Origin of the sequence: Sphingomonas abietis (assembly GCF_027625475.1) — a bacterium.
GTDB lineage: Bacteria > Pseudomonadota > Alphaproteobacteria > Sphingomonadales > Sphingomonadaceae > Solisphingomonas > Solisphingomonas abietis.
In genome coordinates, this window is record NZ_CP115174.1 from 885,370 (window position 1) to 1,788,108 (window position 902,739).

Annotated in this window: 879 protein-coding genes, 13 tRNA genes, 1 other RNA gene, 22 pseudogenes, 3 riboswitches and 1 other annotated feature (2 of these 919 cut by a window edge); of the genes and pseudogenes, 478 read left to right on the forward strand and 437 right to left on the reverse strand. The window is 66.5% G+C overall.

Translation table 11 applies throughout. From position 1 onward, the window contains the following. From rpsN to PBT88_RS04255, 12 genes are all read left to right on the forward strand, one after another. Window positions 1-198 carry the 3' portion of a 30S ribosomal protein S14 gene (rpsN, locus tag PBT88_RS04200; protein ID WP_270077978.1) on the forward strand. Its footprint begins 108 nt before the window's first position, so 198 of the gene's 306 nt are visible here — the last part of the coding sequence; its start codon lies beyond the left edge, outside the window; the stop codon is at window positions 196-198. A gap of 10 nt (window positions 199-208) precedes the next feature. After that, window positions 209-604, forward strand: coding sequence for a 30S ribosomal protein S8 (gene rpsH / locus PBT88_RS04205; protein WP_270077979.1), 396 nt, complete (start codon window positions 209-211; stop codon window positions 602-604). Continuing rightward, window positions 604-1,137 carry a 50S ribosomal protein L6 gene (gene rplF, locus PBT88_RS04210; RefSeq protein ID WP_270077980.1) on the forward strand — a complete coding sequence of 178 codons (534 nt, stop codon included), beginning with the start codon at window positions 604-606 and terminating at the stop codon, window positions 1,135-1,137. The genes rpsH and rplF overlap by 1 nt, the downstream gene beginning before the upstream one ends. A gap of 1 nt (window position 1,138) precedes the next feature. Continuing rightward, the gene (gene rplR / locus PBT88_RS04215; protein WP_270077981.1) at window positions 1,139-1,483 is read left to right on the forward strand and encodes a 50S ribosomal protein L18; all 345 of its coding nucleotides are present in this window, start codon (window positions 1,139-1,141) and stop codon (window positions 1,481-1,483) included. A 2-nt stretch (window positions 1,484-1,485) separates the two neighbouring features. Beyond that, entirely contained in the window at window positions 1,486-2,208 is a 723-nt protein-coding gene (gene rpsE, locus PBT88_RS04220) for a 30S ribosomal protein S5 (protein ID WP_270077982.1), read from the forward strand. Between the two features lie 5 nt (window positions 2,209-2,213). Next, the gene (gene rpmD / locus PBT88_RS04225; protein WP_270077983.1) at window positions 2,214-2,390 is read left to right on the forward strand and encodes a 50S ribosomal protein L30; all 177 of its coding nucleotides are present in this window, start codon (window positions 2,214-2,216) and stop codon (window positions 2,388-2,390) included. Between the two features lie 165 nt (window positions 2,391-2,555). Further along, entirely contained in the window at window positions 2,556-3,638 is a 1,083-nt protein-coding gene (locus tag PBT88_RS04230; protein ID WP_270077984.1) for an acyltransferase family protein, read from the forward strand. Between the two features lie 81 nt (window positions 3,639-3,719). Then, window positions 3,720-4,274, forward strand: a complete 555-nt coding sequence (gene rplO, locus PBT88_RS04235) for a 50S ribosomal protein L15 (RefSeq protein WP_270077985.1) — start codon at window positions 3,720-3,722, stop codon at window positions 4,272-4,274. A gap of 115 nt (window positions 4,275-4,389) precedes the next feature. Next, window positions 4,390-5,748, forward strand: coding sequence for a preprotein translocase subunit SecY (secY, locus tag PBT88_RS04240; RefSeq protein WP_270077986.1), 1,359 nt, complete (start codon window positions 4,390-4,392; stop codon window positions 5,746-5,748). Between the two features lie 33 nt (window positions 5,749-5,781). Beyond that, window positions 5,782-6,435, forward strand: coding sequence for an adenylate kinase (locus PBT88_RS04245; RefSeq protein WP_270077987.1), 654 nt, complete (start codon window positions 5,782-5,784; stop codon window positions 6,433-6,435). A 130-nt stretch (window positions 6,436-6,565) separates the two neighbouring features. Then, window positions 6,566-6,829 carry a hypothetical protein gene (locus PBT88_RS04250; protein ID WP_270077988.1) on the forward strand — a complete coding sequence of 88 codons (264 nt, stop codon included), beginning with the start codon at window positions 6,566-6,568 and terminating at the stop codon, window positions 6,827-6,829. A gap of 4 nt (window positions 6,830-6,833) precedes the next feature. Continuing rightward, the gene (locus tag PBT88_RS04255) at window positions 6,834-7,613 is read left to right on the forward strand and encodes an SURF1 family protein (RefSeq protein WP_407696512.1); all 780 of its coding nucleotides are present in this window, start codon (window positions 6,834-6,836) and stop codon (window positions 7,611-7,613) included. Window positions 7,614-7,647: 34 nt separating this feature from the next. On the opposite strand, the gene PBT88_RS04260 is transcribed toward PBT88_RS04255, so the two are convergent. Continuing rightward, the gene (locus PBT88_RS04260; protein ID WP_270077989.1) at window positions 7,648-8,703 is read right to left on the reverse strand and encodes an NAD(P)-dependent alcohol dehydrogenase; all 1,056 of its coding nucleotides are present in this window, start codon (window positions 8,701-8,703) and stop codon (window positions 7,648-7,650) included. Between the two features lie 269 nt (window positions 8,704-8,972). On the opposite strand from PBT88_RS04260, the gene rpsM reads away from it, so the two are divergent. The 5 genes from rpsM (at window position 8,973) to PBT88_RS04285 (ending at window position 13,689) form a co-directional block, all read left to right on the forward strand. Continuing rightward, window positions 8,973-9,341: a 30S ribosomal protein S13 gene (gene rpsM, locus PBT88_RS04265; protein ID WP_270079171.1), complete on the forward strand. Its 369-nt coding sequence runs from the start codon at window positions 8,973-8,975 to the stop codon at window positions 9,339-9,341. 64 nt (window positions 9,342-9,405) lie between these two features. Beyond that, the gene (rpsK, locus tag PBT88_RS04270; RefSeq protein ID WP_270077990.1) at window positions 9,406-9,795 is read left to right on the forward strand and encodes a 30S ribosomal protein S11; all 390 of its coding nucleotides are present in this window, start codon (window positions 9,406-9,408) and stop codon (window positions 9,793-9,795) included. A gap of 92 nt (window positions 9,796-9,887) precedes the next feature. Next, window positions 9,888-10,955 carry a DNA-directed RNA polymerase subunit alpha gene (locus PBT88_RS04275; protein WP_270077991.1) on the forward strand — a complete coding sequence of 356 codons (1,068 nt, stop codon included), beginning with the start codon at window positions 9,888-9,890 and terminating at the stop codon, window positions 10,953-10,955. Between the two features lie 117 nt (window positions 10,956-11,072). Beyond that, window positions 11,073-11,495 carry a 50S ribosomal protein L17 gene (rplQ, locus tag PBT88_RS04280; RefSeq protein WP_270077992.1) on the forward strand — a complete coding sequence of 141 codons (423 nt, stop codon included), beginning with the start codon at window positions 11,073-11,075 and terminating at the stop codon, window positions 11,493-11,495. Window positions 11,496-11,631: 136 nt separating this feature from the next. Further along, window positions 11,632-13,689 (forward strand): prolyl oligopeptidase family serine peptidase, encoded by a 2,058-nt coding sequence (locus PBT88_RS04285; protein ID WP_270077993.1) that lies wholly within the window; start codon window positions 11,632-11,634, stop codon window positions 13,687-13,689. Here the strand turns inward: PBT88_RS04285 and PBT88_RS04290 are convergent. Further along, window positions 13,686-14,750 carry a methyl-accepting chemotaxis protein gene (locus PBT88_RS04290; protein ID WP_270077994.1) on the reverse strand — a complete coding sequence of 355 codons (1,065 nt, stop codon included), beginning with the start codon at window positions 14,748-14,750 and terminating at the stop codon, window positions 13,686-13,688. The two genes, PBT88_RS04285 and PBT88_RS04290, sit on opposite strands and share 4 nt — an antisense overlap. Before the next feature lie 144 nt (window positions 14,751-14,894). Here PBT88_RS04290 and guaA point away from each other — a divergent pair, with 144 nt between their 5' ends. Continuing rightward, complete coding sequence (guaA, locus tag PBT88_RS04295) at window positions 14,895-16,457, forward strand: glutamine-hydrolyzing GMP synthase (protein WP_270077995.1); 1,563 nt, start codon at window positions 14,895-14,897, stop codon at window positions 16,455-16,457. A 159-nt stretch (window positions 16,458-16,616) separates the two neighbouring features. Continuing rightward, on the forward strand, window positions 16,617-17,015 hold the full coding sequence (gene tnpB / locus PBT88_RS04300) for an IS66 family insertion sequence element accessory protein TnpB (RefSeq protein WP_270077996.1): 399 nt from the start codon (window positions 16,617-16,619) through the stop codon (window positions 17,013-17,015). Between the two features lie 205 nt (window positions 17,016-17,220). Here the strand turns inward: tnpB and PBT88_RS21125 are convergent, their stop codons facing one another. The 4 genes and pseudogenes from PBT88_RS21125 to PBT88_RS04315 all read right to left on the reverse strand — a co-directional run bounded on the left by PBT88_RS21125 (window position 17,221) and on the right by PBT88_RS04315 (window position 22,106). Then, entirely contained in the window at window positions 17,221-17,544 is a 324-nt protein-coding gene (locus PBT88_RS21125) for a hypothetical protein (protein ID WP_407696513.1), read from the reverse strand. A 115-nt stretch (window positions 17,545-17,659) separates the two neighbouring features. Continuing rightward, window positions 17,660-18,016 (reverse strand): annotated as a pseudogene (locus PBT88_RS04305) (P-type conjugative transfer ATPase TrbB); the annotation flags it as partial. Window positions 18,017-18,364: 348 nt separating this feature from the next. Beyond that, entirely contained in the window at window positions 18,365-20,896 is a 2,532-nt protein-coding gene (locus PBT88_RS04310; RefSeq protein WP_270077997.1) for a S8 family peptidase, read from the reverse strand. Beyond that, window positions 20,889-22,106, reverse strand: a complete 1,218-nt coding sequence (locus tag PBT88_RS04315) for an AAA family ATPase (RefSeq protein WP_270077998.1) — start codon at window positions 22,104-22,106, stop codon at window positions 20,889-20,891. Before PBT88_RS04315 ends, PBT88_RS04310 begins: the two co-directional genes overlap by 8 nt. A gap of 140 nt (window positions 22,107-22,246) precedes the next feature. Between PBT88_RS04315 and PBT88_RS04320 the strand changes: the two are divergent. The 3 genes and pseudogenes from PBT88_RS04320 to PBT88_RS04330 all read left to right on the forward strand — a co-directional run. Beyond that, window positions 22,247-22,498: pseudogene (locus PBT88_RS04320) on the forward strand (replication initiator protein A); the annotation flags it as partial. Between the two features lie 177 nt (window positions 22,499-22,675). Next, a pseudogene (locus PBT88_RS04325) lies at window positions 22,676-22,816 on the forward strand (DUF2840 domain-containing protein); the annotation flags it as partial. Further along, the gene (locus PBT88_RS04330; RefSeq protein WP_270077999.1) at window positions 22,789-23,454 is read left to right on the forward strand and encodes a S26 family signal peptidase; all 666 of its coding nucleotides are present in this window, start codon (window positions 22,789-22,791) and stop codon (window positions 23,452-23,454) included. The pseudogene PBT88_RS04325 and the gene PBT88_RS04330, both read left to right, overlap by 28 nt. Here the strand turns inward: PBT88_RS04330 and PBT88_RS04335 are convergent. Then, the gene (locus tag PBT88_RS04335) at window positions 23,451-23,675 is read right to left on the reverse strand and encodes a transposase (RefSeq protein WP_270078000.1); all 225 of its coding nucleotides are present in this window, start codon (window positions 23,673-23,675) and stop codon (window positions 23,451-23,453) included. The genes PBT88_RS04330 and PBT88_RS04335 overlap by 4 nt on opposite strands. Window positions 23,676-23,934: 259 nt before the next feature. On the opposite strand from PBT88_RS04335, the gene PBT88_RS04340 reads away from it, so the two are divergent. The 8 genes from PBT88_RS04340 to PBT88_RS04375 all read left to right on the forward strand — a co-directional run bounded on the left by PBT88_RS04340 (window position 23,935) and on the right by PBT88_RS04375 (window position 30,301). Continuing rightward, window positions 23,935-24,282 (forward strand): ArsC family reductase, encoded by a 348-nt coding sequence (locus PBT88_RS04340; RefSeq protein WP_270079172.1) that lies wholly within the window; start codon window positions 23,935-23,937, stop codon window positions 24,280-24,282. Continuing rightward, a complete protein-coding gene (locus PBT88_RS04345; protein WP_270078001.1) occupies window positions 24,279-24,914 on the forward strand; it encodes a hypothetical protein in 636 nt (211 codons plus the stop codon). The genes PBT88_RS04340 and PBT88_RS04345 overlap by 4 nt, the downstream gene beginning before the upstream one ends. Before the next feature lie 10 nt (window positions 24,915-24,924). Continuing rightward, window positions 24,925-25,782, forward strand: coding sequence for a 3-methyl-2-oxobutanoate hydroxymethyltransferase (gene panB / locus PBT88_RS04350; RefSeq protein ID WP_270078002.1), 858 nt, complete (start codon window positions 24,925-24,927; stop codon window positions 25,780-25,782). Window positions 25,783-25,857: 75 nt separating this feature from the next. Next, a complete protein-coding gene (locus PBT88_RS04355; protein WP_270078003.1) occupies window positions 25,858-26,556 on the forward strand; it encodes a tetratricopeptide repeat protein in 699 nt (232 codons plus the stop codon). Window positions 26,557-26,627: 71 nt separating this feature from the next. Next, window positions 26,628-28,025: a PQQ-like beta-propeller repeat protein gene (locus tag PBT88_RS04360; RefSeq protein WP_270079173.1), complete on the forward strand. Its 1,398-nt coding sequence runs from the start codon at window positions 26,628-26,630 to the stop codon at window positions 28,023-28,025. Between the two features lie 153 nt (window positions 28,026-28,178). Further along, the gene (der, locus tag PBT88_RS04365) at window positions 28,179-29,570 is read left to right on the forward strand and encodes a ribosome biogenesis GTPase Der (protein ID WP_270078004.1); all 1,392 of its coding nucleotides are present in this window, start codon (window positions 28,179-28,181) and stop codon (window positions 29,568-29,570) included. 2 nt (window positions 29,571-29,572) lie between these two features. Beyond that, complete coding sequence (locus PBT88_RS04370) at window positions 29,573-29,794, forward strand: sulfurtransferase TusA family protein (RefSeq protein WP_326521567.1); 222 nt, start codon at window positions 29,573-29,575, stop codon at window positions 29,792-29,794. Between the two features lie 66 nt (window positions 29,795-29,860). Then, entirely contained in the window at window positions 29,861-30,301 is a 441-nt protein-coding gene (locus tag PBT88_RS04375; RefSeq protein ID WP_270078005.1) for an Hpt domain-containing protein, read from the forward strand. Between the two features lie 124 nt (window positions 30,302-30,425). Here PBT88_RS04375 and bfr read toward each other — a convergent pair whose 3' ends face one another. From bfr to PBT88_RS04390, 3 genes are all read right to left on the reverse strand, one after another. Continuing rightward, on the reverse strand, window positions 30,426-30,926 hold the full coding sequence (gene bfr / locus PBT88_RS04380) for a bacterioferritin (RefSeq protein ID WP_270078006.1): 501 nt from the start codon (window positions 30,924-30,926) through the stop codon (window positions 30,426-30,428). Between the two features lie 104 nt (window positions 30,927-31,030). Beyond that, window positions 31,031-31,201 (reverse strand): (2Fe-2S)-binding protein, encoded by a 171-nt coding sequence (locus tag PBT88_RS04385; protein WP_270078007.1) that lies wholly within the window; start codon window positions 31,199-31,201, stop codon window positions 31,031-31,033. Window positions 31,202-31,260: 59 nt separating this feature from the next. Beyond that, window positions 31,261-32,544 (reverse strand): DUF418 domain-containing protein, encoded by a 1,284-nt coding sequence (locus tag PBT88_RS04390; RefSeq protein ID WP_270078008.1) that lies wholly within the window; start codon window positions 32,542-32,544, stop codon window positions 31,261-31,263. A 54-nt stretch (window positions 32,545-32,598) separates the two neighbouring features. Between PBT88_RS04390 and PBT88_RS04395 the strand changes: the two genes are divergently transcribed. Further along, entirely contained in the window at window positions 32,599-33,552 is a 954-nt protein-coding gene (locus PBT88_RS04395; RefSeq protein ID WP_270078009.1) for a hemerythrin domain-containing protein, read from the forward strand. A gap of 97 nt (window positions 33,553-33,649) precedes the next feature. Beyond that, on the forward strand, window positions 33,650-33,955 hold the full coding sequence (locus PBT88_RS04400) for an alkylphosphonate utilization protein (RefSeq protein ID WP_270078010.1): 306 nt from the start codon (window positions 33,650-33,652) through the stop codon (window positions 33,953-33,955). Between the two features lie 40 nt (window positions 33,956-33,995). On the opposite strand, the gene purL is transcribed toward PBT88_RS04400, so the two are convergent. Next, window positions 33,996-36,179, reverse strand: coding sequence for a phosphoribosylformylglycinamidine synthase subunit PurL (purL, locus tag PBT88_RS04405; protein ID WP_270078011.1), 2,184 nt, complete (start codon window positions 36,177-36,179; stop codon window positions 33,996-33,998). 95 nt (window positions 36,180-36,274) lie between these two features. Beyond that, window positions 36,275-36,679 carry a hypothetical protein gene (locus PBT88_RS04410; RefSeq protein ID WP_270078012.1) on the reverse strand — a complete coding sequence of 135 codons (405 nt, stop codon included), beginning with the start codon at window positions 36,677-36,679 and terminating at the stop codon, window positions 36,275-36,277. A gap of 170 nt (window positions 36,680-36,849) precedes the next feature. On the opposite strand from PBT88_RS04410, the gene PBT88_RS04415 reads away from it, so the two are divergent. The 18 genes from PBT88_RS04415 (at window position 36,850) to ftsZ (ending at window position 57,529) form a co-directional block, all read left to right on the forward strand. Then, window positions 36,850-37,848 carry a cysteine synthase A gene (locus PBT88_RS04415; protein WP_407696514.1) on the forward strand — a complete coding sequence of 333 codons (999 nt, stop codon included), beginning with the start codon at window positions 36,850-36,852 and terminating at the stop codon, window positions 37,846-37,848. Next, the gene (locus PBT88_RS04420; RefSeq protein ID WP_270078014.1) at window positions 37,845-38,252 is read left to right on the forward strand and encodes a hypothetical protein; all 408 of its coding nucleotides are present in this window, start codon (window positions 37,845-37,847) and stop codon (window positions 38,250-38,252) included. The genes PBT88_RS04415 and PBT88_RS04420 overlap by 4 nt, the downstream gene beginning before the upstream one ends. Before the next feature lie 339 nt (window positions 38,253-38,591). After that, window positions 38,592-39,098: a division/cell wall cluster transcriptional repressor MraZ gene (locus PBT88_RS04425; RefSeq protein ID WP_270078015.1), complete on the forward strand. Its 507-nt coding sequence runs from the start codon at window positions 38,592-38,594 to the stop codon at window positions 39,096-39,098. Further along, window positions 39,095-40,063, forward strand: coding sequence for a 16S rRNA (cytosine(1402)-N(4))-methyltransferase RsmH (gene rsmH, locus PBT88_RS04430; RefSeq protein ID WP_270078016.1), 969 nt, complete (start codon window positions 39,095-39,097; stop codon window positions 40,061-40,063). The genes PBT88_RS04425 and rsmH overlap by 4 nt, the downstream gene beginning before the upstream one ends. Continuing rightward, the gene (locus tag PBT88_RS04435) at window positions 40,063-40,596 is read left to right on the forward strand and encodes a hypothetical protein (RefSeq protein ID WP_270078017.1); all 534 of its coding nucleotides are present in this window, start codon (window positions 40,063-40,065) and stop codon (window positions 40,594-40,596) included. Before rsmH ends, PBT88_RS04435 begins: the two co-directional genes overlap by 1 nt. Window positions 40,597-40,679: 83 nt before the next feature. Continuing rightward, a complete protein-coding gene (locus PBT88_RS04440) occupies window positions 40,680-42,350 on the forward strand; it encodes a peptidoglycan D,D-transpeptidase FtsI family protein (RefSeq protein WP_270079175.1) in 1,671 nt (556 codons plus the stop codon). A 1-nt stretch (window position 42,351) separates the two neighbouring features. Next, complete coding sequence (locus PBT88_RS04445; RefSeq protein WP_270078018.1) at window positions 42,352-43,809, forward strand: UDP-N-acetylmuramoyl-L-alanyl-D-glutamate--2,6-diaminopimelate ligase; 1,458 nt, start codon at window positions 42,352-42,354, stop codon at window positions 43,807-43,809. 127 nt (window positions 43,810-43,936) lie between these two features. Continuing rightward, window positions 43,937-45,310 (forward strand): UDP-N-acetylmuramoyl-tripeptide--D-alanyl-D-alanine ligase, encoded by a 1,374-nt coding sequence (locus PBT88_RS04450; protein ID WP_270078019.1) that lies wholly within the window; start codon window positions 43,937-43,939, stop codon window positions 45,308-45,310. Next, window positions 45,311-46,381 (forward strand): phospho-N-acetylmuramoyl-pentapeptide-transferase, encoded by a 1,071-nt coding sequence (mraY, locus tag PBT88_RS04455; RefSeq protein WP_270078020.1) that lies wholly within the window; start codon window positions 45,311-45,313, stop codon window positions 46,379-46,381. It abuts the gene before it with no gap. Continuing rightward, the gene (gene murD / locus PBT88_RS04460; RefSeq protein WP_270078021.1) at window positions 46,378-47,844 is read left to right on the forward strand and encodes a UDP-N-acetylmuramoyl-L-alanine--D-glutamate ligase; all 1,467 of its coding nucleotides are present in this window, start codon (window positions 46,378-46,380) and stop codon (window positions 47,842-47,844) included. Before mraY ends, murD begins: the two co-directional genes overlap by 4 nt. Further along, on the forward strand, window positions 47,841-49,052 hold the full coding sequence (locus PBT88_RS04465) for a peptidoglycan glycosyltransferase FtsW (protein WP_270078022.1): 1,212 nt from the start codon (window positions 47,841-47,843) through the stop codon (window positions 49,050-49,052). The genes murD and PBT88_RS04465 overlap by 4 nt, the downstream gene beginning before the upstream one ends. Continuing rightward, complete coding sequence (gene murG, locus PBT88_RS04470) at window positions 49,034-50,182, forward strand: undecaprenyldiphospho-muramoylpentapeptide beta-N-acetylglucosaminyltransferase (protein ID WP_407696515.1); 1,149 nt, start codon at window positions 49,034-49,036, stop codon at window positions 50,180-50,182. Before PBT88_RS04465 ends, murG begins: the two co-directional genes overlap by 19 nt. Next, window positions 50,179-51,606 (forward strand): UDP-N-acetylmuramate--L-alanine ligase, encoded by a 1,428-nt coding sequence (murC, locus tag PBT88_RS04475; RefSeq protein WP_270078023.1) that lies wholly within the window; start codon window positions 50,179-50,181, stop codon window positions 51,604-51,606. The genes murG and murC overlap by 4 nt, the downstream gene beginning before the upstream one ends. A 157-nt stretch (window positions 51,607-51,763) precedes the next feature. After that, a complete protein-coding gene (gene murB / locus PBT88_RS04480; protein WP_270078024.1) occupies window positions 51,764-52,666 on the forward strand; it encodes a UDP-N-acetylmuramate dehydrogenase in 903 nt (300 codons plus the stop codon). Between the two features lie 163 nt (window positions 52,667-52,829). Next, window positions 52,830-53,771 carry a D-alanine--D-alanine ligase gene (locus PBT88_RS04485; RefSeq protein ID WP_270078025.1) on the forward strand — a complete coding sequence of 314 codons (942 nt, stop codon included), beginning with the start codon at window positions 52,830-52,832 and terminating at the stop codon, window positions 53,769-53,771. Between the two features lie 2 nt (window positions 53,772-53,773). Further along, window positions 53,774-54,724: a cell division protein FtsQ/DivIB gene (locus PBT88_RS04490; protein ID WP_270078026.1), complete on the forward strand. Its 951-nt coding sequence runs from the start codon at window positions 53,774-53,776 to the stop codon at window positions 54,722-54,724. Window positions 54,725-54,728: 4 nt separating this feature from the next. Next, window positions 54,729-55,991 carry a cell division protein FtsA gene (gene ftsA, locus PBT88_RS04495; RefSeq protein ID WP_270078027.1) on the forward strand — a complete coding sequence of 421 codons (1,263 nt, stop codon included), beginning with the start codon at window positions 54,729-54,731 and terminating at the stop codon, window positions 55,989-55,991. A gap of 119 nt (window positions 55,992-56,110) precedes the next feature. Continuing rightward, window positions 56,111-57,529 carry a cell division protein FtsZ gene (gene ftsZ, locus PBT88_RS04500; protein ID WP_270078028.1) on the forward strand — a complete coding sequence of 473 codons (1,419 nt, stop codon included), beginning with the start codon at window positions 56,111-56,113 and terminating at the stop codon, window positions 57,527-57,529. A 111-nt stretch (window positions 57,530-57,640) separates the two neighbouring features. Here the strand turns inward: ftsZ and PBT88_RS04505 are convergent, their stop codons facing one another. After that, window positions 57,641-58,924: a methyl-accepting chemotaxis protein gene (locus PBT88_RS04505; protein WP_270078029.1), complete on the reverse strand. Its 1,284-nt coding sequence runs from the start codon at window positions 58,922-58,924 to the stop codon at window positions 57,641-57,643. 120 nt (window positions 58,925-59,044) lie between these two features. Then, a complete protein-coding gene (locus tag PBT88_RS04510; protein ID WP_270078030.1) occupies window positions 59,045-59,809 on the reverse strand; it encodes a hypothetical protein in 765 nt (254 codons plus the stop codon). Between the two features lie 160 nt (window positions 59,810-59,969). Between PBT88_RS04510 and PBT88_RS04515 the strand changes: the two genes are divergently transcribed. From PBT88_RS04515 to PBT88_RS04530, 4 genes are all read left to right on the forward strand, one after another. After that, window positions 59,970-62,003 (forward strand): SPOR domain-containing protein, encoded by a 2,034-nt coding sequence (locus PBT88_RS04515; protein ID WP_270078031.1) that lies wholly within the window; start codon window positions 59,970-59,972, stop codon window positions 62,001-62,003. Next, the gene (locus PBT88_RS04520; RefSeq protein ID WP_270078032.1) at window positions 62,000-63,163 is read left to right on the forward strand and encodes a deoxyguanosinetriphosphate triphosphohydrolase; all 1,164 of its coding nucleotides are present in this window, start codon (window positions 62,000-62,002) and stop codon (window positions 63,161-63,163) included. Before PBT88_RS04515 ends, PBT88_RS04520 begins: the two co-directional genes overlap by 4 nt. Before the next feature lie 72 nt (window positions 63,164-63,235). Beyond that, window positions 63,236-64,132, forward strand: a complete 897-nt coding sequence (locus PBT88_RS04525; RefSeq protein WP_270078033.1) for a bestrophin family protein — start codon at window positions 63,236-63,238, stop codon at window positions 64,130-64,132. A gap of 365 nt (window positions 64,133-64,497) precedes the next feature. Next, entirely contained in the window at window positions 64,498-66,873 is a 2,376-nt protein-coding gene (locus PBT88_RS04530; protein ID WP_270078034.1) for a TonB-dependent receptor, read from the forward strand. On the opposite strand, the gene PBT88_RS04535 is transcribed toward PBT88_RS04530, so the two are convergent. The 6 genes from PBT88_RS04535 to PBT88_RS04560 all read right to left on the reverse strand — a co-directional run bounded on the left by PBT88_RS04535 (window position 66,870) and on the right by PBT88_RS04560 (window position 74,214). Then, entirely contained in the window at window positions 66,870-67,298 is a 429-nt protein-coding gene (locus tag PBT88_RS04535) for a reverse transcriptase-like protein (RefSeq protein ID WP_270078035.1), read from the reverse strand. The genes PBT88_RS04530 and PBT88_RS04535 overlap by 4 nt on opposite strands. 4 nt (window positions 67,299-67,302) lie before the next feature. After that, window positions 67,303-67,950 carry a DsbA family oxidoreductase gene (locus PBT88_RS04540; RefSeq protein WP_270078036.1) on the reverse strand — a complete coding sequence of 216 codons (648 nt, stop codon included), beginning with the start codon at window positions 67,948-67,950 and terminating at the stop codon, window positions 67,303-67,305. A 43-nt stretch (window positions 67,951-67,993) separates the two neighbouring features. Beyond that, the gene (locus PBT88_RS04545) at window positions 67,994-69,283 is read right to left on the reverse strand and encodes an Hsp70 family protein (protein ID WP_270078037.1); all 1,290 of its coding nucleotides are present in this window, start codon (window positions 69,281-69,283) and stop codon (window positions 67,994-67,996) included. Between the two features lie 235 nt (window positions 69,284-69,518). Continuing rightward, on the reverse strand, window positions 69,519-70,925 hold the full coding sequence (gene cls / locus PBT88_RS04550; protein WP_270078038.1) for a cardiolipin synthase: 1,407 nt from the start codon (window positions 70,923-70,925) through the stop codon (window positions 69,519-69,521). A gap of 65 nt (window positions 70,926-70,990) precedes the next feature. After that, window positions 70,991-73,486, reverse strand: a complete 2,496-nt coding sequence (locus PBT88_RS04555) for an ABC transporter permease (protein WP_270078039.1) — start codon at window positions 73,484-73,486, stop codon at window positions 70,991-70,993. Next, the gene (locus PBT88_RS04560; protein ID WP_270078040.1) at window positions 73,483-74,214 is read right to left on the reverse strand and encodes an ABC transporter ATP-binding protein; all 732 of its coding nucleotides are present in this window, start codon (window positions 74,212-74,214) and stop codon (window positions 73,483-73,485) included. Before PBT88_RS04560 ends, PBT88_RS04555 begins: the two co-directional genes overlap by 4 nt. A gap of 41 nt (window positions 74,215-74,255) precedes the next feature. On the opposite strand from PBT88_RS04560, the gene PBT88_RS04565 reads away from it, so the two are divergent. After that, on the forward strand, window positions 74,256-74,873 hold the full coding sequence (locus tag PBT88_RS04565; RefSeq protein ID WP_270078041.1) for an arylesterase: 618 nt from the start codon (window positions 74,256-74,258) through the stop codon (window positions 74,871-74,873). 15 nt (window positions 74,874-74,888) lie between these two features. On the opposite strand, the gene PBT88_RS04570 is transcribed toward PBT88_RS04565, so the two are convergent. Next, window positions 74,889-75,869, reverse strand: a complete 981-nt coding sequence (locus PBT88_RS04570; RefSeq protein ID WP_270078042.1) for a phosphoribosylaminoimidazolesuccinocarboxamide synthase — start codon at window positions 75,867-75,869, stop codon at window positions 74,889-74,891. A 219-nt stretch (window positions 75,870-76,088) separates the two neighbouring features. Here PBT88_RS04570 and PBT88_RS04575 point away from each other — a divergent pair, with 219 nt between their 5' ends. Further along, on the forward strand, window positions 76,089-77,528 hold the full coding sequence (locus PBT88_RS04575; protein WP_270078043.1) for an NAD-dependent succinate-semialdehyde dehydrogenase: 1,440 nt from the start codon (window positions 76,089-76,091) through the stop codon (window positions 77,526-77,528). 48 nt (window positions 77,529-77,576) lie between these two features. On the opposite strand, the gene PBT88_RS04580 is transcribed toward PBT88_RS04575, so the two are convergent. The 4 genes from PBT88_RS04580 to PBT88_RS04595 form a co-directional block, all read right to left on the reverse strand. Further along, a complete protein-coding gene (locus PBT88_RS04580) occupies window positions 77,577-79,856 on the reverse strand; it encodes a glycoside hydrolase family 31 protein (RefSeq protein ID WP_270079177.1) in 2,280 nt (759 codons plus the stop codon). Between the two features lie 246 nt (window positions 79,857-80,102). Beyond that, complete coding sequence (locus tag PBT88_RS04585; RefSeq protein WP_270078044.1) at window positions 80,103-81,086, reverse strand: alpha/beta hydrolase; 984 nt, start codon at window positions 81,084-81,086, stop codon at window positions 80,103-80,105. A 109-nt stretch (window positions 81,087-81,195) separates the two neighbouring features. Then, window positions 81,196-81,747, reverse strand: a complete 552-nt coding sequence (locus PBT88_RS04590) for a gluconokinase (RefSeq protein WP_326521568.1) — start codon at window positions 81,745-81,747, stop codon at window positions 81,196-81,198. A gap of 108 nt (window positions 81,748-81,855) precedes the next feature. Continuing rightward, a complete protein-coding gene (locus tag PBT88_RS04595; protein WP_270078045.1) occupies window positions 81,856-82,764 on the reverse strand; it encodes a LysR family transcriptional regulator in 909 nt (302 codons plus the stop codon). A gap of 99 nt (window positions 82,765-82,863) precedes the next feature. Between PBT88_RS04595 and PBT88_RS04600 the strand changes: the two genes are divergently transcribed. Beyond that, window positions 82,864-83,178: a hypothetical protein gene (locus PBT88_RS04600; RefSeq protein WP_270078046.1), complete on the forward strand. Its 315-nt coding sequence runs from the start codon at window positions 82,864-82,866 to the stop codon at window positions 83,176-83,178. Between the two features lie 65 nt (window positions 83,179-83,243). Beyond that, window positions 83,244-84,647, forward strand: coding sequence for a helix-turn-helix domain-containing protein (locus PBT88_RS04605; RefSeq protein WP_270078047.1), 1,404 nt, complete (start codon window positions 83,244-83,246; stop codon window positions 84,645-84,647). Between the two features lie 25 nt (window positions 84,648-84,672). Here PBT88_RS04605 and PBT88_RS04610 read toward each other — a convergent pair whose 3' ends face one another. From PBT88_RS04610 to PBT88_RS04620, 3 genes are all read right to left on the reverse strand, one after another. Then, the gene (locus PBT88_RS04610) at window positions 84,673-86,202 is read right to left on the reverse strand and encodes a methyl-accepting chemotaxis protein (protein WP_270078048.1); all 1,530 of its coding nucleotides are present in this window, start codon (window positions 86,200-86,202) and stop codon (window positions 84,673-84,675) included. Next, complete coding sequence (locus tag PBT88_RS04615; protein ID WP_270078049.1) at window positions 86,199-86,528, reverse strand: hypothetical protein; 330 nt, start codon at window positions 86,526-86,528, stop codon at window positions 86,199-86,201. Before PBT88_RS04615 ends, PBT88_RS04610 begins: the two co-directional genes overlap by 4 nt. 64 nt (window positions 86,529-86,592) lie before the next feature. Then, window positions 86,593-88,548, reverse strand: a complete 1,956-nt coding sequence (locus tag PBT88_RS04620) for an OPT family oligopeptide transporter (RefSeq protein ID WP_270078050.1) — start codon at window positions 88,546-88,548, stop codon at window positions 86,593-86,595. Between the two features lie 121 nt (window positions 88,549-88,669). Here PBT88_RS04620 and PBT88_RS04625 point away from each other — a divergent pair, with 121 nt between their 5' ends. After that, entirely contained in the window at window positions 88,670-89,947 is a 1,278-nt protein-coding gene (locus PBT88_RS04625; protein WP_270078051.1) for a Xaa-Pro dipeptidase, read from the forward strand. A 51-nt stretch (window positions 89,948-89,998) separates the two neighbouring features. Here PBT88_RS04625 and mdoH read toward each other — a convergent pair whose 3' ends face one another. The 5 genes from mdoH to PBT88_RS04650 all read right to left on the reverse strand — a co-directional run bounded on the left by mdoH (window position 89,999) and on the right by PBT88_RS04650 (window position 96,971). After that, a complete protein-coding gene (mdoH, locus tag PBT88_RS04630) occupies window positions 89,999-91,852 on the reverse strand; it encodes a glucans biosynthesis glucosyltransferase MdoH (protein ID WP_270078052.1) in 1,854 nt (617 codons plus the stop codon). Between the two features lie 187 nt (window positions 91,853-92,039). Next, window positions 92,040-93,566: a glucan biosynthesis protein gene (locus tag PBT88_RS04635; RefSeq protein ID WP_270078053.1), complete on the reverse strand. Its 1,527-nt coding sequence runs from the start codon at window positions 93,564-93,566 to the stop codon at window positions 92,040-92,042. Window positions 93,567-93,670: 104 nt separating this feature from the next. Next, window positions 93,671-94,339, reverse strand: a complete 669-nt coding sequence (locus tag PBT88_RS04640; protein ID WP_270078054.1) for a murein L,D-transpeptidase catalytic domain family protein — start codon at window positions 94,337-94,339, stop codon at window positions 93,671-93,673. Window positions 94,340-94,434: 95 nt separating this feature from the next. Continuing rightward, window positions 94,435-95,721, reverse strand: coding sequence for a L,D-transpeptidase family protein (locus PBT88_RS04645; protein ID WP_270078055.1), 1,287 nt, complete (start codon window positions 95,719-95,721; stop codon window positions 94,435-94,437). An 80-nt stretch (window positions 95,722-95,801) separates the two neighbouring features. Continuing rightward, window positions 95,802-96,971: a D-alanyl-D-alanine carboxypeptidase family protein gene (locus PBT88_RS04650; protein WP_270078056.1), complete on the reverse strand. Its 1,170-nt coding sequence runs from the start codon at window positions 96,969-96,971 to the stop codon at window positions 95,802-95,804. A 437-nt stretch (window positions 96,972-97,408) separates the two neighbouring features. On the opposite strand from PBT88_RS04650, the gene pstS reads away from it, so the two are divergent. The 4 genes from pstS (at window position 97,409) to PBT88_RS04670 (ending at window position 101,222) form a co-directional block, all read left to right on the forward strand. Next, window positions 97,409-98,446 carry a phosphate ABC transporter substrate-binding protein PstS gene (pstS, locus tag PBT88_RS04655; RefSeq protein WP_270078057.1) on the forward strand — a complete coding sequence of 346 codons (1,038 nt, stop codon included), beginning with the start codon at window positions 97,409-97,411 and terminating at the stop codon, window positions 98,444-98,446. 82 nt (window positions 98,447-98,528) lie between these two features. Then, on the forward strand, window positions 98,529-99,491 hold the full coding sequence (pstC, locus tag PBT88_RS04660) for a phosphate ABC transporter permease subunit PstC (protein WP_270078058.1): 963 nt from the start codon (window positions 98,529-98,531) through the stop codon (window positions 99,489-99,491). A gap of 10 nt (window positions 99,492-99,501) precedes the next feature. Further along, on the forward strand, window positions 99,502-100,341 hold the full coding sequence (gene pstA, locus PBT88_RS04665; protein WP_270078059.1) for a phosphate ABC transporter permease PstA: 840 nt from the start codon (window positions 99,502-99,504) through the stop codon (window positions 100,339-100,341). A gap of 50 nt (window positions 100,342-100,391) precedes the next feature. Beyond that, a complete protein-coding gene (locus PBT88_RS04670; RefSeq protein WP_270079179.1) occupies window positions 100,392-101,222 on the forward strand; it encodes a phosphate ABC transporter ATP-binding protein in 831 nt (276 codons plus the stop codon). Between the two features lie 137 nt (window positions 101,223-101,359). On the opposite strand, the gene PBT88_RS04675 is transcribed toward PBT88_RS04670, so the two are convergent. Genes PBT88_RS04675 through PBT88_RS04685 form a run of 3 tightly spaced genes read right to left on the reverse strand, consistent with a single transcriptional unit; the run spans window position 101,360 to window position 104,372 of the window. After that, window positions 101,360-102,754: an L-serine ammonia-lyase gene (locus PBT88_RS04675; protein ID WP_270078060.1), complete on the reverse strand. Its 1,395-nt coding sequence runs from the start codon at window positions 102,752-102,754 to the stop codon at window positions 101,360-101,362. A gap of 17 nt (window positions 102,755-102,771) precedes the next feature. Further along, window positions 102,772-103,536, reverse strand: a complete 765-nt coding sequence (locus tag PBT88_RS04680) for a molybdopterin-dependent oxidoreductase (RefSeq protein WP_270078061.1) — start codon at window positions 103,534-103,536, stop codon at window positions 102,772-102,774. Next, complete coding sequence (locus tag PBT88_RS04685; RefSeq protein WP_270078062.1) at window positions 103,533-104,372, reverse strand: cytochrome b/b6 domain-containing protein; 840 nt, start codon at window positions 104,370-104,372, stop codon at window positions 103,533-103,535. The genes PBT88_RS04680 and PBT88_RS04685 overlap by 4 nt, the downstream gene beginning before the upstream one ends. A 127-nt stretch (window positions 104,373-104,499) precedes the next feature. Here PBT88_RS04685 and PBT88_RS04690 point away from each other — a divergent pair, with 127 nt between their 5' ends. The 4 genes from PBT88_RS04690 (at window position 104,500) to PBT88_RS04705 (ending at window position 109,102) form a co-directional block, all read left to right on the forward strand. Continuing rightward, window positions 104,500-106,281, forward strand: a complete 1,782-nt coding sequence (locus PBT88_RS04690) for an SLC13 family permease (protein ID WP_270078063.1) — start codon at window positions 104,500-104,502, stop codon at window positions 106,279-106,281. Between the two features lie 77 nt (window positions 106,282-106,358). Continuing rightward, entirely contained in the window at window positions 106,359-107,780 is a 1,422-nt protein-coding gene (locus PBT88_RS04695; protein ID WP_270078064.1) for a hypothetical protein, read from the forward strand. Window positions 107,781-107,915: 135 nt separating this feature from the next. After that, complete coding sequence (locus PBT88_RS04700; protein ID WP_270078065.1) at window positions 107,916-108,530, forward strand: TetR/AcrR family transcriptional regulator; 615 nt, start codon at window positions 107,916-107,918, stop codon at window positions 108,528-108,530. 200 nt (window positions 108,531-108,730) lie between these two features. Next, window positions 108,731-109,102 carry a hypothetical protein gene (locus PBT88_RS04705; protein WP_270078066.1) on the forward strand — a complete coding sequence of 124 codons (372 nt, stop codon included), beginning with the start codon at window positions 108,731-108,733 and terminating at the stop codon, window positions 109,100-109,102. Window positions 109,103-109,108: 6 nt separating this feature from the next. Here PBT88_RS04705 and PBT88_RS04710 read toward each other — a convergent pair whose 3' ends face one another. From PBT88_RS04710 to PBT88_RS04735, 6 genes are all read right to left on the reverse strand, one after another. Further along, the gene (locus PBT88_RS04710; RefSeq protein WP_270078067.1) at window positions 109,109-109,618 is read right to left on the reverse strand and encodes a GAF domain-containing protein; all 510 of its coding nucleotides are present in this window, start codon (window positions 109,616-109,618) and stop codon (window positions 109,109-109,111) included. Beyond that, complete coding sequence (locus tag PBT88_RS04715; RefSeq protein WP_270078068.1) at window positions 109,615-110,520, reverse strand: GGDEF domain-containing protein; 906 nt, start codon at window positions 110,518-110,520, stop codon at window positions 109,615-109,617. The genes PBT88_RS04710 and PBT88_RS04715 overlap by 4 nt, the downstream gene beginning before the upstream one ends. Window positions 110,521-110,657: 137 nt before the next feature. Then, the gene (locus PBT88_RS04720) at window positions 110,658-111,158 is read right to left on the reverse strand and encodes a YbaK/EbsC family protein (RefSeq protein ID WP_270078069.1); all 501 of its coding nucleotides are present in this window, start codon (window positions 111,156-111,158) and stop codon (window positions 110,658-110,660) included. 4 nt (window positions 111,159-111,162) lie between these two features. Beyond that, a complete protein-coding gene (locus tag PBT88_RS04725) occupies window positions 111,163-111,438 on the reverse strand; it encodes an HU family DNA-binding protein (protein ID WP_270078070.1) in 276 nt (91 codons plus the stop codon). Window positions 111,439-111,524: 86 nt separating this feature from the next. Beyond that, entirely contained in the window at window positions 111,525-112,502 is a 978-nt protein-coding gene (locus tag PBT88_RS04730; RefSeq protein ID WP_270078071.1) for a quinone oxidoreductase family protein, read from the reverse strand. Between the two features lie 22 nt (window positions 112,503-112,524). Further along, window positions 112,525-112,992, reverse strand: coding sequence for a GreA/GreB family elongation factor (locus PBT88_RS04735; RefSeq protein ID WP_270078072.1), 468 nt, complete (start codon window positions 112,990-112,992; stop codon window positions 112,525-112,527). A gap of 165 nt (window positions 112,993-113,157) precedes the next feature. Here PBT88_RS04735 and PBT88_RS04740 point away from each other — a divergent pair, with 165 nt between their 5' ends. Continuing rightward, a complete protein-coding gene (locus PBT88_RS04740) occupies window positions 113,158-115,224 on the forward strand; it encodes an NAD(+) synthase (RefSeq protein ID WP_270078073.1) in 2,067 nt (688 codons plus the stop codon). Beyond that, a complete protein-coding gene (locus tag PBT88_RS04745) occupies window positions 115,217-115,375 on the forward strand; it encodes a hypothetical protein (protein WP_270078074.1) in 159 nt (52 codons plus the stop codon). The genes PBT88_RS04740 and PBT88_RS04745 overlap by 8 nt, the downstream gene beginning before the upstream one ends. Before the next feature lie 138 nt (window positions 115,376-115,513). On the opposite strand, the gene PBT88_RS04750 is transcribed toward PBT88_RS04745, so the two are convergent. Then, window positions 115,514-115,717 (reverse strand): hypervirulence associated TUDOR domain-containing protein, encoded by a 204-nt coding sequence (locus tag PBT88_RS04750; RefSeq protein ID WP_270078075.1) that lies wholly within the window; start codon window positions 115,715-115,717, stop codon window positions 115,514-115,516. 68 nt (window positions 115,718-115,785) lie between these two features. Here PBT88_RS04750 and PBT88_RS04755 point away from each other — a divergent pair, with 68 nt between their 5' ends. Together PBT88_RS04755 and PBT88_RS04760 are read left to right on the forward strand one after the other, a co-directional pair. After that, on the forward strand, window positions 115,786-116,907 hold the full coding sequence (locus tag PBT88_RS04755) for a glycoside hydrolase family 130 protein (protein ID WP_270078076.1): 1,122 nt from the start codon (window positions 115,786-115,788) through the stop codon (window positions 116,905-116,907). Window positions 116,908-116,998: 91 nt separating this feature from the next. Continuing rightward, window positions 116,999-117,241, forward strand: a complete 243-nt coding sequence (locus PBT88_RS04760; protein WP_270078077.1) for a hypothetical protein — start codon at window positions 116,999-117,001, stop codon at window positions 117,239-117,241. Here PBT88_RS04760 and PBT88_RS04765 read toward each other — a convergent pair. Beyond that, window positions 117,228-118,511: an MFS transporter gene (locus tag PBT88_RS04765; protein WP_270079180.1), complete on the reverse strand. Its 1,284-nt coding sequence runs from the start codon at window positions 118,509-118,511 to the stop codon at window positions 117,228-117,230. The genes PBT88_RS04760 and PBT88_RS04765 overlap by 14 nt on opposite strands. A 171-nt stretch (window positions 118,512-118,682) precedes the next feature. Here PBT88_RS04765 and pgsA point away from each other — a divergent pair, with 171 nt between their 5' ends. The 3 genes from pgsA to PBT88_RS04780 are packed head-to-tail and all read left to right on the forward strand — an operon-like array spanning window position 118,683 to window position 120,038. Beyond that, window positions 118,683-119,252 (forward strand): CDP-diacylglycerol--glycerol-3-phosphate 3-phosphatidyltransferase, encoded by a 570-nt coding sequence (gene pgsA / locus PBT88_RS04770; RefSeq protein ID WP_270078078.1) that lies wholly within the window; start codon window positions 118,683-118,685, stop codon window positions 119,250-119,252. 14 nt (window positions 119,253-119,266) lie between these two features. Beyond that, on the forward strand, window positions 119,267-119,524 hold the full coding sequence (gene moaD, locus PBT88_RS04775) for a molybdopterin converting factor subunit 1 (RefSeq protein WP_270078079.1): 258 nt from the start codon (window positions 119,267-119,269) through the stop codon (window positions 119,522-119,524). Between the two features lie 10 nt (window positions 119,525-119,534). Next, window positions 119,535-120,038, forward strand: coding sequence for a molybdenum cofactor biosynthesis protein MoaE (locus tag PBT88_RS04780; RefSeq protein WP_270078080.1), 504 nt, complete (start codon window positions 119,535-119,537; stop codon window positions 120,036-120,038). 200 nt (window positions 120,039-120,238) lie between these two features. Here the strand turns inward: PBT88_RS04780 and PBT88_RS04785 are convergent, their stop codons facing one another. Beyond that, complete coding sequence (locus PBT88_RS04785) at window positions 120,239-121,138, reverse strand: LysR substrate-binding domain-containing protein (RefSeq protein ID WP_270079181.1); 900 nt, start codon at window positions 121,136-121,138, stop codon at window positions 120,239-120,241. 203 nt (window positions 121,139-121,341) lie between these two features. On the opposite strand from PBT88_RS04785, the gene epsC (PBT88_RS04790) reads away from it, so the two are divergent. Together epsC (PBT88_RS04790) and PBT88_RS04795 are read left to right on the forward strand one after the other, a co-directional pair. Continuing rightward, window positions 121,342-122,049 (forward strand): serine O-acetyltransferase EpsC, encoded by a 708-nt coding sequence (gene epsC / locus PBT88_RS04790; RefSeq protein ID WP_270078081.1) that lies wholly within the window; start codon window positions 121,342-121,344, stop codon window positions 122,047-122,049. Next, window positions 122,046-122,393 (forward strand): DUF2794 domain-containing protein, encoded by a 348-nt coding sequence (locus PBT88_RS04795; RefSeq protein WP_270078082.1) that lies wholly within the window; start codon window positions 122,046-122,048, stop codon window positions 122,391-122,393. Before epsC (PBT88_RS04790) ends, PBT88_RS04795 begins: the two co-directional genes overlap by 4 nt. A gap of 107 nt (window positions 122,394-122,500) precedes the next feature. On the opposite strand, the gene PBT88_RS04800 is transcribed toward PBT88_RS04795, so the two are convergent. The 6 genes from PBT88_RS04800 to parE form a co-directional block, all read right to left on the reverse strand. Next, complete coding sequence (locus tag PBT88_RS04800; RefSeq protein WP_270078083.1) at window positions 122,501-122,923, reverse strand: SPFH domain-containing protein; 423 nt, start codon at window positions 122,921-122,923, stop codon at window positions 122,501-122,503. A 69-nt stretch (window positions 122,924-122,992) separates the two neighbouring features. Beyond that, window positions 122,993-123,253, reverse strand: coding sequence for a hypothetical protein (locus PBT88_RS04805; RefSeq protein ID WP_270078084.1), 261 nt, complete (start codon window positions 123,251-123,253; stop codon window positions 122,993-122,995). Window positions 123,254-123,393: 140 nt separating this feature from the next. Then, window positions 123,394-124,986: an isocitrate lyase gene (locus tag PBT88_RS04810; protein WP_270078085.1), complete on the reverse strand. Its 1,593-nt coding sequence runs from the start codon at window positions 124,984-124,986 to the stop codon at window positions 123,394-123,396. 65 nt (window positions 124,987-125,051) lie between these two features. Then, a complete protein-coding gene (locus PBT88_RS04815; RefSeq protein ID WP_270078086.1) occupies window positions 125,052-125,243 on the reverse strand; it encodes a hypothetical protein in 192 nt (63 codons plus the stop codon). 600 nt (window positions 125,244-125,843) lie between these two features. Then, window positions 125,844-126,185 carry a PilZ domain-containing protein gene (locus PBT88_RS04820; protein WP_270078087.1) on the reverse strand — a complete coding sequence of 114 codons (342 nt, stop codon included), beginning with the start codon at window positions 126,183-126,185 and terminating at the stop codon, window positions 125,844-125,846. Window positions 126,186-126,445: 260 nt separating this feature from the next. Beyond that, window positions 126,446-128,434: a DNA topoisomerase IV subunit B gene (gene parE / locus PBT88_RS04825; RefSeq protein ID WP_270078088.1), complete on the reverse strand. Its 1,989-nt coding sequence runs from the start codon at window positions 128,432-128,434 to the stop codon at window positions 126,446-126,448. A 106-nt stretch (window positions 128,435-128,540) separates the two neighbouring features. On the opposite strand from parE, the gene PBT88_RS04830 reads away from it, so the two are divergent. Beyond that, entirely contained in the window at window positions 128,541-128,699 is a 159-nt protein-coding gene (locus PBT88_RS04830) for a hypothetical protein (protein WP_270079347.1), read from the forward strand. 174 nt (window positions 128,700-128,873) lie between these two features. Here PBT88_RS04830 and PBT88_RS04835 read toward each other — a convergent pair whose 3' ends face one another. After that, window positions 128,874-129,605: a GcrA family cell cycle regulator gene (locus PBT88_RS04835; protein ID WP_270078089.1), complete on the reverse strand. Its 732-nt coding sequence runs from the start codon at window positions 129,603-129,605 to the stop codon at window positions 128,874-128,876. Between the two features lie 59 nt (window positions 129,606-129,664). Between PBT88_RS04835 and PBT88_RS04840 the strand changes: the two genes are divergently transcribed. The 6 genes from PBT88_RS04840 to queE all read left to right on the forward strand — a co-directional run bounded on the left by PBT88_RS04840 (window position 129,665) and on the right by queE (window position 135,517). Beyond that, complete coding sequence (locus PBT88_RS04840; RefSeq protein WP_270078090.1) at window positions 129,665-130,513, forward strand: ABC transporter permease; 849 nt, start codon at window positions 129,665-129,667, stop codon at window positions 130,511-130,513. A gap of 160 nt (window positions 130,514-130,673) precedes the next feature. After that, a complete protein-coding gene (locus PBT88_RS04845) occupies window positions 130,674-131,864 on the forward strand; it encodes an aspartate aminotransferase family protein (RefSeq protein WP_270078091.1) in 1,191 nt (396 codons plus the stop codon). Between the two features lie 121 nt (window positions 131,865-131,985). After that, complete coding sequence (argF, locus tag PBT88_RS04850) at window positions 131,986-132,915, forward strand: ornithine carbamoyltransferase (protein WP_270078092.1); 930 nt, start codon at window positions 131,986-131,988, stop codon at window positions 132,913-132,915. A 162-nt stretch (window positions 132,916-133,077) separates the two neighbouring features. Then, window positions 133,078-133,995, forward strand: coding sequence for an Hsp33 family molecular chaperone HslO (hslO, locus tag PBT88_RS04855; protein ID WP_270078093.1), 918 nt, complete (start codon window positions 133,078-133,080; stop codon window positions 133,993-133,995). Window positions 133,996-134,189: 194 nt separating this feature from the next. After that, entirely contained in the window at window positions 134,190-134,888 is a 699-nt protein-coding gene (queC, locus tag PBT88_RS04860; protein ID WP_270078094.1) for a 7-cyano-7-deazaguanine synthase QueC, read from the forward strand. Next, window positions 134,885-135,517 (forward strand): 7-carboxy-7-deazaguanine synthase, encoded by a 633-nt coding sequence (gene queE / locus PBT88_RS04865; protein ID WP_270078095.1) that lies wholly within the window; start codon window positions 134,885-134,887, stop codon window positions 135,515-135,517. The genes queC and queE overlap by 4 nt, the downstream gene beginning before the upstream one ends. A gap of 45 nt (window positions 135,518-135,562) precedes the next feature. Here queE and PBT88_RS04870 read toward each other — a convergent pair whose 3' ends face one another. The 3 genes from PBT88_RS04870 to lipB all read right to left on the reverse strand — a co-directional run bounded on the left by PBT88_RS04870 (window position 135,563) and on the right by lipB (window position 137,441). Then, complete coding sequence (locus tag PBT88_RS04870; protein ID WP_270078096.1) at window positions 135,563-136,186, reverse strand: hypothetical protein; 624 nt, start codon at window positions 136,184-136,186, stop codon at window positions 135,563-135,565. 296 nt (window positions 136,187-136,482) lie between these two features. Then, entirely contained in the window at window positions 136,483-136,707 is a 225-nt protein-coding gene (locus PBT88_RS04875) for a hypothetical protein (protein ID WP_270078097.1), read from the reverse strand. An 86-nt stretch (window positions 136,708-136,793) separates the two neighbouring features. Further along, complete coding sequence (gene lipB / locus PBT88_RS04880; RefSeq protein WP_270078098.1) at window positions 136,794-137,441, reverse strand: lipoyl(octanoyl) transferase LipB; 648 nt, start codon at window positions 137,439-137,441, stop codon at window positions 136,794-136,796. Between the two features lie 78 nt (window positions 137,442-137,519). On the opposite strand from lipB, the gene PBT88_RS04885 reads away from it, so the two are divergent. Continuing rightward, entirely contained in the window at window positions 137,520-138,332 is an 813-nt protein-coding gene (locus PBT88_RS04885; protein ID WP_270078099.1) for a hypothetical protein, read from the forward strand. A 41-nt stretch (window positions 138,333-138,373) separates the two neighbouring features. Here the strand turns inward: PBT88_RS04885 and PBT88_RS04890 are convergent, their stop codons facing one another. Genes PBT88_RS04890 through PBT88_RS04900 form a run of 3 tightly spaced genes read right to left on the reverse strand, consistent with a single transcriptional unit; the run spans window position 138,374 to window position 140,282 of the window. Beyond that, window positions 138,374-138,979, reverse strand: a complete 606-nt coding sequence (locus PBT88_RS04890) for a GNAT family N-acetyltransferase (protein ID WP_270078100.1) — start codon at window positions 138,977-138,979, stop codon at window positions 138,374-138,376. Next, on the reverse strand, window positions 138,976-139,830 hold the full coding sequence (hemF, locus tag PBT88_RS04895) for an oxygen-dependent coproporphyrinogen oxidase (RefSeq protein ID WP_270078101.1): 855 nt from the start codon (window positions 139,828-139,830) through the stop codon (window positions 138,976-138,978). Before hemF ends, PBT88_RS04890 begins: the two co-directional genes overlap by 4 nt. Continuing rightward, window positions 139,827-140,282: a tRNA (cytidine(34)-2'-O)-methyltransferase gene (locus PBT88_RS04900; RefSeq protein ID WP_270078102.1), complete on the reverse strand. Its 456-nt coding sequence runs from the start codon at window positions 140,280-140,282 to the stop codon at window positions 139,827-139,829. The genes hemF and PBT88_RS04900 overlap by 4 nt, the downstream gene beginning before the upstream one ends. 204 nt (window positions 140,283-140,486) lie before the next feature. Between PBT88_RS04900 and petA the strand changes: the two genes are divergently transcribed. From petA to PBT88_RS04925, 5 genes are all read left to right on the forward strand, one after another. After that, complete coding sequence (gene petA / locus PBT88_RS04905) at window positions 140,487-141,080, forward strand: ubiquinol-cytochrome c reductase iron-sulfur subunit (RefSeq protein ID WP_270078103.1); 594 nt, start codon at window positions 140,487-140,489, stop codon at window positions 141,078-141,080. Window positions 141,081-141,092: 12 nt separating this feature from the next. Continuing rightward, complete coding sequence (locus PBT88_RS04910; protein WP_270078104.1) at window positions 141,093-142,376, forward strand: cytochrome b; 1,284 nt, start codon at window positions 141,093-141,095, stop codon at window positions 142,374-142,376. 21 nt (window positions 142,377-142,397) lie between these two features. Continuing rightward, window positions 142,398-143,240, forward strand: a complete 843-nt coding sequence (locus PBT88_RS04915; protein ID WP_270078105.1) for a cytochrome c1 — start codon at window positions 142,398-142,400, stop codon at window positions 143,238-143,240. Between the two features lie 59 nt (window positions 143,241-143,299). Next, complete coding sequence (locus tag PBT88_RS04920) at window positions 143,300-143,857, forward strand: adenine phosphoribosyltransferase (protein WP_270078106.1); 558 nt, start codon at window positions 143,300-143,302, stop codon at window positions 143,855-143,857. Between the two features lie 208 nt (window positions 143,858-144,065). After that, window positions 144,066-144,476 carry a hypothetical protein gene (locus PBT88_RS04925; protein ID WP_270078107.1) on the forward strand — a complete coding sequence of 137 codons (411 nt, stop codon included), beginning with the start codon at window positions 144,066-144,068 and terminating at the stop codon, window positions 144,474-144,476. A gap of 175 nt (window positions 144,477-144,651) precedes the next feature. On the opposite strand, the gene PBT88_RS04930 is transcribed toward PBT88_RS04925, so the two are convergent. From PBT88_RS04930 to ychF, 3 genes are all read right to left on the reverse strand, one after another. Further along, complete coding sequence (locus PBT88_RS04930) at window positions 144,652-144,963, reverse strand: hypothetical protein (RefSeq protein WP_270078108.1); 312 nt, start codon at window positions 144,961-144,963, stop codon at window positions 144,652-144,654. A gap of 102 nt (window positions 144,964-145,065) precedes the next feature. Next, entirely contained in the window at window positions 145,066-145,512 is a 447-nt protein-coding gene (locus PBT88_RS04935; RefSeq protein WP_270078109.1) for a MaoC family dehydratase, read from the reverse strand. A gap of 90 nt (window positions 145,513-145,602) precedes the next feature. After that, window positions 145,603-146,703, reverse strand: coding sequence for a redox-regulated ATPase YchF (gene ychF / locus PBT88_RS04940; protein ID WP_270078110.1), 1,101 nt, complete (start codon window positions 146,701-146,703; stop codon window positions 145,603-145,605). Between the two features lie 402 nt (window positions 146,704-147,105). On the opposite strand from ychF, the gene PBT88_RS04945 reads away from it, so the two are divergent. Next, window positions 147,106-147,414, forward strand: a complete 309-nt coding sequence (locus tag PBT88_RS04945) for a hypothetical protein (protein WP_270078111.1) — start codon at window positions 147,106-147,108, stop codon at window positions 147,412-147,414. Here PBT88_RS04945 and PBT88_RS04950 read toward each other — a convergent pair. From PBT88_RS04950 to PBT88_RS04965, 4 genes are all read right to left on the reverse strand, one after another. Further along, entirely contained in the window at window positions 147,401-148,723 is a 1,323-nt protein-coding gene (locus PBT88_RS04950; RefSeq protein WP_270078112.1) for an APC family permease, read from the reverse strand. The two genes, PBT88_RS04945 and PBT88_RS04950, sit on opposite strands and share 14 nt — an antisense overlap. A 179-nt stretch (window positions 148,724-148,902) precedes the next feature. Next, complete coding sequence (gene pth / locus PBT88_RS04955; RefSeq protein ID WP_270078113.1) at window positions 148,903-149,472, reverse strand: aminoacyl-tRNA hydrolase; 570 nt, start codon at window positions 149,470-149,472, stop codon at window positions 148,903-148,905. 62 nt (window positions 149,473-149,534) lie between these two features. Further along, window positions 149,535-150,155: a 50S ribosomal protein L25/general stress protein Ctc gene (locus tag PBT88_RS04960; RefSeq protein WP_270078114.1), complete on the reverse strand. Its 621-nt coding sequence runs from the start codon at window positions 150,153-150,155 to the stop codon at window positions 149,535-149,537. Window positions 150,156-150,270: 115 nt separating this feature from the next. Next, window positions 150,271-151,185, reverse strand: a complete 915-nt coding sequence (locus tag PBT88_RS04965) for a TraB/GumN family protein (protein ID WP_270078115.1) — start codon at window positions 151,183-151,185, stop codon at window positions 150,271-150,273. Between the two features lie 94 nt (window positions 151,186-151,279). On the opposite strand from PBT88_RS04965, the gene PBT88_RS04970 reads away from it, so the two are divergent. The 4 genes from PBT88_RS04970 (at window position 151,280) to PBT88_RS04985 (ending at window position 157,318) form a co-directional block, all read left to right on the forward strand. Then, window positions 151,280-152,182, forward strand: a complete 903-nt coding sequence (locus tag PBT88_RS04970; RefSeq protein ID WP_270078116.1) for a glycine--tRNA ligase subunit alpha — start codon at window positions 151,280-151,282, stop codon at window positions 152,180-152,182. Beyond that, a complete protein-coding gene (gene glyS, locus PBT88_RS04975) occupies window positions 152,179-154,356 on the forward strand; it encodes a glycine--tRNA ligase subunit beta (RefSeq protein ID WP_270078117.1) in 2,178 nt (725 codons plus the stop codon). The genes PBT88_RS04970 and glyS overlap by 4 nt, the downstream gene beginning before the upstream one ends. Before the next feature lie 131 nt (window positions 154,357-154,487). Beyond that, the gene (gene ppdK, locus PBT88_RS04980) at window positions 154,488-157,103 is read left to right on the forward strand and encodes a pyruvate, phosphate dikinase (RefSeq protein WP_270079182.1); all 2,616 of its coding nucleotides are present in this window, start codon (window positions 154,488-154,490) and stop codon (window positions 157,101-157,103) included. Then, window positions 157,100-157,318, forward strand: a complete 219-nt coding sequence (locus tag PBT88_RS04985; protein WP_270078118.1) for a hypothetical protein — start codon at window positions 157,100-157,102, stop codon at window positions 157,316-157,318. The genes ppdK and PBT88_RS04985 overlap by 4 nt, the downstream gene beginning before the upstream one ends. Window positions 157,319-157,364: 46 nt before the next feature. On the opposite strand, the gene PBT88_RS04990 is transcribed toward PBT88_RS04985, so the two are convergent. The 9 genes from PBT88_RS04990 to PBT88_RS05030 form a co-directional block, all read right to left on the reverse strand. Next, window positions 157,365-157,796 carry a DoxX family protein gene (locus PBT88_RS04990; protein WP_270078119.1) on the reverse strand — a complete coding sequence of 144 codons (432 nt, stop codon included), beginning with the start codon at window positions 157,794-157,796 and terminating at the stop codon, window positions 157,365-157,367. 116 nt (window positions 157,797-157,912) lie between these two features. Then, window positions 157,913-158,401, reverse strand: a complete 489-nt coding sequence (locus tag PBT88_RS04995) for a hypothetical protein (RefSeq protein WP_270078120.1) — start codon at window positions 158,399-158,401, stop codon at window positions 157,913-157,915. Between the two features lie 69 nt (window positions 158,402-158,470). After that, the gene (locus PBT88_RS05000; RefSeq protein ID WP_270078121.1) at window positions 158,471-159,475 is read right to left on the reverse strand and encodes a type II secretion system F family protein; all 1,005 of its coding nucleotides are present in this window, start codon (window positions 159,473-159,475) and stop codon (window positions 158,471-158,473) included. Between the two features lie 16 nt (window positions 159,476-159,491). Then, window positions 159,492-160,442 (reverse strand): type II secretion system F family protein, encoded by a 951-nt coding sequence (locus PBT88_RS05005; protein WP_270078122.1) that lies wholly within the window; start codon window positions 160,440-160,442, stop codon window positions 159,492-159,494. Window positions 160,443-160,530: 88 nt separating this feature from the next. Next, on the reverse strand, window positions 160,531-161,796 hold the full coding sequence (locus PBT88_RS05010) for an AAA family ATPase (protein ID WP_270078123.1): 1,266 nt from the start codon (window positions 161,794-161,796) through the stop codon (window positions 160,531-160,533). A 2-nt stretch (window positions 161,797-161,798) separates the two neighbouring features. Further along, a complete protein-coding gene (locus PBT88_RS05015) occupies window positions 161,799-162,455 on the reverse strand; it encodes a CpaD family pilus assembly protein (protein WP_270078124.1) in 657 nt (218 codons plus the stop codon). An 11-nt stretch (window positions 162,456-162,466) separates the two neighbouring features. Then, window positions 162,467-163,969, reverse strand: coding sequence for a type II and III secretion system protein family protein (locus tag PBT88_RS05020; protein WP_270078125.1), 1,503 nt, complete (start codon window positions 163,967-163,969; stop codon window positions 162,467-162,469). A gap of 2 nt (window positions 163,970-163,971) precedes the next feature. Next, window positions 163,972-164,973, reverse strand: a complete 1,002-nt coding sequence (gene cpaB, locus PBT88_RS05025; protein ID WP_270078126.1) for a Flp pilus assembly protein CpaB — start codon at window positions 164,971-164,973, stop codon at window positions 163,972-163,974. A gap of 46 nt (window positions 164,974-165,019) precedes the next feature. Further along, window positions 165,020-165,493 carry an A24 family peptidase gene (locus tag PBT88_RS05030; protein WP_270078127.1) on the reverse strand — a complete coding sequence of 158 codons (474 nt, stop codon included), beginning with the start codon at window positions 165,491-165,493 and terminating at the stop codon, window positions 165,020-165,022. A 109-nt stretch (window positions 165,494-165,602) separates the two neighbouring features. Between PBT88_RS05030 and PBT88_RS05035 the strand changes: the two genes are divergently transcribed. After that, window positions 165,603-166,496, forward strand: coding sequence for an alpha/beta fold hydrolase (locus PBT88_RS05035; RefSeq protein WP_270078128.1), 894 nt, complete (start codon window positions 165,603-165,605; stop codon window positions 166,494-166,496). Then, entirely contained in the window at window positions 166,493-167,593 is a 1,101-nt protein-coding gene (locus tag PBT88_RS05040) for an NAD(P)/FAD-dependent oxidoreductase (protein ID WP_270078129.1), read from the forward strand. Before PBT88_RS05035 ends, PBT88_RS05040 begins: the two co-directional genes overlap by 4 nt. Here PBT88_RS05040 and PBT88_RS05045 read toward each other — a convergent pair. Genes PBT88_RS05045 through ispH form a run of 4 tightly spaced genes read right to left on the reverse strand, consistent with a single transcriptional unit; the run spans window position 167,584 to window position 170,513 of the window. Then, window positions 167,584-168,051, reverse strand: coding sequence for a GNAT family N-acetyltransferase (locus tag PBT88_RS05045; RefSeq protein ID WP_270078130.1), 468 nt, complete (start codon window positions 168,049-168,051; stop codon window positions 167,584-167,586). The two genes, PBT88_RS05040 and PBT88_RS05045, sit on opposite strands and share 10 nt — an antisense overlap. Before the next feature lie 8 nt (window positions 168,052-168,059). Further along, on the reverse strand, window positions 168,060-168,554 hold the full coding sequence (gene rnhA / locus PBT88_RS05050; RefSeq protein ID WP_407696516.1) for a ribonuclease HI: 495 nt from the start codon (window positions 168,552-168,554) through the stop codon (window positions 168,060-168,062). Beyond that, window positions 168,551-169,507, reverse strand: coding sequence for a homoserine kinase (gene thrB, locus PBT88_RS05055; protein WP_270078131.1), 957 nt, complete (start codon window positions 169,505-169,507; stop codon window positions 168,551-168,553). Before thrB ends, rnhA begins: the two co-directional genes overlap by 4 nt. Before the next feature lie 25 nt (window positions 169,508-169,532). Next, the gene (ispH, locus tag PBT88_RS05060; RefSeq protein ID WP_407696517.1) at window positions 169,533-170,513 is read right to left on the reverse strand and encodes a 4-hydroxy-3-methylbut-2-enyl diphosphate reductase; all 981 of its coding nucleotides are present in this window, start codon (window positions 170,511-170,513) and stop codon (window positions 169,533-169,535) included. A 96-nt stretch (window positions 170,514-170,609) separates the two neighbouring features. On the opposite strand from ispH, the gene PBT88_RS05065 reads away from it, so the two are divergent. The 6 genes from PBT88_RS05065 to gcvPB all read left to right on the forward strand — a co-directional run bounded on the left by PBT88_RS05065 (window position 170,610) and on the right by gcvPB (window position 177,020). After that, a complete protein-coding gene (locus PBT88_RS05065; RefSeq protein ID WP_270078133.1) occupies window positions 170,610-171,302 on the forward strand; it encodes a hypothetical protein in 693 nt (230 codons plus the stop codon). A gap of 77 nt (window positions 171,303-171,379) precedes the next feature. Then, window positions 171,380-171,477, forward strand: a riboswitch (glycine riboswitch). Beyond that, window positions 171,478-171,597, forward strand: a riboswitch (glycine riboswitch). It abuts the riboswitch before it with no gap. A gap of 57 nt (window positions 171,598-171,654) precedes the next feature. Then, the gene (gene gcvT / locus PBT88_RS05070; RefSeq protein ID WP_270078134.1) at window positions 171,655-172,836 is read left to right on the forward strand and encodes a glycine cleavage system aminomethyltransferase GcvT; all 1,182 of its coding nucleotides are present in this window, start codon (window positions 171,655-171,657) and stop codon (window positions 172,834-172,836) included. A 3-nt stretch (window positions 172,837-172,839) separates the two neighbouring features. Beyond that, window positions 172,840-173,214, forward strand: coding sequence for a glycine cleavage system protein GcvH (gene gcvH / locus PBT88_RS05075; protein WP_270078135.1), 375 nt, complete (start codon window positions 172,840-172,842; stop codon window positions 173,212-173,214). A 103-nt stretch (window positions 173,215-173,317) separates the two neighbouring features. Continuing rightward, complete coding sequence (locus PBT88_RS05080) at window positions 173,318-174,085, forward strand: class I SAM-dependent methyltransferase (RefSeq protein ID WP_270078136.1); 768 nt, start codon at window positions 173,318-173,320, stop codon at window positions 174,083-174,085. Continuing rightward, window positions 174,085-175,449, forward strand: coding sequence for an aminomethyl-transferring glycine dehydrogenase subunit GcvPA (gene gcvPA / locus PBT88_RS05085; protein ID WP_270078137.1), 1,365 nt, complete (start codon window positions 174,085-174,087; stop codon window positions 175,447-175,449). Before PBT88_RS05080 ends, gcvPA begins: the two co-directional genes overlap by 1 nt. Then, window positions 175,446-177,020, forward strand: coding sequence for an aminomethyl-transferring glycine dehydrogenase subunit GcvPB (gcvPB, locus tag PBT88_RS05090; protein ID WP_270078138.1), 1,575 nt, complete (start codon window positions 175,446-175,448; stop codon window positions 177,018-177,020). Before gcvPA ends, gcvPB begins: the two co-directional genes overlap by 4 nt. A gap of 72 nt (window positions 177,021-177,092) precedes the next feature. Here gcvPB and PBT88_RS05095 read toward each other — a convergent pair whose 3' ends face one another. The 3 genes from PBT88_RS05095 to folK form a co-directional block, all read right to left on the reverse strand. After that, window positions 177,093-177,377: a hypothetical protein gene (locus tag PBT88_RS05095; RefSeq protein WP_270078139.1), complete on the reverse strand. Its 285-nt coding sequence runs from the start codon at window positions 177,375-177,377 to the stop codon at window positions 177,093-177,095. Window positions 177,378-177,575: 198 nt separating this feature from the next. Next, a tRNA-Lys gene (locus PBT88_RS05100) sits at window positions 177,576-177,651 on the reverse strand. Window positions 177,652-177,674: 23 nt separating this feature from the next. After that, entirely contained in the window at window positions 177,675-178,184 is a 510-nt protein-coding gene (folK, locus tag PBT88_RS05105; protein ID WP_270078140.1) for a 2-amino-4-hydroxy-6-hydroxymethyldihydropteridine diphosphokinase, read from the reverse strand. A gap of 23 nt (window positions 178,185-178,207) precedes the next feature. Here folK and PBT88_RS05110 point away from each other — a divergent pair, with 23 nt between their 5' ends. Beyond that, window positions 178,208-178,900, forward strand: coding sequence for a uracil-DNA glycosylase (locus tag PBT88_RS05110; RefSeq protein ID WP_270078141.1), 693 nt, complete (start codon window positions 178,208-178,210; stop codon window positions 178,898-178,900). 9 nt (window positions 178,901-178,909) lie between these two features. Here the strand turns inward: PBT88_RS05110 and PBT88_RS05115 are convergent, their stop codons facing one another. Further along, window positions 178,910-179,827 carry a CgeB family protein gene (locus PBT88_RS05115; RefSeq protein WP_270078142.1) on the reverse strand — a complete coding sequence of 306 codons (918 nt, stop codon included), beginning with the start codon at window positions 179,825-179,827 and terminating at the stop codon, window positions 178,910-178,912. Between the two features lie 312 nt (window positions 179,828-180,139). Here PBT88_RS05115 and PBT88_RS05120 point away from each other — a divergent pair, with 312 nt between their 5' ends. Further along, complete coding sequence (locus PBT88_RS05120; RefSeq protein WP_270078143.1) at window positions 180,140-180,271, forward strand: hypothetical protein; 132 nt, start codon at window positions 180,140-180,142, stop codon at window positions 180,269-180,271. A 423-nt stretch (window positions 180,272-180,694) separates the two neighbouring features. Here PBT88_RS05120 and PBT88_RS05125 read toward each other — a convergent pair whose 3' ends face one another. The 4 genes from PBT88_RS05125 to PBT88_RS05140 form a co-directional block, all read right to left on the reverse strand. After that, entirely contained in the window at window positions 180,695-181,048 is a 354-nt protein-coding gene (locus tag PBT88_RS05125; RefSeq protein WP_270078144.1) for a hypothetical protein, read from the reverse strand. Between the two features lie 347 nt (window positions 181,049-181,395). Further along, window positions 181,396-182,247 carry an N-carbamoylputrescine amidase gene (gene aguB / locus PBT88_RS05130; RefSeq protein WP_270078145.1) on the reverse strand — a complete coding sequence of 284 codons (852 nt, stop codon included), beginning with the start codon at window positions 182,245-182,247 and terminating at the stop codon, window positions 181,396-181,398. A 12-nt stretch (window positions 182,248-182,259) separates the two neighbouring features. Then, a complete protein-coding gene (locus PBT88_RS05135; RefSeq protein ID WP_270078146.1) occupies window positions 182,260-182,610 on the reverse strand; it encodes a DUF3147 family protein in 351 nt (116 codons plus the stop codon). Between the two features lie 9 nt (window positions 182,611-182,619). Further along, window positions 182,620-183,594, reverse strand: coding sequence for an agmatine deiminase family protein (locus PBT88_RS05140; RefSeq protein WP_270078147.1), 975 nt, complete (start codon window positions 183,592-183,594; stop codon window positions 182,620-182,622). A 138-nt stretch (window positions 183,595-183,732) separates the two neighbouring features. Here PBT88_RS05140 and PBT88_RS05145 point away from each other — a divergent pair, with 138 nt between their 5' ends. Further along, on the forward strand, window positions 183,733-185,784 hold the full coding sequence (locus tag PBT88_RS05145; RefSeq protein WP_270078148.1) for a S9 family peptidase: 2,052 nt from the start codon (window positions 183,733-183,735) through the stop codon (window positions 185,782-185,784). 64 nt (window positions 185,785-185,848) lie between these two features. On the opposite strand, the gene rpsD is transcribed toward PBT88_RS05145, so the two are convergent. From rpsD to rpiB, 5 genes are all read right to left on the reverse strand, one after another. Next, entirely contained in the window at window positions 185,849-186,463 is a 615-nt protein-coding gene (gene rpsD, locus PBT88_RS05150) for a 30S ribosomal protein S4 (RefSeq protein ID WP_270078149.1), read from the reverse strand. 196 nt (window positions 186,464-186,659) lie between these two features. Then, a complete protein-coding gene (locus PBT88_RS05155; protein WP_270078150.1) occupies window positions 186,660-187,376 on the reverse strand; it encodes an RNA methyltransferase in 717 nt (238 codons plus the stop codon). Then, the gene (gene nrdR, locus PBT88_RS05160; RefSeq protein WP_270078151.1) at window positions 187,373-187,834 is read right to left on the reverse strand and encodes a transcriptional regulator NrdR; all 462 of its coding nucleotides are present in this window, start codon (window positions 187,832-187,834) and stop codon (window positions 187,373-187,375) included. The genes PBT88_RS05155 and nrdR overlap by 4 nt, the downstream gene beginning before the upstream one ends. Before the next feature lie 131 nt (window positions 187,835-187,965). Further along, window positions 187,966-189,270 carry a serine hydroxymethyltransferase gene (glyA, locus tag PBT88_RS05165; protein ID WP_270078152.1) on the reverse strand — a complete coding sequence of 435 codons (1,305 nt, stop codon included), beginning with the start codon at window positions 189,268-189,270 and terminating at the stop codon, window positions 187,966-187,968. Continuing rightward, window positions 189,267-189,737, reverse strand: a complete 471-nt coding sequence (gene rpiB / locus PBT88_RS05170) for a ribose 5-phosphate isomerase B (protein ID WP_270078153.1) — start codon at window positions 189,735-189,737, stop codon at window positions 189,267-189,269. Before rpiB ends, glyA begins: the two co-directional genes overlap by 4 nt. A gap of 81 nt (window positions 189,738-189,818) precedes the next feature. On the opposite strand from rpiB, the gene PBT88_RS05175 reads away from it, so the two are divergent. Genes PBT88_RS05175 through PBT88_RS05185 form a run of 3 tightly spaced genes read left to right on the forward strand, consistent with a single transcriptional unit; the run spans window position 189,819 to window position 192,085 of the window. Then, a complete protein-coding gene (locus PBT88_RS05175) occupies window positions 189,819-190,367 on the forward strand; it encodes a hypothetical protein (protein WP_270078154.1) in 549 nt (182 codons plus the stop codon). A 21-nt stretch (window positions 190,368-190,388) separates the two neighbouring features. Further along, window positions 190,389-191,600 carry a phospholipase A gene (locus PBT88_RS05180; protein ID WP_270078155.1) on the forward strand — a complete coding sequence of 404 codons (1,212 nt, stop codon included), beginning with the start codon at window positions 190,389-190,391 and terminating at the stop codon, window positions 191,598-191,600. A 50-nt stretch (window positions 191,601-191,650) separates the two neighbouring features. Next, window positions 191,651-192,085: a DUF3429 domain-containing protein gene (locus PBT88_RS05185; RefSeq protein WP_270078156.1), complete on the forward strand. Its 435-nt coding sequence runs from the start codon at window positions 191,651-191,653 to the stop codon at window positions 192,083-192,085. 7 nt (window positions 192,086-192,092) lie between these two features. On the opposite strand, the gene PBT88_RS05190 is transcribed toward PBT88_RS05185, so the two are convergent. The 3 genes from PBT88_RS05190 to murI all read right to left on the reverse strand — a co-directional run bounded on the left by PBT88_RS05190 (window position 192,093) and on the right by murI (window position 194,670). Next, on the reverse strand, window positions 192,093-192,443 hold the full coding sequence (locus tag PBT88_RS05190) for a hypothetical protein (RefSeq protein ID WP_270078157.1): 351 nt from the start codon (window positions 192,441-192,443) through the stop codon (window positions 192,093-192,095). Then, a complete protein-coding gene (gene hemA, locus PBT88_RS05195; RefSeq protein WP_270079184.1) occupies window positions 192,440-193,654 on the reverse strand; it encodes a 5-aminolevulinate synthase in 1,215 nt (404 codons plus the stop codon). The genes PBT88_RS05190 and hemA overlap by 4 nt, the downstream gene beginning before the upstream one ends. A 221-nt stretch (window positions 193,655-193,875) precedes the next feature. Next, on the reverse strand, window positions 193,876-194,670 hold the full coding sequence (gene murI / locus PBT88_RS05200; protein WP_270078158.1) for a glutamate racemase: 795 nt from the start codon (window positions 194,668-194,670) through the stop codon (window positions 193,876-193,878). 95 nt (window positions 194,671-194,765) lie between these two features. Between murI and plsY the strand changes: the two genes are divergently transcribed. The 5 genes from plsY to PBT88_RS05225 all read left to right on the forward strand — a co-directional run bounded on the left by plsY (window position 194,766) and on the right by PBT88_RS05225 (window position 200,165). Then, window positions 194,766-195,383 (forward strand): glycerol-3-phosphate 1-O-acyltransferase PlsY, encoded by a 618-nt coding sequence (plsY, locus tag PBT88_RS05205; protein WP_270078159.1) that lies wholly within the window; start codon window positions 194,766-194,768, stop codon window positions 195,381-195,383. Window positions 195,384-195,390: 7 nt separating this feature from the next. Then, complete coding sequence (gene dprA / locus PBT88_RS05210) at window positions 195,391-196,542, forward strand: DNA-processing protein DprA (RefSeq protein WP_407696518.1); 1,152 nt, start codon at window positions 195,391-195,393, stop codon at window positions 196,540-196,542. 82 nt (window positions 196,543-196,624) lie between these two features. Then, on the forward strand, window positions 196,625-196,981 hold the full coding sequence (locus PBT88_RS05215) for a DMT family protein (protein ID WP_270078161.1): 357 nt from the start codon (window positions 196,625-196,627) through the stop codon (window positions 196,979-196,981). Window positions 196,982-197,039: 58 nt separating this feature from the next. Further along, on the forward strand, window positions 197,040-199,667 hold the full coding sequence (topA, locus tag PBT88_RS05220; protein WP_270078162.1) for a type I DNA topoisomerase: 2,628 nt from the start codon (window positions 197,040-197,042) through the stop codon (window positions 199,665-199,667). A gap of 267 nt (window positions 199,668-199,934) precedes the next feature. Continuing rightward, window positions 199,935-200,165 (forward strand): hypothetical protein, encoded by a 231-nt coding sequence (locus PBT88_RS05225; RefSeq protein ID WP_270078163.1) that lies wholly within the window; start codon window positions 199,935-199,937, stop codon window positions 200,163-200,165. Here the strand turns inward: PBT88_RS05225 and PBT88_RS05230 are convergent. The 7 genes from PBT88_RS05230 to PBT88_RS05260 all read right to left on the reverse strand — a co-directional run bounded on the left by PBT88_RS05230 (window position 200,119) and on the right by PBT88_RS05260 (window position 206,228). Continuing rightward, on the reverse strand, window positions 200,119-200,472 hold the full coding sequence (locus PBT88_RS05230; protein WP_270078164.1) for a peroxiredoxin: 354 nt from the start codon (window positions 200,470-200,472) through the stop codon (window positions 200,119-200,121). The two genes, PBT88_RS05225 and PBT88_RS05230, sit on opposite strands and share 47 nt — an antisense overlap. After that, window positions 200,460-201,209 (reverse strand): HesA/MoeB/ThiF family protein, encoded by a 750-nt coding sequence (locus PBT88_RS05235; protein WP_270078165.1) that lies wholly within the window; start codon window positions 201,207-201,209, stop codon window positions 200,460-200,462. Before PBT88_RS05235 ends, PBT88_RS05230 begins: the two co-directional genes overlap by 13 nt. A gap of 148 nt (window positions 201,210-201,357) precedes the next feature. Beyond that, window positions 201,358-201,807 (reverse strand): dUTP diphosphatase, encoded by a 450-nt coding sequence (gene dut, locus PBT88_RS05240; RefSeq protein WP_270078166.1) that lies wholly within the window; start codon window positions 201,805-201,807, stop codon window positions 201,358-201,360. Next, window positions 201,804-203,153, reverse strand: coding sequence for a bifunctional phosphopantothenoylcysteine decarboxylase/phosphopantothenate synthase (locus PBT88_RS05245; protein ID WP_270078167.1), 1,350 nt, complete (start codon window positions 203,151-203,153; stop codon window positions 201,804-201,806). Before PBT88_RS05245 ends, dut begins: the two co-directional genes overlap by 4 nt. A gap of 42 nt (window positions 203,154-203,195) precedes the next feature. Next, window positions 203,196-204,104, reverse strand: coding sequence for a 50S ribosomal protein L11 methyltransferase (locus tag PBT88_RS05250; RefSeq protein WP_270078168.1), 909 nt, complete (start codon window positions 204,102-204,104; stop codon window positions 203,196-203,198). Then, window positions 204,094-204,810: an SDR family NAD(P)-dependent oxidoreductase gene (locus tag PBT88_RS05255; RefSeq protein ID WP_270078169.1), complete on the reverse strand. Its 717-nt coding sequence runs from the start codon at window positions 204,808-204,810 to the stop codon at window positions 204,094-204,096. Before PBT88_RS05255 ends, PBT88_RS05250 begins: the two co-directional genes overlap by 11 nt. 62 nt (window positions 204,811-204,872) lie before the next feature. Beyond that, complete coding sequence (locus PBT88_RS05260) at window positions 204,873-206,228, reverse strand: methyl-accepting chemotaxis protein (protein ID WP_270078170.1); 1,356 nt, start codon at window positions 206,226-206,228, stop codon at window positions 204,873-204,875. 164 nt (window positions 206,229-206,392) lie between these two features. Between PBT88_RS05260 and sdhC the strand changes: the two genes are divergently transcribed. The 17 genes from sdhC (at window position 206,393) to PBT88_RS05345 (ending at window position 221,560) form a co-directional block, all read left to right on the forward strand. Further along, window positions 206,393-206,836 (forward strand): succinate dehydrogenase, cytochrome b556 subunit, encoded by a 444-nt coding sequence (sdhC, locus tag PBT88_RS05265; protein WP_270078171.1) that lies wholly within the window; start codon window positions 206,393-206,395, stop codon window positions 206,834-206,836. Further along, entirely contained in the window at window positions 206,836-207,225 is a 390-nt protein-coding gene (gene sdhD / locus PBT88_RS05270) for a succinate dehydrogenase, hydrophobic membrane anchor protein (RefSeq protein ID WP_270078172.1), read from the forward strand. The genes sdhC and sdhD overlap by 1 nt, the downstream gene beginning before the upstream one ends. Next, on the forward strand, window positions 207,225-209,042 hold the full coding sequence (gene sdhA, locus PBT88_RS05275; RefSeq protein ID WP_270078173.1) for a succinate dehydrogenase flavoprotein subunit: 1,818 nt from the start codon (window positions 207,225-207,227) through the stop codon (window positions 209,040-209,042). Before sdhD ends, sdhA begins: the two co-directional genes overlap by 1 nt. Further along, window positions 209,042-209,293: a hypothetical protein gene (locus PBT88_RS05280; protein ID WP_270078174.1), complete on the forward strand. Its 252-nt coding sequence runs from the start codon at window positions 209,042-209,044 to the stop codon at window positions 209,291-209,293. Before sdhA ends, PBT88_RS05280 begins: the two co-directional genes overlap by 1 nt. A gap of 9 nt (window positions 209,294-209,302) precedes the next feature. Next, complete coding sequence (locus PBT88_RS05285) at window positions 209,303-210,097, forward strand: succinate dehydrogenase iron-sulfur subunit (protein ID WP_270078175.1); 795 nt, start codon at window positions 209,303-209,305, stop codon at window positions 210,095-210,097. Between the two features lie 4 nt (window positions 210,098-210,101). After that, window positions 210,102-210,563 (forward strand): PaaI family thioesterase, encoded by a 462-nt coding sequence (locus tag PBT88_RS05290; protein WP_270078176.1) that lies wholly within the window; start codon window positions 210,102-210,104, stop codon window positions 210,561-210,563. A 4-nt stretch (window positions 210,564-210,567) separates the two neighbouring features. Further along, complete coding sequence (zapE, locus tag PBT88_RS05295; RefSeq protein ID WP_270078177.1) at window positions 210,568-211,680, forward strand: cell division protein ZapE; 1,113 nt, start codon at window positions 210,568-210,570, stop codon at window positions 211,678-211,680. Window positions 211,681-211,708: 28 nt separating this feature from the next. After that, window positions 211,709-212,059 (forward strand): heavy metal-binding domain-containing protein, encoded by a 351-nt coding sequence (locus PBT88_RS05300; RefSeq protein ID WP_270078178.1) that lies wholly within the window; start codon window positions 211,709-211,711, stop codon window positions 212,057-212,059. Further along, window positions 212,059-212,361, forward strand: coding sequence for a hypothetical protein (locus PBT88_RS05305; protein ID WP_270078179.1), 303 nt, complete (start codon window positions 212,059-212,061; stop codon window positions 212,359-212,361). The genes PBT88_RS05300 and PBT88_RS05305 overlap by 1 nt, the downstream gene beginning before the upstream one ends. Window positions 212,362-212,504: 143 nt before the next feature. Then, window positions 212,505-213,467: a malate dehydrogenase gene (gene mdh, locus PBT88_RS05310; RefSeq protein WP_270078180.1), complete on the forward strand. Its 963-nt coding sequence runs from the start codon at window positions 212,505-212,507 to the stop codon at window positions 213,465-213,467. 68 nt (window positions 213,468-213,535) lie between these two features. After that, on the forward strand, window positions 213,536-214,420 hold the full coding sequence (sucD, locus tag PBT88_RS05315; protein ID WP_270078181.1) for a succinate--CoA ligase subunit alpha: 885 nt from the start codon (window positions 213,536-213,538) through the stop codon (window positions 214,418-214,420). Window positions 214,421-214,510: 90 nt separating this feature from the next. Beyond that, on the forward strand, window positions 214,511-217,456 hold the full coding sequence (locus PBT88_RS05320; RefSeq protein WP_270078182.1) for a 2-oxoglutarate dehydrogenase E1 component: 2,946 nt from the start codon (window positions 214,511-214,513) through the stop codon (window positions 217,454-217,456). A 37-nt stretch (window positions 217,457-217,493) separates the two neighbouring features. Further along, window positions 217,494-218,714 carry a 2-oxoglutarate dehydrogenase complex dihydrolipoyllysine-residue succinyltransferase gene (gene odhB, locus PBT88_RS05325; RefSeq protein WP_270078183.1) on the forward strand — a complete coding sequence of 407 codons (1,221 nt, stop codon included), beginning with the start codon at window positions 217,494-217,496 and terminating at the stop codon, window positions 218,712-218,714. A gap of 127 nt (window positions 218,715-218,841) precedes the next feature. Beyond that, on the forward strand, window positions 218,842-219,105 hold the full coding sequence (locus tag PBT88_RS05330) for a GIY-YIG nuclease family protein (protein WP_270078184.1): 264 nt from the start codon (window positions 218,842-218,844) through the stop codon (window positions 219,103-219,105). Between the two features lie 100 nt (window positions 219,106-219,205). Next, the gene (gene lpdA, locus PBT88_RS05335; protein ID WP_270078185.1) at window positions 219,206-220,597 is read left to right on the forward strand and encodes a dihydrolipoyl dehydrogenase; all 1,392 of its coding nucleotides are present in this window, start codon (window positions 219,206-219,208) and stop codon (window positions 220,595-220,597) included. Window positions 220,598-220,679: 82 nt separating this feature from the next. Next, on the forward strand, window positions 220,680-221,357 hold the full coding sequence (locus tag PBT88_RS05340) for an esterase/lipase family protein (protein WP_270078186.1): 678 nt from the start codon (window positions 220,680-220,682) through the stop codon (window positions 221,355-221,357). A gap of 56 nt (window positions 221,358-221,413) precedes the next feature. After that, on the forward strand, window positions 221,414-221,560 hold the full coding sequence (locus PBT88_RS05345; protein ID WP_270078187.1) for a lmo0937 family membrane protein: 147 nt from the start codon (window positions 221,414-221,416) through the stop codon (window positions 221,558-221,560). A 25-nt stretch (window positions 221,561-221,585) separates the two neighbouring features. Here PBT88_RS05345 and PBT88_RS05350 read toward each other — a convergent pair whose 3' ends face one another. The 3 genes from PBT88_RS05350 to PBT88_RS05360 form a co-directional block, all read right to left on the reverse strand. Next, window positions 221,586-221,786 carry a hypothetical protein gene (locus tag PBT88_RS05350; protein ID WP_270078188.1) on the reverse strand — a complete coding sequence of 67 codons (201 nt, stop codon included), beginning with the start codon at window positions 221,784-221,786 and terminating at the stop codon, window positions 221,586-221,588. Further along, window positions 221,783-221,908 carry a hypothetical protein gene (locus PBT88_RS05355; RefSeq protein WP_270078189.1) on the reverse strand — a complete coding sequence of 42 codons (126 nt, stop codon included), beginning with the start codon at window positions 221,906-221,908 and terminating at the stop codon, window positions 221,783-221,785. The genes PBT88_RS05350 and PBT88_RS05355 overlap by 4 nt, the downstream gene beginning before the upstream one ends. Before the next feature lie 135 nt (window positions 221,909-222,043). Beyond that, on the reverse strand, window positions 222,044-222,967 hold the full coding sequence (locus PBT88_RS05360; RefSeq protein WP_270078190.1) for a glutaminase: 924 nt from the start codon (window positions 222,965-222,967) through the stop codon (window positions 222,044-222,046). Window positions 222,968-223,078: 111 nt separating this feature from the next. On the opposite strand from PBT88_RS05360, the gene PBT88_RS05365 reads away from it, so the two are divergent. Then, window positions 223,079-223,708, forward strand: coding sequence for a trimeric intracellular cation channel family protein (locus PBT88_RS05365; RefSeq protein WP_270078191.1), 630 nt, complete (start codon window positions 223,079-223,081; stop codon window positions 223,706-223,708). 12 nt (window positions 223,709-223,720) lie between these two features. Here the strand turns inward: PBT88_RS05365 and PBT88_RS05370 are convergent, their stop codons facing one another. Both PBT88_RS05370 and sppA read right to left on the reverse strand, forming a co-directional pair. Beyond that, complete coding sequence (locus tag PBT88_RS05370) at window positions 223,721-224,245, reverse strand: GNAT family N-acetyltransferase (protein ID WP_270078192.1); 525 nt, start codon at window positions 224,243-224,245, stop codon at window positions 223,721-223,723. Beyond that, complete coding sequence (gene sppA, locus PBT88_RS05375) at window positions 224,242-226,119, reverse strand: signal peptide peptidase SppA (protein WP_270078193.1); 1,878 nt, start codon at window positions 226,117-226,119, stop codon at window positions 224,242-224,244. The genes PBT88_RS05370 and sppA overlap by 4 nt, the downstream gene beginning before the upstream one ends. 279 nt (window positions 226,120-226,398) lie before the next feature. Here sppA and groES point away from each other — a divergent pair, with 279 nt between their 5' ends. Together groES and groL are read left to right on the forward strand one after the other, a co-directional pair. Continuing rightward, window positions 226,399-226,686, forward strand: coding sequence for a co-chaperone GroES (groES, locus tag PBT88_RS05380; protein ID WP_270078194.1), 288 nt, complete (start codon window positions 226,399-226,401; stop codon window positions 226,684-226,686). A 51-nt stretch (window positions 226,687-226,737) separates the two neighbouring features. After that, window positions 226,738-228,381 (forward strand): chaperonin GroEL, encoded by a 1,644-nt coding sequence (gene groL, locus PBT88_RS05385; RefSeq protein ID WP_270078195.1) that lies wholly within the window; start codon window positions 226,738-226,740, stop codon window positions 228,379-228,381. Between the two features lie 85 nt (window positions 228,382-228,466). Here the strand turns inward: groL and gloA2 are convergent, their stop codons facing one another. Continuing rightward, entirely contained in the window at window positions 228,467-228,859 is a 393-nt protein-coding gene (gloA2, locus tag PBT88_RS05390; protein ID WP_270078196.1) for an SMU1112c/YaeR family gloxylase I-like metalloprotein, read from the reverse strand. Continuing rightward, a complete protein-coding gene (locus PBT88_RS05395) occupies window positions 228,816-229,103 on the reverse strand; it encodes a hypothetical protein (protein WP_270078197.1) in 288 nt (95 codons plus the stop codon). Before PBT88_RS05395 ends, gloA2 begins: the two co-directional genes overlap by 44 nt. Between PBT88_RS05395 and PBT88_RS05400 the strand changes: the two genes are divergently transcribed. Next, a complete protein-coding gene (locus PBT88_RS05400; RefSeq protein WP_270078198.1) occupies window positions 229,086-229,469 on the forward strand; it encodes a hypothetical protein in 384 nt (127 codons plus the stop codon). The two genes, PBT88_RS05395 and PBT88_RS05400, sit on opposite strands and share 18 nt — an antisense overlap. Before the next feature lie 209 nt (window positions 229,470-229,678). On the opposite strand, the gene PBT88_RS05405 is transcribed toward PBT88_RS05400, so the two are convergent. After that, window positions 229,679-229,894: a hypothetical protein gene (locus tag PBT88_RS05405; RefSeq protein WP_270078199.1), complete on the reverse strand. Its 216-nt coding sequence runs from the start codon at window positions 229,892-229,894 to the stop codon at window positions 229,679-229,681. 126 nt (window positions 229,895-230,020) lie between these two features. Next, window positions 230,021-230,851: an MlaA family lipoprotein gene (locus tag PBT88_RS05410; protein ID WP_270078200.1), complete on the reverse strand. Its 831-nt coding sequence runs from the start codon at window positions 230,849-230,851 to the stop codon at window positions 230,021-230,023. Window positions 230,852-230,989: 138 nt separating this feature from the next. On the opposite strand from PBT88_RS05410, the gene PBT88_RS05415 reads away from it, so the two are divergent. From PBT88_RS05415 to PBT88_RS05435, 5 genes are all read left to right on the forward strand, one after another. After that, window positions 230,990-231,934, forward strand: coding sequence for an ArsR/SmtB family transcription factor (locus PBT88_RS05415; protein ID WP_270078201.1), 945 nt, complete (start codon window positions 230,990-230,992; stop codon window positions 231,932-231,934). After that, a complete protein-coding gene (gene metF, locus PBT88_RS05420) occupies window positions 231,934-232,875 on the forward strand; it encodes a methylenetetrahydrofolate reductase (RefSeq protein WP_270078202.1) in 942 nt (313 codons plus the stop codon). The genes PBT88_RS05415 and metF overlap by 1 nt, the downstream gene beginning before the upstream one ends. A gap of 148 nt (window positions 232,876-233,023) precedes the next feature. Beyond that, window positions 233,024-234,070 carry a homocysteine S-methyltransferase family protein gene (locus PBT88_RS05425; RefSeq protein ID WP_270078203.1) on the forward strand — a complete coding sequence of 349 codons (1,047 nt, stop codon included), beginning with the start codon at window positions 233,024-233,026 and terminating at the stop codon, window positions 234,068-234,070. Between the two features lie 108 nt (window positions 234,071-234,178). After that, entirely contained in the window at window positions 234,179-236,857 is a 2,679-nt protein-coding gene (gene metH, locus PBT88_RS05430) for a methionine synthase (protein WP_270079185.1), read from the forward strand. Window positions 236,858-236,928: 71 nt separating this feature from the next. Further along, complete coding sequence (locus tag PBT88_RS05435) at window positions 236,929-237,897, forward strand: right-handed parallel beta-helix repeat-containing protein (protein WP_270078204.1); 969 nt, start codon at window positions 236,929-236,931, stop codon at window positions 237,895-237,897. 359 nt (window positions 237,898-238,256) lie between these two features. Here PBT88_RS05435 and PBT88_RS05440 read toward each other — a convergent pair whose 3' ends face one another. Further along, window positions 238,257-239,912 (reverse strand): alkaline phosphatase family protein, encoded by a 1,656-nt coding sequence (locus tag PBT88_RS05440; protein WP_270078205.1) that lies wholly within the window; start codon window positions 239,910-239,912, stop codon window positions 238,257-238,259. A 69-nt stretch (window positions 239,913-239,981) separates the two neighbouring features. On the opposite strand from PBT88_RS05440, the gene PBT88_RS05445 reads away from it, so the two are divergent. Then, the gene (locus PBT88_RS05445) at window positions 239,982-242,057 is read left to right on the forward strand and encodes a protein-disulfide reductase DsbD family protein (RefSeq protein ID WP_270078206.1); all 2,076 of its coding nucleotides are present in this window, start codon (window positions 239,982-239,984) and stop codon (window positions 242,055-242,057) included. A 146-nt stretch (window positions 242,058-242,203) separates the two neighbouring features. Here PBT88_RS05445 and PBT88_RS05450 read toward each other — a convergent pair whose 3' ends face one another. After that, entirely contained in the window at window positions 242,204-243,841 is a 1,638-nt protein-coding gene (locus tag PBT88_RS05450) for an amidohydrolase (RefSeq protein WP_270079186.1), read from the reverse strand. Between the two features lie 179 nt (window positions 243,842-244,020). Beyond that, a complete protein-coding gene (locus tag PBT88_RS05455; protein WP_270078207.1) occupies window positions 244,021-244,887 on the reverse strand; it encodes an NAD(P)-dependent oxidoreductase in 867 nt (288 codons plus the stop codon). A 60-nt stretch (window positions 244,888-244,947) separates the two neighbouring features. Between PBT88_RS05455 and PBT88_RS05460 the strand changes: the two genes are divergently transcribed. The 6 genes from PBT88_RS05460 to PBT88_RS05485 all read left to right on the forward strand — a co-directional run bounded on the left by PBT88_RS05460 (window position 244,948) and on the right by PBT88_RS05485 (window position 251,244). Beyond that, window positions 244,948-246,198 carry a threonine ammonia-lyase gene (locus PBT88_RS05460; protein ID WP_270078208.1) on the forward strand — a complete coding sequence of 417 codons (1,251 nt, stop codon included), beginning with the start codon at window positions 244,948-244,950 and terminating at the stop codon, window positions 246,196-246,198. Window positions 246,199-246,365: 167 nt separating this feature from the next. Beyond that, the gene (locus PBT88_RS05465; protein WP_270078209.1) at window positions 246,366-247,163 is read left to right on the forward strand and encodes an arginyltransferase; all 798 of its coding nucleotides are present in this window, start codon (window positions 246,366-246,368) and stop codon (window positions 247,161-247,163) included. Between the two features lie 91 nt (window positions 247,164-247,254). Then, window positions 247,255-248,733 carry a circularly permuted type 2 ATP-grasp protein gene (locus PBT88_RS05470; RefSeq protein WP_270078210.1) on the forward strand — a complete coding sequence of 493 codons (1,479 nt, stop codon included), beginning with the start codon at window positions 247,255-247,257 and terminating at the stop codon, window positions 248,731-248,733. Beyond that, window positions 248,733-249,668, forward strand: a complete 936-nt coding sequence (locus PBT88_RS05475) for an alpha-E domain-containing protein (protein ID WP_270078211.1) — start codon at window positions 248,733-248,735, stop codon at window positions 249,666-249,668. Before PBT88_RS05470 ends, PBT88_RS05475 begins: the two co-directional genes overlap by 1 nt. Further along, window positions 249,668-250,501, forward strand: a complete 834-nt coding sequence (locus PBT88_RS05480; RefSeq protein ID WP_270078212.1) for a transglutaminase family protein — start codon at window positions 249,668-249,670, stop codon at window positions 250,499-250,501. The genes PBT88_RS05475 and PBT88_RS05480 overlap by 1 nt, the downstream gene beginning before the upstream one ends. A 38-nt stretch (window positions 250,502-250,539) precedes the next feature. Continuing rightward, the gene (locus tag PBT88_RS05485; protein ID WP_270078213.1) at window positions 250,540-251,244 is read left to right on the forward strand and encodes a peptidase; all 705 of its coding nucleotides are present in this window, start codon (window positions 250,540-250,542) and stop codon (window positions 251,242-251,244) included. A 7-nt stretch (window positions 251,245-251,251) separates the two neighbouring features. On the opposite strand, the gene PBT88_RS05490 is transcribed toward PBT88_RS05485, so the two are convergent. The 3 genes from PBT88_RS05490 to PBT88_RS05500 form a co-directional block, all read right to left on the reverse strand. Further along, window positions 251,252-252,019 carry a YkgJ family cysteine cluster protein gene (locus PBT88_RS05490; protein WP_270078214.1) on the reverse strand — a complete coding sequence of 256 codons (768 nt, stop codon included), beginning with the start codon at window positions 252,017-252,019 and terminating at the stop codon, window positions 251,252-251,254. An 80-nt stretch (window positions 252,020-252,099) separates the two neighbouring features. Next, on the reverse strand, window positions 252,100-253,632 hold the full coding sequence (gene ubiB, locus PBT88_RS05495) for a 2-polyprenylphenol 6-hydroxylase (protein WP_270078215.1): 1,533 nt from the start codon (window positions 253,630-253,632) through the stop codon (window positions 252,100-252,102). Next, window positions 253,629-254,363, reverse strand: coding sequence for a class I SAM-dependent methyltransferase (locus tag PBT88_RS05500; protein WP_270078216.1), 735 nt, complete (start codon window positions 254,361-254,363; stop codon window positions 253,629-253,631). The genes ubiB and PBT88_RS05500 overlap by 4 nt, the downstream gene beginning before the upstream one ends. A 60-nt stretch (window positions 254,364-254,423) precedes the next feature. On the opposite strand from PBT88_RS05500, the gene mutM reads away from it, so the two are divergent. The 3 genes from mutM (at window position 254,424) to dnaA (ending at window position 257,428) form a co-directional block, all read left to right on the forward strand. Next, window positions 254,424-255,236: a bifunctional DNA-formamidopyrimidine glycosylase/DNA-(apurinic or apyrimidinic site) lyase gene (gene mutM / locus PBT88_RS05505; RefSeq protein ID WP_270078217.1), complete on the forward strand. Its 813-nt coding sequence runs from the start codon at window positions 254,424-254,426 to the stop codon at window positions 255,234-255,236. A gap of 105 nt (window positions 255,237-255,341) precedes the next feature. Beyond that, complete coding sequence (rpsT, locus tag PBT88_RS05510; protein ID WP_270078218.1) at window positions 255,342-255,605, forward strand: 30S ribosomal protein S20; 264 nt, start codon at window positions 255,342-255,344, stop codon at window positions 255,603-255,605. Between the two features lie 416 nt (window positions 255,606-256,021). Beyond that, window positions 256,022-257,428: a chromosomal replication initiator protein DnaA gene (dnaA, locus tag PBT88_RS05515; RefSeq protein ID WP_407696519.1), complete on the forward strand. Its 1,407-nt coding sequence runs from the start codon at window positions 256,022-256,024 to the stop codon at window positions 257,426-257,428. 145 nt (window positions 257,429-257,573) lie between these two features. On the opposite strand, the gene PBT88_RS05520 is transcribed toward dnaA, so the two are convergent. The 4 genes from PBT88_RS05520 to secB all read right to left on the reverse strand — a co-directional run bounded on the left by PBT88_RS05520 (window position 257,574) and on the right by secB (window position 261,669). Beyond that, the gene (locus PBT88_RS05520) at window positions 257,574-258,254 is read right to left on the reverse strand and encodes a DUF4136 domain-containing protein (RefSeq protein WP_270078219.1); all 681 of its coding nucleotides are present in this window, start codon (window positions 258,252-258,254) and stop codon (window positions 257,574-257,576) included. A gap of 94 nt (window positions 258,255-258,348) precedes the next feature. Next, entirely contained in the window at window positions 258,349-259,371 is a 1,023-nt protein-coding gene (gene trpS, locus PBT88_RS05525) for a tryptophan--tRNA ligase (protein ID WP_270078220.1), read from the reverse strand. 33 nt (window positions 259,372-259,404) lie between these two features. Next, a complete protein-coding gene (murJ, locus tag PBT88_RS05530; RefSeq protein WP_270078221.1) occupies window positions 259,405-261,006 on the reverse strand; it encodes a murein biosynthesis integral membrane protein MurJ in 1,602 nt (533 codons plus the stop codon). A gap of 159 nt (window positions 261,007-261,165) precedes the next feature. Next, window positions 261,166-261,669, reverse strand: a complete 504-nt coding sequence (gene secB / locus PBT88_RS05535; RefSeq protein ID WP_270078222.1) for a protein-export chaperone SecB — start codon at window positions 261,667-261,669, stop codon at window positions 261,166-261,168. Between the two features lie 233 nt (window positions 261,670-261,902). Between secB and PBT88_RS05540 the strand changes: the two genes are divergently transcribed. From PBT88_RS05540 to PBT88_RS21020, 3 genes are all read left to right on the forward strand, one after another. Then, entirely contained in the window at window positions 261,903-262,565 is a 663-nt protein-coding gene (locus PBT88_RS05540; protein WP_270078223.1) for a Tim44/TimA family putative adaptor protein, read from the forward strand. Then, a complete protein-coding gene (gene mltA / locus PBT88_RS05545; protein WP_270078224.1) occupies window positions 262,562-263,797 on the forward strand; it encodes a murein transglycosylase A in 1,236 nt (411 codons plus the stop codon). The genes PBT88_RS05540 and mltA overlap by 4 nt, the downstream gene beginning before the upstream one ends. A 232-nt stretch (window positions 263,798-264,029) precedes the next feature. After that, on the forward strand, window positions 264,030-264,404 hold the full coding sequence (locus PBT88_RS21020) for a Smr/MutS family protein (protein ID WP_326521569.1): 375 nt from the start codon (window positions 264,030-264,032) through the stop codon (window positions 264,402-264,404). Window positions 264,405-264,547: 143 nt separating this feature from the next. Here PBT88_RS21020 and dapE read toward each other — a convergent pair whose 3' ends face one another. Further along, window positions 264,548-265,681, reverse strand: a complete 1,134-nt coding sequence (gene dapE, locus PBT88_RS05555; RefSeq protein ID WP_270078226.1) for a succinyl-diaminopimelate desuccinylase — start codon at window positions 265,679-265,681, stop codon at window positions 264,548-264,550. Window positions 265,682-265,685: 4 nt separating this feature from the next. Next, window positions 265,686-266,357 carry a glutathione S-transferase gene (locus PBT88_RS05560; RefSeq protein WP_270078227.1) on the reverse strand — a complete coding sequence of 224 codons (672 nt, stop codon included), beginning with the start codon at window positions 266,355-266,357 and terminating at the stop codon, window positions 265,686-265,688. A gap of 569 nt (window positions 266,358-266,926) precedes the next feature. Between PBT88_RS05560 and PBT88_RS05565 the strand changes: the two genes are divergently transcribed. After that, window positions 266,927-267,667: a carbon-nitrogen hydrolase family protein gene (locus tag PBT88_RS05565; RefSeq protein ID WP_270078228.1), complete on the forward strand. Its 741-nt coding sequence runs from the start codon at window positions 266,927-266,929 to the stop codon at window positions 267,665-267,667. Window positions 267,668-267,824: 157 nt separating this feature from the next. Here the strand turns inward: PBT88_RS05565 and yihA are convergent, their stop codons facing one another. From yihA to PBT88_RS05595, 6 genes are all read right to left on the reverse strand, one after another. After that, window positions 267,825-268,475, reverse strand: coding sequence for a ribosome biogenesis GTP-binding protein YihA/YsxC (yihA, locus tag PBT88_RS05570; protein ID WP_270078229.1), 651 nt, complete (start codon window positions 268,473-268,475; stop codon window positions 267,825-267,827). Next, on the reverse strand, window positions 268,472-270,166 hold the full coding sequence (yidC, locus tag PBT88_RS05575; RefSeq protein WP_270078230.1) for a membrane protein insertase YidC: 1,695 nt from the start codon (window positions 270,164-270,166) through the stop codon (window positions 268,472-268,474). The genes yihA and yidC overlap by 4 nt, the downstream gene beginning before the upstream one ends. 40 nt (window positions 270,167-270,206) lie before the next feature. After that, window positions 270,207-270,446: a membrane protein insertion efficiency factor YidD gene (gene yidD / locus PBT88_RS05580; RefSeq protein ID WP_407696520.1), complete on the reverse strand. Its 240-nt coding sequence runs from the start codon at window positions 270,444-270,446 to the stop codon at window positions 270,207-270,209. Beyond that, a complete protein-coding gene (gene rnpA, locus PBT88_RS05585) occupies window positions 270,443-270,709 on the reverse strand; it encodes a ribonuclease P protein component (protein ID WP_270078231.1) in 267 nt (88 codons plus the stop codon). The genes yidD and rnpA overlap by 4 nt, the downstream gene beginning before the upstream one ends. Before the next feature lie 74 nt (window positions 270,710-270,783). Further along, the gene (gene rpmH, locus PBT88_RS05590; RefSeq protein WP_270078232.1) at window positions 270,784-270,918 is read right to left on the reverse strand and encodes a 50S ribosomal protein L34; all 135 of its coding nucleotides are present in this window, start codon (window positions 270,916-270,918) and stop codon (window positions 270,784-270,786) included. A 93-nt stretch (window positions 270,919-271,011) separates the two neighbouring features. After that, the gene (locus PBT88_RS05595; RefSeq protein WP_270078233.1) at window positions 271,012-271,407 is read right to left on the reverse strand and encodes a hypothetical protein; all 396 of its coding nucleotides are present in this window, start codon (window positions 271,405-271,407) and stop codon (window positions 271,012-271,014) included. Window positions 271,408-271,489: 82 nt separating this feature from the next. Here PBT88_RS05595 and PBT88_RS05600 point away from each other — a divergent pair, with 82 nt between their 5' ends. Further along, window positions 271,490-272,998: a YifB family Mg chelatase-like AAA ATPase gene (locus tag PBT88_RS05600; RefSeq protein ID WP_270079189.1), complete on the forward strand. Its 1,509-nt coding sequence runs from the start codon at window positions 271,490-271,492 to the stop codon at window positions 272,996-272,998. A 29-nt stretch (window positions 272,999-273,027) separates the two neighbouring features. Continuing rightward, window positions 273,028-273,456 (forward strand): DUF805 domain-containing protein, encoded by a 429-nt coding sequence (locus tag PBT88_RS05605; RefSeq protein ID WP_270078234.1) that lies wholly within the window; start codon window positions 273,028-273,030, stop codon window positions 273,454-273,456. 68 nt (window positions 273,457-273,524) lie between these two features. Here the strand turns inward: PBT88_RS05605 and PBT88_RS05610 are convergent. From PBT88_RS05610 to PBT88_RS05625, 4 genes are all read right to left on the reverse strand, one after another. Beyond that, window positions 273,525-273,609: transfer RNA gene (locus tag PBT88_RS05610), tRNA-Leu, on the reverse strand. A 127-nt stretch (window positions 273,610-273,736) separates the two neighbouring features. Next, complete coding sequence (locus PBT88_RS05615) at window positions 273,737-273,949, reverse strand: hypothetical protein (RefSeq protein WP_270078235.1); 213 nt, start codon at window positions 273,947-273,949, stop codon at window positions 273,737-273,739. A 126-nt stretch (window positions 273,950-274,075) separates the two neighbouring features. Next, complete coding sequence (locus PBT88_RS05620) at window positions 274,076-274,777, reverse strand: Bax inhibitor-1/YccA family protein (protein WP_270078236.1); 702 nt, start codon at window positions 274,775-274,777, stop codon at window positions 274,076-274,078. Window positions 274,778-274,780: 3 nt separating this feature from the next. After that, the gene (locus tag PBT88_RS05625; RefSeq protein ID WP_270078237.1) at window positions 274,781-275,008 is read right to left on the reverse strand and encodes a YdcH family protein; all 228 of its coding nucleotides are present in this window, start codon (window positions 275,006-275,008) and stop codon (window positions 274,781-274,783) included. A 237-nt stretch (window positions 275,009-275,245) separates the two neighbouring features. Between PBT88_RS05625 and purU the strand changes: the two genes are divergently transcribed. The 5 genes from purU (at window position 275,246) to PBT88_RS05650 (ending at window position 279,643) form a co-directional block, all read left to right on the forward strand. Further along, window positions 275,246-276,118 carry a formyltetrahydrofolate deformylase gene (gene purU, locus PBT88_RS05630; RefSeq protein ID WP_270078238.1) on the forward strand — a complete coding sequence of 291 codons (873 nt, stop codon included), beginning with the start codon at window positions 275,246-275,248 and terminating at the stop codon, window positions 276,116-276,118. A 165-nt stretch (window positions 276,119-276,283) separates the two neighbouring features. Continuing rightward, a complete protein-coding gene (locus PBT88_RS05635) occupies window positions 276,284-277,408 on the forward strand; it encodes an AI-2E family transporter (RefSeq protein ID WP_270079190.1) in 1,125 nt (374 codons plus the stop codon). 55 nt (window positions 277,409-277,463) lie between these two features. Further along, window positions 277,464-277,540 (forward strand) — tRNA-Asp (locus tag PBT88_RS05640). Window positions 277,541-277,689: 149 nt separating this feature from the next. After that, a tRNA-Asp gene (locus PBT88_RS05645) sits at window positions 277,690-277,766 on the forward strand. A 275-nt stretch (window positions 277,767-278,041) separates the two neighbouring features. Beyond that, the gene (locus PBT88_RS05650; RefSeq protein ID WP_270079191.1) at window positions 278,042-279,643 is read left to right on the forward strand and encodes a DEAD/DEAH box helicase; all 1,602 of its coding nucleotides are present in this window, start codon (window positions 278,042-278,044) and stop codon (window positions 279,641-279,643) included. 104 nt (window positions 279,644-279,747) lie between these two features. Here PBT88_RS05650 and PBT88_RS05655 read toward each other — a convergent pair whose 3' ends face one another. Continuing rightward, complete coding sequence (locus PBT88_RS05655; RefSeq protein ID WP_270078239.1) at window positions 279,748-280,383, reverse strand: DedA family protein; 636 nt, start codon at window positions 280,381-280,383, stop codon at window positions 279,748-279,750. 46 nt (window positions 280,384-280,429) lie between these two features. Beyond that, window positions 280,430-281,317 carry a DMT family transporter gene (locus PBT88_RS05660; RefSeq protein WP_270078240.1) on the reverse strand — a complete coding sequence of 296 codons (888 nt, stop codon included), beginning with the start codon at window positions 281,315-281,317 and terminating at the stop codon, window positions 280,430-280,432. 129 nt (window positions 281,318-281,446) lie between these two features. Here PBT88_RS05660 and PBT88_RS05665 point away from each other — a divergent pair, with 129 nt between their 5' ends. Then, window positions 281,447-282,202 carry a hypothetical protein gene (locus PBT88_RS05665; protein WP_270078241.1) on the forward strand — a complete coding sequence of 252 codons (756 nt, stop codon included), beginning with the start codon at window positions 281,447-281,449 and terminating at the stop codon, window positions 282,200-282,202. Window positions 282,203-282,258: 56 nt separating this feature from the next. On the opposite strand, the gene PBT88_RS05670 is transcribed toward PBT88_RS05665, so the two are convergent. The 5 genes from PBT88_RS05670 to PBT88_RS05690 all read right to left on the reverse strand — a co-directional run bounded on the left by PBT88_RS05670 (window position 282,259) and on the right by PBT88_RS05690 (window position 286,633). Then, window positions 282,259-282,783: a TlpA family protein disulfide reductase gene (locus PBT88_RS05670; protein WP_270078242.1), complete on the reverse strand. Its 525-nt coding sequence runs from the start codon at window positions 282,781-282,783 to the stop codon at window positions 282,259-282,261. Window positions 282,784-282,839: 56 nt separating this feature from the next. Then, on the reverse strand, window positions 282,840-284,144 hold the full coding sequence (gene hslU, locus PBT88_RS05675) for an ATP-dependent protease ATPase subunit HslU (protein ID WP_270078243.1): 1,305 nt from the start codon (window positions 284,142-284,144) through the stop codon (window positions 282,840-282,842). A 121-nt stretch (window positions 284,145-284,265) separates the two neighbouring features. Then, window positions 284,266-284,820 carry an ATP-dependent protease subunit HslV gene (gene hslV, locus PBT88_RS05680; protein WP_270078244.1) on the reverse strand — a complete coding sequence of 185 codons (555 nt, stop codon included), beginning with the start codon at window positions 284,818-284,820 and terminating at the stop codon, window positions 284,266-284,268. A gap of 61 nt (window positions 284,821-284,881) precedes the next feature. Continuing rightward, window positions 284,882-285,562, reverse strand: a complete 681-nt coding sequence (locus PBT88_RS05685) for an RlmE family RNA methyltransferase (protein ID WP_270078245.1) — start codon at window positions 285,560-285,562, stop codon at window positions 284,882-284,884. A gap of 9 nt (window positions 285,563-285,571) precedes the next feature. Continuing rightward, entirely contained in the window at window positions 285,572-286,633 is a 1,062-nt protein-coding gene (locus PBT88_RS05690) for a Ppx/GppA phosphatase family protein (RefSeq protein ID WP_407696521.1), read from the reverse strand. A gap of 148 nt (window positions 286,634-286,781) precedes the next feature. Here PBT88_RS05690 and PBT88_RS05695 point away from each other — a divergent pair. The 3 genes from PBT88_RS05695 to PBT88_RS05705 all read left to right on the forward strand — a co-directional run bounded on the left by PBT88_RS05695 (window position 286,782) and on the right by PBT88_RS05705 (window position 288,486). After that, window positions 286,782-286,855, forward strand: a tRNA-Gln gene (locus PBT88_RS05695). A 46-nt stretch (window positions 286,856-286,901) separates the two neighbouring features. Further along, complete coding sequence (gene trhO / locus PBT88_RS05700; protein WP_270078247.1) at window positions 286,902-287,870, forward strand: oxygen-dependent tRNA uridine(34) hydroxylase TrhO; 969 nt, start codon at window positions 286,902-286,904, stop codon at window positions 287,868-287,870. Beyond that, a complete protein-coding gene (locus PBT88_RS05705) occupies window positions 287,821-288,486 on the forward strand; it encodes a glutathione S-transferase (RefSeq protein ID WP_270078248.1) in 666 nt (221 codons plus the stop codon). Before trhO ends, PBT88_RS05705 begins: the two co-directional genes overlap by 50 nt. Before the next feature lie 3 nt (window positions 288,487-288,489). Here PBT88_RS05705 and PBT88_RS05710 read toward each other — a convergent pair whose 3' ends face one another. Next, a complete protein-coding gene (locus PBT88_RS05710) occupies window positions 288,490-290,349 on the reverse strand; it encodes a DUF885 domain-containing protein (protein ID WP_270078249.1) in 1,860 nt (619 codons plus the stop codon). Window positions 290,350-290,430: 81 nt separating this feature from the next. Then, entirely contained in the window at window positions 290,431-290,847 is a 417-nt protein-coding gene (locus tag PBT88_RS05715) for a winged helix-turn-helix transcriptional regulator (RefSeq protein ID WP_270078250.1), read from the reverse strand. Between the two features lie 91 nt (window positions 290,848-290,938). On the opposite strand from PBT88_RS05715, the gene PBT88_RS05720 reads away from it, so the two are divergent. Both PBT88_RS05720 and PBT88_RS05725 read left to right on the forward strand, forming a co-directional pair. Next, window positions 290,939-292,153, forward strand: a complete 1,215-nt coding sequence (locus PBT88_RS05720) for an IS701 family transposase (protein WP_270075978.1) — start codon at window positions 290,939-290,941, stop codon at window positions 292,151-292,153. Window positions 292,154-292,358: 205 nt separating this feature from the next. Next, a complete protein-coding gene (locus tag PBT88_RS05725) occupies window positions 292,359-293,204 on the forward strand; it encodes an SDR family oxidoreductase (protein WP_270078251.1) in 846 nt (281 codons plus the stop codon). Between the two features lie 24 nt (window positions 293,205-293,228). Here PBT88_RS05725 and PBT88_RS05730 read toward each other — a convergent pair whose 3' ends face one another. The 5 genes from PBT88_RS05730 to PBT88_RS05745 all read right to left on the reverse strand — a co-directional run bounded on the left by PBT88_RS05730 (window position 293,229) and on the right by PBT88_RS05745 (window position 294,719). Further along, window positions 293,229-293,462, reverse strand: a complete 234-nt coding sequence (locus tag PBT88_RS05730; RefSeq protein WP_270078252.1) for a DUF2842 domain-containing protein — start codon at window positions 293,460-293,462, stop codon at window positions 293,229-293,231. Further along, window positions 293,459-294,022 (reverse strand): 5-formyltetrahydrofolate cyclo-ligase, encoded by a 564-nt coding sequence (locus tag PBT88_RS05735; protein ID WP_270078253.1) that lies wholly within the window; start codon window positions 294,020-294,022, stop codon window positions 293,459-293,461. Before PBT88_RS05735 ends, PBT88_RS05730 begins: the two co-directional genes overlap by 4 nt. Continuing rightward, window positions 294,009-294,165: non-coding RNA, 6S RNA (gene ssrS, locus PBT88_RS21265), on the reverse strand. The genes PBT88_RS05735 and ssrS overlap by 14 nt, the downstream gene beginning before the upstream one ends. Window positions 294,166-294,177: 12 nt before the next feature. Next, window positions 294,178-294,495: a cell division protein ZapA gene (locus PBT88_RS05740; protein ID WP_270078254.1), complete on the reverse strand. Its 318-nt coding sequence runs from the start codon at window positions 294,493-294,495 to the stop codon at window positions 294,178-294,180. Next, window positions 294,495-294,719 (reverse strand): hypothetical protein, encoded by a 225-nt coding sequence (locus tag PBT88_RS05745; protein ID WP_270078255.1) that lies wholly within the window; start codon window positions 294,717-294,719, stop codon window positions 294,495-294,497. The genes PBT88_RS05740 and PBT88_RS05745 overlap by 1 nt, the downstream gene beginning before the upstream one ends. Window positions 294,720-294,907: 188 nt before the next feature. Here PBT88_RS05745 and gap point away from each other — a divergent pair, with 188 nt between their 5' ends. From gap to PBT88_RS05805, 12 genes are all read left to right on the forward strand, one after another. Continuing rightward, the gene (gene gap / locus PBT88_RS05750; protein WP_270078256.1) at window positions 294,908-295,915 is read left to right on the forward strand and encodes a type I glyceraldehyde-3-phosphate dehydrogenase; all 1,008 of its coding nucleotides are present in this window, start codon (window positions 294,908-294,910) and stop codon (window positions 295,913-295,915) included. 143 nt (window positions 295,916-296,058) lie between these two features. Then, entirely contained in the window at window positions 296,059-296,538 is a 480-nt protein-coding gene (locus PBT88_RS05755; RefSeq protein WP_270078257.1) for an MOSC domain-containing protein, read from the forward strand. Then, window positions 296,535-297,731: a phosphoglycerate kinase gene (locus tag PBT88_RS05760; protein ID WP_270078258.1), complete on the forward strand. Its 1,197-nt coding sequence runs from the start codon at window positions 296,535-296,537 to the stop codon at window positions 297,729-297,731. The genes PBT88_RS05755 and PBT88_RS05760 overlap by 4 nt, the downstream gene beginning before the upstream one ends. Further along, window positions 297,728-298,156: a VOC family protein gene (locus tag PBT88_RS05765; RefSeq protein ID WP_270078259.1), complete on the forward strand. Its 429-nt coding sequence runs from the start codon at window positions 297,728-297,730 to the stop codon at window positions 298,154-298,156. Before PBT88_RS05760 ends, PBT88_RS05765 begins: the two co-directional genes overlap by 4 nt. Before the next feature lie 82 nt (window positions 298,157-298,238). Further along, the gene (locus tag PBT88_RS05770; RefSeq protein WP_270078260.1) at window positions 298,239-299,132 is read left to right on the forward strand and encodes a fructose bisphosphate aldolase; all 894 of its coding nucleotides are present in this window, start codon (window positions 298,239-298,241) and stop codon (window positions 299,130-299,132) included. A gap of 82 nt (window positions 299,133-299,214) precedes the next feature. Next, window positions 299,215-299,667: a hypothetical protein gene (locus PBT88_RS05775; RefSeq protein ID WP_270078261.1), complete on the forward strand. Its 453-nt coding sequence runs from the start codon at window positions 299,215-299,217 to the stop codon at window positions 299,665-299,667. Continuing rightward, window positions 299,654-300,346 (forward strand): thiamine phosphate synthase, encoded by a 693-nt coding sequence (gene thiE / locus PBT88_RS05780; RefSeq protein WP_270078262.1) that lies wholly within the window; start codon window positions 299,654-299,656, stop codon window positions 300,344-300,346. The genes PBT88_RS05775 and thiE overlap by 14 nt, the downstream gene beginning before the upstream one ends. Next, window positions 300,343-300,753, forward strand: a complete 411-nt coding sequence (locus tag PBT88_RS05785; RefSeq protein ID WP_270078263.1) for a hypothetical protein — start codon at window positions 300,343-300,345, stop codon at window positions 300,751-300,753. The genes thiE and PBT88_RS05785 overlap by 4 nt, the downstream gene beginning before the upstream one ends. A gap of 56 nt (window positions 300,754-300,809) precedes the next feature. Next, on the forward strand, window positions 300,810-301,868 hold the full coding sequence (locus PBT88_RS05790) for a L,D-transpeptidase family protein (RefSeq protein WP_270078264.1): 1,059 nt from the start codon (window positions 300,810-300,812) through the stop codon (window positions 301,866-301,868). Then, window positions 301,865-302,443: a M23 family metallopeptidase gene (locus PBT88_RS05795; protein WP_270078265.1), complete on the forward strand. Its 579-nt coding sequence runs from the start codon at window positions 301,865-301,867 to the stop codon at window positions 302,441-302,443. The genes PBT88_RS05790 and PBT88_RS05795 overlap by 4 nt, the downstream gene beginning before the upstream one ends. Window positions 302,444-302,581: 138 nt before the next feature. Continuing rightward, a complete protein-coding gene (efp, locus tag PBT88_RS05800; protein WP_270078266.1) occupies window positions 302,582-303,145 on the forward strand; it encodes an elongation factor P in 564 nt (187 codons plus the stop codon). 4 nt (window positions 303,146-303,149) lie between these two features. After that, window positions 303,150-303,962 carry an inositol monophosphatase family protein gene (locus tag PBT88_RS05805; protein ID WP_270078267.1) on the forward strand — a complete coding sequence of 271 codons (813 nt, stop codon included), beginning with the start codon at window positions 303,150-303,152 and terminating at the stop codon, window positions 303,960-303,962. Window positions 303,963-303,987: 25 nt separating this feature from the next. Here the strand turns inward: PBT88_RS05805 and PBT88_RS05810 are convergent, their stop codons facing one another. After that, complete coding sequence (locus tag PBT88_RS05810) at window positions 303,988-305,550, reverse strand: ArnT family glycosyltransferase (RefSeq protein WP_270078268.1); 1,563 nt, start codon at window positions 305,548-305,550, stop codon at window positions 303,988-303,990. A 204-nt stretch (window positions 305,551-305,754) separates the two neighbouring features. Here PBT88_RS05810 and ndhC point away from each other — a divergent pair, with 204 nt between their 5' ends. From ndhC to PBT88_RS05915, 21 genes and pseudogenes are all read left to right on the forward strand, one after another. Next, window positions 305,755-306,132 (forward strand): NADH-quinone oxidoreductase subunit A, encoded by a 378-nt coding sequence (gene ndhC, locus PBT88_RS05815; protein WP_270078269.1) that lies wholly within the window; start codon window positions 305,755-305,757, stop codon window positions 306,130-306,132. Beyond that, window positions 306,123-306,677: a NuoB/complex I 20 kDa subunit family protein gene (locus PBT88_RS05820; RefSeq protein WP_270078270.1), complete on the forward strand. Its 555-nt coding sequence runs from the start codon at window positions 306,123-306,125 to the stop codon at window positions 306,675-306,677. The genes ndhC and PBT88_RS05820 overlap by 10 nt, the downstream gene beginning before the upstream one ends. Window positions 306,678-306,715: 38 nt before the next feature. Then, window positions 306,716-307,366: pseudogene (locus PBT88_RS05825) on the forward strand (NADH-quinone oxidoreductase subunit C); the annotation flags it as partial. Window positions 307,367-307,413: 47 nt separating this feature from the next. Further along, complete coding sequence (locus tag PBT88_RS05830; RefSeq protein ID WP_270079192.1) at window positions 307,414-308,625, forward strand: NADH-quinone oxidoreductase subunit D; 1,212 nt, start codon at window positions 307,414-307,416, stop codon at window positions 308,623-308,625. Beyond that, window positions 308,622-308,957, forward strand: coding sequence for a nuclear transport factor 2 family protein (locus tag PBT88_RS05835; protein WP_270078272.1), 336 nt, complete (start codon window positions 308,622-308,624; stop codon window positions 308,955-308,957). Before PBT88_RS05830 ends, PBT88_RS05835 begins: the two co-directional genes overlap by 4 nt. Further along, window positions 308,957-309,622: a complex I 24 kDa subunit family protein gene (locus PBT88_RS05840; RefSeq protein ID WP_270078273.1), complete on the forward strand. Its 666-nt coding sequence runs from the start codon at window positions 308,957-308,959 to the stop codon at window positions 309,620-309,622. Before PBT88_RS05835 ends, PBT88_RS05840 begins: the two co-directional genes overlap by 1 nt. Then, entirely contained in the window at window positions 309,622-309,771 is a 150-nt protein-coding gene (locus PBT88_RS05845; RefSeq protein ID WP_270078274.1) for a hypothetical protein, read from the forward strand. The genes PBT88_RS05840 and PBT88_RS05845 overlap by 1 nt, the downstream gene beginning before the upstream one ends. Before the next feature lie 3 nt (window positions 309,772-309,774). Continuing rightward, window positions 309,775-311,076, forward strand: coding sequence for an NADH-quinone oxidoreductase subunit NuoF (gene nuoF / locus PBT88_RS05850; RefSeq protein ID WP_270078275.1), 1,302 nt, complete (start codon window positions 309,775-309,777; stop codon window positions 311,074-311,076). Further along, window positions 311,073-311,678 (forward strand): hypothetical protein, encoded by a 606-nt coding sequence (locus PBT88_RS05855; protein ID WP_270078276.1) that lies wholly within the window; start codon window positions 311,073-311,075, stop codon window positions 311,676-311,678. The genes nuoF and PBT88_RS05855 overlap by 4 nt, the downstream gene beginning before the upstream one ends. A 4-nt stretch (window positions 311,679-311,682) precedes the next feature. After that, window positions 311,683-313,668 (forward strand): NADH-quinone oxidoreductase subunit NuoG, encoded by a 1,986-nt coding sequence (gene nuoG, locus PBT88_RS05860; protein ID WP_270078277.1) that lies wholly within the window; start codon window positions 311,683-311,685, stop codon window positions 313,666-313,668. Continuing rightward, window positions 313,665-314,732 carry an NADH-quinone oxidoreductase subunit NuoH gene (gene nuoH / locus PBT88_RS05865; protein WP_270078278.1) on the forward strand — a complete coding sequence of 356 codons (1,068 nt, stop codon included), beginning with the start codon at window positions 313,665-313,667 and terminating at the stop codon, window positions 314,730-314,732. Before nuoG ends, nuoH begins: the two co-directional genes overlap by 4 nt. 4 nt (window positions 314,733-314,736) lie before the next feature. Continuing rightward, the gene (gene nuoI / locus PBT88_RS05870) at window positions 314,737-315,222 is read left to right on the forward strand and encodes an NADH-quinone oxidoreductase subunit NuoI (RefSeq protein WP_270078279.1); all 486 of its coding nucleotides are present in this window, start codon (window positions 314,737-314,739) and stop codon (window positions 315,220-315,222) included. A 36-nt stretch (window positions 315,223-315,258) separates the two neighbouring features. Further along, entirely contained in the window at window positions 315,259-315,870 is a 612-nt protein-coding gene (locus PBT88_RS05875; protein ID WP_270078280.1) for an NADH-quinone oxidoreductase subunit J, read from the forward strand. A gap of 46 nt (window positions 315,871-315,916) precedes the next feature. Continuing rightward, a complete protein-coding gene (gene nuoK / locus PBT88_RS05880; RefSeq protein ID WP_270078281.1) occupies window positions 315,917-316,222 on the forward strand; it encodes an NADH-quinone oxidoreductase subunit NuoK in 306 nt (101 codons plus the stop codon). Between the two features lie 4 nt (window positions 316,223-316,226). Then, window positions 316,227-318,305 carry an NADH-quinone oxidoreductase subunit L gene (gene nuoL / locus PBT88_RS05885; RefSeq protein ID WP_270078282.1) on the forward strand — a complete coding sequence of 693 codons (2,079 nt, stop codon included), beginning with the start codon at window positions 316,227-316,229 and terminating at the stop codon, window positions 318,303-318,305. A 37-nt stretch (window positions 318,306-318,342) separates the two neighbouring features. After that, window positions 318,343-319,923, forward strand: coding sequence for an NADH-quinone oxidoreductase subunit M (locus PBT88_RS05890; protein ID WP_270078283.1), 1,581 nt, complete (start codon window positions 318,343-318,345; stop codon window positions 319,921-319,923). A 4-nt stretch (window positions 319,924-319,927) separates the two neighbouring features. Continuing rightward, window positions 319,928-321,373, forward strand: coding sequence for an NADH-quinone oxidoreductase subunit NuoN (gene nuoN, locus PBT88_RS05895; RefSeq protein ID WP_270078284.1), 1,446 nt, complete (start codon window positions 319,928-319,930; stop codon window positions 321,371-321,373). Window positions 321,374-321,433: 60 nt separating this feature from the next. Next, on the forward strand, window positions 321,434-322,096 hold the full coding sequence (locus PBT88_RS05900; protein WP_270078285.1) for a biotin--[acetyl-CoA-carboxylase] ligase: 663 nt from the start codon (window positions 321,434-321,436) through the stop codon (window positions 322,094-322,096). Between the two features lie 6 nt (window positions 322,097-322,102). Beyond that, entirely contained in the window at window positions 322,103-322,891 is a 789-nt protein-coding gene (locus PBT88_RS05905; RefSeq protein WP_270078286.1) for a type III pantothenate kinase, read from the forward strand. Window positions 322,892-322,952: 61 nt separating this feature from the next. After that, complete coding sequence (locus PBT88_RS05910; RefSeq protein ID WP_270079193.1) at window positions 322,953-324,533, forward strand: ribonuclease J; 1,581 nt, start codon at window positions 322,953-322,955, stop codon at window positions 324,531-324,533. A gap of 47 nt (window positions 324,534-324,580) precedes the next feature. Further along, a complete protein-coding gene (locus PBT88_RS05915) occupies window positions 324,581-324,853 on the forward strand; it encodes a DUF1467 family protein (RefSeq protein ID WP_270078287.1) in 273 nt (90 codons plus the stop codon). 255 nt (window positions 324,854-325,108) lie between these two features. Here PBT88_RS05915 and PBT88_RS05920 read toward each other — a convergent pair whose 3' ends face one another. After that, window positions 325,109-327,364 carry a hypothetical protein gene (locus PBT88_RS05920; RefSeq protein ID WP_270078288.1) on the reverse strand — a complete coding sequence of 752 codons (2,256 nt, stop codon included), beginning with the start codon at window positions 327,362-327,364 and terminating at the stop codon, window positions 325,109-325,111. A gap of 173 nt (window positions 327,365-327,537) precedes the next feature. Between PBT88_RS05920 and PBT88_RS05925 the strand changes: the two genes are divergently transcribed. From PBT88_RS05925 to PBT88_RS05935, 3 genes are all read left to right on the forward strand, one after another. Then, window positions 327,538-328,764: a hypothetical protein gene (locus PBT88_RS05925; protein WP_270078289.1), complete on the forward strand. Its 1,227-nt coding sequence runs from the start codon at window positions 327,538-327,540 to the stop codon at window positions 328,762-328,764. Window positions 328,765-328,851: 87 nt separating this feature from the next. Then, entirely contained in the window at window positions 328,852-329,904 is a 1,053-nt protein-coding gene (locus tag PBT88_RS05930; protein WP_270078290.1) for a DUF2336 domain-containing protein, read from the forward strand. Continuing rightward, on the forward strand, window positions 329,904-331,274 hold the full coding sequence (locus PBT88_RS05935) for a sensor histidine kinase (protein WP_326521570.1): 1,371 nt from the start codon (window positions 329,904-329,906) through the stop codon (window positions 331,272-331,274). The genes PBT88_RS05930 and PBT88_RS05935 overlap by 1 nt, the downstream gene beginning before the upstream one ends. Before the next feature lie 58 nt (window positions 331,275-331,332). Here PBT88_RS05935 and PBT88_RS05940 read toward each other — a convergent pair whose 3' ends face one another. Both PBT88_RS05940 and gltX read right to left on the reverse strand, forming a co-directional pair. Then, the gene (locus tag PBT88_RS05940; protein WP_270078292.1) at window positions 331,333-332,619 is read right to left on the reverse strand and encodes a citrate synthase; all 1,287 of its coding nucleotides are present in this window, start codon (window positions 332,617-332,619) and stop codon (window positions 331,333-331,335) included. 64 nt (window positions 332,620-332,683) lie between these two features. After that, entirely contained in the window at window positions 332,684-334,168 is a 1,485-nt protein-coding gene (gene gltX, locus PBT88_RS05945; protein WP_407696522.1) for a glutamate--tRNA ligase, read from the reverse strand. Window positions 334,169-334,202: 34 nt separating this feature from the next. Between gltX and PBT88_RS05950 the strand changes: the two genes are divergently transcribed. Further along, a complete protein-coding gene (locus PBT88_RS05950; RefSeq protein ID WP_270078293.1) occupies window positions 334,203-336,464 on the forward strand; it encodes a ComEC/Rec2 family competence protein in 2,262 nt (753 codons plus the stop codon). 42 nt (window positions 336,465-336,506) lie between these two features. Here the strand turns inward: PBT88_RS05950 and lexA are convergent, their stop codons facing one another. The 9 genes from lexA to PBT88_RS05995 all read right to left on the reverse strand — a co-directional run bounded on the left by lexA (window position 336,507) and on the right by PBT88_RS05995 (window position 346,301). Then, window positions 336,507-337,184, reverse strand: a complete 678-nt coding sequence (gene lexA, locus PBT88_RS05955) for a transcriptional repressor LexA (protein ID WP_270078294.1) — start codon at window positions 337,182-337,184, stop codon at window positions 336,507-336,509. A 70-nt stretch (window positions 337,185-337,254) separates the two neighbouring features. Further along, window positions 337,255-338,442, reverse strand: coding sequence for a molybdopterin molybdotransferase MoeA (locus PBT88_RS05960; protein ID WP_270078295.1), 1,188 nt, complete (start codon window positions 338,440-338,442; stop codon window positions 337,255-337,257). Then, entirely contained in the window at window positions 338,439-338,909 is a 471-nt protein-coding gene (gene moaC, locus PBT88_RS05965; RefSeq protein WP_270078296.1) for a cyclic pyranopterin monophosphate synthase MoaC, read from the reverse strand. The genes PBT88_RS05960 and moaC overlap by 4 nt, the downstream gene beginning before the upstream one ends. Further along, window positions 338,906-339,697 carry an indole-3-glycerol phosphate synthase TrpC gene (trpC, locus tag PBT88_RS05970; RefSeq protein ID WP_270078297.1) on the reverse strand — a complete coding sequence of 264 codons (792 nt, stop codon included), beginning with the start codon at window positions 339,695-339,697 and terminating at the stop codon, window positions 338,906-338,908. Before trpC ends, moaC begins: the two co-directional genes overlap by 4 nt. Continuing rightward, window positions 339,697-340,692 carry an anthranilate phosphoribosyltransferase gene (trpD, locus tag PBT88_RS05975; RefSeq protein ID WP_270078298.1) on the reverse strand — a complete coding sequence of 332 codons (996 nt, stop codon included), beginning with the start codon at window positions 340,690-340,692 and terminating at the stop codon, window positions 339,697-339,699. Before trpD ends, trpC begins: the two co-directional genes overlap by 1 nt. A gap of 10 nt (window positions 340,693-340,702) precedes the next feature. Then, window positions 340,703-341,302, reverse strand: a complete 600-nt coding sequence (locus PBT88_RS05980) for an anthranilate synthase component II (RefSeq protein ID WP_270078299.1) — start codon at window positions 341,300-341,302, stop codon at window positions 340,703-340,705. Between the two features lie 64 nt (window positions 341,303-341,366). After that, window positions 341,367-342,767 carry a methyl-accepting chemotaxis protein gene (locus PBT88_RS05985; RefSeq protein ID WP_270078300.1) on the reverse strand — a complete coding sequence of 467 codons (1,401 nt, stop codon included), beginning with the start codon at window positions 342,765-342,767 and terminating at the stop codon, window positions 341,367-341,369. A gap of 68 nt (window positions 342,768-342,835) precedes the next feature. Then, a complete protein-coding gene (gene trpE / locus PBT88_RS05990) occupies window positions 342,836-344,338 on the reverse strand; it encodes an anthranilate synthase component I (RefSeq protein WP_270078301.1) in 1,503 nt (500 codons plus the stop codon). A 10-nt stretch (window positions 344,339-344,348) separates the two neighbouring features. Then, complete coding sequence (locus tag PBT88_RS05995; protein ID WP_270078302.1) at window positions 344,349-346,301, reverse strand: peptidylprolyl isomerase; 1,953 nt, start codon at window positions 346,299-346,301, stop codon at window positions 344,349-344,351. Window positions 346,302-346,484: 183 nt separating this feature from the next. Here PBT88_RS05995 and tpiA point away from each other — a divergent pair, with 183 nt between their 5' ends. Next, window positions 346,485-347,225: a triose-phosphate isomerase gene (gene tpiA / locus PBT88_RS06000; protein ID WP_270078303.1), complete on the forward strand. Its 741-nt coding sequence runs from the start codon at window positions 346,485-346,487 to the stop codon at window positions 347,223-347,225. Window positions 347,226-347,421: 196 nt separating this feature from the next. Beyond that, the gene (locus PBT88_RS06005; RefSeq protein ID WP_270078304.1) at window positions 347,422-348,141 is read left to right on the forward strand and encodes a L,D-transpeptidase family protein; all 720 of its coding nucleotides are present in this window, start codon (window positions 347,422-347,424) and stop codon (window positions 348,139-348,141) included. On the opposite strand, the gene PBT88_RS06010 is transcribed toward PBT88_RS06005, so the two are convergent. Genes PBT88_RS06010 through proS form a run of 3 tightly spaced genes read right to left on the reverse strand, consistent with a single transcriptional unit; the run spans window position 348,138 to window position 351,386 of the window. Next, window positions 348,138-348,812: an ABC transporter ATP-binding protein gene (locus tag PBT88_RS06010; RefSeq protein ID WP_270078305.1), complete on the reverse strand. Its 675-nt coding sequence runs from the start codon at window positions 348,810-348,812 to the stop codon at window positions 348,138-348,140. The two genes, PBT88_RS06005 and PBT88_RS06010, sit on opposite strands and share 4 nt — an antisense overlap. After that, complete coding sequence (locus tag PBT88_RS06015) at window positions 348,805-350,052, reverse strand: lipoprotein-releasing ABC transporter permease subunit (RefSeq protein ID WP_270078306.1); 1,248 nt, start codon at window positions 350,050-350,052, stop codon at window positions 348,805-348,807. Before PBT88_RS06015 ends, PBT88_RS06010 begins: the two co-directional genes overlap by 8 nt. Beyond that, window positions 350,049-351,386, reverse strand: a complete 1,338-nt coding sequence (proS, locus tag PBT88_RS06020; protein WP_270078307.1) for a proline--tRNA ligase — start codon at window positions 351,384-351,386, stop codon at window positions 350,049-350,051. Before proS ends, PBT88_RS06015 begins: the two co-directional genes overlap by 4 nt. Window positions 351,387-351,834: 448 nt before the next feature. Between proS and PBT88_RS06025 the strand changes: the two genes are divergently transcribed. Next, window positions 351,835-351,984, forward strand: coding sequence for a hypothetical protein (locus PBT88_RS06025; protein ID WP_270078308.1), 150 nt, complete (start codon window positions 351,835-351,837; stop codon window positions 351,982-351,984). A 46-nt stretch (window positions 351,985-352,030) separates the two neighbouring features. Next, window positions 352,031-352,252, forward strand: coding sequence for a hypothetical protein (locus PBT88_RS06030; RefSeq protein ID WP_270078309.1), 222 nt, complete (start codon window positions 352,031-352,033; stop codon window positions 352,250-352,252). Between the two features lie 85 nt (window positions 352,253-352,337). Here PBT88_RS06030 and PBT88_RS06035 read toward each other — a convergent pair whose 3' ends face one another. Then, window positions 352,338-353,975: a CTP synthase gene (locus tag PBT88_RS06035; protein ID WP_270078310.1), complete on the reverse strand. Its 1,638-nt coding sequence runs from the start codon at window positions 353,973-353,975 to the stop codon at window positions 352,338-352,340. 427 nt (window positions 353,976-354,402) lie between these two features. Continuing rightward, window positions 354,403-354,765 (reverse strand): annotated as a pseudogene (gene secG / locus PBT88_RS06040) (preprotein translocase subunit SecG); the annotation flags it as partial. 257 nt (window positions 354,766-355,022) lie between these two features. Between secG and PBT88_RS06045 the strand changes: the two are divergent. Together PBT88_RS06045 and PBT88_RS06050 are read left to right on the forward strand one after the other, a co-directional pair. Next, on the forward strand, window positions 355,023-355,580 hold the full coding sequence (locus PBT88_RS06045; RefSeq protein ID WP_270078311.1) for a hypothetical protein: 558 nt from the start codon (window positions 355,023-355,025) through the stop codon (window positions 355,578-355,580). Window positions 355,581-355,820: 240 nt separating this feature from the next. Then, window positions 355,821-356,024, forward strand: a complete 204-nt coding sequence (locus tag PBT88_RS06050; protein WP_270078312.1) for a hypothetical protein — start codon at window positions 355,821-355,823, stop codon at window positions 356,022-356,024. 581 nt (window positions 356,025-356,605) lie between these two features. On the opposite strand, the gene clpA is transcribed toward PBT88_RS06050, so the two are convergent. Beyond that, window positions 356,606-358,921 carry an ATP-dependent Clp protease ATP-binding subunit ClpA gene (gene clpA, locus PBT88_RS06055; RefSeq protein ID WP_270078313.1) on the reverse strand — a complete coding sequence of 772 codons (2,316 nt, stop codon included), beginning with the start codon at window positions 358,919-358,921 and terminating at the stop codon, window positions 356,606-356,608. 137 nt (window positions 358,922-359,058) lie between these two features. Continuing rightward, entirely contained in the window at window positions 359,059-359,256 is a 198-nt protein-coding gene (locus tag PBT88_RS06060; protein ID WP_270078314.1) for a DUF1192 domain-containing protein, read from the reverse strand. Between the two features lie 74 nt (window positions 359,257-359,330). On the opposite strand from PBT88_RS06060, the gene PBT88_RS06065 reads away from it, so the two are divergent. From PBT88_RS06065 to PBT88_RS06115, 11 genes are all read left to right on the forward strand, one after another. Then, on the forward strand, window positions 359,331-360,335 hold the full coding sequence (locus tag PBT88_RS06065) for an NAD(P)H-quinone oxidoreductase (RefSeq protein ID WP_270078315.1): 1,005 nt from the start codon (window positions 359,331-359,333) through the stop codon (window positions 360,333-360,335). 117 nt (window positions 360,336-360,452) lie between these two features. Continuing rightward, complete coding sequence (locus PBT88_RS06070; protein WP_270078316.1) at window positions 360,453-361,070, forward strand: glutathione S-transferase family protein; 618 nt, start codon at window positions 360,453-360,455, stop codon at window positions 361,068-361,070. Window positions 361,071-361,234: 164 nt separating this feature from the next. Continuing rightward, complete coding sequence (locus PBT88_RS06075; RefSeq protein ID WP_270078317.1) at window positions 361,235-361,873, forward strand: hypothetical protein; 639 nt, start codon at window positions 361,235-361,237, stop codon at window positions 361,871-361,873. A gap of 202 nt (window positions 361,874-362,075) precedes the next feature. Continuing rightward, a complete protein-coding gene (locus PBT88_RS06080) occupies window positions 362,076-362,759 on the forward strand; it encodes a DUF1013 domain-containing protein (RefSeq protein ID WP_270079195.1) in 684 nt (227 codons plus the stop codon). A gap of 64 nt (window positions 362,760-362,823) precedes the next feature. Then, on the forward strand, window positions 362,824-363,066 hold the full coding sequence (locus tag PBT88_RS06085; protein ID WP_270078318.1) for an exodeoxyribonuclease VII small subunit: 243 nt from the start codon (window positions 362,824-362,826) through the stop codon (window positions 363,064-363,066). Beyond that, a complete protein-coding gene (locus PBT88_RS06090; RefSeq protein WP_270078319.1) occupies window positions 363,056-363,973 on the forward strand; it encodes a polyprenyl synthetase family protein in 918 nt (305 codons plus the stop codon). The genes PBT88_RS06085 and PBT88_RS06090 overlap by 11 nt, the downstream gene beginning before the upstream one ends. 10 nt (window positions 363,974-363,983) lie before the next feature. Next, on the forward strand, window positions 363,984-364,523 hold the full coding sequence (gene coaD, locus PBT88_RS06095) for a pantetheine-phosphate adenylyltransferase (protein ID WP_270078320.1): 540 nt from the start codon (window positions 363,984-363,986) through the stop codon (window positions 364,521-364,523). Between the two features lie 99 nt (window positions 364,524-364,622). After that, window positions 364,623-365,339 (forward strand): peptidylprolyl isomerase, encoded by a 717-nt coding sequence (locus PBT88_RS06100; protein ID WP_270078321.1) that lies wholly within the window; start codon window positions 364,623-364,625, stop codon window positions 365,337-365,339. Between the two features lie 35 nt (window positions 365,340-365,374). Then, window positions 365,375-366,400, forward strand: a complete 1,026-nt coding sequence (gene queA / locus PBT88_RS06105; protein ID WP_270078322.1) for a tRNA preQ1(34) S-adenosylmethionine ribosyltransferase-isomerase QueA — start codon at window positions 365,375-365,377, stop codon at window positions 366,398-366,400. Between the two features lie 236 nt (window positions 366,401-366,636). Next, window positions 366,637-367,716, forward strand: a complete 1,080-nt coding sequence (locus tag PBT88_RS06110; protein ID WP_270078323.1) for an AbrB family transcriptional regulator — start codon at window positions 366,637-366,639, stop codon at window positions 367,714-367,716. An 82-nt stretch (window positions 367,717-367,798) separates the two neighbouring features. Next, a complete protein-coding gene (locus tag PBT88_RS06115; RefSeq protein ID WP_270078324.1) occupies window positions 367,799-368,365 on the forward strand; it encodes a flavin reductase family protein in 567 nt (188 codons plus the stop codon). Window positions 368,366-368,452: 87 nt separating this feature from the next. Here PBT88_RS06115 and PBT88_RS06120 read toward each other — a convergent pair whose 3' ends face one another. Then, the gene (locus tag PBT88_RS06120; protein WP_270078325.1) at window positions 368,453-368,746 is read right to left on the reverse strand and encodes a plasmid stabilization protein; all 294 of its coding nucleotides are present in this window, start codon (window positions 368,744-368,746) and stop codon (window positions 368,453-368,455) included. Between the two features lie 55 nt (window positions 368,747-368,801). Then, window positions 368,802-369,632, reverse strand: a complete 831-nt coding sequence (locus PBT88_RS06125; protein ID WP_270078326.1) for an aldo/keto reductase — start codon at window positions 369,630-369,632, stop codon at window positions 368,802-368,804. A gap of 283 nt (window positions 369,633-369,915) precedes the next feature. On the opposite strand from PBT88_RS06125, the gene PBT88_RS21130 reads away from it, so the two are divergent. Then, window positions 369,916-370,035 (forward strand): DUF3309 family protein, encoded by a 120-nt coding sequence (locus tag PBT88_RS21130; protein WP_456115222.1) that lies wholly within the window; start codon window positions 369,916-369,918, stop codon window positions 370,033-370,035. On the opposite strand, the gene PBT88_RS06130 is transcribed toward PBT88_RS21130, so the two are convergent. Together PBT88_RS06130 and PBT88_RS06135 are read right to left on the reverse strand one after the other, a co-directional pair. Next, entirely contained in the window at window positions 370,007-370,381 is a 375-nt protein-coding gene (locus PBT88_RS06130; RefSeq protein WP_270078327.1) for a hypothetical protein, read from the reverse strand. The two genes, PBT88_RS21130 and PBT88_RS06130, sit on opposite strands and share 29 nt — an antisense overlap. A gap of 221 nt (window positions 370,382-370,602) precedes the next feature. Continuing rightward, the gene (locus PBT88_RS06135; RefSeq protein WP_270078328.1) at window positions 370,603-370,863 is read right to left on the reverse strand and encodes a hypothetical protein; all 261 of its coding nucleotides are present in this window, start codon (window positions 370,861-370,863) and stop codon (window positions 370,603-370,605) included. A 397-nt stretch (window positions 370,864-371,260) separates the two neighbouring features. Here PBT88_RS06135 and PBT88_RS06140 point away from each other — a divergent pair, with 397 nt between their 5' ends. After that, window positions 371,261-373,174 (forward strand): hypothetical protein, encoded by a 1,914-nt coding sequence (locus PBT88_RS06140; RefSeq protein WP_270078329.1) that lies wholly within the window; start codon window positions 371,261-371,263, stop codon window positions 373,172-373,174. Window positions 373,175-373,189: 15 nt separating this feature from the next. Here the strand turns inward: PBT88_RS06140 and PBT88_RS06145 are convergent, their stop codons facing one another. Continuing rightward, window positions 373,190-373,936 carry a dienelactone hydrolase family protein gene (locus PBT88_RS06145; RefSeq protein ID WP_270078330.1) on the reverse strand — a complete coding sequence of 249 codons (747 nt, stop codon included), beginning with the start codon at window positions 373,934-373,936 and terminating at the stop codon, window positions 373,190-373,192. 261 nt (window positions 373,937-374,197) lie between these two features. On the opposite strand from PBT88_RS06145, the gene PBT88_RS06150 reads away from it, so the two are divergent. From PBT88_RS06150 to PBT88_RS06170, 5 genes are all read left to right on the forward strand, one after another. Beyond that, on the forward strand, window positions 374,198-375,043 hold the full coding sequence (locus PBT88_RS06150; protein ID WP_270078331.1) for an aldo/keto reductase: 846 nt from the start codon (window positions 374,198-374,200) through the stop codon (window positions 375,041-375,043). Window positions 375,044-375,127: 84 nt separating this feature from the next. Beyond that, window positions 375,128-375,655, forward strand: coding sequence for an SRPBCC family protein (locus tag PBT88_RS06155; RefSeq protein WP_270078332.1), 528 nt, complete (start codon window positions 375,128-375,130; stop codon window positions 375,653-375,655). A 39-nt stretch (window positions 375,656-375,694) separates the two neighbouring features. Further along, a complete protein-coding gene (locus PBT88_RS06160; protein WP_270078333.1) occupies window positions 375,695-375,880 on the forward strand; it encodes a tautomerase family protein in 186 nt (61 codons plus the stop codon). 179 nt (window positions 375,881-376,059) lie between these two features. Then, a complete protein-coding gene (locus PBT88_RS06165) occupies window positions 376,060-377,277 on the forward strand; it encodes a hypothetical protein (RefSeq protein ID WP_270078334.1) in 1,218 nt (405 codons plus the stop codon). Window positions 377,278-377,337: 60 nt separating this feature from the next. Then, complete coding sequence (locus PBT88_RS06170) at window positions 377,338-378,978, forward strand: ShlB/FhaC/HecB family hemolysin secretion/activation protein (RefSeq protein WP_270078335.1); 1,641 nt, start codon at window positions 377,338-377,340, stop codon at window positions 378,976-378,978. A 24-nt stretch (window positions 378,979-379,002) separates the two neighbouring features. Here the strand turns inward: PBT88_RS06170 and PBT88_RS06175 are convergent, their stop codons facing one another. Continuing rightward, window positions 379,003-379,764, reverse strand: coding sequence for a response regulator transcription factor (locus tag PBT88_RS06175; protein WP_270078336.1), 762 nt, complete (start codon window positions 379,762-379,764; stop codon window positions 379,003-379,005). 415 nt (window positions 379,765-380,179) lie between these two features. On the opposite strand from PBT88_RS06175, the gene PBT88_RS06180 reads away from it, so the two are divergent. The 4 genes from PBT88_RS06180 (at window position 380,180) to PBT88_RS06195 (ending at window position 383,984) form a co-directional block, all read left to right on the forward strand. Next, window positions 380,180-381,415, forward strand: coding sequence for a paraquat-inducible protein A (locus PBT88_RS06180; RefSeq protein WP_270078337.1), 1,236 nt, complete (start codon window positions 380,180-380,182; stop codon window positions 381,413-381,415). Next, a complete protein-coding gene (locus PBT88_RS06185; RefSeq protein WP_270078338.1) occupies window positions 381,412-383,109 on the forward strand; it encodes a PqiB family protein in 1,698 nt (565 codons plus the stop codon). Before PBT88_RS06180 ends, PBT88_RS06185 begins: the two co-directional genes overlap by 4 nt. Further along, complete coding sequence (locus PBT88_RS06190; RefSeq protein ID WP_270078339.1) at window positions 383,109-383,675, forward strand: PqiC family protein; 567 nt, start codon at window positions 383,109-383,111, stop codon at window positions 383,673-383,675. Before PBT88_RS06185 ends, PBT88_RS06190 begins: the two co-directional genes overlap by 1 nt. 129 nt (window positions 383,676-383,804) lie before the next feature. Continuing rightward, window positions 383,805-383,984, forward strand: coding sequence for a hypothetical protein (locus PBT88_RS06195; RefSeq protein ID WP_270078340.1), 180 nt, complete (start codon window positions 383,805-383,807; stop codon window positions 383,982-383,984). On the opposite strand, the gene PBT88_RS06200 is transcribed toward PBT88_RS06195, so the two are convergent. The 3 genes from PBT88_RS06200 to bdcA form a co-directional block, all read right to left on the reverse strand. Further along, complete coding sequence (locus PBT88_RS06200) at window positions 383,968-384,813, reverse strand: NAD(P)-dependent oxidoreductase (RefSeq protein ID WP_270078341.1); 846 nt, start codon at window positions 384,811-384,813, stop codon at window positions 383,968-383,970. The two genes, PBT88_RS06195 and PBT88_RS06200, sit on opposite strands and share 17 nt — an antisense overlap. Before the next feature lie 79 nt (window positions 384,814-384,892). Then, window positions 384,893-385,210 carry an EthD family reductase gene (locus PBT88_RS06205; RefSeq protein WP_270078342.1) on the reverse strand — a complete coding sequence of 106 codons (318 nt, stop codon included), beginning with the start codon at window positions 385,208-385,210 and terminating at the stop codon, window positions 384,893-384,895. Between the two features lie 37 nt (window positions 385,211-385,247). Then, window positions 385,248-385,961 (reverse strand): SDR family oxidoreductase, encoded by a 714-nt coding sequence (gene bdcA, locus PBT88_RS06210; RefSeq protein ID WP_270078343.1) that lies wholly within the window; start codon window positions 385,959-385,961, stop codon window positions 385,248-385,250. Between the two features lie 70 nt (window positions 385,962-386,031). On the opposite strand from bdcA, the gene PBT88_RS06215 reads away from it, so the two are divergent. Then, entirely contained in the window at window positions 386,032-386,625 is a 594-nt protein-coding gene (locus tag PBT88_RS06215; RefSeq protein WP_270078344.1) for a TetR/AcrR family transcriptional regulator, read from the forward strand. A 26-nt stretch (window positions 386,626-386,651) separates the two neighbouring features. On the opposite strand, the gene PBT88_RS06220 is transcribed toward PBT88_RS06215, so the two are convergent. Beyond that, window positions 386,652-387,356, reverse strand: a complete 705-nt coding sequence (locus PBT88_RS06220; protein WP_270078345.1) for an SDR family oxidoreductase — start codon at window positions 387,354-387,356, stop codon at window positions 386,652-386,654. Between the two features lie 104 nt (window positions 387,357-387,460). Here PBT88_RS06220 and PBT88_RS06225 point away from each other — a divergent pair, with 104 nt between their 5' ends. The 4 genes from PBT88_RS06225 to PBT88_RS06240 all read left to right on the forward strand — a co-directional run bounded on the left by PBT88_RS06225 (window position 387,461) and on the right by PBT88_RS06240 (window position 393,881). Further along, window positions 387,461-388,435, forward strand: coding sequence for a LysR family transcriptional regulator (locus tag PBT88_RS06225; protein WP_270078346.1), 975 nt, complete (start codon window positions 387,461-387,463; stop codon window positions 388,433-388,435). Window positions 388,436-388,555: 120 nt separating this feature from the next. Beyond that, window positions 388,556-389,908, forward strand: a complete 1,353-nt coding sequence (locus PBT88_RS06230; RefSeq protein WP_270078347.1) for an FAD/NAD(P)-binding protein — start codon at window positions 388,556-388,558, stop codon at window positions 389,906-389,908. Window positions 389,909-390,507: 599 nt separating this feature from the next. Continuing rightward, window positions 390,508-393,372, forward strand: coding sequence for a TonB-dependent receptor domain-containing protein (locus PBT88_RS06235; protein ID WP_270078348.1), 2,865 nt, complete (start codon window positions 390,508-390,510; stop codon window positions 393,370-393,372). Between the two features lie 353 nt (window positions 393,373-393,725). Then, on the forward strand, window positions 393,726-393,881 hold the full coding sequence (locus tag PBT88_RS06240) for a hypothetical protein (protein ID WP_270078349.1): 156 nt from the start codon (window positions 393,726-393,728) through the stop codon (window positions 393,879-393,881). A gap of 75 nt (window positions 393,882-393,956) precedes the next feature. On the opposite strand, the gene PBT88_RS06245 is transcribed toward PBT88_RS06240, so the two are convergent. Continuing rightward, window positions 393,957-394,850 carry a LysR family transcriptional regulator gene (locus PBT88_RS06245; protein WP_270078350.1) on the reverse strand — a complete coding sequence of 298 codons (894 nt, stop codon included), beginning with the start codon at window positions 394,848-394,850 and terminating at the stop codon, window positions 393,957-393,959. A gap of 114 nt (window positions 394,851-394,964) precedes the next feature. Between PBT88_RS06245 and PBT88_RS06250 the strand changes: the two genes are divergently transcribed. After that, the gene (locus tag PBT88_RS06250; protein ID WP_270078351.1) at window positions 394,965-395,795 is read left to right on the forward strand and encodes an oxidoreductase; all 831 of its coding nucleotides are present in this window, start codon (window positions 394,965-394,967) and stop codon (window positions 395,793-395,795) included. Window positions 395,796-395,897: 102 nt separating this feature from the next. Here the strand turns inward: PBT88_RS06250 and PBT88_RS06255 are convergent, their stop codons facing one another. After that, on the reverse strand, window positions 395,898-396,644 hold the full coding sequence (locus PBT88_RS06255) for an SDR family oxidoreductase (RefSeq protein ID WP_270078352.1): 747 nt from the start codon (window positions 396,642-396,644) through the stop codon (window positions 395,898-395,900). A gap of 94 nt (window positions 396,645-396,738) precedes the next feature. Here PBT88_RS06255 and PBT88_RS06260 point away from each other — a divergent pair, with 94 nt between their 5' ends. Next, a complete protein-coding gene (locus tag PBT88_RS06260; RefSeq protein WP_270078353.1) occupies window positions 396,739-397,641 on the forward strand; it encodes an AraC family transcriptional regulator in 903 nt (300 codons plus the stop codon). A gap of 21 nt (window positions 397,642-397,662) precedes the next feature. Here the strand turns inward: PBT88_RS06260 and PBT88_RS06265 are convergent, their stop codons facing one another. Next, window positions 397,663-397,983, reverse strand: a complete 321-nt coding sequence (locus PBT88_RS06265) for a hypothetical protein (protein ID WP_270078354.1) — start codon at window positions 397,981-397,983, stop codon at window positions 397,663-397,665. 149 nt (window positions 397,984-398,132) lie between these two features. Here PBT88_RS06265 and PBT88_RS06270 point away from each other — a divergent pair, with 149 nt between their 5' ends. Then, window positions 398,133-399,587, forward strand: coding sequence for a GH1 family beta-glucosidase (locus tag PBT88_RS06270; RefSeq protein WP_270078355.1), 1,455 nt, complete (start codon window positions 398,133-398,135; stop codon window positions 399,585-399,587). Window positions 399,588-399,667: 80 nt separating this feature from the next. On the opposite strand, the gene PBT88_RS06275 is transcribed toward PBT88_RS06270, so the two are convergent. Then, window positions 399,668-400,579, reverse strand: coding sequence for a LysR family transcriptional regulator (locus PBT88_RS06275; protein WP_270078356.1), 912 nt, complete (start codon window positions 400,577-400,579; stop codon window positions 399,668-399,670). 113 nt (window positions 400,580-400,692) lie between these two features. Here PBT88_RS06275 and PBT88_RS06280 point away from each other — a divergent pair, with 113 nt between their 5' ends. Together PBT88_RS06280 and PBT88_RS06285 are read left to right on the forward strand one after the other, a co-directional pair. After that, a complete protein-coding gene (locus tag PBT88_RS06280; RefSeq protein ID WP_270078357.1) occupies window positions 400,693-401,445 on the forward strand; it encodes an SDR family NAD(P)-dependent oxidoreductase in 753 nt (250 codons plus the stop codon). Window positions 401,446-401,565: 120 nt separating this feature from the next. Then, window positions 401,566-401,742: a hypothetical protein gene (locus PBT88_RS06285; protein WP_270078358.1), complete on the forward strand. Its 177-nt coding sequence runs from the start codon at window positions 401,566-401,568 to the stop codon at window positions 401,740-401,742. Between the two features lie 28 nt (window positions 401,743-401,770). Here the strand turns inward: PBT88_RS06285 and PBT88_RS06290 are convergent, their stop codons facing one another. After that, a complete protein-coding gene (locus PBT88_RS06290; protein WP_270078359.1) occupies window positions 401,771-403,213 on the reverse strand; it encodes a sensor histidine kinase in 1,443 nt (480 codons plus the stop codon). Beyond that, window positions 403,213-403,878: a response regulator gene (locus tag PBT88_RS06295; protein WP_270078360.1), complete on the reverse strand. Its 666-nt coding sequence runs from the start codon at window positions 403,876-403,878 to the stop codon at window positions 403,213-403,215. The genes PBT88_RS06290 and PBT88_RS06295 overlap by 1 nt, the downstream gene beginning before the upstream one ends. A gap of 114 nt (window positions 403,879-403,992) precedes the next feature. On the opposite strand from PBT88_RS06295, the gene PBT88_RS06300 reads away from it, so the two are divergent. Next, the gene (locus PBT88_RS06300) at window positions 403,993-404,517 is read left to right on the forward strand and encodes a hypothetical protein (RefSeq protein ID WP_270078361.1); all 525 of its coding nucleotides are present in this window, start codon (window positions 403,993-403,995) and stop codon (window positions 404,515-404,517) included. Window positions 404,518-404,633: 116 nt separating this feature from the next. Here the strand turns inward: PBT88_RS06300 and PBT88_RS06305 are convergent, their stop codons facing one another. The 9 genes and pseudogenes from PBT88_RS06305 to PBT88_RS06335 form a co-directional block, all read right to left on the reverse strand. Then, window positions 404,634-406,388, reverse strand: coding sequence for a DUF885 family protein (locus tag PBT88_RS06305; protein WP_270078362.1), 1,755 nt, complete (start codon window positions 406,386-406,388; stop codon window positions 404,634-404,636). Between the two features lie 408 nt (window positions 406,389-406,796). Continuing rightward, window positions 406,797-408,725 carry a hybrid sensor histidine kinase/response regulator gene (locus PBT88_RS21135; RefSeq protein WP_407696553.1) on the reverse strand — a complete coding sequence of 643 codons (1,929 nt, stop codon included), beginning with the start codon at window positions 408,723-408,725 and terminating at the stop codon, window positions 406,797-406,799. Between the two features lie 57 nt (window positions 408,726-408,782). Beyond that, window positions 408,783-409,877, reverse strand: a pseudogene (locus PBT88_RS21140) (PAS domain-containing protein); the annotation flags it as partial. Window positions 409,878-409,975: 98 nt separating this feature from the next. Beyond that, window positions 409,976-410,863: an ATPase domain-containing protein gene (locus PBT88_RS21025; protein ID WP_326521582.1), complete on the reverse strand. Its 888-nt coding sequence runs from the start codon at window positions 410,861-410,863 to the stop codon at window positions 409,976-409,978. Further along, a pseudogene (locus PBT88_RS21030) lies at window positions 410,849-411,499 on the reverse strand (ATPase domain-containing protein); the annotation flags it as partial. The gene PBT88_RS21025 and the pseudogene PBT88_RS21030, both read right to left, overlap by 15 nt. A gap of 271 nt (window positions 411,500-411,770) precedes the next feature. Continuing rightward, on the reverse strand, window positions 411,771-412,205 hold the full coding sequence (locus tag PBT88_RS06320) for a (R)-mandelonitrile lyase (protein WP_270078364.1): 435 nt from the start codon (window positions 412,203-412,205) through the stop codon (window positions 411,771-411,773). A gap of 38 nt (window positions 412,206-412,243) precedes the next feature. Further along, the gene (locus PBT88_RS06325) at window positions 412,244-412,570 is read right to left on the reverse strand and encodes a carboxymuconolactone decarboxylase family protein (protein WP_270078365.1); all 327 of its coding nucleotides are present in this window, start codon (window positions 412,568-412,570) and stop codon (window positions 412,244-412,246) included. A 98-nt stretch (window positions 412,571-412,668) separates the two neighbouring features. Next, the gene (locus PBT88_RS06330) at window positions 412,669-413,427 is read right to left on the reverse strand and encodes an SDR family oxidoreductase (protein ID WP_270078366.1); all 759 of its coding nucleotides are present in this window, start codon (window positions 413,425-413,427) and stop codon (window positions 412,669-412,671) included. A 140-nt stretch (window positions 413,428-413,567) separates the two neighbouring features. Further along, on the reverse strand, window positions 413,568-414,476 hold the full coding sequence (locus PBT88_RS06335) for a LysR family transcriptional regulator (RefSeq protein WP_270078367.1): 909 nt from the start codon (window positions 414,474-414,476) through the stop codon (window positions 413,568-413,570). A 314-nt stretch (window positions 414,477-414,790) separates the two neighbouring features. Here PBT88_RS06335 and PBT88_RS06340 point away from each other — a divergent pair, with 314 nt between their 5' ends. Then, window positions 414,791-415,705: an ATP-grasp domain-containing protein gene (locus tag PBT88_RS06340; RefSeq protein ID WP_270078368.1), complete on the forward strand. Its 915-nt coding sequence runs from the start codon at window positions 414,791-414,793 to the stop codon at window positions 415,703-415,705. Window positions 415,706-415,716: 11 nt separating this feature from the next. After that, window positions 415,717-416,730, forward strand: coding sequence for an LLM class flavin-dependent oxidoreductase (locus PBT88_RS06345; RefSeq protein WP_270078369.1), 1,014 nt, complete (start codon window positions 415,717-415,719; stop codon window positions 416,728-416,730). 178 nt (window positions 416,731-416,908) lie between these two features. Here the strand turns inward: PBT88_RS06345 and PBT88_RS06350 are convergent, their stop codons facing one another. Both PBT88_RS06350 and PBT88_RS06355 read right to left on the reverse strand, forming a co-directional pair. Beyond that, window positions 416,909-417,610, reverse strand: a complete 702-nt coding sequence (locus tag PBT88_RS06350; protein WP_270078370.1) for a DUF6250 domain-containing protein — start codon at window positions 417,608-417,610, stop codon at window positions 416,909-416,911. Next, window positions 417,607-421,560: a LamG-like jellyroll fold domain-containing protein gene (locus tag PBT88_RS06355; RefSeq protein WP_270078371.1), complete on the reverse strand. Its 3,954-nt coding sequence runs from the start codon at window positions 421,558-421,560 to the stop codon at window positions 417,607-417,609. The genes PBT88_RS06350 and PBT88_RS06355 overlap by 4 nt, the downstream gene beginning before the upstream one ends. 535 nt (window positions 421,561-422,095) lie before the next feature. Here PBT88_RS06355 and PBT88_RS06360 point away from each other — a divergent pair. The 7 genes from PBT88_RS06360 to epsC (PBT88_RS06390) all read left to right on the forward strand — a co-directional run bounded on the left by PBT88_RS06360 (window position 422,096) and on the right by epsC (PBT88_RS06390) (window position 427,206). Beyond that, window positions 422,096-422,305, forward strand: a complete 210-nt coding sequence (locus PBT88_RS06360; RefSeq protein WP_270078372.1) for a hypothetical protein — start codon at window positions 422,096-422,098, stop codon at window positions 422,303-422,305. Next, window positions 422,298-423,155, forward strand: a complete 858-nt coding sequence (locus tag PBT88_RS06365) for an NADPH-dependent oxidoreductase (RefSeq protein ID WP_270078373.1) — start codon at window positions 422,298-422,300, stop codon at window positions 423,153-423,155. Before PBT88_RS06360 ends, PBT88_RS06365 begins: the two co-directional genes overlap by 8 nt. A 44-nt stretch (window positions 423,156-423,199) precedes the next feature. Next, window positions 423,200-424,315 (forward strand): LLM class flavin-dependent oxidoreductase, encoded by a 1,116-nt coding sequence (locus PBT88_RS06370; protein WP_270078374.1) that lies wholly within the window; start codon window positions 423,200-423,202, stop codon window positions 424,313-424,315. A gap of 24 nt (window positions 424,316-424,339) precedes the next feature. Next, on the forward strand, window positions 424,340-424,609 hold the full coding sequence (locus PBT88_RS06375; RefSeq protein ID WP_270078375.1) for a hypothetical protein: 270 nt from the start codon (window positions 424,340-424,342) through the stop codon (window positions 424,607-424,609). 327 nt (window positions 424,610-424,936) lie between these two features. After that, the gene (locus tag PBT88_RS06380) at window positions 424,937-425,434 is read left to right on the forward strand and encodes a TauD/TfdA dioxygenase family protein (protein WP_270078376.1); all 498 of its coding nucleotides are present in this window, start codon (window positions 424,937-424,939) and stop codon (window positions 425,432-425,434) included. Next, window positions 425,431-426,198, forward strand: coding sequence for a gamma-glutamyl-gamma-aminobutyrate hydrolase family protein (locus PBT88_RS06385; protein ID WP_270078377.1), 768 nt, complete (start codon window positions 425,431-425,433; stop codon window positions 426,196-426,198). Before PBT88_RS06380 ends, PBT88_RS06385 begins: the two co-directional genes overlap by 4 nt. 15 nt (window positions 426,199-426,213) lie before the next feature. Beyond that, window positions 426,214-427,206, forward strand: coding sequence for a serine O-acetyltransferase EpsC (gene epsC, locus PBT88_RS06390; protein ID WP_270078378.1), 993 nt, complete (start codon window positions 426,214-426,216; stop codon window positions 427,204-427,206). 22 nt (window positions 427,207-427,228) lie between these two features. Here the strand turns inward: epsC (PBT88_RS06390) and PBT88_RS06395 are convergent, their stop codons facing one another. From PBT88_RS06395 to PBT88_RS06460, 14 genes are all read right to left on the reverse strand, one after another. Next, entirely contained in the window at window positions 427,229-428,764 is a 1,536-nt protein-coding gene (locus tag PBT88_RS06395) for a thioredoxin family protein (RefSeq protein ID WP_270078379.1), read from the reverse strand. A 142-nt stretch (window positions 428,765-428,906) separates the two neighbouring features. Then, complete coding sequence (locus PBT88_RS06400; RefSeq protein ID WP_270078380.1) at window positions 428,907-429,719, reverse strand: phosphate/phosphite/phosphonate ABC transporter substrate-binding protein; 813 nt, start codon at window positions 429,717-429,719, stop codon at window positions 428,907-428,909. After that, window positions 429,716-430,588: a fatty acid desaturase gene (locus PBT88_RS06405; RefSeq protein ID WP_270078381.1), complete on the reverse strand. Its 873-nt coding sequence runs from the start codon at window positions 430,586-430,588 to the stop codon at window positions 429,716-429,718. Before PBT88_RS06405 ends, PBT88_RS06400 begins: the two co-directional genes overlap by 4 nt. Before the next feature lie 336 nt (window positions 430,589-430,924). After that, complete coding sequence (locus PBT88_RS06410; protein WP_270078382.1) at window positions 430,925-432,433, reverse strand: HAL/PAL/TAL family ammonia-lyase; 1,509 nt, start codon at window positions 432,431-432,433, stop codon at window positions 430,925-430,927. Window positions 432,434-432,557: 124 nt separating this feature from the next. Further along, window positions 432,558-433,583 (reverse strand): ornithine cyclodeaminase family protein, encoded by a 1,026-nt coding sequence (locus PBT88_RS06415; RefSeq protein ID WP_270078383.1) that lies wholly within the window; start codon window positions 433,581-433,583, stop codon window positions 432,558-432,560. Between the two features lie 21 nt (window positions 433,584-433,604). Continuing rightward, a complete protein-coding gene (locus PBT88_RS06420; protein ID WP_270078384.1) occupies window positions 433,605-435,662 on the reverse strand; it encodes a tetratricopeptide repeat-containing sulfotransferase family protein in 2,058 nt (685 codons plus the stop codon). An 81-nt stretch (window positions 435,663-435,743) separates the two neighbouring features. Next, the gene (locus tag PBT88_RS06425; protein ID WP_270078385.1) at window positions 435,744-436,562 is read right to left on the reverse strand and encodes an ATP-binding cassette domain-containing protein; all 819 of its coding nucleotides are present in this window, start codon (window positions 436,560-436,562) and stop codon (window positions 435,744-435,746) included. Beyond that, the gene (locus PBT88_RS06430) at window positions 436,555-438,570 is read right to left on the reverse strand and encodes a glycine betaine ABC transporter substrate-binding protein (protein WP_270078386.1); all 2,016 of its coding nucleotides are present in this window, start codon (window positions 438,568-438,570) and stop codon (window positions 436,555-436,557) included. The genes PBT88_RS06425 and PBT88_RS06430 overlap by 8 nt, the downstream gene beginning before the upstream one ends. Before the next feature lie 10 nt (window positions 438,571-438,580). Next, window positions 438,581-441,175, reverse strand: a complete 2,595-nt coding sequence (locus PBT88_RS06435; protein WP_270078387.1) for a TonB-dependent receptor — start codon at window positions 441,173-441,175, stop codon at window positions 438,581-438,583. Between the two features lie 303 nt (window positions 441,176-441,478). After that, complete coding sequence (locus tag PBT88_RS06440) at window positions 441,479-442,270, reverse strand: MetQ/NlpA family ABC transporter substrate-binding protein (RefSeq protein WP_270078388.1); 792 nt, start codon at window positions 442,268-442,270, stop codon at window positions 441,479-441,481. 9 nt (window positions 442,271-442,279) lie between these two features. After that, window positions 442,280-442,942 (reverse strand): methionine ABC transporter permease, encoded by a 663-nt coding sequence (locus PBT88_RS06445; protein ID WP_270078389.1) that lies wholly within the window; start codon window positions 442,940-442,942, stop codon window positions 442,280-442,282. Then, window positions 442,939-443,991 (reverse strand): methionine ABC transporter ATP-binding protein, encoded by a 1,053-nt coding sequence (locus tag PBT88_RS06450; RefSeq protein ID WP_270078390.1) that lies wholly within the window; start codon window positions 443,989-443,991, stop codon window positions 442,939-442,941. The genes PBT88_RS06445 and PBT88_RS06450 overlap by 4 nt, the downstream gene beginning before the upstream one ends. 458 nt (window positions 443,992-444,449) lie before the next feature. After that, window positions 444,450-445,358, reverse strand: coding sequence for a serine O-acetyltransferase EpsC (gene epsC / locus PBT88_RS06455; protein ID WP_270078391.1), 909 nt, complete (start codon window positions 445,356-445,358; stop codon window positions 444,450-444,452). Next, window positions 445,355-445,657 (reverse strand): hypothetical protein, encoded by a 303-nt coding sequence (locus tag PBT88_RS06460; RefSeq protein ID WP_270078392.1) that lies wholly within the window; start codon window positions 445,655-445,657, stop codon window positions 445,355-445,357. Before PBT88_RS06460 ends, epsC (PBT88_RS06455) begins: the two co-directional genes overlap by 4 nt. A gap of 294 nt (window positions 445,658-445,951) precedes the next feature. Between PBT88_RS06460 and PBT88_RS06465 the strand changes: the two genes are divergently transcribed. The 3 genes from PBT88_RS06465 (at window position 445,952) to PBT88_RS06475 (ending at window position 449,486) form a co-directional block, all read left to right on the forward strand. After that, window positions 445,952-446,404: a hypothetical protein gene (locus PBT88_RS06465; protein ID WP_270078393.1), complete on the forward strand. Its 453-nt coding sequence runs from the start codon at window positions 445,952-445,954 to the stop codon at window positions 446,402-446,404. Then, complete coding sequence (def, locus tag PBT88_RS06470) at window positions 446,388-446,972, forward strand: peptide deformylase (RefSeq protein ID WP_270078394.1); 585 nt, start codon at window positions 446,388-446,390, stop codon at window positions 446,970-446,972. Before PBT88_RS06465 ends, def (PBT88_RS06470) begins: the two co-directional genes overlap by 17 nt. A 114-nt stretch (window positions 446,973-447,086) precedes the next feature. Beyond that, window positions 447,087-449,486, forward strand: a complete 2,400-nt coding sequence (locus PBT88_RS06475; protein ID WP_270078395.1) for a TonB-dependent receptor — start codon at window positions 447,087-447,089, stop codon at window positions 449,484-449,486. Window positions 449,487-449,781: 295 nt separating this feature from the next. Here the strand turns inward: PBT88_RS06475 and PBT88_RS06480 are convergent, their stop codons facing one another. Beyond that, on the reverse strand, window positions 449,782-450,234 hold the full coding sequence (locus PBT88_RS06480) for a PA2169 family four-helix-bundle protein (protein WP_270078396.1): 453 nt from the start codon (window positions 450,232-450,234) through the stop codon (window positions 449,782-449,784). 398 nt (window positions 450,235-450,632) lie between these two features. Here PBT88_RS06480 and PBT88_RS06485 point away from each other — a divergent pair, with 398 nt between their 5' ends. Both PBT88_RS06485 and PBT88_RS06490 read left to right on the forward strand, forming a co-directional pair. After that, window positions 450,633-451,115 (forward strand): VOC family protein, encoded by a 483-nt coding sequence (locus tag PBT88_RS06485; protein ID WP_270078397.1) that lies wholly within the window; start codon window positions 450,633-450,635, stop codon window positions 451,113-451,115. Window positions 451,116-451,541: 426 nt separating this feature from the next. Further along, window positions 451,542-454,334, forward strand: coding sequence for a bifunctional aconitate hydratase 2/2-methylisocitrate dehydratase (locus tag PBT88_RS06490; protein ID WP_270078398.1), 2,793 nt, complete (start codon window positions 451,542-451,544; stop codon window positions 454,332-454,334). 153 nt (window positions 454,335-454,487) lie between these two features. Here PBT88_RS06490 and PBT88_RS06495 read toward each other — a convergent pair whose 3' ends face one another. Both PBT88_RS06495 and PBT88_RS06500 read right to left on the reverse strand, forming a co-directional pair. Continuing rightward, window positions 454,488-455,123, reverse strand: coding sequence for a hypothetical protein (locus PBT88_RS06495; RefSeq protein ID WP_270078399.1), 636 nt, complete (start codon window positions 455,121-455,123; stop codon window positions 454,488-454,490). Window positions 455,124-455,153: 30 nt separating this feature from the next. Next, complete coding sequence (locus PBT88_RS06500) at window positions 455,154-455,441, reverse strand: hypothetical protein (protein ID WP_270078400.1); 288 nt, start codon at window positions 455,439-455,441, stop codon at window positions 455,154-455,156. 233 nt (window positions 455,442-455,674) lie between these two features. On the opposite strand from PBT88_RS06500, the gene PBT88_RS06505 reads away from it, so the two are divergent. From PBT88_RS06505 to PBT88_RS06520, 4 genes are all read left to right on the forward strand, one after another. Beyond that, window positions 455,675-456,385 (forward strand): response regulator, encoded by a 711-nt coding sequence (locus PBT88_RS06505; RefSeq protein ID WP_270078401.1) that lies wholly within the window; start codon window positions 455,675-455,677, stop codon window positions 456,383-456,385. A gap of 5 nt (window positions 456,386-456,390) precedes the next feature. After that, window positions 456,391-457,707, forward strand: a complete 1,317-nt coding sequence (locus tag PBT88_RS06510; protein WP_270079196.1) for an ATP-binding protein — start codon at window positions 456,391-456,393, stop codon at window positions 457,705-457,707. Between the two features lie 127 nt (window positions 457,708-457,834). Next, a complete protein-coding gene (locus PBT88_RS06515) occupies window positions 457,835-458,530 on the forward strand; it encodes a carbonic anhydrase (RefSeq protein WP_270078402.1) in 696 nt (231 codons plus the stop codon). Beyond that, a complete protein-coding gene (locus tag PBT88_RS06520) occupies window positions 458,527-458,697 on the forward strand; it encodes a hypothetical protein (RefSeq protein WP_270078403.1) in 171 nt (56 codons plus the stop codon). Before PBT88_RS06515 ends, PBT88_RS06520 begins: the two co-directional genes overlap by 4 nt. Window positions 458,698-458,910: 213 nt before the next feature. Here the strand turns inward: PBT88_RS06520 and PBT88_RS06525 are convergent, their stop codons facing one another. Continuing rightward, the gene (locus PBT88_RS06525; protein WP_270078404.1) at window positions 458,911-460,527 is read right to left on the reverse strand and encodes an FAD-dependent oxidoreductase; all 1,617 of its coding nucleotides are present in this window, start codon (window positions 460,525-460,527) and stop codon (window positions 458,911-458,913) included. 686 nt (window positions 460,528-461,213) lie between these two features. Here PBT88_RS06525 and PBT88_RS06530 point away from each other — a divergent pair. Then, on the forward strand, window positions 461,214-462,623 hold the full coding sequence (locus tag PBT88_RS06530; RefSeq protein WP_270078405.1) for a sugar porter family MFS transporter: 1,410 nt from the start codon (window positions 461,214-461,216) through the stop codon (window positions 462,621-462,623). 60 nt (window positions 462,624-462,683) lie between these two features. Here PBT88_RS06530 and PBT88_RS06535 read toward each other — a convergent pair whose 3' ends face one another. Further along, window positions 462,684-463,457: an ABC transporter permease gene (locus PBT88_RS06535; protein WP_270078406.1), complete on the reverse strand. Its 774-nt coding sequence runs from the start codon at window positions 463,455-463,457 to the stop codon at window positions 462,684-462,686. Then, entirely contained in the window at window positions 463,454-464,380 is a 927-nt protein-coding gene (locus PBT88_RS06540) for an ABC transporter ATP-binding protein (RefSeq protein WP_270078407.1), read from the reverse strand. The genes PBT88_RS06535 and PBT88_RS06540 overlap by 4 nt, the downstream gene beginning before the upstream one ends. Before the next feature lie 238 nt (window positions 464,381-464,618). On the opposite strand from PBT88_RS06540, the gene PBT88_RS06545 reads away from it, so the two are divergent. Together PBT88_RS06545 and PBT88_RS06550 are read left to right on the forward strand one after the other, a co-directional pair. Beyond that, window positions 464,619-465,020, forward strand: coding sequence for a PilZ domain-containing protein (locus tag PBT88_RS06545; protein ID WP_270078408.1), 402 nt, complete (start codon window positions 464,619-464,621; stop codon window positions 465,018-465,020). Continuing rightward, a complete protein-coding gene (locus PBT88_RS06550) occupies window positions 465,020-465,340 on the forward strand; it encodes a hypothetical protein (protein ID WP_270078409.1) in 321 nt (106 codons plus the stop codon). The genes PBT88_RS06545 and PBT88_RS06550 overlap by 1 nt, the downstream gene beginning before the upstream one ends. Before the next feature lie 14 nt (window positions 465,341-465,354). Here the strand turns inward: PBT88_RS06550 and PBT88_RS06555 are convergent, their stop codons facing one another. Further along, on the reverse strand, window positions 465,355-466,755 hold the full coding sequence (locus PBT88_RS06555) for a cytochrome-c peroxidase (protein WP_270078410.1): 1,401 nt from the start codon (window positions 466,753-466,755) through the stop codon (window positions 465,355-465,357). Between the two features lie 172 nt (window positions 466,756-466,927). Then, the gene (locus PBT88_RS06560; RefSeq protein ID WP_270078411.1) at window positions 466,928-468,646 is read right to left on the reverse strand and encodes a phospholipase C; all 1,719 of its coding nucleotides are present in this window, start codon (window positions 468,644-468,646) and stop codon (window positions 466,928-466,930) included. Window positions 468,647-469,065: 419 nt separating this feature from the next. On the opposite strand from PBT88_RS06560, the gene PBT88_RS06565 reads away from it, so the two are divergent. Genes PBT88_RS06565 through virB11 form a run of 8 tightly spaced genes read left to right on the forward strand, consistent with a single transcriptional unit; the run spans window position 469,066 to window position 476,709 of the window. Next, on the forward strand, window positions 469,066-469,719 hold the full coding sequence (locus PBT88_RS06565) for a lytic transglycosylase domain-containing protein (RefSeq protein ID WP_270078412.1): 654 nt from the start codon (window positions 469,066-469,068) through the stop codon (window positions 469,717-469,719). Next, complete coding sequence (locus PBT88_RS06570; protein WP_270078413.1) at window positions 469,716-470,024, forward strand: TrbC/VirB2 family protein; 309 nt, start codon at window positions 469,716-469,718, stop codon at window positions 470,022-470,024. The genes PBT88_RS06565 and PBT88_RS06570 overlap by 4 nt, the downstream gene beginning before the upstream one ends. 3 nt (window positions 470,025-470,027) lie before the next feature. Then, window positions 470,028-470,303 carry a type IV secretion system protein VirB3 gene (locus tag PBT88_RS06575; protein ID WP_270078414.1) on the forward strand — a complete coding sequence of 92 codons (276 nt, stop codon included), beginning with the start codon at window positions 470,028-470,030 and terminating at the stop codon, window positions 470,301-470,303. A gap of 11 nt (window positions 470,304-470,314) precedes the next feature. Then, entirely contained in the window at window positions 470,315-472,711 is a 2,397-nt protein-coding gene (locus tag PBT88_RS06580; RefSeq protein WP_270078415.1) for a VirB4 family type IV secretion/conjugal transfer ATPase, read from the forward strand. Beyond that, window positions 472,708-473,892 carry a type IV secretion system protein gene (locus tag PBT88_RS06585; protein ID WP_270078416.1) on the forward strand — a complete coding sequence of 395 codons (1,185 nt, stop codon included), beginning with the start codon at window positions 472,708-472,710 and terminating at the stop codon, window positions 473,890-473,892. The genes PBT88_RS06580 and PBT88_RS06585 overlap by 4 nt, the downstream gene beginning before the upstream one ends. Further along, window positions 473,889-474,665: a TrbG/VirB9 family P-type conjugative transfer protein gene (locus PBT88_RS06590; protein WP_270078417.1), complete on the forward strand. Its 777-nt coding sequence runs from the start codon at window positions 473,889-473,891 to the stop codon at window positions 474,663-474,665. Before PBT88_RS06585 ends, PBT88_RS06590 begins: the two co-directional genes overlap by 4 nt. Next, entirely contained in the window at window positions 474,662-475,726 is a 1,065-nt protein-coding gene (locus tag PBT88_RS06595; RefSeq protein ID WP_270078418.1) for a TrbI/VirB10 family protein, read from the forward strand. Before PBT88_RS06590 ends, PBT88_RS06595 begins: the two co-directional genes overlap by 4 nt. Continuing rightward, window positions 475,723-476,709 (forward strand): P-type DNA transfer ATPase VirB11, encoded by a 987-nt coding sequence (gene virB11, locus PBT88_RS06600; protein WP_270078419.1) that lies wholly within the window; start codon window positions 475,723-475,725, stop codon window positions 476,707-476,709. Before PBT88_RS06595 ends, virB11 begins: the two co-directional genes overlap by 4 nt. 30 nt (window positions 476,710-476,739) lie before the next feature. Here virB11 and PBT88_RS06605 read toward each other — a convergent pair whose 3' ends face one another. The 5 genes from PBT88_RS06605 to PBT88_RS06625 form a co-directional block, all read right to left on the reverse strand. Next, window positions 476,740-479,232 carry a PAS domain-containing protein gene (locus PBT88_RS06605; protein ID WP_270078420.1) on the reverse strand — a complete coding sequence of 831 codons (2,493 nt, stop codon included), beginning with the start codon at window positions 479,230-479,232 and terminating at the stop codon, window positions 476,740-476,742. 110 nt (window positions 479,233-479,342) lie between these two features. Next, complete coding sequence (locus tag PBT88_RS06610) at window positions 479,343-482,489, reverse strand: ligand-binding sensor domain-containing protein (RefSeq protein ID WP_270078421.1); 3,147 nt, start codon at window positions 482,487-482,489, stop codon at window positions 479,343-479,345. A 73-nt stretch (window positions 482,490-482,562) separates the two neighbouring features. After that, window positions 482,563-483,957, reverse strand: coding sequence for an efflux transporter outer membrane subunit (locus PBT88_RS06615; RefSeq protein WP_270078422.1), 1,395 nt, complete (start codon window positions 483,955-483,957; stop codon window positions 482,563-482,565). Next, window positions 483,957-487,124 carry an efflux RND transporter permease subunit gene (locus PBT88_RS06620; protein ID WP_270078423.1) on the reverse strand — a complete coding sequence of 1,056 codons (3,168 nt, stop codon included), beginning with the start codon at window positions 487,122-487,124 and terminating at the stop codon, window positions 483,957-483,959. The genes PBT88_RS06615 and PBT88_RS06620 overlap by 1 nt, the downstream gene beginning before the upstream one ends. A 3-nt stretch (window positions 487,125-487,127) precedes the next feature. Beyond that, window positions 487,128-488,264: an efflux RND transporter periplasmic adaptor subunit gene (locus tag PBT88_RS06625; RefSeq protein WP_407696523.1), complete on the reverse strand. Its 1,137-nt coding sequence runs from the start codon at window positions 488,262-488,264 to the stop codon at window positions 487,128-487,130. A gap of 154 nt (window positions 488,265-488,418) precedes the next feature. Between PBT88_RS06625 and PBT88_RS06630 the strand changes: the two genes are divergently transcribed. Both PBT88_RS06630 and PBT88_RS06635 read left to right on the forward strand, forming a co-directional pair. After that, complete coding sequence (locus PBT88_RS06630; protein ID WP_270078424.1) at window positions 488,419-489,153, forward strand: response regulator transcription factor; 735 nt, start codon at window positions 488,419-488,421, stop codon at window positions 489,151-489,153. Continuing rightward, the gene (locus tag PBT88_RS06635; RefSeq protein ID WP_270078425.1) at window positions 489,150-490,511 is read left to right on the forward strand and encodes an ATP-binding protein; all 1,362 of its coding nucleotides are present in this window, start codon (window positions 489,150-489,152) and stop codon (window positions 490,509-490,511) included. The genes PBT88_RS06630 and PBT88_RS06635 overlap by 4 nt, the downstream gene beginning before the upstream one ends. Before the next feature lie 6 nt (window positions 490,512-490,517). Here PBT88_RS06635 and PBT88_RS06640 read toward each other — a convergent pair whose 3' ends face one another. From PBT88_RS06640 to PBT88_RS06655, 4 genes are all read right to left on the reverse strand, one after another. Beyond that, window positions 490,518-491,807 (reverse strand): PepSY-associated TM helix domain-containing protein, encoded by a 1,290-nt coding sequence (locus PBT88_RS06640; protein ID WP_270078426.1) that lies wholly within the window; start codon window positions 491,805-491,807, stop codon window positions 490,518-490,520. Continuing rightward, window positions 491,807-491,953: a hypothetical protein gene (locus PBT88_RS06645; RefSeq protein ID WP_270078427.1), complete on the reverse strand. Its 147-nt coding sequence runs from the start codon at window positions 491,951-491,953 to the stop codon at window positions 491,807-491,809. The genes PBT88_RS06640 and PBT88_RS06645 overlap by 1 nt, the downstream gene beginning before the upstream one ends. Before the next feature lie 146 nt (window positions 491,954-492,099). Further along, window positions 492,100-496,800 carry an NAD-glutamate dehydrogenase gene (locus PBT88_RS06650; protein WP_270078428.1) on the reverse strand — a complete coding sequence of 1,567 codons (4,701 nt, stop codon included), beginning with the start codon at window positions 496,798-496,800 and terminating at the stop codon, window positions 492,100-492,102. A gap of 169 nt (window positions 496,801-496,969) precedes the next feature. Next, on the reverse strand, window positions 496,970-498,313 hold the full coding sequence (locus PBT88_RS06655) for a PAS domain-containing protein (protein WP_270078429.1): 1,344 nt from the start codon (window positions 498,311-498,313) through the stop codon (window positions 496,970-496,972). Between the two features lie 144 nt (window positions 498,314-498,457). On the opposite strand from PBT88_RS06655, the gene PBT88_RS06660 reads away from it, so the two are divergent. Next, window positions 498,458-498,533, forward strand: a tRNA-Thr gene (locus tag PBT88_RS06660). Here PBT88_RS06660 and PBT88_RS06665 read toward each other — a convergent pair. Both PBT88_RS06665 and PBT88_RS06670 read right to left on the reverse strand, forming a co-directional pair. Next, a complete protein-coding gene (locus PBT88_RS06665; protein WP_326521583.1) occupies window positions 498,504-499,538 on the reverse strand; it encodes a recombinase family protein in 1,035 nt (344 codons plus the stop codon). The two genes, PBT88_RS06660 and PBT88_RS06665, sit on opposite strands and share 30 nt — an antisense overlap. A gap of 388 nt (window positions 499,539-499,926) precedes the next feature. Next, window positions 499,927-500,544 (reverse strand): TetR/AcrR family transcriptional regulator, encoded by a 618-nt coding sequence (locus PBT88_RS06670; protein ID WP_270078430.1) that lies wholly within the window; start codon window positions 500,542-500,544, stop codon window positions 499,927-499,929. Between PBT88_RS06670 and PBT88_RS06675 the strand changes: the two genes are divergently transcribed. The 4 genes from PBT88_RS06675 (at window position 500,512) to PBT88_RS06690 (ending at window position 503,303) form a co-directional block, all read left to right on the forward strand. Then, window positions 500,512-501,513, forward strand: coding sequence for an NmrA family NAD(P)-binding protein (locus PBT88_RS06675; protein ID WP_270078431.1), 1,002 nt, complete (start codon window positions 500,512-500,514; stop codon window positions 501,511-501,513). The genes PBT88_RS06670 and PBT88_RS06675 overlap by 33 nt on opposite strands. A gap of 78 nt (window positions 501,514-501,591) precedes the next feature. Next, the gene (locus PBT88_RS06680) at window positions 501,592-501,960 is read left to right on the forward strand and encodes a luciferase domain-containing protein (protein WP_270078432.1); all 369 of its coding nucleotides are present in this window, start codon (window positions 501,592-501,594) and stop codon (window positions 501,958-501,960) included. A 13-nt stretch (window positions 501,961-501,973) separates the two neighbouring features. Then, entirely contained in the window at window positions 501,974-502,549 is a 576-nt protein-coding gene (locus PBT88_RS06685) for a hypothetical protein (RefSeq protein WP_270078433.1), read from the forward strand. Window positions 502,550-503,099: 550 nt separating this feature from the next. Continuing rightward, window positions 503,100-503,303, forward strand: a complete 204-nt coding sequence (locus PBT88_RS06690) for a hypothetical protein (protein WP_270078434.1) — start codon at window positions 503,100-503,102, stop codon at window positions 503,301-503,303. Window positions 503,304-503,441: 138 nt separating this feature from the next. On the opposite strand, the gene PBT88_RS21035 is transcribed toward PBT88_RS06690, so the two are convergent. Both PBT88_RS21035 and PBT88_RS21040 read right to left on the reverse strand, forming a co-directional pair. Continuing rightward, the gene (locus PBT88_RS21035; protein WP_326521571.1) at window positions 503,442-503,897 is read right to left on the reverse strand and encodes an MFS transporter; all 456 of its coding nucleotides are present in this window, start codon (window positions 503,895-503,897) and stop codon (window positions 503,442-503,444) included. Window positions 503,898-503,994: 97 nt separating this feature from the next. Next, window positions 503,995-504,531, reverse strand: a pseudogene (locus PBT88_RS21040) (MFS transporter); the annotation flags it as partial. Here PBT88_RS21040 and PBT88_RS21045 point away from each other — a divergent pair. After that, complete coding sequence (locus PBT88_RS21045) at window positions 504,482-504,631, forward strand: hypothetical protein (protein ID WP_326521590.1); 150 nt, start codon at window positions 504,482-504,484, stop codon at window positions 504,629-504,631. The pseudogene PBT88_RS21040 and the gene PBT88_RS21045 sit on opposite strands and share 50 nt — an antisense overlap. Before the next feature lie 88 nt (window positions 504,632-504,719). Here the strand turns inward: PBT88_RS21045 and PBT88_RS06700 are convergent, their stop codons facing one another. Next, the gene (locus PBT88_RS06700) at window positions 504,720-507,092 is read right to left on the reverse strand and encodes a membrane-bound PQQ-dependent dehydrogenase, glucose/quinate/shikimate family (protein WP_270078435.1); all 2,373 of its coding nucleotides are present in this window, start codon (window positions 507,090-507,092) and stop codon (window positions 504,720-504,722) included. 238 nt (window positions 507,093-507,330) lie between these two features. Here PBT88_RS06700 and PBT88_RS06705 point away from each other — a divergent pair, with 238 nt between their 5' ends. Continuing rightward, a complete protein-coding gene (locus PBT88_RS06705) occupies window positions 507,331-508,299 on the forward strand; it encodes a LacI family DNA-binding transcriptional regulator (protein ID WP_270078436.1) in 969 nt (322 codons plus the stop codon). Window positions 508,300-508,613: 314 nt separating this feature from the next. On the opposite strand, the gene PBT88_RS06710 is transcribed toward PBT88_RS06705, so the two are convergent. Further along, a complete protein-coding gene (locus tag PBT88_RS06710; RefSeq protein ID WP_270078437.1) occupies window positions 508,614-509,633 on the reverse strand; it encodes a zinc-binding alcohol dehydrogenase family protein in 1,020 nt (339 codons plus the stop codon). 101 nt (window positions 509,634-509,734) lie between these two features. Here PBT88_RS06710 and PBT88_RS06715 point away from each other — a divergent pair, with 101 nt between their 5' ends. Beyond that, window positions 509,735-510,097 carry a winged helix-turn-helix transcriptional regulator gene (locus PBT88_RS06715; protein ID WP_270078438.1) on the forward strand — a complete coding sequence of 121 codons (363 nt, stop codon included), beginning with the start codon at window positions 509,735-509,737 and terminating at the stop codon, window positions 510,095-510,097. Between the two features lie 199 nt (window positions 510,098-510,296). On the opposite strand, the gene PBT88_RS06720 is transcribed toward PBT88_RS06715, so the two are convergent. Then, complete coding sequence (locus tag PBT88_RS06720) at window positions 510,297-511,163, reverse strand: phosphotransferase enzyme family protein (protein WP_270078439.1); 867 nt, start codon at window positions 511,161-511,163, stop codon at window positions 510,297-510,299. A gap of 438 nt (window positions 511,164-511,601) precedes the next feature. Then, window positions 511,602-512,885, reverse strand: coding sequence for a cation:proton antiporter (locus PBT88_RS06725; protein WP_270078440.1), 1,284 nt, complete (start codon window positions 512,883-512,885; stop codon window positions 511,602-511,604). A gap of 226 nt (window positions 512,886-513,111) precedes the next feature. Here PBT88_RS06725 and PBT88_RS06730 point away from each other — a divergent pair, with 226 nt between their 5' ends. The 4 genes from PBT88_RS06730 (at window position 513,112) to PBT88_RS06745 (ending at window position 518,965) form a co-directional block, all read left to right on the forward strand. Beyond that, window positions 513,112-514,533, forward strand: a complete 1,422-nt coding sequence (locus tag PBT88_RS06730) for a sugar porter family MFS transporter (RefSeq protein WP_270078441.1) — start codon at window positions 513,112-513,114, stop codon at window positions 514,531-514,533. A 156-nt stretch (window positions 514,534-514,689) separates the two neighbouring features. Beyond that, window positions 514,690-515,364, forward strand: a complete 675-nt coding sequence (locus PBT88_RS06735) for an ABC transporter ATP-binding protein (RefSeq protein WP_270078442.1) — start codon at window positions 514,690-514,692, stop codon at window positions 515,362-515,364. A 5-nt stretch (window positions 515,365-515,369) separates the two neighbouring features. Continuing rightward, complete coding sequence (locus tag PBT88_RS06740) at window positions 515,370-517,874, forward strand: FtsX-like permease family protein (RefSeq protein WP_270078443.1); 2,505 nt, start codon at window positions 515,370-515,372, stop codon at window positions 517,872-517,874. Next, window positions 517,874-518,965: a lipocalin-like domain-containing protein gene (locus tag PBT88_RS06745; protein ID WP_270078444.1), complete on the forward strand. Its 1,092-nt coding sequence runs from the start codon at window positions 517,874-517,876 to the stop codon at window positions 518,963-518,965. The genes PBT88_RS06740 and PBT88_RS06745 overlap by 1 nt, the downstream gene beginning before the upstream one ends. Before the next feature lie 51 nt (window positions 518,966-519,016). Here the strand turns inward: PBT88_RS06745 and PBT88_RS06750 are convergent, their stop codons facing one another. After that, a complete protein-coding gene (locus tag PBT88_RS06750) occupies window positions 519,017-519,931 on the reverse strand; it encodes a LysR family transcriptional regulator (RefSeq protein WP_270078445.1) in 915 nt (304 codons plus the stop codon). A gap of 97 nt (window positions 519,932-520,028) precedes the next feature. Here PBT88_RS06750 and PBT88_RS06755 point away from each other — a divergent pair, with 97 nt between their 5' ends. From PBT88_RS06755 to PBT88_RS06770, 4 genes are all read left to right on the forward strand, one after another. After that, window positions 520,029-520,856, forward strand: a complete 828-nt coding sequence (locus tag PBT88_RS06755) for an SDR family oxidoreductase (RefSeq protein WP_270078446.1) — start codon at window positions 520,029-520,031, stop codon at window positions 520,854-520,856. A 427-nt stretch (window positions 520,857-521,283) separates the two neighbouring features. Next, window positions 521,284-522,474 carry a M64 family metallopeptidase gene (locus tag PBT88_RS06760; RefSeq protein ID WP_270078447.1) on the forward strand — a complete coding sequence of 397 codons (1,191 nt, stop codon included), beginning with the start codon at window positions 521,284-521,286 and terminating at the stop codon, window positions 522,472-522,474. Window positions 522,475-522,621: 147 nt separating this feature from the next. Next, complete coding sequence (locus PBT88_RS06765) at window positions 522,622-523,059, forward strand: hypothetical protein (protein WP_270078448.1); 438 nt, start codon at window positions 522,622-522,624, stop codon at window positions 523,057-523,059. Window positions 523,060-523,094: 35 nt separating this feature from the next. Further along, entirely contained in the window at window positions 523,095-524,393 is a 1,299-nt protein-coding gene (locus PBT88_RS06770; RefSeq protein WP_270078449.1) for a DNA/RNA non-specific endonuclease, read from the forward strand. Window positions 524,394-524,559: 166 nt separating this feature from the next. Here the strand turns inward: PBT88_RS06770 and PBT88_RS06775 are convergent, their stop codons facing one another. Next, complete coding sequence (locus PBT88_RS06775; protein WP_270078450.1) at window positions 524,560-525,609, reverse strand: zinc-binding alcohol dehydrogenase family protein; 1,050 nt, start codon at window positions 525,607-525,609, stop codon at window positions 524,560-524,562. 186 nt (window positions 525,610-525,795) lie between these two features. Here PBT88_RS06775 and PBT88_RS06780 point away from each other — a divergent pair, with 186 nt between their 5' ends. Together PBT88_RS06780 and PBT88_RS06785 are read left to right on the forward strand one after the other, a co-directional pair. Continuing rightward, a complete protein-coding gene (locus PBT88_RS06780) occupies window positions 525,796-526,701 on the forward strand; it encodes an AraC family transcriptional regulator (RefSeq protein WP_270078451.1) in 906 nt (301 codons plus the stop codon). 127 nt (window positions 526,702-526,828) lie between these two features. Beyond that, window positions 526,829-527,287 carry a low molecular weight protein-tyrosine-phosphatase gene (locus PBT88_RS06785; RefSeq protein WP_270079199.1) on the forward strand — a complete coding sequence of 153 codons (459 nt, stop codon included), beginning with the start codon at window positions 526,829-526,831 and terminating at the stop codon, window positions 527,285-527,287. A 26-nt stretch (window positions 527,288-527,313) separates the two neighbouring features. On the opposite strand, the gene PBT88_RS06790 is transcribed toward PBT88_RS06785, so the two are convergent. Further along, window positions 527,314-528,171, reverse strand: a complete 858-nt coding sequence (locus PBT88_RS06790) for an alpha/beta hydrolase (protein ID WP_270078452.1) — start codon at window positions 528,169-528,171, stop codon at window positions 527,314-527,316. A 111-nt stretch (window positions 528,172-528,282) separates the two neighbouring features. Between PBT88_RS06790 and PBT88_RS06795 the strand changes: the two genes are divergently transcribed. After that, window positions 528,283-528,843 carry a sigma-70 family RNA polymerase sigma factor gene (locus tag PBT88_RS06795; RefSeq protein ID WP_270078453.1) on the forward strand — a complete coding sequence of 187 codons (561 nt, stop codon included), beginning with the start codon at window positions 528,283-528,285 and terminating at the stop codon, window positions 528,841-528,843. Continuing rightward, the gene (locus tag PBT88_RS06800) at window positions 528,840-529,541 is read left to right on the forward strand and encodes an anti-sigma factor (RefSeq protein ID WP_270078454.1); all 702 of its coding nucleotides are present in this window, start codon (window positions 528,840-528,842) and stop codon (window positions 529,539-529,541) included. The genes PBT88_RS06795 and PBT88_RS06800 overlap by 4 nt, the downstream gene beginning before the upstream one ends. 55 nt (window positions 529,542-529,596) lie before the next feature. Here PBT88_RS06800 and PBT88_RS06805 read toward each other — a convergent pair whose 3' ends face one another. Genes PBT88_RS06805 through PBT88_RS06815 form a run of 3 tightly spaced genes read right to left on the reverse strand, consistent with a single transcriptional unit; the run spans window position 529,597 to window position 532,924 of the window. Then, a complete protein-coding gene (locus PBT88_RS06805) occupies window positions 529,597-530,826 on the reverse strand; it encodes an SAM-dependent methyltransferase (RefSeq protein WP_270078455.1) in 1,230 nt (409 codons plus the stop codon). Next, complete coding sequence (locus PBT88_RS06810) at window positions 530,817-531,608, reverse strand: DUF1365 domain-containing protein (protein ID WP_270078456.1); 792 nt, start codon at window positions 531,606-531,608, stop codon at window positions 530,817-530,819. Before PBT88_RS06810 ends, PBT88_RS06805 begins: the two co-directional genes overlap by 10 nt. Then, on the reverse strand, window positions 531,605-532,924 hold the full coding sequence (locus PBT88_RS06815) for an NAD(P)/FAD-dependent oxidoreductase (RefSeq protein WP_270078457.1): 1,320 nt from the start codon (window positions 532,922-532,924) through the stop codon (window positions 531,605-531,607). Before PBT88_RS06815 ends, PBT88_RS06810 begins: the two co-directional genes overlap by 4 nt. A 113-nt stretch (window positions 532,925-533,037) precedes the next feature. Between PBT88_RS06815 and PBT88_RS06820 the strand changes: the two genes are divergently transcribed. Genes PBT88_RS06820 through PBT88_RS06830 form a run of 3 tightly spaced genes read left to right on the forward strand, consistent with a single transcriptional unit; the run spans window position 533,038 to window position 535,444 of the window. Next, complete coding sequence (locus PBT88_RS06820) at window positions 533,038-533,865, forward strand: DUF1295 domain-containing protein (RefSeq protein WP_270078458.1); 828 nt, start codon at window positions 533,038-533,040, stop codon at window positions 533,863-533,865. Beyond that, window positions 533,862-534,896 carry an SAM-dependent methyltransferase gene (locus PBT88_RS06825; protein ID WP_270078459.1) on the forward strand — a complete coding sequence of 345 codons (1,035 nt, stop codon included), beginning with the start codon at window positions 533,862-533,864 and terminating at the stop codon, window positions 534,894-534,896. The genes PBT88_RS06820 and PBT88_RS06825 overlap by 4 nt, the downstream gene beginning before the upstream one ends. Next, window positions 534,893-535,444: a hypothetical protein gene (locus PBT88_RS06830; protein WP_270078460.1), complete on the forward strand. Its 552-nt coding sequence runs from the start codon at window positions 534,893-534,895 to the stop codon at window positions 535,442-535,444. The genes PBT88_RS06825 and PBT88_RS06830 overlap by 4 nt, the downstream gene beginning before the upstream one ends. Here the strand turns inward: PBT88_RS06830 and PBT88_RS06835 are convergent. Both PBT88_RS06835 and PBT88_RS06840 read right to left on the reverse strand, forming a co-directional pair. After that, window positions 535,410-535,823 (reverse strand): DUF2177 family protein, encoded by a 414-nt coding sequence (locus PBT88_RS06835; protein WP_270078461.1) that lies wholly within the window; start codon window positions 535,821-535,823, stop codon window positions 535,410-535,412. The genes PBT88_RS06830 and PBT88_RS06835 overlap by 35 nt on opposite strands. A 7-nt stretch (window positions 535,824-535,830) precedes the next feature. Further along, entirely contained in the window at window positions 535,831-536,304 is a 474-nt protein-coding gene (locus tag PBT88_RS06840) for a DUF3617 family protein (RefSeq protein ID WP_270078462.1), read from the reverse strand. Window positions 536,305-536,674: 370 nt separating this feature from the next. On the opposite strand from PBT88_RS06840, the gene PBT88_RS06845 reads away from it, so the two are divergent. Then, window positions 536,675-537,889, forward strand: a complete 1,215-nt coding sequence (locus PBT88_RS06845) for an IS701 family transposase (RefSeq protein ID WP_270075978.1) — start codon at window positions 536,675-536,677, stop codon at window positions 537,887-537,889. 352 nt (window positions 537,890-538,241) lie between these two features. On the opposite strand, the gene PBT88_RS06850 is transcribed toward PBT88_RS06845, so the two are convergent. Then, window positions 538,242-538,559 (reverse strand): winged helix-turn-helix transcriptional regulator, encoded by a 318-nt coding sequence (locus tag PBT88_RS06850; RefSeq protein ID WP_270078463.1) that lies wholly within the window; start codon window positions 538,557-538,559, stop codon window positions 538,242-538,244. Window positions 538,560-538,710: 151 nt separating this feature from the next. Here PBT88_RS06850 and PBT88_RS06855 point away from each other — a divergent pair, with 151 nt between their 5' ends. Beyond that, complete coding sequence (locus PBT88_RS06855) at window positions 538,711-539,709, forward strand: zinc-binding dehydrogenase (RefSeq protein ID WP_407696524.1); 999 nt, start codon at window positions 538,711-538,713, stop codon at window positions 539,707-539,709. Window positions 539,710-539,950: 241 nt separating this feature from the next. Here the strand turns inward: PBT88_RS06855 and PBT88_RS06860 are convergent, their stop codons facing one another. Continuing rightward, on the reverse strand, window positions 539,951-540,367 hold the full coding sequence (locus PBT88_RS06860; RefSeq protein ID WP_270078465.1) for a VOC family protein: 417 nt from the start codon (window positions 540,365-540,367) through the stop codon (window positions 539,951-539,953). An 88-nt stretch (window positions 540,368-540,455) separates the two neighbouring features. Between PBT88_RS06860 and PBT88_RS06865 the strand changes: the two genes are divergently transcribed. Both PBT88_RS06865 and PBT88_RS21145 read left to right on the forward strand, forming a co-directional pair. Then, window positions 540,456-541,163, forward strand: coding sequence for a helix-turn-helix transcriptional regulator (locus PBT88_RS06865; RefSeq protein ID WP_270078466.1), 708 nt, complete (start codon window positions 540,456-540,458; stop codon window positions 541,161-541,163). 14 nt (window positions 541,164-541,177) lie between these two features. After that, window positions 541,178-541,477 (forward strand): tyrosine-protein phosphatase, encoded by a 300-nt coding sequence (locus PBT88_RS21145; RefSeq protein ID WP_407696525.1) that lies wholly within the window; start codon window positions 541,178-541,180, stop codon window positions 541,475-541,477. Between the two features lie 53 nt (window positions 541,478-541,530). Here the strand turns inward: PBT88_RS21145 and PBT88_RS06870 are convergent, their stop codons facing one another. The 3 genes from PBT88_RS06870 to PBT88_RS06880 form a co-directional block, all read right to left on the reverse strand. Further along, window positions 541,531-541,962: a DUF4174 domain-containing protein gene (locus PBT88_RS06870; protein WP_270078467.1), complete on the reverse strand. Its 432-nt coding sequence runs from the start codon at window positions 541,960-541,962 to the stop codon at window positions 541,531-541,533. 336 nt (window positions 541,963-542,298) lie between these two features. Further along, entirely contained in the window at window positions 542,299-543,390 is a 1,092-nt protein-coding gene (locus PBT88_RS06875) for a catalase family protein (protein ID WP_270078468.1), read from the reverse strand. Between the two features lie 490 nt (window positions 543,391-543,880). Beyond that, complete coding sequence (locus tag PBT88_RS06880; protein ID WP_270078469.1) at window positions 543,881-545,461, reverse strand: peroxidase family protein; 1,581 nt, start codon at window positions 545,459-545,461, stop codon at window positions 543,881-543,883. 456 nt (window positions 545,462-545,917) lie between these two features. On the opposite strand from PBT88_RS06880, the gene PBT88_RS06885 reads away from it, so the two are divergent. The 4 genes from PBT88_RS06885 to PBT88_RS06900 all read left to right on the forward strand — a co-directional run bounded on the left by PBT88_RS06885 (window position 545,918) and on the right by PBT88_RS06900 (window position 550,312). Beyond that, a complete protein-coding gene (locus PBT88_RS06885) occupies window positions 545,918-546,109 on the forward strand; it encodes a hypothetical protein (RefSeq protein WP_270078470.1) in 192 nt (63 codons plus the stop codon). A gap of 442 nt (window positions 546,110-546,551) precedes the next feature. Then, window positions 546,552-549,320, forward strand: coding sequence for a TonB-dependent receptor plug domain-containing protein (locus tag PBT88_RS06890; RefSeq protein ID WP_270078471.1), 2,769 nt, complete (start codon window positions 546,552-546,554; stop codon window positions 549,318-549,320). A 59-nt stretch (window positions 549,321-549,379) separates the two neighbouring features. Further along, complete coding sequence (locus PBT88_RS06895; protein WP_270078472.1) at window positions 549,380-549,715, forward strand: hypothetical protein; 336 nt, start codon at window positions 549,380-549,382, stop codon at window positions 549,713-549,715. Between the two features lie 195 nt (window positions 549,716-549,910). Beyond that, window positions 549,911-550,312, forward strand: coding sequence for a hypothetical protein (locus PBT88_RS06900; protein ID WP_270078473.1), 402 nt, complete (start codon window positions 549,911-549,913; stop codon window positions 550,310-550,312). On the opposite strand, the gene PBT88_RS06905 is transcribed toward PBT88_RS06900, so the two are convergent. The 4 genes from PBT88_RS06905 to PBT88_RS06920 all read right to left on the reverse strand — a co-directional run bounded on the left by PBT88_RS06905 (window position 550,309) and on the right by PBT88_RS06920 (window position 553,558). Next, a complete protein-coding gene (locus PBT88_RS06905) occupies window positions 550,309-551,232 on the reverse strand; it encodes a hypothetical protein (protein ID WP_270078474.1) in 924 nt (307 codons plus the stop codon). The two genes, PBT88_RS06900 and PBT88_RS06905, sit on opposite strands and share 4 nt — an antisense overlap. A 167-nt stretch (window positions 551,233-551,399) precedes the next feature. Continuing rightward, a tRNA-OTHER gene (locus PBT88_RS06910) sits at window positions 551,400-551,495 on the reverse strand. A 214-nt stretch (window positions 551,496-551,709) separates the two neighbouring features. Beyond that, a complete protein-coding gene (locus PBT88_RS06915) occupies window positions 551,710-552,243 on the reverse strand; it encodes a PilZ domain-containing protein (RefSeq protein ID WP_270078475.1) in 534 nt (177 codons plus the stop codon). A gap of 70 nt (window positions 552,244-552,313) precedes the next feature. Then, entirely contained in the window at window positions 552,314-553,558 is a 1,245-nt protein-coding gene (locus tag PBT88_RS06920) for a glycosyltransferase family 4 protein (protein ID WP_270078476.1), read from the reverse strand. Window positions 553,559-553,759: 201 nt separating this feature from the next. Here PBT88_RS06920 and PBT88_RS06925 point away from each other — a divergent pair, with 201 nt between their 5' ends. The 3 genes from PBT88_RS06925 to PBT88_RS06935 all read left to right on the forward strand — a co-directional run bounded on the left by PBT88_RS06925 (window position 553,760) and on the right by PBT88_RS06935 (window position 555,386). Continuing rightward, window positions 553,760-554,353 carry an RNA polymerase sigma factor gene (locus PBT88_RS06925; RefSeq protein ID WP_270078477.1) on the forward strand — a complete coding sequence of 198 codons (594 nt, stop codon included), beginning with the start codon at window positions 553,760-553,762 and terminating at the stop codon, window positions 554,351-554,353. Between the two features lie 94 nt (window positions 554,354-554,447). Continuing rightward, on the forward strand, window positions 554,448-554,741 hold the full coding sequence (locus PBT88_RS06930; protein WP_270078478.1) for a hypothetical protein: 294 nt from the start codon (window positions 554,448-554,450) through the stop codon (window positions 554,739-554,741). Window positions 554,742-554,765: 24 nt separating this feature from the next. After that, entirely contained in the window at window positions 554,766-555,386 is a 621-nt protein-coding gene (locus PBT88_RS06935; protein WP_270078479.1) for a hypothetical protein, read from the forward strand. A 197-nt stretch (window positions 555,387-555,583) separates the two neighbouring features. On the opposite strand, the gene PBT88_RS06940 is transcribed toward PBT88_RS06935, so the two are convergent. From PBT88_RS06940 to PBT88_RS06965, 6 genes and pseudogenes are all read right to left on the reverse strand, one after another. Next, window positions 555,584-558,187 carry a sensor domain-containing phosphodiesterase gene (locus PBT88_RS06940; RefSeq protein ID WP_270078480.1) on the reverse strand — a complete coding sequence of 868 codons (2,604 nt, stop codon included), beginning with the start codon at window positions 558,185-558,187 and terminating at the stop codon, window positions 555,584-555,586. A 284-nt stretch (window positions 558,188-558,471) separates the two neighbouring features. After that, window positions 558,472-559,767 (reverse strand): annotated as a pseudogene (locus PBT88_RS06945) (NRAMP family divalent metal transporter). Between the two features lie 116 nt (window positions 559,768-559,883). Then, a complete protein-coding gene (locus tag PBT88_RS06950; RefSeq protein ID WP_270078481.1) occupies window positions 559,884-560,681 on the reverse strand; it encodes a universal stress protein in 798 nt (265 codons plus the stop codon). Window positions 560,682-560,841: 160 nt separating this feature from the next. Then, window positions 560,842-562,134, reverse strand: coding sequence for a GGDEF domain-containing protein (locus PBT88_RS06955; protein WP_270078482.1), 1,293 nt, complete (start codon window positions 562,132-562,134; stop codon window positions 560,842-560,844). Window positions 562,135-562,301: 167 nt separating this feature from the next. Then, a complete protein-coding gene (locus PBT88_RS06960; RefSeq protein WP_270078483.1) occupies window positions 562,302-564,665 on the reverse strand; it encodes a bifunctional diguanylate cyclase/phosphodiesterase in 2,364 nt (787 codons plus the stop codon). A gap of 348 nt (window positions 564,666-565,013) precedes the next feature. Beyond that, a pseudogene (locus PBT88_RS06965) lies at window positions 565,014-565,732 on the reverse strand (IS5 family transposase); the annotation flags it as partial. Between the two features lie 222 nt (window positions 565,733-565,954). Between PBT88_RS06965 and PBT88_RS06970 the strand changes: the two are divergent. The 3 genes and pseudogenes from PBT88_RS06970 to PBT88_RS06980 all read left to right on the forward strand — a co-directional run. After that, complete coding sequence (locus PBT88_RS06970; RefSeq protein WP_407696526.1) at window positions 565,955-567,118, forward strand: GumK N-terminal domain-containing glycosyltransferase; 1,164 nt, start codon at window positions 565,955-565,957, stop codon at window positions 567,116-567,118. Between the two features lie 85 nt (window positions 567,119-567,203). Continuing rightward, window positions 567,204-567,696 (forward strand): annotated as a pseudogene (locus tag PBT88_RS06975) (transposase); the annotation flags it as partial. A gap of 143 nt (window positions 567,697-567,839) precedes the next feature. Then, window positions 567,840-568,421: pseudogene (locus tag PBT88_RS06980) on the forward strand (IS110 family transposase); the annotation flags it as partial. Here PBT88_RS06980 and PBT88_RS21270 read toward each other — a convergent pair. Continuing rightward, window positions 568,415-568,534 (reverse strand): annotated as a pseudogene (locus PBT88_RS21270) (IS701 family transposase); the annotation flags it as partial. The pseudogenes PBT88_RS06980 and PBT88_RS21270 overlap by 7 nt on opposite strands. Window positions 568,535-569,081: 547 nt before the next feature. Here PBT88_RS21270 and PBT88_RS06985 point away from each other — a divergent pair. Both PBT88_RS06985 and PBT88_RS21275 read left to right on the forward strand, forming a co-directional pair. Then, window positions 569,082-569,225, forward strand: a complete 144-nt coding sequence (locus PBT88_RS06985) for a hypothetical protein (RefSeq protein WP_270078485.1) — start codon at window positions 569,082-569,084, stop codon at window positions 569,223-569,225. A 9-nt stretch (window positions 569,226-569,234) separates the two neighbouring features. Next, on the forward strand, window positions 569,235-569,468 hold the full coding sequence (locus tag PBT88_RS21275) for a ribbon-helix-helix domain-containing protein (protein WP_456115221.1): 234 nt from the start codon (window positions 569,235-569,237) through the stop codon (window positions 569,466-569,468). 121 nt (window positions 569,469-569,589) lie between these two features. Here the strand turns inward: PBT88_RS21275 and PBT88_RS06995 are convergent, their stop codons facing one another. The 5 genes and pseudogenes from PBT88_RS06995 to PBT88_RS07015 form a co-directional block, all read right to left on the reverse strand. Further along, a complete protein-coding gene (locus PBT88_RS06995) occupies window positions 569,590-569,940 on the reverse strand; it encodes a response regulator (RefSeq protein WP_270078486.1) in 351 nt (116 codons plus the stop codon). Window positions 569,941-570,047: 107 nt separating this feature from the next. Beyond that, complete coding sequence (locus PBT88_RS07000; RefSeq protein ID WP_270078487.1) at window positions 570,048-571,448, reverse strand: PAS domain-containing protein; 1,401 nt, start codon at window positions 571,446-571,448, stop codon at window positions 570,048-570,050. Between the two features lie 197 nt (window positions 571,449-571,645). Continuing rightward, window positions 571,646-571,990: a hypothetical protein gene (locus PBT88_RS07005; RefSeq protein ID WP_270078488.1), complete on the reverse strand. Its 345-nt coding sequence runs from the start codon at window positions 571,988-571,990 to the stop codon at window positions 571,646-571,648. A 243-nt stretch (window positions 571,991-572,233) separates the two neighbouring features. After that, window positions 572,234-573,364, reverse strand: a pseudogene (locus PBT88_RS07010) (IS3 family transposase). Between the two features lie 648 nt (window positions 573,365-574,012). Continuing rightward, window positions 574,013-574,138, reverse strand: a pseudogene (locus tag PBT88_RS07015) (IS5/IS1182 family transposase); the annotation flags it as partial. Window positions 574,139-574,200: 62 nt separating this feature from the next. On the opposite strand from PBT88_RS07015, the gene PBT88_RS07020 reads away from it, so the two are divergent. Further along, a protein-coding gene (locus tag PBT88_RS07020; protein ID WP_270078489.1) for an IS3 family transposase occupies window positions 574,201-575,369 on the forward strand; the annotation gives its coding sequence in 2 pieces (ribosomal slippage) (window positions 574,201-574,462 and window positions 574,462-575,369; 1,170 coding nt in all). Window positions 575,370-575,429: 60 nt separating this feature from the next. Here PBT88_RS07020 and istA read toward each other — a convergent pair. Then, window positions 575,430-576,398, reverse strand: a pseudogene (istA, locus tag PBT88_RS07025) (IS21 family transposase); the annotation flags it as partial. Between the two features lie 192 nt (window positions 576,399-576,590). Between istA and PBT88_RS07030 the strand changes: the two are divergent. Then, a pseudogene (locus tag PBT88_RS07030) lies at window positions 576,591-577,097 on the forward strand (IS21 family transposase); the annotation flags it as partial. Here PBT88_RS07030 and PBT88_RS21150 read toward each other — a convergent pair. Together PBT88_RS21150 and PBT88_RS07035 are read right to left on the reverse strand one after the other, a co-directional pair. Then, on the reverse strand, window positions 577,090-577,359 hold the full coding sequence (locus PBT88_RS21150) for a Mu transposase domain-containing protein (RefSeq protein ID WP_407696555.1): 270 nt from the start codon (window positions 577,357-577,359) through the stop codon (window positions 577,090-577,092). The pseudogene PBT88_RS07030 and the gene PBT88_RS21150 sit on opposite strands and share 8 nt — an antisense overlap. 376 nt (window positions 577,360-577,735) lie before the next feature. Next, window positions 577,736-580,240 carry a sensor domain-containing phosphodiesterase gene (locus tag PBT88_RS07035; RefSeq protein ID WP_270078490.1) on the reverse strand — a complete coding sequence of 835 codons (2,505 nt, stop codon included), beginning with the start codon at window positions 580,238-580,240 and terminating at the stop codon, window positions 577,736-577,738. Window positions 580,241-580,481: 241 nt separating this feature from the next. Here PBT88_RS07035 and PBT88_RS07040 point away from each other — a divergent pair, with 241 nt between their 5' ends. After that, window positions 580,482-581,240 (forward strand): EAL domain-containing protein, encoded by a 759-nt coding sequence (locus PBT88_RS07040; protein ID WP_407696556.1) that lies wholly within the window; start codon window positions 580,482-580,484, stop codon window positions 581,238-581,240. A gap of 501 nt (window positions 581,241-581,741) precedes the next feature. Here PBT88_RS07040 and PBT88_RS07045 read toward each other — a convergent pair. Further along, window positions 581,742-582,553 (reverse strand): IS5 family transposase gene (locus tag PBT88_RS07045; RefSeq protein WP_270078492.1). Its coding sequence is split into 2 segments (ribosomal slippage): window positions 581,742-582,391 and window positions 582,391-582,553, totalling 813 coding nucleotides; the frame shifts between segments, so codons are not numbered across the junction. A gap of 174 nt (window positions 582,554-582,727) precedes the next feature. Here PBT88_RS07045 and PBT88_RS07050 point away from each other — a divergent pair. Continuing rightward, window positions 582,728-582,973, forward strand: a pseudogene (locus PBT88_RS07050) (transposase); the annotation flags it as partial. A 495-nt stretch (window positions 582,974-583,468) separates the two neighbouring features. Here PBT88_RS07050 and PBT88_RS07055 read toward each other — a convergent pair. The 4 genes from PBT88_RS07055 to PBT88_RS07070 form a co-directional block, all read right to left on the reverse strand. After that, the gene (locus PBT88_RS07055; protein ID WP_270078493.1) at window positions 583,469-583,678 is read right to left on the reverse strand and encodes a ComEA family DNA-binding protein; all 210 of its coding nucleotides are present in this window, start codon (window positions 583,676-583,678) and stop codon (window positions 583,469-583,471) included. Next, window positions 583,675-583,878, reverse strand: a complete 204-nt coding sequence (locus PBT88_RS07060) for a hypothetical protein (RefSeq protein ID WP_270078494.1) — start codon at window positions 583,876-583,878, stop codon at window positions 583,675-583,677. The genes PBT88_RS07055 and PBT88_RS07060 overlap by 4 nt, the downstream gene beginning before the upstream one ends. A 97-nt stretch (window positions 583,879-583,975) precedes the next feature. Continuing rightward, the gene (locus PBT88_RS07065) at window positions 583,976-584,410 is read right to left on the reverse strand and encodes a DUF1810 domain-containing protein (RefSeq protein ID WP_270078495.1); all 435 of its coding nucleotides are present in this window, start codon (window positions 584,408-584,410) and stop codon (window positions 583,976-583,978) included. Further along, complete coding sequence (locus tag PBT88_RS07070; RefSeq protein ID WP_270078496.1) at window positions 584,410-585,027, reverse strand: SOS response-associated peptidase family protein; 618 nt, start codon at window positions 585,025-585,027, stop codon at window positions 584,410-584,412. The genes PBT88_RS07065 and PBT88_RS07070 overlap by 1 nt, the downstream gene beginning before the upstream one ends. A gap of 107 nt (window positions 585,028-585,134) precedes the next feature. Between PBT88_RS07070 and PBT88_RS07075 the strand changes: the two genes are divergently transcribed. The 3 genes from PBT88_RS07075 to trxC are packed head-to-tail and all read left to right on the forward strand — an operon-like array spanning window position 585,135 to window position 586,783. Next, window positions 585,135-585,629: an SOS response-associated peptidase family protein gene (locus PBT88_RS07075; protein ID WP_270078497.1), complete on the forward strand. Its 495-nt coding sequence runs from the start codon at window positions 585,135-585,137 to the stop codon at window positions 585,627-585,629. Beyond that, window positions 585,613-586,284, forward strand: a complete 672-nt coding sequence (locus PBT88_RS07080; RefSeq protein ID WP_326521572.1) for an alpha-ketoglutarate-dependent dioxygenase AlkB — start codon at window positions 585,613-585,615, stop codon at window positions 586,282-586,284. Before PBT88_RS07075 ends, PBT88_RS07080 begins: the two co-directional genes overlap by 17 nt. Before the next feature lies 1 nt (window position 586,285). Beyond that, window positions 586,286-586,783: a thioredoxin TrxC gene (gene trxC, locus PBT88_RS07085; protein WP_270078498.1), complete on the forward strand. Its 498-nt coding sequence runs from the start codon at window positions 586,286-586,288 to the stop codon at window positions 586,781-586,783. Here the strand turns inward: trxC and PBT88_RS07090 are convergent. The 4 genes and pseudogenes from PBT88_RS07090 to PBT88_RS07105 all read right to left on the reverse strand — a co-directional run. Continuing rightward, window positions 586,678-587,139 (reverse strand): annotated as a pseudogene (locus PBT88_RS07090) (exodeoxyribonuclease III); the annotation flags it as partial. The gene trxC and the pseudogene PBT88_RS07090 overlap by 106 nt on opposite strands. A 67-nt stretch (window positions 587,140-587,206) precedes the next feature. Continuing rightward, window positions 587,207-587,974 carry a DUF72 domain-containing protein gene (locus PBT88_RS07095; protein ID WP_270078499.1) on the reverse strand — a complete coding sequence of 256 codons (768 nt, stop codon included), beginning with the start codon at window positions 587,972-587,974 and terminating at the stop codon, window positions 587,207-587,209. Beyond that, window positions 587,913-590,429: a DNA ligase D gene (ligD, locus tag PBT88_RS07100; protein WP_270078500.1), complete on the reverse strand. Its 2,517-nt coding sequence runs from the start codon at window positions 590,427-590,429 to the stop codon at window positions 587,913-587,915. Before ligD ends, PBT88_RS07095 begins: the two co-directional genes overlap by 62 nt. 33 nt (window positions 590,430-590,462) lie before the next feature. Further along, window positions 590,463-591,476 (reverse strand): ATP-dependent DNA ligase, encoded by a 1,014-nt coding sequence (locus tag PBT88_RS07105; RefSeq protein WP_270078501.1) that lies wholly within the window; start codon window positions 591,474-591,476, stop codon window positions 590,463-590,465. A 104-nt stretch (window positions 591,477-591,580) separates the two neighbouring features. On the opposite strand from PBT88_RS07105, the gene PBT88_RS07110 reads away from it, so the two are divergent. The 6 genes and pseudogenes from PBT88_RS07110 to PBT88_RS07135 form a co-directional block, all read left to right on the forward strand. Beyond that, window positions 591,581-591,823 carry a KTSC domain-containing protein gene (locus PBT88_RS07110; RefSeq protein WP_270078502.1) on the forward strand — a complete coding sequence of 81 codons (243 nt, stop codon included), beginning with the start codon at window positions 591,581-591,583 and terminating at the stop codon, window positions 591,821-591,823. 1 nt (window position 591,824) lies between these two features. Then, window positions 591,825-592,733: a non-homologous end joining protein Ku gene (ku, locus tag PBT88_RS07115; RefSeq protein WP_270078503.1), complete on the forward strand. Its 909-nt coding sequence runs from the start codon at window positions 591,825-591,827 to the stop codon at window positions 592,731-592,733. Then, the gene (locus PBT88_RS07120; protein WP_270078504.1) at window positions 592,726-592,992 is read left to right on the forward strand and encodes a hypothetical protein; all 267 of its coding nucleotides are present in this window, start codon (window positions 592,726-592,728) and stop codon (window positions 592,990-592,992) included. The genes ku and PBT88_RS07120 overlap by 8 nt, the downstream gene beginning before the upstream one ends. 14 nt (window positions 592,993-593,006) lie before the next feature. Beyond that, entirely contained in the window at window positions 593,007-593,909 is a 903-nt protein-coding gene (locus tag PBT88_RS07125; protein WP_270078505.1) for a GNAT family N-acetyltransferase, read from the forward strand. A gap of 599 nt (window positions 593,910-594,508) precedes the next feature. Continuing rightward, a complete protein-coding gene (locus PBT88_RS07130) occupies window positions 594,509-595,594 on the forward strand; it encodes a sensor histidine kinase (RefSeq protein ID WP_270078506.1) in 1,086 nt (361 codons plus the stop codon). A 181-nt stretch (window positions 595,595-595,775) separates the two neighbouring features. Then, window positions 595,776-596,612 (forward strand): annotated as a pseudogene (locus PBT88_RS07135) (PAS domain-containing protein); the annotation flags it as partial. A 37-nt stretch (window positions 596,613-596,649) separates the two neighbouring features. Here the strand turns inward: PBT88_RS07135 and PBT88_RS07140 are convergent. After that, window positions 596,650-597,878 (reverse strand): IS3 family transposase gene (locus PBT88_RS07140; RefSeq protein WP_270077083.1). Its coding sequence is split into 2 segments (ribosomal slippage): window positions 596,650-597,590 and window positions 597,590-597,878, totalling 1,230 coding nucleotides; the frame shifts between segments, so codons are not numbered across the junction. Next, window positions 597,481-597,597 (reverse strand) — a sequence feature (AL1L pseudoknot). Its footprint overlaps the gene before it by 117 nt. A 55-nt stretch (window positions 597,879-597,933) precedes the next feature. On the opposite strand from PBT88_RS07140, the pseudogene PBT88_RS07145 reads away from it, so the two are divergent. Beyond that, a pseudogene (locus PBT88_RS07145) lies at window positions 597,934-599,031 on the forward strand (ATP-binding protein); the annotation flags it as partial. 141 nt (window positions 599,032-599,172) lie between these two features. Here PBT88_RS07145 and PBT88_RS07150 read toward each other — a convergent pair. The 8 genes from PBT88_RS07150 to PBT88_RS07185 form a co-directional block, all read right to left on the reverse strand. Beyond that, window positions 599,173-599,523 (reverse strand): response regulator, encoded by a 351-nt coding sequence (locus tag PBT88_RS07150; RefSeq protein ID WP_270078507.1) that lies wholly within the window; start codon window positions 599,521-599,523, stop codon window positions 599,173-599,175. A gap of 631 nt (window positions 599,524-600,154) precedes the next feature. Then, window positions 600,155-601,492 carry a DUF4403 family protein gene (locus PBT88_RS07155; protein ID WP_270078508.1) on the reverse strand — a complete coding sequence of 446 codons (1,338 nt, stop codon included), beginning with the start codon at window positions 601,490-601,492 and terminating at the stop codon, window positions 600,155-600,157. Between the two features lie 152 nt (window positions 601,493-601,644). Then, window positions 601,645-601,944 carry a hypothetical protein gene (locus tag PBT88_RS07160; RefSeq protein WP_270078509.1) on the reverse strand — a complete coding sequence of 100 codons (300 nt, stop codon included), beginning with the start codon at window positions 601,942-601,944 and terminating at the stop codon, window positions 601,645-601,647. 20 nt (window positions 601,945-601,964) lie between these two features. Continuing rightward, complete coding sequence (locus PBT88_RS07165) at window positions 601,965-602,882, reverse strand: alpha/beta fold hydrolase (RefSeq protein ID WP_270078510.1); 918 nt, start codon at window positions 602,880-602,882, stop codon at window positions 601,965-601,967. Window positions 602,883-602,940: 58 nt separating this feature from the next. Further along, window positions 602,941-604,053, reverse strand: a complete 1,113-nt coding sequence (locus tag PBT88_RS07170; RefSeq protein ID WP_270078511.1) for an ABC transporter permease — start codon at window positions 604,051-604,053, stop codon at window positions 602,941-602,943. After that, the gene (locus PBT88_RS07175; protein ID WP_270078512.1) at window positions 604,053-605,174 is read right to left on the reverse strand and encodes an ABC transporter permease; all 1,122 of its coding nucleotides are present in this window, start codon (window positions 605,172-605,174) and stop codon (window positions 604,053-604,055) included. The genes PBT88_RS07170 and PBT88_RS07175 overlap by 1 nt, the downstream gene beginning before the upstream one ends. 8 nt (window positions 605,175-605,182) lie before the next feature. Continuing rightward, a complete protein-coding gene (locus PBT88_RS07180) occupies window positions 605,183-606,196 on the reverse strand; it encodes an HlyD family secretion protein (protein WP_270078513.1) in 1,014 nt (337 codons plus the stop codon). Next, window positions 606,193-607,563, reverse strand: coding sequence for a TolC family protein (locus PBT88_RS07185; protein WP_270078514.1), 1,371 nt, complete (start codon window positions 607,561-607,563; stop codon window positions 606,193-606,195). Before PBT88_RS07185 ends, PBT88_RS07180 begins: the two co-directional genes overlap by 4 nt. Before the next feature lie 581 nt (window positions 607,564-608,144). Here PBT88_RS07185 and PBT88_RS07190 point away from each other — a divergent pair. Beyond that, window positions 608,145-608,345, forward strand: a complete 201-nt coding sequence (locus PBT88_RS07190) for a helix-turn-helix domain-containing protein (RefSeq protein WP_270078515.1) — start codon at window positions 608,145-608,147, stop codon at window positions 608,343-608,345. A gap of 220 nt (window positions 608,346-608,565) precedes the next feature. Continuing rightward, window positions 608,566-609,405 (forward strand): hypothetical protein, encoded by an 840-nt coding sequence (locus PBT88_RS07195; protein ID WP_270078516.1) that lies wholly within the window; start codon window positions 608,566-608,568, stop codon window positions 609,403-609,405. A gap of 634 nt (window positions 609,406-610,039) precedes the next feature. On the opposite strand, the gene PBT88_RS07200 is transcribed toward PBT88_RS07195, so the two are convergent. Continuing rightward, a complete protein-coding gene (locus tag PBT88_RS07200; protein WP_270078517.1) occupies window positions 610,040-610,921 on the reverse strand; it encodes a LysR substrate-binding domain-containing protein in 882 nt (293 codons plus the stop codon). Window positions 610,922-611,097: 176 nt separating this feature from the next. On the opposite strand from PBT88_RS07200, the gene PBT88_RS07205 reads away from it, so the two are divergent. After that, window positions 611,098-611,571, forward strand: coding sequence for a hypothetical protein (locus tag PBT88_RS07205; RefSeq protein WP_270078518.1), 474 nt, complete (start codon window positions 611,098-611,100; stop codon window positions 611,569-611,571). 248 nt (window positions 611,572-611,819) lie between these two features. Here the strand turns inward: PBT88_RS07205 and PBT88_RS07210 are convergent, their stop codons facing one another. From PBT88_RS07210 to PBT88_RS21155, 8 genes and pseudogenes are all read right to left on the reverse strand, one after another. After that, a complete protein-coding gene (locus PBT88_RS07210) occupies window positions 611,820-612,596 on the reverse strand; it encodes an energy transducer TonB family protein (protein WP_270078519.1) in 777 nt (258 codons plus the stop codon). Continuing rightward, window positions 612,574-612,789: a hypothetical protein gene (locus PBT88_RS07215; RefSeq protein ID WP_270078520.1), complete on the reverse strand. Its 216-nt coding sequence runs from the start codon at window positions 612,787-612,789 to the stop codon at window positions 612,574-612,576. Before PBT88_RS07215 ends, PBT88_RS07210 begins: the two co-directional genes overlap by 23 nt. After that, window positions 612,786-613,931: a PepSY-associated TM helix domain-containing protein gene (locus tag PBT88_RS07220; protein WP_270078521.1), complete on the reverse strand. Its 1,146-nt coding sequence runs from the start codon at window positions 613,929-613,931 to the stop codon at window positions 612,786-612,788. Before PBT88_RS07220 ends, PBT88_RS07215 begins: the two co-directional genes overlap by 4 nt. 60 nt (window positions 613,932-613,991) lie before the next feature. After that, a complete protein-coding gene (locus PBT88_RS07225; protein ID WP_270078522.1) occupies window positions 613,992-616,448 on the reverse strand; it encodes a TonB-dependent siderophore receptor in 2,457 nt (818 codons plus the stop codon). A gap of 147 nt (window positions 616,449-616,595) precedes the next feature. Then, window positions 616,596-617,531, reverse strand: coding sequence for a FecR family protein (locus PBT88_RS07230; RefSeq protein ID WP_270078523.1), 936 nt, complete (start codon window positions 617,529-617,531; stop codon window positions 616,596-616,598). A gap of 121 nt (window positions 617,532-617,652) precedes the next feature. Beyond that, window positions 617,653-618,129: an RNA polymerase sigma factor gene (locus PBT88_RS07235; protein WP_270078524.1), complete on the reverse strand. Its 477-nt coding sequence runs from the start codon at window positions 618,127-618,129 to the stop codon at window positions 617,653-617,655. Window positions 618,130-618,521: 392 nt separating this feature from the next. Beyond that, a complete protein-coding gene (locus PBT88_RS07240) occupies window positions 618,522-619,211 on the reverse strand; it encodes a LysR substrate-binding domain-containing protein (RefSeq protein ID WP_270078525.1) in 690 nt (229 codons plus the stop codon). Window positions 619,212-619,277: 66 nt separating this feature from the next. Further along, a pseudogene (locus tag PBT88_RS21155) lies at window positions 619,278-619,409 on the reverse strand (LysR family transcriptional regulator); the annotation flags it as partial. A gap of 193 nt (window positions 619,410-619,602) precedes the next feature. Here PBT88_RS21155 and PBT88_RS07245 point away from each other — a divergent pair. From PBT88_RS07245 to PBT88_RS07345, 21 genes are all read left to right on the forward strand, one after another. After that, window positions 619,603-619,905, forward strand: a complete 303-nt coding sequence (locus PBT88_RS07245) for a TrbI/VirB10 family protein (protein ID WP_326521573.1) — start codon at window positions 619,603-619,605, stop codon at window positions 619,903-619,905. 9 nt (window positions 619,906-619,914) lie between these two features. After that, window positions 619,915-620,157 (forward strand): DUF2274 domain-containing protein, encoded by a 243-nt coding sequence (locus PBT88_RS07250; RefSeq protein ID WP_270078526.1) that lies wholly within the window; start codon window positions 619,915-619,917, stop codon window positions 620,155-620,157. Between the two features lie 50 nt (window positions 620,158-620,207). Continuing rightward, on the forward strand, window positions 620,208-620,378 hold the full coding sequence (locus tag PBT88_RS07255) for a helix-turn-helix domain-containing protein (protein WP_270079200.1): 171 nt from the start codon (window positions 620,208-620,210) through the stop codon (window positions 620,376-620,378). Window positions 620,379-620,804: 426 nt separating this feature from the next. Continuing rightward, window positions 620,805-621,461 carry a GIY-YIG nuclease family protein gene (locus PBT88_RS07260; RefSeq protein ID WP_270078527.1) on the forward strand — a complete coding sequence of 219 codons (657 nt, stop codon included), beginning with the start codon at window positions 620,805-620,807 and terminating at the stop codon, window positions 621,459-621,461. A gap of 207 nt (window positions 621,462-621,668) precedes the next feature. Continuing rightward, entirely contained in the window at window positions 621,669-622,499 is an 831-nt protein-coding gene (locus tag PBT88_RS07265; RefSeq protein ID WP_270078528.1) for a hypothetical protein, read from the forward strand. Between the two features lie 220 nt (window positions 622,500-622,719). Next, complete coding sequence (locus tag PBT88_RS07270; protein WP_270078529.1) at window positions 622,720-622,896, forward strand: hypothetical protein; 177 nt, start codon at window positions 622,720-622,722, stop codon at window positions 622,894-622,896. Then, the gene (locus PBT88_RS07275; RefSeq protein WP_270078530.1) at window positions 622,893-623,639 is read left to right on the forward strand and encodes a hypothetical protein; all 747 of its coding nucleotides are present in this window, start codon (window positions 622,893-622,895) and stop codon (window positions 623,637-623,639) included. Before PBT88_RS07270 ends, PBT88_RS07275 begins: the two co-directional genes overlap by 4 nt. Before the next feature lie 237 nt (window positions 623,640-623,876). After that, window positions 623,877-624,860: an HAD family hydrolase gene (locus tag PBT88_RS07280; protein WP_270078531.1), complete on the forward strand. Its 984-nt coding sequence runs from the start codon at window positions 623,877-623,879 to the stop codon at window positions 624,858-624,860. Continuing rightward, window positions 624,853-625,365 carry a hypothetical protein gene (locus PBT88_RS07285; protein WP_270078532.1) on the forward strand — a complete coding sequence of 171 codons (513 nt, stop codon included), beginning with the start codon at window positions 624,853-624,855 and terminating at the stop codon, window positions 625,363-625,365. The genes PBT88_RS07280 and PBT88_RS07285 overlap by 8 nt, the downstream gene beginning before the upstream one ends. Window positions 625,366-625,370: 5 nt before the next feature. After that, window positions 625,371-625,616: a hypothetical protein gene (locus tag PBT88_RS07290; RefSeq protein WP_270078533.1), complete on the forward strand. Its 246-nt coding sequence runs from the start codon at window positions 625,371-625,373 to the stop codon at window positions 625,614-625,616. A gap of 213 nt (window positions 625,617-625,829) precedes the next feature. After that, window positions 625,830-626,048, forward strand: coding sequence for a hypothetical protein (locus PBT88_RS07295; RefSeq protein WP_270078534.1), 219 nt, complete (start codon window positions 625,830-625,832; stop codon window positions 626,046-626,048). After that, window positions 626,035-626,235, forward strand: coding sequence for a hypothetical protein (locus tag PBT88_RS07300; protein WP_270078535.1), 201 nt, complete (start codon window positions 626,035-626,037; stop codon window positions 626,233-626,235). The genes PBT88_RS07295 and PBT88_RS07300 overlap by 14 nt, the downstream gene beginning before the upstream one ends. Continuing rightward, window positions 626,232-626,414, forward strand: a complete 183-nt coding sequence (locus tag PBT88_RS07305; protein ID WP_270078536.1) for a hypothetical protein — start codon at window positions 626,232-626,234, stop codon at window positions 626,412-626,414. Before PBT88_RS07300 ends, PBT88_RS07305 begins: the two co-directional genes overlap by 4 nt. Further along, the gene (locus tag PBT88_RS07310) at window positions 626,407-626,619 is read left to right on the forward strand and encodes a hypothetical protein (RefSeq protein WP_270078537.1); all 213 of its coding nucleotides are present in this window, start codon (window positions 626,407-626,409) and stop codon (window positions 626,617-626,619) included. The genes PBT88_RS07305 and PBT88_RS07310 overlap by 8 nt, the downstream gene beginning before the upstream one ends. Next, window positions 626,612-626,932, forward strand: a complete 321-nt coding sequence (locus PBT88_RS07315) for a hypothetical protein (RefSeq protein WP_270078538.1) — start codon at window positions 626,612-626,614, stop codon at window positions 626,930-626,932. The genes PBT88_RS07310 and PBT88_RS07315 overlap by 8 nt, the downstream gene beginning before the upstream one ends. Before the next feature lie 205 nt (window positions 626,933-627,137). After that, window positions 627,138-627,335 carry a hypothetical protein gene (locus PBT88_RS07320; RefSeq protein ID WP_270078539.1) on the forward strand — a complete coding sequence of 66 codons (198 nt, stop codon included), beginning with the start codon at window positions 627,138-627,140 and terminating at the stop codon, window positions 627,333-627,335. 407 nt (window positions 627,336-627,742) lie between these two features. Continuing rightward, the gene (locus PBT88_RS07325; RefSeq protein WP_270078540.1) at window positions 627,743-628,396 is read left to right on the forward strand and encodes an SOS response-associated peptidase family protein; all 654 of its coding nucleotides are present in this window, start codon (window positions 627,743-627,745) and stop codon (window positions 628,394-628,396) included. Further along, complete coding sequence (locus PBT88_RS07330) at window positions 628,393-628,713, forward strand: hypothetical protein (RefSeq protein WP_270078541.1); 321 nt, start codon at window positions 628,393-628,395, stop codon at window positions 628,711-628,713. The genes PBT88_RS07325 and PBT88_RS07330 overlap by 4 nt, the downstream gene beginning before the upstream one ends. Before the next feature lie 25 nt (window positions 628,714-628,738). After that, window positions 628,739-630,415 carry a hypothetical protein gene (locus tag PBT88_RS07335; protein ID WP_270078542.1) on the forward strand — a complete coding sequence of 559 codons (1,677 nt, stop codon included), beginning with the start codon at window positions 628,739-628,741 and terminating at the stop codon, window positions 630,413-630,415. Further along, window positions 630,405-630,728, forward strand: coding sequence for a hypothetical protein (locus tag PBT88_RS07340; RefSeq protein WP_270078543.1), 324 nt, complete (start codon window positions 630,405-630,407; stop codon window positions 630,726-630,728). The genes PBT88_RS07335 and PBT88_RS07340 overlap by 11 nt, the downstream gene beginning before the upstream one ends. 31 nt (window positions 630,729-630,759) lie before the next feature. Continuing rightward, window positions 630,760-631,815 carry an acyltransferase family protein gene (locus PBT88_RS07345; protein WP_270078544.1) on the forward strand — a complete coding sequence of 352 codons (1,056 nt, stop codon included), beginning with the start codon at window positions 630,760-630,762 and terminating at the stop codon, window positions 631,813-631,815. A gap of 257 nt (window positions 631,816-632,072) precedes the next feature. Here the strand turns inward: PBT88_RS07345 and PBT88_RS07350 are convergent, their stop codons facing one another. The 6 genes from PBT88_RS07350 to PBT88_RS07375 all read right to left on the reverse strand — a co-directional run bounded on the left by PBT88_RS07350 (window position 632,073) and on the right by PBT88_RS07375 (window position 634,475). Beyond that, window positions 632,073-632,267, reverse strand: a complete 195-nt coding sequence (locus PBT88_RS07350; protein ID WP_270078545.1) for a hypothetical protein — start codon at window positions 632,265-632,267, stop codon at window positions 632,073-632,075. Next, window positions 632,264-632,629 carry a hypothetical protein gene (locus PBT88_RS07355; RefSeq protein WP_270078546.1) on the reverse strand — a complete coding sequence of 122 codons (366 nt, stop codon included), beginning with the start codon at window positions 632,627-632,629 and terminating at the stop codon, window positions 632,264-632,266. Before PBT88_RS07355 ends, PBT88_RS07350 begins: the two co-directional genes overlap by 4 nt. 2 nt (window positions 632,630-632,631) lie before the next feature. Beyond that, window positions 632,632-632,883 carry a hypothetical protein gene (locus PBT88_RS07360; RefSeq protein WP_270078547.1) on the reverse strand — a complete coding sequence of 84 codons (252 nt, stop codon included), beginning with the start codon at window positions 632,881-632,883 and terminating at the stop codon, window positions 632,632-632,634. Then, window positions 632,880-633,398, reverse strand: coding sequence for a lysozyme family protein (locus PBT88_RS07365; RefSeq protein ID WP_270078548.1), 519 nt, complete (start codon window positions 633,396-633,398; stop codon window positions 632,880-632,882). The genes PBT88_RS07360 and PBT88_RS07365 overlap by 4 nt, the downstream gene beginning before the upstream one ends. 118 nt (window positions 633,399-633,516) lie before the next feature. Further along, window positions 633,517-633,921, reverse strand: coding sequence for a hypothetical protein (locus PBT88_RS07370; protein WP_270078549.1), 405 nt, complete (start codon window positions 633,919-633,921; stop codon window positions 633,517-633,519). Beyond that, window positions 633,918-634,475, reverse strand: a complete 558-nt coding sequence (locus tag PBT88_RS07375) for a hypothetical protein (protein ID WP_270078550.1) — start codon at window positions 634,473-634,475, stop codon at window positions 633,918-633,920. The genes PBT88_RS07370 and PBT88_RS07375 overlap by 4 nt, the downstream gene beginning before the upstream one ends. Before the next feature lie 75 nt (window positions 634,476-634,550). Between PBT88_RS07375 and PBT88_RS07380 the strand changes: the two genes are divergently transcribed. Further along, complete coding sequence (locus tag PBT88_RS07380) at window positions 634,551-634,760, forward strand: hypothetical protein (protein WP_270078551.1); 210 nt, start codon at window positions 634,551-634,553, stop codon at window positions 634,758-634,760. A 36-nt stretch (window positions 634,761-634,796) separates the two neighbouring features. On the opposite strand, the gene PBT88_RS07385 is transcribed toward PBT88_RS07380, so the two are convergent. The 47 genes from PBT88_RS07385 to PBT88_RS07610 form a co-directional block, all read right to left on the reverse strand. Continuing rightward, on the reverse strand, window positions 634,797-635,570 hold the full coding sequence (locus tag PBT88_RS07385) for a hypothetical protein (protein WP_270078552.1): 774 nt from the start codon (window positions 635,568-635,570) through the stop codon (window positions 634,797-634,799). Window positions 635,571-635,580: 10 nt separating this feature from the next. Next, window positions 635,581-637,608, reverse strand: a complete 2,028-nt coding sequence (locus tag PBT88_RS07390; protein WP_270078553.1) for a hypothetical protein — start codon at window positions 637,606-637,608, stop codon at window positions 635,581-635,583. Next, window positions 637,605-638,756 (reverse strand): hypothetical protein, encoded by a 1,152-nt coding sequence (locus PBT88_RS07395; RefSeq protein ID WP_270078554.1) that lies wholly within the window; start codon window positions 638,754-638,756, stop codon window positions 637,605-637,607. Before PBT88_RS07395 ends, PBT88_RS07390 begins: the two co-directional genes overlap by 4 nt. A 13-nt stretch (window positions 638,757-638,769) precedes the next feature. Further along, window positions 638,770-641,040: a hypothetical protein gene (locus PBT88_RS07400; protein ID WP_270079201.1), complete on the reverse strand. Its 2,271-nt coding sequence runs from the start codon at window positions 641,038-641,040 to the stop codon at window positions 638,770-638,772. Then, a complete protein-coding gene (locus PBT88_RS07405) occupies window positions 641,037-641,477 on the reverse strand; it encodes a DUF6950 family protein (RefSeq protein WP_270078555.1) in 441 nt (146 codons plus the stop codon). The genes PBT88_RS07400 and PBT88_RS07405 overlap by 4 nt, the downstream gene beginning before the upstream one ends. 2 nt (window positions 641,478-641,479) lie before the next feature. Continuing rightward, window positions 641,480-642,118, reverse strand: a complete 639-nt coding sequence (locus PBT88_RS07410) for a hypothetical protein (protein ID WP_270078556.1) — start codon at window positions 642,116-642,118, stop codon at window positions 641,480-641,482. 3 nt (window positions 642,119-642,121) lie between these two features. Beyond that, window positions 642,122-642,727, reverse strand: coding sequence for a hypothetical protein (locus PBT88_RS07415; protein WP_270078557.1), 606 nt, complete (start codon window positions 642,725-642,727; stop codon window positions 642,122-642,124). Beyond that, window positions 642,724-645,798, reverse strand: a complete 3,075-nt coding sequence (locus PBT88_RS07420) for a M15 family metallopeptidase (RefSeq protein ID WP_270078558.1) — start codon at window positions 645,796-645,798, stop codon at window positions 642,724-642,726. The genes PBT88_RS07415 and PBT88_RS07420 overlap by 4 nt, the downstream gene beginning before the upstream one ends. Before the next feature lie 46 nt (window positions 645,799-645,844). Then, window positions 645,845-645,955, reverse strand: coding sequence for a phage tail assembly chaperone (locus tag PBT88_RS21160; protein WP_407696527.1), 111 nt, complete (start codon window positions 645,953-645,955; stop codon window positions 645,845-645,847). A gap of 38 nt (window positions 645,956-645,993) precedes the next feature. After that, complete coding sequence (locus tag PBT88_RS07425) at window positions 645,994-646,413, reverse strand: GTA-gp10 family protein (protein WP_270078559.1); 420 nt, start codon at window positions 646,411-646,413, stop codon at window positions 645,994-645,996. Further along, the gene (locus PBT88_RS07430) at window positions 646,391-646,684 is read right to left on the reverse strand and encodes a hypothetical protein (protein WP_270078560.1); all 294 of its coding nucleotides are present in this window, start codon (window positions 646,682-646,684) and stop codon (window positions 646,391-646,393) included. Before PBT88_RS07430 ends, PBT88_RS07425 begins: the two co-directional genes overlap by 23 nt. 2 nt (window positions 646,685-646,686) lie before the next feature. After that, on the reverse strand, window positions 646,687-647,118 hold the full coding sequence (locus tag PBT88_RS07435) for a hypothetical protein (protein ID WP_270078561.1): 432 nt from the start codon (window positions 647,116-647,118) through the stop codon (window positions 646,687-646,689). A 24-nt stretch (window positions 647,119-647,142) separates the two neighbouring features. Next, complete coding sequence (gene gp17, locus PBT88_RS07440; RefSeq protein WP_270078562.1) at window positions 647,143-647,559, reverse strand: tail completion protein gp17; 417 nt, start codon at window positions 647,557-647,559, stop codon at window positions 647,143-647,145. Then, window positions 647,559-648,089: an HK97 gp10 family phage protein gene (locus PBT88_RS07445; protein WP_270078563.1), complete on the reverse strand. Its 531-nt coding sequence runs from the start codon at window positions 648,087-648,089 to the stop codon at window positions 647,559-647,561. Before PBT88_RS07445 ends, gp17 begins: the two co-directional genes overlap by 1 nt. Continuing rightward, a complete protein-coding gene (locus PBT88_RS07450) occupies window positions 648,082-648,426 on the reverse strand; it encodes a phage head closure protein (RefSeq protein WP_270078564.1) in 345 nt (114 codons plus the stop codon). The genes PBT88_RS07445 and PBT88_RS07450 overlap by 8 nt, the downstream gene beginning before the upstream one ends. Next, window positions 648,426-649,034 (reverse strand): head-tail connector protein, encoded by a 609-nt coding sequence (locus PBT88_RS07455; RefSeq protein WP_270078565.1) that lies wholly within the window; start codon window positions 649,032-649,034, stop codon window positions 648,426-648,428. Before PBT88_RS07455 ends, PBT88_RS07450 begins: the two co-directional genes overlap by 1 nt. 4 nt (window positions 649,035-649,038) lie before the next feature. Next, a complete protein-coding gene (locus PBT88_RS07460; RefSeq protein ID WP_270078566.1) occupies window positions 649,039-649,248 on the reverse strand; it encodes a hypothetical protein in 210 nt (69 codons plus the stop codon). Between the two features lie 97 nt (window positions 649,249-649,345). After that, window positions 649,346-650,602 carry a phage major capsid protein gene (locus tag PBT88_RS07465; protein ID WP_270078567.1) on the reverse strand — a complete coding sequence of 419 codons (1,257 nt, stop codon included), beginning with the start codon at window positions 650,600-650,602 and terminating at the stop codon, window positions 649,346-649,348. A gap of 81 nt (window positions 650,603-650,683) precedes the next feature. Further along, window positions 650,684-651,424 carry a head maturation protease, ClpP-related gene (locus PBT88_RS07470; protein WP_270078568.1) on the reverse strand — a complete coding sequence of 247 codons (741 nt, stop codon included), beginning with the start codon at window positions 651,422-651,424 and terminating at the stop codon, window positions 650,684-650,686. Beyond that, window positions 651,414-652,670 (reverse strand): phage portal protein, encoded by a 1,257-nt coding sequence (locus PBT88_RS07475; RefSeq protein WP_270078569.1) that lies wholly within the window; start codon window positions 652,668-652,670, stop codon window positions 651,414-651,416. The genes PBT88_RS07470 and PBT88_RS07475 overlap by 11 nt, the downstream gene beginning before the upstream one ends. Window positions 652,671-652,711: 41 nt before the next feature. After that, entirely contained in the window at window positions 652,712-654,244 is a 1,533-nt protein-coding gene (locus PBT88_RS07480) for a terminase large subunit (protein ID WP_270078570.1), read from the reverse strand. Further along, window positions 654,241-654,543, reverse strand: coding sequence for a hypothetical protein (locus PBT88_RS07485; protein ID WP_270078571.1), 303 nt, complete (start codon window positions 654,541-654,543; stop codon window positions 654,241-654,243). Before PBT88_RS07485 ends, PBT88_RS07480 begins: the two co-directional genes overlap by 4 nt. Window positions 654,544-654,553: 10 nt before the next feature. After that, complete coding sequence (locus PBT88_RS07490; RefSeq protein WP_270078572.1) at window positions 654,554-655,021, reverse strand: hypothetical protein; 468 nt, start codon at window positions 655,019-655,021, stop codon at window positions 654,554-654,556. Window positions 655,022-655,173: 152 nt separating this feature from the next. Continuing rightward, window positions 655,174-655,539, reverse strand: coding sequence for an HNH endonuclease signature motif containing protein (locus tag PBT88_RS07495; protein ID WP_270078573.1), 366 nt, complete (start codon window positions 655,537-655,539; stop codon window positions 655,174-655,176). 78 nt (window positions 655,540-655,617) lie between these two features. Beyond that, entirely contained in the window at window positions 655,618-655,788 is a 171-nt protein-coding gene (locus PBT88_RS07500) for a hypothetical protein (RefSeq protein ID WP_270078574.1), read from the reverse strand. 202 nt (window positions 655,789-655,990) lie between these two features. Beyond that, window positions 655,991-656,356 (reverse strand): hypothetical protein, encoded by a 366-nt coding sequence (locus tag PBT88_RS07505; protein WP_270078575.1) that lies wholly within the window; start codon window positions 656,354-656,356, stop codon window positions 655,991-655,993. 72 nt (window positions 656,357-656,428) lie between these two features. Continuing rightward, a complete protein-coding gene (locus PBT88_RS07510; RefSeq protein WP_270078576.1) occupies window positions 656,429-656,827 on the reverse strand; it encodes a LexA family transcriptional regulator in 399 nt (132 codons plus the stop codon). Then, entirely contained in the window at window positions 656,824-657,840 is a 1,017-nt protein-coding gene (locus PBT88_RS07515; protein ID WP_270078577.1) for a TPM domain-containing protein, read from the reverse strand. The genes PBT88_RS07510 and PBT88_RS07515 overlap by 4 nt, the downstream gene beginning before the upstream one ends. Beyond that, complete coding sequence (locus PBT88_RS07520) at window positions 657,837-658,481, reverse strand: hypothetical protein (RefSeq protein ID WP_270078578.1); 645 nt, start codon at window positions 658,479-658,481, stop codon at window positions 657,837-657,839. Before PBT88_RS07520 ends, PBT88_RS07515 begins: the two co-directional genes overlap by 4 nt. Continuing rightward, window positions 658,393-659,349 (reverse strand): HNH endonuclease, encoded by a 957-nt coding sequence (locus PBT88_RS07525; RefSeq protein WP_270078579.1) that lies wholly within the window; start codon window positions 659,347-659,349, stop codon window positions 658,393-658,395. The genes PBT88_RS07520 and PBT88_RS07525 overlap by 89 nt, the downstream gene beginning before the upstream one ends. Continuing rightward, window positions 659,346-659,747: a PDDEXK family nuclease gene (locus PBT88_RS07530; RefSeq protein WP_270078580.1), complete on the reverse strand. Its 402-nt coding sequence runs from the start codon at window positions 659,745-659,747 to the stop codon at window positions 659,346-659,348. Before PBT88_RS07530 ends, PBT88_RS07525 begins: the two co-directional genes overlap by 4 nt. Next, a complete protein-coding gene (locus tag PBT88_RS07535) occupies window positions 659,744-659,962 on the reverse strand; it encodes a hypothetical protein (RefSeq protein WP_270078581.1) in 219 nt (72 codons plus the stop codon). The genes PBT88_RS07530 and PBT88_RS07535 overlap by 4 nt, the downstream gene beginning before the upstream one ends. Further along, window positions 659,962-661,602, reverse strand: coding sequence for a DNA cytosine methyltransferase (locus PBT88_RS07540; RefSeq protein ID WP_270078582.1), 1,641 nt, complete (start codon window positions 661,600-661,602; stop codon window positions 659,962-659,964). Before PBT88_RS07540 ends, PBT88_RS07535 begins: the two co-directional genes overlap by 1 nt. Then, complete coding sequence (locus PBT88_RS07545) at window positions 661,602-661,808, reverse strand: hypothetical protein (protein WP_270078583.1); 207 nt, start codon at window positions 661,806-661,808, stop codon at window positions 661,602-661,604. The genes PBT88_RS07540 and PBT88_RS07545 overlap by 1 nt, the downstream gene beginning before the upstream one ends. Next, complete coding sequence (locus tag PBT88_RS07550) at window positions 661,805-663,475, reverse strand: SNF2-related protein (RefSeq protein ID WP_270078584.1); 1,671 nt, start codon at window positions 663,473-663,475, stop codon at window positions 661,805-661,807. Before PBT88_RS07550 ends, PBT88_RS07545 begins: the two co-directional genes overlap by 4 nt. Continuing rightward, window positions 663,472-663,825, reverse strand: a complete 354-nt coding sequence (locus tag PBT88_RS07555; RefSeq protein WP_270078585.1) for a hypothetical protein — start codon at window positions 663,823-663,825, stop codon at window positions 663,472-663,474. Before PBT88_RS07555 ends, PBT88_RS07550 begins: the two co-directional genes overlap by 4 nt. Next, the gene (locus PBT88_RS07560; RefSeq protein WP_270078586.1) at window positions 663,822-664,040 is read right to left on the reverse strand and encodes a hypothetical protein; all 219 of its coding nucleotides are present in this window, start codon (window positions 664,038-664,040) and stop codon (window positions 663,822-663,824) included. The genes PBT88_RS07555 and PBT88_RS07560 overlap by 4 nt, the downstream gene beginning before the upstream one ends. Beyond that, entirely contained in the window at window positions 664,040-664,261 is a 222-nt protein-coding gene (locus tag PBT88_RS07565; RefSeq protein WP_270078587.1) for a helix-turn-helix domain-containing protein, read from the reverse strand. Before PBT88_RS07565 ends, PBT88_RS07560 begins: the two co-directional genes overlap by 1 nt. A gap of 74 nt (window positions 664,262-664,335) precedes the next feature. Further along, window positions 664,336-664,578: a DUF2312 domain-containing protein gene (locus PBT88_RS07570; RefSeq protein ID WP_270078588.1), complete on the reverse strand. Its 243-nt coding sequence runs from the start codon at window positions 664,576-664,578 to the stop codon at window positions 664,336-664,338. Continuing rightward, window positions 664,571-664,798, reverse strand: coding sequence for a hypothetical protein (locus PBT88_RS07575; protein ID WP_270078589.1), 228 nt, complete (start codon window positions 664,796-664,798; stop codon window positions 664,571-664,573). The genes PBT88_RS07570 and PBT88_RS07575 overlap by 8 nt, the downstream gene beginning before the upstream one ends. A gap of 50 nt (window positions 664,799-664,848) precedes the next feature. Continuing rightward, entirely contained in the window at window positions 664,849-665,994 is a 1,146-nt protein-coding gene (locus tag PBT88_RS07580) for a DNA polymerase III subunit beta family protein (RefSeq protein ID WP_270078590.1), read from the reverse strand. Next, the gene (locus PBT88_RS07585; RefSeq protein WP_270078591.1) at window positions 665,987-666,433 is read right to left on the reverse strand and encodes a hypothetical protein; all 447 of its coding nucleotides are present in this window, start codon (window positions 666,431-666,433) and stop codon (window positions 665,987-665,989) included. The genes PBT88_RS07580 and PBT88_RS07585 overlap by 8 nt, the downstream gene beginning before the upstream one ends. Further along, a complete protein-coding gene (locus tag PBT88_RS07590; RefSeq protein ID WP_270078592.1) occupies window positions 666,430-667,038 on the reverse strand; it encodes an MT-A70 family methyltransferase in 609 nt (202 codons plus the stop codon). The genes PBT88_RS07585 and PBT88_RS07590 overlap by 4 nt, the downstream gene beginning before the upstream one ends. After that, on the reverse strand, window positions 667,035-667,811 hold the full coding sequence (locus tag PBT88_RS07595) for a DNA methyltransferase family protein (protein ID WP_270078593.1): 777 nt from the start codon (window positions 667,809-667,811) through the stop codon (window positions 667,035-667,037). The genes PBT88_RS07590 and PBT88_RS07595 overlap by 4 nt, the downstream gene beginning before the upstream one ends. A gap of 70 nt (window positions 667,812-667,881) precedes the next feature. Further along, window positions 667,882-668,211, reverse strand: a complete 330-nt coding sequence (locus PBT88_RS07600) for a hypothetical protein (protein ID WP_270078594.1) — start codon at window positions 668,209-668,211, stop codon at window positions 667,882-667,884. Then, complete coding sequence (locus tag PBT88_RS07605; protein ID WP_270078595.1) at window positions 668,208-668,678, reverse strand: hypothetical protein; 471 nt, start codon at window positions 668,676-668,678, stop codon at window positions 668,208-668,210. Before PBT88_RS07605 ends, PBT88_RS07600 begins: the two co-directional genes overlap by 4 nt. A gap of 301 nt (window positions 668,679-668,979) precedes the next feature. Further along, window positions 668,980-669,294: a hypothetical protein gene (locus PBT88_RS07610; RefSeq protein WP_270078596.1), complete on the reverse strand. Its 315-nt coding sequence runs from the start codon at window positions 669,292-669,294 to the stop codon at window positions 668,980-668,982. Window positions 669,295-669,542: 248 nt separating this feature from the next. Between PBT88_RS07610 and PBT88_RS07615 the strand changes: the two genes are divergently transcribed. The 3 genes from PBT88_RS07615 to PBT88_RS07625 are packed head-to-tail and all read left to right on the forward strand — an operon-like array spanning window position 669,543 to window position 670,836. Next, window positions 669,543-669,770: a hypothetical protein gene (locus tag PBT88_RS07615; RefSeq protein ID WP_270078597.1), complete on the forward strand. Its 228-nt coding sequence runs from the start codon at window positions 669,543-669,545 to the stop codon at window positions 669,768-669,770. A gap of 14 nt (window positions 669,771-669,784) precedes the next feature. Then, window positions 669,785-670,090 (forward strand): hypothetical protein, encoded by a 306-nt coding sequence (locus PBT88_RS21280; RefSeq protein ID WP_270078598.1) that lies wholly within the window; start codon window positions 669,785-669,787, stop codon window positions 670,088-670,090. After that, a complete protein-coding gene (locus PBT88_RS07625) occupies window positions 670,081-670,836 on the forward strand; it encodes a S24 family peptidase (RefSeq protein ID WP_270078599.1) in 756 nt (251 codons plus the stop codon). Before PBT88_RS21280 ends, PBT88_RS07625 begins: the two co-directional genes overlap by 10 nt. Before the next feature lies 1 nt (window position 670,837). On the opposite strand, the gene PBT88_RS07630 is transcribed toward PBT88_RS07625, so the two are convergent. Beyond that, a complete protein-coding gene (locus PBT88_RS07630) occupies window positions 670,838-671,332 on the reverse strand; it encodes a hypothetical protein (protein ID WP_270078600.1) in 495 nt (164 codons plus the stop codon). 127 nt (window positions 671,333-671,459) lie between these two features. Here PBT88_RS07630 and PBT88_RS07635 point away from each other — a divergent pair, with 127 nt between their 5' ends. The 13 genes from PBT88_RS07635 to PBT88_RS07695 all read left to right on the forward strand — a co-directional run bounded on the left by PBT88_RS07635 (window position 671,460) and on the right by PBT88_RS07695 (window position 679,653). Next, window positions 671,460-671,837 (forward strand): hypothetical protein, encoded by a 378-nt coding sequence (locus PBT88_RS07635; RefSeq protein ID WP_270078601.1) that lies wholly within the window; start codon window positions 671,460-671,462, stop codon window positions 671,835-671,837. A gap of 8 nt (window positions 671,838-671,845) precedes the next feature. After that, window positions 671,846-672,133: a hypothetical protein gene (locus PBT88_RS07640; RefSeq protein WP_270078602.1), complete on the forward strand. Its 288-nt coding sequence runs from the start codon at window positions 671,846-671,848 to the stop codon at window positions 672,131-672,133. A gap of 223 nt (window positions 672,134-672,356) precedes the next feature. Next, a complete protein-coding gene (locus PBT88_RS07645; protein ID WP_270078603.1) occupies window positions 672,357-672,725 on the forward strand; it encodes a DUF968 domain-containing protein in 369 nt (122 codons plus the stop codon). A gap of 26 nt (window positions 672,726-672,751) precedes the next feature. Beyond that, window positions 672,752-673,366 (forward strand): hypothetical protein, encoded by a 615-nt coding sequence (locus tag PBT88_RS07650; protein WP_270078604.1) that lies wholly within the window; start codon window positions 672,752-672,754, stop codon window positions 673,364-673,366. Then, complete coding sequence (locus tag PBT88_RS07655; protein ID WP_270078605.1) at window positions 673,366-673,674, forward strand: hypothetical protein; 309 nt, start codon at window positions 673,366-673,368, stop codon at window positions 673,672-673,674. The genes PBT88_RS07650 and PBT88_RS07655 overlap by 1 nt, the downstream gene beginning before the upstream one ends. Window positions 673,675-673,699: 25 nt before the next feature. Beyond that, the gene (locus PBT88_RS07660; protein WP_270078606.1) at window positions 673,700-674,365 is read left to right on the forward strand and encodes a hypothetical protein; all 666 of its coding nucleotides are present in this window, start codon (window positions 673,700-673,702) and stop codon (window positions 674,363-674,365) included. Then, window positions 674,362-674,541 (forward strand): hypothetical protein, encoded by a 180-nt coding sequence (locus PBT88_RS07665; RefSeq protein ID WP_270078607.1) that lies wholly within the window; start codon window positions 674,362-674,364, stop codon window positions 674,539-674,541. The genes PBT88_RS07660 and PBT88_RS07665 overlap by 4 nt, the downstream gene beginning before the upstream one ends. Then, complete coding sequence (locus PBT88_RS07670; RefSeq protein WP_270078608.1) at window positions 674,538-674,984, forward strand: tRNA lysidine(34) synthetase; 447 nt, start codon at window positions 674,538-674,540, stop codon at window positions 674,982-674,984. Before PBT88_RS07665 ends, PBT88_RS07670 begins: the two co-directional genes overlap by 4 nt. Before the next feature lie 136 nt (window positions 674,985-675,120). Next, window positions 675,121-676,563, forward strand: a complete 1,443-nt coding sequence (locus PBT88_RS07675; RefSeq protein ID WP_270078609.1) for a hypothetical protein — start codon at window positions 675,121-675,123, stop codon at window positions 676,561-676,563. Next, window positions 676,560-677,171 (forward strand): hypothetical protein, encoded by a 612-nt coding sequence (locus PBT88_RS07680; RefSeq protein ID WP_270078610.1) that lies wholly within the window; start codon window positions 676,560-676,562, stop codon window positions 677,169-677,171. Before PBT88_RS07675 ends, PBT88_RS07680 begins: the two co-directional genes overlap by 4 nt. Before the next feature lie 9 nt (window positions 677,172-677,180). Continuing rightward, entirely contained in the window at window positions 677,181-677,438 is a 258-nt protein-coding gene (locus PBT88_RS07685; protein WP_270078611.1) for a hypothetical protein, read from the forward strand. Continuing rightward, window positions 677,438-678,703 (forward strand): site-specific integrase, encoded by a 1,266-nt coding sequence (locus tag PBT88_RS07690; RefSeq protein ID WP_270078612.1) that lies wholly within the window; start codon window positions 677,438-677,440, stop codon window positions 678,701-678,703. Before PBT88_RS07685 ends, PBT88_RS07690 begins: the two co-directional genes overlap by 1 nt. Continuing rightward, window positions 678,700-679,653, forward strand: coding sequence for a hypothetical protein (locus PBT88_RS07695; protein ID WP_270078613.1), 954 nt, complete (start codon window positions 678,700-678,702; stop codon window positions 679,651-679,653). Before PBT88_RS07690 ends, PBT88_RS07695 begins: the two co-directional genes overlap by 4 nt. Before the next feature lie 103 nt (window positions 679,654-679,756). Here PBT88_RS07695 and PBT88_RS07700 read toward each other — a convergent pair. From PBT88_RS07700 to PBT88_RS07725, 6 genes are all read right to left on the reverse strand, one after another. Further along, window positions 679,757-679,832 (reverse strand) — tRNA-Lys (locus PBT88_RS07700). A gap of 93 nt (window positions 679,833-679,925) precedes the next feature. After that, window positions 679,926-681,041, reverse strand: coding sequence for a rod shape-determining protein RodA (gene rodA, locus PBT88_RS07705; protein ID WP_270078614.1), 1,116 nt, complete (start codon window positions 681,039-681,041; stop codon window positions 679,926-679,928). Then, window positions 681,038-683,173 carry a penicillin-binding protein 2 gene (gene mrdA, locus PBT88_RS07710; protein ID WP_270078615.1) on the reverse strand — a complete coding sequence of 712 codons (2,136 nt, stop codon included), beginning with the start codon at window positions 683,171-683,173 and terminating at the stop codon, window positions 681,038-681,040. The genes rodA and mrdA overlap by 4 nt, the downstream gene beginning before the upstream one ends. Window positions 683,174-683,177: 4 nt before the next feature. Beyond that, window positions 683,178-683,714 carry a rod shape-determining protein MreD gene (gene mreD / locus PBT88_RS07715; protein ID WP_270078616.1) on the reverse strand — a complete coding sequence of 179 codons (537 nt, stop codon included), beginning with the start codon at window positions 683,712-683,714 and terminating at the stop codon, window positions 683,178-683,180. Then, window positions 683,714-684,601, reverse strand: a complete 888-nt coding sequence (gene mreC, locus PBT88_RS07720; RefSeq protein ID WP_270078617.1) for a rod shape-determining protein MreC — start codon at window positions 684,599-684,601, stop codon at window positions 683,714-683,716. Before mreC ends, mreD begins: the two co-directional genes overlap by 1 nt. Before the next feature lie 16 nt (window positions 684,602-684,617). Further along, complete coding sequence (locus PBT88_RS07725; protein WP_270078618.1) at window positions 684,618-685,658, reverse strand: rod shape-determining protein; 1,041 nt, start codon at window positions 685,656-685,658, stop codon at window positions 684,618-684,620. Window positions 685,659-685,809: 151 nt separating this feature from the next. On the opposite strand from PBT88_RS07725, the gene mutL reads away from it, so the two are divergent. The 7 genes from mutL to PBT88_RS07760 all read left to right on the forward strand — a co-directional run bounded on the left by mutL (window position 685,810) and on the right by PBT88_RS07760 (window position 693,921). Next, on the forward strand, window positions 685,810-687,585 hold the full coding sequence (gene mutL, locus PBT88_RS07730; protein WP_270078619.1) for a DNA mismatch repair endonuclease MutL: 1,776 nt from the start codon (window positions 685,810-685,812) through the stop codon (window positions 687,583-687,585). A gap of 48 nt (window positions 687,586-687,633) precedes the next feature. Next, entirely contained in the window at window positions 687,634-687,930 is a 297-nt protein-coding gene (locus PBT88_RS07735; protein ID WP_270079202.1) for a DMT family transporter, read from the forward strand. A gap of 117 nt (window positions 687,931-688,047) precedes the next feature. Then, entirely contained in the window at window positions 688,048-688,962 is a 915-nt protein-coding gene (locus tag PBT88_RS07740; RefSeq protein ID WP_270078620.1) for a LysR family transcriptional regulator, read from the forward strand. 126 nt (window positions 688,963-689,088) lie between these two features. Beyond that, the gene (locus PBT88_RS07745; RefSeq protein ID WP_270078621.1) at window positions 689,089-689,718 is read left to right on the forward strand and encodes a sugar dehydrogenase complex small subunit; all 630 of its coding nucleotides are present in this window, start codon (window positions 689,089-689,091) and stop codon (window positions 689,716-689,718) included. 1 nt (window position 689,719) lies between these two features. Further along, complete coding sequence (locus PBT88_RS07750) at window positions 689,720-691,309, forward strand: GMC family oxidoreductase (protein ID WP_270078622.1); 1,590 nt, start codon at window positions 689,720-689,722, stop codon at window positions 691,307-691,309. 5 nt (window positions 691,310-691,314) lie between these two features. After that, on the forward strand, window positions 691,315-692,736 hold the full coding sequence (locus tag PBT88_RS07755) for a cytochrome c (RefSeq protein ID WP_270078623.1): 1,422 nt from the start codon (window positions 691,315-691,317) through the stop codon (window positions 692,734-692,736). Between the two features lie 93 nt (window positions 692,737-692,829). Continuing rightward, window positions 692,830-693,921: a fatty acid desaturase family protein gene (locus tag PBT88_RS07760; RefSeq protein WP_270078624.1), complete on the forward strand. Its 1,092-nt coding sequence runs from the start codon at window positions 692,830-692,832 to the stop codon at window positions 693,919-693,921. Between the two features lie 85 nt (window positions 693,922-694,006). Here PBT88_RS07760 and metE read toward each other — a convergent pair whose 3' ends face one another. The 3 genes from metE to PBT88_RS07775 all read right to left on the reverse strand — a co-directional run bounded on the left by metE (window position 694,007) and on the right by PBT88_RS07775 (window position 698,720). Next, a complete protein-coding gene (gene metE / locus PBT88_RS07765; protein WP_270078625.1) occupies window positions 694,007-696,337 on the reverse strand; it encodes a 5-methyltetrahydropteroyltriglutamate--homocysteine S-methyltransferase in 2,331 nt (776 codons plus the stop codon). Window positions 696,338-696,598: 261 nt separating this feature from the next. After that, window positions 696,599-696,816, reverse strand: a riboswitch (cobalamin riboswitch). Between the two features lie 102 nt (window positions 696,817-696,918). After that, the gene (locus tag PBT88_RS07770; protein WP_270078626.1) at window positions 696,919-697,224 is read right to left on the reverse strand and encodes a hypothetical protein; all 306 of its coding nucleotides are present in this window, start codon (window positions 697,222-697,224) and stop codon (window positions 696,919-696,921) included. A gap of 14 nt (window positions 697,225-697,238) precedes the next feature. Next, window positions 697,239-698,720 carry a L,D-transpeptidase family protein gene (locus PBT88_RS07775; protein WP_270078627.1) on the reverse strand — a complete coding sequence of 494 codons (1,482 nt, stop codon included), beginning with the start codon at window positions 698,718-698,720 and terminating at the stop codon, window positions 697,239-697,241. A 253-nt stretch (window positions 698,721-698,973) separates the two neighbouring features. On the opposite strand from PBT88_RS07775, the gene PBT88_RS07780 reads away from it, so the two are divergent. Next, window positions 698,974-699,963 carry an aldo/keto reductase gene (locus PBT88_RS07780; RefSeq protein ID WP_270078628.1) on the forward strand — a complete coding sequence of 330 codons (990 nt, stop codon included), beginning with the start codon at window positions 698,974-698,976 and terminating at the stop codon, window positions 699,961-699,963. A gap of 19 nt (window positions 699,964-699,982) precedes the next feature. Here PBT88_RS07780 and PBT88_RS07785 read toward each other — a convergent pair whose 3' ends face one another. After that, window positions 699,983-701,230: a flavin monoamine oxidase family protein gene (locus PBT88_RS07785; protein ID WP_270078629.1), complete on the reverse strand. Its 1,248-nt coding sequence runs from the start codon at window positions 701,228-701,230 to the stop codon at window positions 699,983-699,985. A 120-nt stretch (window positions 701,231-701,350) separates the two neighbouring features. On the opposite strand from PBT88_RS07785, the gene PBT88_RS07790 reads away from it, so the two are divergent. Then, window positions 701,351-702,244, forward strand: a complete 894-nt coding sequence (locus PBT88_RS07790) for a LysR family transcriptional regulator (protein WP_270078630.1) — start codon at window positions 701,351-701,353, stop codon at window positions 702,242-702,244. A gap of 226 nt (window positions 702,245-702,470) precedes the next feature. Here PBT88_RS07790 and PBT88_RS07795 read toward each other — a convergent pair whose 3' ends face one another. Beyond that, window positions 702,471-702,800 (reverse strand): DUF6481 family protein, encoded by a 330-nt coding sequence (locus tag PBT88_RS07795; protein ID WP_270078631.1) that lies wholly within the window; start codon window positions 702,798-702,800, stop codon window positions 702,471-702,473. Window positions 702,801-703,003: 203 nt separating this feature from the next. Between PBT88_RS07795 and PBT88_RS07800 the strand changes: the two genes are divergently transcribed. Beyond that, window positions 703,004-703,675: a spermine/spermidine synthase domain-containing protein gene (locus PBT88_RS07800; RefSeq protein ID WP_270078632.1), complete on the forward strand. Its 672-nt coding sequence runs from the start codon at window positions 703,004-703,006 to the stop codon at window positions 703,673-703,675. Window positions 703,676-703,705: 30 nt separating this feature from the next. Here PBT88_RS07800 and PBT88_RS07805 read toward each other — a convergent pair whose 3' ends face one another. After that, window positions 703,706-704,236, reverse strand: coding sequence for a hypothetical protein (locus PBT88_RS07805; protein WP_270078633.1), 531 nt, complete (start codon window positions 704,234-704,236; stop codon window positions 703,706-703,708). Between the two features lie 80 nt (window positions 704,237-704,316). Here PBT88_RS07805 and PBT88_RS07810 point away from each other — a divergent pair. The 4 genes from PBT88_RS07810 (at window position 704,317) to PBT88_RS07825 (ending at window position 707,582) form a co-directional block, all read left to right on the forward strand. Then, window positions 704,317-704,393: transfer RNA gene (locus PBT88_RS07810), tRNA-Arg, on the forward strand. After that, the gene (locus tag PBT88_RS07815; RefSeq protein ID WP_270078634.1) at window positions 704,386-704,562 is read left to right on the forward strand and encodes a hypothetical protein; all 177 of its coding nucleotides are present in this window, start codon (window positions 704,386-704,388) and stop codon (window positions 704,560-704,562) included. Before PBT88_RS07810 ends, PBT88_RS07815 begins: the two co-directional genes overlap by 8 nt. Window positions 704,563-704,595: 33 nt before the next feature. After that, window positions 704,596-706,413 (forward strand): copper resistance system multicopper oxidase, encoded by a 1,818-nt coding sequence (locus tag PBT88_RS07820; protein WP_270078635.1) that lies wholly within the window; start codon window positions 704,596-704,598, stop codon window positions 706,411-706,413. Beyond that, complete coding sequence (locus PBT88_RS07825; protein ID WP_407696529.1) at window positions 706,410-707,582, forward strand: copper resistance protein B; 1,173 nt, start codon at window positions 706,410-706,412, stop codon at window positions 707,580-707,582. Before PBT88_RS07820 ends, PBT88_RS07825 begins: the two co-directional genes overlap by 4 nt. 419 nt (window positions 707,583-708,001) lie before the next feature. Here the strand turns inward: PBT88_RS07825 and PBT88_RS07830 are convergent. Then, window positions 708,002-708,765 (reverse strand): IS5 family transposase gene (locus PBT88_RS07830; RefSeq protein ID WP_407696530.1). Its coding sequence is split into 2 segments (ribosomal slippage): window positions 708,002-708,427 and window positions 708,430-708,765, totalling 762 coding nucleotides; the frame shifts between segments, so codons are not numbered across the junction. A gap of 230 nt (window positions 708,766-708,995) precedes the next feature. Between PBT88_RS07830 and PBT88_RS07835 the strand changes: the two genes are divergently transcribed. The 5 genes from PBT88_RS07835 (at window position 708,996) to PBT88_RS07855 (ending at window position 718,799) form a co-directional block, all read left to right on the forward strand. Further along, complete coding sequence (locus PBT88_RS07835) at window positions 708,996-711,920, forward strand: TonB-dependent receptor (RefSeq protein WP_270078637.1); 2,925 nt, start codon at window positions 708,996-708,998, stop codon at window positions 711,918-711,920. Window positions 711,921-712,196: 276 nt separating this feature from the next. Beyond that, entirely contained in the window at window positions 712,197-712,835 is a 639-nt protein-coding gene (paoA, locus tag PBT88_RS07840; RefSeq protein ID WP_270078638.1) for an aldehyde dehydrogenase iron-sulfur subunit PaoA, read from the forward strand. After that, window positions 712,832-713,782 (forward strand): FAD binding domain-containing protein, encoded by a 951-nt coding sequence (locus PBT88_RS07845; RefSeq protein ID WP_270078639.1) that lies wholly within the window; start codon window positions 712,832-712,834, stop codon window positions 713,780-713,782. Before paoA ends, PBT88_RS07845 begins: the two co-directional genes overlap by 4 nt. A gap of 4 nt (window positions 713,783-713,786) precedes the next feature. Next, window positions 713,787-715,991, forward strand: coding sequence for an aldehyde oxidoreductase molybdenum-binding subunit PaoC (gene paoC, locus PBT88_RS07850; RefSeq protein WP_270078640.1), 2,205 nt, complete (start codon window positions 713,787-713,789; stop codon window positions 715,989-715,991). A gap of 405 nt (window positions 715,992-716,396) precedes the next feature. Continuing rightward, window positions 716,397-718,799: a glucose/quinate/shikimate family membrane-bound PQQ-dependent dehydrogenase gene (locus tag PBT88_RS07855; protein WP_270078641.1), complete on the forward strand. Its 2,403-nt coding sequence runs from the start codon at window positions 716,397-716,399 to the stop codon at window positions 718,797-718,799. A 102-nt stretch (window positions 718,800-718,901) separates the two neighbouring features. Here the strand turns inward: PBT88_RS07855 and PBT88_RS07860 are convergent, their stop codons facing one another. From PBT88_RS07860 to PBT88_RS07890, 7 genes are all read right to left on the reverse strand, one after another. After that, window positions 718,902-719,522, reverse strand: a complete 621-nt coding sequence (locus tag PBT88_RS07860) for a murein L,D-transpeptidase catalytic domain family protein (RefSeq protein ID WP_270078642.1) — start codon at window positions 719,520-719,522, stop codon at window positions 718,902-718,904. A gap of 52 nt (window positions 719,523-719,574) precedes the next feature. Next, window positions 719,575-720,117, reverse strand: a complete 543-nt coding sequence (locus PBT88_RS07865; protein WP_270078643.1) for a hypothetical protein — start codon at window positions 720,115-720,117, stop codon at window positions 719,575-719,577. A 71-nt stretch (window positions 720,118-720,188) separates the two neighbouring features. After that, a complete protein-coding gene (locus PBT88_RS07870; RefSeq protein WP_270078644.1) occupies window positions 720,189-723,323 on the reverse strand; it encodes an autotransporter outer membrane beta-barrel domain-containing protein in 3,135 nt (1,044 codons plus the stop codon). Window positions 723,324-723,418: 95 nt separating this feature from the next. Continuing rightward, the gene (locus PBT88_RS07875) at window positions 723,419-725,866 is read right to left on the reverse strand and encodes a TonB-dependent receptor domain-containing protein (protein WP_270078645.1); all 2,448 of its coding nucleotides are present in this window, start codon (window positions 725,864-725,866) and stop codon (window positions 723,419-723,421) included. 15 nt (window positions 725,867-725,881) lie between these two features. Further along, the gene (locus PBT88_RS07880) at window positions 725,882-726,841 is read right to left on the reverse strand and encodes a FecR family protein (RefSeq protein WP_270078646.1); all 960 of its coding nucleotides are present in this window, start codon (window positions 726,839-726,841) and stop codon (window positions 725,882-725,884) included. Window positions 726,842-726,884: 43 nt separating this feature from the next. Then, window positions 726,885-727,391 (reverse strand): RNA polymerase sigma factor, encoded by a 507-nt coding sequence (locus tag PBT88_RS07885; RefSeq protein ID WP_270078647.1) that lies wholly within the window; start codon window positions 727,389-727,391, stop codon window positions 726,885-726,887. Window positions 727,392-727,415: 24 nt separating this feature from the next. After that, window positions 727,416-728,930, reverse strand: a complete 1,515-nt coding sequence (locus PBT88_RS07890) for an MDR family MFS transporter (RefSeq protein WP_270078648.1) — start codon at window positions 728,928-728,930, stop codon at window positions 727,416-727,418. Between the two features lie 310 nt (window positions 728,931-729,240). Here PBT88_RS07890 and PBT88_RS07895 point away from each other — a divergent pair, with 310 nt between their 5' ends. From PBT88_RS07895 to PBT88_RS07930, 8 genes are all read left to right on the forward strand, one after another. Continuing rightward, entirely contained in the window at window positions 729,241-730,596 is a 1,356-nt protein-coding gene (locus PBT88_RS07895; RefSeq protein ID WP_270078649.1) for an efflux RND transporter periplasmic adaptor subunit, read from the forward strand. Between the two features lie 10 nt (window positions 730,597-730,606). After that, entirely contained in the window at window positions 730,607-733,717 is a 3,111-nt protein-coding gene (locus PBT88_RS07900; RefSeq protein WP_270078650.1) for an efflux RND transporter permease subunit, read from the forward strand. Between the two features lie 10 nt (window positions 733,718-733,727). Then, the gene (locus PBT88_RS07905) at window positions 733,728-736,994 is read left to right on the forward strand and encodes an efflux RND transporter permease subunit (RefSeq protein WP_270078651.1); all 3,267 of its coding nucleotides are present in this window, start codon (window positions 733,728-733,730) and stop codon (window positions 736,992-736,994) included. Further along, window positions 736,991-738,487, forward strand: coding sequence for an efflux transporter outer membrane subunit (locus PBT88_RS07910; RefSeq protein WP_270078652.1), 1,497 nt, complete (start codon window positions 736,991-736,993; stop codon window positions 738,485-738,487). The genes PBT88_RS07905 and PBT88_RS07910 overlap by 4 nt, the downstream gene beginning before the upstream one ends. 4 nt (window positions 738,488-738,491) lie before the next feature. Beyond that, the gene (locus PBT88_RS07915) at window positions 738,492-738,863 is read left to right on the forward strand and encodes a winged helix-turn-helix domain-containing protein (RefSeq protein ID WP_270078653.1); all 372 of its coding nucleotides are present in this window, start codon (window positions 738,492-738,494) and stop codon (window positions 738,861-738,863) included. 66 nt (window positions 738,864-738,929) lie between these two features. Further along, window positions 738,930-739,706 (forward strand): molybdate ABC transporter substrate-binding protein, encoded by a 777-nt coding sequence (gene modA / locus PBT88_RS07920; protein WP_270078654.1) that lies wholly within the window; start codon window positions 738,930-738,932, stop codon window positions 739,704-739,706. A gap of 33 nt (window positions 739,707-739,739) precedes the next feature. Beyond that, the gene (gene modB, locus PBT88_RS07925) at window positions 739,740-740,438 is read left to right on the forward strand and encodes a molybdate ABC transporter permease subunit (protein WP_270078655.1); all 699 of its coding nucleotides are present in this window, start codon (window positions 739,740-739,742) and stop codon (window positions 740,436-740,438) included. After that, window positions 740,428-741,072: an ATP-binding cassette domain-containing protein gene (locus PBT88_RS07930; RefSeq protein ID WP_270078656.1), complete on the forward strand. Its 645-nt coding sequence runs from the start codon at window positions 740,428-740,430 to the stop codon at window positions 741,070-741,072. Before modB ends, PBT88_RS07930 begins: the two co-directional genes overlap by 11 nt. Before the next feature lie 16 nt (window positions 741,073-741,088). On the opposite strand, the gene PBT88_RS07935 is transcribed toward PBT88_RS07930, so the two are convergent. Continuing rightward, the gene (locus PBT88_RS07935; RefSeq protein WP_270079204.1) at window positions 741,089-741,781 is read right to left on the reverse strand and encodes a glutathione binding-like protein; all 693 of its coding nucleotides are present in this window, start codon (window positions 741,779-741,781) and stop codon (window positions 741,089-741,091) included. 158 nt (window positions 741,782-741,939) lie between these two features. Here PBT88_RS07935 and PBT88_RS07940 point away from each other — a divergent pair, with 158 nt between their 5' ends. Beyond that, window positions 741,940-744,216 carry an NADP-dependent malic enzyme gene (locus PBT88_RS07940; protein WP_270078657.1) on the forward strand — a complete coding sequence of 759 codons (2,277 nt, stop codon included), beginning with the start codon at window positions 741,940-741,942 and terminating at the stop codon, window positions 744,214-744,216. A gap of 4 nt (window positions 744,217-744,220) precedes the next feature. Here PBT88_RS07940 and PBT88_RS07945 read toward each other — a convergent pair whose 3' ends face one another. Next, a complete protein-coding gene (locus PBT88_RS07945) occupies window positions 744,221-744,520 on the reverse strand; it encodes a hypothetical protein (protein ID WP_270078658.1) in 300 nt (99 codons plus the stop codon). Between the two features lie 101 nt (window positions 744,521-744,621). Here PBT88_RS07945 and PBT88_RS07950 point away from each other — a divergent pair, with 101 nt between their 5' ends. Further along, the gene (locus PBT88_RS07950) at window positions 744,622-745,032 is read left to right on the forward strand and encodes an STAS/SEC14 domain-containing protein (RefSeq protein WP_270078659.1); all 411 of its coding nucleotides are present in this window, start codon (window positions 744,622-744,624) and stop codon (window positions 745,030-745,032) included. On the opposite strand, the gene dinB is transcribed toward PBT88_RS07950, so the two are convergent. Beyond that, window positions 745,029-746,072, reverse strand: coding sequence for a DNA polymerase IV (gene dinB / locus PBT88_RS07955; RefSeq protein ID WP_270079205.1), 1,044 nt, complete (start codon window positions 746,070-746,072; stop codon window positions 745,029-745,031). The genes PBT88_RS07950 and dinB overlap by 4 nt on opposite strands. A gap of 105 nt (window positions 746,073-746,177) precedes the next feature. Then, window positions 746,178-746,951 carry a Crp/Fnr family transcriptional regulator gene (locus tag PBT88_RS07960; protein WP_270078660.1) on the reverse strand — a complete coding sequence of 258 codons (774 nt, stop codon included), beginning with the start codon at window positions 746,949-746,951 and terminating at the stop codon, window positions 746,178-746,180. 113 nt (window positions 746,952-747,064) lie between these two features. On the opposite strand from PBT88_RS07960, the gene PBT88_RS07965 reads away from it, so the two are divergent. Then, entirely contained in the window at window positions 747,065-747,343 is a 279-nt protein-coding gene (locus PBT88_RS07965) for a hypothetical protein (protein WP_270078661.1), read from the forward strand. Here PBT88_RS07965 and PBT88_RS07970 read toward each other — a convergent pair. Continuing rightward, the gene (locus PBT88_RS07970) at window positions 747,264-748,229 is read right to left on the reverse strand and encodes a YihY/virulence factor BrkB family protein (protein WP_270078662.1); all 966 of its coding nucleotides are present in this window, start codon (window positions 748,227-748,229) and stop codon (window positions 747,264-747,266) included. The genes PBT88_RS07965 and PBT88_RS07970 overlap by 80 nt on opposite strands. A gap of 205 nt (window positions 748,230-748,434) precedes the next feature. On the opposite strand from PBT88_RS07970, the gene PBT88_RS07975 reads away from it, so the two are divergent. Together PBT88_RS07975 and PBT88_RS07980 are read left to right on the forward strand one after the other, a co-directional pair. Then, a complete protein-coding gene (locus tag PBT88_RS07975) occupies window positions 748,435-750,555 on the forward strand; it encodes an autotransporter assembly complex protein TamA (protein ID WP_270078663.1) in 2,121 nt (706 codons plus the stop codon). Next, the gene (locus tag PBT88_RS07980; RefSeq protein WP_270078664.1) at window positions 750,555-754,766 is read left to right on the forward strand and encodes a translocation/assembly module TamB domain-containing protein; all 4,212 of its coding nucleotides are present in this window, start codon (window positions 750,555-750,557) and stop codon (window positions 754,764-754,766) included. The genes PBT88_RS07975 and PBT88_RS07980 overlap by 1 nt, the downstream gene beginning before the upstream one ends. Window positions 754,767-754,873: 107 nt before the next feature. Here the strand turns inward: PBT88_RS07980 and PBT88_RS07985 are convergent, their stop codons facing one another. Together PBT88_RS07985 and PBT88_RS07990 are read right to left on the reverse strand one after the other, a co-directional pair. Further along, the gene (locus PBT88_RS07985; RefSeq protein ID WP_270078665.1) at window positions 754,874-755,590 is read right to left on the reverse strand and encodes an endonuclease/exonuclease/phosphatase family protein; all 717 of its coding nucleotides are present in this window, start codon (window positions 755,588-755,590) and stop codon (window positions 754,874-754,876) included. Then, window positions 755,587-755,967, reverse strand: a complete 381-nt coding sequence (locus PBT88_RS07990) for a CsbD family protein (RefSeq protein ID WP_270078666.1) — start codon at window positions 755,965-755,967, stop codon at window positions 755,587-755,589. The genes PBT88_RS07985 and PBT88_RS07990 overlap by 4 nt, the downstream gene beginning before the upstream one ends. A gap of 99 nt (window positions 755,968-756,066) precedes the next feature. Between PBT88_RS07990 and PBT88_RS07995 the strand changes: the two genes are divergently transcribed. After that, on the forward strand, window positions 756,067-756,405 hold the full coding sequence (locus PBT88_RS07995; protein WP_270078667.1) for a hypothetical protein: 339 nt from the start codon (window positions 756,067-756,069) through the stop codon (window positions 756,403-756,405). A gap of 1 nt (window position 756,406) precedes the next feature. Here the strand turns inward: PBT88_RS07995 and PBT88_RS08000 are convergent, their stop codons facing one another. The 8 genes from PBT88_RS08000 to PBT88_RS08035 all read right to left on the reverse strand — a co-directional run bounded on the left by PBT88_RS08000 (window position 756,407) and on the right by PBT88_RS08035 (window position 767,677). After that, the gene (locus PBT88_RS08000) at window positions 756,407-757,882 is read right to left on the reverse strand and encodes an ATP-binding protein (RefSeq protein WP_270078668.1); all 1,476 of its coding nucleotides are present in this window, start codon (window positions 757,880-757,882) and stop codon (window positions 756,407-756,409) included. A 118-nt stretch (window positions 757,883-758,000) separates the two neighbouring features. Beyond that, on the reverse strand, window positions 758,001-761,345 hold the full coding sequence (locus PBT88_RS08005) for an autotransporter domain-containing protein (RefSeq protein ID WP_270078669.1): 3,345 nt from the start codon (window positions 761,343-761,345) through the stop codon (window positions 758,001-758,003). A 149-nt stretch (window positions 761,346-761,494) separates the two neighbouring features. Then, complete coding sequence (locus tag PBT88_RS08010; RefSeq protein WP_270078670.1) at window positions 761,495-762,355, reverse strand: RDD family protein; 861 nt, start codon at window positions 762,353-762,355, stop codon at window positions 761,495-761,497. Between the two features lie 8 nt (window positions 762,356-762,363). After that, window positions 762,364-763,410 carry a stage II sporulation protein M gene (locus tag PBT88_RS08015; protein WP_270078671.1) on the reverse strand — a complete coding sequence of 349 codons (1,047 nt, stop codon included), beginning with the start codon at window positions 763,408-763,410 and terminating at the stop codon, window positions 762,364-762,366. A gap of 136 nt (window positions 763,411-763,546) precedes the next feature. After that, window positions 763,547-764,869, reverse strand: coding sequence for a DUF58 domain-containing protein (locus PBT88_RS08020; protein ID WP_270078672.1), 1,323 nt, complete (start codon window positions 764,867-764,869; stop codon window positions 763,547-763,549). Beyond that, on the reverse strand, window positions 764,866-765,822 hold the full coding sequence (locus tag PBT88_RS08025) for an AAA family ATPase (RefSeq protein WP_270078673.1): 957 nt from the start codon (window positions 765,820-765,822) through the stop codon (window positions 764,866-764,868). Before PBT88_RS08025 ends, PBT88_RS08020 begins: the two co-directional genes overlap by 4 nt. Further along, window positions 765,819-767,042 carry a DUF4350 domain-containing protein gene (locus PBT88_RS08030; RefSeq protein ID WP_270078674.1) on the reverse strand — a complete coding sequence of 408 codons (1,224 nt, stop codon included), beginning with the start codon at window positions 767,040-767,042 and terminating at the stop codon, window positions 765,819-765,821. Before PBT88_RS08030 ends, PBT88_RS08025 begins: the two co-directional genes overlap by 4 nt. Next, window positions 767,039-767,677, reverse strand: coding sequence for a hypothetical protein (locus tag PBT88_RS08035; RefSeq protein ID WP_270078675.1), 639 nt, complete (start codon window positions 767,675-767,677; stop codon window positions 767,039-767,041). The genes PBT88_RS08030 and PBT88_RS08035 overlap by 4 nt, the downstream gene beginning before the upstream one ends. A gap of 143 nt (window positions 767,678-767,820) precedes the next feature. Here PBT88_RS08035 and PBT88_RS08040 point away from each other — a divergent pair, with 143 nt between their 5' ends. From PBT88_RS08040 to PBT88_RS08055, 4 genes are all read left to right on the forward strand, one after another. Further along, the gene (locus PBT88_RS08040; RefSeq protein ID WP_270078676.1) at window positions 767,821-768,717 is read left to right on the forward strand and encodes a hypothetical protein; all 897 of its coding nucleotides are present in this window, start codon (window positions 767,821-767,823) and stop codon (window positions 768,715-768,717) included. 90 nt (window positions 768,718-768,807) lie between these two features. Further along, window positions 768,808-768,948, forward strand: coding sequence for a hypothetical protein (locus PBT88_RS08045; RefSeq protein WP_270078677.1), 141 nt, complete (start codon window positions 768,808-768,810; stop codon window positions 768,946-768,948). Window positions 768,949-769,172: 224 nt separating this feature from the next. Continuing rightward, window positions 769,173-769,712, forward strand: a complete 540-nt coding sequence (locus PBT88_RS08050) for a sigma-70 family RNA polymerase sigma factor (RefSeq protein ID WP_270078678.1) — start codon at window positions 769,173-769,175, stop codon at window positions 769,710-769,712. Continuing rightward, a complete protein-coding gene (locus PBT88_RS08055) occupies window positions 769,702-770,343 on the forward strand; it encodes a DUF1109 domain-containing protein (RefSeq protein WP_270078679.1) in 642 nt (213 codons plus the stop codon). Before PBT88_RS08050 ends, PBT88_RS08055 begins: the two co-directional genes overlap by 11 nt. 49 nt (window positions 770,344-770,392) lie before the next feature. On the opposite strand, the gene PBT88_RS08060 is transcribed toward PBT88_RS08055, so the two are convergent. After that, complete coding sequence (locus tag PBT88_RS08060) at window positions 770,393-770,857, reverse strand: hypothetical protein (RefSeq protein WP_270078680.1); 465 nt, start codon at window positions 770,855-770,857, stop codon at window positions 770,393-770,395. 205 nt (window positions 770,858-771,062) lie between these two features. Here PBT88_RS08060 and PBT88_RS08065 point away from each other — a divergent pair, with 205 nt between their 5' ends. The 3 genes from PBT88_RS08065 to PBT88_RS08075 are packed head-to-tail and all read left to right on the forward strand — an operon-like array spanning window position 771,063 to window position 777,792. Beyond that, the gene (locus PBT88_RS08065; RefSeq protein WP_270078681.1) at window positions 771,063-774,416 is read left to right on the forward strand and encodes a transglutaminase family protein; all 3,354 of its coding nucleotides are present in this window, start codon (window positions 771,063-771,065) and stop codon (window positions 774,414-774,416) included. A 17-nt stretch (window positions 774,417-774,433) separates the two neighbouring features. Beyond that, window positions 774,434-776,914: a circularly permuted type 2 ATP-grasp protein gene (locus PBT88_RS08070; protein WP_270078682.1), complete on the forward strand. Its 2,481-nt coding sequence runs from the start codon at window positions 774,434-774,436 to the stop codon at window positions 776,912-776,914. Further along, window positions 776,911-777,792, forward strand: a complete 882-nt coding sequence (locus PBT88_RS08075; RefSeq protein WP_270078683.1) for a transglutaminase family protein — start codon at window positions 776,911-776,913, stop codon at window positions 777,790-777,792. The genes PBT88_RS08070 and PBT88_RS08075 overlap by 4 nt, the downstream gene beginning before the upstream one ends. 4 nt (window positions 777,793-777,796) lie before the next feature. On the opposite strand, the gene PBT88_RS08080 is transcribed toward PBT88_RS08075, so the two are convergent. Continuing rightward, window positions 777,797-778,936 carry a zinc-binding metallopeptidase family protein gene (locus PBT88_RS08080; RefSeq protein ID WP_270078684.1) on the reverse strand — a complete coding sequence of 380 codons (1,140 nt, stop codon included), beginning with the start codon at window positions 778,934-778,936 and terminating at the stop codon, window positions 777,797-777,799. A gap of 349 nt (window positions 778,937-779,285) precedes the next feature. Here PBT88_RS08080 and PBT88_RS08085 point away from each other — a divergent pair, with 349 nt between their 5' ends. Both PBT88_RS08085 and PBT88_RS08090 read left to right on the forward strand, forming a co-directional pair. Further along, window positions 779,286-780,032 carry a cell wall hydrolase gene (locus PBT88_RS08085; RefSeq protein ID WP_270078685.1) on the forward strand — a complete coding sequence of 249 codons (747 nt, stop codon included), beginning with the start codon at window positions 779,286-779,288 and terminating at the stop codon, window positions 780,030-780,032. A gap of 81 nt (window positions 780,033-780,113) precedes the next feature. Then, complete coding sequence (locus PBT88_RS08090) at window positions 780,114-780,410, forward strand: hypothetical protein (protein WP_270078686.1); 297 nt, start codon at window positions 780,114-780,116, stop codon at window positions 780,408-780,410. A gap of 18 nt (window positions 780,411-780,428) precedes the next feature. Here PBT88_RS08090 and PBT88_RS08095 read toward each other — a convergent pair whose 3' ends face one another. The 7 genes from PBT88_RS08095 to PBT88_RS08125 form a co-directional block, all read right to left on the reverse strand. Beyond that, window positions 780,429-780,578 (reverse strand): hypothetical protein, encoded by a 150-nt coding sequence (locus tag PBT88_RS08095; RefSeq protein WP_270078687.1) that lies wholly within the window; start codon window positions 780,576-780,578, stop codon window positions 780,429-780,431. Between the two features lie 61 nt (window positions 780,579-780,639). Further along, the gene (locus PBT88_RS08100; RefSeq protein ID WP_270078688.1) at window positions 780,640-781,080 is read right to left on the reverse strand and encodes a DUF2721 domain-containing protein; all 441 of its coding nucleotides are present in this window, start codon (window positions 781,078-781,080) and stop codon (window positions 780,640-780,642) included. Between the two features lie 51 nt (window positions 781,081-781,131). Continuing rightward, window positions 781,132-781,431: a hypothetical protein gene (locus PBT88_RS08105; RefSeq protein ID WP_270078689.1), complete on the reverse strand. Its 300-nt coding sequence runs from the start codon at window positions 781,429-781,431 to the stop codon at window positions 781,132-781,134. Further along, window positions 781,428-782,528, reverse strand: a complete 1,101-nt coding sequence (locus PBT88_RS08110) for a DUF2252 family protein (RefSeq protein WP_270078690.1) — start codon at window positions 782,526-782,528, stop codon at window positions 781,428-781,430. The genes PBT88_RS08105 and PBT88_RS08110 overlap by 4 nt, the downstream gene beginning before the upstream one ends. Window positions 782,529-782,581: 53 nt before the next feature. Beyond that, window positions 782,582-783,106: a cytochrome b gene (locus PBT88_RS08115; RefSeq protein ID WP_270078691.1), complete on the reverse strand. Its 525-nt coding sequence runs from the start codon at window positions 783,104-783,106 to the stop codon at window positions 782,582-782,584. Then, window positions 783,103-784,191, reverse strand: a complete 1,089-nt coding sequence (locus PBT88_RS08120; protein WP_270078692.1) for a catalase family peroxidase — start codon at window positions 784,189-784,191, stop codon at window positions 783,103-783,105. Before PBT88_RS08120 ends, PBT88_RS08115 begins: the two co-directional genes overlap by 4 nt. 142 nt (window positions 784,192-784,333) lie before the next feature. Further along, window positions 784,334-785,086, reverse strand: coding sequence for an SDR family NAD(P)-dependent oxidoreductase (locus tag PBT88_RS08125; protein WP_270078693.1), 753 nt, complete (start codon window positions 785,084-785,086; stop codon window positions 784,334-784,336). A 283-nt stretch (window positions 785,087-785,369) separates the two neighbouring features. Between PBT88_RS08125 and PBT88_RS08130 the strand changes: the two genes are divergently transcribed. Further along, on the forward strand, window positions 785,370-785,813 hold the full coding sequence (locus PBT88_RS08130) for a pseudoazurin (RefSeq protein WP_270078694.1): 444 nt from the start codon (window positions 785,370-785,372) through the stop codon (window positions 785,811-785,813). A 77-nt stretch (window positions 785,814-785,890) separates the two neighbouring features. Here PBT88_RS08130 and PBT88_RS08135 read toward each other — a convergent pair whose 3' ends face one another. Further along, window positions 785,891-786,643, reverse strand: a complete 753-nt coding sequence (locus tag PBT88_RS08135; protein ID WP_270078695.1) for a glutaredoxin — start codon at window positions 786,641-786,643, stop codon at window positions 785,891-785,893. Between the two features lie 54 nt (window positions 786,644-786,697). Between PBT88_RS08135 and PBT88_RS08140 the strand changes: the two genes are divergently transcribed. Further along, window positions 786,698-787,114, forward strand: coding sequence for a MerR family transcriptional regulator (locus PBT88_RS08140; RefSeq protein WP_270078696.1), 417 nt, complete (start codon window positions 786,698-786,700; stop codon window positions 787,112-787,114). 78 nt (window positions 787,115-787,192) lie between these two features. Next, a complete protein-coding gene (locus PBT88_RS08145) occupies window positions 787,193-787,381 on the forward strand; it encodes a hypothetical protein (RefSeq protein ID WP_270078697.1) in 189 nt (62 codons plus the stop codon). Window positions 787,382-787,408: 27 nt separating this feature from the next. Here the strand turns inward: PBT88_RS08145 and PBT88_RS08150 are convergent, their stop codons facing one another. The 7 genes from PBT88_RS08150 to PBT88_RS08180 form a co-directional block, all read right to left on the reverse strand. Then, window positions 787,409-787,609: a hypothetical protein gene (locus PBT88_RS08150; protein ID WP_270078698.1), complete on the reverse strand. Its 201-nt coding sequence runs from the start codon at window positions 787,607-787,609 to the stop codon at window positions 787,409-787,411. 130 nt (window positions 787,610-787,739) lie between these two features. Further along, complete coding sequence (locus PBT88_RS08155; RefSeq protein WP_270078699.1) at window positions 787,740-788,867, reverse strand: glycerophosphodiester phosphodiesterase; 1,128 nt, start codon at window positions 788,865-788,867, stop codon at window positions 787,740-787,742. 8 nt (window positions 788,868-788,875) lie between these two features. Next, complete coding sequence (locus tag PBT88_RS08160; RefSeq protein WP_270078700.1) at window positions 788,876-791,272, reverse strand: TonB-dependent receptor; 2,397 nt, start codon at window positions 791,270-791,272, stop codon at window positions 788,876-788,878. 192 nt (window positions 791,273-791,464) lie between these two features. Beyond that, a complete protein-coding gene (ahpF, locus tag PBT88_RS08165; protein ID WP_270078701.1) occupies window positions 791,465-793,048 on the reverse strand; it encodes an alkyl hydroperoxide reductase subunit F in 1,584 nt (527 codons plus the stop codon). Between the two features lie 121 nt (window positions 793,049-793,169). Then, window positions 793,170-793,733 (reverse strand): alkyl hydroperoxide reductase subunit C, encoded by a 564-nt coding sequence (gene ahpC, locus PBT88_RS08170; RefSeq protein ID WP_270078702.1) that lies wholly within the window; start codon window positions 793,731-793,733, stop codon window positions 793,170-793,172. Between the two features lie 148 nt (window positions 793,734-793,881). Beyond that, a complete protein-coding gene (locus tag PBT88_RS08175; protein WP_270078703.1) occupies window positions 793,882-794,196 on the reverse strand; it encodes a hypothetical protein in 315 nt (104 codons plus the stop codon). A 53-nt stretch (window positions 794,197-794,249) separates the two neighbouring features. Beyond that, window positions 794,250-795,251, reverse strand: a complete 1,002-nt coding sequence (locus PBT88_RS08180; protein WP_270078704.1) for an SPOR domain-containing protein — start codon at window positions 795,249-795,251, stop codon at window positions 794,250-794,252. A gap of 161 nt (window positions 795,252-795,412) precedes the next feature. Between PBT88_RS08180 and PBT88_RS08185 the strand changes: the two genes are divergently transcribed. From PBT88_RS08185 to PBT88_RS08195, 3 genes are read left to right on the forward strand one after another with little or no spacing between them, the layout of a single operon-like run. Beyond that, window positions 795,413-796,126: a ParA family protein gene (locus PBT88_RS08185; protein WP_270078705.1), complete on the forward strand. Its 714-nt coding sequence runs from the start codon at window positions 795,413-795,415 to the stop codon at window positions 796,124-796,126. 11 nt (window positions 796,127-796,137) lie between these two features. After that, window positions 796,138-796,821 carry a hypothetical protein gene (locus PBT88_RS08190; protein WP_270078706.1) on the forward strand — a complete coding sequence of 228 codons (684 nt, stop codon included), beginning with the start codon at window positions 796,138-796,140 and terminating at the stop codon, window positions 796,819-796,821. Window positions 796,822-796,843: 22 nt separating this feature from the next. After that, window positions 796,844-798,175, forward strand: coding sequence for an SPOR domain-containing protein (locus tag PBT88_RS08195; RefSeq protein WP_270078707.1), 1,332 nt, complete (start codon window positions 796,844-796,846; stop codon window positions 798,173-798,175). A gap of 48 nt (window positions 798,176-798,223) precedes the next feature. Here PBT88_RS08195 and PBT88_RS08200 read toward each other — a convergent pair whose 3' ends face one another. The 4 genes from PBT88_RS08200 to PBT88_RS08215 all read right to left on the reverse strand — a co-directional run bounded on the left by PBT88_RS08200 (window position 798,224) and on the right by PBT88_RS08215 (window position 802,661). After that, on the reverse strand, window positions 798,224-799,480 hold the full coding sequence (locus PBT88_RS08200; RefSeq protein ID WP_270078708.1) for a dihydroorotase: 1,257 nt from the start codon (window positions 799,478-799,480) through the stop codon (window positions 798,224-798,226). Next, window positions 799,477-800,484 carry an aspartate carbamoyltransferase catalytic subunit gene (locus PBT88_RS08205; RefSeq protein WP_270078709.1) on the reverse strand — a complete coding sequence of 336 codons (1,008 nt, stop codon included), beginning with the start codon at window positions 800,482-800,484 and terminating at the stop codon, window positions 799,477-799,479. The genes PBT88_RS08200 and PBT88_RS08205 overlap by 4 nt, the downstream gene beginning before the upstream one ends. A 597-nt stretch (window positions 800,485-801,081) precedes the next feature. Further along, a complete protein-coding gene (ruvX, locus tag PBT88_RS08210; protein ID WP_270078710.1) occupies window positions 801,082-801,543 on the reverse strand; it encodes a Holliday junction resolvase RuvX in 462 nt (153 codons plus the stop codon). Then, complete coding sequence (locus tag PBT88_RS08215) at window positions 801,540-802,661, reverse strand: DUF3089 domain-containing protein (RefSeq protein ID WP_270078711.1); 1,122 nt, start codon at window positions 802,659-802,661, stop codon at window positions 801,540-801,542. The genes ruvX and PBT88_RS08215 overlap by 4 nt, the downstream gene beginning before the upstream one ends. A 78-nt stretch (window positions 802,662-802,739) precedes the next feature. Here PBT88_RS08215 and gatC point away from each other — a divergent pair, with 78 nt between their 5' ends. The 4 genes from gatC to gatB are packed head-to-tail and all read left to right on the forward strand — an operon-like array spanning window position 802,740 to window position 806,402. Beyond that, window positions 802,740-803,039 carry an Asp-tRNA(Asn)/Glu-tRNA(Gln) amidotransferase subunit GatC gene (gene gatC, locus PBT88_RS08220; RefSeq protein WP_270078712.1) on the forward strand — a complete coding sequence of 100 codons (300 nt, stop codon included), beginning with the start codon at window positions 802,740-802,742 and terminating at the stop codon, window positions 803,037-803,039. Continuing rightward, window positions 803,039-804,523 carry an Asp-tRNA(Asn)/Glu-tRNA(Gln) amidotransferase subunit GatA gene (gene gatA / locus PBT88_RS08225; RefSeq protein ID WP_270078713.1) on the forward strand — a complete coding sequence of 495 codons (1,485 nt, stop codon included), beginning with the start codon at window positions 803,039-803,041 and terminating at the stop codon, window positions 804,521-804,523. The genes gatC and gatA overlap by 1 nt, the downstream gene beginning before the upstream one ends. 26 nt (window positions 804,524-804,549) lie before the next feature. Next, on the forward strand, window positions 804,550-804,933 hold the full coding sequence (locus tag PBT88_RS08230) for a hypothetical protein (RefSeq protein ID WP_270079206.1): 384 nt from the start codon (window positions 804,550-804,552) through the stop codon (window positions 804,931-804,933). Then, the gene (gatB, locus tag PBT88_RS08235) at window positions 804,930-806,402 is read left to right on the forward strand and encodes an Asp-tRNA(Asn)/Glu-tRNA(Gln) amidotransferase subunit GatB (RefSeq protein ID WP_270078714.1); all 1,473 of its coding nucleotides are present in this window, start codon (window positions 804,930-804,932) and stop codon (window positions 806,400-806,402) included. Before PBT88_RS08230 ends, gatB begins: the two co-directional genes overlap by 4 nt. A gap of 2 nt (window positions 806,403-806,404) precedes the next feature. On the opposite strand, the gene PBT88_RS08240 is transcribed toward gatB, so the two are convergent. Together PBT88_RS08240 and PBT88_RS08245 are read right to left on the reverse strand one after the other, a co-directional pair. Next, window positions 806,405-806,650 (reverse strand): hypothetical protein, encoded by a 246-nt coding sequence (locus tag PBT88_RS08240; RefSeq protein WP_270078715.1) that lies wholly within the window; start codon window positions 806,648-806,650, stop codon window positions 806,405-806,407. A 199-nt stretch (window positions 806,651-806,849) separates the two neighbouring features. Beyond that, window positions 806,850-807,734 (reverse strand): aldose 1-epimerase family protein, encoded by an 885-nt coding sequence (locus tag PBT88_RS08245; RefSeq protein WP_270078716.1) that lies wholly within the window; start codon window positions 807,732-807,734, stop codon window positions 806,850-806,852. A gap of 143 nt (window positions 807,735-807,877) precedes the next feature. Here PBT88_RS08245 and PBT88_RS08250 point away from each other — a divergent pair. The 22 genes from PBT88_RS08250 to PBT88_RS08355 all read left to right on the forward strand — a co-directional run bounded on the left by PBT88_RS08250 (window position 807,878) and on the right by PBT88_RS08355 (window position 828,722). Then, a tRNA-Leu gene (locus PBT88_RS08250) sits at window positions 807,878-807,962 on the forward strand. Between the two features lie 57 nt (window positions 807,963-808,019). Beyond that, window positions 808,020-809,735, forward strand: a complete 1,716-nt coding sequence (tig, locus tag PBT88_RS08255; protein WP_270078717.1) for a trigger factor — start codon at window positions 808,020-808,022, stop codon at window positions 809,733-809,735. Window positions 809,736-809,846: 111 nt separating this feature from the next. Continuing rightward, entirely contained in the window at window positions 809,847-810,797 is a 951-nt protein-coding gene (locus PBT88_RS08260; RefSeq protein ID WP_270078718.1) for a glycosyltransferase family 2 protein, read from the forward strand. A 111-nt stretch (window positions 810,798-810,908) separates the two neighbouring features. Beyond that, on the forward strand, window positions 810,909-811,565 hold the full coding sequence (locus PBT88_RS08265) for an ATP-dependent Clp protease proteolytic subunit (protein ID WP_270078719.1): 657 nt from the start codon (window positions 810,909-810,911) through the stop codon (window positions 811,563-811,565). A gap of 396 nt (window positions 811,566-811,961) precedes the next feature. Continuing rightward, window positions 811,962-813,230, forward strand: a complete 1,269-nt coding sequence (gene clpX, locus PBT88_RS08270) for an ATP-dependent Clp protease ATP-binding subunit ClpX (RefSeq protein WP_270078720.1) — start codon at window positions 811,962-811,964, stop codon at window positions 813,228-813,230. A 197-nt stretch (window positions 813,231-813,427) separates the two neighbouring features. Beyond that, on the forward strand, window positions 813,428-814,681 hold the full coding sequence (locus PBT88_RS08275; RefSeq protein ID WP_270078721.1) for a sugar MFS transporter: 1,254 nt from the start codon (window positions 813,428-813,430) through the stop codon (window positions 814,679-814,681). Between the two features lie 4 nt (window positions 814,682-814,685). Then, the gene (locus tag PBT88_RS08280; protein ID WP_270078722.1) at window positions 814,686-816,041 is read left to right on the forward strand and encodes a carbohydrate porin; all 1,356 of its coding nucleotides are present in this window, start codon (window positions 814,686-814,688) and stop codon (window positions 816,039-816,041) included. Between the two features lie 139 nt (window positions 816,042-816,180). Continuing rightward, window positions 816,181-818,574 carry an endopeptidase La gene (gene lon, locus PBT88_RS08285; RefSeq protein ID WP_270078723.1) on the forward strand — a complete coding sequence of 798 codons (2,394 nt, stop codon included), beginning with the start codon at window positions 816,181-816,183 and terminating at the stop codon, window positions 818,572-818,574. Window positions 818,575-818,719: 145 nt separating this feature from the next. After that, window positions 818,720-818,992 carry an HU family DNA-binding protein gene (locus tag PBT88_RS08290; protein WP_270078724.1) on the forward strand — a complete coding sequence of 91 codons (273 nt, stop codon included), beginning with the start codon at window positions 818,720-818,722 and terminating at the stop codon, window positions 818,990-818,992. Between the two features lie 180 nt (window positions 818,993-819,172). Next, window positions 819,173-819,247: transfer RNA gene (locus PBT88_RS08295), tRNA-Val, on the forward strand. Between the two features lie 72 nt (window positions 819,248-819,319). Beyond that, window positions 819,320-819,793: a nuclear transport factor 2 family protein gene (locus tag PBT88_RS08300; RefSeq protein WP_270078725.1), complete on the forward strand. Its 474-nt coding sequence runs from the start codon at window positions 819,320-819,322 to the stop codon at window positions 819,791-819,793. Window positions 819,794-819,953: 160 nt separating this feature from the next. Beyond that, window positions 819,954-820,030: transfer RNA gene (locus PBT88_RS08305), tRNA-His, on the forward strand. A gap of 88 nt (window positions 820,031-820,118) precedes the next feature. Continuing rightward, window positions 820,119-821,165, forward strand: coding sequence for a Glu/Leu/Phe/Val family dehydrogenase (locus PBT88_RS08310; RefSeq protein ID WP_270078726.1), 1,047 nt, complete (start codon window positions 820,119-820,121; stop codon window positions 821,163-821,165). Between the two features lie 87 nt (window positions 821,166-821,252). Continuing rightward, entirely contained in the window at window positions 821,253-821,972 is a 720-nt protein-coding gene (ccmC, locus tag PBT88_RS08315) for a heme ABC transporter permease CcmC (RefSeq protein WP_270078727.1), read from the forward strand. Continuing rightward, complete coding sequence (locus tag PBT88_RS08320) at window positions 821,969-822,097, forward strand: hypothetical protein (RefSeq protein ID WP_270078728.1); 129 nt, start codon at window positions 821,969-821,971, stop codon at window positions 822,095-822,097. The genes ccmC and PBT88_RS08320 overlap by 4 nt, the downstream gene beginning before the upstream one ends. Beyond that, complete coding sequence (gene ccmE / locus PBT88_RS08325; RefSeq protein ID WP_270078729.1) at window positions 822,094-822,531, forward strand: cytochrome c maturation protein CcmE; 438 nt, start codon at window positions 822,094-822,096, stop codon at window positions 822,529-822,531. The genes PBT88_RS08320 and ccmE overlap by 4 nt, the downstream gene beginning before the upstream one ends. Then, window positions 822,528-824,462, forward strand: a complete 1,935-nt coding sequence (locus tag PBT88_RS08330) for a heme lyase CcmF/NrfE family subunit (RefSeq protein ID WP_270078730.1) — start codon at window positions 822,528-822,530, stop codon at window positions 824,460-824,462. The genes ccmE and PBT88_RS08330 overlap by 4 nt, the downstream gene beginning before the upstream one ends. Further along, entirely contained in the window at window positions 824,459-825,001 is a 543-nt protein-coding gene (locus PBT88_RS08335; protein ID WP_270078731.1) for a DsbE family thiol:disulfide interchange protein, read from the forward strand. The genes PBT88_RS08330 and PBT88_RS08335 overlap by 4 nt, the downstream gene beginning before the upstream one ends. Beyond that, window positions 824,998-825,405, forward strand: a complete 408-nt coding sequence (locus PBT88_RS08340; protein WP_270078732.1) for a cytochrome c-type biogenesis protein — start codon at window positions 824,998-825,000, stop codon at window positions 825,403-825,405. Before PBT88_RS08335 ends, PBT88_RS08340 begins: the two co-directional genes overlap by 4 nt. After that, entirely contained in the window at window positions 825,402-826,067 is a 666-nt protein-coding gene (locus PBT88_RS08345) for a tetratricopeptide repeat protein (RefSeq protein ID WP_270078733.1), read from the forward strand. Before PBT88_RS08340 ends, PBT88_RS08345 begins: the two co-directional genes overlap by 4 nt. 173 nt (window positions 826,068-826,240) lie before the next feature. After that, window positions 826,241-828,196 carry a potassium transporter Kup gene (locus tag PBT88_RS08350; RefSeq protein WP_270078734.1) on the forward strand — a complete coding sequence of 652 codons (1,956 nt, stop codon included), beginning with the start codon at window positions 826,241-826,243 and terminating at the stop codon, window positions 828,194-828,196. Between the two features lie 7 nt (window positions 828,197-828,203). Then, on the forward strand, window positions 828,204-828,722 hold the full coding sequence (locus PBT88_RS08355; RefSeq protein ID WP_270078735.1) for a 2'-5' RNA ligase family protein: 519 nt from the start codon (window positions 828,204-828,206) through the stop codon (window positions 828,720-828,722). A 4-nt stretch (window positions 828,723-828,726) separates the two neighbouring features. Here the strand turns inward: PBT88_RS08355 and PBT88_RS08360 are convergent, their stop codons facing one another. Next, on the reverse strand, window positions 828,727-829,134 hold the full coding sequence (locus PBT88_RS08360; protein ID WP_270078736.1) for a DUF3775 domain-containing protein: 408 nt from the start codon (window positions 829,132-829,134) through the stop codon (window positions 828,727-828,729). Between the two features lie 166 nt (window positions 829,135-829,300). Between PBT88_RS08360 and PBT88_RS08365 the strand changes: the two genes are divergently transcribed. Together PBT88_RS08365 and trxB are read left to right on the forward strand one after the other, a co-directional pair. Further along, window positions 829,301-829,377 (forward strand) — tRNA-Met (locus PBT88_RS08365). Window positions 829,378-829,511: 134 nt separating this feature from the next. Continuing rightward, window positions 829,512-830,486 carry a thioredoxin-disulfide reductase gene (gene trxB / locus PBT88_RS08370; RefSeq protein WP_270078737.1) on the forward strand — a complete coding sequence of 325 codons (975 nt, stop codon included), beginning with the start codon at window positions 829,512-829,514 and terminating at the stop codon, window positions 830,484-830,486. Here the strand turns inward: trxB and PBT88_RS08375 are convergent. From PBT88_RS08375 to PBT88_RS08390, 4 genes are read right to left on the reverse strand one after another with little or no spacing between them, the layout of a single operon-like run. Next, on the reverse strand, window positions 830,435-831,241 hold the full coding sequence (locus tag PBT88_RS08375; RefSeq protein ID WP_270078738.1) for a hydrolase 1, exosortase A system-associated: 807 nt from the start codon (window positions 831,239-831,241) through the stop codon (window positions 830,435-830,437). The two genes, trxB and PBT88_RS08375, sit on opposite strands and share 52 nt — an antisense overlap. Further along, on the reverse strand, window positions 831,238-831,897 hold the full coding sequence (locus tag PBT88_RS08380) for an alpha/beta hydrolase family protein (RefSeq protein ID WP_270078739.1): 660 nt from the start codon (window positions 831,895-831,897) through the stop codon (window positions 831,238-831,240). The genes PBT88_RS08375 and PBT88_RS08380 overlap by 4 nt, the downstream gene beginning before the upstream one ends. Next, window positions 831,894-832,163: an acyl carrier protein gene (locus tag PBT88_RS08385; protein WP_270078740.1), complete on the reverse strand. Its 270-nt coding sequence runs from the start codon at window positions 832,161-832,163 to the stop codon at window positions 831,894-831,896. The genes PBT88_RS08380 and PBT88_RS08385 overlap by 4 nt, the downstream gene beginning before the upstream one ends. A gap of 10 nt (window positions 832,164-832,173) precedes the next feature. Next, on the reverse strand, window positions 832,174-833,169 hold the full coding sequence (locus PBT88_RS08390; RefSeq protein WP_270078741.1) for a GNAT family N-acetyltransferase: 996 nt from the start codon (window positions 833,167-833,169) through the stop codon (window positions 832,174-832,176). A gap of 52 nt (window positions 833,170-833,221) precedes the next feature. On the opposite strand from PBT88_RS08390, the gene PBT88_RS08395 reads away from it, so the two are divergent. The 12 genes from PBT88_RS08395 to PBT88_RS08450 all read left to right on the forward strand — a co-directional run bounded on the left by PBT88_RS08395 (window position 833,222) and on the right by PBT88_RS08450 (window position 848,535). Continuing rightward, entirely contained in the window at window positions 833,222-834,745 is a 1,524-nt protein-coding gene (locus tag PBT88_RS08395; protein ID WP_456115223.1) for an acyl-CoA ligase (AMP-forming), exosortase A system-associated, read from the forward strand. Further along, window positions 834,742-835,983 carry a pyridoxal-dependent decarboxylase, exosortase A system-associated gene (locus PBT88_RS08400; RefSeq protein WP_270078743.1) on the forward strand — a complete coding sequence of 414 codons (1,242 nt, stop codon included), beginning with the start codon at window positions 834,742-834,744 and terminating at the stop codon, window positions 835,981-835,983. Before PBT88_RS08395 ends, PBT88_RS08400 begins: the two co-directional genes overlap by 4 nt. A gap of 100 nt (window positions 835,984-836,083) precedes the next feature. Beyond that, window positions 836,084-836,725 (forward strand): XrtA/PEP-CTERM system exopolysaccharide export protein, encoded by a 642-nt coding sequence (locus PBT88_RS08405; RefSeq protein ID WP_270078744.1) that lies wholly within the window; start codon window positions 836,084-836,086, stop codon window positions 836,723-836,725. A 23-nt stretch (window positions 836,726-836,748) separates the two neighbouring features. Further along, on the forward strand, window positions 836,749-838,287 hold the full coding sequence (locus tag PBT88_RS08410; RefSeq protein ID WP_270078745.1) for an XrtA system polysaccharide chain length determinant: 1,539 nt from the start codon (window positions 836,749-836,751) through the stop codon (window positions 838,285-838,287). Window positions 838,288-838,301: 14 nt separating this feature from the next. Beyond that, window positions 838,302-839,252, forward strand: a complete 951-nt coding sequence (locus PBT88_RS08415; RefSeq protein ID WP_270078746.1) for an AAA family ATPase — start codon at window positions 838,302-838,304, stop codon at window positions 839,250-839,252. After that, window positions 839,249-840,859, forward strand: a complete 1,611-nt coding sequence (locus PBT88_RS08420; RefSeq protein WP_270078747.1) for a porin family protein — start codon at window positions 839,249-839,251, stop codon at window positions 840,857-840,859. The genes PBT88_RS08415 and PBT88_RS08420 overlap by 4 nt, the downstream gene beginning before the upstream one ends. Window positions 840,860-840,875: 16 nt before the next feature. Then, window positions 840,876-841,955: an ExeA family protein gene (locus PBT88_RS08425; protein WP_270078748.1), complete on the forward strand. Its 1,080-nt coding sequence runs from the start codon at window positions 840,876-840,878 to the stop codon at window positions 841,953-841,955. An 80-nt stretch (window positions 841,956-842,035) separates the two neighbouring features. Further along, window positions 842,036-842,875: an XrtA system polysaccharide deacetylase gene (locus PBT88_RS08430; RefSeq protein ID WP_270079207.1), complete on the forward strand. Its 840-nt coding sequence runs from the start codon at window positions 842,036-842,038 to the stop codon at window positions 842,873-842,875. Next, complete coding sequence (locus tag PBT88_RS08435; RefSeq protein ID WP_270078749.1) at window positions 842,872-843,930, forward strand: FemAB family XrtA/PEP-CTERM system-associated protein; 1,059 nt, start codon at window positions 842,872-842,874, stop codon at window positions 843,928-843,930. Before PBT88_RS08430 ends, PBT88_RS08435 begins: the two co-directional genes overlap by 4 nt. 4 nt (window positions 843,931-843,934) lie before the next feature. Continuing rightward, a complete protein-coding gene (locus tag PBT88_RS08440) occupies window positions 843,935-845,101 on the forward strand; it encodes a TIGR03087 family PEP-CTERM/XrtA system glycosyltransferase (protein WP_270078750.1) in 1,167 nt (388 codons plus the stop codon). Continuing rightward, window positions 845,098-846,636 carry an exosortase A gene (gene xrtA, locus PBT88_RS08445; RefSeq protein ID WP_270078751.1) on the forward strand — a complete coding sequence of 513 codons (1,539 nt, stop codon included), beginning with the start codon at window positions 845,098-845,100 and terminating at the stop codon, window positions 846,634-846,636. Before PBT88_RS08440 ends, xrtA begins: the two co-directional genes overlap by 4 nt. A 3-nt stretch (window positions 846,637-846,639) precedes the next feature. Continuing rightward, window positions 846,640-848,535 carry an XrtA/PEP-CTERM system amidotransferase gene (locus tag PBT88_RS08450; RefSeq protein WP_270078752.1) on the forward strand — a complete coding sequence of 632 codons (1,896 nt, stop codon included), beginning with the start codon at window positions 846,640-846,642 and terminating at the stop codon, window positions 848,533-848,535. 115 nt (window positions 848,536-848,650) lie between these two features. Here PBT88_RS08450 and PBT88_RS08455 read toward each other — a convergent pair whose 3' ends face one another. From PBT88_RS08455 to adh, 3 genes are all read right to left on the reverse strand, one after another. Beyond that, on the reverse strand, window positions 848,651-849,028 hold the full coding sequence (locus PBT88_RS08455) for a DUF779 domain-containing protein (RefSeq protein ID WP_270078753.1): 378 nt from the start codon (window positions 849,026-849,028) through the stop codon (window positions 848,651-848,653). Beyond that, on the reverse strand, window positions 849,025-850,056 hold the full coding sequence (adhP, locus tag PBT88_RS08460) for an alcohol dehydrogenase AdhP (RefSeq protein WP_270078754.1): 1,032 nt from the start codon (window positions 850,054-850,056) through the stop codon (window positions 849,025-849,027). The genes PBT88_RS08455 and adhP overlap by 4 nt, the downstream gene beginning before the upstream one ends. A gap of 80 nt (window positions 850,057-850,136) precedes the next feature. Next, window positions 850,137-851,651: an aldehyde dehydrogenase gene (gene adh / locus PBT88_RS08465; protein ID WP_270078755.1), complete on the reverse strand. Its 1,515-nt coding sequence runs from the start codon at window positions 851,649-851,651 to the stop codon at window positions 850,137-850,139. Between the two features lie 277 nt (window positions 851,652-851,928). On the opposite strand from adh, the gene PBT88_RS08470 reads away from it, so the two are divergent. Then, window positions 851,929-852,993: a helix-turn-helix domain-containing protein gene (locus tag PBT88_RS08470; RefSeq protein WP_270078756.1), complete on the forward strand. Its 1,065-nt coding sequence runs from the start codon at window positions 851,929-851,931 to the stop codon at window positions 852,991-852,993. 19 nt (window positions 852,994-853,012) lie between these two features. Here PBT88_RS08470 and truA read toward each other — a convergent pair whose 3' ends face one another. After that, entirely contained in the window at window positions 853,013-853,756 is a 744-nt protein-coding gene (gene truA / locus PBT88_RS08475; protein ID WP_270078757.1) for a tRNA pseudouridine(38-40) synthase TruA, read from the reverse strand. Then, complete coding sequence (gene fmt / locus PBT88_RS08480; protein WP_270079208.1) at window positions 853,753-854,658, reverse strand: methionyl-tRNA formyltransferase; 906 nt, start codon at window positions 854,656-854,658, stop codon at window positions 853,753-853,755. Before fmt ends, truA begins: the two co-directional genes overlap by 4 nt. Window positions 854,659-854,723: 65 nt before the next feature. Here fmt and recR point away from each other — a divergent pair, with 65 nt between their 5' ends. The 3 genes from recR to PBT88_RS08495 all read left to right on the forward strand — a co-directional run bounded on the left by recR (window position 854,724) and on the right by PBT88_RS08495 (window position 857,413). Further along, on the forward strand, window positions 854,724-855,320 hold the full coding sequence (gene recR, locus PBT88_RS08485; RefSeq protein ID WP_270078758.1) for a recombination mediator RecR: 597 nt from the start codon (window positions 854,724-854,726) through the stop codon (window positions 855,318-855,320). 54 nt (window positions 855,321-855,374) lie between these two features. Further along, window positions 855,375-855,917 carry a peptide deformylase gene (def, locus tag PBT88_RS08490; RefSeq protein WP_270078759.1) on the forward strand — a complete coding sequence of 181 codons (543 nt, stop codon included), beginning with the start codon at window positions 855,375-855,377 and terminating at the stop codon, window positions 855,915-855,917. An 86-nt stretch (window positions 855,918-856,003) separates the two neighbouring features. After that, the gene (locus PBT88_RS08495) at window positions 856,004-857,413 is read left to right on the forward strand and encodes a DNA recombination protein RmuC (protein WP_270078760.1); all 1,410 of its coding nucleotides are present in this window, start codon (window positions 856,004-856,006) and stop codon (window positions 857,411-857,413) included. 251 nt (window positions 857,414-857,664) lie between these two features. On the opposite strand, the gene PBT88_RS08500 is transcribed toward PBT88_RS08495, so the two are convergent. The 10 genes from PBT88_RS08500 to PBT88_RS08545 form a co-directional block, all read right to left on the reverse strand. After that, window positions 857,665-858,618: a YkgJ family cysteine cluster protein gene (locus tag PBT88_RS08500; RefSeq protein WP_270078761.1), complete on the reverse strand. Its 954-nt coding sequence runs from the start codon at window positions 858,616-858,618 to the stop codon at window positions 857,665-857,667. A 156-nt stretch (window positions 858,619-858,774) separates the two neighbouring features. Then, window positions 858,775-860,313: a catalase gene (locus PBT88_RS08505; RefSeq protein ID WP_270078762.1), complete on the reverse strand. Its 1,539-nt coding sequence runs from the start codon at window positions 860,311-860,313 to the stop codon at window positions 858,775-858,777. A 114-nt stretch (window positions 860,314-860,427) separates the two neighbouring features. Continuing rightward, window positions 860,428-861,225 (reverse strand): TrmH family RNA methyltransferase, encoded by a 798-nt coding sequence (locus PBT88_RS08510; protein WP_270078763.1) that lies wholly within the window; start codon window positions 861,223-861,225, stop codon window positions 860,428-860,430. A gap of 113 nt (window positions 861,226-861,338) precedes the next feature. Next, window positions 861,339-861,641, reverse strand: coding sequence for an HPr family phosphocarrier protein (locus PBT88_RS08515; RefSeq protein WP_270078764.1), 303 nt, complete (start codon window positions 861,639-861,641; stop codon window positions 861,339-861,341). Further along, window positions 861,638-862,045 carry a PTS sugar transporter subunit IIA gene (locus tag PBT88_RS08520; protein WP_270078765.1) on the reverse strand — a complete coding sequence of 136 codons (408 nt, stop codon included), beginning with the start codon at window positions 862,043-862,045 and terminating at the stop codon, window positions 861,638-861,640. Before PBT88_RS08520 ends, PBT88_RS08515 begins: the two co-directional genes overlap by 4 nt. Before the next feature lie 59 nt (window positions 862,046-862,104). Then, window positions 862,105-862,986 (reverse strand): RNase adapter RapZ, encoded by an 882-nt coding sequence (gene rapZ, locus PBT88_RS08525; RefSeq protein ID WP_270078766.1) that lies wholly within the window; start codon window positions 862,984-862,986, stop codon window positions 862,105-862,107. Then, window positions 862,983-863,483, reverse strand: coding sequence for an HPr kinase/phosphorylase (locus PBT88_RS08530; protein WP_270078767.1), 501 nt, complete (start codon window positions 863,481-863,483; stop codon window positions 862,983-862,985). The genes rapZ and PBT88_RS08530 overlap by 4 nt, the downstream gene beginning before the upstream one ends. After that, entirely contained in the window at window positions 863,480-865,081 is a 1,602-nt protein-coding gene (locus PBT88_RS08535) for a sensor histidine kinase (RefSeq protein WP_270078768.1), read from the reverse strand. Before PBT88_RS08535 ends, PBT88_RS08530 begins: the two co-directional genes overlap by 4 nt. Continuing rightward, window positions 865,050-865,754, reverse strand: a complete 705-nt coding sequence (locus PBT88_RS08540; RefSeq protein WP_270078769.1) for a response regulator transcription factor — start codon at window positions 865,752-865,754, stop codon at window positions 865,050-865,052. The genes PBT88_RS08535 and PBT88_RS08540 overlap by 32 nt, the downstream gene beginning before the upstream one ends. 54 nt (window positions 865,755-865,808) lie before the next feature. Next, complete coding sequence (locus tag PBT88_RS08545) at window positions 865,809-866,774, reverse strand: alpha/beta hydrolase (protein WP_270078770.1); 966 nt, start codon at window positions 866,772-866,774, stop codon at window positions 865,809-865,811. A gap of 87 nt (window positions 866,775-866,861) precedes the next feature. On the opposite strand from PBT88_RS08545, the gene PBT88_RS08550 reads away from it, so the two are divergent. The 4 genes from PBT88_RS08550 to PBT88_RS08565 are packed head-to-tail and all read left to right on the forward strand — an operon-like array spanning window position 866,862 to window position 870,927. Further along, a complete protein-coding gene (locus PBT88_RS08550; RefSeq protein ID WP_270078771.1) occupies window positions 866,862-867,680 on the forward strand; it encodes an HpcH/HpaI aldolase/citrate lyase family protein in 819 nt (272 codons plus the stop codon). Between the two features lie 38 nt (window positions 867,681-867,718). Beyond that, window positions 867,719-869,176, forward strand: a complete 1,458-nt coding sequence (gene guaB / locus PBT88_RS08555; protein ID WP_270078772.1) for an IMP dehydrogenase — start codon at window positions 867,719-867,721, stop codon at window positions 869,174-869,176. A gap of 30 nt (window positions 869,177-869,206) precedes the next feature. Continuing rightward, window positions 869,207-870,364 (forward strand): RsmB/NOP family class I SAM-dependent RNA methyltransferase, encoded by a 1,158-nt coding sequence (locus PBT88_RS08560; protein WP_270078773.1) that lies wholly within the window; start codon window positions 869,207-869,209, stop codon window positions 870,362-870,364. Between the two features lie 32 nt (window positions 870,365-870,396). After that, window positions 870,397-870,927 carry a tetratricopeptide repeat protein gene (locus PBT88_RS08565; RefSeq protein WP_270078774.1) on the forward strand — a complete coding sequence of 177 codons (531 nt, stop codon included), beginning with the start codon at window positions 870,397-870,399 and terminating at the stop codon, window positions 870,925-870,927. Window positions 870,928-870,942: 15 nt separating this feature from the next. Here PBT88_RS08565 and rsmA read toward each other — a convergent pair whose 3' ends face one another. The 4 genes from rsmA to PBT88_RS08585 all read right to left on the reverse strand — a co-directional run bounded on the left by rsmA (window position 870,943) and on the right by PBT88_RS08585 (window position 876,666). Beyond that, complete coding sequence (gene rsmA, locus PBT88_RS08570) at window positions 870,943-871,761, reverse strand: 16S rRNA (adenine(1518)-N(6)/adenine(1519)-N(6))-dimethyltransferase RsmA (protein WP_270079209.1); 819 nt, start codon at window positions 871,759-871,761, stop codon at window positions 870,943-870,945. A gap of 41 nt (window positions 871,762-871,802) precedes the next feature. Beyond that, a complete protein-coding gene (gene pdxA / locus PBT88_RS08575; RefSeq protein ID WP_270078775.1) occupies window positions 871,803-872,798 on the reverse strand; it encodes a 4-hydroxythreonine-4-phosphate dehydrogenase PdxA in 996 nt (331 codons plus the stop codon). After that, a complete protein-coding gene (locus PBT88_RS08580; RefSeq protein WP_270079210.1) occupies window positions 872,795-874,150 on the reverse strand; it encodes a peptidylprolyl isomerase in 1,356 nt (451 codons plus the stop codon). Before PBT88_RS08580 ends, pdxA begins: the two co-directional genes overlap by 4 nt. A 191-nt stretch (window positions 874,151-874,341) precedes the next feature. Continuing rightward, window positions 874,342-876,666 carry an LPS-assembly protein LptD gene (locus PBT88_RS08585; RefSeq protein ID WP_407696557.1) on the reverse strand — a complete coding sequence of 775 codons (2,325 nt, stop codon included), beginning with the start codon at window positions 876,664-876,666 and terminating at the stop codon, window positions 874,342-874,344. Window positions 876,667-876,927: 261 nt separating this feature from the next. On the opposite strand from PBT88_RS08585, the gene PBT88_RS08590 reads away from it, so the two are divergent. Further along, window positions 876,928-878,379, forward strand: coding sequence for a leucyl aminopeptidase (locus PBT88_RS08590; protein ID WP_270078776.1), 1,452 nt, complete (start codon window positions 876,928-876,930; stop codon window positions 878,377-878,379). A 21-nt stretch (window positions 878,380-878,400) separates the two neighbouring features. Next, complete coding sequence (locus tag PBT88_RS08595) at window positions 878,401-878,829, forward strand: DNA polymerase III subunit chi (protein WP_270078777.1); 429 nt, start codon at window positions 878,401-878,403, stop codon at window positions 878,827-878,829. 94 nt (window positions 878,830-878,923) lie between these two features. Here the strand turns inward: PBT88_RS08595 and PBT88_RS08600 are convergent, their stop codons facing one another. Then, window positions 878,924-879,247 carry a hypothetical protein gene (locus tag PBT88_RS08600; protein ID WP_270078778.1) on the reverse strand — a complete coding sequence of 108 codons (324 nt, stop codon included), beginning with the start codon at window positions 879,245-879,247 and terminating at the stop codon, window positions 878,924-878,926. A gap of 166 nt (window positions 879,248-879,413) precedes the next feature. On the opposite strand from PBT88_RS08600, the gene ndk reads away from it, so the two are divergent. Beyond that, entirely contained in the window at window positions 879,414-879,836 is a 423-nt protein-coding gene (ndk, locus tag PBT88_RS08605; RefSeq protein WP_270078779.1) for a nucleoside-diphosphate kinase, read from the forward strand. Window positions 879,837-879,913: 77 nt separating this feature from the next. Beyond that, entirely contained in the window at window positions 879,914-880,522 is a 609-nt protein-coding gene (locus PBT88_RS08610) for a TMEM175 family protein (RefSeq protein WP_270078780.1), read from the forward strand. Here the strand turns inward: PBT88_RS08610 and PBT88_RS08615 are convergent. The 4 genes from PBT88_RS08615 to purM are packed head-to-tail and all read right to left on the reverse strand — an operon-like array spanning window position 880,506 to window position 883,208. Beyond that, window positions 880,506-881,168 (reverse strand): hypothetical protein, encoded by a 663-nt coding sequence (locus PBT88_RS08615; RefSeq protein ID WP_270078781.1) that lies wholly within the window; start codon window positions 881,166-881,168, stop codon window positions 880,506-880,508. The two genes, PBT88_RS08610 and PBT88_RS08615, sit on opposite strands and share 17 nt — an antisense overlap. Further along, window positions 881,165-881,530, reverse strand: a complete 366-nt coding sequence (locus tag PBT88_RS21050) for an MmcQ/YjbR family DNA-binding protein (protein WP_326521575.1) — start codon at window positions 881,528-881,530, stop codon at window positions 881,165-881,167. The genes PBT88_RS08615 and PBT88_RS21050 overlap by 4 nt, the downstream gene beginning before the upstream one ends. A gap of 21 nt (window positions 881,531-881,551) precedes the next feature. Beyond that, window positions 881,552-882,121 carry a phosphoribosylglycinamide formyltransferase gene (gene purN, locus PBT88_RS21055; RefSeq protein WP_326521576.1) on the reverse strand — a complete coding sequence of 190 codons (570 nt, stop codon included), beginning with the start codon at window positions 882,119-882,121 and terminating at the stop codon, window positions 881,552-881,554. Beyond that, complete coding sequence (purM, locus tag PBT88_RS08625) at window positions 882,114-883,208, reverse strand: phosphoribosylformylglycinamidine cyclo-ligase (RefSeq protein WP_270078782.1); 1,095 nt, start codon at window positions 883,206-883,208, stop codon at window positions 882,114-882,116. Before purM ends, purN begins: the two co-directional genes overlap by 8 nt. A 59-nt stretch (window positions 883,209-883,267) precedes the next feature. Between purM and PBT88_RS08630 the strand changes: the two genes are divergently transcribed. The 4 genes from PBT88_RS08630 to PBT88_RS08645 all read left to right on the forward strand — a co-directional run bounded on the left by PBT88_RS08630 (window position 883,268) and on the right by PBT88_RS08645 (window position 889,018). Then, on the forward strand, window positions 883,268-884,557 hold the full coding sequence (locus PBT88_RS08630) for a heavy-metal-associated domain-containing protein (RefSeq protein ID WP_270078783.1): 1,290 nt from the start codon (window positions 883,268-883,270) through the stop codon (window positions 884,555-884,557). Next, window positions 884,554-885,162: an HdaA/DnaA family protein gene (locus PBT88_RS08635; protein WP_270078784.1), complete on the forward strand. Its 609-nt coding sequence runs from the start codon at window positions 884,554-884,556 to the stop codon at window positions 885,160-885,162. Before PBT88_RS08630 ends, PBT88_RS08635 begins: the two co-directional genes overlap by 4 nt. A 22-nt stretch (window positions 885,163-885,184) precedes the next feature. Further along, window positions 885,185-887,419, forward strand: a complete 2,235-nt coding sequence (locus tag PBT88_RS08640; RefSeq protein ID WP_270078785.1) for an RNA degradosome polyphosphate kinase — start codon at window positions 885,185-885,187, stop codon at window positions 887,417-887,419. Window positions 887,420-887,503: 84 nt separating this feature from the next. Then, on the forward strand, window positions 887,504-889,018 hold the full coding sequence (locus PBT88_RS08645; protein WP_270078786.1) for a Ppx/GppA family phosphatase: 1,515 nt from the start codon (window positions 887,504-887,506) through the stop codon (window positions 889,016-889,018). A gap of 18 nt (window positions 889,019-889,036) precedes the next feature. Here the strand turns inward: PBT88_RS08645 and PBT88_RS08650 are convergent, their stop codons facing one another. Together PBT88_RS08650 and rnd are read right to left on the reverse strand one after the other, a co-directional pair. Beyond that, entirely contained in the window at window positions 889,037-889,363 is a 327-nt protein-coding gene (locus tag PBT88_RS08650) for an I78 family peptidase inhibitor (protein WP_270078787.1), read from the reverse strand. After that, window positions 889,353-890,528, reverse strand: a complete 1,176-nt coding sequence (gene rnd, locus PBT88_RS08655; protein WP_270078788.1) for a ribonuclease D — start codon at window positions 890,526-890,528, stop codon at window positions 889,353-889,355. The genes PBT88_RS08650 and rnd overlap by 11 nt, the downstream gene beginning before the upstream one ends. Before the next feature lie 94 nt (window positions 890,529-890,622). On the opposite strand from rnd, the gene aspS reads away from it, so the two are divergent. Further along, window positions 890,623-892,404, forward strand: a complete 1,782-nt coding sequence (gene aspS / locus PBT88_RS08660; protein WP_270078789.1) for an aspartate--tRNA ligase — start codon at window positions 890,623-890,625, stop codon at window positions 892,402-892,404. Between the two features lie 106 nt (window positions 892,405-892,510). After that, a complete protein-coding gene (locus PBT88_RS08665; RefSeq protein WP_270079212.1) occupies window positions 892,511-893,296 on the forward strand; it encodes a polyphosphate kinase 2 family protein in 786 nt (261 codons plus the stop codon). A gap of 52 nt (window positions 893,297-893,348) precedes the next feature. Here PBT88_RS08665 and PBT88_RS08670 read toward each other — a convergent pair whose 3' ends face one another. Continuing rightward, window positions 893,349-894,299 (reverse strand): glycosyltransferase family 87 protein, encoded by a 951-nt coding sequence (locus PBT88_RS08670; RefSeq protein ID WP_326521584.1) that lies wholly within the window; start codon window positions 894,297-894,299, stop codon window positions 893,349-893,351. Between PBT88_RS08670 and PBT88_RS08675 the strand changes: the two genes are divergently transcribed. Beyond that, window positions 894,298-894,465 carry a hypothetical protein gene (locus tag PBT88_RS08675; RefSeq protein ID WP_270078790.1) on the forward strand — a complete coding sequence of 56 codons (168 nt, stop codon included), beginning with the start codon at window positions 894,298-894,300 and terminating at the stop codon, window positions 894,463-894,465. The two genes, PBT88_RS08670 and PBT88_RS08675, sit on opposite strands and share 2 nt — an antisense overlap. Window positions 894,466-894,624: 159 nt before the next feature. Here the strand turns inward: PBT88_RS08675 and greB are convergent, their stop codons facing one another. After that, window positions 894,625-895,104 carry a transcription elongation factor GreB gene (gene greB, locus PBT88_RS08680; protein WP_270078791.1) on the reverse strand — a complete coding sequence of 160 codons (480 nt, stop codon included), beginning with the start codon at window positions 895,102-895,104 and terminating at the stop codon, window positions 894,625-894,627. Between the two features lie 6 nt (window positions 895,105-895,110). Next, window positions 895,111-897,144 carry a lytic transglycosylase domain-containing protein gene (locus PBT88_RS08685; RefSeq protein WP_270078792.1) on the reverse strand — a complete coding sequence of 678 codons (2,034 nt, stop codon included), beginning with the start codon at window positions 897,142-897,144 and terminating at the stop codon, window positions 895,111-895,113. 122 nt (window positions 897,145-897,266) lie between these two features. Between PBT88_RS08685 and dapA the strand changes: the two genes are divergently transcribed. The 4 genes from dapA to PBT88_RS08705 all read left to right on the forward strand — a co-directional run. Further along, on the forward strand, window positions 897,267-898,142 hold the full coding sequence (gene dapA / locus PBT88_RS08690) for a 4-hydroxy-tetrahydrodipicolinate synthase (protein WP_270078793.1): 876 nt from the start codon (window positions 897,267-897,269) through the stop codon (window positions 898,140-898,142). Further along, window positions 898,142-898,624 (forward strand): SsrA-binding protein SmpB, encoded by a 483-nt coding sequence (gene smpB / locus PBT88_RS08695; RefSeq protein ID WP_270078794.1) that lies wholly within the window; start codon window positions 898,142-898,144, stop codon window positions 898,622-898,624. The genes dapA and smpB overlap by 1 nt, the downstream gene beginning before the upstream one ends. 147 nt (window positions 898,625-898,771) lie before the next feature. Continuing rightward, window positions 898,772-900,832: a M13 family metallopeptidase gene (locus PBT88_RS08700; RefSeq protein WP_270078795.1), complete on the forward strand. Its 2,061-nt coding sequence runs from the start codon at window positions 898,772-898,774 to the stop codon at window positions 900,830-900,832. A gap of 89 nt (window positions 900,833-900,921) precedes the next feature. Then, window positions 900,922-902,739: the 5' portion of a hybrid sensor histidine kinase/response regulator gene (locus tag PBT88_RS08705; protein WP_270078796.1), read on the forward strand. 675 nt of this gene lie beyond the right edge of the window; the window shows 1,818 of its 2,493 coding nt (coding positions 1-1,818); it begins with the start codon at window positions 900,922-900,924; its stop codon lies beyond the right edge, outside the window.

Consider the following 902,739-nt stretch of genomic DNA (forward strand, 5'->3'; position numbering starts at 1 on the left):
GATGAGGGCGAGCGTCTGATCGCGCGCCTTCGCATGGCCGAGCTGCCGCGCAACGGCAACCCGACCCGCATCCGCAACCGTTGCGAGATGACTGGTCGTCCGCGCGGTTACTACCGCAAGTTCCGTCTGGCGCGCGTCATTCTGCGCGATCTCGCCAATAAGGGGATGATCCCCGGCGTGACGAAGTCGAGCTGGTAAGGGCAGAAAGATGGCGATCAACGATCCCGTGGGCGATCTGCTCACCCGCATCCGCAACGGTCAGCGCGCGCGCAAGGACTCCGTCCTTTCGCCGGCGTCGAAGCTGCGGACCCGCGTTCTCGACGTGCTTCAGCGCGAGGGCTATATCCGTGGCTATTCGGACGAGGTGCTCAACGAGCATCCCGGCATCCGCATCGAGCTGAAATATTTCGAGGGCCAGCCCGCGATTCAGCATGTTGCGCGTGTCTCCAAGCCTGGGCGTCGCGTTTATAGCGGCTCCAAGGAACTCCCCGTGGTCCGCAACGGCCTCGGCATCACCATCGTATCCACGCCCAAGGGTGTTCTGTCCGACGCGGAAGCGCGCGAGCAGAATGTCGGCGGCGAGGTTCTCGCGGAGGTCTTCTGATGAGCCGCATCGGCAAGAAGCCGGTTCCTGTACCGGCCGGCGTCACCGCCAGCATCGCTGACGGCCAGCTTTCGATGAAGGGCCCCAAGGGCACCCTCGCGATCGATCTGGTTTCCGAGGTAAAGTACGCGATCGAGGACGGCAACGTCGCGATCACGCCCGCCAACGACACCAAGCGTGCGCGCTCCTTCTGGGGCATGCAGCGGACGATGGTGCAGAACCTCGTCACCGGTGTGACCGACGGTTTCACCAAGACGCTGAACATCACCGGCGTCGGCTACCGCGCGGCGGTTCAGGGCAAGAACCTGAAGCTGCAGCTCGGCTACAGCCACGACGTGGATTTCACGATCCCGGAAGGCATCACCATAGTGACGCCCGATCCGACGACCGTGAACATCAGCGGCATCGACAAGCAGAAGGTCGGCCAGGTTGCCGCCGAGATCCGTCGCTGGCGTAAGCCCGAGCCGTATAAGGGCAAGGGCATCAAGTACGCGGGCGAGTATATCTTCCGCAAGGAAGGGAAGAAGAAGTAAGATGGCCAAGCTCTCTCTCTTCGCTCGGCGCCGTCAGCGCGTCCGCACCCAGCTCCGCGCGCGGGCCGGTGGGCGTCCGCGCCTGTCGATCCACCGTTCGGGCCGGCACATCTACGCCCAGATCATCGACGATGCGGCGGGCCACACGGTCGCTGCCGCCTCGACGCTGGGCAGCGACAATTCGGGCGCCGGCATCGCCGCTGCGGTCGAAGTCGGCAAGCTCGTCGCCGAGCGTGCGAAGGCCGCCGGCGTCACCACGGTCGTGTTCGATCGCGGTGGTTTCCTTTTCCATGGGCGCGTCAAGGCGCTCGCAGACGCCGCCCGTGAGGGTGGTCTGGAGTTCTGACGATGGCTGACGAGATCCAGAACGCGGCGCCGGAAGGCGCCCCCGCCGAGGCTCCTCGCGAAGGTCAGGCCCCCGGCGGTCGTGGCCCGCGTGGCGGCCGTGGCCGTAGCGGCCCCGGTGGCGACAATCGCGGCCGTGGCGGCCGTGACGGCAACCGTGGTCGTCGCGACAACAACCGCAACGCCGAAGACGGCGGCGAAGAACTGATCGAGAAGCTGGTTCACATCAACCGCGTCTCGAAGACGGTGAAGGGCGGCAAGCGCTTCGGCTTCGCAGCGCTGGTCGTGGTCGGTGACGGCAAGGGTCGCTCGGGCTTCGGCCACGGCAAGGCCCGCGAAGTTCCCGAGGCGATTTCGAAGGCGACCGCCGCTGCCAAGAAGGCAATGGTCCGCGTTCCGCTGAAGGAGGGCCGTACCCTCCATCACGACGGCAATGGCCACTTCGGTGCCGGCCGCGTGACCGTCCGTTCGGCGCCGCAGGGCACCGGCATCATCGCGGGTGGCCCGATGCGCGCCATCTTCGAGAGCCTGGGCGTTCATGACGTGGTGACCAAGTCGGTCGGGACGTCGAACCCCTACAACATGATCCGGGCGACCTTCGAGGCGCTCAAGGAACAGACGAGCCCGAAATCGGTCGCGGCACGCCGCGGCAAGAAGATCGCGGACCTGCTCGGTCGCGGTGGCTCGCAGGCTGCCGAGGCTGACGCCGCGGCGATCGTGGAGTAATCGAGATGGCGACCATCAAGATCACGCAGACCGGCTCGCCGATCCGCCGCACGCAGGACCAGCGCGCCACGCTGGTTGGCCTCGGCCTCAACAAGATGCACAAGACCCGGGAGCTGGAAGACAGCCCCGAGGTCCGCGGCATGATCCGCAAGGTGCAGCACATGGTGAAGGTGGAGGGCTGAGCCCTCCGCCCGGATACCGGGTGTCTTGAACAAGCGAGGGCTCCGCTGCCGGTGAGGTGGCGGGGCCCTTGTCTTTTGGGCGATCGGCTGTCTTGTGGGCATCGGCTCCGGCGGAATGGAGAGCAGGATGCGGCGCACGGCACGCGTTCGAGGGAGAGGCGGATCATGCGAGCGGAGAAGCGCGTCTTCCTGACGCTCGATGGATTGCGCGGTGTCGCCGCGATCATGATCGTGCTGTTCCACTCGCGCGCGATCGTCGGCCATTTCTACCCGGCTTCGGCCTATCTCTCGGTCGATCTGTTCTTCGCGCTGAGCGGCTGCGTGCTGGAGGCCTCCTATCGCGAGCGGCTGGCGGCGGGGCTGTCGACCCGCGAGTTCATGACCATCCGCTTCATCCGGCTGTGGCCGATGTTCGCGCTCAGCCTGCCGATCGGGCTGGCCTTCGCGGTGATGCGGATGAATGCCGGCTTCGGCCATGACAGCGGCTTCGCGTTGACCATGGCGATGGTCAGCGGCCTGCTGCTGCTGCCGACCCCGCTGATCACCGCCAAGACCTTCGTGATGCCGCTCAACGCCGCCGGCTGGTCGCTGGTGCTCGAACTGGCGATCAATGCCCTCTACGCGCGCTGCTGGCGCTGGCTGTCGAACCGGCTGCTGTGGGGCGTGGTCGCCGTGGCCGGCATCGTGCTGGCGGCGATGAGCATCTACCATGGCGGCGTCGACATGGGATCTATGTGGGGCACCGTCGCCGGCGGGCTGGTCCGCGTGACCTATTCCTTCACGCTCGGCGTGCTGATCTTCCGCACCTATGACGGGTGGGTGTGGCGCGGCTGGGCAGGGCTGTTGCCGCCGCTGGCGCTGATCCCGATCCTGGCGACGTGGCGGGGCGGGCTGTGGTTCGATCTCCTCTCCTCGCTGGCGCTTCTGCCGCTGCTGGTCTGGGCCGGGCTCAGGCTGGAGCCGGGCAGGGCGCTCGGCCGGCTGTTCCGCTGGGGCGGGCTGATCTCCTATGCGCTCTACGCGATGCACGGGCCGGTGATCCGCTTCGTCCACCTCGAACTGCTCCGCCATCTGCGCGGTCGGCACGATCTGTTCTGGATCGGCGGGCTGGCCGCGATCGCGGCGCTGATCCTGCTCAGCGCCGCGCTCGATCGCTGGTATGACGCGCCGCTGCGCCGTCGGTTGAGCCAATGGCTGCTCTACCGCCGCGATCGCCGGATTCGCGAATCCGCGATGACGGCGCCCTGATGTGGGTTGGCAAAGCGGCCGAATCGCTCTAAGGGCCGCCGCTTCCCTTCACGCGCGACAAAAGCGAAAGCGAGTGCATCCATGACCAAACTGAACGACATCCGCGACAACGAAGGCGCCCGCAAGTCCCGTATGCGGGTCGGCCGTGGCATCGGCTCCGGCAAGGGCAAGACCGCCGGTCGCGGCCAGAAGGGCCAGAAGAGCCGCGAAGGCGTCTCGATCAAGGGCTTCGAAGGCGGCCAGATGCCGCTCCACATGCGCATCCCGAAGCGTGGCTTCAACAACCCGTTCGCCAAGGATTTCGCCGAGATCAACCTGGGCATGATCCAGAAGCTGATCGATGCCGGCACGCTCGATGCCGGCGCGGCGATCGATCACGACGCGCTCAAGGCGGTCGGCGTGGCCCGTGGCGGCAAGAACGGCGTCCGCGTTCTCGCCAAGGGCGAGTTCTCGGCCAAGCTGTCGTTCAAGGTTGCCGGTGCCAGCGCCGCCGCCAAGGCGGCGATCGAGGCCGCCGGTGGCAGCATCGAGATCTTCGAGATCGTGACCGCGGCCGAGAAGGCCGCCGCCAAGAAGAACAAGGCGCGCGACGCGGATCGCAAGGCCCGTGGCCTTCCGCCGATCAACGCGGCCTGAGCCTTTCGGTCAATCGGCCGCATGGGGCTTAGACAAGTCCGATCGGTTGCTTATATGAAGGCGGCGGGCGCGACGATGCGTTCCGCCGCCTTTGTTTTTCGGGGACGTTGAATTCATGGCATCCGCCGCCAACCAGACGGCCGCAGGCCTCAGCCTGTCCAAGTTCGCCCAGGCCACCGATCTCAAGAAGCGGCTGTGGTTCACGATCGTCGCGCTGATCGTGTTCCGCCTGCTGAGCTTCGTGCCCCTGCCGGGCATCGATCCGCACGCCCTCTCGCAGCTGTTCGAGAAGACCAACGGCGGCGTGCTCGATTTCTTCAACAATTTCTCGGGCGGCGCGCTGCATCGCATGTCGATCGTGGCGCTGGGCGTGATGCCCTACATCACCGCCTCGATCGTCGTGCAGCTCGCCACCTCGCTCAGCCCTCAGCTGGAAGCGATCAAGAAGGAAGGCGAGAGCGGACGCAAGAAGCTCAACCAATATACCCGCTACCTGACGGTCTTCCTGACCGCGGTGCAGGGCTATTTCATCGCCGCGAGCCTTGAGCATGCGGCCGGCGTCGTGATCGAGCCGGGGATGATCTTTCGTATTTCCGCGGTGATCTCGCTGATCGGCGGCACGATGTTCCTGATGTGGCTGGGCGAGCAGATCACCTCGCGCGGCATCGGCAACGGCGTCTCGCTGATCATCATGGCCGGTATCGTCAGCCAGCTGCCGACCATCCTCTCGAACCTGTTCGAGAGCGGGCGGACTGGCGCGATCTCGCCGTTGGTGATCATCATCGCCATGGCGATCGCCTTCGCGCTGATCTACTTCATCTGCTTCATGGAACGGGCACAGCGCAAGGTGCTGATCCAGTATCCCAAGCGCCAGACCGCGCGCGGCATGATGCAGGGCGACAAGAGCTATCTGCCGCTCAAGATCAACACGTCCGGCGTGATCCCGCCGATCTTCGCCTCGTCGCTGCTGCTGATGCCGCTGACGATCGCGCAGTTCGCCGGCAACCGCGTGCAGGGCACCGGCCGCTGGAATGATATCCTGCTTACGGTTTCGGGCGCGCTCCAGCACGGGTCTCCGCTGTACCTGACGCTCTATGCCGCCGGCATCATCTTCTTCTGCTTCTTCTACACGGCGGTCGTGTTCAACCCGGAAGAGACGGCGGACAATCTCAAGCGCTATGGCGGCTTCATCCCCGGTATCCGTCCGGGCAAGTCGACGGCCGATTATCTGGATTATGTGCTGACCCGCATCACCGTGATCGGTGCTGCCTATCTGACCGTGATCTGCCTGGTGCCGGAAGCGCTGATCAAGGCGTTCGGCCTGCCGCAGATGCAGATCACCGGCACCAGCCTGTTGATCGTCGTCAATGTCACGATGGATACGGTGACCCAGATTCAGAGCCATCTTCTCGCGCATCAATATGGTGACCTGATCAAGAAGGCGAAGCTGAAAGGCGGCGCGCTGCGTCGCTGATCGGCGGCAGCGTCTAGAAGTGGAAGGGAACGCATGAATATCATCCTGCTGGGGCCGCCGGGCGCCGGGAAGGGCACGCAGGCCGATCGGCTGGTCAAGGCGCGCGGCATGGTCCAGCTGTCGACCGGCGACATGCTGCGCGCCGCGGTGAAGGCCGGGACGCCGACCGGGCTCAAGGCCAAGGCGGTGATGGATGCAGGCCAGCTCGTATCGGACGACATCGTGTCGGGCATCATCGGCGATGCGCTGGACGGGATCGAGCCCGGTCACGGCGGGATCTTCGATGGCTATCCGCGCACCCAGGCCCAGGCGGTCTCGCTCGACGAGATCCTCGATGCCCGTGGCCGGACGCTCGACCATGTGATCGAACTGTCGGTCGATGAGGACAAGCTGGTCGAGCGGATCGTTGGCCGCTTCACCTGCGCCCAGTGCGGCGCCGGCTATCACGACAGCTTCAAGCTGCCGAAGGTGTCAGGCACCTGCGACGTCTGCGGCAGTCACGAGTTCAAGCGCCGTCCCGATGACAATGAGGAGACGGTGCGGACCCGCATGGCGGAGTATCGCGCCAAGACCCAGCCGATCCTGCCTTATTACGAGGCCAAGGGGCTGGTCAGCCGCGTCGACGGCATGGCCGACATCGACCATGTCGGCGCCGCGATCGACGCGATCCTCGACGCGAAGGGCTGAACGCCCGCGGCTTCCCGATCGCGCCGGTGACGACTGTCGGCGCAATCGGGAAGCGAGCTGCCGTTTCGCTCCGCCGAACGGCATGAGCGAGGCGCTTGCATAATCGGCGCGATCCTCCGATGGGCGGCGCATGGATATCGACGCGCTCCTCCAGCATTATTTCGGCACCGACGATCCCGATACGATCACCGATCTCGGCTTCACGATCGGATCGGAGCGGTTGCGGGTCGATTTCGGCACCGAGCAGGAGCCCGGCCGTCGCTTCGCCCTGTGGACGCTGATGGAGGTGTTTGGCATCGCGCCGACCCCGGCTGACGCCTTCCCCAAACATCCCGAACTGAAGCGGGCCGCCGAGGATTATCTCTCGGCCGCCTGGAAGATGGAACAGGAATAGCCGCGTGACCCACAGCGATGCCCAGGATGACGATCGCCCCGCCGCACGGCGGTCGAACGGGAAACTGATCGGCTTCGGCGCGCTGCTGCTCTTTTGGTTCGTCGCCTTCTGCGTGCTGGGCACCTGGCAGGTCCACCGCCTTTCCTGGAAGCTGAACCTGATCGCGACGGTCGATCGGCGCGTCCATGCGCCGCCGGTGGCACCGCCGGGGCCGGCCGACTGGAGTCCGCAGGATGTCGCGGACTATAATTATCTGCACGTCCGGGTGCGCGGCACCTTCCTCAACGATCGCGAGACGCTGACCCAGGCGGTGAGCGAGCAGGGACCGGGATTCTGGGTGATGACGCCGCTGCGTACCGATCAGGGCTTCAACCTGCTGGTCAATCGCGGCTTCGTGCCGGACGATCATCGTCAGGCCGCGACGCGCCGCGCGGGGTTGCCGCAGGGCGAGGTGACGGTGATCGGGCTGGTCCGCCTCAGCGAGCCGAAGGGTGGCTTCCTGCAAAGCAACAAGCCTGCATCGGACGAATGGCATTCGCGCGACGTCGCGGCGATCGCAGCGAAGCGCGGACTGGGCGACGTCGCGCCCTATTTCGTCGATGCGGATGCCGCGCCCAATCCGGGGGGATGGCCCTTGGGGGGGCAGACGGTCGTGAGTTTCCCCAACAATCATCTGCAATATGCCATCACCTGGTATGGCCTCGCCGTGCTGATGCTGGTCGGTGGGGTGTTGCTCGTCCGCGGCGAGCGTGCCGCCCGGCGGAGCGGGGCGAGCGGGGAATAGCTCCCCCCGCCGAGGCAGGGGGAGCGATCCGGCCTCAGGCGTCCTGAAGCGTCTTGCTGTCGATCACGAAGCGATACTTCACGTCGCCCTTGAGCATGCGCTCATAGGCGGCTTCGATATCCTGGATGGCGATCATCTCGATATCGGAGACAATCCCCTTCTCGGCGCAGAAGTCGAGCATCTCCTGCGTCTCGGCGATGCCGCCGATCAGCGAGCCGGCGAGCGAGCGGCGCTTGAAGATCATGCTCATCACGCTCGGCGAGGGATGCGGATGCTCGGGCACGCCGACCAGCGTCATCGTGCCGTCGCGCTTGAGCAGGTTGAGGAACGCATCCAGATTGTGGCTCGCTGCCACGGTGTTGAGGATGAAGTCGAAGCTGCCGACATGGGCCTGCATCTCTTCGTCATTCTTCGACACCACCACCTCGTCGGCACCGAGCTGCTTCGCCGCTTCGCGCTTGTTGTCCGACGTGGTGAAGGCGACGACATGGGCGCCCAGCGCATGGGCGAGCTTGATGCCCATATGGCCGAGGCCGCCGATCCCGACGATGCCCACCTTCATGCCCGGCCCGACATTCCAGTGGCGCAGCGGCGACCAGGTGGTGATCCCGGCGCAGAGCAACGGTGCGACGGCGGCGAGTTGCTCCTCGCTGTGCGTCACCTTGAGGGCGAAATGCTCCTTGACCACGATGGCATCCGAATAGCCGCCATAGGTGTTCTCGCCGGAGCCGCTATTGTCGCCATTATAGGTGCCGGTGAAGCCGTTCTCGCAATATTGCTCGAGGCCCTCGTCGCACGACGCGCAATGATCGCAGCTGTCGACCATGCAGCCGACGCCGGCGATATCGCCGACCTTGAACTTGGTGACGTCGCCGCCGACGGCGCTGACGCGGCCGACGATCTCGTGACCCGGCACGCACGGCCAGATCGTGTTGGTCCATTCGCCACGCGCCTGGTGGAGATCCGAATGGCAGACGCCGCAATAGAGGATGTCGATCTTCACATCCTTCGGCCCCGGCGCGCGGCGTTCAATCTCGAAGGGCGCAAGGGGAGAGTCTGCGGTTTGTGCCGCATAGGCTTTGGTGGCCATGTTGCTGAACCTCTGGAAAATGGGGGGAGGCCCATGATAGGGTCCGGCGGGATAGATATTCAACCGGGCGGTACATATATCTTTTGCGCGTCGCCGGTGTTGCTCGGCCAATCTTGACATCATGCGACTCGGTCTTTAGGGCACCCCGATCCCAAACCGGCTATCCGGCGGCACCGTTGCTGTGCCCGTCGGCTATCCTGCGTTTTGGGCGAAGCGACGAGATGGGGCACCTCAGCCGGGCGCCCCGTGGAGCAGGAGAAAGTTTTACCATGGCTCGTATTGCGGGTGTCAACATCCCGACCAACAAGCGCGTTGAAATCGCGTTGACCTACATTCACGGCATCGGTTCCACCAAGGCCAAGGAAATCACCGCGCAGCTCGGCATCGAGCCTCAGCGTCGCGTGCAGGATCTGTCGGATCAGGAAGTGCTCCAGATCCGCGAAGCGATCGACGCGGGCTACACCGTGGAAGGCGATCTTCGCCGCCAGGTGGCGATGAACATCAAGCGCCTGATGGATCTCGCCTGCTACCGTGGCCTCCGCCATCGCAAGGGCCTCCCGGTTCGCGGCCAGCGCACGCACACCAATGCGCGCACCCGCAAGGGCAAGGCCAAGCCGATCGCCGGCAAGAAGAAGTAAGCAGGCGCCGGTAAGAGCGGCCTCGCGGTCGCTCCCGGTCCTCTTTCAGTAGGACAGCAGAAAAATGGCACGTGAACCTCAGCGCATCAAGCGGCGCGAGCGCAAGAACATCACCGCCGGCGTCGCCCATGTGAACGCCAGCTTCAACAACACCATGATCACCATCACGGACGCGCAGGGCAATGCCATCGCGTGGTCGTCGGCGGGCATGATGGGCTTCAAGGGTTCGCGCAAGTCGACCCCTTATGCCGCACAGGTTGCCGCCGAAGACGCGGGCAAGAAGGCCGCCGAGCATGGCGTCCGCACGCTCGAAGTCGAGGTGAAGGGCCCCGGTTCGGGCCGTGAGAGCGCGCTTCGCGCCCTCCAGGCTGTCGGTTTCCAGATCACGTCGATCCGCGACGTGACCTCGATCCCGCACAACGGCGTTCGCCCTTCCAAGCGCCGTCGCGTCTGATCTTTTCCGGAGCGTGGGGCCGTCACCCACGCTCCCGTTTCCCGGCCGCGGGTGGACGCATCCGCTTTGGCCCAACCCTTGAGGGAACACACATGGCCGTCAACGCCAAGAACTGGCAGGAACTCAAGAAGCCCAACGGTCTCGAGAAGAAGAGCGGGGACGGCAAGCGCCGTGCCACCTTCGTCGCCGAGCCGCTCGAGCGTGGCTTCGGCCTGACGCTCGGCAACGCGCTGCGCCGCGTGCTGCTCTCGTCGCTCCAGGGCGCCGCCGTCACCTCGATCAAGATCGAGAACGTCCTGCACGAATTCTCGTCGCTGGCCGGCGTGCGCGAGGACGTGACCGACATCGTTCTGAACGTCAAGCAGATCGCGCTGCGGATGCAGGGCGAGGGGACGAAGCGTCTCCAGCTGTCGGCGACCGGACCTGCGGAAGTCACCGCCGGCATGATCGCCACCAGCGGCGACATCGAGGTGATGAACCCCGATCTCGTGATCTGCCATCTCGACGAGGGTGCGACGCTCAACATGGAGCTGACCGCCGCTTCGGGTAAGGGCTATGTCACCGCCGCGATGAACCGTCCGCTCGATGCGCCGATCGGCCTCATCCCCGTCGATGCGCTCTACTCGCCGGTTCGCCAGGTCGCGTACAAGGTGGAGAACACCCGCGTCGGCCAGGAGCTCGATTACGACAAGCTCACGCTGACGATCGAGACCGACGGCACCGTGATCCCGGAAGACGGCCTGGCCTATGCCGCGCGCATCCTTCAGGATCAGCTCCAGCTGTTCGTCCACTTCGACGACGGCCTGACCCTCACCACGTCGGTTCCGACGATGGCGGGCGTCGCCGTTCCGTCGGCCGGTGGCGCCGAGCCGGAGCAGGATGCCAACCAGCTCAACCGCTACCTTCTCAAGAAGGTGGACGAGCTCGAGCTGTCGGTGCGCTCCGCGAACTGCCTCAAGAACGACAACATCATCTACATCGGCGATCTGGTCCAGAAGACCGAGGCCGAGATGCTGCGCACGCCGAACTTCGGCCGCAAGTCGCTCAACGAGATCAAGGAAGTGCTCTCCTCGATGGGTCTGCGCCTCGGCATGGACATCCCGGGCTGGCCGCCCGAGAATATCGAGGAAATGGCCAAGAAGCTCGAACAGGAATATTAATCCTGCTCGGACTTTGAAGCCGGCTCTGACGTTAAAGGGTGTGGGCGGTGCCCTGTTTCACCGCCCGGCCCGCAGTACCTTGAACGGCTGCGGGACGAACAATGAAGGAAGACTAACATGCGCCATCGTGTAGGCGGTCGTAAGCTCCAGCGCACCGGTTCGCACCGTACCGCGCTGTTCCGCAACCAGTCGGCCGCGCTGATCAAGCACGAGCAGATCACCACCACCCTCGCCAAGGCGAAGGAGCTTCGCCCCTATGTCGAGAAGCTGGTGACGCTGGCGAAGAAGGGTGGCCTGTCCAACCGTCGTCTCGCCCATGCCCGTATGCTCGACGATACCCAGCTGGTGAAGCTGTTCGACGTGATCGCGACCCGCTACGCCGATCGCAACGGCGGCTATACCCGCATCATCAAGGCCGGCATCCGCGCTTCGGATGCGGCGCCGATGGCGATCATCGAGTTCGTCGATCGGGACGTCTCGGCCAAGGGCCAGGATTCGGGCCCGGTCTATTCGGACGACGATCTGGACGAAGCCGCCTGAGCTTCGCTCCGTCGTACCAGACCAACGGAAGGGCCGTCCCGGATCGGGGCGGCCCTTTTGCTATGGGGTCGGCATGGTTGCATGGCCGCCGCCGCGCGCTAGAGCGGATGGCTTGGCGTGACAGGAGACGAAGCCGATGACCCCCGATGGCCCGATCGCCTATCCCGAAACGGCGCGAGACGATATCGTCGAGGAATTGGCGGGGCGCCGGATCGCGGACCCGTGGCGCTGGCTGGAAGGCGATGTCCGTCATGACGAGCGGGTGGCGGCCTGGGTCAAGGTACAAGCAGACCTGACTGCCGCCTATCTGGATACGCTGCCGGGCCGCGGCGCGATTCGTGAACGGCTGACGGGCTTGTGGAATTACGAGCGAGTTTCGGTGCCGCGCCGGCGCGGCGGCCGCTATTTCTTCCGCCGCAACAGCGGGCTGGAGGCGCAGCCGGTGCTGTGCGTGCGGGATATGCTGGACGCCGCACCGCGCGTGCTGCTCGATCCGGCCGGCTGGTCCGGCGACGGTGCCACCGCACTGGGCGAGTGGGAGCCATCGAAGGACGGCAAGCGCGTCGTCTATGCGGTGCAGGATGGCGGCAGTGACTGGCGGACGCTGCGCGTGCTGGACGTGACCAGCGGAGAGACGCTGGCCGACGAAGTTCGCTGGGTGAAGTTTTCGGGCCTCGCCTGGGCCGGCAACGGATCGGGCTTCTTCTATTCTCGCTTTCCCGAGCCCCGCGCCGGGCTGGAGCATCAGGCCCAGAATCTCGATCACGGCATCTATTTCCATCGGCTCGGCACGGACCAATCGGCCGACTTCCTGGTCTACGCGACCTCCGATCGCCCGCGCCTGATCCACGCCGGCGAGGTGAGCGAGGATGGCCGCTGGCTGCTGATCTCGTCGGCGGAAGGGACGGAGGCACGAACCGAACTGATCGTGATCGACCTCACCGCACCGAAGCTCGCACCGAAAATCCTGGTGCGCGGGCTGGAGAATGACTGGCGGCTGGCCGGCTCCAAGGGCGACGTCTTCTATTTCGTCACCGATCTGGAGGCGCCGCGCCGTCGCATCGTCTCGATCGACGTCGGCTCCGAGATGCGCCGCCGTCGCGAGATCGTGGCGCATGGCGAGGATCTGGTCGCCGATGCGCTGGTCGTGGGCGATCGGCTGCTGGTGTCGGTGCTCCGCAATGTCGCCAGCGAATTGCGGCTTTACGATCTCGACGGCCGGCTGATGGACACGGTCGCGCTGCCGGGAGTCGGCGCGGTGGCGGCGATGGAGGGGGATGGCAGTAGCGCCGAGGCCTTCTTCGCCTTCACCAGCTATGACAGGCCGACCGAGATCCATCGCCTCGATGTCGCCAGTGCGGCGGTGCTTCCCTATGCACAGCCGTCGCTCTCCTTCGATCGGGACAGCTTCGTGGTCGAGCAGTCGGCCGCGACGTCGCGCGACGGCACCGTCATCCCGCTCTTCCTGTTGCGCCGGCGCGATGTCACCGGCCCGGCGCCGACGATGCTCTATGGCTATGGCGGATTCGAGATTTCGCTGACCCCCGGCTTCTCGCCGGCGGCGCTCGGCTGGGTGGCGATGGGCGGCGTCTATGCCGTTGCCAACATCCGGGGCGGGGGCGAATATGGCAAGGCGTGGCATGATGGCGGGCGCCGGGCCAACAAGCAGAACGTCTTCGACGATTTCATCGCGGCGGCGGAGCAGTTGCAGGTGGACGGCACCGCCTCGCGGATCGTGATCCACGGCCACAGCAATGGCGGGCTGTTGGTGGCCGCCGTCACCAACCAGCGGCCGGACCTGTTCGCCGCCGCGCTGCCGGCGGTCGGCGTCCACGACATGCTGCGCTTCCACCGCTTCACCGCGGGGCGCTACTGGATCGACGATTATGGCGATCCCGGCCGCGAGGAGGATCTCGCGGTGTTGCTCGGCTATTCGCCGATCCACAATATCCGCGACGGCGTGGACTATCCGCCGATCCTGATCGCCACCGCCGATACCGACGATCGTGTCGTGCCCGCGCACAGCTTCAAATATGCCGCGGCCCTGCAGACAGCGCAGATCGGGCTGAAGCCGCATCTGATCCGCATCGAGACCCGCGCCGGCCACGGATCGGGCAAGCCCACCGCCAAGCAGATCGAGGAGGTCGCCGATCTGTGGGCATTCGCAGCCTATTGGAGCGGGCTGGCGGTTTAGGCGGCCCGCACCTTGCCGGGGCGCCGGGGGGCCGCCAGCGCCGCGGCGATCTCGCGTTCGCCGGGCACGCGCTGCTCGATCACGCAGCGCAGCTTGAGGCCGTCGAAGCCGTGGACGGGCAGCGCCATCGCCTGCGCGATGATCGATTCGTCGCGGGTCTCGACATGGCGGCCGGCGGCGGTGGTCACGCTGGCGATGTGGAGTATGTCGTTGAACGCGTAGCGCCCGGTCGACGCGATCATCCGATTCTGGTCGTCGACGATGGTGATGATCGCATCGGAACTCGCTTGCTCCCCGGAATGGATCATGGCGGCGCCCTGCGCTTCCCAATCATATTCCAGATAGAAGACACCGATCACCCGGCCATCCCGGCGGATCGGGGCGACGTAGATCAGTACCTTGCGGTTGTTGGAATAGGGGTTTTCCCACACCTCGTCGGTGAACCAGTCCTGCCCTGCCGTGGCGTGGAGCGCGGCATTATATTGCGGCTCGTTGCGGAGGTTGACGTTGCGAACCTCGGCGTTGGCGTGGGCGCTGACCACGACATTGCCCTCATTGTCCGCGACGAAGGCATTGAGGAAATAGGGCGAATAATGGAGCATGGCGCGCAGCCGCTCGAGCGCGAGAGCCTCGATCGCGGGATCGGTGCGGGCCTGGGCGGCACCGGCGATGATGTAGGGATCGCTGGCCAGCACGCGGACGTCGATCGAGCGATCGTACAGCGCGCGGGAGACCGTCTGGATGATCGACTGGGCCAGTTCGGCGAGCCGCGCGCCCTCGACCTCGGCGACCAGTTCGTCGGCGATGCCGGCGCCCTGGGCGAGGCGATCGAGCACTTCGGCGCGGAAGGTGGCGGCGGAGGTGCGCGCCTGCCCGGCCAGCGCCTTCACCTCCTGCGCCACCACCGAGAAGCCGCGCCCGGCCTCGCCCGAGCGGGCGGCCTCGATCGTGGCGTTGAGGGCCAGCAGGTTGGTGCGGCCGGCGATCGCCTCCGTCTCGCCGGCATAATGCTGAACTTCTTCCCGTAAGGTGGACAGCAGCGATCGAATGCGGCGAGGCATGCAAAATTCCCCCAAGAAAATCAGTCTTGGATTCGACTTAAGTCTTAACGGTAAACAAGCCGTTGACCATCGAGATGCGCGTGGAGGCGAGCGATCACCATGCCGCCTCTGGACTCGTCTGGGAGCGCCCGTTATCGGCTCGCCATGACAGTCGCACCGCAAGACAGCATCCTCATCGTCGATTTCGGCAGCCAGGTCACCCAGCTGATCGCACGCCGCGTGCGAGAATCGGGCGTCTATTGCGAGATCGTGCCCTTCCAGTCCGCCGATGCCGCGTTTGATCGGCTCAGTCCCAAGGGGCTGATCCTGTCCGGCGGCCCAGCCTCGGTGACGGAGGAGAATGCGCCATCCGCGCCGCAGCGCTTCTTCGAGGCGGGACTGCCGATCCTCGGCATCTGCTACGGCCAGCAGACGATGTGCAAGCAGCTGGGCGGCGAAGTCGTGGTCTCGGGCGAGGGCGGCGAGTTCGGCCGCGCCTTCGTCGAGGTGAAGGCGCGTTCGGCGCTGTTCGACGGTCTGTGGGCCGAGGGTGAGCGCCATCAGGTGTGGATGAGCCACGGCGACAAGGTGACGCGGCTCCCGCAAGGCTTCGTGCCGATCGCGGTCTCGGAAGGCGCGCCCTTCGCGATCACCGCCGACGAGAGCCGCCATTTCTACGGCGTCCAGTTCCACCCCGAGGTGGTCCACACCCCCGACGGCGCCAAGCTGATCGCCAATTTCGTCCGCCATGTCTGCGGGCTCGAGGGCGACTGGTCGATGGCCGGCTTCCGGGCCGCCAAGATCGAGGAGATCCGCAATCAGGTCGGCACCGGCAAGGTGATCTGCGGGCTGTCCGGCGGGGTCGATTCGTCGGTGGCGGCGGTGCTGATCCACGAGGCGATCGGCGACCAGCTGACCTGCGTCTATGTCGATCACGGCCTGATGCGCGCGGGCGAGAGCGAGCAGGTCGTCTCGCTGTTCCGCAATCACTACAACATCCCGCTCGTCCATGTGAACGCGGAGACGCTGTTCCTCAATGGCCTCGCCGGCGTCACCGACCCGGAAGCCAAGCGCAAGTTCATCGGCAAGACCTTCATCGAGGTGTTCGAGGAGGAGGCGAAGAAGATCGGCGGCGCCGATTTCTTGGCACAAGGCACGCTCTACCCCGACGTGATCGAGAGCGTCAGCTTCACCGGCGGGCCGTCGGTGACGATCAAGAGCCATCACAATGTCGGTGGCCTGCCCGAGCGGATGAACATGAAGCTGGTCGAGCCGCTGCGCGAGCTGTTCAAGGACGAGGTCCGCGTGCTCGGTCGCGAGCTGGGGCTGACCGAGGCGTTCGTCGCGCGGCACCCCTTTCCGGGGCCGGGCCTGGCGATCCGCATCCCCGGCGAAGTCACCAAGGAGCGCTGCGACATCCTGCGCAAGGCCGATGCCATCTATCTGGAGGAGATCCGCAACGCCGGGCTCTACGATGCGATCTGGCAGGCGTTCGCGGTGCTGCTGCCGGTGCGCACGGTCGGCGTGATGGGCGATCACCGCACCTATGATTCGGTGTGCGGGCTGCGCGCCGTCACTTCGGTCGACGGCATGACCGCCGACGTCTATCCGTTCGACGGCACCTTCCTCGCGCGCGTCGCGACGCGGATCGTCAACGAGGTCGCCGGCATCAACCGCGTCGTCTACGACTATACCAGCAAGCCGCCCGGCACGATCGAGTGGGAATGATTTTGGCCCCTCCAGAGGGGACCAAACCTACGCTGCGATACGATCTAAGTGACTGATAAAAAATAATTTATCGTCACTGACATTCGATGACAATCGGTGGGCAGCCTTCCCGTCCGTCGCGTGAGCTGACGGTATCGGCTGACCTTGTCTCATCCCAAAATGCTCGATACCGTCAGGGACAACACAGCCTCTGACGGTATTTTTTCTTCCTTAAACACCGGAAAAGCCATGCTTTTTCGGGCGGGAGAGGTGCGTTTTCAGGCTGACGGTATTTTCATCGCGGAGATAGCGCTCATGGTGCAGCAGCAGCTCCACCGCGATCCACACGGCGGCGACCTGTTCGTCTTCCGCGGTCGGATCGGCTCGCTGGTGAAGATCATCTGGCACGACGGCCTGGGCATGTCGCTCTACGCCAAGCGGCTGGAGAAGGGGCGGTTCGTCTGGCCCTCGGCGAAGGACGGCGTGGTATCGCTGACAGCCTCGCAGCTGGCCTGCCTGCTCGAGGGTATCGACTGGCGCAATCCGCAGTACAGCTGGCGTCCGGCGAGCGCCGGATAACCGAGGCGTGCGTGAGCGACGAGGAAATCGCACTCTCCGTCTTTTTCGGCGCCGAGATGATCCGTGCCCAGCCAAGGGCTGGAGTAAAACACCGTGAAGCTGTCATCGAGGGTGGCTGCCAGCTTATCGAAGACACGCACCTCAGCGCGGCGTCGACGGTCCTGCCGGATCGACACAGGTAGCTCCCTTGGCCACATCACCGCCATCAGGCCGGCCTCATCAGACCGTCGAAGAAACCTGTTTGCGGGCTACTTGGCAGCCCTGTCAGGAGACCGCGATCAAGATAGCTGTTGAACGACTCACAGGAGGTCTCCGGAGCAAGGACGCAGGCATGGCACGCCGAATGTGAGAACGTGGCCTGCGCGTTCATCATATCCGAAATGCACAGGGGATCTGACGAGCACCACTCGATCGCAAACAGCGCGCGCGTGAGGATTCCGGGAATCCTTTCTGCCTTTCCCTGCCGCTGAAGCCCTCCCAGCGTTCCGTCGGAGTCGGGAGTTGCTGTGTAGATCAGGACGCCTGCCATGCCCTCATGCGTCAGCTGACGCTTGAATGCGGATATTCGAGCGCATCGCTTCAGGAGCGCATCTACGCGGCGACAGGCGATGACCCCATGAGTGTGTAGCGCATGATCCCGGCCGCGTCATGATCCCGCGATCGACATAGTCGTCGAGCGTGAAGATCGCGACCGCGGGTTTCCGGATAGCAAACGCCGGCGCGGCCACGACCGGGGGGATCAGGCCCTCGAAGCGCTCGCCGGTCCCGGGAAGCTCAGCCGAAACCCGCGGGGCGTGGGCATGCACCTCGGCGCCGACATGATGGGCAACCAGCCGGATGATGCGCTCGCCATCGGACGAAGAAAGGCTCGTCCCGGTATCGACCAGACCCTGTCCGAGCCGGTCGATCCACAGCCGGCCGTCCGGATTGAGCATGACCTCGACCACCGCCGGCTCGGCGAGGAACCCCGCGATCGCTGGCCCGAGCGCAGTGCGGAGCATTCTCGCACCTCGCTGCAGCGCTTCTGTACGGAGCGGCTCGACCGACACAACGCGGTACCCTCGTTCACGGCGACCGGTTATCGGCCGCCTGGAGGGGATCTAAAGAATGCGATGGGACGCCCGGTTCAATAGCAGATTTCCCTCGTCGCAGCATGGCGTGGAAAGACTGGCAATCGGCGGGTCCAATTCACACTTCCATTTTGACTTCACAGCGCTTTCAGAGTGTCATTCCGCGTCGATCTTCACGACGGCCACGACAGCACGCACCGATTGCACGCCAGTTGAGATACTCGGAAGGCGGCGTGTACTTAGAATCGCGCTGTAGAATGACTCTAACGGCGTGAGACTCTATCTACGTGCGCGGGCTCGAACTCTAACCGCCGTACGAATGTCATGTAGATCGACGCGTTGCGTGACGAGTTGTCTCCGCAACTCTTGAAAGATCGGTTGTGCACCTTCAGGATCTTCGATCGTCACAATAAGCGAAAACGGTACGCCTTCGGCGGGAAACTGAGCTTCCGCACGAACGATGCTCTCGACCTGTATTTGCCACTCGGTACTGCTTCCCACTCCCTCTCCAAATCGCGCCGCATAACGCTTTGTCGGCCACCATTTCAGACCGTGAGAAATGAGCGCGCGCTCTGGTGGCGTCGTTCCCGCCGACTTTGGAAGAAATGCCTGTGTGATTTGATCGTGGAAGCTGGGCAAACCATCAGAGCGATCGACTGGCTGCCGTTGCCGCAGTTTCGCGTCGAGATTAACACGGACAAACTCTGTCCCGAACGCCTGATCGATCGGCGCGTCGTAAACAAGTGTCATGCGCACATCGCCCCGACAAGCACGGGTCCCCGGATCGACAAGTGACGCAGGCCAAGCAAATGGGAAACGAAGAATGGCAGGCCGCTTTTCTCCGATGCTAAGCCTGCTCTCAAATACCAATGTGATTGAATGATCAGCCGTTTCCAGCATTGAGGCAGCATCGCTCGGCTGCCCAAATCCGACAAACTGTCGAGACACGTCCTTTAAAGATCGATGAGCAAGGCATTCGGGAACGGCTGCGTTATGTATCGCAAATGCACGGAGTGTTCTGGTTTCTAGCTTCTGCTCCGTCATGGCATCGAGCGTTGCCAATGTCTTGGCGACCAAAGGCGCCGCGAAACTGGTTCCGCGTGTTTCAACGCGCGACCCGTCTTGAGCACATGAGACCAAAGCCGTTGAATTCGGCGATGCGGAATCCCCAGTGCCGCCATAGTGGGCCAAGTCTGGCTTGACCCCGACACGCAACCCCGGACCACGGCGTGAATAAGTTGCAGGGGCGCCCTCAAGATGAGTTCCGCCCGGCGGGTTCAGAGCGCCCACCGCAAGCGCGCGCACACTTTCACACGGCATGAAAATGGTATCCGGGGCGGAACGTGACGCAAGGGCGGCAAGTGCCTGCCGTGGCGTACGCGGCCATGCGGACCGCCATTCGGCGCCACTCAAATTACCGGCAGAGTTGACGATCAAGACGCCTTGCCTGTCTTGAATTTCGTCGAGCCGAGCAGCGTAGATACTGTAAAGGTTCTGCTCAACTGGTGAAGTTATGTTTAAGGACATATTGAAGATGCGAACATTGTGATCGTCGCGGGCTTCAACAACGGCAGCTTCCAGCTCTTCGAGGAAGGCTTCGAAACCTCGCTGACCGTATGTGTCGAGAAATCTTCCCCGGGGCAGCAACGGAATGTCAACAATGTCACAACCATCCAACTCACGACCTATCTCAGTACCGTTGTGCCCGCGAGCACCGGTCAGAATACCAGCGACTAGGGTCCCATGAGTCGGGTCACAGTCGTCGACGTCGAGATAGTCATATCGATCTCGCACCCAACCGGCGAACAGGGGGCATATACCCGTATCGATAACTCCGACCTTGGGGTATGCACCAGTTGCCACTCGGGCTGGAACTTCGAAATTGCCTGGGGCCGTTGCTGTTGGGGCATCCGAAGGCTGCAATAGAACCGGAAATCGAATGCGCCTCACGAGCGGATGAGCTGCAATGACCGTCAGAACGTGTTCGTGCCGGCTCACATCGGCATCAACATCGGCGACAGGCGGTACCAGAGATAACTCACCTCGGATCGCGCGACGATCTTCGATCAGCGGCCGTGTAGGCGCTGTGGTCACCAACAATTCAATAGATGGCACGCCACCCGGGCTTGGCAGAAGCGCAGCATAAGTCCCGTTGCCTAATTGTGCGATGTCGTGCTGGAGAGTTTCAAACGATTGACGCATTCCGAGGATGTCAGCGCTGCTCGTAACCTCGAGCGGGCGCTGTTCGAACAACTCCACGATGTAACCGCTCGCTGCAGACGGATCGAGCATTGCGTCAACCGCCGCAGCTGCTGCAAACCCGCGTTTCCCCTCGGGGGATGTAATCTCGATGGACTCGATAGCGCCCAATTCGGAGCGGGCTCTTGTGACGTAATGATAGGGTTTGCCGGTTTTGCTCGAAATTCGCGTTTCGCCCGCAGGCTCTGCGGTCTCAAAGCGCCCACGTAGTCGCGCAATATGGATGCGCGGCATCCGGAAGAAAAGCTCTCCGGGAGCTCCAGCTCCGACGCAGGGAAACTGATCCGCGAGGAACAACGCACGGTTCGGACGATAGGATTTGGCAATCGCCTCAACACGCATACGTACGCGGACATATGTCACCGGACCAAAGCGTGATGCCGCCAGCCTCGCGTCGATCTCGTCTAAACGCGTCAGCAATGTCAGCTTGTGCTTTAAAAATGCTTGATCGTTCTTCTCGAAAAAGTCTTTGTCCGGACCCGCACGACCGGGATCCGGAGCTCGAATGAACGAGTCGTCGTTCAGTACGATCTGGACAGGATTGTTAGGCATCAGCGGTCCTCACAGCCGTCTTCTCATCCGATGCCCATTCACCGGACCATCTCGATATTTTACTCTGACTGCAGTCGAACATTTGCGCGAGACTATCCTGTCTAATGCCCAAGTCGGCATGAAGAACCTCGCCGATGAACTTCGGCTCATTTACTAAAAATAGACGGGCCGGTCCCATGTCGGAATCTTCTATTCCCAAGCGCGGAAGCAAAGTTTTTGTGGCTAGCGTGATAGCGCGTGGCGTCGCCTCACTTCCTGACAATGCAAGGCTACGACGCAGAGCATCGGCGAACGTTTTCAAGTCGGAGCCGGAACGGGGGCCGGCGACATAGCTAAGCGTTTTTATAACGTCGTCGCCCAGCTCGAGCGATCCTAGGAACGTACGCAGCATTTCTAATCTTGTCGGCAGATCAGGCTGTCCAATCCGAACGTGATTCTGAAAACGCCGCCAAACGGCTGGATCCAAAAGACCCTCATGATTTGTAATTGCTATGGTAAGACCTTTATTAGCCCGAGCATCCAAATTCTGTAGTAGAGTATTTACTACTCGCTTAAGCTCTCCCAGTTCATGGGGATCATCTCGCATCTTCGCCAATGCATCGAACTCATCCAAAATGAGTACGCACCGATATCGGTTCGCGAAATCGAAAAGATTTGCGATATTTCGCGCGGTCGTCCCCAAAAATGAGCTGACAAGACCGTCAATGCGAGCGTTTACGACCGGTAAGTTGAGCTTGGCGGCAAGCGTGAGGGCTGCGAGAGTCTTTCCTGTGCCAGGGGGGCCGTAGAACAAGCAAGATCGGGAGGGCTCCACGCCAAGCGCTTTCAGAGCTTCTGCATTTTGCCATTCCGAAACCAATGCCCCCATCGCCAACTGGAGCGTTTCATCGAAAATGGGCGACGGTTGGCCGGCGCTCGGCGCCAGCAGGATCTCCGCGAGCGGAACGCTTGTCTCTCGATCGACCGGCGGATGCACATTGCCGGTCAACTCGTCGCCGACAACCAGCGAGCGTGATACCTCAACGTTGCTAGGAGCCAGCGATACATCGCTGGTGACGTTCGCGAGCAATGCGCTCAGCGTCGCAGCGTCACGCTCGTCGCCAGCCTTCGTCAACCGGTCGCGTAAACGTTCGACCTGCTTCCTGAATCGACCATCACCGTTTTCCAGGCCGATCCTGCACAAACTCTGGATCGCCGAAAAATGCTCCATAACGCCCTACCTCCGAGGAATCTCTTTATCCAAGGACATATGCGACGTATCAGCCATATATGCAAGATAATCCTTTTATATGCAGAAAGCTGGCTAGAAATGCAGATAATGTCGGTCGGCGAGGCCGGCCCCGTATCTAATATCGGGCGCTGCGCAAACATGTGTTCTGCCCGGAAGGGCACCTTCACCTGAAGTCCGGCGTCCTGTCGCCACTCAAGCGCTTCGCGTTCGAGCTCCGCGCGATCGTCGCGCGCCAGCCACTTCCCGGGTACGTGCTGTCACTCGAATTCGTGGTCGGACGCGAGCGCCTGGCGTTCGTGGCTGTCCCGGAGGACCCGCTCGATTTCGCCTTCCGCCGCTGGTCACCCAAGGCTGTGGATAAGCAGCGATGACGGTCGTCCTATCAGGAACCGCGGGAGTCGTCCGATCGGGAACCGCCGAGTCGTCCCATCGGGAACCCGGAACGCCTGTAAGCGACGGGAATCACTGCGCGAATCTGCTCCCTTCTAACAATGCTAACAAAGAGTCCTTCGGACTCTTGCTAACGGACGCGCCGTTTCCGATCGGACGAGGCCGTGAACCTTGATCCATGTGAAGCAGCGCCCGACCACTGGCGCCATGTTCACAACCGACTTGCTGCCGGCCTGTTGCCGCGCGCCTATCTTCCGGACCGCCATCGCGCATGGCTGCGGCGAAAGGCTGTCTCGTGAGACGCTGGTCGATCGTACTGGTCGGCCTGGCCGGCGTCGTCGCAGTGCTGGCACCCGCCGTGCACAGGAACCGCACACGGTTTCTCTGGAATGCGACCGCCAGCACACCGGTCGGCCTCTACCGCGTGGATCCGTTGCGGGTCATCCGGCCCGGCGTGATGATCGCTGTTCGCCCGGATCCTGCTACCGCAAAACTGGCGGCCGAGCGCCACTATCTGCCTCTGGGTTTGCCGCTCATCAAATGGGTGGCTGCCGCGAACGGCGACCTCGTCTGTCGCACGGGCACGACAATCAGCATCAACGGCCGGGCTGTCGGCCAGGCGCGACGGCGCGACCATCTCGGCCGTCCGCTGCCCCGTTGGCAGGGATGCGTCCTGCTCGGCCACGACAGCGTCTTCGTCATGAACACCGCCGTGCCGGACAGTTTCGACGGCCGGTATTTCGGCGTGCTCCGGCGCTCCGCCATCCTTGGGCGTGCAGTCCCGGTGTGGACCGAGGCGCACAGCCGCGACCCTGGAGTATCGATTTTCTTGATGGGTAGGCCTGGCAACGGGAGGCCGTCTCTACGCACATTTTGTTGCAAACGCGTTCGCGCGGCATCCACGACGGCCTGCGGCCGGGCAACGGGCGTCGTTTAACGGTTGAGTCCCTTTTTCATGCCGACAGCGCAGTGGTGCGCCCGGACGACGGCGCTGTCGATCCTGTCGGCGGATCGCGCGCGGCCCGCTATCTCGGCGAGCGTCTCGCGCATCGCATCGAACACGCCCGTTTCGACCCAACGCCGATGCCGCCGGAAGACGCTGTACCACTTGCCATGGTCGTCGGGCAGGCGCCGCCACGGCGAGCCCGTCCTCGCCATCCACATCATGCCTTCGAGATACGGACTGTCATCGCCCGCCGGTCGACAACCCCGCCCGCTCAGACGGGAACAGCCCGATCCGTTCGCCCAACGCCGCCTCCAAAGGCAGCCTTGAATCAACTGAGACTCGCCCCGTAAGGCTTTGTCCACGAAGCCCGGTCTGCTACCGACGCGGCAGGACGAGGGCAGGAATGGCGTCCACGCCGTTCCGACGATGATTGGCCCTCGAGAAACCGCCATTATCGACCGGAAGAGCATGATGACCGTCACCCTGTTTGGCATCAAGAATTGCGACACGATGAAGAAGGCGTGGACGTGGCTCGATGATCATGGCGTCGCCTATGATTTCCACGACTATAAGAAGGTCGGCATCGATCGCCCGACGCTGGAGGGCTGGGTCGCCGAGCATGGCTGGGAGAAGGTGCTCAACCGCGCCGGCACCACCTTCCGCAAGCTTCCCGAAGCCGATCGGGAAGGGCTGGATGCGGAGCGGGCGATCATGCTGATGCTGGCGCAGCCGTCAATGATCAAGCGCCCCGTGCTCGACACTGATGGCCATACGCTGCTCGGCTTCAAGCCCGAGGCCTATGGTGAGGTCTTTCCGTGATGCTGGCGGCCGCGCTGCTGGTGTCGGCCGCCCCCTGGCCCGATACGCCGCAAGCGCGGGTGGAGGCGCTGGCCGTGCTCCAGACGCTCAATGCCAATCTGCTCAGCCACGACAGCGCGACCCTGACCCTCGATCGCTGGTGCGCCGATCACCATATCGCGCAGCCGGCGACGGTGGTGGCCGAGCGGGTGCGGGGCGAGGACAAGCCCGCCACCGCCGACATCCGCGCCGCGCTCAAAGTGACACCGGACATGCCGGTCGCCTATCGCCGGGTGCGCTTGCGCTGCGGCGATCATGTGCTGTCCGATGCCGACAATTGGTATGTCCCGGCGCGTCTCACCGCCGCCATGAACGACGCACTGGAGCAGAGCGATATCGCCTTCGGTCGCGCGGTGCAGGCGCTGCATTTCGCGCGCCATACGCTGTCGGCGACCTTGCTCTGGTCGCCGCTGCCGGACGGGCGGGAGATGACCGGGCTGCCGGGGATGCCGCTGCGGCCGGGCCGGCTGGCCATCCCTGACCATGTGCTGGAGCATCGGGCGATCCTCGCCACCCCCGATGGCACGCCGTTCAGCCTGGTGGTGGAAAGCTATACCTCGGCGGTCCTCGACTTCCCGCCACCCGCGGGCTAGGCCTCGCACCATGTCCACCACCTTCACGCTCGACACGTCGACGAGCCGGGCGACCCCGACGCCGGCACCGATGAAACGGCTGACCGTGCCCGCCATCGCCGGGCGCAAGGGCGGCGAGCCGATCGTCATGCTGACGGCCTATACGGCGCGGATGGCGCAGCTGCTCGATCCGCATTGCGACATGCTGCTGGTCGGTGACAGCCTGGGGCAGGTGATCTACGGCCTGCCGTCCACGCTTCAGGTCACGCTCGACATGATGATCGCGCATGGCGCGGCGGTGGTGCGCGGCAGCTATCATTCGGTCGTCATCATCGACATGCCGTTCGGCAGCTATGAGAAGAGCCCGGAGCAGGCGTTCGAATCCGCCGCGCGGATCATGGCGGAGACCGGCGCGGCGGGCGTGAAGCTGGAGGGCGGTGAGGCGATGGCGGCGACCGTGGCCTTCCTCACCCATCGCGGCATCCCGGTGGTCGGTCATGTCGGGCTCACCCCGCAGGCGGTCAATGTGCTGGGCGGCTATGGCGCGCGCGGCCGCAGCGACGAGGAGCAGGCCCAGATCATCGACGACGCGCGGGCGATCGCCGATGCCGGGGCGTTCGCGCTGGTCGTCGAGGGTGTCGTCGAGACGCTGGCTCGCGCGGTGACGGACGATGTCCGTTGCCCGGTGATCGGCATCGGCGCATCCAATGCGTGTGACGGGCAGGTGCTGGTGATCGACGACATGCTCGGCATGTTCGAGCGCACCGCGCGATTCGTGAAACGCTACGATGATCTTGCTACCCGCATCTCCTCCGCCGCCGAAACTTACGCCGGCGAGGTGCGCTCGCGTGCTTTCCCGACCGCTGCTGAAACATACGCCCCCAAGTAGCTGTTTCGCTCGGCGCAACTCACCGCTAAGGTCCGCCGCGCTTTCGGGGCGCGGTATGCCCCTTGGAGACTTTGATTGGCACTGAAGCCCCAGAATAACGAAGCCTTCTTTCGCGAGGTGGATGACGAGGTCCGCCGCGAGCAGACTGCAAGGCTGGCACGTCGCTATGGCGTGATCGTCGCCGTCCTCGTGCTGCTGGCGCTGGCGGCGTTCGGCGGCACCCTCTGGTGGCGTTCGCACCAGAATGCGGTGGCCGGCGAGCGCGGCGACCAGTTCATGGCCGCCATGGCCTCGATCTCGGCCGGCAAGGACGATGATGCGCGCAAGCAGCTCGATGCCCTCGCCGGGACGGGCGTGAAGGGCTATGCGCCGCTCTCGCGGATGCTCGAGGCCGACATGCTGGTGCGCGAGCGCAAGGAGAAACAGGCCGCCACGGCGTTCCTCAATATCTCGCAGGACAGCAGTGCGCCCCAGCAGCTGCGCGACGCGGCGCTGCTGCGGGCGACCACGCTCCAGTTCGATACGCTGCCGCCGCAGCAGGTGGTCGACCGGCTGAAGCCGCTGGCGGTGACGGGCAATCCCTGGTTCGGCAGTGCCGGCGAGATGACCGGTATCGCCTATATGAAGCTCAACCATCCGAAGCTGGCGGGGGCCATGTTCGTGGCGATGACCAAGGACAAGGCCGTGCCCGCATCGCTGCGCGCACGGGTGGCCCAGCTGGCGGCAGATCTCGGCTTCGAGCCGGTTCAGCCTTCGGAAATCCCGGCCGCCTGATGGCAGGCGTCATGGCGGCGAAACCCGCGATCGAACAGGAATGTGAGCAGACGATGATGGGGCGGGACAGCATGGATCGAACGCGCAAGGCGCAGGCGCCGCTGGTGGCGGTGCTGATGGCAGCGACGCTGCTCGGCGGTTGCGGCGTGTTCAAGGGCGGCAGCAAGAAGCCCCAGACGGCCGTACTGGGCGAGCGCATCCCGGTGCTGACCGTGGAAAGCAGCGCCGGCACCGATCCGGCGATGGCATCCCGGCAGGTGCTGGTGCCCCCGGCCGAGGTCAATACCGATTGGACGCAGCCGGCCGGCAACGCCCGCAAGGCGATGGGCAATGTCGGGCTCGGTGCGCAGCCGGTGCGGGTGTGGGTCAATGGCCTCGCGAAGGCGGGCAAGGACGAGCGCCTGGCGGCCACGCCGGTGATCGCGGAGGGCCATGTCTTCGTGATCGACGCGCTCGCCAATGTTCATGCCTATGACGCGCAGACCGGCCGCGAATTGTGGGCGACCCAGCTCAAGGCGAAGCCCGGCGTGTCGCTCAAGAAGGCGGGGGTCATGGGCCTGTTCGGCCAGAAGGAGCAGAAGCGCTACAGCCGCTCGCTGTTCGGCGGCGGCGTCAGCTACGACAGTGGCAAGCTCTACGCGACCAGCGGCCTCGGCGAAGTGGCGCAGCTCGATGCGGCGACCGGCAAGATCGGCTGGCGGGTTTCGCCCGGTGGCCCGCTGCGCGGCGCACCGTCCATCGCCAATGGCAGCCTCTATGTGATGAGCCAGGACAACCAGATCTACGCGCTGTCCCAAACCGATGGCGCGACCCAGTGGACGGCCTCCGGCCCGCTCGAGACGGCGGGCGTGTTCGGCGTCGCCTCGCCGGCGATCGCCCGTGCCACCGTGGTCGCCGGCTTCTCGTCGGGCGATCTCGACGCCTATCGCTACGAAAATGGCCGCGTCGTCTGGCAGGACGCACTGACGCGCACCAGCATGTCCACCAGCGTCGGCGACGTCACCGACGTCGATGCGAGCCCGGTGCTCGATGAAAGCCGGGTCTATGCGGTAGGCGCGGGCGGGCGCATGATCGCGCTCGATCTCGTCACCGGCCAGCGCCTGTGGGAGGTCAATCTCGGCGGCATCTCGACACCGGCGCTCGGCGGTGACTGGCTGTTCGTGGTGGCCGACGATGCCAAGGTCTATTGCATCGAGCGGACCACGGGCAAGATCCGCTGGACCAGCCAGTTGCAGCATTGGAAGAACGAGAAGAAGAAGAACAACCTGATCTTCTGGAACGGCCCGGTTCTGGCCGGCGGTCGTCTCGTGCTGACCAACTCGCTGGGCGAGCTGGCCTATGTCTCTGTTGCCGATGGCAAGCTGCTGTCGACGGAGAAGGCCGGCAAGCGCTTCTCGTTGCCGCCGGTGGTGGCCAACAACATGATGTACCTGTTGTCCAGCGACGGCCATATCAGCGCCTGGCGCTGAGCCGGCCATCCTCTTCCGGTTCGCCGGGAGGGGGCGGTATTCTCTCTCGCGCATCGCTTTTCCACGCGGAAGGCGATGCGCTTTATGGGCCCTCTCCCGGTAATCGCGGGGGAGGGCTTTGATGTTGGCCTGAATCGGCCCTAAAGGAGCCGAATGTCCAACAAGCAGCCCATCGTCGCGATCGTCGGCCGTCCCAACGTCGGCAAGTCGACCCTGTTCAACCGCCTCGTCGGAAAGCGCATCGCGCTGGTCGATGATCGGCCGGGCGTGACCCGCGATCGGCGCGAAGGCGAGGCCGATCTGCTCGGCGTGCCGTTCCGCATCGTCGATACCGCCGGTTTCGAGAGCGACGACCCGCAGACCCTGCCGGGCCGGATGCGCGCGCAGACCGAGGCGGCGGTGGCGCAGGCCGATGCCGCGCTGTTCATGATCGACGCGCGCGCCGGCGTGACCCCGCTGGACGAGACGGTGGCGCAATGGCTGCGCGGCTCCGACACGCCGATCATCCTCGTCTGCAACAAATCCGAGGGCAAGGCGGCCGAGCCCGGTATCATGGAGGGCTTCCGCCTGGGCCTGGGCGATCCCGTTCCGCTGTCCGCCGAACATGGCGAGGGCATGGGCGACCTGTTCGAGGCGTTGCTGCCGCACATCGAGCGGGAGGAGATCGAGGAAGAGGAAGCCGACGAGGATGATCCCGACGCGATCCTGAAACTCGCGATCGTCGGGCGGCCCAATGCCGGCAAATCGACGCTGGTGAACCAGTTCCTCCGGGAAGAGCGGATGATCACTGGGCCGGAAGCCGGGATCACCCGCGATTCGATCGCGGTCGACTGGATGTGGCCGAGCCCCGAGGGCCGTTTCCGCGCCGTTCGCCTGATCGACACCGCCGGCCTGCGCAAGAAGGCGAAGATCGAGGACAAGCTGGAGAAGCTCTCCGCGTCCGACACGATGCGCGCGGTCGATTTCGCCGAAGTCGTGGTGTTGCTGCTCGATGCCACGCGCGGGCTGGAGGCGCAGGATCTGCGCATCGCCGACCATGTGCTGCAGGAGGGCCGGGCGCTCGTCATCGCGCTCAACAAATGGGATGTGGCGGAAGGCCAGTCCGCCCTGTTCAACGGCGTGAAGACGGCGCTGGAAGAGGGGCTCAGCCAGGCGCGCGGCGTGCCGCTGATCGCGGTCTCGGCGGCGACCGGCAAAGGGCTGGACCAGTTGCTCGGCGCCGCCTTCGAGACCCGCGAAGCGTGGTCCAAGCGTGTCTCCACCGGCGTGCTCAACCGCTGGTTCGAGAAGGCGGTGGAGAAGAACCCGCCGCCCGCGCCCGGCGGCAAGCGGATCAAGCTGCGCTTCCTCACCCAGGCCAAGACGCGGCCGCCCGGCTTCGTGCTGTTCGGCACCCGTGTCGATCAGCTGCCGATGAGCTATCAGCGCTACCTGATCAACGGGATCCGCAAGGATCTCGGCTTCGGGGCGGTGCCGGTTCGCCTGACGCTGCGCGCGCCCAAGAATCCCTACGGGACCAAGCCCAACGACAAGCGCGACGACTGAGGGTGACCCGGCTCGACCTTCGCGGTCTGCGCTGCCCCTGGCCGGCGATCCGGGTGGCACGCGCGATCCGTGAGGCGAGCGAGTGGGCGGAGATCGTGGCCGTGGCCGACGATCCCGCCGCCCCGCGCGAGATCATGGCGGTGGCCACCGAATGCGGGTGGCAAATAGCGCCGCAAATGACCGAAATCGGCGCCGGGCTTCGACTAATAGCTAATCGTCCGTAACTATCTCTTTACCCGATATAGCTCATAGCTGAACTGTTAGGTTCCGTGGTTGAAGGGGGTCGTGACGTGGCTATTGGAGCCGCCGAACTAGTCGATTGGGGCGTCTTTGCCCGCGTTCGCGCGGAGCTGGGCTCCGGATTCGTGCGAATCCTCGGCTATTTCCGCGAAGACGGAATCAAGTCTGTTGGCCAGATCGAGCAGGCGATCCGCGATCGGTCTGCGGCCGCGCTGGTGCTGCCGGCGCATACGCTGAAAGGCGAGGCGCGGCAGTTCGGCGCAGCCCCGCTGGCGGAACTGGCCGAAATCATCGAGACGACCGCGCGCCGCTGTGTCGAAGCGCGCGAGACGCCGGACGAGCTGATCGAGCAGGTGGTGGAATTGCGCCCGCTGTTCGACGCGACGCTCAAACTGTTCGATCGCGAGGTCAATCCGATCGTGGAGCGCCGGCCCGCCGGTGGCGGCTTCGGCCGTAAGCCCGCAGGCGGCTTCGGCATGGCGCAGCGCTGACGCTCACCCCGATCGGCGGGGATCATCCCATGCCGATATGATCACGGTCGCAGCAGATACGAAAACGCCCGGCCCGACTGAGTCGAACCGGGCGTTTTCGCTATCATGGGGTGCCGATCCCGGTTCAGGCGCCGGTGGCGGCATGGCCCTCGTTGGCGGGCTTGCTCTGGAGCTGGATATAGTTCTGGATGCCCATCAGCTTGATGAGGTCGAACTGCTTTTCCAGATAATCGACATGCTCTTCTTCGTTGGAGAGGATCCTGCCGAACAGATCGCGGCTGACATAGTCGCGCACCGACTCGGCATGGGCCATGCCCTCGCGCAGCGCCGGGATCGCATCCTCCTCGAGCGCCATGTCGGCCTTGAGGATCTCCTCCACCGACTCTCCGATCCGGAGACGGCCGAGCAGCTGGAAATTGGGCAGGCCGTCGAGGAACAGGATACGTTCCGACAGCCAGTCGGCATGCTTCATCTCGTCGATGGATTCATGGCGCTCGAACTCGGCGAGCTTCTCCACGCCCCAATGCTCGAGCATGCGATAGTGCAGCCAATACTGGTTGATCGCGGTGAGTTCGTTCTTGAGCGCCAGATTGAGCAGCTCGATGACTTTCGCGTCACCCTTCATGATAGGCCTCCAAAGCAGTTTGGAAGCTTGTTACGCCCGCAAATCGGTGAAACCCAGCGCGAACGACTCGCGCAAATCGTTCTCAGGCATCACGGCGAATAGCGTCAGGCGGCGGCCTGCTCGTTGGCGATCAGTTCGCGGGCGAACGGCACGCACTGGCCACAGCGCGGGCGGCAGCCCAGCGCGGCATAGGCCGACAGGGGATCGCGGCATCCTGAACGCGCGGCTTCGCGCACTTCCTGTTCCCGCAACGCATTGCAAACGCAGACGACCATGTGCTCCCTCTCCTTGGAGTCGCTTCATGATCTAGGGCTATTGCAAGACAATCTCAATATCAAATTAAACGCATCGTCTGGATTTGCCCACGCGCCAGCGAGCGCCACGCCCATTCCAGCGGGCCATAGCGGAACCGGGCCAGCCACCACGGGCTCCACGACAGCATCAGCACCCAGACCGCGCACACGATCGGGTAGAGCCAGATCCGCTCGATCTGCGCGAACAGCCCGAAGCCCCAGCCGTAGAAGAGCCCGGTCATCAGCAGGCTGGTGCCGAGATAGTTGCTGAACGCCATCCGGCCGACAGCGCGCAGGCGCGGATGGTCGCGCGCGGTGAGCCATGCCAGCGCCAGCGCCGCCAATGCCACGGCGAGGATCGGCCGGAACAGCACGCCGCCGAGCGTGGCGGCGGCAAAGGTGGCGAGCGTGTCGAAGCCGCTGCGGAAGCACAGCCAGCAGAGCAGGATCGTCGGCGGCAGGCCGATCGCGAAGCCGATCGCGGCGGCGCGGGCGTAGCGGGCGCGGGGCCAGGCGCCGGTGAGCAAGCCGGAGCGCAGCGCCGCCATCCCGATCAGCATGTAGGCCAGCGTCTCCGGCCCGTCATAGCCGATCAGGAAAGGGATGCCGGCGGGCTCGTTGGCGAGGTTGGCGGCGACGATGCCGCTCCACGGCCCGCGCATCCGGGCGATCTCGACGGCGACATCACGCGGATCGCCGATACCGACGCCTGCGGTAAAGGCACGCCATCCCTCGATCGTCGCCTTATCCGCGCCGGGCAGGAGCGCCGCGTGCTGGAGGGTGGCGAAGCCGGCGACGAACATGCCCTGCACGGCCAACTGAGTGATCAGCAGCAATATCGCGACGCGGATCAGCAGGCGAGTCTCCCGCAGCACGAAGGGCAGGGCGAGCGTGCCGATCAGCGCGTAATGGAGCAGAATGTCGCCCTGCCAGATCAGGAACAGGTGGGCGGCGCCGAACAGCGCCAGCGTCGCCATCCGGGCGAGGTGGACGCGCGCGCCGCTCAACCCCGCGGCCTCTGCCCGCTGGACGACGATCATCGTCGAGGCGCCGAACAGGATCGAGAAGAGCGCCCGCATCTTGCCGTCGAACAGCACGAAATTGACGGTCCAGACCGTGATGTCCGCCGATCCGGTGCCGCCGCCGCCGAGCGGGTTGAAATAGGCGCCGGAGGGCAGGGCGAAACCGGCGACGTTCATCAGCAGGATGCCCATCACGGCGAGGCCCCGGAGGCCGTCGATGCTGCCGTGGCGCTCGTTCACGAGCCGGGCCTGTCGGCTGTGGCGCGCGCAGTCAAGCCCTTGCCGGAACAGGGCCGGGAACATGGACGGCGGCGATCGGTTGAATCGATGATCATTTCAACCCGGAAGGAAGACATCATGGCGACCGTCGCAGATTCCGCCGCCAAGCCGCGCACCAAGACGGCGGCTCGCCCGCGCAGCGCCGCTGCCAAGCCGGCCGTCACCGCGAAAGCCGCGCCGGCGAAGCGCGCCGTCCGCAAGTCGCCCGCGCCGAAGGCCGCCACGTCGCCAGCAACGGTAAAACCGGCCGCCGCGAAGACCGTCACGCAGAAACTGAGCGCCAGGGCCTTGGCCGCCGAGCAGGGTGCTGCCAGCACCGCCAGCCACGCGGTCGAGGCGATCAAGGCGGCGGCGGAGAAGGCGATCGAGGCTAGCCATGTCAAAGATGCCGCCAAGGCGGTGAAGGCGGCGACGCGCAATGTCGGCTCGGTGAAGGCTTCGCCGAAACCCCGCACCATATCGCGCAAGGCAGCGGCCAAGCCGTCGACCGGCGTCGGCACCGGCACCATGATCGGTGTTGCGGCGGCCGGGCTGGCAGCGGGCCTTGTCGCCAATCTCGGCCGCAAGGCGGCGGTGCAGGCCCCCAGCGTGATGGCGGGTGACTGGCTGGAGGCGCTCAAGGCCGAGCACAAGGCGGCGCTGGCGCTGCTCGATAAGCTCGCCCAATCGTCGCCCGGGCAGCCGGCCAAGCGCACGCTGCTGCTGACCCAGCTCAAGCACGCGCTCGGCAAGCACGCCTTCACCGAGGAGAATGTGATCTACCCGGCGCTGCGCGAATGGGGCGACAAGGCAGATGCCGATGCCCTCAATCACGAGCAGGGCTATCACAAGCAGTTCCTCTACGAGCTCGACGCCATGGACAAGTCGGCGCCCGAGTTCGCGCTGAAGGTGGCCGATTTCCGGGCCGATCTCGACGCCCATATCCGCGAGGAGGAGGACAAGATCTTCCCCAAGCTGCATGGCGGGCTGAGCGCGGAAAAGAACAAGGCATTGACCGGATTGGCAAACCGCGAAGGCTTCAAGATGGCGTGATCGGATCGGCGCGGCGGCCCGCTGGACAGCCGCGCCATCTGCGCCCAAGGCCTCTCCGCAGCGGCGGGATTGTCCCGCCCGACGGGAAGGAACGCGAGTGCAGGCCGACGAGGATTATGTCTATGACGAGCAGAGCGGCGAGTGGGTGCCAGCGTCGCAGCTAACCGATGCCGGCGCGCCGTCAGATACCGTCGAGGTCCGCGATTCGGTCGGCAATCTGCTGGCCGACGGCGATCAGGTCACGCTGATCAAGGATTTGACCGTCAAGGGCGCGGGGCAGACGCTCAAGCGCGGCACGCTGATCAAGTCGATCCGCCTGACCGGCGACGCCCAGGAGATCGACTGCAAATATGACGGCATCAAGGGCCTCGTCCTGCGCGCGGAGTTCGTGCGCAAGCGGTGACGGTTAGGCCCCTAGCCGGCGGTGGGAAAGCGGGCGGCGCTCAGGCGAGCGCCGCGTCCGCCCCCATCAGCGTCGGGAAGAAGCCTTCGTGCGCATGGCGCAGCGCCGCCAGCGGCGTGCCCCAGACGGTGGCCTGCTCGCTGGTCCGGCCGATCCTGACCGCGCCTTCGATCGTGGTGCCGGCCGGAACCGTCACCAGATAGCGGCCCTGATCCTCGCCGAACGCCTGCGCCGTGGACAGTTCGTCCAGATCGGCGCCGATGCCGCCGGCCAGCGCCATCTCGGTGATCGCGACGAGCACGCCGCCGTCGGACACGTCATGCACGGCGGTGACGCTGCCTGCGAGGATCAACTCGCGGATCAGTTCGCCGGCCTTGCGCTCGGCCGCGAGATCGACCGGCGGCGGCGAACCCGCTTCCAGGCCGAGAACCTCGCGCAGGTAGAGCGACTGGCCGAGATGGCCGGTCGCGCCGCCGACCAGAAGGATATCCTCGCCCGCCGCCTTGAACGCGATCGTCGCGCTCTTCGACCAGTCCTTGAGCAGCCCGACGCCGCCGATCGCCGGGGTCGGCAGGATCGCCGAGCCGCCGCCGGTCGCCTTGCTCTCGTTGTAGAGGCTGACATTGCCGCTCACGATCGGGAAATCGAGCGCGCGGCAGGCGTCGCCCATGCCTTCGAGACAGCCGGTGAACTGCGCCATGATCTCGGGGCGCTGCGGGTTGGCGAAGTTGAGGCAATTGGTCACCGCCAGCGGCAGCGCGCCGACCGCCGAGAGGTTGCGATAGCATTCGGCGATCGCCTGCTTGCCGCCCTCATAGGGATCCGCATAGCAATAGCGCGGGGTGCAGTCGGTGGTGATCGCGAGGCCCTTGTCGGTGCCGTGGACGCGGACCACGGCGGAATCGCCGCCGGGGCGTTGCACGGTGTCGCCGCCGACCATGTGGTCATATTGCTCCCAGATCCAGCGCCGCGAAGCGATGTCGGGCGAGGCCATCAGGGTGAGCAGATCGGCGGCGATGTCGCTCGATTCGGCGATGGGGCCGAGCGGCGCCACATTGGCCCATGCCTGATACTCCGCAGCGGACGCACGCGGCCGGTCGTAGAGCGGGGCCTCGTCGGCGAGCGGCGCGAGCGGGATGTCGGCGACGGTCTCGCCATGCCATTTGAGGACCATGTGGCCGGTCTCGGTCACGGTGCCGATCACGGCAAAGTCGAGTTCCCACTTGCGGAAGATCGCCTCGGCGAAAGCCTCGCGGCCGGGCTTCAAGACCATGAGCATCCGCTCCTGGCTCTCGCTCAGCATCATCTCATAGGGAGTCATGCCGGTTTCACGCTGCGGCACCGCGTTCATGTCGAGCTCGATGCCGACGCCGCCCTTGCTCGCCATCTCGACGGCGGAGGAGGTGAGGCCGGCGGCGCCCATGTCCTGGATTGCGACGATCGCGTCGGACGCCATCAGTTCTAGGCAGGCCTCGATCAGCAATTTCTCGGTGAACGGATCGCCGACCTGCACGGTCGGGCGCTTGGCTTCCGAATCCTCGCCGAAGTCCGCGGATGCCATGGTGGCGCCGTGGATGCCGTCGCGGCCGGTCTTGGAGCCGACATAGACGATCGGATTGCCGATGCCGGAGGCGGCGGAGTAGAAGATCTTGTCCTGCTCGGCGATGCCGACCGTCATCGCGTTGACGAGGATGTTGCCGTCATAGGCCTTGTGGAAGTTCACCTCGCCGCCGACCGTCGGCACGCCGACGCAATTGCCGTAGCCGCCGATGCCGTGGACGACGCCGGCGATGAGATGCTTCATCTTGGGATGATCGGGGCGACCGAAGCGCAACGCGTTGAGGTTGGCGACGGGGCGGGCGCCCATCGTGAACACGTCGCGCAGGATGCCGCCGACGCCGGTGGCTGCGCCCTGATAGGGCTCGATGTAGGACGGGTGGTTGTGGCTCTCCATCTTGAAGATGGCCGCCTGATTGTCGCCGATGTCGATCACGCCGGCATTCTCGCCGGGGCCGCAGATCACCCAGGGCGCCTCGGTGGGCAGCTTCTTCAGGTGGATGCGGCTCGACTTGTACGAGCAATGCTCGGACCACATCACCGAGAAGATGCCGAGTTCCGTGAGATTCGGCTCGCGGCCGAGCGCGTGGAGCACGCGCTCATATTCCTCGGGGGAAAGCCCGTGCTGGGCGACGACTTCGGGGGTGATGGCGCTGGCGTCGGTCATGCTGCGAGCCGATAGCGCCGTCTCGTCCGCGAGACAAAGAAAAAGGCCGGCGGGAATGCCGCCGGCCTGATTGTCGGTGGAAAAGCGATCGAGGCTCAGGCGTCGTCGCAGCTTTCGGCGGCCTTGCCGGGCACGGTGATCTTCACCGATTTGGCGGTGGCGCTGCCATCGAGCGCGAAGCCGCCGGCGGCGACCATCGGCTGGCCGGCAGCCGGTGCCTTCAGCAGGGTCGGCGAGCCATCCTTGCTGGTCTTCAGGCTGGCGCTCAGATTGTCCGAATAGAAATCGACGAAGACCACCGCATTGTCGGCGCAGCGGAACGTCTTGGTCGCCGAGATCGACGGCGGCAGCGTGACCGGCGCGGCATTGGCCAGCGCGGTCTTCATGTCGTCGCCGTCGGCCTGGTTGATGGTGGTCGCCTGGGGCTTGCAGGCGGCGAGCGCCAGGAAGGAGACGACGGCGAGGGCCGAAACGGCGCGGAAGCGGGAAGGGGTTCGCATAGCGGGCCTGCTGATCGCGCATCCCATTCCGTAACGTCAAGCATGTTCTTGTTGTGGCGCGACCGGGGCGGGCCGCCGTCAAGGCCTGCTTTTGGGCCGGGCGTCGCTTTTGGGCAAAGCCAAGCAAAGCTGCGTTGCGGCGGCGACGCGGCCCGCCTATGTCCGGCGCTATGAAAACGGCTATCGCGCCCGACGCGCTATCGCTCATCGGCAACACGCCGCTGGTTCGCCTGTCCGGCCCTTCGGCCGAAACGGGATGCGACATTCTTGCCAAGTGCGAGTTCATGAATCCCGGCGGATCGGTGAAGGATCGCGCCGCTCTGTATATCGTGGAGGATGCGGAGGCGCGCGGGCTGCTCAAGCCGGGCGGCACGATCGTGGAGGGGACGGCCGGCAACACCGGGATCGGCCTGGCCCTGGTCGCCAATGCGAAGGGCTATCGGACGATCATCGTCATCCCCGAAACGCAGAGCCAGGAAAAGAAGGACACGTTGCGCGCGCTCGGCGCCGAACTGGTCGAGGTCGCGCCGACGGCTTATTCCAACCCGGCGCATTATGTTCACACCTCGCGCCGGATCGCCGAGGAGACCGAGGGCGGCTTCTGGTCCAACCAGTTCGACAACACCGCCAATCGCCTCGCCCATATCCGCACCACCGCGCAGGAGATCTGGGCGCAGACCGGCGGCCGGATCGATGGCTTCACCTGCGCCTGCGGAACCGGCGGCACGCTGGCCGGGGTCGGTCTCGGGCTCAAGGAGCATGACGAGGCGGTCACGGTCGCGCTCACCGATCCTTATGGCGCCTCGCTCTATAGTTATTATGCGTGCGGCGAACTCGCGGCCGAGGGCCATTCGGTGGCAGAGGGGATCGGCCAGAGCCGGATCACCGCCAATCTCGACGGCGCGCCGGTCGACGCCCAGTTCCGCATCGCCGACGAGGACGGACTGCGCTGGGTCCATCGGCTGCTGGCCGAGCAGGGGCTGCATGTCGGCCTATCCTCCGGCATCAACGTCGCCGGTGCGGTGGCGCTGGCGAAGCAGATCGGGCCGGGCAAGACGATCGTCACGATCCTGTGCGATTCCGGGATGCGCTATCTGTCCACCCTCTCCAACCCGGAATGGCTGCGTGCCAAGGGGCTCGCCGTGCCGCCGTGGCTGGAGCGTGGGTGAAGGCTCGGCTCCCTGCGCGCATGGTCGAGGATGACGCCCCCGCCAAGGAACGCCACCGCGACGCCGCTATCCAGCGCGTGCGCGTCGGGCTGACCGGGCTTGCCGCCGTCTTCCTGTTGACCCTGCTCGCGGCCTCGATCTTCAACATGCTCGGGCAGGACGATCATTCGGCGAAGCTCGCCAATGGCGTCGTCGCCAATAATGGTGCCGTCGTGCCCGACGTGCCCAAGGAACCGCTGGCCGAACTGGGCGTCGCCCCCGGCGGGAATACCCCCAGGCCGGCACCGGCCTCGCAGAAAAATGCGTCCGAGCCGCGCGGCGGTGGGACGGATGCCGCGCCGGTCACCATCCCGGCCCCGCCGGCGCCGAATCTCGGCCCGAATTCCCCGGCTCAGCACCCCTGATTCGGGCGGCTTCCGGGCCGCCGCTTCACATCGCCATCGTCGATCGATCATGCCGCCGCCCTGCCGGGCGATTGCGGCATTTTGTCATGCACATAGTTATCCACAGCTTCGCCCCAGGAACATATCGGGAAATCCCACGGATTTGTGCGCCGCGGCCCGATTTTGCGACCAAGCTCTACCCAAGAAATACACAGCGAAACCATATCTACCCCATCCAGTGGTATTGTTTCCCATGTCGAACCCATGGTACTCCCCGGTCGTCCGCAAAGAGGCCCACGGGGAGCGAGGGTCATCGAGATTGCGGAAGGGCGGCGGGGCGCCGCTGGACGGGGCACAGGCTTGGACATCGGCCACATCTTTCAGGGCCATGCGCTGAACGCAGTGGACGCGAAGGGGCGGGTGTCCGTGCCGGCCAGCTTCCGTGCGCTCATCGAAAAGCGCGCGCTCGCCAATAATCTGGACCCTGAAAACGCCCTCAAGATCGGCGAGCACAAGAGCGGCGACTGCCTGTGGTCGCTCGACGCCGTCGCCTCCGCCGAAGTGGATCGCCAGCTGTCCGAAAGCGTCGCGGATCTCCCCGCCGCCGAGCGCATGGACAAGCTCGAGGAATTGGCGATGGACGCCCATGGCGGCCTCGAGAAGGTCACGTTCGACGGCGCCGGCCGCATGGTGCTCTCCCCCATGCTGCGCGAGTTCGGCCAGATCGAGGATCTCGCCTTCTTCGTCGGCGTCGGCCTGACCTTCCAGATCTGGAATCCCCGCATCGCGATGCTGCGCCTCCCCGAGGCATCGCGCGTGCGCAAGCCGCTGGCCTTCCTCCTCAAGGAGCGGGGCATCGTGCTGTGAGTGACGCTCCCCACATCCCGGTCCTGCTCGAAGAAGTGCTGGCAGGACTCGCCGTCCAGCCCGGCGAAACCCATGTCGATGGCACCTTCGGCGCGGGCGGCTATACCCGTGCGCTCCTCGCGGCGGGCGCGGCACGGGTCTACGCTTTCGATCGCGATCCCGATGCGATCGCCGCCGGCCGCGCGCTGGAGGCCGATAGCGGCGGGCGCCTCATCCTGGTGCCCGAGCGCTTCTCGCGCATGGTCGAGGCGCTGGCCGAGCGCGGTGTCGCGCATGTCGACGGCGTGACGCTGGATATCGGCGTCTCGTCCATGCAGCTCGATCAGGCGGGCAGGGGCTTCTCCTTCCAGTCCGATGGCCCGCTCGACATGCGGATGGAGCAGGCCGGGCAGAGCGCGGCCGATTTCGTCAACGAAGCCGACGAGGCGGCGATCGCCGATGTGCTCCATCATTATGGCGAGGAACCCCGTGCGCGCCGTATCGCCCGCGCGATCGTCGCGGCGCGGCCGCTGTCGCGCACCGGCGAACTCGCCGAGGTCGTGCGCCGCGCCGTCGGCCACCATCCGGGGATGCCCAAGGATCCGGCGACGCGGACCTTCCAGGGGATTCGCATCCACCTCAACCGGGAGCTCGACGAGCTCGACGAGGGGCTGTCGGCGGCCGAGGCGCTGCTGGCGCCGGGCGGCCGGCTCGCAGTGGTCAGTTTCCACTCGCTGGAGGATCGCATGGTGAAGCGTTTCCTCAACGCGCGCGGCAAGCCGATGCCGGCCGGATCGCGGCATCTCCCGCAGACGCGCGCCGCGCATGCCCAGAGTTTCGAGGCGGTGTCGCGCGGTATCCGTGCCGGCGAGGCCGAGACGCGCCGCAATCCCCGTTCCCGTTCGGCGACGCTGCGCGTCGCCCGCCGCACCGCCGCCACCGCCTGGCCCATAGAGGCCGCATCTGCCCGCCAAGGAGCCCGTTAATGACGATCGCGACACGATTCAGGACAGTGGGGTCAGCCGCGTGCGTCGCGGTGGCCGCGCTCGGCTGCTATCTCGTCTCGCTCCAGGTCGCGGCGGAACGCGCACGCGTGGCGGATACGGAACGGGGCCTGCTGACGGCGCAGCAGGATATCCGTACCTTGCAGACCGAGCTCAACACGCGGAGCCGACTGGTGCAGCTGGAGCGGTGGAACGCGGACGTGCTGTCGTTGACCGCGCCCAAGGCGCACCAGTATCTGGCAGGCGAGATGCAACTCGCCAGCCTTGCCGCCCCGATGCCGACGCAGAGCGCGAACGGCGCCCCCGACGCCTCCGGCCTCCAGGTCGCGCCGGCGGTGGCGCAGGTCGCCTATCGGCGGGCGGCGGCCGTGCCGACGACCCGGCTGGTCCATTCGGTGTCGCTCGATCTCGATGCGCCCACCGAGCGGCCGGTGCTGCATCGTGCCAGCCTGACGATTCCGGGCGATGAGGTCGTCGCCTATCTCGACCGGGGCGGGAAGCCGCCGCGGCCGTGACCACGGCCACCGTCGCGCGCCCCGATCGGGTCCGGCTCGCGGACAAGCGCCAGCAATCGCTGGCGCTCGTGCATTTCCGCCTGATGGTGGTGATGCTGCTGTTCCTGGGCGTGGTCGGCGTGATCGCGTTGCGCCTGCTGTTCATGTCGATCTTCTCGACCGGCGCGGCACCCACACCGGCCGGCGATGGCCTGCTGCCGGCGCGCGGCGATATCGTCGATCGCAACGGTATCCCGCTGGCGAGCACGATCCAGGCGTGGTCGATCGGCCTGCATCCGCGCAAGCTGGTCAACGATCCGATGGACGTCGCCCAGAAGCTGAACGCGCTGATGCCCGAGCATAGTGTCGCCGACTATTTCGCGATGCTCCGGTCCAACAAGAATTTCATCTATCTGCGCCGGCGGGCGACGCCCGAGCTAGTCGCGCAGGTCAATGCGATCGGCGAACCCGGCATCGCGCTGGCGCAGGAGCCGGAGCGGCTCTACCCGCAGACCTCGCTTGCGGCCCATGTGCTCGGCTGGACCGATATCGACGGGCGCGGCGTGTTTGGCATGGAACGCGTGCTGAATGATCGCCTGCTCGATCCCGCCAAGCGCGGCACGCCGGTGGAACTCTCGATCGACGCGCGCGTCCAGGCTGCGCTGGAGCAGGAGCTCGGTGCTGCGAAGGACAAGTTCACCGCGGCGGCGGGTTCGGGCATCGTCATGGACGTGCGCACCGGCGAGGTCATCGCGATGGCGTCGCTGCCGACCTTCAACCCGAACGACCCGGGCGGCACGCCGATCGACAACCTGCGCAACAACACCACCCAGTCGGTCTATGAACTGGGGTCGACCTTCAAGGCGATCACGCTCGCCAACGCGATCCAGAGCGGGGTCATCAAGTCGATGGCGCAGAAATATGATGCGACTGCGCCGCTCCAGGTCGGGCGCTTCAAGATCCACGACGACGAGCCGGCGGGGCGCTGGCTCGACATCCCCGAAATGTTCGTGAAATCGTCCAACATCGTCACCGCGCGGATCGCCGACGAACTCGGCCAGCAACGCGAGATGGACATGTTTCATCGGCTCGGTTTCGGGCAGGCTCCGGAGGTGGAGCTGAAGGCCAAGGCGCGGCCGCTGTGGCCGGTCTATTGGGGCCGCACGACGGTGATGACGGTCGCTTATGGCCACGGCCTCGCGGTAACGCCGCTGAACCTCGCCATCGCCTATTCGGCGCTGGTGAATGGCGGCGTCTATCATCCCGCGACATTGCTCAAGCGCGGCCCGGACAATCCCGTGCCTGCCGGCCACCGCGTGATCTCAGAAGCGACGAGCGCGCGGATGCGGCAGCTGCTCCGCATCGTCGTGATGCCGGCGGCGGGGGGCACCGGCCGGAAGGCGGACGTTCCCGGTTTCCGTTTGGGCGGCAAGACCGGCACGGCCGAAAAGGCGCAGAATGGCGGTTACAACAAGAAGCTCAACGTTTCGACCTTCGCGGGCGTGTTCCCGATGGACGACCCGAAATACATGATCATGATGACGCTCGACGGCCCGCACGCGACCGCCGACACCTTCGGCTTCACCACCGCGGCCTGGGTGGTAGGCCCCGCCATCGGGCGTGCGGTGTCGCGGATCGGGCCGTTGCTGGGGGTCATCCCCGACGAGCGGCACGATGTCGACGAGAGCGATCTTCTTCCGCTGATCTGGCGCCCGGATGTAGCTAAGAAGGCGCAGCTCACCGGTGCCGCGGCGGCCAAGCAGGATAAGGAATGAGATGAAACTGGGTGCTTTGATCGGCGAAAGCGCGGGCGAGGCGGCTGGCGCAACGGTGACGGGCTGTGCGATCGACCATCGCAAGGTCGCGCCCGGCACGGTCTTCGGCGCCTTCATGGGATGGGCGCGCAACGGCGAGGATTTCATCGACGGCGCGGTGGCGGCGGGGGCGATCGCGATCGTCGCCCGACCCGAAGCGAATGTGCCGGCGGGCGTGGTCCATATCGCCGATGCCGAACCCCGCCGGGCCTTCGCGCGGATCGCGGCGAAATTCTACGCGCCCTTCCCGAAGACGGTGGTGGCCGTCACCGGCACCAACGGCAAGACCTCGACGGTGGAGATGGTGCGCCAGCTCTGGCACATGCAGGGCCTGCGCGCGGCGTCGATCGGCACGCTGGGCGTCACCACGACGGATGGCGAGGGCCGCGCCCAGCAGGTGTCGACCGGGCTGACCACCCCCGATATCGTGACCTTCCTGTCCAACATGGCGGGCCTGCGCAGGGAAGGCGTCACCCACGCCGCCTTCGAGGCGTCCAGCCACGGCCTCGCCCAGTTCCGCACCGAGGGGCTGCCGGTCAAGGTCGTCGCCTTCACCAATCTCAGCCGCGACCATCTCGATTACCACGGCACGATGGAGGCCTATCTCGAGGCCAAGCTGCGGCTGTTCAGCGAAGTGGTCGACCGAGACGGCGCGGCGGTGGTGTGGGCGGACGACGCGGCCTCGTCGCGGGTGATCGAGATTGCGCGCGAACGGGGGCTGAAGCTGATCACCGTGGGCGGCCGGGGCGAGACGCTCAAGCTGATCGAGCGCACGCCGACCCAGCTCGGCCAGACGCTGACGATCGAGGCCGGGCAGGATTTCGGGGGCAAGGTCCACAAGGTCAACCTGCCGCTGATCGGTGCCTATCAGGCCGCCAACGCGCTGGTCGCGGCCGGCTTCGCGCTGGCGACGGGCGTCAGCCTCGCCGATGTGCTGGGTGGCCTGTCGCGGCTCCAGCCGGTGCGTGGACGGCTGGAGCGGGCGGTGATCACCGCCAAGGGGGCGCCGGTCTATGTCGACTATGCGCACACGCCCGATGGCCTCCAGGCGGCGATCGAGGCGCTGAAACCCCATGCGCAAGAGCGGCTGATCGTCGTGTTCGGCGCCGGTGGCGATCGGGATGCCGGCAAGCGGCCCGAAATGGGCGCGATCGCGGCCAAGCTGGCCGACATCGCGATCGTCACCGACGACAATCCCCGCACCGAGGATCCGGCGACGATCCGCGCCGCGATCATGGCCGCCGCACCGGGCGCCACCGAGATTGGCGATCGCCGTGCCGCGATCGCCGCCGCCATCGCGCAGGCAGGCGAGGGCGACGTCGTGCTGGTCGCAGGCAAGGGCCACGAGATCGGCCAGATCGTCGGCGACATGCTGCTTCCGTTCGACGACGTGCAGGTGGCGCGCGAGGTGGCGGCATGATTGTGGCAAGCGCTTCGCTTGGAGCACGTCCTTCGACTTCGCTCAGGACGAACGGAGAAAGATTGGCGTGCAACACCATCACCGCTCGTCCTGAGCCTGTCGAAGGACGTGCCGCAGGGTGCAGCGCATGAAGGCCTTGTGGACCTCCGCCGAGATCGCCGCCGCCGTCGGCGGCACCGCCTCGGCCGACTTTCCGGTCTCGGGCGTCGCCTATGATTCGCGTGAGGTCGGCCCCGGCGACCTGTTCGTCGCGCTGACCGGCGAGAGCACCGACGGGCATCGCTTCGTCGCGCAGGCATTCCGGCAGGGCGCGGCGGGCGCGATCGTGTCGATGCCGGTCGAGGGGCCGCATATTCTCGTCGCGGATACCACCGCCGCGCTCAACGCGCTGGGCGCGGCGTCGCGGGCCCGCACCGGGGCGAGGATCATCGGCGTCACCGGATCGGTCGGCAAGACCGGCACCAAGGAGGCGCTGTTCGCCGCGCTCGATCGCGCCGTGCCGGGCAAGGCGCATCGTTCGGTGAAGAGCTACAACAACCATGTCGGCGTGCCGCTCAGCCTGTCGCGAATGCCGGCGGAGACGCGCTTCGGCGTGTTCGAGATGGGGATGAACCACGCCGGCGAACTGGATGCGCTGACCCGGCTGGTCCGCCCGCATGTCGCGCTGGTGACGGCGATCGCGCCGGCCCATTCGGCGTTCTTCTCCGGCGAGGAGGCGATTGCGGACGCCAAGGGCGAGATTTTCCGGGGTCTCGAACCCGGTGGCACCGCGATCATTCCCTATGACAGTCCGCATCGTGATCGGCTGATCGCTGCGGCCGAACCCCATGCCGCCCATATCCTGACCTTCGGGCGCAACAAGGGGGCGGACGTGCGGGCGAATGAGGCGGTGCGCGGTATCGCCGGCACGCTGGTCAACGCGACGCTGCCCGCCGGCCAGCTGACCTTCACCATCGGGTTGCCCGGCGAGCATTGGGTATCCAACGCGCTCGCCGTGCTGGCGGCGGTGGAAGCGGCGGGAGGCGACCTCGCTGCCGCTGGCCTCGCGCTGGCCGAGATGGCGGGTCTGCCCGGCCGCGGCGCGCGCCGCGCGATCCGTCTTGCCGATGGCGAGGCGCTGCTGATCGACGAAAGCTACAATGCCAACCCGGCCTCGATGGCCGCGACCATCCGCGAACTGGGGCAGGAGAAAGCGACGCGCCGGATCGCGCTGCTCGGCGAGATGCGCGAACTGGGCGAGGGATCGGCCGGCTATCATCGCGCGCTCGCCCAGCCGCTGATCGATGCGGGCGCCGGGCCGGTCATCCTCGTCGGTGAAGGGATGGCGCCGCTGGCGGAATCGCTTGCGGGCCATGCCCAAGTCGAGCATGTGCCCGACGCCGCGACCGCGCAGGGGCTGCTGGAGCAGATGCTCCGCCCCGGCGACGCGGTGCTCGTCAAGGGTTCCAACGCCATAGGGCTCGCCCGCGTCGTCCAGGCGCTGGCGGGAGAGTTCGCCTAAATGCTGTATCTGCTCGCCGACTATCTCGGCTTTCCCCATGCCCTCAACCTGATCCGGTACATCACCTTCCGGGCGGGGGCGGCGGCGTTCACGGCGCTGTTCCTCGGCCTGATCATCGGGCCGCGGTTCATCGGCTGGCTGCGCGTGCGGCAGGGCAAGGGCCAGCCGATCCGGCTCGACGGCCCGCAGACCCATCTCGCCAAGCGCGGCACGCCGACGATGGGCGGGCTGATGATCCTGACCAGCCTCGTCGTCTCGATGCTGCTGTGGATGGACCTGTCGAACCGCTACACCTGGGCGGTGCTGTTCGTGACGCTCGGTTTCGGCGCGATCGGCTTCATGGACGATTACGACAAGGTCAAGAAGCGCAGCCACAAGGGCGTCTCCGGCAAGGTGCGGCTGGCCTTCGAGTTCCTGATCGCGGGCATCGCGAGCTGGCTGATCGTCACCTATGGCAACACTCACCTCTATCTGCCCTTCTATAACGGGCCGGTGATCGATCTCGGCTGGTTCTACGTGCCCTTCGCGGCCTTCACCATCGTCGCCTTCGGCAATGCGGTGAACCTCACCGACGGGCTGGATGGCTTGGCGACGATGCCGGTGATCATCGCCTGCCTCGCCTTTTTCGTGATCACCTATCTGGTCGGCAACGTGAAGTTCGCGACCTATCTCGGCATTCCGCATATTCCCGGCGCGGGCGATCTGACCATCATCTGCGCGGCGATCATCGGCGCGGGGCTGGCCTTCCTGTGGTTCAACGCCCCGCCGGCCGCCGTGTTCATGGGCGATACCGGCAGCCTTGCGTTGGGCGGCGCGCTCGGCACGATCGCGGTCGTCTCGCACCATGAGATCGTGCTGGGCATCGTCGGCGGCCTGTTCGTGGTCGAGGCGATGAGCGTGATCATCCAGGTGTTCTTCTACAAGCGCACCGGCAAGCGCGTCTTCAAGATGGCGCCGATCCACCATCATTTCGAGCAGATCGGCTGGTCCGAGCCGACGGTGGTGATCCGCTTCTGGATCGTCGCCTTCATCCTCGCGCTGGCGGGCCTCGCCACCCTGAAGCTGCGGTGATCACGTCGGCCGCCTTCGTCGGCAAGCGCTATGCGGTGCTGGGGCTGGCGCGCTCCGGCCTCGCGACCGTGCGTGCGCTGGTGGCGAGCGGCGCTCAGGTCACGGCTTGGGACAGCGACGAGGCGAAGCGCAACGCGCTCCCTCTCCCCAGCGGGGAGAGGGTCGGGGTGAGGGGGAGCGAGCCGCAGGCGAGCGTCCCAGCCATCGGCGCGGACCACCCTCACCCAACCCTCTCCCCCAAGGGAGAGGGCTTCAGCTGGGGCGATCCCATGCTGATCGACCTCACCGGCTTCGACGGCATCGTCGTCTCGCCGGGCGTGCCGCTCAACACCCACCCGATCGCGTCGCGCGGGCGGGAGGCCGGCGTGCCGATCATCGGCGACATCGAGCTGTTCGCGCAGGCGCGGGCTTCGCTGCCCGATCACAAGGTCGTCGCGATCACCGGCACCAACGGCAAATCGACCGTCACCGCGCTGATCCACCATATCCTCCAGACGGCGGGCGTGCCGACGACGCTGGGCGGCAATATCGGGCTGCCCATCCTCGGGCAGGAGCCGTTGCCGGCCGGTGGCGTCTACGTGCTGGAATTGTCGAGCTTCCAGATCGATCTGACCCACAGCCTTGCCGCCGATGTGAGCGTGCTGACCAACATCACGCCGGACCATCTCGATCGCTATGACGGCTTCACCGGCTATGCCGCGTCGAAGGCTCGCCTGTTCGCGATGCAGCGGCCCGGCCAGTCCGCCGTGATCGCCACCGACGACGAGCCGACCCGCGCGCTCGCCGTACATCTTTCGCGCGCGGTGCTGCCCCCTTTGGCGATGGACGGCCTGCTCGGCGCGCCGCTCGGCATGCCGCCGATTCCAGCCGGCCCGACGGTGGTCGCGGTCTCCGCCGGTGACGTCACCGACCAGTCGGCATGGCCCGCGCTGCAAGGCCCGCACAACGCCCAGAACGTCGCGATCGCGCGCGCCGCCTGCCGCCTGCTCGGCATCGACGACGCCGCGATCGAGCAGGGGCTGCGCACCTATCCCGGCCTGCCGCACCGCATGGAGCGGATCGCCGAGCTCGCCGGGGTGCTCTACGTCAACGACAGCAAGGCGACCAACGCGACCTCCACCGCGCCAGCGCTCGGCGCCTATCCGAAGATCCACTGGATCTTGGGCGGCAAGCGCAAGACCGACGATCTGGACGCCTGCAAGCCCTACTACGGCCATGTCGTCGCGGCCTATACGATCGGCGAGGCGGCCGAACTGTTCGAACGCATCCTGTTGGAATCCGGTATCTACGCACGCAACCTCGGCACGCTCGATGCCGCGGTGAAGGCTGCCGCACAGGTGGCCCGGCCCGGCGAGACGGTGTTGCTCTCACCCGCCTGCGCCTCCTACGATCAGTTTCGCGATTATGAGGCGCGGGGCGATGCGTTTCGTGCGGCGGTGGCGATGCTGGGGACGGGGGCATGAAGATGGACGCCGTTTCGCATCGCGGCCGCTTCCGCCGGGGCAAGCCGCCACGCCTCGGTCGTTCGGATCGAACGGCGCTCGGTCGCTGGTTCTGGGAGATCGATCTCGTCCTGCTCGCACTGGTGACGGTGCTGATCGGCATCGGCCTGATCGCGGTCGCCGCGGCGTCCCCTGCGGCGGGCGTTCGCTATTCGGACGGGGCGGTGCAATTCCCGCCGCTTTATTATTTCTACCGCCAGTGCCTGTGGCTGAGCATCGGCATCCCGGTGATGTTCGTCACCTCGATGCTGCCCAAGGCGACCGCGCGGCGCCTGTGCCTTGTCGGCGCGGCGGTGTTCGTCGTGGCGCTGATGGTGACACCGATCGTCGGCCACCAGGTCAATGGCGCACGACGCTGGCTGGGCGCGGGGCCGGCGCAGATCCAGCCGTCCGAATTCCTCAAGCCGCTCTATGTGGTGGCGATGGCGTGGCTGTTCTCGCTGAAGCAGCATGATCGCTCGCTGCCGGTGGTGCCGATCAGCCTGGTCGTCACCGGGCTGATCGCCGCCTGCCTGATGAAACAGCCCGATTTCGGCCAGACCGTGATGTTCCTGCTGATGTGGACGGCGCTGCTCACTCTGTCCGGCGCGCCGATGAAGGGGCTGGCGATGCTGGCCGGGATCGGCGTCGCGGTGGTGGTGCTCGCCTATCTCTTCTATCCGGTCGCGCATCTGCGCATCGACAATTTCCTGTTCCAGTCGGGCGACACCTATCAGGTGGACAGCGCGCGGCGGACGCTGCTGCATGGCGGCTTCTTCGGCACCGGGCCGGGGGCGGGCACGATGAAGTTCAAGCTGCCCGAGCCGCATACCGACTATATCTTCTCGGTGATCGGCGAGGAGTTCGGCCTGATCGCCTGCATCGCGATCGCCGCGATCTACGCCGCGATCATGGTGCGGGTGTTCGTCAAGCTGCTGGACGAGGAGGATAGCTTCATCCTGCTCGCCGCCGCCGGGCTCGCGACGCAATTCGGTGCGCAGGCGATCATCAACATGGCGGTGAACCTGCAACTGGCACCGTCCAAGGGCATGACGCTGCCGTTCATCTCCTATGGCGGCTCGTCGATGATCGCCTTGTCGATGGGGTTCGGTCTGCTGCTGGCGTTCACGCGCCGGAACCCGTATCTGACGCGATCCCCTTATGTCGTGACATGGAACAAGGCCCGGTGAAACGGCTCTTCCTTCTCGCCGCCGGTGGCACCGGTGGGCATATGATCCCCGCGCACGCGCTGGCCGAGGAGCTGATCGCGCGCGGCCACAAGGTCGTGCTGGTGACGGACGATCGCGGCGCGCGCATTCCCGGCATCTTCAAGGGCGTCGACGTCCATGTCCTGCCGGCCGGCCGACTGGGCGGCGGCGTGCTGGGCTGGATCGGCGCGGCCAAGGGCATCTGGGCGGGACGGAAGGCGGCGAAGGCGCTGATCCGGCAATATGAGCCGGCGGCGGCGATCGGCTTCGGCGGTTATCCGGCATTGCCAACCTTGCTCGCAGCGCTCTCCGAGAAGGTGCCGACCGGGCTGCACGAGCAGAATGCGGTGCTTGGTCGGGTCAACCGGCTGTTGGCGCGCTTCGTGAAGGTGCTGGCGACGGCCTATCATCGGGTCGATCGCGTGCCCGCGAAGATCGTGCCGGTGATCGTCGGCAATCCGGTACGCGCCGAAATTCTCGCGCTGCGCGACCAGCCTTACCCGCCGCTGACCGAGGATGGCATCTTCCGCCTGCTCATCACCGGCGGATCGCAGGGCGCCTCGGTGCTGTCGACCGTGGTGCCCGATGCGCTCGGCCTGCTGCCGGTCTCGTTGCGTCAGCGCCTCCAGGTCACTCAGCAGTGCCGGCCCGAGGATATCGAGAAGGTCCGCGCCCGCTACGCCGAGCTCGATATCCCGGCCGATCTCGCCACCTATCTGGGCGACCTGCCCGAGCGGCTGGGCTGGAGCCATTTGTTCGTCGGCCGTTCGGGCGCGTCGACCATCGCCGAGCTCACCGCCGCCGGCCGCCCCGCCATCCTCGTGCCGCTGCCGACCGCGATGGACGACCACCAGACCGCCAATGCGCGCGAGATGGCGGCGACGGGTGGCGCCGCCTCGATCCCGCAGAGCCGGTTCACGCCACAGCAGCTCGCCAAGCAGATGCAGAAGATGGCGCTCGAACCCGGCGCGCTCGAAAATGCCGCGCATCGCGCCCGCGACGCCGGCTACCCCCAAGCCACGCAGGCGCTCGCCGATCTGGTCGAGAGCCTCGCCGGACCCACCCCGGCCCCCGTCGGGCCGGCCCCAGCATTCAAGGAAGTCATCGCGTGAAGGGCGTCGCCACCGACATCGGCACCATCCATTTCATCGGCATCGGCGGCATCGGCATGTCCGGCATCGCCGAGGTGATGCACAATCTGGGTTACACCGTGCAGGGCTCGGACGTCGCCGAGGGCTATGTGATCGAAGGCCTGCGCCAGCGCGGGATCAAGGTGATGATCGGCCATGACGCCGCCAATCTCGGCGATGCGGCGGTGGTCGTCACCTCGACCGCGATCAAGCGCGGCAATCCCGAGGTCGAGCTGGCGCTGGAGCAGCGCATCCCCGTCGTCCGCCGCGCCGAGATGCTGGCCGAACTGATGCGCCTGAAGTCCACCGTCGCGGTGGCGGGCACGCATGGCAAGACCACGACGACCTCGATGGTCGCCGCGCTGCTCGACGCGGGCGGGGTCGATCCGACCGTGATCAACGGCGGCATCATCAACAGCTACGGCTCCAACGCGCGGCTCGGCGCCTCCGACTGGATGGTGGTCGAGGCCGACGAGAGCGACGGCAGCTTCCTCCGCCTCGACGGCACCTATGCGATCGTCACCAACATCGATCCCGAGCATCTCGACCATTATGGCTCGTTCGATGCGGTCAAGGACGCGTTCGTCGAGTTCGTCGAGAACGTGCCCTTCTACGGCGCGGCTCTGCTCTGCCTCGATCATCCCGAGGTGCAGAAGATCATCCCGCGCGTGCGCGACCGCCGCGTCGTCACCTATGGCTTCTCGGCGCAGGCCGACGTGCGCGGCGTCAACGTCACGCCGATCCCCGGCGGCAACCGGTTCGAGACGATCATCCGCCATCGCGACGGCACCGTCCGCTCGATCGAGGGCATCGAACTGCCGATGCCGGGCCGCCACAACGTCTCCAACGCGCTCGCCGCGATCGGTGTGGCGCTGGAACTCGGCGTGTCCGATGCGATCATCAAGACCGGCTTCTCCAAGTTCGGCGGGGTCAAGCGGCGCTTCACCAAGGTCGGCGAAACGGGCGGCGCGACGATCATCGACGATTATGGCCACCACCCGGTCGAGATCCGCGCCGTGCTGTCGGCCGCCCGCGAGGGTGCCGAGGGCCGGGTGATCGCGGTCGTCCAACCGCATCGTTTCACCCGCCTGCGCGATCTGATGGAGGAGTTCCAGAGCGCCTTCAACGATGCCGACATGGTCTATGTCGCCCCCGTCTATGCGGCGGGCGAGCAGCCGATCGAGGGTGTCGACGCCGCTGCGCTGGTCGCGGGCCTGCGCATGCGCGGCCATCGCTCGGCCGCCGAGGTCGCGGGTGCCGACGCGCTGGCGAAGGAGCTGGCGGGCGTGCTCAAGGCCGGCGACATGGTGATCTGCCTCGGTGCGGGCGACATCACCAAATGGGCGGCCGGCCTCGCCACCGCGATCGAGGCGGAGCGCGCACAGGTGACGGAAGCGGCCGAGTGACACCCTCGCTTGCCCCATATACCCCGTTCGTCCTGAGCGAAGTCGAAGGACGTGCCGCAGGCGGAATCGCTTGGGGCATGCACTTCGACAGGCTCAGTGCGAACGATTTATTGGTGGGCAGTGTTTTTCGGGGCATTGTCTTTCAGGGCGGAGTGACATGAGCGCGCAGGCGCTGGCCCTTCCTGCCGTGCGCGGTCGTCTGACCACAGACGCGCCGCTGGCGCCGCTCGTCTGGTTCAAGGCGGGCGGGGCGGCGGAATGGCTGTTCGAGCCGGCCGACATCGATGATCTCTGCGATTTTCTGGCGAGCCTCGATCCGGCGACGGCGGTCATGGGGCTGGGGCTCGGCTCGAACATGATCGTGCGCGACGGCGGTGTGCCGGGCGTGGTGGTGCGGCTCGGCAAGGCGTTCGCCAGGGTCGAGCGGCTCGATGCGACGACGCTGCGGTGCGGCGGCGGGGCGAGCGGCATCCTGGTATCCTCGACGGCACGCGATGCGGGGATTGCCGGCATCGAGTTCCTGCGCTCGATTCCGGGCGCGGTCGGCGGCTTCGTCCGCATGAATGGCGGCGCTTATGGCCGCGAGGTGAAGGACATCCTCGTCGCGTGCGACGTTGTGCTGCGATCGGGCGAGCGGCGGACGCTGGTGCCGGCCGATCTCGGTTACAGCTATCGGCACAGCGAACTGCCCGAAGGCGCGATCGTCGTCTCGGCGACCTTCCGGGGCCAGCCCGGCGAACCCGCCGCGATTGGCGCGGAGATGGACCGCATCGCCGCCGAGCGCGAGGCGTCGCAGCCGCTGCGCTCGAAGACCGGTGGATCGACCTTCAAGAATCCGGACGGCCACAAGGCCTGGGCGCTGGTCGATGCAGCCGGCTGCCGGGGCCTGACCGTCGGCGGCGCGCAGGTCTCCGAAAAGCATACCAACTTCCTGCTCAATCTCGGGTCTGCGACCTCCGCCGACATCGAAGCGTTGGGCGAGGAGGTCCGCCGCCGCGTGAAGGCGCACAGCGGCATCGAACTGGAATGGGAGATTCAACGCGTGGGTGTGGCAAAGTGAGCGGGGCATCGATCATCCTCCCCTGGAAGGGGAGGGGGACCGCCGCGCGTAGCGCGGTGGCGGAGAGGTGTCGCCCTCTCGTCACGCCCAGCGCCCGCCACGAGCGCTGCCACCCCTCCGTCACGCCTTCGGCGCGCCACCTCCCCTTGCAGGGGAGGATGTGATGGTGAAACCCCTCCACGTCGCGGTGCTGATGGGCGGCTGGTCGGCCGAGCGCGAGGTGTCGTTGACCTCGGGCCGGGGCGTCGCCGCCGCGCTCGACACGCTCGGCCATCGCGTCGTCGCGATCGACATGGATCGGGACGTCGCCGCCAAGCTTGCCCTCGCGGCGCCGGACGTGGTGTTCAATGCGCTCCACGGCACGCCCGGAGAGGACGGCTCGGTGCAGGGCCTGCTCGATATCATCGGGCTGCCCTACACCCATAGCGGCCTCGCCACCTCGGTGATCGCGATCGACAAGGAACTGACCAAGCAGGCGCTCGTCCCCCATGGCATCCGGATGCCGGCGGGCAAGGTCGTCGCCAGCGAGAGCCTCTATGCCGGCGATCCGCTGCCGCGCCCCTATGTGCTCAAGCCGGTCAACGAGGGCAGCTCGGTCGGCGTCGCGATCGTCACCGATGGCGGCAATATGGGCAACCCGATCGGCCGCGACAGCGAAGGCCCGTGGAAGCATTTCGAGCAACTGCTCGCCGAGCCCTTCATCCGCGGCAAGGAACTGACCGTGGCCGTGATCGGCGGGCCGGAGGACGGCCAGGCGCTCGCCGTCACCGAGCTCAAGATCGACAGCGGCTTCTACGATTACGACCATAAATATACCGACGGCATCACCACCCATGTCTGCCCGGCGGACATCCCCGAGGACGTGGCCGCCGCCGCGATGCGGATGTCGGAGGCGGCGCACCGCCTGCTCGGCTGCAAGGGCTGCTCGCGCTCGGACTTCCGCTGGGATGACGAGCGGGGCGTGGACGGGCTTTATCTGCTCGAGGTCAACACCCAGCCCGGCATGACGCCGCTGAGTCTGGTGCCCGAGCAGGCGAAATATATCGGGATGAGCTATGAAGCGTTGGTCCAGCGCCTTATCGATGAAGCGCTGAAGGGGGAATAGGCGTGACCGAACGGGCGCGGATCAGGCGAGGGGCTCAGCCCCGCTACCAGCGGGGGCCGGCCGTCGCGCGGCGTGGCGCGCAGGCGGCGAACGCGCGCGCCAAGAAGGTCACCGGCCGCGCGCTGGCGACCTTGCCGATGCAGGCCGATACGCTCCGCCAGTTCGGCCGCAGGCTGTTCGCGGTGGTGATGGCGCTGCTGCTGATCATCGGCCTGCTCGTGCTGCGCGTGCCGCAGATGATCGGCACCCAGATCGGCGAACTGGTCGGCCTCGCCGGCTTCTCGGTGAAGCGCGTCGAAATTCAGGGCATCCATCACATGGACCGGCTGCCGGTCTATTCGGTCGCGCTCGACCAGAAATCGACCGCCATGCCGCTGGTCGATCTCGGCGAAATCCGCAACAAGCTGCTCGCCTTCGGCTGGGTGCAGGATGCCCGCGTCTCGCGCCGCCTGCCCGATACCCTGCTGGTCGATATCGTCGAGCGCCAGCCCGCCGCGATCTGGCAATATCAGGGCAAGCTCAACCTGATCGACAAGGATGGCGTGATCCTCCAGCCGGTCGATCCGCAGGCGATGCCGGAGCTCCCGATCGTCGTCGGGCCGGATGCCAACACCCAGGCGACCGCGCTCACCCAGCTGCTCGATGCCGCGCCGCGCCTGAAGCCGATGTTTGCGGGCGCGACCTGGATCGGCGATCGCCGCTGGGACGTGCGTTTCAATTCCGGCGAGACGCTGGCGCTGCCCGAAGGCGAGGAGGCCGCGAAGGCCGCCTACGCCAAGTTCGATCGCATGGACCAGGCGGCCAGCCTGCTCGGCAAGAGCTTCGTCCATTTCGACATGCGGATTCCCGGCAAGTTCGTGGTGCGCGTCACCGCCGAACCCGGCCATGAGATCGCCGATCCCACCGACAAGCCCGCCACCCCGCCGACCCCGGCCGGGCAGGACGCCGTCTGACCCGATGGCGCAGGGGCGTTCCGACAAGCTGATCACCGCGCTGGATATTGGTTCGTCCAAGGTCTGCGCGCTGATCGCGGAGAAGACCGAGAGCGGTGAACTCAACGTGCTCGGCACCGGCCAGCGCGAGAGCCGGGGCGTGCGCCGCGGCTATGTCGCCGACATGGAGCGCACCGAGGTGGCGATCCGCGAGGCGGTGGAGCAGGCCGAGCGCATCGCCGGCGTCAACATCGAGGATGTGTGGGCGGGCTTCTCGGCGGGCGGGCTCGTCAGCCGTGTCGCCTCGGTCGAGGTCGAGCTCGGTGGCCACCGTATCGAGCAGAGCGATATCGACGATCTGCTCGATGCCGGACGCAACTCGATCGATCCCGAGGGGCGCATGGTGCTCCACGCGCAGCCGACGCTCTACACGCTGGACGATGTGCGCGGGGTCAAGAAGCCGCTCGGTCTCCATGCCGACAAGCTCGGCGTCGACATCCATGTCGTCGCGGCGGATTCGTCGCCGGTGCGCAATCTCGATCTGTCGGTGCGCTCGGCGCATCTGGCGGTGAAGGCGATCGTCGCCTCGCCGATCGCGACCGGGCTGGCCTGTCTCAGCGACGAGGAGCGCGAGCTGGGCGTCGCGCTGGTCGAACTCGGGGCAGGGGTGACCAACGTCTCGCTGTTCGCCGGCGGGATGCTCGTCGGCTTGGCCGCGATCCCCTATGGCGGGCAGGACATCACCGACGACATCGCCTCCGCGTTCGGCACGCGCCGCTCGCAGGCGGAGCGGATCAAATGCTTCTACGGTTCGGCGACGACCAGCCCGCGCGACAATCATGACATGATCGACGTCGCGCCGATGGCGGGGCTGGAGGAAGGCACCGAGGCGCAGCGGATCACGCGCGCGCAGCTGATCTCGGTCATCCGCCAGCGGCTCGACATCCTCTCCGGCGAGATTGCGGCCGCGCTCAAGCAACTCGGCTTTGCCGGGCCAGTCGGGCGGCAGGTGGTGCTGACCGGCGGCGGCGCCGAGCTGAAGGGCATTGCCGACTATATCCAGGGCGTGCTCGGCCGGGCGGTGCGGATCGGCCGCCCGCGTGGGCTGCTGGCCTTGCCGGAGGCGCATGCCGGGCCAGCGTTTGCGACCATGGCGGGCCTCGCCCTCTATGCCGCATCGAACCCGGTGGACCTGCGCGGCAGCGATCCCGGTCGGCTGGACACGCCGCGATCGTCTCCGACAGGCCTCGTTCACCGGCTGATTGCGGCGTTCCGGAGCGGATATTGACCGGCCGAACGCAAAAACATGTGGATTATTAGGTTTTTCACGTGCTTCCGGGTCACGGATTTGGCAGAATCACGCTAGGGCTGGCATCGCCCGCGCCGGGGGCCACAAGGAGTTGAGGGATGAGCATCGAATTCGTGCGGCCTGAGGTCGATGAGCTGCGGCCCCGCATCAGCGTGATCGGCGTCGGCGGCGCGGGCGGCAACGCCATCGCCAACATGATCGCCGCCGAGGTGCAGGGCGTCGATTTCCTCGTCGCCAACACGGACGCGCAGGCGCTCAACCATTCGCCGGCCGAACGCCGCATCCAGCTCGGCCTGCGGATCACCCAGGGGCTCGGCGCCGGATCGCGCCCGGAAATCGGCCGCGCGGCAGCGGAAGAGACGCTCGAGCAGGTCGAGAAGGCGCTCGACGGCGCGCATATGTGCTTCATCGCGGCGGGCATGGGCGGCGGCACCGGCACCGGTGCGGCGCCGGTCATCGCCAAGGCGGCGCGCGATCGCGGCATCCTGACGGTCGGCGTCGTCACCAAGCCGTTCAGCTTCGAGGGTGCGCGCCGGATGCGTTCGGCCGAGGCCGGCATCGAGGAGCTTCAGAAGCATGTCGATACGCTGATCGTCATCCCCAACCAGAATCTGTTTCTGATCGCCAACCCGAACACCACCTTCAAGGAAGCGTTCGTCATGGCGGACGAGGTGCTCCAGCAGGGCGTCCGCGGGATCACCGACCTGATGGTGATGCCGGGCCTCATCAACCTCGATTTCGCCGACGTCCGCTCGGTGATGGGCGAGATGGGCAAGGCGATGATGGGCACCGGCGAGGCATCGGGCGACAATCGCGCCATCGAGGCGGCCGAGAAGGCGATCGCCAACCCGCTGCTCGACGGCGTCAGCATGAAGGGCGCCAAGGGCGTGATCGTCTCGATCACCGGCGGCGAGGATATGCGCCTGATGGAGGTCGACGAGGCCGCCAATCATATCCGCGAGCTGGTCGACGCCGACGCCAACATCATCTGGGGTTCGGCGTTCAACAATGATCTCGACGGCAAGATCCGCGTCTCGGTCGTCGCGACCGGCATCGAGGCCGTCGAAGGCGCGCAGGCGGAGCCGGCCAAGGTGTTCAGCTTCCCGGCCGCCAAGCCGCGTTCGGAAGCGGCGCCCGCGCCGGTCGCACCCCCGGTGACGCCGCAGGCGATCACGCGCGCACCGGAGGCCCCGGCTGCGGAGGACTCCGCCGAGGCGCCCGTTTCGGAGGATGACAGTGACGAGCTGATCCTCGGCAGCGATACCATCCTGACCCCGCCAGTGTCTCCGAACCCGCTGCCGCCGCAGGCGACCTCGATCGATGCTGGCCCGGCACCGTTGCCGCGTGCCAACCGCGCCGCGCCTGCCGCGCAGCGCGATGGCGGCGGCACGCTGTTCGAGCGGATGTCTTCGATCGCGCGCGGCGCCCAGAAGGCGCAGGTCGACGAGGATCAGCCGGCCAGCCGCAAGGATGCGCTGGATCTTCCCGGTTTCCTCAACCGGCAGAACAACCAGTAAGAGCGCCGAAAGGCGTAAACGCGCCGATCGGTATCGCTTTGACAACAGATGGAGAGGCCCTGAAACCCAGGAGGTTTCGGGGCCTCTTTATGTCGGTACGGCGGGATTGCCTCAGGCGGCCCGCACATCGTCCAGAAAGGCGAGGACGCGCTTCATCAGGCCCTCGGACGATGTCGTGAGCGATTGCGCGGTGCGCTCCATCTCGCTGGCACCGGCCGCCGCCAGCCTCGCGGTCTGGTGGATGGCCCCGGCGTTGGACTGGATTTCCTGGCTGCTGGTGGCGGCCTGATCGGCGCCCTCCGCAATCTCGATGGTCATCGCACGCTGGGCCTGCACCGTCGTCTCGACGGTCAGGGAGATGCGTTCGACGCCGCTGATCACGCGCTCGATGCCGTCATTGCCGGCCACGACCTCGGCGACGGCGGTGCGCACGTCGATCGCGTGCCGGGCGATTTCGACGGCGGCTTCGCGGGTCTGGCTGGCGAGGCCGCGAACCTCGTTGGCGACGATGCCGAAGCCGCGCCCGGATTCGCCCGCCCGCGCGGCCTCGATCGTGGCGTTGATCGCGAGCATGTTCACCTTGGAAGCGAGCGCGTCGATCAGGCCGGTGATGGTCTCGATCGAGTTGGTCGACTGATAGAGGGCATCGGCGCGCCGGGCGCTGACCGTGACCAACGCCACCGCCTCCTGCGCGGCGGTCTTGGCCTGGATCGCCTCGCCGTGCAGCACGTCGAGGGCCGAGGCGAGATCGCCGCTGCTCGTCGCCACCATGCGCATCACGGAACTGGTCTGCAGCGCGGCGGCGGCAACGAGACTGGCGCGCTGCTCGGTCGCTTCGCCGCGCTTGGCCGTCGCCGTCGCGGTATGACCGAGATCGTCGGCCACGCTGGTCAGGCCGGAGGCAAGCCGGTCGATATCGACTTCGAAGGCCATTCCGGCTTCCCGCAGCCGATCGAGATCCTGTTCCCGGCGATGGATGCGATCGAGTTCATAGGCGCCCGCCGCAGCGACCAGCGCGCGATTTTCGATCAGCCCGACATAGCGTCCGTTGCGGGTGACGATCATGCCCTCCTGGCCGCCGGCCTGGGCATAAACGGCGAGCAGAGCGCCGAGATCCTGCCGGCTGTCGACCGTGGGGCAGGGCCGGACCCGCTCGATCAGCGTCCGCCCGAAGCTCGGATTGCGGAGCAGGGCGTGCCCATAAGGATTGAAGAGGATCTGGCGGACGTCCTCCTCGAAGATCGCACCGACCGGCGCGCCCGTGTCGGTGAGCACCGGCAACAGGCGCAGATCCGGGTTGCGCTGGAACAGCGTGATCGCATCCGCAGCGGAAGCGCCGATATGGATCGCGAGATCCATGCTGCCGGGCTTACAGAGTTGTTCGACGCTCGGCATGGGAAGAACCAGGGACAAGGGGCCTCAATCACGTAACGCAGTAACTGGGCCTTCCTCTAGGACGCCAATGGTAAACGGCATCTTGGGTTTTCTTTACAGTTTCGTGAAAATGCCCAAAAATCAGCGACTGGCGACACGCACCCCGTCGCCGGCCTGCCATGCGATGACCGCACGCATGTCCGCATAAGCGAGTTGCGGTGCGGCCGGTGCGGCTCCAGTCGGCCTTGCGGCAGCGAGCTCGGTCTTGTCGCCGGCGTTCCACCGGGCCAGCGCGACCTTATAGTCGTCGACCTGTCGATAGGTATCGAGGAACGGCGCTTCCAGCTTGGGCAGGGCGGTTGCCGCGAAGGTTGCGAACTCGCCGGTCGGAACCGCGGCCGCCTGTGGACCGATCTCGTCGGCGACGGCGCAGAAACCGGGCTTGGCCGCCGGTTGCGAGAAGAAATTATAGAGCCGGGTCATGTAGGCGTCGTGTGCGCTTTGCCAGTTGCCGCCGGCCTTGCGGAAGCGTGCTTCGACGGAGGTGTTGGCGGCGGCGAGCACGGTCTTCTGGCGGCTCAGCATCGCGTTATAGGCCGCGACCAGCGCGCCGTCGGCGGCGCTGCGGCAGCCGATCGCCGCGACGTTGAGCGCGGCGCGGACATGCCATTCGGTCTGGATCGGATCGATGCCGTAGTTGATCGTTCGATAATGGCCGTCCGCCGTCGTCGCCGGGGGGACGATGGCGGTGAGATTGGCAGCCAGCTGGGGTTTCGGCGCAAGGACGGTTGCCGGCGCCGTCTCGACCGCGACCGGGTGGTGGTGCGAGCAGGACGACAGCAGCAGCCCCGCCACCAACGTCCATTGGCGTCGCCGTTGCGGCTGGCTGCGCGCGAATCCCGTCATAACCGTCTCGTCCTTCATTCTGGACGGGCATTGTCGGGCGAAGAGGTAAAGATGTGCTTAACCATCCGGCCGACGCTTCGGCGCTCACCGTCGGTGGTCCGGCGTGGCGGGGCGCGACGCCTCTTGCGCCCGCCCGCATCCTCGCCCAAAGCCTTGCACCATGCCGACCTTCCCCCCGCCCGGTCTGTTGCGCCGGCTGCCGATCTTCGCCCTGCTACTCTCCGTCGCGCCCGCCGCGCTGGCCCAGTTGCCGGCCGGTGCCGTCGTCCAGTCGCTGCCGAAGAGCGATGATCCGGCCGAATTGCTGGCGCAGGCGCTGCGCACGCTCGCCACCGAGCCCGCCAATCTGTCGGCGCTGACGGTCGCCGGCCACAATGCGCTGGCACTGGGCGATCCCAATGCCGCGGTCGGTTTCTTCGGCCGCGCGCAGGAAATCGCGCCGCGTGACGGTGCGATCAAGGCCGGGCTGGGGTCCGCCCTCGTCCAGCTGGAAAAGCCGCAGGATGCGCTGCGCCTGTTCGCCGATGCCAGCCGGCTGGGCGTGCCCGATGTCGATATCGCGGAAGACCGGGGCCTCGCTTATGATCTGACCGGCCAGCAGAGCCTCGCCCAGCGGGATTATCAGACGGTGCTCGCCGTGCATCCCGAAGACGAAGCCGTGCGCCGCCGGCTCGCGCTGTCGCAGGGGATATCCGGCAACAAGGCCGGGGCGATCGCCACGCTCGATCCGCTGATCCGCAAGCGCGACATCGCCGGCTGGCGCGCGCAGACCTTCGTGCTGGCGATGAACGGCGACGCCAAGGGCGCCGGTGACATCACCCGCATCATGCTGCCGCAGCAGGCGGCGATGCTGCAACCCTTCCTGGTCCGCCTCGCGACGCTGTCGCCGGCCGACAAGGCGCGCGCCGTCCATTTCGGCGAGATGCCGGCGACGGGCACCACCTACACGCCGACCCAGGTGGCGAGCGTGGACACGCCGGCCACCTATGCGTCCGCGCCGACCAGCGCCCCGAGCAGCGATCTCGCCCCGCTGAAGCGCACACCGGTGCCTGCGGCTGTGGCCAAGCCGCAGCCGCGCCGCACCGTGACAGCATCCTCCGCGCCGATACCGGCCACGCCCGCCACCACGACGCCTGCCGCCACGACGTCTGCCACCACGACGCCCGCCGCGCCGCTGGCAGGTATCGCTCTGACGCCGGCCCAGACGGCCGACCAGGCACCGGCCCATGCGACCGGGGTGCCCACCGGCCCGCAGATCGCGCAGGCCGCGCCCGTGCCCCCCTTGGAGGCCGCCCCGGTCGCGGCCCCGGTCGTCGCATTGCCGACGCCGGCCGTGCAGGGCCATTATGATCTGCCGCACGATGCCGCCACGAAGAGCGGTACGCGCGCGGCACGACCTTTGCCTGCGCCCGTGAAGACGGTGGGTACGCCGGTGGTCCATGGCCGAACCGTTGCAGCGGCTGACGATGATGCGATCGACGGCAAGATGAAGGGATCGGTCGCCGCCAAGTCTAGGATCGCCGCCATCGATCATGACGACGACGATGCGGTGAAGACCAAGGCCCGGGTCCATGCCAAGGCCGACGCGGACGACGACACCGATACCGACGCGAAGGCGAAGAAGGGGACGACCAGGACGCCGGACGAGGATTGCGCCCCCGTGCCGAAATCCCATTCGCGCAGCAGGGCGAAGGCCAAGGCCAAGGCGGCCAAGGCTTCGGTGCGCTGCGAAAAGCCCGTATCTACCGACGACGCCGATGCAGCACCGGCCAAGGCTCGGAAGGGCAAGGGCGGCAAGGATGGCAAGGACGTCGTGGCCAAGGGCAAGAAGGCCGATGCTGATGCCGACGACGGCAGCAGCGCCGGCCGGACAGCGAAATCGTCCAAATCCGACAAGCCCGGGTCCGACAAATCGGCCGCCGAGCGCATCTATGTGCAGGTCGCCGGGGGCGCCAACAAGGACGACATGGACAAGGCGTGGGCGGACGTGAAGAAGAAGGCGCCGGTTCTGATGAAGGACCATAAGCCTTTGACGACGCCGCTCAGGGCGACCAATCGCCTGCTCGTCGGCCCGTTCAAGACCGAGGACGAGGCACAGGCCTTCGTCAACAAGATGGCGGCCAAGGGGCTTTCCGGCTTCACTTTCAAGAGCGGCAAGGGGCAGAAGGTCGAGAAGATCGACACCGCCCCATGATCGCGCTTTATGCCGCCGATCCGGCGGCCAGCCGTGGGCGGCTCCACGAAGAGGCCGGCGGCGAGACGCGGGGCCCCCGCAACGCCTTCCAGCGCGATCGCGACCGGATCATCCACGCGATCGCGTTCCGCCGGCTGCGCCACAAGACGCAGGTGTTCGTCGCACCCGATGGCGATCACTTCCGGGTCCGGCTGACCCATAGCCTGGAGGTCGCGCAGATCGGCCGCACGATCGCACGCGCGCTGGGGCTGGACGAGGATCTAACCGAGGCGCTGTGCCTCGCCCATGACATCGGCCATCCGCCGTTCGGGCACGCCGGCGAGGACGCGCTGAAGGCGGCGACGATGGCGGCCGGCGGCTTCGATCACAACGCCCATACGCTGCGCATCCTGACCCGGCTGGAAAGCCCCTATCCGCGCTGGGACGGGCTCAACCTGACCTGGGACATGCTGGAGGGGCTGGCCAAGCATAATGGCCCGGTTCGCCATCCGGGCTGGGCGCTGGCGGAAGCCGATGCGGCGTTCCCGCTCGAACTCGGCAGTTGGCCGAGCCTGGAGGCGCAGGTCGCCGCGATCGCCGACGATATCGCCTATGACAATCACGACATCGACGATGGCCTGCGTGCCGGCCTGCTCGATCTCGAGGCGCTGTGTACTGTGCCGCTGGTCGCGGATCGCTGGCGGGCGGTGACGGCGCGGCATCCGGATTGCATCCAGCCCGATCGCCTGCGCCGCGAACTGGTGCGCGATCAGATCGGCGTGATGGTCAACGACGTGATCGAGGAGAGCCGGCGCCGGATCGCGGAGAGCGGTGTGGAGACGGTGGCGGACGTGCGCGCGGCGGGCCGCCAACTTGCCGGCTTCTCGGCGGCGATGGCCGCCGACGAACGCGCGCTCAAGCGCTTCATGTATGCCACGCTCTACCACAGCCCCTCCCAGTTGGAGGTGGCGCAAGCGGCGAGGGCGCTGCTGGCACGGCTGTTCGAGGCCTATGTGGCGGAGCCGGCGCTGCTACCCGAGGAATGGCGCGCCACGCTGCCGGACCATGAACCGGATCGCACCCGCCACATCGCCGATTTCATCGCCGGCATGACCGATCGCTACGCCATCGCCCGTCACCGCGAGGTGGTCGGGCCGGTGGCGATGCCGGAGGGGTTCTGACAACCGGCGAGACGCGCCCGGATGCCACGTTTCGCTTGAGGTGATGGGCGATCTGCGGCACCCCTCGCCGCCATGATCGTGCGCGACTCCCCCAGCCTGGCGGACAGCCTGTTCGCATTTCGTGGCTCGATCCTGCCGTCGATCGCCGGCAAGGTCGTGTCGATGTTGCTGGTATCGATCGCGGCGGTGCTGCTGACCCGCTGGCACCCGTCCTGGCTCACCGGCGTGAGCGCGATGCCGTTCACGCTGATCGGCCTCTCCATCTCGATCTTCATGAGCTTCCGCAACAGCGCGAGCTATGATCGCTGGTGGGAAGGCCGCAAGCTGTGGGGGCAGTTCGTGATTTCCGCCCGGTCGTTCGCGCGGCAGACGGCGCTGATCGACCCTGCCGAGCGCAGGCCGCTGCTGCTCGGCCTCTGCGCGGTCGCCGCCGGGCTGGCGGCACGGCTGCGTGACGAGGACGAGGTTGGTGCGATCGCCGCGAGGATCGGCGATGCGGCCGCTCCCGGCTCTCCCAATCCGACCGACGCCGCGCTCGCCGCCGTCGGCCGGGCCTGCACCATGCTGATGGCTGAGCGGCGGATCGATCCGATCCACTATTCGGTGCTGGAAGCGCAACTGACCGAGATTGGGCATGTTCAGGGCGGGTGCGAGCGCATCAAGGCGACGCCGCTGCCATTCGCCTATTCGCTGCTGCTCCATCGCACCGTCTATCTGTTCTGCCTGCTGCTGCCGTTCGCGCTCGCCCCGGCGCTGGAATGGTGGGCGTTGCCGCTGGTGATCATCATCAGCTACGCCTTTTTCGGGCTGGACGCGCTGAGCGACGAACTGGCCGATCCGTTCGGCCTCGATGCGAATGATCTGCCGCTCGACGCGCTGGTCCGCTCGATCGAGCGCGATCTGCTGGCCGCTCTGGGCGATGAACAGCTGCCGCCCCCATTCCAGCCGGAGCGCTACCGACTGCGCTGACGGGGCGGATCGGCGTCAGCGATGATCCTTCGACGATCACATGCTCTGTGAACGGAGCGCCCAAAAAAAAAGCCCCGCCGAAGCGGGGCCGAGGTTCGGGTAGGCGACCGTAAGGGGGGGACGGTCGCGTCCATCTGCTGAACGTCGCAGTCCGGATAAGGCTCCCCGATTTTTCCGCAGCGCACAGTTTTTGCCGATTTCCGGAACGGAACGACATCGGATGGCGCAGCCAGGCCGCCACGGCTGTCGCGAATCCGTCATCGTGACGACGCCGCAACGAAACCCATCGATCACGCACCTGCAACCGACCGTCGCCATGGAGCAGCGATGGCGTCGAACCGGGCGCTCGACTGTGGGGACTTCATATGATCGGTGCATCTCGCCTACTTGCCGGAGCGGCCCTTGCCGCGCTGGTGCCAGCCCTTGCATCCGCGGCCGATGTCACGACCCAGGCTGCCAGCGATGCCGTCTCCGCACCGGCGGCCGGCGATACGGCGACCGATGCCGATCAGGGTGCCGACAAGAACAAGGAAATCGTCGTGCTCGGCTTCGGTCGCAGCCGGCAGGTGCAGAGCGTCACGGCTGCCGACATCGCCCTCCAGACGCCCGGCTCCAGCCCGCTCAAGGCGATCGAGAAGCTGCCGGGCGTGCAGTTCGAGGCGGCCGATCCGTTCGGCGCCTATGAATGGGCGGTGCGCATCTCGCTGCGCGGCTTCAACCAGAACCAGCTCGGCTTCACGCTCGACGGCATTCCGCTCGGCGACATGAGCTACGGCAACGTCAACGGCCTGCACATCAGCCGCGCGATCATCTCCGAGAATGTCGGTCGCACCGAGGTCGCGCAGGGCGCCGGCGCACTCGGCACCGCATCGACCAGCAATCTCGGCGGCACCATCCAGTTCTTCAGCGATTCGCCGACCGCCGTGGCCGGCCTCAAGACGTCGGGCACCTATGGCGCCGACGACACCTATCGCGCCTATATCCGCGCCGATTCGGGCTATATCGGCAACACCGGCCTCAAGGGCTATCTGAGCTATGCCTTCCTCAAGGCGGACAAGTGGAAGGGTGATGGCCCGCAGCGCCAGCACCAGGTCAACGCCAAGCTGGTCGAGGATCTCGGCGATCTCGGCAGCATCTCCGCCTTTTTCGATTATTCGGCGCGGCGCGAGACCGACTATCAGGATCTGACGCTCAACCTGGTCAGCCGCCTCGGCTGGAAGGCCGCCTATCGCGTCGACAATATCCGCCCCGATTATGCGACGGCCGAGGCGATTGCCCGCGCCTACCAGAACGGCACCGCCTATCCCGCGCCCTATCAGAATGCCGACGACGTCTATTACAATGCCGGCGGCCTGCGGAACGACTATCTCGGCGGGATCACCTTCGACGCGCATCTGGCGCCCGGCCTCAGCGTCAAGACGACCGGCTATTATCACAACAACAAGGGCCAGGGTTCCTGGTTCACGCCCTACACGGCCACGCCTGCCGGCGCGCTGGACAATGACGGCAACGTCATCACCAACCCTTCGCCGCTCTCGTTCCGCACCACCGAATATTCCATCCGTCGCGGTGGCGTGACCAGCGAGGCGACCTACGAGACCGGCCCCAACACCTTCGCGGTCGGTGGCTGGTATGAGAGCAACAGCTTCCATCAGGCACGCCGCTATTACGGCCTGTCGGCGGACACGCCGGATCGCTCGGCGCTCGATTTCCAGAGCAACCCCTTCGCGACGCAATATGAGGGGAGCTTCGACACCGAGACGATGCAATATCATGTCGAGGACACGCTCAAGCTGTTCGACGACAAGCTCGTCCTCAACGGCGGCTGGAAGGGCGTCCGCGTCAACAACACCGCGCACGTCACCACCGGGCCGCTGGCCAGCGGCAAGATCGACGCGAAGGACTGGTTCCAGCCGCAGGCCGGTGCCGTCTATCATCTCGCTCCGTCGGTCGAGATCTTCGCCGACTATACCGAGAATATGCGGGCCTATGTCTCGGCGCTGACGACCGGGCCATTCTCCACCACGCAGGCCGGCTTCGATGCGCTCAAGGGCAATCTCAAGCCCGAGACGTCGAAGACCTACGAAGGCGGTGCGCGCTTCCACGCCGGGCCGTTGCAGGCCTCTGCGGTCGGCTATTTCATCGACTTCAAGAACCGCCTGGCCGCCTTCGCCAATGGGTCGGGCATCGCCGGCAACCCGGCGATCCTCAGCAACGTCGGCGGTGTCCATGCGTATGGTGCCGAGCTTTCGGTCAATTACCGGCTCACCCACGCGCTCTCGCTGTTCGCCAACTATTCCTACAACCACTCGAAATATCAGGATAATGTCGTCAATTCGGACGGCAGCCTCTACGCCGCGACCAAGGGCAAATATGTCGTCGATGCGCCCGAGCACATGATCAAGGGCGAGGTCGTCTATGACGACGGCGCCATCTTCGGCCGGATCGGCGGCAACTATATGTCGAAGCGCTATTTCTCCTACGAGAATGATCTGGTCGCAGGTGGTCGCTTCACCGCCGATGCCAGCATCGGCTACCGCTTCAAGGGCAGCGGCTGGATGAAGGAGCTGTCGATCGAGGCGAACGTCACCAACCTCACCGACAAGAAATATATCTCGACGGTCGATGACAACAACGTCCAGGTGCGTGCCGACAGCAGCCCCGGCGGCGATTTCGACAACCCGAACTTCATGGTCGGCGCGCCGCGCCAGTGGTTCGTGACGCTGAAGAAGGGCTTCTAAGGCAAGGGCGCGGCGGGGGACGTCAACACCCCGCCGCGCCGTTGTTCGAGGGCGATGCCGGCGAGATTCTGCGCGCGGCCGATCCATCGGATTCGCGCCGGCGGCCGGGGCGCGGCGAGCTTCAGAAAATGGTCGCGATGGGCCTGCACCTCAGGCGTGCGGCACGGATAGGTGCCGTTGGCGCGATCGATCACGAAGCGGGCATCGCCGATCAGGTCGAACGGCCCGTCGCTGAGAGCGTGGGCGATCTGTAACGCCGCGATCAGCGCCAGCCACTCGGCATCGCCATTGCTGCCTTCGCCGCAATCATCGCCGAAATAGGCGATGCCGCGCGCGAAAACGGCGACCTCGATCCGGCCGGGATTGGGCCGGCAGCCGCCGTCGAAGAAGATTTTGAGCCGGCGCGGGGTCACCCCGACCGTCACGCCATCAGGCTTCGGCGGCGATGCTGCGCAGCGCCTGCTCGAACGCCTCGGGCGGCTGGCCGCCGGAGATCAGATATTTGTCGTTGATGACGACGGCGGGCACCGCCGAGATGCCCTTGGCCTGCCATGCCCGTTCCTCGGCGCGCACGGCATCGGCATAGCGGTCGCTTTCGATCACTTCGCGGGCGGCGGCGGGATCGCGCTCCGCCTTGGCGGCGGCCGCGATCAGCACATCGACATTGCCCGGATCGAGGCCATCGGTGAAATAGGCATCGAACAGCGCGTGCTTCAGCGCGATCTGCTTCCCCTCGATGCCGGCCCAGTGCAGCAGGCGGTGCGCATCGAACGTGTTGTAGATGCGGCTGCCCTCGGCCATCGTCATCGCGAAACCGAGGTCTGCGGCCCGCCCGCGGATCATCGCGCGGTTGGCGGCGGACTGCTCCGGCGTCGAGCCATATTTCTCATGGAGATGTTCGCCGAGATCCTGCCCGCCGGCCGGCATGGCGGGATTGAGCTCGAACGGCTGAAAGTGGATGTCGGCCGCGACGAGATCACCGACATTGGCCAGCGCCTGCTCCAGCCCGCGCAGCCCGATCACGCACCATGGGCACACCACGTCGGAGACGAAATCGATCTTCATGGGCTTGGTCACGGGCGGCTCCTTCGGGTTGCACGCGGGATATGGGGGCGCAGGGTCAGGCCGACCAGGCGGCGATGTCCTCTTCCGCGCCCACCAGCGCGAGACCATGCGCGATCGAGGTCAGTTCGTCGCCGATCGCGATCCGCGACGCGCCGAACCGCTCGGTGAACAAGTGGCGGAGGCGGGGGATCAGCGAGGTGCCGCCGGTCAGGAACACCCGGTCGATCGCGGCCGCCTCGACATTCGCGGCCGCCAGCGCGCGATCGACCGCTGCCTCGATCCGCGCGACGTCGGGCGCGATCCACTCCTCGAACGCCGCACGGGTCACCTCTGCCTCGATCGAAAGCCCAGCGCCCGAAAAGGCGAAGCGCGCGGTTTTGGAGACGGACAAAGCCCGCTTCACCTGGCCGACCGCATCGTAGAGCCGGTAGCCCAGTTCCTCCTCGATCACCGCGATCATCCGGCCGATCGCATCGGGATCGAGCGCGGTGCGGCGCAATTTCTCCAGTTCGGCCAGGGTGCGTCGGTTGCGCATCAAGGCGAGGCGTGACCAGTCCGAGAAATCGGCGAAATAGCCGCCCGGTATCTCCAGCACCTTGTCGAACGAGCGATAGGAGCCGCCCTTGCCGAGCAGCGGCATCACCAGATTGTCGATGATCCGCGCATCGAAACGATCGCCCGCGATGCCGACGCCGGCATGGCCGAGCGGCACGCAGCGCCGGCTGGCGCCGGGCTCGGCGATCCGCACCACCGAGAAATCGCTGGTGCCGCCGCCGAAATCGGCGACCAGGATCGTCGCCGCCTCGTCCAGCCGCGCGGCATAGCTGAACGCGGCGCCGAGCGGCTCGTAGACATAATGGACCTCGGCCCCGAGCGCGCCGAACATCGCGTCGTAGCGTTGGCGGGCCAGCGCCGCGTCGGGGCGGTGCCCGGCATAATCGACCGGCCGGCCGACGACGACCCGGGGCGCCTTGCCGTCCAGCGCGCCGCGCGACCGCGCCGTCATCCGATCGAGGAACAGCTTGCCGAGATCTTCGAACCGATAGCGGCGATCGAAGATCGTCGCCTGATCGAAGCTCGCCATCGCCGCGACCGACTTGAACGACTGGAGGAAGCGGCTGCCTTCCGGGAAATCGAGATATTCGGCGATCGCCCACGGCCCGGCCTCGATCTCCACGCCCTTGCCGTCTTCCCAGAAGCACAAAGCCGAACGGAACACCGCATCGGGGCCGGCCGGTCCATCGAGCATCACCAGTTCGGAGGTGCCATCCCGCGCGATCGCGGCGACCGAATTGGTCGTCCCGAAATCGAGCCCGAGGACGGAGGCGGGAGAATCAGCGGCCATGGATCGGGCTGCTACCGGGATCGATGTGCGAGCGCAAAGGGCTAAGATCGACCGACAGCCAGCAGATCAGTCTCGCCCGGCATCCGAGGTCGTCGTCATCCTGAACTTGTTTGAGGATCCCAGCGAACCTCGGCGCCGAACGCCCGGAGGAGGTGGGATGTTGAAACGAGTTCAGCATGACGGTTCAAGCCGAACCATCCGCCGATATTCGCCAGATCCGAACGTCGATCGGCGCTTAGAGCAGCGAACTGACCAAAGCGGCGATGTTCTCGATCAGCCGCCGGACCAGCGGACGCTGCCGCCATGTCGCGAGATCGAGCTTGTCGCTGCCGTCGATATAGCCTTGCTGGATCGCCCGGACGGCGGCCACCGACGACGCATCGAGCAGCAGCAGGCTCGCCTCCTCGTTGAGCTGGAAGGAGCGCAGATCGACGTTGCTGGAGCCGACGATGGCGAAGCGATCGTCGATGCTGACATTCTTGGCGTGCAGCAGATAGTCACGGAACAGGTTCACGCGGATGCCGGCCTTGAGCAGATCGTCATAATAGGAGCATTGCGCAAGGCTGACGAGGGGCTGGTCGACCACGGCGGAGACTACCAGATCGACGGTCACGCCGCGCGCTACCGCCGTCCGCATCGCCCCGAGGACATCCTCGTCGGGAATGAAATAGGGGGTCGCAACGATGACATGATGCTCGGCGCGGTGGAGCTGCCAGACCAGCAGCGTCTCGAACCCCTCCAGCGGATAGTCGGCGCCGCTCGGCAGCAATTGCGCGCAGGCCTGGCCGGCAACCGGCGGGATCGTCACCACGGCGTCCGGCGGGGTGCCCGTCTCCAGGCTCCAGTCCGCCTCGACCAGCGCGACCATGCTCGCCACCACCGGGCCGGTGACGCGGGCCGCCAGCTCGTGGTTGACGACGCCGGTTCGGAAATCCTTGTCGACGATATTCTGCGAACCCGCATAGCCGATGACGCCGTCGATCAGGAACAGCTTGCGGTGATTGCGCATGTCGCGCCGCGTCCGGTTGTGGATGACGTGGAAGGGCAGCGCCTCGCGCACCTCCACGTCGGCCTCGCTCAGCAACCGGATCGCGCCCTTGCGCCAGCGCGCCGAACCGACCGAATCGAGCATCACCCGGCATTCCACGCCCCGCCGGCGCGCATCGGCCAGCGCCGCGATCACTCGCCGGCCGGTCGCATCGTCGGCGAAGATGTAGACCAGCAGATGCACCGTGTGGCGGGCCTCGCCGATATCCGCCACCAGCCGATCGATCACGCCGTCATAATCGTCGAGCAATTCGCAGTTGTTGCCGGATGTCGCCGGCATGTGGCCGAGCTTCTCGGCCAGTGCCGCGATCGACAGATGGTCTTCGGAAATCGGGAGGCCGCCCTTCTGCCGGGTGGCGATGTCGGTGAAGAAGGGGAGCAGCGCCTTGAAGCGCTTCTCGCGCCACGCCGGGAAACGCGGGCTGCCGATCGCCAGGAACAGCAACAGGCCGGGAATGGGCAGGAAGAAGATCAGCAGCAGCCAGCTGCGCGTCGCGGCGGGCGTCCGGCGCAGCGGCACGACGGCCAGCGCGCCGATGCGCACCGCCCATTCGCACGCATAATAGATCGTCTCGAAATCGGGGTGCCCTGTCATCGTCCCTGCTTAATGATGTGCTCAGCCCGAACGCCAGACCCGTCTGCCGGTTGCACGGCCGCGGATCAGCCTTCGCGCAGGGTAGCGGCCGGGCGGGTCGCCAGCGACGGCAACGAGCCGAGCAGGCCCACGCCCAGCGTCATCGCGATCGAGACGGCCAGCGTTGCCGCCACCACGCCGACGTCCGGCGCCCAGGGCAGGCTGAAGACATGGACGACGACGTACCAGCCGCCGAGCCCGCCGATCGCCAGCGCCACCCCGGTCAGCAAGGCGGAGAGCAGGGCATATTCGATGGCCTGGCCGATCAGCACCTGCCGCCGGCTGGCGCCGAGCAGCTTGAGTACCGCGATATCGTAGCGGCGCGCCTGCCCGGACGCGGTGACCGCGCCGACCAGCACGACGATGCCGGCGGCGACCGTCACGGCGGCGGCGGCGCGGATGGCCAGCGCGATCTGGCCGAGCAAAGTCCCGATCTGGCCGATGATGTCGCCGGTGCGGATCAGCGATACCGAGGGCAGGGCATTGGCCACCGCCAGCGCGATCGCGCCATCCCGATCGGGCGCGGCATAGACGCTGGCGAGCAGCCCGTGTGGCGCCTCCTCGATATAGCCGGGGGAGAAGACCAGCGCGAAGTTGAGCCCGAGCCCGCTCCAATCGACCTTCCGCAGCGCCGCGATCCGCGCCGGCACCTCGACGCCGAGCACCGAGACGGTGATGACGTCGCCGACCTTGAGCCCGAGCGTCTGCGCGGCCTTGTCCTCCATCGAGACCAGGGGGGGGCCATGATAGTCGGCGGGCCACCACCGGCCGGCGGTGATCGCGTTGCGCGGCGGCAGCGTCGCCGACCAGGTGATCGTGCGATCGCCCTTCAGGATCCACGCGCCGTCGGGCAGCGTCTTCATGTCGGCGACGCGGACGCCCTTCAGTGCCACGATCGCGCCGCGCAGCGAGGGCACCGCCTCGATCCGCGCGCCGGGTGCGGCATGGGTGACGGCGGCGTGGAAGGTCGCGGCATCCTCCGGCTGGAGGTCGATCGCGAAGAAGCGCGGGGCCTTGGCGGGGGCGGCGCCGCGCATCTCGCTCGACAGGCTGGTGTCGATCACCGCCAGCGCCACGAACAGCGAGAAGCCGAGGCCGAGCGCCAGAATCAGCCGGTCGGTCGGCGCGCCGGGGCGGTAGAGGTTGGCGAGCGCCAGACGCGGCAAGGGCCGGCGCGGCTTGGGCAGGCGGGCGAGCGCGAAGCGCAGCGCCAGCCCGATCAGCCAGAGCAGCAGCACCAGCGCGCCGGTCGCGCCGACAAAGCCGAGCGCGATGGCGCGATCGCTGGCGGTCAGCACGGCCAGCGCGACGAGGATGGCGAGCAGCGCCGCCATGCCGACGACGATCTGCCACGAGGGCCTGCGGGCGGCCGCCAGCACGCCGCGCAGCAGCGTTGCGGCCGGCACCGATCGGGCGCGGGCCAGCGCCGGCAGCGAGAAGAGCAGGGCGACCAGCAGGCCGAGCCCGCCGGCGACCAGCAGCGGCTCGGGATAGAGGCCGAGGCGCGGCGGCACCGGCAGCGCATCGCCGACCATGGCGGTGACGATCGCCGGCACGAATGCGCCCAGCAGCAGGCCGAGCAGGGTGCTGCTCCCCGCGACGATGCCGAGCTGCGCCAGGATCATCGCCGCGATCGTGCCGGATCGGGCGCCGAGCACCTTCAGCGTCGCGATCGTGCGGGTCTTGCCGGCGAGATAGGCGCTGACCCCGCTGCCGATGCCGACGCCGGCGATCGCCAGCGCGGCGAGGCCGACGAGCAGCAGGAACTGGCCGAGCTGGGCGATGCCCTGCCGCAGATTGCCCGCCGCCGCATCGGGGGTATGCGCCGTCCAGCCGGCGCTGGGGAAGCGGGCGGTGAAGCGCTCGCCCAACGCTGCCGCATCGGTGCCGGGCGGCAGCCGCAGCCGGTAGCGGGTGTCGTAGAGGCTGCCGGGCTGGACCAGGCCGGTGGCCTGCAGGCCGGCCATGTCGACCAGCACGAGCGGGCCGAGGCTGAACCCCTCGCCGAGATGATCGGGTTCGCTGGCGACGATGCCGATCACCGTCAGTCGCGCGGTGCCGATCCGGATCGCGTCGCCGACGTGCAGTCCCATGCGATCGGCGAGCGCCGGCGCGATCGCGGCCTGCAAGCCATGGGGGCGGGCAGTCGTCGCACCGGGCTGGAGCGCGAAGCGGCCGACCAGCGGCCATGCCGCGTCGACCGCCTTGAGCGTGACCAGCACCGGCGCGCCGGCGGCCACGGGCTGCGCCATCGCGCGCATCCGCACCGTCTCGGAGGTGGTGCCGGCGGTGGCGAAGGCGGCGCTTTCCTCGACGGTCGCGAGCCGTTGCGACACCCGCATCTCGAGATCGCCGCCGAGCATGATATGGCTCTGCGCATCGAGCGCACCGAGGATGCTGGCCGAAAGACTGCCGATCCCGGCCAGCGCGGCGGTGCCGAGGAACAGGCACAGCGCGAGCAGCCACAGGCCCCGGCCGCCGGCCTTCAGATCCCGGAGCGCCAGCCGCCAGGCAAGGCTCACGCGGTCGTCCGGTCGTCGACGATATGGCCGTCGCCCAGCTCCACGATCCGCCCGCAGCGCGCGGCGAGGTTCGGGTCGTGGGTAATGACGAACAAGGTCGCGCCGGCCTCGCGGTGGCGGGCGAACAGCAGGTCCATGATGGCGCTGCCCGTCGCGGCGTCGAGATTGCCGGTCGGCTCGTCGGCGAACAGCAGGGCGGGGCGGGGCGCGAGCGCGCGGGCGATAGCGACGCGCTGCTGCTCGCCGCCCGAAAGCTGGGCGGGATAATGGGTCAGGCGATGGCCGAGCCCGACCGCGTCCAGTTCGCTCGCGGCGCGCGCGAAGGCATTGGCCTCGCCGGCCAGTTCGAGCGGGACGGCGACATTCTCCAGCGCGGTCATCGTCGGCAGCAGGTGGAAGGCCTGGAGCACGATGCCGATCCGGCCGCGCCGCGCGATCGCCAGCCGATCCTCGTCGAGGCCGACGAAGTCCAGCCCGGCGACGCGCACCGATCCGCCGCTCGGCCGTTCCAGCCCGGCGAGCAGCGCCATCAGCGAAGACTTGCCCGATCCGGACGGGCCGAGCAGCGCGACGCTCTCGCCCGCCGTCACGGTCAGGTCGATCCCGCGCAGAATTTGCACCTGGGCAGGCGCACGACCAAGCGACAGCGTCAGATTGCGCGCCTCGATGACGATGCTATCGGGGGCGCTGTCCGGCGCGGGCGGTTGTGGAGAAGCGGAGAATGGCACGGTTCCGAGGATATGGTGCGCTGCGGCAGCTTGTCTATCTCATGCTCGCACTTTCTGCGCTGGCCGGAGCGCCCGCGCACGCCGCCGTACCGCTGATCTGGGCGTTCGGCGACAGCCTTACCGCCGGCCTCGGCCTGCCGCCGCATGACGGCTTCACCACCCAGCTGGAGGGCGCGCTGCGCCGCTCCGGGATTCCTGCGACCGTCAAGAATGGCGGCATTTCGGGCGATACCGCCGCACAGGGTCGCGCCCGGCTGCTTTGGGGCCTGCGCGGGCTGGGCGTGAAGCCCGATCTGGTGATCGTCGAACTCGGCGCCAACGACATGCTGCGCGGCCTGCCGACGGCGCAGCTGGCGACCAACCTCGATCTCATTCTCGCCGAATTGCAGCGCCGCCATATCCGGGTGCTGATCGCCGGCATGAAGGCCGCGCCCAATCTCGGGCCGGACTATCGGCGGGCGTTCGATGCGATCTATCCGGCGCTGGCCCGTCGCTATGACGTGCCGCTCTATCCCTTCTATCTCGACGGCGTGGTCGGCAGGCCGGCGCTGATCCAGGCTGACGGCATCCATCCCAATGCGCAGGGCGTGGCGATCGTGGTGGCGCGGATGCTGCCGACCGTTCGGCGCGCGCTCGCCCGCCCCGATCCGGCGGGCTGAGCGCGCGCCGGCGGCTCAGCGCTCGACGAACAGCGGGGCGAGCCGCTCGCGGATCCGCTCCAGCACCGTGGCACCTTCGAGATCGGGCTCGAAGCTCTGCCCGGTGATCGTCTCGAAGGCCTCGGCATAGACCGCGGCGGTGCCGAGGATCAGCTGCTCGGGAATGACCGGGATCGGATCCTTGTAGGGATCGCAGCGCGCCGCGACCCAGGAGCGGACGAAATCCTTGTCGAAGCTGTCGGGCCGCTCGCCGGCCTCGAAGCGCTGCTGGTAGCTCGCCTGCTTCCAGTAGCGGCTGCTGTCCGGCGTGTGGATTTCGTCGGCCAGCACGATCTTGCCCTCGGCATCGACGCCGAACTCATATTTGGTGTCGGCGAGGATCAGGCCGCGCTCGCTCGCCAGCTTCTGGCCGCGTGCGAACAGCGCCAGCGCGGTGGCGCTCAGCTCGTCCCACTGGGCGGCGGTGAGCAGCTTGCGCTCGAGGATCTCGGCGGGCGTCAGCGGCTCGTCATGGCCGCCGTCGAACTCCTTGCTGGTCGGCGTGATGATCGGCGTCGGCAGCTGTTCATTGTCGCGCATCCCGTCCGGCAGCTCAATGCCGTACATCTGGCGCTGGCCGGCCTTGTAGAGCGTCAGGATCGAGGTGCCGGTGGTGCCGGCGAGATAGCCGCGCACCACGATCTCGACCGGCAGGATGTCGAGCCGGCGGCAGATCAGCACATTGGGATCGGGGTAGGTCAGCACATGGTTGGCGGCGATGTCCGCGGTCTGCTCGAACCAGAAGCGCGCGGTCTGGGTGAGCAGCTGGCCCTTGAAGGGGACGGCGCAGAGGATGCGATCGAACGCGCTCAGCCGGTCGCTCGCGATGATGATGCGGCGACCGTCGGCCAGATCGTAATTGTCGCGGACCTTGCCGCGATAATGCCGGGGAAGCTCCGCGATCGTGGCGTCATCCAGCGTTCGCGATGCGAAGGGCGTGAAATCGTGAGGCGACATGCGCAGTTCCTATGGTCGGGCGAATATGCCGCCTCCTAGCCCGGTCGTCGCCGCCTGTCAGCGGCAGAAGGCGGGATCGGCGTTTTTGCGCTGCCGGGGCGCCGGCAAGGGTTGCCGCGATAGGGGTGTCCCCCGATATGGGGGCCGGTTTCTCATGGTCCCCGGCGGCATCCGATGAAGGATGGACCGGGGGCAGGCAACATTATGGAGTCGTGACGCATGGCCTATCTGGATACCCAGCTCTTCATCGATGGCACGTGGCAGAATGCCGCCGATGGGCGGTCGCTCGCGGTCCATAATCCGGCCACCGGGCAGGAAATCGGCCGCGTTGCCCATGCCAGCCGCGCCGATCTGGACAAGGCGCTGGCGGCGGCACAGCGCGGTTTCGAGGTGTGGCGCGATTTCACGCCCGCCGCGCGCAGCAAGATCATGCGCAAGGCCGCCGCCCTGATGCGCGAGCGTGCCGACGAGATCGCGCAGCTGCTGACCCAAGAGCAGGGTAAGCCGCTGGCCGAGGCCAAGGGCGAGGCGATGGCCGCCGGCGACATCATCGAATGGTTCGCCGAGGAAGGCTTCCGCGTCTATGGCCGCCTCGTGCCGCATCGCGCCAGCCTGTCGATCCGGCAGATGGTGATCAAGGATCCGGTCGGCCCGGTTGCCGCCTTCACGCCGTGGAACTTCCCGGTCAATCAGATCGTCCGCAAGATCTCGGCCGGCCTCGCCGCGGGCTGCTCGATGATCGTCAAGGCGCCGGAGGAAACCCCGGCCAGCCCGGCCGCGCTGATCAAGGCGTTCCAGGATGCCGGCCTGCCGGAAGGCGTGCTGGGCCTCGTCTTCGGCGATCCGGCGGAGATTTCGGAATATCTGATCGCCAGCCCGATCATCCGCAAGATCACCTTCACCGGCTCCACCCCGGTCGGCAAGCTGCTCGCCGGGCTGGCGGGCAAGCATATGAAGCGGGTGTCGATGGAGCTGGGTGGCCACGCCCCCGTGATCGTGTGCGACGATGCCGACATCGATCTCGCGGTGAAGACGATCGCACCGTCCAAGTTCCGCAATGCCGGACAGGTGTGCATCTCGCCGACGCGCTTCCTCGTCCACAACAGCGTGAAGCAGCAGTTCGCCGAGGCGTTCGCGGCCTATGCCAGCGGCCTCAAAGTGGGTGAGGGCTCGGCCGACGGCACCCAGATGGGCCCGCTCGCCAATCCGCGCCGGCTCGCCGCGATGGCCGAGTTCCAGGAGGATGCCGTCGCCAAGGGCGCCAAGCTGCTGACCGGCGGCAGCCGGATCGGCGACGCCGGCAATTTCTGGCAGCCGACGGTGCTGACCGACGTGCCGCTGGAGGCGCGCATCTTCAACGACGAGCCGTTCGGCCCGGTCGCCGCGATCCGTGGCTTCGACAAGCTGGAGGAGGCGATCGCCGAGGCCAATCGGCTGTCGTTCGGGCTGGCCGGCTATGCCTTCACGCGCTCGCTTGCCAATGCCGATCTGCTGACCCGCCGGGTCGAGGTCGGGATGCTGTGGGTCAACATGGCGGCGACGCCGTCGGCCGAGCTGCCCTTCGGCGGCATCAAGGATTCGGGCTATGGCACCGAAGGCGGCCCCGAGGCGCTCGATAACTACCTGAACATCCGCACGGTTGCCGTCAACCAGGCCTGACGCGAACGGAACGGCCCGCCGGCATCGGATGCCGGCGGGCTTTGTTCTTCATTCCGGTGCGATGATCTTCACCAGCGCGGGATCGATCTTCACGGCCGATTTGCCGCTCGGGACCAGCCGCTTGGCGGCCTCATTCCATTCGAGCAGCGTCTTGCTGTCCTGGCCGTTGCGGTAGGCATTGGTTTCGCCGTCGTCGTCATACAGTGTGAAGGTCGCATCCTTGCCCGGATAGACACGGATGCTCTCCAGCGGCTGATGCTCCATCGTGCTCTGCACCTGCGCGCCCATCGGGACGATCGAACCGGCGCGCACGAACAGCGGGATCGTTTCGATCGGGGCCGCGGCGGTGATCGTCTGGCCGCCGGTATATTTGCGGTTGGTCCAGTAATCATACCAGTCGGCGCCAGCGGGCAGATAGACCGGACGGCTGGTCTGGCCCTGCTGGGTGACGGGCGCGACGAGGAACGCCTTGCCCAGCATATATTCGTCGCCGATGGTGGCGACCGCCGGGTCGTTCGGAAAATCCATGAACAGGCCGCGCATGAACGGCGCGCCCGTCTCATAGGTCTCGCGGCCGAGCGAGTAGAGATAGGGGATCAGCGCGTAGCGCAGGCGCAGATATTTCGCGAGGATCGGCTCGGCCGCGGCGCCGTACTGCCAGATCGCGGTGCCCGGCCGCTGGCCGTGGATGCGCAGCGTCGGCGTGAAGCTGTTATACTGGAACCAGCGGACGAACAATTCCGGATAATCGGTGTAGCTTGTCGGCATCGCGGTGGCGCCGGCCGGATCGACCAGCGGCGGATGGAGCGGCGGCGGACCTGATGGATCTTGCCAGCCGCCGGTGTCGCTGCCCCAATAAGCGAGGCCCGACGCGGTGAAGTTCAGCCCGGCCGGCACCTGCCGCTGCAAGGCTTCCCAGGTGGAGTGAACGTCGGAGGACCAGAACAGGCAGCCATTGCGCTGCGAACCGAGATAGGCGGCGCGGCACAGGATCAGGTTGCGTTTGTCCGGCCGGTCGCGCGCCGAACCTTCCGCTACGCTCTCGGTGTGGAGCAACGGGAACAGGTTGTGATAGCGATCGCCGGTGCCGATCGAATAGAAGGAGCCGTCCGGCACCAGATCGGGTTCGGTTTCGTCCAGCCAGAACCAGTCGAAGCCCTGGCTGGCGATATTGTCGCGGATGCGATCCCAATACCATTCGCGTGCGGCCGGGTTGGTGCTGTCGATCAGTGCGCCGGCGCGATCCGAGCGGACCGGCAGGCCGTCCACGACATTGCCGTCCTTGTCCTTCAGCAGCCAGCCCTTGGCGCTGAGGAAATTGAAATAGCGCGATTCGCGCTCGAAACGCGGCCAGACGCTGACGATCGAGTGCATCCCCATCGCGTGGAGCGCGTCGTTCATGCCCTTGGGGTCGAGATAATAAGTGTGATCGATGTCGAGCTGGCCCATCCGCGACCAGTAGAACCAGTCGAGCACCATCACGTCGAGCGGATAGCCACGGCTGCGATAGCCCTTGGCGATGTCCATCAGTTCCTGCTGGCTGGTGTAGCGCGCCTTGCTCTGGATCAGGCCGAAGGCGGCCTTGGGCGGCAGCGGCGTGGCGCCGGTCAGCTTGGCGTAGCCGGCATAGAGATCGTCATAGCTCTTGCCGGCAATGATGAAGAAGGACACGCGCTCGCCGACATTGGACGTCCAGTTGGTGCTGCCGTGCAGGCCGGGCGAGACGGTCGTGTCCGACGCATTGTCCCAGACGATGCCATAACCCTTGTTGGTGACCATGAACGGCACGCAGACCGTCTCGCCGGCCGGCGCGTCATAATTATGCTTGCAATCGATGGTGCGACCGCGGAGGTCGAGAATGCCCTCCTGGTTCTGGCCGAGGCCGTAATAATGCTCGTCGGCGGGCGCGTCGAAGGAGGCGCCGACCTTGAAGGTCTTTTCGCCGGTCACGTCATGCGGAGCCATGCTCCAGCCGGTCATGGTGGTGAGCGGCTGGCCGTCCGCGGTCTTCACCGTCACCGACACCGGCGGCAGCGCCGGCGCGAAATAGCGTTCCATCTGGGTCGGCGCCTTGGGCCAGGGCTGCGCCGCGACGGTGAGCGAGAGCGCCGCGGACGCGAAGACGTCGCCAGAAGCGTCGGTGCGATGGCTCCAGCCGGTCGCATCGGACTTGGCGTTGGGGCCGTCGCCCGGCGGCGCATCGGCCAGCGTCGGATCGACCGCGATGGTGACGCGCACGATGTTCGGTGCATAGGGCTCGATCGCGACGATGCTGCCGTGGCGATCGAGGCTTGCCATCGGCGCCGCGACTGCTGGTAGCGCTATCATCGGTGCGCAAGCAAAAAGGGCGGCGCGCAGCGCGCGGACCTTGGTCTGGAGGGGCCTGGCCATCGACATCATTCTCCCTTTTTATCGTGGGCGCCGAGCGCATCGAGCGCGTTTCCGATCGCGTTCGCGGCGACACCTGCCATCAGAGCAGGGTCGTTGTCGAGCCGGTGAATGCCACCGTGCGAACCGGCATCGCCTATTTCCCGCTCCGGCCTGTCCGAGCGACGGCCATGATCGCCTCGTCGCTCAGCCGTAATTTCCGGCGAACAGGCCGTGGCTGATCGCAAAGCGCTCCATCAGGCTCGGCCATGTCGATCCGGGGTTCGATTTGGGCAGGCGGGCACCGAAGCCATGGCCGCCGGACTCGAAGATGTGCAACGCCACCGGGCGCTGCGCGGCCTGCATCGCGTTGAACAAAGCGATGCTGTTGGCGGGCGGCACCAGCCCGTCATCGGCGGCGGCGGTGAGGAAGATCGGCGGCGTGGTGGCATCGACACGATGCTCGACCGAATAAGCGAGCCGCATCCTTTCGGGCGCATCCGGCCCCAGCAGCGCGTCGCGCGATCCGCCATGGGTGAAGGGCGCTTCCAGGCTCACCACCGGGTAGAGCAGGGCGGCGAGATCGGGGCGGGCATCGATCTGGTCGGCCGCGTCGATCGGCGCATAGATGCGTTCGGCGTGGCGGGTCGCCAGCGATCCGGCGAGATGGCCGCCCGCCGAGAAGCCGAGCACGGCGATGCGATCGCGCTGGATACCGAAATGATCGGCACGTGCCCGGATCAGCCGCATCGCCCGCTGGGCATCCTGCAACGGCACGTCCTGCCGCTGGTGCCAGCCTTCGCCGGGCAGGCGATAGAGCAGGATGAAGGCGGTGGTGCCGCGTGCGTTCAGCCAGGCCGCCTGTGCCGTCCCCTCATTGTCGTAGGACAGGAAGCCATAGCCGCCGCCGGGGGCGATCAGCACCGCCGAACCATCCGGCCGCGGCGCCCGGAAGACGATCATCACGGGTCGCGCGATGCCGCTGATCCAGCGATCGGGGGCAGTGCCGGTCTTGTCCTGATCGTCGACCTTGCGGACGATGGCGGCCGATCCCGTGCCGGGCGGCGGGCCGGGCCACAATTCGATCGTCTCGTTGGCCGAAAGCTGGAGGGGGACGGCGGCTGCGGTGGCGGCTGTGGTGGCCGCCGCAGCGGCCGCGCCCAGCAGGACTCGGCGGGTTACCAACGGCATCGATGCATCCTCCCGATATGATCGACCGACGCTCGATCGTCGCACGATGGGCGGCGACGATCGCATCGGCGGCTTTTGCCGGATGTCATGCCCCGCCGAGGCGCGGTTGTCAGCCTGCTTTCGTCCCCTGCCGGACGATCCAGTTCCGCGCCTGCTCGCACAGGGCCGCAGTCGCCTCGCTCGAATCGAGGATCAGGGCCGCTTCGTCGGCGCCGGGCGGTTCGAGCGTCTGCAACTGGCTGGTGAGAAGGCTGGGCGGCATATAATGGCCAGGCCGATTGCCCAGCCGCCGCGTGAGTTCCTGCGCATTGGTCTCGAGCATCACGAAGACCGTCGGAATATGCGCGGCGCCGGCCAGCCTTTCGCGATAAACCCGCTTGAGAGCCGAGCAGGCCGTCACCACGAGACCGTCCGATGTCGCGGCCTCGCCGGAGGCCGCGCCGAGCCTGTCGAGCCATGGCCAGCGATCCTCGTCGGTGAGGGGGATCGAGGCGCGCATCTTCGCGACATTCTCTGCCGAGTGGAAATCGTCGCCTTCCAGGAAAGCGCAACCGAGCTGCGCCGCGAGCATCCGGCCGAGCGTCGACTTTCCGCTGCCACTGACGCCCATCACGATGATGGCAAGCGGGGCATCTTGGCCCCTGGTGGCTTCGCCCTGCACGCACGTCTCCTTCGCTGCTTCTATCGGGTGGCTAACATCACAGATCCGATAAGCCGGCAAGCGTAGCCCGTCCGGCACGGCCTGCGCCGGCCCAATCCCCGGCAACCTCTAGATTTCCGCCTCCACCCCGGCCGCCAGCGCGAAGCGCTCCAGCAGCCAGCCTGCCGCGGGGCCGGGGGGAGCATCGGTGCGATAGACGCCATCGAACTTGTAGATGACGCCGGTGTGATCGGGCATGTCGAGCTTGACCAGCGTGCCCGCGACCAGATCGCTCTCGATCAGCGGGATCGGCATATGGCCCCAGCCGACTCCCTCGCGCAGCAATTGGTGCCTGGCACCGAGATCGGCGAGCCGCCAGGTGCGGTCGCTGATCACCGAGAAATCGCGCCCGGCGGTGAGCGGCGAGCGATCGGTCAGCACCAACTGGATATGCTCGCGCCCGGCACCGGGACGCAGCCGGCCTCGGGCCAGCGGATGATCGGGCGCGGCGACGGGGATCAGCGGCACCGATCCCAGCGCGATGTGCTCCAGCCCATCGACCTCCAGCGACAGCGGGCCGCCGATCGCGATCGAGGCGCGGCCATCCAGCACCAGCGCCACCACCGCGCCCAGCGCCTCGACATGGAGGCGCAGCGTCACCGTCGGAAATTCGCGCGCGAACGCCTTGAGCACCGATCCCAGCCAGGCGCTCGGCCACATCACGTCGACCGCGACGCTGACCTCAGGCTCCAGCCCCTGGGTCAGCCCCTTCACCTTGGCGCGCAGGCCGTCCATGCCATGGGCGATGGCATGGGCTTCGGCGAGCACCGATTTGCCGGCCGGGGTCAGCACCGGCTTGCGTGTCCCCTCCCGGTCGAACAGCAGGATGCCGAGCTGCGCCTCCAGATTGGCGATGCCGTAGCTGATCACCGAGGTCGCCCGATTGAGCTTGCGCCCGGCCGCCGCGAAGCTGCCGGTCTCGACGACGCTCAAGAAGATGCGCAACTGATCGTAAGTGGGCGTGCCGGGGCTCGACATATCAAATTCCTCGAACGTTTTGACAGAGACTATCTGGATGATGCGCTAAGCGAAACTCCGCTAATCGATTGTTCATCGGAAGGGAGCCAGATCATGCTGATGGTCGATATCAAAGCGCAGCCTCATCTCACCACAGCGGAATGGCAGGCGGTCACCGTCGCGTTGCGCGACGCCGCGCGCTTCGGTTGCGCTGCGCCGCAGGGCAAGCCGGAGGGGCGCGTCTCGCGCCTGTTCCGCGCGCTGACCGGCATCGAGCAGCCCCGCCCGCTCGCCGATCCACGCCTCGATGCGGTGCGCCGCTTCGTCTGCGCCAGCCGCCGCAATGTGGCGCGCGCGCGAGAGATCGCGTCGGAACTGATGGCGATGGGCTATAGCCGGGACCAGATCGAGGCCTTGCGGATCGTCGCCGCCTGACCTGTCGCGGGGTGGCGTGTTGGCTGTGACTTGTTGAGATTGTCATGATGTGACAGTCTCGGCCCATGACCAGCGCCGCCGATCGCAAGCTCTACCTCGGCCCAAGGCTGCGCGTGCTGCGGCGCGAACTGGGCCTCAACCAGACGAACATGGCCGAGGAACTGGGCGTCTCTCCCTCCTACCTCAACCATCTCGAGCGCAACCAGCGGCCGTTGACCGCGCAGATGCTGCTCCGCCTCGCCAGCACCTATGACATCGACATGCGCGATTTCGTCGCCGGCGCCAACGAGGCGGCGGCGAGCGACCTGCACGAGATCTTCGCCGATGGCCTCGTCCGCGATATCGGCATTCCGCGCCACGAGGTGATGGAGGTCGCCGAAAATTATCCCAGCGTCGCCGAGGCGGTGACGCGGATGTACCGCGCGCTCACCGATCTGCGCCGGATGCCCGAGCGGATCGGGCAGTTGGGCAGCGCGCCGTCCGCGACCGCGTCGCCGCTCGACTGGCTCCGCGAATATCTCGACGGCAAGCGCAATCATTTCGACGAGCTCGACCAGGCGGCCGAGGCGCTGTCGCTCGAACTTTCGGGTGCGGGGCCGGATGCGCTGCGCGAGGAGATGCTTCGGCGGCTCGGCGACATCTACGGCATCGTGGTGCGGGTGATGCCGGAGGATGTGCTGTCCGGATCGCTGCGCCATTATGATTTCCACCGCCGACGGCTGATGCTGTCCGAGCGGCTGCCTGCCGAGAGCCGGTTGTTCGGCATCGCCTATCAGTTGGCGATGCAGGCGCTCCACAAGCCGATCGCAGCGGCGGTCGAGCGCGCCGCCCCGCCGGACGAGGAGGCCGCAGGGCTCGCCCGCGTCGCCTTTGCCAACTATGCCGCCGCCGCGATCCTGATGCCCTATGCGCGCTTCCTGGAGACGGCGGAGAAGAGCCGGGTCGATTTCGATCTGCTCGCTGCACGCTTCGGCGTGTCGTTCGAACAGGCGGCGCACCGGCTGACGACGCTGGGGCGGCAGGGGGCGCGTGGCATCCCCTTCTTCCTGCTCAAGCTGGATGCGGCGGGCAATGTCTCGAAGCGCTTTTCCGGCGAATCGATGCCGATCGCGCGCTTCGGCGGCGGTTGCCCGCGCTGGGGCGTGCAGCGTGCCTTCCGCCTGCCCGGCGAGACGATCGCAGCGCTCGTCGAGGCGCCTGACGAGACCCGTTACGTGACGTTCGCGCGGGCGATCCCGCGCACCGCCGCGCCGGGGCTGGTAACGATCGTGCTGGGCTGCGAGGCGAAGCATTCGGCTGCGATCGGGGCTGCGGCCGGACTCGGCGACGTGCCGATCCCGATCGGCCCGGCCTGCCACCTGTGCGAGCGCCGGCATTGCCCGGAACGCGCCTTGCCGCCGGTGACCCGCGCGCTCGATCTCAACCCCTATCAGCGGCCGGCATCGCCCTATCCGTTTCGGGCGACCTGATCGAGCGCCGGCATTCGCCGACGGGTCAGGCGGCGCGGAGGTGGTTGACGAAGGTGTCGGTGGCGTTCTGGAGCGTCTCGGCATGGCGCAAGAGCGCGCCGGCCGCGCCCTTCACCCGGCCGGACAGCTGTTCGGCGGCCGAGGCGCTTTCGGACACGCTGGCGATCCGGTCGGCCATCGCGTCCATGCCGGCGGCGGCTTCGTCGGCGCTCTGTTCGATGCTGGAGGCGGCGACGCGCTGTTCGTCCACTGCGCCGCGAATGGCGGCAGCCGCCTCGGTCAGTTCGGCGATGGCGGCGGCGACATGCTCGAAGCTCTGCTCCGCTTCGCTGGCGCCGATGTTCATGCCCGAGATGATACCGCTGATCTCGCCGGTGGCATGGGCGGCCTGGCTGGCGAGCGCCTTCACCTCCTGCGCGACGATCGCGAAGCCGCGCCCGGATTCGCCGGCGCGGGCGGCCTCGATGGTGGCGTTGAGCGCGAGCAGATTGGTCTGGGAGGCGATGGTCGAGATCATGTGCGCGAAGGCGCCGACATCGACCGTCCGGTGCGCCAGCGCACGAACCGCCTTGTCGCCATGGGCGGAGCGGTTGCGGGCATGATCGGTCAGTTCGGCCTGCTGGGTCACGTTGACGGCGATGCTGCCGATCGAGCGCGAGAGGGTGCTCACCCCGCCGGCGACCGAGCGTGCGGCATCCTTGGTCTGGACCGCGGCGGCGGCGACATCGGCCGCTTGGCGCCCGGTGTTGCGGGCGAGGGCATCGAGCGAGCGCGCCGACTCCTCGAGCGTGGACGCGGCGATGCCCACCGCCGAGGCGACCCCCGTGATCGAGCGTTCGAATTCGGCGGCCAGTTCCAGCAGCGCGTTGCGACGGAGATGCGAGACCTCCGCTTCGGCCTGCTTGCGGCGCGCGCGTTCCGCCGCGGCGCGCCGTTCCAGGGCTTCGGTGGTCGCCAGCGCCCGCTCCGCATTTTCCCGTGCGGCCTGGGCTTCGGCCGCCAGAATCTCGCTGGTCTCGCGCTGGATACCCTGCTTCACGATCATCGCGCGCAACTGGTTGGTGATATAGCCCAGCACCGCGCATTGCATCGCCACGGCTACGGCATGGATCAGCACGCGAGAGACGCCGCCACCGCCCTGGAACACCCAAGCGGGCGCGAGCACGCTCAGCAGCAGATGGTGGATGGCGACCACCGTGCCGGCGATCATCAGCGGGCGCCAGTCGCACAGGATGGTCAGCATCGCGAGCGAGGCGAAGAAATAAAGGTGCATGTCGGCCTGCCAGATCGCACCCTGCATGACGAACACCAGCAGCGCCGGCTGGACGGCCAGCATCACCGCCACCGCGTTGCGTGCGCCGACATCGTAGCGACCGCGCACCGCGCAGAATGTCGGTATCAGGTTGACCAGGCAGCCGATGGCAAACGCTTCCCACCCAGGCTTGCCGGCAAAGATCAAGGACAGGACGAACAGCACCGCCACGAAGATCCAGCCCGCGCCGGTCAGCAGGCGGATGCCGTTACGGCGCAGGTCGTCGAGGTCGCGGACGATCATGCCTGGCTTTCCGCGCCGCAACCGCCGGGAGGCGTAGCGAGCACGAGGGTCGCATGGTGCAGCAGATAGCCGGAAAAGTCGGCACGGCGCCCTTCCACGAGCAGCGAGCCTGGCAGCGGCCCGGTGCCGATCAGGCGAATGTCCCCGTGCAGGACGGTCGCCGGGAGGGTGAGGGCCGCGCTGGCGGTCAACGGCACCAGGGTCATCTGCCCCTGTGCGGGCGGCGCGAGCAGCAGCCAGCCCATGGCGGTGCAGGCGATGACCGCCTGCAAGCCGATCAAGCGGCTATGGCCGCGTCCGGCCTGTTTCTTCGAAGCGGCGTTCATCTCCGCCCGTTTCGGAGAATAGCTTTAGCAAGCGATTAACCCTCAGCAAAAATTCGACCAAAGGCTAAATAATCGCCGCGCCCAGCCGGGTCGCGCGCCGGTAGGAGAAAGCGAGCAGCGCCGCGAACAGGATCGCGCCGCCGATCATCGCGATGGTCGCGAAACCGTCGCCGACGACGGCCAGCGGCATCGGGTTGAGCGTGATCGAGATCGGGATGGCGAGGATCACGCCGAACAGGCTCTCGCCGACGATCAGCCCCGATGCCATCAGCACGCCGATGCGTTGGGCGGCGGGCGAGGGGTTCTTCTTCTCCCACCAATGGCCGAGGAAGGCACCGATGATCACCGGCAGCGTCGCCGACATCGGCAGATAGATGCCGATGCCGACGCCGAGCGGCGGCAGGCGGAGCCTGCCGGTGCGGCCCAGCCAGCCGTCGAGCGCGATCAGCGCGAAGCCGATCAGTCCGCCGATGCCGATCAGGCTCCAGTCGAGATCATGGCTCAGCACGCCCTTGGCGAGCGCGGAGATCAGCAGCGCCTGCGGGGCGGGCAGCGGGTGCGGGTGGAGCGCCGACATCTCGCCGAAGCCATAGGCCCTGGCGAGCAGGTTGAGCACCGGCGGGATGGTCAGCGCGCCGGCGATCACGCCGACCATCAGCGCGACCTGCTGCTTCCACGGCGTCGCGCCGACCAATTGGCCGGTCTTGAGATCCTGGAGATTGTCGTTGGCGATGGTCGCCGCCGAGAAGATGATCGCGGTGGCGAACAGCGCGAAGGCGATCATGTGCGCCGATGCGGCGGCCGGCACGAACGGCGCTACCGCAACGGCGAGCAGGATCGCGGCGCCGAGGATGGCGAGGATGCCGACGCCCGAGAGCGGGCTGTTCGAGGCGCCGATCAGCCCGGCCATATAGCCGCACACCGAGGCGACGATGATCGCGCCGACATAGATATAGAGGGTGCCGCCGATCGCCAGCGGCCAGGCGATCGGCGCCAGCGGTCCACCCTGGGCGAAGTGCGCGAGCAGCCCGACGATCGGCACGATCAGCGCCGCCGAGATTGCGCCGACGAACGCCACCGGCATGTCGCGCTCCTCGATCGGCAGCGCCGCGCCGCCCGGTCCCTTGCGCGCCTTGGACGAGGCGGCGGCCTCGCGCAGGCCCTTGGCGATCGGCAGGATCAGCTTGGCCAGCGTCCACAGCGCCGCGACGCCGATCACGCCTGCGCCGATGAAGCGGACCTCGTGGCTCCATACGCCTTGCGCCACGTCGGCGGCGGGGCCGGCCGCGCCGTGGAGCGCGGTCAGCAGCGGGGTCGCCGCGCCGAAGCCGATGAACAGGCCGAGCAGCATCGCCGCGCCGACCGACAGGCCGACCAGATGGCCGACGCCCATCAGCGCGAAGGACAGGCCGAAATCGATCCCGGTCGCCGCCGGCCCGATGCGGAACCAGGCGAAGGCCTCGGCCGCCGTCAGCCGCATCGCGCTGAGCAGGGCGTACAGCGTCGAGACGGCGCTGCCGGTGAGCAGCGCCGTCAGGCCAGCCCTGCTCTCCTCGACACCCGCGCTGCCGGCATCGTCGTCGCTGCCGATCTTGAGCACTTCGGCGGCGGCGCAGCCTTCGGGGAAGGGCAGGTCCGATCCGGTGACCAGCGCGCGGCGGAGCGGGATCGAGAACATCACGCCGAGCAGCCCGCCGGTCGCGCAGATCAGGAAGCTCTGCCAGAACGGGAAATCGGCCCACCAGCCGACCATGATCAGGCCGGGCAGCACGAAGATGATCGAGCCGAGCGTGCCGGCCGCCGATGCCACCGTCTGCACGATGTTGTTCTGGAGGATACCGGAGCGGCCGAGCGCCTTCAGCACCACCATCGAGATCACCGCCGCCGGGATCGAGGTGGAGAAGGTGAGGCCGACCTTGAGGCCGAGGAACACATTGGCGGCGGTGAAGATCAACGTCAGCAGCGATCCGAGCACCAGCGCGCCGATCGTGAGCTCATTATCCGTCTTCGCGCGCGCCATGTCGGTCCCTTGTCGTGTCGCGCTCTTGTCGGCGAGCCACAGGCCGGGGGCAAACGCTTTTTGCCGTTGACGCATGGCGGGGGAGCATACTCTATACGGTCGGGCAACAAGGGGATCGGGCATGCGTCGACTGAGTTTCATGGTGGCGGCTTGGGCGGCGTCCACCGCCATCGTGCCGGCCACGGCTGCGACCGTGGTGGTCACGGCGGCGAAGATGGTCGACGTGCTGGCCGGCAAGGAAGTCGATCGGCCGCAGGTGACGATCACCGACGGCCGCATCACCGCGGTCGGCCATCAGGGCGATGCCGTGCCGGAGGGCGCGAAGACGATAGACCTTGGCAACCGCACGTTGCTGCCCGGCCTGATCGACATGCATGTCCACCTGACCAGCGATCCCACGCTGAGCGGCTACCAGTCGCTCAATTATACCGACAGCTTCTGGATGGTGGTCGGCGTCGCCAACGCCAGGAAGACGCTGGAGGCGGGATTCACCACGGTGCGCAATGTCGGATCGGATCATTATGACGACGTCGCGCTCAAGGAGGGGATCGAGCATGGCTACATCCCCGGCCCGCGTATCGTGCCGGCGACCTATATTCTCGGCGTGACCGGCGGCCATGGCGACTTCACCGAATTCCCGCCGTCGATCGAGACGCCGAGCGACAATATCGCCAATTCGCCGGACGCATTCCGCGCGCTGGTCCGCAAGGTCCACAAATATGGCGCGGAGGTGATCAAGGTCGCGATGACCGGGGGCGTTCTCTCCAAGGGCGATTCGGTCGGCGCCGAACAGGTGTCGCCCGCCGAGATCCAGGCGATCGTGGACGAGGCGCATCGGCTGGGGATGCGGGTCGCGGTCCATGCCCATGGCACCGAGGGGATCAACGATGCGCTGCGGGCCGGCGTCGATACCATCGAACATGCCAGCCTTGCCGACGAGGAAAGCTTCAAGCTCGCCAAGGCGCATGGCGCCTGGTTCGACATGGATATCTATGACGACGACTATATCCTGGCGGAAGGGGCCAAGAACGGCGTCTTCCCCGAGAGCATGGCCAAGGAGAAGATGGTCGGCCTCAAGCAGCGCCAGACCTTCCGCGCGGCCCATGCGGCGGGCGTGAAGATGCTGTTCGGCACCGATGGCGGCGTCTACCCCAATGGCTTCAACGCCCGCCAGTTCGCGACGATGGTGCAATGGGGCATGACCCCGATCGAGGCGATCCAGGCCTCCACCAAGAACGCCGCCGAGGCGCTCGACAAGACCAGGGATGTCGGTGCGATCGAGGTCGGTCGCTATGGCGATCTGATCGCGGTGGACGGCGATCCGCTGCAGGATGTCGTCCTGCTCCAGCATCCGAGCTTCGTGATGAAGGGCGGCGAGGTGGTCAAGGCACCGCAATAAGACCGGGGCCTTCTCCCGCGACGGCGGGAAAAGGCCTGAGCCGGCGCCCGGTTACAGCGTCTGGCCCTGCAACTCGTTGGCGCCGGACCAGCGACGCTCGCCCGAACCGCCGAGCGGTTCGCTGCGATCTTCGATCGTCGGCTGGGCGTCGCGGATCAGTGGGCTGGGGCGGCGTTCCTCGGGGATCAGGAACAGGCCATGGCGGGCCGAGGCACGGCCCAGCGAGCCGCGCGATGTCCATGCCACCAGGAAGGGCGAGGCGAGCAGGCCGGCAAAGATCGGGCTCATCCAGATCGCCGGCTGCCAGCCGAGGATCGCCGCTGCCGCCATCACACCGCCGAGGATCAGGTGCGGGCGATAATGGCGCGCGGCGTCCGACAGCGCGATCCCGTCCGACACGCGGTTCTGGACGTCCCAGCCGCTCTTGCGGCCTCGCAGGATGTCCACCACCGCAAGCGTCTGGGTCATCATCATCATCGGCGCGACGAGGGCGGAAAGCGGGATGTCGGCCACCACGCTCTTGATCAGCGCCCAGCGCCCGCCGAAGCCGCCGCGCCGCACCGGATCGGCCAGCATCCAGCCGAGCGCCATGAACTTGGGCGCAAACAGCAGCACGATGGTCAGCGCCAACAGCCAGCCCGACGGCGCGATGATCTGCATCTCGCCCTCGGAATGGGCCGCGACGATCGCACTCACGCCGAGCAGCATCAGCCAGAGCGGCGAGGTGAGATAGGCGGTGGCGCCCATCAGCAGCTGGAGCCGGCTGACCCAGTGGAAGCCGGCGGTATCCAGCATCCGCAGATGCTGGAGATTGCCCTGGCACCAGCGGCGATCGCGCGCGGCATGTTCCACGAAGGTGGGGGGATATTCCTCGTAGGTGCCGTCCTGCATCGCCACCATATGGCAGGCCCAGCCGCGGCGGCGCAGCAGCGCCGCCTCGAACATGTCGTGGCTCATCACATGGCCGCCGAAGGGTTCGGGGCCGGAGAGCTTGGGCAGGCCGCAGGATTCGGCGAAGGCGGCGGTGCGGATGATCGCATTGTGGCCCCAGAAGCTCGATTCCGCGCCGGACCACCAGAGCAGGCCCGCCGAGAAGACAGGACCATAGAGCCGCGCCGCGAACTGTTGCCAGCGCGCGAACAGGGTCTCGCCGCCGACCACCATCGGGATGGTCTGGAGCAGCCCGACCTGCGGATGGCGGTCCATCGCGGCGGCGAGGCGCATCACCCCGGCGCCGGCCATCAGGCTGTCGGCGTCCAGCACCATCATATAATCGAAGGCGCCGCCATGGCGCCGCACCCAGTCGGCGATGTTGCCGGGTTTGCGCGCTTCGTTGATCAGCCGGCGCCGATACCAGACCGGCAGCGGGCTGAGCGTGCGCAGGCGCCGAAACGCGCGATGCTCGGCGCTTTCATTTTCGGGCTTGGAATCGGAGAGGATGAAGAACTCGAAGAGCTGGGTGCCGCCGGCCGCCGCGATCGAGCGTGACATGGCGCGCAGCCGGGCGAAGACCGGCTCCACCTCTTCATTGTGGATCGGCAGCAGGATTGCGGTGCGCCCGGTCGGCATCGCCGACGGCGAGGCGGCCGGGGTCGGCACCGAACGACCGGAGACGAGCAGCAGGAAGCCCGCGAAGGCGTTGAGGAAGCCGAACGAGATCCAGGCGAACAGCGCGACGAACAGCAGCATCAGCACGACGTCGATCGCCGAGATGCCGTCGCTCGACAGGCTGCGTGTGATTTCTCCTGCACCGAAAATGGCGATAATCAGCGTGCCCAGCACCAGCAGCAGCCGCCGTTCGGTCATGCCGTGCGGCGAGGTGCGGGGTGGTCGGGTGGGTTCGGGCGCCGTTTCCAGCACCTGGACCGGCATCATGATCGGCGTCTCGGCCGGCATATCCGGCATGGGCGACGATCCCCAGGGACTGGCGGCGGCCCCGCCGAGTCTTTCGTTGTTCAAACCCCGAACCTCACATCATTTGATCGATACGCCCCGCCACGCATCCTCGCCCACGCTGCTGTGCAGCATGGGCAACAGGGCCACAACACCATGGCGGCGGGCTGGTTCCCGACTGGGATGAACCAGCCTGCGATCACGCACCCGCGATTTGCGCGAGGCAGACCTCGGTGAGCGGTGTGCCGTTGCGGCGCAGCGCGGCGCGGATGTCCACCGGCGCCTTGCCGTCGGGGGTCACGTCCATCATCAGCCGCCAGCGATCGGCCTGGCCCACCACCGGATAGGCGGCGATCAGATCGGCCTTGCCGTGGCTGACGCTGACGTCCGGCGTCACGCCGCTCGATCGGCCGAGGCCGGACAGCACGCTGCCCTCGAAATCGATCACGATCTTCGTGGAGCCGGCGACGACCGGCTGGCCCGGCCGGCCGGCGGCGCCCTTCCACCAATCGACGACGCGTGCCGGACCATTAATGATCGGTTCGCCGGCGATCCAGCTGAGCCGGTAGGAAAGGTCGTAATGCATCCCCGCCTTCGCCGGCGCGGCAGGCACCCAGAAGGCGACGACATTGTCGTTGGTCTCGTCGGTGGTGACGAGTTCGACCAGCATCACCGAACCGGCACCCCAATCGCCCTTGGGCTCGACCCACGCGGACGGGCGCTTCTCGTAGAAGACGCCGTCGTCCTGATAATGATCATGGTTGCGATCGCGCTGGAGCAGGCCGAAGCCCCTGGGATTGCGATCGCCGAAGCTGTCGGCGGTCGGCGCCGCCGGATTGTTGAGCGGGCGCCACAGCAGCTCTCCCGCGCCGTTATGGATCAGCAGGCCATCGGAATCATGCACCTCGGGCCGCCAGTCGGTCGCGCGCGTGCGCTCGGCCTGATCGTACCAGAACATCGAGGTCAGCGGCGCGATGCCGAGCCGGGCGACATCCTTGCGCAGATGGAGCGATGCCTCGACATCCTGGATCACGCCGCCATCGGTCTTGCGATTGATGAAGCGATAGGCGCCGACGATGCTCGGCCCTTCCATCAGCGCGTCGACCAGAAGGGAACCGTCTTCGCCGCGGCCCAGCCAGATCTTGGTGAAGGCCGGGAACTCCTCGGCACCCGGCCCGCCGCTGTCGATCGCGATGCCGCGCGCCGACAGGCCATATTGATCGAGTGCGCCCGACGAGCGGAAATAGGAGGCGCCGGCAAAAGCGAGCCAGTCGCTCGTGCCGGCCGCGTTCATCGCGCGGAAACCGGAGAATCCGGCGTGGCCGCCCATCTGGGCGAGCGGGCCGTCGGCCGGCATGTCGAACACGGCGGGATCGTAGTGGAAGGGCTTGGCGACATTGCCCTCGACCAGAAAGATCTCGACCGGCTGAGGCTGGAAATGGTTTATCGGGAAGAAGCGGACCCCGCCGCCACCGCCCGGCGTCCGCAACTGCGTCGCCGATGCCTTGTACTGCACCGCGTTCAGGGCGTCATAGGTGATCTTGTCGGCGCCGGCGGGCGGCGGTGGTGGCGCCTTGTAGGGCTGGCCCGCCATCTGCGCGGCCAGGGCCTTCAGCTTCGGCCAGGAGAAGGGCTGGCCTTCCCCCCTGGTGGCGGCGAGCAGACCGCCCGGGGGCAGCGCCGCGATGGCGCCGAAGGCGGCCAGCAAGGTACGCCTGCTCGTCATGGGCACGGTCGTGGGGGGCGTCGTTGTCGTCATGGAACGACAAATAGGTCGAGGGACGAAAAGGTTGCAAGGGCGCGCGGTCCGTTTCCGTCACCCCGTTCGCGTCATACCTTGTCGGCGTAGATCATCCGACCCTGGCCGAGGCTTTGCAGCGTATCTTCGAGATCCGAGGTGGACAGCGCGAAGCAGCCTTCCGAACGGCCGAGCTTGCCATGCTGGGAGACCATGTCCGGGCTCACATACCAGGCGGCATGGACGACGACGGCGCGCGGCTCGACATTGCTGTTGGTCGGATCGAGGCCGATCAGACGGCGCGAACGGCCATGCTGGCCGACATAGATGTCGCTCGTCAGATAGGTGCCCTGCGAGGAGCAATAGGATCCCATTTCGTTGGAGAAGCGCATCAGGAAACCCGAATGGGCCGGATCGGAGCCACGGCCGTGGGCGACCAGCATCGAGCGGCTGCGGCCCGAGGCGAGATCGACGATATGGAAGCGCGGCTGGGCGGACGAGAGATCGAAATCGACCAGCGCGATCTTGTCGTGATTGGGAATGCGATCGCCATGCTTCTGCAGCGCGGCGAGGGCGCGGCGGAACAGATCGGGGCGGATCGTCATCGGGCTCGCCGGCATCGCCGTCGCGGTCGGACGGCCAAGGCCAGGAAGGCCGGAATTGATCTGGGCCAGTGCAGGGCCTGCTACGATACCGGCGGCGACCATGGTGCCGGTGCGGAGAATCTCACGGCGCGAAAACGCCCCCCGGAATGAATCCAACTCGAACGATCCTTCTGCAACCCCAGCCTTCGCGAAAGGGCTTATAACAGAAGCGCGCCCAAGACTCCGATAACAGAAGAGAAGGTTCCCTGGTTTTAGAGGCGATCCGCCGTGTTGATCGCACGATTCGCCGCGACGGGCGTCATCATGTCGTGAATCGCCGTGTTTTTCTTCGTTCCGGAGGCGGTTGGATCGCGATTCAGTGCGGCGATCAATTCCGGATCACGCGCATAGGGATCGCCATAGGTGACGATCTGGCCGTTGGCATCCGGCGCAGCGGTGAAATAGACGATATAGACGGGCAGCCGGGTCGGCATCTCCAGCGTCTTCATCTGATAGGTCTGGAGCGCGCCGTCGATCGCGGCGGGATCATAGAGCTGGGTCGCCAGCGTCGCGATATCCTTCACGCGGATGCAGCCATGGCTGAGCGCGCGGTCGGTGCGGAGAAATCCGCTCTTGGCCGGGGTGTCGTGCAGGTAGATCGCCCAGGCGTTGGGCATGTCGATCTTCATCCGGCCGAGGGCGTTCATCGGGCCGGGGCGCTGGCGGACATAGATCCTGCCGCCGATCGTCTGATAGACATAGCCTTTCTCGGGCGCATAGCGTTTGCCTTCGCGCAGCACGGTCGGCGGCAGCGTCCACCAGGGATTGACGATGATCGAGCCGACCGTGGCCGAGAGCATCGGCGTCGGCGTCTCGGGCGCGCCCACCACCACGTCGTGGATCGCGGCCACCCGATCGCCGCGATAGAAAGCGAGCCGATAGCTGGGCACGTTGACCCAGATATAGTTGGTGCCGAGCGCGCGTGGCATCCAGCGCCAGCGCTCCATCGAGGCGCGGATCGCGTCATGGCGCGCGGCCTCGCTGTCCGGCGTCGCGTCGAGCGCAGCGCGCAGCGCGGCGTAGCGCCGATCCTGCGGCAGCAGCCCATGCAGATAGGCGGTCAGCCTGCCTCCATTCACCGCATCGGCGATATCGGCGTCCATCGTGGCCAGGGCCGCGGTCGAATTGGGGATATGCCAATCGAACCGGGTGGCGCGATGGGTGACGCGGCCATCGGCATAATCATGCGCCAGCGCGTGCGCGGATCCGGTGGCCAGCGCATCGATCGTGGCGACCCTGCCGCCGGTGCGCAGCGCGCCGGCCAGTTCGTCGCGCCGGTAATCCTGTGGGCGCAGCCCTTCGGCGCGTGAGGCGTTCACCGCATCGAGCAACTGGTGCAGCGTTGCACCGGTCCAATGCGGTGTGGGTGGCGGCGGCTTGATCGGGGCCGTGGCGCGCTCAGCCGGCACCCCGATGTGCGTGCAGACGAGAAACGTCGCCGCCGCGACGAGCAGCGAGACGGAAGAGGCGGCCAAGGCCCCGACCCAGATACGCGGCATGACCATGTGATCCTTGTCGGCGGTGCCCCCGCCACCGGCGCGCGGCCGCGATTCTCCGCGCCCGTCCGCTATGAGCCGGCTCAGCGATGATGTCGATGCGTGCTCTTCGCCGCGCTCGTCTTCGCGGTCGATCTCGATTTGGCTGCGTGGGTGGCCCGGGATGCCTTTTTGCCGCCTCTGGCATGACGCGAGGAGGTTCCGGTGGCGGCGATCCGGCCATGCACGCGGCCATGCGCCGACCGGCCGCGTGATGCCTGGCGAACCGGCGCCGCCTGGACGACGGCATTTTCATCCGCCGCGCCCTGTTCGATCGCCGGCTCGACGCGGAGCGCGGGGTGGTCGAGGCTCGGCAGCACCGATGCCACCGTCACCGCCTGCCCGAGGCCCCGCCGATCGAGCACGGAGAAGCCGGCGTCGAGCAGCGCGGTGGCGTCGCGGTTGCGGGCGATCAGGCTGGGCTCGCCGAGGACGACGGCGATCAGCCGGCGATTGCCGCGCTGCGCCGACGCGGCCACGGTGAAGCCGCTGTCCACCGTATAGCCGGTCTTGATCCCGTCGACGCCGGCCAGCTTGCCGAGCAGATGGTTGTGGTTGATCATCGTCGAGCGGGCGAAGACGAAGTCCCGTTCGCCGAAATAGCTGTAGAAGCGCGGATGATCATGCACCAGCGCCAGGCTCAGGATCGCCAGATCGCGCGCGCTGGTGACGTTGGTCGGGTCGGTCAGGCCCGAGGCGTTGGCATAATGGGTGTTGCGCATCCCCAGCATCGCCGCCTTGGCGTTCATCATCGCGACGAAATTGGGTTCGGTGCCGCCGAGCTTCTCGGCGAGCGCCACGGCGATGTCGTTGGCGGACTTCACCGCCACCACGGAGATCGCATTGTCCACGCTGATGCTCTCGCCGACCGCGAGGCCGAGGCGGGATGGCTTCATCGAGGCGGCGTGGCGCGAGACGAACACCGGATCGCTGATCTTCAACCGGCCGGACTCCAGCGCGTCGAACACCAGATAGAGCGTCATCATCTTGGTCAGCGAGGCGGGGTGGCGCAGCTCGTCCGGCGCATTGGCGTAAAGCACCTCACGCGTATTGGCGTCGACCATGAAGGCTGCATAGCGCGGCGGGGCGGCGGCGTCCGCCATGCCGGGGATGGCCCACGCCGCGAGCAGGATGAGCCAGGACAGCGCAGCGAGGGGCAGGGCGGCGAGCGGCAGGGCGGCGAGGCGCGCCGTGGCCGCTCGGGCCACGACCATCCGCTGCATCATGATGAGGGCTAGGCGGAGCCGTGCCGGGCGGCGGGCCGATGGAATCGCTTTGATCACCGCGCGCTTTCCCGTGCGCGGTTCGGAAGATGAGTCTGCAAGCATCCCGCCCTGAACATCGAGGCAGAAGGCCTCTCTCCAAATCATAGGCTTTACCAGCACACTCGCCAACTGTTCCTGCATCGGGCCGGCGCCCGCATTCAACGGTCTGGCGCAGTGCGGTACTGCGGTTGATCTCGCGATTCGCACGGCCAGTCTCGGCCGGGAGATAGAAAATCCGCCGGGAAGATCAATCTTTACCCACGCGAATCCGCGGCTTTGCTCCAGTTTGTGACATGCCGCCGGGGGCTGTCACAGAGCCGTAACAGGGCTTACCTAGACGCGGTGCCAGCCGGAGGGGCAATCGCCGGCATTCGGAGACATGCATCATGTTCAAGACTTTCGTGGTAGCCGCCGGCATCGCCGGGCTGCTCGCTTCCGCTGCGTCTGCCGTCGATATTTCCGGCGCCGGCGCGACGTTCCCGGCTCCGGTTTATTCCAAGTGGGCCGAAACCTATAAGGCCACCACCGGCACCGGCCTGAACTATCAGGCGATCGGTTCGGGCGGCGGCATCAAGCAGATCAAGGCGAAGACCGTCGATTTCGGCGCGTCCGACAAGCCGCTGAAGCCGGAAGACCTGGCCGCTGCCGGCCTCTATCAGTTCCCGACCGTGGTGGGCGGCATCGTCCCCGTCGTGAACATCCCCGGCATCACCGCCGGCGAGATCAAGCTGACCGGCCCGATGCTGGCTGCCATCTTCTACGGCCAGATCACCAAGTGGGACGATCCCGTCATCGTCAAGAACAACCCCGGCGTGAAGCTGCCGTCGCTGCCGATCACCGTCGTGCATCGTTCGGACGGCTCGGGCACCACCTTTGGCTTCACCTCCTACCTCTCGATGAAGAGCGCGGGCTGGGCCTCCAAGGTCGGCGCGTCCGACTCCGTCAACTGGCCGACCGGCCTCGGCGGCAAGGGCAATGACGGCGTCGCGGCGTTCGTGAAGCAGACCCCGGGCTCGATCGGCTATGTCGAATATGCCTATGCCAAGCAGAACCACGCGGCCTATGTTCTCGTCCAGAACAAGAACAACAAGTATCCGCAGCCGGTCGCCGCGAGCTTCGGCGCCGCTGCCGCGGGTGCCAAGTGGGCCCAGGCTCCGGGCAACTACCTGCTCCTGCTCGATCAGCCGGGCGCCAACAGCTGGCCGATCACCAGCGCGACGTTCATCCTGGTCTACAAGAACCAGGACAATGCCGCTGCCGGCAACCAGGTCCTGAAGTTCTTCGATTGGGCCTACAAGAACGGCGATCCGGCGGCCGCGTCGCTCGATTATGTGCCGCTGCCGCTCAGCGTGAAGAACCTGATCCGCAAGCAGTGGATTGCGAACGTGACGTCCGGCGGCAAGCCGGTCTACACGGGTCAGTAATCTGACGCTAAAGTGACGATGATGGGGGTGCCTTTCGGGGCGCCCCCATCGACCTGTGACACCCATTTCGACAGGGCGGGGCATGACGGCCACGACGATGGATATCGATACCGATCCCCGCGACGCGAGGGGACAGGGCGCGCTGGGAGAGACGATCTTCCGCTGGCTGTGCCTGGGTGCGGCGACATTGCTGCTGGCGGCGCTGGCCGGCGTGGTGATCAGCCTCGCGATCGGCGGCTGGCCCGCCTTCCGCCAGTTCGGCCTCGGCTTCCTGACCTCGACCGACTGGAATCCGGTGACCGAGGTCTATGGTGCCGCCGGCCCGATCGTGGGCACGATCGTCACCTCGATCCTCTCGCTGGTCATCGCCCTGCCGCTGGCGCTCGGCGTGTCGGTGTTCCTGGTGGAATTCTGCCCGCGCAACATCGCCAAGCCGATCGCGGTCGCGGTCGAGCTGCTCGCCGGCATTCCCTCGATCGTCTACGGCATGTGGGGCCTGTTCGTGCTGGCGCCCTGGTTCGCGCTGCATGTCCAGCTGCCGATCATGACCAGCACCAGCCTTCCCGGCTGGGTGCAGGCGGTGTTCGCCGGCATTCCCAACGGCGCCAACATCTTCACCGCCTCGCTGATCCTGGCGATCATGATCCTGCCGTACATGGCGGCGGTGTTCCGCGAGCTGCTGCTCACCATTCCCTCGCAGGTCCGCGAAGCCGCCTACGGGCTCGGCTCGACCAGCTTCGAGGTGATCCGCAAGGTGATGCTGCCTTATGTGAAGCGCGGCACCGTCGGCGTCATCATGCTCGGCCTCGGCCGCGCATTGGGCGAGACGATGGCGGTGACCTTCATCATCGGCAATTCGCACGGTTTCCCGCATTCGCTGTTCGACAGCGGATCGACGATCGCCTCCACCATCGCCAACGAGTTCGCCGAGGCGACCAGCGACATGCACACCTCCGCGCTCATCGCGCTCGGCTTCGTGCTGTTCGTGCTGACCTTTGCGGTGCTCGCCGTCGCCCGTCTGCTGCTCGCCAGCGAAAAGCATTGAGGAGGGACTGATGGACCGCGCTCTCCGCCGCAAGATCACCAACAGCGTGTTCGTGGGCCTGTGTGGCTTCGCCACGCTGGTCGCCCTGGCCGCCCTCGTGCTCATCCTCTGGTCGCTCGTGATCAAGGGTGTCGGTGGGCTCGATTTCAAGATCTTCACGATGGACCAGCCGGCGCCCGGTTCGCCCGGCGGCCTGCGCAACGCGATCGTCGGATCGATCGTGATGTGCCTGATCGGCATGGTCTTCGCCGTCGTGATCGGCATCCTCGCCGGCACCTGGCTGGCCGAATATGGCGGCAAGACCCGCTATGGCCAGGTCGTCCGCTTCATGAACGACGTGCTGCTCTCGGCACCGTCGATCCTGGTCGGCCTGTTCGTCTACGAGCTGCTGGTGAAGCCGTTCCACGGCTTCTCGGGCCTCGCCGGCGGCGTCGCCCTGGCGATGCTGGCGGTGCCGATCGTCACCCGCACCACCGAGGACATGCTCACCCTCCAGCCCAACACGCTGCGCGAGGCCGGCATGGCGCTCGGTGCCGGCCGCGGCTTCGTGATCCGTTCGATCATCTGGAAGGCGGCGGGCGCCGGCCTGTTCACCGGCGGCCTGCTCGGCTTCGCCCGCATCTCGGGCGAGACCGCGCCGCTGCTCTTCACCGCGCTTGGCAACCAGTTCTTCAACGCCAACATCACCAAGCCGATGGCGAGCCTGCCGACCACGATTTTCCAGTTCGCCCTTTCGGCTTATGACGATTGGCAGCGCCTCGCCTGGGTGGGCGCGTTGCTGATCGCGGTCGCCGTCCTTGCCGTCAACACGATTGGGCGCCTTGTCGCCCGGGAGTCTCACCGCCCATGAACGACGTAGCCTCCGTCGCGGCCGTCGCGGCCCCCGTCGACGCACCGATCATGACCGTTCCGGCCACCGACAAACTGGTGCTCGAAGCGCGCAAGCTCGATTTCTTCTACGGCAAGAACCAGTCTCTCTGGGGCGTCGACCTGCCGGTCGAACGCAACAAGATCACCGCGCTGATCGGGCCTTCGGGCTGCGGCAAGTCGACCTTGCTGCGCGCGCTCAACCGGATCTATGATCTCTATCCGGGCCAGAATGCGACCGGCCGGATCCTGCTCGACGGCAAGGATATCCTCACCGATCGCGCCAGCGTCGCCCGCCTGAAGGCGCGCGACGGGGACGTCGCGATCGACCCGGCCGGGCTCGACACCTCGGCGCTGCGCGCGCGCATCGGCATGGTGTTCCAGAAGCCGACGCCGTTCCCGATGTCGATCTACGACAATGTCGCCTTCGGCGTGCGCCTCTATCAGAAGAAGTCCAAGGCCGAGATGGACGTGATCGTCGAGCGCTCGCTGCGCCGCGCCGCGTTGTGGGAAGAGGTCAAGGACAAGCTCGCCTCGTCCGGCCTCGGCCTGTCGGGCGGCCAGCAGCAGCGCCTGTGCGTCGCGCGCGGCATCGCCGTGGAGCCCGAAGTCCTGCTGCTCGACGAGCCGGCCTCGGCGCTCGATCCGGTCTCGACCGCCAAGCTCGAGGAGACGCTGATGGAGCTGCGCGACGATTTCTCGATCGTCATCGTCACGCACAATCTCCAGCAGGCGGCGCGTATCTCCGATCACACCGGCTTCATGTTCCTCGGCAAGATGATCGAGTTCCGCCCGACCGCGGAGCTGTTCGAGCGCCCGCAGAGCACCCGCACCCGCGACTATGTGACCGGCCGCTTCGGCTGATCTCCGCCTCGGGGGTGAACAAAAGCCCGGGGCGGCCGCATCGGATGCGGCCGCCCCGGGCTTTTTGTGTCTCGGAACCTCGGCCGGTTTATGCGGCGTCCGGCAGGCGGGTATCCGGTGGTGGTTCGACTTTGCGCTCAGCACTCGACCACGTTGACGGCGAGGCCGCCGAGGCTGGTTTCCTTATATTTGCTCTTCATGTCCTCGCCGGTCTGGCGCATCGTCTCGATCACCTGGTCGAGGCTGACGATGTGGCGGCCGTCGCCGTGCAGCGCCAGATAGGCGGCGTTGATCGCCTTGATCGCGCCCATCGTGTTGCGCTCGATGCAGGGAATCTGGACCAGGCCTCCAATCGGATCGCAGGTCAGCCCGAGATTATGCTCCATGCCGATCTCGGCGGCATTCTCGACCTGGCGGTTCGAGCCGCCGAGCGCGGCGGCCAGCCCCGCCGCCGCCATCGAGCAGGCGACGCCGACCTCGCCCTGGCAGCCCATCTCGGCGGCCGAGATCGAGGCGCGCTTCTTGTACAGGAAGCCGATCGCCGAGGCCGTGTAGAGCAGGCGCCGCGATCCGGCGGTGTCCGATCCGTGGACGAAGGTCTCGTAATATTTGAGCACGGCGGGGATCACGCCGGCCGCGCCGTTGGTGGGGGCGGTGACGACGCGGCCGCCGGCGGCATTCTCCTCGTTCACCGCGAGCGCGTAGAGGCTGACCCATTCGAAGACGAGGCCGGGGTCGGCGCGAGGGCCGCGTTCGAGCAGCCGCTCGCGCATCGCCCGCGCGCGACGCTGGACCTTCAGGCCACCGGGCAGTTCGCCGGTGCCATGGCAGCCGCGCTCGATCGATCCGAACATCGCGGCGCGCACCGACATCAGGAAGGCGTCGGTCTCCGCCTCGTCCCGCCACGCCGCCTCGTTGGCGCGCACGATATCGGCGATGCACAGCCCGGTGGCGTCGCCGATCGCCAGCAGTTCGGCGCCAGACCCGAACGGGTAGGGGATCTCGACATTGGCGCGGACGGGCTGCTCGCCCTCCATGCGGATCGCGCCGCCGCCGATCGAGTAATAACGCCTGACGATCCGGCTGCCATCGGCGAGCACCGCGGTGAAGGCCATGCCATTGGGATGGGCGGGCAGGAAGCTCTTGTGGAAGACCAGATCCTTGGCCTCGCAGAACGGCACCTCCGCGCCGCCGCCGAGCGGCAGGCGCTGCTGCGCCCGGATGCGCGCGACGAGCGCCGGCACCGCATCCGGATCGACGCCCTCGGGGGTCTCGCCGGCCAGGCCGAGGATCACCGCGCCATCGGTGCCATGGCCCCGGCCGGTCAGCGACAGCGATCCGTAGAGATCGCACTTGACCCGCACCGGCACGATGCCGTCCTCGACGAACTCCCGCGCGAAATCGAACGCCGCGCGCATCGGCCCGACGGTGTGCGAGGACGACGGGCCGATGCCGATCGTGAACAATTCGGCGACGCTGATCGCAAGGCCGTGGGCGGCGCTTTCCGGCGCGAGAAGGGGGCTGCTCTCCATGGCCGCGCTATGCCCGATCAGATGCCCGCATACCACTGATAGCCGACGACATCCTCCCAATAGCCCCCCTTGCCGCCGCCGATCCCGGCGAGGCTCGCCACCGCCTCGATGCGCATCACATATTTGGCCTGCTTGTAGCCGAGCTGGCGTTCGACGCGCAGCCGCAGCGGCGCACCGTGGCCGACAGCGAGGGGCTGCCCATTCATCGCCCAGGCGAGGATGGTCTGCGGGTGGAAGGCGTCGATCAGGTCGATCGATTCATAATAAGGCACGCCGCGCGATTCGTCGGCGCAGTGGAAGACGATGTAGCGGGCTGAGGATTTGAGCCCCGCCTGCTTGAGCAGCATGCCGAGCGGCAGCCCGGTCCACTGGCCGATCGCGCTCCAGCCCTCGACGCAATCATGGCGGGTGATCTGAGTGCGGCGCGGCGCCGCGCGGATCTGGTCGAGCGAGAGCGCCAGCGGGTTCGCCACCAGCCCGTCCACCGCCAGCCGCCAGTCGGCGAAATTGCTGGCGAGGTGGGCGGCATAGGCGTTGGTCGAGGGCATCGAGACGCCGTTGGTGCGGAAGAAAGGCGACATCTGCGACGCCGCATATTCGGGCGCCAGTGCAGCGCGATCCGCCACCACGCGCTGCGCAGCGAAGGTCGCCTTCTCGCCGACGCCGAGCAGGGTCTGCACGGTCGGCGAGGCGTTGATCTTGTCGCAGCCGGCAAGCAGCAGCCCGCCGGCGCCTGTCCCCAGCGAACCGATCAGCGTGCGGCGGGAGAGGCGGATGCTCATTCGCCCTTCTCCTTCGGCAGGCGGTAGCGGCCGGTGATCATCGAACGGATCTCGTTGATCGGCCCGGCCAGCACCACCATCACCAGGTGGACGAGGATGAACAGCGCCAGCCCGAACGCGCAGAGGAAGTGGATCGAGCGCGCCGACGGGCGGCCACCAAACAGATGGAGCAGCCATGGCCATGCCGCGTCCATCGCCGGCGACATGGTCAACCCGGTCAGCGCCACGCCCGGCAGCAGCACGAACAGCACCGTCAGATAAGCGAGCTTCTGGAGGATATTGTAGCGCCGCGCCGCCGCACCCGTGGGGAAGCGCAGGCGGACATGGCGGCCGATGTCGTGGAGCAGATGCGCGGGCTTCAGCTCCGCAGCGCTGGGCGCGAGATCGCGCTGGAAATGGCGGGCGGCGAACCCCCACGCCCCAAAGAGCAGCCCCGGCACCACCAGCAGCCAGGCGAAGGCGAAATGCCATTGGCGGGCGCTGGCGAGATCATAATGCGAAGGGATCGTCACCAGCGGCGGGAAGGCGACGATGCGGCCGCCGGCCTGGACCCCGAGCACGCCCGGCGTCGGGATCGTCCACGGGCCGACGCGCACGCGGCCCGGCAGGATGTCCAGCCAGCTATGATCGAAGTTCGCGCCATATTGTCCCCAATAGAGGTGCGGATGGGCGTTGAAGATCATCAGCCCGCTCATCAGCATCACGAATACGCTGAACGCGTTGGTCCCATGCCACAGCCGGGTGACGAGCCGGTGGCGCGCGACGATATCGCCGCCGCGCGCGCCGTCGGCGTCCGCAGGGGCGGCCGGCGGCGTGGCGTCCTCGTCTTGCGTCATCCATGCTCTCCTCGCGGGGGCTTTCGTGCCATTGAGCCGATCGGTTACACGGGCGCAACCTTACCGGTTTCCCGCGTATCCGCGACGGTTGCGACCCTTCCTTTCTCCCGCCTGTATCAGGAGTTTCATGACGACGCCCCAAATCCTGTCGTTCGCGCTGGTCGCTGGCGCGATCGCCACCTTCGCCTGGGGGCGCTTCCGCTACGATCTCGTCGCGCTTGTCGTGCTGCTGATCGGCATGACGGTCGGGGTGGTGCCGGTGAAGCAGGCGTTCACCGGCTTCACCAGCGACGTGGTGGTGATCATCGCCTCGGCGCTGGTCGTCTCGGCGGCGATCGCCAAGTCCGGCGTGATCGAAACCGCGCTGCGGCCTTTGCTTTCGCGGCTCCGGCATCTGAGCGTGCAGGTGCCGGTGATGGCGGCGGTCACGGCCTTGCTCTCGATCGTCACCAAGAATGTCGGCGCGCTGGCGATCCTGATGCCGACCGCGCTCAAGCTCGGGCGCACCGAAGGCAGCTCGGTCTCGGCGCTGCTGATGCCGATGAGCTTTATGTCGTTGCTCGGCGGGCTGGTGACGCTGGTCGGCACCTCGACCAACATCATCGTCAGCCAGGTGCGTCAGGATGCGCTCGGCAAGCCGTTCGGCATGTTCGATTTCGCCCCGGTCGGGCTGGGGCTGACCCTGCTCGGGCTGGTCGTGGTGAGCATCTGCTGGCGCTTGCTGCCCCGCGAGCGCAGCGGCGGGGGCGGGCTGGAGGAACTGGTCTCGACCGCCTCTTATTCCACCGAGGCGACGGTTCCCGACGAACTGCCCAAGGATTTCGCGACGATCGCCGATCTCAAGCTGATGGAGAATGGCGTCGAGCTGGTGGCGATCGAGCGCGCCGATGGCGAGCGGGTGTCGGCGAGCCCCGCCGCGCCGCTCAGGCCCGGCGAGGTGCTGCTGCTGGAGGGCGACGACGATGCGCTCGCCGAACTGTTCGGTCGCACGCCGCTGAAGCCCGCGCGGCACGAGGCGGCGATCGAGAAGGCCGTGCCGAACGAGGAGGTGCGCTCGCTCGAGGCGGTGATCCAGCCGGAATCGAGTCTGATCGGCAGTTCCGCCCAGCGCGCGCGGCTCCAGGAGCGCTACGGGGTCAAGCTGCTCGCGGTCGGCCGATCCAGCCAGCGCATCACGAAGCGGCTGCGCGACGTGACGCTGCGCGCCGGCGACGTGCTGCTGCTCCAGGCCGGCGAGAAGGGCCTGGGGGATTTCGTCGGGCAGGCGGGGCTGCTGCCGCTGGCCGAACGCAGCGTGAAGCTCGGCAATCGCCGCCAGCGCTTCGGCCCGATCGCGATCCTGGCGGTGGCGATCATCCTGGTGGCGTGCAACATCATCTCGGTGGCGGCCGGCTTCTTCGGCGCGGCGGTGCTGATCGTGGTGCTCGGCGCGCTGTCGATGCGCGAGGCCTATGGCGCGCTGGAGCCGGAGGTGCTGGTGCTGATCGGCGCTCTGACCCCGATCAGCGAAGCGGTCCAGCACAGCGGCGGCACCGATCTGATCGCGCACGGGCTGGCGACGCTGCTGACCGGCGCGCCGCCGATGCTGGTGCTCGGCACGCTGATGGTGACGGCGATGCTCTGCTCGCCCTTCCTCCACAATGCGCCGACCGTGCTGGTGCTGGGGCCGATCGCGGTGGCGGTCGCCAGGCAGCTCGGCCTCAACCCGGACCCGTTCCTGATGGCGGTGGCGACGGGCGCGGGCTGCGATTTCCTCACCCCGGTGGGGCACCAGTGCAACACGCTGGTGATGGGGCCGGGCGGCTACCGCTTCTGGGACTATGCGCGGCTGGGCGCGCCGCTCTCGATCATGGTGATTCTGGTCGGCACGCCGTTGATCGCCCTGTTCTGGCCGTTGGCGGCGCACTGATCCGAGCTTGTCGAAAGGGCGAGCTTGCCCCCAAGAGGGGCGGGGGATTCCCAGGAGCGGGTCCGGACGGAGAAGACGTGGCAAGATCGAAGACTTCCGGGGCGATCGCTCCGCCCATCCTGGTTGCCCTGCTGCTGGCGGTCGCCTGTTTCGGGCTGTTCTGGCCCGGCGTCGCCTGCTTCGATGCGACCGGGCAGTTCGCGCAGGCGGTCACCAACCATTTCGACGATTGGCACCCGCCGATCATGGCGCAGCTGTGGTCGTGGTTCCTCCGCATGGGGGCGTGGGGAACGGGGCCGATGTTGCTTGTCCAGCTCGGCCTCTACTGGCTGGGATTGGGATTGCTCGCCGTGGCGCTGCACCGCGCGGGCGCGCCGAAGGCGGGCTGGGCGGCGCTGCTGATCGGGTTGCTGCCGCCGATGATCGACTGGCTGGTGGTGATCGACAAGGATGCGCAACTGATCGGCGCGACGGTGGCGGCGACCGGTCTGCTCGCGCGGTTTCGGCTGACGCGGCGGCCGACGCCCTGGTGGGCGGTGGTGCTGATCGTCGTGCTGCTCGGCTATGCGGTGCTGCTGCGCGCCAATTCGGTGTTCGCGATCGCGCCGCTGGCGCTGGCCTGGGCGGGATGGTTCGGGTTGAAGCGCTGGTGGGCGCGTGCGGTGCTGCTGCTCGCCGCCACCGGATTGGTGCTGGGCGCGTCGGGGCCGATCAACCATGGCCTGCTCGGCGCCGATCGATCGGGCGTGCAATATACGCTGCCGCTGTTCGATCTGGCCGGCATCGCGACCCGCGCGCCGCTCGATCCGATGCCCGGCCTGTCGCGGCAGGATTGGGCACGGGCGCAGCGGCTGCATTGCTACACGCCGTTCTTCTGGGATCCCTTCGCCGATTATGCGCGCTGCGGCCCGATGGCCGACGCGATGCTGGCCGACGACAATGGCCCGCCGCCGGTCTATCGCCACTGGGTCTCGGCGGTGGTCGCCCATCCGCTGGCCTATCTCGAACACCGCCTCGCGCATCTGAACGCGACGCTGCGCATCCGGGTGCCGGTGGACGAGCACAGCAATGCGGCGCCGGCGAAGACGCCCCCCAATCTCTACAATGTCGGCGGCGGCGAGACGATGGCGACCGACACGATGCGCGCGGTGACGATGGCCGTGGACGAGACGCCGGCCGGATCGCCGGCGGTGTGGCTGATACTGGCCGCGCTGCTCGGCTGGACGCTGCTCGGCACGCCGGACCAGCCGGCCCGGGCGTTCGGGCTTCCGCTGATCCTCTCGGCGCTGCTGATGACGGCCAGTTTCGCGGTGGTGAGCATCGCCTCCGATCTGCGCTACCATCTCTGGCTGTTCACCGCGACGGCGCTGGCCGCCGTGCTTCTCGGCAGCTGCCGGGGGGTGCCGAAGGGGCGGCTGATGGTGACGCTGGCGGTGATGGCCGGCGTCTGCCTGCTGTCGGTGGTGTTGCGGGCCGGGGCGCCGCCGCTCGGTTATTGAGCGGGCGGCGGGACCGATAGCCGTGGCCGGCATCGGCACGGCGCGTCCATGTCGGAAATGTGACGCTTTGGGCTTTCCGTTTCGCCCCGGGCGGCGTAGTGGACGAATCAGCCTTGCTTCACTATATCGAGCGGTATGAAAAACACTGAGACCGCCGTTGCCACGCGTGGCAGGCCGCGCGAGTTCGATGCCGCAGAGGCATTGGCGGCGGCGCTCCGCGTGTTCTGGACACGCGGATATGAGGGCGCTTCGCTCACCGAACTGACCGAGGCGATGGGCATCACGCGGCCCAGCCTCTATGCCTGCTTCGGCAACAAGGAGGCGCTGTTCCGCAAGGCGCTCGATCTCTACGAGACCGAGAAGCTCGCCTTCATGAACACGGCGCTCGAGGCGCCGACCGCCCGCGGCGTCGCCGACCGGCTGCTGCGCGGGGCGCTCGCCAACCAGATGAGCGCCTGCGATCCCAAGGGCTGCCTGGGCGTCATCTCCAGCGTCGCCTGCGGCGCCGAAGCGGAAGGCATCAAGGCCGAGGTGGTGGCGCGCCGCGTTTCGTCCACCGCGGCCCTGGTCCAGCGTTTCGAGCGGGCCAAGCAGGAAGGCGATCTGCCGGCGGAACTCGAGCCGGAGGCGCTGACCCATTATCTGATTGCGCTGCTCCAGGGGCTTTCCGTGCAGGCCGGGGCGGGGATGAGTTGTGCCGATCTGGGCCGTATGGTCGATACCGCGCTGGTCGTCTGGCCAGGCCGCTAGAAAAAAGTCTACCGATCGGTACGGAAAGTGGTTGACGTTTTCGGCGTCGGTTCTTTATATACTGCTCAGTAGTAAAGGGGTTGCCATCGGCGGCCGCTGAGAGGGGGCAAGGCTCCCGATCACATGCTTGATCATCCGGGATCGATGACGGACGGGGCTCTGGCCCGCCGGTCGGTTCTGTTCGTCCGAAGGGAATACCCATGGCCTATCTCGATACCCGTGAGGGTTTCGCCGGTGCAGCGCCGGTTTTCGCATCCTCCATCCCGGCCGTGTTCGAGCGGCAGGAATGGGAAATCATCGTGCTCGCCCGGCATGACGGTCTGGCGAGCCTGCAGGAGCCGGGCCGGCTGGCCCGCGCCATGGCCTGGCTGTTCGGCGGCACCATCGATCGCCGTCTGGCGAGCCCCCGGCTGGAGGCGTTGCGCCGCCTGGCGGTGCTGGCGTGGCACCATGGCTATCAGGCGCCGGTGTCGGCGATGAAGGCGTTCAAGGCGGAGGGCTTCTCCGCCGATCAGCTGGAATTGCTGCTCGCCAGCGTGGCCACCAGCCGCAGCCAGCTCGCGAGCCGCTGAGCAGGCTTACCCCCTGATCTGCGCGGCGCGCGCCAGCACGCGCCGCGCGAGGTGCGACAGGCTGTCGAGCTGATCCTGGCTGGGCAGGGGGCGGGGCTCCCGATCGATCACGCACAGCGCGCCGAGCGGCTGGCCATTTTCCGCCGCCAGCGGGGCGCCGGCATAGAAGCGGATCTCGGGGCCGGACAGGACAAGCGGGTTTCCCGCGAAGCGCGGATCGGCGTGGGTGTCGCCGACCTGGAAGACATGGTCGCCATCGACCATGGCATGCGCGCAAAAGGATGCGGCGCGAGGCGTCTCGGAGGTGCCGAGCCCGATTTCAACCGGGAAATACTGGCGGTCATGATCCACGATCGAGATCGCCGCCATCGGCGTGGCGAACAGCTCTGCCGCCTCACGCAGGATGGAGGCCAGAACCGGATCGCCGGCAGCGTCGAGAAAGCCGGACTGGTCGACGGCGCGCTGGCGGTCATCCTCGTCCGCGGGACGATTGGCGGGTGTATAATAGAGCGTCATGCCGCGTCCGCCATCGGGGCCTTGCCGGCGCGCCGACCGGAAATCGGCGTCGGTGATTCCTGATAGGCCGGCTGGAGATCGAGGCGGGCGACGCGGAGCGCGTTCTTGCCCGAGCGCTTGACCTCGTACATCAGGCCGTCCGCCGCCTCGACCAGCGCTTCCGCCGATCGGATCGAGCGGCTTTCCACCACCATCGCACCCATGCTGCAGGTGACGGCATAGCCGGTCTCGCGGAGGATCTGGCTCATCCGATGGTGCAGCCGTTCGGCCGCGACATCGCCCTGGTAGCAGGTCGGGACCGTCATCAGCGCCACGAACTCGTCGCCGCCGACCCGTGCGAACAGATCATGCGCGCGGATCGCCTGGCTGGCCTGCTCGGCGAAGGTGGAGAGCAATCTGTCACCGGCGGCATGGCCGAAATCGTCGTTCACGCGCTTGAAGCCGTCGAGGTCGAAATAGGCCATCAGCAGGGCATCGCCACGGCGCTGGGCCTGGCTGATCTGGGCCGCGAGCCGGTGCTGGAAGGCGGCCTTGTTGAGCACCCCGGTCAACGCATCGGTGGCGGCGCTCCACCGGGCCTGATCGAGCGAGCGGCGCAATCCGCTGGCCAGCGCGACCAGGACCGTCATCGATATCGCACGACCGACCATGTTCCAGGCCAGCGCCGCCGCGGTGATGGTGGACGCCGGGCCGTTGACGCTATGCACCGCAAGCTGGACGAGCACCGAGATCGCCCCCACCGCCAGCCCCACCCGCTCGCCGATGCACCAGGAGCCGAAGCAGGCGATGGCGAGATAGAAAGCGACCAGGCTGAACTGCGGGCCGGTCGAGAAATCGAGGACGATGGTGGCCGCCATCGCGATCACCAGCAGCGCCCATGCCCGCGACCGCGGCAGGCGCATCGACGCCTCCGCCATCGCGGCGAAAAGGGACGATAATTTCGAGGCGGTAGGCGGTTGCCGCAACACAGGCTTCTCCGAAACAGGATCGGAGGATTAATCTCGATTTATTACCCGGACATTGAGAATCGGGCTGGTTTTTAGAGTTTTGCGGTGATCGGCGGCACGGGCGCCGGTGCGGGCGGCACGCAGATGCCGACCCAGCGGGCATCGGTCAGCGTCGCGAGTCGACCGGGCGTCAATCGCACCGAGGATGTGCGCGATCCGGCAGCCGGATAGACCTCGGCGAAATCACGCAGCGACACGTCGCAATAAATGGGGAGGGGCGTGGCCAGCCCGAACGGGCAAACGCCGCCGATCGGATGGCCGGTCACGGCCTCGACCTCCTCGGCGCCCAGCATCCGCGAGCGGCCTCCGAAGACGGCCTTGGTCTTCTGGTTGTCGAGCCGGGCGTCGCCGCGCGCGACGATCAGGATCACTTCGTTGTTGATCCTGATCGACAGCGTCTTGGCGATCTGGCCCGGCTCGACCCCCAGTGCCAGCGCCGCCTCGGAAACCGTGGCGGTGCTGGCACCCTGGTCTATGATCGCGATATCCGGCGCGTGTTCCGCGAGGAAGGCGCGAACGGATTCGAGACTCAACGGATCAGCCGTTCAGCTTGTCCTTCACCGCCTTGGCAGGCGAGAAGCCGAGCTTGCGGGAAGCGGCGATGGTCATCGCGGCGCCGGTGGCCGGGTTGCGACCCTCGCGTGCGGGGCTGTCCTTCACCTTGAACTTGCCGAAGCCGCTGATCGAGACTTCGGTGCCGGCGGCAGCCGCATCGGTGATGGCGGCGAAAACGGCGTCGACGACCTTGCGGGCGTCTGCCTTCGACAGGTCGTGGCCGGCAGCAATCTGCTCGGCGAGCTCGGAATTGTTCATGGAACTCGTCTCCTCCTTAACGAAGCCGATGCACATAGACGGGGAAATCCGCCAAGGTCCAGTGTCTCCGGCGTTTTTGGGCGAAATCAGGGCAGAAGGACCGTCGCGCCCGTCGTGGCGCGGAATTCCAGCGCGCGATGGGCATCGGCGGCGTCGGCCAGCGCGAAGGTCTGGCCGATCGGGATCGTCACCGCGCCACCGGCGATCGCGTCGAACAGCTTGCCGGCGAGATCGCGGCGTTCGGCGGCGTTGCCGGCATAATCGGCGAGCGTCGGGCGGGTGACGAAGACGGAGCCGGCCTTGGACAGCGACAGCACGTCGATCGGCGCGACGGCACCGCTGGCATTGCCGTAGGTGACGAGCAGGCCGCGCCGCGCGAGAGACTGCAACGAGGCATCCCAGCTGGCCTTGCCGACCCCATCCAGCGCCACCGCGACCCCCTGGCCGCCGGTGATCGCGCGCACCTCGGTGGCGAGCGCATCCAACGGGCAGGAGAGGGCGTGGTGCGCACCGAGCTGCCGCGCCTGCTCGGCCTTGGCTGGCGATCCGGCATGGGCGATCACGGTGACATCCAATGCCTTCAGCCACTGGACGAGGATCGAGCCGACCCCGCCGGCGGCGGCATGGACGAGCACGGTCTGCCCGGCTTCGATCCGCGCGCAGGGGCCGATCAGATAGGCGGCGGTCATGCCCTTGAGCATCGCGGCGGCGGCGGTGCGATCGTCGATCGTGTCGGGCAGCGGCACCAGCAGGTCTGCGGCCAGCGTCCGCACCGTCGCATAGGCGCCGGGCGCGCCGCCGGCGTAAGCGACGCGATCGCCGACTGCCAGCCCCTCCACGCCGTCGCCGACGGCCTCGATCGTGCCGGCCGCCTCGCTGCCGAGCCCGGTTGGCAGGTCGAGCGTGTAGAGGCCGCTGCGATGATAGGTGTCGATGAAGTTCAGCCCGATCGCCGATTGCCGCACCCGGACCTGGCCGGTGCCGGGATCGACCGGGCTGATCGCCTCGCGCTCGATCGCCTCGGGGCCGCCGGTCTGGCGGATGATCATGCGGAAATCGGACATGCTGCTTCCTTATCGAGGGGGGTCAGGCGGGGATCGCCCCGGCCGACAGGATTTCGAGCGCATCGGCCTTGCCGCCGAACGCCAGCTGTTCGCCGGGATAGGCCCCGATCATGGCGCGGGCGAGCGGGGCGGAGAAGGCGATGCGGCCGGCATGGGGCTCGGCCTCGTCGTCGCCGACGATATCGATCTGCTTGGTCTGGCCGTTGAGGGTGAAGGCGACGCGCGATCCGAACGCGATCTCGTCGTCGGCCGGCGGCGATACCGGCTGGGCGGTCGCCTGCCGGGTTCGCCAGTAGCGCAGGGTGCGCAGATGCTGCTCGCGATCGGCTTCGGCCAGCGCGGCGGTATCGGCGGCTTCCAGCTCCGCGACCTTCGCCTCGATCAGGGCGAGGCCGCGCGCGGTCACCAGATTGGGGCCGGCGGGCAGCGGCAGCTCGAACTTCGGTTCCTTATGTTCCTCATCGCCATCGCGGCGAAACGCTACGCTCACGTCTTCTCTCCCGGTCAATCGGCCAACATGGGAGAAGTCGGATCGTTCCGCCAGTGCGCCGACGTCGCCGGCGCTCGGCAATGCGGCGCATGTCCCGCACGTGTTGCGTGATGCGCCCGCCCGCATAAATCGCTAGAGGCGGTGACGAACAGCCGGGAGCGTTGCGTGAGCAAGGCGAATACGCATTTTCATTCGATCCATACCCATGGCCTCGTGCGGGTTGCGGCGGCGACGCCGATCGCGACGGCGGGCGATCCCGCTGCCAATGCGCAGGCCGCGCTGGCCCTGGCGCGCGAGGCGGATGCGGCGCAGGTCGATCTCGTCGTCTATCCCGAACTCAACCTGTCCTCCTATGCGGTGGACGACCTCCATCTGCAGGACGGGTTCCGCGCCGCCACCGAGCAGGCGATCGCGACGGTGGTGGCGGGCAGCGCCGGGTTGAAGCCAGTGCTGGTGCTGGGCGCGCCGCTCCACCGTAACGGCCGGCTCTACAACACCGCGATCGTCGTCGCGCGCGGCAAGGTGCTGGGCGTGGTGCCCAAGAGCTTCCTGCCCAATTATCGCGAATATTATGAGAAGCGCTGGTTCGCGTCGGGCGCCGGATTGACCGGGCTGACGATGGAGGTGGCGGGCCAGACCGTGCCGTTCGGCACCGACCTGATCTTCGCCGCCGCCGACCTCCCCGACCTGATCTTCGGGGTGGAGATTTGCGAGGATTATTGGGCGCCGACGCCGCCCTCCACCCAAGCCGCGCTCGCCGGGGCGCTGATCCTGTGCAACCTCTCGGCCTCCAACATCGTGATCGGCAAGGCGCGCGAGCGCGCGCTGCTCGCCGCCGCCCATTCGGCGCGGACCTGCGCGGCCTATGTCTTCGCCGCCGCCGGGCCGGGCGAGAGCACCACCGATCTCAGCTGGGACGGGCAGGCCTTCGTCCACGAGCTGGGCGACGAGCTGGCGTCCTCCACGCGCTTTGCGTCGGTGGCGGAACTGACCATCGCCGATGTCGATGTCGGCCGGCTGCGGGCCGAACGGATGCGCTTCGGCACCTTCAACGACGCCGCCGTCGCGGCCGGCCATCCCGAGACGCGCTATCGCCGGGTGACGTTCGATCATCGGCCGTCCTTCGCCGATATCGGCCTGCACCGCGCCGTCGCCCGCTTCCCGTTCGTGCCCGACGATCCCGCCCGGCTCGACGAGGATTGCTTCGAGGCGTTCAACATCCAGGTCGAGGGGCTGGCGAAGCGCGTCGCCGCCTCGGGCGCCAAGCGGCTGGTGATCGGCGTCTCGGGCGGGCTCGATTCGACCCATGCGCTGATCGTCGCGGCCAAGGCGTTCGATCGGCTCGGCCGTTCGCGCGCCGACATCCTCGGCTTCACCATGCCCGGCTTCGCCACCGGCACCGACACCAAGGCCAATGCCTGGGCGTTGATGGACGCACTCGGCATCAGCGGCGCCGAGATCGACATCCGCCCCGCCGCGACCCGGATGCTGGAGGACATGGACCATCCCTTCGCCGGGGGCGCGCCGGTCTACGACATCACCTTCGAGAATGTGCAGGCCGGCTTGCGCACCGACTATCTGTTCCGCCTCGCCAATCAGCGCGAGGGGATCGTGGTCGGCACCGGCGACCTGTCCGAGCTGGCGCTGGGCTGGTGTACCTATGGCGTCGGCGACCAGATGAGCCATTATGCGGTCAATGCCGGGGTGCCCAAGACGCTGATCCAGTTCCTGATCCGCTGGTGCATCCAGACCGGCCAGTTCGATGCCGCCACCGACGACGTGCTGGCCCGCATCCTCGCCACCGAAATCTCGCCTGAGCTGGTGCCGGCGGGGGCGGATGGCGCGATCCAGTCGACCGAAGCGAAGATCGGGCCTTATGCGCTCAACGATTTCTTCCTCCATTATGTCGTGCGCTGGGGGATGGACCCGGCCAAGATCGCCTGGCTGGCATTGGCGGCGTGGGGCGATGCCGAGGCCGGCGACTGGCCGCCCGGCGTGCCCGCGGCGCAGCGCGTGGCCTACGATCTGCCGACGATCCGGCACTGGCTCGGGCTGTTCCTGCGCCGCTTCTTCCAGACCAGCCAGTTCAAGCGCTCGGCGATCCCCAACGGCCCCAAGGTCTCGACCGCGGGCGCGCTGAGCCCGCGCGGCGACTGGCGGGCCCCGTCCGACGGCACCGCGGCGCCCTGGCTGGCGGCGCTGGAGCGGGTGCCCGGAAAACCCAGTGAGTAATTCGGAACTGGGCGTTCTGCTCGTCGCGATTTTCTGCGGCTACGCCCTGTTCGAATATGCGCTCGCCCGGCTGATTGTCCTCGCCTTCCGGCGCGCACGGCAGGAGATTATGAGGCAATATTGGAAGGCCAACGGCAGGGGAAAGCCTTAGGGCCGATCGGCATACAAGCCTCGCCCGTATTTTGGCCGTTCGTCCTGAGCTTGTCGAAGGACGTGCCGCAGGTGCCGCCCTGGAAGCACGCACTTCGACAAGCTCAGTGCGAACGGATTCAGCGCAAGGCTCGCAGCTTTAGCGCTTCGTCAGCGCGTCCGGCTTGTGCGCGGCCTGCTTGCCCTCGTCGGTCTCGACCAGCAGCTGCGGGTCGTCCTTGCTCGCCGCGACGGTGTGGCCCTTGATCGAGGTGCGCCTCGTCAGCGTCTTCACGACCTTGCCCTCGGCGGTGCCGCCATGGGATTTCCAGCTCACCTTGTCGCCTGCCTTGGGGTCGGCCATGTCGATCTCCTGTCCTGTCCCAAGGAACGGGCGGGCCGGGGCGGCGTTCCCGCGCCAGCGGAGGCACCATGCACGACACCCAGGACTATCTGATCTTCGGCCCCGACGATGTCGACCTGACCCGCTCGCCGCTGCGCCGGTCGATCGGGGAGCCGACCTTCGTGCTCGGCGCGTTCAACCCGGCGCTGACCCGGCTGCCATCGGGCAACCTGCTGCTGATGGTGCGGGTGGCGGAGGCGCTGTCGGAGCCGGTGCGGGGCGATCATGTCCATGCGATCCGCTGGACCCCGGACGGCTATGTCCTCGATCCGCACCCGCTCGCCTCGGTCGACATGGCCGATCCGCGCTTCTTCCTGGTGCGCGGCGGCGGCTATCCGCAGATGGCGCTGACCTCGCTCTCGTGGCTGCTGCCGGTCGAGCTGGCACCCGATGGGCGCCGCATCGTTGCCGTCCATTACGAGCGCGCGATCGAGCCGCGCGCCGCCTATCAGGATTATGGCCTCGAAGACCCCCGCATCTCGGTGATCGACGGGCGCTACCACATGACCGTCTGCTCCTGCTCGGCCGAGCGGCACGGCACCTCGCTCTACACCTCCGACGACGGCGTGGACTGGCGGCTGGAAGGCCTCGTCCTCGATCACCAGAATAAGGACATGCTGCTGTTCGAGGGGCGGATCGGCGGTCAGGTCTGGGCGCTGACCCGGCCGCTCGGCGAGCTCTATTTCGCCTATCCGGCCACATCGGATCATGCCGGCGGGCCGGTGATCCATCTCGCCTCCTCGCCGGACGGGCTGCACTGGAAGCCCTGCGACCGCCCCGGCGTGCGGGCGCGGCGCGGCTCCAGCTCGGCGATGAAGGTCGGCGGCGGCACCCCCCCGATCCTCACCGACGCCGGCTGGCTGATGCTCTACCATGGCGTCGAGCCGCGCGAGAAGGTCGGCGTCTATCGCACCTTCTGGGCGCTGCTTGATCGCGACGACCCGGCGACGATCCTGCGCATGGAAGACGAGTCGCCGCTGATCGAGGCGGACCCCGCGCTCACCGCACCGATCGCCGACCGGCTCTATCTGCCGACCCCGGTGGTGTTCACCACCGGCATCGTGGATGCGGGCGATGCCTATATCGTGGCGAGCGGGGAGGCCGATCTGGCGTGCCGGATCAGCCATGTCCCGAAGTCGCGCTTCGCCTGAAGCGGCGATCCCGTCCCGCTGCGGGACGGAGGGGCTGGCAGGCTGCGAGAAAGGCGCAGCCGAAAAGTAAACGAAACGTTAAGCCGTGATCATGTCACAGGCATCCCGCGCGCTTTCCCGCCGCACGCTTTCCGCCCCATCGCTGTCGGCGACGCTGGTTCGCCGCCGCAGGCCGCTGCGGCTGGCACCGCCGGCCGCTTATGCGACGATGCCGGCCCTTCCTGCGATCCCCGTCGACGATGCGCCGCGCTGGACGAACTGGCGGGAGGACGTGCGCTTCTTCCTCGCCTGCTATGCCGCCGGCTTCGCCTTCTTCCTGATCATGTTGAGCTGAGCGCCGGCTCCGTACAGGCCCGGTGCAGCCGCCATGCGATGATCGCGGCGGCCAGGCTGCCGAGCGCGGTGACGATCAGCGTATCGGCGACGTTCACGCCGCAGCGGACCATCCCGGCGAACAGCAGCGCGCCGACCACCATCGCCCCCGAATTGACGATATTGTTGGCCGCCACGGTGCGCGCGGTGTGGAGCTTGTCCACCGTCGTCGTCAGGAAGGCGTAGAGCGGCACCACGAACATCCCGCCGAACATCGCGACGCCGAACAGATCGGCGAGGATATGGCGGGCGCTGTGGAGCGCGATGAAGCCCCTCCAGCCGACCATCTCGTCCGGCGCTTCCCAGTGGCTGGCGACATGGTGGAGATCGAGCAGGCACAGCCCCATCAGGATGGCGGCGGCGGGCGCGTAGCGGGCCGAGACGGTGCCGCACAGCAGCCGGTTGATCGCGATCGCGCCGACGCCGACCCCGATCGAGAAGACCGACAGGAACAGCGTGGCGACCTGCTGATCGGCGCCCAGCACATTCTTGACCAGCGGCACGAACAGGGTGCCGAGGATCGCCGCCTGCATCCAGAAGCAGCTGGTCGCCGCCACCGCCAGCATCAGCCGGGGGACGTGCAGCGTTTCCGACACCAGCCGGATCGACGAGCGGATGACGTGGAAATCGATGCTGTGATCCTCGACCACCGGCGGAGCGGGGGGCACCTGGCTGCCGGCGATGCGGCCGAGCAGCGCGACCGCCAGCACCGTCGCGGCGGTGGCGGCGGGCGGGATGATGCCGCCGACGAGGATGCCGAGCAGCACCCCGCCATAGGTGCCGGCCTCGACCAGCCCGGTGCCGCCGAGCACCTCGTCCTTGTGGAGATGCTGGGGCAGCAGCGCATATTTGATCGGGCCGAAGAAGGTGGAATGCACCCCCATCGCGAACAGCGCGCTGAGCAGCAGCGGAATGGATTCGAGCATCAGCCCGGCCGCGCCGACCAGCATGATGACGATCTCGCAGCTCTTCACTAGCCGGATGATCCCCGCCTTGTCGCGGGTGTCGGCGACCTGCCCGGCGAGCGCCGAGAACAGGAAGAAGGGCAGGATGAACAGCGCGTTGGCGGCGGCATTGAAGGCGGCTTCGCGGCTATCGTCCGAAAAGATGCGATAGGTGACCAGCATCACCATCGACGTCTTGAACAGATTGTCGTTGAAGGCGCCCAGGAACTGGGTGGTGAAGAGCGGCAGGAAACGCCTGCGCGTAAGAAGCCTCAAGGACAGCTGCATATCGGAACGCGGAACCCGTTTTTCCCTCAAGGTGGAGGCGACATAGCGCAGGCGGACGCCCGCGACAAATCCTACCATGGCCGAAGTCTCGGGATGGCCGATGGAGAAGGATGGCGCGGGGTGCAAAGCGGTGGTTCAAACCGGCATCGGGTTGGGCTAGGCTGCGCGGCGATGCTATCCCTTCCCAACATCCTCACCCTCTCCCGTATCTTCGCGGTGCCGATCCTGGTCGGGCTGCTGTGGCATCCGGGGGCGATCGGCTATGTGCTGGCCTTCCTGCTCTACGCGATCGCCGGGATCACCGATTATTTCGACGGCTATCTGGCGCGAGCGCAGGGGACGGTCTCGAAGCTCGGCGTCTTCCTCGATCCGATCGCGGACAAGATCATGGTCGCGGCGGTGATCGTCATGCTGATCTCGACCGAGCGGGTGATCGGCCCGCATCCGGTGGTGTCCGGCTGGAACGTGATCGCGGCGCTGGTGATCCTGCTGCGCGAGATCGCGGTGTCGGGGCTGCGCGAGTTCCTGGCGCAATTGTCGGTCTCGGTGCCGGTCAGCCGGCTCGCCAAGTGGAAGACGACCTTCCAGATGGGCGCGCTCGGCCTGCTGATCCTGGCGGGCGCGCTGCCGGCCTGGCCGTGGGTGCATCTGTTCGGGATCGTCGGCCTGTGGCTGGCGGCGGCGCTGACCGTGATCACCGGCTGGGATTATCTGCGCGTCGGCCTGCGGCACATGGATTGAGGAGGGCGGGATCGATGGCCGTCCAGCTCCTCTATTTCGCCTGGGTGCGCGAGGCGATCGGCCGCGATGGCGAGCGGGTCGAGCTGCCGGGGGACATCACCGACGTCGCCGGGCTGATCGGCTGGCTGGCGATGCGCGGCGGCGGCTACGCCACCGCCTTCGCCGAGCCGCAGCGGCTGCGCTGCGCGATCGACCAGAATTTCGCCGGCTTGGCGACGCCGATCGCCGGCGCGCGCGAGATCGCGATCTTCCCGCCGGTGACGGGCGGATGAGGCGCGCCCCATGAGCGTGCGGGTGGCGGCGCAGGAGGCCGATTTCGATATCGCCGCCGAACTCGCCCGGCTCGAACGGCTCGGCGGCGGCGGTGTGGCGAGCTTCACCGGCGTGGTGCGCGGCAACGACGATGGCGATGGCAATGGCGATGGCGATGACGGGGCCGCGCTGACCGCGCTCCGCCTCGAAGCCTATCCGGGCATGACCCAGCGCGCGCTGGAGGCGATCGCGGCTGAGGCCGCCTCGCGCTGGTCGCTGGCCGGGCTGACCCTGATCCATCGCTTCGGCACGCTCGGCATCGGCGACCGCATCGTGCTGGTCGCCACGGCGGCGCGGCACCGTGGCGCGGCGCTGGAGGCCTGCGCCTTCCTGATCGACTGGGCGAAGACGAAGGCGCCGCTGTGGAAGCAGGAGATCTTCGCCGACGGCACGACGCGATGGATCGACGCGCGCGCGTCCGACGATCTGGCGGCCGCCGCATGGGACGCCAGCGCGGAGCATGGCAAGCCCTGAGCGGGATGGCGGGGTGGCGTTGCGATCTATGGCCCTGGTCCCGCCATGCGGTCTTTCCGTTCTCCTGCGCAGGCAGGAGCCCAGGGTTTCAGGCGAAGCCGCTCTCCAGCTGGGCTCCTGCTTCCGCAGGAGCACGGCGGCCTGGTCTATTTTGCGGGGTCTATTTTGCGGGGTTTCCGATCGAGGCCCCTGATCCGCCGCTACGCCGCCGTCCTGAGCGCGTCGGCGAGCAGCTGGAATTCCTTGGCCCGTGGGCTGCCCTTGCGCCAGGCCAGCGCGATCCGGCGGCTCGGCTTGTCGGCATCGAGCGGGCGGGTCTGGACGCCGGTGCCGTTGAGGATGCCCGCCTCGATCGCCATCTCCGGGAGCAGCGTGACGCCCAAGCCATTGTCGACCATCTGCACCAGCGTGTGCAGCGAGGTGCCGAGCATCGCCGCCTCGGCGCCGAGTTCCGGCCGGGCGCAGGCGGCCAGCGCATGGTCCTTCAGGCAATGGCCGTCTTCGAGCAGCAGCAGGCTGTGCTCGTCGATCTCGTCGGCGGTGACCAGAGCGGCGAAGCTGCCCTGCTGCGATTCCGGGAAGGCGAAGAATAATTTGTCGTCGAACAGGTCCGCCGATTCGATGTCGCCGCAGCGATAGGGCAGCGCCAGCAGCACGCAGTCGAGCCGGCCGCGCGCCAGCGAATCGCAGGCGGCGGCGGTGACCTCCTCGCGCAGATACAGCTTCAGGTCCGGCCATTCGGCGCGCAGGCGGGGCAGCAGGCGGGGCAGCAGGAACGGGGCGATGGTGGGGATCACGCCCATCCGCAACTCGCCGGACAGCGGCTTGCCGGCGGCGCGCGCGAGATCGGTCAGCACCTCCGCCTCGGACAGCACGCGGCGCGCCTGGGCGGCGATCTGCTCGCCGACGGGGGTGAAGCGCACCACCCGCCGGGTGCGCTCGACCAGGGTCAGCCCGATCAGCGATTCCAGTTCGCGCAAGCCGGCCGACAACGTCGACTGGGTGACGAAGCAGGCTTCGGCGGCATTGCCGAAATGGCCATGCTCCTGCAGCGCCACCAGATATTGGAGCTGCTTGAGGGTGGGAAGGTAAGTGCTCATCGAGCGAGTTTTCCGATCATGGGCGCTGAAATAATCGATCCGCCTACTGAAAGGAAGTCGGCGCTTGGCGGTGGCGGTGGCGGTGGCGGTGGCCGTGGCGGTGGTGGTGGCGGACGGCGTGGAAAAGCCCGTCGTCATGGCCCCTCTCGCAATCCTGGCCGGACAGCCCTAAATGGTTCGCTGGACTCAAGGGGAGTTTTGCAATGCCCGGCCGCCTGCTGGCCTATCTGGATTCGATCAAGGCGCGCGATCCCGCGCCGCGATCGCGTTGGGAAATCCTGACCTATCCGGGCGTCTGGGCGCTCGGCTACCATCGCATCGCGCATCGCCTGTTCCGGGCGCGGCTGTTCTTCCTCGCGCGGCTGGTCAACCACTGGTCGCGGATGTGGACCGCGATCGACATCCATCCGGGCGCCACCATCGGCCGCAATTTCTTCATCGACCATGGCTTCTCGGTGATCGGCGAGACGTCGCTGATCGGCGACGACGTGACGATCTACCAGAATGTCACGCTGGGCGGCACCAACCCGGTCAACGGCGTCGCCGGCAAGCGCCACCCGACGTTGCGCGACGGATCGGTGGTCGGCTCGGGCGCGCAGGTGCTCGGCCCGATCGAAGTCGGCGAGGGCGCCAAGATCGGCGCCAATGCGGTGGTGACGCGCGACGTGCCGGCCGGCGCGACGATGGTCGGCATCCCCGCCAAGCCGACGCTGGTCGATGCCTCCGAGACCCAGCGCTTCATGCCCTATGGCACGCCCTGCGGCGAGCAGTTCGACCCCTCCGCCCAGAAGCTGGAGATGATGCGCTGCGAGATCGAGCGGCTCGCCAAGCGGATCGAGGAGCTGATCCGCGAGCGCGACGATGCCCGATCCCGGCTGACCGGCATCGCGCCCGATCGGGAGAGCGCGTGAGCGCGGTCGTCACGCCGTTTCCGGCCGCCTCCGGGCGGGCCCAGCAGGTCGGCTTCGAACGGATCGAGCTGATGCGCATCCTCGATCTCTACGGCCGGATGGTCGCGGCGGGGCACTGGAAGGATTATGCGATCGATCTCGGCCGGGAGGCGGCGACCTTCTCGGCCTTCCGCCGCACCGCCGAGCGGCCCGAATTTCGCATCGTGAAACGGCCGGCGCTGCGCAACCGGCAGGGCATGTGGGCGCTGGTCGGCGAGCATGGCGCGGTGCTCAAGCGCGGGCATGAGCTCGGCCCGGTGCTGGCGCCGGTCGAACGCCGGCTGCTCCGGCTGGTCGAGGAATAGGGCGAGGGAAGTGCTCCTGCGAAGGCAGGAGCTCAGGGACGCACATGCTCCGCCCGCAGCTCTGGGCTCCTGCGTTCGCAGGAGCACCGGCCTGTCAGGCCTCGCCCCTAATTCCTGTCGGTCTGTTCCGGGATGCCGGGCAGCCGCGAGGCCTCGGTGACGGGCAGCCCGGCCTCGGTCGGCACGTAGATCAGCTTGGCGTTGTTGGTCTCCAGCGCCTGGATCTGGAGATAGCGCAGATAGCCCTCCGGCCCGCCCAGCGAATTCTGGAGGATGTGGTTGGCCTTGGCCGCACCCTCGGCGCGGGTGACTTCGGCCTGGGCGAGCGAGGTCGCGCTCTCCATCTTGGCGCGCGCCTCCAGCACCGCGACCTGGCGCGAGGATTGCGCCTCGGCCAGCTTGGCGCGGCCCGCCATCTCCTGCTGATAGACATTGTAGCGGGGGCAGCCGACCAGGATGCCGGTGATCAGGATGATCAGCAGCAGACCCGCCGCCATCACGATGCCGAATAGGCTTCTCTGACCGTCCATCACTGTCGCTCCCCTGTTGCCCGGCGGCGATCTTATCATGCCGGTGGGCGTCGCCAAGACGGGCGGGCTTCAAAAGGGAAGGCGCATCTTGACCTTCTTGCCGCGGATCCGGATTTTCGGCCGGTCCTGCGGCGGGCCGGGCGGCGGATCGAGATCGGAGACCGTCCAGCGCGGATCGTCCTTGGTCGCGGTGGCGGCGAGCGCGTCGAGGTGGGGCTGCACGATCAGGCTGGACAGGTCGAACCCGCTGGCGAGCGGCATCGGCACGCCCGGCGCCGCCTGCCCGGCGGCGGGAAGACCCAGCAATGAGGCGGCGACCCACCAGCGCATGACCCGGACCCTGTGGAATGACAGCCGATTCAATCCACGACGCGGGGCGCCGGTTCCGATCGATCCGCCGGAACGAGGGCTGGATGCGATCGCCGTGGCGGCGGATGCCCTCTCCCGCCGGTGGAGGAGAGGGCGCCCGGTCAGGCGAACTGGTTCATCGTGTTGTGGGCGCCGCCGGCCTTCAGCGCCGCCTCGCCGGCAAAGGCCTCCTTATGGTCGTCGCCGATGTCGGAGCCCGACATGTTCTGGTGGCGGACGCAGGCGATGCCCTCGCGGATCTCCTTGCGCTGCACCCCGGCGACATAGCCGAGCATCCCGGCCTCGCCGAAATAGTCCCGGGCGAGATTGTCGGTGCTGAGCGCGGCGGTGTGGTAGGTCGGCAGCGTGATCAGGTGGTGGAAGATGCCGGCGCGCGCGCTCGCATCCTTCTGGAAGGTGCGGATGCGGTCGTCGGCCTCCCTGGCCAGCTCGGTGCTGTCGTAGATCACGCTCATCAGCGCCGCCCGCTCATAGTCGGAAACGTCCCTGCCGGCCTTCTCCCACGCATCGAACACCTGCTGGCGGAAGTTGAGCGTCCAGTTGAAGCTGGGCGAGTTGTTGTAGACCAGCTTGGCGTTGGGCACGACCGCGCGGATGCGATCGACCATGCCGGCGATCTGCTCGATATGCGGCTTCTCGGTCTCGATCCACAGCAGGTCGGCACCGTGCTGGAGCGAGGTGATGCAATCGAGCACGCAGCGATCGGCGCCGGTGCCGGCCCGGAACTGGAACAGGTTGCTGGGCAGGCGCTTGGGGCGCAGCAGCTTGCCGTCGCGGTTGAGGATGACGTCGCCATTCCTCGCCGTCGCCGGGTCGATCTCCTCGCAGTCGAGGAAGCCGTTATACTGGTCGCCGAGGTCGCCGGGCGCGTTGGAGACGGCGATCTGCTTGGTCAGCCCGGCGCCGAGCGAGTCGGTGCGGGTGACGATGATGCCGTCGTCGACGCCGAGTTCGAGGAAGGCGTAGCGGCAGGCGCGGACCTTGGCGAGGAAGTCCTCGTGCGGCACCGTGACCTTGCCGTCCTGGTGGCCGCACTGCTTCTCGTCCGACACCTGGTTCTCGATCTGGAGCGCGCAGGCGCCGGCCTCGATCATCTTCCTGGCGAGCAGATAGGTCGCCTCGGCATTGCCGAAGCCGGCGTCGATATCGGCGATGATCGGCACGACATGGGTCTGGAACGCCTCGACCTGGGCCAGCAGCGCGGTCTCCTTCGCGCTGTCGCCGGCGGCGCGCGCCGCGTCGATCGCGCGGAACAGGCCGCCCAGCTCGCGCGCGTCGGCCTGCTTCAGGAAGGTGTAGAGCTCCTCGATCAGCGCCGGCACGCTGGTCTTCTCGTGCATCGACTGATCGGGCAGCGGCCCGAACTCGCTCCGCAGCGCCGCGACCATCCAGCCGGACAGATAGAGATATTTGCCCTGGGTGGTGCCGAAATGCTTCTTGATCGCGATCAGCTTCTGCTGGCCGATGAAGCCGTGCCAGCAGCCGAGCGACTGGGTGTAGCGTGCCGGATCGGCATCATAGGCGGCCATGTCCGCGCGCATGATCCCGGCGGTGTATTTCGCGATGTCGAGGCCGGTGTGGAAGCGGTTCTGCAACCGCATCCGGGCCACCGCCTCGGCACTGATCCCGTCCCAGCTGCCGTCCTGGCGCGCGATGAGGGCGTTGGTGCTGTCGATGTGGGTCTGATAGGTCATGAGGCTTCCTGGGATCTTATCGGGCTGGGATCATATCGGGGGTGTCGGGGCCGGGGCCGGTCGCCTCAGCCGAGGCGGCCGAGGCGATGATAGAGGTTGCTGAACTTCACCGATTCCGGCTGGTCCGCGATCGTGCGCAGATGGGCGACGACCGCCTCGCGCAGCAGCGCGAAATCCTCGGTCGAGAAGACGGCGCGGGCGCGTGCCGGCTCGGGATGGGGGGAAGAGCGGGGCAGGGTCTGCGTTTCGGTGGTCATAGCGTCTCTCCATGAGCGGCGGCCCGGAACGGGTGTCGCCGCGATGGACAGGGAGATGCGCGCTCGCCGCGGCGCTTTGAAGGACGATCAGTGACGCGATGTAGGGCTATGACATGTCCACATTGTCATGATGTGACAGAGTGCCATGGCATCGGCAGAGGGGTGCAGGGCCTGAAGGCTGTAGGATTTGCGGGCACAATTCTCCCGCCGCTGGGGGCAGGGAAGGCGGCCGGCGCCCCGCGCGTGCCTCGTTGCATCGCGGGGGTTTGGAGGTGTCTCAGTTACCCTCCGAGGGCCTGTGCCCCACTTCCTCGGCCACGTCGGGGCGGAGGTGGGAAGCGTCCCGGTTGTGGCGGACGTGGGCCGGACGCGCCCTTGGCACGGGCGCGGCGGGCTTCACGCTGGCCTGGTGGACGGTAGGGTTGCGGGAATCCACCCGGATGCCCGGCGCGCCGGCCGCTGGATGCACGGAGGCCGAAACCGCCGCCATCCCCTCCTGTCACCGCGCACCTCGATCAAGGGTGTGGGCGACGGGCCACGCAATAACCTATATGGATATAAATGTCAAGAATAATGAACGCTGGTGGCGCGGGGCTGCGGCTAGCCCGTCCGGCTGTCGCGATAGACCGACTGGACGTCGGCCGAGATGCCGGGGGTACGGCTCATCTGCATGACGTCGTCAAATTCGAAGCCGTGCATCCGCCGGTGGAAAGCGAGGCCGAAGGCGTGCGTCTCCACCCAGACGATGGTGGCGACCATCGACAGCATGTCGCCGACGACGAGGATGATCTCCTGGCCCTTGAACAGGCCGCGGAATTTGCCGGTGACGAGCGCGCCCGCGGTCGAGACATCGGACATGACGAGATTCTGGGCGGGCAGCCGATAGGGCTTGATCGACACCGCGATATCGACGGTCAGCCGGAATTCGGATCGGGAATCCACGACTTTTCGGACCAGATTCATCAGACACGCTCCGCAACACCCGTCGCACCGCTATTACGACTAAAGGCTAATGCGGGGTTAAAGCGATCTTAAGTGTAAAATGATTTGCCCGGCAGGAATTGCGCCGGCGATTATTTCGTTTCGGTGTCGTTTCTTTTGGGGAATGGCGACGCCGATGGCCCGGGCGAGCGGCGCCACCAGCCGGCCAGCCACCGGCCAGCCACCGGCCAGCCACCGGCCATCCTCCGCGCCCCGCCTGCTCAGGCGTCGATCTCTTCCTCGTCCACGCGGGCGGCGTTTTCCTGGATGAAGGTGAAGCGGTGATGGGCCTCCTTGCCCATCAGCCGGTCGACCAGATCGCGGACCTGCGCGCGGTCCTCATATTCCTGCGGCAGCGTCACCCGGATCATGCCGCGCGTCTGCGGGTCCATGGTGGTCTCGCGCAGCTGCTGCGGGTTCATCTCGCCGAGGCCCTTGAAGCGCGAGACCTCGACCTTGCGGCCCTTGAACGCGGTCGCCTCGATCCGGGCGCGGTCGGCCTCGTCGCGGGCGTAGAGCGACTTGGCGCCGGCGGTCAGCCGGTAGAGCGGCGGCTGGGCGAGGTAGAGATGGCCCCTGCGCACGACGTCCGGCATCTCCTGGAAGAAGAAGGTCATCAGCAGGGTGGCGATGTGGGCGCCATCGACATCGGCGTCGGTCATGATCACGATCCGCTCGTAGCGCAGCAGGCTGGCGTCGCAGCGCTCGCGGGTGCCGCAGCCGAGCGCCAGGATCAGGTCGGCGATCTCCTGGTTGGCGAGGATCTTGGCGGTGTTGGCGGACGCCACGTTGAGAATCTTGCCGCGGATCGGCAGCACCGCCTGGGTCTTGCGGTCGCGCGCCTGCTTGGCCGAGCCGCCGGCCGAATCGCCCTCGACGATGAACATCTCGGTGCCCTCGGGGCTGTCCGACGCGCAATCGGTGAGCTTGCCGGGCAGGCGCAGCTTGCGGCCCGAGGTGGCGGTCTTGCGCTTGACGTCGCGCTCCGCCTTGCGCCGCAGCCGCTCGTCCATGCGATCGAGCACATAGCCGAGCAGCGCCTTGCCGCGATCCATGTTCTGGCCGAGGAAATGGTCGAAATGGTCGCGCACCGCGGCCTCGACCAGCCGTGCGGCGTCGGGCGAGGTCAGCCGGTCCTTGGTCTGGCTCTGGAACTGGGGATCGCGGATGAACACCGAGAGCATCAGTTCCGATCCGGTCATCACGTCCTCGGGCGCGATGTCCTTGGCCTTCTTCTGGCCGACCTGATCGGCGAAGGCGCGGATGCCCTTGACCAGCGCGGCGCGCAGCCCCTGCTCATGGGTGCCGCCGTCGGGGGTCGGGATGGTGTTGCAATAATAGCTGTAAGACCCGTCCGAATAGAGCGGCCACGCCACCGCCCATTCGGCCGAGCCCTGGCTGTCGGGGAAATCCTGCCGCCCGGTGAAGAAATCGGCGGTGGCGCATTCGCGATCGCCGACCTGCTCGCGGAGGTGATCGGCGAGGCCGCCGGGGAACTGGAACACCGCCTCGGCCGGGGTGTCGTCGGTGATCAGCGACGGATCGCATTTCCAGCGGATCTCGACGCCGGCGAACAGATAGGCCTTGGACCGGGCGAGCCGATAGAGCCGCTGCGCGCGGAAGCGGAGATCGCCGAAAATCTCGCTATCGGGCACGAAGCTGACCGAGGTGCCGCGCCGGTTGGGCGCCGCGCCGATCTTCTCCAGCGATCCCTGGGGATGGCCCTGCACGAAGCGCTGGCGGTACAGCTCCTTGTTGCGCGCCACTTCGACCACCGTCTCGATCGACAGCGCGTTGACCGCGCAGACGCCGACGCCGTGCAGGCCGCCCGAGGTCTGGTAGGCGCCGCCCGAGAATTTGCCGCCCGAATGGAGCACGGTGAAGATCACCTCGAGCGCCGATTTGCCGGGGTGGCGGGGATGCTCGTCGATCGGGATGCCGCGGCCATTGTCGACCACGGTGACGCGGTTGCCGGCGGACAGCGTCACCTCGATGCGGGTGGCGTGGCCGGCGACGGCCTCGTCCATCGCATTGTCGATCACCTCGGCGGCGAGATGGTGGAGCGCGCGCTCGTCGGTGCCGCCGACATACATGCCGGGGCGGCGGCGGATCGGCTCCAGCCCTTCCAGCACCTCGATCGAGGAGGCGTCGTAATTGCCGCTGCCGGGGGCGGCACCCGCAGGGGCGGCGAAGAGATCGTCATGGGCCATCGCCGCAGACTATAGGCGGGATGCGGCCCCGCGCAAAGGGCGTTCCGGGTTCGTTCAAATGCGGTGATAACGCGCGAAAGGTGTGCCGATGGCAGTCGTGGGATGCTTGGTTCTGATCATTTTCCCGCTGCTCGGGCTGATGGCGGGGTTGTTCCTCGACGGGGCGCCGGGGGCGATCTGGGGCGCGGCCGCGGGCTTCGTCCTCGCGCTCGCCGTCTCCGGGGTGATGACCTACGGACTGGTCAAGGCGAGCCGGCGCGACTGAGGCGCAGGCGGCGCGCCCGATGGGGGAGGAGGGTCATGCCCGCACGCCCCCTCACGAACCCGGCCCCTCACGAACCCGGCCCCTCACGAACCCGGCCCCTCACGAAAAAGGCCCCTCACGAAAAAGGCCGCCCGCATCGCTGCGGACGGCCCTTTCGGTTACGGAGTTGGGGGCTCAGCGGACGCGCGGGCCGCCATAGGGCATCGGCGGCGGCGGGCGGCGATCGCGGCGCGGCATCTGCGCCTGATAGGCCTGCCCGCAATGCTGCACGCAATAAGGGAAGCCCGGGTTCACCTGCACGCCGCAGAAGTGGAAATCGGGCTCGCCGGGGTGGCCGAGCGGCCACTTGCAGATGCGGTCGTTGAGCTCGAGCAGCGAGGTCTTGTCCGCCATGTCGGCCGACGGCTTGGCCGGCACCAGGCGGCGCGGCGGCGCCGGCGGGATCGGCGACTGCTGCTCGCCCGGCTGCTGGCGCTGGAAGCCGCCGGGGCCGATCGAGCGATAGACCGGCTGCGGCGTGCTGGGCACGACCGGCGCATCGGCATCGGATCCGGTGGCCGCGGCCGGTGCAGGCGCCGGGGCGGCCGCGATCGGGGCGGGGCGGGGCGCCGGCGCCGGGCGGGGAGCCTCGGCGACGACCGGGCGCGGCTTCGGCGCCTCGGCCGCCTTCGGGGCCGGCGGTGGCGGCGCGGCCTCCTTCGGCGCGGGGGCGGGCGCGGCCGGCGCTTCCGCCGCCGTGTCGTTGCCCTTCACCGGCGACGGCCGGCTTTCGAGGCCGAGGCGATGCGCCTTGCCGATCACCGCGTTACGGCTGACGCCGCCCAGTTCCTCGGCGATCTGGCTTGCGGTATGGCCCTGGCCCCACAGGCTCTTGAGCTTGTCGATCCGCTCGTCCGTCCACGACATCTTCTGTTTCTACTCCGTATCCCTTGCGGGGGCGGCACCCAGGGCTTAGGTCGCGATCCATGCTCGACCAGTCCCGCGGTGCGCCGCAACCCGACAATATCTCCCCCCCGGGCGTGCCCGTGATCAAACAGGTCAACTGGGGAGGATTGCGCACCCTCTATGTGAAGGAGGTGAGGCGCTTCTTCAAGGTCCAGCTGCAAACGGTGTGGGCGCCGGCGGTGACGACCCTGCTCTATCTCGTCATCTTCACGGTCGCGCTGGGCGCGCGCTCGGCGGTGCCGGTGGGCGGCACGACCGTGCCCTTCGCCGATTTCATCGCGCCGGGCCTGATCGTGATGGGCATGATGACCAACGCCTTCGCCAATGCCAGCTTCTCGCTGCTGGTCGGCAAGATGCAGGGCACCATCGTCGACTATCTGATGCCGCCGCTGTCCACCGCCGAGCTGCTCGCCGGGCTGACGCTCGCCGCGGTGACCCGCGCCTTCCTGGTCGGCGGCGCGCTGTGGCTGGCGATGCTGCTGTGGCCGGGCGTGCATGTCGGCATGGCGAACCCGCTGGTGGTGCTGTGGTTCGCGCTGATGGGGGCGTTCCTGCTCGCCTTCCTCGGCGTGCTGACCTCGATCTGGGCGGACAAGTTCGATCATGCCGCCGCCGTCACCAATTTCGTGGTGCAGCCGCTGGCGCTGCTTTCGGGCACCTTCTACTCGGTCGACAAGCTGGCGCCGACCTTCCGGATGATCAGCCATTTCAACCCGATCTTCTACGTGATCTCGGGCTTCCGCTCGGGCTTCCTCGGCGTCGCCGATTCGCCGGTGGCGTTCGGCGCGGGGCTGCTGCTGGCGATCAACGTGGTGATGGGCGCGATCTGCTACACGCTGCTCAGGAGCGGCTGGAAGATCAAGAACTGAGATTCTCCTCCCGTTCCAACCCGCAGGCGCTTGGGGTTGCGCTGTATTTCCCCCGACGCTACAGCGCATCCCTGACATAAGGCGGCCAGCCACGGCCGCCTTTTTGCGTTCCCGGAGCCGTTCTCCCAAAGATTGTCCACGAAGAAGGAGTGCCCTGCCCATGACGATCACGCCCCTCATGCCGGTCTATCCGCGCTGCGGTGTGCGTCCCGTCCGAGGCGAAGGCAGCTACCTGTTCGGGGAAAATGGCGAGCGCTATCTCGATTTCGCCTCGGGCATCGCGGTGAACCTGCTCGGCCACGGCCACCCGCATCTGACCAAGGCGTTGCAGGACCAGGTCGCGACGCTGATGCACGTCTCCAACCTCTACGGTTCGCCGCAGGGCGAGGCGCTGGCGCAGCGGCTGGTCGATACCACCTTCGCCGACACCGTGTTCTTCACCAATTCCGGTGCCGAGGCAGTGGAGTGCGCGATCAAGACCGCGCGCCGCTATCATTTCGCCAGCGGCAACCCGCAGAAGAACACGCTGATCTGCTTCAACAACGCCTTCCACGGGCGGACGCTGGGCGCGATCTCGGCGACCAACCAGGAGAAGATGCGCGACGGCTTCGAGCCGCTGCTGCCCGGCTTCACCTATGCGCCGTTCGACGATCTCGCCGCCGCCGAGGCGCTGATCGACGCGAACACCGCCGGCTTCCTGGTCGAGCCGGTGCAGGGCGAGGGCGGCATCCGCCCGGCGTCGCAGGAATTCCTCAAGGGCCTGCGTGCGTTGGCCGACCAGCATGACCTGATGCTGGTGCTCGACGAGGTGCAGTGCGGCGTCGCCCGCACCGGCACGCTCTACGCCCACGAGCAGTACGGCATCGTGCCGGACATCATGGCGAGCGCCAAGGGGATTGGCGGCGGCTTCCCGCTGGGCGCCTGCCTCGCCACCGAGAAGGCGGCCAAGGGCATGGTGATCGGCACCCACGGCTCCACCTATGGCGGCAATCCGCTGGCGATGGCGGCGGGCAATGCGGTGCTCGACGTGATCCTGGCGCCGGGCTTCCTGGAGCAGGTCAACGCCACCGGCCAGCGCCTGCGCGCCGCGCTGGAGCAGCTGATCCCCAACCATGACCATCTGTTCGAGAGCGTGCGCGGCCTGGGGCTGATGCTCGGCGTCAAGATGAAGTCGGACAGCCGCCGCTTCGTCGCCCATGCGCGCGACCATCATGGCCTGCTGCTGGTCGCGGCCGGCGAGAATGTCGTGCGGGTGCTGCCGCCGCTGGTGATCGAGCAGGCGCATATCGACGAGTTCGTCAGCAAGATGTCGGAGGCTGCGCGCAGCTATACGCTGCCGAGCGACGATTAAGACACATAGGCTCCGTTCGTCCTGAGCCTGTCGAAGGACGTGCCCCCAGGCGATCCGCTTGCAGCACGTCCTTCGACTTCGCTCAGGACGAACGGATCACCGGAATTGAGGCTGAGACGCCATGACCATCCGCCATTTCCTTGACCTTTCCGATGCCGGGACCGCCGCGATCGCGGCGATGCTGGCCGATGCCGCCGCCCGCAAGGCGGCGCGTGCGACATCGCCCAAGGGCGCGGCCGATCCCGATCGCCCGCTCGAAGGCCGCACGCTGGCGATGATCTTCGAGAAAAGCTCGACCCGCACCCGCGTCTCGTTCGACATGGCGATGCGCCAGTTGGGCGGCACCACCCTGATCCTCGATGCCGGCACCACCCAGCTCGGCCGCGGCGAGACGGTGGCGGATACCGCGCGCGTGCTCAGCCGGATGGTCGATGCGATCATGATCCGCACCGACGATCACGCCAAGATCGTCGAGATGGCGCAGTACGCGACCGTCCCCGTGATCAACGGCCTGACCGACGCCAGCCATCCCTGCCAGATCATGGCCGACATGCAGACCGTGATCGAGCGGCGCGGATCGCTTGCCGGCAGCAAATGGGCGTGGCTGGGCGACGGCAACAACGTCCTCCATTCGATCGTGGAGGCGGGCAGCCTGATGGGCTTCGAGGTCGTCGCGGCCTGCCCCGAGGGCTATGACCCCGATCCCGACGTGATCGGCACCGCGATCAATCGCGGCGGCAAGGTGCGCGTCACCCGCGATGCGGCAGATGCGGTGCAGGGCGCCGACATCGTCGTCACCGACACCTGGATCTCGATGGGCCAGAGCCACGCCGAGGCCAAGCTCGCGGCGATGATGCCCTATCAGGTCACCATCGAGCTGATGGCCAAGGCCAAGCCGAACGGCACCTTCCTGCACTGCCTCCCCGCGCATCGCGGCGAGGAGGTGGTGGACGCGGTGATCGACGGCCCGCAGTCGGCGATCTGGGACGAGGCGGAGAACCGCCTCCACGCCCAGAAGTCGGTGCTGCTGTGGTGCTTCGGCAAGCTGTAGGGGCCGGGGTGGACATCGGGGCACGCGCTTCCGATATGTCTGCCAACTTCCTTCCCCGTTCGTCCTGAGCCTGTCGAAGGACGTGCTGCGAGCGTGGCGCTTGTGGCACGCACTTCGACGGGCTCGGTGCGAACGGGCTAAGGTTCCGGGGATAATCGATTGATGACTGACACCGCCACCCGCCCGTGCGACACCGCGCTCGGCTTCACCATCGCCACCCGCCATGCCCGTGGCCGCGTCGTGCGGCTGGGGCCGGCGCTCGACACCATCCTCGCCGCCCACGCCTATCCGCCGGTGCTGGCCCGCGTGCTGGCCGAGGCGCTGGTGCTGGCGGCGCTGCTCGGCTCGACGCTGAAGCATGAGGAGGGCCAGCTCACCCTCCAGGCGCAGACCGAGGGCGGGGTGATCGACCTGCTCGTTGCCGATTATCGCAACGGCGCGATGCGCGGCTATCTGCGCTACGATGCCGACAAGCTGGCCGAGGCGCCGGCCGATCCCTCGCTGTTCGGGCTGTTCGGCAAGGGCTATCTGGCGATCACCTTCGACCAGGCGCCGCTGCCCGGCCATAGCAGCGGCGAGCGCTATCAGGGCATCGTGCCGCTGGAGGGCGGCTCGCTGGCCGATGCCGCCCAGCATTATTTCGCCCAGTCCGAACAGATACCGAGCATCGTCCGCGCCGCGGTGACGACGCTGCCCGATGGCCGCCACGTCGCCGGCGGCCTGCTCGTCCAGCACCTGCCCGAGGGCGAGGAGGGGCGCGAGCGCCTCCACACCCGGCTCGATCATCCCGAATGGCAGCATGTCGAGGCGCTGGCCCAGACGGTCAGCCCCGCCGAGCTGACCGATGCGGGCCTGCCGCTCGACGATCTGCTGTGGCGGCTGTTCCACGAGGAGGAGGAGGTGCGGCTGCTGCCGATCGCCTCGCTGTCGCGCGGCTGCCGCTGCTCGGCCGCGCACATCCAGACGGTGATCGCCCGCTTCCCGCCCGAGGAGCGCGTCGCGATGGCCGACGCCGATGGCTTCGTCCATGTCGATTGCGAATTCTGCGCGAAGAGCTTCCCGGTCGCGCTGCCGGCCTGAGGAGGAAGCCGCGCCCGTCCCGTTAAGCGGATGTTGACGGGATCGGGTGTAGCGAGGGGGCGTGCTGCCGAGGATGGCGGCGGCGCGATCTCCCTGATCCGGCCCTTGACGGGGCCAACTGGGCCGCTCCGCAATGGGCGGCCCCCTCTTTTTGGGCGCTTGCCCCTGCCAAAGAGCGCGAGTAGCGCAGGACCATGACAGACCTTCACCGCTCCGGCCGCCGCCAGGCCGTCGTCCTGCTCTCGGGCGGGCTCGATTCGATGGTCACCGCAGGGCTCGCCAAGGAGGCGGGCTATGGTGTCCTCGCGCTCACCGTGAACTATAATCAGCGCCATCTGGTCGAGCTGGCCTCGGCGCGCCGCATCGCCGCCGCGCTCGAGGTCGATCGCCATGTCGTGCTGCCGATCGATCTGCGCGCCTTCGGCGGCTCCTCGCTGACCGACGACATCGACGTGCCGAAGGAGGGCGTGCAGCCCGGCATTCCCAGCACCTATGTGCCGGCGCGCAACACCATCTTCCTGTCGCTGGCGCTCGGCTGGGCGGAGGCGACCGGCGCGCGCGACCTGTTCCTCGGCATCAACGCGCTCGATTATTCGGGCTATCCCGATTGCCGGCCGGAATTCGTCGAGGCGTTCGAGACGCTCGCGGCGCGGGCCACCAAGGCCGGCGTCGAGGGCGATCGCTTCCAGGTCCACGCGCCGCTCCAGCACATGACCAAGGCCGATATCGCGCGCGAGGCCGATCGGCTCGGGCTGGATGCCGGGATGAGCTGGTCCTGCTACGATCCGCAGGGCGGCGACCATTGCGGGCTGTGCGACAGCTGCCGGCTCCGTCACAAGGGTTTCGAGGAGGCGGGCCTGCCGGACCCGACCTCCTACGCCGTCCTGCCATGAGCTTCGCGGTCAAGGAGATGTTCCTCACGCTCCAGGGCGAGGGGATCAATGCCGGCCGCCGCGCGGTCTTCCTGCGCTTCGCCGGCTGCAATTTATGGTCAGGCCGCGAGCAGGACCGGGCGAGCGCGATCTGCACCTTCTGCGACACCGATTTCGTCGGCATCGACGGCGATGGCGGCGGCCGCTTCGCGGATGCCGCGGCGCTGGCGGCGGCGGTGGCGGCGAAATGGGGCGCGGTCGGCGGGCGACGGCTGGTGGTGATCACCGGCGGCGAGCCGATGCTCCAGGTCACCGAGGCGCTGATCGACGCGCTCCACGCCGCCGGGTTCGAGATCGCGATCGAGACCAACGGCACGCTGCCGGTGCCGCGCAGCATCGACTGGATCACGGTGAGCCCCAAGGCGGGCAGCGCGGTCGTCCAGCGCTCGGGCAATGAGCTGAAGCTGGTCTGGCCGCAGCCGGGGATCGACCCGGACGCGCTGGAGGCATGGGATTTCGACCATTTCCTGATCCAGCCGCTCGACAGCCCGGCACGCGACGAATCGCGCGAGGCGGCGATCCGCCATGTCGTCGATCATCCGGCCTGGCGGCTCTCGGTCCAGACCCACAAGCTGCTCGGCATCCGCTGAAACGCCCCGCCCCGCCCCGTCTCGACGGGGCGGGGATCGTCGCGGTCAGCCGCGGCTCATGCACTTCTTCTTGAGCTCGCCATTCTTGTCGAAGCAGGCGGGCGGGAAGGCCGGCACCTCGGGATCGACCATCTGGATCGGCGGGGCGATGTTGCTTTCCAGATCGCCGGCCGGCTTCAGGCTGTTGCGCAGCTCGCGCAGGCGATCGCGGGCGATCAGCTTGAACGAGCCCTTGGGCGCCATCAGCGCGGCCTGGCCGATGTTGGAGGCGTCCTGGCAGAAGCCGCGCTGGGCATAGACGGTCGAGAAGCTGCTATAGGTGCGGGTGTTGAAATTATCGAACGCGGCGTTGATCGCGTTGACGCTGGAACCCTTGGCGGCGGTGCGCTTGAAATAGCCCTGCAGCGTCTTGTAGTTCGTCGCCAGCTCCTTGGCGTGATGGGTCAGCATCGCGTTATAGTTGGAGACGGTCATCAGCGACGGCGCGAACTGGCATTGCAGGGCCGCGAAGTTGAGCCCCGCGCGCGTCGTCCACACGATCTCGGCATCGACCTCGGCGGCGGTGGCGCCGGGCAGCGGGATCATCACGCCGAGTTCCGGGCCGGTGACGGGCGCACCGGCGAAATGGGGCGATTTCCAGTAGAGCTGGGCGGAGGCAGGGGCGGACAACAGCCCTGCGATAGACATCAGCGCCACCGTGACCCGGCGCGAACGAACCCTCATCTTATTCTCTCCGAAAGACCCCGACCGGGGTGCCCTATGCGCGCCATTCAACGGCTTGCCGCCTGCACGCAGCCTTAATCATTCCGAGGCCGACCGCAAGATGCGGCGGCCCATGCTGCGCTGCAACGTCCTGCAAAACGGCGCGAATTCGATTCGTCCTGACGCAAAAAGGGCCGCCCGGTCGCCCGGGCGGCCCTTCCTGCGCGTGGCGGGCGCCGTCCCGCAGGACGGTGCCCGTGCGATCACATCGCGTTGCCGGTGGCGTTGCCGCCGGTCGCGGCGTCGTTGGCGGTGGCGTCCATCGCGCTCGCGTCGTTGGTCATGCCGCTGCTGCTGTCCATCGTGTCCATGTTGGACATGTTGGTGTCGGTGGTGGCGGTGTTGTCGCTATGGCCGCAGGCCGCGACCAACAGGGCGCCGCCGACGACCAGCGAGGTGGCGGTCAGGGTCTTGAGAATATTGCGCATATAGGGCTCCTGGCAAAGATCGGGGCACCGGCTTGCGGCCGGGCACCCCGCTGAATCCGATCGTGCAACCCCCCGTCGGCCTGCAATCAGGCGTTGGTCAGGCCGGACAGGAAGCTCTCAAACCCGCTTTGCAGGGCGTCGTCAAACTGTTTCAGGTCGGCAACCTTTCCCAGCTGGGCGAGGCTGGTCACCGGATAGTCGGGCAGGCCGCAGGGCACGATGCCGCCGAAATGGCTGAGGTCGGGCGCGACGTTCACCGCGAAGCCGTGGAGCGTCACCCAGCGGCGCACCCGCACCCCGATCGCGCCGATCTTGGCCTCCTGCCCGCGATAGGCGGTCCATACGCCGACGCGGCCGTCCGCGATCCACGCCTCGACGCCGAGTTCGGCGAGCGCGCCGATCAGCCAGGCCTCCAGCCGGTGGACGAAGCAGCGCACGTCGCGCCCGCGCTTGTCGAGATCGAGCACCAGATAGCCGACCCGCTGGCCGGGGCCGTGATAGGTGTATTTGCCGCCGCGCCCGGCCGGATAGACCGGGAAGCGATCGGGCGCGATCAGGTCGGTGGCGACCGCGCTGGTGCCGGCGGTGTAGAGCGGCGGATGCTCCAGCAGCCATACCAGTTCGCGCGCGGTGCCGGCACGCACGGCGGTGGCGCGCGCCTCCATCTCGGCCAGCGCCTCGGGATAGGGGATCGGGCTTGGCGAAACCCGCCATTCGATATCGTCGCTCAGCATGTCGCCCCCGCAGATGGCGTGGCATGGGCCGGCGATCAAGCGGCTTGGCGACGCGCCATGCTCTGCTAGAGGAGGGGGATGATCGAAAGAACCAAGATTTCGCTGGGCGCGGTGTGGGAAGAGGCGTTCGCCTTCTGCAAGGCGGAGGTCGCGCTGCTGGCGCCGCTGGCCGTGCTCTGCTTCGGCCTGCCGCTGGTCGTGCTGGATCTGGTGATGCCGACCAAGCTGGTCGTCGACGGCGCCGTCGCGGTCGGGCCGTGGATGGCGTGGATCATCCCCCATGCGCTGTTCAGCCTGCTCGGCACGCTGTCGATCACGGCGCTGACGGCGCGCGCCGGGATCAGCGTGCGCGAGGCGTTGCAGACCGGCGTGTCGCGGATGCCGGCGGGGATCGCGGTGGCGCTGCTCGCCTTCGGCGCGGTGGTGCTGGCGTCGATCCCGGTGGGCATCGTCGCCGGCATCGAATCCTCGGTGACGGGCAAGGCCGGCGCGGCCTTCCTGCTCGCCTATCTGCTGGTGCTGGTCGGGCTGGCGTGGCTGGCGATGCGGTTGCTGCCAGTGTGGGCGGCGATCGCGACGAGCCGGGTCAATGGCTGGGCGACGGTGCGGGCGACGCTGGCGCTGACCCGCGGGCTGGCGCCGCAGATGCTGCTGCTGCGCATCGTGGCGTGGATCAGCCAGTTCCTCGTGATGTCGGTGCTGATGCTGCCGGCGCGCGCGATCTTCGAGCTGATCGGCCGCGCCACCGGCGCCACCGCGCTGACCGATCTGCTGGCGACGCTCGTCGGCAGCGTCGTCGCGGCGGCGATCGTGACGCTGTGGACGGTGTATGTCGCGCTGCTCTACCGCAAGATGGTCAGTGCGGCGGTGGCGGCGATCAGGGACCAGTGATCGGGCGGCCCTGACCCGCTCCCGCTACCAGCAACTGCCGTTCACGCGCCGCCCAGCAGCGGGATGTGCGGGGCGGCGTCGATCGGCAACAGGCCGAGGATGCGGGGATCGGTGAAGGTCTCGATCGCGCGCGCATAGGGCATGAAGCCCTGCGCCCGGTAGAAGCCGAGCGCGCGCGGATGATCGAGCGTGCAGGTGTGGACCCAGACGCGCGCGACGTCGGCGCGCCCTTCCTGCTTGCGCCACGCCAGCGCCAGCGCATGGCCCATCAGCCAGCGCCCTTCGCCCCGCCCGGTGAGTTCGGGCACGAGGCCGAAATAGCTGATTTCGGCAGCGCCGGCCTGTCGGAAATCGAGTTCGAGCAGGCCGATCTCGATCCCGCGCGGATCGGTGACGGCGTAGATCTCCACCGCCGGATCATGGGTGATCGCATCGAGCGTCGCATCGTCCATGACCAGCCGGGAAAACCACAGCCACGGCTCGCCGACGCGGCGGAACAGCGCCCGGTAGCGATCGGACGACGGCGCCCGCCAGCGATCGAGCCGCAGCTTCGAGGGCGTCAGCGCGCGCGCCCTGGGGCGTTCGCGCATCTCCAGCGACGTCACGATGGTGGCGATCTCGCCCGGCGCGACGGGGATCAGGCTCATTCCCAGATCGCCCGCGGCGGCAGGCTCATCAGGATCGCCTCGACATTGCCGCCGGTCTTGAGCCCGAAGGTGGTGCCGCGATCATAGACCAGGTTGAACTCGGCATAGCGCCCGCGCCAGGCGAGCATCCGCCGCTCCTCCTCGGCGGTGAAGGGCAGGCCCATGCGGCGGCGGACGATCTGCGGATAGACGGCGAGGAACGCCTCGCCGACGTCGCGGGTGAAGGCGAAGGCGGGATCGAACGCCGCCCCCTCGGCCTCGAGATGATCGTAGAAGATGCCGCCGACGCCGCGCTGCACGCCGCGATGGGGGATGAAGAAATACTCCTCCGCCCATTGGCGGAAGCGCGGATAGTCGGCGATCGGCGCATGGGCGTCGCAGGCGGCGGCGAAGGCGGCGTGGAAGTCCGCGCTGTCGTCGGCATCGGGCAGCGGCGGGTTGAGATCGGCGCCGCCGCCGAACCAGCGCTTGGTGGTGACGAGGAAGCGGGTGTTCATGTGGACGGCGGGCACATGCGGGTTGGCCATGTGCGCGACCAGGCTGATGCCGGTGGCGAAGAAGCGCGGATCGTCGCCGGCGCCGTGGATCGACCGGGCGAACTCGCCCTCGAAGCGGCCGCCGACGGTGGAGACGTTGACGCCGACCTTCTCGAACACGCGCCCCTTCATCACCCCGCGCACGCCGCCGCCGCCATCCTCGCCCGAGGGATCGGTGCGCGGCCACGGCGTATAGTCGAAGACGGCATCCGATCCGGCCTCGCGCTCGATCGCCTCGAACGCCGTGCAGATGCGGGTCCGCAGCGCCTCGAACCAGGTGCGCGCCGCCTGTTGTTGCTCGTCCAGCGCGATCATGTCGGCCAGCCTCCGGTCTGTCTGAGCGCCTCGCCCGCGACGATCGCGCAGGCGGTGGCGAGGTTGAGCGATCGGGCATCCGCCGCGATCGGGATGCGGACGCGCAAGGTCGCCGCGTCATGGACATAAGGCGGGGCGCCCGAACCCTCCGATCCGAACAGCAGCACGTCATCGGCCGTGAACGCGACATCGGGCAGGCGGAGATCGCCGGCGGTGGTGAACAGCACCAGCCGCGCCGGATCGCGCTGCGCCGCCCGGAACGCCGCCCAGTCGGCATGGCGGGTGACGATGGCGCGCGTCGCATAATCCATGCCGGCGCGTGCCAGCGCGCGATCGGAAAAGGCGAAGCCGCACGGCTCGATCACGTCGACCGCCAGCCCGAGGCAGGCGCCGAGCCGCAGGATCGTGCCGACATTGCCGGCGATCTCGGGCTGATGGAGGGCGATCCGCATGGCGGTGCGGGCTAGGCCATTAGGCCCATGCTCTGCAAGCATCGCAAATCGTGATTGGCAAAACCCCGTTCGGGACGCTATTAATCGCGCCGTGTAGCCTGGACCATAACGGGCGCATTTAGGTCTGAACGGGGATGCCCACGCTGTTGCTTGTGCCAGGTCGCTCCCCGGCTATGAGACCATAAACTGCGAGGGGCCGAGAGCATGGCGATTGTCGAGACAGAGCTGGAGCCCGGTCATCGCCCGCCGGTCGACGCCGCCGGTCCCGCAGCGGGGGATGGCCCCCGCCGCCGCGACTTCCTCAACATCGCCGCGGTCAGCTTCGCCGGTGTCGGCGCCGCCACCGTGCTGATCCCGCTGGTCAACCAGATGAACCCGTCCGCCGACGTGCTGGCGCTGGCCTCGATCGAGGTCGATCTGTCGAAGATCGCGGCGGGCTCCGGCATCAAGGTGGCGTGGCGCAAGCAGCCGGTGTTCGTGCGCTATCTTACCCCCGCCGAAATCGCCGAGGCCAAGGCGGTGCCGATCGCGAGCCTGCGCGATCCGCAGACGCTCGACCAACGGACCAAGCCCGGCAAGGAGAATTGGCTGATCACGATGGCGGTCTGCACCCATCTCGGCTGCGTCCCGCTCGGCATCACGCCGGGCGAGGACAGGGGCCAATATGGCGGCTATTTCTGCCCGTGCCACGGTTCGCAATATGATACCGCCGGCCGCATCCGCGCCGGGCCGGCACCCAGGAACCTGGCTGTGCCCGACTACAGCTTCACATCCGCCAACAGTGTCCAGATCGGTTGAGGTGACACGATCATGAGCTTCCCCTGGGCCGCGCATTACGCGCCGAAACACCCCGTGATGCGCTGGATGGACGAGAGGCTGCCGCTGCCGCGGCTCGTCTACCATGCGGTCGGGGCGGGCTATCCGGTGCCGCGCAACCTCAACTATTTCTGGAATTTCGGCGCGCTGGCCGGCGCCGCCTTGCTGATCCAGATCGTCACCGGGGTGATCCTGGCGATGCATTATGCCGCCAGCACCAGCGTGGCGTTCGACAGCACCGAGCATATCATGCGCGACGTCAATGCGGGCTGGCTGCTGCGCTACGCCCACGCCAACGGCGCCAGCATGTTCTTCATCGTCGTCTATCTGCACATCTTCCGCGGTCTCTATTACGGATCGTACAAGGCCCCGCGCGAGATGGTGTGGCTGCTCGGCGTGGTGATCTTCCTGCTGATGATGGCCACCGCCTTCATGGGCTATGTGCTGCCCTGGGGGCAGATGAGCTTCTGGGGGGCGCAGGTGATCACCGGCTTCTTCTCCGCCATCCCGCTGATCGGCGGCCCGATCCACACCTGGCTGCTCGGCGGCTTCGCGCCCGACGACGCGACGCTCAACCGCTTCTTCTCGCTCCACTATCTGCTGCCGTTCATCATCGCGGCGGTGATCATCCTGCACATCTGGGCGCTGCACATTCCGGGCTCCAACAACCCGACCGGGGTGGACGTGAAGGGGCCGCAGGATACCGTGCCCTTCCATCCCTATTACACCGCCAAGGACGGCTTCGGGCTCGGCCTGTTCCTGATCCTCTTCTCGCTGCTGCTGTTCTTCGCGCCGAACGCGCTCGGCCATCCGGACAATTATATCCCGGCCAATCCGCTCTCGACGCCGGCGCATATCGTGCCCGAATGGTATTTCCTGCCCTTCTACGCGATCCTCAAATCCTTCACCGGCAATTTCCTCGGCATCGACGCCAAGCTGTGGGGGGTGATGGCGATGTTCGGGGCGATCCTGCTGCTGTTCTTCCTGCCGTGGATCGATCGCTCGCCGATCCGCTCGGCCAATTACCGGCCGATCTACCAGAAGCTGTTCTGGCTGCTGGTGCTCGACGTGCTGGCGCTCGGCTATCTCGGCCAGGCCGAGGTGACGCCGACGGTGGTGCTGCTCAGCCAGCTGTGCGCGGGCTATTATTTCACCCACTTCCTGATCCTCATCCCGCTGATCTCGCGGATCGAGACGCCGCTGCCGTTGCCGAACTCGATCACCGAGGCGGTGCTCGGGCCGCCGGCTGCCGTCGCAGCCGCATCCACCGCCGCCTGATCGCCGGGAGAGGAACCGCTGATGCTCCGCTTTTTCGCCCCGCTGATCGCGCCGCTGGTTGGCCTCGCCTTCGTCTGCGCCTTGCTCTGGGCGGTGCTGACGACCCCCCACACGCCGGTGGTGCCGAGCGCCGCCGAGGCGTTCCACCGCGCCCCGCGCGCGATCCATTACAGCTTCGACGGGCCGTTCGGCCGCTACGACAACCAGCAGCTCCAGCGCGGCTTCCAGGTCTATAAGGAGGTCTGCTCGGCCTGCCATTCGATGCGGCTGGTGGCGTTCCGCGATCTCGGCGGGATCGGCTTCTCCAAGCCGGAGGTGAAGGCGCTGGCCAAGGGCTGGGCGATCGAGACGCCGTCGCTCAACCCCGATACCGGCGAGCCGGCCACCCGCAAGTCGCTGCCGTCGGACACGATCCCCAGCCCCTATCCCAACGAGATCGCGGCGCGCGCGGCCAACAACAATGCGCTGCCGCCGGACATGAGCCTGCTCGCCAAGGCGCGCGAGGGCGGCCCGGCCTATATCGCCTCGCTCGTCACCGGCTATCGGGACGTGCCGCCGGCGCTGAAGACGGCCTTCCCCGATTTCACCACGCCGCCGGGGCTCCATTTCAATCCCTATTTCGCCAATCTCAACATCGCGATGCCGCCGCCGCTCGTCGCCGACGATCAGGTCGCCTATGCGGACGGCACCAAGGCCACCCGCGAGCAGATGGCCGAGGACGTCTCCGCCTTCCTGATGTGGGCGGCGGAACCGAAGATGGAGGATCGCAAGCGCACCGGCGTGGCGGTGGTCGCCTATCTGATCCTGGCGACGCTGCTGGCGTTCGGCGCCTACCGCAACATCTGGCACGGCAAGACGCACTGAGCGGGCGCGCGGGGCACGGAGGATTGAATTTCGCGGCCCATCCTGCGAGGAGGCGCGCCATGACCAGCGCCATCACCGCCGCCACCGCCAACGCCGATCTCGCCGCGCTCATCCGCACCATCCCGGATTTCCCCAAGCCGGGCATCCAGTTCCGCGACATCACCACGCTGCTGCTCGACGCGAAGGGCTTCCAGGCCTCGATCGAGCGGCTGGCGGCGGCGGCGCCGGACGGCATCGACCTGATCGCCGGGATCGAGGCGCGCGGCTTCATCTTCTCGTCGGCGCTGGCCGCGCACATGGGCAAGGGCCTCGTCCTGATCCGCAAGGACGGCAAGCTGCCCGGCGCCACCATCGGGGTCGACTACACGCTGGAATATGGCACCGACCGGGTGGTGATGCATGAGGATGCGTGCGTCCCCGGCCAGAGGGTGCTGCTGGTCGACGATCTCATCGCCACCGGCGGCACCGCGCTCGCCGCCGTCCGGCTGCTCCGCCAGGCCGGTGCCGAGGTGATCGGTGCCCATTTCGTGATCGACCTGCCCGATCTCGGCGGCGCCGACAGGCTCCGCGCCGAGGGTGTGGCGGTGACGACCCTAGTGGCGTTCGAAGGCGACTGAGCGCGACGGCGGCGGCGTCCCCGACCCGCCGCGCGCGTCGGCGGACGCGCAGGAAACTGCTCCGCACCATAACTTTAGTCGCAAAATCCCGCCGCCGCGAAGGCGGCCGGGGACTCTGTTAACGGCCTTCCGCAAAGCGTGGTGGAGCGTTGCCGAACCAGTAGAGTCCATTGTGGAAAAGCGAGAGCATATCAATCAGGAGCCGGGCATGGCCGGCGAGATGTCGGTCCAGTTCGACGTCGGCACCGGCAAGATATGCGTCTATGGCAACGGCTTCTGGTCGTTCCCGCAAGCCACCGCCTTCTTCGACGACTGGAAGCAGATCATCCGGCGCATTCATGCCGCCGGCCTGCCGGTGTCGGCGTTCGTCGACATGACCGAAAGCGGCGTTCAGAAAGCGGACGTCGCCCAGCTGATCGCGACCGCGACGCTGGGCCTGTATCGCGATGGCGACGCGATCGCCATGCTGGTGCCCAACAGCCTGGCCAAGATGCAGATGCGCCGCGTGCTCGAGGCGCGCTTCCACGGCTTCTTCATCTCGCGCAGCGCGGCGACGACGTGGCTGGCCGGCCGGGCATTCTCGCGGGACTATGTCGGGCGCGGGGCCTCGTCTGGTTGATCCGGGGCGCCTGATCCGGGGCGCCTGATCCGGGCGCGGTCGACCGGCCCGTCGCGATGACGGCGATCGGGGGAAGGGGCCGGCGGCAGGCGGCGGCCGCCATCTTGTCCCGCCATTTTATGCCCCTCCCGGTGCGACGGGAGGGGCATGGACGGATGGACGATCTCCGGCGCGATCAGCAGCCGCGGCGATGGCGGGTGTGGGTCTTGTCGAGATGACGGCCGAGCAGGCCGCCGCCGACGCCGCCGGCCACCGTGCCGAGCGTGCCGCCGCCCAGCGCATTGCCGATCAGCGCGCCGCCGACGCCGCCGGCGATCGTGCCGACCGCGCCGTTGCCGCCGCCGCAGCGATGGCGATAATAGCCGCCGCGACCATGATAGCTATGATGATAGCCACGATGATAATCCCGCGCATTCGCAGCGGTGGGCATCACCGCCGGGGCGGCGGTCATCGCCAGCATGGCAAGCAGCGCGAACTTGTTCTTCATTTCAATCTCCCTCATGACGGGGCCGTAACGCCTCAATCGCAATCGGTTTCCCTGTTCGATCATGCGAATAGTCGGCGGTGCTTCGGCAGAGCTTGCGCGCCGCTACAGCGCGCGCGTCCGATACAGCGCGATCGGCTCGAACCGCATCACCGGCTCGTCATGGTCGTTGAGCACCGTCACCCGGCTGCGCACCGATCCCATGCCGGGGCGTTTCTCGGAGGGGCGGACCTCGATCACCTCGCTCTCGACGCGCAGCACGTCGCCGGGGCGGACGGGTTTCAGCCAGCGCAGATTGTCGATCCCGGCGGCGCCGAGGCTGCCGCCGTCGGTCTTGCCCTGCTCGGCGACGGTCATCGCCATGGTCATCGCGGCAGTGTGCCAGCCGCTCGCCGAGAGCGTGCCGAAATGGGTGTCGGCGGCGCCCTCGTCCGAGAGGTGGAAGGGCTGCGGATCCCAGCGCCGCGCGAAATCGAGCACCTCGTCGCGGGTCACCTCGTAGCGGCCGAACGCGCGCGTGTCGCCGACCGCGAAATCCTCCAGATAGGGCATGTCTCTCTCCTTTTGCCCCTGCGTAGCAGATCGCAACGGAGTGCCCAACCGGCGGGAGGGAGAGGGGCGGCGCGCCGGCCGCCCCGGCCGTCAGACGTTGAAGCGGAACAGCAGGACGTCGCCGTCGTGGACGACATAGTCCTTGCCTTCGGAGCGCAGCTTGCCGTTGTCGCGCGCGCCGGTCTCGCCGCCGAAGGCGACATAGTCGTCATAGGCGATCGTCTCGGCGCGGATGAAGCCGCGCTCGAAATCGGAATGGATCACGCCCGCCGCCTGCGGGGCCTTGCTGCCCTTGGCCAGCGTCCACGCCCGCGTCTCCTTGGGGCCGCAGGTGAAGAAGGTGATCAGGTCGAGCAGTTCGTAGCCGGCGCGGATCACGCGGGCGAGGCCGGTCTCGGTGAGGCCGAGGTCGGACAGGAACTCGCCGCGATCCTCCTGCGCCATGGTGGCGATCTCGGCCTCGATCGCGGCCGACACGACGACCGCGACGGCGCCCTCGGCCGCCGCCTTCTCGAACACGCGGGCGGAAAGCGCATTGCCGTCCGCCGCCGAGCCTTCCTCGACATTGCAGACATAGAGCACCGGCTTGCCGGTCAGCAGCTGCGCCTGCTCGAAGATCGCGATCTCTTCCGGATCGGCCTTGGGCCGGCCGAGGCGGGCGGGCTTGCCCTCGCGCAGCAGATCGAGCACCGGCGCCAGCACGGCCGCCTGCGCCTTGGCGTCCTTGTCGCCCTGCATCCCCTTCTTGGCGAGGTTGGGCACGCGGCGTTCCAGGCTCTCGAGATCGGAGAGCATCAGCTCGGTCTCGACCGTCTCGGCATCGGCGATCGGATCGACCTTGCCCTCGACATGGGTGACTTCGCCCTCGAAGCAGCGCAGCACATGGATGATCGCATCGACTTCGCGGATGTTGGCGAGGAACTGGTTGCCGAGCCCTTCGCCCTTCGACGCGCCGCGCACCAGCCCGGCGATGTCGACGAAGCCGAGCTGGGTCTCGATGATCTTGGCCGAGCCGGCGATGGCGGCGAGCTTGTCGGCGCGCGGATCGGGCACCGCGACCTGGCCGACATTCGGCTCGATCGTGCAGAAGGGATAGTTGGCGGCCTGGGCCGCGGCCGTCTCGGTCAGCGCGTTGAAGAGGGTCGACTTGCCGACGTTAGGCAGGCCGACGATGCCGCAGCGGAAACCCATGATGTGCGTACCTTGATCGTGCTTCGGAAGGGCGTGGCGCCCGGTCGTGCGGCCCAATAGCGGCTGGCGGCCGGTTAGGCCAGCGGTGGCGTGATGACGCGGCGGCGACCGGGCGGGATGCCGGCATCGGGCAGCCGGGCGGGCGCCGCGCGGCCCGAACATTTCGATCGAGATGTGCCGCTGCAATGTCGCGAAATTTTATTGACATGTTGCATATCTACAACAGTCGACGTGACGGACCTCCCGCCTCATCCGATCGGCCCGGCGCCGATCGATACCCGGACAGGCCGATGATCGGCTGGGTGATGTGGACCCTGCTGCGACCGGTGGCACCGCCGCCCGACCAGCCGGGCTCGACCGGCGGGGTCACGCCGTCCGCTCTTCCCCCGAAAGGACATGCCCATGCAATATGTTCCCATCAAGCCGGCGACCCCGCCGCAGGTGCCGCTCATCGACAACAGCCTGCTGGGTGAGGTGTTCGTCACCGGCATCGCCGGCTGCGCCAATTTCCATGGCATGTTCGTGGTGACGCTGGAGAGCGCGCGGTGCGATCACAGCCATACCCCGCCGCTGGTCGAGCGGATCGTCGTCGCGCGGCTCGCGCTGACCGGCCCGGCGGCGCAGGGGCTGGTCGCCGGGCTCAACGATTTCCTGACCCAGCAGGGGCTCAGCCCGTCCCAGGCGATGATGGGGGAGGCTACGCGGCAATAGGTGGGGGCGCCGGGGGGCGGCGATCGGCGCGGCCCGCCCCGGACGCGCCGCGCGGGCGCAGCCAGTAGAGCGGCAGCGCGGTCAGCGTCAGCGCGAGGCCGAGCGCGCTGACCGCGATGCCGGCCCCCCACATCGCCCATAAGGTGAAGGGCAGGCCGATCGCGGCGGCGGGCATCGCCACCCGCCGCACCAGCGCGGCGACGCAGAGGGCGAGATAGAACCACAGGGCCGTCGAGGTGGTCAGCAGCGCCATGAAGGTGAAGATGCCGCCGAGCGACTTGCTGGCATTGCACAGCACCAGCAGGCTGGCGAGCGCGGTCGACAGCAGCAGCGTCCGCACCGGCACGTCCTGCGCCGAGACCCTGCCGAACCAGCGCGGCAGCAGCCCGGCGCGGGCCATGCCGAGCGGCACCTCGCTCTGGATCAGGATCCAGCAGTTGAGCGCGCCGACCGCCGAGATCACCGCGAAGGCGGCGACCAGCAATGCGGGGCCATGGCCCCAGAAGGTCTCGATGAACAGGGCGACGGGCGCGTTGGAGGCGGCGACGGCGGCGGTGGGCAGCGAGAAGACGATGCCGCAGCTCACCACGACATAGAGCAGCCCGGCGATGGCGGTGCCGACCATCGTCGCGCGGATCACATTGCGCCCCGGATCGCGGACCCGCTCGGAGGCGACGCCGGCCGCCTCGAAGCCGACCAGCGTGAACATGGTCAGCGTGATCGCGGCGCCGATTCCGCTCAGCGCGGTCGATGGCGCGGGGAGGGGCGGCAGCTGGCTGCGGCCGGACATGGCGAGCAGCGCCACGATGACGACGACCGCGAGCAGCGGCAGCAGCTTGAGCAGCGTCGTGATCATCTGGAACTGCCCGGCGATCCGCGCGCCGGCCAGGTTGAGCAGGGTGATCAGCCAGAGCAGCGCCACCGCGGTCAGCGCGCCGGCGAGCGGCGTGGTCGCGATCGCCGGCACCAGCACCGACAAATAGCTGGTCGCGCCCAGCGCCAGCATCGCGCTCGCCGCCCAGCACGACACCCAGTAGCTCCAGCCGTTGAGCACCCCGGGCAGGGTGCCCAGCACCCGGCTTGTGATGGCGACCGCGCCGGTCTCCTCCGGCATCGCCATCGCCAATGTGCCGAGCGCATAGGCGATGGCGAGCACGCCGCCGATGCTGACGCCCCACGCGATCAGGCCGGTCCAGCCGAACGGCGCGATGTTGGCCGGCAGCATGAAGATGCCGGTGCCGATCATCCCGCCGACGACGAGCGCAGTGGCGGTCCAGAAGCCGAAGGGTCGTTCCGTCTCGCTGGTCATGCCGCTGTCCCCCTGGGGCGCAGCCTATACCGCGCCGGGGGCGGCGCAAGCGGCGATGTGGTCGGCGACGAGACGCAAGGCATGACCATCCGTGCTCCTGCGCAGGCAGGAGCCCAGGGCTTCAGACGTGGCAGTGCTTTCACCTGGGCTCCTGCGTTCGCAGGAGCACGGACGAAGTTCTAATCCGCGAGCCGGAGCGCCACGTCGTTCATGAAGCGGGCATCGTCGCCGGCGGCCAGCCGCGGTGCCTCGGCGGCGATCGCGCCGAGCATGTCGGCCAGCGGGTCGATCTCGGCCTTGGCATAATTGCCCAGCACATAGCCCGACACCCGATCCTTGTGGCCGGGATGGCCGATGCCGAGCCGGACCCGGCGGAAGGCGTTGCCGATATGCGCCTCGGTGGAGCGCAGGCCGTTATGGCCAGCGGTGCCGCCGCCGGTCTTCACCTTGACCTTGAACGGCAGCAGGTCGAGCTCGTCGTGGAAGACGGTGACGTCGCCTTCGGTGAGCTTGTAGAAGCGCAGCGCGTCGCCGACGGCGCGGCCGCTCTCGTTCATGAAGGTGGCGGGCTTGAGCAGCAGGATCTTGTCGGTGCCGACCCGGCCTTCGCGGACCCAGCCGTGGAAGCCCTTTTTCTCGGGCGAGAAATCATAGGTCTCGGCGATGGCGTCGGCCGCCATGAAGCCGACATTGTGGCGGTGCAGCGCATATTGCGCGCCCGGATTGCCGAGCCCGACCCAGAGTTGCATCGATGGGTCTCCTGGCAGGCAGTCCGTCCGCGCGACCCGGGCCGCGCGGACGGGGAACAGGCTTAGGCCTCGGCGCCTTCGGCATCGCCCTCGGCGGCACCTTCGGACGACTTCAGCGCCGACGGGGCGGTGATCGTCGCGATGGTGAAGTCGCGATCCTCGATCGCCCAGTGCGCGCCCTGGGGCAGCGTCACGGCCGAGATGTGGATCGAATCGCCGACTTCGATGCCGGTCAGGTCGACCTTGATCTCGTCGGGGATCTGGGCCGCATCGACGACCAGCTCGACCTCGTGACGGACGATCGACAGCACGCCGCCGCGCTTGATGCCCGGCGAGGCTTCCTCATTCTCGAACACCAGCGGCACGTTGACGTGAACGGTGCTGTGCTCGCCGATGCGGAAGAAATCGACATGGAGCGGGCGATCGGAAACCGGGTGGAACTGCACGTCCTTGGGGAGCGTGCGGATCGTGGCGTCGATGCCGTCGATCATCACCACCGAGTTCATGAAATGGCCGGTGCCGAGCAGCTTGGCGAGCTCACGCTCGTTGACGCTGATCGAGATCGGATCCTTCTTGTCGCCGTAGATCACGGCGGGCACGCGTCCTTCGCGGCGCAGATGACGGGAGGCTCCCTTGCCAGCCCGATCGCGCGGCTCTGCGGACAGCGTCAGCTGATCGCTCATCGCTCATATCTCCAAATGTTCAAGTGTTTCATGCCGAACAAGCCTCCAGGGATGACCCTGCACGGCAAGCGGGCGCGCATAGGGGAGATTGGGAGATTCGGCAAGCGGTGGTGGCTTATTCCACCCGCACCGCCTTGTAGCCGAGCTTGGCCAGCATCGCCTGCACCGAGTCGCTGCCGACCAGATGGCCGGCGCCGACGGCGACGAACTGGGTGCCGGGCATCGCCAGCCGGGCGACCAGCGCGTCCGCCCAATGGGCGTTGCGGCGCGCGATCAGCACGGTGCGCAGCGCGTCCGACTTTTTCATGTCCTTGTCGAAGCTCGCCGCGATGCCCTTTTCGTTGCCATGCGCCCAGGCGCCCAGCATCTTGCCGAAATCGGCGACGTCGTCGGCATTCTGATCGGTGACGCCCTGCAGGAACTCGCGCTGCTGCGCCTCGCTCATCGTGTCGAAGAAGCCGAGCTGCTGGTCGAGCGTCTCCAGCCCCTCGATCGGCTTGCCGGAGGCGCGGAACTGGGCCTTGAGATGCTCCTCCACCCCGTCCGCCGAGCTGACGCCGAGGGTCTGGATGGTGGTGCCGAACAGCACCAAGCCGGCCGCCCAGGTCTTCATCTTGTCGAGCGTGGCGGCGGGCACCGCGCTCTTCTTCTCCATCGCGGCGAGGCGATCGCGATATTGCGGATCGACCCGATCGGCGAGCGGCGGCACCGGGCCGGGCGCCATGCCCATGCGGAACAGGGCGGCGGCCGATTTGGTCGGATCCTGATCGATCACCGCCTCCAGCACCAGCCGGTCGGCGCTGGTGAGCGCCGCCTGGATCGCCGGCGTCTCCCAGTCGAAATGCGGCGGCAGCGCGTGGATGGTGCCGAACAGATAGATGGTGGAGGGCCCCTTCTGGAGCCGCCACAGCGCCGGATGGGCGGCGTGGCCCCGCGCGCTTTCGGCGCGGGCCGCGGCGGCGGCGGGCAAGACGGGCTGGAGCAGGGCGAGGAAGGCAGCGAAAACAGCGTGCAAGCGGGTCAGTCTCATGGGCCTGTCCTACACCCGCCTTGGTCCTGTACAAGTGTCCTCTGGAGGCGCCGTTTGCTTGACCGCGCCAAAGCGCTGCGTCAGAGGCTCTGCCATGTCCGACACGCCCGAACCCCTGAGCTTCCAGCGCCTGATCCTCACCCTCCATGACTATTGGAGCGATCATGGCTGCCTGATCCTGCAGCCCTATGACATGGAGATGGGGGCCGGCACCTTCCATCCGGCGACGACGCTGCGCGCGCTCGGGCCGCAGCCGTGGAAGGCGGCCTATGTCCAGCCCTCGCGCCGGCCGACCGACGGCCGCTATGGCGAGAACCCCAACCGGCTCCAGCATTATTACCAGTATCAGGTGGTGCTGAAGCCGTCGCCGCCGAACCTCCAGGAGCTGTATCTGGGTTCGCTGAAGGCGATCGGCATCGATCCGCTGCTCCACGACATCCGCTTCGTCGAGGACGACTGGGAAAGCCCCACCTTGGGCGCCTGGGGGCTCGGCTGGGAGGTCTGGTGCGACGGCATGGAGGTGACCCAGTTCACCTATTTCCAGCAGGTCGGCGGCTATGACTGCAAGCCGGTGCTGGGCGAGCTGACCTACGGGCTGGAGCGGCTGGCCATGTATATCCAGGGCGTCGACCGGGTGTATGACCTCAAGTTCAACGATGAGGGCGTCACTTATGGCGACGTCTTCCTCGAAAACGAGAAGCAGATGTCGAAGTACAACTTCGAGATCGCCAACACCGAGGCGCTGTTCGACGCCTTCCGCAAGGCGACCGCCGAGTGCCAGTCCTGCCTCGACGCGCAGCTGCCGCTGCCGGCCTATGAGCAGGCGATCAAGGCCAGCCACAGCTTCAACCTGCTGCAGGCGCGCGGCGTGATCTCGGTGGCCGAGCGGCAGGCCTATATCGGCCGCGTCCGCGATCTGGCGAAGGGGGCGTGCGCGAGCTGGATCGAGAAGAACACGCCCGAATGGGAAGCACGGTTTCCGGGGTGGGTGGCATGAGCGATTTTCTCCTCGAAATCCTCTCCGAGGAAATTCCGGCACGGATGCAGGAGAAGGCGTCCGCCGATCTCGCGCGGCTGTTCGAGGCGGAACTCGCCAAGTCCGGCCTCAAGGCCCACCATATCGAGAGCTTCGTGACGCCGCGCCGGCTGGCGCTGATCGCCAAGGGGTTGCCGGCAGCGACCGAGGCGGTGTCCGAAGAGCTGAAAGGCCCGCGCGCCGACGCGCCGGCGCAGGCGCTCGCCGGCTTCCTCGGCAAGACCGGGCTGACCCGCGAGCAGCTGGTCGAGCGCACCGACGCCAAGGGCAATGCCGTGCTGTTCGCGGTCATCGAGAAGCCGGGCCGCCCGACCGCCGAGGTGTTGGCGGAAGCGATCCCCGCGGTGATCCGCGCCTTCCCATGGCCGAAGGCGATGCGCTGGGGCGCGGCGTCCTCCTCCACCGAGAGCCCGCGCTGGGTGCGGCCGTTGCAGGGCCTCGTCGCGCTCTATGGCGACGAGATCGTGCCGATCGAGGTCGCCGGCATCGCCAGCGGGCGGACGACGGCGGGGCACCGCTTCCTGCACGACGGCCCGGTGACGATCGCCAGCGCCGCCGACTATGCCGAGACGCTGCGCGCCGCGCATGTCATCGTCGATCATCGCGAGCGCCGGCTGATCGTGCGCGAGGAGGCCGAGGAGGCCGCCGCCACCGCCGGCTTCGTGCTGGTCGAGGATGACGGGCTGGTCCACGAGAATGCCGGGCTCACCGAATGGCCGGTGCCACTGCTCGGCACCTTCGATCCGGCGTTCCTCGCGGTGCCGCGCGAGGTGATCCAGCTCACCATGCGGACCAACCAGAAATATTTCGCCTGCACCGATGGCGAGGGGCATCTCGCGCCCGCCTTCGTCTGTACCGCGAACATCCTTGCGTCGGACGGCGGTGCGGCGATCGTCGCCGGCAACGCCAAGGTGCTGGCCGCGCGGCTCGCCGATGCGCGCTTCTTCTGGGAGCAGGATCTCAAGATCCGGCTTGAGGATCAGGCGAAGAAGCTGAACCAGATCGTCTTCCACGAAAAGCTCGGCACCGTCGCCGACAAGGTGGCGCGCGTGGCGAAGCTGGCGCGCTGGCTGGTGGAGGAGGGGATCGTGCCATCCAGTGTTCCTGCGAAAGCAGGAACCCAGGGCCACGAAGCCCAAGCCGGCTCTGGGCTCCTGCTTTCGCAGGAGCACAAGGAAGAATTGGCAAACCAGGCGGAGCTCGCCGCGCAGTTGTGCAAGGCCGATCTCGTCACCGGGATGGTCGGCGAGTTCCCCGAATTGCAGGGCGTGATGGGCGGCTATCATGCCCGCGCCGAAGGCCTGCCCGATGCGGTCGCCGACGCGATCCGCGATCACTACAAGCCGGTCGGCCAGGGCGACGACGTCCCGACCGCGCCGGTGACGGTCGCGGTGTCGCTGGCGGACAAGCTGGATAGTTTGGCTCAATTTTTCTTGATCGGCGAAGTCCCTACCGGCTCCAAAGATCCTTTTGCGCTCCGGCGTGCCGCATTGGGTGTGATTTCTATCATTCTCATTAATGCTCTGCGTTTCCGATTGGAGCGAGTGCTGCTGCAAGCGTGCGGTGACGATCTGAGTAAGTTCGAGAAAGTCTTCTACGAGCACATTGAAAAACGTCTGGGTGATTTCTTCGCCGACCGCCTCAAGGTCCAGCAGCGCGAAGCCGGTGTCCGCCACGATCTGATCGACGCGGTGTTCGCGCTCGGCGGCGAGGATGATCTCGTCCGCCTGCTCGCCCGCGTGAAGGCGTTGCAGGCGTTCGTCGAGACCGAGGAGGGGGCCAACCTCCTCGCCGGCTATCGCCGCGCCGCCAACATCCTGCGCGCCGAGGCCAAGAAGGGCGGCGCGGCGATCGCGCCCTTTGCCGGCTTCTCCTACACCCCCGATGCCGCCGAAGCCGCGCTCGCCGAAATGCTCGATACGCAATTGCCGGTCGCGGAAACTGCAATCGAGAGCGAGGATTTCGCCGGTGCGATGACTGCGTTGTCAATAATTCGTCCGACAATTGATGCCTTCTTCGAAGACGTCACCGTGAATTCGTCTGAGGACATCAAACGCTCCACTCGGCTTGCATTGCTTGAAAAATTGCGTGCTGCGATGCACAAGGTAGCGGACTTCTCCAAAATCGAGGGATAAGATTCGTGGCTACTGTCCTCTCCGCTGCCAAGTTCAACACGGATGCGGAGGGGGCCGGGCAAACGGATGGTGCGCAATATGTCTATCGCTTCGGCGGCGGCGTATCGGATGGCGGGGCGGGTGATCGCAACCTGCTCGGCGGCAAGGGCGCCAACCTCGCCGAGATGGCCTCGATCGGCCTGCCGGTGCCGCCGGGCTTCACCATCTCCACCGCCATGTGTACCCGCTATTATGACGAGGGCGGCGCCTTCCCGGACAGCGTGCGCGCCGAGGTGGCCGAGGGCCTCGCCCATATCGAGGGGATCACCGGCAAGCTGTTCGGCGATGCGGTGAACCCGCTGCTGGTCTCGGTGCGCTCCGGCGCGCGCGCGTCGATGCCGGGGATGATGGACACGGTGCTCAACCTCGGCCTCAACGACGAGACCGTCGCGGGGCTGGCCCAGGGCTCGGGCGACGAGCGCTTCGCGTGGGACAGCTATCGCCGCTTCATCCAGATGTATTCGGACGTCGTGCTCGAACTCGATCATGGCGCCTTCGAGGAGGCGCTGGAGATCGCCAAGGAGGACAAGGGCGTCCATCTCGACACCGACCTCAGCGCCGACGACTGGAAGGCGCTGGTGACGGTCTATAAGGGCCTTGTCGAGGATCAGTGGGGCAAGCCCTTCCCGCAGGACGTGCATGAGCAGCTCTGGGGCGCGGTCGGCGCGGTGTTCGGCTCGTGGCAGTCCGAGCGGGCCAAGGTCTATCGCCGGCTCAACGACATTCCCGGCAGCTGGGGCACCGCCGTCAACGTGCAGGCGATGGTGTTCGGCAATATGGGCGACACCTCGGCGACCGGCGTGGCCTTCACCCGCGATCCCTCCAAGGGCGACCGGGCTTATTATGGCGAGTTCCTGATCAACGCCCAGGGCGAGGATGTCGTCGCCGGCATCCGCACCCCGCAATATCTGACCAAGGCCGCCAAGGACGAGGCCGGCGCCAAGGCGCCGTCGATGGAAGAGGCGATGCCGGTCGTCTATGCCGAGCTCGCCAAGGTGTTCGACCTGCTCGAGACGCATTATCGCGACATGCAGGACATCGAGTTCACCGTGCAGGAGGGCAAGCTCTGGATGCTCCAGACCCGCTCCGGCAAGCGCACCGCCAAGGCGGCGCTCAAGATCGCGGTCGACATGGCGAGCGAAGGCCTGATCACCGAGGAGGAGGCGATCGGCCGGGTCGATCCGCTGGCGCTCGACCAGCTGCTCCACCCGACGCTCGATCCCGAGGCCCCGCGCGACGTGGTGGCCAAGGGCCTGCCGGCCTCGCCGGGCGCCGCCTCCGGCCTCATCGTGTTCGACGCCGAGACCGCCGAGCAGCGCGCCGAGCGCGGCGACAGCGTGATCCTGGTCCGCGTCGAGACCTCGCCCGAGGACATCCATGGGATGCACGCCGCCAAGGGTATCCTCACCGCGCGCGGCGGCATGACCAGCCACGCCGCCGTGGTGGCGCGCGGCATGGGCCGCCCCTGCGTCTCCGGCGCCGGCACGCTCGCGATCGAGGGCAAGGCCAAGCGGATGCGCGTCGGCTCCGGTTCTTCGGCGCGTGAGTTCAAGGAAGGCGACGTCATCACCATCGACGGCTCGACCGGCGAGGTGATGGCCGGCGAGGTGGCGACGGTGCAGCCCGAGCTGGCCGGCGATTTCGGCACGCTGATGGTGTGGGCCGACAAGGTCCGCCGCCTCAAGGTGCGCGCCAATGCCGAAACCCCGCTCGATTGCCAGACCGCGCGCGATTTCGGCGCCGAGGGCATCGGCCTGTGCCGCACCGAGCATATGTTCTTCGAGGCGGGGCGGATCACCGCGGTGCGCCAGATGATCCTCGCCGAGACCGAGAAGGGCCGCCGTGCCGCGCTCGACAAGCTGCTGCCCGAGCAGCGCGCCGATTTCGCCGCGATCTTCGCGATCATGGCCGGGCTGCCGGTGACGATCCGGCTGCTCGATCCGCCGCTGCACGAATTCCTGCCGCATGAGGAGGCCGAGTTCCAGGAGGTCGCCAACGCCACCGGCCTGTCGGTCGAGGCGCTCAAGCAGCGCGCGTCGGAGCTGCACGAGTTCAACCCGATGCTCGGCCATCGCGGTTGCCGGCTCGGCGTCACCTATCCCGAAATCTACGAGATGCAGGCCCGCGCCATCTTCGAGGCGGCGTGCGACGTCGCCGAGCAGAGCGGCGCGGCGCCGATCCCCGAGGTGATGGTGCCGCTGGTCGCGACCGCGCGCGAGCTGGAGCTGATGAAGGCGGTGATCGACGGCGCCGCCCAGGCGGTGTTCGCCGAGAAGGGCCGCACGCTCGACTATCTGGTCGGCACGATGATCGAGCTGCCGCGCGCCGCGTTGCGGGCCGGCGAGATCGCCGAGGTCGGCGCCTTCTTCTCGTTCGGCACCAACGACCTCACCCAGACCACGCTCGGCGTCTCGCGCGATGACGCGGCGCGCTTCCTCGGCGCCTATGTCGAGCAGGGCATCTATGCGAAGGATCCGTTCGTCAGCCTCGACGTCGAGGGTGTCGGCGAGCTGATCGAGATCGCCGCCGAGCGCGGCCGCAAGGCCCGCCCCGGCATCAAGCTCGGCATCTGCGGCGAACATGGCGGCGATCCGGCGAGCATCGCCTTCTGCGAGAAGACCGGGCTCGATTATGTCTCCGCCTCGCCCTATCGGGTGCCGATCGCGCGGCTCGCGGCGGCGCAGGCAGCCTTGAAGGTGAAGTCATGAAGATGGTGATGGCCCTGGCGGCGGCGGCGCTGCTGATCGCGGCGGCGCCGATGAAGATCACGCCGGCGCCGGCCGACGACAAGCCGGCCCAGCCGGTCGGCGCTGCGGCGCGCGCCAAGCATGGCCCGGAGCCGCTGGCCAAGCCGGCCGACGATATCGGCGCGGCGGAAGACCCGGCCCCGATCGCATCGCCGCCGCCCGCCCAGCCGAAATAAGGCGTCTCGCCCGCCTCCGGCTTGGGCCGGGGGCGGAGGAGGATGCTCAGCGCCGCGCGTCGAGGCTGTAGGCGCCGGCGCCGAACGCCACGACCTGGAGCAGGCCGCCGGCCATCGCGATATTCTTCCAGAAGTTGATGAACTGGCTCTGGTCGGCGAGATGGTCGTGGAAGGCGAAGGCGGTCGCCAGCGTGAACAGCGTCATGATCGTCGCGGTGATCCGGGCGTGGAAGCCCAGCACCAGGGCCAGCCCGCCCAATATCTCGGTCGCGGCGGCGGCGGCGAAGGCGATTGGCGGGAAGGGCAGGCCGGCCGACTGGATATAGGCGATCGTCGCGGCCGGCGCGGCGAGCTTGGAGAAACCGCTCAGCAGGAAGATCGCGGCCATTGCGGTCCGGCCGATGGCGGGAAGCGCGGCGGTGCCGGGCGCGGCAAGCGGACGGGCGGAAGATGCGGTGATCGTGGCGGACTGCGACATGATGGGTCTCCAACAAGGCCGTGCCCGATGGCTGGCCGTTACAGACACATCATGTCGCCGATTGGTGATCTAAAAAACCGATAAAAATCGGGAAAAACATTTCTATAAAATAGAAATCAGACCGGCGTGCCATAGCGGGTGCGATGCGCATCGAGGTCGTTGCCGCGCAGCATTGCGGCCTGTTCGCGCCATTCCTCTTGGCGGATGGTGCCGTCGCGCAGGCCGAGCCGCGCTTCCAGCGCCGCCGCGTCGGCCGTGGAGAGATCCTCGATCTGGCGATAGCGATAGAGGCCGGCGTCGTTGAGGCTGATCTCGCGGTCGCGCCCGATGCCGGCGATCAGCGCGAGGTCGTCGCGCTGGCCTGCCGCGGCCGCGCCGATCGCGCCGGCGGTGCCGGGGCCGACCGGATGCGCGGTCTGGCGTTCGAGTTCGGCGATGCGTTCGCGATGCGCGATCGACTGGCGTTCGGCGGCCTGGCGGGCGACGCGCTCCTCCTCATAGGCCCGGCGCCATTTCACGCCGCCCGAGCGCGAGAGCAGGCCGATCAGCCAGCCGAGGATCAGGACGAGGGCAAGGATCGCCCACTGGTTCGCGGTAAAGCCCATGGTTCGCCTCCTGTTGTTACGGAAGCAGAACCGACGAAACCGGGGCGACGTTCCCGCCGCCCCGATCGATCATCCCATCTTGCCGCCGGACATGGCATCCGAGATCGAACAGGCCGCCGGCCCGAGGATGACGACGAACAATACCGGCAGAATGAAGAGGATCAGCGGCACCGTCATGATCGCGGGCAGCCGGGCGGCCTTCTCCTCGGCGCGCATCATCCGCTCGTTGCGGAATTCGGCCGAGAGAACCCGCAGCGCGGAGGCGAGCGGCGTGCCGTATTTCTCGGTCTGGATCATGGTGGTGACGACGCCGCGGACGGCATCCAGCGCGACGCGCATCGCCAGATTCTCGAAGGCCTGGCGGCGTTCCGACAGGAAGCCGAGCTCGATCGCGGTGAGCATGAACTCGTCGCCCAGTTCGGGATAGGCCTTGCCCAGCTCGCGCGCCACGCGGTTGAACGCGGCATCGACGGTGAGGCCGGCCTCGGCGCAGATCACCAGCAGGTCGAGCGCATCGGGCAGACCCTTGCGGATCTCGGCCGAGCGCTTGGTGATCTTGTTCTTCAGCCAGATGTCGGCGCCCTTGTAGGACAGCACCAGCGTGCCGGCGACCAAGGCATAATGCTTGATCGGCCCCCAGGTCGGGAACCAGCCGAGGCCGTAGACGCCGATGGTGGCGATGCCGCCGAGCACGATCGGCCCGATCATGCGCGAGAAGATCACCGCGACGGCGGCGTCCTTCGAGCGGATGCCGGCCTGCATCAGCTTGATCTGCGCGGCCTTGAGCTGGCTTTCCTGGAGCAATTTGAGGCTCGACAGCGCCGAGCGCATCCGGTCGGTCGCCTCGTTGCGCGAATTGAGCTTGGCGCGGCGTTTCGAGGTGGAGGCGGTGATGCCGAGCTTGAGCTGCTCGCGGCGCTCGTTCAGCGCCTTCACCCGCTTGGCCATCGGATTGCGGACGGTGGTGGCGGTGTAGAGCGCGAACATCACCGCCATCACCGCCAGCGTGGCCATGAAGGTGCCGAGCAGGACGGTATCGACGCCGAGGATGGAGGTGTGGCCGGTGGGTGTCATGATCGTCTATCCCGCCTCAAATCTCGAAGCTGACCATCTTGGCCATGATGAAGGCGCCGATGCCCATCCAGGTCAGGCCCAGCGCGCCGGCGATCTCGAGCCGGGTCTCGTGGAAGAAGCCGGTCATGTAGCTCGGGTTCATGACCCAGACGGTGACGAACACGAAGAAGGGCAGCGAGCCGACGATATAGGCGGACGCCTTCGATTCCGACGACATCGCCTTGATCTTGAGCTTCATCTGCGACCGCTTGCGGAGCACGTCGGCGAGGTTGGCGAGGGTTTCGGCGAGATTGCCGCCGGTCTCGCGCTGGATCGCCAGCGTGATCACGAAGAACTGGAATTCGGGCGTGCCGAGGCGATCGGCAGTGTCCTGGAGCGACGCCTCCATGGTGCGGCCGATCTTGATGCGGTCGTTGATCAGGCGGAATTCGACGCCGACCGGGCCGGGCACTTCGGCACCGACCACGCCCATCGTCTCGGTGATCGGCAGGCCCGAACGCAGGCCGCGCACGAGCAGCTCGATCGCATCGGGGAATTTCGCGGTGAACTGGCCGACGCGACGCTTGATCATGAATCCCACCACCTTGTGGGGAATGCCGAGGCCGGCGGCGATGCCGACCAGCAGGGCGATGATCAGCGGCACATGCTTGAGCGCGAGCAGCAGCGTGATGACCAGCCCGATGCCGAGGCAGAACATGAAATATTTGCCCAGCGTCCAGTTCTTGCCGGTCTGCGACAGGCGAACGCGCAGCATCTCCGGCTTGGGCAGGAAGCGGGTGGCATAGCCATCCATCTTCGTGTCCCGCATCGTCAGGACGCGGCGCATCTGCGCCTGGGCCAATATGTCGCCGGTCTCGGAATGGCGCGACTTCAGGCTCTCCATCCGGCGCGACTTCGCCTTGCCCGCGCTGGGCCCGGAGAAGGCGAGCAGGATCAGGCCGAGCGAAACGCAGCCGCTGAATGCCATGAGCAGTGCCGGAAACATCAGCCGATCGCCTTCCCGTCCTTGGAACCACCGATCCGCCGCGCCGCGAGCAGCGCGGCAGGTCGGATCGTCATTTCGTCTTGCGCTTGGGCAGCAGCGCCTTGAGGTCGCCGAGCTTGCCGATCAGCGACTTGTCGTTGCCGCCGGCCTTGTCCGGGCCGGCCTCGACGGCGCTGTTGATGCTGCGGGCGAGCTCGATGATCGGCGCGCCGGTCTTGCCCGACTTGGCGACCTCGGCGAGCGGCTTGCCGAGCTTGGCGGCCTGGGCGAAGGTCCGCGCGTCATAGGGCACGGCCATGTCGATCTTGCGCTCGATCGAATCCTCGAACTCCTTGCGGCTGATCTCGCTGATGCCGGACAATATCCGGTTGGCGACGATCGTCACGTTGGCGCTCGGCGCATTCGCCTTGAGCCAGGAGAGCAGGCGGATGGTGTCGCGCGCGGCGGCCAGCGTCAGCTCGGTGACCAGCACCACCGACTGCACGTCATGCAGCAGGTGAGGATGCTGGATCAGCATGTGGCGCGGCAGATCGAGCACGGTCGATTCGAACGCCGTCTTCAGCTCTTCCTGAAGCTGGTAGAAGGCCGAACCGTCGGTGATCAGCGGATGGTTGAGCGGCGCCTCGGCCGACAGCACCGACAGCTTGTCGCTGGTCTTGACCATCGCGCGCTCGATGAACAGCCCGTCGATGCGGCTCGGATTCTCGATCGCGTCGGTCAGGCCGCGGCCCGGCTCGACGTCGAACGCCAGCGCGCCGGTGCCGAAGTGGATGTCGAGATCGAGCAGCGCCGTCGAACGCCCTTCGGTCTCGCCGAGCAGCCAGCCCAGCGAGCTGGCGATGGTCGAGGCGCCGACCCCGCCGCGCACGCCGATCACCGCGATCATCATGTGCGGCCGATCGGTGCTCTGTTCGGTAACGCGCGGGCCCGACAGGGTGAGCTGGGCGTGGGCGAAGGCTTCGCGCGCCTGATCGGCGCTGAACGGCTTCAGCAGATAATCCTGGATGCCGCTGGCGACGAGATCGCGGTAGAGGCGCACGTCGTTGACCTGGCCGGAGGCGATCACCACCGTGCCCGGCTCGCAGACCTCGGCCAATGCGTTGATGTCGTTGAGCGGATCGCCGCTCTCCGACATATCTACGAACAGGATGTGCGGGCTGGCCGAGACGGCGAGCGTCTGCACCGCGTTGCGCAGGCCGCCCTTGTGGACCTTCTCGGGCTGCCAGCCCATCTCGATCGCGACGGGGCGCAGCGCATCGGCGGTGGCGTCGTCGCAGACGAACGCCGCGAACGGATCGCGCAGCGTGGCGGAGCGCGGGTGGAATGGAGCGTTCATGATCAGTTGCCTCCCTTGCTGCTCTCGGCCTTCAGGGGAGCGGCGCCGGTGGCCGCCGCATCGCGATAGGTCTTGATCGCCTTGACGACGATCTGGGCGTCGCCCGAGCGATCGCCCTGCTGGCCCTCGACCAGATCCTGCGGATTGGCGATCATCGCAGCGAGGTTGGAGGCGGTGGCGCAGCCATAGTTGGAGGTCGCGCCGCCGCTATATTCGGGGCTGTTGCCATGGCTGTAGTCCGGGCAGCCCGGCACGCTCGCGACCGCGCGGCTGACGACGATGCGCAGCGTGCCCCGCGCCGCGTGGCCGGCGGTGATCGGGGCCGGCTGGCGGGTGACGAGCATCCCGTAGCGGGCGACGATCGCGCCGATCGCATCCTGCGCGGCGCCGCCACGCCAGCCCGACGGATCGTCGAGCGTGATCGTGTCGCCATAACCGAGATCGAGCCCGTCGAACCAGCCGGCGAGACGCTCGCTCTCACCGCTGGCCAGGCCGGCCGGGGTGGTGCCGACGTCGAGCACATAATCGGTACGGTTGACGACCGGCTGATGCACGGTGTCGACGCTGCGGTTGATCGTCCCGGCATGGGCGACGCCAGCGCCGGCGAGGAGCAGCGCGACCGCGGTGGCGGTGGCGAGCGAACGGATGGGGTGTGCCATGGCGATCATCCTCAATTGCTGGAGAAGCCGGGGCCGACGGCCGGCGCCGTGACCGGCGGCGTCGCTGTCGGGCGGGCGCGCTTGGCGCTGGCCTTGCTGTCCGAATGCTGATCGAGCAGGATTTCCTGCGCGTCATTCCCCATGCGGTAGCCGTCGGTCGGCAAGGCGATCTTGTTGTCGCTGACCGGCTTGACCAGATAGGGCGTCACCACGACCATCAGCTCGGTTTCGGAGCGCTTCCAGCCGTTCGAGCGGAACAGCTGGCCGAGGATCGGCAGATCGCCGAGGAACGGCGCCTTGTTGACCGAATTGGTGGTGTTGTTGTTGAGCAGGCCGCCGATCACGAAGCTCTGGCCCGAGCCGAGTTCGACGGTGGTCTCCACCCGCCGCGTCGTCAGGCCGGGGATGGTGTAGCCCTGGATGCTGACCGTGGACGAGGTCAGCTGCGACACCTCCGGGCGGACCCGCAGCGAGATGCGGCCATCGCCCAGCACCGTCGGCGTGAACGACAGGCTGACGCCATATTCCTTATATTCGATGGTGGTGACGCCCTGATATTGCGGCACCGGGATCGGGATCTCGCCGCCCGCCAGGAAGCTGGCGGTCTCGCCGGAGAGCGCGGTCAGCGTCGGCTGGGCCAGCGTGGTGGCATAGCCGTCGGTCTCGGCGAGATCGAGCGCCGACAGCACGTCGAGGCCGAGCAGGTGGCCGGCAAAGCCGAAGCGGGTGGTGCCGCTGGCCGCCGCCGCCAGGTTCGCCACCGTCTGGGTCAGGCCGGTGGTGGCGTTGGTCGTGTTGGTGAAGCTGCCCGGGCTGCCCTGCGAGATGCCGAAGCCGAAGCCGCCGCTGGTATCCTGGGTCAGGATGTTGAAGCCGACATTCTTCGAATAGTCGCGGTTCACCTCGGCGAAGCGGACGCGCAGCATGACCTGCATCGGCGTCGCCGTCTTGATGCGGCTGACGACCTGCACGTCCTTGCCGACGAAGCTGGAGACGAGGCGGCTGGCCTCCTCGACGTCGTCGGGCGCGGCGACGGTGCCGGTGAGCACCACGACGCCGTTCATCGGCGTCGCGACGATCTGGGCATCGGGCATCGCGATCTTCAGCATCTGGGAGATGTTGCCCATGTTGGTGCCGACCCGCGCGGTCGCGGAGAACACCACCGAGCCATCCTTGGCAGTGGCCGAGATCGTCGTCTCGCCGGGGCCTTTGCCGAACACGTAGAGGCGGGTGGGCGAGCGGACCTGGACGTCGGCGATCGCGGGATCGGCGACGAACAGATCGCTCATCGGGCGGGCCAGCGTGATCAGCTGGCCGCGTCCGGTCGACAGCGTGATCAGCTGCCCGGAGGAGATGCCCGTCGCCGGTGCCGCGGCCCGTGCCTTGGCGGCGTTGGTCGCGGCCGGGTGCGTGCGGGCGGCTGCCGCCGCGCCCGGCGTCGCCGCGAGGGCGAGGACCAGGACGGCGGCGAGCGCGGTGCCCGCAGCGCCATGGCGCTTCAGATCATGGATCATGTTCACTTACCCCCCACGGGCGCATCGGTGACGGTGGTGCCACGCGCGATATGGATGACCGGGCCGGCCGGCGCGGCGGTCTGCGCGCCGTTCCCCGCCATCGGCGACGATGCCGCGCTCATGCTGGTGCTGGCGAAGCGGGAGACCTCGCCGCCCGTGGTGAACGTGTCCTTGCCGTCCTGCGGGCGGCTGGCGAGATCGAGCAGCATCTTCTGGTCGGATTTCGGGTCGGTGCCGTTGGGCACGTGGAGGTCGCCGGCGGCGATCGCCTTTTCGAGATCCTGGTTGCTGTCGGCGAGCGGGCGCAGCGACAGCGACAGCGTGCCGAGCTTCTGGGCGACGGCGAGCTCCTCGGCGAGCTTGGGCGTCGCCTCCAGCGTGACCATGCTGATCGGCGAGATCTGGGTCTTGCCGTCGGGCGTCGGCTGGTTGTCGAAGCGCTGGTCGGTGGCGAGCACGCGGATGTTGCGCACGATCGTCTCCGCCGCATTCAGCGCCGGGCCGCCATTGGCATTGCCCTGCACCGTCTGGGTGAGCATCAGGTCGACGCGATCGCCGGGGAAGACGAAGCCGGCGACCGCCGACGCGCCACTCACCGAGACGGTGACGGCGCGCATCCCGGGGGTCAGCGCGGCGGCGAGGAAGCCGCGGTCCTGCGGCGAGACCAGCGAGCCCTGGGTGACCGGCTGGCCGGCGGTGATCTCGGAGCGGACGACCATGCCGATCATCTTGGCCGGATCGACATTGGCCTCGCCGCGCACATAATAGGCGCCATCGACGAGATCCTTCGGCCAGGGCTGGAAGCGCACCGAGTCCGGCCCCAGGATCGTGCCGACCGGCAGCGGCTTGGTCGCGACGAGCACCAGCGGCCCGGTCGGGACGGCGGGCATCGCGGCGACGACCTGCGGCGCGGCGGTGCTGCCGAACATGCTCTTCGCCATGATGGCAGTCACTGCGGCGACGAACAAAGCGCCGACCAGCAATGCGATTTTCTTTCCGTCCATGACGTCTTTCGCCCCCTAAAGGCCCAACTGCAATTTCAACGCTGCTTCATCGCGCCAATTGGTAAAAATATCGTTCGGCTAGAATGGGTATGGTCGCCACCGCGATCGCGACACCGTAGGGAATCTCGAGTTTTCCCTCGTTTTTGCGGAGCCGGTGCCAGGCCATCATGCCGACCGTCAGCAGGCCGCCGCCGATCGACATCCACACGATCATCCGCATGAAATCGAGCGGCACCAGCCACAGGCCGAGCGCCGCGATGAGCTTGACGTCGCCGCCGCCCATCGCACCGATCGCGAACGCACCCATGAAGATCAGCAGCGCGATCGCGGCGACCGCGCACTGGATCGCAACCCCCGGCCACGGCGCCGTCCCGCAGGCATACCACCATAGCGGCGCGGCGAGCGCGATCCCCGCATTCAAGGGGTTCGGGATGATCCGCGCACGGATATCCGTCCATATCGCGTAGACCAGCGCGGCGATGAGGCCGCCCGTCAAAATTCCGATCAGGGCCATCTGCATGGCGACCGCTCTAGACGGCACCGCTTGCCAAACCGTAACCAGCGAAAAAATGGCTACGATCGCACGTCCCCCCGAATCGGAGTTCGACCGCCGGACCTATCCGGACGGGATGCGCTTTCCCGTCTGGATCGCGGCGGACGGCTGGCGGCATCGCGCCTATGACTGGCCGGCGGACGGGGCACCGCGGGGGAGCCTGATCTTCCAGTCCGGCCGGGCCGATTTCATCGAGAAATATTTGGAGGCCTGCGATCACTGGCATCGCGGCGGCTGGGCGGTCGAGGGATTCGACTGGCGCGGGCAGGGCGGATCGCGCCGATTCGCGGAAGGGCTCCAGCCCGACGATCGGCTTAGCTTCGATCCGCTGATCGACGATCTCGTCGCCTTCGTGGCGGATTGGAAGGCGCGCACGCCGGCGCCGCATGTGCTGGTCGCCCATTCGATGGGCGGCCATGTCGCGCTGCGCGCCTGCGCCGAGCGGGGGATGGTGCTCGATGCGCTGGTGCTGGTCGCGCCGATGCTGGCGCTCAACACCGGCTTCATCCCGCGCCCGATCGCGCAGATGCTGATCGGCGGGGCACGCCTCGCCGGGCTGGGCCATCGTGCCGCCTGGACCGACGATCCCGACGATCCGCGTCGCCAGTTCCGCCTCACCGCCAGCCGCGAGCGCTACGAGGATTCGCAATGGTGGAAGACCGAGCGGCCGGGCATGGGGCTGGGCACGCCGACCTGGAACTGGCTGGGCGCGGCGATGGCCGGCGCGCGTCGGATCGGGCGGCGCGGGGCGCTGGCGCGGGTCACGACGCCGGTGCTGCTGCTGGCCGCCGGCTTCGACAAGCTGGTGCGGGATTCGGCGATCGAAGCGGCCGCCTGGCGCCTGCCCGTCGGCGAATTCCGGCTGCTGCCGACCGCCCGCCACGAGATGCTGCGCGAGGCGGACGACAACCGGCTGCCCGCACTCGCCGCCATCGACGACTTTCTCGCGCGCCGGGCGCCGCGGCCGTGAAGCGTTATGACGTGGTCATCGTCGGCGCCGGCATGGCCGGCGCGAGCCTCGCCGCCGAAGTGGCGCCCCATGCCTCGGTGCTGATCATCGAGGCGGAGGCGCAGCCGGGCTATCACGCCACCGGGCGGTCGGCCGCCTTCTGGTCGGAGACCTATGGCGGGCCGGGCGTCCAACCGCTGACCAGCGCCTCCGGCCCGTTCCTGTCGGAGGGCGGATTCCTGCGGCGGCGCGGCGGGCTGCATGTCGCGGCGGAAGCCGATTTCGCGCAGCTGGAGGTGTTCGCGGCGGCCTTCGCCGGGACCGGGATCATGCTCGAAGCGGTGGACGAGCCGACGATCGCCGCCGCCGTGCCGGGGCTCAGGCGCGGGCCGTGGCGCGGCGTGCGCGAGAACAGCCTCGCCGACATCGACGTCGCCGGGCTCCATGCTTTCTATCTGCGCGACGCCAGGGCGGCGGGGGCGGAGCTGCTCTGTTCGGCACCGTTGCGCTTCGCCGCGCGCGAACGGGGCCGCTGGCGGATCGATGCGGGCGAACAGCTCACTATCGAGGCCGATCTGCTGGTCGATGCGGCGGGGGCGTGGGCGGATACCGTGGCGGGGCTGGCGGAGGCCCGGCCGCTCGGCATCCGCCCCTATCGGCGCACCATGGCGCAGCTGCGGATCGCGCCGGACGCGCCGGCGGCGCTGCCGCTGGTGATGGACATCGCCCAGCGTTTCTACTTCAAGGCCGAGGCCGGCGGGCGGCTCTGGCTCAGCCCGCATGACGAGACGCCGACGCTCCCCGTCGATGCCGCGCCCGAGGAGATCGACGTCGCGGTGGCGATCGACCGCATGGCCGGGCTGGTCGACTGGCGGGTGGAGCGGGTCGAGCGCAGCTGGGCCGGGCTGCGCAGCTTCGCGCCGGATCGGCTGCCGGTCTATGGCTTCGACGCGGCGGTGCCGGGCTTCTTCTGGTGTGCCGGGCAGGGCGGCTTCGGCATCCAGACGGCGCCGGCGGCGGCCAGGCTGGGCGCCGCCCTGCTGCTCGGCCGGACGCCGGATGCGATGGTCGCGGGCATCGATGCGGAGCGCTATCGCGCCACCCGCTTTCAGGCCTGAGGGCCAAGCTCCTGCGTCATGAAGACGCTGTTGGGATCGGGCTTATAGCCTTCGAACGGCGCGCAGGCGACGAAGCCATGCCGGGCATAGAGGGCGCGGGCGGGAATGAAGAAATCCCAGGCGCCGGTTTCGAGGCTGAGCCGGGTCAGGCCCGCCGCCCGCGCCTCGGCGATGAGATGGGCCAGCATCGCAGCACCGGCACCACGCCGCCGCGCGGCCTGCGCGGTGTGCATCGACTTCAGCTCGCCGTGCGTCGCCGACAGCCGCTTGAGCGCGCCGCAGCCGAGCAAGATCTCGCCCTCCCACGTCGTCCAGAAGGCGATGTCCGGCGATTGGAGCGCGGTCAGGTCGAGCGCATGGGCGCTGCCATGCGCGGTTTTCGCGCGCGCGGTGGTGACATGGACGTCGAGCAGCGCCACCACCTGCGGGTCGCCGAAATCGCCGCGGACGATCCGCATCGCGCTGCCTATCCGGCCCGCCGCAGCGCGCCGAATTTCAGCGCCTCGGCGCTGGCGAGCTGGTCGACCCGTTCATTCTCGCTGTGGCCGGCATGGCCCTTCACCCATTTCCAGTCGATCCGGTGGGGTGCTGCGGCGGCGAGCAGCGCCTGCCAGAGATCGGCATTCTTGACCGGCTTGCGATCGGCGGTCTTCCAGCCATTCTTCAGCCAGCCCTTGATCCATTTGGTCAGGCCATCCATCACATAGCGGCTGTCGGTGGTCAGCGTCACCCGGCACGGGCGCTTGAGCGCCTCCAGCCCCTTGATCGCCGCCATCAGCTCCATGCGGTTGTTGGTGGTCTGCGCCTCGCCGCCGCTCAACTCCTTCTCGGTGCCGCCCATGCGCAGCAGCGCGCCCCAGCCGCCGGGGCCGGGATTGCCCTTGCAGGCGCCGTCGGTGAAGATCGCGACCAGGGGGAGTTCTCCAGGGGGAAGTTCTTCAGGGGGCAGGTTGTCGGTCACGCGGGGAAGCACTCCGGATGGGCGGCATAGAAATCGAGGCGGCGCAGATAGGCGAGCGGATCCTTGCGCGTCACCATCGCGTCGGCCGGCGTGTTCAGCCAGTCCCAGGCGCGGGTCAAGGTGAAGCGCAGCGCCGATCCGCGCGCCAGCACCGGCAGCGCCGCGCGTTCGGCATCGGAGAGCCCGAAGGTCGCCTCATAGCCGGCGAGCAGCGCGTCGCCGATCTCGGCGCGATAATCGGCGCCGTCGCCGGAGAAGGCCCAGGCGCTGTGGGTGACGGCGAGATCCCAGGCGCGGGTCTCGGTGCAGGCGAAATAGAAGTCGATCACCCCGGTCACGGCATCGCCGAGCATCAGCACATTGTCGGGGAAGAGATCGGCGTGGATCACCGCGCGCGGCAGGTCGGTCGGCCAATGGGCATCGAGGAAGGCGATCTCCTCGGCGATGCGCGCCGACAGGCCGGGGGCGATCGTGTCCACCGCGGCGCCGCAGCGCGCGGCCAGCGCGGCCCAGCCGACAAGGCCGAGGCTGTTCGGCCGCTCGGGCGTGAAATCGGCGAGCGCCGCGTGCATCCGGCCCAAGGCCTCGCCGGTCGCGCGCGCCTGAGCAGGCGTCGGGTGCGAGAGCGAGACGCCTTCGAGGAACTCGATCAGGCAGGCCGGGCGGCCGGCGACGGTCTGCACCTGCACGCCGTCCCGGTCCCTCAGCGCGCGCGGCACCGGCAGGCCGCGATCGGCGAGATGGTCGAGCAGCGCCAGGAAGAAGGGCAGGTCGCCGGCATCGACCCGCTTTTCATACAGCGTCAGGATGAAGCGGCCGCCCTCCGCCTCGACCAGATAATTGCTGTTCTCCACGCCCCCGGCGATGCCCTTGGCAGAGCGCAGGCCGCCCAGGCCATAGCGCGCCAGCAGCGCGGCCATCTCCTCGGCCGGGACATGCGTATAGACCGCCATTTCGCTTATCCCGGAAAGGCCGCGCTCAGGCGGCGAGGCCGCGCGGCAGCTTGAAGATCATGCGCTCGGCGACGGCTTCCACCTCGCGCTCGCGGATCGTATAGCGGGTGGCGAGCCGATCGACCACCTCGCGCACCAGGATCTCGGGCGCCGAGGCGCCGGCGGTGATGCCGAGGGTCTTCACCCCGTCCAGCCAGTCGAAATCGATGCACTCGCCGCGCTGGACCAGGATCGCCCGCGTGCCCTCGCGCTCGGCGACTTCGACCAGGCGCACCGAATTGGAGGAGTTGGGTGCGCCGATCACCAGCATCGCGTCGCACTGGTGGGCGATCCGCTTGACCGCCGCCTGCCGGTTCGAGGTGGCGTAGCAGATATCCTCGCCGCGCGGCATCTGGATGTTCGGGAAGCGCGCCCTCAGCGCCTCCACCATGCCGGCGGTGTCGTCCACCGAGAGCGTGGTCTGGGTGAGGAAGGCGAGATTGTCGGGATCGGCGACGACCAGCGTGGCGACGTCGGCGATGGTCTCGACCAATGTCATCGCGCCGTCGGGCAGCTGGCCGAGCGTGCCGATCACCTCGGGGTGGCCCTGATGGCCGATGAACAGGATGTGCCGGCCCTGTTCGGACAGGCGCTCGGCCTGGCGATGGACCTTGGAGACCAGCGGGCAGGTCGCGTCGAGCCAGGTCAGCCCGCGCTCGGAGGCCTTGAACGGCACCGCCTTGGGCACGCCATGGGCCGAGAAGACCACCGGCGCATCGTCCGGCACCTCGTCCAGCTCCTCGACGAACACCGCGCCCTTCTGGCGCAGCTCGTCCACCACGAAGCGGTTGTGGACGATCTCGTGGCGGACATAGACCGGCGCGCCATATTTCTCGATCGCCAGTTCGACGATGCGGATCGCGCGATCGACTCCTGCGCAGAAGCCGCGCGGGGCCGCGATCAGCAGATCGAGCGGCGGGAGCCCGGATTCGGTGGTCACAGGCGTTTCGAGGTCTGTCTGGGCCATGTTCGGAAGGCTTTACGCGATTGCTTGCTTGCGCGGAAGGCGGTTCCTATGATCCGCGCGCTTCCCAGACCTTTTCCAGGACATGCCCCCTTGTCGATGACCAAGCGCCTGCCGTTCGCCCTCCTGCTTGCTCCGCTGGTCCTCGCGGGCTGCGCTCAGAAGGGCGACATCACCACGATCGGCGGTTCGATCGGCCAGGAGGTGAAGCGCACCAGCTGCCCGGCTGTGGGCGTTCCGGCGCAGACCGGCGACGTGACCCTGTTCAATCCGCCCGAAAGTCGCGATTCCCGCGCGATCGACGTGGTGGCGGTGTTGACCGACGTCGTCGCCCACTGCGACGATGCCGAGGATAATGGCAAGAAGCCGAACAAGAACGAGGCTGCCGAATCGCCGACGCTGTCCAGCACCGCGACCTTCCGGATCGACGCGCGCCGCAACGATCCGCATGGCGCGCGCGATGTCGTGCTGCCCTATTTCGCGGTGGTGATGCATGGCGGCACCGCCGTCGTCTCCAAGTCGGTCAGCCGGATCACGGTGCATTTCGATGACGGCAAGCTGCTGGCGACGGCCACCGGCCAGGCCGGCGCCACCGTCAGCCGCGCCGAGGCGACGCTGCCGGAGAACATCCGCAACCGCCTGATTCGCAAGCGCAACGCCGACGACGCCGACGCCACGGTCGACCCGATGACCGATCCTTCGGTGCGCGCGGCGCTGGCCAAGGCGAGCTTCGAGCTGCTGGTCGGCTTCCAGCTCACCCAGGAGCAGCTGGCGTACAACGCGACCCGTTGATGATGGGCCGTTGATCGACGATTGACTCCGAGTGGCCGAGCGGCCACTCGGGACGGGCTTCCGGCGGGCGACCGTCGGCTGCACGCGCGGGAGAGCGTGGCATCGCGCAAGGGGTGTCGCCGCCGAAGGAGCAACCGCCCCGGAATCTCTCAGGCCTCGGGACCGCGCGGGCAGAACAGGGCACTCTGGAAAGCGGGCGAGCGGCCGAGATAATCGGCTGGCCGCCCCACCGAAGGGGTAAGCGGTATCGCCAGATGCCGTGAAAGCTCTCAGGTTCCGTGACAGAGGGGGCGAGCATGTCAGGGGCGATTCTCGCTCCCGGCCACTCGTCACCCCGGCACGGAGTCCCTAGATGACCGACGCACCTCTGGCGACCGACGCCGCTGACACCGACATCGACGATATCGAGGCAGGCCCCGCCGCGCTGCCGCTCGACGCGTGGCACCGTGCGAAGGGCGGCCGCATGGTCGAGTTCGCCGGCTATCTCATGCCGATCCAATATGAGGGCATCATGGCCGAGCATCTGTGGGTGCGCGATCATGCCGGGTTGTTCGACGTCAGCCATATGGGCCAGCTGCTGTTCACCGGAGAGGGCGTCGCCGAGGGGCTGGAGGCGCTGCTGCCCGCCGATGTGAAAGGGCTGGGCGAGGGCCGCCAGCGTTACTCGCTGCTGCTCGCCGACAATGGCGGCATCCTGGACGATCTGATGCTCACCCGGCTGCCGGCCGAAAGCCTCTTCGATGCGCCGGGCGGCATCTACATGGTCGTCAACGGCGCGACCAAGTGGGACGATATCGCCCATCTGCGCGAATATCTGCCCGACGAGATCACCATGTCGCATCTCGACGAACAGGCGCTGCTGGCCTTGCAGGGGCCGGAGGCGGTCACCGCGCTTGCCCGCCTCGCGCCGGGCGTCGCGGCGCTGACTTTCATGACCGCGGGCGCCTTCACCATCGCCGGGATCGACTGCTGGGTCAGCCGCTCGGGCTATACCGGCGAGGACGGCTTCGAGATTTCGGTGCCGGCCGAGGATGTCACGGCCCTCGCCGATGCGCTCTGCGCCCAGCCGGAGGTCAAGCCGATCGGCCTCGGCGCGCGCGACTCGCTGCGGCTGGAGGCGGGGTTGCCGCTCTACGGCCATGATCTCGATGAGGAGACCACCCCGGTCGCCGCCGATCTCGGCTTCGCGCTGTCCAAGCGCCGCCGCGAGGAGGGCGGTTTCCCCGGTCATGCCCGCATCATGCAGGAGCGCGAGCAGGGGCCGGCGCTCAAGCGCGTGGCGCTGATCGTGGACGGCCGCCAGCCGGTTCGCGAGGGCGCCACCGTGCTGGACGGCGCGGGCCAGGAAGCCGGTCGCGTCACCTCGGGCGGCCATTCGCCCTCGCTCGGCAAGCCGATCGCCATGGCCTATGTCCCCGCCGCATCCGCCGTGCCGGGCACCAGCATCACGTTGGAGCAGCGCGGCAAGAGCTTTACCGGCATCGTCACCGCGATGCCGCTCGTCCCCCACCGCTATCATCGCAAGGGAGCCTGAACCGTGACCCAGACCTATTTCTCCAAGGATCATGAGTGGATCAGCGTCGATGGCACCACCGCCACCGTCGGCATCACCGATTATGCCCAGGCCCAGCTCGGCGACATCGTCTTCGCCGAAGTGCCGACCGCCGGCACCAAGGTCGAGAAGGGCAAGGAAGCCGCCGTCGTGGAATCGGTGAAGGCCGCGTCCGACGTCTATGCGCCGGTCTCCGGTGAAGTGATCGCGGGCAATGCGGCGCTCGCCGACGATCCCTCGCTGGTCAACACCGCGCCCGAGAGCGACGGCTGGTTCTTCACGCTCACCTTGTCCGATCCGTCCGAGCTCGACGGGCTGATGGACGATGCCGGCTACAAGGCGTTCGTCGAGGGCCTCTGATGTCGTGAAGCCGTTCGCACGGAGCTTGTCGAAGTGCGTGCCTCAAGCGCGGCGCCTGCCGCACGGGCTTCGAAAAGCTCGGGACGAACGGGGAGATGAGATCGTGTCGGTCAATGCCACGTCCCGCTGGGATCCAGCGGATTATGCGAAGAACGCCGCTTTCGTGCCGGCGCTCGGCCTGCCCGTGGTCGATCTGCTGGCCCCTCGGCAGGGGGAGCAGATCCTCGATCTCGGCTGCGGCGACGGCGTGCTGACCGAGGCGATCGCCGCCACCGGCGCGATCGTGGTCGGCGTCGATGCGGCGGCCGACATGGTCGCGGCGGCGCGCAAGCGCGGGCTCGATGCGCATGTCATGGATGGGCAGGCGCTGGAGTTCGGGCCGGAGTTCGATGCGGTCTTCTCCAACGCGGCGCTGCACTGGATGCTCGATCCCGGCGCGGTGGCGCGGGGGGTGTTCGCCGCGCTCAAGCCGGGGGGCCGTTTCGTCGGCGAGATGGGCGGGCAGGGCAATATCGCCACGCTGCGCGCCGCGCTCCATGCCGAACTGGCGGCGCGCGGCTACGCGATGCCCGGCGGCGATCCGCAATGGTATGCCGCGCCGGACGAGTTCGTCACCGTCTACGAGGATGCCGGCTTCACCGATATCGAGGCAAGCCTGATCCCGCGCCCGACATTGCTGCCCGCAGGCATCGCCGGCTGGCTCCGCACCTTCCGCACGGGTTTCCTCGATCGCGCGGGCGTGCCCGGTGCCGAGCAGGCCGATGTCGCGGCGGCGGTGCAGGACCGCCTCGAACCCGTTTTCCGCCAGCCCGACGGGAGCTGGCTCGCCGATTATGTCCGCCTCCGCTTTTCGATGAGGAAGCCCGCCTGATGCGTTACCTACCCCTCCAGCCTGAAGACCGCCAGGCGATGCTCGGCGTGATCGGCGCCGGTGCGGTCGATGATCTGTTCGTCGACGTGCCTGCCGCCGCGCGCCTCTCCGGCCCGATCGCGGACCTGCCGATGCACGCCTCCGAACAGGCGGTCGAGCGGCAGCTGACCAAGCTCGCCCGGATGAACCAGGCCGCCGGCGACCAGCCGTTCTTCCTCGGTGCCGGCGCCTATCGCCATCATGTGCCGGCGAGCGTCGATCACATCATCCAGCGCGGCGAGTTCCTGACCAGCTACACGCCCTATCAGCCCGAGATCGCGCAGGGCACGCTGCAGGCGCTGTTCGAGTTCCAGACCCAGGTCGCGCGGCTGTTCGGCTGCGAGGTCGCCAACGCCTCGATGTATGACGGCTCGACCGCCTGCTGGGAGGCGATCGTGATGGCGCGGCGGATCACCCGGCGCGGCAAGGCGATCCTCTCGGGCGGGCTGCACCCGCATTATGTCTCGGTCTGCACGACGATGGCCAAGTTCACCGGCGACGTGCTGGAAACCGCACTGCCCAGCCTCGACGGCACGGCCGAGCAGGAGATGGCGCGGCTGATCGCGGCGATCGATAGCGAGACGAGCTGCGTCGTCGTCCAGAATCCCGGCATCCTCGGCCGCGTCGCCGATCTGTCCGAACTGGCGGCGGCCTGCCATGCCAAGGGCGCGCTGCTGATCGTGGTGGTCACCGAGCCGGTGTCGCTCGGGCTGATCAGGTCGCCGGGCGAGATGGGCGCGGACATCGTGGTGGGCGAGGGCCAGTCGCTCGGCGTCGGCCTGAACTTCGGCGGCCCCTATGTGGGCCTGTTCGCCTGCGCCGAAAAGTATGTCCGCCAGATGCCCGGCCGCCTCGCCGGCGAGACCGTGGACGCCGATGGCCAGCGCGGCTTCGTGCTGACCCTTTCCACCCGCGAGCAGCATATCCGCCGCGAGAAGGCGACCTCGAACATCTGCACCAATTCGGGCCTGTGCGCGCTCGCCTTCACCGTCCACATGACGCTGCTCGGCGAGAAGGGGCTGCGCGATCTCGCGACGCTCAACCATGCGCTGGCGGTGGAGGCGGCCGATCGGCTCGCCAAGGTGCCCGGTGTCGAGGTGATGGACGGCGCCTTCTTCAACGAATTCACCCTGACGCTGTCCAAGCCGGCCCGTCCGGTGGTGCAGGCGATGGCGCGCAACGGCGTGCTCGGCGGGGTGTCGCTCGGCCGGCTCTATCCGGGCGTCGCGGCGCTGGAGAAGGGGCTGGTCGTCGCGGTGACCGAGACGACGACGGCAGAGGATGTGGCCGCCTTGGCGGACGCGCTCGAGGAGGCGCTGGCATGAGCACGATCAATCAGTCGGGATGGCGTCCGGAAGCGCCGCAGTCGGGCGCTAGTGCGGCGCCTGCCACATATACGGGCAATAAGGCCCTCATGCTCGAGGAGCCGCTGCTGTTCGAGATCGGCGATGCCGCGCGCACCGGCGTCGATCTGCCGACGCCGCCCCAGGTGGCGAGCCGCCTCGCCGGGCTGGAGCGCCACAAGCCGATCGGCCTGCCGGGCCTGTCCGAGCCCGAGGCGGTGCGCCATTATACCCGCCTCAGCCGGCAGAATTACGCGATCGACCTCGGGCTGTTCCCGCTCGGCTCCTGCACGATGAAGCATAATCCGCGGCTCAACGAGAAGATGGCGCGGCTGCCCGGCTTCGCCGATCTCCATCCGCTGACCCCGGTCGACGGCACCCAGGGCGCGCTCGCGCTGATCGATCTGGTCGCGACCTGGCTCAAGACGCTGACCGGGATGCCCGGCATCGCGATGAGCCCCAAGGCCGGCGCCCATGGCGAGCTGTGCGGCCTGCTGGCGATCCGCGCCGCGCACGAGGCGAAGGGCGACGCCCGCAAGACCATCCTCGTCCCCGAGAGCGCGCACGGCACCAACCCCGCCACCGCGGCCTTCGCCGGCTATGCGGTGGAGAGCATCCCGGCGACTGCCGCCGGCCGCGTCGATGTCGAGGCGCTCAAGGCCAAGCTCGGCCCGGACGTCGCCGGCGTGATGATCACCAACCCGAACACCTGCGGGCTGTTCGAGCCGGACATGATCGCGATCGGCGAGGCGGTCCATGCGGTCGGCGCCTATCTCTATTGCGACGGCGCCAACTTCAACGCGATCGTCGGCAAGGTCCGCCCGGGCGATCTCGGCGTCGATGCGATGCACATCAACCTCCACAAGACCTTCTCCACCCCGCATGGCGGCGGCGGGCCGGGTTCGGGGCCGGTGGTGTTCTCGGAAGCACTGGCGCCCTTCGCGCCGCTGCCCTTCGTGGAACGGCACGGCGATCGCTATGTGCTGGTCGAGGAAGAGACTGTCGCCGAAGAAGGCCATAGCGACGCCTTCGGCCGGATGGTCGCCTTCCACGGCCAGATGGGGATGTTCGTGCGTGCCGCCGCCTATATGCTCAGCCATGGCGCGGACGGGCTGAAGCAGGTGTCCGAAGATGCGGTGCTGTCGGCCAATTACATTCTGCGTTCGCTGGAAAACACGCTGGAGGCGCCGTTCGCGGCGTCCGGGCCTTGCATGCACGAGGCGATTTTCTCGGACGAGGGCTTCGCCGACGGCTTCTCGACGCTCGACGTCGCCAAGGGGCTGATCGACGAGGGCTTCCACCCGATGACGATGTATTTCCCGCTCGTCGTCCACGGCGCGATGCTGATCGAGCCGACCGAGACCGAGAGCAAGGCGGCGCTCGACCAGTTCATCGGCGCGCTGCGTTCGGTGGCGGAGCGGGCCAAGGCCGGCGACGCCGCGCTGAAGGCGGCGCCGATCCACGCACCGCGCCGCCGGCTCGACGAGACGGCGGCTGCCAGGAAGCCGGTGCTGGTGTGGAAAGAGCCGGTGCAGGCCCAGGCGGCGGAATAATCGGCGGCCGATGAGCCGCGGCGAGGTGGGCCGGGCGGTACGATGCCGCCCGGCCTCCTCTCCAACCGGGAATTACTTCTTTTTCTTCCAGTGCTTGTGCGCGGTGGCCTTGCCACCCTGCTGGCACTTGTCGGTAACCGTCTTCGAGCAGGTCGGCAGGTTGCTGTCGTCGGCCGCGGGCGCGGCGGCGCTTGCGTCGGCCGCCGGCGCCGTTGCATCGGGGGCGGCCGGTGCCGCTGCGGCGTCGGGGGTCGCCGGTGCCGTCGCGTCGGCGGGCGGCGTCGCGGGGGCGGTCGTGTCCTGCGCCATCGCGGCGGTGCTGAGCGCCAGTGCGGACGCGAAAAGGATCATCTTCATTTGGTCGTTCCTCCAACCGTTGGTCGGCGAGTGAACAGTCTCGCAGCTAGCCCAACCCGGTTCGGCGCGGGCGGTTCCATCCCGTCTGCGCGGCAGCGCCGCCGCCGGCCTCGTTGCTGGCCCGAAACAAGGCCGATCCGGGCTCGCAACGAGCCGCGGCGCCGACATGAAATTTTGGAGAGGATACGACGGCGCGGATGGTGGGTCCAATGGGACTCGAACCCATGACCTACAGATTAAAAGTCCGTTGCTCTACCAACTGAGCTATGGACCCGGCCGCGCCGTCGTGCGGCGTCCCTATTGAGCCGCCGGCCCGAGGTCAACCGCCTGCCGCCTGTGGAGGCGATGATCGAGCTGGCGCAGCGTGCGATGCCGCCCCGGATGGCGCCAGCCGGGCGCCACCTCGGCGGCCGGGCCGAGCGCGAAGGCGCGGGCGGTGAGCGCGGCGTGAGGGATCTGGAGAGTCCGCGCGCGATAGCGGCCGCCGGACCAGGCGAGGATGTCGAGATCGAGCACGCGCGCCCCCCAGCGGCGCGACGGGCGGCGCCCGAAATCCCGCTCGATCCGCTTGAGCAGCACGAGCAGGGCCGCGGGCGGAAGATCGCTCGCCACCCGCACGGCGGCATTGGCATAGTCCCGATCGCTCGGCCCCATCGCGCGGGTGCGCCGGGTGGCGCTCACCGCACGGACGGCGAGGCCGTGGTCGGCCATCGCTGCGATCGCCGCGCGCAGCACCGCCTCCGGCCGGCCATGGCGGCCATGCGGGCGGTTGGAGCCCAATCCGATGACATAGCTTGCCGATCCCATGCGGGAGCGCCTATCGCGCCGCGATGACCGTTGAAACCCTCGATCGTCCGGCCGAACCGCCGGCCGACTGCGCGCTGTGCCCCCGCCTCGCCGATTTCCGCCACGAGCAGCAGCTGGCGCAGCCCGACTGGTTCAACGCGCCGGTGCCGTCCTTTGGCGATCCCGAGGCGTGGCTGGCGATCGTCGGCCTCGCGCCGGGCCTGCACGGCGCCCATCGCACCGGCCGGCCGTTCACCGGCGATGGCGCCGGCACCCTGCTCTACGGGGCGCTGGCGACGGCCGGCCTGTCCGAAGGCGTGTTCGCCAACCGGCCCGACGACGGCCTGCGGCTGAACGGCGCGATCATCGTCAACGCGGTGCGCTGCGTGCCGCCGCAGAACCGGCCGACCCCGGAGGAGATCCGCACCTGCCGGCCCTTCCTCGAAACCATGCTGCGCTCCATGCCCAACCTGCGGGTGGTGGTGGCGCTCGGCCAGATCGCCCACCAGTCGGCGGTGAAGGCGCTCGGCGGCAAGCTGCCCAAGCTGCCCTTCGGCCATGGCGCCGAGCATCGGCTGCACACCGGGCCGATCCTGCTCGATAGCTATCACTGCTCCCGCTACAACCAGAATACCGGGCGCCTCACCGCCGCGATGTTCGAGGCGATCTTCGCGCGCGCGGTGGAATTGCGGGAGAGCGGGGCGGCGTTTCGGCGGACGGGCGCCGACGCCGCCTGATCCGGCCGATCACCCGCCGGCGTCGTTCGCCTTGATCAGCGCCATCAGCATCTCGGCCTGGGATCGCCGGGTGATCGCCGCGAAGCCGGCCTCCGCGATCCGCGCGCGTTCCCCGGCATCGGCGACGAGGGTCTGCGCCCGTTCGACCAGCCGGTCATAGGGCGCGATCGCCAGCCCGCCGAGATAGGGCTGCACCGCCGGGTCGGTCGCGTCGCCTTCGGTCAGCACGCAGACGCGGTTGGACAGGAGGTAGGAGATGCGGACAATCTCGAAGATGTTGCTGGCATAATAATGGAGGTTGAGGACGATCTTGGCGCGCGCGATCGCCGCGTCCCGCTTCTCGCCATAGACGTTGAACAGATTGACCAGCGTCAGTCCCGCCCCGAGCAGCCCGCGCAGGATCTCGGCGCGGCGCTCGTTGGTGGAGCCGTAGAACAGCACGTCGATGTCCTGCACCGGGGCGGGGCGGATGCGGGTCAGCACCGGGCTGTAGCCGATCTCCAGCAGGCCGGCATGGCCGACCCCGCGCGCCGCGAGATTGTCGCGGTTGCGCGGGCTGTAATCGAGCACCGGCAGATCGCGCAGCACCGCGGCATAGCGCGAGTTCATCCAGGCGCTGTCGTCCGACACCTGCTCGAGATTGATGACGACACTGTCGGGCGGCAGATATTGGGCGATGTCGGCGGGCAGCAGGTTGGCGCCGTAGATGATCGGCGCACGCCCGGCGAAGGCCCGCCCGTCGGTGACGATCGGGGCGGAGCCGCCGAGCGCCTCGAACGCGCCCTGCATCGCCAGCGCGACCTCGTCGAAGGCATGGCTATGGTCATAGCCGTCCGGCGTCACGATCCAGATGCAGTGACGGTCCTTATGGGCCTCCCAGCCGTTCGGAAAGGCTCTGAGATGCGGGGGGATGGCGGTGTGGGCCATCGCAGCCGATCCATTGTCTGACGAAGCCAAGGCGCTGCTCCCATGGTCGATTGTCGAATATGCTCGTGATCGTGCACACCGTCATTGCATTGGCGGGCGGCGCTGTCCAATCGGGCGTGCCCGGCGTGAGGCAGCGAACGCCGATCGAGGCTTGCGATCGTCCGGATATGAGCCCGACATGCGCCGCCACACTGGCGCCATGTTCGGGGCGGTAGTTGCGCTCGCGGTGCCGCTGCGGGAGAAGGGCATCGGCCTGTAGGGTTTCGAGAAGGGAGCGTCTTGGTCCATCTGACGCTGGCGATCGCGGATTTCATGCGTATCCTGATCATGGCGGCGCTCTATGCGGCGGCCTCGGCCGGCGGCATCCTCCTGCTCGGGATCGTGGCGCTGGGCGGCATCGTCTGGGGCGTGCGCCGCGCATTGGGAAGCCGACGGAAGGATTGATCCGGCGGGCGCGGTCGGGCGATGGACTCCTCCCTTCGCGGAGGCGACGCAATGGCAGGGACAGGGGTCGCCCCAAGAGGCGCCCCTTCGCCATATCTCGTCACCCCGGACTTGATCCGGGGTCCAACTCCTTGGTTTTCGGCGGGACACGGAAGAGGCGGGATCCCGGACCAAGTCCGGGATGACGGAGAATGGAATGACGGCTCCCGCCCCAAACGCTGCCGTCGCGTGAAGCCCTCTCCCGCTTTCGCGGGAGAGGGTTGGGTGAGGGTCTTCTTCTGCGAGGCAACGACGGCTATCGCCCCAAACGCTGCCGCGGCGTGAAGCCCGCTCCCGCTTTCGTGGGAGAGGGTTGGGTGAGGGTCTTCTTCTGGTGGAAAAGCGACAGGCGGCTTTCGAGCAGATGCCAGCAACCGCTGCCGGTCAGCTTCCAATAGGACGATCGATCAGATCGAACTTCGGCGACGCTGACGAAATGACATCGAGGCAAGCCCAGCCCGTTATGAACCTGTAGTGGGACGGATTTCCAACCACCTCCCTCCATGCCTGCGACTGAATTGCGAGAAATGCGGAACCGTCAACGCGATAGGCAAAGTGCTCAGGAATGAGACCTACCCATGGGCCATCATCCTCAGTGCTCAGTGGCATTTCATCGAGGATGCGGACGATCGTCTGGTTGTCGAACTCGACCCGCAATAATCGGCTATCATCGTTCGGAATGATGAAATCCGCTTTCATGCTGTTGGTTTCCCAATGAAAGGCAGCGAGGTCGCTCAAGCTCGCCTTGACGGGCAATCCCGTCTCTATAGGTTCATACCGTAGCATGACCGGACGCTATAATGGGAAAGGGAACGGCGGCAACGGTGAACCTCTGCAAGCTGCGTTAACGTCAGCTACTGGGGCGATAGCCGTCGTTGCCTCGCAGAAGAAGACCCTCACCCAACCCTCTCCCGCAAAAGCGGGAGAGGGCTCGCGCCAATGACCGCAGTCCACCACTTCCCGTCATCCTGACGAAAGTCAGGATCCAGAGCCTCGGGCGATGGCGGTTCTGGATCCCGGATCAGGTCCGGGATGACGATGGAAGAGCGGCGGCATCCCACCCATCCACGCCCAATCAGACGTCCTCAGATATCCTGGGCCAGCCGCCCATAAAGATCCGGCCGGCGATCGCGGAAGAAGCCGAAGGCGGCGCGGTGGCGCTTGACCTGGGCGATGTCGACGGTGGCGACCAGCACGCCGGTCTCCTCCGCGCCGAACTCGGCCAGCATGTCGCCGCGCTCGTCGCAGATGAAGCTGTGGCCGTAGAAGATCTGGCCATTCTCGTTGCCGATCCGGTTCGACGCCACCACCGGCACCACGTTGGAGACGGCATGGCCGACCATCGCCCGGCGCCACAGCCGCGAGGTGTCGAGCGAGGGGTCGTGCGGCTCGGTGCCGATCGCGGTCGGGTAGAACAGCACGTCCGCGCCCATCAGCATCATCGCGCGCGCCGTCTCGGGATACCATTGATCCCAGCAGACGCCGACGCCGAGCGTGGCGGGGGCGACGTCCGGCCACACCTTGAAGCCGGTGTTGCCGGGGCGGAAGTAGAATTTCTCCTCATAGCCCGGGCCATCGGGAATGTGGCTCTTGCGGTAGGTGCCGCGGATCGTGCCGTCCGGCCCGATCATCGCCAGCGTGTTGTAGTGATGCGGGCCGTCCGCCTCGAAGAAGCTGGTCGGGATCGCGACGTTCAGCTCGGCGGCGAGCGCCTGCATCGCCAGCACCGCCGGATGGCTGGCGGTGGGGCGGGCGTGGACGAAATAGCCCTCGTCCTCGGTCTGGCAGAAATAGGGCCCCTCGAACAATTCGGGCGGCAGGATCACCTGTGCGCCCTTGGCGGCGGCCTCGCGCACCAGCTCGGACACGGCGGCGATATTGGCCTGCTCGTCGTCCGAGAAGGCGAGCTGCATGGCGGCGACGGTGATCTGGGTCATCGAAGGGGCTCTCTACAGGCGCACGCCGAAGCGGGCGGCGATCAGGGTGGTGAGGAGATAGGCGAGGATCGTCAGCACGCAACCGGCGAGCAGCGCCGCCCAGAAATCCATGCCCCGCCGCAGCAGCGCCGGGATCAGCAGGAACATCGGCAGCGACGGCAGCACATACCAGAAGGTCGCCTCGGCATGGGCGGCCATATTCTCGCTGTCCGGCCGATCGTGCCACAGCCAGATCATGCCCAGCACCGAGACCAAAGGCAGCGAGGCGATCAGCGCGCCGCCCGCCGGATAGCGCCGCGCCACCGTCGAGACGGCGGCGATCATGATCCCCGAGAGCAGCGCCCTGATCCAGAAGGCCAGCATCGGCCGGGTTCAGACCCGTAGGATCTGCTGCGAGATGCAGTGCAGGCTGCCGCCGCCGGTGAGCAGGTGATCGGCGCGCACGCCGACCGCGACGCGATCGGGGAACAGGGCCTGGATCGCGGCGACGCCGGCTTCGTCGTGGGGCGAGCCATAGACCGGCACCACCACCGCGGCATTGCCGATGTAGAAGTTCATGTAGGAGGCCGGCACGATCTCGCCGTCGCGCTCGACCAGGCCGGGCGAGGGGATGGCGACGATCTCGACCCCGAACGCCTCGGCGCGCGCCTTGGCATCGGCATAGACGGCGGCGTTGGGATCGTCCGCGCCGCTCGCCACCGGCAGCGCCAGCCGGTTGGGGCCGACGAAGCGGGCGAGATTGTCGACATGGCCGTCGGTATGGTCGTGGCCGAGGCCGTCGCCCAGCCACAGCACCCGATCGACGCCGAGGTCGCGCGACAGCCGCGCCTCGATCTCGGCGCGGATCAGGTCCGGGTTGCGGTTGGGGTTGAGCAGGCATTGCTCGGTGGTGACGGCGAGGCCGGTGCCGTCGACGTCCAGCGCGCCGCCCTCGAACACCCAGTCGCACGGCGTGACGGCGAGGTCGCGGCTGGCCGCGAGCAGGCCGCCAATCTCCTCGTCGCCGGGGAGTTCGTACTTGTTGCCCCAATAGTTGAAGCGGAAATCGCGGGCGGTGCCGTCGCTCAGCATGATCGGGCCGGTATCGCGCAGCCAGACGTCGCCGAACGGGCGCACCAGCACGGCGGCGACATCACCGGCCAAGTCGAGCGCGGCTTCGCCCGAAGCCTCGTCGGCACAGACCAGGATCGGGCGCTCGCCCTTGCCATCGGCCCACACCGCACGGGCGAACGCCACCACCTCGTCGCGCGCGGCGTCGAGATCGTCGAGCCACAGATCGGGATGGCTCGGAAAGCCGATCCAGACGGCGTCGTGGGGGGCCCATTCGGCGGGCTGGCGGACGGGCATGGCAACCTCTTCATTGTGGCGGGTTCGTGATCGCGGGCCAAGCGCATGGCAGCGTTGGCGGTTCGGTGCAACGCATCTTGCCGCTGGCCCGACTTTACGGAACAAGCTGATCGGGGGATAATTCAGGGGCGTTACAAAATGGGGAAATATGGGCGTGTGTGCCGGCTGGCGTTGCTGGCGGGCGCGGGCTGGGGCGTCTTCGCGTGCGGGGCATGGGGCGGGCCGCCAGTGCCGACGCAGAAGGTCACGCTGTCCGCCACGTTGACGGGGGACGCGGCGGATCTGTTCGGTTCGCGGGAAACGATCTGGGGCGCCAGCCTGTCGCCCGATGGCAGCAAGGTTCTTTTCCTGACATCCAACCAGCGATCGGGAACCCAGCTGATGGTCGCCTCGTCCGCGGGCGGCAGGCCTCCCACCCAGATCCTGCAATCGGACGGCACGCCGATGACGCTGCGCTGGTGCGATTGGGCGGATGACAGCCGGATCGTCTGCGACGTTACCGGTTCCGATGTGGTCAATGCCGAATTGGTCGGCTTCCAGCGGCTGATGGCCATCGATGTGGATGGCAAGAACAGCAAGCTGCTATCCCAGCAGGGCAGTATGAACGATGCGCTGCGGATCAGCCAATTTAGCGCCGATGTGATCGACTGGAACGAGGGTCGCAACGGCAAGTTGCTGATGGCGCGCGATCATGTGCCGGAACAGACGACCGGCACCCGCCTCGCCAATACCGCGGATGGCCTTGGCGTAGATATGGTCGACACGCACAGTCTTGCGGCGACCAAGGTGGAGGCGGCGAACCCCAGCGCCATTGCTTATATCGGCGATGGCAAGGGCGCGGTGCGCCTGATGGCCACGGAGGCCCTCAGCAGCGGCGGCAATCTGTCGGGCGTGCGCAAATGGTTTTACCGGCGCCGCGGTAGCCGGAACTGGGAAGGCTTTTCCGATGTGAAGGCGGACGGCCACGGCCTGCGCCCGCTTTCCGTCGATTATGCCAGTGATACGGTCTATTGCCTCGATGACAGGGATGGGCGTGACAAGCTGTATCGGGTTGCGCTCGACGGATCGATGAAGACGGAACTGATCTATGCCGATCCCAAGGCGGATGTGGACGATGTGCTCCGGCTCGGTCGGCAGGCGCGCCTGATCGGCGCGGCGACCACCACCGATCAGGGCAGCGTCGCCTATTTTGATCCGGAATATCAGAAACTGGCCGGGGCGCTTTCCAAGGCTCTGCCCAATCTCCCACAGATCGAATTCGTCGGCAGCAGCGCGGACGAGACCAAGCTTCTGTTGTCGGCAGGCAGCGACACCGATCCCGGCCGCTATTATGTGTTCGACAAGACGACCAAGCATCTCAATGAGATCGCGCTGGTGCGCCCGCAGTTGGAGAATGTACCGCTGGCGACGATGACTCCCGTGACCTTCAAGGCGGCGGATGGCACCGTGATCCCGGCCTATCTGACGTTGCCGCCATCGGGTCCGAAAAAGGGATTGCCGGCGATCGTGATGCCGCATGGCGGTCCCGCCTCGCATGACAATTGGGGCTTCGACTGGCTTGTGCAGTTCTTCGCGCATCAAGGTTATGCGGTGTTGCAACCCGAATTCCGGGGATCAACCGGCTATGGCGATGACTGGATGCTCCAGAACGGCTTCAAGAGCTGGCGCACCGCGATCGGCGACGTCACCGATGCCGGGCGCTGGCTGGTCGCGCAGGGCATTGCCGCGCCGGATAAGCTTGCGATCGTCGGCTGGTCTTACGGCGGCTATGCGGCCCTCCAGTCCAATGTTCTCGATCCGGATCTGTTCAAGGCCGTAGTCGCGATCGCGCCGGTGACCGACCTCGATGTTCTCAGGAGCGAGTCGCTGGGCTTCACCAATCACAATCTGGTGAGCGACTTCATCGGATCGGGCGCCGCGATCACCGATGGATCGCCGGCGCGGCACGCGGCGATGTTCAAGGCGCCGGTGATCCTGTTCCATGGCACGACGGACCAGAATGTCGGCGTCGGCGAATCCCGCCTGATGAACGATCGCCTGCGCGCTGCGGGCAAGCAGAGCAGCGTCGTGATCTACCCGAATCTCGATCATCAGTTGCCTAGCGGCGAGATCCGGGCGGACATGCTGCGGCGCGCGGATGCCTTCCTGCGCCAGTCGATGCACCTCGCCGCAGCGGGGCAGGCCAACTGAGGCCAAAAGAAAGGGGCGGCCCCTTGCGGAGCCGCCCCTGATCTTGTCGGCAAAAGCCGCCGGATCAGCGCGAGTAGAACTCGACGACCAGGTTCGGCTCCATCTTCACCGGATAAGGCACCTCGTCGAGCGACGGGACGCGCTGGTACGAAACCTTCGCGGTGCCGTCCTGGGCGAGGTAATCGGGCACTTCACGCTCGGACAGGCCCTGGGCCTCGATCACCAGCGCCATTTCCTGCGCCTTGGTGCCGAGCTCGATCACGTCGCCGACCTTCACGAGGCGCGATGCGATGTTGCACTTCACGCCGTTGACGCGGACGTGGCCGTGGCTGACCAGCTGGCGCGCCGAGAAGATCGTCGGCGTGAACTTGGCGCGGTAGACGACCGCATCGAGACGGCGCTCGAGCAGGCCGATCAGGTTCTGACCGGTATCGCCCTTCATGCGCGACGCCTCGGTATAGGCCTTCTTGAACTGCTTCTCGGTGACGTCGCCGTAATAGCCCTTGAGCTTCTGCTTGGCCTTCAGCTGGATGCCGAAGTCCGAAACCTTGCCCTTGCGGCGCTGGCCGTGCTGGCCGGGGCCATATTCGCGCTTGTTCACCGGGGACTTCGGGCGGCCCCAGATGTTCTCGCCCATGCGGCGATCAAGCTTGTACTTGGCGCTGTTGCGCTTCGACATAGGTCTTCCTTCAATTGCGTTGTGACCCCCGGCGAAGGGGATCGGAAATGCCCGGAACCGCGCTGTCGACTCGGATGAGAGACGACAGGGCACCCGCTTCACCAGACGTGCGGGGCCAATTGCGAGGCGCCCCCTTAGCGCCTTTCGCGCGAAAGGCAAGCGCGAAGCCGCCGCGGCGGGCGGGTTCGGCGCGGGCTCAGCGGCTCTTGGGCTTGCCGAGGATGGTCAGGATGCCGCGCATGGTGCGGACCTCCTGGTTGCTCCAGCCCGGCTTGGTGAGCAAGGTGCGCAGCATCCGCTTGGTGGCGGGCGCCTTGTCCGCCGGGAAGAAATAGCCCGCCGTCTCCAGCATCGCGTCGCACTGCTCGATCATGCCGTCGAGCTCGAACTGCGAGGCCGGCGGATCGAGATCGACCGCCGGCGGCTGGGACAGGCCGACACCCTTGGACCATTCATAGGCGACGAGGATCACCGCCTGGGCGAGATTGAGCGATCCGAATTCCGGGTTGATCGGCACCGTCAGGATCGAACGCGCCACCGCGACGTCGTCGGTCTCCAGCCCCGATCGCTCCGGCCCGAACAGGATCGCCGAGCGGCCCTGCGCGGCGTGGATCTCGTGCGCCGCCTCGACCGGCGTCACCACCGGCTTGGTGATGCCGCGCTTGCGCACCGTGGTGGCATAGACATGCGCGCAATCGGCGATGGCGTCGGCCACCGTCTCGAACACCTGCGCCTGTTCCAGCACGAAATCGGCGCCGGACGCCGCCGGCCCGGCCTCGGGATTGGGCCAGCCGTCGCGCGGGGCGACGAGGCGCATCTCGGTCAGCCCGAAATTGAGCATCGCGCGCGCCGCCTTGCCGATATTCTGGCCGAGCTGCGGGCGGACGAGGACGATGACGGGGGGCTGGCTCATCCCTTGCCGACCTCGCTGACCGTGCCGGCGAACTCCTCGAAGTCCTTGGCCTCGGTGAAGTCCTTGTAGACGCTGGCGAAGCGGATGTAGGCGACGGGATCGAGGCCCTTCAGCCCGGCCATCACCAATCCGCCAATCTGCGCGGCCGGGACTTCCGTCTCGCCCGAGGTCTCGAGCTGGCGCTGGATGCCGGAGACGAGCTTTTCCAGTTGCTCGGCCGAGATCGGCCGCTTGCGGCAGGCGATCGCGATCGAGCGTTCGAGCTTGCTGCGCTCGAACGGCTCGCGCTTGCTGCCGGACTTCACCACCGTCACCTCGCGCAGCTGCACGCGCTCGAAGGTGGTGAAGCGGCCGCCGCAGCCTTCGCACTGGCGACGCCGGCGGATCGAGGTGCCGTCCTCGGAGGGACGGCTATCCTTCACCTGGCTGTCTTCATGTCCGCAGAACGGGCAACGCATCTTCGACCTCTATTCCCTCTGTTCCCGCGCCCGTTCGGCCTGAGCGCAGTCGAAGGGCCATGCCATGCGGTGGCTGCACTTCGACTGCGCTCGGTGCGAACGGATGTGGGGCGCGCGTCCTTGATGGGGGCTCAATAGATCGGGAAGCGCTCGCACAGCGCCTGCACGCGGGCGCGGACCTGGGCTTCGACCTGCGCGTCGCCCTGCTCGCCATTCTTGCGCAGGCCATCGAGCACGTCGGCGATCATGTCGGCGATGTCGCGGAACTCGGCGATGCCGAAGCCGCGGGTGGTGCCGGCCGGCGAGCCGACGCGGATGCCGCTGGTCTTCATCGGCGGCAGCGGGTCGAACGGGATGCCGTTCTTGTTGCAGGTGATCGCCGAACGCTCCAGCGCCTCGTCGGCATCCTTGCCGGTGACGCCGAGCGGGGTGAGGTCGATCAGCGCCAGATGGGTGTCGGTGCCGCCGGAGATCACCGCCGCACCGCGCTCCTGGAGGCGGCTGGCAAGCGCCTTGGCATTGTCGATGATCGCCTGCGCATAGGTCTTGAACTCGGGCTGGAGCGCCTCGCCGAACGCCACCGCCTTGGCGGCGACGACGTGCATCAGCGGGCCGCCCTGGAGCCCCGGGAACACCGCCGAGTTGATCTTCTTGGCGATCGCCTCGTCATTGGTGAAGATCGCGCCGCCGCGCGGGCCGCGCAGCGTCTTGTGAGTGGTGGTGGTGACGACATCGGCATGACCGAACGGCGTCGGGTGGACGCCGCCTGCGACCAGACCGGCGAAATGCGCCATGTCGACCATGAACTTCGCGCCCACTGCGTCGGCGATCGCGCGGAAGCGGGCGAAATCGATGTGGCGCGGATAGGCCGAGCCGCCGGCGATGATCAGCGTCGGCTTATGCTCGCGGGCGAGTGCCTCGACCTGGTCGTAATCGATCAGGTGGGTGTCCGGCTTCACGCCATATTGCACGGCATTGTACCATTTGCCCGACATCGCCGCCTTGGCGCCGTGGGTGAGGTGGCCGCCGGCATCGAGGCTGAGGCCCATGATCGTGTCGCCGGGCTTGGTCAGCGCCAGCATCACCGCGCCATTGGCCTGCGCGCCCGAATGCGGCTGGACGTTCGCGAACTGGCAGCCGAACAGCTGCTTGGCGCGATCGATGGCGAGCTGCTCGACCTCGTCGGACGGCGCGCAGCCCTGATAGTAACGCTTGCCGGGATAGCCCTCGGCATATTTGTTGGTGAACACCGAACCCTGGGCCTCGAGCACCGCCTTGGAGACGATGTTCTCGGAGGCGATCAGCTCGATCTGGTGGCGCTCGCGATGCAGCTCATGCTCCACCCCGGCGAAGATCGCGGGATCGGCCTCGGCGAGGCCCTGGGTGAAGAAGCCGCTCTTGCGGATGGCGGGGGTGGGGGCGGGCTGGGTGCTCATGCGGGCTCCTTCTCGAAGCGGGGGCCAAAGGCCGGATGGGTCAGTTTGTCGACGCGGCCGACATGGCGATCGCCGGCGAAGTCGGTGGTGAGGAAGGCGGTGACGCAGGCGCGGGCCTGCTCGATGCCGATCAGGCGCGCACCCATCGCGATCGCGTTGGCGTCGTTATGCTCGCGGCAGAGCTGGGCGGAGAGCGGCTCGGAGACGAGCGCGCAGCGCAGCGCGGGGTGGCGGTTGACCGCGATCGAGATGCCGATGCCGGAACCGCACAGCGCGATGCCGTGGCTCGCGCGGCCATCGGCGACGGCTTGCGCGAGCCTGTAACCGAAATCGGGATAATCGACGCGGGCGTCGCTATCGGGGCCGAGGTCGAGCACGTCATGCCCTGCGCCGCGCAACCATTCGGCGATCTCGGCTTTCATGGCGAAGGCGGCGTGGTCGGAAGCAATGGCGATGCGTTGGGCCATGGGAAAGGCTCCGCTGAGTCGGGATGGCGCCTCTTAGGGGCGCACTCCGCCCAAGGCTAGGGCCTCGAAAGGAAGTGTGACGTGGTGAAGACAGGGATGGCCGCCGCCGCCGTGATGGCGATACTGGTGACGACCGCCGGTTGCCATCGGACGGCGGAGGATATCGGCAACAGCGCGCGGGTGGCCGCGCATGATGCCAGTCGGTCGGCGGATGCCCTCGCCGATCGCGCCGACCAGATCGGCGATCGCGCGTCCAACCGGATCGACGATGCCGGTGCGCAGACCACCGCGCGCATCGATCGTGCCAATGAGCGACTGGGCAGGCTGGTCGCCCCCGGCACGCCGACCGATCGGTGGATCGGGCGCTGGCGCGGCGTCGAGGGGCTGACCCTCGTCATCGCCAGGGACGCCGCCAAGGGGCCGGGACATTATCGGCTCACCGATCAGTATACGCTCGACGACCGGGGCGTGTTCGCGGGGCGTGCGATCGGCGATACCATCCAGTTCACGCGGCCGGACGGCGACCAGGTGCTGCGCGCCGGCAATGGCGCGGCGACCGGACTCAAATATCTCGCGACGAAGAAGGATTGCCTCACGGTAAAGCCGGGTGAAGGCTATTGCCGCGACTGATCGGGGTGAGAAGGGGGATTTATGGGTATCGTGGCGTGGACGTCCTTGCTGCTGGCGACATCTTCGCCACCACCCGTCGCGGTGCCGCCGGTGATTCCGGTCGTATCGCAGGTTTGGGCGGACGAGGGCGGCCCGATCCACGCCGCGGTGATGCTGCTGCTGTCGCCGGACAATCTCGGCATGGCGGCGCCCGATACGATCGATGCGGTGATCCATGCCGATGGGCGTGACGTCCCCGTGGTGCTGAGGCGGGAGGGCGCGCCGTTCCGGCTCGGGCCGGGCCAATGGCGACAGGCGACCTATGATATGGATCGGCCGGCGGGGGTGAGCGGCGATGTCGTGCTGTCGCTCGGCGGCGGGCATGACGGCTATCGTTTCGCGCTGGCGCAGCCCGGTTCGCCGGACGCCGCGCCGGCCCGCCTTGCGGACGCCAGCCCTTCGCCGGCCGAAGGCGGGGGCCGCACCGTCAGCTCGGCGCTGCCCGTGCCACCGGGCGGCGCAACCCCGCCGCCGCGCACGGCCAACGGCTTCCTCGGCAACCTCTCCACCTACAACCCGATCTACGCGGTGATGGGCGGCGGCACCGATACCAACGCCAAGCTGGAGATTTCCTTCAAATATCAGCTGTTCGGCCGCAAGGGCGATCCGGATGGATCGTGGCTCAACGGCTTCTACTTCGCCTATACCCAACGGATGTTCTGGGACACGGCGGCGGACAGCGCGCCGTTCCGCGACGTCAACTACCAGCCCGAATTCCTCTATATGTACGCGCTGCCCAAGAATGCGCGCGGCGACCAGCTGAGCGTGCGCGGCGGCTATCTCCACGAATCCAACGGCCGCGACGGATCGTCGTCGCGCACTTCGAATATCCTCTACGTCCAGCCGCAGCTGGATCTGCCGCTCGGGCACTGGATCGTTTCGGTCGGCCCTCGCGTCTTCACCTATATCCTGCCCAAGACCGACAATCCGGACATCGCCCGCTACCGCGGCCATCAGGCGCTCGCTTTCTCGATCGGCGAGCAGAACGGCCTCAAGCTGTCGACCTGGAGCCGGCTCAATTTCGGCACCGGCAAGGGGTCGGTCGATGCCGATCTTAGCTATCCGTTGACGCGTTTCTGGCATGAGCTGCCGCTGTACCTCATCGTGCAGGGCTTCACCGGCTATGGCGAGGATATGTTGGATTATGACCGCAAGCAGACGCGGCTGAGGGTGGGAATCGGGATCGTGCGATGAGCGAAGGGGCATTGGTGGGGCGTGACGGGCGGCCGCCGCCCATGCCGGCGATGATCTTGGGGGCGGCCGGGCTGCTGCCCCTGATCCTGGCGCTGTTCATCCGGCTGGCTGCCGGCGCCGATCCGGATTCGCCCCTGCCGGGCATGATCGGCGGCCTCGCCCTGGCCTATGCGGCGATGATCCTGAGCTTCCTCGGCGGCATCTGGTGGGGCATCGCCTCGGCGCGTGCATCCGCCACGGAGCAGCCCCGGCTGCTGGTGATCGCGGTGGTGCCGTCGATCCTGGCGCTGCTGCTCTACGGCCTCTCGGCGGATTTCCCGGTGGCCTGCTCGACGTTGCTCGGTCTGGTCATCGCGCTGACGCCGCTGGTCGATCGGGGGCTGGCGGCCAAGGCGCTGGTGCCGGGCTGGTGGATGAACCTGCGCCTGCCGCTGTCGCTGGCGCTCGGCGCGCTGACGATCGGGCTCGGTTTCGCGCTGGTCTGACCTGTGATCAGTGCCGCGCGCGCCGGGTGACGATCACCGCCAGCGCGATCGACACCGCCATCGCCACCACTGTTTCCGAGATCGAGTGGGCGTTCCACTGCCAGACTTCGAGCCCGGCATAGCCCGGCATGTTGGCGCGCCGGCCATGGCCGTAGAGCTCGATCCACTGATATTCGCGCTGGGTGATCTCGCGCATGATGCACACGGCGGATGCGGCGAAGCAGCCGATCCAGATGCTCGCTGTGGCGCGGGCGCCGAGCCGGTGCCCGATCGCCCAGCAGACCAGCTGCACGCCCAGCGCCACCGGGATATGCGCGAGGGCCGAATAATGCTGGACGGGGAGGGCGGGGGGAATCACGCCGCCTGGCGCAGCTCCAGCCGGTCCCAGATCTCGGCGAGCGCATTGACCAGTTCGCGCATCATCGCCTCGTCGTGCGCCGGGCCGGGGGTGAAGCGCAGCCGCTCGGTGCCGCGCGGCACCGTCGGATAATTGATCGGCTGCACATAGACGCCATATTCGGCGAGCAGGATGTCGCTGATCTTCTTGGCCTTCACCGGGTCGCCGACGAGCAGCGGCACGATATGGGTGGTCGACGGCATCACCGGCAGGCCGGCATCGCGCATCAACGCCTTCAGCATCGCGGCGGCGGCCTGCTGGCCCTCGCGCTCGACCGACGAGGATTTCAGGTGGCGCACGCTCGCCAGCACGCCCGCGACCAGCACCGGGGAGAGCGAGGTGGTGAAGATGAAGCCCGGCGCATAGCTGCGGATCACGTCGATGATCTGGCGGCTGGCGGCGATATAGCCGCCCATCACGCCGAACGCCTTGCCCAGCGTGCCCTCGATGATGGTCAGCCGGTCGGCGACGCCGTCGCGCTCCGAAATGCCGCCGCCGCGCGCACCGTACATGCCGACGGCATGGACCTCGTCGAGATAGGTCAGCGCGTTGTAGGTATCGGCGAGGTCGCAGATCGCGGCGATCGGCGCGACGTCGCCGTCCATCGAATAGACGCTCTCGAACGCGATCAGCTTGGGCGCTTCGGGATCGGCGGCGGCCAGCAGTTCCTCGAGATGGACGAGATCGTTGTGGCGGAAGACGCGCTTCTCGCAGCCCGAATTGCGGATGCCGGCGATCATCGAGGCGTGGTTCAGCTCGTCCGAGAAGATGATGCAGCCCGGCAGCACCTTGGCGAGCGTGGCGAGCGTGGCCTCGTTCGAGACATAGCCCGAGGTGAAGAGCAGCGCGCCTTCCTTGCCGTGGAGATCGGCCAGCTCGCCTTCGAGATCGACATGATAATGGGTGTTGCCGCCGATGTTGCGGGTGCCGCCGGAGCCGGCGCCGACATCGTGGAGCGCTTCCTCCATCGCCGCGATCACCTTCGGGTGCTGGCCCATTGCGAGATAATCGTTCGAGCACCACACCGTGATCGGCTTCGGGCCATTATGGCCGGCGAAGCAGCGCGCGTTCGGGAACATGCCCTTGTTGCGCAGGATGTCGATGAAGACGCGGTAGCGCCCCTCGGCGTGGAGTCGATCAATCGCCTGGGCGAAAACGCGCTGGTAATCCAAAGCCGTCACCTCAATCGTGGCCGTGGCAGGTATGGCCGGCTCCATAACCGGTCGCCCCTTATTATTCCAGTTACACCTGGGAAGGATTTGCGATCGGTCAAATCGGGTCATTCGATCAACGCGAATCGGGCAGCGCGAATCGGGCATTGCGGTTCGGCCAGTGCGGTTCGGCCAGTGCGAATCGGGCAGAACGAACCGGCCGGCCTCGGCCCGGCCGACCTCTATAGCCGCTCGATGCGGGACAGGTGGCGGGTGGCCAGCGCGGGGCGGAGCGTCGCCACGTCGACGTCGGAGGTGAAGACGGCGACGCCTTCGGGTCGGCTGTCCGGCCATGGCTGTCCGTCGGTCAGGTGGGCGACGCGGCGCGCGATTCCCGCCGCGCCATCGACGAAGCGCACCGGATGCGGGCTCGCCGCGGCGAGGCGATCGGCGACCAGCGGGAAGTGGGTGCAGGCCAACGCGACGGTATCGATGCGGTCGCCGCCGGGCTGGCCGAACAGCCCGTCCATCACCGCGCGATAATCGGCCAGCTCGCCCGGATCGCCGCGGAGCGCCGCTTCGGCCAGCTCGACCAGCCGGGCCGAGCCATGGCGGACGACGAGGCAATCGGCGGCGAACTCGGCGGCGAGCCGGTCGACATAGGGCTGGCGGACGGTGGCGTTGGTGCCGAGCACGCCGATCGCGCGGGTCACGCTGGCGAGCGCGGCGGGCTTGATCGCGGGCACGGTGCCGACGATCGGCAGATCGAGCGCGCTGCGGACGGTGGCCAGCGCGATGGTGGATGCGGTGTTGCAGGCGATCACGACCAGGCGGGGCCGATAGCGCTCCACCAGCCGCCCGAGCAGCGCCGGCACCCGCGCGGCGATCTCGATCTCGGTCTTGGTGCCGTAGGGGAAGCCGCCCGAGTCCGCGACATAGACGATCGGTGCCATCGGCAGGCGCCGGCGGAGCGCATCCAGCACCGACAGGCCGCCGACCCCCGAATCGAAGACGAGCAAGGGACGGTCTGTTTCCATGCGCCGCGACCTAGCGGCACGGCCCGTCCTAATCCAGATTGTTGCGCTGGCGGCTGCAACCTCTATGGTGCGCGCGGAACACGGAGGGGCGTTTCTTGACTGCTACGAACTGGCTGGTGCTGGGTGCCGCTGCCCTCATCGGCTACCTGTTGGGATCGATCCCCTTTGGGCTGCTGGTCACCCGTGCCGGCGGCGCGCAGGATCCCCGCACGCTGGGTTCGGGCAATATCGGCGCGACCAACGTGCTGCGCACCGGCCGCAAGGGGCTGGCGCTCCTCACCTTGCTGCTCGATGCGGCCAAGGGGGCGGTCGCGGTGATCCTGGTCGGCCATCTCTGGCCGGACCCGACACCGCCCTCGCTGCCGGCGATCGTGGCCGGCGCCTTCGCCTTCCTCGGCCATGTCTATCCGGTCTGGCTGCGCTTTCGCGGCGGCAAGGGGGTGGCGACCTTCCTCGGCATCGCGTTGGCTTTGTCCTGGCCGTGCGGGCTGGTGTTCGCGCTGGTCTGGCTGGCGGGTTTCGGGATCACCCGGCACAGCTCGGTCGGCGGCATGACCGCCGCGATCGCGACCCCGGTGTGCGCGGCGGTGATCAACCGATCGGACCTGACGCTCACCTTCCTGCTGCTGGCGCTGATCGTGCTGTGGAAGCACCGCGCCAATGTCGAGCGGTTGCTCGACGGCACCGAACCGCGCTTCCGCAGCGGCGGCTGATCCCGCCATGGCCGGGATCGACGAGGCAGGAGGGACAGGATCCTCCCCACGCGTCGATCGGGAGGACCGGATCGCCCGGCTGCGGCTGATGCGGACACAGACCGTGGGGCCGGTCACTTACGCCCAGTTAATGATACGCTTCGGCAGCGCCGCCGCCGCGCTGGAGGCGATCCCCGATCTGGCCCGGCGGGGCGGCGGCAAGGCGCCCGCGATACCGCCGCGCGCCGCGATCGAGCGCGAGGTCGCGGCGGTCGAGGCGGCCGGCGCCCGCTATCTGTTCCTGGGGCTGCCCGGCTATCCGGCGATGCTGGCGACGATCCCCACCGCACCACCGGCGCTGATCGTGCGGGGGCGCCGGGCGCTGCTCGATCGGCCGGTGGTGGGGATGGTCGGCGCGCGCAACGCCTCCGCATCGGCCTGCCGCTTCGCGCGGGGGCTCGCCGCCGAACTGGGCGCGCGTGACGTCTCGGTGGCATCGGGCCTGGCCCGCGGGATCGATACCGCGGCGCATATGGGATCGCTGGAGGCGGGCACCATCGCGGTGATCGCGGGCGGCATCGATGTCGCCTATCCGCCCGAAAATGCCGACCTGCAGGAGCGGATCGCGCAGGAGGGCCTGCTGATCGCCGAGCAGCCGCCGGGGATCGAGCCGCGCGCGCGGCACTTCCCCTATCGCAACCGGATCATCGCCGGACTCGCCCAGGCGGTGCTGGTGGTGGAGGCGGCGCCCAAATCCGGCTCGCTGATCACCGCGCGCTATGGCGGCGAATATGGCCGCGAGGTGCTGGCGGTGCCGGGATCGCCGCTCGATCCGCGCGCGCAGGGGTGCAATCTGCTGATCCGCGAGGGCGCGACCCTGATCCAGACCGCCGACGACGTGATCGAGGCGCTGCGCCCGATCGATCCGCGCATGGGCCTGCTGGAGCCGGGGGCAGGCGGCTACGGGATAGGCGGCTATGGCGGCCCGCGCCCGGCGCTCGATGCCGACGATGCCGATCGCCGGGCCATCGTCGCGCTGCTCGGCCCGGTGCCGACGCCGGTGGACGAGATCGTCCGCCAGTCGGGCCGCCCGCCCACGATCGTGCAGACCGTGCTGCTCGAACTGGAACTCGGCGGCAGGTTGGAGCGTCACGCCGGCGGTCAGGTCAGCCTGATCTGACGACTCGGCGGACGTGGGGCGTCGGGATCGGCAGGGTGCGGTCTTGCGGCCGCGGATCGACGGCCCTGGTTGAGGAGATGTGATGCCTGCCCGCCTGCTGCCGATCCTGATGCTGATCGGCTCCAACCTGTTCATGACCACCGCCTGGTACGGCCATCTGAAATTCAAGGACAAGCCGCTATGGGCGGTGATCCTGGTCAGCTGGATGATCGCCTTCGTGGAATATTGCCTGGCGGTGCCGGCCAACCGTTACGGCAGCGATGTCTATTCCACCGCCCAGCTCAAGGCGATACAAGAGGTGATCACGCTGACCGTGTTCTGCGGTTTCTCGGTGGTGGTGCTGGGGCAGAAGATCACGGTGAACCAGCTGATCGGCTTCGCGCTGATCGCGGCTGGCGCCTTCTTCCTGTTCCGGGGTAGTGGACAAGCCCACGCTTGACGAACCGCTCCGGAGCTTCCCAACTCATACGCGTACACGTGAGGACCAGATCCAAGCCATGAAGCTCGTCGTCGTCGAATCCCCCGCCAAGGCCAAAACCATCGAGAAATATCTCGGTCCCGGTTTCAAGGTTCTCGCCTCCTACGGCCATGTCCGCGATCTGCCCGCCAAGGACGGTTCGGTGAACCCGGACGAGGGCTTCGCGATGGAGTGGGAAAATTATGCCGACAAGGCGCGCCAGCTGAAGGCGATCGCCGACGAGGCCAAGGATGCCGACGCCCTGATCCTCGCGACCGATCCCGATCGCGAGGGCGAGGCGATCAGCTGGCATGTCCAGGAGGTGCTGCGCAAGCGCAAGGCGCTGCCCAAGGACACCCAGCGCGTCACCTTCAACGCGATCACCAAGGCCGCGGTGCTGAAGGCGATGGCCGAGCCGCGCGCGCTCGACGAGGATTTGATCGACGCCTATCGGGCGCGCCGCGCGCTCGATTATCTGGTCGGCTTCACGCTCTCGCCGGTGCTGTGGCGCAAGCTGCCCGGCGCCAAGTCGGCGGGCCGGGTGCAGTCGGTGGCGCTGCGCCTGGTGGTCGATCGCGAGCGCGAGATCGAGGCCTTCAAGGCCCAGGAATATTGGTCGGTTACCGCCGACATGGAGCATGACGGCATCGGCTTCGTCTCGCGCCTGTCGAAGTGGAAGGGCGAGAAGATCGATCGCCTGACGATCGGCCAGGAGGGCGACGCGCTCGCCGCCAAGGCCGATGTCGAGGCGGCGCGGCTCGGCGTGGTCAGCGTCGAGACCCGGCCGCTCACCCGCAACCCACCGCCGCCCTTCACCACCTCCACCCTGCAGCAGGAGGCGGCGCGCAAGCTCGGTTTCTCGGCCAGCCACACGATGCGGGTGGCGCAGAATCTCTACGAGGACGGGCTGATCACCTATATGCGAACCGACGGCGTGCAGATGGACGAAAGCGCCATCTCCGCCGCCCGGCTGGCGATCGCCGAGCGCTATGACGGCGGCTACGTCCCCGACAAGCCGCGCGTCTACCAGACCAAGGCGAAGAATGCGCAGGAGGCCCATGAGGCGATCCGGCCGACCGATTTCAGCCGCGAGAAGGCCGGATCGGGCGATCATGCGCGCCTCTACGAACTGGTGTTCAAGCGCGCGACGGCGAGCCAGATGGCATCCGCCCGGCTGGAGCGCACCACCGTCGATTTCGCCGACGGCACCGGCCAGCTGGGGCTTCGCGCCACCGGCCAGGTCGTGCTGTTCCCCGGCTATCTCGCGCTCTACGAAGAGGGCCGCGACGATGAGGGCGACGAGGATGCCCGCCGCCTGCCGCGGATGAAGGAGGGCGACAGCCCGGCCGTGAAGCTGGTGAAGGCCGAGCAGCATTTCACCCAGCCGCCGCCGCGCTTCTCCGAGGCCAGCCTCGTCAAGAAGATGGAGGAGCTGGGGATCGGCCGCCCGTCGACCTACGCCTCGATCCTCCAGACGATCAAGGACCGCGAATATGTGCGAACCGAGAAGAACCGCTTCCACGCCGAGGAGAGCGGGCGGCTGGTGACGGCGTTCCTGGAGCGCTTCTTCGAGAAATATGTCAGCTTCGACTTCACTGCCGAGCTGGAGGAGGAGCTGGACGACATCTCCGGCGGCCGTGCCCAGTGGCAGGCGGTGCTGGAGGCCTTCTGGAAGGACTTCAAGCCGAAGACCGCCGAGGTGATGGAGCAGAAGCCGTCCGAAGTGACGGCCGAGCTCGACAAGTTCCTCGCGCCCTTCCTGTTCCCCGAGAAGGCGGACGGCACCGATCCGCGGCTGTGCCCGAATTGCGGCGTCGGCCAGCTGGCGTTGCGCGGCGGCCGCTTCGGCGCGTTCATCGCCTGCTCCAACTATCCGGAGTGCAAATATACCCGCCGCTTCGCCCAGCCGGGCGGCGCCGAGGCCGGTGGCGACACCGGGCCGGAGGAGATCGGCAAGGATCCGGAGACGGGCGAGGCGATCACCAAGCGTTCGGGCCGGTTCGGGCCGTACATCCAGCTCGGCGAGGGCAAGGAGGCGAAGCGTTCGTCGATCCCCAAGGACGTGCCGCTGCTCGATCTGGAGATGGCGATCCGGCTGCTGTCGCTGCCGCGCACGGTCGGCGTGCATCCCGAGAGCGGCAAGGACATCACCGCCTCGATCGGCCGCTATGGGCCGTATCTGGCGCATGACGGCAAATATGCCCGCCTCCAGACGACGGCGGACGTGTTCGAGACCGGCATGAACAGCGCGGTGGCCAAGCTGGCCGAGGCGGCCGCCGGTGGCGGGCGTCGCCAGGGCGCCAGCCGCGAGCCGATCGCGGTGCTGGGCGCGCATCCGGATGGCGGCGCCGAGGTCAAGGTGATGGAGGGGCGCTTCGGCCCCTATGTCACCGACGGCACGACCAACGCGACGCTGCCCAAGGCCAAGGATCCCAAGGAACTGACGCTCGACGAGGCGGTGCTGCTGCTCGCCGAACGCGCCGCCAAGGGGCCGGCCAAGGGCAAGAAAAAGACGGCGCCCAAGAAGGCTGCGGCGGCCAAGAAGCCCGCTGCCGCCAAGGCGACTGCGGCCAAGAAGCCCGCCGCCAAGAAGCCTGCTGCCAAGAAGCCGGCGGCGAAGAAGGCTCCTGCGAAGAAGAGCACGGCGAAGGCGCCGGAAGAGGTCTGAGCCGTCGCCCCATGCCCCATTCGCGTCATGCGGGCGGGGCTCCGGATCTCGCGTGCTCCTGCGAAGGCAGGAGCCCAGAGCTGCAACCGCCGCATCCGATGCTCTGGGCTCCTGCGTGCGCAGGAGCACGAATATCGCGGAATTTAGCTCGGTTCCGCCTTGTCTCCGATTTTTAGAAAACGACTTATCGCGCCAAACCAGCGGCTTATCCGTTAACCACGACTAAAGTCTTCATGAATTGTTAACCCTTCCAGCGAGGGAGTGTGCATGTTCATGGATGTCGATATCGCGCGCCGCGAATGGATCGCGCGACTGGTGGAACAGGTCCGTCAGCTCAGGGTGGTGGCGGCCGCGGCGCAGACCGGCGCGATGCGGGACGAATTGAGCGACTATGCCGACCGGATCGATCGGCAGGCGAGCGAGATCGAGGCGCGGGCCGCGATCCATGCGCCTAGAGCGTCGCCAGCCGATCGTCGCCGAGCGTTTGCAGGATGCTGACCGGCCCGCCGAAGCCGATGCGCGGATCGAGCATGGCGGCTTCGATCCCCGTCAGCGCCAGCCCGCTCTGGCAGGCGATGATGGCGACGCCGAGGGCCAGCGCATCCTCGACCAATTCGGCCAGCGTCGGCAGCCCGGCCGCGCGATAATCGCCGTCGCGCGGATCGTGGAGCGGCGCCAGCGCGGAAACCGCCTCGCTCTGGCAGAATAGCCGCGCCGCGCCGCCGAGCGCGGCCTGCGCCGCCGCCAGTTCCAGCCCCGCCCGCAGGCCCGCCGGCCGGGTGACGATCAGCGTCAGGCCGCGCATCGGCAGCCCGGATCCTTGGGCAGCGCGATGGTGCGGAAGCGGAACGACAGCGCATCGAGCAGCAGCAGCTTGCCCGCCGTCTCCTCGCCGAACGGCACGATCTGGCGCACCGCCTCGATCGCCGCGAGGCTGCCCATCACCCCGGTCAGCGCGCCGAGCACGCCCTGATCGGCGCAGCTGATGTCGGGCCGATCGGGATCGTCGCCGACCAGGCAGCGATAGCAGGGCCGCCCATCCTCCCAGCCGCGATAGACCGTGAGCTGGCCCTCGAACTGGCCGACCGCCGCCGACACCAAAGGCACGCGTGCCGCCGTCGCCGCATCCGAGACGATCAGGCGGGTGGCGAAATTGTCGGTGCCGTCGATCACGACGTCGACGCCTTCCAGCAATCGCGCGGCGCCATCGGCATCGAGGCGGCGATCGATCGGCGAGAAGCGCACGTCCGGGTTGAGCCGCTGGACGACATTGGCGGCGGCGACCACCTTCTTGGCGCCGACGTCGCGGGTGGCGAAGAGGGTCTGGCGCTGGAGGTTGGAGAGCGACACGATATCGTCGTCCACCACCGTCAGCCGGCCGACGCCGGCCGCCGCAAGATACTGGATCACCGGCGATCCGATCCCGCCGGCGCCGATCACGAGCGCATGGCTCTTCAGCAGCCGGGTCTGGCCGCCGCCGCCAATCTCCTTCAGGATGATGTGCCGCGCATAGCGGTCGAGCTGCTCGTCCCTCAAGATCACTGTTGCCCTGCGATCTCGCCGTCCGCCCCGAGCGCAGTCGAGGGATAGGCCGCGCGCAACCGAGGCGCCGCGGCACATCTCGTCTGCGCCCGACAGGGTGCCTCGACGGCGCTCGGCACGAACGGAGAGGCGGGGCGGGTGGAAGCGCTCACGGCAGCGAATGGCGGCCGGTCGAGCCGAAGCCGCCGGCGCCGCGCGCGGTGTCGTCGAGCGTCTCGACTTCCAGGAATCGCGCCGCCGTCACCTCGGCGGGCACCAGCTGGGCGACGCGCTCGCCGCGCTTCACCTCGAACGGCTCGGCGCCGAGATTGGCGAGGATCACCTTCACCTCGCCGCGATAGTCGGCGTCGATCGTGCCCGGCGTGTTGAGGCAGGTGATGCCATGCTTGAGCGCGAGGCCCGAGCGCGGGCGGACCTGGATCTCGTAGCCGGCCGGGATCGCCACCGCGAAGCCGGTCGCGACGGCATGGCGATCGCCGGGGCCGAGCAGGATGTCCTCGGCCGACACGATGTCCATGCCGGCGGCGCCGGTGGTGGCGTAGGCGGGCGCGGGCAGGCCCTCGCCATGGGGCAGGCGCTTGAGCTGGATCTCGATCATGGTAGCTCCAAGAGGCTTTGGGCGAGAGATGCGGCGATGCGCTGGGCCAGTCGCTCGGCCACCGCCTGCTTGGGAAGATGGGGCCAATCCTCGACGCCCTGCGCGGTGACGAGGTGAACGCTGTTGGCATCGCCGCCCATCACGCTTTGCCCCGTCGGGCCGGAGACATCGTTGGCGACGATCCAGTCGCAGCCCTTGGCGGCGAGCTTGGCGCGGGCATGGGCGATCACGTCGTTGGTCTCGGCGGCGAAGCCGATGACGAGGCGCGGGCGCTTGGCGGAACGAGACAGGCCGGCGAGGATATCGGGATTCTGCACCAGCGCCAGCGTGGGCGGGGCGGCGCCGGGCTGTTTCTTGATCTTGATCGCTGTGGCATCGACATGCCAGTCGGCCACGGCGGCGACCATGATCGCGGCGTCGGCGGGCAGTGCCTGTTCGACCGCGGCGGCCATCTCGCGCGCGGTCTCGACGTCGATGCGCGTGACCCCCGGCGGGGTCGGCAGCGTGACCGGGCCGGCAACCAGCGTCACCTCGGCCCCCAGCCGCGCCAGCGCCCCGGCGATGGCGAAGCCCTGCTTGCCGGACGAACGATTGGCGATGTAGCGCACCGGATCGATCGGCTCGTGGGTCGGCCCGGCGGTGACGAGGATGCGCTGGCCGGTGAGCGGCCCGCGATCCGCCCGATCTTCGTTCGCACCGGGCGCCATCGAAGTGCGTGCCTCGGGCGCATCGCTTGCCGCACGTCCCTCGACTGCGCTCGGGACGAACGGGGGGGCGGTGTCGATCCCTAGCAGTCGAGCGGGGAAAGGCTTGTCCAGCGCCTCCTCGATCGCGGCGACGATCGCGTCGGGATCGGGCAGGCGGCCGGGGCCGAACTCGCCGCAGGCCATCATGCCCTCATCGGGCTCCATCACGATCACGTCGTCGGCACGCAGCTGGGCGACGTTGCGCACGGTCGCCGGGTGGAGCCACATGCGGACGTTCATCGCCGGCGCGCACAGCACCGGCTTGTCGGTGGCGAGCAGCAAAGTGGTGGCGAGATCGTCGCAGAGGCCCGCCGCCATCCGCGCCATCAGATTGGCAGTGGCGGGGCAGACGACGACGAGGTCGGCCTCGCGGCTGAGCTCGATATGGCCCATCTCGGCCTCGTCCTTGAGCGCGAACAGCGCGGTGTGGACCGGCTGTTCGGACAATGCGGCGAGCGTCATCGGGGTGATGAACTCGGCACCGGCCGGGGTCAGCACGCAGCGCACCGTATGGCCGCGCTTGCGCAGCGTCCGCAGCACTTCGCAGGCCTTGAAGGCGGCGATGCCGCCGCCGACGATCAGGAGGATGCGCTTGCCCATCGGCGCCTCACATGGCGTGGCGGGAGGGGGAAGTCGAGGGGGTCAGCGCACCCGCCGGCGCTTGCGCATCATCAGGATCGACCAGTCGCCGTTGCGGATGGTGTCGGCGAGCCGCATCCCCTCGCGGCGATAGGCGCCGGCCACCGCATCGGCCTGGGTGTTCAGCAGCCCGGCGAGGATCAGCGTGCCGCCCGCATCGAGGGTGGCGGCGATCGACGGCGCCAGCTCGATCAGCGGCTGGGCGAGGATGTTGGCGATCACCAGATCGAACGGTGCGAGCTGGCGGTAGAGGTCATGATCGACCCCTTCGGCGACGGCCAGCGCCAGGCGGCTGCGATCGATCGGGTTGGCGTCCGCATTCTCCTCGGTCACCTCGATCGAGACCGGATCGATGTCGGTCGCCAGCGCATGGGCGCGGGGCCAGAGCGACATCGCCGCGAACGCCAGCAATCCGGTGCCGGTGCCGACGTCGGCGATCATCGCATGGCGCGCGCCCTGCCGCTTGAGCCTGTCGAGCATCATCAGGCAGCCGGTGGTGGTGTAATGGTGGCCGGTGCCGAAGGCGCGGCCGGCCTCGATGTGGAAGACGGTGGCGTCTTCGGGGATGTCGTCGGCATGGGCGGAGGTGTGGACGTAGAAGCGGCCGGCGCGGATCGGCTCCAGCCCGGCCTGGCTCAGCGTCACCCAGTCCTGCGCCTCGACCTTCTCGACCACCGGCTTGATACGGGCGGCCGATGGCACCAGCGCCTGCACGGCGGCGATCGTCTCGGCGGTCGGCTGGCCCTCGCTATAGGCTTCGAGCAGCCATTCCTCGGGCCGCGTCTCGTCGGGTTCCAGCGTGTTGAGCACCGGCGGCTCGTCCATGGTGGGGAAGGGGTCGGTCGCCGACGCGAGGGCCTCGGCCTCCAGGCGCGTGCAGGGCAGCACGATCTTCCAGCTTTCAGCGGACATAGCTTGCTCCATTCACGTCGATGACCGAACCCGTCGCCGAAGCCGGCGCGTCGAGCGCCAGCCAGCGCACCGTCTCGGCGACCTCTTCCGGCCCGGCGACCCGCCCCAGCGGGATGTCGGCGAGCAGGGCGTCGCCGCCACGGCTGGCCAGATACTCCTCGGCCATGCCCGTCATGGTGAAGCCGGGGCAAACCGCGAAGGCGAGGATGTTGCGTGCCGCATAGCCGCGCGCGATCGATTTGGTCATCGCCACCATGCCGGCCTTGGAGGCGGCATAGTGCCAGTGATCGGGCGAGTCGCCGCGATAGGCGGCGCGGCTGGCGACGTTGACGATGCGGCCGCCGCGCTCGCGGCCGGCGAAATGCTGCACCGCCAGCCGGCACAGCTCGGCCGAGGCGGTGAGGTTGATCCGCATCGTCCGCTCCCAGCCGGCAAGCCATTCGGCGTCGGGCAGGGCGATCGGCGTGGCCTCGAAGATGCCGGCATTGTTGATCAGCACGTCGATCCGGCCGTCGAGCCGGTCGAGCGCCTCGCGCCACAGCGCACCGGCGGCGCCGGGTTCGTCGAGATCGGCGGGGATGGTGTCGCCGTCACCGGGCCGGCTGGCGTGGCCGATCAGGCGCACCTGGGGCAGATCGAGCCGGGCGGCGATCGCCGCGCCGATGCCCCGGCTGGTGCCGGTGGCGAGGATGTGGATAGGGTCCATGGGCGCGCGGGGTAGGACCGCGCGCCTCTGGCGGCAAGAGGCGTGAGATTACAGCGTGGGCGTCAGGCGGCGATGCGGCTGACGAATTCGCCGGTGGTGGTCTCCAGCCGGGCAAGCTGCCCGTCGACCGAGCGGAAGCCCGATTCGAGCTGCTCGATGTCCGATGCCACCGCTTCGGTGTCGATGCGGATCGAGGCGATCGTGCCGGACATCGAGTCGGCGGCGAGCGCGGTCTCGTCGACGGCGGCGGTGATCATGGTGACGGTGTGGGCCTGCACCTCCATCGCCTCGCGGATGCGCTGGGCCGACGACTGGACCTCGCCGACGATGTCGCGGATCGAGCCGTTGACGTCGAGCGTCTGGCGCGAGGCGGACTGGATCGCGGCGATCTTGGCGGCGATGTCGTCGGTGGCGCGGGCGGTCTGGCTGGCGAGCGACTTCACCTCCTGCGCGACGACCGCGAAGCCGCGGCCGGCGTCACCGGCGCGCGCCGCCTCGATGGTGGCGTTGAGGGCGAGCAGGTTGGTCTGGCCGGCGATGTCGCGGATCAGGCCGAGGATCGATTCGATCGCCTGGGCATGGCCGGACAGCGCATCGGCGACGACCACCGCCTGCGCCGACTGGTCGGCGGCGCGGGTGGCGATGCCGGCGGCGATCTCGACCTCGCGGCGGGCATCCTCGATCGCGCGGATCAGGCCGGCGGCGGTCTGCGCCGCCTCGCGCATCGCCACGGCGGACTGCTCGGCGGCGGCGGCGACCTCGGAGGCCTTGCCGAGCATCCCGCGGGCGGACTGCGAGGTCTGCACGGTCTGGTCGCGCAGCGCCGACGAGTCGGTCAGGGTGGTGCCGAGGATCGTGGTCATCTGCTCGCGGAAGGCGGCGCCGTCCTGTGCGCGCTGCTCGATCGACTGGCGCTTGTAGATCTTGGTGACTTCGGAGAAGAGCACTTCGAGCTCGACGCAGGCCAGCTTGCGGAAGGTCTGCTCGGCGGCGCTGATGAAGGCGGGATCGTCGGCGCAGCGTTCTTTCACGAGATCGAGCATCGCGTTGCCCATCTCATAGACCATGCTGACGACGATCGTGGTCGGCACCTGGCGCTCGACGATCTCGACGCCCTGGGCGGCGATCTGGCGGACCCAGGCTTCGTCCACCGGGCCGCGCAGCTTGGTGCGCTGTTCGTCGGCGAAGCGGACGAAGAAGCCGTCGACATTCTGCTGCGGCCCCAGCGCCGAGCGGGCGATGCTGGACCAGCAGCGGGTGGACACCGTCACCAGATCCTCGCCGATGCGGCTCCACAATGCGGCCAGATCACGGGCGAATACGCCGTCGCCATTATAGGCGTCGACCCGCTCGCGCACCGCGTGCTCGCTGAGCGAGATGCGCGCGGCGGGATGCCGGCTGAAGGTGGCGTTCGTCATTGCAGCTTCGCTCCGCATATCGTCTTCAGCCGTCTGATAGGCGCTGACTGGTAAACGAGCCGTTATGCAACGCGCGGAAGGCCGCGCAAAAAGCGCGCCCGTACATGTTGCATTGCGTCACTGATTGGACCAAAGACGGCGCCACGTTCACCAAGGGGACATATGTGTCCAGAAACGCCGCTCGGCCGCTTTCGCCTCATCTCTCTATCTGGAAATGGGGCCCGCACATGCTGGTCTCGATTCTGCACCGTGCCACCGGCACGGCGATGGCGATCGGGGGTGGATTGATTTTCACATGGTGGCTGGTCGCCGCCGCGATGAGCGGTGCGGCCTATGACATCTTCTATCACTGGATCGTCGCATCCGACCCGTCGAGCGCCCATGAGGGCGCGCAGGCGCTGGTCAACATCCTGGCCAAGCTGGTCGGTATCGGCCTGACCTGGAGCTTCTTCCAGCACATGGCCTCCGGCATCCGCCACTTCGTGCTGGATACCGGCGCGGGCTATGAGCTCAAGACCAACCGCATGGGTGCGATCCTGACGATCGTCTTCGCGCTGGTGGCGACGCTGGTGCTGTGGACGATCCTCCTTCTCGGGAAGCTCAACTAATGGGTACGGGAACCGGCCTCGGCCGCGTCCGCGGGCTTGGCTCGGCCAGGTCGGGTACGCATCACTGGTGGCTGCAGCGCGTCACCGCCGTCTCCAACCTGATCCTGATGATCTGGTTCGTGGTGTCGATCGTGCGCCTGCCGATCGTCGATCACCAGGCGATGGTGCTGTGGCTCAAGTCGCCGCTGGTGGCGGTGCCGATGGTGCTGCTGGTGCTGTCCACCTTCTGGCACATCCGGCTGGGCCTCCAGACGTTCATCGAGGATTATGTGCATGACGAGGGCAACAAGATCGCCGTCCTGCTGATCCTCAATGCCTATGCCTTCCTGTGCGGCGCGCTCTGCGTCTTCTCGATCCTCAAGATCGCCTTCGGCGGGGTAGCCGCATAATGTCGCATTCGTACAAGATCATCGATCACGTCTATGATGCCGTGGTCGTCGGTGCCGGCGGGTCCGGCCTACGCGCCGCCATGGGCTGCGCCGAAAAGGGCCTCAAGACCGCCTGCATCACCAAGGTGTTCCCGACACGCTCGCACACCGTCGCGGCGCAGGGCGGCATCGCCGCCAGCCTCGGCAACAACACGCCCGATCACTGGACGTGGCACATGTTCGACACCGTCAAGGGCTCCGACTGGCTCGGCGACCAGGACGCGATCGAATATATGGTGCGCGAAGCACCGGCCGCGGTGATCGAGCTCGAGCATGCCGGCGTGCCGTTCAGCCGCAATCCGGAGGGCACGATCTATCAGCGCCCGTTCGGTGGCCATATGCAGAATATGGGTGCCGGCCCGCCCGTGCAGCGCACCTGCGCCGCCGCCGACCGTACCGGTCATGCCATGCTCCACGCGCTCTACCAGCAGAGCCTGAAGTATGACACGGACTTCTACATCGAATATTTCGCGCTCGACCTCATCATGGAGGCCGATGAATCCGGTAACCCCGTCTGCAAGGGCGTGATCGCGCTCTGCATGGAGGATGGTACGATCCATCGCTTCCGCAGCCATGCGGTGGTGCTGGCGACGGGCGGTTCGGGCCGCACCTATTTCTCGGCGACCTCGGCGCACACCTGCACGGGTGACGGCGGCGGCATGGTGCTGCGCGCCGGCCTGCCGCTGCAGGACATGGAGTTCGTCCAGTTCCACCCGACCGGCATCTATGGCGCCGGCGTGCTGATCACCGAGGGCGCGCGCGGCGAGGGCGGTTATCTCACCAACTCCGCCGGCGAGCGCTTCATGGAGCGCTATGCCCCGTCCGCCAAGGATCTGGCGTCGCGCGACGTCGTCGCCCGCTCGATGGCGATGGAGATGCGCGAAGGCCGCGGTGTCGGCGAGCATGGCGACTATATCTACCTGCACCTCGATCACATCGATCCCAAGGTGCTGGCCGAGCGCCTGCCCGGCATCACCGAGACCGGCAAGATCTTCGCGGGCGTCGATCTCACCCGCCAGCCGCTGCCGGTGACGCCGACCGTCCATTACAATATGGGCGGCATCCCCTGTAACTATCATGGCGAAGTCGTCACCCTGAAGGACGGCGAGCCGGATACCGTCGTCCCCGGCTTGTTCGCGGTCGGCGAGGCGGCGTGCGTGTCGGTCCATGGCGCCAACCGCCTCGGCTCCAACTCGCTGATCGATCTGGTGGTGTTCGGCCGCGCGACCGGCTTCCGCATCGCGGAGCTGGTCCAGCCCAACAGCAAGCATGGCGCGATCGTCACCGAAGCGGACGACAAGGCGCTGGCCCGCCTCGATCGCTATCGCAACGCATCAGGCAGCACCAAGACGGCGGACATTCGCCTCGAGATGCAGCGCACCATGCAGAAGCATGCGGCGGTGTTCCGCGACACCGCGCTGCTCGACGAGGGCAAGACCAAGATCGACGCGGTGTTCGGGAAGCTGGCCGACGTGTCGGTCTCCGATCGCTCGCTGATCTGGAACACCGACCTGATCGAGACGCTGGAGCTGGACAATATGTTGCCCCAAGCGGTGATCACGATGCACTCGGCGTCCAACCGCAAGGAAAGCCGCGGCGCGCACATGCACGAGGATTTCCCGAACCGCGACGACGTGGAATGGATGAAGCACACCATCGCCTGGTTCGACCCGGAGGGTCATGGCGAGGGGCTGGTGAAGATCGATTATCGCCCGGTGCATGAGTACACGCTCACCGACGAGATCGAGTACATCAAGCCCAAGGCGCGGGTGTATTGATGACGGACGAAACCGAAAGTCTCATCCTTTCGATCCTGAAGGACATCCAGTTCAGGCTGGCGACCGTGGATCGCAAGGTTGATGACGTTCGGGAACGTCTCGACAATCTCACGACAGATCATATCGCGATCAAGAAGGACGGCATCCGCCAGGACGAGGCGATCGCACACATGCATATTCGTCAGGACCGGATGGAGGCCGCGATCGCGCGGATCAACAGCCGGCTCGGGCTGATCGATACGGACGCTTGAGGACATAGAATGGCCGAATTCTCGCTTCCCAAAAACTCGACGATCAAGGGCAAGGGCAAGACCTACAAGTCTGAGTCCGGCGGCGCCAAAAAGCGCACCTTCAAGGTCTATCGCTACGATCCGGACTCGGGTGAGAACCCGCGTTACGATCGCTACGAGCTGGATCTGGAGCAGACCGGGCCGATGGTGCTCGACGCGCTGATCAAGATCAAGAACGAGGTCGATCCGACGCTGACCTTCCGGCGTTCGTGCCGCGAGGGCATTTGCGGCTCGTGCGCCATGAACATGGACGGCAAGAATGGCCTCGCCTGCACCACCTCGATCGAGGATTGCGGGAGCGGCAAGGGCGAGGTGCAGATCACCCCGCTGCCGCACCAGGACGTGGTCAAGGATCTGGTTCCCGATCTCACCCATTTCTACGCGCAGTACAGCTCGATCAAGCCGTGGCTGCAGACGGTCACGCCCGCACCCGCCGGCAAGGAGCGTCTCCAGTCTCCGGAGGACCGCGCCAAGCTGGACGGCATGTATGAATGCATCCTGTGCGCCTGCTGCTCGACCTCGTGCCCGAGCTACTGGTGGAACAGCGATCGCTTCCTCGGCCCGGCGATCCTGTTGCAGGCCTATCGCTGGCTCGCCGACAGCCGCGACGAGATGACCGGCGAGCGGCTCGACGAGCTCGAGGATCCGTTCCGCCTCTATCGCTGCCACACCATCATGAACTGCGCGAACGTCTGCCCCAAGGGCCTGAGCCCGGCCAAGGCGATCGCGGAGATCAAGAAGATGCAGGTCGAGCGCGCGGTCTGATCGGGTGAGCGACGGCGAGCATCCGTTCGCGCCCCGGCATGATGGCCCGGACGCGGACGGCTTCCACGGCTGGACCTTTCCGGGTGACGGCTTCGCGTCCTTCGTCGGCCGGATGGCGACGCGGGTGGAGGGCGCGGACGTCTGCCGCGTCCGCGTCGAGACCGGGCCGTCGCGCGCGAACGTGCTCGGCAAGATCCATGGCGGCTTCCTGCTCGGTTTCCTCGATCAGGCCCTGTTCGTGGGGCCGGTGTCGATGGACCGGCTGCCGTTCGTCTCGGCGGTGACGCTGGGCGTCTCCACCCAGTTCGTCGGGGCCGGCCGCATCGAAGAGCCGCTCGATTGCCTGGTCGAGATCGTCCGCGAGACGCGCCGGCTGGTGTTCCTGCGCGGCACGATGGAGCAGGGCGATCATCTGGTGCTCACCTTCCAGGCGACGCTGAGCAAGATTTCCAAGCCGGTATCCTGATCGCATGAGCAAGGTTCTCGCCCGCTACGACGCGCTGGTCTCGGCGGGTGAACTGCGGCCCGATCCGGCGCAGCGCGCGGTCGCCGCGCGGTTGCAGGAATGCGCGACCGCGCTGGAGGCGGCGCCCCGTCGCGGGTCGATCCTGTGGCGTGCGCTCAGGAAGCAGCCCGAGCCGGTGCGGGGGCTGTATCTCTATGGCGGGGTCGGGCGCGGCAAGTCGATGCTGATGGACCTGTTCTTCGGCTGCGTGGAGATCCCGGCCAAGCGCCGCGTCCATTTCCACGAATTCATGCAGGAGGTGCATGAACGGCTGCGCGTCGAGCGCTCCCGCGAGGTGGCCGATCCGGTGATGCCGGTGGCCGATGCGATCGCCGAGGAGGCGCGGCTGCTCGCCTTCGACGAGATGATCATCACCAATTCGGCCGATGCGATGATCGTCTCGCGGCTGTTCACGCGGATCATGAGCCATGGCGTGACGGTGGTGGCGACCTCCAACCGGGCGCCGGACCAGCTCTATCTGAACGGCCTCAACCGCGAGCATTTCCTGCCCTTCATCGCGCTCCTCCAGGAACGGCTGGACGTGGTGCCGCTCGATGGGCCGACCGACTATCGGCTGGCGCGCCTGGCCGGCTTCCCGACCTGGTACGTGCCCAACGGCAAGGCGGCGACCGACGCGCTGAGCCGCGCCTTCTTCCGCCTCACCGACTTTCCGGTCGAGGATCGCGCCAACGTACCGGCCGAGGATATCGCGGTGCCGGGCGGGCGGACGCTGCACGTGCCGAAGAGCCTGAAGGGAGTCGCCGTCTTCTCCTATGCGCGGCTTTGCCGCGAGCCGCGCGGCGTGCCCGACTATCTGGCGATCGCGCGGCGCTACCACACCGTCATCATCGTCGGCGTGCCCCGCTTCGATGCCGATCGGCGCAACGAGGCGGCGCGCTTCAAGCTGCTGATCGATACGCTGTACGAGCATGGCGTGAAGCTGCTCGCCGCCGCCGATGCCGAGCCCGAAAATCTCTACGAGGGCGGCGACGACGCCTTCGAGTTCGAGCGGACGGTCTCGCGGCTCATGGAGATGCGCTCGGCGGATTATCTGGCGAAGGGCCACGGCACCACCTAGACTGCCGCCCGAACAGGGGAGGTCGTCCATGGCGCATGATCGCATCGTCGTTTCCACCACCGAGACCGTCGCCGGCCATCGCACGATCGCGACGCTGGGGCAGGTGTTCGGGGTCGTCGTCCGCTCGCGCGGGCTCGGCGGCAATATTGCGGCCGGCTTGCGCTCGATCCTCGGCGGCGAGATCAAGGAATATACCGCGCTGGTCGAGGAGACCCGCCGCCACGCGATCGACCGGCTGGTGCAGAATGCGACGCTGATGGGCGGCAATGCGGTGGTGATGATGCGATTCGACTCGGGATCGATCGGGCAGACGATGAATGAGGTCGTCGCCTATGGCACCGCTGTCATTATCGAAACCGACGAAAAAGCCCGGATCTGATGCTGCGTTCGATCATCACCGGAATCGCCATTGCCGCTGTCTTGGTGGCCCTGATCCTGACCATCCAGGATCCGCTGCAATGGCCTTCGCTGGCGCTCGCGCTGCTGTTCGCCACCGCCTGCCGGTTCGAGCGGCGCTATCGGGCCGGGCGATCCGGGCAGGCGCCGGATGCGCGATTCCGCCCCACCGGCGAGCGTTTCGTGGACCCGGAGACGGGGCGCGTGACCATGGTATGGACCGATCCGGCCACCGGCGAGCGACGCTATGTCGATGACGGCGCACCTGCCGGCCCGACCCCCTGAGCAGGTGCTTCAATAAAGTCGGGAAAAGGCTGTCATCGCAGTTGCCCCGGCGCGATCATGGGTCTAAGCGGGCCGCGCTTTTCCGGCTGGCCGCCGGTTCTCGCGCGGCCGCGCCCACGTTATTATTGACCCGTGGAGGCTTCATGGCACGCAAGAAGATTGCCCTTATTGGCGCAGGTAACATCGGCGGCACGCTCGCCCACCTCGCGGCGCTGAAAGGGTTGGGCGACATCGTCCTGTTCGACGTCGTGGAAGGCGTGCCCCAGGGCAAGGCGCTCGATCTCAGCCAGTGCGGCCCGGTCGAGGGCTTCGACGCCACCATCACCGGCACCAACGACTATGCCGATATCGCCGGCGCCGACGTGATCATCGTCACCGCCGGTGTCGCCCGCAAGCCGGGCATGAGCCGCGACGATCTGCTCGGCATCAACCTGAAGGTGATGAAGGCGGTCGGCGAGGGCATCAAGGCCAACGCGCCCGGCGCGTTCGTGATCTGCATCACCAATCCGCTGGACGCCATGGTGTGGGCGCTGCGCGAATTCTCCGGCCTGCCGCACCACATGGTGGTCGGCATGGCGGGCGTGCTCGACAGCTCGCGGTTCAGCCACTTCCTCGCCGACGAGTTCAAGGTCGCGGTCAAGGACGTCACCTCGTTCGTGCTCGGCGGCCATGGCGACACGATGGTGCCGGTCATCTCCTACTCGACCGTCTCGGGCATCCCGGTCCCCGATCTGATCGCGATGGGCCTCTCCACCCAGGAGAAGATCGACGCGATCATCCAGCGCACGCGCAGCGGCGGCGGCGAGATCGTCGCCCTGCTCAAGACCGGCAGCGCCTTCTACGCGCCGGCGACCAGCGGCATTTCGATGGCCGAGGCCTATCTCTACGACCAGAAGCGCGTCCTGCCCGCCGCGGCCTATGTCAGCGGCGAATATGGCGTGGACGATCTCTATGTCGGCGTGCCGGTGGTGATCGGTGCCGGCGGCGTCGAAAAGATTGTGGAGATCAAGCTCGATGAGGAGGCTAAGGCCAACCTCACCGTGTCGGTCGATGCGGTCAAGGAATTGCTGGTTGCGTGCAAGGGCATCGACGAGAGCCTCGCGTAACGACCATCATATCCCGCGCCGGTCGCTCGACCGGCGCGGATTCAACGAAAAGGATAAGCGGAACCGCCATGTCGATCCTCGTCAACGCGAACACCAAGGTCATCTGCCAGGGTATCACCGGCAGCCAGGGCACTTTCCATTCCGAGCAGGCGATCGCCTACGGGACGAAGATGGTCGGCGGCGTCACCCCCGGCAAGGGCGGTTCCACCCACATCGGCCTGCCGGTGTTCGACACCGTGCATGAGGCGGTCGCCAAGACCCAGGCCGATGCATCCGTGATCTACGTGCCGCCGGCCTTCGCCGCGGATTCGATCCTCGAGGCGATCGACGCCGAAGTGCCGCTGATCGTCTGCATCACCGAGGGCATTCCGGTGCTCGACATGGTCAAGGTCAAGCGCGCGCTGTCCGGCTCCAAGTCGCGCCTGATCGGCCCCAACTGCCCGGGCGTGCTGACGCCGGGCGAGTGCAAGATCGGCATCATGCCGGGCAGCATCTTCTCCAAGGGTTCGGTGGGCGTTGTTTCGCGCTCCGGCACGCTTACCTATGAGGCCGTGTTCCAGACCACCAACGAGGGCTTGGGCCAGACCAGCGCCGTCGGTATCGGCGGCGATCCGGTCAACGGCACCAACTTCATCGACGTGCTCGAGCTGTATCTCGCCGACGAGGCGACCCAGTCGATCATCATGATCGGCGAGATCGGCGGCTCGGCCGAAGAGGAAGCGGCGCAGTTCCTGAAGGACGAAGCCAAGCGCGGCCGCAGTAAGCCGATGGTCGGCTTCATCGCCGGCCGTACCGCGCCTCCGGGCCGTCGCATGGGCCATGCCGGTGCGATCGTGTCGGGCGGCCAGGGCGGCGCCGAGGACAAGATTGCGGCCATGGAAAGCGCCGGTATCCGCGTTGCGGCGAGCCCCAGCGAGCTCGGCACGACGCTGACGGCCCTGCTCAAGGGCTGATGAACGCAGCCGCGCCGACCGTTCGGCCGACGCCAATGTTGTAGAAAGCCCGGATGGGAGCGTTACCATCGGGCGTGCGAGGACGGTGACATGGGTTACGAGGGCAGTGATATCGATTTTGCGGGGGCGAGCCCCACGTTCGTCGAGGATCTGTATCGGCGGTGGCTACGGGATGAGGCTTCGGTCGATCCCACCTGGGGCAATTATTTCCGATCGGTGGAGCAGGCGGTGTCCGCTCCCAGCTGGGCCAAGCCCAACTGGCCACCGACGGAAACCGATGCCCTGACCGCCGGCCTCGACCCCACCCAGATGCAGCCGGCGCCCAAGCCCGCCAAGGGCGGCGCCGGCGCCAAGGCCGCACCGCGGGCCGAGGAGGCGCCATCCGCCGCCACGGCCAAGCCGGCCTCGACCGACAGCGCCTCGGTCGAGGCCGCCGCGCTCGATTCGATCCGGGCGATGATGCTGATCCGCACCTATCGGGTGCGCGGCCATCTCGCCGCCGATCTCGATCCGCTGGGCCTCGCCAGCCGCGATCTGCCGGCTGATCTGACGCCGGCCTATCATGGCTTTACCGATGCCGATCTCGATCGCCCGATCTACATCGGCGGCACGCTCGGCCTCGATCGCGTGACGGTGCGCGAGCTGGTCGAGATCCTGCGCCGCAATTATTGCGGCCGTGTCGGCCTCGAATATATGCACATCGGCGACGTCGAGGAGCGCCGCTTCCTCCAGGAGCGGATGGAAGGGCGCGACAAGGAGATCACCTTCACGCCGGAAGGCAAGAAGTCGATCCTCGCCAAGGTCATCCAGGGCGAGCAGTACGAGAAGTTCCTCGGCAAGAAATATGTCGGCACCAAGCGCTTCGGCCTGGATGGTGGCGAATCGATGCTGCCGGCGCTCGAAGCCGTGATCAAATATGGCGGCGCCTCCGGGGTCGAGGCGATCGAGGTCGGCATGCCGCATCGCGGCCGCCTCAACGTGCTCACCAACGTGATGGGCAAGCCCTATCGCGCGGTGTTCAGCGAGTTTGCCGGCGGATCGGCCAGCCCCGACGATGTCGGCGGCTCGGGCGACGTGAAATATCATCTCGGCACCTCCAGCGACCGCGAGTTCGACGGCGCGAAGGTCCATCTGTCGCTCGCCGCCAACCCGTCGCATCTCGAAGCGGTCGACCCGGTGGTGCTCGGCAAGGCGCGCGCCAAGCAGACCAAGCTCGGCGACAATGAGCGCACCAAGGTGCTGCCCATCCTGATGCACGGCGATGCCGCGTTCGCGGGGCAGGGCGTGATCATGGAGTGCTTCGGCTTCTCCGGTCTGCGTGGCTATTCGACCGGCGGCACGATCCACTTCGTCGTCAACAACCAGGTCGGCTTCACCACCTCGCCGCAGTTCGCGCGCTCCTCGCCCTATCCGAGCGACATCGCCAAGATGGTGCAGGCGCCGATCCTGCACGTGAATGGCGACGATCCCGAGGCGGTGACCTTCGCCTGCAAGCTGGCGATCGATTTCCGCCAGGCGTTCAAGCGCGATGTCGTGATCGACATGTGGTGCTATCGCCGCTTCGGCCACAATGAGGGCGACGAGCCCGGCTTCACCCAGCCGCTGATGTATGACGAGATCCGCAAGCATCCGCCGGTCTCCGCCATCTATGCCGAGCGGCTGAAGGCCGAGGGCGTGGTGGACGACGCCTGGGTCGCCGCCGAGGAGGCCCGCGTGGTCGGCCTGCTCGACGAGGAGTTCGAGGCGGGCAAGAGCTACAAGGTCAACAAGGCCGACTGGTTCGAAGGCGAATGGGCCGGGCTCCAGCAGGCCCGGGAATTGGGTGCGCGCTCGGGCAAGACCGCGGTCGTGAAGAGCCAGATCGATGCGCTCGTTCCGGTCCTCACCGAGGCGCCCGAGGGCTTCAACCTGCACAAGACGCTGGCGCGCATCCTCGATCAGAAGAAGCAGATGTTCGCGAGCGGCACCGGTTTCGACTGGGCGACCGCCGAGGCGCTGGCGTTCGGCACCCTGCTGCAGGACGGCTATGGCGTCCGCCTGTCGGGCCAAGATTGCGTGCGCGGCACCTTCTCGCACCGCCATGCCGGCTGGAACGACCAGAAGGACGGCCACCGCTACTTCCCGCTGTCGACCGTCGATCGCAGCTTCCAGGTGCTCGACAGCCCGCTCTCCGAATATGGCGTGCTCGGCTTCGAATATGGCTATGCCAGCACCGCGCCGAAGACCCTGGTGCTGTGGGAAGCGCAGTTCGGCGATTTCGCCAACACCGCGCAGGTCATCATGGATCAGTTCATCAGCTCGTCCGAGAGCAAGTGGCTGCGCTCCAACGGCCTCGTGATGCTGTTGCCGCACGGCTATGAGGGGCAGGGGCCGGAGCATAGCTCGGCCCGCCTGGAGCGCTATCTCCAGCTCTGCGCCGAGGACAATATGCAGGTCGCCAACTGCACGACGCCGGCCAATTATTTCCACATCCTGCGCCGCCAGATGGTCCGCGATTTCCGTAAACCGCTGATCATGATGGCGCCGAAGTCGCTGCTCCGCCACAAGGCGGCGGTCTCGACGATCGAGGATATGGTGGGCGACAGCCGCTTCCACCGCGTGCTGTTCGATCCGAGCGCACCGGCCGACAAGGCGGTGAAGCGCCTCGTCCTGTGCTCGGGCAAGGTCGCCTACGACCTGTTCGACGCGCGTGATGCGGCGGGTGACCAGAACACCGCGATCCTGCGGGTCGAGCAGCTCTATCCCTTCCCGAGCGACGTGATCGTCGAGCGCCTCAAGGCCTCGCCCGATATCGAGACGGTCGTCTGGGCGCAGGAAGAGCCGAAGAACCAGGGCAGCTGGAACTTCGCCGAGGATCTGGTCGAGGCCTGCCTGGTCGAGGCCGGCTGCAAGGCACGGCGCCCGGTCTATGCCGGCCGCGCGGCGTCCGCCTCCACCGCCACCGGCTCGGCCAAGCGCCACGCCGCCGAGCAGAAGGCGCTCGTCGCCGATGCGCTCGGCCATATCGCCGCTTCCTCGTCGGCCCAGGCCGCCTAAGACATCGCCTAAGACCGATCCAGACAAGGACACATGCATGACCACCGAAGTGAAGGTGCCTACGCTCGGCGAATCGATCACCGAGGCCACGCTGGGCCAGTGGCTCAAGAAGGTGGGCGACACCGTCGCCGTCGATGAACCCATTGCCAGCCTGGAGACCGACAAGGTCGCCGTCGAGGTGCCGTCGCCGGTCGCCGGCACGATCGGCGCGCTGGTCGTCGCCGAGGGCGATACCGTCGAGGTCGGCGCGCTGATCGCGACGATCGAGGCCGGCGGTGCCGGTGCGGCCCCGGCAGCGCCCGCCGCCAAGGCCGAAGCCGCGCCGGCCGCCACCGCCGCGCAGCAGGCGCCTGCGGTCCCCGCCAAGACCAGCGACGCGCTCGCCCCCTCGGCCAAGCGCGCCGCCGGCGAGACCGGCATCGATCCCTCGACCGTCACCGGCACCGGCAAGGATGGCCGCGTGACCCGGATCGACATCGAGGGGGCCGCCGCGAATGCCAAGGCAGCGCCGGCGCCGGTGCCCGCGCAGGCCGCCGCTCCGGCGTCGACCGCCGGCGGCCGCAAGGAAGAGCGCGTGCGGATGACCCGCCTGCGCCAGACCGTCGCCAAGCGCCTCAAGGAGGCGCAGAACACCGCCGCCATGTTGACCACGTTCAACGACGTGGACATGACCGAGGTGATCGCGGCGCGCACCAAGTATAAGGATTTGTTCGAGAAGAAGCATGGCGTCCGGCTCGGCTTCATGGGCTTCTTCGTGAAGGCCGCCTGCCAGGCGCTGCGCGACATCCCGGCGGTCAACGGCTCGATCGAGGGCGATGAGATCGTCTATCGCGACTATGCCGATATCTCGGTCGCGGTGTCCGCGCCGAACGGTCTGGTCGTGCCGGTGATCCGCGATGCGCAGGATCTGTCGGTCGCCGGCATCGAGAAGACGATCGGCGACTTCGGCAAGCGCGCCAAGGATGGCACGCTCAAGATGGACGAGATGAAGGGCGGCACCTTCACGATCTCGAACGGCGGCGTGTTCGGCTCGCTGATGTCGACCCCGATCATCAACCCGCCGCAGTCGGCCGTGCTCGGCCTCCATCGTATCGAGGAGCGTCCGGTCGTGGTGAAGGGCGAGATCGTCATCCGCCCGATGATGTATCTGGCGCTCAGCTACGATCACCGCCTGATCGACGGCCGCGAGGCAGTGACCTTCCTGGTCGCGCTCAAGAATGCGATCGAAGATCCGACGCGGCTGCTGATCGACCTGTAAGCCTTCTTGTGCTCCTGCGAATGCAGGAGCCCAGGGTTGCGAGCGTTGCGTTCCAAAACTCTGGGTTCCTGCGTGCGCAGGAACACGAAGGCGGGAGGCTCCGACGAAACCGGGCTGCGTCTATCTGATGGCGAGCCAGCGCAACGGGACGCTCTATCTGGGCGTCACCAGCGATCTTCCGGCCCGGGCCTACCAGCATCGCAACGGGCTCGGCGATGGTTTCTCGAAGCAATATGGCTGCACGCGCCTTGTCTGGTACGAGGCGCATGACGATCTTGAGCAAGCGCGCTATCGCGAGCTGCAGATGAAGAAATGGAAGCGGGCCTGGAAGATCGATCTGATCGAACGGGACAACCCGCAGTGGATGGATTTGTACGAAACGCTGTTTTGAGCGGCACCGTACTCCTGCGGAAGCAGGAGCCCAGAGCCTCGAACGGCAGCGCCCGAAACCCTGGGTTCCTGCGTGCGCAGGAATACGCGTGGAGTGAGACATGGCTGACTATGATTTCGACGTTCTGGTGATCGGTTCCGGCCCGGGCGGCTATGTCGCCGCGATCCGCGCGGCGCAGCTCGGCCTCAAGACCGGCTGCGTGGAAAGCCGCGAGACGCTGGGCGGCACCTGCCTCAACGTCGGCTGCATCCCGTCCAAGGCGATGCTGCACGCCTCCGAGCTCTACAATGAGGCGGCCAATGGCGGCCTCGCCAAGCTCGGCGTGAAGACCACGGTCGAGCTCGATCTCGATACCATGCACGGCCAGCGCAAGGACGCCGTCAAGCAGCTGACCGGCGGCATCGAATATCTGTTCAAGAAGAACAAGATCGAGTGGATCAAGGGCCGCGCCGCCTTCACCTCGGCCGATACCGTGCAGGTCGGCGATCGGTCGGTGCGCGCCAAGAACATCGTCATCGCCACCGGCTCGTCGGTGACGCCGCTGCCGGGCGTGGAGATCGACCAGAAGGTCGTGGTCGACAGCACCGGCGCGCTCGAGATCGCCAAGGTTCCGGAGAAGATGGTCGTCATCGGCGGCGGCGTGATCGGGCTGGAGCTGGGCTCGGTGTGGAAGCGCCTCGGTGCCCAGGTGACGGTCGTCGAATTTCTCGACCAGATCCTGCCCGGCTTCGACGGCGAGGTCCGCAAGGAAGCCAACAAGATCATGAAGAAGCAGGGTCTGGAGTTCAAGCTCTCGACCAAGGTGACGGGCGTGACCGTCGCAGGCGACAAGGCGACGCTGACGCTTGAGCCCGCCGCCGGTGGTGCTGCCGAGACGATCGAGGCGGACGCGGTACTGGTCTCGATCGGCCGCCGCCCCAACACCGACGGGCTCGCGCTCGACAAGGCGGGGCTCGCGGTCAACCAGCGCGGCCAGGTCGAGATCGATCATGATTTCCGCACTGCGGTGCCCGGCATCTGGGCGATCGGCGACGTCGTCCCCGGCCCGATGCTCGCGCACAAGGCCGAGGACGAGGGCATCGCGGTCGCCGAGAACATCGCCGGCCTCACCGGCATCGTGAACCACGACGTGATCCCGAGCGTGGTCTACACCGCGCCCGAGATCGCCGGCGTGGGCCTGACCGAAGAGGTCGCCAAGGAGCGTGGCGAGGTGAAGGTCGGCAAATTCCCGATGCTCGCCAATTCGCGCGCCAAGACCAACCACGAGCCCGACGGCTTCGTGAAGGTGATCGCCGACGCCAAGACCGATCGCGTGCTCGGCGTGTGGATCATCGCCTCGGTCGGCGGCACGATGATCGCCCAGGCGGCGCAGGCGATGGAGTTCGGCGCGACGAGCGAGGACATCGCCTACACCTGCCACGCGCATCCGACGCATTCGGAAGCGCTGAAGGAAGCCGCGATGGCGGTGACCGGCAAGCCCATCCATATCTGAGGCTTCGGTCTTGGAACGGGCGGCCTCCGAGCGGGGCCGCCCGCCGAGCGTCGCACAGTGGGCTGTCGAGCTGCCTCGCGCGATGTGGGCCGTGGCGTCGCTGTTGCCGGCGCGCAGGATGCTGGCGTCGGCTCCGCGCGGCGACGGGCGGCCGGTGATGCTGCTGCCCGGCCTGGTCAATTCCGATCGCTCGCTGTTCCTGATGCGGCGCTATCTTCGGCGGCTCGGCTATGATGCCGTCGGCTGGGGACTCGGCCGCAATCTCGGCGCCCGCGCGATCGGCGGGGAGGGAGAACGGCTCCTCGCCCGTGTCGCGCGACTGCACGAGGAGAGCGGCCAGACGGTGACTCTGGTCGGCGTCAGCCTCGGCGGGATCATGGCCCGCTTCGTCGCGCACCGGCTGCCCGAGGCGGTACGCGAGGTGATCACCATCTCCTCGCCTTATGCCGGCGATCCGCGCGCGACGCGGGTCTGGCGGATGTTCGAGCGGCTGACCGGCGAACGCATCGATGCCGAGGGCGTCGTCGCCCGCCGTGTCGAGATCGCGCGGCCGCTGCCGGTGCCCGCCACCGCGATCTGGAGCCGCAGCGACGGGCTGGTCAACGGCCTGATCTGCCGCGATCCCGAAGAGGATGGGTGCCGCGCGATCGAGGTGCGCAGCGGCCATCTGGGCGTCCAGATCCGCCCCGCGGTGCTGCGCACCGTGGCGGATATCCTGGCGGTGCCCGGTCAGGGGCCGCTCGGAACGTTTCGGCCCTAACCGACGTTCAACCCCCTGTATTTCCGGCACCATGCCGGCAACAGGGAGCACCGACCATGCTGTTCACGATCGCCGCCATCCTCGTCGTCCTGTGGCTGCTCGGCTTCGGCTTCCACATTGCGGGCGGCCTGATCCACATCCTGCTGGTGATCGCGGTGATTGTCGTGATCGTGCAGCTCGTCACCGGCCGCCGCAGCGTATAGCCGCCAACGCGGCGCCTCCGTTGGCTCAGTCGGCGGAGCGCACCGCGGCGGGGCGCCGGCACAGCATGATGGCGGCGGCGGTCAATATGTCCCGCTCCTTCATCAGGCCGCGCCGCTTGGCCGCTACCATCAGGCTGAGCGCCTGGCGGGACGCGTCGTCGCGATAGCTATGGCGCAGGTCTTCGACCAGCGTCGCGAGCGTATAGCCGGCCGGGATGTCGCTCACAGCGCGACGCCCGGCAAGGTGACGCGGGCAGCGGCGATGATGCCGGCCCACAGGCCGATGCTCGAAGACAGGATGCAGAACAGAGAAACGGCACGCCGATGCGCGGCAATCGAAGCAACCATGATGTCCCCCCGGACAGTGTGGAAGCCGTCATATTGCTGACATTTTCGCGCATCGCCAATGAACCGTTACGATGACTGTTGATCGATTGTGCAACTGACGCGATGCAGCGCAAAAGCCGTTGCGCCGCAACATTTTCAATGGCCGAATATGCTCCAGCCGGTCGCCTCGGCGAGCCGCTCGAGGGCCAGCCCGCCCAGCTGCGAATTGCCGCTGGGATTGAGGCCGGGCGACCAGACGGCGATCGACGCCCGGCCCGGCACCACCGCGAGGATGCCGCCACCGACGCCGGATTTGCCGGGCATCCCGACGCGAAAGGCGAAATCCCCACTCGCATCATAATGGCCGCAGGTCAGCATCAGCGACAGGATGCGCCGCGCACGTCGGGCGGAGACGACATTGCCGCCCTCCGGGTGACGCCCGCCGAGCATCAGGAAGCGCCCGGCCTGGGCCAGCTGGCGGCAGCTCATCTCGATCGCGCAGGCATGGAAATAGGTGCCCAGCACGGGATCGGGTTCATGCTGCACCGTGCCATAGGACTTCATGAAGTGGGCGAGTGCCCGGTTGCGCTCGCCGGTCTGCTCCTCCGAACGCGCCACCGCCTCGTCGATCGCGATGCTGTCGTCGGCGGCGAGGTAGCGGACGAACTGGAGAAGTTCGCCGATCGCCTCGCGCGGCAGGTGCCCGGCGAGGTTGACGTCGGCCAGCACGATCGCGCCGGCATTGATGAACGGATTGCGCGGAATGCCCTTCTCGGCTTCCAGCTGGACGATGGAATTGAAGCTGTTGCCCGAAGGCTCGCGGCCGACCCGCTCCCATAGCCGATCGCCGACCTTGCCCAGCGCGAGCGTGAGCGAGAAGACCTTGGAGATCGACTGGATCGAGAAGCCGATATTGGCATCGCCGCCCATGAAAGTGTCGCCGTCGGCGGTGACGATCGCGATGCCGAAGCGCGCCGGATCGACGCCGGCGAGGCTGGGAATATAGCGCGCCACCGCACCGCGATCGGGCGCATCGCGCATCTCGGCGACGATGCGGGCGAGGATGGCGGGAAGATCCATGCGCCGGTTAGAGCGGCCTTCTTGCCATGCCGCAAGGGAGGCGGGGCATCCGAACCATCAGCGGCGCGGCGGCCACTCCCTTTCGGCGCAGGGAGTTGCTAGGCAGCGGCGATGCATCCGCACATTCCCATCCCCGCACTCAGCCCGCTGCTGCCATGGCTCGATTATGCCGGGCTCGCCGTGTTCGCGGCGTCCGGCGCGCTGGCGGCGGCACGGGAGCGCCAGACGATCGTCACCGCCTGCTTCTTCGCCTGTGTCACCGGGATCGGCGGCGGCACCACGCGAGACCTGCTGATCGATGCGCCGGTGTTCTGGATGCACGACGCGGTGCCGCTCGCCATCTGCCTCGGCGTGGCGGCGGCGGTATGGCTGTCACCGCGGCGCTGGTGGCCGGAGAAGGCGCTCGACTGGTGCGACGCGGTGGGACTGGCGGCTTACGCCGTCTACGGCGCGGGCAAGGCGTTGAGCTTTGGCATCCCGCCCTTGCCGGCGGCGGTGATGGGGGTGGTATCGGCCTGCATGGGCGGGATCATCCGCGATGTGGTGGCCGGCGTGCCGTCGATCATCCTGCGGCCCGAACTGTATGTGACGGCGGCGGCGCTGTCCGCCGGGTTGTTCGTGGGGCTGACCCTGCTTGGTCTGCCGGCGCCGATGCCGGCGATGATCGCGGCCATTGCCGGCTTCGCGCTGCGTGCGGCGGCGATCGCACGCGGGCTGGCGCTGCCCGCCTATAAGGGATGAGCCGCGCCGCGGTCAGGTCGTCCCTGCGGGCTCCGTCGTGCGCGCCGCGAGATCCTTCTGCCAGAACACCACGTCGTGCCAGCCGCCATGCTTGTAGCCGATGCCGGGCTGGGTGCCGGTGTCGATGAAGCCCAGCCGCTCGTGCAGCGCGCTGCTCGCCGGGTTGCCGGCCGTCATCACGCCCATCGCGGCGACGAAGCCGCGCCGTTCCAGCTCGTCCAGCAGCGCCCGATAGAGCGGCGTGCCGATGCCGCCGCCGCGCGCCTCCCGCGACACGTAGATGCCGGTCTCGGCCACCCAGCGATAGGCGGAGCGGGTGCGATAGGGCGCGCCATAGGCATAGCCCGCCACCACGCCGTCTCGTTCGGCCACCAGCCAGGGGTGGGTGAGGGTGATCCGCTCGATCCGTGCCCGCATCTCGGCGGCGTCGGGCGGATCGAGTTCGAAGGTGATCGCCGTGTCGGTGACATAGGGCGCGTAGATCGCGGCGATCGCTTCGGCATCTCCGACCCGGACGGGCCGGATCGTCACGCTCACAACGCGGCCTTCGCCATCAACGCCCGCGCGGCACGGATATCGGCGGGCGAGGGTGGTCCGTCGCCGCATTCAAGGCATCGCGCCTGGACGGCGGGGCCGGTCATGATCCGGCGGGCATCGCCCAGCGCCTTGGCGACGATCATGTCCGGCGCCTCGGCGAGCGAGGCGAACGGATCGGCGATCGTCGCATCGTCGCTGCTCCCCGCACTGCCGGTGAACATCCGCAGCAGCTTGACCAGTGCCGACGGCTCGCGCTCGATATAGACGGGATGGACCTTGGCCGGATCGAGCTTGGCGCGGCGCGCGGCCTCGGCGATGGCGTCGTCCACCGTGCCGAAGCGATCGACCAGCCCGATCTTCTGCGCGGTCACGCCATCCCAGACGCGGCCCTGCGCGATCTCCTCGACCCGCGCGATCGGCAGATGGCGCGCGGCGGCGACGAGGCCGGTGAAGTGGGCGTAGGTCTGGTCGATGCCGGCCTGGAGCAGGGCGTCGACCTGCGGGTTGGTGCCGCGCAGCACGTCGGGCTGGCCGGACAACGGGGTCGCGCCGGTGCCGTCGGTCGAGAGGCCGATCTTGCCGAGCGCACCCTCGAAGCTGGGGATCACCGCGAACACGCCGATCGATCCGGTGATCGTATCGGGATCGGCATAGATCATGTCGCCCGCGGTCGAGACCCAATAGCCGCCCGATGCCGCGACATTGCCCATCGACACCACCACCGGCAGGCCCTTGGCCTTGGCGGCGATGATCGCCGAGCGGATGCGATCCGAAGCCGTCACCGATCCGCCGGGCGAATCGACGCGGATGACCAGCGCCTTGAGGTCGCCCTTGGCGACCGCCTTGCCGAGTGCATCGGCGAGGCTGGTGCCGCCCGCGGTGCCGGCCGGCGCCTTGCCGTCGACGATGTCGCCGGCCACGGTCAGCACGCCGATCCCGTCGCCGGTGGTCGGGGCCGGATTGGCGGCGATCCAGTCGTCCAGCGCGATCTGCTGATAGGCGCCGGGCGCCGGCTTGTCGGGCGTGCCGGCGACCGCGGCGACATGCGCGCCGAAGGCGATACGGTCGCCGAGATGATCGACCAGGCCCATCGCCCGGGCATTCTCCGCCAGCGTGCTGTTGGGCAGATGGCCGGAGGTCAGCTGCGCGAGGTAGTCGGCGAAGCGCGCCTTGGGGCGGGCCTTGGCGACCTCCGCCTGCCAGCGGCCCCAGATCCCGTCGATCAGCGCCTGATCCTCTTCCTTTGCCTCGGGCGAGGCGCTGGTGCGGGTATAGGGTTCGACATAGCTCTTATATTTGCCGACGCGGTAGACGTGGGCGGTGACGCCCAGCTTGTCGAGCAGGCCCTTGTAATAGAGCTGCGATCCGCCCGGGCCGGGGGTCAGCACGCTGCCGAGCGGGTCCATCCAGACGTCGCTGGCGTGCGCCGCGAGCAGGTAGCTGGAATCGGTATAGGCGATGGCGAAGGCATAGACCGGCTTGCCGGCCGCGCGCACCTTGTCGAGCGCGGTGCCGAGCTGGTTGATCGCGACCTGCCCGCCGCCCATGAAGCCATCGAGATCGAGCACGACCGCCTTCACCCGCTTGTCGGTCGCCGCGACGTTCACCGCGCGCACCACGTCGCGCAGGCGGAACTGCCCCATGCCGGGGCCGGCGGTGCCGGACAGGACATCGAACGGTCGTGCATCGGCCGGCTGTTCGGCAAGGCTGCCCTGTAGGTTCAGCACCAGCGCCCCGCCATCCGACGGGATAGTCGTCTTGCCGCCGCCCGAGAGCGCGGCGAAGATCGCGCCGAAGAAGATCAGCAGCGCGAGCAGTGCCAGCGCATCCTTCACCCCAACCAGGAATTTCCACAGGCCCTTCAGGAAGCGCATCGCCCAACCACCTTGCACAGTCATTCAATCGTCTTGGGACCGGGCTAGAGGATGGCCGGGACGCTGGCAATCGGACTGTCCCGCATCGGACACGGATCGCGTCCTGCCGGTTGAAATTTTTCGAGGATGGTCGCCTTGACGCATCCGCGCGGCACGCCATATCGCTGCTGCTGGCACTCACCTGCGGGGAGTGCTAACAAGTCTTTCGACGCTGGTTCCGAGTCCCCTCCATCCGGGCGGGGCATGGGCCGGTAGCACCATGAGGAAAGGTTGCCTCACATGAACTTTCGTCCCCTGCACGATCGCGTGCTCGTGAAGCGCGTCGAAGCCGAGGAAAAGACCTCCGGCGGCATCATCATCCCCGACACCGCCAAGGAAAAGCCGCAGGAAGGCGAAGTCGTCGCCGCCGGCACCGGCCTGAAGTCGGAAGATGGCAAGATCACCCCGCTGGACGTCAAGGCCGGCGATCGCATCCTGTTCGGCAAGTGGTCCGGCACCGAGGTCAAGGTCGACGGCCAGGATCTGCTGATCATGAAGGAAAGCGACATCCTCGGGATCATCGGCTGAGCCGAACCCCAAGGTCGTTGTTTCAAGGCATTTTAACTTAAGGAATTACACATGGCTGCGAAAGACGTGAAGTTTTCGCGCGACGCCCGTGAGCGCATTCTGCGCGGCGTCGACATCCTCGCCGATGCGGTGAAGGTCACGCTCGGCCCCAAGGGCCGCAACGTCGTCATCGACAAGTCGTTCGGCGCGCCGCGCATCACCAAGGACGGCGTCACCGTCGCCAAGGAGATCGAGCTCAAAGACAAGTTCGAGAACATGGGCGCCCAGATGGTGCGCGAAGTGGCCTCGAAGACCAACGACATCGCCGGCGACGGCACCACCACCGCGACGGTTCTCGCCCAGGCGATCGTCCGCGAGGGCATGAAGTCGGTCGCGGCCGGCATGAACCCGATGGATCTGAAGCGCGGCATCGATCTCGCCGTGATCAAGGTCGTCGAGGACATCAAGTCGCGTTCGAAGCCTGTTTCGGGTTCGTCGGAAGTGGCCCAGGTCGGCATCATCTCCGCCAACGGCGACCGTGAAGTCGGCGAGAAGATCGCCGAAGCCATGGAGAAGGTCGGCAAGGAAGGCGTGATCACCGTCGAGGAAGCGAAGGGTCTCGATTTCGAGCTCGACGTCGTCGAGGGCATGCAGTTCGATCGCGGCTATCTGTCGCCTTACTTCATCACCAACCCCGAGAAGATGCAGGTCGAGCTTCAGGATCCCTACATCCTGATCCACGAGAAGAAGCTCTCGAACCTGCAGGCGATGCTTCCGATCTTGGAAGCCGTCGTCCAGTCGGGTCGTCCGCTCCTGATCATCGCCGAGGACATCGAGGGCGAGGCTCTCGCCACGCTGGTGGTCAACAAGCTGCGCGGCGGCCTCAAGGTCGCAGCGGTCAAGGCACCGGGCTTCGGCGATCGTCGCAAGGCGATGCTGGAAGACATCGCCGTCCTGACCAAGGGCGAAGTGATCTCGGAAGATCTCGGCATCAAGCTCGAGACCGTCACGCTCGGCATGCTCGGCACCGCCAAGCGCGTCACGATCGACAAGGACAACACCACCATCGTCGATGGCGCTGGTGAAGAGTCCGCGATCAAGGGCCGCGTCGAGGCGATCCGTGCGCAGATCGAGAACACGACGTCCGACTATGACAAGGAGAAGCTCCAGGAGCGTCTCGCGAAGCTGGCCGGCGGCGTGGCCGTGATCAAGGTCGGCGGCGCATCCGAAGTCGAGGTCAAGGAGCGCAAGGATCGCGTCGACGACGCTCTCCATGCAACCCGCGCGGCCGTCGAAGAGGGCATCGTCCCGGGCGGCGGCACGGCCCTCCTGTACGCCACCAAGGCCCTGAACGGCCTGACCGGCGCCAACGAGGACCAGACCCGCGGCATCGATATCGTTCGCAAGTCGCTGACCGCGCTGGTTCGCCAGATCGCCAGCAATGCGGGCCATGACGGCGCCGTCGTCTCGGGCAAGTTGCTCGATCAGGACGACACCTCGTTCGGCTTCAACGCCTCGACCGACGTGTACGAGAACCTCGTCGCAGCCGGCGTGATCGACCCGACCAAGGTCGTCCGCACCGCGCTGCAGAACGCGGCCTCGGTCGCCGGCCTGCTGATCACGACCGAAGCGGCCGTGAGCGAGCTGCCGGAAGACAAGCCTGCCATGCCCATGGGCGGCGGCGGCATGGGCGGCATGGGCGGCATGGACTTCTAAGTCCACGTCCCTCGTACCGACCGTGACAGGAAGGGCCGGAGCAGCGATGCTCCGGCCCTTTCCGTGTCCGCGGCGGATGGCGGGCTCAGCTGGCGGTGGCGGCGTCTTCGTACAGTTCGAGCGGCAGGCCGTCCGGGTCGGCGAAGAAGGTGAATTTCTGCCCGGTATATTCGTCGATCCGCACCGGCTCGGTCGACACGCCGAGCCCCTCCAGACGTGCGACCTCGGCGGCGATGTCGGGCACGGCGAAAGCGAGATGGCGCAGCCCGCAGGCTTCGGGATAGCTGGGGCGCGGCGGCGGATCGGGGAAGGAGAACAGCTCGATCGCGGCGTTGCCGGCATCGAGATCGCATTTCCACGATGACCGCGCCTCCCGGAAGATCTCCCGGATCACCGGGAAGCCCAGTATCTCCGAATAGAAGTGGCGGGAACGCTCATAGTCCGAGCAGATGATCGCGATGTGGTGGATGCTGCGCATCGCCGCTGATTAGCAGGACGCCCGCGCCGCGCCATCTCAGATAGACGATGGTCTGAGAAGCGGCCTCGCGACCACCGGGCTTAATCCATTTCTTAAGCATCGGGCGCATCCGCTGGGCGAAAGCGGAGAGGCGTTGATGTGGTACGATCTTCATCTGGACCGGGCCGGCCGGCGGATGCATTTTCGAGGAAGCGGCATATGGGATGCCGACATCGCCCATCATTTCGTGAAGGACATGACGCATGTCCGGGAATGGGCGCTGGGCAGCGATGCGCCGATTGCGATCCTCAGCGATCTCTCCGGCCTGTCGGTACATGCGCAGGAGATTTCCGCGATCGTGGGCGGCGGCGCGAACCAGCTGCGCGATCTGCCGCTTCATCGCTACGCGATGATCGTGCCGAGCTTCCTGATGCGGATGCAGGTCCGCCGTATCGATCCGTTTCCGCAGCGCCGGCTTTTCCAGAGCGTCCCCGGGGCGCTCGATTGGCTGGATTGGGCGGATCTGATCCCGTCCGCCGGCCGTGAGCATGCGCCCGGCACCTGGGGCGTGCCCACGGGATGGGGGTATCCCGACGGTCTCGTCGGTGGCGGGCATCGCCATGTGGCGTGATGCGCGTGCCGGCATCGGGGACATGCCCAGCGTGACGTGAATCCGCCGCGATCGCCCGATCGCGATTCCCGACGTCGGCGGGCGGCCGATGCGCAAGGCCTGCTCTCACCCAGACAGCAAAGACCCGGACAGCAAAAAGGCCGCGGCGCCGGATGGGGCGCGCGCGGCCTTCCTGTTCGCCGATCGGGCGCGAGGCCCGATCGAGGCGATCACATCGCGTTGGTCGTCGCGGCGTTGTCCACGGCGGCGGCCGAGTTGTCGGTCGCGTCGGCAGTGGCAGCGTTCACGTCGGCAATCGCGTCGTTGGCAGCCGCGTTCAGATCGGCCGAAACGTCGGCGTTGTTGGCGGCGTCGGTCTTCGGCTTGCAAGCCACAACACCCATGGCAACCGCGACGATGAGCGGCAGCGCGACAATCTTCTTCATTTGCGTCTCTTCCCTGATGACGGAGCACTGGACTGGCTTACCGGGTGCAAACTCAGCAAGCCCCCCAAGCCGGTTCGTGGCCTAGCGTTTCCCAAGCGATGTTGCAATGCCGAGCATGTTACAGGTCTATTGCGGCGTTCCACCCTGGGGCGGCGGCGAAGCGGGCGTCGCTGCGTTGCCGGCATCGGCGGGAGCCGCACTATTGCCGGCATCCGTCGGCCCGAGATCGTCGAGTGCCGCGTTGAGCGCGGCATCGTCGCCGCCGCTATTGGCGCTGTCGCCGTCGCGATCCTCGATCTGGGCCTGGCGATGCTGGAGATAGGCCGACCGCGCGACCGCATAGGAATCGGCGCTGCTGTCGAGCAGGGCATCGGCGCCGCTGTCGATCAGGTTGGCCCGCGCATCGACGAATTCGAAGGCGGTAAGCCCTGCCGCCGGCCAGAAGCTGAGCTCCTTGCGGACCACGATGCGATAGGGATCGACCCATTGCGCCGCCACCGTGCCAAGGCCGTCGCGGATCGTCGTCGGCCCGTAGAAAGGCAGCACCAGATAGGTCGATTTCTTGGCGCCCCACACCGCGAAGGTCTGGCCGAGATCCTCCGGCGTCGGCTTGTAGCCGTTGCGCCCGGCGACATCCATGAAGCCGCCGATGCCGACCGTGGTGTTGATCACGAAGCGACCGAGCGAGTTCAGCGCGCGCTTGGGCTTGCCCTGCAACATCCCGTTGATGAACGAGAAAGGCTCCGAGACGTTCGACAGCATGTTGGACAGGCCGTGCCGGATCGGATGCGGCATCACCGTGATATAGCCCTTGGCGACCGGCCGCAGCACCGCCTTATCGAGCCCGCGATCGAGGTTCCACATCTTGCGGTTGATGCCCTCATAGGGATCACCGGGGGTCTTCGGGCCGGTGGTCGCGCAGCCGGCGAGAAGGACCAGGGCGGGCAATAACTTCAACGCGCGCATCGGCAACGATTCCCCCATACGAGACGGCGGTGTAACATTCATGTCGGACATAGGTTGCCGCTTGCCACGCAGCCGGACGACTCACAAGGCGATTGACCGATATAAGGATATCTTTATATCGTTATCCCGATGAAGGACGCGCTCGCCATCTTCCGTGCTCTTGCCGATCCGACACGGCTGCGGATCGTCGCTCTGTTGCGGGAGATGGAGCTTTCGGTGGGCGAACTGGCACAGGTTCTGGGCCAGAGCCAGCCGCGGGTTTCGCGCCATGTGAAGATTCTCGCCGACGCCGGGCTCGCCGAGCGGCGGCGCGAGGGCAGCTGGGTGTTCCTCGCGCTGGGGGATGCGGATCGCGTGGCGCCGGTGTTCGCGGCGATCGACGCCTGGGGGCAGGGCGATGCTTCGGGCGATCTCGCGCGGTTGGATGCGGTGCGCGCCGAGCGGTCTGTGGCGGCATTGCGCTATTTCGAGGGGCATGCGGCGGAATGGGATGCGATCCGCTCGCTCCATGTCGCGGAGGCCGATGTCGAGGCGGCGATCGGCGAGGCGCTCGGCACCGGCCCGATCGGCCGGCTGGTCGATATCGGCACCGGCACCGGGCGGATGCTCGAATTGCTGGCGCCTCGCGCCGAGAGTGCGATCGGCATCGATCGCTCGCCCGAGATGCTGCGCTTCGCCCGCGCCAAGCTCTCGTCCGACGCGGCGCTCGCCAAGGCCGAACTCCGGCAGGGTGACATGTACGCGCTGCCGCTGGCCGATCGTTCGGCCGACTTGGTCGTGCTCCATCTGGTGCTCCATTATGCCCAGCAGCCGGCCGCTGCGGTGGCCGAGGCCGCGCGCCTGCTGGGGCCGGGCGGCCGCCTGCTGATCGCCGACTTCGCGCCGCACGAGCGCGAGGAGTTGCGCGATCAGGCGGCGCACGCCCGGCTCGGCTTCTCGGATCAGCAGATGGCCGAGTGGTTCGGCGCGGCGGGGCTGGTGCCGAGCCAGATCGAGGCGCTGGAAGGCAGCGAATTGACCGTGAAATTGTGGCTGGGCGAGCGCCCGGCCGAGCCTGTGCGAAGGGTTGCGTGATGCCGACTTATGCCGAACTCGAGGAGGCGCGCCGCGCCCTCGACGCCCCGCTGTTCGCCGACCTCGCCGGCGATGCGCGGGTCTCGTTCGAATTCTTCCCGCCCAAGAGCGAGAAGATGGAGGCCCAGCTGTGGGATGCGATCCAGACGCTGGCGCCGCTCGGGCCGCGCTTCGTCTCGGTGACTTACGGCGCCGGCGGTTCGACCCGCGAGCGGACCCACGCGACGGTCGCGCGCATCGCCAGCGAAACGGCCATCCCTGCCGCCGCGCACCTCACCTGCGTCGAGGCGAGCAAGGACGAGGTGGACGAGATCGCACGCGCCTATTGGGAGGCGGGCGTGCGCCATATCGTCGCGCTGCGCGGCGATCCGCCGACGGCCGGCGCCCGCTTCGAGCCGCACCCGCAGGGCTATCGCAACGCCGCCGATCTGGTCGGTGGCCTGCGCAAGGTCGCACCGTTAGAGATTTCGGTGGCGGCCTATCCGGAGTGCCATCCGGACTCGGCCAGCTCGCAGGCCGACATCGACAATCTGAAGGCCAAGATCGATGCCGGGGCGACCCGCGCGATCAGCCAGTTCTTCTTCTCGCCCGAAGCCTTCTTCCGGTTCCGCGACAAGACCGCCGCCGCCGGCATCACCGCCGAGATCGTGCCGGGCATCCTGCCCGTCTCCAACGTCGCGCAGACCCGCAAGTTCGCGGCGATGTGCGGGGCGGCGATCCCGAGCTGGATGGATCGCCTGTTCGAAGGGCTCGACGATCACCCGGCTGCCCGCCAACTGGTTGCCGCCACGATCGCGGCGGAAATGTGCCGCAAGCTCTATGCGGGGGGCGTGCGCAACTTCCATTTCTACACGCTCAACCGGGCCGAACTGGCCTATGCGATCTGCCATCTGCTCGGCCTGCGCGCCGGCAGCAACGCGGCGCTGGAGCAGGCGGCGTGATGCCATCGGCCCGACCAAAACCCGTTCGCACTGAGCCCGTCGAAGTGCGTGCCCCAAGCGCGGCGCCTGCCGCACGTCCCCTTCGACTGCCTTGCAGGCGCTCAGGGCAGGCTTCGACTGCGCTCAGGACGAACGGAGGATTGTTGCAGTGACCAAAGCTGAAATTTTCCGCGCCGAAGCGGCCCAGCGCATCCTCATCACCGACGGCGCCTTCGGCACGATGATCCAGGACTATCGCCTGGACGAGGCCGCCTATCGCGGCGGCTACGACACCGGCTTCGACCAGAAGGGCAATAACGACCTGCTGGTGCTGACCCGGCCCGACATCATCGATGCGATCACCCGCCAATATCTGGCGGCGGGATCGGATATCGTCTCGACCAACACCTTCAACGCCAACACGATCAGCCAGGCCGATTACGGCGCCGAGCATCTGGTGCGCGAGATGAACATCGCCGCCGCCTCGATCGCGCGCAAGGCGGCCGACGATGCCGAGGCCGCCGACGGCCGGCCGCGCTTCGTCGCCGGCGCGGTCGGGCCGACCAACAAGACGCTGTCGCTGTCGCCCGACGTCAACGATCCCGGCTTCCGCGCGATTGATTTCGATACGCTGAAGAACGTCTATCGCGAGCAGGTCGACGCGCTGCTCGACGGCGGCTGCGACTTCATCCTGATCGAGACCATCTTCGACACGCTGAACGCCAAGGCCGGCATCATGGCGGTGCTGGAAGCCGGTGAGGCGCGGGGCGAGCCGGTGCCGCTGATGATCTCGATGACGATCACCGACATGTCGGGCCGCAACCTGTCTGGCCATTCGGTCGAGGCGTTCTGGGCGGCGGTGCGCCACGCCCGGCCGCTGACGATCGGGCTCAACTGCTCGTTCGGCGCGCCGCAGCTGCGCCCGCATGTCGTGTCGCTGTCCGGCCTCGCCGATACGCTGCTGATGGTCTATCCGAACGCCGGCCTGCCCAACGAGCTCGGCGCCTATGACGAGGAGCCGCACACCACCGGCGGCTTCATCGCCGAATGGGCGGCGACCGGGCTGATCAACGTCGTCGGCGGCTGCTGCGGCACGACTCCGGCGCATATCGCGGCGATGGCGAAGGCGGTCGGCGGGCACGCCCCGCGCAAGCTCGCCACCCCGCCGGTGCGGATGACGCTGGCCGGGCTCGAACCGTTCATCGTCGCGGCCTGAGGAATACCCGTTCGTGTCGAGCGAAGTCGAGACACGCAGCACCCAGTTTCACGTCCCTCGACTTCGCTCGGGACGAACGGATCGAGTTTGATGGCCACTGCACCTGACATGACCGAGGACGCTCCCCAGTCCCGCGCCAGCTTCGTCAATATCGGCGAGCGCACCAACGTCACCGGATCGGCGGCGTTCAAGAAGCTGATCATGGCGGGCGACTATGTGAAGGCGGTCGAGGTCGCGCGCAGCCAGGTCGACAACGGCGCGCAGGTGATCGACGTCAACATGGACGAGGGCCTGCTCGACGCCGAGCACGCGATGACCACCTTCCTCAAGCTGATCGCCGCCGAGCCCGACATCGCGCGCGTGCCGATCATGGTCGACAGCTCGAAGTGGAGCGTGATCGAGGCCGGGCTGAAATGCGTCTCGGGCAAGCCCATCGTCAATTCGATCAGCATGAAGGAGGGCGAGGAGGCCTTCCTGTTCCACGCCCGCAAGGTGATGGCCTATGGCGCCGCCGTCGTCGTGATGGCGTTCGACGAGGTCGGCCAGGCCGATACCAAGGACCGCAAGATCGAGATTTGCGAGCGGGCCTACACGCTGCTGATGGGCATCGGTTTTCCGCCCGAGGACATCATCTTCGATCCCAACGTGTTCGCGGTGGCGACCGGGATCGAGGAGCATAATAATTACGGCATGGATTTCATCGAGGCGACGCGCGAGATTCGGGCGCGCTGCCCGCATGTCCATATCTCGGGCGGGCTTTCCAATCTGAGCTTCTCGTTCCGTGGCAACGAGCCGGTGCGCCGCGCGATGCACTCGATCTTCCTCTACCACGCCATTCCGGCGGGCATGGACATGGGCATCGTCAACGCCGGCCAGCTCGACGTCTACGACCAGATCGATCCGGCGCTGCGCGAGGCGTGCGAGGATGTCATCCTCAACCGCGATCCCGGCGCGACCGATCGGCTGATCACGCTCGCCGAGAAATTCCGTGGCACCGATGCGGTGGCCGAGAAGCAGGCCGAGGAATGGCGCAGCTGGGACGTCGCCAAGCGGCTGGAACATGCGCTGGTCAAAGGGCTCGACGCCTATGTGGTCGAGGACACCGAGGAGGCGCGCCTGCTGTTCCCGCGCCCGATCGAGGTGATCGAGGGGCCGCTGATGGACGGCATGAACGTCGTCGGCGACCTGTTCGGCTCGGGCAAGATGTTCCTGCCGCAGGTGGTCAAGTCGGCGCGGGTGATGAAGAAGGCGGTGGCGCATCTGCTGCCCTTCATCGAGGCCGCCAAGGAGGCCGGCGCCAAGGCCAAGGGCCGGATCATCATGGCGACCGTGAAGGGCGACGTCCACGACATCGGCAAGAACATCGTCGGCGTCGTGCTGGCCTGCAACGGCTATGAGATCATCGATCTCGGCGTGATGGTGCCGTGGAACAAGATCCTCGACGCCGCCAACGAGAATGATGTCGACATGATCGGCCTCTCCGGCCTGATCACCCCCTCGCTCGACGAGATGGTGACGGTCGCGGCCGAGATGCAGCGGCTGGGGATGACGATGCCGCTGCTGATCGGCGGGGCGACGACCTCCAAGGTCCACACCGCGCTGCGCATCGCGCCCGCCTATGAGGGGCCGGTGGTGCATGTGCTGGATGCGTCGCGCGCCGTCGGCGTCGCCTCGACACTGATGAGCGATACCCAGCGCGACGCCTTCGTGGAGAAGACCGCCGACGATTATGAGGCGGTCCGCAAGGCGCGCGAGGGCAAGGGCCAGAATGAGCTGGCGCCGCTGGCCGAGGCACGGGCCAACGCCTTCCCCTATGAGAAGGACGGCAAGGCGCCGGCCGTCGCCAAGCCCGGCGTGCATGTCTTCGAGGATTGGGATCTCGCCGATCTGCGCGACACTATCGACTGGACGCCCTTCTTCCGCGCCTGGGAGCTGGCCGGCAACTATCCCGCCATCCTCGATGACGAGGTGGTCGGCGAGAGCGCGCGCGCGCTGTGGGCCGACGCGCAGGCGATGCTCGACAAGGTGATCGCCGAGAAGTGGCTGACCGCCAAGGGCGTGGCCGGGCTGTGGCCGGCGCATCGCGAGGGCGACGACATCATCGTCCACGCCAGGGGACTGCCGGAGAAGGAGGGCATGGCGCCCGGTGCTTCGGCCGCCTTCGCCGCTGCGCATGTGCTGCCCGAGCATCAGGTGCGCCTGCCGATGCTGCGTCAGCAGATCAAGAAGCGGGAAGGGCGGGCCAATATGTGCCTCGCCGATTTCGTCGCGCCGCAAGGCGACTGGATCGGCGGCTTCGCCGTCACCGCCGGCCATGGCATCGACGCGCATTCGGCCCGCTTCCTCGCCGCGCATGACGATTATTCGGACATCATGCTGAAGGCGCTGGCGGATCGTCTCGCCGAGGCCTTTGCCGAGCGCCTGCACGCGCATGTCCGCGCCGACCTGTGGGGCTATGCGCCCGGCGAACAACTGACCAACGAGGCGATGATCAAGGAGCAGTATCGCGGCATCCGGCCGGCGCCGGGTTATCCGGCCTGTCCCGATCACAGCCTCAAGCCGATCCTGTTCGATCTGTTGAAGGCCAGCGACGCGACCGGCATCGTGCTGACCGAGAGCTTCGCGATGCTGCCGACGGCGGCGGTGTCGGGCTTCTATTTCGGCCATGCCGACAGCCAGTATTTCGGCGTCGCCCGCGTCGGCCGCGACCAGCTCGAGGATTATGCCGAGCGCCGCGCCGTCGATCTCGACACCGCCGAGCGCTGGCTGCGTCCCAATCTGGACTAGCCATGGGCCGCACGGGGTTGAGGGCGAGCGCCGGGCGTGGCAGCGTCCGCGCCATCCAAGGAGTCTGCGCGATGAAGATGCTGTTCCCGTTCATGGCCACCGCCCTCGGTCTCACCATGACCCTCGCCACCGCCGGGCAGGCGCAGCAGGCGCCGCAGGCCCAGCCCGCGGCGATGCCGTTCGTGGTGCAGGAAAGCGGCAAGGGCTTCTACCGGCTCGACGATGCGGTGCGGTCGGTCAATGGCGGCGACGCGACGATCGTGATCGCGCCGGGCACCTACAAGGATTGCGCCAAGGTCGATCAGGGCCGCGTCGCCTTCCGCGCCAAGGTGTCGGGCAGCGCGATCTTCGACGGCGGCATCTGCGACGGCAAGGCGACCCTGGTGCTGTCGGGCACCGATGCGATGGTCGACGGCCTGGTCTTCCAGAATCTCAAGGTGCCGGACGGCAACGGCGCCGGCATCCGCCTCCAGCACGGCAATCTGACCGTGATGAACTCCACCTTCCGCAATTCGGAAGAGGGGATCCTCGCCGGCGACGACGCCACCGGCGAGATCCATGTCGACCGGTCGAGCTTCTCGGGTCTCGGCAGCTGCGCGGTGGCGTCGGGCTGCGCGCACGGCCTCTATATCGGCCATTATGGCAAGCTGTATGTGACCCGCAGCCGCTTCGAGAAGGGCCGCGGCGGCCATTATCTGAAGTCGCGCGCCGCCTGGGTGTCGATCACCGACAACAGCTTCGACGATTCGCAGGGCCATGGCACCAACTACACGATCGACCTGTGCTCGGGCGCGACCGGCACGATCGCGCGCAACATCATGTCGTCGGGGCCGGACAAGGAGAACCATTCCGGCTTCATCGTGGTCGCGGCCGAGCAGCGCGACAATCCCTCGGCAGGCCTGACGATCGTCGACAACACCGCGACGCTGACCCCGGGCGTGACCTACACGCCGACCTTCGTGATCGATTTCAGCCATGAGCCGCTGGTGATCAACGGCAACATGCTCGGCCACGGCATCAACCGCTTCGAGACGCGCTGAGCCCGAGACCTAAGCCCTCTCCCGCCCGAGCGGGAGAGGGTTGGTCGCCGATCGCGCGTAGATCGCATGCGAGGTGTTGCCGTGCTCCTGCGAAGGCAGGAGCCCAGGGGCGATCGACATTCAGCGGATCAGGCTATGGTCCGTGCCTGAAGCGATCGTCATCCTGAACTTGTTTCACGATCCCAGCGAACCCTGGCGCTGAGCGCCCGGAGGAGGCGGGATGCTGACACAAGTTCAGCATGACGGTATGAAACGGGACGATCGCCCGTATTCAACCATCGAATGTCGATCGGCTCCAGAGCTGCAAGCATCCAGCCCGGAAACCCTGGGCTCTTGCCTTCGCAGGAGCACCAGCGCCTTTATTTCCCGCACATATCGCCGCCGAGATCGACGCACTGGCCATCGACGGCAGGCGTCTTCACGCCTGCCAGCGCGGCGAGGGTGGGAGCGATGTCGACCGTCTCGATCGGGGTGGCGCGGGTCTGGGCATCGACACCCGGCCACCAGAACAGGATCGGCACCTGGCGATCATGATCCCAGGGCGAGCCATGGCCGGCCACCACGTCGCCGGGGCCGCGCGGCAGGCCGAAGCTGGTGCGCTCGCCATAGGCCACCGCGATGTCGCCCGAACGATCGCGGTCATAGCTTTCGTGGAAGCGCTGGACGAAGCTGAGCTCGGTCGGCGGGGTGTGCGGCGGCACGGTCGCGGCCTCCACCTCGGCGCGGGTATAGACGGCGTGGACCTCGGGCTGCTGCTTCAGCCAGGCGATCGTCGCATCCTGGACCTGGGCGCGCAACGCCGCGTCCGGGCCGACATTGATGGTCAGCTGCTGGGGGTCGTCGCCGACGATCGGCTCGTAGCTGAGCCCGGTCTGCTGCATCACCGCCTTGTTGAGCCTGCTCACGAAGGCGGCGCTGTCGAGCCGGCTGGCCTTGGGGTCATGCTCATGCTCGCGCTCGGCGGCGTCGGTCGCGCCATGATCGGCGGTCAGCACCACCATCACCGGCACGCCGAGCCGCTCGAGATCGCCCACGAAGCGGCCCAGCGTGGCATCGAGCCCGGCCTGCTGCACGCACATCTCCGGCCCGCCATTGCCGTAGCGATGGCCGATATAGTCGTTGGCCGAGAGGCTGACCGCCAGCACGTCGGTCGCCGGGCCGTGGCCGAGATGCTGCTGCGCGATCACCTGCTCGGCGAAATCGACGATCGTCGCGTCGAACAGCGGCGAGGCGCGCAGATTGTCCTGGAAATCGGTGGTCATCAGGAATTGCGGATTCTGCTCGGCGCGCGCCGCCAGATCGGGCGGCACATGACCGGAAATGTCGATCTTGCCGAAATGGACCGGCTTCTCCATCGCCGCGCAGGTCGCCGAGACGGCCGGGTAGAGCGGCGGCGGCGAGGCCTTCCAGCGGGCGAACAGGCTGCGATCGAACGTCGCGGCGGGCTGGGTGACGGCGGGCGTCACCGGGCCGGCAAAGTGCGACGTGGTGAAGCCTTCGCCGTCCACCCACCAATAGACGCCGTCGGCATGCTTGCCGGCCATCGTGATCGCGGCGCGATCCTTGCCCGACACCGCGAAGGAGCGTGCGCCCGGCTCGGCCGCCTTCACCCAGTCGCCGAGCGTGGTGACGTGCATGTTCTGCGGGCCGCGCGCATTGGGGTCGGACGAGCCCGGCGCTTGCACGCAATAGATGTTGGAGCCGGTCTTGGCGTCGAACCAGCTGTTGGCGATGATGCCGGTATGCTCGGGGTGCATGCCGCTCAGGATGGTCGAGTGGCCCGGGCAGGTCTCGGTCGCGGCGTGGCTCTGATAGCCGACCGGGAAGGCGACGCCCGACGACAATGTCTTCAGGCCGCCGGTGTAGCTCGACAGATAGCGGCGATAGAGTTCGGACGAGAATTGATCGACCGAGATCGCGACGATCAGCTTGGGTTTCTCCGGCGGCGGCGCGGCCAGTGCGGGTGCGAGGCCGAGCAATGCCGCAAAGCCGGCTGCAATCGTCGATGAACGCATCTATATCCCCTGAACGGTAACGGTTCGGCCGCTTCGATCGAAGCACGGCAGAACGGATCAAGGATGGCGATGACGGTGCTGCGTTTCTGGATGATGACACTCGCGCTCGTGCTGGGCTTCGCAGGCCCGGCGCGCGCTGAGCTTGGCGGTGGCGCCCCCCATCTCACCGCCGCGCTGGTGCCTGAGAGCAGCACGCCCGCGGCCGGCCAACCGACCACGCTGGCGATCCTGATGACGCCGCAGCCGGGCTGGCACGGTTATTGGAAGACGACGGGCGACACCGGCTTTCCGATGAAGATCGACTGGACGTTGCCCAAGGGCGCGAAGGCGGGCGATCCGGCCTATCCGGTGCCGGGCACGCTCGTCATCGCCGGGCTGATGAACCATGTGTACGAGAAGCCCTATGCGCTGCTGGTGACGCTCGACGTGCCGGCGGGGCTCGCCAACGGCACAACGCTGCCGGTGTCGGCCAAGCTCGACTATCTGGTCTGCTCGGCGACCTTGTGCGTGCCCGAGAGCGCGACCGTCTCGACGACGCTCCACATCGGCGACGGTGCGCCCGACGCGACGTCCACCGCGCGCTTCGATGGCTGGCGCAAGGCGCTGCCGCGGCCGCTCGGCTCGCCGGTGACCTTTGAGACCCAGGCCGGCCAGTTCCGCCTCGCCGTGCCGCTGCCCGCCTCGGTGGCGCTCGCCCAGCCGCATCTGTTCGCGGTGACCGAGGGGGCGCTCGATTATGCCGCGCCGCAGAGCTTCTCGCGCGACGGCGATACGCTGGTGATCGCCACCAAGGCGGGCGCCACCCCGCCGAAAAGCTTCGACGGCGTGCTGTCGCTGGGCGACGGCACCGGCCTGTCCTTCACCGCCGCGCCGGGCGCGGTGCCGGTCGCCGGCAGGCCGATCGGATCGGAGGCGACCGCCCCCGATGCGAAGCATGGCACGCTGGCGCTCGCCCTGATCGCGTTGGCCGGCGCGGTGCTGGGCGGGCTGATCCTCAACATCATGCCCTGCGTCTTCCCGATCCTGAGCCTCAAGGCCCTCAGCCTCGCCCGCGCCGGCGGCGAGGAGAAGCAGGTGCGCCGCGAGGCGCTGGCCTATGCGGCGGGCGTGATTCTCGTCTGCGTGGCGCTGGGCGCGCTGATCCTCGGGCTGCGCGCGGCGGGCACGCAGGTCGGCTGGGCGTTCCAGTTGCAGAATCCGGCCGTGATCTTCGTGCTGGTGCTGCTGGTCAGCGCGATCGCCTTCAACCTCGCCGGGCTGTTCGAGCTGGGCACGGTGAGCGCAGGCTCCGATCTCGCCGGCAAGGGCGGCCTCGCCGGCGCGTTCTGGACCGGCGCGCTCGCCGCCTTCGTGGCGACGCCCTGCACCGGGCCGTTCATGGCGGCGGCGCTCGGCGCCGCGCTGGTGCTGCCGGTGGCGGCGGCTCTGCTGGTGTTCGCGGGGCTGGGCTTCGGGCTGGCGCTGCCCTTCCTGCTGCTCGGCTACGTGCCGGCGTTGCGCAAGATGCTGCCCAAGCCCGGCGGCTGGATGGAGACATTCCGCCATATTCTGGCGGTGCCGATGTTCCTGACTGCGCTCGGCCTCGCCTGGGTGCTCGGCAACCAGACCGCGGCGGACGGCGTGGTGCTGGCGATCGGCGCGGCGATGCTGCTGGCGATCGGCCTGTGGATGACGGGGCTGCGCCAGCGCGGCTTCAAGCGTGCGGCATGGGCGCCGGCGACGGTCGCGCTGCTGCTCGCGCTGGGCGGGATCACGCTGCTGCCCAGGCATCAGGCGCAGGCGGCCGAAGCGGGGGTTGCGGCCGCGCAGCCCTTCGATCCGGCGAAGCTGGCGGCGTTGCAGGCGGCGGGCAAGCCGGTGTTCCTCTATTTCACCGCCGACTGGTGCCTGTCGTGCAAGGTCAACGAGAAGGCGGCGATCGAGCGTGCCGAGACGCAGGACGCCTTCGCCAAGGCCGGCGTCACCACGATGATCGGCGACTGGACCGATGGCGACGCGACGATCGGCAAGTTCCTGGAGGCGCATGGCCGCTCGGGCGTGCCGCTCTATCTGTGGTACGCGCCGGGCAGCGCCACGCCGAAGGAGCTGCCGCAGATATTGACGCCGGGGCTGCTGGCGGGGCTGGCGGGCGCGTCCCGCTCCTGACGGAAGCCCCGCGAAGCTGGGTACGGATAGCTTAGAGCCGTTCGTCCTGAGCTTGTCGAAGGATGTGCCGCAGGCGGTGCGCGTGGGGCACGCACTTCGACAAGCTCAGTGCGAACGGATTATCGGCGATTATAGTAGGCAAATGCCTATTTCTTCACCCACACCCGCGTGCCGCCGATCCAGGTCTCCAGCACCTGGGTATGGCGGACTGCCTGCGCATCCTGCGTGGTCAGCGGATCGGTGTCGACCAGCACGAAGTCGGCCATGTGGCCGGGCTCGAGCGAGCCGATGCGGTCCTCCGCCTGCGCCGCGAACGCCGCGCCGCTGGTGAAGGCGGCCAGCGCCTGCGGCATGGTGATCTTCTCCTGCGGCTGCCATCCACCGGCGGGCTGGCCTTGCGCATCCTCGCGGCTGACCGCGGCGGCGAGGCCGGGGAAGGGGTTCGGGCTCTCGACCGGATAGTCCGACCCGAAGGCGAGCGGGACATGCTCGGCCGCCATCGTCGCCCACGCATAATCGCCCTTGAGGCGATCGGCGCCGAGGCGCTTTTCCGCCATCTGCCAGTCGCTGGTCTCATGGGTCGGCTGCATCGAGGCGATGATGCCATTGTGGGCGAAGCGCGGCAGGTCGGCCGGATCGACGATCTGGGCATGTTCGATCCGCCAGCGGCGATCGCCCTTGTAGGTCTGCGCCAGCTCCTCGATCGAGGACAGCACCTCGTCATTGGCGGCGTCGCCGATCGCGTGGACGGCGACCTGGAAATTGTCCATCGCCGCGCGGCTCATCAGATTCTTGAGCTTGGTGTCGTCGAGCAGCGAGGTGCCGCGGGTCGAGGGCATGTCGGCATAGGGCTTCTTGAGCCACGCCCCGCGCGATCCGAGCGCCCCGTCGGCGAACAGCTTGACCCCGACCATGCGGAGATGGCCGTCGTAGAGCCACGGCGTCGGCCCGTTGCCGGCCACCGACAGCGTGGTGTCCACGCCCATGCCGTAGCTGACGATGCGTACCCGGATGGCGTTGGCGTCGCCGGCGCGGCGCAGCACGTTCCAGTCGTCCAGCGTGGTGCCCATGTCGCAGGTCGCGGTGATGCCGTAGGAGAGCAGCGCCTGCTGCGCGGCGCGGAAGGCGTCGTCGCGCTCGATCGGTGCGGGCTGCGGCACGGCCCGCAGGATCAGATCGCGCGCGGCATCGACGAACACGCCGGTCGGCTTGCCCTTGGCGTCGCGCTCGATATGGCCGCCGGGCACGTCCTTGGTGGCGGCCGAGATGCCCGCCGCCGCCATCGCCGCCGAATTGGCGACGAGCGCATGGCCATCGACCCGCTCCAGCACCACCGGCCGTTCGCGCACCGCGAGATCGATGTCGGCGGCGGTGGGGAAGCGGCCGAGCTTCCAGATCTCCTGGTTCCAGCCGCCGCCCTGGATCCAGGCCGGGTTGGGGTGCTTGGCGGCATAGTTGGCCAGCCGGGTCTGCGCATCGGCGAGGCTGGTGGTGCCGACCAGATCGACATGGGTGAGCGCGAAGCCCAGCTCCATGACGTGGCCGTGCGCGTCGATCAGCCCGGGCAGCATCGTGCGGCCATGGCCGTCGAGCCGGAAATCGAGCCATTCGGGGCGCTTGTCGCCGGGCTGGAGCAGCGCCTTGACCTTGCCGTCCTTGCCGATCAGCAGGCCGTTGAAGCGCTTGACGCTGCCGTCGCGATCGATGGTGTAGCCGTTGACGTCATCCAGCAGGCCACCCTCGGTGGGCGGGGCGGGGGCGTATTTGGGCGGCTTCTTGGCCATCGCCGGCGTGGGCGAGGCGAGCAGCGAGAGGATCGCGACGCCGGCCATCGCCGCCGCGCGCCATATCGCCCGTTCGTCCCGAGCGAAGTCGAGGGACGGAGAACGGGCGTCGCGCTTGGGGTACGTACCTCGACTGCGCTCGGCACGAACGGATGGGCTGGAAGAGGTGGCGCCGCCGCTCACTTGCCGAGCCTCGTCAGCAGCGCGGAGATGTCGTGGCGGCCGCCACCCGCCGCCTGCACGTCGGCGAAGAACTGGTCGACCAGCGCCGCGACCGGCAGCGGCGCGCCGTTGCTGCGCGCCTCATCGATGGCGAGGCCGAGATCCTTGCGCATCCAGTCTACCGCGAAGCCATAATCATATTTGCCTTCCCGCATCGTCGTCCAGCGGTTGGTCATGTACCAGCTCGATGCGGCGCCTCCCGATATCGCCTCGAACGTCCTGTCGAGATCGATGCCGGAGGCCTGGGCGAAGCGCAGCGCCTCGGCGACGCCCTGCATCGCGCCGGCGATCGCGACCTGGTTGACCATCTTGCAGGTCTGCCCCGCGCCCGATCCGCCGATATGGACCATGCGCGCGGCATAGGCCTGCATCAGCGGCTGCGCAGCCTCGAAGCTCTTCTTGGTGCCGCCGCACATGATCGAGAGCGTGCCCTTCTGCGCGCCGATCTCGCCGCCCGAAACGGGGGCGTCGAGCACCAGGAAACCACGATCCTTGCCCTCGACACCGAGCTGGCGTGCAATCTTGGCCGACACGGTTGTGTGATCGACAAACAGCGCACCCGGCTTCATCGTGCGGAAGGCGCCGTCATGGCCGAGCGTGACCTCGGCGAGATCGTCGTCGGTGCCGACGCAGGAGAAGATGGCCTCGGCGCCATCCGCCGCCTCCGCCGCGCTGGCGACGGCCCGGCCGCCATGGGCCTGGACCCAATCCTCCGCCTTGGCCGGGCTGCGGTTGTAGACGGTGAGGTCGTGGCCGGCAGCCGCGAGATGACGGGCCATGGGCGCACCCATCACGCCCAGTCCGAGATAAGCCAGTTTTGCCATAGGGGCGGGGGCATAACCCACCTTCCTTGCCACCGCCAGATGGTCTAGGCCGCGCCCACTATGGCAACCGCAGAAGCAACGCTCCGCCCGCAGGATCACCCCGCCGTCACGGTGGCGGATATTCGCATGGCGCACGAGCGCATTGCGCCCTCGATCGTCCGCACCCCGACGCTCCATTCGATCACGCTGTCGAAGCTGACCGGCGCCAATGTCTGGCTGAAGTTCGAGAATCTCCAGTTCACCGCCGCCTATAAGGAGCGCGGCGCGCTCAACAAGCTGCTGCAGCTGACCGACGAGGAGAAAGCGCGCGGCGTGATCGCGGCGTCGGCCGGCAACCATGCCCAGGGCCTCGCTTATCATGGCGCCCGGCTCGGCATCCCGGTGACGATCGTGATGCCCAAGCCGACGCCGACCGTGAAGGTGCAGCAGACCGAAGGCCATGGCGCCGAGGTGATCATGTTCGGCGAACGCTTCGACGACGCGCAGGCCCATGCCTATGAGGTCGCGGCGGAGCGTGGGCTGGTGTTCGTCCATCCGTTCGACGATCCGGCGATCATCGCCGGGCAGGGCACCGTCGCGCTCGAAATGCTGGAGGACGTGCCGCAGATCGACACGCTGGCGATCCCGATCGGCGGCGGCGGGCTGATCTCGGGCTGTGCGACGGCGGCCAAGGCGATCCGGCCGGATCTCGATGTCGTCGGCGTGCAGGCCGAGCTCTATCCGTCGATGTTCGCGAAGCGCAACGGCCTCGATCTGCCGAGCGAGGGCGATACGCTGGCCGAGGGCATCGCCGTCAAGTTTCCCGGCCGGATCACCTTCGATATCGTCCAGGCGCTGGCCGACGACATCGTGCTGGTGTCCGAACGCGATCTCGAAAAGGCGCTGTCGCTGCTGCTCCAGATCGAGAAGACCGTGGTGGAGGGTGCCGGTGCTGCCGGTTTGGCGGCGCTGCTCGCGCACCCCGAGCGCTTTGCCGGCAAGAATATCGGCCTGGTGCTGACCGGCGGCAATATCGACACGCGCCTGCTCGCCAACGTGCTGCTGCGCGATCTGGCGCGCTCCGGCCGGCTCGCCCGCCTGCGCATCCGTTTGCAGGACCGCCCCGGTGCGCTGTTCAACGTGGCGCGGGTGTTCGACCAGCAGCAGGTCAACATCATCGAAATCTACCACCAGCGCGTCTTCACCACGCTTCCGGCCAAGGGGCTGATCACCGATATCGAGTGCGAGACGCGCGATGCCGGTCATCTCGACCGGCTCGTCGCCGCGCTGGCGGCGGAGGGCTATGAAGTGAGCCGCGTCGAGCTCGCCTGATCGCGCTTTTTGAGACTTATCCACAGGCTGCGCGTTTTCGGGACATGTTTCGTGGGGAAACGGTCCCGTTAACGTTCTTTTAAGACTTGGCGACTCTTCCCCCCGTGCAACTCTTGCCGCATAAAGATGTTGGCAACCATGTTCGGGATGAGAGGACGGCCACGACAGTGAGTGCACCTTTCCGTTTTCCAAGGTTTTTCGTGACCACGCCGAGCCCTTGCCCGTATCTGCCGGGCAAGATCGAGCGCAAGGTGTTCACCGAACTGGCTGGTCCGCACGCCAGCGAACTGAACGATGCGCTGGGTCGCATCGGTTTTCGTCGCTCGCAATCGGTGGCCTATCGGCCGAGCTGCCAGAACTGCACCGCCTGCGTGTCGGTGCGCGTCGCGGCGCTCGAGTTCAAGCCGAACAAGAGCCAGAGCCGGATGCTCAAGGCGCATGCGGATCTCGTCGTTTCCGCCTGCAAGCCGTGGACGACCGAGGAGCAGTTCGCACTGCTGCGCGATTATCTCGGCTCGCGCCATCCCGGCGGCGGCATGGCCGACATGGACGAGTTCGATTTCGCCGACATGGTCGAGCAGACCCCGGTCAAGAGCTTCGTCATCGAATATCGCGAGCCGACGACCGATGGTCGGCCCGGCAAGCTGGTCGGCGCCTGCCTCACCGATCAGCAGGGCGATGGCCTGTCGATGATCTACAGCTTCTTCGATCCGCATCACCCGGATCGCGATGGCCTCGGCACCTTCATCATCCTCGATCATATCCGGCGTGCGCAGGCGGCGAAGCTGGCCTATGTCTATCTCGGCTACTGGGTCGAGGGTTCGGCGCGGATGCAGTACAAGACCCGCTTCAAGCCGATCGAGCGGCTCACCGCCGCTGGCTGGCAGCGTTTCGATCCGCCGTCGCAGCAGCCGGTGCCGGCACAGCGCGAGCCGCTGCCCGCCAAGGACCGCGTGATCGGCTGAATATCCGCAGGAGGCCGGATTTGCCTCTTGTGCGCCGCAAAAAAGGTCGTCAGTCTGCCATAGAACCGACATGAATTCGGATCGGAGGGCGATGCGAAATCCTGCGTTCGACGAAGTATGGGGTGAAGGCGGCGACACATCGTCTCGCCCGGGATTCGAGGCACTTGCGGCCTGGATCGCGGAAACGCCCCCGCAAGAATTTGACCGCCGGCAGCAGGCTGCCGAGGCCGCGTTCCGGCAATTGGGCATCACCTTCGCGGTCTATGGCGAGGATGAGGCGGCGGAGCGGATCATTCCCTTCGATATCGTCCCCAGGATCTTCTCCGCATCCGAATGGAAGGGCCTGAAGATCGGGCTCGAACAGCGGGTCCACGCGATCAACGCCTTCCTCTCCGACGTCTATGGCGAGCGGAAGATCATCGCCGACGGGATCGTGCCGGCCGAACTGGTGCTGGCCAATCCGCAATTCCGCCCGCAAGTCGCCGGCGTCCGGCCGCCGCACGACGTCTATGCCCATATCTGCGGCATCGACATGGTGCGAACCGGGCCGAACGACTTCTTCGTGCTGGAGGACAATGCCCGCACCCCGTCCGGCGTGTCCTATATGCTGGAAAATCGCGAGGCGATGATCCGGCTCTGCCCGGAATTGTTCGAGATGTTCCCGGTCGAGCCGGTCGACGACTATACCGACCTGTTGCTCTCGACGCTGCGCTCGGTGGCGCCGCATGGGCGCGGCAGCGAGCCGGTGTGCGTGCTGCTCACCCCCGGCCACTATAATTCCGCCTTCTACGAGCACAGCTTCCTCGCCGATGCGATGGGGATCGAGCTGGTCGAGGCGGCCGATCTGGAAGTGGACGACGATATCGTCTGGATGCGGACGATCGACGGGCGGGTGCGGGTCGACGTGATCTACCGCCGGCTCGACGACGACTATATCGATCCGCTCGTCTTCAAGCCGGATTCGATGCTCGGCGTGCCCGGCCTGATGGCAGCCTATCTGCGCGGCACCGTCACGCTCGCCAATGCGCCCGGCACCGGCATCGCCGACGACAAGGCGATCTACAGCTACATGCCGGAGATCGTGCGCTATTACACCGGCTCGGACGCCAAGCTGCCCAATGTCGAGACGTGGCGCTGCCGCGAGCCGCAGGCGCTGAAATACACGCTGGAGCATCTCGACGAGCTGGTGGTGAAGCTGGTCGATGGATCGGGCGGCTATGGGATGCTGGTCGGGCCGACCGCGTCCAGTGCCGAGATCGAGGCGTTCCGCGCCGCCCTCAAGGCCGAGCCGCACCGCTACATCGCGCAGCCGACGCTGGCGCTCTCGACCGTGCCGACCCTGACCGAGAAGGGCGTGGCGCCGCGCCACGTCGATTTCCGGCCCTTCTGCCTGAGCGGCGCCGATGGGGTGAAGATCGTGCCGGGCGGTCTGACCCGGGTCGCGCTGCGCGAGGGCTCGCTGGTGGTCAACAGCAGCCAGGGCGGCGGCACCAAGGACAGCCTGATCCTCGCCGATCGCCCGCGCCGCCGTGGCGCCGGGCCTGAACCGCTCCGGGTGGGGGCCGACTGATGCTTTCGCGTACCGCTTCGTCGCTCTACTGGCTCGGCCGCTATATCGAGCGCGCCGAATTCACCGCCCGCCTGATCGAGGCGACGATCCGGCTCGATCTGCTGTCGGCGCGCCCGGCGGGCGAGGGGGCGTGGGAAAGCGCGCTCGCCGTCGTCTCGGCCGAGGACAGCTTTTGGTTCACCGGCGAATCGATCAGCCCCGATTCGGTCAGCCGCTATCTGGCGCTTAGCCAGCAGAATGCGAGCTCGATCCGCTCCTGCCTCGATGCGGCGCGCTCCAACGCCAAGTCGGTGCGCACCGCGCTCACCCGCGAAGCCTGGGAGGCGATCAACCGCGCCTGGCTCGGCGTGCGCGACTGCAAGGTCAGCGACGGCACGCCGGCGGCGCTGGCGATGATCGAGAAGCTCAAGGCGGAGGCGCGCGGCTTCGAGGGCGCGCTGCACCGGATGTTGCGCAACGAGGCCAGCTTCTTCGTGCGGCTGGGCGCCGCGATCGAGCGGGCCGACAACACCGCGCGGCTGATCGACGTCAAATATCATCTGCTGCTGCCGGAGGGCGAGAAGGTCGGCGGGCCGATCGATCGCGACCAGTGGACGACGATCCTCCACACCGTCTCGGCGGTGACGGCCTATCGCTGGCTGTATCGCGAGGGTCTGCGCCCCGGCCATGTCGTCGACCTGCTGGTGCTGCGGCACGAGATGCCGCGCTCGATCGCGGCCTCGGCCGATGAGGTGGTGCAGAATCTCAATGCGATCGGCCGTCGCCTCGGCCGGCAGGGCGAAGCCGACCGGATCGCGCGCGTCCGCCAGCTGATGATCAATCGCTCGACGGTCAACGGCATCATCGCCGGCGGCTTGCACGAATTCCTCCAGGCCTTCATCAGCGACAATGCCCGCCTCGACCAGGCGATCGCCCAGCAATTCCGGTTCCAGTGATGCGCCTCAGGATCGAATATCGCACCCATTATGCCTTCAGCCAGCCGCAGCGGCGGCTGGTGCAGCTGCTGCGCGTCACCCCGCCGAGCTTCGACGGGCAGGCGGTGATCGACTGGCATGTCGAGGTGGATTGCGACGCCCGCCTCAAGCGCAGCCGCGACGGCTACGGCAATGAGGTGACGATGCTCTATGTCGACGGGCCGATCGACCGGATCGCGCTCACCGTCGGCGGCGAGGTGCTGACCGAGGATCGGGCCGGGATGGTGGCGGGCGCGCCCGAGCCGCTCCCCATCGAGCTGTTCCTGCGGCCGACCCCGCAGACCGAGGCCGATGCCGGGATCATCGCCTTCGCGGACGACATCGCCGAGGCGGCCGCCGATCCGCTCAGCCGGCTGCATGCGCTGTGCCATGCACTTCACCGCCAGATCGTCTTCGATACCGGCAATGGCGATCCCCATCGCGGTGCCGCCGCCGCCTTTGCGGAAGGGCGGGGGGTCTGCCAGGATCATGCCCATATCTTCTGCGCGGCGGCGCGCGTGCTGGGCTATCCGGCGCGCTACGTCTCGGGGCACCTGCTGCGATCGGACGGCGAGACCATCCAGCCGGCGGCGCACGCCTGGGCGGAGGCCCATGTTGATGGCTATGGCTGGATCGGTTTCGATGCCGCCAACGGCATGTCGCCGACCGACGCCTATGTCCGCGTCGCCGTCGGTCTCGATTATCGCGACGCCGCGCCGCTCGCCGGAATGCGCGTCGGCGGCGGTGGCGAGACCATGCATGTCGAGGTTGCGGTTGCGGAAACCGGCGGACAGCGTCAAAATCAGGCGCAATGACTTATTGCGTAGGAATGCTGGTCGAGGCGGGACTCGTCATGATCGCCGATACCCGCACCAATGCGGGCGTCGACGATATCTCGGTCTATCGCAAGCTGCACATGCTGGCCGATTCGCCCGATCGGCTGGTGTTCGCCATGTCGGCCGGCAATCTCTCGATCACCCAGGCGGTGCTGGCGAGCCTCGCCGAGGGGCTGCCGTCTGGCGATCCCGATCTGCCGGTGCGGACGGTCGCCAACGCGCCGTCGATGTTCCGGGTGGCGCAGCTGGTCGGCGAGGCGGTGCATGAGCAGCGCGCGGTGATCGCCAAGGCGCTGGAGGAATCGCAGCTGGCGCCCTCCGCCTCGATGCTGCTCGGCGGCCGGATCGGCGATGGCCCGCTCAAGCTGTTCCGCCTCTATTCCGAGGGCAATTTCATCGAATGCCAGAAGGAGCAGCCGTTCCTCCAGATCGGCGAGATGAAATATGGCAAGCCGATCCTCGATCGCGCGCTGCAATATGACACCGAGCTGTCGGAGGCGGTGAAGGTCGGGCTGATCTCGTTCGATTCGACGCTGCGATCGAACCTCGCGGTCGGTCGCCCGCTCGATCTGGTGGTCATTCCGGCCGATCCGCAGGGCCATGTCGTCCAGCGCCGGATCGGGGTGGACGACGCCTATTTCAACGATCTGTCGGCGCGCTGGTCGCTGATGCTGAACGAGGCGCGCGCGACGATCCCCGATCCGCCCTTCATGCTGGGCTGACCGTCGCTCAGCCGGCCGGGAAGAAGCCGATATAGTCGGAAGCCCCGGCGTCTCCGTCCGCCGCCAACAGGGATTGGGCGCCGGCGGCCTCGAGCATCGCGATAGTCGCCGAGCGGTTCGATGCCACCGTCCAGGCGACGGATCTAAACGGCCGTGCATTCTCCAGCCCGGCGAGGGCGGCGCGTAACGCGGCCGGGTTGGGACTATGGGCGACATAGCCTTCGTTGCCCAGCGCCGCGACCGCGATGCCGAGATCGGCGCAGAGCCGCTCCTTCGCCCGGCCATCCTCGATCGAGGTGGCGCGCGCCGCCGCGACGATCGCCACGGTTTCGGGCGCGACCGCCTCGCCATTGCGGGCGAGCAGCGGGTTGGCGTCGTTCCAGGCCTCGGGCGGGCAGGCCTTGCCGGCGGGCTTGAGCACCGCGAACGGGTTCATCTCGGCCGGATAGATGCGACAGACGCGCGGCCGCTCCGCATAATTGCCGCAGCGCATGTCGGGCAGCAGGAACGGGCAGGGGCCGGCGAAGGCCGCGACCAATGTCACCATGATCCGCACCGGCAGGCCGCCGCTCTGCGCCGCGAAGGTCCGGGCCCGCCGATAATGGCCGAGCGCGTCGCCGTCCGCCGGTTCCTCGGGCCACGGATGGGCCTCGCACATCAGCTGCACGGTGCCGCCCTTGTCCAGCCAGAGCCGCGCTTCGGCGAGGCTGAGCGGCAGGCGCAGGCCGTGGCAGCATTGGCCGCACATCGTGCAATCGAAATGAAGATCGCCCATCGCACGCCTCTCGCCGGGCCGAGGCCGGCCTCCTGCCTGGCTTCGGTCTCCGAACGTCCGTGGTTACAGCGAAAGCGCGATCAGACGAACCACATAACGAACGCGCCGGCGGCGGCGGCGGCGATCGCGGCGACGGCGGCATAGCGCCAGCCCCCGCCGACGCGGATCACCTGCACCTCGGGCAAGGGCGGCGGTGGCGGCGCGGCGCCGGGCGCCGGGAAGGCGCGATCGATGCGCTCGATCAGATCGGGCACGCGGCGGATCAGCCGGCCGATCTCCAGCATCCGATCGGCGAGAAAGGCTTCCGGGCCGAGTTCGCCGCGCAGCCATTCGCGCACGAACGGGGCGGCGACGTCCCACATGTTGATGTCGGGATCGAGGCTGGTGGCGACGCCCTCGACCATCACCATCGTCTTCTGGAGCAGCAGCAGATGCGGCTGCACCGGCATGTCGAAATCGCGGGTGATCGAGAACAGCCCGTCGAGCATCTGCCCGATCGAGATGTCCTTGACCGGCAGCCCGCGGATCGGCTCGCCCACCGCCCTGAGCGCGGTCGCGAACTCGGCGAGATTGTGGTGGGAGGGGACATAGCCCGCCTCGAAATGAATCTCGGCGACGCGCGCGTAATTGCCGGTGATCAGGCCGTGGAGGATCTCGGCCAGCCACAGCCGCGCCTGGCGGTTGATCCGCCCCATGATGCCGAAGTCGATCGCCGCCAGCCGGCCATCGGCGAGCGCGAACAGATTGCCCTGGTGGAGGTCGGCATGGAAGAAGCCGTCGGCGATCGCCTGGCGCAGGAAGACGCGGACCAAGGTGCCCGCGATCAGCCGCGGATCATGCCCGGCGGCGACCAGCGCGCTGCGGTCGGAGAGCTTGACGCCATCCAGCCATTCGAGCGTCATCACCCGGCGCGCGGTGCGCTGCCAGTCGATATGCGGGACGTGGAAGCCGGGTTCGGCCTCCATCCCGCGGGAGAGTTCGGACGCGGACGCCGCCTCGCGGCGCAGATCGAGTTCGCGCGCGGTCCACTGCTTGAAGGTCGCGACGACGAGGCGCGGGCGCAGGCGGGCGATCTCGCCGGCCATGCCCTCGGCCTGTGCGGCGGCCCATTCATAGGTGTCGATGGCGCGGGCGAAATCCTGTTCGACGCCGGGGCGCAGCACCTTGACCGCGACATGGCGGCCATCGGTGGTGACGGCGCGGTGGACCTGCGCGATCGACGCGGCGCCGACCGGCTTTTCGTCGATCGAGGCGTAGAGTTGCTCGATCGGGCGGCCGAGCGCCTGCTCGATCGACGCCTTGATCAGCGGGAAGGGGACCGGCGGCACCGCATCCTGCAGCCGGTAGAGATCGATCGCCGCCGCCTCGCCGACCAGATCGGGCCGGGTCGCGAGCGCCTGGCCGAATTTGATCGCGGCGGGGCCGATCGCCTCCAGCGCGTCGGCGTAGCGCGGCTCCTTCGGCACGCGCGCGCCGATCCGGGCGATGCGGACCAGGCGGCGCAGCGGCGCCGGCGTCAGCGGATCGCGCTCGATGCCGATCAGCGCGCCGTGGCGGGCGAGCGTCCGCCCCCAGCGCAGCAGCCGGGACAGATGGACGGCGGTGGAGGTCAAATCTTCCAGCCGCTGTGGATCGCCACCAGCCCGCCCAGGATCGGCTCGACCTTCGCCTGCACGAAACCGGCCTCGCCGATCATCGCCTTGAAGGTCGGCATGTCGGGGAAGCGGCGGATCGATTCGATCAGATAACGATAGCTGTCCTCGTCATGCGCGACGAGCTTGCCGATCTGGGGCACCAGCTTGTGCGAATAGGCGTCGTAGACCTCCTTGAAGCCCGGCCAGGTCGTCGTCGAGAATTCCAGGCAATAGAAGCGCCCGCCGCGCTTCAGCACCCTGTGGGCCTCCCTGAGCGCCTTGGGGATGTCGGTCACGTTCCGGATGCCGAAGGCGATGGTGTAGGCGTCGAACTGCTTGTCGCCGAAGGACAGCGTCTCGGCATTCTCCTCGGCCCAGAGCAGACCGTCGAGGCCCTTCTTCTTGGCGCGCTCCATGCCGACGCCGAGCATCGACGGGTTGATGTCTGCCACCGTCACGTCGGCGCCCTGCTTGGCCATGCGGAAGGCGATGTCGCCGGTGCCGCCGGCCATGTCGAGGATCGCCTCGCCCTGGCGCGGCTTCACCCGCCGGACGAACTGGTCCTTCCACAGACGATGCATCCCGCCCGACATCGCGTCGTTCATGATGTCGTAGCGTTGCGCCACGCGGGCGAACACGTCGCCCACCATCTTGGTTTTCTCTTCGGGGGCTACTTCGCTGTAGCCGAACGAGACGGTATCGTTGGTCATGCCTTGGCGCTTAGCCTTGGCTTGTGGCGGGCGCAATTCGATCCTAGCTGTAGACGCGAAATGCCCGAGCTTCCCGAAGTCGAAACCACCGTGCGTGGGCTGGAGAGCGTGCTCGACGGCCAGGTGCTCACCCTTGTGGAGACGCGCCGTGCCGATCTGCGCCGCGCCTTCCCGCCCGATCTGCGCCAGCGGCTGACCGGCGCGCGGGTGACGGGGCTGGGGCGGCGGGCCAAATATGGCCTCGTCCACACCGATCGCGGCGACACCATGGTGTTCCATCTCGGCATGTCGGGCCGCTGGCGGGTCGACCCCGACGCGCTGGGCACGCACGACCATCTCGTGCTGGAGACCGAGGAGGGCAGGCGGCTGTCGCTGGCCGATCCGCGCCGCTTCGGTTCGGTCGACCTGCTCGAGACCGAGCGGCTGGCCGCATGGCCGGCCTTCGCCGCGCTCGGGCCGGAGCCGTTGGGCGACGATTTCCACGCCGCGCAACTGGCGGCGGCGCTCCACGGCCGGATCGCGCCGATCAAGGCGATGCTGCTCGACCAGCGGATCGTGGCGGGACTCGGCAACATCTATGTGTGCGAGGCGCTCAACATCGCGCGAATCCCGCCAACTAGGCCGGCGGGCAAGGTCTCCAGGCCGAAGCTGGTCGCGCTGGTCGAGGCGGTGCGCGCGGTGCTGACCGAGGCGATCGCCGCCGGCGGATCGACGCTGCGCGATTATGCCCGGCCCGACGGCGAACTCGGCTATTTCTCCAAGCAGTTCCGCGTCTATGGCCGCGAAGGCGAGGCCTGCCCGTGCGGCGGCGTGGTCGAACGGCGGATCGATTCCGGCCGATCCACCTTTCATTGCCGCGCCTGCCAGCGTTGACGGCGGGAACAGTTGACGAATCTCCCCGGCATCAGTAGAGGCCGCGTCTTCCCGGTGCGGGTCCGCCTGTGCCGCCATCCCTTTTGAGCAGGTTCGAGGACACACATGGCGAACACGCCGCAAGCCAAGAAGCGCATCCGGCGCAACGATCGTCGCAAGGTCATCAACGGAGCGCGCGTCAGCCGTATCCGTACCTTCATCAAGAAGGTCGAAGCCGCGATCGTCGCCGGCGACAAGGACGCCGCCGCGACGGCGCTGAAGATCGCACAGCCCGAGATGCAGCGTGGCGTGTCCAAGGGCGTGCTGCACAAGAACACCGTGGCGCGCAAATATTCGCGCCTGACCAAGGCGGTCGCTTCGCTCGGCTGAGCGACCCGTTAACCATTGGTCTTAAAGGCCCGCCGGTCCCCGTGATCGGCGGGCCTTTTGCATGACAAAAGCATGACCGAGGAAAGTCGAGCATTTCCCGCGATTCGCGCGATATGACCGTTTAGCGAAAAAGTTAATGCGCTGAAAAACCCCGGAAAATGGGGGTTTTACCGGAATCCGCCACCTTTGGCTGTCAAGCGTGTATATTTCAGTCGGGTGACGGTTCTTCGCTTGCCCGGGGGGCGCCCGGCTTCCTAGAAAGACCCTCCCGGCGACGTCGAATCGCTTCGACATTTCTGCCGGGGACCAAATTTTTTAGTGCCATCCATAGCCGGGGCACGGGGGTGTTTCCGGCGCTGGGGAAGTTATGTCTGCATGAGGTCCGGAACTCGGATTTCCGGACGGGGGAGAAGTGCGTGAACCAGGCTGTCGGGACGGTGGGAGCGATGCATGTCACGATCGATGATCCAATCGAACTGGCGTGGGAATCGATCCGCTCGGGCCTGCGCCGCGATTGTGGCGCCCGCACCTTCGACAATTGGCTGAAGCCCTCCCGCCTCGCCGGCTTCGACGAGGATGAGGGGCTGGTGCAGATCGCACTCCCGTCCGAGTTCATGGCGAACTGGGTGGACACCCATTATGGCGAGCGCCTGCTTCACGCATGGCGCGCGCATCTGCCGCAGGTCCGCCGCGTGACGGTGTCCGCCGGCATCGATTCGGTGAAGCCGGCGCTGTTCACCGTCGCCCCCGTGATCGAGCCGGAGCAGGACGATTCGGTCGAGCCGACCGGCACCGTCGAGGGCATCCAGCTCGAGGCCCGCTACACCTTCGACAGCTTCGTCACCGGCAAGGCCAACGAAGTCGCCTACAACGCCGCGCGCACCGTGGCGGAAGGCGGCGCGCTGACCTTCAACCCGCTGTTCCTCCATGGCGGCACCGGGCTCGGCAAGACCCACCTGATGCACGCGATCGGCCATGAATATCGCCGCCATGTGCCGAAGGCGAAGATCGTCTACATGTCGGCCGAGAAGTTCATGTTCGAGTTTGTCGGTGCGCTGCGCGCCAAGGACACGCACAACTTCAAGCAGCGCCTGCGCTCGGCCGACCTGCTGATGATCGACGACGTCCAGTTCATCGCCGGCAAGGACTCCACCCAGGAGGAGTTCTTCCACACGATGAACGAGATCATCTCGGCCGGTAAGCGGCTGGTGATCACCGCCGATCGCTCGCCGCAGGATCTGGAAGGGATCGAAGCCCGTATCCTCTCGCGGCTGAGCTGGGGGCTGGTCGCCGACGTCAATCCGGCCGACTTCGAGCTTCGCCTCGCGATCATCTCGCGCAAGCTCGAGAGCATGCCGCAGGTCAGCGTCTCGCAGGAGGTGCAGCTGTTCCTCGCCAAGCGGATCGCGTCCAACGTCCGCGAACTGGAAGGCGCGCTCAACCGCGTGATCGCTTACGCGATGCTGTCGAACCGGCCGATCGACGTCGCCTTCGTGGAGGAGACGCTCACCGACGTGCTGCGTGCCCACCAGCGTCGCATCACCATCGACGAGATCCAGCGCAAGGTGTCGGACCATTTCCGCATCCGCCAGTCCGAGATGACCTCGGCCCGGCGCGCGCGCGAAGTCGCCCGGCCGCGCCAGATCGCGATGTATCTCGCCAAGCAGCTGACGCCGCGTTCGCTGCCCGAGATCGGCCGTCGCTTCGGCGGGCGCGATCACACCACGGTGATCCACGCGGTCAAGCAGATCGAGAAGCTCCGCAAGGCGGATGCCGAGATCGATGCCGACGTGCGCCTGCTGCTGCGCCAGCTGGAAGGCTGATCCCGCGTCGATGAATGGCGCGCCGGCACGGGCGCGGCATAACGAACCGGGGCCGAGCGCTACCGCCGCCGCCGGCACGTGACGGACACACAAAAAAGGCGCCCGGTCTGGGACCGGGCGCCTTTCCTGTGCCTTGTCCGGACGGTCAGGAAGCCTTGGGCTTCTGGCGCGGCGGGATGGTGATGCGGATGTCCTGCCCCGAATTGCCGGGGAAGCCGGTGAACATCGCGTCGATCAGGTTCGGGACGAGCTGGGTCAGATCGTCGGTGGTCGAATGGGCGCGGGCGCGACCCTCGAACAGCCGCTTGCCGTCGGACTGGGTGATCGTCATGGCGAGCGAGCTGGAATAGATGGTGTAGCTCTCGACGTCCGGGCAACCGAACGGGCTGTAGGGATCGCCCCAGCCATAGCCCCAGCCGCGACCGCCCCAGCCGCCGCCCCAACCGCCCCAGCCACCGAAGCCGCCGCCCCAGCCGCCACCCCAGCCACCGCCGAAGCCGCAGTTGAAGCCGGGCGTGGTCGTGACCTTCTGCTGGCCGCGATCGACGCCGTAGCCGAGCTGGACGATCATGTCGGCAGCGCCACCCGGCGCGGCCTCGCGATAGCCGATCTGGGTGAGATGGGCCGCCGCCTCATTGGCATAGGTCGCGAATTCCAGACCACCGCGATCGCGCGCATTGAGCGGCTCGATCCGGAAGGTCTGGCCCTGCGGCGCGGGAAGCCGCTGGAAGCGCGAGACGTTGGCATGGAAATTCGTGGCGCAGCCACTGACGCCCAGCAGGGCGATCGGGGCAGCAACGGAAAGCAACAGGCGTTTGATGGTCATGGACGTGCCTCAGTCGCGGAGGATTCCGCATGTCAGGACGTGACGGCCACTCCTCCGCCAACTGTGCTGAATATGCGTTGAACGTATCGACCTGTCATCGAGTTTCGCGTGTCAGCCCCAAAGAAGCGTAGGCGACGGCGACGACCGGCTCGGCCGCGGCGCGGGCCTTGGCGGCGCCATGCGCGAGAATGCGGTCGAGTTCGCCCGGATCGCGCTCGAGTTCGCTGAGGCGGGCGGAAATCGGCCCCAACGTCTCCACCACCAGCTCGGCGAGCGCCGGCTTGAACGCGCCGAAGCCCTGGCCCTCGAATCGGGCCAGCACGTCGGCCGCGCCGGTATCGGCGAGTGCCGCATAGATGCCGACCAGATTCTTCGCCTCGGGTCGCCCCTCCAGGCCCGCCGGATTGGCGGGCAGGGGGTCCGCATCGGTCTTGGCCTTGCGGATCTTGGCGGTGATCGTGTCGGCATCGTCGGTGAGGTTGATGCGGCTCATGTCCGACGGATCGGACTTGGACATCTTGGCGCTGCCGTCGCGCAGCGACATGATCCGCGCGGCGGAGGCCGGGATCATCGGCTCGGGCAGCACGAACAGTTCGGTCTCGTAATCGGTGTTGAACTTGGTCGCGATGTCGCGGGCGAGTTCGAGATGCTGCTTCTGGTCCTCGCCGACGGGAACGTGGGTGGCGCGGTAGATCAGCACGTCGGCGGCCTGGAGCACCGGATAGGCGAACAGCCCGATCGAGGCGCCCTCGCGATTCTTGCCGGACTTTTCCTTGAACTGGGTCATGCGGTTCAGCCAGCCGATCCGCGCGGTGCAGTTCAGGATCCAGCCGAGTTCGGCATGGGCGGAGACCGCCGCCTGGTTGAACAGCGTCGATTTCGCCGGATCGACGCCGGCGGCGATCAGCGCGGCCGCCATCGAGCGGACGTTCCGCGCCAGTTCCTTCGGATCGTTATAGACCGTGATCGCATGGAGATCGGCGAGGAAGAAGAAGCATTCCCCGCCTTCGCGCGCCACCTCGTCCTGCATCCGCACCCAATTGCGGATCGCCCCCAGATAATTGCCGAGGTGAAGGTTTCCGGTGGGCTGGATGCCCGAGACTACACGTTTGGTCATGGACCGGGCGTGTCGCCCAGCGGTCAGCTCAGGTCAAGCGCCGCCTGCCGGCGCCCGCCGTCGCCGCAGCAGCGCCTTGGTCTCCTGCCAGTCGAACGCGCCGAACAGGAAGGCGCAGCCGAAATAGCAGGCGCAGGCCGGGACGATCAGCAGCAGCAGCGCCTCGATCCGGGCGAGGAGGTCGCCCCCGGCGTGCGCGGCGGTCCACGGATCGAGCCACAAAAGCAGCGCCGCCATCGCCAGCGTGGCCAGCAACAGGCGAACCGCACGGCGTTTCAGCTGCGCGTCGATGCTGAAATGGCCGCGCCGGTGCAGCACCCAGTAGAGCAGGCCGACATTGATCCACGCGCAGCTCGCACCCGAGATGGCGAGCCCGACATAAGAGAGGTTGGTGCCGAACACGAAGAACAGGTTGAGCGCCATGTTGCAGGCCATCTCGGCCATCGCGATCCGCACCGGGGTCTTGGTGTCGGCCCGCGCGTAGAAGCCCGGCGTGAACACCTTGATGAGAATGTAGGCGGGCAGGCCGCAGGAGAAGGCGGTGAGCACGGCCGCCGAGGCGTGGGTGTCGTGCGCGGTGAAGGCGCCGGTCTGGAACAGCGCGCGGATCATCGTCGTCGCGCCGATCATCAGCCCGGCGGTGGCGGGCAGGGTGAGCAGCAGTGACAATTCGATCGCGCGGTTCTGGGTGTGGATCGCGGCCTTGCCGTCGCCGGCGCCGATCTGGCGCGAGATCACCGGCAGGATCGCGGTGCCGACGCCGATGCCGACCAGTGCCAGCGGCAGCTGGTTCAGCCGGTCGGCATAATAGATGTAGGACACCGAGCCCGAGGGCAGGAAGCCCGCCGCCAGCATGGTGATGACGAGCAGGTTGAACTGGATCGCGCCGGCGCCGATCGCCGCCGGCCAGATGATCGCCAGCAGTTTCTTCACCTCGGGATTGAGCGTCGGCCGCTTGAGCCGGAGCGTCACGCCGGCCGATCGCGCGGCGAGGATCAGCCAGATCAGCTGCGCCACCCCCGATACCGTGACCGCGATCGCCTGGGTATGGGCGATGTCCGTCGGGGTGTTGCCCCGGAAGAACACCAAGGCCGCGATCATGCAGATGTTGAGCAGCACCGGCGCCGCCGCATTCACCCAGAAGCGGTTCATCGAGTTCATGATGCCGCCCATCAGCGACACCAGGCTGATCAGCGCCAGATAGGGGAAGGTGATCTGGGTCAGCTGGACGGCGAGGTCGAATTTCTCGGGGCCGCCGCCCTCCTTGAAGCCGAAGGTGATCAGCCAGACGATCGGCCGCGGAAAGGCGATCATGATCGTCGTGAACATGGCGAGGAAGGGGAACAGCACCGAGAGCACATTCTCGGCGAAGCGCAGCCCCTCGGGCAGCCCCTCGTGACCTTCGGCCTCGGCCTGGCCGACGACGCGGTTGAACATCGGCACGAAGGCGGCCGAGAAGGCGCCCTCGGCGAACAGCGCGCGGAACAGGTTGGGCAGCCGCCACGCGACCAGGAAGGCGTCGTTGGCGAAGCCTGCGCCGACGAAATGCGCCATCAGCTGATCGCGCACGAAGCCGAGGACGCGGCTGACCAGGGTCAGCCCGCCGATCGTCGCGGTGTTCCTGACGAGGCTCACGCGAGGAGCGCCATCGCCAGGGTTAGGCCATGAGCCTCGATACCGTTCGTCCTGAGCATAGTCGAAGGACGTGCTGCACGCGCTGCATTCGGGGCACGTCCTTCGACAGGCTCAGGACGAACGGTCATAGCATCTGCCTGAAGATCGAGCTGGAGAGATTCAGGCCTGGCCTGCCGGCTCGCCCATCAGGCCATTCTGCTGAAGCTGCGAGAAATAGAGCGCGTTGAAGTCGATCGGATCGAGCATCAGCGGCGGGAAGCCGCCATCGCGGATCGCATCGGCGACGACGCGGCGCGCGAACGGGAAGAGCAGGCGCGGGGCCTCGCCGAGCAGGAACGGCTGGAGCGCATCGGCCGGTACGTTCTTGAGCGCGAACAGCCCGCCGTAGAGCAGCTCGAGCTTGAAGGCGACGCCCTCGGGGGCCTGCGCGGTGATGTCGATCTTGAGCGCGGTCTCGTGGATGTCGTCGGCGACGGTCTGGGTGCCGATGTTGAACTGCACGTCGATCTGCGGCTGGTTCGGCCAGTTGTAGACGGCCGGCGCGTTCGGATTCTCGAACGAGAAATCCTTGGTGTACTGCGCGAGCATGCCGACCTGCGGCTGGCTGTCCTCACCGTTCGCGGACGGCACGGTCAGGAAATCGGGGGCCTCGTTCTCGGCCATCTGGCATCATCCTCAAGCGCTGGAAGCCACGCGAAAGCCCGCGTGGCGGATCGCCCGGCGACTAGCAGCCGGGCCTTGCGAGGGCAATGGCGACGGCGATGGCGACAGCGACGTCGCGCCCCGATCGCAGGTCGATCGCCAGCGGATTTGAAACCGGCACGCTCCTCCTCTATGTAAGGGGGCAACTCATACGGAGCTTGGGGCGTTTCATTGGTCCCAAGCGTGGAGGTTCGGTGCCCCAGATCATCATTTTGGCGTGTGTTGCCCTGTTCGTCGCCTTCCGGCTCTATGCCGTGCTGGGGCGTCGTACCGGCCATGAGCAGCCGCTTGCCAAGCCCGCCGACATCCAGCAGGCGCCGCTGGTCGCGCGTCCGCAGGTCGAGCCCGTCGCCGAGCGCAAGGCCGCCGATCCGGCCGGAACCGTGGCCGCCATGATCGATCCCCATGCGCTGGACGGCGTGCGGCAGATCGTCTCCGCCGATTCGAATTTCGACGTGGCAAGCTTCCTCGATGGCGCCCGCTCGGCCTATCGCATGGTGCTGGAGGCGTTTTGGCGCGGCGACGAGGCCGAACTGCGCCGGCTGGTCGATGACGAGGTCTACGAGGCCTTCGCCGATTCGATCGCCGCGCGCCGCGAGGCTGGCGAGACGGTGGAGAACAAATTGGTCTCGATCGAGCGTTCCACGATCGACCAGGCCGGCATGTCCGCGCAGATGGCGATCGTCACCGTGCGCTTCGATGCCGATATCTCCGCGATCACCCGCGATGCAGACGGCCATGTCGTCGCCGGATCGCTGAGCGACGCGGTGCAGACCCGCGATCTGTGGACGTTCAGCCGCCATGTGAAGGCGGACGATCCCAACTGGATTCTGATCGAGACCGACGAGGCGGCATGAACCGCCGCGCGCTGGCGACGGCCACCCTGTCCTCGCTGGCGCTGGCCTCCTGCGTGGGGCCGCGCGGCGGCAACGACGTCGGGCGCGGCGAACCGCCTCGGCCGGTGCGTCCCGCACCGTCGGCGCCCGCCGTGGCCGTGGCCGGCAATGCCCTGTTGTCGGGTGTCCGGCTCGGGCCGTCGGTCGCGTCGCTGCGGATCGATCCGGCCAAGGCCGGCGCGGTGCTGGCGGCGTTCCGGACCTCCTGCGTCGCCCTCGTCAAGCGCAGCGACACTAGCGGCCTGACCAGGACGGCGGACTGGCAACCCGCCTGTGCCGCCGCCGCGAACTGGCCCGACGGCGAGGCCGCCAGTTTCTTCCCGCGCTATTTTGAGACGGCGCAGATCGGCACCGGCGATCTCTATGCGACGGGCTATTACGAACCGGAAATCCAGGGATCGCAGCAGCCCAGCCTGGGCTATGACGTGCCGATCTACGGCCTGCCGGACGACATGGTGACCGCCGACCTCGGCCAGTTCTCGCCCGATCTCAAGGGCAAGACGATCCGCGGCAAGGTGCAGGGCGGCAAGCTCGTCCCCTATCCCGATCGCGCGCAGATCCAGGGGGGCGCCATCCAGGGCCATGCGCCGGTGATCGGCTATGCGGCCGACAAGATCGCCTTCTTCTTCCTCCAGATCCAGGGGTCGGGGCAGCTGCGCCAGCCCGACGGCAGCATCGTCCGCATCGGCTATGCCGGGCAGAATGGCCAGCCTTACACCGGCATCGGCAAGTGGATGCTGGCGCAGGGGATGCTGGCACCCGGGCAGGCCTCGATGCAGGGCATCGTCGGCTGGCTGAAGGCGCATCCCGATCAGGCCGATGCGGTGATGAACCAGAATCACAGCTTCGTGTTCTTCAAATATCTCAATGGGCCGCCACTGGGCGCGCTCGGCGTGCCGGTGGCGGGGCACGTCTCGGTCGCCGCCGATCCGGCCTATACCCCGCTCGGCGCGCCGGTGTGGCTCGCGCCCGATCGGCCCGAGGCGGCGGGCCTGTGGGTGGCACAGGATACCGGCGGGGCGATCAAGGGCGCCAACCGCTTCGATACCTTCTGGGGCGCAGGCGACGAGGCGGCGCGGATCGCCGGCGGCATGTCGGCGCGGGGGCGCGCCTATCTGCTGTTGCCGGTGGGGACCGTCGAGCGTCTGAGTGGCGGGCAACAGGGCCATGACGGGCAAATCCCGCAAGCCTGACGGGGCCGAGGCCGAGGCCCTCTGGCGGCGCGTGGTCGAGGATGTGCGGCCGCTCAAGGGGCGGCGGACGCCCCGTAAGCCGGCCTTGGCCAAGTCTGGGGCGGCCGGTGGGGCGGCCGTCACTCCGTCCCCCTTGGTATCCCCCGTTCGTCCTGAGCGTGTCGAAGGACGTGCGGCAAGCGCTGCGCGAGAGGCACGTCCTTCGACTGCGCTCAGGACGAACGGTGGGAAAGTGTCCCCGTTGCGCCCCCCGCAGAACACCCTCGATGGCGGCTGGGACAAGCGGCTCAGCCGCGGCGTGGTGGCGCCGGATGCCACCATCGATCTGCACGGCTACACGCTGTCGGCGGCGCATACCCAGTTGGAGGCAGAACTAGGGCAGGCGATCGCGCGCCATGCGCGGCTGATCCTGCTCGTCACCGGCCGGCCGCCGCCACCGGGGCGCAGTCGCCTCGACAATCCGATGCGCGGCGTGATCCGCGCCTCGATCGGCGACTGGCTCCATCATTCCCGCCACGCATCGCGGATCGCGGCGGTGCGCAACGCGCACCCGAGGCATGGCGGGGCGGGGGCGCTCTATGTGATCCTGCGGCGGGTGCGGGATTAGGGCCACGGCCGTCGATCATACCCCTCCGTTCGTGCCGAGCGCAGTCGAGGTACGTGCCCCGAGGCGGCGCTCTTGCAGCCCTGTCCCTCGGCTTCGCGCGGGACGAACGGAGGTCGATCGGCCCTGGCCCGGCCCGGATCAGGCTAAGGGCGCAGCGCCTTCCTCAGCACCGCCTCGTAGATATCGGCCAGCACCCGCAGATCCTCGACCGCCACCGCCTCGTCGAGCTTGTGCATCGTCGCGTTGCACAGGCCGAACTCGACGGTCGGCGCGATCTGCGAGAGGAAGCGGGCGTCGGAGGTGCCACCGGTGGTGGAATATTCGGCGTCCACCCCGGTTACGCCCCGGATCGCGTCCGACATCAAGCTGGACAGGGCGCCCGGCGCGGTCAGGAAGGCTTCGCCCGAGATCAGCGCCTCGACGGTGCCGCGCGGGGCCTCCTCGGCGACGATGCGGCGGATTTCGGCCTCCAGCGCGGCGCCCTGCTGGACATCGTTGAAGCGGATGTTGAGCCGCGCCCCGGCCGAACCGGGGATGATGTTGGTCGCGCCGCTCGCCACCTCGATATCGGTGATCTCGAGGTTGGAGGGCTGGAACCAGGCATTGCCGTCGTCGAGATGCCAGCGCTGGAGCCGATCGAGGATGCGGACCAGCCGCGCCACCGGATTGTCGGCGAGGTGGGGGTAGGCGACATGGCCCTGGGTGCCGGGCACGGTGATCCAGGCGTTGATCGATCCGCGCCGGCCGATCTTGATCGTGTCGCCGAGCCGCTTGTCGGAGGTCGGCTCGCCGACCAGCACCATGTCCGGCCGGATGCCGCGCGCATCGAGCCAGTCGATGATCGCGCGCGTCCCGTATAGGGCGGGGCCTTCCTCGTCGCCGGTGATCAGCAGGCTGAGCGTGCCGGCATGGTCCTGCACCCGTTCGGTCGCCGCGATGAAGGCGGCGATCGCGCCCTTCATGTCGACCGCGCCGCGCCCGTAGAGCAGGTCGCCCCGGATTTCGGGCTCGAAGGCGCCGGCGGTCCAGCCCTGCCCGGCAGGCACCACGTCGCTATGCCCGGCGAAGGCGAAATGCGGCGCGCCTTGCCCGCGGATCGCGATCATATTCTCCACCGGCCCGTGCGGGGCCTCGCCGCTGGTGAAGCGGTGGACGGTGAAGCCCTGCGCCTCCAGCGCGGCGGTCAGCACGTCCTGCGCGCCGGCATCGGCAGGCGTCACGCTGGCGCAGCGGATCAGGTCTGCGGCGAGCGCCACGGGGTCGATCGGGCCGGTCATCGTCTCAACCCTGCGCCGGCAGCGTCTCGAACTTCTCGATCACCCAATCCTCGGCCTGGGCGTTGGCGATCCAGTCCTGCACGAACGGGTGCGCGAACACCGCCTGGAGATAGGGCACGGCGAAGCGCGGCAGCGGCAGCCCGTAGGAGACGATGCGGGTGCAGACCGGCGCGAACATGATGTCGACCGCGCCGAAGCCGCCGAAGAGGAACTCGCCGCCGGTGCCGAAGCGGGCGCGGGCCTGCGCCCACAGCGCGTAGAGGCGGGCGAGATCGGCCTCCACCGCGTCCGACGGCTGATAGTCCGGGAAGCGCTGGCGGATGTTCATCGAGCATTCGCGGCGCAGCGCCGCGAAGCCCGAATGCATCTCGGCGGCCATCGAGCGGGCCATGGCGCGGGCGGCGTCGTCGGCCGGCCAGAAGGTCTCGCGGCCGACCCGATCGGCCAGCCATTCGACGATCGCCAGCGAATCCCACACCACCGTGTCGCCGTCCCACAGGATCGGCACCTTGCCGGAGGAGGGGGCGAACTCGTCGCCCTCGCGGCGCTTGTCCCAATCCGCGTCGTAGAGCGGCACGACGATCTCCTCGAACGGGAGGCCGGACTGCTTGACGGCCAGCCAGCCGCGCATGGACCAGGAGGAATAGGCCTTGTTGCCGATGATGAGCTTGAGCATGGCCGCGTTGTGGTGGGCCGCGACGGCGAGGTCAACCGGGGCGCGCGCGCGGAGGGGTAACGGCGCATCAACGGCAGGGAGGGGGCAGGCTCGGGCCATGGCTGCTCCGGCCCGGTCGCGGACATCTCCCCTCCCTGAAAGGGAGGGGTCAGGGGGTGGGTTCGCCCGAGGCGGGCATGGCCGTGATACGAAAACCGACCCACCCCAACCCCTCCCTTTCAGGGAGGGGCTTTCCGGCGGCTAGCGCCCAGAGGTGGCCGTAGAACTCCCGGTTCATCGACGCCAATTGCGGACGTTCCGAGAGAGTGCGAAGCTGGCGGTATGAGCGAACCTGACGAGGACTTTTGGGAGAGGCATGATCCGTATGGAGATCGTCACAGCCGATCCATCCCTTGGTGGCTTGTGGTCATATTCATCGCGATCGTCGCGGTCGGCTTCATCGCGTGGCATGCGGTCGCGACGAGCACTGACTTCTGACCGCTATCGCCACTCTGCGGCATTCACGGCACCTGTCGGATTGCCTGAAAGCGGTCTTTCGTCATGACGTTGGGCTAGGATAGGGGTGCCGTATGCGGATCGCAGCCATCCAATGCCCGGCAATCGCCGACGATGCTGTCCGAACCTGCGAGGCCATCGTGCAGCGCCTTCGCTGGGCCACCAAGGAGGCCATCGACCTCCTTGTGTTTCCCGAGGCATACCTGCTGGGCCACTCATATGAGCCGGGGGTGATCCGTTCCCGTGCCGAAAAGGCATCGGAGGCCTTGGCCGATTTGTGCCAACAGGTTGCCACTTTCCCAGTTACGCTGGTGGTCGGCGCCTTCAACCTCGCGCCTCCGGATACCCAAAACAGCGCATTCGTCGTCGAGCGCGGGCGGATTTCCGGCCGCTATGCCAAGGCATATCCCAATGAGCCGGGAGTGGCAGCCGGACGCGAGTTTCCCACGTTCGTAAGATCGGCGATCCGCTATGGCATCAACATCTGCAATGATGCCAATCATCCCGACGCTGCCGAGCAGGTTGCGAGAGGGGGTGCTGACCTGATCCTTTATCCACTTAACAACATGTTGCCGCCCGCGACGGCCGAACGTTGGCGCGAGAAGAGCTTAGCGAACCTCGTGGCCCGCGCCCGCCAAACCCGGTGTTGGGTCGCGTCGTCGGACGTGATCGGCCAGTCTCAAGGCCTTCTGAGTTACGGTTGTACTGCCATTGTCGCTCCGGATGGGCACGTCGCAGCGCGCGTGCCGGAGCTTAGAGAAGGGGCCGCGGTCTTTGAGCTACCGGAACGGCAGCTTCAGCCTATGACGGCCTGAAACCGGTCCGGGCAGAATCCACCACTCCCGTCATCCTGAAGAAAGTCAGGATCCAGAGCCTCGGGCGTCGGCAATGACAACTCTGGATCCCGGATCAAGTCCGGGATGACGATCGAAGCGTGGCAGCGGCCCACCGAGCAGCCGCTCGGCGCCGCCCTCAGACGCTGATCGCGTCCAGCACCGCGGCGCGGAGTTCGGGGATGCCGCCGCCCAGTTCGGCCGAGGTCGGCAGGATCGACGGATAGGCGGCGACATGCTTGCGGGCCTCGGCCTCGGTCGCTTCCGTCACCGTCGCCAGCTCGCTCGCCTTGATCTTGTCGGACTTGGTGAGGACGATCTGGTAGGACACCGCCGCCCGGTCGAGCATCGTCATCAGCTCGCGATCGACCTCCTTGATGCCGTGGCGCGAATCGATCAGCACCAGCACGCGCGACAGCACGGCGCGGCCGCGCAGATAGTCGTTCACCAGATATTTCCAGCGGCGGACGATATCCTTGGGTGCCTTGGCGAAGCCATAGCCCGGCATGTCGACCAGCCGGAAGGCGAGCGGCTCGCCGACGTCGAACAGGTTGAGCTCCTGCGTGCGCCCCGGCGTGTTGGAGGTGCGCGCGAGCGACGACCGCCCGGTGAGCGCGTTGATCAGCGTCGACTTGCCGACATTGGAGCGGCCGGCGAAGGCCACCTCCGGCACGTCCGGATCGGGCAGGAAGCGCAGCTCCGGCGCCGATTTCAGGAACTCGATCTTGCCCGAGAACAGCTTGCGCGCCGCCTCGATCCGCGCGTCGGCGTCTTCGATCGCTTCCCTCATGTGCTGGTCTTCGGCGAACGGCGGTTGAGCAGCTGCATCTGGCCGACCGTGATCAGGTTGGAGGCGATGTAGTAGATCTGCAGGCCGGCGGCGAAGGGCGACATGATGAACATCATGAACCACGGCATCAGCGCGAAGATCTGCTTCTGGGTCGGGTCCATGTTCATCTGCGGGTTGAACTTGAACTGGAGCCACATCGTGCCGCCGAGCAGGATCGCCAGCACCGAGAGATGCAGGAAGCCGGTCGGCTCGAACGGCAGGAAGCCGAACAGGTTGACCGGGGTGAGCGGATCGGGCGCGGAGAGATCCTTGATCCACAGCACGAAGGGCTGGTGGCGCATCTCCAGGGTGAGCGTCAGCACCTTGTAGAGCGAGAAGAAGATCGGGATCTGGAGCAGCACGGGGAGGCAGCCGGCGAGGGGATTGATCTTCTCCTCGCGGTACAGCTTCATCATCTCCTCCTGGAGACGCGGCTTGTCCTCCTTGTGGCGCTCCTGCAGCGCCTTCATCTTCGGCTGCACCGCCTTCATCGCATTGGCGGAGCGGAACTGCTTCTGCGCGATCGGGAACATGATGGCGCGCACGATCACGGTGAGCAGCAGGATCGCCACCCCGAAATTGCCGACCTGGCGGAACAGCCAGTCGAGCAGGTAGAAGATCGGCTTCTCGACGATGCGGAACCAGCCCCAATCGATGGCATGGTCCAGCTTGTCGAAATGATAGCGGTCGTCATAGGTGTCGAGCAGCGTCGCGTCCTTGCCGCCTGCGAACAGGTAGGAGGTGGTGGTCGCGGTCTGGTTCGGGGCGACCGGGGCCGCCGCCGGCGAGAATTCCGCCTGATACTGGCCGCTGGCCGACGCGAAGGCGGCATCCACCTGGGCCTTGGGATCCGGGATCACCGCGGCGAGCCAATATTTGTCGCTGAAGCCGAGCCAGCCGCCGGTCGACTGGAATTTCTGGCCGGCGGCGCCCGCCTCGTCCAGATCCTTCCAGTTGGTCTTGTACTGGGCGATGCCGCCCATCACGCCGATCGGGCCGACATGGGCCTGCCAGCTCGACGGATCCTTGGACGGGCCGGTGCGCGAGACGAGGCTGTAGGGGCGCAGCGCGATGGGCCGGCCGGCGCCGTTGGTGACGCTCTGCTGGACGGTGAACAGGTAATTCTCGTCCACCGACAGCTTGATGGCGAAGCCCTGGCCCTGCTGGTTGTTCCAGGTGAGGGTGACCGGCTTGCCGGGGGCGAGCACGTCGCCGGTCGCGGTCCACAGCGTATTGGCGTCGGGCAGCGCGACATTCTGGCCGCTCCAGCCGAAGCCGGCGAAATAGGCGTCCTTCGTGCCCTGCGGCGAGAACAGGCGAACCGGGGGCGAATCCTTGGCGATCGTATCGCGCTGGGTGGTCAGCGTCAGGTCGTCGATCTGGGCGCCCTTGAGGTCGATCGATCCGGCGAGCTTGGGGGTCAGGATCTTCACGCGCGGCGTCTGCGCCAGCACCTTGTTGCGGTCCTGCACCTGCGCAGGCGCGTTGGCGGCCGCGACGGCGGGCGGGGTCAGTGGCACGGTCTTGCCGTTGACGATCTGGGTCGCCGGCTTGTTCGCGGTCGGGAAGAACTTGTCCGAGAGCAGCGCCCAGCCGAGCAGCACGAGCGCCGACAGCACCAGCGCGGTGATCATGTTACGCTGTTCGTTCACCTGAACCCCCGAAAAATCCGTAGCTTAATGATGCCCATGATCAGGGCACCGGATCATAGCCGTGGCCGCCCAGCGGGTGGCAGCGGCAGATGCGCCGCGCCGCCAGCCAGGAACCGCGCGCCGCGCCATAGCGCGTCCAGGCCTCGATCGCATAGGCCGAACAGGATGGCGTGAAGCGACAGGTCGGCCCCATCATCGCGGACGGCCCCGCCTGCCAGGCCTTCGCCACCAGCACGAGGCCGCGCGTCAGCACCTGCCGCGAACGGGGGCGGGCGATCATTTCGACAGCTTTTTGAGCGCGGCGCCGAATTCGTCGCGGAGCACGGCATAGTCGCGCTCGATCCCGCCGGCCCGGCCGATCAGGATATGGTCGGCGCCGGCGATGCCCTGCGTCGCCAGCAGATCGCGGCCGAGCGCCCGGAAGCGCCGCTTCATGCGATTGCGGACGACGGCGTTGCCGACCTTCTTGGTAACGGTGATGCCGAGCCGGATGGCCGGATCACCGTCGTCGCGCTTCTTCACCAACAGCACGAAACCGGGCATGGCCCGGCGCGCGCCTCCGTTCGCCGCGAGGAAATCCGCGCGGCGCCGAATGATGGTGAATGAGTCCTCTTGGCTCAGGCCGAGAGCGACTTGCGGCCGCGCGCGCGGCGGGCGGCGAGGATCTTGCGGCCCGAAGCGGTCGCCGAGCGGGTGCGGAAGCCGTGGCGGCGCTTGCGCACGAGGTTGCTGGGCTGGAAAGTGCGCTTCATGGGGTCGGTCCTCGAAGATCGAATAACGAAAAAGGGCCACCGAACGGGCGGTGACCTCGATGCCGGGGCCGATAGGCAAAAGGGACGGCGGAGTCAACTGCGGGGTGACCCGGCCGGTCCATGCAAGGCACCGGGGGCAGCACGGGCGGATGCGCCGGCCAGCGCCAGTTTGTCCCGTTCCCGGCGGCGCTGGGCGCTGCCCCGGCGCAGCACGCGATCGACCAGCGCGCCCATGCGCGGCCAGCGCCGCTTGGCCCGGACATAGACGCGCTTGGCCCAGGGCGAGGTCTGCAGCACCAGCGCGAATCCGGCGGCGAACAGGAAGATGCCGCCCGGGCCGGGCAGCAGGCCGACGATCGGCGCGGCGACGATCAGCAGCCAGCCGCCGAAGAAGATCGCGTGACGGATGCCGTGCGTCCGCTTCCCCCTTCGCCATCGCTCGCGCCATGTCATGCCGGATGCCATGCCGGCAATTTGGGGTGCCCTCATGACGGATGCAATCATGGCGGAGGCGCTGGACAGGGCCTGCGCCAGCGCTAGGGTTGGCGATGGGGTGCAAACAGGGGGTGGCGTGGTCGCGATCGTATCGACCGTGGCGTTTCTGGGGCTGGAGGCGCGCACCGTCGAGGTGCAGGTCCAGCTGTTGCCCGGCCTCCCCAACTTCATCGTCGTGGGCCTCGCCGACAAGGCGGTGGCCGAAAGCCGCGAGCGGGTGCGGGGCGCGCTGGGCGCGATCGGGCTCGCGCTGCCGCCCAAGCGAATCACCGTGAACCTGTCGCCGGCCGACCTGCCCAAGGAGGGATCGCATTTCGACCTGCCGATCGCACTGGCGCTGCTGGCGGCCATGGGCGTGGTCGATGCCGAGACGCTGAGCGACTATGTCGCGGTCGGCGAACTCGGCCTCGATGGCCGGATCGCGCCGTCGCCCGGCGTGCTGCTCGCCGCCCTCCACGCCTCCGCACTGGAGCGCGGGCTGATCTGCCCGGCGGCGCAGGGGCCGGAGGCGGCGTGGGCGGGGCGGATCGAGGTGATCGCGGCGCCCGACCTGCTGGCGCTGATCAACCATCTGAAGGGCAGCGGCCAGATCGCGCCGCCCGCCGCCGGCCGGGCCGATCCGCCCGCGCCGGGTCCGGATCTCCGCCAGGTGAAGGGGCAGGAGACGGCCAAGCGCGCGCTGGAGATCGCGGCGGCGGGCGGCCATAATCTGCTGATGGTCGGGCCGCCGGGCGCGGGCAAGTCGCTGCTCGCCGCCTGCCTGCCCGGTATCCTGCCCGAGCTGACGCCTTCGGAGGCGCTCGAAGTCTCGATGGTCGCCTCGGTCGCCGGCGAACTGCCCGGCGGCCGGCTGATCCGCGCGCGGCCGTTCCGGGCGCCGCATCATTCCGCGTCGATGGCGGCGCTGACCGGCGGCGGCCTCAGGGTGCGGCCGGGCGAGGTGAGCCTCGCCCATCTCGGCGTGCTGTTCCTCGACGAGCTGGCCGAGTTTCAGCGCCCGGTGCTCGATTCGCTGCGCCAGCCGATCGAGACCGGCCGGGTGACGGTGGCGCGCGCCAACGCCCATGTCACCTTCCCGGCGCGGGTGCAGCTGATATCGGCGATGAATCCGTGCCGTTGCGGCCATCTCGGCGATCCGGCGCTGGCCTGCGCGCGCGCGCCGCGCTGCGCCGCCGACTATCAGGCCAAGGTCAGCGGGCCGCTGCTCGATCGCATCAACCTCCATGTCGAGGTGCGCGCGGTCTCCGCCGCCGATCTGGTGCTGCCGCCGCCGGCGGAAGGATCGGCCGAGGTCGCCGCGCGGGTCGCGACGGCGCGCGCGATCCAGACCGATCGCTATGCCCCGCACGGGCTGCGCACCAATGCCGAGGCGGATGGCGAACTGCTCGATGCCGTCGCCGGGCCCGATGAGGCCGGTCGTCGGTTGCTGGCGCAGGCGGCGGAGGCGATGCGGCTGTCGGCGCGCGGCTATCATCGGGTCTTGCGGGTGGCACGCACGATCGCCGATCTCGCCGGCAGCGACGGGGTGGGGCGCGGGCATGTCGCCGAGGCGCTGAGCTATCGGCGGCGGCCGCCGGTCAACTGATCCAGACGGATCGAAAGAGGGACGAAGCGATGGAATGGATGATCCTGCCGCTCAAGCGGTACGCGCAGTTTTCGGGGCGCGCCCGGCGCAAGGAATATTGGATGTACGTGCTGTTCCTCACGATCGTCGCGGTGATCGCCGCGATCGTCGATACGGCCCTCGGCTTCGGCCAGACGACCGCCAACGTGACCGCGAGCAGCGCTTTCTATGGCTGGCACAGCAACGGGCCGATCGGCGCGATCTGGCTGGTCGCCAACCTGGTGCCGATGCTCGCAGTCGGCATCCGCCGGCTGCACGACATCGACAAATCGGGCTGGTGGCTGCTCATCTCGTTCGTGCCGCTGGTCGGCGGGATCGTGCTGCTGGTTTTCACCTGCCTGGAAGGCACGCGCGGCCCCAACCGCTTCGGCCCCGATCCGCTGTCGCCGACCGGCGATCTGCGGGAGACATTCCGCTAAGCCAGCCTGATGCGTCGTCTCCGCCCCGGACCTGCGGTGCGGAGACGATGCCTGATCATGCTGTCGGTTGGTGCGGGCGGTCGGGCTCGAACCGACACTCCTTGCGGAACTGGATTTTGAGTCCAGCGCGTCTACCAATTTCACCACGCCCGCGTCCGGCCGCGAAGCAGCGCCCGGGGGCGCATCGCGGCTGCGGTCGCCCGATGCCATAAGGCTGGGCCGCCCGTCCAGCCTTTTGCAGCGACGGGCCGAATCCCGATGATGGAATGGGGATCGCCGCTCAGCCTTCGAGCGCGCCGGTGCCGATTGCGGAGGAGATCATCGCCGCCGCGCGCTCGCGCTGGGCGATGCCGAAGGCGATCGAAACCCAGTGGGCGGATTGGCGCCCGGCATTGGCGCCGCCGGCCATCTGCCAGTGCGCCAGTGCCTCTTCCACGGTGAGCCCGCGCTCGTCTGCGGTGTCGATCACATGCCGGATGAGGGAAGAATCCATGGCGTCTGGATGAGGGATTCTGCTTACCGCCGCCGCAAGGAACATGGTTAATATGCGGGGATTAGACGTAAGGATATGGTCGCGCCCCGCCGGACGGCGCCGGCTGTCCGGCCGGCGCCGCCTGTCTCAATCATTGCGCTGGCCGGTGAAATTCAGCAGCAATTGGAACAGGTTGATCAGGTTGAGATAGAGGCCGAGCGCGCTCATCACGGCCAGTTTCTCGGCCTGCTCGGTGCCGGCATAGGCGAAATATTCGCTCTTCGCGCGCTGGGTGTCCCAGGCGGTCAGGCCGGTGAACACCGCCACGCCGACCAGCGAGATGATGAGCTGCATCATGCCCGATCCGACGAAGGCGTTGATCAGCGAAGCGGCGACCACGCCGATCAGGCCCATCATCAGGATGTTGGCGAAGCGCGAGAGATCGCGCCCGGTGGTATAGCCCCACAGGCTGGTGCCGCCGAACATGATCGCCGCGACCAGAAAGGTCTGGGCGATGCTGGCGCCGGTGAAGACCAGGAAGATGCTCGCCAGCGATACGCCCATCACCGCGGCGAAGGCGAAGAAGGTGAGGCGCGCGGTGCCGACCGTCATCCTCTCGATCCGGAACGAGAAGAAGAAGACGAAGGCGAGCGGGGCGAGCATCGCCACCCATTTGAGCGGGGTGCCGAAGATCGCGGCGGTGAGCGCCGGCGAACTCGCCACGCCGAGCGCGGTGGCGGCACTCAGCAGCAGGCCGAGGCCCATCATGCGGTAGATGCCGAGCATGTGGCGGCGCAGGCCGGCATCGCGATCGGTCAGCCGGGCGGTGGTGCGGAAACTGTTTTCCATGATTCAGCCCTCCTGCAAGGCGGGGTGGAGCCGGCGCAGCGCGATACGCGCGGCACGGCGGAACTGGGCGGCGTCCGGATAATGGCGGAACAGCCGGTCCTTGATCGCGAGGCGGCGCTTCTTGAGCTGGGTGAGGCGCAGGCTGTCGGGCAGGCGACGCTGAAGCTCGCGGCGAATCTCGCGGTTGATCAGCCGGTGGGCGGCGATCAGGCGTTCGATCATGGCGTTCATAGGAAAATCCTCCATCGAATTGTCTTCGATCGAGGCGTTCGGCGGGGAGGGGGACTGGGAAAATGTCGTCCGAACCTGCACCGAGCGCGCTCGATGCGGTCCGACATCACGGGGCTTGGGTAAAGCCGCCGCCAGAGGGGCCCGGTCCGCATCGATAAGGTAGGGCGCGCGCAGGCGCCGTCAAGGGGTGCTTTCCCGCGCCGTGCGCAACCGCTATCGGCGCGACCCGGAGGTGCCATGACCGAGACCCATATCCTGACCCTGTCGTGCGAGGATCATCCCGGCATCGTGGCCGGCGTGGCGACCGCGCTGGCCCGCCACGGCGCCAATATCCTGGAGGCCCAGCAGTTCGACGATCTGCTGACCGGGCGCTTCTTCATGCGCGTGGAGTTTTCGCTCGCGATCGGGAGCGGGATCGACGCATTGCATGACGGGTTCGGGGCCACCGCCGCCGAACATGGCCTGAACTGGTCGCTGCGCTCGACCGCGCAGCGCAAGCGGGTGCTGCTGCTCGCCTCGCGCTTCGACCATTGCCTGGCCGACCTGCTCTATCGCTGGCGGACGGGCGAGCTCGCGATCGATCCGGTCGGCATCGTCTCGAACCACCCGCGCGAAACCTACGCGCATCTCGATTTCGGCAGCATCCCCTTCCACTATCTGCCGACGGTGGCAGGCGGGGGCGGCGGGGGCGGCAAGGCCGGGCAGGAGGCGCGGGTCCGCGCGGTGGTGGAGGAGAGCGGCGCCGATCTGGTCGTGCTGGCGCGCTACATGCAGATCCTGTCGGACGAGATGGCGGCCTTCCTTTCCGGGCGCTGCATCAACATCCACCACAGCTTCCTGCCGGGCTTCAAGGGCGCCAAGCCCTATCACCAGGCCCATGCGCGCGGCGTGAAGCTGATCGGCGCGACCGCCCATTTCGTCACCGCCGACCTGGATGAGGGGCCGATCATCGAGCAGGATGTCGAGCGCGTCAGCCATCGCGACATGCCCGACGATCTCGTCCGCAAGGGCCGCGATATCGAGCGCCGGGTGCTGGCCCGTGCGGTGCGGGCGTTCTGCCAGGATCGGGTGCTGCTCAACGGCGCGACCACGGTGGTGTTTCCCGCCTGATGGCCGTCGATTGGACCGCCTGACGGCGTTCCCGAAGCGGGGGCGGCCTGCTAGGGTCGCTGTACGGAACGATCGGGGCGAGGACGGATGGAGCGGCAGGCCGAGGACGAGCTGATGGACGCGACACCGATACCGGTGCCGCCATCCGATTCGCGCTGGGCGGCGATGGTCGTCGGCGGCTATCACCGCGATCGGCTGCTGGCGGCGATGGCGTTGATCCTCGGCATCGGGCTGGTGCTGGCACTGCCCTTCGCGCTCCGGGCCGGTGCCGAATTCTTCCTGCCGATCACCGCCGCGCTGGTCGTCGCGATCGCGCTGGTGCCGCTGCTCGAATGGCTGGAGCGGCGCGGGCTGCCGTCGGCGCTGTCCGCCTTGCTGTGCCTGGTCTTCTTCCTCGGCATCGCCAACATGGCAATTGCGGCGATCGTCGTGCCGGCCTCCAACTGGGTGGCGGTGCTGCCCAAGCGGATCGGCATGATCAAGACGACGGTGCGGCCGCTGGTCGAGGTCTATGCCCAGCTCAACCGGTCGGTCGGCGAACTCGCCAACACGATCATGGTGTCCAAGACCCACGCCCGCACGGTGACGATCGATACGCCGAACTCCTTGCTCTCGCTGCTCACCACCTCGGCGCCGTTCGCCATCATCCAGTTCTTCTTCGGGATGCTGGTGATCTTCTTCTTCCTGTCGGGCTGGACGCGGGCGCGCCGCCACACGATCACCAGCCGCGCCAGCTTCGACAGCGCGATGACGCTGGCGCGCGTGATCCAGGAGGTGGTGGACCGCACCTCCAGCTACATCGCGACGATCACCACGATCAACGTGACGCTGGGCTGCATCCTGGCGGTGGCGGTCTATTTCGTTGGCCTGCCGACGCCGCTGATGTGGGGCGGGCTCGTCGCGTTGCTGAACTATGTGCCCTATCTGGGGCCGGTCGGTTGCGTGGTGCTGCTCGCGCTCGGCGGCCTGATGACCTTCGCCGATCCCTGGTACGCCGCCACCCCGCCGCTGATCTTCATCGGCCTGCACCTGATCGAGGCCAATGTGGTGACGCCGATGATCGTCGGGCGCAAGCTCACGCTCAGCCCGCTGCTGATTCTCGTGTCGCTCAGCTTCTGGGGCTGGGTGTGGGGGACGGTGGGGGCGGTGCTGGCGGTGCCGCTGCTGATCATCATCCATACCGTGCTGGATACCGCCGGAAGGCCCGATATCGCGGGTTTCCTGTTCGAGCGGGGCACGCTGGGCGGGACGCCGAAGAAAGATTCGAATGATCCACCGCCGTTCGCTTGACAGGGTGGGGAGGCTCCCTTAGAGGCCCCTCCACCCCGGCAACGGGGGCGCCCACGCGGGTGTAGCTCAGTTGGTTAGAGCGCCGGCCTGTCACGCCGGAGGTCGCGGGTTCAAGTCCCGTCACTCGCGCCATTTTCCCGGAATTGGCCTGGCTTCGCGATCAGCGGAGGACAGGCGAACGGGTCCGCCCGGCGGATCGGGAAAGGCGCCTGTCTTGTTGGCCGGAATGGCTCGTCGCTGCGGCGTCGTCCATTCCCATCCCCCGGAAACGGGGCACCCACGCGGGTGTAGCTCAGTTGGTTAGAGCGCCGGCCTGTCACGCCGGAGGTCGCGGGTTCAAGTCCCGTCACTCGCGCCATTTCCCCGAAATGCCTCCGCCACCGCTGCCGCGCTGCACAATTTCAGCAGGGCATCTTGCTTTTCGCGACATCCGCGTCCATATGCCGCCTCGCATCAGCGGCCCGAGATGGCTGCCGGATCGGCGTTGCGTGATTGGGATCACCCCTGATGGGTGGTCTGAGCGCCCGAACCCACGATGATGCTTTGCCTGAAGGCTGCCCTTTTCACGCGGGTCGTCATCGAACCCGCACCCGCGTGTTCGCATGATCTGCGACCATGCGCCGTGCCCTTTGCATGGAAGACATCCCTTTGACCCAGTTTTCAGACCTCGGTCTTGCCGCCCCGATCCAGCAGGCGCTCGCCGCCGAGGGCTATACCACGCCGACGCCGATCCAGGCGCAGGCCATCCCCAAGCTGATGGAAGGCCATGACCTTCTCGGCATCGCGCAGACCGGCACCGGCAAGACCGCCGCCTTCGGCCTGCCCGCGCTCCACCATCTCCACACCCACGCCAAGCCGCGCCCCGCCAAGGGCTGCCGGATGCTGATCCTCGCGCCGACCCGCGAGCTGGCCAGCCAGATCGCCGAGAGCATGAACACCTATGGCAAGGGCCTGCGCCTGTCCGCCATCACCGTGTTCGGCGGCGTGCCGATCAACCGCCAGATCCGCCAGCTCCAGGCCGGTGTCGACATCCTCGTCGCCACGCCGGGCCGCCTGCTCGACCTGATCGACCAGCGCGCGCTGACCTTGAAGGACGTCGAGATCTTCGTGCTCGACGAGGCGGACCAGATGCTCGACCTCGGCTTCATCCATGCCCTGAAGCGCATCGTGCCGCTGCTGCCGAAGAAGCGCCAGTCGCTGTTCTTCTCGGCGACGATGCCCAAGACGATCGGCGAACTGGCCGACAAGTTCCTGACCAACCCGGTCAAGGTCTCGGTCGCGCCGGTTTCGTCGACCGCCGAGCGCGTCGATCAGTATATGACCTATGTGAACCAGGGCGAGAAGCAGGCGCTGCTCACCCTCAAGCTGCGCGAATATGAGATCGGCCGCGCGCTGGTGTTCAGCCGCACCAAGCATGGCGCCGATCGCATCGTCCGCCATCTTGCCGCCGCGGGCCTGTCGGCCGGCGCGATCCATGGCAACAAGAGCCAGCCGCAGCGCGAGCGCACCCTGCTGGACTTCCGTGCGGGCAAGGTGCCGATCCTGGTCGCCACCGACATCGCCGCGCGTGGCATCGACGTCGACGGCGTCACCCACGTCTTCAACTTCGACATCCCCGATGTCGCCGAGCAATATGTCCACCGCATCGGCCGCACCGCGCGCGCCGGCGCGTCGGGCATGGCGCTGGCGTTCGTCTCGCCGGAAGAGCGCGGCAACATGCGCGACGTCGAGAAGCTGACCCGCGTCAAGCCGACCGAGCTGCCGCTGCCGGAGAATTTCGTCACCGAGCAGAAGCGCCTGCCGCTGCCCGCCGCCGGTTCGCGCGACGATCGCGAGCGCGATGCGCTGGGCGCGCGTGGCCGCAATGACGGCCGGGGCGGCGGTCGTGGCCGTCCGCAGCATGGCCAGGTCCATCGCGGCGGCACCAACCGCGACACGTCGCGCGATGCCGCGCCGCGTGGCCCGGTCGGCAATCCGCTGACACGCCCCGAGGGCGGCCGCGGCCATAGCGGCAATGCCCGTCCCGGCGGCTGGAGCCCGGTCGCCGGCGGTGATCGTCCGGAGCGCGCCGAGCGGGGCGATCGCGTCGTTCGTTCGCAGGGTGATCGGCCCCAGCAGCCGCGCGGCGATCGCCCGCAGGGTGCGCGTCCGGCCGGTGGTCGCCCGACGGGTGGCCGTCCCGGTGGCGGCAACTTCCGTGGTGGCCGTCCGGGTGGCGCGCGCCGCGAGGGCTGATCGGCCTCGTCGTCACTGACCAACAACAGCAAGAGGGCCTCTCCGGCAGCGGAGAGGCCCTTTTCGTAGGGGCCGATGGTGGGGCCGATGATGGGGGCGGGTGGTTAGGAGGAGCGCGTCCGGCGGATGGCGCGGACGCGGTGCCAGACGTAGAAGGCGCCGAGGATCACGATCGCGGCGACCACCACCAGATCGAGCTGGTGCATCACCGCCTTCAGCTGCGGATCATTGTTCCACGCCTGGCCGAGATGCTTGCCGATCAGCGCCAGCACGAAGCACCACGGCCAGGAGCCGACGAAGGTGTAGATGTGGAAGCGGGTCTGGTTCATCCGCGCCATGCCGGCGGGGACGGCGATCACGCTGCGGATCACCGGCAGCAGGCGACCGATCAGCACCGCCAGCCCGCCGAAGCGCGCGAAGAAGGCCTCGGCCTTGTCGAGCTCCTCCGGCCCGAGCAGCACCCATTGCCCCCAGCGCAGGATGAAGGCACGGCCGCCATATTGGCCGGCATAATAAGCGGGGATCGAGCCGAGGTTGCAGCCGATCGCGCCCGCCGTCGCCACGCCGATCAGGTCGAGCCGGCCGGTCGAGGCGAGATAGCCGGCGAACGGCATGATGACTTCGGACGGGAGCGGGATGCAGGCGCTCTCGATCGCCATCAGCAGCGCGACGCCGCCATAGCCCAGCGCGGAAATGACGGAGATGATCCACGTCGCGACGTGGCCGAGGATGTCGTGCATGGCGATGATCTGTCCGAGCCGGAGGCGTTTGTCTAGGCGGGCAAATCTAGGCCGGCTCCGGGATCGGCGCCTTGGGCCGGGCGCGGGCGAGCAGCACGCCGCCCAGCGCCAGCACGAAGCCGGTGATCTGGATCGGGCCGAGCGTCTCGCCGAACAGCGCCCAGGCCTCGATCGCGGCGAGCATCGGCACCAGCAGCAGCAGGCTCGACACCCGCGTCGCGCCCTGATGGCGGACCATCCATACGAGCAGCGAGAGGCCGGCCGCCGACAGCGCCAGCACCGACCAGGCAAGCCCGATCCACAGGATCGGCCGGTTGTCCCAATGATATTGCCCGATCGCCAGCGTCGCGACGATCGCGACGACCGCGCCGCCGGCATTCTGCACCGCGCCGGAGATGCGGATCGGATCGCTGGACAGCGCGCCGCGCTGGATCATCGTGCCGGCTGTCATGCCGAGCACGGCGACCACGGCGGCGATCGCGCCCCAGACATCGACCGAGCCGACGCCGCTCTTCATCAGCGTCGGCGCCAGGACGCAGCCGACCCCGGCGATGGCGACTCCCAAGCCGGCCCAGCTGCGGGCCGCCAGCCGCTCGCCGAACAGGCCGAAGCTCGCCACCGCGACCATCAGCGGCTGCAGGCTGCCGAGCAGCGACATGATCCCGGCCGGCATCCCGCGCCCAACTGCCCACCAGCTCATGCACAGATAGAAGCCGTGGAGCATCGCGCCGGCGGTCAGGTGCAGCCCGAGCCGGCGCCCGCGCGGCAGGGCCTCGCGCGCCACGGCGGCGGCGGTGCCGAGCAGCAGCACGGTGAGCAGCAGGCGCGCTGTCAGGAACAGCTCCGGAGACACGAACGGGATCACGGCGCGCGCGACGATGAAACCGGTCGACCAGATCAGGACGAAGAGGATGGGGGCGGCGGCGGCGAACATAGCGCCGCTCTTGGGGAAGGCAGAGGATGATGTCGATAGGCACATCTTCAAAAAGGCGCCACGGCTTTGATCTTGTGCGCTTCCTGGGTTTGGCTAGCCTGACAGAAGCGGCAAGGGGTGGGGAAGGCCATGGCTGATTATCGCGATATGCCTGGATCCGCACGGCTCGACGGGGAGAGATCGGGCGGCCTTTTGATCGATCAGCGATCTTTGACGATCCGGCAGAAGATTCTCCAAATGGCCAGCATCTTTCTTTGGGTCAGCCTGGGCTTGGCAGTGGTTGTCTATCTAGGAGCGCCGCGTGATCAGTGGTTGGATCAGGCGCGTTCTAGCTCGGCTATGACGAGTTTGTGGTTTCAGCCGGACGGATGGATCGTCACTGCGTTCATGGTCCCAATGATATTGGGAGGCGTCGTTCTGGTGCTGAACCTCCGGGCGATGCTCAAGTTGACGGTGCTTGCCCTGCTATTCGCCACGCTGGTCGGGGGCACGGCGCTAGCGCAGCGCGGATATGTCATGGTGATGGACGATCGGGTGCTGATTCATCCCGCGCTGCCATGGCATCATGACGTTTATTTCGCGCTGGCTGATGCGACGGTAACCGCTCGCGGGTGTCATCTCTGGCATAGCAAAAGTACCGCTCATCATCAGATTATCTTCAAAGTGCGCGGCGGCCCCGATGGTGGCCAGACCGTCGATCTGGGCGAAGCGGCCGATCGTGATATCGGAGCGTGGCTGGCCGTGATGCGCGACTATGATGACGGTTATCTGCCTTTTCCTGAGCAGGCCGGCCGCCATGCAGCGCATGATCCGGAGTGTCTGCGCTATTGGCTCGATGGACTCAGTTCACAGCAAGCGAGCCAGTTCGCCAGATTGCTCGGCTGACGACATCATGCGCTCCAAGGCAGCATATATCGTCAGTGATCGAACGGCGATCCGACCTAACGCGCCGCCGTCACCGCCGGCGCCGGTTCCGCCAGCAACGGGCCGACCACGGCGTCGAGAGTCTGCTGGTCGAAGGCGTCGGCCTTGGCGTAGCGGACCACGCCGGCGCGATCGATGATATAGCTGGTCGGCACGCCGCCGAGCGTCTGGAAGGCCGAACCCGAGACGCGATGGGCGAGCGGGAAGGCCAGCATCGCGGACAGCGGCTTGAGCATATAATCGGGCACCGAATCCTCGGTCGCCACCGCGAAGACGCGCAGGCCATCCTTGGCGTGCTGCCGGTAATAAGCGTCGATCGCGGGCAGCTCGCGCTTGCAGGGGCCGCACCAGGTCGCCCACAGATTGATCATCACCACCTGTCCGCGCAGCTGGTCGGACGTGATCTTCTGCTTGTCGAACATGGTGACCATATAGGCGGGCGCAGCCTGTCCGGGATGCAGCGCGTTCGCCGCCGAGGCTCCGATCATCGTGGAGAGCAGGACTGCGGCGACCGTGAATCCCGAGACTTTCCGAACCGCCATCTGCATCCCCCCGTCGTCGTTGCCCCGCGCTGCCCCCAGCGCCGCCGCCCCGGCCGCTACAGGATGTAGCGGCTGAGGTCGGTGTTCTTCGCGACGCCGGCAAGCTGCCCTTCGACATAGGCGGCGTCAACGGTGAGCGTGCTGCCCTGGCGATCCTCCGCCTCGAAGCTGACTTCCTCGAGCAATTTCTCCATCACCGTCTGGAGCCGGCGGGCGCCGATATTCTCGACGCTGTCATTCACCTGCGCGGCGATCCTGGCGATCGCCCGGATGCCGTCGTCGGTGAAGGCGATGGTGACGCCCTCGGTGCCGATCAGCCCGACATATTGCTGGGTGAGCGACGCGCGCGTGTCGGTCAGGATCGCGACGAAATCCTCCTCGGTCAGCGCCTTCAGCTCGACGCGGATCGGCAGGCGGCCCTGGAGTTCGGGGAGCAGGTCACTCGGCTTGGCGACATGGAACGCGCCCGATGCGATGAAGAGCACATGGTCGGTCTTCATCGGGCCGTATTTGGTGGCGACCGTGGTGCCCTCGATCAGCGGCAGCAGGTCGCGCTGCACGCCCTCGCGGCTGACCGAGCCGCCGCGCACGTCGGACACCGCGATCTTGTCGATCTCGTCGAGGAAGACGATGCCGTTCGCTTCCGCATCGGCCAGCGCGGCGCGGTTGAGGTCGTCGCTGTCGAGCCGCTTGTCGCTCTCCTCCTCGACCAGCTTCTTCCAGGCATCGCGCACCGGCAGCTTGCGGCGCTTGACCGGCTTGTTGCCGCCGAACGCCTTGCCCATCATGTCGGACAGGTTGATCATGCCGACCTGGCCGCCCATGCCGGGCACCTCGAACGGGGCCTGCGGCGTATCCTCGACCTCGATCTCGATCTCCTTGTCGTCGAGCTGGCCGTCGTGGAAGCGCTGGGTGAAGGCGATGCGCGTCGCTTCCGAGGCATCCTTGCCGACCAGCGCCTCGAGCAGGCGGCCGAGCGCGGCCTCCTGCGCCTTGTCCTTCACCGCGACGCGGCGGCGCTCGCGCTCCAGCCGGATCGAATCCTCGACTAGATCGCGGGCGATCTGCTCGACGTCGCGGCCGACATAGCCGACCTCGGTGAACTTGGTGGCCTCGACCTTCACGAACGGCGCGTCGGCGAGCTTGGCCAGGCGGCGGCTGATCTCGGTCTTGCCGCAGCCGGTGGGGCCGATCATCAGGATGTTCTTGGGGCTGACCTCGTCGCGCAGGTCGGCGCCGAGCCGCTGGCGCCGCCAACGGTTCCTGAGCGCGACCGCGACGGCGCGCTTGGCGTCGGCCTGACCGATGATGTGCTCGTCCAGCGCGCGGACGATGGCTTTGGGGGTGAGGGCGTCGTTCATTCTTCTATTCTCCCCCCTCCCTGGAAGGGAGGGGACGGGGGTGGGTTCGTCTGGGGCGTGGGCTGCGCGATACGGATGCGAACCCACCCCAACCCCTCCCTTTCAGGGAGGGGCTTCGGGTTCAGGAGGCTGACTCCAGCGTCTCGATGGTCAGCCGGTCGTTGGTGAACACGCAGATCTCGGCGGCGACCGCCATCGCCTTGCGGCAGACCGTCTCGGCGTCCGATTCGTAATCGACCAGCGCGCGCGCCGCGGAAAGCGCGTAGTTGCCGCCCGATCCGATCGCGGCGATGCCATGTTCCGGCTCCAGCACGTCGCCATTGCCGGTGAGGATCAAAGTCACCTCCTTGTCGGCGACGATCATCAGCGCTTCGAGGTTGCGGAGATATTTGTCGGTTCGCCAATCCTTGGCGAGTTCCACCGCGGCGCGCATCAGCTGGCCGTGATGACGCTCCAGCTTGGCCTCCAGTCGCTCGAACAGGGTGAAGGCGTCGGCGGTGGCGCCGGCGAAACCGGCGATCACGCCGCCGTCGTGAAGGGTGCGCACCTTGCGCGCATTGGGCTTCATCACGGTGTTGCCCATGGAAACCTGGCCGTCGCCGGCGATCACCACCTTGCCACCGCGCCGCACCGAAAGGATCGTGGTGCCGTGCCAGCCGATCTTGTCTTCGCTCATGAAATTCCCGCTCAGATGTTACGGAGCCGGATATGGTGCGCGTAGAGCCGGGTGCAACGGGTCAGGCTTCGGGCCGGCCCTTGAAGCCCTGCGCCACCACATACCATTCGGAGGATTCCTTGCGGCTGGCGGGCGGCTTGGCGTGCTTCACCGCGGTGAAGTTGCGCTTGAGCTCGGCGACCAGTTCGCTGTCGGCGCCGCCGGCCAGCACCTTGGCGACGAAGGTGCCGCCCTTGCGCAGGATCTCGGTGGCGAACAGCCCGCCGGCCTCGACCAGCGCCATCGTGCGCAGATGATCGGTCTGCTGATGGCCGACGGTGTTGGCGGCCATGTCCGACAGCACCAGATCGGCCTCGCCGCCCAGCGCCTCGGTCAGCACGCGGGGAGCGTCGTCATCCAGAAAGTCCATCATGAGGATCGTCACGTCGTCGATCGGATCGACCGGCAGCAGATCGATCCCTACGACCTTCGCCTTGGGGCATTTGCGGCGGACCACCTGGGTCCAGCCGCCCGGCGCGATGCCGAGATCGACGACGCGGGTGACGCCCTTGAGGAAGCCGAAGCGCTCGTCCAGCTCGATCAGCTTGTAGGCGGCGCGGCTGCGATAGCCGTCAGCCTTGGCCTGGCGGACATAGGGATCGTTTAGCTGGCGTTCGAGCCAGCGAACCGACGCGGTGGTGCGGCCCTTGGCGGTCTTGACCCTCTGCCGGCCGCCGGGGCCGCTGCTGCGCGTGATGCTCATCTGGCGGCCTTAGACGACCGAGCCGTCGCGGGCCATCAGCGAACGCAATATGCCCTCGCGAATGCCGCGATCGGCGACGCCGAGCTTGTCGGCCGGCCAGATATCGAGGATCGCCTCCAGGATCGCGCAGCCCGCCACCACCAGATCGGCGCGCTCGTTGCCGATGCAGGGTACGGTCGCGCGCTCGCGGACGGTCATGCCCGAAAGGCGCAGCGAGATGCCGCGCATCGCGTCCGCCGGCACCACCAGCCCATCGACCGCGCGGCGATCATAGGCCGGCAGCCCGAGATGCAGGCTGGCGAGGGTCGTCACCGTGCCGCTGGTGCCGAGCAGGCGCGGCGGCACCAGCGGGCGGGGCAGGGTGGCAGCGAAATCGGCGAAGGCGCCCGCGACGCGGTTCTTCATGCGGGCATAGGCCGCGATCGATTGCGCAGTATCGTCCGAACGGCGGCCGCCTTCGGCCTCGGTGAGCGAGACCACCCCCCATGGCGCCGAAAACCAGTCGAGGATGCGGCAGGTGCCGTCGTCATCGGTTTCGACCAGCACCAGCTCGGTCGAGCCGCCGCCGATATCGAAGATCAGCGCCGGGCCATCGCCGGCCGGCAGCAGCGCCTGGCAGCCGAGCACGGCCAGCCGCGCCTCCTCGCCGGGATCGATCACGTCGAGCAGGATGCCGGTCTCGGCCCGCACCTTGTCCACGAACGCGCGGCCATTGGTGGCACGGCGGCAAGCCTCGGTCGCGACCGAGCGGACGAGGGTGACGTGGCGCCGGCGCAGCTTGTCCGCGCAGATCGACAATGCGGCGACGCCGCGCGCGATCGCCGCATCGGAAATGCGCCCCGACGAGGCGAGGCCTTCGCCGAGCCGGACGATGCGCGAGAAGGCGTCGATGATCACGAACCCGTCGGCCGACGGGCGCGCGATCAGCAGACGGCAATTGTTGGTGCCCAAATCGAGCGCCGCATAGGTGCGGCGCTGTTCCGCGTCCCGCTTCATCGGCGGGGGCTTACGGCCCTGCGTGCCGGAATGTCTCCCGGCGCGCGGCCTGACGCTGGCGGCATCGTGCGCCATCGGCCGCTGATCCAATCCAAAAAAATGTCCCGGCGGACGATCCCGCCGATGCTTGCCGAGGAAGGTATAGATGCAAAAGCTTCGCTGCAAGGCCATCGGGCGTTGACACGGCAGGCGGACGAATCTAGATGGCCCGCCTGCCTGATGCTGCCCTGTCGTCTAAAGGTAAGACTACGGACTCTGACTCCGTTAATTGAGGTTCGAATCCTCACGGGGCATCCAGGCAAGACATTTGCCGGATCATGCATCGAAGACCGGATTGCGGGATATGACTGACCATAGCCTCCCGATCCGCGTCGCGGCTCTGTACCGATTCACGCCCTTCCACGATATCGAGGCGATCCGCGGGCCGCTGGCGCAGCTGTGCTGCGCGCGCGGCGTGAAGGGCACGCTGTTGCTCGCCCCCGAAGGCATCAACGGCACCATTGCCGGCGATGACGATGCGATCGAGGTCGTGCTGGCCCATGTGCGCGCCCTGCCGGGCTGCGCGGAGCTGGATGTCAAATTCTCACGCGCGGAAAGCCTGCCCTTTCATCGCATGAAGGTCCGCATCAAGCGCGAGATCGTGACGATGGGGGAAGAGGGCATCGATCCGCTGACCGATGTCGGCCATTATGTCGCGCCGGAGGACTGGAACGCGCTGATCGCCGAACCCGGCACGATCCTGATCGACACCCGCAACGATTATGAGGTCGCGATCGGCACCTTCGCCGGCGCGATCGATCCCCAAACCCCGACCTTCCGCGATTTCCCCGCCTGGTTCCGGGCGAATCGCGAATCGCTGCTGGGCGCGGGCGCGCCGCCCAAGATCGCGATGTTCTGCACCGGCGGCATACGCTGCGAGAAATCGACCGCCTTCCTCAAGGCGGAAGGGCTGGACGAGGTCTATCACCTGAAGGGCGGCATCCTCAAATATCTGGAAACGGTGGCCCCGGAAGACAGCCTGTGGGAAGGCGAATGCTTCGTCTTCGACCAGCGCGTGACGATCACCCACGGGCTGGGGCAGGGAACCCACGAACTCTGCCATGCCTGCCGCCGCCCGATCGATGCGGCGGCCAAGGCGTCGCCGCTCTATGCCGAGGGCGTCAGCTGCCCCGCTTGCCATGCCGAACGCAGCGACGCGCAGCGCGCCGGCTATGCCGAGCGGATGCGGCAGACGATGCTGGCGGATGCGCGCGGTATGGCCCATGTCGGCGCCGTCCTGCCGCACCACGCCGCCGGGCCGCGTGACGGCTAGGCCGATCCTCTACAGCTTCCGGCGCTGCCCCTATGCGATGCGGGCGAGGCTGGCGCTGCTGGTGAGCGGAACGCAGTGCGAATGGCGCGAGGTGAAGCTCGCCGCCAAGCCCGCCGAGATGGTGGCGCTGTCCCCCAAGGCGACGGTGCCGGTGCTGTCTCTGCCGGACGGGCGGGTGATCGACCAGAGCCTCGACATCATGCGCTGGGCGTTGGCGGGGAACGACCCGGAAAGCTGGCTGGACGGCGTGGACGACGCCCTGATCGCGGCCAATGACGGCGCGTTCAAGCATCATCTCGATCGCTACAAATATCCGCACCGCCACGGGTCCGATCCGGGCGAACATCGCGCCGCGGGGCTGGCGATGCTCGGTGCGATCGAGGAACGGCTGGCGGACGCGCCTTTCCTCCACGGTGTCCGGCGCGGGCTGACCGATGCGGCGATCATCCCCTTCGTCCGCCAGTTCGCCGCCACCGATCGGGCGTGGTTCGACGCCCAGCCGCTGCCTCATGTCCGCGACTGGCTGGACGGCTATATCGCCGCCGCCCTGTTCGAGCGCATGATGGCGCGCACCGAACCTTGGCGGCCCGGTGATGCGCCGATCGCGCTGGGCTGAGGCTCAGGCCTTGGCGGTGGCAATGTAGCGGTCGACGATGCGCTCCAGCAGCGTCAGCGGCACATTGCCCGATAGCACCACCGCATCGTCGAAGCGCCGCAGATCGAAGCGGCCGCCCAAGGCGGCCTGCGCCTTCAGACGGAGCATGTTGATCTGGTTGTGGCCCATCTTGTAGCCGCAGGCCTGCCCCGGCATCGCGCAATAGCGGGTGACCTCGCTCTGCACCTCGGCGAGCGACGATCCGGTGTTGGCGCGCATCCAGTCGATGCCCTGCTGGAGCGTCCAGCGCTTGGCGTGGATGCCGGTATCGACCACCAGCCGGCAGGCGCGGAAGCCGATCGACTGGAGATAGCCGAGCTTGCCCAGCGGATCGCCCTCATAGACGCCCAGTTCGTCGGCCAGCTGCTCGGAATAGAGCGCCCAGCCTTCCGAATAGGCGTTGAACGCGAGATAGGTGCGGAGCAGCGGCAACCGGTTGGCATATTCGCCCTGCCAGACATGGCCGGGAATGCCCTCATGATAGCAGAGCGTCGGCAGCGAGAAGCGCGGCCAGACGTGCATGTCCTTGAGGTTGATATAGTAATTGCCCGGCACCTTGCCGTCGATCGAGCCGGCGGCGGCATAGCCGAGCGGCGCGCCGTCCTGGATCGAGACGGGCACGGGTTTGATGATCAGCTTGCCCTGCACCAAGGTCGCGAAGGCGCGGGGCAGGCGGGGGCGGACATCGGCGATGCGACCGTTGAGATAGGCGAGCAGCTGGGCGCGGCCGGCGTCGCTGTCGGCGAACAGCTGGTCCGGGCGCTTGGCGAGCGCCTCCATCCGTGCGCCGACGCTGCCCTGGGTCAGCCCCTGCGCCTTGAGCAGGATGTCCATCTCCGACTGGATCCTCGCGATCTGCTCGCGGCCGAGCGCGTGCATCTCCTCGGCGCTGGCGGTGGTGGTGGTGCCGGCGCGCAGCGTCCACGCATAATAATCCTCGCCCTGCGGCAGCTTCCACACCCCGGCATCGGCGGTGGCGACGGCGCGCGAGGCCTTCAGCGCGGCGATCTGGCGATCGAGTGCTGGGGCGACCTTCGATCGGGCCAGCGCCTCGCCCTGTTCGGCGAAGCGATCGGGCAGGCCGGCCGCCTTGGCCTTGCGGCGGAGCGACCCGACCAGCTCCCAGTCGCCGACCGGCGCAGCACGGGAGGTCGTCATCTGGCCGAGGACGATATCGAGGATGAAGTCGGGCGCGACGACACCGGCTGCGCGCTCCCGATCCAGCCGCTCGGTCTCGGCGACCAGTTCGCCGGCATAATCCTCGACCCGGGCGAGATAGGCATCGGCATCGGCGGCATCGGTGACGGGCTGCTTGCTGTCGAGGAAATCGGGGATGTCGACGAAGGCCCCGCCGAGCTGCGTGACCGTATAAGGCGTGTTGCGGAAGCTGTTCTGGCCGTTCAGCGCCGCCATGTCGCCATAGGGAAAGCGCCATCCCGCCACCGCGCTCTGGAAGGCGTCCTGCGTGACGTCCAGGTCGAGCGCCTGCGCAGACGAGAGCGGGCCGCGATCGATCGCCTGGAGGCGCGCCAGCGTCTGCGTCGCCCATGCGCTCCGGCGGTGCTCGGCGGCCAGCGAACGATCGGTCAGCCGGGAACCCAGCACCGCATATTGGCCGGTGTCGATGCCATAATAGGTCGCGTTCTCGGGATATTCGGTGATCAGCGTCTGCGCGATCTCGGCCAGCAGCGATGCGGCGGCAGCGTCTGCCGGCGCCACGGCGGCCGGCGCGCCATCGGCGGCGAACGCGGCGCGCGGCAGGGCCAGGCTCGCGGTCAGCCCGGTGGCGCCGGCCAGGATATCCCGGCGATGGAATCCGCTCATATATGTGCCCCTTCGGTGATCGCGATCGTCATGAATATAATGCTTCGTCCAGGCCCGCCATGGCGGCCCCGCGGCGGACGATCAATCGGCGGATGCCAGCGCTTCGGCGCCGCGCGCGTCCCACGCCGCCATCATCTGCGGCATCGCCGTCTCGATCCAGTCGGCCAGCGAGCGGACCCGGTGCGCCGCCTCCACCCCGAGCGGGGTGAGCCGATATTCGACATGCGGCGGCACCACCGCGAAGGCCTTGCGAATGACCAGCCCGTCGCCTTCGAGCCATTGCAGCGTCTGCGCCAGCATCCGCTCGCTGACGCCGCCGATCATCCGTTTCATCTCGCCGAACCGCAGCGTGCGGTCTTCCAGCGCGATCAGCACCAGCACGCCCCACCGGCTCGTCATATGCTGGAGGATCGCGCGGGACGGACAATCGGCCGCCATCAGGTCGCCGCGCGCCAGCCTGGCCGAGAGCGAAAGCGGGGGTGTGCGATCTTTTTCCATACTTACTTCTGTGTACGTACTTACGAATAATAATCAAGGCGCCTAGCATTACAGTTGCATATCAAGCGGAACTCTGAATCAATAGGTCTCCATGGTAAGGAGGCCGTGGATGACGGGTGCATCGATAGAAGCGACACTGGAGTTGTGGGCGTCCTCGCTGCGGGACGTGAAGAGCCGTATGCGCGGGTTGTTCACGCAGGAGCGCGTTGCGGCGTCTGCGAACCTGTTTCTGGACGGCTTGCTGAGTGACGAGCGCCGCAAGACGGGTTGGATGCGCGCCGAGGCTGCAGGGGATCCGGGGCCTTGGCGGCAACAGGCTATTTTGGGCCGCGGGCGATGGGAGGCAGACGAGCTTCGCGACATCGTACGAGACTATGTTGTTGAGAGCCTTGCGACCGACGAGGCAGTCCTGGTCATCGACGAGACCGGTTTCCTCAAGCAAGGCAAGGCTTCCTGTGGCGTTGCGCGTCAATATACCGGATCGGCTGGCAAGATCACGAACTGCCAGATCGGTGTATTCGTGGCCTATGTATCGGCTCGCGGGCACGCGTTTATCGATCGCGCTTTGTATCTTCCAAAGAGCTGGACGGGTGATCCCGCACGACTTGCCGCAACCCATGTCCCTGAAGCGTTAGCCTTCGCCACCAAGCCGGCTTTGGCTGTTCAGATGATACAGCGGGCTTTGGCGGCCAAGGTCCCATTTTCATGGGTCGCGGCGGACGCCGTATATGGGGTCGGTGACGTCGAGCAGGCCCTGCGTCGAGCCTGCAAGGGCTACGTTCTCGGCGTGAAGTCGGATCACTATTTTGGCTCTTGGGGCGACAAGCCCCCGGTCGCAGGCAAGGCGGAGGAGATCGCACAAGACCTCGATGCAGACGCATGGAAACGCCTGTCCGCTGGTGAGGGCACAAAGGGCGCCCGTCTTCATGACTGGGCATATTGCGAGCTCGCCGATCTCGATGCCGATGAATATGACGAGACGAAATCAGGCGTGTGGACCCGGGGCCTGCTGATCCGCCGTAACATCAGCGACGGTGACCTGGCCTACTTCACGACCTGGTGCCCGGCCGGCACCAACATCCAGACACTCGTCGCTGTCGAAGGCCGTCGTTGGGCGATTGAAGATAGCTTCGAGACCACCAAAAACGAACTCGGCCTCGATCATAACGAAAGCCGTTCGTGGCATGGCTGGCATCGCCACGTCTCTCTGGTCATGCTCGCCTTCGCCATGATGGCGGTGATCCGATACCGCGCCAATGCCGTGACGCCCCCAAAAAGATCGAGGACGCGGACCGTCAGGATCTGATCCGCTGGTCGATCCAGGAAGTTCGGCGGATCGCCAACAAGCTCGCTCAGCGCCGCATACGGCCCGCGTACATCATCGCCTGGTCATGCTGGCGACGCGCGCACCAAGCCGCTGCCAGACGAGCTCATCTCAAAACTAGAATGCAACTGTAATGCTAGGTCAGAGATATCGACCCACCATTCACCAGCATAAGGGATCAGATACCATGACCATTGCCGTCACGGGCGCCACCGGCCAGCTCGGCCGTCTCGTCATCGAGGCGCTGAAGCAGAAGATCGCGGCCGACGATATCGTCGCGCTGGCGCGCACGCCGGAGAAGGCGTCCGATCTGGGCGTTCCTGTCCGCGGGTTCGATTATGCCGCGCCGGCGACGCTGGCCCCCGCGCTGGAGGGCGTCGACACGCTGCTGCTCGTCTCGTCCAATGCCGTCGGCGAGCGGGTGGCGCAGCATCGCCACGTGATCGAGGCCGCCAAGGCCGCCGGCGTCACCCGGATCGTCTATACCAGCCTGCTCCATGCCGATGTCTCGCCGCTCAGCCTGGCGGCCGAGCATCTGGCGACCGAAGCCGATCTCGCCGCGTCGGGCGTGCCGGCGACGATCCTGCGCAACGGCTGGTATACCGAGAATTATACCGGCTCGGTCGGCGGTGCGGTCGCCGGCGGGGCGTTTATCGGCACGTCGGGCGAAGGCCGCATCTCGTCCGCCACCCGCACAGACTATGCCGACGCCGCCGTCGCGGTGCTCATCGGCGCGGGCCATGAGGGCAAGGTCTATGAACTGGCTGGCGACGACGCCTATACGCTCGCCGATCTCGCCGCGGAGATTTCGCGCCAGACGGGCCAGGACATCCCCTACCGGAACCTGTCCGAGGCCGATTATGCGGCGGCGCTGGCCGGCTTCGGATTGCCGGCGGACTTTGCCGCGATGCTCGCCAGCTGGGGCACCGGCACCGCTGCCGGCGCGCTGTTCGACGATGGCCGTGCGTTGTCGGCGCTGACCGGCAAGTCGACCACGCCGATGGCCGAATCGGTCAAGGCCGCGCTCGCCTGATCCGCGCCGGGCGCTGGCGACCGCCTAGCGACGCCAGCGCCCGGTCTCGCTCCATTGCAGGATGCGGCGGAGCGGCAATATCCAGATCCAGCCGATGCCGGCGACCAGATAGAACAGCCCCTGCACCAGCGACGGCAGCCGCCCCACGGGATCGGCCAACTGCACGACCAGTCCCGCCCAGACGATGATCAGCACGAGGATCGCCAGCGCCCCCGCGGTGCGGCGCCAGCTTGGCCGATAGGGTTCGGGCGGGATCATGGCTCGATCCATTCCTTCTCGGTCACGATCGCGTGCAGCGGCATGTCCCATGGCTCGGGATGGAGGCGCTCGACCTCCTGTATGCTCCACGCGACGCCGATCCGCCAAGCCTGCGGATGGGCCGCGAACCAGCGATCATAATAGCCGCCGCCCTGGCCGAGCCGGTGCCCGGCGCGATCGAAGCCGAGCAGCGGGGCCAGGATGATCGCCGGCGCGATCGGTCTGCCGTCGGCCGGCTGCGGGATGCCGGCAAGCCCGGGCTGCATCGTGATATCGGGATGCCAGCGGACGAAGTGCATGGCGTCGTCGCCGGGAACCGGCAGCGCCACCTCATGCCCGAGGTGGAAGGCGCGCGACAGGAAGGGCAGGATATCGGGTTCGCCGCGATGGGCGACATAGCCGGCAATCGGCCCTTCGCGGGACAATAGCGGGGCAAGCCGGCGTTCGATCGCGGCGGCGTCGCCCACGAAAGCACGCCTGCGCGCCCGCAACGCGCGCCGCTGCTCGGCCTTGTCGAGGGCATCGAAACCGGGGTCAGGGATGGGTGGTGGGACCGCCATGACCGTTTGCTGGAATATCCTCTGACGCCTTTTACGTCAGGTGGGAACCATATAGTGCGGACCAGGATCCGCCCAGAGACAGCCCCCTTAGGATGTGAATCGCCTCAGGGATGTTCGCAAAAGCTCGTATCGGGCAGTGCCCACCGCCGAACAATCTAGGCGTTCTCGCCCGGCTTCTCAAGTCGCATGGCGATGCTTTCCAGTTTCTCGGCGCAGCGCTCCATCGCGGTGATGCGCTGGGCCTCCTCGATCCGGCCCTTGGCGGCGGCGTTGCGCGCCTCGTCCAGCTCATCGGCGAGCAGCAGCGCGGTCAGCAGCAGCTCGCGCGCCTCGCTGGCCTTGCCGATCGCCCTGGAGACGTCGCCGATCTTGGCATCGACCAGCCGGCCGAGCAGCCGCAGCCGATCCTCCTCGCCATCGCGGCAGGTCAGTTCGTGGCGCCGGCCGCCGATCTCGATCTCCACCTGCGCCATCAGCCCTGTCCCTCGATCAGGCGATCGAGCCGGGCGAGGGCGTCGGTCGCGCCGTCGTGGAGCTTGCGGTGTCGGGCCTCCAGCGCGGCGAGGCGCCCGTCGTCGGCACCGTTCGCGGGCAGGGGCGCGGAGGCCGCAGGCGAGGCCACGGCCTCCGCGACACGTTCGATAGCGGCTTCAATACGGGCCAAGGCCTGTTGGAAACGCTGGCTTTCCATGGTCATGCTTCGGCATAGCACGGCCCCGCGCGGACGCAACGGCAGCCCGCCGCGGTTGACGTTCGCTCAGGCGCAGGACAAAGGGGCGGGCGACCGGGCCTGACTCACTGGCCCGCCTGTTTTCCGGGAGGCCGCCGGCCATCCATTCCTGCGTGCCGGCGTTCGCCCATCGATTGCCCGAGGGAGAGACGACAATGGCTGTTAAGGTTGCGATCAACGGCTTCGGCCGCATCGGCCGGTTGGTTGCGCGTGCGATTCTGGAGCGGCCGGATTGCGGGCTCGAGCTGGTCTCGATCAACGATCTCGGCAAGCCCGAGGACAATGCCCGCCTGTTCAAGCGCGATTCGGTCCATGGCACCTGGAAGGGCACCGTCGAGGTCGACGGCCATGATCTGATCATCGACGGCAAGCGTATCGGCGTCACCGCCGAGCGTGATCCGGCCAATCTGCCGCACGCCGCCAACGGCGTCGACATCGCGCTGGAATGCACCGGCTTTTTCACCGATCGCGACTCCGCCGGCAAGCATCTCGCCGCCGGCGCCAAGAAGGTGCTGATCTCGGCCCCGGCCAAGGGTGTCGACCTCACCGTCGTGTTCGGCGTCAACCACGAGAAGATCACGTCGGAGATGACGATCATCTCCAATGCCTCCTGCACGACCAACTGCCTGGCGCCGGTCGCCAAGGTGCTGAACGATGCGATCGGCATCGAGCGCGGCCTGATGACCACCATCCACGCCTACACCAACGACCAGAAGATCCTCGATCAGGTCCACAGCGATCCGCGCCGGGCACGCGCCGCCGCGATGTCGATGATCCCGACCACCACCGGCGCAGCCCGCGCCGTGGGCGAGGTGCTGCCCGAGCTGAAGGGCAAGCTGGATGGCTCGGCCATCCGCGTGCCGACGCCCAACGTCTCGATCATCGACCTGACCTTCACGCCCAAGCGCGACACCACCAAGGACGAGGTCAACGCGCTGCTCAAGGCGGCCGCCGAAGGCCCGCTGAAGGGCGTGCTCGATTACACCGACGAGCCGCTGGTTTCGATCGATCTCAACGGTGCGCCGGTCTCCTCGACCGTCGACAGCCTCGAGACGACGGTGCTCGAGGGCAAGCTGGTCCGCGTGCTCAGCTGGTACGACAATGAATGGGGTTTCTCGAACCGCATGGTCGACACGGCCGGCGCGATCGCCAAGACGCTCTGAGACTTGCGTTCGGCATACCCTTTCCCCGTTCGTCCTGAGCCCGTCGAAGGACATGCCACAGGCGCATCGCCCGGGGCACGTGCTTCGACTTCGCTCAGCACGAACGGGGAGAAGGTGACGGCGTGCCGAGCGGGAGCGCCGGTGTGACCGGCCGTCTCCTCGGCATTGCGAGGAAAAGCCGCCCCAAGGGCGCGGTCGAGACGATCGACCGCGCCCTTGTCGGGCTGGAGAGCGGCATCGAGGGCGATTTTCGCGGCAGGATCAAGCCCGGCGGCAGGGGCCGCCGGCAGGTCACCGCGATGATGAAGGCGGACTGGGATGCGGCGATGGCGGAACTCGGTCATCCGCCGGTCGTCTGGTCGGACAGGCGGGTGAACCTGCTGGTCGACGGCATCGATCTGCCGCGCGATCCGGGCGCGCGCCTGCGGATCGGTTCGGCATTGTTCGAGATCACCGGGGAATGCGATCCCTGCCAGCGCATGGAAGGCGTGGCGGTGGGGCTCGAAGCGGCGCTGACGCCGGACTGGCGCGGCGGTCGCACGATGCGCGTGATCGGGGCGGGCGCGATCGCGCTCGGCGACCCGGTAACGCTGGACATTCACAATTTGCGGGAGGCGGTATGACTTCGTTCAAGACACTCGACGACATCGGTGACGTGAAGGGCAAGCGCGTGCTGGTCCGCGAGGATCTCAACGTGCCGATGGACGGTGCGCGGGTCACCGACGATACGCGCCTGCGCGCTGCCGCGCCGACCATCGCCGAACTCTCCGACAAGGGCGCGATCGTGCTGATCCTCGCCCATTTCGGCCGCCCCAAGGGCGAGCGCAACCCGGATATGAGCCTCGCGCTCGTCACCCATGCGCTGCGCGACGTGCTCGGCCGCGAGGTCGCCTTCATCGACGATTGCGTGGGCGAGGATGCGGAGGCCGCCGTCGCGCGGCTGGAGCCTGGCCAGATCGCGATCCTGGAGAATACCCGCTTCCACAAGGGCGAGGAAAAGAATGATCCCGCGCTGGCCGAAGCGATGGCGAAGCTCGGCGATCTGTATGTGAACGATGCCTTCTCGGCCGCGCACCGCGCCCATGCTTCCACCGAGGGGCTCGCCCACCAGCTGCCGGCCTATGCCGGCCGCGCGATGGAGGCGGAACTGACCGCGCTGGAGAAGGCGCTGGGCAACCCCGAGCATCCGGTCGCGGCCGTGGTCGGCGGCGCCAAGGTCTCGACCAAGCTCGACGTGCTCAAGCATCTCGTCGCCAAGGTCGATCACCTGATCATCGGCGGCGGCATGGCCAACACCTTCCTCGCCGCGCGCGGCGTCGATGTCGGCAAGTCGCTGTGCGAGCACGACCTGACCGGCACCGCCGACGAGATCCTCGAGGCGGCCGACAGGGCCAATTGCACCGTCCATCTGCCCTATGACGTGGTGGTGGCGAAGGAATTCCGCGCCAACCCGCCGACCCGCACCGTCAACGTCCACGAGGTCGCTGCCGACGAGATGATCCTCGACGTCGGCCCAGCCGCGGTCGAGGCGCTGGGCGACGTGCTCAAGAATTGCCGCACTTTGGTGTGGAACGGGCCGATGGGCGCGTTCGAGACGCCGCCGTTCGACGCCGCCACGGTCAGCCTCGCCAAGACGGCGGCGGCGCTGACCCAGGACGGCAGCCTCGTCTCGGTGGCGGGCGGCGGCGACACCGTCGCGGCGCTCAACCAGGCCGGCGTGGCCGACGCCTTCACCTTCGTCTCGACGGCGGGCGGCGCCTTCCTCGAATGGATGGAAGGCAAGGAGCTCCCGGGCGTCGCGGCACTCACGGCATGATCACCATCCGGGCGATCGACCATGTGGTGCTCCGCGTGGTCGATCTCGACCGGATGGCGCGTTTCTACATTGATGTGCTGGGCGCCCGATTCGAGCGGCATCAGGAGCAGATCGGCCTCTACCAGCTGCGCGTCGGCGAGGCGCTGATCGATCTCGTGCCGGTCGATTCCAAGGCGGGGCGGGTCGGCGGCGCGGCGCCGGGCCAGGAAGGCCGCAACGTCGATCACATCTGCTTCCGCGTGCTGCCATGGGATGGCCCGGCGATCCTGAAGGAACTGAAAGGGCACGGCATCACCGCCGAGATCCTTTCCCGCTACGGTTCGGATGGCGAGGGGCCATCCATCTATCTGGACGATCCCGAGGGCAATACGCTGGAGCTGAAAGGGCCGCCCTGGGCGCCCGTTCCGAAATCGGATTGGAAATGATTGTGCGTGACGGCGTTGTCAGCCTTGCCGTCACCGGCTTAGTATTTATTGCACCGCACAATCCCAAGGAGCGAGGGCCTCGATGACCGATCCGAAGATGATGGCGCAGATGACCGGCGGGGCGGGTTTCATCGCCGCGCTCGACCAGAGCGGCGGTTCCACCCCCGGCGCGCTCAAGGCCTATGGCGTCCCCGAAAGCGATTATGCCACCGAAGCGGGCATGTTCGAGGCGATCCACCAGATGCGCGTCCGCATCATCACCGCGCCGTCCTTCACCGGCCAGAAAGTGCTGGCCGCGATCCTGTTCGAGAAGACCATGGACGGGCAGGCCGATGGCGTGCCGGTGCCGACCGCGCTGTGGAATCGCGGCGTCGTGCCCTTCCTGAAGATGGACAAGGGGCTGGAGGACGAGGCAAACGGCGTGCAACTGATGAAGCCGATCCCCGGCCTCGATCCGCTGCTCGAGCGCGCGGTGAAGCTCGGCGTGTTCGGCACCAAGATGCGCTCGGTGATCAAGGCGGCGAACCGCGAGGGCATCGCCGCGATCGTAAAGCAGCAGTTCGCCATCGCCGAGCAGATCATCGGCCACGGGTTGATGCCGATCATCGAGCCCGAAGTCTCGATCAAGGCGCCCGACCGCGAGGCGATCGAGGATATCCTGCTCGACGAGATCACGAAGGCGCTGGATGCGATGACCGGCGACAAGCAGGTGATGCTCAAGCTGTCGATCCCGGCCAAGCCCGATCTCTACGCGCCGCTGATCGGCCATCTGCGCGTGACCCGCGTGGTGGCGCTGTCCGGTGGCTATGCGCGCGCCGAGGCATGCGAGCATCTCGCCCATAACCACGGCATGATCGGCAGCTTCTCGCGCGCGCTGCTGGAAGACCTCCGCCACGGCATGACCGACGGCGAGTTCGATGCGGCGCTCGCCGCGGCGATCGACGAAATCTACACCGCCTCGGTGGTGAAGGCGTAGGCGACAGGTGACGACCGCCGCGCCATCGTCGGATGGTGGTGCGGCGGTCCTGTCCTTCGCCTATCATCGCAGCATCGGCCCGATGCTGGGCGTGCTGATGGGGCTCGCCATCGTCGAGACCATCGTCGTCCACATCCTCGCCATGGCGATCTGGGGCTGGAAGGTGGCGCTGGCACTGTCGCTGCTGGATATTGCGGTCATCGTCATGCTCGTCAGGCTGCTGCGCTCGTTCCGGCGCTGGCCGGTGACGATCGCGGGGCGCACGCTCACCATGCGGCTGGGTCGCCGCCTCTCCGTCACCGTCGATATCGACGATATTGCGGGCGTTCGGACAGGCTGGGATCAGGACGCGATCAAGCGAAAAACGACCCTGAATCTTGCGCTGATCGCCTGGCCGAACATCATGTTCGATCTGCGCGAGCCGATCAAAGTGAGGCGTCGGCGCATCATATCGACGATTGCGCACCGTCTGGACGATCCCGCCGCTTTCCACGCCGCGATCGCGAGTCTAGAGCGCGGGCATGGAGATCGATGAATCTGAACTGAAGCTTGATCCAGGCTTCGCCGCGCGGTTCGAGGATGATCGGCGTCGGCCGCCGTGCCAACTCTATCTGATCTCGCCGCCCGCGATCACCACGGATTTCGTGGATACGCTGGCGGCGGCGTTCGATGGCGGGCCGGTGGCGGCGTTCCAGCTGCGCCTCAAGGGCCTGATCGACGATCATGCGATCGCCAAGCTCGCCGAACCGATCCAGAAGCTGTGCGCGGATCGCGATGTCGCCTTCATCGTCAACGACTCGATCGGCCTCGCCAAAAGGCTGGGCGCCGACGGCGTGCATCTCGGCCAGGAGGATGGCGACGCGCGCGAGGCGCGGGACGTGCTCGGGCCGTCGGTGCAGATCGGCGTGACCTGCCATGACAGCCGCCATCTCGCGATGGAAGCGGGCGAGGCCGGGGCCGACTATGTGGCGTTCGGCGCCTTCTACCCGACCACCACCAAGGAGACCAAGCACCAGGCCGAGCTCTCCCTTCTCGGCTGGTGGACGACGCTGTTCGAATTGCCGTGCGTGGCGATCGGCGGGATCACGCCGCAGAATGCGCCGCCCCTGATCGCGGCCGGTGCCGATTTCCTCGCGGTGTGCGGTGCCGTCTGGAACGATCCGGCCGGGCCGGCAGCGGCGATCGCGGCGTTCGACGCGGTGCTCAAGGGATGATCCGCCGCGCCGCCCGCGTCGCCGCGCTCGTCGCGGCCGGGGTGGATTGCGCCGGCGCGTGGCTGGATTGGCGGCAGGGCGACCTGCACCTGTCGCTGCGCTGGGCGGCGCTGGCGACGGCGATCGCGCTGGTGCCCTGCGCCATCGCCTTTCTCGCCGCGATCGCCCGGCGATTGCGCGAGCCGGCCGGATCGCACGGCCCGGTGCGGACGGTCGACACCATCCGGCTGCCGCTGGTGGTGCCGCGCGGCTATGTCGGTGCGGCGGTGCTGGGCGGCATCGCCACCCTGGCGGCGATGGGCGAGGGATTCGGTTTCTACATCTTCCTCGCCGGCGTCGCGCTGATCGCGCTGGCGCTCTCCCAGGCGACCTCGCGGCCGGCGATCCCGACGCTCCGCCGCGTCTGAGGGATATTTGAGCCGCTACAGGGCGTTACTCTCCCGTTACGACGCGGAGAGAATGCATGGTCCGGTACAAGAAGATGACGGCGGTGGGTGTGGCATTGCTGTTGGGCAGCGCGCTCGCCGCGGCGCCGGTGGTGCCCGGCAAGGGGCCGGCGGCGGCGGCCAGGCCTGCGGCGGTTCCCGCGGCCAAACCGAAACCCGGCCCCGATCTCGCGATCATGAAGACTCAGGTGATCCTCGATCATCTCGGCTTTTCCCCGGGCGTGATCGATGGCCGGGCAGGGGCGGGCCTCAAGCGGGCGATCGCCGGCTTCCAGAAGGCCAATGGCGTGGTTGCGACCGGCGAGATCGACCAGCGCACCGGCGCCGCGCTCGATCGCTTCAACGCGACCCAGCCGGTGCGCGAGATCGTGCTGACCGAGGCCGATCTGGCCGGCCAGTTCGTCGGCCCGATCCCGCACAAGGAGGATGAGCAGGCCAAGCTCCCCTCGCTCGGCTATTCCAATCCGCTGGAGATGCTGTCCGAGCGGTATCACACCACCAACGCGGTGCTGATCGCGCTCAATTCACCGAATACGCCGGTGGCGCCGGGAGCGAAGATCAAGGTGCCCGACGTCGTCACCGCCGGCCGCGCCTATCCGGCCGACATTCCCGAGGCCTATAAGCAGACGCTCGCCGGGCTCAACGTCGATTCGAGCCAGCCCAAGGCCGATCATCTCGTCGTCTCCAAGGCGGACAAGACGCTCTCCGTCTATGACGCGCAGGACAAGCTGCTGGCCCAGTTCCCGGTGACGACGGGCAGCAGCCACGATCCGCTGCCGATCGGCACGTGGAAGATCATGGTGCTGGATTACAACCCGACCTTCCACTTCAACCCCAAGCTGTTCTGGGATGCCAAGAAGGGCGAGAAATCGGCGATGCTGCCGGCCGGCCCCAATGGCCCGGTGGGGGTGATCTGGATGGACCTCAACAAGGAGCATTACGGCATCCACGGCACGCCGGTTCCCGAGAATATCGGCCGCACCGCCAGCCATGGCTGCGTGCGGATGACGAACTGGGATGCGGCGCGTCTTTCGCTGATGGTCAAGCCGGGGACGCCTGCTATCTTCCAGCCATGAGCCGCTTCGGAATCATCGTCGCACTGGTGCTGCTGGCCGGGCTGATCGCCTTCGCCTCGGTGGTGCATGTCACCGGCCCGGGCTGGAGCGGCGCCGGTGGCGGTAGCACGACAGGCCCTCGCATCGTGCGGGCGGAGGCGCCGTCCTCCCTGGTCATTCCGGTGCAGGGCGTCGAGCGCGCGGCGCTGCGCGACAATTGGGCGGAGCCGCGCGGCGGCGGCGCTCGCGTCCACCATGCCATCGACATCATGGCGCCGACCGGTACGCCGGTGCTGGCGGCCGCGGACGGCATCATCGGCAAGCTGTTCCAGAGCCGGCTCGGCGGCACGACCATCTACGAACGCTCGATCGACGGCGGCACCGTCTATTATTATGCCCATCTCGATCATTATGCGCCGACCCTGGTGGAGGGGCAGACGGTCAAGGCCGGGCAGGAGATCGGCGCGGTCGGCTCCACCGGGGACGCCGATCCGGCCGCCCCGCATCTCCATTTCGAGATCCACCGCATGGCGCCCGGCGAAGGCTGGTGGCAGGGGCAGGAGGTCAATCCCTATCCCATCCTCGCGGGGAAATGACGCGACATCGCAGGGGGCGGCGACGGCGGGCGTTGCCCCGACTCCGTTGCCCCGACTCATGGCCGACTTGCCCGCGAGGCGATCCGGCGCTACAGGCCGCGCCTGCTCTTTCCCATCCTTGAACATCAGGTGTAGCCCATGAAGATCAGCGGCGTGGACATTCGTCCCGGCAACATCATCGAATATGAAGGCGGCATCTGGCGCGCCGTGAAGATTCAGCACACCCAGCCCGGCAAGGGCGGCGCCTATATGCAGGTCGAGCTGAAGAACCTCATCGACGGCCGCAAGAACAATGTCCGCTTCCGCTCGGCGGAATCGGTCGAGCGCGTGCGCCTCGATACCAAGGATTTCCAGTTCCTGTTCGCCGACGGCGAGCAGCTGACTTTCATGGACAAGGAAAATTACGACCAGATCACGCTCGACAAGGGCGTGCTGGGCGACGCGGCGGCCTTCCTGCAGGATGGCATGGACGTGGTGATGGAGCTCTATGACGAGCGCCCGATCTCGGTGCAGCTGCCCGACACGATCGAGGCGCTGATCGTCGAGGCCGACGCGGTGGTGAAGGGGCAGACCGCCTCCTCGTCCTACAAGCCGGCGATCCTCGAGAATGGCGTGCGCGTGATGGTGCCGCCGCACATCGGCGCCGGCGTCCGCATCGTCGTCGACGTCTACGAACAAACCTACGTCCGTCGCGCGGACTGATCAGATGGCAGTCCATTCCGGCCTCATCACCGTCATGCAGAAGGCCGCCCGCAAGGCGGCCCCCAAGCTGCGCCGCGACTTCGGCGAGGTCGATGCCCTCCAGGTCTCCCGCAAGGGCCCCGCGGATTTCGTCTCGGCCGCCGACAAGGCCGCCGAGCGCACGATCCTCGAGGAGCTGCGTCACGCCCGCCCCGATTGGGGCATCCTGGCCGAGGAAGGCGGCAGCATCGAGGGTGATCCCACGAAGCCGCGCTGGATCGTCGATCCGCTGGATGGGACGACCAACTTCCTGCACAGCCTGCCGCACTTCGCGATCTCGATCGCGGTCGAGGAGCCGCGTCCGTCCGGCAAGGGCGAGATCGTCGCGGGGCTGGTCTACCAGCCGATCACCGACGAGAGCTTCTGGGCGGAGAAGGGCCGGGGCGCGTGGCTGCACGATCGTCGCCTGCGCGTCTCCGCGCGTCGCGACGTGACCGAGGCGCTGCTCGCCACCGGCATGCCGTTCAACGGCCATGGCGATTTCGATGTGTGGCAGCGGATCTTCCGCACGCTCGGCCCGGAAGTCGCGGGTGTCCGTCGCTTCGGCTCGGCCGCGCTCGATCTCGCCTGGGTCGCCGCGGGGCGTTTCGACGGCTATTGGGAAACCGATCTCAGCCCGTGGGATGTCGCGGCCGGCGAACTGCTGGTCCGTGAAGCCGGTGGCTTCGTCACCGATTTCCGGGGCGGCGACCAGACCCGCGAGCGCAAGCAGTGGCTGGCCGCCAATGACGCGCTCCATCCCCGCCTGCTCAAGCTGGTGGCGGCGGCGCTGCGCTGACCCTGATCGCGGGAGGGCCTTCTCGCTAGAAGGCCTTCCCCATCGCCGCCACCCCGGTCGATCCGCTGCCCGATGCCAATCGGCCGGCCTGCGGAACGATCGGGGCGAGGCGGGTGGCGATCAGCGTCGATCCCGCGCCGCGCGGGAACGGCCGGTCCTGCGCCACAAAGCCCGGCAAGGCGATCGCGCCGCGCAGCAGGGCGCTGTGCGGATAGGCCAGCCGGCCCTTCTCCGCGATCGACACCACGCCCCGCACGCCGAGCCCGTCCAGCACAGCGCGCGCCTCGGCGGGACGATGGACGCTGAGCCGATAGTCCCGGCCCATGAAATCGCTGGTCGAGAGCCATTGCGAGGCGCGCGCCGCCCAGATCGTGCGGCGGCCGCCGTCGGCATAGGCGGCCGCGGCGATCATCGCGCCTTCGCCGCCGGCGCGGCCGTCGATCAGCCAGATGCCGGGGGCCGCCCGCATCCGCTCCGCCACGCCCGTCGCGCCGATGTCGGGCTTGGGCGCGGTCGTCGCCAGCGTCGCCACGGCCGGGCCGACGATCAGCGCGGCCACCAGCCCGACCGCGACCGGCGCCCAGCGGTGCAGCCGGGCCAGCGCGATCAGGCCGCGCGCGATCAGTACGACCAGCCAGGGAATGGCGGGCAGCACGTAACGATCCTCCAGCGCGACCGGGATGGCGGCCTGGAACAGCAGCGTGGCAAGGATCATCGCGATCGCGAGACGGATGATCGGGCGTGACGCTTCGTCCCGCCATCCGGCGCCGGCGCCGAAGGCGGCCACGGCGATTCCCGCCCAGCCCAGATTGGCGAGGATCGCGGCGCCATCGGCTTGCAGCGACAGCCAGGCATAAGGCAGGCCCGGCGCATAGTTGAAGCCGCCCGCCGCGATCTTGAACGACACATAATACCAGGGCGCGACGACCAGCAGCGTCGCCGCCGCCGCGAGCCACAGCCGCCCGTCGGCGAGCTGGCGCCAGCGGGCGGCCATCAGGATGTCGAGCGCGGGCACCAGCATCACCAGCGCGCCATTGCCCTTGGTCAGCGTCGCGAAGGCGGCCAGCGCGCCGAACAGCAGATAGCGGCACAGCGTCGGTCGCGCGCTCGCCGCGAACCATGCCATCGCGGCCAGCCCCGCGACCAGCGCCACCGGCTGGTCGAGCCGGACATAGCGCGCCTCATTGGCGACGATCGGCAGCAGCAGATAGGCGAAGGCGGCCGCGACGCCCCAGCGGCGCGCCCCGGCCCGCTCCATCGCCCCCCGCTCCATCGCCCATAGGATGATCAACGCCGGCAGGCCGGCCACGAAGGCGGACAGCAGGGCCGCGCCGAACGGCGAGGGCCGGATCACCGCGAACAGCGGCGCGAGCAGGCCGTACCAGCCCGGCGGCCAGTGGCCGATCGAGAGCTTGGGGAAATGCGCGTAGAAATCGCGGGCGAACCCCATCGGCGAGGGGCAGCCGGCGCGCAGCCAATCGGCGAGGAACAGCGTGTTGACGTAATGCGCCGATTCGTCCGGATCGAGAAAGCTGTGCGAGAGCCCGCCGGTGGTTGCGGCCAGCGCCAGCGACGCCCAACCAGACAACGTTGTCCAAAGGATCAGACGAGCGGGGAGATTGCGCGATTCCATGGGCGTTGGATAGCATGGCGAGGGTAAAGAAAGCGCCATTCCTGTGGCTTGTTGCGATTCATTCTCACCGCGTCGACACCTTGCTTCGCAGGTGCGGCAGGCCTAGACAGCCCCCGTTAAGCCGAGCCTCTCGGGGCTCGTCGCAGTCCGGAGAACGCTATGGCGTCGGTCGCCGCTCAATATCTCCCGATCTTGTTGTTCCTGGGGGTGGCGTTGCTGTTGTCGACCGCCTTCGTGGTGCTGCCGATGATCGTGTCCCGCCTCACCGGTTCGCACAAGCCGACCGCCGACAAGCTCTCGGAATATGAGTGCGGTTTTCCTGCCTTCGAAGATAGCCGCGCGCAGTTCGACGTGCGCTTCTATCTGGTCGCCATCCTGTTCATCGTCTTCGATCTGGAGGCGGCCTTCCTGTATCCGTGGGCGGTGAGCCTGAAGGAGATCGGCTGGACCGGCTGGATCGCGATGATGGGCTTCCTGGTCGAGTTGCTGCTCGGCTTCGCCTATGCGTGGAAGAAGGGAGCTCTCGAATGGGAGTAGAAGTCGCCCGCGATCCCAATGCGCCGTTCGCGCCCGAGGGTCAGGTTCCGGACAAGGCCTTCTTCGACGATCTGTCGGCGGAAGTGCAGGACAAGGGTTTTCTCGTCACCTCGACCGAGGAGCTGTTCCAGTGGGCCCGCACCGGCTCGCTGTGGTGGATGACCTTCGGCCTGGCCTGCTGCGCGGTGGAGATGATCCACGTCAACATGCCGCGCTACGATCTGGAGCGTTTCGGCGCCGCGCCGCGCGCTTCCCCGCGCCAGTCCGACGTGATGATCGTCGCCGGTACGCTCTGCAACAAGATGGCGCCGGCGCTCCGCAAGGTCTACGACCAGATGTCGGAGCCGAAATACGTCATCTCGATGGGCAGCTGCGCCAATGGCGGCGGCTATTACCATTATAGCTACAGCGTCGTGCGCGGCTGCGACCGGATCGTGCCGGTGGACATCTACGTCCCCGGTTGCCCGCCGACCGCCGAGGCTCTGCTCTACGGCATCATGCAATTGCAGCGGAAGATCCGCCGCGTGGGGACGGTCGAGCGGTGAGCACCACCACCTATCCCAAATTCGCCTCCAACGAGGGCGTGATCGAGGCGGCCACGGCGACGATCGGCGAGGCGCTGATCGAGGCGGTCGAGAAGGTCGGCGAGATCCAGCTGCATGTGAAGCGCGAGGCGGTCGTCGATGTGCTGCGCGCGCTGCGCGACACGCCGGGCCTCGAATATCAGCAGCTGATGGAGATCGTCGGCGTCGATTATCCCGATCGCGGGCAGGATCGCTTCGAGGTGATCTATTGCCTGCTGTCGCTGACCCGCAATCACCGCCTCCACGTCCATGTCCAGACGGACGACATGAAGCCGGTGCCGTCGGTGACGGGGCTGTGGCCGGTCGCCGGCTGGCTCGAGCGCGAGGTGTACGACATGTACGGCGTGCTGTTCGACGGGAACCCCGATCTGCGGCGTATCCTCACCGATTACGGCTTTCGCGGCCATCCGCTGCGCAAGGACTTCCCGATGACCGGCTATGTCGAGCTGCGCTATTCGGAAGAGGCCAAGCGCGTGGTCTATGAGCCGGTCCAGCTGGCGCAGGATTTCCGGACCTTCGATTTCGAGAGCCCATGGGAAGGCGCCGTCTATGCGCTGCCCGGCGACGAGAAGGCTGCGCAGGCGCCCGGCGCGCCGTCGCCTGCACCCGCTGCCGCGCCAGCCCCGGCGAAGGCCGATGAGGTGAAGAAGTGAGCACCGATCTGCACAGCTTGCAGGACGCGAGGATCGCGGCCGACATGCTTTACGAGACGCCCGCCAATCCGTCGGTCGGCGACGTCGAGATCAAGAACTACACGATCAATTTCGGCCCGCAGCACCCGGCCGCGCATGGCGTGCTCCGCCTCGTGCTGGAGCTGGACGGCGAGATCGTCGAGCGCGTCGATCCGCATGTCGGGCTGCTCCATCGCGGCACCGAGAAGCTGATGGAGGCGCGCACCTACCTCCAGAACGTGCCCTATATGGACCGGCTGGATTATTGCTCGCCGCTCTGCATGGAGCACAGCTATGTGCTGGCGATCGAGAAACTGCTGGGCCTCGAGGTGCCGGAGCGCGCGCAATATCTGCGGGTGATGTTCGCCGAACTGACCCGCATGTCGAACCATTTCCTCAATCTCGGCTCGCACATCATGGACGTCGGCGCGATGACGCCGAACCTGTGGCTGTTCGAGATCCGCGAGGATCTGTTCGGTTTCTTCGAGCGCGCCTCGGGGGCGCGGATGCACATGGCGTGGTTCCGCCCCGGCGGCGTGCATCAGGATGTGCCGCTGAAGCTGCTCACCGATATCGACGACTGGATCGATACCCGCTTCAAGACCCTGTTCGGCGACGTCGTGTCGCTGATCTCGGACAACCGCATCTTCAAGCAGCGCAACGTCGATATCGGCGTGGTCAGCCGCGAGGATGCGATCGCCTGGGGCTTCTCCGGCCCGATGATCCGCGCCGCCGGCATCCCCTGGGATATCCGCAAGTCGCAGCCCTACGACGTCTATGATCGCATGGATTTCGAGGTGCCGGTGGGCACCAAGGGCGATTGCTACGATCGCTTCATGGTCCGCGTGCAGGAGGTCTGGCAGTCGGCCAAGATCATCAAGCAGTGCATCCGCGACATGCCGGAAGGCCCGATCGCGTCGACCGACCGCAAGGTCGCGCCGCCCAAGCGCGGCGAGATGAAGCGCTCGATGGAGGCGCTCATTCACCACTTCAAGCTCTATACCGAGGGCTTCCATGTGCCCGCCGGCGAGGTCTATGTCGCGACCGAGGCGCCCAAGGGCGAATTCGGCGTCTATCTGATCGCCGATGGCAGCAACAAGCCGTATCGCGCCAAGCTGCGCCCGACCGGGTTCAGCCATCTGCAGGCGATGGACTTCATGATGAAGGGCCACATGCTGGCCGACACCACCGCCATCCTCTCCGCGCTGGACATCGTGTTCGGGGAGGTGGATCGGTGAACGGCCGTCTGGCTTTGGTCGAGCGGGCGATCGCGCGCTATAATGACCGCGATGCCGAGGGTTATGCCGCCTTCTTCACCGATGGCGGCAGCGAAGGCATGTATCGCGGCGACGTGCTGCGCGCGGGCCGCGATGCGGTGCGCACCGGCAATGGCAAGACCTTCGCGGATTTTCCCGAGAATCGCGCCGAAATTCTCGCCGGCCACGAGCTGGGCGACCATGTCGTTCTGCACGAAAAGGTCTGGCGGACGGCGGCGGGCGAGCCCTTCGAGGTGGTCTCGATCTATTCCTTCAGCGACGATCTGATCGATCGCGTGGAGTTCGTACGATAATGTCTGACGCAGCCCACATCCCCGACGAGGCCGAGACCCGCGCACGCTGGGGCGCCTTCGAATGGAATGCCGAGAGCGCCGAGAAGGCCAAGATTATCCTGTCGCGCTATCCCAAAGGGCGCGAGCAGTCCGCATCGATCCCGTTCCTCGATCTCGCCCAGCGCCAGGTCGGCGCGGAGACGCAGACGCAGGGCTGGTTGCCGGTTCCCGTGATCGAATATGTCGCCCGCCAGATCGGCGTGCCCTATATGCGCGTCTACGAGGTCGCGACCTTCTACACGATGTTCAACCTCGCGCCGGTCGGCCGCTATCATGTGCAGGTGTGCGGCACGACGCCGTGCATGTTGCGCGGATCGGATGACGTGCTGGCGGCCTGCAAGAACAAGGGCCTCGTCAAGGGCAAGACCACGCCGGACGGCCTGTTCACGCTCACCGAGGTCGAGTGCATGGGCAATTGCGCCAATGCGCCGATGGTCCAGATCAACGACGATAATTTCGAAGATCTCACCTATGACAGCACTGTCGCCGTGCTCGAGGCGCTGGCCGACGGGCGGCAGCCCAAGGCCGGGCCGCAGATCAATCGCCACAACAGCGCACCCGAGGGTGGGCCGACCTCGCTGATCGACATGGTGTCCGAAAACCATGATTATCGGGGTGCCTGGTGATGCCGGCGCTGATCGGCCTCGTCGTTGCCGTCATTCTGGCGATCCTGCTCATCAAGCTGATGGTCATGGCGCTGGGTATCATCATCGCGATCGCCCTGGGCGTGGTCGCCTATTTTGTAGCGGAGAAGCTTGTGGGGAAGGGTCGCTGAGCGATGCTGGAGGACAAGGACCGCATCTTCACCAATCTCTACGGCTACCAGCCGTGGACGATCGACGCCGCCATGAAGCGGGGCGACTGGGATAACACCAAGGTACTGCTCGATCTCGGGCCGGACGCGATCATCCAGATCATGAAGGACAGCGGGTTGCGCGGGCGCGGTGGCGCCGGCTTCCCGACCGGCATGAAGTGGAGCTTCATGCCCAAGGAGCCGAAGCCGGGCAAACCCAACTTCCTCGTCATCAACGCCGACGAGAGCGAGCCGGGTTCGTGCAAGGATCGCGAGATCCTGCGCCACGATCCGCACAAGCTGGTCGAGGGCGCGCTGGTCGCCGGTTTCGCGATGCATGCACGCGCCGCCTATATCTACGTCCGCGGCGAATATATCCGCGAGGCCGAGACGCTGTTCGCCGCCGTCGCCGAGGCCTATGCCAAGGGCTTCCTCGGCAAGAATGCCTGCGGGTCTGGCTATGATTTCGACGTGTTCGTCCATCGCGGCGCCGGCGCCTATATCTGCGGCGAAGAAACCGCGATGCTGGAGAGCCTGGAGGGCAAGAAGGGCCAGCCGCGCCTGAAGCCGCCATTCCCGGCCGGCGCCGGCCTCTATGGCTGCCCGACGACCGTGAACAATGTCGAGAGCATCTCGGTCGCGCCGACCATCCTGCGGCGCGGTGCGGCGTGGTTCTCAAGCTTCGGCAACGAGAACAATCGCGGCACCAAGCTGTTCCAGATCAGCGGCCATGTGAACCGCCCCTGCGTCGTCGAGGAATCGATGAGCATCCCGTTCCGCGAGCTGATCGAAAAGCACGCCGGCGGCATCCGTGGCGGCTGGGACAATCTGCTGGCCGTGATCCCCGGCGGCTCGTCGGTGCCGCTGGTGCCGGCGGCGCAGATGATGGACGCGGTGATGGACTATGACGGTCTGCGCGCGCTCGGCTCCGGCCTCGGCACGGCGGCGGTGATCGTGATGGACAAGTCCACCGATATCGTCCGCGCGATCAGCCGGATCAGCTATTTCTACAAGCATGAGAGCTGCGGCCAATGCACGCCGTGCCGCGAGGGCACCGGCTGGATGTGGCGGGTGATGGAGCGGCTGCGCGAAGGCAATGCCGACATCTCCGAGATCGACATGCTCCAGGAAGTGACCAAGCAGGTCGAAGGCCATACCATCTGCGCGCTCGGCGACGCGGCGGCATGGCCGATCCAGGGCCTGATCCGGCATTTCCGCCCGGAGATCGAACGCCGCATCCTCGCCAAGCAGGGCGGTGCGGCCCCGCTGGCGGTGGCGGCGGAATGAAGTTCGTCTTGCCTCTTCTGGTGGGAATGGCAGGCATCGCGCTGATCGGCGCGGCGCGTCCGATCGTCAGCTTCGAGGAGCCGCCGGTCGATCCGGTGGCGGTGCAGGTCATGGCCGTCTACGCGCAATGCGTGGTGGCCCGTGACCCGGCCGAAGCCCGGACGCTGCTGGCGGCGGACTATACCACCGACGCCTATAAGAAGGCGGTGCGCACCTTCGCCCTGTCCCATCGCGATTGCGTTCCCCGTGGCGGCAAGCTGCGCTTCAACCAGATCGTCTTCGCGGGCGACATGGCCGAGGCGGTGATGAAGCGGCAGGGGGTGACGGCGCAGCAGATCGAACAGAAGGCGTCGGTGGACCATGTCGACACGATGCCGCGCTGCGTGATCAAGGAGAAGGCCGGCGACGTCTGGGCGTTGCTCGCCTCCAAGCCTGCCAGCCGCGACGAGCAGGGCCGCCTGGCCGCCTTGCAGGACACGCAGACCATATGTGCGCCGAAGGATAAGGTGGTTGCCGCCAATCCAGTGGCGATGCGGGCGCGCCTCGCGCTGGCCACCTATCGCTTGTTGAACGATCCGGCGCCCACGTCGGCAGGAAACTGAGAATATGCCCAAACTCACAGTCGATGGGATCGAAGTCGAAGTCCCCGCAGGCGCCACCGTGCTGCAGGCGTGCGAGGCGGCCGGCAAGGAAGTCCCGCGCTTCTGCTATCACGAGCGCCTCTCGATCGCCGGCAATTGCCGGATGTGCCTGGTCGAGGTGAAGCCGGGGCCGCCCAAGCCGCAGGCATCCTGCGCGCTGCCGGCGGCCGACAAGCAGGAGATCTTCACCAACTCGGCGATGGTCAAGAAGGCGCGGGAAGGGGTGATGGAGTTCCTCCTGATCAACCACCCCCTCGATTGCCCGATCTGCGACCAGGGCGGCGAGTGCGACCTCCAGGATCAGTCGATCGCCTATGGCAAGGGCCACAGTCGCTTCGACGAGAATAAGCGGGCGGTGACCGAGAAATATATGGGGCCGATCGTGCGGACCCAGATGACGCGCTGCATCCAATGCACGCGCTGCGTGCGCTTCGCCGAGGAAGTGGCGGGCGTGGAAGAGATTGGCGCGATCTATCGCGGCGAGAACATGCAGATCACCACCTATCTGGAAAAGGCCGCGACCAGCGAGCTGTCCGGCAATGTGGTCGATCTCTGCCCGGTCGGCGCGCTGACCTCCAAGCCCTATGCCTTCGAGGCGCGGCCGTGGGAGCTGAAGAAGACACCCGGCATCGACGTGATGGATGCGATCGGCACCAACGTGCGGCTTGACAGCCGGGGCCGCCAGGTGCTGCGCGCGCTGCCGCGCGTCAACGAGGACGTCAACGAGGAGTGGGCGTCGGACAAGACGCGCCATGCCGTCGACGGCCTCGTCCGCAACCGCATCGACAAGCCCTATATCCGCATCGACGGCAAGCTGCGGGCAGCGACGTGGGACGAGGCGTTCCAGGCGATCGCCAGGGCCGCCGAAGGCCTCGCCGGCCACCAGGTCGCGGGCCTCGCCGGTGATCTCGCCGAGGTCGAAAGCGTCTATGCTCTCAAGCAGTTGCTGGGCGCCTTTGGCTCGGACTTGCATGAGGCGCGCGTCGATGGCGCCCTGTACGACGTATCCAACCCGGCCTCCTATCGCTTCAACCCGACCATCGCCGGCGTCGAGACCGCCAAGGCGATCCTGCTGGTCGGCGCCAATCCGCGCTGGGAAGCGCCGCTGGTCAACACCCGCATCCGCAAGGCGATCAAGAAGGGCGCGACGGTCTATGCCGTCGGCCCCGAAGTGGATCTTACCTATCCGGTCCAATGGCTTGGCGCGGATATCTCGGCGCTGAACGAGCTGCCGGAGAGCCTGGCGGGCGAGGGCGTCATCGTCATCGCCGGCATGGGCGCCTGCGCGATCGAGGGCGGCTATGGCGCGGCCCGGCAGGTCGCCTCGGCGCTGGGCGCGGGCTTCGGCCTGCTCCACACCGCCGCCGGCCGCGTCGGCGCGCTGGACCTCGGCTTCACCACCGAGGGTGGTCTCGGCGCGGTGGCGGCGGCGGCGCCCGGGCTGCTGTTCGCGCTCGGCGTCGATGAGACCGATCTCGCCGCCATCGGTGCGGGTTTCACCGTCTACATCGGCACCCATGGCGATCGCGGCGCCCACGCCGCCGACGTCATTCTGCCGGGCGCGACCTATGTCGAGAAGCCGGGCACCTGGGTGAACATGGAGGGCCGCGTGCAGCGAACCGAGCGTGCCGTGTTCCCGGTGGGCGATGCCCGCGAGGACTGGACGATCCTGCGCGCGCTGTCGGGCGTGCTGGGCAAGACGCTGCCGTTCGACAATCTCGGCGAACTGCGGGCGACGATCTACGCCGACTATCCGGCGCTGGCGGAGGAGGGCATCCACCTCGCCGGTGCGCTCGATCCGGCGCCCAAGGGCGGTGACGTCTCCGGTGCGATCGTCTACCCGATCACCGATTTCTATCTCACCAATCCGATCGCCCGCTCGTCGCCCACCATGCAGCGCTGTTCCGCCGAACTGCTCCATGGCCAGACCTTCGCGGAGGCCGCAGAATGATCTCCTGGTTTTCCGCCCTGCCTTATGGCTGGGCCTATTTCATCGCGACGATCATCGACATCCTGGTGATCGCGCTGCCGGTGATGCTGGCGGTCGCAATGATCATCTATGCCGATCGCAAGATCTGGGCGGCGATCGCGCTGCGCCGCGGCCCCAACGTGGTCGGCCCGTTCGGCCTGCTCCAGTCCTTCGCGGATGGCCTGAAGGTGTTCCTGCAGGAAACCATCGTGCCGGCGGCCGCGAACCGGACGCTGTTCCTGATCGCGCCGATCATCACCTTCACGGTGGCGCTGATCGCCTGGGCGGTGATCCCGTTCAGTTCCTATTCGGTGCTGGCCAACATCAATATCGGCCTGCTCTACATCCTCGCGGCCTCGTCGCTGGGCGTCTATGGCGTGATCCTCGCGGGTTGGGCCTCCAATTCCAAATATCCCTTCTATTCCGCGATCCGCGCCGCCGCGCAGATGGTGAGCTATGAGGTCGCGATCGGCTTCGTGCTGATCTCGGTGGTGATGTGGGCCGGCAGCTTCAACATGCAGACCATCGTGCTGGCGCAGAAGGGCGAGGTGCTCGGCTTCATCAACGCCAATGGCTTCAATCCGCTGCTCTTCCCGATGGCGGTGGTGTTCCTGATCTCGTCGATGGCGGAAACCAGCCGCACCCCGTTCGATCTGACCGAGGCGGAGAGCGAACTCGTCGCCGGCTACCAGACCGAATATTCGTCGATGAGCTTCGCGCTCTACTGGCTCGGCGAATATGCCAACGTCATCCTGATGTGCGCGCTCAACGCGACCCTGTTCTGGGGGGGCTGGCTGCCGCCGCTCGACCTGCCGTTCCTCTACCACATCCCCGGCACCACGATCGGCCTCGGCCTGTTCTGGATCTTCCTCAAGATCGCGATCTTCTTCTTCATCTTCTCGTGGGTGAAGGCGACGCTGCCGCGCTACCGCTACGATCAGCTGATGCGGCTGGGCTGGAAGATCTTCCTGCCGCTGTCGCTGTTCTTCGTGTTCCTCGTCTCGGGCTGGCTGATGCTGACCCGCTACCACCCGATCGGAGGCTGACGACATGAGCCTGGCTTATTACGTCAAATCCTTCACGCTCTGGGAGCTGTTGAAGGGCCACACGCTGACCTTGAAGTATTTCTTCAAGAAGAAGGCGACGATCAACTATCCGTTCGAGAAGAACCCGCTCAGCCCGCGCTTCCGCGGCGAACATGCGCTGCGCCGCTATCCCAACGGCGAAGAGCGCTGCATCGCGTGCAAGCTGTGCGAGGCGGTCTGCCCGGCGCAGGCGATCACCATCGAGGCCGAACCGCGCGACGACGGCAGCCGCCGCACCACGCGCTACGACATCGACATGACCAAGTGCATCTATTGCGGCTTCTGCCAGGAAGCCTGCCCGGTCGACGCGATCGTGGAAGGGCCGAATTTCGAATATTCGACCGAAACCCGCGAAGAGCTGATCTTCGACAAGGGCAAGCTGCTCGACAATGGCGACAGGTGGGAGCGGGCGATCGCCGCGAACCTTGCCGCAGACGCACCCTATCGTTAATCGCCCGTACCGAATCCAGGGGAGCCAGCCGGCACCGTGATCCAGATCCTCGCCTTCTACCTGTTCGCCATCATGGTGGTGCTGTCCGCAGCGCTGACCATCACGGCGCGCAACCCGGTGCACTCGGTGCTGTGGCTCATCCTCGCCTTCTTCAATGCGGCGGGGCTGATGCTGCTGGTCGGTGCGGAGTTCATCGCGATGCTCCTGCTCATCGTCTATGTCGGTGCGGTCGCGGTGCTGTTCCTGTTCGTGGTGATGATGCTCGACATCGATTTCAGCGAATTGCGGGCGGGCTTCGCCAAATATGCGGTGCTGGGCCTGCTGCTCGCGATCGTGATGGCGGCCGAGATCGTGATCGCCGGGCAGGCGTGGACGGCGGGGCCGATCCAGCTCGCCAGCCGGATCGCGCCGGCGCCGGCCGACGTGCCCAATATCGAGGCGCTCGGCGCATTGCTCTACACGCGCTACCTGTTCGCGTTCGAGGGGGCGGGCCTCGTCCTGCTGGTCGCGATGATCGGGGCGATCGTGCTGACCCACCGGGCCCGCGGCGGCGTCCGCAAGCAGAATATCGGTGCCCAGAACCGCCGTCGTCCCCAGGACGCCACCCGCATGACCAAGCCGGCCGTGGGCCAGGGAGTCGAGCTGTGATCCTTCGACAAGCTCAGGATGAGCGGATTAGCGGAGCGCTGCGCGCATGATCGGATTGCAGCATTATCTCGCCGTCTCGGCGATCCTGTTCGTGATGGGGGTGCTGGGCATCTTCATCAACCGCAAGAATGTGATCATCATCCTGATGGCGATCGAGCTGATCCTGCTCAGCGTGAACATCAATCTGGTGGCCTTCTCGGCCTTCCTGCACGATCTGGTCGGCCAGATCTTCGCGATGTTCGTGCTGACCGTGGCGGCGGGCGAGGCGGCGATCGGGCTCGCCATCCTCGTCATCTACTTCCGTGGCCGCGGCACCATCGCGGTCGATGACATCAATCGGATGAAGGGCTGACGCCGTGATCCAGCTCCTCGTCTTCCTGCCGCTGCTGGCGGCGGTCATCGCCGGCCTCGGCAACCGCACCATCGGCAATGTCGCCGCCAAGATCGTGACCACCGGCGCGCTGTTCGCATCGTGCGCGATCGCCTGGACGATCTTCCCGAAGTTCCTCGCGGGCACCGAGCATGCCTATGTCGCGCCGGTGTTCACCTTCATCCACTCGGGCACGTTCCACGCCGACTGGGCGTTGCGCGTCGACAGCCTTGCGGCGGTGATGCTGGTGGTGATCACCAGCGTCTCGGCGCTCGTCCACCTGTATAGCTGGGGCTACATGGCGGAAGACCCGGATCAGCCGCGCTTCTTCGCCTATCTGTCGCTGTTCACCTTCATGATGCTGATGCTCGTGACGGCCAACAATCTCGTCCAGATGTTCGTCGGCTGGGAAGGCGTCGGCCTCGCATCCTATCTGCTGATCGGCTTCTGGTATGCCAAGCCGAGCGCCAACAAGGCGGCGATCAAGGCGTTCGTGGTCAACCGCGTCGGCGATTTCGGCTTCTCGCTCGGCATCTTCGGCACGTTCCTGGTGTTCGGCACCGTCTCGATCCCCGATATCCTCGCCGCCGCGCCGCATATGGCCGGATCGACGATCGGCTTCATGGGCGCGCGCGTCGATACGATGACCCTGCTGTGCCTGCTGCTGTTCATCGGCGCGATGGGCAAGTCGGCCCAGATCGGCCTGCACACCTGGCTGCCGGACGCGATGGAAGGCCCGACCCCGGTGTCGGCGCTGATCCACGCCGCCACCATGGTGACCGCCGGCGTGTTCATGGTCTGCCGCCTGTCGCCGATGTTCGTGACCAGCCCCGTCGCGATGACGGTGGTGACGGTGGTGGGCGCGCTGACCTGCTTCTTCGCGGCGACGATCGGCACGACGCAGACCGACATCAAGCGGGTGATCGCCTATTCGACCTGCTCGCAGCTCGGCTACATGTTCTTCGCGGCCGGCGTCGGCGCCTTCGGTGCGGCGATGTTCCACCTGTTCACCCACGCCTTCTTCAAGGCGCTGCTGTTCCTGTCGGCCGGCTCGGTGATCAACGCGATGCACCATGAGCAGGACATGCGCTATTATGGCGGCCTGCGGAAACATATCCCGCTGACCTTCTGGGCGATGGTGGCCGGCACGCTGGCGATCACCGGCGTCGGCATCGAAGGGCTGTTCGGCTTCGCCGGCTTCTATTCGAAGGATGCGATCATCGCGTCGGCCTTCGCGTCCGGCACGCAGACCGGCTATTTCGCGTGGTTCATGGGCGTGTTCGCGGCGCTGCTGACGAGCTTCTATTCGTGGCGGCTGATCTTCCTGACCTTCTTCGGCAAGCCGCGCTGGGCGGCGTCGGAGAATATCCAGCATGCGGCCCATGCCGGGCATGACCATGCCGATGCCGGTCATGCCGCCCACGCCCGTGACGCCGAGGACGTCCATCAGGTGACGCCCGAGGTGCCCGAGCACGCGATCGACATGCGGGGCTTCACCGAGGTGGAGGAGGGCACGCTGGGCTATCATCCCCACGAAAGCCCCTGGGTGATGACGGTGCCGCTGGTGTTCTTAAGCGTCGGCGCAGTGTTCTCCGGCTTCTTCTTCGCCAAGCCGTTCCTCAACGGGGAATATTGGCAGGGTGCGATCGCCTATAGCGCGCATCTCCATGAGGCATCCGAGCAGATCGGTGCGGTCGCGCTGGCGCCGACGATCGTGATGCTGATCGGCTTGCTGCTCGCCTTCTGGGCCTATATCCGCAACACCTCGATCCCGGGCCGGTTCGCCGCGACCTTCCGGCCGCTCTACCTGTTCCTGTTCCACAAATGGTATTTCGACGAGCTTTACGACGTCCTGTTCGTGAAGCCCGCCTTCTGGCTCGGCCGCTTCTTCTGGAAGCAGGGCGACGAGGGGACCATCGATCGCTTCGGCCCGGATGGGCTGTCGGCGCTGATCGTCTACGGAAACCGCATCACGGCTCGTCTCCAGTCGGGCTATGTTTACACCTACGCCCTTGTCATGCTGCTCGGCCTGGCAGGCGTTGCGACCTGGGCTGTCACCCGATGACCAATTTCCACCGACAGAAGCAGGCTGGTACAAACGCATGAACCAGCTCCACATGACCGATATCGGCATCAACCAGCTCGGTTTTCCGATCCTGTCCCTGATGATGCTGTTCCCGCTGCTGGGCGCCTTCTGGTGTTTCCTGGCGCCGGGCACCCCGGAATGGCGGGCGCAGAATGCGCGGGTCACCGCGCTTGCGGTCACGCTCATCGATCTCGGCTTCGGTGTCCTGCTGTGGACGCAGTTCGATCTCCATGCCGATACCTCCTGGCAGTTCATCGAGCACAAGGATCTGTTCGGGCGCTTCTCCTGGTCGCTGGGCGTCGATGGCATCGCGATGCTGCTGATCGTGATGACGGTGTTCCTCACCCCGATGTGCGTGCTGGCCTCGTGGCGCTCGATCACCGATCGCGTGCCCGAGTTCATGGGCATGTTCATGATCGTCGAGCTGATGCTGCTCGGCGTATTCATGGCGCAGGATCTGTTCCTGTTCTACATCATGTTCGAGGGCAGCCTGGTCCCGATGTTCATGCTGATCGGCATATGGGGTGGCCGGCGTCGCTTCTATGCGAGCTACAAATTCTTCCTCTACACGCTGCTCGGCTCGTTGCTGATGATGATCGCGATGCTCTACATGGCGAACAAGGCGGGCACGACGTACATCCCGACGCTGATGCAGCATGATTTCTCGCGAACCGAGCAGACCTGGCTGTTCTTCGCCTTCTTCGCCTCGTTCGCGGTGAAGACGCCGATGTGGCCGGTGCATACCTGGCTGCCCGATGCCCACGTCCAGGCGCCGACGGCAGCGTCGGTCGATCTCGCGGCGGTGATGCTCAAGCTCGGCGGTTACGGTTTCCTGCGCTTCTCGCTGCCGATGTTCCCGGATGCGTCGGCCGATTATATGTGGCTGATTTTCGCCCTCTCGCTGATCGCGGTCGTCTACACCTCGCTCGTCGCGCTGGTGCAGCAGGACATGAAGAAGCTCATCGCCTATTCGTCCGTCGCGCATATGGCGATCGTCACGATGGCGCTGTTCACCTTCAACGAGGAGGGAATCGAGGGCGCGCTGATGATCATGTTCGCCCATGGTCTCGTCTCCGGTGCGCTGTTCCTGTGCGTCGGCGTGATCTATGATCGCCTGCACACCCGCGAGATTGATCGGTTCGGCGGACTGGCGCGCAATATGCCGGTGTTCGCCACCTTCCTGCTGTTCTTCAGCATGGCGTCGATCGGCCTGCCGGGGCTGTCCAGCTTCCCGGGCGAGCTGCTGTCGATGATCGGCCTCTATCATCGGTCGTCCTGGGCGGCGGTGATCGCCACGACGAGCATCATCACCAGCGCGGCCTATATGCTCTATCTGTGCCGGCGCGTGATCTTCGGCCCGCTGAAGCATCCCGATGCCGCCGCAATGTTCGATCTGCGTCCGCGCGAATGGGCGATGTTCGCGCCGATCGCGGCCGTGGTGCTGTGGATGGGCGTCTATCCGGAAAGCTTCCTGCGCGTGATCCGCCCGGATGTGGGCCGCCTGATTTCGCGGATCGACCATTATGCGCCCCCCAGCGATTCCGCGCTGAAGGCCAATAACGTGCCGGCGGCGACCGCTGCCGCCGGGGAGCATTGAGATCATGGATTACGTATCGTCCTTCGCGCTGTACCGGCCTGAGGAAATCCTGGCGGTCGGCGCGATCGTCCTGATGCTGGTCTCGGCCTGGGCCGGGGACAAGGCGGCGCCGCTGATCGGCTGGCTGAGCGTCGGCGTTCTCGCCATCGCCGGGATCAGCCTGATCGGCGCACCGATTTCGGGGCAGAGCGACTTTGCCGGCATGTTCCATGCCGATGCCTTCGGCGGTTTCGCCAAGCTGCTCATCTACGCCGCCGCGGCCGTCGCGATCCTGATCGCGCCCGGCTTCTTCGTCACCGATCGCGAAGCGATGCGCGCCGAGTTCGGCGTGTTGATCCTGCTGGCGGTCGTCGGCATGAGCATCATGGTCTCGGCGACCGATCTGCTGACGCTCTATATCGGCCTCGAGCTCAACAGCCTGGCCTCCTACGTGCTGGCGGCGTTCCTCCGCCGGGATGGGCGCTCGGCGGAAGCCGGCCTGAAATATTTCATCCTCGGCGCGCTGGCATCCGGCATCCTGCTCTACGGCATTTCGCTGCTCTACGGCTTCTCCGGCACCACCAGCTTCGCCGGCATCGCCGTCGCGATGAAGGGCGGCGTCGGCATCGGCCTGCTGTTCGGCCTGGTGTTCGTGCTGGCCGGTCTCGCGTTCAAGGTTTCGGCGGTGCCGTTCCACATGTGGACGCCGGACGTCTATGAAGGCGCGCCGACCCCGGTGACCGCCTTCTTCGCCTCGGCCCCCAAGATCGCGGCGATGGTGCTGACCGTGCGGTTCGCGATCCAGGCGCTCGGCCCGGCGACCGGACAGTGGCAGCAGATCGTGATCTTCTGCGCGCTGGCCTCCACCGTGTTCGGCGCGGTCGCGGCCGTCGGCCAGACCAACATCAAGCGGCTGCTCGCTTACTCGTCGATCAACAATGTCGGCTTCATCCTGTTCGGCCTGGTGCCGGGCAGCAAGATCGGCGCGGCATCGGTGCTGTTCTATCTGGCCATCTATGCGGCGGTGACGCTCGGCTCGCTGATCTGCGTGCTCCAGATGCGGACCAAAGACGGCCAGCCGACCGAGCAGATCAGCGCGCTCGCCGGCCTGTCGCGTTCGCGGCCGGGCTTGTCCGCCGCCTTCGCGATCTTCATGTTCAGCACCGCCGGCATCCCGCCCTTCTTCGGCTTCATGGGGAAGTGGGAGGTGTTTTCGGCGCTGGTGATCGGCGGCTTCTGGCCGCTGGCGCTGATCGGCATCGCAACCTCGGTGATCGGTGCCTTCTATTATCTCAAGATCGTGAAGACGCTCTATTTCGATGCGCCGGGCGATGTCGAGATGGCGCCGAGCCGTTCCACCACCGAAGCGGTGCTGATCACGATGGCCGCGCTGTTCGCCTCGCCGCTGGGCTATCTGCTGATCCCGGTGATGGATAGCGCGACGCTCAGCGCCGCCTCCTCGCTGTTCTGAGGTAGCGGGGCGATCGCCGACCTTCGCACTGTCGAAGAGACAGGGTCCACCAATGACGATGTGGCGGTTCTCGCGCGAGCGGGAGCCGCCGAAGGCCTGTGGCTGCGCGCCGTGCGCCAGAGCGCCGGCCGGGGCCGGCAGGGGCGGCCATGGATAGCGCCGCCGGGCAATCTGTCGGCCAGCACGCTGGTGCGGCTCGGTCGCCAGGATCCGCCGGCCTCGACGCTGGCGCTGGTCGCCGCGGTGGCGTTGCAGGAGGCGGCGGAAACCTTCGTCGGCGGCGTGCAGATCAAATGGCCCAATGATCTTCTGATCGGCGGCGCCAAGCTCTCGGGCATTCTGCTGGAGCGTCATGGGGATGCGGTGGTGATCGGCTTCGGCCTGAACCTCGCGCATCATCCGGACGCCGTCGATCGCCCGACCACGAGCATCGCCGCGATCACCGGCAGCGCGCCCGACCCGGATGTCTTCCTGGCGACCCTGGCGGACAGTTTCGGCCGCTGGCTGTACCGCTGGCGGGCCGAAGGGCTGGCCCCGATCCGCACCCGCTGGCTGGAGAAGGCGCACCCGATCGGCGCTGCGCTGAGCGCGCGCCTGCCCGACGGCACCAGCTTCGATGGACTGTTCGATGGTCTGGATCAGCAGGGCGCGCTCAGGCTTCGCTTGGCGGATGGCTCCGTCCATGTCATCCACGCCGCCGATATCTTCCTGATCCGGGATTGAGACCCGATGCTGCTTGCGATTGATGCCGGGAATACCAATGTCGTCTTCGCGCTGGTCGAGGGCGGGGAGATCCGCACGCGCTGGCGGATCGCCACCGATCCGCGCCGCACGGCCGACGAATATGTGGTGTGGCTCAATCAGCTGATCGAGATCGAGGGCTATCACCGTACCCAGGTGTCGGCGGTGATCATCTGCACGGTGGTGCCGCGCGCGCTCCACAATCTCGAAGTGCTGTCGACCAAATATTTCGATGTCGTCCCGCTGATCGCCGGCCGCGCGCCGGTGGAATGGGGCATCCCGATCGATCTCGACGAGCCGCAGGCGGTGGGCGCCGATCGCGTCGTCAACGCCATCGCGGCCCATGCGCTGCACGGCGGCGATCTGATCGTGATCGATTTCGGCACCGCCACCACCTTCGACGTGGTGGATTATTCCGGCGCCTATAAGGGCGGCGTGATCGCGCCCGGCATCAACCTCTCGCTCGATGCGCTGTTCGCGGCCGCCGCCCGGCTGCCCCGGATCGCCATCGAAGTGCCCGAAAAGGCGGCCGTGATCGGCCGCAACACCCAGGATGCGATGCTCAGCGGCATCTATTGGGGCTATATCGCGATGATCGAGGGTCTCGTGGCCCGTATCAAGGCTGAAATCGGCCGCCCAGCCAAGGTGATTTCCACTGGCGGCCTTGCAACCCTGTTCGACGAACATAGTTCGGTGTTCGACACGGTCGAACCCGATCTCACCATCACCGGCCTCGCGATGCTGTATCGCAGATGGGCCGACACCCAAGGACAATGATTTGACCACACCCGGAGACGAACTCCTGTTCCTGGCCCTCGGCGGCTCGGGGGAGATCGGCATGAACGTCAATCTCTATGGCTGCCGCGGCAAGTGGCTGATGGCCGATCTCGGCCTCAGCTTCGCCGATCCGGCCTATCCCGGCATCGACATCGTGCTGCCCGACCTGGCCTTCATCGAGGAGCGGCAGGAAGACCTGCTCGGCCTCGTCATCACCCATGGCCATGAGGATCATATCGGGGCGATCCCCTATATGGCGCTCGAGCTCGGCGTGCCGATCTATGCGACCATCTTCACCGCCGGCCTGATCCGCGCCAAGCTGGACGAGGAAGGCCTGACCGATCGCGTCAAGGTGAAGGTCGTCAAGGCCGGCCAGCCGGTCAAGATCGGCCCCTTCTCGGTGGAATGGGTGCCGCTGGCGCATTCGATTCCCGAGATGAACGCCCTGCTGATCGACAGCCCGTTCGGTCGTGTCTTCCACACCGGCGACTGGAAACTGGACGACACGCCGGTGATCGGCGAGCCGGCCAGCGCCGAGACGCTGAAGGCGATCGGCAAGAAGGGCGTGCTGGCGCTGATGGGCGACAGCACCAACGTGTTCAACGACAAGGCGTCTGGCTCCGAGGCCAGCGTCCGCGCCGACCTCGAGAAGTTCGTGGCCGCCGCCGACAAGCGCGTGCTGGTCACCACCTTCGCCTCCAACGCCGCGCGCCTCCAGACGCTGGGGCAGGTCGCGGTGGCGACCAACCGACAGGTCTGCGTCGCCGGGCGCTCGCTCGATCGTATCATCAAGATCGCCAAGGCGGCGGGCTATCTGCTCGATTTCCCGCCGACGATCGATTTCGACGCGGCGATGCGGGTGCCGCCCAAGGATCTGATGATCATCGCCACCGGCGGACAGGGCGAGGCGCGCGCCGCGCTCAGCCGGATCGCGCATGACAGCCATCGCCTGAAGCTCAGCGAGGGCGATACGGTGATGTTCTCGTCCAAGCAGATCCCCGGCAACGAGGATGCGATCGGCATCGTCCAGAATGCGCTGGCCGGCCGCGGCATCCGCATGGTGACCGAGCGGCAGGCGCATATCCACGTCTCCGGCCATCCGGGCCGCCCCGAGATCGAGACGCTCTATGGCTGGCTCAAGCCCGAGATTGTCGTGCCGGTGCATGGCGAGCGCCGCCACATGGCCGAACATGCGCGGCTCGCCGCTGCGATCGGCGTGCCGCGCCAGATCGTCCAGATGAATGGCGATGTCGTGCGGCTGGCGCCGGACGGCCCCAAGATCATCCGCCGCGAGCGCGCCGGGCGGCTGGTGCTCGATGGCGACGTTATCCTGCCGGCCAATGGCACGACGATGAGCGATCGCCGCAAGCTGGCGGCCAACGGCATCATCTCGGTGGCGGTGGTGCTCGACAAGGGCAACCGCGCCAAGAGCCGTCCGCAGATCGCCGTGCAGGGCCTGCCGGTGGAGGAGGATCGCGAGGACTTCATCGAGGATGCCGCCGAGGCGGTGCTGGACGCGCTGGAGAAGGCGCCGCGCGACGAGACCAAGCTCAAGGAATCGATCCGGCTGGCGGTGCGTCGCAAGGCGACCTCGTGGACCGGCAAGAAGCCGGTGGTTGACGTCCTGCTGATGCGGGTGTGATCCTGGTGCCCTCTCCCGCTGCGCGGGGGAGGGCTGAAGGACACCCCATGCGCTGGTTCTCGCTGCTCGCGATCTTCTTCCTGTGCTGGTTCATGACGCTGTTCGCGGTGCTGCCGTTCAGCGCCAACACCGCGGACGAGGCGGGCGAGACGATGCCGCCGGGCCATGCCGAGAGCGCACCCTATATCTTCCGGCCCTGGCAGATCGTGATCCGCACCACGATCGTCGCGCTGATCCTCACCGGCAGCTTCTACGGAATCTATCGGGCCGGCTGGCTCGACGTCGCCATTCCGAACAGCGCGGTGGACCGGTTGCCGTGATGGGGGGCTGACGCGCCATTTTCAGGCGGAGCTATGCTCCGTTCGCGCTGCGCGGCGGCCAACCGAAATCCGTGCCATTCTCCGTGCAGGCGGGGAGAACGGAAAACCCAATTCCGATCCGCCGTAGCTTCCCACCGCCGTTCGCACTGAGCGAAGTCGAAGTGCCGCTACCGCCGGGCATGGCCTTCGACTGCGCTCAGGCCGAACGGAGCACGGGAATAGGAGGTGTCTACCCGCGACGAACGGCGCGGGCGGCTATGCCCGCAGCCGCTCGATCGCCTGCGCCAGCGCGACGTAGAGCTTGCCCATGTCCGACGAGAGCAGGATCACCGCCAGCGTCGATCCGTCGCGGGTCGCAAGGATCGGGCGCAGCAGCGTCTCGAAATCATGGACGTAGCGGTTCACCTGCTCGCGGAACTCCGGCTCTTCCTCATAATGGCGGGCGATCTCGCGGGCTTCGCCGCCCTCGATCAGCTTGACCGCGCGGCGCGTGAACACGCCGCGATCGCCGCGCAGATAGGAGGCCCAGGCGCTGTCGCTGGCTTCGTTGGAGAGCAATTTGGTGACGTCGATCGAGGTCGAGTTCAGCGAGTCGATCAGCAAGGCCACGCGGCGCGAGAAATTGTCGCGATCGTGGCTCTCGACCATGTCCTTGCCCTCGGTGATCTGGGCATCGACCGAGGCGCTGGTCTCGGCGATCCGGGCGAGCTGTTCCTCCAGCCGCGATCCGGCGGCGCGGGCCGCTTCGACGGCAGCTTCGGAGACGGCGCCGACCTTGGCGATCTGATCCTCGACCTGGACGCTGATCGCCTTCTCCAGCGCCTCGCGGCCGGCGTCACCGAGCGCCTCGGCGCTGCGGGGGATGATGGTGCCGAGTGCCTCGCGCGCGCGCTCGGCGGCCTGGGTGGCGGTCTCGCGGACGCGGATCAGCGCATCGACCAGCTTGGGGCTGGTGCTGTCGGCCAGACGCGCCGCCTCGGCATCGACCTGGGTGATCGCCTCGCCGAGCGTGGTGGTGCCTTCGCGCGCGGCAGCCAGGCGGGTGTCGATCGCATCGGAGAGCGTGTCGATCGCGGTGCGGCGCTCCTCCAGCGCGATCCGGGCCGCGTCCAGCGCGTCGGAGGCGGCCTTGGCGGCGAGATGGAGCTTCTCGGCCTCCGGGCCGGCACTGGCGATGAGATCGCGGCTGCGGGCGGCCTGCGCCTCCAGCGTGGAGAGGGCTGCGGGCAAGGTCTCGCCCAGTTCTTCCAGGCAGGCGTTGATCGCGCCACGCAGGGTCTCGGCGCGGTTGATGAAGGTGGTCGCGGCGGTGCCGCCGTCGTTGAGCGAGGCCATCACCCGCTCGACATGGCCACCGAGCTGGCCGAGCGCATCGCCCAGCCGCTCGGTGCGGGCGCGGCCGGTCTCGTCCAGTTCGGCGAAGCGCGCCTCGACATGGGCGAGGCCGCGCTGGATGCGCTCGACCATCGCGGTGCCGAGCCCGTCCTGCCGGGCGAGCGCGTCGGCGGCCTGGGTGGCGGCGGCCTCGGAGGCGGCCTGGGCGCGATCGATCATCGTGCCGATCGCTTCGCCCTGCGCGATGATGCCCTGACGGGTGCGTTCCACCGCATCGGTCGCCCGCTCCAGCACGCCGTCGACCGAGACGGTCATGCGCTGCGACACGTCCTCGATCGCGCGCGCGGCGATCTCGCTGGCGCTGCCGATGTGGGAGAGCTGGGCCGAGAGCCGGTTGGCCGCACCGGCCGCGCCATCCTCGGCATCGCGGGCGCGGGTCGCGAGCCCGGCGAGCGCGGCGTCGAGCGCGGCCGCCTGCTCATGGGCGCCGACGCCGGTCGAACGGATCGTCTCGGCCAGGGCGCGGGTCTGTTCCTCGGCGCGGGGCAGATCGGAGAGCAGCACGCCCATGTCGACGCGCGCGGTGCTGGCGGTGGCGTCGAGTTCCTTGGTGCGGCTGCCCAGTTCGGCGATCTCGCGGGCGATCTCGTCGGTCGCTTCGCGCAGCTTGAGCGAGGTCTGGTCGGCGAGCAGCAGCAGGCGATCGGCCTGATCGGCGACCGCGATGCGATCTTCCGAGAGGCGGCGCGAGGCGAGGCCGAGCACCGCGTCGAGGGCCAGGCTCTCCATCCGCACCGCACGCGCGACATCGGCGAAACGCTGCGCCTCGCGCGCGTTATTGCGCTGCCACAGGATCAGCAGAGTCACGATCAGCGCCAGCGGCCCGCAGGCGACGCTGATGCCGCGCATCACGTCGACCGGATCGAGCGTGCGGTCGCCGAGCGCGCTCATCGCCATGCCGACCATCGCCGCGATCCACACGAAGGCGACCAGGCCGAGCAGCCCGAGCACGATCTTCTCGCCCCGGCTGGCCGGCGGCGGCGCCAGCGGTTCGTCGTACAGATCGGTGAGCGCCGCGGCCAGATGCGCTTCGCCCGGCTGTGCTTCGGTGGATTGCACGGCCTTCGGCCCGTCGGATGGTAGCGGTGATCCCGCCCAATATGCCCCCTGGTTCATGGCGGCGATCTTACACCCGTCGGCGCGGAACGGAAGTATGACACAGGTCGAATGGAACGGTCGCGCGGCGAACCGAGTGGCTGCGGGCTGGCCAGCGAGTCACTGGCGCCGACGTGTCCGTCCGGCTATCGCGACCTGATGTGGGTTCAGGGAATGATATTGCGGGAACGGGCATGGCGCTCGCAGCACTGATCGCGGCGGTACGCGAGGCGGACGATGGCAGCGGCCTCGTCGGCACGCTGGCGGTCGCCGGGCGGACCTTGCTGGAGCGGCAGGCGCGGCTCGCGGCGCTGGCCGGCTGCGAGCATGTCGTGCTGCTGGTCGAGCGACTGCCCGCCGGGCTGACCGGTGCGATCGACCGGCTGCGCCGCGACGGCATCACCATCGATGTGGCCCGCAGCGCCGGCGATGCCGCCGATCGCTTCCACCCCGACGAGCGCGTGCTGGTGTTCGCGGACGGCGCGGTGGCCGGCAGCGGCGCGATCGCGCGCCTGGTCGGCGGAACGGCGCCGGCCTTGCTGACGATCAGCGAGGGCGGGCCGCCCGGGCCGTTCGAGCGGATCGACGCGGCGACGCGCTGGGGCGGGCTCGCGCTGGTGTCCGGCGATATGCTCCGCAAGACGGTGGCGATGCTGGGCGATTGGGATCTGCACTCGACCTTGCTCCGCCGCGCCGTCGGCGGATCGGCACGACGGGTGGACATCGCCGACGGTGCCGGGCTGGCCGATGCCTTCCCGGCGATGCTGGTGCGCTCCCGCGCCGGCGCGCGCGCGGCGACCGAGGCGAGCTTCAGCGTCGATCGGGCGGGAGAGGGCTGGCCGGCACGGCTGCTTTATGGTGCGATCGCCCGGTTGGTGGCGGGGGTGATCCTCGATCGCCCGATCGAATCGCGCTGGCTGCGCTGGGCCGGCATCGCCGCTGCGCTGCTCGCGGTGCCGGCGCTGTTCAAGGGCTGGCTGCTCGCGGGGCTGGTGCTGATCATTCTCGGTGCATTGCTCGATTCGACGGGGCGGCTGCTCGCCGGTCTGCGTCTTTCGCCGGCGGCGCCGGACGATCGGCTGGCGCTGGCCCGGGCTGCGGCGATGGGGATCGGGCTGCTCGGTTTCGCCTGGCATCGGATGGAGGGCAGTGCGACGCCGCTGGTGCTGGGCGCCGGCACGGTGGCGATCATGATCGCGATGGCCCGCGAACGCTGGGCTTTGCGCCGCCTGGGTGGCCTTTCGGCGCCGCTCTGGGTGGCCGATGTCGATGCCCTGGCGCTGCTGTTCGTGCCGTTCGCGCTGGTCACGCAGACGATGGCGGGGCTGACGGCGTTGGGCCTCTATGCGGCCGCGTCGTTCGCGATCGTCCAGCATCGGTTGGTGGCATTTGCCGGTTCGCGGTTGAATCGCAACGCTTGAGCCTGGACATTCCGGGGTTCATGCTTAGGCAGGTGTTAACGACGTCCCGTTAGGGCTGTCTCCATGAGCGCGTCGCCTTCCCCGATCATGCCCCCCCATTCCGGCTCGCAGGCTTCGGGCGACGCGTTGCTGTCGGCCGCGCATGGCGCGGAGGCACTGCTCGGCGATCGGGTCGCCGCCGCCGGTGTGGAACTGGCCCGGCCCCCGGCTTTCGGCATCGACGATGAGATGCGGGCGCGCGCGGGGCAGTTGATCCGTTCCGTCATTGACGCCGCCGAGATCGCCTTGCGGAGCGCCGAGCCGAGCTTCGATAGTGGCCGCCATGGCGATCTGGGTGATCGTTTCGTCGCGGTCGGCCTGCTCGCCCGCTCCGGGCTGGCGGCGGCGGCTCTGCTGCGGGCCGAGGAATATCGGCTGGCGGCGGCGCTGGTGCGCGGCGCCGGCGAGGATGAGGGGCCAGGCGCCCATCGGCTCGATCCGATCGGCGGCGAATTCGCGGCCGAAAGCTTTGCCGTGCGCGCGGCCGAGGCGGCGCGGATCGAACGCACCGGCGATCCGCTGCTGCCGCTGCACGATGTCCCCGCCGAGGATCGCCATGCCCTGTTCTGGCAGGTCGCGGCCTGCCTGTCCGATCGCGCGCTGGCCGAGGGCGCGGCGGAGGATGCGCTGCATCGCACCGCGTCGGCGGCGGTCGCCCGGGCGCTGGCGTCGATCGACGATGGCGAGGGGATCGCGCCCGCTGCCATGCGCCTCGCGCATCGCCTCGATTCGGCCCGGCAGCTCGACGATCCGCTGCTGGCGGGCACGCTCGCGGCGGGCCGTGTCGCGAGCCTGGCATCGATGCTGGCGGTGCGGGCCGGCATCCCGTTCGACGATGCGCGCGCGATGATGACCGATGCCGCACGCTTTGCCGTGCTGCTGCGCGCCTGCGATGTCGCGCGCGGTATCGCCGCCGCGATGGTGCTGGCGCTCGCTCTGGCGCTCGATCGCGGCTTCGGCCCCGATCCCGCCGAGGCGGCGGCGAGCTTGATCGAGGGCTATACCGGCCTGCCGGTCGAGCGCGCCCGCGCCGAGGTGCGCCGGGCGCGGCTCGAACCCCATTATCGCGACGCGCTGGCCGCGTTGGCAGGGCGCGGATGATGGGCAGCGAAGAACAGCCCGTCCACGGCCTGGTCGATGGCGACGGCCGCCTGATCGCGGCCGATCCGGCGCTGGCCGATCTCCACGCGCGGGCCGGCGGCGAGCGGGGCGGCCCGCTCGCGGTGCCGCAGCTCGCGGCGCTGGCCCGGCTGGTGCGGCGGCTCGCCATCCCGGTCTCGCGTGCGGTGATCGCGGCGGATGGCGCGGAGGATCTCGATCTGTGGGTGCGGGCCAAGCCGGAGGGCAGCGACGTCGCCCTGGCGATCGTCGGCTGGAAGCACCGCGCCGCCGCGGCCGGTCTGCCCAATATCCGCACCTCCTCCCGCGATGCCGACTTCGTGCGGGCCGAGGCCGACTGGACCTGGGAAACCGACGCGACGCTGCGTCTCTCCTCGCTGTCGGCCGAAGGCATGAAGGCGCTGGATGGCGACACCGCCGGCCCGGTGCTGGGCGATGCGCTGACCCGCCTGTTCGTTCTCGAGGAAGGGCCGGATGGCGGGCCGCCGCTGCTCGATGCGCTCGCCGACCAGAAAGGCTTCGAGGATCAGCGCGTGACGCTGCGCGGATCGACCCGCCGGTTCCGGTTGGTGGGCGTGCCGCTGATCGATCCGACCGGCCGGCTGACCGGGTTCCGGGGCGGCGGCTTTGCCGTGCCCGACGAGCCCGAGCCGGTGCTGGATATCCCGCCCGCCGCCAACGACGCCAAGAGTGCCTTTGCGCGCCGTCTCGAAACCGCGCTGCGCGTGCCGATCCACCGTATCGTCGCCACCGCGGAGCAGATCCGCGAGCAGGACGAAGGGCCGGTTCGCGCCGATTACAACGCCTATGCCGGCGACATCGCCCATGCCGGCCGCCACCTGCTCGGCCTGATCGACGATCTGGTCGATCTCGAGGCGGTGGAGCGCGCCGATCTCGATGTCGAGCAGGAGGTGCTGGACATGGCGGATCTCGCCCGTCGCGCCTCCGGCCTGCTGTCCGTCCGGGCCGACGACAAGGATATGCGGATCGAGCAGCCCGACCTGATCGAGAAGATCGCCGCGATCGGCGATTTCAAGCGGGCCTTGCAGGTGATGGTCAATCTCGTCGGCAATGCGGTGCGCTATGGCCCGGCCGCGTCCACCGTGCGGGTGACGACCGAGGCGCGCGGCGGCGCCGTGGCGGTGATCGTCGCCGATCAGGGGCGCGGCATCGATCCCAAGAACCAGGAGCTGGTGTTCGCCAAGTTCGAGCGGCTCGGGGCCCGCGAGCCGGGCTCGGGCCTCGGCCTCTATATCTCGCGCCGGCTGGCCCGCGCGATGGGCGGCGATATCGCCATCGAGAGCGGCGCCGGCGAGGGCGCCCGCTTCGTCTTCACGCTGCCGGCCGCCTGACGCGAAAAGGGCGGCCGCATCGGCGACCGCCCCTCTTCCCGGCTGCGATGATGAGCGATCAGCGGTCGCCGATCGCCGTGTAATCGCGCGCGGTCGGGCCGGTGTAGAGCTGGCGCGGGCGGCCGATCTTCTGGGCCGGATCGGTGATCATCTCGTTCCATTGCGCGACCCAGCCGACGGTGCGGGCGAGCGCGAACAGAACCGTGAACATCGTCGTCGGGAAGCCGATCGCCGACAGGATCACGCCCGAATAGAAGTCCACATTCGGGTAGAGCTTCTTGTCGATGAAATACTGATCCTTGAGCGCGATCTGCTCAAGCTCGCGGGCGGTATCGAGCACCGGATCGCTGATGCCGAGCTTGTCGAGCACCTCGGTCGCGGCCTTCGACAGCACCTTCGCGCGCGGGTCGAAATTCTTGTATACGCGGTGGCCGAAGCCCATCAGGCGGAACGGATCGTCCTTGTTCTTGGCGCGGGCGATATATTCCGGAATCTTGTCCGGCGTGCCGATCTGGCGCAGCATCTTGAGTGCCGCCTCATTGGCGCCGCCATGTGCCGGGCCCCACAGGCAGGCGATGCCGGCCGCGATGCACGCGAACGGATTGGCGCCCGACGAACCGGCGAGACGCACGGTCGAGGTCGAGGCATTCTGCTCGTGATCGGCGTGAAGGATGAAGATCTTGTCCATCGCCGATGCGATGATCGGATCGACCTCATAATCCTCGGCCGGAACCGAGAACGTCATCTTCAGGAAATTCTCGGTGTAGCTCAGCTTGTTGTCCGGATAGACGAACGGCTGGCCGACCGAATATTTATACGCCATCGCGGCGATCGTCGGCATCTTGGCGATCAGGCGGTGCGAGGCGATCTCGCGCTGTTCCGGATCGTTGATGTCGGTCGAATCGTGGTAGAAGGCGGAAAGCGCGCCGACCACGCCGCACATGATCGCCATCGGGTGGGCATCACGGCGGAAGCCGCGGAAGAAGGTGGAAAGCTGCTCATGCACCATCGTGTGGCGGGTGATGGTGGTCTGGAAGCTGCCCAGCTCGCTCTGGTTCGGCAGTTCGCCGTTGAGCAGGAGATAGGCCACTTCCATGAAGCTCGACTTCTCGGCGAGCTGGTCGATCGGATAGCCGCGATGGAGCAGGATGCCGTTGTCGCCATCGATGTAGGTCAGGCCCGATTCGCAGCTGGCGGTCGAGGTGAAACCCGGATCGTAGGTGAACGCGCCGGTGTCGGCATAGAGCTTGCGGATGTCGATCACATCCGGTCCCACGGTGCCGGACATGAGCTTGTAATCGAAGCCCTTGTCGCCGAGCTCCAGCTTGGCGGTGCCATCAGCCATAATCACGTCCTCCAAAAGGGCACCTTTCGCGAACCCGAGGACCGGGCCGCGTGGCGCCGTCAGATCAGTTCGCTGCCGCCTTATGGTCCGTGAGCCTTGCGAGGCTCTCGTCCCGTCCGAGCAACAGCAGCACATCGAAGATACCGGGCGAGGTGGTCCGGCCGGTGAGCGCCGCCCTGAGCGGCTGCGCCACCTTGCCGAGCCCGACGCCGGCCGCTTCGGCCACGTCACGCACCGCCGCGTCAAGCGCTTCGCTCGTCCATTCCACGGACGACAGCGCCTGGGTTGCGGCGGCAAGCAATTCTGCACCCTGGCCTTCGAGAAGGGCCAGTGCGCGATCCTCCATATCTAGAGGGCGAGTGCGAAAAAGAAAAGTCGCGCCCTCTGCCAATTCAAGCAGATCCTTTGCGCGCGGCTTCAATACGGCCATGCTGCGGTGCAGAAGATCACGGTCCTCTGCGGTCAGCTCGCGACCGATCTTCTTGGCCACGAAGGGCGCGGTCAATTCGGTCAACCGGGCATCGTCGGCGCCGCGGATATAGTGGCCGTTGATGTTTTCCAGCTTCTTCTGGTCGGTCCGCCCCGGCGAGCGGCCGATGCCGGAGACGTCGAAGATCTCGATGGCGCGGGCGCGGTCGATCATCTCCTCGTCGCCATGGCCCCAGCCGATGCGGAGCAGATAGTTCATCAGCGCCTCGGGCAGGATGCCCATCTCGTCGCGATAGGCCTCGACGCCGAGCGCGCCGTGGCGCTTGGAGAGCTTGGCGCCGTCCGGGCCGTGGATCAGCGGGACATGGCCGTAGATCGGCTGCTGCCAGCCCATCGCACGGATGATGCCCAATTGGCGGAAGGCGTTGTTGAGATGATCGTCGCCGCGGATGACGTGGGTGACGCCCATGTCGTGATCGTCGACCACCACCGCGAGCATATAGGTCGGCGTGCCGTCCGAGCGGAGCAGCACCATGTCGTCCAGCTCGGCATTGCGAACGGTGACGGCGCCCTGCACCAGATCGTGGATCGTGGTCTCGCCTTCGGTCTCGGCCTTGAGGCGGACGACGAAGGGTGCGCCCTCCGGCGCCTCCTGGGGATCGCGGTTCCGCCAGCGGCCGTCATAGCGCATCGGCAGCTTGTTGGCGCGCTGCTGCGCGCGCATCTCGTCCAGCTCCTCGGCGGTGGCGAAGCATTTATAGGCATCGCCCTGTTCGAGCAGCTGGAAGGCGACCTCGGCATGGCGGCTGGCGCGGGCGAACTGATAGACCTCGTCGCCATCCCAATCGAGGCCGAGCCACTTCATGCCGTCGAGGATCGCCTCGATCGCCGGCTGGGTGGAGCGCGCGCGATCGGTGTCCTCGATCCGCAGCAGGAACTTGCCGCCGGTGTGGCGGGCCCACAGCCAGTTGAACAGCGCGGTGCGCGCGCCGCCGATATGGAGGAATCCGGTGGGCGAGGGGGCGAAACGGGTCACGATCTGGCCGGGAATGACGGCCGGGTTCGAATCACGCTGATCGTTGCTTGCGCCCACGCAGGCTTTCTCCACACTGAGCCCCATCGGGGATGTCGGGGGCGGCCCTAGCATGGCGTTCATGACGCGGCAAACCGGCGCGGGCGCGCCCGGTTCACCGCGAGTCGCGGGGGCTCCTGCGCGACTCGCGGCGCGGTTTTCGGCGCGACTCGAGAAATGGCTGGAGGCGGAACGGACCCAGTTGCCGCTCTGGTTGCCGGTGGGTGGCGTGGCCGGTGTCGCCGCCTGGTTCTGGCTGCCCGCCCCGGCGGCGTGGCAGGGCTTCCTGCTGCTGGCGGCGGCGCTGGCGTTGCCGGGGCTGGTGTTCGGGCGGGGCGGACGGATCGGTCGGGCGGTCGCGCTGTTCGCGCTGGCGGCGGCGATCGGCTGCGGGCTGATCTGGTGGAAGGCGGCGCGGGCAGACGGCGCGGCGCTGCCCCATGCCGTGGTGGCGGCCTTCACCGCGCGGATCGATCGGGTCGAGCCGCTGCCGGCGCGCGCGTCCGTGCGGTTGACGCTGCATCCCCTGATGGTGGCGCCCGATCCGCGCGGCGGCGCGATCGCCTTGCCGGGCCGCATCCGTCTCACCGTGCCGTTGGAGGATGCGGTGGCGGGGCTGGCGCCGGGGGCCACGCTCGCGGCGCGGGCGCGGCTGGTGCCACCGCCATCGGCCGCGGTGCCCGGCGCCTATGATTATGCCGCCGTCGCCTGGTTCGCGGGCATCGGCGCCACCGGCAAGGCGCTGGCGCCGGTCAGGCTGATCGCGCCGGCCCCCGCCGGCGGCCCCTCGCTATGGCTGGCCGACGCGCGGATCGCGCTGACCGCCCACATCCTGTCGGAACTGCCTCCGGGCGAAGGCGGCGTCGCGGCGGCACTGGCGACCGGCGACATGGGCGCGGTGACCCAGGACGACAACAACGCCTTCCGCAATTCCGGGCTCGCCCACCTGCTGTCGGTGAGCGGCCTGCACCTGACGGCGGCGGTGGGCGCGACGATGGTGCTGGCGCTGCGCCTGCTGGCCTTGTGGCCGCGATTGGCCCTGCGCGCGCCGCTGCTGCTGATCGCGGCGGGGTGCGGGGGCGTGGTCGGCATCGCCTATACCTTGCTCACCGGGGCCGAGGTGCCCACCGTCCGGTCGCTGGTCGCGGCGTTGGTGGTGCTGGCGGGGATCGCGCTCGGTCGCGAGGCGATGACGCTGCGGCTGGTCGCGACCGGCGCGCTGGTCTGTGTGCTGTTCTGGCCCGAGTCGGTGGCGGGGCCGAGCTTCCAGCTCAGCTTCGCCGCGATCCTCTCGATCGTGGCGCTGCACGAACTGCCCTGGACGCGGCGGATGTTCGAGAAGCGCGAGGAGGGCCATGTCCGGCGCCTGCTGCGCGAGGTCGCGGCCTTGCTGCTGACCGGGCTGGTGGTGGAGGCGGCGCTGGCGCCGATCGCGATCTTCCATTTCCACCGCGCCGGCCTCTATGGCGCGGCCGCCAACATCGTCGCGATCCCGCTCACCACCTTCGTCATCATGCCGGCCGAGGCGCTGGCGCTGCTGTTCGATAGCGTCGGGCTGGGCGCGGCCTTCTGGTGGGTGACGGGCCGGGCGCTCGCCCTGCTGCTGGCGATCGCCCATCATGTCGGATCTCTGCCCGGCGCGGTGACCTTCGTGCCGACCATGTCGCGGCTGGCCTTCGCCTCGATCATGGCCGGGGGGCTGTGGCTGGCGCTGTGGCGAACGCGCGCCCGTCTGTTCGGCCTGCTGCCGGTCGCGATCGGGCTGGTGATGACGCTGGCCGCGCATCCGGCCGATATCTTCGTCACCGGCGATGGCCGCCACCTCGCGGTGCGGGCGCCGGACGGGCAGGTGGCGCTGCTGCGTCAGCGCACCGGCGATTATATGCGCGATACGCTGTCCGAACTATCGGGGCGCGAGGGCGACGAGGCGATCGCGCTCGACGATCTGCCGGGCGCCCGCTGCGGGCCGGACAGTTGTGCGGCGACATTGGTGCGGGGCGATCGCATCTGGCACCTGCTGGCCACGCGCAGCCCCTACAGGATCGACCGTCCGGCGATGGAGCAGGCCTGCGCCGCCGCCGATATCGTCGCCAGCGACCGGCGCCTGCCCGGCTGGTGCCGCCCCCGCTGGCTCAAGGCCGATGCGGCGCTGCTGGCCGGGACGGGCGGGCTGGCGATCTCGCTGGTCCGGCCGGCGGTCGTCACCGTGGCGGCCATGCAGGGGCAGCACCCATGGGCGCTCCACGCCGCCGCCCGTCCGGCAGGAGCGATCCACGGATCCTATCGCCGTTTTTCCCAAGCAGACGAGGCGCGACACCATTCGCGAAACCGTTGGCGCGACTGACACCAGCCCCTGAGAGGGCAGGTGCCGTCGCACCGCCGCGCATCAATAGCGGCGCAGCAGCCCCGCCAGCTTGCCCTGCACGCGGACCTGCCCGGATTGGTAGCGCTGCGGCGAATAGGCATGGTTGGCCGGATCGAGCCGGATCATCTGGCCTTCGCGGCGGAAATATTTGAGCGTCGCCTCGGCCTCGTCGACCAGCGCGACCACGATCTCGCCATCGCGCGCGGTCTCGGTGCGGCGGATCAGCGCATAGTCGCCATCGAGGATGCCGGCCTCGATCATCGAATCACCGGAGACTTCCAGCGCATAATGCTCGCCGGGGCCGAGCAGGGCGGCGGGAACGGACAGGCTGGCATGGCCCTCCATCGCCTCGATCGGCATGCCGGCGGCGATGCGGCCGTGGAGCGGCAGCTCGATCACGCTGTCGTTCGCGGCTGCCGGAATCTTGGGAGCAGGCGGCGGCGGCGCGGGCGTTGCGGTGGTCGCCTGCTTCAGCGGGATCACCTTCTCGGGCATCCGCATCACCTCGAGCGCGCGCGCCCGGTTGGGCAGGCGACGGATGAAGCTGCGTTCCTCCAGCGCGCGGATCAGCCGGTGGACGCCGGATTTCGATTTGAGATCGAGCGCATCCTTCATCTCCTCGAACGACGGCGAAACGCCCGTCTCGGCCAGTCGCTCGTGAATGAAGAGGAGCAGTTCATGTTGCTTGCGCGTCAGCATCGCCATATCCCCGCGTGGAACGGATGGCGAACGTGTAGGCAACCAAATCCAACATGTCAACGGGCTCGAATCATCCCGGAATCAGCATTTCCGCCGAGTCTCCGGCTTCGGCGGCCGGAACATGCGGGGGACGAACGATCAACCCGTCGGCCGCGGCGAGCGCCATCAACGCGGCCGAATCCTGTCCGTCGGGCGCAAAGGCCCGGCCATTCTCCAGCCGGGCGCGGGCATAATCCTGCCGCGGGCCGTTGGCGGGCAGCGGCGCGCCGAGCGTGACCGTGCGCGTGGCCGGCAACGGATCGGCGGCGCCTCCCATGCGGGCGATCAGCGGCAACAGGAAGAGCGTCGCGGTGACGTAGCTCGACACCGGGTTGCCGGGCAGGCCGAGCACGATCGCGTCGCCGAGCCGGCCTGCCAACAACGGCTTGCCCGGCCGCATCGCCACCCGCCAGAAATCGAGCGAGGCCCCGGCCTGTTCCAGCGCCGGCCGCACCCAATCGCGATCGCCGACCGAGACGCCGCCGGTGGTGACGATGATGTCGGCGTCGCGCGCGGCATCGCGGAAGCCGGCGGCGATGATGTCGAGATCGTCGGGCAGCACGCCGCGATCCTGTACGATTGCGGGGCGGCCGGCGAGCATCGCGGCGAGCATCGCGGCGTTGGAGGCGGGCAGGGTCGCGCCCGGCGTCGGCGCGCCGAGCGGGACGAGTTCGTCGCCGGTCGAGATCAGCGCGATACGCGGGCGCTTGTGGACGGGGACGGTAGCATGGCCGCCGATCGCGGCGAGCGCGACGTGGCGGGCATCGATGCGCCGGCCGGCGGCGACCAGCGATGCGCCCGAAGCGAAGTCCATCGCCTTGGGCCGGATGTTGCCGCCGATCCGAGTCGGCCCTTCGCCGGTCATCAGCAGCCGATCGCCATCGCGCTGGGCCTCTTCCTGCACCAGCACGCAATCGGCGCCCTCGGGCACCGGCGCGCCGGTGAAGATGCGGGCCGCCTCGCCCGGCGCCAGCGCGCGATCGAGGCCGGCACCGGCCGCGCTCTCGCCGATGACCGTCCATGGGCCGGGGCGTTCGGCAAAGCGGATGGCATAGCCGTCCATCGCGGAGAGATCGTGGCTCGGCTGATCGCGGCGGGCGAGGATATCCTCCGCCGCCCAGCGCCCGACGGCGGCGACCAGCGGCACCGTCTCGATATCCAGCGGCGAGGCCAGCGCCAGCAGCCGTGCCTGCGCTTCGGCGACGGGCAGCAGGCTCATGCCGCGCGCCAGTCGCCGGATCGGCCGCCGGACTTGGCGAGCAGCCGGACGGCGCCGATCGTCATGCGGCGATCGAGCGCCTTGGCCATGTCGTAGACGGTCAGCAGCGCGACCGAGACGGCGGTCATCGCCTCCATCTCGACGCCGGTGGTATGGGTGGTGCGGACGGTGGCGGTGGCGGTGACGCCCTCGTCCTCGACGACGAGATCGAGCGTCACCCCGGAGATCGGCAGCGGATGGCAGAGCGGGATCAGGTCGGCGGTGCGCTTGGCGGCCATAATCCCGGCGACGCGCGCCACGGCGAGGACGTCGCCCTTCTTCACCGCGCCGTCCCGGATCGCCCGGGCGGCTGCCGAGGACATCGCGATATGGCCGCCGGCGGTGGCTTCGCGGGCGGTGACCGACTTGGCCGAGACGTCGACCATGCGGGCGGCGCCATCGGCGTCGAGATGGGTCAGGCCGGTCATGCGCCGATCAGCAGCCGGCGCGTCGCCTCCGCCACGTCCGCCTGGCGCATCAGCGTCTCGCCGACGAGGAAGCGGTGGATGCCGGCTTGCGCCAGTCGATCGAGATCGGCTTTGGTGGAGAGCCCGCTCTCGGCGACGATCTCGGTGCCCTCGGGCATCCGCTGGGCCAGCGCCTCGGTGCGGCCGAGATCGACGGTGAAATCGCGCAGATCGCGGTTGTTGACGCCGATCAGGCGCGAGTGGAGGCGCAGCGCGCGGTCCAGCTCGGCGTCGTCATGGACCTCGACCAGCACGTCCATGGCATGATCGATGGCGGCGGCCTCGATCTCCGCCATCGCGCCGTCATCCAGCGCGGCGACGATGATCAGGATCGCGTCCGCCCCGATCGCGCGCGCCTCGGCGACCTGCCAGGGATCGACCATGAAGTCCTTGCGGATCGCGGGCAGCGAGCAGGCCTCGCGGGCGGCGACGAGATAGGCTTCGTCGCCCTGGAAGAAGGGCTTGTCGGTCAGCACCGAGAGGCAGGCGGCGCCGCCCGCCTCATAGGCGCGGGCATGGGCCGGGGGATCGAAATCCTCCCGGATCAGCCCCTTGGACGGGCTCGCCTTCTTGATCTCGGCGATCAGAGCGTGGCCATCGGCGGCCTTGCGGGTGAGCGCTGCCGCGAAGCCGCGGGGCGGCGGCTGGAGACGCGCCGTCGCGTCGATCGCCGAAAGCGGGGTCGCGGCCTGGCGGCGGGCAACCTCCTCGCGGGTGGCGGCGATGATCCTGTCGAGAACGGTGGCCATCAGAAGGCGATCCAGCGCTGGAGCAGCTGTTCGGCCGAGCCATCGTCGATCGCTTCGGCGGCGATGTCGGCGCCGTCCTGCCAGTCGTCGGTACGGCCGGCGACGATCAGCGCGGCCGCCGCGTTGAGTAGCACCGCGTCGCGATAGGCGCCGGCCTCGCCGCGCAGCAGGCGGGTGAGCGCCGCCGCGTTATAGGCAGCGTCGCCGCCCCGGATCGCGGTCAGCGGATGCGGCGTGATGCCGACGTCGCCGGGTGCGACATGCTCCTCGCGATCACCGCAGGCGCCCAGCCGGATGATGCGGCTGCCGCCGGCGATCGAGAGTTCGTCCAGCCCTTCGTCGCCGGCCACGATCATCGCGCTCTCGGTGCCGAGCAGGGTCATCGCACCGGCGACGGTGCCGAGATAGTCGGTGCGCGCGACCCCCATCAGCTGGCGGGTGACGCGCGCCGGATTGCACAGCGGGCCGACGATGTTGAAGATCGTCCGCCGGCCGATCGCGCGGCGCACCGGCGCGAGCCGGCCGAGGGCGGGATGATGGGTCTGCGCGAACAGGAAGCAGAGGCCGAGTGCGTCCAGCGTCTCCTCGGCGGTCGCCGCCGCGCGATCGAGATCGAGGCCGAGCGCCTCCAGCGTATCGGCGGCGCCGGCCTTGGACGAGGCGGCGCGATTGCCATGCTTGGCGACCGGCACGCCGCAGGCCGCGACCACGATCGAGACGGCGGTGGAGATGTTGAGGCTGTGCGCGCCATCGCCGCCGGTGCCGCAGACGTCGATCGCGCCGGCGGGTGCCCGCACCTCGATCATGCGCTCGCGCAGGGCACGGGCGGCGGCGGCGATCTCGATCGCGGTTTCGTCGCGCAGGGTGAGGCCGGTGAGGAAGGCGGCGATCGCGTCTTCGGGCACGCGGCCGTCGAGAATGTCGGCGAAGGCCTGTTCGGCGGTCTCGAACGCCAGCGGGGTCGCCGGATCGGGCAGGAGGGCGATGGTGGTCATGCCGGCCCTCTCATGCCGCCTGGCGTTCGGTCACGGCAATGCCGGCCAGCCGCATGAAGTTGGCGAGCATCGCATGGCCATGCTCGGTGGCGATGCTCTCGGGATGGAACTGGACGCCATGGAGCGGCAGGCTGGCGTGGCGGAAGCCCATGATCGTGCCGTCCTCGCTGCGCGCATTGACGATCAGCTCGGCCGGCAGATCGCCTTCCTCGACGATCAGCGAATGATAGCGGGTGCCGGTGAAGGGCGAGGGCAGGCCGGCGAAGATGCCGGTGCCGTCATGGCTGATCAGGCTGGTCTTGCCGTGCATCAACTGCCGCGCGCGAGACACGGTGCCGCCGAAGCTCTGGCCGATCGACTGGTGGCCGAGGCAGACGCCGAGCAGCGGCCGGCCGGCCTGCGCGCAGGCCTTGACCAGATCGAGGCTGACCCCGGCCTCGTTGGGGGTGCAGGGGCCGGGCGAGATCAGGAACGCATCCGCCCCGCTCGACAGCGCCTGGCCCGCGCCGATCGCGTCGTTCCGCACGACCTCCACGGGGGCACCCAGTTCCTGGAGATAATGCACCAGGTTCCAGGTGAAGCTGTCATAATTGTCGATGACGAGGATCATGGCCTGCGACTTAGCGCAGGGCGGGATTATCGCAAGGGCTGGCGCGGCTTTCCCGGACGCGCGCTCAGCCCTGATCCTGATAGGCGAGCTGCAGGATGCCCCAATGGCGGCCGCCGATGTGGATCGAGGCGATCACCTGCTTGAGCAATATCACGCCACCCGATGCCAGCGATCGGCGATAGGCCTTGATCAAGAAGGGCTGCGTGGTGCGGCACTGCGCGCGCGTGTCGGCGAACTCGAAGATCTGCTGGTGGCGGCTATATTCCTCGTTCCATGCCTTGTCGGCGCGCTCGGGTTGCGAGCGTTCGGGCATGGCGACGGCGCCGAACGCATTGCGATCCGATACGGTGAGCCCGAAGAAACCGGTGAGGATGCGGGCGGCTTCCTGGTGCGGGCGTGCAGCGGCGACCATGAACGGCACGATCGGGTGATCATATTTGGGCGGATAGCTGCCCATGATCGGCCGATACTGTTCGGACATCACCTCGGCGAGCGTGATCCGGCCTTCATCGATCGCATTCTCGATCTTCGCGGCGATGTCGTCGGCCATGTCGCGGGCGAAGCGGATGTAGGACGAATCGGGGATGTCGACGTCGCTCTCGGCGATATATTGGAGCAGCGCGTTGGTATCGTCCGATACGCTGCTGAGCAGCAGGCTGAGCTGGGTGAGATCGGCGGCATTGTCGCTGGAGGTGGCGCCGAGCGCGCCGATGCCGTGGCGGACGCCGGACACCGATCCGACGATCGATTCCATCGATCGCGCCACCGCATCGCTATCGTCCGAAAGCCCCATCATCAATTCGCGCAGATCGCCGGTCATCGCCTCGATCTGGCGGGTGCCGTTATGTGCCGCGCGGGCCTTGTCGACGCCGCTTTCGATGCGGGAGAGCATGGTGCCGGCCTCGCCGGTCAGGCCCTTGACCGCCTGATCGATCTTCTTGGTGGCGACGGCGGTTTCGAGCGCGAGCTTCTTCACTTCCTGCGCGACGACGGCGAAGCCGCGGCCGGCGTCGCCGGCGCGCGCCGCCTCGATCGTGGCGTTGAGCGCGAGCAGATTGACCTGCCCGGTGATCCGGCTGATCGCCTCCGTCACTTGTGCGACCGAGGCCAGCGCGGCGTTGAAGCTGCCGAGGCCGGCATGGATCTGGCTGACCTGATCGATCAGGTCGACCACGTCGGTGTTGGCGGCGGAGAGCTTGCGGGTCGAATCGTCGATCACCTCATGCGCGGCGGAGGCCTTCTCCTTGGCTTCGCGCGCGGCGAGGCTCACGGCCTGCTGATCGCGCTCCAGCTGATCGGTATCGCTGCCGATCCGCTCGACGGTGGCGACCTGTTCGGTCACGCGCTCGGCCAGCGCCGCGATGTTGGCCTGCAGATCGAGGGTGCGAATGCCGAGGTCGCCGGACAGCTTGGCCGCCTTGCGTACCGTATCGGCGAGATTCATCGGGCCATGATCCATCAGCATGGCACCAGCTTTGCTATGTTTCGGATAAGGGATGGTTAACGCAGTGCCGTTTCGGCGCGGCGGCGGGTTTACTGCCCGAAGCCGGCCTCGGACGCGCGCGCCTCGGCTTCGCGGGCGGCGGCGAACAGTGCCCCGGCCTTGGCCTCGCACTCGCGCTGCTCGGAGGCCGGATCGCTGTCCGCGACGATGCCGGCGCCGGCCTGGACGTGCATCACCCCATCCTTCACCACGGCGGTGCGCAACACGATGCAGCTGTCCATCGACCCGTCCGGCGAGAAATAGCCGACGCCGCCGGCATAGGCGCCGCGCGTCTCGGGCTCCAGCTCGGCGATGATCTCGCAGGCGCGGACCTTGGGCGCGCCCGACACGGTGCCGGCCGGGAAGCCGCCGAGCAGCGCATCGATCGCATCCTTGGCCGGATCGAGCTGGCCGGTGACGTTCGAGACGATGTGCATGACGTGGCTGTACAGCTCGACGGTATAGCTCTCCGTCACCTTCACGCTGCCCGCGGTCGCGACCCGGCCGACATCGTTGCGGCCGAGATCGAGCAGCATCAGATGTTCGGCGCGCTCCTTGGGATCGGCGAGCAGTTCCTCTCGCCGTGCCGCGTCCTCGGCGTCGGTTTTCCCACGCGGGCGGGTGCCGGCGATCGGGCGGATGGTCACTTCGCCATCGCGGGCGCGGACGAGGATCTCGGGCGAGGAGCCGATCAGCGCGAAGCCCGGCAGATCGAGGAAATAGAGGAAAGGCGACGGGTTGATGCGGCGGAGCGCCCGATAGAGATCGAACGGCGGCAGCGGGAAGGGGCGGGTGAAGCGCTGCGCCAGCACCACCTGAAAGATGTCGCCTGCCGCAATATATTCCTTCGCCGCCGCGACCATCTCGCCATAGCGGCCGGCCGGCAGCGTGGGAGTGAGGCCGGCTTCGGTCGGGCCGGACGCCAGGCGTGAGGCGGGCGGCACCGACGCCGCCAGCCGGGCCTGGGCGCTCTCGATCCGCTCGACCGCCTGCGCCACCGTCACGCCGGTCTCGGGCCACACCGGGGCGACCCAGAAGAGTTCGTCGGTCAGGCGATCGAACAGCAGGATCAGCGTCGGCCGCACGAACAGCATGTCCGGCAGCGCCAGCGGATTGGGGGCGGGGCGAGGGAGATCTTCGACCAAGCCGACCGTCTCATAGGCGAAATAGCCGACGAGGCAGGCGAGTGCCTTGGGCAGCCCGTCCGGCACCTCCATGCGGCAGCGCGCGACGAGCATGCGGAGCGCCGACAGGCTGTCCTCCGCGCACGGCGCGAAGGCGTCGCGATCGGCCAGCCATTGGGCGTTGATCGCGGCATCGCGGCCATCGCCGCGGAACACCAGATCCGGCGCCAGCCCGATCATCGAGTGACGGCCGCGGGTGCGCCCCCCCTCGACCGATTCGAGCAGATAATCGCCGCGCCCCGGCTCGATCAGCTTGAGCGCTGCCGACACCGGGGTCTCGGTGTCGGCGATCTGGCGCCGCCAGACCAGCGCGGGCCGTCCGGCGGCGAGCGCCGCTGCCGCTTGGGCATCCGCCTCAAAACCGCTCATGCCGCTTGCTTCACTGGCCGGCGGCGGGCGTCGCGCCGAGCATGCGCGCCTGCAGCGCGGCGATGGCGGCATCGTCGCGGCGGGTGCCGACGGCGATCTTGGCCGCCCCGGCCAGCTGCTCGAGATATTCGTTGTTGGCCGCGCTCTGCAGGTCGCTACGCGATGCCTGGACGGCGGGCGCGAGGGCCTTGTCGTCGGCCGGCGTCACCTTGCCGACATGGACGACATACCAGCCCTGGCCACCGGGCGCCGCGACCAGCTCGGTGCCGCCGACGGTGGCACGGAACAGCGCGGCGAGCGGCGGCGGGACATTGCCCTGGAGACGGGCGAGATCCATGCGGCGGCCTTCGGCCGGCTTGATGTCGGGCAGCTTCACCGGCGCGGCCTTGAAGGCGTCGGCCATGCTGGTGCCGCCCTTCACCTTCGCCTGGATCGCGGTGGCGATCGCCTTGGCGCGATCGCTGGCACGCGACGCGATGAAATCGGCGCTGACGCGATCCTTCACCTGCGCGAAGGGGATCGGGGCGGCGGCAATGACGTGGCCGATCGCGAGCAGCGCATATCGCTCGTTGGCGGTGATCGTCTCGACCGACGGCGCATCGTCCGGGGTGCCCTTGAAGCCGGCGGCGAGCAGCGGCTGCACGTCGGCGCTGGGCTTGAAGCCAGGCTGATCGGGTGCGATGCCGCCGGCGGTGATCGCCGGGGTCTCGGTGATGGCGAGGCCATTGGCCTTGGTGACGTCGGCGAAGCCCTGGCCGTTGTCGACGCCATCCTGCACCTTGGCGATCAGATCGGCGAGCGCCTTGTCCTGCTTGGATTTGACCAGATCCGCGGCGATCTGCACGCGCGCGGCCTCGAACGGGGTGGCGGCGACATGGTTGACCACATTGACCTTCACCAGCGTCCAGCCGAATTCCGATTTCACCGGATCGCTGACGCCGCCCTGCGGCAGCGCGAAGGCAGCGGCCGCGAGCGGGGCGGAAGCCTGCGCCGCATATTGCGCCTGGGTCTTCACGCCGACCGCAATGTCGGCGGCGCCGAAGCCCGCGGCCTGCGCGGCGTCCGCAAAGCTCTTGCCACCGGCGACGGCGGCCTTGAAAGCCTTGGCCTTCGCTTCGTCCGGCAGCACGATCTGGCTGAGATCGCGGGTTTCACGCGCCGCATATTTGTCGGGATTGGCGTCGTAGACCTGCTTGATCTCGGCGTCGGTGGGCACCGCCTTGGCGGCCACCTGATCGCGGCCGATCACGGCATAGCGCAGCGACCGGCGCTCGGGCGTGGTGTAGGCGGCGATGTGGCTCTGGTAGAAATTCTGCAGATCGGCCGGGGTCGGCGCCGTGCCGCCGGCGGTCGCGGTGACGGGCACGAAGCCGATCTCGCCGGCACGGGTCTCCATCAGCAGCGCGGCATAGGGCTTCACCAGGCCGTCCGGCAGCGTCATCGCGCCGGTGACGGGCAGATAGACCATCTGACGCAGGATATCGCCGGCGAAGTCGGCGCGGACATCCTTGTCGCTCAGCCGCTGCTGGGCGATGGCGGCGTCATAGGCCTGCTGGCTGAACTTGCCGTCCGGGCCGCGGAAGGAAGGGATGGCGGCGATCGATCCGCCGACCTGCTTGTCGCTGGCGACCAGACCGATCTGGCGGGCATATTGCTCCAGCGCCGAAGCGCCGATGGTCTGTTCGACGAGCGAGGTGAAGGCACCGCCGGCGAAGAAGCCGGCCATGGTGAGGCTCGGCTGCTGCTGCTGGGCCTGCTGGAATTGCGAGCGGATGCGCTGTTCCAGTTCATTCGACGAGACCGACGTGTCGCCGACCTTCGCGATCGATCCGGCCGTCGGCCCGCTGGAACCGCCCATGCCCGGCATTTCTCCCGAGATCACCCCGGTCGCCACGAAGGCGATTCCGACGAGGCCGAAGATCCCGACGACGAGCTTGGGATTGTTGCGGAAGGTGGAGAGCATGGGGTTTCCCGGAAACGAAGAGCGAAACGCTCCCTAGAACGGCGGGGCGCCGCCTTCAAGCGAGGGACTTGCGTGGAAGGATCGACGGTGTCCGAACGCTATCCCGGCAACCGAGTGCTGGCGCGGGGGTTGATGCCTCGCTATCGGCTTTTGTCCTGAGCAGGACATTTTCAGGGAAAAGATATGCGACGGCGTCTGATCGCGGGAAACTGGAAGATGAACGGCAGCCGCGAAAGCCTCGCCGAACTGGACGGGATCGCCGCGGCGGCCGCGCAGGCGGAAGGCGTGGATGTCGCGATCTGCCCGCCTTTCACGTTGATCGAGCGGGCCACCGCGCGGGTTCCGGCGTTGCCGATCGGGGCGCAGGATTGCCATGCGGTCGACAAGGGTGCGCATACCGGCTGCGTTTCCGCCGGAATGCTGGTGGAAGCCGGTGCGCAGATCGTCATCGTCGGCCACAGCGAGCGCCGCGCTGCCCAGCATGAGAGCGATGCGGCGGTGAAGGCCAAGGCCGAGGGCGCGATCGCGGCCGGCCTCACCGTGATCGTCTGCATCGGCGAGACCGAGGCGCAGCGTGATGCGGGCGAAGCCCAGATCGTCGTCACCGGACAGATGCGCGGATCGCTGCCGGTGGCCGGCGGGGACCGGCTGATCGTGGCCTATGAGCCGGTCTGGGCGATCGGCACGGGCTTGATCCCGTCGCTGGCCGATGTCGGCGCGATGCATCGGGTGATCCGGGGCGTGCTGATCGAGTTGCTCGGCGCGGAACGGGCGGCGACGGTGCGAATCCTCTATGGCGGATCGATGACCGGAGACAATGCCGCCGATCTGCTCGCGATCCCCGATGTCGATGGCGGGCTGGTCGGTGGCGCCAGCCTGAAGGCCGCGACCTTCGTGCCGATCATCGCGGCGGCGGCGGCCTGACGTTCCGCCCGTCCTGATATTTCCGTGGCCGCCCGCCTGCTCCCGTCCCAATCCGGGGCAGCGCCGGCCCCGGAATCGCTGGCGTTCAGGCGACCTGCGTGGCACTGTTAACGATCATGGTTAAGGGGGCTCCGGCGGGCACGGCCTGGGGTTTCGGGGTGGCTTGGGCGGTGCTGCGGATTGGGGGATATCGCCGATGGTCACGCGCAAGCGTCCGTTGCTGCTTGCGCTGGTCGGAATCGGTTTATGTGCGGGGACAGGCGTACCGGTGGCGCTGCGTCAGCAAGGCTATTGGATCGACCGGCCGCTCCCCGAATCGGCGCGACGATCGCGCTTCACGCCCGTCGACGCGATGGCGCTGCGGCCCGGCCAGTTCCGCTGGGCACCCTATGCGGACGATGCCGCGCCGTTCCGCGTGGTGGTCGATCTCACCAACCAGCGCGCCTTCGTGTTCCAGGGCCATGCGCTGATCGGCATCGCCGCCGTCTCGACCGGCAGGAGCGGGCATGGCACGCCGACCGGCGTGTTCCCGATCCTCGAGAAAGCGCGCTTCCACCGATCGAACATCTATTCCAACGCGCCGATGCCGTTCATGCAGCGGCTGACCTGGGGCGGGGTGGCGCTGCACGCCGGCTATAATCCGGGTCGCCCGGCTTCGCACGGCTGCATCCGGTTGCCTTATGGTTTCGCCCAGATACTGTTCCGCGCGACCGACGTGGGCGGCATCGTGGTGGTGACACGCGGCGCGGCGCTGGCCCCGCCGGAGCTGGAGCAGCCCGATCTCCAGATGGTCGCCGCCAATCCCGCCGCCAATCCGGCCATCGATTCCGGCCATGCGATGCCCGGCGCCGGCCGCCATGTGGCGATGATGAGCACCGATCGCACCATCGCCTATGTCACGGCGACGATGCTTTAGCCCAGCACGCCCTCTTGCAGCCTGACCACCCGGTCCATCCGGGCCGCGAGCCGCTCATTGTGGGTAGCGACGACCGCCGACGAGCCTTCCTCGCGGACCAGCCGGAGAAACTCCACGAACACGATATCGGCGGTCGCCTCGTCGAGATTGCCGGTGGGCTCGTCGGCCAGCACCAGCGCCGGCCGGTTGGCCAGCGCGCGGGCGACGGCGACGCGCTGCTGTTCACCACCCGACAGCTTGGACGGGCGGTGATCGAGCCGGTGCGACAGGCCGAGCTGGGTGAGCAGCGATTTCGCGCGGATGTCGGCGTCGGCGCGGGTGGCGCCATGGACGATCTGGGGCAGCACCACATTCTCCTCCGCGGTGAAATCCGGCAGCAGATGGTGGAACTGGTAGACGAAGCCCAGGCTGTCCCGCCGGACGCGGGTGCGGCCGTCATTGTCGAGCTTGGCGGCTTCCTCGCCGGCGATGCGGATCGACCCCTCGAAACCGCCTTCCAGCAGGCCGATCGCCTGGAGCATGGTCGATTTGCCCGATCCCGACGGGCCGAGCAGCGCGACGATCTCGCCACGCGCGACCGAGAGGTTCACGCCGCGCAGCACATGGATGTCGATGCCGCCCTGCCGATAGCTGCGGCGCAGATCGGTGACGTGGAGAACGGCTTCACTCATAGCGCAGCACCTGTACGGGATCGGTGCTCGACGCCTTGTAGGCGGGGTAGAGCGTGGCAAGGAAGGTCAGCACCAGCGTCATCGCGATGATCACCGTATTGTCGACCAGATCGGGCTTGGAGGGCAGTTCGGTCAGCACGCGGACGGAGGGATCCCACAGCTGCGCGCCGGTGATCGCCTGGATCACGTCCACCACGTCCTGCCGGAAGTACAGGAACACCGTGCCGAGCACGATGCCGAGCAGGATGCCGAGGACGCCGATCGTCATTCCCACCGTCATGAAGATGCGCAGCATCGCGCCGCGGCTGGCGCCCATCGTCCGCAGGATCGCGATGTCGCGGGTCTTGGCGCGGACCAGCATGATGAGCGACGAGAGGATGTTGAAGGCGGCGATCAGGATGACGATGCCGAGCACCACGAACATCGTGATCCGCTCGACCTCCAGCGCCTGGAACAGCGAGGCATTCATTTGCCGCCAGTCGACCAGTTGCCCGTCGCGGACCACCTTGGGGGCGAGCGGGGCGAGGATCTGGGTCACTTTGTCGGGATCGGTAACGCGCAGCTCGACCATGCCGACGGTATTGCCCATCAGCAGCAGTTCCTGCGCATCTTCCATCGGTAGCACCACATAGGCCTTGTCGAAATCATAGACCCCGACCTCGAACGTCGCGGCGACGCGATAGCTCAACTCGCGCGGCGCGGTGCCGAACGGGGTCGACTGGCCGGACGGGTTGAGCACGGTGATCGTGTCGCCCACGCCGACGCCGAGCGCCTGCGCGAGGCCGGTGCCGATCGCGACATTGCCCGAACCCGGCGTCACCTCGGCGAGATCGCCATCTTTCACGTCGTGCCGAATGGTCTGGCGCAGATCGCCGACGCGCATCCCGCGCACCAGGATCGGCTCGACCCGTCCCTGCGACAGCGCGGCGAGCGGCTGCTCGATCAGCGGGATGGCGGAGACGACGCCCGGCGTGGCCTTGGCCTCGGCCGCCAGCGTCTGCCAGTCGTTGATGTTGCGGCCCTGATAGCCCTGGATGATGGCATGGCCGTTGAGACCGACGATCTTGCCGAACAGCTCGGCGCGGAAACCGTTCATCACGCTCATCACCACGATCAGCGCGGCGACGCCGAGCGCGACCGCGCCGAGGCTGATCGAGGCGACCATGAAGATGAACGTCTCGCCACGGCCCGGCAGCAGATAGCGCCGGGCGATCATCCGCTCGGTGCGGCCGAGGATCATGCCGCGGCCGTACCCTTGGGCGTTGCAACCTTCGCCAGCGCGTCTTCCACCGACATCTCGACCTTCTCGCCGGTCGCGCGGCGCTTCACCTCGACCACGCCCTTGGCGATGCCCTTGGGGCCGATGACGATCTGCCAGGGGATGCCGATCAGGTCCATCGTCGCGAACTTGGCGCCGCCGCGCTCGTCGCGATCGTCGTAGATCACTTCGACGCCGGCCGCCTGCAGCTTGGCGTAGAGATCGTCGGCCGCCTTGGCGCAGGCTTCGTCGTCCACGCGCATGTTAATGATGCCGACCTGGTAGGGCGCCACCGCGTCCGGCCAGACGATGCCGTTGTCGTCGTGGCTCGCCTCGATGATCGCGCCCATCAGGCGGGAGACGCCGATGCCGTAGCTGCCCATGTGCGGGATCACCTCGGCTCCGTCCGGCCCCTGCACGCGCAGGTTCATCGGCTTCGAATATTTCTCGCCGAAGTAGAAGATGTGGCCGACCTCGACGCCGCGCGACTGGCGGAGCTGGTCGCCCGCTGCCGCTTCGGAGACCATGTCGCGCTTCTCGTCGGTCGCGGCATAGTCGGCGGTATAGCCTGCGACGATGCTCTGGAGCCCCACGACATCCTCGAAGTCGACGGTCGACAATGCGGCCGGCTTCTCCCAATTGGCGTGGTAGAAGACCTCGCTCTCGCCGGTGGGGGCCAGCACGATGAACTCGTGGCTGAGATCGCCGCCGATCGGGCCGGTGTCGGCCTGCATCGGGATGGCGCGCAGCCCCATCCGCGCGAAGGTGTTCAGATAGGCGACAAACATCCGGTTGTAGCTGTGGCGCGCGCCGGCCTCGTCGATGTCGAACGAATAGGCGTCCTTCATCAGGAATTCGCGGCCGCGCATGATGCCGAAGCGGGGGCGCACCTCGTCCCGGAACTTCCACTGGATGTGATAGAGCGTGCGCGGCAGGTCGCGATAGCTGCGCGCCGAATCGCGGAAGATGGTGGTGATCATCTCCTCGTTGGTCGGCCCGTAAAGCATCTCGCGATCGTGGCGATCGGTGATCCGCAGCATCTCCGGCCCATAGGCATCGTAGCGCCCCGATTCGCGCCAGAGCTCGGCGGATTGCACCGTCGGCATCAGCATTTCGATCGCGCCGGCGCGATCCTGTTCCTCGCGGACGATCTGGGCGATCTTCTGGAGCACGCGGTTGCCGAGCGGCAGCCAGGCGTAGATGCCGGCGGCGGTCTGCCGGATCAGGCCGGCACGGAGCATCAGCTTGTGGCTGATGATCTGGGCATCGGCGGGCGATTCCTTGAGAACCGGCAGGAAATGGCGGGAAAGGCGCATGATCGCTCGTCAGAATAGGGTACGGCCCACGGGATGAGGGCAGAGACGCAAAGGCTCTATGCGGTGGGGCGGCGTGAGGCAACCTTACGGCTATGTTGCGGAATCGTCACACGACATGTCCATTCGTTGGCGCCGCTATCCAAGTCGGATGACAAGTCCATCTTTACCAACGTAAACAGGCTCCACGAAACGCAGGCAACCAAACGGCCGTGGTTCGGGGAGGGCAAAGGCCCCGCGGGTCCCTTTTCTGAGGGGGGAATGGAACCGCGAGCGGGCCGGAGCCAAAAAAGGGGGCTGACGAGCATTCGTCACGCGGGACGCCCGGATCGGAAACGGTCCGGGCGTTTCGATTCCAATATGTCCGTCATGACATATGGCGCAGACGGGATGTGCATCGGACCCCCGGCCGCTCCAAGGCGTTGGACCCTTTCCCAACAGGAGAGCTGCCATGGCGACCCAGCCGCCCGAAACCGATCCGACGCTACCCATTGACGTGCCTGTGCCCGAACCCGTCGATCCGCCGGTGCCATCGCCGATCGACCCCGGCGTGCCGGACGTCGCGCCGAGCGAGCCGCTGCCGGCGACCGAGCCGATCTAAACGGCGCGGTAATCTTTCGCTAAGCTGGCGGTCGTAGGATCGGGCCATGCTGCCGATCCGCAACAAGACGATCTTCAAGAGCCGCTGGTGGGCCTTGGCCTGGGCAGGCGGTATCTTGTGGTCTGCGGTCGATTTTGCCGGTACGCCGTCATCGCACAAGCCGGCCACAGCGGGTAATTCCGCCACGTCCGATGATGGCGATGCCGCCGGCGCACCGACGGCCGACGATATCGCCGGCGCCAAAGCGGCGATCAACGCCCTCGACTAACGCGCACGATCCGGCGGAACCGCAAAAACAGCAAAAAGGCCGGCGGTGAGGCCGGCCTTTTCGGTATGGTCTTCTCAGGGACGCGTCAGACCAGGCGCGACTGCTTCAATGCGGCCTGCACGAAGCTGGCGAACAGCGGGTGCGGATCGAACGGCTTGCTCTTCAGTTCCGGGTGGAACTGCACGCCGACGAACCAGGGATGGTCCGGCCGCTCGACGATCTCGGGCAACTGGCCATCGGGCGACATGCCGGAGAAGACCAGGCCGCCCTTTTCGAGCGCTTCCTTGTAATGGATGTTCACTTCGTAGCGATGGCGGTGGCGCTCGCTGATCGCGGTATCGCCATAGATGGTCGCGACATGGCTGTTGCCGGCGAGCGTCGCATCATAGGCGCCCAGCCGCATCGTGCCGCCGAGATCGCCGCCTTCCTCGCGCTTCTGGAGGCCCTCTTCGGTCATCCATTCGGTGATCAGGCCGACGACGGGCTCGTCGGTCGGGCCGAATTCGGTGGTGGAGGCCTTCTCGATGCCCGCGGTGTTGCGCGCACCTTCGATGCACGCCATCTGCATTCCCAGGCAGATGCCGAAATAGGGGACGTTGCGCTCGCGGGCGAACTTCACCGAGGCGATCTTGCCCTCGGAGCCGCGCTCGCCGAACCCGCCGGGAACGAGGATGGCGTGCATCGGCTCCAGCGCCGGCGCGATGTCCTTTTCCGGTCCCTCGAACAGCTCTGCGTCGAGCCACCGGATGTTCACCTTCACCCGGTTGGCGATGCCGCCATGGACCAGCGCCTCGTGCAGCGACTTATAGGCGTCCTTCATGCCGGTATATTTGCCGACGACGCCGATCGTCACCTCGCCCTCGGGATTGGCGAGGCGGTCCTCGATATCGACCCAGCGGCGCAGCTCGGGCGCGGTCGCGTCGGGATCGATATCGAAGGCGCGCAGCACCTCGGCGTCGAGGCCCTCGGCATGATATTGCTGGGGCACGCCATAGATCGTCTCGGCGTCGAGCGCGGGGATCACGGCTTCGGGGCGCACGTTGCAGAACAACGCGATCTTGGCGCGTTCGGCGGCCGGCAGCGGCTGCTCGCAGCGGCAGACCAGCACGTCGGGCTGGATGCCGAGCGCGGTGAGATCGCGGACGCTGTGCTGGGTCGGCTTGGTCTTCAGTTCGCCGGCGGCCGCGATGTACGGCACCAGCGTCAGGTGGACGAAGATCGCGTTGCCGCGGCCGAGATCATTCTTGAGCTGGCGGATCGCCTCCATGAACGGCAGCGATTCGATGTCGCCCACGGTGCCGCCAATCTCGCACAGCACGAAATCGAGATCGTCGACCGCGTTGCGGGCGAACTGCTTGATCGCGTCGGTCACGTGCGGGATCACCTGCACGGTGGCGCCGAGATAGTCGCCGCGCCGTTCCTTGGCGATGATCGTCTGGTAGATGCGGCCCGAGGTGACATTGTCGCTCTGGCGCGACGGGACGCCGGTGAAGCGCTCATAATGGCCGAGATCGAGATCGGTCTCCGCGCCGTCGTCGGTCACATAGACTTCGCCATGCTGATAGGGCGACATCGTGCCCGGATCGACGTTCAGATAGGGATCGAACTTGCGGATGCGGACCCGATAGCCCCGCGCCTGGAGGAGTGCGGCGAGCGATGCCGCCATGAGACCCTTGCCCAGCGAGGAGACCACGCCGCCGGTGATGAAGATGAACCGCGCCATGGGAACCGAGCCTTAGCGGTACGAATCGAGGAAGGGCAAGACAGGGACTCCTGTTACGCGCACAAAGGAACGCCCGCGCCGGGCTGGCGCGGGCGATGAGGTTTTTCGGATCGGCGGTTTACTGCGGCGTCGCGCCGTTCGCGGGGGCGGCCGGCGTCGCGCCGTTCTCCGTTGCCGCGGCAGGCTTCGCGGCGGCGGGTGCCGGCGTCGCGGCCGGCGCCGTGCTCGCCGGCTTGCGGGCGATCGAGACGCCGCCGCCGATATTGCCGATATTCCCGATCGCCTTGTCGGCCTTGCTGGTGTCGATCTTCTTGATTTCGGCGGCCGGGCCGGCCTTGCGGAGCGTTTCGGCGTTGGCGCGCTCGGCGGCGGCCTGGGCCTTCAGCTGCTCGGGCGTCGGCGCCGGGGCAGGGGCGCCCGGCAGCATCGCGGCCGGATTGGCGCCCGGCGTCGCGGGGGCACCGGCCATCGGGATGCCCGGCAGCGGCGACCCGGTGGCGGCCGGCGCGGTGATCGGCGAGACCGGCCCCTGCGTCGCCAGGCTCGCATCGATCTTGCTGCTCGAATCGCGGTGCGAGGCGAGGGCGGCGATCAGGAAGGCCATCAGCACGAACACCGTCGCCAGCACCGCGGTGGCGCGGGTGAGGAAGTCGGCCGCGCCGCGTGCGCTCATCAGGCCGGCGGGGCCGCCGCCCATGCCGAGGCCGCCGCCTTCGGACTTCTGCATCAGGATGACGCCGACCAGCATCGCAGCGATGATGGCGTGGATGACGAGCAGGAAGGTAATCATCGGGCGGCTGTCTCTTCGGCAGGTTCGAGGGCGCCCGAACGCGAAGCCCGGACGACAAGCGCCGCCCTCTAGCGCGTGGAGGCCGCGAGTTCAATGATCGGAGGGGCGATGATGGCCGAGACCATGATCGGGGCGGTGCGGCGGCGGCAGGTCCGGACGGGAAACCTGCGGGACATATGATGGATATGGCGATCCGGCCGGGGGCACCCTAGATGCGATGCACGCCGTCAGTGTCTCGCGGCGCGAACGGAGCAGTCATGGCAAGACGGATGGGATGGGTTGCAGGCGCCGCGGTCGCGCTGGTGCCGCTCTTGTGCGGAGCCGCCTCGCCGGCCGCGACTCAGGCCCCGCCCCAGGGGGGCACCATCACGATCGAGGCCCACACCGCCGACGGCAGCGTCGATCCCGCGATGCCCGCCTTCGTGGGCGCGGCGACGGAGGCGCTCACCGACCGGGGCTTCACGATCCTGGATAGCGCCGCCCACACCGCTTATGTCGCCGAGCTGATCGTCAGCCAGGCCGCCGTCGGCACCGGCATGGGCAGGGATCCGGATGCGGAGAAGGTCAGTGTCGGTGCGGGGCTGATGGTCCCGCTCTCGACGGGCAATTCCAACGTCATCACGCTGCGCCGGAGCCGGCTGGAGCTGCGTATCCACAAGCGTGGAGACACCGGCGTCGTCTGGAGCGGGGCGGCCGTGACCGTCCGCCCGACCGGCTCGGCCAAGGGATCCAACGCGACTGTGGCGGCCGACCTCAGCGCGGCGTTGCTGCGCGGTTATCCGGCCGTGCCGGAGGATGTGGTCGGCGTGCCGTAGGGCGGGTTCCGCCCCAAGAGGCGCCCCTTTGCCAAATCTCGTCACCCCGGACTTGATCCGGGGGCCAGCTGCTTGGTTCCGGCTGGACCCGGAAGACGCTGGATCCCGGATCAAGTCCGGGATGACGTAAAATGGAATGACTGCTTCCGCCCAGAAGCGGACATTCGGAACGGTTCTTTCCGTCGCCGATAGCCGCCGCTCCGGCGCTATGATATTCGATCGCGGATGATCGGAGGGTCTATGGGCGTGATCGCATCTGTTGTTGCCGGGATAGCTGCGTTGATGATCATTGCCGTCGTTGACCTGTGGTCCGACCGCGTTCTGACACGCGCATTGCTCAAGCTCATGGGCCGCATTCCTCCATTTCGCCGGAATGGCTCCTATCGCTCGCAGGCAGCGCCGGAAAAGTATGCGGCGTTGCGGAGGAAAAGGGCTGGCGGCTAACGCCCCAGTCTTTGCCATCGAAGGCTTGGTTCGCGCTTCCCGATTGCGGACATCCTATCGAAGCGGCATCATCGTGGCATGGGATTGATCGGAACGAGGCGCGCTCTGAAAATCGTGATCTGGCTCGCGATGGTCGCGGGACTAGCCGGTTGGCTGTGCATGTGGTTCACCGAAGAAGCGATATGGGCGACGCATCAGCCACACTGTGCAGACTTCGCCATGATCGAGTTGAAGGGCCGCAGTTATAAAACCTGCTCTTATCTGGCCACACGATACAGGGTCGGGGAATACTCGTTCATGGTTGCTTGGCTGATCATGGCAGCCGGTATTGTAGCGGGTCGTCGCCAAAGTCAGCCCCGGCCACCAAGCGATGCCGATCGGACGGGCTCCCCGTCATCCTGACGAAAGTCAGGATCCAGAGCCTCGGGTGTCCGCGATGGCGGCTCTGGATCCCGGATCAAGTCCGGGATGACGACCAAAGAATGGCCGGTTCCCGCCACTTTACCCGTCCTTGACCCCGTAACGAAAACGGCCGGGCATCGCTGCCCGGCCGCTCTCCTGTCCCGGCCTTGCGGCAGAGATCAGGCCTGGGTCTTCTTCGCCGCGGCCTTCTTCGCCTTGCCGGCCTTGGGCGCGGCCGGGGTGATCTCGAAGGCCAGCGCGTCATCCTTCAGCTTCACGCGGACCTCGCCGCCATGGACCAGCTTGCCGAACAGCAATTCCTCGGCGAGCGGCTGCTTGATCTTCTCCTGGATCAGGCGGCCCATAGGGCGGGCACCGTAGAGCTTGTCATAGCCCTTCGCGGTCAGCCAATCGCGGGCATCGTCCTCGAGCGCGATGTGGACGTTGCGATCGGCCAGCTGGAGTTCGAGCTGGAGGATGAACTTCTCGACGACGCGCGCGACGACCTCGGTCGGCAGATAGCCGAAGGGGACGATGGCATCGAGGCGGTTGCGGAATTCCGGCGTGAACATCTTCTTCACCGCCTCCTCCTGCACATCCTCGCGCGACGAGACGCCGAAGCCGACCGATTCGCGCGCCATGTCGCTGGCGCCGGCATTGGTCGTCATGATCAGGATGGTGTTGCGGAAATCCACCGTCTTGCCATGGTGATCGGTGAGCTTGCCGTTGTCCATCACCTGCAACAGGATGTTGAACAGGTCCGGATGGGCCTTTTCGATCTCGTCGAGCAGCAGCACCGAATGCGGCTGCTGGTCGACGGCATCGGTGAGCAGGCCGCCCTGATCATAGCCGACATAGCCAGGGGGCGCGCCGATCAGCCGGCTGACCGAGTGGCGCTCCATATATTCGGACATGTCGAAGCGCTGGAGCGGGATGCCGAGGATCTCGGCGAGCTGGCGGGCCACCTCGGTCTTGCCGACGCCGGTGGGGCCGGAGAAGAGATAGTTGCCGATCGGCTTGTTGGGCTCGCGCAGCCCGGCCCGCGACAGCTTGATTGCGGACGCCAGCGTCTCGATCGCCTCGTTCTGGCCGAACACCACGCGCTTGAGATCGGTCTCGAGGCTGGCGAGCACCGTCTTGTCGTCGGCCGAGACCGATTTGGGCGGGATGCGCGCCATCGTCGCGATCACGGCCTCGATCTCCTTGGGGCCGATCACCTTCTTGCGGCGGCTCTCGGGCAGCAGCATCTGCATCGCGCCGGCCTCGTCGATCACGTCGATCGCCTTGTCGGGCAGCTTGCGGTCGTTGATGTAGCGCGCCGACAGCTCGACCGCGGTCTTCACCGCGTCGACCGTGTATTTCAGGTGGTGATGTGCCTCGAAGCTGGGGCGCAGGCCGGCGATGATCTTGATCGTGTCCTCGATCGTCGGCTCGTTGACGTCGATCTTCTGGAAGCGCCGGAGCAGCGCCCGGTCCTTCTCGAAATGATTGCGGAATTCCTTGTAGGTGGTCGAGCCGATGCAGCGGATCTGCCCGCCGGACAGCGCCGGCTTGAGCAGGTTCGACGCATCCATCGCGCCGCCCGAGGTCGCACCGGCACCGATCACGGTGTGGATCTCGTCGATGAACAGCACCGCATGGGGCAGCTTCTCGAGCTCGTTGACGACCTGCTTCAGCCGCTCCTCGAAGTCGCCGCGATAGCGGGTGCCGGCGAGCAGCGCGCCCATGTCGAGCGAGTAGATGACGGCCGGCTTGAGCACCTCGGGCACCTGGCCCTCGATGATCTTGCGGGCGAGGCCTTCCGCGATCGCGGTCTTGCCGACGCCGGGATCGCCGACATAGAGCGGGTTGTTCTTCGAGCGGCGGCAGAGGATCTGGATCGTGCGATCCACCTCGGCATGGCGGCCGATCAGCGGATCGACGCGGCCTTCCTTCGCCTTCTCGTTGAGGTTGACGGTGAACTGCTTGAGGGCGCTGTCCGCCTTGCCCTTGGGCTCGGCCTTGGGTGCCTTGTCTTCCTCGTTACCCTTCACCTCGCGTGCCTCCGTCGGTTGCCCGCCCTTGCCCACGCCGTGGCTGATGAAGCTCACGGCATCGAGGCGCGTCATGTCCTGCTGCTGCAGGAAATATACCGCATAGCTCTCCCGCTCGCTGAAGAGCGCGACCAGCACGTTGGCGCCGGTCACCTCCTCGCGGCCCGAGGACTGTACGTGAAGGATGGCGCGCTGGATCACGCGCTGGAAGCCGCTGGTGGGCGACGGATCGGTCTCGGCATCGGTCTTGAGCGCATCGAGCTCGGTGTCGAGATAATGGGTCACCGCATCGCGGAGTTCGCTGAGTTCCACCCCGCAGCCCGCCATCACCTCGGCACCATTCTCATCGCCGATCAGGGCGAGCAGCAGATGCTCCAGCGTGGCATATTCATGCTTGCGCGTGCTGGCGGCGGCCAGCGCGTTGTGCAGGGTGGTTTCCAGCTCTCGGGCGAAAGAAGGCATATTCGATCAACTCCTCAGCAGCGGCCCGACGAAGCGAACCGCCGTACCCGCTATGTCGGGTGACGATCGCGTTTCATCAAGGATGCCCTCTCCCAAGCGGGGTCGGATGCGATTGCCGCTCGGGGAGCGGGCCGTCCTCATCGCTTGAATAGGCTGTCCGCGGTTGCGCGATGGTTAACGGCGCCTTCAATCTTCAGTCGAACGCGCCGTATCTCGGATTCCAGCGCGGCGATGCGCGCATGAAGTTCCTCGACCGAGAGCGGATCGAGATCCTGGCGCAACAGCGCGACGACGGGATCGTCGGCGCGCTTGGGCAGGAAATCGTCCGGTTCCATGTGACGGATCGTTGACCTGAAACACCGCGCTGTCAATAAACGCCACGAACGGTTCGGCGCGAAGAGGGGAAAATGTGGCAGACCTGCCCGAACATATGATGGCGATCGATCCGGAAACCGCGGGCGGCCCGGAGATTCTGGTGCCGGTCGAGCGGCCGGTGCCGGTGCCGGGCCATGGCGATTATCTGATCAAGGTGGCGGCCGCCGGGGTGAACCGGCCCGACGTGATGCAGCGCAAGGGCCTGTATCCGCCGCCCAAGGGTGCGCCCTCGATTCCGGGTCTGGAGATCGCCGGCACGATCGTCGCGGTCGGCGAGGGGGCGGATGTCACCATGCTCGGCCAGAAGGTCTGCGCGCTGGTGTGGGGCGGCGGCTATGCCGAATATTGCGTGGCACCCGCCGGCCAGTGCCTGCCGGTGCCGCCCGTGCTCACGATGATCGAGGCGGCGGCGCTGCCCGAAACGCTGTTCACCGTATGGAGCAACCTGTTCGAGCGCGCTTATGCGATCGAGGGTGATACCGTGCTCGTCCATGGCGGCACCTCGGGCATCGGCACGATGGCGATCATGCTCGGCCGGCTGTTCGACCTCACCGTGATCGTCACCTGCGGATCGGACGAGAAATGCGCGCGGGCGATCGAGATCGGCGCGGCCCATGCGATCAACTACAAGACCCAGGATTTCGTCGAGGAGGTGAAGCGCATCACCGACGGCAAGGGCTGCCAGGCGGTGCTCGACATGATCGGCGGCGATTATGTGCCCAAGAATCTCCAATGCCTCGCGCCGGACGGGCGGCATGTCACCATCGCCGTGCAGGGTGGTCCGAAGGCGACGGTGAGCCTGGTCGATATCATGATGCGCCGGCTGACCATGACCGGATCGACGCTGCGTGCCCGGGACGTGGCGTTCAAGTCGCTGGTCGCCGAGGAATTGTTGCGAGTCGTCTGGCCGCATGTCGTGGACGGGAGGCTCAAGCCGGTGATCGACGCGACCTTCCCGCTGGCCGACGCCGCCAAGGCGCATGCACGCATGGATGGCGGCGACCATGTCGGCAAGATCGTGCTGACGATGGAGCCATAAGCGGAGCTTGTCACCAGTCCGCGGCTTTGGCGTTGCCGGCCTGTCACGATCGCATTAGCCGTTCGCGCGCCGAGCGGAAGGCTGGCCTCCGCTGGCGGTTGAAAAAGGGCGCGCGCGATGGACGATCTGATTCTGCATGAAGACCCGATTTCGGGCAATTGCTACAAGATCCGGCTGGTCGCGGCGTATCTCGGCCTGCCGATCGAGCGGCGGTTGTACTATATCCGCAAGGGCGAGACGCGGACGCCGGAATTCCTCGCGACGGTCAATGCCAATGGCCGCATTCCGGTGCTCCAGATCGGCGATCGCTTCCTGCCGGAAAGCAGCGCCGCCTGCTTCTATCTCGCCGACGGGTCGCCGCTGATCCCGGACGATCGCTTCGATCGTGCCGACATGCTGCGCTGGATGTTCTTCGAGCAATATCATCACGAGCCCAATGTCGCGACGTTGCGGTTCTGGCTGGCCTATCTCGGCAAGGACCGGCTGAGCGCAGCGCAGGCGGCGTCGCTGCCGGCCAAGCGCGCCGCCGGCGAAGCGGCGCTGGCGCTGATGGACGCGCATCTGGCCGGACGGGATTTCTTCGTCGGCGGAACCTTGTCGCTCGCCGATATCGCGCTTTATGCCTACACCCATGTGGCAGGCGAGGGCGGCTTCGATCTCGATCGCTGGCCGGCGATCAGGGCCTGGCTCGCGCGCGTGGCGGTCATGCCCGGCTACATTCCGATGAACAGCTGAATATCGCTGCAAGTCATTGATGGCATAACTGCTTTTCGATAAAAGTATCGAACAAGCATCGTGCCTTTGTTGTGCCTATATGATGAACGTCAGATAAATGCAGGAACTTCCGCTTCGGGGTGCTCGTTGGGCGGCCCAGACCAGAAGCGTGAAGGAGAATAGTGATGCGTAACTTCAACCGATATATGCGCGGTGCGTCGATTTCGGCCTTGGTGGCGCTCTGTGCCGTTCCCGCCCATGCCGGCTGGGGCAAGGCTGATCGCGCCCATGCCGAAATCTCGTCGGCGCAGGCCAAGCTCGACAGCGCCAACAAGGTCGGCGCGAGCGGCAACAGCCCGGCGATGGTGGCGCGCGCGCAAGCCGAGTTGAATCTCGCCAAGCAAAATCTGGAAAGCGGCAACAAGGACAAGGCGATCGAGCAGGCGATCGACGCCGGCCGTATTGCCGACACCGCGATCGGAGAGGCGAACCAGGCGCAGAATGCCGCATCCGCGCAGCAGGCCGCTGCCTCCGATGCGCAGGTCCAGCAGGTCCAGCAGGATGCCCAGGCCAAGGTGGACGACGCCAACGCCCGTGCCAATGATGCGGCTGCCAGCGCGCAGGATGCCAGCCAACGTGCCGCCGCCGCGCAGGAACAGGCCAACGCCCTGCGCAACCAGCCGCCAGTGGTGGTAACGACGACGACCGAAAAGACCACCGCGTCGCACCCGGTCCACCGCGTCGTCCACAAGGTGGTGCGCCGTCCGGCCACGACCACGACGGCCGAGCAAACCACGACGACGGTGAGTGCGCCGCAGCAGTAAAGGAACGAGCCTCCCGGCCGTCGTCCTGCAGGGGCGGCGGCCGGTATTTCGTCCGACGCTCTTCGTCTCCCAATGGCTCCCGTGCGGAACGGCTTGCTCCCTGCCGCTTGGCGGATTACATTGGCGCCATGCACAGGCCGCTCCCGCGTTGGGGCGGCCCTTTCTTTATCTGCGCGGAGAGACCATCGTGGCCCAGCCCCTCATGCCCCATGCGACAGCGTCTTGGCTGGTCGACAACACGTCGCTGAGCTTCCCGCAGATCGCGGAGTTCTGCGGGCTCCACATCCTCGAAGTGCAGGCGATCGCCGACGATACCGCCGGCACCAAGCTGACCGGCCGCGATCCCGTTCGCGCCCATGAGCTGACCCAGGCCGAGATCGACAAGGGCCAGGCCAACCCCAATTACAAGCTGCTGATCGCCAAGGGCCCCGAGCAGGCGCGCCGCACCAAGGGGCCGCGCTACACGCCGGTCTCCAAGCGGCAGGACAAGCCGGACGGCATCGCCTGGATCATCCGCAACCACCCCGAAGTGTCGGACGGCGCGATCGGCAAGCTGATCGGCACCACCCGCACCACGATCGGCGCGATCCGCGATCGCAGCCACTGGAACATCGCCAACATCACCCCGAAGGATCCGGTGACGCTCGGGCTCTGCTCGCAGCGCGAACTGGACGCGGCGATCGCCAAGGCAGCCAAGGCGGCCGGCATCGAGGCGCCGGTCGACGATCGTCTCTCGGGCGATCGCGCCGCGCTGATCGAGGAGCTGCGTGCCCAGCGCGACGCCGCGCATCGTCCGGCGCCGGCCGAAGGGGCGGTGGCCGACGATGCTGCGCCGCGGCCGAGCTATCAGCTGCCCGAGGGCGTGATCGATCCGTTCAAGCGCTAAAGGGTTGCCGGGTCAGGCACTTCGGGCGCTTGACCCGCTCCCTCGCCATAGCCACAAGCGGGCCATGGCAGACACCCCAATCGCCGAGCTGAGTTTCGAGGACGCGCTGAAGCGCCTGGAAACGATCGTGCAGCAGCTCGAAAGCGGCGACGTCCCGCTCGAAAAGTCGATCGAACTCTATGGCGAAGGGGACAGGCTGCGCGCCCAGTGCGAGCAGCGACTCAAGAGCGCGCAGGCGAAGATCGACCAGATTCAACTCGGCGGCGATGGCGCCCCCGCAACCCTCAGGCCCTTCGATGCCGAGTGATCCGATGGCAAACCCCCTTTCCCTGAACCTTTCCGAAGCGATGCGGTCCGTGGCGGCCGAGATCGACGCGATGTTCGACAGTCTGCTCACCGTGCCGGACGATCCGCGCGCAGTGTTGTACGAGGCAATGCGCCATGCCGCGATCGGCGGCGGCAAGCGGCTGCGTCCGCTGCTGGTGTTCGCCTCCGCCAACCTGTTCAACGTGACCCGCGAAAGCGCGCTGCGCGCCGGCCTCGCGATCGAGGCGCTGCACGTCTACAGCCTCGTCCATGACGACATGCCGTGCATGGACGATGACGACATGCGCCGCGGCAAGCCGACCGTCCACAAGCAGTGGGACGAGGCGATCGCGGTGCTGGCCGGCGATGCCCTCCATGCGCTCGCCTTCGAGATCGCCGCCGATCCGCTGACCCATCCCGATCCGTTCGTGCGGGCCGAACTGTCCTACGAACTGGCGCGGGCCAGCGGGCCGTCGGGCATGGCGGGCGGGCAGATGATGGACCTCGTCGCCGAGGAAACCACCTTCGATCTGCCGACCACCACGCGCCTCCAGCAGCTCAAGACCGGCGCGCTGATCAGCTTCTGCCTCGAAGCCGGCGCGATTCTCGGTCACGTCCCGCCGGAAGGACGCCGCAGCCTGCGTGCCTATGCCCGCGACATCGGCCTCGCCTTCCAGATCGCCGACGATCTGCTCGACGTCGAGGGCGATGCGGCGGTGGTCGGCAAGGCGACCGGCAAGGATGCCGGCGCCGGCAAGGCGACCTTCGTGTCGCTGCTCGGCGTCGAACGTGCCCGCGCGCAGGCCGGGATGCTGGTCGATCAGGCGATCGCCCACCTCGCCAGCTTCGGCACCGAGGCCGATCTGCTGCGGGCGATCGCGCGCTACGTCATCGAACGGAATCATTGAGGGACCGAGCATGGGTGAGCGCATCGGCATCTATCCGGGCACGTTCGATCCCGTCACGCTGGGCCATATGGATATCATCCGGCGCGCCACCGCGCTGGTCGACAGGCTGGTGATCGGGGTCACCACCAATCCGTCCAAGTCGCCGATGTTCACGCTCGACGAGCGGCTGGCCATGGTCCGTCGCGAAACGGCCGCGCTCGGCGCCTGTGCGGGCAACGCCGCGATCGAGGTCGTCGCGTTCGACAGCCTGCTCATCCATTTCGCCCGTGCCCGCAAGGCGTCGGTGATCGTGCGCGGCCTGCGCGCCGTCGCCGATTTCGAATATGAGTATCAGATGGCCGGCATGAACCAGCAGCTCGATCGCAAGATCGAGACGGTGTTCCTGATGGCCGACGTCGGCCTCCAGCCGATCGCCTCTCGCCTGGTCAAGGAGATCGCGATGTATGGCGGCGACATCGGTGCGTTCGTGCCGGGCACTGTCGCGGCCGAGGTCGGCGAGCGCGTCCAGCGCCTCGGCGTCAAGGGCGATCCGGCGCTGCGCGTTTCGTGACGGGGCGGGCGCGTTCAGTGATAGGAAAGCGTCGCCGCTTCAGCTAGGTCCAACGACGATATGAATTATGTTCGCCGCATTCCGGAGCCCGGCCATCCCATGAGACTTGCTGTCGCCCTCGTCCTCACCTCCGCGCTGCTGATCGGCGCGCCGGCCGATGCCGCCAAGAAGGCCAAGGTCAAGATCCGGCCGGCCGACCAGATCGCGACCAACGATCTGACCGGCTTCCTGCCGCCGCCGCTGACGCCCGCCACCACCTGGGATCTCGATCTCGACGATGGTGGCCGTGTGGTGATCCAGCTCCGGCCGGACAAGGCGCCGAAGATGGTCGAGCAGATCAAGACGCTGACCGCGCAGGGTTTCTACAACGGCCTCGATTTCCATCGCGTGATCGACGGCTTCATGGCGCAGGGCGGCGACCCCAAGGGCACGGGCGAGGGTGGCTCGTCGCTGCCCGACGTGCCGGCCGAGTTCAACGATCTGCCGCATGTGCGCGGTGCCGTGGCGGCGGCGCGGGCGGCGTCCGAGAACAGCGCCAACAGCCAGTTCTACATCATGTTCATGCCGAACCTGAAGCTCGACAACCACTATACGGTGTTCGGCCGCGTCGTCTCCGGCATGCAATATGTCGATGCGATCCAGCGGGGCGAGCCGCCGGCCCACCCGACCCGGATCGTGCGCGCGATCATGGCGGACAATCCCGCCGCCAGCACCCCGCCACCGCCGCTCCCGCCGGTCGCCGCGGCGCCGACGGTATCGCCGCCCGGCGATCAGGCGCCGGCGCCCGCCGCGCCGCAGGGCACGACCCAGCAATAACGGAATGGTCGCTGCAAGGCGGCCCTGCCTACGATATGCGTGTCGATCTCTTCGATTTCGATCTGCCGGCGGAGTCGATCGCGCTCCGCCCGGCGGTCCCCCGCGATGCGGCGCGGATGCTGGTTGCGAACGGGGCCACGCTGGCGGATCGCACCATGCTCGATCTCGCCGACGAATTGCGGCCGGGCGATTGCCTCGTCTTCAACGACACCCGCGTCATCCCGGCCCAACTGGAGGGGCGGCGCGGCGAGGCGAAGATCGGCGCGACGCTCCACAAGCGCGAGGGGCCGCGCGACTGGCGGGCGTTCGTCCGCAACGCCAAGCGGCTGCGCGATGGCGACCGGATCGATTTCGGCGCGGCAGTGACGGCACTGGCCGGCGATCGCGGCGAGGATGGCAGCTGGCTGCTCCATTTCGAGGGCGACGAGCCGGTCGAACTGCTGCTGGAGCGGGCCGGCCGGATGCCGCTGCCCCCCTATATCGCCGGCAAGCGCCCCACCGACGCGCGCGACGCCGAGGATTATCAGACGATGTTCGCGCGCGAGGCAGGAGCCGTCGCCGCGCCGACCGCCTCGCTGCATTTCACCCCGCGGCTGATGGAGCGGCTGGCGGGGGCGGGCATCGGCCATGAGACGCTGACCCTGCATGTCGGGGCGGGCACCTTCCTGCCGATGAAGGTGGACGATACCGATGATCATCGGATGCACGCCGAATGGGGCCGTATCGATGCCGCCACCGCCGATCGGCTCAATGCGGTGAAGGCGCGGGGCGGCCGCCTGATCGCGGCGGGCACCACCAGCCTGCGCCTGCTCGAAAGCGCCGCCCGCGACGATGGGACGGTGGCGCCGTTCGAAGGCGACACCGCGATCTTCATCACGCCGGGCTATCGCTTTCGCGCAGTCGGCGGCCTGGTCACCAACTTCCACCTGCCGAAATCGACCCTGTTCATGCTGGTCTCGGCGCTGATGGGGCTCGACCGGATGAAGGCGGCCTACGCCCATGCCATCGAGAATGGCTACCGTTTCTACTCCTACGGGGATGGTTCGCTGCTGCTGCCATAAGGGCGGGGGTATCGGATGCGCGGCATGGAAGGATAAGCCCTGTTCGCGCAGGCGGGCGGCGGGCTGACGACCCTGCACAATGTCGCTTTCCGCCTGATCGTGCGGTGGGAATATTGGAACGGCCAAGCGTCGCGGCTAGGGCTGGCGAATGCCCAGACCCGATTCCCGATCCGCGCCCATGATCCTGATCGGCAGGCCGATCCTGCCGCAGATCGCCGGCTGCGGCGATGCCTGACATGAAGACGGCCTCGTCGATCGGGATATTGCTGCCCGCCTCCTGCGCGCTTGCGGCCGCGCTGGAATGGTGCGGGCTGCCGGCCGGGTTGCTGTTGGGGCCGATGATCGCGGCGATCGGGTTGGCCGCCTCGGGCGGCACATTGCGGCTGCCGCCCTGGCTCTCGGCGGCGGCACAGGCGGTCATCGGCCTGATGATCGCGCAGTCGCTGACGCTGTCGATCCTCGCGACGGCGGCGCATAAGCCGTGGATATTCGTCGGCAGCACGCTGGCGACGCTGATCGTCGCGGTCGCGATCGGGTGGTTGCTCGCCCGCTGGCGGGTTCTGCCGGGCTCGACCGCGATCTGGGGCTCTATGCCCGGCGCGGCGACCGCGATGGTGCTGATCGCCCGCGACGAAGGGGGCGATTGGCAGTTGGTGGCGGTGATGACCTATATCCGGGTCATCCTGGTGGCGGCGCTCGCGTCGCTTCTGGCGGTGATCATGACCGGTCATGGCGGCAGCCACCCGCCCGGCGGCGCGTGGTTCCCGGCGCTTGCGCCGATCGGGCTGGCCGCGACGATCGGCCTCGGGGTGCTCGGCGTGGGGGGCGGCAGGCTGCTGGGGCTTCCCGCCGCGGCGCTGCTCGGGCCGATGATCCTCGGCGCCGTCGCCGGCGGTACGGGGCTGCTGCATCCCGAATTGCCCGGCTGGGTTCTGGCGCCGGCCTATCTGCTGGTCGGCTGGCGGATCGGCCTCGGCTTCACCCCGCAGATCGTGAAGATCGCGTGGCGGGCCGCCCCGCAACTGCTTCTCGCCGTCGGCACGCTCGTCCTGTTCTGCGCCGGATGCGGGGTGGTGCTTTCGCACGTCGCCGGAATCGATCCGCTGACGGCCTATCTCGCCACCAGCCCCGGCGGCGCGGATTCGGTGGCGATCATCGCCAGCGCGACACCCGTGGACGTGTCGTTCGTCATGTCGATGCAGGTTATCCGCTTCGTGGTCGTCCTGCTCGTCGGCCCCGCTATCGCCCGCCGGGTGGCCAGGCGGTTCGATCGCCAGCAGGCGCGGAGCGACGCGCAGGGTTCGATCCGATTATGAGGAGGCATCGATCGGGAGACAGGCGGGCGAGAGACAGGCGGGTGCGAGACAGGCGGGCCACACCACATCGCGCTGTCAGCCGATGACCGCCGCCAAGATCGATCTGCCGGTGCATCGGATCAGGGCCTATATGGAGCCGGGGCCGATCGTTCTCGTCACCAGCGCCCATGACGGCGAGCGCAACGTGATGACGATGGGCTGGCATCTGGTGATGGAGTTCTCACCATCGCTGATCGGCTGTGTCATCGCCGGCGGCAATCATAGCTTCGATCTGGTTCGCGCCAGCGGCGAATGCGTCATCAACATCCCGACCGTCTCGATGGTCGATGCGGTCGTCGGCATCGGGAACAGTTCGGGCCGGGATGTCGACAAGTTCGCGCATTTCGGCCTCGCCACCGATCGGGCGGTAGAAGTCGCCGCCCCGCTGCTGCGCGACTGTCACGCCAATCTGGAATGCCGGATCTTCGATGATGCGCTCGTGGATCGCTATAATTTCTTCATCCTCGAGGTGGTGAGGGCGCATGTCGCGAGAACGCCCAAAAACCCGGAAACACTTCATTATACCGGGGATGGCGTGTTCGTGCGCGCGGGGAGGACGATCAGCCGGCGGGCTGACTTTCGGCCGGCCCTGCTGGGCAATGGCCGATAGTCCGCGCCGCTGGCGCCCGTCGAGGGGGCGCCGTGCGACGAGTGAGGCTCACCGTGTGAGCAGGCACGAGGTCATGACGCGCCGCTCCTACGACGCGCCATTCCTACGCCGGGTGTCCCAGCCTTTGCGGGCGGCCGCCGATCGTTGCTCGGCAGAGCCGGATTTGTGCGCCAATCCGCCGCGCGAGGAGGAGGCATGGTTGTCGGGCGTGCCACGGCCCGATCCGGACTTGTTGCCCCCACCCGATTCCTTGTTGACGGTCGCCCACGCCCGGCTCGCGGCTTCCTGTTCGGACACGCCGCGCTTCTCGTAACTTTCTTCGATATGCGCGGCCTTGCGCTTCTGCTTGTCGGTATAGCTGTCCTTGTCACCACGCGGCATGATCTGCTCCTTTGCATCACCTCGTACCGATGCGCCTTCCGTGCGGGGTAAGGGGCTACAGCATCTCCAGCGCGACCTTGCCCCTCGGCCGGGGGAAAAGCCGGTCGATGGTCGCCACGGCATCGTCATCGAGCGTGATTTCGGCCGCTGCTCGATTATCCCGAACATGCTCGACGCTCGCCGCCTTCGGGATGGCGATGATCCCGGTATGCCGCAAAACCCATGCGAGGACGATCTGGGGCGCGGTTGCGCCGAACCGCCGGGCCAGTGCCGCCAGGTCGGCATGATCGACGAGGCGGCCCTGCTCGACCGGGCTATAGGCCATCGCCGGAATTTTCCGCCCGGCCAGCCATGGCAGCAGATCGATTTCGGGGCCGCGGCGGGTCGGATTATAGAGGATCTGATCGGTCGCGCAGGCTTTGCCGCCGGCCGCCATGAGCTCCTCCATGTCGTCGGTATCGAGATTGCTGACGCCCCAGTGGCGGATCTTGCCCGCCTCGCGCAGCCGCTCCATCGCCTCGACCGTCTCCGCCAGAGCGACATTGCCGCGCCAGTGCAGAAGATAGAGATCGATCCGGTCGGTCGCCAGACGGCGCAGGCTGGCCTCGCAGGATCGGTGCAGACGATCGCGCGAAGCATTGTGGGGATAGGCCTTGCTGACCAGGAACACCGCGTCGCGTCGCCCCGAGATTGCGTGCCCGACCAGCTCTTCCGACGCGCCATCGCCATACATTTCGGCGGTGTCGATCAGGGTCATACCCAAGTCGATGCCGGTGCGCAGCGCAGCCAATTCGCTTTCGCGTCTGGCTGGATCCTCTCCCATCATCCATGTGCCTTGACCGAGCGCAGGCACCGTTTCGCCATCGGGCAGGGCGATCGGGGTCATCAGGCGGCAGCCCGTTCAGGAACAGCCTTGATCATGCTGGCGCGTCTCCATCGGTGCAGGATGATGTTTTCCAACGTCGCATTCCCAACGTCACAACCGCGACGATGTGCCCGCGCGCCCGAAATTTTCGGTTCCTGAATATTCGATGTTCAGGCGTCTCCCGAAGAGGGTGGGGTCGGCACTGGCGGAACAATAAGTTTGACGGCTTGTTTCGGAAACGAATTAAACATCCATGGGAGAGCGTTTCGTGATCGGCACAATTCTCGTCATCATTCTCATTCTGATGCTTGTCGGTGCCTTGCCGAGATGGGGGCATAGCCGGAGCTGGGGTTACGGCCCCTCGGGCGGTCTCGGTCTCGTTTTGATCATCCTGATCATTCTGATCCTGCTGGGCCAAGTCTGAGACGACGGCATTCCCGACGGCAGATGGTTTCGTTCGCGGCGACGACCGCGGACGATCCATCTTCCGCTGAGTTCGAAACGACATTCGCCGGATCAGGCCACGATCCACGGCCGAAGCGATCGTCATCCTGAACCTGTTTCAGGATACCAGCAAAGCTTGGCGCTGAGCGCCCGGCGGAGGCGGGATGCTGAAACGACACGATCATCCGACATTCCGCCAATCCGAATGTCGATCGGCTCCAGACGATATGGGCCGCCAGGCAGGCGTGGGCGGCGCGGATCGATGCCGGCAGCGGTGTCCGAGACATCGGATCATCGGCCATCGCAGCCGCGATATTGCGCTCCATCGCAGGCGTTCATCGCGTGGGGGATGAGCGCCGCTATTGGCCGCCTGCCGGCGTGTAGTTCCGATTCCCAATGGTCGAAACGGTATAGGCCCGCGCGACAGGCGAGGGTGATCGCCGGGTGGTGCTCGTCCTCGAGACGATAGGGGCGATCAGCAATGAAATCCCCGCCGGGCATCCGCTCGACGGGGATTTCACGCGATCATCCGCATCAAGGATCAGCCTTACGGGCTGACCGGCCGGTGATGGTCGTTGCTGTCGAAAGCGCCAACGCCCGCGGCGACGCCGGTGCCGGCCGCCACCACGGCCAGAGCGGCCAGGATGGTGCTCGTCGAGGCCAGGTTCGAGGCCTGACCGTGCGTCGTGGCGCCGGCGCGCGCGCCGGTCGTCAGAGGCGCCGCGGTCGACGGCGTCACCGCCGCCAGCGTAGAGGGGGCCAGCAACCCCACAACGGCCAATGCTGCCGCTACCTTTCCAAGCTTCATGCTCGGTCTCCCTTCTCACACGCGGTGGAGACCCACCGCTGATTCTCCATAACATATTTTGGGCGAATAAGGATGCATGACATCAGCTGGCAAATGTTTGGCCAGTGGGCCTCGAGCATCGGCTCGCTGTCGGGGCGCTGAGGACTTCGGCTCTTGGCAGGTCTTTCGTCAGCGATATCCATGCTTTGGCCGGAAAGTCCCGATTTTTCTGATCTCTTGCTGGATCTGACTGATCGGGCATGCGAGCGGGAACGGCCGGGCGTCGCCCGGATATCGCGTCCGCTCTCTCGCGCTTTTGCAAAGCCGCTCTAGAATCTGCCGCCGATCCACCCGATGGATGGGAAGCCCTGCCTCGGGCGACGCGCGATTTTGCCAAGGGAGTGACGATCTGATGTGCATGGTCCTCGATACGACCGGCCGGATGCCGGCTCTGTCCGGCCGCGACGGGCCGGGGGCGGGTGACGCGGCAGGCGTGTCGCCCGGGCTGATCGGCACCTTCGTGGCGACCCGCGACATGACGGACCTTGCCGATGGCACGCAGATGGTGCGGACGACGGGGCACCGCGAGGCGGGCGTGGGGGGCGGCCTCTATCTCAGGGACGATACCATCGGCGCGGACTTCGCGGCCGCCCATCCCTTGTGGACGTTTCGTGCGCGCTGGGCGGACGGCTCGGTGCATGGCTATCGGCTGGTGCCGAACGAGGATGGAGCGGTGCTCTTCGATGCGTTCGGGGCCTATGGCGATGCGACCTTCGATCCGAAGACGGGCGTCGCAACGGGGTCGGACGATATGCCGGCGTGGCTGGCGATGGACGACTTCCTGCAGACGTGCAGCACGCGCTCGACGAATGGCTATTACCGATCGCTGTTACCGGTTCGCTTCGGGCGGCGATGCTATCGCTTCGCCAGCCCGATGGCGCTGAAGCACGGAAGCTATGCGCTCCTCGGCAGCGCGGCATCCGGTGCGCAGAATGGTGGCTATGGCACCGTGTTCGTCTGCACCGGCCTGCGCGGCATCACGCTCGAAAATTACAATACGCACGGCGGCGCAGCGGATTCGGACAAGGCCGCTACCGGAGCGATGGGGTCGGTGCTTTCCGATATCACCCTCTTCGGCGCTAATAACGACACCGGGCTGAACCGCCACGGCGTCTGGGATCGATCGGGCAGCAGCCGGATCACCAACCTCAAGGCGATGTATTTTGCCGATGACGGCATTCGCGTCGGCATCGGCGATGGCGGCGGCGCCGCGAAGCTCGGCCTGAGCGACAATGGCCGTTACGAGGACATCGTCTGCTCCTTCAACGGCGGCAATGGCATCAAGTGCGTCGGCGGGGACAGCAATGCCAACATCTTCATCAACATCGTCTGCAACAGCAATGGCCTGTTCGGGGTGTGGGAAAGCTCGTTCCTCGGCAATAGCTGGATCGGCGGGCAGGAAGACGGCAATGGCAGCGCGGTCGCCGGGCGCCCGTGGGATCGCCATGGCACCTCGTCTTTCTGCGCCTATGCGGGCCGCCATTATGGCGTGGTCGCCGGCCGCGATGCCGCGGCGTCGATGACGTGCCCCGGCACCGACGAGACGGTCTGGTATCCGTTCGGCGAAGGCGCCCCCAACGCGGCGGTGCCGGCCTGGATGGCCGGCATGGTCTGGAAGAGCGGCGGCTCGTCGCTGTACGACAACCCCAATGCGCCCGTCGCGGTGGTGGGGAAATATAAGGAGGGCGGGCTCGGCCTGATCCAGAATCCGGGCGGTCGGGCGATTTTCCTCAACGGCATCGCGGCGCAGTCCGTGCTGGGCGGCAAGGGCGCGGTCTATGCGGCGGACGGCATCACATTATTTCCAGGGGGGGCCGGCACGATCACCCGGGCGGACCCGGCCCATGGCGAGACCGAAACCCGGCAGGGCGGAGGCGGTGCCGCCGACGGCGCCGTCTCGCTGGCGATGAACAGCATCGTCGCGCCGGCCGGTTTCGCCTGGTCGTTCAACTTCGCCCGCAAGGCCTATAGCCTGCGCTATGGTGGCAGCGATCCCGAGATGATCCTGTGCGCCGGCCCATCATCGACCATGACCTACGGACGGCCGCATCCGGTGCGCAACCCGGCCGTGCAGATTGCGAGCCTGTTCGTGGGCGTCGAGGACAAGGCGCGGCAGATCGATTTCGCCATGGCGGCCCCGGCCGTGGGCGATCATGGCCGGGGCGACATCGTGTTCAACCTCGATGCGACGGCGGGGGGCTTCGCGGGCTGGATCTGCGTCGCCGCGGGGACGCCCGGCACCTGGAAGACCTTCGGCGCGATCGGCGACTGAGGCGGTTCCCGCTGGTTACGCGCCGCGCAGCGTCCGGTCGAAATGGGCGACGGTCCAGCCGATCGCCTCGACCAGCAGCGCCGGATCGTAGCGCGGGCCTTCGTCGCGCAGGAAGGCGTGGGCGGCGTTCACCTCGGTCCATGCATAGCGCGCGCCGGTCTCCTCCAGCCGCGCACGGATCCGCTCGCGGCCGGCGAACGGCACATGCGGATCCTGGCGGCCCCAGACGAACAGCGTGTCCGCGGCCAGTTCGTCCATGCGCGCGAGGCTGTCGTCGGACTGGCCGGCGCCGAGCGTGCCCGAATGGATATCGGTCGCGTAGAAGCAGACCGCCGCCGAGACCGAGGGATTGAGCGCGGCGCGATAGGCGAGGTGACCGCCGAGACACACGCCGAACGTGCCGAGCCGGCCGTTCGAGCCGGGATGCCCGGCCAGAAAATCGAGCGCCGCGCGGGCATCGTCATCGAAAGCCGAGAGCGGCTTGCCGAATTTCAGCGCATTGCCACGCTCCGTACCGGCCGTGTCATAAGCCAGCGCGGTGCCCGCCGGCTCGTCTTCATGATAGACTTCGGGGATGCCGACGACGAAGCCATGGCCGGCGATCAGCGCCGCCAGCCGCCGGATCGGCGCCGTCACCTGATAGATTTCCGAGAATAACAGCACCGCCGGGAAGCGCCCGGGGCCGGCCGGGCGGACGAGGTGGACCCGCATCATGCCGGTCGGCGTGGCGATGTCTTCATGCTCGTCCGTCAGGATGATCATCGATGCACTCCCGTTGCAAGGCCATTGCGGGCTCTGCCTAGCGATCCCGCCGCCAGCCGTCGCGGAAAATCGGGCAGAAGCGCCCGCCGCCCATGACCGGGCATCATGCCGGCGATCTGCCTTGCAAAGCGATGCAACGGATCGCCGCCGATCGCGTTCACCCATCAAAATCGGTGGAAAACCGTGCCCCGGAGCCTATCTGGTCAAGCCGCCGACGGAGAGGATGGCAGGTGTGTCGTATTTCCGTTGATGGAGTGTGTCATGATTGCGTCCAACATTCCCCAGATCGCCCTGAACGACGGGGGAAGCATTCCCGCGATCGGGTTCGGCACCTATCTGCTCAACGGCCGGGCCGGCGTGGAGGTGATGGTCCGCGCGCTCCATAATGGCTACCGCCTGCTCGATTTCGCGTTCAACTACGAGAATGAAGGCGCGGTCGGGCAAGCCGTCCGCAGCGCCGGGATCGCGCGGGAGGAGATCAGGATTGTCTCCAAGCTGCCCGGTCGCCATCAGGCCTTCGACAAGGCGATCGTGACGATCGAGGAATCGCTGCTGCGCGCGCAGCTCGATTATTACGACCTCTATCTGATCCATTGGCCGAACCCGCAGCAGGGCCATTATGTCGAGGCATGGACGGCGCTGATCGAGGCCCGTTCGCGCGGCCTGGTGCGCTCGATCGGGGTGTGCAACTTCCTGCCCGAGCATCTGGAGACGCTGGACCGCGAAACCGGCGTGCTGCCGAGCGTGAACCAGATCGAGCTGCATCCTTTCTTCCCGCAGGACGAGCAGCGCGCCTTCGATGCGAAGCAGGGCATCGTCACCCAGGCATGGAGCCCGCTGGGGCGCGCCAACGAGCTGCTCCACAATGCCGGGCTCAAGCAGATCGCGGATCGGCTGGGCAAATCGATCCCGCAGGTGATCCTGCGCTGGCAGATCGAGATCGGTGTCGTGCCGGTGCCCAAGGCGACCTCCGACGAACGGCAGATCGAGAATCTGTCGATCTTCGATTTCACGCTCTCCGACGAGGACAAGGCCGTCATCAGGTCGCTCGCGCGGGCCGACGGTCGGATCGCCGGGCAGGATCCTGCGACCTACGAGGAATTCTAGGGCCGGATATCTCCTGCACGGGCATGGTCCGATCGCGGCCTTGACCGGATTTCAGCACACCGCTCTCGATGAAAGGAATTTGCGATGCCCCACGCCCTGTTCGGATACCGCCCCCTCGCGGCGATCGTTCCCGCTCTTCTCGCGACGGGAACGTCCGTCGCCGCCGCGCCGTCACCCCATTATGTGACGATCGTGCATCAGGCCGACGTCACCCGCCCGGCCGGCGCCGTCTGGGCCAGGATCGGCCATTATTGCGATCTGACGAAATGGATGGGCAAACCGTGCGAGATCGTCGCCGGCAAGGATGGCGAGATCGGCGCGACGCGGCTCATCGATCACAAGATCGTCGAGATTCTGGTGGGCCGCACCGCGACATCCTATACCTATACGCAGACCGACCATATCAGTGCGCCCTTGCACCTCTATCATGGCACGCTCGCCGTAGAGCCGATCGACGGCCGCTCGTCGCGGATCGTCTACACCTTATTCTACGACAATAACGGAATCAGCGATCCGACCGCCCGTGCCAAGGAGGTGCAGCAACGCTCCGCCCTGTTCGCGAAGGCGGTGAAGACGATGCAATCGATGGCGGAAGCCGCCCCGGCGTCCTGATCGACAGCCGGGCCCCGTTCACGCTTCAGGAGATCATCCATGCCGGAAATCGTCGTACATGCCGTATCGGGCCGCAGCGCCGCGCAGAAGAAGGCGTTGATGCAGGCCATCACCGAGGCCGTCGTGACCCATTTTTCGGTCGCTGCGGACCTCGTCGTCGTCCAGATCGTCGAATCCGGAGCCGACAGCAAATCGCGCGGCGGGGTGCCGTTCAGCGAGCGCTGATCCCGGCATCGCGTCGAGGCGCCATCCATCGGCATGGCGCCAGTCGCAGCCCTCCCATGACGCGGGATGACAGAGTGAACGCCGATCAACATTGGTTGATACTGGCTTAACCTCGGCAACAAACGGGATCGTCCTATCCCGGTCATGGTTCGGCAACTTCTTGTAATTGGGAGGTTGCTATGATTTCCGCGAAGAATCTCATGGGATCTATCACGCTGACCGCGATGGCGCTGTCGCTGGCGGCCTGCAATACCACCGGCAGCACCCGGCTGGCCGGCATCGGCGCGGGCGACGGCGGCAATAGTGGGGGCAGCGGCGGTAGCGGCGCTGGCGACGGCTCGGGCAGCGGTGGCGACAATGGCACGGGGACCGGCACAGGCACGGGCAGTGGCGGCACCGGGTCGGGCGGCACGGGGTCGGGTGGCACCGGATCGGGCGGCACGGGTTCTGGCGGGACGGGTACGGGCGGCACGCTGGCGAGCCTGCCGATCGGATCGGTCACGGGATCGGCTGGTGTCGCCGGAACCGGCATCCTCCCCAATGTCGGGCAGGCCGGGCAGGCGTCGCCACTGGCGCCGGTGCTTGTCGTCGCCGGCAATGCCGCGCTCGGGCTGGGATCGGCCCATGCCGCTGTCGCCCAGGCGGTGAACGGCGTCGCACCGGGGCTGGAGCCGGCCACCGACGCGGTGACGCAACTGCTCACCAACACCGGCACCGCCCTGAACGGCGCCGCCGATGGCAGCACGCCGCTGGTCGATGGCGTCACCAAGGCGGTGGCGCCGGTCGCGACGGTCGCGCTCGGCGGGACCACCCTGCTCGGCGATGCGTCGGGCAGTTCGCTGGTCGCGGTCAGCGCCGGATCGCCGGCCACCGGCAGCGGCTCCGTCGTGGATCTGCACCTGGCCCAGAACAGTGCGCTGCCGGCCGCCGGCAATCTGCTCGGCGCGCAGGTCGCCGACGCGACATTGGCCCATCCGACCGGCACGCCGGCGGTCGACGTGCAGGTGCTGTCCCCCAACTCGCCCGAAGCGCAGGCGCTCGGCGTCGGCGTGCTCAGCAACGGCGCGGTCGCATCCGTCACGGCGCCGGCGCTCAATGGCGTGACCGGCAAGCTGGCGCAGGCGGCGGGCAGCGTGCTGCCCAGTGGCGGCGCGGCACTTCCGGGCAATGGCCTGTTGGGTGTCCAGGCCGCCAATGCCACGCTGATCCCGGCGTCCGGCACGCCGGCGATTGCCGCCAATGTGCTGTCGTCCAGTGCGCCGACCGCAAGCGCGCTCGGTGTCGGCGTCCTGAGCGGGGGCCAGCTGGTCAGCGTGACGCTGCCCGGAGTGACCAGTGCGGGGGCGGCGCCCATCGCCAATCCGCTGGCTGCGGTCGGGACGATCCTGCACCATTGATGCAATCGGGGCGGGCGCCGGCCGGCGCCCGCCCGTCCTCCTCCGTTCAAGAGCGACCTTATGCGATCATCTCGGCTTTTCGCCGGGGGGCTGGCCGCCTTATGGGTGGCCGCCGCCCATGGCCAGGCGGTTCCGGGCAGCCCCACCGGCCTGCTCATCGATCAGGGGCGGATGGCGGCCACGCGCCAGGCACCGTCGTCCGCGCCGGTCGCGCCGCCCGCCACGCCGGACCATGTCACCAGCGTCGCCCAGGGCGCCAGCAATGCCGGGCTGATCAAGGGCGTGCGGTTCGACGGGGTGGAGGCGCCGGCCGGCGTCGCGGCGGCAGCGCGCCCTTTCCTGGGCCGCCCGGCCTCCACAGAAACGCTCCAGGCGCTCGCGAACGCGCTGTCGGACGCCTATGGCCGCAGCGCGATCGCGCTCTACACGATCGGGATACCGGCGCAGAGTTTCGAGGGCGGCATTCTCCATGTCCGCATTGCCGAGGGCTATATCGAGCAGGCGATCGTGACCGGCGATATCGGCAAGAGCTCGGTCAAGCTGGTCCAGCAATATGCCAAGGTGATGGCGGTCGAACGGCCGCTGCGGAAGAGCAGCCTGCAACGCTATCTCTCGCTGATCCGCGACATTCCCGGCCTGTCCGTCGAGGCCAAGCTGCTCCGCGGCGATCGCCCCGGCGGGGTCAGACTGGTGCTGATCCTCAAGCAGCGGACCCATGATTTCGCGCTGAGCTTCGACAACCAGACCCAGCAACAGCTGTCCGACGGCGAGTTCCAGGCGCAGGGCAAGCTCTACGGGGCGCTGCGGCCGGGCGACGAGACCGACGTGACACTGGCGACCTCCACCAATTTCAAGGCGTTCCAATATGCCAACCTGACCCATTCGACACCGCTCGGCGCGGACGGCACCCGTGCCACCGTCTCGGTCGCCCATCTCGCCACCCGCACGCGGCACAGCCACATCAAGGGCAATGCCGACATCGCCTCCTTCGGGATCAGCCATCCGCTGATCCGATCCTATCAGCGCAACCTGACGGTCAGCGCGTCCCTCGATGCCGTGAACAGCGACAATGCGGTGCTGGGTTCGCTGCTCGCGCGCGAACGGACGCGTGCCGCCCGCGCCGCCGCGATCTTCTCGGACAGCGGCGCGAAGCATGTGCTGAGCGCGAGCCTGATCGTCAGCCGCGGTCTGGATGGGCTCGGCGCCGACACCGCCACGACGCTCGCCGATCCGCGCTTCATCAAGATCAACGGCACGCTGTCGCTCAGCCGCTCCCTCGGCAAACATTTCGTCGCCCGGCTGAACGGTGCGGGCCAGTGGAGCGACGACGCCTTGCCGGCGGTCGAGCGCTTCCTCGTCGGCGGTGCCAATTATGGCCGGGCCTTTCCGGTGGCGACGCTGGCGGCGGATCGCGGCGCGGCCGGCAGCGCGGAGATTGCGTGGCGGCCGGCTCTGCCCAAGGCGTTCGCCAACAGCGAGCTCTATCTGTTCGGGGACAAGGCCGGCGTCCGCTATGTCGCGCGCGGGCCGATCCCGGCGGCGAGCTACGATCTCGCCTCGGCGGGCGGCGGCGTGCGCCTGGCCTTCCGCGACAAAGGGGAACTGGACCTGGAGGCGGCGCGCCGGATCGACAGCCCCTATCCGGGTTTCGACAAGGATTGGCAGCTGAACGTCGCGTGGCGGCTGGCGCTGGGCCATTGACGCGAGAGGCGCCGGGGCGATCGGTCAGATCAGGCCGTTGCTGGCGAAGACATAGCCTTCGCCGCGCGCCGATCGCAGCGGCAATTCCATGTGCGCGCAATCCCACACCTTGCGCCGCAACCGCGAGATCACCGTATCGAGCACGCGCGAGTGGGACGGATCGCCGTCGATGGCGGCGCGCAGCAGGCGGCGCGGTTGCACGACACCGGGCTGGCCGACGAGGATCCGCAGCATCCCGAACTCGCTGTGGGTGAGGCGGATCTCGCACTGATTGGGCGCGACCAGCGACCAGCGCTCTTCATCGAGGTGCCAGCGATGCTGCTCCTCGCCGGCGCGCGCCGGGCCGACGGGACGCACCAAGGCGCCGCGCGCATGGTGGCGGATTTCGTTCCTGATGATCGCGGCCAACTCTCGCGGGTCGACATCGGCGCCCACGACGTGATCGGCCCCGTGAAGCCGCGCCATCAGCCGGGATTCGGAGGAGGCACGGGGCAGGATCAGGATGATCCGCGCATCGGTGCCGCCCCGGATATCGGAGAGCAGCAGATGCAGCGCCGCGCCGTCGATATGGGCATCGACGATCAGGACGACGCCCGACAATTTCGGCAGGCTGCGGCCGCCCGGTCGCCATTCCCGGCTGGCGGCGCGGCCGCCCGCCTTGATGACGGCGGAGCGCACCGCCAGTTCCGGTTGCGACCCTATTCCGACGACATCGACCAGGGGCAGGCCTTCGCTCAGCCGCTCATCCCGGTCGGCCCTTCCCTCCAGGCCTGAAACAGAGCTCACCAAACCCAAGGATGCGATCCATGATCGTTTCGACTCGGACTGGACAATAGCCCATCTGTTCCTAAACATTGGTTAGTCGGCGAAGTGCCTGCGGCCGACCGGCGTGTCGCAGCGTAGCACCGGAAAATAAGTAGCCATCCACAACTTGCCGCAGCGAAATGATGACGATCGTGGAGACTTGGATATCCAAAATGCGGTTCTTCGGGATGCTGCGTGATGGCTGCGGCCTGTTGCCGCATGTCGCTGCGGGTGCCGCAAAGGCGCTGCCGGAATCGCGAACGGCACGACCTCATGCCGATTGATCCTTTTGCGCCGACGGGCGTTGGCGGGAAGGGACTTTACATGGGGGGCAGGCTTGGACAGGAGGGGCAGGGCTGCCAAACTTGGTGGTTTCTTAAAAGGCTCTGCGCGCTCCGTGACGGCTAGGGTACAGAGTTCGGCCGGCGCGGAGATCGTCGGATGCCCGGATTGCGGTACACGCCAGCGTCTGCCTGCGCCGCGCCGCGCGACGGTGACGCGTTGCGTCTCGTGCGACGGCACGCTGGAACGCACCCATGGCCGTAGCCTGTCGGCCGCTCTGGCCTGTTCGCTCGCGACCTTGCTGTTCCTGATCCCCGCCAATCTCTCGCTGTTCCTCCGCACCGATGCGCTGGGCGTATCGAGGAGCAGCCACCTCGCGTCCGCGGCGGGGGCGATGCTGGCGGATGGCTGGCCATGGCTGGCGCTGATCGTGCTGCTGTTCGTGGTGGTCTTCCCGCTGGTCCGCTTCGGGTTGCTGACGGCAGTGCTGGGTTTTCTCGAGTTCGGCCGGGTCGAGCCCTGGATGGGGCGCGCCTTCCGCTGGTCCAACCGGCTGGAGACCTGGGCGATGCCCGACGTCTTCCTGCTGGGCCTGGCGGTCGCCTATGCGCGGTTGGCCGCCTCGATCGCGGTGCGGGTGGGGCCGGGCGCCATGGCCTTCATCGCGGCCGGCGTGCTCGCGCTGGTTGTGCGCGCCACGCTCGACAAGGCGGCGGTGTGGGAGCGGATCGCCCCCGATACGGCGCCCGCCGATACGGCGGAGGCGATCGAGTGTCAGGATTGCGACCTGCTGCTGCCGGCCCATCACGAAGGCCGGACCTGCCCGCGTTGCGCCGCGCCGGTGCGTCGCCGCAAGCCGCAGAGCATCAGCCGCACGATCGCGCTGACGCTGGCGGCGCTGCTGCTCTACATTCCGGCCAACATCTATCCGCTGGCGACGCTGCCGATCAATTACCAGCCGACCAAATACACCGTGCTGGAAGGCGTGATCGATCTGGTGCAGGCGGGCCTGTGGGATCTCGCCATCCTCGTCTTCTGCGCCAGCTTCCTGATCCCGTTCCTCAAGCTGGTCGGGCTCGGCTGGTGCGTCTGGTCGGTGCTCAGCCGTTCCAACCGCCACCTCGTCGCCAAGGCGCGGACCTATCGCGTGGTCGAAGAGATCGGGCGCTGGTCGATGGTGGATCCTTTCGTGATCGGCGCGTTCGTGCCGGTGATGAATTACAACGCCCTGATCTATGGCCGTGCCGAGGCGGCCTCCGTGCCGTTCACCGCCGTGGTGGTGCTGACCATCATCAGCGCCAAGACCTTCGATCCCCGCCTGATGTGGGACGCCGCCAGGAGACCTCAGTGACCGACGACCGCCATCAGCCGACCGGGGATGATGATCTGCCCGAGGCGCGCAGCGTCCGGAGCCGCTGGCCCGGCCTGGTCTGGGCGATCCCGCTCGCGGCGCTGATCATCGTGGCGTTTCTGGGCGTCCGTGCGCTGACCCGCCAGGGCGTCGAGGTGAAGGTCACCTTCGGCAACGCGGAAGGGGTCACGCCCGGCAACACCAAGGTGCTGGTCTCCGGGGTCGAGGCCGGCGAGGTGTCCAAGGTGCGGGTCTCGCCCGACGGGCATCATGTCGAGGTGACGCTGAAGCTCGATCCGCGCGAGAAGGCGGCGCTCAACAGCAACACCAAATTCTGGCTGATCGGCGAAAATCCGAGCATCACCGATATCCAGTCGATCCGCGCCGCCGTGGCGGGCGTGATCATCGCGATGGCGCCCGGCACCGGCGGCGCGCCCCAGCGGACCTTCACCGGGCTCGACCAGCCGCCGATCGTCCCGCCGGATGCCAAGGGCACCACCTATTTCATCACGTCCAAGACCGGCTCGATCCAGCCCGGCGCTTCGGTGAGCTATCATGGCCTCGCCATCGGCAAGGTGGTCGATAACGGTCTGCTCGGCTTCGATCATTTCCGGATGCGGATGTTCATCAACGCGCCCTATGACCGGCTGATCAAGCCGGGTGCCGAATTCTGGTCGGGCAGCCCGCTCAAGCTGTCGCTGAGCGGCGCCAGCATCTCGGCGGGCCTGTCGTCGCCGGCCGCCGTGCTGCAGGGCTCGGTGCAGTTCGAGCTGCCCCATGATGCGAGGGCGGGGCCGCAGGTGCCGGAGGGCGCGACCTTCACCCTCTATGACGACGAGCAGACCGCCGAACAGGGGCCGACCGGCCCCGAAATCGCCTATCGCATGTTGCTGAATGGCGAAGCCGGGGATCTGGCGCCCAACGCCAGCGTGTCGATGCTCGGTTATGCCGTCGGCCGCGTGCGCGGCGCCAAGCTGCGTTTCGCGCCCGGTGGCAAGCCCTACACCGAGGCCACGATCGCGCTCTATCCGCGCAAGCTCGATATCGACCTGCCGGATACCGCGCCCCACGATGATTGGCGGACGGCGACCGACCGGACGGTGTCGCGGCTGCTCGCACAGGGCTATCGCGTGCATCTCGTCCAGTCGCCGCCCCTGGTCGGCGCGCATGTCGTGCAGCTGTCGGCCGACCGCGGGGCCACGCCCGCGAGCCTCGGCCATGATGGCGGCCTCTATCCGCTGCTGCCGGTGGCGGAGGGTGGCGGCGGCGCCGACGATCTCGTCGCCAGCGCCAACCAGATATTGCAGAAGATCAATCGCATCCCGATCGAGCAGATCGGCGACAATCTCGGCAAGATCAGCGCGAATATCGCCCAGATCAGCGGTTCGGGGCAGGTGCGCGACAGCATCGCGCATCTCGACGGCACGCTGAGGCAGCTCGACGCTATCCTGACGGAGGTCAAGCCGCAGATCGGGCCGCTGATGACCAAGCTCAACCAGACTGCCGACGAACTCCATGGCACCGCCGCTGCGGCGCGCACCGTGTTGTCGGGCGAAGGGGCGATGCAGGATCGCAGCCTGCCCGATGCGATCCAGCAGATCGACGAGATGTCGCGCTCGATCCGGTCGCTGACCGATTATCTCGGGCGCCATCCCGAAGCGCTGATCCGTGGCAAGGCAAAGGAGAAGAAATGATGCGCGCTTTGCCCCCTGTCGGCCTCGTCGCGCTGCTGGCGCTGGCGGGCTGCACCAGCCCCAAATCGATCCTGCTGACGCTCGATGCCGCCCCGCCGGTGCCGGCCGCGGTCCACGCCGGTTATCACGGCCTGCCAATCCTGGTGCCGGCGGTGCATCTGCCGGCCTCGCTCGATCGGGCGGAGTTCGTCCATCAGGAGAACGCCGGCGAGGTGAAGGTCGATGATTTCGCGCGCTGGACGGCGCCGCTCGGCCTGCTCGCCCGCGATGCCTTGATCCGCGACCTGACGGCACGCTTGCCGGCCGGATCGGTGCTGCCGCCGGGCATGGTGGCGGCGCGCGGCCACGCCCGGACGCTCGACGTCACGATCCTCGGCGTCCAGACCGCACCGGGCGCAGCGACGATGCAGGTCGCCTATCGGGCCTTGCCACACGGGGCGGTGCAGCAACTGCAGCTGACCACGACAACGACCGGAATCGCGCCGGTGCCGGTCGCGCAGGCTCTCGGCGTGCTGATCGGCCAGCTGGCCGACCGGATCGCCCAGGATGCGGACAGCGGGGGCTGAGGCCCTCGCCGATCATATGACGCCACCGTATCAGGCTCTTGTGTAGCCAAGATATTTCTTTGCTACGGCGGCGGAACGGCGGGAGCCATTTACCTGCTCCAGACGCTGACTCCTCAGGAGGATGCCGCGATGAGCGTGATATGGGAATTGCCGCGTGCCGGATCGCCCGGCTCGCTGACGTCGTTCGGAGTCCAATTGCGGCGGAGCTTTGGTGATCCGCTGTCATCGATGGACGACCGCATGACCGAACTGATCGAGCAGCTATATAAGATTCCAGGCGATCCCGTCCGGATCATCCGTCAATCGTGACCTTGGCCATGATCGACCAGTCACGATCGCCCAAGCCAGCGCCGACCGTCTCCTTCATGCGACCATGCACGGCATCGAGCATCGGCAATGGCCGGCCTGCACCGGAGGCGGCTTCACGGGCGAGCCGGAGATCCTTGAGGCCGAGCGTCGCCTTGAACCCCGGCTCATAATCTCCCTTGGCGATGGTGGCGGAATAGACCTGATAGGCACGGCTGCCGAACAGGGTGCCGAGGATCAGGTCGAAAAAATCGTTGCGCGGCAGTCCATGAGCTTCGGTCAGCACCACGGCTTCGGCCATCGCTTCGATCGCCATCGTGATCATCATGTTGCAGGCGATCTTGGCGGCGTTGGCGGTCGGCGGCTCGATGCCCATGTCCCAGATGCGGCCACCGATCACCTCCAGGATCGGCCGAACCGTCGCGACCGCCGCCGGATCGCCGGCGCTGAGGATATGGAGTTCGCCCTTGGCGGCGACATCCGGCCGGCCGAGCACCGGGGCGGCGACATAGGCGATCCCGGCCGCCGCGTGCGCCGCCACGAGTTCATGCGCGAAGGCGACGGAAATGGTCGAGGCGACGACATGGACGACACCCGCGCGTGCGCCGGCCAGCAGATCCGGGGTCAGCACGACCTCACGGAGGGCGTCGTCGTCCGACAGCATGGTCAGCACGGCGTCCGCGTCGAACGCGTCGGCCGGGGAGCCGAGCATCGTCACGCCGTCGATCGATCCGCCCGAGCGGTTCCAGGCGCGGACATCATGGCCCGCCGCGGCAAGGTTCTTCGCCATCGCACGCCCCATCTGGCCGAGGCCGATGAATCCGATCTGCATAGTCTCTTCCTTCCTTGTCTGGCGTGATCCCGAAGACGATCGGGGCCGTGCCGGTCCATGCGGACCACGCCGCATCTGGTCACATCGCGGCGGCGCGCACCCGCATCGGCTTGATGGCCGTGAACTGCGCCACGTCGGCCATCACCGCCTGGGTTTCGGGGGCCGCCATCGCCGCGGTGAGCGCATCCGCATCGCGGAAACGCAATTCGCAGATCGCGATGGTGCCGGGCTCGTCCACGGCACGGAAGAAAGCGGCGGCGCTTTCCAGTCCGTGAGGCTGCCACGAGCGGGTCAGGAGCGGGATGTGCTGCGTCACATAATATTCGCGATCGAAATGCGTCTCCGGCGTGCCCTGGTAGGAGACGTAGACGATGGTCGGGCCGGTCTGCTCTGTCATGCTGCTGATCCTCGTTCGTCGGGAGAAGGGGTAACGCTCAGGCGCCGAAACCGCCGTCGATGGTGTGCATCGCGCCGGTGATGCCGCCCGCATGGGGTCCGGCAAGGTAGAGGACGAGGCTGGCCACGTCGTCGGCGGTGCCGTGCCGCTTGATCGCCATGACGCTGTGCATCATCGCGGCATGCGGCCCGTCCGCGGGGTTCATGTCGCTGTCGGTCGGTCCCGGCTGAACGACGTTCACGGTGATGTCGCGCGCCCCGAAATCACGCGCCAGCCCGCGCGCCATGCCCTGCAGGGCGGATTTGCTCATGGCATAAGCGGCCAGGCCGTCGAACGGCATCCGATCGCCGTTGGTGGAACCGATGACGATAATGCGGCCACCCGCCGGCATCGCGCGCGCCGCTTCGACGCTGGCATGATAGGCGCCGCGCACATTCACGTCGATCAGCCGATCGACCGCATCGGCATCCAGCGTCAGCGGATCACCGGTGAGGAGCAGGCCGGCATTGTAGACCAGGATATCGAACGGCGCCTCAGCCCGCACCGTGCCCACCAGCGCATCGCGATCCGCAGCATCGGAGCGAACCGCCCGCGCGCCCGTCTCGTCGACCAGCGCCGCGGCGGCATCGGCCGATCCCGCATAGGTGAAGGCGACGCTCGCGCCCTCGCCGGCAAAGGCCCGCACGATCGCCGCACCAATGCCCCGGCTTCCGCCGACGACAAGCACCTTCCGTCCCGAAGACTCCGCCATTACATGCTCCTTGAATAAACTAGCGAGTGCTACATATATATCAAAGGGGAGGCTTCAAGGCCCTATCGTCATGCATGATCAAAACCGCAGGAGCCGGGGGCGACCCCGCATTTTCGATCCCGAGAAGGCTGTTGTCGCCGGGCAGCGGCTTTTCCACGCGCATGGCTATGAGCAGGTCGGTCTCGCCGCGCTCACGGCGGCGATCGGGGTGAATCCACCCAGTTTCTATGCCGCTTTCGGCAGCAAGGCGCAGTTTTTCGGGCGGGTGCTCGATCGCTATGCGGCTGCGGCGCTGGCGCTCGAGGATATCCTGCGTCCCGGCCGCCGGCCGGTGGAGGCGCTCGCCGATCTGCTCCAGCGGGCGGCTTCCAGCTATGCCGCCGATCCCGATGCGCGGGGCTGTCTGGTGCTCGAGGCGTTGCGGGGTGATCCCGCCGACGAGCATGTCCGGCTTGCGAGGCTGACGGCGGAGAGGCGGCGTGAGCAGCTTCACGCCTTCATCGCCGCGTCGCACCCGGCGGTGGCATCGGCGGCCACCGATTTCGTCGCCAGCACCATGTCCGGCCTGTCCGCCAGCGCGCGGGAAGGGATGGAGGCGGAACGGCTGCTGGCGGTCGCGAGGCTGGCGGCTGGCGTGCTGCCGTCCTTGCTCGCAGCAGGCTGAGCGGCGCAGGGCCGCCGCGCGCTCGCCTACCAGGGCACCGTCTGCCCGTGGCGATCGAGATAGCGCAGGCCGCGCCCGCCCTGCTGGGCGAGCAGCACGTCGACGATCGGGGGAATCGTTTCCTCCAGGCCGAAGGGCGCATCCGGGCCGCCCAGCGCGGTGCGGATCCAGCCCGGCGCCATCAGCAGCATCGCGCGCCCGCTATCGGCCTGGCGGGCGGCGAAGCTCCGCATATACTGGTTCAGCGCGGCCTTGCTGCCGCGATAGACATCGTTTCCGCCCCGCACATTGTTGGCGATGCTGCCCTGTCCCGAGGACATGACGCCGATCACGCCGTCTGCCGGCACCAGCCCCTCCAGCCCCTCGACGGTGCGCATGACGCCCAGCGCGTTGGTGACCATCACGCGCACGAACTCCTCCGTCGGAACGGTGGCGATGGTCTGGCGCTGATCGCGATCGGCGGTGCCGGCGTTGACGAACAGGATGTCGAACGTCTGACCGGCAAGGCGATCGCGCAGCGCCGCGATCTGATCGGCATCGGTGATGTCGAGCGTCTCGATCGCCACCCGTCCGGGGTTGGCCTCGGCCAGATCATGCAGTTCCGTCCGGCCGCCCTGCACCGTGCCGGTGACGTTCCACCCCCTCGTCAGCAATTCGGCCGCCATGGCGTGACCCAGCCCGCGCGATGCGCCGACGATGAGGATAGTGTTCGGTTCGGCATCGCGGGTCATCGGGAGATCGCCTCTACGTCAGGAAACGGGGTCATGGTGTCGCAGGCGGCATAGGCGACATGACGATGGTGGCGCCAGACGCACGCCACGCATGATATGATTGCATGAAACGCCCTGTCTCGACGGCGGGTTTCCGCTATGCGGAACCGATGGACGATATCGACCTGAACCTGCTCACCGCCCTCGACGCGCTGCTCGAGGAAGGCAGCGTGACCGGCGCGGCACGGCGCCTCGGCCTGAGCGCGTCGGCGATGAGCCGCACGTTGGCGCGGCTGCGTGGAATCATCGGCGACCCCTTGCTGGTGCGCGCCGGGCGGGGGTTGGTGCCGACGCCCCGCGCCGCCGAGATCCGTGATCGGGTGCATGTCCTCGCGCGTGATGCCCGGGCGGTGCTGCGCCCGCAGGCGGATCGTGTCGACCTCGCGACGATCGCGCGGACGTTCACGATCCGCGCCAGCGAGGGCTTCGTGGACCTGTTCGCCGCACCGCTGGTCGCCGCCCTGACGGCGGCGGCGCCCCGCATCCGGCTGCGTTTCTCGCCCAAGCCGGACAAGCATTCCGATCCGCTCCGCGAAGGCGAGATCGATCTGGAGATCGGGGTGCTGGGTGCGTTCGCCCCCGAGGTGCGGACCCAGCTGATCCTTCGGGATGGCTTCGTCGGCGCGGCGCGCGCCGATCATCCGCTGCTGGCGGCACCGTTGACGGCCGAGCGCTATGCGGCGTGCGATCATGTCGTGGCCTCGCGCCGGGGCCGCTTCACCGGGCCGGTCGACGAGGCGCTACGGCAGATCGGGCTGGAGCGGAATATCGTCGTGGTCGTGCCCGGCTTTCCCGATGCGATGCGGATCGCGCGACGATCGGACCTGATCGCGCTGGTGCCGCGCTCCTGCCTGCACGGCGACGATCCGCTCGCCATGGGGCTGACCGCCTTCGCGCTGCCGGTGCCGACCCCCGAAATCCAGATCTCGGCGATGTGGCACCCGCGCATGGACGCCGATCCGGGCCATCGCTGGCTGCGCGAAACGGTGATCGCCGTGTGTCGTCGGGCCGCGCCCTCCTATGCGATGGACGCGCGATGATTGGTGGCTTGCAGGCCGGCGAGCTATGCCACATGTCATGCCGCATGACCGCCCTTTGCCCCTCCCGCCTGTCGGCGACATGATGATCGGACCTGTGATGACGGCCGGACGGCACCCTTCGTGACCGGCCGGCATGTGGCGATCGTGGGCGGCGGTTTCACCGGCACGCTGCTGGCGATCAACATCCTGCGCCATGGCGGCCCGAGCGTCACCATCATCGAGCGGCGCCCGCAGACCGGGCGCGGCGCCGCCTATTCGACGATCCACCCCGAGCATCTGCTCAACGTGCGGGCGGGCAATATGAGCGCGCTGCCGGATGATCCCGATCATTTCGTCCGGTGGCTCGATGCGCGCGCGCTCCAGCCATCGTCGGGGTTCGTGCCGCGCCGTATCTATGGCGATTATCTCGGCGAATTGCTGGCCGAGGCCGTCGCGCAGCATGGCGACCGCCTGCGGCTGGTGCAGGGCCAGGTGGTCGACGTCGACGGGGCGGGGGCGGCGATGAACCTCCGTCTGGACGACGGGCGCCGGATCGCGGCGGACGTGGTCGCGCTGGCGTCCGGCAATCTCCTGCCCGCCGCGCCGCATGGGCTCGATCCGGCCACGCTGTCGCCGGGCTGCTATGTGCCGGACCCTTGGTGCATCGACATCGCATCCGATCTCGCGCCGGACGACAATATGGTCGTGCTCGGCACCGGGTTGACGATGGTGGACGTCGCGCTGCTGATGGACGCACGGGGCTTCGAGGGGCGGATCCTGGCCTTGTCGCGGCGGGGCCTGGCACCGCGCGAACATGTCCATGGCGGGGTGCCGGGCGGCCGCAGCGAACGCCCCCGGCCGACCGCCATCGCGGCGACGCGGGCGTTGCGCGCGCGGTCCCGCGAAGTCGATTGGCGGGTCGCCGTCGACGATTTGCGGCCCTTTACCCAAAGCCTGTGGCGGGCGATGGCACTTCCCGAGCGCCAGCGCTTCCTCCGCCATCTGCGCCCCTGGTGGGACGTGCATCGCCACCGGATCGCGCCGCATGTCGCCGAGCGGCTCCAGCGGATGCAGCGCGAAGGCCGGCTGGAGATCGTCGCGGGCCGCCTGGTCTCGGCCACGCCGACGGCGGCAGGGGTGGAAGTGCGGTATCGGCCGCGCGGCGGGGACGACATCCGCACCCTGACCGCCCGGCGGCTGGTCAACGGCACCGGACCCCAAGGCGATCTCGCGACGACATCCGATCCGCTGCTGGCCGCGCTTCATCGTCGCGGGATGCTTCGCCCCGATCCGTTGCATATCGGCATCGATGTCGATCAGGATTCGCGCGCGATCGACACCGCCGGCGGAGCGTCGGACAGTCTGCTGGTGCTGGGGCCGATGACCCGCGGCGCCTTCTGGGAGATCATCGCCGTGCCGGATATCCGGCGGCAGGTCTGGTCGGTCGCGCGTCGCCTCGCCAACGCCCAGTGGGTCGAGGGCGACGGGCTCTGAGAAGCTCGCCAATCTCCGCAGTCACTGGGGCGGCATCGAGCCACAACAAGGCGATGATTCTGTCGATCCGATCATATCCCAAACGAAAGGGGCGAGCCCCGCACGAATTCTAGAATGCGCGAATGTGTGCAGATATTTCCAAATGTGTCGATATCGACATTCTTACTGGGTCGATATCGGCATCATGTTTCTGCGTATTTCGTTTTGCGTTGCGATATTGTGACACATCTTGCGAATTTCGGTCGGATCGACGCGCTTAGATTGACGAACCCTAGTCGTTGTCATGCTGTGCCATCAGGACCGGGAGGTTCGGGCAGCAGTAGGGGTTTTGTATGCGCGTATTTATCGATAGCGGCAGCATGGGCCGAAAGTCATTCCAAGTAAAAAATGTTCGTGCCGCCCTGATGGCAGGTGGCGCTTCCCTCTATCTGATGCTGAACGCCACGGCCGCCCTTGCCCAGACGGATTCGACAGCCCAGCCTTCGGGACAGACGCCCGTCCCGGCAACGCAATCAGATTCGCCTTCGCCGTCGAAGACCGAGGCCACGCTTCCGAAAAACGAGATCGTGGTCACCGGATCCCGGCTTAGCCAGAAGAGCGTGACGGATCTGCCTATCTCGATCCTGAGCGGGCAGACCATCAACGATCAGGGCTACACCAATATCGGGCAGGCGTTGACCAACTCTCCTGCATTCGGCGTCCCAGGCAACAGCAATGTCGGTTCGCAGGGTTCGTTCGGTGCCGGCCAGACCTTCGTCAACATGTATGATCTCGGTGCGCAGAGGACTCTGGCGCTGGTCAACGGCAACCGGTTCGTCAGCTCTTCCACCTCGTCGCTGTTCGGCGCAGTCCAAGGTTCGCCGGTTGATCTGGGGCAGATCGCGCCCGGCCTCGTCGATCGCATCGACGTCGTTTCGGTGGGTGGTGCGCCAATCTATGGTTCGGACGCGATCGCCGGCACCGTCAACATCATCCTCAAAAAGAATTATCAGGGCGTCGAACTCGACGGCTCGCAGGGCATCTCGCAGAAAGGCGACGGGCAGGACTATAATTTCTCGTTCCTCGCCGGCAAGAATTTCGCCGATGGGCGCGGCAATATCACGGCCAATGTCTATTATGATCACCAGTCTGGTCTGACGACGGCGGATCGCAACATCACGAGCAGCGAAGGCCCGTTCTTCGGCTACAATCCGGCGGGAAACTATCAGTATCAGCTCTACAAAACGGGCGGGTATAAATACTCGATCTTCACGAACACCGGCCTGCCGATGGTCGCCGACTCCTATCCGATCATCTCGGGCCAGCCCTATGCCAGCGTGACCAATGCGGCAGGTCAGGCGCTCAACTTCAACAAGTCGGGCCATCTTACGCAATTCACCGACGGCATCCCCTTGGCAACTGGGGACTCGGAGGTCGGCGGCGATGGCTTCCCCATCAACGACTATGGAAATCTCCTGACCGAGAGCAAGCGCATCCAGGGCACCTTGCTCGCCAATTACGAGCTGACCGACCATATCCGCTTCCATGGCGAATTCTGGGCGAGCCACGACACCGCCGCCAATCTCGCCGATCAGCCTTATTACAGCACCGCCGACTTCGGTGATCCCGCCGGCACCGCGAACGGCAACCTGATCCTCAACACGAGCAACCCCTATCTCAGCGCGGCGGACTCGGCGACGATCAACGCCGCCGTCAACGCTGCCAACGGCACCAACAACGCCAGCAACGACTTCTATCTAGCACGGGCCAATACCGATCTCGAAACCGGTGCCTTCCGTTCGACCACCAATTTGTGGCGGATCGTCGGCGGCCTCGACGGCGATTTCACCATCGGCAGCCGCAACTTCACCTGGGACGCGACGGTGAATTACGGCCACGTCAGCACGGTGACGTCCGAACGCGAACTGGTCACCCAGAACTTCTTCAACGCCCTCGACGCGGTGGTAGGGGGCAATGGTCAGATCCAATGCGCATCGGGCTACACCAACGCCAGCATCCAGACGGGGAGCAGCACGTGCGCGCCGCTCGATATCTTCGGCGCCGGCAATGAAAGCCAGTCTGCGCTGAATTACGTCACGGCGCTGGCCAAGACCCACCAGGTCGATACCCAGTTTGATGCCGTCGCCGACGTCAAGGGTTCGATCCTGACGCTGCCCGCGGGCGATGTGAAGATCGTGCTGGGCTACGAGCATCGCCGCGAAAGCCAGAGCTTCGATCCGGGCGCTTTCTATCGCGGCGAGGAGCAGAGCGACGGCAGCTATGTGCAATATGGCAACAGCATCCCGATCACGCCGGTCGCCGGTTCCTACAACACCAACGAAGGCTTCGGCGAACTCGCCATTCCGCTGGTCAGCCCGGACATGCATGTCCCGTTGATCCACAGCCTCGATCTGAGCGGCTCGGCACGCTATACGGACAACAGCCTCACGGGCGGCTTCTGGTCCTATACCGGCGGCGGCACCTATTCCCCGGTCAGCGGCGTGACGTTCCGTGGCAACTATACGCGGTCCTTCCGCTCGCCGTCGGTCACCGAACTATTCTCGCCGACTGGCTCGACGTTCGAAACCGCCAATGATCCGTGCGATCCCCGCTTCATCAGCGGTGGCGCCAACCCCGCGCAGCGCGCCAAAAATTGTGCGGCGGAAGGCATTCCGACCGATTTCGTGTCGCATGTCGCCGACGCCACCGCCGAGGGCAGCTCCGGCGGCAACGTCAACCTGCAGAACGAGAAGGCAGACAGCTGGACGGCCGGCGGCGTGCTGCAACCGCATTTCCTGCCCGGCTTCTCGCTGTCGGCGGACTATATCAGCATCAATATCGCCAACGAGATCACCGAGGCGGGGCTGACCAACGAGATGGATGCCTGCTACGATTCAAGCGACTTTCCGTCCAACCCCTATTGCAGCACGTTCACGCGCGACGCCAATCATCAGGTGACGTCGTACACCGACAATTTCACCAACATCGCAATCGAGAAGTTCCGCGCATTGCAGGCGGGGATCGCCTACAGCTTCCCGCTCGACCGTCTCGGCCTGCCGACGGGCGCCGGCGCGCTCGATCTTTCGGCGACCTATCTGCATACGTTCAAGCACTTCACCAAGACCGGCGAGGCCGATCAGGAGGAGGTGCTCGACAATGTTTCCAATCCCAAGGACTCGGTCGTCGCCAACATCGATTGGAAGACCAATCGTTTCGACTGGCTGTGGACGGTAAGCTATTACGGGCCGACCGATGTCGATCCCAACAATTATGATGCCTATCAATATCCGCGCGTCAGTCCCTACTGGATGGCGGACACGTCCGTCGGCATCAAGACGACCAATCACTTCGATATCCGCCTGATCGTCGACAATGTCTTCGGCCTCAAGGTGCCTTTCCCTTACGGCAGTTCCTATTCGGAGAATAAGGATTTCGACGCGATTATGGGGCGTTACTTCCGGGTGAACGTCAAAGTTAAGATGTAGGAAGCGAGGGGGCCGTGCGTTCGGATGCATGGCCCCAGCTGTTGGCGCCGATGGGAGCGGCTCGGCTCTTCCGTTTCGTTGGCCGCAAAGGCTCTACGGATCGATGCCGGAGCGATGGATGCCGCATCGCAAGATAGCGGCACGATATCGTAGACATTGGAGGCCCAGCACGTGGTGGTCGGAATCGATGGATCAGAAGCGTCGGCAAACCCCGGCCTCGTGTGATTGGCGGGCGGACCCGCCGATCGACGTTGGACGTCCACTCGCATGAAAGCCGCATCCCGTTCGGCAGAGATTAATAATCGTGGGCCATATTGATTGCAGTGCAGCATTTCAGAGCGAGACCGATTCTGATGACCAGCAACGATGCCAATGACCATGTCGAGAGCCCTGCATGTGTGATGCGCCGCATCTTGGAAGCGCAGAATGATCTCTCCGATGAGCAGCGCGACTATATGGAAAAGATGGAAGCCTATCTTGACGGGCCGGGCCACGATCAGTCGGCGTAACGTGGGTGGGCGGGCCTGACGATCGGACCCGCTCGGCCTGCCGGTGACGCGCATCGGAAGCGCACCGATCGGCGGCTATACCGTTTCGCTTCGGACGAAATCGACGAAAGCCCGCATCGCCGCAGGCAACTGCCGGCGACCCGGATAATAGAGATAGAAGCCGGCATAATCGGGGCACCAATCCTCGAGCAGGCGGACCAGCCGGCCGCTGGCGAGCAGCGTCTCGACCTGGCCCTCGAACGCATAGGCCAGTCCGATCCCGTCGAGCGCCGCCTCGACCATCAGCGACTGGTCGTTCATCGTGAGCGGGCCATCGACCTCGACGGCGATGTCGACGCCGCCGCGCTCGAACTCCCAGGCATAATGGCGGCCGCTGTCGAACCGCAGGCGGATGCAGGGCAGCGTCTTCAGATCCTCCGGGCGAGCGGGGCGGGGATGGCGTTCCAGAAAGGCCGGCGAGGCGACCACGGCCGAGCGCTGGCGCGGCCCGATCGGCAGGGCGATCATATCCTGGGCGATGGTCTCGCCGAAGCGGATGCCGGCATCGAAGCCGCCGGAGACGAGATCGATCAGCCCGTTGCTCACCACCAGATCGACCTTGACCTGGGGGTGGGCGGCCAGGAACCGGCCGACGATCGGGCGCACCACCATTTCGGCCGACGACCGCGCGCAGTTCAGCCGGAGCGTGCCGGCGGGAGTCCCCCTGAAATTGTTCAGATCGTCCAGCGCATCGTCGATATCCCGGAAGGCCGGGGCGACGCGCGCATAGAGCTGCTCGCCGGCCTCGGTAAGCGCGACGCTGCGGGTCGTGCGGTTGAACAGCCTGACATCGAGCCGTTCCTCCAGCGCCCTGAGCGCGTGGCTGAGCGCGGACGGCGTGCAGCCCATCTGATCGGCCGCACGGCGAAAGCTGCCGTGGCGGGCGATGGCGAGGAAGCTCGCGAGGTCACCGGGATCGATCGGGCGCATTGCTGAATATTGCTCACTACCCTGACGAAAATCCAGTCGATTATCTCATTGCTTTCCCCAGAGTAGGACCATGCGCAGGGGCCGGATCGCCCGACGTTCGAATGGAGGCACATCATGCGTATCTGGTTCATTACCGGGGTCAGTTCCGGCTTCGGGCGGGCGATCGCGGAGGCGGCGCTGGCAGCGGGCGATGTGGTCGCCGGCAGCGTCCGCAAGGAAAGCGACCGCGCCGCCTTCGAGGCGCTGGCGCCCGGCCGTGCCCATGGGGTGCTGCTCGATGTCACCGACGAGGCGGCGATCCCCCTGGCGATCGACCGCATCGAGTGGGAGATCGGCGCGATCGGCATCCTCATCAACAATGCGGGCTATGGCCATGAAGGGCTGGTCGAGGAATCGACGATGGACGAGTTGCGGCGGCAGTTCGACGCCAATGTCTTCGGCGCCGTCGCGACGATCAAGGCGGTGCTGCCCCGGATGCGCGCGCGCCGCGCCGGTCATATCCTCAACATCACCTCGATGGGCGGCCTGATGACGATGCCGGGGCTCGCTTATTATCATGGCAGCAAGTTCGCGCTGGAGGGCATCTCCGAGAGCCTCGGCAAGGAGGTGAAGCATCTCGGCATCCACGTCACGGCGATCGAGCCGGGCTCGTTCCGGACGGATTGGGCGGGCCGATCGATGGTGCGGGCGGCGCGCTCGATCGCCGATTACGACGCGCTGATGGACCCGATCCGGGAGCGGCGCCAGGCCGCGAGCGGCAGGCAGCTTGGCGATCCGGCCCGGCTGGCGGCCGCGGTGATGACGCTGGTGGCGGCGAACGATCCGCCGGCCCATCTGCTGCTCGGCTCGGATGCGTCGCGGCTGGTGGCCGAGAAGCTCGCCGGCTTGAACGCCGAGTTCGAGGCCTGGGAAGAGGTGACGCTGTCTACCGACATGCCGGTTTGACGGCACGTCCATGTCGCGGCGCCGGGCGTGCGGCGGTCCATCCTTGCCAGCAAGGGCTGGCCCGGCGCGAGGGGTTCGCGCCGGGCCGTCGGCCTAATCGGCTTAACGCGCCTCTGCTGCGGCGATGGCGTCGCGCCCCGCCGGAATATGCGCCGGCGCGGCCTCGTCGGTGACGGCCTGCCAGACGGCGTCGGCGACATCGCCCGATTCCGTGATCGGCCCGCTATCCTGTTCCCAGCCGGCGAAGACCTGCTGCACCATCTCCGCATAGGGTTCCGGGAAGCCGCCCGTCATGCGCGTCCGTGCATTCTCGCCGAACCGCGTGTCTGGCGCCCGGCCGGGCAGCACGACGCGGGTGCGGATGTTGAACGGCGCCAGCTCCAGCGCGATGACGTCGGTGAAGGCGTTTACCGCCGCCTTGCTGGCGGTGTAGACCGACAGCAAGGGCAGCGTCTTGAGAGTGACCGACGATGTCACATTGACGATCACGCCGGCGCGACGCGCGCGGAACTGCGGCAGCACGGCCTGGGTCATGGCGATGGTTCCGAGCGTGTTGGTCTCGAATATCGCGCGCGCATCGGCCATCGGCGTGCCTTCGAGCGCGTTGAGGAAGCCGATGCCAGCATTGTTGACCAACGCATCGATCGGCCCGGCCGCTTCGATGGCGGCGGCGATGCTGGCGGCATCGGTCACGTCGAGCGCGACGACCCGGAGGCGATCGGACGGGGGCAGGATGTCGTCCTTGGGCGAGCGCATCGTCGCGACGACGTCCCATCCGCGATCGGCGAAGAGGCGCGCGGTATCGAGGCCGAAGCCCGAGGAACAGCCGGTAATCAATATGGTGGGCATATCATCATCTCCTGTCAGGGACGGGAGAGAGATAGATTTTTGCACGCGACCTTCTACAATCGAACGTCCATGATCCGTTAGCGGCCGTCCAGAAATGATCGATCCCCTCGCGCAGGTGGTGAGCCTGCTGCAACCCGACCTCTCCTATTCCAAGTTCGTCGAAGGGGCGGGCGCCTGGCGCGTCCGGCGGGCCGAACAGGGCCGACCTTTCTTCTGCGCCATGTTGCAGGGCGCGATCCGGCTGGAGGTGCAGGGCAGCGACCCGATCGTCGTGGAGCAAGGCGATTTCGTCCTCATTCCCGCGGCCTATGATTTCGCGTCGTCCAGCCTCGCCGCCGGCGTGACGACGGACCTCACATCGATGCCGACCGAGGTTCGTCCCAACGTCTTCCGGATCGGAGATCAAGAGGCCGAACCGGACCTTCGCATGCTCATCGGCTATTGTGCCTTCGGTTCGACCGATTCCGCGTTGCTGGTGACGCTTCTGCCGGCCCTGATCCATGCGCGGGGCGAGGGACGGCTGACCACGCTCATCCAGTTCGCCGTGCAGGAGTTCCGCAGCGAGAGGCCGGCGCGCGACGTCGTGCTGGCGCGGCTGATGGAACTGCTCTTCATCGAGGCGCTCCGTTCATCCGGGCCGCATTGCCCGAGCGGGGTTCTCAAGGGGCTCGGCGACGATCGCGTGGCGGCGGCGATCCGGTGCATCCACGAAAGCCCCACCGAAGCCTGGACCGTCGCCAATCTGGCGAGAGCCTCCGCCATGTCCCGATCGGCATTTTTCGATCGCTTCCGGCAGACCGTCGGCATGTCGCCGATGGAATATCTCCTGCATTGGCGGATGATCCTCGCCAAGAATCTGCTGCGTCTGCGGGAGGGCAATGTCGCGCAGATCGCCCGCCGGGTGGGATATGGTTCCGCCAGCACCTTCAGCGTGGCGTTCACCCGCCACGTCGGGGTGCCGCCCAGCGTCTATGGGCGGGAACTGGAGGCCGATTGAACGGTCACGGAGGGCAGCCGGTCAATTGCCGTCGGCGTCGACCATGAACCACATCGGCTTGCCGCGGGACGAGGGCTCCCAGCCGGCCAGCAAGGCGGAGCGGACACCCCGCGCGACAATCGCGTCGTTGATCTGGAGGCGGCCCCGCTGCAGGCCTTTCAGCAAGCGCTTCGGCGGCGGGAATTCCAGCAAAGCACCGCGCTGCGTGTCCTTCTGCAGCAAGGCGATCGTCATGCCCTGCCAGCCATCGGACTCGCTCCACTGCGGTTCGCGCCGGACCTCCCACTCATATTGAGCGCCTTCGACGTCGACGATACCGGCAAGCCTGTGGGTCTGAAGCATAGCGATATGCGTAGCATGGTTAGGATGGCATGACATCAAAGTCCCTCTGGCCTGCTGGTGCGATGCCGTGATCACGGTTGCGCCTGGGAGCCGGTAGAAGGATGGCTAGGTGCGGATCACGAGGATGCAGGGAAGGATGGGAACGGATCATGAGTGAATGGAATCGCCGCGAACTGGGGATGATCGGGCTCGGCGCCGCAGCGCTGGCGACGACGGGGCCGGCGACGGCCGCCGCCGCCGCGTCGGGGGCGGGAGCCCAGCCGGCAGGGAATGGCGGCCCCTTTCCTCCCGATTTTCTCTGGGGATGTGCGACCGCATCCTACCAGATCGAAGGTGCGGTCAAGGAAGATGGGCGTGGCGAGACCAATTGGGATGTCTTCGCCCATACGCCGGGGCGGGTTGCCAATGGCGATACGGGCGACGTCGCCTGCGACAGCTATCATCGCTACCAGGAGGACACGCAATTGTTGAAGGCGATGGGCGTGAAGGCCTATCGCATGTCGCTCGCCTGGTCGCGGATCGTGCCGGAGGGCAGGGGGCAGGAGAATCCCAAGGGCCTCGATCATTATGATCGGGTGATCGACGATCTGCTCGCCAACGGTATCACGCCCTATGTCACGCTGTTCCACTGGGATCTGCCGCAGGCGCTGCCGGGGGGCTGGCAGAACCGCGATACCGCTTATGCGTTCGCCGACTATGCGGCATTGGTCGCCCGCCGCCTGTCGGATCGGGTGAGCCACTTCATGACGGTGAACGAACTGCGCTGCTTCACCGATCTCGGCCATATGCAGGGTATCCACGCGCCGGGCCTCAAGCTGCCGCCGGCCCAGGTCAACCAGGTGCGCCATCATGGCGTGCTGGCGCATGGCCTCGGCGTCCAGGCGATCCGCGCCCACGCACGGCGCGGCACCCAGGTCGGCCTTGCCGACAATACCAGCTTCTTCGTGCCGGTGATCGAGACCGAGGCGCATATCGCGGCCGCCCGCAAGGCGACCCGCGAGGTCAACGCGATGTTCCTCACCGCGATCATGGAAGGCCGGTATATCGACAGCTATCTCGAGGCCGAGGGGGCCAATGCGCCGAAGGTGCAGGACGGCGACATGAAAGTGATCAGCAGTCCGGTCGATTTCGTGGCGCTCAATGTCTACACCCCCTCCTATGTCCGGGCGGACGATGCGGCGCCGGGCTATGTCGTCCTGCCGCACCAGCCATCGTCGCCGCGCATGGCCTCGCCATGGCTGTATGTCGGGCCGGAGGTCGCCTATTGGGGCGTGCGCTGCGTCCATGACCTGTGGCAGCCGAAGGCGCTTTATATCTCCGAAAATGGCTGTTCGGCCGACGATCAGATGGTCGACGGTCGCGTCGATGATCCCGATCGCGTCATGTATCTGCGCAACTATCTCGGCCAGTTCCAGCGGGCCACGCGCGAGGGGCTGCCGCTCAAGGGCTATTTCCTCTGGAGCCTGATGGACAATTACGAGTGGGCGGATGGTTATGGAAAGCGCTTCGGCGTCCATTATGTCGATTTCGCCACGTTGAAGCGGACCCCGAAGCTCAGCGCGCAATGGTATGGCGAACTGATCCGTCGCAACGCCCTGGTCTGATCAGGGCGAGACGGCTCCGCCGGGTCGTGGCCTGACATCGCGGCCGGAAATGGTGGGACATGCGGTTTTTCGGCGACCGCCTAGCCCGCCAATGTCCGGCCGCTGATATCGCGGGGAAAACCCGCCGCGAGATGATCGATCAGGGCACGGACGGCGGGCGGCAGCCCCCGCCTCGTCGTGAAGACGAGATGGACGATCCCCTGCAGCCCGCGCCATTCGGGCAGGATGCGGACGAGGTGCCCGGACCTCAGCGCATCGAGGCAGACATGATCGGGAAGGATCGCGACGCCGAGGCCATCGATCGCGGCGTCGCGAACCGCCACCATGTCCTCGCAGCCCATGCGCGGGACGACGCGCACGACATGCTTGCGGCCATCCTCCGTTTCCAGATGCCATTCGAGATCATCCGCCGCATCGTCGGTGGCCAGCGCCGGCAGCTCGGTCAGTTGCTCGATCCTGTCGATCCGGCCGGCGAACCGCGGGTGGGCCACCAGGATGCGGGTCGATCGCCCCAGCGAGCGCATGGTCAGCGCGGCGTCGCTGGTCAGGCTTGCCCGCACGCGCAGCGCCAGGTCGATCCGTTCCTCGATCAGATCGACGGCACGATCGGTCGCGACGAGTTGCAGCCGCACCTTGGGATAGCGCGTGAGAAACGCCGAGATCAGGCCCGAAATCGGCTGGAGCATCCCCGTCGGGCAGCTGACGCGGATCCGCCCATGCGGCTCGACCTGCGCCTGCACGACCAGCGCCTCGGCCTGCTCGGCCTCCGCCAATATGGCACGGCATCGCTCGTAGAACGCCTGGCCCGTGTCGGTGACGCGGAAGCGGCGGCTCGATCGTTCGATCAGGCGCAGGCCCAATCGCTCCTCCAGCCCTGCGATGCGCCGGCTGAGTTTCGACTTGGGTTCCCGCAACGCGCGCCCGGCCGCTGCGAAGCCGCCATGCGTCACCACCTCGGCGAAATAGGCATAGTCGTTGAGATCGATCCGCATCAGCGTTCCTCCTATGGAACGATAAGTGCCATATTTGCCGACTACAGGCATCATCGTTGTCGTCGCATCTTCACCGGGCACCGGCGCTTGGCCGGACCTCGAAGGAACAGACGATGGCAGACAAGTTCGGCAACAAGGTCGTGGTGGTGACCGGCGGCACCAGCGGCATCGGCCTCGCCACCGCCAAGGCCTTCGCCGCGGAAGGCGCATCGGTGTTCGTCACCGGCCGCCGCCAGGCGGCGCTCGACGCGGCCGTGAAGCAGATTGGCGGCCGGGTGACCGGCGTGCAGGGCGACATGGCGGTGCTGGCCGACATCGACCGGCTGTATGATGCGGTCCAGCAGCAGCATAAGCAGATCGATGTGGTCTTCGCCAATGCCGGGGGCGGCGAACTCGCCCCGCTCGGCGCGATCACCGAGGCGCATTATCAGAGCATCTTCGACAGCAATGTGAAGGGCGTGCTGTTCACCGTACAGAAGGCGCTGCCGCTGCTGCGCGACGGCGGCGCGGTGATCCTCACCTCGTCGACCACCAGCATCAAGGGCACCGGCGCCTTCAGCGTCTATTCGGCGACCAAGGCGGCGGTGCGGAATTTCGCGCGCAGCTGGATCCTCGATCTGAAGGAGCGGCATATCCGGGTGAACGTGGTCAGCCCCGGCCTGACGGAGACCGCCGGCCTCAACGATCTGTTCGGCGGTGGCGATCAGGCGCAGGGCACCAAGGATTATCTGATTGGGCAGATTCCTGCCGGCCGCATCGGCGAGCCCGAGGAAATCGCCAAGGCCGTCCTGTTCCTCGCCTCTGACGACGCCTCGTACATCAACGGTGTCGAACTCTTCGTGGATGGCGGTCAGGCGCAGATCTGATCCGTCTCTCCGCCTTTCGGCATGGAACGCCATCTGCGGTTTTTTCGAATCGGCGACGTCTGCTGATTGTCGGAAAAATCGTGGGTGGCGTCGATGTGGGAGCGATGGAGAAGGCGGCTTATGGTTGCCGCTGCCGGCCGCAACCTCGTGATCGATCTTGCAGAATTATATGGTTCGGCGGCGGCGGAGAGATTGGAGGGGATGATCGCGCTTGGATGGTCGAGCGATTACGAGCGGGACGTTCTGCTGAAAGCCAGGACGGAGTTGAGCAAGGTCCGCCTTGACCTGTCGGGGTGACGATGAACCGGCATGATCGAAACCGAGCTCATGGCCGTGTTGGACCATCCCGTGAAGCTCGATCGGGCTCGTCGCGCATCGCCGGTGCCTTATCGCGAATTCGCGGCAGCCGGATGCGAACCTCCAGGCCACCGAGATCGGAGCGGGCGAGATCGAGCGATCCGCCGTGCAGCTCGACCAGTTCCCGGCTGATCGACAGGCCGAAGCCGTGCCCGCTCGCCCGCTCGTCGAGCCGCCGGCCCCTGATCAGGGCTTCGCCGATCTCCTGATCGCTCATGCCGGGGCCGTCGTCGGCGATGACGATATGGACCTGCCGATCTTCCTCATCAGCGACGATTTGGACGGTAGCGTGCGCCCAGCGCCAGGCATTGTCGAGCAGGTTGCCGAGCAGTTCGTCGAGATCCTGCGGATCGCAACGGATCGCGACCGACGCCGCGATGTCGATCTGCGGCACGATCGCGCGATCCGCGTGGATGCGACCCATCGCCTGCGCGAGATCATCGACGCACGCCCGCAGCGCGACGGTGGTGCTGGCGGCGGCGCCCGGCTCGGCGGCACGCGCCCGGCCGAGATGATGCCGGATCTGCCCTTCCATGCGCATGACCTGCTCGGCGAGGCGGCCTTCGGGATCGATCTGCGGATGATCGAGGTCCAGCCGCAGCGTCGCCAGCGGCGTCTTGAGCCCATGGGCGAGATTGGCGACATGGCCGCGTGCGCGTGCCAGCGCCTGCGCGTTGGTGGCGATCAGCGCGTTCAGTTCCTCGACCAGCGGAAGCAGCTCGGTCGGTTCGTCGACGTCGACGTGCGACAGCCGGCCCTCACGGACTTCTCCGAGCAGCGCGGTCAGGCGGCTGAGGGGGCGGAGGCCGATCCGAAGCTGGAGGAGGAGCGCCAGCGCGAGGAAGGCGCCGAGCAGCAGCAGCGAGACGAGCAGGGGCGTCATGGCCGCCCGCCAGGGCCGCTCGACGATGTCCCGCGGACCCGCCGCGACGATGTCGATCGGGCCTGCCGCAGTCTGCAGGGTGAGGATGCGATAATGAACCGGCTGTCCGCTCTGATCGATGCCGTCGAGCGGTCGGGGCCGCGTCGGGGCGCCCTCATGCCGATGATGGTGCGCTGCCCAGTCCCAGCGGGGGGGCTGATCCCATCCGGGCGGAAGTGGCAGGTCGGCGGGGCCGAGCGAAGCCGATCGCAGCGTGCGGGTCGGCGTGATGATCTGCCACGCCCATCCCGATCCCGCGCGGTCATAAGGCGGGAGATCGGTGGCGAGCGCCGGATCGATCGTGCCGTCCGGCCTTGCCGATCGCGCCACGACCGCGATCTGCGCGTCGAGCCGATCGTCGAGCCCGTGCATCACGAACCGTTCGAGCACATGGCCGATCGTCAGCGCGGCGAAGACCAGCGCCACGGCGATCGCGACGCCCGCCGTCACCAGCAACCGTCCGGTCAGCGATTTCGGCAGCAGGCGCATCAGCCGGCCGCCGCCGTCAGCCGATAGCCGAGGCCGCGCACCGTTTCGATGTGATCCGCGCCGATCTTGCGGCGCAGGCGGCCGATGATCACCTCGAGCGAGTTGGAATCGACATCGGCATCGCCCTCATAGACGCGCTCGAGCAGATCGAGCCGTTCGACCACGGCCTCCTTGCGCAGCATCAGGCAGGACAGCACGCGCCATTCGAACGCGGTGAGCTTGAGCGGCAGGCCGTCGATCTGGAACTGGCCGGTCTGCGCCTCGAAATGGAGCGGGCCGCATTGGATGATGCTGGCCGCATGGCCGGCGGCGCGGCGGACCAGCGCGCGCAGCCGCATCACCAGTTCCTCGACGCGGAACGGTTTGACCAGATAATCGTCGGCGCCGGCCTTGAAGCCCTGCACCTTGTCCGACCAGGCATCGCGTGCGGTCAGGACCAGCACCGGCAACATGCGGCCGACCGCACGCCATTGCGCCAGCACCGAAAGGCCGTCGCGCCTGGGCAGGCCGAGATCGAGCACGGCGACGTCATAGGCCTCGGTTTCGCCGAGATGGCCGCCATCCTCGCCATTGTCGGCGACGTCGACCGCAAAGGATTCGGCGCGCAGCGCCCGCGCGATCGCATCGGCCAGCGCGATATCGTCTTCCACCAGCAGCACGCGCATCATCACCTCCGCAGACCGGGCTAGGCCATCGCCCTAAACCGAAACTGAACGAGCCGGTTCAGAGTGGGTCGGACGACCGAGGCTACAACGTGGGCACCATCAAAGGAGACCCCGATGTCCACGTCCGAAACCACTTCTCCCGTCGCACGACGCCTCAAGCTCGGCCTGGCCGCGATCGGCTTGCTCGCGGTCGGCGGCATCGGCGGCGGCGCCATCAGCCACGCATTCCGCCCGCCGATCGAAATGGCGCCGACCCACATCGTCGCCATCCGTGATCTCGCCAAGGCGCAGGGGATCGTCACCGTCCGGGGCCGCGTCGCCGAAAGCTTCGGCGATCATCTGGTCGTCGACGATGGCACGGGGCGGACGCTCATCGATGGGGGGCCACATCGCGACGGCGATACGCTCGCGCCGCTGGGCGCCGTGATTGCGGTGCAGGGCCGGTTCGATCGGGACAGCTTCCATCCCTCTTTCCTGGTCGATGCTGCCGGCACGGTGACGCCGCTCGGGCCGCCGCCGGGGCGTCATGGTCATGACGGGCATCACGGTCATCCGGGGCCCGACGGCGACGACATGCAGGGGCCTGATCAGGGACCGCCGCCGCCGCCGGCCCCGAAGGCGCCTGCGCCGGCCGCCTAAATCGCAGCCCGGGGATTTCGCGCCCGCTTCCGGTGCCTCGCGCCCCGGAAGCGGGCCGACCGCGCGTCGGCGATTATGCCGGTCGCGACTTGCCGCCCCGTCTCGACCGCATGGCGTCAACGATGGGTGGGATGATCGCCGTAGAATTTCCAGCGGGTCGAAAAGTCTTTCGAGAGGCTCTGATTTTCCAGATCCGCGCGCAGGAATTCGATCGGCATACTATTTTCATGCAGAATCGCGTCATGAAAGTCGCGATTGGTCATCTTGCCCGAATCCACCAATTCATGGTGAAGCGCGCGGAATTGCAGCCCGCCGAGCAGATAGGCGCTCTGATAGAGCGGCCCGACCGAACCATTGAAGGATCGCCGCACCTCGGCGGTCGCATTGTCCGGCTCGAACCCGACATTGTCGATCAGATATTGGGCGCATTCCTGCGGCGTCCACTTGCCGAGATGAAAGTTCATCGTGAAGATGATCCGGGCGGAGCGATGCATCCGCCACATCAGGGCGCCGACCTTCTCGGCGGGCGTCTTGTCGAAGCCCATGTCCCAGAGCAGCATTTCCCACCAGAGCGCGTTGCCCTCATGCCAGAAGGGCGTCGCGAACTGCTGGCGATAGGGATTGTAGCGCGCGCCCATGTAGAATTGCAGGAAGTGCCCGGGGATCATCTCGTGAAACGCCGTCGCGTGCGACAAAGGCGTGGCGTTGCCGCGCATGCTCATCTCGCGCTGGTCGAACGACATGCTGTCGGTGGGATAGGAGACGCTCAGTTCGTTGCCGCCGGTGAAGAACGGGTTCACCAGCTGGCGCTCCGGGGTCATCATGATCATCCGCCACGTCTCGTCGGCCAGCGGCGGCACCGTCACGAGATCGTGCTGTTCCACGAAATTGCTGCCTTCCAGCACCAGATTGCGGATCACGTCCGGCTGCTCGCCCGGCGCGACGTGCATCTGCTTGGCCTTTTCGACGGCGGCGTGCCAATCGTCGCCATACCCCATCTCGCGGGATGCCTTGAGCATTTCCCGCATGCACCAGTCATATTCGGTCTGGGCGATCGCGATCAGTTCTTCGGGCGTGTAGGAGATCATGTTGTCGTGCAGATCGGCGATCAGCGCCTCCCGCCCGACCGGATCGCCGATGATCGTCGTCTTGTCGTCCGGCGCGATGCCGACCAGCTTGTTCTTCAGGAACCCGATATAATCGGTGATCGCCGCGTTCGCGTCCTTGTACGGCGCCTCCGCCCACCAGGTGAAGAGCGGGTCGTAGCCGTCATATTGGCCATACCAGGCGTGCAATTCGTTCTGGAGTTCGATGCTCGCGAGCATCGCGCGGTTGGCGATCACCGCTGTGGTCTTCTTCGCGCCGGGCCGCGACGGATCGAACTGGAGCTTTGCCGCGGCGATGCTCTTGGTGATGGCGGTCAGCGCCGCGGCATCCTGCTCGCCGTCGGGGCGGACCATGCGCCGCTTTTGGTCGATGAAGGTTTCGATCGTGCCGGCAAAGGGCAGAAGCGGCGCCATCTCCTCGGCATGGTGCTGCAGCAGCGCGAGCTGGTGCTGCTGGCCGGTGATGTAGTTTTTGAGCAGGAGATAATCGACCCGGTCTTCCTGGCTGCGCAGGCCGTCGAAATCGACCTTGTTCAATGTCGCCAGTTGATCGCGGTAGAAGGTGTCGAAGCGCGCCGTGGTGATCGGAGCGAACGATATCCGGTACGTCGCCGCCAGACTCTTATAATCGGCCGTGTAATTGGTGACGATCTGCGGCATCTGGCGCGCGATATCGGGTGCATTCGCAGCTGGTTCTGCCGCCATGCCTGCGGGCGTGAGGAACAAGGCGGCGGCGATCGCCGAAGTCGCTGCCCAGCGACTCATGTTTCGGTCGGATATCCGCATGAAGGCATCTCCAAAAGCAGGCTGGCCGGCGCGAAATATCCGACGCCGCGACGAGATCGAGGAACAATCTCGTCAGAACATATTTATCGTATACGGAATACTATGTGGGAGTATCGCGGCCTGTCAATCGCGATTTCCAGGTGGATCCGATCGTCCTCGTCGCACGCGCTCGCTCGGTTTCGCCCGCCGGATATGGCGGCGGCCAACCGGGGGGCTACCGGCCATTGCGCGGGAAAATGGTCGGTGAGGGGCGCCATGTGCTTGATGCGCGGCGCGTGGTTGCTCGGCCATGGCAGCCATGGCCTATGGCCATCACCAACGCATCTGTGGGTATAAGCCGCCATCGTCACCGGATTTGCCGGACGCCGCAGAACGCCAATTCGATGATCACCCGAGTGAGACGAGGCTTTCTGCGAGTTCGGCGTTCCGGAACGGCTTCGTGAGCCTGGGCAGGTCCGGATCGATACCGGCGCTTTCCGCATAGCCGGATATCACGAGTATCTTTGTTTTGGGACGGCTGGTCTGCACGGTTCGGGCGAGTTCGGTGCCCGACATTCCGGGCATCAGGTGGTCGGTCACGAGCAGGTCCGGGCGAAGGCCGTCTTCGATCAGATTCAGTGCCTGTTCCGCAGAGTTCGCCTCGACGACGACAAAGCCCATCTCGCTCAGCATGTCGGCCGTGCTCAGGCGCACCAACTCCTCGTCATCCACCACGAGGGCGACACCGCTGACGTTCACCACCGGCACTGCGGGGACGGCCATCGGAGCCACTGTCGGTTCGACACTCTCGGGAAGCCAGAGATCGATGGTCGTGCCCACCCCGAGTTCACTGCTGATCGCCAATGCGCCGCCCAGTTGCGAGGCAAGGCCATGTGCCATGGAAAGCCCCAGGCCGGTGCCCTTGCCGACGCCTTTCGTCGAGAAAAAGGGTTCGATGGCACGTTGCAGCGTGGCCTCGTCCATGCCGGATCCGGTGTCCGCCACGGACAATTTGAGATAGGTGCCCGCCTTCAGGTTGATTTTCGCATCGATACCGACCGTCTCGGCGCCGACCGACAAGCGCAAGGTGCCGCCGCTGGGCATTGCGTCGCGCGCATTCACCGCAAGATTGAGGATCGCCATCTCGAGCTGGTTGGGATCGGCCTTGGCAGCCGGAAGACCGTCGGGGGCGTCGACGACGACCTTGATTTGAGGGCCCGTGGTACTGCCGACGAGTTCGGCCATGCCGTGAACCAGCGGCGCGAGATCGACGGCGGTGGATTGGAGCGGCTGCCGGCGTGCAAATGCAAGCAACCGCTGGACGAGGGTCTTGGCCCGATCGGCAGACTGAACGGCGCCGGCGATCAAGCGTTGCTCGCGCTCACTGCCGATACCCTTGCGCTGCAACATGTCGAGCGAGCCGACGATCGGCGTCAGCAGATTGTTGAAGTCGTGCGCGACGCCGCCGGTGAGGCTCCCCATCGCCTCCATCTTCTGCGATTGGCGAAGCGCGTCCTGCGCGTTCTCCAACTCCGCCGCACGCTGCTTGTCCGCGGTGATGTCGCGGCCATAACCGTAGATCAGATCGCCTTCGAAGGCGGTGCGCCAGACAATCCAGCGTGGCGTACCATCCTTGGCACGATATCGGTTTTCGAGACCGTCGACGTCGATGCCGTTGGAGGCGCCTTCGACCGCTTGCGTCGTGACGCCGAGGTCGTCAGGCCAGACGAAATGGCTGAAGCTCGTGCCGACCACCTCTTCGATCGAGTGGCCCAGAATGCGTGTCCAGGCGGGATTGACGTCCCGGAACACCCCATCCCGGTCGGCGGTGACGAGAATGTCGCGAGATCCCTCCCATACCCTGTTCCGCTCGGCCGTGCGGTCGGCGACGCGTTGCTCCAGCGTCTCGTTCAACTCGCGGATTTGGGTTTCGGATCGTTTTCGTTCGGATACGTCGTTGAACAGGACTGCGACCCGGCGCTGCTCCGGCTCTCCCACCCTGTACGCATATATTTCGAACCAACGATCCATGGCTTGCGCATAGTCCTCTATCCGCCTTGGAATGCCGGTAAGGGCGATTTCTCCATATAGATCGTACCAGCGCTGCTCATGTCCGGGCGCCAATTCGCTCACCCGGCGACCCACGGCATCGATCAGCCCGGTCTGCTTCTCGAACGCCGGGTTGATCTCCACGAAGACATAGTCGATGGGGCGGCCGCTATCGTCGAACACTATGTCGAATACGCAGAAACCCTGTTCGACACTTTCGAACAGGGTGCGATATTGCGCCTCGCTGTCGCGAAGCGCCGCATCGATGCGGCTCCGTTCGACCGCCATGCGCGTGCGCTCGCCGAATTCCCTGATCAATGCATGCTCGTTCGGCGTCCATGTCCTGACATGGGCGTCGTTGACGTACAGGACAGCGGCCAGTCTTCCATGTTCGAGCACTGGCATGTTGACGAAGGACCGTATGCTCCGGCCTTCCAGCGCGGCAGCAGCGCGTGCCGTCCGTTCATCTTCGCGGACATCGGAAATCGCGACGAAATCCCCCCGTTTCAGATTGTCGACGAACGAGCCGTAATCGCGCAGATTCAGCACGCCGGCGAGTGTGCCGACGCCCGGCGCCGTCCAGTCCCGTTCGACATGGAATGTCTCGGCCTCCGGGTCGATCGTCGCATACCCCACACGGCTGACGCCGAGCGCACGCCCCAGAATATCGGCGGCTGCATGGGCGAGGTCAGCGGACCCTCGATCCTCGCGAATGGCATCGGCGAATTCGACGAGGCAGGCTTTGTGGGAATCGTCCCGCTTGCGATCGGTGATGTCGATCGACACGCCCGTCATGCGCAGCGGCGTACCGTCCGACGCATAGGTAGGCCGGGCCCGGATCAGCACCCAACGCAGATCGCCCATGGGCGTGATGACCCGATATTCGATGTCGTAATCGGTCGCGGCCGCGATGCTGTCCTCGACGGCTCCGATCATCCGCGCCCGGTCGTCCGGATGCACCGCGTCTTGCAGCTGCTGATATGTGAAGGGCGCTTCGGGATCGCGGCCGAAATTGGTGCGGCATGTGTCCGACGTGGTCAGCGCGCCATTCGTCAGGTCCAGCGTCCAGGCGCCGAGCCGCCCGGCCTTGAGCGTGAATCGCAACTCCCGCTCATTTTCGCGCAGCTCCGCCACGACGTCGCGAACCTGGTACTGGCGGGCTCGCGCCTTGAGCGCCGAACGCACGGCGCCGAGCATGGCCTCGGCGTGCAAGGGCCGCTCGAGCAGCACGGTGTTGCCGAGCGCGTCGAGACGCTGGAGCGCGCCTTTGCCCCGCGCGCCTTTGTGGCCGTTCGCCAAGACGATGAAGGGCAGATCGGACCATGTCGGCTGGTCCGCGATCCAGGCGGTCAGCCTGTCGATCTCGTGGTCGGCCAGCACCTCCTCGGTAAGCATGACCGCCCCTGCGCCGTTTTCGATCGCGTCGATGAGGACGGACATGTCACGGCAGGCCACGGCGGCGATATCCGCTCGGGCGAACAGGTCGATGGCGACTTCCGCGTCACGTCCCCGCGGTGCCAGGATAAGCAGGCTGTTGTTCACCGTGGAGAAGCCGGTCCTGCCCCCGCGTTATCGTCTTTTTTCATCAGCCTCGATCCCTCGCCCGAAAAGGTCGGGACGCCCGTCAACACACCCTGGAAATCCCGCAGTGTGTCACCGACCGAGAGACCCTGTTCCGTGATCTGAAACTCGCGGATCGTCCGTTCGTGCCGCGCGGTGCGAGTCTTTATCACGGAAATCGCCTGGCGGACCTCGCCATAGGCTTCGAAATAGCGAAGCTGGAGGACGGTATCGGCGAGATAGCTGAGATCGATGTCGGATCGAATGTCGCCGGTGATGCCGTGGAGCCCGAGGATGAGGATCGTCGCGATGCCCTTCTGGCCAAGATAGCTCAGCAGTTCGTGCATCTGCAGGACGAGGAACTGCTCGTTCGGCATCGATTGCAGATAGGCGTTGAGGCTATCGACCACGACGATCTTCGCGCCGAAAATCTCCACTGCGTCGCGAACCGCGCCTACAAATTCACCCGGCGACAGCTCGGCAGGATCGATGGCCCTCGCATCCAGCGTCCCGGCGTCGATGAACGGCATCAGGTCCATGCCGAGCGACTTCGAGCGCTTGATCAAGGTCGGCAGTCGCTCGTCGAGCAGGAAGTACGCGGCCTTGGCTCCGCCGGCCAGCCCGGCAACCATGGCCTGTACCGTCGCCGTCGTCTTGCCGACACCCGCCGGGCCGGACAGAAGCGTGGTCGTGCCGGGTACGATCCCGCCCCCGAGCAGATTGTCGAGATGTTCCGAGCCGGTCGAGAGCGGGGTGTCGTCGTAACGGTCGCCATGCTCGGCCGCCACGAGCCGCGGATAGACGCACAGGCCGCCCGGCTTGATCTCGAAATCATGATGTCCACCACGGAAGCGGACACCGCGCATCTTGACCACATGGAGGCGGCGGCGCTGGGCGCCGAACCCGGACAGCGTCTGCTCCAGCATGATCACACCATGGGCGATGCTTTGGAGCTGGAGGTCGCTGTTGCTGGCGCTCTTGTCGTCGAGCAGTAGAACCGTACACTGGCGTGACGCGAAGAAGTGCTTGAGCGCCAGGATCTGGCGGCGGTAGCGCACGGGGGTCTGCGCCAGCAGCCGCAGTTCGGAAAGACTGTCGATGACGACGCGGCTGGGCCTGGTCTAGTCGACTCTCGCCATGATGTCGCGTACCGTCTCACCAAGCTCCACCTCGCTCGGGTGCAGCAGGGTTTGCTCGCGATCCTCGCCGAGCCCATCGCCCGGCACCATCTCGACGAGATCGATCGCGTCCAGCGACCAGCCGTGACTTTGGGCCACGGCGACCAGCTCGATCCGTGTTTCCGCGAGGGTGAAATAAAGGCCGACCTCGCCCGTCTTCGCGCCATCCAGCAAAAACCCGAGACCCAGGGTCGTCTTGCCAGTGCCTGGGGTGCCTTCGACGAGATAGATGCGCTCGCGCGTCAGTCCGCCGACGAGGATGTTGTCGAGGCCCTGGACGCCGGTGGACGCGATGGCGCGATGGTTGTCGGTCTGCTTGGTCACGATACGCCCCTTGAAGATTATTCAGCATAGGCACAGCCGGTTAGGGTTGCCAGAGGCGCTTCGTTCGATGTCGTCGTGCCGCTTGCGGTGTCGCACCCCAACGATGCGCCATGCGACCGGGTTTCATCCGCGTGCGTGATTAATCCAAAGGCCAGATCGATATGCTGAGGGGGCGTCGGCCGGCTGCCGAACGACGGGCAATGTCGCGAATGGCAGCCGTTTGAACCGGCCGGCCTGTGCGAGTACCGGCCGGGGGGACATGTTACTCGTCTTACTCGTCGACGATATGCGTCCGGTCGACGCCGCCCGGCCCGGCGAGATATTCCTCGTCGGTCACCTTCTCCATCCAGATCACCGCCTTGCCGTCGAGCGCTTCCTGGATCGCGATGTGGGTCATCGCGGTGGTCGGCGAGGCGCCGTGCCAATGCTTGTGGCCGGGCGGGCACCAGATCGTGTCGCCCGCCCTGATCTCGACGATCGGCTCGCCCTCGCACTGCGTCCAGCCGCAGCCGGCGGTGACGACCAGGATCTGGCCGAGCGGATGCGTGTGCCAGGCCGAGCGCGCGCCCGGCTCGAACGTCACCTGTCCGGCCGAGACGCGCGCCGGCTCGGTCGCGGCGTAGAGCGGATCGATCCGCACGGAGCCGGTGAAATACTCGTCGGGGCCCTTTTGCGAGGGCTGCGATCCGGCGCGCATGAGCTTCATATGTTCGTCCTTTCGACGGGATGTCCTGGGTGGCGCGGTCAGGCGCCCGCGTCCTCGAAAACCTTTTTGACGATCGGCAGTGCCGTCATCGCGGGCGGCCAGCCCGCGTAGAAGGCGATCTGGGTGATCGCCGCGACGATCTCGTCCGGCGTCACGCCATTCTCGAGCGCCTTCTTGATGTGGAAGGGCATTTCGTTGATCCGGTACATCGCGATCAGGCAGGTGATCGTCACGAGGCTCCGGTCGCGGGGGGCGAGCGCCGGATTCTCCCAGACGTCGCCGAACAGCACCTTGTCGGTGATCGCGGCGAGGTGCGGCGCGACGTCGCCGAAGGCGTTGCGGGCGTTGGTCGGTTCGGTGGCCATGATCGGCTCTCCTGTCGGTTCTGTCTGTAGCGGCCGCGGCATCGCCGCGGCCACACGCATCGTCGGCGCCGTCCGTCGGGCGAGGGACGGCCCGATCGTCAATGGACGGTGAAGCCGCCGTCGACCGGCAGCCCCACGCCGAGCACCAGGCTCGCGCCGTCGCTGCACAACCACAGCACCGCGGCCGCGATTTCCTCCGCCCGGCCGAGCCGCCCGATCGACTGCTCGCGCATGATCTCCTTGAGCATCGCCTCGTCGATGCCGTCGCCCATCGGCGTGTCAATCGTCCCCGGGCACACCGCGTTCACGCGGATATTCTTGGTCGCTACATCGAGCGCGGCGCATTTGGTGAGGCCGAGCACGCCATGTTTGGAGCTGTGATAGGCGGCGCGGTTGGGAAGGCCGACGAGCCCGCCCAGCGACGAGCAGTTCACGATCGCACCGCCGCCCTGCTTCTCCATCTGGATGAGCTCATGCTTCATGCACGCCCAGATGCCCTTGAGATTGACCGCGTGGACGTCGTCGAAGCCGGCCTCGGTCTCGTCGGTGACGGGACCCCAGGGGCCGAGGATTCCGGCATTGTTGTAGGCCATGTCGAGCCGGCCGAAGGTGGCGACCGCGCGCTCGACCAGCGCCTGGGCCTGCGCCTCGACGGCGACGTCGCAGGGGACGGCGATCGCGGTGTGTCCGGCGGCCGTCAGCTGCGCGACGGCGGCGGCAAGCGTCGCCTCGTCGCGATCCGCGAGGACGACGGACGCCCCGCTTTCCGCGAAAGCCTTGGCGGTGGCGAGGCCGATGCCCCGGCTCGCGCCCGTGACCAGCGCGACCTTGCCGGTGAAATCATAGATGGGCTGCATGTCATATCCTCGCTGAGCGATGGGTGGCGGCATCCTCCGCGCCTCCGACGGCGAGATAGAGAGCGCCCGGTCGAGCGTCAGCGCCCGCGCCATTCCATGCCGCGATGCACGCGGCTCATCCTCGATCGTGGAACAAACCGTCACAGCCCCAGCGGGCGAAGCTCCCGGATCAAGTCGATCAGCAGGCGGAGCCCCGTCGGCAAATGCCTCCGGCTCGAATAATAGACGTGGAATCCCGGCCCGTATCCGGACCAGCCGGCGAGCACCTCCTCCCATCGCCCCGCCTCGATCCCGGTGCGCAACAAGGGTTCGGGGCCGTACATCAGCCCGGCGCCGCCGCCCAGCGCCGCCAGGATCAGATGGCTGTCGTCGATCGTGAGCGTCCCCGGGACCGCCACCGCGACCGCCTCCTCGCCGCGCTCGAACTCCCATCGATAGAGGCTCTCGTCGCCGAGGCGGAAGCGCAGGCAGCGATGCCGCGCGAGATCGTCGGGGTGCGCCGGCCGGCCGAAGCGTTCGAGATAGCCCGGCGTGCCGACCACGATCCAGCGGATGTCGGCCGACAGCCGCTGCGCGATCATGTCCTCGGGCACCGTGCCGCCATAGCGGACGCCGGCATCATATCCGCCGTCGATCACGTCGATCATCCGGTTGCTGACGCTGATGTCGAGTTCGACGTCGGGATAGCGCTCGACGAAGATCGGCAGGACGGGGCCGAGCAAAAGGCTGGCGGCGTCGACGGGCACGTTGAGGCGGATGCGCCCGGTCGGCGCGTCGCGATAGCGGTTGAGCGTCTCGACCGCCGCGGCGATCGCATCGAACGGCGCGGCGATCGCATCGCGCAATTCGGCGCCGGCCGCGGTCAGCACGACGCTTCGGGCGGTCCGGTTGAGCAGCCGCACGCCGAGCCGCGCCTCGAGCCCCTTGAGCGCATGGCTGAGCGCCGACGCGCTGATCCCGAGCTCGAGCCCCGCGCGCCGAAAGCTCTGATGCCGGGCGATGGCCAGGAAATAGGTGAAGTCGGTGATCTCGGATCGGGCGGTCGGCATCCGCGAATATGGTGCCGGTGGTTGTGGAAACGCAATGCGTGCGGCTCTCTGGGCGACGCAGCAACTTGAGCAGTGGGCAGGGGCCGCTGCGCGGTGGAAGTCCGGCCGATCATCCATCTGCAAGGGCGCGCTCGCCCGATCCGGAGATCCCACGAAGCGCCATGGCGCGCGGCGGCTGACATTCTGGGAGTGGAAGCCGAGGCCCTCATGGGGCGGGTCCGGTGCCGATGGCGGGCATATCGCGAAAACAGAACATTGTGCGGCCTCGATGGTGAAGCTTGAGTCGGACCGCGGTGCGCCTTAGCCAAGCAGGGATGACCGACCTTGCCATCCTGTACGAGCATCCCTTCTGGTTCGAGCCGCTTTTTGGCGCGCTGTCGGCGCGAGGCATATCGGCGCAGAAGATCCATGCCGACGGGCTTTGCTTCGATCCGTCGAGCGCCATCGTCCCGGCGCCGCTGGTGTTCAATCGAATCGCCATGTCGAGTTTTCTGCGGGCGCCCGAACATCCGATCTTTTTCGCCCGCTCGTTGCTGGCGCATTGGCAGCGACTGGGCGCCCGCGTCCTGAACGGCGTGCGGGCGCTCGAGACGGATGCGTCCAAGGCGAGCCAGCTTTCGCTCATTGCCGGACTGGGCCACGGCATACCGGCCACGCGGGTCGTCCATCGTCGCGCGGATCTGATATCGGCAACCCAGGGGCTGCGCTGGCCGCTCGTCGTGAAAGCCAATATCGGCGGTTCGGGCGCCGGGATCATGCGCTATGACGATCTGGCCGCGCTGGAGCAGGCGGTAGCGACCGGCGCGGTGCCGGACAGCATCGACCGGGTTCTCCTCGTGCAGGAATATGTGCCGGTTCGCGGCGGCGCGATAACGCGGATCGAGACGCTCGGCGGCCGCTATCTTTACGCGATCGAGGTCGATGGCGGCGGCGCCTTCGATCTTTGCCCGGCGGACGCGTGCCTGGTCGACGGCAAGCCGTCGATCATGAGGCGCGCGGCCGAACCCGATCCGGCCATCATCGACGCCGCCGAGCGGATCGTGCAGGCGGCGGGCATCGATGTCGGCGGGGTCGAGATGATGATCGATGATCGCGATGGCGTGCCGCGCTTCTACGATATCAACGCCTTATCGAACTTCGTTGCCAAACCGCTCGATATACTCGGTTGGGATCCCCACGAACGGCTTGTGGATTGGTTGGTGCAGCGCATCGCCGATGCGAAGGCCTGAGGAACAGAGCGATGCGATACGGATATTGGATGCCGGTGTTCGGTGGGTGGCTCCGCAACATAGCCGATGAAGGGATGGAGGCGACGTGGGACTATGCGCGGGCTCTCGCCGTGCGTGCCGAGCAGATCGGTTATGACCTGACGCTGATCGCCGAACTCAATCTGAACGATATCAAAGGCACCGATCAGCCTGCGCTCGACGCCTGGTCCACCGCCGCTGCGATCGCGGCCGTGACCCGAACGCAGGAATTGATGGTCGCGGTACGGCCCAATTTCCACCAGCCCGCACTGTTCGCCAAGGCCGCCGCCAATATCGATCGTATCTCGGGCGGGCGGCTGTCGCTGAACGTGGTGTCCTCCTGGTGGGCGGACGAGGCGAGGCAATATGGCCTTCAGTTCGACGAGCATGATGATCGCTATGCCCGGACGACGGAGTGGCTCGATGTCGTCCACGGCCTTTGGACAGAAGAGCGGTTCAGTTACGCGGGTCGGTTCTATCGCACCGAGGAGGCGATCTGCGCGCCGAAGCCGAGCGCGCCCCCCATCCTCTATGCAGGCGGCGAGAGCGAAGCGGCCAAGACGATGATCGTTACCCAATGCGATGCCTACGTGATGCACGGAGATCCCGTGGCAGTGATCGCGCCCAAAATCGCCGACATGCGGGCACGCCGGGCGGCAGCGGGCGGCCGTGCGATGACCTTCGGCATGGCCGCTTATGCGATCGTGCGCGACACCGAGGCGGAAGCTCAGGCCGAGCTTGATCGCATCACCGAGGTCGTGGATCTGCCAGCCGGCTACGCCAATTTCGATCAGTGGCTGTCCGGGACGCAATTGGAGCGCGAGCCAAAACTTAAGGAATATGCGGTGTCCAATCGGGGACTTCGGCCAAACCTCGTTGGCACGCCGGCGCAGATCAAGGCGCGGATCGCCGAGTATGAGGCGGCGGGCCTCGATCTGCTGCTACTGCAGATGAGTCCCCAGGCCGAGGAGATGGAACGCTTCGCGGCCCAGGTGATCAACGGCTAGGCAGGCCGCCTATGGCCGGGCGAGCAGCCCGCGCGTCGGCTGCCGCTATCTCCAGGCGGCCCGGCGATAGGGCGAGGCGGGTGGCTCCCAAGCGCAGGCGACGGCGATGTCCGAGCCGCTCGCCGCAGCGCGAGCGCCATGGGCGCTGCGTCGAATTGCCGCGGCGACGCGGCAAGGACTATGGCGTCACCGACCGGATACGAAGCCGGCGGACCCGCAAATGGCTCGCGGTCGTTCGCAGCGCGAAATAGCCGTGCCGATAGGGTGCGTCATCATCGAGGCCGAACAGCATTTTCCCGTCGCGCAGCACCGCGACACGATGTCCGTCCGCGATCAGGCGAATGTGCATCCAGCGATTGGGCTGGAGCAACGCTGCGGCATCGCGGCGGTCGTTCCCCGGCAGGATCGGGCGATCGCCGGCCTGGCCGACATAGCGGCGTAGCCTTGTCGTGCTGTTCCGGTTGCCGCCAATCCCGACATAATAGGTCCGCAGATCGTCATAGTCGGCGAAGCGGCCGGATCGCGGACGCGGCGGATGCGTGGCCCCCGGATCATCGGCATCGCTGGCCATCCAGAAGGCGTTCACGTCGCTCACCGCATCGTCGACCCCGCCTTCGGCCACCGCCTCGACATCATAATCGATTTCGACCGGCCCGGTGAGCGGCCGATCGTACCACAGGGTGAGCCCCTTGGGCGCCACGATGTCGAGGATGCCGCCCTGCGCGGTGATCTGCGCGGGCGCCTCGGCCTCGGCGCGCCAATGGGCGAGGCCGTGGCGGAAATCGTCGGCGGGGGATGCCGCAATCACCAGCGGCGCGGCCAGCAGCAGCCCGGCCCATCGCGCCGACTTATGCGCCGGCCCGTTCGATCGTCTCGTCATTTCGTGTCTTCCTGCGCGGTGGCGTCGTCGCGCGATTCCGTGGCGCCCGCGATCTGCGAGGCGATCGTCACGCCCAGCGCCGCGACATTGTTGGTCGCGCTGGTCTCCGCTGGATCGCCGTCGAGCGTCAGGCGTACCCGAAGTCCTGGCGTCGGCGTGCCGTGCGGCAGCCGAATGGCGACCGTCGCCGTCTTCGGTTCGAGATCGGTCGGCGCGGCGAGCGGCGGGATCGGGGCACGGGCCACAACATGGCCGGCGGCATCCTCGACGATCGCGGTGCCACCCGGCGTCGCCTTTGCGCCGAGGCTGTGGGCGGTGACCGACAGGCGATCGCCGCGCAACGCGAGATCTTCGCCCGACAGACCGATATCCGGCCGGGCCGCCGGATCGTCGCCCGGTGTCGCCAGGGTGAAATCGTAGACGATCGTCTGGTGCGGCGGGAAAGCGATGTCGACGCCGGCGCCGCGCTCGAGCGTGACGTCGCGTTGCTCCCCGACGGTGTCGGCGCGGTCGTCGCCATCGGTGTCGATACCCGCGGAGAGACGCCAGCGGCCCGCCGCCACCTCGTCGCCGGTCATCCGCGCCGTGATCGGCCGATCGGTGAGATTATAGCCGATGATGCGAAAATGGCGCGGATCGCCGTGCGGGATCAGGAGGGCGACGTCCTCCCCCCGCGCCGGGGCGGCGAAATGCCAGCGCACCAGATTGCCGGGATAATAGGCGTTGCGGCGGTGCGCGACGCCACCCATTCGGGTGCGCTGGAGCAGCTCGCTCGGTACGCTGACCCGATCGACCCAGAGCTCCGCGTCGGTCAGCACCGGCATCCGACCGCGATCGCTGGCGATTTCGCCGTCATACAGGGCGACGAGATCATTCTTGTCGCCGGTCTGCTGCCAATGGACGAAGCGGGCATAGTCGCGATCGTTGAAGCCGCCGAGATTGCGATCGATCGCGCCGCCATCGGGTTTCACCGTGCCATCGGCGATCGCCTTGGCGAGCGCCGGCCCCTGCGGCGTGCGCGCCAGCAGGTCGGCGTTGAGCGCCGACAGACCGGCAAGATCATGCTCGGCCATCTCCGTCGCGATCGGACGCAGATAGCGCTCGTCGCCGGTCCAGTCATAGGCGGCCCAGAAGGAATTGCCGGCGCTGGCGACACCCTTGCCGGTGGCCTTGTCGCTGGCCCATTCGATGTTCGAGGGGAACTGCCAGACGCCGTTCGCGTCCTTCTTGCCGTGCGCCAGCCAGCCGTCGAGCACCGACAGCAGCAACGCCTTGGTTGCCGGCGCGCCATTATAGTCGACGAGCATCAGGCCGGGATGGGTGATCAGCAGGCTGTAGGGCTCCTGCCAGCCCAGCGCCGCTTCCCGCACGATGCTCGTGCCGCTGAACAGCGAGCTGACGACATGGGCATGGCCGGCGGGATTGACTTGCATCAGCTTTGGATAGTTGCGCGCGACCGCCATGCTGCGCTCGATCGCGCTCGGATCGCCCCAGTCGAGCAGCATCGCCTGGCCGAGCGTGTTGATGCCCTCCTCGTAGCTGTGCAGCTCGTCGGTGCGGATGCGGCCGAGCCCGTTGCTCCACATGCCATTGGCGAAGGTCGCGTCGAGCACGCGCCGTTGCGAGGCGGCGATCCGTTCGGGCTCGACCCCCATCATCGCCAGCGGCACCCACTGGTTGACCAGATCGGTATCGTCGGAGAGGCCGCCGCCGAATTCGCCGTCGGCGATCTGGCGATGATCGATCCACCAGTCGACGAACTGCTGGTAGAGCTTCAAGTCCTCGCTCTGCCGCCAAGCCCAGGCAGGAACGCCCGGCGGCGGCGCGGGTTCGGGCGACATCGGCGCATAAGGCTGCTCCGGCTCCTTCTCGACCCAATAGGCGCGGGCCGTGGCATTGCCCGGATCGACGCGCAGGACATCGCTGATGTCGCGTTCGAACCGGGTCCACACCGGATAGAGCCGAGTGCTGGGCTGTTCCTCGACCAGCCAGGACAGTTCGTCCCGCGCCTGCGCCAGTCGATCGGCGACATGCTCGGCCTTGGCCGCGGCGACCGGCTTGTACAGCAGGTCGACGTCGGTGCCGTCGAGCGCATGCATATCGAAGCCGCCGCCGGCCGCGGCGATGTCGATCATCATCGAGGCGCCGTCGGGCAGGATGCGGTCGCGCGTATCGAGCCACAGCGTGCGCGCCTCGCCGGGCTTCACCGCGACATCGACATCGAGCAGATCGCGATCGGGCCAGGTCGGATCCTTGATCCGGATGTTGAGCGGCAGCAGGCCGCGATGCGTCGGCTGGACCGGCAGGGCCGGGAGGTGGATCGCCACCCCGTCCAGCCCCATGTTCAGATTGGCGGCGCCATAGGTGAAGCGCTGGGGCGCATTGCCGAGCCGGGCATCGCGGAAATCGCCGGGCACCAGGATATGGACGATCGGCAGCGCCGATGCCGATGCCGATGGCGGTGTTGACGCCGGTGTCGATGCCGGCGCGGCGACCGCGGCGCGGGGCTTGCGCGGCGCGCCTGCGGGCAGCGCGACGACGGTGGCGCGCTCCTGCGGCACGAAGCGGCCGGCGATATATCCGGCCAATCCGTCCAGCGCCGGATAGGAAGCCGGATCGGCCTTGGCATCGATCCGGTAGTGCAGCCGGAAATCGGCGGCCGGGGCCTCGCCCGCGGTCACGTCGTAGGCGCCGATCTCTTCGATCGGCGTCTCCTGCGCGACATTGTCGAAACGGATCGTACCGCCATGCCGCTCATGGTCGAGCGGCGTGCTGCTGCGCTCCAGGCCTTCGGGCCGGCGGAACAGCAGGCCGGCCCCGTCGCCGTCCGTGCGCTGCAGGTCGCCATAAGCGGGGCCGGCGATCTCGATCCGGTTCCAGGGCTCGTCCGGCAGGGTCAGCGTGTAGGCCTGGCCGCCGGTGGCATAGACGTTCCAGTCGGGCAGTTCGAAATAATCGTGGCGACCGGGCAGGCGGGAACGGTTGTAGACGCCTGGCCAGGTCGTTTCGCGGATGCCGTCGGTGCCGCGCGCCATCTTCTCCTTCTGGTCGCGCGCGTCGCTGAACTCGACCTTGCGGATGCGTATCGACGCTGCCGACAGGTAGAGCGGGGCGATGTCGGCGGCGGCCCAGCCATAGCGGTGCCACCAATCCTGCCGCACCTGCGGATCGTCGGTCGGCATGGCGGGCGCGGGCGGCGCGGCGGGAGCGTTCGGGGTGCCGGCGGTGGCGAGCGTGGCGACCGAGGCATCGTCGAGCATATGATCATAGATCCTGATCTCGTCGAGATCGCCGCCATGGCTGTACATCCGGCGGGTGTGGACCTGCCACGGCGAGACGACCCGCTGGAAGGGACCGAACCCGAACAGCCCGGCATCATAGACCGCCTTGCGATTCAGCGTCGCGACGCGCTGGCCGTCGACCCACAGCTTGACGCCGCTGCGCTCGTCCCAGCCGAAGGCGATGTGGGTCCAGGCGTTGGCCGCGGGGATCGAGGCGATCCGGTAGGATATTCGGGTCCGCGCAAGGCCGGTGTCGGTGACGAAGGCGTCGTAGCCATGGCCGTTCCAGTCGATCCGCAGGAACACCATGTCCCAGCTGCTGCCATCGCTGCCGCCGACACGGAAGATCGGGAACGGGGTCGTCCCGAACGGCGTGCGCGAGCGGAAGAAGAAGGAGAGCGTGCCGCGCTGCGCGTAGATATTGCCGGGTCCCGGCCACGCGAGCACCAGATCGTCCGAGAAGGTGAATCCGGCTCCCACCTTGCCGTCGGCGATCGCGGTCACCCCCTTGGCGAAGATCGGCGTCGCCCCGCCGGCCGCGAAATCGGCGACGGAGCCTTTGTCACCCGATAAGGAGAAGAGCAGGCCGGGCTCGGCCCTGGCGCCAGACCCTGCCAGCAAAGCCACGCAGGCGACCGACGCCCTCAACCTCGAAAAACGCAACGCCATACATACTCGCCTGTCATCTCGCAGCCTCGGTTTGGCAGAGGCCGCGACGACCTAGCCCCGTGGCGGGCGGCACGACAAAATAGATTTCCTATCGGAAGACTCGGATATTGCCGAAGCTCCGGACGCGGCGGAAAAATGCTATCGCTCCAGCCATGGCGAGAGGCGTTGGACGGCCATTGGTGAGGGGCGACGGGCAGCGACTGCTGCGCCCGAACTTGCATCAGGGCTGGTGGGATCGGGCGCGACCGTCGCCGCGATCGCACGCCCGCGTATTCGCTACCGTGTCCGTTGCCGCGTTCGCGGGCATCGGGACCGCAGCCCAAAGCCACGGGTTGCGGGGATGCCCGCGCGCGTCGGCGATCACTGTCAGTATCGGGATCAGTATCGGGTCCTGAAGGTGACGCCATATCTGGCCGGCTGATTGTAATTCACGATCCGTCCCAGATAGGCCGTGACGCCGGCACCCGACGGTGCTGCCAATAGCCCCTGCGAGATGATGTTCTTCTCGTTCGTGGCATTGTTGGCGTAGAGTGAGATGCCATACGCGGGGTTCCGCGACGATGGTGGCAACGTTTATGTTCAGGAGGCCGCGCGGGCTGATCCGGGCAAGGCGGCCGCGCTGCGCATCTTCGCCCGATATTGGGGACGCACGCTGCTGCACGAGCTGCTCGGCGTCGGGGAGGCGCCGATCGACGATCGCGAGGAGCCACGCCTCGCCTCAATATCGGGAGGACGGGATGAGTGAAATGAGGGCGTTGGCCCATCCGGACGACGATGCCGGCGCACGGCGCGCGGCGCGGTTGTATGAACGCTATCGGGACACGCTGGATGTGCCCGTGGCCTGGAACGAGACGCTCGACACGATGCTGTCGCACCGCTCGGTTCGTGCCTATTTGCCCGATCCCGTGCCGGAGGGGACGTTGGAATTGCTGGTCGCGGCGGCGCAGTCGGCGGCGAGTTCGTCCAATCTCCAGCCCTGGAGCGTCGTCGCGGTTGAGGATCCGGCGCGCAAGGCACGGCTCGCGGGGCTCGCCGGGAACCAAACCCAAATTCTCCAGGCACCGCTCTTGCTGTTATGGATTCTGGACCTCCACCGCCTCACCGCGATCGGTGAAGCGATCGGCGCGCCGGCCGACGGGCCGCAGTTTCTCGAAAGCTTCCTGCTGAGCGCGGTGGATACCTCGCTTGCCGCCCAGAATGCCGTGGTGGCACTCGAATCGATCGGCCTCGGCAGTTGTTATATCGGCGGCATTCGCAACAAGCCTGCCGAGGTGGCGGCCGAACTCGGCCTGCCGCCACAGGCGTTCGCACTGTTCGGGCTGACGGTGGGCCATCCCGATCCCGCCGCACCCGCCTCGGTCAAGCCGCGCCTGCCTCAGGAGGCGGTGCTGTTCCGCGAGCAATATGGCTCGGAACGCAATGCGCTCGCCATTGCCGCTTATGATCTCCGGTTGCGCAGCTTTCAGCGTGAGCAGGGCATGACGGAGCGCGACTGGACGGAACAGGCGAGCCAGCGGGTGCGTGGTGCCGCCTCGCTCGCCGGTCGAGACGCGCTTCGCGAGGTGCTGCACGGGCTCGGTTTCCGGCTCGACTAGCCAGCATGTCAGCCACCCTTCCATTTCGTTTTCAAGGAGTTCCCATGTCGAACGCCTCCGAATTCCTCTGGTATATCCCCAATCAGATCGAGGGAGGGCATCGCGGCGATATCAGCGACGCCGATCCGGCGGGCCTCGAGACCCTGATGCGTCAGGCGGAGGCTCTGGAGCAGCATGGCTGGAAGGGCGCGCTGATCGGCACCGGCTGGGGCCGCCCCGATACGTTCACGGTCGCGACGGCGTTGGCGGCGCGGACCAGGACGTTCGAGCCCCTCATCGCGATTCGGCCCGGTTACTGGCGGCCGGCCAATTTCGCGTCGGCGGCGGCGACACTGGATCGACTGAGTGGTGGGCGGGTCCGCATCAACATCGTCTCGGGGCAGGACAATCTCGCCGCCTATGGCGACAGTGAGGGAGACCAGGCGCACCGCTATGGCCGCACGAAGGACTTCATGCGGCTCGTCCGCCGGCTCTGGACGGAGGAGGACGTGACCTTCGAGACCGAGCATTTCCGTGTTGCGGGATCGACCGTCTCGCCCCGGATCATAGCGCGCGGCGATCGCCTTCATCCGAAGCTGTATTTCGGCGGTGCGTCCGAAGCCGCCGAGCGCGTGGCGGCGACCGAAGCGGACGTGCAGCTTTTCTGGGGCGAGCCGCTCGACGGCGTCGCCGACCGTATCGCGCGGTTGAGGCAGCTCAGCCGCGATCTCGATCGCGACCTGCCGCCGCTGGAATTCGGCCTGCGGATCACGACTTTGGTGCGCGACACGACCGAGCAGGCATGGGCCGACGCCGAGGCCAAGGTGGAGGAGATGGCCAGGGCGCAGAGCCTCCCGGACCAGCATCGGCGTGCGCCGGCGGTGGGGCAACAACGGCTGCTGGATCTCCATGCCCGCGGCGAGGTGCTGGACGACAATCTCTATACCGCGCCGGGCCGCTACGGCGGCGGCGGTGCCGGGACCACATGGCTGGTCGGCTCGGCCGCCGATGTCGCCAGCTCGCTACGCAAATATCGCGACCTCGGCATCAGCCAGTTCGTATTGTCCGACACGCCATATCTGTCGGAGATCGCGCGGCAGGGCGACCAATTGCTGCCGCTGCTGCGCGACGAACCGCGATCGACGGTAGAGCGCCTGTTCGCCGCCGACAGCATCGCCTGATCGTCCGGCGCGGGAAGCCCGATGATGGAAGATGCCCCCGAGCGCGAAGAGCATGTCGCCGGTGGTGGACTGCTTCATCGGCGTGCATTGCTGTTCGCAGGTGCGGCCTCGGCCGGCGGATGGGCGACCGGTCTTCGTGCCACGAACGCGCCGGCGTCGATGCTGGAACCCGGCATGCCTCTTTCGGGCTATGGGGTGCGGGCGAAATCGAGCGAGGCGATCCAGCGGATCGTGCCGGACCTCGCCTTTCCGGGCTCCGGATCGTCGCGGCGGACGCGCGGCTGGACCGCTTGAGTCTGTCCCGGATCGTGATGCCGAATCGCGGCGGCTTCGTCAGCCTCGAACACCAGCAGTTCGACGGGAATATCAAGCGTGTGAAACCCCCGAAAGCCACCGGAGAGTGAGGCGGCAGACGGTCTTCTCCGTGTCGTGCGGGGGGGGCCGCTAGCCATCGAACATCGAGCAGATGGGTGCTTCGGGCAGGCGGGCACCTGCGTGCGGCAAAGATTAGCTTGTCCACCCCGAATGGAAAATCTCTACCAGTCCGATAGGCATTAACTAGGCTGGGGCCGATCGGAGCGTGAACCCGCTCTTGCCATGAGGAAGCGATAAGTAACGGTAATGGCTTCTCGTTTCCATCGACTGCCAGCGTGCGCCCGCGCCGACGCGCCGCCGGCGATGTGCAGCAAAGGCCGTGCCGATATCGCCGACCAGAGCGAACCCGACGAAGGCGCCGATCGTTATCGGGCGGAATTTATCCCGACACTGATCGAGGCGGTATATTCTTTGATACGCGTCCATCCCGAAACCGGCGAACGCCCGCTCGTGCCGGATAGCGTCTGCCAGGCCTTCGCCGAGCTTGGCGCCGTCGAGCCAGGGCGGCTCGACAACATCATTCAGGCCGCCATCGTCCGGCTGGAAAACGGCATGCGCCGGCGCGACGGTGACGTGGCGATCCGGCACGATCGCGCCACCGCGCCTGACCCGATCGATGATGATCGTGATCGGCGCCATGTGGTGCGCGGCGTGACCGTCCGCGGCAACGTGCCGGTTGGCATCGACAGTCGGTGTTCCCGCCGGGTCACCCTGGGCGCGCTACCGGAATTGTGCGTCGCGTGACCCTGGCAGGCGCCCCGACGGCACCGGGCCGGACGAAGCCTCTGGTCGGCGTTTTGGCCAGCAACCGGACGCTCGACGGCCGGCGGACGCAAGCCGTCGCTTCGCGCTTCGTCGTACCCTTGACCGACATCGCCGGAGTGACGGTGCTGATCGTGCCGGCCATCGCCGACGCGGTCGATCCGGTCGCGTTGTCCGCGATCCTCGATGGATTGCTGCTGCCAGGCTGCTGCTCGAACGTGGCGGTATCGCGCTATCGCGCAGGCGCCGCGGTGCCATGCGACGACGCGGGCCGGGACGACGTCGCGCTGCGACTGGCCGACGCGATGATCGGGGCAGGGCGGCCCGTCTTCGGTATCTGTCGCGGGATGCAGGAACTCAACGTGCTGTTCGGGGGCACCCTGTCGGACGTGCCGGGCGAGACCGGCCATTATCGCGACGGTGCCGAAGACGATGTGCCCGCCCTGTTCGACCATCATCACGATATCGACATAGCCGAAGGCGGTATGCTGGCGGCCGCGATCGGCGCCGGGCGCCATCGCGTGAACTCGGTCCATCGCCAGGGGATCAACCGCCTGGGCGCGGGTTTGTCGATCGAGGCGCGCGCGCCGGATGATCTCGTCGAAGCGGTCTCGGCGAGACCGTGCGGTGCGCCGGTGCTGGGCGTCCAATGGCATCCGGAATGGGACGTCGACCAGAGCCCGGCGGGCCGCGCGTTTTTCGAATTGCTGGCGCGAGCCGTTCGCGGCGATCCACTCACCGTCTGACAGGAAGGACATACCATGCCATCACCCTGGATCGAGGACGAGGTCGCGATACCGCCGGGCGCCCCCAGCTGGGATATCGATGCGCTGACGGGGGGCTTGCGGCAGGCGCGCGACGATTGGCGACGCGCTCATCGCCGCGATGTCGCCCGCGAACGGGTGGGCTTCCCGTCACGCGCTCGTCTGGAGGCGATCATTGCCCTGCTCGCCGGCGCGCTGTTTCCCCTCCGGCTGGGGCCGAGCACGGTGAACCCGGAGAACGAGGATCGCTTTGTCGCGCAGACGCTGGACACGGTGCTGGTCCAGCTACGCTGGCAGATCACCCTGGAACTGGGTTATTCGCAATCGGCGCCATCGCAAGGGGCGATCGAGCAGCGCGCCGCGCGAATCTCGCAGGCTTTCGCCGCACAGCTGCCCGATCTCCGTCGCTTGCTCGATCAGGATGTCGAAGCCGCCTATGCGGGCGATCCTGCCGCGCGGAGCGTCGACGAGGTGCTGCTCTGCTATCCCAGCGTCACCGCCCTCATCCATCACCGCATCGCCCATGCCCTCTACGAACTGGACGTGCCGATCATCGCGCGGATCATCGCCGAGGTCGCGCATTCGGCGACTGCGATCGATATCCATCCGGGAGCCCGGATCGGAAAGAGCTTTTTCGTCGACCATGGCAGCGGCGTGGTGATCGGCGAGACGGCCATCATCGGCGACCGGGTGCGGCTCTACCAGGCGGTGACGCTCGGCGCGCGGAGCTTCCCCACGGAAGAGAGCGGCGGGCTGAAAAAGGGTCTCGAACGTCACCCGATCGTCGAGGACGATGTCGTGATCTATGCGGGCGCGACGATTCTGGGGCGGGTGACGATCGGGCGTGGCGCGGTGATCGGCGGCAATGTCTGGCTGACCCAGAGCGTGCCGGCGGGCAGCATCGTCCATCAGGCGTCGGCCGAGAGCGATCGCCCGGGGCAGGGTGATCTGCCGAGCGGCCACCTCAATCTGGCGGCCCTCGCGATCTGAGACGTCCGGCGAGCGAGCCGCCTCAGGCCGCCTTGAGGACGTTGTGACACACCGCCGTCGCATCGCTTGCCGGACATGTCTGCCCCATCCGCGTCTCCAGCCGCGTCAAGACCGCGGCGCCATCGTGCCTGGCGCTCCACTCGCGCATCTTCTTGCCCCAGTCATCGGCCCGCTTGGCGGTGCGCTGGGCATAACCGCCGCTGTTCCGCCCGAGCGCGTCTATGACCATAGCCGCGCTCTGCTCGACCGCACCCTTGTCGTCGGGGGTGAGCCGCATCACCGTGTTGGCGTAGAGAACCGCCCACTGGATCCGCGTCGCGGGGCCTTCGGCGATCTCCGCAGCCTTGCGCGCCCACGAAATCGCGGCGGTGTTGTCCTTCTGCTCCTCCGCGATGCCCGAGAGATCGATCATGTAATAATAAGGCGCGACGGCGTGCGGCAGTTCGGCCTCGAGCAACTTGGTCGCGCCTGCGGGATCGCCGGCATCGTCGAGCGCCTGGCCCGCATTGGGCATCACTGCCTGCCGCATCATCGGATCGGTCGCGGCATGATCGACGAAGGCGACACGTTCGCGCACCTTGGCGAGCACAGCGGGCGCGACCTTGCCGCCATTCTCGCTCTTCGACAGCGCGATGTCGGCGTCGATGGTGCCGAATCGGTCGCCGAGCGGCACGCTCCTGTCCGCTGCCACCTTGTCGAGCGACGCCAGCAACTGCACGCCCAATGCCTTGCGTGTCGCCGGATCGGGCAGCGCGCGGATCAGCGACGCGCCGCCGAAGGTCAATTCCTGGCGATTGGCCTTCACCTCCGCATAGTCGGACAGGATCTGCGGCAACAACGCCTGGACCTCGGCCTGCTGCGCCGGGGTCAGCTGGGCGACGTCGCCGTTGCCGCCGCTCATCTCCAGCGCGGTGAGTTGCAGATGCCGCTTGATCGCCGGATCGGGGGCAGCGCCGGCCAGCTTGGCGAGGAAAGCCGCAGCCCGTTTGGAATCGCCGAAATGCTTCGGATCGTCGAGCCAATCGAAGCTCGCGAGCAGCCGCCAGTCGTCGGTAGAGAGATGCGTGGGATCGTCGGCCTGCCGGAGCAAATCCTCGGTCGATGTCGTGCGGGTGGCGGCGACACGCAGAATGTCGGCCAGCGTCGAGGCGGTCGATCCGCCCGACAAGCGCGTGATCTCGCTATGATCGGGGCGGAGCAGGATGACGGTCGGATAGCCCTGGATACCGAACTTCTCGCCCCAGATCTGTGCGCCCTTGGCGTCGCCATCGAGATGAACGGGAATGAATGCGCGCGTCTGCGCGATGAAAGCCGGATCCTTGAACAGCGTGGATTTCATCAGGTTGCACGGCGGGCACCATTTGGCGCCCCAGTAGAGCAGCACGGGTTTGTTCGTTTCCTTGGCCTCGGCGAAGGCATCGTCGACATCGCCCTCGCGCCAGGCGATCTGCTGCGCCGTGGCGGCGGTCTGCGTGCCCGTTTCTGTTTTCGCGGGGCGATCGCAACCAGTCGTCGCCAGAAAGCATCCCAGCATCAGCCCGCTGATTGGTCGCCACATCCGCTAAAATCCTATCTATCAGAAAAACAACATGCGCCGAACTTAGGAGGTGTCAGACCGTCGAAGGGAAGGATAAGCCGGGCGTAGACGGTGTAAAGAGGCTGCGATGCGGCGCCCGGTTCGCGCTGTTTCCGCCAGCCGATCACTTCAATTCCGGATATCCTCGCCGCGTCGAATGGGCTGCCAGTTTTTCAAGCGCGTCGTATCGCGACTGCCGCAGCACATCGACACCGGCGATCAGCAGCGCATCGACGCTCGCGCCATTGGCGTCATCACGGATGGCCTGCCGGACGGCCCTTCGCAAAATGCGCAGTCCGGCGTCGGACGTCGCCGCCGATGTCACCAGCGGCAGGCCGGGCGAGGGCGGGCTCCAGGCCAAGGTTCTCAATCGGCGGGTGGATAGCGGATCCTCGCGCTCGAGATGCGCGAAGGTCACGCAATCGATCGCGGCGATGTCCGCCTCGCCCGCCGCTACGGCTCTTATGCTCGCATGATGCGACCCGGTGATGAGGACCGATCCGAAGAATCGGCCATCGGTCGCCAGCGGCGCCGCCATGGTGCGGAAGAGATTCATGCCGGTGTTCGAATTCTCGGCGTTGACCGCTGCCCGTCGGCCCCTCAATTCGGGGAGGGCAACGGCAGCCTCGTCCCGGCGGACGACGATGCGGCTGCGATGCGAGGCGCCCTCGCAGCCGGCCGCCTTGTAGTGGGGGGTCGCGACATATCGCAAACGGCCGCGCCATTGCGTCGCGAGCGGATAGCCGCAGGCCTGGGCGAGCAGCAGATTCGGGTCGTCCCAAATCTCTTCGAGCGATCGGGTCCGGTCGAGCCCCGCGGGTACATCGTCGAGCCCGGCCGCACGCAGATGATGCGCGATGGCAGACCAGAGCGCATCATTGGCGCTTTGCAGCCCGGGGGCATCGTACATTGCGAGCGACGCGACATGACCCGTCATCGAGGTGCCGTTTCCGCCAAGAAGCGGGGATGGATCAGCGCATCATGAGCGCGCAAGCCGTAACGCCGCGCGACGTCGCCATAGCCGCGATAGACGAGGCCGCCATTGGCATGGACGATGGCCGCACGGTTCCGACGGTAGAAGGCCGGTATCCGATACCAGGGCAACGCCGGAGCCGCATGGTGGACGGCATGGAGGTTGTTGTGGAGGAACAGCAGCGACAGCGGCCCGGCTCGCTCGACGATCGCGACGCGATGGCCCGGCGCGGTCGCGGCACGATGCTCCGCGAACGATCGCAGCAGCGTGAGCGCGCTGCCCGGATAGACGAAAGCGAGCAGATAAAGACCGACGCCGAGGTGGCAGATCGAAAGCCACGTCAATATGAGCGCGACGCCGATCATATGCGGCGCCCAATCGCGCACAGCCTCGGACGGCGTCCGCCATGCCCGTATGGCCTGCGCGCCGAGGAAGCCCGCGATCATGATCGCCGGCCCGAGCAGCAGCCGGCCGAGCAATGGCGCCTGGACGGTCGCAACGGCACGCCGAAGCGTCTCGCGCCACCCGGTCGCAGGCAACAGATAATGGGATTCGGGATCTTCGCGGGGATCGGTCGTCTCGCTGGTGGCGTGATGCGCAAGGTGATCGCGACGATAGCATGTGTAGGGAAGCCACAGCGACAGCGGAACGGCACCGATCAGGCTGTTGAGCCTTGGCCACGGGGTCGGATGGCCATGGATCGTCTCATGCTGGAGCGAACTGTGCCACGCGACGAACCATCCGCCCGCCACGACGAGCAACCCGGTCGGCAACGCTGCGTGGAACCAGGTGACCGCCATCCATCCGCCATAGACCACCATGGTCAGGGCCATGGTCGGCCATTCGATCGTCATCCGGCGTTTCGAGCGCGAGTCGGTGTTCAATGCGTCCGTGCCTCCAAAACGTCCCGCCGGCTGAGCAAGAACTGGCGGAGCCGGTCGAGCGATGACCGCTCATCCGAACGGTATGGCGAAACTGACGACGCAGCGCGGGCTCAGCAACAAATGTCTACTTCAGTGCTAGACAATGTTTCTTAGGTCGGATGATCCCGCAGAAACCGACCACCGATGGGGTCCGGCTCGATCCCGCGCAGGGACATCGCGGCCGATCGGGGAGGGAATGGCGAGGATCGCTCGCTGGTCCCCCACCAAGTGACCTCGGCGCTCCCGCTACACCCCTGAGGCGCGCGGAACCGCCTGCGCGGCCATGAATTCGGCCAGCTGCGAGACTTCGGGGCCGAGCGGTCGATCTTCGCCAAGCGGCGCGCATTGGGATCGCACCACGGCCTGGATTGCGCGCATATCCCCACCGAGCCGGTCAGCGACGCCGCGCAGCTCGATCGCCTGGGCCGCGACGATGAGCTCGATCGCGACCAGATGGCGCAGATGCGCGATGCCGTCGCTCACCTTGGCGACGACCGCAGGCGCCATCGAGGCCTGGTCCTCGATCCCGTCCGACACCGCCATCACGCCGAGCGAAATGGGCTGGGCAAGGTGGCGGATCAGGGCCTCGGACGCCGCGATCGTCTTCTGTAGCGCGCCGAAGCCTGTCCAGGCGGGGCCGAGCGGCGTCAGATAGCGCGGCAATTCCGAAACGGCGGCCGACATCATCTTCAACGTGCGGTGCGCGGTGCCGGTCGCGACATGGGTCAAGGCCTGACCAAGCCTCTCCCAGCTCAGCACGAAGGCGGTCAGGTCAAAATTGCCCTGGGACAGCATCACCCCGTCATCCGCCAGGACGACCGGATTGTCGCCGGAGCTTGCGAGTTCGATCCGGACCGCCTCACGGGCTTCCCGGATGGCGTGGAGCAGCGCGCCCAGCACCTGGGGCACGCAGCGGTAGCTCAGCGGATCCTGCAGCCGCCGCGCGGCGCCGGGCGCCCATAGAGCGCTGCCGGCCAGCAGGGCCCGCAGCCGCGCGCCAGCCTCGATCTGGCCGAAGGCGGGACGCGCGGCGAGGGCGCGGGCATCGAGGATCGAGAGATTGGCGCGGAAGCCTTCGAGGGCCAGCGCGGTGGCCACGAGCGACCAGTCGAACAGACGCTCGACATCGGCAAGCACCAAGCACGCCAGGCCCACCGAATAGCTGTTGGCGGCCACCAGCGCATGGCCGTCCCTGGCGGCGAGGGGGAGGGGATCGAGGCCCGCCGCGCGTAGCGCCTGGTCTGCCGGCAGCAGCTCGCCATCGCGCTCGACCATGCCATATCCCATCAGCCCGCGGGCAAGGTGGGCGAGCTGGGCGAGATCGCCGGCGCCGATCGAACCCAGGGCTGGAACGGCGGGATGAATGCCGGCATTGAGCGCGTCGAGCAGCGCGGCACAGGCCGGCCACGAAACTCCGCTGCCGCCGGCGATCATTCCGGAAATCCGCGCCGCCATCATGGCTCTCACGGTCTCGCGCGGCAGCAAGGGGCCGACGCCGACCGAGCGGCCATCGGCGACGCGACGCTGGAATGCCGCCTGCTCTTCCGCGTCGAGCCGCGTATCGGCGTTCGCGCCGAGCGCCGTCGTCAAACCATAGACCGGCAGTTGTCGCGCCGCATAATCCTCGACCACGGCATGCGCGGCCTGGATGCGTCCACGCGCGGCATCCGACAGGACGAGCGTGGCGCCCGTGCGGGCGATGGCGGCGACATCGTCCGGCGAGAGCGGCGAATCCGTCATGTCGAGCCTCGTCATCGCGGCGATATTCCAGCCGTCTCGGCACCACTTCCGCGGCCAAGCCAATGGCACGGCGCTGCCCGGGCCATGGCAGCGCGGGTGTCGACCGCAGAGACGCCGGCGGCGGCGGCAGAGGCGCTCATCAGGCGAAGCGGAGGCGCTGGCCGATGCCCAGGCGCGCACCTTTTTCGAGCATCGCATGGCCAAGGGCGATGTCGGACAGCGACAGGCCGCGGTGCCAGAACAGGATCGTCTCGTCGTCGCTCTGGCGGCCGGGTTTCAGCCCGGCCACAATCTCGCCGAGCTCGGCATGCAGCGTCGCCTCCGAAAGCTTGCCCGTTTCGACATCGGCCCGCAGGCTGCCGAACTTGCCGCCCTTGCACTGCCCCCAGTCGTCGACGACGATCTTCGCCATGATGTCGGTGAGGGAGAGCTCGACGGCGCTCATCGTCCCATAGGGAATGACGAGCGCACCGGGCTTGATCCAGTCGGTGCGCAGCAACGGCGTCGGCTCGTGGAGGCGCGATGCCTCGACGACGATATCCGCGCCCTCGACGCAGCTCTGCCAGTCGGTCGTCGCGCGAACCGGCTTGCCAAGATCGCGGCTCAACCGGGCCGCGAAGCCGTCGCGGCTTTCCGGGCGGCGCGAATGGACGCGGATCTCGTCGAAATCGAACAGACGATCGAGCAGGCGCACATTCCAGTAGGCAGTGCCGCGGGCGCCGATATGGCCCAAGATCTTCGATCCCTTGCGGGCGAGATATTTGGCGCCGAGCGCCGAGACGGCGCCGGTGCGCATGTCGGTGATCCCGCTCGCGTCGAGCATCGCGCGCGGCACGCCGGTCGCGGGATCGAACAGCATCAGCATCGCGAGTTCGGAGGGCAGGCCTTGCTGATAATTGTCGACGAAATCGCCGACCACCTTGACCCCGGCAAGGTCGATCGGGGCGCGGAGCGCGCCGCGCAGCACATTGAAATGGCCGTTGGAAACCTTGGGTTCGAGATGGACCCGAGGCTCGATCACCGCTTCGCCGCGTCCCTGTGCGGCAAGCCCCTGTTCGATCGCGAGGAGAAGTTCGTCATCGTCGATCGCCAGCGCCTCGATATCGAAGCGGTTGAGATAGGTGATGTAGATCGGCGGCGTCTCGGCCATATCGGTCCTCGTCATATTGATCGTCTGTTTGATGGTCTATGTCCGCCAGGCGTCGGCGGCCTCGCCCAGCGCCGAACGGAGATCGGCCAGCCATGGCTCGAACGCCCGCCACTGATCGAGCCCGTCGCGGAAGATCGGCTGGCGGACCTGCTCGCTGCTGGGCGTCCGCACGGCGCGGCGGTTCTGATGGAAGTCGAGACAGGCCGGGTCGAACGCCAGACCGCAATGCTCGAGCAGGCGGCGGACCTGGGCGTCGAGATCGTCGATCACATCCTCGTGGACGACCTTGAGCACGCGCCCGGGCAGCACCGCCTCCCAGTGCCGCATCAGATCGAGATAGGTGCGGTAATAGCGCGCGATGTCGTCGATCGAGTAAGTGAACTCCTGCCCGCGCGCGAACAGCTGCTTCAGGTTGGAGAAGCAGCACGCCATCGGGCTGCGGCGAACGTCGATGATCTTCGCGTTGGGCAGGATGAGATGGATGAGGCCGATATGCCGGAAATTGTTCGGCATCTTGTCGACGAAAAAAGGGCGGCCGAGCACGCGATGCGCCCGTGTGCCGGCAAGATAGGCGTCGCCCAGTGCGCGGGCCCGTTCGCGGTCGAGATCGGCGAGGACGGCCGGATAGCGCGGACGATCGAGATCGGGATCGCGGCCCTGCAATTCCTGCACGATCCGCTGGATATCGGGCAATTCCTGGGTGCCTTCGACGTGCGGATGGCTGGCAAGGATCTGTTCGATCAGCGTGCTGCCTGAGCGCGGCAGGCCGACGACGAAGATGGGATCCGGGGCCGGCGCGCCGAAATCGGCTCTGGCGGCGAAGAAGGCGGGCGTGCCCACGCGTTTCTGCTCGGCCGTGTTGGTTTCGAGGATGTCCGGACGATAATGGCTGGACGCGCGCTGCAGGGCGTTGCCCTGCGCATAATGCGTCCATGCATCGGCAGTGTCGCCGACATCCTCGAGCGCCTTGCCGAGCGCGAAGTTGAGATGGACACGATCTACGTCGCTGGTGCCGGGTGCCGCCTGCGCCGCCCGCATCGCGGCGAGATCGTCGGCCGGGAAGCGATAGGTTTTGAGGTTGGCGAGGCTCCACCAGCCGTCGCCGAAATCCGGGCGCAAGGTCACGGCGGTTCGGTAGGCGGCAATGGCATCGGGCAGACGACCGACCGTCTTCAGCGCGTGCCCCCGCCAGAGCTCGATATCGGCGAGGTGCGCCCGCAGGCCGGCATCGTCCCCGGGGTCGTCCGGCAGCGCGGCGCGGATCTGCTCATAGAGCCGGATCGCCTCGTCGGTCTGGCCGAGCCCGACGGCGATCGTCGCGGCCATCTCACGCAAGGCGAGATTGTCGCCATCCTCCGCCAGCAGCGGTGCGAGTACCGCGCCGGCCTCGGCGAATTTGTGCCGGGCGAGCAGCGTCTGGGCATATTCGTGGCGCGCGGCGCGGTGATCGGGCACCATCGCGAGCACCGCCGCGTAGAGGATCTCGGCGTCGTCCAGCACGTCCTGCGACAGGCCGATCTTCGCCAGGAGCCGCATCGCCTCGGGATGATCGCCATGGTCGAGCAGGAAGCGCCGCATGAGCGCCTCGGCGCCCACCCCATCCCCGTCGGCGAACAGCGAGGTCGCCTGCACGATCGGATAGGGCAGCGATTGCAGCGCCAATTCCTGCGACCTGGCCTCCTGCGCGCCGGCGTCGTCGCCGACCATCCGGGAGAGGCTGGCCAGCATGTGCCAGCTCTGCGCCAGCGCCGGATTGATGCTGACGGCGGCACGGAATGCCGCGATCGCCGCTGGCGCGTCACGGCGGACGACGTGGCAGAGGCCGCGCTCCTGATGGATCAGACTGAAGCCCGGCTGATCCGCCACGAGCCGGTCGAGGATCGCCAGCGCGCCTTCGATGTCGCCGAGGAAGCGGAGGCTGGTCGCGCGGAGCAGCAGCAGATTCCGATCCGCCGGGAATCGCTGGAGGGCGACGATGGCTTCGATGGCGGCCCGGCGATGATCGCCGCCGTGCTGGATCGCGCGGAGCCGAGCGATACATGCGCTCCGCGTCTCGTCGGTCGCCGCGGGCAGGGGCGGTTCAGTATCGGTCATCGATCGCTCTCATAGCGTGCCGGCGTCCGATCCGTGAGCGCGCGGAGGTGGACCATAGGGTCCAGGGGCAAGGAGATGCGGTCATCGTGCCGAGGCGGCGGCCTGCGCCACGAACCGCGCGACATAATCGGACGACGGCGCGCTCAGCAAGGTGGCGGGTGGCCCCGCCTGCTCGACCCGGCCATCGCGCATCACGACGATGTGCGCGCCCAGGCGCAGCGCCTCGCGGATATCATGAGTGACGAAGACGATGGTCTTGCCGAGCTCGGCCTGAAGATCGAGCAGCTGCGCCTGGAGTTCGTCGCGGATCAGCGGATCGAGCGCGCTGAACGCCTCGTCCATCAGCAGCACATCGGGATCGCAGGCGAGCGCGCGAGCCAGTCCGACGCGCTGGCGCATCCCGCCCGACAGGGCATCGGGATAGGCGCGCTCATAGCCGCCGAGGCCGAGCTTCGCCAGCCATGCGGCGGCCCGCGCCTCGGCATCGCCGCGCTTCACGCCATGCAGCGCCAGGCCGAAGGCCGCATTCTGAAGAACCGTGCGATGCGGCAGCAGCGCGAAATTCTGGAACACCATGGCGACATGGGTGCGGCGGAAGGCGCGCAGTGCCGGCAGGCCGAGCCGGGTGATATCCTCGCCATCGAAGCGGATCGCGCCAGATGATGGGTCGATCAATCGGATCAGGCAACGCAGCAGCGTCGATTTGCCCGAGCCGGACAGTCCCATGATCACGGAGATGGCGTCGCTGGGCAGCACCAGATCGATGTCGCGCAGTGCCACCGTGCAGCCCGTGCGTTCGAGGATGGCGGCCTTGTCCAGCCCTTGCGCGACGAGGACCTGCGCCGCCTTGCCATGGCCACCATAAAGTTTGTTGACGCCGGTGAGTGCGATCTCAGCCACGGCGCGTCCTCCGGTCGGCGACCAGCGCCTGGGTCGTTCGATCGAGCGCCATCGCCAGCACGACGATGGCGAGGCCGGCCTCGAACCCCTTGCCGACGTCGAGCGACTGGATGCCGTTCAACACCTCCTCGCCGAGCCCGCGCGCGCCGATCATCGAGGCCGTCACCACCATGGCCAGGGCCATCATGATCATCTGGTTGAGGCCGGCGAGGATGCTGTCGCGTGCCAGCGGCATCTCGACATGGATCAGCGTCTGCCACGGCGTCGCGCCGAAGGCCGCCGCCGCCTCGCGTACCTCCGGATCGGCGTTGCGGATGCCGAGCGCGGTCAGGCGGATCAGCGGCGGCGTCGCGTAGATCACCATCGCCAGGATCGCCGGCGCCTTTCCGAGGCCCAGCAGCATCAGGGCCGGGATCAGATACACGAAGCCCGGCATCGCCTGCATGAAATCGAGGATGGGGGGAACCACCGATCGGGCGAGCCGCGACTTGGCGGTGACGATGCCGAGCGGCAGGCCGATGGCCAGTGCGATCAGCGACGATACCAGCATGAGTGTCAGCGTCTGGAGCATCTGGTCCCACAGGCCGAGCACGCCGATGATGAAGAAGGCGGCGGCGACCATCAGGGGAGGGACCGCACGACGCGCGCCGAGCAAGGTGACGCCGGAGAAGAGCGCGATGATCAGCCACCAGGGAATGACGCGCAGCGCCGCGTCGATCGACGAGGTCAGCGCGGTGAGAGTCCCCGCGATTCGCCGGAACGTGCCCCCCGAATTGGTGACGAGGCTCGCCACCCAGCGATTGACCGGCGCGCGGATCGACACTTCCCAGCCGGCTGGGAACGCGCCCGATGCTGCGGCCGTATCGGCGTCGCCATGCTGCAGGCTATGGTCGAGACGGGCGGCCGCCTCCGCCGACAGCCATTGCCGCCGAAGCCCGGGGTTCGCCCGCAGGAACAGCAGGGCCTGGGCGGCCGGGGAGCGCTGGTGAGCCTGTGCGTCGGCCAGTTCCGCATTCAGCACGCTGGCCGGAATGCTGATCTTCTCGAACAGCGCGCGCAGCGCCGGCGCGCGGGCGGCGAAGGCTGCGTTAAGGCCGGCCGAAAGCAGCGCCGGAGGCCAGCTACAGGCGGTGCGATGCTGTCCGTCGGGATTTACGAGGTCGGCCCAGCAGCCGGCTTCGTAGGGTGCCTCGCTGAGCCGGAACAGCCGGAACCGGCCGGCGATGGTGCTGGGCGAATAGCCGTAGAAGACGATCGGTCGATGCTGGACCATCGCCGCGACGATGGCGGCATCCATCGCGGCGCCGGATCCGGGGCGAAAGTCGACATAGCGGTCGTTCAGGCCATAGGCGTGAAGCTTCGCGGTGTTGACGCGTTCGCATGTCCAACCCGACGGACAATTGAGGAAACGTGCCTTGGTCGGTTGCTCGGGATCGCGGAAAAGCGCCGCATAGCGCGGATCGGCCAACTGCTGGACCCGGGCCAGGCCGGCGGCCGGGGCATTCGGGCCATGCACCAGGGCGTCGGGTACATAGATGCCTTCCTGGCCACCCGTCACGGTCTGGCCGACCGCGATGACCTGGCCACGGGCGCTCGCGGCATTCCAGATCGGGCTGCGTCCCGCCCACTCCTCGGCGATGACCTCGATATCGCCGGTGGCGACCGCCTGTTCGAGCGTGACGGTGGTGCCGGGCGTGGTCGTCGTCACGCAGCCATAGCCGCGTTCGAGAATGGCGCGATCGAGCGCGGTCAGGAACGCACCGCTGTCCCAGTCGAGGCCGGCGAATGCGATCGGCGTGGGGACCGGGCATGCGGTCGCCGCGGCCCGCGCCGGCGCAGATATCCAGAATGCCGCCATCAGCAGCAGCGGTGCGATGAGGGATGACAGGCGCAGAACGGGCGTCGGTCGCGGGCCCGTCGTCGGGCTCACCATCCGGGGGATCGCGATGCGGAATCGCGGTGCGGCCGGATCATCGGGCCGCACCGCGTCCTTCGGGGCACTGGTCATGGGCGCGATGTCAGAAGCTGACGCCCACCTTCACGCCATAGGTGAGCGGCCGAACCGGGATCTCCTGCTTGATGCGCTCGGTCGAGGAGGTAAAGGTGCTGGCATGGCTGTTGGCGAGATTGTCGCCGAAGAGCGAGATCGTCCAATTGTCGCGGCGGAAGCCGATGGTCGCGTCGAGCAGCGCGTAGCCGGGCATACGGTAGCGCAGCAGCGCGGTCGACGGGATCGTGACGCCCTCGCCCGAGGGGTAGGTCGACGGCTCATTGTACATCGCGCTGGTATAGGTCACGCCTCCCGAGACGAACCAGTTGAGACTATTCTGGCCCTGCCATTCATATCGGGCGCGCAGATTGCCCTGGAAACGGGGGCTCAACGGCAGGCGCGAGCCGACATTCCCGAACGGGCTGACCGCAGTGCTGATGCACTGGCCGAACGTCGAAGAGCCCGGATAATCGGACACGAAGCAGGGCGAACTGACCTGCTTGCTGTCGTTATAGGTGGCGCCGCCCTGGATCGACAGGCCGGCATAGGGCCGAACCGTGACCTGCGCCTCGGCGCCCTTGACGTGGAAATTGGCGCCGTTCGTGACGAAGGCCAGGTTGCCGAAGCCCTCGGGATTGAAGAACTGCAACTGCATGTTCTTCCAGACCATATAATAAGCTGAAAGGTTGAGCGTGACCGTGCGGTCGAAGAGGTCGGTCTTGAGGCCGACTTCCCAATTGGTCAGGCTGTCCGGCTTGTAGCCGTTGGGGCGGATATATTGGGGCGTGCCGTCCGCATCGGGCAGGATCGGCTTGGGCCCGCGATTGAAACCGCCCGGGCGGAAGCCCTGGCTGAACAACCCGTAGATCATCGTGCCGGGTCTCGGCTTCCAGGTCAGCACGCCCCGGCTCTTGAAGCCGTGATAGGTGACGTGATCATTGTTGGCGCCGAGATCGACGTCATAGCCCGGGAGCGTACAGACGAGCACGTTGAAGCAGGCGCCGGGCGAGGTGCCGAACTGCGACCCGACCTCATATTCCTTGTAATTATAGTAGCGCGTGCCGCCGGTCAGCGTGAGCGTCGGGGTGATGTCCCAATCGACCGACCCGAAGAAGGCATATTGACGATATCCGCGCTGGAGGTCGTCGCCGAACGTGGTGCCCGCCGGCTCGAAGCCGGGCTCGTTCGCGGCGGCGCCCGGCAGGGTCTGGTTGAGGCCGTTGCAGCCGGTGCCGGCGGCAATCAACGCGCTCGTGCAGGTCGGAATGGTCCCATAGAAATAGCGCTGCACATCGTCGATCTCGAACTTCTCGTAATAGGCGCCGGCGAGCAGGCGAAGCGGCTTGTCCTCGGGCGACGAGATGCGAAGCTCTTCGGTGTGATGCCTGTTGTGGATGTCGTCATGCCAATAGGCGACCGGCGAATAGCAATGGGTCGCCCCCGTTCCAAAGCCGGTGGCGCTGCCGGTGCATTGATAATACATGCCGCCGGCGGTGCGGGAGTAGTTGGAATAATCCTGCTGCTGCTCGACATGGCGATCCATATAGGCGCCGGTATAGACGAGCTTCCAGTCGCCGATCTTGCCGTTCACGGTCCACGCCGTGTTCTCGAACGTGTCCTTGTTGTAGCTGGGCACGAAGGTCGTGGTCTCGAGCGACCCCAGTTTCTGGAAATCGGAGCCGGACGGGAAGGATGAGAATGTCCCCTCGGCATCGAGGCGCTGATAGCTTTCGGTGACGAGCAGGTTCCAGTCGGAATTGATATCCCAGAGCGCCTCGATGCGACCGCCGGTATAGTCGATCGGGTTATAGTCCTTCTTGGCGAGCGCATCGTTATTGTAGACGCCGTTGTTCGCCTGGTTGGTCGGGCTGGGCACGAAGCCATAGGCCTGCGAACCGCTATCGGAGGCGAGGCGCGTGAAGGCACTCGCGACATTGTCGATATAGCCGCCCTCGTGATTTTCGTAGAAGGTCGCGCGGATCGCCACGCTGTCACGGATCACCGGCAGGTTGACGGTCCCGGTGAACGAGCCGTTGGGCGCTCCCCCTGCGGTGCCGCCGAAACTGCCTTCGACGTGCCCGGAGAATTGGTCGATGACCGGCTTGTTGGTAATGTAGCGCACGGCGCCCGCCTCGGCGCCACCACCGAACAGCGTGCCCTGAGGCCCCTCGAGAACCTCGATGCGCTCAAGATCCGCGGCATAGACGTCGACATTGCGCCCCGGAAACTGCATCGACTGGTCGTCCAGGTACAGCGCCACGTTCGGGAAGGTCGAAATTCCGCCCGAGCCCTGGGTCGCGGCGACACCGGCGGAGAGGCCCCGCATGAAGATGAGGCCCTGGCCCGGCCCCTGCGAACCCAGCGTGACGTTGGGTGTGTATTTGATCAGGTCGTTGAAGGTGTTGACGTTGAGCTGGGACAGCGTCTTGCCGGACAGCGCCTGCAGCGTCATCGGCACGGTCTGGATGGACTGATCGCGACGTTGCGCGGTGACGATGATGTCACCCCCATCGGCCGCGGCCGGAGCCGCGCTCGCTGGCGCGTCGTCCGCCCGGGCAGGCATGATGCAGGCAGCGGCAACGGTGCAGGCCAACGACAGCCGCACCCGGCGCAAGGATGTCATCAATGGAAAATCCCCCAAGATTTTGGCCGGTGTCCCTGCAGGCCGGCCGGATCATTTTATATCCTGGCACAACAGCGGCGTAGCCCGCCATCCCCGTGCGTTAATCTCTAGTAGGGTGCTAGGGAAATTAGGGTCAAGATAGCGAAGCTTGCGGCGGTAAAAATCTAGGTTTGCTCTTCGGTGGAGGAGGCCGGGCGCCTCAATGATGCCGGAGGCGGCTTAACGCACGCGCCACTCTGGCGAGGCTCGACGTCGGGGACGGTCGATCGATCCGGCCCGTGCCGATATCGACCGTCCGTTCGATCAGAAGGCGGGGATGACGGCGCCTTTGTAGCGCGCGACGATAAACCGGCGAACGGCATCACTCCGCAGCGCGGCGACGAGCGCGCGCACCCGAGGATCGGCGTCCGCGCCGGGCCGGCCGACCAGATAGTTCACATAGGGGCTGTTCTTGTCTTCGATCAGCAAGGCGTCGCGCTGGGGATCGAGCTTCGCATCGAGCGCATAGTTGGTGTTGATGAGGGCGAGGTCGACCTGGTCGAGGATGCGCGGCAGGGTGGCCGCTTCGATCTCGCGGATCTTCAGGCCCTTCGGATTGGCGACGATGTCCCGCACGGTCGCGAGCGGGTCGCCGGGATGGCGCAATTTCAGCAGACCGGCTTTGGCAAGCAGGAGAAGCGCGCGACCATTGTTGCTGGCCTCGCTGGGGATCGCGACGTCCGCGCCCTGGGGGAGGGCGGCCAGGGACTTCCATTTGCGCGAATAGCCACCCAGCGGTTCGACATGGATGCCGGCGATCGGCACCAGATGCGTGCCATGCGCGCGGTTGAAGTCATCCAGATATGGCTTGGTCTGGAAATAATTGACGTCGATGAGCCCCTGATCGACCTGGCTGTTGGGCTGCACATAGTCGTTGAAGACGCGGATATCGAGCTTCAGCCCCTGCTTGGCGAGGACCGGGCGGACCTGTTCGAGGATCTCGGCATGCGGCACCGCCGTCGCGGCGACGCTCAGCGTGTGCGGATCATGGGCCGGACGAGGGCCGTGGCAGCCGGCGAGGGCGATCAGCGAAAGCAGGAAGGCGCGGCGTAGCATGTCTGTCTCTCAGCGATGGGTCACGCGGCGCACGATCCGGTCGCCGGTGATCTGAATGATCTGGACGAGGATGAGCAGCAGCGCGACGGTGATGACCATGACGTCGGTCTGGAAGCGTTGATAGCCGGACCGGATGGCGAGATCGCCGAGCCCGCCGGCGCCGACCACCCCAGCCATCGCCGTGAACGATACCAGGGCGATGGCGGTCACGGTGGCGGCCGCGACGATGCCGGGCCGTGCTTCGGGCAGCAGCACGCGACGCACGATCTGCGCCTGCGTCGCGCCGAGCGACTGCACCGCCTCGATGGTCGCGCGGTCGACGTCGCGCAGGGCCGTCTCGACCAGTCGCGCGAAGAAGGGCGCGGCGCCGACGACCAGCGGCGGGATCGCACCAAGAACGCCGAGCGAGGTGCCGACGAGCAGCACGGTCAGCGGTATCATCACGATGAGCAGGATGATGAAGGGGACGGCGCGGACCAGGTTGACGATCAGTCCGAGCACCAGATTGAGCCGGCGATGCGCGCGCATCCCGCCCGGCGCGGTCAGGTACAGCAGCAGCCCCAGCGGCAGGCCGAGCGCGATCGTCAGCACGAAGCTGCCGCCCAGCATCGCAAGCGTGTCGAGCGTCGCCTGGCCGATCTCGGCCGGGTCCGTGTTGGCGAACAGCGTCACTGGCCGAGCCTTTCGATCGTGGCGACCGCTTCCAGGGCGGCAAGCGCCGGGGCGATGCCTTCGCCGCTGAGGGCGAGGAGCAGCTGGCTGTAATCGCCGGATCGAAGCCGCCCCACACGGCCGTCGAGCAGGCTGATATCGACGCCGGTCTGCCGGGCAATGGTCGCAAGGAGCGGAGCGCGGGCAGCCTCGCCCGTCATCGTGGCCCTGACGACCTGCGCGCCCGGCGGCGTCTGCAACGGTTGGTGCGGGTCGGTTTCCGCCACCATCCGCCGCGTCACCGCATGCCGCGGGAACAGGAACAGATCGCGGACTTCGCCATGTTCGACGATCCTGCCGTCATCCATCACGACGAGATCGTCGCACAGATCCCGGATCACCTCCATTTGGTGCGTGACCATGATGATCGTCAGCCCCAGCTCGCGATTGAGGCTGTCGAGCAGGCGCAGGATCGACCGGGTTGTCTCGGGATCGAGCGCGCTCGTCGCCTCGTCGCAGAGCAGGATCTCAGGATCGGTCGCGAGCGCGCGTGCGATGCCGACGCGCTGCTTCTGGCCGCCCGATAGCTGCGCCGGATAGCGATCACCGAGCCCGGTGAGCCCGACGCGGTCCAGCAGATGAGCGACGCGCAACCGTCGATCCTCGCCGCTTCTCTGAAGCAGGCGCAGCGGCAGGGCGATATTCTCCGCCACCGTCGCCGACGACAGCAGCCCGAAGGACTGGAAGATCATGCCGACGCGGCGGCGCAGGTGGCGCAAGCCCTCCGGCGTTAGGCCATCGATCGCCTGGCCGAAGACGGACACGCGCCCCTGGTCGGGCTGCTCGAGCCCGTTGACGAGCCGGACCACCGTCGATTTGCCCGCGCCGGAGGGGCCGATGATCCCGCATATCCGCCCGGGCGATACCACAAAGCTGATATCGGTGACGGCGGCTCGTGCCGTTCCCGGATAGCGGCGGGATACGCCCGCAAATGCGACCGGCGGCGGCGTCGCTTCGGCACCGGATATGGCGGAGGATATGGCGGGATCGGGCGGATGGGTGTGGGGCATGACATCGCGTTCTGTCGGTATGAGCGGGCGGCCCTAAGCCATGGTTCGGGCCGTCGGCAAGGAAACTCTACTGCTAGGATAGGAAATGAGGCTTTCCACCTGCTTGGCTTGCTTGCCCGAAACGCGTTGGATTTCGACTATTTTAGCCATTCGGCGCATCGAGGCGGCAACGGCGGCGACAATAATTCCTGAGTCCATTGATAGACAATTAATATGGTCAGGCCTGTGAGGTCGGTTAGAGGGAAAGGATCAGGTGGCATCCTTTTTCCCCGCCATTCTGATACTCTCCACACTGGGCCGCCTCCGGGCGGCCCTTTTTTCCGGTGGGTGGAGAAACGACCTCCGGAGGCAGTCCGCCGACCTGGTCGGGTGACACATCGCGATCGGGTCGATCGAAAGTCCGAGCCGCCGTCACGCCTGTCACCGGGCGCGACGACCGACAGCAGGACTGGTTCCGGTCAGCCGCGCTCGCCGAGAGAATGAGCCCCGATTTCGGGACGGGGGGCCCGCACGAAGCTGCCTTCGGGCACGGCTTGCCGCAGCACCACGTTCGCATCGATGACCACGTCTGCGCCGATGTCGATCGGCCCCAGCAGGACGGCGCCGGGGAAGATCACGACCCGGTCTCCGATGCTCGGGTGGCGCCGCTCGCCGCGCGCACGGCCGACGCCGCCGATCGTCACCCCCTGGTGGATATGGGCGTCGACGCCGATGACGGCGGTCTCCCCGATGATCACCCCGGTGCCATGGTCGATGAACAAGCCGGGGCCGATCTGTGCGCCGGGATGAATGTCGATCCCGGTTTCCCGATGGGCGATTTCCGCGATCGATCGCGCCACGATCCGCGATCCGGCACGATATAGCTGATGCGCGATGCGGTGGTGAATGATCGCAATCAGCGAGGGATAGGACAGCAGCACTTCATCGACGCTGTTGGCCGCAGGATCGATGCGATAGGCGGCCTGGACGTCGGCATCAATCAGCCGCCGGATGTCGGCGAGACGGGCGGCGAGCAACCCGATGACGGCGATCGCGCGCGCCGCCGCCTCGGGCTGCTTGCCCTTGATATCCGGCAGGTCGAACTCGAGGATCAATTGCGCAGCCAATTGATCGAGCGTGGTTTCGAGGGTCGCACCGACATAGGCGTTTTCGTTGGCGGTGGTCAGTTCGGGTGGCCCGAAGCGGAGCGGGAACAGCGCCGAGATCAGGTCCACCAGCACCCGCTTGAGAGCCGAGCGCGACGGAAAATGGACACCGAGCTCGGTGTGACGGGCGTGTGCGCCCCGCCAGTCAAGCCGCGCCGTGCGCAGATCGTCGATCGTGCGATCGATGTTGGCGGGGAAGGCGGCTTCGGGGACATCGGTCATGGGCGTCGGCTTCTCGTGCGGGTAAGGTGCCGGTTGGCTATCCGGGTGAGCGGAAACGGCGGATGCTCGCCATGGGCGAGCCGCAGGCGTTCGATCGGGAAATCTTCGGCCCCGGATCCGACGGCGATGCGGCCGGCATCACCAGCATCGAGCAGCCGATGACCAGCGGTCGGATCGTTCCGCGTGTCGAGATCGGCCTCCAATGCCTGCGGGCGGCTGCGCAGCCAATGGCTTTGCCGCCGCCCGGAACCGCTGTCGAAAGGCCCCGGGGTGATGCGTGCATCGAACTTGGCGGTCATCGGTCCTCTCCTGCCGCTGCGATCCGGTGGCGTCGGGGGTAGCCATGCCTCAGCGCCACGCCAAGAAATCTCTACTACATCACTAGACAATAACTCTTCACCACCGCGGCTCGTTGCCGCCGGGCAGAGACACATATAGAATCTTCTGGTCGGGCGCGCGGCAATCCTGTTTCTCAGGCCTTCGCGGCGACGGCAGGTGCAAGATATCCTATCCCATGACTAGGAAATTTTGCCTTCCCTGCGCCGATGCTCGTCCCCAGGTTTCCGCCCGGATGGATCTTGAGGATCGAGCGAATGCGTCATTATCGGAACGGCCTTGTCGTCTTGGCGCTGCTCGCCTCATCGGCCACGGCGAGCCTCGCCCAATCAACCGTACCGGTGCCGCCAGCGAAGCCATATCAGGTCGAGTGGGTCTATCGTGCCAAATATGGCTTCCAGGACGAATGGTGGCGTCTCTTCCAAAAATATCAGATCGCGGAGTTGGATGAGGAGAAGCGCCGCGGTTTCGTGAAGGACTATAGCGTCTTCCGTCCCGGACTTCACACCAGCGAGGATAGCCGCTGGGACTATCGGATCATCATCACCTATAACGGCTATGAAGGCTCCACCCATGAAAGCGAGGTGGAGAAGGCCCTGTTCCCCGACGTCGCCACCCGAAAGCGCGACGAGGACCGGCGCTGGGAATTGACGACGAACCATTGGGATCTGCCGATCCACGAGATCGATCCTCATGCGACGGCGGACTGAGGCACGAGGACAGACGCAGCATGATCTACGACATCCTCAAAATGGTGACCCGCGGCTTCTCGAGGTTGCACGGCCGATCGAAGACCCCGCGGACCCCGATCTGAAAAGCATCATCGCCAATCTTTACGAGACGATGCACGCAACCAATGGCGTGGGTCTCGCCGCACCGCAGGTCGGGATCAATCTGCGGCTGCTGATCTTCGGGTTCGACAGCAATCCGCGCTATCCCGACGAGGCGCCGGTCCCGGTCACGACCCTCATCAATCCGTGGATGGAAATGCTCAGCGAGGACATGGAAGACGGTTGGGAAGGGTGCCTGTCTGTCCCCGGTATGCGCGGCCTGGTGCCCCGTGCGACCCACATCCGCTATGGCGGTATGTTGGAGGATGGCGTCACGTTCGAGCGCGAGGCGCGGGGCTTTCATGCCCGCGTCTTCCAACATGAGTTCGACCATCTGAACGGGATACTCTACCCGCTGCGTATCCGGGATTTGACGCAATTCGGCTTCATCGAAGCGCTTTTCCCCGAGAGCGGGCTCGCCGCGCTGGAAAGCACTGAACGGGCGTAATTTTGCGGGATCGCGGGAGGGGCAAAACTCGATCTGCGCGGTTGAAAAGATTTTTCATGGTGCGCCGCAATGTCATATTCCCTAGTACCCGACTTGGGTAATGGGGGAATTAGCATGAAGTCACGCTATCTGACTGGGGTTGCGGCCCTGTTTGTGACCACATTGGCATCTGCAGCGGTGGCTGCGCCGGCGCCCAGCGCCGACACTCATACGACAGCGACGACGAGCGACGACGGCAATATCATCGTCACTGCCCGGCGCCGTGAAGAATCGCTGCAAAAGGTTCCGATCGCGATTTCTGCTTTTGGCAGTAAGGCGCTGGCCGCAACGGGTACGTTCAATGTCTTCAAGCTGACCCAGCTTCAGCCGAGCCTTACACTTTATTCCACCAATCCGCGAAACACGACGTTGAACATTCGCGGTCTCGGCTCTCCCTTCGGGCTTACCAACGACGGTATCGAGCAGGGCGTCGGAATCTATGTCGATGACGTCTATAATAGCCGGGTGGCGTCATCGACCTTCGATTTCGTCGATATCGACCGTGTCGAGGTGCTCCGCGGACCGCAAGGCACGCTCTACGGAAAGAATACCACCGCCGGCGCGATCAACATAACCACCAAGGCCCCGAGTTTCACCCCGGAAGGGACGATCGAGCTGACCGGAGGAAATCTTGATTTCTTCCAAGGCAAAGCGTCTTTCTCAGGTCCGCTCGTCACGGACAAGGTCGCGATCCGCATTTCCGGGGCGATTACCACGCGACGCGGCACGATCTTCAACGAAACGAGCGACAAATATGTCAATTCGCTGGATAATCAGGCCATTCGCGCGCAACTGCTTTGGAAGGCAAGCGACCGTCTCGATATCACTCTGTCGGGCGACTATAATCGCCAGAACCCCAATTGCTGCGCGCAGGTCTATGCGCGGGTCGGAAAAACGCAGCGAGCGTTAAATCGCCAATATGACGCGCTTGCGGCCGCGTTCGGGTATAAACCGCCGAGCTTCAACGCTTTCGATCGTGTCACCGATCTCGACACTCCACTCCGCGCTTTTCAGGAACTCGGCGGCGTTTCGCTCCGGGCAAAATGGGAACTGGGTTCGGGAACGCTGACGTCGGTTTCGGCATGGCGGTTCTGGAACTGGGATCCATCGAACGATCGAGACTTCATCGGTCTGCCGATCACGACGATCTCGGCCAATCCGTCGAAGCAGAACCAGTATACCCAGGAAATACGCTATGCCGGATCGACCGGCAAGATCGACTATGTCGGCGGCCTGTTTGCGTTTCATCAGGATCTGAATACGTCGGGCGTCCAGGAACAGGGCTCGGCGGCGAGCCGCTGGTTGCTGAATCCGACCAGCGCGAACGCGAAGAATCCGGCCGTGCTCGATGGCCTGCGCTCGACCAATACGATCGGTCTCAACAACACGAGCCTCGCCGCTTTCGGGCAGGCGACCTGGCATGTGACGGATCGGCTGCGGGTGCAGCCCGGCCTCAGGCTGAATTATGACAAGAAATCAGGTTCTTATGTCGCGGTCGTGACGACGGGAACTGGCAGCACGACGCTCAACAGCGATCAGCGTGGCGTGCTGGCGCCGCAAAGCTATCAAGCTTCGTTCAGCAAGTGGAACGTATCGGGCGACATCACCCTGTCCTACGATCTCGCCGATGATGCGCTGGCTTATGCGACCTATTCGAGGGGCTTCAAATCCGGCGGCATCAACTTGTCCGGCTTGCCGCTCGATGCCAATAACCAGCCGATCTTAGCGTCCGCCACGGTCAAGCCGGAAGACGTCCGCAACTATGAAGTCGGCGTCAAGACCCAATGGTTCCATCATGCCGTGACGCTCAATCTGTCGGCTTTCTGGACGGACGTGATCAACTATCAGGCCACCGTCACCAACGGTCAGTTGGGCGTCCTTCGCGGTTATCTCGCCAATGCAGGGAAGGTTCGCACGCGCGGCATCGAAGCCGATTTCAGCGCGCGCCCTTCTGATCGGATCAACCTGTACGCGAACGGCGCCTATACGGACGCCAAATATATTCACTTCGCCGATGCGCCTTGTCCGCCCGAACTGTCGGGCGGCACAACCGGGGCGGTGCCCAGTCCGGCAGGCACGCCCGGTGGCGTCAGCCCTGCGACGTGCGACATTTCGGGACAGCGCCTGCCCGGCGTATCCAAATGGTCGGCATCGTTCGGCGCCGAATACAGCCTTCCGGCATCGATTGGCGGTGAGGTCGGACGGCTCTATGCGGGCGTGGACGGCAATTATCGTTCTACCTTCTCATCCAACCCCTCGCCATCGGCCTATACCAACATTGCGGGCTATGCTCTGGTGAACTTCCGGGCCGGTTTCCGGTTCGGCAAGGGGTGGGACGTCTTTGGTTGGGTGAGAAACGCCTTCAATCAGGACTATTACGAGGTGCTGGCGACCCAGTCGGGAAATACGGGCCTCGTCGTCGGCCAGCCGGGCGAACCTCGCACGTTCGGCGGCACGCTACGCGCCAACTTCTAATGTCCAGCTTCGGATCGAGCACCCATCGGCTCTCCACCACCCCAAGAGCCGATGGACCGCGCCACTGCTCAATTCCCGCACTTCAGAGCGGCGTGACGGCTTAGGCTGTTCGGCCTAAACCCTGCCGCTGCGAGGCTCGCCCCTTAGAAGGGGGTAAGCTATGCGGTTTTCCCCTGGGCGCTAATGGGCCGGGGAAAATGGCTTGGTGCCGGTCTGGCTCGCCTCCGATCCTCGGCGGCTTCTGCGTTTCTGTGGCCGGGTGCGCCGGGGCGGCCAGGCCGCCCCGGCGTCAGCCTCAGCCGCTCGCGTGCAGGGCGTGCTTGAGATCGCGGATCTCGTCATGCCCGGCCTTCACGATCAGATAGGCCTGATCGATGTCGGCGCGCGTCGCCGGGCTCAGTTCCTTGTCGCGCTGGGCGTCCTCGAACTTGTGCTTGATGTGATCCTCGCCGGCTTCGACCTGATCGACGATGGTCGTGTCGTCGCTCGACATGCTGTTCCGCAGATTGAGGAACAAGCGATGGGCACCGGCCAACAGTGTGCCGTCATTCTCGGGCTCGCCGCCCAGCGATCGGACTTTGCCCTGCAATTCGGTCGTCAGTTGCTGGCGCTCGGCGCCGCGACGCCGAAAGATCTCCTCGAAACGCGAGCCTTGGGCGGCCTTTGACGCCTCCGTATAGCCGTCCGCGCTATCGATGACCGTTTCGATCAGCGAGTTCAGCGTTTTGATGTCGTGATCGTTGCTCATGAGACTGAACCTTCAATAGTGGACCCTCTCAACTGATCGTTCCTGCGCTCGGGTCCAGAAATTGGCCAGATTCATAAAATAAAAAGCGATGGATAACGTAGATCAATATTTTGAACGCGATGAGTCGTTGGCCAACTGCGGGATGGTCAAGGCGATGGGGTGCATGTCATGCAATGCCGCGATCAAAATTGCGGTCTATTGCTATGAGTGCATGGCTTTCGACTGTCTGCCGGGAGGCTTGGGTGCTGCACTCGCGCCTGTGTGCGCGCCGAGGTCAGGGGCGGTCTGGTCGCCTTCCGCCTCCACAATGATCGCCAGGCTGTCGGCAGATCAGTGCGGCAGCCGGACGTGAAGGGGTGCCGGAAACCGGGAGTAACGGGCAGGGGCTGGATGCCGGCTTGCGCGACGGCGAGCATTGCGCCTCGTTCCCGCGCGTCTCACAGGCTGGCGACGCCGCGCTTGCCGGGAGTGAAGGGATGTTGACCGTTGACGCTATTGATCACCTCGTTCTCCATGTTCGGGACGTCGACGTCTCTGCGGCCTGGTACGCGCAGATGTTGGGGATGGTGCGCGAGGATCGACCAGCCGCTTCGGGCGACATCCGGACCAGCATGATGTTCGGGCAGAACAAGATCAATCTCCGGCCGCTGACTGCGACGCAGAAGGACTGGTTCACAGGCAGGATGCCGTGCCCGGGTAGTGACGATCTCTGTTTTTTGACGGAGGCGAGCCCCGACGACGTAGCGGCGCATTTTCGAGAGCAGGGCGCCCAGATCATTCTAGGCCCGGTCATCAAGAGCGGCGCTCGTGGTCCCATCTGCTCGGTCTATGTTCGCGATCCCGATGGCAACCTTGTCGAAGTCTCCTCCTACCGAGCCTAGCGGTAGGGAGATGAGACAAACCCGAACAAATGGCTGACAATGGGGACGTCTGGGCCGGCAATATCGGGATTTGGATCGTGTCGGCGCGGCGGCGCTGCGGAAAGAGGCGGACCAGACCCCGGCATTGCGCCGGGTTGTCGCGAGCGTCCGGAACTCGCGGACTGAGCCGATGCCGATCGGCGATGCGTCAGGCATCGCTCGAAACGATATGTCGGCCGGATCCGCGTCCGTCATGCGGCGTGCCGTCCCCGGGCAGGCTGGGGCGCTGCGATGCCGGAAATCGCGACGGCACGGGCCTCGTTGCTGCGATGCGGCGTCTTGTCAGTCGTGCCCGGTTGGCGTACCCGCCGCGCATCCGCCCCACGCCGGACGACGGCCGGTGAGTGGCGATGCGTTCGCTTCCGTCACTCCAAACGGTGGGAAAAGATGAGCTTCTACCCTGATTACCTGACCGAAATCGAAAACAGAGCAGGTCAGGGACTCGCGCCCAAGCCGATCGATGACGGCGGCCTGCTCGCCGACATCATCGCGCTCATCAAGGAGCCCGATGACGGGCGCCGGGCCGATGCGCTCCAATTCTTCATCTACAATACCCTGCCGGGCACCACCAGCGCGGCGGGCGTCAAAGCGGCGTTTCTGAAGCAGATCATCCTCGGAGATGCGGTCGTCCCGGAGATCACGCCGGCCTTCGCGCTCGAACTGCTGTCGCACATGAAGGGCGGCCCTTCGGTCGAAGTCCTGCTCGACATCGCGCTCGGCGACGACGCCACCATCGCCGCGCAGGCGGGCGAGGTGCTGAAGACCCAGGTGTTCCTGTACGACGCCGACATGGCGCGCCTGCGCGATGCCTATGCGGCCGGCAACGCCGTCGCGAAGGGCGTGCTCGAAAGCTATGCCCAGGCCGAGTTCTTCACCAAGCTCCCGGATGTCGCGGACGAGATCAACGTCGTCACCTTCATCGCCGGCGAGGGCGATATCTCGACCGATCTGCTGTCACCGGGCAACCAGGCGCACTCACGCTCGGATCGCGAGCTGCACGGCCAGTGCATGATCTCGCCGGCCGCGCAGCAGGCGATCGTCGCGCTCAAGGCCCAGCATCCCGATAAGCGGGTGATGCTGATCGCCGAGAAGGGCACGATGGGCGTCGGCTCGTCGCGCATGTCGGGCGTGAACAATGTGGCGCTGTGGACCGGCAAGCAGCAGAGCCCCTATGTGCCCTTCGTCAATTATGCGCCGGTCGTCGCCGGCACCAACGGCATCTCGCCGATCTTCGCGACCACCGTGGACGTGACCGGCGGCATCGGCATCAACCTGAAGAACTGGGTCAAGCAGACCGGGCCGGACGGCAAGCCGATCATCAACAATGACGGCAATCCGGTGCTCGAGGAGAAATTCTCGGTCGAGACCGGCACCGTCCTCAAGATCGACGTGAAGAACAAGACGCTGACCGACGAGGCCGGCCATACGCTGGTCGATGTCGCCGCCGCCTTCACGCCGCAGAAGATGGAGTTCATGAAGGCGGGCAGCTCCTATGCCATCGTCTTCGGCAAGAAGCTCCAGACCTTCGCGGCAGAGACGCTGGGTGTCGAGGCGCCCGCGGTCTACGCAGCCAACAAGGAAATCACCGCCGACGGCGTCGGCCTGACCGCGGTCGAGAAGATCTTCAACCGCAATGCCGTGGGGGTGACTCCCGGCAAGGTGCTGCACGCCGGATCGGACGTGCGCGTGAAGGTCAACATCGTCGGATCGCAGGACACGACCGGCCTGATGACCGCGCAGGAGCTGGAAGCGATGGCGGCCACCGTCATCTCGCCGCTGGTCGATGGCGCCTATCAGTCGGGCTGCCATACGGCATCGGTGTGGGACAAGAAGGCGCAGGCCAACATCCCCAAGCTCATGGCCTTCATGAACAATTTCGGCCTGATCACCGCGCGCGACCCCAAGGGCGTCTATCATGCGATGACCGACGTCATCCACAAGGTGCTGAACGACATCACCGTGGACGACTGGGCGATCATCATCGGCGGCGACAGCCACACCCGCATGTCCAAGGGCGTGGCCTTCGGCGCGGATTCGGGCACCGTCGCGCTGGCGCTCGCCACCGGCGAGGCGACCATGCCGATCCCGCAGTCGGTGAAGGTCACCTTCAAGGGCACGATGCAGCCGCACATGGACTTCCGGGATGTCGTCCATGCGACGCAGGCGCAGATGCTGGCGCAGTGCGGTGGCGAGAATGTCTTCCAGGGCCGGATCATCGAGGTCCATATCGGCACGCTGCTCGCCGATCAGGCCTTCACCTTCACCGACTGGACGGCCGAGATGAAGGCCAAGGCCTCGATCTGCATCTCGCAGGACGAGACGCTGATCGCATCGCTGGAGATCGCCAAGGCGCGCATCCAGATCATGATCGACAAGGGCATGGAAAATGTCGCGGGGACGCTGAAGGGCCTGATCGCCAAGGCCGATGCCCGCATCGCCGAGATCCGCTCGGGCGAGAAGCCGGCACTGGCCCCCGATGCCAACGCGAAATATTTCGCCGAGGTCGTCGTCGATCTGGATCTGATCGACGAGCCGATGATCGCCGACCCGGACGTGAACAATGCGGACGTGTCCAAGCGCTACACCCACGATACGATCCGGCCGATGTCCTATTATGGCGGCACCAAGAAGGTCGATCTGGGCTTCGTCGGCTCGTGCATGGTCCACAAGGGCGACATGAAGATCGTCGCCCAGATGCTCAAGAATATCGAGAAGACCGAGGGCAAGGTCGAGTTCAAGGCGCCGCTGGTCGTCGCCGCGCCGACCTACAACATCATCGACGAGCTGAAGGCCGAGGGCGACTGGGAGATCCTCCAGAAATATTCGGGCTTCGAATTCGATGACGTGAAGCCGAAGACGGCCACCCGCACCGAATATGAGAATATTCTCTATCTGGAGCGTCCGGGCTGCAACCTGTGCATGGGCAACCAGGAGAAGGCGGAGAAGGGCGACACCGTGCTCGCCACCTCCACCCGCCTGTTCCAGGGCCGCGTCGTCGAGGACAGCGCCGAGAAGAAGGGCGAATCGCTGCTCGCCTCGACCCCGGTCGTGGTGCTGTCGGCGATTCTCGGACGGACACCGAACGCCGAGGAATATAAGAGCGCGGTCGAAGGGATAGATTTGACCAAATTCTCGCCGCCGGGGGCTGCGCCGATCGATTCACGGTCGGTTTTTTTCTAAAACGACCGCTGCGTCCAAGGCGATAGCAGTGGTCGTCTGGATGGGCGGCGCGGGCAATTCTGCCTGCGCCGCCCATCCAGCCTCGCATCGTCCCGACTGCCAGGGGGCGCTTCCCGTTCTTGGGAAAGGGTCAGGCTCAGGAGAGGGTCGGGCTCAGGAGAGGGTCAGGCCGCTGCGATAGCGGTCGACGGCTTGCAGCAGCCCGGCCGCTTCGGCAGGTACGATGCCCGAGCTGATGTCGTGGCCCGTCGCATCTTTCAGCCGGAAGGCGAGGCCGTCCCCGGCGCCGGGCTGATAGCGGGCCGCGACCGCGCGCAGCACGGCTTCGTCCACGCCGAACGCCATCGTCTTGGAGAGCGGGCATTCGAGGTTGTTCTCGGTGGTCGGGCAGACGTCCTGTCCATGGCGCGCCTCGCTCAGGGCGACCTGTCGGAGACCCTGGTCGGTCATGTAGTGGGCCGTGCGATAGTCCCGCTGGGTGCCCCAGTAGCGCAGCGACTGGCGGACCTCGTAGCGCACCGCGCCGCTTTGCTTGTCGACGATCGCGCGCAGATGATTGTCGTGCCCGTAGGGCGAGAGGATCTTCCAGCCCTCGCGATGTGCCTTCTCCGTCGAGAGGGTGGCGTGGAACTCCAGCGGATCATCCTTCACGGTCGTCGCGGTGCGGAATGCGTCCGGCGACATCGCCAGCAGGGATTTCGGCGCGCGCGTCTCGGCCTGGGCGATTGCAGGCATGGCGATCGCAGGGATCGCGGCGGACATCAGGGCGGCAAAGATCAGGCTACGCATGGCTTTCTCCAATAAGTCGGGTGGATGGGATCAGTCGGGGGCGTGGATTCTGGCGGACGTACCGGCGGCGCTGGCGATCCCGCCGTCGACGCAGGCGGCGGTCGACTGGGCGGGCATTCCAAATACCGGCAGCTTGCCGCCGGGCAGGCTGTGCATCGCGATGCCGCACGGCTTGGCCGTCGCGATCGGGCGATAGGCCTGATGCGGGCTGCGGCCGGCGGTGGCGCCATGGCCGGCGGGCTGCTGGTGCTGGGCCAGCGCCGGCCATGCTGCCGTGGGAAGCAGCAATGCTGTTGCGATCGGGGGCAGGCGGATCATCGAAACGGTCTCCGCGAGGCGGGGATGCCTCGTCCCTTCCAGTTAGGATGCGGGATTTGCCCATCCGTCGCGCGATTGTAAGGAATGATGTCGCCATCTCCGCATGGGCTGCCGCCGCGGGCATCGTGCCCTAGATGCGCTCCGTCCGGTGGCGTGCCGGCGGTGGAGAAGATTATGTCGCGTTGCATCCGTTCCCCGATCGTGCCGGCGCTGGCCGTGGCGGAGCATTCGCGATGACCTCGCCCGTCATCGTGCTGGTCGAGGATGATCCGGCGCTCCGCACGCTCACCACGCGCGCGCTGCAGGAGAATGGCTATGTCGTGCGCCCCTGCGGCACCGCGCCGGAGATGTGGCTGGCGATGGAGGCGGGGCCGGTCGATCTCGTGCTGCTCGACATCATGCTGCCCGGCACCAGCGGCATCGATCTGTGCCGGGCGCTGCGCCGCGACAGCGAGGTGCCGATCATCTTCATCAGCGCGAAGGGCAGCGAGACCGATCGTGTCATCGGCCTGGAACTGGGTGCCGACGATTATCTCGCCAAGCCGTTCGGCACCCGTGAACTGATCGCGCGGGTGCGTGCGGTGCTGCGCCGGGGCGGCGCGGAAAGCCGCCGGGCCGAACGCGGGCAGGGGATCGTCCGCTTCGACGGCTTCGCGCTCAACCTGCCGCGCCGCGAGCTGACCTCGCCGGGCGGCGCGGTGATCGATCTCACCGGTGCCGAGTTCGACCTGCTGGTCGCGCTGACCGACCATGCCCAGCGGGTCATCGCCCGCGAGCGGCTGATCGAGCTCTCGCGCACGCGGATGGGCGACAGCTCGGATCGGTCGGTGGACGTGCTGGTCAGCCGGGTGCGGCGCAAGCTGTCGAGCGCCGGCAAGGACGCGCCGATCATCACGGTGCGTGGCATCGGCTACATGTTCAACACCGAGGTCACGCGGCTTTGACGAGGATGGCGCGATACCGGCGACCGATCTCGGTCGGGCTGCTCGGGCGGCTGCTCGCGATCCTGCTGCTGACGCTGGCGGTGGAGTTCGTTGCCAGCACCTTGCTCTACGAACGATCCAGCCGCGCGCTGATCCGCGACGACGAGGCCCATCGGCTGGCCGAGCATCTGGTCATCGCCCGCAAGCTGGTGTCGGATCAGCGCTGGCCCGAGCGGCCGGCGATGGCGGCGCGACTGACCACCAATCGCTATGATATTCACTGGTCCGGCTCCGCCCGGCCGGGGCCACCGGTCGGGCTGGAGCGCGGCCCGATCTGGATGCGCGTGCTCGACTGGGAGCCGAGCCTCGCCGACAGCGATCTGCGCGTGCAGATGGTGCCGGTCGGGCGCCAGGCGCAGCTGTTCGGTGCGTTGCGGCTGGCGGACGGCACATGGCTGCGATTCCGCGCGACCGCCCCCACCGGCGGCGGTCGTCCGGGCTGGCACAGGATCCTGCTGGCGCTGTTGCCCGCTGCCGTCCTGCTGGTGCTGAGCGCGGCCCTGTTCCGCCACACGCTGCGACCGATGGCGATGCTCGCGCGCGCCGCCGACCGGATCGGGCGGAGCGCGGGCTTGACCCTGCCCGAGGCGGGGCCGCGTGAAGTCCGCCGCGTGATCCACGCCTTCAACGCGATGCAGGCCCGCATCCACCGCCTGATCGTCGATCGCACGGAGGCGCTCGCCGCCGTCGGCCATGATCTGCGGACGCCGCTGGCCCGGCTTCAGTTGCGCACCGATGCGATCGCCGATCCGGCACTGCGCCGCGCCTTCGAGACCGACGTCGCCGAGATGGAGGCGATGGTCGGCTCCCTGCTGTCCTATCTGGGCGGCGAGGACGATCCGGAAACGCCGATCCGCACCGACGTCGCGATCTTGGCGGCGACCATCGTCGACGATGCGATCGATCGGGGGGGCGACGCCCATTATGTCGGTGACGATCATCTCGAGGCGATGGTGCGACCGATCGGGCTGAAGCGGGCGATCGGCAATCTCGTCGAGAATGCGCTGCATTATGGGCATCATGCCCGCGTCTCGGTGTCGGCGGAGGGCGATCGGCTGGTGGTGCGGGTCGATGACGACGGCCCCGGCATCGCCGAGGATCAGCTGGAGGCGGTGTTGCAACCCTTCGCCCGGCTCGATCCGGCCCGCAGCCGCAACACCAGCGGGCTGGGACTGGGCCTCGCCATCGTCGCGCGAGCGGCCGAGGCCGAGGGGGGCGTGCTGCATCTCGCCAATCGGCCGGAAGGGGGCCTGCGCGCCGAACTGAGACTACCGCGCCGCTGACGGCCAGCCGCCGGTCGGCCGCCCGCAGCAAGACTTCCTTACAGTCCCGCGGCAACGCAGCAAAAGCGGCCCGCTACCTCCTGGCACAGCGCCGCCGCATCCGGCGGCGGCCTTTAGGAGTATGCACATGAACGAACTGATCGGTCGCGTCCTTCGGTTCGAGAAGGATGTCTATCCCCGCCGCAGCGCGCTGTACGGCGCTCTCGCCAGCGAGGGGCAATCGCCCACCGCGCTGATGATCTCCTGCGCCGATTCGCGGATCGTGCCCGAGCATGTGATGCAGGCCGAGCCCGGCGACCTGTTCGTCTGCCGCAACGCCGGCAACATCGTGCCCCCGTTCGCCCAGATGAACGGCGGCGTCTCCTCGACCGTCGAATATGCGGTCGCGGCCCTCGGTGTAAGCGACATCATCGTCTGCGGCCATTCTGACTGCGGCGCGATGAAGGCGGTTGCCGAACCGCATCAACTCGAGGACATGCCCAACGTCGCGGCGTGGCTGCGCCACGCGAGCGCCGCGCGGCGTATCGTCCGCGATGCCTATCCCGAGATGGACAACGGCGATCTGGTCCGTGCGATCAGCCTTGAGAATGTCGTTGCGCAGCTCGCGCATCTGCGCACCCATCCCTCGGTGGCGGCAGGGATCGCGCGGGGCCAGATTTCGCTGCACGGCTGGTTCGTCGATATCCATGCCGGAGAGGTTCTGGGTCTCGATGGCGATAGCGGACGGTTCGTGCCGCTGCGCGAAGGATCGCCGCTGCCGATGGCGCTGCGCGCCGAACGCCGCGTCGCCACCGAAACCCCGTTTGCGATGGCCGCCGAATGAGCAGTGCCCCGCTGTGCGATCACCTGAAAAGCGGCTTCGGCGGCGCGGCGCGGGATGCCATCGAGGCGCAGCCCGGCTGCTTGGTCGGCCCGCTCGGTTGGGAGGCTGCAATGCAGGGCATCGATCTCGCCGGTAAGGAACACCGCCTCCACGGGTTCGCGACCTGACGGCGTGCGTGGGCACCGTTCCCCGGGAACGAGAAATCCGCGCATACCCCCCAGCCGTCAAAGGTCGTGACCGTCCGAACCGACCGTGCCGCCATCGCCGACCGCTCGAAGGCGATGGCACAAGTGGCACGGCGGTTCGGGCGCAGGCGACCATGGGCCTTCCTGCCGAGGGACACCGCAGGCCCCCAGGCGGTTATGGTCCGCCGGTGGCGATCAGTCGTTCAGATAGTCCCAGACCCGGGAGATGACGACCGATCCCTCGCCGACCGACGAGGCCACCCGCTTGACCGATCCCGCGCGCACATCGCCCACGGCGAATATCCCGCTCTGCGATGTCGCATAGGGGGAGGCTTGGCCGACCGCTTCGCCGGTCAGCACGAAGCCGCTGTCATCCAGCGCGACGAGGCCGGACAGCCAGTCGCTGTTGGGCGCAGCGCCGACCATGATGAACAGCGCGCAGCTGTGGGCTTCGTGCGTCGATCCGTCATGGACGTTGCGGATCGTCACGCCGTCGAGCTTGTCGTCGCCGTGCAGCGCGCTGACCTCGACGCCATATTCTATCGTGATCGCCGGATCGGCCGCCAGCCGGCTGGAGAGATAGCTCGACATCGACGATGCCAGGGATGTGCCCCGCACCAGCAGGCGGACCCGGCTGGCGGTGCGGCTCAGGAACATCGCGGCCTGCCCCGCCGAATTGCCGCCGCCGATCACGATGGTCTCGTTGTTGCGGCAATAACGGGCTTCATTCTCGGTCGCGGCATAATAGACGCCGGCGCCCTCGAACGCGGCGAGCCGATCGATCGGCAGGCGTCGATACTGCACCCCCGTCGCCACCACGACGGCGCGCCCCCGGACGCGCTGATCATTGTCGAAGGTCGCGCAGAAGCCGGCATCGTCGAGCCGTTCCAGCTTCACCACCCGGCGGGGCATCGCGAAGCGGGTGCCGAACTTCATCGCCTGGACTTCGCCGCGCCACACCAGGTCGGCGCCGGAAATGCCGGTCGGGAAGCCCATATAATTCTCGATCCGGCTCGATGTGCCGGCCTGGCCGCCGATCGCGATATCTTCCACCACCAGCGCATGAAGGCCTTCCGCGCCGGCATAGACGCCGGCGGCGACACCGGCTGGCCCGCCGCCGACGATCAGCACGTCGAACGCCTCGTCATCGACCAGATCGCGATTGAGGCCGAGCAGGCGCGCCACCTTGTCGGGCGTCGGATCGGCGACGACATTGCCGCGCCCGAAGATCACCGCCGGATGGTCGGCCGAGATCGCGCAACTCGTCGCCACCGTCGCGGCCTCCGCGCTGCCGAGCGCGTAGGCGCTGTAGGGGAGGCGGTTGCGGCTCGCGAACTCCGCGATCCGGCGGACCTTTCGATCCGCATCCTCGCCGATCAGCACCAGCGAGCTGTCGCCGGCATCGAGCTGGCGTCGTCGTCGCGCGGCCAGCACGGTGATGACGATGTCCGACATCTCCTGGATTTCGGACATCAAGCGCAGCATGTCCCGGCGCGGCACCTCGATCACGCGGGTATCCCGCACCGCCCGCATCGCCATCGACCAGGCGCCGCCGTTGAGGAAGGAGATCTCCCCCATGAACTGCGTCGGCCCGAGCGTGGACGAGAGATGCCGTTGTCCGGTGAACGGATTGACCACCTTGATCTCGCCATCCTCGATATAGACGAAGCGATCGACCGGCTCGCCGGGACGCGCGAGAAAGGTGCCTGCCGGATAATCGACGATCGTGCCTGCGGCCCGCAGCGCCGCGACGTGCGACGGCGCCAGCGGCACGCGCTGCATCTCCCGCAGATCTTGCCCGATCGTCTCCATTGCGCGCTCCCGCCAGGGCCGAAAATATCCGCTCCCCGCGAACGAGGCCCGGCAGTCTTGGCCCAACATTAGCGGCTGCCATGCCTGCCATCCACGATTATCGGGCAGGTGCGATCCGCCCGATCGTCAATGCGTTTCCGGCCGGTCTGCAACGAAACGATCACCCATATTCAACCGATCCGAATGTCGATGGCTCCAGGCTTTGAAACCGCAGATTCCATGCCGTTCGGTCCTTGCGGAGGGCAATGCTCCGTCGGTGCAAAAACCCGGTATCCAGGGGGTGTGCGCGAGACCCCGGTGAAGTCCAGATGGGCTATGGCGGCGTATGGTCTGATCATTTTCACAATCAAGATAAATTGTCCGGCCAATGCAGGATCTTTCGTCGCCCAAAGATGTTCATATGCCGTAGGGCGCCCGCAGCCGCGGGTGGCCTTTCTGCGGCATATTTGACCTTGATCGCAAGGCTGGCCATAAGGCGCATGTTCCCGGCGATCATGCGCTGCGGATTTCTAGAGTGGCTGTCACGCCACCGGTTATCATAGCGAGAGGATAGGCACATGGGAGGGGCACCCTCCCATCCGTCTGTCGTGTCAACAATTCGGATATGGATCTTGCAAAGCAGCAGCGCTCAGGTTTCTACGATTTCACCCTTTCCCACTGGCCCCGATCGCAGCATCGAGGCCGCCATGGCCGCCTCCGCACCGTCGGACGGCGCCGCCCGGACGCTCGGCCTCGCCGCGGTGGTGGCGGCGGTCTGCGGCGGCCTCTATGGCTATGATACCGGCATCGTTTCCGGTGCATTGCTGTCGATGACGGCCGAATTCCACCTCGATCACCAGATGCAGGAGATCGTCACGGCGGCGATTCTGGCGGGTGCGGTCGTCGGCGCGCTCGGCACGAGCTGGCTGTCGGAGAAGTTCGGGCGAAAAGTGTCGGTTCTGATCGTCGCGGCCTTGTTCGCGGTGGGCGCGATCGGTTGCTCGCTGGCGCCCACCGTAGGGGCCTTGGTGTGTGGACGGCTGTTCCTGGGCCTGGCGGTCGGCGGATCGACGCAGGTCGTGCCGATGTACATTTCCGAGCTGGCGCCGCCTGAAAAGCGCGGCCGGCTGGTGACGATGTTCAACGTCGCGATCGGCATCGGCATCCTGCTCGCCAATATCGTGGGCTTCGGGATGCACGGGGTATGGAGCTGGCGCCCGATGGTGGCGATCGCCGCCGCGCCCGCGCTGCTGATCTTCGTCGCGATGATGTTCATGCCGCGCAGCCCGCGCTGGGCAGCGGAGAATATCGGGCTGACCGAAGCCGCCGGGATCCTGACCAAGCTGCGGACCAGCCGTCGTCAGGTGCGCAGCGAATTGCGCCAGATCCGCGATGTCGCGCAGGAGGCCAATGACGCCGAGAGCGGCTGGAGCGGCATCCGCCAGCCTTGGCTGCGTCCGGCGCTGCTGGCGGCGCTCGGTGTCGCCTTCTTCACCCAATGCGGCGGGCTGGAGATGATGATCTATTATGCGCCCACCTTCCTGTCGGACGTCGGCTTCGGCAGTTCGAGCGCATTGCTCGCCAGCCTGGGCGTGGCGATCGTCTATGCGGTGGTGACGCTGCTGGGTTGCCTCTATGTCGATCGTATCGGCCGCCGCCGGCTGATGCTGATCATGATCCCCGGTTCGGTGATCAGCCTGATCGGCCTCGGCGCGATGTTCGCGACCGGCGCGCATGGCGGGTTGGCCGGCTGGGCGACGATTGCCTTCCTGCTCGCCTTCATGCTGTTCAATTCGGGCGGCATCCAGGTGTGCGGCTGGCTGCTCGGATCGGAGATGTTCCCGCTGGCGATGCGCGGCCCGGCCGCCTCGCTCCACGCCGCGATGCTGTGGGGCAGCAATCTCATCGTTACCGGCACCGCGCTGTCGCTGGTGCAGGCCGTCGGCCTCGGCACGACGATGTGGATCTATGCCGGCATCAACCTGCTGTCGTTCCTGTTCGTCTTCCGCTTCGTGCCCGAGACGGCAGGCGCCAGCCTCGAGGATATCGAAGGCGCGCTGCGGGCCGGCAAGTTCAGCCCGCGCGCGGGCGGCATCCGTAACTGGAAGGCGCAGTAAGCCGCTGCATCCGGAGCAAGGAACGCCCTTGCTCCGGCCCATCCTTGTTCTGGCGGCCCGTCAGGGCTTGAGCCGCCAGCCCGTCCGGAAGATCCACCACAGCAAGGCCAGGCAGGCCGCCATGAAGCCGGCGGTGAAGGCCAGGCTCGCCGCGACGCTGACGTCGCCGATGCCGTAGAAGCTCCAGCGGAAGCCGCTGACGAGATAGACGACCGGGTTGAACAGGCTGATCGCCCGCCACGGCTGCGGCAGCATGTCGATCGAGTAGAAGGCCCCGCCGAGGAAGGTGAGCGGCGTCACCACCAGCGACGGGATGATCGTCAGCTGCTCGAAGCTCTTCGCCCAGATGCCGATGATGAAGCCGAACAGGCTGAAGGTGATCGACGTCAGCAGCAGGAACGCCACCATCCAGACCGGGTGGAGGATCTGCACATCGGTGAAGAAAGTGGAGGTGACGAGGATGATCAGCCCGATCACCACCGATTTGCTCGCCGCCGCGCCGACATAGGCGATCACCGCCTCGATCGCGGACAGAGGCGCGGACAATATCTCGAAGATCGTGCCGGTGAATTTCGGGAAATAGATGCCGACTGACGCATTGGAGATGCTCTGGGTCAGCAAGGTCAGCATGATCAGGCCGGGGACGATGAAGGCGCCATAGCCGACACCGCCGACATGCTGCATCCGCGATCCGATCGCGCCGCCGAAGACGATGAAATAGAGCGCGGTGGTGATCACCGGCGTGGCGATGCTCTGCCACACCGTCCGCACGGTGCGGGCCATTTCGGTGCGATAGATCGCCCAGATGCCATGGAGGTTCAGGCCGCCGCTCATGCCGCGCGCTCCACCAGGCCGACGAAGATGTCTTCGAGCGAACTCCGGCTGGTATCGAGATCCCTGAAATCGATCCCCAGTTCGCCGAGCCGGCGCAGCAGGCCCGGCATCCCGGTATCGTCCGCCTCGGCATCGAAGCTGTAGACGAGGCGGAGGCCGTCATTCTCCAGCGTGGGCGACCATGGCGCCAACTCGTCCGGCACATGGCTCATCGGCTCCTGAAGAGCCAGGGTCAGGCGGCGCTTGCCGAGCTTGCGCATCAGCGCGTCCTTGTCCTCCACCAGCAGGATCTTGCCGCCGTCGATCACGCCGACCCGGTCCGCCATTTCTTCCGCTTCCTCGATATAATGGGTGGTCAGGATGATGGTGACGCCCTTGTCGCGCAGCTTGCGGACCAGCGCCCACATGTCGCGGCGCAGATTGACGTCGACGCCCGCGGTCGGCTCGTCCAGGAACAGCAGATCGGGTTCGTGGCTCAGCGCCTTGGCGATCATCACGCGGCGCTTCATCCCGCCCGAAAGCTCGATGATCTTGCTGTTGCGCTTCTCCCACAGCGAAAGATCGCGCAGCAGCTGCTCGATATAGGCGGGATCCGGCGAGCGGCCGAACAGGCCCCGGCTGAAGCTGACCGTGTTCCAGACCGTGCCGAAGATATCGACCGCGACCTCCTGCGGCACCAACCCGATCTTGCGCCGGGCGGCGCGCGCGTCCGTCACGATATCATGGCCGTCGACCGCGATCGTGCCGGCCGTCTTCGTCACCGTGCCGCAGACGATGCTGATCAATGTCGTCTTGCCGGCGCCGTTCGGCCCCAGCAGCGCGAAGATCTCGCCGCGCCGGATCTCGAGATCGACGCCATCGAGGGCTTTCAGGCCGGATTTATAGTGCTTGCTGAGTGCGGAAATCGACAGAATCGATGGCATGGAAAATCCTCAAACGACCGAAACGGAGCGTGGCAGCCCGGATGCTCCCGCCGGCTGACAGATAGGCACGGAGAGGGCGCCGCGCATCACGAAAGAAATTTCGCCTAAACTTTACCGGAAAAGCAGCGTTATAGGAAAAATGTGCGCAATCGTTGCTGGGCCGGAATAACTGCCTCTTAACCTTATCCAGTTTCAAGGAGCAACGAGTTTAACGGTAGCGTGATGTATGACAGACCCTGTGTCCAACGTGGCGGATCCGTCATCCCCCGATCCGCGCGCATCGCGGGAAAGCCTGTTCCTGGGTGCGGAAATCCGACATGGCGGCGTGGTCCTGCAGGGGCGCGTGCGGAACGTATCCAGCACCGGGGCCTGGGTGGATTGCACGCATCGATTGCGGGTCGGCGATAGCCTGCGGATCTCGTTCCAGGGGGTGCAGGATGCCGAAGCGCAGGTGGCACGCGTCACCGAACGGGGGGTTGGCCTGCATTTCGATGCGCCGATTGATCCCTCGACCTGTCGCAGGAACGTTGCGCCGAAGCAGACCGACTGGACCAAGGATTATGTCCTCTGCCTGCGTGAAGGCGCGCGCGAGCCGATTTGGCAAAATGACGCCCTGGTAAAGCGGCCGAAGCTGCGCTGATGCGATTTCGTCCGTCCGGCATTTCCGCGCTACGGGCGCTCGCCCGGAGCGAGCGCGCCGGTGTGAGCGTGATCGGCGTCACCATGTCGGGTGGCGACGCGATCAATGGCCGCAATGCGCCGTCGCATCTAACCAGCATCGCCTTGAGCGGCGGCGCCGGGACCAGCGCCAAAGCCACCACCTCCTCGACGAGCACCACCACCACCGGCGGCGCGCAGGTCAAGGCCGGCACCTTGACCTACGGCACCACCGCGAGCGGCAGCACCACGGCCGCGCAGACCAAGAAATCGCGACCGGCCTGCTATCCCTCGATCAGCTGAACACCACTGCGCCATCATCGCTTGGCGGGCGCGCCGTTCGCATCATCCAGCGTGTGGAGGAAGGCGATGATGTCGGCGATCTCGGCTTCGCTCATCGGATGCTTGTCGCCGGCTTTCCGGTCGAAGGGGGCATCCGCGACATCGATATTGGCATGATAGCGGGTCGGCAGATCGTCATATTTGATGATCTTGCCGGCGGCATCGCGGGGATAGATGCTGCCCGGATCGACTTCGCGCAGATTGTAGAAATTCATCACCTGCTTGAGCGTGTGGTAGCGGCCATTGTGGAAATAGACGCCCCGCTTGGCCGAATTGCGCAATGTCGGGGTCAGGAACATCCCGCAATATTGGGTCTGCCTGGCGATGTCCGTGCGCAGCGGGCCGCATAGCCCCATATCGAAGAAATGCGGATCGCGGTTGGCGCGGATCGCCGGATTGCGCGGCACGCCGAGCGCCTCATATTCGGTATCCGTGAACAGCGGCGGCAGGCCGTCGCTGGTCGGCTGGCTGAGGTGGCAGCCGGCGCAATTGGCGCGATCCGGATCGTTGAACAGCCGCAGGCCGCGCATCTCGGCATGGCTCAGCCGCGCTTTGCCCTCCAGCCAGAGATCATATTTGCTGTTGAAGCGATGGAAGGACTGTGCCTCGATCTGATAGCGCGAGAGCGCCGACATCGCTTCGGTGAACAGCATCTCGGGATTGTGCAGCATGGTGTCGCCGAACAGCGGCTGGAGCAGCTTGTCGTAACCGGCGCTCGTCAGCTTGCGGGCGATCTCATATTTGTCCTTGTTGGCCATCTCGGCCGGATTCATCATCGGGCCGTTGGCCTGGGACATCAGCGTGTCCTCGCGGCCATCCCAGAACAGCCCGCCGCGCGGCACGAGCGAGGCGAGCGTGTTCGAACCGGCGCTCTTGGTGGCGCGGGCCGTGGTCTGCGCCTGCGCGGCCACCTGATCGAGCGGCGGCGGCGCGTCGTTCTCGGCCGCGACCGGGCCGATGCTGAAGATGTCCTGCCGGTAGAGATAGGCGAGCGAGGGCGGCGGCCTGACGCCCTCCGAGGTCATGTCCGGGCCACCGGGCTGGACGGAGCGACCGTCGGGCGGGCCATAGGCATGATCGGGGCTGTGGCAGGACGCGCAGGATTGCCGGCCCGAAGCGGACAGGGTGGGGTCGTTGAAGATCTTCTCGCCGATGGTGGCGAGCAGGCTGAGCGGTTCCGCCGGTGGCCGCAGGAGTTTCACGGGGTGCGGGTTGGCGCCGGTGATGTCTTCGATGGTGCGATCGAGCGAAGCAGGCGCCCGTTCGGGAAAGGCGAGGAAGAAGCCGCCGACGCCGCCGAGGGCCAGGATGGCCACGCCGCCGGCGAGCGCCAATCGGCGCCAGATGCGTGCGGAGCGACCGGGAGCGGCCGACATGCCTGTGGGGGTGATCGAGGGGCTGCTCGGTTGATCGTTCATGATGCTGCTTCGCGAGACCGATAAAAAGGCGTCTCGCCGGGCCGGAGCCCGACGAGACGCCAGAAGGGGATACCGGCCCCGGATCGTTCTGGATGCACCAGAGGACGCCGGGGCCGGACAGGGGGCAGGATCAGGCCGCCGGAGCGGTCGCCGTCACCGTGCCCTGGGTCGGGTCGAGGAACAGCGGCGTGGTGTGGGCTGCCTGGGTGAAGTCGAACATCGCCATGATGCTGCCGGCCGTCGCATCGTTGGAGCCACCGCCCAGGCGCTTGCCGCCCAGCCAGTTGTCCTCGATGAAGCGGATCACCGAAGACTGGGTGATCGGCGTGCTGTCGACATAGTTCACCTTCGCATAGGGCGAGATCAGGATGAACGGAATGCGCGAGCCGGGGCCGCAACGTCCGTTCACGGCCTTGCCGTTGACGTTGAGCGGCTGGGTCGCGCCGGTGGCGGTGCAGCTGCCTGCGCCATTCTCCTGATCGGCGCCGGTGATGGTGCCGCTGCCGCTCGCAAAGGTGCCGTTCGGCACGTTGATCGACGCGCTGGTGGTCGCATCGAACGAGGAGCGGATGATGGTCGGGGCGAGATGGTCGTACCAGCCGTCCGAGTCGTCGTAGGTGACGATCACGGCGGTGTTCTTCCAGTCCGGCTGCTGCTGGAGGAAGTTGATGACCTTGGTCACGAACGCCTGCTCGTCCAGCGCGTTGGAGTTGCCCGGATGGGCATCCTGGAACGCCGGAGCCTTGATGTAGCTGACCGACGCGAAGTTGCCGGCGCTCACCGCGGTGACGAAGTCGTTATAGTCATACTGGTGGTTGACGGCGGTTGCGCCGCCGGGCGTGTCGGTCGTCTCGGTGTGGCCGATCATCGCGGTCGAGCTCGGCCGGGTGTGGTTCTTGTTCTCGGTCGAGGCGTAATACTGGAACCAGGCGTGGTGCGGGATGTAATCCACCACCGTGCGGCTGGTGTTCGGCGACACGGTGCTGCGCTTGCAGGAGGTCGTGCCGTTGCTGTTGGTGGCGGTCAGATCGAAGCCGCCCATGAAGCCGCCCCAGGTGATGTTGGCGGCGTTGAGCAGATCGCCGATATTCTTGCCGGCCATCGTCGTGTTCGCGGTCGCGCTCGAGCAGGTGTCGCCCGACGGGTCGGCGTCGTTGACCATGGTGTAGGCACCCTGGCCATCGGGGATGGTGTCGCCGGCGACGAACTTGTCGGCGCCCGAGGTGGTGCCCGAGATGACGTTCAGCGCGCCCGGCGTCGAGGGACCGAAGCTGTCGGTATAGGCATGGTCGTTCATCGCGAAATGCTGGGCGTAGTTCCACATGCCGGTGACGGTGTTGCCGTCGAAATAGCCCATGACCTGCGCGATCGTGCCGAACGAGCCGGAGCCGCCGGCGATGCCCTTGCCGGTGTTGGTCACGAACGCGTCCATCTTGCCGCCGTGGGTGGCGAGCTGTTCGGGCGTGTAGGCGTGATTCTGGCTGGCGGTATCGAACTGCGTCCGGTCGATCCGGTACGGGTTCATGTAGCTGGCGGAGAAGCCGGCCTTGCCGGCTGCGGCCAGATTGTCGGCGTTGGTGGTGTTCGGGTTGGCGGTGAGCAGGGTCGCGTTCTTCTCATAGCCATTAACCTGCGGCGTACCCGAGGCGGCGGTGAACGTCGGCTCGCCCGAAGGATTCTTCGCCTGCGGATAGGTGCCGAAATAGTGATCGAACGATTCGTTCTCGCCGAAGATGACGACGAGGTGCTTGATCGGCGTCGTCGTCGCCAGCTTGTCCTGCTCGCTCAGGCTCGCACCCGTCGAGCTGCTGTCTGCGCTGTTGTGGGAATGGCCGCACGAGCTGAGCAACAGCGCGATGCAGCCTATCTTTATTGTCGATAACCCCTTGCGGAACATATGCTTCCTCCACACGCCCTATCCGTTCGGTGCGGCTGCCCGGTGCAGGCGGCGACGCAACGCGGACGGGAAAACATTTGCCGGATGGCCCAAAAAACCGGAGCCGCAAGCCACGAGGATTCGTGGCCGGCGTCCGCTAGCACCATCGTCAGATGACAGCGGGATGACGAGAAACATGAACAGTTTTTAATGTTGGAACTTTCGGGCGGTCATCGACTACGAAAGCGCAGATGGCGGCGGCATTGCCGCGTGTTGTTTCGATGCAGAAATATACCGTCTCAATTCTTCAACCAAAGTGACGCGGTTTTGTCATCCATTTCGAGGATGCGATCCCTTTCTCACGGCATTTCGCCTTGTGGGTTGGGGGGAATGTGCAGAAATTCATCATTTTCCTGGCCTGGGGCCTGCTTGTGCCGGTCATGGCGGTCGGCGCGCGTGCCGATGTCTACCAGATCGATGACCAGGGCGCGGTCTATGTCCGTCACATGTCCGGCGACGTGCAGTGGGGGGCGTCCGGCGCCGGGCGCGATGCCGGCAGCGACCAGACGCCATCGGACGCGGCGTTCCCCGACACGGGGATGCCCGCGTCGGCCATGACGTTGCTCGCGGCACCGCAGGTGCCCGATGCCTGGCGGCCGTCGCTGTTGGCGGCCGCCAGCCGCTATGGCATCAGCTCCGATCTGCTGGCGGCGCTGGTCTGGCAGGAAAGCCGCTGGCGGCCCGGGGCGCTCAGCCCGAAGGGCGCGATGGGGCTTGCCCAATTGATGCCGGCCACCGCGCGCGCGCTGGCGGTGGACGCCCAGAACCCGGCCGCCAATCTGGCCGGCGGCGCGCAATATCTGCGCCGGATGCTCGATCTGTTCGATGGCGACGTCGAACGGGCGCTGGCCGCCTATAATGCCGGCCCGGGCCGCGTGCAGCGTGCCGGCGGCGTCCCCGCCATCGCCGAGACGCGGGCCTATGTCTCCAACATCCTCCTCCACATGGCGCCGGCCGCTGTCGGCGAAACTGGAATTCCGAAATGACCAAGCGCCTGATTGCCTTTATTGTCGCCACTCTGTCATCCAGCGCCGCCTTCGCCCAGGCGACCGGCGGCAACCCTGCCGGTTCCGGCCCGATCGTGGCCGCGCTCGGCTGGCTGCAGGGTACGCTGCTCGGCAATGTCGCCACCGCGGTGGCGGTGATCGCGGTCGCCATGGTCGGCTTCATGATGCTCACCGGCCGGATGAACTGGCGCTTCGGTGCCACGGTGATCGTCGGCTGCTTCGTGCTGTTCGGCGCCGGCGCGATCGTCACCGGCATCCAATCGACCGCTCAGGTCACGCGCTGAGCCATGACACGTACCCCCGTCTTCCGTGCGCTGACCCGGCCGCAGATGTTCGGGGGCGTCACCTACAGCTTCTTCGTGATCAACATGGGCGTGACCACCGAAGCCTTCCTGATGACGCGCAGCTTCTGGGCCTTGCCCGTCGCGCTCGTCGTCCACGGCATCGGCTATCTCGCCTGCCTGCGCGAACCGCGCATCTTCGATCTGTGGCTGACCAAGGTCAGCCGCACGCCCCGCATCCGTAACTGGAAGCGCTGGGGCTGCAACAGCTACGCACCCTGAGAGGGCCGATCATGACGTGGACGGGGCCAGCAGCATGGGGCGCGAAGGAGGCGAAGGCCGGCGATCGCCTTCCCTATGCGCGCCACATCGATGCGACGACGCTCAGGCTGCGCGACGGCGCGGTGATGCGGATGATCCAGGTGCCGGGCCTGCCGTTCGAGACGGAGGATGCCCAGGCGCTCGATCATCATCTCGGCGTCCGCGAGACGATGCTGCGCTCGGTGCTCGATGCGCGCTTCGTGGTCTATCACCACATCGTCCGCCGCCGCGTGCAGGTGACGCTGGACGGCACGCCCGACGCGCCGTTCGCCGCCCTGCTCAACCAGCGCTGGCAGCAGCGGCTGGATACGCGCCGGCTGTTCGTCAACGAGCAGGTGCTGACGATCGTGCGCCGCCCGGCGCGCGGCAAGACGGGCTGGCCCGATCGCCTCCGTCGCGCGCTGGCCGGCAAGACGACCGAGCCGGATACCGCCGATCTGCGCGCGCTGGATGCCGCCGCGACCGCGCTGGTCGCTGCGCTGGAAAGCTATGGCGCGCGGACGCTCGGCACCTATGCGGGCACAGGCGGCACGTGTTCGGAGCCGCTGGAGATCCTGTCGGCCATCTATAATGGCGAGATGCGGCCGGTGCTGCTGCCCGCCGAGGATGTCGATCTCGGCCACCACATTCCCTATGCCCGTGTCAGTTTCGGCCTCGATGCGATCGAGACGTCGCAGGCCGGCGGTCGTGGTTTCGCCGGGATGTTGGCGATCAAGGAATATCCCGACACCACCCGCGCCGGGCTGATCGACAACATCCTGCGCCTGCCGCACGAACTGGTGCTGACCGAGAGCTTCGCGCCGGCCGACCGCCAGGTCGCGCGCGAGCGGATCGATCTCGCCATCCGCCGCATCCGTTCGGCCGACGAGGAAGCCGGAGCCGAGCGGCGCGAGATGCTCGCCGCGCGCGATGCGCTGGGCGCGGGGCAGGCGGGCTTCGGCGATCATCATCTGTCGCTGTTGGTGCGCGCGGGCGATCTGTCGGCGCTGGATGGCGCGATGGCGGCGGCTGGCGCGGCGCTGGCCGATATCGGCGTGATCGCGGTGCGCGAGGATATCAATCTGGAGCCGGGCTTCTGGGGCCAGTTTCCCGGTAACGAGGCCTATCTGGTCCGCCGTGCACTGATCTCCACCGCCAATGCGGCGGGTTTCCTGTCGCTGCACGGAATGCCCTTCGGCCGGCCCGACGGCAATCACTGGGGCCCGGCCGCGACCGTGTTCGAGACGACCAGCGCGACGCCCTATTTCTTCAATTTCCACGAAGGCGATCTCGGCAATTTCACCGTGATCGGCCCGTCCGGTTCGGGCAAGACGGTGGTGCTCAACTTCCTCGCCGCGCAGGCCCAGAAGTTCAATCCGCGCACCATCCTGTTCGACAAGGATCGCGGCGCGGAAATCTTCCTGCGCGCGGCCGGCGGTCATTATGCCCGCCTCCAACCGGGCGAGCCGACCGGCTTCAACCCGCTGCAACTGCCCGATACCGCGATCAACCGCGCCTTCCTGCGCGATTGGCTGGGGGTGATGCTGGCCGCCGAAGGCCCGGACGAGCTGGCGGCGATCGCCGGTGCAGTCGATGCCTGCATGGAGGCCGCGCCCGTCTTCCGCCGCCTGCGCCATTTCCGCGAATTGCTGAGCGGTTCGCGCCGACCGGAGGCGGGCGACCTCGCCTCGCGGCTCGATCCGTGGATCGGTGGCGGCGAACATGCCTGGCTGTTCGACAATGCGGTCGACGCGCTCGATCTCGATGCGCGCACGCTCGGCTTCGACATGACCGCGCTGCTCGACAGCCCGGCGCTGCGTACCCCGACGATGCTCTATCTGTTCCACCGGGTCGATGAGCGGCTGGACGGTGAGCCGGCGCTGATCCTGATCGATGAGGGCTGGAAGGCGCTGGACGATCCCGTTTTCGCGGCGCGCATCCGCGATTGGCTGAAGACGCTGCGTAAGCGCAACGCGCTGGTCGGTTTCGCCACCCAGTCCGCGCGCGACGCGCTCGACAGCCGGATCGCGTCCGCCATCGTCGAGCAGACCGCGACGATGATCTTCACGCCCAACCCGCGCGCCCGGCCCGAGGATTATTGCGAAGGCTTCGGACTGTCCGAGCATGAGCTGGAGCTGATCCGGCAATTGCCCGCGCACAGCCGCTGCTTCCTGGTCCGCCATGCCAATCATTCGGTGGTTGCGCGACTCGATCTGGGCGACATGCCCGATCTGCTGACCGTCCTTTCCGGCCGTGAATCCAGCGTCCGCCGGCTTGATCGGCTGCGCGAGGAGCATGGCGATGCCCCGGCTGGCTGGTTCCGCGCGCTGACTGGCACGGAGTGGCCGGGCACTACTGACGATCAGCCTTATAGCGAAGCCGCCGAATGACCTGCCCCGCGCTCGACATCGAGAATGGCGGGCTGGCATCGGCGCTGCACGCGGTCGATTGCCGCACCGGGGAGAGCACGTCGGTCGCCTTCGGGCGGCTGTTCGGCGCGCATGGCACGCTGTTGCCGGCGCTCACCGGGCTGCTGACCCTCTATGTCGCGATCTTCGCGATCGGGCTGCTGACCGGACGGACCCGGCTGGGCGTCACCTCGCTCACCCCGCGCATGATGACGATGGGGCTGGTGCTCACCTTCGCGACATCGTGGCTGGCCTATCAAAATGTGATCTGGACGCTGACGACCGGCGCGCCCGATCAGATCGCCTCGCTGATCGCCGGCACCCATGGTTCGGCCAGCGCCGCCTTCGCGGACAAGCTGGACATGATCTTCTCCGCGATCGCGGACAGCACCAAACAGACTGCGACATCGGTGGTGAGCGCGACCGGCGCGACCACCAATGGCGCCACGCCCGGCGGCGGCATGTTCACGCCGCAGGGGATGCTGTGGCTGTCCGGCCTGATGCTGCTGGTCGGCACGGTGGGCGTGCTGGTGACGGCCAAGGTGGCGTTGGCGGCCTTGCTGGCGGTGGGGCCGGTGTTCATCGTGATGGCGCTGTTCGCGGGCACGCGCGGGCTGTTCGAGGGCTGGCTGAAGGCGGTGGTGTCGTTCGCGATGGTGCCGATGTTCGTCGTCCTGATCGGCGGCGCGGCGCTCTCGATGATCGCCCCGCTGATCCAGGCGGCGCTGATGGATTCGACCACCACGTCCACCAAGGCCGTCACGGCTCTGTTCCTCGGGGCGTGCGTCTATTCCGCGTTGATGGTGATCGTGGTGAAGGTGACGACGACGATCGTGGCCGGCTGGCGGTTGCCCTTTGGCACCGCACCGGAACCAACGGTCGCGCCTGCAATGCCCGCCGCGGCGGCGGCACCCGCTCCGCTGCTGGCGACACGGGCCAACGGGCAGGCGGCCGACACCGTGCGCTCGATCGTCGCCGCACTGCCCGCGCCCGATGGGGGATCGGCGGCGGCAGCGTCCACCACCACCAATGTCAGCCGGATCACGCGCGATATCGCCGCCCCGCTGGCCGCACCCGCACCCAGCGGATCGGCGCGCCTGCAAGGCGTCGGCAGCCGGTTCCGCACCTCGCCCGCCGCCCCATCAAGAGCCCAGTTGAAATGAACCGTCTTGTCCTGTCGACTGCCCTGTTCGCCACGATGGCGGCGTCGCCCGTCATCGCGCGCGATCCGCGCATCGCGACGCGCCTTTATGACCCCGCCCGGATCGTCACGATCTCCGGTCGTCCCGATGTCCAGTCGACGATCGAGTTCGGGGAGGATGAACGGATCGAGAATATCGCGGTCGGCGATTCCTCGACCTGGCAGGTAACGCCCAACAAGCGCGCCTCGCTGCTGTTCGTGAAGCCGATGAAGGCGCCGGCCCGCACCAACATGACGGTCGTCACCGATCAGCGCACCTATCTCTTCGATCTCGTCACGACGCCGGGGCGGGCGCCGCTCTACGAACTGCGCTTCACCTATCCGCCGCGGCCGACGCCGGTGACGATGCCGGCTCCCGCCCCCGTGATCGCGGCGGTGGAGGCGCCGGCGCCCAAGGCACCCGAGACGACGCCGGCCGATCTCGATTTCAACTGGGCCACCAATGGGCCGAAGCAGCTCCTGCCGAGCCGCGCATTCGATGACGGCGTATCGACATGGCTGGCGTGGCCGAAGGACGCGACGATGCCGGCCATCCTCGTCCGCGAGCCCAATGGCGAGGAGGGGCCGGTCAACTACACCGTGAAGGGCGATTATGTGGTGGTCGATGGTGTGCCGCCCCAGATCGTGCTGCGTCAAGGCAAGCTGATCGCCACGCTGACCCCTGCGCCGCGCCCGCCGAAGCCGGTGCGGGCGACCGATGACGCCGCTCCCCAGACCGCGAGCACCCAGCCATGACGCCGACCCGCGAACCGATCCTGCTGCGCCCGATCATGGATGTCGATCCGCGCACGCAGGCCGATCCGCAGGCGCTGGTGCTGGCCAGCCGCAATGCCTATCCGCTGGTGGCGCAGGCCGGGCGCCGTTCCGATTCCGCCGGGCTGGCGATCGGCGGCGCCGTCGCGCTCCTGCTCGGCGGCGGTACCTTCTGGATGATGAGCCAGCATCGCGCGCCGGCCCCGATCGCAGCCCCGCTGCCGGTATCGCCGCCGGCGGTGTCGCCGGTGACCGCGGCTCCTCCGGCCTTGCCCGTACCGCTGCCGGTCGCCACGCGACCGATATCCATCGCCCAGGTCGAGGCCGCCGCCGCGCCGGCGATGGTCTTCGACGGATCGACCGCGCCCGCGACCGAGACGGCGACCACAGCGCCCCCCGCACCGGGCAAGAGCGGGGTCGCGACCGTTCCCGCCGTGACCGGCGACAATGATCAGTTCGCGCTGCGCGTCGGCGGATCGGAGGATGTCGTCAGCGCCGAGAAGCTCAGCGATCCCGCCAACACCGTCACCCAGGGCACCCTGATCCCGGCGGTGCTGGAAACCGCGATCGACACCGATCTGCCGGGCTATGTCCGCGCCGTGGTCAGCCGCGACGTGCGGTCCTTCGACGGCACCCATATCCTCATCCCGCGTTCGACCCGGCTGATCGGCCAGTACAAGTCCGGCCTCGCGGCCGGGCAGACGCGCGCCTATGTCATCTGGACGCGGCTGATCCGGCCGGATGGCGTATCGGTGGCGCTCGGTTCGCCGGCGGTCGATTTCTCCGGCACGTCGGGCCTGACCGGCAAGGTCGACAGCCATTTCCTCAAGCGCTTCGGCGCTGCAGCGCTGCTCACCGTGATCGGCGGCCTTTCGGCGATCGGCAATAATTCGGTCGTGCTGTCGAGCGGACAGAATGCCGGCGCCGTGGCCGCGCAGGGCAATGGCCAGATCCCGCCGACCGTGCATGTACCGCAGGGCCAGCCGATCCGGGTGTTCACCGCGCGCGATCTCGATTTCTCGACGGTGGCGCAGGCCGGATGAGCGGTGCGACCGCGCCGATGGCGGGGAAGGGCGCGGGCGGCGTCTATCTCGATGCCTATCTCGCGCCGTTGAAGCCCTGGCTGACGCGCGAGGAAGTGACCGAGATCCTGGTCAACCGGCCGGGCGAGATCTGGGTGGAAAGCGCCGGTGCCGGGATGCAGCGGATCGACCTGCCCGAGATGGACGATCGGCATCTCCAGCGCCTCGCCGAGCAGGTGGCACGGATCAGCCATCAGGGCATCAACCGCGAGCAGCCGTTGCTGGCCGCGATGCTGCCCGATGGCGCGCGCGTGCAGTTCGTGGCGCCATCGGCGACGCGCGCGCATTGGGCGATGGCGATCCGCCGTCATCGGCTGGTCGATCTGCCGCTCTCGGCCTATGATGACGGCCCGCTGCCGACGACCCAGGATCTCGCGGCGATGCCCGATCCGGTCGCCGATCCGGTCGGTTTCCTGACCCAGGCGGTGCGGCGGCGGCAGACCATCCTGATTTCCGGCGGCACCTCCACCGGCAAGACCACCTTCCTGAATGCGCTGCTCGGCGAAGTCTCGCCGGCGGAGCGCATCGTGCTGGTCGAGGACACCCCGGAAATCCGGCTGCGCCATGACAATGGCCTCGGTCTCGTCGCGGTGAAGGGCGAATTGGGCGAGGCCCGCATCGGCACCGACGATCTGCTCCAGGCAGCACTGCGTCTGCGGCCCGATCGCATCGTGCTCGGCGAGTTGCGCGGGCGCGAGGCGGTCAGTTTCCTGCGGGCGATCAACACTGGCCATCCCGGCTCCTTTACCACCATCCACGCGAACTCGCCGGGCGGCGCGCTGGAGCAGCTTGCCTTGATGGTCATGCAGGCGGGGTTGGGCCTCGATCGGCGCGATACCCTCGCTTATGCCCGTTCGATGATCGATATCGTGGTCCAGCTCGGGCGCGTCGATGGTCGCCGCCGGATCGTGGCGATCGACTGGATCGCCGCCGGACGGGGGTGAGCCCCGCGCAGCGCGCGCAGGCAGCCTTCGTCAGGGCGCCGGCATATCCTTCTCGCGCAGCATCCGATCGACCCGCGCGCTGAGATCGTCGATCGCGAAGGGCTTGGTCAGCACCTCCATGCCGCGTTCGATATGGCCATGGTTGAGCACCGCATTCTCGGCATAGCCGGTGATGAACAGGATTTTCAGCGTCGGTCGCAGCGCGCGCGCGGCATCCGCCACCTGCCGGCCATTGAGCCCGCCGGGCAGGCCGACGTCGGTGATCAGCAGGTCGATCCGGCCGCCCGCCTGCAGGATACGCAGGCCGGCGGGGCCGTCGCCGGCCTCCAGGCAGGCATAGCCCAGTTCCTCCAGCGCATCGACGATCAGCATCCTGACCGTCGGCTCGTCGTCGACGACCAGCACGGTCTCGCCGGCCTTCGCGGGGACGATGGCGGTCGGCGCCTGCTCCTCCTCGATCTCGTCGGCCTCGCCGGCATGGCGGGGCAGATAGATGCACACCATCGTGCCCTGACCGAGCTCCGAATAGATGCGGACGTGTCCGTTGGACTGGCGGGCGAAGCCATAGACCATCGACAGGCCGAGGCCGGTGCCCTGGCCGAGCGGCTTGGTGGTGAAGAAGGGATCGAAGACGCGCTTCAGATTCTCCTTCTCGATGCCGGTCCCGGTGTCGCTGACGCAGACCGTGACATATTGGCCAGGGTCCAGCCCGCGTTCGCTGGCGGCGCGGGAGTCGAGCCATTTGTTGCCGGTCTCGATCGTGATCCGGCCGCCCCGCGGCATCGCGTCGCGCGCGTTGATGCACAGGTTGAGGATCGCGTTCTCGAGCTGGTTGGCGTCGACCAGCGTCGGCCACAGACCCACCGCCGCCACGGTCTCCACCTCGATGGCCGGCCCGACGGTGCGCTGGACCAGCTCCACCAGTTCCGACATCAGGCGGTTGATCACCACCGGCTTGGGCGAGAGCGTCTGCCGGCGCGAGAAAGCGAGCAGGCGATGGGTGAGGGCGGCGGCGCGGCGCGCGGCACCCTGGCCGGCGGAGAGATATTTCTCGACATCCGCCATGCGGCCCTGCGCGAGGCGGGTGCCGATCATTTCGAACGCGCCGGAGATGCCGGCCAGCAGATTGTTGAAATCATGGGCGAGGCCGCCGGTCAGCTGGCCGACCGCTTCCATCTTCTGGGCCTGGCGCAGCGCATCCTCGGCATCGCGCAGCCGCTCCTGCTCGCGTAGCCTTTCGCTCACGTCGAAGGCGAACTGATAGGCGCCGATCTGCCGCCCCGCCTCGTCGCGCAGCACGCTCGCGCGGACCTCGTAATGGCATCGGTCACGGCTCGGATCGCCGAGCGAGACGATCTCGGTGAATTCCTCGCCGGCCAAGACCCGGTCCCAGATGGCTTGCGCGGGGCCGAGGCTCTCGGGCTGGTCGGCGAGCAGCTCGAGCATGTTGTCGCCGATCTTCGGCCGCACGCCGAAGATCCGCTCGAACTCCTGCGCCGCGGCGCCATTGATCGCCAGCCAGTGATAGTGCGTATCGAGCACATGGACGAAGGCATTGGTGCCTTCGACGATATCGGCGAGCAGCCGGCGTTCCGCCAGCATATCGGCGACCCGGCTCTCCAGCGTTTCGTTGAGCCGGACGAGCGCGAGCTCGGCCTGGCGGCGCTGGGTGATATCCTGGAACAGCACGGCGACCTGATGGCGGCTCTGAGGTTCGATCCGGAAGGCCGAGAGGGACAGATAGCGCCCGGTCGCCTCCAATTCGCGCTCGAAGCGGATCGGCATGCCGGTCTTCAGCACGCCGCCATAGCGCTCCACCCAGTCGCCCGCCTCGGCCGGCACCATTTCGCGGACCTTCTGCCCGACGACGTTGGGGATGCCGGCATTTGCGGCATAGGCGGCATTGGCCTCGATATGGATATAGTCGCTGAGCGGGCCGTGCGGACCATCGAGGAATTCGATGATGCAAAAGCCCTCGTCCATGGCCTCGAACAGGGTGCGGTAACGCTCTTCCTTTTCGCTGCGCTGCCTGAGCGCCAGCCGCAGTTCGAGCTGGTCCATCACCTGCCGTGCCAGAACCCGCAGCGTGCGCTGCTGCAATTCGGTCAGCGCCTTCGGTGCGACGTCGAGCACGCACAAGGTGCCGATCGGATAGCCGTCCCGCGTCTTCAGCAAGGCGCCGGCGTAGAAACGCAGATGCGGCTCGCCGGTCACCAGCGGATTGCCGTCGAACCGCGGATCGGCGGTGGCATCCGGCACCAGCAGGAAATCGTCTTCCAGGATCGCGCGGGCGCAGAACGACGTCTCGAGCGGGGTCTCGCGGACGCCGAGGCCGACCTCCGCCTTGAAGAACTGGCGGCCATCCCCGATCAGGTTGACGACGGCGATCGGCGCCCCGCAGATATCCGCCGCGAGTTGCGCCACTTCGTCGAATGCGCTTTCCCGCGGGGTGTCGAGGATGTTGTAGCGATCCAGCGCAGCCAGCCGGCGCGCCTCCCGATCCTGCTGACTCATGTCCGTCATGGGTGTCGGGTGCTCGCCTGTCGATGATCCGCAAAAGCGCGGTTTACTTCAGGAAGTAGGGATGCGCCAAGGGGCAGAAGGTTCCCGTGAAATGATCGTGAGACGTTCGCTCAGGGCGTCGCCTCGGGGGCCGAGCTCACCCGGTTCCGGCCCGATTGCTTGGCTTCGTAGAGTGCCGCGTCGGCGCGGCCGTACAGGCTGTCGAAATCCTCCCCGGCGCGCAGTTCCGCCAGGCCGAAGCTTGCCGTCACGCGGATCGTCTGGCCATCGAAGGCGATGACGGTGGCGGCGATCGCCTGGCGCAGGCGATCCGCCAGCAGCCATGCGCCGGTGGACGCGGTGTGCGGCATCAGCAGGCCGAATTCCTCGCCGCCGATCCGGCCGACGAGATCGGTCGAGCGGGTGTGGCTGTCGAAGATCTGCCCGGTCATCGCCAGCACGGCATCGCCGCCGGGATGGCCCCAGCTGTCGTTCACATGCTTGAAGTCGTCGAGGTCGAGGATGGTGAGGCTCAGCCGCGTGTCATGCCGTCCGGCTAGCGACACCAGTTCGTGTGCGCGTTCGACGAAATGCCGCCGGTTGGCGCAGCCGGTCAGCGTGTCGATGGTCGCGAGCTGCGCCAGCCGTTCGTTGGCGGCGCGCAGATCGGCGGTGCGCTCGGAAATCTGGCGTTCGAGTTCGCCCTGCCGGCGACGCAGATAGCCGGTTCGCCAGCGGAACAGGGCGACGATGCCAAGCAGCAGCAGCAAGGCGGCGACCAGACGCACCCACCATTGCTGCGACCATGACGGGAGAACCCTGATCGGCACCGCCAGATCGCGTTCCGTCCACAGGCCGTCACGATTGGATCCGCGCAGGCGCAGCATATAATCGCCCGGCGGAAGATTGGTGTAGGCTGCGAGACGGCGGCTGGCATCGGTCTCCGTCCAGGCCTGGTCGAATCCGTCGAGCTTGTAGGCATAATGGTTGCGTTCGGGCGCCGTGAAATCGAGCGCGGAGAATTCGACGGCGAGGCTGTTGGTCCGAGGCGTCAGGACGACGGGCGTGCTGTTGCCGGCATGGTTGAACGGGGCGATCGGCACGGAAATGCCGCCGACCCGCACATCGGTCACCACCACCGGCGGCCGGAAGCGCCACGGCGGCAGGACGCCGGGGCGCACGACCGTCAGCCCGTCCTTGGCGCCGAACAGGGCCTCCCCGGCCGCATCGGCACCGCGCGACCCGACGAAATAATCCCGCAACGCGGAGCCGTCTGCCGGGCCGACCCGACGGATCGCGAAGGTGGCGGAGTCGACGCGGGCGAGGCCGTCGTCGGTGCCGGCCCAGATCGTCCCGGTGCCGTCCATTTCCAGGCTGTCGACATTCTCGTGCGGCAGGCCGTTGGCCACGCCGAAGCGCCGGAAGCGCGGCCGGCCGGCGGCGTCGCGGCCGGTCATCAGCGCCAGTCCGCCGCCGAAGGTGCCGACCCAGAGCCGCCCGCGCCGATCGACCAGCAGCGCCGACACGAAGCCGCCACCCAGCGCCTGCCGATCGGCGGGATCGGCCAGGATCGGCTCGACCGCGTGGGCGGCGAGATCGATCCGGTTCAGCCCGTTGCGGGTGCCGACCCACAGATCGCTCCCGGTTCCGCTCAGGATGATGTTGATGTCGGGGTTAGACAATTTCGCGGCATCCGCCGGGCCGAATGCCGGGGCTGTGCGGAGACCGGCGCCATGTTCCGGGACGACTGCGCGGATGCCGTCATATTCGCCACCGATCCATAGTGTGCCATTGTCGATGGCCAGCGCGTTGATCGCGGCGTGCGGATCGCGGCCGGGGATGGGCACGAGCGCGACGCCATGGGTCACCGGATCGGCAAGATAGAGCCCGCGGCGGGTTGCGAGATAGACCTGGCCATCCGCCCTTTCCGTCATGGCGAAGACGGCGTCGCGCAGCAGGGAATGGCCAGGAGCCCCCGGATCGGACCTGAATGTCGCAACGCGCCCCCGCATCGGATCGATGATGTCGGCACTGCCGTCGATATAGCCGAGCCAGATCCGTCCATCGCGGGTGGCCAGGATCGAGAGCACGTCGCTGGCGCTCAGGCTGCCCGGCCGTTGCTGCGCACCATAGATGGTCGAGACGAGGCCGGGATCGTGCGGATGGTAGCTGAGGCCGCCGGTGCCGCCGACCCAGATGCCACCCGCATCGTCCCGCAGCAGGGCCCAGACATCGTTATGGGTGAGGCTGTTCGCTACGCTGCGATCGTGGCGGATGAAGCCGATGTTGCCGCTGCGGGTGTCCACGGAAATGATGCCCGAACTGCGCAGACCGGCCCAAATCTCGTGAGGGCCGACCATGCAGATCGAGGAAACCGCGCTCGGTGGCAGGTCGTAGGCCGTGCCGACGGCGCGTGGTGTTGCGCCGGCATGATCGATGACGAACAGGCCCTTGCTGGTCGTGCCGATCCAGATGCGGCCGTTCGGTTCCTCGAACAGCGCGGATACGCCCATCGCCGTATCGCCGATCGGCACGGCGACGAACGCCCGGGCCCCTGTCGGCCGGCGTGCCAGCCCGTCCGTCGTGCCGACCCAGAGCGCGCCCGCCCGATCGCGCAATACCGCCTGTATGGCGCCGCCCGGCAGGCCTTCCGCGCCCGATGTGCCGGCACGCAGCAAAACGATCCTGCCGTTCGACGGATCGAGATGGCGAAGCCCGTCGTCGGTGCCGATCCACAGGCCGCCGACGCCATCGTCGGTGATGGCGCCGATGTGGATGCTTCCCGCCGCGAGCTTGAGCGGCACCGTGTCGAACCGGTCTTTCGTGGCATCATAGCGGGCGAGATGGCCCGCGCTGGTGCCGATCCACAGATGACCGGTGGCGTCGATATGGAGCGTCTGTATCCAGTCGTCCGGCAGGCTGCCGGGGTTGGCCGGATCGGCCTTGTAGGCGGTGAAGCGATAGCCGTCCCAACGGGCGAGGCCGCCCTGCGTGCCGATCCAGAGAAAGCCGTCGCGGCTCTGCGCGAACGCCGTCGGCACGGGATGCGGCAGGCCCTGGTCCCGGCCATAATTATGGAAGACCGTCGAAGTGAAGTTCGTCCAGCGTCCCGGAGCCGCAAGCGCGGGGCCGGTGACGATCGCCCAGGCCAGCCACGCCGCCATGCCGATGCGGGTGCCGTCCCGGCGCGAGGGCGCGCCGATCCGGACACGATCACGCGCGCCGGGCCAACGCGTAGACAGGATAGGGAAGAGCACCGAAAGCACGGCATTAACCATGCGGAATTTGTGCCGCATGAGCAACGATAACCGGCCCGAAAAAGTCGCCGATCCGATATTTCCGTTGTCGGGGTTACAGGCTGTCGTCGGCGCCGATCGCGCCATAGAGGGTGATGCGGTTGCCGATATCGGTGAGGATCGTCGCGACCTGGCTTTGCCGCGCAGCATACAGGGTGCGCTGCGCCGTCAGCGCGTCGATATAGGAGACGGTGCCGGCACGATATTGCGCGTCCGCCAGATCATAGGCCTTGGACGCCGCGGCGACGAGCCGGGCCTGCGCATCGCGCTGGCGCGTGATGGTGCCACGCCGGGCGAGGCCGTCCGCTACATCCTTGAAGGCGGACTGCACCGTCTTCTCATATTCGGCGAGGTAATAATCGCGCTGCGCCTTGGCATATTCGAGATTGCCCTTGGTGGCGCCGCCCAGCACCGGCAGGCTGGCCGAAGGCGCCACCGACCAGTTGAGCGCGCCGCCGGTGAACAGCGAGGACAGCGCCGAACTGGCGACGCCGACCGCCGAGGTCAGCGTGATCGTGGGAAAAAAGGCGGCCCGCGCCGCGCCGATGCCGGCATTGGCGCTTTTGAGGCTGTGCTCGGCCTCGAGCACGTCGGGTCGCTGGAGCAGGACGGTGGAGGACATCCCCGCCGGCACATTGCCGATCGCGCCATCGAGCGAATTCAGCGATGCGGGCAGCAGATCGTCGGCGACCGGCGCACCGACCAGCAATTCCAGCGCGTTGCGATCCTGCGCGACCAGCGTGGTGTCATTGGCGACATCCGACTTCGCCTGCTCGACGACCGTGATCGCATTCTGCACGTCGGTCGCGCTGGCGAGGCCGGATGCCAGCAGCGACTGGGTGAGATCGAGCGAGCGCTGGCCGCTGACGATGGTCTCCTGCGCGATCCGCAGCAGATCCATGTCGGAGGCGAGCGTCACATAGGCGGTCGCGGTTTCGGAGACGAGCGTGAGCTTGGCCGACCGCATCCCGGATTCGGTCGAGAGATAGGTCTCCAGCGCTTCCTTGGTCTCGTTCTTCAGCCGCCCGAACAGATCGATCTCGAAACTGCTCATGCCGATCGTCGAATCATAGCTGTTGGAGCTGAGCGCGGAACTCTTGATGCCGCGCGTGATGTTGGCGTCCGCGCCGGCCGCGATCGTCGGCAGCTGGGCCGATCGCTCGACATGATATTGCGCCCTTGCCGAGGCGACGCTGGCGAGCGAGGCGCGCAGATCGCGGTTGTTGGCGAGCGCCTGGCCGATCACCGTGCGGAGCTTCGCGTCTGCGACCAGATCCTGCCATTTCAGCCCTGCCGCATCGGCCAGATCCGGCCCATAGGCGGCACCCTGCGGCCATTGCGCAGGGGCGGCGGAGGCAGGGCGGGCATAATGCGGGGCCATGTCGCAACCCGACAAGGCGGTGGCGAGGCACAGCAGGGCGATGCCCGACGGGGGGAGGATGCGGCGCATCAGGCTTCCTTGGGCTCGGGGGCGACGGGCTTGGCGCTGGCCCCGCCGCGATGGAACAGGCGGCCGACCAGCATGAAGAACATCGGCACGTAGAAGATGGCGAGCGCGGTGGCGGTGAACATGCCGCCGAGCACCGCCGTACCGATCGCGATCCGGCTCTGTGCGCCGGCGCCGGTGGCGACCGCCAGCGGGAACACGCCGGCGATGAAGGCGATCGAGGTCATCAGGATCGGGCGCAGGCGGACGCGCGCCGCCTCCAGCGCGGCCTCCAGCATGTCCTTGCCGCCCCGGCGTGCCATTTCGGCGAACTCGACGATCAGGATCGCGTTCTTCGCCGCCAAGCCGATCGTGGTGAGCAGGCCGACCTGGAAGTAGATATTGTTCTCCAGCCCGCGCACCGTCACCGCCAGCACCGCACCGATGACGCCGAGCGGGACGACCAGCAGCACCGCGAACGGGATCGACCAGCTCTCGTAGAGCGCCGCGAGGCACAGGAAGACGACGAGGATCGAGAGGGCATAGAGATACAGCGCCTGCCCGCTCGACTGGTTCTCCTGATAGGAGAGCCCGCTCCACGCATAGCCGGTGCCGGGTGCGACCTTCTGCTGGAGCGCGATCATCTCCTTCATCGCATCGCCCGAGCTATAGCCGGCGCCGGCGTCGCCATCGATCTCGTAGGAGGAGCGGCCGTTGAAGCGCGACACGCTGTTGGCGCCTTTTTCCCAGCCGGTGGTGGTGAAGGAGGAGAAGGGCACCATCGTGCTGGGCGCGGTGCCCGTGCTGGTGGCGCTGGAGCGGACGTACCAGTTGTCCAGATTGTCGGGCAGCATCCGGTAGGGCGCATCGGCCTGCATGTAGACGCGCTTGACCCGGCCGCGATCGACGAAGTCGTCGACATAGGTGCTGCCCCACGCCGAACTCAGCGTGCCGGTGGCGTCGCTTTCGCTGAGGCCCAGCACGGCGAGCTTGGCATCGTCGAAGGTGACGCGCAGCTGCGGCGTGTCGGGCAATGTCGCGGCGCGGACGGCGGACAGCTTGGGGTCTTTGTTGGCGGCGGCGATCAGCTTGTCGCGCAATGCCACGAACTTGTCGCGCGACATGTTGCTGGTGTTGAGCATCTCGAAGGTGAAGCCGTTGGACTGGCCCAGGCCGGAAATGGCGGGCGGGGTCAGCGCGAACACCTGCGCGTCGCGGAACTTGCCGAACACCGCCATCGCCCGGCCATTGATCGCGTCGGCGGCGTTCTTGGCGCCCTTGCGCTGGTCGAACGGGGCGAGGCTGGCGAAACCGAGACCGGCATTCTGCCCGGACCCCGAAAAGCTGAAGCCGGTCAGCGCGAAGATGCTGGCGACATTGGCATGTTCATTCTTGAGGAAAAAATCCTCGACCTCGCCGCGCACCTTGTTGGTCCGCTCCTGGGTGGCGCCGGGGGGGAGGGTGTATTGCACCATCACCGTGCCCTGATCCTCGGTCGGCAGGAAGCCGGTCGGCAGGCGCATGAACAGCAGCGCCATCGCCGCGACGATCACCGCATAGACGATCATGTGCAGCCAGCTGCGCCCGATCACCGCCTTGGTGGTATCGACATAGCGATTGGTGGTGCGATCGAACCAGCGGTTGAACTTGCCGAACAGGCCGCCGCGCTTCAGCGGATCATGGCTGCCGGGCTTGAGCAGGGTGGCGCACAGCGCCGGCGACAGGATCAGCGCGACGATCACCGACAGCACCATCGCCGAGACGATCGTCACCGAGAACTGGCGATAGATCACGCCGGTCGATCCGCCGAAGAAGGCCATCGGCAGCATCACCGCCGACAGCACCATCGCGATGCCGACCAGCGCCGATCCGATCTCGCCCATCGACTTGATCGTGGCGTCGGCGGGGTCGAGCCCCTCGTCGGCCATGATCCGCTCGACATTCTCGACCACGACGATCGCGTCGTCGACCAGCAGGCCGATCGCCAGCACCATGCCGAACAGGGTGAGCGTGTTGATCGAATAGCCGAACAGCGCGAGGATGCCGAAGGTGCCGAGCAGCACCACCGGCACCGCGATCGCGGGGATCAGCGTCGCGCGCCAGCTCTGCAGGAACACGAACATCACGATCACGACGAGGACGACCGCGATCAGCAGCGTCTCGACCACTTCCTTGATCGAGAGCTTCACGAAGTCGCTGGTGTCGCGCGGATAGGCGAGGGCGTAGCCCTGCGGCATCCCCGCGGCCAAAGTCGCGACTTCGGCCTTGACCGCGCTGGCGGTCTTGAGCGCGTCGGCGCCCGGCGCGAGCTGGACGGCGATGCCCGATGCCGGATGGGCGTTGAGCTGGGCCGAGGTGGTGTAATCCTCCTGCCCCATCTCGACCCGCGCCACGTCCGACAGATGGACGACCGATCCGTCGCTCAGCGTCTTGACGACGATCTGGCGGAACTGGTCGGGCGTCTGGAGGCGGGACTTGGCCTTGACCACGGCGTTGAGCATCTGGCCTTGCACGGCCGGCTCCTGGCCGATCTGGCCGGCGGACAGATCGACATTCTGGGCCGAGATCGCGGTCTGCACGTCGGACGGCATCAGCTGGCGGGCGGCGAGCTTCACCGGATCGAGCCAGATCCGCATCGCATATTCGGCACCGAACACCTGCACCTGGCCGACGCCGTTCACGCGGGCGAGCTGGTCCTGGAAATTGCTGACCAGATAATCGGAAATGTCGCTGGCGGTGGCGCGGTCGGTCTTGTCGTAGAGGCCGACGATCAGCAGGAAGTCGGCGTTGGACTTGGTGACGGTGAGGCCTTGCTCCTGCACCTCGCTGGGCAGGCGCGACGTCGCCTGCTGAACCTTGTTCTGCACCTGCACCTGCGCGATGTCGGCATCGGTGCCCTTGGCGAAGGTGACGGTGACCTTGGCCGAACCCGAACTGTCCGAGCTCGACGAGAAATAGAGCAGATTGTCGATGCCGATCAGCTGCTGTTCGATCACCTGCGTCACGCTGGTCTCGAGCGTCTCGGCCGATGCGCCCGGATAGGTGGCGGTGACCGTCACCGACGGCGGCGCGACGTCGGGATATTGGGCGATCGGCAGGCTCATGATCGCGCCGATGCCGGCCATCATGATGACGATCGCGATCACCCAGGCGAAGATCGGCCGGGCGACGAAGAAACGACTGATACCCATGGTTTAGTCGTCCAGCTTGACGGAGACGGGCTTGACGGTGGCGCCGTCGCGGGCGTTGGCGGTGCCCTCCACGATCAGCCGGTCGCCGGCCTTGAGCCCCGCGGTGATCAGCCACTTGTTGCCGATCGCCTGCCCGGTGGTGACGTTGCGCTGCACCACCTTGTTGTTCTGATCGACGACGAGCGCGGTCGCATCGCCCTTGGCATCGCGGGCGATGCCCTGCTGCGGCACGAGGATGCCGTTCGGCACGATGCCCTGCGGCGCTTCGACCCGCACGAACATGCCGGGCAGCAGCAGGCCCTGCGGATTGGGGAAGCGGGCGCGCAGCGTGACGGTGCCGGCATCCTCGTCCACCGTCACTTCGCTGAACTCGATCGTGCCGGTCTGCGGATAATCGCTGCCGTCTTCGAGCTTGAGATGCACCGCGGCGCTGCTCGGCAGCACGCTGCCCTTGGCCAGCGCCTGGCGCAGCTTCACCAGATCGGCGCTGGACTGGGTGATGTCGACATAGATCGGATCGAGCTGCTGGATCGTCGCCAGCGCGGTGGTCTGCGCGGCGGTAACGAGCGCGCCGGGGGTGACCGACGAGCGGCTGATCCGCCCGGTGATCGGGGCCAGCACGCGGGTATATTCGAGGTTCACCCGTGCCGTCTCGACGGCTGCCTGATATTGGTGGACGCTGGCCAGCGCCGCGCGGGCGGCGGCGACGGCATCGTCGATATCCTGCCGGCTGACCGCCTGGTTGTCGCTCAGCGTCTTGTAGCGATTGGCCTTGGCCTGATCGGTGAAGAGGGTGGCCTGCGCATTTTCGAGCTGCGCGCGCGCCGAATCGAGGGTCGCCTTATAGAGCCGCGGATCGATCTGGTAGAGCGGCTGGCCGGCGTGGACGACCGAGCCTTCCTGGAACAGCCGGGCCTTGATGATGCCATCGACCTGCGGCCGCACGTCGGATGCCGTGGTGGAGGCAGTACGGCCGGTCAGCTCGTTGGAGACGGTCACGGGCGCGGTCGCGAGCGTGACGACGCCGACTTCGGGGGTCGGCGCGGCGGGCGGTTTCTTGTCGCTGGAGCAGGCGGTGGCGAGCAGCGCCAGGGTGATGGCGGCGATGGACGCCGATCGACGGATTTGCTGAAGCGGCACGGACTCGTTCCTCGAATGCAATGATGCCGCCGTGCGCCAGGCTTGTCGAAGAGAACAGGATCGTTGGGTAACGGCACGTAGGCGGCGGTATTGCTTTGTATCGCCGTGTATCGCGCCGGAAGACGACGGAACCCGGCTGGGTTATAGGCGTGGCATGGTTCAGCAGACGGAGCTGGCTGGCGGGTGCATACTCGTCGCCGAAGACGATCCAGACATTCGCGAACTCATCATCGCGCAGCTTCACCGCGAACCCTATGCGGTGGTGGCTGCCGGCAGCGTCCGTGAAACGCGGGCCGCGATGTTCAAGGCGCCGGTCGATCTGCTGGTGCTCGATCTCAACCTGCCGGACGGCGACGGCATCGATCTGTGCCGCCAGTTGCGCAGCGAAGGCTATGAAGGCGCGATCATCATGGTGACCGCGCGCGATGCCGCGATCGATCGGGTGCTGGGCCTCGAACTCGGTGCCGACGACTATCTCACCAAGCCGTTCGAGCCGCGCGAACTGCTGGCCCGCGTCCGCAACCTGCTGAAGCGGGTGCGGGTGCCGGATGGCGGCAGCGGCACGCCGCGCAACGCCCGCATCGCGCGGTTCGGCCCGTGGCGGCTCGATCTCCACCAGCGCCGCCTGATCGCGGCAGACGACCGGCTGGTGATGCTGTCCGCCGCCGAATATCGCCTGCTGACCCGCTTTCTCGATTCGCCGAGCAAGGTGCTGTCGCGCGAGGAGTTGCTGCCGGAGCGCAGCGCCACCGTCGCCTTCGATCGCTCGATCGATCTCCAGATCAGCCGGCTGCGGCAGAAGCTGGCGGCCGAGCCCGGCGGCGAGGCGGTGATCCTCACGGTGCGCAGCGAAGGCTATGTGATGCCCGGCCCGATCGTGTTCGAGTGAAACGCCTGTTCGCCCGCCTGGCCGCTTTCGTGGGATCGCTGGCGGGGCGTCTGGTCCTGATTCTCACCGTCGGCATCGCCGCTGCGGCGATCATCTCGCTGCTGGCGGCGGAACATGCCCGCGTCCATGATTTCAAGCGCGTGCAGCTCGATCGGGTGGTGGCGAGCACCGTCGACATGGCGTCGCGCTTCGCCCGTGATCCGGTGCGGACCCATGATCTGCTCTACGATCACCGCATCCTCGGTGCGCGCGATGCGCCGATCGAGTGGCGCACGATGACCCCGGATGCCAATCTCGGCCGACTGCTCGCAGCGCAGCTGGGCGCGCGGGCCGATGCGCGTGCCATGCAGATGCCGCATGGCAGCTGTTTCCCGAATTTCGATAGCTTCATCCGCGTGGCGGGGATGAACGACAATATGCTCCCGGATTGCTGGTTCGTGCTGTTCCGCGATACCGGCGGCACGGAACGGCGCATGTCGATCGATCTGGCGCCGTTCCGTATTCCGCCCAGCTCCACGCTCGATCCGGTGTATCTGCTGCTGATCGTCGCCGCGAGCCTGGCCCTGTCGATGATCGTCGCGCGCTTCGCGACGGCCCCGTTGCGGCGGCTGACCAGCGCCGCCCGCGCTTTCTCGGTGACGGTCGATCCCGAGCCGATCCCGGAGGACGGACCGCGCGAGGTACGGGTCGCGCTGGAGACGTTCAACGTCATGCAGCATCGGGTGCGGGAAGGGTTTCGCGAGCGCACCCAGATCCTGGCATCGGTCGCCCACGACCTCCAGACGCCGCTCACCAGGTTACGGCTACGGCTCGAGCAGGTGGCCGACGAGACGCTGCGTGAGCGCCTGATCTCCGATCTCGCCGCGACCCAGCGCCTTGTCCGCGACGGGCTCGAGCTGGCCCGCAGCAGCGAGAGCCGCGAGCCCTGGTCGATCGTCGATATCGACTCGATCCTGTCCAGCGTCGCGGAGGATGCGGCCGAATTCGGCGCCGACGTGCGCTTCGTTTCGGGCTGTGGCGCACGCACACGGGTCAAGCCGAACGCGCTGGGCCGCTGCGTGAGCAATCTCGTCGACAATGCGATCAAATATGCCGGCGATGCCGAGCTGTCCTGCGGGCTTGTCGGATCGGACCTCGTGATCAGCGTCCGCGATCATGGCCCCGGCTTGCCGCCAGCGGCGCTGAACGAGGCGTTCGAGCCGTTTCGCCGCTTCCAGGGCGAGCGATCTCCGTCCCACGGTTCGGGGCTGGGCCTCACCATCGCGCGGGCCCAGGCGCACACCTTCGGCGCGCATTTGTCGCTCCATAATCACGAAAATGGCGGCCTGGTCGCCCATATCAGCCTGAGGATCATGTAAGCGGGATCAGGCCTCGGCCTTCTCCCGCGTCGCCGCCGGACGGGGGTGGGGCGGATGGGGCCTGTGCAGCCGGTGAGGGGCGGCGATGCGCGCCGAACGCTTCTTGAGCCAGATCAGCACGCCGGTGACGCTCAGCATCGTCACCGCGACACCGAGCAACGACGTGAAGATCTTGTAGGGCAGGCCGAACACCTCGGCCATGTGGAGCATGGTGAACCATGTCATCACCCGGTTCGCGCCGGTGGCGCCGATCGGATCCTGGAGATGGAGGGCGCGGCCTGTCGCGCCATCGATCCACACCATCGTCCGCCCGCCTTCGGACAGCGCATCGAGGCTGGTACGCGCATAGAGGGTGTAGGTGCCGCTGATCGCATCATAGCTCAGCATCGTCGGCCGTTCGGCCGTGAAGCCGCGCCGCGCCCCGATGCGACGAAGATCGTCCATGCCGCGCGCGATCGCGTCGCGCCGTCCGATCGGCGGCGTCGCGAGCGGCGTCGCCCGGGGCGGGGGGAGGAAACCTGCTTCGGCACCGAACAGGCTCATCACCGGCTGCTCGACGGAGGGCAGGGCCAGTGCGACGCCGGACCAGGCGAACACCAGCAGCACCGGCCAGAGCCAGAGGCCGGATGCGCGATGAAGATCGACGTTGAGCTTGTGCCCCCGCGCCCGGCGGACTTTCCACGCCGGCTTCCAGCGCCGCCACCACGCCTGGATGCCGCGCGCCGGATGGGGATAATGCTGGCGCATCGGCAGGGTCAGGCCGAAACCCACGAAGCAGTCGACGGTCCAGACCAGCGCCGCCACGCCGAACGCCCACATTCCCCACAGGCCGGCGACATAGCCGTAATGGAGCTGGTAGAGGAACGGCACGATATTCTCGGGGCCATCGCGCACGCCGCCCCAGGTGAAGGCCAGCCGGACCTGGCCGCTATAGGGATCGGCCCAGATCACGTCATAGGGCAGCGCCTTGCCGCCGGGCGCCGTCGCCACGAAGATCTGCATGGCATGGTCGCGCGGCACTTCGAGCGGGAGATAGGCGATCATGCCGCCGGTCTGCCGCTCGACCCGCTCGCCGATCGTCACCGCATCGAGCGGCACCATGCCGGGCGCGGGCGGGGTGGCGCGGGAGAGGCTGGGGCGGCTGGCGAAGCCGAGCGTTTCCTCGAACGGGATGATCGCGCCGGTGAAGCCGGCGATGGTCAGGAAGAAGGCCAGCGTCAGCCCCGCCCAGCGATGGACGATCACCCAGAAGCGCCGGGTGAACGGCAGGGCGAAGGTGTTCACGCTATGGGGCATCACGCTGCGTTCGCATCCGGCGCTTCATGATCGCGGCGGGACGCGCCGGGCCGGCCGGGCATGGCGTGCCGGCCGGCATTCGCCGTCCAGACGCTGTCCGCATCGCCGGCCGGCATCGCCACTGCCATCATCCATCCCGCCGCCATTGCCTGCATCATGTCCCGCCAAGCGTCTTCGAACGGTTCTCTACGGATAATGAGAACGACTCGCAACGGCTATCGCGATGACGGCGGCTTCCGCGCGATCCGGCCAGGCCCATCGGGCGAGTCCGGATCGTTGCGGCATGGGTCGCCTATTCGGCGCCGATGACGGTGTCGGCGCGGCGGGACAGCAGGATGCGGGCCTGGGCCGCGATCTGCGCCAGCATTGCCGGGCTGACCGCCGATGCGGTGCGCGCGCGCTGGACCAGGCGGGCGAAGCGCTCGACCCGCGCCTGGTGCTGCGTCAGCCATTGGTCGACCAGCTGGGCCGGGCCGATGCTTTCGGCGCGGGACAGGAAATCGAGCCGCAATTGCTCGAAATCGCGCGCCAGGCCGGCGGTGAGCAGCCGTTCCCAGCTGTCGGACGACGTCGCCCGCTGCGCCGCCGCCTTGGCCCAGTCGAGCCCCAGGGCCTCGCCCAGCCGGACATAGGCGCTGACCACGTCGACCTCTTCCCAGCCGCGACGCGCGGCCAGCGCGGCGATCGCGATCGCGCCGTCGAGTTCATAGAGGCGCGCCACGCGGCGGGCGAGATCGGGGCTGGCGCCGGTGGCGATCAGGCGATCGGTCAGCTGGGCGGTGGCGCCCTTCACTTCCGCCTTGATGATATCGTCGGCCTTGCGGTCCAGCCGCTCCACCCCGGCGCTGACCGCGGCCGACATCGCGCCGGGCAGGGCACTGGGTTCGGCGACGCGGATCAGGTCGGCGATGTGGAGACGGATCACCTGGGCGGCGACGTCGAGCAGCTCGAGCCGGCCGGTCTCCGGCATCGGCTCGGCCTCGATATCGGCGAACAGCCGGGTCAGGCCGAAGATCGTGTCGCAGGCGAGATAGGCGCCGGCAACGCGCGACAGGCTGACGCCTTCCTCTTCGGCCAGCTCGAACGGCGCGACCAGCCCGAGCCGGTTGACCACCGCGTTGGCGACCTTGGTGGCGATGATCTCGCCGCGCAGCCGGTGGGCGTCGATCGCCTCGGCGAAGCGCGCCTGCATCGGCGACGGGAAGGCGGCGTGCAGGATCGGCGCGAGCGTGCGGTCGCCGGTGATCGGCGAGGCCTCGATCGCGGCCTGCAAAGTCAGCTTGGCGTGGCTCAGGATCACCGCCAGTTCGGGGCGGGTGAGGCCATGGCCATCCTGCGCGCGGCGGGCATAGACGTCATTGCCCTGCAGCCCCTCGACCTTGCGGTCCATCCGACCGGCCGCTTCCAGCTCGGTGATGACGCCGACCTGGCCCGGCAACGCCGCCGGGCCGCCGCGCTCGGCGGCGGACAGCGACAGGGTCTGGAGGCGGTTATCCTCCAGCACGATGCCGGCGACATCGTCGGTCATGCTGGCGAGGAAGACGTTGCGATCCTCGAAGCTCAGGCGCCCCGCCGTCATCTCGGCGTTGAGCGCGATCTTGATGTTGACCTCATTGTCCGAGCAATCGACGCCGGCCGAATTGTCGATGAAGTCGGTGTTCGAGCGGCCGCCGAGCAGGCCGAACTCGATGCGCCCCGCCTGGGTGGTGGAAAGGTTGGCGCCTTCGCCGATCACCTTGGCGCGCAGCTGCGCCGCATCGACCCGGTTGGCGTCGTTGGCGGGATCGCCGGCGGCCGCGTTGGTCTCGCTGGAGGCCTTGATGTAGGTGCCGATGCCGCCGAACCACAGCAGATCGACAGGCGCCTTCAGGATCGACTGGATCAGGGTCTGCGGATCATAGGTGCCCGCCGCGATGCCGAGCGCTGCGGCGGCTTCGGTCGATACCGGAATCGCCTTCTGGCTGCGCGGGAAGATACCGCCGCCGGCCGAGATCAGCTTGGCGTCATAGTCCGCCCAGCTCGATGTCGGCAGCGCGAACAGGCGGGCGCGTTCGTCCCAGCTGGTGGCGAGATCGGGCGAAGGATCGAGGAAGATGTGGCGGTGATCGAAGGCGGCGACCAGCTTGATCGTCTTCGACAGCAGCATGCCGTTGCCGAACACGTCGCCGGACATGTCGCCGCAGCCGGCCGTCACGATGGTGTCGGCCTGCACGTCCACGCCCTTCTCGGCGAAGTGGCGCGTCACCGACACCCAGGCGCCGCGCGCGGTGATCCCCATCGCCTTGTGATCGTAGCCGTTGGAGCCGCCGGAGGCGAAGGCGTCGCCCAGCCAGAAGCCGCGCTCGACCGCGATCGCATTGGCGACGTCGGAGAAGGTCGCGGTGCCCTTGTCGGCGGCGACGACGAAATAGGGATCGTCGCCGTCGAGGATCGTCACCGCATCGGGATGGACGACCTTGCCCTCGGCCAGATTGTCGGTGACCGACAGCAGCGAGCGGATGAAGATGCGGTAGCTCTCGGTGCCCTCGGCGAGCCAGGCCTGCCGATTGGCGGCGGCCGGGAGCTGCTTGGGATAGAAGCCGCCCTTGGCGCCGGTCGGCACGATCACCGCGTTCTTCACCACCTGCGCCTTCATCAGGCCGAGGATTTCGGTGCGGAAATCGTCGCGCCGGTCGGACCAGCGCAGCCCACCGCGCGCGATCGGGCCGCCGCGCAGATGGATGCCCTCGACGCGCGGGCTATAGACCCAGATTTCGCGCCATGGCCGCGGGGCAGGCAGGTCGGGCACCTTGGCGCTGTCGAGCTTGAAGGCGAGCGCCTCGTCGGCGGCGGCCGAGAAAGCGTTGGTGCGCAGGATCGCCTGGATCAGCCCCCGCATCCGGCGCAGGATGCGATCATCGTCGATCGCGGCGACCGCGACCAGGCCTTCGTCGATCGCGGCCAGCGCATCTGCGGCCTTCTTCTCGCTGGCGTGCTGGGGATCATGCCGCGCATCGAACAAAGCGACGAAGGCACGGGTGACGCCCGGCGCGCGGGTCATCGCATCGGCGACGGTCGCCAGGCTGTACGCGAGGCCGGTCTGGCGCAAATAGCGGAACCAGGCGCGCAGCAGCACGACCGCGCGGGGTTCGAGACCGAGGCTGACGATCAGCTTGTTGAAGGAATCATTCTCGGCGCGGCCCTTCAGCACCTCGGCGATCGCCTGTTCGGCCACTTCGGCGCGGGCGAGCACGGAGGGGCGCGATCCGATCGGGGCATCGAGCAGGAATTCGTGGATATGGCCGAGCCGGCCGCCATCGAGCGCGGTCGGCACCTCCTCCAGCACGACGAAACCGAAATCCTCGAGCACCGGCACCACGTCGGACAGCGGCACCAGCCCGCCGGTGCGGTAGATTTTGAGGTGAAGCCGGTCCTCCGCATCCCCGGCCACGGCATAGAGGCGCGCGGCGCGGTCGCCGTCGTTCTCCAGCCCGCTGATGCGGATGATGTCTTCCGCCGCCTCGCTCGCCTCGGCGCGGGCGCGGTAGCCCGGCGGGAAGGCGGCGGCATGGCTGAGCGTCAGCCGTGCCGCGCGGCTCACGCCGAGCCGATCGGTTAGCGCCGCCTCGACCGCCGGCGCCCATCCGCGCACCATCTCCTCCAGCCGCCGATCGAGCAGATCGGCATCGGGGCGGGTGCCGCTGTCGGTGATCGCGACGGTGTAGCGGATCAGCGCGAGATCGCCGTCGCCGAGATCGATCGCCCAGCTGGTCAGCTGGCCGCCGGCGGCATCCGCGATCATCCGTCCGATCGCGGCACGCCGGCCGGTCGTCATCTCGTCGCGCGGCAACCAGACGAAGGCGAAGATATGGCGGCCGAGAATCTCGTCGACCAGCAGCAGCTTGGGGCGCGGCCGATCGGACAGCGACATCGCGGTCAGCGCGACCTCGCGCAGCGTGGCCGGCGCGAAGGCGATCAGCAGATCGTGGGGCAACTCGTAGATGGCATGGCGCAGCGCCTTGCCGGCGTGGCTGTGGGGATCGAAGCCGAGCGCCTCCTCCAGATCGGACAGGCGGCGGCGGAGCAGCGGCACCCGATCCGGGCGGGTCGCGAGCGCGCCGGAGGTCCACAGGCCGGCATGGAGATCGATGCCGGTGATGCGCGCGCCTTCGCGACGCGGCAGCACGATCAGATCGAGCGGCACCCGCCGGTGGACGGTGGCGAGGCGATCCGCCTTGAGCAGCAGCGGAGCCTCGTTGCCCGCCTCGAACCAGGCGATCGCGGCCGCGCGCGTGCCCGGAGACATGAAGGCGCTGGTGTCGGCGCGGGCGATGCCGAGATCGTTTTCGATCCGGCCATCGGTCGCCACCCGGCGATGCCCGAGCAGGGTCATGTTGCCATCCAGGAACCAGCGCAGCAGCGCGGCGCCTTCGCCATCGGGCAGCTTCGCCGCGCTATCCTTGAGCGCATGCTGGAGCAGGGGCCAATCCTCGACCGCAGCGCGGACATGGGCGAGCACGGCGCCCAATTCATCGACGATCGTGCGGCGTTCCTTCGCATCGACCCGCTCGATCTCCATGAAGATGATCGATTCGCGGCGTTCGCCTTCGGTGCGCGGCGGCAGCAGGCCGATCAGCTGGCCGTCGCCGTCACGCCGCACCGCGACGATCGGATGAAGCAGGCGATGCACCGAAAGCCCCCGCGCGGCGAGCGCGGCCGCCACCGAATCGACCAGGAAGGGCATGTCGTCGTTGACGATGGCGAGCCGCATCAGCCGTCGGCCGCTCTCGGCGCCGGTCGATTCGAGCGCGAAACTAGGCTTGCCGGGCTCGCGGCGGGCGGCCGCCTGGGCGACGAAGGCGGCGGCCGCATCCCGCGCGGCCTCATCGAAACCGTCGGTTTCGCCGGGCAGGGCGCCGGCCGTCAGCACCGCCGCAATCTTGCGGACGAGGGCGTCTGCCACCTCCGTGTCGCCGGTGCCGGGGGTCGTTTCGCTCGCCACAGATGCCGTCATGTCTTCCGCTCCTTGCGCGGTTTCGCCCCGTGTTCAGGGCCGATGTCGCGGTCGATATGCGCCCCTCGACGTCGTCGCTCAACCCTTTGACGGGGCTTGTAAAGCGAAAGCAACGGCGCGTCTGGCAGAGACACCCGTAGCGCGGCTTTGTTGCGTTTGGGCGGCGCTGTCAGCGCGTGATCTTGCGGATCGCCCGATCGACGAGGCCCTGCTCCTCGGGCACCGGCGCGATCACCGCGAGCCGGCCATCCTCCTCGCGACGGGCGAGCAGCAGCACGAACTCGCCGGCGTCGGACGGCAGGTCGATCACCATCTGCGGCGCGACCTTGCGCAGCGCGGCACGGGCGATCTCGGCATGGCTCGGCGGTGCCGTCGCCGGCTTGCGGGCCTGGCGCTCGGCCGCGACCATCGCCTTGAGGCCGCCCGGCTGCAGCTCGATATGATCGGCGAGCCCGCCCGCTTCGATGCCGACGCGCTGGGCATAAGACAGGGTGGCGGCGAATTCGGTGGCACGCGCCTTGTCGACATGGATGCCGAAGACCAGCTTGATCACCGCCGTCATCGGTGCGCGCGCCTGCACCTTGATATCGCAATCGGCCAGCAGCTCGGCATATTCGGCCGGGCGGATATCGGCGAGCAACGCGAAATCATAGGCCAGGCCGAGCGCGCGATAGAGCGCTGCGCGGCTCTTGAGGCGGGCGCCCTGCGCGGCCTCGGCTTCATCGCGGGCGGCGGCAAGATGATCGGCGAGGGCGGCATTGTGGCCGGGGAACAGCAGATCCTCCTCCTGCTCCTCGTCCTCGGCGCCGTAGCCGGACGGTATTTTCTGCGAGGTCGGCGCCAGGGCGCCCGACGGGCCATCCGCCCAGACCGGCGCGTCCCAGGCCGGCCCGCTCTCGGCGGCGGGGCTCATGAGCGGCGCGTCCATTCGGGCGGCTTCGGTGGCGGGCTCCGGCGCCAGCTTGGCCTGGAGCGACGCCTCGCCGGTTCCGGGGGCCTCCTTCCAGTTGATCACGCCGTAGACGAAGTCGATCGTGTCGTCGTCCGACGAGAAGGGCATCAGGATGCCGCGATACAGGGTGTTCAGCCCGTGCTGGCCGACGAATTCGGCCTCGAAGCCGATCGGCGCGCGGTTGGCGATGATCTGGAGATAATGGTCGGTCAGTCGCGACAGCAGCGATCGACTCGGCACGTCCGAAATATTGTGGATGTCGTGATCGAGCCCGCATTCGCGGCGCAGCGCGGCGCCGAGGAAGGTGATAGCCGGATTCTCGACGCCGCCGGTGAAATCGAGCAGCACCGAATGCGGCCCGAAATCATCCGAATGTTCGGGATCGAGATCCTCGATGCACGGATAGGCCCGGCCACCGAGCATCGAAACCCAGAAATTATAGGCGCGGACATGCATCCGCCGCTCGTCGTTGCCGATCGCGGGCGCAGGCGGCCGCACGACGTCGAGCGCGGGTTCCTGTCCCTCGCTGGGATCGTGATCGATACCCCGCATGCCGTCCATTCGATGCTCTCCAGCGCTGCCATACGCGGCACGGGCCACGCGGTCGCCCGATCATGCGGGGGCTATGGTTGAAATAGCGTAAAGTCTCTGCACGCCAGCGCTTGCGAGCACCGCAGACCGCTGCTAGAGGCGCGCCACCGGCAGGCCGCTTTAGCTCAGCTGGTAGAGCATCGCATTCGTAATGCGGGGGTCACAGGTTCGAGTCCTGTAAGCGGCACCATTTCCGGTCAAAGATGGGCACCATGCCCATGAGGCCGGGTTCCGTCTTTCCGACGGCCCGTTCGAGCAGTCGGGTCGATCCGGAGATACGGATTTTCTCCTGGTCGATCACGACTTCCGAGACGAACAGCGCGACATAGGCCTTGCGGAGGGCGGGGTCGTCGCCGTGCAGGCGGTCGCGCACCAGCGCCGCGAAAGCATCCACCATCTCGGGCGTCACCCGCTTGCTGCGCTTGCCGATCTGCCGCTCGAGCGTCTCGATGCTCGCGGCGAGCGAGGCGACGCGCCCATTGGTTTCGGCGAGCATCGTCGTGAAGGTCGGATCCTTGAGCGATGCATGGCCGTCCGCGACGAGTTCGTAGAGATTGCGCAGGCGCGTTTCGGCCTGGGTCTTCTGGAGCCGTGCCTGGGTGAGATCCCGCGCGCGGCGTTCGTCGGCCTCGGCGGACGCCTCCAGCATCTCCGACAGCAGCATGCGCAGGCGCGCCGGCTCGAAGATCTGCGCATCGAGCGCGGCGAGGACGACACCGTCGAGCCGCTCCTCGCGGATATGCGGACAGCCGCAGCGCGCGGCCCCGGCGCTCACCTTGGCGTTGCAGGAATAATAGGAATAGCGACCGCCCTTGCCGGTGCGGATCGTCATGCCCTCGCCGCAGAGGCCGCACCGGGCGACCCTGGTGAGCAGCGTCGGCCCGTTGACGACGCGCGGTGGCGTGACGGTGGGCCGGCGGGTCGCGCGCAGCGCTGCGACCGCGTCCATCGTCTCGTCGGGAATGATCCGCGGGCAGTCGACGCGAACCCAGCTTTCCTCGGGCGCGCGTTCGCCCTGCTCGTCGAGCGTCATGTCGAAATAGTGACCGCGATAATGGGTGCGGCCGAGGATCCCGGCGACGTTCGAATTGCTGAACTTCGCGCCGCTCGCGAGCGTGTAGCCGCGCGCGTTGAGCCATTCTACAATCTCTATGCCGCCTTCGGTTTCGTCCTGGCTGAGCCGATCTCCTTCAATCCGGTCCCCGGCGCGTCGTTTCTTGCCCTTCGTCTGTGATCGGCTCGGCCGCTAACGACCCCTTATCGTCGTTCAGGCGCTCGATCAGCGCTCCCAATTGCTGACCTATCCTATCTCAACGCGTGCGTCCCTGCCGCAGCGACCGGCGGGACGTGGTGGGTTCCTTCCCAATCGGTTTCAGCGGCGTACAGGTCCAAGTGGACTATCTGCTCCGGTCATTTGCACCGTCGACTGCCCGCGTCGTTCGCACGAGCACGTCGCGCAGGATCGTCGTCAACCAACTCGACAAGTCCGTAACAATCGTGTCGAGAGTCGCGAACTGGCCAGCGGCGCTTGATACATGCCAACGTCAGGCAGAGCGCGACCGGCGCTACGGCACCGGCCATAACTATGCCCTTAGAGAGGAAATGAGGCGGCCGACAGCATCGCGGACTGGTTTTAAATCGAAGTCGTTCGACAGACCCTCTTCACCGAAATTTTTTGCGAGCGTATCGATTCCGAACAGCGCTCGCGGCAGCCGAGGATGAAGGAGATCCGCCAACAGCTGCTGCGCGGCACGTTCGCTCGGCTCGGTTTGCAGAGAGAAGCGTATTTGCAGGAAGGTCTGCACAAGAAGCTGCACCTGTTCGAACATCACGTCGAAATATTGCGCGGCCCCGTCAGGAAACCGGTCGATCTCGGCCATGCTGACGCGCATCGTCTGGATCGAAGGCTCGTACAGCAAAATCTCGAGGTAGCGGGCACAAAACAGGGTGAGCGCCTCCACGGGATCGTCTCCGTAGTCGGCGGGTGTCTTCAGACGCCCCAGAAACAGACCGCGGACCAGATCGATGACAGCCAGGAAAAGCCTCTCCTTGCTTTCGAAATGGGCATAGAGTGATCGCTTGGACGTCGATGCGCGCGCCGACACCTCATCCATCGACGTGCGTTCGAATCCCAGCTCGAGAAACGCATCCTTGGCGGTCCAGAGGATATGTTCACGAAGAGCTTCACCGCGTCGAGCCATTCCGCTTCATGCTCGCTAATTGCCCTGTTGACAACATATATACTCTACCGTACCGTTTACATCGTTGTCGCAGGAGATTGCGTTATGATCGTCGTTACCGCCCCCACCGGAAACATTGGCAGACAGCTTCTCGACCATCTCGTGAACGGCGACGAGCCCGTCCGTGTCATCGCGCGGGATCCGGCTCGTCTTCCCGAAAATATCCGTGAGAGCGTGGATGTGATCGTCGGCTCGCATGGCGACGCCGAGGTCGTGTCCGAGGCCTTCGATGGCGCCGACAGCGTTTTCTGGCTGGTGCCGCCCGATCCCAAGGCCGCCAGCCTCGATGAAGCCTATTCTGGATTCAGCCGGCCGGCCTGCGACGCGTTCGTCGCCCAGGGCGTGAAACGCGTCGTGTCGATTTCGGCACTGGGGCGCGGGACGTCTGTTGCAGGTCGGGCCGGACACGTCACGGCCTCGCTCGCCATGGACGATCTGATCGCCAGCACCGGCGTCGCTTTCCGTGCGCTGACGATGCCTTCGTTCATGGACAATCTGCTCGGTCAAGCGGGGGCGATCAAGGAGCGTGGCATGTTCTTCTCGCCGATGGTCCCCGATCGCAAATTCCCCACCTGCGCTACGGCGGACATCGCGGCAGCCGCTGCCAATCTGCTGCTGGATCATGGCTGGACTGGCCAGGGGCATATCGCGGTCCTGGGTCCTGAGGATCTGTCTTTCGACGAGATGGCTGTCATCCTGTCGGAGACGATCGGTCGGTCGGTGGCGTTTCAGCAGATCCCGATGGACGCCTTTGCGCAGAGGATCGCGGGCTTCGGCATGTCCGAGGTCATCGTGCAGGGTTATGTCGACATGATGACCGCCAAGAATGAGGGTCTGGACAACGCCGAACCGAGGACGGCGGGCGCGACTTCGCCGACCAGCTTTCGCACCTGGTGCGAGACGATTTTGAAACCGGCAATCCTGGGCTGACGAGCATCGCTGCGAGGACCGAGTATGGCTGACGCAATGAAAATTCTCGGTCCCGAGCCGGATCGGGCGATCGGCACGATGCCACGCACCGATAAGGGACCGGTGGCGCCGCCGCCGGTCCTCGCCCAGCCCTTCCAGGCGGTCGTCGATGCTGTCGCGGGGTGGCCCGGCGTCACTGCCACGATGCACTGGCATCTCTACCATCCGAACGACGTCGATGGCGTCGATCTGTATGTCGGCGAGGAGGAACTCGGCCATATCCACCTCGATGGGGCGATCCATCTCGCGACTGGCCCTGTGCTCGGTCGCCGTCTGGTCGCCGCAGCACTGGCGCGACCGTTTCGCCATGTCGGCGGGTGGGTCGAGGCGGACGTTTCCGTGATCGGGGCAGAGGCGGCAACGGCGCTTTTCAGACATAATTATGAGGCCATCCGCCCTCGGGAATGACGATCGCAAGGCTATGCTGAGCTTGCCGGTGACATTCGATGCGCCGAACCTTGTCGCAATTCGCTCGGGCCGAAAAACCGTGGTTCACCGGCTTGCCACATCGCCTCTCGCGCATTGCCAGCCGGGTGACGTCCTTTGGGTACGAGAGAGTTTCGGCGCCTTCGCTAGTGCTATGGGCAGAAACGCCCGCCTGTCCAAGGCCGACTATGTTCTCTTCCGGGACGGGGATTATCGCTGGCGGCATCCCAAACGCGAAAAGCCCGAACGCATTCGCGCTTTATCGCGAGCGGTATGGTTGCCCGGCACCATCATGCCGCATTGGGCTTGCCGCTTGAGCCTCGTGGTCACGAGCGCGGCTCTGCATCGGCTGCAAGACGTCTCACGCGACGATGCCATCCGGCATGGCTGTCGCCCGTTACCAACCTCGCGCGGGCCTTTCTGGGTGAGCCTCGGCCCACGACCCCGAATCTTCGCGTCACCGGAGGCGGCGTTTCGGCATCATTGGCAACTCACCCGACTGGAAGTGGGGGAGCGCTGGATCGACAATCCCGATGTCGTTACCATAGAGTTCGCAATGGCCTTGCCTTAAAAGCAGACATCAAAGACCGGAATGGATGGCGGCGATTTTTAAGCTGAAGTTCCGGAGCGGGAAAAGCGGAAAGCTCGACAAGTCGGCACTTAGGGCCGTTTTGATCAATCGATTCCGTGAGATAAGTACGTGCAATATCTTGGTTGCTGGCTCAGGCGCGACTGTACGCCTATTGGGCAACTGCCACTTGACTTGGCCGGCACCGTTCGCGAGCGACAGCTGTCGTTTTTCGGAGACAGAAAATGTCGCCTTTGTTCCCAGACCGCGACGATCGAAAAAGCGTGGAAGGTCGGCTGGGAATGACGGCTCCCGGGACTGCCCCGTTGCGCGGTCTATGGCGAGATCTGGGCGCTAGCTGACGTCGCCCTTGGGCTTCGACCGCCATAGAAGTGCAGAAAACATGGCAGCGGTGACAATGCAGGCCGCACCGAAGATCGCTGGAAAAGTCTCGTGGTCGGAACGCAGTGAGGTGAACAGCAATAGGCTGGCGATGCAGGCTAAGGCGGCTGACAATCCATGTCGCTGTGTCATGAGGTATGGAGACGCGAAAATGACGCCGGACCTCGCCGGCCACAAAGCGGCCGGCGATCGGATGATCGTCGTGCATGCCGTGCGGGCGAAACTCGCGCCTGCAGGGTATGATCTCGATGATGTCGAACTCCTCGTGAACGACGGCGGTGGATATGATTTCGACGCCGTCTACGATCTCGACCGCGGGGAGCTGATGCGCTTCGGAGTTCACCGTTTAGGCTGATCCCGCTTTGATTGGAGCGGACGGATCGCTGTAACCGTCTCGATTGCGAAAAGCCGACCGGGCAGAATGCCCTCATTTAGGCCGCTCCCAAGTGCGAAGGCGGGCGCCGGCGGACGATGTTCCCGTTGCAAATGCAGGTCATGTTGCTTGTACCTGGCTTTTCGATGGCACCGCTGCAGCAATCCCCCAGATCGCAATGCCAAGCAGCGAGAGCAGAGCCCCGGTCCAGCCGGCCCCCTTCCAGCCATAGCCTGCATCGATTGCCAGTCCTGCCAAAAAGGGCCCCAGGGCGTTGGCGAGATTGAAAGCGCTCTGATTAAGGGCGCTCGCCAAAGCCTGGGCCTCGCCGGCAACTTCCATGAGGCGGGTCTGGAGCACCGTCGCCAGCGCGCCGCCACACCCGATCAGAAAGGCGGTGATCAGGACTCCGCCGGTCGATCCGCAGAAAAGCGCAAAGAGCATGAGCGACACCGCGACGAAGGTCAGCAGCGCTCCGATCGCGAGCATGATCCGTCCTTCCGCGAGATGCGGAATGACATAGCTCCCGACAGTCATGCCAAAACCGAACAGGACCAGCGCGAGCGGCACCATCATTGGGCTGGCATGAACCCCTTCGATCAGGGTCGGGTGCCAGATAGGTATAGACGGCGAAGATCCCGCCAAACCCGATCGCCGTCGTCGCCAGCGTGAGCCAGACATGCAATTTGCAAAGCGCCCCCATTTCGGTCGTCAGCGCGACGGGCCGCGTGCGGATCGCCGGGACGATCATCGTGACGCTTGCGAGAGCTAGAAGCCCTATGGAGGCAATAACGCCAAAACTGCCGCGCCAGCCGATCGCCGTTCCCAGCCAGCTGGTCAGCGGCGCACCGACGATGGTAGCGCAAGTCAGCCCGAGCAGGACGCTGGCAACGGCGTGCGACCGCCCTTTGGCACCGCTCGCGGTTGCTGCCAGAATGATCGCCGACCCGAAATAGGCGCCATGCGGGATGCCGGCCACGAAGCGTGCCGCCAGCAGGCTGCCGTAGCTCGGGGCGATTGTGCTCGCCGCGTTTGCGAGGACGAACAGGATGAGCAGGCATTGGAGCAGCAGCTTGCGCGGCATTCTCGTGGTCGCCAAGGCGAGTATCGGCGCGCCTATCGTGACGCCCAGCGCATAGGCGCTGACGATATGAGCAGCGGTGGCGGCGTCGATCCTGAAATCCGCCTGGACGTCGGGCAACAGACCCATGGCGGAAAATTCGGTCGTGCCGAAGGCGAACGTGCCGGCGGCCAGCGCAGGCGGGATCCAGCGGCTGGAAGAAATGGGGGGCGGCGTCGTGCTGTCGTGAATGGCGCGTTGCTCCGGAAGAAGTCTGTCGAGAGGGTGACGGCGGCGCCGTTCGCTCGGGGCGCGGTGATGGCGCCCCGAGCGAACGGTCATTTCAGGCGAAATGCCGTGAAGACGTCGCCCAGCGCCGTTTGCATGGAGGAATTGCCGCCAGCTGCGATGACGACATACTGGTGTCCGTCTCGACCCATGTAGGTCATCGGGGTGGCGTATCCGCCGGCCGGCAATCTCGTCGCCCACAGCACCTTACCCGTGCGCTCGTCGATCGCCCGGAAATACTGGTCCTGCGTGGCGGCCATGAAGATCACGCCGCCGGCCGTCACGATGGAGCCACCGATATTGGGCGCGCCCAGCGGCAGCGGCAGGTGCGTAGCCATGCCGAAAGGCCCGCTGTTGGCCGCGTTGCCGATCGTGCGCTGCCACAGGATCTTGCGGCTCTTCAGATCGACGGCGGTAAGGAAGCCGTAAGGCGGCCGCTGGCACGGCACGCCGAGCCCGGTAAGGAAGGCGCCCCAGTGAACACCATAGGGCGTGCCGGCCTGCGCCGCGCCCGGCGCATTCTCGCCGCGCGGATCGGCCTTGGGCACGAGATGCTCTCGATTGGCCTCGGCGCGGGTGATCATCTCGTCATAGTCTGCCATGCGGTTGGAATTGACGATCATCACGCCATGTCCTTCGTCGACCGAGACGCTACCCCAGTCGATACCGCCGAGCTCACCCGGCGTGCGGATGCTCGGCCCAATACGCATCGGGGTGAAAGGGCCGTCGTAGCGCGCCTGGCGGAACTTGATCCGGCAATATTCCTGATCGAAGGGGGTGAGGCCCCACATATCAGCCTCGGTGAGGTTCGGCCCCACGAAGTCGGGCATCCCGACCGAGAAAGGTTGGGTGGGCGATGAGCGCTCCCCCGGCAGATCAGAGACAGGTACTGGCCGCTCCTCCACCTTGGTGAGCGGCTTGCCGGTACGGCGATCGAGGACGAACACCTGCCCCGACTTGGTGGCCTGGATCAGCGCCGGCACCGTGCCCTGGGCGGTCGGGAAGTTGGTCAGCACCGGCTGGGCGGCCAGATCATAGTCCCACAGATCGTGGTGTACCGCCTGGAACGTCCAGCGTACCGCCCCGGTCTGGCTGTCGAGCGCCACCACGGATGTCGAGAAATGATCGGTCGTGGGCGTGCGGTTGCCACCGAAATAATCGGGGCTGCCATTGCCCATCGGCACATAGACGAGGCCGAGCTTGTCATCGGCGCTGAACAGCGTCCAGCTGTTCGGCGTGGATGGGGTATAGTTCTTCCCGGGCGCCGGCGCGGCATGATCGTTGGGGCGGGCTGGATCGAACGCCCATTTCAGTTTGCCCGTGACGGCATCATAGCCGCGGATCACGCCCGGCGGCACATCGGTGGACTGGCCGTCGATCACGAACGCGCCGATCACCGCCGTGCCGTTGACGATCGTCGGCGGCGAGGTGGGGTAAGACCAGCCGATCGGGAACTTGCCCATGCGGTCGAGCAGGTTCACCTGGCCGTTTTCACCGAAGCTCCGGCAGACTGCCCCCGTCTTCGCATCGAGCGCGATCAGGTGGTTGTCGACCGTGCCGAGCAGCAGCCGGGTCGGGCATTCGGTGACACCCTGCGGCGCGCGATAGAAGGCCAAGCCACGGCATACCGGATGGGTGATGCCGGCATAGTCCATCTTCGGATCATGGCGCCAGAGCTGCTTGCCGGTGATCGGATCGAGCGCGAACACACTGCTGTAGGCCGTGCAGCCATAGACCGTTCCATCCACCATCAACGGCGTGACTTCCAGACCGCCCGGCTGGCTCGCACCATCGGGTTTCATGCCGGAATGATAGGTCCAGGCCTGCTCCAGTGTTTGGGCATTGTCGGCATTGATCTGCCGAAGCGGCGAATAGCGTGTGCCATGTTCGGAATTGCCGAAATGGGACCAGTCGCCATGGCCGACCAGCGCCGCATCCACGGGGCTGGGAGCCGAGAGCGAGCCGTGAGATGCGGGAATGATCGCGACCGGCATCGTCACGAAACCGAGCACCACCACCGCCAGCGCCGTCATGGGGGCGGCCCAGCCGATGTGCCGTGCGACACCTCCATCCCGCGAAAGCGAGCGCCGCACGGGCGGCAGGAGCAGCCACAGGCCGCCCACCGCCAGGAAGACGAGGCGAGGCATCAGCGCCCAGCCGTCCAGTCCCACTTCAGCAAGGCTCCAGATCACCGAAACGAGCAGCACCGCGTCATACAACAGCACGCCCGCGAAACGACGGCGCGCGATCAGATAGGCGGAGACGAGCACGGCCAGCCCAGCCAGCACATAATAGGGCGATCCGCCCAGCGTCGTGAGATAGGCGCCTGGAAGCGCCAGCGCCAAACCCGTCACGGCCAGCAACACGACGGTGAGATAGGGTGCCCGGCTGGGGGGGGACAAGCTCGGCGGCTCATTGCGCATGATTCAATCCTGTCTCGGGTGCGGGCTTCTGGCTCTCGCAACCCGCACCAATTTCCGATTTCGCTCGATCCATACCGTTAATGAATAGCTATGCAAACTTATTTGCATAGCTATTCGCAATGAGGTTGGTTCTGGTGCGGCTGGACGCGCTATACCCGTTGGCCCCGACAGCCTTCTGAGAGAGCCACCGTTGCCAGAGAAACCTCCTATTGCCACCGATCCACCATCGTCGATCGATGTGGCGCGCCTGGCAGGTGTCTCGCAATCGGCGGTCTCGCGCACCTTCACGCCGGGGGCCAGCGTGTCGCCTGTTATGCGCGAGAAAGTCGTCGCTGCTGCTGCTGCGCTGGGATACCAGCCCAACCTCATCCCCCGTATCATGGCGACGGGCCGCTCCGAAATCATCGCGGTTGCAGCGGGCGGCTTCTACAACCCTTATTTCACCGATATTCTGGAGGTGCTTGTCCAGATGCTCCGGGATGCCGGCAAGCAGATGATGCTGGTCCACACCGAGAGCGATCTGGCGCTGGACGGAGTCGTCAGCGAACTGGCCCGTTATCGGGTGGATGCCGTCGTCACGCCTCTTTCGATCCGCAGTCGATCCGTGGCGGATGCGCTCAACGCCCTGCGCATTCCGATCGTCACCCTGAACGCGGGGGTGACAGGCGGCCTGATCCGCGCCGTGATCTCGGACAGCGAAACCGCTTCCGCGCGGGCAGCTCAACTGCTCTGTCGGGCGGGCGGAACACGCTTCGGGTACATTGGTGGGCCGGAAAGTCCGCAACAAAACCTGCGCGAACAGGGGTTCGCGCGGCAATTGTCCATCCGTGGCGTCCATGAATATGCGCGCGCTATTGGGAACTTCGATTATGATGGCGGCTATCGGGCTGCGCTCCAACTGTTCGAGCAGGGCAGGCCCGATGCCATCTATTGCATGAATGATCTGGCGGCCCTCGGTGCGATGGATGCGATCCGCAGCCGGCTCGGTCTGCGCATACCCGAAGACGTTTTGATCATGGGCTATGACAATATCGCCATGAGCCAGTGGCCGACTTACGATCTGAGCACATTCGACCAGGACAAGCCCGCGATCGTTCGAGCCGTGCTGGCACAACTGGGCGAGACCGCGCCGCAACTGGCCCCTATCAGGATACCGGCTTCGTTGATCGAGCGGCGCACGACCAGCAGATCGACTGAAGTTGCGTGATGCGCGGCTTTGGCGTTTATCCCATGCTTGGCATCGGCGACATCTAAGCCCTGACGTCCGCTATGCACCTCCGCGTCGCCAGAAACCGGTTCGGGTGAAATCCACCAGGTTGAGCCCTTCCCCGACGTGTTGCGACATAGACATCTTTCGCGAGGGGGAGATCGGCAATGATGAAGACTTGGTCATTCCCTGCGCTGGCCGTTTTCGTGCCGCAAAACCTGAGCTAACCTCGCTCGTCGAAAGACAGGAGTGCAGGCGATGGCCCTTCGAAAAATCCCGATTCCAGCGTTCGCCCAACGCCGGGATCGTCCGACTCACTCGAATGAAGTCGGGTGCCGGCTCATGACGACTTTCCCGACCTCTGAACCGCTTTCAACCAGGCGATGGGCTTCTTTCAGAGTTTCCGCGTCAAAGGGGAAAAGCCTTCGCGTCATCGTGGAACGAAGCACGCCCGCATCGACCAGTGCGGCGATCTCGTTCAGGATGCGGTGCTGGCCGATCAGATCGGGCGTGCCGAACAGGGCGCGCGTGAACACCATTTCCCAATGCAGCGACACGCTCTTGGCCTTCAAAGGGGCGGCGTCGAGCGTATCGTGATCGTCGATCACGCCGATCTTGCCGTGCGGTGCAACGATCTCCACCAGCGCCGGCATGTGCCGTGCCGTATGAGTCAGCGACGCAACATAGCTGACCGGCGCCGCGCCGAGCGCCGCAACCTGCGACGGCATCGGCTGGCTGTGATCGATGACGTGATGCGCGCCCATCTCCAGACACCATTTGCGGCTTTCGGGTCGCGACGCGGTGGCGATGACTGTCAGCCCGGTCAGACGCCGCGCAAGCTGAATAAGGATCGAACCGACGCCCCCGGCACCTCCGACGACAAGCAGGGAAGGCGCCTCGGCCGGTTTGCCGGGCGCCACCCCCAAACGGTCGAACAGGAGTTGCCAGGCGGTCAGACTGGTCAGCGGAAGGGCTGCAGCCTCGGCGAAGGACAGCGTTGCGGGCATCATGCCCACCATCCGCTCGTCGACCAGGTGCAATTCTGCATTGGCGCCCGGCCGGGTGAAGGTGCCGGCATAGAATACGCGGTCGGCGGCCCTGAACAGGCTGGTCTCGGTGCCGCAGGCGACGACGGTGCCGGCGGCATCCCAACCAAGGGCATCAACCTCTTGCGGCACTGCGACGCTGCCGGAGCGGACCTTGGTATCGACGGGATTGATCGAGACGGCCTCGACACGGACCAGGAGATCGCGCGGGTCGGGCAGCGGGTCAGGGCGGTCAGTCTCGATGAAGCTGGCCGGCCCGGCGTGCTTTTGAAACAGGATGGCTTTCATGATTGTCCGTCAGGTCTGCGATGCGGGAAGCCAGTCGCGATGCCTGCCCGATTTGGCAAGTATGGCTATTTTCCGTACTGGCTTCCTGAAAGGGAAGTATCATGGCTGATCGACACTATCGCACCATCCCGGGTTGTCCGGTCGAAGTGACTCTGGATCTCATCGACGGGCGCTGGAAGGGCGTCGTCCTTCATCATCTGATGGCCGGGCAATGCCTGCGCTTCAGCGAACTGCATCGCCGCTTGCCCGGCATCACGCCCCGGCTGCTGACCAAGCAATTGCGCGATCTCGAAACCGACGGCTTTGTGTCGCGAACCGTTCATGCCGAGGTGCCGCCACGGGTCGAATACCGCATCACAGAAGAAGGAGAGAGCCTGCGCCCCCTGATCGAATTCGCCGAGACTTGGGGCAGGGCACGGATGGCAAGAGTGCAGGCGGCCCACGCCAGCCAACGTGTCGCATAAGGGTTGCCTTTCTCGGCGGCTGGGCCCGCTGAACGATATCAATTGGTGGGCTGTTGCAGAGGGCCATTGCGGAATGTCGGTTTCCCCTTGGGGGGCGTTCCGAAAACCTGTCCGAGCGGAACCCACCAGACCTCGCCATTCCCGAGTCGGAAAGCAGCGGACGGTCTGCAGTCGCCCACAGGCGGGCAATCCTGGCGGGTCACCGCGCCAAGTCGCGGACCACGCTTAAATGGTAATCCGCCGCCTCCTGCATCTCGGGGTTCCGGCCCGAGTCCGCCAAACACCAGACAACAACACACACACTTTTCAGAAGAGCATAGGCCGCGACAAGCTGCGGATCGGCATCAGGAAACATGGGCCATGCCTCGGCCGGTAGATTGGCAATGTCGTACTCGTGGGGGCCAAGACACGTATCCTCAAAATCCATCCAAAGAGGATTGCGACCGTCGTCGTCGAGTAAGAGGTTGCCGAGGTGCGAGTCTCCATGAAGCGCAACCCATCTGCCGTCGATCGCTTCGACTAGACGGCGCAGGCGCCGAAATTCCGTTTCCAACAAGTGCTTATCCGCCGCCGGAAGGACAGCGCCTAGATGATCGCCTGATAGGGTGTCCCAACATCGGTCCAAGGTTTCGGTGTAGGGCGGCAGCTTGCCGTCAAAATCCCTCAAGGCTTGGTGGACGGTAGCGAGCGACATCGCGGCCACTGACGCATCCGCTTCGCTCGCGGCCCTGCGATGCTCGGCATACGGCCAAAACGTCACGACGGTAGAAGCTCGAACATACGGCCCGGCAAACTCCGGGATCGGAGCCAGCGTAGGTGCGCCACGATCTGCGAGATAACGGGTAACGACTATTTCTCTGCCGGCGCACTCGCTCGCCGTGGCGATCGGCTCGCCAGACTGAACTCTGGCGACGATCTTGTGTGGTGCGATCAAAAGAGACGTGTGGTGCGCTGCCTTCAGGAGTGTCGGCACGACCTGACCGAACCCGATCTGCTGGCAGATCGACTTTACCGCCGACATCTCCTCAAAAACGCTCGAACGAGGCATGTACAGCAGACTGCGCAAGAAGCTGCCCTTCCGCAATCCACCATTTATGCCACTCGCTGGTAAAGCGGCGGCAGCGGTACGGAAATTTCCCAGTCCTCACAGTGCCCAGCTTTGGAGGCTTCCGGGCACCAGAACACCTGGGGAACGCGGCTGGAAAACCGCAGAAAACTGCGGTATATTGAGCTTTCGTTGGTCCCAAGTTTTCCCATCTGTTGCTCTTGCTGCGACCGTCGGACGCGGTTTCGGTGCCGCACATCTGGAATCGAGAACCAGCTCTTGCTCGGCCGGTTTCCCGACCTCTCGCTCCAGCAGGCGCGCCGGCTCGCCGGGGAGTCGGGCGTCGCGCGGTCATACCTCGGTAGGATCGGATCGCTGCCAAGCCAGAATTCACCGACTGGCTCAGTCGGCTGGTGCCGATGGCTTCGCGGCGGCGCGGCCTGTCCGCGCTGATGGGCGTCAACCGGGGCGCGGGGCGGTGTCGCCCGCATCGGCGACATCCTCTTCGCGTTCTCGTGAACGGCGGTTTCGCGCCTCGTCCGCCCGCGCCATCGCCGGCGTCGACAGCATGCCATGCAGAATGACCGACACAGTGATCGCCAGCGCCGAGATCGCCCATATCTGGTCCCGCTCGGCAAAGGCCTGGCGGTTGAAGGCATATTGCAGGTAGAACAAGGTGCCGATGCCGCGAATGCCGAAGAAGGCGATCAGCCCCCGCGGCCATCGCGTATGCCGCGATCCCAGGAAGCTGACCATGGCCGCGACCGGGCGGATGATGAAGATTAGCGCCACCGCCACGGCCGCGCCCATCGGGGTGATCGCCCGCAGCAGACCGGAGCCGAGGCCCCAGCCCAGGATCAGCAGGATGAGCATCACCAGCACTCGCTCGATCTGCGCGGCGAATTCGGCCATCGTGACATGGAAGCGATCTTCGGGCGCCGTCGAGCGGATCGCGATCGCCGACACGAACACGGCGACGAAACCATTGCCGTGCAGCATCGTGGTGATCGCATAGCATAAGAAGGTCGCGCCGATCGCGGCGAGCCCTTCGCCGGTGTCGGACAGCTTGATCGCCGGCAGCTTGAAGAGCAGCATCCCGACCGACTTGCCGACGGCAACCCCGATCGCGATCCCGACGACCAGTTCGCCGAGAAAATCGACGGCCAGCCAGCGTCCGTAGCCGGCTCCGCCCCCGGCGAGCATCAGGGCGAGCAGGATGAAGGGGAAGGCAAAGCCGTCGTTGAGACCGGCCTCGGCGGTCAGCGCGAACCGGGCCTCGCCGTCGTCGCCCGATCCCGGCGGCCCGGTCTGCACGTCGGCGGCGAGCACGGGATCGGTCGGCGACAGGGCGGCGGCGAGCAGCAGTGCCGCCGGCCAGCCGAACCCCAGGCCATAATGAGCGAGCAGCAGCAGTCCCGCGATCGAGATCGGCATGGTGAGCAGCAGCAATCGCCAGGCCGACTGCCATTGTCGCACGCCGAACTGCCGATCAAGGCGTAGTCCCGCGCCCATCAGCGCGATGACGACGATAATCTCGCTGATCTGCTCGCCGACAGTGCTGGCGCCGAGCGTCGTCGTGGTCGTCAGCCGGATCACCGACGTGAACGACAGCGCATAGCCGGCGGCGAGACACAGGATCGGCAGCGACAACGGGTATCCGCGCAGCATCATCGGTAGCCAGGTTGCGAGCAGGAGCAGCGCGCCGATCGCGAGCAGCAGGACGGGAGAGGAGATGGCGAGCATGGCCAGTCAACGACCGGCTCGCCAAGTTGCCCCGTCCGCTACAAAATTCAGCAATTGTTCGAGCACGCTGCGCCGTCACCAGCTTCCGCATCGCCGATAAAATGCTGGCCGATGCGCGACCGAGGGAACTCGCACGGCGTGCCTGCGTCTACCCGCCTCGATGGACAGTTGGCTGCCGTGACAACGGCTTGAGGTCGATCGCACACAATCTGATGATGGACCTTTGATGAGCAACGCCGCCGATGTTCGTACCTCTGCCAAACCCACAGATACCGAAACGCCCCGCGGGCTGTTGAACCGCGTCGCCTTCGTCGCGACGCTCGGCGGCCTCCTGTTCGGCTATGATACCGGCGTCATCAACGGCGCTTTGCTCTATATCCAGCAGGATCTGGGGCTGACCCCGCTCACCGAGGGCGTGGTGACGAGCGCGCTGCTGCTCGGCGCGGCGGTGGGGGCGCTGCTGTCGGGGCCGCTTTCGATGCGTCTTGGTCGCCGTCGCACCATCCGGCTGCTGTCGTTCGTCTTCATGATCGGCACGATCGCGTGCTGCCTTTCGCCCACAGTGCCCGTGCTGATCGCTGCGCGCGCCTTTCTGGGGCTCGCGGTCGGCGGCGCTTCGGTGGCGGTGCCGACCTATCTTGCGGAGATCGCGCCGCCGAACGGGCGCGGTCGGCTCGTCACCCGCAACGAACTGATGATCGTCTCGGGCCAGTTGCTTGCCTTCGCCTGCAACGCCGGGATCAGCATCGTCTGGGGGCAGGAGCCCGGTATCTGGCGGTGGATGCTCGCCGTCGCCCTGATCCCGGCGATCGGCCTGTTCGTCGGCATGATGACGGTGCCCGAAAGCCCGCGCTGGCTGGCCGCCCACCATCACCCGGAACGGGCCGAGAAGGCCTTGCGCCGGCTGCGCTCGCGCCAGGCAGCCGACGCCGAGATGGCCGAGATTCTCAAGGCGGGCGACGCATCGGGCCAGCGCAAGCCGCGCTTCGATATCGCCATCCTGCGGGAGGGCTGGATCCGCCGCATCCTGCTGATCGGCATCGGCATCGGCATCATCCAGCAGCTCACCGGCGTCAATTCGATCATGTATTACGGAACCCAGATCCTGACCCAATCGGGATTCGGACGTAATGGCGCGCTGCTCGCCAATATCGCCAATGGCGTGATCTCGGTGGCCGCGACCTTCCTGGGCATCTATCTGCTCCCAAAGGTAGCGCGGCGGACGATGTTGACGATCGGGCTGAGCGGCACGACCGGCACGCTGCTTGCGATCGGCATGATCTCGCGCATCCTCGGCCAGTCGACCGAACTGGCCTTCATCATCCTGCCGCTGATGGCGACGTTCCTGGCGTTCCAGCAGGCCTTCGTCTCGCCGGCGACCTGGGTGCTGCTGTCGGAGATATTCCCGCTCAAGGTCCGGGCGGTGGCGATCGGGCTGTCGGGTCTCGCCTTGTGGCTGGCGACATTCTCGGTCGGCTTCCTCTTCCCGCTGATGGTGGCGGGGCTCGGGCTCAGCCTCACCTATTTCCTGTTCGCCGCGGTCGGTATCGGCAATCTGGTCTTCACCCGGCTGTTCGTTCCGGAAACCCGGGGCAAGACGCTGGAGGCGATCGAAGACATGCTGCGGCATCACCACAGCACCGCCTGAGGTCACGCCGCCGCCTATAGCGGGTTCGGCTCCGGCGCGGTTCGGCTGCGTCTGGTCCGGTGGTTTCGGGATCGCCGATGCGATCGGCTGACAGAAAATCCGCTCTTCGGCGGCGATAGCATTTCCGTCTTCGATCGCTTGCCTCTAACTGGAGCCGTGTCCACCGCGCCGCTTCTCCGCCTCGTCGAACTGCGCAAGAGGGTGCCGGGGGGCCGGCTGCTCTTCGAGGGCCTTTCGATCGCGCTTCAGGCGGGCGAACTGATCGCGATCATGGGCGAGTCGGGGGTCGGCAAGTCGACGCTTCTCAATCTCGTCGCCGGGCTCGACTCTCCGGACGCGGGCTCGGTAATTCTCGGTGGCGTCGATCTCGCTGCTCTCGGGGAGGATGCGCGCGCCGCGCTTCGCCGGGAACGCATCGGTTTCGTCTTCCAGGCCTTCCATATCCTGCCGCACCTGACGCTCGGCCAGAATGTCGGGCTTCCGCTCGCCCTGCTGCGCGCGGCCCCGGCCGAGATCGATGCGAGGGCCGCGGATCTCTTGGCGGCGGTGGGGCTGGGGGGGCGCGAAGCCGACTATCCCAACCAACTTTCCGGCGGCGAGCTGCAGCGGGTCGCGATCGCACGGGCGCTCGCTCATCGCCCTGCGCTCCTTCTTGCCGACGAGCCGACCGGCAATCTCGATCCCGAGACGGCGGCGATGGTGCTGTCGCTGCTCATCGCTCAGCTTCGCCAGGCAGGGGCGGGCGGGCTGCTCGTCACCCACTCCGACGTCGCCGCCGCCAGCGCGGATCGCGTGGTCCGCCTCACCGCCGACGGTCTCGTGCCCGCGTGAGTGCGATGCCAGACTGGTCTGGCTCGGTCGTGCCGCGGTGGATGATCGTCGGCGAATGGCGGGCGCATCCGGTGCGGATCGTGACCGCCATCATCGCCATCGCGATCGGTGTCGCGCTCGGCTTCGCGGTCCATCTGGTCAACGCCTCCGCGCTGGATCGCTTCGCGCGCGGCGTCGCCATCGTGAATGGCGGCGCGGACCTTCGGATCGAAGCGGCGGGCGGGCAGGGCTTCGGCGACGATCTCTATGCCCGCGTGGCTCGGGTGCCCGGCGTTGCCGCCGTCAGCCCGGTCGTGCATCTGCATGCCCGGCTCGGCACCCTGGCGATCGACCTGCTGGGCACCGACGTGCTGCGCACCGCCATGGTCACCCCCATGCTGGTGCCGACAGCCGGACGCGGCGACGATCCGACCACGCTGTTCGATCCGGCTTCGCTGTTCCTGTCCCGTGCCGCTTTGGCCGGTCATCGCGTGGGAGAAGAGGTGACGGTGGTGGTCGACGGCCGGGCGCGGAACTTCTGGATCGCGGGCAGCGTCCCCGGCGGCGGCGACCGCGCGCTGGGCATTATCGACATCGCCGCGGCGCAGGACCGCTTCGACCGGCTCGGCAAGATCGATCGGCTCGATCTCAGGCTGAGCGAGGGCGCCGATGCCGCGAAGGCCCGCGCGGCGGTCGCGGCCATGCTTCCGGGTGACGCCCTGCTGGCCGGCTCGACCGACGACGACAGCCGTACCGATGCGCTGTCGCGCGCCTATCGCGTCAACCTGGACATGCTGGCGCTGGTGGCCCTGCTGACCGGGGCCTTCCTCGTCTATTCGGCACAGGTGCTGTCGATCACGCGGCGGCGACCGCAATTCGCGCTGCTCCGCGTGATGGGCGCATCGCAGCGCCTGATCCTGGGCCAGCTTATCGTCGAGGGACTCATCCTCGGCCTGATCGGCGCGGCGATCGGTATCCTTGCCGGTCTCGGTCTCGCCACGGCGGTGCTGCGCCTGGTCGGCGGTGATCTCGGCAGCGGGTATTTCGGTGGCGCGGGGCGGCCGCCTCTGCTGTTCGATCCCTGGGCAGCGCTGGGCTTCGCCGGCCTCGGGCTCGCCGCCGCTCTGGTGGGCAGCCTGATCCCCGCCCGCCAGGCCGCCGGGATCGCGCCGTCCGTATCGCTCAGGAACCTCGGTGATGCGGTCGATCCCCGCCGGCGCCCGGCGATCGTCCCCGCGCTGTTGCTGGCGCTGGCCGGCCTCGGCTTCGCGCTGATGCCCGCCGTCCACGGCATGTCGCTGTTCGGCTACGGCGCCATCGGGCTCCTGCTTGCGGCGGGCATCGGCGCCATGCCCTGGCTGGCGCGCATCCTGCTCGCCCCGCTTGCCCGACACCGCTTTGCATCCCCCGTGGCGGATCTCGCGATCGGCCGATTGTGGGGGGCGCCGTCTCAGGCGGCCGTGGCGCTATCCGGCATCGTCGCCAGCGTCGGGCTGATGATTGCGATGGCGGTGATGGTCGCCAGCTTCCGCGGTTCGGTCGATGACTGGCTCGGCCAGATCCTTTCGGCCGATCTGTATCTGAGTGCAGACGGCGGCACGCCGTTCGATCGGGTGGCGCAGGCGCGGATGGCGCGCGTGCCGGGCATCGATCGCATCGACTTCGGCGCCCAACACGGAATTTCGTTGGCGCCGGCGCGTCCGCCGGTGCTGCTCTTCACCCGCGACGGCGACACCATGCCGCCCGCGATCGGCGCGGAGGTCGCGGCGCCTCCGGGCGCCGTCGCTGTCCGGATTTCGGAGCCCGCCGCACGACTCTACCACCTCGCGCCCGGATCGACCGTGGCGTTGCCGCTCGGACCACATCCGGTGCGCGCGGTGGTCACGGCCATTTACCGCGACTATGCGCGGCAATCGGGCGCGATCACCATCGATGGCCGGACCTACGACCGGCTGACGGGCGATACGGCGCGCGGCGAGGCCGCGATCACGCTGGCACCGCACGCCACTATGGCCGCGACCATAGCGGGCCTGCGCCATGCCCTGCCGCCGACCGTCTCCGATGTCGTGCAAATCGTGCCGACGCGGGCGCTGAAGGCCCGCGCGCTCGCCATTTTCGATCGCAGCTTCGCGATTACCTATGGATTGGAGCTGGTGGCGGTCGTCGTCGGACTGGCGGGGGTGGCGGCGACCACGTCGGCGCAGACGATCGCGAGGACGCGCGAGTTCGGCATGCTCCGCCATCTCGGCGTCACGCGCCGCCAGATCGTCGCGATGCTTGGCCTGGAGGGCGCGCTGCTGGGCTCCGTCGGCGGGATTGCGGGCATCGCGCTCGGCTGCGTCCTCGCCCAGATCCTCATCCACGTGATCAACCCGCAATCCTTCAACTGGACGATGGAGACCCGGCTGCCGATCGGTCTCCTCGTCGGTGTCGGCCTGGCGCTGGTCGCCGCGTCCGCCCTGACCGCGATGCTGGCGGGCCGCCGCGCGGTTTCGGAGGATGCGGTGCGCGCCGTGCGGGAGGATTGGTGATGCGCCGGATGCTTGCCAGTCTGGTGTCGATCCTGCTGCTCGCCGCCGCGCCGGCGGGGCCGCGCTTCGCCGCTGCGCCGGCCGGGCCGCGCTTTGCCGACGTGCGACCCGGCGTCGCGCTGGCCTTCCCGCGCGATCACGGCGCGCATCCGGGCTACCGAACCGAGTGGTGGTATGTGACCGGCTGGCTCGATGGACCGGGCGGCAGCCATCGCGGCTTTCAGATCACCTTCTTTCGCACGGCGACGGGCCTCGGCGCCGATAGCCGCAGCGCATTTGCGCCGCGCCAGATATTGTTCGCCCATGCCGCGCTCTCCGATCCGGCGGTAGGCCACCTCCTCGTCGGCGCGCGCATCGCCCGCGAAGGCCTCGGGCTTGCCCATGCGTCGTCCGCCGACACCGATATCGCGATCGACGACTGGACCATGCGGCGTCTGCCCGATGGCCGCTTCGCCGCGCATGTCGCGGGCGACGGCTTTGCGCTCAATGTCACCTTCCGCCCCGATCAGCCGGTGCTGGCGGAAGGCGACCGTGGCTATAGCCGCAAGGGGCCGGACCCACGATCGGCCAGCCGCTACTATAGCCTTCCGCATCTTGGCGTGACGGGCTCCGTGACGCGTGCCGGCAAGACCGAGCCCGTGACCGGCACCGCCTGGCTCGATCGCGAATGGTCATCGAGTTACCTGCCGGCCGATGGCATCGGTTGGGACTGGACCGGCCTCAACATGGACGATGGCGCCGCGCTGATGGCCTTCCGTATCCGCCGCGCCGATGGGACGTCGCTCTGGGCCGGTGGCACCTGGCGCGGGGCCGACGGCCGCGTGACGACGCTAGGCCCCGGAGACATCCTGTTCGTCGTCCGCCATCGGTGGCGCTCGATCAGGACGGGCGGGGTCTATCCGGTCGATCCGGTGCTCCGCATCCGCCTGCCCGGCGGCGTTCGCAGCTTCCCGCTCCAACCGCTGTTTCCCGACCAGGAACTCGACGGGCGCACGGCAGGAAGCCCGGTCTATTGGGAGGGCGCGGTGACCACCCCCGGCGGAAGAGGCTATCTCGAACTCACCGGATATGCCGGGCACCTCCACCTCTGACCCCCCGATGCCGTCCCCCAGGCATGTGCGACGGATGATCCCTTGGCGCCATCACCAGGCGGTGGCCGCCGGATCAAAGGCGACGGTCTTCAACATGTCGATGAATGCGCGCAGCCCAGCCGGAACATGCCGGTTGCCTGGATAATAGAGGCACAGGCCGGCGATCGCGGGCGACCAGTCCTCCAGCACGATCGCCAAGATGTTGCTATCCAACGCGGCACGGGCGACATGTTCGGGGACGAACGCGATGCCGAGCCCGTCGATCGCCGCCTCCACCATCAGGCCGCTGTGATCGAGCGTCAGCACCCCCGGCACGTCGATCGCGATCTCCTGGCCATGTCTGGCGAACTCCCAGCGATAGGGCTTGCCGCTCGGCAATCGCTGCCGGATGCAGCGATGTTGACGCAGGTCGTCGGGATGGCGGGGCGTCGAGCTTGCCGCGAGATAAGCAGGCGACGACACCGCGACAAAGCGCACGTCGCCGCCCAGGCGCACCGCAATCATGTCGTGCGGCACCGACTCCGCCAGCCGTATGCCCGCATCGAAGCCTTGCTCGACGATATCGATCAAGCGCCCTTCGCTGACCAGATCGAGCGCCATTTGCGGATAGCGCGCGAGAAACGCCGGAACGACCGTTCGCAGCAGCAAACGCGTAGCGGCCTCGTTGCCGTTGATGCGGAGCGTGCCGCTCGGCTGACCCCGGTCGTCGGACACGGCGTCGAGCGCCTCGTCGAGGTCGCGAAGAACCGGCATCAGCCGCTTCAACAGACGTTCGCCCGCTTCGGTCGGTGCGACGCTGCGCGTGGTGCGATGAAGCAGCCTTACGTCGAGGGTCCGCTCGAGCGCCCGCATCAGGTGACTGAGCGACGATCGCGACACGCCCAGCGCATCGGCAGCGCGCCGGAAGCTGCGATGCTCGGCGATACTGGCGAACGCGGTGAGATCGGCCAGGCTTGGCTTGGGCATTGGTGTGGATCTTTCACTAGGGCATGCCGATTAGCCTCACTACTCCGATCAATCGCGTCGGCCTATCTCCGTCTGCGGTTGCTCAGGAGTGATGCAGATGCAGAAGACATGGTTCATTACAGGTGCCTCGGCCGGCCTCGGCCGCGTGATGACGGAGAAGTTGCTGGCGCGGGGCGACCGGGTGATCGGCACGTTGCGCCGCGTCGGGGCGCTCGACGATCTCGTGGGCCGCTACGGCAATCGCCTGCAGACGATGACGCTCGACGTGACCGACACGGCAGCGGTGCGCACCGCGATCGGCGACGCTTTCAAGACGATGGGACGGATCGACATTATCGTCAGCAACGCCGGCTATGGCTTGTTCGGGGCAGCAGAGGAGGTCAGCGACGCCCAGATCGACCGACAGATCGCCACCAATCTCACCGGCTCGATCCAGGTGATCCGCGCAAGCCTGCCGTACCTCAGGGATCAGGGCGGCGGCCGCATCATGCAAGTCTCTTCGGAAGGCGGCCAGATCGCCTATCCCAATTTCAGCCTCTATCATGCGACCAAATGGGGTATCGAGGGGTTCGTCGAAGCGGTCGCCCAGGAAGTGGCACCGTTCGGCATCGACTTCATCCTGGTCGAGCCGGGCCCGACTGCCACGGGCTTTGCCGCAGCCAAAGACGATGCCGTACCGATGCAGGTCTATGACGACACGCCGGCAGGTGTAGTCCGGCGCGGCGTGGCCGATGGCAGCTTCGCGATCAAGGGCGATGCCGCGAAATGCGCCGATGCGATGATAGCCGCCGCCGATGCTGAGCGACCGGCGCTCCGGCTGGCCTTGGGCAGCACCGCTTATCGGTCGATCACGGCGGCGCTTGCGGATCGCCTCGAAAAGATCGAGCAGCAGCGCGAGGTGGCGCTGTCCGCCGATCGAAGCTGAGCGCCTGCTTTCGGACATCCGGACCCGGAAATGCCGGAAGTGAACGGACAGCGGTCGCGGTGAAGAAGATTTGGGCGGGGAGCCGGATCCCTGGAATATCCGTGTTCTCCGCCAAGGTCAGGGCGCCCTCGATAACGGCGCCCGAAGGCCGGGGCCGCGTCTAGGTCTTGCCGTGGCCAAGCCAAATCTGGATCGTCCGCGGGTCTCCGGTCACCTTATAGCTGATCGCAATTGTTCGGATGCGATCGACCATGCTTCTGGTATCGCGGGGCAGGCGTTTCTCTGTTAGGATACAAGCGGATATCGTGCTTCCAGCGATAATGAGCGATTGTAGAAGTCGCGTGACCGCGCGTATTTCGCATGCTGTTCTTGTAAAGCGCATCACCAGCTTGCCTTCGTCGCCACATCGGGGTGCAGGGAGGGAATCATGAGTGGTCTCGTGACTGCGGTTCGCGTCGCTATCGCCTATGACGGCGGCGCTGCTACCATCGCCTCTGCGACCCTGATCGAGGCGGCAGATCCACAGATCGGCCTGCCAGTGCTGGCGGGGACCGACGGCGTGACGCTGCGGTTGCGCGACCCGGACGGAATGGTCGTGTTCAGCCGGACGTTGCCCGATCCTGGCACCGCGCTCGAAATTGCCGGCGACGGCGGCGCGCTCCAGCGTCTCTCCGGCGGGCGGCAGCGCTTCGTCGTGGTGGAGCTTCCCTGGCCGGGCCCTGGATCCACGATCGAGGTTCGCCTGACGAGGCCGGGAATCGAACGTGAACGTCCATCTGCACTGATGCGGCTGGCGCCGGTGCGCCCCATGGGACTGGAAGGGGCGGCGCCGCCGCTCGTCGTGCATCCGATCTGGGGGGCGGACAATCCCCAGGCGCTGACCTTGCTGTTCCTGCCCGACGGCTTCGTGGTCGACGAGATGCCCGCCTTCCACGCGGTAGTCGAACAATGTGTGCGCCTGTTCGGCGTGACCGAGCCGTTCGCGGGCCAGACTGCCGCCCTTCGCGTCGCGCATGTCGATATCGTGTCGAACGAAAGCGGCATTTCGGGCACGCAAGGCCGCGACACCGCTTTTGGCGCGCACTTCCAGCCCGATATCGACCGGGTCATCCTGGTCGATCAGGCGCGCGCACTGAAGGCGCTGAACAGCTACGTGCCGCATGGCAGCGGCGTGGCGATGGTCGTCGCCAACACGCCCCGATATGGCGGATCGGGAGGCGGGGCGATGGTCTTTTCATGCGATGTCCGATCGAGCGAGATCGCCCTTCACGAGCTGGGCCACAGCGCCTTCGGTCTCGCAGACGAATATGCCGATGCCGGGCAGAGTGCCACCGACGATCCGGTCGAGCCCAATGTCTGCGGATTTGGCGACCGGGCGCGTTTGAAATGGGCCGATCTGGTGCCGGCGACAACGCCTCTGCCCTCATTGAACGCGGACGATCCCGTTCCTTCGCCGCCGCCACGTGGGATCGGCGCCTATGAAGGGGCGAAATATCACAGCCGGGGCCGTTTCCGGCCGGCGTTTGACTGCAAGATGCGGACGCTCGGCCAGCCCTTCTGCGCGGTCTGCGCGCGGACGATCATCGGCATATTGTCCCGCCATCTCTCGAGCGCCTGATCGGCGAGATCAACTGCGTCGGTTTCGGATATTGTTGAGATAACTCGGGCCAGGCGCCGGGATGATCTGCCGGAATAGTGGCTTGGCTCCATCCAGTATTCGCCCATTCGAACGGGAGCTCGATCCGTGGCAAAACCGGGGCTGAACATGACGGCGACAGAGGCACAGGCAGCGGTGGATTATCGGCGTCGCGCCCGGCGCAGCCCATCGGCGATCGGGCGAGGGCTGGAGGGGCTGGAACTGGAGGGGCCACCCGGATCGGACGGACGCCCCCCCGTGACGCATGTCGATGCTCTGCCGGATGGTGGCAAGCGCGTGGTCGAGGGTGCCGCGGCGAAGCTCGATCGACCCGAGGCGATGACCGGCAGCGAACGCATCGCGCTCGAGGCGATCATCATCCCCGATCATCGCCCCGCGATCGCCATCCGGCAGGGCAGCTACACCGTCACCCATTCATCTCATTTTTCGGCCGCGACACGGCGGTGCCCGTCGAGTTCCCGCCGCAGTTTGACGAGGACTTCCTGCACCTGGGGCGATCGATCGTGCCGGTGCCTTCTGCGGCAGGGCTGGATCGGCTGGACCTGACGCATATGCGGCTGTTCTTCGACGGTGCGCGCCGGATGCCGGTGCTGGCGATCAGCGAAAGCGATCGGTCCCAGCCCCAATTGTCCGCCCGGATCAATGGCCTGTTCCGCTGGCCGGACCTGCGCGGCCAGCCGGACGAGCGTCGCCTGGCCGCGCAAGGCGTGATGCTGGCGCGGCTGGTTCCCCAGCGCAAGCTTGCTTGGGGGCCGCAGATGGCGGCAGGCGCGCGCGCCGCCAATCTCCTCGCAGCCATGATTCCGCTAGGCGGATCGGATTCGGACTTCGTTCATCTGGGGGCATGGTCCGCGCTCGGCGCCTGGCTGCGGGTCAATCACAATCCGCAGGCGACCCGCGTCGTCTATCTTTCCGGCGCGGTCCCCGCCGACGGCCCACCGGATGACGCGACCCCGCCCAGGGCCTTGTGGAAGATTGCCGTCTCGGTCGATGCCAGCGGGAGGGTGGTCGCCGACGCGGGGCTGCTGCCAGGCGCCATGTTGCCGGATGGGCTGCCGGGGCGGACGAGTATCGCCGCGATCGCGAAGGCGAGCGGGCTGGACTTCTCGGGCTTGCAACAGGCCCTCCAGAATAGCGGCGCCACGACGCCCCAAGCCGCGACACCGGCGCAACTGGTCGCGCGCGTCTATATCGAAATCCGGAATGTCGACACCGGCACGACGCAATCCATCCGCGACGCCTTGTCCGCACAGGGGTTCATCACGCCGCGGATCGAGCCGGTCGATCCCTGCATCGCCCCTGCGCAGCTGCGCTATTATTACCCCCAGGATTTGTCGGCAGCCCAGCTGGCCGCCCGGACCAGCACTGCGGCGGTGCAGGCCGCGGGGCTCGGCGGTCGCGCTGGTCAGGACGCCGGATCCGGTTGTTCGCCACATCGCGTTGTGGGTGATCGTCGCGGTGTGCTGCGGACTGACGATTCTCCTGCGGTATCGCGCAACGGTGGATCCTCAGAGTGGACGGCCCCAATGGACGGCGATTCTGGTCTCGGTCGTCTCGTTCCTGCTCTGGCTGACCGCGCTCGGCGCACCGACCACGCCGATCAGCATGCCCGACGCCCTCAGTTTTGTCGGCCCGCTCCTCGCCCTGCTCTGGGGAACCATCGTGCCGTATTTCTATCGGGGATGAGATTTTGGCCGCTTGCGCTGGATGAACGAGCAGATCCGGCGGTTCGGGTGGAAGCGGCGCCTTCGTGGCGCGGGAAGCGGCTTGGCGGTGACGGTCGAGGCGACATCCGGCCAGCTGTGCGCCTTGCCGTCCGCCGGAGATCAGTAAAGCGGGTTTGTGGAAGCGGGTGGAGCAGTGGGCGCCTCCCGGCGTGACCGGCGGGGCCACGCCTTGCGGCGTCGGCAAGTCCTCCGCCCCGCCCACAGGCGGCGACGATCGCAGGCGCAAGAGGGTTGGGGAGGGAGAAGGGGCGTGAACGGACGGAGGGGACGCGGTCTCTGCCGCCCGCCGACCGGTGCCGGTACGAGCCATGCTGGCCGATCAGACCGTGACCACCAGCTTCGATGCGGAGACGCCTCGACGTTGGCGTTCCAAAGCAGCCGGGATCGCCTCCAGACCATCGCCGACAATCTCGGCTCGCGGTGCCGCCTGATAGCGCCCTTCGGCCAGTGCCGTGGGGAGGAACGCCTCGAAGACCATCGGGCCGACCTCGTTTCCCACAGGCGAGCCGCCCCAGACGAATTTCGTTCGGACGCCCTTGCGGCGAGCCCGTATCGCCAGCCGGACATTCCCGATGACCATCGATACGAGCACCGGCAGCAATGTACGCCACCGTCCTCGTCCGGCGGGCACGGCGTCGAAAGACGTCGGTGGCGTGACCATGGCGACGAACCGCTCGCCCTCGCTGGCGGCAACGATATCGATGCACGCCCGTGTCGAGCCCGACCCGATCGCGATCGCACCGCACGTCCGTCGACCCTGTAGCGCTTTGATGATCGAGGCGACCGCATTCGGATCATTGCGGTCGAAGACCAGGCGCGCGCCCAGTTTCCCGAGATAGTCATGGTTGCGCGGCGACGCCGTGGCGATCACGTCGTAGCCCGCCGCGACCGCGAGCTGGATCGCGTTGCAACCGACGCTCGTCGAGCCGCCCCAGACGAGCAAGGTTGCGCCGGTTGGCGCTGCACCGTCGGACGGTGGGCGCATGGCGAGAAAATCCTGCTGAAACAGCGCGGCCGACGCCGTCGCGATCGCCAGGGGGAGGACGCATGCGGCTTCGAACGAGAGCGCATCCGGTATCCGGCTGGTCACATGCTCCTGCAACACCACGCGGGTCTGGTAGGCGCCTTCCGCGGCGCGATGCCCTCTCTCGCTGCCGGCCGCGAAGCCGAGCACGCGGTCGCCGACCTCGAAGCGCGACACGCCGGTTCCGATCGCGACCACCTCGCCGGCGACGTCGCTGCCCACGATCGCCGGATAGCCTATCCAGGGTGTGATGATGTCGCCGACCGCCCGGATCGCGCGATCGAAGGGATTGACCGCGATCGCCCGGGTGTGGATCGCGATCTCGCCGGCGCCGGGCTCGACCATCGGGGCCGGCCCGATGGCGAACGGGCCGCGCTTCCTGGTAAGCCAGAGCGCTGAATGTTGCGACGTCACTGCTTTGAAACTCCCGACATGGATCAGCTGTCGACGGATTAGGCTGGCGGTTTCGGACGGACCATGCTGAACCGTGCGGATATTCATCGCGATCGTTCAGGAATGCCCATGGATCCCATGTCTGAAATTCTCGGTCTGCTGCAACCGAGCGGCTATGGCTTTCGTGGCCTGGACGCAGGCGGCCAGTGGGCCATCGCGTTCGCCCCGGCGGCGGGCCTGAAATGCCACGCTCTGCATAGCGGCGCCTGCTGGCTGAGGCTGGAGGGCATGCCCAGCCCGGTCAGGCTGGAGGCCGGAGATCTCGTCTTGCTCTCCGGGCAACACGGGTTCAGCCTGTTCACCGCCCCCGATGTCGATCCGATCGATGGCTATGACTTCTTCCTCGCCACGCCGCCCGGCGAGACGGCGCTGCTCGGCGGCGGCGGTGAGGTTTCGGGCGTCGGCGGCTTCTTCAAGTTCGAGAGCGTGCATGCCGCCATGATGCTGGAGGCGCTGCCGCCCCTCATCCACATCCGTGCAGGCGCGACCGAGGGCGAGTTGATCTGGCCGATCACCAGGCTGATGCGTGAATTGCGGTCCCCGCAGCCCGGCGGCACATTGGTGGCCCGGCACCTCGCCCAAACCCTGCTGATCGAGGCGTTCCGCCTCCATCTGGCCGATGGAGCGACGGCTGGCGTCGGCTGGCTCTACGCGCTCGGCGAACCCCGGATACGATCCGCGATGGCGGCCATACACGCCGATCCCGCCCGGCGGTGGAGACTTGAAGACCTCGCGGCCACGGCCGGCATGTCGAGAACGAGCTTCGCCGTCCGCTTCCGGGAGATACTGGGCGAGCCGGCGATGGAATATCTCACCCGTTGGCGCATGGTGCTTGCGGCCCAGCGCCTGCGCGAGGGGCGTCAGTCCATCGCAGTCGTGGCTCCGGCCGTGGGCTATGAATCCGAAAGCGCGTTCGGCGCCGCTTTCAAGCGTGTCATCGGGCTTTCGCCGAGGAGCTTTGCCAACGCCGCTGGCCAGCTCTGATGGCGGTTGGGTCCGCGCTGCCGCAAAGACCCGGTCGGTATGCGCGATGGCCTTTTCGGTGGATGTCGGCGGCCGTGCATGCCACCAGACGCCGATGGTCGATCGCCCTTCATCCGTTCGCGTGCTGATGGTTTGCCTCGGCAATATCTGCCGCTCCCCGCTCGCCGAAGCCGCTCTGAGGGCGGAAGCCGGCCGCTTGTCGGTCGACATCGCGGTGGAGTCCGCCGGCACCGGTGGATGGCATGTCGGCCATCCGCCCGATCGCCGCGCGCAGGCCACGGCGCGGCGGCACGGCATCGACATTTCCGGCTATCGCGGCCGCCAGGTGGAGGCGGCGGACTTCCGTCACTTCACACATATCTTCGCGCTCGATGCCGACAATCTGTCGGATTTGCGGCGCATCGCACCGCCGGATGCGCTGGCCGAGATCGGCTTGCTGCTCGATCAGGTCGAGGGATGGCAGGGACGCTCGGTCGCCGATCCTTATTATGGCGACCAGAGCGACTTCGAAACGACATGGACCGAGGTCGATGCCGCCGCACGGGCGTTCGTCCGCTGGTGGTCGGTTGACGCTTCGCCCAATTAATTCACGTCGAGACACGCCGACTGGCCCTATCGAGTGACCTGTTTCGCGAAAGCGGCCATGTCTGCCAATATGGTGGCTCGTCCGCGTAGCGGCTTGGCAATGGCTGTGACGAGCCCAACATGGCCGATGTCCGGGTAGCGATGTCGGTCGACCTGCACGCCGGCGGTTCGCAGCTTCGACGCCAGCGAGTCGCTGTTGGCGGGCCGCACCGTTTCGTCCTTGTCCCCTGTCGCAAGAAACGCAGGCGGATCGCCGGGGCGGACATGGTGGACCGGCTGCGTTTCGATCGGATCGCCAATGCCCCCAAAGGTCTGCTGAACAACCGGGCCGTCGAGGGGCAGGAAATCATAAGGCCCGGCAAGACCGATCAGTCCGCGTACCGCCTTGCGGTCTGTCCCGAGGAAGCGCGGGTCCAGCGCCAGCATGGCCGCATCATAAGCTCCGGCGGAGTGGCCCGCGAGGACCAGCCGGTCGGCATCGCCACCGAACTCCCGTGCATGGCCGCGTACCCAGCGCACGGCGGCGGCATTATCCTCCAGAAAGGCCGGATAGCGGACCTGCGGGACCAGCCGGTAGTCCGGGACGGCGACGACGAAGCCCCGCGAGGCCAGCGCGCGGCCGACGAAGGAATAGCCGCTCTTTGTCCCCGAGTTCCAAGATCCGCCATAGAAGAACACGATGATCGGGCGCGGGCTAGCGGATGCGGCCTTCGGCACATAGATGTCGAGGCGCTGGCGCGGGTCCGGCCCGAAGGCGGCGTCCTGCATCGCCAGCCGCGCACCGCCGTCCTTCGGCATGACCGCGTTGAACATCTTGAGCGGCGAGCAGGCCGAAGCCAGCAGCCCCAGCAGAGCGCCAGCGACGCGCGCGCTACCGAGCTTCACGGAGCATCCCGTTGGTCTTGTGCGTCAAAGCCTTGGATTCCCTTGCCAGCCGCAGACGCTGCTTTAGTCTGCCTTGGTCGAGCTACGACGCTCGTCTCGCTATGGATGCGCATGGGCTCGAGAAGTTCCGATCACGACGCCGCCAGCCTCGCCGCAACGCTCCGCCGCGTCGCGGATGGCGATCGCGTCGCGTTCGAAGATGTCTACCGGCGCACCTCCGTGAAGCTATTCGGCGTCTGCCTGCGTATCTTGCCCGTGAGACAGGAAGCGGAAGAGGCGTTGCAGGAGGCCTATCTCTCGGTGTGGCGCCGGGCGACCACGTTCGATGCGGCGAAGGGCAGCGCGATGACATGGCTCATCACGCTGACGCGCAATCGTGCGGTCGATCGTCTGCGCAGCGGCGGCAAAGTGGTTACGGCGCCGATCGAACTCGCCGATGACGTGCCCGATCCCACACCGGCCGCCTTGGCCCTGCTGGAGATGGGTGAGGACCAGCAGCGTTTGGCCTATTGCATGGGCACGCTGGACGGCGGCGACGCAGGCCTGATCCGCACCGCCTTCTTCGAAGGATCAACCTATGCCGAGCTCGCCAGCCGCTCCGCGACGCCGCTCGGCACGATCAAGAGCAGAATCCGACGCGCTTTGCTGAAGCTCAAGGACTGCCTGTCATGAGTGCGGCCCTGTCCGAGGAGGACGAGTTGCTCGCCGCCGAGCTCGCCTTCGGTTTGCTCGATCCGCCGGAGCGGCAGGCGGCAGAAGCCCGGCTTGGCTCGGACGGCGCGTTCGCCGACGCCCATGCCCGCTGGCAAGACTATATGGCGGCCATGTTCGATCATCCCGGCGAAGCGCCCAGCGCATCGGTGTGGAGCGCGATCGAAGCGCGCCTGCCGGCAAACGATCCCGCGCCGGCCTTGCCCGCGACGCTGCGCTGGTGGAAGGCCGGGACGCTGGTCGCCAGCGCCGCTGCCGTGGTGCTGGGCGTGGTCGCGATCCAGAAGCCACAGACGATCGTCGAGCGCGTGCCCGTCGTACAGCAGGCTTCGGCGCCGATGGTGGCGGTGCTGACCGGCAAGAAGGGCTTCGTGACGGTCAGCGTCGATCCTGCCAGCGGCCACATGACCTCCGCCGCGACCGGTCTCGACATCGGCGAGCATTCGCCCGAGCTGTGGGTGATCCCGGCCGATGGCAGGCCGCGCTCGATGGGCGTGATGAACGCCTCGGCACCCGGCTGGGCCAAGCTGCCGGCCGTGGCGTCGTCGGTGATGACGGCGGGGGTGACGATCGCCGTCTCGATCGAGCCGGTGGGCGGTTCGCCGACCGGCGAGCCGACCGGCCCCGTCATTCTCAGTGGTAAGCTCGCGACGACATGAGCGGCACCGGCACCACCCGATGCGCGCGGCGTCATGGTGATCTGCACCCGACGGGTTATCGGGATAGCGGCTCCAGCACGTAAAGGCCGACGTCGATCGTGCCGGTGCGGAAGCCCGCCTCGCAATAGCTGAGATAATAATCCCAGAGCCGACGGAAATCGCCATCGAAGCCGAGCGCTGCGACCTTCGGCCAGGCCGCATCGAAACGGCGACGCCATTCGGCGAGCGTATCGGCATATCCCGCGCCGAACGTCTCGGATGCCGTGACGGCGAGCCCGGCTCGCTTCGCCTGATCCGCCAGGATAGCCTGCGTCGGCAGCATCCCGCCGGGGAAGACATGGCGCTGGATGAAATCGGGGCTGCGCTTGTAGGAGTCGAACCGATCCTCGCGGATCGTGATCGCCTGGAGCACGATCCTGCCACCGGGCTTGAGGCAGGCCCGGAGCTTTTCGAAATAGATCGGCCAATAGGCTTCGCCGACCGCCTCCAGCATCTCGATCGAGACGATGCGATCGTAGCGGGCCTGCTCCTCGCGATAGTCCTGAAGCCGCAGGTCGACTTTGTCCGACAGGTCGCCTGCGGCGATCTGCTCTCGCGCATAAGCGAGCTGCTCGGCCGACAGCGTGAGCCCGGTGACGCTGCGGCATGGCCTTGCCAGCCGCGCTGCCAGCGCGCCCCAGCCACAGCCGATTTCCAGCACATCATCCTCGTCGCCGAGCGACAGCAAAGCGGCGATGCGATCGAGCTTTTCGGCTTGCGCCGCTTCCAATGACTGGCCGGGTCCGATGCGGCGAGCCGACGAATAGGTCATGCTTTCGTCAAGCCACAGCCGATAGAAATCGTTGCCGAGATCATAATGGAAAGCGATGTTCCGGCGGCTGCCACTGGCCGAATTGCGCCGCAGGGCGTGGCCGAGCCGGCGCCACAGCCGAACCGGCCAGAACCCATCCATCGTCCGATCGAGGCGTGCGACATTCTCCGCCGCCATCGCGATCAGGGCGGTCAGATCGGGGCTGGACCAGTCTCCCGCGATATACCCTTCCGCGAAACCGACATCGCCGCGGGTCAGAAGGCGCCGAAGCGCGCGCAGGTTGCGCAATTCCATGACGCCGTGCGGCCCCGCCAGGCGGCCGACATGCGCGATCCGCTCACCAGATGGCAGGATCACCGTCAGCCGCCCGCATTCGAGATGACGCAGCACCCGCCGGACCAGCCACGGGCCGGCCTCGGGCGTCGCCTCCGGGAAGGACACGGCATCGACCTGCGTCTCGTGGCTCAGATACATGCGGCCTCCTGCGGCATTTTCACGATGGTGACGGGATGGAGCGGGGCCGCCGGCCGAGCCCGCACCGGCACCCGCTTGATCCAGAGCCTGAGCGCCTCCCACAGGATACCGCCGACCACCTTGAAGGTCAGCAGCGGGTGGGTGACGAAGGCCTTGAGCAGTTCGACATCGGTCAGCGGCCGGCGCGTCGCGCTGTGGACCGCGGTGATGACCGGTCCGATCCCGTCGGAAGCGGTGATCGCAAGCGACAGGCGCTCGTCCGGCGGCGCCAGCCGGAAGGCGTAGCGGATATCCATTCCCATGAAGGGCGAGACGTGGAAATCCTTGGCGCAGCCCTGCCGGATGATGCCGCCGGTCTGCTCGACCGGGAGGAGATAGCCGTGCCGCTGCCCGAAGGTGTTGTTCACCTCGTACAATGTGGCCCGCAGCGCGCCCTCGCGATCGTGGCAGAAATAGACGCTCAACGGGTTGAACGCGAAGCCCAATATGCGGGGCATGGTGAGCAGCCGGATGGCGCCTCCGCCCAGATCCATGCCCGCGGACGCGAGATGCCGCTCGACCTGTGCGCGCAGCGGCTCGCGCGTGCCGGCACCATAATCGCGATCATGGAAGGCGAAGAGGTTGAAGCGATTGCGCGAGAAGAGCGTCAGCCGCCCTGCCAGCACGTCGATCTCGTCGAGGTCGAGCAGCAGCGAGAAGAGGCGATAGCGCAGCCGGTGCTCCCGCGGTCGCGTGCGGCGATGCATGACATGGCCGACATAGAGGACGGACGCGACCGTCATGCCGCGACCGCCAGCCCGATTGGCGGCGTGATCTGGATGCGATCCGATTCACCGGCGACGATCCATGGCCGCCGAACGCCGCCGAGTTGCTCTGCCACCGCAAGGCCGGCCTGCAACCCGTCCTCATGGAAGCCGGCGCCGAAATAAGCGCCGCAGAACCAGCTGTTCCGCGTGCCCTGCAACGACCAGAGACGGGCCTGCGCGGCACCGGCCGCCGCATCGAAGACGGGATGATCATATGCGTCGCGGCGATGGACGAGCGCGGGATCGGGCGGGCGGATCGGATTGAGCGTCACGAACAGCGGCTGGTCGTCGGGCAGGCCCTGAAGGCGGTTCATCCAATAGGTGACGGACAATGCCGGCGCGGCTTCGCCGCCTTCCGAAGCATAGTTCCAGCTCGACCAGACGCGGCGACGCTTGGGCATCAGCGACGGATCGGCGTGCAGCACTGCCTCGTTGCGGCGATAACCGAAGGCGCCGAGGATAGCGCGCTCGTGCGCGTCGGCATCGTCCAGCATCGCCAGCGCCTGATCGGCGTGCGTGGCGATGACGACATGGTCGAAGCGCCGGATGCCGTCCCCGCCATCGACCTCGACGCCGGCGGCCGAGCGCCGGATATGCCGCACCGGCCGCCCCGCCGAGATCCGATCCGCGAAGGACCGGGTGAGCCGCGCGACATATTCCCGACTGCCGCCGTCGACCGTCCGCCAGGCGGGACGGCGGCCCAGCTTGAGCAGGCCATGATTTTCGCAGAAGCGGACGAAGGCGGCGGCCGGATAATCCGGGATATCGCCCACGGGGGTCGACCAGATCGCGGCGGCCATCGGATAGAGATGATCGTCGCGGAATGCCGCTCCGCACCCGATGCGATCGAGATAGGCTCCGAGCCCGAGCGATCCCATGCCCGGCAGATCCTGCGGCGCACGGCGGTAGAAGCGTTCGAGATCGCGCAGCATCGACCAGAAGCGAGGCGATGCGAGGTTGCGACGCTGCGCGAACAGACCGCCCAGATCGGTGCCCGCATATTCGAGCCGTCCGCGATCCAGCGAGACCGCGAAGCTCATCTCGGCGGGCTTGGTCGGCACGTCGAGATGGCGGAACAGCGCGGTCAGGTTCGGGTAGGTCTGCTCATTATAGACGATGAAGCCGGTATCGACGGGCGTCTCGCCCGCGATCACGGTATGGCTATGCCCGCCGATGCGACCATCGGCCTCGAACAGCGTGACGCGATGACGCTGCGACAGCAGCCAGGCCGCCGACAGGCCGGAAATGCCGCTGCCGACCACCGCGATATCGAGCATCCCGTCCGCCTGCATGATGGTGCGTGCCTCTCTCGATCCGGTTGTGAAGAAGCTACGGAGCGACGGCCGATTTGGATGAGCGCAAAATCGCCCGGCATCCGAAAATCGATGCGACCCGTATCTCCGCCATGGACCTCGTCGCCCTGTCCGCGCTGATCGCCTTCGCGCTATCGATCGCCATGACCGGCGCGTGGATCATCGCGCGCCAGCCCGGTCGATCGGGCTGGACCGACGTGATCTGGTCTTATGCGATCGGGGCGGCGGGTGTGGTGGCGGCGCTGGCGCCGGTCGATGGGCCGACGAGCTGGCGCCAGTGGCTTGTCGCAACACTGGCCGCCGGCTGGTCGCTGCGCCTTGGCACGCATATCGCCCTGCGGATCAAGAGCGGGCATGACGATCCACGCTATCTGGAGCTGCGCCGCGAATGGGGCGATGGCTTCGCGCGACGCCTTTTCGGATTCCTCCAGGTTCAGGCGGCGGCCGCGTGGCTGCTGTCCGTCTCGATCCTCGTCGCCGCCCGCAATCCGGCGCCCGGCCTGCGCTGGAGCGACGGCGCCGGCGCGCTGATCCTGCTCGTCGCCGCGATCGGCGAGGCCATCGCCGACGCCCAGCTTGGAAATTTCCGCCGCAATCCCGCCAACCGGCACCGCGTCTGCGATACGGGCCTCTGGGGCCTGTCGCGCCATCCCAATTATGTCTTCGAATGGTTCGGCTGGGTCGCCTATGCGGTGATCGCGATCGGGCCGGACGGCGGCTTCGGCCAGGATTGGGGCTGGGGCTGGCTCGCGCTCAGCGGGCCGATCTTCATGTACGGGCTGCTCGTTCATGTCTCCGGCATCCCGCCGCTCGAAGCGCATATGCTGCGTTCGCGCGGAGACGCGTTCCGAAGCACGCAGCGGCGCATCCGCGCCTTCTGGCCCATCCCCCAATCCCGCACCGAAAAGGATCGCGCATGAACCCGATCGCCGCCGCCATCCGTGCCGTCGAGGCGACCCCGCTGCCCGATGCGGTGACGCGCGCCGGCGTGGAATTTCTGGTCGGCACACGCAGGCGCAGCCTTGCATCGGCCAAGGACAACGATGCCGCCTTCGCCCGCGCCATGGTCGAGCATCCGATCGCGGAGCATACCGACGCCGCCAACGAGCAGCATTACGAGCTGCCGCCGCGCTTCTTCGAGCTGACGCTGGGGCCGTGCCGCAAATATAGCTGCGGCCTCTATCCGACCGGCCGCGAGACCCTCGCCGAAGCCGAGCTTCTCGCGTTGGAGGAAACGGTCGCCCATGCCGACCTCGCGGATGGGCAGACGATCCTCGAACTGGGCTGCGGCTGGGGCTCGCTGACCTTGTTCATGGCCAAGCGCTTCCCGGAATCCCGGATCGTCGCGGTATCGAACTCGGCCCCTCAGAGGCGCCACATCGAGACGCTCGCGGAGGCTGCCGGCCTGACAAACCTCCTCGTCGTGACGGCCGACATGAACGACTTCCAATCGACCGGCACCTTCGATCGGATCGTCTCGGTGGAGATGTTCGAGCATATGTCGAACTGGAAAGCGCTGCTCGACCGCGCGCGCTCCTGGCTCAATCCGGAGGGCCGGATGTTCCTCCACGTGTTCAGCCATAGGAGCCAGCCCTATCGGTTCGACAAGGCGGACCAGACCGATTGGATCGCGCAGCATTTCTTCACCGGCGGCATCATGCCGAGCCACGGCCTGATCGGGCATTTCCCGGAATGCTTCGAGATCGAGGAGCAATGGCGCTGGAACGGCCGGCACTATCGACAGACCGCCGAGCAATGGCTCGCCCGCTTCGATGCCAACCGTGCGGAGATCGATGCCGTGCTGCGCAATGTCTATGGCGATCAGGCGAAGCTTTGGCGTCGCCGCTGGCGTCTCTTCTATCTCGCGACCGCGGGCCTGTTCGGCCATGCCGACGGCGAGGAATGGGGCGTGAGCCATTATCGCCTGCGTCCCGCATCCGTGCCCGCGTGACGCTGCTCCGCCGCGTGCGTGACTATGCGGCGCATCCCGATCCGCTGACGGCGGCGTGCAACCGCGTGGCACTGCTGGTCGCCTCCAATCAGCCTTTCTATCCGCTCTATCTCTGGTGGATCGTCGGCGGCGACTGGCAGGTGGCGTGCTGGACCTTTCTTTCGACGCCCTTCTTCGCCGCCGTGCCGGCGATGGCGCGGCGAAACGCGCTGGCCGGCCGGGCGATGCTGCCGCTGACCGGTATCGCCAACGGCATCCTCAGCGCCAAGGCGTTCGGTGCGCCATCCGGGGTGGAGCTGTTCTTGATCCCGTGCGGCCTGATCGCGTGCCTCGCCTTTCGCTCGAGCGGACGGCGGATCGGCGCCGTGTTGCTGGCCGTGACCGCGCTGGCCGGCCTGCTGCACGGTCATTACGGAGCGCCGCTCGGGCATTTCGACGCGAGCGACTATGCCCACTTCCGGCGGCTGAACGCGATCAGCGTGGCGATGCTGTCGGCCATGATCGTCTGGAGCCTCAGCCGCGCGCGATCATCCAGCGTGCCACGCTGAAGCCGATCGTCGCGGCGGTCGCGGTCGCGAAGCTTCCCCAGCACAGGTCCGCGATGGTGACGGTCGCCGACCAGCCACGCAGCGTCGCCTGGTTGGTGAGGTCGTAGGTCGCATAGGCGACCAGGCCCAGCATCGCGCCGCGCACGAGCGCGGTCGTCCATCGACCCGTCGCGAGCGCCGGGGCGACCGCAAACACCAAGATGCCCGCCAGATAGATCAGGTAGAAGGCGGCGGCCGGCGCCGCATTGAAGCGTTCGAGCAGGAGCGATCCGAGCCGCGGACGATAGAGCCGGCTTGCGGCGAAACTGAGCCAGATCGAGTCCAACGCCAGAAAGCTGATCGCGGTCGCCAGCGCTGCCGATATCCATGTGCCGATCATGGCAGGCTCAGGACTGCGTACAGGCGTCGGCAACATGCTTGCCGGTGCCAGTCGTCTGGATATGGACCGGCTTGCCGTTCCGCGTGCCGGTGCTGGTCGTCGATATGCTGTAGGATGTCGGGGTGTAGGAGCCCCGGGACGAGACCAGCAGTCCATCCGGGAAGCGCTTGTTCGTGCAGAAGGTGTCGAACACCAGCTTTCCATTGGTCGCGGAGAATGTCCGCAGCTTGCAGACGGCCTCATCGTCCGCCGTCAGCAGCGTTTCGGGATGGCTGTTCAGCTGTGCTGCGCTGTTGCAGCTCTTGCGGCTGCCATGGCCCGCGAACATCCGGATCAGCCATTGCGGGATGCCGGGCACATCGGCCTGTATGAGCTGGGTTTCATGGCTCCATTGGCCCGCCGCGAAGTTGGGTGCGGCGATGGCGGGGGACGTCGCCCAGCCGAGGCACAGCGGCAGCAGACACCGTTTCGCGATAGTCATCGCTCTCATCTCCTCGTGGCCACGCAATCGATGCAGGCAGCGAAGATACGGAGTGACCGCCGCACCGGATGCACATCGATCGTTCGAGCCCGAGCGCGCCTTTCCGGCGCAGGAGGTCGCCTACGGCCAGCGTCCGCCAGCCAATGAAAGGCTGCCGGAACGACCGGGGATAGCGATAGGTTCAGCCGGGTCCGGTAGCCATCGGCAGATTGTAGATTTGCATGCTCGGCATTGATGCACGGCTTCCGCGGCCTTGCATTTGTATGAAGTCGAAGGGCGGCGAACTGGCATGGAAATCGATGGGCGGCGCGCACGCCATGCCTAACATTACAGTTGCATATCAAGCGGAACTCTGAATCAATAGGTCTCCATGGTAAGGAGGCCGTGGATGACGGGTGCATCGATAGAAGCGACACTGGAGTTGTGGGCGTCCTCGCTGCGGGACGTGAAGAGCCGTATGCGCGGGTTGTTCACGCAGGAGCGCGTTGCGGCGTCTGCGAACCTGTTTCTGGACGGCTTGCTGAGTGACGAGCGCCGCAAGACGGGTTGGATGCGCGCCGAGGCTGCAGGGGATCCGGGGCCTTGGCGGCAACAGGCTATTTTGGGCCGCGGGCGATGGGAGGCAGACGAGCTTCGCGACATCGTACGAGACTATGTTGTTGAGAGCCTTGCGACCGACGAGGCAGTCCTGGTCATCGACGAGACCGGTTTCCTCAAGCAAGGCAAGGCTTCCTGTGGCGTTGCGCGTCAATATACCGGATCGGCTGGCAAGATCACGAACTGCCAGATCGGTGTATTCGTGGCCTATGTATCGGCTCGCGGGCACGCGTTTATCGATCGCGCTTTGTATCTTCCAAAGAGCTGGACGGGTGATCCCGCACGACTTGCCGCAACCCATGTCCCTGAAGCGTTAGCCTTCGCCACCAAGCCGGCTTTGGCTGTTCAGATGATACAGCGGGCTTTGGCGGCCAAGGTCCCATTTTCATGGGTCGCGGCGGACGCCGTATATGGGGTCGGTGACGTCGAGCAGGCCCTGCGTCGAGCCTGCAAGGGCTACGTTCTCGGCGTGAAGTCGGATCACTATTTTGGCTCTTGGGGCGACAAGCCCCCGGTCGCAGGCAAGGCGGAGGAGATCGCACAAGACCTCGATGCAGACGCATGGAAACGCCTGTCCGCTGGTGAGGGCACAAAGGGCGCCCGTCTTCATGACTGGGCATATTGCGAGCTCGCCGATCTCGATGCCGATGAATATGACGAGACGAAATCAGGCGTGTGGACCCGGGGCCTGCTGATCCGCCGTAACATCAGCGACGGTGACCTGGCCTACTTCACGACCTGGTGCCCGGCCGGCACCAACATCCAGACACTCGTCGCTGTCGAAGGCCGTCGTTGGGCGATTGAAGATAGCTTCGAGACCACCAAAAACGAACTCGGCCTCGATCATAACGAAAGCCGTTCGTGGCATGGCTGGCATCGCCACGTCTCTCTGGTCATGCTCGCCTTCGCCATGATGGCGGTGATCCGATACCGCGCCAATGCCGTGACGCCCCCAAAAAGATCGAGGACGCGGACCGTCAGGATCTGATCCGCTGGTCGATCCAGGAAGTTCGGCGGATCGCCAACAAGCTCGCTCAGCGCCGCATACGGCCCGCGTACATCATCGCCTGGTCATGCTGGCGACGCGCGCACCAAGCCGCTGCCAGACGAGCTCATCTCAAAACTAGAATGCAACTGTAATGCTAGAGCCGATCGACATTCGGATGGGTAGGATATCGGGTGATCGTTTCGTTTCAAACCGTCACGTTGAACGTGTTTCAGCATCCCGCGTCCGGGCACTCAGCGCCAAGCTTTGCTGGGATCCTGAAACGCGTTCAGGATGACGATCGCTTCAGGCGCGGATCCTAGCCCGATCCGATGAATATAGATCCGCCCTAGGCTCAAGATCCGTTGTCCGAAACCATGTCTGCCGCCATCATGGCATCAAGAATGACCGAGCGGTGTTCCAGCCCCCAGTCCGCCATAGCCGCCATCACGGGTCGCAGCGTTCGTCCACGCGCCGTCAGCGCATAGTCCGTCCGTGGCGGAATGCTGGCATAGCTTGTTCGGGACACCAGCCCGCAACCTTCCAATTCCTTCAACTCTCGCGAAAGCATGCGGTCGCTGATTGGCGGGCAGGCGCGCCGAAGCTCGGCAAACCGTAATACGTCGTTGCGCGTGAGCGCCCACACGATCCGCGCCTTCCATTTGCCTCCCATGATCCTTGTCGTGAAGGCGACCGGGCATTGCGTAGGAAGCTTCATACCAAAAGCACTAACAAAAAAGACCGTACTTGTGAATGGTTAGTGTGCAGCTGAAAGAGCCTCCGACGGTTCGCCAACCCCTTGGCGTGGACCGAGGAGACCACCCATGAAAGCCGTTTGCGTAGAACCCGACCGTAGCCTGCAACTGCGCGAGATTCCCACGCCGATCGACCCGGCGGCCGGGCATTTGCTGATCGAAATCGAGGCGAGTGCGATCAATCCGGGCGACAAGGCCTTCCTGGCGCGGACGGCGCCGATGGCGCTGGCGACCGGGGCGAGAGAGGTCTGGGGCGCGTCGGCGGTCGGGCGCGTCGTCGCGCTCGGCGACGGGGTTTCGAGCGCCTATGCAGGCAGACAGGTGGCGATCTATCGCTCGCTGCATCCGACCCCCGAGATGATCGGCCTGTGGTGCGAGCGTGCGCATGTCCACCATTTGAGCTGTCTGATCCTGCCCGACGGCGTCCAGTCACACGACTATTGCGGGTCGCTCGTCAACGCGATCACCGCTTACGCGTTTCTCGAGCAGGCGTTGGCGGAGCGGCACAAAGCCATCGTGGTCACCGCCGGCGGTTCGGCAACCGGCAATGCGCTTGCGGTGCTGGCCTGTGATCGCAACGTGCCGGTCATCCATCTTGTGCGATCGGCCGCGAAACGCGACAGACTGCGCCGATCGGGCATGGAGCATGTGCTGGATACGACCGATCGGGATTTCGATCACGCGTTCCATGGGTTGGTCCAAGATCTCGACGCGACCGCCATATTCGATGGGGTCGGGGGCGACCTTGCCTCTCGGCTCGTCCCCAACCTGGCGGTGAATTCGACGCTCTCTTTCTATGGTTTCCTGGCAGGATCCGCCCCGTTCACGATCCAGACTCTGCAGGTCATAGCAAAGAATCTCACGATCAGGCGGTTCAGCAATTTCGAGAGCGCGACGGTGAAGGATCCGGACAATCTGGCGGCGGCGTTGCTCACGCTCCAGAATAGCATTGCCGGCGTTTCTTTTCGGACGGCGATCGGTCGGGAATTCGCCATCGAGGATATCCATGCCGCGATGGCTTTCAAAGACGCCTCGGGACGGCGCGCGGTGCTTCGTCTACGAGCGTAAGGCGCGCGGTGTCGATCGGCGTGCCAAGCGACGGGTCTTAGACCGCTCAACCCGACCATATGCCATGACGGGGCCACATCCCGGCCGGCATCCCGGACCCATGCCAGACGTGCCGGTTGGGACATGGCATACCCCGCGCGGTTAAGGCGAGATACCCGCCGCGTTGGCGATCAAGCGGTCAACGCGACGGATGGCTGAGCGGGTGGGGAAGACGATCCCGCCGGGTGATCCGTTCTTGCCGTCAGGCCCGCGGATCGACGTCGACGATCCAGATGACGCCGAAGCGGTCGCTCAGCATGCCGTAGAGCGGCGACCAGGCGGATGGGCCGATTGGCGCGAGGATCGTCGCGTCCTCGGCCAGCGCAGTCCAGCGTTGCCGCACGTCGTCCGCCGACGATCCGCGCAGAGAGACGAAGAAGGCGTTGGTGCCGGTGTCATAGTTGCGCCCGGCCTGGACGTCGAACGCCATGATCCGGAAGCCGTCATCGGCGACGACCTGGCCCCAGATGATGTGGTCGGGCGACGCGGCGAGGTCGGGCTGGCCCATGGCGGCATAGGTCATCAGCGTCTGTTCGCCGCCGAACACCCGCTGGTAGAAGTCGAGCGCGGCGCGCGCCTGGCCGCGGAAATTGAGATGGGTCGTGACGGCAAAGGTCATGTGGGGCTCCTGATGGTCCGGCGGCGCTCGCTTTCGCCGCCCGATTCCCGCATAGCGCGGCCTAACTGCCATTTTCCGTCAGTAGGTCATGCCGCGCTCTGCCCGTCTCCTTCGCCTGCTGCACGCGATCCGCACCCTGGCCGCGCCGATTACCGCGGCGCGTCTCGCCGAAGAGACGGGCGTGTCGACGCGATCGCTGTATCGCGACATCGATGCGCTCCGCAGTGCCGGCGCGCGGATCGAAGGCGAGCGCGGCTATGGCTATCGCCTGCTGGAAGACCCGGCGTTGCCGCCGCAGATGCTCGACCAGGACGAGATCGAGGTGCTTGCGCTCGGCTTGGCCGAAGTCCGCGCCTGGGGTGATCCGGCGCTGGCGCGTGCCGCGGATTCGGTTCTCGCCAAGATCGCCGCCACGCTGCCCGACGAGCGCGAGCGGCAACTGCTCCATGCCATCGCGCAGGTGTTCCGCCCGGCGCCGCGTTACGTCGCCACGCTCGATCTCGCGCCGCTGCGGGCAGCGTGCTGGCAGGAGAAGGCGGTCGATATCCGCTATGTCGATGGCGATGGCGTGCAGAGCGACCGGACGATCCTGCCGCTCGCGCTATTCTACGCCGAGACGTGTGTGACCGCGCTCAGCTGGTGTTGCCTGCGCGAGGATTTTCGGATGTTCCGGACCGATCGGATGGTGGAGATCCGGCCGAACGGCACCAGCTTCCGCCCGCGTCGCGTGCCGCTGCTTCGCGACTATCTGGCGCAGTTGCAGGCGCGACGCGGCGCACGGGGCAATGGTGCCTGAGGATATGACCCAGGGTGCGCCCGAGCGGGGCATATGGCCGGATATCCGCATTCGAGCGCTGCAGATTGCGTCATGGCTGGCCACGTAGGGATGCGTGTTCGGTCGTTTGGCATCGCAGCATCCACGCGCACTGCCGCTTCAGGAGCCAGAATGTCCGCGATCTCGGCCACTACCGGAGCAGCGACGGGCGTACCCTGTGCCGGGCCCTGCTGTGCCACTCGCGCTCGATGCAATGGCTGAGGACGGCGGATCGTGCCCATCGCGAAAAGCTCGGCATCCGCACTGTCGGTAATATCAAGCGCAGATCGATATAGCGCGCCGGGCAGCCGCTCCCAGCCGATAGGGTCAAAGCAATGGTTGCCGGCCTCTAGCGCTCGCCGGATCGGCGCATCGGCATCGCGTCGATCGTCCCCTGCAAGATGCCGGCGTCGATCGGCTTGGCCGAGCGCAGCGCGACATGCCCGTCTTTGCCGATCAGCAGGGCATGGAATGCACCCGGGGACAGCCGGTAGCGCCGAAAGAGTGCCGCTGCGCTGTCCGACGCACCCGACACACGCGCGCCCGCAATCTCCACCAGCGCGACATCGCGATCGGCCGCCTGCGCATGCCATTCGGCCAGAATGCGCCGTTGCGCCACGGCTTGCGGATCATCCGGCTGCGGCGTGACGAGCAGCAGGATGCGCTGGTGCCACCGCATCGATGCGACGGACGCGGGCGGCGAGGTGCCGGCGGGCAGGGCGTCGGCGGGGAGGGCGCCGCCTAGCGCCGCCAGCATCGCCAGGGCAGACAATAATTTCATCGGAATCTCCATGGATATGCCGGATGGGGATAGGCGCGGGTGGCACGCGCTCATGGGGCGGACGCGGTGCCTGCCGGACGCGCCGCGCGATGGATCGCGCCCATCGGCCGCTGACCCTGCACGCTGCTCGCCGATCTTTTCCACCTCCCCGACGCGCCGGGTGATCGCTTCCGGAATCCGCGAAACCGATCGGGAGCGTCGTTAAGCGCGTTTGGCGGCGCCTGAATTCACGCCCTGCATGGGCCAATCCGGCCGGCGCGGCCTGCCTTCCGATCCGTCCGGAGGCAGGTTCGACCGACATGTTGACGCGTTGCGCCGGCACGATAGGGCTCTGCCTCAGCCGACGACCTCCTCCAGCGCCCGCGGCTCGTGCATGGGGCAGCCATTGAATTTTGCGCGATAGCCGGCCGAAAATTGATAGGATTCCCGGCGGGCGCGATTGACGCCACCGAGCGGCTGGTGCGCCGCGACGCCATGCCATGGGGAAAATGCCAGTTGATCCTCGGTCTTCTGGCTGACGCCATCCTGCCAGGAGATCTGCGGCGAGACATCGAGCGTAGCGACGGTCACGAAAGGGCTCGCGTCCTCGTCCCATATCACGGTTGCATCCTCGATCGGCATCGTCTCGAGATCGGTGCAGAGCTGAACGCGGAATTCCCAAGTGCCACCCTGTTCGATCAGCGCCTGACGGACATTCTCGCGGATGGCATCGGGTCGGCCATGGGCGTTGATCGTCGCATCCTCCAGATCCTTGAGGACCGGGGAGACCGGAACCAGCGCGAACTTGGCGATATGATCGCCGTAGCGGAAAGGCGTCTGGCTGTAATAGGTCGCGCCGAGCGGGTGGACGGGCTTCGCACCACCCAGCGTCGTCAGCATGGAGGACTCGCCGCCGACCGCTTCGACGACGGTCTCGGCCGCGCGCAAGAGGCTCGACAGCAGCTTCTTGCCGCCCTCTGCCTTGTCGGTCGTCTTGGCGAGCATCTTGAGGTTGGCGAGGAACGCCTTCGGCGTCGGCGCGGCGAAGGCAGGCCCGTTGACCATGACGAAATCCTGCGTGGTGTCGCCGTCCGAACCCGTCAGCCGCGGACCATCGACACCGAGGATTTTGAGGGCCAGCCCACGGGGCAGATCGATCGCGTCGTCGAGGATGTCGCCGGCGTTGGTGGACAGGCGGAAGATCGCTTCATGCTCGCCCGGCGTGGCGAAAATTCCCTGCGCCAGCGCAGGCGGGAGACCGTCATGGATGATGAAGGTGCCCCGTGCGATGCCGTGGCCCTTGGCATGGACCGATCGCACGGCATGGCCATAATCCTTCGATGTCGTATCGAGGATAATCTTGAACTGCTCTTCGAGGCCCCGAACGGTTTCCGCCTCATCCGGCACGACCCGTTCGACGGAGGGCTCATAGCGCACGGCGTGGGTCATGATATCTTCCTTCGCAACATGTCGGCAGTGTCGTGGAGTGAACCTCCGGCACGGCATGGCGTTCCGCCGAAAGCGGCCATTGCACGAATAAATCAATAAATTCAGCGACGTGATGCCTTGCGGGGCATCGCGTCCGATCGCGAAGCTGCTGCGTTAGCGAGCAAAAACCCGATGACGCCGCTCTGATCCGGCAGGTGGCTGGGGTTCGATCCGGTCGCCGGCCAGGATCCTGCCACGTAAACGCATGGCGTCCGGAGAGCTCCATGAGCTTGCGCGCCGGAACAAGCCGGACGTCTCCGTTGTCGTGGTCAGTTCCTCTCGCTTAAGGCGGTGCGGTTCCGCCTGCCCAGGTTCTACAGCGACGATATAATCAAGATTTCGCGGTCCCTCACAATGGTAGGCCCATGATTTCTCCAGCCCATCCGTTATAGGGTGTAAGTAAGACAGCTGATAAAATGGTCGTGCGCATGGGAAGCAATCTGCTCGCCGCCTAATCGTCCAAGGCGGCTGCTATGAGTTCGCGCAGACCGAACTTGCCGTCCTTCATGAGCGACGCATCGGGCTTCCAGCGCGGATCTTGGACAAGGAAGGAGCTGGAGTCGGCGAGCAACAACCCGACCATCGTTTCCGCGACGATCCGTCCGCCGACTTCGCCAAGCTGGCGTGTATCGATCACCTGATCTCCCTGCGTGGTCGCGATCGTCATCGTCGTCTGCACCGTTTCCGCCAGGACATATGTCCATAGCGGGCAATTGCCGGCAAAGGCCGCACCGAAATCGGTAATCGGCCGCTGCGCCGATTGGTCGTCAGCAACAACAGTGAATTTGCCGATTTTGATCTGACTGTCGTCGAGCGGGACTACGCCCATCGCGCGCGCGACGTCCTGGCCACTCGGCAGCCGCATCCGCCAACCCCGCTCAAGATTGCGCAGTGCGAGGATATGCGGGTTCTCGGCAACATCTTTCGGCAGATGACCGAGCGGATTCACCAGAGAGGTGTCGATTTTGTAGGCGAGCTGGACCCGGTTTTTGTTCCGGGGATCAGGCAGGTTGTCGGGATCTCCATAGTCGATCACCTCGAGATCGATGAAGAAGCGCCAATCGATTGCCCACTGCGCGGGGAATTCGTGAAAGCCCCGCAAATTTGGTTGATTGGTATTGCCGGCGAAGATCGAATGCGGCTTTTGCAGCGTTTCGTTGAGCTGATATTCCGGCCGGACCATCGAATGGCCGAAGCGATACGCGGCGGCCGAGAATTCCAGCGGCATGAACGCCTCGTCCCTGGCATGGTAGAATTTCAGCTTGGGCGGGTCGCCGACAAGGTCGCCACTCGCCAGATGCGGTAGGATTTCCGCCAAAACGGCCGGTGCGACGATCTTCGGCAGGAAATCGTTGAGGACCACCCACTGATAATGCCAACGCACGGCTTTCTGCGCCGCGCTGAAATCGCCGAGCTTGGTCGCAAAGCTGTTGTGTAGGCGCAGGAACAGCCCCTGAAGCTGTGAGACGATGACATTTTCGTCGTTGCGCGGATCGCCGATGATCGCTCGCTTGGTAGGATGCGGATGGGCTGCCGTTGGGACAGGGTTGCTTCGCGGCAGATCCTGCGCTTTGGGATTGTGCGCCGCTCCCGTCAGTGCGCGTCCCAGGTTGAAATGCAGCCCATCGGAATAGAGATAGGGTTGGTCGTCCGGGCCGCGGCCATAGACATTATCGAGATCGAAGCGTGGGGTGCGATAATCGACCAAAGCGTCGAGATCATTCTGCTTCTGCAGGCTGCTCGCCGGATCGAAGGTCAGGTCGTGATCGATGAACTGACCGAAATAGGTATAAGCGGCGGGGATTCCGCCCTCCTCGGCATCGGGTCCGTCAAACGGCGGATCGTGTTTGGCGAGCATGCCTGCGGCGAGCGCCGTCAGCGCAACGATCGTCGCCTCATCATCGGATCCGAATTCTGCTGCGGGCAGGGCGCGAAACATCCGACCGAAGGGGCCGCCGAACAGGAGGGACGAACGCGACAGATTTGCACCGCGAACGCCGCCGTGCGGGCGGACGATAGGTGGGCTAGCCATGATCTATTCCCCCAGAGGATCACATATCGATAGAACTCCTGCTATTGCACAAGATAACATATGAATCGATGAGCGGCATATCAAATAATAATGTTACGGGTTATTTGAGAATCCTATTATAATAGCGAGACTTAAGATAGTCAGGCGCGGCTGTGCCGCGACGGGTTCAAGGTGCGTGTGGAAATATATTTGCACCGCCGCGCCACGACTCGGCCGGACGGGAATTGCTGGCCAGACCCTGCGCTGCTGGACAATCCAGATCGGACAGGTCTTCCTCGGCAATCGAACCGTTTTTGAAGCCTGATCTGATCGGATGAGATTGCGGAAAAGACGCCGCTGCTCACCCGCGATGCAGGCGACCGGCCGCGTCAGATGGAGCGTTCACGGCCGCCGAAGCCGCGATCATGGCTGTCGAGCGCGTCCAGCATGAACTCGTCGAAGGGCGCGACGCTGCGAATGTTCACGCAGCGGCCGGAGCGCGGGGCATGGTTGGAGATCGCGCGCGCATCTGGGCTTCGTGGTATTTGGCAACTTGAACCGCCATTGCCGACGATCGCCGACCAAATCCATTTTCACGACCGGAATATTATCTGCGATTTGTTGCGTATTGATTGGAGCGGCAACTCTAAAAACGTTGTCGAACCGTAATGATATTGCGAGGATTTTTGCAGCGAAGGCTTAATGAACTATTGTTCATTATGGCTGCGCTGGTCTGTGCGAATGTCAACTATGTCAGCTGATTTTCCGATGCTGTTACAGGTGGATAGGATCGATAGCCGGATTGTCGCCCGATATTACCGATTATTCAAATTGCAGCCCTGAAATATCAAATTTGATCGCCGCAGCGAAGGTCACTCTAGGCCGCGAGTATAGCAGCCGTGTGACAAGGGGTTTCAGTATGAACCAGAGTAGCTTCCGCGTATATCTTTTGGCGAGCACGCTCGTCGGAGCGTTTGGCCTGCAGGCCGCCCAAGCCCAGGATACGGCACCCGCCGCGATTCCGGCAGCCGATCCAGCGGCCGCGAATGCGAGTGCTGCTAAGCCGGCAACGCCGCCTGCAACGGCTCCCAATCTCAACCAGGAAATCGTCGTGACGGGATCGGTATTCCGTCGCAAGGATCTCGATACGCCATCGCCCGTGACCGTCCTCACCTCCACCCAGATGCAGCAGCGTGGCATCACCACCGCGGCAGACGCGGTGATGTCGCTGGCCGCAGCCGGCGGCGGTGGCTTGCCCAGCTCGTTCAGCGCCAATGGCGCGTTCGCGGCAGGGGCCACCGGCGTGTCTCTGCGCGGCCTGACCACCGACTCCACGCTCGTCCTGCAGGACGGCATGCGGCTGGCCGATTTCCCGCTGGCCGACGATGGTGCCCGGAGCTTCGTTGATCTCAACACCATTCCCAGCGCGGTGATCGATCGGGTCGAGGTGCTGAAGGATGGTGCTTCCGCCACCTATGGCGCGGATGCGATCGCCGGCGTCGTCAACTACATCATGAAGAAGCAGATCACCGGCATCTCCGGCACGGCCGAGGGGGGCATCTCGCAGCACAAGGATGATGGGCACCAGCGCTTCACGCTGACCGGCGGCTATGGCGATCTCGCCAGCCAGGGCTTCAATTTCTACGTCAGCGGCGAATATCAGCATGATGCGATCCTCTACAATCGCGATCGCGGCTTCCCGTACAACACCAGCAACCTGAGCTCGAAGCTCGCCGACGACGGCAAGTCTCCGGACGTCAACGGCAACGTCAACGGCGGTGGCTTCGACGTGCTGAGCGGCGCCACCACCAGTGCCGTCGTGGTGCCGGCGACGATGGCGACCCCCGGTGATGTGTTGAGTGGCCAGCAGATCAGCGGCACCAACCCGATGATCCTCAATCCGGCTGGCTGCGGTGCGGGCACCAACTTCTCGAATGCCGGTGGCGGCACCTATTGCACGCAGGATATCACCAACCAGTATCGCGCGATCCAGCCGAGCCAGACGCGGATCGGCGGCACCGCCCGGTTGACCGTGAATGTCGGCGACCGTGCCCAGGCCTACATCATGGGCACCTATTACCAGAATCGCGAGTTCATCCCGAGCTACGGCGGCCCGGCCGGCACCTCGATCATCAATCCGATCTCGATCCAGAATCTCGTGCTTCCGGCCATTCTGGCCAATGGCTCCGTCAATCCGCAGGATCCCTACGCCAACATCATCGATCCGGCGACCGGGCAGCGTGAATCCGCGTTGGTCAAATATGCGTTCGGCGGCATTCCGAACAACGAAACCGAGACGAGCCGCACGGCGCATGTCGCGGCCGGGATCAACGGCACGTTCGGCGACGGCTGGCATTATGACGTGGCCGGCACCTACATGCACAGTCAGGTCGACAGCACGCTGCGCGGCAATCTGAACTATGCGGCGCTGATCAACGCGGTCGAGACGGGTTCGTACAATTTCATCGATCCGTCGCAGAATTCCCAGGCCGAACTGAATGCCTTGGCACCCAATATCCACGCCAAGGCGACGTCCGAGCTGTGGCAGATCCAGGGCACGATCACCAAGAGCCTCTATGATCTGCCGGGCGGCCCGCTTCAGCTCGCGGTCAGCGGCCAGGTGCATTATGAAGGGATCAACGATCCTAACGAGGATCCGACCGGTGCGGGTGAAGCAGCCGGCATCAATTCCTTCAATGCGGCCGGACATCGTTATAACGAGTCCGGTGCCTTCGAACTCGATGCGCCGATCCTGAAGCAACTCGATGTCAATGCGTCGGGCCGCTACGACCATTATTCGGAAGGGTTCAGCCATTTCTCGCCGAAGGTCGGCGTCAAGATCACGCCTGTTCATTCCGTGATCCTTCGGGGCACCTTCTCCAAGGGGTTCCGTGCGCCGAGCATTCCCGAAACGCAGGGCTCCGTGCTGGGCTTCACCACCGCGACCCCGCCGGCCAGCGTGATCGCCGAACATGGCAATAACGGCTATGTGCAGCCTTATTCGCTGGGTCTCAACACCGCGGGCAATCCGAACCTGAAGCCTGAGACCTCGACGAGCTTCACCGGCGGCGTCGTGCTGGAGCCGACGCGCTGGTTGAGCCTGAGTGCCGACTATTATCGCATCAAGAAGAACAATGTGATCGTCGCCGGTCCGCTCTCCGGCGAAGCCATGGACGATTATTATAATGGCACGGCTTTGCCGGCCGGCTATAGCATCGTCCAGAATTCGGTCGATCCGGCCAATCCCAACGCCACCCGCACGATCGAGATCATCAACAGCCCTTATGAGAACGCCAATTCTCTGGTGACGTCGGGTCTCGATCTGGCGGCGAGCGTCAACTACCGGATCGCGCCGAATATCCGCTTCTTCAGTTCGCTGGATGCGACCTGGATCCAGAAATATAATATCCGCACGGCAGATGGCGTGCAGCATTTCGCCGGCACCGTCGGGCCATATGACACGACTTCGGCATCCGGCACGCCGCGCTGGCGTGCCAACTGGCAGAACACCCTGTCGGTGAACAAGTGGACGCTGACGGCGACGGCCTATTACACGAGCGGCTATCGCGGTACGGCGGACGATTATCAGACGATCGAACCGGGCGCTTCTGCCTGCTCCGCCGCCATCGCGACGACGACCGATGCGGACGGCAATTCCGTGTCGGAACAGTGCCATGTCAAGCATTTCATCGACGTGGACATGGTCGTCTCCTACGCGGTCACCGACAAGTTCTCGCTGTTCGGCGACGTCTACAATGTCGGCAATGCCAAGGCGCCGTTCGACCCCAACACCTATGGTGGGGTGAACTATAACCCGGCATGGTCGAATGCCGGCGTTATCGGGCGTTATTTCAAGATCGGGGCTAATTTCGGCTTCTGATCGCTTATAGTCGCCGGTGGCTCTTATCAGAGCCGCCGGCGTTACTTAGGCCGCGATCGGTGGCCGTGCTGGTCACGGCCGGCGGGGGCGGCCGCTTCATGTCGGAGGGCGTGCCGGCGCTCGTCACCAACATGAAGGGCATCAAGCTTTCGGTGAAGGAAGCGCAGCTTGCCGGGCAGGTAACGGATCGTGTGCTTCAGAGTCGGTTGGCCAGCCTCGTCGAGCTAGGCGACCCGTACCGCTCGGGCACGATGGTCGAGAAGTGGCTTCAGCAGGACACGCGCGTTGCCTCGAAGCTCAACGGGATATCGCTCTTCACTGACGTCTCGAAGAGCATCGCCAGCGTCATGTCGCAAAATGGAGCGAGTGGCCGATGCCTTGCAGCGCCGCCATAGCCCTGATGAGTTGCACTATCTTTTCGATCCGCACGATGTGCCATCGATCGAAGAGGTGGTCGCTCTACTACGTGTCCTGAACATCACGGCTTTAAGTCGCGATTATCTCACCATGGCGCCTTCACTCCGCCGGCATTTCCGCCCGGTTGATTCACCGGGCTAACGATTTAGCCTTGCTCACAGGGAGAGCATGGCATGAGCGATTCGGATTTCGACCGGCTAGCCGGAGCGTTGGAGAAGATTGCGGCGGCTATCGAGGCGAACCCCGCTCCGATCATCGGACAAAAGATCTGTGTCACGAACGTGGCAGGCGGCGGCCCAGTGATCGGTATGAAGGTAAGCGTTACCAATGCCGGAGGCGGGAGCGGGCCGGTCTATGGCAACTATGTGAGTGTGACCAATGCCGGCGGTCGCAGTGACGACGAGATGCAAATGATAAAGGAGCTTCGCAATGCGGCCAGCGCCGTGCGCGGCGGCGGCGCGCCAAAATCGTGGGTGACGGGACTATTAAGCCGCGCTGGCGGATTTGTCGGAAAGGCACTTTCGGCGGCAACGGTCGCGGGCGCAGAGGAATTGGCAAAGCACGCCCTCACCTAAGTTGCTTCGCCAAAAGCTCCTGCCGGCACGATGCTTTTTCCATCCCACGACTTTACGCTGTCGCCGTCGGGCTGAAATGCGAAACGCGTGTAGGCGTCGCGGTCGTGATGATCGCGATAGCGGATGTACCCGATGAAGTAGAACGTGCCGGCTCTCGCTTTTTCGATAGGCGGGGCAAATGGTGCGGGACCGCCCCATCCGAAGCTTAGGCCCACCGGTGTATTCGGCGCGAGCGTAACGCCCAGCGGCCAAGGCATCTTATGCGCTTCATAGCGCGCCATGCTCTTTTCAGGATGCTGATCCCAAAACTCTTCCATATTCCCGCCATTCTCCATGATGTCGACCATGGTCATGACGCTCTTCGCGAGGGCAGATCCCGTATTGCGGATCACCACCTTGCCGTTCATTTCGTAACGATCGCCGAGCCCCTCTATGTGTCGAAAGACGATTGGTCCATCCAACACGATTTCATCACAAACGACCCATGCTCGGGTGGCGTTCGCGGCGATATCTGCCGATCGCTTCGCCTCGTCTGCTCCCGTTTTCGCGTGTTCAGCCGCCTCGCCGGCGTAGCGAGCCGCTTGCCCGGTATATAGCGCGGCAATGACGGCGGCGAGGAGGGTCATGAAACCTACGACTGAGCCGAATAGGGCGAGCCAAAAGCTCGACGCGCTCCAGCTTGCAGATTGCTCAGCGGCCAATGTGGATCGCCACTGCGCGCATAATTCTGAGCGATCGTGATCCTGAGGCCCGGCACAGGGTTTTGTCTCGATTACGGGCCCGCTCGCTGTCGCCGCCCGCGATTCGAACGTCGGCATGGTGCTAGCTCGTTCGGGCAATGCGCGGTCGATCACTATGCCCGCGCTGAACGATAACGCGATGCCGCCAGCAAGAAGAGCAATGCCGCGATGTTGCCTCATGATGGAATTGGGGACTGCTTTTCCATGAGGACAGGTTGCCGCCTCCCACGATCAGCGCAAGCCCGGCGCGCCATTGTATCGTGGAACCTATGCGGACCCTATAAGATCGAGCTAGGTTCCGGCGCTTTCGCTGCCGTCACCTAACTCACAGATTTTATTGAAGATTTTGGTGGACGCACTTGGGCTCGAACCAAGGACCCGCTGATTAAGAGGCTGAGCAACGGCCAGTAATATTATTAATTATCAATAACCTAAATGCATCCGTGTACAAGACGTTATAGCGTCAGCTGCTCTCTTATCGCGTCCTCTATCGTACTCTTGGTCACAAATTCACCTACATCACACGGCCGGTTCAGGAGATAGGCCGCGCGGAGCTTAACGAATCAAAGATTATTCGAGGCGTGTAAATTTCGGGTCCGGTTGGCGCGCCGCGGTCAGTCATTGCGCTCGCGAATATTGGTCGGGGGAACTCGCCTCTCACCTAGTCGATGATAAGGCGGCATCTATTTCGGCGATCGGATGTTTCAGCAAGTTGTAAACCTCTGCCGCGATGATGGCGGATGCAGAGATGCCGGCCACAGCGATGAGGGCGAACTGGATCGCCGACGACAACTGCCGGCTGCGTTCTAGGCGTCGCGCGACGTTCTGGTCCGTGTCTGCACGAGATTTGCTCCTGCGTTCGGGATTGGCGGTGGTTTCGAGTTTTGCTGCCGGTCGGGCAAGCCGCGGCTCTTTGATGAGCGCGTCGATCTCGATGCGATCCTGGGCCCGGACCCCGAACAGGCGATCATTTCGCCACACCACCCGTCCGATCACGATCTGCGATCCGCGCCGTAGATCCACGTAGGTGCCTGGTGCCGGCGGGCTCTCGGATTCGACGAGAAGTCCCCGCGACGAGACATTGCGGATACACACGTCCATCCATTCGGCGCCAGACCGCATCCGCGATGGGATATGCACCGGTCTTCGCGTTTCGCGCGGTCGGAATTTCGTTTGAAAGATTTCCAGCACGGTTCGAAACCTCTTATCGACGACACATCTAGACCGCGACGGTTCGAGTAGGCCGTCGGCGAACTGTCATTCATTTCGCAGCATCAACGCACGAACGGAAAAAGCGTACTGCCGACTGGCGGTCGGGCAGGGCGGCGAGAAGGCAAATCGTGTGCCGCCCCACATCAGCGTCAGAACTGGTAGCCGAAGCCAGCCGCGGCACCGGCGCGCGCAGCGCCGGCTCCTCGCGCACGGTCTGCGTTGCACTCGGGGATGGGACGGTGAGCCTCGCCGCCATCATGTCGGCGTAGATCGCCTCATAGGCGTTCACCATGCGCTCGGCATCGCAGCTCGTCTCGGCGCGTCTCCGGCACGATGCACGGTCTAGATGGATCGCCCGGCCGATCGCGCGGCCCAGCGCGGCACCATCGTCGGGTTCGACCAGAATGCCGCAACGCTCATTGAGGATGCTAGGGATGCCGCCAAGCCGGATGGCGACCACCGGCGTGCCGCAAGCCAGCGCCTCTGCCACCATCAGGCCATAGGGTTCGTCCCATCGCGGCGTGCAGAGCGCGGCTTGTGCGCCGCCCACGAGCGTTGCGAGGCGCGCATGGGAAAGATGGCCGACATGCGTCACGTCCGGGCCGAGGCGCGGGGCGATCGTAGCCTCATAATAATCCGGGTTCGAGATCGGGCCCGCGATCCTGAGCGGCATCCCGGCGATCCGCGCCGCGTCGATCGCGAGGTCGAGCCCCTTTTCCGGAACGATCCGGCCGTACCAGACGAGATAGGGCTCCGGGTCCGCCTCGTTACGGAATGGAAATTGGCCGAGGTCGATCCCGTTGGGAACGATGTCGTCGATCGTCGCGACGTGCGACCACATGCGCGCGGTCGCGGCGGAGACCGCGCAATAGCGCGAAGGGCCGTGTCTCAGGCGCACGGCGCTCTCCAACCAGCAGAAGGGCGGCGTGTGCAGCGTGGTCAGGATCGGCGTCGCGATCGTCTCGGCCATGCTGACCGGCAGATAATGCAGCGAATTGTTGTGGATCACGTTGAAGGGGCGCTTCCGGAGCTCGGTCATCAGCTTCAGATAGGCATGATGCTCCCGAAAGAAGGCGACGTCGTTCGCTTCGGCGATCCCGGTTTCCAGCAGCGAAGTCTCATCACAGAGCGCTTCGACACCCAGGCTCGGATCGGATCGCGTCGCTGCAAACAAAACGATCTCGTGGCCCCGGCGACGCAAGCTCTTCGCCAGCATATGCGTGTGCATTTCAAGACCACCGGCGAAAGGCTCGCTGATCGCATATTTGAGATGTGCGATGATCGCGATGCGCATTCGGGTTCCCCGATAGAGAGCCCTCGGCATCCAGGCTTCTTCTTTCAACGCCCCGCACACAAATATTATCCGTTGATGTAGATTAGGTCAGCGTATTGCTCATGGGGTTAGCAGAAAAATTTTGCGTGAAAGCCGGTAAGGCTGCTTCACGCCACGAAGCTGTCGTATGAGACCACGTCTGCAACAGGGTATCAACTGACCATGTATCACGAATGCGTCGGCATAACAGCGTACGCCGATGGCGCCTTCGCTGAAGCCCTCGATCGGCATGCGCGGTCGCTCAAGTGCTATGCACGGCGTCTGGCTGGAAACGCCGCTGATGCAGAAGATCTCGTCCAGGAGACCATGCTGCGATGCTGGTCGGCCCGGCATCGCTTTCGACCAGGCAGCAACTTCGGAGCCTGGAGCCGGGTGGTCATGCGCAACAGCTTCCTGTCGAGTCGCCGCCGGGACCGCTTCCATGCCGATCTGCCCGAGGAGGCCTTCGATCGCATGCCGGGCGCCGAGGGCGGCCATCATTTCGCGCTGGATCTGCGCGACATCGATTGGGCTCTCGGCCGGTTGAGTCCCGACCACCGTGACGCGGTGATGCTCGCGGCGAAGGGTGTGCCGATCGAAGATGCCGCGATGGAGCTTGCGATCCCGGAAGGGACATTCAAGAGCCGGATCGCCAGGGGACGGGTGCATCTCCGCGAGCTGGTTGCCGATCCCGATGCGCAACCCTACCGAGCGCCAAAGGCAAAGCTGCCGCCGGCCCGGAAGTCCCGGAGCTGGAAAGGCGTGCTGATCGGATAACCCTCTTCCTCAGATGGTATGCCGGACATAGCCGCCCCGTTTTTGAGACTATTCCTGTCCGGAAACGTTGGGCCGATCCAGAGAGGAAGAAATCATGAAGATGTATATGACGGCGGCGGTGGCCGCGATGCTCGCAACCACGGGCGCCCATGCGGGATCGCACAATCCGGCGGTGAAAGATCCAACGGTAACCACGACGCAGCCCGCAGCCAAAGGCCACAATTCGTTCACCGAATCCCAGGCGCAGGGTCGTATTGCAAAGGCGGGCTATTCCAACGTGAGCAAACTCGCGAAGAACGAGAATGGCGTGTGGCAGGGTACGGCTATCAAGGACGGCGAAAAGGTCAACGTTGCGCTCGACTACAAGGGCAACGTCACCACCCATTGATCCTGTCGCTCACGGAGAATACTAATGTCCAAGACCATTACACGCCTGTTCGACAATTATTCCGACGCAACCGGGGCCGTACGCGAGCTGGAAGCACTCGGCATCCCGCACAGCGATATCAGCATCGTCGCGAATAACGTCCACGGCGAGCATCGCGGAGTCGACCATGATGGCGTCAACGACCATGGTGATGTTAGCCGTGGCACCTCGGCGGGCGCCGTCCTCGGTGGTGCTGGCGGCCTGCTTGCCGGGCTCGGGCTGCTCGCCATCCCTGGTCTTGGTCCGATCGTGGCGGCAGGCTGGCTCGCAGCCACAGCCGTAGGTGCGGGCATCGGTGCCGTGGGCGGTGCCGCCACCGGGAGCATAGTAGGCGCGCTTAAAAACGCCGGTCATACTGACGAGGAAGCCGACGTCTATTCCGAAGGCGTTCGTCGTGGCGGGACGCTGGTGAGCGCCAAGGTCGCAGACGAAGACATCGCCCGGGCCGAGGCAGTTCTCGATCGCAGCAACTCCGTGGATGCCGCCACCCGCGGCGCTGCCTATCGCAAGACGGGCTGGAGCCGTTTCGACGAAACGGCTCCGGCGTACACCGCTGATGAAATCGAGCGTGAACGCTCGGGATACGGCGTGACCACTCGCTATTGACGATATGGGCGGTATGCACGTGCACGCCGCCCCTCGCGCTTCGGTTCGCCGCCGTTCGAGCTTGATAATCAGCGGCGATCACCGTTCAGGACGCCGCGGTTGTTGCGACGATAATCATTATACATGTTATAGCGACTATGGCGGTCAAATCCGCAGCTGGGTCAGCCTGCAGTTCCGTCCCCGTGAAGGCGTCTGCATCAATTGCTAGCGGCATGGGCAAGGCGATAGCGGGCACTCTGGCGAACCCGCCGCGCTGCGTTCGAGCGGCCCACCGCTTTCGGGAAAGTCTGCGAGAACCCCGCTATCATCGAGGCTCCAAGTGGCTCGCTGAACAGAAAGCCCTGGAAATGGGTGCATCCCAGACGAACGAGCTCTTCCATCTGCTCGCGCGTCTCGACACCTTCGGCGACGATTCCCATTCCAAGATCGCGCCCCAGGCCAATTACGGCCTTGATGATCGCTTTCGAGGATTGAGATGGCGAGAGATTGGACACGAAGGATTTGTCGATCTTGACCTTGTCGAACCTGAAACGTTCGAAGTAGCTCAGTGACGAGTAGCCGACACCAAAGTCGTCCATGAGAATCTGTATTCCAAGTGCCCGTAGCCGCTCGAGTTCGATGAAGGTTCGTTCAACGTCGCGGATGACGAGACCTTCGGTCACCTCGAGTTGCAGTCGGTCAGCGGGCAGGCCCGTCTGATCCAGAACCTCGCGGATCGTCGCAGAGAGCCGGCCGGCCTGGATTTGGAGGGGCGACAGGTTGACGGCGACGCGAATGTGGGATGGCCACCCAAGCGCATCCGTGCATGCCCGGTGAAGCAGTTGCTCGCCCAATTGGGTGATAAAGCCGCATTCCTCTGCGAGAGGAATGAACACGTCTGGCCCGATCTGCCCTCGGGTTGGATGTGCCCAGCGTGCAAGGGCCTCCACGCTGGTGATCTGGCCGTTTTCGGCAGCGAGGATGGGTTGATAGACGAGATAGATCTCGTTGGCGGACATCGCCGCGCGCAGGTCGGCTTCGAGCGCCTGTCGGTCACGTGCCTGCGCGTCCATGTCGCGGCTGAAGGTGCACACAGTGCCGCGACCCTCCGCCTTGGCGCGATACAGCGCCAGATCAACGCAATGGCGAAGCTCGCGCAACGTGGTGGCGTCATCGGGGGCCAGCGCCATTCCGACGCTACCACCGATATAAGCCGTGGCGCGGTCGGTGACGAAGGGTTGGGCGAGGCTGGCAACGACGGCCTGTGCTACAGATCCGGCCCGAAGTTCGGGGTTTTTGGTCATGAGGATGACGGCGAATTCGTCTCCTCCGACCCGTGCCACGATGTCGCTCGGCTCCACCAGGGCTCGCAGGCGATCACCGACCTGGGCAAGCACCTCGTCTCCCAGCAGATGCCCGAACTGGTCATTGACCGTCTTGAAGCGGTCGAGGTCGATGCCGAGGAGGACGATCGGCACGCCAGCTTCGATCAACCGCTCGAGCCGGTCCATGAAGTTGCCGCGGTTGAGCAGGCCGGTGACCGTGTCAAAATGCGCCAACCGCATGACCTCGGCTTCGGCCTTGCGGACCTGCGTCATGTCTTCCGACATGCCGAGGATGTACTGCCGGCTGCGGGTAGGGCCATCCACGACGATCCTGCGGGTGCGGAGATGAACCGCGGTTCCGTCATCGCGAACGAAAATGCTTTCGAAGCTGCGTGGGGTCGCGGCGCTGAACGCTTCGGTGTCGCGACGTTCGTAGCCGTCGCCATATTCGGGGAAGAGCTCCTTGTCGGTATGGCCGACGATCTCGTCTGCCGTCAGCCCGATGAGATTCTCGCCGGCGCGGTTGACCAGAAGATATTCGCGGGTGACGGCATCCTTGACGAAGAGCATCGCAGGCAGGTTTGTGATGATCGCATCGAGGAACTCTCGTTCGTGCCTCCGTTCGCGCTCCATCTGCCGCCGTTGACTGACGTCGCGGACGATGGCGGCGAAGTCGCCGGCCGGTTTCCCGTCTCTCCACCGGGTAAGCGACAGTTCGACGGGAAACTCCTCTCCGTCTGCACCGACCGCACCGAGCTCGACGGTGCTGCCGGCCAACGCCTCGAACACGGAGAGAACGGAGGCCCCTGATCCATCGTCGCCTGGCGGCTGCGGCACGATCTTCCTGAAGGAGCGGCCGAGCATGACGTCGGCACCATAGCCGAACATCGTTTCCGCGCCGCGCGACCAGAAGGTGACAAGACCTTCGTCATTGACGCACAGCACGGCATCGGCGGTCGTCTGCACCACCCGGGCTGCGATCTGTCCCATGCGCCGTTCCGCGTGGCTCTCCAGCAGACGTGTGGCAATCTTCGCGAGATCGATCAGAAGAGCGCGCTGGTCTTCGGTGAGACCAAAACGGGGCGAGGGGTCAAATGCGCATAGGGTTCCAGCGCAATGTCCGGATGCAAGAATCAGGGGAAAGCCTGCGTAGAAGCGGATTCCGCCTTCACATGTCACGAGCGGATTGGCGCTGAACCGTTCGTCCTTCGATGCATCAGGTACGATGAGCACCTCAGATGCAGCCGCTGCGTGAATGCAGAACGATATCTCGCGCGGAGTTTCGGCAAAGGGAATGCCGTGTCGCGCCTTGAACCATTGCCGATTATCATCGAGCAATGTGACTGCGGTACTTTCGACGTCAAGCACCATGGCCGCCAGGCGGGCGATGTCGTCAAACTCGGCGTCCGGCGGCGTGTCGAATATGCCGAGCTTCGCGAGCGCGATGCTTCGCTCGCGTTCGGCAGCGGCATCGAAAGGCGAAGCGGGATCGGACATCGGCCAAGCGTAAGGGAGGACTATTGCGAAAGGGTTGACACTGCAGCCTCGTCGGAAGCAAGCGGATCGCTGATGAAGCGGAGACGGAAGCAAATGTCACCTGCTATCGTTACCGTCCTGCACCAATCGAGGCCAGTCCTACAAACCTTATCTGTCGGCGGCCCGCCATCATTACATCTTCGCGCGCACGTCTGAAGCCGCCGATGCATTTGATACCATCCATGCTGGCCGTCGGGCTGAGTGTGTCAAAGAGGAGCATTCTTTCCCGCGACCGATATCGCCCATCACCAGGTTGCGAACATGCCGATCGCCGCCAGCGCCATCACCAATGTTGCCGCCCATCCGACGATCTTGAGCCCGCCATGAAGCTGGAACTCGCCCATCGCATCGCCGCGGGTGGTGAGAAGCATCATCATGACCATGACGGGAACCGCGGCGACGCCGTTTACAACCGCGCTCCAGAACAGTGCCTTGATCGGATCGATCGGGGTGAAGTTCAGGATTGCGCCGACGAGGGGCGCCAGGGCGAGGGTGGCGTAGAAGGCCTTGGCGCGCTTCACCTTGCGGGCGAGGCCGACATGCCATCCGGCGAGTTCGCCGACTGCATAGGCGGCTGAGCTGCCGAGCACCGGCAAGGCGAGCACGCCGGTGCCGATGATGCCCAAGCCGAATATCAAAAAAACGAACGGGCCTGCGATCGGGCGCAACGCCTGTGCGGCCTGCGAAGAGGTCTGGATGTCGGTCACGCCATGCGCGTTCAGCGTTGCGGCGGTGGTGAGCACGATGAACAAGGCGACCGTATTGGAGATCGCCATGCCGATCCGCGTGTCCCAGCCGATCCGGCGAAACTCGGCCACCGCCTGCTCGGGGGCGCGCGCAAGCGGGCGGGCATGCGCGCGCTCCTTGACCTCCTCGACCTCTTCCTCCGCCTGCCAGAAGAAAAGATATGGGCTGATCGTGGTGCCGAGGATCGCGACGACGGCTGTCAGGTAACCGGCGTTTCACTGGACGCGCGGGATGATTAGGTGATGCGCGACCGTGCCCCACGGCATATGCACGACGAAGGCCACGGCGACGTAGGCAAGCAAAGTCAGCGCGAGCCATTTGAGCACCGAGACATAGCGAGAATAGCGAACGAATGCCTCGAGCAGGACCGAGACGATCGCAAACAGCGCCACATCAGGCAGCATCGGGCCGCCGATCAGCAGCTGGAGCGACGCTGCCATGGCGCCGAGGTCGGCGCCCAGATTGATCACGTTGGCGATGACAAGCAGGCCGATGACGGCATAGACCAGCGGCGCCGGGAAGTGCCGCTTGAAGTTGCCGGCGATGCCGCGTCCCGTCACGCGGCCGATACGCGCGCTGATCTCCTGAATGGCGCACATCAGCGGCCAGCTGAACAGCAGGGTCCAGCCGAGATCGTAGCCGAATTGCGCGCCGATCTGGGAATAGGTGGCGATCCCGCTGGGATCGTCGTCCGAGGCGCCGGTGATGAGGCCTGGGCCCAGTACCTCAAGGAGCTTCGGCCGCTCGGGCTGCTTTACGTCCTCGGGGCGGTTGGGCGCCAAATCACCGTTCAATTCAGGTCTCCAGCATGCGGCCGCGGGCTATGTGGGTCTACGACGCTAATGGGACCGATAGAGCGGTGGGTGCCGCAAAGCCATTGCGATGATGAGTTACCGGATAATCGCTACCGTCAGTGCGCGAGAAAGAGGGGAACGGGACTGTTGGTCAACATGTGGCGCGTAACGCCGCCGAAGATCGCCTCGCGCAGCCGGCTGTGCCCGAAACCACCCATCACGAGATAATCGGCTTTCAAGAGCTCGGCCAGCTTGAGGATCTCGCGTCCCGCGCTCGGCACGTTTGGGTGCTTGGGATGGATGGACGCGTGGACAGCGTGACGCGACAGGTAAGCGGCCGCCGCCTCCGACGGCACCTTCACCGATCCGTCGACGATTTCCACGATCGTCACCCGCTGCGCGAGGCGAAGAAGCGGGACCGCCGCCTGGAGAGCGCTGATCGCCTCTTCCGAACCATCCCAGGCGATCATGGCATGGCCCGTCAGCGCGACACCGCACATCGTCTCCGGGACGGCTAGGATCGGCTTTCCACCCTTGAGCACGACTTCGCTGGCGATGCCGCGCATGTCCGGGCCCGATCCGGAATCAAGTTTGAGGTTGACCACGATGAGATCAGCGAGCCCAGCCCCTTCTGTCAGCCGGAGCGCGATGTCGCCACTCGCGTCGATCCAATTCCATGGCAAACCTTCCACGCCGAGCCGGCGTTCGAGACCCTCACGGTTTCCGACTTCGCGCTGCCTTTCGTCGTCGAGTAGCAACTCCGCCGTGCCATAGCCATCGTCGATCAGCGATGAGAAAACGGCGACGTCGAGGCAGGTCAGATGGCCCTCGATGGATCGCACGACATCGAGCGCCGCCTGGAAGCGCGCTTCCTGGCCCGCATCATCATGCACCAGCAGCAGCACATTCTTCATAGATTGCCCCTCGACTCAGTTCGATCGCACTATTGGGCAGCGCCATCTGGCGACATCGGTAATGATACAGACGTTCGGCAGGGCGTCCGGATTATCTCTCAGGTCTTGTTAATATCAGACTGGCCCCATGTGATCTCGACAATCCGCCGGTTAGGCAGAATTATTCTGGCCGCATTTCGCCGGGGGCGGCGAGACCTCCCGATGTCCCCGCGCCGCGACGATCAGCCGAAACGACCCGATTCCTTCCAGTCTGCTTCGCGGCATACAATGCCCCATCCGCAGCCGCCACGAGTTCATTGGCCTTCGTGGCGTTGTCTGGCATGCTGGCAACGCCGAACGAGGCGGTCACGCGACATTGATGGTTGTCGGAGAGACTTTCGATCCGAGCTCTCAGGACGTTCGCTTTGGTCACCGCATCATCGAGCGAACAATCCGGCAAGATGACGAGAAGCTCCTCTCCACCATATCGGCAAGCGACATCGCAGGGACGGATCGCGCCGACGATGGCGCCGGCCACTTCGCGAAGTACCGCATCGCCAAGCGCATGGCCGTGTTCGTCATTGAGCAGCTTGAAATGATCGAGATCGATCATCACGACGGAAACGGGACTGCCATTACGCTCCGAGAGATTGACGCATCGCTCGAGGACATCCTCCATGTAGCGGCGATTATAGAGACCGGTTAGCGGATCCCGCAGAGCCTGGGTCCGGAGTTTTTCGCGCAAGGATATGTTTGATAGCGCAAGCGACATCGCATCGGCGACGGCTGCGGCCAGAGGCATGATCTCGTCGAGACGCGCCTCGCCTTCCTCGCCTCCGGATTGAACGCAAAGGAGGCCATAGACCTCGCCGCGCGCCATCATCGGAATTTCCAGGACCAGAATGCCAGCGGCCAGATGCTCACACCGCAGCGCGGCCGCGCCGACATGATTGACGTGCGGCTTTCCGCGCTTGAGGGCCCAACAATGCGAAGGCGACACCGTATCCGGTGGAAGATGATCCTCCGGCCACGCCCAGCATGTCGAGAGATCTAGCCGATCCCGCGAATTGTTGAATACATAGAGCGCGCCGCCAAATCCGGCTAGCAATTGCGAGGCGGTGGCGCGAAGCACCGCATTGGCATCATCATATCCGAGCGCGCTTTGCAGCATGTCGGTCATCTGGAACAGATTCTCGATGCGTCGGCGGGATTCCAGCGCGCTCGCAGCGTAGCGGCGCCGCTCCCCCATTTCCCGGATAGCCAGGGGCGCGCCCCGCGCCAAAGCAATCAGGCTGACCGCCAATGCGGCAATATCGATCCAGGAAAGCGCGTCGCCATACGAGCGCATGCCCCCGACATGGCCGAGGATGGTACAAACGAGACCGAGAACCAAGGCGAACAGAAGAATGATGGCCGCCCGGAAAACCCGACGATCTGATGCGGTGGTTTCGATACGGACTTCAGCTAGCTTCACGTCCTGATCCAGTACAGATACGGGTAGCGTTTTGTACCTTTGGTCCGTTAACCGTTCCTTCAAAGCCACTCCGATAAGACCAAAGTCTTATCGGAAGATTCCAGATTAATCGGTCGTTGGTTTTTTGGAGCAGATCCGGGCGTCTATCATATGCTCACGTAGCGTGATCAAGCCGCTTGCGCGCTTATTCTGCGAATCCCATCGAGGCTGGCGTCATGCAAAGCGGATAATCTTTCATCCATCTCTATGGTGGTGAGCGGTTTGCTGAAGAGGTAGCCTTGCAAATGTGTGCAGCCTGCTGCGACCAGGGCATGCATCTGCTCTTCCGTTTCGACGCCCTCGGCGACAATCCCCATGCCGAGTTGCTCGCCCAGGCCGACCACGGCCTGAACGATCGCGCGCGACGCGCGCGACGTCGTGATGTGATCGACAAACGATTTGTCGATCTTCACCTTGTCGAACGGGAAGCGCTGAAAGTAGCTCAGCGAAGAATAGCCGACGCCGAAATCATCCATGAGGATCTGGATGCCCAGTGCCCTCAGACGTTCGAGTTCCATGAATGTTCGCTCGACATCGCGGATCACGAGACCTTCGGTTACCTCGAGCTGGAGGCGATTGGCGGCTAGCCCCGTATCCTGGAGCACGCTCTCCACCGTTTGGGAGAGATCGCCGGACTGAAACTGCAGCGGTGACAGATTGACCGCCACACGAACGCTGGACGGCCACCATACGGCGTCGGAACAGGCGAGCCGCAGGAGCGCTTCGCCAAGCGTCCTGATCAGCCCACATTCCTCAGCCAGCGGAATGAAAACGTCAGGTGGTATCGGACCCTTTTTGGGGTGCGACCATCGAGCAAGTGCCTCCACACTCGTGATCTCGCCGGTCAGCGCCGATAGAACGGGCTGATAGACAAGCTTGATGTCGCCATCGGCGACAGCAGTCCGGAGATCGGCTTCGAGCGTACGTCGATCGCGTGACGCCTCATCCATCTCCGGATCGAAACAGCATACGCTGCCGCGACCTCGCTCCTTGGCGCGGTATAGCGCGAGGTCGGCGCATTGGCGTAGCTCACTAGTGGTCGTCGCGTCGGTGGGAGCCAGGACGATACCCACCGTCGCCCCGCAATATGCAACCACGGACCCGGCGGCGAAAGGCTGGCCGAGACGCTCGGTGACCTGCCGAGCAACATTGTCGGCCCGCTGCGCTGCTGTTTCCCCGATCAATATGATACCGAACTCGTCACCGCCGACGCGAGCGACAAAGTCATCGGGTCCTGCGATCGAGCGCAAGCGCTCCGCGACCTGGTTCAGCACTTCGTCGCCGACCAAATGTCCGAACTGGTCATTTACAGCTTTGAAGCGATCCAGATCAATGCTCAGCAAGGCGAGAGGCGTGCCTTCATCTGTGAGATGGCGCAAGCGATCGACATAGCTGCCGCGGTTCAACAGCCCGGTAAGCGAATCGTTGAACGCAAGCTTGCGGATTTTAGCCTCGGTGCGAAGACGTTCACGCTGATCTCGCACCGCGATCACGGTCTGGATCTTGTGGCCAAGGGCCAGTTCGCATCGCAGGACGCGGACCGGTACGATCCGGCCCGACAGCATGACGAGCCCGACTTCACGCTCTTCGCGCTCGGGAAGCCTCGAGAAATCGACATCGGGAAACAGGGCATCCACGCTGGTCCCAGCCAGTGTGCCCGATCCGTAGCCCGCGAGCTGTTCGACGCTGTCGTTGGCGGCTACGATCGCATTGCCCTGACAGATGAGCAGCCCTTCCAGGGCGACGTCGGCCAGTTCGCGAAGACGGCGCCGGTCTTGGCGGAGCCGGGCAACTGCTGCGAGGTCGAAGCGCCATCCGGTCAAAGCCAGGGCGATCAGAGCCAGCGACACACCGGCTACCACAGGCGTGATCGCCGCCGGCGAGACTGCGTCCGAGGGAAATGTCTTCGACGGATCGAACCGCAGGCGCATTGCCGCCATCCCGCAGAAGTGCAGCACGGCTATCGAGAACAGCAGCAGCGGGGCGGCGGTCCGTCTGACAGAGCGGGATCGGCTTCCAGCCGCGACCATGCCCAAACCGGACAGGGGCAGGCTGATCATGATCGAAGGGATCACCAGCCCTAGATTCCAGTAAACCTGTCCCTGAACGAGATAAGCGGCCTGACCGATATAGTGGAGCGCGGTGATGCCCAGACCCAATACGAGGCCGGCTAGAAAATGCATTTGCACACGACGGGTGCGTATCGAGATCGAGACGCCAACGCCAATCCCGGCAATTGCAGACGCCAACGAGGCAGCCGTCAGAAGCGGTTCGAAAGCCGAGGGCATCCCGGGCTTGAACGCGAGCAGCACGATGAAATGCGTCGCCCATGCCGTACATCCACTGGAGAGTACGCTGACGAGCCCCCATCGCATGCGCACTTTTCCCGTAGCGCGTGCGGCATGATGAGCGATTGCAAACGACGCGTAGATGCCGATCGCACAGACGACACCCGCCGCCGCAATGAGGCGGGGATCGTGCATGTTCTCCATGCAATCGAAGACGGATGCCAATAGGCCGATCATGTGGCGTAACTAGCCGAGGATTCTTAACAATGTGCGGTCTTGCGTGGGTTATCGCGCTTACCCACAGGCAGACTTTGCACCCATCAAACGGCGAGGCGCGGCCATCAAGACGCCCGCTGCTCGCCCGGGAAACGAAAGCTGCGAACCCAAAGGACGATTGATCTCGGTATCGACGATCGTGCTGGATAACTAAAAAATGACGAGCCGGACCGTTCGATCCTATTTCTTGTCGTTCTCGCGGCGGCGCAACTCGTTATCGATCGCCTCTCGGATGAAAAGCGCGATCTGGCGCTGCTTCCCTTGTAGCGCCTCGATTCGTTTGACCCAAGCGAAAGTGCGCTCGACGACCCACCGTCGCGGATGGACCGCGAAGCCGGTCTGGTCGGCGAACTTGCGGACGATCTCGATGGTGATGGAGGTGGCGCCGGCGACGCGCGCGCTGTTGTAGGCGCTGTCGGCGAAGGCGCGCTCGACAAAGGGATGTCGCCGCCGAGACTGCCGGAGGAGCGGCACCGCGCCGTCGCGATCCTGAACGTCGGCAGGGTGAACGAGCAGGTCGAGAGCGCGGCCATCGGTATCGACCATGGCGTGGCGCTTGCGCCCCACGATCTTTTTGCCGGCATCGTAGCCTTTCGGGCCGCCCGCACACGGAAATCCTGACAGCCCCTTTTCACGCTTTGGTTGTCAATAACGGTGGCTGATGGGCAAGGCGCTCGGCCGAGGCGGGCACAATCGCGCTGGACCAGATGGTGGTTTAGGCTCTCGAACACGCATGCATCGCGCAGTTCTGAGAACCATCCATAAACGGTGCCCCACGGCGGAAAGCTGTCGGGCAGGAGAGGCCATGGACAGTCCGACCGCAGCACATAGAGGATCGCCTCGATGATCCGGTGCATCGACCACCGCCGCCGCCGTCCGCATGGTCGAGGTAATGGCAGATGCGGCTCGATCAGTCGCGACTCGGCATCAGTGAGATCGCTTCCATAGCGCAGGCCCCCTCGGCTATGCTGCGCGCGGGCGGTCGGATTCCACATCGGTCACTCAAGAACAGGTGTCGCAATCCTCTGAAATCACACCGAAGCCCGATCATCCAACCTCATTCCGCCGCCGTTCCCAAACAGCCTCTTCGGTAGGCTTTCGCTCGCCAGCACGACTCAGGCAGTGCGAGAATATATAACTTGATATTTGTTGGATGTTGGCCTTCAGTCTGACGGACTTCCTAAATATATACTGGTTTACACGGGGGGCGTGAGACTGTGGGGAATTGCAAAGTTACGGTATTAAGTAATCACAACTTTCAAGAAAATAGCAGGAAGGCCAGTATACATTTCCTATCGGAGGGAATATCTCGCCTTGGATGCGACGTTACAGCTGTAACGGTTGGACTAAGTCTGCTACGCATCATCAAGCAGCCTCACCGCTATAAAGGCATTTTGCGAAATTGGCTTCGCAGCCCGCCTCGTCGTCGGAGCAACATTGCAGCATTCTCCGAGATGTCGTTAATTCATCCTATGCATTTTCGATATGAATGGCTCAACAAGATACTCGGCCGCCTAGCTATCCGGCTATCTGCGAAGCTTTCAAAGCGTATTACCGATGCCCTGTCGAAAACCGATATCTTCATTATCGATAGTGGATCATCTGTAACATATTTTCCGGAACTCAAACGACAATTCCCGGCAGCGAAATTTATATACAATGCAGCTGATTCACTTCGGGCAGTTGGAGCGCCGAGTTACCTCCTTCCTATGGAGAGAATTGCGATAATGAACAGTGACTTAGTCAGATGTCCCAGTTCGCTTCTCGCAAAAATTCTGCTTGGTGGATCTAATATTCTAGTTATACCGCAAGGGGTGCTAGTCGATCAGTTCAACATATGCCACACATCACCTTACCCGTCGGGAACGATAAATATTGTATCAATCGGAAGTACACTGATTGACCTTGTCGCAATCGCAGATCTAGCCCGGTCGCATCCGCAAATTCAGGTGCATGTGCTGGGCCTTACACAACAAGATAATATGCCGACAAATGCTATATTTCATGGAGAAGTTTCTTTTCGAGAAACAATTCCATTCGTCAAGTTCGCAAATGCTGGCTTGGCAGCTTATAAGCTTGACGAAGGGTCGGCCTATATAGCCGAATCCAGTCTTAAATTGCTTCAATACAGATTTTGCAATCTACCGATTATCGCGCCTGAGATGATACCTGACGGCGAGGATGTGTTCACATACATTGAGGGAGACGAAGGGAGCATCGCGCGGGCAACGACGCGCGCTTTGGGGCACTTCGATAGCAAGTCACCGCGGAACGTGTCGATACTTTCATGGGACGATGTTGCGGGCCGGCTCCTACGCGCGATCGGTGAATTGGGTGCAGGGCCATTCCGAAATCGTTGCGGCGAGCCCGACCGACGCTGATTGATAGCAATGGGATTGCTGACATAGTGTCGGCGGCCTCGCGGCGCCCGTTGGCGGCGCTCACGACACCATAGCCGATCGAGTGGCCCATGCGCGGCTCGCCGATGACGTCGATTACCAGCTGCTGCGCAACATTCCGGGCATCGATCCGATCAACGCGCTGATCATTCTGGCCGAGGCAGGTGATCTGAGCCGCTTCGGTCACCATCGCCAGTTTTTGAAGTTTTGCGGCCTCGATCTCGCAACCTGCCCGTCGGGCACGTTCCGCGGCCGCACCAAGCTGTCCAAATACGGCAACGCGCGCTTGCGCCGCACCTTCTGGATGGCTGCCCAGGTCGCCGCGCGTCAGCGCGACAGCAGCTTCCGCGACAAGCTCGGACGATACACCGCCGGGCACGCGGACGATGCCGACCGTCGCCGCAAGGCGATGACGGCGCTCACCGCCAAGATGGCGCGCGTGGCTCGCGCCGTCGTCAAGACGGGGACGGAGTACCGACCGTTCCTTGAACGGTCGGATGCCAGGTGGAAGGACCCCTCTCTGCAAGTGCCGTGAGGGCGCTCGTCGAGCGACCCTGTAGATAATGTTCGGGCCTTCCACCTAGCTAGATGCCGTAATGGGCCGGCGTCTTAAAAGTAGCCATGTTGGGTGGCTGTCCCTCAGAATGATGGTGTTGGAAACGAGGTCCGAGCGATCGGCCTCAGCATCATGAGAGGAACAGCCGTGGAGCATTATGCAGGAATCGATGTCTCTCTGAAAGAGAGCAGTGTGTGCGTCGTCGATGCGACGGGAAAAGTGGTTCGCGAGGTGAAGATCGTCAGCTAGCCGGAGGCGCTGGTTGGGTATTTCGAAATGCTCGGGCTGCCGGTTACCCGGATCGGCCTTGAAGCCGGCCCGCTATCGCAGTGGCTGCATGCAGCGCTCTTTGCTGCCGGCCGTGACGTGGTTTTGCTGGAAACGCGCCACGTAAAGGCGGCGCTTTCGGCGATGACGGTGAAGACCGATCGGAAGGATGCGCGGGGCATCGCGCAGCTGCTGCGAATGGGATGGTATCGGCCGGTCCATGCGAAGTCATCGGCGGCCCAGGACACACGAGCGTTGCTCGTTGGTCGCAAGCTCATCCAAGGCAAGCTGCTTGATGTCGAGCTCAGCATCCGCGGCATCTTGCGGGGCTACGGATTGAAGGTCGGCGAGGTCAGCCGGGGGCGGTTCGAGGCGCGTATCCATGACATGATCGAGGGACACGCCACACTCTCGACGGTGATCGGCGGAATGTTGGCGGCGCGGGCGACGCTGTGGAGTGAGGCGTAGGCAATCATCGTCATCAAGCTGTGTCGGTGCAGCCCCGTCCATGACCGGCCTTCGAAGTGGTCGAGGCCAAGTTCCTCTTTAAGCTGCTGATGGGCCTGCTCGCATAGCCGCATCTGTTCGATAGCAAGTTTGGGCGACTGCTCGGCCAGCGGCCTGACGATGCTCTCGCGGGATTGATGCACTGCGCGCGCCAGCGGTCGCACCTTGTCTCAGTCGAGGAAGCGGTCGAACGACGAATGGTTTTGAGCCGCTTGTTGATCGACGAGACGTTGTCCTTTGCCGCCAGCGCCATGCGGCCGGCGCGGGCGAACAGCGGGTCAGCCTCTGCCTCCGTCAGGACTTAGAGGCGTGCGCGATCGATCCTGGTCGACAGATAGGGGCGGGGCTTTTGCAGTGTCGTCCTCGTATGTAGCAGCGGCGATCATGGCGACCAGCGTGTCCTCCGCTCGTCCACGGAGCATCGGATCCGCCGAGGACAGGTCCACGCGCAGCCATTTCGGGATGCGCTCGACCGTCCGACGGATTTTCGTCGAACTCTCTTCCTGCATGCTACTATCAGAGCATGGTTGGGAGGGCGTTACAAACGGATGATAACTTCGGCCTGCTCTTCGCTAACCCGAACTGCCCGACCACGTCGCCATCGCGAACGAGACGATGCCCGCGCCGCCCGCGCAGGAGTTTTCGGTCGTCGAGGACGAGCCGGAGGATGCGGCACGGCAGGCCGCGATGCGGCGTCAGCAGATGCGCGGGCTAGCGCGGCAGGCATCGCTCGACCATGATGACGGCCTTCAACTGTGAGGAAGGGCTATGCGTACCCGGTTGAATGTCTATTTCCCGCCCGAACTGGCGAAGCAGGTCGGCGAACTCGCTATCCGCCGGCGCATATCGCGCTCGGCGATCGTCGAGGCCGCCGTGGCATCTTACCTGTCGCCGGATGGTGTCGACCGTCGCATTGTTCGTGCGCTTCTGGTTGCCGGTGACGCCGCCGTTGCCCGACGAAGACCAGGCCGCGGCACAGGTCAAAGGCCGCAAACGCTATGAAGGGTTCGTGCAGACACTCGGGCGGCGCTACGCGAGCAGGAAGAGCTTGCTGAATGAAATTTCGGAGGAAGTCGCCGAAGGTACCCCTTCGGCGAAACCGACGGCATCGCCACGATGTCGGTCAGATCGGGGCAAGCTCCGTGAAAGTCGCCATCAGCAGCCGATCCTGGATCGGCTTGGTTAGGACGATCATTGGTGCGGTTCGTGGATGGCAGGCATCGGGTGTCCCGGTAACGAAGATGACCGGAACCTCTCCATGCTCGGCCAGGATGGCTTGCACGGCGCACGGGCCGGTCCCTTCCGCAAGCCGTACGTCCGATACGATGACAGCTGGCGGGTGCGCCCTTGCGGCCGCAATCGCTTCTCCTTCGGTCGCAGCCTGATCGATCGAGGTTGCGCCAGCAAGTTCCATCAGCTGGCATATGTGATCGGCAATCAGGAAATCATCTTCAATCACAAGGACGTGGCACATGCAGCATTCCAATCTGAATGCCCAACCCCGGAAGAGCTATAATCTATCCCTTGATCCATATTAAAATTAAGCATGTTGCGGGTGCGCTACGTGCGTAAGCGATATTCTCATACGGTGGCGGTGACGCAGAATTGCACGCCTTGCGGGCGATATGCGATCTCGGCCTTCCCCTTGACGTGCTGCGCGAGGACGCGCTCGATCATCCGCGTGCCGAACCCGGTTCGCTCCGGTGGCCTAACGGGCGGTCCCCCGCTCTCGATCCAGGAGAAGGTGAACCGATGGCACGCTGTGCCGTCCACGAGGGCCCATCGGATTTCGACATGTCCACCAGCGACCGAGAGGGCGCCATATTTTGCGGCATTGGTCGCGAGCTCATGGACGGCCATCGAAAGTGCCAGGGTGATGGCAGGAGAGAGACGGACATCCGGCCCCTCGATCGAGAAGAGCTTGCCGTCACGATCGGCGAACGGCGCAAGCACACGGGACACGAGGTCGTCGATCGATGCCCCTTCCATCTCATCGCGCACCAGTAATTCGTGCGCTGTCGCAAGGCTGGCGATGCGGCCGGCGATGATCTCATCGGCATCGGCGATGGACGTGGCGTTGCGGAGCGTCTGACCGACAATGGCTCCAACCGTGGCGAGTGTATTCTTGACCCGGTGGGTCAGCTCGTCGGCCAATACGCCACGCTGTTCCTCGGCAAATTTTCTCCTGGTGATATCGGCGGAGTATCCGGTGATGGCGAGCGGCGTGCCGTCGGAATGCATCATCATTTCGCCGCGGATGTGGACCCAGCGTTGCTCGCCTGTGGGCGTGAGCAGTCGATATTCGATATCATATTCGCATCCGGTCGCGATGACCTGGGCGACCGCGGCTTCCATGCCGGGGCGATCCTCGGGGTGGATGGATGTCAGCAGGTCCGCATAGGTGAACGGATCATCGACTTCGCGACCGAAGATGGCCTTGCAGCTTGCCGAGGCTACGAGGGTGTGCGTCGCAATCTCGTAGCTCCAGGAGCCGAGGCCGCCTGCCCGCAGCGCGAACTGAAGGCGGGCGTCGCGTTCGACGAGTGCTGCGTCGCGCGCCACCACCTCGCTCTCAAGAGCGTCGCGATCCGCCTGCAGGCGCACCAGCCGATGTCGCTCGAGCGTAGCGTCGAATTGAGAGCCGACAAAATAGGACAAGGCGCCGTGAGCGTCGAAGACCGGTGTCACCGTCAGGCGGTTCCAGAAGGGTGTTCCGTCCCGCCGATGATTGAGCAGATCAATCTCGATTGCCTCGCGTTGGGAAATGGCATTGCGTAAACGGTCGACATCGTCTGACCGAGTCAGCGGTCCCTGGAGAAACCGGCAGTTGTGACCGAGGATTTCGCTGGGTGGAAAACCCGTCAATCGCTCGAAGGCGGCGTTGGCATAGATAATCGGATTGTCGGGAAGGGTCGCATCGCTAACCGTCATTGGCAGGATTGCGTCCTGAAAGCCGATGACGATCGGGTCGCCCTGGTCCATCCGGTTGCGAAATGCGTCGATCGCCGCCTGTACGTCTGCGGCAGGAATGAACGGCGCTGAGGCGCCATGGGGAAGGGGCTTTCGGTCCAAAACAGGAACGCTATTAGCGACCAACTTCGCGTGCGGCAATCCGAAGCATCGCCGGGCAGGATACTCTCGCCGTTGGCAGGAAGCAGAGATGATCGACGGCATCATGTCTACGTGCCGCGCTGGTATAACTCTATCGGTGCCGAGGCAGTGGTGATCGCGGCGCCCCAGACCTCGAACGGCGCGACCTCCGGCAGGGCCACGTGCAGGTTTGTCGTCAACGGGATCCAGGCCGGATCGATCTCGCCGACAAGGAACAGATGTTCCCGGTTCGACAGTCGCACCTCGAGGGCGAGAACGAGAATCCGGTGCTCGCTCGTGCGATCAGGCCTGGCCCGGCCAGCGCTGATGCCCGTCACCGTCTCCCAGGACACCATGGTTTCGCGGCCCGCGACCCGGATGGTGAGGCCGCGATCGGTCGCACCGATGATCCTGTTGCGCAGCTCATGCTCCATGCTCGTCCTTCCGGTCAGCACAATGGCACACCGCGTATCGTGGTTTCACCCACCAGGATCTTCGGTGCCGGGGCCTACGATCGTGTTGACCGGGCCAAGCGCGGTCGTCTCGACCCTGTCTCCGGGAAAGACGATCTCTACGGCGTGGGAATTCGCGACAAGCAGCCCATCGGCATCGACAGAGGTGGCTCGGTTTGTCTGTACAGCCTCGCAGGCTCGTTAAGTGGATCGCCGGCCGGTTGATCATGCCGCTGCGAGAAGCGGCTGGTTGTAGTATATCTGGTCGGGCGTCCTGCAGCCAAGGCTCGAGTGCGGCCTCACGGCATTGTAGAAGCCGAGATATCGACCGATGCCGCTGCGAGCTTCGGGCACCGACGTGTAAGCGTGGAGATACACCTCCTCGTATTTTACCGACCGCCAAAGGCGCTCCACGATGACGTTGTCGCGCCAGCAGCCTTTGCCATCCATGCTGATCGCGATCTTCTCCCGCTGAAGTACGCTCGTGAACTCGGTGCTGGTGAATTGGCTTCCCTGATCGGTGTTGAAAGATCTCGGGTTTTCCGAAGCGCGGCAGCGCTTCCTCCAATGCCTCGACGCAGAAGTCGGTCGCCAGCGTGATCGACACACGCCATGCCAACACCCGTCTGCTGAACCAATCGACGATGGCGACAAGGTAGACGAAGCCGCGCGCCATTGGGACGTAGGTGATGTCGGTCGCCCAGACCTGGTTCGGCCGCGTGACCGCCAGCTTGCGGAGCAGATACGGGAAAATCCGGTGTCCCGGCGCTGGTTTCGAGGTGTTGGGTCGGCGGTAGATCAGCGCAATGCCCATCTTCTTCATGAGCGTCGCGACGTGCAACCGCCCGACCTTCACGCCTTCGCCGCCGAGCAAATCCCGAAGCATCCTGCTGCCGGCAAACGGGTACGCCATGTGCAGTTCGTCGATCCGGCGCATCATCGCGAGATCGGCGGACGATACCGCACGAGGCAAATAATAGATGCTGCCGCGACTGGTACCGAGTTGCCGCGCCTGCTGTGAGACCGGCAGATCGTGAGAACGGTCGATCATCGCTTTGCGCTCGGCAACAGTCCGGCTTTTCCGAGCGCACCGGACAAAAAATCGTTCGCCAGCGTCAGCTCGCCAATCTTCGCGTGCAACGCCGTCACATCGACCGCGGGCTCGGCTGGAGCCTGCTCCGAGCCGAACACGTCCGCCGCGCTGTCCAGCAGCTTCGCCCGCCATTGGTTGATCAGATTGGGATGGACGTCGAACTGCTGTGCGAACTCCGCCAGCGTCTTCTCGCCCTTCACCGCGGCCAACGCCACCTTCGCCTTGAATGCCGGACTGTGATTCCGGCGCGGTCGCTTGCTCATCATGCCTCCTGTGCGTCAGCCATTCTGGCTGCCCTCAGGCCGACAATCCACTTATCCCGCTGTGCAGTTTCTCCGAGCCATCTCTTTCATCGCCGGGTCTTGGCGCATTCAGCGTAACTTATCAATAGACTTTCGTCGCGAATCCTGCTCCGACAGATCACGTTGGGATTCGCGACGTAGACAGGGTGGTGATGAGCGTTCAGACAGTTTGAAAATGAGTGACATCAACCGATCTGGCAAAAAAATTCTACTCCAAACGTTTGTGACAGCGTTGATTAATGTATTCGGTTCGCAAGCGTCGGCTGTTGCCCAACGACAGATAGAACTAGCCGAGCAAGCTGATGCGGAATGCGCTTCAACCTGGCGCGCGATCGGCTCCGAGATCGGTATCCAAATACAACGCACTTCAAGGGAGTGAACCATTGCCAGTCCATTGGACACGAGGTTAAGCTACCTGCGTTTCGCTATCGACCCCCATGAGGTTGTGATGCCCCCCAGTTTCTCCTGTGTAGGGGGGTGACAAATCCGGCCACGGTAGCGCCGGCAAAGGTGTCGGTGCGGGGGAGAGAAATCCTGCCAGTGGCGAGCTGCTCGTTTTGGGGGCGGCGAGGATGTTGGCCTTGGAGAGCTAAGAGTCGGTTTTGAAATTCAGGGATAAGCGTTTCTGCGAATGAGATCGCTACCCATAGCCACAAGGATCATGGCCTGGGAGACGTCGATGCGCTTCTCGTAGTCACGAACAAGGCGTCTCCATTGGGTCATCCATCCAAAGCTGAGGTGGTGCCAGTTTTCTGGACAGGAGGCTAAGCTACTCCCGACGTGAGGAACGGACGGGAATGAAGACGACGAGAAAGCGCTCCAGCGCGGAATTCAAGGCGGTATCGCTGGAGGCGATCCGTGGGGATCTGACGCTGGCGGAACTGGCCGCGAAGCATGGCATCCATCACACGATGATCGCGGCGTGGAAGAAGCAGGCGATCGAGGGGATGGCGACGACATTCTCCGGCGCTGGCGAGGCAACGAAGGCCGCCGGCGAAGCGGAGTTGGATCGGCTCCATGCCAAGATCGGGCAATTGGTCGTCGAACGCGATTTTTTAGCGAAAGCCTCCGGTCGATGAGCGTGGCGCGGAGGCGGGAGCTGATCGAGCCCGCTCACCATCGGCTGTCGATTTCGGCGCAGTGCCGGCTGCTGTCGATCAGCCGGTCGTCCTATTACTATGCGCCGGTGCCCGAGACCGAGGAGACGCTATCGCTGATGCGGGTGATCGACGCGACGTTCCTGGACATGCCGTGGTATGGCAGCCGCCAGATGGTCCGCCACCTGCAGCGCACCGGCCATGATGCCGGTCGCCGCCGTGTCCGCCGCCTGATGGCGAAGATGGGGTTGTCGCCGATCTACCAGCGGCCCCGGACCAGTGATCCGCACCCGCAGTATCGGATCTACCCCTATTTGCTGCGCAAGCTGGAGATTGACCGTCCGAACCAAGTCTGGTGCGCCGACGTGACCTATATCCCCATGCGGCGCGGCTTCCTGTATCTCGTCGCTATCATGGACTGGGCTACACGCAAGGTGCTGGCGTGGCGGCTGTCGAACACGATGGACGCGGGCTTCTGCGTGACCGCTCTGGAAGATGCTCTGGCGCGATTTGGCAAACCGGAGATCTTCAACACCGACCAAGGGAGCCAATTCACCAGTTTCGCCTTCACCAGCGTCCTGCGCGAGGCCGAGGTGCGGATCAGCATGGATGGACGCGGCCGCTGGATGGACAATGTCTTCATCGAGCGTCTGTGGCGTTCGCTTAAATATGAATGCGTCTATCTCAACGCCTTTGAGACCGGTTCGGAGCTGAGGGCCGGCCTTACCCGATGGATTTCCTATTATAACACCCAGCGCCCGCACTCGGCAGTGGCTGGGCGAACCCCGGCCGAGGCCTATGGCAGGGACGACGCTTCTGACCATGGGGGTCATGACCCCCATGGTCAGATCACCCAATTGGCGGCATGAGAAACATCTGGGAGTAGCTTAGCAAAGCCGCCAAACTGTCCAAGTAGGCGGGACCACCTCATAGCGCTCGACCGGCAGCGCCTTCAACGCGGGCTTGTCCAGCGCTTCGAACAGCTGCCGCCGGGTCTGGTTGAGGCAGCGCAGTACACGATTGTCGTTGAGGTCGGCCATGAGCGTACGGATGGCGGCGTTGAGCTCTGACAGGCTGTAGAACGTCCGGCGCCGCAGGCGCCCGAACAACCATCGCTCGACGATGAGCACCGCACGCTCGACCTTGGCCTTGTCACGCGGCTTCCTGGGGCGTGCGGGAAGAACGGCGCTGCCGTAATGCTCCGCCATCTCGGCATAGCTGCGATTGACCCACGGGTCGTAGAGGCAGGCCTTGATGACCGCGACCTTGGCATTGTCGGGTACGAACAGCGCCGGCGCGCCGTCAAACGCTTCGAGCGCGTTGACGTTGACCGAGATCCAGTCGGGCAGCGTCTCCGTCCATGTCGCTTCCGCGTAGGACAGGCTGGAGGCCCCGAGCACAGCCACGAAGATATGCGCGTCGCGCAATTCGCCGGTCAGTCGGTCGACGACGACCGCCACCTTGTCGCCGGCATAGTCCACGAACAACTTGTCGCCAGGCGTGTGGTTCTGCCGCATCGTTACGTGCAGCTTGAGCGCACAGCCGCGGTACACGTCGCAGAAGCGGCTATAGCGATAGCCGTCCGGATACTCCGCAATGTACTCGTCCCACAGGATTTGCAGCGTCACATGCTTGCGCTGCATCTCGCGGTGCAGATGGGCCCAGTCCGGCTCGGGGCACCGCCGGTAGCCGGTTTTGTTGCCCGGTTCCCGATACAGCGCCGCTTCCAGCGCGCCGTCGCTCATGTCCTCGGGCAACGGCCATTCCAGACCGGCCGCCGCGACGCGCTTGAGCGTTTCGCGCACCGTCGACGGCACCGCGCCGACCCGCAACGATATCGCCTTGTACCCCAGTCCATGCTCGAACCGGTATCTCAACATCTCGCGGACACGCCGCATGCTCACCCTTTCCGCCGGCATCAGACGCTCCTTCGGATATGCCCAAAGCAGCGACCCTAGCCCCGCCGACGGACCCCGTTCGACACCACTCCCAAGGGGGCAACATCATTTCGGAATCCGGGGGAGACTATTCCTCGGAACAGGGGGGCGGCATCATTTCGGAATTGGGGGGCGGCTTCCCTCGGAATCTACATGGAAGGTCACAGCCGCCGGGAGGCGGCGAAGGCGTTCGGTCTGAGCCGGGCACGGTGCCGAAGATGTGCGTGTTCTCGCTGCCGCCGGGCTACCGGCACGCGAAGCCGCCGGAGAAGCCGAAGCCGGTTCCGCTTTTGCCGGTCATCGACACTATCCTGCGCGAGGATCGCCTGTCGCCTGCCAAGCAGCAGCACGCCGCCAAGCGGATCTTCGAGCGGTTGCGCGAAGAGCATGGCTATAGCGGGGGCTATACGGTGGTGAACGACTATGTGCGGCAGAGCCGGGCCCGCAGTCGTGAGACGTTCGTGCCGCTGGCACACACGCCGGGCCATGCTCAGATCTCTCAGCGAGGCGTGGGCAGAGATTGGTGGCGTGCGGCAGAAGGTCTATTATTTCTGCATGGACCTGCCGCATTCGGATGCGTGTTTCGTAAAGGCCTATCCGCGCGAGACCACCGATGCGTTCCTAGACGGCCATGTTTCGGCCTTTGCCTTTTTCAGCGGCGCGCGCCACCGCTCGTGTCCTCGGGCAACGGCCATTTCAGGCCGGCTGCCGCGATCCGCTCGCCTTTGAGAACGATCTCAACGGTGCGCGCCGTCAGGCGCACCTCGACCTGCGCGTGGGCATGACGATACGGCACCAAGTAAAAATGCTTCGAAGCTTCAACATGATGATCGATGCCGACTTTGCGGCGGCGCCATCCTGCCAGGACGCATGCTTCAGACGGAAGCGGCTTCCGCCAGGGACAGTCGATCTCCTCAAGCAGCTGACGCCTTCCGGCCTAACCGCCGCATGATCCGGTCGTTGAGCGTGACCCTCATCTCACCGACGGAGCCACGCAGTTCGTCCATGCCGTCCCGGTTCCGGTTGCGCAGGTGCCCGAGCAACAGCGCTCAACCGTGTTGACGCAATTCTCAACTTTTGCCTTATTGCGTGTACGATAGCGCCGTGCTTCGAGGACTGACGTTCCTCTTTCGGATAGCTTCCAGTTGCCGGCCGACAGCTTTTCAAGGACATCTGCAGCCGCCGCTCGCACGGAATAGCCTTGGTTGAGACTTCAAGTCTTCAAGCTGTCTTCCCGAAACCTGCCGCCTCGTTACCCCTCGGCTTGATGCAACATGTGAAGGACGCGTCGGCAACGCCTACGCCGCCGACGCGAGACTGGTCGCTGTTGGGCGGGTCTGCGAGAAAGTTGCTATCATCGCGGAATCGAGCGGCCGGCTGAACAAGAACCCTTGGAGATGCGTGCACCCAAGGCCGATGAGCTGCTCCATCTGTTCGGTCGTTTCGACCCCTTCAGCAACCACACTCATGCCCAGATCGCGGCCTAGCCCGATCACCGCCTTGATGATTGCCCTAGAGGAACGAGAAGACGCGATGTCGGTCACGAACGACTTGTCGATCTTGACCTTGTCGAACCTGAAGCGCTCGAAATAGCTCAACGATGAGTAGCCGACGCCGAAGTCGTCCATCAGAATTTGTATCCCGAGCGCCCGCAGCCGCTCCAACTCAATAAACGTTCGCTCGACGTCGCGTATGACGAGTCCCTCCGTCACTTCGAGCTGAAGGCGGTCTGCCGGCAAACCGGTTTGATCGAGAATGCCGCTAATGGTCGCGGTAAGCCGCCCAGCATGGATCTGAAGCGGAGAGAGATTCACAGCGACGCGAATGTGGGGCGGCCAAGAAATGGCGTCTGTGCAGGCGCGGCGGAGAAGATGTTCACCCAGTTGCCCTATGAAGCCGCATTCCTCCGCAAGAGGGATGAAGACGTCCGGCCCGATCTGTCCTCGCAGCCGGTGCGTCCAACGAGCGAGCGCCTCCACGCTGGTGACCTGCCCGCTTTCGATGGAAAGTATCGGCTGATAGAGGAGGCTGATCTCATCGGCGGCCATCGCTTCGCGCAGATCAGCTTCGAGCATCTGACGGTCGCGGACTTCAGCGTCCATGTCCTGGCTAAAGGCGCACACCGTTCCTCGCCCTGCCGCCTTCGCACGGTAAAGAGCGAGATCGACGCAGTTGCGCAGCTCTCGCAAGGTTACTCCGTCCTCCGGAGTGGTCGCTATGCCGACGCTGGCGCCGATGTAGGCGGTCGCGCGCTCGGTAACGAAAGGTCGCGCCAGACTGGCGACAATAGACCTTGCCACATGATCGGCGCGAAGATGGGGATCTTCCGCGATGAGAATGATCGCGAACTCGTCACCACCGACGCGCGCTACGATGTCGCCTGGGCTGGCGAGGGCACGCAGACGTTCGCCGACATGGGATAGGACCTCGTCGCCAAGAAGATGACCGAATTGATCGTTAACCGATTTAAAGCGGTCCAGATCGATGCCGAGCAGGGCAATCGGCATTTTGGCATCGATTAACCTTTGGAGTCGATCCATGAAGTGCCCGCGGTTGGTAAGGCCGGTCACGGTGTCAAAATGGGCGAGGCGCGTGATCTCGGCTTCGGCCTTCCGGATTTCGGTCAGGTCCTCAGACATGCCAAGGATGTACTGCCGGTCGCGGGTAGGACCGTCGATGACGATTCTGCGCGTGCGCAGATGCACCTCGCCGCCGTCATCGCGAACGAACACGCTTTCGAAGATGCGCGGCGAAGGTGCCTCGAACGCCTCGGTATCGCGGCGGTCGTAGGCATCGCCAAACTCGGGAAAGAGTTCCTTGTCGGTATGGCCGACGATCTCGTCAGCGGTCCGGCCGATGAGGTTCTCGCCGGCTCGATTGACGAGAAGATATTTGCGCGTGATCGAGTCTTTGACGAAGAGCATGGCCGGTAGGTTCGCGACGACGGCGTCGAGAAATTCTCGTTCATGCCTTCGCTCGCGCTCCATTTGGCGGCGTTGACTGACGTCACGGACGATCGCGGCAAAGTCGCCGACCGCTTCCCCTTCGCGCCAGCGGGTAAGCGACAGTTCGACGGGAAACTCTTCTCCGTCTGCCCGAATAGCGCAAAGTTCGACCGTGCTGCCGGCGAGCGCTGCGAACGTAGCGAGGATGGACGCCCTTGAGGCGTATTTTGCTAAGGGCGGTCGCACGATCTTTCTGAAGTAGCGGCCGAGGATGGCGTCGGCGTCATACCCGAACATTGCCTCTGCGCCCTGTGACCAGAAAGTGATACGGCCCTCGTCGTTGACGCAGAGCACCGCATCCGACGTCGTCTGCACCACACGCGACGCAATCTGCCCGACGCGCCGGGCGGCCTGGCTTTCCAGAAGACGCGTAGCGATAGCAGCGAGATCGGCTAGCAGCGCATGTTGGGCGACAGTGATCCCGGACCGGGGAGAGGGCGCGAAGGCACACAGCGTGCCGGCAAAGTGTCCGGACGATAGAATGAGCGGAAAGCCGGCATAGAAGCGTATCCCGCCATCGCGTGTCACTAGCGGATTGGCTTTGAAGCGTTCGTCCTGCGATGCGTCGGGTACTATCAGCGGTTCGGATGCGGCCGCCACGTGGATGCAGAACGATATGTCTCGCGCGGTCTCCGAGAAAACGATGCCGTGACTAGCCTTGAACCACTGCCTCTCGCCGCCGAGTAAGGTGACGGCGGCACTTTCGGCCCCGAGCACCATCGCGGCGAGGCGAGCGATGTCGTCGAACTCGCCGTCCGGTGGCGAGTCAAATATGCCGAGCTTTGCGAGCGTGGTCATGCGCTCGCATTCGGTTTCCTCGTCGAGGGGCAAAGCGGGGTCTGGCACTAGGGAAGCATAGAGGCAGATCCTTTCGAAAAGGTTGACTTGGCCCCTGCGACTATTGTGCGCGTCCCGCGTGTTGATTCTCTCTATCATCGCTTCAGGGAGCACTCTCGCATAATGCGAGAGGCGACTTGGTGTCTTTTAGCCGCTCCTTGACGGATATTTAAGCCCCGCGCCCTATCCCGGCGTTATGAAGATACAGAAAATATGCGGCGGCTGTCGGGACGGGACGGAGTTCGACATTCCGTTCACCATGGCATTCCAGCCGATCGTCGATAGCATGACTGGGCGGGTTTTCGCGCACGAGGCGCTCGTGCGGGGTCTCGATGGATCCGGGGCGCAGGCGGTGCTTTCACGCGTCACCGATGCGAACCGCTATGCCTTTGATCAGGCCTGCCGCGTCAAGGCGATCGAAGTGGCGATGGCGGCGGGCCTGATGGACTCGGACGCGAGGCTTTCGATTAACTTCCTGCCCAACGCCGTCTACTCGCCAATGGCCTGCATACAACTTACGCTTCAGACGGCGAGGACCTGCGGCATGCCGACCGACCGGCTCATCTTTGAGTTCACCGAGAACGAACAGATGGGATCGCCCGAGCACGTCACGTCGATCATCCAGAGCTACAAGCAAGTCGGCTTCTCCGTGGCAATCGACGATTTCGGCGCCGGTCATTCCGGGCTTGACATGTTCGCGCGGTTCGCACCCGACGAGATCAAGCTCGACATGGAACTCATACGTGGCATAGACGGCGATCCGCGCCGGCAGGCCATCGTCCGGGCCATCTCTTCGATGTGCGCGGAACTCGATACGCTTTTGGTGGGAGAGGGCGTCGAGACGGCGTCGGAGGCTAGGGCGCTACGTGCACTTGGCGTCCGCTACCAGCAGGGCTACTGGTATGCGCGGCCGGCGTTTGAAGAGCTGCCGAGACTGACTTCGGGGAGCGTTCTGGCCTGATGGTCCTGCCCAAGAAAGTGGGTTCTCTTGAAAAAGACCGAATCGGGTTGGGACGGGCTGCGGTCTTTCAGTCGATCTTTTGACTCGACGCCTCTGCCGAAGGGAATCGATGAGGCAGATGTTCGCCTTTCGGCTGCATCGAGGGGGTGTGGCACTTTCCGTCGATCGCGTGATCGACGGACTTCAGCACGATGACCGGCAGCGATACGGTCCTTTTGAGGAGGTGCCTCGTGCAAACGACGGCCCCGTTGGACATGCCAGCTTTTGGCAGTCACGGCCGCTTCCAAGCGTACCGCCAAATGTCTCGTACCGGTCGAGCGCGGCCAGCAGCTCGTGGGACACTGCGTAATTGATTTAGCCCCCCTCTTGAATGGTACGAAGTCGTCAAGGCGTTTAAATGCAGGAGGGTGACCGATGTCGATCTATCCAGGGTTGGACGTGAGTGACGAGACGACGCATATCTGCAAGGTCGATACCGCCGATAAAAGTCCGTCTCGGATCTCATGCGTAACGAGCCAGGCGTTGGATGGGCAGCATGGCTGAGGCGGCGTAGAGGAAGGCGGTCGCGGATCGGATGGTCTGCTCGAAGTCCTTCGCTAGGCGACGGTTCCTGTTGAGCCAGGCAAAGGTTTTCTCGACGACCCACCGGCGCGGATGGACGACGAAGCCGGCCTGATCGGCGAATTTGCGCACGATCTCGATGGCGATCGACGTCGCCATGGCGACGCGCGGGCTGGCATAGGCGCTATCGGCAAAGGCGAGCTTCACGAAAGGGTGGCGGCCATGGGACATCTTGAGCAGGGGCACGGCGCCATCGCGGTCCTGCACGTCGGCAGGATGCACCAGCAGTTCGAGTGCCCGGCCATCGGTGTCGATCATGGCGTGGCGCTTGCGCCCTTTCACCTTCTTGCCGGCGTCGAAGCCGCGCGGATCGCCGGCTTCGGTGGCTTTCACGCTCTGGCTGTCGATCACCGCTGCTGACGGCATTGGCCCGCGCCCGACGCGTATGCGATCCATCTGCACGAGATGATGGTTCAAACCCTCGAAGCCGCCACTGTCGCGCAGCTCACCAAACCACCGATAAACGGTGCGCCAAGGCGGAAAACTGTCGGGTAGGAGGCGCCACGGGCAGCCTGCTCGCAGCACATAAAGATCGCGTCGAGTACCTCGCGCCAGCGCCAACGGCGATCCCGCCCTCGATTGCACGGCTTCGGCAGAAACGGCGTGACTATCGCCCATTCCGCATCGGTCAGATCGCTTCCATAGCGTAGCCCCGCGCGGCTATGCAGCGCACGGGCGGTCGGGTTCCACATGATGTCTTCCAGGGCTGGTCTCGCAACCCCCCGGAATCACATCAAGACCCGATCGTCCACGATTACACTACCGTTCTGACACAGCCTCTAATGTGAGTGGTGTCAGTGGGTTAGCTTGACAGCTGCACAGGCCGTTGATTCAGAGGTTTCGCGAAAAACTACCCTGGATCAACGATGTGGACCGATACCGCTCGCGCACAGCATGCGCGAAGCGACCTGGCCTTGCCAAGCGATTTGACCGACGGGGAATGGGCGATAGTCACGCCGTTTCTCCCTCCGCCGTCTGTTATGGGGCGTTCTCGGAAGTGGCCGCTTCGGGGCATCCTCGAGGCGATCCTGTACCTACTGCGCGGCGGTTTGCCGTGGCGAATGCTACCGCCCTGCTTTCCGCCAGTCTCGACCGTGCGGCGCTGGTTCTATCGGCAGATCCGCGACGCGACGTTGGTAGTGGCTGTGAATTTGCCGGCTACCTAATCCGCAGGAGGGACATCGGCTCGATTTCGCCGTGCTCCGCATGACGATGGTTGTACTCAGACCTTCATTTTCCGTGCCGATGACGACAAAACCGGGCGGAACAAGAGACGACGCGCGAAGGGCTTTCTGCATGGCGAACTCCATCAGGAAGCCGCATTCAACCGCACAACTGCATCAAAATTGAGTCAGAGCCCTTTTTCCACGCCGATCCAGACATCGCAGGTTACGCGTGTGATGATTCTCAGCTACATGATTAGTTCGCAATGCGACGGCAGGCTGCTCTCCGTTTCACGCCAACTCCCCCATCGGCGCGAAAAGATCATTGCCGTCGATATCGATGCGCACAGTGGCTTCTTGCCATGCCGACCAACGCGCTGGCCCCCGTCCACGGTCGCGCGACGGCCAATTCCCGCCGGCTCGGCCGAACCTGACAAATCGGGCTTAGACGGTCAGCGAGGCGCGATCCGCATCGGTCAGTTTGCCTGAGAGCCCCGGCACTCCGTCGAGCTGGCGGAGCGCAGAGAAACCGCCGCGTTCCGCACGGTAGCGCACGATCTCGAACCCATGTCCACACAGCGCAGCTACCGAGTCCAGTTCCTCGGCAGTCGCTTCATTGACGTTGATGGCTACCGCCGATTGCTGATCCGTCACTTCTTGATGACCGCGTCGGCCTTCTTATCGATCTTGGCCTCCTCGGCTTTCGACATGCGTCCGGCCTTTACCGCCTGGCTTGCGCGCGCCTTCACGTTCTTGGCGTGCGCCTCGTTCTCGATCGGATAGGCACGCTTTTCAGGCTTGGCGAATTTGCTCTTCGGAAGAGCATCGCGATCGGATTTGGATAGCTTGGCCATGACACGCTCCTTCGGAGCGCAAAATGCGACAGCATCATTTAAGTTCTTGCGGACGAAGTGGTCCTGGCAATGGAAAGCCAAGGCTCCAAAAAAGCAATCAGGCTGCCTCGTCGCCGCCGATGAGTGAAAGCGTCAGCGCATCGCGCTCGCCCCCGAACCAGCGATCTAGCGCGGCGGCGAACAGGGCCTGAGGGCGCGCGGCCTCGCACAAGGTGAGCGAGGATCGCAGCTTTGTCGCATCGATGCCGCCAAACACCGCGACCGGATCGCTGATCGTCAGATCCTGCAGCGCTTGCACACATTCGATATAGCGCGGGCCAAGAATAGGGTGATCGAGATAGGCGCGCGCCTCTTCGAGCGAGCGGATCGCGAAGTGGCGCGCCGTCGCGCTCTGCCCAAGCCCGGCGATCTGCGGAAAGATGAACCACATCCAATGTGAGCGCTTAGCGCCGCGGTGGATTTCGGCAAACGCCGTGGGATAGGCGAGCGTCTGCGCCTCGACGAAGCGATCGAGCGAATGGAGGTCGGGCATCAGACCAACGTTCCTTGCGCTGCCTCCGGCGGAAACACCCGCGTGGCCGGCAAGCTGCCTTTGGGCAGGACGCCGAGCACGTCCTGCGCCGGCACGGTCGCATCGAGCCAGTCTGCCCAGCGATCGCGCGGCAGCGGGATGATCTGGCGGTGGTGATAGGGTGCGACATCTTGGCCGGGTTCGGTCGTCAGCATCGTGAAGGCTTCGCCGAACTCGGGGTCGGCGCGCCAGATGCCGGCAATGCAGAACCAATCGTGATCCTTCATCGTGAATAGCCACTTCGTCTTGCGCTTCTGTCCCGGCAGCGGATCGGTAAATTCGTAGAAGCCGTCGGCCAGGATCAGGCAGCGCCCGCTAGCGAACTCGCGCCCGTCCGAGCGGAAATTATAGACTGGCTTACCACCTTGGCCCGGCCAGCTCCATTTGCGGTTGACCAGCTCGCCCGCTCCGCGCTCGCCATCGATGCTTCGCACGATCGGCGCGGTGTCGCTGATCTTGATGTCGGCGCACGCGGGCACGTTGGGCGTACCCTCGTGCGTCCTGATCTTGATCTTGAGGTCGGAGAAGTCCTCGACGATCGAGGCGATCTCGACTTCGAGTCGATAGTCATTGCACATGATACACCGGCCTTCGATCCCTTGCGACTCAGCGTCGTTCTTGCTATGTTCTTTTCGCCATGAGAGCGACTCCAAAGCCTTTTGACCCCGAAGCACCCGACGGCGCGATGCGTGCCATCATCCGGTACGATTCCGACATGCCGCAAGCAAAAGAGATGGTCGAGGCGACCTGGGGATCCGACCCGCGTTTCAGTTCCGGCGTCTCCTATCGGTTTGTACGCTCGGAAGGGCAGAGCTTCCCGAGAAACCGGTGCCTCGTCCCAGCGTCCGCTTTCGAGATGCAGGTCGAAGGCAAGCGTTATCGCGTCAGCCTTGAGGACGGCAATTTCTTCTATCTGGCGGGTGTGTGGGAGTCAGCTATGGCGGGCTGGCCTTTGGCCTTCCGCATCATCACCGTCGAGGCCAGCCGGGACGTGCTGCGCTATCAGGAGCGGCACGGCGCGATCATTCAGCGCCGCGACGTCTTGCACTGGCTCGACGGCACGCTTCCCGAAAGCAATCTGCTGGTAACGCCGCCGTCGCGGATCTTCGACATTCGCGAAGTCGGCAAGAATGGCGCGCCCTCGGGATCTGACGGCGCTGCACATGTTCGATTTGTTTGACGTACCCATTATCCCCGGCCTTACAGCGGCGCCCGACGCGATCACCGAAATCGAGGAGTCCGCACTGATCGCGCGGATCGATGCGGTGGATCTTAGCCCTTTCCGCTTCCAACAATGGACCGGCAAGCGCCTGACGCGCTCGTTCGGCTGGAGCTATGATTTCGAGACCGGGCGCTTTGCGCCGACCGACCCGATCCCCGATTGGCTGATCCCTGTCCGCGCGAACGCTGCGCGCTTCGCGGGCCTCGAACCTGAAGCCTTGGTTCAGGCGCTCGTCATCCGGTACGACCCTGGTGCCGGCATCGGCTGGCATAAGGATCGGCCGGTATTCGAGCATGTCATCGGCATCTCGCTCGGGAACGCCGCGGCGATGCGATTCCGGCGTCGAACTGAACGTGGATTTGAGCGCCGTTCAGTGCCGCTCGCCCCGCGGTCGGTCTATCACCTTGCCGATGAAGTACGCCACGGCTGGGAGCACAGCATCGCTGCGATGCACGTGCCACGCTGGTCGATCACCTTTCGAAGCCTGTCACAAAGCGACTATCTCGGGGCGGAGCTCCGCAATCTCCGAAGTCCGCGCTCGCCTCAGACACGCAACCGGAGCAAATCCGCACGGTTTGAATTCATTGCCGGAAAACACGCCGCAGGAGAGTGATATGGCCACCGCCCCAGCAGATGCGCTGATCGTCACATGCCCCAATTGTGCCGCGCCCAACTGGGTGCCACAGAATAGGGTGGGCTCGGGCGGCACCTGCGGCCGCTGCAAGAATGCCCTGTTCGCGGCGGCGCCGATCACAATCACCAGTGCGAACTTCGACGCACACGCGTCGCGCTCGGACCTGCCGCTATTGGTCGACTTCTGGGCGCCCTGGTGCGGTCCATGCCGACAGATGGCGCCAGCTTTCGCGGCGGCGGCCAGGCAACTGGAGCCTTGGGTCCGGCTGGGCAAGCTCGACACGGAAGCCGAGCAAGCAATAGCCGCACGCTACCGCGTCCAGTCAATCCCGACGATGATCATGTTCCGCAAAGGCCGCGAGATCGCGCGCCAATCAGGCGCGATCACGTTGAAGTCGCCCAGCAGCACGACGGGAGCGCCGCTGGCCAGCAACCCGGCCGCATGCTCGATCAATCGTTCGAACCACGCCAATTTATAGTCGAACTTCGGTCCCGGGCGTGGGTTGCCGTTCGGCAGATAGAGACCGGCGATCAGGGTGCCATTCACGGCGGCCTCGATGTATCGGCTCTGCGATGGATCAGGATCGCCTGGAAGCCCGCGTCTGGTCTCGTGGATCTCGCCGACCCGGCTCAGCATCGCAACGCCGTTCCAGCTTTTCTGACCATGCCAGATCACGTCATAGCCAAGGTCGCGGATCGCCCTTTCCGGGAACTTCTCCTGCGGCGCCTTCAACTCCTGCAAGACGATGACGTCTGGCTGCTCCTCCTCGAGCCAACGCAGGAGCACGGGAAGCCGGCCATTGACGCCGTTGACGTTATAGGTGGCGATCTTCATCGCGATCCAATCCGCGAAACAGGCTGGCCGTTCCGCGACGGCGGCCGCGACGCGATCGTTCGCGATATCACAGCCGCGTTATCAGCTCGAGGGCATTGGCGGTAGCAGCACCCATGGCAGTGTTGTCGAAGATGCACCAGACGTCCGCCGCGTGCGCCCCGTTTTCAAGGTCGTCACGCAGGATGTCGATCGCGTGCGGTTCGTAGCGGGAATAATAGATCCGAGGCGCGCCGTGGAGGCGATGGTAACGCAGGCCCGGCCAGCCGCCGGGAGCCTCCGCGCCATCCGCGGGCGGCGGATCGGCTGCGACGCGCGCGACATGAAGATCTGCAAGTAGCGTCTCGGCAGGCGGCGCGAACCAGCTCGCATGGCGGGGTTCGCATGCCAGTGGACATGGCAGGCTTGAGCTGAGCGACGCAAACAGGGTTTCCACCTCGCACCGCTGGAAGACGCGGCTGGGTGGAAATTGCACGAGAACGACCCCGAGTTTCCCGCCGAGGCCCGCAATCTCGTTGGCGAAGCGCTCGATATCGGCTTCCGTATGTTCGCCACGACGCGCGTGCGAGATCGTCTTGGGAAGCTTGACCGAGAAGAGGAAGTCGTCGCCGACGCTTGCTGCCCACCGCTCGTAGGTCATGCGGCGATGTGGCCGGTAGAAGGACGAGTTGACCTCGACGGCGTTGAAGCGTGTCGCATAGCGTTCGAGATGGGAGCCTTCCAATGGAAACGCCTCTTGCTCGGCAGCGGGGATGCTCCAGCCGGCTGTTCCGATCCTACAGGACAGGGAGCACCTGATCCGCGCGACCCCATCCGACCAGATCCTTCGACGCAGCACGCTTCAACAGCTCGGCGGCATCGCCGACATGCCAGTGCGCGGCCCCTTCGAGCGTTCGCAGCTCCTCCCAGGTGATCGGCACGGCGACCGGGGCATAGTCACGGGCCCGCGCGCTATACGGCATCACCGCGGTCGCGCCGCGCTGGTTGCGCAGGTAATCGACGAAGATGCGACCCGTCCGCTTCGCCTTGGCGAGCGCCGCCGTGAACCGGTTCGGCTCAGCCTGTGCGAGTACCAGCGCGAAGCGGTGCGCGAAGTCCTTGACCGCCGGCCACTCGGCCTGGGGCGTCAGCGGCGCGATGACATGGATACCCTTGCCGCCGGTCACCATCGGGAAGGTCGCCAGACCCATCTGTCCGAGCAGTTCCTGGACGTGGAACGCAGCCGACACGACATCTTTGAAATCGAGACCCTCGTCGGGATCGAGGTCGAACACCAGCCGATCGGCCTTCTCGACATCCTCGATCCGGGCGCCCCACCCGTGAAACTCGATCGTGCCCATCTGGACGCAGGTGACCAGGCCCTCGGCATCGTCGATGAAGAGATAAGGCTCGTCATGGCCGTCCTTCTCAGCGATGCCGACATGGTGGACATGGTCGCCGAAGCTGCCGGCGTCATGCTTCTGAAAGAAGCATTTTTTGCCGCGTCCCTGCGGGCATCGGACGAGGCTGATCGGGCGGCTGCCGGCCCAAGGCAGCATGATCGCCGCCACGGCCTGATAGTAATCGGCGAGTTCACCCTTGGTGATCTTGCCCTCCGGGAAGATCACGCGCTCGCGGTTCGTCACCCGAACCAACGCCGGTGCCGGCGTCGCGACCTGCGCGACTGGTGCCTCCTTCTCGAAGACGACCGCCTCGGGCTTCTTGTCGAGCCGCAATCCCAGATAGCTGGAATGGCGCAGGACGCCGTCGCCGGTCACCTCCATGAACGCGATCTCGGCGACGAGCTTCGGCTTGATCCAGTGGGCGCCGCGCACCGCCGCGCGCGGCGCCTCAACCGTCGGAGACTCGACCTCGAGCGGCGTCATCAGACCCATCAGCTTTTCGATCTGGTCTGCATTGAAGCCGGTTCCAACCTTGCCGGCATAGCGAAGCTTTCCGTCCTCGTTGACGCCGAGCAGCAGCGCGCGAAACCCGCGCTGCTTGTCCGACGGCGTCCAGCCGACGATGACGAACTCCTGGCGCTTGATGCACTTGGTCTTGACCCAGCTGCCGGAGCGCGAGCCGATATATTTGGCGTCGGCCCGCTTTGAGATCACGCCTTCGAGACCCGCCTCGCAGAAGGTCTCGAACAACTCCTCGCCGCGACCGACGATGTGATCGGAATAGCGGATCTTCTCGGTTCCAGCGCCGATCAGGGCGGCAAGCTTCTCCTTGCGCTGGACCAGCGGCAAGCCCGTCAGATCGTCGCCGTCAAGCTCCAGCAGATCGAAGGCGTAATAGAGGATCGAACCCGGATCGTCCTTGAGCGCGCCTTGCAGTTGCTGGAAGCTCGTCCGGCCCTCGGCGTCCAGGACGACCGCTTCGCCGTCGAGCAGAGCCGATGAGACGTCCAGCGTCGCCGCATCGGCGACGATGGCGGCGAACTTGTCGGTCCAGTCGAGTCCGGAGCGCGTATAGGCACGGCCATCTCCCCCTCCAACCGAGATCAGAGTGCGGTAGCCATCATATTTCATCTCGTGGAGCCAGCTGCTCCCGGCAGGGACATGATCGACGAGCGTCGCGAGCTGGACGGCACGGAAGGGCGGGGGCGTGCCTGCCGTTTTCGCCTTGCGCGGCCGGGTCGCACTGGTCGCGCCCTTCGCAGCCGGCTTGGGCGTAGACGCCTTCGACGCGCGTTTCTTGGGTGCGGTCTTACCGGCCGCGATCTCGGCCATGGTCAGGCCGCTTTCTATTCCGGTCAGGTGGGTCGTCACCAAGTCGTCGGAACCGCCGGCATATTCGTCAGCGATCTTGCGCAGCAGCCAGTTCTCGCCCTTCTCCCGTCCTCTTGGTTTTAGACGGATCATGATCCACTCGCCTTTCATCCGGTGGCCGTGGAGAATGAAGTGGAGATGGCCCTCGGGGATCGTCTTGCGCGGATCCTTGCTGGCGATCGACTCCCAGGTGCCGTTGTCCCACAGCATCACCGTCCCGCCACCATATTGGCCCTTGGGGATGGTGCCCTCGAACGTCGCATAGTCGAGCGGGTGATCCTCGGTCCTGACGGCGAGACGCTTGTCGTCGGGGTCGAGGCTCGGACCGCGTGTCACCGCCCAGCTCAGCAGCACGCCGTCGAGCTCGAGGCGGAAATCATAATGGAGGCGCGTCGCCTCGTGCTTCTGGACGAGGAAGCCGTTGCCCGTTGTCGGTTTGGTCGCGCCGGACGGCTCCGCCGTCTTCGCGAAATCGCGCTTCGCCCGATAGGACGCCAGACTGTCCGCTGCCGATGTCGTCTTGGTCGGGGAACGCGCCATGGTGGGTGCCTTGTGACTGTGTGGCTTTGGTGATCAACGATCGAGCGTGGCGAGTTCGGCGGGACGCAGTTCATAGACGAGCTGGTCCATCGTGCATTGCGCGGGCGCCTTGTCCGGTCGCCACCGCAGGAGACCCGTACCATGGTGGAAGCGCTCGCCGGTGACTTGGTCGTAGGTCACCTCCACGACGAGTTCGGGACGGAGCGGCTCCCACTCGCTCTCCCGACCGTCGTTCCAACGACTTGGGCCGCCCGGCGCCTTGCCGGTGAAGCCGGGTGCTTCGATCAAGGGCGCGAGCTTTGCCGTCAGCGCATCACGCTCGGACGCGGCGATGGCCGAGGTGAAGCCGACATGGTTCAACCGGCCCGTCTCGTCATAGAGCCCGAGCAGCAACGAGGCGACGCCGCCGCTCCCATCCTTGGTGCGGCGGAAGCCGCCGACAACGCAGTCGGCCGTTCGGTGCTGTTTCACCTTCAGCATGGCGCGCTCGCCGGGACGGTAAGGGTCCTCGATCCGCTTGGCGACGACACCGTCGAGCGCCCCACCGCTTTGCGCCAGCCATGATCGCGCGGCCTCGATATCCCCGCAGGGCGACAGCAGAAGCGACGGACCATGATGTTTGGCATGGAAGGCCTCAAGCGCGACGCGGCGCTCGGCGAGCGGCTTCGCCATGAGATCGCTGCCGTCGAGACCGAGGCAGTCGAACAACATCAGTTGCGCCGGCGTTTCGCGCGACAGTTTCGTGATCCGGCTTTCCGCGGGATGGAGCCGCGCCTGGAGCGCGTCGAAGGACAGGACATCTCCGATCGGCAGGATGAGCTCACCGTCGAGCACGAATTGCCGTGCCGATATGTCGGCGATCAGCGCGACGATCTCGGGGAAGTAGCGCGCGAGCGACTTGCCGGATTTCGACAGGATCTCGATCCCGCCGCCATCGCGAAACACCAGGGCGCGGAAGCCATCCCATTTGGGTTCGAATTGCCAGCCGGGTTCGTCCGGCAGCTCGGCGACGAGCTTGGCTTCCATCGGCGCCAGAGCCGCGGTCATGATACGCTGGAGGCCATTGCGATCTCTCCTAAACCCGTCGCGAGTTATCAAATCCTGACGGAGAGTTTCGGTCCCTCCCGCGTTGTCGCCTCATGCCTTCGAGTGTGATTCAGACCTTCGACTATGACGACGGCGAACAGCGGTTGATCGTCCGGTTCGTGAGCGGGCTGGTCTACGCTTACGCAGGCGTGCCCGCGGAGATTGCGGCCGGACTTCGCGAGGCGTCGTCCAAAGGGCACTATTTTACCGAAAGCATCCGGGATCACTTCCCCTTTACACGCTTGCGTGGCGGGGTGGACCGTCGGGCATTAGGGCGCGGTGACGCCACACTTCACGAGGAGCGATAACATGGCGGCACGTCCCTATTGGCGAGGCCAAATCCGCCTCGCCCTCGTCTCGATCCCGGTCGAGATCTATTCGGCGACGAAGAGCGGCGCTGCGGTCGCCTTCCACCAGATCTATGAGCCCACCGGCCAGCGCATCAAATATGAGAAGACGGTCCCAGGCATCGGTCCGGTCGACGTCGAGAAGATCATCAAGGGTTTCGAATATGAGAAGGGCGAATATGTCCTCCTCGACGAGAAGGAGATCGAGGGGGTCAAGCTGGAGAGCAAGAAGACGCTGGAGCTGACCCAATTCGTTGACAGCCACGACATCGATCCGATCTACTTCGAGAAGCCATACTATGTCGTGCCGGCCGACGATCTCGCCGAGGAGGCGTTCGTCGTGCTGCGCGAGGCCTTGAAGCGCAGCCACAAGATCGGGCTCGGCCAGCTGGCAATGAGAGGCCGAGAATATGTCGTCAGCATCAAGGGCTGCGGTCGCGGCATGATCATGGAGACGCTGCGCTACGCCGACGAGGTCCACAAGGCGGCGAGCTATTTCCGCGACATTGGCGACACCAAGCCCGATGAGGATCTGCTCGATCTCGCCCAGACGCTGATCGACAAGAAGACCGGCAAGTTCGACGCGAGCGAGTTTCACGACCGCTACGTCGATGCGCTGAAGGATCTGATCGAGAGAAAGAAGAAGGGCAAGACGATCACCATCGAGGATGATAAGGGCAGCGATCCGCGCGGCAGTAATGTCGTCGACCTGATGGCGGCGCTCAAGAAGTCGCTTGGAACCGGCGGAGGGAGCGGAGCGGGCGGAGGCGAGAAGGCGCCCGCGAAGAAGCCTGCGGCAAAGAAGGCAGCTCCCGCCAGGAAGGAAGCCGCCAAGCCAGCAACCAAGGCGCCGGCGCGCAAGCGTGCCTGACCGCGGTGCGCTATTCGGGGACGGGGCCCCAGCCGATGAAGATGCCATTGCATTCGGAGAGGGCGCGATTACGCTCTGGGCCAATCTGCTGACGCTCATGGCGACCCATCTATGCGAGCAGGGTACGCCGAAGGCCGAGGTCCTGGATATGCTCACCTTGCTGCAGGACACGAACGAGGCGACGATCCGCTCACCTCGCGCCAAGGCTTCGGCGGCGAGCCATCTGATGGCGGTCTATACGGCGCTCGAAATCAGCTAGACGGCGGAGCAGGAATGGCGCTCACCGACGAAGACCTGCGCGAAGCCGCCAGTCACCGCGGGCTGAAGCTCATCAAATCGCGCAGGCGCAAACCGGGCGTTGGCGACTTTGGTTTGTTCGGCCTGGCCGATGCATCCGGGAAATCGCTCTTCGGGGTTGGCGATGACGGCCTGACCGCTACGGCCGACCAGATCGCCGAGTTTCTTCGCAAGGGCGAGGCGTCGACATGGGCGGCGTCCGCCAAAAGCACGCCAGCGCGTTCGAAGCCGGGGCCATCACGGGATGCCACGCCGGAGGACGAGGATGCAGCGTCGGCTATTCGCCCCCGTCGGCGTACGTCGTCGCGCGCATCGACTGGGCAAGAGACGCCGCAACGAACGGCTTCGGCAGACGTCGAGCCCGCCGCACCGGCACGTACCAAGCGGCCGTTTTCTGAAAAGCACCCCACACGCGAGCGCACTGCCGAACCGAAGCGCGAGCCCAAAGCCGAGTCTGAGCCCGAGCTAGTGATCAGGGTCGCACGGCCGGCCGATGCAGATGCTCTTCGAAATCTACTCGAACCCGCTGGTTTCGACGGCAGCGCGCCGGATATGGAACGTGCCATCACGGCAGCGGCGGCGCGCAAGGAGCCGATATGGATCGCTGATCGCGGCGGTGTCGTGGGATGCCTGGCTTGGCACATCGTCCCGACCATTCGGGGCGACGGAATGGCGCGCATCACGCTGATCACCGTGGATGAGGGCAATCGCAGGCGCGGGATCGGTCGCGCGCTTTACGAAATGGCAATGTCGGAATTCAGAAAGCGAAAGGTTCAAGTTGTCGAAGCGATGAGCGATATCAAGGTTCGCAACGCTAATGGCTTTTATCGCGCGCTCGGCCTCAAGCAGGCCAGCTACCGCTTCGCCATCGATATTTGATGCTGCCCAAGTCTTCACATCGGCGCGGGCAGGCCCATATTGCCTGTGAGTTCAACAGCATTAAAGGAGTGGTCGAATGTTTCATCGTCTTATGCCGCTCGACCGGCACATCACGGGTTTCGACAGCTCCATCGGAGTGATCGGCGCCTGAGGTGCCACTGGCGACTGGTTCGTCGATGCGAGCCAGAAATAGGTCGTCCGCGACGCTTGTCGAAGCGGCTGACAATGGAAGGGCCGCCCACCGGGGCGGCCTTTTTTATGGAAGCCGGCCCATTTCGGGCGTGGTTCTCGCAACTATCCCGAGCGGGCTGTCCGCCGGAGGGGATCAAAGGCCTCGTCCTGCGCGCGGAGTTCGTCCACAAACGCTAATGGCCCGCCGGAAGCTGTCCCTACCGCTCGCAAATAAGATCCGGGAGCTTGCCGACGGGCATTGACTATTGGTCGACCCAAAGCAGCTATCTCGCGCCGCTAGTTCGCAGGGCCCTTGACCGGCAGGATTGATACCCGACAGTGCGGTTTGACGGCGCTCCGACCTTGATCACGGGCATCAGTGGAACGGGTCTCTCGCCATTTTGCTCGCGGGGGCATAGACGGCAGGCATGAAGGATCAGGATGAAGCGCGCGTCGACCGTTTGCTCGACACACCCGATTTAGCCGACGCGCTGGAGAGCGACCGGTTCAAGCAGTTTCTTGATCAGGTGCCGATCGCGATTGCGGTCGCGGAGCTCAAACCGCGCGAGCACATCGTCTACGTCAATCTCGAATGCGAACGGCTGACCGGCAGAAGTGCACCGGATCTGGAAGGACAGCACTGGCGCGAACTGTCCGGCGAGGCGGTTGGTGCCGACGATGGCCGCCAGCTGAGTGACGCTATCGTCGACGATCACGAATATGTCGGCATCTTCGCACTCGATCGGGCGGAAGGCGGTTGCGAGGCGCACGTCTGGTCGAATGTCATCGAGGATGATCAGGGCGAGCCGGTTTTCCGCCTGATTGCGCTGGCCGACGCCTCGCAGCACAGCGGCGACCGCGAAGCGCTCGAACGCCGTGTCGAAGAGCGGGATTTCCTGCTGCGCGAGCTGCAGCACCGCGTGAAGAACAACCTGCAGATGATCACCGCGCTGATCCGGCTCGAGGCACGTAACCTGCCTGAGGACGGGGAGCAGGACAGGCGGTTTGATCGCCTCGCGGGCAGGGTCCAGGCGCTTGCGCTGCTCTATGACGCGATGTTGGTGGAGCATGCAGTCGACGGCATCGACCTCGGCATCTACCTTAGCCAGATCGCATCGGCGGTGATGCGCGCGCATGGTGTCGAGGGGATCCGTCTGGATCTTAAGGTCGACACCTGGCCGGTTTCGGTCAATGTCGCGATGCCAACCGGGCTCGTCGTCAACGAGCTCCTGACCAATGCCCTCAAACACGCCTTTCCGGAGGGCCGCGGTGGTACGGTCACGCTCCACAGTCTCGTTGACGACAAGGGCTGCCGGGTGGTCGTCGCCGATGATGGCGTTGGTCTGGCGGAGGGCGCGCAATGGCCGAAGCCCGGCAAGCTTGGCGCGATGATCGTCCAGTCGCTTCGCCAGAATGCCCGCGCTGAGCTCGACGTGGAATCGCAGCCTGGCGAGGGGATGCGCGTGGCGATCACCTTCAGGCGCGCCGACGCGGCTCCCCCTTCGGCCGAATGATCCTGATGCAGCGATCGCTCGTCGATACGCTCGAACTGCGATTTATTCCGCATGGTTCGGTCAGGGGCCGAGGACGTACACCGCGCTATCGTCACGGGCTGTATCCGGGCCGGTGCCGGGCGGGCGGAACAGTTTGCTTCGCATGTCGTTGTGCCCGCCACGGCGTGGCACAGGGCAGGACATGACACAATCCGGGCAGTCGCTGGGCCGCAGCAGTCGATTTGAGCTGCTGGTTCAAAGTGTTACCGATTATGCCATCTATATGCTGGATCCGTATGGCAGGGTGACGAGCTGGAACCCGGGCGCTCGCCGTTTCATGGGATATGAGCCAAGCGAAATATTCGGCGAGCATTTTTCCCGTTTCTACACGCCCGAGGAGCGCGAGCATGACATACCCAGGATCGCACTGGAAACCGCCGGGCGCGAGGGGCGTTACGAAGCCGATGGCTGGCGCGTGCGCAAGGACGGCAGTCAGTTCTGGGCGAACGTGGTTATCGACCCCATTCGCGATCCTAACGATGCAGTGCTGGGTTTTGCGAAAATCACCCGCGATCTGACGGACCGCCGGGCGGCGGAAGAGGAGCTTCGCCGGAGCGAAGAGCGCTTCCGTCTGCTCGTTCAGAGCGTCACCGACTATGCGATCTACATGCTGGATCCGGATGGACGGATAAGCAGCTGGAACGCGGGAGCGGAGCGTTTCAAGGGCTACACTACTGAAGAGATTCTGGGCGAGCACTTTTCGCGCTTCTATTCCGAGAAGGATCGGCAGGCCGGCATCCCGCGTATCGCTCTGGAGACGGCCGAGCGGGAAGGGCGCTTCGAAGCCGAAGGATGGCGGGTGCGCAAGGATGGCTCGCGGTTCTGGGCAAGTGTGATCATCGACCCTATCCGCAATGAGAATGGTCAGTTGCTCGGCTACGCCAAGGTCACGCGCGATCTCACCGAGAAACGTGCGATCGAAGATCAGCTTCGCCAGTCGCAGAAGATGGAAGCCGTAGGCCAGCTGACCGGCGGTCTGAACCGCCCCGGGTTTACCGGAGGCGTTGGGTTGTGAGTCACGCTGCCATATCGATGGTGTCTGCGGCAGCATAATATTGATCTTCGGCTTCGGCAGGCGGGATGTTGCCGATAGGCTCCAGCAGCCGACGATGGTTGAACCAGTCGACCCATTCGAGCGTGGCGTATTCGACGGCTTCGAAACTGCGCCACGGCCCACGCCTATGGATCACTTCGGCCTTGTAGAGGCCGTTGATCGTCTCGGCCAAAGCGTTGTCGTAGCTGTCTCCGACACTGCCGACCGACGGCTCGATCCCGGCTTCGGCAAGGCGCTCGGTGTACTTGATGGACACGTATTGCGACCCGCGGTCGCTATGATGGATGAGGCCGCCCCGATGAGCCGGCCGGCGATCATGAAGCGCCTGCTCCAAGGCATCGAGAACGAAGCTGGCATGCGCCGTCCTGCTGGCCCGCCAGCCGACGATCCGCCTGGCATAGGTGTCGATGACGAAGGCGACGTAGACGAACCCCGCCCAGGTCGCGACATAGGTGAAGTCCGACACCCACAGCATGTTCGGCGCCGGCGCGTAGAACCGGCGGTTGACGTGATCGAGTGGGCACGGCGCCGCTTTGTCGCTGATGGTCGTGCGCACCGGCTTGCCCCGGATCACTCCTGCCAAGCCCATCTCTCGCATCAACCGCGCGACAGTACAGCGGGCGACCGGAAAGCCTTCCCGCATCATCTGCCGCCAGACCTTGCGCACGCCGTAGACCGCGAAGTTCTCGGCGAACACGCGCGCGATCTCCGGCTTCAGGGCGACATCCCGCTGCGCCCGCGCCGATAGGCGTGTTGGATCCTGTCGCTGCGCGACGCGCTCGTGATAGGTGGATGGGGCGATCGGCAGAACGCGGCAGATCGGCTCGACCCCATAGGCATCGCGGTGATCGTCAATGAAGGCGATCATCGCCGGAACGGGCGGTCGAGCTCCGCCTGAGCAAAATACGCTGACGCCTTGCGCAGGATCTCGTTGGCCTGTCGCAGTTCGCGGACCTCGCGCTCCAACGCCTTCACCTTGTCGGCAACCTCTGTCGGGACGCCCGCCCGCTTGCCGCTGTCGACCTCGGCCTTCTTCACCCACTCATGAAGCGTCTGCGGAACGCAGCCGATCTTTCCCGCGATCGAAACCACCGCCGCCCAGCGAGAGGGATAATCGCGCTCGTGATCGACAACCATCCGCACCGCCCGCTCGCGGACCTCAGGCGCAAATTTGTTCGTCGTCTTGCTCATACAGGCTCCACCTTCTCAGGAGTTGGAGCCTCCGGCAAACCCGGCGCGGTTCAGTCTGGCCCACGACTTCAACAACCTCCTGACCGGCATCAGTGGCAGCCTGGAGATGATGCAGGTTCGGATGGCGCAGGGACGCACTGCCGAGTTCGATCGGTATTTCATGGCAGCACAGGGCGCGGTCAAGCGGGCCGCGGCGCTGACGCGTCGCCTTCTCGCCTTCTCCAGACGTCAGACGCTCGATCCCAAACCGACCAACGTCAACCGGCTCCTGAGCGGTCTCGAGGAAGTCGTCCGTCGCACGATGGGGCCAGGCATCGAAGTGGAGGTGGTCGGCGCAAGCGGTTTATGGCCGACCTTGATCGACCCGAACCAGCTCGAAAGCGCTGTGCTGAACCTGTGCATCAACGCGCGTGACGCGATGCCGGATGGCGGCAAGCTGACGATCGAGACGGCGAACAAGTGGTTCGACGAACGGGCCGCGCGCAAGCAGGATCTGCCCGTCGGGCAATATGTGTCGGTTTGCGTGACCGATACGGGCACCGGGATGTCACCCGATATCATCGCCAAGGTTTTCGACCCCTTCTTTACGATCAAGCCGCTGGGCGAGGGCACCGGCCTCGGGCTCTCGATGATCTATGGGTTCGCCCGTCAGTCGGGCGGACAGGTGCGGATCTATTCGGAGGTGGGGCAGGGGACGACGATGTGCCTCTACCTGCCCCGGCATACCGAGGACGCCGTTCCCGACGACGAAGCTTTGCTGCCGACGCAGGCAGCGCCCACCGGTGACGGCGAGGTCGTCCTCGTCATCGACGACGAACCTACGATCCGGATGCTGGTCGCCGAGGTGCTGGCGGAATCGGGCTATGCCGTCATCGAGGCACCCGATGGTCCCGCAGGATTGCGAGTGCTCGATTCGAACGCGCGAATCGACCTGCTGATCACCGACGTCGGCCTGCCGGCAGGATTGAACGGCAGGCAGTTCGCCGACGCCGCGCGGGTGAGCCGGCCGGATCTCAAGGTTCTGTTTATCACGGGCTATGCGGAGAATGCCGTCATCGGCCGCGGCAGGCTCGATAACGGCATGTTCGTTTTGACGAAGCCGTTCCAGATGGAGGTTCTGGCCGACCGCATTCGCGAAATCATCGAAAGCTAGCGTGGCGGTCTCTGGTGCCAGCTGTTGGGCGGCTGAGAGAGAAAACCGCCGCGGCGATGATAAGCAGCCCTTGATTAATGCCATCGGGTCCGACCGTTAAAAGCCGGTTGGCCATGGCAGAGTCGTCAAACGAGCTTTGAGTCAGAGCGGTGCCAGCTGCCGGAAGACGCTGGCGAGCGTATCGGACCGGAACGGCTTTTGCAGGATGACATCCGGCGGATCGCACGGCTCGCATTCGTCCGGCGTGCCCGTGATGAAGATAACCGGAATATCGCCATGCTCGTCACGGATCCGTCGCACCGCGTGCGGACCGGTTCCCTGCAGGAGCTTCACGTCCGAAGTTATGAACCCCGGCCTGTGCATCCGTGCCGCCGCGATCGCCTCGGCTTCGCTCGCGGCAATGTCGATCGATGTCGCGCCCTCCGCTTCGAGGAGCATCTGGAGATCCATGGCGACCACAGGCTCGTCTTCGATGATAAGAACATGGCACATGCTTGACGCCTCCGGTTTGCCTAATGTAATTCAACAATTTCAACGGCGAACGGGTCCCGGGTAAAAAGAGCGATTGCCTGCCATGACGCGATATTCCGGCGCACGCGTCACGCTGGTAACAAGTTCGCCTCGGCAAACGCGGCTGTGTGAGTGGGGCGTAACGACAAGGCTTGGCCTGGGACAGAGCCGCCATTCACGGTGATCCGTGGCAACGGCTGCTTCTGCTGGAAGCGGTCGTTGCCACCTGCATCGATCATCACCGCGCAACGCGAAACTGTGGTGGGGTCCTTCCAGACAGGTATCGGCGATGCAAAGGTCCTTAGCGGACCGTCCGGTTCGGCCGCGCTCGCTGTCGCAGTCGACTCCATGAAGACATTCGTCTTAGCTCGCCCGAATGTCCGGTGGCGGCAACAGCAGCCGTTCGGGTCTGTCGCGTTTGACGGCCGCAGAATGTTATTCGCCGCAGAAGCATAGTCTGGTCACGCACGTCTCGATGACATCGTGGCAAGCATCGCCGCTGGCGACAGAGCAACAAAACTGGAGTCAGCGTAGGCTGATAGGCGTGGTACAGATCAGGCGATCCAGAAAAAATGGGCGATGAGGGACGGCTTTTGTCATCTAATTTCCTAAGTTAGTAGGAAACTTCCGCATCTCCCCCCGCACGGACCGGGAGATGAACGCCATCGCCCAAAGTTTCGATCACTCCTGCCTGGACGCGGTCGATGCGGGCATGGACGGTGAAGTCACCCACCCGTTTGTCCGCGATCGCGCGCCTGATCTTGACGAGGAGCTTCTGCAAATCCGACGTGAGGTTCTGTCCGATCGCCGATGCAAGCAAATCCGAGATGCCGGGACTGTTGCCCAATGCGACGAGAAGGTCGCTGCGTACGCTATCGGTCGATCCATGGACCGAAAGATCGCTGAAGCTGATCACCGCCGAGCCCGGTTGGTTGACGGGTATTGCGACCAGCCACAGCCGGCCGTGCGAAACCTTTTCGGGCGAGCCGGCGGGCCATGCCGCAAGATCGATACCGACAGCCATCTTCCGGCCGGTCGTGCCATAGGCCGTGACGTGGTCGAAGCGTGCGATGACCGGGCCGATCCCTGGCAGGTCCAAGGGACGCTGCGATCGCTTCACCAACGCGCGCAAGATGACTGGCTCGAGCTGGGAATAGTCTGCGGTGACGGGCACGAAAAGATTAAAGCGTCCGTTCGTCCTGCCCTGTGAGATGTTCGGTAGAGGCATCGGAACCGGATCGGCAGAGCGTTGTCCGACGAAGGTCTCGGTCAATGTTCGGATGCCCGCGTCGAGCCGGATCCGTCCGTTGGCGATGCGATAGCCACTGTAATAAATCTGTTTTGGGGTGAGGCGCATCCAGACAGGAGGATTGTCCCTGTTCAGAAGAACCGAGGTGAAGCCCGATCGCCACGAACGGGCTGCTTTATCGCGCAGTTGCAGCTTCGCAAGCTCGGTCGGGAGCTTCCGCTCGAGATCATGGATGACAGGCTTCAGCTTTTCATCGGCTTTTTCCGTGAAGGTGATCCGCTGGCCAAGGAGATCGATGCCCGGAGGCGTGGTCCAGTCATAGTGAATCTTCACGGTCCCACCCGGCGTCCAGTCAGGTGCGATCGTGATCTTGATACGGGCTTCGGCATCGGCCGACCCGGTCGCCGTTTCGCCCTTCAGACGCGCCTTAGCATCCCGGGCGGTAATGCGCGCCGTGATCGGGATGGTGGCGATCAGATCCTGGCCGTTGCCCCGCAATGTGATGGCGCCCCTGTCCGCTTGTCCAGAAACCGAGCAGGGAATGGCACCCAGCACCTTGATCCGCGCGCCTAGAATGTGGACTTTTTGGGGTGGAATGCACCGATCCAGTTTTTTGTCTATCGTCCACAATGTGCGCGGAAGCGCGGCGTCGAGGCCCCGCGCCAGATCGTCTAGTCGGGCCTCGACGGGGACCGAGATCATCGACGTCTGCGGAGACGGTGCGAGGCTATCATGGCTTCGCGGCGGGGGCTGCACCTTCTGTCCTGACCGATGACATCCGGTCATGATAAAGGCGGGAAGCAGCCCGCAGATCACTGCCCGTGCAGAAAAGCTGGAAAGAGAAGGCTTTGCCACTATCGGGCCGTGAGCATTTTCTCGGCGCTCGTCCTGACGAAATCACCGATTGGCTTCGACATCATTCGCAGCATCGTCGGGACGACCACTTCCCCGGCTATGACGGCTTCGCCGACACCCAATGAAACCGGGATGGTCTGGGCCATCGCGCTGATCTCCAGCTCGAGCTGGTACTCCGACGACCAGCGGCTGGTCATCGTTCCTCCGCTGGGCAGATGCTTTTCAAGCTTGGGCAGGCCAGCCTCGACTCGGCGCCTGGCCCCGTCCTGCCCAAGTTCGTGCGGAATTTCGAATTTCATTGTCGATGGCTCCATCTGAATCAAGCGTGGTGAGGAATGATCCGTGCCTGAGCCTCGCTTAGCCATGCGGCGACCAGATCTGGTTGTGTGACCGGCAACATATGCCCCCCGGAAACGATCAAGAGTCGCGCGCCCGGCATTTGCTCGGCCGTGCATCGACCGTGAAGCGCAGGATCGAGAATGGCATCCCTGTCGCCGAACAAGATATCGACCGGCACGTTCAGATTGCCATAACGGGTAACCAGTGACGGCAGCTCGTCTGTCAATCCTGCGGCATCCCCCAGCGCGGCTGCCAGAGTATCGGGCGCAAGGGTGAGTTCCCCTCCGCCCTCGATGGTGAAATTGCCCGGCATCACTTCTGGTGCGAAGGCTCGCTGGGCGAAGCCGGCACCCTGGAGCGCGAGCAGGAGCGGCGGCGTTGCGCGAGCAAGAAGGCGATGCGCCCAGCGCGAGCGCAGTGGCGGCGATGCCAGCCATGCTGGTACATCGGGCGTCTGCGTGAGCGGCGCGATCAGTGCCAGACCGCCTGCGATACCGGGATTATCGAGCGCGATCGCAAGAGCGACCGCGCCGCCCAACGAATGACCCACGATAAGCGGCCTTACGATACCCAGCGTGCGGATTGCTTGCGCGATAATGCGGGCCTGGACGCGCAGTTCGGACCCGTCGCGAGCGGCTTGGGAATAGCCCGCGCCAGGTCGGTCGATCAGGATGATCCGATGACGGTCCTGCAACCGGTCGGTGAGCGCGTAGCTGAAGTTGCGCATCTGTCCGCCCAGGCCGTGAATCATGACGATGGGTGGGCCTTGGCCCCAATCGCGGACATGCAGACGTCGTCCTTCGATCTCGACCAGTTCTCCGTCCTGCGGAACATGCGAGCGGGCACGCAGGGCAAACACCGTAGGCCCCAACATCAGCGCACCGGCTGCCAGTGCCATGCCGGCCAATATTGCGCCGGATCGGAAACCATCACTGTTGTCGCACGGGTCACGTCGGTCATCCATGGGATATCTCCGATTGCCTGAGTGATATGCGCAGAGCGCTCAGCAAGCCGTAAAGGGCGGCGGTCCCGATCAATGCGACAAGGGGCATCGCAACCTCATCGAGGTTTGCGCCCATCTGGTTGAGCCGGACGAACAGATGCACGCCGGCGGTAGCCGGCGACAAATACGCGCAGACGGCGACCCAGTGCGGCATGGATTCCAGCGGCCATGCCGACCCGGTGAGGAAGAAGAGTGGCACGGAGGTCGGCACTAGGATCTGCATGGCGCGATATCCGCGCTCCATCAGACTTCCCAGCAGAAGCCCGAGCGCCGATACCGCGGCGGCAAAGATTGGCGCGGCCAGGACCGCAATGGCGATATTGCCTCCGCGAGGGACGTCCTGGATCCAGAAGATCAGGCCGAAGTAGAGCAGGGCCGCGAGCGTCCCGATCGTTGTAAAGGCCAGCCACATGCCGGCGAAGCCAGGGCCGTCGATCTGCCAGGCGCCCCGCTCGCGGCGTTGCGCCATGAACGCCGCCGAACCAAATAGCAGGGTCTGTTGCAGGATGATGATACCGACCGCCGGGAAGACATAGTCCTTATAGCCCTCGCGCGTGTTGAACAGCGGCCGGACTACGATCTCGAAGGGGAGCGCAATGCCCAGCGAGCGGGCGGAAGGACCGAGCCTGTCCTTGGCGACGCCTGCAATCGAGGCCGTGACCGCCACGCCGATGTCCCGCGCGCGCAGAAGATAGGCGCCATCTACCCAGACACCCACACCCCCGCCCGAAGCCCCCGTCAGCAGGCTGCGGGTGAAGCCGTCCGGAAAAAGGAGGATGCCGTCCGCCCGCCGCTCCCGAACGGCCATCTCTGCGGCGTGGAAGTTCGGGACTATGGCGATCAACCGAACTTCGCGGGTCGCGGTCAGGTCGCGGATGACCGATCGGGTAAGGACGCTATCCTCTTCGTCGACGATGACGATCGGCAGACCCTGCACGGTTTGATGGGCGTAGGGGGCGGGATAGTAGAAGCCGTAAAGCAGGACTGCGAGAATGATGGTGCTGAGCAGTTCGCGCGAGCGTACCACCGCGAGCATTGTCTGCTCGAACCCGAGGCGAAATCGCATCATGCCTTCGCCACCCGGACGCGCAAGAGCAGGACCGAAACGCCGCCGCACATTAGAGCGTAGAGCAGGAGCAAACCCAGTTCGGGGAGCGCCGTCCGCAGCGGAGCATCGAGATACTGCCCCATTTGCATGCGGATATAATGGGTAAGTGGCAGCATCTGGCTCCATATCCGGGCGAAACCGTTCCCGCCCTGGAGAGGCAATGTCGCACCCGAATAGGCCAGGGCAGACCCGGCGTAGATCGCGCTCGCCGAAAGGCCCGTGCCGATGTCGCCGGTTGCTACAACGAGGAGCGATGAGATGCCGGCGGTGCCGGCGAACAGTAACGCCTGACCCAGCACGAGCAGCATCAGGCTGCCATTGACCGGCCACGACCGAAACCATGTGATCCAGATCAGCCAGAGCGTACCCCAGATCGTTGCGACAAGCACATAGGGCAACATCTTGCCGACGAGAGCTGCACCCACATTGCCACTCCGCACCGCCCATCCGGCCAGTGATTTGTTCTCGATCTCGCGGCCGAGCGCGACGACGGTCATGCAGGCGACCAGAAGGTGCAGAACCGCCGGATCGATCAGCACGGTCAGATACCATTCGAAGCTGGTCGACGGGTTTTTGAGGATGGTGGCCTGGACGGTCGGTGGATGCAGTCGAATGCCGGGAAGTCCGTGGCTGGACGGGGTAACGGGCAGATGGGCAATGAGGGACGCCGTCACCGCCGCTTCGATCGCTCGAGACACGACCGACCCCATCGAGAGGAAACTCCCCTGGTAGAAGATCTGGATGGCCGGGGGAGGGCGATGCTCGAGGCCATCCTCGAGGCCGTGCGGAATGCGCAACACCGCCCAGGCATCCTCCTTGCGCACCCGATGGAAGGCTGGCGCGATCTGGCCGCCCATCCAGGTGACCCTGACCGTGGGCGAGGCTTCGACGTCGCGGATAATCGCGCGGCTGAGCGATGACCCATCTTCATCGACGATGGCGATCGGAAGCTGGCGCGGTACGCCCTGGATCAGCATTGCGGACACAAGGATCACAAGGACTGCGGGAAGCGCCGTCAGCACACCAAGATCCCAACGATCTCGGCCGAGGTGGCGCATCTCCGCGAAAAGGGCGCGCATGAAGGCGCTCATTGCGGCCAGTCGAACAGCACGCTCATGCCCGGACGGAGCCCAGATACGGAAGATTCCGGCCTTAGCCTTACCTCGAAGGCGTGCACGTCGTAGCCGGCCGACTGGCGCGTCGCGCGCCATGTCGCAAAGTCCCCCTGCGGATTGATGTAATAGACCTTGAAGCGCGCCTGCGCGCCGAGCGCAGGGATCGTGCCTGTGACCACCCGGCCGATCGAAAGGCCCTTATAGTCATCTTCTCTGATATTCAGCGACACCCAAGGGTGATCGATATCGATGATCTGGTAGGCCGGGACGACCGGGCTCACGATCTCGCCCGGCTGCACCAGCTTGCGGGAAATCTCGCCCGCGATCGGCGAGACGAGGCGGGTCTCGTTGCCGAGCGACCGCGCGGTCGCAAGACCGGCCTGGGCTATCTCGACCTGTGCGGCGGCAACCTGCTTGTCCTCGGGACGCGTGCCGCTGAGCGCCTTAACATATTGCTGGCGCGCGGCTTCGGCCGTGCGGGCGCTGCTGTCCCGTGCAGCATTGGCCTCGTCGCGACGTTGTGCTGCAATGACACCCTGCGCATAGAGAGAGTCGGCGCGACGGCTGCTCACCGCTGCAAGGTTCGACGCAGCCTGTGCCGCGAGCCACGTTTCCTTCAACGACGCCACATCCTCGCGGCGAGCGCCCGTTTCGGCGACATGCTGGAGTGCGCGCGCGCTATCGAGCGCGCCCTGGGCCTGGCGTTCGCTTCCCGCGATCTCCGGACTCGACAAGGTTGCCAGCAGCTGTCCGGGCTTCACCCGGTCGCCTTCCGTGCCGATCAGTCTGTCGACGCGGGCGAGGGCCTTCGTCGCGACATTGATCTCGTCGGCGTCGACCATGCCCTGAAGCTGGTCCGGGGCCGGGCGGCTGGCTAGCCAAAGGCCAGCCGTGACGACCAGCACGACCAAGAGAATCCCGCCATAGAGCAGCAGTCGCGCCCTGCGCGATGGAAAGCGAGGTGTGGCGTCAGATATCTCGGTCATGGGCGGGGCAAGGCCAATCGATGGTCGGCTCGGGAGAGGAAGTCGGAAAATTCATCTAGGCGACCGCTTGCGGCGAGCAGGCCGGCGAGCGCCAGATCATACTCATAGGCGGTCGCGATGCGCTGGGTTTCCGCCGTCTGCAGCGCCGCGATCGCGTCGGTCACCGCAGCACCGCTGGCTTCGCCTTCGCGGAACGAAATCTGCTGAACGCGCAGATTCTCCTGTGCGGCCGCGATATTGCTGTCGAGCAGCAGGAAGGAGCGCCGCGCCGTCTCGACCAGATCATAGGCGCGGACTGTCTCCGTCGTGAGCGTCTTGCGGACATCGGCTGCCGCGTCGGCTGCGGCCCTTGCATGCTCACGTGCGGCATCGAGTGTCTTGCGCCGGTCGATGTTGGACAGAAGAGTGTAGCGGACACCCACACCAACGACCCAGTCCGGTTCGATCGGGAGCGCCTGCTTATGGTCGAAATTATATTCGCCGAAAGCATAGGCCTGGGGCAGGAAGCGGGATTTGGCGAGTGCGGTGCCCGCATCGGCGAGCTTGCGAGTGGCATCGGCCTCTCGCGCGCGCGGCAGGTCGCTGCCGCCAAGGAAGTCGCCAACAGGCGGGAGCGGGCGGGCGTCGACGAACAACGCCGTCGTCGGCGTGACGCCGCCGTCGGCGTCGAGCAGGCGCCCCAGTTCGTCGCTGGCCGTGCGTGCGTCGAGTTCGGCCCGGAGACGCGACCGTTCCGCGGCATCGCGCGCCACCTGGACCTGAAGCGTGGTCGCGTGCGGGATAACTCCCTGCTGTTCGAGCTTCTGCGCGTCGGAGAGATGCCGATCGAAGGCGTCGCGGACATCGGTTGCGCTGACCAGCAACTGGCTCGCGACCTGCTGACCGAAATAGACGCGCACGAGATTTACGGTCGAAAGCTCGCGCGCTTGCGCCTGTTTTGCTCGCGCGATGTCGGCTCCAGCAAGGGCGCCATGCTGGATGGCCGGGATGGCGCCCCCGGTGTAGAGCGGCATCACGGCCTGGACTGTCGGCCGAAACACGTCATCACGATATTGGTAGCGCAGCGTGTCCGGTATCGCTGAGAGAAGCCCGGGCAGCGCTTGCTCGACGCGGCCGGCAACCTCGCCGACGATCTGCTGGAAGGCAGGCGGAAATTGTGAGGGCAGGCCGCTCAGGAAGCTGTCGGTCGCCGAGGCCGCATCGGATTTTGCACCCGACAGATCGAGCGAGAGGGTCTTTTGATATTCTAGATATTGCGCCGAGGCGGTGATGACGGGGCGGTTGAGCGCCTTCAGCGCATCCGCGGTATCCTCCGCCGCCTTGACCTCGTGCCCAGCGCCGCTGAGCGCGTGGGATACACTATCCAACCGGGAAGCGGCGGCATCGAAGCTTATTGCGACACTCTGGTCTCCGGGCGCGCCTGTTTCCTCCGCTGTTTGTCCTGATGCCGCGGACGGACAGGCGATCAGCAGCGCAAATGTCAGAGCATGGCGATGGGATCGGGCAGTTCGCAGTTCTGGCGGCAATCTACGACCTTACCCCACCATGATTCATCGAAGGCATCTTACCAAGATGCATCGCCTCCGGGAACCCATCAGTTTCCCGTTCGTCCGTGGGGGTTGCGGCGGCGCCCAGTTGCGTATCGCGGCGCTGCTCCGTCCGAAGGGGGTGAGGCGGCTCGCGTCTTGCGGGCCGCCTTGTTGGGAATTCCTGCCATTGATCCCACCTAACGTATAGGTAAGACGCCTGCCCTATGGGTTGCAATCTTCGCAATTGCAGCATTGTACGTCGCAGTGCACAACACTCAGGCCTTTCAGGCATCCTCTCCTAACACTAGGGCTGGCTCACGCCGGCCTTTTTTTGGTTGCCACCGCCGTGCCGGGGCCGAGATATCGATCGAGCCTTTCTGTGATTGCCAATCGCGGCATAAGGCAGGTATCGGCAAAGCATGGAGATTTTCGACACGCGGGAGCGATTGCTCGAGGCTGCGGCTGCCGAGTTTCTTCGCCATGGCTTCGCCGGTGCCAATGTCGGCAAGATCGCAGGGGCTGCCGGCGTCTCCAAAAAGACGGTTTACGTTCATTTCGCCTCGAAAGAGGCGCTCTGCAGCGTAAAGATATTTGTTCATGACGATCTCCTCCTTTTTTAACGAGGTCACGCATCGAGCGACCTTCGTGCGTGAGAGCCGGCAGAACCACCAGAAAACCAACGGGTTCCATGATATTGGCCGAATATCAATTGAAAACCACGAAGATGTCACAGGAACCACCTAGTTTCCTGCATGTTCGAAATGGCTGCTACATCAAAAGGAAGACCTTGTGCCCAGACTCCCGTCGACTGCTATCGCCGCGATGCTGGCTCTGTGTTCCGTGACACCTGCCCTGGCGGCCGCGACGAGCCGGATCATGATGCACAAGGTGCAGCTATATAATTTTGACGACGCCGCTGTTGCGGTCACCGATCTGGACGGCGTCCTCATGCCCGTGGGGTCGGGAGGCGCCGTCGATCTCAACGACGTCTCCTCCTACCGGATCGCGCTCAGGTCGGGAAACGTGACGATCCCGGCCAGGACTCTGACGATCCTGATGAACCGCTATATTCTGCCGCGCGCTCAAAGTCCGCTCAGCGACATGTCGATGGTCTTCGGCAATGGTGTCATTCGCCTCCACGGCAAAATTAGGATGATGAGCATCAAACTTGGTTTTTCTGCCAACGCCTATCCGTTCGTGATGCCGAACGGGGACATGGGTATGCGTATTGATCACCTGAAAACCGCCGGCTTTATTCCGGGATCGGTATCTAATGCTCTCGGCATGACGCTCGAGCGCATGGCAAAGCCGGGTAAGCCCGGTGTGATGTCCGTCAAGGGCAATGTGATGTCGATGTCGGTCGGTGCCACCTTTCCGGCCCCCGCGCTGGAAGGCACCTTGAGCAATGTTAACGTGACGCCCACAGGGCTGACGACCCGGATTGGAGCAACTCGGGGGATATCAGGTGCCCCCTTCATCACGATCAGCGGCGGCGCGGTTAAGTTCGCGCATCTTTTGATGCCTGAGGCCAAGCTGGTCATTCGGCCGATAGTGAAGCAGGCCGATTTTGGATTTTCACCACGCCGCTATTACCGGCAGATGGTGGCCGGAACGAGCAAAGCGACCCCAGATTTTGGATTGACTGGGTATTTTGGCGATTTTCGTAAGCTTAAATATTAATACAAGATATATATTGGCAAATCCTACGACATAAATATTAGCACGCGAATTTTGTATTATCTGTGACATTTGCGAACTGAAAGTCCTGTCCGCCATTGCCAAGGGACTGGACGTGACTTTTTGCATCGGCGCCGCGGAGATAGCATGATTCTCGTGTACGCACTAAATAGCGCGATCTAATGAACTGCCGGGTGTCTTTTTCTAATGCTCAGCGTGGGTTCCGTGCGGCTCAGAACGCCGGCAACGTCGGCTTTTGGCGGAAGCCGATACTACGCCATCTATACCTGTTTGCCGGCTTTGTCCCAGCTCAAGGCTTCGCGTTAGTGCTCAATCTGACCGGCCGAATGTCAGCTCTTGGAGCCAGTGAAATTCGATCGCAAGGGCAAGAGGTGGTCGCCCTTGGGCGGGCAGATTCGTGAGCGTCGAATAGCTGCTCCCGCCGAAACTGGCCGTTTGGGCGCGCTCGGCCGAACGTCTTGGTGTGGTCGACTGCTCCCGGAAGGTCGTGGGATTTTCCCGACGGGAAGCTTTGTCAGCGGGGAAACGAAAACGGCCGTTCAGTGGCGTGGAATGCCGACATCCAGTGCCGCCGTCGGACCAGCTTCAAGGCGCTCGGCGCTCCTGTTGACATGAATCAGCAGGTCAAACCGAACGAGAAGCGTTCGCGGATGGCGAGCCGCATCATCTCTGCAAGCCGCTCCGCCGGCGTGGCAAGGCGTTTCCTTCGGTAGAGCGAAAGGGCTACCGAAGGGAGTGACGGCAGACCGCTGGCGGTCTCGTTCAGGACTGCCAGCGAAGATGGCATGCCGATCGGCGTGCGGACCGTGAGGCCAAGGCCGGCATCGAGCGCAGCCCACAAACCTGCAAGGCTGGAACTGTTGAACGCAACACGGGCGGAGATCCCGGCATCGTCAAGCGCCTGCTGTCCCGCCGCCCGAAAGAGACAGGGCAAATCGAATGCCACCAGGGTGAGCGACCTGTCGGCTGTTCGACGCCAATCCGGATGCGCGATCCATCTGGCCGGAATATCGGCAAGATGTTCACCGCCGGAGGCTTCCTGACCATTCCCCCAGGCCAGCACGAGATCGAGCTTGTGACTGGCAAGCGCGGCTCGGAGTTGGCCGCTGCCCTCAGCCTGTACCTCGATTTCCACATCCGGATAGGTCTGCGCAAAATTTCTCAGCAAGTCGGTCAACCATGTGTCCGCAAAGTCGGCCACCAACCCGAACCTGACGCTGCCGGCCAATCGCGACGATCGTGCTGCAACGACGGCCTGGTCATTAAGGTCGAGCAGCCGACGTGCGGACGCAAGCAATTGGCTGCCAGCCTCCGTGAGCACCAGACCGCGTCCGGACTTCTGGACCAGCGGCGCGCCGATCTGGCGTTCGAGCTTCCGCAGGTGGTTGCTGACAGCGGATTGTGAACGGCCGACAGCCTCCGCCGCGCGTGCAAAGCTCCCGAGTTCGACCCCCATGACAAGAGACCGCAGCGCATCCATGTCCAGATTCGGCATCATAGTTTCGATTAGGCGAACGATCGATCCTGAACAATCTGATTATCGGGCGTATCGCTTTGAAGTAGCTGGTCGGGGTCGCTAACGGGCCACAGCGAGCAGCGAGCAGCGAGCAGCGAGCGACCGCCTCAAGTCACCGCGACGAGATCGCCCATTCTTGCGCACCATCGGATACCATCATGCGAATTTTAATTGCCTCGACATTGCTGTTGGCCGCCGTCGCTCCTGCGTCAGCGCGAGACATTCCCGTCCCCAGAGACTTTTCGAGCCGGGACGCCGATCGCGCGGCAATCTCGGCCCTCCTCGCCACCTACACACGGGCGGTATCTTCCCGGAATCAGGTCTTGTTCGAGACTTTGCTGCTGAATAAGGACATTCCCTTTTCCGATCCCGCCTGGGTGGCACGTCCGAAGTCGTCGGAGAACCCGACGCAGAATTACGAGGCGTTCCGCAAGGCCGTTTTCGAGGGAGAGCCTTTCCGGCAGCGTTTCCGGGACGTGCACATCTTGCAGAATGGCGGACTGGCGGATGTCACGCTCGTATTCGTCAATTCCACGGCCAAAGACTCGTCCTGGGGCTGGAAGACGCTCCAGTTGATCAAGGTCGCCGGCCACTGGAAGATCGCGAGCGAGTTCTTCACGCAGCAGCAATGAGAGGTGTTAAGAAAATTATCGCGGTGCCTGCGATGGTCCTATGCAAGCATTAGTAGGGGGCGATCGATGAAGCTCGGAAGCGGCAGCTTTCGGTCGCCACCAATATAATCCTGGAACGGCGATATCTGGTCGACTGCCGCCGGGGGCAATCGACCGGCCATGGGACATTTCTGCCATTCAAGGCTCGCGATACAATGTCGGCTCTCGCCAAAACCAGCCGTCGGTTGTGCGTTGACAGGTCTGCGCCATCAGCGAAGATAGAATTCGACGGGCACCGACAGTTCGATTTCGTCGGGGCGATCGGCAGGAATCTTGGGCAGCGGATCGGCACGGCGGAGCGTGTCGAGCGCTGCCTGGTCGAGATCGGCGAAGCCCGAGCTGCGCACCAGCGACGAGGACAACACATGACCGTCGCGGCTCATCCGGAACCGGATATAGGCGACGCCTTGCTGGCGGGCGCTCTTCGCCTCGCCGGGATAGCGCTGGTACTTCTGCAAGCGGGCGAGAACGCGGCCCTCCCACGTATCGGGCGTGTTGCTCGATACCTGTGGCGCTGGCGGCGCCGCCGCCGTCTTGGGCGCGGCTGTCTCCGGTTGCGGGGGCGCGGGATCGACCGGCTTGGTCTCGGGCGTTGGCGGCAACGCCGGGGTGGTGGCGATCGGGATGAGCGGATGCACGACCGGATCGACCTTTTGCGGCGTGTGCTGGCGCAGGTGCTTCTCGACCGGCTTGGGCGCCTCTTTCGGTTTGGGCGGCGTCTCGGGTGGCGAGGCGAGCGGGACCAGGCTCACCACGAGCGGCGCCGAGGGCGGCGGGGGGTTGAAATGATGCTCGAACGTCAGGAGCAGCCCGGCGAACGCCACGGCAAAGACCAGGCATGTGCCGAGAAAGCCGAATATCTTGTGTTCGGGCGGCGGGGCATAGGGATGCCGCTCGACCGGGAGTCGCAGCATTACAGGCAGCGTTTCGGCATCGTCGCGCACCTGGTGCGCATCGTCGCCGTTAGGGCGCACGGTGGCGAGCATGATGCGGCCTCCCTGTCGGGCGCAGGACGTGGCACGCGATGACAAGCAGCGGGATCGCCAGCGCCGCCCACGACAGCCACCACCAGATGCCGCCTTCGCCGAGCAGCGCCGAGAGCAGGCCGAACACGGTCAGCGCCGCGAGGCAGATCGGCCAGGACCATCGACGGCGAAAGGTGGAGCGATGACGTTTCATTCCGCTGCCTCTAGCAGATCGAGGGGCGGCGCGGGCGCGTGCGGATCGCGTTGCGTCACGGCCAGCGTGCGCTTGCGCTTAGCCGCCCATAGATAGAGGCCGCTTGCCAGCACCACGATTGTCACCAGATCGAGCAGCGCCCAGATGACCTTGAGCGGAGTTCCGCCATAATCGCCGAAATGGAGCGGGCGGGAGACTTCCAGCGTACGCAGATTCCACGGCATCCGCACAATGGCGGTGAGCTTGCCGGTGCGGGCATCGATCAGGACAGGGCTGAACAGACGGCTGGTGAGCGGTGTGCTGCCATGCGCCCAAAGCAGGTAGTGATAGGGCGTGCCATCATCGTCGCCGGGGAACACGATGCTGGTAACCACAGTACCAGGCAGCGCTTTCGAAGCGAGGTCTAGCGCGGCCTGGGCCGAGAATAATTGATCGGGGCGCGGCGGGGGCTTCCCCTGCCAAGGAGCGAGCATCGCGGCGACATCGGTCTGCTGCCACAGGGCAAACAACGGCGTGGACAACTCGTTCACCGTGCCGGTAACGCCAACGATCACCGTCCATGCCAGTGTGACCACGCCGAGCAAGTTGTGCAGGTCGAGCCAGCGTAGCCGGCGGGAGCGACCGGTCCGCACTATGCCGAAGTCGAGGCGGCGCGTGAAGGGACCGTAAAGGACTACGCCCGACACAATGGCGGTCACAAACAGCAAGCCCATCGTGCCTAGGAGCAATTCGCCCGGCAGACCCGCGAAAAGATCGCTATGAAGCCGGAATAGGAAGCCGGTTAAGGTCTGATCGCGCTGTCCTGGTCCGGACCGCTCGATGATGTGGCCGGAGTGCGCATCGAAGCGGACGAAATGCGCGAGCCCAGGGTTCGCCTTCACGGATGCGAAGGATGGCGCCATCCAAATGTATACTTCCGGTTCATCATCGTCGGCAAAGATCGAGGTAATGATCTCACCGGGATATACATGCTTCGCCTTATCAATGAGCCTATCAAGGCTCTCGTTCGGCGTTCCGGGCGGAACGGCAGCATACTCCATCGTCGGATTGGCCAGATCGTTGATCTGCTCGGCGAAGATCAACGGTAGGCCGGTCAGGCAAATGATGAGCAGGAATAATGTGCAGACCAAGCTGGTCCACATATGTATTCCTGCCCAGAATCGGACCAAATTCCGACTATGCAGAATGCCCCTGTTCACGGATTACCATTTCGTCCGTACGCTGAACATGACGCTGCGCGGCTTGCCGTAATAGTTTCCAGACCATATTGCCGTGCCGCTCGACTGGGTACGAATGTAGCGGCGATCACCGATATTGTTGATCGTTAAGGACGCTTGCCAGTGGTCGTTGACGTCGTATCCCAATTGTCCGGAAAAGATCACATAGCCCGGAACACGCACAGGATCGTTATAGAGCGAGGAAGTTCCAAGAGCGCCGCCGCCGATACTCAAGCGATTCAAGGGCCCTGCTGCGAAACGATATTTCGTCCACAGCTTGAAATTCTGATGCGGCGTCGCTCCTGCGTTGAACGGCTGCCCTTGGTAGGTCGCATCTTTCACATATTTGGAATGCAGATATGTATAGCCTGCCGACAAGTCCCAGCCCGGCATCGGACTGCCGCTGATCTCAACCTCGGCACCCTTCGTTTCCACTTCACCGGAAGCGATATAGAATGCCGTCCCGGACGGATAGTTATAAGCGCGATTGCGGTCCTTAAGGTCGAACAGTGCTGCCGACAGGTTGAGCTTGCCGTCAAATTGCGTGCTCTTCACCCCGACCTCATACTGGTGGCCGGTTTCGGGCGGCAGCGCTCCGCCTGCCTGCGTCTCCACAGCGTTGGGAATGAAGATGTCGGAAAAGCTGGCATAGAGCGAAACCGTTCGGGTCACATCGTAGACCAACCCTGCGTAAGGCGTGAGCTTGTGATCCACGTTGCTCAGCGGCTCACTGACATATACCGGCGCATCGCCGTAATTACCCGATGCGTAAGACGTACGATAGTGCGTAACGCGGCCGCCGAGGAGGAGATTTAATCCGTCCGCCAGGTTCGCCTTGATTTGGCCATACACGCCAAACTGCTCGATCTTTGTCCGGTAGTCGCCCGTGGGATCGTCGTGCGGATTAGGCACGACGGGATCGAAGATGTTCGTCCCTATAATATCGGGCCCGTTGCCATATTGATCCATGGTGTTGGCCTGATCGTAGTTGGCACCGACCAGGATTTGATGGGTGCGACCGAAAAGCTCGAACGAGCCGGTGGCATTTACGTCTGCCGCGAACCAGCGGAAGCGTGTGAAATCGACGGATGTGAAGTAATCGACGATGTCGGTTTCCGGATCCACCCCGCTGTCGGTCGATGCATAGCGGGCATCTCCGGAACTTTCCCTGTAGCGAAGGCTCGCTTTAACCTGCCAGTCGCCGCCCAATTTCTGCGTCAGCGCGCCGAAGACCTCCTTGGTGGTTTGCTTCATGAAGCTCCAGTCCGGATCGGGGTTATAGGATCGCGAAACGTTGAGCAGGCTCCCATCGGTATAAGCAGGCAAACCTTGGAAAATACCGTGATGGACGTCGCGTTGTATCGTGCCCGACAGTGACAGGAGCGTGTCGGGCGTCAGATCGGCCTCGATAATGCCGTAAGCCATGCCCGAACGAGCATGCGAATTGTCATAGTAGAAATCTTGATTGGTGCCTGCCAGCACCGCCCTGCCGCGCACTGTCCCGGCCGCATTCAATGGCCCGGTCACATCGACGTCAGCGTGGAAGTCGTTCCATGATCCGACGGAAAAGTCCCCTGAGGCCTGAAAGCTGTCCAGCGGCCGCTTGCGTACGAAGTTCACAACGCCGCCCGGAGCGCCCGATCCCTGAAGGAGACCAGCCGAGCCCTTCAGGACTTCGATCCGATCATACATGGCCAGATCGAATTGAGGCGAACCAAGATTGAGTGAAGAACTGGATGGAATACCGTCCTGCTCGGTGGTCAACGCGTATCCCCGAGCGTAGTATGTCGCGCCGAGATAGGGGTTCGCGCTGCCGCCCACCGTGACACCGGGGACATAGCGCAGGGCATCTTCGATCGTGAACAAATTCTGATCGTCAAGCCGCTGGCGCGTCAGCACGGACACGGACTGAGGAATTTCCTTGAGCGGCGTCGGTGTTTTTCCGGCCACAGTGGCGGCGCGCGCTGCGTAGCTATGGGTGCCTTCCGAGATTGCGGGATCGGATGCAGCATTAAGCGGATTGCTGGAGGACTGCCCTTGTCCCTCGACGCGAACCGGCCCGAGTTGGACTGCGCCTGCCTCGGCCGTGGGGGCCGGTTCGAGCGTGATGGCGTTGGGGCCGGTGAACCGATAGGTCAGCCCGGTGCCGGACAGAAGCCGCGAGAGAGCTTCGGTTGGGGAGTAGGAGCCTGAAATCCCCTGCGTGCGGATGCCGTCGCCCAGCGCCGTCGTATAGCCAACCTGGATGCCGGACTGCTCGGTAAACTGCTGGAGCGCCGAAAGGAGTGGTTGCGCCCGGATGTTGAAGCTCGTGGTAGCGACAGCCGATTGCGCGTGTGCTGGCGTCGTGCCTGCAACCACCAGCGTCAGGGCACTGGTGCCGAGAACCAGCGCGCGCAGCGCACATAGAAATGGAAGGCGGCATAGCGGCGCAGCGTGCATATCAATCCCTATCGCTCGGGCATCGCACCGCGCGACAGCCCCCGCATGCCCGAGCCAACGTGATTCTCATTAGCAACAAGCCGCCTAAGACGTTTGCCAACGCCTTCGCCCTAACCCCCCAGCGCAAATATTTTTGAATAGCGGCGATCAGCGCCTGATGATCGCCACGCCTGCGGGCAGTGTCGCGACACGAAGCCTGGCCATATGCGCAAGGGTTTGCAGCGCTACGTCGGGGGCATCCGTGCGGAACACGCCGCTGACCTTGGGCTGGCCCGACGTATCGGCGAGCGTCAAGGTAAGACCGGGCCGATAACGCGCGACCTCCGCGATGGCGTCGCTGACCGAGCGGCCGTCGATGACGATCAGCCCGCGCCGCCAAGCGGCGATGTTGTCCGCCGTGGCCGGTGTCAGACGTTCGACGTGGCCGCTGCTCGCATAGCGGACCCGGCCGAGCGCGTGGACCAGCAGCCCATCACCGCTCTCGGATGCGGCAACCCGCACTACGCCCTTGGTGACGCCGACCGTTACGTCATCATCGTCCCGGCTGACCTCGAAGGCGGTGCCAACGTCCTGCGTCACGCCGCCCAGGGCCGCGACCCGGAACGGCCGCGCGTCATCGTGCTTCACATCGAACCATGCGCGCCCCCGCAACAGCTTGATGCGGCGTTCGTCGGGCCCGAAGCGGATCGCTATCGCTGCATCGGTGTCGAGCATTGCAGTCGAGCCATCCGGGAGCGCGATGGTCCGGACTTCGCCCGTCACGGCCATCTGATCGGCTTGCAGATGCACGACAGCGTTGGGTGTCGCCAGAACGATCGCGGCAGCAGCGACCGCCGCTGCCAGGGTCCGGCGAGGCGTGATCGCGTGGACCCATGCGGGCCGTGTCGATCGCCGGGGCGGGGGCGGTGTGCTTGCGAACGCGGCTTCTTTGCCTTCGAGGCTTTGCCAAAGAGCGCGCTCGCGATCGAACGCGGCGCGATGTTCCGGCGCTGCCGCCAGCCATGCCTTGAACGCGGACATTTCCTTAGCCTCTATCTCGCCCGAGGCGAGGCGCGCCACCCAATGTTCGGCCTGCTCGGCCAAACGGACATCCAGCGACGGTTTTGTCATCAGCCCCTTTCTTGGCGCGTAGGGTGAATGGCTTGGTCGCCTAAGACGTTTGCCGATGATGCTGCCCTAACCCCCCTTGCAAAATAAATCGCTATCACTCTCCGTCACGCGCTCTTCGTAGGATCGCCAGCGCGCGGCGGACATGCTTTTCGACCGTGGTGACGGAAACCCCTTGGTGGGCCGCGACCTCGCTCTGGCGCAGCCCTTCAAAGCGATGCAGCCGAAAAATGCTCTTCGTCGGTTCAGGCAGTGTGGCGGCCGCCTTAAGCACGCGCGCCAGTTCGATATTCAGGCTGGCCGCCTGCTCCGGGTCGGGCGGCGCAAGTTCACTCCATAAGAGCGCCTGCGCTTCCGCCTGCATCCTGGCGCGGCTCTGTTCGGCGCGGACGTGATCCACCGCCAGGTTGGAAGCGAGCCGGAACAGGAACGATCGCTTGTTGTTAATTGGCGGATCATCCTCGACCCGCTGGACGCGCAGATAGAGGCTTTGCGCGACATCCTCCGCCACCGGCTCGCTACCGACGATCCGGGCGAGCCGGCGCACGAGCATCGGGCGCTCGGCGATCAGCATACGGGACAGGGCAACGGCGTTCGTCGGCATAGCGTGGGCCTTAGCCCAGGTTGCGAATTATTCGCAACAATGACTCGGATGGGCTAAGAAGGGCGTCGCAGCCCTGCAATCCCGCCCGGCGTACTACGCTAATTCCGCAATCCCCCGCCGCTTCCCGCCGTGCCTACGATTTCGAAAATGGCGCGCCCGGAAAGATTCGAACTATTTGCTGGTCGTGAAGATACCTGAGTGAGTTTCGTCCGCTTAGAGGTAGCGCCGATCCGCGACTGAGCGTCCCACTTTGAGGCGGAAAGCCAACCGGCTGGTTTGCGCGACACGAAGGGCGGGGTTCAGCAAGAGCCGCCGCTCACGTTAACAACGCTGAATGTCTTGAGCTGGTCGGCGCCGGCCGGTTAACGCCCCTCCTGCACAAGCCAGTCGACGAACTCCGATAACTTGCCTTGTCGATCGGCATGATCGGGTACGACTGCCACATAGCCGGTGCGTCGAACCTGGATTTGCGGAAGCGGCGTTGCGAGCTTGCCGGCTGCAACATCGATCGCGAGCATCGGGAGCGGGCCAATGCCGATTCCAAGTCCGTCTTCGACCGCCTGCCGGGTGACGAAGAAATGATCGAAGGTCTGCCGCGGATGAGAGGCCAGGTGTGACAGCCCGGCCGCGTCTAACCAGTTGATCCAGTCGTCAGCGCGCGTCTCGCTCGCCAGCAGCGTATGCCCTTCGATGTCGGCAGGAGACCGGATCGGCCGTCGCTCCAACAACGCAGGGCTGGCAATGAGCGTATCAACGTCGTCGAGTATCGGGACGGCGCGGTGGTGCGGCCATGCGTTATCGCGCGATTGCCCGCGCCGTATCGCGACATCGAACCCGCCCCGCAAATCATCGAGCACGGTCGAAACGGTGCTCACAACCACCTCGACATGAGGCTGGTCTATATGGAAGCGATCGAGCCGGGGGATGAGCCAGCGCATCGCGAAGCTGGTCGGCGCGCTGACGCGTAAGATGCGCCGCGCGGTGGGACGCCCGCACGCCTCCGCCGCTCGCGCGACGCGATCAAAGGCATGGCCGACCTCATCTGCGAACATGCTGGCGATCGGCGTTGCCACCATCCGCCGACCATCGCGACGAAACAGCGACTGCCCGAGCCACGCCTCCAGCGTCGCGACATGTCGGCTGACTGCGCCGTGAGTGAGGCCCAGCTCGGTCGCGGCGGCCGAGTAGCTGCCCGTTCGCGCGGCGACCTCGAATACGCGCAAGGCATTGAGAGGCGGAAGCGAACGCATGACATGTGATTAAAGCTGACGGGTATCGTGATCAACCACCGGCTATTCCCAAAAATGGCGCGGGTTTAAAGCCCGACGCCGGAGGTTCGCTTGGATACAGCCCGCACATTGCCAACCCGCCTCGGCCGGGAAACGTTCGACCGCACCAAGTCGCGTAACCTGCTGGCGGCCTGCATCGTCCAGCCTCGACAATATGCCGGCGACTGATCCGTCAGGCTATGCCGGCCTGCAGGACAAGGTCGACTTCCATACCTGGCAGTTGCTCAAGGGCGTGGCGATCTCCACGCTGCTCGGGATCGGCTCGGATTTGCAGTTCAGAGGCAACGGTGGTCTCGTTGAAGCGATCCGACAATCGGCCACGCAGAATGTCTCGCGCGCCGGCGACGCTTTGACCGCCAAGGCTCTAGACATTCAGCCGACCCTGACGATCCGGTCCGGCGCGCCGGTCCGGCTGGTGGTCGACAAGGACCTGATCCTCACACCCTGGCATGGATAGGAGGCCGCATTGGAAAAGATCAAACTACCCAAATTGCCCGAACGGACCCCTTCGAAGCTGACGATCAACGTCATGCCCGACCTGGCCGACGCCCTTGCGGACTACGCGATCTTCTATCGCGCGTCTTACGGTCTGGAGGAGCCCGTCAGCGAGATCATACCGGCCATGCTACGGGCTTTCGTGGACGGTGACCGTAGCTTTCAAAAGGCTCGCAACGGGCTTCGTCAGCGCGACGGGGAGATAGCCAGGTGACACCCGCGCAAAAACGTCGTGGAGACTCGCCTCCGCATGAACGGCTCGCAGTGCGAATTCCTCAAGCTGCTCAACTGATCGGGGTTGGCCGGACCACGCTGTACGAGCTCATCGCCTGCGGCGACCTGGAAACGATCAGGATCGGTCGATCGAGGTTGATCCCAATGGTTGCGCTCCGTGCCCTTATCGAACGTCGGCGCGCTAGCGGTCCACCGTCGTAGTTGAAGATCACGATGTCTGGTCGGACCGATGCAGGTCGGTTGCTGGGACAGACCACATCCGTGAGATGGGCCTGTCTTCCTGGCTATAGGGTCGTCCGCCCTCGTGCGGGTTCGTCCGCCCATTACCAGGCAACGGGTGGAACCTATACGGAACCTATAGTGCAAGCTAGGTTCCAGCGCTTACGCGCCGGATCCATAACCTGCTGCTTTTGTTTGAGAATTTGGTGGACGCACTTGGGCTCGAACCAAGGACCCGCTGATTAAGAGTCAGCCGTTACATCAACGTTTTCAACGGCCTTTCCGACATTTTCACCGTTCGTTGCCTGATACTATATCAATGGCTTACCGGCAATGTCGGAATGGTAAGCTAGCGCAACGTTGGTCAGCTGCTCGCCCCGAATCGAGCGCGAAGCGGAAGGTTGGTTCATGGCTGCTTCAAACCCACGAGCGAGGCCTGCGCGGAAACGGCTGGGAGTCATCCGGCCAGACGGCAAACGGGCAGAGCAGGGCGGGCTGCTCAATTTCTCTCAGGTGGTCATCCTCACTTCCATTCAATGGGGAGAGGTGGAGCGCCTCGAGGGCATGGGGCTCTTTCCTAAGCGAAAGCGGGTCAACCCCGTCCCACTTTGGTCGGCCGATGATATCAACGATTGGCTTGATGATCGAGATCTCAATCCCGTTTGGGTTGGCCGGCCTCAGCTCGATGCGATACTCGCTGGCAGGTACATCGATGAAGCGACACTCGTCTCGCAGGCTCCAGCATTCAGCGGCCAGATCCTTTCCGCGGCGGAACTTGCCGAGCACGCCGTCCCTGTCGATCGCCTCGCGCACTCGACCTCTGGAATATACTTCCTCTGGCGAAGAGGCTCACTGGTCTACATCGGCCAAACTCGCACCGGGTTATCCCGAGTTCTCAGCCACGGGGTCGACAAAGATTACGACAGCTTCAGCTTCGTCCGGTGCTCGACAGAGCAGTTGGATGCGGCAGAGCGCTCGTACATCAATACATTCCTACCAGAGTACAACAAGGACTGGATATCAAGGCAGAGGAGGGCGGCAAAATCCGCCAAAGCACTCGATTAACAGTCGAATGGAAAGTGTGATTTATCAGGCGATTTTTACACTTTTTCTCCGTCTGTTCACCCACGCATATCTGCGCCGTTCCAATACTAGTCTAAATGCCAAAGCCCCAAATCGGGGCTGGTTACGTTCTACACCCGTACCGGCTTCGTGTCATCGAAAACGTCGACTGGCCGCTGGCTCAGGTATCGGTCTGCGGAGCCGATTCGCATGACCCCGATATCCCCAGCCCGGCTCCGCGAGATGGTGGGGGAGGCGACGGCGTTGCCTTGGTGCACCGATCCATTCCAGCCTGATTATCCTGGTGATGGCGTCCCGATAATCGGCCTGCGCTTGGACGGCGACGGAAAGCCTCTTGTGACGCCCACCAATGGGATCGTCGCCGCTGCCTGCCTCCTCCCGACAGAGATCGATGCGCTCGACGCTTCTCGCGCTGAGGCCAACGCTGCCCTCATCGTCGCCGCGGTAAACTCGTTGCCGCGCCTGCTCGACGAGATCGAGGGGCTGAAGACTGAAGCCGAGCTATTCGACGCCGACCACGCTGATCAGAATCGTATGGTTGATCGCATCGCAGACTTGATCGGCATCCCGCACGATCAGGAATTGGATACGACCGCCTTTGAGCTTTGGTTCAGCGCGCAGGCCGGGCGCATCGCCGAGCTGGAACGCGAGCGGGATCGGTTGCAAGCGAAGGTCGACGCTTTCACCAACGGTGAGACGTTTTTGGTTCTGCGGGAGGAAGATCGAGCCAAGGCCGCCGCCGAGTTGTCCGACGCGGACTTAGTGAAGTGGGTGCGGTGGGCGCTCGTATCCTCCGCCCAGCATTTTGAGAGCGATGATAGGTCGGCGATGGAAGTGCTGACGATGCGCAGCGTCATCAATCTGGCGGCGCTGGTTCATGCTTCCAATGCGACAAAGGCCACATTCTCGGTCGATGGCGTAAGCTGGAAGGGTGTGCCGGACGGCGGCGACTGGACCGTCACCATCACCCGGTCAGATGCTCCGCCCGTCGCCCGCGCTGCCCTGGAGCGGCGGTCGTGAGTCTCTACGTCGATGTGCCGTGGACGCCGGCCGTCCTTGATGCCTGCCAAGAGCGATGCGCGATGTTCGGCGATCCGGCCTGCCAAGAGGTCGAGCCTGGATGCAAACCATGCGTCGCCTGCGCCCTCGATGCCGGTTTCGAAATTCCACCCGAAATTGACCCCAACGCTGTTGTGAGGCTGCTGCTATGACCTGCGAATGTATCGATCGCGTCGGCAAGATGCTCGCCGAACGGAAAACTCGTTTCACTCTGCCCATAATGATTGGCGAGGACGCCACGCCGCGCCTGATGATCCGCACCGAGAAGTTGGAAAGCGGCCAGCGCGTTCAACCTGTCGCGATGTTCGCCAGCTTCTGCCCGCTGTGCGGCGTCTCTTATGCGGAGCGTGACAAATGACCGCCCCCACCAAAACCCCCGATCTGCTGCCGACGAGGGAGGATCGCTCTCACTACGTCCGCCAGTGCTATGTGCAAGGACGCTTCTTCACTGTAGCCGGGCAAAAGGCAGTCAACGAAGGTCATTACGACAACGACCCTGAGATGCAGGAGATTGTTCAGCGGCGAATTGCCGAGGAAACCCGGAAGATCAAGGCGGCTAATTACCGTCTCCGCCACAGCCCAGCGCCGGCCAAGGGGGAGGGGCTGAGGGCGGCGCTGACAAAGTGCTTGGCCTTCATCGAGAAGTTTCGAGACAATGGCGTCGAGCTACTCGCCGAAGGTGTTCATGCCGGGCTCCGTAAAGGGACGGATGCCATCGACGCTGGGCAACTCCACAGCGCGATCAGTCGGAGCAGCACGTCTGCATGGGGAGACGCGGTGCAGTTCGCCCATGATCCGTTCTTTTCGATGTGGGGCGGAGATGAAGCGATCCGCGAGGCCCGCGCCGCCCTCGCAACCGCAACCCCGCCCGAGAATAGCGGTGTCCCCGCCGGCATGAAGCCTTGGAACGGCGGCAAAACCTCACCTAGCGACTGGGATGGCGGCCCTGTCTTATTCCGCAGCGGTAAATTGTTCGGAGCACCGGCAGATTATGTCTGGAAACTCGGATGGCAGCACCACTACGGAAGCGGCGATGTGATCGCCTACACCCCGAAACCTTCCGCAACCCCGCCCGAGGCGATCGATGGGGGAGAGGGGTGAGATGCCCCAAACATTTCAGTCTCTGTGTCTTGGCGCAGGAGTAACTCCCGATGAGCAGGATCAGCTTGCTTGGCACCTCGCCCAATATCGGGCGCGTCGGACATACGAGGAGTTGAAAGCATGTCCATTATCCGAGCCGACCGCTGCACATGTCCTGGTGGAGAAGCGGCGCAATATATCTTCGCCGCCACAGGACACATTGCCACGGATTGCCCATTCTACGGCGGAGACCCACGCATGACGCACGCCGAGAAGCGCGAGAGAATCGCAGATGCCCTGATGGACAGCCAGTATCTTGCCGGCGCCAAGGCGGGGTGGAACGCTGCGCAGGACAAAAATCCTGAGGTAGCTTTCGCCTCTTTGTTGGCTAGCCGTGATGGGCACTTAGCCGGTTTCAAGGAGGCCCGCTCATCCCTCCCACCCGCGACCAGCGAGATCGGGGCGGACATGGTGCTGCCCGATATGCCCGACCCCACTGTCTGCTTCGCGGATCACTCTTATCCGGCGTTCAGCCGAAAGCAGATGGAGGAGTATGCCCGCGCCGCAATTCGCTCGCTTGCTGCGGACTACCGGCGCGGGCTGGAAGATGCGGCGAAGGTGGCGGAGAACTGTAACGTCTTTTTTGGCGCGAACGACTCCGCGATTACGGTTGCGACTACCGTTCGCATATCGATCACCGCCGCCATCCGATCGCTCGCCGCATCGCCTTCCGCCCTCTCGGCGGGGGAACCCCACGTCTTCCTCGACTGTGATGGCGTACTGGCGGACTTCGATACCTACGCGGAAGCTTACTTCGGGATGCCGCCAAGGGCCTATGAGGCGAAGGTTGGCTCCGATCGCTTCTGGAAAGAGCTTGAGGCGAAGGGCGACTTCTATCGCAACCTGCCGCTGATGCCGGATGCGAACGCGCTGGTTGATGCCGTGCGGCATCTCAAGCCGACGATCTTAACCGGGTGCCCTCGCGGTAATTGGGCGGAGGCGCAGAAGATCGCATGGGCGCACGAGCATTTCCCTGACATCCCGGTCATCACCTGCCGGAGCGCTGACAAGCGTCTTCACGCCAAGCCCGGCGATGTGCTGATCGACGATTGGCCACAGCACCGGCACCGTTGGATTGAAATGGGCGGCGTCTTCATCAGCCATGCTGATGCGAAGACATCCTTGGCCGCACTGTGGGCGCACTATCCGCAACTCTCGGCGGGGGAGACGGAGCATGGGTGAGATAGCGTCGATCATCGCGACGCTGCGCGCCATGGCATCGAACTATGCGGGCGGTCATCGCTGGGACCATCTCGACGGCGAGGTCGTGACTGCCGCTGCCGATGCCCTGTCCGCAGCCAGTCAGGAACTGGCCGATTTCAAGGCATCGACTGCCTATCGGCATAGCCTGATCGGTCGCACGGAAGCGCGGGCAGAATTGGCCGAACTCCAGTTGGAGGCCGCCTTGCAGCGCGCAGCGACCGCCGAAAGCCGATTGTATTCGTACAGTCAGCATCGCGCCGCGCGCTGGAAACAGATGGCAGATTTCATCCAATCGCGAGCCCCGGATCTATGGCCCGACTATGCCGCCATCTCGGCGAACGGATCAATCTACACCGACAGCGCTTGGATCGAGCCGACATACGAGCGGGCGATGAATGTGCTGCGGCATCGGGCTGAGCGCGCCGAGGAAGAGGCGACCGCCCTTCGCGCCCGCGCATCCGACACCACAGGGGAGGAAGGATGATGGGAATGGAAACTGGCGCCTATCCGGTCGTCGAGATGCCCGGCGTCGATCCGCTCTTCGTTGAGGTGCAGATGCGGCAGAGAATGGCCACTCGATACATGCAGGCCTGCCCTGATCTTGATCGCGACGCTGCCAACGATGCGGCTGATGCAACGTGGTTCACGGAATGGCCCGACGACCCAGAGCCGCGCACTTTCGAGGCGGCGAACCAAGTCGTTGATGATGACCTCTCATATTGGGGCGAAGAATGACCTCCCCATCCCAGATCGCGGAGATCGCGGGGCGGCTGACGAGGGCGCAGCGGCGATTGCTACTTGCGATGCCAAACGACCGGCCGAAGAAATGGCGATCGATCTATAGGCACGCAAAGGTGCACCATTGGACACAACTTCCGTTCCGGCTCGCGCGCCCGATTGGCGGCGGATTCGAGATTCTCACTGACCTGGGGAAAGAGGTGCGACGCCATGTCTGATCCGGCCAATATCGCTCGCGCGCTTTCGCCAGCGGCCCGTGAGCGCATCATGAAGGACGAAGATGGCAATTGTCCCGCAGGGGCGGCTTTTCAGTTCTTGCATCACGATTTGATCATGGATCACCCCACCGATCCCAAAGGCTGGGCATGGTCCCCGCTCGGCGCTGCCGTCCGCGCCCACCTGGAGGCATCAGACAATGACCGAGGCTGAGAAATACACCACGGAGATGTGGCAGCGGCACACCGGCGAGCTCGTTTCGATGATGGTCGGGACTGAGGGGCAACGAAGGGCGTTCATTCATGGCTTCAATGGCGATGCGGTGAAAATCCACCACACCCACCGGGGGCCCTACGAGCGCGGTCGCCATACGGCTGTGCTGCTGGGGTTCCTGCAATGACCGAGGCTGAGAAAGAGGGGGCGGCGGTGGTGAAGCGGCTGCGAAAAGAGGCCCGCAATCAGTGGGTCTGCAATAATGACGAGCGTCGCTACCTTGTCGGCCTTTGCAACGGCATCGATTATGCGGCTGACATGGTTCTTGCTGCCGCCCACCTTCGGGAGGAGACCGAGAATGGGTAACGTTACCGTCTTGCCGCCGCGCAACTGCGATCCTGAGGTCGCACAGATCATGGATGAATTGAGCAAGCTGCAAACGTGGCTGGTCCTTCAGGGGGCGCGGCAGGGTGGGCAGCTCGAAATGTCCGCAGCGGATCTCATCCAGCGCACCCGGTGCCTGATCGTCGAGCGGTGCTTCAATCCTACTGAAGAGACCTCCAATGGATGAGATCGAGCAGAGGGCGAGGGCGCTGCTGGGGGACGTCGGCCGTTTCGAGAGCGGTGGATCGGTGCCATACGATGTCGTGATCAGCGCCATCACCAAGCTCCTCGCCGACATGCCCACCATCTGGGAAGACCCGGCCGGCAAGGGCTATCCGTGCTTCGAGCGACCGATGACGCCGGCTGAGTGTAGGGCGGCTATCGAGGCGGCACGGGCTGCGTCTGACGACTGGCGGCCGATCGAGACGGCGCCGAGCGACGAGTGCGTTACCATCGCGCGCAAGGGGCAATTTGACGGATGGCAAATCGCCATGGCCTAGAAACATCAGCAGATTTGGTATGCGGCCGTCATTCCCATCGCCCGACCCACCCACTGGCGGCCGCTCCCTCCCGCTCCCCAAGCCGATTGCGGGGGTGGGTGGGATGGGTAGGGCGGCCTGAATCCATCTTGTCGTTTGTTCTCATTCTGTTCTACATCGATCGCAGGCGATGATTCGCCGCCAGATAGACCGATGGAGACCACGCATGCAGCGCGACGAGCAGCTGCGCGCCGACGCGCGCGCATATTACAACGACAACCGGCTCTACTCTGACGTGCCGCCGTTCGAGGCAGCGGAGCGCCTGCGGACGCCAACCTATCTGAAGGCCGTCGAGGTGGCGCAGCAGGATCGGCTTGTGATCGAGGAACTCGAGCTCGGCCGGCTGCAGCTTGCGCTGATCTGATGTGGGTGGCCGCATCTATCGGCGGCTGAGCGAGTTGCCGGCGGGCGAAGGCTATGTGTCTGTGCGGTGCCTCAGATGCGACCGGCGAGCGGCCTTTCGCACGGGCGAGCTGGCCTGTTACTTTCGCATCAAACGGTGGGATGACTATTGGTCAGAGCTGCCGAAACGATTCCGCTGCGCGAAAGCCGCAGGATGTGGCGCCGGCCGCCCCGAGGTCTATTATTCCTTCGGCAATGATGCCGCCGAGGTCGTTTTCACCGCACTCCCGTCGCCGGCGCCAAACGGCGTGCCTCAACGGCTCTGGGACAAGGCCCGTGATGAAAGCGAGCGGAAGCGGCTGATCCGTAGGGCTCGGGGATGATTGCCCGACGCTGGACGCGACGACCACGCTCAGACAGGATGACCACATGTGCAACCGTGCAAGAATGCTGGGCGAGCCCGAGACGATCCGAGAGCGATTCGGCGCGAAGTGGCTCGCCGACCGGCCGATGGACAACCGATTCCACCCGCAGGAGCTGGTGCCGTTCGGTCGCGCCTATGTGGTGCGTGAGGATGATCGGGGCCGCGGCGTGGACGTGATGGCATGGGACGTCCTGGGCGGCCAAGCCAAGCGGCCGGCGAAGGTCGGCACGCCACCTCGCCCGCTCGCAATGACGAACGTCCGCCAGCTGAACCTCCCACAGTGGCGCCGCCTGGCTGAAAAACCGGAGAACCGATGCATCATCCCGCTGACCGAGTTCTGTGAGTGGAGCCGGGACAAGGATCCGGAGATGGGGATCAAGGGCGAGATGTGGTTCGCAACCACCGATCAGCCCATCTTCGGCGTCGCAGGGTTCTGGCAGATGATCGGCGATAAGCCGGGTTTCTCGATGGTGACATGCGACGCGAACGAGATGGTAAAGCCGATCCATCCCAAAGCGATGATCACGATCCTTCGCGAGGATGATTGGGATCGCTGGCTGACCGGCTCATACGAGGACGCGGTTGCGCTGCAGCGACCCTACCCCGCCGATCTCATGACGGTGCGCGGGCCCGTGTTTCCGACGAGGACAACAAAATGACCGATGACGAGATCGCCGGGGCGGAAGCGCTACGCGACATGGTGATGGTCGTCATGGACGCCATTTCCCGCGGGCCGTCCACGCAGCTCGCCGGCACCGCGGTCGACGCCCAACTGGCGATCGACGCATTCCATTATGTCGCCGCTGCGATGTTGGAGGCACACCCTGCCACCGCCGCGCCCGGCGGGATGCAGGATGCCGCCCAAGCGCAATCGAAGCGGCTGCTGGCGTTCATGACGCGGTTTCGCGCGGAGTTTGAAAAGACGGGCGAGCACCCTTGGAACATGCTCAATATTCCGCCGGAAAAGCTGCAGTAGGTTGGCGCGGTCGAGGCGTGCTGTCGTGAGCCCAGATTTGGTCGACCGTTACGCAGCCCGCGCCGAAATCTATCTCATCACCGGCGACGACCATCTTGATGATCCTGCCTGGGGTATCGTGCCGATCTGGACCGGCACGGTTCGGCAGGCGATCGCATGGCTGCTGCTGGCGGACGACATATCGCAATATTCGGTGGTGATCGGCGATGACGCCGTATGGGCGAAGGATTTTCTCGCGGCCGATTTGCTCGATCGGGAGATCGAGACCTCCGGGGTTGAATCACGTCCTGAAGGTTGCTCTATGGCAGGTTGGCAAAGTCGCCAGATGAGTCCAGCGGCGACGGGTAAGGATTTCTCGTTTCTCGCGTCGCTAGTGCGTTTAAGGTGGTCTACAGCGATGCAACGAAGTCGGAAGGCGCGTCCGATCAAAGACGGCGGAGATGTGGCATATCCATCCAAGGCCGCCGAGCGGCACGCCTTCAGGTGTTTCATAGCCCTTACCGTATCGATCTTCCTGAACTTCGCATTGGCTATCTTGAACCAACACGGCGTCGGGATGGACACTCAGAAGATTACGATCCTCCAAGCGTTAGTGACAGTCGGCAGCGGATGCCTTCTGTTCGCGAGGCATACGAAATTAAACGCCGTGTCGGCGATCGTCCTGACTGGAATAATCCTTCTTCTAGCGATAACAAATCTTACCGGAACACCAAATATCAAGACGCTTTATGATTGCATGGTGATACCACTCTATGTGGCAGTAGGAGCGTCCGCATTCCATGTCCGACAGCGTTGGATGAACCTACTGTTTTTCTCCGTTCTTATAATAGTTGGGGTCGAATTCTTGGCGCCGACGCTTTATACGTCGCTTGTTAACCCCGGCGCTTATTTCACCGCTACTAGAGAATGGATTGCTGACCAGAGTTCCAATAAGGCCATTCAAGATGGATTATATATTGGTGCGTATCGAGGCGGTGGATCGGTATTTTCGCTCGCAGACCACCGTCTATCGGGCCCTTTTCTAGAACCGCTTTCCCTAGGATACTTCTCGATATTGATGGCCGTTTACTATTCCAGTATATATAGAGGTTCGTTTTTTTACCGAGCAGCGATTGTTGCCCTTTGCGCCTTCTTGGCACTTTTGTCCGACTCGCGCGCTGCATCACTCTTAATCGTTCTAGGCGGGGCTCTCCTTCTGCTAAGGGTCCGTGTCCCAATATTTGTGGCCTGGATTACTCCGGTAACGGCACTGATAGTCGCTTGGCTAATATATTACTACCAGCCACAATTTCTTAGCGGAGACTATTTCTACCGCATCGGACTTACATTCGATGGAATGGATCAAGTAACAATATTCGATCTCCTTACCGGCTCTACGCCGGTTGAGCATATGAACGACAGTGGCTATCTTTATTTGATTCATTGCGTGACGCCTATCGGTCTGTTCCCTCTGGTCTGGTATTGTTGTGGCCTATTTACGCGACGTGCGGGGTCCAACCAAACTATATTCTTTATTATAACGTTATACGCGACTACAACTTTGCTACTAGGCGGAGCATTTTTCTCAATCAAGACGGCTAGTCTGCTAGGCTTCATCGTTGGGATTGCTGGTCTAGGCGCTGAACGCCGACCGCAATCAGTGTTAAACGATCGACCATTGCTGAATAATGGACGACCGATGGGGGAAGCGCATGGAATTTAATCTCATTCCTGACATACGAGAGTACCTTGCCGAAGTCGAGAAACCTTCGCGCCATGCCACTCGAATGCGGATAGGCCTGTCGGCCGCGGGGGCGGCCCTCGGTCTTGGCGTGTTTTTGCTACCGGCTCCGCGTCAGACATATGGCGACATTGCCACCACCAAGGCGTTGAAATGCATCTACACTGAGGCTGACAACACTTGGCGACCGGGCGCGCAGGGACTCGCGGCGTTTTGCGAGAAAAGGAGCTATTCCGAAACGTTGCGGATCCAAGAAGCAGACGAGGCCCGCGGAAGATACGCCCGATCGCGCTGAGATCACGGTATTAAATAACGGGGGCATTGCAATGGCATCTGAGACTATTTTTGACGAATTGCGTCGCAAAAGGCCAGCCGTACCAACAGAAGAGACTGGAAAGCACCTTTTCTTCTTGGATGGGTGGCGCGGGATAGCAATTTTATTCGTTTTAATAGGCCACTTCAGCCCCTATTTCCGCGAACTCGGTGCACTTGGCGTGGATGTATTTTTTGTTTTGAGCGGTCGCCTGATGGCGAAGATCCTTATTATGAACGCCGTGCCGCTACCTCTTTTTTTCGTTCGTCGTATCACCCGAATATTTCCAGCGCTTATTGTTTACGTACTGGCAATAGGAGCCGTCTCCGCGGTAGCGACATACGCGGGGCTGCATCTTAACTCGATTGTAAGTCCTCTTGATATGTTCGCCGCGCTAACGATGTGGATGAATTATAAAATCCTGTTTTTTGGGCCTGCGGGCGCCCTAGGACACACATGGTCGCTAAGCGTGGAGGAGCATTGCTATCTGATTTTGGCTACACTGAGTGCCGTGTTTCATCGTAAGCCAGTAGTGTCGCTATTGATCGCTGCCATTGCAGTGGCCGCAATAATCAATGGAATAGTCCTCGACCCTGGACGCGTTGATGCGACCTTTTGGCGAACTGACGTCATGCTCTCTGGCCTTTTTATGTCTTTCGCCATATTCCTAAACCGTGGCCGTCTTGCAGCCTTCCTACGCGCGTTCGCCATACCTGCGTTCGTCGTAGGCGTTGCCGTTGCGTTTACTCCGCTTTCGACAAGTGTCCAGACGGGGATATCAGCAATCTGCCTCGCAACCGCTGTGAATGGGCTAGAGCTGTCACCGGCTTGGATCAGAAAGGCGTTAAGCTCCAAACCATTAGCTTACATGGGTACGTTAAGTTATTCAGTATACCTGTGGCAGCAGCCGTTTTTCGCCATGCACGAAAAGGTCGGTTCTTTTCTTTTGCTTCCCGGCGTTGCAGTCGCTTCTATAGCAAGTTTCTATTTTATCGAACGTCCATCCCGCGCGTTCCTTAACTCGCTATGGGATCAGCGTCGTTTCCGTCTTAGAGTAACACAGATTTAATTGTGCGGCGCGCCATTCCGACGGAACGCATCGCCGAGTGGCGGCGGCACTCCTGTGGCTTGATCTTACCATAAAGAGATACCTGCGAAGAGGCTCGAAAAGTTGCGGAGCTTGCCGGCAAGGTAAACCGCGCCCGGTACCATGGGCGTTCACTACCCGAACGCGGGCGTCGACATTTTCTCACGGCCGAAACGTCGAGAGAGCTGAGATCAATGCAGCGGTGCCGCCGGATCGAAGCTGTAGCCGATCTTGCGGTATCACTGACCTCCACACCAGACGTGCCGATCGCCCCATTGGATAGGGTCGCCGTCAGCCGGGGCTGCTGAGATGCGCTCCATATAGAAGGCACTGTTCGCCGGGTCGCCGACCAGGTCGGTGGTGATCTGCAAGACGGCCTCGCCCGTGTCCGGCTTGGACACGGGCGCCGCCTGCATGACGCGGGCGGTTCTCATGCCGCCTTGGCGACGATCAGCGCCGCGATCGTGCCGGCCGTCGACGAGGTGGCGTCGTCGAACACCGACTGCACCAGCTCGTGCGCGAAATCCGTCACGTCGGCGATTGCCTTGGTCGGATCGCCGACGAACTCGAGCGCATCGCTTGCGACGGCCGCCACCACCGCATCGCGCTTCTGCGCGCCGGTCATCGGCTGGGCCGGCTTGGCGACGGCTTCGATCTGGGCTTCGATCTTGCCGACCAGACCCTTGTCGGCCTTGGCGATGGCGACGGCATGGGCGACGAGCGACAGTTCGATGCGCCCGATCACGGTCCCGCTCGTGGGGTGCAGGATCGAGGCGATGAAGGTCTTGATGGACATGGTCATTCTCCTTGGGGTGATTGGGGTGCGGGGGTGACGGTCACGTCACCGCTATCGGTCGTGGCGACCGGCGAGCGGCTCGACGGGATGCGCAGGACGCCGATCAGGCCGCCGGTGATCGTGCCGAGGCCGAAGACCTCCATCTTGCCCATGAGGCCGGGCGAGAGGGCGGCAGCGATCAGGGCCGCCACGAAGACGATTGCCAGCGTGGCGAGGGTCGCGATGCATGCGACGAGCTGCTCCCGCGGGCTCACGCCGCGTTCGCCGGCAACAGGCCCTGCGCGAGCACGCCGCGGACCTTGGCCGTCACCTCGCCGCGCGTGATGTCGCCATCGTGGTCGAGATCCAGCCCGGCGTTCTGGAGATAGAGCTTCGGGTTCGGGTTGCCTCTAGTGAACAGCACGGCGCTGTCGGGCTTGCCGACCCCTGCCGGCCAGAGGATGGCGCAGTAGAGGTCGCCGAGGTTGTGGAGGTTGCCGCGATACGGCCGGAAGTAGAGATCGACATAGTCGAGCTGCTGCTCGGCCGTCATCGCCGCCAGCTTCGCGGTCGTCGTGCATAGCAAGCCGGCCGTCTGGGGCATGAACTGGATTAGGCCGACAGCCCCCGAACCCGCGCCATTGCGAACGGACGGGGAGAAGGTGCGGCCGGTCTCCCATGCCATGCAGGCCATGAGATCGGAGGCCGAGCAGCCGAGGCCATCGGCGATCGCGCGCACGCGGTCACGGAATGCGGGCGAGACTTTTCGCCCCCATGCGAGTGGGGTCATGGAAACCTCCATCAATGTCGGTGGTTGTGCGTGATGAGCGGCCGCCCATCCCTCGCTAGTTTGGTGCGCCTCCTGTGCGTAGCCCCGCCGCCACCCTCGCTAAGCGGCGGCGGGGCCTTCACGGAACGTTAGGCGGCTTAGGCGCCTCTTCATCATCGCTAAATGCGCCCAGGTTCCTGCGGACGAAGGCGAGCGCCACCCGGATAATGCCGACACCGAATGCCCCAAGGCCGGTGCCATAGCCGAGCGCAACGAGCGGAATCGGCCGCAAGGACTGGATGAACGCGAAGGTGAAGAACAGGGTGAGCAGCGTAACCGGCGCGTCGACCGTCCAGCGGTGCTCCGGCTCCGTTTTGCTGACGTAGAACCGCACCGCGAGGCAGGCGAGCAGGCCGGCGATCATCGGGCCCCAGTCGAACTCGTAGCCGAGTGCGCTGCCCGTCATCGGCTGGACAGGCGCGATGCGATCCGAGGCGACCGCCGCGCTGGCTCCGATCGTGAGCCCGACGGCCGCGAGCTTCACCGGAAAACGACCACGGCGATGGCGCAACCCAAATAGCATAGGACCAGTCCCCCAGGTCGTTTGAGCAGCGGCAAGCTGATCCACATGTTGATCGGGTGCGGCTCCTTGCGGAGCTGGTAGGTGATCCCTGGCAAGCTCAGGAATAGCAGCGCCAGGCCGAGGAAGCCGATGTCGGCGCTGACTGGATCGAGCATCCGTTTGAGCGCCATGCCGCGACCATCGCCGTGCGCGTCCAGCGGTCCCCATCGCCACAGACTCTGCATCTCGGCAAAGCATCGCAGAGCGAAGGCGAATGACCACAGCATGCCGATCCGCCGGTAGAGCTGGATAGGCGACGACCATCCGTCATGATCGGGGCTGTTCTCCGGGGCGAGGAGGCACCGAACGCTGTCGGTCGCCAGCTTGAGGAACAGCATGGTGCAGACGCCCGTACCGGCGAGGAAGACGAAGAGGTTGAGGATATAGAGCCAGTCGTGCCCCTCGAAGCTGGGCGGCGACAGCGCGGGCGGGCCGGATGCGAGCGCGCACGCGGCCATGCTGTTGGCGACGCTCACGAGCGGCGCCCCTTTCGGGTCGTCATGGATCATCCTTTCGGTGACTGCTGATCAGAATCTTGATATGGTCGGACCATGACCCAGGCGCAGAGCATCCTCGCGGGAGCTGTTTTACTGGCAGTGGTGCTGTCCAGGGATCGCTTCGCGGAGATCTGGCGATCCTTTTCTCGCTACAACGAGGTTCGGGCGACGAACGAAAAACGGCTGCGCGACCGCGGTTTCTGCACTATCTGCGAGCGCAGGGAGAACGTCGGAACCGATGGCGTCTGTGACGACTGCCATTGATTTGGCGCTGGCCATTCCCGTTGGTATCCCTGCGGGCTAGAGCGCCCAGTGATCCTTGCAGGCGGCGATGAAATTCGCGAATGCCGCCTCGCTTGTGCCCCCTTGGCCGTATGCGCGGTCGAACATTGCGAACATCGACCATGCGCCGTTGAGCTGCTGATTGTTCGAGCCGGGGTAATTGCCGAAAGGCTGGGGATTTGAGCCCGCTACAGCAGGATAAGCGACCGGAGCTACAACGGAATAGGTGGCGACAGCCTTATTCAGAAAAACACGTGCCGTCTTGCTGGCAGCGTCGGCGCTGACACCCAACAGTGTCGGCGCGTTGACCGTCATGATTTCGGTCGAGGTGTACCCGCCCTGCCCGGATACAGACCCATCGACATCGATAGCGACCGCGCCCCCGGTCGCCGTCCCGACCTGAAAATCAGCCGCGCTGGTCGTAAACAGGAACGGGACGCCAGAGCCGACCAATGATGCTGGCTTGAACACCTCGACGATCGTGAAGCTCGGGGGCATCTGCAACGAGGCCCTATAAGGTGGCAGACCTGTGCCATCCAAAACGATGGCAGGCCGCCCGCTGATGCCGGACGCCGCATAAGTTTTCGTGCTGCCCGCGACAGCTACAGGATTCAGGCAGTCATCCACGTAGGCCGAATTAAGCGATTGAGCGAGAAGACGAGCGCGGGAGAATGCGATCAGGCCCGGCACGACGATAGCCGCATTGTCGACCGCATCCATGTCGACGGCCGGCCGGGTCGTGTCGCCATTCGCCGTGCTGGTCTGGATCAGGGTGACGGGGTTCCAGGTCATGTCTCTGTCCTTAGCTGATGGCGACCGGGATCTGCTGAGTGCAGGCCCAATTGTAGAGATGCGTGGTCCCGTCCGAGGCCATGTCGGTCGCGGCGTCGCGAAAGTTAGAGCGCGGTCCCGTTGTCGGGCCGGCATTGTTCGTGGATGTGCCTTTATCCGCAATACCGACTTGGTAGCCGGCGGTGGGCGCCGATGCTGCTGAGCATGTGACGGTGCTTCCCGACACGGTGATATTGCTCAGGGCAATTTCGGTGCTGCCGCTGAACAGCCGCAGGCCGTTTTGACCCGGATTACTCACAAGTGCCGTATCCAGCACGAGCGGCCTGTTGAACGTGATCGTCAGCGTCCCACCGCTGTAGCTCGCGGCTGTGGCATAGAGCGCGCCCGTGGTCGACCCGCCGCGGAGCAGTGCCATTGCCCGGCCGGCATACTCTCCAAGCACGCGATATCCATGCGACGTCATGTGGATGCCATCGGACGCGTAGAACGGGCTCCAATATTGCGGGCCGATCACAGCGAATTTCGTCGGATTTGCTATCGCGAGATCGAGGATGGCCGCAATGTTAGGAGCCGTCGCATACCAATAGCCAACGGCAGTCCACGACGACGGCTGCCAGCAAACAAGGCGAACCTGATCGGTGCCACCTCGGATGGCATTGATATCGGCGGTCAGGTCGGATTGTAGCTGAGCCAGAGCGGCAGAATACGTCGCATAGGCGGACCCATAATCCTGCTCGCCCTGATCATAGGTGATGAATGGCAGCTCGAACGCGACGCCGAGCACGTCGGCCATCGCCTTGGCGCGCTCGACCGACCTGATCAGATTGGCATAGGGCTGCGTGCCTTTCGACAGGGCTGCGATGGGAGCGCCACCGATGCCGAAACTACCGAAAACCATTGCGGAGGTCGTCTCGATCGCAGACGCCAGCCGGAAAGCCTGCCCTGAAAGCTGCGTCTCGCCGAAATTGTTCGTCAGGCCTTCGCGAAGGTCTACCAGGGTAAGCACCTGCGCGTCATCCAGGATACGGGCATTATCAACGCCGTTTTGCCAGGTTGGCCCGGCCAAGGGGCGCGACCCACCATCGAACATCAACGCCCTGCCAGGCGAGATCGCCGCTGTGGTGTAGAGCGCCCCGCTGGCATAGCCGACCGATAGGCTCTGACCGTACATCGGCAGGAAGACGAGCCTCGAGCAGCCAGTATATAGCGTCCAGGGGATCGTACTGAACTGCCGACGCTCCCGGACGCCGCCATGGCTGTCACGCCACTTCAAGAGAGGGGCTGAATACGTGGGCGGGGAGAGGATCGTGCCGACAGGCCCGGCCACTCTGATGTCGGCGGACCCGGTATCAAGATAGACCCCGGACGTGTCGACGAACGGCGTGAGAGATGCGCCTCCGCCGCCGTACAAATAGCGGCCATTCCGATCGACGATCGAGAAGGCGCTCGTCCGCCCGGGGAAAACGGAATATATATTTAGCGCCGGGGCAGATGAACCGACCGATTGCCCACCTGCTTTTGGCGTGGCCAGAATCGGATAGCCGATTTTATCGATCCAACCATCCGCATATGGCGATCGCGCCGGGAAAACCCGAACAATCGTCGCGACTTTAGACCTCTCGTCGGCGCGCATCACGACCTTTGTGGTGCCATCCGTCAGCTGGTCGGCATCGCGCAGCTCGGCGTCCGTTGCTAGCGGCGCCCATGCGTCATTGCCCTGCCCGGCGCCGAGCACATAGTCCCGGTCGCCCAGCACGGTGATGCGCATGCCGGCTGCGCGCCGGCCTGCCGGGATCGCGTCGCGCGTGGCGATGTCCGCGACCGGGTAGCTGCCGCCGATGATGTCGGGCGCTGCGAGGGTGCTGAACGCCTGCTCGCGCGACTGCGCCTCAGCTTCGATGTCTTCGCCGTTCTGCGCGATAGCCTGCCGCTCGGCCGCGGTCATGATTTTGGCATTGGCTGTCTCGGCGATGTCGCTCGCATCCGCGACCTTGAAGGCCCCGGCCGGCAACAGCTTGGAGAAAATCGGGGTCGTCATGCGATCACCTCGAGCAGGACGTTGGTGCCAGCCGCGACCAGATCGGACAGCAGGAAATCACGATAGAGGACGGCCTGGCCGGTTGCGGTCGTGTGCGATCTGGTCGCGATTCCTGGTGTCACGGCGAAGCCGCCGAGCTTGAAAGTTGCTGGATCGGGCAGGGAGGCTGGCTGCGAATACCAGACGTACCCGTCTGCGGTCGTGGTGAAGGACAGCGTGCGAGACACTGCATCGGCGAACCACGACTGCGACATGCCATTAACCGCGGCGCTGGTGAGAACTGCACCGTTCGACGTGGTGATGGTGCCGGCGTGGCCCTTGTTGAGAAACGCGATCGAGGCGGACGCGCTGTCGGATCGGGGCGCGCCCGGCGCGTTGGCGTCCGTCACCGCCAGGTCATAGGTGTTGGATGCGGAGACGTTCGCAAAGGTGGCCGACCGGTTGCCGGCGGAGACCGCCGCGCCCTCGAGGGTCTGCGCGGTCGGCGTTCCCGCGATACTCCATGCGACCGCGACGCTCGATACCGTCGAGCCTAACTCCGCCTGCGCCGGTGTGACCGACATGCCGGTGATGCGCAGCCCGCCATAGTTGACCGCGGCCTCGGAGCGATCTGCTTCCGCCTTGGCACGTGCGACCAGCTTGGACAACTGGTCGATGGTTGCCATTCCAATCGAGACGGTCGCCGCCACGAATTGGAGTGCGTAATCGGAGCCGCCATTGAGCGGCACGGCGACGAGCGGGGCCGGGGTGGCCTCCTTCGTGACAGTGCCGACGACTGCCACGGGGCCCGCGATCCACTTCGTCGACGGCAGCCCGGGAACGGTGACGAACAGATCCCAGGCAAGATCCGCATTATCGCCGACCTCCGACGCCGCCGGGAAGTTGACCGAGCCCGCGACCTGCACGTCGAGGAAGGATACGGGCAGCAGGCCTGTCAGATCGGTGCCCGCCAACCGGACGCCCGAGACGGTGCCGTCAGTCGTCTGCGGCAGATCGACCACGGGGGCGCCCGCTGCGTCGGGGTAGAGACGGACCTGCGCGTGCCAGGACGTGCCGGCGAGGCTAAGGTCGATACCGGTGATGGAGATGCGCAAGACGCGAGGCGCCCCGCGGTCGATGCTCAGGGGCACCGACACAGCGTCGATCATGTGATGTCTCCGATTACTTCGAGTTCACGTTTTTGCCGCCGCCGACGTTGCCACCGCCGCCACCGCCGCCACCGGTTGAGCCGCCGGTAGACCCGGATGCGGGGGTCGTGATGTAGCCGAGGTAATGGCGCCCCGGATGCGCCGTGGTCGCGGGCAGTGCATCATCGGGATCGGTGCTGGCGAGATAGGTGACCGCGCCGCCGGCACGCGCGGGGTCGTCGTAGAAGAGGGCATAATAGGTGCCGAGAGCGAGGCCGGTGATAGATCCGGCGTTCACCGCCACGGTCTTATCCTGATAGATCCGGTTGTGAGCAGAGATCGAGACGGTCGACGCAACTCCGGTGCTGTCGATCACGGCCGTTGGCGCGAAGCTGCTGTCCGGCTTCGAGTTGACGATCAGCTGCGCGACATCGCCCGAGGTCTGGAAAACGCCCGCCGTCGCCGGACCAAGGATGAGGCGGTCGCTGGGGACGCCGCGCAGGATGTAGCGGATGCCAACGTCATAGGCCGTATTCTGCGTAACGGTGTTGAAGACCTTTCGCGTTACCGTCGGATCGTCAACGCTGACGGATTCCCATCCATCAGCGTCATCCTGGCCGGCAACGTGCAGCCGAATGTCGAACAGCACTGAAGAAACGCTCGGCTCTTCGACAGCCCCATCCACCTCGATCGCTGGGACCGACACGCCGCCGGCCCTCAGCGTCGTCCCGTTGATCGTCCAGGCGTCCGCCGACGGAGCGTCGACGCTTGGGTCATAGGCGATGCTGGCGGTGGGCGGCGCGACGCCCGTCTGACCGAGAGCGAAGGCGTGCTTTCCATCAGTCTCGGAAACTATTGTGTAGGTGACGGTGCCGGTCTGGGCATCGAGATCCCGGCCGGTGATGAGCGCTTTGATCGAAAAACCAGCTTCGGGATTGAAGGTGACGCAATCGCCGATCCGGTAGTTTAGCCAGAACGGCCCGAGGGGCACCGTGCCAGGGCCCGCCTCCCGCGCGTCGCAGACGTCATAGGTCGCCAGCTGCGTCGCCTGGGTGACGTCCTGCACCAGCGAATATTGGACCTCCTTCGTCCGCTCATCGCCATCGATCGCGACATAGTCCGCGACGATGACACCGGGCGCCGTGACCATTTCCCAGTCGTGGGCCTCAGAGCGATACATCGGAATCACGCCGTTGATGCGCGAACGCCGCGGCTGGGTGCCGGCGAAGCTGCAATCGCCCATGATGTCGGCGCTGGTGATCGTCGCCAGGCTGACACGGGGATAGCGGTTGAGGCAGACGATGACCCCACCGACGAGCGACGGCTGAGCGCCGCCCGCCTGGAGGATCGCCTTCAGGCTCGACCATGGCGCGTCCGGACGGGTGACGACCTGCCCTCCGATCTTCCACCCGCGGGCATCATTGAGGTTGGCGCCCTCGACGAAACTGGCAACGTCGATTTCGGCAAGCTTGGCGCCGATGCCACAGACGCGCTTACCGTTCTGATAGCGGCCCATGGCCCATGTCAGGCCGTGGAGATGAGGATCCTCGCTGTAGACGTAGGTGGACTCGTCGAACGCCCGGCAGGAGCCGGATCCGCCCGGATACGTGCTGTCCTTGCGTGGATCGTAGACGTAGACGCCCTGGAGGATCCAGAACATCTGAGGCTCGGTCGTGAGGGTGTTCTTGCCCTTGCCGTCATATTCCATGCTGACGAGCGTCGCAGCCAGGCCGGATAGCTTGCTTGTTGCCGACCAACCGGGAAACGCGCCAACGAGCGGCTGCATGGCAGCAGCCTCCGGAGTCTGCCCGCGCTGCCAGCTCTGATAGACCCGGGTGCTGTAAAAGCCGCTGGGCGGAGTGCCATTTCCGCCGGGAAACGCCAGCGTCGTCTTATTGGCGAAGCTTGCCTCGAGTGCGTGGATCGGGCCAATCGACAGCACGGTGACGAAATGCTCGTAGGTGTTCTTGCCCCCCGATCCGCGCTTGCCGACGATATTGCCCGACGTGCCGGTGCGCCCCATGACGTAGGGCACGCCGGCGTAGGGATCGGCCTTCCACTTGGTCTGCGATCCGCCGCCGGACGGCTGTGGCGCGATCATGCTCAGCGCGGTGACGGCGCCAAGCGCGACGATTCCGCCCAGGATCGCGCTGGCGGCGCCCGCCGAGACGCCAAGCGTGCCGACCGTACCCGCCGCAAGATAGGAAAAGGTGAGCGACGCCGAGAAGCCGGACGCCGCACCGGCGGTGACGACCGCGAGGGTGACAGCGGCAACGACGAGCGCCGCAATCTTGACGATCTTCATGCGGGCACGCGCCAGGCGGCGACCGGATTGAGCAACCGGAAGTGTGTGCCGTGTGGCGATTCCTCGACGAAGCCAACGACGACCCCGTTCCCGAGATAAACCGTCAGCGCATCCATCGCACCGACGCTCGGCCCTGCGACGATGTCCCCGACCCATGCGCTTGCCGGCGCGATCTGTTCGAGCCCGAGCGCGTCCAGCTGCTCGGCCAGCGATGCGAAGCCCAGCCGGCCGATCGCGCGGCGCGCACCGATCGCGGTGTTATAGGCGCCGAGCTTGGCGCGAACCGCTGCGATCGGCGTCGCGAGCTTGGTGAACTGAGCGAGGTGGTCGAGCGCCATCTGCCCGCAATCGCCGGTGCCCCATGCGAACGGCCGTTCCATATAGGCGTCGAGCGTCGCCTGCGCCGCATCGCGCCGGACGATCAGATGATGATCCATCGTCAGGTCCTCTTGTAGGTGATCTGGCCCATGCTCGGCATGTCAGTGCGGGTCTCGACGGCGGTGAGGTCGAGTTTCTGACCCCAGGGCACATAGGTCTCGACGTCCGTGACGAGCGACAGGCCGGTCTCGCCGGGGAAGACCGACTGATGCCAGCTGTCCGAGAGTCGCTTGCCCTCCTCGGTCTGGAACATCCGCTCGCCGACGCCCGTCACGCTATATTCGAGGCGGCGATTGCCCTTGCCCCACTTGATGATCGGCACGTCGAGCTGTCCCGATTGGAGCGTATAGGTGCCGATACAAAGGCCCGTAGCGATGTCGAGCGCGCCCATGGACACTGTGACCTGCGAGCCCTGCACGGTCGGCTGCACGAAGTCGGCCAGCGCCGCCGTGGTCGACGGCAGGAGCGAGATGGTCACCGCCTTCGATTTGTCGCCGACCGCGTCGCCCAGGCCCTTTATGCTGTCGAGCACGCCATAGGTCTCGTCGCGGCCAACGAAGAGCCGATTGCCGACCATCACCTGGCCGGATCCGTCGAGCAGGAAGAGATCGTAATTCGGCAGGTTGATCTCGACCATGCCGAACAGCAGCGGTCGCTCGCCGCGGAGCGCCGCGGCGAGGGCTGGGGATAGCTCGGCCATCGGCTATTCGTCTTCGGTGATCGTGATCGTGCCGAAATCGAACCACGGCGAGGTGTCGCGATCCCAAGCCACCTCGTTTCCGGCGAGCGAGCCCTGGATCATCGGCCGGCCGAACTCGCAGACGTCACCGTCGGCGGGCATGACGCGCAGCATGGGAAAGATCTGAACGGTCGCGCCGCCGGACGCATCGAGGAAGCCTTTCGCGGACGCGAAGTAGAGATACCGACGTCCGTTCGTGACGATGCTGAATGCCTGCCCCTCGCGGATCGGATAGGCGGGTGTGCCACCCTTGACCTTCAGCGACATGCCGCTCTGGCCGGCGCCGTCCACGACGATCGCGCCCGGCGAGCCAGGCTTGAAGCCATCCTGCCCAAATGGAAGGAGCGCACCGAAAAGCTTTGCCATGCGGAGCCGGGCCGACCAGATCCGGCCGAACGGCTCCGCCCTCATCCTTGGCAGAACGAAGTCGAGCGAGTGGCGCGTGCCGAGCCGCATCAGTGTCTGCACCGGGCCGCCGAGGGCAGGGGTAAGCGGGCCGCCCCAATCCAGCATGTGGGGCTTGTCCGTCTTCAGCGCCGGCTTTTCCGGCAGCAGGATGGGCCCGGTCACTGCGGGATCGCCGAATAGGCATCGTCGTGGCGATCTTCGGCCGCCTGGTTCGCTCCAGCGATGATCGCCGCTTGGGCGTGGCGCGCCGAGATATCGCTGACCACGGGGCGGAAGAGCGCGCCCTCCTCAACCTGGACGAGGATGTGAGCCGGGCCGACCGCGCTGCGCGGCGACGACAGCGAGCGCATATCCGAGGGGGACAGGTCCGCTTGCTGGACGCCAGAGGGCAGGCCACCCGCGGCAAAGCCCCGAAAGGTGCCCTTGTTCATCTGATCGATGATCGGCCACCACTGCTTGACCGCTCGCTCGTTGGCGATGCCTTCGCCGTTCGCGACCCGAATTAGTTTACGGCCACCGACCAGCGCGAGGATGCTGTCCGACGTTCCGGTCCCGGCGCCCGAGATACGGTTGCCGATGCGCGACGGGCTGGCACCCCTGGCGAAGCCCGGAAGTCCCCCCATCGCGAAGCCGGCCAATCCGCCCGACGAGAGCCCCGGCACAAGGCCGCCATCCTTCAGGCCGAAGAAGCCGAGGATTGCCTTCTCGATCGCGATGCGCGCGAGATCCGCGATGATGGACGTCGCCATTTTCTTGAAGGCGCCGGACACGGATTCCGTGCCGGAAATCAGGCCTTGCAACCCATCCTCCAACCCCTTGAGCCCATCGACGGCGACACCCTGCAAGGCGTCCCCCATGTCGCCGACATTCGCCTTCAGCTGGTCTTTGTAGGAATCGAGTGGGCTCTGATATTGTTTGGAGAGGTTGGCGCGCTGCTGCGCCTCGATCTCCGGCAGGCTCTGAGACTCCTGCACAGCGGCCGTGGCGCTCTGCGGGTCGCGGCCGAAATTGTTGATCCGCTGCGCGATGCTATCCCGGTTTTCCTCCTGCTGCTTGGCGAGGGCATCCTGAGCGAGTTTATACTGCGCCGGCCGGCCGACGGCGCCTTGCTGACGAAGCTGAATGAGCGCGAGATCGGACTGGATCTGGGTCCGCGCGGCCGTCAGCTGCTGATCAAGGAGATCGTTCATCTCCTCTCGCTTGGCGCGCTGTTCCATCAGCTGCTCGGTCATCCCGTTGATGACCTTCAGCTGGAGCGCCTCGGCGCTGGACAGGCTTCCGGCAGTGACCTGATCGTCGAGCGCCTTGTCGCGCGCATCGAGGTCCGTGCGCAGATGGGTAATCGAGACCGCATAGCGCTCCTGAGCCGTGGTGCTCAGGCCCAACATCGCCTGCGAATAGTCGCTCTGCGCCTGCCGCAGCTGCCCCTGGAAGGCGCGATCGTCGTTCGCATCCTTGCGCGTGGCGGCCTGCTGCCGCTTGGCGAGCGTCTCGGACGAGGGGCCTTTCGGGCCTTTGGCACCCCACGCGACGTGATAGTGGTCGCCTTCGTCGAGCCGCTCCGTGAGATGCACGCCCTGAGCGGCGAACGCCTCGACGATCTTCGCAAGCGTCATGCCCGCCGACTTGGCGACGTCGAGCGCCTGGCCGCGCTCATGTTCGCTCGTGCCGGGCTTCGCCGCCAGCGGACCTTTCCCGGCCTTGTAGCGATCGTACAGCACCTGCTGTTCAGCGGTGCTGCGATAGCTGCTGGTGACGCGGCCGCCGATGCCCTGAACGATGCCCTCGGCCTGCGCGACCGTCACCTGGCGGCCGGACTGGCGGTTGTCGTTCACCGCGGTGCGCTCGGCGGCCTTCTTTGCCTCGGCGACCTTGATCTCGGCCGCTTCTTGGATCGCGTATTTCGTCAGGAGCCCGGCGAGGCTGGAGGCCAGCTTGTCATTAGCCCGCGCGGCCTCCGTCGCCGCGTCTGACATGTGGAGATACTTCTGCCGGATCGCCTCGATTGGGTCGGTAGCGGCTTTCGCTGCCTCCTTCGCCTGATCGATCTGAGAACTTCGCACGATGCCCTCGGCATCCCGAATGCTCGATGTTTCTGCCGCGGCTTTCCGTTCCAGGGCGGCGGCAGCCATGCCCCTACTGGCCTGCGCGGCTTCGTCGCCGGTGTCAGGGCGAGATCGAAGATTTTGAGCTTCCGCAAGATACTGATCCCGGCGCGCGCGAGCCGCTTGGATGTCACGCTGTGCCGCGGCGATATGGCTTGCAGCGGCATTGCTGTCGTTGTCGTCTGCGCGCCTCTTCTCGGCATTGTACTCCTGCAACGCCTTCGTCGCGGCCTCGGTGCCGAATTTCTCCGCACTTAGCGCGTCGGCAAGGGTGAGGACTTTCCCCTTCAGGCTATCGGAGGCGTCGCCGGCACCAAGCAGATGCTCAGTCAGGGGGATGAGGGCGGCCACCGCGACGCTTATCGCCAACCCCCATGGACCACCCATGAAGCCCGCGAATTTGCCCAATGCGCCTTCGCTAGCGTTGCTCTGCGCCGCGAACATCGTCATCGCTTCGGTGATGCGGCCCATCTCCATCCCGAGCGCTCGAACCGGGGACTGCCCAGCAGCGACCGAGTCGGAGAAGGAGCGGATCACATGCTCGGCAATCATCCCCGAGGCGCCCATGCGGGTGTGGGCGGCGGCGTTTTCGCCCTCAGCTTCGGTCGACGTCCCCAACGCGGATTGGAGGCGGCGGAGAACGGCAATCCGCTGCTCGATTCCGACGATGTCCTCTTTCGCCGCAAGCGCTTGCGTTTCCAGCACGACAGCGAGTTCGCGCTCTCCAGCGGAAACGGATGTCGATGTCGAGACCATCCGGGTCTGCGCGTCGGCAAGCTCGCGATAGGCAAGGGCCGTCGCGCGCGCGGCAGTAAGCTGCTGCTCAGCCGCGGCAACATTGCCGGTCACGATTGACCCGGCGGTCATCGGCTTGGACAGCGTATCCTCGGCCGCGGCGCGGATATTCGCGAACGTCTTTCGATACGTAGACTCCAGCTGCCGGGCGGACTGGGTGAGGTCACCGCCGCCAAGCTTGCGGAAATTGTCGGCCACAACCTGCTGCAAGTCACCAGACGCAGCGCCAAGCTCAGCAAGGCTGGTTTTCGCGACCTTGGCGGCGCGTTGCAGACCATCGGCGCTGCCGCTGATCTGCAAGAACAGGTTTTGGGTGGTCGCACCGCGTGCCATGTGCGTCTCCCTGAAAAGAGGAAATCAGGCGGTCGGGCAGTCGGCTTTACCGCTGCTGAAGCGCTTTGTTCGCTTCTCGCCTGGCATCCACCATCGCCCAAAAGTCGTGCGGCGTCGCGTTCCAGAACTGATCGGGCAACCAGCCGAAAGCATCCATCGCGACGCCGCTGAGGCGACGCCAGCGTTCATCCGGATCTACCGGGCTGGCGCCGACGTCGCCTTCACTTCCCCCGATGCGGTGCGCCCGCCGGTCGCAGCATCTGTGAGGCAGACCACGAGGACGGCCGCCGCGTGCGGGATGCCGGCCTCGATGATCAACTCCTCGATCCGCTCCGCGCCAACATGCTGAGTTGCCTCGTCCTTGGCTCCGGCCCGGATCAGCTCCGAGGCGATGATGCCGAGAAGCTCGATCGTCAGCTCGCCCGCGCTGCCCAGCTGGACAAGCGCGAGGATGGCGTGGCCGGTCTGTTGCTCAATCAGCTTGAGCGCGGAATGGGCCGGTCGGAGGAGGTAGGTCACGCCGTCGAGCACGATCTCATGCTCGCCGCGTGCCTTGTTGGCCTTCGACGCGCCAGGGGCTTTCGCCACCGGTTTACTGCGGGGCGACTTCGCCATGCGGCACACCTTCCTTGAGAATGTCGATCACCTGCTCGCGCACGGCCGACAGGTCGTCTTCGCCGATCATCGCGACCAGATCGGAGGTCGGCCGGGGCTCGACGAGCAGCGCCGCCAGCACCGTCGCAACCTGCAACGGTGTCGGCGAGCGTGCCGGGTTGGTGAGAGCCGCCAGATGCTCGGCCGCATTGCAGCCGGTCGTGGCGACGAGCCGCTGATCGAGATCAGCGGGACGGACAGCGTCGAGCGCCTGGGTGCCGATCGTGACCATGATCAGGCCAGCGTATCGACGGTCGGCGCATCGGCGAGCGAGAGGCTGACCTTCACGTCGACGGTGCCGTCCTTGTTGAAGGTGCGGCTCGTGATGGCGCCGTAGACCGACGCGGAGAAGATGGCATCGGCGACGACGCCGGCGAGACCGTTCTTCCGGATCTGGAAATTGAACGGGATGCCCGCATTGCACTGCGTCTCGAGGCGCGTGTAGCCGTTGACGTCCGGCAGCTTGACCTTGACGTCGAGCTCGCCCTTCCACGCGACGTTGCCGAAGGCGCCGGTGTTGAAGCCCGCCGTCGTCTTGTCGGAGGTGTCGATCTCCTGCGGGTTGCGCGTTTCGCTGAACGTGCCCTGGCCCTTGATCGGATTGTAGGTGCCGGCCGTGGCGCTTTCGAGCCATGCCAGATACTGGTTGCCGAGAAGAACGGCCATCGTAGGTCTCCTTGATTGCCCGGTTCAGGCCGGTTCTGCACACACTTCCCACGTCGACAGGCCGGCGTAGGAAACGCCGTCGGTGCCCGTCGCTGTATCGTCAGCGAGCCAGTCGATCGGCCCGCAAAAGGTCACGCCGTCGAGGTCGTCCGGCACCTTGCCGAACAGCGCCCAATAGGCAGCGTTCATCATCGCCAGCAGGCCGCGCCGTTCCTCGCCGCGGTAGACGAAATGGACATCGACGGTGATGCGCTTGCTGGTGTCGAGCTTGCCGCCGAGCGGCTGAACATTCATGTCGCCGACGACGACGAAAGGTGGCTGGGTGTCCTGCGGCACGGCCTGATAGACCTTGCCGGTGAGCGACGGCGCGCCGTTCAGCAGCAGGAATACGCGATCTTGAGCCGCCTGGAGGACGTCCGGCGGGATCAACTCGTCAGCCATCAGTTGCTCCCACCCGCTCGCTGAAGCACCCGGTTCCAGAAGTCCGCGAGGTTCTCGCCTGCGTCCAGCGCGGCGGATTCAGCAGCGGGCGTTCGAACAAACGGCCGCGCGGGTGCCGGGGCCACTCGCATCGGATAAGTCTTGAACAAATCCTCGGCGCGCTTGCGGCCGTGCAGGGTGCGGGGCTTGCCGCCGACGCGGCGCCGCCGCTGGACCGACACGACCTGGCCGCGCCGGCCAAACTCCACGAACCGGCCATAATAGAGGCCGCCGTAGCTCGTCTTACCGCTCGCCGAGCTGGTGTTCGAACGGTTGAGGAGGCCGATGCGGATGGTGTGACCCCCGGCGAGGACCTGCACCGACAGGCCGCGCCAAAGGTCGCCGGTCCGGATGGGCACATCCTGCTTCTGCGCGGCGAGGACTGCGGCGCCCATCTTCGGCAGCGTCGTGCGCAATTGCTCGTCAGCTGCTTTCGGCAGCGTGTCGAAGAGGGCGGCCATCGCAGCGGCGCCCTTCAGCGTCTCAACCATCGGGGAGCGCCTCGACCGATTCCGTATCGGCTTGAACGATCTGGCTCTCGCGCATGCCATCAGGATCGACGACCGATCTGACGTTGAGTGCAGTTCCGCGGTAGCGAAGCTGATCGGTGTCGCGGATGCCGGATCCGAAGCGGACGGTAATCCGGAAGAATTGAACGCCCTGGACTGCCTGCGACAGCAGAACCTCGCGCCCGTTCTGGCTGGTTACCTCCGCCCACCGCGTCGAAACCTTGACCCAGTCAACCTTCCGGCCGCCGAGCCCGTCATCCACCTTCTGCTTGCGCCAAACCTCGATGCGGTGCCGAAGCCGGCCGGCCGACAAGCCCATCAGTCCGTCGCCCACTGGCGAAGGGGGGTGAGCAGCCATGTCACGGACAGCGGAAGCTCAATCGGCGTGCCGCGGATATCGACGGCGACGCTCTCGCGATTCCGATACCAATGCCCGATCAGCAGCAACATCGCCTGAGCGACCGTCGCGAGATCGTCAGCCGTAAGCGGCGACACGAGATAGGTGATCGTGACGGCGCCGGGCCGATTCTGCGTCTTCGGCCAGCTACGACCAACGGGCGCGAGGAGCGCCGGCGCATCGACCAGGTCGGCGAAATAGGTGGACGGATCGAGCGTCTGCTCGGCCCCCGCCTCGTCGAAATAGGTCACGCTCGTAACCGAGGCGACCATGCCACCCGCGAGGCAGATATCGCGCGAGCGCGGGCTGCATGCCTCAAGCGGGATGATGGGGAAGGGGCTATGCTCTTCGCCGGGAAAAATATCGAGGTTGAGCACGTCGGTTGCGCCGACGACTGAGCGGTTGATCTGGTATTCACACGCGCGCCGCGCGGCCATGATCATCCCGGTTAGGTACGCGTCCTCATCCGTCTCGCCCTCTTCGAGGCGCAGGTGCACCTTCAGCTGATCGAGCGAGACGGGTTCGGTCATCGGATCAGGCCTTCTCGGCCGCCGGCTGCGCTTCGTTCTTCTCGGAATAGGCGATGCCCTCGGGATCGTCGCACGCCCAGCCATCCTTGACGGCCGCATCGGCCTCCTTGGTCGGCAGGGTCAGGACGTGGTGGGGGCGGTGCTCTTCGTGCGCGACGAGGACGCGCACCTTCTTCGCGGCGGACTTGACCGCAGCATCCGGATTCGTGGCCATGGGTGGCTCCTTCATTGTTCGGAAGAAAGCGACCGGCGCGCCTCAACGCGCCGGCCCAGGGTGTCGTCGGCCGCGGGGGAGGCGCCGACGGGTTCGGTTAGGTCGCCGAGTTCTGGTAGTAGGCGACCGGTGCACCGGCGGTCATGAGGTTGCCGTCGGCGCGAGCCCAGGCGAGGAAGCCGATCTGGCCCTTCGACATGAAGGCGCTGTCGTCGAAGCGGAACAGGGTCACCTCGAGGATGTCGCGGATCATGTACTCGTGCATGTCGCCGAAGATCATCGACTTCGCGTTCGCCGCCATCACCGGCATGTGCTGGTTGATGGTGTACGGGTACGCGTTGAAGGTGTCCGGTTCCTTCTTCGAATAGTCGCCGGGAAGCCACAGCGGACGGTTCTGGTTGTCCTTGATCTTCTTGAGCGCCCGAAGGGTCGTGTCGTGGAACATGAAGCCCACGTTCGGCATGCCACGATACGCGGGATCGACCGAGTGGATGAGATCGATGATGTCGTCGGGCAAAACGGTCGTGGTCTGTCCGGCGGCGCCGACCTTGCCGGCCGCTGCGGCGGTGACGATGCCGCGCGGCTGCGCGGTGCCCGTGCCCACCGTGAAGTAGCGGTTCTGGGCGCGCGCGATGCGGGTTGCGGCCGCCTTCCGGATATACGCCTCGACGTCCATCCCCGGGCCCTGATCCATCAGGAGCTCGATCGGGACCGTGAAGATCTTGGACGAGAACTTGAACGCCCCGATCTGGATGGTGCCGAAGGTGATGTCCTGCGAGGTGGCCGGGGTGGATTCGGCGACGATCTCGCCCTCCTGGCCGGTCTCGTCGACCGTCGGGTACGGGAACGGGTTACCGCCGGCGGTCTGGATGACGTTGGCGACGTCGCGCATGCCGCCGAAGGACTTGAGAGCCTCGATCAGCTCCGCGCCGAAGCCGGTCGGGACGAGATAACCGCCGGCCGCGCCGTTGCCCTGCTGGCCGGACTGAGCGGCCTGCGGCCGGCCAGTCCGGAGGATCAGAGACTCGTCCTGCGAGATGCCGCGTTCGCCGTGGATGAGGAAGCTGCGGAACGCATTTCGATACTTGCTGGCGTGCTCGCGCTGGTCGGGCGTCAGGCTCGCATTGATGCGGTCCTGCGTCTCGCGGTTCGTGTCGTCGCGATCCCTCTCGCCGTCGATCTTCGCCTGCTTTTCCAGTCGGTCGATCTGGCTGTCGAGGAGGTCGATCTCCGCGTAGATCTCGTCGACCTTCGCCGAGATTTCCTTGGTGAACTTGGTGGTGGCGGGGTCGAGAAGGTTGCGGGCTTCCAGCGCCTTGGCGTTGCGCTGGTCCCGGAGCGCCTTGATGGTCATGGGGATTGCTCCATAAAAAAGCCCCGCCAATGGCGGGGTCGTGGTGGGGCGTCCGGGAAGGATCGCCGTCAGAGCGGTCGCTTAGGCGGCCGTTCGCTCGTAGAGCCCGAGGCGTGCGAGGTTGGCGACGCGCAGCGCCTCCAGATCCTGGTCATCCTCCGGGGGCTGCTGTTCGGTGAGCGCCTTGGGCGCCTTGTCGTAGACCGACAGGTTGAAGGTCGAGGCCTTGGCCTTCGCGTCGGCCTTGGCGGCCGTGGTCGGCATGACCGAGTTGCAGAAGCCGTTCTCGACCGCCTCGGCTGCGTCGAACCAGGTCTCCGCTTTCATCCATGCGAGGATGTCGTCGGCCGACTTGCCGGTCTTCGCCGCGTAGTTCGAAACGATCGAGCTATCGACCTTGTCAAGCAGGTCAGCGGTGGAGCGCAGATCGTCCGCGTTCCCCATCATCATGGTCCAGCCCTTGTGGATCATGACAAAGCCGCCCTCGGCGATCTCGATGGTGGAGGCCGCGAGCATGAGGAAACTGGCGGCCGACGCGGCGAGGCCGTCGATCTTGGCGGTGACGGTGCCGGAAAATTCCGACAGCAGCGCCATCATTGCGCGCGCCTCGAAGACGTCGCCGCCCGGGGAGTTGATCCGCATCACCAGCGTCGATGCGGTGATGCCCTGCAGGGCGTTCGCCAGGTCGGCGGCGGAGACGCCCCAATAGCTGTCGATCACGTCGTAGATGTAGATCGTGGCGGTATCGCCATCGATCTCCGAGCGGATGCCGGCGCCCTTGCCAGCATTGTCCCGCGCGAGCGCGAAGAGCTTACGATGCATTGCCCGTTTCCTTCTCGGGTTGGACCAATGGCTCGCCCGGCGGGGCGTGACCCATCGGCGAGTAGATCTTGTCGGCGTTCGGATCGTCGCTCGGCGGTAGGCCGGTCTTCCGGCGAGCATCGTTCTCCGACATCCAGCCAGGCAGCTGGTTGCCGCCGAGCGCGGCGCGGAGATATTCGGAGATCGCCTTGCTATCGGCGCCCATCAGGTGCTCGTCGTCGAACGACACGAAGAGCTTGGAGCGCTTGGCACCGACGATCGGAAACAGCTTCCGGCTCAGCTCTTTCGCCACCCGGATCTTGTGAGGGGCGACCGAGTAGCGATCGAAGCCCAGGTTCTGCTGCTCGATGCCCGTGCCCCAGTTGCTGGCGCCGGCGGTTTCACCGATCATGTGCGGGGGGACGCCGAAGACGCGGGCGACGTCGACGGCCGAATAGGCGAGCAGCTCGAGCAGCTGCGCGTCCTTGGCGGTGACCGTTACGCGGTCCCATTTCGCTCCGTTTTCCAGGAGCAGGGGATTATGCGCGTTGCTGATCCCCGACGCGCGCTTGCGCAGATAATCCTTGAAGTCCTTTCGCTGGTCGCTCGAAATTCCACCGTTGAAGGTGAAATAGTCGTTCGTCAGCAGCCCGCGCTCGAATTGGCCGGCGGTATAGTCCCGCGTGGCGAGGCCGACGCCGATCGACTGTGCATGATGCTCGACGGTCGAAAGGGCACGAAGGCCGTCATAGGTCTGACCCGGCCCCTTGAAGTGCAGGATCTGGCTGGAATCGAAATACTCGACTTCCCCGTCGAGATTGATGATCCGATACCACTTCGTCTTGCCCGAATAGTAGGGCGTGACGCGCGCCGGATGGTAATAGTCGAGGTCATGAATGACGCCGTTGCGGGCCTGGCGGATCACCGCGTAACCGTTGCCGCGCAGCATCATGGCCATGGCCTGGAGCTCAATGAACTCGGGGCCCGACGTGTCGTCGTTCGCCTCGTCGGTGAGGAAGCGCGTGAATTCGTGATCGTCGAGCCGCTTCTTCGAGCCGCCGGGGAGGCGCTCGTAGATGCCGATCGGGTTGCACATCATGGCGCCGGCGATGAGCGTTACGCAGCGCCATACGGCCGAGAGGCGCATGGCGGTCTCGGGCGTCACCGTCATCCCGGCGGCGCGCTGACCGCCGCCGAAGAATTCCATGATGGCGGCGTCATCGCCACCGCCCTGGATGATGAATCCGCTGTCCACAGCGGCGTTCACGCTCGGGGTCGGGGCAAGATCGCGGCCGAGCGCAATCCTACTCACTCAGGATCGTCCTCGGCATCGAGGTCCACGAAGAAGGAACCGACATAGGGCTGCTCTCCCTCGGGGGCCGACGAGACGCCCATGGCCATGACAAGGCCGACCATGCCGTCGATGCGGCCGGTCGATTTCGCCTTGTCGAGCTTCCGGTTGCCGGCAGGGTCCTTGATGACGACCGCGTTGGCGGCGCACATCGTCAGCACCGGGTTGGCGCCGTGGCGGACGTGATCGTTCAGAAAGGCGATCTCGGTGACGTCCATGGCGGGCGCCATCGAGACGTAACCCTGACCCATCGGTTCGAAGGGCAGAGTGATGCTCAGCTTCTGCATTTGCGCTTCAAGCGTCTTGAAGCGGAAACGGTCGTAGCCGATTTTCACGACGGTCATCCCGTCGCAGATTTCCCCGATGCGGCGCGCGATATACTCGTAATCGACCGCGACGCCCGGAACCGCTTCGATGAACCCCTTGTCAGCCCACAGATCATACGGCGCGCGGTCGCGCTTCGCGTGATCCGTCAGGGTGTTCGCGGGCTTCCAGAACCACGCCTTCACGTGCCAGCGGCCATCCTTGCCGCGCGCGATCAGGACGAAGGCACAAAGGTCGGTCGTTTCGGCAAGATCGAGACCGCCGAACACCATGCCGGTGGCGAACGCCTCTTCGTCGATCTCACCGGACGTTGCGCCCCAGATCGCCGGGGCGAGGAAAGGGGAGAAGCGGTTGACGCGCTGGTTCAGATAAAGGTTGCGGAAGCCGTTCTCGAAAGAGGGCATCCGCTTGGCCTTTTCGGCCGCGGCGCTGAGCTCAACCTGACTCCGAAACAGCCCCAGCGCCGGGTTGGCGGCGGCATGCGCCTCAGCATCGAGGACATCGCAGCCGGCCGGCCCCTCATAGACGTGACAGACAATCTTCGGATCTTTCGAGCGCCTGGCGTCGTCGATCCGAATAGAGAGCATGTCGGCGTCGGTAGGCGCCTGGGTCGAAATGATGATCTTGAGCGCGTCGTCATAGGCACCCTGCGCCGTCTCGATCGCCTCAATGAAGTCGTCCTGCGGGCCGCGGACCTGGCCCATCTCGTCGAAGATCGCGAGCACCGGCGATAGGCCGTGTGCAGTCGATCCGTCCGCTGCCAGGGCCCGATATTCGACATTGAGTGCCAAGCCGATCAAGCGCTTGCCCGACGGCACGATCCGAACCAGTTTCGACAGATCCGGGCTCAGCGCGATCATCTTCGCCGCGAGGTTGAAGACGAGGGCGGCCTGGTCGCGCGAGCGCGCGCCGGAGACGATCTGGCTGTTTAGCCGGGCCTCCGGGCCGGCAATGTGGGCGAGCATGATGCACGCGATGAGGGCTGACTTGCCGTTCTTTCGGGCGATCGAGAGGATACCCTCGGTCGTGCCAGCCGGGTTGTCGTAGACCTCAAGGATGAACCGCTTCTGGAACGGAACCAGCTTGACTGGTTTCCCGACCAGCTTGCCCTCTGGGACAAGGCAGTAGCGCTCGATGAACGCTATTACCCGCTCGCCGCGGGTCACTGCTCCGAGAGAGGCCCCTGCCCAGCGGCCATCCACAAGAGGTCATAGACCGTAATTCCGGACCTGCTTCCCACCACCTCGAAGTAGGCGTGGTCGACATCCCAGGCCGGCACGCGAGCGCCCCAGATCGTCCCTTGCATATCGCGGGTGACGAAGTTGATCGCTCTGGGCTGGCGGCCGGCCGAGCGCAGTAGCTGCTGGCAGTGGCGGACCACCCCCATCCCAGGCACGAGGTAGAAGGCGCCGTCGGGAAGTGCGGCGAGCTGCCGCGTTGTTCGGCCTGATCCGCGATCGGTCATAGAGACCCCCTCAGTTCAGGCGCGGGCGCGCCAGCAGGTCATCGCTGTCGTCGGCCATCGGGTTGTGGCCGCCCTCGATTTCCTTGGCCTGCTCGCGCCGCTTGTTGACGTCGCGCTGCTCGCCATTCTTCGATCGGTTATCGAGGCCGAGGGCGCGGCGGAGGGTAACGATGCGGCGCGCTAGCTTGTCCGACAGCTCGATGGTGGCGATGAGGTCCGGCAGCTTGATATGCCCGCCCCCGTCAACCGCCGCGCTGGCGATGCGCTCCGCATCGGCCATCGCCCGGGTCAGGTTGGCAGCGACTGCCAGGTCGGACGCCGTCCACTCGCTCTTCGCCCGCTCGGCAATAACAGCGTCCCAGAAGGGCAGATCACCGCGCCGGATCTTCAGGTGCTTCGGCGGCGACAGGTCGCGCGCGGCGGCCGCCATGGTCGCGACCGCGCCGGCCGCGCTGTCGATGCGCTGACGTCGGGCCATTTGGACCCCTTTCCGCCGGCAAAAACCGGGAGCAAAAACTGTATTAGCGATTGAAGTCGGGAACTGAGCGGTGTCCCGACCTGCCGCCTCGCAACTTTCGACCCCCCCGGGGGTCATATTGTTGCGCGACACGATGTTGCGGGCAGGCGCAATCAATCCGTTGCGTGTTCGCGCAATTTTCTGTCGCGCGCGGAAATCGGCTCGGGGCGGAGCCCGCTGCCGCTGTTCCACGGGTGGGCGGGGTTGATCGGCAGTCCCCGCGCGTCCGATCCGCCTAGGCCGGCTGCCGCGGTCGTGCCGAACTGCTCCGCCGTGACCTCGGCGTGGTGCCCGTCGCACAGGTTGCGGGTGTTGCCGTCGCTGTCGTCGCCGCCCAGTGCGAGCGGCCTGATATGGTCGACGACCGTCGCCGGCTCAACCCGGCCTGCATCTCGGCACATCTCGCAGAGGCCGCTGGTCCGCTTGAGACGCCGCAGGCGCTGGCGCTGACCAGCCCGGCCGCGAAGGCGCTCAACCATGGTAGAGGAAGCACATCGCAGCGAGCAGCGTCAGCGTCGGCGCCCATGCCATGGCGATAGTGCCAGCCAGCGAGCGCATCAGGTTCGACTGCGTCCGCGCACCACGGCACGCGCCTCGGCGCAGATACGCTCGACCTCGGCGATGCGACGCTCGCTCTCGCGGATCGAACGCGCTGCCTCGGCGAAGTCGAAGGCCACGGCGTGCAGTGATGTAGCCAAGCTCTCGAGCTGGCGCGCCTGATCCTGCATAGGGATCCAATCATCATAGTGGGCTGCGTGCGACCGGGCAGCGCAAAGCTCTGGCGCAGCTTGCGGATATCGGTCGAGTTCTAGACAACCTTACGACACTCGTCGAAGCACCGTGCTTCGTCCGATCTGGCAAGGGGTGGCCTGGCCACTGCTCTCTTGCACAAGGCCGCTGGAGCGGCAGGTCCCTAAGGGAAGGCTGCCTCTATATTACGTCTTCACGCAGTTGAGAAGTGTCGATTTTCACCCTGAGGTTTTCGAACAGCACATACGTTGTCCGGCCGTCGCTTTGGTCGATCACGCCAACCAGACCGCCGAAAGCGCCGCCAGCAAGACGGATTTCCTCGCCGGGCGTGAACGGATCGGCCATCTTACGGGGCCGCTGCCTAGCGCGTCGGGTAGCCACGTCTTCCTCGAATTGGCGCAGGCGGTTCAAGACGATGTCGGTAACCGTGCCTGCCCGATCGAGGCCACGGAACACTGAGAAGTCAGGCAGGTCGTTCGCGAAGTGTGCCCGCGCAGAAGGCCGCGCCGCTTTGGGTTTTGCCTGTTCAATCCGCTGATACTGCACCGCGACCCCCTGGCACGACGCGCCCGCGCGCGTGTGTTCACGCTATGTCGCAGGGTCAGGGGTGTCGGTCTGCTATACAATCCGTTCCACTAGCGCGAGCAGGTCATCCTTTGGTTGCGGGTCGAGGGGGAAAGCTTCGCAGATAGGGACCGCCGCGACGGGCGGCGGTTTGACGATGACCGTCATATTGCGACCATGGAGAGCGCGGATCAGTTCGTCCGTGCAGATGTTGGCGCACCTATCGGCCATTTCGATGCTTCGCTCGACGCCAGGCTTATGCGTGAGATGCCCGCGCCCTTCCAGCACGTCGAGGTAACCCCGTACGCGCGGAAGGGATACGCCAGAGAAGAACGCGATCTCGCGATAGCTCGGCGGGATCGAGCTCTGCGTGAACCACTGATTGAGCATGCGCAGGACGCGCGCCGGCGCAGAGATGCTGTCTCGTGCGGTTAGACGAGACTGCATATTCACCAGCTGCTGTCCGATCCGCCGCCGCTGAAGCTACCACCGCCGCTATCAAAGCCGCTGCTGCTGGAACCGCTGTCCGACGACGACGAAGATGAGCTGCTATCGCTGGTCGAGCCCCAGCTGCTGGATGACGAATTATCATCGTCGCGCCTGCGCGGCGCTTCATAGGTCGGCGCCGGGGCATTGACGATCACCGGCGCGATTACTGGGGCTCGCGGGGGCTCGTAACTCGCTCCGCTTCCGCCATAAGGGGGCAGGGGCGAGACATATCGCGGCGGGCGCCCATACGACGCCGGCATGAGCGGTGCTGCGCGTTTCTTGGCCGCATCCCCATCTTCACGGGCACGACGCCGCGCCGCGGACTCGGCGACGGCTTTATTCCGTCGGCGCTCAAGAAGCACCCATGCACCAACACCGGCAGCCAGCATCAGCGCGATGACGCCGAGAATTGCAGGCATCAGGCTGCCAGATGCTTTCGCAGCGTTGGCGGTGTCTCCCGCATCCGCGGGGATCGCGGCCATGATCGCGTCGGCGCCATCCGACAGCGCGCCCGGGAGATCGTGGGCTTTGAGGCGCGGGACGATTGTGTTGATCAGAATCTCGGCCGACTGCGCATCGGTCAGATCGCCTTCGAGCCCGCGACCAACCTCGATGCGGACCTTGTGCTCCACCGGCGCGATGATCAGCACGACGCCGTCGTCGATGCCCTTGCGGCCCAATCCCCATGCGCGACCAAGCTGATAGCCATAGTCGGCGATCTCATGGCCTTGGAGGCTGGGTATCGTCGCAACGGCGAGCTGGTGACCCGTCGCCTTGTCCCATGCCACGATGCGACGGTTGAGCGCGTCCGCCTGGCTGTTCGATAGCACATGGGCGGCATCGACGACGGCCGCCCGGCCGCGATCGGGGAAGGCCAGCGGCGCAGCTATCGCTGGTACGGCAAGCGCGGCGGCAAGCAAGATGGTGGCAATTTTCATGGTCTGCGGTCTCCAAGGCTGAGGTGAGTTTGTGGTCATGCCGCTTCAGCCCGCTCGGCGGCCTCGACCTCGGCCAGCTGCTCGGCGCTGATGAAGCCGGTGCTGATACCGAGGCTGCGCATGTGCGCGGACATCTTGCGGATCTCGTCGAGGCTGAGCGGTGCTCCGTCCTCTTGCGGTGGCAGCGCGGCTCGCCGCGGGCGGGACAGGTCACGAGCGAGGTCTTCCAGCCGGCCGCGCGCTGCGCGCCGCTCGGCAATCACGGTCGCCGCGATCTCGCGAACGACCTTCTCAATCTGGTTCAAGAAATCCATCTGCTGATGGAGCGCGCGCTTGGCAGCGGTGAGCGCGACCATCGCAGGCAGGTCCGACAGCGCTTCGACCAGCACGTCGCGGAACGGCTGCGTCTGCGCCGGCTGCATGCCGGGAGCGATCTTGATCGCGAGGCGGCGCAGGCGCTCGTCCATCGCCGCCTTCCAGCCGTCGCGCGCCTTCGCATCGGTCGGCACCGGCCAGAATGCGACATCGATGTACGCGATCGCCGATGCGATCGCCTCGTGGACATCGCTGCCCGCTACCGCGACCGCCTCGTCAGTCGTCCAGCGACGCGGGCTCAATGCCATCGTAGCCAGGACGGGCCGCCCATCCGCTCGTTCGTTCGTGGAAAGCTCGTTGCCCATTTCGCCGTTCCGTTTTCTTGGGGAGCCACTCTGGCCGGAAGCTCCGCCAGCTGTTTTCGGTCATGTGATCGACGATCTCGCCAGGCGGCCATTCGGGGTCGTCGTGGGCCGCCAATTTGCGGCAGAGCAGGACGTAGGCCCGGTCCGTGAGGGTTTTTCGGATCGACTTCCGCATGTCGAGGAACCCCCGCCATTGCTCGCCGCTCACGGCATGGGGCGGGGGCATACCCCTCCACCGACGGCGCTGGATGTCGGCGATGCCGAACAGCACCAGGCCGACCGCGATCTGCGCAGCGTCGAGCTTGGCTGAAACCGAAACCGGATCGAGCCCTTCACGCGCACGGGAATTCTCACGGGTGGGGGTGGGTAGGGGTTTTAAGATCTCATTTTGGGGAAGGGAGGGGGCGGGGCCCGTGTTACGCTCCGCCGTAACGCGCGTTACGTAACGTGACGCAACGACGTTACCCGATGCCGCCCACTCATCCGGAGTCCTACCGCCCTTCGACTTGTTGCACCCATGGCAGGCTGCCACGAGATTTTCCATGTCATGCGGGCCGCCCTGGCAGACAGGAATGACATGATCAGCTGTCAAATCCTCGGTCGTGCCGCAGTAGACACAGGAACCGTCACGATGAATGACGGCGACGACGAGGCGCACCCAATCCTGCTCAATGGGGCGCTGATTTTTAAGCCTCTCGATGTTGCGATCGCGATAACGCTGCTGCCGGATTGCCCCCGCGCTTCGACCAGCGGGGCGTTCTGCCGCTGCGGGATTGTCGTTCTCGATCGACCGCACGACGGCGAGCAGGGATTCGCCACCCAAGCCGGCAGCCAGCAACAGCTCGAGCGTTTCCGACGAAACGGTCACCCGAACACCTCGCGCTGCCAATCGCTGCCGCCGGCCTTCGGCGCCTGCACAGCGATGAACCTGATCGGGTAGATGGCCGCCGCGACCTTGATCTTCACCCGCGCGTCGTCGGTCCAGAAGCCCTTCACCTCGTGCGCCTCAAGCTCGCAGGTCGAGAGCATCACCGCGAAGTCGGGGGTGTAAAAGGTGTTGTCGGCCAAGCGGAACTTGAGCCCTTCGAACTTCCACCAGACCACATCGCCGGCGATCTTGTGCGCGTCCAGGACCGCGGCGTAGCGCGCCTCCGTCTTGTTCATCTCGCCCGTCTTCAATCGGCCGAGGGCGCGCATGTCGGGGCGCTTGTCGGGCACGATGCGCGCGGCAAGGTGCTTCGGCAGGCTCTTGAGGCGCAGCGTCACAGCAGCAGGCCCTGCGCCGGCCGGGTATCGATCGCCGCCGCCTCGCGCCGCGCCTCCGCTGCGCCGCGGAGCAGCCAGCCATTGTTCTGGCCGCGCCGCACGGTCGCCTCGCGCAGCAGCACCTTTGCGTAATAGATCAGGAACGCCTTACGCTCGGCCGGCGTCTCCGGGTTTTCGGTGATGTTGCCGTCGCGATCGACAGAGAAGCGGCCCATTATGCAGCGAGCCTCTCTTCAATCGGGCGCGGTTGGTTGGCGGCCACAAGCGCTCGAGCGACGGGTGGGCAAACGCTGTTGCCGATTGCGCTGATCTGCTCGGCGATTGTCAGCCGCCGCTCAACCCATTTACCCCGCAGGAATTTCCGCACGAGCGGATCGAGGATGTAGCTGTCCGGAAAGCCCTGAGCGCGGGCCAGCTCCCGCGGCTTGAGCATACGCAGGCCGATGTCCACGATGACATAGGTGACCGCATCGATTGTCACCGTCACGACGGCGAAGCGCGCCTTGGTCGTGATGCAGTCCAGCGGCACGCCGGCGCTCTGACTTGTACCGCCCTCGCCATAATATTTGACCAGGAACGCGGCCACCAACGTTGCGCGTTCGAGAATGGCCGGCGGGAGGTCGCTCGCTTCGACCATGGTGGTTTCGACGACGCCCTGATGCGGCCCGCGGGTCGCAATGGTGCTGACCAGGTCATTGATCCCATGTCCAACATTCACCGACCCGTTCGGATTGGTGTTGAACTGGGCCATGTGTGCAGCGACGACGGCATGATGCTGGCCGCCTGCTCGGGCTGTACCGAGCGGGCGATCCAGTTCGCCGCCAGCGCCCTTTTTGTCGCTTCCGTAAAACCTAGTCAGGAAAGCCGAGGCGACGCCATTGGTGTCTTTGCTCGACGCAGCGATCGTGTGGAGCGGATCATTGGCAGGCCGGTTCAGGCCACCCTGCTGCCCATAGGAAATGAACGGCGATATCTCGACCTGACCAAGCGCTAACTCGCCGCGATGAGCGCCGGTTACGGTCCGCAGTGGATCATTGAGGTCATGAACGCGCACCGATCCCTGATGCGTCACCGGGACGATGAAGGCGTTGCCCGCCTTGGCGGCATTGATGACATGGCGCACAACGCCATGCGCGAGACGCTGGTTCGTTGCCTCCGCCAGATCCTTCTTGCGGTCGAAGATCGATGGGCACGGGATCGACCAATCGATGCACTCGGCGGCCGTGCGGTACGGGAGTAGCTTGCCCGATATCACCTGGTTATCGTTCGCCGGTCCATGCGTTGGCTTCGGCCAGACGATCGGGAGACCGTCGCAGCGCATGACGACATACAGGCGCTTGCGCGATGTCGGCGCGCCATAGTTGCAGGCCTTGAGAACCCGCCACTGGACGCGATAGCCCAGCGCCCGCCATTGCCGGACCAGCGCTTTGAACATCTTGCCCTCCATCCCCTTAATAGGGATGCCCTCGGCGTCGAGCGGTGCCGCAGTTTCGAACTCCTCGACGTTCTCGAGATATGCGACGGTGGGCCTGGTCTCCTTGAGCCAGACGGTCACCTCATTGGCCAGTGCGCGGATATGGCGGTTCTTGACCGGCGCACCCTTCGCCTTCGAGAATTCCTTACAGTCGGGCGAGAACCAGGCGCCCGCCACCGGGCGCAACCGGGTGGCATGCGCCGGCCAAAGCGCGCGGATGTCCTGGCAATGGTGCTCGGTGGCAGGATGGTTCGCCTTATGGATCGCGATGGCGCTCGGGCTGTGATTGATCGCGATATCCACTTCGCGGCCGATGGCTTGAGCGATCCCGGTCGATGCGCCGCCGCTGCCGGCGAAACCATCAATGAAAAGCCCGTGCATTAGGACTGCGCCCCCTGGTTCATCAGCGCGTCGCGCTGGAATGTCTCGTGGATCTGGCGGGCCTCGCGGATGCGGTAGGCCCGCTCACGCTCGGTCTGGGTTTGCTGCCGCGCGGAAAGCCGCTGTTCGAAGCGAAGTCGGAGCGCGCGAGGAGGCGAGGCGAGAATGGCCGCCTTCTTCCGACGGGAGAGCCGGGCGGCGATCACGCGGCCTGCTCCATCTTCGGCGCGTCCTCGCCGAGCACATATGCAGCCAGACGCTTGATGCGGCTGTCGTCCGTGAAACGCTGGCGCGGCGCGATGCCCGGCTCGGTGATGCCGCGGCTCTGATCGCTCTTGATGCCGAGCGTCTCGAGCAGGACCGGATCGCTGCCCTCGTTGGTGTGCAGGTAATGAGCAGTGACCTGCTGATCCTGCCCCGGGCGACGCAGGCGGCCGATGATCTGATGATGGACCTGCGGCGACCAGTCCAGCTCGCCGAACACGACATCCTGGCAATGGAACTGGAGGCCGTCCAAGCCAATGCCCGACCGGAGCGAGATCATCATCACCCGGGCGTCGCCCTCGGTGAAGGCCTTGACGCTGCGATCCTTGCCGGCGGCCGTCTCGCTGCCGGTGTACAGAACCGGGTTGAACTCGCGGAGCTCCTGCTCCCAGATCGAATAGACCTCGCGGTGCCAACCGGCGAGCAGGACGCGGGGGGTGTCGCGCAGGAGCAGCTTCACATAGGCGGCGACGGAGCGCGCCTTCGCGATGCCGGTGATCTGCCGCATCTTCAGATCCAGCTCGCGCGCCGCGCGCCCGGCTTCCATGAAGTCCCCGCGCATCACGGTCATTGCCAACGAGCGCATGATCGCCTGCTCGTCGGCGGCGGCCACCTCGTCATAGGCCACTTCCCAATCGATGACGTTCGCCGGCGGCTGGGCCGCTGAGACCGCCGGATCATCCTCGTTGCGGCGGAGGAAATAGCCCGTGTCGCGAAGGAACGAGCCGAGGCCGTCCGGATCTTTCACGGTGCGGCTGCCCGCGCACCATTCGCGCATGAACTCGTGGATTTCGCCGAGCAGGGCCGGCTTCACGAATTCCATGACGGCGTGGATTTCGTCGCCGTAGTTGTAGATCGGCGTGGCTGTCAGGCCGAGGCGAAACGCCGCCTTGTCCGAGGCGATCCGGCAGACCTGCCCCTTCGACGTGCCGCAGCCGTGGCGAAGCTCCTGGATCTCGTCATAGATGACCGACTGGAAGAACCCGGTGCCGATCACCTCCGTCCAGCCGATGACCTTCGAATAGCTGAAGACGTAGATGTCGGCCGGCGGCAGATCGTAGGGCTTCGTCGTCTTGATGACGTGGGCGCGAAGCGTGGTGAATCCCTCGATCCGGCGAGCCCACTGGTTGGCGAGGTGAGCCTGGACGATCACCGCAGCCGGCATCGGGGCGCCCATGGTGCAGGCGGCGACGGCAGTGATCGTCTTGCCCAGGCCGACGTCATCGCCCACGAGTAGGCCTGGATTCTGAAGGGCGATTTGCGCCGCCTGGGTCTGATAGAGATATGGCTGCTTGCCGTCCCGGAAGCCCGGCACCTCGCCCGGCTGCCACGTCGGTAACAGGATGCGATCCCGCTCCGCCGCGCGCACGGCCAGTCGCTCGACGCCCGCCCGAAGCTCGACGCCCTCGTCATGGGCGAGGGGATAGCGGTTCATGAACCAGTCGAGGTCCGAACGGATCTCGTCGGTATCGCTCATGGTGAGCACCAGCGTCGTTTGCGGCACGCGCGGAAACATGCGCTTGAACGCGATTGCGACGTGGGGTTCGAGATCCGTGATCGTCCAGCGCTTGCTGGTGCGGTCGAATGTCAGATTGCCGTAGGTCTTCACAGGGATGCCCTCCCGATCGAGACGTAGAAGACGGGTTTGCAGTTGAGCTGTGCGGGCATGCCGATCGCAGTGGCGGTGACGATGATCAGCGCCGTAACCTCGTCATGCGCGGCATAGCGCTCCAGCTGCCTATAGATGGCCCGCTTGGGATATTTGACCTTCGCCTCGATCCCCACGCCGCCGGCGCAGAGGAAGTCGATCCGGTCCGCCGGTCCGAGGCGCTTCTCGCGTTCGTGGTCTATCCCCGCGTGGCCGAGCGCCTCGCCGATGGCGATCTGGAGCGATGCCTCGCTGCCGGACGGCATACGGGTGCGACGGAGCACCGCTGCGATGTCCTGCGCGGCGCTCATGTCACGTTCCAACCCATGAAGCGCTTCAGCGTGTCGCCGATCCGCGCCGCGACGGAGCAATGCTCGCGGGTGACGCCATAGGTCGTCATGTGCTCGCCGCAGGGATCGGGCTGCTCCCCGACGCGACGCGCGTAGATCACGACCTGGTCGTACCCGTATTCCTCGGCGATCTTGCGGGCCGCCGCGATCGGGATCCTTCGGTTAGGGCGGCGCATTACGCGGTCTCCCTGACGATCAGCGCGGACATGCGTGCAGCCAGCTCGCCCATCAGCTCCGCACGGCGGGTGAGCGCATCGACAGTGAGGCGCACATCGAGGTCACTGATCGGCGCCTCGGCCGAGATCTTCTTGCGCAGCTGGCGCGAGGAGATGCCCAGAACGCGGGCGAGCTTTTCTTGACCACCGAGCAGTTCAGCGGCCCTTTCGAGCCCCATCATTCGGCGACCATCGCGAACGGCACCGTTTTTCCGGCCCCTATTTACGAACACGCCGGGTTCCCGTGCTGCGGTCATCAGCTCAGCCCAAGCGCAGCGCGGTAGATTTCGAGGAGGGCGTCCGCCTCGTCGCGATCGTTCTTCTCCAGCTTCCGCAGCCGAACGACGGTACGCATCGTCTTGGGGTCGTATCCCTGCGACTTGGCCTCCAGGTAGACATCGCGGATATCGTCCTGCATGCCCTTCTTCTCTTCCTCGAGCCGCTCAATGCGTTCGATAAAGAGGCGCAGCTGATCAGCTGCGACGTTGCCATCAGCCATGTTCGATTGCCTCACCGGTGGGGGATTGAGTGCGGACCTCGGCGCGAAGCACGATGATCAGCCGAGCGAGATCACCGGTGTGGCCGTCACGATCCGCGAAACGCTCGATCATAGTTTCGAGTAACCGGCGCTCGGCTTCTGCCAGGCGGACCGCAGCGCTCGGCTTCGGCGGATTGGGAAAGGCGAAATCGCGGTCGGGGCCGGGGTGCAGTGACAGCACCGATGCCTCGCACGAATCCATTGTGCCAAAGCGCGGGTCCCGGGCGCCCATTATGCCGCTACCCGCAGATGGTCGGCGACGAGCCGCAGCGGCGAGATCATCGCCTCGATGCCCGGAAGGGTCGGGCAGGTGACGACGGTCGGATCGAGCGGCCCGTCCATGCGCCACTCGATCGGCTCGTGACCGAACAGCGTGAGCGCATCGGTGACGAGCCGGACCTGAAAGCCGATCGCCAGCGGCGGGCCTTCATAGGCGCCCTCGAGCACGACGCAGCCGACGTCCACGCCGTTGCCGGAGCGCCGGAACGCCGACACCTCGCACTGCGGGCCGAAATCGAACCGGATATCGCGCGTCTTGTCCGGTGCGACGAGCGCGACCAGCTCGATATCGTTGAGCAGCTTGCTCGCCGGCGCGCGGTATACCCGCGTCTTCCCGGTGTGGAGCCGCTCGCGATAGGCGGGGAATTGTCCTTGGATCAGGTTCGACCCGACCCGGATGCGGTCGAACACCAGCTCGATCGCGCGCTGGTCGATCGTGACCTGGACGTCCTTGCCTTCCGGCAGGATCGCAGCGAGCAGGTCGGCCAGCGCCTCGGGCATGATGACGTTGGTGTCGATCCCGCCGTTGTTGCCGACCGCCGAATGGATGCGGTTGTCGTCCATGCCCACGAAGCTGAGGCTCTGGCCGTCACCCCTGAGCAGCACGCCACCCATGAAAGGGCGCTTGCTGTCGTCGAGCACCGCCGGCGCCGCCGCGCGCAGGCCGCCGCGCATGGTATCGGCCGGGATCGTGTGGCGCGCACCGTCGAGCGGCGGGCGGACCGGCGCCATGTCGCGCGTCGAGCCCGCCATCTGCGACCGAAAGCGGCCGGCGCGGAATACGGTGACGCCGTCGCCGGCCTCGAGCACGATCTCGGCGCCCTCCGCCGCCTTCTGCGTGGCCGCGAGAAGGTTCGGGAGCGGCAGATACATTGTCGTGTCCCCGGGGCCGCAGGGGACGTCGACGGAGATGGTGATGTCCAGATTGGCCGAGGTGAGCGTCGCCACCCCCGACCACGTGCTGATCTTGATCAGCGCCAGGCCGAGCTGGTTCGGTTTGCCCGGCTCGCGATATTCGCGCTGCCACGGCCGAACCTTGCCGATCAGGTTGAGGGCCGCGAGCAGCTCGTGGCGCGAGAAACTGATACGATCAGGCATCGTCGTTTCCTTTCGTGGTGGGAGGCGTGAAGCCGTTGCGTTGCGCAAGGGCGAGGAGTTCGTCGTCGGTGAGCCAGCGATCCCGGCCACGGACGTCCCAGCGGTTGGCGGGGCCATCGACGATACCAGCGCGCACGACGACGTAGCCGCGGCGCTGGAGGTGCAGGCGGGCCCGTTCGATCAGGTTCGTCTCACGGGCGTGGCGGGCGGCGGCATCATCGAATTCCCGCTTGCCGATCTGCCGGTCGAAGATCGCGCGCGTGATCCGCCCGGCCTTGCGCTCCGGCATCATTCCGGCGGCGATGTCCTTCTGGACGCGTGCGTTCTTCTGACGCTGCAGGCGCCGGATCCTGAATGCCTCCAGGTTGACCGGCGGCATCGCGCGGCTGTCGTGGGGATAATCCTCGGCCCACGAGCGGAAGGGTGGCCGGGTGCTCATGCCGCGACCCCGAATTTATCGGTCTGGTTCCCCCACACGGCCCAGCCTGGCCTGGCCTGGCGGGCAAAAAGCTCCAGCCTCGGCCCACCGACCAGTGCCTCGATCCGAGGATACTGCTCTTCTGGCTTCCGGCTGTGCTCCCGACGTGGCTCGATGATCGCCTGCCGGACGCCTTTCGAGATGCGCCGAGGTTTGCCGCGCGTGAAGAGCCAGCACGGCTCAATCTGCTTGCGGGTCCAGTAGCCGAACCCGATGCGGGGCTCCGCGACGTCGCCGGTGAACATGTCGATCTGGTCGGCGTCGAAAAGGCGCGACTTGAGCCAGTAGAAGGCATCCGTCTTGAACGAAAAGCCCCAGCTGGCAGCGAGCTCGATGGACTCCGCGAGGTGGCTACCGACGACCCACATGAACAGAGCGCAGTCTTTCGCTGCGAGCATGCCAACCGGCAGCGCGGACATCTCCGCGAGGGTCATCGTGCGATAATGATCTTCCGCGCACCGGTGCGGCGTCATGTTCTCGCCGGAGAAGGTCTTGAACGCCCATGGCGGGTCAGCGAGGATGCAGCCGAACGGCCAGGAGGCATCCGAGGGGGCGATGACGCTCACCGTTTGGTCGCCACGACCAGGCGCGCGCCGACCATCGTGCCGGATTCCTTGAACGTGCCGGCGGGCAGGTTCTCGACGCGAGCGCCGATATTACCCAGCCACATCCGGAAGTCCTGGCTGGCGCGATCGGCTGCGAAGAAAGCGTGCTCGCCCATAATCGCTGCCATCCGGCCGCCGGGCGCGAGAAAGTCCCATGCCCGCCGGACGTGCCGCACATCTTTCCCGCCCGAGAACGGCGGGTTCATCAGGACGACCGTGATCGGCGCTCGCACGGCGGGCTGCCAGTCGAGGAAGTCTGCATTCCAAACCCCGGCGCCGTGCCGGCCGTGGAGCACTTCGCTGAGATTTTCCGCCAAGCGGGCATCGATCTCGACGGCGCTGATGAAGCAGCCGATCTCCATCGGTAGGCCGAGCAGTGAGCCAGCCCCCGCCGACGGCTCAAGCACATGATCATCCGCGCGGAGATCGACCTCGTCGCACATCCGTGCGGCGATCAGCGCGGGCGTGAAGAACTGCTCGTTGGTCTTCTTCACGTCGATCGCGATCCCGCCGTCGAGGGAAGCCGCGATTTCGTCGGCGATCGGCCGATCGAACACGTGAGCGGCCTTCGATCGGTTCCACTTGCCGCCGAGCGCCTTCAGCGTCTTATCGACGGCGTCGTAGAGGGGGCGCTCCAGCTTGCCGCCGGGCAGCCGCAGCATCGCGCCGTCGATCTCCGACCGGCGGAGCACGTCGCTGACCTCCGGCGTGATCTTCACGCCGCGGGCGCGCACTTTTCCTGCCGCGCCGACGGACGTCGACGCGCTCACTGCATTCGTCATGTCAAAACTCCCCGGGGCGTCGTCAGCCCGTGTGTTCGGTCCTCAGATCGGCCGACTGGCCGGCAAACTCGTTGATGGGTTCGGGCAACAGCGCGCCGCGGCGTCGCTGCGCGCGGGTGCGGTTGCCCTGCGCCACCGCGCGGGAGCGCGTCCGCGTGATCGCATGCAGCTCGCGCCGCGCCTCATCCCGCTGGTCGAGCAGGTTGCGGATCCGCGTATCGAGAATGGTCAGGCGGCGGGCCTTGTCGAGCGCGGCGGCGCGCCAGGACGCGGCGATCATCCACGCGGCGACGCAACCCACGGTGCTTGTGAACGCCACGCCGGCGGCGAGGGATGTGGCCAGCCCGATCATTGCCGCAGGCTCGCCAAAATTGCGCCTCGGGTCATCATCCGTGTCCCGACTTCCGGGAGGATCAGGATCTCGTCGGCGTCGAATTCTCCGTCCAGCGCCGCCCGGGTGACGGTGGCATTGTCATCCGCATTGTCCGCCGCAAGGGCGTGCGGATCGATCGCCCCCGCGTTAGGGAGCAGGAAGGCGCCTTGACCGGCGAGGGAGAGGCGGGCCGCCGTGAAGTCGGGGCCGAGGAACAGTTCCAGCGTGGTCAGCGCCTCAAGCGGCAGGGGCCGGTAATGCTCGGACGTCGGCGCGCACAGGGCGCACTCGATAACCCGGTCCTTAATTCCGGTACCATTTGACAGCTCCTTCACGCTGTAGCGCCGGCCGCGACCGACGTAGAGCGCCAGCGCCTTCCGGATAGCCTCGCCCACCTGTTCGCGGGAAACGAGGGGCTCGATGTTCGCTGACGGATAAACGCTCATGCCGCATTGACCCTTTCATGGACGGAACGATCAGACAGTTGGCAGCCGGTTTCGCGGCAGCGAAGCGCCTTCGGGCTGCCTGCTGCGTTCCCACAGGTGCCGCACACGGCGATCGCGCACATACGATCGCGCGTCGGGCAACTGGGGACGAAGGCCAGCGGGATTGCATGAGGGGCGAGGAGGCCGATCATATCAGCACCGCCCTTCCGGGGCCGGACTCGACGTCCGACCCCTTCCGGCTATCGTGGTTGCTGCAACACCACAACGAAGGGAATGACGACAGATGGCCGACGAGCCGAAATCACTCGGAGACCGATTGCGAGATCTCGAGAAGCGCGTTGCCATCCTCCAAGGGGATGTCGCGCACCTCAAGGCCGAGCGCGATTTCGCTGACGTCATGTTCGAACATGTCGTCACGCCATCGATCCTTCTGTTGGCAGGGAATGGCTTTCGGCGCGATCTCGCGAATATGTTCCTGCGCGCTTCGCAAGAAATCGCTGAAAGCGACCGAGTGGACGAACTTCTCCGCGATTTCCGAGCGGAGTGGCTTCAGGGGTGGCTTCAGCAAATCGAAGCTGCACCCCCATGGCACACGCCGACACACGAAGATCGACATCCCGATCTCTATCCATGATCGCAAGCGTCGAGGCTTCCCATGCGGCGATGCGTTCCACGATCATCTCGCGGATCCGCGCTTCCTGCTCAGCCGTGAAAGGCTGAGGCTTGGGGCAAGGGAGGCCTCGGGCGATCCAACGGGGAAGACGGGCCATTATGCTGCCTCCTCTTGGGCGCCATCCGGGGACTGGCTTGCGGCCAGCCCCCTTCCGGCTACTGTGGGGGTGTCACCATCCACAGGAGTTGAGGATGTCGCAGGAAGAAGAGATTGCGAGCATTCACACCGTTTACGCGCGGATGACATCGGATCTTCTACTCGCCCTAGTCGACCGAAACATTCTTCCGAAGGCGGACGGGCAGAGGCTCGTAAAAGAGGCGAAGGCCCTCCTGTCGCTCTCTCCTGTTCAAGGGGAGTTGACCGCAACGGCGATGCAGGGCCTGGAAAGGCTTGCGACATCGATCGCGTCGATGCCTTAGGGCCCAAGGCCAACTTGAAGAATGCGATCGCGGCGGGCGACATCTATGCTGCCTCGCTCTGTCCGGAAGACGAACCAGGAAAATCGGACGGTTTAAGTGAGGCGCCGACACGCCTTGCCAGCGCCAAAAGACTAGGTTGGCGCCAGGACGGAATGCGGCCGCTCGTCTTCCAACTCGACACCGTTGAGGGGGTTAGCGAAAGACCGGCGGCAACTGCGCTGGTCCCGCCGAGACTGTCGATGATGGCGCTGGCTGTCTGCATCTGCGCAAATTACGACAATCGTAATTCGTCGGCAAGAGGGAAATTACGATGTCCGTGATCGACGGGGCGTTACGGTTTTCGCAATGGTCCACTGTGCTTACACATGATCAAATTCTTAACGAGATGATTCGCCAGCTGGCCGCGCGTTTGGTCATGGGGAAGGATGTCGCCGCCCTGCTTAACATCGCTCCTGCTCGTGTGACGGAGATGCGCAAAGGTGAGAGGCAGATACAGCCCAGAGAAATGGCGCCACTGGCAAAACTGCTCGGCCTTGCGGACACGGAGGCCGGAACGGAGCATCTCCAAACAAATGCGGCGATTGTGCCCATGGAAGGGGCTTCTCTCGAAGAGCCGGATGAGAACCTTCCGGTCGTCGGCACAGGGCTCGGTGCTGCGAGGGAAGTCGATGGCGAGGCGATCGAGCAAACAATGCTGAATAGCGGCGACGTCATTGAGTATGTAGCGCGCCCTGCCATCTTGAAGCGCAAGCAAGTGGCCTACGCACTATACGTTCAGGGATCCTCTATGCATCCAGCCCTCCCGGACGGGGAGATGGCTGTTGCATGTAAAGACATGCCTCTGAAAGCGGGCGATAATGTCGTGGTCTACCTACGCACGGCCAATCCCGAGATGGATGACGGGATGACTGCGAGGGCGGTGCTGGTAAAAGAGATGGTCCGTCGAACCGCTCGTTACGTCGAGCTGCGCCAATATCAGCCGTTCAAGGAATTCCGCATCGATATGGGTGAAATTCTGCGGCTCGACCGAATACTTACGCGGCATGAAATGCTGCAAACGCGCTAGATCATCGCGCTGCGTCGACGTCTTTGCAAGTGGCCGCAACCCTGCGAAGAGCGTTTGCGGCGCTACCGACGCCAATAGTTGTAAGCTGCTCGGTGCCGCGATAGTCGTGCGTGCGCACAAGCATTTTGCGAGCTTTTACGATCTGCTCAAGAACCGCTGAGACTGATTCGGATTCGGTCGCAATTGCGTGGTCGTCCTGGTATGACCACTGATCCAGTTGCCCCTCGCCGCTGTCGAAGCGGAATTCAAAGTCCCGGTACTCCGAATCTGGAGAGTGTGGGCCTAAAAAATTGTCAGATATAAATTCAAGATAGACGCTTCCGGGGCCGGGCGCGTCACATTTGAACCCGATCCTGCCGCCAGCACCGCCGGCGAACGCTCGCGCTCGCACCTCGTCAGAGATCGGGTCTTTCGTTTGGGAATACTCCCAGTTTGATGGCGGCTGACGACCGGCGATTGACGCCGCTATCAGAACGAGTGATCCGACCCAGCTCAAGCTCTTCTCCCCCTCTGCACGATGTACCGAAGGCTCGCCCGTAAAAAAATTACGGAATCCGTATTGACGCGAAATTACGAGAAACGTAATTATATCCCATCTGGCCATTACGGCCGATGGAGAACTCATGGTGCTTCACCAGTCCATTCCGCCGGCGTATTTCGTCGGCGATGAGCCGGCGAAACAGGCCGTCAAAGAGATGGCCAACCCGGTCGCCCGTTATGCGGAGATGACCCGGCGTCTTCACGAGGCATCGTTCGCGACGCCGATGGCGAAGGCGGCGCTCTATCGCGATGCGGTCGAGCTGCGCAGCCTGATCATCGCTCGGGCGCGCTCGGGCGGGATCGTGGATCACGAACTCGAAACCTTCTGGGAGGCGGCTCAGGTCGCCGCCCGCGCACGGTTTGGCAAGGTTGATATCTACCCGCTGCCGTCGCGCGTCGATGTCGTGCCGTCTGCCGCTCCGAAAAAGCGGCGCAGTTTCATCGGTCGGGGGCGCGGCTGATGCGCACTATGCTTTACATCGGCGCGGGTTGCGCGGTGCTCGTGCTGGCGTTCATCGCCCTCCATCACCACGATACGTGGGGCTTCTTCTCTTACGCTGGCCTCGCAATGCTGCTGACGTTCGCGCCGGCATTGTTCGATGCGCCGCATCTCGATGTGCCTGAGCCGAGCCCGCTCGATCCATGGCGCCCATTCTTCCCCAGCCTCGGCGACCCTTTGCCCCTCCCGGTCGCTACTTCCCACGACGGTGCTGTCGAGGCCGGCACCGTCGAAACCCTTTCGGAGCGTTCGCTGTGAGCGGCCCGCCATTCTTCCTCGTTTGGTCGGATACGGGTCTGGCCCCGCGGTATCGCCACGATTCTCATGGATCGGCCCTGACTGAGGCGCGGCGCTTGGCGCGCGAGAATCCGGGCAAGCGTTTCTATGTGCTGGTACCGACCGATCGAGTGATGCGGTGTGACGTCGAGCACGATGCGTTCAGCCTCGCCGAGTTGGCGTTAGATCGGGATCTCCCTTTCTGATGTTCGCTCGCGCCGACATCCGACCGCGTCACCGCAACGCCGGCCGGCCGCCGGAGAAGTCGGCACGCGCCTATCTGCAATGGCTTCGCGGCCGCGCGTGCTTGCTCGCGCCGACCGGCGAATGCGAGGGCAAGATCGAGGCGTGCCACTTCGATCCCTGGGGCGACAAAGGGGTAGGGACCAAGGTCTCCGACTTCGCGGCGCTGCCGATGTGCCGCCGTCACCATGAAATCCAGACCGACCGGCTGGGCTGGCCGCAGTTCCAAACCCGCTACGGTTTTGAGGGGAGGGCCATGGTCACGCGCTACTGGCGCGCTTGGCCCGGCCGGGTCGCTTGGGAACGTGAGCATGGTGAGGTGAAGCCGTGACGTTAACGCAAGCTCAACTCAACGCGATGCCGCGCGTCACGCCGACGGGGCTGGCCGAGGCTGCCTATGGCGCGCGCGGCGGGAAGATGGCGATCGGGCGCGATGGTATTCCCGTCCCCGGCGACCGCGTCGCGTTCCGGCTGACCGTCGATGGCCCGCTGCTGACCCGGATCGGTTCCGCCGCGATCAGCCTCTATGCACGCAAGCATGTGTGCGACGATGACGTCGCCGCCGCCCGCCGCGCGCTGCTCGCCGACATGATCGAGCGGTATCCGGTCGACGAGATGCGCGTCCTCGAAAAGTGGGGCGAGGCGTGGTCCCGCGACGCCGTCTACATCACATTGCCGGCAAAACCGAACCTGCGCTTCGAGCTACCGGAGCCCGTCCTCGTGCCGCGCAGTCGCTCCTGCACCTATGCGCCGGACGGCGAGCGCAACAACCTGCCGCTGCCAGTCAGCACCGCCCATTTCTTCCACAGCGTCAATCATGTGGAGGAAGCTCGCAAGGCCGTGAAAAACCGGCTGCACGGCTGGGTCGCGGCGTTCAAGGGCAATGCCAAGCGCGCGCCGCGCTGGGGCGAGATCGCCGACGCGTGGCCGGTCATTGCCGACTGGTTGGCCGACCAGCGGAGGGCCTCCTGATGGATGTCGATATGAAGATCAAATGGCGGATGATACCGCTATTTAGGTCTACTATCCCGTTCGAGCCAGTGGTCTGGACGTATGGTGACTGTTGCGCCGCCCTGAGTCGGTTTTGGGCGAATACGGTCCGCGATATCATCAAGTTCTTCTTTGTTTTGCGTGATCCATATGTCCCTTTCTGCATCGCTCAGAGACGGGCGGAGGCGGTCTGGTCGGCCAAGCGCTTTATCTATCGTCGTAGCGAGAACTTTTACGATGAAGGCGCTCGCGCCGTTGCCGACCAAGTAAAATCTATCTGCCATGACTGATCGTCCCATCATCTTCTCGGGACCGATGGTGCGCGCCCTGCTGGAAGGACGCAAGACACAGACGCGGCGGTTGCTCAAGCCGCAGCCCGAAACCTTCATAGTCGATGGCGCGGAGTGCAAAGTCGAGGCTGTGCATGTGCAAGGGGATGCGGTTCCGCGTGTCGCTACCGGCTTGTGCCTCACATCGCAGAAGGAGCCTTACGCCAAAGGTGATCGCCTCTATGTCCGCGAGCATTGGAAGGCTCGCGCTCGCATGGACGATTATGCGCCGCGGCAACTCACCATGGACCCTAGCCGGGTGGCCTATCTCGCCGATGGTGAGCCGAGAGGTTGTCCGCTTGGCGAGTGGAGTTGGGGCAGGCATCGCCAGGGCATGCATATGCCGCGCTGGGCCTCGCGCCTCACGCTGACCGTCACCGATGTCCGGATCGAGCGCCTGACCGCGATCAGCGAAGCGGATGCGATCGCCGAGGGGATCGAGAAATACGGCTACGGCTCGCTATGGGGGTGGGTCGATTACCTCGAGACGAACCCGAATATGACGCGGTGCCATGGCGATCCGCGCAAGAGCTTCGCGTCGCTGTGGGAATCGCTCCACGGTCCTGGCTCTTGGGATGAAGATCCCCTCGTCGTCGCACTGACCTTCCGCGTCGAGCGCGAGAATATCGATCGACTGGGGACGGGCGCATGAGGTGCGTCGATTGTCCCCACGATCGCCATCCGCAGGGTCTTCTTCCCCGCCGCGCGCGCTGCTGTGCCGAGGAGGGCGCGATCGAGGTCCATTATCGCCGGCTCGTCGAACCGGCCGACGTCGCGCACCTGCCGCGCCAGCAGCGCCGCCGCATGCTCAGGAAGGGACGGCCATGATCTCCTTTGGCACGCTCTTCGAGCCAGCGCGCACGCTCTATCAGGTGGCGACGGATGCCACGATCGAGGCGGCCATAGCAGATGGCGCTTGGTTCGTGTTCAACCTGTCAGGCGGGAAGGATTCCGGCGCTCTCGCTTGGGCGGGCATGGATCATCTCGATCGCGCGGGACATCCGCGAGAACGGCGCCTCGCTATCCACGCGGATCTTGGCCGTGCCGAATGGCAGTCCACGCCTGCGACCGTCGAGCGGACCGCTTCCCGCCTAGGCCTGGCCTTGGATGTCGTCAGGCGCTCTGCCGGCGATATGGTCGCCCGTTGGGAGCAGAGGTTCGCGAACGGCCTTGCGCGCTACGAGGCGCTCTCGACGTATATGCGGGCGAACACGGCGGCCGGATGCTCGCCGCTTGGGGGAATGACGGGAACGACCGAGCCCAGTTCCTGATCGAGCACATCCGCATCCGTGGCGTCGAGCTCGTGTGCCTCGGCACCACTCAGAGCGGCGCCCCGAAGCATCCTATGTCGCGGGGGCAGCACCGCATCCCGCGCGACCAGCAACCCATCATCTGGAGGAAAGCCTCGTGATCGTCACCACCATAAAGGGCTTCACCAACGTCCTCGGCCAGCCCGAGAACTGGAACATTGCCAAGAACGGGACCGTCGGCGGTTTGCCGGTGCGCATCGAGGCGCACGGCGATACCATCAGCTGCACCTCAGCGTGGAAACCGTCACCTGACGAACTGGCGGCGCTGCTCGCCGGCAGCAACATCAACCTGCGCGTGATCGGCGGGCAGCCGCCCGTGTCGATCTTCATCGATGGCGTCGAGGAGGATCTGCAGTTCTCTCCGCCTGGCCCGGAAGACCGCCGGACGCTGCTGATGATGAAAGCGCTCCGTCTCTGCGGCGCGCAATTCCAGAACTATGCCGATCAGCATGCGGCGAAGCGGACCGCCGAGGGGGACGCGAAGGCGGCGACGAATCGGGAATATGCCAAGCTGTGCGGCGATGTTCTGCAAGGCTTAGGCCCCGCAGCGGACGGCTATGCGGACGCATTCTATGATCTTGCCAAAATGATGGGAATCGGAGCGAGGGCCAATTCTCCGGCTACGATCTGGGAGACCGAAATGCGGCCGAAACTGGCCGCGCTCCTCGGTCCCGCTTCAGTCGTTGGTGGCGTTGATCGGGTTGGCCTCGTCAATCAAGACTTGGATAGCGGCAATAGCGGTGCCGTCTTCGACTTTGAAAAGGGCGCCGCAAGAGCACCCGGCAGCACGGTAAAGCCGGATCTGCCGATAGGGCACATTGATGATCTCGCCGCACGCGGGACAGACGACCTGAGCCAAGATGTCGTCGAGATCGGTGCCAGCCATGGCACGGTGATACCGTATGGCATTGAGTCGTGCCATCCGGAGTCGACCGAAAGGACTTTTCAGACCCGGGTCGGCCCATGGCTTCTCGAATGCTTCGGGGAGATGATCGCCGGCGATCGCGAGGAGCGGAACCACCGCTTCCTCGAAGAGGCGCTGGAGCTGGTGCAGGCGTGCGGCTGCACGGCCAGCGAAGCGCACCAGCTGGTCGATTACGTGTTCGACCGGCTGGTCGGCGATCCGGCGCAGGAAGTTGGTGGCGTCATGGTGACGCTCGCGGCGCTCTGCCTTGCCAACGGCCTCGACATGCATCGGGCTGGCGAGATCGAACTGGCCCGCATCTGGGCGAAGGTCGATGCGATCAGGGCGAAGCAGGCCGCCAAGCCGAGGCACTCGCCGCTCCCGGAGAAGGCCGCACGACCTGAAGATGACGCTCTGATCCCCCATCTGCCGGAGCACCTCTCCGCCGAGAGGCGTTGCGGTATCCAGCGGTCAGCGTGGCTCACCGGGTGGTTCGTCCCTTGGTCGCCGCGCAACGACAATGAAAATGCCGAGGGGCCGTGGTCCCATTGGGTGGATCTGGCCCACAAGATCATCGAGGCAGACAAAGCAGCGATCGCGGCGCTTGTCAGCACAAAGACGGGGAGCGTGGCATGATCGACGCCGCTCTTCATCAGCGCGCCGTCGATGCGCTCCTTGCGTTGCCCGCGATAAAAGCCGGGGACACGGAACAAGACAGTGCAGCGCTATGTGCGAGCACGGTGCTCGGGGTCGCGGCTCCGGAAATTTCACGGCTGAAGATGGAGCTTGAGAAGGCGGAACGCGACGCGAAGAGCGCCAATGCTGACGCCGACATGTACGCGCGCGCCTGGCAGCGCGAGCTGGGCGGCACTTTCGTAACCAAGCGCCACCACATCGACGCCATCGTGCTCACGACGCAGCGCATCGTGAAAGCGTACAAGGATGCGGTTGCTCGCGGCCTGATCGACGACGTATTCCGTACACCACGGCGCCCTGGCACCAGAGTTATGGTTGCCGACGACATCGGGATGGGCACGAAGGATATCGCAGCCCGCGCCGCGGCCGCCGCCATCTTCGTTGATCTCCGTGACCGGAAGCTCCTGAGCTATCTCTTCGCAGAGGATCCGGAGAACGTCGGCGCATACGGCTACGTGGAGCGGGCGCTCGAGGCGTCCACCCAGCGCGATATCGAGAACTCATGGGCGGACATCATCCGGCAGAGCCTCGGAAGGCTTCCAGAATGATCGGAGCATTTGAAAGGGCATTTTATGGGCGCGGCTGAAAAACGGGACGCGTCCATGCCATTCTGGCCAGAAGCGATGGGCCGGAAAATGGCGCTATCCTATACCCAGGTGTCCGAAGGGCAGATGGACGAATGGGAGGCGAGCGGCACGGTCCGCTTTTTCCGGGGTGGCCGCAACGGCCAGCGCTTGGCGCTGCGCGAGGAGTTGAAGAAGGCCGTGGAGGCCCTGCGCGGGTCGGCCAGCGCCGCGGATGATTGGTTCGACTGATGGGCCGCGCGCTCAACGACAGGATGCCTGCCTACACGCGCAAGAAGCGCCTGAGCGGCAACGTCTACGCCTATTACTGGGAACTGCCTCACTGGGCGAAGCCGACCAAGGATGCGGCTACTGGGAAGATGGTGCCGGCGACGCGCCACGATCGGCAGTGCCCGGTCGCGTCGGAGCCCCTCGGGAGTGATAAGGGGATAGCCTACCAGAAGGCCGAGGCCCTCAACGCGACGCTGACGGAGTGGCGCACCGCGGATCCGGCGAAAGGCCTCGCGGTCGGCACGGTCGCGTGGCTGTTCGACTGGTACCGGAAACAGGAGCGCTTCACGTCCAAGGCGGCGAAAACTCGAAAGGACTATCGCAAGCTCATGGACATGCTCGTCCAGCTGGAAACGAAGAAGGGCGCGCCGCACTTCGGCACGCGTCGCGCCAGCGACGTCGACGGGCCCGTCGCCGACAAAATCTACAAGGTCCTCAAGCCACGTGGCGTTCGGCAGGCGAGCTACGCGATGCAGGTTTGCCGGCTTGTCTGGTCATGGGCGCTACGGCACCACCGCGTCACCGGCGTGAAGGAGAATCCGTTTCTCGGCATGGGCCTCGTCAGCAAGGCCAAGAAGGGCAACCGGGGCACGACACGGGCTGAGTATGACCTCTATCGGGCTACAGCGCGCGCGATGGGCTTCCAGTCCATGGCCACCGCCGCGGCCCTCGCCTTTGAAGGATGCCAGCGGACATGGGACGCATTCGGCTACGAGGATCCTGATGGCGTGAAGCAGCGCGGGTTCCTCTGGGAGGATTACACGGATGAGACGATCAGCCTCGTTCAGTCGAAGACCGGCACGCGCGTGACGCTTCCGCTTGCGATCAAGGGCGCCGACGGCGAACGGCTGTCGCTCTATCCGGACCTCGAGGAGGAGATCGCGCGCTCGCGGGAGATGCAACGCGATGGCGTAGACGTGATCGTGGTGGAGGAGCGTAGCGGCGAGAAGTACAAGGAGCGGCGCATGTCGAGCGTCCATCGCCAGATCTGCGAGAAGGCGGGGCTGCCGAAGGAGATGACCTTCACCGGCTTCCGGCATGGCGGCATCACGGAGGTGGGATCGGTCACGGCGGATGTTCGCCCGATCTCCGGGCATGCCACGCTCGACGTCACCCGAATTTACAATAAGGTCACCGAAGACAAGGCGCGTGAGATTGCGAGCGCCCGTCGAGCGCACGTTCTGTTGATCGCGGGCACCACCGAACCCGATGGAGAATCCGAATGAGCTGGAAGCCCGACGTCATGATTTACCACGCCAGCTGCGCCGACGGATTCGGCGCCGCCTGGGCCGCCTGGAAGCGTTGGGGCGCATCGGTTGAATATATCCCGGCAAGCCATGGCTCAACGCCGCCAGACGTAGCCGGCAAGCACGTCCTTATCGGCGACTTCAGCTACAAGCTGCCGGTCCTGGAAGAGATGCTCCAATCAGCTGCGAGCATCGTCATCCTGGACCACCACAAATCCGCCGAGGCGGACCTGGCTCCGTTCGTCGCGACGGCGGCCGCCGCTAATCCCTTCGAGGTGACGGCAATGCTCCGGGCATTGGCCGATTTGCACCGGCCGCCGTGCATCGCCGTGTTCGACATGGAGCGGTCGGGCGCGCGAATGGTTTGGGACTTCTGCCACAGCACCCCGGCGCCACGCCTGGTAGCGCTGATCGAGGACCGAGACCTCTGGCGTTTCGCTTATCCCGAAGCGAAGGAGTTCGCACTCTGGCTTCGCGCTGAGCCGTTCAGCTTCGAGCGCTGGACCGAGATCGATGCGATCATGGCAGAGCCGGCGCGAGCGGCAGGGATCAAGGCTGAGGCCGATGCCATGCAGCGCTTCTACGATCAGAAGTGCTCGGAGATCATCTCCACAGCGCGGCTGGAGCCGATCCTTGGTCACATGGTGCCAGTCGTAAACTGCCCGTCAGCTTTCGCATCGGACGTCGGTAATTCGTTGCTCAACGAGTTTCCCGACGCAGCTTTCTCTGCCTGCTATTCGGAGGGGCGCAAAGGCCGGACGTTTAGCCTCCGTAGCGAGGGCGGGCGGGCCGACGTCTCGTTGATCGCCGCGCGGTTCGGCGGGGGCGGACACCGTAACGCAGCCGGGTTCCTTGTGCCGCTACCGGCTTGGCCTGTGCCGCCGCTGGATGCCGCATCGCACGAAGAATCGATCGGAGAAAACGGATGATCGGACGCAGGAACATAGTGAGATTGTCGGAATGCGCTTCGGAAAAGAGTCGGAAGACGCATCTCTCCCATCTTGTAAAACGTAATGTTTTCAAGGGGAGGAATGGTGGACGCACTTGGGCTCGAACCAAGGACCCGCTGATTAAGAGTCAGCTGCTCTACCAACTGAGCTATGCGTCCACACCGTCTGGCGACCGTCAGGTCATCGTCGGGAGGCGGCCAACTACCAACCGAATCGGAGGCTGTAAATAGCTTTGATGCATCTTCGCAAAATTATCGGAATCGGGTGCCGGGCGCGCCATGTCCGCGGTCGATCGCCATCAGCAAGCCGAGGATGATCAGCACCGTCATCACCGCCGATCCGCCATAGGAGACGAGCGGCAGCGGGATGCCGACGACCGGCGCCAGCCCCATCACCATCATCAGGTTCACCGCGACGTAGAAGAAGATGGTGGCGGACAGGCCGGCCGCGGCGAGGCGGGCGAAGCGCGTCTCGGCCCGCATGGCGACGCCCAGCCCCCACCAGATCACCGAGAGGAAGGCGACGATCAGCACCACGCCGCCGACCAGTCCCCATTCCTCGGACATGGTGGCGAAGACGAAATCGGTGTGGCCTTCGGGTAGATAGTCGAGATGGCTCTGGGTGCCGTTGAGGAAGCCCTTGCCGAAAAGGCCGCCCGAGCCGATTGCGATCTTGGACTGGCTGATATGATAGCCCTTGCCGAGCGGATCGCTCTCCGGATCGAGGAAGATCAGCACGCGGTTGCGCTGATATTCGTGCATCATCGTCCAGGCGCCGGCCGCCACCGGGATGATCGCGAGCGCACCGCCGACGAACAGCCGCAGCGGCAGGCCGGCGAGGAACATCACGGTGATCCCGCCGGCCACCACCATCGTCGCGGTGCCGAGATCGGGCTGGACGAGGATCAGGGCGGCCGGCACGCCGATCAGCGCCAGCGCCGGCCAGATCGCGTTCCAGCGCCGGATCTCGCCCGCCGGCAGGACATCGTAGAAGCGCGCGAGCGTCAGCACGATGAGCGGCTTCATCAATTCGGAGGGCTGGAGCCGGATGATGCCGAGATTGAGCCAGCGTTGCCCGCCACCCGCCACCGCGCCCAGCAATTCGGTCAGCACCAGCGCGATCACGAGGATGACATAAGCGGGCAGCACCGCCGCCCTGATCTGGCTCTCGCGCAGGCGGGAGAGTGCGATGGCGCCGGCGAGGAACAGGCAGAAGCGCATCCCCTGGCCGAGCGCCCATGGCTCCAGGCTGCCGCCCGCCGCCGAATAGAGCACCGCCAGCCCGAACCCCGTGATCGCGATCACCGTCAGCAGCACCCGCCAGGGCAATTGCGCGAGCGGGGCGGGGACGAGTGAATTGCGGATCATTCGGGCACGTCTCCGGTGGCGGGTGGGGTGGCCGGTGGGGCGGCGGCGGTGCCGGACGGTGCCTTGACGGGCGCCTGGCTATTGTCCGGCCCCTCGGACGGCGGCGCCACGGCGGTGGAGGCGGAGACGTCCGGCGGGGTCGCGGCATTGGCCTGCGCGCTGAGATCGCCGGCGTCGGCGGGCAGCGCGTCGGGCTCCGGCGCGGTGGCATGGGCGGCCGCCCATTCGGCGCGCTGGCGGGTCATCCGGGTGGCGATGTCGCCGCCCCAGGAAGGTTGCAGCTTGGCCAGCGTGTCGAGCGCCTTCTGCTTATCGTATAGATAGGTGAAGGCGTCGCGGGCGATCTGCGCGCCGACGGTGGCGTGGCCGGCATGTTCGAGGATCACGGCCGCGGCGTAGCGGGGCTGCTCGACGGGGGCGAAGGCGATGAACAGGCCATGGTCACGCAGGCGCCATTCGCCGCTGTCGCCGAGCGCCTTGGCGCGGCCGGCGGCGCGCGCCGCCATGCTGATGTGACGGACCTGCGCGGAGCCGGTCTTGCCCGCCATATCGACGCCGGGAATCTGGATGCGGGCGGTGCCGGCGGTGCCGCCCGGGCCGACCACGGCGCCCATCGCCTCGTGGACGATCCGCAGATGGTCCTCGGAGACGCCGAGCGAGGCCGGCGGTTGATCGTGGCGCCGGTGGACGATGCGGGGCACCAGCGCCTTGCCGCTGGCGATGCGGGCCGCCGCCACGGCGAGCTGGAGCGGGTTGACCAAGGTATAGCCCTGGCCGATCGACGAGTTCAGCGTGTCGCTGACCGTCCATGGCTTGTGATATTTGCGCAGTTTCCAGTCCGGGTCCGGCACCGTGCCATAGCGCTGGGACGGGAAGGGCATATCGAATTTCTGCCCCAGTCCGAGACGCTTGAGCGTATCCGCTAGCACCTTGGTGCCGACCTTGCGCGCCATCTGGTAGAAATAGATGTCGCAGCTCTGCTGGACGGCGCGATGCATGTCGATCGATCCGTGGCCGCCATGCTTCCAGCAATGGAAGAAGCTGTTGCCGACCCGATATTGGCCGGTACACAGGACATGCTCGTCCGGTGAGATGCCCGCCTCGAGCAGCCCCAGCGCGTTCATCGGCTTGACCGTCGATCCCGATGGATAGAGTCCCTGCAACGATTTGTTGACCAGCGGCAGATGATCGTCCGCCGACAGCATGTTCCATTCGTCGTGGCTGATGCCCTTGGAGAAGCTGTTGGGATCGTAAGCGGGCATCGAGACCATCGCGAGGATGTCGCCATTCTCGGTGTCGATCACCACCGCCGAGCCGGACTGGTCGCCCATCCGCTCGGCGATATAGGCCTGAAGACCGGCATCGATGGTGAGCTGGAGCGTGCGCCCCGGCATCTCCGGCTTGGCGGGCAGTTCCCGCACCAGCTTGCCGCGCGCGGTGACTTCGGACGGCTTCATGCCGGGCTGGCCGCGCAGAAGCTGTTCGTATATCTTCTCAAGGCCTTGCTTGCCGATCTTGAAGCCGGGTGTGATCAGCAGCGGGTTCTTGTCCTTCTTGTAGTCCTCCGCCGAGGCCGAACCGACATAGCCGATCAGATGCGCCACCGCCGGCCCGGTCGGGTAGAAGCGGGAGAAGCCGCGCGCGGGCACGACGCCGGGCAGATCGGGCAGGCGCAGATTGACCGCCGCGAAATGCTCGTAATCGAGATCCTCGGCGACCTGCACCGGCTGGAAACCGGCCGCCTTGGGCAGATTGTCGTGCAGCCGCTCGACATCTTCGGGGAGGAGCTGGAGGATTGTCTGGAGGAGGGCGATCTCGGCCTCCTCGTCGACCAGCAGATCGGGGATGACGTCGACGCGGAAATCGGAACGGTTGATCGCGATCGGCTGGCCGGTGCGATCCACGATCCAGCCGCGCCGCGGCGGGATCAGGGTGGAGCGGGCGCGGTTGCTTTCGGCCAATGCGGCATATTTGTCGTGCTGGGCGACGGTGAGCCACGCCATGCGGCCGACCAGCAGCAGGCCGACGCCGCCCTGTGCGGCGCCCAGGAACATCGCGCGGCGGGTGAAGGAAAAGCTTTGATGGGCCTCGGTGACGAGGCGGCCGGGGCGCCGGCCGGACCCGAATTTCATGCCGTTAATCCGGGGCGCGGATCTTGCCGATCGCCAGCCGCCAGCGATCGAGCATCGCACATAGCCGCCCGATCGCCGGGAAGCACAGGATCGAGGTCAGAATCTGGGGTAGCATCAGCCTGAGCGGCGCCGCGCCGCCCGTCCAGCCGGCGATCGCCCACGCGCCCAGGATCGCGAGCGTGATCGCGATCGCGCCGAGAATCCATTCCTGCCAATAATCGCGCCAGAGCAGCCTCACTTCGACCAGATCGGCGACCAGAAGGCACGCCGTCCATGTCACCATCCCTGTTCCCAGCGTCTGCCCGGTCAGCAGGTCATCCGCAAGGCCGAGCGGCAACCCGACCCATATCGCCCATATTTCCGGGCGCAGCAGCCGCCATGCCAGCAGCATCAGCAGCCCGAAGGGCGGCCAGGTGGGTGAGAGCGCGACGGTCGGCAGCAGCGATGTCGCCGAGCCGAGCAGCGTCGAGATGATCGGCACCAGCAGCGCACGCATCTCGATCGCGCGGGTGGGCGGCGCGGAACTGGTGTGGCGCGCCATCAGCGTTTCGCAGGAGCGGGGGCCGCCGGCACGGGCGGGGGCAGGCCCGCGAAGGGTTGTTCCACCACGGCGTAATCGAGCTGGCTCGGATTGGCGAGCGGCCAGGCGACGGCGATGTCGCCTTCCTTGCGGAGAATGACGGCGACGGGCACGTCCGGCGGATAGAGCCCGCCGGTGCCAGACGTCAGCACGATGTCGCCACGGTTGAACGGATTGCCGCCGGCACCGAGCGGGCGGATTTCGATCCCACCGTCGCCGCGCCCCGCGGCGAGCGCCGGCGCCCCGCCACGGGCAAGACGCACCGGCACCACGCTGCTATTGTCGGTGATCAGCAGCACGCGCGAGGCGAAGGCGCCGGCATCGGTGACATGGCCGATCAACCCCTCCGGCGATCGCACCGGCTGGCCGGGGCGAACGCCCTGCACCGAACCGGCGTTGAGCGTGGCGAAGCGACGGCTGCTCACCCCGGTCGAGCCGACGATGCGCGCCACCGCCACCGACGCAGGCCGGTTGTCGACCAGCTTCAACATCCGCCGCAGTCGCTCATTCTCCAGCGCGAGGATGCGGGCGCGCACCAGGTCGCGGCGATCGGCATCGAGCTCGCGGGCCATGGCGGCATTGCGTGACGCCGCGAAGAAATAGGCGCCGACGCCATCCACGACATTGCCGGCGCCGCGCACGACGCCGCGGCCGGCGCTCGATATCGGCGTCGTCACGTCCATCGCCGTGCCCCGGATCGCGCCGAAGCCCTGCGGATCGACATGGGCGACGACGATCAGGCCGAGGCCGACGAGGATCCCCGTCACCGCCACGACATAGGACAGGAACAGCCCATATTGCGCGCGCCGCGAGAAACCCGGCCGGCGATTGCGGGTCGGCGCCTTCATTGCGCCCGGTCCTCTTCTACGCCGTCAGGAGCACGCCGCGGTAGATCGGCTCTTCCAGCGCGCGGCCGGTGCCCAGCGCGACGCAGGTGAGCGGATCGTCCGCGATGGTGACGGGCAGGCCGGTCTCGTCGCGCAGCACCTCGTCGATGCCCTGGAGGAGAGCACCGCCGCCGGTCAGCACGATGCCCTGGTCGACGATGTCGGCGGCGAGTTCGGGCGCAGTGTTTTCCAGCGCCATCCGCACGCCCTCGACGATCGTGCCGACCGGCTCGGCCAGCGCATCGGCGATCTGGCCCTGGTTGATCGTGATCTCCTTGGGCACGCCGTTGACGAGGTCGCGGCCCTTGATGTGGATCGTCTCGCCGATGCCGTCCGCCGGCATCTTGGCGATGCCAACCTCCTTCTTGATCCGCTCGGCCGTGGCCTCGCCGATCAGCAGGTTATGGTTGCGGCGGACATAGGACATGATCGCCTCGTCCATCTTGTCGCCGCCGACGCGCACCGAGGTGGTGTAGGCGAGCCCGCGCAGCGACAGCACCGCGACTTCGGTGGTGCCGCCGCCGATGTCGACGACCATCGAGCCGACCGGCTCGGTGACCGGCATGTCGGCGCCGATCGCGGCCGCCATCGGCTCCTCGATCAGGAAGACCTGGCTGGCGCCGGCGTTGGACGCGGCGTCGCGGATCGCGCGGCGCTCGACCGAGGTCGATCCCGACGGCACGCAGATCACGATCTCGGGCCAGCGCGGGAAGCGGCGCTGCCCATGGACCTTGTGGATGAAGTGCTTGATCATCTGCTCGGCGACGTCGATGTCGGCGATGACGCCGTCACGGAGCGGACGGATCGCCTCGATGCTGCCCGGCGTCTTGCCCATCATCAGCTTGGCATCGACGCCGACCGCGCGCACCTTCTTGACGCCGTTGATGGTTTCGATCGCCACCACCGAGGGTTCGTTGAGGACGATGCCACGACCCCGCAGATACACCAACGTGTTGGCGGTTCCGAGATCGATCGCCATGTCATGCGACATGAACTTGAAGAAACGACTAAACAGCATGCCCTAGTCCGCTCTCGCCAATAAGGTCGCCGACCGCCCCTCGGTCCGCAGGTCATTCGGATACGCCGCGCCCACCGCCCCCGAAAAGCGGTTGAAAACCTCTGATCGCAAGTGGTCGCGGAAGCCCGTCGCTTGGGCTAGGAGTTGTGCCATGTCAATACGCCGCCTCCCCGAACATCTGGTCAATCGTATCGCAGCGGGCGAGGTGGTCGAACGACCGGCCAGCGCGTTGAAGGAACTGGTCGAAAACGCCATCGACGCAGGCGCCACGCGCATCGCGGTGGCGCTGGGCGAGGGCGGTCTGGCGTCGGTCGAGGTGGTCGACGACGGCTGCGGCATGACGCCGGCCGAGATGGCGCTGGCGCTGGAACGGCACGCCACCTCCAAGCTGCCCGACGACGCCATCGAAGCGGTTGAAACGCTCGGTTTTCGGGGTGAGGCGCTGCCCTCGATCGCGTCCGTCGCGCGGCTCACCATCGAAAGCCGGGTGCGCGGCCACGATGGCTGGCGGCGAATCGTCGACAATGGTGTCGTGGCGGGCGAGGGGCCGGCGGCGCTGCCGCCGGGCACGCGGGTGAAGATGGAGGCCCTGTTCGAGCGCGTGCCGGCGCGGCGCAAGTTCCTGCGCTCGGCCCGCTCCGAATATGCCGCCTGCGTCGATGTCGTGAAGCGGCTCGCGATGGCGCGGCCGGAGATCGGCTTCACGCTGGAGCATGACGGGCGTCGCATCCTCTCGGTGCCGCCGGGCGAGAGCGAGCCCGAACGGGTCGCGGCGCTCACCGATCGCGAACTGGCCGGCAACAGCGTGGTGCTCGATCATGTCCGTGGCGAGGTGCGGCTGGAGGGCGTGGCCGGCCTGCCGACCTTCAACCGCGGCGTCGCCGATCATCAATATCTGTTCGTCAACGGCCGCCCGGTGCGCGACCGGCTGCTGGTCGGCGCGGTGCGCGGCGCCTATCAGGAGATGCTGGCGAAGGATCGCCATCCGGTGGTGGCGCTGTTCGTGACGCTGCCGGGCAGCGAGGTCGACGTCAACGTCCACCCCGCCAAGACCGAGGTGCGCTTCCGCGAGCCCTCGCTGGTGCGCGGGCTGATCGTCGGCGGGCTGCGCGCCGCGCTCGATGCCGCCGGCCACCGCAGCGTCCAGCGGCCGTCCGCCGATGCGCTCGGCCACTGGCAGGCCGAGCCGGTGGGCGTCGTGCTCGAAGATCGGCCGCCGCTTGCGGTTGCCGATCGCCAATATAATGTCTGGGATTCGCGGCCGTCCTTCGCCTTTCCGGCGGCCTCGGCGCCGGCGCCGCAGGGGCGTGCCGAGATGGCGGTCGCGGCCCCGCCGGCGGCGATCGAGCATCCGCTCGGCATCGCCCGCGGGCAGGTCGCCGCGACCTATATCGTCGCCGAAGCGGAGGATGGCCTGGTGCTGGTCGACCAGCATGCCGCGCACGAACGCCTCGTCCTCGAACGGATGCGCCGGGCGATGGCGGACGGCGGGGTGGCGTCGCAGAGCCTGCTGCTGCCCGAGGTGGTCGAACTGGACGAGAGCGGGTGCGACCGGCTGGAGGCGCGGCTGGAGGAACTCGCCGCGATGGGTCTCGAACTGGATCGTTTCGGGCCGCGCGCGATGCTGGTCCGCGCGGTGCCGGCGATGCTCGGCCGCACCGATGTGCGCGGGCTCGTCACCGATCTCGCCGACGAGATCGCGGCCTATGACGAGGCGCTGAGTCTGCGCGAGAAACTGGATGCGGTGGCCGGCACGATGGCCTGCCACGGATCGGTGCGCGCCGGCCGGATTCTCTCGGTTGCCGAGATGAACGCGCTGCTCCGCGAGATGGAGATCACCCCGCATTCCGGCCAGTGCAACCATGGCCGCCCGACCTGGGTGAAGCTCGGCCATGGCGATATCGAGAAGCTGTTCGGGCGGAAATAGGATCGGATATCCCCTTTGAGTTATCTCTATCTGGCCATCGCGATCGTGATGGAGGTCGTGGCGACGACGTGCCTCAAGCAATCCCAAGGCTTCACCAGGCTGGTGCCGACGCTCGTCATGGCGCTGGGCTATGCGGTCGCCTTCTACTGCCTGTCGCTCACGTTGCGCGAGATCCCGACGGGGATCGCCTATGCGATCTGGTCGGGCGTCGGGATCATCCTGATCGCGGCGATCGCCTGGATCGTGCAGGGGCAGAGGCTCGACATGGCGGCGCTGGGCGGCATGGCGCTGATCATCGCAGGGGTGCTCGTGATGAACCTGTTTTCCAGGACGGCGGGGCACTGATCGCGTTCGTGGGCAGGCGGCCCGCGACGTGCTTCCCGTAAAGTCCACCGCGGAAAGCATTTTCCGATGATCCCGCGGGCTTTGCGGCGCGAGCGACACGCGCTACCACCGTCGATCATGACCTATTTGGAAGACCTTGCCGTTTTCGTGCGCATCGCGGCGGCGGGGAGCCTTTCGGCGGCGGCGCGGGATCTGGGCATGTCGCTCACCGTCGTGTCCAAGCGGCTGGTCCGGCTGGAGGCGGCGCTGAATGTCCGGCTGGTCAACCGCTCGTCGCGCCGCACCAGCCTGACCAACGACGGGGCCGAACTCCTGCCACGGGCGCGCGATATCCTGGCGCGGGTGGAGGAGGCGGAGGCGGCCCTGCAATCGCGCAGCACCGAGGCGGCCGGCATATTGCGGGTGACGGCAACCATCGCCTTCGCGTCGGGGCAGATCGCGCCGCGCCTCGGCCGGTTCATGGCGCGCAATCCGGATCTGCGTATCCAGCTGCTGTCGACCGACCGGATGCTGGATATCGTGCAGGACAATGTCGATGTCGCGATCCGGCAGGCGGTGCTGCCGGATTCGGATCTGGTGTCGCGCACCCTCGTGTCCGATCGCCGGGTTCTGGTCAGTTCGCCGGATTATCTCGCGCGCCACGGCACGCCCGCGGTGCCGCAGGATCTGGCGAAGCATCGCTGCATCGTGCTGGGCGATCCGCCGGTGACGGAATGGAGGTTCCAGCGCGGCGCCCGCAAGGTCAGCGTCGATGTCGGCTGGACCCTGCTCGCCAATGACGGGGTGGCGGCGCAGGCGGCCTGCCTCGGCGGAGCCGGAATCGCGCTCAAATCGATCTGGGATGCCCGCGAGGATCTCGCGACCGGCCGGCTGGTCGAGGTGCTGCCCGGATGGGTGCCGCCGTCGATGCCGATCCAGGCGGTGTTCGCCTCGCGCCATCATCAACCGGCGCGCATCCGGGCGTTCGTGGATTTCCTTCAGGAGGAGTTACGCAATGAGATACGGCTTCATCCGATCATCGACGGTGCCTGAAGGCCTATCCTTCCGATTGCGCGAATTCAGGCTTCGCGAAACGGCAAGGGCAGAATGCTGGCCAATACGGCAAAGCGACGCCTATCTGCGGCCAACCCTTAAGCGTCAGCAAACAGGACGATATTCATGCAATTGACCGGCGTCCGCCATTGGCGGCCCCTCGCGTCGTTGAAACGACGCGATCTCCTCCTCGGAATCGGCACGACTGCGTTCCTCGCAGGCAGCGGTATCGGGGTGGAAGCCCTGCTGGCCGATCCCGGTTCCGGCGCGCCGCCCGCCGCTTTCCTCGAAACGAGCCGTTTCGTCACCGGGTCGGCGCTGTCCGACGAGGCGGCGATCGCACGGGCATGGTCCCAGCTGGTGGCGCTCGATGCGGGCTTCCCGCAGGCGGTCGGCAGGCTGAACGCGGCCGTCCACGGCGCCGGGTTGAGGAACATGGCGGAATATATGGCCTCGCCGCTCGCCAAGGATGCCGACCTGTTCAAGACCGCGACGACGATCGTCTCGGCCTTCTATCTGGGCTATACCGGCACCTTCGTCGATCACTCGGTCAAGGACGATACCGGCTTCGTCACCTTCGCCGGTGCGCTGATGTGGCGCCCGACGATCGATGCCACGGTCATCCCCACTTATTCCCGCGGCGGAACCGATTTCTGGATCGATCCGCCGGAAGGCACGCCGACGCCGAAGGGCGCTGCCAGCGTTTCCCAGTGGCAGGGCTCAACGCCTGCCTCCCATTCCCCGCAGAAGGCATAACATGGCCGAGACTTATGATGCGGATGTGATCGTCGTCGGTTCCGGCGCGCTCGGGTCCAACGCCGCCTACGAACTGGCGAAGGCCGGGAAATCGGTCATCATCCTGGAGGCGGGCCTCCGCATCCCGCGCTGGAAAATCGTGCAGAACACGCGCAATTCCTCGCGTCGCAGCGATTTTAACGCGCCCTATCCAGATCTGCCCTGGGCACACACCTCCTACGATAATGATTATCTGGAGAATACCGGCTCGTTCAATTTCCGCCCCGGCATGCTCAAGTTGGTGGGCGGCACGACCTGGCACTGGGCGGCGGCGGCATGGCGCTATCTGCCCACCGACATGAAGCTCAAATCGACCTACGGCGTCGGCCGCGACTGGCCGATCAGCTATGACGATCTCGAACCCTTCTACCAGCGTGCCGAAGAGGCGCTGGGCGTCGTCGGCGTCGACGCGCAGGATCAGAGCGGCCAGAACGGCCCGGCCTCGCCGCCGCGCTCCAAGCCCTATCCGCTGCCCGCGGAGGGCAAGACCTACATGTTCCAGCGGCTGGAGGCCCGGCTGTCGCCGCTCGGCTTCCATTTCGTGCATGAACCCAACGCCCGCGTCACCAAGCCCTATGACGGCCGCCCGGCCTGCGCCGGCAACAATAATTGCATGCCGGCCTGCCCGATCGGCGCGATGTATTCCGGCATCTTCCACGCCGATCATGCCGAAAAGGCCGGCGCCAAGCTGCTGACCGATGCGACCGCCTACAAGCTGGAGAAGGGCGAGGGCGGCAAGATCGCCGCGGTCCACTACCGCACCTCCAAGGGCGAGGACGTCCGGCTGACCTCGCGCTACGTGATCGTCGCCGCGCACGGGCTGGAGACCCCCAAGCTGTTGCTGATCTCGGACGTCGCCAATTCGTCCGACCAGGTCGGCCGCAACCTGATGGATCATAGCGGCATCGGCATGCAGTTCCTCGCCGACGAGCCCGTCTGGCCGGGGCGCGGCGCGGTTCAGCAGGGCGGCATCTTCAATCGCCGCGATGGCGAGCATCGCCGTGACTATGCCGCGGTGAAGCACTCGATCGCCAACAATGTGGCGAACCCGGCCGTCGCTGCCCGGCTGATCAAGCAGGGCGTGCTCGGCCCCGAGCTGGACCGCCGCATCCGTGAGGACGCTTCGCACTGGGTCGATTTCTCGACCACCTTCGAAATGCTGCCCCATGCGACCAACCGCGTGCAGGCGCACAGCACCAAGCGCGATGCGCTCGGCATCCCGACGCTGACCGTCCATTACGACGTCGACGATTATGTGAAGGCCGCGCGCCCGATCGCGGAGGCCGATTTCCATACCTTCGTGAAGGGGATGAACGGCACGCTGGTCGAGATCAGCGAAGGCTTCCAGAACCGCGACCATCTGATGGGCACCGTCATCATGGGCTCGGACCCGAAGGATTCGGTGGTGGACGGCGACTGCCGCACCCATGACCATCCCAACCTGTTCCTGGCCACCACCGGCGTGATCCCCGCGTCCGGCGTCATCAATCCCACGCTGACCGGCGTCGCACTGGCGATCCGCATGGCCGACATCATCGCGAAGGAGGTCTGAGGCCGATGCGTATCCTCCTCGCCGCTGCCGCCGCCGTATCGGCGACCCTGTTCTCGACTCCCCCGCTTCTGGCACAGACCGCAGCCCCCTCGGGCGATGCCGGGCTCGTCGCGCGCGGCGCCTATCTCGCCAAGGCGGCGGATTGCGCCGCCTGCCATCGCGCCGAGCTGGCCGACGGCAAGCCCTATGTCGGCGGCTATGCCATCGCCTCGCCGATGGGCAACATCATCGCGCCGAACATCACGCCGTCGAAGACCGCCGGCATCGGCCAGTGGAGCTTCGCCGATTTCGATCGCGCGATGCGCAAGGGCGAGCGGCCGGATGGCGGCAAGCTCTATCCGGCGATGCCCTACACCGATTATCAGGGCATCAGCGATGCCGACATGCACGCGCTCTACGCCTATTTCATGCAGGGCGTGCAGCCGGTCGATACCGTCACGCCGAAGACGCATCTGCCCTTTCCGTTCAACCTGCGCGTGATCATGGCACCGTGGAACTGGCTGTTCCGATCCAACAAGCCGTTCACCGCGGCCAGCGGGCTCGATCCACAGGCGCAGCGTGGCCAGTATCTGGTCGAGACGCTGGGCCATTGCGGCTCCTGCCATACGCCGCGCAACCTGCTGATGGCCGAGGAAAGCGCGAAGGCGCTGTCCGGCGCGGATGTCGCCGGCTGGCATGCGCCGAACATCACCTCCGATCCGATCAGCGGCGTCGGCGGCTGGAGCCAGCCCGAGATCGTCGATTATCTCCGCAACGGCCATGTCACGGGCAAGGGTGTTGCGGCGGGCGGCATGGGCGAGGCGGTCGAGAATTCGCTGCGCTATCTGACCCAGCCCGATCTGGCCGCGATCGCGGCCTATCTCAAGGCGTCGAAGCCGGTGCGCGATCCGGCCGAGACCAAGCCGGCCTTCGCCTGGACGCAGGTCCGCCCGGTGCCGCTGTCCGCCTATGAGACCGGCGACAGCCACGATCAGGCGGCGCTGGCCAAGAGCGACACCACGGATGGTGCGCTACTCTATGCGAATGGCTGCGCGTCCTGCCACGGGCTGGACGGCAAGGGCACGAAGGACGGCTTCTACCCGCCGTTGCTCGGCAGCAGCACGACCGGGGCGGCCAATCCCGCCAATCTGGTGATGACGATCCTCAACGGCGTCGATCGCGAAGGCGCGGACAGCCATTCCTTCATGCCGCGTTTCGCTACCCAGATGAACGACGATCAGGTCGCGGCGGTGGCCAACCATGTCCTCGCCACTTTCGGGCGGCCGGATCGCAAGGTGACGGCGGCGATGGTGGCGGACGCGCGCCATGGTGGCGGCAAGCCGCTGCTGCTCACGCTGATGCCGTGGCTGTTCGGCCTGGGGGCGCTGGTGCTGGTGGCGATCGCCTATCTCGGCCTGCGCCGGCCCCGTCGCCGCCAGGTCGCCTGAGGCCGGGCGGCTTTGGACGGGGGGCCGTCGCCGGCCCGAAGGCGGCCCAGGGAATGCCACGCTGTCGCCATGATCGGAGGCCAAGGAAGCGGCATGGATACGCCCTTTATCCCTGCCGCTGCCGCCCCCGTCGCGGCTGCCCCCCGCCCCGCCAGAACGGGCGCTGCCGAGGATGTCGCGATGTTGCGGGCATCGGCGCTGCTCACCCGCGATCTGATCGCGCCCCGGCCGCTGGTCTATTGGGGCGACCTGCTCGCCTCGGCGGTGATCGGCTATGGCCTGTTCGCGGTCGCGGTGACGGCCTCGTCGGTCGCCGTGGCGATCGTCGCCGGCATCCTGTCGGTGCTGGCGCTGTACCGCGCGCTGCTGTTCATCCACGAGGTGAGCCACATCAAGCATTCGACGCTGCCCGGCTTCCGGCTGGGCTGGAACCTGATCGCCGGGATCCCGCTGCTGACGCCTTCCTTCATGTATGAAGGCGTCCACAATCTCCATCACGTCAAGACGCGCTACGGCACGGTGGCCGATCCCGAATATCTGCCGCTGGCGCGGATGAAGCCCTGGTCGTTGCCGGTGTTCATCCTGATCTCGCTGCTGGCGCCGATCGGGCTGCTGATCCGGTTCGCGATCCTCTCCCCCTTGTCGTGGCTGATCCCGCCGCTGCGCCGCGTGGTGATCGAGCGCTATTCGTCGCTGTCGATCAATCCTGCCTTCCGCCGCCGGCTGCCCGATGCCGAGCAGCGCCGGCTGTTCACCTGGCTGGATGCCGCGACGTCGGCATGGAGCCTGGCGGTGGTGGCGATGGTGGCGACCGGCATCATCCCGCTGCGCGGCCTGCTGATCGCGCTGGGCATCGGGTCGGCGGTGGCGCTGCTCAACCAGGTCCGCACATTGGTCGCGCATCTGTGGGACAATGAGGGCGAGCAGATGAGCGTCACCGCGCAATATCTGGATTCGGTCAACGTCCCGCCGCCGGGGCTGTTGCCGGCCTTGTGGGCGCCGGTCGGCCTGCGTTACCACGCGCTGCACCATCTGCTGCCGTCGCTGCCTTATCATGCGCTCGGCGAAGCCCATCGCCGCATCGCGGCGGAACTGGGTGAGACATCCTCCTATCACAAGACCAATTATGGCGGCGCGCTGGAGCTGATGGTCCGCATCGGCCGGAGCACGATGGGGCGCCGCTGAGGCGGAGAATTCGCTGAGGCGGGCTGGGAAAGGCGGGCTGAAGAAGGCGGCGATGCGGGGGCATCGCCGCCTTCTCTTCATCGGGTCAGGCGAGCGCGGCGCGCGCGGCCCTGGCGGCTTCGACCATGTTGACGAGCGCCGGCTTCACATCCTCCCACTTGCGGGTCTTGAGCCCGCAATCGGGATTGACCCAGAGCTGCCCGGCCGCGAGCCGCTGGCCGGCCTTGATCAGCAGCTCTTCCATCTCCGCCGCCGCCGGAATGCGGGGCGAATGGATGTCGTACACGCCCGGCCCGATCTCGTTCGGATAGGCGTAGGTGGCGAAGGCCTCCAGCAACTCCATCTTGGAGCGCGCCGTCTCGATCGAGATGACGTCCGCATCCATCGCCCCGATGGCGGCAATGATGTCGTTGAACTCCGAATAGCACATATGGGTGTGGATCTGGGTCTGCGACGCCACGCCGGAGGCGGTGATGCGGAAGCATTCCACCGCCCAGTCGAGATAATGCGCCCATTCGGCGCGGCGCAGCGGCAGGCCTTCGCGAAGCGCCGCCTCGTCGATCTGGATGATCCTGGCGCCGGCGGCTTCGAGATCGACCACCTCGTCGCGGATCGCGAGCGCGATCTGGCGGCAGGTCTGCGAGCGCGGCTGGTCGTCGCGCACGAACGACCATTGCAGGATCGTCACCGGCCCGGTGAGCATCCCCTTCATCGGCCGGTCGGTGAGGCTCTGCGCATAGGCCCACCAGTCGACCGTGATCGGCGTGGGGCGCGCGACATCGCCATAGATGATCGGCGGGCGGACGCAGCGCGAACCATAGCTCTGCACCCAGGCCGCCTTGGTGAAGGCGAAGCCGGCCAGCTGCTCGCCGAAATATTGCACCATGTCGTTGCGCTCGAACTCGCCATGGACGAGCACGTCGATGCCGATCTCCTCCTGCCAGCGGATCGCGCGTTCGGTTTCCTCGCGCAGGAAGCGCGTATAGCCGGCCTCGTCCAACTCGCCCTTGCCAAAAGCGGCGCGGGCCTTCCGCACCTCGGCGGTCTGCGGGAAGGAGCCGATCGTGGTGGTCGGCAGCGGCGGCAGGGCGAGGATCGCCTGCTGCTGGCGGATGCGCTCGGCGAACGGCGCCGCGCGTCGCGTCCAGTCGATATTGACCGTGGCGAGGCGGGCGCGGACGGCCGGATCGTTGGTCAGCGGCGACGTCCGGCGTGCGTGGATCGACGCGCGATTGGCGGCCAGCATGTAGGCGACGGCGCCGCGGCCCTCGTTCAGCGCCTTGGCGAGCAGCGCCAATTCCTCGATCTTCTGCACGGCGAAGGCGAGCCAGTCCTTCACCTGCGGATCGAGCTTGGTTTCCAGCGCGAGATCGATCGGGGTGTGGAGCAGCGAGCAGGAGGGCGCGATCAGCAGCTTGCGCCGCGCCTTGGCGATCGGCTCGAGCCGGTCGAGCAGGGCGGAGAGGTCGGCCTTCCAGATGTTGCGGCCATCGATCACGCCCAATGACAGCAGCAGGTCTTCGCGCGCACCGGCGAGTACGGCATCCAGCTGTTCGGGCGCGCGGACGAGATCGACGTGCAGGCCGGCGACCGGCAGGGCCAGCGTGGCGGCGAGATTGTCGCCGAGCGCGCCGAAATAGGTGGCCAGCATCAGCTTGAGGCCGGTCAGTTCGTTGGCGAAGCGATCATAGGCGGTGGCAAAGGCCGCGCGCTGGCGATCGTCGAGATCGAGGACGAGCGCCGGCTCGTCGATCTGCACCCAGTCGGCGCCTTCATTCTGCAGCTTGCGGAGCAGATCGACATAGACGGGCAGGATCGCCGGCAGCAGCGTCAGCGGATCGAAGCCCGGCTGCTTGGACTTGGCGAGCAGCAGGAAGGTGACCGGGCCAAGGATCACGGGGCGGGTGTGATGGCCGAGCGCCTTGGCCTCCCGGAACTCGTCGACCGCCTTGGTCGAGCTGAGCTGGAACGACTGGTTCGGCGTCACCTCCGGCACCATGTAGTGATAGTTGGTGTCGAACCACTTGGTCATTTCCTGCGCGGGAACGTCGGCGGCGGCGCCACCATGGCTATGGGCGCAGCCTGCCTCGTCCTGCGTCCCGGTCTGGAGGCCGCGGGCCATCGCGAAATAGATTTCCAGCGAATCCGCGGTGCCCAGCGCGCGATAGAGGGCGGGGATCGCGCCGACCATCACGCTGGCATCCAGCACCTGATCGTAGAAGGAGAAATCGCCGGAGGGCATGATGTCGAGGCCGAGCGCCGCCTGTCGCTCCCAGGTGGCGGCGCGCAGGCTGCGCGCGGTATCGAGCAGGGCGGCCTTGTCGGTCTTGCCGGCCCAATAGGCCTCGACGGCGGTCTTCAGTTCACGGCGGGCGCCGATGCGCGGAAAGCCGAGATTGGAAACGAGAACGGACATGATTCTTCTCCTTCGGCAAACCAGGATCGGCCTGCCGTTGTGGTCGTGACGGATGGTGAGAGGGGGCGCGGGCGCGCCGCGTCAGGCCGACGCGACGCGCCTGCGCATTCGGATCGGGTAGAAGGGGAGAGGGATCAGCATCGGCCTTGCACCACAATGAGGGCGGAAGGCCGAGCGGACATCGCGCGATATCGTCGACGCGTGCGAAGGCACGACGCCAGGCGCTGGTCGCGCGATCCACCGGAGGCACCCCCGTCCGAGGAACGTTATCGCGACGAGGCAGGTCTCCTGGCTCGCGGGTCAACACGCCGGCCCCGGTCTTCCCGGCGGACGGATCCGCCAGTGACACGATAAGGGGCCGCCGCTCACCGCTTACAGTTGCGGGGGCAGCGCCGGATTCCGCCCGAAGGCGCCACCGGCTTCCCGTCTTAGCCCCGCCGCCATCGCTGGAGCGGGGAACCTCGACGCGACGGGTTAGACACCGGCGCGGCGTGGCTGTCAATCGGGATATAAAGACATCCTTATGTCTTCATATCCCGATGAGGATTGCGTTGCGTGGGGCCGAAAGCGTCCCCTGTGGCCTATTGGCTGTTACCGGCTGCGTTCGCGTCATTGGCGGCTGACGAGGTGCGCGATGTCATGCCCACCGCATCGGCATCATCGCTCATCTGCTGATCCGCCGTCGGTTCGGGGGCGGGCTTGGGCTTGGCGACCACCGGCTTGGGCGGTGCGACCACGGGCTCGGGCGCAGGCGCGACCGGGAGGGGCGGCGGCGGCGCAGCCGGCTCCGTGGTCTGGTTTTCGGGTGGTGCTTCAGGAGTCTTGTGGCAGCCCGCGAGGAGCGTGATGCCGGCGAGCAGGATCAGCACGGAAGAGCGGATGGTCATGATGGTCCCGTTTCTCATTGGGCGGCGGTCATGGTCTTGGCGCGGTTGGCGCTGGTCGCCAGCCGATCGGCGAGTTGTCCGTCCCAGCCATAGGGATCGGCGAGGAAGGTCACCTTGCCGTCGGCATTGGCATAAGCTGTCCAGTAAAGCAGATAGACCGCGACCGGCATGTCGAGCCGGGCGCGCACCGTGTCGCCCTTGGCGAGCGCCGCGTCCACCGCGTCCGGCCCCCAGTCCGGCGTGGTATCGAGCATCGCCTTGGCGAGCTCGACCGGATGCGCCAGCCGCACGCAGCCATGGCTGGCCAGCCGGCTGTAGCGCCCGAAGGTGCTCTGCGAGGGGGTGTCGTGGAGATAGACGCCATAACTATTCTCGAAATCGAACTTCACCCGGCCGAGCGCGCTCTTCGATCCGGCCTGCTGCTGGAGCCGTGCGCCGCTGCCGGTGCCGATGACGCGGAAGCCGTGCGCCTTGAGATAGCCCGGATGCGCGCGCTCCTTGGGCCATAATTCCTTGGTGGCGATCGAGGTCGGCACGTTCCACGGCGGATTCAGCACGATGCTGTGGATCATCGAGGAGAGCATCGGCGTCTCGTCGCCGGGGCGGCCGGTCACAGCCCGCATCGACATCACCGGCTTGTCGGCATCGAACATGGTCAGCACCGCCGCGGCGATGTTCACCTGCACGCGATGCTGGGGCAGCTCCGCCGGCAGCCAGCGCCAGCGCTCCATATTGGCCTCGATCTGGCGGACGCGATCATGGGCGCTGACGTTGAGCGCGGCCAGGGTGGCGGCGCCGATCGTGCCGGTCGGCTCCAGCCCGTAGCGGCGCTGGGCGCGCTGGACCGCGGCGCTCAGGTCGTCGTCATAGCGGGCCGGCCCCTTGGGAAGCGCGCTATCCTCGATCGCGAGGCGACGGCGCAGCAGCGCGACGGCATCGCCGGTGGCGCCGGGCACGAGCCCGGTCGCATTCGGAACGGTCGGCCAGCCACCGCTCTGCTCGATCGAACGATAGCTGGTGAGCGCCTTCCGCAGCGTGTCGTAACCCGACCAGGGCGGCGGCAAGGAGGCGATCCACGCGGCCAGAGTATCGGCCTGCACGGCGGCGATGAAGCTGGCGCGCGGATCGTAGGCGGCAGGCTTCAGCCCCCAATTGCCGATGAAATCGGCATCGGCGAGGCGGCCATGATGGAGCGCGGACGCATAATCCAGCGCGGCGCGCACGATCGCATCCTGGTCGGCACTTGCCGGCGCTGCGCTGGTCTGGCCGTCCGCCGCGATCCCGTTGGCGGCAGCGTCGTCGAGCATGGTGCGCAGCTGATCCAGCTGCGCGGCGCTCAGGCGCGGTATGGCGATTGCCGCCGGGGGCGTCACCGCCGTCACCGGCGCGGCGACGGGCGGTGGTGGGGCGAGGGTGGGAATGGGCTGCGGCGCGGCGGCCAGCAAGGCGGGAGAAAGAAGCGCTGCCGACACGGCACGACGCGATACTGGCTTCACGGGCAATTCCCAATCGACAGGGCGTTCGTGCTTGAGCGCCCTTCCACTAAATCGCCCACCGGGCGGGATCAGGCAACCACTATCCCTTTGTCCGGAAGAGATAGGCGGCCGGCGCCGGCCGACATCGCGGCATGCTCATTCATGAACGGTGGATATGGGAATATGCCGTCAACATGGGCTAATCGCGCCGGGCGGCCATGCCTATCTCCCCGGCGGTCACGAATGAATGCCCGTCGATGGGCCGGAGGAAGATATGCAGAAGCGCGAACTCGGCAAAAGCGGTCTCGAAGTCTCGGCGATCGGCTTCGGCTGCATGGGGCTCAATTTCAGCTATGGCCATGCGCTGAGTGATGCGGAGAGCATCGCGCTGATCCGCCAAGCGGTCGATCGCGGCGAGACCTTCTTCGATACCGCCGAGGTCTATGGCCCCTACACCAATGAAAAGATCGTCGGCGAGGCGCTGAAGCCGGTGCGCGATCGGGTGGTGATCGCCACCAAGTTCGGCTTCAACATCGAGGACGGCAAGATGGCGGGCATGAACAGCCGGCCGGAGCAGATCCGCAAGGTTGCCGACGCCTCGCTCCAGCGCCTGGGCATCGAGCAGATCGATCTGTTCTACCAGCACCGCGTCGATCCGGCGGTGCCGATCGAGGACGTCGCCGGCACGGTCAAGGATCTGATCGCCGAGGGCAAGGTCAAGCATTTCGGCCTCTCCGAACCGGGCGCCGCGACGGTGCGCCGGGCCCATGCGGTGCAGCCGGTCACGGCGCTCCAGAACGAATATTCGCTATGGACGCGCGGGCCTGAGACCAACGGCATCCTCGATGCCTGCGAGGATCTGGGGATCGGCCTGGTCGCCTACAGCCCGCTCGGCAAGGGCTTCCTCACCGGCGCGATGTCCGGCGGCACCAAGCTCGGCGAGGGCGATTTCCGCGCCCTGCTGCCACGCTTCACGCCGGAGGCGATGGAAAAGAACCAGGCGCTGATCGATCTGCTCAAGAGCCTGGCGGAGCGCAAGGCCGCCACCCCGGCGCAGATCGCGCTCGCCTGGCTGCTCGCCCAGGCGCCGTGGATCGTGCCCATCCCCGGCACCACCAAGCTCGGCCGCTTCGAGGAGAATATCGCGGCCGCCGATCTCGTGCTGGGGGCGGACGATCTTGACGAGATCCAGCAGGCGCTCGACGCCATCGCGATCGAGGGCGAACGCTATCCGGCGCATCTGATGGCGACCACCGGCCGCTGATCCGGCCCGGCGCGGGCGATCAGGAGCCGCCGGGGCGCAAGGCCTCGATCACCTCGCCAGCGGCACGCGCGCCGCTGGCATAGGCGCCGTGCGCGGTCGAGAAATCGGTCGCGTGGGTGGCTTCGCCTGCGAAGAACAGGCGATCCTCGAACGGGCGGGCGAGCGTATGCCGCGCGACGGCGTGACCGGGGAGGGCGTGGCTGTAGGCACCGCCGATCGACGGGGTGGCCGCCCAGTCGGAGGCGATCAGCGGGCGGAGATGGCGTCGGGCGGCCGCGCCGAACAGCCCGACGAGCTGCTCGATCGCCCGGGCGGAGGCGGCATCCCGACCCTCGACCCCGGCTCGGCGGGCGCCGTCGCCGCCGAGGAAGCATTCGATCACCGGCCAACCGAAGGGCCGGACATAATAACTGCCGGTGGTGGCGTCGTGGGGATCGCCGAGCAGATGGCTTTCCGGCGCGAACGGGCCGTCCCCGTCGATGATTTCGAGGAAGATCTTCTCATTGTCGCCGAGCGGCAGGAGCCGCGCCGCCTCGCGCCAGGGATCGAGAGCGGAGGGCCAGCGGATCGCATCTCCCGACAGGGCTGCGGTCGAGATGGTGACGATCGCGGCCCGCGCCTGCACGGTTCCCGAGGGCAAAGCGAGGGTTACGCCCGGCCCGTCGAGCGATATCGCCGTCACCGGGGTCGCCAGATGCACCGCCGCCGTTCCGGGCAGGCTCGCCGTCACCAAATTGCCGTAGCCGGCCGGCACCCGCCAGTTCTCGTCGGTCGAGGCCGCGTCATAAGCGGCATAGTCCGTCGCCGAGATGCGCTCCAGCCCGTCGCCGCTGATGAAGCCGCTCATCGCCTGCAGATACGGCGTCCAGCGGCTGCCTGCTTCGATCGCATCGGCGGCGCGGTCGCTGGCCGGCGGGGTGGTGGCGATGCGCTCTGCCCAGCGCGCGAAGGTATCGCGTGCGTCGGCGCGCTGGTCGGCGGGGAAACCGAGATCGTGATATTGCCGGCCCCACGCCGCTTCGCGGCGATCGACCGCGAAGCCGTGCGCGATCGCGAGCGATGTCCACGGATTGCGATCGGCCGAATGCAGCCAGCCGCAGCCGAGATCGAGCGTCATCCCGGCCGCCGCGCGGGTCCAGGCGCGCCCGCCGGCGCGGGGCAGGGCCTCGATCACCACCACCGACAGGCCGGCCTCGACCAGCCGCCGGGCGGCGCCCGTGCCGGCGGCACCGGCACCGATCACCACGACGTCATATCGTTTCGCCAACGCGCTTCCTCCGCCTCCGTGCCATCTCGCTGGTGTCGAACGCCGGAGGACGGGTTAGGCTGCTTCCTTTGCGACCGCGAGAGGTGATAGATCGCACCGCATCATATCCGGAGTTCATCAATGCGGCGCGAGGAACTGGTTGATCTCAACGCCTTCCTCACCGTGGCGGAGGAGAAGAGCTTCACCCGCGCCGCCGCCCGGCTGGGCACCTCGCAATCCGCGCTCAGCCACACGATCCGCCGGCTGGAGACGAGGCTCGGCGTCCGCCTGCTGACCCGGACGACGCGGAGCCTCGCGCCGACCGATGCCGGCGAGCGCCTGCTCGGTACGCTGGGGCCGGCGCTGGCCAGCATCGGCGAGGAGCTCTCCGCGCTCAGCGCGCTGCGGGACAAGCCGGCGGGCACGATCCGGATCACGACCTCCGCCCACGCCGCCCGGACGATCCTGTGGCCCGCGCTGCATCGGCTGCTGCCGGACTATCCCGATATCCATGTCGAGCTTGGCGTCCATGCCGGCTTCACCGATATCGTGGCGGAGCGCTTCGATGCCGGCGTCCGCCTCGGGGAGGCGCTGGCGCGGGATATGATCGCGACGCCGATCGGCCCCGATCTCACCATGGCGATCGTCGGGTCGCCCGACTATCTCGCCAGGCGGCCGGCGCCGACCTGCCCGCAGGATCTCGCCGACCATCAGTGCATCAACCTGCGCATGGCCAGCGGCGGCGGCCTCTATGCCTGGGAGTTGGAGCGGGACGGGCGCGACATTCGCGTTCGCGTCGAAGGGCAGCTGGCCTTCAACAACACGGATATGATCATCGAGGCGGCGCGGGCCGGGTTCGGCCTCGGTTTCGTGATGGAGGATCAGGTGACGGCCGACATCGCCGACGGCCGGCTGATCCGGGTGATGGCGGAATGGTGCCCGTCTTTCGCGGGCTACCATCTCTATTATCCGAGCCGGCGCGAGCATTCCGCCGCCTTCACCGTGGTGATGGAGGCGCTGCGCTATCGACCCTGACGGCCGCCAGTCCAGGTTCGCCTCGTCCGGGCCCTTCCCACCGCAGCCTGATCGGCCCGGGGCAGCGGGACCGGGCCATCAAGGCGGCGGAGCATCGGCGCGCAGGCATCGCGCAGGCCACGTCCCGAACCCGGATTGCAGCGTCTACCCGCGCGGAAGCGGGCGGCCGGCCATCTGCGTTCGGTGGACTTCTGTCGTCAGGCCCGATGTCGTCAGGCCTGGGCGCTCAGCGCTTGCCGACGCGGCTCTTGCGGGCGGCGTAACGGGCATCGCGGGCAGCCTTCTTCTCGGCCTCGGTCAGCACCGGCTTCTGGGCGGCGGCAGCCTTTTCCTCGGCGCGGCGCTTGCGTTCGGCCTTCTCGGCCTCGCGTGCGGCGATCTTCTCTTCGCGCAGCTTGGCGGCGGCCTCTTCGCGGGCGAGGCGGGCGGCGGTGCGTTCTGCGAGCACGGCTTCGTCGACCGGCGGCTTGGCGCGCAGCTTCTCGATCGCAGCCTGCTTGGCCTTGTTGGCGAGCGCGGCGCGCTCCTGGAAAGTCGGTTGCTTGAACGACGGCATAGAGACGGGGGATTCCTGTGGCTGTGATTGCGAGCGCGCCAATAAGCACGCCAACGGGCAGCCGATAGGGCATTCCGCCCGATTCTCCAAAAAAGATGGCGAGGCCGGGCGTTTCTCCGGCGGATCGAAGGTGGCGCGGCGCCGATCCGCTCGCAATTCCGGCGCCAAGGCTGTAGGCGCGCCGACAAGACGCAGGAGGCGGCATGACACCACGGGAATTGATCGGGAGTGCCCAGGTGCCCGGCGGCGCCGAACTGCGGCTGTTCCGGCGCGGTGAGGACTTCATGATCGTGCTCGATCGCAACGAGCTGATGAGCAGCCGGATGAGCGGTTCGGAAGAGGCGCTGGCGACGATGAGCTGCGAGCGGCTGCGCGATCTGCGCGCGCCGCATCTGCTGATCGGCGGCTATGGCATGGGCTTCACCCTGCGCGCGGCGCTCGGGCTGCTCGGCGCCGACGCGCGCGTGACGGTGGCCGAACTGGTGCCGGAGATCGTCGAATGGGCGCGCGGGCCGATGGCGGACCTGGCCGCCGGCTGCCTGGACGACCCGCGCGTCACCCTGCTCCAGCAGGACGTGGCGGCGGTGATCGCGGCCGGCGCCGGCGAATATGACGCGATCCTGCTCGATGTCGACAATGGCCCGGACGGGCTGGTCCGCGATGCCAATGACCGGCTCTATACCATGCGGGGGCTGGCGCTGGCCAAGGCGGCGCTCAAGCCGGGCGGGGTGCTGGCGGTATGGTCGGCCGGATCGGACGACGTGTTCGCCCGGCGACTGGCCAGCGCGGGCTTCGCGGTGGAGGAGGTCGCGGTGCGGGCGCGCAGCAACGGCAAGGGGCCGCGCCATGTCATCTGGTTCGCCGTAAACCGCTAAACCGCTAAATCCCGCCCGTTGCAGGCGAGTTCAGCGTTGGCCGGGCCACGCTGCCGCGACGGCGGCCTGTTCCTCGTCGGCGATTGTCTGGACCTGCTCGAAGGCCTGCTGAGAGGCCAGCGCGGCGCCGGTGTTGGTGCGGGTCGGATCGCCGTCGCGCGCGGCATCGAGATCGGCCAGCGCCTTGCCCGTCGTGCCGCGCGCCGTCTCCACGCGCGAGAGCGAGACCTGGGCGGCCGTCCACGCATCGCTGCCGGTCGCGGCGCCGCGGCCGCGCACCAGAGAGGCGCGCTCCTCGGCCAGCACCTTGCGGAAGCTCGCATCGGCGGCGCGGGCGCGCTCGACAAAGGGCGCATAGCGGGCGACCGCGGCCGGATCGGCGGTTTCCGGCGGCGGCGGCGCATGTTCGGGCTCGTTCAGCGACAATGTCTCGATCGGGCGCGGCGCCAGCGACGGATAGCCATCGAGCGGCCTGGTGCAGCCTCCGATGCCCATCGCGACCACGAGAAGCGGGGCGGTCAGGGCGGCGGCGCGCGAACGCGGGATAAGTCGTTTGGCCATGGTCTCGATCTAGAAGTGTGTTTTTGTCGCTGCAATGGGTTGCGCTCCCGAGAAATGCCTTCTAACAGCGCCTCCACAACGCACCCATAGCTCAGCTGGATAGAGCATCAGACTACGAATCTGAGGGTCGGGCGTTCGAATCGCTCTGGGTGCACCACAAACCCCGCCAGGCTTTCCAGCCTGGCGGGGTTTTTGATTTCCAGGCGTTTCCGCGCCACTTTGGCCGCTTCGGCGAGAGTCTTGCCCAGCCCTGGTTCTGGTCTGCGATCGCGGCACGCGAGCAGGAATCCGCCGATACCGCAGATTCCGTGTTGCAAGGCTGCTGACGAGGCCCCGGATAATGATGCAAGAGGGCCGCGATGAATCAGCCGCTTGATCGCCGCCAATGGTTGCGAGGCGCCACGCTCGGCGCCGGCGCTGCGGCATTCGCCGCATGGATGCCCGCCTGGGCGCAGCCTGTGTCGGAGGGTTCCGCATCGCCGGGCTCGGCGCCGGCCCTGCCGGTGGTGACGGGGGAGGATATCCGCCTCCGCATCGCGCGGCAGAGCGTTCGCGTCGATGGCAGGAGCGCCCATGCGATCGGCATCAACGGCACGGTGCCGGGGCCGCTGATTCGGTTGCGGGAGGGGCAGCCGCTTCGCCTCCATGTCGAGAATGCGCTCGACAGCTGGAGCTCGATCCACTGGCACGGCCTGCTGCTGCCCTCGCAATATGATGGCGTGCCGGGGGTGTCCTTCCCCGGCATCGCGCCGCATTCCAGCTTCCTCTACGAGTTCCCGATCCGGCAGGCCGGCACCTATTGGTATCACAGCCATAGCGGTTTTCAGGAGCAGCTGGGGCTGCACGGCCCGATCGTCATCGATCCGGCCGGCACCGATCCGGTCGGCTTCGATCGGGAGCATGTGATCTTCCTGTCCGACCAGAGCGCGATCTCGCCGGACACGCTTTTTCGGCGGATGAAGCGCGATCCCGGCGGACTGAATTTCCAGAAGCAGACGCTGGGCGGGTTGCTTGCGGGCCACGATCAATCGCTGGCCGAGCGCCTGAAATGGGGCGGGATGCGGATGGACCCGACCGACGTGGCGGACGCGACCGGCGCGGTCTACACCTATACGGTCAACGGTTATGGCCCGCTGGACAATTGGACCGCCCTGTTCCGGCCCGGCGAGCGGGTCCGGCTGCGCATCGTCAACGGCTCGTCGATGACGACCTTCAACGTCCGCATCCCCGGCCTCGCGATGATGGTGGTGCAGGCCGACGGCCAGAATGTGCGGCCCGTCGAGACCGACGAAGTGCAGATCGGCGTCGCCGAAACCTATGACGTCGTCGTCACCCCGACCGAGGATCGGGCCTACACATTGGTCGGCGAGAGCGTCGATCGCTCGGGCCTGGCGCGGGCGACGCTGGCGCCACGGGCGGGAATGGTCGCGCCGATCCCCCCGCTCAGACCGCGCCCGCTGGCGACGATGGCCGACATGGGCATGGCCATGCCGGACGGCGGTGGCGGCAAGGATGCCATGGCCGGCATGGCGGATATGGCCGGGGGTGGCATGGCCACCGGCACCGACCATGGCGACCATGGCGGACATCGCGTTTCGTCGGGCATGGCGATGGGCGCCATGTCCATGCGCGATTTCGGCCATGCGCCGGATATCCGGAAAAGCCCCGGTGTCGCGACGATCGCGCCGATGCCCAGGGATCGTACCGGAATGCCGGGGCAGGGGCTGGAGCATGTCGGGCATCGCGTGCTGGTCTATACCGATCTGGTGGCGCTGGAGCGCAACCCGGATCTGCGCGCGCCCTCGCGGTCGATCGACGTCCATCTCACCGGCAATATGGAGCGATTCATGTGGTCGTTCGACGGCGAGGCGATGTCGGACAGGATGGAGCCGATTCCGTTCACCGAAGGCGAGCGGGTGCGCGTCACCCTGATCAACGATACGATGATGGCGCATCCGATCCATCTCCACGGCCATTTCTTCGAACTGGTGACGGGCCACGGCGATCACGCCCCGCGCAAGCACAGCGTTTTGGTCGCGCCGGGTGGCAGGGTCCGCTTCGATCTGACCGCCGACGCGCCCGGCGACTGGGCGTTTCATTGCCACCTGCTCTATCATATGGCGGCGGGGATGATGCGGATCGTCAGCGTCCGCAGCCCGCAAGGCGTGTCGGCGTGAACCGCGCCCTGCTCGCCACCACGGCCGCGCTGCTGGCGCTGGCGCCCCGTCCGGCCGCCGCGCAGATGATGCCAGGTATGTCGATGCCGGGCATGTCGATGCCGGGTATGGCCATGCCCAAGTCGACGCCGGTCAAGGTACCGGACGCCCGAAAGCCCAAAGCCAGGAAGCGCATCGTCAGCAAGCCGGCCATCGGCAAGGCGCCCCGGCAAGCGGCAGGCCCGCGGCCATCGCCGCCGGACATGGCGATGCCTGATATGCCGGCCATGCCGGCTCACGACATGGCCGATATGGCCATGCCTGAAACCGGGGCCGAAGCGGGGAGCACGGCCATGCCGATGGCTGGCATGGCCGGTATGGATGGTATGGATGGTATGGATGGTATGGGCGGAATGGCGACGGCACAGCCGTCCGGCTCAGACCTGCCGGCCGGGCAGGGTGCGGCGCCGACGCCGCCACAGGATCATTATGCCGACCGTCTGTTCCCCGTCGCGGCGATGGACGCCGCACGCAAGCGGATGATGCGGGAGGAAGGCGGGCAGTCGCTCCACCAGCTGATGCTCAATCTCGCCGAATGGCAGATCCATGACGGCCGGAATGGCTATCGCTGGGACGGCGAGGGCTGGTTCGGCGGCGATATCGATCGGATCGTGGTGAAGTCCGAAGGCGAGGGCACGCTGCACCGGGGCGTCGACGAAGCCGAGGTGCAGGCGCTCTACAGCCGCGCGATCGGCCCCTATTTCGATCTTCAGGCCGGCGTCCGCCATGATTTCCAGCCTTCGCCGACCCGGACCTACGCCACGATCGGGGTCGAGGGGCTGGCGCCCTACATGTTCGAGACCGAGGCGGCGCTGTTTCTGTCCACCGAAGGTGATGTGCTGGCGCGCGCCGAGGGCTGGCTTGACCAACGCCTCACCCAGCGCCTCATCCTCCAGCCGCGTGTCGAACTCAATTTCGCGGTGCAGGATATGCCGGAGGATCGGATCGGCGCCGGGCTGAGCAGGGCCGAATTGGGTCTCCGGCTGCGCTACGAGATCAGCCGCCCGTTCGCGCCCTATATCGGCGTCTCCTACGATGCGAAGGTCGGCCGCACCGCGCGCTTCGCCCGCCGCGATGGAGAGGGCACCCAATCCACCAGCCTGGTGCTCGGCGCGCGCACCTGGTTCTAAGCGCGCCGGGTTCAAGACATACCGGCCGTTCGGGCGCGTATCCGCAATACCCCCGGCGGCGTCGGCGAGAAGCGTCTCCCGCTCCCGCTCCGTCATCGTCGGCCGGGGCATCCGCCTTGCCATGGTCGATCCATATTCGTCGCGATCGCCCGGTCGACGGCCATGCTTGCGGTCCACCGGCATAGGTGACGCATGAAGCGTGCCGGGCTTTTTTCAGCAGGATCTTCCTCCGTTTCTTGCTGCCGGAGGCGTTGTGCTGGTCGGTCAAGTCGGCGGTCGCCACGCCGCGCTCGGATAATGTCCGCCCGACGTGATTCCCGCCCCATCGCACGCACTCCAGACCGGCCGCATGGCTGGGAAATCTTCGATTTAGGCCGATCGAAGAGCGGCGAGGCGTCCGCGCTAGGTGGTGTGGACACTTACCGCAGCCACAGGGCGATGGCAGCGAGTGTGATGACGGCGCGGTAGTTTCGGGCCGTTTTCTCAAAGCGGGTGGCGACGCGCCTGAACTGCTTGAGCTTGGAAAAGCAGCATTCGACGAGATGGCGTTGAGCGTAGAGATGTTTGTCGAGCGGATGCTTGAACGTGCGGGAGGGGTTGTTCGGGATGACGGCCGTAGCGCCCTTGTCGGCGATGGTCTGGCGTAGGGCGTCGCTGTCGTAGGCGGTGTCGGCCATGACGATTTTGGCTGGCAGTCCGTCGACGAGGCCGGCCGCTTGCGGCGCATCTCCCTTTTGTCCTGCGGTCAGCGTGAACCGCACGGGACAGCCAAGTCCCCGGACGGCCATGTGGATCTTGGTGCTCAGGCCGCCGCGTGAACGGCCAATGGCCTGATCTTCAGACCCCCTTTTTTCGCCCCGGCAGCGTGCTGATGGGCGCGAACGACGGTGCTGTCGATGATCAGATATTCGAAGTCCGGGTCATCCGACATGGCCTCGAAGATCCGCCACCATACACCCTTCGCACTCCACCGGCTGAAGCGGCGAAACGCGCTGTTCCAGTCGCCGAACACCTCGGGGAGATCGCGCCAGGGCGACCCCGTCCGCACAATCCACAACACCGCCTCGACGAACATCCGGTTGTCGCGACCGGTCGACCCCTTCTGATCAGGCCGCCCGATGATCAGCGGAGCCATCCGCTCCCAGGCGCTGTCGCTCAACACCAGCCGATCCATCACACCCAATGCCGCCTCCTAAAAGCAGCCTTGAATCATGCTTCAACGCAAATGGGAATCCTTAGAGTCCACACCACCTAAGGCTTTGATTAGGCGTCTTCATTGCCGGTCTTTCGGGGATTTGCCGGCAACGATTCAGCAACTTGTCAGGGTAATCTAATGTGTATACGATATATAGTAGCTGATGGGATCGGACAATAAGTCGGCCCTTCAGGACACTTTATAACAAGGGTGGGCACATGATCGATATGAAGACCAGTTTGCGTCTCACGAGCGGGGTCGCGGCGATCCTGATCGCGGCGTCGTCTCCGGCAGTAATGGCACAGGACAGCGCGGCTCCGGCCGGCGTGCAGGCCAGTCAAGACGCGACCCAACCTGCGCCTATCTCGGCTCGTGCCAAGAAGCGGCTCGAACGCGCCGCCGCGCGTCGACGTGCCAAGGAAGACAAGATCGCGCACAAGAAAGGCGAAACCGCCGGCGCCGAAGGCAATGACATCGTCGTCGTCGGCCTGAAGGGGAGTCTCGAATCCTCGCGAAACAAGAAGCGCAAGGCCAAGCAGATCGTGGATTCGGTGACCGCCGAGGACGCCGGCAAGCTTCCCGACAACAATGTGCCCGAGGCCCTGGCGCGCGTGACCGGCGTGGCGATCGATCGTGTTCATGGCGAAGGCCAGAATGTCACCATCCGCGGCCTGTCGGACATCCAGACGACGATCAACAACAACGATGTCGGCGGCGTTTCGCGTTCCGGCACCGGCGTCGAGGCCAGCATCGGGCCGAGCCGTTCGATGACCCTCGCGGACATTCCCGCCGAACTGCTGAAATCGGTGGACGTCTACAAGACCCGCACCGCCGATCAGGTCGAGGGCGGCATCGCCGGCACCGTGAACGTGGAACTCCGCCGTCCGCTCGATCTCAAGAAGGGCTGGACCGTCGCGGGCAGCTTCCGCGATGTGCATAGCGATATCGGCAACACGTTCAGCCCCTATGGCAGCATGCTCGTGGCCTATCATGCCGATACCGGCATCGGCGAGATGGGTTTTCTCGTCAACGCATCGTATGAGAAGAACAAATACGAAGAAGACTATGTTTTCGACGAATCGCCGCAATTGGCACCGTCGGGTACGCCAAGTTATCTCTCGCTTCCCGCCAATTTGCGTGATTCTCTGGCCATTCCCTATCGTGTCACCTATGGTGTCGATAGTGGCGAAGTCACACGGCCTTCGCTGAACGCCTCCTACCAGTGGAAGCCTTCCGACAAGCTGGAGTTTGTCCTTGAGGGGTCGTGGTTGGGATCGCGGGAAGACGCCAATTCCAATACGCTTCGTCTCATCACCAACGATGGCAACTCCACTTATTCGAACCTCGTTCTAAACCCCGAGGGAACGATCAAGTCATTGACGATGACCAATCCCAATGGCTTCGCCGGTGGGCCGGAATCATCTTATAACCATATCGTATCCAATGCTTTCAACACAAACTTCGAAGCGCATTGGCATAGTGATCGCGTCAAAATCGATGCCGGCGTCCAATATACGTGGACTAAGGCGCATAATCGTTTCCTCAATGTGATGGGCGCTTTTGCAGGAAACACCAGTGCCAACGTGGATTTCGATTCGAGCCTCGTTCCTGGCGGTGGTCCGTTCGTTCAATTCAATGGCGTCGATTACTCCGATCCGTCGGATTATGTGATCCGGCAGATTCATGACGAATACACCAAGAGTTCCAGCAATTCCTTGAATGCCCATCTCGATTTCACCGTCGATACAAGCGATACCGGTTTCTTCCGTTCGTTGCAGTTCGGCGCGCGGGCAACCGATTCCAAGACAAGTTCCTATACGGGTTATCGGGATGGTGGCTTCGATGTCCTCGCCAGCCGCCCGGGAATAAGTTCCGTTCCGGGAACCGCGTTGGAGACGACGACTCCGGATATTCCTGGCGTGAGCACGCCGACCTGGTATCATCTGGACTCCGAGCAATTGCTCAGCAATTGGGCGCAGACCCGTGCCTATCTTTCGGCGCTCAATCCCACCATGTATGACGGTGGCACCTACGCGACCGATTTGCCGGATGCCGATAGCTATAATGACTCCAAAGAGCATGAATATACCTGGGCGGCCTATGCCCAGTTCAATTATGGCTTCAAGGCGATCTTTCCCATCGATGGTGTAATCGGAGCCCGCGTCACCAATACCTGGGGAAGCAGTATGGGGGCGGTGGCCGTCGGAGGCACTAACGCGAAGACCGGGGTATATAGCACGACATATACGCCTTCCTCGGCGCGCGCGAATTATGTGGATTTTCTTCCGAACCTCAATGCGATCGTTCATTTCACCAAGAATGTTCAGTTGCGCCTGGCATATACCTGGAATGTGCAGCGTCCAGATTTCGGAAGTCTGAGTCCGCAGGTTCAATATAATGCTGACACCATCAGGACGGAGTACTCCTACGTCTATTCCGGAAACCCCGATCTCAAGCCTATCAAGGAGCGGAGCTACGATGCTTCTCTCGAATATTATTTCGGCCGGGCTGGTCAGTTGTCCGCAGGGGCGTTCCTGAAAACCCAGAAGGGGTTCATCTATTATACGGAAGAGATCGGGAAGGTTCCCGGTTTGCCTGATGGCGATGTCGATCATTATATCGGCAAGCCGCGCAATGCTGGGCCGGGCAAGATTCAGGGCTTTGAATTTGCGGGCCAATCCTTCTTCGATTTCTTGCCGGGGATCTGGCATAACTTCGGTGTCAACGCGAACCTGACCTACATTCCTACGGCGTCGCTCGATCTCGGTGAATATGGCCTCATCGGAACGACACAGGATGTTCCGGGCCTTCGCTATGCGCCCTATACGTCGAAGATCACCTATAACGCGGCACTCTTCTACGACACACCGGTGTTCGGTGCTCGCGTGGCCTGGAATTACCGTTCCAAGTACAAGAACGACATCAACTCCTACAGCCCGGTCTATCAGATCTACACCAAGGCGACGTCGCGTCTCGATGCGTCCATCAACTATACGCCGTTCAAGTTCCTCACCTTCACGCTCGAAGGCACGAACCTGCTGCGGAGCTACCAGAACCAATATTATGGCGCGGTGGCCGGCTTGCCGGTCGGCGTGCGGGTGCAGGCTCGGACCGTCCAGGCCGGCGCGCGCTTCCGCTTCTGATCTGGCAATGGTCCCGGCTCTGTCCGGGGCGGTAATGCGCGGGAAGGGGGTTGGCCATCAGGCCGATCCCCTTTTCCTTTTTTCGCGCCGCGTCGCGACTTTCGCGCTGCGGCGCGGCAAGGTTTCTTGTAACCATTCCGGCCTTCGCGCTTTATACCCTCCGTGGCCGGCGCCCTGACGCCGGTTTCGGGCGCGTCAGAGGCGAGAGGCTGTCGCACAATTCCGGTATCCGAGACGTGCATGGCGCGCGGGGTGCGGAGCGAAGGACGAAGCAGCATGCACGATATTGAAGGTTGGGAATTGTCGCGCCGCGCCATGTTGGCGGGCAGCGCGGCCACGGTCGCGGTTGGCGGGGCGCAGGTCGCCCCGGCCGCGGCCAGTAAGACAGCGGACGCGTCGGCGACGACCATGCCCATCGCCTTCGAGGTCAACGGCACCACGCACGACCTGACGCTCGATACCCGCACGACGCTGCTCGATGCGCTGCGCGAGCATCTGGCATTCACCGGCACCAAGAAAGGCTGCGATCATGGCCAGTGCGGCGCCTGCACGGTGATCGTCGATGGCCGGCGGATCAATTCCTGCCTGACGCTGGCGGTGATGCATCCCGGCGCCCGGATTACGACGATCGAAGGTTTGGGCACGCTCGATCATCTCCACCCGATGCAGGCGGCCTTCATCCGGCATGACGGCTATCAGTGCGGCTATTGCACGCCGGGGCAGATCTGTTCGGCGGTGTCGGTGCTCGACGAGATCAAGCGCGGCATCCCGAGCCATGTCAGCGAAAGCCTGCTGGATCCGCCGCACGCCACGGAAATGGAGATCCGCGAGCGGATGAGCGGCAATATCTGCCGATGCGGGGCCTATTCGAACATCCTCGAGGCGATCACCGAGATGGCGGGGAGCGAGGCATGAAGCCCTTCACCTATGGGCGCGCTTCGTCCGCATCGGATGCGGTGGCGAAGGCGGGGCGCGTGCGGGGCGCCAAGTTCATCGCCGGCGGCACCAACCTGCTCGATCTGATGAAGCTCCAGATCGAGGCGCCGAGCCATCTGATCGACGTGAACGGCCTGGGGTTCGACACGATCGCGCCGACCCGGGAGGGCGGGCTGCGCATCGGCGCGCTGGTCCGCAACACCGATCTTGCGGCCGATATGCGGGTGCGGCGCGATTATGGGCTGATCAGCCGCGCGCTGGTGGCCGGCGCATCGGGCCAGCTCCGCAACAAGGCGACGACGGCGGGCAATCTGCTCCAGCGCACCCGCTGCCCCTATTTCTACGATACCAACCAGGTCTGCAACAAGCGCAAGCCGGGATCGGGATGCGCCGCGATCGGCGGGGCAAGCCGCCAGCTCGGCGTCGTCGGCGTCAGCGAGGCGTGCATCGCGACCCATCCGAGCGACATGGCGATCGCGATGCGGGCGCTGGATGCGACGGTCGAGACGATCGCGGCCGACGGGCGGGCGCGCACCATTCCGATCGCCGATTTCTACCGGCTGCCCGGCACCACGCCGCATCTGGAAACGGCGCTGGCGCCTGGCGAACTCGTCACCGCCGTCACCCTGCCACGGCCGATCGGCGGGGCGCACATCTATCACAAGGTCCGTGATCGCTCCTCTTATGCCTTCGCGCTGGTGTCGATCGGCGCGGTCATCCAGCCTGACGGCAGCGGTCGCGTCGCGGTCGGCGGTATCGCGCCCAGGCCGTGGCGGGTGGAAACCGCCGAGGCGGACATGCCGCGCGGTGCCAAGGCGGTGGCCGCAGGGCTGCTCGATGGCGCGCGTCCGCAGCCCGACAATGCGTTCAAGCTCACCTTGGTGGAACGCACGCTCGGCGCCGTCATCATGCAAGCGAAGGGCTGAAGAGATGAAATTCGAGACCCCCGCAACCACCAATCCGATCGACCGGCTGCAGGTCGTCGGCAAGCCTACCTCCCGTATCGACGGCAAGTTCAAGACGACGGGGCAGGCGCCCTATGCCTATGAACATGCCGTGCCCGATCATGCCTATGGCTTCGTGGTCGGTGCGCCGATCGCCAAGGGCCGGATCACCGCGATCGACACCGGCGACGCCGAACGTGCGCCGGGCGTGCTCGCGATCGTGACCGCGCAGAACGCCGGCAAGCTGGGCAAGGGCAAGCATAATGTCGCGCCGCTGCTCGGCGGGCCGGCGATCGATCATTATCATCAGGCGGTGGCGATCGTCGTCGCCGAGAGCTTCGAGGAGGCGCGGTCGGCGGCGCAATGGCTCCGTGTCCATAGCGTGCGGGATCCGGGCCGTTTCGATCTTGCCGCCGGCAAGGCTGGTGCGACCAAGCCGGCCGATGACGGCCCGCGCGGCATCCCCGATACCGCGGTCGGCGATTTCGGTGCGGCCTTCGCTGCGGCGCCGGTCCAGCTCGATGCGACCTATACGACGCCCGATCAGAGCCATGCGATGATGGAGCCCCATTCCTCGATCGCGCAATGGGATGGCGACCGGCTGACGCTCTGGTCCTCCACCCAGATGGTCGGCTGGGCGCATGCCGATATCGCCGCGACGCTGGGGATGCCGCCCGAAAACATCCATCTGATGTCGCCTTATGTCGGCGGTGGCTTCGGCGGGAAGCTGTTCCTGCGATCCGACGCGATCATGGCGGCGCTCGGCGCGCGGGCGGCCGGTCGTCCGGTCAAGCTCGCGCTCACCCGGCCGCTGATGATCAACAACACCACCCATCGCCCCGCCACCATCCAGCGGCTCCGGCTGGGCGCCGGCCGCGATGGCAGGATCACCGCGATCGGCCATGAAAGCTGGTCCGGCGATCAGCCGGGCGGCAAGCAGGAGGCGGCCGTCGGCCAGACCCGGCTGCTTTATGCCGGCGCGAACCGGATGACGGCCACCCGCCTGGCGGTGCTCGATCTGCCGGAGGGCAATTCGATGCGCGCGCCGGGCGAGGCGCCCGGCCTGATGGCGCTCGAGATCGCGATGGACGAGATGGCCGAGAAGCTCGGCATGGACCCTGTCGAATTCCGCATCCTCAACGATACCAAGGTCGATCCCGAACATCCCGACCGCCCCTTCTCGAAACGGCAGCTGGTCGAGTGCCTGCGGATCGGCGCCGATCGCTTCGGCTGGGCCCGGCGCAACACCCGGCCCGGGCAGATGCGGCAGGGGGCATGGCTGATCGGCCACGGCATGGCCGCCGCCTTCCGGGGCCATGTGAACATGAAATCGGGCGCGCGCGTCCGCCTCGATGCGGCGGGCATGGTGACAGTCGAAACCGACATGACCGACATCGGCACCGGCAGCTACACCATCATCGGCCAGACCGCGGCCGAGATGATGGGCGTGCCGCTCGATCGGGTGATCGTGCGGCTGGGCGATTCCGCGTCGCCGCTCTCGTCGGGTTCGGGCGGCCAGTTCGGCGCGAGCAGTTCGACGGCGGGCGTCTATGCGGCCTGCGTGAAGCTCCGCGATGCGGTGGCGCAGCGGCTCGGCCTCGATCCGGCCGACGCGGTGTTCGCGGACGGGCAGGTCCGCTCCGGCCATCGCACGGCGGCGCTCGCCCAGGCGGCGCAGGGTGGCGAGATCGTCGGCGAGGACAGCATGGACTATGGCGATCTCGCCAAGCGCTATCAGCTGGCGACATTCGGTTCGCACTTCATCGAAGTGGCGGTCCATGCGGCGACCGGCGAGATCCGTGTGCGCCGGATGCTCGCCGTCTGTGCGGCCGGGCGGATCCTCAATCCGGTGACCGCGCGCAGCCAGGTGATCGGCGCGATGACGATGGGGGTCGGCGCGGCGCTGATGGAAGAGCTGGCGGTCGACAAGCGCTTCGGTTTCTTCGTGAACCACGATCTCGCCGGCTATGAGGTGCCGGTCCATGCCGATATCCCGCACCAGGAGGTAATCTTTCTGGAGGAGACCGATCCATTGGTCTCGCCGATGAAGGCCAAGGGCATCGGCGAACTCGGCCTGTGCGGAGTCGGGGCGGCCATCGCCAATGCGGTTCATAATGCCACAGGCGTGCGGGTCCGCGACTATCCGGTGACGCTCGACAAGCTGATCGACCGGATGCCGGAGATGGTGTGACGATCCGGGCCGCTCTCATGGGCGGCCCAGGTGCTGCCGGCCCCGATATGTCCGATAGTCCATCGCGCATTTGACGGGCTTTTCGGCCATTCTGGCAGGCCATTGCCATGCCCGGCGACACGCCGGATCGGCACGGAGCCGCGAGGGCAATGACCGTCCATGCTTGGCGGGATGGATGGCGGCGGGCGTCCCGGTTCGAGAACTCGGTTATGACAGCGTTGTTTTTTTAGTTTCTTCGCGAAACTTTTCTGGGCTAGGGCGGTTCCCGCAGAGCTTCGGCTCACCGCGTCAAGGCATCGCTGCGTCTCGGTTATGCCAACTTGCCTGTCGCTGGCATAAGTTCATTATCCGGCGGCACATCGACCTCGCAACTCACCTCGTAAGGGTTGCCCAAAGGGATCGCCTATGCCCGCTCATCATTCTCCATCATCGCACGATCAGGGGGCGGCAGGCGCCGGCGCCTGGGCGCGCATCACTGCCCTGATCTGTCTTCTTCTGGGGCTCGTCACCGGTTTTGCCGGCGCGTGGCTCACGATGCTCGGCGGTTCGCCTTATTATCTCATCACCGGCATCGCGCTTGTCGTGAATGCGGTGCTGCTGTGGCGCGGCCACCGCTTCGCCTATCCGCTTTACGCGCTGATCCTCGTCGCGACGATGATCTGGGCGCTGTGCGAGGTCGGCTTCAATTTCTGGCCGCTGGCGCCGCGCGGCGACATTCTCGTGCCGTTCGGCCTGTGGCTGCTGGCACCGTGGGTGGTTCGCTCGTTCCCGGTCGCGCGCCGCCCGCTGCGCGCGCCGCTGGCCGGTGCGATCGTGGCGTCGCTGGTCGTGGTCGGCATCGCGCTGGCGACGACCAATGACGACATCTCGGGCTCGCTGCCCACCAAGATCGTCGGCACGTTCCCGGATACGGACACGACCACCGTACCCGACGAGGATTGGCGCGCTTATGGCCGCACTGGCGCTGGCGACCATTTCTCGCCGCTGACCCAGATCACGCCCGAGAATGTCAACAAGCTCAAGGTCGCCTGGACCTTCCGCACCGGCGACATGAAGGGCCCCAACGACTCGCACGAGACCACCGACGAGGTGACGCCGCTCAAGGTCGGTGACACCGTCTATCTCTGCTCGCCGCACCAGAAGGTGTTCGCGCTCGATGCCGCCACCGGCAAGCAGAAGTGGATGTTCGATCCCAAGGTCGACAGCGATCCCACCTTCCAGCACCTGACCTGCCGCGGTGTGTCCTATCACGCCACTCCGGCGGGCGCGAAGACCTCGGACGGTGCGCCGGCGCCGCTCGAATGCCAGGCGCGCATCTTCCTGCCGACCAATGACGGCCGGATGTTCGCGCTCGACGCCGCCACCGGCAAGGTCTGCGCCGGCTTCGGCCAGAATGGCGTGATCGACCTGAAGGACGGCATGACCGTCAAGCACAAGGGCTTCTACGAGGGCACCTCGCCCCCGGTGGTCACCAAGCAGATGGTGATCATGGCCGGTGCCGTGATCGACAACTACTCGACCAACGAGCCGTCGGGCGTGATCCGCGGCTTCGACGTCTATACCGGCAAGCTGGTCTGGGCGTGGGATTCGGGTGCGCTCGACGAGAATGCGCTGCCGTCGGCGACGCATCACTATACCGCCAGCTCGCCCAACAGCTGGTCGATCTCGGCGGTCGATGAGAAGCTCGGCCTCGTCTATCTGCCGATGGGCGGCGCCGCGACCGACATCTGGGGCGGCAACCGCACGCCGACGATGGAGCGCTACATCAGCTCGCTGGTCGCGCTCGACGTCAACACCGGCAAGCGGGTCTGGTCCTACCAGACGGTCCACCATGATCTGTGGGACATGGATCTGCCCTCGCAGCCGAGCCTGCTCGATCTGCACACGCCCAAGGGCGTGATCCCGGCGATCTACGCGCCGGCCAAGGACGGCAACATCTTCGTGCTCGATCGCCGCACCGGCAAGCTGATCGTCGATGCGCCCGAAAAGCCGGTCCCGCAGGGCCCCGCGCCGGGCGATCGCCTGTCGCCGACCCAGCCTTTCTCGAAGCTGACCTTCCAGCCCAAGGATAAGCTGACCGACGCGAACATGTGGGGCGCCACCATGTTCGATCAGCTCGCCTGCCGCATCATGTTCAAGCAGATGCGCTATGAGGGGCCGTTCACGCCGCCGAGCACGCAGGGCACTTTGGTGTTCCCGGGTGACGTCGGCATGTTCGAATGGGGCGGCATCGCCGTCGATCCGCGGCGCCAGATCGCGATCGCCAACCCGATCGTGTTCCCGTTCGTGTCCAAGCTGATCCCGCGCGGCCCGAACAATCCGGCGGCTCCCAACGGCGCCCATCCGGCCGGCAGCGAGATCGGCGTCCAGCCGATGTACGGCCTGCCGTTCGGCGTCGACCTCCACCCCTTCCTGTCGCCGCTCGGCTTCCCCTGCATGGCGCCGCCGTGGGGCTACATGTCGGGTGTCGATCTCAACACCAACAAGATCGTCTGGAAGCACAAGGTCGGCACGACGCGTGACTCGGTGGTGCCGCTGCCCTTCAAGCTCGGCATGCCGATGCTCGGCGGCACGATGGCGACGGCGGGTGGCGTCACCTTCCTCACCGCCACGATGGACGACTATATCCGTGCGTTCGACGTGACGACCGGCAAGATGCTGTGGCAGGCGCGCCTGCCGGCGGGCGGCCAGTCGACGCCGATGACCTACGCCCATAACGGCAAGCAATATGTCGTGACGGCGGCCGGCGGGCATGGCTCGTTCGGCACCAAGCTCGGCGATTATGTGATCGCCTACACACTGCCCTGACCCAAGACCCGTCGCCGGGGATGCTACGGCATCTCCGGCGACGGCCTTTTCTTCCGGGAATAAGGCCGGGCGAACCCGGCATAAGATAGCGGCGACGACGCGTCAGGCACGGCCGGCGTAGAGCAATCGTCCCTGTCCCAGCATCGACAGCACCAGCGCGATATCGGCGGGCGACACTGCGAAACAGCCGTCGCTCCGCCCGAGCTTGCCCTGCCGGATCGCGACGTCTTCGCCGGCATACCAGGCGGAATGGATCACGATCGCGCGCTCCTCGGCGTGGGCGTCGCTCGGATCGAGCCCGATCAGTCGGCGCGAGAGGCCATGGACGCCGGTGTAGAGTTCGGCGGTCAGATAGGCGCCCTCCGACGTCGCCGCCGAACCCTCGACATCCGAAAAGCTGTGCAGCATCCCGCTATGATCGGGGTCCGACCCCTTGCCATGGGCGACGCGTAGGCTGGTCGTGGTGCCGGTGAGGATATCGATCAGGTGCAGGCGCGGCATCGCCGACGGCCGGCCGAAATCGGCGATCGCGATGACATCGCGCGACCAGATCGCCGCATTGTGCCGCGCCAGGGCATCGAGCGCGCGGGCGACGAGGACAGGATCGACGCCGTGGGCCGCCGCAGCGAGGCCGTTCTGCGGTGCCGCCGGGGCCTTCGCCGGCAGGCCGATCGTCGCCAGCATCGCCATCAGGCCCCGGCGGGTGAGGAAACATTCTGCCATGCCGCGAGCCTATCATGCCGTCATGCCGGCGTCAGCGGGGAGGGCGTGCCGCCTAGCGCCAGCCCCTGGCGATGGCCATTTGCTCCGCGGCCCGATCGAGCGGATGGCCAGCCATCATTGCCGCGATGGCCTGCGCGCTCGCCGGATCGCCGCCGGCCAGACTGAAATCATCATGTTGCGGATCGACCGGTGCCGCGTAGCGCAGCAGCCAGAGGCCGTGGCTGCGGCAGGCGACGCCGCCGAGATGCTGGGCGACGAAGCTGCGGCAGACGCTGCCGCCACGATCGCGAAAGCTCAGCGCCACGCCGATCGAGCCGGGTTGACCGGACAGCCGGCTATCCAGCGCCCGGGCGATGGCGGGAGACAGGATCAGCGCATCGTCGCTGTCGCCGATCGTCGTCGGGGTCAGCCTATGGCCGGCGACGAGGCCTGCGAGCAGGACGACCGCTATCGCCATCGCCCACCCGAGCCGGTGGCGCGGCGGCCGTTCGATCCGCTGCGCCTGCTCGGCCCGCACCGCGACCAGCGAGATCACCGGGGCAGGCTTGCGCCTCGGCAGCGGCCGGGGGGTGTCGTCAGGCTGATCGTCGTCCATGGCTCGCTCCGGCGCAATCCCGCCGGCATAGCCGAGACGGGGAGGCGAAACGAGCCATGGGGCGATCGGGATCAGAAGCCGACCTGGAGGCCGGCCCTCAGCGCCACGGCGACGTGGCTGTCCTGCTTTTCGCCATCGAGTTCGCCGCTGATCACATAGCCGGTGGCGCCGCCCTTGATGCGGAACGCGCCGGTCCAGCCGCTGGTGGGATCGTCGGGGGTGAGGGTGAAGTCGTCGCCGCCGGCGAAGTGGGCGGTGGTGTCGCCCAGCTTGCCGCCGATCAGCTGGCGTCGCCCGCCCTCGATCTCGGTGCGCAGGAAGCCGCCATCGTCGGCGGTCGAGTCGAAGAAATTATAGCCGAGCGCGATCGCGCCATTGGCGGCGGACTGGTCGCTGTCGCGGGCGTTGACGATCAGGTCCATGCCGGTGCCGCCACCGGCCTCGGCATAATGGCCCTCGTGCAGCTTGTAATAATCGAGCGACGCCTGCGGACGCAGCGAGAATTTGCCGAGTTCGAGCCGGTAGGAAAGGCCCGCCGCGCCCGAATAGAGCTTGCCGTTCCAATCGCCCTCGGCGGTGCGCAGCACCTGGGTGGTGCCGTCCATACCCTCGAACCGGCGATGGCTCTTGAAGTCGATCGTCGCCGCCGATCCGCGGGCGAAGGCGTGGAGGCCGCCCCAATCGGCACGCCAGTAGACGCCGAGTTCATAATGGCTCGAATCGACGTCATTGTCGCTGCCGGCGTCGTCGTTGGTGCCGGACAGATAGGCGAGCGACAGGCCGAAGCGGCCGAAGCCGCCGGCCTTGATCTCGGCGCCGCCGGATGCGCCCCAGCCGGTGATGCGGTAGCCCGCGGTGTCGCCGATCGACTTGGTGTGGCCCCAGCCGACCTGTTGCAGCCAGAAGCCCCATTTGCCCTCATCGACCAGCGGCGCATCGGGATCGGCGAGGAAACGCGCGGTGGCGCGCGAGCCGGAGGTCACGGTGTCGAAGCTGGCGCCGGCGAAATCGGGCATCAGCGAGCGCAGGCCGGCCTTGAAGCTGGCGCTGTCCGAGAAGTTGAGGAAGCTGTCGCCGATCGGCTTGTCGCCCGCAATCGCCGCGTAGATCGCGTTATAAGCGCTGCTCTCCGATCGATTGAGGCCGAGTTCGGCCGCCGTCTTGCGGGTGACGATGACGTTGACGCCATTGCCGGCGGCGTTGGTAGCGACCTGACTCTCGAACAGCCAGGGCAGGGCGACGCCGGTGGTCGAGAGATTGCCCACGCCAGACAGGGAGCCGGCCGTGATCACCGTGTAGGTGCCGGCGGTGTAGTTGAGATCGGAGAAGTGCAGCGCCAGCTTCGATCCCGTGTCGAAGCTGGCCGCGCCGCTGACCTGATAGAGGGTCGAGGCGCCGGTGGTGCCGTCGATAGTGACGCCCAGCGTGCCGCCGCCGCTGACCGCCAGCGATCCGATCGTGGTCGCGCCGGTGCCGCTCAGCGCCAGCGTGCCGCCGGCGAGTTTGACGGCGAGGCCGCCGCCATTGACGATGGCGCCGCTGAAGCTGGCCGTGCCCGAAAGGCTGAGGCTGTCGGTGCCGCCGCCGAAATCGGTGGTGCCGGTGTAGGTCGAGGTGCCGGACAGGGCCATGCTGTTGCTGCCCGCGCCGAAGCTGACATTGCCGGTTACGGTGCCGCCCGCGATCACCAGATTGTCATTGCCGCTGCCGAACCTGATGTCGCCGGTGATCGCCGGCGTGGTTCCGCCCGAGGCGGCGGCAGGCTGCGATACGGTGGTATTGGCGGTCGCCGCCGAGAGATCGATGGCGACGTTGGTGGCGGTCGATCCGGTCGCCGAGATCGTGCCGCTGTTGGTGACGATGGTGACGTTGCCCGATTTGTCGAGGATCGCGGTGTCGCTCGCCGCGGTGCCTGCGGTGGTGGTGATCGATCCCGAGTTGGTGATCGTGGCGATGCTCGATCCGGCATCGATCTGGATGCCGACGCTGGCGTCGGTCGCCTTGGTGGCGCCGGTGGCCGAGATCGTGCCGCTGTTGACGATCTCCGGCACGCTGGCACCGCTGCCGATGCGGATCGCGGTCGCGCTCGCATCGTTGGAGGTGGCCGATACCGTTCCGGCCTGGGTCATCCCGTTGGCGATCGTCACCGCGCCACCTTGTCCGCCGATGACCAGGCCGTTGGCGGCAAAGCCATCATAGACGCCGAGGCCCGCAATCGTGCCGTTGAGAACGAGGCCGTGCTTGGCGGTGTCCGACGCCACCGCGCCGAGCGTGATCGCATGATCGGTCGCGCCGACGAGCAGCGCCGGGGCGCTGCCATAGGAGGTCAGCGCGGAGGCGGTGGTGGCGGTCGTGGTGCCGCTCGAATCGGTGGTCGACGTCGCGGCGGTGAACAGCGCTCCGCCGGCGACATTGCCGCTGATCTGCATCGTCGGGCCGCCTTGCAACAGGTTGGCGGCGGTCAGTTTGGTGAGATCGGTCGGTGCCGTGGTCGCGCTATAGCCGGTCGATGTGATGGTGGCCTGGACCACCAATGCCCCGCCGACATCGCCGTTGAGGAGCACGCCCGAGGCGTTGGTGCCGCTGGCGGAGATCGTGCCGCCGATGCTGGCGTCGCCGGTGATCGCGCCGGTGCTGATGCCGACGCTGCGATCGCCGGTGACGGTGATCGTGCCGCTCTGCTGCAACGATCCGGTGAGCGTGCCGCCGAGCGCGATGCCGGCGGAATCATTGCCCTCCACGGTGATCGTGCCGCTGTTCACGACATTGCCGGCCAACCCGCCGGGGGTGCGGATGCCGTAGCGATCCGATCCCTGCGCATAGGCCCCGTCGAGCACGCCATCGCCATTGGTGTCGGTGCGGACATAGGTCTCGTTGTCGGTGATGGTGCCGCTGTTGGTGATCGTGCCGGTCACGCCGGCATTGGCGAGGATGCCGCTGGTGCCGCTCACGCCGCTATAGCTGATCGCGCCGGCATTGGTGACGCTGTTGTTGCTGTCGAGGGTGACGGCGGCGCCGGCCACGGTCGGCGCGATCGATCCGGCGCTGGTGATGCTGACATCGGCAGCGCTGCCCGCGTTCGCCGTCGAGGTGAGGACGGGCGTCGTCTGCGCCGCGCCGATGGTCGCGGTCGCGGCCAGCGCGGGGGCAGCGATCAGCCCGAACGCGATCGGCGTCAGGCAGGTGGTGGCGAACAGGTGACGCATGGAACCCCTTCTGTCTCACAGGAGGTGCAGCCGTTGCCGTCACCTCGACAGACCGAAGACGGAGCCCTTCGCCGGGCGCCTTGGTTCAGACCGACTTAGAAATGCGCGTCGAAGCCGATGCGGATGGTGCGCGGCTGGAGCGGGGTGATCTCGCTGCTGCGGCTGACGTCGATCGGCGAGCCGAGCGCGAAGCGGTTGCCGACCGTATCGAGCAGATTGGTCGCCGAGAGCGTCATGCCATAGGGGCCGTGGGCCAGCCGAACCGAAAGGCCGGTATCGACATAGTCGCCCTCCTTGCCACCGACGACCGGGCCGACGCCGAGGCGGGACTTGCCGATATAGCGTGCCCAGCCGCTGGCGCTCAGATCGATGCTGTCGGACAGGGCATGATGATAGTCGACGCCGACGCGACCGCCCAGTTCAGCGACGTTGGGAAGCTGGCCCTGCACCGTGTCGGCGGTGGCATCGAGGCGGAAGAAGCGGAGCTGGGTCACGTCGGGTCGGGTCAGCCGGCTGTTATTGACCACCACCGATCCTTCGAGGCGGAGCGACGGGATCGGCTTCCACGCCATCCGGGCGTCGAACGACCAGATCCGGCCATCGCCGATATTGGTGGTGACGGGCAGGCCATCGGCATCGATGAAATCGGCCTGGATATCGCGCCAGTCGGTATAGGCGACGGAGGCTGCGATACTGATCGCGTCCTGGCCGGGCTGATCGTAGCGGACGCCGATCTCCGTGGTCGAGACCCGATCGCTCTCGAAACGACGGACGAGATTGTTGCCGATCGAGAGGCCGCCGGGCCGGAAGCCCTCCTGAAAGCGGGTGAACAAGATCATGCCCGGTGCCGGCTCCACCGATGCCGAGAGGGACGGCAGCAATTTGGTTTCCGATCGGCTGTGCTGGATCTGCCTGATCTCGTCCACATCCTGCACCGTCACATAGGGGCCGTCGGTGGCCGTGGTGGCCGTGGGGGCACCGAGATCGCCGCGGAAATCGGCGGGCAGCAGGCCGATCGATCGGCCAAGGGCGTGGCCGGCGAGCTGCGACCGGGTGAGCCTCGCGCCGCCGGTCAGGGTCAGCCCGCGCAACGGCTGGAGCGAGACTTCGCCATAGAGCGTCCCCTCGTCGATCCGGTTGACCACGCCGGCCGCCGGCGAAACCTGCGCCACCGGCCCGATCGCGCGCATGATCCGGGCATCATTGTGCAGGAAGCTGGAGCCGACCACCCAGCTGATCCCGTGGGTCATCGGGTGGGAGAGCCGGTTCTCGCTGGTGAACAGGGCGGTGTGGTTGTCCTGGATGAACAGCCGGGGGTCGCCGCCGGGCAGCGTCGCATCGTAGCGCTCGTCGACCGCCTGGTGGACATAGGAATTGGCGGAGGTGAAGCGCAGATCGCCCCAGGTCTTGACGATGCTGGCCTCGGCCATCCGGTAGTCGTCGTCATAGGGCTGGGCGATCGCGCTGGTGCGGGTGAGGGGCGGGCCGTCGCGATCGGCATATTGGGCGTCGTCGCCATGGATGTCCTGCGCGACGCCGCCGAGCCGGATCGACCAGCCGTCGCCCGGATCGATCCGCAGCACCGCGCGGCCGCCCTCGGTATGGACCCGGTTGGCATTCTTCCGCCCGATGGTGGGATCGTCGATATAGCCGCCGTCGGTGCTGGCATAGCCGACCAGGCGCAGCGCCACGGTGTCGTCCTCGATCGGCAGGTTGAGCATCGCCGATCCGTCGGCCCCCGGCGCGCCGTGCGCCACCGTCGAGGCGCCGAGGGTGGCGGCCGCCTCGAAATGGCCGGGCACGGGATCGTTGCGGACGATACGGATGATGCCGCCGGGCGATCCGGCGCCGTAGAGCGTGCCCTGCGGCCCTTCGAGCACCTCGATCGCGGCGATGTCGTAGAGCTTGAGGTCCGGGTCGGGCGCATTGTAGCTGAGCCGGAGGTCGCCGAAATATTGGCCGACGGTCGCCTGGCTCTGCCCGACCAGCCCGGAATCGGCGACGCCCCGGATGAACAATTTGTCGCGTCCGTTGCCGAGATGGGTGGAGGTGACGCTGGCGGCGCGGTTGGCGATCGCATCGCTGCCATCGGGGCCGGCGGCGCCAAACAAGGGGCCGGCAAAGACCGAGACCGTGCCGGGGAAGTCCGCAAGCCGCACCCCGCGCTTGCTGGCGCTGACGACGATCTCGGTCTGGGCGACGGCCGCGGCGTGGACGATTGCGGGAAGGGGGCGGACGGCAGGTTCGGCAGGGGATATCTGCCAGGCATCGCCCCCGATCGGAACGGCGCGCGCGGTGGTGCCGGCCAGCAGCCGGTGGAGCACGCGCTCGATCGTCAGATGGCCATGCACCGCACGGACTGGACGCTGCCACAGCGCGGCATCGGACAGGCGGATGCTGACACCGGTGGCACGGCTCAGCGCGACGATGGTATCGCCGAGGCGGCCCGCGGGCAGGTCGATCGCGGCGGGCGACGAGGCATAAGCGTACCCCGGCGCCCACAGCGCAGCCGCAGCGAGGAGAAGACGATGCCTGGAATTCACTGTCCGGGCAGAATGCTAGAGTCGGGCATCGGCCTTTCGGGTCAGGGTCCAGCCGACCTGATCCCGTTTCACCCCGACGTCAAGCAGCGGCCCGAGCCCCCCCAGGAAACGGGTCTTGTCGCCGCCATAGGCGATCACGCCGGTGAAGGGCTGGGTCGCGACATCGGGGCCCGCCATGATCGGCACGCCGAGCCCGCGCGACAGATCGGCGGCGACGATGGCGAGCGGCGCCTGCCGGTAGCTCAGCCGGTTCTCGCGCCAGCTGCCGATATCGGCGGTGGCGGCACGGGCGACGCGCATCTCGCCGGCACCGTCCCGGCTGTCGAGCGTCTGGCCGGGGCCGAGCCGCACCGCTTCCAGGCGGGGATTATAGACCACCATGCCCTCGGCGACGGCGACGCGGGTGCCGGCGGGATCGCGGATGACATCGAAGCGGGTGCCGACATCCTGTACCTGGCCGGCGCCGACCCTGACCGCGAAGGGATGCGCTTCGTCATGCCTGACGTCGAACAGCGCCTCGCCGCGATCGAGCGTCGCGACATGGGAATCGTGGTGATCCAGTACCAGCCTGGTGTCGCCGTTGAGGGCGATGGTGGCGCTGCCAGTGACGATGGTGCGATGCTCGCCGGGGCCGGTCTCGACGACGAAGGGGGCGGGGCGGAGATGGATGTATCCCACGCCGATTGCGGCGACGATCCCGGCCGCCAGCACGCCGCCTGCCGCCTGCCGCCGCCAGATCGGCACGCGCGGGGAGATTGGCGGAGGCGCCGTGGGCACGGGCTTTGCCGTCGGGGTGTCCGCCAGCACCGGATCGGTGGCATCGCCCGCCGCGAGCACCGCGTCATAGGCGGACGCGTGGGCGGGATCGGATTCCAGCCATGCCAGAAAGCCGTCCCAATCGCCGAAGCCGGGATCGTTCAGGCGTATCGCCCAATCGATCGCGGCGGTGCGGATGTCGTCCCCACGATCCGTCATGCTGCTCCTTTCATGGCAAGGACGGAGTCGACGTGCCACGGCCTCATCCCATTTCCTCCCGCGCGGCGAGGATGGCGCGATAGGCCTTCCGCATGTCGCTCTCGACGGTGCTGAGGCTGATCCCCAGACGCGCCGCAATATCGCGCTGGGCCAGGCCCTCGATCCGGTGCAGGCGGAAGATTTCGTGCGCGCGCGGGCCGATTTCAGCCAGCACCCCTTCGATCCGGGCGAGCTGTTCGCGGGCGATCAGCACGCGCTCGCCCGACGGCGTGTCGGAGACGCCGGCGCTGGCCGGGCTCTGGCTCTCGTCCCACGCCCGATCGCGCAGCGCGGACTGGCGGGCGGCGCGGTGGCGATCGCGCATCAGATTCTCGGCGGCGCGGAACAGATAGGACATCGGGCTGGCGATCGGGCCGGTCGGAGCCGCCGACAGCCTGATCCACAATTCCTGCAACAGATCCTCCGCCTCGCTGCCCGCACCGCGCGCGGCGAGGAAGCGCAGCAAGGTCGCCCGCTGGGTCAGGAAGATCGCCTGGAGGCCATCGCTCATGGGCCATCGCTCATAGCCAGGGCGTTAGCGCAGGCGCGGGGCGGGTTCCATCGCCTTCGCAGGCGGAGCCGGCACCCGCCCGCTGATTTCGGCACCGGCGTCCTTGTCGAAGCGCAGGTTCCAGATCGTCGCGAGCGCCGAGATGGCGGTGACGATCCAGAAGGCGGCGGTGAAATCGATCATCGCCGGCTTGTCGACATGGTGGACGAGCATCGACAGATGCAGCGCGCTCGCGGCGGTGCAGATGCCGAGCGACAGCATCAGCTGCTGCACCGTCGAATAGAAACTGGTCGCGGCGGACATGCGCTGCTTTTCGATCCCGTCATAGGCGATCGCGTTGTAGGCGGTGAACTGCATCGAGAAGATGAAGCCGCACACCGTCAGCGCGGCGACGATGGCGGACAGCGGCCAGTCCGGCCGGAACAGCCCGCAGAGCGCATAGCCCGCCGCCCCGAGGATGCCCGCCCAGATCATCGCGGTGCGGAAGCCGATCCGGCGCAGCAGCCGGGGGGCGACCCCCTTCATCAGCAGCGACCCGATGGCGGGGCCGACCGTGATCGTGCCGCTCTGCGCCGCGCTGAGGCCGAAGCCGAGCTGCATCATCAGCGGCAGCAGGAAAGGCAGCGAGCCCTGGGTGATCCGGGTGAGCGAACCGGCGATCATCGACAGCCGGAAATTCTTGTCGCGCAGCAGGCCGAGATCGATGATCGGATCGGCATGGTGGCGGGCATGGCGGATGTAGAGGACGCCGAACAGCGCGCCGATCACGATCAGCGCCACCGCGATCGTGCCCGCGCCGGGGCGGCTGGTCATCTCGAAGCCGAACAGCAGGCAGCCCAGCGCGATACCGCTCAGCACGAAGCCCACCGGATCGAACGGGTGGGGATCGTCCTCGCGGAAATTGGTAATGAACCGCCCGACGAGCAGGAAGCCGATCAGGCCGACCGGCAGATTGACGTAGAAGATCCAGCGCCAATCGAGATAGGTGACGATATAGCCACCGAGCGGCGGGCCGAGGATCGGCCCGATCAGCGCGGGCATGATCAGCCACGACATCGCCGACACCATGTCCTTCTTGGCGACGCTCCGGAGCAGCACCAGCCGCCCGACCGGGATCATCATCGCGCCGCCGATGCCCTGCACGAAGCGGGCGGCGACGATCCATTCGAGCGTCGGCGACTGGGCGCTGACCAGCGATCCGCCCATGAACAGCGCGATCGCGGCCTGGAAGACGGTGCGCGAACCGAAGCGATCGGCGAGCGATCCGGAAGCCGGGATGAAGATCGCGAGCGCCAGCAGATAGGAGGTGAGCGCGATGCTCATCTGGGGGGCGCGCACGCCGAAATCGCGGGCCATGGTGGGCAGCGCGGTCGCCAGCACGGTGGCGTCGAGATTCTCCATCAGCAGCGCGCAGGCGATGATCAGCGCGACGATGCGATAATTGATGCCGGAGGTTTCCGGGCCTTCGTCCCGCGTCTTGGCCATCGCTCCCGCCGCCGGGATGATGCCGTCGCGCACCTCGGCGTTGACCGAGGCCATGCCGCGCCGCCGCGGCCTCACCCTAAGGGGGCCTTGCGGAGCGGAGCGGGGGAGGAGGCGAACATGAACAACGGTTTCCGTTACGGGACGGCGGCTTGCCGGGTGCTGCCCGTCAGGATGCGGGAAGCGCAAGACCGCCAGAGTCGATCGTCACATAGACGCGCGGTCTCTATTATGTAACCGTGGTCGCCGAAAAAGCTTCATTCGATGCGATCTTGACCCGCCGCCCGGAAACTGGCGTTGCAATCCTGACATCAGCCGGCATCGCTTGGCCATTACGGGCGCATCGAGAGGAGAATATAGAAGCTATATGAGCGACGATCAGCTGCCACCCGCCGCCGGCGAACCCCATGCTTACCAGCCGACGCACATGGTGGACGAGCAAACCCGTCGTTTCAGCGGTCGTGCCCGGCTGATCAGCTGGATCGTGGCGATCCTTTGCATCGTGCTGGTGATCGGTGCCGTCATTTGGTTGTCTCATGCCTCGTCTTCTTCGGCATCCGGCCCCAATGGCGGCGGGCGGCGTGGCGGACATGGCGGCGGCGGCGGTCCCGGAGGGCCGGGCGGTCCCGGTGGCGGGCCAGGCCAGGTCACGACGGTCGGCACCGTCAAGGCGACGATCGCCGATCTGCCGGTGCAGACCGAGGCGCTCGGCAATGTCACGCCGGCTGCCACCGTTACCGTGATTCCGCAGGTGTCCGGCACGATCACGCAGGTGCTGTTCCAGGAAGGCCAGAAGGTCGCCAAGGGGCAGGCGCTCGCGATCATCGATCCGCGGCCGTATCGCGCGGCGCTGCTCCAGGCGCAGGGCAATCTGCTGCGCGACAAGGCGCAGCTCGAAAACGCGCAGGTCCAGCTCAAGCGCTACGATATCCTGATCGCGCAGGATTCGATCGCGCGGCAGGATCGCGACACGCAGGCGGCGCTGGTCCATCAATATCAGGGCACCGTGATGGCCGATCAGGGCGCGGTCGATCAGGCGCAGATCAATCTCGGTTACACCCGCATCGTCTCGCCGGTGTCCGGGCGGATCGGCCTGCGCGTGGTCGATATCGGCAATTACATCGCATCGGGCACCACCACCGGCATCGCGGTGGTGACGACGCTTCAGCCGATCGACGTCGAATTCGCGATCCCGCAGCAGCAGGCGCCCGCCATCGAGAAGCGCATCGCCGGTGGCGCGACGATCCCGGCGATCGTGCTCGACAGCACGCGCACCGACACCCTCGATACCGGCCGCTTCATGACGCTGAACAACCAGGTCGACACCACCACCGGCACGATCAAGGGCAAGGCGCGGATGCCCAATGCCGCCGGCCAGCTTTACCCAAGCCAGTTCGTCAATGTGCGGCTGACCATCGACACCGTGAAGAATGCGATCACGGTGCCGCCGTCCGCGGTGCGGACCGGGCCGGACGGCGATTTCGTGTGGCTGCTCAAGCCCGATCGCACCGTCACCCAGCGGGTGATCAAGTCGGGCGTCAATACGGCCGATCAGGTGCAGATCACCAGCGGCCTCGCGGTCGGCGACACCGTCGTCACCGATGGCGGCGACCGGCTGACCGAGGGTGCCACCGTGGCGCTGCCGGGCGACAAGCCGGTGGCCCGCGCGGGCGGCAAGGGCGGCAAGGGCGGACGCCATCGCCGCGGCGGAAACGGCGGCTGATCGACCGATCATGGGGCCTTCGCGCATCTTCATCCTGCGGCCGGTCGCGACCGCGCTGTTCATGGTCGCCATCGTGCTGGCGGGCCTGGTGGGCTTCCGCTCGCTCTCGCTCTCGGCCTTGCCGGAGGTGGACTATCCCACCATCCAGGTGACGACGCTCTATCCCGGCGGTTCGCCCGAGGTGATGAGCCAGACGGTGACCGCACCGCTGGAGCGCAATTTCGGTGAAATGCCGGGGCTGAGCCGGATGGCGTCGACCAGCTCGGCCGGCGCCTCGGTGATCACCCTCCAGTTCGGGCTCACCGAGGGGCTGGATGTCGCCGAGCAGGAGGTGCAGGCGGCGATCAACGCATCGAACGCGCTGCTGCCGGCCGATCTGCCGGCGCCGCCGGTCTATGCCAAGATCAACCCGGCCGATGCGCCGATCATGACCCTCGCCGTCACCTCGACGACGATCCCGCTGACCCAGGTGCAGTCGATCGTCGATACCCGGCTGGCGCAGAAGATCAGCCAGATTTCCGGGGTCGGCCTCGTCACCCTCGCCGGCGGGCAGAAGCCGGCGATGCGGATCCGCGCGGATACGCAGGCTCTGTCCAGCTACGGGCTGTCGCTCGCCCAGCTCCGCACCGCGATCGACAATGCCAACGCCAATTCGGCCAAGGGCAGCTTCGATGGGCCGAACCGATCCTATCAGATCAACGCCAACGATCAGTTGGAGACGGTGGCCGATTATCAGGATCTGGTCGTCACCTACAAGAACAACGCGCCCGTCCGCCTGAAGGACGTGGCGCAGGTGGTGGAGGGCGCTGAAAATTCCCGGCTCGGCGCGCTCGCCAATGCGACGCCGGCGATCATCCTCAACGTTCAGCGCCAGCCGGGCGCCAACGTGATTGCCACCACCGATGCGATCAAGGCGCAGCTGCCGGAGCTGCTCAAGAGCCTGCCCGCCGGCCTGAACGCCAAGGTGCTGGCCGATCGCACCACCGGCATCCGCGCCTCGGTCCACGATGTCGAGTTCGAGCTGGTGCTGGCGGTCGTGCTGGTCGTGCTGGTGATCTTCTTCTTCCTCCACTCGGCGCGTGCGACGCTGGTGGCGGGCCTCGCCGTGCCGATCTCGCTGATGGGCACGTTCGGGGTGATGTACCTGCTCAACTACAGCCTCGATAACCTCTCGTTGATGGCACTCACCATCGCGACCGGCTTCGTGGTCGACGACGCGATCGTGATGATCGAGAATATCCAGCGTCATATCGAAGAGGGCGTGCCCCCGTTCGAAGCCGCGCTGAAGGGGGCGGGAGAGATCGGCTTCACGATCATCTCGCTCACCGTCTCGCTGATCGCGGTGCTGATCCCGCTGCTGTTCATGGGCGACATCGTCGGCCGCCTGTTCCGCGAGTTCGCGGTGACGCTGGCGGTGACGATCCTGATCTCCGCCGTCGTCTCGCTGACGCTGACCCCGATGCTGTCGGCGCGCTGGCTCAAGACCCCGCAGGACGAGAAGCCGAGCCGTCTGGCACAGCGCTCGGCCGCCGCCTTCACCTGGGTCGAGCGCCATTATGCGCGCGGGCTCGATGTCGTGCTGGCCCGCCGGGTCGCGACCCTGATCGTGGCGATCGGCACGCTGGTGCTGACGGTGCTGCTCTATCTGGTCATCCCCAAGGGCCTGTTCCCGACCCAGGATACCGGCCAGCTTCAGGCGCGGATCGTCGCCACCACGAGCATTTCCTATGCGCGCATGGCCGAACTGCAGAAGCGGGCGGCGGAGGAGATCCTTCAGGATGCCGACGTGCAGTCGCTGGCGTCGTTCGTCGGGGTGGACGGCTCGAGCAACGCCTCGCTCAACAGCGGGACGATGCTGATCAACCTCAAGGAGGGGCATGACCGCCAGGCGACGGTGATGCAGCGCCTCAAGCGTGACGTCGATCGGATTCCGGGGCTGACGCTGTACCTCCAGCCGACCCAGGATCTGACGATCGACGCCGAGAACGGGCCGACCCAATATCGCCTCTCGGTCGAGGGATCGAACACCGCGGACGTGAATGCCGAGGCGAAGCGGATCACCGCCGCGCTGCAATCGGTCAGCAAGGTCCGCAACGTCGTCACCGATGCAGGCGCCGAGGGTGCGTCCGCCAACATCGCGATCGATCGCGACGCGGCGGCGCGGCTCAACATCACCGCCTCTTCGGTGGACGACACGCTCTATTCGGCGTTCGGCCAGCGCATCGTCTCGACCATCTTCACCGAGACCACCCAGTATCGCGTGATCCTGGAGGCGGCACCCAACCTGCTGACCGATCCGCAGTCGCTCGGCCTGCTGCATCTGTCGGCGACCGGCGGGGCGACGCCACTCAACGCCGTGGCCAAGATCACCGAGGGCAAGTCGCCGCTCCAGATCACCCATGTCGCGCAGTTCCCGGCGGCGACGATCGGCTTCGACACCGCGCCCGGCGTATCGCTCGGCACCGCCACCAAGGCGGTACAGGCCAAGATCGCGTCGATCGGCCTCGCCAAGGGCGTCTCGGTCGGCTTCCTCGGCACGGCCGGCGCCTTTTCGGGATCGATCAACAACCAGCTGGCGCTGATCCTCGCTGCGATCGTGTGCGTCTACATCGTGCTGGGCGTGCTCTACGAGAGCTTCATCCATCCGGTGACAATCCTCTCGACCCTGCCATCGGCGGCGGTCGGTGCGCTGTTCGCGCTGTGGATCACCGGGCATGATCTCGACATCATCGGCATCATCGGCATCGTGCTGCTGATCGGCATCGTGAAGAAGAACGCGATCATGATGATCGACTTCGCGATCGCTGCCGAGCGCGACGAGGGGCTGGCCCCGGTCGAGGCGATCCGCCAGGCTGCGATCCTGCGCTTCCGCCCGATCCTGATGACGACGATGGCGGCTTTGTTCTCGGCGGTGCCGCTGATGGTCGGCATGGGGCAGGGGGCGGAGTTGCGCCGTCCGCTCGGCATCGCGATCTTCGGCGGCCTGCTGGTCAGCCAGCTGCTCACCGTGTTCACGACGCCGGTCGTCTATCTCTATTTCGATCGCGGCCAGCAATTCTTCGCGCGCCGCGGCTGGGGCGTGCGCTCCTCGCCCGCCGTCGGCCCGGAAGCGCGGCCATGACGGTGCCGGCGTGAATCTCTCCGCGCCCTTCATCCGGCGGCCGATCGCGACCATCCTGCTGACGATCGGGCTGGCGCTCGCCGGCATCGCGGGCTTCTTCTCGCTGCCGGTGGCGCCGCTGCCGCAGGTCGATTTCCCGACGATCAGCGTTTCCGCCAAGCTGTCGGGCGCGAGCCCGGAGGTGATGGCGCAGAGCATCGCGACGCCGCTCGAACGGCGCCTCGCGACGATCGCCGGCGTCACCGAGATGACCTCGCAGAGCTCGCTGGGATCGACCCGGATCATTCTCCAGTTCGATCTCTCGAAGAATATCGACGGCGCGGCGCGCGAGGTGCAGGCGGCGATCAGCGCCAGTCGCGTCGATCTGCCCGCCACGCTCCGCCAGAACCCCACCTACGAGAAGCTCAACCCCGCCAACCAGCCGGTGATCACGCTGGCGCTGACCTCCAAGACGATGACGGCGGGGCAGGTCTATGATGCCGTCTCCAACATCGTGCAGCAGCGCATGGCGCAGATCCAGGGCGTCGGCGATGTCGAGGTCGGCGGCGGGTCGCTGCCGGCGGTGCGCGTCGATATCGATCCCTATCGGCTGAACAGCTACGGCATCGCGATGGAGGATGTCCGCGCCGCGATCGAGGCGGCCAATGCCAACCGGCCCAAGGGCCTGTTGCAGGCGCCCGATGGCCGCGCCTGGCAGATCTATACCAATGCGGCCGGCCGCCACGCGATCGATTACCGCCCGCTGGTGATCGCTTGGCGTAACAACGCGCCGGTTCGGCTCGGCGACATCGCCAACGTGACCGACAGCGTGGCCGACATCCACACGCTCGGCCTGTACAGCGGCCAGCGCGCGATCATCGTCAACATCACCCAGCAGCCGGGCGCCAACCTCATCAAGATGGTCGATGCGATCAAGGCCGAGCTGCCCGAGATGCAGGCGCAGCTGCCCGCCGACATCAAGGTCAACGTCGCGATGGATCGCACCAGCTCGATCCGCGCCTCGATCCGCGAGATCGAGATCACCGTCTATATCGCGCTGGCGCTGGTGGTGCTGGTGGTGTTCGCCTTCCTGCGCGACGTGCGATCGACGGTGATCCCGGCGGTCGCCACGATCGTGTCGCTGCTCGGCACCTTCGGCGTGATGTACATGCTGGGCTACAGCCTCAACAATCTGTCGCTGATGGCGATCACGGTGGCGACCGGCTTCGTGGTCGATGACGCGATCGTGGTGCTGGAGAACACCACCCGCCATCTCGAACAGGGCATGGGCCGGTTCGAGGCGGCGCTGAAGGGCGCGTCCGAGGTCGGCTTCACCGTGCTCTCGATCAGCGTCAGCCTGGTCGCGGTGTTCATCCCGCTGCTGTTCATGGGCGGCATCGTCGGGCGCCTGTTCCGCGAGTTCGCGGTGACGCTGTCGGTCTCGGTGATGATCAGCCTGGTGCTGTCGCTGACTTTGACCCCGATGCTCTGCGCCTGGTTCCTGCGCCCCGGCGCGCATCGCAAGCCCGGCCGTGTCGGCCGGGTGCTGGAGCGCGGCTACGGCTTTGCCGAGCGCTGCTATGCCGCCTCGCTCGATTGGGCGCTGGCGATGAAGCCTCTGGTGCTGATCCTGCTTGCCGCAATCGTCGCGCTGACCGTCTATCTCTACATCATCGTGCCCAAGGGCTTCTTCCCCGAACAGCAGAGCCCGCTGGTCTTTGCCGGCGTGCGCGCCGACGAGAGCGTGTCGTTCGGATCGATGCAGGACAAGCTCAAGGAGGTCGTCGGCATCATCAAGAAGGATCGCGGCGTGCAGGGCGTCGTCGGCTTCACCGGCGGCAGCCGCGCGGGCGGCGCCTTCATCATGATCGCGCTCAAGCCGGTCGGCGAGCGTCACGGCCAGACCTCGACCGACGTTATCGAACGGCTCCAGACCCAGCTCCAGCCGGTGAAGGGCATCCGCCTGTTCCTCGGCGCGGTGCAGGATCTGCGGATCGGCGGGCGGCAGGGCAATTCGACCTATCAATATACGCTGATGGCAGACAGCAGCGCGGATCTCAAAATATGGTCCGAAAAGCTGACCAAGGCGCTGGAAAGCAGCGATATCGTCACCAATGTGGACAGCGATCTCGCCGAAAATGGCGTGGAGAGTTTCGTCAATATCGATCGGGATGCCGCCTCGCGCGTCGGCATCTCGCCGCTCGATGTCGACAATGCGCTCTACGACGCCTTCGGCCAGCGCACCGCGGCGACGATCTATGAGGACATCAACCAGTATAGCGTCATCCTCGGCTGGCGGCAGGACGCGACCACCGGCCCGCAGGATCTGACCGATGTCCGCATCCCGGCCGACTCGGTGACCGCCGATGCGGCTTCCCAGGCCGCCAACACCAGCGCATCTGGTGCGGCGAGCGCGGTGGTGAGCCCGACCGGCAGCGCGGCGACCACGACCACCACGGCCGTGCCGACCAACCCGGCGCTGCGCGATCCGTCGACCGGATCGGCCTTGGCGACCACCGCGCACAGCATGGTGCCGCTGCCGGCGATCGCCACCTTCCACCAGGCGCCGACGGCGGCCAGCGTCAACCATCAGGGCACCGAGGTCGCCGCGACGGTCTCTTTCGATCTCAAGCCGGGCAAGGCCCTGTCGCAGGCACGGACGGAGATTGCGGCGGCGGAGGCGCGCATCGGTATGCCCAACAGCGTCCATGGCGCCTTCGCCGGCACCGCCGCCGCCTTCCAGCAGAGCCAGGGATCGCAGCCGCTGCTGATTTTGGCGGCGCTGGTGACGATCTACATCGTGCTCGGCATCCTCTACGAGAGCCTGATCCACCCGCTCACCGTGCTGTCGACGCTGCCGGCGGCGGGAGTCGGTGCGGTGCTGGCGCTGATGCTGTTCGGGATGGACTTCTCGATCATAGCGCTGATCGGGGTCTTCCTGCTGATCGGCATCGTCAAGAAGAACGCGATCCTGATCATCGACTTCGCACTGGAGGCGCAGCGCAGCCGGGGATTGACCGCGCATCAGGCCGCGCGCGAAGCCTCGCTGCTGCGCTTCCGCCCGATCCTGATGACGACGCTGGCGGCCGCGCTCGGCGCGCTGCCGCTGGCGATCGGCTTCGGCGAGGGCGCCGAGCTGCGCCGCCCGCTCGGAGTCGCGATCTTCGGCGGGCTGGTCGCCAGCCAGCTGCTCACCTTGATCACCACGCCCGTCGTCTATGTCTGTCTCGATCGCCTTGCGAGCCGCCGCGGCAAGCGGCGCTCGCCCCCGGCACGCCTGCAAGAGCTCCCCGCATGACCATGAAGCCGCTTTCCCGCCTATCCGTCCTGGCCTTCGCGCTGCTCGCCGGCTGCTCCTTCGCCCCGCATTATGCGCGGCCGACGCTGGCCACGCCGGCCGACTGGAAGCCGGTCGAGGGCTGGCAGACGGCCAACCCGTCCAACGGCGCGCCGCGGGGCGACTGGTGGACGCTGTTCGGCGATCCCATGCTGGCCGATCTGGTCGGCCGCGCCGATGCCCACAACCAGACCGTGGCGCAGGCCGCCGCGACCTGGCGGCAGGCGCACGCCGCCACCCGCGAGGCGCGCGCCAGTCTGTTCCCGACCGTGACGGCGGATGGATCGGTGACGCATACCTATACCGGCGGCTCGCGTACCGTCGTCTCGGGCGGCGTCACCTCCGGCGGCGGCGCCAACCATACGTCGAACAACTATGCCGTGACGCTGGGCGCGAGCTGGGCGCCCGATCTGTTCGGCGCGACCCGCAACACCGTCTCCAACGCCAAGGCGACCGAGCAGGCGCGGCTTGCCGACCTCGCCGATGCGCGGCTGGCGCTGCACGGCGAACTGGCCACCGACTATCTGAGCCTGCGCGCCGCCGACGCCCAGATCGCCAGCCTGGCCGCGACCGTCGAGGCCTATCGGCGCTCGCTCCAGATCGCCACCAATCAGTATGATGCCGGCATCGCGATCCATTCGGACGTCTATCAGGGCCAGTCCCAGCTTGCCTCGGCGCAATCCAGCCTCGAAGGCGAAAAGCGGACGCGCGCGCAGTTCGAGACCGCGATCGCGGTGCTGATCGGCGAGAATCCGGCGAGCTTCACGCTGCCTTCGCTCGGCACCACATGGGCGCCGGTGACGCCGGACGTGCCCGCGGTGGTGCCCTCGACCCTGCTCGAGCGGCGGCCGGACATCGCCTCGGCCGAGCGCGCGGTCGCAGCCGCCAATGCCGAGATCGGCGTGGCCAAGGCGGCGTTCTTCCCGACCGTCAGCCTGTCGTCGGACGGCGGCTTCAACAATGGCTCGCTCGCCGGCCTGTTCACGTCGGCGGCGTCTTTGTGGTCGCTGGGCGCCACCGCGACCGAGACGATCCTCGATTTCGGCGCCCGCTCGGCGAAGGTGCAGCAGGCGCGTGCCGCTTATGACGCCGCCGTCGCCAATTACCGGCAGCTGGCGCTCACCGCCTTCCAAGACGTGCAGGACAATCTGGTCGCCGAACGCATCCTCGCCCGGCAGGAGGATCTGCTCCGCCAGGCCTCGATCGCGGCCGACAAGAGCGAGGCCTCGATCCGCTCGCAATACAAGGCCGGGATCGTCGTCTATACCGATGTCGTGACCGCGCAGGCGACCGCGCTGTCGGCGCGGCAGTCGCTGATCCAGGGGCAGCTCGATCGGCAGAATGCCGCGGTCGCGCTGATCCAGGCGCTCGGCGGCGGCTGGCAGCAGGCCGACCTGACCAACGGCGCGGAGGCCGCGAACGCCGCCGCGATCCGAAAGTCGCAGCAGCCCTGACGATATGGATGACGCGATGCTCAAGCTGAAGGCGCAGATCATGTGTGGCGACGAGATCGCCATGGGGCCGGGCAAGGCCCTGCTGCTCGAGGCGATCGCGGAAGAGGGGTCGATCACCGCCGCCGCCAAGGCGATCGGGATGAGTTATCGCCGGGCCTGGCTGCTGGTCGACGCGATGAACCGCTGTTGGGCCGAGCCGGTGGTCGATACGGCGGCGGGTGGCGCGAAAGGCGGCGGCACGCGGTTGACGGTGGCGGGGGAGACGATCCTGTCGGCCTATCGCGCGCTCGACGCGAAGCTCGCCGCGGCTGCCCGATCGGAGGCGGAGGCGTTCGCCCGCCTGCTGAGGGCGGAGCCGCTTCCCCCGGGAGCCTGATTTCGATCGTTGCGCCGGGCGCCATATCCCGCCATTCATAGCGTGCCACCGTTCGGGAGCCCGGTCATGCGCGCGTCGATCCGTACCCTGCTGTCGCTGCTCACGACCTTCTCGCTGGCGTCGGTCGCATCGGCCGGGCCGCCGCTGGTGCTGGCGGCCGCCAGCCTCCAGGAATCGCTTAACGCCGTCGCCGATGCGTGGGCGGCGAAGCATCACGAGCGGCCGGTGCTGTCGTTCGCGGCCTCGTCCGCGCTCGCCAAGCAGATCGATGCCGGCGCGCCGGCCGACCTGTTTATCTCCGCTGACGAGCCATGGATGAACGACGTCCAGAAGAATGGCTATGTCGCGCCGGGCACGCGCGTCTCGTTCCTCGCCAACCGGTTGGTGCTGATCGCGCCCGCCGACGGCAAGGGGGTGATCGCGATCAAGCCGGGCTTCCCGCTGGCGCAAGCGCTGGGCGACGGACGGCTGGCGATGGCCGACCCGGAGTCGGTGCCGGCCGGCAAATATGGCAAGGCATCGCTCACCGCGCTGGGCGTGTGGCCGGCGGTCAAGGCGAAGGTGGTGAGCGGCGACAGCGTGCGCTCCGCCATGGCCTTCGTGGAGCGCGGCGAGGCGCCTTATGGCATCGTCTATGCGACCGACGCGCTGGCCTCCAAGGCGGTGCGCATCGTCGGCGTCTTCCCGGAAGCCAGCCATGCCCCGATCACCTATCCGATCGCGCGGCTGACCGCCTCGACGAGCCGCGACGCCGAGCAGTTCCGCCTGTTCGTGATCTCCGCGCAGGGCCGGGCGATCTTCCGGAAATATGGTTTCCTCGCGCATTCCCCCAGCGTCAACTGATCAGGGCGCTGCGGACCCGGTGCGGCTGAACTGATGCTGCTGTCACCCGAGGAGTGGGAGATCGTCCGGCTGTCGCTGAAGGTGACGATCGTCGCCGTCGGGCTGACGCTGCCGGTTGCGTTCGCGCTCGCTTACCTGCTCGCGCGCGCTTATTTCCCCGGCAAGATCCTGATCGACGCGCTCGTCCACCTGCCGCTGGTGCTGCCGCCGGTGGTGACCGGCTGGCTGCTGCTGATCGGCTTCGGGCTGCGCGGGCCGTTTGGGGCGTGGCTGCACGACTGGTTCGGGCTGACCCTGATCTTCCGCTGGACCGGCGCCGCGCTCGCCGCCGCGATCATGGCGCTGCCGCTGATGGTGCGGGCGATGCGCCTGTCGATCGAGGCGGTGGATCGCCGGCTGGAGGGCGCGGCGCGGACGCTCGGGGCCTCGCGCGGGCGGGTGTTCTGGACGATCACGGTGCCGCTGGCGCTGCCCGGCGTGCTGGCCGGCGCGGTGCTCGGCTTCGCGCGCTCGATCGGCGAGTTCGGCGCGACGATCACCTTCGTCTCCAACATCCCCGGCGAGACGCGGACCTTGCCGATCGCCATCTATGCCGCGCTCCAGCTGCCCGGATCGGACGCCGAGGTGATGCGGCTGGCGATCATCTCGGTGCTGCTGTCGCTGGGCGCGCTGGTGGTGTCCGAGATCCTGTCGCGGCGGGCCGGCGCGGGGCGGGGCGGCCATGTGCTCTGACGAGACGTCCTTCGACGTCGACGTCCGGCGACGGATGGGGCGGGACACGGACGTCGCGCTGCGCTTCACCAGCGGCCCCGGCCTGACCGCGCTGTTCGGCCCGTCGGGCGTCGGCAAGTCGAGCGTGTTGGCGATGGTGGCGGGGCTGCTGCGGCCCGATGCCGGCCATGTCCGCGTCGCCGGCGAAACGCTGTTCGGAAATGGCATCGACGTGCCGGCGGAACGGCGGGCGGCGGGCTATGTCTTCCAGGATGCCCGGCTGTTCCCGCATTACCGGGTGCGCGGCAATCTGCTGTATGGCGCGCGCCGGGCGGCCGGCCAGCACCCGCGCCGGCCGGGAATGGGGCTCGACGAGGTGGTCACCTTCCTCGGCATCGGCCATCTGCTCGACCGGCGACCGCAGACCCTGTCGGGTGGCGAGGCGCAGCGGGTGGCGATCGGTCGGGCGTTGCTGTCCGGCCCACGCTTCCTGCTGATGGACGAGCCGCTGGCCTCGCTCGACCTGACCCGGCGCCGGGAGATCATGGTGCTGATCGAGCGCGTCCGCGATGAGCTCGGCCTGCCGATCCTCTATGTCAGCCATGATCGCGGCGAGGTCGATCGCCTCGCCGCGACGGTGGTGGAGATGGGCTGACGGCCGTGCAGGGGGTTCAGCGCGCGGTCTGTCCGAACAGGAGCTTCTTCTCCTCGTCGCTCATCGGCGCGGGCTGCGGGTTGATCGTCGCCGCGAGCGCATAGGCGCGCTTCGTCGCCGGGCGTTCGGTGATCGCCTCGAACCAGCGCTTGAGGTTCGGGAAATCGGCGAGATCCTGCCCCTGCTGCTGATGCGGCACGATCCAGGGATAGCTCGCCATGTCGGCGATCGAATAGCTGCTGCCGGCCAGGAACGGCCGATCCGCCAGCCTTTTGTCCATCACCCCGTAGAGCCGTGCGGTCTCGCGCACATAGCGATCCATCGCATAGGGAATCTTCTCGGGCGCGTAGATGTTGAAATGGTGGTTCTGGCCGGCCATCGGGCCGAGCCCGCCCATCTGCCAGAACAGCCATTGCAGCACCTCGGCGCGGCCATGAGCGTCACCGGGGATGAAGCGATCGGTCTTGTCGGCCAGGTAGAGCAAGATGGCGCCGCTCTCGAACAGCGCGATCGGTTCGCCGCCGCCGGCCGGCAGATCGTCGACGATCGCGGGAATGCGGTTATTGGGGGCGATGGCGAGGAAATCGGGCTCGAATTGCTGGCCCTTGCCGATGTTCACCGGCACGATCCGATACGGCAGGCCGGCCTCTTCGAGGAGGAGGGTCACCTTGTGGCCGTTGGGCGTGGTCCAGTAATGGAGGTCGATCATGCGATCATGTCCCTTGTCGATGTCGTTGTCGGTGGCGTCGTCGGCCAGATAGGACGCGGCCGGGCGGTTCGCCAGAACCTCGTCACAGTTTCCCGATAAGCGGTTCACCGCAGCGGATGCCGGCGCTATGGCATCCATGAATCGGGTAAAGGACGACCATGGACGAGACCCTTCGCCAATCGGCGCTGCACTATCACCGCGAACCGCGGCCGGGCAAGCTCACCATCGAACCGACCAAGCGGATGGAGACGCAGCGCGATCTCGCGCTCGCTTACTCGCCCGGCGTCGCTGCGCCCTGCCTGGAGATCGCGGCCGACCCCGACAAGGCGCGCGACTATACCGCGCGCGGCAATCTCGTCGCGGTGATCACCAACGGCACGGCGGTGCTCGGCCTCGGCAATATCGGCGCGCTCGCCTCCAAGCCGGTGATGGAGGGCAAGGCCGTGCTCTTCAAGAAATTCGCCGGCATCGACGTGTTCGATATCGAGGTGGACGCCAGCGACCCCGATAAGTTCGTGGAGGTCGTGGCGGCGCTGGAGCCGACCTTCGGCGCGATCAACCTGGAAGACATCAAGGCGCCGGAATGCTTCGAGATCGAAGCCAAGCTGCGCGAGCGAATGAACATCCCGGTCTTCCATGACGATCAGCACGGCACCGCGATCGTCTGTGCGGCGGCGGTTCGCAACGGCCTGCTGTTGCAGGGCAAGAAGCTCTCCGAGGTCAAGCTGGTCACCTCCGGTGCCGGCGCCGCGGCGCTGACCTGCGTGCGGCTGCTGATCACCATGGGGCTGCCGATCGAGAATGTGACGCTCACTGACATCAAGGGCGTCGTCCATGCCGGCCGCGAAGGGCTGACCCCGGAGCTTGAGCCGTTCGCGCGCCACACCGATGCGCGGACGCTCGGCGAGGTGCTGGCCGGCGCCGATCTGTTCCTCGGCCTCTCGGCGCCGCGCGTCCTCAAGGAGGAATGGCTGCCGCTGCTGGCCGACAAGCCGCTGATCCTGGCGCTCGCCAATCCCGAGCCCGAGGTGCTGCCGGAGATCGTGCGCCGGGTGCGCCCCGATGCGATCATCGCCACCGGTCGCTCGGATTATGCGAACCAGGTCAACAACGTGCTGTGCTTCCCCTACATCTTCCGGGGCGCGCTCGATTGTGGTGCGACGACGATCAATTCGGAGATGGAGCTGGCCGCCGTCGAGGCGATCGCCGAACTCGCCCGGATCGAGCCGGACGAGTCGGTCGCGCGGGCCTATGGCGGCGCGCAGATGCTGTTCGGGCCGGAATATATCATTCCCAAGCCGTTCGATCCGCGCCTGGCGCTGCTGGTCGCACCCGCGGTGGCGCGGGCGGCGATGGCGACCGGCATCGCCCGCCATCCGATCGAGGATTTCGTCGCCTATGCGCAGCAGCTCCAGCGATTCGCCTACCGCTCCGGCCAGCTCATGCATCCGGTGTTCGAGCGGGCGCGCCAGACGCTGAAGCGCATCGCCTATGCCGAGGGCGAGGACGAGCGCGTGCTGCGTGCCGCCCAGGTGGTGATCGACGAGCGCATCGCGCGCCCGGTGCTGATCGCGCGGCGCGAGATGGTGGCGCAGCGCATCGCCAAGCTCGGGTTGCGGATGACCGAGGGCCAGGATTACGAAATCCTCGATCCGATCGCCGACGAGGAGACGATCCCGCATCTCGAGGATGCCTACAGCAAGCTGGTCGAGCGGCGGGGCGTCACGCCGGGCGCGGGCCGCTACCGCATCCGCCGGCGCCCCGCGATCACCGCGGCGATGCTGCTGCGCGAGGGGCTGGTGGACGGGGCGCTGTGTGGCGGCACCGCCGACTGGTGGATGCAGACCGGCGACATCCTGCCGATCATCCCGCGCCTGCCCGGCCTCAAGCGCGTCTATGCGCTGTCGGCGCTGATCGTCGGCGATCAGACCCTGTTCTTCTGCGATACCCACATGAACGTCGATCCGACCGCGCAGGAGGTGGCCGAGATGACCCTGCTGGCGGCCGATGCGGTGCGCGGCTTCGGCATCACGCCGCGTGCGGCCCTGCTCAGCCACAGCAATTTCGGCGCGTCCAATTCGCCCTCGGCCAAGAAGATGCGGCAGGCGCTCCGGCTGGTGCGCGACGATGCGCCGGAGCTGGAGATCGATGGCGAGATGCACGCCGACGCCGCGCTGGTGCCGGCGATCCGCGACATCCTGGTCTCGTCGAGCAGCCTCAAGGGCGGCGCCAACCTGCTGGTGATGCCGAACCTCGATGCCGCCAACATCGCCTTCACCCTGCTCGCGGCGGCGACCGATGCGCTGGCGGTCGGGCCGATGCTGCTCGGCATGTCGAAGCCGGTCCATGTGCTGACCGCGAGCGTCACCGCGCGCGGCATCGTCAACATGACCGCCCTGACGGCCGCGGCGGAAACCACACTCGGCGCGCGTTGAGGCGTTAGCCGGAGACGCGCTTCCCGAACAGGATCGAGAGCGTGGCTCCGGCCGCCAGGAAGCCGAGTGCGACGGCGAACAGCCCGTGGGGAACATTCTGGCTGGCGGTGCGGGTCAGCAGGAAGACGGCGACGAACAGGTTCGCCGCGCCCCATAGGAAATTCTCGAAGGCGGAGGATCGTCCGGTTCCGAACGGTTTCGCCCAGAGCGTGAAAAAGCGCTCGCCGCGCAGCCCGCTGGCCAGATGGGGCAGGGCATTGCAGAGCAAGATACCGGCGATCAGCATCATCAGATACATCATCATGCTTCATTCCTGCGGTGACGACCGGCCGGCCGCAGGACATTCCTGCGGCTTGCCCGTCGATTGGGGTTTATCCTGGCTGTTTAGCGCCATATATTCGAATCGTGTATTCGATCCGCTATATTCCCGAGCAGATGCTGCTCGATATCCGATGGTATGATCGGTTCAGCGACGAAGAGGTGGTGGATTACGCGCTGGCGGTGAAGCGGGAGTTTCTGCGCCACCATATCCGCACCGGCTATCTGCTGCGTATCGACATGAGCGCGAGCGGCGCCCAGCCGGACGAGGCGCTGCCGGTGTTCCGGGAAAATTTCCAATGGTTTCCCAAGGCGCGGCGGATCGCGATCATCGTCGCGGACGGCGAGACCCGGCAGCAGGTGCAGGGCGAGATGCGGCAATCCTATCTGCGGATCTTCGACGATGCGGAGGCGGGGCTGACCTGGCTGCTGGAAAGCGAGATCGAATTCGTCGCCGACGATGACGCGGGCGGCCCGATCGACCCTGCGGCGGGCTAAAGCGCCAGGCCCAGTTGCTCCGCCATGCCCTCCTCGCCTGGCTGCTCGAGCGCGGAGAGGGTGAGGCCGAGCAGCCGGATCGGCCGCTCCACCGGGCAGAGCGCCAGCAGCAGGCCATGCGCGGCCTCGGCGAGCAGCCCGCGATCGAGCAGCGGCTCGGTGAAGCTGCGGGCGCGGGTGATGGTGTGGAAATCGTCGTAGCGCATCTTGAGCGTGACGGTGCGGCCGCGTGCCCCCGATCCCTCGATGCGGGGCCATAGCGTGTCGATGATCTCGTCGAGCGCGCCGATCAGTTCGGCGGGTGCGGCGAGATCGCGGAGGAAGGTGTTCTCCGCGCCGACCGATTTGCGCGGGCGATCATTGCGGACCTCGCGATGATCGATGCCCCGCGCCGCGCCGTGGAGATATTCGCCCCAGCTGCCGAAGGTGCGGTTGAGCCATGCGAGGCTCTGCGCCTTCAGGTCCGCGCCGGTCTCGATGCCGAGCGCCGCCATCTTCTCGGCGGTCTTGGGGCCGACGCCGTAGAAGCGCTTGACCGGCAATGCCGCGACGAACGCCTCGCCGCGGTGCGGGGGGATGACGCAGATGCCGTCCGGCTTGTTCTGGTCCGAGGCGATCTTGGCGATGAACTTGTTGTAGGAGACGCCGGCCGAGGCGGTCAGCCCGGTCTCGGCCTTGATCTCGGCGCGGATGCGCTCGGCGGTCGCGGTGGCGGAGCCGAGCCCGGCGAGATCGTCGGTAACGTCGAGATAGGCTTCGTCGAGCGAGAGCGGCTCGATCAGCGGCGTGTAGCGGGCGAAGATCGCGCGGATATGGCGCGACACCTCGCGATAGACGTCGAAGCGCGGCTTCACGAAGATCAGGTCCGCGCACAGCCGGCGCGCGCGCGACGAGGGCATGGCCGAGCGCACCCCGAACAGCCGCGCCTCGTAGCTGGCGGCGGCGACGACGCCGCGCTCGCGCGATCCGCCGACCGCGACCGGCCTGCCCCGCAGCGCCGGATCGTCGCGCTGCTCGACCGAGGCGTAGAAGGCATCCATGTCGATATGGATGATCCGCCGGACGGGCAGCCGATCCTCGGGCGGCCGATCCACGGGCGGCCGGCCTTCGGATGTCCGGGCGTCAGGCATGATCGCGGTCGGCCATCACAGGTGCAGGTCGCTCGGCCCTTCCAGATGCAGATAGGTCGGATCGAATTCGCCGAGCGCGGCCAACGCCTTCCAGTCCGGGATCGTCACCGAACGCCCGCTGAAGGTCAGCAGCCCCTGCTCGCGGAACTTGGCCAGCACCCGGTTGGTGTGGATCGGGGTGACGCCGAGCGCATCGGCGAGATCGGTCTGGGTCAGGGGAAGCTCGAAGCTGCCGCCGTTGACGAGGCCGACGCGCTTCAGCCGCACCGCCAGTTCGCAGAACAGATGCGCGGTGCGGGTACGGGCGTCGCGCCGGCCGACATTGAGCAGCGCCTCGCGCTGGATCGAGGCATCGAGCAGGGTGTCGTACCAGAAGGCGCGGGCGAGGGCGGGCACCTCCTCGGCGGTCTTCAGCACGGCAGCGTGCGGCACCAGCACGATCGCGGCGTTGCGAACCGTCTCGATGGTATGATCGGCGACCTTGAACAGAACGGTGTGGAGATCGACCATGTCGCCGGGGACGTGGAAGGAAATGATCTGCCGGCGTCCGTCCGCGGCGACCTTGGAGCGATAGACCAGGCCTTCCAGCACCATGCAGGCGTGGGTCGGGCGCTCGCCCTCCTCGACGATGCGCGAGCGGGCCGCCGTGCGGACGAGCTTTTGCGGCAAGGCACGCAGGGCGGCCTTTTCGTCGTCGGTCAATTTGTCGCGCACCTCGATCTTGTCGAGGAAGGGATCGAGATAATGGCTGACGGCGTGAAGCATATGCGGAACTACCCCCTTCGCCATGCTCTTGCCTCCAAGCGAAACGGTGCGCAAGCGGGAGGAACCGGGAGTGCTGGCGAAGCGTCTTCCGGCTTGAGGGAGACAGGGTCATGCTATTGGGGTCGTTGGCGAAATCGATGATCGTGCGCGCCGTGCAGAAACGAGTCGGGGTGTCGCGGATCGGCACGATCCCGGCCACCTTGCTGACCACCGGGGCGTCGCTGGCGCTGACCCGCGGCCGGCGGCCGATCGGGCTGGCGCTGGCCGGTGTCGGCGGGCTGTTGCTGTGGCAGGAGATCGAGCGCGAGCGCCGGCTGGCGGCCGACGCATCCCGGGCTAGCGAGCCGCTTCTGCCGGTGCCGGGGCTTCCGCCAGCGGCTTCCGTCGATGCTTCTGCGGCCAGAGCACGGCGTTGATCGTCGCGCCGAGCAGGATCGCATAGGCCGAGACGTAGAACCACATCAGCAGCACGACGACCGCGCTGAGCGACCCATAGGTGGCGTTATAGTTGCCGAAGCTGGAGACGTAGAGGCCCAGGCCGACGGTCGCCGCCAGCCACAGCAGGGTGGCGATGCCCGATCCCATGCTGATCCATTGCCAGCCATTGGGCGGGCGATTGGGCCCGAAGCGGTAGGCGCCGCCGATCGCGGCACTGGCCAGCAAGGCCGCGATCGCCCAGGTGCCCAGCTTGATCGCGAACAGCGCGACCGGCCCGAGCCCGTCGAGCAGGGTCTGCAGCCAGCCGAGCACGGTCGCGGCGAGCAGCCCGGTGATCGCCACGCCGACCGCGCCGACGATGATCGCCATCGATACGAAGGTGCCCATGATGAAGCCGCGCGCCTCATCCTGCTGGCCGTAGATCACGCTCAGCGCCGCCATGATCGCGGTCGAGGCGCGGGTGGCGCTGTAGATCGCGATCAGCAGCGCCAGCAGCAGGCCGAAGCCGGTCTTGCCGGACGATGTGTTCACCACCGCCATCAACTGATCGAGGATCAGCTTGGCGGCGTCGTGCGGCACGATCGTAACGATCGTGCGGATATGGTCCGCCACCGTCGCGGGGTCGGCGATCAGCCCGTAGGTGAGGATCACGGCGGCGAGCAGCGGCACCAGCGACAGGAAGCAATAGAAGGCGACGCCGGCCGCCATCAGCGCGATATTGTCGCGGCCGATCTTCGTCCATAGCTTGCCGAGGAAGCCGGTGGTCGCATCCTTCGCGCGATCGGCGAAATCCTGGCCTCGTTCGAAGCGGTGAGGGGTTTGCGGGCCACCGCCATTATCGCCCTGCCCAATATCGTTCTGCATGGCCGCTAAACCCGTGACAGGCGAATTATGTTCAGCCATTCCGCATGTTAACTTTGCCGGGAACCGCCGCTACCATGCGGCGTTTGCCGGGTGGGAACGAATGTTTCGCGCAGACGTGAAGGCGTCGGGTTTGAAGGGGTACGGGGTGCAATCCGGGGGCGATGTCCGAGTTCGTATCGGCACCTCTTTTCATTGCTGCCTCGGCATGTCGGTGCTGGCGTTCGCGCTCGTCTCGGCTGCGCCCGCCTTTGCCCGGCACGATAACGCGCCCAGCCCGGAGAAGGCCGATCCGACGGACCAGGCCGTCGATCCCGCCATCGATCCCTCCTTCGACGCGGCGCTGCCGCCGCTCGATGCGGTGCAGGCGCCGCCCGCCGTCGGTGCGCCGACGCAGGCGGTGACGACACAGGCGGTGACGGCGCAGCCCGGGACGCCGCCGGCGGTCGCCCAGCCTGCGTCCATGCAACCGGCCCCCGCGCAGGCGACGGCCGATCCCGAACTGGCCCAGCCGCTGCCGCCGCTCGCCGGCTTCGATCCGACGCCGGATACCAGCAAGGCCAGCGTGCCGAGCACCGAGGAGACCCGTATCCGCTATACGGTGAAGGTCGAGGGGCTGTCCAAGATCGGCCTCGAAGACGAGTTCCGCAGCCTGTCCGAGCTGGATAGCGGCAAGAAGAAAGCGGCCAATTCGGCGCAGGTCGCCGCGCGTGCCAAGGACGATGTGGCGCTGGCCGAAAAGATCCTGCGCTCCGAAGGTTATTATGACGGCGTCGCGTCGTCCACGGTGGCGGCGGTGCCTGGCCAGCCCGGCCAGGTCGCCGCGACGATCAGCGTGACGCCGGGGCCGCGCTATGTGCTGTCCAGCATCGCCGTCACCGGCGCCGCGCCCGAGCCGACGACGCTGGCGACCGCCGCGCTGACCTCCCAGGTCCAGGTCGGAAAGCCGATCCGTTCGATCGCGGTCGAGGGAGGGGAAGCGCAGATTTCGCTCCAGCTGCCGGAGCGGGGCTTCCCCTTCGCCAAGGTCGGCCAGCGCGATATCCTGCTGGATGATGCCACCCATGGCGGCGACTATACGGTGCCGCTCGAGGCCGGCCCGAAATCCAGCTTCGGCCGGGTGCGGCCCGACGGCAAGGGCGCGACCCTGTTCACCGAGGAGCATCTCGCCGTGTTCCCGCGTTTCAAGCCGGGCGATCTTTACGACAGCCGCAAGACCGACGATCTGCGGCAGGCGCTGGTGGCGACCGGCATCTTCTCGACCGTGGCGATCCAGCCGATCGATACCGGCCAGAAGGCGGCCGACGGCACCGAGATCACCGATCTGCTCGTCACCGAGGAAAAGGGCCCGTGGCGGACGCTGGCGGGCTCCGGTGGCTATGGCACCGGCGAGGGCATCAAGGCGGAAGCGAGCTGGACCCATCGCAACCTGTTCCCGCCCGAGGGCGCGCTGACGGTGAGCGTGATCGGCGGCACGCTGGAGCAGGGGGCGAACGTGGCCTTCCGTCGCTCCAATGCGGGCCAGCGCGACAAGACCTTCCAGATCGTCGGTGGCTTCGATCGTTCCAATTATGATGCCTATGAGGCCAAGTCGATCAATCTGGCGATGAACTGGTCCCGCCAGTCCACCCCGATCTGGCAGAAGCGCTGGACCTATACCTATGGCGCCGAATTGATCGGCACCAACGAAAAGGGCGCGGCGCTGGACGCGACCGGCGATCGGCCCCGCCGCAACTATCTGATCGGCGCCTTGCCGGTGCAGGTGGAATATGATCGCTCGGACGATCTGCTCAACCCGACGAGGGGCTTTCGCATCCTCGCCCGGATCAGCCCCGAGGCGTCGATCCAGAGCGGGTTCAAGACCTATGCGCGGCTGACCGGGCAGGGCACGGCCTATTACCCGATCGGCAAGTCGGTGGTGCTCGCCGGCCGCGTGCTGGTGGCGTCCATCCAGGGCGCGAACCTCGACGACATCGCGCCGTCGCGGCGCATCTATGTCGGCGGCGGCGGATCGGTGCGCGGCTATGGTTATCAGCAGCTCGGCCCCAAGGACGCGCAGAACAACCCGACCGGCGGTCTGTCCTCCACCGAATTCGCGCTGGAGGCGCGCTATCGCTTCGGCAATTTCGGCGTCGTGCCCTTCTTCGACGGCGGCCGCCTCGGCCAGACCTCGTCGCCCAGCATCAGCCACATGCGCTACGGCGCCGGCATCGGCGGGCGCTATTACACCAATTTCGGGCCGCTGCGCCTCGACGTGGCGACCCCGATCGCCCGCCAACCGGGTGAATCCAAGATCACGCTCTACATCTCCATCGGGCAGGCCTTCTGATGGCCGGGCAGGACGACATCGCGCCGGGTGAAGGCGTCGCGGCGACGCCACGCAGGCCGCTTGGGGCGCGGATCGCCAAGTGGGTCGGGATCGTGCTGGCGGCGCTGATCGGGCTGGTTCTGGCGCTGGTCCTCGGGCTCAACACCGGGCCGGGCAAGCGCTTCCTCGCCGGCCAGCTCGGCGGCTACACCACCGCGTCGGGCATCAACATCCATGTCGGCGCGATCGAGGGCTCGATCTACAGCCACATGATCCTGCACGGGCTCGAAATCCGTGACCAGCAGGGGGTGTTCATCACCGCGCCGGCGGTGGACATCCGCTGGCATCCGTTCGCCTATATCCATTCGAAGATCGATCTCGACAGCGTGACCGCCGGCGAGATCCGGATGCTGCGCAACCCGGCGCTGAAGCCGGTGCCGAGCGATCCCAATGCGCCGACCATTCCCGACATCGATCTGACGCTCGGCCATCTCCACGTCGATCGTTTCATCCTCGAGCCGCCCGTGACCGGCAAGCGCAGCATCGTGAAGATCGACGGCAACGCCAAGATCGCCGATCGCAGGGCGCAGTTGCTGGTCGAGGCCGATACGATCGCCGCGCCCGGCGTCGCGGGCGGCGACCGGCTGCATGTCGATATCGATGCGGTGCCGGGCGAGAACCGGCTCAAGATCGACGTCAAGCTGAACGCGCCGGCCGGCGGGCTGGTCGACAGCTACGGCAAGCTTGGGCGGGCGATGCAGCTCGACATCGGCGGGCAGGGCGACTGGCATCTGTGGCAGGGCAAGGCGGCGGCGACGCTCGGCGGCCAGCCGCTGGCCAATGTCGACCTGACCGCGAGGGACGGCAGCTTCCGCGCGCTCGGCGACGTGATGCCGGCGATGATGCTGACCGGCCCGGCCGCGCGGATGACGTCGCCGGCGATCCATATCGACGCCGCGACCACGCTCGACAAGCGCGTCGCGGATACGACGATCAGCGTCGCCTCATCGGCCTTTGCGGCCCACGCGCAGGGCGTGCTCGACTTCGACCGGAGCCGGTTCGGCAATTTCCAGCTCGCCGCCCGGCTGCTCACCCCCGGCGCGATCGCCAACGGGCTCTCGGGCCGCAACGTCCAGGTCCAGGCGACGCTCGACGGCGCCTTCATGAAGCCGAGCATCGCCTACAAGATCGCGGCCGACAGCATCGCCTTCGGCACCACCGGCATCGAGAAGCTCGCCGCGCAGGGGGCGACCACCTACAGCACCGACAAGGTGGTCGTGCCGGTCCACGCCACCGCGCTGCGCGTGACCGGGCTCAACGCGGCGGCCGGCGGGCTGGTCACCCACCTGCGCGTGGATGGCGACATCGCCTATGCCAAGGGCCAGGTCTTTTCGGACAATCTGCATCTCCGCTCGGATCGGATCGACGCCACCGCGCTGATCCTCGCCGATCTGGCGAGCGGCAAATATACCGGCGCGCTCAAGGGCCGGGTCAACGACTATGACGTCAACGGGCTCGGCCGGATCAATCTCGTTACGGATGCGAAACTGGTCACGGCGCCGGGCGGCGGCTTCGGCGTGAAGGGCCATGTCCGCGTCGACACGAAGAAGATCACCAACGCCAGCCTCGCCCAGCAGCTCGGCGGCAATGCCGTCATCACGGCCGATGTGGGCTATGATCCTAAAGTTGGGGCCACGATCGGCAATCTCCGCATGGCGGCGCCCGATCTGCGCATCGATCATGGCAGCGGGAGCTACAATCTCCAGACCGGCCAGATCCGCGCGCAGGCCGGCGCCTGGTCGCGGACCTACGGACCCGCCACCGTCACCGCCAGCGGCACCATCGCCAATCCGCGGGTCGAGCTGAAGGCGGCGCATCCGGGCGTCGGCATCGGCCTCGCCAATCTCGATGCGACGCTGACCGGATCGGCGGCGGGCTATCGCGTGCAGGCCAAGGGCGGAACCGATTATGGCCCGTTCACCGCCGATGTGCTGATCAGGGCCGGCAAGGGGCCGCTCGCGGTCAATATCAACTCGCTGCTGCTCGCCGGCATCACCGTCCACGGCGCAGTCGTGCAGACCGCCGCCGGCCCGTTCGCGGGCACGCTGTTCGTGGCGGGCTCGGGCCTCAACGGCCAGGTCGCGCTGGCGGCGGCGGGCCATGACCAGAAGGCGGACGTCAACCTCACCGCCAGCGGCGCCAGGCTGCCCGGCAAGATGCCGATCACGATCGGTTCGGGGCTGATCCGCGCGACGCTGGTGATGCTGCCGGCCGGTCCCTCGATCGCCGGCTCGGCCGCGCTGGTCGACGTGCGGAGCGGCACGCTGCTGGTCCGTTCGGCGCGTGCGAAGATCGATTATGCAGGCGGCCGCGGCACCGCGGCGGTGACCGCCAGCGGCACCAGCGGCGTGCCGTTCGACGTCGCGGCGCAGGCGAGCTTCACCCCCGAACGCATCCTCGCCAACCTCAAGGGCTCGGCCAACGGCATCGCCTTCAGCCTCGCGCGCCCGGCGACCGTGGTGAAGCAGGGCCAGGATTATGTCCTCCAGCCGGCGACGCTGGTGCTGCCGCAGGGCTCGGTCGATCTCTCGGGTCGCTACGGCGAGACCAGCGAGGCGCACGCGAAGCTCAACGGCGTCGACATCGGCATCGTCCAGGCCTTCGCGCCGGCGCTGGGTGTCAGCGGCAAGGCGACCGGCACCGTCGATCTTGCCCTGCGCGGTTCGGCGATCCCCGATGCCCATGCCCGCATCGACATCACCGGCTTCACCCGTACCGGCGCGCTGGTGATCTCCGATCCGGTCGACATCGCGATCCTCGGCACGCTCGGCCATCAGGGCAATGCCGTGAACGCGCTGATCCGGCGGAGCGGCACCACCATCGGCCGCGTGCAGGTGCGGATGGCGGCGGCCTCGACCATGAGCGGATTGATGGACGGCCCGATCAATGGCGGCATCCGCTATAACGGCCCGGCCGAGGTGCTGTGGACGCTCACCGGCATCGGTGGCCAGACGCTGGCCGGCCCGATCGCGATCGGTGCGGATTTCTCCGGCAAGGTCAGCGCACCGCAGCTCAACGGTGTGATCCGCGCCAACCAGCTCCGCTACGAGAACAGCGCGACCGGCACCACCATCACCAACATCAAGATGGACGGGCGCTTCACCCAGTCGCAATTCCTGCTCAACAGCCTCAGCGGCAACGCCGGCAAGGGCACGATCCAGGCGTCGGGCTCGGTCGGCTTCGCGGCGGACAGCGGCTTCCCGATCGCCATCACCGCCAAGCTGGACCATGCTCAGCTGGCCCATTCGGACGGTCTCGGCGCCACCGCGTCGGGCACCATCGCGGTCACCAACTCGAAGGCGGCGGGCGGCCTGATCAAGGGCGACATCAACATCCAGGAGGCGCGGTACAATTATGTCCGCAACGACGCCGCGCAGGTCGACGATCTGACCGGCATCCGTCGCAAGGGCGCGCCGCCGGTCGATCCGACGGCGGCTGCGGCCGGCCCGGCACCGAGCAACTGGAAGCTCGATCTCGGCATTCGCGGCGACAACCAGATCTTCGTCTCCGGCATGGGCCTCGAATCCGAATGGTCGACGCGGATGAAGATCGGCGGCACCGTCACCGCGCCGAGCGTGGTCGGCAAGCTCCAGGTCGTGCGCGGCACCTACAGCTTTGCCGGGCACCGCCTAGACGTCGCCGACACCAGCACGGTGCAGTTCAACGGCCCGCTGCTCGATCCCGATCTCAACATCTCGGCCACCACCTCGGTGGAGGGCGTGGATGTCGGCATCAATATCGGCGGCACCGGCACCCATCCGCAGATCACCTTCACCTCGACCCCGACCTTGCCGCAGGACGAGGTGCTGTCGCGGCTGTTGTTCGGTTCCTCGGTGACGTCGCTGTCGCCGATGCAGGCTCTCCAGCTCGCCGCGGCGCTCAATTCGCTGCGGACGGGCGGCGGCGGGGCGGGCGCGCTCGGGAAGCTGCGCGGCGCGACCGGGCTCGACCGTCTGCGCGTACTGGGATCGGACGAGACGACGGGGCGCGGCACCTCGCTCGCGGCGGGCAAATATATCTCCAAGAACATCTATGTGGAGGTGATCAGCGACGCCAAGGGCTTCACCCAGACCCAGCTGACGATCGCGCTGTCCAAGGCGCTCAGCATCCTCAGCCAGGCTGGTGGCGTGACCGGGCCATCGGTGACGCTGCGCTACTCGAAGCAATATTGAGGGGCGCCCGTTACCCTGAGCCGGTCGAAAGGGGCTTCCCTTCGACCGGACGAGCGTCACCGGCAGCGTGAGAGACGCGCCGGCAAAAGGATAGGGGTGCGCAGCCCTTAACGCGGGCCGATGGTCGCCCAGATCGGCAGATGGTCGCTGGCTCGCAGCGCCAGCGGCGAATGGTGGGTGCCGGCGTCGATCACCGCCAGGTCAGGCGTGGTCATGATCCGGTCGAGCCGCGCGATCGGGCGGCGGGCGTGGAAGCTCGGCGGCGTTGCCGCGAACTGAAAATGATTCATGAAGTCCTTCAGGCAACCGCCCGCCAGGCTCCATTCGTTGAGGTCGCCCATCAGGATGGTGGGCAGGGGTTCGTCGCAGGCCTCGACATGCTCGATCACCGACCGCGCCTGCTTGCGTCGCCACAGGCCGGAAAGGTCGAGGTGCATGCCCACGATCCGCACCTGTTGTCCGTAGATCGCGATGTCCGCCATCACCGCGCCGCGCGGCTCCAGCACCGGCAATGTGAGTGGACGATGATCGAGGATATCCGCCTCGCGTCGGACGAGGATGGCGTTGCCGTGCCAGCCCATGCCGCCGGGGCGGATCTCATAGGGCACTGGCTTGTAGGGGGAGTGCTGGGCGATCGCCTCGAACGGGATCGCGCTCAGGCGTGTGCCGACACGCCGATCCGCCTCCTGGAGACAGACGATATCGGCGCCCACCTCCGCGAGCACGGACAGGATGCGCTCGGGCGAACGCTTCCCGTCCGTGCCGACGGCCTTGTGGATGTTGTAGCTGGCGACCTTGATCGGCTGCCCGGCGGCGGTCGTCACTTCTTGGTCTTGGCGCCCTTGGTCGTCTTGGCGGCACCCTTGCGGTTGAGCGCGAACCAGCCGAGCGCGGCACCCGCGACGCCGGCGGCGAGCAGCACCAGGGCGGTGTTGTCGCCGGTAGTGCGCGCGACGGCGGCCGATCCACGGCGGACATAGTCGCGGCCGGTATCGATCGCGCCCTTGGCGGTGGGGGCGGCCTCCTCGATCAGATCCTTCACCTTCTCGCGGACCTTGCCATAGCCATCCTGCACGGTGCCGACCGCCTGGTTGAGATAGCCCTTGCCTTCGAGTTGCTCGTCATTGGCGACCTTGCCGACGACTTCCTGCCCGGTACCGACCAGCTTCTTGGCGGTGCCCTTGATCTCGTCCTCGTTCATGTGCGTGAACTCCTTGAAAGTTTATCCTGTCTGGGTGACCAACGCCCGAATCGCGCGACGGGTTCGCACAATCGGTTCGGATGTGAAAGGATGACAAGAATGCGCGCGTTGATCGGTGGTTTGATCGGGCTGGTTCTCACCGCACCGGCGCTGGCTGCGACGCCCTATTGGGCGAACCCCTTCAACCAGAAGCTGCTGGCGCTGGGCCAGGCCGATCGCGACGGCGCGCTGCGCCGCTCGATCACCAGCAGCGACGAGAAGTGCGGCCGGCTGAGCAGGAGCGCCTATCGCGGCCCCTATGGCAATCTCGGCATGTGGGTCGCCCATTGCGAGCCGGGCGGCGATTACAGCGTCTTCACCGGGCCGGACGGCAGCGTGCAGGTGCGCCAGTGCGCCGACATGAAGGGCCTGAAGCTGCCCGAGTGCGGCAAGCTGTAGGTCAGGCTTCGGCCGATGCCTTGTCGGACACCGCCGTCGTCCATCCCAACGTGGGGAGGGCGATGGCGCGGCCGCCGCGCAGATCGATGCGGACGACGATGGCGCCCTGCTGTTCGAGGAAACCGAGCAGGCGCTTGGCCCGCCCGGTCGAATGGGTGCCATAGACCCGCGCGATCTCGATGTCGGAGGGGCAGGGCATCCGTTCCAGCGCAGCACGGGCGATCAGCAGGAACACGCCGCGGGCGTCCTCCGGCAGGGTTTCCGCTTCACGGGCGGCGTCCGCCATCGGATCATCCTCGGCGATCGCCGCGTAAAGCCCGGCCCGCGCCAAGGACAGACGGGTGCGGAAGCCGGCGAGATCGAGCGCGGCATCGGTAAGCCCGCGCATCCGGCAGCGCACGCCGAAATCCTGAAACAGCACGGCCGCCGGCCGGAAGCTCTCGCCCTCGTCGGTGACGATCTCGGCCAGGCAGGCGGCGACGATCGCGTCGCGCTCCTCGGGAGAGCGTTCGAGGCGGCTATCCTCAGGTGCTGCGGCGGGCGCCTCGATCGAGCGGAGCAATTGCTCCATGCTCGGCCTCGGCGGGGAGGGCGCGGGCGCCGGCATGGGCAGTTCCAGCTCGGTCGGCCGCTCGAACAGCGAAGCGCGCTGGGCTTCGTCGGGGACGGTCGGCAGCGGCATCAGCTTGGGCGATGCGCTGCGCGCCTGCGTCTCGACGTCGCCGATCCTGATCGGCAGCGGGCGACGCGACAGCGCCGGCCCCAAGGCGATGAAATGGCCGCGCGCGAGATCGCGAAACTGTTCGGCCTGCCGCCGCTCCAGCCCGAGCAGATCGGCGGCGCGCGCCATGTCGATATCGAGGAAGGTCCGTCCCATCAGGAAGTTGGAAGCTTCTGCCGCGACATTCTTGGCGAGCTTGGCCAGCCGCTGGGTGGCGATGACCCCGGCGAGGCCGCGCTTGCGGCCCCGGCACATCAGGTTGGTCATCGCGCCGAGCGACAGCCGCCGCACCTCGTCCGAAACCTCGCCGGCGACCGACGGCGCGAACAGCTGGGCCTCGTCGACGACCACCAGCGCCGGATACCAATGTTCGCGCGGCGCATCGAACATCGTGCTGAGGAAGGTGGCGGCGGCGCGCATCTGGCCTTCGACCTCAAGCCCTTCGAGCGTCAGTACCACCGAGACGCGCTGCTCGCGGATGCGCAGCGCCAGCCGGCGGAGTTCCACCTCGCTGTGCGCGCCGCCATCGACGACGACATGGCCGAAGCGTTCGGACAATGTGGTGAAGTCGCCCTCGGGATCGACGATCACCTGCTGGACCCACTTCGCCGAGCCTTCGAGCAGGCGGCGCAGCAGGTGCGACTTGCCGGAGCCGCTATTGCCCTGGACGAGCAAGCGGGTGGCGAGCAGTTCTTCGAGATCCATGGCGGCACTCGCGCCATCCGGCGCGGTGCCCATGTCGACGGCAACGGTCATGCTCGACCTTCTAGGGGCGATCGTCCTCACCGCAAGCGAGTCGGCGCGAACCATCCCCAGAAAAGCAACGGGCCGGCCCTCCCGGAGGAGGACCGGCCTGCCGCTTTGGATGAAAAGCCTAGAAGTGGAAGGTCACCGAGCCGCGATAGATCTGATAGCTCAGATCCTGGCGCTTGAAGACGGTATCGGCCGAGACGCCGATATCCACGGTCGGGCCGACGACGGTGAGGCCGCCGCCGGCCTCGCCCCAGTTGCGATCGCGGCCGAACGAGCCAAAGTCCGCGTTGGGCACGTCGGCACCGGTGAAGTGCGCGAAGATATCCGCGCCATTCTTGCGGAAATCATGGACATAGGCGGCATCGATATGCGGGCGGATATTGCCGCTGTCGAAGCTGATCTGGCCGCCTGCACGCGCCTGGATGCTGTTGAAGTTCCGCTTGGCATAGGTCAGCGAGCCGAGGCCGCCGCTTTCCTGCCCGCCCTCGAACTCCAGATGGCTGGCGCGGATCGACGCTATCGGCGTGAATTTGAGGCCCGACATCTTCAAATCATAGCCGAGCGCGATCTCGCCCGAGACGATCGGCGCATTCTCCTCATTGTGCAGCTTGGCGGTGGCATCGCCCAGCGAGAATTGCCGGCGCGTCTTGACTTGGAGCAGGCCGCCCGAGACCGAGGTGTTGATGAACGCGCCGCCGCCGAAGCTGTAGCTGCCATAGGCCGCGAGCTGGAACATGTTGCTGCGGGCGCTCTCGCCGGCCAGCGCATCGCCCTTGCCGTGCGAGTAGCTGGCGGACATGCCGGCGGTCATCTTGTCGTCGATCTGCTTTTCGAGGCCGCCCGCGACATACCAGCCCGAAAGATCATCTTTCTTGCCGGACAGCAAATTGGGCAGCGGCCGCGAAGACCCATCCAGATAGCCGCCCGCGACATAGGCGCTGACGCCCTCGGGCAGCGGCACGGCGGTCGATTGCTGCGCCGGATTGGCCTGCATCAGGCCCATCGCGACGTCCTGAGCGGTCTGGTAGCCGGTGCGGACGACGCCGAGCGGGTTGCCGAGCACCGCGAGTTGCTCGCTGGCGCCGCCACTGCGCAGCAGCGAGAGGCGATCACGATAGAATTTCGCGAGCGCTTCGTCCTGCATCCGGACCAGCCCGACCTCGGTCTGCTGGGCATAGGGGCCGGCCGCTTCCAGCGAGGCCTGGATCTGTTCCTGGCTGAGATAGTCGCTCTGATAATAGAAGGACTTCAGCGCCGACGATGCGCGGCTGCTGTCGAGCAGCTGGGCATAGGCGGACTGGATCGGCGAGGCGGTGTTGATCACGCCCTGATAGGGGCGGGCCTTGATCGTGACGGAGAGCGTGTTCGCCGTCTGGGTGATCGACGGGTAGAGGATCGCCGACAGGCTCGTCACCGCGCCGAATGCGTCCTGCAGTCCGCCTTCCGCGGTGATCAGCGTGAAGCTGTCGCCATAGGTCGGCCGATAGCCGGCGACCGGGGTGAGCGCGAGCAGGCCGCCGAGATCGCCGACCCCGGTCAGCACGTTCGCGGCAGCCGGATCGATGAACGGATTGGCGACGATATCGAGGTGATCCGAGGTGCCGTTCGGCCCGATATCGATGTAAGTGCGGCTGGCCGACGACATGATGACGTTGCCGCCGACGGTCAGCGTTCCGATCGTGCCGAGACGACCCGGTGCGATCGCACCCATCACCGAGATCAGGTTCGGCGCGATCACCGTGCCGCTGCCCTGGAGCAGGCCGCCAATCAGATCATAGTCGCCGATCGAGATATAGGTGCCGTCGACGGTCATCGTGCCGGCGGTCTGGGTGGTGTCGATCAGGCTGGCGAGGCCGGCGTCCGCGTCGATCGTCAGATTGGCCTTGTTGCCGGCCAGCTTCAGCCGGTCGATGATGATGTCGGCGCCCGACAAAGTGGTGGTGCCGTCGGCCGACAGCGTCACGTCGTAATAGCGCGCCGGCGCGCCGGTCGTGATGTCGCCATCGGTGTCGTTGGGCACGAAGCCGGACGATCCGGGGGCGCCCTGCACCAACTCGCCGCCGACCAGCGCCGAGCCTTCCGCCGGCGGATCGCCGACCGGATCGAGCACTGCGGTGGGGGCGTTGATCATCTGCTCGGGCGCATCCTGCGCCTCGTGGATGGCGCTGCTGCCGAGCGCCAACTGGCTCGCGCCCTTGTCGTTGGTCGTGGCGGAGGCGGTCGCGCTGCCGGACGCGGCGGCCTGCGGGGTGCCGTCGGTCGGGCTTTGCGGTACGATCACACCGCTGGCGAGATCGACGCATTCGACGCCGTCGCAGACATTGCCGAATTTGGGCGTGGTGCCGTCGATGCCGGCGGCGGGCGTGGTCGGCAGGCCGTTGACCAGCTGGCCGTTGGCACCGATGATCTGGTAAGCGGGATCGAGGTTGATCACCCAGTGATTGGGATCGGTCCAGCTGCCATCCCCCGCCTTGGCGCCGACATATTTGTACGGGTTGTTGGCGACGATCCAGTCCCAGAACAGGTAGAGCGGCTGGTAGAAGCTGGTGGTGCCGTAGGAAGCACCGGGCTGCGCGTTGTAGTAACGCGATCCGCCGGAGAGCACGCCGGCGATCACCGGCTTGGCGAAGGCCTGGTCGATCAGCAGGGGGCCACCGGAATCGCCGGGCGCAGTGATCCCCTCCTTGTCGAGCGGGAGATCGCCGAAGATGCCGAAATCGAAGCGATTGGCGTAGCCGGGGCTGTTGAAATCGATCTGATAGAGATTCTGCGGCAGCCCATCGGGCGAACCGAACAGGAAGCCATCGACATCGTCGAGCGAGCCGAGCACCGAGACGATATTCTCGGCCACGCGGCGCTTGAAATCGAGGCTGCCCTGGCCGGTGGTGCCGATGCCATTGTCGCCATAGCCGGTGATCGTGGCGTGGACCGGGCCGCTCAACGGGCTGAACAGCATGTCGGTGGTCGGGACGCCGGTGACCGGCGTGTCGAACGCGATCAGCGCGACGTCGCCCTGGAGGAAATTATTGTCCGGCCCGAGATCCAGCGAGTGCTGGTTATAGACGACATAGCTACCGTTATAGAATTGATTGGTCTTGCTCGTCTGGAAGCTGCTCTGGAACCAGTCCTGGATCGACGGCAGGTTGTTGGCCTGGAAGCCGACGCCGATGGCGGTGCCGCCCTGGTTCGCGCCATAGGAGGTCGACGGCGCGTCGTTCACGCAATGCGCCGCCAGCACGACGGTGCGCGGATTGATCAGGGTCGCCGTACACAGGCCGACGAAGCCGTCACCCTCATCGACCACCATCTGGCCGACGCCGGTGATGTTGGTCGTGTCCACGATGCTGCCGGGCGTATATCCGTCGTTGATGACGACGGCGGCGGCCGGCATGGCGGCAAGCGCCGCGCTCAATGCTGCGAACGCGGTCGCGCCGAGCGCGACCGAGCGGGCCTTCTTGATGGCCATGTGCTTGTATCCCCTGTTTTTACCATCCCTCAATGGCACAGGCAGAATGCTTACCGGGGGTGAGTGGGTCAAGCGAAGCGGGGTAGTAAAAATGAACAAGAGTTCATGTTGTGGCAAGAAAGCCTCAGCCCGGCAAAGGTCGGTTCCGGTCAGCCGCGATCATGCTTGTCGGCGCGGCGCTTGCCGTACAGCAATTTATGTTCGAGCCGGCCGCGCAGGGCGGCATAATAAGTGTGCAGGAAGGCGAGATCGCGAGGCCCGCCATCGTCGCTCCAATGGCGGCGATCGATCCGCTGGGCAATAGTGAGGGTGACGGTCGCGACGGCCGCGGGCTGCGCCTGCCGGATCACCTGTTCCAGCATTTCCAGCTCGTAGACGCCATAGGCATCGAGTTCGGCCTCGGTGAAAAGGGTTTCCTCCGCGTCGGCCGACAATTCCGGCAGGAGTGGACGTTTCGGCACGCGGATCACCCAGGTTCCGGCGAGCAGATCGCCCGCGCGCAGCCGATCCCGGTTCATCAATGGCATGAGCAGAAAGATCGCCGTCCAGCCGAGCGCGCAGATCAGGATCCAGCTCTGGTAGCCCCGGGTGGCGAGGCTGGCCACCATCAGCATGATCGGCAGGAAGGCTTCCACTTCCCGCAAGGCGTTGCGCGCGATCACGGAATCGAGCGTCAGCCGGCCGCCATGGCGGGCGATCACGCGCAGGCCGAGCGCCCGCTTGCCGGGCGTGGCGCCGCGGGGCCGCGCCTCGAACCAGGTGAAGTAGAAGTTGCGCAGCAGGAAGAGCCCGATCGTCCAGATCAGACCGAGCACGCGATCGATGCCTTTGCCGGGGATCGACTTGGACACGAACAGCAGGAAGATGGTGATCGCCACGATCGATCCGACCAGGATCAGCATGTCGATCAGGAAGGCGCCGGCGCGCTGGCCGGCATCGCCCAGTTCCAGTGGCAGCGGCACCCCTTCGGGCGTCACCAGCATGCGGACGCGCTTGATCTCCTTGGGCATCCGCGCGCTCATCGGCGGCGCCCCGCCGGCCCGTAGAAATAGGCGAGCCACAGCGCCAGCATCGCACCGCCGATCAGGTAGCGCAGCCAGTCGATGGTGACGAGCTGGCGCACGAAGCCTTCGAGCAAGGCCGCCACGAACAGCATGACGACGACGCCCGCCATCACCGTCCCCGATTGTCGCCCTGCCGCCGCCATGCCGTCCAGCCGGGAGAGCCGGCCGGGGAAGGCCACCGCCCAGCCGATGCGGATGCCCGCCGCGCCCGCCAGCGTGATCGCGAACAATTCGGTGGTGCCATGGACGAACAGCCAGCCGACCAGTTCGCCGGCCAATCCACGATCGGCGTAGAGCGCGAGGAAGGCACCCAGCGTCAGCCCGTTCATCAGGATCAGGATGGTGCTCGGCACCGCCAGCAGGAAGCCGAGCGCGAAGCACAGCAGCGAGATCTGGGCATTGTGGGTGAACAGGAAGGTGGCAAGGCCTTCCAGCCCGTCGGTGCCGCCTTTGTAGAGGATGTCGCGCAATTGCTGGGTGGTGGCGCTCGGCGATCGGCCCTGGGCCATGCCGCCGGCCAGCGCCATGAACCAGTTCGAGTCGGAGGCGACCAGCGCATAGCCGGCGATCGTGCCGGCGACGAGCAGCAGCACCGATCCCACCGTCTCGCGCCACAGGCTGAGCACGGCGGCGGGCCAGTCATGCCGGAAGAAGGCGGCGATGCGCGGCCCGATCCGGCCCCGCACTCCGTAGAGGAAGAAATAGGCGCGGGTGGACAGCCCCTCGAGATAGTCGATCAGCGCCCGATCCAGCGACGTCTCCCGCGCCACCGCCAGCGCCGAGACGGTCGCGCGATAGAGCGTCGGCAGCGCCAGCAACTCCTCGTCGGTCAGCGCTGCGGCAGAGCGTTTCTCGACCTTGCTCAGCAACGCGTCCAGCCGACGCCAGTCGGCTTCGCGTTCGGCGCGGAAGCGGGCGGAGGGGAGTGGATCGAGCCGTCGCTGCACGGGTGCGGGTGGATCGGGATCGCGCTTGCGACGGAAGGGCAAAGTGAGGGCCATCAGCGCCGCTTCTCCCAACCATTCGCACTGAGCGCAGTCGAAGTGCGTGTCGCCAACGCGCGGCTCGTGGCACGTCCCTTGGCTGCGCTCAGGACGAGCGGGAGAAGGCGGGTGCCGGGGATGGTCAGAACGCGCATCAGATGATCCCCTGCCGCTTGAGGCCGAGATAGGCCTCGACGAGCGCAGTGCCGGCGGCGTCGTGGCGGGCCTCGACGATATGGACGCCCATGCGCTTCAACCGGGCCGCGACGATCGCCCGATCGCGGAGCAGGGCCTGAGCGGCGACGGCGCGGGTGACGTCCTCGAGCGTTTCCGGCTCGGCGGCGGCGAGGCCTTCCAGTTCCTCGTCGCGGTAGATCAGGAACATCAGCAGGTGGCGCTGGAGCAGCGGCGCGCAGGCGCGGACCATCAGTTCCGCGCTGGTCGGATCGGTGAACTCTGTGAACAGGACGATCAGCGTGCGGCGATCGAGCGTCTGCGCGAGCCGGGTGAGGCCGAGCGTATGGTTCGCCTCGCGTGTACCATAGTCGATCCCGGCGGCGAGGCGTTGCAGGCGCGGAAAGCTGGCGATGCCGGCCGAGATCGCGCCGGCCGCGATCGGCTGCTCGGCATAGGCGAACAGGCCGACGCGATCGTCCAGCTTCAGCGCGACATAGGCGGCCAGCAAGGCGGCCGAGACGGCGCGATCGAGGCGCGGCACCCCGCCCAGCGGCTCGGCCATGGCGCGGCCGGCGTCGATCGCGAGCATGATCTGGTTGTTGCGCTCGATCTGCCAGTCCTTGGCGAGCAGGGTGGCGTGGCGGGCGGACTGCTTCCAGTCGATCGAGCGCCGGTCCATGCCGGTCGACCACGGCACCAGCGACTGGAATTCGCTGCCGGTGCCGACCTGTCGCCGCGCGGTTTCGCCGGTCTGCGCCTGCTGGATGAGCAACTGGCTCTGCTCGCGCACCGGGCGAAGATCGGCGGTGATCAGCACGCGATCGTCGCGCAGTTCGCGGCGCTGCTTCCAGATCAGCCCGAGCGGCCCCTTCCAGCGCAGCCATACCGCAGAAAGGCGGCCGATGCCCCGTCGCGCGGCCTCGAAGTCGATCGTTTGGACGGTCTGTCCGGCGGCGAAATCCGCGCGGACGGAGTCGATCGGAACAAGGCGATCGTTGGCGTCCACGGAGGACTGCACCCGGCTGCGCGCGGTGATGCCGAGCGTGAGCGCCACGCGACTGCCGACTGGCGCCGTGCCCGGCAGGCGTAAATCGCTCGCAACCTGGTGGCCGCCCGGTGCCATGGCGGTGTCCAGCACGAGCAACAGCAGCACGAACAGCATCCAGCCGAAGCCGATCGTCCACAGCCCCGGCCAGACGACGCCGATCATCAGTGACGCCGGCGCACCGGCCGCCATCAGCAGCACCGCGCGCGCGGTCGGGTACAGGCCGCCGCCGGATCGGGCCGGGCGCCATCTCATCGCGGCGCGGCGACCTCCGCGATCAGGGTGGCGACCACCTCCTCGGGCTTGCGCCCGTCGATCTCCGCGGTCGGCGAGAGGGCGATGCGGTGGCGCAGCACGGCGGGTGCCAGCGCCCGCACATCGTCCGGCACCACATAGTCGCGCCCGTCCAGCGCGGCGGCGGCGCGGGCGGCACCGGCCAGCATCGCGGCGGCGCGGGGGGAGGCGCCTGCGGTGAGCTCGATGCTGGTCCGCGTCGCGCGGATCAGGCGGACGATATAGGCGACCACCTCGTCGACCAGCGTGACAGCCGAGACGGCGGCCAGCGCCTCGGCGAGCGTGGCGGCATCGGCCTGCCGCGCTATGCCCCAGCGCTGCGGCGTGGTCGAACCGCGATCAGCGCCATGGCTGGCGACGATGCGGATCTCCTCGGCCTCGTCGGGATAATCGACCAGCAGCTTGAACAGGAAGCGATCGAGCTGCGCTTCGGGCAGCGGATAGACGCCCTGATTCTCGATCGGGTTCTGGGTCGCCACCACCATGAAGCGATCGCCGAGCGGGTGGGACACGCCATCGAGCGTCACCGATCGCTCCTGCATCGCCTCGAGCAGCGCGGCCTGGGTCTTGGGCGGGGCGCGGTTGATCTCGTCGGAGAGCAGCAGGTCGCAGAAGATCGGGCCGCGCGTCAGCGAGAATTGCGAGGTCTGGAAGTTGAAGATGTTGGAGCCGGTGATGTCGCCGGGCATCAGATCGGGAGTGAACTGGATGCGCTTGAAATCCAGGCCCACGGTGGCGGCGAAGCATTGCGCGAGGAAGGTCTTGGCGGTGCCGGGCGGTCCTTCCAGCAGCACATGGCCGCCAGAGAACAGCGCGATCAGCAGATGGCGGATCGTCTGGTCCTGGCCGACCACCGCCTTGCCGATCTCGCCGGCGATGCGTTCGCCGAGCCCCTTTACGTCGTCCAGCGTCATCGCGTGCGGTTCCTTCTCCAGCGATACAGCGCGCGCGCCGCACCGAGCAATTGGTCACGATCCTCGGCCGCCTCGGCGCGCCAGGCGAGCGTCGCATAAGGCGGATCGCCGGCATTGCGGCCGGCACGATCGAGATAATGGTCCAGAGCCTCTCCCGAGAGGCGGGCCGGCGCATGGGTCGCCTGCGCGGTGAGATCGCGGGTGAGCGCGGCATAGGCGGCGCCGACGCGATGCTCCCTGCGCGCGGCGCGGAACAGCATCGCCGCATTGTCCACCAGCGTGCGCTTGCCCATCGCGATGGCACGGCCGGCGGCGATCGGCGCGCCGAAGCGGACGGCACCGTGCAGCCCGGCGAGCAGCGCCGCCAGCACGATGCAGAGCGTCACCGGCAGGAAGGGCGGCTGGAAGATCAACCGGAGCGGGCTCTTGTCCGCCTGCTTGGCGAAGCCGTTCATGGTCAGGTCGAAGGCGATCTCGTTGGTGGTGGAGAGATCGTCGATCACCTGCCAGCCCTGCCGTGCGGTCCACGGATCGGCGAGGCCCTGGTTGTTGAGCAGGTCAGGATCGGCCAGGACGTAAACGGGTCGCCCGATCAGCTTGCCCATCACCACCCGTCCATCGCGATCGAGCAGCATCGGCGTGAAGCCCATGCCGACGAGCCGCTGCTGTTCCCGCTGCCCGCCGATCGCGGCGCGGGCGAGGCGCGGGATGGCGGCCGGTTGCGGCGGGATCACTGTCTTGCGGAACGGCGTCTGGTCGACCGCCAGCTTGGGGGCGATCTTGTCGAGCGCGGCAATCGCGCCCTCCGGCCAGATGGTGTTGACCTTGAGGCTCCATTCGCGATTATCCGGCATCGGCCGGGTCAGCCACTTGGGCAGCACGATCAGCGTCGGATGACCGGCGCGCGCCGCCAGCAGCCTGGCGAGCTGCGCACCGTCGCTGTCATATTCGGGCGTCACGATCAGCAGCGCGGACGAACCGAGCAGATCGGTGTCGCGGACGATCAGCGAATGGCTGCCGATCGCATCGGTCAATTCCACCAGCCCGGCATAGCCGTTGCCGGAGGTCGAGAGGGCGTGGCCGCGCGCGTCGTGCCCGCCCTGGAATGGCGGGGCGAAGGCGATCAGCAGCAGGAAGCCGGCGAAGGCGATCACCGCGACGCCGACGATCAGCAGCACGGTGCGCGGGCGGAAGGGGGGCTGTTCGGCAGTCGCGCTCATCGCCAGTTCCCGGCGAGCGCGAAGTCGGCATAGGCGTCGCGCGCCCGATACCACGCATCGGCGGTGGCACCGCGATCGGCGAACAGGCTGATTTCCACCACCTCGGCGATGGCGCCGAACGCGGGGCGGGCGGCGGCAGGAATCTCGGGCGTGGCGACGAGATCGCGGCTCGTCGTGTCGGCGCGGACGAGGCCGGGGCGCTTCCGGGTGATATCCTCCACCGATCGCAGCAGGATCAGCCGCGCGGCCTCGGCGTAGCGGCCGGCGGCAGCCAGTGCGTCGGCCTCGGCGAGCAACGCGCGCGCGGGCGCCGCATCGGGCTGCCATTCCGGTTCCGCGGTGGCGGTTTCGGCGGGCGAACCTCGCCACGGCCAGCGGATATCGATGAACTGGCTGACGATCATGTACAGGATGAACAGCGCCAGCCCCGCCAGCACGACCCAGGTCAGCACCCGCAGCAACGGCCACGCATGACGGATCCAATAGGCGAGCACTTCCAGCCAGTGCGGGGTGCGCGGGCGCGGCGCGGGCGGCAGCGCGAACTGGATGCGGGAATCGGCGAGGACATGGGCATGGGCGTTCGCGAAGGCATGCCTGCCTGCGTTGGCTGCTCCGGAACCCCCAGACGATGGCACGCGCTACAAACCCCCAGCCTGCCCCCAGGCTGCGGCGAGACTATCCGTTTCGGCGTGGCGCGCAATCCCTGCCGGCATGCGCTGGACAGATCGTTTCGCCGGATGACAATATCGGGCAGGGGGACGACACGGGGAATCGGAAAATGGGGACGGCATTGATCACCGTGGTGATCTTGTTGGGGGGGCCGTTGGTCACGCTCGGGATCTGGCTGTGGCTCCGATCGCGCCGCGCGCCGGTGGCGCTGATCGAACCGCTCGATCTGGGCGAAGTGCTGGCGAAGGCCTTTTCGGTCTTCATGCCGGCCGGATGGCCGCTGATCCTGCTGGCTGCCGTGCTGATCGGCTTGCCGCAGGGCGCTTATTATCTTCTCGTCCAGCCGATCGTGCTCGAGCGCACCCAGGCCTTCGCTACCACGGCCGGCCACACGCCGAATCCGCTCGCGGCATTTCAGGCGATGATGTCCGCGCCGGTGCTCACCGGCATATTGGCCGAATTTCTGTTGGCCTCCGCATTTTACGTCGCGGCCTTCCTGTTCCTCGTTCGCCGCTTCGAGGGCAGGCCGATCACGATCGGCGCGGCACTCGCCGCGACACCCGCCCGCCTGCTGCCGGCATTCGGCGTCGCTCTGCTCGGCTATATCGGCGTGCTGCTCGGCATGGTCGTCTTCATCCTGCCCGGCATCATCCTCATCCTGAGCTGGTGCGTGGTCGTCCCGGTTCTGGTCTGCGAGGATGCCGGATGGCTGGCCAGCTTCAGCCGCAGCCGCTGGCTGACGATCGGTTCGCGCGGGCGGATATTGGCGCTGCTCCTGCTCGTCGTCGTGACGATGATCCTGCTCATGCTCCCGACCGGCGCCTTGACTGGCGTCCTGGCCGGGCACGCGACGCAGGCGTCGCCGCTGTTCCCCGCGATCTGGCATGTCGTGTTCGGCATCGTCATGGCATTCTTCCAGGCGGCCTTGCTGTCGGCCCTCTACGTCGAATTGCGACGGATCAAGGACGGCACCTCGGCGCCGAGCCTGGCCGAAGTGTTCGCCTGACGCGTATTTCAGGCGCGACGCAGGCCGGACACCTAGCGGGTGCAACCTGATCGACGGGCCGGTTGACAGGCCCGTTGATGGAGAATGCCGATGAAGACCCTTCATATCGCGATGGCGTGCAGCCTGATCGCCTCCTTCGGTCTTGCGACCGCAGGCCACGCCCGGCCGCCGCATCATCGCATCTGCAAGGTGACGTGGGCCCATCACCACAAGGTTCGCCGCTGCCGTTAGGCTGAGATCGCGTCGCCGTCGCCCTCGGGCCGGCGGCGAAATACGCACCGCGCGACCTTGCCGTCGAGCCTGGCTCTGCGCGCGTCATCTGCCGGTCCTGGCGTGGAGAAACCCGTCTCCGTAACCGAGCGGACATCCCGAGCGAACCCTGGGGCATGGCGGCCGCACTTCCTTTCCGTTACCCCTTGCGGGAACCCGAGGCGATCGGCCGGGCGGGAGAAGCGATGCGCGTGGATGATGCCGATGAATGGGGAGCGTTGATGGCCGCTGCGCAGGGCGGCCATGGCGGTGCCTATCGCCGTCTGCTCGGCGAATTGCGGGAGTGGCTGGTGCGCTATTTCGCCCGTCGTCTTCCGCAGGGATCGGTGGACGACGCGGTGCAGGATACGCTGATCGCGATCCACGAGAAGCGCCACACCTATGATCCGGCGCGGCCGTTCCGGCCGTGGCTCGCAGCGGTCGCGCGCTATAAGTGGATCGACCGGCTTCGTGCGATGGGGCGCGAGCGTACCGAGGAATTGCCCGAAGCGATCGGCGTGGCGAGCCATGAGGCGGCGGTGACCAGCGCGGTGGTGCTGGGCGGGCTGCTCGATCGACTGAAGCCGGCGCAGGCGGAGGCGATCAGGCTGGTCAAGTTGCAGGGTTTCAGCGTGGAGGAGGCATCGGCACGCACCGGGCAATCCGCCTCGCTGATCAAGGTCAATATCCATCGCGGGCTGGGGCGGCTCGCCGATGTCATCCGGAGCGCGCCCGATGCCGAGTGAGCGCCTGATCGAAGATCTTGCAGCCGGATTGGTGCCGGTGCGCCGTCGCACCGCGTCGCGGGACGCTATGCTGCTCGCCCTGCTCGGCGCGGTCGAATTGGGGCTGTTCCTGCTGATGGGCGCCGGGCGCCACGATATCATGCTGGCGATGCTGCTGCCGTCCTTCTGGTGGAAGCTCGTCAGTCTGGCGCTGCTCGCGCTGCTGGGCGCCGCGACGGCCTTGCGGTCCTTCGATCCCGCCGCTTCGCCGCGCCGCGGGTTGCGCTGGATCGGCTGCCTAGCCGGGCTGGCCCTGCTGATCGGTTGGGCGATCGATGCCGGGCATGGCGGTGGCGGAGACTTGGCCAGGCGCCTGGATTGGCGGCATGGCGTCTATTGCATGTTCGCGATGGCGGTGCTGTCCATCCCTATGCTGATCGGGCTCGGCCTGCTCATGCGACGGGGCGCGCCGACCGATCGGGCGGGAAGTGCGCTGGCGGTCGGGCTGGCGGGGGCGGCGTGGGGGGCGTTCGTCTTCGTTTTCCAGTGCCCGCACGACGATCCCTTCTACATTGCGATCTGGTTCGGGCTTGGTTGTGGGCTGGTGGCGCTGGCCGGACGGTTGCTGGTTTCGCTGGTGACGCGCTGGTAGGCTGTGGCGGGCTTATCCGGGGGCGGGGGCGGGGACGCCGGGACTAAACCTAATTGGCGACGTCGCTGAACAGGCCGTCCAGTTGTTGCCGGGCTTGCGGGGTATAGCCCTTATCGTCTCCGACGCGGGGCAGTTGATCGGCGATATGCTGCCGGCGCGCGGCGGCGAGCATGTCGAGCTGGTGGACGCTCTGCGCATATTGCCGCCCATCCGCCGGTTGCAGACCGAGCGGCGAACTCCAGCGTTCGAGCTCCGGGAAGCGGCTGCGGAAATCGAGTTCGTTCCGGAGCCGCTGAACCTCTTGCCGCTTGGCAAGTATCTGGACGTCGATCGCATGGCTCTGGCTGCCCCAGGCAGCGATACGCAGCGACAGCAGATAGCCGGCGATGCCACCGCACGAAATCACCGCGATCGCGATTACGGCGGCCACCACCGCGAGCCCCTGCCCGATCGGGGGAATGCGCGATCGTGCGCGTTCAGGGAAGGACCATGCCATCGTCTCAGTCTGGTACATCGTTCCTGAACGATCGATGAGTTGCAAGGCGCTAAGCGCCGGGCGCCGGGCGCCGGGCGGGGGGGCTCCATCACCGGCCATGCGGATCGATCGCGTGGAGCGGCACCGCCCGGCCGTGCCTCGATCTCGATCGCGCCGATGGGAAAAGGGATTTCCTCCCTTTTCATGTTGCGCCTGCGCCGATCTTGGCCTCTGACTGGTAACCATGCTCAAGGCCGCGCTGCACCACCACACCGCCTATCGCTACAACCGCCCCATCCGACTGGGGCCGCAGACGATCAGGCTGAGGCCGGCGCCGCACAGTCGCACCAAGATCCCGAACTATTCGCTGAAGATCGAGCCAGCCAACCACTTCATCAACTGGCAGCAGGATCCGCACGGCAACTGGCTGGCCCGCGTCGTCTTCCCCGATCCGGTCGACCGCTTCGTGATCGACGTCGATCTGCTGGCCGACCTGGACGTGATCAACCCGTTCGACTTCTTCGTGGAGCCTTATGCGGAGAATTACCCCTTCGCCTATGACGATGCTCTCAAGACGGATCTTTCGGCCTATTTCGACGTCGAGCCGCAGGGACCGCAGTTCGAGGCGCTGGTCGCCCACCACGCCGCCCACCAGGGCCGGACGATCGATTTCCTGGTCGACATCAATGCCGGGCTGCAGCGGCGGATCGGCTATGTCATCCGCATGGAATCGGGCGTCCAGGCGCCCGAGGAGACGCTCGATATCGGCAGCGGGTCGTGCCGGGACAGCGCGTGGCTGCTGGTCCAGCTGCTCCGCCGGCTGGGCTTCGCCGCGCGCTTCGTGTCAGGCTATTCGATCCAGCTGGTCGCCGACGTCGAGCCGGTCGATGGCCCCAAGGGGGTGACGCAGGACGTCGTCGATCTCCATGCCTGGGCCGAGGCCTATATCCCCGGCGCCGGCTGGATCGCGCTCGATGCGACATCCGGCATGTTCGCGGGCGAGGGGCATATCCCGCTCTGCGCGACCCCGCATTACCGGTCGGCCGCGCCGATCTCGGGCATGGCCGAGCCGGCCGAGGTCGATTTCGGGTTCGAGATGCGGGTCGATCGCATCGCCGAGGCGGTGCGCATCACCAAGCCCTTCACCGATAGCCGCTGGGAAGCGGTGCTGGCGCTCGGGCAGCAGGTCGATGCCGATCTGGTGGCGCAGGACGTCCGCCTCACCACCGGCGGCGAGCCGACCTTCGTCGCCGCCGACGGGGGGCAAGCGGACGAATGGAATGGCGGCGCGGTCGGCCCGACCAAGCAGGGCTATGCCGACAGACTGGTCCGCTCGCTCCGGGAACGCTTCGCGCCGGGCGGGATGCTCCATCACGGGCAGGGCAAATGGTATCCCGGCGAAAGCCTGCCGCGCTGGGCCTATGCGATCTACTGGCGCGAGGACGGCGTGCCGGTGTGGCGCGATGCCTCGTTGATCGCCCGCGAGGATGGCGAGGGCAAGCCACCGGCGACCGCGGAGATGGCCGAGGCGCTGCTCAAGGCGATCGCGGCGGGGCTCGGCGTCGATGACGATTTCGTCGCGCCGGCCTATGAGGATGAGGAGACGTGGCGGCAGAAGGAGGCAGAGCTTCCGATCAACGCGACGCCCGACGATCCCAAGATCGACGATCCCGAGGCACGGAAGCGGATGGTGACGGCCTTTGCGCGCGGGCTCGACAATCCGGTCGGCTATGTGCTGCCCGTCCAGCGCTGGCAGACCAGGCAGGCCGGATCATGGATGAGCGAGCGCTGGCGGGTGCGGCGCGAGAAGCTGTATGTCGTCCCCGGCGACAGCTCGCTCGGCTACCGCCTGCCGCTCGGCACGCTGCCCTATGTGCCGCCCGCCGCCTTCCCCTACATCCACCCGCGCGACACCAGCGAGGCGCGCGAGGCGCTGGCCGATTTCGATATCCAGCAGGTCGGCCATGCCGACGCCGATCCGCGCGAGCAGCGCGTGGCGAGCCGGGGCGAGGCGTCGGCGGCGTCGCCGCAGCAGGAACGCGTCGAACAGAAGATCATCGACGGCGCCGTCCGCACCGCGGTGACGGTCGAGCCCAAGCATCACTATCTCTCGGTGTTCCTGCCACCGGTGCGCGCGCTGGAGGATTATCTCGAGCTGATCGCGCAGATCGAGGCCGCCGCCGCTGCCATTCGCGTCGAAGTGCGGATCGAAGGCTATCCGCCACCGCCCGATCCCCGCCTCAAGGTGCTCAAGGTGACGCCCGATCCCGGCGTGGTCGAGGTCAATGTCCAGCCGGTCTCGACCTGGGGCGACACCGTCGAGCTGACCGAGGAACTATACGAGATCGCCCGCAGCCACGGGATGACCGCCGACAAGTTCATGGTCGATGGTCGCGCGGTCGGCACCGGCGGCGGCAACCATCTCGTGCTGGGCGGGCCGTCGCTCAACGACAGTCCGTTCATCCGCCGGCCGGACCTGCTCAAGAGCTTCGTGCTCTACTGGCAGCGGCATCCGTCGCTGAGCTACCTGTTCTCGGGCATGTTCATCGGGCCGACGAGCCAGGCGCCGCGCATCGACGAGGCCCGTCACGATGGTCTCTACGAGCTGGAGATCGCGCTGGCGCAGGTGCCGGCGCCGGGATCGGGGACGGGATCGGGCGAGACACCGCCGGCGTGGCTGGTCGATCGCCTGTTCCGCAACCTGCTGGTCGACGTGACCGGCAACACCCACCGCACCGAGATCTGCATCGATAAGATGTTCTCGCCCGATGGCCCGACCGGACGCCTCGGGCTGGTCGAGTTCCGCGGCTTCGAGATGCCGCCGGCGGCGCGGATGAGCCTGGCCCAGCAGCTCCTGCTGCGCGCGCTCACCGCCTGGTTCTGGCGCGAGCCGCAGCAGGGCGGCCTGGTGCGCTGGGGCACGCAGCTGCACGATCGCTTCATGCTGCCGCATTTCGTGTGGGCCGATTTCATGGATGTGCTGGGCGATCTGCGCGGCGCCGGCTATGCGTTCGATCCCGACTGGTTCGAGGCGCAGCGCCAGTTCCGCTTCCCGATCCATGGCGAGATCGATGCCGGCGGCGTCGCGCTGGAGATCAGCCATGCGCTCGAGCCCTGGAACGTGCTCGGCGAGACCGGCGCAATCGGCGGCACCGTGCGCTATGTCGACAGCTCGACCGAGCGCCTCCAGGTGCGGGCGCGCGGCCTCGTCGCGGGGCGGCATATCGTGGTCTGCAACGGGCGGCGGGTGCCGATGATGCCGACCGGCGTGCCGGGCGAGGGCGTCGGGGGCGTCCGCTACAAGGCGTGGGCGCCGGCCGACTGCCTGCATCCACGCCTGCCGGTGAATGCGCCGCTGACCTTCGACATATTCGACCAATGGAGCGGCCGCTCGCTCGGCGGCTGCGTGTATCATGTGGCGCATCCGGGCGGCCGCAACTATGACGACGTGCCGATCAACGCCTATGAGGCGGAGGCCCGGCGCAAGGCGCGTTTCCAGGATCATGGCCACACGCCGGGGCCGATGGCGACGCCGCCGGCCGAGACTGCGGGGGAATTTCCGATGACGCTCGATCTGCGACGACCGTCCGCCCTGTGACGGCGGTGTCGCATCCGATGATGGCTGGGGGAGGGGATGGCGATACGCTGGCCCTCGCGCTGCGCCGCTATGCCAGCGAGGCGAGCCCGACCGACCTGATGCTGGGATCCGGCCCGGACATGGCGGCGCGCTGGACCGCCATGCTCGCCGGTCTCTCCGCGCCCGACCGTGGCGGCTTCACCGGCTTGCAGGAGCGCGCCGCGCGGCAGGTGGTCGATCTCGGCATGGCCTTCCGGCTGGCGGGCGAGGCGGACGAACGACCGTGGCCGTTGAGCCCGGTGCCGCTGCTGATCCCGGCCGTCGAATGGCAGGCGATCGAACGCGGCGCGGCCCAGCGTGCCGACGTGCTGGAAGCGGTGATCGCGGACATATACGGCCCCGGCAAGCTCGTCGCGGACGGTCATCTGCCGGCAGCCGTCGTCACCGGCAGCCCCGATTACTGGCGCCAGATGATCGGCCGCGCACCGCCGCGCGGGCATCGCCTGCAATTCTACGCGCTCGATCTGGCGCGCGGGCCGGACGGCGGATGGCGGGTTCTCGCCGATCATGTCCGCACGCCGATGGGGGCGGGCTATGCGATCGAGAACCGGCTGGCGATGACGCGCGCCACCAACGATCTGCTCAGCCACATGAATGTGCGGCGCCTCGCGCCCTTCTTCGCGAGCTTCCGGCAGGGACTGGCCGCCTGCTGCGAACGGGTCGACCCGCGCATCGCGCTGCTGACGCCGGGCCGCTTCAACCCGAGCTATCCCGAGCAGGCGCATCTTGCCCGCTATCTCGGCCTGCTGCTGGTCGAGGGCGAGGATCTCACCGTCGAGGATGGTCGCCTCTACGTCCGCACGATCGAAGGACTGAAGCGGATCGACGCGCTCTGGCGTCGCCTCGATACCAGGCTGCTCGACCCGTTGGCGTTCGATTCGCGCTCCAAGATCGGCGTGCCCGATCTGTTCGAGGTGCTCGGCCAGGATGGGCTGGCCGTCGCCAACTGGCCCGGCGCCGGCGTCGTGGAGTCGCCGGCGCTGGGTGCCTTCCTGCCGAAGCTCGCACGGGCATTGCTCGGCGTCGATCTGAAGCTGCCCAACATCGCGACATGGTGGTGCGGGCAGCCGCGCGAGCAGGCGATCGTGCGCGCCGGGATCGGCCATATGGCGATCGGATCGGCGTTCGGCCGCAGCCTGCCGTCGCTCCCCGATGGACAGCCGCGCATGGGCGCGAGACTCGGCGATACCGAAAGGGCGCTGCTGCTCGACGACATGGGACGGCGGCCGATGGACTATGTCGGGCAGGAGCTCGTCCAGCTGTCCACCACCCCGGCGCTGATCGGCGGCGCGCTGGCGGCGAGGCCTTTCGTGCTGCGCGCCTTCCTCGCCCGCGATGCGGATGGCGCGTGGCGGACGATGCCGGGCGGGTTCGCGCGGCTTGCGGCGCACGAGGATATCCGCGCGGTGCTGATGGGCGGCGGCGACATGTCCGCCGATGTCTGCATCGTCTCGGATCGTCCCGAGACCAGCGTCTCGCTGCTCGATACCAGCCCGTCCCCCGCCATCCGCCGGGTCGCGGGCACCCTGCCGAGCAAGGCTGCCGATAATTTCTTCTGGCTCTCGCGCTATCTGGAACGCGGCGAGATGGTGTTGCGGATGGTCCGCGCGCTGCTCGGCGGCACGATCGAGGTCGATGCGGCCTCCGGGCTCCAGCAGACGACGCTCGATCGGGTGGCGGACATGCTCGTCGAATGGGGCGCGGCCCCGCGCGCGGCGAGCAAGGGCGGGGTCGCGGCGCTCTGCGCCAGCGCGATCGGCGATACCGCCTGTTCCGGCAGTGCCCATGCCCTGTTCCAGTCCGCCGAGACCATCGGCCTGGGCCTGCGCGAGCGGCTCGCGGTCGATGTGTGGCGCCTGCTCTCGCATCCGCTGCGTTTGACCAAGGGCACGCAGGCGGAGGCGCTGATCGAACATGCCGCGCGGGGAATCGATCGCTGCGCCGCGCTGAGCGGGCTCGCCGCCGAGAATATGGTGCGCGGCCATGGCTGGATCTTCCATGACATGGGCCGCCGGATCGAGCGTGCCATCCATCTCTGCCGATTGGTGCGCGTGTTCGCCCGCGGGGAGGCGAGCAGCGACGATCTCGGCCTGCTGCTCGACCTGTGCGACTGCCAGATCAGCTTCCGGACGCGCTACCTCTCCGGCCTCGCTCTGATGCCGGTGCGCGACATGCTGCTGCTGGAGCCGGAAAATCCGCGCTCGCTGGTCTTCCAGATCAGCTCCATCGTGCGGCACCTGGGCGCGCTGCCAACGCTTCGCGACGACGGGATGCCGGAGCCGCCGGTTCGGATCGCCACCGCGCTGGCGGCTATGCTGGCGGCGTCCACCGCCGAAACGCTGGACGATGCCGGCCTCGAACGAACCGAAAAGCAGCTTTACGCCCTGTCCGATGCGATCGGCGATCGCTTCTTCCTCCATGGCCGCGAGCGGGCCGCCGGGATGTCGAGGCTGGCATGAGATATCGCGTCGATCATGTGACCCGCATCGATTATCGCCCGGCGGTGCGGATGGCGCGCTTCAATCTGCGGCTCGATCCGGTGCCGTGGCCGGGCCAGACCATCGAGGATTTCGCGCTGTCGATCGAACCGCGTCCGTCGATGAGCGAGAAGCGGCGTGGCGCCTATCCGTTCAACCTGACCCGCGTCGAGATCGGCCAACCGACCGCCACGCTGGAAATCCGGGCCAGCTTCCATGCGACCGCGCAGGACGCGATGCTCGATCTCGCCTCGCCCGATCCGACGATCGCCACCATCGCGGCCGCGGCAATGGCGCGCAACGACTTGGGCTCATGGGCGCCGGCCCATTATCTCTATCCCTCGCCGCTGCTGCCGGGCGAGCGCGCGATCGCGGACTGGGCACGGCCGCTGCTGCCGCCGGATGCGCCGGTGTTCGAGAGCGGGCTGGCGCTGACGAAGGCGATCCAGCGCGATTTCACTTATGATCCCGGCGCGACCGAGGCGGACACGCCGGTGTCTGAGGCGTTCGCGATCCGGCGCGGCGTCTGCCAGGATTTCGCGCATATCCTGATCGAGGCGTTCCGCTCGGTCGGGCTGCCCGCCGCCTATGTGAGCGGCTATCTGCGCACCGTGCCGCCACCCGGCAAGCCACGCCTCGTCGGCGTCGATGCGATGCATGCCTGGGCGGCCTTGTGGTGCGGCGTGCAGCGCGGCTGGGTCGGCCTCGATCCGACCAATGGCTGCGTCGCCGGCTCGGGCCATCTGGTGACCGCCGTCGGGCGGGACTATGCCGACGTCTCGCCGATCGACGGCATCTTCGTCGGCGGCGGATCGCAGCGCATCGAAACCTCTGTCGACGTCGTGCCGCTCGACGACTGAAGCGTCATTCGGCCAGATCGACGCCGTGGCCGAGCGTCGCGATCATCGCCTTGAGGCCGGCCCCTTCGCGATCCCCCGGTGTCCAGCGCCCCGCCGCAAAGGCCAGCAGCCGGTTCACGAAATCGAGCTTGAGCACGATCTGCGGGGTGATCCGGAACGGGTAGAGATCGGGCTGACCCATGCTGCGATTGATCGCGTTGATCGCGAACGCCATCGGTATCCAGCAATCGACCAGCGTCGCGGTATCCGCCGTGAACGGATCGAAATCGACCACGGGTTGCGGGCCGCGCGTGGCACCGGGCGCCACGTCGATGACCATGCCGAAGCTGCCGATCGTCGCCAGCGTATCGACGATATGGAGATAATGGGCGAAGGTCTCGGCGAAATCCTCCCACGGATGCATGGTGGCATAGCGCGAGACATATTCGTCTTCCCAGCCCGGTATGTCCTTGCTGGCATAATAGCCCTGCATGGCGGCGGCATAATTGGCCCGCTCGTCGCCGAACAGCGCCCTGAACGGCGTAAGATCGGCGGTGAACTCGACCAGCTTGTGCCAGTAATAATGGCCGATCTCGTGGCGGAAATGGCCGACCAGAGTGCGATAGGGCTCATCGAAATCGCGGCGGAGCCGTTCGCGGGCCACGTCGTCTGCCTCGATCAGGTTGATCGTGACGAGGCCGGCCTGGTGGCCGGTGAGCAATTCGGGGGCGTAGCCCTTCTCGGCGGACGGATCGTAGAGGAAATCGAAGGTCAGCCCGAATTGGTCGGGCCCCCGCACGGCGGGCGGCGTGCCGAGCCGGATCAGCGTGTGGATAGTGCGCTTCTTGGCGGTCTCGATCTTGGTCCAGCGTTCGAGATTGCCGGCAATGGTCAGGTCCGGGATGATCCGGTTGTGCCGGCATCCGTCGCAGAACACCCGGCCGCTGTCCGCCCGCAGCAGCCAGTTGCAGACGCCGAGCCGGCCATTGTCGCAGGCCACCAGGTCTTCGACGGCCTGATCGCCGTCATGCCACAGGCCTTGATCGTCGAGCGCGTAGAAACGCCCCGCGACCGGCTCGAAACCGGCGCCATGGCCACAAGCGGGGCAGGCCCGCGCGTCGAAGGCGAGCAGATGGGCGCAGTGCGCGCAGGCTAATGCGATCATCGTGGCAGCCCGGCCCTTATTTGCCCGGTCCTAATTTGCAGCGTCATCTCGGCGATTCCCCTTCGAACGCCGCCAACGCATCGATGCGCCGGAGAGTTGCCACCGACGTCATTCATCGCCAGCCGGCCCCGGAGCCGGACCCGGCGGAAGCCCAACGCGACCTCCGGGCAACGCCGGCTGTCAGGCCCGTTATCGCTGGTCCACGCAAGCCCGGATGGTTCAGCCCGTATCGCGCGCGCCCAGCCGGACGGCAGCACGGCGGCGTGGCCATGCGCACGACGCGAATATGGCGGCGCACTCGCGAGCATCGGGATGCGGCTTCGGACTTGCCCTGTCGATCGCGTCGGTTATGACGCCACCATGGAGGTTCCCGCTCTGTTCGTCCGTCGATCAGGTCGCCGCTGACATGGCGGGGCGTGGTAAAACGGGTCGCCGCCGCCGGCCCAGCAAGGCGCAGTTGCGCCGCCGCCGGGAGTGGATCGGCAAGGGCCTGATCGCTCTTGTCGGCGTTGCGTTGCTCGGTATCGGTTATGCGGTGCTCTGGGGATGGCAATGGCCGTCCGCCAGCCCGCATCGACAGCCCTTGACGATGGCGCAGGCGCGCGAGGCGAATGCCGCGATCCCGTTCGTCGCCGGCCCCCTGACGGCCGCCCCGCGCTTCGTCTTCCACGGCACGCCGGCGGCGCGGCTCCAGGCGACCACATGCCTCGCCACCGTCGCGATCTACGAAGCGGGGGACGACAGGGACGGGCAGCGGGCGGTGATGCAGGTCGTTCTCAACCGGGTGCGCCGGCCGGGCTTCCCCAAGACGGTGTGCGGGGTGGTCTACCAGGGTGCGGGCCTGAAGACCGGCTGCCAGTTCAGCTTCGCCTGCGATGGATCGGTGCAGCGGCGCCCGGAACATGCCGGGTGGGAGGAGGCCCGCAAGGCCGCCAAGCGGGCGCTTGCGGGCTATGTCTTCGCCGATGTCGGCACGGCGACCCATTATCATACCGACTGGATCGTGCCGCGGTGGATCGGATCGCTCGACAAGATCGCGCAGATCGATACCCATATCTTCTACCGGCCGCATATTGCGGCGGCGCCGCGTCCATAATGGCCCAAAAAGCCACGGAAGCGTGCTGCGACGCAGCAAAAGCGCTCGACGCGCGTTTCTGGAATGCGCTAGGAGGCCCGCATGGATACGAGCAAACTGTTTCTGGAAGCGCTGGCGCTGAAAAAATGCGTGGTGGCGACCTATAACCGGACGGCGGTGCAGCTGGCCCCGCACATACTCTATACGCGCCATGGCGAGCTCTATGTGGACGCGGTCACGCTGGAGCGCGACGGCCAGCCTCCGCAGGAGATGAAACTCGGCAGCTTCAAGCTGACCGGCCTGCGCGAACCCCAGGTGGTCGAGCGCACCTTCACCCCGCAGGCGCTGTTCGATCCATCGGCCGAGCGTTACGCCGGAACCACCGTCTTCACGGTCTGATCGCCGCGGACGGCGCCGTCAGCGTTCGTCGGTTCGCGTCTTGATCTTGTTGGGCAGGTCTTTTCCTTTGGTACGCCGGGACGGGACCTGTACCGGATTCTTCTTCTTCCATTCCGCCCACGTCATGGGGCCTTCGGGCGTTTCGACGATGGTGTCGTCCAGCGACATGAGCGTGGTCCTTCCAAGGGTATGAGCGTTCCTTAACGCCGAAGGGCGGCCTTCGATACGTTCACTTGGTCATCGCATCCCTGGCATTCTTCATCTGGGCGCGGATCGTCTTTCCGGAGAGTATCGTCTCGATCGAAAACGCCGCCAGCGCGGCGATCGCGCAGACCAGGGCGCCGCCGAACGCCAGATACAGGAACCGCGCGGCATCTTCGTTGCGGAGTGCGCCCAGGAACATCGTGAGCGCCGCGCAGCATGTCAGCGCGCCGGACAAGGCCGCGAGCAGCACCGCGCCGTCAAGCAGCCTCGAGCGCAGCCGGAGACGATCCAGTTCGGCGCAATCCGCATCCGGATCATGCGCCAGCCGATAGACGCGATCGGCGATCCGCCCGAGCCGGGCGGTGAACACGTTGAGGAGCTGCGCGAGCCCGGCCAGCAGGAAGATCGGCGTCAGCGCGAGCTGGACGACATGGGCTGCGATATCAAGGGCCTGACTCTCCATCATGCGATGGTGCCCGACAATGGGCGAGGGCGGAAGGGGCCGGTGCAGCGCCGTTCAGCGGCCGCGGACATTCTCGACCTGGCCGAGTATCGTGATCGGGCCGAAATCCTCTCCATAGCGCTCCAGCAGGCTGGCCAGCCGGTCGATGCCCTGCGGGGTGGCGTGGAGCCTGTTGGGCCTGTTGCTGCCACGCGCGGCGCGCAGCATGGCCAGGTCGCCACGCTCGACCATCGCGCGCAATTCGCGGCCATAGGCCCGCCCGCCGGGCACATCGAGCGGCAGCCCGCCATCGCGCACCCCCAGCCGCAGATAGGCGACGATCACCTCCAAGACCTTGCGCGGGTCCATGCTCATTGCGGCAACGGCCTGCCATGGCGGTCGGTGCCATCGCGGAAGGCGTGCCAATCCCGCAGCGTCGCCTTCGTCATCGCCTGGACGGCGCGGGGTAGCCAGCCATGCCCCTCGTCCTGCAGATGCTGGCGGATCGCGGTGGCGGTGGTGGCATCCTGCGCGTGGATCGCGCCGATATCGCGGGCCATCGCCTCGATCAGGCGCCGCCGGACCCGGCGCTTGTTCGCATCGAGATCGATCTTGCGGCTGTTCGGCCCCAGCCGGCGCACGACGATGCCGCCTGCCAGATGGAGAAAGGGGTCGGGGCAGCGATAAGGCCCGGAGGACAGGGCAAGATGCGCGCCGGCCACGGTGTCGGGGCTCCAGCAGGAGGGCAGCAGCGCCTTGGCCTCGCGCGCGATCGGCCCGCCGGCATCGTCGGCGAGCAGCACGATGCGCGGCAGGCCGAGGCTGCCGACCCCGGCGCGACGACGGGCGAAGCGGCCTTCGCCCGCGCCCGCCGGGAGAGCCGGGATCAACGCCTCGCGGAAAGCGGCTGGTATGTCGTCGCCGGCCGCGGCGCCACGCAGCTTCGCCCAGAAATCGATGCGCTCGTCGTCGGTGGCGACGAAGATGTCGCGGAGCCAGATATGATCCTGCTCCAGCACATAGGGCCGCGGATCGGCGAGGCCCGCGGCATAGCCATCGAGTGCGGCTTCCGAAAGTTCGCCCGCCATGTCCTTGTCGCCCCGGGCCATCATCGCGCTGGCGACGAGGCGGGTGATGTCCATGCGATAGGGGAGGATGGCGGCCTCGTCATAATCGTTGACGCCCCAGATCAGCCGCCCTTCGGCATCCCGCCACAGCCCGAAATTGCCGACATGCGCGTCGCCGATGGAAGCGACCGCCGGGCCGTGGGTGAGGTCGTTGCATTCGTGGGCGGCCGTCTCCGCCCAGCGCCAGCAGGTTCCGCGCAGGAAGAGGAAGGCATCCTTCCGCATGCGCTTATGCTTCGACAGGAGATCGCTCTCGACGATCAGCGGGCCGAGCGCCGTCCGCATACCCGCTTCGCGCCGGGCCATCGACGGCAGGAATTCGATCGGTCGTTGCGGTGGCGCCATGCCGCCATCAACGACCGATCGGACTGCGTCGTCAAGCGATCCCGCTGCCGGCGTCAGCCAGCCATGCTGGAAAACACGCCATCCCGACGGATCAGGCCATGGAACAGGGCGGCGCCGAGATGGCCGAGGATCAGCAGGAAGAAGGCATAAGCGAGCAACCCATGGGTGAAGCGCAGCCAGCCATAGACGACGATATCGTGCGGCAGGATCGGGAACAGCGTGAAGCCCTTCCACAGGATGATCGGGTAGCCGCCTGCCGATTGCATCGCCCAGCCGATCAGCGGCATGGCGATCATCAGCGTATAGAGCAGGTAATGCGATCCCTTGGCCGCGGCGACCTGGATGGCGGGCAGATCGGCAGGAAGCGGCGGCGCGCGGTGGGTCAACCGCACCGCGAGGCGGACCAGTGCGAGGATCAGGATCGCCAGCCCGATCGGCCGATGCCATGCGAGCAGTTCGGGATAGCGATCGGTCGTGGTCGAGATCATCCCGGCGCCGATCAGCAGCATCGCGAGGATCAGCGCGGCCATCAGCCAGTGCAGGATGCGGGCGGGCAATGCGAAGCGGTTCGGGCTCATCGTGCGCCCTCCTGGCTCTTGGCTGGGGATTCGGCCTTGGTGATCGCGTCGGGTCGCGGCCCTTCGATCGCGCGCCTGCGGAACGAGGCCGAATAGACGGCGGAACGCGCCGCGAGGATCGGATCGTCGGAACCGGATACGCCCTTCGGCAGGATCAGCGGGTCGTAATTATAGTCGCGGCAGCCGCCGGTTTCCTCGGTGGCGGCATGATCCAGTATCAGCGTCCCGACATCGACCTGACGGTGCGGCCCGGTCCAGCGGACGGTGGCATTGTCGGTGCGGTCGCCCGAATTGGCGAGGACGACGACCATGTGCCATTTGAGCGGTGCCTTCTGCATCCGCGCCAGCAGATCGTCGAACAGGAAGTTCGTCGGCTGCTGGTCGAGCGTCGCCTTGTCGAGCGCGGCGAACGGCGTTTCCGGCTCGAACTGCCAGCGCACGAAACGGCTCTGCCCCTGCGCATTGGCGAAGCGGAAGGCGTCGATGCTGTAATAGGTGCCGTTGGCGAAGCTGGAGGGCAGCGGCGCCGTCTTCATATAGTCCATGAATTGCCGGGTTTCCGGATGCGCCGCGACGAACGCCTTCATCCTGTCCGGATCGGGCTTGCCGGTCTTCGGGTCGGGAATGGCGGCTTGCTGGAGCGCCAGGAAGTCGGCCGGGTTGGAGACGATGAAGATCGGCGTGTGATCGATCGCCATCCGCCACTCCTCGCCATGGGGCAGCGCGAAGCGCAGGCCGAGCGCATGGAAGACATTGCGGCCGTCGCTTGCCGACGGGTCGCCGCCGCCGGTCGAGAAGCGGCCGATCACCGGCACCGATCCTGCCGGAAACAGCGCCGCGCGGGACAGGGCGACGCCAGCCCCATTCGCGTCGAAATGCCCGCTGACGCACAGCCCCTTGGCATGGGCACGGCGAAAGCCGGGGTAGATCTTGCCATTGGCGGTCTGAAGCGAGTCGGCGACGCCGCTGCCGCTGATCCGGGCCGGGGACAGGAACCCGCCCACCCAGGCGAACACTGCCACCACCGCCGCGAGAATGGCGGCGATGACGGCCAATCGGGGTAGGGTTCGGATCGGTGTCGTCATGCGTCATTCTCCCGGCGATCGATAGGCTCGTCGTGGCTCTTCGTCGCGAGCCGGCAGATCGTTACGGATGATGGCTGATTGTCGGGAGGGAATGCAATCTCCCGCTGAAGCCTCATGCGCCCGGAACCGCGGCCGCCACGCCTTATCCCTCGCGCGCCACCTGGAAGCCGGCGAAGGACTGGCTCACCGGCATGAGCTCCAGTCGATTGATGTTCAGGTGCGGCGGCAATTGCGCGATCCACAGCATCGTCGCGGCGATGTCGTCTCCGGTCATCGGGTTGGCCCCCTTGTAGAGCGTATCCGATGCGCCCTGATCGCCGCCGGTACGGACGACCGTGAATTCGGTTTCGACCATGCCCGGCTCGATCGAGGTGACGCGCACGCCTGTTCCGTGCAGATCGGATCGCAGCCCGAGCGAGAATTGCTCCACGAACGCCTTGGTGCCGCCATAGACGTTGCCGCCAGCGTAGGGGTAGGTCGCCGCCACCGAGGAGAGGTTGATGATCGCGCCCTTGCGCTCGATCAGGCGGGGCAGAACCTTGTGGGTGAGCGAGACCAGCGCCGTCACATTGGTGTCGATCATCGTCTTCCACTGCGCGACATCGGCCTGCTGCGCGGGCTTGGTGCCCAATGCCAGCCCGGCGTTGTTGATCAGCAGATCGATGGCGCGGAAATCCTCGGGCAGCGCGTCCAGCGCCGCGTCGCGGGCGGCTTCGTCGCGCACATCGAAGGCTGCGCCATGGACCTTGCCGGCATCTACGGATGCGACCAGCGCGTCGAGGCGATCGCGGCGGCGACCGGTCGCGATCACGCGCCAGCCGGCGCCTGCGAAGGCATGGACGGCGGCTTCGCCGATGCCGGCGGTGGCGCCGGTGATGAGGACAGTCTTCGTCATGCATATCTCCTGGTCGAGATCATCCCCGGCGACGGCGACGATCGATCCGGTGATGTTAGGCCGTTTCATCGGGCGCAAGGAAGAGGTTGGGGCCAAATGGTGCGCAACCGAGATATGATGTGCGACCAGGTCGCGCCCGTTCATCGCGCCCGTTCATCGTGGGGCCGTGCGTCACCGTGCCTCCCGCCGCCCGCGATGCTGAAAGGACATGATCGGGCCATTGGCAAAATGCCGTCGCGGGCCGACAACAGGCGATGGAAGACCGTGTTCGGAGACTCTTTTCATGACGATCATCAAGATTCTGGGTTTGACTGCCGGCCTGTGCGCGCTGGGCGCGGCTCCCGCCTTGGCCAAGGACATCGTCGTGCAGATGAAGAATCAGGGTGCTGCGGGCATCATGGTGTTCGAGCCGGCCTATGTGCAGGCATCGGTCGGCGATATCGTTCATTTCGTGCCCACGGATCCCGGCCATAATGCCGAAGCGATTCCCGGCATGGTGCCGGCCGGTGCGGACGTCCCGCCCGGAGTGATGAACAAGGCCTATGTCCTCACCCTGTCCAAGCCCGGCCTCTATGGGATCAAGTGCAAGCCCCATTTCTCGATGGGCATGGTCGCGCTGGTGAAGGTGGGGAAGGGCAGCGCTCCCAACGCCGCCGCCGCTGCCGCCGTGAAGCTGCCGCCGCTCGCCGCCAGGCGGATGACGCCGATGCTCGCCAACGCTGGCTGACGCAGCGCCGGCGTTCCCGATCTACCCGACTGGCGCGCGCTGGTATCGCGCGCGCCACCGGGATCATATCATCGGGTTCACGCCGCCGGCATCGCGGCCATCCAGATCGCCATCGCCACCATCATGATATTCTCGATCAGCGACACGGCGCCGAGCGGCACGTTGCTGTCGCCCCCGACGCACGCGCAGCGGATGTCCCGCCGATCGACATAGACTGCCTTGATGACCGAAACGGCGCCGACTCCGCCGATGAACAGCGCGATCGGGATGGAGAGCCAGCGGCCCCGGCCGGCGATCATCAACAGGCCGGCGAGGCCCTCGGCGAAGGGATAGAGGGTGGCATAGGGCACCCAGCGCCGGGCCAGCAGATCATAGCCCAGGAACATGCTGGAAAAGCGCGAGACGTTCTGGAGCTTGAGGATCGCGAGCACGCACATGCTGAAGGCGATGAACCATTCGCCCGCTCGGATCGTCAGCGGGGTGCCATAAGCGGCGATGCTGGCCGCAAGCGCCATCAACGCGGTCATCGCGAAAACCGCGATCACCGGGCGATAGCTGGTCGCCTTGGGATCACGGACGGTCTTGCCGAAATGGCGGCGCAGATCGTCATAGCCGCCGATCCGCCGGCCGCCGATGAAGATTTGCGGCGTCGTCTTCACATCCTGTGCGGCCTTGAAATCGTCGGTTTCGGCGCGGGTGCGCAGATGATGGTCGTCGACTGCATAACCCTGCCGGCGAAGCAGATGCAGTGCCTTGAGCCCGAACGGGCAGACATGATCGGGCATCACCATGCGATAGAGGGTGGCCTGTCTGGCCGATTGGGTCGCCATCATGTCTCTCCGGGATTGCCTGCGATCTGCGCCGTCCCTTATGCCGTCCGTACCATGATACGGAGTCAAGCGATGGGAACGGTGACGATCGGAAAGCTGGCCAGGCTGGCCGGCGTCGGGGTCGAGACCGTGCGCTATTATCAACGGCGTGGCCTGCTTGCGCTACCGGATCGACCGGCCGCCGGGACCGGCGCGGGCATCCGGCGCTACGAGGAGGAGGATATCGGTCGCCTCCGCTTCATTCGTTCGGCCCAGGCTGCGGGGTTCACGCTCGATCAGATCGGCGAGTTGTTGGCGCTCGACGCCGGGCAGGATCGGCAGGCGGCGCACCGCCTGGCCAGCGCGCGCGTCGCCGAACTGGACAGCAAGATCGCGGACATGCAGGCGGCACGTGCGGCGCTCGTCGGGCTCGTCATGGCGTGCGAGAATCAGCCGGACGGGCCTTGCCCGATCATTCAGGCGTTCGGCTGACCGAACGATGTGAAATTGGTCATGACGGTGATTTCATATTTCGTTGGGGGAATCGCGCCGAGCGGCTATGCGAGCGCCATGACCACCGCCGAACATTACCGCGCACAGGCAGCCGCCCAGCGCGCGCTCGCAGCCAAGTCCGATCTTGCCAACCGTCGTGCGATGCACGAGCGGTCCGCCGCCATGTGGGACGAGATGGCCCAGTCGGCCGAGGATACGATCGAGCGTACCCTCGTCAATGCGGCGGCGAAGTCGGCGAGAGCCTGATCCGCCGCTCCGGCATCCGCCGGGGCTTCAGTCTTTCAGCGTCACCCAGACGTCGACCGGGGTGATGAACTTGCCCGGCGCCGGTTTTCCGACATCGACGCGCTGCGCGCTGACGCGTTCGCCCGATTCCAGGACGAAACCCTCGCCGAAACGGGGCATCCTGCCAAACAGGAATTTCTGGATCGGCTCGCCCGTGGCGGCATTCATGATCGTGGCTTTGATACTCATCGCGGCCCGATAGCGAGCGACGGCAGAGCCTGTCGAGTACGGCTGCGGCACGATCTCATTCTATCCCCAGAAATGCGCCATCGGCACATTTCTGGGGATCATCCATGATCGGGATCGTCGTTTTCGTCGTTCAGGAACGAAGCGCCGTCTCGCTGGTGCCGATGGCCTGGCGACCAATGCCGGGATCGTCCGTGAAGAAGCCGTCGATCCCGGCGCGCAGGCAGGCCCTGATCTCCGCGATCGAACCGGCGGGATTGCGTGCGGCCGGGCCCGCCCCGTTCTGGAAATCCGCCGCGAGGAAGTAGTTCTCAGGCCGGAACGTCCACGGCATCACCACCAGGCCGGCGCGATGCGCGTCGGCCGTCACCGGGCTCGGCGCGACCATCTTCTTGTCGGGGCCGAGGGGAATGATCGTCCGCGTATCGGGTGCGAGGATGTCGGCATAGCGCTTGATCTCGGCCAGCCCCGCCGGCTCCATCATCTGCTGGAAGGTGAGCGTGCCGCCGGCCTTCACCACGTCGGCGGGCCGGAGATCCGGCATGACCCCTTCGGTCAGCTGCATCAGCCGGACATTGGCGGGGCGGCCGAGCTTGCTCCGCAGATATTTGAGGTTGGCGATCTCGAAGGACTGGATCACCAGCGGGCAGCGGCGGACATAATCATGCTGCGCGAGCGTGGCGAGGAAGCGGTCCTCCAGCGGCATCCCGATCGACTGGAAATAGGTCGAATGCTTGAGTTCGGGGACGAGGCCGATGGTCCGCCCGCGCGCAAGGCTCAAGGCGGCGGCGAAATCGATCATCTCGTACCAGGTGACGATATCGAACCAGCCGTCCATCGCCGCATTTTGCGGGCGCAGCTGGGGCAGCCGCTCGATCGCCCGCAGGGTCTTCAGCTCGGCGAGCGTGAAGTCCTCCACGAACCAGCCGACCTGCTTCTGGCCATCGACCGTCTTCTCGGTCTTGCGATCCGCAAATTCGGGATGCTTGGCGACGTCGGTGGTCTCGGCGATGTTGTTCTCGTGCCGGATGATCAGCACGCCATCCTTGCTGATCACCAGATCGGGCTCGATGAAGTCGGCGCCGTCCTCCACCGCCTTGGCGTAGGAGGCCAGCGTGTGCTCGGGCCGCAGCGCCGATGCGCCGCGGTGCCCGAAGATCTCGATCCGCTTCGCGGTGGGAACGGCCCGTGCGGCAGTCGATGTCGCGGCGAGCAGGGCGGCGCCTGCTCCCAGCGATTCGCGTCTTGTCAGCTGCATCATCCCGCCCCTCAGAAGCCGAAGCCGATGGTGCCGAACACCTGGCGTGGCGGCAACGGGAAGGCGTTGTAGGTGCCGGATGCGGCGCCGATCGACAGCGTCGATGCCGCCTTCTTGTCGGTCAGGTTGGTGACGTTGATGGCAAGCGTCAGCTGCTTGAGGACGCCGTTGCCGGACATCGGGATGGTCGCCCCGATCCGCGCCGCCATCGTGAAATAGGCCTTCGCCGAGAGATCGTTGGTGTAGGTCGCGTAGCGCTTGCCGATATAGTCGCCGCTCAGCTGCGCGTCGAAGATCCCATAATTGCCGGACACGACGAACTTGTTCAGCCAATCGGGCGATCCGGGCACCTTCTTGCCCTTGGTGAGGACGGTCACCGCCGGCAGGCCGGTCTGGTAATTCTGCTCGTAGCGGGAGTTGTTATACGACACTGCGTCGTAGATCGAGAAGTGGCGGCCGAAGTGCAGCGTGCCGGCGATATCGACACCGTCGGTCTTCACGCTGCCGACATTCTGGAGGACCGCCGCGCCGCTGATGATCGAGGTGATCACCGTGGTCGGGCTCAGCGCCAGCAGCCGGTTCTTGAAGTCGACATGATAATAGCTGATCTGCCCCTCGAAGCCGGTGATCGGCCCGAGATCGAGCGCGCGCTGGGTGCGGGCGCCGGCCTCGTAGGTCCAGCTCGTTTCGGGCTTCACGCTGTTCTTGAAGTCGTCGAACACCTCCTGGCTGCCGAGCGCGAAGGGCGACAGGCCGCTGGACGCGCTGGTCTGGAACTGGCGGACGTTCTTTTGCGCGTTGACGAAGATCTGCTCGTGCGGGGTCGCATCCCACAGCAGGCCGGCCTGCGGCAGGAACGCCTCGCTGGTGTTGATCTTGCCGACGGGCAGCGCGGTCGATCCGGTGAAGGAGCCGGCGATCGGCTGCACCGGCACCTTCTGCGAGGCATCCTGGAAGGTGCTCTTGAAGCCCGCCATCAGGGTCAGCGTCGGCAGCACGTGCCAATTGTCCTGGATGTGGGTCTGATATTCCTCGACGCGGACCTGGCTGCCATATTGCGTGATCTCAGGATCTTCATAGTCGCCGGGCCGGGTGTAGGGCGACGATGGATCATTGGCGTCCAACGCATACCAGCGGCGATAGGAAGACGAGCTCTGATGCTCGTACCAGCCACCGGCCTCGATATGATGGTTGCCGAGATCGGCGGTGAGCGTGGAGATCACGCCTTCGCGATCGATGCGATATTCGGTCGTCCGCGTCGCGAGGCCGGAGCCGCCGAACTGGGTGCTGAGCTGGGCCGAGGTCAGCGTCGGGAAATATTTGGCGAACAGGCCGGGCAGGCCGGCGACGTTGATCGGGCCGGCGACAACGCCGACACCATCGTCATGATGGTAATAGGCCTGATTGGACCAGTTGACGCGGTCGCTGATATGCCAGTCATATTTGGCGTAAGCGAGATAGTCGGTCCGCTGGGCATCACTGTAGTAGTTGCGGTAATTCGACCCGGCAGCGGCATAGGCGCCGGATTTGAGATAATTCTCCATGCCCGCGAAGTCCGGGTAGTAGAAGGGCCGCGTATAGGGATAGCTGCCCTGGGTCGCGGTGGTGACGACCGAGGCGTCCTCGTTCGGCTCCGCCTTGTCCGAATAGAGTGCGTACAGGGTCAGCTTGCCGGTGGCGTCGTCATGGACGAACTTGGCGTCCGCCTGATAGCCGCCCTGGTGGCCGTCAAAATCCCAGGCCTTGGCATCCTGCCGCACGCCGGAGACGTAGAAGCTGTTGCCGTTGCCAAAGGTGCCGCTGTCGACGCGGGCATAGGTGCGGAACGTCGAATAGCTGCCGAAGGTCTGCTGGATGGTGGCGCCGCGCTCTGCCTTCGGGTCGCTCGAATAGGTGTCGATCGTGCCGCCGAGATTGCTGGTCGAGGCGGTGCCGAGATCGCCGGCGCCCGATGCCAGCGTCACCCGGCCGACATCCTCCGAGATGATCGCGCGCTGCGGCGAGAGGCCATTGTAATTGCCGTAGGTCTGGTCGCCCAGCGGGATGCCGTCCATCGTGTAGCCGAGCTGGCTCGCCGAGAAGCCGTGGATGAACAGCGAGATGTTCTGCTCGTTATTGCCCCAGGGATCGGCGGTCATGAAGGTCACGCCGGGCAGCGTCTGGATCGCCTTCAACGGGCTGGCGCCGGGCATGATCTTCTGGATTTCGGCGCCCTGGAGCGTCAGGACCGAGCGGGTCCGCCGCGCCGTCACGATGATCCCGCCATTATCGGCCGGAGCAGGGGGGGCCGCTTCGGTGGCGGCGTCGCTGGCAGGCGTAGCAACGTCGGTCGCGTTCGCAGCAGCGAGGGGAAGCGTGCAGGCTAGGCACGCGGCGATGGCGATGACGGAACTACGCGAAGCAACCATGGAAACCTCTCAACCGCGGCGAAAGACCGCAGCTGGTCGATAGGCAGCGCGAAGGACATTTCGGTGACACGTGCGTAACGTTTTTGTTACGCAGGCGGAGTGTTGCCGATGCGACAGACCTCGTTCTGGAGGCTGTGCCGTACAGACAGGCGGGACGGCCCAGCCCCTGCGGAACTGGGCCGTCGGGGTAGATCAGGCGGCGATCAGCGCACCTTCGTCCACGGGCAGGCGGATGAGATAATCGAACGCCGAGAGGGCGGCCTTCGAGCCCTCACCCATGGCGATGATGATCTGCTTGAAGGGCACGGTCGTCACGTCGCCGGCGGCAAAGATGCCGGGGCGAGAGGTCTCGCCGCGATGATCGATCTCGATCTCGCCGCGCGGGGTCAGCGCGATCGAGTCCTTCAGCCATTCGGTGTTGGGGACCAGCCCGATCTGCACGAAGATGCCTTCGAGTTCGATCTCGTGCATCGTGTCGTGGTTGCGATCCTTGTAATGGAGGCCGGTCACCTTCTGGCCGTCGCCCGCCACCTCGGTGGTGAGCGCCGACGTGATCACCTTGACGTTGGGCAGGCTCGCCAATTTGCGCTGGAGCACCGCATCGGCGCGCAGGTCGCTGTCATATTCGATCAGCGTGACATGGGCGACCACGCCGGCGAGATCGATCGCCGCCTCGACACCGCTATTACCGCCGCCGATCACCGCGACGCGCTTGCCCTTGAACAGCGGGCCGTCGCAATGCGGGCAGTAGGTGACGCCCTTGTTGCGATAGCTGTCCTCGCCCGGCACGTTCATCTGCCGCCAGCGCGCGCCGGTGGAGAGAATGACGGTGCGGGCCTTGAGCGTGGCGCCGCTTTCCAGCGTTACTTCGTGCAGGCCGCCCTCGGCCTTGGCCGGGACCAGCCTGGTCGCCTTCTGGAGGTTCATCACGTCGACGTCATAGTCGGCGACATGCTGTTCGAGCGCGGTGCCGAGCACCGGGCCTTCGGTATGCTTCACCGAGATGAAATTCTCGATCGACATCGTGTCGAGCACCTGGCCGCCGAAGCGTTCGGCGGCGAGGCCGGTGCGGATGCCCTTGCGGGCGGCATAGATGGCCGACGCCGCGCCGGCGGGGCCACCGCCGACGACGAGCACGTCGAACGGCTCCTTGGCGCTGATCTTCTCGGCGACGCGGGCGGAGGCGCCGGTGTCCAGTTTGGCCAGGATCTGCTCGACGTTCATGCGGCCCTGGCCGAACAATGCGCCGTTCAGGTAGATTGCCGGCACCGACATAATCTGGCGATCGGCCACTTCCTGCTGGAACAGGCCGCCTTCGATCGCGACGTGGCTGATCCGGGGGTTGATGACGCTCATCAGGTTGAGCGCCTGCACGACATCCGGGCAGTTCTGGCAGGTGAGCGAGAAATAGGTCTCGAAGGCATAGTCGCCGTCCAGATCCTTCACCTGCGCGATGACGTCCTGCGCCAGCTTCGACGGATGGCCGCCGACCTGGAGGAGCGCCAGCACCAGCGAGGTGAATTCATGGCCGAGCGGGATACCGGCGAAGCGCACGCCGATATCGCTGCCCTTGCGGCGGATCATGAAGGACGGGCGACGCTTGTCGTCGTCCTGGCGGACCACCGAAACATCGTCGGACAGCGCCGCAATCTCGTCGAGCAGGGACAGCATCTCGCGCGATTTGGGCGAGTCGTCGGCGGACGCGACGAGTTCGATCGGCTGCTTGATATTGGCCAGATAGCCCTTGAGCTGGGTCTGCAGATTCGCGTCGAGCATCATGCTCTCCTTGGGAAAAAATGGCTGTCTTCGCGTCAGGCGTGACCAGGGCTCACGGCTGACGGGAAGGCAGGTCGATCGGAAAGGTGCGGGGCCGGCCGAAACCGGCCCCGCTGATCGTTCAGATCTTGCCGACGAGATCGAGCGACGGGGCGAGGGTGGTTTCGCCCTCTTCCCACTTGGCCGGGCAGACTTCGCCCGGATGCGCTGCGATATACTGCGCCGCCTTCACCTTGCGGAGCAGTTCGACCGCGTTGCGGCCGACGCCCTCGCTGGTGATCTCGACGAGCTGGATCACGCCCTCGGGATCGACGACGAAGGTGCCACGATCGGCGAGGCCCTGGCCCGCGCGCAGGATATCGAAATTGTTCGCAATCACATGGTTCTGATCACCGAGCATGTAATAGTTGATCTTGCCGATCGCCGGCGAGGTGTCATGCCAGGCCTTGTGGCTGAAATGGGTGTCGGTCGAGACCGAGTAGATTTCCACGCCGAGCTTCGAGAAGGTCTCGTAATGATCGGCGAGATCCTCGAGCTCCGTCGGGCAGACGAAGGTGAAATCGGCCGGGTAGAAGAAGAATACGGCCCACTTGCCCTTGGTGTCGGCATCCGTGACGGTGACGAACTGGCCTTCCTTATAGGCCTGGGTTTCGAACGGCTTGATGGTCGATCCGATGAGGGACATGTCTGCTCCGATTGGCTGGTGAGGGGTGAGACCCCCATCTAGGGATCGCCCCTCGCCAAGGGAAATCGAGAATCGCACTATCTGAGAACGATAATCTCACTCGCACGCGCAGCATGCGAAAGCCGGCCGGGCAAATGCGGTCGATCCGTCAGTCGGGGCGGCTCATGTCCGCGGCGATCGCCGCCAGCGCGAAGGCGACGGCGGCCTCGCTGCGATCGAAGGCGAGCTGGAGCCCTTCGCGATCCTGGCCGATCACCTCTCCCGCGATCGTGCCGGCCTGGGGATGGCGCAGCGTCACCCGCGTGCCGGGATCGAGGCGGGCATGGGTTTCGATCCACGCCCCGGCGCCGGACACTTCGCGGAGCGCAACGGGCATCGGGCGATCGGCGAGCAGCAGGCAGAGCGGGCGGCGCCCCTGTGGCACCAGCCTGTCATCCTTCGCGAGCCAGCTTCTCGATGCCATAAGCCCTCCCATAGCGCGGAGGTCGATCATCGCATCGAAGGCCGAACGAAGGGTTAAGGCGCGACCGGGAAGCAGGCCTGCCCGGCCGAAGCGCAGGCCTTGGCGGCGGCGGCCTTGTCGGCCAGCGGCCCGGCGCGCAGGCGGGTGACGGCACCGGCCTTCTCGTAGATCGGGTGCAGCCCGCCGAGCCGGCCGGCGATCTTGCCCCAAGCGGTCGCAGCGCCCTCCTGCGAGCCATAGGCACCCAGCTGGATCATCCATTTTCCGCCCGAGGAGGCGAGGGCCGGCGTTGCAGCGGCCGACCGCGGTACGGGCGCCGGCTTGGCAGCGGGGGGCGCCTTGGCGGCCGGCGGCACCTTGGCGGGCTTCGCCTGCGCGACGCGCACCGGCGACGGCGAGGCCAGATCGCTCGGCCGGGTCGACACCACCGACGCGGGCGCGGTCAGGCCGGTATCGGCGCCACCGCCCGTCACCAGCTGACGGCCGGTCGGCGGGATCGGGCGGGCGGCCATCTGGCTCGCCAGCTGAAGCCCGTTCTGCCGATCGGTGGGGCTCATATACTGATCCATCTGGCTGAGGCTGGTGGTCGCCTGCGGCAGGCCGGCAGCGGCGGCGCGGGTCATCAGCGCATAGGCCTTGGGCCAGTCCTTGGTGGCGAGGTCGCCGTTGAACAGGGCGGTGCCGAGGACATATTGCGCGCGCGGATCGCCGGCGTCGGCGGCCTTGGTGATCCAGGGCATGGCCGAACGGCGGTCGCCGTCCTGGAACAGCAGCAGGCCGTAATTGGCGGCGCCCTGGATATGGCCGGCCTGGGCGGACTTGCCATACCACATCTTGGCCTGGCCGAGATCGGCGCTGACGCCGCGCCCAAGCTTGTAGGCCTGGGCGAGGTTGAACGCGGCATCGGCATCGCCGGCATCGGCCTGCGGGCGCCAGATCGCGACGGCGCCGCTATAGTCGCCGCGCTGCCAGGCATCGACGCCGTCCTTGACGGTGGCGGCCATCGCGGGCGCCGTGACCATCATCGCCCCCATCATCGCCCCAGCAAAGCGCATAGTCATCCCTTTCTCACTCGATTCCGCCGCATAGCTGCACAGCCGCCCATGGGATATTACGCGTTAACGATAAGTGTTCGGAGATTACAGGGTGATGTTAACTCGATCTTAGCCCTGTCCATGGGATGTCCGCTTCCAATCGGACGTTTGAAGGGCAGGGCATGCGGGTACTCGCTTTGGCATCGCAGAAGGGTGGATCGGGCAAGACGACCCTCTCGGGTCACCTCGCCGTGCAGGCGCAGCGGGCCGGGGCGGGGCCGGTCGTGCTGATCGACATCGATCCGCAGGGGTCGCTCGCCGACTGGTGGAACGAGCGCGAGGCCGATATGCCGGCTTTCGCCCAGACCACCGTGGCACGCCTCTCCGCCGATCTGGAGGTGCTGCGCCAGCAGGGCTTCAAGCTCGCCATCATCGATACCCCGCCGGCGATCACCATGGCGATCCAGAGCGTGATCCAGGTCGCCGAACTGATCGTGATCCCGACTCGCCCGAGCCCGCACGATCTGCGCGCCGTCGGCGCCACCGTCGATCTGTGCGAGCGCTCGGGCAAGCCGCTGCTGTTCGTCGTCAACGGCGCGACCCCCAAGGCGCGGATCACCCATGAAGCGGCGATCGCGCTCAGCCAGCATGGCACGGTGGCACCGATCACCGTCCATCACCGCACCGATTTCGCCGCCTCGATGATCGACGGCCGCACCGTGATGGAGGTCGATCCCAAGGGGCGCTCCGCCAACGAGGTGGTCGAGCTCTGGTCCTACATCTGGGATCGGCTCGAGAAGAATTTCCGTCGCACCGTGTTCACCGCGCCGTCGATCGGCCCGGCGGCGATGGCACCTCGACCCGCCGGCGGCTTCGGCCGTCGCGTGGTCCAGTGAGGGATAGCGGCATGCGTGACAACAAGGCTTTCGCATCGCTCTCGTCGGGCCTGCTGGCCCGCAAGGGACAGGCGCGGCCGGCGATGCGCCCGCAGGGCTATGGCTTCGGCACCGGGTCGGCCGAGGATCTCGGCTGGAACGACATGGGCCATGACGTGCCGCCGCCGGCGCCACGCGCGGTGACGCCCAAGCTGCCGTCCAGCCTTGCCGGCCCGCCGCTCGCGCCAGCTTCGCCGGTCGACACGCCCGTCGAACCGCCGGTGGTGGTGCGCCAGCAGGAAGAGATTGCGCGCGAGTTCGCCGCACCCGCCGAGCCGGTGCTGGTGGAGCCCGTCGTGGCAACGCCGCCCGTCGAGGTCACATCCGTCGTGGCCGCATCCGTAGTGGATGAGGCCGTGGCGGAGACATCTGCTCCGGCAACGCCCGAGCCCAAGACCAAGACCAAGACGACGAAGCCCGCCGGCAAGACCGTCGTGACGAACAAGGTGGCGCCGAAGGCCGTCGCCCGGCGCAGCGAGGGGCGCAAGGCGGCGTTCACGCTTCGCCTCGATGCGGATCGTCACCTGCGCCTGCGGCTTGCCTGTGCCGTGCAGAACCGCTCGGCCCAGTTGCTCGTCATCGCGGCGCTCGACCAGTTGCTTGAATCTCTGCCCGACGTTGCGCGGCTGGCGGACAGCCTGCCGGCGCAAAATTGATGATTTCCGGGGACCAGGAACGATGAACCGTCAGACACTCGCCCGGCTCGCGACCATGTCGCTGTTGCTCGGCATTTCGACCGTGGCCTGCACCACCGGCGGCGATCATGTCGCCACCATTGCCGATCAGACACCGAAGGCCAAGGAGGTCGCCGCGAAATCCGCCGACAAGGCGCGCGGCGCGCTGGCCGCCCACAAGGGGGTCGCCGCGGTCGATGCGGCCGAGAAGGCGGTGGCGCTCCAGTCTGACAATGCCGGCTACCGGATGCTGCTCGGCCAGTCCTATCTCGCCGCAGGCCGCTTCGCCTCGGCCGAGACGAGCTTCCGCGACTCGCTGACGCTCAACGCCGATCAGCCCAAGGCCAAGTTCAATATGGCGCTGGCCCAGATCGCGCAGGGGCGTGCCGGCGAGGCGCAGGCCATTCTGCATGACCTCAACGGCCAGATCCCCGCCGCCGATCTCGGCCTCGCGCTTGCGCTGTCGGGCGATCGGCAGGCCGCGATCGCGATGCTCACCCAGGTCGTGCGCGATGGCAAATCGGATGCACGAACCCGCCAGAACCTCGCGCTTTCCTTTGCCCTGAACGGCCAGTGGCGGGAAGCACGCGCGGTTGCGATGCAGGATACGCCGGCCAGCCAGATCAATGACCAGATCGGCCGTTGGGCCGAACTCGCCAAGCCGGAAACGGCGGGCACGACCCAGGTCGCCTCCATGCTCGGCGTGAAGCCGGCCAATGATCCGGGCCTGCCGACGGAACTCGCGCTGGCGGGTCCGGCGCCGTCGCAGGCGCCGGTGGCGCTCGCCGCTGCCGATCCGGCACCGGTGCCCGCTCCATCACCGGTCGCGGCGGAAACGGCGGCTGTGACGGTGCCGCTCGACGAGCCGGCCCAGACCGCCGCCCCGGCGGATGCGCCGGCCGCGGCGGTGATGCGCGTCGCCCAGACCTCGGCCACCCGGCGCGCCATCGCACCGCCGACGCTGTTGCGCGCGCCCGAGCAGCCGTTCCGCCGCGCCGTGATGACGGTCCAGCCCAAGCCGGCCTTCCGCTCCAGCGGCTATGTCGTCCAACTCGGCGCCTTCGCCAAGGCCGGTGCGATCCAGGCGGCATGGGAGCGTGCGTCCAAGGCGATGCCGCGCCTCGCCGGCTATGCCCCGGCCCGCGCGCAGCTCAGCCTGTCCGGAGCGTCGCTGGTGCGGCTGTCTGTTTCGGGCTTCGCCGATCGCGCATCGGCGGTGTCGCTGTGCCAGCAGATCCGCACCAAGGGCGGCCAGTGCTTCGTGCGCGCCACTGCCGGCGATGCGCCGCTCCAGTGGGTCAAGCGCGATGCCGGGACGCAGGTCGCCTCGCGCTAACCAGCTTTATCCGAACCAGCTTTCCGACGGGGGGAAAGGCAGGGGCGGTCAGCCGACAGGCTGGCCGCCCTTGATCGTTTTCAGCACGCGGCCCTGCACCGGCAGGCCATCGAACGGCGTGTTGCCGGCGCGCCCCGCGAGCTTCTCGCCGACGATCTTCCAGGGCGTGCCGTCGTCGACGAGGATGATGTCGGCGGGCGCACCGATCGCGATCCGCCCCGCATCCAGCCCGAACAGGCGCGCGGGCGCCCCGGCGACCAGATCGAACAGACGGGCGAGATCGATCACCTCGTCCTTCACCAGCGTCAACGCGAGGGTGAGCAAAGTCTCCGCCCCGGCCATGCCCGGCTCGGCCGAGACATAAGGCAGGCGCTTCGCCTCCGGGCCGCGCGGATCATGGCCCGAGCAGATCAGGTCGACCGTGCCGTCGCGCACCGCTGCGATCGTGGCCTTGCGGTCGTCTTCGGAACGCAGCGGCGGCGACAGCCGGGCAAAGGTCTTGAACGGGCCGATCGCCTGATCGGACAGCAGCAGATGGGCGGGGCTCACTCCGCAGGTGACCCCGACGCCGCGCGCCTTGGCGGCACGCACCAGATCGAAGGCGCGCGCCGTGGAGAGTTGGCGGAAATGGATGCGCGCGCCGGTTTCCTCGGCCAGCATGATGTCGCGCGCCACCGCCATCGCCTCGGCGATCGCAGGGGCCGAGGCGAGGCCGAGCCGGGTCGCCATCTCACCATCGGTGGCGACGGCGCCCTTGGCCAGGATGCCGTCCTCGGCATGGGTGACGACGATCATGTCGAAGGCGGACGCATAAGAGAGCAGCCGGAGCATCAGCCCCGAATCGGCGATCCATTCGCGCCCGGTCGAGACCGCGACTGCGCCGGCGCGCTTCATCAGGCCGATCTCGGCCATTTCGCGTCCGGCCAGCCCGCGGGTCGCGGCGGCGAACGGGACGACGGTGAGTGCATCCTGCGGAAAGGACGCCGCCTGGCGGATCAGCGCGGGGGCATCGAGCGGCGGCGCCTGGTCGGGCATCAGCAGCGTGGTGGTGATGCCGCCGGCGGACGCCGCCTCGGGATCGATCGCGAAGGCGCCGACATCGACGAGGCCGGGCGCGATCAGGGCGCCGCGGGCATCCGCCACCACGTCCGACTTGCGGAAGACGCCATGCTCGATCTCGCCAAAGGCTTCGATCAGACCGTCGCGGATCAGCAGCCCACCTTCGCTGACGGTGCCGGTGGCGGGATCGATGATCCGGCCGTTGCGGATCGCGAGCGTGCCGCTCTTCAGGCCGAGCCGGCTCATGCCCAGCCCTCCACGCCGCGCCGTTGCCGGGTCAGCACGTCGAGGCAGGCCATGCGGACGGCGACGCCCATCTCGACCTGTTCGGTGATCGCGGATTGCCTGATGTCGTCGGCGACGTCGGAGGTGATCTCGATTCCCCGGTTCATCGGGCCGGGGTGCATGACCAGTGCGCCCTTGGTGGCGCGACCCAGCCGTTCGCGGGTGAGGCCGTAGAAATGATGATATTCGCGAGGGCTGGGCACGAACGCCCCGTCCATCCGCTCGAGCTGGAGACGGAGCATCATCACCACCTCGGCGCCTTCCAGCGCGGCGTCGAAATCGGTGTAGGGGGTGACGCCCATCCGCTCGATCGCGGGAGGCAGCAGCGTCGGCGGCGCGACCACGCGGACCTCCGCCCCCATCGTACCGAGCAGCAGGATGTTGGACCGCGCGACCCGGCTGTGCAGCACGTCGCCGCAGATGGTGACGACGGTGCCGTTGATCCGGCCGACGCGGCGGCGGATGGTCAGCGCATCGAGCAGCGCCTGGGTCGGATGCTCGTGCCGCCCGTCGCCGGCGTTGAGCACCGGGCAATCCACCTTGTCGGCGATCAGGCCGACGGCGCCGCTGGCATCGTGGCGGATCACGATCACGTCGGGCTTCATCGCGTTGAGCGTCGCCGTCGTATCGAGCAGGGTCTCGCCCTTCTTCACGCTCGATTGCGCGGCGTGCATATTGACCACGTCCATGCCGAGCCGTTTGCCGGCGATCTCGAAGCTCAGCAGCGTGCGCGTGCTGTTCTCGAAGAAGGCGTTGATCTGGGTGAGGCCGGACAGCCGATCGTCATGCTTGGCGGTGGCGCGATTGAGCGCGATCCACTGCTCCGCCTCGTCGAGCAGAAAGCCGACTTCCCACGGCTGCAAGCCGGCGATTCCGGTGAGATGGCGATGGGGGAAGGGATGGATGCCCTCGGGCAGCGTGAAGTCCGCGGAGGGGGCGTTATCGGACGGTTCGGCGTCGGTCATGCGCGTCCCCTATCGGTGTGACGAGGGGGTGACAAGCACGCGAACTTATTAAGGCGGCGTCAAACTTGACGCCGCCGTTGTATGTTAACATCCTGTAATAGAGTCACCCGCTACGCACACGTTCTGAACGCCACCCATGCCCGCTCCTGGCGATGGGTAAGGAGGCGCAGGGTCGGCTGGATTTGGATTATAACCAACTCCCGGGGACTGACAAGCTCCGCCAGTCATATCGTCAAAACACTCATTTGGCGTACTATAGCCATAACTAGAGAAATTGGCAATGCATCGATTGGCAATTCCCTGGCAGGTCGAAGTACTCAAGCTATCTTGAGCGGTTGCAGGTTCAGAAAGAAATATTGCAAAAAAAGCAGATGTTGCGAGCATCGTGATTCGTGATGTGTGATGCATCACATAAATCCTTCTTCATGGGACCCCTTGCAGAAGGTTTAATTTTATTCGTTCAATGTCAATAAAATTATTTGCCAGTTCTACTGAAGGCATTTTATGATGCATTCGCCATGTTGATGACGGCACTGTGTTTGCGCTCATGAATGCCGCCAAATTGTCTAATTTGCGTTATATTATCGTTGTTTTCCTCTAGAAATTCGCCAGTGCGTCGATCGCGCCCTGAAGAATATAGGCCGCCGCCATCTTGTCGACCACCTCGGCCCGGCGGGCACGGGAGGCATCGGCGGTGAGCAGCGTCCGGGTCACGGCGGCGGTCGACCAGCGCTCGTCCCACAACAGGATCGGCAGTTCCAGCGGCTTGAGGTTGCGCGCGAACGCCCGGATCGCCTGGGTGCGCGGGCTGTCGGTCCCGTCCATGTTGAGCGGCAGGCCGACGACCAAGCCGCGGATCGCCTGGGTGGCGACGATCTTGCGCAGCGCATCCAGATCGGCGCCGAACTTGGTGCGGCGGATGGTTTCGGCCGGCGTCGCGATTGTCCACTGGGAATCGCAATAAGCGAGGCCGATCGTCTTGGTGCCGACGTCGAGGCCGGCCAGTCGACCGGCCTGGGGCAGGCCTTCGCGAAATTCGGGGGTCGAGGCGGTGATCATCGGTGATGCTTTTCCATGGCGTCGAGCCGGCGGGCGGCATCGGCGCGGATATTGGCCCAGAACAGGGCATAGTCGAAGACGTGGAAGTTGTTGCCGGGCAATACCGCCCGGCCGAAATCGGCAGGCGGGGGGCCGATCAGCAGCAGCCCGGCCGGATCGCAGCGGGCGGGGACGAGGTGCGGCGTGAGCGTCGCGCTCTTGTAGCCGTCGTTCGGCTTGAGCGCGCCGAGATTGGCGGATGCGGGGGCCGCGCCATCCCGCGTGCCGGTCAGCGGATTGACGCAGAGCGCCGGCGTGTGGGCGCGAGGCTGGCCGGTGAAGCCGATCCCGGCATCATAGCGGAGCCGAAGCTGCGCGGCATCGGCGGGCTCTGCGTAGCTTTCCCAGCTCAGGATGCAGCCATGCTGGTCCGGCCTATCGCAGGCGGGCAGGCCGAGCGCCGGCAGGTCGGTGGCCACCGAAACCGGCCAGCCGACCGCATAGACGGCGAGGATCCGCCGCCTCAGTCGCCTGTCGCCGGCCACCTTGTCGTGCAGCAGGTGGAGCAGGTGGTAGCTGCCCTGGCTGTGCCCCGCGAGGATGATCGGGGCGTCCGGCGGCGCCTGGTTCAGGAAAGCGTCGAACGCCCGCGCGACGTCCGAATAAGCGAGCTGCAGGGCCTTGGCGGAATCGGGCTTGGTGGTGAGGAACGCGCCCACCGTCGCCTGCCGATAGCGCGGCGCCCAGACGCGGGCGACGTTGCTGAACGTCGAGACCTCGGTCGGCACCAGCACATGGGCGCGCCGGTCCATCTCCTGGTCGTCGATCGGCGCGTTCCAGTGGGCACGGCTCAGATAGGTGGTCGGCGGCACGAAGAAGACCACCGCTTTGGTCCGCGCGGTGCCGGGCACGCCGGGGGGCAGCCAGTCGGCCGGATCGTCGGGCGTGCCGGGTCGTGACAACCAGGCGCCGGGTTCGCTGTAATCGGGGGCGCCGGCTTCCGGCGGCGTGGAAAAGGAGATGGTCGGCACGAACGTCCAGCGCATCACCGTTTCGGGAAACAGCGTCCAGACGATGCCCGCTCCCAGGATCAGGACGATGATCGCGACGATGACGTAGAGGAAGCGGCGTGCGGCCATGAGCGGCAGGGCTTAAGGGGCGGGCCTCGTTCGGGCAAGGCGCTTGAAGTGTAGGATTGCGGATGATAGCCGCGCTGCATGTCAGTAGACCTCGCCACCGTCCGCAAGATCGCCGGCCTCGCCCGCATCGCCATGAACGATGCGGAAGCGGAGGCGCTGGTGCCCGAACTCAACAAGATCCTCGGCATGGTCGAGCAACTGGGCGAGGTCGATACCTCGGGCGTCGAGCCGCTCGCCGCCGTCATCCCCAACCATCTGCGCCTGCGCGACGACGTCGTCACCCATGACGCGACCGGCGGCGGCATCCGCGATGCCGTGCTCAAGAACGCCCCGCAGGCCGAACATGGCTTCTTCGCCGTTCCCAAGGTGATCGAATAATGTCCGCCGACCTGACCGACCTCGGTATCGCTGCCATCCGCGACGGCGTGGCCGCCGGCACCTTCTCCGCCCGCGAAGTGGCGACGGCGTTCAACGCCGCCGTGGAGCAGGGCCGCCCGCTCAACGCCTGGCTGGTCGAGACGCCGGAGCTGGCGCTGGCCGCCGCCGACACGGCCGATGCCGCCAGGGTGTCCGGCGATCTCAAGCCGCTTTCCGGCGTGCCGCTCGGCATCAAGGATCTGTTCGCGACCAAGGGTGTCGAGACCACTGCGGCTTCGAGCATCCTCAAGGGCTTCGTGCCGGAATATGAGTCGACCGTCTCCGGCAAGCTGTTCGCGGCCGGCGCCGGGATGCTCGGCAAGCTCAACCTCGACCAGTTCGCGATGGGCTCGTCCAACGAGACCTCGGCATTCGGCAATGTGATCTCGCCTTGGAAGCGCAACGATGGCGGCAATGCCTCGCTGGCACCGGGCGGCTCGTCGGGCGGATCCTCCTCGGCGGTCTCGGCGCGGATGGCGCCGGGCGCGACCGGCACCGACACCGGCGGCTCGATCCGCCAGCCCGCCGCCTTCACCGGCATCTCGGGCATCAAGCCGACCTATGGCCGCTGCTCGCGCTGGGGTGTCGTCGCCTTCGCATCCTCGCTCGATCAGGCCGGGCCGATGGCGCGCGACGTGCGCGACTGCGCGATCATGCTCGAGGCGATGTCGGGCTTCGACGCCAAGGACGCCACCTCGCTGGATATCCCCGTGCCCGCTTGGGAAAAAGGATTGTCGGGCGATCTCAAGGGCAAGAAGGTCGGCGTTCCGAAGGAATATCGGGTCGACAACATGCCGCCCGAGATCGAGGCGCTGTGGCAGCAGGGCATCGACTTCGTGAAGGATGCCGGCGCCGAGATCGTCGAGGTCTCGCTGCCGCACACCAAATATGCGCTGCCGACCTATTACATCATCGCGCCGGCGGAGGCCTCCTCCAACCTCGCACGCTATGACGGCGTGCGCTACGGCCTGCGCGATCTGCCGGACGGCGCCAACCTCCAGCAGATGTACGCCGCGACCCGCGCCGAGGGCTTCGGTGCCGAGGTCAAGCGCCGCATCATGATCGGCACCTATGTGCTTTCGGCCGGCTTCTACGACGCCTATTTCACCCAGGCGCAGAAGGTGCGCTCGCTGATCGTGCGTGATTTCGAGCAGGCCTTTGCCCAGTGCGACGTGCTGCTGACGCCGACCGCGCCGTCCGCCGCCTTCGGTCTCGGCGAGAAATCGGACGATCCGATCGCCATGTATCTGAACGACGTCTTCACCGTGCCCTCGTCGCTGGCCGGCCTGCCGGCGATGTCGGTGCCGGGCGGGCTGGACGGGCAGGGGCTGCCGCTGGGCCTGCAGATCATCGGCCGTCCGCTCGACGAGCAAGGCGTGCTGAACGCCGCTCTGGCGATCGAGGAGCGGGCTGGCTTCACGGCGCGTCCGAAGGTCTGGTGGTAGGCGACGGCGCCTTCCGTCGCCGCAACATGCGCGTGCTCCGGGACGCGCAGGAGGCGGTCAATGTCGCGTTCGGCGCGATCCTGTCGGCCTATGTCGGCAATTCGCTTGCCGAGATTGATAATCACGCCTTCGATCATGCTGTTCTGGCGCGATTTTTCGTGTTGCTTGCAGTGTTTATCCTGGGGCTGACGATGGGCAATTCGGCGCTGGTACGCGGCGAATGGCAATTGGGCCTGCCAGCCTTGGCGGTGGGCTGGATCGCAGCAGGATTCGCCCATCATGAAGGGCAGCTGCTGGGTTTCGAAGCCTCGATCCTGCGCCTGATCGCCTTTTGCTGGTTCGGCGCCCTGATCGCCAGCGACGCCATTCTTTCAGCCATCAACTATTTTCATCATCGGATCGGATCATGAGCAGCTATCGTATCCAGGGCGGCACCGGCGAGTGGGAGGTCGTGATCGGCCTCGAGGTCCACGCGCAGATCACGTCGGAATCCAAGCTCTTCTCGGGCGCGGCCACGGCGTTCGGCGCGGAGCCCAATTCGCAGGTCAGCCTGATCGACGCGGCGATGCCGGGTATGCTGCCGGTGCCGAACCGCGAATGCATTCGCCAGGCGGTGCGCACCGGCATGGCGATCAATGCGCCGATCAACCAGTGGTCGCGCTTCGATCGCAAGAATTATTTCTATGCCGATCTGCCGCAGGGGTATCAGATTTCGCAGCTTTTCCATCCGCTTGTCGGCGAAGGTTCGCTGCTGGTCGAGCCGGAGGGCGCCGAGCCTAAGACGATTGGGATCGAGCGCATCCATGTCGAGCAGGATGCCGGCAAGCTGATGCACGATCAGCATCCGACCCGCTCCTATGTCGATCTCAATCGCTCGGGCGTGGCGCTGATGGAGATTGTCTCCAAGCCGGATATGCGTTCGCCCGCGGAAGCAGGGGCTTACGTCAAGAAGCTCCGATCGATTCTGCGCTATGTCGGCTCGTGCGACGGCAATATGGAGCAGGGCTCGATGCGCGCCGACGTCAACGTCTCGGTGCGCAGGCCCGGCGAGGAATTCGGTACGCGCACCGAAACCAAGAACGTCAACTCGATCCGTTTCGTCATGGCGACGATCGAACTGGAGGCGCGCCGTCAGGTCGATCTCATCGAGGATGGCGGCACCGTGGTGCAGGAGACCCGCCTGTTCGACCCCGATGGCAATGGCGGCAAAGGCGCGACCCGATCGATGCGGTCCAAGGAAGACGCGCACGACTATCGCTATTTCCCGGACCCGGACCTGCTGCCGCTCATCCTGGACGATGCCTTTCTGGAGGAAGCGCGCGCATCGCTGCCGGAACTGCCCGATGCCAAGCGCAAGCGCTACGAGGAGGTGCTCGGCATCTCCACCTACAATGCCGATGTGCTGACCGCGGACGTCGAGACGGCGCGCTGGTTCGAGCAGATGCTGGATGAGGGCGCGCCGGCCAAGACGGCGGCCAACTGGGTGATGTCGGAGCTGTTCGGCGCGCTCAACCGGCTGGGCCGTGATATCGCCAACAGCCCGGTGTCGCCGAAGCAGGCCGCCGGACTGCTCACGCTGGTCGCGGACGGCACCTTGTCGGGCACGCTTGCCAAGCAGGTGTTCGAGGTGATGCTGGAGACCGGGCAGGATGCCGGCGTCGTCGTCGAGGAGCGCGGCCTCAAGCAGACCAGCGACACCGGCGCGATCGAGGCCGAGATCGCCAAGGTGATGGACGCCAACCCCGACAAGGTCGCCGACTATCGCGGCGGCAAGGACAAGTTGTTCGGCTTCTTCGTCGGCCAGACGATGCGCGCAATGGGCGGCAAGGCCAATCCGGGCGTGGTCAACGAACTGCTCAAGAAGGCGCTGGACGGCTGAGTTCAGCCGTTCACGCGTTCGGGGCGCTGAAAATCGGGGATCAGGCTTTCGAGCAGGGTCCACGCCTCGAAGCGCTCCTGCACGCCGGGCAGTTCGGCGATCAGCGCCTGGCCGACGGTCGCTACCTCTCCGTCGTCGAGCTTGCCGATGCTGTGCAGCGTCGCGATCAGCTTGAAATGGAGCGCGACCGCGAGGCTTCCTTGCGACGCGGCTTCGGACAGCGGGATTTGGGTCTGGGTCAGGTCCACGGGATACTCCACTGATACGCTGGCGACGGCGGGTGCCAGCCATCGAACGCGGCGATCCGGAGATGGCTCCGAACTTTCGGGTTCCGGCGGTGCGCTACCTATTGCCTTTCGTACTCCTGCGTAGGCAGGAGCCCAGGTGAAGACCGGCTACGCCCGTGGCTCTGGGCTCCTGCCTGCGCAGGAGCACGAGAGGCCACCTCTAGAGAAGCACGCCGAAGGTCAGCGCCATCGCGAAGTCCCGGCTTTCGCCCGGCGCGAGCGTGACGATGCCGGGCTTCTCCGCGAATTCGCCGGAGAAGCCTGCGTCGTCGGCGTGCGAATGCCAGGGCTCGATGCACAGATAGCCGGCGCCAGGCTTGGTCCAGATGCCGAGATAGGGCATGTCCGCGAAATCGACGCGGACGCCGGGCTGGCCCGGCACGCCATACCATAGCCCCCGGCTGTTCGGCCGATCGAGCACCAGTGCGTCATTCTCGAACAGCGAATCGTGCAGGGCGAGGGTGTCTTCCCGGATCGGGGTGGGGTGTTCGCCACCGAGCAGGCCGCCTGCGATCACGCCCCGGATCGGCTCGGGCTCGTCGGCATCGAAGCGGAGGATATGTTCGAAGCGCGAGGCGCCACCGGTGCCCGGCAACGGCCAGCGAAGCGCAGGATGGTAGCCCGCGCCGGCCGGCATCGGCACGTCGCCCATGTTGGTGACCTGCGACACCGTCTCCAGCGTCGTGCCGTCGAGCTGATGCGTGACATCGAGGCGGAAGGCGAAGGGATAATGCGCCTTGCTGTCCTCGTCGGCCTCCAGCCGGAATGTCGCCGATCGCTCGACCTGCTCGATCACCGCGAAGGCGCGCTTCCGGGCGAAGCCGTGCTGGGCCATCGGGTAATCCCGGCCGCCGAACCGTGCCGTCGCATTCGCCAGCGCGCCGACGGTCGGAAACAGGACCGGGGCGCGGCCGGTCCACCAGCGTTCGTCGCCGTCCCATAGCCAATCGCGGCCGCGCTCGTCGGTCACGGCCTGCAATTCGGCGCCGAGCGGCGAGATGGTGACGGCGAGGCCGGGCGACGCGAGGGTGACGGGATCGGTCATGGCGGCATCATGACGCCTGTGGCGGCGGCGTCCAGTCATCCGGCGCGCAATTTGTGATTGGCGGTGGCCGATGCTTGCACTACCAGTGCGCTTGCCCTCGCGCGCCGGCCTGCTATAGACGCGCGCCGACCGGCGGCAAGCACGCGGGCGTGGCGGAACTGGTAGACGCGCTGGATTTAGGTTCCAGTATCGCAAGATGTGGGGGTTCGAGTCCCTTCGCCCGCACCAGTCCCTCCGCCCGGACTGGTGCCGCTTAAAGAGATTCCCGAGACAAGAAGGCCGATCATGCAGACTGTCGAGACGTTGAACGAGGGACTGAAGCGTGGCTACAAGGTCACGATCCCGGCGAAGGATATCGCCGCGCGGGTCGAGCTTCAGGTGAAGCAGATGGCGCCCCAGATGAAGATGCCGGGTTTCCGCCCCGGCAAGGTGCCCGCCAACCTCGTCAAGAAGATGCATGGCCCGGCCCTGCATCAGGACGCGCTGAACGCGACCGTGCAGGACAGCGTGCAGTCGCTGCTCGCCGAGCAGAAGCTGCGCCCGGCGACCCAGCCGGCCGTCGATCTCGACGAGGCCTATGAAGAGGGCAAGGACGCCGAACTGGCCGTCACCCTCGAGGTGCTGCCGGACGTGCCCGCCCCGCAGATCGAAGGCCTCACGCTCGAGCGCCTGACCGTCGAGGCCCCCGAGGCCGAGATCAACGACCAGATCGAGCGCATCGCCGCCCAGTCCAAGCGCCATGAGGATGCACCCGAGGGGCATCCGGCGGTCGAGGGCGATCTCGTCGTGATGGATTACAAGGGCACCGTGAACGGCGTCGCCTTCGATGGCGGCACCGGCGAGGGCATGTCGATCGAGCTCGGCTCGGGTCGTCTGATCCCCGGTTTCGAGAGCGGCCTGGAAGGCGTGAAGAAGGGCGAGAGCCGCGATCTGAACGTCACCTTCCCGAAGGATTATCCCGCCAAGGAGCTGGCCGGCAAGGATGCCGTGTTCGCCGTCACCGTCACCGAGCTGAAGGTGCCGGCCGAGCAGGTGATCGACGACGAGTTCGCCAAGCAGCTGGGCCTGACCGGCCTCGACCAGCTCAAGGAGCTGATCAAGGGCCAGGTCGAGCAGGAGCTGAACGGCCTGACCCGCACCTATATGAAGCGCAAGCTGCTCGATCAGCTCGCCGAGGGTCACGACTTCCCGGTGCCGCCGTCGATGGTCGCTGCCGAGTTCCAGCAGATCTGGTCGCAGCTCGAGCATGAGACCACGCACGAGGCCGATCCGGCCGCGGCGATGGCCGAGCTGGAAGCCGACAAGGGCGATTACGAGGCGATCGCCGAGCGCCGCGTGCGCCTCGGCCTGCTCCTCTCCGAGATCGGCCAGGCCAATGGCGTCGAGGTCAGCCAGGCCGAGATGCAGCGCCTGATGCAGCAGGCTGCCCAGCAGTATCGCCCGGAAGACCAGAAGCGTTTCTTCGAATATGTCCAGCAGGATCCGATGGCGGCCGCCCAGCTGCGCGCGCCGCTCTATGAGGACAAGGTCGTCGACTTCCTGTTCGGCAAGGCCGAGATCAGCGATCGCACCGTGACCCGCGAAGAGCTGGAAGCCGCGATCGAGAGCGAGGATGGCTTCGCGTCCGGCACCCATGTCCACAACCACGATCATGATCACCATGGCCACGACCATGACGACCACGACCATGATCATGACCATGACCATGACCATGACCATAAGCCCAAGGCGAAGAAGGCCGCTGCCAAGAAGGCTGAGCCGGCCGAAGCCGAGGACGTGAAGGCCGAGCCGGCCAAGAAGCCCGCCGCCAAGAAGAAGGCGGAAGCCGCCCCGGCCGAAGCAGAAGCCGAAGCCGTTGCCGAGGAGGCCCCGGCCAAGAAGCCGGCCGCCAAGAAGGCCGCGCCGAAGAAGGCCGCTGCCGACGAAGCGACGGACGCTGCCGAAGCACCGGCCAAGAAGCCGGCCGCCAAGAAGGCGCCTGCCAAGAAGGCCGAGGCCTGATCGAAGCCAACCCTCGTCCCCGTTCGTCCCAAGCATGAGCGAAGGACGTGCGGCGGGCGGGGCGCGTTGGTTTCACGCACTTCGACACGCTCAGTGCGAACGGAGGAATGAATGACGGTTGGTGTTCGGGAAGCGGTCGAGCCCCGTATCGCCGTCATCCTGCCCTGTTATAATGAGGAAGCGGCGATCGGTCAGACGGTCGCCGCCTTCCGTGCGGCGCTGCCCGATGCGGCGATCTACGTCTACGACAACAACAGTTCGGATCGCACGGTGGATTATGCCCGTGCAGCCGGCGCGATCGTCCGCACCGAGCGGATGCAGGGCAAGGGCCATGTCGTCCGCCGGATGTTCGCGGATGTCGAGGCCGACGTCTATGTGATGGCCGATGGCGACGCGACCTATGATGCCGGCGCCGCTCCCCTGCTGGTCGAGCGCTTGATCGACGAGAATCTCGACATGGTGGTGGGCTCGCGCCGTTCGGAGGTCGAACTGGCCTATCGGCGCGGCCACAGGCTGGGCAATCGGATGCTGACCGGGATGCTGGCCCAGCTCTTCGGCCGCAGCTTCTCCGATATCCTGTCCGGCTATCGCGTCTTCTCGCGCCGTTTCGTGAAGAGCTTCCCGATCCTGTCCGCCGGCTTCGAGATCGAGACCGAGATCAGCGTCCACGCGCTGGAACTGCGGATGCCGGTGTCCGAGATCGAAACCGAATATGGCGCCCGCCCGGAAGGCTCGGCGTCCAAGCTCTCCACCTATCGCGACGGCTGGCGCATCCTCAAGACGATCCTGAACCTCTATCGGATCGAGCGGCCGGTGCTGTTCTTCGGCAATATCGGTTTGCTGCTGCTGATCCTGGCGCTGATCCTGGCGATCCCGCTGATCGCCACCTACGCGCAGACCGGGCTGGTGCCGCGCCAGCCGACCGCGGTCCTCGTCACCGGGCTCGGCATCCTCGCTTCGCTCAGTTTCTTTTGCGGACTGATTCTCGATACGGTGACGCGGGGGCGGCGCGAGATGCGGCGGTTGGCCTATTTGGCACTGCCGGCGCCCGGCGAACGCTGAGCCCCTTACACTCTCCTGTGGATGGCGGCCGGACGCTGCCCCAATCCCCCTTGAAGTCCTCTCGCCAAGCGCCGATGTAATCCCGGCTAGGGCAGAAGGACGCCGATTTTCATGACCGTGACCACTCCGGAAGGCATTTTCCACAACGATGCAGCGGCCGGCCTCGTGCCGATCGTCATCGAGCAATCGAGCCGCGGCGAGCGCAGCTTCGACATCTATTCGCGCCTGCTCCGCGAGCGCATCGTCTTCATCACCGGCGGCGTCGAGGACCATATGGCCTCGCTGATCTGCGCGCAGTTGCTCTTCCTCGAGTCCGAGAACCCGAAGAAGGACATCTTCATGTACATCAACTCGCCGGGCGGCGTCGTCACGGCGGGCCTCGCGATCCATGATACCATGCAGTATATCCGTCCGCGCGTCGGCACGCTGTGCATCGGCCAGGCCGCGTCGATGGGCAGCTTCCTGCTCGCGGCGGGCGAGCCGGGCATGCGGATCGCGACGACCAACAGCCGCATCATGATCCACCAGCCTTCGGGCGGTGCGCAGGGCATGGCCGCGGACATCGAGATTCAGGCGCGCGAGATCCTGCGGATGCGCCACCGCCTGAATTCGCTTTACGCGCAATATACCGGCAAGCCGATCGAGGCGATCGAGCACGCGATGGATCGCGACAAGTTCTTGGAGGCCGATGAGGCCAAGGAATTCGGCCTGATCGACGAGGTGTTCGACAAGCGCCCGGCGCCGACCGACGAGAAGCCCGCCGCCTGATGCGATAGGCTGGGGCTGGGCGGCCGGGTTTCCCGAAACGGGGCTTGGCCGCCCGGCGTGCTGGTGCCGGAGCGACGGCACATCACGCATGCGGTGATCGAACCCGGCAAGTCCACTTGTCTGACGGATAGTGGGCGCCGCCGACGGTGGCGGCAGTGGCGGCCAAGCATGCGCACCAGGCTCCGCCCAGTTCGGCTCGGCGTCTTGGAGGCTTGTCTTGTCTCCGGCAAAATTCGCCACATATTGACGATTGCTCCGCTAGAGTAGAGCCATCGTGGCGACGGTTCGGGTAGGCGCAACGGGATTTGACGCGAAGGCCATTGCCCGGATAGGCCAAGCGGCTAGACTGCCCGAGTCAATTATGACAGCCGGATATCCGGCGCTGAAGGACGGAATATGACGAAATTGAGCGGCGGCGACAGCAAGAGCACTTTATATTGCTCGTTCTGCGGGAAGAGCCAGCATGAGGTCCGCAAGCTGATCGCAGGCCCCACCGTGTTCATCTGCGACGAGTGCGTAGAGCTGTGCAACGACATCATCCGCGAGGAGACGAAGTCCGCGCTGGTGTCGAAGAAGGACGGTGGCGTGCCCACCCCGCAGGAGATCTGCGACGTCCTCGACGACTATGTCATCGGCCAGTTTAAGGCCAAGCGCGTGCTCTCGGTGGCGGTCCACAATCATTACAAGCGGCTCAATCATGGCGCCAAGGGTGCCGAGGTCGAGCTCGCCAAGTCGAACATCCTGCTCGTCGGGCCGACCGGTTGCGGCAAGACGCTGCTCGCGCAGACGCTCGCGCGCATCCTCGACGTGCCGTTCACCATGGCCGACGCGACGACGCTCACCGAGGCGGGCTATGTCGGCGAGGATGTCGAGAACATCATCCTCAAGCTGCTCCAGGCGTCCGACTATAATGTCGAGCGCGCGCAGCGCGGCATCGTCTACATCGACGAGATCGACAAGATCAGCCGCAAGGCCGACAATCCCTCGATCACGCGCGACGTGTCGGGCGAGGGCGTCCAGCAGGCGCTGCTCAAGCTGATGGAAGGCACCACCGCGAGCGTTCCGCCGCAGGGTGGCCGCAAGCATCCGCAGCAGGAGTTCCTCCAGGTCGACACGACCAACATCCTGTTCATCTGCGGCGGCGCCTTCTCGGGCCTCGAGAAGATCATCGCGGATCGCCTGCAGGGCAAGTCGATCGGCTTCGGCGCCTTCGTGTCGAGCCCGGAAGAGCGCCGCGTCGGCGAGACGCTGCGCCAGTGCGAGCCCGAGGATCTGCTCAAGTTCGGTCTGATCCCCGAGTTCGTCGGCCGTCTGCCGGTGATCGCGACGCTGGAGGATCTCGACGAGGTCGCCTTGGTCAAGATCCTGTCCGAGCCCAAGAACGCGCTGGTGAAGCAGTATCAGAAGCTGTTCGACATGGAGGGCGTGAAGCTCTCCTTCACCGACGAGGCGCTGGTCGCGGTCGCCAAGAAGGCGATCGATCGCAAGACCGGCGCGCGCGGCCTGCGGTCGATCCTCGAATCGATCCTGCTCGACACGATGTTCGAGTTGCCGTCGATGGAAGGCGTCGACGAGATCATGATCGACAAGGACGTGATCGAGGGCCGCAAGGAGCCGATTCGCGTCTTCGCCAAAAAGGCAAAGGAAGCTTCGGGCGCCGCCTGATCGCGTCTTGCCGGCTCAAGCACAGGGCGCCCCCGGGAAACCGGGGGCGCTCTTTTTTTATCATGTCGGGAAACTTGTCTGAGTATTCAAAAAAAGCTAGGGCTTAGCGTTGCAAGACGAAACCTAATTTTCTTTGGGTAGTTGTCACGCGGGGAGGGGGCGACACTCCTCCATCTATAAAGGGGAGCAGGGTGTCCATGAATCAGGCTGCTGTGGAAGCGAAGGGGGGAACGTCCCGGACACTGGCGTGGCTGGTGATCGGTCTGTTCTTCATGTGGGGCGGCGCCACCAGCCTCAACGATATTCTCATCCCCAAGCTCAAGGGCCTCTATTCGCTCAGTTACGCGGATGTGATGCTTACCCAGTTTGCGTTCTTCACGGCCTATTTCATCGTGTCTGTGCCAGCCGGCGCGCTGGTCGCGCGGATCGGATATCTCCGCGGCATCGTCACTGGCCTCGTGGTCAGCGCTATCGGCGCCCTGCTTTTCTGGCCGGCAGCGGGATCGGGCATGTATGCGAGCTTCCTTGGCGCGCTGTTCGTCCTCGCCGGCGGCATCACCATCCTCCAGGTCGCGGCCAATCCCTTCATCGCGCTGCTGGGTGACGAAAAGACATCGAGCAGCCGGCTCACCTTCGCGCAGGCCTTCAACTCGCTGGGCACCACGGTCTGGCCGTTCGTCGGCTCGAGCCTGATCCTGAGCGGCGCCGCTGCCACCGATCCTTCGACACTTTCGGGCACGGCGCTGGACGCCTTCCGCGCGAGCGAAAGCGCCGTGATCGCGCATGTCTATGTGGCCATCGCGATCGTCCTGCTGATCATCGCGGGGATCTTCTGGGCGCGCCGCAACGCGGTGCGCGACGAGCGGCCCGAGGCGGTCGGCTTCATGGACAGCCTCTCGCTGCTCGGTAATCGCCGGGTGCTGCTCGGCGTGATCGCGCTGTTCGCCTATGTCGGCGCCGAGGTGTCGATCGGCAGCACGCTGGTCAATTATCTGCAGCTGCCGTCAACCATGGGGATCGACGCCGAGACCGCCGGCCATCGCCTTTCGCTCTATTGGGGTGGCGCGATGGTCGGCCGTTTCGTCGGCGCCGCGCTGCTCCAGCGGATCGAGCCGGGCCGCCTGCTGGCGGCATTCGCCGCCCTTGCCGGTTTGCTGGTGCTGGCGTCGATGTTCACTTCCGGGCCGATCGCCGGCTGGGCGCTGATCGCCGTCGGGCTGTTCAACTCGATCATGTTCCCGACGATCTTTTCATTGTCCCTTAAAGGACTTGGCGCCAAGACCGCCGAGGGATCAGGCCTGCTCTGCATGGCGATCGTCGGTGGCGCGATCCTGCCGCTCGCCACCGGCGGGCTGGCGGATGCCACCAGCATCGCCACGGCGCTGATCATTCCGCTCATCTGCTATGTTTTCATCGGCATCTTCGGGATGACCGCACCTGCCAAGGACTGAATATATGTCGATTTCTCGCTTTCGAGGCGCCGCGCTCGCGGCGTCTGCGCTGACGCTTGCCCCTGTTCCGGCACTAGCTCAGCAGGCCAAGCAGGTGCCGGACGCCAATGGCACCAACGATGCTGCCGATTCGCAGCAGCAGCCCAAGACGCCCTCGACGCTGACCGGCGAGTGGGGCGGCCTGCGCACCAAGCTGCGTAACGATGGCGTCGATCTGACCGCCGGTTACACCAGCGAATTTGCGGCCAACGTGCAGGGTGGCGAACGGCATGACGCCACCGAAACCGGCCAGTTCACCTTCGGCGCGACGGTCGACACGGATAAGCTGCTCGGCCTCAAGGGCGGTACGTTCCAGGCGACGATCACCTATCGCCGCGGTGACGATCTCGGCGCCCACGCCGGCCTCAACGATCTCCAGCAGGTGCAGGAAGTCTATGGCCGCGGCCAGACCTGGCGCCTGACCGAGCTCTGGTATCAGCAGCAGATCACCCCGACGCTGGACCTCAAGGCGGGCCGCCTCGCCATGGGAACGGATTTCTCGTCCTTCTCCTGTGATTTCGAGAATCTGTCCTTCTGTGGCGCGCCCGTCGGCAATATCGCGGGCGATTACTGGTATAACTGGCCGGTTTCGCAGTGGGGCGCGCGGCTGCGCGCTAAGCACAAGAGCTGGTATGCGATGATCGGCGCCTATGAGAACAACCCGAACAACCTGAAGAATGATTTCGCGCTCAGCCACGGCGGCGCGACCGGCGTGCTCGTCCCGTTCGAATTCGGATGGACGCCGCATCTCGGCACGAACCATCTGCCCGGCACCTACCGGATCGGCGGCTGGTACAACAGCTCCAACGCGGTCGACGTGCTGGTGGGCGACGATCATCGCCCGACCGCGATCACCGGCCTCGACCCGATGGACCATTCGGGTCGCTACGGCATCTACGTCCTGCTGCAGCAGCAGCTGACCGGCACCTACACCGACGATCCCGTGAAGGGGCCGTCCGTGACGCATGGCCTCAGCGTGTTCGTCAACGTGACCCAGACCGATCGCAACACCGAGAAGACCGATAACCAGGTGGCGGTCGGCGCGACCTATGTCGGCCCGTTCGCGTTCCGCCCGAAGGACGATATCGGCCTCGCCGTCGCGCGGACCAACTATAATGGCCGCGCCGCCGAGGCGCTGGTGCTGGCCACGCCGGGCACCGAGAAGCCCGATGCCGAATATGAAGCCGAACTCTATTACGGTATCCACTTCCGCGACTGGTTGGTGGTGCGGCCCAACGTGCAATATGTCGCCAACCCGGGCGGCTATCACGATGCCCGCAATCTGGTCGTGTTCGGCATCAAGAGCGGCGTTACTTTCTAACGCCGAAAAAGCCTGATCTCCCGCGCCCGAGAAGGGCGTGGGACAGGATGAGCGGCGTCCGCATTGATGCGGGCGCCCTCCATCGCCATATTGCTCTCCGAACGGGGCGGACTCATCGCCGTCCTGCCGGAGACCACATTTGACCGATACGCTTCCCGTCCTGCCTCTGCGCGACATCGTCGTCTTCCCGCACATGATCGTGCCGCTCTTCGTGGGCCGCGAGAAATCCGTGGCGGCGCTCGAAACCGCGATGGCAGCCGACAAGAACATCTTCCTCGTCGCCCAGCTCGATCCGGCCGAGGATGATCCCGATCGCTCGGCGCTCTATGATCTCGGCGTCGTCGCCACCGTGCTCCAGCTGCTCAAGCTGCCGGACGGCACGGTGCGCGTGCTGGTCGAGGGCAAGCAGCGCGCGACGATGGAGGCGCTGGAAGGCGACGGCAAGTCGCTCACCGCGACCGTCACGCTGATCGACGATCCCGAGGAGCCGGAAGGCGCCGAGGCGCAGGCGCTGATGCGCTCGGTGGTCGATCAGTTCGACAATTATGCCAAACTCAACAAGAAGCTGCCGGCCGAGACCTCGACCCAGCTCGGGCAGGTGGAGACCGCCAACAAGCTGTCCGACATGGTCGCCGCCAACATCGCGGTGAAGGTCGCCGACAAGCAGGCGATGCTGATCGAGGCCGACCCGCTCAAGCGGCTGGAGATGGCGTTCGCCTTCATGGAGGGCGAGCTCGGCGTGCTCAAGGTCGAGAAGAAGATCCGCTCGCGCGTGAAGCGCCAGATGGAGAAGACCCAGCGCGAATATTATCTGAACGAGCAGCTCAAGGCGATCCAGCGCGAGCTGGGTGCCGAGGAGGGGGAGGACGGCAACGAAGTCGCCGAGCTGACCCAGAAGATCGCGACGCTCAAGCTCTCCAAGGAAGCCCGCACCAAGGCGACCGCCGAGCTCAAGAAGCTCAAGACGATGGCGCCGATGTCGGCCGAGGCCACGGTCGTGCGCAACTATCTCGACGTCCTGCTCGGGCTCCCGTGGGGCAAGAAGAGCAAGATCAAGAAGGATATCGAGGCCGCCCAGGCGATTCTCGACGAGGATCATTATGCGCTGGAGAAGGTGAAGGAGCGCATCGTCGAATATCTCGCGGTGCAGGCGCGCACCAACAAGCTGAAGGGGCCGATCCTGTGCCTCGTCGGCCCGCCGGGCGTCGGCAAGACCTCGCTCGGCAAGTCGATCGCCAAGGCGACCGGGCGCGAGTTCATCCGCCAGTCGCTGGGCGGCGTCCGCGACGAGGCCGAGATTCGCGGTCACCGGCGGACCTATATCGGCTCGCTGCCGGGCAAGATCGTTACCAACCTCAAGCGGGCAGGGACCAGCAATCCCCTGTTCCTGCTCGACGAGATCGACAAGCTCGGCCAGGATTTCCGCGGTGATCCGGCGTCGGCTCTGCTCGAAGTGCTCGACCCGGAGCAGAACGCCAAGTTCCAGGATCATTATCTGGAGATCGACATCGATCTGTCGGACGTGATGTTCGTGTGCACCGCGAACAGCCTGAACCTGCCGCAGCCGCTGCTCGACCGCATGGAGATCATCCGGCTCGAGGGCTATACCGAGCAGGAGAAGCTGGAGATCGCCAAGGCGCATCTGCTCGCCAAGCAGATCGAGGCGCATGGCCTCAAGGAGGGCGAGTTCACGCTCACCGACGACGGGCTGCTCGACCTGATCCGTTATTACACGCGGGAAGCCGGCGTCCGCACGCTGGAGCGCGAGATCGCGCGGCTGGCGCGCAAGGTTCTGCGTCGCATCCTCGAGAAGAAGGCCAAGGCGATCACCGTCGATGCCGGCAACCTCGCGGAGTTCGCCGGTGTTCGGAAATATCGCTACGGCGTGTCCGACACCGAGGACCAGATCGGTGCGGTGACCGGCCTCGCCTGGACCGAGGTCGGCGGCGAGCTGCTGACGATCGAGGCGGTGACGGTGCCCGGCAAGGGGCTGATCTCCACCACCGGCAAGCTCGGCGACGTGATGAAGGAATCGGTGCAGGCCGCCTTCTCCTTCGTGAAGGCGCGGTCGCCGGCCTATGGCGTGCGGCCGAGCCTGTTCGCGCGGAAGGACATCCATATCCATCTGCCCGAGGGCGCGGTGCCCAAGGACGGCCCGTCGGCCGGCATCGGTCTGGCCACCGCGATCATCTCGACGCTGACCGGCGTCGCGGTGCGCAAGGATGTGGCGATGACCGGCGAGGTCACCCTGCGCGGCCGCGTGCTGCCGATCGGCGGCCTCAAGGAGAAGCTGCTGGCGGCGCTGCGCGGCGGCATCCGCACCGTGCTGATCCCCGAGGAGAATGAGAAGGATCTCGCCGAGATCCCGAGCTCGATCACCGACGGGCTGGAGATCGTGCCGGTCTCGCATCTCGATGAGGTGCTGGCCCGCGCGCTGGTGTCGCCGATCGTGCCGATCGAGTGGACCGAGGCGGACGAACTGGCGGCGGAGCCGGCCCCGGCGCTGCGGGGCGAGGCGACGATTCGCCACTGATTGCAACGGTTGGTCGCAACAACGGGGGCGGGTCGCTTGACTCGCCCCTTTTTTGCGCCCCTCTTCCCGATAAGGCCGTGTTTCCACATGGCTGAAGGTTCCAAACGGGGTGTGGCCCGACAAGTGGACAGGGGGTTTCTGAGGGATGAACAAGCAGGAGCTTATCGGCGCGGTGGCGGAATCGGCGGGCTTGACGCGCAGCGATGCGAGCAAGGCCGTGGAGAGCGTGTTCGACAGCATCACCGGCACGCTCAAGAAGGGTGACGAGGTTCGCCTCGTCGGCTTCGGCACCTTTTCTGTCAGCAAGCGCAAGGCATCGACCGGGCGAAACCCGCGCACCGGCGAGCCGATGTCGATCGCGGCCTCGAGCCAGCCCAAATTCAAGGCGGGCAAGGGCCTGAAGGACGCCGTCAACTAAAGCGGTCGGTCGAGACCGTGGCAAAGACGGCCGGTTCGGGGGAATTTGGCCGTCTTTCCCGTTTCCGCACATAACAGTGCTGGACAGTCACGCCGGGTCGCGCTAACCGCCCCCAACCCGACGGGATTGCCCGTCGCGCCGGTGAAGGCCCAGGCCTTCCAGATCCCGGCATCCGGACGTGGGCGCGTAGCTCAGCGGTAGAGCACACCCTTCACACGGGTGGGGTCACAGGTTCAATCCCTGTCGCGCCCACCACGTCCGTCTTCCCAGGCGCCTGTAAAATCCGGCCCGATCGCGCTACGAGGCACGATTTCGGGAAGGATCGGGATGAGCGACCTACGGCCCCCTTTGCCGCCTTTCACCCGCGAATCGGCGATCGCCAAGGTGCGTGCCGCCGAAGATGGCTGGAACAGCCGCGATCCCGCGCGTGTCGCGCTCGCTTATACGGCCGACAGCCGCTGGCGGAACCGCAGCGAGTTCCTTTCCGGCCGCGCCGCGATCGTCGCTTTCCTTACCCGCAAATGGCAGGCCGAGCAGGATTATCGGCTGATCAAGCAATTATGGGCGTTCACCGACGACCGGATCGCCGTCCGCTTCGCCTATGAATGGCGGGATGCCGCAGGCGGCTGGTATCGCTCCTATGGCAATGAGAATTGGGCATTCGATGCGGCCGGACTGATGTGCGAGCGCCATGCCAGCATCAACGACGTCGCGATCGCGGAACGGGAGCGATTCTTCCATTGGGATGCGTCGGGGCCGCGTCCCGCCGATCATCCTTCGCTCAGCGAACTGGGCCTTTAGGCCGGCGTTCGACATATCGGAACGCAGGCAGCATCGTATACGAACGAATCTGTTGCGTTCGGCGGCTATTCTATTATCGGTGCGCGGGCCGGCGGACTTGCCTTGACGCCGGCCGTTGGGCGCCCCTATGGCGCCCCCACGCTGCCGTGGACGGCTTGTGGCGACCGTAGCTCAGTTGGTTAGAGCGCCGGTTTGTGGTACCGGAGGTCGCGGGTTCAAGACCCGTCGGTCGCCCCACCGTCCCCTTTGTTCGGCCAGCGTGACTGGGGATTGTGGCCGGGCTCCCTGATCTTCCCGTCATGGACCGGCCGCGAGGTGATCGCATATGGCCCCCTGGGACTATCCCGATTTCGACGAGCATGAAGGCGTCCACTTCTTCCGGGATACCGCGTCGGGCCTGAGCGCGATTATCGCCATCCATTCCACCCATCTCGGATCGGCGGCCGGCGGTTGCCGCTATTGGACCTACGCCCGCTCCGACGATGCTATCACCGATGCACTGCGCCTCTCGCGCGGTATGAGCTACAAGAACGCGATGGCCGGTCTGCCGATGGGCGGCGGCAAGGCGGTGATCCTCGCCGATCCGACCGGCGCCAAGACCCATGCACTCCTCGCGGCGTTCGGCCGTTCGGTCGAGAGCCTGGGCGGGCGCTATGTCACCGCCGAAGATGTCGGCATTTCGGATGCCGATATGGTGGAGGTCGCCAAGCAGACCAGCCATGTTTCCGGCCTGCCGGTGGCAGGCGGTGCCGCTGGCGGCGATCCGGGGCCGTTTACCGCGCATGGGATCTATCTGGGCGTCCGGGCCGCGGTGCGCCATGCCCTCCGGCGCGATGACATGAACGGCGTGCATGTCGCCATCCAGGGCGTCGGCAGCGTCGGCGGCGGGCTCGCCCGGTTGCTGGCCAGAGACGGCGCCAAGCTGACGCTGGCCGACGTCAACGTCGATCGCGCCAAGGCGCTGGCGGCGGAACTGGGCGGCGAGGCCGTGCCGGCCGACAGCATCCTGTCGGTCGAGGCCGACGTGATCAGCCCCTGCGCGCTCGGTGCGATCCTGACCGCCGAGAGCATCGCCGCGCTGCGCGCGCCGGTGGTGGCGGGCGGCGCCAACAACCAGCTGGCGACGCCGGAGGACGGCGGGCGCATCCATGCACGCGGCATCACCTACGCGCCGGATTACGTCATCAACGCGGGCGGCATCATCAATGTCGGGCTCGAATATCTCGGCCATGGCGATCGCGCCGAGGTGGAGAAGCGGATCGCCGAGATTCCGGGCCGCCTGGACACGATCTGGCAGGAAAGCGCATCGACCGGCGAGCCGGCTGCGATCGTGGCGGATCGCATGGCGCAGAAGCTGATCGGCCGCGGATAAGCCCATCTCGCGGTTTCGGGGAAGGTGCCATCGCACCAAAGCCACCTTCCCCAGACGCTCCGCGCGTCGTAGAGCCTCGGCCTGAATATGCATATCTTCGCCAATCCTGCTCGATTCCTCCAGATTGCGCGCCCATTGACCGGCTGGCTCGGCTGGCTCGGCGCGCTGCTGGTGGTCGCAGGATTGGGGGCAGGGCTGACGCTGACCCCGCCGGATTACCTGCAGGGCGAGACGGTGCGGATCATGTATATCCACGTACCGACGGCGTGGCTCGGCATGGCCGGCTGGGGCGGGATCGCCGTCGCCAGCATCATGGAACTGGTCTGGCGGCATCCGCTCGCCAATGTCGCGGCGCGCGCGGTGGCGCTGCCCGGTGCGGTGTTCACCGCGATCTGCCTCGCATCCGGCTCGATCTGGGGACGGCCGACCTGGGGGACATGGTGGGAGTGGGACGGTCGCCTGACCTCGATGCTCGTCCTGCTGTTCGTCTACATCGCCTATATCGCGCTCGCCCATGCCGAGGCCGAGCAGGGCCGGCAGGGCCGGATCGCGGCGATCTTCGGCGTGATCGGCGTCATCAACCTGCCGATCATCCATTATTCGGTGCTGTGGTGGCGCACGCTCCACCAGGGCGAGAGCATCACGCTGACCGGATCGACCATCGCCGGCTCGATCCTGTGGCCGCTGCCGATCGCGGTGCTGGGATTCTCGCTGCTGTTCGGCGCGATCGTGCTGATGCGGATGCGGGCCATGCTGGCGCGCCAGAAGGTCGATGCGCGGCTTCGCCGCATGGGAAGCGACGCATGAACCAATGGCCCTTCGTGCTCGCGGCCTATGGCGTGGCGGGGCTCGGCACGCTGGCGATCACGCTGGCGAGCTTCGTGCAGATGCGCCGGGCGGAGCGCGCCGCCGACGCGCTGAAACGGCGATGAAGGCGAAGAACCAGAGGCTCGTGCTGGCGCTGATCGCGCTCGTCGCGCTGGTCGGTGCGGCGCTGCTCGCCATGTCGGCTTTGAAGGATCGCGCCTCCTATTTCTACTCGCCGAGCGATGCGCTGCGCGACCATGTCGCGCTGGGGCAGGCGGTGCGGCTCGGCGGCGTCGTCGAAAAGGGCTCGCTGCGCCGCGAGACGGATGGCGTCACCATCGATTTCCGCGTCACCGACGGGATCGCCACCGTCGCCGCGCGCTATACCGGCATCGTGCCGGACCTGTTCCGCGAGGGATCGGGCGTGGTCGCGGAGGGGCGCTTCACCGCCCCCGGCCAGTTCGTCGCCGATACGATCCTCGCCAAGCATGACGAGAATTACAAGCCGCCCGAACTGGCCGGCAATGGCATGCACCAGAGCGCGAGTTTGAAGAAATGATCGCTGAGACCGGCCTGATCGCGCTGTGGATCGCGGCGGCCTTCGCGGCGCTCCAGGCCTGCCTCGGCCTAGCTGTGCTGAAAGCCGGCGGCGAGGATCTGATGCGGGCGGTGCGCCCGGTCGCGATCGCGCAGGCGGTGATGACGGCGACCGCGTTCGGCGCCCTGCTGCTCGTCTTCTACCGCACCGACCTGTCGGTGAAGCTGGTCGTCGACGATAGCGCGACGACCCTGCCGACGCTGTATCGCATCACCGGCGCGTGGGGGAACCACGAGGGCTCGATGCTGATGTGGGTGACGATCCTGGCGCTGGCCGGCGCCGCGGTCGCGCTGTTCGAGCGGCGCCTGCCGGAACGCACGCTGGCCGCGACGATCGCCGCGCAGGGTGTGATCGCGCTCGGCTTCTTCGCCTTCCTGCTGTTCTCGTCCAACCCCTTCGCACGGGTCTATGACGTGCCGGCCGAAGGCAATGGCTTCAACCCGCTGTTGCAGGATCCGGGTCTCGCCTTCCACCCGCCCACGCTTTACGTCGGCTATGTCGGCCTGTCGGTGGCCTTTTCCTTCGCGGTCGGCGCGCTGCTGACCCGCGACGTCGGCCCTGCCTTCGCCCGCGCGATGCGACCCTGGGTGCTCGGCGCCTGGATGTTCCTGACGCTCGGCATCACCGCCGGCAGCTATTGGGCCTATTATGAGCTGGGCTGGGGCGGCTGGTGGTTCTGGGATCCGACCGAGAACGCCTCGCTGATGCCGTGGCTGGCGGCGACCGCCTTGCTCCATTCGGTAACGGTGCTGGCGACCCGCGATGGCCTGCGTGCCTGGACGGTGATGCTGGCGGTGGTCGCCTTTTCGATGAGCATGGTCGGCACCTTCCTGGTGCGCTCGGGCGTCCTCACCTCGGTCCATGCCTTCGCGCTGGATCCGCGACGCGGCGCCTTCATCCTGGTACTGCTGGCGCTCTATATCGGCGGCGCGCTCGCTCTGTTCGGTGCCCGCATCGCGACGGTCAGCGAGGGCAATCGCTTCGAGCCGGTCAGCCGCGAGGGCGCGCTGGTGGTCAACAACCTGCTGCTCTCGGTGATCCTCGCGATCGTGCTGATCGGCACGCTCTATCCGCTGTTCACCGAGGCGATGGGCACCAAGGTCTCGGTCGGGCCGCCCTATTTCAACGCGACCGCAGGGCCGATCGCCCTGATCCTCGTCGCGGTGATGGCGGCCGGGCCGGTGATGCGCTGGCGGCGCGACCAGATCGTGGCGGTCGGCAAGCGGATCGCGATCCCGGCGGTGCTGGTGATCGTCGCGCTGGCCGTCGCGCTGTGGTGGGCGCCCGGTCTCCACATCCTGCCGCTGCTCGGGCTGGCGCTTGCCGCCGGCACCGCCGCGGCGAGCGTGGCGCCGCTGTGGAAGCGCAACCTGCGCCGCACGCCTTTGTTCACCTGGGGCATGGTGGTCGCGCATTTCGGCGTGGCGGTGAGCCTCGCCGGCATGGCCTCCGAAAGCGCCTTCACCCAGGAGACGCTGGTCGCCGCGCGGCCGGGCGAGATGGTGCGGGTCGGCCCCTATGCGGTGCGCTTCGCGGCGATCGAACCGGTCGCGGGCGAGAATTACACCGCGGTGCAGGCGACTCTGGTGGCGACGCGCGGCACCGCCACCCCGATCACGCTGCGGCCGGCCCAGCGCACCTTCGACAATCCGCCCCAGCAGACCAGCGAGAGCGCGATCGCGACGCGGCCCGACGGGCAACTCTACACCGTCGTCGGCGAGCCGGTGCCGGGCGGGCGCTGGCAGCTGCGGCTGTGGTGGAAGCCGTTCGTGACGTTGATCTGGCTGGGCGGCACGCTGATCGCGATCGGCGGCGCGCTGTCGCTGATCGGGCGATCGCTGCCGCGCCGGCGCAAGGCCGAAGAGCAGTCCGGATTTGCGAGGTTTCGATGAGCCTGAGGACGATCCGCATCCTGTTGTGGCTGCCGCTGGCGGCGTTCCTGATCGTGCTCGCGCTGGTCGCAGCCGGGCTGATCCGTCCGCACGACAACAGCGTGCGGTCGCAGATGATCGGTAAGCCGCTGCCGGCTTTCTCGCTGCCCAGCACGCGCCCCGGCCAGCCGCCGCTGACCTCGGCCAGCTTCGCCGACGGCAAGGTCCGGTTGATCAACATCTTCGGCAGCTGGTGCATCCCCTGCGCGGAGGAAATGCCGCAGTTGCAGACGCTCAAGCAGTCCGGCGCGGTGATCGAGGGCATTGCCAGCCGCGACAGGCCGGCGGACAGCCTGGGCTTCCTGCGGCGATATGGCGATCCCTATGATCGCATCGGCGATGATTCCCAATCCGCGCTGCAGATCGCGATCGGCTCCTCGGGCGTTCCCGAAACCTATGTGATCGACGGCAAGGGCCTGATCCGCCTCCAGCATATCGGCCCGATCGGCCCGCAGGACATCGGCGACATCCTCGCCGCGATCCGGGATGCGCAGGGGTGAGGCGGGCGCTCCTGCTGCTCGTGGCGGTGCCGACGGCGCTGCTTGCCGACCCGACGTTGGCGCCTGCGCCTTTGTCCTACACCCAGCTTCCCGATGCGCGGCAGGAGGCCGCCGCGCAGGCGCTGATGCAGACCATCCGCTGCGTCGTCTGCCAGGGCCAGTCGATCGCCGATTCGGATGCCGATCTCGCCGGCGACATGCGGGCGCTGGTCCGCCAGCGGATCGCGGCGGGCGAGACGCCGCAGGCGATTCGCGCGTGGCTGATCGCGCGCTATGGCCGCTGGGTCAGCTATCAACCCGCGATCGACGCGATGACGTGGCCGCTGTGGGCGGCGCCCATCGTGCTGCTCGGCTTGGGCTGGCTGCTCGCGCGGACGGCGTTCCGGCGGCGACGGGTGGCATGATGGGCTGGCTGATCTTCGCGATCCTCGCGCTCGTCATTCTAGGGATCTTGGCCTGGCCGTTGCGGCTCGGCAGGTCGGCGCTGATGCTGGCTGCCGCGGCGCTGTTCACCGCGGCAGCGGGCTATGCCTGGCAGGGCAATCCCGGCCTGCCCGGCGCGCCGGCGGCGGGGCGGGACGAGGGGCTGCGGAGCGACACCCTGTTCGCCACCGAGCGGCTGCGCTTCCTCAACCATTTCGGCGAGACCGGGATCATGCTGGGCACCGCCGATGCCTTCCACCGCACGGGCATGGACGGGGCGGCCGCCGGGCTGCTGCGCAACGCGATCCTGAAGCATCCCGACGATGTCGATCTGCGCATCGGCTATGCCCATGCGTTGTTCATGGTCGCGGGCGCGCATATCACGCCGGCGGTGGCGCTGGCCTTCGATCGCGCCGATCGGGTCGCCAAGCCGGGCGATCCGGCGCCTGCCTACTTCCGGGGTTTCGCCGAGCTTGAATCGGGCGATGTGGGCGCGGCCGAGCAACGCTGGCGGGCGCTCTATGCCAGCCTGCCGGCGGCGTCGCCATGGCGCGCGCCGCTGGCCCAGCGACTCGCGATGTTCGACATGATGCGGGCGGCCGCGGCACAGCGCGAGGCGGGGGCCGCATCGCCCGGCCTATGATCCGGCGTTCCGCACCGGCGTCCCGCAAAGGCACGCCCGGTCGTGGGCGGCGTTGCAGGCCCGGCGGGGTGGTGCTAGTGCCACGCCCGTTGAAGCCGGGGCGGACCGGCGAAAGTGGCGGGAATTGATCGAGTGACCCTTCGACGTCATCGCCTCTCTCCGATGACCTTCCGATGAACGACGCGCAGGACAAGGTGTTGCCGCCGAATCCGGGCGACGAGTCGCTCATTCCGCAGGATGGTCATGCCGGTCGCACGGGCGAGAGCCTGCTCAAGCTGTCGGTCGGCGCGATCGGCGTCGTGTTCGGCGATATCGGCACGAGCCCGATCTATGCCTTTCGCGAAACCTTCGCTGGTCATCACCCGCTGCGGCCGGATTCGCTGCACGTCATGGGCGTGCTGAGCCTGATCTTCTGGTCGATGATGGTGGTGGTGACGATCAAGTACGTCTCGATCATCATGCGCGCCGACAATAAGGGCGAGGGCGGCAGCCTGGCGCTGCTGGCGCTGGTTTCGCGCTCGGTCTCGGGCGAGAAGCGCTGGACCCGGGGGCTGGTGCTGCTCGGCGTGTTCGCCACCGCGCTGTTCTTCGGCGATTCGATGATCACCCCGGCGATTTCGGTGTTGTCGGCGGTCGAAGGCCTCACCGTCGTCGAGAGCGGGATGGGCGAATTCGTCATCCCGATCGCGATTGCGATCCTGATCGGCCTGTTCATGCTCCAGGCGCGGGGCACCGCCCGGATCGGCGTGCTGTTCGGCCCGATCATGCTGCTCTATTTCACCGTGCTGGCGGTGCTCGGCATCGTCAACATGATCGCGATGCCCAGCGTGCTGTGGGCGCTCAACCCGGCCTACGCGCTGGCCTTTTTCGGCGATCAGCCGGTCCATGCCTTCCTGGCGATGGGCTCGGTGGTGCTGGCGGTGACCGGCGCCGAGGCGCTCTATGCCGATATGGGCCATTTCGGCCGCCCGCCGATCCGCATGTCCTGGCTGGTGTTCGTGCTGCCGGCGCTGATGCTCAATTATTTCGGGCAGGGCGCCATGATCCTCTCGGCGAGCCCGGCGGACGCGCTGGAGATCATCAAGTCCCCCTTCTTCCTGCTCGCACCCGAGCATTTCCGTCTGCCGATGGTGGTCCTCGCGACGATGGCGACGGTGATCGCCTCGCAGGCGGTGATCTCGGGCGCCTTCTCGGTCACCCAGCAGGCGATCCAGCTCGGCTTCATCCCGCGCCTGCGCATCACCCACACCTCGGCCGCGGCTGCCGGGCAGATCTATATCCCGGCGATCAACTGGACGCTGATGATCATGGTGATCCTGCTGGTGCTGGGTTTCCGCACCTCGACCAATCTCGCGGCCGCCTATGGCATCGCGGTGACCGGCGCGATGCTGATCGACACGCTGCTGCTGGCGACCTTGCTCTTCTCCTTGTGGCGCTGGAACAAGCTGCTGGCGGGCGCGACCATCGGCCTGTTCCTGATGGTCGATCTCGCGTATTTCTCCGCGAACCTCACCAAGGTGCCCGATGGCGGCTGGTTCCCGCTGCTGATCGGCTTCATCGCCTTCACGCTGCTCACCACCTGGGCCAAGGGCCGCGAGCTGATGCTGAAACGGCTCAGCGAAGTGGCGATGCCGGTGCAGGTGTTCGTGAAATCCGCCGCCAATTCGGCCGAGCGGGTGCCCGGCACCGCCGTGTTCATGACCACCGCGCGCGATGGCGTGCCGCACGCGCTGCTCCACAACCTCAAGCACAACAAGGTGCTGCACGAGCGCGTGATCCTGCTGACGGTGCGGATCGAGGATGTGCCCTATGTCGGCCAGGCCTATCGCACGCAGGTGAAGGAGTTTGGGCAGGGCTTCTACCGCATGGTGGTCCATTACGGCTTCATGCAGGAGCCGGACGTACCGGCGGCGCTCTCCAATGTGCAGGGCATCGGCGCTCCGCTGCGGATGATGGACACCAGCTTCTTCCTTGCCCGCCAGACGCTGATCGCCTCGTCGCGGCCGGGCATGTGGATCTGGCGCGAGAAACTGTTCGCCTGGATGCTCCGCAACGCGGAAAGCGCGATGGAATTCTTCAAGCTGCCGTCCAATCGCGTCGTCGAGCTGGGCAGCCAGGTCGAGATTTGAGCAGGCCGTGACCGGCGCCGGCGCCCCGGTCATCGTCGCGGCCGATTTCGGGCCGGCGGACTTTGCCTGGCTCGATCGCCTGCGGCAGACCCATTTCCCGGCCGAACGCAATCAACTGCCCGCCCATCTGACCCTGTTCCATCATCTGCCGCCCAGCCTGCTGCCCGAACTCGATAGGCGGCTAAGGGCGGAAACGCGGACGCTGAGACGCCCTGAGGCGTCGATTGGCGAGCCGATGATGCTGGGCAGGGGCGTGGCCCTGCGCGTGCGCTGTGGCGCGCTGGAGGCGCTTCGGGAGCGCTTGGCAGAGGCCTTTGTAGGACTGCTGACGCCACAGGATTCAGCCGGGTGGCGGCCGCACGTCACCATCCAGAACAAGGCCGATCCGGCCGATGCCAAGGCGCTGCACCGCCAGATGGAGCAGGAGTTTCGCGACCCTCGCCCGCTGCTGCTGACGGGTGTCGCGACCTTCTTCTATCGTGGCGGCCCCTGGGAACCCGTCGCCCGCTATCGATTCGCCGGTTGAGGCCTCAATCGACCTGACCGACGCCGTCGCAGCTCAGATCGAACGCGGCGAGGCCCGCTTCCAGATTTTCGGAGAGCGTGGGCATGTCGAGCAGCAGGTCGACCGCCGGTTCGCTATCCTTGTCATTGGCCTCGTCGAGCGCGTCGTCCCATTCGGAGGCGTCATAGGTGCCGAGGCCGACCATCGCGAGCGCGAGGATCTCGGCCTGCTGATCGTCGGCGAGATCGTCGATGACCGCGCGCAGTTCGTCCTGCACGGTCTCGTCGAGCTCATCCTCCAGCACATCGCGATCATCGTCCGAATCATTGACCGGATCGTCATTGTCCGGATCGATTCCCGGCACCTGCGCTTCCAGTTCGCGGGCGCGGACGATGATGCGGCAGATGATGTCGAGGGGGGTTACGAGGTCCATCGCGGTTCCTTGGTAAATCAATCGGGAGCAAATCACTCGGGCTTGGCGGCGAAACGACGCGAAGGCGCTCCGGTTCCGAATGCATTGCGAAGCTGTTGACTGCGCCGCCGAGCCTCCTTATAGGCCGCGCTTCCCGAGGCGGCCCAGTGCCCCACGGGGGCTGCGGGGCGGAGTAGCTCAGCTGGTTAGAGCACGGGAATCATAATCCTGGGGTCGGGGGTTCAAGTCCCTCTTCCGCTACCACCGCAGCCGTCCACCGAGCCCGGTATGGCTCCGCGGCCGGCATTTCATCGATCAGACTGACCGGAAATCCCGTGGTTGCGCGGGAGGGGGGCAGCATCCTATCTGGTGGGCAAATCTTCCATCGGAACCCTATCATGACCGCTACCCATTCCACGCGCATGCTCATCCTCGGCTCCGGCCCGGCGGGTCTTTCCGCCGCCATCTATGGCGCGCGCGCCGGCATGGCGCCGATCGTCGTGCAGGGCATCCAGCCGGGCGGCCAGCTGACCACCACCACCGACGTCGAAAATTATCCCGGCTTCCGCGAGGTAATCCAAGGGCCGTGGCTGATGGAGGAGATGCAGGCGCAGGCCGAGCATGTCGGCGCGCAAATGATGTGGGACACGATCGTCGAGGTCGATCTTTCGCAGCGTCCGTTCCGCCTCGTCGGCGACGGCGGCCATGTCTATCTCGGCGACACGCTGGTGATCGCCACCGGGGCGCAGGCCAAGTGGCTGGGGCTGGAGAGCGAGCAGAAGCTGCGCGGACAGGGCGTCTCCGCCTGCGCGACCTGCGACGGCTTCTTCTTCCGCGGCAAGAAGGTGGCGGTGATCGGCGGCGGCAACACCGCGGTGGAAGAGGCGCTCTACCTCACCAACCACAGCCATGACGTCACCCTGATCCATCGCCGCGATTCGCTGCGGGCCGAAAAGATCCTTCAAGAGCGCCTGTTCAAGCATCACGGCATCAAGGTGCTGTGGAACACCGAGATCGACCAGTTCGTCGCCGGCGAGGGCAATCAGGGCCTCGTCGCGCTCGATCTCAAGGACACCGTGACCGGCGAGACCAGCCGTCTTGATGTCGATGGCGGCTTCGTGGCGATCGGCCACCATCCGGCGACCGAATTGTTCGAGGGCCATCTCGAACTCGATGCCGATCATTATATCAAGGTGACGCCGGGAACGACCCATACCTCGGTTCCGGGCGTGTTCGCCTGCGGCGATGTGATGGACAAGCTCTACCGGCAGGCGATCACGGCGGCGGGCACCGGCTGCATGGCCGCGCTCGACGCCGAGCGCTATCTCGCCGAAGCTGATTTCGAAGCCGAGGAAGCCGTCGCCGCCGAGTGATCGAGCAGGGTTTGCGCCAGCGCCTCGAACGCTGGCGCATCCGCGAAGCTGTGCGAGGCGGTGGCGATCGAGACGATCGTCGCCGGCGGCTTCCGGCCCTTGTGGCCGCGCCAGGCGGCGGCGAACGCCTGGGCGGTGCCGTCGCCGTCCGCCAGCACGATGCGGCTCTGCTGTGGCATTCCTGACAGGAAGCGGGCGAAAAGGCCGTCATCCTCGCGCGCGCGCGATCGCATCACCCCGCGAAAGAGCTTGGTGAAATTCACACCGCCGCTCAGCAGGCGCCGCCAAGCGGCGGGATCGGAAAGCCTTTTTCGATAGTGACTGCGGATCGCGGCGACGGGCGGCAGGTCGTCGGCGGGTTCGATCACCCAAGGATTGGCCAGCACCGCGCCGGCAAGTTTCGGCGACGCCAGGGCAATCGCGGCGGCACCGTCGCACAATCCTAAACCGTGAAGGGCGGACAATCCCGGGAAGCGGCGGCGAAGCGCTTCGAGCGCCGCGGCGATGTCGGCGTCGCTGGCGTCGTAGCCCGGATCCTCGCCGCCGCTGTCGCCCACGCCCCGGCGATCGAAACGGATGACGGCGTGCCCGGCGCCGGCCAGCCGCGCCGCGAGACGTTCGTACAATCGATGCGGCCCGACCCGCGTCTGGGTGCCGCCGATCACGAACAGCCACCCGATCGTGGCCTCGGCGGGGCCGTCGAGCGTGGCGAGTAGGTTGTCGCCATGGCAGTCGATCGCCAGTATCTCTCTCAAGCCCTTGTCCAATCGGTGATATCATCCGCGACGAGCATCAGCATGGTCGGGTCCGATATCGGCTCGGGGCGTCGCCAGATCGGGCTGCCTTCGATGCGCCGATCGGCCTCGCGATCGTCGGACATCAGGCGGAGCGTGCGGATCGGGCTGCCGGCAGGGAGATTGGCTGTCTCGAGCCCAGCGACGAGATCGCTGCCGATCCGATAACCGGCGGGGGTCGCCGGATCGCTGCCGCTGGCCAAAGCGCTGCGTCGCAGGTCGCTCAACAGCGATCGCCCGGTGGTCGGCGAAAATCGCCAGCGACGCGGGCTTCGCTCCGGTTCGATCAGCGCGCCGCCCCGGATCGAGACGGATAGCGGCACGATACCGGTCTCGGCCGCGATCAGGGCGGCGGCTGCGTCGCTCGCCGCGTTCCAGTCGGCCCAGCCGACCGACTCCAGCGCGCGCATGCTCTCGCCTGCGCCGGGAAGATCGGGCAGCCAGCAACCGATGCCGCGTGCCGCCAGCGTCCGGCAGAGACCGGCCACGAACGCCCGGCACCGATTCATTTCTTCGAAAAGAGGCTGGAGAACAAGGATTTGCGGCCCGTCGATCGGGCCATATGCGAGCATGAACTCGCCATCGGCATAGCTATGGACGCGGGGGCGTCCGGTCATGTGCCCTGCTTGGCGCGGACGAAGGCGGTGAGGCCGCCGAAGCTTTCCAGCATCTCGCCACCGATCTCGTCATCCTCGATCAAGATATGGAGGCGATCCTCGATCTCGGTGAGCAGCCCGGCGACCGCCATCGAATCGAGCTCGGGCATCGCGCCGAACAGCGGCGTGTCCGCGTCGATCGCGGCGGCGCGCGCCTCGCTCAGGCCCAGCACGTCGCGCAGGATCGCGCGCAGGCGGTCTTCGATCGTCGGAATGGGTTCGCTCATCTGCGTTCGACTAGCCGCGCCGGACGGGACGGGCAAGCCGGCCGGCGACCTCGCGGGCGACGCCGATCGCGCCACGCCACGATGCCGGGCGGTAGGCATCGACCCGCCAGACCGGATGGGGCGTATCGACCCATTCGACCTTATAGGGTTCGTCGCCCAGCCCGAAGTCGATCCGTGCCACCTGGTCGCCATCGATCGCCGCCCGGAACATCGCGTGGCTGAGCAGCGATCCGGGGGAACCGGATTTGGCGCTTTCGCGATGCGCGAGCTTGTGGATGGTGGCGATGCCGCGCTCGATCAGCCAGAATTGCGCGGCGACGGCACGCCCGCCGGTGCCGCGCGCGATGCCGAGGCGGAGCGTGCCGGCTGCGGCCTCCTGGGCGGCGAGGGCGCGAAGAAAGGCGGGGGAGCCTTCCTGGGGTTTCCAGCTTTCGGCGTAGACCGCCTCATAATCCGCCCATGCTGCCGGATCGAAATCTCGATGAATCTCGATCGAAACGGGGTGGCTCTTCATGCGGCGAAGCACCGTATTGCGGGTTCTGGCCGGGCGTTCGGCCCAATATGTCGCGAAGTTTCGGCCGTTCGTCTCCAGCGTCCAGTTGGACGAGGTGCGTCGCGCGAAGCTGCGCCAGCCCTCGGGCATGGTCGGCGCGTCCAGCGGGCGGAGCTCCAGCACGTCGAACCGTCGGGCGGCGGCACGATAGAGATCGGGCAGCAGCGCGGCGGCGGCGTCGCCGTGCAGCACCGGCGCGAAGCGCAGCGTGTACCAGCTGGCCAGCGGCGCGGCGCGGCGCGGCGCGGACTCGATCAGGAACAGCCATGCCGTCGCTTCACCGCTGCGGATGCGCAGGATCGCGAGTTTCGCGTCGGGCAGGACGTGCTCGCGGGTCAGTCGGAACCAGTCGAGCCGGCCGTAGAGCCAGGGCTGGTGGGCGCGATCGAGGGTGTCGCCGGCATCGGCGGCGACCGCATCGAGATCGTCATACCATTCCACCGAGACCGGCATCGCGCTATTCCCCTCGGCGCGACCTGTGGCGCGTGAGGGGCCGATAGTGCAAGTGCAGAGCGAATGGGATGGGCTGGAGCCGGTGGCGCAGCGGCTGGATCGGCTGGTCCTGCGCGGGCGTCCGTCCGACCCGGCGCTGGTCGATCGCCAGGGGGCCCTCGATTATGCCGGGCTGGACGAGGCGGTGGGCATGCTCGCCGCGCATCTCGCCGCGCGGGCGGCGCCGGGCGACCGGATCGCGAGCTGGCTCCCCAAGACGCGGACGGCGTGCCTGATGGCTTTGGCCTGCGCGCGCGCCGGGCTGGTGCATGTGCCGGTGAACCCTTTGCTCAAGCGCCAGCAGCTCGCCCATATTCTCGCCGACAGCGGGGCGCGGCTGCTCGTCACCCAGCCGGCGCGTGCCGCCCTGCTCGAGCCGGGCGACGTGCCGGCCGGTTGCACGATTGCAATGGAGGCGGAGCTGGGATCGCATCCGTCGCCCATGTCGCCGTCGAGCGGCGACACCGATGCGCTCGCCGCCTTGCTCTACACCTCGGGATCGACCGGTCGCCCCAAGGGCGTGATGCTGAGCCACGCCAATCTCTGGCTCGGCGCGATCGCGGTGGCGCATTATCTCGGCGTCACGCCCGAGGACCGGACGCTCGCGGTGCTGCCGTTGAGCTTCGATGCCGGCCTCAACCAGCTGCTCTCGACCTGGGCGGCGGGGGCCGCGGTGGTGCCGCTCGATTATCTCGTCGCGGCGGATGTGGTGCGCGCGGTGGAACGGCATGACGTCACGGTGATGGCCGGGGTGCCGCCGCTCTGGCTGCAACTGGCCGAGGCGAAGTGGCCGGCCGAAACCGCCGCGAGGCTGCGCATCCTGTCGGCGACCGGCGGGCGGATGGCCTTGCCGCTGGTGCGGCGCTTGCGCTCGCTCTTCCCGCAGGCCAGCCTGACATTGATGTATGGTCTCACCGAAGCCTTCCGCTCGACCCGGCTCGATCCGGCGCTGGTCGACAGCCATCCCGACTCGATCGGGCGGGCCATCCCCTTCGCCGAGGTGATGGTGGTACGCCCCGGCGGCCGCCTGGCGGACGATGACGAGCCGGGCGAACTCGTCCATGCCGGGCCGCTGGTGGGGCAGGGCTATTGGCGTGATACCGAGCGCAGCGCGCTGCGGTTTCGGCCCGCACCGTCCGCGTCGCGACTAGGCGGCATGGCGGTGTGGTCCGGCGATACGGTGACGCGGGGCGGAGACGGCCTGCTCCGCTTTGTCGGGCGCGACGACGAGATGATCAAGGTGTCCGGCAACCGGGTCAGCCCGACCGAGATCGAGGAGGCGGCGATGGCGAGCGGCGGTGTGGCCGAGGCGATCGCGATCGGCGTGCCCGACGAGCGGGTGGGGCAGGCGATCCGGCTGATCCTGCGCGGCGATGGCGACAGCGCCCGCCTGCTGGCGCATTTCAAGGCCGCGTTGCCCAGCTTCCAGCAGCCGCGCGAACTGGTCTGGGTGGCGGCGTTGCCGCGCAACCCGAACGGCAAGCTCGATCGTGCCGCGATTGCGCGGGAGCATGGCGCGCGGGAGCATGACGCATGAAGCCGCTCGGCCCGATCCCGCCCGGCTATGGCGCCGATGCCGCCGGGCAGCTGTCGATCGGCGGTCATGACGTCGCCTCGCTGATCGGGATGGCCGGCGATACGCCTCTGTTCGTCTACGATCTGGCGATGGTCGCGGCGCGGGTCGCGGCGTTGCGGGCGGCGATGCCGGCAGGGCTGGAAATCCATTATGCGATCAAGGCCAACCCGTTCGTGCCGCTGGTCGAAGCGATGGCCAGGATGGTCGATGGCTTCGATGTCGCCTCGGAAGGCGAGCTGGTGCGCGCGATCACGGCGGGTATGGGAGCGGCGCACATCAGCTTCGCCGGCCCCGGCAAGCGGACGCGGGAGCTGGAAGCCGCGATCCGTGCCGGTGCCACGATCAATCTCGAATCCGAACGCGAGGCGGAGCGCGCGCTGGCGGCGGCTGACGGGCTCGGCCTGACCCCGCGCCTCGCGGTGCGGGTGAACCCCGAATTCGAGCTGCGCGGATCGGGAATGCGGATGGGGGGCGGTGCCAAGCCCTTCGGTGTCGATCAGGCGCGGGTGGTGCCGCTGGTCCGTCGGCTGGTCGCGGCCGGCGCGGACTATCGCGGGCTGCACATCTTCGCCGGCTCCCAGTCGCTCGACGGCGCCGCGATCATCGAGACCCAGGCCAACAGCGTCGCGCTTGCCCACCGGATCGATGCCGAAAGCGGCGCGCGCGCACCACTGGTCAATCTCGGCGGGGGCTTCGGCATCCCCTATTTCGCGGGCGACAAGGCGATCGACGTCACCGCGATCGGCGCGGCGCTGGCCGATTGGATCGGCGACGAGCCGCAGCGCTACGCGATTGAGCTGGGGCGCTGGCTGGTGGCGGAGGCCGGCGTCTATCTCACCCGCATCGTCGAGCGGAAGGATAGCCACGGCAAGACCTTCCTCGTCACCGACGGCGGGCTGCATCACCAATTGGCCGCGTCGGGCAATTTCGGCACGGTCGTCCGCCGCAACTATCCGGTCGCGGTCGCCGGTCGGTTCGGGGACGATGCGGAGGAGGAGGTCAGCGTCGTCGGCTGCCTCTGCACGCCGCTCGACCGGCTCGCCGACGATGCGATGTTGCCCCGCGCGGACGAGGGTGACGTCATCGCCGTGTTCCTGGCCGGGGCCTATGGCGCCACCGCTTCCCCGGCGGCGTTCCTGGGCCATCCGCCGGCCCGCGAAATCGCCATTTCTGCTGTAAACGCTGCTGCCCTAACGTAAAATTCACCTCTCCGGGGCTAGGCCGAGTGTCGAACGACCCAGGCGGGTGTATGTCGATGCATCGGCATGCAGGCCGTCCTGACGGCTAAGGGGATTTGTTATGCGGTTCGAGGGCGCTTCTAAGACGGTGCTGGCAGCCATGATGGCGAGCGTCGTCACCGGTTGCGCATCCACGAGCAGTGGTCCGGTGCTGCCGCCCGCGACCTTCGTGTCCAATCAGCAGGATCCCGGCGAGCAATATCTGATCGGCCCGCTCGATCAGCTCACCATCTTCGTGTGGCGCAATCCGGAGCTCGGCGCCAAGGTGCAGGTCCGCCCCGACGGCCGCATCACCACGCCGCTGATCGCCGACCTGCCCGCGACCGGCAAGACGCCTGCGCAGCTCGCCGACGACATCAAGGTGGCGCTCAGCAAATATGTCTCCGATCCGCTGGTGTCGGTGATGGTGGACAATTTCTCGGGCACCTTCTCGCAGCAGATCCGGGTGGTCGGCGCGACCGACAAGCCCGCGAGCCTGCCCTATCGCGCCAACATGACCCTGCTCGACGCGATGATCGCGGTCGGCGGACTGTCCCAATATGCGGCAGGTGACCGGGCCAAGCTGGTGCGTTATGACAAGGCAACGGGTAAGCAGCACGAATATCCGCTCAAAATCGCCAGGCTGGTGAAGCATGGCGACGTAAAGGCGAACGTGAAGCTGGAACCGGGCGACGTCATCATCATCCCCGAGAGCATGTTCTGAGCGGCGCGGGCTGAGGCAAGCACATGCAGGCGATCCTCGACGAGATTCGTATCGGCATCCACGCCGTCTGGCGCCGCCGCTGGCTGGCGCTGGCGGTGGCGTGGGCGATCGCGCTGGTGGGCTGGCTCGCCATCTCGCTCATCCCCAACACCTATCAGAGCAAGGCGAAGATCTACATCACGCCGCAGTCGATCCTGCCGCAGGCGGTGGGGATCAGCGCCAACGACCAGCAGCAGGATATCGACAGCTTCCGCCAGACGCTGACCTCGGCCGACAATCTGACCGGGATCGTCAAGTCGACGCCGGAACTGGCCAAGCAGGCGGGCACGCCCCGCGATCTCGCCGCGCAGGTGACGCGCCTCTCCAACGCGATCGCGATCAAGTCGACGCAGGACAATCTGTTCGAGCTCGACGTCAGCCTGTCCGGCGGCGGCTACACCGACTCGCAAAACGCGCATCTGACCCAGATCGTCGGGCAGAAGGTGCTGGATGCCTTCTATTCGAGCTATTCCGCCGGCAATGCCGACGAGGCGCAACGCTCGCTCAAGTTCCTCGATGCCCAGCTCGCCCAGCGTGGCGCCCAGTTGCAGGATGCCGAGAACAAGCAGCAGGCGTTCGAGACCAAATATATGGGGATGCTGCCCGGCACCGGCTCGATCGCCGACCGGATGCAGGCCGCCCAGTCGCAGCTGCAGGATGTCGAGACCAACCTCGCGGCGGCGCAAAGCTCGCTGGCGGCGGTCAATGGTCAGTTGGCCGGCACGCCTGCCACGATCGCCGGCCCGCCGTCTGCGACCGGCGCCGGTGGCCCGCGCGAGCGGATGGGCCAGTTGCAGGCGCAGCTCGCCGCCGATCAGGCGCAGGGCTGGACCGATCAGCATCCCGACGTGATCGCGCTCAAGAGCCAGATCGCGCGCCTGTCCGGCGCGGCGGCGGCCGATGTCGGCGGCGGTGCCAACAGCCAGCCCAACCCGGCCTATCTCTCGCTGCGCTCGATGCAGGCGGACAAGCAGGCGACCTATGCCGCGCTCTCCACCCGCCGCGCCCAGCTGCAGGCCGATCTCGCGAGCTTCGCCGCCAAGCAGGCCGGCGCCCCCGAACTGACCGCCCAGCAATCCCAGCTGTCGCGCGATCATGACGTGCTCCAGCAGCAATATGACAAGATGCTCCAGGATCGCGAGGCGATCAAATTGCGCGCCGATGCCCAGAGTTCGGATGGCAGCGTGCAGTTCCGCGTCATCGATCCGCCGAGCTTCTCGCGGGTGCCGGCCAAGCCGATGCGGCCGGTGCTGCTGATCGCGGTGCTGATCGTCGCCTGTGCCGGCGGGGCCGCCGTCGCCTTCCTCCGCCAGAAGCTGCTGTCGAGCTATTCGACCCCGGCCGGGCTGGCGGCGGCGAGCGGCCTGCCGGTGCTGGGTGCGGTCAGCTATGTACGGGGGCCGAAGCAGAAGGCCGTCGAGAAGCAGCAGTTGAAATGGTTCGCGGGGGCGGGCGGCGCGCTGGCGGGGGCGTTGATGCTCCTGCTCGCGGTCGAATTCGTCCAACGCGGCTTGATGGCGTGAAAGACAGGGCCGGCATGAGCAAACATACCCCCATCGCGCCCGATCCCGAGGGCAATGGCCGCCCGAAGGGGCCGCGTGGCCCTTCGCTCGTCGAGCGGGCGGCGAACGTCTATGATTTCGGCGAAAAGCTGCGAGGCCCGGGTCAGCCGGAGGCGGTGCCGCAGCCGGTGCCGCCCGCCGCGCCGGTCTCGTTCGCGCCGGCGGCGCAGCCGGTCGTCGCGCCCGCGTGGCAGGGGCCGGCCGCCACGCCGCGCTTCGGCCGGATCGCGATGGACGATCTGCGCGATGGCGGCTTCATCGTGCCGGACAGCGGCGCTACCGCGCTCGCCGAGGAGTTCCGCATCGTCAAGCGCCAGCTGCTGCGCGGCATGGACGAGACGCCGACCGGGCGGACCATCCTGATCGGCTCGGCCCGGCCCGACGAGGGCAAGACCTTCTGCGCGATCAACCTGGCGCTCAGCCTCGCCGCCGAGAAGGACGCCGAGGTGATCCTGATCGACGCCGACGTCGCCAAGCCGGAAATCCTCTCGACCCTCGGCCTCGAAGGCGGCCCCGGCCTGATCGACGCGATCGCCGATGCCGGCATCGACGTCGAAGGGTGCATCATCCGCACCGACATTCCCGGCCTCTCGGTGCTGCCCGCCGGTCGCCAGACCAACGAGGCGACCGAATTGCTCGCCTCGGCCCGGACCACGCAGGTGCTGGAGCGGCTGCGGACGCGCGATCCCCGCCGCATCATCCTGTTCGATTCGCCCCCGGCGCTCGCGGCCTCGCCGGCCTCGGTGCTGGCAATGCACGCCGGCCAGCTGCTGTTCGTTGTCCGCGCCGAGAAGACCGGCGAGACCGAATTGCGCGAGGCGCTCGAACTGCTCTCGGCCTGCCCGAAGCCGCAGCTGCTGCTGAACGGCGTGGAGTTCGGCGGCTCCAGCCGTCGCTTCGGCCGCTATTACGGATTGCAGGGATGAGACGGATCGTCCTCCCCTCCGCATGGCTCGGCATGCTGGCGCTCGTCGCGGCGCCGGCCGCCGCGCGGACCACGATCACGCCCTATATCGAGGTGCAGCAGGTCTTCACCGCCGATCTGTCCGGCCATGACCAGGATGCGGTGACCTATACCGGGCTCAGTGCCGGCGTGGATGCGACGCTCGACGGCAAGCATGTCCAGGGTCAGATCGACTATCGCTACGATCATTATTTCGCCTGGTCCCACAAATATCAGGACAGCGACGTCCACCAGGGGCTCGGCGTGCTGGTCTACCAGCCGACACCGGAACTGTCGTTCAACGCGGCGGGCATCGCCACCCGCACCAGCGGCAATTACGGCCGCCGCGCGCCGGCCTTCATCGCCGGCGACACCAGCAACACCCAGCAGATCTACTCGGCGCAGGTCGGGCCGAGCTATGCGACCAATTTCGGCGATCTGGCCTTCAACGCGGACTATCGTTTCGCCTGGACGCGCGCGTCGGACGGGGACGGCAGCCTCGATCTCGGCCCCGGTCAGCCGGTGCTTCAGGATAATTTCACCACCACCGATCATGTCGTGGACGCCTCGATCGGCACCAAGCCGGGTGGGTTGGGCCTGCCGGTCGGCCTCACGCTGTCGGGCGGTGCCAGCCGGGATCAGATCCATTTCCTCGGTGGGCGGATGGACGATTATTATGGCCGGGCCGATATCACCGTGCCGATCACGCCTGCGATCGCCGCGGTCGGCGGGGTCGGCTACGAGCGCAACCGGGCCGGGCAGGACGCGATCCTGACCGATGCGGACGGCAATGCCATCCTCGACGACAAGCGCCATCTCCAGGGCGATCACAGCAAGAAGCGCCTGCTCTCCTACGATCAGGACGGCCTGATCTGGGATGTCGGCGTGCTGTGGCGGCCGAGCGCGCGCACCTCGCTGGAAGTGCGCGGCGGCAAGCGCTGGGGCGAGACGGTCGTCACCGGCCATTTCCAGCACCAGATCGACCCGAACAGCACGGTCGAGGTCGTCGCCTATGACGATGTGACGAGCTTCGGCCGGCAGCTGAGCAGCGGCGTCGGCTCGCTGCCGAGCAATTTCAGCAGCTTCGCCGCGCCGATCCCGACGACGCTCGCCGGCTGCGTGTTCGGTGCCAATGGCGGGCAGGGCGGCTGTCTGCCGGCCTTGTCCTCGGCCAGCTCCGATTTCTATCGCTCGCGTGGCGTCTATGCCAACTGGTCGACCAGCCATGGGCTGTGGACCTATGGCATCGGCGTCGATTACGATCATCGCCATTATCTCCAGCCCGATTTCGGCCCGACCATCGCCAACCTCAACGCGGCGAACTCCCAAAGCGTGACGGCCAACGGTGTCGCGGTGCGCAAGCTCACCCCGGTATCGAGCGTTTCGTTCACGGGTGTCGGCGGCTGGTATGACGACGATGCGCTGAATAGCTCCAGCTACTGGGTCTATGGTGGTGCGCTGAGCTATTATCGCGGCTTCGGCGAGCATCTGTCGGGCACCGCGTCCGTCAGCATCTTCTCCGGATCGGGCGAGAACCGCAGCAACGACGTAGTCGGCACGGGCATGGTCTCCGTCCGCTACACGATGTAACTGGGAAGGCCGAGTTATGTATGATCGCCATTATGGCTTCACCGATCGCCCATTCCAGCTGACGCCGGACGCGCGCTTCTGGTTCGAGAGCAAGACCCACCGCACCGCCATGGCCTATCTCGGTTATGGTCTGGCGCAGGGCGAGGGCTTCATCGTCATCACCGGCGACGTCGGTGCGGGCAAGACCACGCTGGTCGGCCATCTGATGGCCTCGATCGATCCGCAGCGGCTCCATGTTCTCCGCCTGGTTTCGACCCAGGTCGAGGATGAGGACATGCTGCGGCTCACCGCCCAGCAGCTCGGCCTCGCCACCGAAGGCCTCGCTAAGGCGCAGCTGCTCGATCGGATCGAGCGGACGCTGCGCCTCCACGCCGCCGAAGGCCGCCAGACGCTGCTGATCGTGGACGAGGCGCAGAACCTGCCGCTCTCCGCGCTCGAAGAGCTGCGGATGCTGTCCAACTTCCAGAATGGCGGGCAGGCGCTGCTCCAGATCTTCCTGCTCGGCCAGCCGGAGTTCCGCGATCGCTTCCAGCATTCCGAGCATCTCGAGCAGCTGCGCCAGCGCGTGATCGCCACTCACCATCTGACCCCGATGGAGGAGGAGGAGATCGCCCCCTATATCGGCCACCGCCTGTCGCTGGTCGGCTGGACGGGCAATCCCGATTTCACCGAGGACAGCTTCGCGGCGTTCTACAAGCATTCGGGCGGCGTGCCGCGTCGGCTGAACATGCTGGCGGGCCGCGTGCTGTTGCACGGTTCGGTCGAAGGGCTCGATCGCATCGACGCCCACACGGTCGATCTCGTCGCGGCCGACATGGGTGAGGAGCGCGCGAGCGCGCCGGCGCCCGATCCGGCCGAGGCGAGGCGCCGCGCGATCGAGGCAGCGCCGCCGACCGAGGCCGCCCCCGTCCGCATCGTCACCGCGCAGGATCCCGAACTGCTCGATCGCATCGCCTCGCTCGAAGAGCGGCTCGACGAGCAGGAGGCCGCGATCCGTCGCGTGCTGACCCTGCTGATCGACTGGGTGGAGCGCGAGGAGCCGATCGGCGCAGGTATAAGCTCGGGCGCAGGCGCGCGCTACTCCACCACCCGCTGAGCGGGGCGCATCCGATGTCCGTTTCCTTTCGCCATGATGGCGAGGGCCGCTATCCTGTCGCCCCGGGCGAAGGGGGAATGATGATCCGCAACGCGATGTCGGTCGATATCGAGGACTGGTTCCAGGTCGGCGCCTTCGAGAAGGTGATCGCCAAGGCCGACTGGCCGCGCCTCGAAAGCCGCGTGCAGCGCAACACCGATGCGGTGCTCGACCTGTTCGCGCGAACCGGGGTGAAGGCGACCTTCTTCACGCTCGGCTGGGTGGCGGAGCGGGCGCCTCTGCAGATGCGCCGGATCATCGCCGAGGGCCACGAGATCGCCAGCCATGGCTGGGACCATGATCGCGTCTTCACCCTGACGCCGGACCAGTTCCGCGCCGATCTGCGCCGTGCGAAGGCGGCGATCGAGGATGCGGCGGGCGCCGCCGTCACCGGCTATCGCGCGCCGAGCTTCTCGATCGACACCCGCACGCCCTGGGCGCACCCGATCCTGGCCGAGGAAGGCTATGCCTATTCCTCGTCGGTCGCGCCGGTGAAACATGATCATTATGGCTGGCCCGAAAGTCCACGCTTCGTGTGGAAGCCGGTGGCGGACAGCGCTATGCTCGAACTGCCCGTCACCACCGCGAAGCTTGGCGAGCGGACGCTGGCGGCGGGCGGCGGCGGCTTCTTCCGGCTGCTGCCCTATCGCTTCAGCCGCTGGGCGATCCGCCAGGTGAATGGCGAGGCCGACCGGCCGGCGGTGTTCTACTTCCACCCCTGGGAGATCGATCCCGGCCAGCCGCGCATGGCCGGCGCGCCACTCAGGTCGCGCCTGCGCCACTATAGCCGGTTGTCGGCGATGGAGGGCAAGCTGGAGCGGCTGCTCGGCGAATTCGCCTGGGATCGGGTCGATCGCGTCGTCGCCGGCCAGCGGGCATGAATCCGGCCGAAGCGGTGTTGCCGATTGATATCCGGGGCGAGGCCGACAGAGTGGCGATTGCCGCCTATGTCCGCGCCCATCCGCAGGGCACACCCTTTCACCTTCCGGCCTGGCTTGATGGGGTGGAGAAGGGCACCGGCCACCGGGCGCATATGCTGGTGGCGGAGCGGGGCGGGCGGATCGCCGGTGTGCTGCCGCTGACGGCGGTGAAGTCGCTGCTGTTCGGCAAGGCGATGGCGTCGAGCGGCTTTGCCGTCGGCGGCGGCGTGCTGGCCGACGACGCGGCGGTGGCCGAGGCGCTGATCGACGCGGGCTGGGCGCTCGCCGCGAAGCTTGGGATGCCGAGCCTCGAACTGCGCGGCGGCGCGATGCCGACCGGCGGCGCATGGACGCTCAAGACCGAAAGCTATGCCGGCTTCGTGCGTCCGCTCGCAGCCGATGACGAGGCCGAGCTGAAGGCGATCCCGCGCAAGCAGCGCGCGGAGGTCCGCAAGGCGCTCGATGGCGGGCTGACGGTCGAGATCGGCACCGGCCGTGCTGATCGCGCCGCGCACTATGCCGTCTATGCCGAGAGCGTGCGCAATCTCGGCACGCCGGTCTTCCCGAAGGCGCTGTTCGCCGGCATGCTCGATGCGTTCGGCGACGATGCCGACATCCTCACCGTGCGGCAGGGCGGTCAGCCGGTTGCCTCGGTGCTGAGCCTGTACCACAATGGTACGGTGATGCCCTATTGGGGGGGCGGCACCTTCGGGGCGCGAGCGTTGAGGGCGAATGAGCTGATGTATTTCTCGCTGATGCGCCATGCCCGCCGACGCGGCTGCAGGGCGTTCGATTTCGGCCGTTCCAAGCCCGGCACCGGCGCCTTCGCCTACAAGAAGAATTGGGGCTTCGAGCCGCAGCCGCTGGCCTATGCGATCCGCACCGCGGACGGGCAGGCGCCGCGCGAAGTCAATCCGCTCAACCCCAAATATCAGGCGAAGATCAGAGCGTGGCAGAAGCTGCCGCTGTGGCTGGCCAACATATTGGGGCCGCCGATCGCGCGGGGGCTGGGCTGATCGGATGGGCGACCTGCTGTTCCTCGCCCATCGCGTGCCTTATCCGCCCGATCGCGGCGACAAGATCCGCTCCTACCACATCCTGAAGCATCTCGCTGAACGTCACCGCGTCCACCTCGCCACCTTCGCGGACGACGAGGCCGACGAGGCGGCGGCCGAGCATCTGCGCCCGCTGGTCGCCAAGATGCATGTCGAGCGGCGGACGCGAACGCGCGGGGCGGCGGCGGCGCTGGCCTTGGCGACGCGGTCGTCGGTGTCGGTGAAGGCCTTTGCCAGCAAGGGCATGTCCGCCTTCATCGATCGCGTGCTGGCGGACGAGCCGATCGACCGGCTCTACGTCTTCTCCAGCCAGATGGCGCAATATGCGCCCGACGACCGCCCGTTCATGATGGACTTCGTCGACATGGATTCGGAGAAGTTCGCATCCTATGGCGACACCGCGACGCCGCCGATGCGCTGGATGTGGCAGCGTGAGGCGCGTCGCCTGTTCCATTTCGAGCGCGAGACCGCGCGGCGCGCCGTCGTCTCGCTGTTCGTCAGCGAGGCCGAGGCGGCGCTGTTCCGTGATCGCGCCAAGATGTCGGCGGAGCGGGTGCAGGTGCTGGAGAATGGCATCGATCTCGAAAGCTACCGTCCCGCGCCGCATGAAGCGGGCGCCACGCCGCTGATCGTGTTTACCGGCCAGATGGATTATCCGCCCAATATCGAGGCTGCCGACGGCTTTGCGCGCGAGGCCATGCCCGCGATCCGCGCCGCGCATCCCGGTGCCCGCTTCGCCATCGTCGGCCGCAAGCCCGATCCTTCTCTCTCCGGGCTGGGCGAGGGGATCGAGGTGACCGGCGAGGTGGCCGATGTCCGGCCGTGGCTGACGCAGGCGGACGTCGTGGTCGCCCCGCTCCGCATCGCGCGCGGTATCCAGAACAAGGTGCTGGAGGCGATGGCGATGGGCCGTCCGGTCGTCGCCAGCCCACAGGCCTTCGAGGGGATCGACGCCGAACCGGGGCGCGACCTGATCGTGGCCGATGCGGAACAGGCGGCGGCGGTGTCGGCGCTGCTCGCCGATCCGGCCCGCGCCGAGGCGATCGGCGCCGCCGCCCGCCGGCAGGTGGAAGCCCGCTACGCCTGGGCGGCGCGGCTGGCCCCGCTCGACGCAATGCTGGCCCACATATGAGCGAGACGGCCGGGCTTTCGGCGATCCCGGCCCGGCCCATGCTGGCCGGCTGGCGCGTGCATCTCGCGGCGCTCGGGTTGGTCGTGGCCGCTTTGCTGCTGCTGTTCGCGCGCGATGCCGGCGACATGGCGTGGATCTGGTGGGACAGCAGCACCTACGAGCATTGTCTGGTCATCATCCCGATCATCGGCTGGCTGGTGTGGCAGCGTTTGCCCATGCTGCGCGCGATCGCCCCGCAGGGCTGGCCGCTGCCGCTGGCGTGGATCGCGATCGGTGGCTTCGGCTGGCTGCTCGGCGAGGCGGCCGGCGTCGCGGTGGCGCGGCAGCTCGGGCTGGTGATGATGCTCCAGGGCGCCGTCGCGACGACGCTCGGCCGGGGCGCGACCGCGGGACTGCTCTTCCCGCTCTTCTATGCCTTCTTCCTCGTGCCGTTCGGCGATGCGGTCATCCCCGCGCTCCAGACGGTGACCGCGAGGCTCTGCATGATATTGCTCCACATGGCGCGCGTGCCGGCGACGATCGACGGGGTGTTCATCAACACGCCGGGCGGCTGGTTCAAGGTGGCGGAGGCCTGCTCGGGCGCCAAGTTCCTGATCGCGATGATCGCGCTCGGCGTACTGGTCGCGCATCTCGGGTTCCGCAGCCGGGGCCGGCGTGCGGTGTTCATGCTGGTGTGCGTGATCGTGCCGGTGATCGCCAACGCCATCCGCGCCTTCGGGACGATCTTCGTCGCCCAGTATCGCGGCGCGCAGGCGGCGGCGGGATTCGATCACGTCGTCTATGGCTGGATCTTCTTCGCGGTGGTGATCGCGGTGGTGCTGGCGGCGAGCTGGCGCTTCTTCGACAAGCCGGCCGATGCGCCGGCGGTCGATGTGATGGCGGTGGAGCGCGAGGCGGCGAAGCAGCGCGCCCGCTGGCCTCTCATTGCCACGGCCTGCGCCACGCTGGCGGTCGCTTGCGCGGCGCCGCTGTGGAGCCTGCTAGCCACCGGCGCCGGCCGGGCCGCGCCGGCCATCCTCCTGCCTGCTCCGCCGGGCTGGGCGCCGGTGGTCGATAGCGGCGTCACGCCTTGGCGGCCACGCTTCGATGGTGCGCAGATGCCATCGGCACGCTATCGCAACGCCGCAGGCGAAGAGGTGGATGTCGTGGTCGCGTATTTCGAATCGCAGGGGCAGAGCCGGCAGGGTCAGAACCGGTCGCTGGTCGGCTTCGGCCATGGCGCCGTCGATCCGGACGGCAACTGGTCGTGGGTCGCCGACCTGCCGGCGCCCGACGGCGGCCGCGCCGAGCGCATCGTCGCGCCCGGCCAGCATCACCGCGTCGTCGTCAGCTTCTACGATGTCGGCGGCGTCGTCACCGGCAGCGCGCCGCGGGTGAAGATCGAGACGCTCAAGCGGCACCTGTTCGGCGGCCCGCAATATGCCGCCGCGCTGCTGGTCTCGGCGGACGAGGCGAAGGGCGGCCGCCAGGCGGTCGATCATTTCCTGGGCGCGATCGGCCCGATCGGCCCCGCCTTCCAGCATATGGGCCTCTGAGCGATGTGCGGCATCGCCGGTATCTTCCATCTCGACACTCCCAAGCCGGTCGATCCGGCGCGGGTGAAGCAGATGCTCGACGTGATCGCGCACCGCGGGCCGGACGGGGAGGGGGTGTGGACCGCCGCCGGCGTCGGGCTGGGGCAGCGCCGCCTCGCGATCATCGACATTGCCGGCGGCACCCAGCCGATGCACGCGGCGGACGGCCGGCTGACCGTCGTGTTCAACGGCGAGATCTACAATTACCGCGAGCTGCGCGCCGATCTCGAAGCCTGGGGCGCGGTCTTCCGCACCCATAGCGATACCGAGGTGATCCTCCATGGCTGGCGGCGCTGGGGGCCGGCCTGCCTCGATCATTTCAGCGGCATGTTCGCGATCGCGCTGTTCGATCACGACCAGCAATGCCTGTTCGTCGCGCGCGACCGGCTCGGCGTGAAGCCGCTTTACTATACCGAGCTGTCGGACGGCGCGGTGCTGTTCGGCTCCGAGCTCAAGGCGCTGCTCGCGCATCCCCGTGTTCGCCGCTCGCCGGATCTGTCGGCGGTCGAGGACTTCCTCGGCCTCGGCTACGTGCCGGACGACGCCTGTATCGTCGCAGGCGTGAAGAAGCTGCCGGCCGGGCATCACATGATCCTGCGCCGCAACCATCGCCTGCCCGAACCGCAGCGCTGGTGGGATATCGGCTTCTCGGGCGACGCCCGCGGATCGGTGAAGGATCTCGAGCATCAGCTGACCGATCATATGCGGATGGCGGTGCGCTCGCGCATGTTCGCGGACGTGCCGCTCGGCGCCTTCCTGTCGGGCGGGGTGGACAGCTCCGCCGTCGTCGCGCTGATGGCAGAGGCAAGCCGCACCGCGGTCGAGACCTGCTCGATCGGCTTCGACGTGCCCGATCTGGACGAGACCGCGCATGCCCGCCTCGTCGCCGAGCGCTTCGCGACCCATCATCGCGAGCGCATCGTCTCGCCCGACGATTTCGGGCTGATCGACACGCTCGTCCACCATTTCGACGAGCCCTTCGCCGATGCCTCGGCGCTGCCGATGTACCGGGTCTGCGAGCTGGCGCGCGAGCGGGTGACGGTCGCGTTGTCGGGCGACGGCGCCGACGAGGCGCTTGCCGGCTATCGCCGCCACCGCTTCTTCGTGAACGAGAATCGCGCGCGGGGGCTGATGTCGATGCAGATCGGCGCGCGGGTGTTCGGCGCGCTTGGCCGGGCCTATCCCAAGGCGGACTGGGCGCCGCGGCCGCTGCGCGCCAAATCGACCTTCCAGGCGCTCGCCCGCTCGCCAGAGGAGGCCTATGCGCGCGCCATCGGCTTCACCACGCCGGAACTGCGGGCGCGGCTGTTCACGCCCGAGGCGACCGCGCAGCTGGCCGGCCATCGCGCCGAGCAGCGGATCGAGGTGGCGATGCGCAACGCGCCGGCCGCCGACTGGCTCGGCCGCGCCCAATATGCCGACATGACGATCTGGATGCCCGGCGACATCCTCACCAAGGTCGATCGGATGAGCATGGCGGTGAGCCTGGAGGCGCGCGAGCCGCTGCTCGATCATAAGCTGCTGGCGTTCGAGGCATCGCTGCCGCAGTCGATGCGGCTGCGCGGCGGGCAGGGCAAGTGGCTGATGAAGCACGCCATGCGCCGCTATCTGCCCGACGAGATCCTGCACCGCCCCAAGATGGGTTTCGTCACCCCGATCTCGGCCTGGTTCCGCGGGCCGCTGGCCGGCGAAGCCGATCGGATCGCGCGGGGCGCGGCACTGGCCAACACCGGCTGGTTCCGCCCCGACGAACTGGCGCGCGTCGCCGGCGATCATCGCAGCGGGCGCGCCGATCATGGCCGGCTGCTGTGGCAGCTGATGATGCTCGACAAGTCGCTGACGCGGCTCTTCGGGGCTTAGCGCCGGCAGAGGGACAGGCGGTCGCCGGCGTATGAGGCTGGCGACCGGGCCAAGCGACGGTTCCGCCGTGAGAAGGCCGTAGGGCCCCGAGTGCGGCAATATGCCGCAGGGCCGTTCAGCGGGAGCAGGCGGCCGAGCGGATCAGGAAGCGGCGCTCGCGCCCATTGTCGAGGCTGAACATGCCGCCACGGCCATCGACGGCGTCGAGCGTCAGCGCGATATCCGAACCCCATGCCTCGAATTGCCGTCCGCCGATGTAGAAAGGCTGCCCGGCGACCTCGCCCAGCAATATGTCGGATACGCCGATCTGGAAGTCGCCGCGGGCGTAGCACATCGGCGAGGAGCCATCGCAGCATCCGCCCGACTGGTGGAAGAGCACGGGGCCGTGCTCCTCCACGATCGCGGCGAGAAGATCCAGCGCGGCCGGGGTGGCGACGACGCGATCCGTCTGGGCCGCCTTGGCGACCCCGTCCACCCCGGCCGCCCCGCTCATGCCGTCAGGTCGAGGACGACGCGGCCCTCGATCTGGCCCTTGTGCATCCTGTCGAATATCTCGTTGATATCCTCCAGCTTCGCGGTCGAGATGGTCGCCTTGACCTTGCCCGCCGCCGCGAAATCGATCGACTCCTGCAAATCGAGCCGGGTTCCGACGATCGAGCCGCGCACCGTGATCCCGTTCAGCACCAACCCGAAGATGTTGAGCGGGAAATCGCCGGGCGGCAGGCCGTTCAGTGCCACCGTGCCGCCGCGGGCCACCACGCCGATCGCCTGCTCGAACGCCTTCTCGCTGACGGCGGTGACGAGTGCGCCCTGCACGCCGCCACCGGTTTCGCGCTTGATGACCTCGGCGGGGTTCTCGTTGCGGGCGTTGACGGTGATGGTCGCGCCCAGCCGGCGCGCCAGATCGAGCTTGGCATCGTCGACGTCGATCGCCGCCACGTTCAGCCCCATCGCCTTGGCATATTGCACGGCCATGTGGCCCAACCCGCCAATGCCCGAGATAGCGACATAATCGCCGGGCTTGGTGTCGGTCATCTTCAGGCCCTTATAGACCGTGACGCCGGCGCACAGGATCGGCGCGATCTCGTTGAAGCCGATATTGTCGGGCAGGTGGCCGACATAGTTGGGATCGGCGATCACGAAGTCCGCGAAGCCGCCGTTCACCGAATAGCCGGTGTTGAGCTGCGTCTCGCACAGCGTCTCCCAACCGCCCATGCAGTGGACGCAGTGGCCGCAGGCCGAATAGAGCCACGGCACGCCGACCCGATCGCCTTCCTTGACATGCTTGACGCCCTTGCCGACGGCGGAGACGAAGCCGACGCCTTCATGGCCCGGGATGAAGGGCGGGTTGGGCTTGACCGGCCAGTCGCCCTCGGCGGCGTGGAGGTCGGTATGGCAGACGCCGGAGGCCTGGATGGCGACCTGGATCATGCCGTCGCTGACTTCGGGGATCGGCACCTCGTCGATCGTGAGGGGCTTGCCGAACTCGCGCACGACGGCGGCCTTCATGGTTTTGGCCATGGCATAATCTCCTTCGTTTCTGAGGATGGTGCAGGACAAGCGGCGGCGCTGGGGCGGGGAGCGGGCGCCGCCCGGAAAGATCAGAAGAAGCCGAGCTTCTTGGGGCTGTAGCTGACCAGCAGATTCTTGGTCTGCTGATAATGATCCAACATCATCTTGTGGTTCTCGCGGCCGATGCCGGACTGCTTGTAGCCGCCGAAGGCCGCGTGGGCCGGATAGGCATGATAGCAGTTCGTCCAGACGCGCCCGGCCTGGATCGCGCGACCCATGCGATAGGCGCGGGTGCCGTCGCGGGTCCATACGCCGGCGCCGAGCCCGTAGAGCGTGTCGTTGGCGATCGCCAGCGCCTCCTCGTCATCCTTGAAGGTCGTCACCGACACGACGGGACCGAAGATCTCCTCCTGGAAGACGCGCATCCTGTTATGCCCGCGCAGCACCGTCGGCTTCACATAATAGCCGTCGGCGAGCCCATCGACCGCGCCGCGATCGCCGCCGACGAGCACTTCGGCACCCTCGCCACGGCCGATGTCGAAATAGGAGAGGATCTTCTCCATCTGCTCGGACGAAGCCTGCGCGCCGACCATGGTGGCGGGATCCAGGGGATCGCCCTGGACCATCGCCTCGACGCGCTTCAGCGCTTTTTCCATGAAGCGGTCATAGAGGCTTTCGTGGATCAGCGCGCGGCTCGGGCAGGTGCAGACCTCGCCCTGGTTGAGCGCGAACATCGCGAAGCCCTCGATCGCCTTGTCGAGGAAATCATCGTCCTCCTGGCCGACGTCGGCGAAGAAAATGTTCGGGCTCTTGCCGCCGAGCTCGAGCGTGACCGGGATCAGATTCTCGGAGGCATATTGCATGATCAGCCGGCCGGTCGTCGTCTCGCCGGTGAAGGCGATCTTGGCGATCCGCCGAGACTGGGCGAGCGGCTTGCCCGCTTCCAGGCCGAAACCGTTGACGATGTTGAGCACGCCCGCCGGCAGCAGGTCGCCGACAAGCTCGGCCCAGACGAGGATCGAGGCAGGGGTCTGCTCGGCGGGCTTGATCACCACGCAATTGCCCGCGGCGATCGCGGGGGCGAGCTTCCAGCAGGCCATCAGCAGCGGAAAGTTCCACGGGATGATCTGGCCGACGACGCCCAGCGGTTCGTGGAAATGATAGCCGACCAAATCATGATCGATCTCGGAGATGCCGCCCTCCTGCGCGCGGATGCAGCCGGCGAAGTAGCGGAAATGATCGATCGCGAGCGGAATGTCGGCCGCCAGCGTCTCGCGGATCGGCTTGCCATTGTCCCAGGTCTCGGCGGTCGCGATCGTTTCCAGATGGGCTTCCATGCGATCGGCGATGCGATGGAGGATCAGGGCGCGCTCGGCCGGACTGGTGCGGCCCCAGGAGTCCTTGGCGGCATGGGCGGCATCGAGCGCCCGCTCGATATCGACCGCGCTGCTGCGCGCCACTTCGCAGATGACCTGGCCGTCGATCGGCGAGCGGTTCTCAAAGGTGCGGCCATCGGCGGCATCGACCCAGGCGCCTCCGATGAAATTGCCGTAGCGGGCCTTGAACGGCGCGGTGCGCGCCGTGATGCGTTCATGGGCTGTCATGGTCGCCTCTCCATTCCTTGTTGTGGGAGGAGGAGACACCGGCCGATTCCGTCCGGCAAGGGACGGGGCGGCATTCCCGATCGGCCTGCCGCAAATTTTCCCCGCCCGGCGCGGCAGGTGACGCAGCCCGCGACAGGGTGGCGGCGACGCCTGTCGCAGATCGCGACAGCCGGCCGGCCGGTGCCCCGATCTTCGTTCATTGCCGGAAAGACTCGTGCGGTCTAATGTCGCCCGGCAACGCGATCCGACAGACGATCGCATGATCGATGGAGAGCGCATGGAAAGCGTCCTGATGGATTCGGCGCGCCGGACCTTTTTCGGCGAGGGGCGGCTGCCCGCGGCCGGGGTGCGCCAGCCTGTGCTGCAATCCTGGATACGCTGCGTGGACCTGGGCCTGGCCGAGCGTGCGCTGCCGGCCGTCGGCCCGATGCCCGACCGCGATCTGCATATTCTCCATCAACGCCATGAGAGCCTGCTGCGGCTTTGTCGCCCGGAACTGGAGACGCTGGCCGGCGAGGCCCGCGACACGGGGAGCGTCGTGATCCTGGCCGATGGCGACGGCATGATCCTCGATACGCTGGGCGACACCGGCTTCGCGTCGCGCGCGGCGCAGGTGGCGCTGCGCCCCGGCGTCTCGTGGCGCGAGGCGAGCATCGGCACCAACGCCATCGGCACCGCGATCGCCGAGCGCAAGCCGATCGTGGTCCATGGCTCCGAGCATTTCTTCGCCGGCCATGGCGTGTTGAGCTGTGCGGCCACGCCGATCATCGATCCGCGCGGTGCGATCCTCGGCGTGCTCGACATGTCGGGGGCATCCGCCGTCGGCCATGGCCATGCGCTCGGGCTGATCCGCATGGCGGTCGACCAGATCGAGCATCGGCTCTTCCGCCAGCGCTTCGAGGATTGCCGCGTGCTGCGTTTTCATGACGATGCGGCGATGATCGGCACCAGCCGCGAGGGCATTCTGGTGTTTCGCGAGGCGCGGCTGGTGGCCGGCAACCGGCGCGGGCTGGCGTTGGTCGGCCAGCATTGGGACGCGCTCGACGATCTGCTGATCGAAGAGCTGCTCGAAGAGACGGCATGGCACGGCCTGGACGTGCTGCTTCGCCTGCACAATGGCGTCCGCGCCGTCGGCCGGTGGGACGGGGAGGCGAATCATGCGGCGCCGGCCTGTCTCGACCCCGTGGAGCCGTCCGTCACCGCCGAGCTGGCGGCGCGCGAGGCGGAGATGATCGACGAGGCGCTGGCGGTCGTCGGCGGCAACATCAGCGCGGCGGCGCGGCGGCTGGGCATTCACCGCAGCACGCTGCACCGGCATTTGGGGCGCCGTCGGACGTCCTGATCCGCGACGATCGCGTCGATCAGGCGGGGTAGAGCGCTTCCACGAAATACAGCCCGTCCGGCGGTGCGTTGAGGCCCAGGCGGGAGCGGTCGGCGGCGGCCAGCGCGGCGGCCATGTCGTCGGGCGACCATTTGCCCTGCCCGACCAGCGCCAGGCAGCCGACCATCGAGCGGACCTGGTGGTGGAGGAAGGAGCGCGCTGCTGCTTCCACCTCGATGCCGCCCGCCACCCGCCGCACGTCGAGCCGGTCGAGCGTCTTGACCGGGCTGGCCGACTGGCAGTGGGTCGAGCGGAAGGTGGTGAAGTCGTGCCGGCCGACCAGATGCTGCGCCGCTGCGTGCATCGCCTCGGCATCGAGCGGCGGGCGCAGCCGCCAGGCCTTGCCGAGGTCCAGCGTCAGCGGGGCGCGGCGTTCGGCGATGCGATAGATGTAGCGCCGGCCGATGCAGGAGAAGCGCGCATGCCAGTCGTCCGGCACGGTTTCGCAGGCGAGGATCGCCACCGGATGCGGCCGGGCGAGGCCGTTGATCGCCTCCATCAGCCGGAACGGCGTGATCGGCTTCCCGATCTCGACATGCGCCGCCATGCCGGTGGCATGGACCCCGGCGTCGGTGCGCCCGGCGGCGTAGACGGTGGCGGCCTCGCCGGTGACCCGCTGCACCGCCTCCTCGATCACCTGCTGGACGCTCGGGCCATGGGCCTGCCGCTGCCAGCCCATGAACGGGCGGCCATCGAACTCCACGGTCAGCCGGAAACGGGTCACGCCAGGATCGTGCCCTTGGGGATGGCGAAGCCGCGCAGCAGATCCGGCGTCGGCATCGCGCCGCGCCCGGCGCGCTTCACCAGCAACGGCCGGATCGTCCCCGATCCGCAGGCGATGCAGAGCATGTCGTCGGTCACTTCGCCGGGGCGTCCGTCGGCGGTCTCGATCGACGCGGCGAGAATCTGGATGCGCTCGCCGCCATGTTCGAAGAAGGCGCCCGGCGCCGGATTGAAGGCGCGGATGTGGCGTTCGACCTGGGCGGCATCCTGCGCGAAATCGATCCGCGCCTCCGCCTTCTCGATCTTGGCGGCGTAGGTGATGCCGTCCGTGGGCTGCGGGATGGCGGCGAAATCGTCCGGATGGGCGAGCACGCGCACCATCAGCTTGGCGCCGAGGGCGGCCAGTTCGCCGGTCAGCGCGCCGGCCGTCTTGTGATCGACCCGCACCCGGCCTTCCAGCCGCACCGGCCCGGTATCGAGGCCCTTCTCCATCTGCATGATGCCGACGCCGGTCTCGTCGTCGCCGGCCAGGATCGCGCGCTGCACCGGGGCGGCGCCGCGCCAGCGCGGCAGCAGCGAGCCATGGACGTTGAGGCAGCCGCGCCGCGGCGCCTCCAGCACCGGCACCGGCAGGATCAGGCCATAGGCCGCCACCACCGCGACATCGAGCGCCAGTGCGGCGAAGGCCGCCTGTTCGTCGGCACCGCGCAGCGTCAGCGGATGGCGCACGTCCAGCCCCAGCGCTTCGGCACGCAGATGCACCGGGGTCGGCTGGAGCGCCTTGCCCCGCCCGGCGCGCCTTGGCGGCTGGGTGTAGACCGCGGCGATGTCGTGCCCGGCCTCGACCAGCGCATCGAGCGTCGCGACGGCGAAATCGGGGGTGCCCATGAAGGCGATGCGCATCTTCGTCATGGGATGGCACCCCAAGCGCTTGGCAAGCCCCAACGCAAGCCCATATGCATATCCGCATGGCTTCTCCCGAAATCGAAGTGCTGACCCAGGCGCTGGCGCGGCTCCCCGGCCTCGGCCCGCGCTCGGCCCGGCGCGCCGTCCTCCACCTGCTCAAGAAGCGCGAGACGGCGCTGGTGCCGCTGCTGCGCGCGCTGGAGCTGGTCAATGAGCGGCTCGCGACCTGCTCGACCTGCGGCAATGTCGACACCACCGATCCCTGCGCGATCTGCGCCGATCCGCGCCGCGACCAGCGCTCGCTCTGCGTGGTCGAGGAGGTGGCGGACCTGTGGGCGCTGGAGCGTTCGCGCCTGTTCCCCGGCCGCTTCCACGTGCTCGGCGGCCGGCTGTCGGCGCTGGAGGGGGTGCGGCCCGAGGATCTGTCGGTCGATCGCCTGATCGCGCGGCTCACGGCGGGCGGGATCGACGAGGTGGTGCTCGCCACCAACGCGACGCTGGAGGGGCAGACCACCGCCCACTATATCGCCGAGCGGCTGGAGGGCTTTCCGATCCGGCTGACCCGGCTCGCCCATGGCCTGCCGGTCGGCGGCGAACTCGATTATCTGGATGAGGGCACGCTGGCGCAGGCGCTGCGGGCGCGGCGGCCGATCGATTAAGCTGATCGAGAGGGTTCGCTTGACCTTCGCGGGCACCGATCCTAGCTCACGGCGATGGCTATTCTTCCCATCGTCGAAATCCCCGATCCGCGCCTGCGCGAGATTTCGAAGCCCGTCGAGACCTTCGACGCGGCGCTCCAGACCCTGATCGACGACATGTTCGAGACGATGTACGATGCGCCGGGCATCGGCCTCGCCGCGATCCAGGTCGGCGAACCGCTGCGCCTGCTGGTGATCGACCTCCAGGAAAGCGTGGACGAGGCGGAGGACGACAAGCCCGGCCCGAAGAATCCACGGGTGTTCATCAACCCCGAATTCTCCGAGGAATCGGACGAGACGAACGTCTATGCCGAGGGCTGCCTGTCGATTCCGGACCAATATGCCGATGTCGAGCGGCCCGCCCGAATCCGCGCCAAATGGCTCGATCGTGACGGCAAGGCGCATGACGAGGTGATCGAGGGCCTGCTCGCTACCTGCCTCCAGCATGAGGAGGATCATCTGAACGGGATCGTCTTCACCGATCACCTGTCCCGCATGAAGCGCGACATGCTGCTGAAGAAGCTGGAAAAACAGCGCAAGCAGACGCGCGCGGCCTGATTTTCCAGGCGGGCGCGGGCAAGCTACGGCTTGCCATGTAGGATTTGCACTGATACGTTCCCGCTTCGTTCCATATGGAGGGGTGCATGGAGCCTGTCGTCGCGATCCTGATGGCCTGTATCGCGCTGGTCTGCGGGCTGGTGGCGGGATGGCTGTTCGCCGCGCGCGGCACCGTGCCGCTCCGGGCGGAGCGCGATCGGCTGGATGAACGCTCCCGCGCCGCCGAGACCGCGCGTGCAACCGCCGAGGAGCGGGCCAGCGCCACCCCGCTGCTGCGCGCCGCTCTCGACGAAGTCACCCGCGAACGCGACTCGGCGTTGCGCGATCTCGCGGCCGAGCGGGCCGGCGCCCAGCAGCGCACCGAGGCGTTCGAGGCCCGGCTGACCGAGCTGCGCGAAGCCAAGGATTCGCTCTCCGCCCAGTTCAGCGAAGTCGGCGCGAAGCTGCTCGGCGAAGCGCAGAAGGCGTTCCTCGAGCGCGCCGACCAGCGTTTCGCGCAGGCCGACGAGAAGTCCGGCGAGCGGCTGAAGGCGCTGCTCAACCCGGTCGAGACCACGCTCAAGCGCTATGAGGAGAGCGTCGGCAAGGTCGAGAAGGAGCGGACCGAGGCCTATGGCAACCTCACCGGGCTGATTTCCTCGATGCGCGACGGGCAGGAAGCGGTGCGCGGCGAGGCGGCGCGGCTGGTCAACGCGTTGCGGGCGGCGCCCAAGGCGCGCGGGCGCTGGGGCGAGCAGCAGTTGCGCAACGTGCTGGAGACCTGCGGGCTCGCCGAGCATACCGATTTCGCCATGGAGGTGTCGGTCGCGATGGACGACGGCGCGCGGTTGCGGCCCGATGCGATCGTGCGGGTGCCGGGCGGGCGGGCGCTGGTGATCGACGCGAAAGTGTCGCTCAACGCCTATCAGGATGCCTTCGCCGCGATCGACGAGGCCGAGCGCGCCAGGCATCTCGCCATCCATGCCGCCGCGATGAAGGCGCATGTCACCGGGCTCTCGGCCAAGGCCTATTGGAGCCAGTTCGAGGATGCGCCGGACTATGTGATCATGTTCGTGCCGGGCGAGCATTTCCTCGCCGCCGCGCTCGAGAATGATCCGACGCTCTGGGATTATGCCTTCGACCGGCGGGTGCTGCTGGCGACGCCGACCAACCTGGTCGCGATCGCGCGCACCGTCTCGGCGGTCTGGCGGCAGGAGAAGCTGGCCAAGGAGGCCCAGCAGATCGGCACGCTCGGCAAGGAGATGTACGAGCGGCTGTCGGCGGCGGCCGGGCATCTGCGCAAGGTCGGCACCGGGCTGTCGAGCGCGGTCAACAATTACAACAGCTTCGTCTCGTCGTTCGAGAGCCGGGTACTGGTCACGGGCCGCAAATTCCGCGACCTCAACATCGAGACCGGCGGCCGCGAGATCGAGGGCGTGGTGCCGGTCGAGGCGCTGGCGCGGGGCACGAACGCGGCGGAGCTGATCGACGCGACGACAGCGGAAGCGGCGGAGTAGGGGGTCCAGCGCCTGCCGCGCTCCATCAAGATTGTCGTTCGGGCCGAGCGAAGGCGAGGTGCGGCCCGAGATGAGCGCGTGCAGCCTGTCCCTCGGCTGAGCGCGGAACAAACGGTTGGACGTCGGGCACCGCATTCGGGCGGAGAGCGTTTGGACGGGCCGCTTCAGCCTGAGCCTTTCTCATCAGACCCGTTCGCACTGAGCCTGTCGAAGTGCATGCTTCAAACGCCGGCGTTTGCCGCCATCCCCTTTCAAGGGGTCAAAGGCGCTCGGTGCGCCAGCATGGCGTGGGGCTGCGTGGCTGACCCTTGCCGCAAGCCCGACAATGACTGGTCATAGGCCGCCCGCATATCCAGCAGATCCTGCATCACCGCCGGATCCTCGCTGACCGAGATTTCGTGCTGGATCAACGCAAGTTGTTTCCGGCAGACATCCTCGAACGCCGCCGCCGTCATCGCGCCATCCTCCCTCAGCGCACGCCAGGCGGCGAGCATCGGCACGCTGCTGGCATAGCCATTGTCGGATTGTTCCAGCACGGCGTCGTAGGTCGGCAGCCGCGCGGCCGCCGCCGTCGCCGGGTCGTCCATCAGCAGGAGCAGGTGTTCCTTCCAGCCCCGATCCGCCTTGGCGCGCGCGATCGCGGCGTCACGGGCCTGCGCGACCTCGCGATCGACGATCCTTCTCCCGTCGAGGACGAGCGGCGCGGACGGTGAGGTGTCGCATCGATAGCCCGGCGTGCCGACGAAGCCGTCGAGATAGGCGGCAAGCGTCGAGGGAGGCCGCGAATAATGCAGGGGAACAGTGCGGCAGGTGAGCGGCCTGATAGCATGGATGGCGCACAGATCGTCGACGAGATGGGGGCAGCGCTTCCGCCCGAAATCCTGCGCCATCGCCGAGATGGTGAGATAACGGTGCCGCTCCCGCGGATTGTCGATGGTCTTGCGGCTGGCGAAGGCGCCGAGCTGCCGCCGCTTCTCCTCCAGCGCCGGGCGCAGCGGAATCCGGCTCTGCTCGTCCCGCCACCAGGGCTGCGCCCATCCCGAACGCTCGCTGGCGGGAAGGCCGTGAACCTTGAACAGCAGCGCGATCACGAAGCGGTCGGCCAGTGCGATCGTCTCGCCCAATTCCATCTCGGGGCCGCTGTCGCAGCAGCGTCCGCAGGCGGTGCAGGCGAAATGGCGTTTGCCGGGGTCCAGAGCGGTCATGGCGGCCTGACGGATCGAGGGAGCATCCCGATTGGCCGATCAGGCGATCATCCGCAACCCGACGCCGACGCGACCCGACGCCGGCGCGACCCTGGGCCGGGCGCGCGCAGCGCCGGCGAAGGGCGGCGCGTCGCCACGCCGCCCTTCGCCGTCATCCTACTTCACCGGATGCAGCGCCATCGCATCGACATGCTTCTCGGTCTCGTCGGTCTCGTGCGCCTCGTCCATCGCGGCGAGCGCGGCCTTCACGCCGGCGGCATAGGCCGGATCGACCTTATCGAGATGGTCGGTCCAGCGATCGATGATGAATTGCGGGATGCCGTGCATCGCCCCCGCCATGTTGGCAAACAGGCGGCCCTTCTGGGCGTCGTCCATCAGCTGGAACAGCGCGCGCGGCTGGGCATAGTCCTCATTGCCCTCGCGGTGGTTCCAGCGCTTGGCGACGCCGTCGACCTCCATCGGCGGTTCGAGATAGGAGGGATCCTCCACCGGCCCGCCGAAGCTGTTGGGCTCATAATAGGCATCGACATTCTTGTTGGCCGCGAAGAAGCGCAGCAGCCCGTCCTTGTGATAATGGTTCACCGGCACCTTGGGCTGGTTGACCGGCAGCGCCTCATAATGGGCGCCGAGCCGGTGGCGATGCGCGTCGGCATAGGAGAAGATCCGTGCCTGGAGCATCTTGTCGGGCGAGAAGCTGATGCCCTTGACGATGTTGGACGGGCTGAACGCCGCCTGCTCGATCTCGGCGAAATAATTGTCCGGATTCCGGTTCAGCTCCATCTCGCCGACTTCGATCAGCGGGAAATCGGCGTGCGGCCACACCTTGGTGAGATCGAACGGATTGAACGCAGTCTCGTTCGCCTGCGCCTGCGTCATCACCTGGACGTACATCGTCCATTTCGGGAAGCGGCCGCCGTCGATCGCGCCGTACAATGCCTCCTGATAGCTTTCGCGGCTGTTGCCGATCACGGCATTGGCCTCGTCGTTGGTGTAATGCTGGTGGCCCTGCTGGGTCTTGAAGTGGAACTTCACCCACACGCGCTCGCCGGCATCGTTCCACATCGAGAAGGTGTGGCTGCCATAGCCGTTCATGTGCATCGGCGAGACCGGCAGGCCGCGATCCGAGAACAGGATCGTCACCTGGTGCAGCGATTCGGGCGACAGCGACCAGAAATCCCACATTGCGGTCGGCGAGCGCAGGTTGGTCTTGGGGTGGCGCTTCTGGGTGCGGATGAAGTCCGGGAACTTGTACGGATCGCGCACGAAGAACACCGGCGTGTTGTTGCCGACCAGATCCCAATTGCCGTCCTCGGTGTAGAATTTGATCGAGAAGCCGCGCACGTCGCGCTCGGCATCCGCCGCGCCCTGCTCGCCCGCCACGGTCGAGAAGCGGACCAGCAGATCGGTCTGCTTGCCGATCGCGTTGAACAGCTTGGCGTTGGTGTATTTGGTCACTTCGGTCGAAGTGACGGTGAGCGTGCCGAAGGCGCCCCAGCCCTTGGCATGGACGACGCGCTCGGGAATGCGCTCGCGATTCTGGTGGCTGAGCTTTTCGACCAGCTGGTAATCCTGGAGCAGCAGCGGCCCGCGCGGGCCGGCGGTCAGGCTGTTCTGGTTGTCGCCGACCGGCGCGCCGGCCGACGTGGTGAGCGTCGGGCGCTGGGCCTTGTCGGCGTCGGTGGGATGTTCGGACATGATGAGCCTCCTCTGTCGCACAATCTGGTGACAGGGGATTGGGCGCTATCGAATGATCGGTCCAATCATTTGATTGGTTCGCTGTGAACGCAAAAACCGATCACACGTCTCGGCTCAGTCGCGCTGGCCGAGCACCTGATAGGCCATCACCGCGGTGGCGATCGCGGCGTTGAGGCTGTCCGCCTTGCCGCGCATCGGCAGCTTCACATGCAGGTCGCACTCGTCCTCATAGTCCGATGGGAGCCCGCGCGCCTCGTTGCCGACCAGCAGGAAGGTGGGCGCGGCATAGGTCGGCACGCGATAGTCGGTATCGGTGCGCAGGCTGAGCGCGACCAGCTGGCCGGGGCCGGCGCGCAGCCAGGGCACGAACTCGGCCCATGTCGCCTGCGCGATCGACTGGGTGAACAGCGCGCCCATCGAGGCACGCACCGCTTCGACCGAAAAGGGATCGACGCACTCGTCGAGCAGGATCAGCCCGCCGGCGCCGACCGCATCGCCGGTGCGCAGGATGGTGCCGAGATTGCCGGGATCGCGCAGCGACTGGGCGACCATCCAGATACCCGAGGCGGAGCGGTCGATCGTGGTCAGCCTGGTATCGAACTCGGCATAGACGCCGAGCACGGTCTGCGGATTGTCCTTGCCGGAGAGCTTGTGGAGGATGTCCACATTGGTCTCGATCGCCTCGCCGCCGGCCGCCTCGCAGGCATAAGCGAGGCGGCGAACCATCATGTGGTTCTCCATCTCGGCGGTGTAGAAGATATAGAGCGGCAGGTGGCCCGCTTCCTCGGCCTCGGCGAGGATGCGCAGCCCTTCGGCGATGAACAGGCCCTCCTCGCGGCGATGGCGCTTCTCGCGCAGGTTGCGCACGCGCTTGACGAGGGGATTGGAGAAGGCGGTGATTTCGCGGGGCATGGGAAACTCTTACGCTTCGTTCGTCCTGAGCATAGTCGCAGGACGTGCGGCCGGCGCCGCATGGAGGGCACGTCCTTCGCCAAGCTCAGGACGAACGGGATGGCTAAGCGTATCTATTCCTCGCCGAACTTGTTCTCGACCAGTTCGACCAGCACGGCGAGCGTCTGTTCCGCGCCATCGCCCTCGGCGCTGATCGTGACATGATCGCCCTTGGCGGCGCCGAGCATCATCAGCCCCATGATCGAGGTGCCGGCGACCTTCGACCCGTCCTTCTCGACCTCGACGGCGGCGGGCTGCGCGGAGGCGAGGGTCACGAACTTGGCCGAGGCGCGGGCATGGAGGCCGCGCTTGTTGGTGATCTGGACGAGCCGGCTGTGTGGCCCGGCGCGCGTGGGCTCGGTAATGGGCTCGGTCACGCTGCGGCCTCTCCCAGCAGATCGGAGGCGACCGAGATATATTTGCGGCCGGCATCGCGCGCGGCGGCGACGGCGGCCTTGATCTTCATCGTGCGGCGCGCGGAGGCGAGGCGGATCAGCATCGGCAGGTTGATCCCGGCGATCACCTCCACGCTCTCCGATTTCATCAGCGAGATAGCGAGGTTCGAGGGTGTGCCGCCGAACAGGTCGGTCAGCACGATCACGCCATCGCCACTGTCGACGGCGGTGATGGCGGCGGCGATATCGTTTCGTCGGCCTTCCATGTCATCCTCCGGCCCGATGCAGATCGGCACGATCGCCTCCTGCGGACCCACCACATGCTCCATCGCGGTCACGAACTCCGCCGCAAGACGTCCATGCGTCACCAGCACCAAACCGATCATCGATCCACCCGAGTTTGGCCTTTCCCTGGGGTCACCCTTCGCTCCCGCGCGTCCAGCTCTTAGTGTCGGGCCAGATCGCGATGCACGATGGTGGGCGAAAAACCGCGTTCGCGCAACCGGCTGCCTATGGTTTCGGCAACATGGACCGAGCGATGCCTGCCGCCTGTGCAGCCGAACGCGATGGTGACATAGCTCTTTCCCTCGGCAGCGTAGCGCGGGAGCAACAGCGCGAGCAGCCCGTCGATCCGTTCGATCGCTTCGGGATAAGCGGGGTCGGCGGCGACGTAATCGGCGACGGGGGCCTGCTGGCCGGTCATCGGCTTGAGCTCGGGCACCCAGTGCGGATTGCGCAGGAAGCGCATGTCGAGCACCAGATCGGCGTTGCGCGGCACGCCGCGGGCGAAGCCGAACGACATGATCGCCAGCGTCGTGCCGGTTTCCGGCGTGGCGAAGCGGGCGCGCAGTTCCTGCTGGAGCGTGTTGGTGCTGCTGTCGGTGGTGTCGATCAGATGATCGGCGATGGCGCGCAGCGGATGGAGCAGCTCGCGCTCGCGGGCGATGCCGTCCTCGATCGGCCGATCGAGCGCCAGCGGATGGCGGCGGCGAGTTTCCGAAAAACGGCGGACCAGCTCGGAATCGGCGCAATCGAGGACCAGCAGCCCGACATCGTCGCCCTGCTCGTGGCGTCTGGCGATGCGCGCCACCATGCGATCGGGGTCGAAGCCCCGCGTCCGGCTGTCCACCACCACGGCGAGCGGCCGATCCTCGCCGTCCGCACCCATCTGGCCCGGCGCATCGAGCAGCCGGTCGAGCAGCATCAGCGGCAGGTTGTCGACCACCTCCCAGCCGAGATCCTCCAGCGTGCGAACGGCGGTGGACTTGCCGGCGCCGGACATGCCGGTGACGATCATCAGCCGGCGGTGGCGGCCATCCTCGCTCATCGCGGCAGGACCATCTGGGTCAGGGTCTGCGCGGGCAGGGGCTGCTGGAGCGGGGGCGGGGGCGGCATCTGGATCTGGGTCTGGGCCTTCAGCAGCAGCTCGACCTTGATCGGGGCGGAGGGCTCCAGCGCGGCCAGCGACGCCACCGGCACGTCACGCCCCGCCAGCCGCCGGGTCGCGGCGTCCGGCATCCGCGCCACCATCGATTCGAGATCGATCATCAGCGCGACCTCGGCCTCGGCGAGGTGCGGCATCTCGACGATGCCGATGCCGCGGACCTCGATCTTGCCGGCCAGCCGTGCCGGCGGCGTGGCGAAGAGGCGGCCGTCGCGGCGGCGAATCTCGGTATAATCGTCGGACACCAAGGCCGCGCCGCGATCGATCAGGCGCAGGGCGAGATCGGATTTGCCGGAACCGGAGCGGCCGGACAGCAGCACCGCCCGTCCTCCGATCGCGACGCAGGAGGCGTGGACGAGATCGGAGGAAAGCTCGCTCATGGCTCGGATGCCCTCGGCAAGGTGATCAGGAAATGCGCGCCGCTGCGCCCGTCCGATCGGTCGCGCACCTCGATGGTGCCGTCATGACCGTCGGCGATCGCCTTGGCGATGGCGAGGCCGAGGCCGGAATGGCGTTCCGGCGCCTCGTCGTCGGGGCGATCGGTGTGGAAGCGGCGGAAGATGTTGTCGCGCTTGTCGGGCGATACGCCGGGGCCTTCGTCCTCGATCGCGATCAGCACGATATCCTCGATGCCGATCGCACTGACCTCGACGAGGCCGCCGGGCGGCGAGAAGGAGACGGCGTTGTCGATCACATTGTCGATCATGCGCGCCAATCGTGAAGGATCGCCGAACACCACCGTGGTATCGAGATAGGGCCGCGCGAAGGCGACGCGGACGTCACCGTTGCGGCCACGCTCGTCGCGCGCGCCGACCATGCGCTCGATCATCGGGCCGAGATCGATCGCCTCGAAATGCGCGCGGGACAATTCGCCGTCGAGCCGGGAGATTTCGGCGACGTCGGTGATCAGGCGATCGAGGCGGATCACGTCATCGCGCACGATATCGAGCAACCGGGCCTGCAACGCCTCGTCCTTGACCACGCCGAGGCTGTCGACCGCCGATCGCAGCGAGGCGAGCGGGTTCTTGAGTTCGTGGCTGACATCGGCGGCGAACGCCTCCACCGCGTCGATCCGGCGGCGCAGCGCCTGGCTCATGTCGGAGAGCGCGCGGGCGAGCAGGCCGATCTCGTCGCGGCGCGAGGGCAGGCGGGGCACCACCACCTCGCGGGCGCGCCCCAGGCGGACGCGGTGCGCCGCCAGCGCCAGCCGGCGCAGCGGCCGTGCGATCGTGCGGGCGAGGAACAGCGAGAGCAGCACCGAGACGATCAGCACGCCGCCGATCACCATGCCGATGGCGAAGCGCTCGGCGCGGACGATGCGGGTGATGTCGCGGACATTATTGGTGGTCAGCAGGGTGCCGACCCCCGGCACGAACACCGCCGCGGACAAGACCGGCGTGCGATCGGGCGCATTGCGCCGCATCGAATAGACCCGGCTGGGATTCGCCGCCGCCAGCTTCGCCTCCGGCCAGGCATTGCGGCTGTCGATCGCCGGCTCCTCGAAATAGGGCACCAGATCCGCACCGACGATATGATCGAAGATCTTGTCCATGAAGCGGGCGACATGCTTCTGCCAGGGCTGGGTATGGGGATCGATCAGCTGGTAGGTGATCGGGCCCTGGCGCCAGCTGTCCAGCGACGGCGCGCCGGAGGCATCGTAGATCCGCACCCGCTCGCCTTCGATCCCGGCCAGCTTGGTGGCGAGCCGCGCGCGCGCGGCGGGCGGCACCGCGGCGATCGCGCTGCCGATCATCTGGGCATCGTCCTGCGCCTGCTCGATGCGCTCTTCGGCGACGCGGGCGCGGTAGCTGTCCAGATAGAAGAAGCTGCCCGCCAGCATCGCCACCGCGAAGACGTTGACCGCTAGGATGCGGCTGGTCAGCGACCAGCGCGCCGACCAGTTCAGCGGATTGTCATCGGGATCGGCGCGCCTTGCGGGCGAACAGTCACTCCTCGCCAAAACGGTATCCCACGCCATAGAGGGTCTCGATCGCCTTGAACTGCGGATCGACCTGCCGGAATTTGCGGCGCAGGCGCTTGATGTGGCTGTCGATCGTGCGATCGTCGACATAGACATCGTCCTGATAGGCGGCATCCATCAGCTGGTCGCGCGATTTGACGAAGCCGGGGCGCTGGGCGAGCGCCTCCAGGATCATGAATTCGGTGACGGTCAGCACCACGTCCTCGCCGCCCCAGCGCACCTTGTGGCGGGCCGGGTCCATGTCGAGCCGGCCGCGCACCAGGCGTTCGGCCGGCGGCTGTTCCTCGTCCTGCGGTGCCGCGCGGGCATCGGTGCGGCGCAGGATCGCGCGGATGCGGGCGATCAGCAGGCGGAGCGAGAAGGGCTTGGCGATATAATCGTCGGCGCCCATGGCGAGGCCCAGCGCCTCGTCCAGCTCGTCATCCTTGCTGGTCAGGAAGATCACCGGCACCTGGCTCTTCTCGCGCAGCCGGCGCAGCACCTCCATCCCATCCATCCGCGGCATCTTGATGTCGAGCACGACGAGATCCGGGCCATTCTCCAGAAACGCCTTCAGCGCGGCTTCGCCGTCCGAATAGATGCGCACGGCGAAGCCCTCGGCCTGCAGCGCGATGGACACCGAGGTCAGGATGTTGCGGTCGTCATCGACGAGAGCGATCGAGGCGGACATTCGCGTCCACTAGCAGAGCGAAACGTGATGGGGAATGAAGCCTGGGGCTCGCCGTCATGCGATGTGACGGTTCGTCCAGCGCAGGAACATCTCCGGCCACAGCGAACCGGGGTTGGTATCGGGCAGATGCAGCCCGAAACCATGGCCGCCATGCTCGATCAGATGGGCTTCCACCGGCACGCCGGCCTTACGGCACGCCGCCATCCAGTCGATGCTGCAATCGGCCGGCACGGTGCCGTCGTCCAGCGCATGGACGAGGAAGCAGGGTGGCGTATCCTTGCCGACATGATCGACCGGGGAGCGGCGCAGCACCAGCGCGGCGGAGGGATTCGGCCCGAGCAGATTGAGGCGCGAGACGGAATGGGTCGCGAACGGCTGCATCGTCGTCACCGCATAGAGCAGCCCGACAAAGGCCGGTCTGGTCGGCAGCCGGTCGGCGGCGTCGATCGCCTCGTAGAGCGACTCGCCAGCCATGGTGGCGAGGCTGGCGGCGGCATGGCCGCCGGCCGAAAAGCCGATGACGCCGACCTTCGCCGGATCGACCTGCCAGGTCGCGGCGCGGGCGCGGACGATGCGGATCGCGCGCTGGGCATCCTGCAATGGCGCATCGGCGCGGTTGGTCCAGCCTTCGCCGGGCAGCCGGTAGTTCAGCACGAACACGGTATAGCCATGGCGGGTGTACCAGTCGGCGATGCGGCTGCCTTCATTCTCCACCGACAGATAGGCATAGCCGCCGCCGGGCATCACGATCAGGCCGATGCCGTTCGCCACGGCTGGGCGATAGACGTGGATCGCCGGCATCGCGACGCCCTTGAGCTGATATTCCCGATGCGCCCCGGCCGGGACGCGCTTCAGCCGGGTGTCGGGCAGCGCCACCGGCGAACCGGGCGGGAAGTTCGGCCAGAGCGGGATCGTCTCGCTGGACGGCACGGGCGGTGCCGGGGCGGCTTTGTCGAGGGGCGGCAGGGGCGCCGCGGCGACGGCAAGGCTTCCGAGCAGCGCGCGGCGATCGATGGGCATGGCTTCTCCCGGTCTTGACGGCGAGACCGACTGGATCGAGTGGATGGCCACCGGCCGCCGTGGCGGCCCATGGACGGGCATATATCGATGATCGCACCGCGCTCCGCTTTGTTCCTCCCGGCTTCCAACCCGCGCGCCGTCGCCAAGGCGCGCACGCTCGACGTCGACATGGTGATCCTCGATCTCGAGGATGCGGTGGCGGACGACGCCAAGGCGGCGGCGCGGCAGGCGGCGATCGCCGCGGTGGACGAGCCGTTCGGCGGCGCGATCGTCGCGATCCGGCTGAACGCCCCCGATACCGAATGGCATATCGACGATATCGTCGCGCTGTCGGCCAGCCGGGCGGATCTGGTCGTCGTCCCCAAGGTCGAAGATGCGGTCGTCGCGGCGAAGATCGCCGCGGCGGTCGGTCGTCCGGTCTATGCGATGATCGAGACGCCGGCCGGCCTGCTGGCGGCGGCCGGGATCGCCGCCGCGCACGGCGTCGCCGGGCTGATCGCGGGCACCAACGATCTCGCGCACAGCCTGCGCCTGCCGGAAAGAGGCCGTATCGGCCTGTCGCTGGCCCTCCAGACGATCGTGCTGGCGGCGCGGGCGGCTGGCATCGTCGCGCTGGATGGTGTGTGGAACCGGCTCGACGACGGCGACGGGCTGGCCGCCGAATGCGCCGAGGGCCGTGCGCTGGGTTTCGACGGCAAGACCTTGATCCACCCGAACCAGATCGCCGCCGCCCATGCCGGATTCGGCCCGTCGGAGGCGGAAATAGAGGATGCCCGGGCGCTCGTGGCGGCCGCCACGACGGGCGCCGCGCGCTTCCGTGGGCGGATGGTCGAGGCGATGCATGTCGCGTCCGCACGGTCGATACTCGCCCGTGCGTCTGGAAAAGCAACCGACCCGCTCCTATAGAGGCGCGAATCCCCTCGCGCAGCGAAAGATTCGCCCCCATGCAGATCCGCCTCGGCCTCACCTTCGACGATGTCCTCCTCCAGCCGGCGGAGTCCGAAGTCCTGCCCAGCATGGCCGATACCCGCACCCAGGTGACGCGCGAGATCGCGCTCAACATCCCGGTGCTCTCCGCCGCGATGGACACCGTGACCGAGGCCGACATGGCGATCGTCATGGCGCAGCTCGGCGGCCTCGGCGTGCTCCACCGCAACCTGACCGTCGAAGAGCAGGCGGCGGCGGTGCGCGCGGTGAAGCGCTATGAGAGCGGCATGGTCGTCAACCCGATCACGATCACCCCGAACGCGACGCTGGCCGATGCGCGCGAGCTGATGGCGCGGCACCGGATCAACGGCATCCCCGTCACCGAGGCTTCGGGCAAGCTGGTCGGCATCCTGACCAACCGCGACGTGCGCTTCGCCGAGAATCTCCAGCAGCCGGTCTCCGAACTGATGACCGCGCAGAACCTCGCCACCGTGCCGCTCGGCACCAGCACCGAGGAGGCGCAGCGCCTGCTCCACCAGCGCCGGATCGAGAAGCTCCTCGTGGTGGACGACGCCTATCGCTGCGTCGGCCTGATCACCGTGAAGGATATCGAGAAGGCGGTGAACTATCCGTCGGCGACCAAGGATTCGACCGGCCGGCTGCGCGTCGCCGCCGCCACGACGGTCGGCGACAAGGGCTTCGAGCGCACCGAGGCGCTGATCGATGCGGAATGCGACCTGATCGTGATCGACACCGCCCATGGCCACAACAAGGAGGTGGCGCGCTCGGTCGAACGGGTGAAGCGCCTGTCCAACAATGTGCAGGTGATCGCCGGCAACATCGCGACGGCCGAGGCCGCCAAGGCGTTGATCGGCGCAGGCGCGGACGGGCTCAAGGTCGGCATCGGGCCGGGCTCGATCTGCACCACCCGCGTCGTCGCCGGTATCGGCGTGCCGCAGCTCACCGCGATCATGGATGCGGCCGGCGAAGCGAAGAAGCATGGTGTGCCGGTGATCGGCGATGGCGGCCTGCGTACCTCCGGCGATCTCGCCAAGGCGCTGGCGGCGGGCGCCTCTACGGTGATGGTCGGCTCGCTGCTCGCCGGCACCGAGGAAGCGCCGGGCGAGACCTTCATCTATCAGGGCCGCGCCTATAAATCCTATCGGGGCATGGGCTCGGTCGGGGCGATGGCGCGCGGCTCGGCCGATCGCTATTTCCAGCAGGACATCAAGGACCAGCTCAAGCTCGTCCCGGAAGGCATCGAGGGGCAGGTGCCGTTCAAGGGCCCGGCGCGCGACGTCATCCACCAGCTGGTCGGCGGCGTGAAGGCGGCGATGGGCTATACCGGATCGCACACCATCGCCGAGTTGCAGGAGCGTGCCCAGTTCGTCCAGATCACCGGCGCCGGCCTCAAGGAAAGCCACGTCCATGACGTGACCATCACCCGCGAGGCCCCCAATTACCCGACGCGCTGATCCGATCCTGCGCCGCGGCGGAGAGCAGGCATGACGCCACAGGCGCGCGCGCAGGCGGCGATCGACATCCTCGACGAGGTGGTCGCCGCCGCGCGCGATGCGGGGGCGGCGGCGGACGTCATCGTCCAGCGCTATTTCCGCACCCGCCGCTATGCCGGATCGAAGGACCGGCGGGCGGTGCGCGAACTGGTCTATGCCGCGATCCGGCGTTCGGGCGAGCGGCCGGACAGCGGGCGCGCGGCGCTGGTCGGGCTGGCCGAGGAGCAGCCGGAACTGGCCGCTTTGTTCGACGGATCGATGCACGGCCCGCCGCCGATCGCGGCCAATGAAGCCAGCGCCGGCGCATCCGAGGTGCCGCTGTGGCTGGCGCCGCAGCTCAGCGGTTTCGGCCTGCTCGATCGGGCGCCGCTCGATCTGCGGGTCAACCGCCTCAAGGCCAAGCGGGCCGACATCACGATCGCCGACGCGGCGCCGACCCCCCATGCGCCCGATGGCCTGCGCCTGCCCGAAGGCGTGCAGGTCGAGAAGCTGCCCGAATGGGAAACCGGCCTGATCGAGGTGCAGGACGAGGGCAGCCAGCTCGTCACGCTGGCCTGCGCGGCCGAGCCGGGGATGAAGGTGGTCGATTTCTGCGCCGGCGCCGGCGGCAAGACGCTGGGGCTCGCGGCGCAGATGGCGGATCGCGGCGTGATCACCGCCTGCGACGCCGATCGCGCGCGGCTCTCCCGGCTCGCCCCCCGTGCCGAGCGCGCCGGGGTGACGATCGTGGAGACGCGGCTGCTCGACGGCGGCCGGGAGAGCGAGGCGCTGGGTGATCTGATCGGTGCGGCCGATCTCGTCGTCGTCGATGCACCCTGTTCGGGCACCGGCACCTGGCGGCGCAACCCGGAGGCGCGCTGGCGGCTCACTCCCGATCGCCTCGCGCGCGTCGTGGCGCTGCAGGCGCGCCTGCTCGATGTCGCGGCGGAGCTGGTGAAGCCGGGCGGGGTGCTGGTCCATATCGTCTGCTCGCTGCTCGACGAGGAGGGGGTTGGGCAGGCCGAGGCCTTTCTCGCGCGCCATCCGGGCTGGGCGGCCGAGCCGATCGCGCTGCCGGCCGGGCGGCCTCATGGGCCGGGCCTGCGCCTCACACCATCGGACGACGGCACCGACGGCTTTTTCGTCGCGAGGCTCAAGGCACCGTGCTAGACGTCGGCGCATTGATGTTTCCGGAGAGACTGATGCGTTTCCTGCCTGTTGCCGCCGCTGCCTCCCTCGGTCTGCTCACCCTGTCGAGCGGCAGCTATGGGCAGAAGCCGGACAACCAGATCAATCCCACCTCCACGCTGTTCGAGAAGCGGGGCGAGGCCGCGTTCGCCGCCGGCAATCTCGCCGCCGCCAATGACGCGCTGGAGGCGGCGGTGGTCGCCGACCCCAAGAACCGGGCTGCCTTCGTGTCGCTCGGCAAGGTCGCGCAGGCGCAGGCGATGCCGGGCAAGGCGCTGCATTACTACAAGGATGCGCTGCTGCTCGAACCCAATGACCTGACCGCGCTGTCGGCGCAGGGCGATGCGCTGGTGCAGCGTGGCGCGGTCGATCGGGCCAAGGACAATCTCACCCGCATCCAGACGCTGTGCAAGGGGCCATGCCCGGCGGCGACCACGCTCGCGGCCGCCATCGCCAAGGGCCCGCCGCCGCTGGTCCAGACTGCGCAGGCCGGCGACAAGGTGCCGCCGAAGGGCCAGGAAAGCGCCGCGCCCGCGAAGAACTGAGCGGGGCTCCGCGGCTCAGGAGAGCGCGCGGGCCAACGCCACGAACTCGTCCACCGACAGCGTTTCCGGCCGTCGCTCGGTGCTGATGCCGAGCGTGGCGAGCGCGTCGAGCGCGTTCGCCACCCCCTTCAGGCTCTGCCGCAGCATCTTGCGGCGCTGGCCGAAGGCGGCGGCAGTCAGTGCCGAGAGCCGCGCCGGATCGACGCCCTCCGGCATCGCCTTGGGCACGATGTGGACGACCGCCGACATCACCTTGGGCGGCGGCACGAACGCCGAGCGATGGACGTTGAGCGCGATCGTCGCGGTCGAACGCCATTGGGCGAGGATCGAGAGGCGGCCATAGGCGTCGCTGCCCTCCCTCGCCACGATCCGTTCGGCCACTTCCTTCTGAAACATCAGGTTGAGCGACGCCCACCATGGCGCCCAATCCTGGCTTTCCAGCCAGCGGACCAGCAGCACGGTGCCGACATTATAGGGCAGGTTGGCGACGATATGGGCGCCGTCGCCGGCCTCGGCGCGCTCGTCCACGTCCAGCGCGTCGCCTTCGATGACGCGCAGGCGACCGCCCGACGCCTCGGTCAGCTCGGCCAGCGCCGGCAGGCAACGGCGATCGCGCTCCACCGCGGTCACTTCGGCGCCGGCGCGAAGCAGGGCGCGGGTCAGGCCGCCGGGGCCGGGGCCGACCTCATAGACGCGCCGGCCGTCGAGATTGCCGGCCACGCGGGCGATCCGGTCGAGCAATTGCGGATCGAGCAGGAAGTTCTGGCCGAGCGCCTTGGACGCGGAGAGCCCATGCCGGGCGATCACCTCGCGCAGCGGCGGCAGCGCGGCCATCCCCGACGGCGGGCCGCCGGTCGGCGCGGAGGTCGGTTCCGTCACAGCGCGGCGGCGCGGCGCCCCGCCGCTTCCCCCGCCATCCGGATCGCGGCAATGGTCGCGCCGGGCTCGGCGAGGCCCTGGCCGGCGATCTCGAAGGCGGTGCCGTGATCCGGCGCCGTCCGCACGATCGGCAGGCCGAGCGTCATGTTGACGCCGTCGTCGAAATGCAGCGTCTTGAGCGGGATCAGCGCCTGATCATGATAGGTGCAGAGCGCCACGTCGTAGTGGGCGCGGGCGCGGGGGTGGAACATCGTGTCGGCGGCTAGCGGCCCGACGATATCGATGCCCTCGTCGCGCAGCTGCTCGATCGCGGGCAGCAGGATCTCGATCTCCTCGCGGCCGAGCGCGCCGCCCTCGCCGGCATGGGGATTGAAGCCCGCCATGGCGATACGCGGCGCCTCGATGCCGAAATCCCGTTGCAGGCCCCGCGCCGTCACCCGCGCCCGCGCCACGACCAGCTCGACCGTCAGCAGGGCGGAGACGCTCGCCAGCGGGACATGGGTGGTGATGCACACGGTCTTGAGCGTCGGCCCCGCGAGCATCATCGCGACATTGCCGGGCGATACGCCGCAGCGTTCCGCGACGAACTCGGTCTGCCCCGAATGGCTGAAGCCGATCGCATAGAGTTCGGCCTTGGAGACCGGGCCGGTGACGATCGCGCTGGCGGCGTTTTCGCGGACGATCCCGACCGCGATCTCGAGGCTGGCGATGGCGCAGCGCGCGCCGGGCATGTTGGGCTTGCCCGGGACGATCTCGCCGGCGTCCTCCACCTCCATGATGGGAAGCGCCTCATCGAAGCAGCCAATGGCCTCGGACGGCTCGCCGATCTTGCGCAGCGGCCCCTTCCACACAGTCGAGATCGAGCGGACATCGCCGATCGCGAAGAAGGGCGGGAGCTTCTGCTCGCGCCGCTTCACCCAAGCCTTGGCCAGCACCTCCGGGCCGATCCCGGCCGGATCGCCGATCGACACGGCGATCGGTAATCCGGTCATCGGTATTCGATCACCGCATCGCGGCGCAGATCGCGCAGATAGCGGCGGGCGCGCAGATCGACGCGCTCCTGCTCCATCTGGTTGTAGATGGCGTCGAACGACGGCGCGTTGGCGGCCTGGGGATCGTCCCGGCCGCACAGCACCAGCACGCGCACGCCCTCGGCCACCGAGCCGAACGGGGTGGTCGACTGGCCGATCGACAGCGCCGCCATCTGGCTTTGCAGGGCCGGCGGCAGATCGCGGATCTTGATGTTGTCATTCTCGACGACATTGGCGTCGAACTTGGCGGCGACATCCTTCACCGCGCCGCAGCCGGCCATCTTCTGGGTGGCATCGGCGAGCGCCGCGACGCGCGGGCCGGCGGTCGCCTGGGTGGTGCCGGCGGGGAAGGTGATGGTCATCTGCTTGAGGCTGAGCAGCGCGTCGCGCGGATCGGCGGTCAGCACCTGGCGCTGATCCTGCAGCGCGATCAGCGAATAGCCGCCCGGCACCTGGATCGGCGGGCTGACGCTGCCATTCTGCATCTCCGGCAGGATCTGGGCGATGGCGTCGGGCAGCTGCTCGGAGCGGACCCAGCCGAGATCGCCGCCGACGGCCGCCGTCGAGGCTTCCGAATATTGGCGGGCATAAGCGACGAAGCTGCCGCCCTTCTTGAGCTGATCGAAGACCTTCTCGGCATTTTCATGCGACTGCGCGTCGGTCGCCGGGGTCGAAGAGATGAAGATCTCGCCGACATGATATTCCTTGGCGCCCTTCGAGGCATTGAGGCGGGCGATCACCTGCTTCACCTCGTCGTCGCCGACATTGATGAACGGCTGCACCTTGCGATCGAGCAGGCGCTGCCATGCCAGCTCGCCTTCGATCTGGCGCTTGATCGAGGTCGGCGACGACGCCTTGGACTTGAGGAAGGCGCCGAACTGATCCGGCGTATATTTGAACTGGCCGGCGACGCGGGTGAAGGTCTGGTCGACGTCCGCCGAGGGGACGGTGACGTCGTTGGACTTCGCCTCCTGGATCTCCAGCGTCTCGTCGATGAGGTTGCGCAGCACCTGGAGGCGGAGGCGGTCCTTCTCGTCGCCGGTGACCGTCTGGCCGTTGGCGGCGAGCACCAGGTTGAGGCGCTGATCGACATCGGTATCGGTGATGATGAAGCCGTTGACGATCGCCGTCGCCTTGCGGAGCGTCGGATCGAACTTGCCGAAGACGGTGACGTCGTTCGGCAGGTTGAGCGAGGTATTGATATCGCCGCCGTCTCCGCCATTGCCGCCGTCGCTCTGCGCGAAGGCGTGGCCGGTGCCGATCACGGCCACGGCGGTGGCAAGGCAAAGCGCCGCGATACGCGGCTTGAACATCCTCATGCTGGAAATCACGCTGTCCTCAGTTCCGCCGTCGCGTTGGCCCGGTGCCGGCTCCCCCACGGAAGCATGATCGGCGTCGATGGGCATCGCATGTCCTCGATGAACCCTAGCTTTAGGGGGAGTGTTCGGTCTCCGCAATGGTCGTGATCGATGCACGTGACGGTGCGATCACCGGCGACTCGGCCTCAGCGGCCGAGGTTCTTGAACGCGATGCGGAACTGGAAGGTATCGCCATGGGCGGCATCGCCGAACGCGGTATAGTCCCGCCGCCATTGGAAGCTCGCCTCGAAGCAGTCGTCGGAATAGGCCATGCCGACGCGCGATTTCACCGGATCGATGCCGTCCTCGATCGCATCGCCGACCGTCTGCGCGTTGTTGAGCAGGCTCTGGCTGTTGTTGGTCAGATCGAGCGTGGTCGATCCGAACAGCGACCAGCGCTTGCCGATCGCGAGCCGCGCGCCGAGGCGGACCTCCTCATGGTCGCCCAGATCCTCCAGCGTCGGATCGATATGGCGGTTGAGGTTGAGATAGCCGACTTCGAGATAGGTGTTGGACGAGCCCAGCGTCGCGTCGATCTCGTTGCGGCGGATCGCCAGGTTGTTCTTGTCGAGGCGGAAGCGCTCGGTAACGCTGACGAAGCTGCCATAGCGTATCGTCGCCCGGCCGACGATATCCGACGTCCGGCTCGACAGGCCGGTGCCGACCGGCAGGATATCCGACTGGTTGCTCAGCCGATAGCTCTGGCCGATCACCGACCGGAAGGCGAAGCGCGGCAGGTCCAGCGCATATTCCAGCCCATAGGTGACGCGCGCGCCATCTTCCCAGCGATCGTAACCCGGGAAGCGATTGAGCGCGAAGAGGTTCGAATCCTCCAGATCGATCGCGCGCGAATCCTCGTTCGGGATGGCGAGATTCTTGGTCGCGGGGGATCCGACGATCTGGACGCGCGGGGTGATGCGCTGGGTGCCGCCCCAGACGTCGCCGACGAACGGCCAGCGGATGTCGGCGGCCAGCGCGCCGATCGCCCGCGTCTGCCAGCCGGGCTGGCCCTGATAGACCACCGTCTGGGTGAGGTCGTTCCGATCGCTGTGATAGACGTCGCCGCGACCATAAGCGGTGAAGGTGATCTGCTGGCCCATCCCGGTCAGCAGCCATTTCTCCCATTGGGCGCTGGCGAAGGCGCGCTGCGTATCCTGCCCCTGCGGCCGGATCAGGCTGAGCGTGTTGCCCTGCAGCGTGAGTGTGCCGTCGAGCCAGGGATCGGTAATCCGCCGGCGATAATCGATCGCGGGAAGGGCGATCGGCTGCTGGCCCTGATCGGCCTGGGCGAGATTGGAGCCGGCCTGCTTGGGCACCAGCGTCTGGAACGCCCAGGCCGAGATCGACAGATAGCTGTTGTCGTCGATCCGCTCCCCCTTCACCACCGAGCGCAGCGTGTCGTCGTAATTGAGGTCGTAGCGCTGGAGGAAGGTCTTGTCGGACACCGCCCGGATCGATCCGGTCAGGGCCCAGGTCGGGCTCAGCTGCCAGGTGCCGTTGGCCTCGAAATAGCCGCGGGCCTGCTTCGATCCGCCATTGGTGCTGGTGGTCGAGCGGCTGCTGTCGGTGAGATAGGCCTGCACCCGCCACGCGCCCTTGGAGCTGAGCGAGCGATATTCCGCCTCCATCATCGGCGCGACCGCGGTGAAGGCGTAGGGCGTGACGGTGAGATCGTGGTTGGGCGCGAACTGGATGTAATATGGCGTCGCCACCATCAGCCCGTTGCGGCTGTTGTAGCTGAGATCCGGCACCAGCAGGCCGGAATTGCCGCCGGCGCCCGATCCGTCCGGATGCGAGAAGGCGGGCAGCCACATGATCGGCAGACCCAGGAAGGTCAGCCGGGTGTCGCGATAGGATACACGGTGCCTGCTGGGATCGTAGACCACCCGCGCGGCGGTGATCTTCCAGATCGGATCCTTGGGGCAGCCGCTGTTGGTGGTGACGTCGCACGGCGTATAGGCGGCGTGGTTGAGCGTGTAGACGCCATCCTTGCGCGCGCCCTTGGTCGCCGCCATGCGGCCGCCATTCTCGAGCACGAGCAGCATGTCGTCGGCGACGCCGTTCTTCATCGAATCGGTGAGGTCGGCGTCCTGCGAATAGGTGATGTCGCCCTGCGGATTCTGGATGGCGACATTGCCGGAGGCATGGACCTCGTCGCTGTCGCGGCGCCACACCACCTTGTCGGCACGCAGGCGGTTGCCCTGGCGGATCATCCGCACGTCGCCGGTCGCGGTGACGATATGGGCCTGCGTGTCATAGTCGATCTGGTCGGCGGTGAAGGCCGCCTCATTGTCGGCCAGCGGCTTGTCGACATTGGCGACGTTGAAGGCTGGCGCCGCGGCCGGGCTGATCAGCGCGGGGCGGCCATTGTCGCTCGCGCCATAAGCAGGGTCCACGGCCGGCGCGAGATTCTGGGTGGTGGTGGATTGGCCGAGCGCCGGGCCTGCCACAAGCGCCAGCACCAGCGGCATCGCCGTGGCGAGCCCCTCCTGGCGCAGTCGCCGGTTCAACACACGGTGCGGCTTAATGAAATTCACGCGTCCCCCAAAGGTGCCCGATCGGGTCTCCCGGACTCGCGCCTATCGCATCGCGGCGCCCGCTCCGCAATCTCCCGTCGCCGCAATTGCCCATATGGCAGCCGCGACCGGCCCCAGGGGTGGCGCGGGAGCCTGCGGATTGCCATATGATCGGGGAGGGCGCTCGCAGCGCCATATTTGGAGACCTGAACCGCAATGCATGTCCGTTTCGCAGATCGCCGTCCCGAAGGCCTCCATGCCCTCGTCATTCCGCTGACCGGCGGCAAGCCCGAGGCGGGCCGACTCGCGCCATTGTCCGGCACGGACGCCGATTTCGCCGCCCGCGCCGCCACGGCCGCCCGGTTCGAGGGCGATGCCGGTGCGATCGCGGACCTGTTCGTGGGCGACGGCCGGATCCTGCTCGTGGGGCTGGGCGACGGCGATTCGGACAAGGCCTATGAAAAGGCCGGCGGCGCGCTGATCGCCAAGGCCCAGCTGTCCGAAAAGACACTCGTCATCGATTTCAGCGGCCACCAGACTTCGGCGGATCGCGTCGCCGCGCTGGCGCTCGGCGCGGCGCTGCGCAACTGGCGTTATGATCTCTACCGCACCAAGCTCAAGGCCAGCCAGAAGCCGGTGCTCGAGGAGATCGTGATCGTCGGCGCCGGCGAAGGTGCCGAGGCGGCGTGGGCGAAGAGCAAGGCGATTGCCGACGGCGTCGCCTTCACCAAGGAGCTGGTCACCGAACCGGCCAACATCATCTATCCCGAAAGCTTCGTGGAACGCTGCCAGAAGCTCAAGGATCTCGGCGTCGAAATCACCGTGCTCGACGAGGCCGAGATGGCCAGGCTCGGCATGGGCTCGCTGCTCGGCGTGGCGCAGGGCTCGCGCAAGCCGGCCCGGCTGCTGGTGCTGCGCTGGAAGGGATCGGACGCCGATCCGGTTGCCTTCGTCGGCAAGGGCGTGACCTTCGATACCGGCGGCATCTCGATCAAGCCGGCCGCCGGCATGGAAGACATGAAGTGGGACATGGGTGGCGCCGGTGCCGTGGCAGGCGCGATGATGGCGCTCGCCGGCCGCAAGGCGAAGGCGCATGTCATCGGCGTCTGCGGCCTGGTCGAGAACATGCCCGACGGCAACGCCCAGCGCCCCGGTGACGTCGTGATGTCGATGTCCGGCCAGACGATCGAGGTGATCAACACCGACGCCGAGGGCCGGCTGGTGCTGTGCGACGCGATCACCTGGGTGCAGCGCACCCATGGCGTGAAGACGATCGTCGATCTGGCGACCCTGACGGGCGCGATGATCGTCGCGCTCGGCACCGAATATGGCGGCCTGTTCGCCAATGACGACGGCCTCGCCGGCCAGCTGCTTGAGGCGGCCGACGTCTCGGGCGACAAGATGTGGCGCTTCCCGCTGGGCGATGCCTACGACAAGCTGATCGACTCGCCGATCGCCGACATGAAGAATGTCGGCCCGCGCGGCGGCGGATCGATCACCGCGGCGCAGTTCATCAAGCGCTTCGTGGAAGACGGCGTGAAGTGGGCGCATCTCGATATCGCCGGCATGGTGTGGTCAGCCAAGGCCGGCACCACCTATGACAAGGGCGCGACCGGTTTCGGCGTGCGTTTGCTCGATCGCTTCGTCGCCGATCACCTCGAAGCCTGATCGGGCGGGGACGCGCGGCCGATGCAGGTCGATTTCTACCAGCTCGGCCGCGATCCGCTCGTCACCGTCCTCGCCAGCATCGCGGCGCGCGTGCTGGCGGGCGGTGGCCGGCTGCTGGTGGTGACGGGCGACGACGACCAGGCCCGCGCGATCGACGAGGGGCTGTGGGCCGGATCGATCGACGGCTTTCTGCCGCACGGTCGCGATGGAGCGGACCAGCCGGTGCTGATCGCCGAATCCTGCGATCCGGCCAATACGGCACGACATGTCGCGCTGGTCGATGGGGTCTGGCGGGACGAGGCCTGCGGCTTCGATCGCGCCTTTCATTTCTTCGACGATGGCTCGATCGAGGCGGCGCGTGCCGCATGGCGGGGCCTCAGGGGCCGGGACGGCGTCGAATCGCGCTATTGGAAGCAGGACGAGGGCGGCCGCTGGGGGCAGATGGCATAAACCACGCTCCGTCCGTGCTCCTGCGAAAGCAGGAGCACCGCGCTATGTCCGTCCCATGTCGATCCGTGACGGGGATTGGCAGCGATCCGACGCTTCAGAACGGAATCTTGATCTTGGCCATCACCGCGTTCGAGGGATAGCCGCCGACATTACGCTGGCTGGTGCCGACGCCGGCTTTCACGTCGCCGAATATCTTCCATTCCGCCTTGGGCAGCGCCCCCGAGCTGTCGAACTGCGGCCCGCTCTGCTGGAGGCGGTAGCTGTTCTGGTCCTTCGCGCAGACCACGATCTCGTTGGTCGATGTCGCACAATGCGGCGGCGGTGGTGCGGGATGCAGCAGCCGGTCGTCCGGTTCGGGAGGCGGTGCCGGGGCGATGGTTGCGGCGGCCTGGAGCAGAAGCAGCGCGACACTGGGCATAGGGCAACCCCAAGACGGAGCGATGACGCGCCTTGGTCGCCCAGCATTGTGGCGGGATCACGGCGGACGATGGCAAGGGGACGGAGGCGGGGCCTTGCCTAGCGCGGCGCCCGCGCCTAGAGGGGCGCCAACTTTTCCCACCCCTAAAAATGGAGCCCGCTCGGCCATGACGACCGAACGCACCTTTTCGATCATCAAGCCTGATGCCACCCGCCGCAACATCACCGGCGCCGTCACCAAGATGCTGGAGGAGGCCGGCCTGCGCGTCGTCGCCTCCAAGCGCATCCAGATGACCCAGGAGCAGGCCGAGGGCTTCTACGCCGTCCACAAGGAGCGTCCCTTCTTCGGCGAGCTGGTCTCGTTCATGATCTCCGGCCCGGTCATCGTGCAGGTGCTCGAGGGCGAGAACGCCATGGCGAAGAACCGCGAAGTGATGGGCGCCACCAACCCGGCGAACGCCGAGCCGGGCACGATCCGCAAGGAACTGGCCGAGTCGATCGAGGCGAACACCGTCCATGGTTCGGACAGCCTGGAGAATGCCGCGATCGAGATCGCCTATTTCTTCAAGCCTGAAGAAATCGTCGGCTGATCGGCCGCACATGGCCGCTTTATCGCGGCCGCCGATGAGAATAGCCTCCGTCCCTCTTAGGGGGCGGGGGCTTTTTCATGCATGCGAAGCTGCTGGAGCGACTGGTATTCTTCTCCGACGCGGTGTTCGCCATCGCGATCACGCTGCTGGTGATCGAGATCGGCGTGCCGCACGTCGCGCACGGACCCGATGCGGCGCACCAGGCCCTGGCGGCGTTGGCCGAGCGCATCCCCCAATTTTCGGGCTTCATCGTCAGCTTCCTGGTGATCGGCGCCTTCTGGGCCAATCATCATCGCGCCTTCGGGCTGGTCGGGCGCCACGATCCGTCGTTCGTCTGGCCCAACCTGCACCTGCTGCTGGTGATCGCCTTCCTGCCCTTCGCCACCGGCTTCATGAGCGAGAATGTCGACGAGGCGGTGCCCAACATCTTCTACGCGCTGTCGCTCGCCGCTGCCGGCCTGTTGCAGATGCGGCTGCTGCGGCGGCTGCTCCGCCCCGAAAATGCGGCGCCGGACGCCAGCGCGGCCGAGATGCGGGCCATCCTGCGGCGCAGCTGGGCGGTGCCGATGGCGTCGGCGCTCGCGCTTATTGTCGCGCTGATCGTGCCGGCGCTGGCGACCGTCTCGTTCGTCACCATCCCGCTGTTCGGCCGGCTGCTGACGCGCCCGGCTATTTCTTCGTCCTGACCTTGCCGGCGCGGACACCCCAGAGCCCGGCCAGCCGCTGGTCCGCCGGCGTATCCTGGGTCACGGCCGTGCCGATCAGCGACAGGCCGCGCAGCTTGACCGTCGATCCGCGCAGGAAATGCCCCTCCAGCGCATAGCCGATATCGTAATAAGCGCGCGCGCTCAGCGTCTTGCCGTCGGCGAGATAGTCGGTCTCGATCATCACCGGCACGCGCTCGTCGCCCTGCGTCTCGTCGGGCAGCTCGCGCTTCTTGCGATCGGACTTAAGCGCGTCGCCGAACCAGCCGGCCTCGATCCGCGCATCGCTGGTGGTGGTGACGGGCGACAGCTTGAAGGCCGGCGGGAAGCGGATCGTCTGGCCCTGGATCACGTCATCGGCGCGCACCGGCGACAGGGTCAGCGCCGAGCCGTCGCCATTGGCTTCGGCACGGAGGTAGAAGGGACCATGCACCTGGGTGCGGGCGTCCTCGGCGATCTTGTCGGCGCGCGCGTCGCGGCGATCCTCGTAGCTCACCCACAGGCCGAGGCCGGAGATGATCACCGCCGACACCGCCACCGCCTCGCCCAGCGTGATCCAGCGGATCCGCGACTTGCGGCGCGCGCGTTCGCTCGGCGTTTCCTCGTTTCCCGGTTTTCCCACGGTCATCGTCCGAACTGCTCCCTGAGGCGTGGTGTGGCGGCATGATCCCAGCTCTGCGCGATCCGCGCCTCGACCTGGTCCCAGTCGGTGGCGTCGGTGTCGAGCCGCATCCCGATCCAGCCGGAGGGCGCGAGATAGGGCGGACGATAGAAGATATCCGGGTCCATCTCGACGAGGAAGGCCTGCTCGTCGGCGCCGCTGGTCTTCACCAGCACGGCGGTGATGCCGCTGCCATGGTGATTCTCGCTATACCAGGCGAAGGTCCGGCCCTTCTCGATGAAGAAGACCGGGATGCCGTGGGAGATTTTCTCGGCGGCGCGGGGATGGGTCATGCAGATCGCGCGGATGCGATCGAGGTCGCCCGTCACTGTCTCGTCCTCGCCACGCTCTTACGCTCCCAGCGTCCTCACCCATTGCGCCAGAGCGCGCGGATAGAGGCGATGTTCCTCGATCAGCACGCGCGCCGCAAGCGTGTCCGGCGTGTCCCACGGCATGATCGGAACGGATGCGCGCGCAATGACCGGGCCGTCGTCGAGCCCGGCGGTGACGATATGGATCGAGCAGCCCGCCTGCGCGTCGCCCGCTTCGATCGCGCGGGCATGGGTGTCGAGCCCCTTGTAGAGCGGTAGCAGCGAAGGGTGGATGTTGACCATCCGCCCGGCCCAGCCGGCGACGAAGCCATCCGAGAGGATCCGCATATAGCCGGCCAGCGCGATCGCCTCGACGCCGTGGGCGCGCAGCTGCCCGTCGATCAGCGTATCGAAGGCGGCGCGGTCGAGGGCCTTGTGGCTCTGCGCGAAGGTCGCGATGCCGGCCGCCTTCGCGATGCCCAGCCCCGGCGCATCCACGATGTTGGATGCCACCAGGACGATCTCATAATCGTCCTGGTGGGCATCGATCAGCGACTGGAGGTTGGTGCCGCGCCCCGACAGCAGGACGGCGACGCGCGTCCTAGCCATGGTGGGTGGCGGACCATGCCTCGCGCTTGGCCCAGGTCTCATCCCCGCCGGAGACGGTGCAGCCCTTCTCGCCCTGGGCGATGCGGCCGATCCGGTGGACGGTCTCGCCGGCGCGCTCCAACTCGGTGGTGACGTAATCGACGTCGACCACGTTGACTACCACGGCCATGCCGATGCCGCAGTTGAAGGTGCGCGCCATCTCCTCGGGCTCGATCCGGCCCTGCGCCTGGAGGAAGCCCATCAGCGGGCTCTGCGGCCAGGCGTCGGCGTCGATATGGGCGTGGAGGCCCTGCGGCAGCACCCGCGGGATATTCTCGAGCAGGCCGCCGCCGGTGATGTGGGCGAGCGCATGGATGTGGCCGGCGCGGATCACCGGCAGCAGGCTCTTCACATAGATGCGGGTCGGCGCCATCAGCGCGTCGATCAGCAGCGTCTCGATGTCGAAGGGCGCGGGCCGATCGAGCTTCCAGCCCTTGTCGGCCGCGAGGCGGCGGACCAGCGAATAGCCGTTGGAATGGACGCCGGTGGAGGCGAGGCCGAGGATGATGTCGCCGTCGGCCACCTTGTCGCCGGTCAGCTGCTCGCCGCGCTCGACCGCACCGACGCAGAAGCCGGCGAGATCATAGTCGCCATCGGCATACATGCCCGGCATCTCGGCGGTCTCGCCGCCGATCAGCGCGCAGCCGGCCTGGATGCAGCCCTCCGCGATGCTGGCGACGACGCGGGTGGCGACATCGCCCTCCAGCTTGCCGGTCGCGAAATAGTCGAGGAAGAAGAGCGGCTCGGCGCCCTGCACGATCAGGTCGTTGGCGCACATCGCGACGAGATCGATGCCGACGCCGTCATGGCGCCCGCTGTCGATCGCGAGCTTCAGCTTGGTGCCGACGCCGTCATTGGCGGCCACCAGCAGCGGATCCTTGAAGCCCGCGGCCTTGGGATCGAAGAAGCCGCCAAAGCCGCCCAGCTCGGCATCGGCGCCCGGCCGGCGCGTCGATTTGGCCAGGGGGCCGATGGCTTTCACCAGCGCATTGCCGGCTGCGATGGACACGCCTGCCTGGGCGTAGGTGTAGCTCTCGTTTTCGCTCATGGCCGCGCCGTAGCGACATCGCTCTTGGATTTCCATGCCCAACCCGCCAGAAGGGCGCCGTGACCGCTTTTACCCTGCCGATCCCCGTCCGCCCGCGCTGGCCCCTGATTGCCCTGGCGAGCCTGCTCGCCGCGGGCGGCGGCTGGTATGCGGTGGCCCAGCTCGCCCCCGGCGACCGCGGGGTTCCGCCGATCGACAGCTCGTCCAACTATGAAGTGACCGGCGTGCAGGTCGATGTCGCCGGCAAGACGGCGGACGAGGCCCGCACCGCCGCGTGGCGGATCGCCCAGCGCAAGGGCTGGAAGATTCTGTGGGGGCGGATGCACGGGCTCGGCCCCGATGCCGCGCCGGGCCTGCCCGATTCGACGCTCGATTCGATCATCGCGGGGATCGAGGTCGAGAGCGAGCAGGTCGGCCCGCATCGTTATATCGCGACGCTCGGCCTGCTGTTCGATCGGGCGCGCACCGGCGAGATGATCGGCTCCGGCACCTCGACGCCGCATTCGGCCCCGATGCTGGTGATCCCGATCCAATATGGCGGCGCCGGCCCGCAGACCTTCGAGGCGCGGACCAGCTGGCAGAAGGCGTGGGCACGCTTCCGCACCGGATCGAGCCCGATCGATTATGTCCGCCCGGTCGGCAACGGGCCGGACCCGTTGCTGCTCAATCTCGGCCAGGCGCGTCGCCCCGGCCGGCTGTGGTGGCGCTCGCTGCTCGATCAATATGGCGCGTCCGATATCGTCGTGCCCGAAGTCTATCTGGAGCGCCGCTATCCCGGCGGGCCGATCGCGGCGCGGTTCGTCGCACGGCACGGGCCGGACGGGCAGATATTGGGCAGCTTCGGGCTGGTCGCGACCAGTCCGGACGGGCTCGACAAGATGCTCGATCAGGGTGTGAAGCGGATCGACGAACTCTACGTCCAGGCGCTGAACGGCGGCGATCTCCACCCCGATCCGTCGCTGACGATCGAGGAGCCGGACGCGCCGGCCGACGATCTCCTGCCCACCACGACCGACGATCCGCTCGCATCGGTGATCTCGGGCATCGACCAGGGCAGCCAGAGCAGCGCGACCATCCAGGTGGAGACCGCCGACGTCGCCGCGCTCGATCAGGCCCAATCGGCCTTGCGTGCGGTGCCGGGCGTGCAATCGGCCTCGGTGCAGAGCCTCGCGCTCGGCGGCACCTCCTTGCTGTCGCTGAGCTATGACGGCGCGCTCGGCCCGCTGAAGCTCGGGTTGCAGGCGCGCGGCTGGCGGCTGGAGGGCGAGGGGGCTTCGCTGGTCATGCGGCGGGCCGGGCCGGCGCCCGCGCCATCGCCCGCACCGCCGCCGGGACAGCCCAAGCCGTGAGCCAGATCGCGCTCCCGCTGGACTGGCCGGAGGACGAGCGCGACGACCAATTCATCCTGTCCGACGCCAACGCCGCCGTCGCCCGCCATCTCGAACATTGGGCGCTGTGGCCGGTGCCGGTGACGATCCTCACCGGGCCGCGCAAGTCCGGCCGTAGCCTGATCGGGCGGCTGTTCGCGCGCAAGACCGGCGGGCGCCTGTTCGACAATGCCTGGGCGGCCGACGAGGAGGCGCTGTTCCACGCCTGGAACGGCGCGATGGCCTCGCATCGGCCGCTGCTGATCGTCGCCGATGCCGCGCCGCCGGCCTGGCAGGTGACCCTGCCCGATCTCGCCTCGCGCCTCGTCGCCACGCCGCGGGTCGCGATCCTGCCGCCGGACGACATGCTGTTGCGCGCGCTGCTCGAACGCGGGCTCGCGCGGCGCGGCCTGGCGGTGCCGCCGCCGCTGGTGACGTGGCTCTCGGCGCGAATCGAGCGCAGCTATGTCGGGATCATCGCGGCGATCGACGCGCTCGATAGGGCCTCGCTGTCGCGCCAGCATCGCCTGACGGTGCCGCTGGCACGCGAGGCGTTGGAACAGGCCGGGGTCATCGACGCTTCATGAAAGCTGCGCTAGTCTCCCCGAGATGACCGAGCATAGCGAACAGCCCCACTCCGACAATCCGGCCCTGGCGCCGGCCACGACCGAAACGATCGCGCAGGCGGTGGCGGATATCCGCAGCCATCACGATCAGCCCGTGATCGATCCGGTGGCGCCGCGCGAACGCTATTTCAACCGCGAGCTTTCGTGGCTCGCCTTCAACGAGCGCGTGCTCGACGAGGCGTGCAACACCGCGCATCCGCTGCTCGAGCGGCTGCGTTTCCTGTCGATCTCGGGCGCCAATCTCGACGAATTCTTCATGGTCCGCGTCGCCGGCCTGCGCGGCCAGCAGCTGAATGCGGTGGAGCATCTCTCGGCCGACGGGCTCACCCCCGCCCAGCAGCTCGGCGCGATCGGCGAGAGCGCGGACGGGCTGATGCGGCGCCAGCAGGTGGTGTGGCGGACGATCCGCCATGAACTGGCCGCGCAGGATTTCCACGTCCTGTCCAACGACAAGATCGACGCCGAGTCGTCGCGCTGGCTGGAGGTCTATTTCCGCGAGCAGGTGCTGCCGGTGCTGACCCCGCAGGCGCTCGACCCCGCCCACCCGTTTCCGTTCATCCCCAACAAGGGCTTCAGCCTGATCTTCGATCTGAAGCGCATCTCGGACGGGGAGCCGATCCGCGAACTGCTGATGATCCCGACGACGCTGCCGCGATTCGTGCGCCTGCCCGGTGACATTGCGCGCTACGTCTCGATCGAGAATCTGATCCGACGCTTCACCGCCCTGCTGTTCCCCGGCTACGAACTGCTCGGCGACGGCGCCTTCCGGGTGATCCGCGACAGCGATATCGAGATTGAGGAAGAGGCCGAGGATCTCGTCCGCTACTATAACACCGCGATCAAGCGTCGCCGGCGCGGGCGGGTGATCCGGCTGCGCATGGAGGGCGGAATGCCTGAGGTGCTGGAGAAGCATGTCTGCGAGGCGGCCGGGCAGGGCGCGATCGTGTCCGAGGCGACCGGCTTCCTCGGCGTCGCCGATCTCGACCAGCTGACCGACGAGAACCGCCCCGATCTCAAATGGCCCCCCTATACGCCGCGCTTTCCCGAGCGGATTCGCGAGCATGACGGCGATTGCTTCGCCGCGATCCGCGACAAGGACATCGTCGTCCATCACCCCTATGAATCCTTCGAGGTGGTGATCGCCTTCCTCAAGCAGGCGGCGCAGGATCCCGATGTGGTGGCGATCAAGCAGACGCTCTACCGCGCCGGCAAGCAGTCCGCGATCATCCGCGCGCTGATCGATGCGGCCGAGGCGGGCAAGTCGGTCACCGCCGTGGTCGAGCTGAAGGCGCGCTTCGACGAAGAGCAGAACATCATGTGGGCGAGCCAGCTGGAGCGCGCCGGCGTGCAGGTGGTCTATGGCTTCACCAACTGGAAGACCCACGCCAAGATCAGCATGGTGGTGCGCCGCGAAAATGGCTCGTTCCGCACCTACTGCCATTTCGGGACCGGCAACTATCATCCGGTGACGGCGAAAATCTATACGGATATCAGCTTCTTCACCGCCGATCCTCGCGTCGCGCGCGATGCCGGGCAGGTGTTCAACTACATCACCGGCTATGTCGAGCCGCACGATCTGGAACTGGTGACGATCTCGCCGCACGGGCTGCGCGAGAAGCTGGCGGCAATGATCGACGCCGAGATCGATCATGTCCGCGCCGGGCGGCCGGGGACGATCTGGGCCAAGATGAACTCGCTGGTCGATCCCGCGATCATCGAGAAGCTCTACCGGGCGAGCGCGGCGGGCGTGCAGATCGATCTGATCGTGCGCGGCATCTGCTGCCTGCGCCCGGGCGTGCCGGGCCTTTCCGAGAATATCCGCGTCAAGTCGGTGGTCGGGCGCTTTCTGGAGCATAGCCGCATCTTCTGCTTCGGCGACGGCGAACAGATGCCCAATCCGAAGGCCAAGGTGTTCATCTCCTCGGCTGACTGGATGCCGCGCAATCTCGATCGTCGCGTCGAATATATGCTGCCGATCGAGAACCCCACGGTTCATGAGCAGATCCTCGGGCAGGTGATGGTCGCCAATCTGATCGACACCGAGCAGAGCTGGCTTCTGAAGCCCGATGGAAGTTACGATCGTGTTTCCGATGCGGGTGGCAAGCCGTTCAATCTCCATCGCTATTTCATGACCAACCCGTCGCTTTCCGGGCGTGGCGCGGCGTTGAAGAAATCGGAGGGCGTGCCCCGGCTCAAGCTGCGCCGGGGCGGCGCCTGAGCGACGCTTTGTCGCGGCCAACCGTTCATCCGGCCGTCGCGCGGCCTTTGCGCGCGGCAGGATTACGGCTACGTCACAAATGCTATGAAGCCCGGTTTTCTCTTCCGCGCGGCGCCTGCGCAAGACGCCGCCGCCGCTGACAAGGCCGGCGGGCGAGTCGGTATCATCGATATCGGCTCCAACTCGATTCGGCTGGTCATCTATGACGGGCCGCACCGCATCCCCTCGATCCTGTTCAACGAGAAGGTGATGGCCGGGCTCGGCAAGGGCCTGGCCGCCACCGGCGCGCTCGATCCGGCGGCGGTGGAGCGCGCCTTCGTAGCGCTCGATCGCTTCCAGCTCGTCGCCGAGAAGATCGGGGTGGCGACGCTCCACACCGTGGCGACGGCGGCGGTGCGCGATGCCTCGAACGGCGCCGGCTTTCTTGCGCGCGCGGCCGACATGGGCCTCGACGTCACCGTGCTGTCGGGGATGGAAGAGGCCGAGATGGCGGGCGAGGGCGTGCTCGCCGCCTTTCCGGATGCGGACGGCATCGTCGGCGATCTCGGCGGCGGCAGCCTGGAGCTGGCGCGGGTCTATGGCGGCAAGGTGCATGAACGGGCGTCGTTCCCGCTCGGCGTGCTGCGGGTCGCCGAGATCCGCAAGCGCGGCCCGCGGGCGCTCCGCCAGCAGGTCGAGCATATGTTCGGCGACGCCGGCTGGCGGGGCAAGTGCGAAGGCCTGCCTTTCTATCTGGTCGGCGGATCGTGGCGGGCGCTGGCCCGGCTGGTGATGTTCATGGCGGATTATCCGCTGCCCATCGTCCATGGCTATGCGATGCCGGTCGAGACGGCGCAGCGGGTGGTGCGCGGGCTGGCCCATCTCGACAAGGCGCGGCTCAAGGAGGTGCCCTCATTGTCGTCGTCGCGCGCCGCCTCGCTGCCCGATGCGGCCGCCTTGCTGGCGCTGGTCGGCCGCGAACTGGGCGCCACCGGCTTCATCACCTCGGCCTATGGCCTGCGCGAAGGCGTGCTCCATCGCAACCTCGCCAGCGAGGTGCGCGATCTCGATCCGCTGATCTGCGCGACGCGCGAGGAAGGCCGGCGGCTGGGCCGGTTTCCCGAGCATGGCGACTTGCTCGATCGCTGGATGGCGCCGCTGTTCGCCGACGAGAGCCCGGCCGACAACCGGCTGCGCCATGCTTCCTGCCTGCTCGCCGACGTGGGTTGGCGCGCGCATCCCGAGTTTCGCGGCGAGCGCGGCCTGGAGACGGCGCTGCACGGCAATTGGGTCGGCATCGACGCACGCGGCCGCGCGATGATGGCGCAGGCGCTCTACACCAGCTTCGGTGCGGACGGGGAGCCGGAGATATTGTCGCAGCTCGCCTCGGCGGAGGATCGTGCCAAGGCGCTACGCTGGGGGCTCGCGATGCGGCTCGGCCAGCGCCTGTCCGGCGGGGTCGCGGCCCCGCTCAAGAGCAGCGCGATCACGGTCGGCGACGGCCTGGTGACGATGCGGCTCGGCGCCGGTGACGGGGCGCTCTATGGCGAGGCGGTCGAGCGGCGGCACAAGAATCTGGCGGCCAGCCTCGGCCTCAAGGCGCAGATGCTCGAAGGCTGATCGTGCGCCGGGCGGGGATCAGCCGCAGACGATGCGGCCGATGACGCCATGCTTGTCGACCGTGACCGTCATCCGGTCGGCGCGGAAATCCATCGTCGCCATCTCGCCGGGCCGGACGACGCGGACGCTGCGGGCGCCGGACGCGCGCTTGGCGCCCTGGATGGCGCCCGGATCGCCCGCCGCACCGACATAGCGCTGGGCGGGAAGCGCCTGGCAGGCATCGTCTCCGGCGACATAGCCGCCATGGTGGCCGCCATGGCCGCCGCGCATCTCGACCGGGGTGCAGCCGGCAAGCAGCAGCATCGCCGCTGCCGCCGACGCAGCGAGTCCGGCCTCACTCCGCATCGTCGATCCTCGTCATCAGCAGCTTGCCGTTCTTGACCGCGAACCCCATCCGGCCCTCGACCAGATCGAGCGCATCGCGGCCGAACTGCTCGTAGCGCCAGCCGCTGAGGATCGAGAGGCCCTCGCGCCGTCCGGCCGCCAGCAGTTCGAGATCGTCGGCCCGCGCGATCAGGCGCGGCGCCACGTCTGTCTCCTTGGCGCGGATCTTGAGCAGCAGCTTGAGCAGGTCCGCCACCAGTGCGCCATCCTTGCCGAGGCCGGGCTTGCGATCCTCGCGCGCCGGCATCTCGTCCTCGGGCATCGGAGTGGCGGCTTCCAGCGCCTCCATCAGCCGCGCGCCGATATCGTTGCCCGCCCAGCTCTGCGAGAGGCCGCGCACCTTGGCGAGATCCTTCTGCTCGCGCGGCGGGTGGCTGGTGATGTCGGCCAGCGTCTCGTCCTTCATGATCCGGCCGCGCGGCAGATCCTTGCCCTGCGCCTCGCGCTCGCGCCACGCCGCCAGTGCCTTGAGCCGCCCGAGCACCTCCGGCCGCCGGCTCGGCACCTTGACGCGCTTCCACGCCTGATCGGGCTCGTTGACGTAGCTGGAGGGATCGCCGAGACGCTCCATCTCCTGGTCGAGCCAGTCGCCGCGCCCGGTGCGCTTGAGCTTGTCGAGCAGCTTGGGGAAGATCTGGACGAGATAGGTGACGTCGCCGATCGCATAGTCGATCTGGCGCTTGTCGAGCGGGCGACGCGCCCAGTCGGTGAAGCGGGCGCCCTTGTCGAGCTTCACTCCGGTCCAGCTCTCGACCAGATTGGAATAGCCGACCTGCTCGCCCATGCCGAGCGCCATCGCCGCGATCTGGGTGTCGAACAGCGGATAGGGCGTCTTGCCGGTGAGGTTGTGGACGATCTCCAGATCCTGGCCACCGGCGTGGAAGATCTTCAGCACGTCCCGATTCTCGACCATCAGGTCGAGCAGCGGGGTCATATCGAGCCCCGGCGCCTTCGGATCGATCGCCGCCGCCTCGTTCGAATCCGCGATCTGGATCAGGCAGAGTTCGGGCCAGTAGCTGTTTTCACGCATGAATTCCGTGTCCACCGCGACATAGGGGCTCTGGGCGAGGCGGTGGCAGAGATCGGCGAGGGTTTGACTGTCGGTGACAAGCGGATGAATAACCATACACCATCCATAAACAGACCGCCGCGCCTTGACAAAGAGGGCTTGGAGCCGGAAGCGCACGGCCACTCCATTATTCAGACGGACCGTATCTCCGATGCACGCCTATCGCACCCACACCTGTGCCCAACTCAGCGCCGGCGACGTCGGGCAGACCGTCCGGCTCTCCGGCTGGGTGCATCGCAAGCGCGATCATGGCGGCGTCCTGTTCGTCGATCTGCGCGACCATTATGGGCTCGTCCAGATCGTCGCGGATTCGGATAGCGATGCGTTGAAGGTGCTGGAGGGCGTCCGCGCCGAGAGCGTCGTCACCATCGACGGCGTGGTCGAGGCGCGCGCGCCCGAAGCGGTGAACCCCAATCTCGCCACCGGCGCGATCGAGGTGCGGGCCAAGGTCGTCACGATCCTGTCGGCCGCCGCCGAACTGCCGATGCCGGTCGCCGGCGAGCAGGAATATCCCGAGGATGTGCGGCTGCGCTACCGCTTCCTCGATCTGCGCCGCGAGACGCTGCACGCCAACATCGTCACCCGCACCAAGATCATCCGCGACATGCGCCGCCGGATGGAGGACGAGGGCTTCACCGAATATTCGACGCCGATCCTCACCGCGTCCAGCCCGGAAGGCGCGCGCGACTTCCTGGTGCCGAGCCGCATCCATCCGGGCAAATTCTACGCGCTGCCGCAGGCGCCGCAGCAATATAAGCAGCTGCTGATGGTCGCCGGCTTCGACCGCTATTTCCAGATCGCGCCCTGCTTCCGCGACGAGGATCCGCGCGCCGATCGCCTACCCGGCGAATTCTACCAGCTCGATCTCGAGATGAGCTTCGTCACCCAGGAAGATGTGTGGAACACGATGGAGCCGGTGATCGCCGGCGTGTTCGAGACGTTCGCCGAGGACAAGCCGGTGACGCCGGCCGGCAGCTTCCCGCGCATCCCCTATAGCGAGGCGATGCTGAAATATGGCTCGGACAAGCCCGATCTGCGCAATCCGATCGAGATCACCGATGTCACCGAGCATTTCCACGGCTCGGGCTTCGGCATCTTCGCCTCGCTGGTCGAGGGCGGCAGCGTGATCCGCGCGATCCCGGCGCCGGGCGCCGGCGCGGGCAGCCGCAAATTCTTCGACGAGATGAACAACTGGGCGCGCGGCGAGGGCTATTCGGGGCTCGGCTACATCAACATCAAGGATGGCGTCCCCGGCGGCCCGATCGCCAAGAACCATGGCGAGGAGGCGACCGCCAAGCTGATCGCCGCGCTCGGCCTCGGCCCGAACGACGGCGTGTTCTTCGCCGCCGGCAAGGAATCGGTGGCGGCCAAGCTCGCCGGCCTCGCCCGCACCCGCGCCGCCGAGCAGCTCGACCTGATCGACAAGGATCGCTTCGCTTTGTGCTGGATCGTCGACTTCCCCTTCTACGAGTGGGACGAGGACGAGAAGAAGGTCGAGTTCGCGCACAACCCCTTCTCGATGCCGCAGGGCGGCATGGAGGCGCTGGAGACGCGCGACCCGCTGTCGCTCAAGGCCTATCAGTATGACATGGTCTGCAACGGCTTCGAGATCGCCTCGGGTTCGATCCGCAACCAGTCGCCGGAGACGATGGTCAAGGCGTTCGAGCTGGTCGGGCTGTCGAAGGCCGACGTCGAGGAGCGCTTCGGCGGCCTCTATCGCGCCTTCCAGTATGGCGCGCCGCCGCATGGCGGCATGGCGGCCGGCGTTGATCGCATCGTGATGCTGCTGTGCGGCGCGCAGAATCTGCGCGAGATCACATTGTTCCCGATGAACCAGAAGGCCGAGGATCTGCTGATGGGCGCACCGTCGCCGGCGATGATCAAGCAGTTGCGCGAACTGCATGTCCGCGTGGTCGAACCCCAGAAGGGCTGATAGGTTGGTCTCTTCGGATCAATAACGAGGAGACTGTGCCGTGGTGGGACGAACCCCGCGCTACCCCATCTCGCAAGCGGGCAAGCGGTCGCCTAGCTCCAAGGGCATGGCGATCCGCTTGGCAGACTATGAATCGGAAGAAAAACTGGACGGCGACTATGCCGACCAACTCGCGGCCGTGCAGAAGCGGCTGGAGCAGATCCAGGTCGCGCATATCGTCCACAAGCGCCGCGCGATCATCATGTTCGAGGGCTGGGACGCGTCGGGCAAGGGCGGCGCGATCCAGCGGCTGACGAGCGGCTGGGATCCGCGCTATTTCGAGGTCTGGCCGATCAAGGCGCCGACCCCGCCGGAACTCGCCCGCCACTTCCTGTGGCGCTTCTGGACCAAGCTGCCGGCCGATGGCCACATCAACGTCTTCGATCGCAGCTGGTATGGCCGCGTGCTGGTCGAGCGGGTCGAGGGCTATGCCTCCGAGAAGGAATGGCGCCGCGCCTATGACGAGATCAACGAGTTCGAGGCGCAGCAGAAGGACAGCGGCACGCCGGTGATCAAGATCTTCCTGCACACCACGCAGGAGGAGCAGGACAAGCGCTTCAAGGCGCGGCTGCAGCATCCGTGGAAGCGCTGGAAGCTCGGCCCGGACGATTTCCGCAACCGCGACAAGCGCGACGCCTATCTGGCGGCGATGGAAGAGATGTTCGACAAGACCGACACGCGCTGGGCGCCGTGGAAGGTGATCGACGCCAACCACAAGAAATATGCGCGGATCACCGCGCTGAACCATATCGCTGACGTGCTGGAGAAGGCCGTGCCGATGAAGCCGCCGGCCGCCGATCCCGATGTGATCAAGCTCGCCAAGACCGACCTCGATGTCGACATGACGGACTGATCCGGCACGGCGGAGCGGTTCGGATCGGCCGCCGTCGGGCGTCCGCCCCGATTCAGGCGAGGGGCTGCGGCTCGGCGGGGGCGGGCCGGGTGGTCAGGGCGGCGCCCCGATCGAGCAGGCCCTCCGCCTGCAATTGCACGAACAGCGCCGCCAGCAGCATGATCGGGGCCAGCGGTATTCCTGCCATCGCCAGCACGATGCAGAGCTGCGGCACGACGAAGCCGGCCGCCAGGACGGCACGCTGCCAGTCGGCGAGATGATCCCAACGCCGGTGGAGGGTCAGCATCAGACCGAGCGTCGCCACCGTCATGTCATAGTCGAAGGCATAAGGCAGGATGAGGAACGTCGCGGTCGCGGCGGGAAAGCACAGCCCGGCCAAGGGAACATCGCGACCGGAGGCATGCCACAGCAGGGCCAGGGCCAGGATCGCGGTGACGACCTGGGCGATGCCGGCGATCGGCGCGGTCAGTGCCTGCTGGCGGAACGCGACGATCGTCGTCGGCATCATCGTCTGGAAGAACTGGCCGGTCTGCGCCATGGCCGAGACCTCCAATGCGCTGGTGACGTGGAGGTAGGTCCACCACACCGCCGGCCCGAAGGCGAGCAGGCTGGCCGCCACGATCGCCGCCACGCCGATGCCGGCCACCGCGATCGTCGTCCAGCGCCGCCGCCGGAGCAGCAGCAGCGGGATCAGCAGCGCGATATGCGGCTTGACCACCATCAGCATCGTCGCGATGCCGGCGCGGCGCGGCCGGGCATCGAAATGGCGGAAGGCGATCAACCACAGCGCGCCCATCAGCAGCCCGAAATGGCCCGCCCACAGGTTGATCGTCGCGGCGGGCGTCAGCAGCGCCAGCCAGGCGGGCAGGCCCGCATCCCGGACGGGCGGCCCAGCCGAACAGCGCGAGGCCGCCGATCGTCCACAGGGTGTAAGCCGGCAGATAGGGCAGCGACCCGAACGGGATATCGAGGAGCAGCGATGTCGGCGGGTAGGAATAGATATGCGGGTTCAGCGTGCCGAGATGGCCCTGCACGAAGCCATGGTAGCCAGCCAGATTGTAGAGCTGGTCGAGCCGGCCTTCGATCGCCATGCGCCCGCCGGCCCACAGGTTCAGGAAATCGCGGCCCCACAGCTCCTTGTCGGCGATCCGCAGGCCGTGCAGCCGTGAGATGTCGGTCGCGAACATATAGACCACCAGCATATTGCCGATGATCCAGAGATAGGTTTCGGTGAGGCCCCTCAGTCGCATGAGGGCCGTGCCTAGCCCGACAGGGTTGAGACACCGTTAACCCTGCCCCGTTCGGCGTGACGGGGCACGCGGCCCGGCTCAGGCCGGATAGTCGATCCGGACCACCTCATATTCCTTCTCGCCGCCGGGGAGCATCACCCGGCGCAGATCGCCGATCGCGGCGCCACGCAGCGCACGGGCGAGGGGGGATTGCCAGCTGATCCGGCCGGCGCCGGCATCGGCCTCGTCCTCGCCGACCAGCGTGACGATGCGTTCCTGATCGTCCGCATCGGCGATGGTGACGGTCGCGCCGAAGAAGGCCTTGTCGCGATCGGCCTGCTTCGCCGGATCGACGACCATCGCCGCCTTCATTTTCTTGGAGAGGTGATTGAGCCGCCGGTCGATCTCGCGCAGCCGCTTGCGGCCGTAGATATAGTCACCATTCTCCGAACGGTCGCCGTTGCCGGCGGCCCAGCTGATCGTCTCGACCAGCGCCGGGCGCTCCTGCTCGAACAGCCGCTGATATTCGGCGCGCATGGCGGCATAACCCGAAGGGGTGATGTAGTTGGGCCTGTCCATCGCGGCTCAGCCGGGGGTGGATTTGCTGAGATAATAAGACAGGCGGTTGGCGTTGCTCTGCCCGGCGCGGAGCGGCGCGATGGTATCGTAGACGACCGCGTTGGCGAGCACGTTCTGGACATAGCCGCGCGTCTCGCCGAACGGGATCGCCTCGATCCAGTCGACCGGGTCGACCCCGCCCGAGCGCGGATCGCCGTTGGTCGCGATCCATTTGCGGACATTGCCGGCGCCGGCATTGTAGGCGGCGATGGCGAGGACGTAATTGCCGCCGAACGCATCCATCATCCGCCCGAAATAGGCGGTGCCGAGCTCCATGTTGAAGCCGGGATCGTTCGTCAGCCGCATATAGTCGTAGGGCAGGCCCATCTGGCTCGCCTGCTCGCGCGCGGTGGTCGGCATCAGCTGCATCATGCCGCGCGCGCCGGCGCCGGAGACCGCCTGCCGGTCGAACTGGCTCTCCTGCCGCATGATGCCGTGGATGAAGGAGAAGCTGTTGGCGATGTCCTGCGGCACCGGCAGCGTCGGGAAGCCCGAACGGACATAGTCGCTGGCGGATTCGGGCTTGGCGGCACGTTCCGCCATGACCCCGAGATCCATCCGGCCGAGTTCGCGGGCGAGATTGGCAACGAGCAGGTGATCGGTGTCGGACAGCTGGGCCGAGGCACCGATCGTCCGCATGAACTGGCTCTGGTCGCTCCAGTCGCCGAGCTGGCCGAGGATGCGCGCGGCGCGGACCACCTCGCGCGCCTCGAAGGCGGCGCGATCCGCCTCGGGGATCTGGCTATAGTCGGCGGTGGCCGGAGCGGGCGTGGGGCGGCCGATCCGCTCCAAGGCCAGCTGACCGTAGAACTGATCCGGGAAGGCGGCGGCGTTGGCGAAATAGGATTGCGATCCGGCCTCGTCATGGGCGGCGAGCGACGCGCGGCCGGCCCAATAATAGCCCTTGGCGCGCGACGAGGGGCTTTGCGCGGCATCGCCATAGAGACGGAACATCACGATCGCATCGGCGGGGCGGCCGAGCTTCTGCATCGCGGCCGTCCCCGCCAGCCAGGCCAGGCTGGTGTAGACGTCGCGCTGGGCGAACGGCAGCGCGCGCAGGTCGGCGCCGATCGGATAGATGTCGGTCAGCTGGCTGGCGATGGCATAGGCCTGCGCCCAATTGCCGTCATTGGCGGCCCCGCGCGCGAACGACAGCTGCTGTTCCATGAAGCGGCGGCCGTCATAGGCCGGCGCGTCGAGCCGGTGCGGCTGCGCCATCTCCATGCGGGCGACGCCTTCCTGGCCGGTCATCCGCAACCAGGTCGAGCGATCGACCAGATAGCCGGCATCGCCATTCGCCGTCGCGCCGAGTGCCGCGCCCTGGGCGGCCGCATCGGGCGAGCGCAGCTGATAGGCGAGGCGGGCCATGTAGAGCGCGCGCCGCGCCGGGCTCACCAGCAGGATCTGGCGTTGCGCGGCGGCGGTGTTGCGGCCCCACAGCAGCACCTCCATGCGCTTGTCCTGATCGTCCTGGGTCAGGCTGGCGCCGAAGCTGGTGGTCAGGCGGCCCTCGTCGACCAGATTGAGCTGGCCCGACACCCAAGCCGCCCGCGCCGCCGCCTGCGCTTCGGCGGCCCGGCCGCGTGCGAACAACGCCTCGGCGAGGCGGAGCTGGGCGGCGCCGGTCTGCGGCGGGAAGCGGGTGAGGAAGGCGATCACGGCGTCCGGCGGGGTGACGTCCGCCTGGATCTGCTGCTCGGCCATCTTGCGCATTGCCGATTCGCCGGGCCAGCCGGGGTGGGCGATCAGAAAATTGGCATAATCCTGGAAGAGCAGGTTGCTCGACTGGCGCAGCCGGCGCCACTGGACGAGCGCCTCGGCGATCGGATCGGTCTGCAATCCGGCGCTGCTCGCATAAGGCTGGGCATAGGTATAACCGGTGGCGGAGGCCGGCATCGCGCCGGAAACACCGAGTTGCGCGCGATACCATGCCACCTGCTGGGGGGTGAGCGAGGCGCCGACGGCGGCGGCGGCGAGAAGCGCGAAGGGAGCGATCATCATCAGCCGTCGATGGAGCATGCTGGACATCATGCCAACCCGCTCCTTATCAGGCGCTGAATGTGACGCCTCGCTGTCATGGGTCGAACTATGACGCGGTGCGGCGTCCGCGTGAAGGAGTAGATATGTTCTCGGGATCGATTCCCGCCCTGGTGACGCCTTTTCGCGACGGCCGCTTCGACGAGGCGGTGTTCCGCAATTTCGTCGACTGGCAGATCAGCGAAGGCTCGAACGGGCTGGTGCCGTGCGGCACGACCGGCGAATCGGCGACGATGTCGATCGCCGAGCATGACCGCGTGGTCGCGGTCTGCGTCGAGCAATCGGCCGGGCGGGTGCCGGTGATCGCCGGTTGCGGATCGAACGACACGCTGGTCGCGCTCGATCACATGCGGTCGGCCCAGGCGGCGGGTGCGGACGCGGCGCTGGTCGTGCTGCCTTATTACAACCGGCCGAACCAGGAGGGCGTCTATGCCCACTTCGCCTATCTGGCCGAGCATTGCGACCTGCCGATCATCGTCTACAACGTGCCCGGCCGGACGGTCACCGACATCCAGCCCGAGACGCTCGGACGCCTGGCGGCGATCCCGAGCATCGTCGGTATCAAGGACGCGTCCGGCAAATCGGAGCGCGTCACCGCCCAGCGGCTCGCCTGCGGGCCGGATTTCTGCCAGCTGTCCGGCAATGACGACATGGCGCTCGGCTTCATGGCGATGGGCGGGCGGGGCTGCATCTCGGTGACGGCCAACATCGCGCCGCGCCTGTGCGCCGATTTCCAGAAGGCCTGCCTGCACGGCGACTGGGCGACGGCGCTGGCGTTGCAGGATCGGCTGTTCCCGCTCCACACCGCCTTGTTCACCGATGCCTCGCCGGGGCCGGCGAAATATGCGCTCAACGCGATTCGTCCGTCCTTCCCGGTGGAGCTCCGTCTCCCGATGACCTTCGCCGGCGAGGCGAGCCGCAAGGCGGTCGACGCGGCGATGAAGGTGGCGGGGCTGATCTGATGGCCCGTCCGCGTCCGGTAGAATTCGAGAAGACCAAGATCGTCGCCGAGAACCGGCGCGCGCGCTACGAATATTTCCTCGAGCAATTCTTCGAGGCCGGCATCGCGCTGACCGGCACCGAGGTGAAGAGCCTCCGCTTCGGCCAGGGCACGATCGCGGAAAGCTATGCCGAGGTGAAGGAGGGGCAGGTCAATCTGATCAACGCCAACATCCCGGAATTCAGCCACGGCAACCGCTTCAACCATGAGCCGCGCCGGCCGCGCAAGCTGCTGCTCCACGAGCGCGAGATCGCCAAGATGTACCAGGGCGTCAACCGCGAGGGCATGACGCTGATCCCGTTGGCGATCTATTTCAACAGCAAGGGGCGCGCGAAGGTCGAACTGGCGCTGGCCAAGGGCAAGAAGCTGCACGACAAGCGCGAGACCAGCAAGGAGCGCGACTGGAAGCGCGAGCAGGGGCGGTTGCTGCGCGATCGCGGCTGATCGCGCGGGCGGGAGCCGACAGCCGGTAGGCGGCCGGGTGACTCTTCTGTTACAGAATTGAAATGACGTCCTTCCGTCCGTCGCGCTCTTGCGACGGCCGGTCGCGCTGCTATGCCTTCCTCATACACCATGTTGAGGGATCCCCATATGCGCTTGTCGTTTGTCGCCCTGATGGCGTCCACCATGCTTGCCGGTGCCTCCGTCGCCGCCGTGCCGGGCTCGATGTTCGCGCCTGCGACCACCGGCGGCGCACCCGCCGTCGCCGGCCAGCCGACCTATGGCAGCTTCGGCTTCGATACCGCCGGCATGGACAAGTCGGTCAAGCCGGGTGACGATTTCTATTCCTATGCCAGCGGCACCTGGCAGAAGACCACCGAGATCCCCGCCGATCGCGCCAGCTACGGCATGTTCCACAAGCTGCAGGATCTGAGCCTGGAACGCACCCGCGGCATCCTGGAGGATGCGGAGAAGCAGCCGGACAGCAAGATCGGCATGTTCTACGCGAGCTTCATGGACGAGGCCGCCGCCGATGCGAAGGGGGCCGCGCCGATCAAGCCGTGGCTCGCCGAGATCAAGGCCGCCAAGACCAAGGCCGCGCTGGCCGCCGAGATGGCGAAGCTCGCCCGGGCCGGCGTCTCGACGCCGTTCGGCACCGGCGTCGGCCAGGATGACAAGCATCCCGATACCTATATCGCGCAGTTCGGCCAGGACGGCCTCGGCCTGCCCAACCGCGATTATTATCTCAAGCCCGACGCGGCGCTGGCCAAGGCGCGCACCGCCTATGTCGCCTACGTCACCCAGATGCTGACGCTCGCCGGCGAGGCCAATGCCGCCGCCCGTGCGCAGGCGATCATGACCTTCGAGACCGGCATCGCCAAGGTCCAGTGGGCCGCCGAGGACACCCGCGACGCCGACAAGGGCTACAACAAGTGGGCGCGCGCCGATTTCGACGCCAAGGCGCCGGGCTTCCCGTGGGCGCCCTACATGGCCGGCCTCGGCTATGGCACGCAGAAGGATTTCCTGGTCGGCCAGCCGAGCGCCTTCACCGGCGAGGCCAAGCTGTTCGCCGCAACCCCGGTCGCGGTGCTCCAGGATTATATGATCATCCGCACGCTGGATGAATATGCCCGCTATCTGTCGAAGGACTTCATCGACACCAGCTTCGCCTTCCACGGCACCGCGCTGTCCGGCACGCCGCAGAACCAGCCGCGCTGGAAGCGGGGCGTCAGCCTCGTCTCCAGTGACATGGGCGAGGCGGTCGGCCAGGTCTATGTCGCCAAATATTTCCCGCCGGAAGCCAAGGCGGCGGCCGATGCGCTGGTCCACAACATCATCGCCGCAATGGGCACGCGCCTGAAGAACCTCAGCTGGATGGACCCGGCGACCAAGCAGAAGGCGCTGGAGAAGCTCGCCGCCTTCACCCCCAAGATCGGCTATCCGGACAAGTGGCGCGATTATTCGACGCTGGAGATCAGGCAGGGCGATCTGGTCGGCAACGTCGCGCGCGCCAACGCCTTCGAATATCAGCGCGGGCTCAACAAGCTCGGCCAGCCGATCGATCGCGGCGAGTGGGGCATGACGCCCATGACGATCAACGCCTACGCCAATCCGGTGATGAACGAGATCGTCTTCCCGGCCGCGATCCTGCAGCCGCCCTTCTTCGATCCGAAGGCCGATCCGGCGGTCAATTATGGCGGCATCGGCGTGGTCATCGGCCACGAGCTCAGCCATCATTTCGACGACCAGGGCCGCAAATATGACAGCCATGGCGCGCTCACCGACTGGTGGACGCCGCAGGACGTGACCCGCTTCACGGCGCTGACCGACCAGCTCGTCAAGCAATATGACGCCTATGAGCCGCTCCCCGGCCAGCACGTCAACGGCAAGCTGACGCTGGGCGAGAACATGGCCGATCTCGCCGGCCTGTCGCTCAGCCACGACGCCTATGAGCTGTCGCTGGGTGGCCAGCCGGCGCCGGTGATCGACGGCTTCTCCGCCGATCAGCGCTTCTACCTCGGCTATGCGCAGGTGTGGCGGACCAAGTATCGCGATCCGATCCTGCGCCAGCAGCTGCTGACCGATCCGCATTCGCCCGGAGTCCAGCGCACCGACGAGGTCCGCAACAAGGATCTGTGGTACAAGGCGTTCGACGTGAAGGCGGGCGAGAAGCTGTATCTGCCGCCGGCCGAGCGCGTGAACGTCTGGTAATCGCCGGTGCCCGCCCGTTCGGGTGATCCCGAACGGGTTTCGGGGCGGGCCGCATTGACGAAATGGCTGCGGAAGGCCGAATAAGGGCCATGCGTTTGCCCGTTCTACGTGCCGAACCCGTCCCGCTTCGCGCGGCTTCGCCCGCGCGGCCGACGCTGACCCCGGATCGCCTGATCGCGGGCGGCGTCGCCGGGCTCGGTGTCGCCTCTGCGGTGATGCTGGCACGGGCCGCCGGGGACTGGCGCTTCGCGGCGGGCTTCCTGGTCGGCTTTGCCGCGATCGCGGCGGCGATCATGCTGGCGGCGCGGGTGCGGCTGGGCAGCGGCGCCGGGGCCGGCATCGTGGGCGATACGACGCCACGCCCGGATCGCGCGCTGCTCCGCGCCACGCTGGACATGTGCGAGGAGCCGGCGGCGATCACCGATCGCGCGGGCCGGCTGGTCGCGGCGAACCTCGCTTATGTCGATCGCTTCGGTGCCGACGCAGTGCCGCCGGCGCTGCCCGGCCTGGCGCTCTATGCCGAAGGCATCGCCGGCGCCGGCCGCACCGCCTGGCGGGAGGGCGAGGCGGAATCGGCGCTCGGCAGTGCGGGCGTGCAGCTTCGCGTCCTGCGCGTCGGCGTGGCCGAGGATCACCTGCTCTGGCGCATCGGCGATGGGCGCGGCGAGGGGCGGACCGATGCCCTGCGGCTGGTCGGCGGCGGTTTTGGCGATCGCATGGGGCGCGCCGGGCTGATGGCGGCGCTGATCGACGAACGCGGCCGCATCCTCGTCGCCAACAAGGTGTTCACCGCCCGCGCCATGGGGGCCCAGGCGACCAGCGTGTCGGGCCGCGATTTCGCCGCCTGCCTGGTCCAGGATGCGGAGGGGGCGCTCCATTTCGGGCGCGACGGCGAGGGCGCCGACCCGCTCCGCCTGCTCCACATCCCGCTCGACGATGGCGAACTCGCCGCCGGTGCCGCCGCGATGCTGCTGTTCGACGATCCCGCCAGCCGCATCATCGAGCAGAGCTCGACCCGGCCGGACGATCTCTACGGCCTGCTCGGCATGTTGCCGCTCGGCCTCGCGCTGATCGATCGCGAGGGGCGCTTCCTCTTCCAGAACGAGGCATTCCGCGTCGCCGCCGGCATGAACGAGAGCGATGGCACGCTCTATCCGAGCGACCTCGTGGTCAAGGAGGACAAGTCCGCCGTCTCGGATGCGGTGCGGCGCTTCGCCGGCGGCAAGCCGACCGCCGGGCCGGTGGGCAATGGCCCGATCCTGTCCGGCGACGTGGCGGTTCGCCTGCGCCATCGGCCCGACGATGCGGTGTCGCTGACGGTCGCGTCGGCGCGCGGGCTCGGCGATGCCTCGGTGATCCTCAGCCTCAAGGATTCGATGGAGGAGGGCAAGCTCCAGCGGCAGGTCGCGCAGGCCACCAAGATGCAGGCGGTGGGCCAGCTGGCGGGCGGCGTCGCGCACGACTTCAACAATATCCTGACCGCGGTGCTCGGCCATTGCGACCTGATCCTGATGCGCCACACCCCCGGCGACAGCGATTATGACGACATCCAGCAGATCCGCCACAACGCCAACCGCGCCGCCGGACTGACCCGCCAGCTGCTCGCCTTCTCGCGCCAGCAGACGCTGCGCCCGCAGGTGCTCCAGCTGCCCGACGTGATCTCGGAGGTCTCCAACCTGCTGCGCCGGCTGATGGGCGAATCGATGCAGCTGGTGATCAACCATGGCCGCGCGATCGGCTCGGTGCGCGCCGATCCCGGCCAGCTCGAGCAGGTGATCGTCAATCTCGCGGTCAATGCCCGCGACGCCATGCCGCAGGGCGGCGAACTGACCATCCGCACCTATGGGGTCAGCGCCGCCGAGGTCCGTCGCCTCGGTGCCGACGTGCTGCCGGCCGGCGATTATTCG

Coding starts and splice junctions, on each gene's coding strand:
- PBT88_RS05670 (WP_270078242.1), bottom strand. CDS start 282,783: ATGGCGGTTCGGAAAGTCTCGGGATTCACGGTCGCCGCAGTCCTGCTC.
- PBT88_RS08135 (WP_270078695.1), bottom strand. CDS start 786,643: ATGGCGACCCAATCGGCCAGACAGGCCACCCTCTATCGCATGGTGATG.
- PBT88_RS21025 (WP_326521582.1), bottom strand. CDS start 410,863: ATGCGCGGTGTCCGCTTCCGTGGTGGACATCATGATTTCGAGATCAAG.
- PBT88_RS06220 (WP_270078345.1), bottom strand. CDS start 387,356: ATGACCCGCGATGCCGAACCGAACACTATCCTCATCGTCGGCGCATCG.
- PBT88_RS06500 (WP_270078400.1), bottom strand. CDS start 455,441: ATGATCCGCCTGCCCCCGATCGCAACAGCATTGCTGCTTCCCACGGCA.
- rsmA (WP_270079209.1), bottom strand. CDS start 871,761: ATGGCCGCGCTGCCGCCGCTGCGCGAGGTGATCGCCCGGCATGGGCTC.
- PBT88_RS07275 (WP_270078530.1), top strand. CDS start 622,893: ATGACCGCCCCCACCAAAACCCCCGATCTGCTGCCGACGAGGGAGGAT.
- PBT88_RS07755 (WP_270078623.1), top strand. CDS start 691,315: ATGCGTATCCTCCTCGCCGCTGCCGCCGCCGTATCGGCGACCCTGTTC.
- PBT88_RS05925 (WP_270078289.1), top strand. CDS start 327,538: ATGGCGCTCGCAGCACTGATCGCGGCGGTACGCGAGGCGGACGATGGC.
- PBT88_RS08125 (WP_270078693.1), bottom strand. CDS start 785,086: ATGACGAAGACTGTCCTCATCACCGGCGCCACCGCCGGCATCGGCGAA.
- PBT88_RS06650 (WP_270078428.1), bottom strand. CDS start 496,800: ATGACGGCATCTGTGGCGAGCGAAACGACCCCCGGCACCGGCGACACG.
- PBT88_RS06285 (WP_270078358.1), top strand. CDS start 401,566: ATGGTTGCCGCTGCCGGCCGCAACCTCGTGATCGATCTTGCAGAATTA.
- PBT88_RS06845 (WP_270075978.1), top strand. CDS start 536,675: ATGGTAAGGAGGCCGTGGATGACGGGTGCATCGATAGAAGCGACACTG.
- def (WP_270078394.1), top strand. CDS start 446,388: ATGCGACGGCGGACTGAGGCACGAGGACAGACGCAGCATGATCTACGA.
- PBT88_RS05790 (WP_270078264.1), top strand. CDS start 300,810: ATGGTCCGGTACAAGAAGATGACGGCGGTGGGTGTGGCATTGCTGTTG.
- PBT88_RS08435 (WP_270078749.1), top strand. CDS start 842,872: ATGAATCCGGCCGAAGCGGTGTTGCCGATTGATATCCGGGGCGAGGCC.
- PBT88_RS05770 (WP_270078260.1), top strand. CDS start 298,239: ATGACCGATCCGAAGATGATGGCGCAGATGACCGGCGGGGCGGGTTTC.
- PBT88_RS08320 (WP_270078728.1), top strand. CDS start 821,969: ATGAACCAATGGCCCTTCGTGCTCGCGGCCTATGGCGTGGCGGGGCTC.
- gap (WP_270078256.1), top strand. CDS start 294,908: ATGGCTGTTAAGGTTGCGATCAACGGCTTCGGCCGCATCGGCCGGTTG.
- PBT88_RS04440 (WP_270079175.1), top strand. CDS start 40,680: ATGGTGGTGATGCTGCTGTTCCTGGGCGTGGTCGGCGTGATCGCGTTG.
- PBT88_RS06505 (WP_270078401.1), top strand. CDS start 455,675: ATGACCTCGCCCGTCATCGTGCTGGTCGAGGATGATCCGGCGCTCCGC.
- PBT88_RS05120 (WP_270078143.1), top strand. CDS start 180,140: ATGCGTATCCTGATCATGGCGGCGCTCTATGCGGCGGCCTCGGCCGGC.
- PBT88_RS06130 (WP_270078327.1), bottom strand. CDS start 370,381: ATGGAGCGCAATATCGCGGCTGCGATGGCCGATGATCCGATGTCTCGG.
- PBT88_RS04315 (WP_270077998.1), bottom strand. CDS start 22,106: ATGGAGCATTTTTCGGCGATCCAGAGTTTGTGCAGGATCGGCCTGGAA.
- PBT88_RS06570 (WP_270078413.1), top strand. CDS start 469,716: ATGACCAAGCGCCTGATTGCCTTTATTGTCGCCACTCTGTCATCCAGC.
- PBT88_RS06245 (WP_270078350.1), bottom strand. CDS start 394,850: ATGCGCCCGATCGATCCCGGTGACCTCGCGAGCTTCCTCGCCATCGCC.
- ftsA (WP_270078027.1), top strand. CDS start 54,729: ATGGCGCAGGGGCGTTCCGACAAGCTGATCACCGCGCTGGATATTGGT.
- def (WP_270078759.1), top strand. CDS start 855,375: ATGGCTATTCTTCCCATCGTCGAAATCCCCGATCCGCGCCTGCGCGAG.
- PBT88_RS06655 (WP_270078429.1), bottom strand. CDS start 498,313: ATGGACGGCATGCGGGGTATCGATCACGATCCCAGCGAGGGACAGGAA.
- nuoK (WP_270078281.1), top strand. CDS start 315,917: ATGATCGGATTGCAGCATTATCTCGCCGTCTCGGCGATCCTGTTCGTG.
- PBT88_RS07425 (WP_270078559.1), bottom strand. CDS start 646,413: ATGGCGAAGTCGCCCCGCAGTAAACCGGTGGCGAAAGCCCCTGGCGCG.
- PBT88_RS05445 (WP_270078206.1), top strand. CDS start 239,982: ATGACGGTGCTGCGTTTCTGGATGATGACACTCGCGCTCGTGCTGGGC.
- PBT88_RS06730 (WP_270078441.1), top strand. CDS start 513,112: ATGAGCAACGCCGCCGATGTTCGTACCTCTGCCAAACCCACAGATACC.
- PBT88_RS06550 (WP_270078409.1), top strand. CDS start 465,020: ATGCGATTTCGTCCGTCCGGCATTTCCGCGCTACGGGCGCTCGCCCGG.
- PBT88_RS08110 (WP_270078690.1), bottom strand. CDS start 782,528: ATGGCGCCACCGCAACGACCGATCGAATTCCTGCCGTCGATGGCCCGG.
- PBT88_RS05395 (WP_270078197.1), bottom strand. CDS start 229,103: ATGCGTCATGTCCTTCACGAAATGATGGGCGATGTCGGCATCCCATAT.
- PBT88_RS07615 (WP_270078597.1), top strand. CDS start 669,543: ATGTCGCAGGAAGAAGAGATTGCGAGCATTCACACCGTTTACGCGCGG.
- PBT88_RS05915 (WP_270078287.1), top strand. CDS start 324,581: ATGCGCTGGTTCTCGCTGCTCGCGATCTTCTTCCTGTGCTGGTTCATG.
- PBT88_RS08105 (WP_270078689.1), bottom strand. CDS start 781,431: ATGAGCATGGACCCGCGCAAGGTCTTGGAGGTGATCGTCGCCTATCTG.
- PBT88_RS05045 (WP_270078130.1), bottom strand. CDS start 168,051: ATGCGGATCGTCCGCGGCGATTTCGGCGACCCGCAGGTGGTGGCGCTG.
- PBT88_RS06290 (WP_270078359.1), bottom strand. CDS start 403,213: ATGCGCCTGCTGCCGAAATCGCTGACCGGACGGTTGCTGGTGACGGCG.
- PBT88_RS08410 (WP_270078745.1), top strand. CDS start 836,749: ATGCAGGCGATCCTCGACGAGATTCGTATCGGCATCCACGCCGTCTGG.
- gatB (WP_270078714.1), top strand. CDS start 804,930: ATGAGCAGCTATCGTATCCAGGGCGGCACCGGCGAGTGGGAGGTCGTG.
- murG (WP_407696515.1), top strand. CDS start 49,034: ATGGAACAAGGCCCGGTGAAACGGCTCTTCCTTCTCGCCGCCGGTGGC.
- PBT88_RS05740 (WP_270078254.1), bottom strand. CDS start 294,495: ATGGCGCAGGTGGAGATCGAGATCGGCGGCCGGCGCCACGAACTGACC.
- PBT88_RS07305 (WP_270078536.1), top strand. CDS start 626,232: ATGACCGAGGCTGAGAAAGAGGGGGCGGCGGTGGTGAAGCGGCTGCGA.
- PBT88_RS06205 (WP_270078342.1), bottom strand. CDS start 385,210: ATGACAGAGCAGACCGGCCCGACCATCGTCTACGTCTCCTACCAGGGC.
- PBT88_RS04685 (WP_270078062.1), bottom strand. CDS start 104,372: ATGACGCAAGACGAGGACGCCACGCCGCCGGCCGCCCCTGCGGACGCC.
- lpdA (WP_270078185.1), top strand. CDS start 219,206: ATGGCTGACTATGATTTCGACGTTCTGGTGATCGGTTCCGGCCCGGGC.
- PBT88_RS05830 (WP_270079192.1), top strand. CDS start 307,414: ATGCTTTACGAGACGCCCGCCAATCCGTCGGTCGGCGACGTCGAGATC.
- PBT88_RS08675 (WP_270078790.1), top strand. CDS start 894,298: ATGCGGGTTCAGCGTGCCGAGATGGCCCTGCACGAAGCCATGGTAGCC.
- PBT88_RS06320 (WP_270078364.1), bottom strand. CDS start 412,205: ATGAAGCTCATGCGCGCCGGATCGCAGCCCTCGCAAAAGGGCCCCGAC.
- PBT88_RS06835 (WP_270078461.1), bottom strand. CDS start 535,823: ATGATCGGCACATGGATATCGGCAGCGCTGGCGACCGCGATCAGCTTT.
- PBT88_RS06015 (WP_270078306.1), bottom strand. CDS start 350,052: ATGATCCTCGGCCGCACCGAGCGGATGATCGCCCGGCGCTATCTGCTG.
- PBT88_RS07980 (WP_270078664.1), top strand. CDS start 750,555: ATGGCCGGGCAGGACGACATCGCGCCGGGTGAAGGCGTCGCGGCGACG.
- PBT88_RS07655 (WP_270078605.1), top strand. CDS start 673,366: ATGGATGTCGATATGAAGATCAAATGGCGGATGATACCGCTATTTAGG.
- PBT88_RS08190 (WP_270078706.1), top strand. CDS start 796,138: ATGCGTGACAACAAGGCTTTCGCATCGCTCTCGTCGGGCCTGCTGGCC.
- tpiA (WP_270078303.1), top strand. CDS start 346,485: ATGCGACGGCGTCTGATCGCGGGAAACTGGAAGATGAACGGCAGCCGC.
- PBT88_RS08160 (WP_270078700.1), bottom strand. CDS start 791,272: ATGGTTGCTTCGCGTAGTTCCGTCATCGCCATCGCCGCGTGCCTAGCC.
- PBT88_RS05840 (WP_270078273.1), top strand. CDS start 308,957: ATGTCTGACGCAGCCCACATCCCCGACGAGGCCGAGACCCGCGCACGC.
- PBT88_RS07650 (WP_270078604.1), top strand. CDS start 672,752: ATGCCGCGCGTCACGCCGACGGGGCTGGCCGAGGCTGCCTATGGCGCG.
- PBT88_RS07170 (WP_270078511.1), bottom strand. CDS start 604,053: ATGCGATTTCGCCTCGGGTTCGAGCAGACAATGCTCGCGGTGGTACGC.
- PBT88_RS06365 (WP_270078373.1), top strand. CDS start 422,298: ATGAGTGAAATGAGGGCGTTGGCCCATCCGGACGACGATGCCGGCGCA.
- PBT88_RS06435 (WP_270078387.1), bottom strand. CDS start 441,175: ATGACATCCTTGCGCCGGGTGCGGCTGTCGTTGGCCTGCACCGTTGCC.
- pstS (WP_270078057.1), top strand. CDS start 97,409: ATGTTCAAGACTTTCGTGGTAGCCGCCGGCATCGCCGGGCTGCTCGCT.
- nrdR (WP_270078151.1), bottom strand. CDS start 187,834: ATGCGTTGCCCGTTCTGCGGACATGAAGACAGCCAGGTGAAGGATAGC.
- PBT88_RS06580 (WP_270078415.1), top strand. CDS start 470,315: ATGACGTGGACGGGGCCAGCAGCATGGGGCGCGAAGGAGGCGAAGGCC.
- PBT88_RS06755 (WP_270078446.1), top strand. CDS start 520,029: ATGCAGAAGACATGGTTCATTACAGGTGCCTCGGCCGGCCTCGGCCGC.
- PBT88_RS05490 (WP_270078214.1), bottom strand. CDS start 252,019: ATGGGCGATCTTCATTTCGATTGCACGATGTGCGGCCAATGCTGCCAC.
- PBT88_RS07960 (WP_270078660.1), bottom strand. CDS start 746,951: ATGGCGAAGGGGGTAGTTCCGCATATGCTTCACGCCGTCAGCCATTAT.
- PBT88_RS08565 (WP_270078774.1), top strand. CDS start 870,397: ATGCGTTTCCTGCCTGTTGCCGCCGCTGCCTCCCTCGGTCTGCTCACC.
- PBT88_RS07225 (WP_270078522.1), bottom strand. CDS start 616,448: ATGCACGCTGCGCCGCTATGCCGCCTTCCATTTCTATGTGCGCTGCGC.
- panB (WP_270078002.1), top strand. CDS start 24,925: ATGTCCACCACCTTCACGCTCGACACGTCGACGAGCCGGGCGACCCCG.
- PBT88_RS06190 (WP_270078339.1), top strand. CDS start 383,109: ATGCGCGCTTTGCCCCCTGTCGGCCTCGTCGCGCTGCTGGCGCTGGCG.
- PBT88_RS08440 (WP_270078750.1), top strand. CDS start 843,935: ATGGGCGACCTGCTGTTCCTCGCCCATCGCGTGCCTTATCCGCCCGAT.
- PBT88_RS05405 (WP_270078199.1), bottom strand. CDS start 229,894: ATGAAGAAGATTGTCGCGCTGCCGCTCATCGTCGCGGTTGCCATGGGT.
- PBT88_RS06125 (WP_270078326.1), bottom strand. CDS start 369,632: ATGACCCCGATCGCCCTGCCCGATGGCGAAACGGTGCCTGCGCTCGGT.
- PBT88_RS07935 (WP_270079204.1), bottom strand. CDS start 741,781: ATGATCGACCTCCATTACTGGACCACGCCCAACGGCCACAAGGTGACC.
- PBT88_RS08385 (WP_270078740.1), bottom strand. CDS start 832,163: ATGAGCGAACCCATTCCGACGATCGAAGACCGCCTGCGCGCGATCCTG.
- PBT88_RS06525 (WP_270078404.1), bottom strand. CDS start 460,527: ATGGAGACGATCGGGCAAGATCTGCGGGAGATGCAGCGCGTGCCGCTG.
- PBT88_RS21130 (WP_456115222.1), top strand. CDS start 369,916: ATGCTTGTCGGTGCCTTGCCGAGATGGGGGCATAGCCGGAGCTGGGGT.
- PBT88_RS06795 (WP_270078453.1), top strand. CDS start 528,283: ATGGGCTCGAGAAGTTCCGATCACGACGCCGCCAGCCTCGCCGCAACG.
- PBT88_RS07200 (WP_270078517.1), bottom strand. CDS start 610,921: ATGATGCCGAATCTGGACATGGATGCGCTGCGGTCTCTTGTCATGGGG.
- PBT88_RS04715 (WP_270078068.1), bottom strand. CDS start 110,520: ATGCGCCTGCCGCGGTCGCGGGCATGGGCGCTGCTGGTGATCGCGATG.
- PBT88_RS06740 (WP_270078443.1), top strand. CDS start 515,370: ATGCCAGACTGGTCTGGCTCGGTCGTGCCGCGGTGGATGATCGTCGGC.
- PBT88_RS07150 (WP_270078507.1), bottom strand. CDS start 599,523: ATGTGCCATGTTCTTATCATCGAAGACGAGCCTGTGGTCGCCATGGAT.
- PBT88_RS06715 (WP_270078438.1), top strand. CDS start 509,735: ATGGCTGATCGACACTATCGCACCATCCCGGGTTGTCCGGTCGAAGTG.
- PBT88_RS06370 (WP_270078374.1), top strand. CDS start 423,200: ATGTCGAACGCCTCCGAATTCCTCTGGTATATCCCCAATCAGATCGAG.
- PBT88_RS04465 (WP_270078022.1), top strand. CDS start 47,841: ATGAAGATGGACGCCGTTTCGCATCGCGGCCGCTTCCGCCGGGGCAAG.
- PBT88_RS05735 (WP_270078253.1), bottom strand. CDS start 294,022: ATGGCGGTCCCACCACCCATCCCTGACCCCGGTTTCGATGCCCTCGAC.
- PBT88_RS06430 (WP_270078386.1), bottom strand. CDS start 438,570: ATGACCAGTGCCCCGAAGGACGCGGTGCGGCCCGATGATCCGGCCGCA.
- PBT88_RS07285 (WP_270078532.1), top strand. CDS start 624,853: ATGGGTGAGATAGCGTCGATCATCGCGACGCTGCGCGCCATGGCATCG.
- dapA (WP_270078793.1), top strand. CDS start 897,267: ATGTTCTCGGGATCGATTCCCGCCCTGGTGACGCCTTTTCGCGACGGC.
- PBT88_RS08495 (WP_270078760.1), top strand. CDS start 856,004: ATGGAGCCTGTCGTCGCGATCCTGATGGCCTGTATCGCGCTGGTCTGC.
- PBT88_RS05635 (WP_270079190.1), top strand. CDS start 276,284: ATGGTCGTCGGCGGCTATCACCGCGATCGGCTGCTGGCGGCGATGGCG.
- PBT88_RS07890 (WP_270078648.1), bottom strand. CDS start 728,930: ATGGCCTCGGTCAACGCCGAGGTGCGCGACGGCATCATCCCGGCGGCG.
- ndhC (WP_270078269.1), top strand. CDS start 305,755: ATGGCGTCGGTCGCCGCTCAATATCTCCCGATCTTGTTGTTCCTGGGG.
- PBT88_RS05620 (WP_270078236.1), bottom strand. CDS start 274,777: ATGGAAAACAGTTTCCGCACCACCGCCCGGCTGACCGATCGCGATGCC.
- PBT88_RS08095 (WP_270078687.1), bottom strand. CDS start 780,578: ATGTCGCTGGACGACACCATCGTCGAAACGCCCGAAGGCCCCATGACG.
- PBT88_RS07260 (WP_270078527.1), top strand. CDS start 620,805: ATGGCTGCTTCAAACCCACGAGCGAGGCCTGCGCGGAAACGGCTGGGA.
- PBT88_RS07350 (WP_270078545.1), bottom strand. CDS start 632,267: ATGAGAACCGCCCGCGTCATGCAGGCGGCGCCCGTGTCCAAGCCGGAC.
- PBT88_RS08595 (WP_270078777.1), top strand. CDS start 878,401: ATGCAGGTCGATTTCTACCAGCTCGGCCGCGATCCGCTCGTCACCGTC.
- PBT88_RS06810 (WP_270078456.1), bottom strand. CDS start 531,608: ATGACGGTCGCGTCCGTCCTCTATGTCGGCCATGTCATGCATCGCCGC.
- PBT88_RS21275 (WP_456115221.1), top strand. CDS start 569,235: ATGCGTACCCGGTTGAATGTCTATTTCCCGCCCGAACTGGCGAAGCAG.
- paoA (WP_270078638.1), top strand. CDS start 712,197: ATGCACGATATTGAAGGTTGGGAATTGTCGCGCCGCGCCATGTTGGCG.
- PBT88_RS06250 (WP_270078351.1), top strand. CDS start 394,965: ATGCGTATCTGGTTCATTACCGGGGTCAGTTCCGGCTTCGGGCGGGCG.
- argF (WP_270078092.1), top strand. CDS start 131,986: ATGACCATCCGCCATTTCCTTGACCTTTCCGATGCCGGGACCGCCGCG.
- PBT88_RS08500 (WP_270078761.1), bottom strand. CDS start 858,618: ATGACCGCTCTGGACCCCGGCAAACGCCATTTCGCCTGCACCGCCTGC.
- epsC (WP_270078378.1), top strand. CDS start 426,214: ATGCCATCACCCTGGATCGAGGACGAGGTCGCGATACCGCCGGGCGCC.
- PBT88_RS08065 (WP_270078681.1), top strand. CDS start 771,063: ATGCTCAAGGCCGCGCTGCACCACCACACCGCCTATCGCTACAACCGC.
- PBT88_RS07495 (WP_270078573.1), bottom strand. CDS start 655,539: ATGGTTGAGCGCCTTCGCGGCCGGGCTGGTCAGCGCCAGCGCCTGCGG.
- purL (WP_270078011.1), bottom strand. CDS start 36,179: ATGACCGACGCCAGCGCCATCACCCCCGAAGTCGTCGCCCAGCACGGG.
- recR (WP_270078758.1), top strand. CDS start 854,724: ATGGCTTCTCCCGAAATCGAAGTGCTGACCCAGGCGCTGGCGCGGCTC.
- PBT88_RS05685 (WP_270078245.1), bottom strand. CDS start 285,562: ATGAGCATCACGCGCAGCAGCGGCCCCGGCGGCCGGCAGAGGGTCAAG.
- PBT88_RS05110 (WP_270078141.1), top strand. CDS start 178,208: ATGACCGTTGAAACCCTCGATCGTCCGGCCGAACCGCCGGCCGACTGC.
- PBT88_RS07215 (WP_270078520.1), bottom strand. CDS start 612,789: ATGAAACGTCATCGCTCCACCTTTCGCCGTCGATGGTCCTGGCCGATC.
- PBT88_RS04545 (WP_270078037.1), bottom strand. CDS start 69,283: ATGGCCGCTGATTCTCCCGCCTCCGTCCTCGGGCTCGATTTCGGGACG.
- guaA (WP_270077995.1), top strand. CDS start 14,895: ATGACAGTCGCACCGCAAGACAGCATCCTCATCGTCGATTTCGGCAGC.
- PBT88_RS04705 (WP_270078066.1), top strand. CDS start 108,731: ATGGCCTATCTCGATACCCGTGAGGGTTTCGCCGGTGCAGCGCCGGTT.
- PBT88_RS06450 (WP_270078390.1), bottom strand. CDS start 443,991: ATGCCCCACACCCATCCGCCCGATCCCGCCATATCCTCCGCCATATCC.
- PBT88_RS05660 (WP_270078240.1), bottom strand. CDS start 281,317: ATGTTCGCCGCCGCCGCCCCCATCCTCTTCGTCCTGATCTGGTCGACC.
- gloA2 (WP_270078196.1), bottom strand. CDS start 228,859: ATGCGCAGCATCCACCACATCGCGATCATCTGCTCGGACTATGAGCGT.
- mutL (WP_270078619.1), top strand. CDS start 685,810: ATGTCAATACGCCGCCTCCCCGAACATCTGGTCAATCGTATCGCAGCG.
- PBT88_RS06710 (WP_270078437.1), bottom strand. CDS start 509,633: ATGAAAGCCATCCTGTTTCAAAAGCACGCCGGGCCGGCCAGCTTCATC.
- nuoI (WP_270078279.1), top strand. CDS start 314,737: ATGAGCCTGGCTTATTACGTCAAATCCTTCACGCTCTGGGAGCTGTTG.
- PBT88_RS04800 (WP_270078083.1), bottom strand. CDS start 122,923: ATGGACGGTCAGAGAAGCCTATTCGGCATCGTGATGGCGGCGGGTCTG.
- PBT88_RS05765 (WP_270078259.1), top strand. CDS start 297,728: ATGATCACCATCCGGGCGATCGACCATGTGGTGCTCCGCGTGGTCGAT.
- PBT88_RS08090 (WP_270078686.1), top strand. CDS start 780,114: ATGGATACGAGCAAACTGTTTCTGGAAGCGCTGGCGCTGAAAAAATGC.
- ccmE (WP_270078729.1), top strand. CDS start 822,094: ATGAAGGCGAAGAACCAGAGGCTCGTGCTGGCGCTGATCGCGCTCGTC.
- PBT88_RS05020 (WP_270078125.1), bottom strand. CDS start 163,969: ATGATCCATGATCTGAAGCGCCATGGCGCTGCGGGCACCGCGCTCGCC.
- PBT88_RS08115 (WP_270078691.1), bottom strand. CDS start 783,106: ATGAGCCCGAACCGCTTCGCATTGCCCGCCCGCATCCTGCACTGGCTG.
- PBT88_RS07995 (WP_270078667.1), top strand. CDS start 756,067: ATGCGCGCGTTGATCGGTGGTTTGATCGGGCTGGTTCTCACCGCACCG.
- PBT88_RS04575 (WP_270078043.1), top strand. CDS start 76,089: ATGGCCTATCTGGATACCCAGCTCTTCATCGATGGCACGTGGCAGAAT.
- PBT88_RS06935 (WP_270078479.1), top strand. CDS start 554,766: ATGTCCAAGACCATTACACGCCTGTTCGACAATTATTCCGACGCAACC.
- PBT88_RS05995 (WP_270078302.1), bottom strand. CDS start 346,301: ATGCTCTCCACCTTCCGCAACAATCCCAAGCTCGTCGTCGGGATCTTC.
- trxC (WP_270078498.1), top strand. CDS start 586,286: ATGGCCACCGCCCCAGCAGATGCGCTGATCGTCACATGCCCCAATTGT.
- dinB (WP_270079205.1), bottom strand. CDS start 746,072: ATGGATGCCTTCTACGCCTCGGTCGAGCAGCGCGACGATCCGGCGCTG.
- PBT88_RS07240 (WP_270078525.1), bottom strand. CDS start 619,211: ATGTTCGCAGATGAGGTCGGCCATGCCTTTGATCGCGTCGCGCGAGCG.
- aspS (WP_270078789.1), top strand. CDS start 890,623: ATGCACGCCTATCGCACCCACACCTGTGCCCAACTCAGCGCCGGCGAC.
- PBT88_RS06985 (WP_270078485.1), top strand. CDS start 569,082: ATGCCCGCGCCGCCCGCGCAGGAGTTTTCGGTCGTCGAGGACGAGCCG.
- PBT88_RS07560 (WP_270078586.1), bottom strand. CDS start 664,040: ATGCGCCGCCCTAACCGAAGGATCCCGATCGCGGCGGCCCGCAAGATC.
- PBT88_RS06700 (WP_270078435.1), bottom strand. CDS start 507,092: ATGCGCAATGAGCCGCCGAGCTTGTCCCCCCCCAGCCGGGCACCCTAT.
- PBT88_RS07745 (WP_270078621.1), top strand. CDS start 689,089: ATGCAATTGACCGGCGTCCGCCATTGGCGGCCCCTCGCGTCGTTGAAA.
- PBT88_RS08010 (WP_270078670.1), bottom strand. CDS start 762,355: ATGCCCAAGGAGATCAAGCGCGTCCGCATGCTGGTGACGCCCGAAGGG.
- bdcA (WP_270078343.1), bottom strand. CDS start 385,961: ATGGCGGAGTCTTCGGGACGGAAGGTGCTTGTCGTCGGCGGAAGCCGG.
- PBT88_RS06535 (WP_270078406.1), bottom strand. CDS start 463,457: ATGAGCGGCGGCCTGAACCTCCATGGCATCTGGGCGATCTATCGCACC.
- PBT88_RS06905 (WP_270078474.1), bottom strand. CDS start 551,232: ATGAGGCAACATCGCGGCATTGCTCTTCTTGCTGGCGGCATCGCGTTA.
- PBT88_RS08155 (WP_270078699.1), bottom strand. CDS start 788,867: ATGATGCAGCTGACAAGACGCGAATCGCTGGGAGCAGGCGCCGCCCTG.
- PBT88_RS04310 (WP_270077997.1), bottom strand. CDS start 20,896: ATGCCTAACAATCCTGTCCAGATCGTACTGAACGACGACTCGTTCATT.
- PBT88_RS04875 (WP_270078097.1), bottom strand. CDS start 136,707: ATGCGCAATATTCTCAAGACCCTGACCGCCACCTCGCTGGTCGTCGGC.
- purM (WP_270078782.1), bottom strand. CDS start 883,208: ATGAGCGAAAACGAGAGCTACACCTACGCCCAGGCAGGCGTGTCCATC.
- smpB (WP_270078794.1), top strand. CDS start 898,142: ATGGCCCGTCCGCGTCCGGTAGAATTCGAGAAGACCAAGATCGTCGCC.
- PBT88_RS06685 (WP_270078433.1), top strand. CDS start 501,974: ATGCTGAGCTTGCCGGTGACATTCGATGCGCCGAACCTTGTCGCAATT.
- PBT88_RS06155 (WP_270078332.1), top strand. CDS start 375,128: ATGCCCCACGCCCTGTTCGGATACCGCCCCCTCGCGGCGATCGTTCCC.
- PBT88_RS07330 (WP_270078541.1), top strand. CDS start 628,393: ATGACCGATGACGAGATCGCCGGGGCGGAAGCGCTACGCGACATGGTG.
- PBT88_RS08390 (WP_270078741.1), bottom strand. CDS start 833,169: ATGCCGGTCTCGGTGGAATGGTATGACGATCTCGATGCGGTCGCCGCC.
- PBT88_RS06575 (WP_270078414.1), top strand. CDS start 470,028: ATGACACGTACCCCCGTCTTCCGTGCGCTGACCCGGCCGCAGATGTTC.
- PBT88_RS07820 (WP_270078635.1), top strand. CDS start 704,596: ATGAATCAGCCGCTTGATCGCCGCCAATGGTTGCGAGGCGCCACGCTC.
- PBT88_RS06865 (WP_270078466.1), top strand. CDS start 540,456: ATGCCGCGCTCTGCCCGTCTCCTTCGCCTGCTGCACGCGATCCGCACC.
- PBT88_RS05255 (WP_270078169.1), bottom strand. CDS start 204,810: ATGGACCCTATCCACATCCTCGCCACCGGCACCAGCCGGGGCATCGGC.
- PBT88_RS08640 (WP_270078785.1), top strand. CDS start 885,185: ATGACCGAGCATAGCGAACAGCCCCACTCCGACAATCCGGCCCTGGCG.
- PBT88_RS06400 (WP_270078380.1), bottom strand. CDS start 429,719: ATGACGGGTCATGTCGCGTCGCTCGCAATGTACGATGCCCCCGGGCTG.
- PBT88_RS04840 (WP_270078090.1), top strand. CDS start 129,665: ATGCTCGACCAGTCCCGCGGTGCGCCGCAACCCGACAATATCTCCCCC.
- PBT88_RS05605 (WP_270078234.1), top strand. CDS start 273,028: ATGGAATGGATGATCCTGCCGCTCAAGCGGTACGCGCAGTTTTCGGGG.
- PBT88_RS06325 (WP_270078365.1), bottom strand. CDS start 412,570: ATGGCCACCGAACCGACCAACGCCCGCAACGCCTTCGGCGACGTCGCG.
- PBT88_RS06475 (WP_270078395.1), top strand. CDS start 447,087: ATGAAGTCACGCTATCTGACTGGGGTTGCGGCCCTGTTTGTGACCACA.
- rpsK (WP_270077990.1), top strand. CDS start 9,406: ATGGCACGTGAACCTCAGCGCATCAAGCGGCGCGAGCGCAAGAACATC.
- sppA (WP_270078193.1), bottom strand. CDS start 226,119: ATGCGCTTCCTGAAGGGCCTGTGGAAATTCCTGGTTGGGGTGAAGGAT.
- PBT88_RS06380 (WP_270078376.1), top strand. CDS start 424,937: ATGGCTTCTCGTTTCCATCGACTGCCAGCGTGCGCCCGCGCCGACGCG.
- metH (WP_270079185.1), top strand. CDS start 234,179: ATGACCGAGGACGCTCCCCAGTCCCGCGCCAGCTTCGTCAATATCGGC.
- ahpC (WP_270078702.1), bottom strand. CDS start 793,733: ATGTCCCTCATCGGATCGACCATCAAGCCGTTCGAAACCCAGGCCTAT.
- rapZ (WP_270078766.1), bottom strand. CDS start 862,986: ATGAGCGAGGATGGCCGCCACCGCCGGCTGATGATCGTCACCGGCATG.
- PBT88_RS06765 (WP_270078448.1), top strand. CDS start 522,622: ATGACGGCGACAGAGGCACAGGCAGCGGTGGATTATCGGCGTCGCGCC.
- yihA (WP_270078229.1), bottom strand. CDS start 268,475: ATGAGGGAAGCGATCGAAGACGCCGACGCGCGGATCGAGGCGGCGCGC.
- PBT88_RS08145 (WP_270078697.1), top strand. CDS start 787,193: ATGACCACCGCCGAACATTACCGCGCACAGGCAGCCGCCCAGCGCGCG.
- topA (WP_270078162.1), top strand. CDS start 197,040: ATGAAGCTCGTCGTCGTCGAATCCCCCGCCAAGGCCAAAACCATCGAG.
- PBT88_RS07395 (WP_270078554.1), bottom strand. CDS start 638,756: ATGATCGACGCTGTGTCGGTGCCCCTGAGCATCGACCGCGGGGCGCCT.
- PBT88_RS08060 (WP_270078680.1), bottom strand. CDS start 770,857: ATGTACCAGACTGAGACGATGGCATGGTCCTTCCCTGAACGCGCACGA.
- PBT88_RS06540 (WP_270078407.1), bottom strand. CDS start 464,380: ATGCCATCGATTCTGTCGATTTCCGCACTCAGCAAGCACTATAAATCC.
- PBT88_RS06170 (WP_270078335.1), top strand. CDS start 377,338: ATGCGATCATCTCGGCTTTTCGCCGGGGGGCTGGCCGCCTTATGGGTG.
- pstC (WP_270078058.1), top strand. CDS start 98,529: ATGACGGCCACGACGATGGATATCGATACCGATCCCCGCGACGCGAGG.
- trpE (WP_270078301.1), bottom strand. CDS start 344,338: ATGAGCGGTTTTGAGGCGGATGCCCAAGCGGCAGCGGCGCTCGCCGCC.
- PBT88_RS04845 (WP_270078091.1), top strand. CDS start 130,674: ATGACGATCACGCCCCTCATGCCGGTCTATCCGCGCTGCGGTGTGCGT.
- PBT88_RS04725 (WP_270078070.1), bottom strand. CDS start 111,438: ATGAACAATTCCGAGCTCGCCGAGCAGATTGCTGCCGGCCACGACCTG.
- PBT88_RS04835 (WP_270078089.1), bottom strand. CDS start 129,605: ATGTCGTGGACGGACGAGCGGATCGACAAGCTCAAGAGCCTGTGGGGC.
- PBT88_RS04985 (WP_270078118.1), top strand. CDS start 157,100: ATGAAGATGGTGATGGCCCTGGCGGCGGCGGCGCTGCTGATCGCGGCG.
- hslV (WP_270078244.1), bottom strand. CDS start 284,820: ATGAGCGAAGACAAGATCGGCTGGCACGGCACCACGATCCTTTCGGTG.
- PBT88_RS06630 (WP_270078424.1), top strand. CDS start 488,419: ATGGTTCAGCAGACGGAGCTGGCTGGCGGGTGCATACTCGTCGCCGAA.
- PBT88_RS07210 (WP_270078519.1), bottom strand. CDS start 612,596: ATGCTCGCCACCGTGCGCCCTAACGGCGACGATGCGCACCAGGTGCGC.
- PBT88_RS06100 (WP_270078321.1), top strand. CDS start 364,623: ATGAGACTTGCTGTCGCCCTCGTCCTCACCTCCGCGCTGCTGATCGGC.
- PBT88_RS04340 (WP_270079172.1), top strand. CDS start 23,935: ATGACCGTCACCCTGTTTGGCATCAAGAATTGCGACACGATGAAGAAG.
- PBT88_RS08045 (WP_270078677.1), top strand. CDS start 768,808: ATGAAGACCCTTCATATCGCGATGGCGTGCAGCCTGATCGCCTCCTTC.
- ispH (WP_407696517.1), bottom strand. CDS start 170,513: ATGGCCCAGACAGACCTCGAAACGCCTGTGACCACCGAATCCGGGCTC.
- PBT88_RS08330 (WP_270078730.1), top strand. CDS start 822,528: ATGATCGCTGAGACCGGCCTGATCGCGCTGTGGATCGCGGCGGCCTTC.
- groL (WP_270078195.1), top strand. CDS start 226,738: ATGGCTGCGAAAGACGTGAAGTTTTCGCGCGACGCCCGTGAGCGCATT.
- virB11 (WP_270078419.1), top strand. CDS start 475,723: ATGAGCGGTGCGACCGCGCCGATGGCGGGGAAGGGCGCGGGCGGCGTC.
- PBT88_RS04920 (WP_270078106.1), top strand. CDS start 143,300: ATGACCAGCGCCATCACCGCCGCCACCGCCAACGCCGATCTCGCCGCG.
- PBT88_RS06145 (WP_270078330.1), bottom strand. CDS start 373,936: ATGATCATCCTGACGGACGAGCATGAAGACATCGCCACGCCGACCGGC.
- PBT88_RS05500 (WP_270078216.1), bottom strand. CDS start 254,363: ATGACCAACGATACCGTCTCGTTCGGCTACAGCGAAGTAGCCCCCGAA.
- PBT88_RS07535 (WP_270078581.1), bottom strand. CDS start 659,962: ATGGGCCGCTTCTCTGTCGATCGCGACGGCAACATCACCGAAAACCCG.
- PBT88_RS06080 (WP_270079195.1), top strand. CDS start 362,076: ATGCCCCATGCGACAGCGTCTTGGCTGGTCGACAACACGTCGCTGAGC.
- PBT88_RS05030 (WP_270078127.1), bottom strand. CDS start 165,493: ATGCAGATGGCCCTGATCGGAATTTTGACGGGCGGCCTCATCGCCGCG.
- trpD (WP_270078298.1), bottom strand. CDS start 340,692: ATGACCACCATCGCCCTCCTGCCCGATCCGGCGACCCCGCTGGCGTTC.
- PBT88_RS08545 (WP_270078770.1), bottom strand. CDS start 866,774: ATGCCCATCGATCGCCGCGCGCTGCTCGGAAGCCTTGCCGTCGCCGCG.
- cpaB (WP_270078126.1), bottom strand. CDS start 164,973: ATGGACGGAAAGAAAATCGCATTGCTGGTCGGCGCTTTGTTCGTCGCC.
- PBT88_RS08400 (WP_270078743.1), top strand. CDS start 834,742: ATGAAGCCGCTCGGCCCGATCCCGCCCGGCTATGGCGCCGATGCCGCC.
- PBT88_RS04965 (WP_270078115.1), bottom strand. CDS start 151,185: ATGAGACTGACCCGCTTGCACGCTGTTTTCGCTGCCTTCCTCGCCCTG.
- PBT88_RS07245 (WP_326521573.1), top strand. CDS start 619,603: ATGCCGGCGACTGATCCGTCAGGCTATGCCGGCCTGCAGGACAAGGTC.
- PBT88_RS05715 (WP_270078250.1), bottom strand. CDS start 290,847: ATGGAAAAAGATCGCACACCCCCGCTTTCGCTCTCGGCCAGGCTGGCG.
- PBT88_RS05890 (WP_270078283.1), top strand. CDS start 318,343: ATGAACCAGCTCCACATGACCGATATCGGCATCAACCAGCTCGGTTTT.
- nuoH (WP_270078278.1), top strand. CDS start 313,665: ATGATCTCCTGGTTTTCCGCCCTGCCTTATGGCTGGGCCTATTTCATC.
- PBT88_RS05260 (WP_270078170.1), bottom strand. CDS start 206,228: ATGACGAACGCCACCTTCAGCCGGCATCCCGCCGCGCGCATCTCGCTC.
- yidD (WP_407696520.1), bottom strand. CDS start 270,446: ATGATCGCCCGCCCCCGTTCGCGGCAGGTGCTGACGCGCGGCCTCGTG.
- PBT88_RS05905 (WP_270078286.1), top strand. CDS start 322,103: ATGCTGCTTGCGATTGATGCCGGGAATACCAATGTCGTCTTCGCGCTG.
- PBT88_RS06840 (WP_270078462.1), bottom strand. CDS start 536,304: ATGACTATCGCGAAACGGTGTCTGCTGCCGCTGTGCCTCGGCTGGGCG.
- PBT88_RS07005 (WP_270078488.1), bottom strand. CDS start 571,990: ATGGAGCATGAGCTGCGCAACAGGATCATCGGTGCGACCGATCGCGGC.
- PBT88_RS06045 (WP_270078311.1), top strand. CDS start 355,023: ATGGCAAGACGGATGGGATGGGTTGCAGGCGCCGCGGTCGCGCTGGTG.
- PBT88_RS04670 (WP_270079179.1), top strand. CDS start 100,392: ATGACCGTTCCGGCCACCGACAAACTGGTGCTCGAAGCGCGCAAGCTC.
- lipB (WP_270078098.1), bottom strand. CDS start 137,441: ATGCTGAGCGACGATATCGAATGGCGGGTTTCGCCAAGCCCGATCCCC.
- PBT88_RS05655 (WP_270078239.1), bottom strand. CDS start 280,383: ATGCACGACATCCTCGGCCACGTCGCGACGTGGATCATCTCCGTCATT.
- PBT88_RS08470 (WP_270078756.1), top strand. CDS start 851,929: ATGGAAAGCGTCCTGATGGATTCGGCGCGCCGGACCTTTTTCGGCGAG.
- PBT88_RS06160 (WP_270078333.1), top strand. CDS start 375,695: ATGCCGGAAATCGTCGTACATGCCGTATCGGGCCGCAGCGCCGCGCAG.
- PBT88_RS08560 (WP_270078773.1), top strand. CDS start 869,207: ATGACGCCACAGGCGCGCGCGCAGGCGGCGATCGACATCCTCGACGAG.
- PBT88_RS06775 (WP_270078450.1), bottom strand. CDS start 525,609: ATGGTCGAGCCCGGCGCCGGCGAGATCGCGATCCACACCCGGGCGATC.
- fmt (WP_270079208.1), bottom strand. CDS start 854,658: ATGCGCATCGCCTTCATGGGCACCCCCGATTTCGCCGTCGCGACGCTC.
- PBT88_RS05805 (WP_270078267.1), top strand. CDS start 303,150: ATGGCAGTCCATTCCGGCCTCATCACCGTCATGCAGAAGGCCGCCCGC.
- PBT88_RS08180 (WP_270078704.1), bottom strand. CDS start 795,251: ATGCGCTTTGCTGGGGCGATGATGGGGGCGATGATGGTCACGGCGCCC.
- ychF (WP_270078110.1), bottom strand. CDS start 146,703: ATGGGTTTCCGCTGCGGCATCGTCGGCCTGCCTAACGTCGGCAAGTCG.
- PBT88_RS06060 (WP_270078314.1), bottom strand. CDS start 359,256: ATGGAACCGGACGATTTCCTGCCCAAGCGCGCCGACGATCCCGTCGTC.
- PBT88_RS06900 (WP_270078473.1), top strand. CDS start 549,911: ATGAGCGATTCGGATTTCGACCGGCTAGCCGGAGCGTTGGAGAAGATT.
- purU (WP_270078238.1), top strand. CDS start 275,246: ATGACCGAGACCCATATCCTGACCCTGTCGTGCGAGGATCATCCCGGC.
- PBT88_RS04580 (WP_270079177.1), bottom strand. CDS start 79,856: ATGATAGCGCTACCAGCAGTCGCGGCGCCGATGGCAAGCCTCGATCGC.
- PBT88_RS08425 (WP_270078748.1), top strand. CDS start 840,876: ATGTATGATCGCCATTATGGCTTCACCGATCGCCCATTCCAGCTGACG.
- rplR (WP_270077981.1), top strand. CDS start 1,139: ATGGCCAAGCTCTCTCTCTTCGCTCGGCGCCGTCAGCGCGTCCGCACC.
- PBT88_RS06820 (WP_270078458.1), top strand. CDS start 533,038: ATGGACCTCGTCGCCCTGTCCGCGCTGATCGCCTTCGCGCTATCGATC.
- PBT88_RS05330 (WP_270078184.1), top strand. CDS start 218,842: ATGGCGAGCCAGCGCAACGGGACGCTCTATCTGGGCGTCACCAGCGAT.
- PBT88_RS06280 (WP_270078357.1), top strand. CDS start 400,693: ATGGCAGACAAGTTCGGCAACAAGGTCGTGGTGGTGACCGGCGGCACC.
- PBT88_RS07410 (WP_270078556.1), bottom strand. CDS start 642,118: ATGGCCGAGCTATCCCCAGCCCTCGCCGCGGCGCTCCGCGGCGAGCGA.
- mdh (WP_270078180.1), top strand. CDS start 212,505: ATGGCACGCAAGAAGATTGCCCTTATTGGCGCAGGTAACATCGGCGGC.
- clpA (WP_270078313.1), bottom strand. CDS start 358,921: ATGCCTTCTTTCGCCCGAGAGCTGGAAACCACCCTGCACAACGCGCTG.
- PBT88_RS05960 (WP_270078295.1), bottom strand. CDS start 338,442: ATGAGCCTGCTGCCCGTCGCCGAAGCGCAGGCACGGCTGCTGGCGCTG.
- guaB (WP_270078772.1), top strand. CDS start 867,719: ATGCAGATCCGCCTCGGCCTCACCTTCGACGATGTCCTCCTCCAGCCG.
- PBT88_RS08530 (WP_270078767.1), bottom strand. CDS start 863,483: ATGAGCGAGCTTTCCTCCGATCTCGTCCACGCCTCCTGCGTCGCGATC.
- PBT88_RS05145 (WP_270078148.1), top strand. CDS start 183,733: ATGGGGAAATATGGGCGTGTGTGCCGGCTGGCGTTGCTGGCGGGCGCG.
- PBT88_RS06335 (WP_270078367.1), bottom strand. CDS start 414,476: ATGCCGACCGCCCGATCCGAGATCACCGACTTCACCTATTTCCTGGCC.
- rplF (WP_270077980.1), top strand. CDS start 604: ATGAGCCGCATCGGCAAGAAGCCGGTTCCTGTACCGGCCGGCGTCACC.
- PBT88_RS08665 (WP_270079212.1), top strand. CDS start 892,511: ATGGCGATCCGCTTGGCAGACTATGAATCGGAAGAAAAACTGGACGGC.
- PBT88_RS07155 (WP_270078508.1), bottom strand. CDS start 601,492: ATGATCTCGGTCCCCGTCGAGGCCCGACTAGACGATCTGGCGCGGGGC.
- PBT88_RS07865 (WP_270078643.1), bottom strand. CDS start 720,117: ATGGACGACGATCAGCCTGACGACACCCCCCGGCCGCTGCCGAGGCGC.
- mdoH (WP_270078052.1), bottom strand. CDS start 91,852: ATGCCGGATATGCCGGCCGAGACGCCGATCATGATGCCGGTCCAGGTG.
- PBT88_RS05065 (WP_270078133.1), top strand. CDS start 170,610: ATGACCAAGCGCCTGCCGTTCGCCCTCCTGCTTGCTCCGCTGGTCCTC.
- queC (WP_270078094.1), top strand. CDS start 134,190: ATGACAGACCTTCACCGCTCCGGCCGCCGCCAGGCCGTCGTCCTGCTC.
- PBT88_RS07065 (WP_270078495.1), bottom strand. CDS start 584,410: ATGCCCGACCTCCATTCGCTCGATCGCTTCGTCGAGGCGCAGACGCTC.
- PBT88_RS06440 (WP_270078388.1), bottom strand. CDS start 442,270: ATGCTACGCCGCGCCTTCCTGCTTTCGCTGATCGCCCTCGCCGGCTGC.
- PBT88_RS06620 (WP_270078423.1), bottom strand. CDS start 487,124: ATGGGTATCAGTCGTTTCTTCGTCGCCCGGCCGATCTTCGCCTGGGTG.
- pgsA (WP_270078078.1), top strand. CDS start 118,683: ATGCTATCCCTTCCCAACATCCTCACCCTCTCCCGTATCTTCGCGGTG.
- PBT88_RS08195 (WP_270078707.1), top strand. CDS start 796,844: ATGAACCGTCAGACACTCGCCCGGCTCGCGACCATGTCGCTGTTGCTC.
- PBT88_RS08175 (WP_270078703.1), bottom strand. CDS start 794,196: ATGGCATCGAGAAGCTGGCTCGCGAAGGATGACAGGCTGGTGCCACAG.
- PBT88_RS05470 (WP_270078210.1), top strand. CDS start 247,255: ATGCGAAATCCTGCGTTCGACGAAGTATGGGGTGAAGGCGGCGACACA.
- PBT88_RS05725 (WP_270078251.1), top strand. CDS start 292,359: ATGACCATTGCCGTCACGGGCGCCACCGGCCAGCTCGGCCGTCTCGTC.
- PBT88_RS08590 (WP_270078776.1), top strand. CDS start 876,928: ATGCATGTCCGTTTCGCAGATCGCCGTCCCGAAGGCCTCCATGCCCTC.
- PBT88_RS07585 (WP_270078591.1), bottom strand. CDS start 666,433: ATGAGCACCCGGCCACCCTTCCGCTCGTGGGCCGAGGATTATCCCCAC.
- PBT88_RS07310 (WP_270078537.1), top strand. CDS start 626,407: ATGGGTAACGTTACCGTCTTGCCGCCGCGCAACTGCGATCCTGAGGTC.
- PBT88_RS04620 (WP_270078050.1), bottom strand. CDS start 88,548: ATGGCGCGCGCGAAGACGGATAATGAGCTCACGATCGGCGCGCTGGTG.
- PBT88_RS08185 (WP_270078705.1), top strand. CDS start 795,413: ATGCGGGTACTCGCTTTGGCATCGCAGAAGGGTGGATCGGGCAAGACG.
- nuoG (WP_270078277.1), top strand. CDS start 311,683: ATGCCCAAACTCACAGTCGATGGGATCGAAGTCGAAGTCCCCGCAGGC.
- PBT88_RS05920 (WP_270078288.1), bottom strand. CDS start 327,364: ATGAACCAGGGGGCATATTGGGCGGGATCACCGCTACCATCCGACGGG.
- PBT88_RS07965 (WP_270078661.1), top strand. CDS start 747,065: ATGATCGTGCGCGCCGTGCAGAAACGAGTCGGGGTGTCGCGGATCGGC.
- xrtA (WP_270078751.1), top strand. CDS start 845,098: ATGAGCGAGACGGCCGGGCTTTCGGCGATCCCGGCCCGGCCCATGCTG.
- mltA (WP_270078224.1), top strand. CDS start 262,562: ATGAACCGCCGCGCGCTGGCGACGGCCACCCTGTCCTCGCTGGCGCTG.
- PBT88_RS06595 (WP_270078418.1), top strand. CDS start 474,662: ATGACGCCGACCCGCGAACCGATCCTGCTGCGCCCGATCATGGATGTC.
- PBT88_RS05225 (WP_270078163.1), top strand. CDS start 199,935: ATGTTCATGGATGTCGATATCGCGCGCCGCGAATGGATCGCGCGACTG.
- PBT88_RS06690 (WP_270078434.1), top strand. CDS start 503,100: ATGACGCCGGACCTCGCCGGCCACAAAGCGGCCGGCGATCGGATGATC.
- gcvPB (WP_270078138.1), top strand. CDS start 175,446: ATGAGCACGATCAATCAGTCGGGATGGCGTCCGGAAGCGCCGCAGTCG.
- PBT88_RS08030 (WP_270078674.1), bottom strand. CDS start 767,042: ATGAGCGCGACTGCCGAACAGCCCCCCTTCCGCCCGCGCACCGTGCTG.
- PBT88_RS07760 (WP_270078624.1), top strand. CDS start 692,830: ATGGATACGCCCTTTATCCCTGCCGCTGCCGCCCCCGTCGCGGCTGCC.
- PBT88_RS08700 (WP_270078795.1), top strand. CDS start 898,772: ATGCGCTTGTCGTTTGTCGCCCTGATGGCGTCCACCATGCTTGCCGGT.
- PBT88_RS05010 (WP_270078123.1), bottom strand. CDS start 161,796: ATGAACGCTCCATTCCACCCGCGCTCCGCCACGCTGCGCGATCCGTTC.
- PBT88_RS07035 (WP_270078490.1), bottom strand. CDS start 580,240: ATGACCACGCTCGCAAAGCTCGGCATATTTGACTCGCCACCGGACGGC.
- PBT88_RS08280 (WP_270078722.1), top strand. CDS start 814,686: ATGTCGATTTCTCGCTTTCGAGGCGCCGCGCTCGCGGCGTCTGCGCTG.
- pdxA (WP_270078775.1), bottom strand. CDS start 872,798: ATGACCGGATTACCGATCGCCGTGTCGATCGGCGATCCGGCCGGGATC.
- PBT88_RS06490 (WP_270078398.1), top strand. CDS start 451,542: ATGAGCTTCTACCCTGATTACCTGACCGAAATCGAAAACAGAGCAGGT.
- PBT88_RS04810 (WP_270078085.1), bottom strand. CDS start 124,986: ATGACCTATCAGACCCACATCGACAGCACCAACGCCCTCATCGCGCGC.
- PBT88_RS07130 (WP_270078506.1), top strand. CDS start 594,509: ATGAAGGATCAGGATGAAGCGCGCGTCGACCGTTTGCTCGACACACCC.
- PBT88_RS06405 (WP_270078381.1), bottom strand. CDS start 430,588: ATGGCCCTGACCATGGTGGTCTATGGCGGATGGATGGCGGTCACCTGG.
- PBT88_RS07345 (WP_270078544.1), top strand. CDS start 630,760: ATGGCATCTGAGACTATTTTTGACGAATTGCGTCGCAAAAGGCCAGCC.
- PBT88_RS04915 (WP_270078105.1), top strand. CDS start 142,398: ATGCTCCGCTTTTTCGCCCCGCTGATCGCGCCGCTGGTTGGCCTCGCC.
- PBT88_RS08535 (WP_270078768.1), bottom strand. CDS start 865,081: ATGGCGTGGGATACCGTTTTGGCGAGGAGTGACTGTTCGCCCGCAAGG.
- PBT88_RS05135 (WP_270078146.1), bottom strand. CDS start 182,610: ATGCTGGCCTTCTGGATCAGGGCGCTGCTCTCGGGGATCATGATCGCC.
- PBT88_RS06300 (WP_270078361.1), top strand. CDS start 403,993: ATGTCCACGTCCGAAACCACTTCTCCCGTCGCACGACGCCTCAAGCTC.
- mrdA (WP_270078615.1), bottom strand. CDS start 683,173: ATGAAATTCGGGTCCGGCCGGCGCCCCGGCCGCCTCGTCACCGAGGCC.
- PBT88_RS08345 (WP_270078733.1), top strand. CDS start 825,402: ATGATGGGCTGGCTGATCTTCGCGATCCTCGCGCTCGTCATTCTAGGG.
- PBT88_RS04570 (WP_270078042.1), bottom strand. CDS start 75,869: ATGTCGCCTCACGATTTCACGCCCTTCGCATCGCGAACGCTGGATGAC.
- PBT88_RS08580 (WP_270079210.1), bottom strand. CDS start 874,150: ATGTTCAAGCCGCGTATCGCGGCGCTTTGCCTTGCCACCGCCGTGGCC.
- PBT88_RS07640 (WP_270078602.1), top strand. CDS start 671,846: ATGCTTTACATCGGCGCGGGTTGCGCGGTGCTCGTGCTGGCGTTCATC.
- PBT88_RS06605 (WP_270078420.1), bottom strand. CDS start 479,232: ATGACGGACATGAGTCAGCAGGATCGGGAGGCGCGCCGGCTGGCTGCG.
- PBT88_RS07565 (WP_270078587.1), bottom strand. CDS start 664,261: ATGATGGGGCTCGAAAGGGCCGCTGAACTGCTCGGTGGTCAAGAAAAG.
- gatC (WP_270078712.1), top strand. CDS start 802,740: ATGTCAGTAGACCTCGCCACCGTCCGCAAGATCGCCGGCCTCGCCCGC.
- aguB (WP_270078145.1), bottom strand. CDS start 182,247: ATGACCCAGATCACCGTCGCCGCCATGCAGCTCGCCTTCTCGGACGAC.
- PBT88_RS06725 (WP_270078440.1), bottom strand. CDS start 512,885: ATGCTCGCCATCTCCTCTCCCGTCCTGCTGCTCGCGATCGGCGCGCTG.
- PBT88_RS07465 (WP_270078567.1), bottom strand. CDS start 650,602: ATGACCATCAAGGCGCTCCGGGACCAGCGCAACGCCAAGGCGCTGGAA.
- PBT88_RS06950 (WP_270078481.1), bottom strand. CDS start 560,681: ATGAAGAATGTGCTGCTGCTGGTGCATGATGATGCGGGCCAGGAAGCG.
- PBT88_RS06140 (WP_270078329.1), top strand. CDS start 371,261: ATGGTCCTCGATACGACCGGCCGGATGCCGGCTCTGTCCGGCCGCGAC.
- PBT88_RS04690 (WP_270078063.1), top strand. CDS start 104,500: ATGACGACGCCCCAAATCCTGTCGTTCGCGCTGGTCGCTGGCGCGATC.
- ligD (WP_270078500.1), bottom strand. CDS start 590,429: ATGGCGCGTTCCCCGACCAAGACGACATCGGCAGCGGACAGTCTGGCG.
- rnpA (WP_270078231.1), bottom strand. CDS start 270,709: ATGCCCGGTTTCGTGCTGTTGGTGAAGAAGCGCGACGACGGTGATCCG.
- PBT88_RS04710 (WP_270078067.1), bottom strand. CDS start 109,618: ATGACGCTCTATTATACACCCGCCAATCGTCCCGCGGACGAGGATGAC.
- PBT88_RS07365 (WP_270078548.1), bottom strand. CDS start 633,398: ATGACCCCACTCGCATGGGGGCGAAAAGTCTCGCCCGCATTCCGTGAC.
- PBT88_RS08050 (WP_270078678.1), top strand. CDS start 769,173: ATGCGCGTGGATGATGCCGATGAATGGGGAGCGTTGATGGCCGCTGCG.
- PBT88_RS07075 (WP_270078497.1), top strand. CDS start 585,135: ATGCGTGCCATCATCCGGTACGATTCCGACATGCCGCAAGCAAAAGAG.
- PBT88_RS06260 (WP_270078353.1), top strand. CDS start 396,739: ATGATCGATCCCCTCGCGCAGGTGGTGAGCCTGCTGCAACCCGACCTC.
- PBT88_RS05980 (WP_270078299.1), bottom strand. CDS start 341,302: ATGATCCTCGTCATCGACAATTATGACAGCTTCACCTGGAACCTGGTG.
- hslO (WP_270078093.1), top strand. CDS start 133,078: ATGACTGACACCGCCACCCGCCCGTGCGACACCGCGCTCGGCTTCACC.
- PBT88_RS08380 (WP_270078739.1), bottom strand. CDS start 831,897: ATGACCGGACGCCCCCGCGTCCATAGCTATGCCGATGGCGAGTTCATG.
- PBT88_RS08130 (WP_270078694.1), top strand. CDS start 785,370: ATGACGATCATCAAGATTCTGGGTTTGACTGCCGGCCTGTGCGCGCTG.
- murB (WP_270078024.1), top strand. CDS start 51,764: ATGAGCGCGCAGGCGCTGGCCCTTCCTGCCGTGCGCGGTCGTCTGACC.
- PBT88_RS06480 (WP_270078396.1), bottom strand. CDS start 450,234: ATGAGCAACGATCACGACATCAAAACGCTGAACTCGCTGATCGAAACG.
- PBT88_RS06195 (WP_270078340.1), top strand. CDS start 383,805: ATGAGCGTGATATGGGAATTGCCGCGTGCCGGATCGCCCGGCTCGCTG.
- PBT88_RS08455 (WP_270078753.1), bottom strand. CDS start 849,028: ATGAGCGGGGCGGCCGGGGTGGACGGGGTCGCCAAGGCGGCCCAGACG.
- PBT88_RS06960 (WP_270078483.1), bottom strand. CDS start 564,665: ATGGAGAACATGCACGATCCCCGCCTCATTGCGGCGGCGGGTGTCGTC.
- PBT88_RS07795 (WP_270078631.1), bottom strand. CDS start 702,800: ATGCCGTCGTTCAAGCAACCGACTTTCCAGGAGCGCGCCGCGCTCGCC.
- PBT88_RS08540 (WP_270078769.1), bottom strand. CDS start 865,754: ATGTCCGCCTCGATCGCTCTCGTCGATGACGACCGCAACATCCTGACC.
- PBT88_RS07000 (WP_270078487.1), bottom strand. CDS start 571,448: ATGGACCAGGGCGACCCGATCGTCATCGGCTTTCAGGACGCAATCCTG.
- PBT88_RS08510 (WP_270078763.1), bottom strand. CDS start 861,225: ATGCCCCGCGAAATCACCGCCTTCTCCAATCCCCTCGTCAAGCGCGTG.
- mraY (WP_270078020.1), top strand. CDS start 45,311: ATGCTGTATCTGCTCGCCGACTATCTCGGCTTTCCCCATGCCCTCAAC.
- PBT88_RS07470 (WP_270078568.1), bottom strand. CDS start 651,424: ATGCATCGTAAGCTCTTCGCGCTCGCGCGGGACAATGCTGGCAAGGGC.
- rpsT (WP_270078218.1), top strand. CDS start 255,342: ATGGCGAACACGCCGCAAGCCAAGAAGCGCATCCGGCGCAACGATCGT.
- PBT88_RS07930 (WP_270078656.1), top strand. CDS start 740,428: ATGTGCTCTGACGAGACGTCCTTCGACGTCGACGTCCGGCGACGGATG.
- clpX (WP_270078720.1), top strand. CDS start 811,962: ATGACGAAATTGAGCGGCGGCGACAGCAAGAGCACTTTATATTGCTCG.
- lexA (WP_270078294.1), bottom strand. CDS start 337,184: ATGCTGACGCGCAAGCAACATGAACTGCTCCTCTTCATTCACGAGCGA.
- PBT88_RS08265 (WP_270078719.1), top strand. CDS start 810,909: ATGACCGTGACCACTCCGGAAGGCATTTTCCACAACGATGCAGCGGCC.
- petA (WP_270078103.1), top strand. CDS start 140,487: ATGGCGATTGTCGAGACAGAGCTGGAGCCCGGTCATCGCCCGCCGGTC.
- PBT88_RS06225 (WP_270078346.1), top strand. CDS start 387,461: ATGAAACGCCCTGTCTCGACGGCGGGTTTCCGCTATGCGGAACCGATG.
- gatA (WP_270078713.1), top strand. CDS start 803,039: ATGTCCGCCGACCTGACCGACCTCGGTATCGCTGCCATCCGCGACGGC.
- PBT88_RS08335 (WP_270078731.1), top strand. CDS start 824,459: ATGAGCCTGAGGACGATCCGCATCCTGTTGTGGCTGCCGCTGGCGGCG.
- PBT88_RS08000 (WP_270078668.1), bottom strand. CDS start 757,882: ATGACCGTTGCCGTCGACATGGGCACCGCGCCGGATGGCGCGAGTGCC.
- PBT88_RS05820 (WP_270078270.1), top strand. CDS start 306,123: ATGGGAGTAGAAGTCGCCCGCGATCCCAATGCGCCGTTCGCGCCCGAG.
- PBT88_RS08415 (WP_270078746.1), top strand. CDS start 838,302: ATGAGCAAACATACCCCCATCGCGCCCGATCCCGAGGGCAATGGCCGC.
- PBT88_RS06360 (WP_270078372.1), top strand. CDS start 422,096: ATGCCATACGCGGGGTTCCGCGACGATGGTGGCAACGTTTATGTTCAG.
- PBT88_RS06110 (WP_270078323.1), top strand. CDS start 366,637: ATGAAGACGGCCTCGTCGATCGGGATATTGCTGCCCGCCTCCTGCGCG.
- PBT88_RS05705 (WP_270078248.1), top strand. CDS start 287,821: ATGTCGGCGCCGTCCTGCCGCACCACGCCGCCGGGCCGCGTGACGGCT.
- metE (WP_270078625.1), bottom strand. CDS start 696,337: ATGTCCGTTCTCGTTTCCAATCTCGGCTTTCCGCGCATCGGCGCCCGC.
- PBT88_RS04945 (WP_270078111.1), top strand. CDS start 147,106: ATGCAATATGTTCCCATCAAGCCGGCGACCCCGCCGCAGGTGCCGCTC.
- PBT88_RS07945 (WP_270078658.1), bottom strand. CDS start 744,520: ATGATGATGTATCTGATGATGCTGATCGCCGGTATCTTGCTCTGCAAT.
- PBT88_RS05320 (WP_270078182.1), top strand. CDS start 214,511: ATGGGTTACGAGGGCAGTGATATCGATTTTGCGGGGGCGAGCCCCACG.
- proS (WP_270078307.1), bottom strand. CDS start 351,386: ATGCGCCTTTCCCGCCATTTCCTGCCGGTTCTCAAGGAATCGCCCGCC.
- PBT88_RS06050 (WP_270078312.1), top strand. CDS start 355,821: ATGGGCGTGATCGCATCTGTTGTTGCCGGGATAGCTGCGTTGATGATC.
- PBT88_RS07175 (WP_270078512.1), bottom strand. CDS start 605,174: ATGCGCGCCCTTTTCGCGGAGATGCGCCACCTCGGCCGAGATCGTTGG.
- PBT88_RS05720 (WP_270075978.1), top strand. CDS start 290,939: ATGGTAAGGAGGCCGTGGATGACGGGTGCATCGATAGAAGCGACACTG.
- PBT88_RS04805 (WP_270078084.1), bottom strand. CDS start 123,253: ATGCGCTGGTGGGTCGCCGCCTCATTGCTGGGTCTTCCCGCCGCCGGG.
- dut (WP_270078166.1), bottom strand. CDS start 201,807: ATGATCGAGATCCAGCTCAAGCGCCTGCCCCATGGCGAGGGCCTGCCC.
- PBT88_RS08020 (WP_270078672.1), bottom strand. CDS start 764,869: ATGAGATGGCGCCCGGCCCGATCCGGCGGCGGCCTGTACCCGACCGCG.
- PBT88_RS08405 (WP_270078744.1), top strand. CDS start 836,084: ATGCGGTTCGAGGGCGCTTCTAAGACGGTGCTGGCAGCCATGATGGCG.
- PBT88_RS08075 (WP_270078683.1), top strand. CDS start 776,911: ATGAGATATCGCGTCGATCATGTGACCCGCATCGATTATCGCCCGGCG.
- PBT88_RS06880 (WP_270078469.1), bottom strand. CDS start 545,461: ATGGCTAGCCCACCTATCGTCCGCCCGCACGGCGGCGTTCGCGGTGCA.
- adhP (WP_270078754.1), bottom strand. CDS start 850,056: ATGGCCAAAACCATGAAGGCCGCCGTCGTGCGCGAGTTCGGCAAGCCC.
- PBT88_RS06850 (WP_270078463.1), bottom strand. CDS start 538,559: ATGGGAGGCAAATGGAAGGCGCGGATCGTGTGGGCGCTCACGCGCAAC.
- PBT88_RS06940 (WP_270078480.1), bottom strand. CDS start 558,187: ATGTCCGATCCCGCTTCGCCTTTCGATGCCGCTGCCGAACGCGAGCGA.
- PBT88_RS05650 (WP_270079191.1), top strand. CDS start 278,042: ATGGAAGACATCCCTTTGACCCAGTTTTCAGACCTCGGTCTTGCCGCC.
- PBT88_RS06150 (WP_270078331.1), top strand. CDS start 374,198: ATGATTGCGTCCAACATTCCCCAGATCGCCCTGAACGACGGGGGAAGC.
- PBT88_RS05475 (WP_270078211.1), top strand. CDS start 248,733: ATGCTTTCGCGTACCGCTTCGTCGCTCTACTGGCTCGGCCGCTATATC.
- PBT88_RS06305 (WP_270078362.1), bottom strand. CDS start 406,388: ATGAGTCGCTGGGCAGCGACTTCGGCGATCGCCGCCGCCTTGTTCCTC.
- PBT88_RS04680 (WP_270078061.1), bottom strand. CDS start 103,536: ATGAGCATCCGCCTCTCCCGCCGCACGCTGATCGGTTCGCTGGGGACA.
- rpmD (WP_270077983.1), top strand. CDS start 2,214: ATGGCGACCATCAAGATCACGCAGACCGGCTCGCCGATCCGCCGCACG.
- PBT88_RS07405 (WP_270078555.1), bottom strand. CDS start 641,477: ATGGATCATCATCTGATCGTCCGGCGCGATGCGGCGCAGGCGACGCTC.
- PBT88_RS08055 (WP_270078679.1), top strand. CDS start 769,702: ATGCCGAGTGAGCGCCTGATCGAAGATCTTGCAGCCGGATTGGTGCCG.
- PBT88_RS08645 (WP_270078786.1), top strand. CDS start 887,504: ATGAAGCCCGGTTTTCTCTTCCGCGCGGCGCCTGCGCAAGACGCCGCC.
- PBT88_RS07105 (WP_270078501.1), bottom strand. CDS start 591,476: ATGACCGCGGCTCTGGCGCCGATGGAAGCCAAGCTCGTCGCCGAGCTG.
- PBT88_RS07740 (WP_270078620.1), top strand. CDS start 688,048: ATGACCTATTTGGAAGACCTTGCCGTTTTCGTGCGCATCGCGGCGGCG.
- PBT88_RS04390 (WP_270078008.1), bottom strand. CDS start 32,544: ATGTTCCCGGCCCTGTTCCGGCAAGGGCTTGACTGCGCGCGCCACAGC.
- PBT88_RS07605 (WP_270078595.1), bottom strand. CDS start 668,678: ATGAGCGTTTATCCGTCAGCGAACATCGAGCCCCTCGTTTCCCGCGAA.
- PBT88_RS06995 (WP_270078486.1), bottom strand. CDS start 569,940: ATGTGCCACGTCCTTGTGATTGAAGATGATTTCCTGATTGCCGATCAC.
- queA (WP_270078322.1), top strand. CDS start 365,375: ATGCGTGTCGATCTCTTCGATTTCGATCTGCCGGCGGAGTCGATCGCG.
- PBT88_RS07265 (WP_270078528.1), top strand. CDS start 621,669: ATGACCCCGATATCCCCAGCCCGGCTCCGCGAGATGGTGGGGGAGGCG.
- PBT88_RS04385 (WP_270078007.1), bottom strand. CDS start 31,201: ATGGTCGTCTGCGTTTGCAATGCGTTGCGGGAACAGGAAGTGCGCGAA.
- PBT88_RS07485 (WP_270078571.1), bottom strand. CDS start 654,543: ATGACCGATCGCGGATCAGGCCGAACAACGCGGCAGCTCGCCGCACTT.
- PBT88_RS21160 (WP_407696527.1), bottom strand. CDS start 645,955: ATGGATGCTTTCGGCTGGTTGCCCGATCAGTTCTGGAACGCGACGCCG.
- PBT88_RS06085 (WP_270078318.1), top strand. CDS start 362,824: ATGGCAGACACCCCAATCGCCGAGCTGAGTTTCGAGGACGCGCTGAAG.
- PBT88_RS04780 (WP_270078080.1), top strand. CDS start 119,535: ATGAGCGTGCGGGTGGCGGCGCAGGAGGCCGATTTCGATATCGCCGCC.
- PBT88_RS07455 (WP_270078565.1), bottom strand. CDS start 649,034: ATGACCGAACCCGTCTCGCTCGATCAGCTGAAGGTGCACCTGCGCCTC.
- PBT88_RS06165 (WP_270078334.1), top strand. CDS start 376,060: ATGATTTCCGCGAAGAATCTCATGGGATCTATCACGCTGACCGCGATG.
- ccmC (WP_270078727.1), top strand. CDS start 821,253: ATGCATATCTTCGCCAATCCTGCTCGATTCCTCCAGATTGCGCGCCCA.
- PBT88_RS06925 (WP_270078477.1), top strand. CDS start 553,760: ATGTATCACGAATGCGTCGGCATAACAGCGTACGCCGATGGCGCCTTC.
- PBT88_RS07835 (WP_270078637.1), top strand. CDS start 708,996: ATGATCGATATGAAGACCAGTTTGCGTCTCACGAGCGGGGTCGCGGCG.
- PBT88_RS04885 (WP_270078099.1), top strand. CDS start 137,520: ATGATCGAAAGAACCAAGATTTCGCTGGGCGCGGTGTGGGAAGAGGCG.
- ahpF (WP_270078701.1), bottom strand. CDS start 793,048: ATGCTCGACGCGAATCTGCAGACCCAGCTCAAGGGCTATCTGGCCAAT.
- PBT88_RS07895 (WP_270078649.1), top strand. CDS start 729,241: ATGAGCGACGATCAGCTGCCACCCGCCGCCGGCGAACCCCATGCTTAC.
- PBT88_RS08350 (WP_270078734.1), top strand. CDS start 826,241: ATGAACGACGCGCAGGACAAGGTGTTGCCGCCGAATCCGGGCGACGAG.
- PBT88_RS05155 (WP_270078150.1), bottom strand. CDS start 187,376: ATGAGCCAGCCCCCCGTCATCGTCCTCGTCCGCCCGCAGCTCGGCCAG.
- tig (WP_270078717.1), top strand. CDS start 808,020: ATGCAGACTGTCGAGACGTTGAACGAGGGACTGAAGCGTGGCTACAAG.
- PBT88_RS04700 (WP_270078065.1), top strand. CDS start 107,916: ATGAAAAACACTGAGACCGCCGTTGCCACGCGTGGCAGGCCGCGCGAG.
- PBT88_RS04765 (WP_270079180.1), bottom strand. CDS start 118,511: ATGCAGCTGTCCTTGAGGCTTCTTACGCGCAGGCGTTTCCTGCCGCTC.
- PBT88_RS05180 (WP_270078155.1), top strand. CDS start 190,389: ATGGGTATCGTGGCGTGGACGTCCTTGCTGCTGGCGACATCTTCGCCA.
- dprA (WP_407696518.1), top strand. CDS start 195,391: ATGGCCGGGATCGACGAGGCAGGAGGGACAGGATCCTCCCCACGCGTC.
- PBT88_RS08070 (WP_270078682.1), top strand. CDS start 774,434: ATGATGGCTGGGGGAGGGGATGGCGATACGCTGGCCCTCGCGCTGCGC.
- PBT88_RS06255 (WP_270078352.1), bottom strand. CDS start 396,644: ATGCCCACCATATTGATTACCGGCTGTTCCTCGGGCTTCGGCCTCGAT.
- PBT88_RS05485 (WP_270078213.1), top strand. CDS start 250,540: ATGATCGCCGATACCCGCACCAATGCGGGCGTCGACGATATCTCGGTC.
- secY (WP_270077986.1), top strand. CDS start 4,390: ATGGCATCCGCCGCCAACCAGACGGCCGCAGGCCTCAGCCTGTCCAAG.
- rpmH (WP_270078232.1), bottom strand. CDS start 270,918: ATGAAGCGCACTTTCCAGCCCAGCAACCTCGTGCGCAAGCGCCGCCAC.
- PBT88_RS05245 (WP_270078167.1), bottom strand. CDS start 203,153: ATGGGCAAGCGCATCCTCCTGATCGTCGGCGGCGGCATCGCCGCCTTC.
- PBT88_RS08275 (WP_270078721.1), top strand. CDS start 813,428: ATGAATCAGGCTGCTGTGGAAGCGAAGGGGGGAACGTCCCGGACACTG.
- rplO (WP_270077985.1), top strand. CDS start 3,720: ATGACCAAACTGAACGACATCCGCGACAACGAAGGCGCCCGCAAGTCC.
- PBT88_RS21125 (WP_407696513.1), bottom strand. CDS start 17,544: ATGGCAGGCGTCCTGATCTACACAGCAACTCCCGACTCCGACGGAACG.
- nuoN (WP_270078284.1), top strand. CDS start 319,928: ATGGATTACGTATCGTCCTTCGCGCTGTACCGGCCTGAGGAAATCCTG.
- thrB (WP_270078131.1), bottom strand. CDS start 169,507: ATGGCGGTCTATACGCATGTCCCGGCCGAGGAGATGGCCGCGCTGCTG.
- PBT88_RS05985 (WP_270078300.1), bottom strand. CDS start 342,767: ATGCTGATGGATCATGGCCCGATGAATCTCGCCGATACGGTACGCAAG.
- PBT88_RS04925 (WP_270078107.1), top strand. CDS start 144,066: ATGGCCGGCGAGATGTCGGTCCAGTTCGACGTCGGCACCGGCAAGATA.
- epsC (WP_270078081.1), top strand. CDS start 121,342: ATGCCCGGCCGCCTGCTGGCCTATCTGGATTCGATCAAGGCGCGCGAT.
- PBT88_RS05015 (WP_270078124.1), bottom strand. CDS start 162,455: ATGGCACACCCCATCCGTTCGCTCGCCACCGCCACCGCGGTCGCGCTG.
- PBT88_RS06800 (WP_270078454.1), top strand. CDS start 528,840: ATGAGTGCGGCCCTGTCCGAGGAGGACGAGTTGCTCGCCGCCGAGCTC.
- PBT88_RS06515 (WP_270078402.1), top strand. CDS start 457,835: ATGAACGAACTGATCGGTCGCGTCCTTCGGTTCGAGAAGGATGTCTAT.
- PBT88_RS06090 (WP_270078319.1), top strand. CDS start 363,056: ATGCCGAGTGATCCGATGGCAAACCCCCTTTCCCTGAACCTTTCCGAA.
- PBT88_RS07790 (WP_270078630.1), top strand. CDS start 701,351: ATGCGGCGCGAGGAACTGGTTGATCTCAACGCCTTCCTCACCGTGGCG.
- PBT88_RS05520 (WP_270078219.1), bottom strand. CDS start 258,254: ATGACCATCAAACGCCTGTTGCTTTCCGTTGCTGCCCCGATCGCCCTG.
- PBT88_RS07750 (WP_270078622.1), top strand. CDS start 689,720: ATGGCCGAGACTTATGATGCGGATGTGATCGTCGTCGGTTCCGGCGCG.
- PBT88_RS06645 (WP_270078427.1), bottom strand. CDS start 491,953: ATGGCGGCGGGATGGATGATGGCAGTGGCGATGCCGGCCGGCGATGCG.
- PBT88_RS06010 (WP_270078305.1), bottom strand. CDS start 348,812: ATGAGTGAAGCCGTTCTCCACGTCACCGATCTGCGCCGCAGCTATCGG.
- PBT88_RS06120 (WP_270078325.1), bottom strand. CDS start 368,746: ATGCCGCGTGGTGACAAGGACAGCTATACCGACAAGCAGAAGCGCAAG.
- PBT88_RS07490 (WP_270078572.1), bottom strand. CDS start 655,021: ATGGCCCGACGTCAGCGCATCGACAGCGCGGCCGGCGCGGTCGCGACC.
- PBT88_RS06750 (WP_270078445.1), bottom strand. CDS start 519,931: ATGCCCAAGCCAAGCCTGGCCGATCTCACCGCGTTCGCCAGTATCGCC.
- PBT88_RS08040 (WP_270078676.1), top strand. CDS start 767,821: ATGGGGACGGCATTGATCACCGTGGTGATCTTGTTGGGGGGGCCGTTG.
- PBT88_RS04330 (WP_270077999.1), top strand. CDS start 22,789: ATGGCTGCGGCGAAAGGCTGTCTCGTGAGACGCTGGTCGATCGTACTG.
- trpC (WP_270078297.1), bottom strand. CDS start 339,697: ATGGCCACCGTTCTCGACAGGATCATCGCCGCCACCCGCGAGGAGGTT.
- PBT88_RS04530 (WP_270078034.1), top strand. CDS start 64,498: ATGATCGGTGCATCTCGCCTACTTGCCGGAGCGGCCCTTGCCGCGCTG.
- PBT88_RS05760 (WP_270078258.1), top strand. CDS start 296,535: ATGACTTCGTTCAAGACACTCGACGACATCGGTGACGTGAAGGGCAAG.
- zapE (WP_270078177.1), top strand. CDS start 210,568: ATGAGCAAGGTTCTCGCCCGCTACGACGCGCTGGTCTCGGCGGGTGAA.
- PBT88_RS04625 (WP_270078051.1), top strand. CDS start 88,670: ATGCGTCGACTGAGTTTCATGGTGGCGGCTTGGGCGGCGTCCACCGCC.
- PBT88_RS06200 (WP_270078341.1), bottom strand. CDS start 384,813: ATGCAGATCGGATTCATCGGCCTCGGCCAGATGGGGCGTGCGATGGCG.
- PBT88_RS08430 (WP_270079207.1), top strand. CDS start 842,036: ATGATCCGCAACGCGATGTCGGTCGATATCGAGGACTGGTTCCAGGTC.
- PBT88_RS05440 (WP_270078205.1), bottom strand. CDS start 239,912: ATGCGTTCATCGACGATTGCAGCCGGCTTTGCGGCATTGCTCGGCCTC.
- PBT88_RS06520 (WP_270078403.1), top strand. CDS start 458,527: ATGAGCAGTGCCCCGCTGTGCGATCACCTGAAAAGCGGCTTCGGCGGC.
- PBT88_RS07540 (WP_270078582.1), bottom strand. CDS start 661,602: ATGCACGGGCTTTTCATTGATGGTTTCGCCGGCAGCGGCGGCGCATCG.
- PBT88_RS07400 (WP_270079201.1), bottom strand. CDS start 641,040: ATGAAGATCGTCAAGATTGCGGCGCTCGTCGTTGCCGCTGTCACCCTC.
- modB (WP_270078655.1), top strand. CDS start 739,740: ATGCTGCTGTCACCCGAGGAGTGGGAGATCGTCCGGCTGTCGCTGAAG.
- PBT88_RS06275 (WP_270078356.1), bottom strand. CDS start 400,579: ATGCGGATCGATCTCAACGACTATGCCTATTTCGCCGAGGTGGTGACG.
- trhO (WP_270078247.1), top strand. CDS start 286,902: ATGACTGACCATAGCCTCCCGATCCGCGTCGCGGCTCTGTACCGATTC.
- PBT88_RS06760 (WP_270078447.1), top strand. CDS start 521,284: ATGAGTGGTCTCGTGACTGCGGTTCGCGTCGCTATCGCCTATGACGGC.
- PBT88_RS07160 (WP_270078509.1), bottom strand. CDS start 601,944: ATGAAATTCGAAATTCCGCACGAACTTGGGCAGGACGGGGCCAGGCGC.
- PBT88_RS06885 (WP_270078470.1), top strand. CDS start 545,918: ATGTTCACGCAGCGGCCGGAGCGCGGGGCATGGTTGGAGATCGCGCGC.
- pstA (WP_270078059.1), top strand. CDS start 99,502: ATGGACCGCGCTCTCCGCCGCAAGATCACCAACAGCGTGTTCGTGGGC.
- PBT88_RS06075 (WP_270078317.1), top strand. CDS start 361,235: ATGCGTAACTTCAACCGATATATGCGCGGTGCGTCGATTTCGGCCTTG.
- PBT88_RS07235 (WP_270078524.1), bottom strand. CDS start 618,129: ATGCTGATCGCCGAGCGCCCGATGCTCGTGCGCCGGCTCGCCCGGATC.
- PBT88_RS06330 (WP_270078366.1), bottom strand. CDS start 413,427: ATGCAGCCCATCTATGATTTCACCGGCAAGGTCGCGCTGGTCACGGGC.
- PBT88_RS07915 (WP_270078653.1), top strand. CDS start 738,492: ATGGATGACGCGATGCTCAAGCTGAAGGCGCAGATCATGTGTGGCGAC.
- PBT88_RS07080 (WP_326521572.1), top strand. CDS start 585,613: ATGTTCGATTTGTTTGACGTACCCATTATCCCCGGCCTTACAGCGGCG.
- PBT88_RS04505 (WP_270078029.1), bottom strand. CDS start 58,924: ATGCCGAGCGTCGAACAACTCTGTAAGCCCGGCAGCATGGATCTCGCG.
- PBT88_RS05005 (WP_270078122.1), bottom strand. CDS start 160,442: ATGGCATTCAGCGGCTGCGTTTCGCTCGGCCTGATCCTGCTCGCCTTC.
- PBT88_RS07355 (WP_270078546.1), bottom strand. CDS start 632,629: ATGTCCATCAAGACCTTCATCGCCTCGATCCTGCACCCCACGAGCGGG.
- PBT88_RS05035 (WP_270078128.1), top strand. CDS start 165,603: ATGCGCTTTCCCGTCTGGATCGCGGCGGACGGCTGGCGGCATCGCGCC.
- PBT88_RS08300 (WP_270078725.1), top strand. CDS start 819,320: ATGAGCGACCTACGGCCCCCTTTGCCGCCTTTCACCCGCGAATCGGCG.
- PBT88_RS04520 (WP_270078032.1), top strand. CDS start 62,000: ATGATCGCGCTTTATGCCGCCGATCCGGCGGCCAGCCGTGGGCGGCTC.
- PBT88_RS06610 (WP_270078421.1), bottom strand. CDS start 482,489: ATGGTTAATGCCGTGCTTTCGGTGCTCTTCCCTATCCTGTCTACGCGT.
- queE (WP_270078095.1), top strand. CDS start 134,885: ATGAGCTTCGCGGTCAAGGAGATGTTCCTCACGCTCCAGGGCGAGGGG.
- PBT88_RS04900 (WP_270078102.1), bottom strand. CDS start 140,282: ATGCGGATCGCCCTCCATCAGCCCGAGATCGCCGGCAATGTCGGCACG.
- PBT88_RS06025 (WP_270078308.1), top strand. CDS start 351,835: ATGGCGACCCAGCCGCCCGAAACCGATCCGACGCTACCCATTGACGTG.
- PBT88_RS04435 (WP_270078017.1), top strand. CDS start 40,063: ATGACGATCGCGACACGATTCAGGACAGTGGGGTCAGCCGCGTGCGTC.
- PBT88_RS05940 (WP_270078292.1), bottom strand. CDS start 332,619: ATGGCTGATGGCACCGCCAAGCTGGAGCTCGGCGACAAGGGCTTCGAT.
- PBT88_RS04250 (WP_270077988.1), top strand. CDS start 6,566: ATGGATATCGACGCGCTCCTCCAGCATTATTTCGGCACCGACGATCCC.
- PBT88_RS06640 (WP_270078426.1), bottom strand. CDS start 491,807: ATGCCCCATAGCGTGAACACCTTCGCCCTGCCGTTCACCCGGCGCTTC.
- PBT88_RS06135 (WP_270078328.1), bottom strand. CDS start 370,863: ATGAAGCTTGGAAAGGTAGCGGCAGCATTGGCCGTTGTGGGGTTGCTG.
- ndk (WP_270078779.1), top strand. CDS start 879,414: ATGACGACCGAACGCACCTTTTCGATCATCAAGCCTGATGCCACCCGC.
- epsC (WP_270078391.1), bottom strand. CDS start 445,358: ATGACCGATGTCCCCGAAGCCGCCTTCCCCGCCAACATCGATCGCACG.
- PBT88_RS06825 (WP_270078459.1), top strand. CDS start 533,862: ATGAACCCGATCGCCGCCGCCATCCGTGCCGTCGAGGCGACCCCGCTG.
- PBT88_RS08140 (WP_270078696.1), top strand. CDS start 786,698: ATGATACGGAGTCAAGCGATGGGAACGGTGACGATCGGAAAGCTGGCC.
- PBT88_RS07780 (WP_270078628.1), top strand. CDS start 698,974: ATGCAGAAGCGCGAACTCGGCAAAAGCGGTCTCGAAGTCTCGGCGATC.
- PBT88_RS06295 (WP_270078360.1), bottom strand. CDS start 403,878: ATGCGCGTGCTGCTGGTGGAAGACGATATCGCGCTGGCCGATGCGATC.
- PBT88_RS06930 (WP_270078478.1), top strand. CDS start 554,448: ATGAAGATGTATATGACGGCGGCGGTGGCCGCGATGCTCGCAACCACG.
- sdhA (WP_270078173.1), top strand. CDS start 207,225: ATGTCGCATTCGTACAAGATCATCGATCACGTCTATGATGCCGTGGTC.
- PBT88_RS05745 (WP_270078255.1), bottom strand. CDS start 294,719: ATGACCATGGAAAGCCAGCGTTTCCAACAGGCCTTGGCCCGTATTGAA.
- PBT88_RS04815 (WP_270078086.1), bottom strand. CDS start 125,243: ATGACCACCGAAACGCAGACCCTGCCCCGCTCTTCCCCCCATCCCGAG.
- PBT88_RS06815 (WP_270078457.1), bottom strand. CDS start 532,924: ATGCAGGCGGACGGGATGCTCGATATCGCGGTGGTCGGCAGCGGCATT.
- PBT88_RS08610 (WP_270078780.1), top strand. CDS start 879,914: ATGCATGCGAAGCTGCTGGAGCGACTGGTATTCTTCTCCGACGCGGTG.
- PBT88_RS06555 (WP_270078410.1), bottom strand. CDS start 466,755: ATGTCGGCCGCTCCCGGTCGCTCCGCACGCATCTGGCGCCGATTGGCG.
- PBT88_RS06415 (WP_270078383.1), bottom strand. CDS start 433,583: ATGACGAGGACCGATATGGCCGAGACGCCGCCGATCTACATCACCTAT.
- PBT88_RS06805 (WP_270078455.1), bottom strand. CDS start 530,826: ATGTATCTGAGCCACGAGACGCAGGTCGATGCCGTGTCCTTCCCGGAG.
- PBT88_RS07320 (WP_270078539.1), top strand. CDS start 627,138: ATGCAGCGCGACGAGCAGCTGCGCGCCGACGCGCGCGCATATTACAAC.
- parE (WP_270078088.1), bottom strand. CDS start 128,434: ATGGCCCATGACGATCTCTTCGCCGCCCCTGCGGGTGCCGCCCCCGGC.
- PBT88_RS04935 (WP_270078109.1), bottom strand. CDS start 145,512: ATGCCCTATCTGGAGGATTTCGCGGTCGGCGACACGCGCGCGTTCGGC.
- gltX (WP_407696522.1), bottom strand. CDS start 334,168: ATGGGGCTCAGTGTGGAGAAAGCCTGCGTGGGCGCAAGCAACGATCAG.
- PBT88_RS08005 (WP_270078669.1), bottom strand. CDS start 761,345: ATGGCCATCAAGAAGGCCCGCTCGGTCGCGCTCGGCGCGACCGCGTTC.
- PBT88_RS07450 (WP_270078564.1), bottom strand. CDS start 648,426: ATGGGCTTGTCGGCCGGCCGGCTTCGGCACCGCATCGAGGTTTGGCGC.
- PBT88_RS04600 (WP_270078046.1), top strand. CDS start 82,864: ATGGTCGATATCAAAGCGCAGCCTCATCTCACCACAGCGGAATGGCAG.
- PBT88_RS07600 (WP_270078594.1), bottom strand. CDS start 668,211: ATGATCGGGCTGGCCACATCCCTCGCCGCCGGCGTGGCGTTCACAAGC.
- PBT88_RS04565 (WP_270078041.1), top strand. CDS start 74,256: ATGCTCGCACTTTCTGCGCTGGCCGGAGCGCCCGCGCACGCCGCCGTA.
- PBT88_RS06870 (WP_270078467.1), bottom strand. CDS start 541,962: ATGAAATTATTGTCTGCCCTGGCGATGCTGGCGGCGCTAGGCGGCGCC.
- PBT88_RS06585 (WP_270078416.1), top strand. CDS start 472,708: ATGACCTGCCCCGCGCTCGACATCGAGAATGGCGGGCTGGCATCGGCG.
- PBT88_RS05560 (WP_270078227.1), bottom strand. CDS start 266,357: ATGCTCAAGCTCATCATCGGCAACAAGGCCTATTCCTCCTGGTCCATG.
- PBT88_RS07805 (WP_270078633.1), bottom strand. CDS start 704,236: ATGGCCAAACGACTTATCCCGCGTTCGCGCGCCGCCGCCCTGACCGCC.
- PBT88_RS05250 (WP_270078168.1), bottom strand. CDS start 204,104: ATGTCCGCTGAAAGCTGGAAGATCGTGCTGCCCTGCACGCGCCTGGAG.
- PBT88_RS06345 (WP_270078369.1), top strand. CDS start 415,717: ATGCGATACGGATATTGGATGCCGGTGTTCGGTGGGTGGCTCCGCAAC.
- PBT88_RS07205 (WP_270078518.1), top strand. CDS start 611,098: ATGCGAATTTTAATTGCCTCGACATTGCTGTTGGCCGCCGTCGCTCCT.
- PBT88_RS06495 (WP_270078399.1), bottom strand. CDS start 455,123: ATGCGTAGCCTGATCTTTGCCGCCCTGATGTCCGCCGCGATCCCTGCG.
- PBT88_RS07385 (WP_270078552.1), bottom strand. CDS start 635,570: ATGACCTGGAACCCCGTCACCCTGATCCAGACCAGCACGGCGAATGGC.
- PBT88_RS07295 (WP_270078534.1), top strand. CDS start 625,830: ATGTCTGATCCGGCCAATATCGCTCGCGCGCTTTCGCCAGCGGCCCGT.
- PBT88_RS06510 (WP_270079196.1), top strand. CDS start 456,391: ATGGCGCGATACCGGCGACCGATCTCGGTCGGGCTGCTCGGGCGGCTG.
- PBT88_RS04750 (WP_270078075.1), bottom strand. CDS start 115,717: ATGGCCGACCCCAAGGCAGGCGACAAGGTGAGCTGGAAATCCCATGGC.
- rpiB (WP_270078153.1), bottom strand. CDS start 189,737: ATGGCCCAACGCATCGCCATTGCTTCCGACCACGCCGCCTTCGCCATG.
- PBT88_RS07735 (WP_270079202.1), top strand. CDS start 687,634: ATGGAGGTCGTGGCGACGACGTGCCTCAAGCAATCCCAAGGCTTCACC.
- PBT88_RS07580 (WP_270078590.1), bottom strand. CDS start 665,994: ATGCCTGATCGTATCAGTTTCTCGCGCCACGAGCTGCTCGCGGCCCTC.
- PBT88_RS04645 (WP_270078055.1), bottom strand. CDS start 95,721: ATGCCGCGTATCTGGGTCGGGGCCTTGGCCGCCTCTTCCGTCTCGCTG.
- efp (WP_270078266.1), top strand. CDS start 302,582: ATGAAGATCAGCGGCGTGGACATTCGTCCCGGCAACATCATCGAATAT.
- PBT88_RS05615 (WP_270078235.1), bottom strand. CDS start 273,949: ATGGATTCTTCCCTCATCCGGCATGTGATCGACACCGCAGACGAGCGC.
- PBT88_RS08685 (WP_270078792.1), bottom strand. CDS start 897,144: ATGATGATCGCTCCCTTCGCGCTTCTCGCCGCCGCCGCCGTCGGCGCC.
- PBT88_RS05280 (WP_270078174.1), top strand. CDS start 209,042: ATGACGGACGAAACCGAAAGTCTCATCCTTTCGATCCTGAAGGACATC.
- PBT88_RS06860 (WP_270078465.1), bottom strand. CDS start 540,367: ATGACCTTTGCCGTCACGACCCATCTCAATTTCCGCGGCCAGGCGCGC.
- PBT88_RS04785 (WP_270079181.1), bottom strand. CDS start 121,138: ATGAGCACTTACCTTCCCACCCTCAAGCAGCTCCAATATCTGGTGGCG.
- PBT88_RS08290 (WP_270078724.1), top strand. CDS start 818,720: ATGAACAAGCAGGAGCTTATCGGCGCGGTGGCGGAATCGGCGGGCTTG.
- PBT88_RS07520 (WP_270078578.1), bottom strand. CDS start 658,481: ATGGGCAACGAGCTTTCCACGAACGAACGAGCGGATGGGCGGCCCGTC.
- PBT88_RS07500 (WP_270078574.1), bottom strand. CDS start 655,788: ATGCAGGATCAGGCGCGCCAGCTCGAGAGCTTGGCTACATCACTGCAC.
- PBT88_RS04635 (WP_270078053.1), bottom strand. CDS start 93,566: ATGACGAGCAGGCGTACCTTGCTGGCCGCCTTCGGCGCCATCGCGGCG.
- PBT88_RS06420 (WP_270078384.1), bottom strand. CDS start 435,662: ATGACCGATACTGAACCGCCCCTGCCCGCGGCGACCGACGAGACGCGG.
- PBT88_RS07900 (WP_270078650.1), top strand. CDS start 730,607: ATGGGGCCTTCGCGCATCTTCATCCTGCGGCCGGTCGCGACCGCGCTG.
- PBT88_RS04610 (WP_270078048.1), bottom strand. CDS start 86,202: ATGATCGTCCGCGACCTCGACGACCTGCGCCGTAACGGCATCCGCCTG.
- PBT88_RS08200 (WP_270078708.1), bottom strand. CDS start 799,480: ATGAGCCGGCTCGGCCTGAAGAGCGGCACGCTCGCGATCCGCAACGGC.
- PBT88_RS05595 (WP_270078233.1), bottom strand. CDS start 271,407: ATGAGGGCACCCCAAATTGCCGGCATGGCATCCGGCATGACATGGCGC.
- PBT88_RS21035 (WP_326521571.1), bottom strand. CDS start 503,897: ATGATGGTGCCGCTCGCGCTGGTCCTGTTCGGTTTTGGCATGACTGTC.
- PBT88_RS08520 (WP_270078765.1), bottom strand. CDS start 862,045: ATGATCGGTTTGGTGCTGGTGACGCATGGACGTCTTGCGGCGGAGTTC.
- PBT88_RS07885 (WP_270078647.1), bottom strand. CDS start 727,391: ATGAGCGATGGCCTCCAGGCGATCTTCCTGACCCAGCGGGCGACCTTG.
- PBT88_RS06590 (WP_270078417.1), top strand. CDS start 473,889: ATGAACCGTCTTGTCCTGTCGACTGCCCTGTTCGCCACGATGGCGGCG.
- PBT88_RS04910 (WP_270078104.1), top strand. CDS start 141,093: ATGAGCTTCCCCTGGGCCGCGCATTACGCGCCGAAACACCCCGTGATG.
- PBT88_RS07970 (WP_270078662.1), bottom strand. CDS start 748,229: ATGCAGAACGATATTGGGCAGGGCGATAATGGCGGTGGCCCGCAAACC.
- PBT88_RS04730 (WP_270078071.1), bottom strand. CDS start 112,502: ATGTCCGATTTCCGCATGATCATCCGCCAGACCGGCGGCCCCGAGGCG.
- PBT88_RS05910 (WP_270079193.1), top strand. CDS start 322,953: ATGAACGTCAATCTCTATGGCTGCCGCGGCAAGTGGCTGATGGCCGAT.
- secB (WP_270078222.1), bottom strand. CDS start 261,669: ATGGCCGAGAACGAGGCCCCCGATTTCCTGACCGTGCCGTCCGCGAAC.
- PBT88_RS06375 (WP_270078375.1), top strand. CDS start 424,340: ATGGAAGATGCCCCCGAGCGCGAAGAGCATGTCGCCGGTGGTGGACTG.
- thiE (WP_270078262.1), top strand. CDS start 299,654: ATGGAGATCGATGAATCTGAACTGAAGCTTGATCCAGGCTTCGCCGCG.
- PBT88_RS05480 (WP_270078212.1), top strand. CDS start 249,668: ATGCGCCTCAGGATCGAATATCGCACCCATTATGCCTTCAGCCAGCCG.
- PBT88_RS07770 (WP_270078626.1), bottom strand. CDS start 697,224: ATGACCATCCGCTCTTCCGTGCTGATCCTGCTCGCCGGCATCACGCTC.
- PBT88_RS07325 (WP_270078540.1), top strand. CDS start 627,743: ATGTGCAACCGTGCAAGAATGCTGGGCGAGCCCGAGACGATCCGAGAG.
- PBT88_RS07860 (WP_270078642.1), bottom strand. CDS start 719,522: ATGGCAGAATGTTTCCTCACCCGCCGGGGCCTGATGGCGATGCTGGCG.
- PBT88_RS05785 (WP_270078263.1), top strand. CDS start 300,343: ATGATCCGCCGCGCCGCCCGCGTCGCCGCGCTCGTCGCGGCCGGGGTG.
- rpsM (WP_270079171.1), top strand. CDS start 8,973: ATGGCTCGTATTGCGGGTGTCAACATCCCGACCAACAAGCGCGTTGAA.
- PBT88_RS07910 (WP_270078652.1), top strand. CDS start 736,991: ATGACCATGAAGCCGCTTTCCCGCCTATCCGTCCTGGCCTTCGCGCTG.
- PBT88_RS07420 (WP_270078558.1), bottom strand. CDS start 645,798: ATGGCACGCGGTGCGACCACCCAAAACCTGTTCTTGCAGATCAGCGGC.
- folK (WP_270078140.1), bottom strand. CDS start 178,184: ATGGGATCGGCAAGCTATGTCATCGGATTGGGCTCCAACCGCCCGCAT.
- PBT88_RS04450 (WP_270078019.1), top strand. CDS start 43,937: ATGAAGGCCTTGTGGACCTCCGCCGAGATCGCCGCCGCCGTCGGCGGC.
- purN (WP_326521576.1), bottom strand. CDS start 882,121: ATGGCTAGGACGCGCGTCGCCGTCCTGCTGTCGGGGCGCGGCACCAAC.
- adh (WP_270078755.1), bottom strand. CDS start 851,651: ATGACAGCCCATGAACGCATCACGGCGCGCACCGCGCCGTTCAAGGCC.
- PBT88_RS05455 (WP_270078207.1), bottom strand. CDS start 244,887: ATGGCAAAACTGGCTTATCTCGGACTGGGCGTGATGGGTGCGCCCATG.
- PBT88_RS04650 (WP_270078056.1), bottom strand. CDS start 96,971: ATGGTCGTGGCCCGAGCGGCCACGGCGCGCCTCGCCGCCCTGCCGCTC.
- PBT88_RS08245 (WP_270078716.1), bottom strand. CDS start 807,734: ATGACCGATCCCGTCACCCTCGCGTCGCCCGGCCTCGCCGTCACCATC.
- PBT88_RS04960 (WP_270078114.1), bottom strand. CDS start 150,155: ATGAGCGATCAGCTGACGCTGTCCGCAGAGCCGCGCGATCGGGCTGGC.
- PBT88_RS05710 (WP_270078249.1), bottom strand. CDS start 290,349: ATGAGCGGATTCCATCGCCGGGATATCCTGGCCGGCGCCACCGGGCTG.
- PBT88_RS07990 (WP_270078666.1), bottom strand. CDS start 755,967: ATGAACGAGGACGAGATCAAGGGCACCGCCAAGAAGCTGGTCGGTACC.
- PBT88_RS07680 (WP_270078610.1), top strand. CDS start 676,560: ATGATCGACGCCGCTCTTCATCAGCGCGCCGTCGATGCGCTCCTTGCG.
- greB (WP_270078791.1), bottom strand. CDS start 895,104: ATGGACAGGCCCAACTACATCACCCCTTCGGGTTATGCCGCCATGCGC.
- coaD (WP_270078320.1), top strand. CDS start 363,984: ATGGGTGAGCGCATCGGCATCTATCCGGGCACGTTCGATCCCGTCACG.
- PBT88_RS07660 (WP_270078606.1), top strand. CDS start 673,700: ATGGTGCGCGCCCTGCTGGAAGGACGCAAGACACAGACGCGGCGGTTG.
- trpS (WP_270078220.1), bottom strand. CDS start 259,371: ATGACCAAACGTGTAGTCTCGGGCATCCAGCCCACCGGAAACCTTCAC.
- PBT88_RS06035 (WP_270078310.1), bottom strand. CDS start 353,975: ATGGCGCGGTTCATCTTCATCACCGGCGGCGTGGTCTCCTCGCTGGGC.
- PBT88_RS06615 (WP_270078422.1), bottom strand. CDS start 483,957: ATGCGCCGCATCCTCCCCCCGTCGGGCATCGCCCTGCTGTGCCTCGCC.
- pth (WP_270078113.1), bottom strand. CDS start 149,472: ATGCAACTCTGGGTCGGGCTCGGCAATCCGGGCGCGCAATATGCGCTG.
- PBT88_RS04445 (WP_270078018.1), top strand. CDS start 42,352: ATGAAACTGGGTGCTTTGATCGGCGAAAGCGCGGGCGAGGCGGCTGGC.
- PBT88_RS07845 (WP_270078639.1), top strand. CDS start 712,832: ATGAAGCCCTTCACCTATGGGCGCGCTTCGTCCGCATCGGATGCGGTG.
- trxB (WP_270078737.1), top strand. CDS start 829,512: ATGACCGCTACCCATTCCACGCGCATGCTCATCCTCGGCTCCGGCCCG.
- PBT88_RS04755 (WP_270078076.1), top strand. CDS start 115,786: ATGCACGACACCCAGGACTATCTGATCTTCGGCCCCGACGATGTCGAC.
- PBT88_RS07975 (WP_270078663.1), top strand. CDS start 748,435: ATGTCGGTGCTGGCGTTCGCGCTCGTCTCGGCTGCGCCCGCCTTTGCC.
- PBT88_RS04525 (WP_270078033.1), top strand. CDS start 63,236: ATGATCGTGCGCGACTCCCCCAGCCTGGCGGACAGCCTGTTCGCATTT.
- hslU (WP_270078243.1), bottom strand. CDS start 284,144: ATGAACGACGCCCTCACCCCCAAAGCCATCGTCCGCGCGCTGGACGAG.
- PBT88_RS04510 (WP_270078030.1), bottom strand. CDS start 59,809: ATGACGGGATTCGCGCGCAGCCAGCCGCAACGGCGACGCCAATGGACG.
- PBT88_RS06215 (WP_270078344.1), top strand. CDS start 386,032: ATGCATGATCAAAACCGCAGGAGCCGGGGGCGACCCCGCATTTTCGAT.
- PBT88_RS08420 (WP_270078747.1), top strand. CDS start 839,249: ATGAGACGGATCGTCCTCCCCTCCGCATGGCTCGGCATGCTGGCGCTC.
- PBT88_RS06675 (WP_270078431.1), top strand. CDS start 500,512: ATGTTCACGAAGAGCTTCACCGCGTCGAGCCATTCCGCTTCATGCTCG.
- PBT88_RS04675 (WP_270078060.1), bottom strand. CDS start 102,754: ATGGAGAGCAGCCCCCTTCTCGCGCCGGAAAGCGCCGCCCACGGCCTT.
- PBT88_RS05450 (WP_270079186.1), bottom strand. CDS start 243,841: ATGGCCAAGAAGCCGCCCAAATACGCCCCCGCCCCGCCCACCGAGGGT.
- PBT88_RS06265 (WP_270078354.1), bottom strand. CDS start 397,983: ATGCTTCAGACCCACAGGCTTGCCGGTATCGTCGACGTCGAAGGCGCT.
- PBT88_RS07430 (WP_270078560.1), bottom strand. CDS start 646,684: ATGGTCACGATCGGCACCCAGGCGCTCGACGCTGTCCGTCCCGCTGAT.
- PBT88_RS21135 (WP_407696553.1), bottom strand. CDS start 408,725: ATGGCGGTCGAACGGAGCCGCATCGATGCGGCGCTTCGCGACAGCGAG.
- PBT88_RS08260 (WP_270078718.1), top strand. CDS start 809,847: ATGACGGTTGGTGTTCGGGAAGCGGTCGAGCCCCGTATCGCCGTCATC.
- PBT88_RS04995 (WP_270078120.1), bottom strand. CDS start 158,401: ATGGGCTTTACCGCGAACCAGTGGGCGATCCTTGCCCTCGTCCTGATC.
- PBT88_RS05845 (WP_270078274.1), top strand. CDS start 309,622: ATGCCGGCGCTGATCGGCCTCGTCGTTGCCGTCATTCTGGCGATCCTG.
- ftsZ (WP_270078028.1), top strand. CDS start 56,111: ATGAGCATCGAATTCGTGCGGCCTGAGGTCGATGAGCTGCGGCCCCGC.
- PBT88_RS06030 (WP_270078309.1), top strand. CDS start 352,031: ATGCTGCCGATCCGCAACAAGACGATCTTCAAGAGCCGCTGGTGGGCC.
- PBT88_RS07690 (WP_270078612.1), top strand. CDS start 677,438: ATGGGCCGCGCGCTCAACGACAGGATGCCTGCCTACACGCGCAAGAAG.
- PBT88_RS05360 (WP_270078190.1), bottom strand. CDS start 222,967: ATGGATCTTCCCGCCATCCTCGCCCGCATCGTCGCCGAGATGCGCGAT.
- PBT88_RS05935 (WP_326521570.1), top strand. CDS start 329,904: ATGGGCAGCGAAGAACAGCCCGTCCACGGCCTGGTCGATGGCGACGGC.
- PBT88_RS04605 (WP_270078047.1), top strand. CDS start 83,244: ATGACCAGCGCCGCCGATCGCAAGCTCTACCTCGGCCCAAGGCTGCGC.
- nuoF (WP_270078275.1), top strand. CDS start 309,775: ATGCTGGAGGACAAGGACCGCATCTTCACCAATCTCTACGGCTACCAG.
- PBT88_RS07300 (WP_270078535.1), top strand. CDS start 626,035: ATGACCGAGGCTGAGAAATACACCACGGAGATGTGGCAGCGGCACACC.
- PBT88_RS08505 (WP_270078762.1), bottom strand. CDS start 860,313: ATGTCCGAACATCCCACCGACGCCGACAAGGCCCAGCGCCCGACGCTC.
- PBT88_RS04585 (WP_270078044.1), bottom strand. CDS start 81,086: ATGCCGTTGGTAACCCGCCGAGTCCTGCTGGGCGCGGCCGCTGCGGCG.
- PBT88_RS06355 (WP_270078371.1), bottom strand. CDS start 421,560: ATGGCGTTGCGTTTTTCGAGGTTGAGGGCGTCGGTCGCCTGCGTGGCT.
- glyS (WP_270078117.1), top strand. CDS start 152,179: ATGAGCGATTTTCTCCTCGAAATCCTCTCCGAGGAAATTCCGGCACGG.
- PBT88_RS06680 (WP_270078432.1), top strand. CDS start 501,592: ATGCCACGCACCGATAAGGGACCGGTGGCGCCGCCGCCGGTCCTCGCC.
- modA (WP_270078654.1), top strand. CDS start 738,930: ATGCGCGCGTCGATCCGTACCCTGCTGTCGCTGCTCACGACCTTCTCG.
- PBT88_RS07340 (WP_270078543.1), top strand. CDS start 630,405: ATGGAATTTAATCTCATTCCTGACATACGAGAGTACCTTGCCGAAGTC.
- PBT88_RS04335 (WP_270078000.1), bottom strand. CDS start 23,675: ATGGCGAGGACGGGCTCGCCGTGGCGGCGCCTGCCCGACGACCATGGC.
- PBT88_RS08230 (WP_270079206.1), top strand. CDS start 804,550: ATGCGCGTGCTCCGGGACGCGCAGGAGGCGGTCAATGTCGCGTTCGGC.
- PBT88_RS05230 (WP_270078164.1), bottom strand. CDS start 200,472: ATGCGCGGCCTGACGCTGATCGTCACCCGGCCGGCGGGCCTGCGGGCG.
- PBT88_RS04415 (WP_407696514.1), top strand. CDS start 36,850: ATGAAAACGGCTATCGCGCCCGACGCGCTATCGCTCATCGGCAACACG.
- PBT88_RS05185 (WP_270078156.1), top strand. CDS start 191,651: ATGATCTTGGGGGCGGCCGGGCTGCTGCCCCTGATCCTGGCGCTGTTC.
- rnd (WP_270078788.1), bottom strand. CDS start 890,528: ATGGTTATTCATCCGCTTGTCACCGACAGTCAAACCCTCGCCGATCTC.
- PBT88_RS06070 (WP_270078316.1), top strand. CDS start 360,453: ATGGACGATCTGATTCTGCATGAAGACCCGATTTCGGGCAATTGCTAC.
- PBT88_RS07625 (WP_270078599.1), top strand. CDS start 670,081: ATGTCCGTGATCGACGGGGCGTTACGGTTTTCGCAATGGTCCACTGTG.
- PBT88_RS04395 (WP_270078009.1), top strand. CDS start 32,599: ATGGCGACCGTCGCAGATTCCGCCGCCAAGCCGCGCACCAAGACGGCG.
- PBT88_RS07280 (WP_270078531.1), top strand. CDS start 623,877: ATGACGCACGCCGAGAAGCGCGAGAGAATCGCAGATGCCCTGATGGAC.
- PBT88_RS07670 (WP_270078608.1), top strand. CDS start 674,538: ATGATCTCCTTTGGCACGCTCTTCGAGCCAGCGCGCACGCTCTATCAG.
- PBT88_RS07610 (WP_270078596.1), bottom strand. CDS start 669,294: ATGTCGATCTTCGTGTGTCGGCGTGTGCCATGGGGGTGCAGCTTCGAT.
- PBT88_RS08100 (WP_270078688.1), bottom strand. CDS start 781,080: ATGATGGAGAGTCAGGCCCTTGATATCGCAGCCCATGTCGTCCAGCTC.
- sucD (WP_270078181.1), top strand. CDS start 213,536: ATGTCGATCCTCGTCAACGCGAACACCAAGGTCATCTGCCAGGGTATC.
- PBT88_RS07125 (WP_270078505.1), top strand. CDS start 593,007: ATGGCGCTCACCGACGAAGACCTGCGCGAAGCCGCCAGTCACCGCGGG.
- PBT88_RS04950 (WP_270078112.1), bottom strand. CDS start 148,723: ATGACCAGCGAGACGGAACGACCCTTCGGCTTCTGGACCGCCACTGCG.
- PBT88_RS07725 (WP_270078618.1), bottom strand. CDS start 685,658: ATGCTGTTTAGTCGTTTCTTCAAGTTCATGTCGCATGACATGGCGATC.
- PBT88_RS04515 (WP_270078031.1), top strand. CDS start 59,970: ATGCCGACCTTCCCCCCGCCCGGTCTGTTGCGCCGGCTGCCGATCTTC.
- PBT88_RS05365 (WP_270078191.1), top strand. CDS start 223,079: ATGCATCCGCACATTCCCATCCCCGCACTCAGCCCGCTGCTGCCATGG.
- PBT88_RS08615 (WP_270078781.1), bottom strand. CDS start 881,168: ATGACCGTGGGAAAACCGGGAAACGAGGAAACGCCGAGCGAACGCGCG.
- PBT88_RS07270 (WP_270078529.1), top strand. CDS start 622,720: ATGCTCGCCGAACGGAAAACTCGTTTCACTCTGCCCATAATGATTGGC.
- PBT88_RS04930 (WP_270078108.1), bottom strand. CDS start 144,963: ATGAAGAACAAGTTCGCGCTGCTTGCCATGCTGGCGATGACCGCCGCC.
- PBT88_RS05215 (WP_270078161.1), top strand. CDS start 196,625: ATGCCTGCCCGCCTGCTGCCGATCCTGATGCTGATCGGCTCCAACCTG.
- mreD (WP_270078616.1), bottom strand. CDS start 683,714: ATGGCGCGCCACACCAGTTCCGCGCCGCCCACCCGCGCGATCGAGATG.
- PBT88_RS08080 (WP_270078684.1), bottom strand. CDS start 778,936: ATGATCGCATTAGCCTGCGCGCACTGCGCCCATCTGCTCGCCTTCGAC.
- tnpB (WP_270077996.1), top strand. CDS start 16,617: ATGCTCGATACCGTCAGGGACAACACAGCCTCTGACGGTATTTTTTCT.
- PBT88_RS07380 (WP_270078551.1), top strand. CDS start 634,551: ATGACCCAGGCGCAGAGCATCCTCGCGGGAGCTGTTTTACTGGCAGTG.
- PBT88_RS08120 (WP_270078692.1), bottom strand. CDS start 784,191: ATGACGACACCGATCCGAACCCTACCCCGATTGGCCGTCATCGCCGCC.
- PBT88_RS06270 (WP_270078355.1), top strand. CDS start 398,133: ATGAGTGAATGGAATCGCCGCGAACTGGGGATGATCGGGCTCGGCGCC.
- PBT88_RS06785 (WP_270079199.1), top strand. CDS start 526,829: ATGGTTTGCCTCGGCAATATCTGCCGCTCCCCGCTCGCCGAAGCCGCT.
- PBT88_RS06340 (WP_270078368.1), top strand. CDS start 414,791: ATGACCGACCTTGCCATCCTGTACGAGCATCCCTTCTGGTTCGAGCCG.
- rpsH (WP_270077979.1), top strand. CDS start 209: ATGGCGATCAACGATCCCGTGGGCGATCTGCTCACCCGCATCCGCAAC.
- PBT88_RS06460 (WP_270078392.1), bottom strand. CDS start 445,657: ATGACCGCCAAGTTCGATGCACGCATCACCCCGGGGCCTTTCGACAGC.
- PBT88_RS04275 (WP_270077991.1), top strand. CDS start 9,888: ATGGCCGTCAACGCCAAGAACTGGCAGGAACTCAAGAAGCCCAACGGT.
- PBT88_RS08015 (WP_270078671.1), bottom strand. CDS start 763,410: ATGGCCCTCACTTTGCCCTTCCGTCGCAAGCGCGATCCCGATCCACCC.
- PBT88_RS07290 (WP_270078533.1), top strand. CDS start 625,371: ATGGAAACTGGCGCCTATCCGGTCGTCGAGATGCCCGGCGTCGATCCG.
- PBT88_RS05340 (WP_270078186.1), top strand. CDS start 220,680: ATGTGGGCCGTGGCGTCGCTGTTGCCGGCGCGCAGGATGCTGGCGTCG.
- PBT88_RS08215 (WP_270078711.1), bottom strand. CDS start 802,661: ATGGCCGCACGCCGCTTCCTCTACGTCATCGTCGCGATCATCGTCCTG.
- PBT88_RS07180 (WP_270078513.1), bottom strand. CDS start 606,196: ATGACCGAGATATCTGACGCCACACCTCGCTTTCCATCGCGCAGGGCG.
- PBT88_RS08360 (WP_270078736.1), bottom strand. CDS start 829,134: ATGGACCTCGTAACCCCCCTCGACATCATCTGCCGCATCATCGTCCGC.
- PBT88_RS07390 (WP_270078553.1), bottom strand. CDS start 637,608: ATGACGACCCCGATTTTCTCCAAGCTGTTGCCGGCCGGGGCCTTCAAG.
- PBT88_RS06875 (WP_270078468.1), bottom strand. CDS start 543,390: ATGACCCACGCCGTGCGCTATGAGCCCTCCGTCGAACGGGTCGTGCCG.
- PBT88_RS07515 (WP_270078577.1), bottom strand. CDS start 657,840: ATGACCACAAACTCACCTCAGCCTTGGAGACCGCAGACCATGAAAATT.
- moaC (WP_270078296.1), bottom strand. CDS start 338,909: ATGACCGGCCTGACCCATCTCGACGCCGATGGCGCCGCCCGCATGGTC.
- mutM (WP_270078217.1), top strand. CDS start 254,424: ATGCCCGAGCTTCCCGAAGTCGAAACCACCGTGCGTGGGCTGGAGAGC.
- rplQ (WP_270077992.1), top strand. CDS start 11,073: ATGCGCCATCGTGTAGGCGGTCGTAAGCTCCAGCGCACCGGTTCGCAC.
- PBT88_RS05930 (WP_270078290.1), top strand. CDS start 328,852: ATGCCCCCCCATTCCGGCTCGCAGGCTTCGGGCGACGCGTTGCTGTCG.
- PBT88_RS07800 (WP_270078632.1), top strand. CDS start 703,004: ATGACACCACGGGAATTGATCGGGAGTGCCCAGGTGCCCGGCGGCGCC.
- PBT88_RS07635 (WP_270078601.1), top strand. CDS start 671,460: ATGGTGCTTCACCAGTCCATTCCGCCGGCGTATTTCGTCGGCGATGAG.
- PBT88_RS07870 (WP_270078644.1), bottom strand. CDS start 723,323: ATGCGTCACCTGTTCGCCACCACCTGCCTGACGCCGATCGCGTTCGGG.
- PBT88_RS07880 (WP_270078646.1), bottom strand. CDS start 726,841: ATGACGGATCGTGGGGACGACATCCGCACCGCCGCGATCGATTGGGCG.
- PBT88_RS04485 (WP_270078025.1), top strand. CDS start 52,830: ATGGTGAAACCCCTCCACGTCGCGGTGCTGATGGGCGGCTGGTCGGCC.
- PBT88_RS08205 (WP_270078709.1), bottom strand. CDS start 800,484: ATGACCGACGCCGAACCGTCCGATAACGCCCCCTCCGCGGACTTCACG.
- PBT88_RS07645 (WP_270078603.1), top strand. CDS start 672,357: ATGTTCGCTCGCGCCGACATCCGACCGCGTCACCGCAACGCCGGCCGG.
- der (WP_270078004.1), top strand. CDS start 28,179: ATGTCCAACAAGCAGCCCATCGTCGCGATCGTCGGCCGTCCCAACGTC.
- PBT88_RS04595 (WP_270078045.1), bottom strand. CDS start 82,764: ATGTCGAGCCCCGGCACGCCCACTTACGATCAGTTGCGCATCTTCTTG.
- moaD (WP_270078079.1), top strand. CDS start 119,267: ATGGCCGTCCAGCTCCTCTATTTCGCCTGGGTGCGCGAGGCGATCGGC.
- ruvX (WP_270078710.1), bottom strand. CDS start 801,543: ATGATCACCGCCTCGACCCCCGAATTTCGCGAAGGCCTGCCCCAGGCC.
- rpsE (WP_270077982.1), top strand. CDS start 1,486: ATGGCTGACGAGATCCAGAACGCGGCGCCGGAAGGCGCCCCCGCCGAG.
- PBT88_RS05565 (WP_270078228.1), top strand. CDS start 266,927: ATGCGGATCGCAGCCATCCAATGCCCGGCAATCGCCGACGATGCTGTC.
- PBT88_RS07695 (WP_270078613.1), top strand. CDS start 678,700: ATGAGCTGGAAGCCCGACGTCATGATTTACCACGCCAGCTGCGCCGAC.
- PBT88_RS05665 (WP_270078241.1), top strand. CDS start 281,447: ATGGCTGATTATCGCGATATGCCTGGATCCGCACGGCTCGACGGGGAG.
- PBT88_RS06920 (WP_270078476.1), bottom strand. CDS start 553,558: ATGCGCATCGCGATCATCGCACATCTCAAATATGCGATCAGCGAGCCT.
- PBT88_RS05435 (WP_270078204.1), top strand. CDS start 236,929: ATGAAGATGCTGTTCCCGTTCATGGCCACCGCCCTCGGTCTCACCATG.
- PBT88_RS08450 (WP_270078752.1), top strand. CDS start 846,640: ATGTGCGGCATCGCCGGTATCTTCCATCTCGACACTCCCAAGCCGGTC.
- PBT88_RS05795 (WP_270078265.1), top strand. CDS start 301,865: ATGAGCCGCTTCGGAATCATCGTCGCACTGGTGCTGCTGGCCGGGCTG.
- odhB (WP_270078183.1), top strand. CDS start 217,494: ATGACCACCGAAGTGAAGGTGCCTACGCTCGGCGAATCGATCACCGAG.
- PBT88_RS08150 (WP_270078698.1), bottom strand. CDS start 787,609: ATGAGTATCAAAGCCACGATCATGAATGCCGCCACGGGCGAGCCGATC.
- PBT88_RS06770 (WP_270078449.1), top strand. CDS start 523,095: ATGCCGGTGCTGGCGATCAGCGAAAGCGATCGGTCCCAGCCCCAATTG.
- PBT88_RS05115 (WP_270078142.1), bottom strand. CDS start 179,827: ATGGCCCACACCGCCATCCCCCCGCATCTCAGAGCCTTTCCGAACGGC.
- PBT88_RS08310 (WP_270078726.1), top strand. CDS start 820,119: ATGGCCCCCTGGGACTATCCCGATTTCGACGAGCATGAAGGCGTCCAC.
- PBT88_RS05460 (WP_270078208.1), top strand. CDS start 244,948: ATGGCAACCGCAGAAGCAACGCTCCGCCCGCAGGATCACCCCGCCGTC.
- PBT88_RS07070 (WP_270078496.1), bottom strand. CDS start 585,027: ATGTGCAATGACTATCGACTCGAAGTCGAGATCGCCTCGATCGTCGAG.
- dapE (WP_270078226.1), bottom strand. CDS start 265,681: ATGACCGGCCCGATCGACCCCGTGGCGCTCGCCGCAGACCTGATCCGC.
- bfr (WP_270078006.1), bottom strand. CDS start 30,926: ATGAAGGGTGACGCGAAAGTCATCGAGCTGCTCAATCTGGCGCTCAAG.
- PBT88_RS05305 (WP_270078179.1), top strand. CDS start 212,059: ATGCTGCGTTCGATCATCACCGGAATCGCCATTGCCGCTGTCTTGGTG.
- PBT88_RS05950 (WP_270078293.1), top strand. CDS start 334,203: ATGACGCGGCAAACCGGCGCGGGCGCGCCCGGTTCACCGCGAGTCGCG.
- PBT88_RS05775 (WP_270078261.1), top strand. CDS start 299,215: ATGCTGGGCGTGCTGATGGGGCTCGCCATCGTCGAGACCATCGTCGTC.
- PBT88_RS05855 (WP_270078276.1), top strand. CDS start 311,073: ATGAAGTTCGTCTTGCCTCTTCTGGTGGGAATGGCAGGCATCGCGCTG.
- PBT88_RS04285 (WP_270077993.1), top strand. CDS start 11,632: ATGACCCCCGATGGCCCGATCGCCTATCCCGAAACGGCGCGAGACGAT.
- rpsD (WP_270078149.1), bottom strand. CDS start 186,463: ATGTCGAAGCGCAACAGCGCCAAGTACAAGCTTGATCGCCGCATGGGC.
- PBT88_RS04290 (WP_270077994.1), bottom strand. CDS start 14,750: ATGCCTCGCCGCATTCGATCGCTGCTGTCCACCTTACGGGAAGAAGTT.
- PBT88_RS06395 (WP_270078379.1), bottom strand. CDS start 428,764: ATGTGGCGACCAATCAGCGGGCTGATGCTGGGATGCTTTCTGGCGACG.
- PBT88_RS04990 (WP_270078119.1), bottom strand. CDS start 157,796: ATGTCGCAGTCCGCCACGATCACCGCATCTTCCGCCCGTCCGCTTGCC.
- mreC (WP_270078617.1), bottom strand. CDS start 684,601: ATGAAGGCGCCGACCCGCAATCGCCGGCCGGGTTTCTCGCGGCGCGCG.
- PBT88_RS06410 (WP_270078382.1), bottom strand. CDS start 432,433: ATGACGAGGCTCGACATGACGGATTCGCCGCTCTCGCCGGACGATGTC.
- PBT88_RS06670 (WP_270078430.1), bottom strand. CDS start 500,544: ATGGCTCGACGCGGTGAAGCTCTTCGTGAACATATCCTCTGGACCGCC.
- PBT88_RS07855 (WP_270078641.1), top strand. CDS start 716,397: ATGCCCGCTCATCATTCTCCATCATCGCACGATCAGGGGGCGGCAGGC.
- PBT88_RS08550 (WP_270078771.1), top strand. CDS start 866,862: ATGATCGCACCGCGCTCCGCTTTGTTCCTCCCGGCTTCCAACCCGCGC.
- PBT88_RS07435 (WP_270078561.1), bottom strand. CDS start 647,118: ATGGCCGTTCTTCTCGGCAACCAGTATCTGGCATGGCTCGAAAGCGCC.
- groES (WP_270078194.1), top strand. CDS start 226,399: ATGAACTTTCGTCCCCTGCACGATCGCGTGCTCGTGAAGCGCGTCGAA.
- PBT88_RS05625 (WP_270078237.1), bottom strand. CDS start 275,008: ATGAACGCCATGATCGAACGCCTGATCGCCGCCCACCGGCTGATCAAC.
- PBT88_RS06350 (WP_270078370.1), bottom strand. CDS start 417,610: ATGACGAGACGATCGAACGGGCCGGCGCATAAGTCGGCGCGATGGGCC.
- PBT88_RS05345 (WP_270078187.1), top strand. CDS start 221,414: ATGCTGTTCACGATCGCCGCCATCCTCGTCGTCCTGTGGCTGCTCGGC.
- PBT88_RS05415 (WP_270078201.1), top strand. CDS start 230,990: ATGAAGGACGCGCTCGCCATCTTCCGTGCTCTTGCCGATCCGACACGG.
- PBT88_RS04360 (WP_270079173.1), top strand. CDS start 26,628: ATGGATCGAACGCGCAAGGCGCAGGCGCCGCTGGTGGCGGTGCTGATG.
- PBT88_RS07570 (WP_270078588.1), bottom strand. CDS start 664,578: ATGGCTGATGGCAACGTCGCAGCTGATCAGCTGCGCCTCTTTATCGAA.
- PBT88_RS08600 (WP_270078778.1), bottom strand. CDS start 879,247: ATGCCCAGTGTCGCGCTGCTTCTGCTCCAGGCCGCCGCAACCATCGCC.
- paoC (WP_270078640.1), top strand. CDS start 713,787: ATGAAATTCGAGACCCCCGCAACCACCAATCCGATCGACCGGCTGCAG.
- gcvT (WP_270078134.1), top strand. CDS start 171,655: ATGACCGACGCACCTCTGGCGACCGACGCCGCTGACACCGACATCGAC.
- PBT88_RS07060 (WP_270078494.1), bottom strand. CDS start 583,878: ATGGCCAAGCTATCCAAATCCGATCGCGATGCTCTTCCGAAGAGCAAA.
- metF (WP_270078202.1), top strand. CDS start 231,934: ATGCCGACTTATGCCGAACTCGAGGAGGCGCGCCGCGCCCTCGACGCC.
- PBT88_RS05690 (WP_407696521.1), bottom strand. CDS start 286,633: ATGGCGCACGATGCCGCCAGCGTCAGGCCGCGCGCCGGGAGACATTCC.
- PBT88_RS07220 (WP_270078521.1), bottom strand. CDS start 613,931: ATGTGGACCAGCTTGGTCTGCACATTATTCCTGCTCATCATTTGCCTG.
- PBT88_RS05000 (WP_270078121.1), bottom strand. CDS start 159,475: ATGACACCCACCGGCCACACCTCCATCCTCGGCGTCGATACCGTCCTG.
- ku (WP_270078503.1), top strand. CDS start 591,825: ATGGCGGCACGTCCCTATTGGCGAGGCCAAATCCGCCTCGCCCTCGTC.
- PBT88_RS08650 (WP_270078787.1), bottom strand. CDS start 889,363: ATGCGGAGTGAGGCCGGACTCGCTGCGTCGGCGGCAGCGGCGATGCTG.
- PBT88_RS06240 (WP_270078349.1), top strand. CDS start 393,726: ATGACCAGCAACGATGCCAATGACCATGTCGAGAGCCCTGCATGTGTG.
- PBT88_RS08025 (WP_270078673.1), bottom strand. CDS start 765,822: ATGACGCTGGACGACGTAAAGGGGCTCGGCGAACGCATCGCCGGCGAG.
- PBT88_RS08585 (WP_407696557.1), bottom strand. CDS start 876,666: ATGCCGCTGGTGCTGGCGCTTGTGGCAGGCCCGGCGCTCGGCCAATCC.
- rodA (WP_270078614.1), bottom strand. CDS start 681,041: ATGATCCGCAATTCACTCGTCCCCGCCCCGCTCGCGCAATTGCCCTGG.
- PBT88_RS07190 (WP_270078515.1), top strand. CDS start 608,145: ATGGAGATTTTCGACACGCGGGAGCGATTGCTCGAGGCTGCGGCTGCC.
- PBT88_RS06855 (WP_407696524.1), top strand. CDS start 538,711: ATGAAAGCCGTTTGCGTAGAACCCGACCGTAGCCTGCAACTGCGCGAG.
- sdhD (WP_270078172.1), top strand. CDS start 206,836: ATGGGTACGGGAACCGGCCTCGGCCGCGTCCGCGGGCTTGGCTCGGCC.
- PBT88_RS07665 (WP_270078607.1), top strand. CDS start 674,362: ATGAGGTGCGTCGATTGTCCCCACGATCGCCATCCGCAGGGTCTTCTT.
- gp17 (WP_270078562.1), bottom strand. CDS start 647,559: ATGGCTGACGAGTTGATCCCGCCGGACGTCCTCCAGGCGGCTCAAGAT.
- PBT88_RS07315 (WP_270078538.1), top strand. CDS start 626,612: ATGGATGAGATCGAGCAGAGGGCGAGGGCGCTGCTGGGGGACGTCGGC.
- PBT88_RS07460 (WP_270078566.1), bottom strand. CDS start 649,248: ATGGCCACGAATCCGGATGCTGCGGTCAAGTCCGCCGCGAAGAAGGTG.
- PBT88_RS04245 (WP_270077987.1), top strand. CDS start 5,782: ATGAATATCATCCTGCTGGGGCCGCCGGGCGCCGGGAAGGGCACGCAG.
- PBT88_RS07445 (WP_270078563.1), bottom strand. CDS start 648,089: ATGGTTGAGACGCTGAAGGGCGCCGCTGCGATGGCCGCCCTCTTCGAC.
- gcvPA (WP_270078137.1), top strand. CDS start 174,085: ATGCGTTACCTACCCCTCCAGCCTGAAGACCGCCAGGCGATGCTCGGC.
- PBT88_RS06465 (WP_270078393.1), top strand. CDS start 445,952: ATGCGTCATTATCGGAACGGCCTTGTCGTCTTGGCGCTGCTCGCCTCA.
- PBT88_RS04260 (WP_270077989.1), bottom strand. CDS start 8,703: ATGGCCACCAAAGCCTATGCGGCACAAACCGCAGACTCTCCCCTTGCG.
- PBT88_RS04970 (WP_270078116.1), top strand. CDS start 151,280: ATGTCCGACACGCCCGAACCCCTGAGCTTCCAGCGCCTGATCCTCACC.
- PBT88_RS04760 (WP_270078077.1), top strand. CDS start 116,999: ATGTCACAGGCATCCCGCGCGCTTTCCCGCCGCACGCTTTCCGCCCCA.
- PBT88_RS05355 (WP_270078189.1), bottom strand. CDS start 221,908: ATGGTTGCTTCGATTGCCGCGCATCGGCGTGCCGTTTCTCTGTTCTGC.
- PBT88_RS05285 (WP_270078175.1), top strand. CDS start 209,303: ATGGCCGAATTCTCGCTTCCCAAAAACTCGACGATCAAGGGCAAGGGC.
- PBT88_RS05095 (WP_270078139.1), bottom strand. CDS start 177,377: ATGAAGATGATCCTTTTCGCGTCCGCACTGGCGCTCAGCACCGCCGCG.
- PBT88_RS04890 (WP_270078100.1), bottom strand. CDS start 138,979: ATGAGCCTGATCCCCGTCGCGCCGGGCGAGATCGCCACCATCGTGACG.
- PBT88_RS04410 (WP_270078012.1), bottom strand. CDS start 36,679: ATGCGAACCCCTTCCCGCTTCCGCGCCGTTTCGGCCCTCGCCGTCGTC.
- PBT88_RS06005 (WP_270078304.1), top strand. CDS start 347,422: ATGGTCACGCGCAAGCGTCCGTTGCTGCTTGCGCTGGTCGGAATCGGT.
- PBT88_RS06115 (WP_270078324.1), top strand. CDS start 367,799: ATGACCGCCGCCAAGATCGATCTGCCGGTGCATCGGATCAGGGCCTAT.
- glyA (WP_270078152.1), bottom strand. CDS start 189,270: ATGAGCACCCAGCCCGCCCCCACCCCCGCCATCCGCAAGAGCGGCTTC.
- hemF (WP_270078101.1), bottom strand. CDS start 139,830: ATGATCGCGCTGGACGAGCAACAACAGGCGGCGCGCACCTGGTTCGAG.
- PBT88_RS05300 (WP_270078178.1), top strand. CDS start 211,709: ATGGCGCATGATCGCATCGTCGTTTCCACCACCGAGACCGTCGCCGGC.
- PBT88_RS07555 (WP_270078585.1), bottom strand. CDS start 663,825: ATGAGCGCCGCGCAGGACATCGCAGCGGTGCTCCGTCGCACCCGTATG.
- PBT88_RS07940 (WP_270078657.1), top strand. CDS start 741,940: ATGGACGAGACCCTTCGCCAATCGGCGCTGCACTATCACCGCGAACCG.
- PBT88_RS05140 (WP_270078147.1), bottom strand. CDS start 183,594: ATGCCCGTCCGCCAGCCCGCCGAATGGGCCCCCCACGACGCCGTCTGG.
- PBT88_RS06745 (WP_270078444.1), top strand. CDS start 517,874: ATGCGCCGGATGCTTGCCAGTCTGGTGTCGATCCTGCTGCTCGCCGCC.
- cls (WP_270078038.1), bottom strand. CDS start 70,925: ATGACAGGGCACCCCGATTTCGAGACGATCTATTATGCGTGCGAATGG.
- PBT88_RS04230 (WP_270077984.1), top strand. CDS start 2,556: ATGCGAGCGGAGAAGCGCGTCTTCCTGACGCTCGATGGATTGCGCGGT.
- PBT88_RS04615 (WP_270078049.1), bottom strand. CDS start 86,528: ATGAACGCCGCTTCGAAGAAACAGGCCGGACGCGGCCATAGCCGCTTG.
- murI (WP_270078158.1), bottom strand. CDS start 194,670: ATGGAAACAGACCGTCCCTTGCTCGTCTTCGATTCGGGGGTCGGCGGC.
- PBT88_RS08085 (WP_270078685.1), top strand. CDS start 779,286: ATGACGCCACCATGGAGGTTCCCGCTCTGTTCGTCCGTCGATCAGGTC.
- PBT88_RS06780 (WP_270078451.1), top strand. CDS start 525,796: ATGTCTGAAATTCTCGGTCTGCTGCAACCGAGCGGCTATGGCTTTCGT.
- PBT88_RS05730 (WP_270078252.1), bottom strand. CDS start 293,462: ATGATCCCGCCCGAACCCTATCGGCCAAGCTGGCGCCGCACCGCGGGG.
- PBT88_RS06530 (WP_270078405.1), top strand. CDS start 461,214: ATGGCCGCCTCCGCACCGTCGGACGGCGCCGCCCGGACGCTCGGCCTC.
- PBT88_RS07165 (WP_270078510.1), bottom strand. CDS start 602,882: ATGGCACTGGCAGCCGGTGCGCTGATGTTGGGGCCTACGGTGTTTGCC.